Source organism: Metabacillus litoralis (genome assembly GCF_020524045.1).
Lineage (GTDB): Bacteria > Bacillota > Bacilli > Bacillales > Bacillaceae > Metabacillus > Metabacillus litoralis_C.
Genome location: NZ_JAIVKL010000001.1, coordinates 1 through 711,528 on the forward strand (window position 1 = coordinate 1; position 711,528 = coordinate 711,528).

The 711,528-nt window shown below is 33.0% G+C and carries 670 protein-coding genes, 5 pseudogenes, 4 riboswitches and 2 other annotated features; of the genes and pseudogenes, 207 read left to right on the forward strand and 468 right to left on the reverse strand.

The genetic code is table 11. From position 1 onward, the window contains the following. Positions 1–149: 149 nt before the first annotated feature. The 6 genes from LC076_RS00005 to LC076_RS00030 all read left to right on the forward strand — a co-directional run bounded on the left by LC076_RS00005 (position 150) and on the right by LC076_RS00030 (position 4,410). Entirely contained in the window at positions 150–590 is a 441-nt protein-coding gene (locus LC076_RS00005; protein WP_226666132.1) for a DUF6376 family protein, read from the forward strand. Between the two features lie 175 nt (positions 591–765). Continuing rightward, the gene (locus LC076_RS00010; RefSeq protein WP_226665183.1) at positions 766–1,299 is read left to right on the forward strand and encodes a small multi-drug export protein; all 534 of its coding nucleotides are present in this window, start codon (positions 766–768) and stop codon (positions 1,297–1,299) included. A 534-nt stretch (positions 1,300–1,833) separates the two neighbouring features. Next, a complete protein-coding gene (locus LC076_RS00015) occupies positions 1,834–2,187 on the forward strand; it encodes a DUF6054 family protein (RefSeq protein WP_226665184.1) in 354 nt (117 codons plus the stop codon). Positions 2,188–2,396: 209 nt separating this feature from the next. Next, entirely contained in the window at positions 2,397–2,879 is a 483-nt protein-coding gene (locus LC076_RS00020) for a GNAT family N-acetyltransferase (protein ID WP_226665186.1), read from the forward strand. Between the two features lie 393 nt (positions 2,880–3,272). Further along, on the forward strand, positions 3,273–3,827 hold the full coding sequence (locus LC076_RS00025; RefSeq protein WP_226665188.1) for a hypothetical protein: 555 nt from the start codon (positions 3,273–3,275) through the stop codon (positions 3,825–3,827). 184 nt (positions 3,828–4,011) lie between these two features. Continuing rightward, positions 4,012–4,410 carry a hypothetical protein gene (locus tag LC076_RS00030; protein ID WP_226665190.1) on the forward strand — a complete coding sequence of 133 codons (399 nt, stop codon included), beginning with the start codon at positions 4,012–4,014 and terminating at the stop codon, positions 4,408–4,410. 306 nt (positions 4,411–4,716) lie between these two features. Here the strand turns inward: LC076_RS00030 and LC076_RS00035 are convergent, their stop codons facing one another. Then, the gene (locus tag LC076_RS00035) at positions 4,717–5,994 is read right to left on the reverse strand and encodes an aminotransferase class I/II-fold pyridoxal phosphate-dependent enzyme (RefSeq protein WP_226665191.1); all 1,278 of its coding nucleotides are present in this window, start codon (positions 5,992–5,994) and stop codon (positions 4,717–4,719) included. Between the two features lie 455 nt (positions 5,995–6,449). Between LC076_RS00035 and LC076_RS00040 the strand changes: the two genes are divergently transcribed. From LC076_RS00040 to LC076_RS00080, 9 genes are all read left to right on the forward strand, one after another. Further along, positions 6,450–7,370: a WD40/YVTN/BNR-like repeat-containing protein gene (locus LC076_RS00040; RefSeq protein WP_226665193.1), complete on the forward strand. Its 921-nt coding sequence runs from the start codon at positions 6,450–6,452 to the stop codon at positions 7,368–7,370. Continuing rightward, complete coding sequence (locus LC076_RS00045) at positions 7,348–8,208, forward strand: hypothetical protein (RefSeq protein ID WP_226665195.1); 861 nt, start codon at positions 7,348–7,350, stop codon at positions 8,206–8,208. The genes LC076_RS00040 and LC076_RS00045 overlap by 23 nt, the downstream gene beginning before the upstream one ends. Positions 8,209–8,242: 34 nt before the next feature. Beyond that, positions 8,243–8,686 (forward strand): hypothetical protein, encoded by a 444-nt coding sequence (locus tag LC076_RS00050; protein ID WP_226665196.1) that lies wholly within the window; start codon positions 8,243–8,245, stop codon positions 8,684–8,686. Positions 8,687–8,957: 271 nt separating this feature from the next. Continuing rightward, positions 8,958–9,917: a ribose-phosphate diphosphokinase gene (locus LC076_RS00055; RefSeq protein ID WP_226665199.1), complete on the forward strand. Its 960-nt coding sequence runs from the start codon at positions 8,958–8,960 to the stop codon at positions 9,915–9,917. Positions 9,918–10,102: 185 nt separating this feature from the next. After that, positions 10,103–10,456 carry a n-acetylglutamate synthase gene (locus LC076_RS00060; RefSeq protein WP_226665201.1) on the forward strand — a complete coding sequence of 118 codons (354 nt, stop codon included), beginning with the start codon at positions 10,103–10,105 and terminating at the stop codon, positions 10,454–10,456. 213 nt (positions 10,457–10,669) lie between these two features. Next, positions 10,670–10,843, forward strand: a complete 174-nt coding sequence (locus tag LC076_RS00065; protein ID WP_226665203.1) for a DUF3934 family protein — start codon at positions 10,670–10,672, stop codon at positions 10,841–10,843. Positions 10,844–11,494: 651 nt separating this feature from the next. After that, positions 11,495–12,424 carry a cupin domain-containing protein gene (locus LC076_RS00070; RefSeq protein ID WP_226665205.1) on the forward strand — a complete coding sequence of 310 codons (930 nt, stop codon included), beginning with the start codon at positions 11,495–11,497 and terminating at the stop codon, positions 12,422–12,424. A gap of 945 nt (positions 12,425–13,369) precedes the next feature. Next, on the forward strand, positions 13,370–13,681 hold the full coding sequence (locus LC076_RS00075; protein WP_226665206.1) for a hypothetical protein: 312 nt from the start codon (positions 13,370–13,372) through the stop codon (positions 13,679–13,681). A gap of 139 nt (positions 13,682–13,820) precedes the next feature. Continuing rightward, positions 13,821–14,405 (forward strand): GNAT family N-acetyltransferase, encoded by a 585-nt coding sequence (locus LC076_RS00080; RefSeq protein ID WP_226665209.1) that lies wholly within the window; start codon positions 13,821–13,823, stop codon positions 14,403–14,405. A gap of 73 nt (positions 14,406–14,478) precedes the next feature. Here LC076_RS00080 and LC076_RS00085 read toward each other — a convergent pair whose 3' ends face one another. Next, positions 14,479–14,961 carry a DUF2798 domain-containing protein gene (locus tag LC076_RS00085; protein WP_226665211.1) on the reverse strand — a complete coding sequence of 161 codons (483 nt, stop codon included), beginning with the start codon at positions 14,959–14,961 and terminating at the stop codon, positions 14,479–14,481. A gap of 414 nt (positions 14,962–15,375) precedes the next feature. On the opposite strand from LC076_RS00085, the gene LC076_RS00090 reads away from it, so the two are divergent. Beyond that, positions 15,376–16,413, forward strand: coding sequence for a serine hydrolase domain-containing protein (locus tag LC076_RS00090; RefSeq protein WP_226665212.1), 1,038 nt, complete (start codon positions 15,376–15,378; stop codon positions 16,411–16,413). 76 nt (positions 16,414–16,489) lie between these two features. Here LC076_RS00090 and LC076_RS00095 read toward each other — a convergent pair whose 3' ends face one another. Continuing rightward, positions 16,490–16,654 carry a hypothetical protein gene (locus LC076_RS00095; RefSeq protein WP_226665213.1) on the reverse strand — a complete coding sequence of 55 codons (165 nt, stop codon included), beginning with the start codon at positions 16,652–16,654 and terminating at the stop codon, positions 16,490–16,492. 211 nt (positions 16,655–16,865) lie between these two features. Between LC076_RS00095 and LC076_RS00100 the strand changes: the two genes are divergently transcribed. Then, positions 16,866–17,021 carry a hypothetical protein gene (locus LC076_RS00100; protein ID WP_226665214.1) on the forward strand — a complete coding sequence of 52 codons (156 nt, stop codon included), beginning with the start codon at positions 16,866–16,868 and terminating at the stop codon, positions 17,019–17,021. Positions 17,022–17,373: 352 nt separating this feature from the next. On the opposite strand, the gene LC076_RS00105 is transcribed toward LC076_RS00100, so the two are convergent. Beyond that, positions 17,374–17,790, reverse strand: a complete 417-nt coding sequence (locus tag LC076_RS00105; protein ID WP_226665217.1) for a DUF1284 domain-containing protein — start codon at positions 17,788–17,790, stop codon at positions 17,374–17,376. A 271-nt stretch (positions 17,791–18,061) separates the two neighbouring features. Here LC076_RS00105 and LC076_RS00110 point away from each other — a divergent pair, with 271 nt between their 5' ends. From LC076_RS00110 to LC076_RS00120, 3 genes are all read left to right on the forward strand, one after another. Further along, complete coding sequence (locus tag LC076_RS00110; RefSeq protein WP_226665218.1) at positions 18,062–18,250, forward strand: DUF4177 domain-containing protein; 189 nt, start codon at positions 18,062–18,064, stop codon at positions 18,248–18,250. Positions 18,251–18,527: 277 nt separating this feature from the next. Further along, entirely contained in the window at positions 18,528–18,989 is a 462-nt protein-coding gene (locus LC076_RS00115; protein WP_226665219.1) for an NUDIX hydrolase, read from the forward strand. A 244-nt stretch (positions 18,990–19,233) separates the two neighbouring features. Next, positions 19,234–19,710, forward strand: a complete 477-nt coding sequence (locus tag LC076_RS00120) for a DUF2975 domain-containing protein (protein WP_226665220.1) — start codon at positions 19,234–19,236, stop codon at positions 19,708–19,710. A 147-nt stretch (positions 19,711–19,857) separates the two neighbouring features. On the opposite strand, the pseudogene LC076_RS24445 reads toward LC076_RS00120, so the two are convergent. Beyond that, positions 19,858–20,010 (reverse strand): annotated as a pseudogene (locus tag LC076_RS24445) (YqcI/YcgG family protein); the annotation flags it as partial. Positions 20,011–20,512: 502 nt separating this feature from the next. After that, on the reverse strand, positions 20,513–21,139 hold the full coding sequence (locus tag LC076_RS00130; RefSeq protein WP_226665221.1) for a LysE family transporter: 627 nt from the start codon (positions 21,137–21,139) through the stop codon (positions 20,513–20,515). A gap of 308 nt (positions 21,140–21,447) precedes the next feature. Here LC076_RS00130 and LC076_RS00135 point away from each other — a divergent pair, with 308 nt between their 5' ends. Further along, the gene (locus LC076_RS00135) at positions 21,448–23,049 is read left to right on the forward strand and encodes a ribonuclease J (RefSeq protein WP_413465929.1); all 1,602 of its coding nucleotides are present in this window, start codon (positions 21,448–21,450) and stop codon (positions 23,047–23,049) included. A 563-nt stretch (positions 23,050–23,612) separates the two neighbouring features. Then, a complete protein-coding gene (locus LC076_RS00140; RefSeq protein ID WP_226665226.1) occupies positions 23,613–24,149 on the forward strand; it encodes a hypothetical protein in 537 nt (178 codons plus the stop codon). Positions 24,150–24,231: 82 nt separating this feature from the next. Here the strand turns inward: LC076_RS00140 and LC076_RS24290 are convergent, their stop codons facing one another. After that, on the reverse strand, positions 24,232–24,495 hold the full coding sequence (locus LC076_RS24290) for a CBO0543 family protein (protein ID WP_319005473.1): 264 nt from the start codon (positions 24,493–24,495) through the stop codon (positions 24,232–24,234). Further along, positions 24,456–24,734 carry a hypothetical protein gene (locus tag LC076_RS00145; protein WP_226665228.1) on the reverse strand — a complete coding sequence of 93 codons (279 nt, stop codon included), beginning with the start codon at positions 24,732–24,734 and terminating at the stop codon, positions 24,456–24,458. The genes LC076_RS24290 and LC076_RS00145 overlap by 40 nt, the downstream gene beginning before the upstream one ends. A 303-nt stretch (positions 24,735–25,037) precedes the next feature. On the opposite strand from LC076_RS00145, the gene LC076_RS00150 reads away from it, so the two are divergent. After that, positions 25,038–25,697, forward strand: a complete 660-nt coding sequence (locus tag LC076_RS00150; RefSeq protein WP_226665229.1) for an urease accessory protein UreH — start codon at positions 25,038–25,040, stop codon at positions 25,695–25,697. 104 nt (positions 25,698–25,801) lie between these two features. Here the strand turns inward: LC076_RS00150 and LC076_RS00155 are convergent, their stop codons facing one another. After that, positions 25,802–26,809 (reverse strand): DUF3231 family protein, encoded by a 1,008-nt coding sequence (locus tag LC076_RS00155; RefSeq protein WP_226665230.1) that lies wholly within the window; start codon positions 26,807–26,809, stop codon positions 25,802–25,804. A gap of 300 nt (positions 26,810–27,109) precedes the next feature. On the opposite strand from LC076_RS00155, the gene LC076_RS00160 reads away from it, so the two are divergent. From LC076_RS00160 to LC076_RS00180, 5 genes are all read left to right on the forward strand, one after another. After that, complete coding sequence (locus LC076_RS00160; protein ID WP_226665233.1) at positions 27,110–27,313, forward strand: helix-turn-helix transcriptional regulator; 204 nt, start codon at positions 27,110–27,112, stop codon at positions 27,311–27,313. A gap of 3 nt (positions 27,314–27,316) precedes the next feature. Then, positions 27,317–27,742 (forward strand): hypothetical protein, encoded by a 426-nt coding sequence (locus LC076_RS00165; RefSeq protein WP_226665234.1) that lies wholly within the window; start codon positions 27,317–27,319, stop codon positions 27,740–27,742. A 10-nt stretch (positions 27,743–27,752) separates the two neighbouring features. Further along, positions 27,753–28,508, forward strand: coding sequence for a hypothetical protein (locus LC076_RS00170; protein ID WP_226665236.1), 756 nt, complete (start codon positions 27,753–27,755; stop codon positions 28,506–28,508). Positions 28,509–28,590: 82 nt separating this feature from the next. Beyond that, complete coding sequence (locus tag LC076_RS00175) at positions 28,591–29,211, forward strand: NUDIX hydrolase (RefSeq protein ID WP_226665237.1); 621 nt, start codon at positions 28,591–28,593, stop codon at positions 29,209–29,211. A gap of 165 nt (positions 29,212–29,376) precedes the next feature. Further along, the gene (locus LC076_RS00180) at positions 29,377–31,869 is read left to right on the forward strand and encodes a helicase-related protein (protein WP_226665239.1); all 2,493 of its coding nucleotides are present in this window, start codon (positions 29,377–29,379) and stop codon (positions 31,867–31,869) included. A 17-nt stretch (positions 31,870–31,886) separates the two neighbouring features. Here the strand turns inward: LC076_RS00180 and LC076_RS00185 are convergent, their stop codons facing one another. Beyond that, positions 31,887–32,732 carry a hypothetical protein gene (locus LC076_RS00185; RefSeq protein WP_226665240.1) on the reverse strand — a complete coding sequence of 282 codons (846 nt, stop codon included), beginning with the start codon at positions 32,730–32,732 and terminating at the stop codon, positions 31,887–31,889. A 217-nt stretch (positions 32,733–32,949) separates the two neighbouring features. Here LC076_RS00185 and LC076_RS00190 point away from each other — a divergent pair, with 217 nt between their 5' ends. After that, a complete protein-coding gene (locus LC076_RS00190) occupies positions 32,950–33,348 on the forward strand; it encodes a hypothetical protein (protein ID WP_226665243.1) in 399 nt (132 codons plus the stop codon). A gap of 251 nt (positions 33,349–33,599) precedes the next feature. On the opposite strand, the gene LC076_RS00195 is transcribed toward LC076_RS00190, so the two are convergent. Then, complete coding sequence (locus LC076_RS00195; protein ID WP_226665245.1) at positions 33,600–34,550, reverse strand: C40 family peptidase; 951 nt, start codon at positions 34,548–34,550, stop codon at positions 33,600–33,602. Between the two features lie 275 nt (positions 34,551–34,825). Here LC076_RS00195 and LC076_RS00200 point away from each other — a divergent pair, with 275 nt between their 5' ends. The 3 genes from LC076_RS00200 to hpf all read left to right on the forward strand — a co-directional run bounded on the left by LC076_RS00200 (position 34,826) and on the right by hpf (position 37,632). Beyond that, the gene (locus LC076_RS00200; RefSeq protein ID WP_226665246.1) at positions 34,826–36,013 is read left to right on the forward strand and encodes a DUF5667 domain-containing protein; all 1,188 of its coding nucleotides are present in this window, start codon (positions 34,826–34,828) and stop codon (positions 36,011–36,013) included. 235 nt (positions 36,014–36,248) lie between these two features. Then, positions 36,249–36,710, forward strand: a complete 462-nt coding sequence (locus LC076_RS00205; RefSeq protein WP_226665247.1) for a universal stress protein — start codon at positions 36,249–36,251, stop codon at positions 36,708–36,710. A 352-nt stretch (positions 36,711–37,062) separates the two neighbouring features. Further along, the gene (gene hpf, locus LC076_RS00210; protein ID WP_226665249.1) at positions 37,063–37,632 is read left to right on the forward strand and encodes a ribosome hibernation-promoting factor, HPF/YfiA family; all 570 of its coding nucleotides are present in this window, start codon (positions 37,063–37,065) and stop codon (positions 37,630–37,632) included. A gap of 256 nt (positions 37,633–37,888) precedes the next feature. Here hpf and LC076_RS00215 read toward each other — a convergent pair whose 3' ends face one another. Beyond that, the gene (locus tag LC076_RS00215) at positions 37,889–38,401 is read right to left on the reverse strand and encodes a DUF3231 family protein (protein WP_226666134.1); all 513 of its coding nucleotides are present in this window, start codon (positions 38,399–38,401) and stop codon (positions 37,889–37,891) included. 282 nt (positions 38,402–38,683) lie between these two features. On the opposite strand from LC076_RS00215, the gene LC076_RS00220 reads away from it, so the two are divergent. The 3 genes from LC076_RS00220 to LC076_RS00230 all read left to right on the forward strand — a co-directional run bounded on the left by LC076_RS00220 (position 38,684) and on the right by LC076_RS00230 (position 42,448). Then, entirely contained in the window at positions 38,684–40,969 is a 2,286-nt protein-coding gene (locus tag LC076_RS00220) for a molybdopterin-dependent oxidoreductase (protein WP_226665250.1), read from the forward strand. After that, complete coding sequence (locus tag LC076_RS00225; protein ID WP_226665251.1) at positions 40,951–41,268, forward strand: DUF1330 domain-containing protein; 318 nt, start codon at positions 40,951–40,953, stop codon at positions 41,266–41,268. Before LC076_RS00220 ends, LC076_RS00225 begins: the two co-directional genes overlap by 19 nt. A 262-nt stretch (positions 41,269–41,530) precedes the next feature. Next, complete coding sequence (locus tag LC076_RS00230; RefSeq protein ID WP_226665252.1) at positions 41,531–42,448, forward strand: class I SAM-dependent methyltransferase; 918 nt, start codon at positions 41,531–41,533, stop codon at positions 42,446–42,448. Between the two features lie 50 nt (positions 42,449–42,498). Here LC076_RS00230 and LC076_RS00235 read toward each other — a convergent pair whose 3' ends face one another. Beyond that, positions 42,499–42,771, reverse strand: a complete 273-nt coding sequence (locus tag LC076_RS00235; protein ID WP_226665253.1) for a DUF3986 family protein — start codon at positions 42,769–42,771, stop codon at positions 42,499–42,501. A gap of 437 nt (positions 42,772–43,208) precedes the next feature. Here LC076_RS00235 and LC076_RS00240 point away from each other — a divergent pair, with 437 nt between their 5' ends. The 11 genes from LC076_RS00240 to LC076_RS00285 all read left to right on the forward strand — a co-directional run bounded on the left by LC076_RS00240 (position 43,209) and on the right by LC076_RS00285 (position 53,481). Beyond that, on the forward strand, positions 43,209–43,841 hold the full coding sequence (locus tag LC076_RS00240; protein WP_226665255.1) for a pyridoxamine 5'-phosphate oxidase family protein: 633 nt from the start codon (positions 43,209–43,211) through the stop codon (positions 43,839–43,841). Between the two features lie 55 nt (positions 43,842–43,896). Beyond that, positions 43,897–44,670: a GNAT family N-acetyltransferase gene (locus LC076_RS00245; RefSeq protein ID WP_226665256.1), complete on the forward strand. Its 774-nt coding sequence runs from the start codon at positions 43,897–43,899 to the stop codon at positions 44,668–44,670. Between the two features lie 79 nt (positions 44,671–44,749). Continuing rightward, positions 44,750–44,899: a hypothetical protein gene (locus tag LC076_RS00250; RefSeq protein ID WP_226665257.1), complete on the forward strand. Its 150-nt coding sequence runs from the start codon at positions 44,750–44,752 to the stop codon at positions 44,897–44,899. A 77-nt stretch (positions 44,900–44,976) separates the two neighbouring features. Further along, positions 44,977–45,534, forward strand: coding sequence for a hypothetical protein (locus LC076_RS00255; RefSeq protein WP_226665258.1), 558 nt, complete (start codon positions 44,977–44,979; stop codon positions 45,532–45,534). A 507-nt stretch (positions 45,535–46,041) separates the two neighbouring features. Beyond that, positions 46,042–46,542: a CBO0543 family protein gene (locus LC076_RS00260; RefSeq protein WP_226665261.1), complete on the forward strand. Its 501-nt coding sequence runs from the start codon at positions 46,042–46,044 to the stop codon at positions 46,540–46,542. Continuing rightward, the gene (locus LC076_RS24450) at positions 46,526–46,999 is read left to right on the forward strand and encodes a CBO0543 family protein (RefSeq protein ID WP_413465921.1); all 474 of its coding nucleotides are present in this window, start codon (positions 46,526–46,528) and stop codon (positions 46,997–46,999) included. The genes LC076_RS00260 and LC076_RS24450 overlap by 17 nt, the downstream gene beginning before the upstream one ends. Positions 47,000–47,600: 601 nt before the next feature. Then, positions 47,601–47,826 (forward strand) — a binding site (T-box leader). A gap of 60 nt (positions 47,827–47,886) precedes the next feature. Continuing rightward, positions 47,887–49,587 carry a 2-isopropylmalate synthase gene (locus tag LC076_RS00265; RefSeq protein ID WP_226665262.1) on the forward strand — a complete coding sequence of 567 codons (1,701 nt, stop codon included), beginning with the start codon at positions 47,887–47,889 and terminating at the stop codon, positions 49,585–49,587. 268 nt (positions 49,588–49,855) lie between these two features. Next, the gene (locus LC076_RS00270; protein WP_226665263.1) at positions 49,856–50,392 is read left to right on the forward strand and encodes a GNAT family N-acetyltransferase; all 537 of its coding nucleotides are present in this window, start codon (positions 49,856–49,858) and stop codon (positions 50,390–50,392) included. Between the two features lie 158 nt (positions 50,393–50,550). Next, on the forward strand, positions 50,551–50,634 hold the full coding sequence (locus LC076_RS24455; RefSeq protein ID WP_226666135.1) for a putative holin-like toxin: 84 nt from the start codon (positions 50,551–50,553) through the stop codon (positions 50,632–50,634). A gap of 585 nt (positions 50,635–51,219) precedes the next feature. Continuing rightward, a complete protein-coding gene (locus LC076_RS00280) occupies positions 51,220–51,921 on the forward strand; it encodes a class I SAM-dependent methyltransferase (RefSeq protein ID WP_226665264.1) in 702 nt (233 codons plus the stop codon). 402 nt (positions 51,922–52,323) lie between these two features. Beyond that, positions 52,324–53,481, forward strand: a complete 1,158-nt coding sequence (locus LC076_RS00285) for an endo-1,4-beta-xylanase (protein ID WP_226665266.1) — start codon at positions 52,324–52,326, stop codon at positions 53,479–53,481. A 502-nt stretch (positions 53,482–53,983) separates the two neighbouring features. On the opposite strand, the gene LC076_RS00290 is transcribed toward LC076_RS00285, so the two are convergent. Continuing rightward, positions 53,984–54,586, reverse strand: coding sequence for a TetR/AcrR family transcriptional regulator (locus LC076_RS00290; protein WP_226665267.1), 603 nt, complete (start codon positions 54,584–54,586; stop codon positions 53,984–53,986). 196 nt (positions 54,587–54,782) lie between these two features. Here LC076_RS00290 and LC076_RS00295 point away from each other — a divergent pair, with 196 nt between their 5' ends. The 4 genes from LC076_RS00295 to LC076_RS00310 all read left to right on the forward strand — a co-directional run bounded on the left by LC076_RS00295 (position 54,783) and on the right by LC076_RS00310 (position 56,950). Beyond that, on the forward strand, positions 54,783–55,541 hold the full coding sequence (locus tag LC076_RS00295; RefSeq protein ID WP_226665268.1) for an SDR family oxidoreductase: 759 nt from the start codon (positions 54,783–54,785) through the stop codon (positions 55,539–55,541). 358 nt (positions 55,542–55,899) lie between these two features. Continuing rightward, positions 55,900–56,076, forward strand: coding sequence for a hypothetical protein (locus LC076_RS00300; RefSeq protein ID WP_226665269.1), 177 nt, complete (start codon positions 55,900–55,902; stop codon positions 56,074–56,076). 84 nt (positions 56,077–56,160) lie between these two features. Beyond that, positions 56,161–56,460: a DUF4306 domain-containing protein gene (locus LC076_RS00305; RefSeq protein ID WP_226665270.1), complete on the forward strand. Its 300-nt coding sequence runs from the start codon at positions 56,161–56,163 to the stop codon at positions 56,458–56,460. 142 nt (positions 56,461–56,602) lie between these two features. Then, entirely contained in the window at positions 56,603–56,950 is a 348-nt protein-coding gene (locus tag LC076_RS00310) for a hypothetical protein (RefSeq protein WP_226665271.1), read from the forward strand. A 235-nt stretch (positions 56,951–57,185) separates the two neighbouring features. Here LC076_RS00310 and LC076_RS00315 read toward each other — a convergent pair whose 3' ends face one another. Further along, complete coding sequence (locus LC076_RS00315; RefSeq protein ID WP_226665274.1) at positions 57,186–58,226, reverse strand: GGDEF domain-containing protein; 1,041 nt, start codon at positions 58,224–58,226, stop codon at positions 57,186–57,188. Positions 58,227–58,562: 336 nt separating this feature from the next. On the opposite strand from LC076_RS00315, the gene LC076_RS00320 reads away from it, so the two are divergent. The 38 genes from LC076_RS00320 to LC076_RS00505 all read left to right on the forward strand — a co-directional run bounded on the left by LC076_RS00320 (position 58,563) and on the right by LC076_RS00505 (position 95,586). Next, positions 58,563–59,537 carry an aldo/keto reductase family protein gene (locus LC076_RS00320; protein ID WP_226665275.1) on the forward strand — a complete coding sequence of 325 codons (975 nt, stop codon included), beginning with the start codon at positions 58,563–58,565 and terminating at the stop codon, positions 59,535–59,537. 366 nt (positions 59,538–59,903) lie between these two features. Continuing rightward, positions 59,904–60,596, forward strand: a complete 693-nt coding sequence (locus LC076_RS00325) for a hypothetical protein (RefSeq protein ID WP_226665277.1) — start codon at positions 59,904–59,906, stop codon at positions 60,594–60,596. Positions 60,597–60,894: 298 nt separating this feature from the next. Then, positions 60,895–61,389, forward strand: coding sequence for a M50 family metallopeptidase (locus LC076_RS00330; protein WP_226665279.1), 495 nt, complete (start codon positions 60,895–60,897; stop codon positions 61,387–61,389). 181 nt (positions 61,390–61,570) lie between these two features. After that, a riboswitch (cobalamin riboswitch) is annotated at positions 61,571–61,757 on the forward strand. Positions 61,758–62,207: 450 nt separating this feature from the next. Next, positions 62,208–62,750: a cob(I)yrinic acid a,c-diamide adenosyltransferase gene (locus tag LC076_RS00335; RefSeq protein ID WP_226665281.1), complete on the forward strand. Its 543-nt coding sequence runs from the start codon at positions 62,208–62,210 to the stop codon at positions 62,748–62,750. Between the two features lie 20 nt (positions 62,751–62,770). Further along, complete coding sequence (gene cobT, locus LC076_RS00340; protein ID WP_226665282.1) at positions 62,771–63,832, forward strand: nicotinate-nucleotide--dimethylbenzimidazole phosphoribosyltransferase; 1,062 nt, start codon at positions 62,771–62,773, stop codon at positions 63,830–63,832. A gap of 69 nt (positions 63,833–63,901) precedes the next feature. Continuing rightward, positions 63,902–64,101: riboswitch (cobalamin riboswitch) on the forward strand. Positions 64,102–64,333: 232 nt separating this feature from the next. After that, positions 64,334–65,320, forward strand: a complete 987-nt coding sequence (locus tag LC076_RS00345; protein WP_226666137.1) for an ABC transporter substrate-binding protein — start codon at positions 64,334–64,336, stop codon at positions 65,318–65,320. Next, the gene (locus LC076_RS00350; RefSeq protein WP_226665283.1) at positions 65,283–66,347 is read left to right on the forward strand and encodes a FecCD family ABC transporter permease; all 1,065 of its coding nucleotides are present in this window, start codon (positions 65,283–65,285) and stop codon (positions 66,345–66,347) included. The genes LC076_RS00345 and LC076_RS00350 overlap by 38 nt, the downstream gene beginning before the upstream one ends. Before the next feature lie 3 nt (positions 66,348–66,350). Beyond that, positions 66,351–67,811 (forward strand): adenosylcobinamide amidohydrolase, encoded by a 1,461-nt coding sequence (locus tag LC076_RS00355; protein WP_226665285.1) that lies wholly within the window; start codon positions 66,351–66,353, stop codon positions 67,809–67,811. Continuing rightward, on the forward strand, positions 67,808–68,758 hold the full coding sequence (gene cbiB, locus LC076_RS00360; protein ID WP_226665286.1) for an adenosylcobinamide-phosphate synthase CbiB: 951 nt from the start codon (positions 67,808–67,810) through the stop codon (positions 68,756–68,758). Before LC076_RS00355 ends, cbiB begins: the two co-directional genes overlap by 4 nt. 72 nt (positions 68,759–68,830) lie before the next feature. Next, positions 68,831–69,910: a threonine-phosphate decarboxylase CobD gene (gene cobD / locus LC076_RS00365; protein ID WP_226665287.1), complete on the forward strand. Its 1,080-nt coding sequence runs from the start codon at positions 68,831–68,833 to the stop codon at positions 69,908–69,910. Then, positions 69,907–70,452, forward strand: coding sequence for a bifunctional adenosylcobinamide kinase/adenosylcobinamide-phosphate guanylyltransferase (locus LC076_RS00370; RefSeq protein WP_226665289.1), 546 nt, complete (start codon positions 69,907–69,909; stop codon positions 70,450–70,452). The genes cobD and LC076_RS00370 overlap by 4 nt, the downstream gene beginning before the upstream one ends. A gap of 5 nt (positions 70,453–70,457) precedes the next feature. After that, positions 70,458–71,231 carry an adenosylcobinamide-GDP ribazoletransferase gene (gene cobS / locus LC076_RS00375; RefSeq protein ID WP_226665290.1) on the forward strand — a complete coding sequence of 258 codons (774 nt, stop codon included), beginning with the start codon at positions 70,458–70,460 and terminating at the stop codon, positions 71,229–71,231. Continuing rightward, complete coding sequence (locus tag LC076_RS00380; protein WP_226665291.1) at positions 71,183–71,830, forward strand: histidine phosphatase family protein; 648 nt, start codon at positions 71,183–71,185, stop codon at positions 71,828–71,830. The genes cobS and LC076_RS00380 overlap by 49 nt, the downstream gene beginning before the upstream one ends. Next, positions 71,761–72,189 carry a bifunctional adenosylcobinamide kinase/adenosylcobinamide-phosphate guanylyltransferase gene (locus tag LC076_RS00385; protein WP_226665292.1) on the forward strand — a complete coding sequence of 143 codons (429 nt, stop codon included), beginning with the start codon at positions 71,761–71,763 and terminating at the stop codon, positions 72,187–72,189. The genes LC076_RS00380 and LC076_RS00385 overlap by 70 nt, the downstream gene beginning before the upstream one ends. 182 nt (positions 72,190–72,371) lie before the next feature. Further along, a riboswitch (cobalamin riboswitch) is annotated at positions 72,372–72,572 on the forward strand. 286 nt (positions 72,573–72,858) lie between these two features. Further along, positions 72,859–73,052: riboswitch (cobalamin riboswitch) on the forward strand. 209 nt (positions 73,053–73,261) lie between these two features. Further along, positions 73,262–73,645, forward strand: coding sequence for a (2Fe-2S) ferredoxin domain-containing protein (locus tag LC076_RS00390; RefSeq protein ID WP_226665293.1), 384 nt, complete (start codon positions 73,262–73,264; stop codon positions 73,643–73,645). A 58-nt stretch (positions 73,646–73,703) separates the two neighbouring features. Then, positions 73,704–75,344 (forward strand): precorrin-3B C(17)-methyltransferase, encoded by a 1,641-nt coding sequence (cobJ, locus tag LC076_RS00395; RefSeq protein ID WP_226665295.1) that lies wholly within the window; start codon positions 73,704–73,706, stop codon positions 75,342–75,344. Positions 75,345–75,389: 45 nt separating this feature from the next. Beyond that, complete coding sequence (locus LC076_RS00400) at positions 75,390–76,298, forward strand: sirohydrochlorin chelatase (protein WP_226665296.1); 909 nt, start codon at positions 75,390–75,392, stop codon at positions 76,296–76,298. Further along, on the forward strand, positions 76,295–77,074 hold the full coding sequence (gene cobK / locus LC076_RS00405) for a precorrin-6A reductase (protein WP_226665297.1): 780 nt from the start codon (positions 76,295–76,297) through the stop codon (positions 77,072–77,074). Before LC076_RS00400 ends, cobK begins: the two co-directional genes overlap by 4 nt. Positions 77,075–77,086: 12 nt before the next feature. Beyond that, positions 77,087–77,734: a precorrin-8X methylmutase gene (locus LC076_RS00410; protein WP_204952916.1), complete on the forward strand. Its 648-nt coding sequence runs from the start codon at positions 77,087–77,089 to the stop codon at positions 77,732–77,734. 3 nt (positions 77,735–77,737) lie between these two features. After that, a complete protein-coding gene (locus LC076_RS00415; RefSeq protein WP_226665298.1) occupies positions 77,738–78,850 on the forward strand; it encodes a cobalt-precorrin-5B (C(1))-methyltransferase in 1,113 nt (370 codons plus the stop codon). Beyond that, positions 78,840–80,063, forward strand: coding sequence for a precorrin-6y C5,15-methyltransferase (decarboxylating) subunit CbiE (gene cbiE / locus LC076_RS00420; RefSeq protein ID WP_226665299.1), 1,224 nt, complete (start codon positions 78,840–78,842; stop codon positions 80,061–80,063). The genes LC076_RS00415 and cbiE overlap by 11 nt, the downstream gene beginning before the upstream one ends. Continuing rightward, entirely contained in the window at positions 80,060–80,761 is a 702-nt protein-coding gene (cobI, locus tag LC076_RS00425) for a precorrin-2 C(20)-methyltransferase (protein ID WP_226665301.1), read from the forward strand. The genes cbiE and cobI overlap by 4 nt, the downstream gene beginning before the upstream one ends. Next, positions 80,761–81,534, forward strand: a complete 774-nt coding sequence (gene cobM / locus LC076_RS00430; protein ID WP_226665302.1) for a precorrin-4 C(11)-methyltransferase — start codon at positions 80,761–80,763, stop codon at positions 81,532–81,534. Before cobI ends, cobM begins: the two co-directional genes overlap by 1 nt. Next, entirely contained in the window at positions 81,531–82,655 is a 1,125-nt protein-coding gene (locus LC076_RS00435; RefSeq protein ID WP_226665303.1) for a cobalt-precorrin 5A hydrolase, read from the forward strand. Before cobM ends, LC076_RS00435 begins: the two co-directional genes overlap by 4 nt. Positions 82,656–82,670: 15 nt before the next feature. After that, the gene (locus LC076_RS00440) at positions 82,671–84,047 is read left to right on the forward strand and encodes a cobyrinate a,c-diamide synthase (RefSeq protein WP_226665305.1); all 1,377 of its coding nucleotides are present in this window, start codon (positions 82,671–82,673) and stop codon (positions 84,045–84,047) included. Further along, entirely contained in the window at positions 84,040–85,557 is a 1,518-nt protein-coding gene (locus LC076_RS00445) for a cobyric acid synthase (protein WP_226665306.1), read from the forward strand. The genes LC076_RS00440 and LC076_RS00445 overlap by 8 nt, the downstream gene beginning before the upstream one ends. A gap of 278 nt (positions 85,558–85,835) precedes the next feature. Then, positions 85,836–86,615, forward strand: coding sequence for a uroporphyrinogen-III C-methyltransferase (gene cobA, locus LC076_RS00450; RefSeq protein ID WP_226665307.1), 780 nt, complete (start codon positions 85,836–85,838; stop codon positions 86,613–86,615). Between the two features lie 50 nt (positions 86,616–86,665). Beyond that, on the forward strand, positions 86,666–87,235 hold the full coding sequence (locus LC076_RS00455; protein WP_226665308.1) for a nitroreductase: 570 nt from the start codon (positions 86,666–86,668) through the stop codon (positions 87,233–87,235). A gap of 30 nt (positions 87,236–87,265) precedes the next feature. Further along, on the forward strand, positions 87,266–88,153 hold the full coding sequence (locus LC076_RS00460; RefSeq protein ID WP_226665310.1) for a kinase: 888 nt from the start codon (positions 87,266–87,268) through the stop codon (positions 88,151–88,153). 14 nt (positions 88,154–88,167) lie between these two features. Continuing rightward, entirely contained in the window at positions 88,168–88,830 is a 663-nt protein-coding gene (gene bluB / locus LC076_RS00465) for a 5,6-dimethylbenzimidazole synthase (RefSeq protein ID WP_226665311.1), read from the forward strand. Between the two features lie 2 nt (positions 88,831–88,832). Then, positions 88,833–89,600: an energy-coupling factor ABC transporter permease gene (locus tag LC076_RS00470; protein WP_226665312.1), complete on the forward strand. Its 768-nt coding sequence runs from the start codon at positions 88,833–88,835 to the stop codon at positions 89,598–89,600. Beyond that, positions 89,597–89,875 (forward strand): energy-coupling factor ABC transporter substrate-binding protein, encoded by a 279-nt coding sequence (locus LC076_RS00475; protein WP_226665313.1) that lies wholly within the window; start codon positions 89,597–89,599, stop codon positions 89,873–89,875. The genes LC076_RS00470 and LC076_RS00475 overlap by 4 nt, the downstream gene beginning before the upstream one ends. Beyond that, positions 89,872–90,660, forward strand: a complete 789-nt coding sequence (gene cbiQ / locus LC076_RS00480) for a cobalt ECF transporter T component CbiQ (RefSeq protein ID WP_226665315.1) — start codon at positions 89,872–89,874, stop codon at positions 90,658–90,660. The genes LC076_RS00475 and cbiQ overlap by 4 nt, the downstream gene beginning before the upstream one ends. A 37-nt stretch (positions 90,661–90,697) precedes the next feature. Next, positions 90,698–91,543 carry an energy-coupling factor ABC transporter ATP-binding protein gene (locus tag LC076_RS00485; protein WP_226665316.1) on the forward strand — a complete coding sequence of 282 codons (846 nt, stop codon included), beginning with the start codon at positions 90,698–90,700 and terminating at the stop codon, positions 91,541–91,543. 115 nt (positions 91,544–91,658) lie between these two features. Continuing rightward, on the forward strand, positions 91,659–92,558 hold the full coding sequence (locus LC076_RS00490; RefSeq protein ID WP_226665317.1) for a cytochrome c oxidase assembly protein: 900 nt from the start codon (positions 91,659–91,661) through the stop codon (positions 92,556–92,558). 279 nt (positions 92,559–92,837) lie between these two features. Next, positions 92,838–93,212: a nucleotide excision repair endonuclease gene (locus LC076_RS00495; protein ID WP_226665318.1), complete on the forward strand. Its 375-nt coding sequence runs from the start codon at positions 92,838–92,840 to the stop codon at positions 93,210–93,212. A gap of 309 nt (positions 93,213–93,521) precedes the next feature. After that, positions 93,522–93,800, forward strand: a complete 279-nt coding sequence (locus LC076_RS00500; protein ID WP_226665319.1) for a hypothetical protein — start codon at positions 93,522–93,524, stop codon at positions 93,798–93,800. A gap of 460 nt (positions 93,801–94,260) precedes the next feature. Continuing rightward, positions 94,261–95,586, forward strand: coding sequence for an MFS transporter (locus LC076_RS00505; RefSeq protein WP_226665320.1), 1,326 nt, complete (start codon positions 94,261–94,263; stop codon positions 95,584–95,586). A gap of 54 nt (positions 95,587–95,640) precedes the next feature. On the opposite strand, the gene LC076_RS00510 is transcribed toward LC076_RS00505, so the two are convergent. After that, a complete protein-coding gene (locus LC076_RS00510) occupies positions 95,641–96,165 on the reverse strand; it encodes a CBO0543 family protein (protein ID WP_226665321.1) in 525 nt (174 codons plus the stop codon). 480 nt (positions 96,166–96,645) lie between these two features. Between LC076_RS00510 and LC076_RS00515 the strand changes: the two genes are divergently transcribed. The 14 genes from LC076_RS00515 to xerS all read left to right on the forward strand — a co-directional run bounded on the left by LC076_RS00515 (position 96,646) and on the right by xerS (position 113,874). Continuing rightward, entirely contained in the window at positions 96,646–96,939 is a 294-nt protein-coding gene (locus LC076_RS00515) for a DUF3219 family protein (RefSeq protein WP_226665322.1), read from the forward strand. Positions 96,940–96,946: 7 nt separating this feature from the next. Further along, entirely contained in the window at positions 96,947–97,945 is a 999-nt protein-coding gene (locus tag LC076_RS00520; RefSeq protein WP_226665323.1) for an LLM class flavin-dependent oxidoreductase, read from the forward strand. A 69-nt stretch (positions 97,946–98,014) separates the two neighbouring features. Continuing rightward, positions 98,015–99,034: a DUF3231 family protein gene (locus LC076_RS00525; RefSeq protein WP_226665324.1), complete on the forward strand. Its 1,020-nt coding sequence runs from the start codon at positions 98,015–98,017 to the stop codon at positions 99,032–99,034. Between the two features lie 393 nt (positions 99,035–99,427). Beyond that, the gene (locus LC076_RS00530) at positions 99,428–102,616 is read left to right on the forward strand and encodes a DEAD/DEAH box helicase (RefSeq protein WP_226665325.1); all 3,189 of its coding nucleotides are present in this window, start codon (positions 99,428–99,430) and stop codon (positions 102,614–102,616) included. 215 nt (positions 102,617–102,831) lie between these two features. Beyond that, the gene (locus tag LC076_RS00535; RefSeq protein WP_319005464.1) at positions 102,832–104,391 is read left to right on the forward strand and encodes a spore germination protein; all 1,560 of its coding nucleotides are present in this window, start codon (positions 102,832–102,834) and stop codon (positions 104,389–104,391) included. Between the two features lie 4 nt (positions 104,392–104,395). Continuing rightward, a complete protein-coding gene (locus tag LC076_RS00540; RefSeq protein ID WP_226665326.1) occupies positions 104,396–105,508 on the forward strand; it encodes a GerAB/ArcD/ProY family transporter in 1,113 nt (370 codons plus the stop codon). Further along, positions 105,501–106,670, forward strand: coding sequence for a Ger(x)C family spore germination protein (locus tag LC076_RS00545; protein WP_226665328.1), 1,170 nt, complete (start codon positions 105,501–105,503; stop codon positions 106,668–106,670). The genes LC076_RS00540 and LC076_RS00545 overlap by 8 nt, the downstream gene beginning before the upstream one ends. A 65-nt stretch (positions 106,671–106,735) precedes the next feature. After that, a complete protein-coding gene (locus tag LC076_RS00550) occupies positions 106,736–106,897 on the forward strand; it encodes a hypothetical protein (protein ID WP_226665330.1) in 162 nt (53 codons plus the stop codon). A 141-nt stretch (positions 106,898–107,038) separates the two neighbouring features. Then, entirely contained in the window at positions 107,039–108,484 is a 1,446-nt protein-coding gene (locus LC076_RS00555; RefSeq protein WP_226665332.1) for a DEAD/DEAH box helicase, read from the forward strand. A 670-nt stretch (positions 108,485–109,154) separates the two neighbouring features. Next, positions 109,155–110,561 carry a DHA2 family efflux MFS transporter permease subunit gene (locus LC076_RS00560; RefSeq protein ID WP_226665335.1) on the forward strand — a complete coding sequence of 469 codons (1,407 nt, stop codon included), beginning with the start codon at positions 109,155–109,157 and terminating at the stop codon, positions 110,559–110,561. A gap of 106 nt (positions 110,562–110,667) precedes the next feature. Then, the gene (locus tag LC076_RS00565; RefSeq protein ID WP_226665336.1) at positions 110,668–110,895 is read left to right on the forward strand and encodes a hypothetical protein; all 228 of its coding nucleotides are present in this window, start codon (positions 110,668–110,670) and stop codon (positions 110,893–110,895) included. 19 nt (positions 110,896–110,914) lie between these two features. Next, positions 110,915–111,124, forward strand: a complete 210-nt coding sequence (gene copZ / locus LC076_RS00570; RefSeq protein WP_226665338.1) for a copper chaperone CopZ — start codon at positions 110,915–110,917, stop codon at positions 111,122–111,124. A gap of 222 nt (positions 111,125–111,346) precedes the next feature. After that, complete coding sequence (locus LC076_RS00575) at positions 111,347–112,564, forward strand: hypothetical protein (RefSeq protein WP_226665340.1); 1,218 nt, start codon at positions 111,347–111,349, stop codon at positions 112,562–112,564. Positions 112,565–112,794: 230 nt separating this feature from the next. Then, complete coding sequence (xerS, locus tag LC076_RS00580; protein WP_226665341.1) at positions 112,795–113,874, forward strand: tyrosine recombinase XerS; 1,080 nt, start codon at positions 112,795–112,797, stop codon at positions 113,872–113,874. Between the two features lie 14 nt (positions 113,875–113,888). On the opposite strand, the gene LC076_RS00585 is transcribed toward xerS, so the two are convergent. Beyond that, the gene (locus LC076_RS00585; RefSeq protein ID WP_226665343.1) at positions 113,889–114,107 is read right to left on the reverse strand and encodes a hypothetical protein; all 219 of its coding nucleotides are present in this window, start codon (positions 114,105–114,107) and stop codon (positions 113,889–113,891) included. A 125-nt stretch (positions 114,108–114,232) separates the two neighbouring features. Here LC076_RS00585 and LC076_RS00590 point away from each other — a divergent pair, with 125 nt between their 5' ends. Beyond that, entirely contained in the window at positions 114,233–114,604 is a 372-nt protein-coding gene (locus LC076_RS00590; RefSeq protein ID WP_226665345.1) for an rRNA methyltransferase, read from the forward strand. Positions 114,605–114,904: 300 nt separating this feature from the next. Beyond that, positions 114,905–115,150, forward strand: coding sequence for a site-specific integrase (locus LC076_RS00595; protein ID WP_226665347.1), 246 nt, complete (start codon positions 114,905–114,907; stop codon positions 115,148–115,150). Between the two features lie 1,387 nt (positions 115,151–116,537). On the opposite strand, the gene LC076_RS00600 is transcribed toward LC076_RS00595, so the two are convergent. Next, positions 116,538–116,864, reverse strand: a complete 327-nt coding sequence (locus tag LC076_RS00600; RefSeq protein ID WP_264191362.1) for an ABC transporter permease — start codon at positions 116,862–116,864, stop codon at positions 116,538–116,540. A gap of 659 nt (positions 116,865–117,523) precedes the next feature. On the opposite strand from LC076_RS00600, the gene LC076_RS24295 reads away from it, so the two are divergent. Then, entirely contained in the window at positions 117,524–117,982 is a 459-nt protein-coding gene (locus LC076_RS24295) for a CBO0543 family protein (RefSeq protein ID WP_319005465.1), read from the forward strand. A gap of 460 nt (positions 117,983–118,442) precedes the next feature. On the opposite strand, the gene LC076_RS00605 is transcribed toward LC076_RS24295, so the two are convergent. From LC076_RS00605 to LC076_RS00620, 4 genes and pseudogenes are all read right to left on the reverse strand, one after another. Further along, a complete protein-coding gene (locus LC076_RS00605) occupies positions 118,443–119,402 on the reverse strand; it encodes a glycoside hydrolase family 43 protein (protein WP_226665349.1) in 960 nt (319 codons plus the stop codon). 581 nt (positions 119,403–119,983) lie between these two features. Further along, positions 119,984–120,189 (reverse strand): annotated as a pseudogene (locus LC076_RS00610) (rhamnogalacturonan lyase); the annotation flags it as partial. Positions 120,190–120,531: 342 nt separating this feature from the next. Then, positions 120,532–120,747, reverse strand: a complete 216-nt coding sequence (locus tag LC076_RS00615; protein ID WP_226665350.1) for a hypothetical protein — start codon at positions 120,745–120,747, stop codon at positions 120,532–120,534. 273 nt (positions 120,748–121,020) lie between these two features. Continuing rightward, positions 121,021–121,296: a hypothetical protein gene (locus tag LC076_RS00620; protein WP_226665353.1), complete on the reverse strand. Its 276-nt coding sequence runs from the start codon at positions 121,294–121,296 to the stop codon at positions 121,021–121,023. Between the two features lie 296 nt (positions 121,297–121,592). Here LC076_RS00620 and LC076_RS00625 point away from each other — a divergent pair, with 296 nt between their 5' ends. After that, positions 121,593–122,081, forward strand: coding sequence for a pyridoxamine 5'-phosphate oxidase family protein (locus LC076_RS00625; protein WP_226665354.1), 489 nt, complete (start codon positions 121,593–121,595; stop codon positions 122,079–122,081). A gap of 140 nt (positions 122,082–122,221) precedes the next feature. On the opposite strand, the gene LC076_RS00630 is transcribed toward LC076_RS00625, so the two are convergent. Beyond that, positions 122,222–123,004 (reverse strand): ABC transporter permease, encoded by a 783-nt coding sequence (locus tag LC076_RS00630; RefSeq protein ID WP_226665356.1) that lies wholly within the window; start codon positions 123,002–123,004, stop codon positions 122,222–122,224. Next, positions 123,001–123,660: an ATP-binding cassette domain-containing protein gene (locus tag LC076_RS00635; protein WP_226666142.1), complete on the reverse strand. Its 660-nt coding sequence runs from the start codon at positions 123,658–123,660 to the stop codon at positions 123,001–123,003. Before LC076_RS00635 ends, LC076_RS00630 begins: the two co-directional genes overlap by 4 nt. Before the next feature lie 507 nt (positions 123,661–124,167). Here LC076_RS00635 and LC076_RS00640 point away from each other — a divergent pair. After that, positions 124,168–124,290: a biofilm-forming protein gene (locus tag LC076_RS00640; RefSeq protein WP_226665358.1), complete on the forward strand. Its 123-nt coding sequence runs from the start codon at positions 124,168–124,170 to the stop codon at positions 124,288–124,290. 108 nt (positions 124,291–124,398) lie between these two features. On the opposite strand, the gene LC076_RS00645 is transcribed toward LC076_RS00640, so the two are convergent. After that, positions 124,399–125,826, reverse strand: coding sequence for an aldehyde dehydrogenase family protein (locus LC076_RS00645; protein ID WP_226665360.1), 1,428 nt, complete (start codon positions 125,824–125,826; stop codon positions 124,399–124,401). A 244-nt stretch (positions 125,827–126,070) separates the two neighbouring features. On the opposite strand from LC076_RS00645, the gene LC076_RS00650 reads away from it, so the two are divergent. Then, positions 126,071–126,421: a hypothetical protein gene (locus tag LC076_RS00650; RefSeq protein ID WP_226665362.1), complete on the forward strand. Its 351-nt coding sequence runs from the start codon at positions 126,071–126,073 to the stop codon at positions 126,419–126,421. A gap of 26 nt (positions 126,422–126,447) precedes the next feature. Then, positions 126,448–126,570 carry a hypothetical protein gene (locus tag LC076_RS24050; RefSeq protein WP_264191364.1) on the forward strand — a complete coding sequence of 41 codons (123 nt, stop codon included), beginning with the start codon at positions 126,448–126,450 and terminating at the stop codon, positions 126,568–126,570. A gap of 139 nt (positions 126,571–126,709) precedes the next feature. Here the strand turns inward: LC076_RS24050 and parC are convergent, their stop codons facing one another. The 3 genes from parC to LC076_RS00665 all read right to left on the reverse strand — a co-directional run bounded on the left by parC (position 126,710) and on the right by LC076_RS00665 (position 131,808). After that, positions 126,710–129,148 (reverse strand): DNA topoisomerase IV subunit A, encoded by a 2,439-nt coding sequence (gene parC, locus LC076_RS00655; RefSeq protein WP_226665365.1) that lies wholly within the window; start codon positions 129,146–129,148, stop codon positions 126,710–126,712. Between the two features lie 3 nt (positions 129,149–129,151). Next, positions 129,152–131,119 (reverse strand): DNA topoisomerase IV subunit B, encoded by a 1,968-nt coding sequence (parE, locus tag LC076_RS00660; RefSeq protein WP_226665367.1) that lies wholly within the window; start codon positions 131,117–131,119, stop codon positions 129,152–129,154. A 275-nt stretch (positions 131,120–131,394) separates the two neighbouring features. Continuing rightward, positions 131,395–131,808 (reverse strand): CoA-binding protein, encoded by a 414-nt coding sequence (locus LC076_RS00665; protein ID WP_226665368.1) that lies wholly within the window; start codon positions 131,806–131,808, stop codon positions 131,395–131,397. Positions 131,809–132,038: 230 nt separating this feature from the next. On the opposite strand from LC076_RS00665, the gene plsY reads away from it, so the two are divergent. Next, positions 132,039–132,620 (forward strand): glycerol-3-phosphate 1-O-acyltransferase PlsY, encoded by a 582-nt coding sequence (gene plsY, locus LC076_RS00670; protein ID WP_226665371.1) that lies wholly within the window; start codon positions 132,039–132,041, stop codon positions 132,618–132,620. 201 nt (positions 132,621–132,821) lie between these two features. Beyond that, on the forward strand, positions 132,822–133,112 hold the full coding sequence (locus tag LC076_RS00675; protein WP_226665372.1) for a HesB/YadR/YfhF family protein: 291 nt from the start codon (positions 132,822–132,824) through the stop codon (positions 133,110–133,112). Between the two features lie 46 nt (positions 133,113–133,158). Here the strand turns inward: LC076_RS00675 and LC076_RS00680 are convergent, their stop codons facing one another. The 8 genes from LC076_RS00680 to acnA form a co-directional block, all read right to left on the reverse strand. Continuing rightward, positions 133,159–133,470, reverse strand: coding sequence for a hypothetical protein (locus LC076_RS00680; protein WP_226665374.1), 312 nt, complete (start codon positions 133,468–133,470; stop codon positions 133,159–133,161). A gap of 2 nt (positions 133,471–133,472) precedes the next feature. Continuing rightward, positions 133,473–133,889, reverse strand: a complete 417-nt coding sequence (locus LC076_RS00685; protein WP_226665375.1) for an acyl-CoA thioesterase — start codon at positions 133,887–133,889, stop codon at positions 133,473–133,475. A gap of 272 nt (positions 133,890–134,161) precedes the next feature. Next, positions 134,162–134,404, reverse strand: a complete 243-nt coding sequence (gene tlp / locus LC076_RS00690) for a small acid-soluble spore protein Tlp (protein ID WP_226665377.1) — start codon at positions 134,402–134,404, stop codon at positions 134,162–134,164. Between the two features lie 120 nt (positions 134,405–134,524). Further along, on the reverse strand, positions 134,525–134,668 hold the full coding sequence (locus tag LC076_RS00695; RefSeq protein WP_226665380.1) for an acid-soluble spore protein N: 144 nt from the start codon (positions 134,666–134,668) through the stop codon (positions 134,525–134,527). A gap of 62 nt (positions 134,669–134,730) precedes the next feature. Beyond that, positions 134,731–134,862: an FbpB family small basic protein gene (locus LC076_RS00700; RefSeq protein ID WP_226666144.1), complete on the reverse strand. Its 132-nt coding sequence runs from the start codon at positions 134,860–134,862 to the stop codon at positions 134,731–134,733. Positions 134,863–135,072: 210 nt separating this feature from the next. Next, positions 135,073–135,582 carry a redoxin domain-containing protein gene (locus LC076_RS00705; protein ID WP_226665383.1) on the reverse strand — a complete coding sequence of 170 codons (510 nt, stop codon included), beginning with the start codon at positions 135,580–135,582 and terminating at the stop codon, positions 135,073–135,075. 17 nt (positions 135,583–135,599) lie between these two features. After that, positions 135,600–136,010, reverse strand: a complete 411-nt coding sequence (locus LC076_RS00710; protein WP_226665385.1) for a hypothetical protein — start codon at positions 136,008–136,010, stop codon at positions 135,600–135,602. 501 nt (positions 136,011–136,511) lie between these two features. Next, complete coding sequence (acnA, locus tag LC076_RS00715; RefSeq protein WP_226665387.1) at positions 136,512–139,238, reverse strand: aconitate hydratase AcnA; 2,727 nt, start codon at positions 139,236–139,238, stop codon at positions 136,512–136,514. Positions 139,239–139,665: 427 nt separating this feature from the next. Between acnA and sspO the strand changes: the two genes are divergently transcribed. Then, positions 139,666–139,815, forward strand: coding sequence for a small acid-soluble spore protein O (gene sspO / locus LC076_RS00720; protein WP_226665389.1), 150 nt, complete (start codon positions 139,666–139,668; stop codon positions 139,813–139,815). Positions 139,816–139,862: 47 nt separating this feature from the next. Here the strand turns inward: sspO and LC076_RS00725 are convergent, their stop codons facing one another. Beyond that, positions 139,863–140,126, reverse strand: a complete 264-nt coding sequence (locus LC076_RS00725) for a hypothetical protein (protein ID WP_226665391.1) — start codon at positions 140,124–140,126, stop codon at positions 139,863–139,865. A gap of 136 nt (positions 140,127–140,262) precedes the next feature. Between LC076_RS00725 and LC076_RS00730 the strand changes: the two genes are divergently transcribed. Both LC076_RS00730 and LC076_RS00735 read left to right on the forward strand, forming a co-directional pair. After that, complete coding sequence (locus LC076_RS00730) at positions 140,263–140,409, forward strand: small acid-soluble spore protein P (protein WP_226665393.1); 147 nt, start codon at positions 140,263–140,265, stop codon at positions 140,407–140,409. An 837-nt stretch (positions 140,410–141,246) separates the two neighbouring features. Beyond that, positions 141,247–141,639 (forward strand): Hsp20/alpha crystallin family protein, encoded by a 393-nt coding sequence (locus LC076_RS00735; RefSeq protein ID WP_226665394.1) that lies wholly within the window; start codon positions 141,247–141,249, stop codon positions 141,637–141,639. 100 nt (positions 141,640–141,739) lie between these two features. On the opposite strand, the gene LC076_RS00740 is transcribed toward LC076_RS00735, so the two are convergent. From LC076_RS00740 to glnA (LC076_RS00755), 4 genes are all read right to left on the reverse strand, one after another. Then, positions 141,740–141,877: a hypothetical protein gene (locus tag LC076_RS00740; protein ID WP_226665396.1), complete on the reverse strand. Its 138-nt coding sequence runs from the start codon at positions 141,875–141,877 to the stop codon at positions 141,740–141,742. Between the two features lie 48 nt (positions 141,878–141,925). Beyond that, complete coding sequence (locus LC076_RS00745) at positions 141,926–142,144, reverse strand: hypothetical protein (protein WP_226665398.1); 219 nt, start codon at positions 142,142–142,144, stop codon at positions 141,926–141,928. Between the two features lie 100 nt (positions 142,145–142,244). Further along, positions 142,245–143,663 carry a PAS domain S-box protein gene (locus LC076_RS00750; RefSeq protein WP_226665400.1) on the reverse strand — a complete coding sequence of 473 codons (1,419 nt, stop codon included), beginning with the start codon at positions 143,661–143,663 and terminating at the stop codon, positions 142,245–142,247. A gap of 637 nt (positions 143,664–144,300) precedes the next feature. Beyond that, complete coding sequence (gene glnA / locus LC076_RS00755; protein WP_226665402.1) at positions 144,301–145,665, reverse strand: type I glutamate--ammonia ligase; 1,365 nt, start codon at positions 145,663–145,665, stop codon at positions 144,301–144,303. A 314-nt stretch (positions 145,666–145,979) separates the two neighbouring features. On the opposite strand from glnA (LC076_RS00755), the gene LC076_RS00760 reads away from it, so the two are divergent. From LC076_RS00760 to nadE, 7 genes are all read left to right on the forward strand, one after another. Continuing rightward, positions 145,980–146,828 carry a VOC family protein gene (locus LC076_RS00760; protein ID WP_226665404.1) on the forward strand — a complete coding sequence of 283 codons (849 nt, stop codon included), beginning with the start codon at positions 145,980–145,982 and terminating at the stop codon, positions 146,826–146,828. A gap of 74 nt (positions 146,829–146,902) precedes the next feature. Further along, positions 146,903–147,622: a 3-ketoacyl-ACP reductase gene (locus tag LC076_RS00765; protein ID WP_226665406.1), complete on the forward strand. Its 720-nt coding sequence runs from the start codon at positions 146,903–146,905 to the stop codon at positions 147,620–147,622. 611 nt (positions 147,623–148,233) lie between these two features. Continuing rightward, positions 148,234–149,013 carry an NUDIX hydrolase gene (locus LC076_RS00770; protein WP_226665408.1) on the forward strand — a complete coding sequence of 260 codons (780 nt, stop codon included), beginning with the start codon at positions 148,234–148,236 and terminating at the stop codon, positions 149,011–149,013. A gap of 65 nt (positions 149,014–149,078) precedes the next feature. Then, the gene (locus LC076_RS00775; RefSeq protein ID WP_226665411.1) at positions 149,079–149,627 is read left to right on the forward strand and encodes a cysteine hydrolase family protein; all 549 of its coding nucleotides are present in this window, start codon (positions 149,079–149,081) and stop codon (positions 149,625–149,627) included. Between the two features lie 181 nt (positions 149,628–149,808). Next, positions 149,809–151,290: a nicotinate phosphoribosyltransferase gene (locus LC076_RS00780; RefSeq protein WP_226665412.1), complete on the forward strand. Its 1,482-nt coding sequence runs from the start codon at positions 149,809–149,811 to the stop codon at positions 151,288–151,290. A 26-nt stretch (positions 151,291–151,316) separates the two neighbouring features. Then, complete coding sequence (nadD, locus tag LC076_RS00785; RefSeq protein ID WP_226665414.1) at positions 151,317–151,931, forward strand: nicotinate (nicotinamide) nucleotide adenylyltransferase; 615 nt, start codon at positions 151,317–151,319, stop codon at positions 151,929–151,931. Between the two features lie 12 nt (positions 151,932–151,943). Further along, positions 151,944–152,762, forward strand: coding sequence for an ammonia-dependent NAD(+) synthetase (nadE, locus tag LC076_RS00790; RefSeq protein WP_226665416.1), 819 nt, complete (start codon positions 151,944–151,946; stop codon positions 152,760–152,762). A gap of 274 nt (positions 152,763–153,036) precedes the next feature. Here the strand turns inward: nadE and LC076_RS00795 are convergent, their stop codons facing one another. From LC076_RS00795 to LC076_RS00870, 16 genes are all read right to left on the reverse strand, one after another. Beyond that, complete coding sequence (locus LC076_RS00795) at positions 153,037–154,899, reverse strand: ABC transporter permease (RefSeq protein WP_226665418.1); 1,863 nt, start codon at positions 154,897–154,899, stop codon at positions 153,037–153,039. Further along, positions 154,874–155,638: an ABC transporter ATP-binding protein gene (locus LC076_RS00800; RefSeq protein WP_226665420.1), complete on the reverse strand. Its 765-nt coding sequence runs from the start codon at positions 155,636–155,638 to the stop codon at positions 154,874–154,876. The genes LC076_RS00795 and LC076_RS00800 overlap by 26 nt, the downstream gene beginning before the upstream one ends. A gap of 94 nt (positions 155,639–155,732) precedes the next feature. After that, positions 155,733–156,734, reverse strand: a complete 1,002-nt coding sequence (locus tag LC076_RS00805; protein WP_226665421.1) for a sensor histidine kinase — start codon at positions 156,732–156,734, stop codon at positions 155,733–155,735. Beyond that, positions 156,731–157,438, reverse strand: a complete 708-nt coding sequence (locus LC076_RS00810; protein WP_226665423.1) for a response regulator transcription factor — start codon at positions 157,436–157,438, stop codon at positions 156,731–156,733. Before LC076_RS00810 ends, LC076_RS00805 begins: the two co-directional genes overlap by 4 nt. 571 nt (positions 157,439–158,009) lie before the next feature. After that, on the reverse strand, positions 158,010–159,500 hold the full coding sequence (locus LC076_RS00815) for a UxaA family hydrolase (RefSeq protein ID WP_226665425.1): 1,491 nt from the start codon (positions 159,498–159,500) through the stop codon (positions 158,010–158,012). Beyond that, the gene (locus LC076_RS00820) at positions 159,484–160,968 is read right to left on the reverse strand and encodes a tagaturonate reductase (protein WP_226665426.1); all 1,485 of its coding nucleotides are present in this window, start codon (positions 160,966–160,968) and stop codon (positions 159,484–159,486) included. Before LC076_RS00820 ends, LC076_RS00815 begins: the two co-directional genes overlap by 17 nt. Before the next feature lie 52 nt (positions 160,969–161,020). Continuing rightward, a complete protein-coding gene (locus tag LC076_RS00825) occupies positions 161,021–162,031 on the reverse strand; it encodes a LacI family DNA-binding transcriptional regulator (protein WP_226665427.1) in 1,011 nt (336 codons plus the stop codon). A 38-nt stretch (positions 162,032–162,069) separates the two neighbouring features. Further along, a complete protein-coding gene (gene uxaC / locus LC076_RS00830) occupies positions 162,070–163,500 on the reverse strand; it encodes a glucuronate isomerase (protein ID WP_226665428.1) in 1,431 nt (476 codons plus the stop codon). Positions 163,501–163,747: 247 nt separating this feature from the next. Next, complete coding sequence (locus LC076_RS00835) at positions 163,748–164,194, reverse strand: pentapeptide repeat-containing protein (RefSeq protein WP_226665429.1); 447 nt, start codon at positions 164,192–164,194, stop codon at positions 163,748–163,750. A gap of 129 nt (positions 164,195–164,323) precedes the next feature. Beyond that, positions 164,324–164,467: a hypothetical protein gene (locus LC076_RS00840; protein ID WP_226665431.1), complete on the reverse strand. Its 144-nt coding sequence runs from the start codon at positions 164,465–164,467 to the stop codon at positions 164,324–164,326. Positions 164,468–164,619: 152 nt separating this feature from the next. Further along, positions 164,620–165,255 carry a 2OG-Fe(II) oxygenase gene (locus LC076_RS00845; protein WP_226666145.1) on the reverse strand — a complete coding sequence of 212 codons (636 nt, stop codon included), beginning with the start codon at positions 165,253–165,255 and terminating at the stop codon, positions 164,620–164,622. Positions 165,256–165,619: 364 nt separating this feature from the next. Then, on the reverse strand, positions 165,620–166,558 hold the full coding sequence (locus tag LC076_RS00850) for a magnesium transporter CorA family protein (protein ID WP_226665432.1): 939 nt from the start codon (positions 166,556–166,558) through the stop codon (positions 165,620–165,622). Positions 166,559–167,320: 762 nt separating this feature from the next. Then, positions 167,321–168,217 (reverse strand): GNAT family N-acetyltransferase, encoded by an 897-nt coding sequence (locus tag LC076_RS00855; protein WP_226665434.1) that lies wholly within the window; start codon positions 168,215–168,217, stop codon positions 167,321–167,323. Between the two features lie 216 nt (positions 168,218–168,433). After that, positions 168,434–169,756: a TrkH family potassium uptake protein gene (locus LC076_RS00860; protein WP_226665437.1), complete on the reverse strand. Its 1,323-nt coding sequence runs from the start codon at positions 169,754–169,756 to the stop codon at positions 168,434–168,436. Positions 169,757–170,131: 375 nt separating this feature from the next. Continuing rightward, a complete protein-coding gene (locus tag LC076_RS00865; protein WP_226665439.1) occupies positions 170,132–171,112 on the reverse strand; it encodes an NAD(P)H-quinone oxidoreductase in 981 nt (326 codons plus the stop codon). 576 nt (positions 171,113–171,688) lie between these two features. Further along, entirely contained in the window at positions 171,689–172,465 is a 777-nt protein-coding gene (locus LC076_RS00870; protein ID WP_226665441.1) for an SDR family NAD(P)-dependent oxidoreductase, read from the reverse strand. A gap of 315 nt (positions 172,466–172,780) precedes the next feature. Here LC076_RS00870 and LC076_RS00875 point away from each other — a divergent pair, with 315 nt between their 5' ends. The 3 genes from LC076_RS00875 (at position 172,781) to LC076_RS00885 (ending at position 175,948) form a co-directional block, all read left to right on the forward strand. Next, positions 172,781–173,197 carry an SET domain-containing protein gene (locus tag LC076_RS00875; protein WP_226665443.1) on the forward strand — a complete coding sequence of 139 codons (417 nt, stop codon included), beginning with the start codon at positions 172,781–172,783 and terminating at the stop codon, positions 173,195–173,197. Positions 173,198–173,586: 389 nt separating this feature from the next. After that, a complete protein-coding gene (locus LC076_RS00880) occupies positions 173,587–174,549 on the forward strand; it encodes a phosphatidylglycerol lysyltransferase domain-containing protein (RefSeq protein WP_226665445.1) in 963 nt (320 codons plus the stop codon). A gap of 52 nt (positions 174,550–174,601) precedes the next feature. Beyond that, positions 174,602–175,948 (forward strand): YheC/YheD family protein, encoded by a 1,347-nt coding sequence (locus tag LC076_RS00885; RefSeq protein ID WP_226665447.1) that lies wholly within the window; start codon positions 174,602–174,604, stop codon positions 175,946–175,948. A gap of 27 nt (positions 175,949–175,975) precedes the next feature. Here the strand turns inward: LC076_RS00885 and LC076_RS00890 are convergent, their stop codons facing one another. The 6 genes from LC076_RS00890 to LC076_RS00915 form a co-directional block, all read right to left on the reverse strand. Next, positions 175,976–177,355, reverse strand: a complete 1,380-nt coding sequence (locus LC076_RS00890; RefSeq protein WP_226665449.1) for a Mur ligase family protein — start codon at positions 177,353–177,355, stop codon at positions 175,976–175,978. Positions 177,356–177,425: 70 nt separating this feature from the next. Next, positions 177,426–178,730, reverse strand: coding sequence for a YheC/YheD family protein (locus LC076_RS24300; protein WP_226665450.1), 1,305 nt, complete (start codon positions 178,728–178,730; stop codon positions 177,426–177,428). Positions 178,731–178,805: 75 nt separating this feature from the next. Continuing rightward, positions 178,806–180,194, reverse strand: a complete 1,389-nt coding sequence (locus LC076_RS00900; RefSeq protein ID WP_226665451.1) for a Mur ligase family protein — start codon at positions 180,192–180,194, stop codon at positions 178,806–178,808. Then, complete coding sequence (locus tag LC076_RS00905) at positions 180,194–181,291, reverse strand: YheC/YheD family protein (protein WP_226665452.1); 1,098 nt, start codon at positions 181,289–181,291, stop codon at positions 180,194–180,196. The genes LC076_RS00900 and LC076_RS00905 overlap by 1 nt, the downstream gene beginning before the upstream one ends. Before the next feature lie 20 nt (positions 181,292–181,311). Further along, the gene (locus LC076_RS00910; RefSeq protein WP_226665453.1) at positions 181,312–182,625 is read right to left on the reverse strand and encodes a YheC/YheD family protein; all 1,314 of its coding nucleotides are present in this window, start codon (positions 182,623–182,625) and stop codon (positions 181,312–181,314) included. A 323-nt stretch (positions 182,626–182,948) separates the two neighbouring features. Then, entirely contained in the window at positions 182,949–184,010 is a 1,062-nt protein-coding gene (locus LC076_RS00915) for a YheC/YheD family protein (protein ID WP_226665454.1), read from the reverse strand. A gap of 144 nt (positions 184,011–184,154) precedes the next feature. Between LC076_RS00915 and LC076_RS00920 the strand changes: the two genes are divergently transcribed. Then, positions 184,155–184,667, forward strand: coding sequence for a hypothetical protein (locus tag LC076_RS00920; RefSeq protein WP_226665456.1), 513 nt, complete (start codon positions 184,155–184,157; stop codon positions 184,665–184,667). Positions 184,668–184,724: 57 nt separating this feature from the next. On the opposite strand, the gene LC076_RS00925 is transcribed toward LC076_RS00920, so the two are convergent. The 4 genes from LC076_RS00925 to rfbA are packed head-to-tail and all read right to left on the reverse strand — an operon-like array spanning position 184,725 to position 188,717. Further along, positions 184,725–185,720 (reverse strand): hypothetical protein, encoded by a 996-nt coding sequence (locus LC076_RS00925; RefSeq protein WP_226665458.1) that lies wholly within the window; start codon positions 185,718–185,720, stop codon positions 184,725–184,727. A gap of 53 nt (positions 185,721–185,773) precedes the next feature. Then, positions 185,774–187,090 (reverse strand): UDP-glucose dehydrogenase family protein, encoded by a 1,317-nt coding sequence (locus LC076_RS00930; RefSeq protein WP_226665459.1) that lies wholly within the window; start codon positions 187,088–187,090, stop codon positions 185,774–185,776. A gap of 31 nt (positions 187,091–187,121) precedes the next feature. Further along, positions 187,122–187,820: a putative nucleotide-diphospho-sugar transferase gene (locus LC076_RS00935; RefSeq protein WP_226665460.1), complete on the reverse strand. Its 699-nt coding sequence runs from the start codon at positions 187,818–187,820 to the stop codon at positions 187,122–187,124. 36 nt (positions 187,821–187,856) lie between these two features. Further along, positions 187,857–188,717 (reverse strand): glucose-1-phosphate thymidylyltransferase RfbA, encoded by an 861-nt coding sequence (gene rfbA, locus LC076_RS00940; protein WP_226665461.1) that lies wholly within the window; start codon positions 188,715–188,717, stop codon positions 187,857–187,859. A gap of 301 nt (positions 188,718–189,018) precedes the next feature. Here rfbA and LC076_RS00945 point away from each other — a divergent pair, with 301 nt between their 5' ends. Beyond that, the gene (locus tag LC076_RS00945; protein ID WP_226665462.1) at positions 189,019–189,738 is read left to right on the forward strand and encodes a glycosyltransferase; all 720 of its coding nucleotides are present in this window, start codon (positions 189,019–189,021) and stop codon (positions 189,736–189,738) included. A 78-nt stretch (positions 189,739–189,816) separates the two neighbouring features. Here LC076_RS00945 and LC076_RS00950 read toward each other — a convergent pair whose 3' ends face one another. Next, positions 189,817–190,590, reverse strand: a complete 774-nt coding sequence (locus LC076_RS00950) for a glycosyltransferase family 8 protein (RefSeq protein ID WP_146945661.1) — start codon at positions 190,588–190,590, stop codon at positions 189,817–189,819. A gap of 186 nt (positions 190,591–190,776) precedes the next feature. On the opposite strand from LC076_RS00950, the gene LC076_RS00955 reads away from it, so the two are divergent. Together LC076_RS00955 and LC076_RS00960 are read left to right on the forward strand one after the other, a co-directional pair. After that, complete coding sequence (locus tag LC076_RS00955; protein WP_226665463.1) at positions 190,777–191,472, forward strand: glycosyltransferase family 2 protein; 696 nt, start codon at positions 190,777–190,779, stop codon at positions 191,470–191,472. An 18-nt stretch (positions 191,473–191,490) separates the two neighbouring features. Then, complete coding sequence (locus LC076_RS00960; protein WP_226665464.1) at positions 191,491–192,576, forward strand: polysaccharide pyruvyl transferase family protein; 1,086 nt, start codon at positions 191,491–191,493, stop codon at positions 192,574–192,576. A 71-nt stretch (positions 192,577–192,647) separates the two neighbouring features. On the opposite strand, the gene LC076_RS00965 is transcribed toward LC076_RS00960, so the two are convergent. The 6 genes from LC076_RS00965 to LC076_RS00990 all read right to left on the reverse strand — a co-directional run bounded on the left by LC076_RS00965 (position 192,648) and on the right by LC076_RS00990 (position 200,752). Further along, positions 192,648–193,979: a YheC/YheD family protein gene (locus LC076_RS00965; RefSeq protein WP_226665466.1), complete on the reverse strand. Its 1,332-nt coding sequence runs from the start codon at positions 193,977–193,979 to the stop codon at positions 192,648–192,650. Next, positions 193,980–195,311: a YheC/YheD family protein gene (locus LC076_RS00970; RefSeq protein WP_226665468.1), complete on the reverse strand. Its 1,332-nt coding sequence runs from the start codon at positions 195,309–195,311 to the stop codon at positions 193,980–193,982. After that, complete coding sequence (locus tag LC076_RS00975) at positions 195,277–197,568, reverse strand: YheC/YheD family protein (RefSeq protein ID WP_226665470.1); 2,292 nt, start codon at positions 197,566–197,568, stop codon at positions 195,277–195,279. The genes LC076_RS00970 and LC076_RS00975 overlap by 35 nt, the downstream gene beginning before the upstream one ends. A 394-nt stretch (positions 197,569–197,962) precedes the next feature. Then, positions 197,963–198,418: a CotY/CotZ family spore coat protein gene (locus tag LC076_RS00980; protein WP_226665472.1), complete on the reverse strand. Its 456-nt coding sequence runs from the start codon at positions 198,416–198,418 to the stop codon at positions 197,963–197,965. Between the two features lie 80 nt (positions 198,419–198,498). After that, on the reverse strand, positions 198,499–199,515 hold the full coding sequence (locus tag LC076_RS00985) for a YheC/YheD family protein (protein ID WP_226665474.1): 1,017 nt from the start codon (positions 199,513–199,515) through the stop codon (positions 198,499–198,501). Between the two features lie 13 nt (positions 199,516–199,528). Beyond that, positions 199,529–200,752, reverse strand: a complete 1,224-nt coding sequence (locus tag LC076_RS00990) for an ATP-grasp domain-containing protein (protein ID WP_226665476.1) — start codon at positions 200,750–200,752, stop codon at positions 199,529–199,531. 191 nt (positions 200,753–200,943) lie between these two features. Here LC076_RS00990 and LC076_RS00995 point away from each other — a divergent pair, with 191 nt between their 5' ends. Then, the gene (locus LC076_RS00995; protein ID WP_226665477.1) at positions 200,944–201,507 is read left to right on the forward strand and encodes a DUF2179 domain-containing protein; all 564 of its coding nucleotides are present in this window, start codon (positions 200,944–200,946) and stop codon (positions 201,505–201,507) included. Positions 201,508–201,553: 46 nt separating this feature from the next. On the opposite strand, the gene LC076_RS01000 is transcribed toward LC076_RS00995, so the two are convergent. After that, on the reverse strand, positions 201,554–202,051 hold the full coding sequence (locus tag LC076_RS01000) for a phosphatase PAP2 family protein (protein WP_226665479.1): 498 nt from the start codon (positions 202,049–202,051) through the stop codon (positions 201,554–201,556). Positions 202,052–202,447: 396 nt separating this feature from the next. On the opposite strand from LC076_RS01000, the gene LC076_RS24060 reads away from it, so the two are divergent. Next, positions 202,448–202,573 (forward strand): hypothetical protein, encoded by a 126-nt coding sequence (locus LC076_RS24060; protein ID WP_264191368.1) that lies wholly within the window; start codon positions 202,448–202,450, stop codon positions 202,571–202,573. 59 nt (positions 202,574–202,632) lie between these two features. Here LC076_RS24060 and LC076_RS01005 read toward each other — a convergent pair whose 3' ends face one another. Beyond that, positions 202,633–203,928: a DEAD/DEAH box helicase gene (locus LC076_RS01005; protein WP_226665480.1), complete on the reverse strand. Its 1,296-nt coding sequence runs from the start codon at positions 203,926–203,928 to the stop codon at positions 202,633–202,635. Positions 203,929–204,165: 237 nt separating this feature from the next. On the opposite strand from LC076_RS01005, the gene LC076_RS01010 reads away from it, so the two are divergent. Continuing rightward, entirely contained in the window at positions 204,166–204,435 is a 270-nt protein-coding gene (locus LC076_RS01010) for a hypothetical protein (RefSeq protein WP_226665482.1), read from the forward strand. A 118-nt stretch (positions 204,436–204,553) separates the two neighbouring features. Here the strand turns inward: LC076_RS01010 and LC076_RS01015 are convergent, their stop codons facing one another. After that, entirely contained in the window at positions 204,554–206,113 is a 1,560-nt protein-coding gene (locus tag LC076_RS01015; protein ID WP_226665485.1) for a fatty acid--CoA ligase, read from the reverse strand. A 213-nt stretch (positions 206,114–206,326) separates the two neighbouring features. Then, positions 206,327–206,521 carry a hypothetical protein gene (locus tag LC076_RS01020; RefSeq protein ID WP_226665487.1) on the reverse strand — a complete coding sequence of 65 codons (195 nt, stop codon included), beginning with the start codon at positions 206,519–206,521 and terminating at the stop codon, positions 206,327–206,329. Between the two features lie 529 nt (positions 206,522–207,050). On the opposite strand from LC076_RS01020, the gene LC076_RS01025 reads away from it, so the two are divergent. The 3 genes from LC076_RS01025 to LC076_RS01035 all read left to right on the forward strand — a co-directional run bounded on the left by LC076_RS01025 (position 207,051) and on the right by LC076_RS01035 (position 208,852). Beyond that, positions 207,051–207,821, forward strand: a complete 771-nt coding sequence (locus tag LC076_RS01025; RefSeq protein WP_226665488.1) for a YhfC family intramembrane metalloprotease — start codon at positions 207,051–207,053, stop codon at positions 207,819–207,821. A gap of 386 nt (positions 207,822–208,207) precedes the next feature. Then, positions 208,208–208,366, forward strand: coding sequence for a Fur-regulated basic protein FbpA (gene fbpA, locus LC076_RS01030; RefSeq protein ID WP_226665491.1), 159 nt, complete (start codon positions 208,208–208,210; stop codon positions 208,364–208,366). Positions 208,367–208,711: 345 nt separating this feature from the next. Then, the gene (locus tag LC076_RS01035) at positions 208,712–208,852 is read left to right on the forward strand and encodes a hypothetical protein (RefSeq protein WP_226665493.1); all 141 of its coding nucleotides are present in this window, start codon (positions 208,712–208,714) and stop codon (positions 208,850–208,852) included. Positions 208,853–209,283: 431 nt separating this feature from the next. On the opposite strand, the gene LC076_RS01040 is transcribed toward LC076_RS01035, so the two are convergent. The 10 genes from LC076_RS01040 to LC076_RS01085 all read right to left on the reverse strand — a co-directional run bounded on the left by LC076_RS01040 (position 209,284) and on the right by LC076_RS01085 (position 220,803). Beyond that, on the reverse strand, positions 209,284–210,264 hold the full coding sequence (locus LC076_RS01040; protein WP_226665495.1) for an aldo/keto reductase: 981 nt from the start codon (positions 210,262–210,264) through the stop codon (positions 209,284–209,286). Positions 210,265–210,378: 114 nt separating this feature from the next. Further along, positions 210,379–211,497: a glycoside hydrolase family 18 protein gene (locus LC076_RS01045; protein WP_226665497.1), complete on the reverse strand. Its 1,119-nt coding sequence runs from the start codon at positions 211,495–211,497 to the stop codon at positions 210,379–210,381. Between the two features lie 40 nt (positions 211,498–211,537). Beyond that, complete coding sequence (locus LC076_RS01050) at positions 211,538–212,671, reverse strand: hypothetical protein (protein ID WP_226665499.1); 1,134 nt, start codon at positions 212,669–212,671, stop codon at positions 211,538–211,540. Further along, on the reverse strand, positions 212,655–213,995 hold the full coding sequence (locus LC076_RS01055; protein WP_226665502.1) for a F390 synthetase-related protein: 1,341 nt from the start codon (positions 213,993–213,995) through the stop codon (positions 212,655–212,657). The genes LC076_RS01050 and LC076_RS01055 overlap by 17 nt, the downstream gene beginning before the upstream one ends. After that, positions 213,988–214,839, reverse strand: a complete 852-nt coding sequence (locus LC076_RS01060) for an MBL fold metallo-hydrolase (RefSeq protein WP_226665503.1) — start codon at positions 214,837–214,839, stop codon at positions 213,988–213,990. Before LC076_RS01060 ends, LC076_RS01055 begins: the two co-directional genes overlap by 8 nt. Next, positions 214,829–215,821, reverse strand: a complete 993-nt coding sequence (locus LC076_RS01065) for an NAD-dependent epimerase/dehydratase family protein (RefSeq protein ID WP_226665506.1) — start codon at positions 215,819–215,821, stop codon at positions 214,829–214,831. The genes LC076_RS01060 and LC076_RS01065 overlap by 11 nt, the downstream gene beginning before the upstream one ends. Continuing rightward, on the reverse strand, positions 215,818–216,981 hold the full coding sequence (locus LC076_RS01070; RefSeq protein WP_226665508.1) for an ATP-grasp domain-containing protein: 1,164 nt from the start codon (positions 216,979–216,981) through the stop codon (positions 215,818–215,820). The genes LC076_RS01065 and LC076_RS01070 overlap by 4 nt, the downstream gene beginning before the upstream one ends. Continuing rightward, positions 216,971–217,960, reverse strand: coding sequence for a beta-ketoacyl-ACP synthase III (locus tag LC076_RS01075; protein ID WP_226665510.1), 990 nt, complete (start codon positions 217,958–217,960; stop codon positions 216,971–216,973). The genes LC076_RS01070 and LC076_RS01075 overlap by 11 nt, the downstream gene beginning before the upstream one ends. 322 nt (positions 217,961–218,282) lie before the next feature. Continuing rightward, a complete protein-coding gene (locus tag LC076_RS01080; RefSeq protein ID WP_226665513.1) occupies positions 218,283–219,473 on the reverse strand; it encodes an EAL domain-containing protein in 1,191 nt (396 codons plus the stop codon). An 85-nt stretch (positions 219,474–219,558) separates the two neighbouring features. Then, complete coding sequence (locus LC076_RS01085) at positions 219,559–220,803, reverse strand: MFS transporter (RefSeq protein WP_226665515.1); 1,245 nt, start codon at positions 220,801–220,803, stop codon at positions 219,559–219,561. 204 nt (positions 220,804–221,007) lie between these two features. Here LC076_RS01085 and LC076_RS01090 point away from each other — a divergent pair, with 204 nt between their 5' ends. Beyond that, complete coding sequence (locus LC076_RS01090) at positions 221,008–222,786, forward strand: ABC transporter substrate-binding protein (protein ID WP_226665516.1); 1,779 nt, start codon at positions 221,008–221,010, stop codon at positions 222,784–222,786. 330 nt (positions 222,787–223,116) lie between these two features. On the opposite strand, the gene LC076_RS01095 is transcribed toward LC076_RS01090, so the two are convergent. Together LC076_RS01095 and LC076_RS01100 are read right to left on the reverse strand one after the other, a co-directional pair. Next, entirely contained in the window at positions 223,117–223,287 is a 171-nt protein-coding gene (locus tag LC076_RS01095; RefSeq protein WP_226665518.1) for a hypothetical protein, read from the reverse strand. Positions 223,288–223,300: 13 nt separating this feature from the next. Continuing rightward, positions 223,301–224,482: a DUF418 domain-containing protein gene (locus LC076_RS01100; protein ID WP_226665520.1), complete on the reverse strand. Its 1,182-nt coding sequence runs from the start codon at positions 224,480–224,482 to the stop codon at positions 223,301–223,303. Between the two features lie 147 nt (positions 224,483–224,629). On the opposite strand from LC076_RS01100, the pseudogene LC076_RS01105 reads away from it, so the two are divergent. Next, a pseudogene (locus LC076_RS01105) lies at positions 224,630–225,340 on the forward strand (response regulator transcription factor). After that, the gene (locus LC076_RS01110; protein ID WP_226665522.1) at positions 225,337–227,085 is read left to right on the forward strand and encodes a sensor histidine kinase; all 1,749 of its coding nucleotides are present in this window, start codon (positions 225,337–225,339) and stop codon (positions 227,083–227,085) included. The pseudogene LC076_RS01105 and the gene LC076_RS01110 overlap by 4 nt, the downstream one beginning before the upstream one ends. Positions 227,086–227,303: 218 nt before the next feature. Here the strand turns inward: LC076_RS01110 and LC076_RS01115 are convergent, their stop codons facing one another. Then, complete coding sequence (locus tag LC076_RS01115) at positions 227,304–228,068, reverse strand: DUF3891 family protein (protein ID WP_226665524.1); 765 nt, start codon at positions 228,066–228,068, stop codon at positions 227,304–227,306. A gap of 1,094 nt (positions 228,069–229,162) precedes the next feature. Here LC076_RS01115 and LC076_RS01120 point away from each other — a divergent pair. Then, positions 229,163–229,369 carry a hypothetical protein gene (locus LC076_RS01120; protein ID WP_226665526.1) on the forward strand — a complete coding sequence of 69 codons (207 nt, stop codon included), beginning with the start codon at positions 229,163–229,165 and terminating at the stop codon, positions 229,367–229,369. A 111-nt stretch (positions 229,370–229,480) separates the two neighbouring features. Then, positions 229,481–229,906 (forward strand): DUF2621 domain-containing protein, encoded by a 426-nt coding sequence (locus LC076_RS01125; protein WP_226665528.1) that lies wholly within the window; start codon positions 229,481–229,483, stop codon positions 229,904–229,906. Positions 229,907–230,073: 167 nt separating this feature from the next. On the opposite strand, the gene LC076_RS01130 is transcribed toward LC076_RS01125, so the two are convergent. The 3 genes from LC076_RS01130 to LC076_RS01140 all read right to left on the reverse strand — a co-directional run bounded on the left by LC076_RS01130 (position 230,074) and on the right by LC076_RS01140 (position 232,300). Continuing rightward, a complete protein-coding gene (locus LC076_RS01130) occupies positions 230,074–230,556 on the reverse strand; it encodes a CcdC family protein (RefSeq protein ID WP_226665530.1) in 483 nt (160 codons plus the stop codon). Between the two features lie 473 nt (positions 230,557–231,029). Next, on the reverse strand, positions 231,030–231,389 hold the full coding sequence (locus LC076_RS01135; protein WP_226665531.1) for a response regulator: 360 nt from the start codon (positions 231,387–231,389) through the stop codon (positions 231,030–231,032). Positions 231,390–231,592: 203 nt separating this feature from the next. Further along, a complete protein-coding gene (locus LC076_RS01140) occupies positions 231,593–232,300 on the reverse strand; it encodes a cytochrome c biogenesis CcdA family protein (RefSeq protein WP_226665533.1) in 708 nt (235 codons plus the stop codon). Positions 232,301–232,539: 239 nt separating this feature from the next. Here LC076_RS01140 and LC076_RS01145 point away from each other — a divergent pair, with 239 nt between their 5' ends. Next, a complete protein-coding gene (locus LC076_RS01145) occupies positions 232,540–232,722 on the forward strand; it encodes a Spo0E family sporulation regulatory protein-aspartic acid phosphatase (protein WP_226665535.1) in 183 nt (60 codons plus the stop codon). 111 nt (positions 232,723–232,833) lie between these two features. Here the strand turns inward: LC076_RS01145 and LC076_RS01150 are convergent, their stop codons facing one another. From LC076_RS01150 to LC076_RS01170, 5 genes are all read right to left on the reverse strand, one after another. Continuing rightward, positions 232,834–233,052 (reverse strand): YneF family protein, encoded by a 219-nt coding sequence (locus LC076_RS01150; RefSeq protein WP_146946596.1) that lies wholly within the window; start codon positions 233,050–233,052, stop codon positions 232,834–232,836. 85 nt (positions 233,053–233,137) lie between these two features. Then, positions 233,138–233,587 (reverse strand): sporulation inhibitor of replication protein SirA, encoded by a 450-nt coding sequence (sirA, locus tag LC076_RS01155; protein ID WP_226665537.1) that lies wholly within the window; start codon positions 233,585–233,587, stop codon positions 233,138–233,140. A gap of 597 nt (positions 233,588–234,184) precedes the next feature. Further along, positions 234,185–234,415 carry a DUF896 domain-containing protein gene (locus tag LC076_RS01160; protein WP_226665538.1) on the reverse strand — a complete coding sequence of 77 codons (231 nt, stop codon included), beginning with the start codon at positions 234,413–234,415 and terminating at the stop codon, positions 234,185–234,187. A gap of 172 nt (positions 234,416–234,587) precedes the next feature. Further along, complete coding sequence (locus tag LC076_RS01165) at positions 234,588–235,247, reverse strand: recombinase family protein (RefSeq protein WP_226665540.1); 660 nt, start codon at positions 235,245–235,247, stop codon at positions 234,588–234,590. A 46-nt stretch (positions 235,248–235,293) separates the two neighbouring features. Beyond that, a complete protein-coding gene (locus LC076_RS01170; RefSeq protein ID WP_226665542.1) occupies positions 235,294–235,605 on the reverse strand; it encodes a LysM peptidoglycan-binding domain-containing protein in 312 nt (103 codons plus the stop codon). 156 nt (positions 235,606–235,761) lie between these two features. Here LC076_RS01170 and lexA point away from each other — a divergent pair, with 156 nt between their 5' ends. Beyond that, a complete protein-coding gene (gene lexA / locus LC076_RS01175) occupies positions 235,762–236,382 on the forward strand; it encodes a transcriptional repressor LexA (RefSeq protein ID WP_226665544.1) in 621 nt (206 codons plus the stop codon). A 142-nt stretch (positions 236,383–236,524) separates the two neighbouring features. Here the strand turns inward: lexA and glnA (LC076_RS01180) are convergent, their stop codons facing one another. The 4 genes from glnA (LC076_RS01180) to hflX all read right to left on the reverse strand — a co-directional run bounded on the left by glnA (LC076_RS01180) (position 236,525) and on the right by hflX (position 240,976). Then, a complete protein-coding gene (gene glnA / locus LC076_RS01180) occupies positions 236,525–237,859 on the reverse strand; it encodes a type I glutamate--ammonia ligase (RefSeq protein WP_226665546.1) in 1,335 nt (444 codons plus the stop codon). A gap of 58 nt (positions 237,860–237,917) precedes the next feature. After that, positions 237,918–238,322, reverse strand: a complete 405-nt coding sequence (locus LC076_RS01185) for a MerR family transcriptional regulator (RefSeq protein WP_226665547.1) — start codon at positions 238,320–238,322, stop codon at positions 237,918–237,920. A gap of 103 nt (positions 238,323–238,425) precedes the next feature. Next, entirely contained in the window at positions 238,426–239,700 is a 1,275-nt protein-coding gene (locus LC076_RS01190) for an aminotransferase class I/II-fold pyridoxal phosphate-dependent enzyme (protein ID WP_226665549.1), read from the reverse strand. After that, the gene (gene hflX / locus LC076_RS01195; protein WP_226665550.1) at positions 239,693–240,976 is read right to left on the reverse strand and encodes a GTPase HflX; all 1,284 of its coding nucleotides are present in this window, start codon (positions 240,974–240,976) and stop codon (positions 239,693–239,695) included. The genes LC076_RS01190 and hflX overlap by 8 nt, the downstream gene beginning before the upstream one ends. 289 nt (positions 240,977–241,265) lie before the next feature. Between hflX and LC076_RS01200 the strand changes: the two genes are divergently transcribed. Next, positions 241,266–241,904, forward strand: a complete 639-nt coding sequence (locus LC076_RS01200; protein WP_226665552.1) for a trimeric intracellular cation channel family protein — start codon at positions 241,266–241,268, stop codon at positions 241,902–241,904. Positions 241,905–242,020: 116 nt separating this feature from the next. Here LC076_RS01200 and LC076_RS01205 read toward each other — a convergent pair whose 3' ends face one another. Next, entirely contained in the window at positions 242,021–242,359 is a 339-nt protein-coding gene (locus LC076_RS01205) for a hypothetical protein (protein ID WP_226665553.1), read from the reverse strand. A gap of 401 nt (positions 242,360–242,760) precedes the next feature. Between LC076_RS01205 and LC076_RS01210 the strand changes: the two genes are divergently transcribed. Beyond that, entirely contained in the window at positions 242,761–243,150 is a 390-nt protein-coding gene (locus LC076_RS01210; RefSeq protein ID WP_226665554.1) for a hypothetical protein, read from the forward strand. A gap of 153 nt (positions 243,151–243,303) precedes the next feature. Here the strand turns inward: LC076_RS01210 and LC076_RS01215 are convergent, their stop codons facing one another. The 7 genes from LC076_RS01215 to LC076_RS01245 form a co-directional block, all read right to left on the reverse strand. Continuing rightward, positions 243,304–243,639, reverse strand: a complete 336-nt coding sequence (locus tag LC076_RS01215; protein ID WP_226665555.1) for a hypothetical protein — start codon at positions 243,637–243,639, stop codon at positions 243,304–243,306. A 359-nt stretch (positions 243,640–243,998) separates the two neighbouring features. Next, positions 243,999–244,961, reverse strand: a complete 963-nt coding sequence (spoVK, locus tag LC076_RS01220) for a stage V sporulation protein K (protein ID WP_226665556.1) — start codon at positions 244,959–244,961, stop codon at positions 243,999–244,001. A gap of 635 nt (positions 244,962–245,596) precedes the next feature. Then, on the reverse strand, positions 245,597–245,821 hold the full coding sequence (hfq, locus tag LC076_RS01225; protein ID WP_226665557.1) for an RNA chaperone Hfq: 225 nt from the start codon (positions 245,819–245,821) through the stop codon (positions 245,597–245,599). Positions 245,822–245,859: 38 nt separating this feature from the next. Then, on the reverse strand, positions 245,860–246,798 hold the full coding sequence (gene miaA / locus LC076_RS01230) for a tRNA (adenosine(37)-N6)-dimethylallyltransferase MiaA (RefSeq protein ID WP_226665558.1): 939 nt from the start codon (positions 246,796–246,798) through the stop codon (positions 245,860–245,862). 203 nt (positions 246,799–247,001) lie between these two features. Further along, positions 247,002–247,370, reverse strand: coding sequence for a DUF2294 domain-containing protein (locus tag LC076_RS01235; protein ID WP_226665559.1), 369 nt, complete (start codon positions 247,368–247,370; stop codon positions 247,002–247,004). A 1,322-nt stretch (positions 247,371–248,692) separates the two neighbouring features. Then, positions 248,693–249,286, reverse strand: a complete 594-nt coding sequence (locus tag LC076_RS01240; protein ID WP_226665560.1) for an SMI1/KNR4 family protein — start codon at positions 249,284–249,286, stop codon at positions 248,693–248,695. Position 249,287: 1 nt separating this feature from the next. After that, on the reverse strand, positions 249,288–250,799 hold the full coding sequence (locus LC076_RS01245; RefSeq protein WP_226665561.1) for a peptidoglycan-binding protein: 1,512 nt from the start codon (positions 250,797–250,799) through the stop codon (positions 249,288–249,290). A gap of 570 nt (positions 250,800–251,369) precedes the next feature. Between LC076_RS01245 and LC076_RS01250 the strand changes: the two genes are divergently transcribed. Continuing rightward, positions 251,370–251,963, forward strand: a complete 594-nt coding sequence (locus LC076_RS01250; RefSeq protein ID WP_226665562.1) for a site-specific integrase — start codon at positions 251,370–251,372, stop codon at positions 251,961–251,963. Between the two features lie 78 nt (positions 251,964–252,041). On the opposite strand, the gene mutL is transcribed toward LC076_RS01250, so the two are convergent. Further along, positions 252,042–253,979, reverse strand: coding sequence for a DNA mismatch repair endonuclease MutL (gene mutL / locus LC076_RS01255; RefSeq protein ID WP_226665564.1), 1,938 nt, complete (start codon positions 253,977–253,979; stop codon positions 252,042–252,044). Between the two features lie 39 nt (positions 253,980–254,018). Next, a complete protein-coding gene (mutS, locus tag LC076_RS01260; RefSeq protein WP_226665565.1) occupies positions 254,019–256,613 on the reverse strand; it encodes a DNA mismatch repair protein MutS in 2,595 nt (864 codons plus the stop codon). Between the two features lie 195 nt (positions 256,614–256,808). Here mutS and LC076_RS01265 point away from each other — a divergent pair, with 195 nt between their 5' ends. Beyond that, complete coding sequence (locus tag LC076_RS01265) at positions 256,809–257,567, forward strand: MerR family transcriptional regulator (RefSeq protein WP_226665566.1); 759 nt, start codon at positions 256,809–256,811, stop codon at positions 257,565–257,567. Next, positions 257,557–259,296, forward strand: coding sequence for an ABC transporter ATP-binding protein (locus LC076_RS01270; protein WP_226665568.1), 1,740 nt, complete (start codon positions 257,557–257,559; stop codon positions 259,294–259,296). Before LC076_RS01265 ends, LC076_RS01270 begins: the two co-directional genes overlap by 11 nt. A 378-nt stretch (positions 259,297–259,674) precedes the next feature. Here the strand turns inward: LC076_RS01270 and cotE are convergent, their stop codons facing one another. The 5 genes from cotE to LC076_RS01295 all read right to left on the reverse strand — a co-directional run bounded on the left by cotE (position 259,675) and on the right by LC076_RS01295 (position 266,650). After that, entirely contained in the window at positions 259,675–260,217 is a 543-nt protein-coding gene (gene cotE / locus LC076_RS01275) for an outer spore coat protein CotE (RefSeq protein WP_204953116.1), read from the reverse strand. 603 nt (positions 260,218–260,820) lie between these two features. Continuing rightward, positions 260,821–261,255: a RicAFT regulatory complex protein RicA family protein gene (locus tag LC076_RS01280; RefSeq protein ID WP_226665570.1), complete on the reverse strand. Its 435-nt coding sequence runs from the start codon at positions 261,253–261,255 to the stop codon at positions 260,821–260,823. A gap of 1 nt (position 261,256) precedes the next feature. Then, complete coding sequence (gene miaB / locus LC076_RS01285; protein ID WP_226665571.1) at positions 261,257–262,783, reverse strand: tRNA (N6-isopentenyl adenosine(37)-C2)-methylthiotransferase MiaB; 1,527 nt, start codon at positions 262,781–262,783, stop codon at positions 261,257–261,259. A gap of 212 nt (positions 262,784–262,995) precedes the next feature. Then, on the reverse strand, positions 262,996–265,155 hold the full coding sequence (locus LC076_RS01290; RefSeq protein ID WP_226665573.1) for a DNA topoisomerase III: 2,160 nt from the start codon (positions 265,153–265,155) through the stop codon (positions 262,996–262,998). 361 nt (positions 265,156–265,516) lie between these two features. Further along, positions 265,517–266,650: a zinc-dependent alcohol dehydrogenase gene (locus LC076_RS01295; RefSeq protein ID WP_226665575.1), complete on the reverse strand. Its 1,134-nt coding sequence runs from the start codon at positions 266,648–266,650 to the stop codon at positions 265,517–265,519. 293 nt (positions 266,651–266,943) lie between these two features. Here LC076_RS01295 and LC076_RS01300 point away from each other — a divergent pair, with 293 nt between their 5' ends. Then, entirely contained in the window at positions 266,944–268,302 is a 1,359-nt protein-coding gene (locus tag LC076_RS01300) for an SMI1/KNR4 family protein (protein ID WP_226665576.1), read from the forward strand. A 301-nt stretch (positions 268,303–268,603) separates the two neighbouring features. Here the strand turns inward: LC076_RS01300 and LC076_RS01305 are convergent, their stop codons facing one another. The 125 genes from LC076_RS01305 to LC076_RS01925 form a co-directional block, all read right to left on the reverse strand. After that, positions 268,604–269,782, reverse strand: coding sequence for a glycine C-acetyltransferase (locus LC076_RS01305; RefSeq protein ID WP_226666147.1), 1,179 nt, complete (start codon positions 269,780–269,782; stop codon positions 268,604–268,606). Between the two features lie 23 nt (positions 269,783–269,805). Then, positions 269,806–270,846, reverse strand: coding sequence for an L-threonine 3-dehydrogenase (tdh, locus tag LC076_RS01310; protein ID WP_226665577.1), 1,041 nt, complete (start codon positions 270,844–270,846; stop codon positions 269,806–269,808). Between the two features lie 411 nt (positions 270,847–271,257). Further along, positions 271,258–272,127, reverse strand: a complete 870-nt coding sequence (locus tag LC076_RS01315; RefSeq protein ID WP_226665578.1) for a 2-oxoacid:ferredoxin oxidoreductase subunit beta — start codon at positions 272,125–272,127, stop codon at positions 271,258–271,260. 1 nt (position 272,128) lies between these two features. Then, positions 272,129–273,865 carry a 2-oxoacid:acceptor oxidoreductase subunit alpha gene (locus LC076_RS01320; RefSeq protein ID WP_226665579.1) on the reverse strand — a complete coding sequence of 579 codons (1,737 nt, stop codon included), beginning with the start codon at positions 273,863–273,865 and terminating at the stop codon, positions 272,129–272,131. Between the two features lie 193 nt (positions 273,866–274,058). Continuing rightward, a complete protein-coding gene (locus tag LC076_RS01325) occupies positions 274,059–274,982 on the reverse strand; it encodes a dipeptidase (RefSeq protein ID WP_226665580.1) in 924 nt (307 codons plus the stop codon). A 329-nt stretch (positions 274,983–275,311) separates the two neighbouring features. Further along, entirely contained in the window at positions 275,312–275,572 is a 261-nt protein-coding gene (gene spoVS, locus LC076_RS01330; protein ID WP_010193268.1) for a stage V sporulation protein SpoVS, read from the reverse strand. Positions 275,573–275,840: 268 nt separating this feature from the next. Continuing rightward, a complete protein-coding gene (locus tag LC076_RS01335) occupies positions 275,841–276,635 on the reverse strand; it encodes a TIGR00282 family metallophosphoesterase (protein WP_226665581.1) in 795 nt (264 codons plus the stop codon). Between the two features lie 197 nt (positions 276,636–276,832). Then, positions 276,833–278,395 carry a ribonuclease Y gene (gene rny, locus LC076_RS01340; protein WP_413465922.1) on the reverse strand — a complete coding sequence of 521 codons (1,563 nt, stop codon included), beginning with the start codon at positions 278,393–278,395 and terminating at the stop codon, positions 276,833–276,835. An 858-nt stretch (positions 278,396–279,253) separates the two neighbouring features. Then, positions 279,254–280,288, reverse strand: coding sequence for a recombinase RecA (recA, locus tag LC076_RS01345; protein WP_226665583.1), 1,035 nt, complete (start codon positions 280,286–280,288; stop codon positions 279,254–279,256). Between the two features lie 248 nt (positions 280,289–280,536). After that, positions 280,537–281,787, reverse strand: a complete 1,251-nt coding sequence (locus LC076_RS01350; RefSeq protein ID WP_264191373.1) for a competence/damage-inducible protein A — start codon at positions 281,785–281,787, stop codon at positions 280,537–280,539. Positions 281,788–281,810: 23 nt separating this feature from the next. After that, entirely contained in the window at positions 281,811–282,389 is a 579-nt protein-coding gene (gene pgsA / locus LC076_RS01355; RefSeq protein ID WP_226665585.1) for a CDP-diacylglycerol--glycerol-3-phosphate 3-phosphatidyltransferase, read from the reverse strand. A 394-nt stretch (positions 282,390–282,783) separates the two neighbouring features. Next, positions 282,784–283,668, reverse strand: coding sequence for a helix-turn-helix domain-containing protein (locus LC076_RS01360; RefSeq protein WP_226665587.1), 885 nt, complete (start codon positions 283,666–283,668; stop codon positions 282,784–282,786). Positions 283,669–283,684: 16 nt separating this feature from the next. After that, a complete protein-coding gene (locus tag LC076_RS01365) occupies positions 283,685–284,476 on the reverse strand; it encodes a DUF3388 domain-containing protein (RefSeq protein ID WP_413465923.1) in 792 nt (263 codons plus the stop codon). Between the two features lie 391 nt (positions 284,477–284,867). Then, positions 284,868–285,125, reverse strand: a complete 258-nt coding sequence (locus LC076_RS01370; RefSeq protein WP_226665590.1) for a DUF3243 domain-containing protein — start codon at positions 285,123–285,125, stop codon at positions 284,868–284,870. 78 nt (positions 285,126–285,203) lie between these two features. Next, the gene (gene ymfI / locus LC076_RS01375) at positions 285,204–285,926 is read right to left on the reverse strand and encodes an elongation factor P 5-aminopentanone reductase (protein ID WP_226665591.1); all 723 of its coding nucleotides are present in this window, start codon (positions 285,924–285,926) and stop codon (positions 285,204–285,206) included. 166 nt (positions 285,927–286,092) lie between these two features. After that, positions 286,093–287,379: an EF-P 5-aminopentanol modification-associated protein YfmH gene (gene yfmH, locus LC076_RS01380; RefSeq protein WP_226665593.1), complete on the reverse strand. Its 1,287-nt coding sequence runs from the start codon at positions 287,377–287,379 to the stop codon at positions 286,093–286,095. Beyond that, positions 287,376–288,653: an EF-P 5-aminopentanol modification-associated protein YfmF gene (gene yfmF / locus LC076_RS01385; RefSeq protein WP_226665594.1), complete on the reverse strand. Its 1,278-nt coding sequence runs from the start codon at positions 288,651–288,653 to the stop codon at positions 287,376–287,378. The genes yfmH and yfmF overlap by 4 nt, the downstream gene beginning before the upstream one ends. Before the next feature lie 704 nt (positions 288,654–289,357). Further along, complete coding sequence (locus LC076_RS01390) at positions 289,358–290,587, reverse strand: MFS transporter (RefSeq protein WP_226665596.1); 1,230 nt, start codon at positions 290,585–290,587, stop codon at positions 289,358–289,360. A 192-nt stretch (positions 290,588–290,779) separates the two neighbouring features. Then, positions 290,780–291,733, reverse strand: a complete 954-nt coding sequence (locus LC076_RS01395; protein WP_413465930.1) for an ABC transporter permease — start codon at positions 291,731–291,733, stop codon at positions 290,780–290,782. Between the two features lie 6 nt (positions 291,734–291,739). Continuing rightward, entirely contained in the window at positions 291,740–292,786 is a 1,047-nt protein-coding gene (locus LC076_RS01400) for an ABC transporter permease (RefSeq protein WP_226665599.1), read from the reverse strand. Further along, positions 292,783–294,312, reverse strand: a complete 1,530-nt coding sequence (locus LC076_RS01405; protein ID WP_226665601.1) for an ABC transporter ATP-binding protein — start codon at positions 294,310–294,312, stop codon at positions 292,783–292,785. The genes LC076_RS01400 and LC076_RS01405 overlap by 4 nt, the downstream gene beginning before the upstream one ends. Positions 294,313–294,566: 254 nt before the next feature. Continuing rightward, positions 294,567–295,643 (reverse strand): BMP family lipoprotein, encoded by a 1,077-nt coding sequence (locus LC076_RS01410; RefSeq protein WP_226665603.1) that lies wholly within the window; start codon positions 295,641–295,643, stop codon positions 294,567–294,569. Between the two features lie 227 nt (positions 295,644–295,870). After that, positions 295,871–296,596 carry a GntR family transcriptional regulator gene (locus tag LC076_RS01415; RefSeq protein WP_226665604.1) on the reverse strand — a complete coding sequence of 242 codons (726 nt, stop codon included), beginning with the start codon at positions 296,594–296,596 and terminating at the stop codon, positions 295,871–295,873. Between the two features lie 586 nt (positions 296,597–297,182). Beyond that, on the reverse strand, positions 297,183–299,549 hold the full coding sequence (locus LC076_RS01420) for a DNA translocase FtsK (RefSeq protein WP_226665605.1): 2,367 nt from the start codon (positions 299,547–299,549) through the stop codon (positions 297,183–297,185). 88 nt (positions 299,550–299,637) lie between these two features. Further along, entirely contained in the window at positions 299,638–299,886 is a 249-nt protein-coding gene (locus LC076_RS01425) for a YlzJ-like family protein (RefSeq protein WP_226665607.1), read from the reverse strand. Beyond that, positions 299,883–300,620 carry a ClpP family protease gene (locus LC076_RS01430; protein ID WP_226665609.1) on the reverse strand — a complete coding sequence of 246 codons (738 nt, stop codon included), beginning with the start codon at positions 300,618–300,620 and terminating at the stop codon, positions 299,883–299,885. Before LC076_RS01430 ends, LC076_RS01425 begins: the two co-directional genes overlap by 4 nt. Before the next feature lie 491 nt (positions 300,621–301,111). Further along, positions 301,112–302,773 (reverse strand): ribonuclease J, encoded by a 1,662-nt coding sequence (locus tag LC076_RS01435; RefSeq protein ID WP_226665610.1) that lies wholly within the window; start codon positions 302,771–302,773, stop codon positions 301,112–301,114. Between the two features lie 232 nt (positions 302,774–303,005). Beyond that, positions 303,006–303,884, reverse strand: a complete 879-nt coding sequence (gene dapA, locus LC076_RS01440; protein WP_226665612.1) for a 4-hydroxy-tetrahydrodipicolinate synthase — start codon at positions 303,882–303,884, stop codon at positions 303,006–303,008. Positions 303,885–304,166: 282 nt separating this feature from the next. Next, complete coding sequence (gene dapG / locus LC076_RS01445; RefSeq protein WP_226665614.1) at positions 304,167–305,384, reverse strand: aspartate kinase; 1,218 nt, start codon at positions 305,382–305,384, stop codon at positions 304,167–304,169. A 71-nt stretch (positions 305,385–305,455) separates the two neighbouring features. Beyond that, positions 305,456–306,499 (reverse strand): aspartate-semialdehyde dehydrogenase, encoded by a 1,044-nt coding sequence (gene asd / locus LC076_RS01450; protein WP_226665616.1) that lies wholly within the window; start codon positions 306,497–306,499, stop codon positions 305,456–305,458. Positions 306,500–306,626: 127 nt separating this feature from the next. Beyond that, positions 306,627–307,229, reverse strand: a complete 603-nt coding sequence (locus LC076_RS01455; protein ID WP_226665618.1) for a dipicolinate synthase subunit B — start codon at positions 307,227–307,229, stop codon at positions 306,627–306,629. Further along, positions 307,226–308,128, reverse strand: coding sequence for a dipicolinic acid synthetase subunit A (dpaA, locus tag LC076_RS01460; protein ID WP_226665619.1), 903 nt, complete (start codon positions 308,126–308,128; stop codon positions 307,226–307,228). The genes LC076_RS01455 and dpaA overlap by 4 nt, the downstream gene beginning before the upstream one ends. Positions 308,129–308,716: 588 nt before the next feature. After that, a complete protein-coding gene (locus tag LC076_RS01465) occupies positions 308,717–308,977 on the reverse strand; it encodes a YlmC/YmxH family sporulation protein (protein ID WP_226665621.1) in 261 nt (86 codons plus the stop codon). A gap of 234 nt (positions 308,978–309,211) precedes the next feature. Then, complete coding sequence (locus LC076_RS01470; RefSeq protein ID WP_226665623.1) at positions 309,212–310,450, reverse strand: M16 family metallopeptidase; 1,239 nt, start codon at positions 310,448–310,450, stop codon at positions 309,212–309,214. A 29-nt stretch (positions 310,451–310,479) separates the two neighbouring features. Then, on the reverse strand, positions 310,480–311,460 hold the full coding sequence (locus LC076_RS01475) for a polysaccharide deacetylase family protein (RefSeq protein ID WP_413465924.1): 981 nt from the start codon (positions 311,458–311,460) through the stop codon (positions 310,480–310,482). 670 nt (positions 311,461–312,130) lie between these two features. Next, positions 312,131–314,257 carry a polyribonucleotide nucleotidyltransferase gene (gene pnp, locus LC076_RS01480; RefSeq protein ID WP_226665625.1) on the reverse strand — a complete coding sequence of 709 codons (2,127 nt, stop codon included), beginning with the start codon at positions 314,255–314,257 and terminating at the stop codon, positions 312,131–312,133. Between the two features lie 156 nt (positions 314,258–314,413). After that, complete coding sequence (gene rpsO, locus LC076_RS01485) at positions 314,414–314,683, reverse strand: 30S ribosomal protein S15 (RefSeq protein ID WP_146946658.1); 270 nt, start codon at positions 314,681–314,683, stop codon at positions 314,414–314,416. Between the two features lie 124 nt (positions 314,684–314,807). Then, positions 314,808–315,761 (reverse strand): bifunctional riboflavin kinase/FAD synthetase, encoded by a 954-nt coding sequence (gene ribF / locus LC076_RS01490; protein WP_226665627.1) that lies wholly within the window; start codon positions 315,759–315,761, stop codon positions 314,808–314,810. A gap of 33 nt (positions 315,762–315,794) precedes the next feature. Continuing rightward, on the reverse strand, positions 315,795–316,709 hold the full coding sequence (gene truB, locus LC076_RS01495; protein WP_226665629.1) for a tRNA pseudouridine(55) synthase TruB: 915 nt from the start codon (positions 316,707–316,709) through the stop codon (positions 315,795–315,797). A 254-nt stretch (positions 316,710–316,963) separates the two neighbouring features. Beyond that, the gene (gene rbfA, locus LC076_RS01500; protein WP_226665631.1) at positions 316,964–317,320 is read right to left on the reverse strand and encodes a 30S ribosome-binding factor RbfA; all 357 of its coding nucleotides are present in this window, start codon (positions 317,318–317,320) and stop codon (positions 316,964–316,966) included. Between the two features lie 18 nt (positions 317,321–317,338). Continuing rightward, positions 317,339–317,617, reverse strand: a complete 279-nt coding sequence (locus tag LC076_RS01505; RefSeq protein WP_226665633.1) for a DUF503 domain-containing protein — start codon at positions 317,615–317,617, stop codon at positions 317,339–317,341. Continuing rightward, the gene (gene infB, locus LC076_RS01510) at positions 317,614–319,812 is read right to left on the reverse strand and encodes a translation initiation factor IF-2 (RefSeq protein WP_226665634.1); all 2,199 of its coding nucleotides are present in this window, start codon (positions 319,810–319,812) and stop codon (positions 317,614–317,616) included. The genes LC076_RS01505 and infB overlap by 4 nt, the downstream gene beginning before the upstream one ends. Positions 319,813–319,831: 19 nt before the next feature. Continuing rightward, the gene (locus LC076_RS01515; protein ID WP_226665636.1) at positions 319,832–320,140 is read right to left on the reverse strand and encodes a YlxQ family RNA-binding protein; all 309 of its coding nucleotides are present in this window, start codon (positions 320,138–320,140) and stop codon (positions 319,832–319,834) included. An 8-nt stretch (positions 320,141–320,148) separates the two neighbouring features. Beyond that, positions 320,149–320,418: an RNase P modulator RnpM gene (gene rnpM / locus LC076_RS01520; protein ID WP_226665638.1), complete on the reverse strand. Its 270-nt coding sequence runs from the start codon at positions 320,416–320,418 to the stop codon at positions 320,149–320,151. Between the two features lie 13 nt (positions 320,419–320,431). Next, a complete protein-coding gene (gene nusA / locus LC076_RS01525; protein ID WP_226665640.1) occupies positions 320,432–321,562 on the reverse strand; it encodes a transcription termination factor NusA in 1,131 nt (376 codons plus the stop codon). A gap of 128 nt (positions 321,563–321,690) precedes the next feature. Then, the gene (gene rimP / locus LC076_RS01530) at positions 321,691–322,161 is read right to left on the reverse strand and encodes a ribosome maturation factor RimP (RefSeq protein ID WP_226665641.1); all 471 of its coding nucleotides are present in this window, start codon (positions 322,159–322,161) and stop codon (positions 321,691–321,693) included. A 674-nt stretch (positions 322,162–322,835) separates the two neighbouring features. Next, a complete protein-coding gene (locus tag LC076_RS01535) occupies positions 322,836–327,149 on the reverse strand; it encodes a PolC-type DNA polymerase III (protein ID WP_226665643.1) in 4,314 nt (1,437 codons plus the stop codon). A gap of 243 nt (positions 327,150–327,392) precedes the next feature. Continuing rightward, entirely contained in the window at positions 327,393–329,096 is a 1,704-nt protein-coding gene (locus LC076_RS01540; protein WP_226665645.1) for a proline--tRNA ligase, read from the reverse strand. A gap of 84 nt (positions 329,097–329,180) precedes the next feature. Then, the gene (gene rseP, locus LC076_RS01545; protein ID WP_226665647.1) at positions 329,181–330,440 is read right to left on the reverse strand and encodes an RIP metalloprotease RseP; all 1,260 of its coding nucleotides are present in this window, start codon (positions 330,438–330,440) and stop codon (positions 329,181–329,183) included. Between the two features lie 15 nt (positions 330,441–330,455). Then, complete coding sequence (locus tag LC076_RS01550; protein ID WP_226665648.1) at positions 330,456–331,604, reverse strand: 1-deoxy-D-xylulose-5-phosphate reductoisomerase; 1,149 nt, start codon at positions 331,602–331,604, stop codon at positions 330,456–330,458. A 233-nt stretch (positions 331,605–331,837) separates the two neighbouring features. Continuing rightward, positions 331,838–332,641 (reverse strand): phosphatidate cytidylyltransferase, encoded by an 804-nt coding sequence (locus tag LC076_RS01555; protein WP_226665650.1) that lies wholly within the window; start codon positions 332,639–332,641, stop codon positions 331,838–331,840. 17 nt (positions 332,642–332,658) lie between these two features. After that, complete coding sequence (locus LC076_RS01560) at positions 332,659–333,438, reverse strand: isoprenyl transferase (RefSeq protein WP_226665651.1); 780 nt, start codon at positions 333,436–333,438, stop codon at positions 332,659–332,661. A 124-nt stretch (positions 333,439–333,562) separates the two neighbouring features. Then, positions 333,563–334,120: a ribosome recycling factor gene (gene frr / locus LC076_RS01565; RefSeq protein WP_226665652.1), complete on the reverse strand. Its 558-nt coding sequence runs from the start codon at positions 334,118–334,120 to the stop codon at positions 333,563–333,565. A gap of 2 nt (positions 334,121–334,122) precedes the next feature. After that, on the reverse strand, positions 334,123–334,845 hold the full coding sequence (pyrH, locus tag LC076_RS01570) for a UMP kinase (RefSeq protein ID WP_226665654.1): 723 nt from the start codon (positions 334,843–334,845) through the stop codon (positions 334,123–334,125). A 327-nt stretch (positions 334,846–335,172) separates the two neighbouring features. Continuing rightward, complete coding sequence (gene tsf / locus LC076_RS01575) at positions 335,173–336,054, reverse strand: translation elongation factor Ts (RefSeq protein WP_226665656.1); 882 nt, start codon at positions 336,052–336,054, stop codon at positions 335,173–335,175. 231 nt (positions 336,055–336,285) lie between these two features. After that, positions 336,286–336,987 carry a 30S ribosomal protein S2 gene (gene rpsB, locus LC076_RS01580; RefSeq protein WP_146946677.1) on the reverse strand — a complete coding sequence of 234 codons (702 nt, stop codon included), beginning with the start codon at positions 336,985–336,987 and terminating at the stop codon, positions 336,286–336,288. A gap of 216 nt (positions 336,988–337,203) precedes the next feature. Further along, entirely contained in the window at positions 337,204–337,737 is a 534-nt protein-coding gene (locus LC076_RS01585) for a hypothetical protein (RefSeq protein ID WP_226665658.1), read from the reverse strand. A gap of 6 nt (positions 337,738–337,743) precedes the next feature. Further along, the gene (locus LC076_RS01590; RefSeq protein WP_226665659.1) at positions 337,744–338,025 is read right to left on the reverse strand and encodes a hypothetical protein; all 282 of its coding nucleotides are present in this window, start codon (positions 338,023–338,025) and stop codon (positions 337,744–337,746) included. A 185-nt stretch (positions 338,026–338,210) separates the two neighbouring features. Beyond that, the gene (locus LC076_RS01595; RefSeq protein WP_226665661.1) at positions 338,211–338,978 is read right to left on the reverse strand and encodes a FliA/WhiG family RNA polymerase sigma factor; all 768 of its coding nucleotides are present in this window, start codon (positions 338,976–338,978) and stop codon (positions 338,211–338,213) included. Positions 338,979–339,000: 22 nt separating this feature from the next. Continuing rightward, positions 339,001–339,501, reverse strand: coding sequence for a chemotaxis protein CheD (locus tag LC076_RS01600; RefSeq protein ID WP_226665663.1), 501 nt, complete (start codon positions 339,499–339,501; stop codon positions 339,001–339,003). Further along, the gene (locus LC076_RS01605) at positions 339,491–340,135 is read right to left on the reverse strand and encodes a chemotaxis protein CheC (RefSeq protein ID WP_226665665.1); all 645 of its coding nucleotides are present in this window, start codon (positions 340,133–340,135) and stop codon (positions 339,491–339,493) included. The genes LC076_RS01600 and LC076_RS01605 overlap by 11 nt, the downstream gene beginning before the upstream one ends. Positions 340,136–340,145: 10 nt before the next feature. Next, positions 340,146–340,610 (reverse strand): chemotaxis protein CheW, encoded by a 465-nt coding sequence (locus LC076_RS01610; RefSeq protein WP_226665666.1) that lies wholly within the window; start codon positions 340,608–340,610, stop codon positions 340,146–340,148. 172 nt (positions 340,611–340,782) lie between these two features. Beyond that, positions 340,783–342,846 (reverse strand): chemotaxis protein CheA, encoded by a 2,064-nt coding sequence (locus tag LC076_RS01615; protein WP_226665668.1) that lies wholly within the window; start codon positions 342,844–342,846, stop codon positions 340,783–340,785. A gap of 97 nt (positions 342,847–342,943) precedes the next feature. Further along, complete coding sequence (locus LC076_RS01620; RefSeq protein ID WP_226665669.1) at positions 342,944–344,038, reverse strand: protein-glutamate methylesterase/protein-glutamine glutaminase; 1,095 nt, start codon at positions 344,036–344,038, stop codon at positions 342,944–342,946. Positions 344,039–344,042: 4 nt separating this feature from the next. After that, positions 344,043–344,909, reverse strand: a complete 867-nt coding sequence (locus LC076_RS01625) for a MinD/ParA family protein (protein ID WP_226665671.1) — start codon at positions 344,907–344,909, stop codon at positions 344,043–344,045. Positions 344,910–344,913: 4 nt separating this feature from the next. Next, a complete protein-coding gene (flhF, locus tag LC076_RS01630) occupies positions 344,914–346,068 on the reverse strand; it encodes a flagellar biosynthesis protein FlhF (RefSeq protein ID WP_226665673.1) in 1,155 nt (384 codons plus the stop codon). After that, complete coding sequence (gene flhA / locus LC076_RS01635; protein WP_226665674.1) at positions 346,065–348,101, reverse strand: flagellar biosynthesis protein FlhA; 2,037 nt, start codon at positions 348,099–348,101, stop codon at positions 346,065–346,067. Before flhA ends, flhF begins: the two co-directional genes overlap by 4 nt. Before the next feature lie 126 nt (positions 348,102–348,227). Next, complete coding sequence (gene flhB, locus LC076_RS01640) at positions 348,228–349,307, reverse strand: flagellar biosynthesis protein FlhB (RefSeq protein ID WP_226665676.1); 1,080 nt, start codon at positions 349,305–349,307, stop codon at positions 348,228–348,230. A gap of 12 nt (positions 349,308–349,319) precedes the next feature. Next, the gene (fliR, locus tag LC076_RS01645) at positions 349,320–350,087 is read right to left on the reverse strand and encodes a flagellar biosynthetic protein FliR (protein ID WP_226665677.1); all 768 of its coding nucleotides are present in this window, start codon (positions 350,085–350,087) and stop codon (positions 349,320–349,322) included. Between the two features lie 2 nt (positions 350,088–350,089). Then, on the reverse strand, positions 350,090–350,359 hold the full coding sequence (fliQ, locus tag LC076_RS01650; RefSeq protein ID WP_226665678.1) for a flagellar biosynthesis protein FliQ: 270 nt from the start codon (positions 350,357–350,359) through the stop codon (positions 350,090–350,092). 15 nt (positions 350,360–350,374) lie between these two features. Further along, positions 350,375–351,040, reverse strand: a complete 666-nt coding sequence (fliP, locus tag LC076_RS01655; RefSeq protein WP_226665679.1) for a flagellar type III secretion system pore protein FliP — start codon at positions 351,038–351,040, stop codon at positions 350,375–350,377. Next, positions 351,033–351,716, reverse strand: coding sequence for a flagellar biosynthetic protein FliO (locus LC076_RS01660; RefSeq protein WP_226665680.1), 684 nt, complete (start codon positions 351,714–351,716; stop codon positions 351,033–351,035). The genes fliP and LC076_RS01660 overlap by 8 nt, the downstream gene beginning before the upstream one ends. Positions 351,717–351,729: 13 nt before the next feature. Further along, a complete protein-coding gene (locus LC076_RS01665; RefSeq protein ID WP_146946694.1) occupies positions 351,730–352,092 on the reverse strand; it encodes a response regulator in 363 nt (120 codons plus the stop codon). 27 nt (positions 352,093–352,119) lie between these two features. Next, positions 352,120–353,349 (reverse strand): flagellar motor switch phosphatase FliY, encoded by a 1,230-nt coding sequence (fliY, locus tag LC076_RS01670; RefSeq protein WP_226665681.1) that lies wholly within the window; start codon positions 353,347–353,349, stop codon positions 352,120–352,122. Beyond that, positions 353,339–354,337 carry a flagellar motor switch protein FliM gene (gene fliM, locus LC076_RS01675; RefSeq protein WP_226665683.1) on the reverse strand — a complete coding sequence of 333 codons (999 nt, stop codon included), beginning with the start codon at positions 354,335–354,337 and terminating at the stop codon, positions 353,339–353,341. Before fliM ends, fliY begins: the two co-directional genes overlap by 11 nt. A 34-nt stretch (positions 354,338–354,371) precedes the next feature. Next, the gene (fliL, locus tag LC076_RS01680) at positions 354,372–354,800 is read right to left on the reverse strand and encodes a flagellar basal body-associated protein FliL (RefSeq protein ID WP_226665684.1); all 429 of its coding nucleotides are present in this window, start codon (positions 354,798–354,800) and stop codon (positions 354,372–354,374) included. Further along, positions 354,793–355,014: a flagellar FlbD family protein gene (locus LC076_RS01685; RefSeq protein WP_226665686.1), complete on the reverse strand. Its 222-nt coding sequence runs from the start codon at positions 355,012–355,014 to the stop codon at positions 354,793–354,795. The genes fliL and LC076_RS01685 overlap by 8 nt, the downstream gene beginning before the upstream one ends. Before the next feature lie 55 nt (positions 355,015–355,069). Next, on the reverse strand, positions 355,070–356,584 hold the full coding sequence (locus tag LC076_RS01690) for a flagellar hook-basal body complex protein (RefSeq protein ID WP_226665688.1): 1,515 nt from the start codon (positions 356,582–356,584) through the stop codon (positions 355,070–355,072). 80 nt (positions 356,585–356,664) lie between these two features. After that, complete coding sequence (locus LC076_RS01695) at positions 356,665–357,030, reverse strand: TIGR02530 family flagellar biosynthesis protein (protein ID WP_226665689.1); 366 nt, start codon at positions 357,028–357,030, stop codon at positions 356,665–356,667. A 9-nt stretch (positions 357,031–357,039) separates the two neighbouring features. Next, positions 357,040–357,465: a flagellar hook assembly protein FlgD gene (gene flgD / locus LC076_RS01700; RefSeq protein ID WP_226665691.1), complete on the reverse strand. Its 426-nt coding sequence runs from the start codon at positions 357,463–357,465 to the stop codon at positions 357,040–357,042. 12 nt (positions 357,466–357,477) lie between these two features. Continuing rightward, the gene (locus LC076_RS24305) at positions 357,478–359,994 is read right to left on the reverse strand and encodes a flagellar hook-length control protein FliK (RefSeq protein ID WP_226665692.1); all 2,517 of its coding nucleotides are present in this window, start codon (positions 359,992–359,994) and stop codon (positions 357,478–357,480) included. Between the two features lie 15 nt (positions 359,995–360,009). Then, positions 360,010–360,603 (reverse strand): MotE family protein, encoded by a 594-nt coding sequence (locus LC076_RS01710; RefSeq protein ID WP_226665694.1) that lies wholly within the window; start codon positions 360,601–360,603, stop codon positions 360,010–360,012. A gap of 11 nt (positions 360,604–360,614) precedes the next feature. Continuing rightward, positions 360,615–361,058 carry a flagellar export protein FliJ gene (gene fliJ, locus LC076_RS01715; protein ID WP_226665695.1) on the reverse strand — a complete coding sequence of 148 codons (444 nt, stop codon included), beginning with the start codon at positions 361,056–361,058 and terminating at the stop codon, positions 360,615–360,617. Beyond that, on the reverse strand, positions 361,058–362,377 hold the full coding sequence (fliI, locus tag LC076_RS01720) for a flagellar protein export ATPase FliI (RefSeq protein WP_226665697.1): 1,320 nt from the start codon (positions 362,375–362,377) through the stop codon (positions 361,058–361,060). The genes fliJ and fliI overlap by 1 nt, the downstream gene beginning before the upstream one ends. Further along, positions 362,378–363,145, reverse strand: coding sequence for a flagellar assembly protein FliH (gene fliH, locus LC076_RS01725; RefSeq protein ID WP_264191374.1), 768 nt, complete (start codon positions 363,143–363,145; stop codon positions 362,378–362,380). It lies immediately after the preceding gene. Continuing rightward, complete coding sequence (fliG, locus tag LC076_RS01730; RefSeq protein ID WP_226665701.1) at positions 363,138–364,154, reverse strand: flagellar motor switch protein FliG; 1,017 nt, start codon at positions 364,152–364,154, stop codon at positions 363,138–363,140. The genes fliH and fliG overlap by 8 nt, the downstream gene beginning before the upstream one ends. 12 nt (positions 364,155–364,166) lie before the next feature. Further along, positions 364,167–365,765 (reverse strand): flagellar basal-body MS-ring/collar protein FliF, encoded by a 1,599-nt coding sequence (gene fliF, locus LC076_RS01735; RefSeq protein ID WP_226665703.1) that lies wholly within the window; start codon positions 365,763–365,765, stop codon positions 364,167–364,169. Between the two features lie 65 nt (positions 365,766–365,830). Continuing rightward, positions 365,831–366,145 carry a flagellar hook-basal body complex protein FliE gene (fliE, locus tag LC076_RS01740; RefSeq protein ID WP_226665704.1) on the reverse strand — a complete coding sequence of 105 codons (315 nt, stop codon included), beginning with the start codon at positions 366,143–366,145 and terminating at the stop codon, positions 365,831–365,833. 9 nt (positions 366,146–366,154) lie between these two features. After that, entirely contained in the window at positions 366,155–366,604 is a 450-nt protein-coding gene (gene flgC / locus LC076_RS01745) for a flagellar basal body rod protein FlgC (RefSeq protein ID WP_226665706.1), read from the reverse strand. Between the two features lie 2 nt (positions 366,605–366,606). Beyond that, complete coding sequence (gene flgB, locus LC076_RS01750) at positions 366,607–366,996, reverse strand: flagellar basal body rod protein FlgB (RefSeq protein ID WP_226665708.1); 390 nt, start codon at positions 366,994–366,996, stop codon at positions 366,607–366,609. Positions 366,997–367,334: 338 nt separating this feature from the next. After that, positions 367,335–368,114, reverse strand: coding sequence for a GTP-sensing pleiotropic transcriptional regulator CodY (codY, locus tag LC076_RS01755; RefSeq protein WP_226665710.1), 780 nt, complete (start codon positions 368,112–368,114; stop codon positions 367,335–367,337). A 30-nt stretch (positions 368,115–368,144) separates the two neighbouring features. Beyond that, a complete protein-coding gene (gene hslU, locus LC076_RS01760) occupies positions 368,145–369,548 on the reverse strand; it encodes an HslU--HslV peptidase ATPase subunit (protein WP_226665712.1) in 1,404 nt (467 codons plus the stop codon). Between the two features lie 17 nt (positions 369,549–369,565). After that, a complete protein-coding gene (hslV, locus tag LC076_RS01765) occupies positions 369,566–370,108 on the reverse strand; it encodes an ATP-dependent protease subunit HslV (protein WP_226665714.1) in 543 nt (180 codons plus the stop codon). A 30-nt stretch (positions 370,109–370,138) separates the two neighbouring features. Further along, positions 370,139–371,047, reverse strand: a complete 909-nt coding sequence (gene xerC, locus LC076_RS01770) for a tyrosine recombinase XerC (protein ID WP_226665715.1) — start codon at positions 371,045–371,047, stop codon at positions 370,139–370,141. Between the two features lie 62 nt (positions 371,048–371,109). After that, entirely contained in the window at positions 371,110–372,423 is a 1,314-nt protein-coding gene (trmFO, locus tag LC076_RS01775) for an FADH(2)-oxidizing methylenetetrahydrofolate--tRNA-(uracil(54)-C(5))-methyltransferase TrmFO (RefSeq protein WP_226665717.1), read from the reverse strand. A 102-nt stretch (positions 372,424–372,525) separates the two neighbouring features. Next, positions 372,526–374,601 carry a type I DNA topoisomerase gene (gene topA, locus LC076_RS01780; protein WP_226665718.1) on the reverse strand — a complete coding sequence of 692 codons (2,076 nt, stop codon included), beginning with the start codon at positions 374,599–374,601 and terminating at the stop codon, positions 372,526–372,528. Positions 374,602–375,440: 839 nt separating this feature from the next. Further along, complete coding sequence (dprA, locus tag LC076_RS01785) at positions 375,441–376,316, reverse strand: DNA-processing protein DprA (RefSeq protein WP_226665720.1); 876 nt, start codon at positions 376,314–376,316, stop codon at positions 375,441–375,443. Between the two features lie 63 nt (positions 376,317–376,379). Beyond that, positions 376,380–377,282 carry a succinate--CoA ligase subunit alpha gene (gene sucD / locus LC076_RS01790; RefSeq protein ID WP_226665721.1) on the reverse strand — a complete coding sequence of 301 codons (903 nt, stop codon included), beginning with the start codon at positions 377,280–377,282 and terminating at the stop codon, positions 376,380–376,382. Between the two features lie 18 nt (positions 377,283–377,300). Continuing rightward, positions 377,301–378,461 (reverse strand): ADP-forming succinate--CoA ligase subunit beta, encoded by a 1,161-nt coding sequence (sucC, locus tag LC076_RS01795; protein WP_226665722.1) that lies wholly within the window; start codon positions 378,459–378,461, stop codon positions 377,301–377,303. 533 nt (positions 378,462–378,994) lie between these two features. Beyond that, complete coding sequence (locus LC076_RS01800; protein ID WP_226665723.1) at positions 378,995–379,276, reverse strand: EscU/YscU/HrcU family type III secretion system export apparatus switch protein; 282 nt, start codon at positions 379,274–379,276, stop codon at positions 378,995–378,997. Then, positions 379,273–380,844: a hypothetical protein gene (locus LC076_RS01805; protein ID WP_226665724.1), complete on the reverse strand. Its 1,572-nt coding sequence runs from the start codon at positions 380,842–380,844 to the stop codon at positions 379,273–379,275. Before LC076_RS01805 ends, LC076_RS01800 begins: the two co-directional genes overlap by 4 nt. A gap of 11 nt (positions 380,845–380,855) precedes the next feature. Then, positions 380,856–381,626 carry a ribonuclease HII gene (locus LC076_RS01810; protein WP_226665725.1) on the reverse strand — a complete coding sequence of 257 codons (771 nt, stop codon included), beginning with the start codon at positions 381,624–381,626 and terminating at the stop codon, positions 380,856–380,858. A 306-nt stretch (positions 381,627–381,932) separates the two neighbouring features. Beyond that, entirely contained in the window at positions 381,933–382,805 is an 873-nt protein-coding gene (gene ylqF, locus LC076_RS01815) for a ribosome biogenesis GTPase YlqF (protein WP_226665726.1), read from the reverse strand. Positions 382,806–382,823: 18 nt separating this feature from the next. Further along, entirely contained in the window at positions 382,824–383,375 is a 552-nt protein-coding gene (lepB, locus tag LC076_RS01820; RefSeq protein ID WP_226665727.1) for a signal peptidase I, read from the reverse strand. Positions 383,376–383,633: 258 nt separating this feature from the next. Then, entirely contained in the window at positions 383,634–383,978 is a 345-nt protein-coding gene (rplS, locus tag LC076_RS01825; RefSeq protein WP_146946725.1) for a 50S ribosomal protein L19, read from the reverse strand. Positions 383,979–384,131: 153 nt separating this feature from the next. After that, entirely contained in the window at positions 384,132–384,866 is a 735-nt protein-coding gene (gene trmD, locus LC076_RS01830) for a tRNA (guanosine(37)-N1)-methyltransferase TrmD (protein WP_226665728.1), read from the reverse strand. Next, complete coding sequence (gene rimM / locus LC076_RS01835) at positions 384,866–385,387, reverse strand: ribosome maturation factor RimM (RefSeq protein ID WP_226665729.1); 522 nt, start codon at positions 385,385–385,387, stop codon at positions 384,866–384,868. The genes trmD and rimM overlap by 1 nt, the downstream gene beginning before the upstream one ends. Positions 385,388–385,392: 5 nt before the next feature. Then, positions 385,393–385,773, reverse strand: a complete 381-nt coding sequence (locus LC076_RS01840; protein ID WP_226665731.1) for a YlqD family protein — start codon at positions 385,771–385,773, stop codon at positions 385,393–385,395. A gap of 113 nt (positions 385,774–385,886) precedes the next feature. Continuing rightward, a complete protein-coding gene (locus LC076_RS01845) occupies positions 385,887–386,117 on the reverse strand; it encodes a KH domain-containing protein (protein WP_226665732.1) in 231 nt (76 codons plus the stop codon). 14 nt (positions 386,118–386,131) lie between these two features. Then, complete coding sequence (gene rpsP, locus LC076_RS01850; protein ID WP_204953201.1) at positions 386,132–386,404, reverse strand: 30S ribosomal protein S16; 273 nt, start codon at positions 386,402–386,404, stop codon at positions 386,132–386,134. Between the two features lie 162 nt (positions 386,405–386,566). Further along, entirely contained in the window at positions 386,567–387,907 is a 1,341-nt protein-coding gene (gene ffh, locus LC076_RS01855) for a signal recognition particle protein (RefSeq protein WP_226665733.1), read from the reverse strand. Between the two features lie 12 nt (positions 387,908–387,919). Then, positions 387,920–388,252, reverse strand: a complete 333-nt coding sequence (locus LC076_RS01860; protein WP_226665734.1) for a putative DNA-binding protein — start codon at positions 388,250–388,252, stop codon at positions 387,920–387,922. Positions 388,253–388,480: 228 nt separating this feature from the next. After that, positions 388,481–389,479 (reverse strand): signal recognition particle-docking protein FtsY, encoded by a 999-nt coding sequence (ftsY, locus tag LC076_RS01865; RefSeq protein WP_226665735.1) that lies wholly within the window; start codon positions 389,477–389,479, stop codon positions 388,481–388,483. A 14-nt stretch (positions 389,480–389,493) separates the two neighbouring features. Then, positions 389,494–393,060 (reverse strand): chromosome segregation protein SMC, encoded by a 3,567-nt coding sequence (gene smc / locus LC076_RS01870; RefSeq protein WP_226665736.1) that lies wholly within the window; start codon positions 393,058–393,060, stop codon positions 389,494–389,496. A gap of 523 nt (positions 393,061–393,583) precedes the next feature. Then, positions 393,584–394,327, reverse strand: a complete 744-nt coding sequence (rnc, locus tag LC076_RS01875) for a ribonuclease III (RefSeq protein WP_226665737.1) — start codon at positions 394,325–394,327, stop codon at positions 393,584–393,586. A gap of 238 nt (positions 394,328–394,565) precedes the next feature. Next, a complete protein-coding gene (gene acpP / locus LC076_RS01880) occupies positions 394,566–394,799 on the reverse strand; it encodes an acyl carrier protein (RefSeq protein ID WP_146946735.1) in 234 nt (77 codons plus the stop codon). Positions 394,800–394,913: 114 nt separating this feature from the next. Beyond that, the gene (gene fabG / locus LC076_RS01885; protein WP_226665739.1) at positions 394,914–395,654 is read right to left on the reverse strand and encodes a 3-oxoacyl-[acyl-carrier-protein] reductase; all 741 of its coding nucleotides are present in this window, start codon (positions 395,652–395,654) and stop codon (positions 394,914–394,916) included. 2 nt (positions 395,655–395,656) lie between these two features. Next, the gene (gene fabD / locus LC076_RS01890; RefSeq protein WP_226665740.1) at positions 395,657–396,598 is read right to left on the reverse strand and encodes an ACP S-malonyltransferase; all 942 of its coding nucleotides are present in this window, start codon (positions 396,596–396,598) and stop codon (positions 395,657–395,659) included. A 20-nt stretch (positions 396,599–396,618) separates the two neighbouring features. Next, positions 396,619–397,617: a phosphate acyltransferase PlsX gene (gene plsX, locus LC076_RS01895; protein WP_226665746.1), complete on the reverse strand. Its 999-nt coding sequence runs from the start codon at positions 397,615–397,617 to the stop codon at positions 396,619–396,621. An 8-nt stretch (positions 397,618–397,625) separates the two neighbouring features. Continuing rightward, positions 397,626–398,198, reverse strand: coding sequence for a transcription factor FapR (fapR, locus tag LC076_RS01900; RefSeq protein ID WP_226665747.1), 573 nt, complete (start codon positions 398,196–398,198; stop codon positions 397,626–397,628). 238 nt (positions 398,199–398,436) lie between these two features. After that, complete coding sequence (gene recG / locus LC076_RS01905) at positions 398,437–400,485, reverse strand: ATP-dependent DNA helicase RecG (protein ID WP_226665749.1); 2,049 nt, start codon at positions 400,483–400,485, stop codon at positions 398,437–398,439. A gap of 1 nt (position 400,486) precedes the next feature. Beyond that, positions 400,487–401,365 (reverse strand): L-serine ammonia-lyase, iron-sulfur-dependent, subunit alpha, encoded by an 879-nt coding sequence (gene sdaAA / locus LC076_RS01910; RefSeq protein ID WP_226665751.1) that lies wholly within the window; start codon positions 401,363–401,365, stop codon positions 400,487–400,489. 40 nt (positions 401,366–401,405) lie between these two features. Then, the gene (sdaAB, locus tag LC076_RS01915; RefSeq protein ID WP_226665753.1) at positions 401,406–402,068 is read right to left on the reverse strand and encodes an L-serine ammonia-lyase, iron-sulfur-dependent subunit beta; all 663 of its coding nucleotides are present in this window, start codon (positions 402,066–402,068) and stop codon (positions 401,406–401,408) included. Positions 402,069–402,317: 249 nt separating this feature from the next. Then, positions 402,318–403,988, reverse strand: a complete 1,671-nt coding sequence (locus LC076_RS01920; RefSeq protein ID WP_226665754.1) for a DAK2 domain-containing protein — start codon at positions 403,986–403,988, stop codon at positions 402,318–402,320. A gap of 17 nt (positions 403,989–404,005) precedes the next feature. Beyond that, entirely contained in the window at positions 404,006–404,368 is a 363-nt protein-coding gene (locus tag LC076_RS01925; protein WP_226665756.1) for an Asp23/Gls24 family envelope stress response protein, read from the reverse strand. Positions 404,369–404,646: 278 nt separating this feature from the next. Here LC076_RS01925 and rpmB point away from each other — a divergent pair, with 278 nt between their 5' ends. Further along, on the forward strand, positions 404,647–404,835 hold the full coding sequence (rpmB, locus tag LC076_RS01930; protein ID WP_046514638.1) for a 50S ribosomal protein L28: 189 nt from the start codon (positions 404,647–404,649) through the stop codon (positions 404,833–404,835). 229 nt (positions 404,836–405,064) lie between these two features. On the opposite strand, the gene spoVM is transcribed toward rpmB, so the two are convergent. The 18 genes from spoVM to LC076_RS02020 form a co-directional block, all read right to left on the reverse strand. Then, positions 405,065–405,145, reverse strand: coding sequence for a stage V sporulation protein SpoVM (gene spoVM / locus LC076_RS01935; protein ID WP_003328987.1), 81 nt, complete (start codon positions 405,143–405,145; stop codon positions 405,065–405,067). 157 nt (positions 405,146–405,302) lie between these two features. After that, positions 405,303–405,947 carry a thiamine diphosphokinase gene (locus LC076_RS01940; protein ID WP_226665758.1) on the reverse strand — a complete coding sequence of 215 codons (645 nt, stop codon included), beginning with the start codon at positions 405,945–405,947 and terminating at the stop codon, positions 405,303–405,305. 174 nt (positions 405,948–406,121) lie between these two features. Further along, on the reverse strand, positions 406,122–406,298 hold the full coding sequence (locus tag LC076_RS01945; RefSeq protein WP_226665760.1) for a hypothetical protein: 177 nt from the start codon (positions 406,296–406,298) through the stop codon (positions 406,122–406,124). An 83-nt stretch (positions 406,299–406,381) separates the two neighbouring features. Next, the gene (gene rpe / locus LC076_RS01950) at positions 406,382–407,035 is read right to left on the reverse strand and encodes a ribulose-phosphate 3-epimerase (protein ID WP_226665761.1); all 654 of its coding nucleotides are present in this window, start codon (positions 407,033–407,035) and stop codon (positions 406,382–406,384) included. 2 nt (positions 407,036–407,037) lie between these two features. Continuing rightward, positions 407,038–407,922 carry a ribosome small subunit-dependent GTPase A gene (rsgA, locus tag LC076_RS01955; RefSeq protein ID WP_226665763.1) on the reverse strand — a complete coding sequence of 295 codons (885 nt, stop codon included), beginning with the start codon at positions 407,920–407,922 and terminating at the stop codon, positions 407,038–407,040. 193 nt (positions 407,923–408,115) lie between these two features. Continuing rightward, a complete protein-coding gene (gene pknB / locus LC076_RS01960; protein WP_226665765.1) occupies positions 408,116–410,098 on the reverse strand; it encodes a Stk1 family PASTA domain-containing Ser/Thr kinase in 1,983 nt (660 codons plus the stop codon). Beyond that, the gene (locus LC076_RS01965; protein ID WP_226666151.1) at positions 410,092–410,850 is read right to left on the reverse strand and encodes a Stp1/IreP family PP2C-type Ser/Thr phosphatase; all 759 of its coding nucleotides are present in this window, start codon (positions 410,848–410,850) and stop codon (positions 410,092–410,094) included. The genes pknB and LC076_RS01965 overlap by 7 nt, the downstream gene beginning before the upstream one ends. 5 nt (positions 410,851–410,855) lie before the next feature. Continuing rightward, the gene (rlmN, locus tag LC076_RS01970) at positions 410,856–411,953 is read right to left on the reverse strand and encodes a 23S rRNA (adenine(2503)-C(2))-methyltransferase RlmN (protein WP_413465925.1); all 1,098 of its coding nucleotides are present in this window, start codon (positions 411,951–411,953) and stop codon (positions 410,856–410,858) included. 2 nt (positions 411,954–411,955) lie between these two features. Next, positions 411,956–413,308 carry a 16S rRNA (cytosine(967)-C(5))-methyltransferase RsmB gene (rsmB, locus tag LC076_RS01975; protein WP_226665768.1) on the reverse strand — a complete coding sequence of 451 codons (1,353 nt, stop codon included), beginning with the start codon at positions 413,306–413,308 and terminating at the stop codon, positions 411,956–411,958. Further along, a complete protein-coding gene (fmt, locus tag LC076_RS01980) occupies positions 413,298–414,236 on the reverse strand; it encodes a methionyl-tRNA formyltransferase (protein ID WP_226665770.1) in 939 nt (312 codons plus the stop codon). The genes rsmB and fmt overlap by 11 nt, the downstream gene beginning before the upstream one ends. Positions 414,237–414,241: 5 nt before the next feature. Further along, positions 414,242–414,724 carry a peptide deformylase gene (def, locus tag LC076_RS01985; RefSeq protein ID WP_226665771.1) on the reverse strand — a complete coding sequence of 161 codons (483 nt, stop codon included), beginning with the start codon at positions 414,722–414,724 and terminating at the stop codon, positions 414,242–414,244. A 135-nt stretch (positions 414,725–414,859) separates the two neighbouring features. Then, positions 414,860–417,277 (reverse strand): primosomal protein N', encoded by a 2,418-nt coding sequence (gene priA / locus LC076_RS01990; protein ID WP_226665773.1) that lies wholly within the window; start codon positions 417,275–417,277, stop codon positions 414,860–414,862. Continuing rightward, a complete protein-coding gene (gene coaBC, locus LC076_RS01995; protein ID WP_226665775.1) occupies positions 417,274–418,488 on the reverse strand; it encodes a bifunctional phosphopantothenoylcysteine decarboxylase/phosphopantothenate--cysteine ligase CoaBC in 1,215 nt (404 codons plus the stop codon). The genes priA and coaBC overlap by 4 nt, the downstream gene beginning before the upstream one ends. 172 nt (positions 418,489–418,660) lie before the next feature. Further along, entirely contained in the window at positions 418,661–418,861 is a 201-nt protein-coding gene (rpoZ, locus tag LC076_RS02000) for a DNA-directed RNA polymerase subunit omega (protein WP_146946755.1), read from the reverse strand. A 2-nt stretch (positions 418,862–418,863) separates the two neighbouring features. Beyond that, positions 418,864–419,478 (reverse strand): guanylate kinase, encoded by a 615-nt coding sequence (gene gmk, locus LC076_RS02005; RefSeq protein WP_226666152.1) that lies wholly within the window; start codon positions 419,476–419,478, stop codon positions 418,864–418,866. A 15-nt stretch (positions 419,479–419,493) separates the two neighbouring features. Beyond that, a complete protein-coding gene (gene remA, locus LC076_RS02010; protein WP_146946756.1) occupies positions 419,494–419,757 on the reverse strand; it encodes an extracellular matrix/biofilm regulator RemA in 264 nt (87 codons plus the stop codon). Between the two features lie 73 nt (positions 419,758–419,830). Then, the gene (locus LC076_RS02015; protein WP_226665776.1) at positions 419,831–420,706 is read right to left on the reverse strand and encodes a YicC/YloC family endoribonuclease; all 876 of its coding nucleotides are present in this window, start codon (positions 420,704–420,706) and stop codon (positions 419,831–419,833) included. Positions 420,707–420,994: 288 nt separating this feature from the next. Next, on the reverse strand, positions 420,995–423,673 hold the full coding sequence (locus LC076_RS02020; protein WP_226665778.1) for a calcium-translocating P-type ATPase, SERCA-type: 2,679 nt from the start codon (positions 423,671–423,673) through the stop codon (positions 420,995–420,997). A 246-nt stretch (positions 423,674–423,919) separates the two neighbouring features. Between LC076_RS02020 and LC076_RS02025 the strand changes: the two genes are divergently transcribed. Further along, a complete protein-coding gene (locus LC076_RS02025; protein ID WP_226665780.1) occupies positions 423,920–425,635 on the forward strand; it encodes an NFACT family protein in 1,716 nt (571 codons plus the stop codon). Between the two features lie 93 nt (positions 425,636–425,728). Here the strand turns inward: LC076_RS02025 and LC076_RS02030 are convergent, their stop codons facing one another. Next, positions 425,729–426,253 (reverse strand): GNAT family N-acetyltransferase, encoded by a 525-nt coding sequence (locus LC076_RS02030; protein WP_226665782.1) that lies wholly within the window; start codon positions 426,251–426,253, stop codon positions 425,729–425,731. A gap of 176 nt (positions 426,254–426,429) precedes the next feature. Between LC076_RS02030 and LC076_RS02035 the strand changes: the two genes are divergently transcribed. Further along, positions 426,430–427,344, forward strand: a complete 915-nt coding sequence (locus LC076_RS02035; protein ID WP_226665783.1) for a DMT family transporter — start codon at positions 426,430–426,432, stop codon at positions 427,342–427,344. 227 nt (positions 427,345–427,571) lie between these two features. Here the strand turns inward: LC076_RS02035 and LC076_RS02040 are convergent, their stop codons facing one another. The 7 genes from LC076_RS02040 to LC076_RS02070 all read right to left on the reverse strand — a co-directional run bounded on the left by LC076_RS02040 (position 427,572) and on the right by LC076_RS02070 (position 433,589). Then, complete coding sequence (locus tag LC076_RS02040) at positions 427,572–428,096, reverse strand: NAD(P)-dependent oxidoreductase (protein ID WP_226665785.1); 525 nt, start codon at positions 428,094–428,096, stop codon at positions 427,572–427,574. After that, positions 428,059–428,847, reverse strand: a complete 789-nt coding sequence (locus LC076_RS02045; protein ID WP_226665786.1) for a sirohydrochlorin chelatase — start codon at positions 428,845–428,847, stop codon at positions 428,059–428,061. Before LC076_RS02045 ends, LC076_RS02040 begins: the two co-directional genes overlap by 38 nt. Next, complete coding sequence (gene cobA, locus LC076_RS02050) at positions 428,844–429,623, reverse strand: uroporphyrinogen-III C-methyltransferase (protein WP_226665788.1); 780 nt, start codon at positions 429,621–429,623, stop codon at positions 428,844–428,846. The genes LC076_RS02045 and cobA (LC076_RS02050) overlap by 4 nt, the downstream gene beginning before the upstream one ends. A gap of 317 nt (positions 429,624–429,940) precedes the next feature. After that, positions 429,941–430,543, reverse strand: a complete 603-nt coding sequence (gene cysC, locus LC076_RS02055) for an adenylyl-sulfate kinase (RefSeq protein WP_226665790.1) — start codon at positions 430,541–430,543, stop codon at positions 429,941–429,943. An 18-nt stretch (positions 430,544–430,561) separates the two neighbouring features. Continuing rightward, positions 430,562–431,701: a sulfate adenylyltransferase gene (gene sat / locus LC076_RS02060; RefSeq protein ID WP_226665792.1), complete on the reverse strand. Its 1,140-nt coding sequence runs from the start codon at positions 431,699–431,701 to the stop codon at positions 430,562–430,564. A gap of 104 nt (positions 431,702–431,805) precedes the next feature. Then, the gene (locus tag LC076_RS02065) at positions 431,806–432,873 is read right to left on the reverse strand and encodes an inorganic phosphate transporter (protein WP_226665794.1); all 1,068 of its coding nucleotides are present in this window, start codon (positions 432,871–432,873) and stop codon (positions 431,806–431,808) included. Positions 432,874–432,887: 14 nt separating this feature from the next. Continuing rightward, complete coding sequence (locus tag LC076_RS02070; RefSeq protein WP_226665795.1) at positions 432,888–433,589, reverse strand: phosphoadenylyl-sulfate reductase; 702 nt, start codon at positions 433,587–433,589, stop codon at positions 432,888–432,890. Positions 433,590–434,273: 684 nt separating this feature from the next. On the opposite strand from LC076_RS02070, the gene LC076_RS02075 reads away from it, so the two are divergent. Then, a complete protein-coding gene (locus LC076_RS02075) occupies positions 434,274–434,549 on the forward strand; it encodes a hypothetical protein (RefSeq protein ID WP_226665797.1) in 276 nt (91 codons plus the stop codon). 334 nt (positions 434,550–434,883) lie between these two features. On the opposite strand, the gene pyrE is transcribed toward LC076_RS02075, so the two are convergent. From pyrE to LC076_RS02295, 44 genes are all read right to left on the reverse strand, one after another. Next, on the reverse strand, positions 434,884–435,516 hold the full coding sequence (gene pyrE, locus LC076_RS02080; protein WP_226665799.1) for an orotate phosphoribosyltransferase: 633 nt from the start codon (positions 435,514–435,516) through the stop codon (positions 434,884–434,886). Further along, the gene (gene pyrF / locus LC076_RS02085; RefSeq protein WP_226665800.1) at positions 435,513–436,229 is read right to left on the reverse strand and encodes an orotidine-5'-phosphate decarboxylase; all 717 of its coding nucleotides are present in this window, start codon (positions 436,227–436,229) and stop codon (positions 435,513–435,515) included. The genes pyrE and pyrF overlap by 4 nt, the downstream gene beginning before the upstream one ends. Next, a complete protein-coding gene (locus LC076_RS02090) occupies positions 436,201–437,136 on the reverse strand; it encodes a dihydroorotate dehydrogenase (RefSeq protein ID WP_226665802.1) in 936 nt (311 codons plus the stop codon). Before LC076_RS02090 ends, pyrF begins: the two co-directional genes overlap by 29 nt. A 1-nt stretch (position 437,137) precedes the next feature. After that, a complete protein-coding gene (locus LC076_RS02095) occupies positions 437,138–437,914 on the reverse strand; it encodes a dihydroorotate dehydrogenase electron transfer subunit (RefSeq protein WP_226666153.1) in 777 nt (258 codons plus the stop codon). Then, positions 437,914–441,126 carry a carbamoyl-phosphate synthase large subunit gene (gene carB, locus LC076_RS02100; protein ID WP_226665804.1) on the reverse strand — a complete coding sequence of 1,071 codons (3,213 nt, stop codon included), beginning with the start codon at positions 441,124–441,126 and terminating at the stop codon, positions 437,914–437,916. The genes LC076_RS02095 and carB overlap by 1 nt, the downstream gene beginning before the upstream one ends. Continuing rightward, entirely contained in the window at positions 441,126–442,211 is a 1,086-nt protein-coding gene (locus LC076_RS02105; protein ID WP_226665806.1) for a carbamoyl phosphate synthase small subunit, read from the reverse strand. The genes carB and LC076_RS02105 overlap by 1 nt, the downstream gene beginning before the upstream one ends. Continuing rightward, positions 442,208–443,494, reverse strand: a complete 1,287-nt coding sequence (locus tag LC076_RS02110; protein ID WP_226665807.1) for a dihydroorotase — start codon at positions 443,492–443,494, stop codon at positions 442,208–442,210. Before LC076_RS02110 ends, LC076_RS02105 begins: the two co-directional genes overlap by 4 nt. Further along, entirely contained in the window at positions 443,478–444,395 is a 918-nt protein-coding gene (locus LC076_RS02115) for an aspartate carbamoyltransferase catalytic subunit (RefSeq protein ID WP_226665809.1), read from the reverse strand. The genes LC076_RS02110 and LC076_RS02115 overlap by 17 nt, the downstream gene beginning before the upstream one ends. Positions 444,396–444,543: 148 nt before the next feature. Then, a complete protein-coding gene (locus LC076_RS02120) occupies positions 444,544–445,830 on the reverse strand; it encodes a solute carrier family 23 protein (RefSeq protein ID WP_226665810.1) in 1,287 nt (428 codons plus the stop codon). Between the two features lie 180 nt (positions 445,831–446,010). Continuing rightward, on the reverse strand, positions 446,011–446,556 hold the full coding sequence (gene pyrR, locus LC076_RS02125) for a bifunctional pyr operon transcriptional regulator/uracil phosphoribosyltransferase PyrR (RefSeq protein ID WP_226665812.1): 546 nt from the start codon (positions 446,554–446,556) through the stop codon (positions 446,011–446,013). Between the two features lie 205 nt (positions 446,557–446,761). Beyond that, complete coding sequence (locus tag LC076_RS02130) at positions 446,762–447,676, reverse strand: RluA family pseudouridine synthase (RefSeq protein WP_226665813.1); 915 nt, start codon at positions 447,674–447,676, stop codon at positions 446,762–446,764. After that, positions 447,676–448,143, reverse strand: coding sequence for a signal peptidase II (gene lspA / locus LC076_RS02135; RefSeq protein WP_226665815.1), 468 nt, complete (start codon positions 448,141–448,143; stop codon positions 447,676–447,678). Before lspA ends, LC076_RS02130 begins: the two co-directional genes overlap by 1 nt. Before the next feature lie 176 nt (positions 448,144–448,319). After that, a complete protein-coding gene (locus LC076_RS02140; protein WP_264191403.1) occupies positions 448,320–448,643 on the reverse strand; it encodes a TraR/DksA family transcriptional regulator in 324 nt (107 codons plus the stop codon). 386 nt (positions 448,644–449,029) lie between these two features. Then, positions 449,030–451,792: an isoleucine--tRNA ligase gene (gene ileS / locus LC076_RS02145; protein ID WP_226665816.1), complete on the reverse strand. Its 2,763-nt coding sequence runs from the start codon at positions 451,790–451,792 to the stop codon at positions 449,030–449,032. Positions 451,793–451,991: 199 nt separating this feature from the next. Then, positions 451,992–452,219 (reverse strand) — a binding site (T-box leader). A gap of 78 nt (positions 452,220–452,297) precedes the next feature. Next, a complete protein-coding gene (locus LC076_RS02150; RefSeq protein WP_226665818.1) occupies positions 452,298–452,804 on the reverse strand; it encodes a DivIVA domain-containing protein in 507 nt (168 codons plus the stop codon). A 431-nt stretch (positions 452,805–453,235) separates the two neighbouring features. After that, the gene (locus LC076_RS02155; RefSeq protein WP_226665819.1) at positions 453,236–454,012 is read right to left on the reverse strand and encodes an RNA-binding protein; all 777 of its coding nucleotides are present in this window, start codon (positions 454,010–454,012) and stop codon (positions 453,236–453,238) included. Positions 454,013–454,086: 74 nt separating this feature from the next. Next, complete coding sequence (locus tag LC076_RS02160; RefSeq protein WP_226665821.1) at positions 454,087–454,350, reverse strand: YggT family protein; 264 nt, start codon at positions 454,348–454,350, stop codon at positions 454,087–454,089. 6 nt (positions 454,351–454,356) lie between these two features. Further along, the gene (locus LC076_RS02165; RefSeq protein WP_226665822.1) at positions 454,357–454,809 is read right to left on the reverse strand and encodes a cell division protein SepF; all 453 of its coding nucleotides are present in this window, start codon (positions 454,807–454,809) and stop codon (positions 454,357–454,359) included. Positions 454,810–454,812: 3 nt separating this feature from the next. After that, positions 454,813–455,499: a YggS family pyridoxal phosphate-dependent enzyme gene (locus LC076_RS02170; RefSeq protein WP_226666155.1), complete on the reverse strand. Its 687-nt coding sequence runs from the start codon at positions 455,497–455,499 to the stop codon at positions 454,813–454,815. Positions 455,500–455,508: 9 nt separating this feature from the next. After that, positions 455,509–456,339 (reverse strand): peptidoglycan editing factor PgeF, encoded by an 831-nt coding sequence (pgeF, locus tag LC076_RS02175; protein WP_226665824.1) that lies wholly within the window; start codon positions 456,337–456,339, stop codon positions 455,509–455,511. Positions 456,340–456,430: 91 nt separating this feature from the next. Continuing rightward, positions 456,431–456,685 (reverse strand): YlmC/YmxH family sporulation protein, encoded by a 255-nt coding sequence (locus LC076_RS02180; RefSeq protein WP_226665826.1) that lies wholly within the window; start codon positions 456,683–456,685, stop codon positions 456,431–456,433. A gap of 773 nt (positions 456,686–457,458) precedes the next feature. Next, a complete protein-coding gene (gene sigG / locus LC076_RS02185) occupies positions 457,459–458,280 on the reverse strand; it encodes an RNA polymerase sporulation sigma factor SigG (RefSeq protein ID WP_413465931.1) in 822 nt (273 codons plus the stop codon). 101 nt (positions 458,281–458,381) lie between these two features. Next, positions 458,382–459,101, reverse strand: a complete 720-nt coding sequence (sigE, locus tag LC076_RS02190; protein ID WP_146946787.1) for an RNA polymerase sporulation sigma factor SigE — start codon at positions 459,099–459,101, stop codon at positions 458,382–458,384. 54 nt (positions 459,102–459,155) lie between these two features. Further along, positions 459,156–460,085 (reverse strand): sigma-E processing peptidase SpoIIGA, encoded by a 930-nt coding sequence (spoIIGA, locus tag LC076_RS02195; RefSeq protein ID WP_226665828.1) that lies wholly within the window; start codon positions 460,083–460,085, stop codon positions 459,156–459,158. 1,221 nt (positions 460,086–461,306) lie between these two features. Next, positions 461,307–462,452 (reverse strand): cell division protein FtsZ, encoded by a 1,146-nt coding sequence (gene ftsZ / locus LC076_RS02200; protein WP_226665830.1) that lies wholly within the window; start codon positions 462,450–462,452, stop codon positions 461,307–461,309. 44 nt (positions 462,453–462,496) lie between these two features. Continuing rightward, complete coding sequence (gene ftsA, locus LC076_RS02205) at positions 462,497–463,780, reverse strand: cell division protein FtsA (protein ID WP_226665831.1); 1,284 nt, start codon at positions 463,778–463,780, stop codon at positions 462,497–462,499. 169 nt (positions 463,781–463,949) lie between these two features. After that, entirely contained in the window at positions 463,950–464,312 is a 363-nt protein-coding gene (locus LC076_RS02210; RefSeq protein WP_226665832.1) for a small basic family protein, read from the reverse strand. Position 464,313: 1 nt separating this feature from the next. Next, positions 464,314–465,036: a DUF881 domain-containing protein gene (locus LC076_RS02215; protein ID WP_226665833.1), complete on the reverse strand. Its 723-nt coding sequence runs from the start codon at positions 465,034–465,036 to the stop codon at positions 464,314–464,316. Positions 465,037–465,254: 218 nt separating this feature from the next. Further along, positions 465,255–465,959, reverse strand: coding sequence for a DUF881 domain-containing protein (locus tag LC076_RS02220; protein WP_226666158.1), 705 nt, complete (start codon positions 465,957–465,959; stop codon positions 465,255–465,257). Further along, on the reverse strand, positions 465,949–466,746 hold the full coding sequence (locus LC076_RS02225; protein WP_319005467.1) for a cell division protein FtsQ/DivIB: 798 nt from the start codon (positions 466,744–466,746) through the stop codon (positions 465,949–465,951). Before LC076_RS02225 ends, LC076_RS02220 begins: the two co-directional genes overlap by 11 nt. Positions 466,747–467,270: 524 nt before the next feature. Then, the gene (murB, locus tag LC076_RS02230; RefSeq protein WP_226665835.1) at positions 467,271–468,179 is read right to left on the reverse strand and encodes a UDP-N-acetylmuramate dehydrogenase; all 909 of its coding nucleotides are present in this window, start codon (positions 468,177–468,179) and stop codon (positions 467,271–467,273) included. A gap of 38 nt (positions 468,180–468,217) precedes the next feature. Further along, positions 468,218–469,312 carry an undecaprenyldiphospho-muramoylpentapeptide beta-N-acetylglucosaminyltransferase gene (murG, locus tag LC076_RS02235; protein WP_226665836.1) on the reverse strand — a complete coding sequence of 365 codons (1,095 nt, stop codon included), beginning with the start codon at positions 469,310–469,312 and terminating at the stop codon, positions 468,218–468,220. Between the two features lie 478 nt (positions 469,313–469,790). Beyond that, positions 469,791–470,891 carry a stage V sporulation protein E gene (gene spoVE, locus LC076_RS02240; RefSeq protein ID WP_226665838.1) on the reverse strand — a complete coding sequence of 367 codons (1,101 nt, stop codon included), beginning with the start codon at positions 470,889–470,891 and terminating at the stop codon, positions 469,791–469,793. A 94-nt stretch (positions 470,892–470,985) separates the two neighbouring features. Then, positions 470,986–472,338, reverse strand: coding sequence for a UDP-N-acetylmuramoyl-L-alanine--D-glutamate ligase (gene murD, locus LC076_RS02245; RefSeq protein ID WP_226665840.1), 1,353 nt, complete (start codon positions 472,336–472,338; stop codon positions 470,986–470,988). Further along, complete coding sequence (gene mraY, locus LC076_RS02250) at positions 472,339–473,313, reverse strand: phospho-N-acetylmuramoyl-pentapeptide-transferase (RefSeq protein WP_226665841.1); 975 nt, start codon at positions 473,311–473,313, stop codon at positions 472,339–472,341. Between the two features lie 407 nt (positions 473,314–473,720). Next, on the reverse strand, positions 473,721–475,187 hold the full coding sequence (locus LC076_RS02255) for a UDP-N-acetylmuramoyl-L-alanyl-D-glutamate--2,6-diaminopimelate ligase (protein WP_226665843.1): 1,467 nt from the start codon (positions 475,185–475,187) through the stop codon (positions 473,721–473,723). 352 nt (positions 475,188–475,539) lie between these two features. After that, on the reverse strand, positions 475,540–477,486 hold the full coding sequence (locus LC076_RS02260) for a stage V sporulation protein D (protein WP_226665844.1): 1,947 nt from the start codon (positions 477,484–477,486) through the stop codon (positions 475,540–475,542). 391 nt (positions 477,487–477,877) lie between these two features. Beyond that, a complete protein-coding gene (locus LC076_RS02265; RefSeq protein ID WP_319005468.1) occupies positions 477,878–480,070 on the reverse strand; it encodes a penicillin-binding transpeptidase domain-containing protein in 2,193 nt (730 codons plus the stop codon). A 110-nt stretch (positions 480,071–480,180) separates the two neighbouring features. Next, the gene (gene ftsL, locus LC076_RS02270; RefSeq protein ID WP_226665846.1) at positions 480,181–480,543 is read right to left on the reverse strand and encodes a cell division protein FtsL; all 363 of its coding nucleotides are present in this window, start codon (positions 480,541–480,543) and stop codon (positions 480,181–480,183) included. A gap of 53 nt (positions 480,544–480,596) precedes the next feature. Beyond that, positions 480,597–481,529 carry a 16S rRNA (cytosine(1402)-N(4))-methyltransferase RsmH gene (rsmH, locus tag LC076_RS02275; RefSeq protein WP_226665848.1) on the reverse strand — a complete coding sequence of 311 codons (933 nt, stop codon included), beginning with the start codon at positions 481,527–481,529 and terminating at the stop codon, positions 480,597–480,599. Positions 481,530–481,600: 71 nt separating this feature from the next. Further along, positions 481,601–482,032 (reverse strand): division/cell wall cluster transcriptional repressor MraZ, encoded by a 432-nt coding sequence (gene mraZ / locus LC076_RS02280; RefSeq protein WP_226665850.1) that lies wholly within the window; start codon positions 482,030–482,032, stop codon positions 481,601–481,603. 124 nt (positions 482,033–482,156) lie between these two features. Beyond that, on the reverse strand, positions 482,157–483,785 hold the full coding sequence (gene bshC, locus LC076_RS02285; protein WP_226665851.1) for a bacillithiol biosynthesis cysteine-adding enzyme BshC: 1,629 nt from the start codon (positions 483,783–483,785) through the stop codon (positions 482,157–482,159). A 429-nt stretch (positions 483,786–484,214) separates the two neighbouring features. After that, positions 484,215–484,607, reverse strand: a complete 393-nt coding sequence (locus tag LC076_RS02290; protein WP_226665852.1) for a DUF3397 domain-containing protein — start codon at positions 484,605–484,607, stop codon at positions 484,215–484,217. Positions 484,608–484,622: 15 nt separating this feature from the next. Next, positions 484,623–485,495 carry a 2-dehydropantoate 2-reductase gene (locus LC076_RS02295; protein WP_264191377.1) on the reverse strand — a complete coding sequence of 291 codons (873 nt, stop codon included), beginning with the start codon at positions 485,493–485,495 and terminating at the stop codon, positions 484,623–484,625. 289 nt (positions 485,496–485,784) lie between these two features. Between LC076_RS02295 and LC076_RS02300 the strand changes: the two genes are divergently transcribed. Beyond that, a complete protein-coding gene (locus LC076_RS02300; protein ID WP_226666161.1) occupies positions 485,785–486,249 on the forward strand; it encodes an N-acetyltransferase in 465 nt (154 codons plus the stop codon). Positions 486,250–486,371: 122 nt separating this feature from the next. Here the strand turns inward: LC076_RS02300 and LC076_RS02305 are convergent, their stop codons facing one another. From LC076_RS02305 to LC076_RS02320, 4 genes are all read right to left on the reverse strand, one after another. After that, on the reverse strand, positions 486,372–487,016 hold the full coding sequence (locus tag LC076_RS02305; protein ID WP_226665854.1) for an RsfA family transcriptional regulator: 645 nt from the start codon (positions 487,014–487,016) through the stop codon (positions 486,372–486,374). A gap of 172 nt (positions 487,017–487,188) precedes the next feature. Then, positions 487,189–487,962, reverse strand: coding sequence for an enoyl-CoA hydratase/isomerase family protein (locus tag LC076_RS02310; RefSeq protein WP_226665855.1), 774 nt, complete (start codon positions 487,960–487,962; stop codon positions 487,189–487,191). Positions 487,963–488,619: 657 nt separating this feature from the next. After that, on the reverse strand, positions 488,620–488,793 hold the full coding sequence (gene rpmF, locus LC076_RS02315; RefSeq protein WP_102229597.1) for a 50S ribosomal protein L32: 174 nt from the start codon (positions 488,791–488,793) through the stop codon (positions 488,620–488,622). Positions 488,794–488,872: 79 nt separating this feature from the next. Further along, entirely contained in the window at positions 488,873–489,388 is a 516-nt protein-coding gene (locus LC076_RS02320; RefSeq protein WP_226665856.1) for a YceD family protein, read from the reverse strand. A 347-nt stretch (positions 489,389–489,735) separates the two neighbouring features. On the opposite strand from LC076_RS02320, the gene LC076_RS02325 reads away from it, so the two are divergent. Continuing rightward, positions 489,736–490,959: a nucleotidyltransferase gene (locus LC076_RS02325; RefSeq protein ID WP_226665857.1), complete on the forward strand. Its 1,224-nt coding sequence runs from the start codon at positions 489,736–489,738 to the stop codon at positions 490,957–490,959. Between the two features lie 112 nt (positions 490,960–491,071). Here LC076_RS02325 and LC076_RS02330 read toward each other — a convergent pair whose 3' ends face one another. Together LC076_RS02330 and LC076_RS02335 are read right to left on the reverse strand one after the other, a co-directional pair. Continuing rightward, complete coding sequence (locus LC076_RS02330) at positions 491,072–492,097, reverse strand: SepM family pheromone-processing serine protease (RefSeq protein ID WP_226665858.1); 1,026 nt, start codon at positions 492,095–492,097, stop codon at positions 491,072–491,074. Next, on the reverse strand, positions 492,087–492,887 hold the full coding sequence (locus tag LC076_RS02335; RefSeq protein ID WP_226665859.1) for a patatin-like phospholipase family protein: 801 nt from the start codon (positions 492,885–492,887) through the stop codon (positions 492,087–492,089). Before LC076_RS02335 ends, LC076_RS02330 begins: the two co-directional genes overlap by 11 nt. A 452-nt stretch (positions 492,888–493,339) precedes the next feature. Between LC076_RS02335 and ylbJ the strand changes: the two genes are divergently transcribed. Beyond that, a complete protein-coding gene (gene ylbJ, locus LC076_RS02340; protein WP_226665861.1) occupies positions 493,340–494,563 on the forward strand; it encodes a sporulation integral membrane protein YlbJ in 1,224 nt (407 codons plus the stop codon). A 477-nt stretch (positions 494,564–495,040) separates the two neighbouring features. Here the strand turns inward: ylbJ and coaD are convergent, their stop codons facing one another. Together coaD and rsmD are read right to left on the reverse strand one after the other, a co-directional pair. Then, positions 495,041–495,526: a pantetheine-phosphate adenylyltransferase gene (gene coaD / locus LC076_RS02345; RefSeq protein ID WP_226665863.1), complete on the reverse strand. Its 486-nt coding sequence runs from the start codon at positions 495,524–495,526 to the stop codon at positions 495,041–495,043. 2 nt (positions 495,527–495,528) lie between these two features. Then, positions 495,529–496,098, reverse strand: coding sequence for a 16S rRNA (guanine(966)-N(2))-methyltransferase RsmD (gene rsmD, locus LC076_RS02350; RefSeq protein WP_226665865.1), 570 nt, complete (start codon positions 496,096–496,098; stop codon positions 495,529–495,531). Positions 496,099–496,800: 702 nt separating this feature from the next. On the opposite strand from rsmD, the gene LC076_RS02355 reads away from it, so the two are divergent. Continuing rightward, the gene (locus LC076_RS02355; RefSeq protein WP_226665866.1) at positions 496,801–497,190 is read left to right on the forward strand and encodes a methylthioribose kinase; all 390 of its coding nucleotides are present in this window, start codon (positions 496,801–496,803) and stop codon (positions 497,188–497,190) included. Positions 497,191–497,433: 243 nt separating this feature from the next. Here LC076_RS02355 and LC076_RS02360 read toward each other — a convergent pair whose 3' ends face one another. The 5 genes from LC076_RS02360 to LC076_RS02380 form a co-directional block, all read right to left on the reverse strand. Next, the gene (locus tag LC076_RS02360) at positions 497,434–497,706 is read right to left on the reverse strand and encodes a YlbG family protein (RefSeq protein ID WP_226665869.1); all 273 of its coding nucleotides are present in this window, start codon (positions 497,704–497,706) and stop codon (positions 497,434–497,436) included. A 222-nt stretch (positions 497,707–497,928) separates the two neighbouring features. Continuing rightward, positions 497,929–498,372 (reverse strand): YlbF family regulator, encoded by a 444-nt coding sequence (locus LC076_RS02365; RefSeq protein ID WP_226665870.1) that lies wholly within the window; start codon positions 498,370–498,372, stop codon positions 497,929–497,931. Between the two features lie 266 nt (positions 498,373–498,638). Next, positions 498,639–499,073, reverse strand: coding sequence for a hypothetical protein (locus LC076_RS02370; RefSeq protein ID WP_226665872.1), 435 nt, complete (start codon positions 499,071–499,073; stop codon positions 498,639–498,641). 316 nt (positions 499,074–499,389) lie between these two features. Beyond that, the gene (locus tag LC076_RS02375; protein ID WP_226665874.1) at positions 499,390–499,629 is read right to left on the reverse strand and encodes a YlbE-like family protein; all 240 of its coding nucleotides are present in this window, start codon (positions 499,627–499,629) and stop codon (positions 499,390–499,392) included. Positions 499,630–500,259: 630 nt separating this feature from the next. Continuing rightward, positions 500,260–500,652, reverse strand: coding sequence for a YlbD family protein (locus LC076_RS02380; protein WP_226665876.1), 393 nt, complete (start codon positions 500,650–500,652; stop codon positions 500,260–500,262). Positions 500,653–500,844: 192 nt separating this feature from the next. On the opposite strand from LC076_RS02380, the gene LC076_RS02385 reads away from it, so the two are divergent. Further along, positions 500,845–501,333, forward strand: a complete 489-nt coding sequence (locus tag LC076_RS02385; protein WP_226665877.1) for a PaaI family thioesterase — start codon at positions 500,845–500,847, stop codon at positions 501,331–501,333. A 341-nt stretch (positions 501,334–501,674) separates the two neighbouring features. On the opposite strand, the gene LC076_RS02390 is transcribed toward LC076_RS02385, so the two are convergent. Next, complete coding sequence (locus LC076_RS02390) at positions 501,675–502,739, reverse strand: CAP domain-containing protein (RefSeq protein ID WP_226665879.1); 1,065 nt, start codon at positions 502,737–502,739, stop codon at positions 501,675–501,677. A 414-nt stretch (positions 502,740–503,153) separates the two neighbouring features. Between LC076_RS02390 and LC076_RS02395 the strand changes: the two genes are divergently transcribed. Both LC076_RS02395 and ytvI read left to right on the forward strand, forming a co-directional pair. After that, positions 503,154–503,510, forward strand: a complete 357-nt coding sequence (locus LC076_RS02395) for a YugN family protein (RefSeq protein WP_226665880.1) — start codon at positions 503,154–503,156, stop codon at positions 503,508–503,510. A gap of 148 nt (positions 503,511–503,658) precedes the next feature. Beyond that, positions 503,659–504,717, forward strand: a complete 1,059-nt coding sequence (gene ytvI, locus LC076_RS02400; protein WP_226665885.1) for a sporulation integral membrane protein YtvI — start codon at positions 503,659–503,661, stop codon at positions 504,715–504,717. A gap of 134 nt (positions 504,718–504,851) precedes the next feature. Here the strand turns inward: ytvI and LC076_RS02405 are convergent, their stop codons facing one another. The 8 genes from LC076_RS02405 to cyoE all read right to left on the reverse strand — a co-directional run bounded on the left by LC076_RS02405 (position 504,852) and on the right by cyoE (position 513,084). After that, a complete protein-coding gene (locus LC076_RS02405) occupies positions 504,852–505,373 on the reverse strand; it encodes a GNAT family N-acetyltransferase (RefSeq protein ID WP_226665887.1) in 522 nt (173 codons plus the stop codon). Positions 505,374–506,039: 666 nt separating this feature from the next. After that, positions 506,040–506,507 (reverse strand): DUF420 domain-containing protein, encoded by a 468-nt coding sequence (locus LC076_RS02410; RefSeq protein ID WP_226665889.1) that lies wholly within the window; start codon positions 506,505–506,507, stop codon positions 506,040–506,042. A gap of 94 nt (positions 506,508–506,601) precedes the next feature. Further along, positions 506,602–507,501, reverse strand: coding sequence for a cytochrome c oxidase assembly factor CtaG (gene ctaG / locus LC076_RS02415; RefSeq protein ID WP_226665890.1), 900 nt, complete (start codon positions 507,499–507,501; stop codon positions 506,602–506,604). A gap of 669 nt (positions 507,502–508,170) precedes the next feature. After that, entirely contained in the window at positions 508,171–508,503 is a 333-nt protein-coding gene (gene ctaF, locus LC076_RS02420) for a cytochrome c oxidase subunit IVB (protein ID WP_226665891.1), read from the reverse strand. Between the two features lie 4 nt (positions 508,504–508,507). Further along, the gene (gene ctaE, locus LC076_RS02425) at positions 508,508–509,134 is read right to left on the reverse strand and encodes a cytochrome c oxidase subunit III (RefSeq protein ID WP_226665892.1); all 627 of its coding nucleotides are present in this window, start codon (positions 509,132–509,134) and stop codon (positions 508,508–508,510) included. After that, on the reverse strand, positions 509,134–510,999 hold the full coding sequence (gene ctaD, locus LC076_RS02430; protein WP_226665893.1) for a cytochrome c oxidase subunit I: 1,866 nt from the start codon (positions 510,997–510,999) through the stop codon (positions 509,134–509,136). Before ctaD ends, ctaE begins: the two co-directional genes overlap by 1 nt. A 31-nt stretch (positions 511,000–511,030) precedes the next feature. After that, on the reverse strand, positions 511,031–512,110 hold the full coding sequence (coxB, locus tag LC076_RS02435; protein ID WP_226665896.1) for a cytochrome c oxidase subunit II: 1,080 nt from the start codon (positions 512,108–512,110) through the stop codon (positions 511,031–511,033). 98 nt (positions 512,111–512,208) lie between these two features. Then, a complete protein-coding gene (gene cyoE / locus LC076_RS02440) occupies positions 512,209–513,084 on the reverse strand; it encodes a heme o synthase (RefSeq protein WP_226666163.1) in 876 nt (291 codons plus the stop codon). Positions 513,085–513,884: 800 nt separating this feature from the next. Between cyoE and LC076_RS02445 the strand changes: the two genes are divergently transcribed. Further along, positions 513,885–514,826: a COX15/CtaA family protein gene (locus tag LC076_RS02445; RefSeq protein WP_226665898.1), complete on the forward strand. Its 942-nt coding sequence runs from the start codon at positions 513,885–513,887 to the stop codon at positions 514,824–514,826. A 75-nt stretch (positions 514,827–514,901) separates the two neighbouring features. On the opposite strand, the gene ltrA is transcribed toward LC076_RS02445, so the two are convergent. From ltrA to LC076_RS02460, 3 genes are all read right to left on the reverse strand, one after another. Then, positions 514,902–516,161: a group II intron reverse transcriptase/maturase gene (ltrA, locus tag LC076_RS02450; protein ID WP_226665899.1), complete on the reverse strand. Its 1,260-nt coding sequence runs from the start codon at positions 516,159–516,161 to the stop codon at positions 514,902–514,904. A gap of 824 nt (positions 516,162–516,985) precedes the next feature. After that, positions 516,986–518,203 carry a putative lipid II flippase FtsW gene (ftsW, locus tag LC076_RS02455; RefSeq protein ID WP_226665901.1) on the reverse strand — a complete coding sequence of 406 codons (1,218 nt, stop codon included), beginning with the start codon at positions 518,201–518,203 and terminating at the stop codon, positions 516,986–516,988. Between the two features lie 503 nt (positions 518,204–518,706). After that, positions 518,707–518,988, reverse strand: a complete 282-nt coding sequence (locus LC076_RS02460; protein WP_146946853.1) for a YlaN family protein — start codon at positions 518,986–518,988, stop codon at positions 518,707–518,709. 219 nt (positions 518,989–519,207) lie between these two features. On the opposite strand from LC076_RS02460, the gene LC076_RS02465 reads away from it, so the two are divergent. Next, the gene (locus LC076_RS02465; protein ID WP_226666165.1) at positions 519,208–519,708 is read left to right on the forward strand and encodes a peptidyl-prolyl cis-trans isomerase; all 501 of its coding nucleotides are present in this window, start codon (positions 519,208–519,210) and stop codon (positions 519,706–519,708) included. Between the two features lie 429 nt (positions 519,709–520,137). Here the strand turns inward: LC076_RS02465 and LC076_RS02470 are convergent, their stop codons facing one another. Beyond that, positions 520,138–521,466: a PhoH family protein gene (locus LC076_RS02470; RefSeq protein ID WP_226665903.1), complete on the reverse strand. Its 1,329-nt coding sequence runs from the start codon at positions 521,464–521,466 to the stop codon at positions 520,138–520,140. 278 nt (positions 521,467–521,744) lie between these two features. Between LC076_RS02470 and LC076_RS02475 the strand changes: the two genes are divergently transcribed. Beyond that, entirely contained in the window at positions 521,745–522,350 is a 606-nt protein-coding gene (locus tag LC076_RS02475) for a YhcN/YlaJ family sporulation lipoprotein (RefSeq protein WP_226665905.1), read from the forward strand. 117 nt (positions 522,351–522,467) lie between these two features. Here LC076_RS02475 and LC076_RS02480 read toward each other — a convergent pair whose 3' ends face one another. Then, positions 522,468–522,926, reverse strand: a complete 459-nt coding sequence (locus LC076_RS02480) for a pyridoxamine 5'-phosphate oxidase family protein (RefSeq protein ID WP_226665907.1) — start codon at positions 522,924–522,926, stop codon at positions 522,468–522,470. A 167-nt stretch (positions 522,927–523,093) separates the two neighbouring features. On the opposite strand from LC076_RS02480, the gene LC076_RS02485 reads away from it, so the two are divergent. Beyond that, a complete protein-coding gene (locus tag LC076_RS02485) occupies positions 523,094–523,294 on the forward strand; it encodes a YlaI family protein (protein WP_226665909.1) in 201 nt (66 codons plus the stop codon). After that, the gene (locus LC076_RS02490) at positions 523,288–523,725 is read left to right on the forward strand and encodes a hypothetical protein (protein WP_226665910.1); all 438 of its coding nucleotides are present in this window, start codon (positions 523,288–523,290) and stop codon (positions 523,723–523,725) included. The genes LC076_RS02485 and LC076_RS02490 overlap by 7 nt, the downstream gene beginning before the upstream one ends. 211 nt (positions 523,726–523,936) lie before the next feature. On the opposite strand, the gene LC076_RS02495 is transcribed toward LC076_RS02490, so the two are convergent. After that, complete coding sequence (locus LC076_RS02495; RefSeq protein WP_226665912.1) at positions 523,937–524,254, reverse strand: YlaH-like family protein; 318 nt, start codon at positions 524,252–524,254, stop codon at positions 523,937–523,939. 132 nt (positions 524,255–524,386) lie between these two features. Then, positions 524,387–526,228 (reverse strand): translational GTPase TypA, encoded by a 1,842-nt coding sequence (gene typA, locus LC076_RS02500; RefSeq protein ID WP_226665913.1) that lies wholly within the window; start codon positions 526,226–526,228, stop codon positions 524,387–524,389. A 358-nt stretch (positions 526,229–526,586) separates the two neighbouring features. Here typA and LC076_RS02505 point away from each other — a divergent pair, with 358 nt between their 5' ends. After that, positions 526,587–526,772, forward strand: coding sequence for a DUF5325 family protein (locus LC076_RS02505; RefSeq protein WP_226665915.1), 186 nt, complete (start codon positions 526,587–526,589; stop codon positions 526,770–526,772). 135 nt (positions 526,773–526,907) lie between these two features. On the opposite strand, the gene LC076_RS02510 is transcribed toward LC076_RS02505, so the two are convergent. The 3 genes from LC076_RS02510 to LC076_RS02520 all read right to left on the reverse strand — a co-directional run bounded on the left by LC076_RS02510 (position 526,908) and on the right by LC076_RS02520 (position 528,497). Then, positions 526,908–527,372: a GNAT family N-acetyltransferase gene (locus LC076_RS02510; RefSeq protein ID WP_226665917.1), complete on the reverse strand. Its 465-nt coding sequence runs from the start codon at positions 527,370–527,372 to the stop codon at positions 526,908–526,910. After that, positions 527,369–528,163, reverse strand: a complete 795-nt coding sequence (locus tag LC076_RS02515) for an inositol monophosphatase family protein (RefSeq protein ID WP_226665918.1) — start codon at positions 528,161–528,163, stop codon at positions 527,369–527,371. Before LC076_RS02515 ends, LC076_RS02510 begins: the two co-directional genes overlap by 4 nt. 145 nt (positions 528,164–528,308) lie before the next feature. Then, positions 528,309–528,497, reverse strand: a complete 189-nt coding sequence (locus tag LC076_RS02520; RefSeq protein ID WP_226665920.1) for a hypothetical protein — start codon at positions 528,495–528,497, stop codon at positions 528,309–528,311. A gap of 309 nt (positions 528,498–528,806) precedes the next feature. On the opposite strand from LC076_RS02520, the gene LC076_RS02525 reads away from it, so the two are divergent. Then, entirely contained in the window at positions 528,807–529,424 is a 618-nt protein-coding gene (locus tag LC076_RS02525) for a YktB family protein (RefSeq protein ID WP_226665921.1), read from the forward strand. Positions 529,425–529,801: 377 nt separating this feature from the next. Here the strand turns inward: LC076_RS02525 and LC076_RS02530 are convergent, their stop codons facing one another. Together LC076_RS02530 and LC076_RS02535 are read right to left on the reverse strand one after the other, a co-directional pair. Continuing rightward, on the reverse strand, positions 529,802–530,077 hold the full coding sequence (locus LC076_RS02530; protein ID WP_226665923.1) for a UPF0223 family protein: 276 nt from the start codon (positions 530,075–530,077) through the stop codon (positions 529,802–529,804). 49 nt (positions 530,078–530,126) lie between these two features. Continuing rightward, positions 530,127–531,083, reverse strand: a complete 957-nt coding sequence (locus tag LC076_RS02535) for an NAD(P)H-dependent flavin oxidoreductase (protein ID WP_226665925.1) — start codon at positions 531,081–531,083, stop codon at positions 530,127–530,129. A gap of 922 nt (positions 531,084–532,005) precedes the next feature. On the opposite strand from LC076_RS02535, the gene LC076_RS02540 reads away from it, so the two are divergent. Beyond that, entirely contained in the window at positions 532,006–533,487 is a 1,482-nt protein-coding gene (locus tag LC076_RS02540; protein ID WP_226665926.1) for an aminotransferase class I/II-fold pyridoxal phosphate-dependent enzyme, read from the forward strand. Between the two features lie 475 nt (positions 533,488–533,962). Here the strand turns inward: LC076_RS02540 and LC076_RS02545 are convergent, their stop codons facing one another. The 4 genes from LC076_RS02545 to LC076_RS02560 all read right to left on the reverse strand — a co-directional run bounded on the left by LC076_RS02545 (position 533,963) and on the right by LC076_RS02560 (position 537,897). Beyond that, complete coding sequence (locus LC076_RS02545; protein ID WP_413465926.1) at positions 533,963–534,106, reverse strand: GapA-binding peptide SR1P; 144 nt, start codon at positions 534,104–534,106, stop codon at positions 533,963–533,965. Positions 534,107–534,447: 341 nt separating this feature from the next. Next, complete coding sequence (locus LC076_RS02550; protein WP_226665929.1) at positions 534,448–534,906, reverse strand: hypothetical protein; 459 nt, start codon at positions 534,904–534,906, stop codon at positions 534,448–534,450. A 134-nt stretch (positions 534,907–535,040) separates the two neighbouring features. After that, a complete protein-coding gene (locus LC076_RS02555; protein WP_226665930.1) occupies positions 535,041–536,801 on the reverse strand; it encodes a hypothetical protein in 1,761 nt (586 codons plus the stop codon). 235 nt (positions 536,802–537,036) lie between these two features. After that, a complete protein-coding gene (locus LC076_RS02560; RefSeq protein ID WP_226665931.1) occupies positions 537,037–537,897 on the reverse strand; it encodes a polysaccharide deacetylase family protein in 861 nt (286 codons plus the stop codon). A gap of 133 nt (positions 537,898–538,030) precedes the next feature. Here LC076_RS02560 and LC076_RS02565 point away from each other — a divergent pair, with 133 nt between their 5' ends. Further along, a complete protein-coding gene (locus LC076_RS02565; RefSeq protein ID WP_226665932.1) occupies positions 538,031–539,542 on the forward strand; it encodes a glycine betaine uptake BCCT transporter in 1,512 nt (503 codons plus the stop codon). Positions 539,543–539,624: 82 nt separating this feature from the next. On the opposite strand, the gene LC076_RS02570 is transcribed toward LC076_RS02565, so the two are convergent. Further along, positions 539,625–539,891 carry a hypothetical protein gene (locus LC076_RS02570; protein ID WP_226665933.1) on the reverse strand — a complete coding sequence of 89 codons (267 nt, stop codon included), beginning with the start codon at positions 539,889–539,891 and terminating at the stop codon, positions 539,625–539,627. 249 nt (positions 539,892–540,140) lie between these two features. Here LC076_RS02570 and LC076_RS02575 point away from each other — a divergent pair, with 249 nt between their 5' ends. Next, positions 540,141–540,518 carry a hypothetical protein gene (locus LC076_RS02575; protein ID WP_226665934.1) on the forward strand — a complete coding sequence of 126 codons (378 nt, stop codon included), beginning with the start codon at positions 540,141–540,143 and terminating at the stop codon, positions 540,516–540,518. A gap of 57 nt (positions 540,519–540,575) precedes the next feature. Here the strand turns inward: LC076_RS02575 and lpdA are convergent, their stop codons facing one another. From lpdA to LC076_RS02600, 5 genes are all read right to left on the reverse strand, one after another. Further along, complete coding sequence (lpdA, locus tag LC076_RS02580) at positions 540,576–541,988, reverse strand: dihydrolipoyl dehydrogenase (protein WP_226665935.1); 1,413 nt, start codon at positions 541,986–541,988, stop codon at positions 540,576–540,578. Positions 541,989–541,991: 3 nt separating this feature from the next. Continuing rightward, entirely contained in the window at positions 541,992–543,314 is a 1,323-nt protein-coding gene (locus LC076_RS02585; RefSeq protein ID WP_226665936.1) for a dihydrolipoamide acetyltransferase family protein, read from the reverse strand. 335 nt (positions 543,315–543,649) lie between these two features. Further along, the gene (locus tag LC076_RS02590) at positions 543,650–544,627 is read right to left on the reverse strand and encodes an alpha-ketoacid dehydrogenase subunit beta (RefSeq protein ID WP_226665937.1); all 978 of its coding nucleotides are present in this window, start codon (positions 544,625–544,627) and stop codon (positions 543,650–543,652) included. A gap of 3 nt (positions 544,628–544,630) precedes the next feature. Continuing rightward, positions 544,631–545,746, reverse strand: coding sequence for a pyruvate dehydrogenase (acetyl-transferring) E1 component subunit alpha (pdhA, locus tag LC076_RS02595; RefSeq protein ID WP_226665939.1), 1,116 nt, complete (start codon positions 545,744–545,746; stop codon positions 544,631–544,633). 887 nt (positions 545,747–546,633) lie between these two features. Beyond that, positions 546,634–547,299: a YkyA family protein gene (locus tag LC076_RS02600; protein ID WP_226665941.1), complete on the reverse strand. Its 666-nt coding sequence runs from the start codon at positions 547,297–547,299 to the stop codon at positions 546,634–546,636. Positions 547,300–547,681: 382 nt separating this feature from the next. On the opposite strand from LC076_RS02600, the pseudogene LC076_RS24460 reads away from it, so the two are divergent. Further along, positions 547,682–547,762, forward strand: a pseudogene (locus tag LC076_RS24460) (YjcZ family sporulation protein); the annotation flags it as partial. A gap of 378 nt (positions 547,763–548,140) precedes the next feature. Continuing rightward, the gene (gene def / locus LC076_RS02610) at positions 548,141–548,695 is read left to right on the forward strand and encodes a peptide deformylase (protein WP_226665944.1); all 555 of its coding nucleotides are present in this window, start codon (positions 548,141–548,143) and stop codon (positions 548,693–548,695) included. A 125-nt stretch (positions 548,696–548,820) separates the two neighbouring features. On the opposite strand, the gene LC076_RS02615 is transcribed toward def (LC076_RS02610), so the two are convergent. Next, entirely contained in the window at positions 548,821–549,594 is a 774-nt protein-coding gene (locus LC076_RS02615; RefSeq protein ID WP_226665945.1) for a Cof-type HAD-IIB family hydrolase, read from the reverse strand. 22 nt (positions 549,595–549,616) lie between these two features. Next, on the reverse strand, positions 549,617–550,522 hold the full coding sequence (locus LC076_RS02620) for a DMT family transporter (RefSeq protein WP_226665946.1): 906 nt from the start codon (positions 550,520–550,522) through the stop codon (positions 549,617–549,619). Positions 550,523–551,265: 743 nt separating this feature from the next. Here LC076_RS02620 and LC076_RS02625 point away from each other — a divergent pair. Both LC076_RS02625 and rnjA read left to right on the forward strand, forming a co-directional pair. Next, positions 551,266–551,475, forward strand: a complete 210-nt coding sequence (locus LC076_RS02625) for a DNA-dependent RNA polymerase subunit epsilon (RefSeq protein WP_226665947.1) — start codon at positions 551,266–551,268, stop codon at positions 551,473–551,475. 5 nt (positions 551,476–551,480) lie between these two features. Then, on the forward strand, positions 551,481–553,148 hold the full coding sequence (gene rnjA / locus LC076_RS02630) for a ribonuclease J1 (RefSeq protein WP_226665948.1): 1,668 nt from the start codon (positions 551,481–551,483) through the stop codon (positions 553,146–553,148). A gap of 208 nt (positions 553,149–553,356) precedes the next feature. Here rnjA and LC076_RS02635 read toward each other — a convergent pair whose 3' ends face one another. Next, positions 553,357–554,019: a potassium channel family protein gene (locus LC076_RS02635; protein ID WP_226665949.1), complete on the reverse strand. Its 663-nt coding sequence runs from the start codon at positions 554,017–554,019 to the stop codon at positions 553,357–553,359. 644 nt (positions 554,020–554,663) lie between these two features. On the opposite strand from LC076_RS02635, the gene LC076_RS02640 reads away from it, so the two are divergent. Further along, entirely contained in the window at positions 554,664–555,710 is a 1,047-nt protein-coding gene (locus tag LC076_RS02640) for an AbrB family transcriptional regulator (protein WP_226665950.1), read from the forward strand. Positions 555,711–556,082: 372 nt separating this feature from the next. On the opposite strand, the gene recQ is transcribed toward LC076_RS02640, so the two are convergent. Together recQ and LC076_RS02650 are read right to left on the reverse strand one after the other, a co-directional pair. Next, complete coding sequence (recQ, locus tag LC076_RS02645) at positions 556,083–558,230, reverse strand: DNA helicase RecQ (protein WP_226665951.1); 2,148 nt, start codon at positions 558,228–558,230, stop codon at positions 556,083–556,085. Positions 558,231–558,561: 331 nt separating this feature from the next. Continuing rightward, a complete protein-coding gene (locus LC076_RS02650; RefSeq protein ID WP_264191381.1) occupies positions 558,562–560,985 on the reverse strand; it encodes an immune inhibitor A in 2,424 nt (807 codons plus the stop codon). A gap of 481 nt (positions 560,986–561,466) precedes the next feature. On the opposite strand from LC076_RS02650, the gene mreBH reads away from it, so the two are divergent. The 3 genes from mreBH to LC076_RS02665 all read left to right on the forward strand — a co-directional run bounded on the left by mreBH (position 561,467) and on the right by LC076_RS02665 (position 563,538). Continuing rightward, positions 561,467–562,474 (forward strand): rod-share determining protein MreBH, encoded by a 1,008-nt coding sequence (mreBH, locus tag LC076_RS02655; RefSeq protein ID WP_226665952.1) that lies wholly within the window; start codon positions 561,467–561,469, stop codon positions 562,472–562,474. Between the two features lie 606 nt (positions 562,475–563,080). Beyond that, positions 563,081–563,242, forward strand: coding sequence for a protein YkpC (locus tag LC076_RS02660; protein WP_413465927.1), 162 nt, complete (start codon positions 563,081–563,083; stop codon positions 563,240–563,242). Positions 563,243–563,271: 29 nt separating this feature from the next. Continuing rightward, positions 563,272–563,538, forward strand: coding sequence for a hypothetical protein (locus LC076_RS02665; protein WP_226665955.1), 267 nt, complete (start codon positions 563,272–563,274; stop codon positions 563,536–563,538). Between the two features lie 149 nt (positions 563,539–563,687). Here LC076_RS02665 and LC076_RS02670 read toward each other — a convergent pair whose 3' ends face one another. Next, on the reverse strand, positions 563,688–564,851 hold the full coding sequence (locus LC076_RS02670; RefSeq protein WP_226665956.1) for an acyl-CoA dehydrogenase family protein: 1,164 nt from the start codon (positions 564,849–564,851) through the stop codon (positions 563,688–563,690). Between the two features lie 165 nt (positions 564,852–565,016). On the opposite strand from LC076_RS02670, the gene LC076_RS02675 reads away from it, so the two are divergent. Both LC076_RS02675 and LC076_RS02680 read left to right on the forward strand, forming a co-directional pair. Next, entirely contained in the window at positions 565,017–566,249 is a 1,233-nt protein-coding gene (locus tag LC076_RS02675; RefSeq protein ID WP_226665957.1) for an aminopeptidase, read from the forward strand. A gap of 78 nt (positions 566,250–566,327) precedes the next feature. Then, positions 566,328–567,245 carry a CobW family GTP-binding protein gene (locus LC076_RS02680; protein WP_226665958.1) on the forward strand — a complete coding sequence of 306 codons (918 nt, stop codon included), beginning with the start codon at positions 566,328–566,330 and terminating at the stop codon, positions 567,243–567,245. Between the two features lie 150 nt (positions 567,246–567,395). Here LC076_RS02680 and LC076_RS02685 read toward each other — a convergent pair whose 3' ends face one another. Together LC076_RS02685 and LC076_RS02690 are read right to left on the reverse strand one after the other, a co-directional pair. Next, a complete protein-coding gene (locus LC076_RS02685; protein WP_226665959.1) occupies positions 567,396–568,307 on the reverse strand; it encodes a ketopantoate reductase family protein in 912 nt (303 codons plus the stop codon). Between the two features lie 246 nt (positions 568,308–568,553). Beyond that, positions 568,554–570,173 (reverse strand): ABC-F family ATP-binding cassette domain-containing protein, encoded by a 1,620-nt coding sequence (locus tag LC076_RS02690; RefSeq protein WP_226665960.1) that lies wholly within the window; start codon positions 570,171–570,173, stop codon positions 568,554–568,556. Positions 570,174–570,436: 263 nt separating this feature from the next. On the opposite strand from LC076_RS02690, the gene LC076_RS02695 reads away from it, so the two are divergent. Beyond that, positions 570,437–570,865 carry a hypothetical protein gene (locus LC076_RS02695; RefSeq protein ID WP_226665961.1) on the forward strand — a complete coding sequence of 143 codons (429 nt, stop codon included), beginning with the start codon at positions 570,437–570,439 and terminating at the stop codon, positions 570,863–570,865. Between the two features lie 105 nt (positions 570,866–570,970). Here the strand turns inward: LC076_RS02695 and LC076_RS02700 are convergent, their stop codons facing one another. After that, positions 570,971–571,864 (reverse strand): CPBP family intramembrane glutamic endopeptidase, encoded by an 894-nt coding sequence (locus tag LC076_RS02700; protein WP_226665962.1) that lies wholly within the window; start codon positions 571,862–571,864, stop codon positions 570,971–570,973. 576 nt (positions 571,865–572,440) lie between these two features. On the opposite strand from LC076_RS02700, the gene LC076_RS02705 reads away from it, so the two are divergent. Then, positions 572,441–572,701: a hypothetical protein gene (locus LC076_RS02705; protein WP_226665963.1), complete on the forward strand. Its 261-nt coding sequence runs from the start codon at positions 572,441–572,443 to the stop codon at positions 572,699–572,701. A gap of 3 nt (positions 572,702–572,704) precedes the next feature. On the opposite strand, the gene LC076_RS02710 is transcribed toward LC076_RS02705, so the two are convergent. Both LC076_RS02710 and lepB (LC076_RS02715) read right to left on the reverse strand, forming a co-directional pair. Beyond that, positions 572,705–573,655, reverse strand: coding sequence for a DUF4349 domain-containing protein (locus LC076_RS02710; protein WP_226665965.1), 951 nt, complete (start codon positions 573,653–573,655; stop codon positions 572,705–572,707). A 387-nt stretch (positions 573,656–574,042) separates the two neighbouring features. After that, positions 574,043–574,603, reverse strand: coding sequence for a signal peptidase I (gene lepB, locus LC076_RS02715; protein WP_226665966.1), 561 nt, complete (start codon positions 574,601–574,603; stop codon positions 574,043–574,045). A 141-nt stretch (positions 574,604–574,744) separates the two neighbouring features. Between lepB (LC076_RS02715) and LC076_RS24310 the strand changes: the two genes are divergently transcribed. Further along, a complete protein-coding gene (locus LC076_RS24310; protein ID WP_319005470.1) occupies positions 574,745–574,945 on the forward strand; it encodes a DUF2306 domain-containing protein in 201 nt (66 codons plus the stop codon). A 795-nt stretch (positions 574,946–575,740) separates the two neighbouring features. On the opposite strand, the gene LC076_RS02725 is transcribed toward LC076_RS24310, so the two are convergent. From LC076_RS02725 to LC076_RS02770, 10 genes are all read right to left on the reverse strand, one after another. Further along, a complete protein-coding gene (locus tag LC076_RS02725) occupies positions 575,741–576,166 on the reverse strand; it encodes an organic hydroperoxide resistance protein (protein WP_226665968.1) in 426 nt (141 codons plus the stop codon). 132 nt (positions 576,167–576,298) lie between these two features. Further along, complete coding sequence (locus LC076_RS02730) at positions 576,299–578,161, reverse strand: PTS fructose transporter subunit IIABC (RefSeq protein WP_226665970.1); 1,863 nt, start codon at positions 578,159–578,161, stop codon at positions 576,299–576,301. Next, entirely contained in the window at positions 578,158–579,087 is a 930-nt protein-coding gene (gene pfkB / locus LC076_RS02735) for a 1-phosphofructokinase (protein ID WP_226665973.1), read from the reverse strand. The genes LC076_RS02730 and pfkB overlap by 4 nt, the downstream gene beginning before the upstream one ends. A gap of 587 nt (positions 579,088–579,674) precedes the next feature. Further along, positions 579,675–580,868: an ABC transporter permease gene (locus LC076_RS02740; protein ID WP_226665975.1), complete on the reverse strand. Its 1,194-nt coding sequence runs from the start codon at positions 580,866–580,868 to the stop codon at positions 579,675–579,677. Beyond that, positions 580,865–581,551: an ABC transporter ATP-binding protein gene (locus LC076_RS02745; RefSeq protein ID WP_226665977.1), complete on the reverse strand. Its 687-nt coding sequence runs from the start codon at positions 581,549–581,551 to the stop codon at positions 580,865–580,867. Before LC076_RS02745 ends, LC076_RS02740 begins: the two co-directional genes overlap by 4 nt. Continuing rightward, the gene (locus LC076_RS02750) at positions 581,548–582,666 is read right to left on the reverse strand and encodes an efflux RND transporter periplasmic adaptor subunit (RefSeq protein ID WP_226665978.1); all 1,119 of its coding nucleotides are present in this window, start codon (positions 582,664–582,666) and stop codon (positions 581,548–581,550) included. The genes LC076_RS02745 and LC076_RS02750 overlap by 4 nt, the downstream gene beginning before the upstream one ends. Next, complete coding sequence (locus tag LC076_RS02755; RefSeq protein ID WP_226665980.1) at positions 582,666–583,358, reverse strand: Yip1 family protein; 693 nt, start codon at positions 583,356–583,358, stop codon at positions 582,666–582,668. Before LC076_RS02755 ends, LC076_RS02750 begins: the two co-directional genes overlap by 1 nt. Before the next feature lie 369 nt (positions 583,359–583,727). Next, positions 583,728–585,548, reverse strand: coding sequence for an ABC transporter ATP-binding protein (locus tag LC076_RS02760; RefSeq protein WP_226665981.1), 1,821 nt, complete (start codon positions 585,546–585,548; stop codon positions 583,728–583,730). Between the two features lie 8 nt (positions 585,549–585,556). Beyond that, complete coding sequence (locus LC076_RS02765; RefSeq protein WP_226665984.1) at positions 585,557–587,311, reverse strand: ABC transporter ATP-binding protein; 1,755 nt, start codon at positions 587,309–587,311, stop codon at positions 585,557–585,559. Positions 587,312–587,587: 276 nt separating this feature from the next. Beyond that, positions 587,588–588,160: a GrpB family protein gene (locus LC076_RS02770; RefSeq protein WP_226665985.1), complete on the reverse strand. Its 573-nt coding sequence runs from the start codon at positions 588,158–588,160 to the stop codon at positions 587,588–587,590. Between the two features lie 380 nt (positions 588,161–588,540). Here LC076_RS02770 and mscL point away from each other — a divergent pair, with 380 nt between their 5' ends. After that, positions 588,541–588,918 carry a large-conductance mechanosensitive channel protein MscL gene (gene mscL / locus LC076_RS02775; protein WP_226665986.1) on the forward strand — a complete coding sequence of 126 codons (378 nt, stop codon included), beginning with the start codon at positions 588,541–588,543 and terminating at the stop codon, positions 588,916–588,918. 115 nt (positions 588,919–589,033) lie between these two features. Here the strand turns inward: mscL and LC076_RS02780 are convergent, their stop codons facing one another. From LC076_RS02780 to LC076_RS02790, 3 genes are all read right to left on the reverse strand, one after another. Continuing rightward, positions 589,034–589,561 carry a hypothetical protein gene (locus LC076_RS02780; protein WP_226665987.1) on the reverse strand — a complete coding sequence of 176 codons (528 nt, stop codon included), beginning with the start codon at positions 589,559–589,561 and terminating at the stop codon, positions 589,034–589,036. Between the two features lie 141 nt (positions 589,562–589,702). Beyond that, positions 589,703–590,218: a hypothetical protein gene (locus LC076_RS02785; protein WP_226665988.1), complete on the reverse strand. Its 516-nt coding sequence runs from the start codon at positions 590,216–590,218 to the stop codon at positions 589,703–589,705. A gap of 15 nt (positions 590,219–590,233) precedes the next feature. Beyond that, the gene (locus LC076_RS02790) at positions 590,234–591,991 is read right to left on the reverse strand and encodes an ABC transporter ATP-binding protein (protein ID WP_319005475.1); all 1,758 of its coding nucleotides are present in this window, start codon (positions 591,989–591,991) and stop codon (positions 590,234–590,236) included. A gap of 280 nt (positions 591,992–592,271) precedes the next feature. Between LC076_RS02790 and LC076_RS02795 the strand changes: the two genes are divergently transcribed. Continuing rightward, positions 592,272–593,276, forward strand: coding sequence for an NADP-dependent oxidoreductase (locus tag LC076_RS02795; RefSeq protein WP_226665989.1), 1,005 nt, complete (start codon positions 592,272–592,274; stop codon positions 593,274–593,276). 182 nt (positions 593,277–593,458) lie between these two features. Here LC076_RS02795 and LC076_RS02800 read toward each other — a convergent pair whose 3' ends face one another. The 6 genes from LC076_RS02800 to LC076_RS02825 form a co-directional block, all read right to left on the reverse strand. Continuing rightward, positions 593,459–595,465, reverse strand: a complete 2,007-nt coding sequence (locus LC076_RS02800) for a methyl-accepting chemotaxis protein (RefSeq protein WP_226665990.1) — start codon at positions 595,463–595,465, stop codon at positions 593,459–593,461. Between the two features lie 469 nt (positions 595,466–595,934). Next, complete coding sequence (locus LC076_RS02805) at positions 595,935–596,639, reverse strand: exonuclease domain-containing protein (RefSeq protein WP_226665991.1); 705 nt, start codon at positions 596,637–596,639, stop codon at positions 595,935–595,937. Beyond that, entirely contained in the window at positions 596,636–597,625 is a 990-nt protein-coding gene (locus LC076_RS02810) for a DUF294 nucleotidyltransferase-like domain-containing protein (protein WP_226665992.1), read from the reverse strand. Before LC076_RS02810 ends, LC076_RS02805 begins: the two co-directional genes overlap by 4 nt. 55 nt (positions 597,626–597,680) lie before the next feature. Continuing rightward, positions 597,681–598,949, reverse strand: a complete 1,269-nt coding sequence (locus tag LC076_RS02815; protein WP_226665994.1) for an ammonium transporter — start codon at positions 598,947–598,949, stop codon at positions 597,681–597,683. A gap of 331 nt (positions 598,950–599,280) precedes the next feature. Next, positions 599,281–600,783, reverse strand: coding sequence for a glycine betaine uptake BCCT transporter (locus tag LC076_RS02820; protein WP_226665997.1), 1,503 nt, complete (start codon positions 600,781–600,783; stop codon positions 599,281–599,283). 132 nt (positions 600,784–600,915) lie between these two features. Continuing rightward, on the reverse strand, positions 600,916–601,404 hold the full coding sequence (locus LC076_RS02825; RefSeq protein ID WP_226665999.1) for a metallophosphoesterase family protein: 489 nt from the start codon (positions 601,402–601,404) through the stop codon (positions 600,916–600,918). 258 nt (positions 601,405–601,662) lie between these two features. Here LC076_RS02825 and LC076_RS02830 point away from each other — a divergent pair, with 258 nt between their 5' ends. After that, a complete protein-coding gene (locus tag LC076_RS02830) occupies positions 601,663–601,950 on the forward strand; it encodes a DUF6509 family protein (RefSeq protein WP_226666000.1) in 288 nt (95 codons plus the stop codon). Positions 601,951–602,555: 605 nt separating this feature from the next. On the opposite strand, the gene LC076_RS02835 is transcribed toward LC076_RS02830, so the two are convergent. Next, the gene (locus LC076_RS02835) at positions 602,556–603,665 is read right to left on the reverse strand and encodes a phosphatidylglycerol lysyltransferase domain-containing protein (protein ID WP_226666002.1); all 1,110 of its coding nucleotides are present in this window, start codon (positions 603,663–603,665) and stop codon (positions 602,556–602,558) included. Between the two features lie 318 nt (positions 603,666–603,983). Between LC076_RS02835 and LC076_RS02840 the strand changes: the two genes are divergently transcribed. Further along, a complete protein-coding gene (locus LC076_RS02840; RefSeq protein WP_413465928.1) occupies positions 603,984–604,166 on the forward strand; it encodes an H-type small acid-soluble spore protein in 183 nt (60 codons plus the stop codon). 228 nt (positions 604,167–604,394) lie between these two features. Here LC076_RS02840 and LC076_RS02845 read toward each other — a convergent pair whose 3' ends face one another. From LC076_RS02845 to LC076_RS02890, 10 genes are all read right to left on the reverse strand, one after another. Further along, positions 604,395–604,598 (reverse strand): cold-shock protein, encoded by a 204-nt coding sequence (locus LC076_RS02845; RefSeq protein ID WP_204953361.1) that lies wholly within the window; start codon positions 604,596–604,598, stop codon positions 604,395–604,397. Positions 604,599–605,039: 441 nt separating this feature from the next. Next, entirely contained in the window at positions 605,040–605,708 is a 669-nt protein-coding gene (gene modB, locus LC076_RS02850) for a molybdate ABC transporter permease subunit (protein WP_226666170.1), read from the reverse strand. After that, complete coding sequence (gene modA, locus LC076_RS02855) at positions 605,708–606,469, reverse strand: molybdate ABC transporter substrate-binding protein (protein WP_226666004.1); 762 nt, start codon at positions 606,467–606,469, stop codon at positions 605,708–605,710. The genes modB and modA overlap by 1 nt, the downstream gene beginning before the upstream one ends. A gap of 1 nt (position 606,470) precedes the next feature. Beyond that, complete coding sequence (gene moaD / locus LC076_RS02860) at positions 606,471–606,704, reverse strand: molybdopterin converting factor subunit 1 (protein WP_226666006.1); 234 nt, start codon at positions 606,702–606,704, stop codon at positions 606,471–606,473. After that, positions 606,701–607,156 carry a molybdenum cofactor biosynthesis protein MoaE gene (locus tag LC076_RS02865; RefSeq protein ID WP_413465932.1) on the reverse strand — a complete coding sequence of 152 codons (456 nt, stop codon included), beginning with the start codon at positions 607,154–607,156 and terminating at the stop codon, positions 606,701–606,703. The genes moaD and LC076_RS02865 overlap by 4 nt, the downstream gene beginning before the upstream one ends. 4 nt (positions 607,157–607,160) lie before the next feature. Beyond that, positions 607,161–607,673 (reverse strand): molybdopterin-guanine dinucleotide biosynthesis protein B, encoded by a 513-nt coding sequence (gene mobB / locus LC076_RS02870; protein WP_226666010.1) that lies wholly within the window; start codon positions 607,671–607,673, stop codon positions 607,161–607,163. Then, the gene (gene glp / locus LC076_RS02875; RefSeq protein ID WP_226666171.1) at positions 607,652–608,932 is read right to left on the reverse strand and encodes a gephyrin-like molybdotransferase Glp; all 1,281 of its coding nucleotides are present in this window, start codon (positions 608,930–608,932) and stop codon (positions 607,652–607,654) included. The genes mobB and glp overlap by 22 nt, the downstream gene beginning before the upstream one ends. 40 nt (positions 608,933–608,972) lie before the next feature. Next, entirely contained in the window at positions 608,973–609,572 is a 600-nt protein-coding gene (locus tag LC076_RS02880; RefSeq protein ID WP_226666012.1) for a molybdenum cofactor guanylyltransferase, read from the reverse strand. 151 nt (positions 609,573–609,723) lie between these two features. Continuing rightward, positions 609,724–610,179, reverse strand: coding sequence for a TlpA family protein disulfide reductase (locus LC076_RS02885; protein WP_226666014.1), 456 nt, complete (start codon positions 610,177–610,179; stop codon positions 609,724–609,726). An 84-nt stretch (positions 610,180–610,263) separates the two neighbouring features. Beyond that, positions 610,264–610,806: a peroxiredoxin gene (locus LC076_RS02890; protein WP_226666015.1), complete on the reverse strand. Its 543-nt coding sequence runs from the start codon at positions 610,804–610,806 to the stop codon at positions 610,264–610,266. Between the two features lie 427 nt (positions 610,807–611,233). On the opposite strand from LC076_RS02890, the gene LC076_RS02895 reads away from it, so the two are divergent. Next, complete coding sequence (locus tag LC076_RS02895) at positions 611,234–612,073, forward strand: mechanosensitive ion channel family protein (protein ID WP_226666017.1); 840 nt, start codon at positions 611,234–611,236, stop codon at positions 612,071–612,073. 206 nt (positions 612,074–612,279) lie between these two features. On the opposite strand, the gene LC076_RS02900 is transcribed toward LC076_RS02895, so the two are convergent. From LC076_RS02900 to LC076_RS02915, 4 genes are all read right to left on the reverse strand, one after another. Continuing rightward, positions 612,280–612,528, reverse strand: a complete 249-nt coding sequence (locus tag LC076_RS02900) for a YkuS family protein (RefSeq protein ID WP_226666172.1) — start codon at positions 612,526–612,528, stop codon at positions 612,280–612,282. A 211-nt stretch (positions 612,529–612,739) separates the two neighbouring features. Further along, complete coding sequence (locus tag LC076_RS02905) at positions 612,740–613,867, reverse strand: N-acetyldiaminopimelate deacetylase (RefSeq protein ID WP_226666019.1); 1,128 nt, start codon at positions 613,865–613,867, stop codon at positions 612,740–612,742. A 229-nt stretch (positions 613,868–614,096) separates the two neighbouring features. After that, positions 614,097–614,807, reverse strand: coding sequence for a 2,3,4,5-tetrahydropyridine-2,6-dicarboxylate N-acetyltransferase (dapD, locus tag LC076_RS02910; RefSeq protein WP_226666021.1), 711 nt, complete (start codon positions 614,805–614,807; stop codon positions 614,097–614,099). A 202-nt stretch (positions 614,808–615,009) separates the two neighbouring features. Then, positions 615,010–615,879 (reverse strand): LysR family transcriptional regulator, encoded by an 870-nt coding sequence (locus tag LC076_RS02915; protein WP_226666023.1) that lies wholly within the window; start codon positions 615,877–615,879, stop codon positions 615,010–615,012. Between the two features lie 150 nt (positions 615,880–616,029). Here LC076_RS02915 and LC076_RS02920 point away from each other — a divergent pair, with 150 nt between their 5' ends. Beyond that, positions 616,030–616,398, forward strand: a complete 369-nt coding sequence (locus LC076_RS02920) for a VOC family protein (protein ID WP_226666025.1) — start codon at positions 616,030–616,032, stop codon at positions 616,396–616,398. 319 nt (positions 616,399–616,717) lie between these two features. Here the strand turns inward: LC076_RS02920 and LC076_RS02925 are convergent, their stop codons facing one another. The 5 genes from LC076_RS02925 to LC076_RS02945 form a co-directional block, all read right to left on the reverse strand. Continuing rightward, on the reverse strand, positions 616,718–618,199 hold the full coding sequence (locus LC076_RS02925; protein WP_226666173.1) for an MDR family MFS transporter: 1,482 nt from the start codon (positions 618,197–618,199) through the stop codon (positions 616,718–616,720). Positions 618,200–618,668: 469 nt separating this feature from the next. Further along, positions 618,669–619,115 carry a cyclic-di-AMP-binding protein CbpB gene (gene cbpB / locus LC076_RS02930; RefSeq protein WP_226666026.1) on the reverse strand — a complete coding sequence of 149 codons (447 nt, stop codon included), beginning with the start codon at positions 619,113–619,115 and terminating at the stop codon, positions 618,669–618,671. Between the two features lie 278 nt (positions 619,116–619,393). Further along, on the reverse strand, positions 619,394–619,912 hold the full coding sequence (locus LC076_RS02935) for a ribonuclease H-like YkuK family protein (protein ID WP_226666028.1): 519 nt from the start codon (positions 619,910–619,912) through the stop codon (positions 619,394–619,396). Between the two features lie 355 nt (positions 619,913–620,267). After that, positions 620,268–620,420 carry a hypothetical protein gene (locus LC076_RS02940; RefSeq protein WP_226666029.1) on the reverse strand — a complete coding sequence of 51 codons (153 nt, stop codon included), beginning with the start codon at positions 620,418–620,420 and terminating at the stop codon, positions 620,268–620,270. A gap of 22 nt (positions 620,421–620,442) precedes the next feature. Beyond that, positions 620,443–620,679 (reverse strand): YkuJ family protein, encoded by a 237-nt coding sequence (locus LC076_RS02945; protein WP_226666031.1) that lies wholly within the window; start codon positions 620,677–620,679, stop codon positions 620,443–620,445. A 673-nt stretch (positions 620,680–621,352) separates the two neighbouring features. Here LC076_RS02945 and LC076_RS02950 point away from each other — a divergent pair. Next, positions 621,353–621,592 carry a glutaredoxin family protein gene (locus tag LC076_RS02950; protein ID WP_226666033.1) on the forward strand — a complete coding sequence of 80 codons (240 nt, stop codon included), beginning with the start codon at positions 621,353–621,355 and terminating at the stop codon, positions 621,590–621,592. Between the two features lie 453 nt (positions 621,593–622,045). On the opposite strand, the gene LC076_RS02955 is transcribed toward LC076_RS02950, so the two are convergent. The 4 genes from LC076_RS02955 to fadH all read right to left on the reverse strand — a co-directional run bounded on the left by LC076_RS02955 (position 622,046) and on the right by fadH (position 625,397). Beyond that, entirely contained in the window at positions 622,046–622,723 is a 678-nt protein-coding gene (locus LC076_RS02955) for a DUF3993 domain-containing protein (RefSeq protein ID WP_226666035.1), read from the reverse strand. 233 nt (positions 622,724–622,956) lie between these two features. Next, complete coding sequence (locus tag LC076_RS02960) at positions 622,957–623,196, reverse strand: hypothetical protein (RefSeq protein WP_226666036.1); 240 nt, start codon at positions 623,194–623,196, stop codon at positions 622,957–622,959. Positions 623,197–623,259: 63 nt separating this feature from the next. Beyond that, positions 623,260–624,477, reverse strand: coding sequence for an EAL-associated domain-containing protein (locus LC076_RS02965; protein WP_226666038.1), 1,218 nt, complete (start codon positions 624,475–624,477; stop codon positions 623,260–623,262). A gap of 155 nt (positions 624,478–624,632) precedes the next feature. Beyond that, complete coding sequence (gene fadH / locus LC076_RS02970) at positions 624,633–625,397, reverse strand: 2,4-dienoyl-CoA reductase (protein WP_226666040.1); 765 nt, start codon at positions 625,395–625,397, stop codon at positions 624,633–624,635. Between the two features lie 770 nt (positions 625,398–626,167). Here fadH and LC076_RS02975 point away from each other — a divergent pair. Then, positions 626,168–627,022: a metallophosphoesterase gene (locus tag LC076_RS02975; protein WP_226666174.1), complete on the forward strand. Its 855-nt coding sequence runs from the start codon at positions 626,168–626,170 to the stop codon at positions 627,020–627,022. A 479-nt stretch (positions 627,023–627,501) separates the two neighbouring features. On the opposite strand, the gene LC076_RS02980 is transcribed toward LC076_RS02975, so the two are convergent. The 3 genes from LC076_RS02980 to LC076_RS02990 form a co-directional block, all read right to left on the reverse strand. Further along, positions 627,502–629,595, reverse strand: a complete 2,094-nt coding sequence (locus LC076_RS02980; protein ID WP_226666041.1) for an EAL domain-containing protein — start codon at positions 629,593–629,595, stop codon at positions 627,502–627,504. Positions 629,596–630,108: 513 nt separating this feature from the next. Further along, positions 630,109–632,220 carry an RNA degradosome polyphosphate kinase gene (locus LC076_RS02985; protein ID WP_226666043.1) on the reverse strand — a complete coding sequence of 704 codons (2,112 nt, stop codon included), beginning with the start codon at positions 632,218–632,220 and terminating at the stop codon, positions 630,109–630,111. 416 nt (positions 632,221–632,636) lie between these two features. Then, the gene (locus LC076_RS02990) at positions 632,637–634,166 is read right to left on the reverse strand and encodes a Ppx/GppA family phosphatase (RefSeq protein ID WP_226666044.1); all 1,530 of its coding nucleotides are present in this window, start codon (positions 634,164–634,166) and stop codon (positions 632,637–632,639) included. 364 nt (positions 634,167–634,530) lie between these two features. Between LC076_RS02990 and LC076_RS02995 the strand changes: the two genes are divergently transcribed. The 4 genes from LC076_RS02995 (at position 634,531) to LC076_RS03010 (ending at position 638,990) form a co-directional block, all read left to right on the forward strand. Next, positions 634,531–635,025 carry a L,D-transpeptidase family protein gene (locus tag LC076_RS02995; RefSeq protein ID WP_226666046.1) on the forward strand — a complete coding sequence of 165 codons (495 nt, stop codon included), beginning with the start codon at positions 634,531–634,533 and terminating at the stop codon, positions 635,023–635,025. 98 nt (positions 635,026–635,123) lie between these two features. Then, positions 635,124–636,425: an MFS transporter gene (locus LC076_RS03000; protein ID WP_226666049.1), complete on the forward strand. Its 1,302-nt coding sequence runs from the start codon at positions 635,124–635,126 to the stop codon at positions 636,423–636,425. Between the two features lie 203 nt (positions 636,426–636,628). Beyond that, positions 636,629–638,161, forward strand: a complete 1,533-nt coding sequence (locus LC076_RS03005; RefSeq protein WP_226666050.1) for an HD-GYP domain-containing protein — start codon at positions 636,629–636,631, stop codon at positions 638,159–638,161. A gap of 349 nt (positions 638,162–638,510) precedes the next feature. Further along, positions 638,511–638,990 (forward strand): YkyB family protein, encoded by a 480-nt coding sequence (locus tag LC076_RS03010; protein WP_226666051.1) that lies wholly within the window; start codon positions 638,511–638,513, stop codon positions 638,988–638,990. A 67-nt stretch (positions 638,991–639,057) separates the two neighbouring features. Here the strand turns inward: LC076_RS03010 and LC076_RS03015 are convergent, their stop codons facing one another. The 3 genes from LC076_RS03015 to LC076_RS03025 form a co-directional block, all read right to left on the reverse strand. Then, positions 639,058–639,609, reverse strand: coding sequence for an HD domain-containing protein (locus LC076_RS03015; protein WP_226666053.1), 552 nt, complete (start codon positions 639,607–639,609; stop codon positions 639,058–639,060). A 111-nt stretch (positions 639,610–639,720) separates the two neighbouring features. After that, positions 639,721–640,626, reverse strand: a complete 906-nt coding sequence (locus tag LC076_RS03020) for a chemotaxis protein (RefSeq protein WP_226666055.1) — start codon at positions 640,624–640,626, stop codon at positions 639,721–639,723. A gap of 884 nt (positions 640,627–641,510) precedes the next feature. Further along, positions 641,511–642,161: a glycoside hydrolase domain-containing protein gene (locus LC076_RS03025; protein ID WP_226666056.1), complete on the reverse strand. Its 651-nt coding sequence runs from the start codon at positions 642,159–642,161 to the stop codon at positions 641,511–641,513. Positions 642,162–642,768: 607 nt separating this feature from the next. Between LC076_RS03025 and LC076_RS03030 the strand changes: the two genes are divergently transcribed. Both LC076_RS03030 and LC076_RS03035 read left to right on the forward strand, forming a co-directional pair. Then, entirely contained in the window at positions 642,769–644,064 is a 1,296-nt protein-coding gene (locus tag LC076_RS03030) for an NCS2 family permease (protein WP_226666175.1), read from the forward strand. Positions 644,065–644,300: 236 nt separating this feature from the next. After that, on the forward strand, positions 644,301–644,684 hold the full coding sequence (locus LC076_RS03035; protein WP_226666058.1) for a hypothetical protein: 384 nt from the start codon (positions 644,301–644,303) through the stop codon (positions 644,682–644,684). A 112-nt stretch (positions 644,685–644,796) separates the two neighbouring features. Here LC076_RS03035 and LC076_RS03040 read toward each other — a convergent pair whose 3' ends face one another. Continuing rightward, positions 644,797–646,041 (reverse strand): ATP-binding protein, encoded by a 1,245-nt coding sequence (locus LC076_RS03040; protein ID WP_264191385.1) that lies wholly within the window; start codon positions 646,039–646,041, stop codon positions 644,797–644,799. Between the two features lie 456 nt (positions 646,042–646,497). Between LC076_RS03040 and LC076_RS03045 the strand changes: the two genes are divergently transcribed. From LC076_RS03045 to LC076_RS24075, 3 genes are all read left to right on the forward strand, one after another. After that, positions 646,498–647,475 (forward strand): GGDEF domain-containing protein, encoded by a 978-nt coding sequence (locus tag LC076_RS03045; RefSeq protein ID WP_226666060.1) that lies wholly within the window; start codon positions 646,498–646,500, stop codon positions 647,473–647,475. Positions 647,476–647,824: 349 nt separating this feature from the next. Next, positions 647,825–648,301, forward strand: coding sequence for a hypothetical protein (locus tag LC076_RS03050; protein WP_226666061.1), 477 nt, complete (start codon positions 647,825–647,827; stop codon positions 648,299–648,301). Positions 648,302–648,732: 431 nt separating this feature from the next. Beyond that, a complete protein-coding gene (locus LC076_RS24075) occupies positions 648,733–648,861 on the forward strand; it encodes a hypothetical protein (RefSeq protein WP_264191386.1) in 129 nt (42 codons plus the stop codon). Positions 648,862–649,170: 309 nt separating this feature from the next. Here LC076_RS24075 and LC076_RS03055 read toward each other — a convergent pair whose 3' ends face one another. Both LC076_RS03055 and corA read right to left on the reverse strand, forming a co-directional pair. Then, complete coding sequence (locus LC076_RS03055) at positions 649,171–649,347, reverse strand: hypothetical protein (protein WP_226666063.1); 177 nt, start codon at positions 649,345–649,347, stop codon at positions 649,171–649,173. Between the two features lie 78 nt (positions 649,348–649,425). After that, entirely contained in the window at positions 649,426–650,421 is a 996-nt protein-coding gene (corA, locus tag LC076_RS03060; protein ID WP_226666177.1) for a magnesium/cobalt transporter CorA, read from the reverse strand. A gap of 239 nt (positions 650,422–650,660) precedes the next feature. On the opposite strand from corA, the gene LC076_RS03065 reads away from it, so the two are divergent. Next, positions 650,661–651,809, forward strand: a complete 1,149-nt coding sequence (locus tag LC076_RS03065; RefSeq protein WP_226666066.1) for an aminotransferase A — start codon at positions 650,661–650,663, stop codon at positions 651,807–651,809. Positions 651,810–651,946: 137 nt separating this feature from the next. Here LC076_RS03065 and LC076_RS03070 read toward each other — a convergent pair whose 3' ends face one another. From LC076_RS03070 to LC076_RS03200, 27 genes and pseudogenes are all read right to left on the reverse strand, one after another. Next, on the reverse strand, positions 651,947–653,752 hold the full coding sequence (locus tag LC076_RS03070) for a PAS domain S-box protein (protein WP_226666067.1): 1,806 nt from the start codon (positions 653,750–653,752) through the stop codon (positions 651,947–651,949). Positions 653,753–654,231: 479 nt separating this feature from the next. Continuing rightward, positions 654,232–655,215: a quinone oxidoreductase family protein gene (locus LC076_RS03075; protein WP_226666068.1), complete on the reverse strand. Its 984-nt coding sequence runs from the start codon at positions 655,213–655,215 to the stop codon at positions 654,232–654,234. 21 nt (positions 655,216–655,236) lie between these two features. Beyond that, complete coding sequence (locus LC076_RS03080; protein WP_226666069.1) at positions 655,237–656,004, reverse strand: enoyl-CoA hydratase/isomerase family protein; 768 nt, start codon at positions 656,002–656,004, stop codon at positions 655,237–655,239. Positions 656,005–656,037: 33 nt separating this feature from the next. Beyond that, positions 656,038–656,247 (reverse strand): annotated as a pseudogene (locus LC076_RS03085) (SDR family NAD(P)-dependent oxidoreductase); the annotation flags it as partial. 144 nt (positions 656,248–656,391) lie between these two features. After that, positions 656,392–658,146 (reverse strand): acyl-CoA dehydrogenase family protein, encoded by a 1,755-nt coding sequence (locus tag LC076_RS03090; protein WP_319005471.1) that lies wholly within the window; start codon positions 658,144–658,146, stop codon positions 656,392–656,394. Positions 658,147–658,148: 2 nt separating this feature from the next. Then, on the reverse strand, positions 658,149–658,874 hold the full coding sequence (locus LC076_RS03095; RefSeq protein ID WP_226666071.1) for a 2-phosphosulfolactate phosphatase: 726 nt from the start codon (positions 658,872–658,874) through the stop codon (positions 658,149–658,151). A 24-nt stretch (positions 658,875–658,898) separates the two neighbouring features. After that, a complete protein-coding gene (locus tag LC076_RS03100; RefSeq protein ID WP_226666072.1) occupies positions 658,899–659,969 on the reverse strand; it encodes a phosphotransferase family protein in 1,071 nt (356 codons plus the stop codon). Between the two features lie 19 nt (positions 659,970–659,988). Beyond that, a complete protein-coding gene (locus LC076_RS03105; protein ID WP_226666073.1) occupies positions 659,989–660,393 on the reverse strand; it encodes an acyl-CoA thioesterase in 405 nt (134 codons plus the stop codon). Positions 660,394–660,407: 14 nt separating this feature from the next. After that, positions 660,408–661,187: an enoyl-CoA hydratase gene (locus LC076_RS03110; RefSeq protein WP_226666074.1), complete on the reverse strand. Its 780-nt coding sequence runs from the start codon at positions 661,185–661,187 to the stop codon at positions 660,408–660,410. Next, positions 661,187–662,062: a 3-hydroxyacyl-CoA dehydrogenase family protein gene (locus LC076_RS03115; RefSeq protein WP_226666075.1), complete on the reverse strand. Its 876-nt coding sequence runs from the start codon at positions 662,060–662,062 to the stop codon at positions 661,187–661,189. The genes LC076_RS03110 and LC076_RS03115 overlap by 1 nt, the downstream gene beginning before the upstream one ends. A 214-nt stretch (positions 662,063–662,276) precedes the next feature. Further along, positions 662,277–662,840 (reverse strand): TetR/AcrR family transcriptional regulator, encoded by a 564-nt coding sequence (locus LC076_RS03120; RefSeq protein ID WP_226666076.1) that lies wholly within the window; start codon positions 662,838–662,840, stop codon positions 662,277–662,279. Between the two features lie 135 nt (positions 662,841–662,975). Further along, a complete protein-coding gene (locus LC076_RS03125; RefSeq protein WP_226666077.1) occupies positions 662,976–664,592 on the reverse strand; it encodes a long-chain-fatty-acid--CoA ligase in 1,617 nt (538 codons plus the stop codon). Between the two features lie 51 nt (positions 664,593–664,643). After that, the gene (locus tag LC076_RS03130; RefSeq protein WP_226666078.1) at positions 664,644–665,417 is read right to left on the reverse strand and encodes an SDR family oxidoreductase; all 774 of its coding nucleotides are present in this window, start codon (positions 665,415–665,417) and stop codon (positions 664,644–664,646) included. Then, the gene (locus tag LC076_RS03135; protein ID WP_226666080.1) at positions 665,417–666,649 is read right to left on the reverse strand and encodes an acyl-CoA dehydrogenase; all 1,233 of its coding nucleotides are present in this window, start codon (positions 666,647–666,649) and stop codon (positions 665,417–665,419) included. Before LC076_RS03135 ends, LC076_RS03130 begins: the two co-directional genes overlap by 1 nt. A gap of 449 nt (positions 666,650–667,098) precedes the next feature. Then, positions 667,099–667,275 (reverse strand): hypothetical protein, encoded by a 177-nt coding sequence (locus LC076_RS03140; RefSeq protein ID WP_162987278.1) that lies wholly within the window; start codon positions 667,273–667,275, stop codon positions 667,099–667,101. A gap of 179 nt (positions 667,276–667,454) precedes the next feature. Beyond that, positions 667,455–669,557 (reverse strand): peptidoglycan D,D-transpeptidase FtsI family protein, encoded by a 2,103-nt coding sequence (locus LC076_RS03145; protein WP_226666081.1) that lies wholly within the window; start codon positions 669,555–669,557, stop codon positions 667,455–667,457. A 409-nt stretch (positions 669,558–669,966) separates the two neighbouring features. Next, entirely contained in the window at positions 669,967–670,419 is a 453-nt protein-coding gene (locus LC076_RS03150; RefSeq protein ID WP_226666082.1) for a GNAT family N-acetyltransferase, read from the reverse strand. Positions 670,420–670,430: 11 nt separating this feature from the next. Further along, the gene (locus LC076_RS03155; protein ID WP_226666083.1) at positions 670,431–671,297 is read right to left on the reverse strand and encodes an NAD(P)-dependent oxidoreductase; all 867 of its coding nucleotides are present in this window, start codon (positions 671,295–671,297) and stop codon (positions 670,431–670,433) included. Between the two features lie 70 nt (positions 671,298–671,367). Beyond that, positions 671,368–672,381: a S66 peptidase family protein gene (locus tag LC076_RS03160; protein WP_226666084.1), complete on the reverse strand. Its 1,014-nt coding sequence runs from the start codon at positions 672,379–672,381 to the stop codon at positions 671,368–671,370. 46 nt (positions 672,382–672,427) lie between these two features. Continuing rightward, a complete protein-coding gene (locus LC076_RS03165) occupies positions 672,428–673,216 on the reverse strand; it encodes an SDR family oxidoreductase (protein ID WP_226666085.1) in 789 nt (262 codons plus the stop codon). Positions 673,217–673,570: 354 nt separating this feature from the next. After that, positions 673,571–674,599: a spore photoproduct lyase gene (splB, locus tag LC076_RS03170; protein ID WP_226666086.1), complete on the reverse strand. Its 1,029-nt coding sequence runs from the start codon at positions 674,597–674,599 to the stop codon at positions 673,571–673,573. A 205-nt stretch (positions 674,600–674,804) separates the two neighbouring features. After that, positions 674,805–675,041, reverse strand: coding sequence for a transcriptional regulator SplA domain-containing protein (locus tag LC076_RS03175; protein ID WP_226666087.1), 237 nt, complete (start codon positions 675,039–675,041; stop codon positions 674,805–674,807). A 191-nt stretch (positions 675,042–675,232) separates the two neighbouring features. Continuing rightward, complete coding sequence (ptsP, locus tag LC076_RS03180) at positions 675,233–676,954, reverse strand: phosphoenolpyruvate--protein phosphotransferase (RefSeq protein WP_226666088.1); 1,722 nt, start codon at positions 676,952–676,954, stop codon at positions 675,233–675,235. 1 nt (position 676,955) lies between these two features. Continuing rightward, on the reverse strand, positions 676,956–677,222 hold the full coding sequence (locus LC076_RS03185; RefSeq protein ID WP_226666089.1) for a phosphocarrier protein HPr: 267 nt from the start codon (positions 677,220–677,222) through the stop codon (positions 676,956–676,958). A gap of 91 nt (positions 677,223–677,313) precedes the next feature. Continuing rightward, positions 677,314–679,419: a glucose-specific PTS transporter subunit IIBC gene (gene ptsG / locus LC076_RS03190; protein ID WP_226666091.1), complete on the reverse strand. Its 2,106-nt coding sequence runs from the start codon at positions 679,417–679,419 to the stop codon at positions 677,314–677,316. A 275-nt stretch (positions 679,420–679,694) separates the two neighbouring features. After that, entirely contained in the window at positions 679,695–680,534 is an 840-nt protein-coding gene (gene glcT / locus LC076_RS03195) for a glucose PTS transporter transcription antiterminator GlcT (protein WP_226666092.1), read from the reverse strand. Positions 680,535–680,657: 123 nt separating this feature from the next. Continuing rightward, positions 680,658–681,083 (reverse strand): DUF6843 domain-containing protein, encoded by a 426-nt coding sequence (locus LC076_RS03200; protein ID WP_226666094.1) that lies wholly within the window; start codon positions 681,081–681,083, stop codon positions 680,658–680,660. 109 nt (positions 681,084–681,192) lie between these two features. Here LC076_RS03200 and LC076_RS03205 point away from each other — a divergent pair, with 109 nt between their 5' ends. Then, positions 681,193–681,621, forward strand: coding sequence for a hypothetical protein (locus tag LC076_RS03205; RefSeq protein WP_226666095.1), 429 nt, complete (start codon positions 681,193–681,195; stop codon positions 681,619–681,621). 126 nt (positions 681,622–681,747) lie between these two features. On the opposite strand, the gene LC076_RS24465 is transcribed toward LC076_RS03205, so the two are convergent. Beyond that, positions 681,748–681,834, reverse strand: coding sequence for a putative holin-like toxin (locus LC076_RS24465; protein ID WP_413465933.1), 87 nt, complete (start codon positions 681,832–681,834; stop codon positions 681,748–681,750). 599 nt (positions 681,835–682,433) lie between these two features. Beyond that, positions 682,434–682,703: a hypothetical protein gene (locus tag LC076_RS03215; protein WP_226666097.1), complete on the reverse strand. Its 270-nt coding sequence runs from the start codon at positions 682,701–682,703 to the stop codon at positions 682,434–682,436. Between the two features lie 352 nt (positions 682,704–683,055). Between LC076_RS03215 and LC076_RS03220 the strand changes: the two genes are divergently transcribed. Next, positions 683,056–683,274: a hypothetical protein gene (locus LC076_RS03220; protein WP_226666099.1), complete on the forward strand. Its 219-nt coding sequence runs from the start codon at positions 683,056–683,058 to the stop codon at positions 683,272–683,274. Positions 683,275–683,838: 564 nt separating this feature from the next. On the opposite strand, the gene pfkA is transcribed toward LC076_RS03220, so the two are convergent. Further along, entirely contained in the window at positions 683,839–684,798 is a 960-nt protein-coding gene (pfkA, locus tag LC076_RS03225; RefSeq protein WP_226666101.1) for a 6-phosphofructokinase, read from the reverse strand. 99 nt (positions 684,799–684,897) lie between these two features. Next, positions 684,898–685,584 carry a haloacid dehalogenase type II gene (locus LC076_RS03230; RefSeq protein WP_319005472.1) on the reverse strand — a complete coding sequence of 229 codons (687 nt, stop codon included), beginning with the start codon at positions 685,582–685,584 and terminating at the stop codon, positions 684,898–684,900. 683 nt (positions 685,585–686,267) lie between these two features. On the opposite strand from LC076_RS03230, the gene LC076_RS03235 reads away from it, so the two are divergent. After that, positions 686,268–687,314 (forward strand): EAL domain-containing protein, encoded by a 1,047-nt coding sequence (locus tag LC076_RS03235; RefSeq protein WP_226666102.1) that lies wholly within the window; start codon positions 686,268–686,270, stop codon positions 687,312–687,314. A 290-nt stretch (positions 687,315–687,604) separates the two neighbouring features. Here the strand turns inward: LC076_RS03235 and LC076_RS03240 are convergent, their stop codons facing one another. Both LC076_RS03240 and LC076_RS03245 read right to left on the reverse strand, forming a co-directional pair. Then, positions 687,605–688,333, reverse strand: coding sequence for a thermonuclease family protein (locus tag LC076_RS03240; protein WP_226666104.1), 729 nt, complete (start codon positions 688,331–688,333; stop codon positions 687,605–687,607). Continuing rightward, the gene (locus tag LC076_RS03245; protein ID WP_226666106.1) at positions 688,333–689,433 is read right to left on the reverse strand and encodes a M24 family metallopeptidase; all 1,101 of its coding nucleotides are present in this window, start codon (positions 689,431–689,433) and stop codon (positions 688,333–688,335) included. The genes LC076_RS03240 and LC076_RS03245 overlap by 1 nt, the downstream gene beginning before the upstream one ends. 283 nt (positions 689,434–689,716) lie before the next feature. Here LC076_RS03245 and LC076_RS03250 point away from each other — a divergent pair, with 283 nt between their 5' ends. From LC076_RS03250 to LC076_RS03260, 3 genes are all read left to right on the forward strand, one after another. Continuing rightward, positions 689,717–691,222 carry a phytoene desaturase family protein gene (locus LC076_RS03250; RefSeq protein WP_226666107.1) on the forward strand — a complete coding sequence of 502 codons (1,506 nt, stop codon included), beginning with the start codon at positions 689,717–689,719 and terminating at the stop codon, positions 691,220–691,222. Between the two features lie 382 nt (positions 691,223–691,604). Then, positions 691,605–692,723, forward strand: coding sequence for a glycosyltransferase (locus tag LC076_RS03255; RefSeq protein ID WP_226666108.1), 1,119 nt, complete (start codon positions 691,605–691,607; stop codon positions 692,721–692,723). Between the two features lie 119 nt (positions 692,724–692,842). Then, complete coding sequence (locus LC076_RS03260) at positions 692,843–693,061, forward strand: hypothetical protein (protein WP_226666109.1); 219 nt, start codon at positions 692,843–692,845, stop codon at positions 693,059–693,061. Between the two features lie 153 nt (positions 693,062–693,214). Here the strand turns inward: LC076_RS03260 and LC076_RS03265 are convergent, their stop codons facing one another. The 10 genes from LC076_RS03265 to LC076_RS03310 all read right to left on the reverse strand — a co-directional run bounded on the left by LC076_RS03265 (position 693,215) and on the right by LC076_RS03310 (position 705,127). Further along, on the reverse strand, positions 693,215–695,092 hold the full coding sequence (locus LC076_RS03265; protein WP_226666184.1) for a heavy metal translocating P-type ATPase: 1,878 nt from the start codon (positions 695,090–695,092) through the stop codon (positions 693,215–693,217). Between the two features lie 709 nt (positions 695,093–695,801). Beyond that, positions 695,802–696,311 (reverse strand): TlpA family protein disulfide reductase, encoded by a 510-nt coding sequence (locus tag LC076_RS03270; protein ID WP_226666110.1) that lies wholly within the window; start codon positions 696,309–696,311, stop codon positions 695,802–695,804. A 242-nt stretch (positions 696,312–696,553) separates the two neighbouring features. Further along, entirely contained in the window at positions 696,554–697,879 is a 1,326-nt protein-coding gene (locus LC076_RS03275; protein ID WP_226666111.1) for a polysaccharide biosynthesis protein, read from the reverse strand. 114 nt (positions 697,880–697,993) lie between these two features. Further along, positions 697,994–699,064, reverse strand: coding sequence for a Ger(x)C family spore germination protein (locus tag LC076_RS03280; RefSeq protein WP_226666112.1), 1,071 nt, complete (start codon positions 699,062–699,064; stop codon positions 697,994–697,996). Further along, positions 699,061–700,152, reverse strand: a complete 1,092-nt coding sequence (locus tag LC076_RS03285) for a GerAB/ArcD/ProY family transporter (RefSeq protein ID WP_226666114.1) — start codon at positions 700,150–700,152, stop codon at positions 699,061–699,063. The genes LC076_RS03280 and LC076_RS03285 overlap by 4 nt, the downstream gene beginning before the upstream one ends. Positions 700,153–700,168: 16 nt before the next feature. Continuing rightward, positions 700,169–701,644 (reverse strand): spore germination protein, encoded by a 1,476-nt coding sequence (locus LC076_RS03290; RefSeq protein ID WP_226666185.1) that lies wholly within the window; start codon positions 701,642–701,644, stop codon positions 700,169–700,171. A 270-nt stretch (positions 701,645–701,914) separates the two neighbouring features. Then, positions 701,915–702,517, reverse strand: a complete 603-nt coding sequence (locus tag LC076_RS03295) for a cell wall hydrolase (RefSeq protein ID WP_226666116.1) — start codon at positions 702,515–702,517, stop codon at positions 701,915–701,917. Positions 702,518–702,990: 473 nt separating this feature from the next. Then, entirely contained in the window at positions 702,991–703,185 is a 195-nt protein-coding gene (locus tag LC076_RS03300; protein WP_226666117.1) for a hypothetical protein, read from the reverse strand. 341 nt (positions 703,186–703,526) lie between these two features. Next, a complete protein-coding gene (locus LC076_RS03305) occupies positions 703,527–704,174 on the reverse strand; it encodes an SDR family oxidoreductase (RefSeq protein ID WP_226666119.1) in 648 nt (215 codons plus the stop codon). An 89-nt stretch (positions 704,175–704,263) separates the two neighbouring features. Next, positions 704,264–705,127 (reverse strand): patatin family protein, encoded by an 864-nt coding sequence (locus LC076_RS03310; RefSeq protein ID WP_226666187.1) that lies wholly within the window; start codon positions 705,125–705,127, stop codon positions 704,264–704,266. 367 nt (positions 705,128–705,494) lie between these two features. Between LC076_RS03310 and LC076_RS03315 the strand changes: the two genes are divergently transcribed. After that, the gene (locus LC076_RS03315) at positions 705,495–705,683 is read left to right on the forward strand and encodes a YkvS family protein (RefSeq protein WP_226666120.1); all 189 of its coding nucleotides are present in this window, start codon (positions 705,495–705,497) and stop codon (positions 705,681–705,683) included. A gap of 269 nt (positions 705,684–705,952) precedes the next feature. Here LC076_RS03315 and LC076_RS03320 read toward each other — a convergent pair whose 3' ends face one another. From LC076_RS03320 to queC, 5 genes are all read right to left on the reverse strand, one after another. Further along, on the reverse strand, positions 705,953–706,222 hold the full coding sequence (locus LC076_RS03320) for a hypothetical protein (RefSeq protein WP_226666121.1): 270 nt from the start codon (positions 706,220–706,222) through the stop codon (positions 705,953–705,955). A 432-nt stretch (positions 706,223–706,654) separates the two neighbouring features. Beyond that, positions 706,655–707,152: a preQ(1) synthase gene (gene queF / locus LC076_RS03325; protein WP_226666123.1), complete on the reverse strand. Its 498-nt coding sequence runs from the start codon at positions 707,150–707,152 to the stop codon at positions 706,655–706,657. 403 nt (positions 707,153–707,555) lie between these two features. Further along, positions 707,556–708,281, reverse strand: a complete 726-nt coding sequence (gene queE, locus LC076_RS03330; protein WP_226666124.1) for a 7-carboxy-7-deazaguanine synthase QueE — start codon at positions 708,279–708,281, stop codon at positions 707,556–707,558. Beyond that, a complete protein-coding gene (gene queD, locus LC076_RS03335; RefSeq protein ID WP_226666127.1) occupies positions 708,278–708,721 on the reverse strand; it encodes a 6-carboxytetrahydropterin synthase QueD in 444 nt (147 codons plus the stop codon). Before queD ends, queE begins: the two co-directional genes overlap by 4 nt. After that, positions 708,718–709,380 (reverse strand): 7-cyano-7-deazaguanine synthase QueC, encoded by a 663-nt coding sequence (queC, locus tag LC076_RS03340; RefSeq protein WP_226666129.1) that lies wholly within the window; start codon positions 709,378–709,380, stop codon positions 708,718–708,720. The genes queD and queC overlap by 4 nt, the downstream gene beginning before the upstream one ends. A gap of 418 nt (positions 709,381–709,798) precedes the next feature. On the opposite strand from queC, the gene LC076_RS03345 reads away from it, so the two are divergent. After that, positions 709,799–711,133: a DUF2254 domain-containing protein gene (locus tag LC076_RS03345; protein ID WP_226666131.1), complete on the forward strand. Its 1,335-nt coding sequence runs from the start codon at positions 709,799–709,801 to the stop codon at positions 711,131–711,133. Positions 711,134–711,528: the final 395 nt, after the last annotated feature.

The window sequence follows — 711,528 nt, forward strand, 5'->3', positions numbered from 1 at the left end:
GTGTGTGTGTGGTAACCTCACTTTTAACCTAAAATTCAGGGGGTGGCAAGTTTTTTGCATTTAAAGCCCTATAAATCAAGGAATTATTAACTTTTTAATATAAAAGTTTTGACAATACGGATAAATATACGGAGGTTATTTAATTGAAAATGAAGCTAATGGTTTTTTCAATTACGACAATGTTGTTTCTTGGAGGATGTTCATTGCTCGAGGATGTAAATAATTCAGTTACTTATGTGAATGAAGCAACAGAGTATGTGGGTGAAGTGAATACGTTTGTTTCAGAAGTACCCACACTCGCTGAACAAGCAGTAAGTGATGAACTGGCACGACTAGATTTAGAGTCAAAACTAACTGACATGAAAGAAGATATTGAAGCATTTAATGAGCTTCAAGCACCTGAACTTGCGAATGATCTTCATCAACAAATTATCGAACATAATAATACAGCCCTTGAAGGAATTGATTTGTATTTACACAATATTAAAGACGGAAAATTTGATACTGCTTTACTTGAGAATAGTGAGTTTTTCACATCTCTTCAAGAGATAACAGATACAGTTGATCAAATTAAAGAATTAGGATTATAAAAGCATCTTGGACTAAGGTAATATCTGTTAGCTTGTGACTTACGTAGTAAAGCTATTGATAATTAAATTTTCAACTTGCTTACCTTAGGAGGATCACCCCCATTGATTTAGGGAATTTCACCAAATATTCAATGTAATTATAATTTCATTGAATTGAGATGGAAGGGAGAATGAAATGTTTATATCATATTTATTAGTTTTTATTTTGGCAGCTGTACCATTGTTTGAACTTATTGCTGTTATTCCATTAGCAGTTATTGGAGGCTTATCCCCGATACCTGTTGCAATACTAGCTTTTCTTGGGAATTCTCTAACAATACTTTTATTGATTTTGTTTGTTGATAAAGTCAAAACATGGATAAGAAAGAGAAAACAAAAAAGAATGATTGGTAGTGGGCAACAAGCAGCTACTCTCGAGGATGAAGCTGAAGTAGAAGCAGACTCAAAGAAGGCAAAACGTGCTAGGGTGTTATTTGACAGATATGGATTGCCAGGTCTAGCGATTATCGGCCCATTCTTTGTTGGTTCACATATTTCTGCTTTTATGGGAATGAGCTTTGGCTCTAAAAGGTCGTTAGTAACAACTTGGATGCTTGTTAGTTTAGGTTTATGGACAATTGTAACAGCTGTTGCCTCAAGCTATGGTGTTTCTTATTTTATTCCGAACGTAGGAGAAGATGGATTTATCACTAAGATTTTTCAGCAATAAGTAAATTAAGAACAGACCATCAAGGAATCTTTTAAAGTTAAAAGTACAATTGATAAATATAAACCTTATTTAGAAAGTAGTTTAGTTCCCGTTCAAATACATTATTTGATAGATCTTCTAAATAAGAAATAGTTTTAAAATGAGTAACGACATAATATCATTTTAAAAAAATAAATGACATTTAACAGACCAATCATACTATGGTTCGGTCTGTTATTTCTGCACTTATATATTCTAAAGCTATATAATTAAATATTCTTATAAATGAAAATAAAGTCGAAACTCATAGTGTTTTGTTACGTATATACAATTGTAGCAATATATCACTAATTTAAGTTTTATATTAAGGCTGTTTTCACAAACTTTGTTACTTTTAAATACCTTAAGCAATCAACACTGTTGTATAAAGTCTAGAGGCATCTTTTCTTCATAAAAAATAATACCCTTTTAGTTGGAAGACACTGTTTCTACTCCAATTTGTGGTTACATAGCAACAATTGTTCAGAAAAGAGCCTATATTAAAGGAGAGCTACAATGAAGAAATATTCCGAATTTAAACTAAATATAGAACCCTTTGAAGCCTCAATGAAAATAACAGAAAATAGTGAAGTTAAGGAACTAATCGTGTTCTATGATTATAAGGTAGCTGGTGATGGTAATAAACGAATTAGTATACTTGTGTTAGAGAAGTTTTTTCTGCGTAATAATAGTACAGCATCTTTAACAGTAACGATCGACAATTTTGAAGGAGAGACCGTAATGAAATGTGTTTCGACAGGGAACGGAGAAGGATTCTTTGATATAGGATGGGGAGCTGGTAAGAGCTTTATTAATTCGGTTCGTCACCCTTTGGAACAACATATAGTTGAAGTAGTTCACGAAGATTAATTTTTTTCCTTAGGTTATCTATATACAAAGATTATAGGTATCAAACAACATGCGGCTCCATTTGTTTTAGCAGATTTTCATTTTGAAAAATTCAAGATGAAATCAATATTTTAACAAGACTAGTAAAATGAGGAAGAGTAGTAGAAAATGTATTCATCTGACTTTAAAACTTAGTTAAATTGAGGAAAAAATCCAGGAGGAAACACTTAATGGAGCATAACACAATAGTCACATTGAAACACTTTTCACTCGAACATTTGGAGCATTTAAACTCTTTTCAACTTCCAAAAGATCAAGAAAAATTCACAGCATTACCTAACGAGGTTATGAATGTAAAAGAGGGACAATTTCGAATTGTTATAACAAGCAATGACATTCCAGTTGGATTTTTCCTTTTACATTCTACGAAAAGAGTAATGCAGTATACAGATAATTCAAAAGCAATGCTACTAACAGCATTTTCTATTAATTATTCAACTCAAGGTCAAGGGTTTGCTAAAAGAGGAATGCTGTTATTGAAAGCTTTTATTAAGAAGGAATTCCCTACTTGTAATGAAATTGTTTTAGCTGTAAACCATAAAAACATTCCCGCACAAAATCTTTATAATAAAGTTGGGTTTCATGATACAGGCAGAAGAAAAGTAGGCGTTATTGGAGAACAATTTATTATGAGCTTACTTGTTACTCCCTAGAAAAAAATTTTTTCATTATAGTAACTCTTCATTGCTTCAAAAATACAAAAGCTTAACTCTTGAAAATCAAAGTGTTTTCAAATCTTACTGCATGTATTAAATAAAGTTACATAAGAAGACAAATTAATTTTTAAAAAATATTCTGATATAACTTAAATTATCAATAAATATCTATGTAAATATTGTAAAATGAAAAATACACTGTTTGTTCATAGTGTTTTATTGATGTATTTAGCTTAATTGTTTTTGTTACTGCTTCTGAAAACACCTTCATTTTTTTTATTGAGATAAGGTAAGGATGTAAGGAATCACAGAACTTAGAGAATAGTTGCTCTACACCAAGGAACAAAGCAAGGATGTGATCATATTTTTCACGATGGATTTCCAAAAAATTTGAAAGATGACGTTAATAAAATAAATAAACTCATTTCGCAAAAAGCCTATAATAATATCACTATTGGAGAGTCAGAGGAAATTGTTGAGTATTTTCAAGATAATAACGTCATTAAATTTCCTTATCGAATTTATTACATCGATAATTCAGATGAATTTATAGATAGTTTAAATGATCAAGAGAAAATGATTGTGCATTGTATTTATTCAAGAAGTTGTGACGGTTTTGTACGACAAAAACATATGAATTCATTGCTTTTAATGGATTATGAAGATTGGGTTATAGCCTACATCGTAAAAATATGTGATGAATATGTCCTAGAAATAGTAGAAATGACTTATGAAATCTTAAAAGAGCAGAACACAGAACGAATCAAGAAATTTTGTCATCAAAATCATCTTTCATTTTGCAAAAGTTATAACAGAATGATTAGCTATTGGAATGAATATTACCGTTATAAAAACAATAATTTTCAACAATATATCGGTAGGAAACTATTTAAAGATTGTTTTGGATACTCTAAATCAATGGAATTTATAAAAATGAGTATGTGAAACATTATACATCTAGCTAAATGCATTCCTGTAAAAAAACAGGGATGCATTTTCTTTTAAAATGAATAATAGGAAAACAAGGTAAAATATAAAATAATTATTAGGATAGTAAAACGAATGATTTGATTTTATTTAGTAACCAATAATGAAAATGGTCGTCTAATGAAATACGGGGGTGTTCAGTGTGAAGAAAATTATTCTAACTAATTTTTCTGCATTGCTTTTTTTAGGACTACTTGTTTGTTCTAATCAAAATGAACAAGAAAGTATTATTGACCAAAATTATGTTAAAAGCAATGAGCTAGAAAGAAAGGTTTTCAAAAAAGATGATGTCAGAGAAATAGTATGGAGGCAACTGTCTTCAAATCAAAAAGAATGGATTGATGATAGTTGGAGAGATGGAAAGGTATCTAAAATATTACTGAATGAAAATATGACCACTGAACTTAATGATATATCATATGAAGGAAAAGAAGTCTACATGATTGATTTTCCTACAAAAACCAAATCTATTCCAGACAATATAATTGTTTATGCAGACGTAATTACTTTTGCTTACATTGGTAACGGTCTAGTAGATTAAAATACAAAAAACAGACCCATTTTTACTTCCTATTTACAATGAATTAATGTTTCTTCTCTGTTAACGGGCACTTTAGTTTAACTTGCAAAAGATTTAAAAGAAAAAAAGCCTGAAGGTTGTCGGAATTTCCATCAAGCTTTTTGTATTTTTTTGTCGAATATGTTTTAAAATCGCATGTTATTTTTGTTATGATATTAGATTTTCTCCACGATATCGTAAGTAATGATTTGAATGTCGTATCCTAAATTTAATTTGATGGTTCCACTGTTAGAAAAGAAATCAGACAAAACTACCAGCAGGATCCACTCAATTATTTAACAGTTTTTTAATACTTGTCATTTTAATACATACACACAGTACTTCAATAGCTGTTTTTAATTCAGTTAATGATGGAAAAGTTGGAGCAATTCGAATATTTCGATTCCTAGGATCTTTACCATAAGGAAATGTTGCTCCAGCAGACGTTAATGTTACTCCAGCTTCAGAAGCAAGTTTAACCGTTTCCGTTGCACAACCATCAAGTGTATTTAAACTGATAAAATATCCTCCTTTTGGATTACTCCACGAAGCAATATTTAGTTCACCTAACTGTGATTGTAAAATGCTTGTTACCATATCAAATTTTGGTTTAATGATTTCAGCTTGTTTTTTCATATGGTGATTAATATTTTCAAGATTCTTAAGAAAACGAACATGTCGAACTTGATTGATTTTATCAGGACCAATTGTTTGAATGGCAAGTTGCTTCTTAATAAAAGCAATATTATCTTCACTTGCTGCCATTGCTGAAACTCCTGATCCAGGGAAAGTTATTTTTGATGTGGAAGCAAATATAAATACTCTATTAGGATTATCAGCTTCTTTACAGGCTTTTAACATATTTTTTAATTGAGAAGGTTCATTTGTTAAATGGTGAACTGTATACGCATCATCCCAAAAGATTTTAAAATCTGTTGCTTTTGTTTTCATATTTGCAAGACGTGTTACTACTTCATCACCATATGTAGTTCCATCTGGATTACTATACTTTGGAATGCACCAGATCCCTTTTATCGATTCGTCTTTTTCAACAAGTTCTTCAATTTTATCCATATCAGGACCATCATCTAACATGTCAATTGTGATCATTTCAATGTTTAATAATTCACATATAGCAAAATGTCTATCATATCCAGGACTAGGACACAAAAATTTGATTTTCGGTTCTTTTCCCCATGGTATGCTACTGTCAATCACACCGTGAAGTAAAGCTCTTGATACCGTGTCATACATCATATTTAGACTAGAGTTTCCGCCAATAATTACTTCTTTTGGATTAACTTGAAGCATTTCAGCAAAGAGTTTCTTAGCTTCATCTAGACCATCTAAAGAACCATAGTTACGAATATCTATTCCTTCTGAGACATGCAGTGATTCATCTGAAATACTCAGTAAATCTAATGAAAGATCAAGCTGTTCAGGACTAGGCTTTCCTCTGGACATATCTAAAGAAAGATTACTTTCTTTGATTTCTTGATATTCATCTTCTAATTTAGTATAAAGCTCAATTAATTGTTCTTTGTTCAAGTTTGTTAAATCAGTCAACAGTAATACCCCCTAAATAGTTACCACAATAAATAACTATTCGCTTAGTTTATAGATAATCCTTTAATTATTTTACTTCCATGTTTCATTGAAAAATCTGATTTATCGTGAAAAATATATTGGGCAATTTACTCATTAATAAATGAATTTTCTATTAAAACGTCACAAATCCAATGGGTATTTATGGTAATATACTAATAAGGTATAAAAAGGTAAATTTAAACTACAATGATTACATTCATAGAAATTATATTACTCATTTTATTTATTCAATTTTTCGAGACTCAAAATGCAAAACGTACAAAGATAGAACAAAATGAAAAGGTAATTCTATAGTAGTAGAAATCAAGAATAAGAGAGAAAGAGCATTGTACTATTTTTCTTTCTTAGAATATATAAAGATAAGCCATATTTTTGTTTCTTTAAGGGGAATATTTACATAAGGAGTTCTTTAAGTGAAAAAATTGATACTTGGAGTATCTTTTATTATGATCATTAGCTTAGTACTTGTGATGATTAGGTATCAAAATGCTCCTCAAACATCACTTCCTAATTTTAATCAAGAATCTAAAAATGATCTCAAAAAACCTCAGGTAGAAGAGTTACAGCCAATTGACCCAATTAAATTGATCAGTTATTCATTACAAAATGAAAAGCTACACATCACATTTGATAAAGGAAAGAACTGGATTAAAGTTCCAGTTGATCACAACCAATTATTTTATGGTGATTATCATGGCAACAAGAAACAACTGATTGAAAATAGTTATATTATAACGAACAATCGAATTGCTTTCATTTATAGTGATCATCACAAGGTTTTATTATCTTATTCTACTAATCAAGGAAAAACATGGGATCAACATGTTATTACGGAACAGTTTACGGCTATAAGATTTAGAAAAGTAGAATTTCTTAATGATACATTCGGATATATCATTATTTCGGGCAATCGAACGATGTCTCAGGAATCATCACATGTTTTTTTAACAACTGATGCAGGGGAAAATTGGAATGAAACAACAAATTCAGGGATAACGAGATTAATTTCAGATGGAGGTTTTATTGATGTATCTACTGGATTTCTTTCTTTTGGCACGATAAACCCTCAGGAACCAGATCTTTATTTTACACATGATTCAGGAAACTCCTGGAAGAAAGCCACTTTTCTTATTCCTGAAAAATACAAACAAATCTTTGTATCAGCAGAAATACCCGTAAAGGAAAATGACGGGCTGGCTGTACTGGTTAATCAAGGTCCTAATGGTGACTATAAGGGTGGGAATGTAAAAGGAAAATTCATTTCAAAAGATAGCGGGAAAACATGGGAGTTTTCAATGGAGGTTTCACCAAATGAAACAGAAAACATGGAATAAAATAATTGGTTTCATTTTATTTCTTTTTGCAATTGGATTGTTCTGTTTGCAAATTGGACTCTTATTATTTTCTAAAAAATATCAAGTAGAGTATATTGACAACCGATTATTTTACATTTTCAATATTTTCTGTGTTACTTTTTTAACGCTAGCAATCTTACTTTTAATAAAGCTCACAAGAAAAAACAAATTTTATGGTGCTTTTATTGTGGTGAGTTTCATCATTCTACATAGTATTCTCATTTTTGATAGTGAACAGAGAATAAACAATGTAACAAGTATATCACCTAATTTCAAGCATGTTTTATCTGTGAAAGAAAATGTAGAAAGTGGCGACACCTTTTATTTTAGATCTTATTACGGTATTTTAGCTCGACCTAAAGAAAGATTACCTCAGTCTATTGATGGAAATTTCAAAGTAAAATGGTTAGCAAATGATGTTGTAGCGGTGACATATAAAGCAGCAGATCAAACACTTCAGCAATTCATTGGAACTTATGGTGATCGGGGGAGTGGTCATTCTTATTATTATGTTGGGGCAGAAATTCACGGTAGGTGGGAAAGTCAAAATATCACTGTTATCAGTAATCAAGAAGGGATATCTGTTTCTGAAAATGGTAAAACTCAATTGTTCCTTTGGGATAACATTGTTCAGTTTGGCACAATTGCTATTGTTTTAAAGAATCATAATGAAGCAGCTTGGACCATCTCACTAGATGAGAGCTTTAAAGTTGATTCTGATTCTACTAAACCAAAGGTTGGGACGATCACATTGTATAAAGCAACTATGAAAAAAAACCATCCAATTACACTGAACTATAAATCTTTAGAAAAATAAAAATATCATGAATAGAAGGGTATGTTATGTAGGTATGAAAAAAATAAGTATAATTGTATTATTGTCTTTTGTTACCTTCACTTCATCAGCCCAAGGTTTAAGTTGGGCTTTCCCCTTTGTCGTATGGGAAGGTCATGTCTATGAAGTGACGAATGAAAAAGTCTCGGAAAGTGATATTGGTCAAATCATTGGAGAAGTCAAAACAATCCCTGATGATATGACAGGAGAATATTATGGAAATGCCTCAAATGCTTATCCAAAGGGAACAAAGTATTATAAAATAAACAATCTAAAAACAGATACAAACATTGCGGTCGAAGTGGAAGAAAACCAATGGAAAAAAGCTTCATATACACATGATGCGCCTTTTCATTGGATGAATTTACTTTCAAAGATCCTTCCTTTTATTATCACAATTTTAATCATCTTCATTCTATTTGTTGGTTTTAGAAAATTGAAAGCAAATTTCACTTCCTAGTACAAACAAATAATGTATATAATTTTAACTACTTAATCCTGTTCAGTTCATAGTTAAATAATGTAGCTAATAAGATTTATCATTCAATTAATTTCAAAATATTTCAAAAAGCTCAGTGTTAACCTTAAAAATACATAAAAAAAAGAACACATGATACAAAAAAAATTTAATTTTATCAAAATTGTCGCTATTGAACGTTTTAAGAATAGTGTAGAATAGAATTATGTCGAATGATAAAATATAAAAATTCCTTGGAGGTTTTCGCTTTATTATGTCTAATCAACACGAACATGAAGATTCTAATATGAAAGTATTTTCGTTAAACTCAGATCCTGTTTTGTCACAGAAAATTTGTGATATTCTAGGAATCGAGTTAGGAAAGAATTCTGTTACTCGTTTTAGTGATGGAGAAATCCAAATAAATATAGAAGAAAGTATCCGTGGTTGTGATGTCTATATTATTCAATCAATTAGCAGCCCAGTAAACGAGCATTTAATGGAACTTTTAATAATGGTTGATGCATTAAAGCGTGCTTCAGCAAATACAATCAACTTAGTTATTCCTTACTATGGATATGCGAGACAAGATCGTAAAGCAAGAGCTAGGGAGCCAATTACGGCTAAACTCATTGCAAATCTTCTTCAAACGGCAGGATCAACCCGTATTATTGCCCTTGATCTTCACGCACCACAAATTCAAGGATTCTTTGACATTCCGATTGACCATTTATTAGGGGTACCAATCTTGGCCGATTATTTCGAAAGTAAAAATTTAGAGGATATTGTTATTGTCTCACCTGATCATGGAGGCGTAACACGTACTCGTAAATTAGCAGATAGATTAAAAGCCCCTATAGCAATTATTGATAAAAGACGTCCAAAACCAAATGTTGTTGAAGTAATGAATATTGTTGGTAATATTGAAGGCAAAACAGCGATCTTAATCGATGATATTATTGACACAGCAGGAACAATTACTTTAGCAGCAAACGCTCTAATTGAAAATGGAGCAAAAGAGGTTTACGCTTGTTGCACACATCCTGTTTTATCTGGACCAGCAATCGAGCGAATTCAAAATTCAAAAATTAAAGAACTAATCATTACAGATTCAGTTACTCTTCCAGACGAAAAGCGAATTGATAAAATCGTTGAGCTTTCAGTTGCTCCTTTAATTAGTGAAGCAATTAAACGTGTACATAGAAAAGAATCGGTGGATGAACTAGTTCAGTAATAGGTGCCTGTCACGCCCCGGTTTTTCTTGTTTCACAATTGTTCCACATGTTTTAAAAATTCAATTACATTTAGCAGTTAAATCAGAGCTACTAGTATTTGGCTCTGATTTTTCATTTCATTTAATTTTTTCATAGCTTTATAATCGGGTTGTTCTATTCCGAATTGAAGGGAGACGTACAAATAATGATTAATTATCATAATCGAACATTTGTAGCCGTTGTTAACACAGAGAATGGTGAAGTTTCTTCTAAAACTGTTTTTCACTACAAACAAGAAGGTGATATACTTTCTGCAACATATAGCGGTGGAGACATTATTAAAGGTTTTCTAATTGGACTTGTTGATGAAAATGGGCATTTACAATTCAACTATAATCATGTGAACATAAAGCAGGAACTAAGAGGTGGTCAGTGTCAGTCTGTTCCAGAAATACTTTCAGATGGAAGATTAAGGCTAGTTGAAAGCTGGAAATGGAATGACAAAGAACAAAGTGAAGGAACTTCTATAGTTGAAGAAGTGAAAGTGGAATGCCTCTAATATTTTAATAGGTTTCACGCTAAAATACATGTCACTTTTTCAAGCTTTTCTAGTAAGAATGAAGCTAATTCGACATTAAAAATGAATACCTATTTAATTCATTCTTTAAATGTTATATGATTAAACTTCATTCTTTTGTTTTTATCCAAATAATATGGTTGAAACTAACTAATGATATAGATAACTTGGGCAAAGAGTATTGGAGTTGATTTGATGAGTAAAGCAAAAGGTAAGGGCGGAACAGGTCGAGGCACAGGTAAAAAGGGTTGGACTCGTTGGCAAAAAGGGGCAAACAAAACGAAAAGTGCAAAACCCTATGTAAGCAAAGGTGTAAAACATGCTGAAGCAAATAAAGCAAATGATAATAATGAAAGTTTGGGAAAATAAGTAACTGAATAATAAAGCTTATGAATGCGATTATCTATAATAGGTAATTGCATTTTTATTTACTTAAAACCTATAAAACAAAAACGAAGCTAGACTCCCTATCAATCTTCAGTTTTAAATAATTATTCATTGATAAAGGTAAAAAAAGGAATTATGATAGAAATACGATGTTTTTTGAAATGAACTTAAATACGGATTGATGCAAAACACTTATTATTAATATAATTCAATAGAATGTACATGTAGGAGGTTTCGATGATAGAGAAAACTACTATAAAAGAGAATATCTTCAACCCCAAACAATACACAAACACTAAAAAAGGATTAACCATATTATATACAATTTTCATTTGTTATTTACAATTAACAAATCATCATCAAATTCTGGTTACAATCCTCATATTGACCACAATTGCTGGGATTATTTATTTTATTTTAAAACTAAATTTTTATAATACAAAGAAAAATACGAAAGATATTATATTTTTGATTCTTTTTGTATTCTTGCTATTATGTGTAATCTATGTTTAATAGTTCATGATTGTTATATTAACATTAACTTCAAACTTTAAAATGAACAGTAATATTAATTATTTAACGTACATTTTCTAAAATTAGGCATATGATACGATGAAAAAACCTTAGAAGGGAATGAGTAAATTGTATTATGTGCCCAATTCGTATCAAACTCTATATTACGGAATTGATAACAGACAAAATTTTAACTCTAATTTAGATCCAAGAGTTCCTCAAACAGACGAAAATCAATCAGAGAATGTACTATTGTCTGTGATGAAACGAGAAGCGACAGCAATCGAGTTTTATAGAAAATTAGCTAATGACACACCAAATGAAACACATAAAAATGAGATTCTACAAGCAATAGAAAGAAAAAAGGCTACTCTTACACAATTCACTAATTTATATTTCAACATTACTGGAAAACAGCCGTTGTACAATACTGATGAAATAACATATCACAGTTATCAAGAAGGTTTACAAAGAGCTTTTAATTTGGAAATCGAAGGATATGAAAATGACCGGAGAAATTATTTTCACGTGCACCAACCACAAATTCATCATATGCTTATGTGGGCTTTAGCAGGTGAACAAGAAAATGCAGCACGTTTTGGTCTATTAAATGAAGATGTAAGAAATCATTTAACAGATTATGGTGCAAAACCATTTGTTATTGACATTGAAAAAGCGACCAAACAAAACAATACATTTCGAACGGCTTTATGGACCGGAAAACATTTGCAACTCACGTTAATGGATATAAAAGCTGGAGAAGAAATAGGCTTAGAAATCCATCCAAACCTAGACCAATTTCTACGAATTGAACAAGGTCAAGGAATTGTAAAAATGGGAGATAGCAAAAATCGTTTAGATTTTCAGAAGAAAGTTTTTGAGGATTATGCTATTATCATTCCTGCTGGAAAATGGCATAATTTAATCAATACAGGTAAGCAATCTCTTAAACTTTACTCGATCTATGCACCTCCACAACATCCATTTGGGACAGTTCATGAAACAAAGGAAATAGCGATGGCTGCTGAAGAAGAACACAATAATAATTGAGGAAATGTTTTTGTACTAAAACAGAGGGTGGGACATGACATAGTAATTAACAAAAATTCCGAACAAAGTAATAGCTAAGTAGATGAAATATACGTAGACTCCTGTGGGATGCAAAGCAACAACCAGACCCAAAAGTGTGTAGCACGGGCTTGCTAGCTTCTTATGGAAAGCGAAGTATATCACAGGAGAGGCGTCACTTCACCTACTATCATTGTTTGGGTTTCAAGTTTGTTAAAATACTTATGTCTCAACCTCTTTCAACAACGGAGGATGATTGTTCCGTTATGAATAGAAAAGCTACTTTAGATGATCTTAGCGGTATTGCCAAAGTTCATATAAATATCTGGAGTTCAACGTATAAAGAAGAGGCTATGGTTGGAGAAAACTATCAGCTTTATTAGATAAAATTATTTATAAAACGGAGGAGATCATGTTGATGAGACTTATATTAAGTTTGTTTCTGCTAGCGAACTTTATATATTTCATAAACTTTCTGTTTTTATCTGGATCTCTTTTAATAAACAAGATATGGCTAGCTACGTTCATTCTTAGTATCTTCCTATCTATCTTTTATTTCTTAACGAGAAATAACCAAAAAAGATACAATCCTTATTTGTTCATTGCACTACTAACTTCTAGTATGAGTTCACTTGGAGTTTATCTATTTTTTTATTTTCTTTTTCACATTCAGGGGTAATTCATTTTTACTTTCATACTTCAAAAAGAAGTAAGTTTATTATGCAAAAAATTAACATTTAAAATATAAATGTTACAATTATTTACAGGAGGTTATTTTGAATTTATTAAATTATTTTTTTATTCATACTCTTTATAGCAATAGATTACATAGCTAGAAATAAAGGTAGTGGATCATTCTCGGAAGTATAGGACCACTCTGGAGGTCTGTATTTTTTTTAAAAAAGTAATTATGAAATGGAGGTGTTTGTGATTAAACAACACAAAAATAAATGGCATTTTTTAATAAGTTTATTTTTTAGGGATCGGGAAAATCAAAAAAAGATTATCCCTAATTATATTGATACCATTTTACTCGTCTTTGCAATTATTCTATTTATTTTGTCAGTATTCAAAGGGTTTACTAGTGTTTACTTTGGTCTTCTTGTTTTAGTATTAGGTGTGATCAATTTGTTGGGTATGATAGAGAATGTTCTTTTAAAAGAAAAGATAAAAAGTATTGTATCCTATTTAGGTATAACGATCGTATGTTTTATTTTTGCCTATTATAAACTTCATTAAATAGATAAGGCTATCCAGGAATCTTGACTAATTCAACAAAGGTTATTCCTATCCTTAAAGAGAATAGTAATCTGCTTTCAAACAATAATTACCAGAAAATTTCCAGATAGCTAAATTTCATGAAAAATGGAGGATAAAAATGAGCATTGAATTTGAAGAATTAACAGGAATCTTCGTGAAAATAGTCCCTATGGAAACGTCACATTTAAAGACATTATTTGAAATAAGCAGAGACAAGTCCATTTGGTCTCATTTACCAAAATCTATTGATACATATCAGGATATGGAAGATTTTGTAGAAGAAGCATTACATAGAAAAGAAGACGGATCGCAATTACCTTTAGTAGTGATAAACAGAGAGACAAGTAAAGTGATTGGAAGTACAAGGTTTCTAGATATCTCACATAGCAATAAAAACTTAGAAATTGGTTGGACTTGGTTAACTCCGTCTGTATGGGGAACAGAAGTTAACTTAGAGTGTAAATATCTATTATTAACGCACTGTTTTGAGACGTTAAAATTTATTAGAGTTCAATTTAAAACAGATGAACATAATATCAGATCACAGAAAGCAATAGAACGAATAGGTGGCGTGAAAGAAGGAGTACTAAGAAATCATATGCTTCGGAAAAACGGAACTTATCGAAATTCAGTTTATTACAGCATAATCGATACTGAATGGAAACAGAGAAAAAGAAACTTAGAGTATCTTCTTTATCACTGAATGCGTTATTTGTTCCAAGGCAAGGTATATTCTTTAAAATAAGCAAGCTACATTTTGTAGCTCGCTATTATTTTCACACGTTTAATTCTGCCTTCTGAGTTTTTGGTTTAACAAACTTAGTTAAAAGTCCTCTTGAAATAGGACCAACAATTAGTAATTGTGCTGGAAGAGCTACAATTATATTTAGACCAACGATTTTTAGGTAAGTAGTAAAAATAGATCCTTCAATTCCACTAAACATCCAAGTTAAGATTAGTCCATATACTGACATAATAAGAACCATAGTTGGAACCATAAACAAAGAAATGGCCAAAATTACATTTCTTTGTTTTGATTTATCATAATTAAATGATAATGCATATTTTCGTGCTATTGGTTCAACTAATGACTCGGCGACAAATGCAACGAAAAATGTTATGACAAATTGAATCACCACACTCCAAACTGTTAATGATGAAAATCCTTGTAAAGCGATGTTGTAAGTAGACATAATAAAAACCATTCCAAAACACATGAAAACTGCAAAAATAATTCCTTCTTTTTTATTACTCGGCAAGTAAAACATCCTTTCTTTTTAGAGAATACCTGTAATTATATATGTAAAGATTTTTTCTCATAAGTGAACTTTTTATGAACTTTCCATTAAGCAATTTCAATAATACAAATAAAGATCTTAGAATAAAGGTTACTAAACAAATTTTGAAAAGGTTAAAACGATAAGCTATTTGTCTATTAAAACTTTTATAAAAAACAGCTGAAGAAAAATAGAAGAATGAGGGGTGAGTTAACATTTTTTTCACTAGTGATTATTGATCAATAAAAGTCATAAAAGCTGGAAGGAATAAATGTAGGCATAGAATATCCTATAAAGAAAATTCAACTGGAATTATACTTATATTTTACCAAATATACACAAACGAACAAACATTCGTGTTATAATTTTTCTATCAAATGAATTTGAGGTAGACAAATGAAATTAAAAAAAATCAACATTGAAGAACGAATGAAACATTATAATGTTAATGGTTTAAGTGTGACATTGATTGAAAACTGTAAAATTTTAACAACTAATCACTACGGTTTACTAGAAACAAAAAGTGACCGAAAAGTAAATGAACAATCTATTTTTAATGCATGTTCTATTAGCAAACTTTTAACAGGAATGATCGTTTTAAAACTAATTGAAGATGGACTTTTAATTTTAGATAAAAATGTAACTGACAGTCTAATATCATGGAAAATACCTGAAAATGGGTTTACCGAAAATAAGAAAGTTACGTTAAGAAACTTACTTAGTCACCAATCTGGAATCAAAGATCCTAAAGGTAGTTTTTCTGAACTAAAATCAGCTCAAGATATTCCTTCAATGGTTGAATTGTTAGAGGGAAAAACACCTTATTGTAAGGTTCCGATTACTTTAGAGTACGAGCCAGAGAGTGAATTCCAATACTCAGATGCTGGCTTTTGTATTGTTCAGCAAATAATTGAAGATGTAACAGGAAAACCATTTTATCTAGTGGCGAATGAGTTAATATTTAAACCATTAAGAATGAAGAATAGCTATTTAAATACAAACATGTTGAAAGTAAATAAAAAGAACGTTTCTTGTGGCCATAATAAAAACGGAGAATTGGTAGAAGCAAAATATCCTATATACCCTTATCCATCAGCTTCAGGATTATGGACTAATTCTAGAGATTTAGCTAAATTAGTTATTGAACTAATGAATGCTTTAAAAGGAGAAAGTAAACTTGGGATTTCAAAAAATTTAGCAAAAGAAATGATTTCATCACAAAAAGATAAAAATTGGGTCGGATTAGGTGTATTTCTAGAAGCTTCTAATAAAGAATTAGAAATTTTATCTATGGGTTGGGGAGTAGGCTTCCAATCTATGATGTTTGCATTTCCTCATTTAGAAAAAGGTGCGGTTATTATGACAAATGCAGACTTAGGTGTTCATCAATTGAATGGGATGATAGGCGAGATATATAGGTCTCTTATTTCTTAAAATTCTGTTTATTAGATGAATTATTAATCTTGCTAACATAAACAATTCACAACACAAGGATTAGGTTAATAGTTTTTTATTTTTTGATCTTTAATGCATGATAAACAATGGATATAAATGCAATTAATAGTATTGGGGTCAAAATAAAGTGATAAATGTTTGCCTCAGAATTAATAATTTGCAAAGAATAATCAACAGTGATTATTAAAATAATAGTTGCCAGTAAAAGTTTTACACCCACTCTTCGTACCTCCTAAATAATAACAATGACTTAATATTAACATATGAGCTGCTATTTTTCATAAATATAAAATATTTTTGCTTATTAAATAAAAGACTTAAACTCTTACTATATCTTTAACGTATAAAGTCGTCACTTTGTGAGAATGACATAGCTAGCTAAGTGAAAAAATGGTAAAATAAGGGGGGATAGCTTTTTAGGGGGGATATTTATGAGAAAAATAATAGATATTTTTAAAAATATATTCTTAGACTTATTTTCTATGGGTAAAGGATTTGTTTACGGATTTTTAATGGTTGGGTTATTTATTATAACTTGTGCTGCTCTAATATACGGTGGATTATTTCTTAAAAATCTTTTTTTTTAGTACATTTACTAGAGGAAAGGCTAAGACCTAAGCAGGGTAGGAGGAGGACCAGCTTCCTCTTCAGCAAAAGAAAATGCAATTTTATCTTTTGAAACGTCTAAACCTACATGTTTTATGGTATTCTTCATAATAACTAGCTCCTCCCGTAATGTATTTCTAATTTGTTTTTGTTTATTGTTCATAAACATTATGACCAAAGTAACCTACGAATTTACGAGTAAGGGCTAGTTTCGTTCATGATAATTGAGCGAATTTTATGTCTGCAGAGCAATGGAAGTTTCTTGTTTTTTCAGCTTAACTGATTAATAGAAAACAGAGTTTCGTTAAATGATTAATTTATTAAGGAAACAACCTACCTAATTTCTCTCAAACCTTTTCCTTCATGTATCTCCTGAATTCCTTCTTCACAAACACCATAAGAACGCCAGGAACAAGTTTCGCAAACAGTTTGAATATCAGAAGGAACGACATACTTTTTAACATGTAACTCGATATCCTTCCAGTATAGAATTTGTCCGATATTAAGACCTAATTTCTCTAAAATCACAGCATCTCGTTCATAGATTGAATCGTTCTGACAATGATATTCACCTGAATTTGGATATTTTTCACATAACTGATCAGGGCCATTAACAAGTTTAATTTTTGTCATTGGATCTCTTCTTAATTTTTGATGAAGTTGTGTCATATTTTTCACATATTCTTGTGAATAGCCCATTCCCCGATATCCCAAAAGGCAAAATAGTTGATGCCCTCGAAGTTTATACATATTTCTCCCTCAGTTCAAAAAGATTTTATTGTTAACCATGAACTATACTTAGTTAATATATTTATAATAATATCATATTAGTTCGTTGAATTGATTAGTATAAATGGAACTTTCCACCAAATAATTCGTATACAATATTAGATGATCGTATATTTTTCAAAAGGTTTTTACTTTCTAATGTTATATATTATCGATGATTTGACGTTACATTAACTGTATCTAAATTAGTATTAAGGATGAAATTACATACTAAATAATAGGAGTGAACGCGATGTACGAATATGAGTTTGTCAATATAAAAGTAGGAGCTTTAAATGGCAAGCCTAAAGAAGATTATAAAAAAATTATCAGTGATTATGCGGAAAAGGGATGGAGACTACATACATTTTCACCTCTACCTTTCGCAGCATATGGTCAAGCAATATCTATACAATTAATATTTGAAAAACAAAAAAATTAGTTTTCGAAAAATATGCATCATAACATCTCAATTAGAAAAAGTGATTTTTAAATAGGCTATGTTAAAGCTTAAGGTTGATTTTTAACTTTGTTGATTGGAGTGAAAGGCATGAGACTCCTGCTTAGAGAAGCGTGTCGAAGGAAGACCCCACAGGCGCTTGCGCCGAGGAGGCTTCCGGACCGCCCGCGGAAAGCGAATGCCTGTAACGGAAATCAACCACAAAGTTTAACAGAGCCTTTAAATACAAGATAAGATAATCAGAAAATGGAGAAATCAAATGAATCATAAGAATATTATTTTGGTTGTTAGCACTACTATATTCAAAGAAGGAAAAATATTGATGATTCAAGAATCAAAGCCTGAAGCTTTTAATAAGTGGAATTTCCCCAGTGGACGAATCGAATACGGAGAAGATATACAAAAGGCAGCCCTTAGAGAAGTAAAAGAAGAAACTGGTTATGATGTAAAGTTAATCAACACAACTGGTGTTTATAACTTTAAAAGTCATACAAATAACCAAATTATTCTTTTTCATTACTCAGCAGAATTGAGTGGTGGTTCTTTATCTCTTGAGAGAAACGAAATAAAAGATTACAAATGGCTTAAACTAGAAGAATTGTTGGAGTTAGAAGAAAACGATTTACGAGAAAAAGATGTTGTTTTGCAAATTATAAAGAATTTACAAGATGGTAACGTATATCCTATCCGTTTATTTAATGAGCAAATACTTGGAAATTAAATAACCGTGGTTGCTTCAACGAGATATTTATTTTCATTGATAATACTTACTTAATATAGTTACAAACTAATTTCTTTAATTAGTAAATTTAGATAAACAACAGCTTAAGGAAAATAGCTAAAAGAACATATCATTTTTTAGAAAAAACAGGAAGACCACACTATATTTTAATAAATATTTATTGATAAACAATAAATATTAAGATAAACTGAACTTATTAATAAATAAGTGAGGTGCATTTTTTATGAAATATAAAACAACCATTTTTTTGAAAATAGCTGTTTTTCTTATTGGGATGACAATCCTTTGTTTATGTGTGTTTTGGTTACCATGGCAATCACGTGTTTTGGCAGAAATGTATCCAGAGTTTATTCATTTGCAATATCCACTGCTTTTCGGAATTTATATGACAGCCATCCCATTTTTCTTTGCTTTATATCAAGCTTTAAACTTGTTAACAAATATAGATCTTAACAAAGCGTTCTCAGATTTATCTGTAAGAGCTTTAAAGTACATAAAATACAGTGCATTCTCTATAAGTTTTTTGTATATTGTTGGTTTTTTCCTTCTCATTTCACAAAATGCGGGTAATCCTGGAATATTACTTTTAGGTTTGATTATCACGTTTATATCAATCGTTATTGCTATTTTTGCTGCTTTATTACAAAAATTATTAAAGCATGCAATAAATATAAAATTAGAAAATGATTTACTCGTTTAAGTAGAATATCATGATCATTATCAGCTTTTTTTAATTTGATGTTTGCAAATAATTATTGCAACAAAATTTTCAGATAGAGCTAGAATAACAGGAAGACAAGATAATAAAGAAGACGCTATATATTTTTTTACGTCTTATCCTCATTTTTTAAGTTTTAAGAAATGGACAATTAGAGAGCGATGTTTCATCATCTCTTATATAGTATTGCCGCCATTCATCATTATCTTTGTCTCCACTTCTCTTTAAATCAGTGTGAAAGTCAACTTTATCATATGCAGACAGTCGGTTTCGAATGACTTCCTTTGTTTTTTCAGCTTATATTGTCTTTTCGTTAATTTTTTATAAAACCCACCTAGGTGTGATTACAAACATTAGATTTGGAAAGCTTCGACATTGTCTGTTTTTATGCTTAGGTGATAATATATCCATGGCATATTCCTCCTTCCATTATTAAAGTATTATTAGAAGAAGGAATAGGTAATTGTACATAACAAAAAATTAACTATACACAAAAATGTTTCGCAAATTAAATATTTTCTCATTAGTACTTAGCTCATTAAAATAGTATCTGTAGAATTCATATAAAAGCACTCTTCTCAGCTGGTGAAAATCAAACTTTTTTTAGCTTATTCTGAGTCTCTTCGTAACTTTTAACTTCGGATTTTCCTTTTCTCGAAACAGAGTTGCCATTTTCACAAGAAATAGGAATAAACATTCATAAAAAATATCCTATATATAAATACTGACGTCAATCCTCACTGTGAATATATCTAATACCACATTATATATTTCTATCTCTTCCTTAATTAAATAGCACTTCATATGCTTGCAAGCCAAAGTAAATACCAAAACCTATTAATGTAAGACCAGAAATCATTGAAATTGTTGTTATTAAGGCTGGTGTGAGAATTTTTCTAAACGTACTAGAGACGATGGCCATTATAAAATCCCATAAAAGCAACCCTAATAAAATTGCTCCACTATAAATGAAAAGTTGTAAATTTTCATATGTAGCAGCTGTTTTTGCTAAAACAGATCCATATATACCTAACCAAAATAAAATTGTTAGAGGATTAGATATTGACATAAAAAATCCTGTCACAAATGTTTTAACATATGATTCATAATCACTTCGCTTATGTTTGACTTCTTTTTTCGCTGTTAACATCGTTTCGATTCCAGTATAAATGAGCACAAAGAAACCAAACAGCCAAAGAAACGTCTGCATAAAAGGACTGTCTAGAAAATGAACAACGCCCATATAAACCATAATCATATAAACAATATCTGCTGTCACTGATCCTAAACCAATCACCCATGAGTGATAAAATCCATAGCGAAAGCCTCGATCAATTTGCGCCGCATTAACTGGTCCTATTGGGGCTGCAAGCGATAATCCTAATAATACATAGCTAAAAAGAATACTCAAAAATGTCACGCCCTTTTTTAAATAGTACTTTTACAATCTATTCAGAGCTTGAAGCTTGTACGACATTTTTTCGAAAATACTCTCAAGATTTAGGATTTTTTATATAGAAAATATTTTCTAACAATCAATAGATAAATAAACACACATCTCCTTTAAACAATGGTATTTACTCTCAAGATATACATATTTGTGTAGAGAAAAACACATATTAAAACTACAAATTAGAGTGGGAGGATATCAATGTGACCTCAAATAACAATTTACTATCAATTTTTGCTTTAGGTGGGTTAAATGAAGTAGGAAAAAACATGTATGCTATTCAATATAACGAAGACATTATTGTCATTGATTGTGGAAATAAGTTTCCAGATGAAAGCTTATTAGGTATAGATCTTATTATTCCAGATGTTTCTTTTTTAGAGGACAATAGTGAAAAGGTAAAGGCGTTAATCGTCACTCATGGACATGAAGATCATATTGGTGGTATACCGTATTTTTTAAAAAAATTAAATGTTCCAGTTTATGCAACTAGGTTTACATTAGGATTAATCGAACTCAAATTAAATGAAAATAAGATTCTTCGTGAAACTGAATTGCATGAGATTACATCAGATTCTGAGATTAAATTAGGTGAGATGACTGCTAAATTCTTTAAAGTAAATCATAGTATTCCAGATTGCCTCGGAATAGCTTTTGACACACCACAAGGAACAATTGTACATAGCGGTGACTTTAAGTTCGATTTAACTCCTGTTAACAATCAGCATTCAGATATCCATAAGATGGCTGAAATTGGAAAAAAAGGTGTGCTACTTCTTTTATCTGAAAGCACGAATGCAGAACGATCTGGTTCAACACCATCAGAATTAATTGTTGGTCAGCATATAGAGGAAGCATTTCGAAAAGCAAAACGAAAGATTTTCTTATCAACCTTTGCGTCAAATATTAATCGAGTACAACAGGTTGTTGATGCAGCGATGAAAACAAATCGTAAAATCGCTTTACTAGGAAGAAGTATGATCAATGTTGTCGATATAGCAATAGAGCGTGGTTATCTTGATGTGCCTGATGGTATGATTATTGAACAAGACCAAATAGAAGAACTTTCACCAGAGAATGTATGTATTTTATGTACCGGTAGCCAAGGAGAACCGATGGCTGCACTTGCCAGGTTATCAACAGGAAACTTCCGCGGCACTGAGGTTTTGAAGGAAGATACAGTTATCCTAGCTGCTGGCCCTATACCTGGAAACGAAAAAAATGTCTCTCAAATTGTTGACAATTTATATGCTCTTGGTGCGACTGTCATTTACGGATCAGGTAAAGGCATGCATGTTTCTGGTCATGGATATCAAGAAGACTTGAAGCTTATGTTAACATTAATGAAACCGAAATACTTTATACCAATACATGGAGAATATAGAATGCTTCATCATCATCGTTTGCTAGCTGAAACAGTTGGTGTTGAACAAGAAAATACATTTATTTTAAAAAATGGTGAAGTAGTTGATCTTGAAAATTCGATAGCTCGACAAACACGCACAATTCCAGCTGGTAATACGTATGTGGATGGAATCGGATTAGATTACGTTGGAGATATTGTGTTACGAGATCGCAAACAACTTTCTGAAGATGGAATGCTTGTTATCGTGTTAACAATGAGTAAAACAGAAAGAAAGCTTATTTCAAGACCAGATACAATATCTCGTGGATTCGTAGACAATAGAGATTCAAGCGACTTATTAAACGACATAACTGGACTTATCAAAAAGACAGTAAATGACCTAAAAGAAACAGACAAAGCCCAATGGAACGTCCTAAAACAAAAAATCAGAAAATCCGTCGGCCAATACGTCTTTTCACATACAAAGAAAAGACCGATGATAATGCCAATTATCATTGAGGTGTAGTTCCTAGGGGCGGTGCCTGTCACGCCCCGACTTTTGTAGATACACGTCGAATAATTAAGATAGGCAATTATAAATTCTCCAACTTTTCCATTCTTTACTTTCCTTTCAAGCCAAATACCTATCACATTGCACAAATTCACTTACCGGTTATTATACCTCCTAAAAAATAATAAAAAGATCTTTTTTGAACGATTTATAGTAGAATAACTAACAACCAAACTTTTTGTAATAAACTGTTTTAAAATAGACTTCAAATAGACTTCAATCAAACGCTCAATTATAAAATTTAAAAATAGAGAAATGAAAAAAATGTTGTTAAATTATCAATTTTTTCTCGTTTTTAAATAATTCAATTCTACAAAAATAATATTTAGGTTGATTAGAAGAAACCATTAGTAAAGACAAATGGTAGCCGATGAAAATTTAGTAGCTTTAAATTTTCAAGAATAAAATCCAATTAAAAGTAGGTGGAGGATATAGTTAAAGAAAAGAAGTATGTTTGGTATGCAAGTTATGGTTCGAACATTAATAATGATCGTTTTTTATGTTACATAAAAGGTGGAATGCCCAAGGGATCAAGTAAGATAGAAACGGGTTGTCGTGATCAATCACTGCCTCTAAAAGAATCAATTCACGTGATGAAACATCAACTTTATTTTGCAAAAAGTTCAGAAAAATGGAATTCGCAAGGTGTTGCTTTTATCGGTTTAAAGAAAGAAAATTCTTTTATGACATATAGTAAGAAGTATTTAATAACAACAGATCAGTTTATGGATATTGTGGTGCAGGAAAATAATGGAATAGAATTTGAATTAAATCTTAATGTTATTAAAGATAGTAAATCTTGTGTTTTTAATTCACAATCTTGGTATGGTAACATTCTTTATCTTGGAGAAGATAGTGGTCATCCGATTTTTACGTTTACTGCACCTTGGGATATTTCCGAAGTAGAATGGAAAAAACCTTCTCATTCGTATTTATCAACGATTATAAATGGTTTAAAGAAAGATTATTCAGCAAAAGAAATTTATAATTATTTAATAATAAAGCCTGGTATTAAGGATAACTTTCGCGAAGAGGAATTAACAGATTTATTGTAATTTCCAATAAGATACAGGTGGATTCTCATAACTTAAAAGGAAGAGAGCATGAAAAAAAATTTGATGCTCGATTTTTCTCTAATTACGTTATAGAAATTCTTCCACTATTGATTTTTCTCACTGCAGAAATGATTGATCTACATAACAAAAGTTTAATAATTAAACTTATAGCCGAGTGATACCATGACCAGCCTTTTTTCCAAGTAATTAAATCAGTATTTTTTGCTGCAAACGTTTCTAAAAGCACCTGTGGAATAACAAATGGGAAAAGTTTTAACAAGATGCCAGATGGTTTACTATTTAATGTCAATTGATTGTAATAAAGTAAAAATAAGGGATAATGCACAAAATCGAATGGCAAATGAATGGCAAATGAATGGCAAAATTCTGAGGGAACGGCCTGATTTTATATTTTAGATAACCTCTTGAAACAAGATAACGATCAGCAAAAGAATTACCTATAAAACTGACGAGATATACAATAACCCAATCTTTAAATGATCGTTTACCTATAGCAAATGGTAATAAAAACAATCCAATCAAAGTGATGATTTTCAAAAAAACTACTGAAGATTTTTTACTCACAATAAACACCTCATGATAGGGTTTGTTATAATAGTGGATTATATGTACTTTGACTACTTTTTTGACTTGAGATATATGGCTCTTTGTTATCTGGGCCTTATAAAGGTAACTCCTATAAGAAAAGCTTGAGGGAGTTCAGAAGGAGATGCTCGCGTCCAGGAGGCTGCTTGGGCCTCTGAAGAATTCCTTTAGAAACATTAGCCTTTTTCATTAATCTTCATCAAGATAGCAAATTTATTGTAACGGAAATTAACAAAATGTTAACCAGAACCAAAAATAAAAAGCAGTTGGGAGAATGTAAATATGGTTGTTAGCTTTATATCTGTCCTTTTTTTAGGATTCATTTTAGGAATTAAACATTCCATCGAACCAGATCATATCATTGCTGTTGCTACTATTGCAGGTAAAACGAAAAAATTATCGAGATCTTCTTTAGCAGGAGTGTTCTGGGGGATTGGCCATACTTTTACTCTATTTATTGTTGGGATGTTCTTCATTATAATGAAAGGACAACTTCCAGAGGTTTGGACATTATCACTTGAAATGTTTGTGGGATTTATGCTTATTTATCTCGGGATTACTAGTATGGTAGGTACGAAAAAGAATAGTAGAAATCCAGAACACACTCACCAAGTTAAAGAAAAGACTCCATATTTGAAGTCGATGATTATTGGATCTATTCATGGTATTGCAGGAAGTGCAGCATTAGTTTTATTGACAATGTCGACTGTAAAAACAATTTGGGAAGGCGCGTTGTATATTCTCATTTTTGGATGCGGAACAATTATTGGCATGTTATGTTTTACCACTTTAATAGGTATTCCATTTACTATAAGCAAACAAAAAAACTTAACCCTAAATACTCTATTAATTAGAACAGCTGGCGTAATAAGCTTTTTCTTTGGACTATACTACATCTACAACTTGGGTTTTAAAGAAGGATTGTTTCAGATGTTATTTTAAGGGTGCTTGTCACGCCCCGGTTTTTCTTGTTTCACAGAAAGTTGTTCCACAAATTCAAAACAGTTTCATCATATCACGGAACTGTTTTGATATTTAAATATATTTTATTTTTCTCCTTTTATTAACTCTTCTCTATCTAATGATTGAGGAGGTTGTTCAAACCAACTTCTTTCAATTAATAAGTTGACCCCTTTTTCAGCGTATGATAATAGGTCTGGTAATAGCCGTATATACTTTGACCCTAAATCTTTTCTTAAAGCAGTGGAAAGAGCATGACCCAAATAATTAACTCCAACCGAATTTAAACTACTTATAAGATATAACATTAACTTATCAGAAAAAGGTGCAGAAGTGGAGTCAGTCACTTCCATGCTAACTGGTATATTACCTTGCATCCCATTTTGTTGAAGAATTTCATTACACATAATAATTTGTTTTTCACATAGTTTTTTACCACTAACAAAATAACTTTTTATTTCTTCATCTTTGACAGTTTGTAAAAAAGCAGTTAATAACATACTACCGAAATAATTGGTTTCTACTTGAAAAAATAGTTCTGTTAATTCCATTACATTAAGTGGTCTTTTACTTCCAATAAAAGAACCTAAGTAAGAATTGTCTGAAACAAAAGATACCTCTTTTGGATAATCAATCTTTGGTGGTCGATCGTAAATTCCTTTAGCCTTCATTAGGGTTAAAGCCTTTATATATAATTCCTTTGAAGAATTCAAACATTCACTGAAAAACTCAACAATATCTTCACGGGCGATTGTTGATATTATATTACTATAAGTAGGCATACCAATTCGACTCATACCGTAGACAAAGGAAAGAGAGAATAATTCATAAAATAAGGGAGGTGCGGATAAGTTACAATCTTTCTCTGTAAAAGCTTTTGGGATTGGGAAATTTTCTTCAGTAAAGATCTTTTCAATTTGTTTAATATGTTGCTGAGATATATGTAATGAAGTTGTTATCAAAGGTGAAATTTCCTCATCCTTTGTATATGTTTGAAAATAAGATAAAAAGCACACTGCCATTTTGTCTTGTATATATGTAGTCCATAATCCACCAATTTCCGTTGAAGTAAGTCGAATGTTATCGTGCTCCACAAAATAACCTCCTAAAAAAGAACCTATTATTATTTTTTATAATTTGTAAAAAAAACGATAATATACTCGAAAATAGAAATTAGTCTTAAAGAAACCCTCAAAAAATGACTCTTAGATCTTACTCCGCTATAAAAGATCATTATATGCAAAAAATCATATTAGAAATGCAAACCTATGAACATGCCCTTTGAGATAATCCAGTGAAAAATGTTACAAAAATATGGCATAATGACAATAATCGTTGTCATTATGTATATAATCATTTACACTGTAAGTAATCTAAGAATAGGAGAAAATGGAATGCTAAAAAATTCCGTACGAGAATTACGAGCAAGATTTCGTTTAACTCAGCAAGATCTGGCAGATAAGATTGGAGTTTCTAGACAGACGATTGGATTAATTGAAAAAGGAGATTATGCACCATCGATTACACTCGCTTTAAAAATTTCACATACCTTTCAAGTTCCAGTTGAACAAATATTTCATTTAGAGGGAGAAGATTGAGCAATGTTAAATAGGATCTTTCAGTCACCATTATTTAATTCCATTCTTATACTATGCTTTGGCGTTGTTATGTTAGGAAACCATTATACAAATGAAGTTCCCAATTGGATGAACTTAGATCCTTTAGTTTTAGGAATTCCAATATTACTATTGATCGCATTCATACCAATTTATAATATGAGAAACCCCAAAAATAAAGTGAAGGCTAGCTTGATTCCTATGGAATTTAAAGAAGAAGACGAAGGACTTCAATGGATCACCTACAAAGCGACAAGGAAGGTGTACATCTTTTTTGCCTCGTTTATACCAATTGCCATTGCACTTACTGCTTATTTAAAGGATTTTCCATACTTTCCTATTATTCTTTTAGTAGCTATGGGGATTGTGCAATATCTAATCTTCTGGCTTGAATTAATAAAGCATAAATAGGAGGAATTCTATGGATAAACAGATGATCGTCACTATGATTATTTTGATCGTTTTAATTGAATCTTTCATTGTATTTCTTTTTATTAAATATAAACAAGGGAAGATAGATCATAATCCACTTATAACAATACTTATCAAAGAGTCAAAAATTTTATATTACGCCTTTTTTCAGTGGAGGACAAAAAAGAAAGTAGATTCTGATAGCACTATATTTTCTTTACACAAAAACTCAGGATATTTTTGGTTATTCATTGCTTTACTTCATGAACAAGTGATTGAAATGATTGTGTTACATATTTTCTTAAAAAAAGAAGATCCTACATTTGCCTATATTATTTTAGGACTTCATGTTTATAGTATTTTTTATATGATGGGGGATTATAACTGGGTTCGAAATACACCAATTAGAATCAAAAACAATATAGTCGAGATGAAAATAGGAGCAAGAAAAGAGTTAACCTTTCACGTTAATCAAATAAAAAACATCCAAAAAGCTGAACTTACATATAATAAAAGTGGAGGTATAGTACATCCAAAAGATGTTTTTCATGTAACCGCTTTACCAAGAGTATTGACTAGAATATTTGGTATAAGTGATGATTTAAGATACGAAATTGTTTTTAAGACACCTGTTGTTTCAAAAGGATATTTTGGCCTAAAGAAAGATATCACAAAAGCATTTCTTTACATTGATCAATCTGATGAACTTGTAACATTACTTAAGGGTGACTGTCACGCCCCGGTTTTTCTTGTTTCACAGAATTAGTTCCACGCGATTGTAAATTCGATTTGAGACAAACACCTACTTTATTTGCTATGATAAAGGAAAGTAAGAATGAGGTGATGTTATGGAGTTAAATGATATCTTCAACAAGGTTCAATTACATACACCTTCTTTTCTTGGAAATGCAAGGTTTTCAAAATATGCAGTTCTTTTGCCTTTAATTAAAGTTGATCAAGATATTCATATCCTTTTTGAAGTCCGTTCTCAACAATTAAGAAGGCAGCCTGGAGAGATTTGTTTTCCTGGTGGAAGAATGGATGAAGAAGATGAATCAGCTTTAGCAACGGCTATAAGAGAAACATCCGAAGAGCTTGGGTTAACTTATCAACATATTTCAGATGTTTACCCAATTGATTTCCTTGTTTCCCCTTATGGGATGATTGTTTATCCTTATGTCGGTTACATTAATGATCTAGGCGCGATAAATCCAAATTCTTCTGAGGTCGGAGAAATCTTTACAGTTCCACTTTCATTTTTTCTAGAGACAAATCCACAAATTTATCATGTGCATACAAAGCTAGAACCAAAAGATGATTTTCCATATGATCTTATTCCAGGTGGAAGAAACTATAATTGGCAGCCGAGAAAAATCGATGAATATTTCTATCAATATGAAAATAAAGTGATTTGGGGATTAACTGCTGTGATACTCTCACATTTTGTTGAACTTTTAAAGGTTAAATAATATGGTTAAACCATTAAAGTAAGGCCTCATGTCTTATATATAAATAAGATATTGAGGTTTTTTATATTTTCCTTAGATAAAAATGACATACATGAATCATAGCAAGTAATAGAAACTATATATTAACAAATAAATTCGATAGTATTTATCATGAGGAGTTATAACATGAATAAAATTTTACAAAATCATCATGCTAAGGCGGTTGAGCGGACAAAGTCTTTGGTTTTAGATGATATATATAAATATTTAGAATCGAAAGAGGATCCTGTTTCTTATGAGCAATATTTAAGAGAACGATCACAATATATTGAACAGCTTTGGCTAAATTCATGGCTAAATACAGCTGCAAGTCATGCTTCAAACTCAGAAAAAAAAGAATATCTAATTGAAGAAGGCTTTGAGATTGAAGGTATTAGTAAAAAGCTGATCAATCAAATGTTTCGTAATCACATACGAGACCTAGAACAATTTAATGCTTTAAGCTGGCTTAACTCCATTTATGCAAATAAACCAAGTGATTGGGAACAAAAACAGACAGAAGCTAAAAATGCTTTTGAAGAAAGGATGGAGCTTCAAGGTCAACGAGAACTTAGAAGAAAGTTCATTTCTAAGCTTGAGTATTATATTGATCAGTTACTAGGCGAGCACTATGAGGAGTTATATTTATATGTTCGCTATTTAGTTGGTTCACAACTTGCGATAGAGGTTGAGAAGAAGGGAATAATCTTATCACCTGACAATGACGTTTTTTCCCATTACTTATCTGATGAAATGGATTCCGGCTTTAATCGTTATCAATATGAAGAACATCTAGCTGAAAAATATGAAGGAGTCATTTCTAGTTATTTATTCGATTTTGGACCTAATTGGCTTATGGAACATTTATCTCCACATGTATTTGATGATTATTATCAAACATATCAAGAAACATTACCAATATCGTTGATTAAAGAAGTCGCTTTCCCTCCTTTTGATGATCTAAGTGGAGAATTTTTTGCAGATTTAATGGAAGAACATGTATCAGACTTAATTAAATTAATTGATATTCCCTTTGATTTAGCTGTACACCAAGAAATTTTTGATAAAGATCTTTCAGAAAGAGAGAAACGAGTTATTGAAGAGTTAGAGTCAATTAAACGTCGAAAAGAAGAAGAAGCTCGAATGATCGAAGATATATTTGGCAGAGAGTACAACCCACCAGCTGGCCGAAATATACAGTATATCCTCCATGTTGGAGAAACAAATACAGGTAAAACATTTCAAGCGATTCAAAAAATGCAAGAAGCAGCTAGTGGCATTTATCTAGCACCACTGCGCCTATTAGCATTTGAAATATATGAACGGTTAAATGAACAAGGAATCGCATGCTCACTAAAAACAGGGGAAGAAGAAAAGATTGTTACTGGTGCTAAGCATATTGCTTGTACAGTCGAAATGTTTCATGAAAAGGATGATTATGACGTTATTGTGATAGATGAATCTCAAATGATTGAAGATAAAGATCGTGGTTTTTCGTGGTATAAGGCGATAACAAAAGCAAATGCGAAGGAAGTTCACATTATCTGCAGTTTTAACGCTAGACCAATGATACTAGAAGTTCTTGGTGATTCACACATCGAAATACATGAATATTATCGAGATGTACCATTAGAGGTTGAACCAAATTTGTTTAGATTAAATCAAACACGCAAGGGAGATGCACTTGTTTGCTTTTCCAGAAAAAGAGTTCTTGAAACAGCATCTGAGCTACAACGTTCAGGTCGTCAAGTCAGTATGATCTATGGAAGCATGCCTCCTGAAACAAGAAAAAAACAAATGCAAAGATTTATTAATGGAGAAACTACGGTCATTGTAGCAACTGATGCAATTGGAATGGGCTTGAACCTGCCGATTAGACGAATTGTTTTTTTAGAAAATGATAAGTTTGATGGAACAAGAAGACGCTATTTAACTTCACAAGAAACAAAACAAATAGCAGGTCGTGCAGGTCGCAAAGGAATTTATAACATTGGGAAAGTAGCGTTTACTCATAATGTAAAAACAATGACTCGCCTACTTGAACAAGAAGATGATCCATTAAAAGGCTTTGCTATTGCTCCAACTACTTCTGTTTTAGAACGATTTCAAAAATATTCACGTAAACTCGGGTTGTTTTTTTATCTTTGGGATCAGTTTAAAAGCCCAATGGGTACAAAGAAAGCTACATTAACAGAAGAAAAATTATTATATGACATGGTCGAAGATACCATAATTGAAGCTAAACTCTCTGTGGCGGATTTGTATGGATTTCTACATCTTCCTTTTTCATCAAATGAACCAAGCTTGCGACTTCAATGGAAACAAAAGCTTGAAGCAATAATAAATGGACAAGATTTACCTGATCCACAAATAAAAGAGTCAAGTCTTGAAGAACTAGAATTATCTTATAAATCAGTAGGACTTCATTTATTATTTTTGTATAAACTTGGACGAAGCACAGAAGCCCATTATTGGGAACGAATTCGTGAAGAAATTAGTGACAACATTCATGAAAACTTGAAATCAGGAGTTCAAATAGCAAGAAGAGGATGTAAAGTTTGTGGAAAAAGCCTTCATCCACGTTTTAAGTTTGCCGTATGTAACGAATGTCATTTTGAAAGAAACGACCGAAAAAAATAGCTTGTAAAAAGACAGCCTTAAGAGTTTTGGGGCTGTCTTCTTATTATATAATATAAGAAATTTGACAAATAGATCATAAAAATATGAAAAAATAATCTTGTTAATGAAGATTGAAAACTAGTTTTAAGAATATTTAAGCGACACAGTAAGCAATCTGAAAAGAACATCATCAGAAGTGCGGTCATTTTTTTAATAGGCTTGAAATCAGTAGAGGTCATAAAAACAATAAATGAAAGATAAAAACTATAAAGTGGAGCTATAATAAAATGCTTCTTCCATGAACGATAAAACCCAAATCCAAATCTGATTTGTTTACTAGAAGCAGGAATAAACAAGAGGGTTATACTAATGACAACAAGAGAGAGGTAATGAACCAACCTTTGTGCCCATTTTTCATTTTGTTCTAGAGCATGTTGCATCCCATCACTAATAGAAAAAGCAATTGGCAATAAAATCAACGTATAGTGGGATTTCCACCAAATCAATTGATAAACTCTTAATTTAATAAACAGTTTTTCAATGATAAAGAAGTATATACTAAACCCAAATTTCCATAACCAATTGGCTTTTGTTACCGTTAGAAATGTCGCAGTAATTGGTATAAAAAAAGCTTGAGACAAAATGGCTCCTAAAATATTATCAAGAGCAGGATTTTTTAGGATCGACGGCTTATATTTATATGCATTAAATAGGTTTAAAATGAAATATTCAAACACATATGAAAAACCTATATTCGCTAAGAGAACAAACCATTTTAATTTTCCTTGCTTACGATAAACTAGATACAAAATCATTCCTATATGAATGATCGCTAAAATGAAAAACGGTGTAGAATTTCGGTTGATTACTCCCTTTCTGTTCATAAAATCCTCCGACAATATCAAATATAGAAGACAAATAAAGATACTTCTAGTTAAATATTTTTCTCCAAATGCTTTTACTTTATTCTCTCATTCAGTTGTAAAATCAAACTTCGTTTAATAAAAAACATATAAAAATAAATTGCATTTGTAACCATCCCCCCCATATCTTCGACTTATTATATGAAACATTATATATGTTTAATAAAGGAGAATTTTTATGATATTCAAAAGGAGAAGTGCTATTATAAGTTTCGTTTTTGTAAGTACTCTTTTAACTGGTTGTGGAACAAGTGAGCAGACCGGAATTGATGATGTAAATAAGAAAGAAACGACTAGTGGAATTTCAGAAACGAGTAGGAAAGAAGAGGCTATTGTAGAAATAAATGAGAAAAATTCAGAAGCTGAAACACTAGTAGAAATTGCAGGATCTGGTGAATTAGTTGGACAAATCGATCCGCATACAGTCGAGCTAATCATGGATAACCAAACAAGTGCATTTCAATTATCAGAAAAAGCACAAGAACAATTTAAAATATATAAAGAAGATGATCAACTTTCATTCTTTTACACAGAAGATAGGAAAAACGGGCAAAAAATAATCACTGTATTTAAATAAGGCTGTTTTCGTGAAGGATATTGTTTTCAGAATCCTGCAGGAAACAACTCTGTACAAAGTCTAGTGACATTTCCCCCTATGAAAATAGCACCTTTAATGCGATAAAACACTGATTACAACAGATTAGACGTCACTTAGCAATCATCATCTAGACTAGAGCCTTTATAAAATTTTTAAAGGTCTAGTGGAAATAATACAAAAGGGACAGAATAGCTAGTCATAGAAAACTAGCTATTCTGTCCCTTTTAAATTTATTGAATTGTTTTCACTCCTAAATAACGTGGCTTCCAATATGAGTTTGTCATATCAGAAATAGTTACTCCTGTAGATGAACCTGCATGAATAAATTTATTATCACCAAGATAAATTCCAGCATGTGTTGGTCCTGGTGCTGTAGTTGAAAAGAACACAAGATCACCTTTTTGAGGAATAGATACTGTTTTACCTGTTTCCCAAATTGTTGCAACTGTACGAGGGATTGAGATCCCTTGTTTTTGATAAACATAATTTAAAAATCCAGAGCAATCAAATCCTGATGGTGTATTGCCTCCCCAAACATATGGAACACCTACATATTTTTTTGCTTCAAGAACTAAAGCATCAGCATTAAACGTTTGTAATGGAGGCTTTGTAACTGTAGAATTTCCTGTTAATTTTAATACTTGTCCAACATATATATTATCAGTTGTTAAATTGTTATAAGTCTTTAGGTCGCTGACAGTAACACCAGTTAGCTGTGATATTCTCCATAATGAATCACCTGATTTAACAGTGTATGTTGTTGAAGAGGTTGTCGTTTTTGTAGTCGACAAGTTAGTTGAAGGAATCGTCAAAACTTGTCCAACAAATATTACATCCGATGTTAAAGAATTGATTGTTTTTAAATCTGTCACAGTTGTGAGATGATTTTTTGCTATTAAAGAAAGTGAATCTCCAGATTTAACTGTATAAGATCCTTGTATTGTTGTTTCATGATTATGTGGTTCTACTAGTGTTAATTCTTGTCCTACATAAATAGTTGATGATGATAAATTATTATATTGAAGTAATTGTTGAACAGTAAGATTTTGTTGTGACGAAATTTTCCAAAGCGAATCTCCAGATTGTACTTTATATGTTAACTCATGCGCAGATGTTTGTGTTGTAAATCCCGTAGTGATCAAACCCATTGATGCAATTGCTACAATAATTGTCTTTTTCATAAACAACAACTCCTCAATGTTTGATTTTGTCTATCAACATCATAACTTGTTCTAGTAAACTTCTATACACTTAAAAAATGGGTGAACTGGAATAAATATCTATGAACAAATTTCCTAAAAAGTTTTCAAAGTACAGACATAAAAAGCTTATCGTTCATCGAAATTGTATAAAGATCATTTAAGTTAGTAGTTTTCATGGTAAATATTGTGCAAGCAAGGGTTACATGCAATCTAGCATCATGATCTTATACTTACATTCATAGGAGGATTGACAAATGATGAACAAAAATGTTCGCAACGTTTTATCAACAGCAGTAATTACTTCGGTTTTAGCTTTTTCTATAGGAAATGGTCAAGCATTTGCTGAAGAATCAACGAACGTACAATTTGAAGAACAAGTAAAAACTGACCAATCTATTGAAGAGACAAATGTGACTGAACTAGAGCAAGTTACAGAAGTGGAAGGAACTGAAACAGAAATAAACAGTAATGATAATTCAGTTGTTGAAATTGACGAAGAAGTTGAAGATGAAGAAGTGTCTCTAATACCAAGTGATTTTTTTTACTTTGCTAAAAAATTAATGGAAAATGTAAAACTTGCTTTAACGTTTAGTGATGATAAAGAAGCTTCACTACTTGCTGAATTTGCCGAAGAGCGTATAAAAGAAGCGGAACAGTTACTCATTCAAGGTGAGTATGAATTAGCGGAAGAAGTTCTTGAAAAAGCAATAGAACATCAAGAAGATGCACTTGAAAAATTAGAAGAAGATCTAGAAGAAAACCAATTAGAAGAAGATGCAGAAACTACAGATGAAATAGAAGATACAACTGAAAAAGAAGAAGAAACAAATAATCAAGACAAAGAAGAAAACATAAACGATGACTCTGTGGACTCAGTTCGTGCTGAACTAGAAGCGAAATTTTCTGCTAACATCGTGGCACTAACTGCAGTTCTTGAAAAAGTGGAAAATCCTAAAGCAAAAGAAGCTATCCAGAAAAATATTACTAAGGCTCAAGTAAAGCTTGAAAAGAAAATAAACAAAAAGTTAGCAAAACTTGCAAAGGAAAATAAAGAAAAAGAAGAAAGTGAAACAGAAACTGAAGAAGCTCAAACGACAGAATCAAATCAAACAAATGAAGTTGTTAGTGAAGTAACAACAGATGTTGACCAAGAAAATCTAGAGAATGATCAAGAAGATGTAACAAAAGAACAAAATGCAAATGTATCTAAAACAGTAAAAACAACTGAAGTAAAAACTGATTATAAAGCAGCAGAAAAAGCACAGAAAATAATCAAGAAACAAGAGGAAAAAAAGGCGAAAATCGAGCAACCTAAACGTGAGAAATTAACGAAAACAGAAGAAAATAAACAAAAAGAAAATAAAGTTAAAGGTAAATCTATACAAAAGCAACAAGAAGCAAAAGAGAAAAAAGATAATAAAGGGAACGGTAAAAAAGAATAAGAGGGATTACCCATTTAAAAGACCAGATTAAATTGATTTGGTCTCTTTTTTATACATATTTATCTAAAAATCATAAACAATTAATTTCAAGAACTCCATCAATAATATTATTATGTAATCTTAGAAAAATACACGAATGTTTGTGATATTTATCACATTAAACTGATCTACGACAAGATAAGATATAGACATAGGAAGAACTTTCCTATACTTAGATCTTAAGGGAGAGATGATCATGAATATGGTCTATGAGAAAATCCTTGTGGCAATAGATGGTTCCGATGAGGCGGAATGGGCATTTAAAAAGGCAGTCACTATTGCAAAAAGAAACTCAGCAAAGCTTACTCTTTGTAACATCATTGATTCTCGTGAATTAACGGTTTCCACTTATGGATTGTATGCAGATACTACAATGGTGGAAAATGCAGAAAAATTTGCGCGCGAACTGTTAGAAAGATATCAGGAAACAGCTAGAGAAATGGGTTTGAATCAGGTCGATGCGATCATAAAATATGGCTCACCTAAAACAAAGATCTCTAAAGAAATAGCGCCAGAATATCAAGTAGATCTTATTGTATGTGGAGCAACTGGAATGAATGCAGTTGAACGAATTTTAGTTGGAAGCGTATCTGAAAACATCTTGCGTTACGCTAAATGTGATGTGTTAGTTGTTAGAACTCCTAAGGATGAAGAGTAACTTCATATTATAAATGCTCTTTTTCTGAACGATTGTTGCTATGTAACCAAAATTCATAGTGGAAACAGTGTTTTTTCACTATAAGGGTATCATTATATGAAGAAAAGAAGCCACTAGACTTAATACAATGCTGATTGCTTCTGGTATTTAAAAGCAACAAAGTTTGCGAAAACAGCCTTTCTGAAAGATTGTTACTAATAAACCTAATTATGCACTGGAAATATTGTGATTATAGCAAAATAGGAACGATCCTATTAAGAAAAGATGCAACTATGCTTTTGTACAGTGCTGTTTCCTTGGAGTTGTAAAACAACAAAGTTCAAATATATCATCAGTATTGGAGGAACATAAAATGAATCTGATTATTCACAGCAAAAATTTACAAATCACTGATGCGATAAAAAATTATGTTAATCAAAAAATCGGTAGTGCAGTAGAACATTATTTTCCTGAAAAAGCCACTTTTCATGTTTATATAAACTTATCAATTTTTAAAAACAACCAATGTATAGAAGTAACTGTACCAATAGGGGATCTGACGATAAGAGCTGAAGAACAAACAACCGATATGTACAAATCTATTGATCTTGTTGAAGAAAAATTGAAACGACAATTTCGTAAATACAAAACCAGATTAAATCGTAAATCTCGAAAAGAAAAAATGATCTTACCACAACATCAACCGCTCGAAAATAACACGGAACAAGTTGATGAAGAAGAAGAAATTGTACGAATGAAACAATTTCAACTAAAGCCAATGAGTGAAGAAGAAGCCATTCTTCAAATGAATTTACTTGATCATCAATTCTTTGTTTTCCAAAATTCCGAAAATGATTTAATGAGTGTCGTATATAAACGGAAAAACGGACAATATGGATTGATTACATCTGATGTAGTTGAACAAGCCAATAGGGCAATGTAGTTTTAATGTTTGATGGATTTCATAACTGATAAAAATTAGTTAAAAAAGAATCATCATTCTTTGAAAGAGAATGATGATTCTTTTTTTACTTTGGCTATTTTCGCAAACTTTGTTGCTTATAATTACCTGAGGAAATCAGCATTGTATTAAGTCTAGTGGCATCTTTTCTTCATAAAATAGTGGCCTTATATGCCAGAATACACTGTTTATACTGCATATTTTGATTGCATAGCAACAATCTTTCAGAAAAGAGCCTTTACTTTTCTTCTGTTTTGCTATGGTGTAATGGAGGTACGATGAGCCAACCTTTTTCTTTATTTAGTCTTAAAACTTTTCCACCTATCGTAGCTTTTTCCATATGAAATTGACCGAACATCATTGCTACATCTTCTCTAATCGATTGACCTATGATCGAACTACATGCAACTAAGCCTGCTGCGATATCCATTGATAAACCAGCAGCAATTTCTTGATCAGTCATACGTGCACCAACAGGAATGTCTTCAAGATTTGCTTTTGGTTTCTCTGGAGGAGTTGGTGGTAAAGCTACACCATTATCTTTTAGAAGAGCATCAACTTGTTTTAGTTCTTGTTGACATTGATTGATTATTTCTTCTAAAAGCTTATGTAAATCTTTGTCACCTAAATGATTTAAAAATGCTTGACCACCAGCAATCATACCTTTCGATGATTGAGAAAAGGACCATAGTGAAAATACTTCTCCATAATGTAAAGGTTCATTTTGTGGATTTCCGCTTAAAATTCCCATAAAAGCACTCCTTATTGTTGTTGTTATATCCATTAAACCTCTCCTTACACATCGAAGTAGAGGTAGGAGAAAACCTCCTTGAAAAGTATTCGCAAAAAAAAGATAAATATTCAACAACCTGTAATAATCGATATGAAAATTTCAGAATAAAGTATTCCTCAAAATGAAAAAGAAAATCAACCAATTTAGAGCAATTTAAAATAAAAATCTAAAATCATTGTAAAATATATCAAATAATTATAAAATTATACTAACCGTTTGGTATCTTAAAGGAGGTATACAATGAACACGAATTCTGAAGTAGAAATACATTACAGAACATGCCCCTTATGTGAAGCAACTTGTGGTCTTGAGATACATACAAAGCAAAAGAAAGTTGTTTCCATACGTGGAGATAAGCTTGATCCTTTTAGCGAAGGATATTTGTGTCCTAAAGGATTTAGTTTAAAAGAATTGCATGAAGATCCTGACAGAATTCGAAAACCGATCATACGCAAAGGAACAGAGTGGAAAGAAGTGTCTTGGAATGAGGCTTTTTTAGAAGTAAGAAAAGGTCTTCAAAACGTAATTAAGCAATATGGTCAAGATGGGATTGGTGTTTATCTTGGGAATCCTAATGTTCATAATTTAGCAGGATTACTTTATGCGCCAATTTTCTTAAAAACTTTACGCACTCGTTATAAATTTTCCGCAAGTACAATGGATCAAATTCCAAAACAGTTAACAGCAGAGATGATGTATGGAAATGATTTTAGTATTCCAATTCCTGATATTGATCGTACAGACTATTTTTTAATACTTGGTGCTAATCCACTTGTTTCAAATGGAAGCTTAATGACCGCCCCCAATATGAAGAAGCGATTATCTTTGTTGCAGGATAGAGGTGGTAAAGTTGTAGTTATTGATCCTGTTAAAACACTAACGGCCAAAGCGGCTAACGAACATTACCCTATTACTCCAGGAACTGATGCTTACTTATTATTGGGAATGATTCATACTCTTTTTGATGAAAACCTTATTAAATTAAGAAAATTAAGTGAGTATGTGAATGGTTTAGATAAAATAGAAAAAATCTCAAAGGATTTTTCACCTGAATTAGTTGAAGATAAATGCAGTATATCTGCAGAAACGATCCGGAAGCTTGCACGAGAGCTTTCTCATGCTGATTCGGCAGCTGTATATGGACGAATGGGAACAAGCACACAGGAATTCGGAACAATCACTAGTTGGTTAATTGAATTACTGAATATCTTAACAGGAAATTTAGATCATGAGGGTGGAGTTTTATTCACTACGCCTGCTGCAGGTGGAAGAAATATTCGAAAAACACCAAGAAAACAAGAAACTTACAGATATGAGCGTTTCCATAGCCCAATTACTGGATTAGCAGAAGTATTAGGAGAATTACCTGTATCCTCAATGTGTGATGAAATTGAACAGTCTAATGAATTAAAAGCCTTTATTACGATCGCAGGAAATCCATGTTTATCAGCCCCTAATAGTAAACGCTTACAGAAATCGTTTGAAAAACTAGAATTCATCGTAAGTATTGATTGCTACTTAAATGAAACAACAAAACATGCAAATGTTATTCTACCTATCCCATCACCTCTTGAAAGGTCTCATTATGATCTATCTTTTTATCATCTTTCAGTAAGAAACATTGCGCATTATTCAAAACCAATTTTTGATCTTCCTATGGAGCAGCTTGATGAATGGGAAATACTCCTTCATTTAACCGAAATCGTTAGTGCCAAAAATTTTGGAGAAGATTCTATAAAAAGATTAGATGATTTATCGATAAGGAGTATGGTGAAAGCCGAAGTTGCAAATATTTCTTCACCAATTTATCAAGAGAAAATGGATAGAATACTAGAAGATTTAAATCGTTATCAAGGACCAGAGAGAATGCTAGACTTTTTAATCAGAGTTGGGCCATATGGAGATCATTTTGGAAAAGAGGCTGATGGATTAACATTGGCTAAGCTAAAAACAAATGAACATGGATTAGATCTTGGACCATTAAAGCCAAGAATTCCAGAGGTGTTACTCACTTCTACTGCAAAAATTGAACTAGCACCAAGACCATTAATTAAAGACATTGAACGTTTAACATCAAAACTTAGTGAAAATCAACAGGAACTCGTTTTAATCGGAAGACGTGATCTTCGGTCAAATAATTCATGGATGCATAATCTACCTGTTCTTGTTAAAGGAAAAAACCGCTGTACTCTTTTTATTCACCCTAATAATGCTATAAAGCAACAGGTGAATAAAGGGGATTTTGTTAAAATCAGTTCGCGAGTTGGCAGTATTGTCGTTTCAATTGAAATTACAGATGAAATAAAAGAAGGTGTTGTGAGTTTACCACATGGGTGGGGACATCTTGAAAATGAGACACAGCTACAAATAGCAAAAAAACATGCAGGTGTAAGTTCAAATATTTTAACAGATGAACTTGTTGTCGACCAAGTTTCAGGAAATGCGGTTTTAAATGGAATTCCAGTAACGATAGAAAAAATAAACATAGAAGAAGGAGAGGAAAACAAATGGCAATATATGCATTAAACTTATTTGATTTAAAAGACAAACAAAGCTATGCTACTTATTCAAAAGAAGCAGACAAAGCATTAGCAAGACATGGAGCAAAAGTAGTGGCGATAGGGAATCTTGAATCCGCACCAGTTGGGGAAATTCGACCAAGACAAGTTTTATTATTAGTAGAATGGAAATCAAAAAAAGCCAATTCTGCGTTTTTAAATGATCCGGAAATGGCTGAATTTCATCCATATCGGGACAAAGGACTAGATCAATTTGTGTGGCATTTGTTTGAGAAATTAGATGATTTACGCCCCGTTTTAAAATAGTTTACTTTTAGCAAAGGATTTTTTCAACGAAGCTTTGTTTTTATACTTGGATCAACCTAATTTTAGATTAATACTTCTAATTGAATAATAAATATTTTTTTTTTCGACCAAAACACTTGGAAAAAATTAAGTTTTCCATGTTGTGATAAAGTGATAAATTGACAAAAAAAGTTATTTGTGCTATAATTTACAATTATTTAATTCCTGTATATAATAAGATTCTCCTGGCCAGGGGAATCTTATTTTTTTGGAGGATTTTTGTATGAAACAAAATGAATACAGCCTAACTTCCTTAGTAGCAGCATTTAGTCGATCGTATCATAGTAGAAATGATACACCGAAAATTTTTGATGATATTCTTGCTAAAGACCTTATTTCTGAAGAAGAATATAAAAATATCAGTGAAAATATGATTAAGGGTATACAGTTTTTCAACAAAGAAATGGGAGAAAAATTGTATGAAAAACCAAAAGAGATATTAAAATGGGTTACACAAATCCAACTTTCTCCAACACCATTATCTCGTTCTGCTTTTTGCGAAAATGTTTTACTTCATGAAATGAACTTAGGAGTAAAACAGTACGTAATCCTCGGAGCCGGATTAGATACCTTTTGCTTCAGACATCCTGAATTGGAAAACGTTTTAGAAATATTTGAAATCGATCACCCAGCTACACAAGAATTTAAAAAGAAAAGATTAGAAATTGCTCAATTTAACATTCTTAGTAATCTTCATTTTGTTCCAATGGACTTCACACATACATTTTCTCATCAATTTTTAGTAAATGAAGGGTTTAATAATAAAGCAAAAACGTTCTTTAGCCTCTTGGGTGTTTCATATTATTTAACTAAAGAGGAGATTGAGCGTTTAATAAATAATTTGTTTGCCCATTTACCAGAAGGCAGTTCTATTGTTATTGATTATGCGGATGAGAATCTCTTCAAAGAAAAAGGAATGTTTAACAGAGTTGAAAATATGTTGTACATGGCTTCAGTAAGTGGAGAACCAATGAAATCGTGTTTTTCTTTTCGAGAAATTGAGAGTATGCTAGAAAAATCAGGATTACTCATTTATGAACATTTAACACCAACTGCAATCAATGAATCTTACTTTAGTAACCGAACAGATTATTTGTCAGCTTTTGAAACGATTCATTATATCCATGCTGTAAAAAAATAAAGTGACTCTTTTACCACTCAATGTAATTATTTATTGAGCGGTATATCACATCAAATAAAACCTTGCTCTATTAACCATTCTTTAAACATTTTTACGCCATCATCATATGAAAGGTCATGACAATCTATAGATAAAATTTTAGTTCCAAAATCCTCATGTTCTACTTGGTTTTGTTTTTGATTCACTAAGTTATAAAATTTGAAATCAAAAAATATATCCCAAACATCTTGAGACTGAATTTTAAATGCAATTGATTCTAAATCATAAGAATCTTCATAGTAACCTAAATGTAAATGGTATCTCGGATCGTATTTTTCACTCATGTTATCACTCTTTCAGTTGATTTTTATCAGAGGGTTTTTAAAAACGATTGTTGCTATGTAACCAAAATTCGTTTTAAAAACACTGTTTTTTCACTATAAGGGTACTATTTTATGAAGAAAAGATTCCACTAGCCTTAATAAAGTGCCGATTGTTTCGGTTATTGAAAAGTAACAAAGTTTGCGAAAACAGCTTTATCAACAATTTAATTTTACTCATTATTTTATACTACCTGTTATGTTTTTTGAAAGAGTGTACCATTTCAATCAAGAGACAATCGAGATATAGGATGGGGTATGGTACGCTAATTAGAAATAATTCTGAGCTCATTTTAATATACTATGAGATTAGACGATAATACCTTTGCAATTTTTTTATAGTTATGTACGTAAAAATGTAGTACCATTGTATATATATTCCATTTAAAAAGGATGATTCTATGTTTAAAGATATGATCATAACTCAAAAAGAGTTTGAAGATTTTCGGGCTGAAGTGGGTACACCAAGTGAAAGAGCAACGAACAAAGTTATTTCACATATTGATGATCATTGTCGAGAATTCATTTCAAAGTCTCCATTTTTAACAATATCCACATCAAATTCTAAAGGACAATGTGATGTTTCACCACGTGGAGATGCACCTGGATTTGTGACTGTTCTTGATGATCACCATTTATTTATTCCAGAACGACCTGGAAATAAGCGGATGGATTCTATTCATAATATCATCTCTAATCCACATATTGGACTTTTGTTTTTCATTCCAACATTAGGAGAAACATTAAGAGTTAATGGGAAGGCATATCTTACTCGAGATCCAGATTTACTTGAAAAAAGTAAAGTTAATGGAAAAATCCCCTTGTTCGGTATTGGTGTTATAGTAGAAGAATGCTATGCTCATTGTGCAAAAGCCTTTATTCGTTCTGGACTATGGAATCCAGAAACATGGAATGGTAAAGATTCATTGCCTTCTATGCCAAAAATGCTTGTTGCTCATGCAAAAATACCTAATTCTACAGCCGAAGAGGTAGAAAAAGATTTACAGGTAAGCTATACAGAGCGACTTTATTAACAATAAACAAGTCAATTCGCATCTATATCTTCAATTAAAAGAAAGGTCTATCATTATGAATCTACTACATAAAACAGACTATCATCTTGTAACCAAAATACTAAAAAAGAATAATATACATATTCCAACTTTTTCACATTCTATTTTAGATGAATACATTAGTGGAAGCGTCTATGTTGACTCAAAAGATCCAAAAACATTCTTAATAGCTACTAATTCTGGTATTTATGTTATTGCTGGAAAAGAAGATAATCAGAATTTTAATCATGATCTAGTTAATTTATATAAAGCAAGAAAAAAAGATCACCTACGATTTAGTTTATTTTCTTCAACACCTACCTGGGATTTAGTCATCCAAGAACAGCTTAAAAATGAGATACAACAATTCAGACGGTACTCTTTTAACTTTGATGGTAAAGATGAATATGTTAGTAGGCGTCTTTCTCCTTCTTATTCTATTAAAAAAATAAAAGAAAAGATGATTTCTAGTAGCTTAGAATTTAACGAAGCTTACTATAAAGAATATTGGGGATCTGTTTCAAATTTCATAAAAAAGAGTTTTGGTTTTTATATACTTCATCAAGGAAAAATAGTAAGTGAATGTACCTCAATTTTTTCTTCTAATCAATTTGTCGAAATTGATATTGCTACACATAAGGAATATAGAGGACTTGGATTAGGATCAACAATTGGAAAAGCCTACATAGATTACAGTCTTGAAAGACAATTGATTCCTCGTTGGGATTGTGATGTATCTAATATGTCTTCTATAAAACTGGCAGAAAAATTGGGTTTCACTAATCCTAAACCTTATTCTGTATTTGTTTAAATTTTTTCACAAGGGACCTTGTCATTTTCATTATGCTATTTCTCAATTATTATAAACAGTCAAAGGAAGTGAAGAAACTGTGACTAATCGAAATGATAACCGTTATAAAAGTAAGATTGAAACAGACGATACTTGGAATCGTGCATTTTACGGAAGTCCAACAAAAGGTGGATGTTTTGTTATCATTTTAGTTATTATCTTTCTACTTTGGCTTGTAAATAACACCTAGGGTAACATTCTACCTCTGGATAACAATTCTGAAGTGCTTTTAATAGCTACCTATTAATAATATGGGGATGGGATAGGGTGTTTAATAAAGAAAATAAAATAGCAGTATTACTAACTATCATTGGATGGATTGAAATAGTGGGTGGATTAGTTTGTGGAATTAACTTTTCAAGTATAGATAATGGTTTTGGAGAAGAATTTATTCTATCGATATTTCTCATGTGGACTAGTGCAGGTATAATATCTGGTGTCCTTTTCCTAGCATTAGCAGAGATTGTTGAGTTTTTAAATAACATTAGAGACAGCCTGAGGGACAAAAAACCAATCACAGAACATGAGTTCAGAGATCAAAACAAAGATCAAGCAAGCAACAATTTAAAAGAGTACCCAACAAAAACAGGTGAATGGTCAATCACAGAAAAACAACAGCAGGCAATTTATAAATTATATAGTGGGAAGCATAATATAAAAGTGATATCTACTCCATATAGAAACTTTTGTATAGTAGAAATTGAAAGAGATAAAATTGACATTATAGAATTTAATCAAAACGGTTTTCCATATATTTTAGCAGATTTTCACTGGAAAGAAATTCAGAAAGAAATAAAACAATGGTATAAGGAACATAAGTGTTGAGTGGGGATTAATCGTTAAATATTATATTCATTTTTATGTATTTGATTACTATTTTAGGTGGCAAATCGGCTACTAGAATATCAATTAGTCACGAGGATTTTTGCGTATATTACTTATCTCCATTAGTGAAAATTTCAATCCATGAAAAAAAGCTAAAAAAAGATAGGTTAGAATGATTTTTTATTTCCTTATAGAGGAACAAAAAAAAATATCAACACAAATGTGGTCCACTTCATGTAGAAGTGGATATTTTTATTATAAGCTCTTTATTAAAGTTGCTAGTCAAAAATCACAGATATAAAAAGTACCTATTTGTGGAAGGAAACAAGTATTGCAAAAACTATTATTTGTTTTAAGTATATTGAAGCTCAAACGAGAGAAAATTAAAGGGTAATGGAAGTTCCTTAGAATAGATACAAAACAAAATCGAGAACGAAATACATGTATGAATATAAAAGAGGAACTGAGAAAATCATTAATATACATACATGGAGGATGTGAGCGTTTTTGACAATAGAGCAGTTTATCATCTTGTTTTTATTCATTATTCCTTTAGTATCAACCTTATATATCCCTAAAAAAAAGATCCGGCTAGCTATGATTAGTTTTTTAGTATTTCATGCTTTTACGTGGGCAGGTTGTATCATCTTAGTACAAACTGGCTCAATCGAATATCCTGTCAGAATTTTTAATCACGCGACGAAAGTTGGTTTTACACAAAATTTCTTGTTTATCCCCTCAATTTTCATGTGGTTTATTCTCACTTTTCCTTCTAGCGAGCCAATGTTAAAGAAAATAATTCACTATGTTCTTTTTATATCAATGATTGTTTGGTTCGTCTATTTTATTTCAGTATATACAGATTTACAAGAATTTTTAAAAGGCACAAATAAATCACAACCTGTCCGTTTGTATATAAATTTTGCTAGTTATTTTGTCGTGTGTCATCTTTATATTAAATGGTTTTCAAATACATCAATTGAAGGTCGTGGTGAAGTCTTTGATTGAAAAACTAGTTCTCTTTTGTACGTTAGTTTTTAGTTTGACTGCCTTATGTTTTATACCAATCAAAAAAGCAAATAAAGCATCTTTTATTTTTTTCCTATCACAGTTTTTCACATGGGCGTTGGGATTGATTGTTGTGGAATTAAAATGGTTAGAATATCCTGTCCGAGAATTTTCAAAAACTAATGAAACAAGTCTATTATTTGAGTATGCAGTTTTGCCAATAACGACCATTTTCTTCATCCTCTGTTATCCAAGAAAAAAGCCCCTAAAAATCAGAGTATTATATTATATTACAATCATTTCATTTTTTACTTTTATTGAGTATTTATTAGAAAAATATACAATGGTCATTGAATATCATGGATGGCAATGGTATTGGACATGGATTAGCTTGTGTTGTTTACTTTATTTGCTTATGTTGATTTATAATTGGTTCTTTAAAATAAAGCTTAGTTAAGATAAATAAATGTTGATATTCACCACCCTTGTTGCTTGGTGGTGGATATGTAGAGTCTCCTGCGGAATAGCTGTGTTAAAAGGAAATATCACAAAAGGGTCATGAATCATGAACTAGAAATCAAAATAAAATAAAAAACTGTCGGTTTTAACCATCTTCAAAGGAAATATGATCGTTAACATGTAATTAAACTTTTAGTAACATAGTAAAATAAGCTAATAAATAAGCTAATTATTAAGGAGAATATAGTATGTCGGTTAAAGAAAGAAAGTTTCAAATAAAATTATGGTTAGGTGCCGTTTTAATTTCACTAGTTACTTATTTAGTGATTAGTCTTATATTTGAAAATGTGAATTTAATAATACTACTTATATTATTGATTTTCTGTTTTTTCATTAATTTCTTAATCTCTAAAACATTTTCTAACAAAAGATAAAGTTACTATGCATTTACCAAAAGTGAATAGTATTATTAGAATTTAACTAAATTATAAGCAAGCGAATTTTTTAACATTTTTAAATTATAAACAATTTTTTCAATTACCGCTTGATAATTATTTGAATTCATTATAAAATTAGAAAAATCAGATGAATCAAATATTTCAAACACAAAGATTGGGAGTATTAAGGAAGAATTATTGTTTAGAGAGCTGTCGGGTGGTGAAAGACAGTCAATAAATTCCCCAACTCACCCAGGAGTGGTAAGACCGATATGTAGGTTTTAACGGATGACTACCGTCATAAAGTCTTTAAGTGGGTTCGTTTTGTTATTTAAAAAAATGAATCAATTAGAGTGGTACCACGTAGGCACAGCCTGTCGTCTCTTTGTGAGATGATAGGCTTTTTTATTTTATTCATTTAACAGCAATAGAAAAGGTGGGATTCAAAATGAAAAATATTGAAAAGTATTCAAGAGGCTACTTTATGCCTCCGGTGAAAAGCCTAAAATGGACAGAGAAGGAATATATTACAGAAGCTCCTACATGGTGTAGTGTAGATCTTCGCGATGGAAATCAGGCTTTGGTCGTCCCTATGAGTCTGGAAGAAAAGTTGAATTATTTTCAGTTACTTTTACAAGTGGGTTTTAAGGAGATAGAAGTTGGATTTCCAGCAGCATCAGAAACAGAATACGCGTTTGTTCGTACATTAATTGAACAAGATTTGATCCCAGAAGATGTAACCATTCAAGTGTTAACACAGTCAAGAGAACATATTATAAGCAAGACTTTTGAAGCATTGGAAGGTGTGAATAAAGCAGTTGTGCATCTGTATAATTCCACTTCTGTAGCACAGCGTGAGCAAGTATTCAAAAAATCTGAAAATCAAATAATTGATATTGCCATAACTGGAGCAAAACTTCTTAAGAAATATGCTTCCGAAACAGAGGGGAACTTTCAATTTCAATATTCTCCTGAAAGCTTCACAGGTACTGAAGTAGAGTTTGCTCTTAACATTTGTAATCAGGTACTTGATATATGGCAGCCGACAACAGATAACAAAGTGATTATCAACTTACCTGCAACAGTTTCAATGTCAATGCCTCATGTTTACGCAAGTCAAATTGAGTATATGAGTGATCATCTTCTATATCGAGACAATGTGATTCTTTCACTTCATCCACACAATGACAGAGGAACTGGAGTGGCAGATGCTGAGCTAGGGATGCTAGCCGGAGCGCAGAGAGTTGAAGGAACATTGTTTGGGAATGGTGAAAGAACAGGAAACGTAGACATTGTAACTTTAGCTTTAAATATGTATTCACACGGAGTAGACCCCAAATTAAATTTTGATAATATTCCAAAAATCATTACCACTTATGAAGTATTAACAAATATGAAAGTTCACGAAAGACATCCATACGGAGGTGAACTCGTCTTTACTGCATTTTCTGGCTCTCATCAAGATGCTATTGCCAAAGGAATGAAATGGCGCGAGGAAAAGGATCCAGAGCATTGGACTGTTCCTTATTTATTGATTGATCCGTTAGATATTGGTAGAGAATATGAGGGTGACATTATCCGAATTAATAGCCAGTCCGGTAAGGGAGGTATTGGTTATGTGCTTCAACAAAAGTACGGATTAGATCTGCCTGCTAATATGCGTGAAAGCTTTGGATATAGTGTTAAAAATGTTTCAGATCGCCAACACAAGGAGCTTATGGCAAATGAAATTTATGATATTTTCATAGAAAAATTTGTGAACATTAATACACCTGTTGAGTTTGTTAATTACAGATTTACTCAAAATGATCATTATGAAACGATTGTATCAATCATTATGAATAATGAGGAACATGAATTTATTGGGGTTGGAAATGGTAGACTTGATGCGATAAGCAATGTACTTCAAAAAGAATTAAATATACATTACAAAGATTTAATTTATAAAGAACATGCCCTTGAAATAGGATCAGGTTCAAAAGCTGTATCATATGTAGGTATAACAACTTTGGATGGTGTCATTCAATGGGGCTGTGGAATTGACGCTGATATTATGACTTCTTCTGTAAAAGCACTGTTTAGTGCTGTTAATAACATGATATCCAACTTACAAATTCCTGTGGAAAAAGAGTTTTCAAAAAATAAATAACAACAAACACTTTGAAAATAATAGTGTTCTTAGAATGAAACTTTTAAAAATTTCTTACGAGGCTGTGACATAAGTATTTAAACTTATCTCACAGTCTCATTTTTTTCGATAATTACTAACAAAAAACAATTAAGTTAAACTGTAAATGTCAATAAAGTGGGTTATATGATACTTATATATTGATCAAACTCAATTTCAAGATAGAAAATTAAATTGTAAGTAAAAAGATGTTTTAAAATAAGCTGTTTTAATAATATTGAGGGGAGGAATGATATTGTTGTTTCAGAATGGAAAATTAAAAGTTCGAAAATTAGAAGAAAAAGATAAATCCTTGTTAACTAAGTGGCTTTCTGACCCTTTAGTTCTTGAGTACTATGAAGGAAGAGATAACCCATTTGATTTAGATAAAGTGATGGAAGTATTCTTTCATTCTAAGAATGAAGAGATAAAATGTATTGTAGAGTTTGATTGTAAAGAAATTGGCTATATTCAATTTTATCAACTAGAAGATGAGATGATAAAAGAATTGGGATATATAAATGAGAACGTTTATGGCACAGATCAATTTATTGGAGAAGTAGGGTATTGGAACAAGGGAATTGGCACTTTACTTGTAAAAACAACTGTAAATTATTTAATCGAACATAAAAAAGCAGATCGCGTAGTTATGGACCCACAAATTAGAAATACAAGAGCAATCAAATGCTATGTGAATTGTGGTTTTAAAACAGTCAAAGTACTTACAAATCATGAACTTCATGAAGGAGAGTATCAAGATTGTTTGTTATTAGAATATCAAAATTGAACTTATTCCCCAATTACGAGTGTTCTTTTTGATTTTTTTGAAATATATCCCATTCTCTGCCATTATTTGATGATATAATTATTGAAGGCACAACATCAATCGGAGTTAAGGGTGGAAGTATTTCAACCTCCTAGAAGATAGAAGGGAGGTGAATGCTAATGACGACATTTGAAGCGATTAGTCTTATGATTGCATTTGCAATGTTGATTATCACAATTTTGTCATTCGACAAGAAACAGTGAAAACCACCCTTTAGCTCCCACAGCTTAGATAGGGTGGTTTTTACGATCATATCAAGTTTTGCTTCTCTCTTAATGAAGAGGATTGTGTTGTGCTGACGGTAGGGTGTTCGTGCACCTTACCGTTCTTTTTATTTATACACGTTATTTAATTAAAATATAACATATTTTGCAAGTTTCTGCATATTAATATTTTTTCAATTTTCTTAAAAACGATTTTTGTTATTAAAATAATATAAGAGTCATGAACTACGAATTACTTACTTTTCCTCTTCTTAAAACCTTTTTCAAATAAAACCATTATTACTATATAGATCATCACATAAATTTAAGTCTGAATAAAGTTTTCTGTCCAATTAAATGTATGTTCTCTAAAATAATCAAAACCAACAAATGCAAAAAATACAGCCACAAACAATATGGTATTCCAATAAATTGGTTTCATCAATTTCACAACCTTCTTACTCTTACACTCACGTAAGTAAAATAACAAATAATACTGTATATTTATGGAATTCTACAATATAATGAAATTGAGTGTTTTTAGCAGAGTTGAGTTTAGTATACCAGAGAAGAGGAGAGCTGAGCATGAATAAAACGATATATTATGAACAAAAAGGTGTAGCTATGACATGCCGATCATTCAAGGAATATCAGGATATGTTTATGCTAGATGAACACTTATTAAAAACTGGCAAAGTTCTTGATGTTGCATCGGGAGCATCTTCATTTATATCTGAATTGAATAAAAATGGATATAAGGGAATAGCAGTTGATCCTCTATATCATTTATCAGTGGATGAAATGGTTCAGTTTGGTGAGAAGGAAATGCTTATTGCAAATGAGAAGCTAGAGACTATTAAAGATTCCTTAGCATGGGACTATTACAGAAACCTCACTCAACATAAAGAGATAAGAAATCAATCATTTCAGCAATTTATTGAAAGTTATACATTAGAAAGAGGTAAGACTTATATTTCAGCTGCGTTACCAAATCTTCCTTTTGCTGATGATAGCTTTTCGTTAATCCTTTGCAATCACTTTCTATTTTTATATCAAAATCAGTTTGATCTGGAATTTCACAAGCAAGCTTTGAAAGAAATGATAAGAGTGCTAAAAAAGGGTGGAACAATGCGAATTTATCCTTTAGTTGGATTTAAGAATGAACTATACCCTCATTTAGACACATTATTAAAAGAAATAAAAACAAATAATATTCATTTTGAGTTGCACAATACCAATTTTCGTTTTCTACCAAATGCAACTCATTTTTTACAAATTAATAAGTAAAAAACAAAATCAGGTCTTTTTAACAGACCTGATTTTATCTTCTGTCATAATTTTATAACTTTTAATCAATTTATAAGGTTTAATTAAACTAGCACTTAGAAACCACATTTCATTCTATTATTAGCTAAAATTCTCGCCATAGTAGTCTTTTAACACTATATAACTCTATTACTATATAACTGTTTTTATCTTTTCACTGAAAAACTTAGTTTGTTGGGTATCTAAACTAAGTGAGCGCTGTTATAATAAATCTCAGTTAGGATATCTATTACATATAGAAGATTTTGAAAGCCCTTACTTAATATCTTAACTAGATTCTCACAAAGAGGAGGAATGGTGTTTTTTCAGATATTAACTAATGAAAACCTTTTCAAAAAAATATATTTAAAAAGGAGATTAAACATGTTAAATGTATTACGAAAACCGATTATTTCTGGATTAGCTTTAGCCTTAATATTACCAGTAGGGATGAGTACTGCTTCTGCTGCTAATACAAATAAACCTAGCATTAGTGCATTAACAGCTCCACAACTTGATCAAAGATATAAAAAGTCTTTCACAATCGGTGCAGCAGTAGAGCCTTATCAATTAGAAGGAAAAGACGCACAAATGTTAAAACGTCATTATAATAGCATTGTTGCTGAAAATGTTATGAAACCAGTAAATATTCAACCAGAAGAGGGAAAATTCAACTTTGAAAAGGCAGATAAAATCGTTCAATTTGCTAAAGAAAATAATATGGAAATTCGCTTTCACGCACTTATCTGGCATAGTCAAATACCTGGATGGTTCTTCGAAGATAAAGAGGGCAATGCCATGGTAGATGAAACAGATCCATTGAAACGGAAAGCAAATAAAGAACTTTTATTAAAACGTATTGAAACTCATGTGCAAACAATTGTTGAACGTTATAAGAATGATGTGAAATCTTGGGATGTTGTCAATGAAGTAATTGATGATGGTGGGGGATTACGAAATTCAGAATGGTATCAACTTACAGGAACTGACTTTATAAAGGTAGCTTTTGAAACAGCGGAAAAATATGGTGGCGAAGATATAAACCTTTATATCAATGATTATAATACAGAAGTACCTTCAAAAAGAGATGATTTGTATAACTTAGTAAAAAATCTTTTAGATCAAGGTGTTCCAATTGATGGAGTAGGACACCAATCTCATATACAAATTGGATGGCCAACATTGCAACAAACCGAAGATTCTATTAATCTATTTGCTAGCCTTGGATTAGATAATCAAATCACAGAGCTTGATGTTAGCCTTTATGGATGGCCACCGAGACCTGCATATAAAACATACGACGAAATTCCAGCTGAAGTGTTTATAAATCAAGCTGATCGCTATGATGCATTATTCAAATTGTATGAAAAATTAGATGACAAAATTAGTAATGTGACACTCTGGGGAATTACAGATAACCATACATGGTTGGATGACCGTGCAGAAGAATATAACGATGGTGTTGGAAAAGATGCCCCATTTGTATTTGACCCTGAATATAAAGTTAAGCCAGCATTTTGGTCCATTATTGATCATAAATAAGGAATTAGAGTAGAAAAGAGGGTGTTCTAAAAAGGGGAGCTTTTTAGAGACATCCTCTTTGTTCAGCTTGGCTATGTTAAAAGTGATTTTATGAAACTCTTACTTAGTACTTCTTAAAGAAATACGTCGAAGTAACTTATCCAGGTACTGTGCTCAGAGGAGGCTCACAGTACATTCCTAGGAAGAATACTTTTTTAAATACTCTTTTCAGCAAGATTGTTACTTATTGACATTTTTATCTGTTAGAACCAATGTTTTATCGTATAAAAGGTACAATCTGTAGAAGAAAAGATTTCACTAGACTTTATACAGAGTTGTTTCAATAGAATACTAAAAACCATAAACTTTACGAAAACAGCAAAAAAAGTTGTATGGCTTTAGAAATATTATTATCGCGCAAAGTGAATATCACTTCGAAAGTATAGCATAAGGATACTATAACGATATCAATAAGGAAGATGAAAAGGTAAACATAGTAGAATAGCTGTGTATTATTACTCTTTTAATTCTTAGTGTTGATAAATGTAGCAGATTTATTATGTTTTAGAATTTCTAGTAATTGTTCAGCCATATAACTTGAACTATATTTAAAATTCCCCTGAATCCATTCGATGATTAACCCTAAAATAGCATAAGCCTGATAACTTGCGTGCAATTCTCTGTTTACTTTTGAGTTAGGGATTGATTCATTTAAATCATTCAAAGTTAGTTCTTTTAAAACCTCGCAAAATTTTTGCTGAAATCCGGCTAAAACACTTGTAGAGACAATTAAAGAATAAAAAGTTGAATATTTTTGAACATGATCAAACACTTTGACAGCAGACGTTGTAAGATTTTTCACATCAAGTATTTCAATGTCTTTATATGGTTCTCGAAAAGAAGCAACCAAATCTGCAATCACTTCATCTATTAGTTCATTTAAAAGATCCTCTTTGTATTGATAGTGTTTATAAAAAGTTCCTCTATTTAGATCAGCCGCTCTCACGATATCCGATATCGAAATCTCTTTAAAGTCTTTATCTTGCATTAATGATAAAATCGCATCTTTCATCGCTTTCTTCGATTTAACAATCCTTCTATCTATGTATTCATTTTTATTAGACATAGATACCCTCCGATGTTCATTAAAATAATTTATCTATTATTAAAATCTAGAAGTGTACAATAACAAACATTTCAGTAGCTTTTTGCTGATTGAATAGTAAATACATTAATTATTATACTATAGATAGTTGATAGATAATCAACAACTGTTTGTTAAAATCAATAGTTTAAATTTAATCATACTCGGAGGAATTGAAATGAGACTTGAAAATAAAGTATCCATTATAACAGGTGCAGCTTCAGGAATGGGAAAAGCAATTGCGATTCTTTATGCAAAAGAAGGAGCAAAAGTAGTGGTTTCTGATATAAATCTAGAAGCGGCAAATAATACGGTGGAAGAAATAAAATCTAATGGTGGAGAAGCAATTGCAGTCATGGCAAATGTTGCGAAAGAAGAAGACATCCAAAATCTTGTTGATACCGCTGTTGAAACTTATGGAACATTAGATATCTTAGTAAATAATGCAGGGATTATGGATAACTTTGAACCTGCCGGTGATATTGAAGATGATAAATGGGAAAGAGTATTTGCCATTAATACAACTAGTGTAATGCGTGCAACACGAAAAGCACTTCCAATTTTCATAGAAAAGAAAAATGGAGTAATTATTAACATTGCTTCTGCCGGTGGGCTTCAAGGAGCAAGAGCTGGTGCAGCATATACAGCTTCAAAGCATGCAGTTGTTGGATTCACAAAGAATACTGGATTTATGTATGCTAAGAAAGGAATTCGTTGTAATGCCATTGCACCAGGTGCAGTTGAAACAAATATCAGTTCTTCTATGACAGGTGTAAACTCATTTGGAATGGAACGAATTCAACCAGGACTTGCTATTAATCCTCGTCTAGGAAAACCAGAAGATATTGCTACCATTGCATTATTTCTTGCCACTGATGAATCAAGTTTCGTAAATGGAACAGTTATCACTGGTGATGCAGGATGGACAGCATATTAATTCGTTTTATTTTATTCTAACCAACAAGAATTTCTTGTTGGTTTTTTGATGCATATATATAGAGAGAACCTGTATAAAATTTTTAAATATCTATTAACTTAGCATTGTTATTGAGCCACAACCTCAATAACAAAATAAAATGGTAAATACATGTAAAAGAAATAAGAGAATGTGGTAAAATAATACAAAATAGAAACAAAAGAAATCAGTTATGTTCAAAGAATTGAACTTTCATTCGATAAAGATCAATAGTAAGTAAATTAGTTATTTGTATATTATTAGAATAAAAATATATTGCTCAAGATACTGTAAATCATTTTCATGATAAATATTATAAGAGATATGGAGAATAAGAATGATGAATAGAATGATATTTGGTTGTATTTTTGTAGTAATAGGTGCAATTGCTATGAGTGTGAATGTTTTATTTTTCAAATTTGATGAGTACTACGATTTAATTAGAAGACTTTCTTTTGCAAGTTTTATCATTGGATCACTTTTAATCCCTACATATAGAAAGAAACATAAAGAATAAATAAGTATCATCAATGATTATTTTGATAAATGTCAAATCTTCAAGAAGTAGGTTGAACTAATATTTTTATGTGGAGTGATACATTTGAAAAAGTTATTGCTGTTTATTATTTTATTGCCAGTTTTTTTATATTGTTTCTATGCAACTTCGTGGTCGGCTTCATATTTAATGGTAGAAGAAGATTGGAAAAATCAGATTGTTTTTACTCCTAATACAAACTCTGATCCACAACAAATTTATGAAGTTGATAAATTTATTTATGCTTTCAAAATCCAGCCAATGATTAGTGTAATATGTGTTTTATCATTTGTTGGTCTTATTAGTATCATTACATTATGGATAATTAATAACTTAAAAAGTAAAACAAACAAAATAGCAAATTAAAAAGAATCCTTCATTGAATGCCAATAACTTTTTTAGTGTTTTCCTATTATAGAAGCAAACAATAAATTGTCTGGCTTTATATGGAACTTTTAAGGAAATAAATGGTAATATTAGATAAAAAGAATGAGCAAGGGGTGTAAAATTGAATGTAAATCCACAATCAACACGTAATATTGAAATTGTTTCAAGGAAAAAGATTAGCGTAAAAACAGTATTAACGATTTATGGAATCTTTACTTTTCTTGGACTATTACTATCCATCTATACTGTTCCATTATCAATAAATGGAGACATGGTATTTTTCCGTTCTGAAATGGAAAAAGAAAAACAACAGGAATTCCTACTATTCATTTTTTTAAGTGGCTTCTTGTATTTCATTTTGATCAACATATACCCAAGGAGAAAAGTATTTTTTTCAACAATAGCTATAGTATTTAGTTTTAGTATATTTATGGTTTTTTACCTTCTAGCCAACCCAATGGCACACTAGAAATTTATATTACTCATTTTCACTATGTTAATGCTAAATGGTGATTTTAGCACTTTTTAGGATTGATAAGATTTACTATGTAAATCATTTTAGATGAGCGTTTCGATAGGAGACCCTATAGGCGCTCATCTAATTTGTAGGGTCATAAACGATCCTGCAAAAATCAGGCAGTTAGTTTTCTTTATGTTTGAATAACTTCACTAATTATATCCCAGTCCCTATGAACGTTAAATTTTTATGACTTGAGTTCATTTTTCACTACACGATTTCTCCCCAATTTTTTTGCTTCATATAAAGCTAAATCGGCACGTTTTAATAGTGAATCAACTGTATCTCCTTTTGAAAAACTTGCTACACCTATACTAGAGGTAACGCTATTCACTGTAGTAAATATCTCGTTTTCAATCATCCTACGTAAGCGTTCAGCTTCGATAAAAGCATCCTGTAATGAAGTTTTAGAAAAAATAATAAACTCTTCTCCACCCCACCTACCTACAAACTCATTTTTTGAGGGGTGTTTTGTGATCAATGATGCGAATTCTTTTAAAACAATATCTCCTGTATCATGTCCATATTTGTCATTGATTCTTTTAAAATGGTCAATATCTAAAAATATCACAGCAAATGAACTGCTGTCATTTTGCGTATCATAAATCAATTTTTCAAATACCATGGTACATTTTCTCCTATTTGGAATTTCTGTTAAAGCATCGTAATAGGCATTCTTTTTAAGTGCATGAAATTCTGCATGGGTCGATACAATATATTGAAATGAATAGATCACTAAAATATAGATTAAGTTAGCTATATAATATTGAATAATTGAATCCATCTGTTGTCCTGTTACATCATTAAAATAGGGGAAACCTATGATTAAATTAAAAGATAAAACAAAAAGAGATACTATTAACCCATACTTTTTACCTAGTACAAGAAACAAATAAATAATATAAATAGGCATCCAGATGATAAAGTCTCCAAGTGACTGAATATCCAATTGTAAAAATTCCTCGTTAATACTTTTGTAAAAACTACCAATTAAATAAGTACTAATAAGAACAATATTAATTTTTTCATGGTATCGCATAAAAACAATATTCTTTAGTAAAAATAAGCTAACTAAGAAATAAATAATTAGTGAAATTGATAGAATATTTGTTGTTTGAGGATTATCTGATAAAAAAAAGTTACCAATTAAATACACTGAAATAAAGATGCTACCAAAGAAGTAAATCGTTCTTTTTATATTGTCTAATGTTTCTACCTTATCTTTCATATGTGTTTTCCTTCCACTCAAGCTGAGATCTATTTACACCTAATTCCGTGAACTTCATCCGACATTTTTCTACATTTTCCCCTTTTTTATAAAGAAATAGTCCTAGACTAAATTTTAAATCACTTAAGCCATTGCTACAAGGATTCATTTTTCAATTTGTGTTATGCTTTATTTGTTATATTTCCCCTCAAAACAGTATCTATGTTTCGTGGAATTTTTTTCATTGAATTAAACGAAACAATGGCATATGATTTTCTTAATTAACTAGAAATTTCGCAAAGAGGCTTCTTTGTGAAATGAGACTTTTAAATAAATTGGTAAAGGAGAATAGTTTATATGAAATATAGAAAATTAGGCAATAGTGGATTAAAAATTAGTGAAATTGGTTTAGGAAGCTGGTTAACTTATGGAAAATCAGTGGAAAATCAAACTGCACATGATTGTATACATAAAGCATATAATTTAGGTATTAACTTTTTTGATACAGCAAATGCTTATGAAGAAGGAAATGCAGAGATCGTATTAGGTGAGGCTTTAAAAAAATATGAAAGAAGTAGTTATGTTGTTGCAACAAAGCTTTTTTTTCCTATGGGTAAAGGTCCAAATGATCGCGGCTTATCAAGAAAACATATCTTCGAACAATGTGATGCTAGCTTAAAACGACTAGGATTAGATTATATTGATTTATATCAATGTCATCGTTTTGATCCCGACGTTCCAATGGAAGAAACACTTTACGCTCTAAATGACTTGGTCAAACAAGGGAAGATATTATATGCTGGTGTAAGTGAATGGAGCGCAGCTCAAATTGAAAAGGCAGTTGGAATACGCAAAGATCTACATCTAAGACCTATCATTTCTAATCAACCGATTTATAATATGCTAGAAAGATATATTGAGAATGATGTATTACCAGTTTCTAACCAGAATGGAATAGGACAAGTTGTGTTTTCTCCACTAGCTCAAGGTGTGTTAACAGGTAAATATAAACCTAATAATGAAAAACCTAGTGATAGTCGTGCAGCAAATGATTCTACTAATTTTGTCATTAATAGTTATCTTCGAAACGATGTATTAGAGTGTGTTCAAAAATTAAACAATTTAGCCCAAGATTTAAACTTAACACTAAGTCAATTATCACTAGCTTGGATTCTTAGTCATGAAGGAATCAGTTCAGCGATTATCGGAGCAAGCAGACCATCTCAAATTGAAGAAAATGTAAAAGCAATTGATGTTGAACTTAGCAACGACATTTTAGGTGAAATCGATCGTGTGCTTGAAGAAATAAAAGACTTTGCACCATTAAGATAATTATTGGATAAGCTAAATCATCTTACTAAGCCTCGAGTTAGTCACAATACTAGTACAAATTTTTATACTTTCTTATTTCTATAATCAAAATCTTTAATCAATCTAGGAAAGATACAAGTATATATTGAAGCGTTAATCCAAAAAGGATTAACGCTTTTTTGTGATGCATTTTATATTTAATGAGTATTTGAATTAAAAAATGAAACCTTTTCCTATAACTAACGTCATAATATACAACTTTAAGCTTTCCTCAAACATAAGAAAAGATATGTTAAGTTGGATTAAATTTTAACTCACTTTGGGAAAAAGTGATTATTGTACTTTAGTAGTATAAAAGAAAATACTAGAAAAGTGGAGATTATGAATATGAAAAAGAAATTAAATCTCATGTTTTATGTCTTAGCAATAAGTGTGATACTCTTTTTAGTAGGTTTTCATTATATTGATCATATCATAAACGGTAATCATAAAAGAATAAATGAAACAGAAGAAATACTAAAAGAAAAAATGGAAGCAAAGTACGATATTGTCATTAAAGATAGCAAAGGTTTTTATACAAGTACTATTGGTTATGGCGCAACATTCACTACTGTTAGTGGGATAACATTTGAAGCCTGGAATCGTCCACAATCAATCATTGATTTTTACAGAGAGGAATTGTGGAAAACAAAAGCTCTACAAAAATGGGGATATGCAGATGAATTTATTACTGGTGTGAAAGAGTTTAATGTTAATATTGGTTATCGTTTAGAAGAAAGAAAAGATAATGAAAATCTTTCTAAAACAATCGTTGAAGCAAAAAGTGATTTATGGATAAGCATTTATGTTGATTTAGAAGAATCATATAATAAAAAGAAAGCGTTGGAAATAGAGACGGGAATATTTAACTATTATCAACAATTACTAAAAGATGACGGTAAAGATATCGAATTAATTGTTAGATACGATGAAAATTCTCACAATCAAGATACAGGTTCTTATATGAATTCTCGGGACTTAAGCGGCAAATTTCCCATAATCAAAAATGTAAGAAATGTTTCAAAAACACTTCATAAATGATTTTGAAACAAAGGGCAATAATGGAAAATTATGATATATAGTTTATTATTTATGTTAAAATGAAGATAATAAAAAACATGGATATCTGGGGGAATTTGTATTCAAAGTATACTTCCAAACCCTTCAGAATGATCGAAAACGCTTTACTTTCAAGGCATGAATCCAAGTAGGGAGCTGATTTACCTTGTTGTAAATGTGACCATAGAAGAAAACGAGCTTTTGTCAACAGTCTAATTAAGAGATATTTTTGATAAATTAACAGTTCCAGGGATAGATAATTATAAAGGATGTTAAAATAATGATCAGTTTCTTATTAACTTTTTTATTGTTTATCGCGTTTATTCTTCCGCTTACAACTTTTGTTCATGAACTAGGTCATGCAATCACAGCTTCTACTTTGTTAAAAGCCCCTGTCAAGATTAGACTAGGAACCCAATATAAAGGTAACGGATTTACTTTAGGTAAAATAAATATTAAGATACAACCCTTAAGTGGTTGGGTTGGATTTTTCAAACACGACGTACCATCAGATAAAGTGAGCAAAAATAGCAATCTCTTGATCTATCTTGCAGGTCCAATTTTTTCACTTTTATTATTTAGTATTTGTTTAATTACGACATCCACATTAAATTTCCCAACTATTCTAGATCATTTGATAAAGCATATAAGTAATGCATCACTCTTACAATTTTTCATAACTATCGTTCCCCTGAAATATCCGGCTTTTTTGGGTTCTTATAGTGGAACATACAGTGATGGATATAGAATATTAAAATTACTTCAACCAAGATAACGATTCCATCTTCCCAAAGAATTTTAAAAGATATATCAAACTTTCATTATTTAAATAATTCTTTATCCTCACAACAGTTTTAATAGAAAAACACTTAAATATAAAAATAAGTTTCTTTGTAAATCGATGAAATTCATTTACAACAATTTTTATCTTTCATATAATGGCAATATTGAAATAAAAAGAATATTCACAAATAGGTTCTTAATTTAGGTTAAGAATAATAGGGAAGTTGGTTAAATTCCAACGCGGTCCCGCCACTGTAAACACTGAGCATATAGATAATATCCACTGTAATTTTTTATGGGAAGGATCTGTATTGCATTGAAGTGTAAGCCAGGAGACCTGCCTATTTGGTTGATCAAAAATCCTTCGAGGAAAGGAGATTTGAAAGAATAAGAGTGTATACTTTATTTTCATCTTCAACTCTTATCCTTTTAAATTTCAGCCTTTCCAATTAGAAAGGCGTTTTTTTATGAGCAATGTGAGAGCTCCATATGGACATTTGCATATTGTTCAATGCCCTTGACCATATAAGACTCGTACTTAAAAGAGAGACTCCAAACTGTCTATGACACCGCTTTTACTGGTGAAATAGGAAAAAAATCAAAAAATACATACAAAACAAATTCCTATTTACCTAGCAAAGATTGTTGCTAATTGAATGAATTATCTGTTTGATAACATTCTTTTTATCTCATAAAAGCTACTATTCTAGTAGAAAAGTTGCTACTAGACTTTATATAGTGCTGTTACCTTCGAGCATGTCAAAGCATCAAAGTTTACGAAAATAATCTTAAAAAAAGGATGAATGATCTATGACCGAAAAACAGAAAGGTTTAACACTTGTTTATACAGGAGACGGAAAAGGTAAAACAACAGCATCAATCGGTTTAAGCGTTCGAGCTATTGGACAAGGACTTTCAGTAAAGGTTTTACAGTTTATTAAATCAAATAAACGTACATATGGTGAAAAAATATCTCTAGAAAAATTAGGTGTTGAGATGATTCAGCTTGGTGAAGGCTTTACATGGACAAAAACACCTGATGTTCATCGAAACGCCCTAAAATCAGCATGGAAAATTGCAAAAGAAACAGTGATGTCAGGAAAATATGATGTTGTTGTTTTAGATGAATTAAATAATGCTCTTGCCATTGATTCATTTCCAATTGATGATGTTTTACCGCTTGAAGAAGTTAAGAAACTGATTGCTTCAAAACCAAGTCACGTTCATTTAGTTTTTACAGGTAGAAATGCGAAAGACGAAATCAAAGAGCTAGCAGATCTTGTATCAGTTGTTAATGTTGAAAAGCATTATTATGATGAAGGTATCCCTGCAGTTAAAGGAATTGAATATTAATAGAAAGTGAGATGTTATAAATGACCGTTTCAACTGAAGTATTGCAAACGATAGAGGGTATTAAAAAAATAAGTGAAAAGTCAATGAAACAGGCAAAAACTCATATTGATTCCTTAACAAAACCAATTGGAAGTCTAGGGAAAATTGAAGCACTTGCCACTCAGCTTGCAGGAATAACAAACAACCCTTTTCCTCATGTATCACCGCCTGGAATAGCTGTGTTTGCCGCAGATCATGGTGTGTCTGAAATGGGTGTTTCTGCTTATCCAAAGGATGTAACAGCACAGATGGTATACAATTTTCTAAATGGTGGTGCAGCAATTAATGCATTTGCTAAGCAAATAAATGCTGTGCTAAAAATTGTTGATGTTGGAGTTGCCCAAGAACTGGAGCATGATCAGTTAGAACAAAAGAAAGTAAAAAATGGAACAAATAATTTTGCTTATGAACAGGCAATGAGTAACGATGAAGTGAATCAAGCAATACAAGTTGGAATAGATACAACGGTTAAGCTATTGGATGAAGGAGCAAAAACAATTATTGTTGGTGAAATGGGTATTGGAAATACAACATCAGCAAGTGCAATTATCTCCTTAATTACTGGATGCTCTCTTGAAGATGCTGTTGGGTATGGAACTGGTATAACAGATACGATTAGAGAGAATAAGATAACAATTATTTCAAAAGCACTTCAAGATAGACAACCGAATAGAAACGACCCATTTGATATTTTAACGAAGATAGGTGGACTTGAAATTGCTAGCATGACGGGAGCTATTCTTAAAGCAGCTGAACAAAAGGTACCAGTGATTGTTGATGGATTTATTTGTACCGCTGCTGCCGTATTAGCCGTATTAATGGAGGAAAATGTACGTGACTATCTAATTGCTGGTCATCAGTCACAGGAAAAAGGTCATATTCATGGCTTATCTTATTTACAAAAAAAACCATTATTACAACTCGATTTAAGATTAGGTGAAGGAACTGGAGCAGCTCTAGCATTTCCATTACTACAAGCAGCAACAAATATGTTGAATGATATGGCAACTTTTGAATCAGCAGGAGTTTCTGAACATAATTAATTGGAAAATTATAAGAATTCTTTATTTACACACAATATAACTTCATTTATAATGATGCATGTCACAAAAAACAAATATTCGACAATAGGTCCTAGTGAAAGATAAAATTTCTAGGATAATAGGGAAGTTTGGTTGAAATCCAACGCGGTCCCGCCACTGTACTTGCTGAATGACCTTCTTTAGAACCACTGTACTTTTATCGTATGGGAAGGGGAAGAAATCATAATGATGCATGAGCCAGGAGACCTGCCTATTGTGTTTTTTAAGTATTCTTCGAGGAAAAGAATGGCTTTATAATGCGGTGTTTTATCTATGTGCTCTGTTAACAGCCAATATTGAAAATGGTAGGTTAGGTTTTACATACTTATATTTATCAATATTAGATTTAACAGAAACCTATTTAAAAGAATCACAATCTTTATGCATTTATCGCCTTTTCCTTTGGAATGGGCGTTTTTTGTTGGCAAAAAAAGATAAGGAGTGTTTGCATTGACAACAAGTATAAAAAAGTGGACATTATTTAGTTTCATTCTTGTTCTAATCATGATGTTCACCATTGGATGTGGATCAGATTCTGTCAAACCAGAAGAAGATTCACCAACAACAGCAGAAAAAACAGAGGAAGCAACTTCATCAGAAGCTGATGCTCCATTTCCTGTAACAGTAGTGGATGGAACTGGTGAGGAAGTAACGATCGATACAGAGCCAGAAACAATCATATCAGTTATCCCTAGTAATACAGAAATCACCTATGCAATTGGACAAGGTGACAAACTAATTGCTGTTGATAATTACAGTAATTATCCTGAAGAAACCGCGAATCTTGAAAAAATTGGAGATCAACAGTTAAATGTTGAAAAAATATTAGCTTTACAACCAGATTTAGCATTAGTAACAGAATATCAACATGAAAATAATCAAGATGTATTAAAACAATTCAAAGAAGCTGGTATAGATGTAGTTGTTATTAATAGTGCTGAATCATTTGATCAAGTGTATAAATCAATTGCCTTAGTCGGAGAAGTAACCGGTGCTTCAGAGGAAGCAGAAAAAGTTGTAAGTGAAATGAAAGAAAGTCTTGAAGAAATAAAAGAAAAAGCAAAAGCAGTAAAAGAAAAGAAAAAAGTATGGGTAGAAGTTTCTCCTGCTCCAGATATTTTCACAACTGGACAAAACACTTTTTTACATGAAATGTTAGAATCAATTAACGCAATCAACACAGCAGGCGATCAAACCGGCTGGGTGAAAATGACTGAGGAAGAAATCGTCTCTTTAAATCCTGATGTCATTATAACAACATATGGTTACTATGTTGACAATCCAAAAGAAGCTGTATTAAGTCGTGATGGTTGGGATGAAGTTCCTGCAATTAAACAAGAACAGGTATTTGATGTTGATAATGATACAGTGACAAGACCTGGTCCAAGATTAATTGACGGAGTTGAGACTCTTGCAAAACTTATTTATCCAGAAGTTTTTGAAAAATAAATTTATTTGGATGTACCTATTAACGGGAGTGTTTGTCATTTTGGCAGCACTTCTAGGTTTGTTTATAAGTAGTGTCCATTATCCAATAACTGTGATCATAGACATTTTATCTAGTAAAATACTAGGTACAAAAGTATTTGATGAACCCGTTCCACAAATGGCTGAACGAATTATTTGGGAAATTCGCTTTCCACGTGTGTTATTAGCTTTTTTTGTTGGTGCCGCGTTGGCATTAGCTGGTTCATCATTTCAAGGACTTTTAAGAAATCCACTTGCCGATCCATTTACAATAGGAGTTTCATCAGGTGCTTCTCTTGGTGCGGTCATTGTTTTATACTTCCAGATTACTATTTCTTTTTTAGGTGTATATACATTACCGATTGTTTCGATTATTTCTGGGTTTATCGCCATGTTTATTGTGTTTAGCGTGACCGCTTTAGCTAAAAAAACCTTATCCATTGAAACGATTATTTTAGCAGGTATTATTGTGAGTTCATTCATTAGTGCCGTTGTTTCACTGATTATTGCTTTAAGCCCTCAGGAAGATGCGCGCGCAATTTTGTATTGGTTAATGGGAAATATAGGCATGAGAGGGTGGAGTCATGTAAAATTACTTGTGCCGTTTTTTTTAATTGGTACTTTTTTATTGCTTTTCAGATCGCGTGAATTAAATGCCTTTGCATTAGGCGAAGAAGCTGCAGAACATTTAGGTGTAGACGTTCAGAAAGGAAAAATCTTCATCATTGTTGGAGCATCTTTATTAACAGGCTCTGCCGTCTCTGTTTCTGGATCTATCGGCTTTGTTGGATTAGTCATTCCTCATTTCACCCGTTTATTAATCGGACCTAACCACAAACATGTTCTTCCATTATCATTGTTTATCGGAGGAGGATATTTAATTCTTGCTGATTTATTTGCACGAACAATCATTGCACCTAGTGAATTGCCAATAGGTGTTATCACAGCATTAATTGGTGCACCAGTTTTTGCTTTATTGCTTATAAGAGAACGAGTAGGAAGGGGGTAAAAAATGATTACACTTCAAGATGTTGCTGGAGGTTATACGAAAAAAAACATTGTCCAAAACATCAGTTTCACGATCGAACAAGGACATTTCTTTGCGTTAATAGGTCCTAATGGAAGTGGAAAAACAACTTTAAGCAAAATAATCACAGGTGTATTGCCTCTTCACTCTGGTACAATCACAATTATGAATAAGCCACTACATGACTATTCTTCTATCGAAAGAGCGGAAATAATGGCTGTTTTATCTCAAGAAGCATCTGTAGAATTTGATTTTCTTGTTGAAGAAATTGTCATGCTAGGTCGCTATCCACATCAAAAAGGTTTTTTTAAGCATATTTCTAAGCACGATAAAGACATTGTTGAAGACGTTATGAAAAAAACATATGTATATGAGTATCGTAAAAAGCTATTTAAAGAGCTAAGTGGGGGAGAAAAACAACGTGTTTTACTTGCTAAAGCTCTTGCACAAGAACCGAAGATATTAATTTTAGATGAGCCGACAAATCATCTAGATATGAGACATACGATTGAAATGCTTCAACATTTACAGGAATATCAAAAGAATCACCAATTAACAATCATAGCCATTTTACATGATTTAAATATCGCAGCTCTTTTTGCAGATAAAATCGGATTATTACATCACGGTCACTTAGTGGAAACTGGTAATTTATCATTGTTACAGAAAGAGGAAAAACTGAATCTAGTTTATGAAGTAGGAATAAAAACGAATGACCATCCAGTTGTAGCAAAGCCCCAGATTTCATTAATTCCAAAGGAACAGAAACAAATACATAATGAATTTGAATTTACTATACATGAAACAAAAGACTACATCCATCTTTTATTTTCTCAGCCTTTACGAACTATTTCTAACGCTGTTTTAGGAGAAGGATTATCATGGAGTAGAAATTTCTGCAATTTTCACGTTCGATATGATTATCATTGTTCAGATCCAATACGTGATATTCAGGATTGGTTAGCGAAAGAAGCTATTTCTTCGTATAATACTGTTGGAATGATGACAGCTGTTATCTTAGAGGATAAAAGTATCATCAGAGAGAATATAAATGGAATAGAGATTCTTGCTGTTATTACAGCCGGAGTCGGCAATGCCGTAGATATAACACATGCTCATAATCAACCTAGGAATAAATGGGGAACAGTCAACATCATGATCTTTCTTGATGCTCATTTAACAGATGGCGCATTAGTGAATAGCATCCAATCTGCAACAGAAGCAAAAACAAAGGCATTTGCTGACCTTCACATTAAAGATATTAATACACAAACCATTGCAACAGGTACGTCAACAGATTGTACATTAATTGCTGCCACACAAAACGGTCAAGCTACACCATATGCTGGTTCAGGAACTACTCTTGGTAAAGCAATAGGAAAAGTTGTGTACAATGGACTAATAGAAGCAATATCTAACTATGAAAATCGGAAAAAAATATTATGATGAATATCTTAGAAAATCATTTTTCCCTTATTTTATTTGCTATATTGTTAGATGTGATAATAGGGGATCCTCGATGGTTTCCTCACCCTGTTATCATCATGGGCAAAGCTATTAGTAAACTAGAAAAAGCATGGAATAAAGCTAATCATCGCAAAATTAAAGGTTTATGTTTACTTTTATCTATTGTTGGTGGATCATATTTTGTCGTTTTTCTAATTTTAGAGGTACTGTCACTTTTTCATCCAATATTATCGCTCATTTTTGAAATTTATTTTATTTCATCAACAGTTGCGATAAAAGGTTTACAACAAGCAGCAAGAGACGTGTTAAAACCATTAAAAAACCACAATATATCTGAGGCTAGGAAAAAACTCAGCTATATTGTTGGACGAGATACAAACCATTTACCAGAATCAGAAATTGTACGGGGGACTGTTGAAACTGTTGCTGAAAACACAGTTGACGGTGTAATTTCTCCTTTATTTTGGGCATTAATTGGTGGAGCACCTTTAGCTATGGCTTATCGTGCCATTAATACTTTAGATTCTATGGTAGGGTATAAAAATGAAAAATTCATAGATTTTGGTTGGGCATCAGCGAAAACTGATGATCTAGCAAACTATTTACCTGCTCGCTTTACTGCTTTATTTATGTGGATTTTTTCTTTTTTTGTCCCAAAATCAAAGCGTTTGAATGCATTAAAGGTCACATTTCGTGATGCAAAAAAACACCCCAGTCCTAATGGCGGTTGGCCTGAAGCAATGACAGCAGGCTTATTAGGTGTCGTATTAGGTGGTGAAAATTCGTATGAGGGAATCGTTTCATACCGAGCTGAAATGGGGCAGTTTTATCGTAATCTACAGATAGGCGATATCAAAAGTTCTGTTCTATATATGCATGGTGCCTGGATTGTATTTGTTATCATCCTTTTTTGCTTTATCATATAAACAAACTCTTAAAATTATAAGTAAAAAACTTTTCAGAACCAGCCGCAAACAAACACGAAAGGCTTGATATACATGAAATGGCCAGCACATGGAGGTCAACCAGCAAAAATTTATCATTTAACAAATTTAACAAAAAGTGAAAAAGTCTACGACTTCAGCGCAAATCTTAATCCTTTAGGACCACCAGAGCAAGTAAAACAGCAATTACCTCAATCCTTTGATTTCATTCAGAGCTATCCTGATCCTGAATATGTAGAGGCAACAAGAATTGTAAGCAAACACGAGAATTTACAAGAAAAAAACGTTCTCCTCACCAATGGTGGAGCAGAAGCGATTTTTCTTATAGCTCAGTTATTTTCAAGTAAAAAAGCATTGATCATTGAACCAACTTTTTCGGAATATAGACGAGCTTGTGATGTATATAACATAGAAGTTATCTCATTATCCCTCTCTATTGATGATGATTTTAGCCTTCCACTAAATAATTTATTAACAAAGTTAGCTGAAGTTGATGTTGTTTTTTTATGTCGACCAAACAACCCAACTGGTACAATGGTAAGTTTTGATGAAATGAAGTTAATCATCCAAAAAGCGAATCAACATGAAACAATGGTGATTGTTGATGAAGCATTTATTCATTTTGCTCCATCTGAATTTGAAGATTTATCATCATTATTAGCTAACTATCCAAACTTGATTTTGCTTAGATCTTTAACAAAAATCTATGCCATACCTGGTTTAAGGCTGGGGTATATCGTTGCTGATGAGCAAAAAATTCACGTGTTACGAATGAAGCAAATTCCATGGAGTATAAACAGTGTTGTATTAGCTTTATTGCCAGCACTATTTTCTGATGAAAACTTTATTCCAAAAACGAAGCACTGGCTTCAAGAACAGATGTGTCAATTGAAAACTGAACTAAAAAAACTAGATTTCTATATTTCACCTACGGTAGTGAATTTCTATTTACTTAAAGATACAGTTAAAAATAATAAAGAGTTATTTCACTTTTTACTTCAACACCAGATAATTCCTCGTCATACACAAACCTTTAAAGGACTAGATGGTGATTATTTACGTCTTGCTGTTCGTAGTGAAGAGGAAAACAACTCTTTACTTCATGTGTTACGTTTGTGGAGGGAACAGCAATGATTACATTTATATCAGGTGGTGCGAGATCTGGTAAAAGCTCTTTTGCAGAAGATTTGTCTATAAAATCATACAAACGACATAATCAAAAAACAGACACTGAGATTAAACTCTATTATTTTGCTACAGCAGAGCGATCTGATGGGGAAATGAACGCTAGAATTGAGAGACATATTAATGAGCGGGATAAAAAGTGGAAAACGATTGAAGTACCAACTGACATAGCAGCTCGTCTCGAACAACTGAATACGTTTGATGTGATATTAATTGATTGCCTTACCGTTTGGTTAAATAATATGATGTACAAAAAACAAGCAGATTTATTTCAAATAAAAGCAGAAGTCTCTAATTGGATTGATATTTGTATTCGTAAACAATTGGTTCTATATATTGTTTCAAACGATTTAAATGAAGGAATGCTTGTAAAGGATTATTTTACCCATCAATATATGTATGCTCTTGAAGATGTCCACCAATTTATTATCAGTGAAAGTGATGCTGCTTATCAAGTGATAGCAGGTATACCGGTTCAGTGGAAGGGTTGAAATCCATGACAACTATTATCCAAGGCTTTTTATTAGCTCTTCAATTTTTAACAAGAATTCCCATTCCAATATCACTTCCTTGGAAAAAGGAGACAATTAAAGTTGCACTTATTTCTTTTGGACTTGTTGGATTTGTTATCGGAGGAATTTTAACTGGATTTCTTTATTTCGCTTATCCTTTGTTGCCATATTGGATGTCAGCTTTTGCCATTATCTCATTTTGGGTGTTCTTAACAGGTGGTTTACATCTTGATGGATTAATGGATGTAGCAGATGCATTAGGATCAAATGCTTCATTGGAAAAGCAACGTGAAATTATGAAAGATCCTCATGTGGGGAGTTTTTCTGTGCTTACTGTTGTTTTTCATTTAGGGTGGAAAACAGCATTTGTTTATGGATTGTTTACAATTGATACCATAGAGTTTTATCAATTATCTCTCATTTTTTTATTTGTACCAGCATGTAGTCGTTTACTAGCTCTTTATCTTTTATATTTTGTTCCCGTTATGAAACAGGAAGGACTTGCTTATGAATGGAAAAAACACCTTTCATACAAAGACGCCATTATAGCAGTCTTACCAATTGCTTTCATCGTTTTTTTTGCTCCGATCATGGCGTATCTTTTCGTAGCTTATTGTTTTATTTTTTTCATTTTACAACTTCTTATAAAGAAAACCTTTCATGGAATAAATGGAGACGTAGTAGGTGCTTCAATAGAAGGAGGAGAACTATGGGGGCTAGCACTAGCTTGGATGTATATCTCATTCGTCATGGTTTAACAAGATATAATCTTGAAAAGCGTTATCTAGGTTATACAAATGAACCTTTACTAAATGATCATGAAGAACAATTTTCCAGAGTAAAAAAAGCATTAGAAAATGTGACATTTCATTATAGGTACTCAAGTGATCTTATGCGTTGTATTCAGACGATAAACCATCTTATACAAAATCAACCCGTTTGTTTAGACGAAAGGTTAAGAGAGTTGAATTTTGGAAACTGGGAAGGGCATACATATGAGATGTTAAAAAAAGAGAAAACCTACCAAGCATGGTTAGAAGATATGGATAATCTTTCTCCACCAAATGGAGAGTCTTTCTCAAAGCTTCAGAAAAGAGTTGATCTTTTCTTTGAAGATCTATATAACCTATCTATGGGAGAAAATCAGAATATTTTGATTAGTACTCACGGAGGGGTTATTATGACATGTTTGCTGAAATTCAACATTACAAAGAAGCTATGGGATTTTCCAGTGAATTATGGTAGTGGGTATAAGCTATCATTACAAAATAGAGAGGGGGAATGGGTATGCAACTCGTGGTCGGTGGTGCCTATTCAGGAAAACGAAACATCGTCAAACAAAGTTGTGACAAGTTAGTATGGCATAGTGCCTATAATGGCGATGACTTTGTGGCATATAAAAAGTCTCTTCAACCAAATTCGACCATCATTCTTGAAGGGTGGGAAAAATGGGTTGAAGAGCAATTAACTAATGGAAAAACAATTGATGAAGTAAGATCTTACTTTATTGAAGAAATAGATCAACTATGCGAAATTGAAAACACATCCCCATTTCACTTTTATTTTATTATGTTAGAAATGGGTAGAGGAATTGTTCCAATGTTAGAAAAAAATCGAAATATTCGTGATGTCTGTGGATGGCTCTTACAGTATGCGTCAAGCAAGGCTGAAGAAGTTTATTATTGTTGGCATGGTTTAGCTAAAAGAATCAAGTAATAGCTATTTCAATATAATTTAATAATCGTAGATTCGTCGCGAAAAACAACATACTTTATAATCAACTAAAAAACATCATACCTAGTTAAATTTGGGTTATTTTACCGATATTAGTAAAATGTTATTGAAAAATATCGAATATTCATATATTATAGCAAATAGACAATATTATATTAATTACATAGAATGCAATAAATTAAGATGCCTAGCGGCTTAAAAGGGAATCTGGTGAAAATCCAGAGCTGTTCCCGCAACTGTAAGTGTGGACGAAATAAGATAACCACTGTGTAAAATCTTTTTCTAGTATAAAGGTTTTACATGGGAAGGTCTTAAAGTAGATTGAAGCACAAGTCAGGAGACCTGTCTTAATTTATCAAGTTTCAGTTTCTTCGGGAGGTGAGAAGGTGAGACGATCGCAATACATTTAACTAGTATTTCCTTGTTGTTAAATGCTGCTTGCTGTCGTTTTCATCCGCTCATAATCTTGAGCGGATTTTTTATTGTTTAGTAAATGAGAATGAGAAAATTCATGAATTGTGGATAAAAGTTTTTACGTGTTTGTTCCAGTACATAGCTTCGAGGAGCTGTTCAAGGAGTAGCACTATTTGTTTTTTGTCATTTCTATTTTTTATTACTCTAATTAATGGTCATTACCATTATACTTGTAAAACGTTATAGCCAAAGTTAGGTGCCACAGCAATGTTTTGCTTGGTTAAAAGGGAAGAACGGTGAAAAGCCGTCACGGTACCCGCCACTGTTATGGGGAGTTTGCATGTTAATTGTCACTGATTTAATAAAATCGGGAAGGCACATGTAAGCTATAATCCTAAGTCAGGAAACCTGCCTACTTTATTCTATACACATACCTACGGGAAAATAGGTAGATGTGTTATAAATATTGCATTTTGTATTTTTATGCGTATTTGTACACCTCTACCTAAGTAGAGGTTTTTTTATATTAAGAATAGCTTTAGCTATAAGATGTTACAAAATCTATACGAAAATCAAATACCTATAAACGCGATGAATTATTTAAACTATTAATCAAATTAAGAAAAGGACGTGTTTAAACATGGCAACTTGGAATTTATCTGAAACAAAGCATCATGTACTAATTTGTAATGGTAGCAGCTGTATGAGAAAAGAGGGAGAAGAAGTAACACAAGCTATTCGTGATGAAATCACAAAATTAGATTTAGATGCGAAAATTCATACAACACGTACGCGATGTAATGGAAGATGTAAAGATGCATGTGTTGCCATTGTTTACCCAGAAGGCACTTGGTACAAGGCTTTATCTCCTGATTTAGGTAGAAAGATCGTTCAGACTCATTTAGCGGGTGGAGAAGTTTTAGAAGAAGCAGTGATTTATCATTATGAAGATGAATCATTTGTTGCTCCTGAAAAGAGTAAATCTATTAAGGGAATCACAAAACCGATTAAAGAAAGTGTCTAATTCACACTTGGTGAACTAGGTTTGTAGAACTAGTAACCTATGAAAGGATGATCATATTTTGCGAGGAAAGTTACTTGTCATTGGCTTTGGTCCAGGAAGCTTTGAACATATGACAAATCGAGCAATGGAAGCAATAAAAGAAAGTGACTATATTATTGGTTATAAAACATATGTTGATTTAATTAAAGATCTCCTCACAAATCAAGAAATCATTAGTACAGGAATGTCTGAGGAAGTCAGTCGTGCCCAGGCAGCTGTTCGTTACGCAGAAGAAGGGAAAACCGTAGCAGTGATTTCTAGTGGAGATGCTGGAGTTTATGGGATGGCAGGTCTTGTTTATGAGGTACTCATTGAAAAGGGTTGGAAAGAAGCAACTGGTGTGTCAGTAGAGGTGATTCCTGGTATATCTGCGATCAATTCTTGCGCATCTTTACTTGGTGCACCAGTTATGCATGATGCCTGCACAATTAGTTTAAGTGATCATTTAACACCATGGGACTTAATTGAAAAACGACTAGAAGCTGCAGCACTAGCCGATTTTGTTGTCACTTTATATAATCCGAAAAGTGGTCGTCGTACAAGACAAATTCAAGAGGCACAAAGAATTTTACTGAAATATCGATCACCACGTACACCTGTAGGACTTGTCAAAAGCGCTTACCGTGATCGACAGCATATTGAAATTACTGATCTTGAGCATATGCTAGATTTTGATATTGGCATGTTAACAACCGTTGTCATTGGAAATTCCTCAACCTTTTTATATGACAATAAAATTATCACACCAAGAGGATATCAACGAAAATATACGTTAAACACAACAGAGCAGCGATTAAGACCACATGAACGTTTACGCCATGAAAATGAGCCCTGGGCCCTTCATCAAGGGAAAAATGACTCTGTAACAAATGTTGCTGTAAAGGAAAAAAAGGGACTAGCTTCAGAATCAACAATTTCTTCCTTAGAATTAGCCGTTGAAGCGCTTAGAAAGGTAGAAAAAAATCAGACTTTTGAGAACACTCCTCGTGCAGCTGTTCATCATCCTGTAGAGTCTATCTTCGAATTTGCTGTTAGCCCTGGTATTGCCAACAAAAAATTCACACCATCACAGCTCATTACATTAGCAGAAGTTGTTGGTGAAGAAGGATCAATGGAGTATACTCCACATCATCAAATTTATGTAAAAGTTCCTACAGCAGAGCCAGAAAGGGTAACGCAAAAATTAGAGGATGTTGGGTTTATTTTAGAGCCAATCGGAGATGTTTTTCAAATAAAAGCATGTGACTTTTGTGAGGGTGAGAAAAAAAATTCCATACCTCATGCAGAAGAAATTCATCAAAAGCTAAGTGGTCTTGATTTACCAAAAGAATTAAAGCTAGGTTTTAATGGTTGTGGAATGGCTTGCTTTGGTGCTGTTAACGAAGATATTGGTATTGTGTTTAGAAAAGGGAAATTTGATTTATTTTTAGGAGCCAAAACTGTTGGTAGAACCGCACATGCAGGACAGCCTGTTGCAGAGGGAATTGAGCCTGATGAAATTGTCGAATTAATTGAAAAAATCGTTTTAGAGTACAAAGAAAAAGGACATCCAAATGAGCGTTTTTTCAAATATTTCAAACGTGTGGGTAAAATTCAACACTATCAATATAAAGACATGACACCAAAGATTGAAATAGAACCAGCTCCTTGTGGAGATTAAGAAAGTTTCACGAAAACATCCTAAAAAAAGATCGGAGAGATGAATATGAAAGCAGTATTATTAGTTGGCCATGGTAGTCGTGATCCTCAGGGAAATGAACAAGTTCGACAAACGATTGAGGAGTTAATGCCATCTCTTGATAGTGAATTACTAATTGAAACATGCTTTTTAGAATTTGAAAGACCAACAATTAACCAAGGAATTCAAACGTGTGTTGAAAAGGGAGCAACAAGTATTTTCGTGATTCCTCTTATGCTTTTAGCAGCAGGACATTCGAAGATTCATATTCCAGCAGCGATTGATGAAGCAAAGGAAAAGTATCCTCATGTTAGCTTTACATATGGTAGACCATTCGGTATTCATGAAGAAACATTAGAAATTTGCAAAAGTCGATTAGAAGAAGTTGGCGAAGAAATTAATGAACATGATCCAGATACAGCGGTGATTTTATTAGGCCGTGGTGGTAGTGATCACGATGCAAATAGTGATTTATATAAGATTACTAGATTATTATGGGAAAAGCTTTCTTATAAATTTGTAGAGCCAGCTTTTATGGGTGTAACTGATCCCCTTATAAAAGAGGGTGTTGATCGCTGTATAAAACTAGGTGCAAAGAAAATCGTCATACTACCTTATTTCTTGTTTACAGGTGTATTAATTAAACGACTAGAACTTTTAATCGAAGAATTTCAGCAAAGCTATCCAGAAGTTGAATTTAAGCTAGCAGGTTATTTCGGGTTTCATGAACGTCTAAAGAAGATTATTTCTGATCGAATTCAAGAAGCAATACAAGGCGAAGTGAAAATGAATTGTGATACATGTGTATACCGAATTGATGCCATGCAGCATATTGATCACCATCACCACCATGATCATGACCATCATCACGAACACGATCACCATCATAACCATGATCACAAACATGAACATCATCATGAGGTTCAAAAAATATGATTTTGTTTTTGGCCGGAACTAGTGATGCAAGAGAGCTAGCACTTCAAATACAAAGCGTAGGATACAGCATTGTCACAACAGTTGTGACTGAAAACGCAGGAAGTGAAATGGAAAAAGTAGGACTGAAAGTGATCGTTGGAAGACTTACAAGTGAAGATTTTACTAGAATTATTACACAACAAAAATTCACATTAGTTGTTGATGCATCCCATCCGTTTGCAGAGGAAGCAAGTATTCAAGCAAGAAAGGGTGCACAAGATGCGAATGTCCCGTACATTCGCTATGAAAGAGAATCACAGGATTTTCTTCATCCTCTAATTACACTTGTTGATAGCTATGCGGATGCAGCTGAAAAAGCAGCCGAAAAACAAGGTGTCATTATGTTAACAACTGGAAGTAAAACATTACAGGTTTTCACAGAAAAGCTACTTCCACTTGACAACACACGTGTGATTGCAAGAATGCTACCACGAAAAGATAATATGGAAAAATGCGCGGAATTAGGTTTTCCCCAAAAAGATATTGTAGCGATTCAAGGGCCTTTTACTAAGGATTTTAACACCGCTCTTTATAAACAATATGGGGTAACAACAATGATTACAAAAGAAAGCGGAAAAGCAGGCTCTGTTGATGAGAAGCTTGATGCAGCAATTGAGCTAGGAATTGAAGTCATTATGATTAAACGACCGAAGATAGATTATGGACAATCTTTTTCAACGTTTTCAGATGTTTTACATAAAATTGATGAACTATTACCAAAACCAATATCTATTTAGGAGGAAAATAAAATGGATTTTTTAACAGATTTTAAACCTTTAACAGTCCAACCACAAGAAATTGAAGGAATTAGCTTTGAGATGATTGATTCTGAATTTGGAGAGCACTCCTTTACAGAGGAACAATATAAAGTTGTTCAACGTGTTGTTCACGCATCAGCTGATTTTGAATTAGGTCATAGTATGATTATCCATGAAAAAGCCATTCAAGCTGGAATTGATGCGATACGTAACGGAGAACAAGTTTATGCTGATGTACAAATGATTTTAGCTGGAGTAAGCAAAGCACGTATTGAAAAGCATGGCGGTAGTGTAAATGTGTATATTTCTGATCCTGATGTGATGAAGGAAGCTAAAAGCTTAAACACCACTCGAGCAATTATTTCGGTTAGAAAAGCCATTCAACAGTTTGATGGAGGAATTTTCGCGATTGGTAATGCTCCTACAGCTTTATTAGAGCTTATACGCCTTGTTAAAGCCGGAATAGCTAAACCTAGTCTTGTTATTGGACTTCCGGTGGGCTTTGTTTCAGCACCAGAATCTAAAGAGGAATTAGCAAAATTAGATATTCCTTTTATTACAAATGTAGGTAGAAAAGGTGGTAGTACCGTTACGGTTGCAGCGTTAAATGCAATCTCTCTTTTAGCTGAAAAGGAATAAAAAATGGAAGAAAAAACGAAAAAAAAAGATAAAAAAGAAATGCGTTCAGGCTATACCACAGGAGCCTGTGCGACAGCGACGACAAAAGCCGCTCTAATTGCCTTAATTACAGGTGAACCTCAATTTGAAGCAACAATTTATTTGCCTGTTGGAAAATTTGTCACCTTTGAAATGGAAAGCTGTGTGGTTGAGCATACAGTTGCTGAAGCTGGCACAATAAAAGATGCGGGAGATGATCCTGATGCTACACACGGTGCCCTTATTAAGGCAGCTGTTTCTTGGCATAATGAATCTGGTATCTCACTTGATGGTGGAATTGGTGTTGGTCGTGTCACAAAAGAGGGTTTACCAGTTCCTGTTGGTGAAGCGGCAATTAACCCAGTTCCACGAAAAATGATCCTTGAAACGGCTGAAAATGTTCTTGCTGAGTATGGTATTACAAAAGGAATTTCGATCGTTATTTCAGTACCAGACGGAGAAAAAATGGCTGAAAAGACGCTTAATAAACGACTTGGTATAATTGGTGGGATATCGATCTTAGGAACACGAGGTACTGTTATTCCTTTTTCTAGCTCTGCTTATATGGCAAGTATTGTACAAGCAATAAGTGTAGCAAGAGCTAGTCATTGTGAGCATGTGGTGATTACTACTGGTGGACGAAGTGAAAAATACGCCATGCTGCAATACCCTGAGCTCCCAGAGGAAGCATTTATTGAAATGGGAGATTTTGTAGGTTTTACATTAAAGCAATGTAAACGTCAAGGAATCAAAAAAGTTTCATTAGTCGGAATGATGGGGAAATTTTCAAAGGTTGCTCAAGGAGTTATGATGGTTCATTCAAAAAGTGCACCTGTTGATTTTGGCTTTTTAGCTGAAGTTGCCAATGAAATTGGTGTGACTGATGAGCAGCTCATTGAACAGATAAAACAAGCCAATACAGCCTCTCAAGTTGGTGACATCCTTTATGAACATGGCTATCACTCTTTTTTCACACAATTATGTACATATTGCTGTGAATCAGGCTTAAAGGAAATAAAAGGTGGACTATCAATAGAAACAAGTCTGTATACAATGAAAGGCTTGTTGCTTGGAAAGGCAGGAAAAGATGACAACTAACATTAAAGTAATTGGCATTGGTGATGATGGAAAACACAGTCTTCTACCAATCTATGAATCATGGATTTCTAATAGTGAAATCTTAGTTGGTGGAGAAAGGCAATTAGCATTTTTCCCGGACTATGATGGAGATAAAATTGTGATCAAAGGTGCTCTATCTACACTTGTCACATCACTTCAACACCATCAAGAAAGTAACAAAGTAATTGTCGTTTTAGCTTCTGGTGATCCATTATTTTATGGCATTGGACAATATTTAGCCACAAAGCTCAATGTTGAAATATATCCTTACATAAGCTCCATTCAGCAGGCCTTTGCAAAAATAAATGAAAGCTGGCAAGACGCATATGTTGTTAGTGTTCATGGTCGCAGCATGAAGGGTCTTGCGCAAAAAATAAATGGCAAAAAAAAGATTGCAATTTTGACAGATGTAGAAAACACACCAGCTAAGATTGCTCGTTATTTACGCTCATTTCAGATAAATGAATACAGAGCATTTGTAGCAGAAAATCTCGGTGGGGAAAACGAAAGATGTCAATATTTTGAGTTAGAAGAATTGGAGAACGCTGAGTTTTCTCCGCTTAATGTTTTGATTTTAAAGCAAACTTCACAGCCAATCACCTACTCATTTGGAATAGATGATGAAGAATTTCATCAAAGAAAGCCTGAAAAAGGTTTATTAACAAAAAAAGAAATTCGTACCCTTAGTCTTAGTGAATTAAAGCTAAAAGAAAATAGCATTGTGTGGGATATTGGCACATGTACGGGCTCTGTAGCGATTGAAGCTTGCTTAATTGCAAAGGAAGGTCAAGTATTTGCGATTGAAAAAAATGATCATGATCTTGAAAATTGTCGCGCAAATATGGTGAAATTCAGAACCGATTTTACAGTTGTTCAAGGAAAAGCACCTGAACGATTAGATGAATTTCCAAATCCAGATGCAATATTTATCGGTGGGACAGCAGGTAGTATGGCAGATATCTTATCTGTTTGTTGTCATCGGTTAAATGAAACCGGACGAATCGTACTAAACGCTGTGACAATTGAAAATCTTGCACAAGCTGTTGAACTATTTAAAGAGAATGGTCTTGAAACGACTATTACGCTAGCTCAAGTTTCTAGAAGTAAGCCAATATTAAACTTAACAAGATTTGACGCATTAAATCCGATTTATATCATTACAGCAAAGCATCCGAAAGGAGAAAGAACATGATTGGAACTTTATACGGATTAGGGGTTGGACCAGGAGATCCTGAACTTCTTACGGTGAAGGCTTTTCGTAAACTAAAGGAATCACCTGTTATTGCCTACCCAAAGAAAAGGAAAGGTAGTAAAAGCTATGCCCATCGAATTATTGATGTGTACATCCCACCAGGTGAAAAAGAAATGCTTGGACTAGTTTTTCCAATGACAAAAGATCCTGATATTTTGGAACGAGAATGGTCGCAAACGGTTGAGCTTGTGTGGGATAAATTAAAGCTTGGGAAAGATGTTGCGTTTGTAACAGAGGGAGATCCTCTTTTATATAGCACATTTATTCATATGATGAACTTAATGAAGGAACGTTATCCTGAAGTGACGATCCAAACTGTACCTGGGATTTCTTCAATAAATGGAGCTGCATCAAGACTAGGGATTGCTCTAGCTGAAGGTGATGATCATGTGGCGATTATCCCTGCACAAGATGATTATGAAGCTATGAAAAAAGCATTAGTAGATCATGATTGTGTTATTTTTATCAAAGTCGCAAAGGTGATTGATTTAATGCTTCATGTTCTAAGAGATTTAGATTTACTTGATAAAGCGTCGGTAGTAACAAAAGTGACTTCAGATGAAGAAATCATCTGGGATATTCATGAGCTAGATCGCGTGGAATTAGAATATTTAACATTAATGGTGGTGAGAAAATAATGAAAATCACAATTATAGGTGCTGGTCCTGGAGATCCAGATTTAATCACAGTAAAAGGCTTAACTCTGTTAGAGCAAGCCGATGTTGTATTATATGCAGATTCATTAGTAAGTGCTGAATTAATAGCTAAAGCAAAGCCAGAAGCTGAAATCATTAAAACTGCTGGAATGCATTTAGAAGAAATGGTCGAGCTTATGGTTGATCGAGTTTCATTTGGTAAAAAGGTTGTTCGTGTTCATACTGGAGATCCAGCTGTTTACGGAGCGATTATGGAGCAAATCGCGATTTTGAATAAACAAGATGTAACAGTAGAGATTATTCCAGGTGTTAGCTCTGTTTTTGCTTCGGCTGCTGCTTTAGGTGCTGAACTTACGATTCCAGATTTAACACAAACCGTCATTCTAACTCGTGCTGAAGGTCGTACACCTGTGCCTGATAAAGAAAAGCTAAGAGATCTTGCAAAGCATCATTGTACTGTTGCCCTATTTTTAAGTGCAACACTTACAAAAAAAATAGTAAAAGAATTTCTTGATGCAGGCTGGAGCAAGGATACTCCTGTAGGTGTTGTCTATAAAGCGACATGGCCTGATCAAAAAATTGTTCGTTCAACATTAGAAAATCTTGATGAAGATATGCGAGTAAACGGCATTCGTAAACAAGCAATGATCTTAGCTGGTTGGGCATTGGACAAGGATATTCACGAAAAAGATTTTCGCTCTAAGCTTTATGATAAAGAATTTACTCATGGATTTCGTAAGGGAGTGAAATCATGACACTTCTTTTAGCTGAAGGGAAACAGCTCACTTTACAACCAACTGGAAGCTACGCAGTTGTCGCGATTACAAAGCATGGAGTTGAGCTAGCTCGCGAATTGCATTCAACATTCCCTCAAACCGATTTATTTTATATGAGCAAATTTGAACGTGGCGATGAAACTGAACGCAATATCACTCTTTTTGACGGTAATGTAAGGATGCTATTACCTTCATTATTTAAGTCTTATAAAGGTATCGTGATGATTATCTCACTTGGAGCTGTTGTTCGGATGATTGCCCCTTTGCTAAAAGATAAAAAAACAGATCCAGCCGTTGTGGTGATTGATGATAAAGGCAACCATGTGATTAGTGTTTTATCAGGACATCTTGGTGGTGCAAATGAATTAACAAAGCAGCTTGCTGACCATCTTAATGCAACACCTGTGATCACAACAGCTTCAGATGTTCAAAAAACGATACCTGTTGATTTATTTGGTCGTAAATTTGGATGGGTCTGGGATAGTGCTGAAAAGTTGACACCTGTTAGCGCGTCAGTAGTTAACGAGGAACCTGTAGCGATTGTCCAAGAATCCGGCGAAAGAAACTGGTGGAATTATGACAAACCACTTCCTTCTCATATCACAGTTTATGAAACGATGGAAGAAGCGATACGTGCAAAACCTAAAGCGGCTCTCCTTGTAACACATCGTCTTTTATCAAATGAAGAACAACAGCTTCTACATAACGGTGTTCTGTATCGTCCTAAGGTTATCACTCTAGGAATCGGCTGTAATCGCGGAACTTCTTTAGATGAGATTGAACAAGTGATACAGGAAACCTTAAAGGAACTTAAATTCTCAATCAAAAGCGTTAAAGCCATTTGTTCTATTGATCTTAAAAAAGATGAGGAAGGCTTAATAGCTGTTGCAAAAAAATATCAATGGGACTTTACCTATTACACACCCGAACAATTAAATTCAGTTAAAATCGATACCCCTTCAGACACCGTTTTCAAATTCACTGGTGCTTATGCAGTAAGTGAACCTGCAGCACGCCTTTATAGTGGTGCTGATTACTTAGTTATCACGAAGAAAAAATCAGGTAATGTGACATTGTCAGTCGCACTTATTTCTCATTAGAAAGAAGGAATTCATTTGTCTCAAAAACGACTCGTTATTGCTGGTACAGGAAGTGGTGTTGGTAAAACAACACTAACAATCGGTTTAATGTCCGCTTTTATGAAAAAAGGCTTAACAGTTCAAGGCTTTAAATGTGGACCTGACTATATTGACCCTTCCTATCACACTGCTGTAACAAAGAGACCATCACGTAATTTAGATAGCTGGATGCTTCCTAAAGAAACGGTACTTGATATTTTTTCTCACGGAAGTAAAGAAGCAGATCTTTCAATTATCGAGGGTGTCATGGGCTTTTTTGATGGAAAAAACCCAAAAAATAATGAAGGTAGTACAGCAGATATTAGTATGATCACACAAAGCCCTGTATTACTTGTTGTCAACTGCGCAAGTATGGCGCGCAGTGCTGCAGCCATTGTCAAAGGATTTCAGCTTTTAGCAGAAGGTCCTAATATTGTTGGTGTGATTGCTAATCGAGTAGGAAGTGAAGGTCATTATAAAATTGTCAAAACCGCAATTGAACAAGAATGTGGTATTCCGGTTGTAGGCTATATGAAACGAGAGCTAGATATCGAAATCCCTGAGCGTCATCTTGGACTTATCCCTTCTATTGAAAAAGGAGAGCTTGATCACTTTTTTGATAGATTAGGAGAATTAGTACTAGACACCATTGATCTTGATAAGTTGTTAGCCTTAGCAGTTGCCCCTGAACTTCGGGAAGAAAGCAGCGATTCTATCTTCCGTAAGAAAAAGGACTCTTCAGTAAAAATCGCCGTTGCTAAGGATGCCGCATTCAACTTTTATTATCCAGAAAATCTCGAAATCTTAGAAACTTATGGTGCTGAGCTTGTCTATTTTTCACCATTAACAGATAAGCATCTACCTGAAGATATTGATGGACTTTATCTTGGTGGAGGATTTCCAGAGGAGTATGCGAAGGATCTTTCAGAAAATACAATAATGCTTTCTTCTATTAAGCAAAAAATCAATGAAAACATACCAACACTTGCCGAATGTGGCGGATTTATGTATTTAACAGATTCCATCTCCACAACAGAAAATCAACTTTATAAAATGGTTGGAATCATTCCTGGAAATGTGAAAATGCAAACAAATCTTGCAGCATTAGGTTATCGGGAAATAACAGGAAATAAAGGAAATTTTCTACTTAGCGATCAACAGCAAGCAAGAGGTCATGAATTTCACTATAGTACGTTTCACTCTGAAAATAACTTTGATTATGCATATGAAACAAAGGGAATGCGCGGTAATAAACAAGAGGGATATCTAAAGGATAACCTTGTAGCTGGTTATACTCACTTTCATTTTGCATCATGTGTCGATATGGTTAAAAAGTGGATCAGCACATGTCAGGAACGAAAAGCTCATGTCTAAATCACTTCCAATTATGTTTCAAGGAACACACTCAGATGCTGGTAAAAGTGTGATTGTTACAGCTTTTTGCCGTATTTTTGTTCAAGATGGCTATAAAACAGCTCCATTTAAATCGCAAAACATGGCGCTGAATTCTTATATTACATTTGATGGAAAAGAAATTGGCAGGGCGCAAGGTGTTCAAGCAGAGGCTGCGAATATACAAGCCACAACAAATATGAATCCGATTTTAATCAAACCAAATCGCTTGAATGAGTCCCAAATTGTTGTTCATGGTAGGCCTTTTAAAAACATGGAAGCTGGTGCTTATAGAAGAGAATTCTTTGATACAGGAGTAAAGTTAATTCAGAATTCACTTGGCGTTCTAAAGCAATCTTATGATCGAATTGTTATCGAGGGTGCTGGTAGTCCAGCAGAAGTGAACTTAAATGATCGTGAGTTAGTTAATATGCGTGTCGCCAAAATGGCAAATGCACCAGTAGTGTTAATAGGAGATATTGAAAAAGGCGGCGTATTTGCTAGTTTGGTAGGTACTCTGCAATTACTAGAAAAAGAAGATCGTGATCGCGTTGTTGGTGTGATCATCAATAAATTCAGGGGAGACATTCGTCTTTTGCAGTCTGGACTGGACTGGTTTGAGAACTATACAGGGAAAAAAGTGTTAGGAGTGATTCCATATCTTCCTCATCTGAATATCGATGCAGAGGATTCAGTTATTTTAAATTCATACACAGCAATTGCTGATGAAGAAAAAGAAATTGATATTGCTGTTATTCAATATCCGAAAATCTCTAATTTTACTGATGTTGATCCATTTACCATTGAACCTGACTGTCATGTTCGCTTTATAACAAAACCAGATCAACTAAAAAATCCAGATATCGTGATTTTACCTGGAAGTAAAAATACGATTGAAGATCTACAGTTTTTAAGAGAAAGTGGATTAGCTCATAAACTATTACAGCTACAAAAAAAAGGCAAAACCACTTTCTTTGGAATTTGTGGTGGATATCAAATGCTTGGCTTGCAGGTATTTGATCCTCTAGCTATTGAATCACCACACTATTCAACAGAAGGATTAGGTTTTTTACCTTTACATACAACAATTACTCAAGAAAAAACAACTATTTTATCTGAAGGTGTATTATCTTATCAACAGCAAAGCATTCCCGTAAAAGGCTATGAAATTCATATGGGTAAAACAAAGCGAGAAGATAAGAATGCTCCGCTTATTAAGCTAGCTAACAGCTTAGATGGATGTAAAACATCTGATGAAAAGGTGATTGGCACCTATTTTCATGGTATATTTCATAACGATACTTTTAGGGAAGTTTTGTTAAACTCTATCCGCAAAGAAAAAGAGTTAGCTCCAATTAGTAATAGACGTTCTTTTAATATGATTCGTGAAGAAGCTTATGATCGTTTAGCAGATCATGTACGCAATCATGTTGATGTACAGTACATTGAAACAAAAATGCTAGAGTTTCAGCAAAATGCAAGAACAATATAAATTAGTTTGATCACAAAATAGAAGACTATGTTAAAGCTTGATATTGGGTATTAAACGTTGTTGATTTAAAGTGTCAGCACAAGACTTCTGCTAAAAGTAGAGTGTAAAGAGACCTCACAGACGTTCAAGTAACAAAGATGCTCAAGGATCTTAGAAGAATAGTCCATTGAAAGTTTGGAAGTTGAGCTTTAAAGAGGGAGCTACCTCTAGGAAAGGTAATACGTGTAAAAAATCAATAGTAAGGTTTAACAGCCCCAATTAGAAAGAGAGGGATGAACATGACAAAAGGACAGGTTTATTTAGTTGGTGCAGGTCCAGGAGATCCTAAGTTAATCACTGTTTATGGCTTAGAATGCATTCAAAAAGCAGATGTTATTTTATATGATCGTTTAGTAAATGAGCAGCTATTAACAAATGCAAAACAGGATGCAGAGCTGATTTTTTGCGGAAAGCTCCCAGGTAAGCATGAATTAATTCAAGAACAAATTAATGAACTATTAATCTCCGAAGCTATGAAAGGGAAAACAGTGACACGATTAAAGGGTGGAGATCCTTGTGTATTTGGTCGAGTCGGTGAAGAAGCTGAAGTGCTTGCAGAAAGTAACATTCCTTTTGAAATTGTACCAGGAATTACTTCAGGAATTGCCGCTCCCGCTTATGCAGGTATTACAGTCACACATCGAGATCATGCATCTTCTTTTGCTATTGTTACCGGCCATGGCCGTGAAGATAAAAAGCAAGATACATTAAATTGGTCAGCACTTGCTCTAGGAATTGATACACTTGCCTTTTACATGGGTGTTGGAAATATTAGCTACATCTGTCATAAATTAATTGAAAATGGTCGAAAATCACAAACTCCTGTTGCAGTAATTCAGTGGGGAACAACACATAAGCAAAAAACAGTAACCGGCACATTAGAGACAATTGAGCAAATCGTTATTGATGCGAACATTAAACATCCGGCAATTATAATAGTGGGAGAAGTTGTTCAATTACGAGAAAAAATAAAATGGTTTCAGGAAGAAGAAGATAAGATTCGTGAACAGACCCGTTAAGCATCACCGATTTAGATCTGTAACAATATGAATGCGAGGTGGAAAAAAAAGTGTCAATTATACATGAACTAAAAAACCGAAGAGCGATTCGTGATTATCGAAAACAAGATGTAGAAGAAGAAAAAATCAACTTCCTACTTGATGCTGCCACATGGGCACCAAATGATAAAATGAGAGAGCCTTGGAGCTTTTATGTATTAAAAGGGGAAGCGAAACAGCGTTATGAACAACTTGCAAAAGAATATTTACAAGAAAGATTTCCAACAAAGCCACATCTAATAGAAAGTTCACTAAATGTTTTAACTACTACACCAGTACATATTATCGTCACTTCTGATATCGTACCAAATGACCCGGAGGCAACAAAAGACAATGAGTATGCCGTATGTTGTGCAATTCATTCTATGTGGCTTGCCGCTAAAGAACTTGGTCTTGGATTTGTTTGGAGAACAAGAGGAGTAGGTCTCGTTCATGATGAAAGACTTTATCAATTCATCGGTTCCCCAGAAAACAAACGAGTGATTGGCAATGTGTTTATTGGGTATCCAAATGTTGAAAAAATCACTAAAATGAAACAACCTAAACGAACTTCTTATAAAGAAAAAACAACTTGGTTATAATTCTTATTTAATAGAAATTGAGGGAATATCATGAAAACAGGATACGGAGAATGTCATGGAACATTTGGTGAATTAGTACAGGGAGTTCTTGACGATCAATCTTTTTTACTTACATTTCCATTACCAGAACTAAAAACAAAAGCTGTTTTTACCCCTCAATTTCACACTAAAAAAGTAAATGGACATAAACACTTTTCTAAAGCAATTCTCGCTTGTGAGAAATTAATAAAATCATTGAATTTACCTACTGGTGGAATTTTAAAGCTTTATTCCACTATCCCAAGAGGTAAGGGTATGGCCAGTAGTACTGCCGATATTGTTGCAGCAATGAGAGCTGTAGCTGACAGCTATTCTATCAATATCTTGGGAGAATTGATTTCAAAGATTGCTAGTGAAATTGAACCTACAGATGGTGTGATGTACGAACATATTGTTGCGTATGATTATCTTAATGGAACATTAATTGAACCTCTTGGAGAACTACCACCTTATCAGTTGATTGGCTTTGATATAGGAGGTACTGTTGATACGATTTTATTTAATCAACAACAAAAAAACTATTCATTTCAGCAGCTCCAAGATTTAAAAAGTGCCTATGACCTTGTCAAAGTTGGTATAAAACATCAATATTTACCTTCTATTTTGAATGCAACAACAATGAGCGCAAAAATCAATCAAAATTGGCTTCCAAAACCGTTTTTTAACGAAATTGATTATTTATCATCACTTTGTCAAGGTGGCATCGTTATTGCTCATAGTGGCACAATGATGGGTATCTTATACGATCCAATGAAAGTTTCCAATCAAGATTATCAAAAATTTAATAATGAAGTAAAAGAGTTTGCTGCAAAAAACAAATTAACTCCTAGTTTACACTCAAATGTACCTAAAAATAGTCATCTATCAAAATATTTTTGATGAGGAGAAAAGGGATGTTTACTCAAGAAGAGATAAATGCGATTCATCGAGTCATTAAAACGAGAAGAGATATTAGAAGCTTTCTTCCAACATCTATTCCTAAAGAGCTTCTTTTTCAAATAATAGAAGCCGCTCATCATGCGCCATCAGTTGGGTTTATGCAGCCATGGAATTTTATCGTCATTTCTTCAAACGAAATAAAGAAGAAAATAGCATGGGCTGCTGAAAAGGAGCGAAGAGCACTAAGTATCCATTATGAAGAAGATGATCGAGCGGATAAATTTTTATCATTAAAGATCGAAGGAATACAAGAAGCCCCTTATACCATTTGTGTCACATGTGATCCAACAAGAGGTGGTTCACATGTTCTTGGGCGAAATTCGATACCAGAAACAGATATCATGTCAACCTCATGTGCTATACAAAATATGATGCTAGCTGCATGTGCTGAAGGTGTTGCTATGGGTTGGGTGAGTTTTTATAAAAAAGCAGATATCCGAGCTATTTTAGACATTCCACCACATATTGATCCTATTGCTATACTTTCTGTTGGCTATACAAATCATTATCCTAAAGCTCCTATTTTAGAAACAGCAAAATGGGAGAGAAGACGAAATCTATCACAATTAATTTCTTATGAAAAATGGGGTAGAACAACCCCAACATCGGAGGAGTAAAAATGCATAAAATATTATTACGAACTTCGTCACTTCTTATACTATTTGCCTTTACAACTTATTTCTGGCTCAATTCGTACAAAGAAGCTGCTGCGATGCATATTATGGAAGGCTTTTTACCAATAGGATGGGCAATTTTTTGGTGGTTGTTAACAATTCCATTTATTCTATATGGTTTAAGAAATATACAAAAGAAGCTGAAGGAAAACCCAGAATTAAAAATGATGCTTGGCTTATCTGCAGCGTTTGCATTTGTTTTATCTGCATTAAAAATCCCTTCAGTTACAGGTAGCTCATCACATCCTACAGGAGTCGGACTAGGCACCATTTTATTCGGTCCAACAGTTATGACCGTTTTAGGTACGATTGTGCTTTTATTTCAATCATTATTATTAGCACATGGTGGAATTACAACACTAGGTGCCAACGCTTTTTCAATGGCTGTTATTGGACCGTTTATTGTATTTGCTATTTTTAAATTGACGCGAAAGCTTGGTGTTTCTTTCTCTATAGCTGTGTTTTTTGCTGCCATGTTAGGTGATTTAGGAACATATCTTGTCACTTCTATTCAATTGGCTCTTGCTTTTCCGGCTGAAGTAAGTGGATTTCTTGGATCATTTACAAAATTCGCAAGTATTTTTGCATTAACTCAAATCCCAATTGCCATTAGTGAAGGACTATTAACCGTGATCGTGATGAATTTATTAACAAAGTACAATTTATCAGAATTACAACAGCTAAAGATTTTAAAAGGAGCTAGTAGATCATGAAAAATTTCATTCTATTTTTATTTGTTATCATCTTAGCTACATTTCCGTTTTTCATTCAAAGAGATACAGACTTTGGTGGAGCTGATGGACAAGCAGAAGAGGCCATTACCGAACTTGCTCCTAGCTATGAGCCTTGGTTTAAACCATTTTGGTCGCCTCCTGGTGGAGAAACTGAAAGTCTATTATTTTCATTACAAGCAGCTGTTGGAGCAATTATTATTGGCTATGTTATCGGTTTTGGTCGAGCGAGAAGGAAATACTCTGCTAAACAATGAACAACTCGTTGTTAAGAATTGATCAGTATGCTTATACAAATTCTCTAAAATATGTTCACCCTGCCGAGAAAAGTATCATAGCATTTAGTTTTTTATTTTTTTCAATTTTAACTAAGAGCTTATACATAAGTGGATTTGTTTTTATGACAATGACGGTTTTGATCATTTTTGCTGCTAAAATTCAATTTTGGCAGTATATAAAATTTTTGCTTATTCCGACGATCTTCTTACTTACGAGTATGATAACGATTATTCTTTCATTTGCTTCAGCTTCTGAAATACCAAATAACACAATATGGAGTACAGATTTCTTCTCTTGGGTTGTTTATATTAGTCCTTCTAGTTTTAATCAAGCTTATCATCTTGCAGCAACGGTATTAGCTAGTGTTAGCTGTTTGTATTTTCTTATTGTCACAACGCCTTTACAACAACTTCTATGGGTATTACGAAAAATAAAATTACCTGTCCTTTTTATTGAGTTAATCGGACTTACGTATCAATTTATTTTTGTGCTATTAGCTAGTGTTCAAGAAATATATTTAGCACAGTCCAGTCGATTAGGATATCAAAACTATCGATTATCGTTGTCTTCGATCAGTATGCTTGTTGCAAATATATTTATAAAATCACTTCAAACTGCAAAGGAAACACAAATGGCTATTGATAGTCGGGGTGGAGATGAACACTTATACGATATTGAAATCAATTTAACTTATCGAAAATCACATATAACTGTGATTTTGTGTAGCATTACATTACTTTTAATTCTATCTATTCTTACATGATCGAGACAGTCTTGAGCCATTTTATAAAGGAGATTATATGACAACACCTTTAATATCTTTTGAAAACATAAGCTATCAATATCCTGATAAAACGCTTGCATTAAAGAGTCTTTCACTCCATATTGATAAAGGAAAGAAAATCGCGTTAATCGGTAATAATGGAGCAGGGAAATCCACATTATTTTTATTATTAAATGGACTTTTAATACCCTCAGGAGGAAAGATATATTTTAATGGAAAGGTGTTAACCTATAAGCGAGTTGAATTAAAAAAATTACGTCAAAAAGTAGGAATTGTTTTCCAAAACCCAGATTCCCAATTATTTTCATCCAGTGTTTATGAAGATATTAAATTTGGACCAAAAAATCTAGGTTTATCAAAAGAAGAAATTCAAAAAGCTGCGGATCAGGCAATACACTTAACAGAAACAGAAACGCTAAAAGAAAAACCACCCCATTTTCTTAGCTTAGGGCAAAAGAAGCGAGTGGCGATTGCTGGAATCATTGCGATGAATCCAGAGCTAATGGTTTTAGATGAACCAACAGCAGGACTAGATCCTTATTATGCTAAAAAAATCATGCAGATATTGAATGATATCCATCATGAAAACCGTACCATTTTGTTATCCACTCACAATGTTGATTTAGCCTACGAATGGGCAGATGAAATTATTGTCTTACATAATGGATCGCTATTAGCTCAAGGACAGCCTGCTAAGGTATTTCAAAACAGAGAACTATTAAAGCAAAGTCATATAAATCAACCGATGATTCTTGAGATATATCAGCAATTACTAAACACAATGAACATTCCACTACCAAGAGAATATCCGATAACTCAAAAAGATTTCGTTGAAAAGCTATCCTCACTTTTACATACTTGACCAACATTCCTCATAAACAGAGGAATGTTTTTTTCATGCCAGTGATTTTTCTCACAGTCAGTTTTACTGATTTTGATTTATCCTTCTTATTAAGTAATTGTTAGTGTGCTATATCGTGAAACAACGTGTGAAACAAGAAAAACCGGGGCGTGACAGTCACCTGGAAAGGTTGAGAGTGATGATTGGAGATCTTTTAAGTAATTTTAGCTTTTCTGCTCAGTGGAACGGAGGGGTTTTTTATTTTGTTTTGTTAGCAATTGTTTGTTATTTATTTATCCTTCCCACTCCTGAAGGTCATACAAAAGGGAAGTCTATCTTGTTTGTCTTTGGTATGCTTTTATTGGCTTTCATATTAGGCGGTCCGTTAAATATCCTTGCTAGAATGATCTTCCGTGCACATATTATTCAAATGATAATTTTATTTTTCATTGTAGCACCTTTGCTTGTTTATGGGGCGAAAAGGGGGATGATTTTCAAGAAAATATCCACACCTTTTGTTGAAAATACGACAGAAATAATGAAACATCCTTTCATCAGAATTCTAATGTTTTATGGACTATTTATCATTTACCATTTTCCATCTGTGTTTGACTATATTCGAATGAGTAACACGTTGAATTACTTGTATTTACTCGGATTATTTATTGCTTCTACACTTTTATGGAGCACTATTTTCACATTTAAAATGGAGCTTCCCAATTCCTGTCAACTCAACAAGCTGGTACTTTCAGTAAATGCAATAATTTTTCTAGGTTTTTCTAGTTTTCTTGTTATAACAACTAATCAATTATATGGCATTTATAATGACTTAGAGCTATTGCAGTTATCTTTAGCCGTTTGTCTTCCTGCAGGAGAAACAATTGCAGATATCCCGGAGAAATTTTACACAGTTCTTCATCCCTTTCCACCTTTAAAAGAACAGAAAATCGCAGGTGGAATTTTAGCTGTTAGCCAAATGATGTGGTTGTTTTTGCCTGTGTCTTTTAAGGTAATTAAAGAGATGGGTAAAAATTAAGATCGGTATTAATTATTGATTATATTAAAGATTAGAATCCATGTTCATTTTCCATCCTTTCAAAAAAACATATTACACTAGCCTATTCAAGGTTGTGCCTAATTGTTCGGCCATGAATGTTTTTACTTGAATTTATTTAACAAAGTTATTGAATAGCAAGAAATATGAATGGAAAAATTATAAATGACATTAAGATCTAGTGTTAGAAACATGATAACCATTGACTATTGTTTTTATCATTGATACATTTATTTGATAGAAAGAAGGATGTGAAATTATATGATAAAAATTGAGTTACCAAAAGTAGAGGTTTCAATTAGAGAACGAAAACAACCTCAAGATGATAATGCTCCAGAAATAAAATCCATAGAAGGATTTATTGATCTCCATGAAATTCCTAGAGATAAAGGTGGCATCATTTTGTTTTACAACAAAAATGACGAGCTTCTTTTAGTAGGTAAAGCGAGAAAGCTTAGACAAAGAGTTAAGAAACATCTTGAAGATACAGTTTCTCCTTTAAAGGATCATCGTAAAGAAGTACACAGAATTGATGTTTGCTTTATTGAAGATCCAATGGAAAGAGAAATTTATGAAACATACCTTATCAATAAGCTAGAAGCAAAATACAATGTAGATAAAGTGTTTTATAAATAATAAAGACTACAAAAAAAGTGCTAAGGTTGGATTAACCACCTTAGCACTTTTTTGTAGTCTTTTTCGCAAATCATGTTGCTTTTGGAAAAGAGATTTTGTATTCATAAAAATGTTCCCTCAGTAATTATTTTAATTAACTTAGCAAAAATTCTTTAACACGGAAGCTTTATATAGCAAGTGGGAGGTACTTCATACTTAGTATATTTTGTGACAATTGCTTTCTAAGAAAAAGTTCTTTGGTAAATATAATCAAAAAGCTCTACTACGGAACCTCCTTAGGTATCTCCCTAAGTCCAGGAGACTTCAAGTATGATTGGTGATCTAAGGTATCCTTTAACATTGATCAAGTCAAGAGTCTCATTTTCCCACTACAATCAACAAAATAATAACATTCTTCAAAATCAACTAATGCTCATGAAAGGTCAAATCAGTATTCACAAACAAAAAAACATTTGCAGAGTTTATTTAGGAGTAGAAAATGGTGAATTTGTTCCACAATCTCTATTACCTTTTGTAATTAATCTTATCATTTCATTGTTAGAAGGCTTAAGAATTAATGGTTTTCTGTCTTCAATTAGATTTTTTTGATTTTGCATACTATTAGAACTAGTGGAATGGAGCAGAAGACACTAGGGCATCTGCGTGTGTAGAGGCAAGGCTTAGACCCCACAGGCCCGCGAAACGACGAGAAGACTCAGCTTCCTCCCCGGCGAATGGAGTGTCTGCAGCGTAATGGAACGAACTTAATTCTTTCAGCTTAACTGAATGTAGATTTATTCGTCTTTTTGTATGAAATCTTTAATTAAGTCCCAGCCTCTTTTTTTTTCTTTAAGTAAAAGTATAAATATCGTTATTCTACTTTCATGTTCATGTATACAAAAAACTGACAAGATCCATCTGTTGCATGGACAAGACATTCAGTAAAAACTTAATAGATGAATATCGTTATTACTATAGGAGACGTTAACAATATAAAGTGAAAGGTTTATTTACATGTTAAAACTTTGTCGTTTGGAATTTAGCTTAATAAAATGAGCAGGTGATAACTTTGGGAGTAAAAGAAATATTAAAACTTGATCGTCCACTGCAAATACTTTTGTTTGGAGTGTTACTATCTCATTTGGGTACTTACATCGTCACACCAATGTTGCCTATTATTTTAAAAACAGAGGCAGGATTAACCATTGGACAAATCGGAATCATTTTAGCAAGCATTGCGATAGCGTTTCAGATTGGAAGTATATTCGGTGGAATATTAGCAGATCGAATGGGAAGAGGATTTATTATTGGGTTAGGAGCCATCATTACAGCTTTTGGAATTGTCGGGTTTAGTTTTTTCACTCAATTTGTTTTTCTTTGTTTAACTGCCATTATCATGGGCTTAGGAACAGGCTTAAACGCTCCTTCCACTAAAGCAGCAATTGCAGCTTTAGCATCTAGTGAGAATCAAACAACCGCTTTTTCTATAAGAGGCATAGCTGCTAACATAGGGATAGGTTCAGCAGGGCTAATTGTTTTTTTTCTTTTAACAGATACATCTAAGTTAATCTTTTGGATCGCGGGAGCAATATATGTCGTTTTAGCTGTACAAAGCTGGATTTTCCTTCCTAAGGGTTGTGGAAATGCTCCCTGTTCGGGACTATCAGTCGGAGCTTATCGTGAAGCGTTTAAAAATAAACCTTTTATTGTTTTCAGCGGGCTCAGTATTTTTATTTGGGCTTTATATGCTCAATTATCAATCGCTTTGCCACTGCGTGCAACAGAAATTCTACCAGAGCCTAAAAACATTGCGTTAATCTGGACTATTAACAGTTTAATTGTAGTCAGTACTCAGAGCTTTATCACTAGGAAAATCATTCGTAAGATTGAACCACTTTCTGCACTTAGTATCGGAATTATCTTTATTACCATCGGGATTGTTTCCATATTTTTTACTCATTCTTTTATTCACTTGATTTTTAGTGGTGCTGTGTTTGTTATCGGAGAAATGATGATTCTTCCAACAATTGATAGCACAATTTCACAGTTATCTAAAGCAGAATTTATTGGCCTATTTTTTGCTTTATCTAATGTTGTTTATGGATTAGGAGAGGCTGGTGGAAAATCAGCAGGAGGAAGAGTACTTGGTTTAGCACAGAATACGAAATTCCTCCCAGTGATCATGTATGGCTCTTTAGGCGCAATTCTTTTTGCTGTAGTTTTGCTTTTAAAACAATGGAAACCATTAAGGAATTCTTTGCTAAAAGCAGCAAGTAAAGAAAACAAACCTAAGAATTCTCCTAGATTAACAAGTGAACCATCAGAACACAGAACACATCCAATAAATAGTTGGGAAGCCGAGATCTTTTTTCGAAAGAAATCAAGAACAGAATAAAGAATGCACGAAAGGGTCAGCTTTTTCAAATAAATGAAAATCTGACCCTTTCTTTTAATGCCTTTGATTGATTGGAGTAGTGACTGGAATATCAAAAATCCACAATAAAAGTAGAACAACAATCACGGAAAGAAAATATGTAAGTAGAGGTTTTTTATAATGTAATCGAACAAATGTGTACATTAAAATATAGAAGAAAGGCTCCATCCAAAACTTATATCCATGGTGGAAGGTTATTTTCCCAAAATAAACATATACAGACTCAATGACAAGCGACCATACAATCCATTTAAGATAATACTTCAGTATCTTCCTCATTCCTTGGTTTTCCGGATAGTAGGTTAAAAAAATATATGCGATGGCTGGTAGCAAAATGATACTATTTCCCACTTCTGTTAATGAATGATTTGAATAAAAGTCAGGCTGATATTTCCATAGGTCATAATTTGCTAACAAAAAGTTATACAAAAGATTGATTACACAAATGTACAAAAGAGTTGGATGATAATTTTTCCATTCCCTAAGATTAGCGAATTTATAAACAAAAAATATACAAGCTAAGTGGGTTAAAGTATGCATTCTTAACTGCCTCATTGTGTAGTAAGATTGATAATCCTTTTTATTATGTACGAAAGATTGATAATCATTACAAAATATTCACTATTGTTTTAGTTCTTTTACAGCTATCCTAGGAACAAAGCTCCTTTTTTCCTAGCGAAGAATAAGTACTAGGTATCCTCCTTAGTGAACTATGCGTTTTTTTGGTTTCACCAGAACGCGCTCCTCCCACAAAGTCTCACTTATTCATCTAACTTATTCATCTACAATCAACAAAGTAGTAAAATTCAATATTAAGCTTTAACATAGCCTTTGGTATAAAAAAGTCTACTTATTTCAACATTTCACATAGTTGTTTTATCATTAAGCGTACGAAAATCTAATGGAAAAGGCTTGCTTTAAAATGATTAGCTGAAACCATAATTGGAAGGAAATTAGTTAATATCACCTAAGATGATATCTTTAAAACAGAGCTTAACTCAATTTAAAGGAGGAAACATCTTGATTAACGAAATAATTATCGACGGTAAAAATCTAGCAATAACCAATTATAAAGAAAAAACAATAAACGGTTTGGTTGAAATTTCAATTCAATTTAATGTTTTAAGCGAGGATTATCATAATATAACAACATTGCTTTACAAAGATACTTTTCACATTACCGTGCCTGAAAAAAACACCTATATCACAGCGAAAATTACGCAATATTCTACGTCTATAACCAATTTATATAATAAAGAGCAAACTGGCATATTTAAAGTGAGATTTTCTGAATTGATGAAGGAAGGAAGGTAAAAACAATATGATTCTTAGTATTCTAGATCAATCACCTATAGCAAGTAATCAATCAGCTAAAGATGCGTTAAACGAATCGGTAAAATTGGCTCAAATAGGAGAAAAATTAGGTTATAAACGTTATTGGATAGCTGAACATCATGATTTACCGGGGCTCGCGTGTTCAGCTCCAGAAGTTATGATTCCATATATATGTGCAAATACCAATACTATTCGTGTTGGCTCAGGAGCTGTTTTATTGCCTTATTATAGACCGTATAAAGTTGCAGAAACATATAATATGTTGGCAACATTGTTTCTGAATCGAATTGATATTGGAATAGGACGAGCTCCAGGTGGTTCCGCAGAAGCAACAAATGCCTTAACAGATAATTTTCTCGAACAGGTATGGAAAATGCCAGATCATGTGAAAGAACTACTTCATTTTCTATATCATGACTTTCCCGTTGACCATGACTATAGAAAGATTGCAGCATCTCCACTTCCAGAAACTCCACCTGTTCCATGGCTTTTAGGAACAAGTAAAAAAAGTGCAAAACTTGCAGCTGAAAATGGACTTCCTTACACATATGGGCTTTTTATGAGTGATAATGATGGAGAAGAAATCATCCAAACTTATTTGAACTCTTTTACTCCAAGATTTCCAGGTCAACAAGCGCAAGTAATGATAACAGTATCTGCTGTGTGTGCTGAAACAACAGAAAAAGCGGAAGAAATTGCAACTAGCTCACTCTTATGGTCGCTACAAAGAGTAAAGGGGGAAGGTGAAAATGGAATCCCATCTATTAAAGAGGCAAAGAAATATCCTTTAAATAAAGAAGAAGAAATAAATCTTCAGAAAATAAAACAAAAAATGCTGATTGGTCATCCAGAAGAGGTACATCAAAATTTATTAAGAATTCAACAAAAATATCAAGCAAATGAAATCATGATTAACACCATTACTTACTTACCAGAAGATCGAATCACATCTTATTCTTTATTAGCGGAACAAATCAATCATTAGCTTTCTATGTATATTCTATTGATCATTTGAAAAACTAACATTTAGTTAAGCTTCTAGAGGAGGTGTCTTATGGAGAATATAAAGCACAATGTTCGTCTAACAGGTCCAGAAATTTCTGCTCTATGGACACAGTACTTGAATGACAGTATGGCCATATGTGTTTTAACATATGCTTTAGAATCTTGTAAAGATAAAGACATTTACGCTGTCATCGAATTTGCTTTATCATTATCCAAAACACATATAAATAAAATCACAGAAGCGTTAAAAGGAGAAAATTATCCATCCCCAAAAGGATTCACAATGGAGGATGTCAATCTGAATGCACCCCCTTTATTCTCAGAAACGTTTTGGATGCAATATCTTTATGTGATGACACTTCATGGGATGAACGGTTATTCTTTGTCTGTTGGAACCTCTGTTAGAGGTGATCAACGAGAGTACTTTATGAAATGTAATAAAGAAGCGATGGAACTATATGATAAATTAGTAGAAGTTATGCTAGATAAAGGCATTTTTAGCCGCTCTCCGTTTATCAATGCACCACATGAACAGGATGTTATTGATAAACAAAGTTATTTAACAGGATGGTTTGGAAAAAGAAGACCCTTAAATGGCATTGAAATGGGACATCTTTATTACAATATGCAAAAAACAATCGTAAAAATTGACCTAGAGATAGCATTTGCTCAAGTCACTACTTCAAAGGAGCTCCGTGAATATTTTCAAAAAGGGGCTAAAATATGTAAAAAGCATATCAGTACCTTCAACTCAATTTTAACTGAGAACGACCTACCATCACCACGTAATTGGACATCAGAAATATCTAATACGACCATTGCACCTTTTTCAAATAAACTTATGTTATTTCATGTTGCCTCATTAATAGCTGTCAGTGTTGGATATTACGGTACTGCTTTATCTGTTTCACAACGTAGAGACATAATCGCACAATACTTACGCTTAATGGGTGAAATCGGCATATACGCAGAAGACGGTATTAATCTTATGATAAAAAATAGTTGGCTAGAGCAACCACCAAGTTCAGATAATCGTGATACTTTAGCAAAGAAAAATCATCGTTTGTAGGCAAAAAAGGTAAGCAGAAACTGCTCACCTTTTTTTGTGTCAATGCGAATAATTAAGATAGTGAATATTCTAAAGGCTTATGTTAAAGAAGGAACTTTAAGCAATACGCTTAAACGATAGATCACTCTATTTATTAAACGTATCATTTTGTAACTCATTAACATATATGTTGGAAATAAGCTGAAAAGAATATTCAAAGTTATCCCTCCACATTGAATTTTTTTTTTGTGTTAATTGTTTAACACTAGTACTATTCTTCTTCATATTAAATTTTCTATTCATAATACTATTTAAAGACAACGCAAAAGAGGGAGCATTTCGCTTACATATGGTACAATATATAAATTGTTAAAATTAATTTCTACTCTAACATGAGAAGGAGCGAAACGCATTTTGGCTATAACAATAACAAATAAAATGATTAAAGAAATGTGTGGAGAAATCTCCTTCAAAAGAGGAGATTCTTTTTATCGAGCGAATAAAGTACAAATTGAGCTTTCAAATACTAATGAATATCAAGCTATTGTGAAAGGAGCAGAGGATTTTCATGTTGCAATTAAGAAAGGAATGAAGGGAGAAATTCATGCAAATTGCAGTTGTCCTAAATTAGCTTCCTTTACAAAAGATTGTCAACATATTGCTGCTACTTTACTAGCTATCATGAATCATCATATATCCATTCCACTTGATTCAAATAAGTCTGAATCACATAACTTAGCATTAAATGATGACTTACTTACTTTATTTCAACAAAAATCTGATCGCTCTAGCGGTCACCAGAGTCACTTTGAAACTAGAAAAATACTTGATGTAGAATTTACATGTAAGCCTGTACAAAAAGACGATACCGAAATCTTACTTGCAATTGAACTAGTCGTAGCAGGAATAAAAGTAAAAAACATTAGAGAGTTTCTTGATAATGTTAATAATGGAAAAAAACACGTTATTTCAGAAGCATTCACATATGACAAAAGAATTCATTGCTTTTCAAAGGAAACAAACGATATTATTCTAAAGCTAATTGAAGTTTTTCAAAATGAAAGGGTTTATTCTAAAACAATAAACACGGAAGAGAAGGCATCAATACAAATTCCACCTTCTTCCTGGCAAGCTTTTGTTCCTTTATTGTTGAAAGCACCTTTAGTTAAGCAAGAATATCATAATACCACCTATCAGGGTCTCCAAATTTCAAACGGAAAACTACCACTAAAAATTGACTTTCATCCATCATTGGATAAACATTTTCAACTTGAGGTTAAAGGTTTTCAAGGAATGATATTATTAAATTCCTATCACTCCGTTTTATCTCATGGAATTCTGTACCAGCTTGAAGTGAGAGATAGTAAACGCCTGAATGAATTAATTGGAATGATCAATCGATCTACTACTAATAGCATACCAATTCTCCAAGAACAGATTGGTTTTTTTCTTGAGAAAGTAATTCCAGGATTAAAGAAATTAGGAGATGTCACAATAGCTGATGAAATTTCTCAACAGCTCGTTATAACACCACTAAAAGCAAAACTTTATTTAGATCGTCTGAAAAATCGTCTTCTTGCTGGACTTGAATTTCACTATGAAGAGATAGTTATATCTCCACTGGAAAACAAAGAAAATCAATCCAATATGTTTTTAGTAAGAGATGTTAATCAAGAAACAAAAATTTTAGAATTAATGGATGAAATCCCTTTTACAAAAACAGATGGTGGATATTTTTTACAAAATGAAGAATTGGAATATAGGTTTTTAACACATGTTTTACCAAAATTACAAAAACACATGCAGATCTATGCAACAACTGCTATCCGAAACCGAATATTTAGAGGGAACGTTCGACCTCAAATACGTGTGAAAGTCAAAAAAGAACGAACCAATTGGCTTGAATTTAAATTTGATATAGATGGCATACCAAATGATGAAATTAAGGACATTCTAGCTGCATTAGAGGAAAAAAGAAAGTACTACCGATTACGTAATGGTTCATTGCTTTCTTTAGAAACCAGTGAAATCGAAGAAATACAACGCTTTTTACAATCACCACAAGTTGAAAATAAAGATATCTTAAATGGACTGGATTTACCTATTGAACAAAGTCTCCAGCTTCTAGATACTGTTGAAGGTAGTTCAGCATTTATGCTCGAACCTTCTTTTCAACAGTTTCTAGATACGATCCGAAATCCTGGACATCTTCAATTTGAGGTACCAAAAAGCATGGCTCCCATACTAAAAGATTATCAAAAACTTGGATTTCAGTGGATGAAAACTCTTGCGTATTATGGGTTTGGTGGCATTTTAGCTGATGATATGGGACTTGGAAAAACGATTCAAAGTATCAGCTTTATAAGATCTGAGCTTTCAAATATAAGGAAGCAGAAGCAACCAGTCCTGATTGTTTGTCCATCATCACTAACTTATAATTGGTTAAGTGAATGTATGAAGTTTGCTCCAGAAATCGAAGCTCTTGTTATCGATGGCACTAAGGCTGAGCGAGAGAATCTTCAGCGTGAATTACATGGTATTGATGTTGTCATTTCTTCTTATCCGCTTGTCAGAAGAGATATTAAATGGTTTGAGCAGCAACAGTTTCACACGATATTTTTTGATGAAGCTCAAGCTTTTAAAAATCCAGTCACTCAAACTGCACGTGCGGTAAAGAAGTTAAAAGCTGATTACCGATTTGCGTTAACAGGTACACCTGTTGAAAACTCGAGTGAAGAAATATGGTCGATTTTTCACGTTGTGTTTCCAACTCTCTTTCTTGGTCTTAAGGATTTTAGTAAACTATCAAGAAAAACAATCTCTAAGCGAATTCAACCCTTTTTACTTAGAAGAATGAAGGAAGATGTTTTAAAAGAGTTTCCCGAAAAAAGAGAACTACTTGAAATCTCCGAATTACATCCTGAACAAAAAAAGCTATATGCTGCTTATTTGGCTAAACTAAGACACGACACATTAAAGCATTTAGATAAAGAGACCATTTACAAAAATCGTATCAAAATTTTAGCAGGCTTAACTCGCCTACGACAAATCTGTTGTCATCCGCAATTATTTATCGATGGATATAGTGGTTCATCAGGAAAATTTGAGCAGCTCATGACTATTATTCATGAAGCGAAACATTCGGGTAGAAGAGTCTTACTCTTTTCGCAATTTACAAAAATGCTTTCTCTTATAGGAAAAGAGCTAACTTCAGAAGGATTGAGCTTTTTTTACCTTGATGGACAAACACCATCAGATGAACGAGTGGAATTATGCAATCGCTACAATTCCGGGGAGCGAGACTTTTTCCTTATTTCTTTAAAAGCGGGAGGTACAGGTCTTAACTTGATGAGTGCAGATACAGTCATTTTATATGATACTTGGTGGAACCCTGCAGTTGAAGAACAAGCAGCAGACCGTGCCCACAGGATAGGTCAAAAAAATGACGTTCAAGTAATTAAGCTCATAACCAGAGGAACAATAGAAGAAAAAATAAATGCTCTACAAGATAAAAAGAAAATGCTTGTTGATGAAATTATTAATCCAGATGACGGAATAAAGAGTACACTAACTGAAGATGACCTTAAAGAATTATTTATGTAAAAAAACCCGCCAATTAATTTATGTTGGTGGGTTTTTCTTTGTGGTTATCGGAAAAGAGAATGTAGCCTACACTGCTATTTGATATATTTCGACATAGATAATCATCTATAACAAGTTTAGCTTCTCCTTAAGCCAAAACGTATATTCCTTATTCACTTGGTAAAAAATGAATAACAGAAGTACGGATTTTCATTCTTGGTTAAGAGGTGTTTAGTTTGTTTGGTTTTCTACGAAGAAATGCTCATTTTCAACATCACGAACAGAAAAAACGACCAGAGCTGGACGAAACAAAAGAAGATTTTTCACCTCAATTGTTTTTAAATATAGAAAAGAATATTGAAAACATCGCAAAGATGCTTAATTCGCCTAATGATTTAGTTGTTCGAAGATTAATGATCGGTCATACAAAAATGGCACTTTTTTATTTTGATGGCTTAATTGATAAGAAAAGTGTAAATGAATTTGTCATAAAAAACATTCAATCTGAAATGACTCAATTAGAAGTTATTGCTACAAATACGGAGGAACTACTAAAACATCTTCAGAATGAAATTTTATCTATTTCTGAAGTAGCTACAATCCATACTCTAGATGATATGAGTTTAGCCATTCTTTCAGGTGATACCGCTCTTATGATAGACGGTGAACAAGATGTATTAATTATCGGAACTAAAGGATGGGAAAGCCGCAGTATCGAAGAACCGACTACTGAAGCTTTAGTAAGAGGACCGAGAGATGGATTTACTGAAAATATTGGAACAAACCTTGTCCATTTAAGAAGAAGAATACGAGATCCCAATTTACGTTTTGAACAATTTAAAGTGGGAAGAAGATCCAAAAAAAGTTTGGTTTTATCCTATATTGATGGGATTGTTCATCCTCAAATTGTGAAAGAAGTAAGAAGAAGAGTGAACTCTATTGATTTAGATGATGTTCCTGAATCGGGATATGTTGAACAATGGATAGAAGATGATTTTTTATCTCCTTTTCCTCAACTTCAAAACACAGAAAGACCTGATAAAGTTTCTGCTGGATTAATGCAAGGAAAGGTAGCTATTTTTTTAGATGGAACACCATTTGTTTTGTTAGCACCTTTAACATTTGCTGAAACATTACAATCACCCGAAGATTATTACGAACGCTGGTATATAGGTTCTTTAATAAGAGCCTTAAGGTACTTTTGCGCATTTATTGCCTTATTTTTACCAAGTTTATATGTTGCATTGGTTTCCTTTCATCCAGGAATGATTCCATCAAATCTTGCATTTTCGATTTCTTCCACTAGGGAGGGTGTACCATTTCCATCATTTATAGAAGCGGTATTTATGGAGATCACGATGGAAATCTTGAGAGAAGCCGGAATTCGATTACCTAAGCCGATTGGGCAAACAGTAGGAATTGTTGGTGGATTAGTTATCGGAGAAGCTGCTGTTAGTGCAGGAATTGTAAGTCCAATTATGGTTATTGTTGTAGCTGTTACAGCGATTTCTACATTTGCTATTCCGTTTTATTCATTTGCGATCTCCATTAGAATGTTACGGTTCTTTTTTTTAATTGTTGCAAGCATTTTTGGATTTTATGGAATCATTCTTGCTTACATTATAATCAATATTCATTTGGCAAATTTAAAATCTATGGGTGTCCCTTATACAACACCATTTGCCCCTTCGATATATAGTGATTGGAAAGATCTTGTGATTCGAGCTCCCTTAACTTTTTTCACAAAGAGACCACAGTACATGCAAACTGAAGATGATAAACGTATGGGGGAATAAGCTTATGAAAACACTCGATTATGCGGATCAGCAAATAGGGGGAAAGGAATTAGCTTATATTGTTTCCTCTATGATGATCGGTGTAGGTGTACTAACACTTCCACGACTTGTTGCAACACATACTAACGTATTTGATGGGTGGATATCAATTGTTTCTAGTGGAATGTTCTTTCTGTTTTTTGGATGGTTATTAGCCAAAATAGTTTCTGCACATCCCCAAAAAACGTTCCTAGAATATACAACAACTACGTTCACCAAACCAGTTGCCTATATTTTAGCGTTTATATTAGCTATGACTTTTATGTTAACTTGTTCTTTAGAAACAAGAGTGATAACAAATGTTTCAAAGCTTTATATGTTTGATCAAACACCCATTGAGGCGATATCACTTGTCTTTTTATTAGTTGTTATTTACGGTGTTTCAGGGTCAAGGATTGCGTTACTAAGACTAAATTTAATGTTTTTACCTATTGTTATAAGTATTGCATTACTTGTTCAAGCATTCAACATTCCGTTATTTGAAATGGAAAATCTTCGCCCTTCTTTTACCACTTCTCTAACCGGATATTGGCAGTCTGCACAAGAAACTGTTTTTTCTTTTATTGGATATGTTGTCATTCTTGTATATATATCATTAATGAAATATCCAAAGCTTGCACCAAAGATGACGGTTATTGGAATTGGAATACCAATGATTCTTTATATCATCATTTATACAGTAACAATTGGTGTATTTGGTCAACTAGCTACAGCTGAAATAATTTATCCAACAATTGAAGTTGCCAAAGAAATTGAAGCACCTGGTGGGTTTGTCGAACGATTTGAATCAATTTTTTTCACGGTATGGATTATGACCGTTTTTAATACAGCTTCAATGTCACTTGATATTACCCTTCATTTATTGCAATCTATGATCAAATTAAAAAGAAACACATGGATCCTTATATTATCACCAATCATTTATTTAGTTGCTATGTCACCAGATACAGCGTTTCAAATACAATTAGTTGGAAAAACAATCGCTATAATAGGATTCTTTTATGGAGTGATATTCCCGCTTTTTTTTCTTTTAATCACGAAAATTAAAAGAATTAAAGGAGCTAAACAGCATGCGTAAATGGAGATTACTCATCATCATTTTTTGTTTATTGATTACTTCAGGTTGTTGGGATTCTATCGAGCTTGAAGAACGTGGTTTTGTGATTGGTGTAGGGATTGATTTAAGTGAAGATGACGTTGAAGATCAAGGGAAAATAAAATTATCCCAGCAATTTGTTATCCCCTCTGGTTCAAGTCAAGGAGAAAGTGGTCAAGGTGGTTCAGCCGATGCCTTTCAAAATATAACTTCAACTGGGAATACAATTTTTGAAACAGTAAGAAGAGTCGCTGCAAGAACAAATCGCTCTCCCTTTTATGAGCATATTAAACTCATCGTTGTTTCTGAAGCCATTGCAGAATCCGATGTTTTTCCTGATATACTTGATTACTTTCTTAGGTACCCAGAAATGCGTAGAGGAACTCAAATTATGATTACCCCTGAAAAAGCTGGAGACATCTTAGAGATTACACCGAAAAATGAAAAGCTTCCAGCAATTTATATTAAATCTATATCAAGAAATAATTATAAAAATGCTAGAATGGTACCACCTACAAGAATTGGGAAGATACATGAAAACTTACTTGGAAATGAAAGCTATATGATTCAAATGATTGAAAAACTAAATTCAGAAGAAGTGAAAATTTCTGGTCAAGCTGTTTTTAACGGGTATACAGATAAACTTGTAGGCTTTATAGAAGAGGACGCCACAGAAGGAATTAACTTCATAACTGGAGAATTAAAAGGTGGTTTACTTGAAGCAAAGGTTAAAGACGAAATTGTTGTGTATGAAATGGATAAAGTGAAAACAACGGTCGAACCTATTTATGAAAAAGGTAAGATAAAATTTAAAGTTGATATTAAAACAACCGGGACAATTCCTGAATCATATAAATCATTTGATCTTCTGAATAAAAAAGAAATTGAACAAACAGAACAAGCTGTCAAAAAGGAAATATACCGTTTTACCGATCTTGCTATAAAAAGAGTGAGAGATGAACTCAAAACAGATATTTTTGACTTTGGGAAAAAATTCAAAATAAAATACCCGAAAGAATGGGAGAATTTCATAAATGATTGGGACATTGATGAAAACTACTTCTCACAAAGCGAGATTGAAGTAAATGTGAACACTGTCATAGACAGAAGCGGAACGATTATTCGTTCTTCGTTAAAGGATTAATAAGTTGGTTTGAAAAATTCTGTCTTCTTTGTTCTTTTAAAGACTATAAAAAGGAGAGTCAACATATGAAAGAAACCTTAGAAGTATTTATCCCTTCCTGGATTCAAATATTCTATAGCATGTTAGCATTTTTCATCCCTTTTTCTTTATACAGAGTTAGTAATTTATTTTACAAAAAAGGAAATCCAAGCTGGAAAAAGGAAGAAATGAGGAACCAAGAAGAGTAAGAAACAAAGCAAGATTCGAGATAAACCTTTTTTCCTGTAAAATTTAACGTATAATAAACATATTCAGATTTTGCATATGATACTTTTTTGAAGAGAATCCTATTTATAAAGTTGAATAATCCAATTAAATGAGGTTTATATATGACTAAAGGTAATTTTGAAGAGTTTAAATTAAGTGATGAAATAAAGAGATCTTTACAAGTATTAAAATATGATACACCTACTGAGGTTCAACGTGAAGTCTTGCCAAAAGCATTTAATAAACAAGATCTTGTTGTCAAATCTCAAACAGGTAGTGGAAAAACAGCATCATTTGGTATTCCGCTTTGTGAAATGATCAATTGGGAAGAAAGAAAACCTCAAGCTTTGATATTAACACCAACACGTGAGCTTGCTGTTCAAGTTCGAGAAGATATCACAAATATCGGTCGTTTTAAACGAATTAAAGCAATGGCGGTCTACGGAAAAGAACCTTTTGCAAAACAAAAGGAAGAATTAAAGCAAAAAACTCATGTTGTAGTAGGAACTCCTGGTCGTGTAATGGATCATATTGAAAGAGGAACTTTATCTTTAGAAAAAATTGAATACCTTGTGATTGATGAAGCAGATGAAATGCTTAATATGGGATTCATTGATGAAGTTGAAGGAATAATTAAAGAGTTACCTAATGACCGGGTAACAATGGTCTTTTCAGCAACTTTACCAAAAGATGTTGAAAATCTCTGTCATCAATACATGAAGAACCCTACACAGATTGAAATTGCGGCTAAAGAGATAACAACAAATACAATTGAGCACAAGCTCATAACCGTGAAGGAACAAGAAAAAATATCACTTCTAAAAGATTTAATAGTTGTAGAAAATCCTGATAGCTGCATCATTTTTTGTCGTACAAAGGATAACGTTGATACTGTTTTCTCACAACTGGATCATGCTAATTATTCTGTTGAAAAACTTCATGGCGGTTTAGAGCAAGAAGATCGTTTTGCTGTGATGGATGGTTTCAAAATCGGGAATTTTCGATATTTAGTGGCCACAGATGTAGCGGCAAGAGGAATTGATATTGATAATGTCACACTTGTGATAAATTATGATGTACCAATGGAAAAAGAAAGCTATGTTCACAGAACTGGTCGAACAGGCCGCGCAGGCAATAAAGGGAAAGCAATCACCTTTGCAACACCATTTGAAGATAAATTTGTTCGTGCAATTGAAAGATACATCGGCTTTGATATACCTGCAATTGATGCTCCGACTAAAGAGGATGTAAGCAAAAATAAAGAAGCCTTTGAAGAAAAAATAAGTGGACGACGAGTGGTGAAAAATAACAAAACAGCAAGAATTAATAAAGATATTACAAAACTTCATTTTAACGGTGGCAAAAAGAAAAAACTTAGAGCAGTTGACTTTGTTGGGACAATTTCCAACATCTCTGGTGTAACTGCAGAAGACATCGGAATAATTACCATTCAAGATCAATTATCTTATGTTGATATCCTTAATGGAAAAGGTTCGTTGGTTTTACAAGCCATGGAGCACACTACTATTAAAGGTAAAAAATTAAAGGTAAGTATCGCGATCAAGTAGTTTTATTTTTTATAAAAAGTTTGAAGGCTTCATAGATATAAAATAAATGTTAAGTTCAAATCATTTAAGATTTGAACTTTTTTCGATGAATAAATATAATGGCCATTAATAAAAAAATTAAAAAAACTCCACACAATTATACTCAAATATTTGTGATATGATATTTCAAAATAACTATAATCGAAGTAAATGAAAAAAAAAACCGATGTTTGACTGAATTATAATTATATTAAAATAACATAACAGAGTATGTTCAGATATTTACTTTGAGTTAGCTGGAAAAAGAAGACTTGTAGAGATTTATTCTATGGAACAAGTAGGGTCAAAGCCATCTATAACATTAACCAAAAGGTGAATATGAAATTACTAAAATTAAGAGCATCTCTTGCTAGTTCTCCCGTTAATTTATCGAGTAAAACAACATGTACCCTTTGATGAAATTATGCTAACTTTTGATATCATATATAAACAGCATGAACAATCGAAATAATTATTTGTAGACAGTATTCTACAATGATTTAGTTTGTTTGTGTTACATTCACATCCAAGACTAGTGTAATCACAAGCTAATCACTTTTAAATTCTTAATTAATTGTTTATAATAATTTGTCTGTATAACTACAGTATAAATTTATGATTGATTCAATGTAGAAATGGGGAAGGAATTAGGATGAATTCATCAAGTTATAATAAAACGACAATTGTTACCCTGTTGCTTGCTGGCTCATTTATTGCCATACTAAATCAAACATTAATGATTACGGCAATACCACCAATTATGAAAGAAATGGGTGTGACTGCAAATAGTGCACAATGGCTGACAACTGTATTTATGTGTGTGAATGGAATTATGATTCCGATAAGCGCATTTTTATTAGAGAAATTTACAACTAGACAGCTATTTATTACAGCTATGAGTGTTTTTGCATTTGGAACATTAGTTGCTGCGATCGCTCCTAATTTCGAGGTTTTACTATTAGGGCGAGTGATTCAATCTAGCGGAGCTGGTGTTATGCTACCACTTATGACCACTGTATTCTTAATGATTTTCCCTATAAACAAGCGTGGTGCTGCAATGGGACTTATAGGTCTTGTTATATCCTTTGCTCCAGCAATCGGCCCAGCTTTATCAGGTTGGATCACCTCACATTATTCATGGAGAGTCTTATTTTTTATTATTTTACCAATTGCACTTATAGATATAGTTGTTGCCATATTCGCTCTAAAAAACGTAACTGAAATCACAAAGCCAAAGCTAGATATCGTATCAATTATGTTTTCCACCTTAGGTTTTGGAGGCCTTCTATACGGATTTACTTCTGCAGGAAACAACGGTTGGTTAGATCCAATTACGCTGACTACTGTAAGTGTTGGTGTGTTATCACTGATTTTATTTATAACAAGACAGCTGCGTTTAGAGCATCCAATGCTTGAATTTAGAGTGTTTAAATTTTCAATTTTTCCTTTTGCTGTTATCATCGGGATGATTACGTTTATGGGCTTGATCGGTGTTGAAACGATTATTCCATTATTTATGCAAGATATGCGGAATTTCACAGCATTTGAAGCAGGTTTAGCTTTGTTGCCAGGTGCTCTTATCACTGGAATTTTATCACCGATTATTGGTCGTGTATTTGATAAAATTGGTGCTCGTTGGTTAGTTATTACTGGTTTATCAATCTTAACAATATCCACATTTGCTTTCTCGAGTCTAGATACAGAAACAAGTTTCACATACATTACTGTGATGTATGGAGTAAGAATGTTTGGTTTAGCTATGGTCTTAATGCCTGTACAAACTGCTGCATTAAATCAGCTGCCAAAACGACTTATCCCACACGGAGCCGCGATGGATAACACGATGAGAATGATCGCAGCATCAGTTGGTACAGCAATACTCGTAACAGTTATGACAACAACAGAAACACTTGCTGAACAAAAATCTGAGGTGCTTCGTCCTGACATATTTGGAGCTAATATTGCCTTTATAGTTGTTGCCGTTCTTTCATTAATCGGACTGTTTTTTGCGTTTTTTATAACAAGTTCACAAAAATCATCACAAGTAAATAATGAATAGAGGGAGGACTTTGCTGAAGTAATCAGCAAAGTCTTTTTTTTATTTATGCATAAAGATTCTCCAATCGATCATTCTAAATAGAAGATAAAAAAAGGAGATTAAAAAAATGGATACATTTGAAATAACACACATGATTATTGATGAACATTTTAATGGTGAAGAATCAGTTACAACAGATTTTACTCACAACAATAAAGATTACAGCATTACTTTTAAAAAATCAGATCTCGAAGTAGTAAACACCTGGATTTTTGAAGAAGAAACATCACTTCCGGCTAATTTATCAGAAAATATGATTGAATTACTTAGAGAAGAGGTAAAGAAAAACATATAAATTAAAGGGAGATGATGGTATGGAAAAGGTTTCGTTAAAAGTAAAAGGAATGTCATGTGATCATTGTGTAAAGAGCATGGAAGAAAACGTTGGAACATTAAACGGAGTTGATAGATTATTGGTTGATTTAGAGAAAGAAAATGTCTTTATTGAATATAATAATGACATTGTTTCACTAGATAAACTGAAAGAGACAATTGAAGAGCAAGGATATGAAGTTAAAAGTTAATGTATATTCAAACCATTAAAAAGCCGAGAATTCAACAAGTGATATGTTGAATTCTCGGCTTTTTGTATCGGAAGTTTGTTAGCAAATGTATGATAACTACTCAACTTTTTTCCACGATTAATAAATCAAATCTAAACAAACCTTGAGGAATGTTTTGAATAGTATTGTTATATTTCATAGAATTTGAAATAATTAGAAAAAAAGAATAAAAGGGAGGGCATGATGAACAACACAGTACAATTAACTATCTTCATTTCCACTATCGTCCTTATACTGGTATTTTATCGAAAATCAAAAGAGGAGGAACCATTTTTACTTCTAAAGTTATTTGGATTTACTTTTCTTGGAGCCTTTATGCTGGATTTAAATGGACTAAAGCTACCATTAGGTTTTGCTGTATTTCTATTGTTTTTCCGTCAACCTAAAGTTAATGCTAAGACAAAAAATTTTGCAGCCTATATTGGATTAGTCATTTTTGTGCTCGGTATATTGATTCCGCAAATTGAAAATATGATCTATGAAAGGACACTTCATGTTGATATATTAGATACAAATTTTTATAGTGGAAGCTTATTAGAGGAAATAGAAAATCTAAGGAATCAGTTGGATATGGATGATAATAGCATTGAATTAAGTGAGCTTGAGTTAACCATTGATGAAGATGGAACGTATGAAGGGTTTAAGCTAGAGCTTGTAGAGCAAAATTATGAAGGTACGGTAAACTACTATAACATTGATCTTTCTAATGACAAAAGACGTCTTGAAATAAAAAGGCAAAAGGTTAAAGAGTATGAATACCAGAATAATTATATGTATACTGACGCAAAGCTCGTGCTTGGTAATCTTGACCTCGTTACAGATTCAATGCTTGACTTTGAAGGGTACAAGTATATTCAGCTTATAACAGACGGTCGGCGTGTTAACTATGCTGATAAAGGAAAAGAAAATTTCCAAATAAACACGGCAGGCAAAAATAAGATTGATAACAACCAACTTCCAGTACAAGCAATTGTGGTAAGTTTATGCAAAGGTAATAAAATAGACGAATACCAAAATCTATATGATTGCAAACATGATGATGAACGGTTCTTGCTAGACATGCTAAAACATGAGATAGATCTAACTGAATCCTCAGTTATAGATGCAGTTAGACAGAAATCAGCTGAGATTGATGAGTGGCTCATGAAGCATGTTGGTGATTTTATTGGGTTCGAAAAAAATGGGGAATTTATTCTTATTAAAGACGGTGTTGAAGAGAAGGTGCCGGAGTCAGAATATATGATGACTTTGAAAGAAACACCTTTAACTACCATTACTCAAAACGAACATAATAATTTATGGGAGGTAACAGTCGAAAATCCCTATGGTGATGCTCCTCACATAATGGAGTTTACATTTGATGGAGAAAGACGGGAAATTCTTGAATTGAAATTTCGTTAAATACATTAACAGACGATTTATAATTATAAAGAAGATCGATATGACACAAAGTATTTATTAATTTAAATGTTTGTGTCATGAGATCAAATATTTAAACTAGAATAGATGTTTGTGTAACAAAAGGTGTGTACAATAAAACAAATACATTATTACGTAAAATATAAATTTGACGTAATAAACTACACAATTATGTATTTATAAGGTACAATATGATTATCGAGGTGAAAATTATGGCAAATGAATCACAACAGCAACATTATAAAAAACTTCAAGTTTTACTTAAAGAATTACCATGGTATGTTGAAGAATACATCGATCATAAACGACGTAAGCTTTCTGCTGCATCTTTACTCAACTATTGCCATGATTATAAAATCTTTTTCAACTGGATCATTGCTGAGCAACTTTATGAAGGTAATTTAACAGAAATTCCATTAGAGCTATTAGAAAAACTAACGGTCCAGCAAGTTGAAGGTTTTTTACATGCCCTACAATATCAATTACATAACAAAGAAATCACTGTTAATCGTAAATTATCTGCATTAAAATCATTATTTAATTACCTACAGAATATTGCCGAAACCCGTGATCTAAAGCCCTATCTCAACCGAAATGTAATGGCAAAAATTGAATTTAATGAACTTAAGGACAGTATGGAAACAATCGCAAATAAAATGGAAGGCAAAATTTTGCTTGGTGATGAATATGAGAATTTCAGAAGATTTATAGCTAGTGACTATGGTGAAAGCATAAAAGAAAATAAAAAACTAGTAAACTTTTATTCATTAAATAAAGAGCGAGATACGGCGATCGTTTCATTAATTTTAGGCTCTGGATTACGTCTCTCTGAAGTTGTAAATCTAGATTTAGATGATATTGATTTCAAAAAATTCACTGCAAGAGTCATTCGTAAAGGAAACAAAGAACAATACGTCTATTTCAGTAAAATTGCGATGGATGATTTACTGGAGTATTTAAAAATTCGTGAAAAACGCTATGATGTAGAGAAAAATAACAAAGCCTTATTTGTTGCTGCAGCTATGGGCCCAAAAGGTAAATCTAGAAGGTTAACCGGTAGATCTATTGAGAAATTAATTGAAAAATATGCTACGGCATTCGGTAAACCTTCCCTTTCCGTACATAAGTTACGACATTCTTTTGCAACAAGATATCACGCTGAAATAAACGATGTTCCCAAATTAAGAAGGCAGTTAGGTCATTCATCGATTCAAACGACAATGATTTATACTCATATTAGAAATGATGATTTAAGAAGCGCTGTTGATAAAATGGATATGCCAAAAGAGTAAATCAGAAATTCATTTTATCTCTTTTTCTTTTTAGAATCTTTTTCGAGTATTTGATTTTTAAGATGTTTATCTAGAGATACAAGAACATGGAAATGATTTTCTTCAACTTCCTTAATACTTAATACCTTACCTTTACGACCTTTAATTTTAATCGTCTCATCTATATTAGGTATATTTGTTAAGAATTGAGTCAACACGATCGATCCTTCGTCTATAAAATGTACAACAGACATATTTTGTATCTCCTTTATTATAAAAGTGAGCCATTTCTAAGAGTACACGGCCCTATTTATACACTATTGGAGAAAGATCAAATATAGACCAATAGAATTTTTTGAATGAAGATGGTGGTAATATAATGTGGAAGTTAACAAATGGTAAATTAGTCCAAACAACAGATCAAAGCAGAGTCAAATTTAGAACAAATATTAGTAAATCACTAATCGTTCATTTAAGTAAATTAGCTGATGAATATGATAGCCATCCGAATTATTTACTTGAAAATGGCTTACAAAACTTGCTATCACATGGCACAATTACGTTTAATAAGGCTTTACGACCTAAAGATCGAGTCCAATACAAAACAACGTATGATAAGGAGCTATTGGCTGCTGTTAAAGAGTTTGCAAGCGAGAATACCCTTTATACTAATGATGTTTTGGAATACAGTGTAAGCTTTATTGACTTTAAAACAATTAAAAACAGTAGTTATAAACATCGGGTTGAATAGACCCTTTTTCATGATTTTCTATAACGCCCCTAACATAATATATATTATAGGAAGTTAGAAAGAAAAACTCACATTATGTCTCAATATCCTAGATTACTTAAGGTATTGAGACGAAAAATTAAAAATTACCGAATATGACTTATTTCCTATAATAAACATTATTGTTAAGTTCCAGTCCTCTACTTAACGATAATGTTCTGGACCGTCAGGATAACTCACAAGCTCAGTCCAATAATTTTTGTATGGGATCATAATGGATTGGTACGTCCAAATAACCAACTTATTTGGAGGTCATGACTCATGGAATTTCAACAAGCATTAGATGATTTTTTACTGTATCTTGAAGTTGAACGAAATTATTCCTCCAATACCTTAGGTAGCTATGAAAGTGATTTAAACAATTTTCTTACTTTCTTGCTGAATCATAAGCATAGATGGTTAACAGATTTGGATGATCTCTCCCCCTCCCTTGTTCGCCGCTTTATTCAAAAATCCTACGCGGCTTTGTCAGCCCTCGTACCATTCAACGCCGTATTTCCAGTTTAAAGTCTCTATGTCATTTTTGTCTAAAAGCAAAAATGACATAGAGACTTTACAGTAGGAATCATTGCCCCAAAAACGTACAAACAATTACCTATTTACTTGAATATGAAGGGAATCAAACAAATATTCGCATCTCTAGCAGAAATAAGAGTCCCCTCTCTCTTCGAAATGAATCCATGTTTAAATTCTTAACATCGACTGGTATGCGATAGCAAGAGTAAGTTAACTTAACAAGGGAGCAGATTAAAACCCAAGTTCTCTAATTTAAAGGTTGGTATAATATGCAAAGTAATACAAATAAAACTTTAACAAATATAAGGAATTGTATTACCTCCTAGATGGTTAAAAACCCTTTGGAATTACAAATCATACAAGTGAAAAACTCTATTTTCAATATAGTTATATAAAATAAAATTTCATTTTACGGATTCTCTTTTCCACAATTTATCATAGCCATAAACACCTTCCCCTGATATATGTTTTAATTTTCTATAAGAGATACTCGATGACAATGATTTGATTAATCCTAAAAAGAGCGACTGTATGTATATAGTCGCTCTCTAAATTTAAAAGTACACTTCTCTTAAATACTACTACTTCTAAATCTGTATTTTTCTAATCTTTATATTTAGAACTGTTAAGTTTCTTACATTTTAACTAGGATATATCTTTGAAAATGTTTGTTATAAAACAATAATATGCTAATTTTTACTTCATTACAAAATGTTCATGATAGGTTTTATACTAACCATCAGAATTTGAAGTTGGTTGTGATTGCATTATTTTTCACTAAATATACCAAAATAACCACTCAGTTTATTCTAAAATTTTCGGACTTTACCTTTTAAAATTTTTGGTTTTTTTAATCTTATTTAGTTCAATATGACTTTACTGTTTATCTCGAGAATTTCTGCTATCAAATAAATCAATTTGAATACTATAAGAAAAAATGTATAAGACATTCGTGTTTCATTCCTTAAAATTTTGTGCTTTCAATCTTCGAGAGTAGTCAATCGCATCGTCAAGACGTGTTAATAACACTTATCTTTTGTTCCAGATCTAAAAGAAAAACGCCTCATCTCCAGTATTTATCAAGGGTTTAAGACGTTTTTAATTTTCAAATTTAGTTGTGTTAATAGATTTTTTATACGAAGTTAGTATTTAAAGAATAAGAGGCAGTTTCCTCCCCTCACTTTAAACCTGTTCACTGTTATATCCAATTGAAAATACATTTTTAATTAATTTACCTTATAATTTGAAATTCCTTCTTTCTTCAACATTCACAATTTACTTGCTGAAGATCTTTTCTGGTGTGTAGTATTTTTGTACTGCGCATTAATGAATTTGTTATGAATGAACAATACTTTATCTTTTGCAAAATTTATCAAGACTAGAGCTTCCTAAACTTTCTCAATGCTTGGGTGTTTAAAACGTATAATAGAAATGCATATACGATTAAACCAAGAAGATAACCCCAGATTTCCAAGAAACCATCACCATAAACCATAACACCTTTAATTGCTGCTCCATAATAAATGGGCATAATATAAGACAGATTTCCAAGGTGATAAGGAATCAAGTCTAAGGGAATCAACCCTGAAAAAAACACTTGTGGTATGATGGTAAAAGGGATCATTTGGACCTCTTGTAGTTCCGCACTAGCAAAAGTTGAAATCATTGCTCCAAATGAAACGGCTGACACAGATAATAAAACCATAGCGAAAACCCAACCAATGTTCCAACGGAACTTAATTGCAGGACATAAATAGAATAAAGAACAATGAGAACAGCTTGAATGACAGCGAAAACACCATATCCTACCGTATATTCCCCCTACTTATAGTTTGTCCTGATAAATTTAGTTACATTTAGTAGTTTGAAGATAAGATCTGCGACACTCGCATTTCTATAGTTGCAGATAATAAATTATAAATGTTCATTGTTATTGACAGCTCTTGTTGTCAAAAAATTGTTACAACTTTAAAAAAAGGTAAGTAAATTCTGGATGAATTAAGTCCTATTACAACCATTATTACAACACAACCTTATTTGACTTTATACCAAGTCTATAGCGTTGCACTAAGCAAAGGAATTTCTAAAGATTTTGTTTAATTCCTACGTCAAGGTCAAGAGATAGATATAAGAAAAGCTAATAATCCCAAAAATTCACCCACTCTTTCTTGTGAATATCTTTTTTCTAAATGAATCAATCTAATCTTGTGTGATATAAATTAGATAAACCGCTATTTATCCTTTGTAACTTCAGGGCTTCACTTTATTTATTTTCGGTCATTTGGTGTAATTTTACACTCAACTCTAGGGCAGTTAAAGACCAGTAAGCATATGAACAACTACTTAAAACGAGAGAAGTTTAGTATGGACTTTAACTATTCAATATTGATTAATATATGTATTTGGAAAATTATAATTCTTGTTTGGATTCTTACTATTGCTTTGCTATTCATCATACCAAAAGATAAAAAAAGACTAGCCTCTCTAGCCTTTTTATTCAAGCAAGTAATTACTTTGCTCATAGGTTTAGTTGTAGTTGATTTCAATTTAATTTCATACCCTGTTCGTTTATTCTCAAAAGTTAACCGAGCAAGTTTTACTTATGAATTATTCGTGTACCCAGTTATTTGCAGTGTTTTTAATGTATTTTATCCTCACTACCGATGTTCCTTATATAAATTAGGATACTATTTAGCTATCAGTACATTGCTTACAGTGTCAGAAATATTTTTGGAAAAATACACAGATTTGATAAATTATTTACATTGGTCTTGGTACTGGACATTGAATACATTGTTTATCACGTTCATGTTATCAAGGTAGTTTTGTGTATGTTCTTTAGAGGTTTATCAAAAGATATCGAATAAGATAGCTTAATTAAGTTTCTCGTTAGTTTTAAATACGTTATTTCCCAATGTTACATAAGAAACTCATTTATTGGACAGTATACGTCTACTATGCAATAAAATAACATGAGTATCAGTTTCTCTTCGTGTTAATAACACTTTTCTTTCGTCTCGAATAAAAAAACGCCTAAACCTTTAATTTTCCAAGGATTTTAGACGTTTTTAACACTAGTTTAGTTTAATGTTAATCGATATTTTATACAGCTAAGATTTCGAGTGTTAGAGGGAATATCCATTCTATTTTAAACACTTTCACTATTATATTCAAATGTTAAAGCACTAGATAGATATAAGCTGTAATTAGAACCTTCAACCCTAGTGTTCAAATGTTTAATGAAAATTTATTTTCATTCTCTGTAACTTTTCCCCAATCTGTATTAATAGGATGGCCATCCTTGAGAATCCCAGTTTAAATCATTGATTAATAAAGTAGGCATCCCATTGTTTTCAGCATCATACGCATGTCGGACGATAACATTATTGTTATATACATCTTGGTGACCAGGTCCTTTCCAACGATTATTACCAGCATCTAAAATCGTTCCGCCACCGTTCATCATACTTACTCCATTTTTATCCAGATATGGTCCCGTTATATTCTTTGACCTTCCATAAGCGATCTTATACGTACTATTCACACCTTGGCAACAGCTATCAAATGATACAAATAAATAATAGTAACCATCTTTATAGGTAATACTAGGAGCCTCTATGGCATTGTTTGGTGAGTTGGGTCTTGTTGCAATAGAATAGACACTTCCAGTTGGCTTCATTGTGTTTTTATCTAATCTAGTTAGTTTAATTCCACTCCAAAATGAACCATATGACAACCACGGATTACCATCCTTATCAATAACCAGGTCACCATCAATTGCATTAAAATTACTTGAGCTTGTTGAACGTACAACTAAACCATCATCTCTCCACTGACCAGAAGTTATACTAGGTGTAGATAAAAGTCCGATAAGTGAATTATTTGAACCAAAACTAGAAACTGAATAGTAAAGCCAATATCTTCCATTGTAATATTGGATATCCGGAGCCCACTGATTTGTTTCATGGTTCGGTACATATGTTTTCCACCAAGATGGAGCAGTAGGAAAAATGACAGGTGTTGTGTACCAGTTTGTTCCATTATCAGATCTTAAAACTCTAATTCCATTTTTCCCAGCTTCACCAGTCCCAAACACATACCAAGAGTTTCCTTCTTTAATAATTGAAGGATCATGTATCATTTTTTCACCTGTTACATTCCAGAATGCGGCACTTGCAGTTACTTGAATGTTTAATAGACACACGATAACAAACAAAATAAAAATCTTTTTTAATTTCCTCATTAAAATTTCCTCCTAACTCAATATGTTTTATAAATCAGATTTTACAAATCTATCAAACCACCTCCTTACCTTATTAAATGAGCAATTTTTCATAAAAAAAGATATACGATTTTAGAACTTGTCAATTTTGTTCTCTAATAACGTATACCTTTTGTATGAACTATGATGATGTACTGCATAATAAAAACCTGAATTAGACAATTTTGTGATGTGATTCTGCCTCCAACCATTTTGGAAGCGCTTTATTTATAGTTATTTTATAATTTACGTTCGTACATGTCAATAATATTTTTATAAATGTACTTACAAGTATATTCTACTCTCTTTGCATTAATTTTAGAAAGATAGACGTTAACATCAGGAACTTTATTCATTCTATTTATGTTATTAAATATAAATATTATATATTGTCTTTCTCTCATAATATAATAATGATATAAGTTAAGAGTATGAAAAAAACGTCTAAAGCCAAATGAATAGCTTTTAGACGCATGCAAAATCTATGGATTATTTGATTCTATAAATTTTTTACTCTACCTTTATATATGATAAAAGCTACAAAAGTATTATTCATTTACAAACTATGGTGTATAAATACTTGGCATGAGGGTGTTTTCATTCCATTTCCTAAATAGAAGCTTGTATGAGGTGGTTGATTATACCCAGTATTTTGTGAAGTAACACTTGTACGGTACAGTGCATCATGCATAAGTGTAAAAATTCTCTGATTAGTAACATGAGTAGTGGTATAACGTAAAGCACTGCTATCTTCTACGGACCAAAGTAGATGATTCACCAACTGACACTTCACGCAACTGCGGTTTGAACACAGAATTAATCACTAAGTTTGAGGTGAACAAAACTAAAAAATATAGCAGGAATTTGAATATAAGGCTTTCCAAATGCTTCCCCCTTTTCAACATGGTCCGATTCCGCATTATCTGGCACAGGCCCTTGTTCCAGAATTGCGCCAGATTGTGAAATAATGAAAATGCAATAAATATAGAAAATGCCCCTAAATCTTAGGTATAAGATCTCTTTGTTAATGTAAAAGAATAAATTTTAGCTAATACTAAAAAAATAAGATGTATTTATTATAGATCTGCCGAAATCAAATACTTATAGGTATCTATAAGTTTTCTTCCCAATGTAATCGTTTTACTTTATCTTTATGATTTGTCAATCGAATAGTTGGCAAAATAACATCATAAATTAGTTTCCCTAGTACTTCTGTGGATAATGTTTCTTTATTAGTTATGAATGTATCTACTAAATCTGACATATTACTCTCTGATAAAATAACAGCAAATTGATGAACTAGTGACTGTATATATATTTCGTTCATTTTATGACTTTGCTCTATTTTCCGATTCACATAATACCGGAATTGATTGTAAACTTCTTCTAATTGAAATAATGCAACATTACTTAATACCTTACGCTGATCTTCTTTTTTATCTGAGGTAGGGATTTTCTATATAATAATTAGTATTTCTACCCAAAGTAATATCTACAAAATCCATTTCCTTATATGTTTTTTCTTCTTCTTCCAATAAATAAATAAATTGAATTTTTTTTATTTTCTCAGTAATAAGCGTAAATTCTTTTTTAACTTTATTTAATAAGTTTCTAATTTTCGCATGGTTTTTTTAGGATCAAAGACAATAAAATCTCTATGATGCTTATTAAAAACATTCATTCTGTCTTTAACTCGCAAATAAACTTCTTGTGAAATAAGTATTTCCCCGTTTTCCATCAATTTATGATAATCTTTCATTTCTTTAATCCGATTTTCAGTAACTCTCTTAACTTGTTCTAATATTTTATTTAGTTCCTTTATTTTCCTTGATTCTATTTTTAAATTATCTATTGTATTATAAAGTTCATTAAACAACTTATCTAGATCCTTATTAATTTTAGGTATCTTTGATATAAATATATTCCATTCACTGTATTTATCTATTTTAACTAATAAATCTTACAACACCTTCCTTTACTTCCATAAGAATCTGAGTATATGAATGGCATTGAACACTCGCAGCTGTTAGCGTAATACGTCTATACACAAAGTCTTTTATATCTTCACATTATTTTTATTGTAGCGAGTTAAATAAACCACCATCCCTGATTAAAATTTATTTTAAAGGGTAGTATACCTCTATAACTATAAATTTTAATGAGGTGATAGAAATGTCTAACATGACAAGACAAGAAGAAATAGAAAGTTTAAGAGAGTTAATCAAAGATATTGACACGGCCATGTTAACTACGGTAACTGAAGAAGGACTTATTTCTCGTCCAATGAAAACACAAGAGGTAGAGTTTGATGGTGATCTATGGTTTTTCACTAAAAAAGAGACTAATAAGTATGAAGAAATTTTACATGATCAAGATGTTAATGTGGCTTATGCAGGTAAGTCATATGTCTCCGTTCGTGGAAGAGCGGAAATTGTTGAAGATTTAGAAAAGAAAAAGGAATTGTGGAGCAAAGCTTATGAGAAAATTATGAACACTTCTTATGATGATCCTCACGTTGTCTTGATAAAGGTTAAAGCGGAAGCAGCTGAATATTGGGAAACAGGTAATATTACAAAGAAAGTTGCCTTTTTCTATAAACGCATCACAGGGCAAAATTCTAAATCGAGTGATATAAATGAAACGATTGAATTGAATAAATAATCACACAAATGGGTTGTCTGGATTTAGGACAACCCATTTATTTGCGTTGGTAGTTCATTCATACTGATTTCTAAAGTAAAACAGTGTTAGTAGTCCAACTATTTCAAATCTCAGAAGCGTTATCTTGCTTTTTTTAGACTTTACATCTCAAACTGATCTCTTTCATTAAAAAAAGTTTTATATCCAAAATGAGTAAAGATCATGATCGTTAGTGCTACACTTCCTGTTATTCCTAATAAAATGGCAATTTGGTATTCTATAGCAATTAAAGGGCTTATTCCTGCTAGAATTTGACCTGTCATCATTCCTGGTAAAAAGACAATCCCCATCCCAACCATATTATTAATGGTTGGTAAGATCGCTGAATCGAACGCAGAATTTACAACCGATTTTGTAGCAACCTCTGGAGTTGCTCCTAGCATTAGTGCTCCTTCTATTAAATGTCTTTCTCTCTGAATACCGTCAAGTAGGTTTTTCACCCCAAGCGTAATGCCTGTCATTGAATTTCCAATAATCATCCCTGATATTGGTATTAAATAGTGTGGTTCGTACCATGGCTGAAAATGAATCACGATTAAATTGAAATAAACCAATGTAATGAGTGACCCAGCAATCATTGATATGGCGATAATTTGTTTCAGTTTCTTTGTCAATGGCTTTGCAACTTGTTTGCAAGTATTGAAAATCGCAAAAGTTAGCATAAATAGTACAATTAAAGTAATAAGAAATGGATTTGGTTCCTCAAAAATATATGTAAGAATATACCCGACTAATACTAATTGGATGGTCATTCGAGCGGTGGAAATAATAATCCGCTTTTCTCTCTTTAAACCTCTCCACTTTACAAAACCAATTAATAGTAAGATAAAAAGATAACCTGCACAAAGTCTCCAAAACTCAATATCCCTAACGATATTTGTCACTTACTCTCCCCTCCTCTTTTATTAAGAGTAATCATGTTTTCACCATATTTTTCTGCAAGCTTTGGGGAATGAGTAATAAAAACAGCAGCTTGATTATTTTCTTTTATTTTATTGATAAAGCTATTCATTACCTTCTCTTCTGTATCTTCATCAAGTGCAGCTGTCGGCTCATCAAGTAAAAAAACTTCCGGATTCATTAGGTATGCCCTTGCAAGTGCTAGACGTTGCTTTTCCCCACCAGAAAGTGTTGCTGCATCTCCATCTAGATTTTTATCTAAAGAAACAAGTGATAAGGCATTCAGTAGCTTAGAATCATCTTGTGAATCTCTTTCAGAAAATTTGAGACCAATATTTATATTTTCGCGAATTGTCCCGTCAAATATTGTAGGTTGCTGTGGTAACATAACGACTAATCTTCGATGCTTAATTGGATCTTCTTTAAGAAGATTTTTTCCTTTGTATTCGATTTCCCCTTTATCAGGTGAAAGCATAATATTTAACATTTTCAATAACGTTGACTTGCCTGCACCGCTTTCACCAACAATACAAGTAATTGTGTGATCAGGTATATGCATTGATTCAATTTTTAGGATATCTTTAAATAGTAGATTTTTAATAGTAAACATTGCAAGTCTCCTTATATTTTCTAAAACAATCTTCTAAATAGAAATACCCACCTACTAGAGGGAACAACCGTACTTTCGTCTGTAACAGCTTGCGTTTTACTTTAGAACAATAATTCATCACATCTTTGCAAGATGAACAAAACTCAATGTTGATTGATAAATATCAATGATTTCAGAGCCAACATATTCCTTAAAATCAGGAAATTCACAGTGATAGTAACATTTCCAATAACTCACAATTCGACTATTTATTATATTATGAAACTTTGATTTTTCTATTGCTTTGATGTTAACTATCTAGGAGAGAAGTTTGCATCATCTTCAACAACTCTTGGACTTGGAAAGGAATTTATAGATTGATATTTTTCAGCTCTCAATATAGCACTAACTTTTAAAATCTCATATTTATTTACATAGAAACTATACTGCTTTTTATATATAACTTTGTTCATTTAAATTTTAGCATAAATGGCAATTCATAAATTCAATAAATAATTCAATTGCTACTTCATGAGGCTATAAGGAAGGTGTTGCAAAGTGATGAAAAAAGATATTCAAAATTCAAGCATTGAACAAATTCGTAATGATCATGAAACCGAAACAGCTTTTCAAGTAGATAATCAGAATGAGAAAAACAAAAGTAAGACAAACAATAAATAATGTTAATGAAGCTTATTTTTTCTCTAGCTAACAAAAATTCACTAAAAGCGTTCATAAGTGAAAAGGGAGTTTTTGTAACAACTCCCTTTTCACTTATTTGTATTTAATTTAGAATTCTGTTTTAATTGTCACGAACTTTAATTCTGTCATTTCTTCTACTGCATATTTAATTCCTTCACGGCCATAACCACTTTCTTTTACACCACCATAAGGCATATGATCTAACCTGAAAGTAGGAATATCATTAATAATAACTCCACCAGATTCAAGCTTTTTAGAAGCATTTAGGGCATTGTTAATGTTTTGGGTATATAAAGCAACATTTAACCCGTAAACAGAATCATTGACCATATCTATAGCTTCATCTAGATGTTTATAAGGAACAATAGAAACAACTGGTGCAAACGTCTCTTCACAAGAGACAGCCATATCTTGTTTCACATTCAATAAAACAGTGGGTTCAAAAATCGAGCCTTCTCTGTTACCACCTAATCCAATTTTTGCACCTTGATCAACTGCTTCTCTTACCCATGAGTCAATCCGCTTCGCCTCTTCTTCATCAATCATCACACTAACATCTGTTTTGTCATCTAAAGGATCACCGATTTTTAATTTTTTTGTTTGTTCAATAAATTTCTCGGTAAATTCTTGATAAATTGATTCATGAACGTAAATTCTTTGTAAGGAGATACAAACTTGACCCGCAAAGGCATATGCACCCTCAACACATCTAGGAATAATTTTGTCCAAAGGAACATCTGGTTCTACGATTAATCCCGAGTTAGAACCGAGCTCTAATGTTACTTTACGTAACCCAACTTTTTGCTTAATTATTTTCCCTACAGAAGCACTACCTGTAAATGTAACTTTTTTAACTCGATCATCTGTGATTAACGCATCACTTAGTTCTTTTCCGCTTCCTGTAATTACTTGTAATGCACCATCTGGTAGACCTGCCTGTTTAAAAATATCACCAATTAAAAACGAACTCAGAGGCGTTTTTTCAGCAGGCTTTAGCACAACTGTATTTCCTGCTGCAAACGCAGGTCCTAACTTATGTGCCACAAGATTGAAGGGGAAATTAAAAGGACTTATCGCAGTTACAACGCCAAGTGGCTCTCTCCAGGTCATCCCGAAACGATTTTCGCCACCAGGTGCAGCATCCATAGGAATGGTCTCTCCATAGATTCGTTTTGCTTCCTCTGCTGCAAATTCATAAGTAACGATTGTTCTACTTATTTCCCCTTTTGCTGCTTTGATAGGCTTTCCTGCCTCATTAGCAATTAACTTTGCTAATTCTTCCCTTCGTTCACGAATAATATTAGCTACATTAAATAAAATCTCTGCTCGCTTATAGGCAGGCATTTCCTTCATTGATTTATATGCTTCATGAGCACCCTTGATTGCTTCTTTGACATCATCTTCATCAGCCATGCTTATCTTAGCAAGTAACCTTCCGTCATATGGGGCATACAAAGAATACGTCCTTTGTTTCATAACAGATTTTCCATTAATCATTAATCCTTGAGTATTCATATACTATCTCCTCTCTAATAAAAGAAGTAAAACTCCTTATTGAACAAACTGTTCGATTATTTTGTCACTAAAAATATAAATTTTTGATTTCCCTCATAACTTATTAGTTTCCCTATATAAGTAGAATGAAAACACTTACTAAACAAAACAAAAAAATAAATAACCTTTTACGACAAAAAAACTCTTTTCAATTAGCTCAAAAAGGAATATGATATGTCTATTATATGGCAAAGGGGTGATATCATTGAAACAACTTTTGCTGATCAAATCAATCATTATGTTTTTGTTTGTTCTTTCCGGCTCTCACATTGTTTCAATGTCATATGGCCATCATCCTACTTCCGATCATAACCATATGATAGCTGTTGAAGCTGAAGCATCCTTTGTATTTATGCAAACAGATGAGGACAAAAAGAAGCATATTGATTTATTTAATAGCTTCAAAGGTATGAGCTCTCTAGTTTTATTAGTAGCCATGATTTTATGTCTATTTTGTGTGCTTACAACACGCACCAAAGATGTGAGACACTTCCTTTGTTCTGTTCAGTATCAATCTTCTTATCTCTCAAAAAACCGTTTATTAAACACTCTATAAATAATAATAAATTGGAGGTTTTATAAATGATGTTTTTTATTCGGTTAGTTCCGGTTGTATTGTTTTCACTAACAGCTTTAAGCTTATTAACATACCAAGGAATTGAATTATCGCACGCAATTACTGAATTGTTTAAAAATAAATCATAAAATATATTAACGTAAGCAACTTGAATAGTCTTCAAGAAGCATAGCGCTTGAGCAAGACAAAGAACTAAGTCTTCCTCCCATCTTACCTTTTTTAAAAAGGGCTGATCTGCAAATGAACATGCAAATCAGCCCTTTTTGTCTATTTATTTTGATCTTCTTGTGATGAAATCCATACTTCAGTAACGACTCCTGCTTCTTGTTCATCAATAACAAATGATCCATTGCTATATCGATCAACCGGACGTAATGATGAAGCATTTATACATTCAACAGTTCCACCTGATGTTTCAATATAGAAATCTTCTTTTTCTTGAACGATAGCTCCTCCAACAATTCGGTGAGGATTGCTTTTAAGCTCTCTTAGCATCACTAATCCACGCTTAGCACGAGATGATTTTTCAAAATCGTTTAATGACATTTTCTTAACTGCACCTCTTTGGGTCGCAATAAGTAAATAAGCCTTCTTACTTGGGTTAACAATATTACCACTTACAACATAATCATCTGGCTTTAGATTAATTCCTTTTACACCAGCTGCTCTTGGTCCAACAATATTTACTTCTTCTTCTGCAAACCATAGTCCATATCCTGAGCTTGTGACTAAGAATAAGTCACTTGTACCTGAAGTCACATGAACATCCACAACTTTATCATCACCTTTTAAATTAACAGCAACTAAAGGCTTAGAATATCGTTGTGCTTTATATTGACTTAACTCTGATTTTTTCACCATACCAGACTTTGTAATAAATGTTAGGAATAGATTTTCATCAAAACTTTTTACCGGAATGGCTTTCAATATTTCCTCATCACGTTCGATTGGAATAATATTGGCAATATGCTGACCTAGATCCTTCCAACGAATATCCGGTAATTCATGAACAGGACAGTATAAATAATTTCCTTTATTCGTGAACAACAGAACAACTTCTGTTGTATTAATTTCAAATTGATTGAGTAGCCTGTCGGTTTCCTTCATACCGAAATCTTGACCATTCGATGCTGCAAATGATCGTTGACTTGTTCTTTTAACATAGCCATCTTTTGTCACAGTTACGATAACATCCTCGGAAGCAATCATAACCTCAAGATTAATTTTAATTTCTTCAATTTCAGCTTGTATGATTGAACGTCTTTCATCGGCATACGTTTTTTTAACCTTTTTAAGATCCGTTTTAATCACCTTAATTAAAACTTTTTCATCATTTAAGATACTTGTAAGCTCTTCAACCTTTTTAGCAAGCTCATCAGCTTCATTTGTTAAAGCGGTAATATCTGTGTTTGTTAAACGATAAAGCTGTAAAGAAACAATTGCTTCAGCTTGCGCTTCAGTAAATTGATATTTTTGAATTAAATTATCCTTTGCATCACGCTTATCTTTAGAAGCTCTAATTGTTGCGATCACTTCATCTAAAATTGATAAAGCCTTAATAAGACCTTCTACAATATGCTGACGCTCACGAGCTTTACGTAATTCAAATTTCGAACGGTTTGTAACAACTTCCTTTTGATGATTTATGTAAGCATCTAAAATCGACGGTAAACTCATGAGCATTGGTCTACGATTATGAATGGCGACCATATTGAAATTATACGTTATTTGTAGATCACTATTTTTATACAGATAATGCAGTACTCCTTCAGCATTTGCATCTTTTTTCAATTCGATAACAATTCTTAGGCCTGTACGATCTGTTTCATCACGAACCTCAGCAATTCCTTCTACCTTACGTTCAATTCTGAATTCATCAATTCGTTTCACAAGATTTGCTTTGTTGATTTCAAATGGGATTTCTGTAATAACAATTTGTTGCTTGCTACCTCGGATATCCTCAATGCTTGCTTTACCACGAAGGATAATTTTCCCTTTGCCAGTTTCGTAAGCTTTTTTAATTCCTTCAACACCTTGAATAATTCCACCTGTTGGAAAATCTGGACCCTTGATCACAGTCATTAATTCATCAACAGTAGAAAATGGGTTGTCCATTCGCTTGATGACAGCGTCAATGACCTCTCCTAAATGATGTGGAGGAATATCTGTTGCATATCCTGCAGAAATTCCTGTTGAACCATTAACTAATAAATTTGGAAACATTGCAGGTAATACAAGTGGTTCTTTACTTGTGTCATCGAAATTAGGAACAAATTCAACTGTTTCTTTATCAATGTCTCGAAGTAATTCAGAAGCAATAGCCGACAGCCTTGCTTCTGTATAACGCATAGCAGCTGGTGGATCTCCATCAATACTACCATTGTTACCATGCATTTGAATCAGGAGGTTTCGAACTTTCCAATCCTGACTCATACGCACCATTGCATCATAAACAGAGGTATCCCCATGAGGATGGTAATTACCAATAACATTACCAACTGTTTTTGCTGATTTTCGGTAGTGCTTATCATTTGTATTTCCTTCTACATGCATTGCATATAAAATTCTTCGTTGTACAGGCTTTAAGCCATCACGTGCATCTGGAAGTGCACGATCTTGAATGATGTACTTACTATAACGTCCAAAACGATCACCTAGCACATCCTCAAGAGGTAAATCACGAAATATTTCAACTGAATCTGCCAAACCCTATACCTCCTCTGTAACCGATAAGTGTTCGTTTTCTAATATATTTGTCTCTTCATCAAGTCCAAATGCGACATTATTTTCTATCCACTTACGACGTGGCTCAACTTTATCTCCCATAAGAGTTGTCACACGGCGCTCAGCTCGTGCAGCATCGTCAATTTTCACTCGAATAAGTGTTCTTGATTCTGGATTCATTGTTGTTTCCCATAACTGATCGGCGTTCATCTCACCTAATCCTTTATAACGTTGAATCATATAGCCTTTACCAACTTTAGAAATGGCCCCACTTAACTCATCATCAGACCATGCATACTCAACAATCTCTTTTTTACCAGTTCCTTTACTTACTTTGTATAAAGGTGGTAAGGCAATGAAGACCTTGCCACTTTCAATAAGTGGTTTCATATAACGATAGAAAAATGTTAAAAGAAGAACCTGTATATGTGCACCATCTGTATCAGCATCAGTCATGATGATTACCTTATCATAATTTACATCTTCTACTAAAAACTCTGCGCCAACACCAGCACCAATTGCGTGAATAATCGTGTTAATTTCTTCGTTTTTAAAGATATCTACTAACTTTGCTTTTTCGGTATTTATTACTTTACCTCTTAAAGGAAGCACAGCTTGGAAGCGACGATCACGACCTTGCTTTGCTGATCCTCCTGCTGAATCACCCTCAACAAGATAAATTTCATTTTTTAACGGATTACGTGATTGAGCAGGTGTCAGCTTTCCACTTAGAGTTGTCTCAGAGCGTTTGCGTTTTTTTCCACTTCTAGCTTCTTCACGAGCTTTACGTGCCGCTTCTCTCGCTTGAAAGGCTTTAATAGCTTTCTTAACTAGTAATGTCCCTTCATCAGGGTTTTCTTCAAGAAAGTAAGATAAATTCTCAGAGACAATCGCATCCACAGCAGACCTAGCTTCACTTGTTCCTAGTTTGCCTTTTGTTTGCCCTTCAAATTGCAGAAGCTCTTCAGGTATACGAACAGAGATAATTGCCGCTAGACCTTCTCGAATATCTGATCCCTCTAGGTTCTTATCCTTTTCCTTTAACACACCTGTCTTACGAGCATATTCATTAAATGCTCTTGTCATAGCTGTCTTTGAACCAGCTTCATGTGTTCCGCCGTCTTTTGTACGAACATTGTTTACGAAAGACAAAATATTTTCTGAGTAACCATCATTAAATTGAAAAGCAAAGTCCACTTCAATCCCGTTTTGAACACCTTCAAATGCGACAACAGGATGAAGTGCATCTTTTTCTTCGTTTAAGTATGTTACAAACGCTTCAATACCTGTTTCATAAAAATACACTTCACTTTGATTATGACGTTCATCAATTAACTCTATTTTAAAGCCTTTTAGTAAAAAAGCCGACTCTCTTAAGCGTTCACTTAACGTTTCAAAGTTATATGTTGTAGTACTAAAAATCGTTGGATCTGGTTTAAAGTGAATTCTCGTACCAGATCTATTTGTTTTACCTTTTTTTTCTAAGGTTGTGGCTGGTTTACCACCATTCTCGAATCTTTGTTCATACACAAAGCCGTCTCGTTGGATTGTTACAACAAGCCATTCAGACAAAGCGTTTACAACAGATGCCCCTACTCCGTGAAGACCACCACTTGTTTTATAACCACCTTGACCAAATTTACCTCCTGCATGAAGGATGGTTAAAATAACCTCAGGTGTTGGTTTACCAAGCTTATGCATTCCTGTTGGCATACCTCGTCCTTTATCTTGAACAGAAATACTATTATCTTTATGTACTTTTACGATTATATGATCTCCATGACCGGCTAAAGCCTCATCAACAGAGTTATCGACAATCTCGTATACGAGATGATGCAAGCCACGACTATCTGTACTTCCAATATACATACCAGGACGTTTCCTTACGGCTTCTAGTCCTTCTAAGACCTGTATGGCATCATCATTATAATCAAATTGTTGCTTATTACTCAAACGACTAAACCCCTTTCAGTAGACACACAATCAAAAATGAATATTTGAATTAGAACGCATGTTTTAGTATTTTATACAATAATTTGCGTATCGACAACCCGCTCCTGTTAAGAAAGGCGAAATAATCTTATATTATTTGTACGTCATAATCATGCAAATTAAACATTATCCATGCTTTATTGTATATGGTAATTCGCGTTTAGCAAACAATATTCGTGTAATAAAATAAAAAATCCTTGTTTTTTACAAGGATTTTTCGAAAAATACGCAGTATTTCACTTTGTCATAGCATGCTCAACCTTAATACATCGATTCATAATCACTGTTTTGTTTGCATTTTTTAATAAATTATACGCTTCTTCATTTTCTAAACCTAACTGTGCCCAATAAATATCTGCATCAATTTCTAAAAATTCTTCTGCCACAGAAAGTAAATGCTCTGAACGTCTAAATACATTAACAATATCAACATGTTTTTTAATATCTTTTAAAGAAGAAACCGCCTTTTGACCAAGTACTTCATCAACTGTTGGATTAACAGGAATAATCTCATATCCAGCATCAAGCATCGCTTTACTAACCATATAAGAAGTGCGCTCAGGATTATCTGATAAACCAACAACTGCAATTGTTTTACTTTGTTTTAAAATTTCTCCAATTTCCTGTCTTGTTGGATTTTCAATCGCCATGTTTATCCTGCTCCTTTTTCTTCATCATAGCAACTACAGCTGCTACATACAATAATTTTGATTTAACGTATTTTTCTATTGTTCACCTTGAATGAGAACAAAGTAGAGCACTCATACTAGAAATTGAATTTGTTATTAACTTGTATTTTTTTATGTTTTTTTATTCTCTAATAGAGTTTTTCTATTTTCTCATGATAGAATAAAAGAAGAATACGTAAAGGAGCACTAATATGATTGAAGCGATTATTTTTATTTTAGCGTATCTCTTAGGATCAATTCCATTTGGACTTATTGTTGGTAAAATTGGTTATGGAGTGGATATTCGAGAACATGGGAGTGGAAACTTAGGGGGAACGAATACATTTCGAACTCTTGGAGTAAAAGCTGGATTAATTGTCACTATTTCAGATATTTTAAAAGGAACACTAGCTGCATCTTTACCCTTTTTATTTGGAAGTGAATCAAACGCACTTTTAGTTGGTATTTTTGCCGTTATAGGTCATACATACCCAATTTTCGCAAAATTCAAAGGTGGTAAAGCAGTAGCAACTTCTGCAGGACTTCTGTTATTTGTTCAACCGCTTATGGTTATTACAATGATAGCTTTCTTTTTTATCGTCCTCTATCTTTCAAAATATGTTTCATTATCTTCAATGTTAGCTGGTGTTTATGGTATTATTTATAGTATTTTTATTGGAGATATTGGTCTAATTATTGTTATTACTTTATTAACTGTATTTGTGATCTATCGCCACAGAGCAAATATTAAACGGATTATCGATAAAACAGAACCTAAGGTAAAATGGCTATAGGCTCTTAATAGGGTTTAACTTGTAAAAACCACTATCATCAGTGGTTTTTTTACATAGTTTTAACAGTAATTGTAAGTCTAATTTGTAGTGAAACGGTTTGATCTGTACTATAATTAAAATTAATAAGGTTTTTTCTTGTCCATTTAGGGAAAAAGTTTAATGCAAGAATATAAACATTTGACTTTAAGGAGAGTGTGATATATGGAAATGATGGTAGACGACAAAGCAGCATCTTGGTACATAAATGAACTTCAACTAAAGACTGGTGATATGGTTCAATTTTTCGTAAGATATGGTGGCTGCAGTAATGTACAAAAAGGATTTTCATTAGGAGTTGTAAAACAAATTCCTGAAGACATCGGAGCGAGTTTTGATAGTAATGGCATTACCTTTTTTGTTGAAAAACGTGATATATGGTATTTTGATAATCACAATTTACATGTAGAGCTAGATGAAAATGAAGAAGAACCAATCTTTCAATATGTAAATTAATTGAATGAAAATGGGGTCATAAGCTTAACGCATTTGACCCCATTTTCTATTTAAATTGATGTATGTTAAATTTATCAATATGGTCTTCTAAATCATAATGTTTTAAGATCTCAAACTGTTTTTCACCTAATAAATCAAAATGTGGAAATTGATCATAATGATGTATCCACTCCTTTTTCAATCCAAACTGCTTACCCCAATTCACTAACTTTTCAATATCATGACAACCGACCTTTGTCACACAATGAGAATTCGGAAAGCGATCATCCACCCAAAAATGTGTTAAAAAAGCAATTTCCCCTCGCAAAACATCTTTCTTCCATTTTGTTAATTCATTTCGAGATATACCAAAAGCCATCGTTACTTCTTTGCCTTTTCATAAGCTTCATGCCAATCAGGAAAAAGCTTACGGAACTTTACTGGTCTAAAGCTGTCTTTTTGAACGCAAACATGACTAGAACTAGCTGTAACTGCTATTTCTCCTGATGGAGTATAGATTTCATATCCATATATACTTTTCAATCCATTATAGGCTTCAATCCATGTATGTATCGTCGCTATTTCTCCGTATCGAAGCGGTTTTTTATAAGAAATATCTAAATCAATAACAGGAGAAATGATCCCTTGATCTTCCATGCTAGCATATGAGAAACCTAAATCTTGGATCAACTTTGTTCTGCCGAGCTCCATCCATATTAGATAATTGGCGTGATAAACAACACCCATTTGGTCTGTTTCTGCGTATCTTACTTCTATTTCTTTTGTTGAAACATGCATCTCTTTCTCTCCTTGTTGCACAATAATCATGGCTTTTTAGTAAATTCTTCAAATAAGCATACCATATTTAGATATGATATAAAAAGAATTTGAATAAAGCCCATAGACTTATAAAAATATTTTAACAATGAAGACTTAAAAAAGACTAATAATTCTCTAATGATCTTTCACTTTATATAAGCGTCTGGGGTCTGATTTATAAAAATGTCAGCTAAGAGAGCTAGTTTTCCACAAAAATAAACCAGGCTTTATGCCTGGTTTATGAGCATTTATTAATCATTACGAAAGCCGTTTTCACGAGCTTGTGCTTCGTCTTTAATTTCGTTTCTCATCGCATTGATGCTTTCCTCACGACGATGATTTTTTGCTTCAATTCTTTCACGTTCCTCAGGATTAGCGAACTGAAGAGAATCTTGAGCTTCTTCAATGTTTTCAATTGTATTTTGCACCATACTTTGTAACTTTTCTACATTATCTGAACGATCATCTGGATTTGGTTTTGTATGTTTTGGCATAATAGTCTTCCTTCCATTTTAAAATAAAGTAAGTCAAAGATGCATAAGCACTTTTCAACAACATTAGTCTGCTTAAACTCGCTAATTTTTACTCAACATTTTTCAAAATTGAAAGAAAGATTATTCACCTTTTGTTTGGATAACTTGTGCGTGTTTCCCTGATGTATCTTGCATTTTCTTTCCTTTGTTGTTACCAAAGCCTCTTGGTTTCATTCCAACATGTGATGGATTAAAATGAGATTGTTTGTCAGTTTGATTCGTCAATATAATCGCCTCCTCACAGTTAGAATGCCCATAAGAAGCAAATCAATGATTAGCAATCACTGTTAATCTAATTTCTTAAGCATTCTTTGTTCCCATCTTACCTCTATCCTCTCTAATGCTTCTTGATCTTTTAACAGTTGCTGTTTATTCTCAAGTACTAATTCTTCAAATGTTTTTTTCTTATTTTTTCTCATCACTACAGATGACACCTCCAATTAGTTATTAAAAGGATACCCAATTTTCAGAAATCTTAAAACATTTTTATTAAATAATTTATTTTCTTGAAATGTAGATGATTTTAGATATTTAAATTCAGTACCTTATTGTTGAACAGGTTTTTAATTGTATCTTGTAGCAAGACTAATAAGCCAATTAGCTTTTAACTAATTGGCTTAACAGTGTTATCATAAATCACTTATGAACTTTTTCATTTGGTCGTAAGATAATGCACCAACAAATTTTGTTTTGATGATTCCATCTTCATCAATAAAATAAGAAGTCGGATATGATAATACTTCATATTCATTATTCACTTTCCCCTTCTCATCTAAAAAAATTGGAAAAGTTAAATTTAGGTCATTTACGAAGTTTTCTACAGTATCTACACTACTTTCAGAGCTTGTGAGGTTAACTGCAGCAATGATTACCTCTCCGTTATATTCATCATAAATCTTTTGCATATCAGGCATTTCTGAGCGGCATGGAGGACACCATGTAGCCCAAAAATTAACTAAAACCTTTTTCCCCTTTAAATCAGTAAGATTCATTTTATCCCCCGCGAGTGTGGTTAATTCAAAATTGGGTGCAGCATTGCCTTCTATGACCCCAACTTTTGCATTAGTTGGTATCACAGTATTATAAATCGCATACCCGATTAAAAAAACAAGTATTGAAATAGCTAATATTTTTTTCATAACAAAACAGAAACCTCCTAGAAAATCGAGAGAACAAGAATTTTTATTAATTGATATAAGATGGAAAAACAAATGACAGTTTGTCCAAACACAATGAAAACTGTTTTGAAAGTAACTTGACTTCGTTTACCTCGCCAAATTATGTAAATAATAGAAAATAAAAACCCTAAAAAAATGCCTTTTTCCCCACCTGAAAGAAAGAGCCAACTATTCGTTAACAATAACTTAGGTCTAAAAAGAACTATACTAAATTTATAAGTGATAAACAAAATGAACACAATTGTCCAATAATGTTGTTGGAAAAACTGTTTTACTTGTGAATCTTTTAAAAAAGCTTCAAGGATGAAATATGTGAGTAAGAATGACAAAACAGCAATAATTAAAAAATATTGGATTGTGAGAGGTCCTAATTGTATTGCATCATACATGAGGTTATCTCCTTAATACTATCTTAACTATTAAATCATGGAATAAATAAACTAACAATGACAATTATATGACAAACAGTGGTTTGAGTATAGAATAAAGATCTTATTTATTGGTTCTGTTAAACTTTGTTGTTGATTTCCGTTACAGGCATTCGCTTTCCGCGGGCGGTCCGGGAGCCTCCTCGGCGCAAACGCCTGTGGGGTCTCCCTTTGACACGCTTCTCCCGCAGGAGTCTCATGCCTTTCACTCCAATCAACAAAGTGTTAAAAATCAAATTAAGCTTTAACATAGTCTATTTATTAATAAAGAGGGGAATCAAAAGAAGCTCATAAACAACCCTGCTAAGACCTCTCTTCAATGCACTGGAATTTTTTAGAGGGGAACATATTAAAGCTTACATACAAAACAAACAAAGAAATTAACTCAAACATTCGCGTGTAGCTTAAACCCTATGCAAAAAAGGAACGGCATGATCGCCGTTCCCTTTTAAGATTATATAATTAAGCTTTTAATTTATCACGTAATACCATTTGAAGAATTCCACCATGACGGTAGTAATCAATTTCAACTTCACTGTCGAAACGAACTAGAACTTCAAATTCTTTTTTGTTTCCAGCTTCATCAGTTGCTGTCACTTTAACAAAATCACGTGGTTTTACTGATTCATCAATTTCAACTTCAATTGTTTCTTTACCAGTTAGACCTAATACTTCAGCGTTTTCTCCATCTTTAAATTGAAGTGGAAGAACACCCATTAACACTAGGTTACTACGGTGAATACGCTCAAAGCTTTCAGCAATGACAGTTTTAATTCCTAAAAGATTCGTTCCTTTAGCTGCCCAGTCACGAGAACTTCCCATACCGTAATCTTTACCAGCTAAAACAACAAGTCCTGTACCATCTTGTTTATAATCCATACATGCATCATAAATAGATTTTACTTCACCAGTTGGCCAGTAAGTTGTGTATCCACCTTCTGTACCTGGTGCAATTTGGTTTTTGATACGGATATTTGCAAATGTACCTCTCATCATTACTTCATGGTTACCACGACGAGAACCGTAAGAGTTAAATTCTCTAGGTGTAACACCATTTTCTTGTAAGTAACGACCAGCAGGAGTATCCTTACCAATTGAACCTGCAGGAGAAATATGGTCAGTTGTAACAGAATCTCCAAACTTAGCAACGATACGAAGTTCTTTAAGTGTTTCAACAGTGCCTGCTTCAGCCTCTAATCCCTCAAAGAATGGAGGATTTTGAATATATGTTGAAGAATCGTCCCAAACATATAATGCTTCATCAGTTGTTTCAATTGCGTTCCAACGTTCGTTGTCATCAAATACTTGCTCATATTCTTTTCTGAATAGCTCTGGTGTAACTGTTTTGTTAACAACTTCATTAATTTCATCAGTTCCAGGCCAGATATCTTTGAAGAATACGTCATTGCCATCTTTATCTTTACCTAAAGAATCTTTTTGTAAATCAACATCAACAGTACCAGCAAGTGCATATGCCACAACAAGTGGTGGTGAAGCTAAGTAGTTACCTTTTACTAGTGGGTGAATACGACCTTCAAAGTTACGGTTACCTGATAACACAGATGTTACTAATAAATCGTTAGCTGCCACAGCTTCTTCGATTTCATCTAAAAGTGGGCCAGAGTTACCAATACAAGTCGTACAACCATAACCAACTAGATTAAATCCAAGCTTCTCTAAATGTGGAAGAAGTCCAGAATTTTCTAAATAACCTGTTACAACTTTAGATCCAGGAGCTAAAGAAGTTTTTACGTATTTAGGAACTTCAAGTCCTAGCTCAGTAGCTTTTTTCGCAACAAGTCCAGCAGCTACTAGAACATATGGATTTGATGTATTCGTACAACTAGTGATCGCTGCAATCGCAATCGCACCAGTTTTCATATTTGTTTCATCACCATTTTTAAACTTAACAGTAATTTCTTTGTTGATCTCAGTTGGCTCTAAACCGAAACCTTGGTTTCCAGCAGGCGCAACTAAATGATCATGGAATGTATCCTTCATCATTGAAAGAGGAATTAAATCTTGTGGACGTTTAGGACCAGAAAGATTTGCTTCAATTTCAGAAAGGTCAATTTCAACAACCTTTGTGAAAATTGGGTCTTCATTTTCAGGAGTGAAGAATAAACCATTTGCTTTACAATAGTCACCAACAATTTGAATCTGCTCTTCTTCACGACCAGTTAAGCGCATATAATTTAATGCTTCTTCATCAACTGGGAAGAAACCACATGTAGCACCATATTCAGGAGCCATGTTTGCAATTGTTGCACGATCTGCAAGTGGAAGTTGTGCTACTCCAGGCCCAAAGAACTCAACGAATTTACCTACAACACCTTGTTGACGTAAAACTTGAGTTACTTTTAATGCTAAATCAGTAGCAGTTGTTCCATTTGGAAGTTCTCCTGTTAATTTAACTCCAATTACTTCAGGAACTGGGAAATAAGATGGTTGTCCTAACATTCCAGCTTCTGCTTCGATACCACCAACACCCCATCCAAGAACACCAATACCATTGATCATCGTTGTATGAGAATCAGTACCAACTAGAGAATCAGGGAATGCTTCAAATTCACCATTCTCATTTTCAACAGCGTGAACAACATTTGCTAAATACTCTAAGTTAACTTGGTGAACGATACCAGTTGCAGGTGGCACTGCACGATAGTTATCAAGAGATTTTCTAGCCCAGCTTAGGAATTTATAACGTTCTGCATTACGTTCAAATTCAAGGTCCATATTAAATTGAAGTGAATCAGCAGTTCCAGCTTTGTCAACCTGTACAGAGTGGTCAATTACTAGGTCAACTGGAATTTCTGGATTGATTTTATCAGGATCTCCACCCATGTCAGCCATAGCTTTTCTTAATGATGCTAAGTCAACAACAGCTGGAACTCCTGTGAAATCTTGTAGGATAACACGTGATGGTTTGAAAGGAACATCAATTTCCTTTTGCTCACTTGTACCCCATTTTGCTAAATTTTCTACATGTTCTTTTGTAATAACTCTTCCGTCTACTTGACGAAGAACAGATTCTAAAAGAACCTTAACTGAATATGGTAAACGAGAAACATTACCAATTCCAGCATCTTCTAACGCTTGTAAAGAGTAGTAATTGTACGTCTTTCCATTAATCGTAAAGCTTTTACGTGCTTGGAAAGCATCTTTGTTCGTAGTCACTTGATTAGTCATTAAATTTTCCCCCTTAATAAGATCAAGAAATCGACTCTTGTCGAAGGGTGGTACCCCATTTTTGATAGTTCTCTCAAGTTCAATAGTAATACAACTAGTAACATAAGTAAATAACAATGATGTTATTGATATGTATAAGTTATTCTTATGAAAGCGTACTAGTTTTACTTTTTTACTATACCAAATTTTGAACTATTTAGCATTTATTTTTTTGTTTTGTTAGACTTTTTAATTTTAGCTTCCAGCCATCTATTTCTGAGTATACTTTCAAGGGGCTTTTTGTGAACTTAGGTTATCCTTCGCAACAGATCTTAAGTAAGCCACTACTGTTTTGCTTCAATCTTTTAGATGGATCATTCTTTATCGATTGTTTTGCATTCAATCTTAAATTTGAGACAAACTATATTCATGGGGGTGAGTTGTAATTATGGCGAAACGTAAAGCTAACCACGTAAGAATGGGTATGAATGACGCTGGTGCTCAAGGTGTAGGTGCTGGTTATAATGAAGAATTACAAAATGAACCTTTAAGTGCTGCTCAAAAACAAAATAATAAAAAACGTAAGAAAAATCAATAATGATTTCTTTCGAACAACAAAAAACGACGGATTTCCCGTCGTTTTTCTTATTCGCCAGAACCGTTTACATCTTGAACAATTTGTTGAAGATCTCGTTGATATTGTTCAAGTCTTTCCCTTTGGGTTTCAGTAGCTGTTTCAAGAGCATTATTTATTTGCTGATATGCTTCATTTACTTCACTTGTTAAATGTTTTAACTGATGACCATAGTCAGCACTGTCCTTTACAATTGCCTCATATAAATCAAATGCTTCAGTTGCTCCTTGTTGCGCAGCTTGAAATGCTTGTTGTTTATTTTTATTGTACGGCATAAGTGCTTCACATTCCTCTCAAGAAAAAGTATCAAACCATATGATAGGATGTGTAAAATCCACAAAAATATTCTATTTTTTTAAGCATGTTTTTAGAAATTTAACTCATGATATACATATAGAGGAGGGATAGATGATGACAGAAAAAAACACAGGAAAAGATATTCGAAAAAATGCACCTAAAGGGAACAATCCTGGTCAACCAGAACCACTAAGTGGTTCGAAAAAAGTTAAAAATGCAAACCACACTCGCCAAAAAAATAATCAAGGTCATGATATGTAAAGGTTACCCAAGATCACTGAAAACTTTAATTTTATTAAAATTTAAGAACAACTCATGAATTAAGGCGACAGGCATTCAGTTTTTAGAATGTAATGTCGTCTTTTTTAGATATAACGGCGTATGATCTCCTTATAATTTCTACTAGCTTCTCTTTCCTTTTTATAATGGCTGGTTTCGTAAACTCTGTTGCTTTAACAACTCCAAGTAAACAGCACTATATAAAGCATAGTGGCATCTTTTCTTCATAGGATAGTACCTATTATGCCATATCAACGATGTTTCCACGGCATAATTAGGTCAATTAGCAACAAGCTTTCAGAAAAGAGCCTTTATAATCAAGGAGAAGATTTCCTTCGTGCATAGTAACTTCAAGACATTTACTCCGAGAAATTGATACACCCTTTCTTAAGTTCAACAACGACTATTTTAATGAAAAAATATTTTCCTATGATCGATCAATTTTATCTCTTTCAAAGAATTTTTCATTGCTTCTCTAAAAAGTTCTTTTTTTTACAATAGGGTGTTTTCGCAATCTTTGTTGCTTATAAATACCCGAAGAAATCATCAATGCATTAAGCGTAGTTGCATCTTCTTTTCATTAAATAGTAGCCTTTATGCGAAAATACACTGTTTCTCCTACATATTTTGGTTACATATCAACAAGCTTTCAGAAAAGATCCTTATATTAAGACCCTCACATTCTAAATTTAGATCCACTCAAACACCAATTTGCTCTTTTAGGGACAACACCCTTTCACAATTATCAATCAATTGAATATTTTAACAGATAAGGGAGTGCGTATAACTTTTTGAAATTTTTAGATGGAGGTCATCATAATGAATATAAGAAAATGTTCGAATCCGATGAATATTAATGGAATCGAAGAATGGATGACTCAATTTTTCATCGACCCATTTACAAATTTACTGGATGAACATACATTTAGAATCGATTTGTTTGAGACAAGTGAGGATTTTATTATAGAGGCGGAGCTTGGAGTTGAAATAAAAAAAGATACCATTGCTGTAACCGTTAACAAAGAAGAAATCACAATTAGCATCCCAGCTCCGCAACAAGAGGATGACAAAGTAACAAGAAAAATCATTCTACCTATTACAATAGAAGATAAAAAAATCGTTGCGACATTTATAAATGGTATTTTGGAAATAAACATCTCAAAAAGTCTTTTTTCTGAGCAGCAAAATAAAATCGTAACCATACAAAATTAATAATCAGTTTTTCTTTTTTTCTACAAATTACTACATGTACTTTCCTTCAAACTCACCAAACTCTTAAGAAAACAAAATGACAGCAATTTTCGCTGTCATTTCAATCTTCCACAAAATATTTTGTTTTTTGATCTTGAACAGTAATCCATATATGCTTTAGCTCCAAATGACCACATTGTTTACAAGGTACATTTTCATTTGAAATTAACATACATTTAGAGCAGTAATATTTATCCATGTTATTACCCCTTTTCTAAACAGTCTATGCTAAGAAAAGGGGATTGTTTCATGAATCAATAAGATGGTCATAGCTATTATGATAAATTTTATCTAAAGTATCAATTTGATAAATGAAAAATTCATGATCTGAATATTCATCTAACCGGTTCTTTAGCTTATATTCATCACGAGCATTTTTAGCTAATTCGATTGAGGTGAAGATCCCTAACACATTTGAACTTTCTCCACAATCTGAACAACCAAGATCTAATACAACATAATACATTTATAAACACCCTCTAACTAAAAACATTATTGAAGCAACTATACCATTACTAAATAATGACTTTCTACTTAGATGCTCGTGATAATGAATAAGAAATTGATCAATGTGGTAGTAAAATGGTTACAGTTGTCCCTATGCCAACAGTTGAATCAATTTCGATCCTTCCTTTATGATTCTCAACAATTTTATAACTAGTCATTAAACCAAAGCCAGTTCCTTTTTCTGTTGTAGAATAAAAAGGTTCAGCGATTCTTAATAAACGATCTTTCGGAATTCCTCGACCATTGTCAATAAAATCAATTCTTAACGAATGACTTGAAGATGTTATTTTAATGATCACAAAGCCCTTCTCTTCAATTGCATCTAGCCCATTTTGAATAATATTAAAAAACACTTGTTTTAATGCATTTGGATCACCATATATATCTGGGATATCCTCATTGATCACACATTTAATTTCCTTATTGATTAATATCGCTTGTGTTTGTAGCAATTGAACAACTTGCTTCATTAGTTCATTAATCATTATTGGTTCTCGCTTCTCTTCATGAGGTCGAGATAAAGTTAAAAATTCAGAAATGATTTCTTCGACTCGATCAATTTCTGATAAAGCAATCTCCATAAAATCTTCGTTACATTCTTTTGTTGAATAAAAAAGCTGCATAAATCCTTTGACTGATGTTAGAGGATTTCGTATTTCATGTGCTACTGCAGCAGCTAATTGACCGACTACAGCAAGTTTCTCTGATTTTCTTAATAAAATATCTTGTTCCACTCGTCCACGAATATCTCTTGTAATTGATATAAATCCAGTAACCATACCAGTTTGCTCGTCAATAACTGATTTGACATTGGTTTCTAATGGTATGTACGTGCCATCCTTTTTTCTACCGCGATAAGTAATCAACAAAGGATCTCGTTGATCCAATAACAGCACATGCTTGTCTTTTACTAATTGGAGATCATCTGGGTGAATATAATCACTAGGTTTGTCTCCTAATAATTCAGATGCCTCATATCCTAAAATTTGCTTAACCGACGGCGAGTTATAAATAAACCGCCCATCCTTAAAATGTAGATTAATAATGTCCGAGGAATTTTCAGCTAATAAACGATATTTCTGTTCATTTTTAGTAAGAACCCGTTCAAGATTTTTCTCCTCTGTTATATCTAAAACTTGTGCTAAGAAGTACTTTTTATCAGAATAAGGATCATCAATTAAAGTCACATTTAACGATCCCCATATAATATCTCCATTTTTATGAAAATAACGTTTTTCAAGTTGGTAAGAAACTCGAAATCCTAAAAGAATATCCCTGAATAATTGTAAATCTAATTCATAATCTTCTGGATGAGAAATTTCTTGTACAGATAAATTCTGCCACTCTTCTTTCGTATATCCAATAAATTGATAAAATGCATCATTGACAATATTATCACTGAAATCATGCTGAAATATCATTTGCGGTATTCGTGATTGTAAAAAGACTTTTTCTAATATAGACGATTCTAATATCATATTGCATCCGACCTTCACTTGCTAATAATGTAATAAACTACCACTACCACTACTATAGCAAGTTTTTATTGTAATAACCATGAATTTTCTAGTTGAAATGAGATGTATAATTCATATCCTATACAAGCAGATGTAATAAATAACTGGTTTACACGTTTGGAACACAATAAAATAAAAAAGTCGATGTCTCTAAATGCATTGAGAGAAAATCGACTTTCCATTATTTTTTTTATAATAAAATTTCTATAGATACTTGGAGCGAAAACTATTTAAAAATGTATGGAGCTTAATATATAAGTTGACTACTATATCCCCCCACTTCGTTATTAAAACGTGTGAATCGTGATTTTATCATTGTGTATTCTACCAAATTTCGAAAGTTTTTGTTGCACCTTCACTTGTAAAATCCATATTTCATAGTTTAACGAAACATTAGTTCCTATTCTTAGGTATCTCCATAAATATGATCACATGTATCAACTTTTTCTACAAAACTACTTTTCTATTAGTTAACATAATATTATTATTGTTAAAACTATCTAACTTTTTCAGTTTTAGAATCACTTTCTAAGCATTTGAAATTCTGCAAACAAAAAAACAGGTGATATTTCCACCTGTTTTTTGTAAATATATTTTATTAGAATTTAGATTGGTAGTTATCTAGTTCCCAAGAATGTACAGCTGTACGATAGCTATCCCACTCAGCTTTTTTAGCTAATACATATTCATTGAATACGTGGTCACCTAGAGTTTTACGACCAATTTCTCCATTTTGCAGCTCAGCAACTGCAGCTTCAAGGCTTCCTGGAAGATTTTCAATACCTAGTTCTTCACGACGCTCTTGTGTCATGTGGAAAATGTCTTCGTTAATAGAAGCTGATACTGATAATTCTTTTTCAATACCATCAAGACCAGCTGATGCAATAACTGCAAATGTTAAGTATGGGTTTGCAGATGGATCTGGACAACGAAGTTCAACACGAGTCGCCATTCCTTTTTTAGCTGGAATACGAATTAATGCAGAACGGTTTGATGCAGACCATGCAATATAGCAAGGTGCTTCATATCCAGGAACTAAACGTTTATAAGAATTTACTAGTGGATTTGTAATCGCAGCAAAACTTTTAACGTTTTCTACTAATCCAGCAATAAATTGATATGCTTCTGTTGATAATTGCAGTTCATCAGATTCATCATAAAATGCATTTTCGCCATCTTTGAAGAATGACATGTTTACGTGCATTCCAGAACCATTAATACCGAAAACAGGTTTTGGCATGAAAGTTGCGTTTAAACCGAATTTTTGTGCTATCGTTTTAACAACCCATTTGTAAGTTGTGGACATATCTGCAGCACCTAGTGCGTCAGCATATTTAAAATTAATTTCATGTTGTCCTTCAGCAACTTCATGGTGAGATGCTTCAATTGTAAAGCCCATTGCTTTTAAAGCTCTATAAATTTCTAGACGCACACGCTCTCCAAGGTCTTTTGGTGATGGTTCGAAGTATCCACCAAAATCGCCTAGTTCAGAGGTTGGATTTCCATTTTCATCTGCTTTAAACAAGAAGAATTCTAGTTCTGGTCCTACAGAGATCGAATATCCTTTATCTGCAGCACGCTTAACTGTCTTTTTTAACACATTACGTGTATCACCTTCAAAAAGTGTTCCATCAGGATTAGCTGCTGAACATAAGAAACGCGCTTCTGAATATCCTTCTTCAACTGTCCAAGGTAATACTGCAAATGTTGTATAATCAGGGATTAAGTATAAATCTGATTTGTTAATTGGTGAGAAACCTTTTACAGAAGAACCGTCAAACATTTGTTTTCCTGCTACTACATCATCAAATTGATCTACAGTTACAGTAACACTTTTTAAAATGCCTTCTATGTCTACGAATTGTAGATGAATAAGCTCAACATTTTTCGAGCTAATGATTTCTTTAATTTGTGCAAGAGTTTCTGTATCATTTTTTCCTTTTGAAATAACCGCTTCAGCCATGTTAGATAACCTCTCATTTCAATGTCGTTTTTTATAACATGAGTTTATTATATTTAAAGATTGTAAATTTGACAAGTCTTTTTCTATTAAATTTTCTGTATTTTTATAATATTTAACTAGAAAGCGTTTTCATGCAATCTTTAGCATTTATAAGGGAATAAATGGATTTGATTTTAAAAAGAATAACATATTAATTAATAAATGTGTATTTTTATACATTTTTTTATTTCTAAGTACTTTACCTTGGCCATTATAACCACTATTGGATATACTAACTTACAAAAAGTAAGTAGAGATTTTAAGGAGTGATTACTATGCTATTCCACGGTTCGAACACGACAAATATAAACCATATCCATCTTAAAGTTAGTCAGTTATCAAGATCTATTAGATTTTATACTGAAAAACTCGGGTTTAATGTTCTCCACCAAACTGAACAAATAGCTCACCTTTCAACTAATGGTAAAGACATATTAATTACACTTGAAGAAATTAAAAACACTAGCCCTCTTTCACAACAAAAAACAGGGTTGTATCATATCGCTCTATTATTTCCAACTCGATCAGAACTTGCAAATTGCTTATACTACCTCCTTAAAACAAAATACCCACTTCAAGGTGCTTCAAACCATCTTGTAAGTGAAGCGATTTACTTAGCAGATCCTGATGGCCACGGAATCGAACTTTATGTTGATCGACCAGTGGACACTTGGACAAAGAAAAACAACTCAATTGAAATGGCAACTTACCCACTGGATGTCCAGGATTTACTAGCTCAAAAAAATGATGATCCCTTTATTAAGTTATCACCAGGAACAATTATTGGACATATTCATCTCCAAGTAGCAAATATTGCTGATTCAGAAAGATTTTATCAACTTCTTGGTTTTCAGGTTGTCAATCGATATGGTCAACAAGCTATATTTATGTCTACAGGAGGTTACCATCATCATATAGGCTTAAATACTTGGCACTCAGAAGGCGCTTCAACATCAAAACACGATGAAATTGGTTTAAAGTCTTTTACAATAAAATATCCTAATGAAGAAACAAGAAAAGCTATAGTTGATCATCTTAAGAAACAACAAATTAAAATACAATATCAAGATGATGTTTTTACTGTCAAAGATCCCTCTGATAATTTAATTCTTTTATCGCTCTAAGCAGAATTTTTGACTATCATTTCAACCATAGTAAGATAGTAATCAGATCTTACATATTGAAAGGAGCCAAAATTATGGCACAATCATTAGAAGGCAAAGTCGCTCTTGTTACTGGGGCTGGAAAAGGCATAGGACGTGCTATTGCAATTGCACTAGCAAAAGAAGGTGTTTCTGTTGGCATGTTAGCTCGTACTGAAAGGGATTTAATTGAAGTTACAAAAGAAATTGAAGCGTTCGGTGCAACATCAGCTTATGCCACTGCAGATGTATCATCCATTGATGAAGTAAATGCTGCTGTTGAAAAAATAACAAACTCAATTGGAAAAACTGACATTTTAATTAATAATGCTGGTATTGGAAAATTCGGAAAATTTCTTGATCTTGATCCAAAAGAATGGAAAGAGATTATCGATGTTAATTTAATGGGTGTTTATTATGTAACACGTGCTGTTTTACCTCAATTGATTGAAAAAAATGGCGGAGACATCATAAATGTTTCCTCTACTGCTGGTCAAAAAGGCGCACCAGTTACAAGTGCTTATAGCGCTTCAAAGTTTGGTGTTCTCGGATTAACAGAATCATTAGCACTTGAAGTTCGCAAACATAATATTCGTGTAACTGCACTTACACCAAGTACTGTAGCAACTGAATTAGCATATAAAGAAAACTTAACAGACGGAAACCCAGAAAAAGTAATGCAACCAGAAGATTTAGCTGAAATTATGATTTCACAATTAAAACTGCATCCTCGTATCTTTATTAAATCAGCAGGAATGTGGTCAACAAATCCTTAAAAGAAATTTGAGGTTGGGACATAAGTATTTAAGCTAATGATAAACCCGAAGTATTAGGAGATATGTCAATCAAACATTCGCCTAATACTTCGGGTTTTTATTTGCCGTCTTCAATATTTTTTTGATTTTGCATACTATTTTTAAGAACAAGTGGAATGGAGCGGAAGACAATCGACTCCTACGGGAATTGAGGAAAGGCTGAGACTCCACAGGCGCTTGCGTCGAGGAGGCTCTGCTTCCTCCCCGCGGAACGCGAGTGTCTGCAGCGCAATGGAACGAACTTGTTTCTTTCAGCTTAACTGAATTTAGATTTATTCGTCTTTTTCTATGACTTCTCTACTTATGTTAGTATGTTTTTCATTTTGTTAAAATGGACATATACATAAAAGCCACTACTCAGAAATAAGCACAAGTTTTAAAACGTGTTTTTAATAAATCTTATAATAATCCATTATTAATCTTTCATCTTCAACCCCATTTCTAAAAATAACTTCTCCAACTTTTTGCCTATTTTAACTAAACAATGTAGACATTGTAAGAAATTTACCATATAATACAATTAACAATTAACAACTTGTTAATTAAAAGACATATTGTAGGAGCATAAACTGATGTCAAATATAGAAGCATTGAACCAATACGAAAAAAATAAGTTTCGTACACCAGATGGATATACCTCTGACATTGCCGTTTTTACGATTCTTTCTTCAAGGGTTGGTGAATTCAAGCCCCCTCTTATGAAGTTGATGGTTATGTTAATTAAAAGATCACAGGTAAATGCTGAGGGCCAACTAAATATTGAAGCTGGCAAATGGGCATTACCAGGTGGTTTTGTTCAACCAGATGAAACAGCACTAGAAGCAGCTAAACGAGAGTTAGAAGAAGAAACTGGTGTAGCAAGCATTCACATTAAACATTATGGCATGTACGACAAACCAGGAAGAGACCCACGAGGATGGATCCTATCGAACGCTCACTACGCGATTGTACCTGAGCATATGCTTTCACAACGCAAAGCAAATGATGATGCAGTTGATGTAAGATTATTTTCTGTTGATGAAGTATTACAGCTTAACTTAGCATTTGATCATGAAGAAATTATTAAAGATGCAATTTCCATCATTAAACATGATCTTCTGCAAACACCGATTGCAAAAAACTTTTTACAAGCCCATTTTACGTACTCTGAGCTTCAAGCGGTTTTGAAGACTGTTACAAATGATTCAGCAATCACGAGTGATCAAGCTTTTTCAAGGAAAATTAAAAGTCTACCTTTTATAGAAGAAGTATCTGGACAAAAAACTCAAAGAACGTCCAAAACACCAACACAGCTTTATCGTTTTGTTGAAGAAATAAATGTAGCAAGACCCATCTATACAGCTAGATATTAAACTAAAAATAAGCATACTTGTTTACAAATTGAGACTTTTATTTTTATTATTAGGAGGTATAAACAATGAAAAAAGCCTTAATTAATATTGATTATACGAATGATTTTGTTGCAGACAATGGTGCACTAACTTGCGGTGAGCCAGGTCAAAAGATTGAATTAGAAATTGTGAATGTAACAAAACAATTTATTGAAAACAATGATTTTGTTGTTTTTGCCATTGATATTCACAACTTGAATGATGAATTCCATCCTGAAACAGCACTCTACCCTCCACATAATCTAAGTGGAACGGCCGGAAGAAATCTATATGGTCTGCTACAAGCTACTTATAATAAGCATAAAGATCAAAAGAATGTTTATTGGTTGGATAAAACACGATATAGTGCTTTTGCTGGCACTGATTTAGACATAAAACTAAAAGAACGTGAAATAACTGAGCTTCATCTAGTTGGGGTTTGTACAGATATTTGTATTTTACACACAGCTGTTGATGCATATAACAAAGGCTATAAAATTGTCATCCACGAAAAAGCTGTTGCTAGTTTTAATCAACAAGGACATCAATGGGCATTACAGCATTTTACAGGCTCTTTAAATGCTAAAGTCCTTTAAGAAAGACGTTTTCGTAAATTTTATAACAACATAAACTTGTTACTTGTTACTTGTTGGCACGATATGTAGTTTATGATAAAGATATAATAAATATCTTTTAGGAAAAATTAAATCATTGCCCCTCTCTTTCACAATTATCATTTATGTGAAAAATTGAACTTACTGTGGAGGAAATATAAACATGAAAACACATAATACAGATGACAGTTTAGCATTACACACTGATCTTTATCAAATAAATATGGCAGAATCTTATTGGGAAGACGGAATTCATAATCGAAAAGCAGTTTTCGAAGTGTATTTCCGAAAGCTTCCATTTGGTAATGGTTATGGCATATTTGCAGGACTTGAAAGAATTATTGAATATCTTGAGAATTTCACATTTACTGATTCAGATATAAATTATTTACGAGAGAATTTAGGTTATCAAGATGATTTTCTAAGTTATTTACAACAAATCCGCTTTACTGGTCATGTTTTCTCTGTGCAAGAAGGCGAAATGGTCTTTGGTAATGAACCTATTATTCGGGTAGAGGCACCATTAGTCGAAGCGCAGCTCATAGAAACAGCTCTTTTAAATATTGTGAATTATCAAACCCTAATTGCCACTAAAGCTGCTCGAATTAAACAAGTAGTTGGCGAAGATGTTGTAATGGAATTTGGAACAAGACGTGCACATGAACTTGATGCTGCTATTTGGGGTACAAGAGCTGCATTTATTGGTGGATTTAATGCAACATCAAATGTTAGAGCCGGAAAAATATTTGGTATTCCGGTATCAGGTACACATGCTCACTCATTTGTTCAGGCATACAAAGATGAATACATCGCCTTTCATAAATATGCACGTCGACATAAAGACTGTGTTTTCCTAGTAGACACCTATAATACATTAAAATCAGGTGTACCTAATGCAATTAAAGTAGCAAAAGAACTTGGTGATCAAATTAACTTCAAAGGTATTCGTCTTGATAGTGGTGATTTAGCTTACCTCTCTAAGGAAGCAAGAAAAATGCTCGATCAAGCAGGGTTTCATCATACAAAAATTATTGCATCTAATGATCTTGATGAAGCAACAATTATTAACTTAAAATCACAAGGCGCTAAAATTGATATATGGGGAATAGGCACAAAGCTTATCACTGCTTTTGATCAACCTGCTTTAGGTGCTGTTTATAAACTTGCTTCTATTGAAGATGAAAATGGTGAAATGATCGATACAATTAAAATTAGTGGTAATCCAGAAAAAGTTTCAACACCAGGATTAAAAAAGGTTTATCGCATAATCAATAAATTAAATGGAAAGTCAGAAGGTGATTATATCACTCTTCATAATGAACAACCAGAGCATGAGGAAAAACTAAAAATGTTCCACCCTATTCACACATTTGTGAGTAAATTTGTTACAAATTTTGAGGCAAAAAATCTCCACCATCAAATTTTTGATGAAGGAAAGCTTGTCTACGACATGCCTACATTAGAGAGTATGCAAAAGTACACAGCAGAAAATCTTGATCTACTTTGGGATGAGTATAAACGTGCTCTTCATCCTGAAGAATATCCTGTAGATTTAAGTCAAGCATGTTGGGAAAACAAGATGAACAATATTAGTGAAGTAAACGCTAAAGTTTCTGAAATGGTTAGTAACAGAACTGAACAATAAAGACTAGATGTTTCTGGAGGGTATATATGGGTAAAATTGGTATTTATGGTTCTTCCTTTGATCCTGTTACAAATGTTCATCTTTGGACAGCAAATACAATCTTACACCGCTGCAATCTAGACAAAATTATCTTTCTCCCCTGCTCAAGTAAACGAAGAGACAAGGAGATGCAAACAGATGATCAACATCGATGGAATATGCTTCAATTAGCGATCGATAGCAATGAACATTTTGAAGCTAATGCATATGAAATGAATCAAAATGCATGGAAGATAACAACCTATGAAACATTAAAGCATTTTAAAAATAAGTATAAAGATGATAGTATTTATTTCATAATGGGTGCTGATCTATTAATTGATATTGGTAAAGGAAAATGGGGAAATGGTGACCTATTAGTAAAGGAAAACCAATTTATTGTGATGGCTAGAAATGATATTAATATGCTTAGAGCAATTAGTAGTTCACCTATTTTAAGAAATAACGATGACGGAGAAACCTTTCATTTACTAGATAAAGGCTTAGCCATGGAAATTAGTTCTTCTTATATAAGAGATGAATTTTCACTAGGTGGAGATCCGCGGTACCTATTACCAGAAACGTGTTACCAATATATTAAAAAGAACTCACTATATCAGTAGGAGGAACTTAAGATGAATTTACAAAATCAAATCATGTCTGACTTACATGTGAAAGATACAATTAATCCTAAAGAAGAAGTTCGAGCACGTATTACATTTTTAAAAGATTATGTTAAAAAGACGAATGCAAAAGGATTGGTTTTGGGTATAAGTGGTGGTCAAGACTCTTCTCTAGCAGGACGTCTTGCTCAATTAGCTGTCGAGGAATTACGAACTGAAGGGTATACTGCAACATTTACTGCAGTTAGACTACCATATGGTATACAAAAAGATGAAGATGACGCTCAGTTAGCCCTGTCTTTTATCCAACCAGATGAAAGCATTGCTTTTGATATTTCTAATACAGTTGACACTTTTGCTAGTAGCTATAATGATACAACAAATGAAGCACTTACAGATTTTAATAAAGGAAATGTAAAAGCTCGAGTACGAATGATTACTCAATATGCAATTGGAGGTCAAAATGGGTTATTAGTGATTGGCACAGATCATGCAGCAGAAGCTGTAACAGGATTTTTCACGAAATACGGAGATGGCGGAGCAGATCTTCTTCCACTAACAGGCTTAACAAAGCGTCAAGGAAAAAGTTTACTTCAAGAACTTCAAGCACCTGAACGTTTATACTTAAAAATACCAACAGCTGATTTGCTTGACAACACACCACTTCAAGCAGACGAAACTGAGCTTGGTATTACTTATGATGAATTAGATGATTATTTAGAGGGTAAAGATGTAACAAAAGACATTGCTGAAAAAATTGAAAAACGCTATATTATGAGCCAACACAAACGAGAAATTCCAGCTTCTATGTATGATAACTGGTGGAAATAAGATAAATCATATGATCAGTAGATAAAGCTTTAGCTATATCAGACAAGGCATCATGCTAATAGTAATTGAAGTTGCTCTTTACTTTCATATAAAACTATACACAATAAAATACAAATTATTATTTTTCATATCCCATAACAAAGCAAAGAGGCTGAGTAAATATACCGCCTCTTTGCTTTGTTAAACTGCCTACAATGATTTAAATGTTGAAACAAAATTTCACTCCAAATGTGTCCAAGCATTAGCATCAAGAAGGATATACTTGTAAATCATTCTATTGAACAGCAGCTATGATTTGTTTTGAATAGAAAAAACGTACGATAAAATAATAGACAATTTGTATCATGCAGAAAACACCAAGTACAAAAACTGATTCTCTAAACAAATTAAAGGAGAAAAAGTGTGATAATGCCGTTAAAGCAACAGCACCATGAATAAGTGCTACAATAATTGGTGCAAAAAATAGAATGGCTGTTTGCTTTGTTAGCACTTTTTTTAGTTCTTTTTCGCTTAATCCCATTTTTGCAATAGATTTAAATTTTTGTTTATCCTCATCTAAATCCATGTATAAACGGAAATATAGAAAACTTCCAGCTGAGATAAAAAACACAATTCCAATAAATAACCCCACAAACAAAATAGGTGCATATGACTTATTTAATTGATAAACATCATATTCAACAGAAGTGAATTCATAAGGTTCTAACTCCTGTTGTAATTTTTCAGAAGCTTTGATCACATTTTCCTTTCCTGATGTCACTTGCCACGCTTGATAATATACTTCATCAGCAGGCTGTGTTGTAATCTGTTTGAAATCTTCATCTGAAACAACATAATAAGGATCTGTTGAAGGTAGTGCTCTAGAATAAATAACTTCATTTGATTTTAAAATATCTCCTGAATTCAACTTTACTGACTCATTTCTTTTTATGTTCATTTGCCCAAAAGAAAACCCTTCAAATTCAACAGTAACCATTTGTCCCCTATGAAGATTAATGACTTCTTCGTCAATTAATTTTGCAAAATCGTTATAATCCGATTGCTTTGCAATGAAGATTTTTTCTCCTTCTACTTCAAAATAACTTAACATCATTTGTGCTTCTGTAGCCTGAATATTTTCCTCTTGTAAAGTTTTGTTAATCATCGCTACTTCTTGTTCGGCATTTTGACCTCGATAAGTAATCGAATTAGGATTTGTTATCTTTGTTCCTGAGGTAGACCATGTTTGAAACCCGAATAAAGTTCCAATCGCACAAAATGCAATCGTTGAAACGATTGAGACCATAAAGAACGTTCGTGCATTATCTTTCATTCGAAAAGAAAGATCTGAAAACAAAAGCATATTTGTTTTATACCAGAAAAAAGATTCTTTCTTTTTTAACCTTCCAATGATAAAAACACTTAATTGAGTAAACATAAGATACGTTCCGGCAATGACTAACAAGATAACCGGGACCATTACCGTAATTACTGCAATCCCTTTTGCCATCAATGCAACCGTATAACCTACACTTAGTAAAACAACAGCACTCATTGTTAAAAAGAGATTTGCTTTTGGTTCACCTTTGGATTTCTTGTTACCTTTAATTAGATCAATTAGTTTTTTACTTCTTAAAACATAAGAAACAAAAAGAGAGATAAAGAAAAATAGCACAATAAAAGAAACAAATGACAGTACTATGGCCTGAATCGGAAGATAAAAATGGAGTTGATCATCAATAATTAGTACATTTTCTGCTAATAGCAAAATTCCTTTTGCAAAAACTAAGCCAAGCAATATCCCACCAAACGTAGAGAAAAATCCAATTAACATATTTTCCAAAAATACCATCAAACGAATTTGTTTCGATGTCATTCCTTGTATCATCAATAAGCCAAACTCTTTTTTCCGAGACTGTAAAAAAGAGCTCATCGAATATAAAATAAAGAAGAAAGAAAAAACATAGATAATCCATGCTGAAATATACATGCCACTTGTGACATTACCATTCATTTCATCTCCGCTTAATACTGGATGAAAGGCAAAAATAGCAAATGTGAAAAATACCATAACTGTAAACATGCTACTAAGGAAATAAGCTGCATAAAGTCTTTTATTACGAGTGACATTATTAAACGCGAATTGACGAAAGGTCATGTGCGTCCCCTCCCAATAAAGAAAGTGTATCAATTATTTTTTGGAAAAAGGCTTGACGATTGTTCCCACGATGAATTTCCGAATAAAACTTCCCATCACGAATAAAAACAACACGATTACAAAAGCTCGCTGCTTGTGGATCATGAGTAACTAGCATCATTGTTGTTCGTTCTTTTTGATTTAGATATTCCAGCATTTCCATAACATCCTTAGAAGATTTCGAATCAAGATTACCTGTTGGTTCATCGGCTAATAACAGCTTAGGATGATGAATCATTGCTCTAGCAACTGCTGCTCTTTGCGCTTGCCCACCGGATATTTCATATGTGCGCTTATTCATAATTTCTGAAATGCCAAGCATCATAGAAATTTCACGTGCTTTTTCTTTCATTTCTCCTACTTTTTTTCCTTCTAGTGTTAAAGGAAGGACAATGTTTTCTTCAACAGTTAGTGTATGAAGTAGATTGAAATCTTGAAAAACAAACCCCAATTCTCTACGACGAAATTTAGCCAATTCATCCTTTTTTAACTGATGGGGATTTTTTTCATTAATAAGAATTTTACCTGTTGTAGGTTCATCAATCGTTGCAATCAAATTCAGAAGGGTAGTTTTTCCACTTCCAGAAGGCCCCATTATCCCAACAAATTCACCAGTCTCAATGGTTAAGTCAATATCTGTTAATGCACGGTATGTGACTTTACCTTCATAAATTTTACTAACTTGGTTTACATATAACATCACAAGATCTCCTCGATTCCTCAATTTCGTTTAATCTGTGATTAGTATATCTCTTCTTTTGATCCGTAAACTATCGATTCATCTTTCACTATTCTTACAACGATGTAAGGTTTTGAGTTTGTGAGAAAATTAATCTAAAAGTTGTACCTTCTCCAACTTCAGAATCAAATTCAATGGTATGTCCCAGATGATCTACAGCTTCCTTTACTAAATAAAGTCCGACCCCTGTAGATTCTCTAAATTCACGACCATTCTCTCCTGTAAAAAATGGTGAAAAAACACGTTTTTTATCTGTATCAGGAATACCTACACCAAAGTCAGTGACTTCTAGTACTGCTTCACCTGCTTGTTCAAAAATACAAATCACGATACTACTGTTTTGACCAGACGAATACTTAACAGCATTATTTATCAATTGAGAAAGGATAAAAAACAACCACTTTTCATCAGTTTCAACGGTAATTCCAACTTTTTCTACTTCTAGCTTAGGATATACTTGATTTCTAATAAAAAATCGTTTATTTTCACCATTCACTTCATGAACAACTTTAGACAACTCAACAGGCTTAATCGAAAAATCCTGTTCTATTGATCTAAGACGCGCCATATACAGTACTGTATTTAACCCATTTTTCATTTTTTCCGTTTCTTCACGAATATTGGATGAATCTGGTTCATCTAGCATTTGTGCAGTAAGCTCAATAACTGAAAGTGGGGTCTTCATTTGATGAACCCATTGATTCATAAACGTATTGTGCTGCAATTGCTGATTCTCTAAGGTTTTGATTTGATGTTGGTACAACTTGTATTGATCTTTTAGCAACGAATCAAGTGCCTCAGATATAGGAGTTTGCTCTGTTTTTTGGAAGGAATCATCAAGTGTTTCTAATGGCTTACTTAATCGTTTATAGAACTTACGGCGACTATTAAAAAAATAACAAAGATAACATGCAAGGAAGAAAATTCCGAGAAAAACCGAGTAAAGACCTGGTCGAATCGAACGATACCCATCAAGCCAATAGATCGAGAACATAACAGAAAATTGGATGAATTGAACAATAATTAATAATAAGTGCTCTTTCAAAAATAATTTCATGATCTCTTCACCCTTGACCAAGAAAGGTTAAGTCTGTATCCTACACCTCTAACTGTTTCAACAGCATCTTTAATACCCAGTTCAAGAAACTTTTTTCTTACTCTTGTAATATTTACATTAAGTGTATTTTCATCTACATATGTTTGTTCATCCCATAACTTAACAAGTAAATCTTCTCGTCCAGCAACACGAGGATAGCGCTCCATCAAACTTTCAATTATATCTGCCTCTTTTTTTGAAAGTGTAACAATTTGATTGTTCATCAGTAGTTCTAATCTTTCAATAAATAGCTTTAGTCCTTCTTTTTCTAAAATCCTCTCTTCTACTACTACAGCATATTCTCCATAAGCTCTTCGAAGCTGACTTCGTATTTTTGCCATAACAACTTCAATATAAAAAGGCTTTGTTATAAAATCATCAGCTCCGTTTTCCAAAGCCATCACTTGATCCATTTCTCCAACTCTTGCTGAAAGAAAGATTACAGGACAGATCGACTCTTTGCGGATTTGTCTACACCAATAGTAGCCATCAAAACTTGGAAGATTAATATCTAATAAAACTAGGTCGGGTGAATGTTTGTGAAAATCATCCATAACAGCATTAAAATCCTTAACTAGTGTCACATTATATCCGTATTTATGTATATAAGATTGTAAATGCTCAGCAATTTTTGGATCATCTTCAACAATCATAATGTTTTGCATGTTCTCACTCCTTTTTCCAAGAACATTATGTCACAAAAACTAGGGAATTTACATAGAAATTGTAACGAACACATTTTTTCTATCTTTATATAACCTTCGAGTAGTTTTATTCGATGTAACTAAAAAATGGGAATAACGATAAATTAATCCATATTTATCACCTCCCTTGCTTCAAGAAATAATTGTATATGAAAACAATAACATTAAAATTAAGGATTTTATCGTAAACTATATTGTTTTTAGACGCCTATTTGAAACCTCTCTGTATAAAGTTTAGTGGCATTTTTTCTTTTAAATAAGTACCGATTATACGATAAAAAGCTCTTTATAGCAGATAATTAAGGAAATTAGCAACAACTTTTTAGAAAAGAGTCCTAATTAATAATCTTTTGATGTTTATTTGATATTTTTAGAAATTCATTAGTTTACATAATATAATTATCACTTTCTTTGTAATAAACCTTATTTAACTACCCTTTATTTCGCACTACTGGCGTTCTAACATACACAATCAAATAAACAGTTCACATATTATGTAATCAAAAAAAGACAGAAAAATCTGCCTTTATTCTCATAGCGTAACACCCGTTTTAAAAATTGCAATTTCACGGAAATTATTTTTCTCATGATTCACTAACTCTCCACTTGCAACCTGTATAATGTAACTGAGGAAATTCTCCAATAACGCCTCTGGTTCTTGATCTTCGATAATCGTTCCTGCGTTAAAATCAATCCAGTGTGGCTTTGTTTCATAAATCTCTGTATTTGTTGATATTTTCATCGTTGGAACAAATGTACCTAAAGGTGTACCACGTCCTGTTGTAAACAAGACAAGCTGACAACCTGAAGCAGCTAAAGCAGTTGATGCGACTAAATCATTTCCAGGTGCACTTAAAAGATTCAACCCCTTTTTTTGTAGAACTTCACCATATTTCAGCACATCTATCACTGAAGCTACTCCAGCTTTTTGGGTACAACCTAGAGATTTATCCTCAAGCGTTGTAATACCACCAGCTTTATTACCAGGTGAAGGATTTTCATAAACAGGTTGATTATGATTTTGAAAATATTGTTTAAATTCATTAATCATAACTACAATTTTTTTAAACACCTCTTCATTTTCAGCACGTTCCATTAATATTTTCTCAGCACCAAACATTTCCGGAACCTCAGTTAAAACAGTAGTTGCATTTTGAGCAATTAAATAGTCTGATAGTTTTCCCAATAATGGATTAGCTGTAATCCCAGAAAAACCGTCAGATCCTCCACATTTTAATCCGATTTTCAACTCAGATAATGAAACATCCTCTCGTTTATCATCCTTAGATGTTTCATAAATCGAACGCAAAAGTTTTACACCTTCATCAATTTCATTTGAAACCTCTTGTGATCGTAAAAACTTGATTCTTTTCTCATTAATAAATCCTAGTGATTCTTTAAATTCATCAATATCATTATTTTCACAACCTAAACCTAACACCAATACTCCACCAGCATTAGGATGCTTTACTACATTCCCTAAAATTGTTCGTGTGTTCAAATGATCATCGCCAAGCTGTGAGCAACCATAATTATGTTTTAACACTTGAATAGAATCAAAAGGTAAAGACTCTCCTACTTGATTTTTAAATTCTTGAATAATTTGATCAGCTATGCCATTTACACAGCCAACCGTTGGTACAATCCAAAGCTCATTACGTATACCTACCTGACCATTTTCTCTTCGATACCCCTTAAAAGTTAAACTTTCTTTTCCGTAAATCGATCCTAGCTTATTTGGAATATATTCATATGTTTCGACACCTGATAGATTTGTTTTCATATTATGAGAATGAACCCAAGAACCGCTCTTAATCTCTTCTATAGCATGACCAATAGGAAAACCATATTTTATTATATTTTCTTCCATATTAATATTAGTTAATGAAAACTTATGCCCCTTAGGAATGTCTTGTATTAAATCAACTGTTTGATCACCAACTTTGATAGTAGACCCTTCATCAAGCTTACGAATAGCAATGGCAACATTATCATGATCATTAATTTTAATAAATGTTATCATTAACTTCACCCTTTACAATAGAAAGTTGTTGTAAAGCTTCGACAATCCCTAATTGATTGATGTTTATTACATGCTTTGTAACAGTGTTGGTCATGTTTTGTATTTTAGTTAAATCTATGCCCCAGAGAGATTTCTTTGATAATATGCAATTAACCAACTTTCGAATTTCCTCTTCACTGCCATCACAGGTAGCCCACAGCTTGTGAAATAAGGATAAAATTTCCTGATTTTCTACAAGCTTTATCTTTTCTCCCCCACGTTGACCACGGTAAAAATAAATCAAAGAACTTAGTGAGAAGACAATACCATCAGGAAGTTTCTCATATTTCTTTTCATAATCGAGAAGAGTTGGTAATAATCTTGTTTTAAATTTCGATACGGAATTTAACGATATACTTGATAAGTAATGATGAATAAATGGATTTTTAAAACGATCCATCACATCATTTGCATACTGAGTCAGCTCTTCTTTTGGTAAATTCATACTTGGTATCATTTCATGATCAATTACTGCCTGTATATAATCTTTTACGATATCCGCTGTCACTGCTTCACTTACAGTATTTAAGTTTGCTAAATAAGCTACAGGTGTCATTAATGTATGTGCACCATTTAATATTCTTACTTTCCTTAAGCGGTAAGTTCGTAAATCTTTCACGACAAGAACATTTAACCCTATCTTATGAGCTGGAAATTCTTCCTTCAAAAATTCAGGTCCTTCGATAACAAACAAATGGTATTGTTCACCTACAACAATTAGCTGATCAATATAGCCTAATTCCGCAGTTTTTTCTTCTATACTATCTTTTGGAAAACCAGGTACAATTCTGTCAACTAATGTATTGCAAAAAGTATTTGCCTCGGTAATCCACTCAATAAATCCTTCACCTAACCTCCAATTTTTAGCATACTTTTCAATAATAGATTTTAATTTTATCCCGTTATCTTCAATTAATTCACATGGAAGAATAATAAATCCCTTTGAGATATCACCTTTAAAGTGTTTATATCTTTCATATAAAAAAGCTGTTAGTTTTCCTGGAAAACTTTTTTGTGGTCGATCTTCAAGCTGATCATCCTCGGAATATGTGATTCCAGCTTCTGTTGTATTTGAAATAATAAAACGCAAATCAGGGTTTCTTGCAGCGTTTATATATTCTTCATATTTATCTATAATGTTAATACCACGACTTATTGATTGGATAACCTCTCGTTCATTAACTGGTTGATTGTTTCTCATTCCTTGTAAATATAATGTGTACAAACCTTCTTGGTCATTGATTAAATTCACAGCACCATTTTCAGTAGACTGAACAACAACAACACGACCGTTAAACAAACCTTTCTTATTCATTTCATGTATCTGCCAATCACAAAATGCACGCAAAAAGTTTCCAGTACCAAATTGAAGAACTCTTTCCGGGAACTCCTGATCAACACCTAACAACGACTTCGACAATTTCTCCACGATATCCCTCCATTTGCACACGTTAACATTTCGTTTAGGGGTCAGACCCCTATCAATACTTTTTCACTTTACCAACCGTTTGACGATTCATTAATTCTGTTGGCAAGGATAGTAATTCTGATGTTTTCACTTTGTCATCCTCTAATAATTTTAAAAGTCGTTTTGCACCCACTTGGCTTATTTGTTCAATTGGCCTTTTAACTGTGGTGAGTGCTGGAGTTGTATATTTTGAAAATCCAATATCATCAAAACCAATAATTGAAAAGTCTTCCGGTACAGATAATCCAGCTTCAGTAATTGCCTTCATCGCACCAATAGCCATTTCATCATTTGAACAAAAGACTGCAGTTGGTCGAGTAGGTAATGACAATAAATCAACCATAGCTTCGTATCCACTTTCTATATCATAATTTCCCTTTACAATGTATCCCTGTGAAATCGTTAATTTATTGTCTATCAACGCATTTAAATAGCCATCTTTACGTTCTAAAGTCGATCGAAAATGTGAAGTCCCTTCAATAATTGCAATCCTTTGATGTCCATATTGAATAAGTAAATTGACTGCCTCATACGAACCTTCTCGATCATTCGATAAAATATTTATAATCGATTGATCTTCAACATGTCTATTTAATATAACCAGTGGAATTTCTTGCTTTATTACATGATAAATAAAAGTATTATCCACATCACTTTGACTCATGACGATCATTCCATCAAATCTTTTACGTGTAATAAAACTGTAGTCGTTTAAATCTTCAATTCCTTTTATAATTAAACTATATTTTTCATCAATCACCTTGTTAACACCTTTTATTGTTTCAGCAAGAAAACTAGAAGACGTTCCTTCTGTTAAACTAGTTAAAAACAAACCGATTGTATATGATTTTTTCAGAACTAAACTTCTTGCATTTACATCAGGAGTGTAGTTTAACTGCTCGGCAATTTCTTTTATTCTTCGTTTTGTGTTTTCTTTAATTAACGGACTATTGTTTAAAGCCCTTGAAACAGTTGTATGTGAAACATTTGCTATTTTTGCAATATCCTTAATTGTCACTACCACCGATAAAACCTACCTTTAACACTATTTAAGCTGAAATATCATATCTTGTTATCCAGCTTCAAGACTGAATTAAATTGAAAATATTCTCTGGCGTTGCCATAAGATATTCTCTGGACAATCTCTCCTAATGTATCCAAATCATTAGGTACCTCCCCGTTTTCTACCCATTCACTAATGAGCTGACATACTAGTCTTCTAAAATATTCATGTCTTGTAAAAGAAAGAAAACTTCTCGAGTCAGTTAACATCCCAATAAATTGACTAAATAAACCAATACTTGCAAGTGTTTTCATTTGATCTAGCATACCTTTTTTTTGATCATTAAACCACCATGCTGTTCCAAATTGCATTTTGCCGCGAACTCCTCCACCTTGGAAACTTCCTATCATGCTTGCTAGTATCGAATGATCTCTAGGATTTAAAGAATATAAAATCGTCTTTGGTAACTTATCTTCCTTTTCTAATGCATCAAGAAATTTGCATAAAGGTTTTGCAATTAGATCATCATTCATACAATCGTACCCAGTGTCAGGCCCAAGTTCTGCTAGCATTCTCGTATTATTATTTCTCAGTGCGTTAATATGTAGCTGCATAGCCCAGCCTAACTCAGCATATTTCTCACCTAGAAAAACGAGTGTGAAAGATTTATATTTAGCTTCATCCTCTTGACATATTCTTTCACCTTTTAACGCTCTTTTAAAGATATCATCAACTTCATTAAGGGTAGCTTCAGAAAACATCATCGTATCTATCGCATGATCTGAAACCCTTCCACCTAATTCATGAAAAAACTCGATTCTAGATTCAAGAGCTTCAAGCAACTCTTGATAATTCTCTATCTTAATATTCGTTATTGAAGAAAGCTTTTCTATCCAAAAACCAAATGTTTCCTTATTTAATTCTAGGGCTTTATCAGGACGAAAACTAGGCAATACACTTACATTAAAAGTAGTATCTTCTGATAATTTTTGATGATATTCCAATGAATCTATAGGATCATCTGTTGTACAAATAACTTCAACTTTTGATTTTTTTATTAGTTCTCTAACCGTAAAATCCGAATTAGCTAATTTTTCATTTACTTTTTCCCATATCATTGGTGCAGTTTTTTCATTTAAAATGTCATAAATACCAAAATACCGTTGAAGTTCTAAATGTGTCCAATTATACAGTGGGTTTCCAATAGTCATAGGTACAGTTTTTGCCCATGAAATGAATTTTTCATAATCACTTGCATTTCCGGTAATGTACTTCTCTTCGATACCGTTTGCTCTCATAGCTCTCCATTTATAATGATCACCATATAACCATGCTTCTGTTATGTTTTTAAACTGTTTATTTTCATAGATCTCCTTAGGACTAAGGTGACAGTGATAATCAATAATCGGCATGTTTTTAGCATATTGGTGATAAAGTGTTTCAGCTACCCCATTTGTTAAAAGAAAATTTTCTCCCATAAAAGAACTCATTATTGTTCCTCCCTTTGTAATACCTTTTGATTAATGCACACGTTAACATTTCATCTTAATCATAAAATAACAATTCTGAATAATCAATGCATTTTGTTAAATTTGACTAACATTAATTATAGTCGTCGTTTTATACCTTATAAACCAATTTTCAAAGAAAATAACATTTGAATATGATTCCTATTAAAATCCAAACGTTACTTTTGATTTATTTCGTTTGTTATAATTCTTAAATAGCTTCACTTATTTACGAGTTAACTCTTTTCAATAATTCTTCAATTAAAACACCATTAATTTTCAAACCACTGATATCACAATCTTCAATTTCTAAATTCGACAAATTACAATTTTTGATTTGCCCTTTTGTCAAATCACAATTTTCAAAACGAATAGATTTATATTGACCCTCTGGATGATAATTCGCTTCTCCCTCTTCAGGAAAAACTACATGGTGAAATTCTGTGCCATACATATAAACATGATCAATTAAAGCATGTGTTAAGTTTGCATGTTGAATTTTAGCTCCTGATAAATTAACATCGTTGAAGACGATATCTCTCATATTAACATTATTAATTTTCGTATTTGCTAAACTAACATTGTCTATCGATAGACCTTCAGCATTTACTTCTTTCCATGTAGAACCTGAAATATCCGCCATCTGTAAGTTATGCTTTTGAACTTTTAATCCCATACAGAATCCCCCCTTTAATTTTCCATTAATCTCAAACACATAAAGGTATTCTACAGAAATTTTAAAAACCCTTCTTATTATATGTAAATTTTTGTTAATTTTTATTATAATCTTTTTTAGGGATATACCTTAATGTGAATCAATATTACCTTCAAACAATCTAGGCTCATTTTTAACATCATTTGGTTTTTCCCAATTTGTTATTAAGATGTTCATAATAACAAATAGAACAACAATTACCCATACCCACCATTTAGACATAATTTTCTTCATTTTAATTTTCACCCTAACTTAATAAAGATAATGTAATTAATACTATCAATTAAAATCTTTTTCTTATCTTATGTAATTCCCCTAGTGGAAATTAAAAAATGAGAAACATTGTTGATGTTTCTCATTCAAACATAGTTAATTAAACTACCATTTTATTTTACAACTTTTCTCCGCATCCACTGTGTTGCAGCCCACTTATCTCCAAGTAATACAGGTGCCCCACCATGTAAGGTTAGCTCATTTAAGGTTTGGTCATTATAGAAATACTCAAAATATACAGCCATACCTTTTTTGGCAGATACTGAAAAATTAAGTTTAGGAAAAAATGTTTCTCCGCCTGACTCTACATCATTTAAATACATGACAAGTGTACTTATTCTAGGATTTTTCACTATATTGTTGGAAGAATTAAAAAAGTCAAAATGTGCTTTATACTCCTGACCAATTTTATAATTTAAAATTTGTAGACCTTCACCATGTTCATATGGCAAACACATAATTTGGGATAATCTTTTTTCAATCCGTGTTACAGTGTCACTTTCACCTTCTTGAAAAAACATACTGCTACTTGTTCGGAGTTCTTCCTCGTTACGCGAATGTCCAATTTTGGATCGTTGTATTCTATCTTTTGACAAATTAATTAGCTCATCACACTCTTGATCGCTTAATACATTCCCTAAAACAACAATTAATGGCTCTTCTATTTTAGCAATAATCAAAACTTCTCTATCTTCTGTTATTATTTTATTACCTCGATGATTAAATATAGTTTGTTCTTTATCAAACATTGTCAACTTTCATCAACCTCTTCAAATGATATTATTTAGATTTCAGAATAGCTTAATACTTTTAAAAAAAGTTAATATACTTAGGTTGATTGGTTCCAATATAAAGAATCATGTAACATTTCTTTATTGGTTTGAGTTCCTCCTTTATTTCAATAAAAATGTTGTACTACTGATTTTTTTAATTTTACACCTACCATTGAAAGATGACTACTATTTTTAGAAGTATAGGCTCTGTTAAACTTTGTTGTTGATTTCAGTAAGGGACTGCAGAGCAAAGGAACGAACTAGTTTTCCAAACATAATTTATTAATAGAAACATTAATATTTTGAATATTTAGGTGTATTCGTCTTTATGACTTCTGAATTAAAAAAATCTTTTTCTCCAAAAAACAATGGCAGTAATGCTCGACAGTAGGAAAGAAATTGAAATTGCTACAAGAAATGAATGACTATATTCTTGATATGGAATAGATACGTTCATACCATAAAAACTTGCAACCATTGTTGGTAAAGAAAGAATAATAGTAAATGAAGTTAAAAATTTCATCACAATATTCACGTTATTTGAGATGATCGAAGCAAATGCATCCATCATTCCACTTAAAATCGAAGTATGTGTTTCTGCCATTTCAATGGCCTGCTGGTTCTCGATAATTACATCTTCTAACAATTCTTGATCATCTTCATACATTTTAAGGTAGTTACTTTTTAACATTTTTTGCATAACAATATTATTAGATTTTAAAGAAGTGGTAAAATAAACGAGACTTTTTTGTAAATTCAATAGAGAAAAGAGTTCTTTGTTTCTCATTGATTGATGAAGCTCTTTTTCAATTTTATCTATTTTTTTACTAATTTGTTTTAAATATTTTAGATATGATGTAGACATTAAATAAAGAATTTGAAAGGCGAATCTTGTCCGTTTATATGTGTGGAAATTCTTTATTTTACCTTCTGAAAAAGAATGAAAAATAGGATTATCTTTTAAACATACCGTAACAAAACAGTTTTTAGCTATTATTATTCCAAGTGGAATTGTGTCATACATTGCATGATCATTTTCATCAACAGATAATAAAGGTATATTTACAATGATTAAAATATGTTCCCCATCTTTTTCAATTCTTGAACGTTCTTCTTCATCTAGTGGATCTTTTAAAAACTCTATAGGAATATCTAATTCTCTCGATATTTTTTGAATTTCTTGCTCATTTGGTGAAATTAAATTGATCCAGCAACCATTTGAAATTTGATTTGTTTCTTTTAGCTTTCCTTCTTCGTTTGAGACTAAAATATTTAACATACTATACCTCCTCTATTTGGAGGAAGTCAAAAAAAACGCCATAAAAAAAGTGAACTTTCACTTGCATTCATACTCTTGAAAAATGACTCCTCATTGACTCCCCTATTTGCCGAATCGGGTTCTGGTTCATTACTGTAATAACTACTCATGAAAATTCAACTCCTTTTTATTAAATCTTTCTAAGTCTTTTTTATTGTACTTTAGTTTTTACATTTTGTAACTGATAGAAAGAAAATTGTTCTACTTACATATAAAAAATCTATTTTATTTTCATCGTACTTCTATCTTTTTTTTCTAATTTGTCTACTTGGGAGATAAGGAATCCGTTGTCGGACTAATTTGCATATTCATTTCTAATCCCACATCACGAAATAAAATAAATTCTCAGTTCTTTAAAATTTTCTTAGCCTTTTTAGTCACCTCATCGAAACGGTACAACTATTCATAAAGATATTTTAGTAATTTATTATGCAAATTCGACAAAATATCCATTTCTAAGCAATCAGTAAAATGTTTAAACTAATTGATATGGCAAAGATTACTTTTTTTCTTACTCATTTTTTTCTCCTGATATAAAAGGGATAAAGTAAAGCTCAAGGCGTTTGTTCATCTTTTGGCTAGGACGATGAGCAAGACTCTAGAAATATGTAAAGATCCTTAATCAATTAAAATACTTAATATCTAAAAAAAAACGATACGCAAAAAAGGACCATCAATGATAAAATGCTCCTTTTCAGAATAACATTTTCAGTTGTAGATAATTTACTTTTTACTCATTTTATAATAATCCATCGTAGATGTTACAACAAATCCACAAGATTTGTAGAGATCTAATGCATGTTCATTTTCCACAGCAACTTGTAGCATAATTTCATTTACTTGCTTTTCTTTTAATAGATCAATAGCTTTTAGTAAGATTTCTTTACCAAAACCTCTTCTTCGGAAATTCGGAAGAACTCCTAGCCCGAAGATCCCGCCGATACCATCACTAACACCCACTTGCACTTTGCCAACAACAGTCTGTTCCACTTCTGCTAAATAAATATCTACACCTCTCTTTGCTTCATCTTCCGGAAGAACCAAATCCAAACTCTCTATGCTTTGATTAAAATAAATTGAGTTTTGTTCTGCGATATCTTTTGCATCTTTATTTGTTGCTTTCCTAAATGTTATTTCAGCTATTCTATCTAAATTAAACTTTGGTTCACCTCTCAAAAACATTTCATACTCAGAATTATCATATTGAGCACTTGTTTGTTTAATAAATTCATATCCTGAGCGCGAGGTGTGATCGTTCAATAAAAGCATATCCTTTGTTTTTCTTTTGTTCCATTCATCTTCAACTAAAGAGAATAAACTTTTGAAAACACCTTTCCTCCGATATTCTGGATGAACCATTCCATTCACTTCCAACGCTTCTCCACTAAATTGACATATACCAAGATATCCGATAAGTAATTCTTCATTATAATACATAAATTCATTGATCTTGAAGTCTTCGCTTTCATTCTCTCTTCCTAATTTATAATCAAGTTCTAACTTTAATGTAACATTCTCTTTCTCTATACAAGACTTCATTAGCTTTTTAATCTCTAAATAATCTTGTTTATTTAAATACCCTTTTAATTTAATACTTGGATTTTGAATTTCTACCATCATTTTGTTATTCCCCTTTTTAATTTGTTCCTTTTACAATCGAAAAAGGCGTAGTATATTCTATACCAAAAAAAGAACAAATAGAAGTTAATTCTGATAAATAGAGCTTTTGAAGGATTTCTTCCAATCTACTAATTGTAGATTATTTTCACAATTCTTTTATAAGGTAAAATATGATTAGTATGTGATATAGTATGACTTAATATATTTAACTCATTATCAACCTGTAAGTATGTCTTCAGATGGATACTTAACTTTAGATTTTTTAGGTTGTGTTAAAGAGAAAGCCAATGTGAGTGGCCCTAACTTTCCTATAAACATCATGAAGATGATAACAAATTTCCCAATCATTGATAAAGATTCAGTCAGACCAATAGATAAACCGACTGTACCAAATGCAGAGACAACTTCAAATAATACACTTAAAAAAGAGCTGTTTTCTGTTATATTTAAAATAAACACAGCTAATATAATGACAATAAAGCCAATTGTCGATATCGCAAGTGATCGAAGAACAAACTCAAGCTTTATGGATCTATTTCTAACCACGATGTCTTCTTTTCCCTTTAAAAAAGCTAGAACAGAGAAAACAATAACCATAAACGTAGTTAACTTGATTCCCCCTCCAGTAGACGCACTACCAGCACCGATAAACATCATTAATAAAAATAAAAATATCGTAGATTCATTGAAACTTGCAATATCTAACGTATTAAAACCAGCAGTTCTAGGAGTTACAGCCTGAAAATAGGCCCCCCATAGTTTATCTCCTAATGAAGTTAATCCACCTAATGTTTTAGGATTTCCATATTCCAAAACAAAAATGAGAAACATTGCAAAGATATTAAACGCTATTGTTCCTATTATCATCATTTTCGAATGTAGACTAAGCTTCTTAAATTTTTTCTTTTCCCACAAATCTGCTAAAACTGTAAAACCTATTCCTCCAATAATAAAAAGGAATGTGATAACAATATTGATAATTGGATCTCCTTTAAACTTCATCAAACTATCAGACCAAAGTGAAAATCCTGCGTTATTAAAAGCTGATACAGAATGAAAAAAACTTACATACATTCCTTTTCCTAATCCATATTCTGGTACCCAAGTTATTGCTAAAAAAAACGTCGCAATCAATTCAATCGTTATCGAAAAAATAAAAATTTTTTTAATTAATTTTATTACCCCACCAAAAGAAGTTTGATTTAAAGCATGTTGGACTACTATACGTTCTTTTAATCCTATCTTCTTTCCTATTATCTTGTAAATCATAACCGCAAAAGACATGATTCCTAATCCACCGAACTGAATTAAGGTGATAATAATGATTTCACCGAACAATGTGTATGCTTTTGCTGTATCAACGACAACAAGTCCTGTTACAGTCATTGCTGATGTAGCTGTAAACATTGCATCAAGCCAACTGACAGGTGTTGTTGTTGCAAAAGGTAACTTAAGTGCAATTGTGCCGAGAGAGATAAACACAACGAACACCCAAACAAGTAATTGAGACGGATTAAGCTTTGGATCTTTATACTTCAACTTAAACACCTTCTCTTTCAACTCTTTTTATCTATCAATCATCTTAAAGTAATTCCTTTCAAATTATTAAACTATAAAAAGCCCTGTTAAACTTTGTTATTGATTTACGTTACAGGCATTCGCTTTCCCGAGAAAAAAGTATCTTTTTTCCTAGGGAAGAATAATGAAAAAGCCTTACTCCCGGCTTTTTCAAAGGGCAATTCTTCCTAGGTCGGGAGCCTCCTCGGAGCAAGCGTCTGTGGGGTCTCCTTTTGACACGCTTCTCCTTCAGGAATCTCATGTCTTCCACTCCAATCAATAAAGTGATAATAATCAACATTAAGCTCTAACATAGCCAACTAAATAATAAACAAATGCCAGAGGATTTAATACTTCTTATTCATTAATACTCAAGACTATTTTTCCTATATTTTTATTTGCTTCCATATGTTCGTGTGCTTCTTTAATTTTTTCTAATGGAAATACATGATCAATGATAGGTTTTATTTCTTCACTCTTAAATAATGGAATAACTTTTTGTTCAAATTCTTTTGTTAGTTGTCTTTTATACTCATCGCTTCTTGGAGTTAATAATGTTCCTTTCAAAGAAATTCTTTTCATTAATAAATGCATTAGATTTACTTTATCTATCTCAGCACCACCTAAAATACCAATTAACACCCAACGACCATCTGTGTTAATACTTCTTAAGTTTTTCTCCCAAAACGAAGCGCCAATAAAATCTAAGATCAAGTCAACACCTTTCCCATCAGTAACCTTTAATACCTCCTCATCAAATAATTGTTCTTTATAATTAATACATACATCTGCTCCTATTGATTGACAAAATATTAATTTATCAGTTGACCCTGCCGTTGCTAGTACCTTAGCATTCGTCATCTTTTTTACTAATTGAATAGCTGCCGTTCCTACACCACTTCCACCAGCATGTATAAGAACAGTATCAGTATCTGTTAGTTCTCCTAACCAAAATAAAGTTTGGTAAGCTGTTAAAAAAACTTCAGGAACTGCTGCAGCTTCGTTAAAAGATAGATTATCGGGTATAACTATCGCTCGATCAGCAGGAATTGTGACATACTCTGCATATCCACCTCCATTTACAAGCCCCATTACACGAGTTCCAACTTCTATTTTTGTTTCATTTGTCGTTTCTACCACTTCCCCAGATACTTCTATTCCTAAAATCGGACTTGATAAGTAACCAGATTTCCCTTCACGTGCTATAATATCTGATCGATTTACCGCAGCTGATTTTACTTTTACTAATAATTCACCCTTTTGTAAAATAGGTTTAGGATAATTACCTATTTTCAATTGATCAACTCCACCGGGGCGTTCTACTAAAATGGCTTTCATATTAAAACTCCTTTTCCTATTTAAAAAAATCTACTTTTTACGTTTAATTCATTTTTCACAACAACCACTCGTCATGATTAGCGACTAACTCTGTATTTTTATCTTAAACTTATCTGCATTTCTTAATGGTAAAGCTATTTATTTGCAAACTTTGTTGTTTTTAAAATTCTATAGGGAAACATCTCTATATAAATTCTAGTGACATCATCTTTTCTTCTACAGATTGTCCCTTTTATTGATAAAACACTTGTTCTAACAAATAAAGAAGTCAATTAGCAACAATCTTTTAGAAAAGAGCCAATTAAAAAGCAACGATCTTCTTCCCCATAATGTAATGTATACCCATTGCAAAATAAAATCCAACATATTTGATACAGACTAATATTCACAAAAATAAATAAATTAGTTATTCAATATCATCTTCATTTCGTATGAAGGTAGCCGATACGACGTTTACAATAGAACTGATTGTTTATTTAAGGTTGTTTTAGAAAGCTTTGTTGTTTATAACAAAGCTTTCTATTGGCAACATATAATTTGGTTAATTAGCAATACTCTTTCAAACAAGAGCCTTAATTAAAACCCATTAATCGTCATCCCACCATCAACAAACAATGTTTGGCCACTTATGTAACTTGAAGCTTCAGAGGCTAAAAATACAGCTGGTCCAACTAGCTCAGGAAGCTGACCAATTCTATTTAGTGGTGTGACAGCTAATATATCATGAACATATTTTTCATTTTCTAATAAATCCTTTGTTAATGGAGTTTCAAAATACCATGGACCAATTGAATTAACATTTATATTGTATTTTCCCCATTCAAATGCGAGTATTTTTGTCATTTGAATCATCGCTGCTTTTGTTGCCCCATATGCTACTCCCGTTCGGAGAGCCACTTTTCCTGCAACTGAGGAGATGTTAATTATTCTTCCCCCATCACCTTGCTTTTTCATAAGTGCCCCAACTTCCCGTGACATAAAAAAGGCTGATTTTAAGTTTGTATTCATAATGCTATCCCATTCATCTTCTGTCACATCTAATGCTTGTGAACGAATATTCATTCCTGCATTATTAACCAAAATATCTACTTTTATTTTTTGATGTTCGATTTTTTCAATTGCATGATGAATATGAGAAGGCTTTGTGACATCTGTCACAATTGGTAAAGCACTTCTTCCCATATCATTTATTATATTGGCTACTTCTATAAGCTCTTTTTCTGTACGAGATAACAAAACTACATTTGCTCCAGCTTCAGCAAATCCAATGGCAAGTGCTCTCCCTATTCCTCTACCAGCACCTGTTATAATAGCTGTTTGATTCGTTAAATTAAATGACGGTAAGTAGTTCATCTTAATCTCTCCTTTAGTAAACTAAGTTCAATTGTACCTATAACAATGTAGGTATATCAAATCTTGAGTTTTATGACAATAAAGGCTCTTCTCTAAAAAGATTGCTAATTGACGTCTTTATCTGTTAGAACCAGTGTATTATCGGATAAAATGGTTAAATCTGTAGAGAAATAGACGCCGCAAGACTTTATATAGAGTTATATTTATCAGGATTAACAAGTTTAAGAAACAGCTTTAATAAAAGGTTGCATTCCTTGCTATGAACTGACAGAATTAAGAAGATCTAGTTTTTTATGAAAGGTAAATGGTGACAATATGATTGAAGTGAAAAATTCTACTCTTAGTACAGGTGAATTTACGCGAGGAGTATTTGCAACAAGAGATATTGCAAAAGGTGAGCTTTTACATGAAGCACCAGTTATTGCATATCCGAACGAGCAGCATGAATTGATTGAACAAACCTTGCTAGCTGATTATGCATTTGAGTATGGTATAAACCACACATGTATATTGCTAGGGTATGGTATGATGTTTAACCATTCCTATGAACCTAATGCTACATATGATATTAATTTTCCGAATCACACGTTTGATTTTTTCGCTTATAAAGATATTAAAGCCGGAGAAGAAATCCTAATTAACTATAATGGTGAAGTTGACAACGATGATCCACTATGGTTTAACGAGGACTATGAAGAAGCTGTAGCTAAATTAGAAGCAGAAGAAAAATAAGAAAAGTGAAAAGTATTTAATATTGGGTAACAAGCATATGACGATCTGGAATAGAAGGGTCTTCTTATCGTTAATTTCTATTCGTCTGGAGCTAGACATAAAAAATCTATGTGCAGAATTTAATACTTTTTGTAAGTTAAACCGAGCCAAAATTGCTCGGTTCTTTTTTGTTTAGAGGATATCGAAAGTTGAATTAATACCATATCTCCTTAATATATACTTATGAAATATTATTCTCCAACATTTTTCACACACTAACCAATCAAACGCTTTGTTTTAATTAAGTTTTGCTTTTCTTTTTTCTTCTAGTCAAAAACATACTCATTTTCTCATTCCTTTACATACCTATAATAATAAGAAATAAACCCCTGATAATGGAGGGACAATTTTTGGATACTAATTGGTTAAAGGAACATTCTTTTAAGGAAATAAAGATTGAGGATTATGATTTGTTTAGTAAATTCATTCAACAATCTAGTTACTTTACAGGATTATGGGCATCTAATTTCACCTATATTTGGAGTTTATCTCAGCTAAAAAACATAAAGGTCTTTTGGAAAATTATTGACCATATGTTAGTCCCCTTCATCATGACAAAAAAATTATATATGTATGTTTGGTGCTTACCTTTTGGTAAAGGAAATGAAAATCATGTTATAAAGGTAACAAAAAAAAGCTTACTTCTTTGCAAACAATGGAATACCATTCATCAACAAAAAAAGAGTGCTACCGTTAACTTAGTAAATGAACTTCAATTTCAATTCTTAGCATCGTCCCCTTTATTTAAAGAAAACTTCTTTTACAAAAAATACGACAGTAAGGAGATAATTTGGAGTGTTCCTAAGTTGGTTCATTTAAAAGGCAAAGAATTCAGTGAAATTAGAAGCTTAAGAAATAAATTAAAACGTGAACATCCGACAATTTTATTTCGTGAATATCAACCAACTGATTATAAAAGTGTCAAAAAATTAAAGCAAATATGGAATAAAACTTCTGGACAAAAATACAAAGTCATAACAGATCATAATCTCTTTCATCAAGTTATTCACTATTACCAAGCTCTTCAAGAAAAGATTTATGTTGCAACAGTTGAAGGGAAAATTGTTGGAATTGTCACAGGTGCTATTTTACCAAATGGGATTTCGTGGGGGTGTATCGCAAAAACACTTCCTGGTTATAAAGGCCTTTCTGAATATTTATATACCGAATTTGCAAAATCAATGTATTCTATTAATCCCAGGTTAACCATGCTACATGTTGGTAGTGACAATAATCAAGAAGGTTTACGCCGTTTTAAAGAAAAGTTTCGTCCTATTGAACATTTAGAACTTTATGCTCTGAAATTAAGGTAATAGTGAGAGCTATGGATAAAATCCCTCTCTATTTCCAACAAAGGTGATGATAATGAAACGATACAAAATAATCCCTTATTTAGGAAAATCAACTATACTAAAAATACACAATGATCTAATGACAGATCTAATGTGTATAGAACCTTCTTTATCGTTCGGAGAGACAACTGTAACAATTCAGATTCAACGTACACCTGGGGTAAAAAATAATGAGATCCATTTGTCAGAAGAGTTGATCAACCACTTTCGTATTCCACTATATTGTGATTACGAAATATCCTTTTATCAAAATACGATGGTATTAGGACCATATATTGGGATAATAGCTGACTTAACTAAAAAGGGGTTAATTCGTAGATTAAGTGACCTAGATAGCTATGTTAAATATTATGAAAAAATAGGTGGTAGCATCGCTGCCTTTTCTTTAGATTCAGTAAATGTTGAAAATGAAAGAATTTCTGAAGGATTTATTTATAATCCTCAAATACAAGAATGGATATGTACAAAAGATATTCCTCTGCCATCTTCTTTGTTTAATAAATGTAAAGTAGAAAGAAATAAACAATGGGAGTTTTTATCTTCCTATTATAAAGCGAACATTTGTAATTTTCCTACGTTTGATAAATGGGAAATGTACAAATGGTTTTCCACCGATCCTACTTTAAAGGAATTTCTACCTAAAACTCTTCTATGTAAAACTCCGAAGGATATTTTACAATTTTTAAGAAGATATAAAAATGCGTATTTAAAACCTATAGGTGGTACATTTGCTAAGGGAATCGTAGGGTTATCATATAGTAACCAGGGAGTAAAGATAAAATATGAAGTTAAAAGAAAAACAATTACACAAACTTATTATCAAAAAAGAGAATTTATCTCTTTCTTAAAACGACTTTTAAGAAAAAACGAATACCTTATTCAAGAATCGCTAAATCTTATAAGTGCAAATCAAAGAGTCGTAGATTTTAGATTCATTTATTTTAAGAATCAAGAAAGAGAATGGGAAAATGGCGGCCTATTTGCAAGATTTGGAAAACAAGGGAGTTCCGTTAGTAACCTTACTAGTGGAGGCAAACCTCAATTAGGAGAGAAAGCTCTTATAGAACTATTACAAAGTGAAGAGCTGGCTGATCATTTATACGAAAAAATGCTTCTTATCTCTGAAAAAGCAGCAAATAAACTAGAACAACATCTTATTACATGTGGAAATCTTGGTTTTGATTTTGGTATTGATGAAAACCATAAGTTATGGATTATTGAAATTAATAATGAAGATCCTGACCATCGAATCGCTACAGTATGCAAACGAAAAGATCTTATGTATTATGCTCGATTACAAAATATGCTTTATACGAAAGCATTAGCTAATTTTCATGAAAAAACACCGCCTAATTTGTAAACTCATTACTAATGTAGGCGGTATTTTTTAATTGACTCTAAGTGAATTTACAAACTTCTTATAAGATTGATACATCGATGTTTTAATTAAAATAATTGAATCTTCATCAGCTGTATCTGATAGAAACTCAAATGCTTTTTTAGGATCTTGACAATGTAAGATTTTCTTGCTATCCATACCATTTTTTATTGCTTGTAAACCGATCAACTCAGCTTCATTTCCTATCGTGAGCAGATAATCGATCTCTTCTTTTGCGACAATATCACCTACTAGTTTATGAATTTCACTCGTTTTGTCTCCTAAATATTTAATGTCCCCAAACACAGCAATCTTCTTGTTACCTTTAGCAACATTTGTTAATACATCTAAAGAAGATTCTATTGATGTTGGATTCGAACTCCACGTATCGTCTATTAATGTAGATCCGTTTATTCCTCTTACTATTTCCACATGCCTTGGTAATAAAGGAAAACTTGCTAAACGCTTACCAGCACTTTCTATACTCATTCCAAGCTGATATGCTGCCGCTATGGCTGCTGTTGCGTTATATACATTATGTTTTCCTAGACCTGGAACTTCAAAAATATAAGAATTTTGAGAATGAATTAAATGAAATTTCATTTTATTTTCTCCGTACATTATTTTCCCAATTTTAAAATCTGCTATGTTATTCATTCCAAAGGTTACAATCTTCTTATTCATTTTCTTTAAATCTATCTTTCTTACATGATCATCATCACCATTTACAACAATTGTTCCTTTGGAGTCTATTAGAGAGAAGATTGACAGCTTTTCATTTATATAAGAATCTAAATCTGGAAAACCATTCAAATGATCAATACCAATAGATGTCAAAATTCCAACATGTGGCTTAAAGTATTGATACGCTCGTTTTAAATGTCCTGGAACTGCTACAGCTGTCTCCATTACCGCAAGATCATCTGATTGTTTAATTCCTAACAAATAATCTAAATGCCGAGAAGGATCGTTTTCATTTCGTATGGTTTTATATACATTGAATTTATGAGAGAAAATCCAACTAATCATTTCCTTTGTCGTTGTTTTTCCACAAGTACCGGTGATGGCCACAAAAGGTATTTTAAGAGTATTTCGATAAAAATCAACAAATCTCCAGTATGCCATTCTTACATTTTTCACTAAAACTATCGTTACGTTTCTCCCTGCATTTCGTAATAAATCGGGCTTTGATGTAATAATTGTAAGCTGCTTAAAATGATTAGATGTTTTTAGAGATAAAATTCCTTTCGTATGAAAGTACAATGTATGGTCTTTGAGTAAAGAATATTTTGGGATTTTTATTACATGGCGAATAAGGGGATTTGTTTCGCCAACTATCACTTTTCCTTTCATGAAGGGCAATAGATCTTGTAAATAGATTGGTTTCATTTCTACTCTCCTTTTTAAATTGGCTCTGATAAACTTTTTGCTTTTAGTAATACGAAGAAAAGATCCTTACTTAAAAATCAGTTAGTGCTTTTGCATAGTGAAGTGGAGTTTGCCAAACCTTTTTATAAATTGACTCTGGTAAATGATACAAACGTTCATCATCTGCGTAATTCACTTGAACTTCGAGAACCCAAACCTTTAGATGCTCATCTAGAACAATATCAATCGCTACATCTGCAAGTGATTGCCTTCTTTTTTCAAGTGAAACACAAACATTTTCGCAAACTTGAATCATTTGAGTTTGAACGTTATTACACTTATCTTGGTCAAGAGTAAAATATTTTCTTAGTGTATCTTCAACTGGGACAATCTTCTGGCTATGTCTTAAATTAGTAATTACTTCGTTTGGTTTCGAAACTCGCCCATAAATACCAGAGCAATTCCATTCTTTCGCTTCATCCTTTTGCATATACACTCGAAAATCTACTAAGCTGTTTTCATAAGTAAACGGAACACCTTGTTGGATAATATAAGGATGCTTATTTGTTAAATTTTCTAAAAAATGACTTAATTCACTTTCTGTAAATAAAATTTGTTCACGATTGTTTGTGTCTTTTATGAGAAATCCTATTTTCATTTTCTTTGCTTGAATGATACCCCTACCTCTTGAAAGATTTGTCGGCTTTAAATAGACGGTTTGATAATGGTTAATCATAACTAAAAAGCTATTTACATCTCTCAATTTTTGTGTGAAAGGTAGATGTTGATTTATAGAAGAATCTTTACAAAGTAATCTCCACAGCTTTGATTTTGACATTAAGCAATTATTAATCACTTGCATTTTTACACCTTTTTTTAATAACTTCAGTTGACTTTTTTTTATATAAACTCGATTATATAAAACAGTTGGAAACGGAAATATTCCTTCTTTCCACTCATGATCTTTCGTATAATAATATGCTTTTATTAATTTATTCTCTTCATTGATTGAGTCAAGAGCCCCAACAAAAACAACTCCATGATCAAAATCAGATTTAGGAATTCGCTCTTTTAAAAGTTCTAATTTTCTTTGTGATAACCTTTCAAACTTCTTTTTTAATAACATGCCAATTAAAGGTCCAAATTGCACTCCACCATTTTTTATTTGAACATGAAGGTCAACATCTTCTGGTAATTTTATTGATTGCGAGAATTGTGGTGATACTCCAACTTCATTATATTGTAATGTATTATTTCCTTTTAGTTCCTTGATTACTTTCAACGTACCATAAGTGATGGGAATCTGTTGTTTTTCTACAAAATTATACTTACTTATTGTTTTTGGATTCATCCAAATTTCATTTATATTGCTGTCTTTCATCCACTTTATTTTCACTGATTACACAACCTCTCTTTGGATGTCATTTCTCTTGGTGTAAATGCCTGGTATCACGTTCCATAATTATCCATTTTATGCTTGGCGATATTTTACGACAACTTGGCGATATTCGCTTTTCATTTTTCCAAGAGACATCTTAAAAAGAATACAAGAGTTTTCACCACTAATTTCTTCTAATACAGAATCTAATTCACTAGCATCATCAACCATTATTACTTTTGAAGCATCCATCCCATTTTCTATAGCACTCATCCCAGTTAATTTCGCATGACTTCCAACAGTAATTAAATAGTCTAGCCCTCCCATTTCCATAAGTGTTTTACCTATTTTAATATGCTGCTCTTGCAAATGTTTACCAAGTCTCTGCATCTTACCTAAAACAAATATTTCCTTACTATCTTTAGAAATATTCTTTAATACTTGCATAGCAGCTTTAACTGAGCTTGGATTACAGCTCCACGTATCATCAATGACCATACTTTGGTTATAACCTTCATATATTTTCACATGACGAGACATTGTGCGAAAAGTTTGAAGTCGATTTATACAAGTTTCTATTGAAATCCCTATAGAATGACAAGCTGCAATGGCTGCTAAACTATTAAAAATATTATGTTCGCCGTATCCAGGTACAAAAACTGTATATTGTTTACCAGAGTTCAGAAGTGTATAGTTCATCCCCTCATTTACATAGGAAATTTTATCTGCTCGATAATTTGCTTCTTCGTTCACTCCGAATGAGATGATTTTCCCTTGATAATTCGACATATCTATTTTCTTTATGTTTTCATCGTCAGCATTTATGATAAGAATTCCTTTGTAAGATAACGCCTCTAGCATTTCTGCTTTAGCTTTAATATAATTTTCAAGTGTTCTACATCCTTCTAGATGTGCTTCACCAATATTTGTGATCACACCTACTGTTGGTCGAAAATATCTCCCGCTACTACGAACGTTTCCTCTGTAGGCGACACCCATTTCAAACACTGCTAATTGTGTGGAGTCATCTAATCCAAACAAATACCCATGATTCAAGTGCAATCCGTTTTGACTTTGAAAGGTTTTATGAACCATTAGATCTTCTTTTGCAATATGGTTAACCATATCCTTTGTCGTCGTTTTACCACACGTCCCCGTTACCCCGATAACAGGAATATCAAATAAACTTCGATAATAACAAATAAATTTCCAATAAGCTTCTTTACAATCATTCACTAAGATAATATTTACATCTTTGTGAATAGGTTCTTCCCCAGTTAAGTGGTCAACAACGATGCTATAGCCTTGTTTTGTTTTTAACAAATCCCAATTACATGCATTTGGAACATGGCAAAAATATAAAACATGTTGATCAATATTACTTTGTCTTTTCACCACTTTTTGTATGGTACTTTCTTCATTTCCTTTAACTAGCGAGCCATCAATTTCTCTCACAATATCTTTTAATAAAAGGGGTTTCATTAGTCATACTCCTTTATTTCATGCTCATAAAGGTATTTAGCATATCCAATGGGTGTGAAATAAGTCGATTTCCAAACATCATTCATTCCAGCATTTTTAAATGTGATTCTGAGATCCCGACAATTCGCTTCAATAAACATTGGAAATCCTTCATTTGTCATCCCTATATCTAAGCCTAAATCAGCAAGCTTTGGTAATTTAGCTGTAAGGTTTGAGGCAACTTTTTCCGAGAAAAACTCGATATTTTTATATACCGTTTTATAGTCAAGAGATAACTCATTTACCAATTCCTCTAGCGTTTTACATGTTCCTCCTTTTGCAACATTTGTTACATGTCCGCCAAGTTGAGCTACTTTTCCAACAATTCCTGTTACTTGCCATTTACCTTTCTCGTTTTTTTGAACAGATACGCGCAAATCAAAAGGACTTCCTTTAAATGTCGCTAATGGAATTCGTTCTTGAATTAGGTTGTTTTTAGAATTGATTTTTCTCTTTAAGATTACGGGGAAGTTTTTTGTTGTAAAAACTTCTTTGTGTAGTGTATTTCCTTTCTTTTTGTAAAAAAACATTTCCCAATTTTCCACATCAACTTTAGCTAACTTGATTACACCGCTACCAAGACTATTGTTGTTTGGCTTTATAATTAAATCTTTATATTTTTTTAACATCGCGTGAAGATTCACTTCGCTGGCTCTAACTGTTTCTGGTAAGTGCGGTTGTATATCTTCATGAACTTGGAGAATTTGATGAATCTTTAATTTTCCAAATCGATTCCATTTATTAAAAATAATGATTCCTTTTTCATTTAAGAGATGTATTTTCTCTTCAGCAGTTTGTTTAAAATGTAAGGCACGATTATGAATAACTGTAGGAACAGGTAGTTTTCGTTGTTCATATTTACCGCCGGTTTCCATCACATAAGCATGAACATAATCACAATTTCCACTAATATCTTTCAGCCTAAAAAAACAAGGAATTAAACCATAATGTTTTGCAGCTTCTTCATATAAAGATAATTGCTCGTATGTTGATTTTTGGTTTTTAATTCCTCCAAAATTAATTCCATCCAGTAAGATTCCAACAAAAGGTTTGGTCATGTCATTATCCCTCCTTTACCTTAAAATTCTGCTAATGATTTTGCATAATGAAACGGAGTTGTACGCAAAATCTTAACTAATTGGCGATTCTTCATTTTTATTAAGCTATCATATCCATAGAGCTTATTAACCTCTAAAACCCAAATATTGTCTTGATCATCAATAATACAGTCTATTGCAACATCACCATAATTGCCGATTGTCTTATCTAATGTTTTACACAAATTGATGCAAGTGATATAAATTTTTTGTTTCATACCATTTACTTCATCAGCGGTTCCTTCAAATAAAAATTTTATTGCATCTTCTCCAGATAATAATTTTTCTACATATTTCAAGTTTGTAATGATTGTATTTTTTATAGACACTCTTCCGATCATTCCTTGACAAACCCATTCTTTAAGGTGATTTTTTTGAGCATAAATGCGAAAATCAACATTTTGATCATTTCGGGAAATGGAAACACTTTGTTGAATGATATATTTTTTATTAATTAAATTTTTTAGAAACAATTGTAGATCGTCTTCGTTATTTATTATGGTTTTCTCTCTATTACGATTCGTTATAATAAGTAATTCTTGTTCATCTTTAGAAACATGAAAAATCCCTTTTCCTCCTGCACCATCGCGTGGCTTTAAATAAATAGATCGGTACTTATCTAAAAATCGTATTACTTGTTCACCATCACTTAAGGTTTCAGTATAAGGAAAATACTTTGCTAGCTCATTGTCTACTAAGCTGTATTCATTTATTTCACCTTTACAAAAATAATATGAATTAATAACTTTATCGCCAATTTGTGATAGTAAATCGTTGTACTTCTCGGTATCAATGGGGTGTCTTTTGTATACAACATCAGGATAAGGAAATGTACCAGCTAGCCATCTAGTATTTGCATCCTCACCTTTTGAATTGTAGTAATATCCATGAATTATTTTTTTCTCCGTATCAATTTCTTTTGCAGCAAAGATAAAAATGAGACCACCTATTTCTGAATAGGTGGAAAAGCGACCTTTCATACGTTCTAATCTTTTTGGTGATAGATGTTTTTTATTAGAATAAGCGACAAAGCCAATAACTGGACCAATTCGGAGCGTTCGACCAGTTAAAACCAATTCAAATGGAACTTCATTGGGGATCGTAAAGGTTTTCGTTATGTCAACTGGAATTCCTATTTTATTCTCAGCTAACTCATCATCCATTTTTACCAAATATTCTTTTGACCAGTTTCCGATTTTAAGAATAATTCGATGTTGCGTGATACCGTATTCATTCTTCAACTTTTTAGAAATATGAATTTCTTCTAGAATATTATGATATTCAATCGTTACCATACCCATTTCCCCCCTCTGATACAAAGCTTGAGACACTATAATTCATTACATGCACAAATGTACAGTTGGGTACGGCTTTTTACCTATAATTTGGCAAAAATATTGATTGTGGGTGTTATTATTTTAAGCTATGTTAAAGCTTAAGATTGATTTTTAGCACTTGGTTGATTGGAGTGAAAGGCATGAGACTCCTGCGGGAGAAGCGTGTCAAAGGGAGACCCCACAGGCGCTTGCGCCGAGGAGGCTTCCGGACCGCCCGCGGAAAGCGAATGCCTGTAACGGAAATCAACCACAAAGTTTAACAGAGCCTTATTTTATAATGGTTATCTTTGTGACAAATAATAGGCATATTCAAAAGGTCGAGTGAATGAGAGATCTTGATCCTTTAAACTACGAATAGGATATGGTAAATGATTCACTTCAAAAACCCATAAAGCCCCTTGTTGATCTAAACCGAGGTCAATTCCTATGTCACCCATATGATAGCTTGAATCATCAAACGTTTTTCCTATCTCATGTCCTAATTGAATAATAGATTCCTTTATATTGATGATTTTTTCAGAAGAGAACATCTCTTTTAAAAATGGTTCAATATACATAAGCATGTTTTTATCTGCTCCTCTTGAAACAAACGGTTTTTTCAGAGCAATTCTGCCTACCAATAGACTTACATCCCATTCACCAGTACCATTTTTATTCATGTTTAAGCGAATATCCGTTGATTTTCCTTTCCATTTTGATGTTTGGACACCTTGTTGAATCATATACTTACCAGTTGAAAACCCCTTAGGATATAAGTTCCATATGTCTTTACTATTCTTAACAATGCTATTTTTTTTAGCCGTTTCTATTTTCATATGATCTTCATCTCTTTTTACCCATATGATTCCTTTTCCACTATGTCCTCTAATTGGTTTTAAATAAAATTCATGAAAATCTTTTAAAGCCTCATCAAGATCATTTACTTCTCTTAACATCCTTGAAAGAGGTAAATGGATTCTAAGTGATTTATTTTCTGATAAAATCTGACTTCCTTCATACTTGTTATAAAAATGATTATTAAAGATTCTACCAGGCATTAGCTTTTCTATTGCTTGTAATTCATGATGATCCACTTCACTTTGCATATAAATGACATCAGGTAATGAAAAAGTTCCATTCTCTATTACAATTTTATTGTCTTTTTTTCTATAAATCTGTCCTTTTAAAGTGGAGGTTTCAATATTTAGATTTTCTAATGTAAAAACAATGATTTCATCAAATAAATCTTTTTCTAGCATAGAGATTCTTCTTTGAGTTAACCGTTTAAACGTTCTTCTAGTTGTTTTACTACTTCTACCAACACATATTCCTAACTTTGGCTTCATATTAGATTGTTCATTCATATAAAACACTCTCCTTTCTACAAATTATGTTGTTAAACAATATTTGGATTATACTTTTTTCTATTTCCTAGACGAGCGTATATACATTCTTTTTAGAGATGAATACAATATAATGAATAAAATAGTTAAAGGAGATTGATAAATATGCCATGTACTTCAACAGTTTCACTAGATTATTATGATTTCGAATGGTTGGGTGATGCTTCCGCTGGAGTAATTAGTTATCGCGTAACTGGGATTTTAGAGGATTGTTCTGGTGGAATGGATTTCCCTGATTTAAGTCACTTTACAGTTGGCTTCGGATGTCCTTTAGAATTTTTTCCGGACGAACCAGTTGTAGGGTCAGTTCAGTATTATCTAGATGGAGAATTAATTAGTACTCAAGCTGTGAGTGTTGATTTTGTTTCAAGCGGAGAATTTCCATTTGACGGAATTAAATTCGAACAATTAGATGGTGACACAGTTCTAAAATCAGCTGCTTGTGGTGTAGATGGAGATAATCGTACACATGATGCGATTTTCACTTTTCTATTACCAGAAGATGTAGGATTCATCTATCAAGAATGCTGTGTAGGAATTGGTTGGAAGGGTGGTACTACTAGATTGCCTTTCTGTCAGGAATGTATTACTGGACTTTGTTGTTCGACCAAAGGGTAATCTAATCTATTATCAAACACGAAACATAAAAATAGCCTTCAACAGAAGGCTATTTTTTCATGTTATTTTAAAATGTTTATAAAAATTAGAATCTAAATCTTCTCCTTGAGAATTATAATCCTTTGCTGAAACAGTATTATCCTTCTTCTTCTTAATCATCGTATTATTATCTCCATGAGCAAGTACCCAAGTTAATAGCGGGGTATTGACCATTATATACTTTTTATTAATCTTACTAAGATGCGTTTTCACTGAGCCGTGTCGTCTTCCAACAATTTTAAAGTTTGTTTTTAGAACATCCTTCCGTTTTGAAGAGATAGGAAATTCTCTATTTGTAAAGTAGAATAATTGACTTGTGCCACATCCTATATAAAATCGATTTCTTTGCCATACTTCTTGGTTGGATACATTCACCATAAATCCACTATTAAAAACAAAGGCATCTTTTTTAGGACATTTTCGAATATATTCAACAAATCGGTGATGAATCCAATCATCGGCATCAACAGGCATAAAATATCCTGTATACCCAATTCTTCTTAAATGCGATCCAATCACATTGCGTTTCAATATCTTATCCCTACTATATCCTTTTAAATGAAGTGGTGGTGGAAATTTAACCTTCAGCCATGTTACTTTACTATGTTTTAACTCAGGTATGGTTGGTTTTTTATGTCCTGCAATAATAATTCGATAATGTTGATCTGTATTGTTAAAGATTGTTCTTAATGTTTTTGCCAGATTATTTTGTACTCTTTGCCAATTTCGTGAAGCTCTTTTACTTTTTAGAGAAATGGCAAAGACAATCTCCATATTGCTTTCATTACTACTAGGCTTTAACTGCGATATATTTTTTTCTATATCTTTAAGGCTCTCCATAACTGGTTTTTGGATGGGGAATTGAGTAGCTTGTTGGTTTTTGATTTTGTCTTGTACGGGAGATAAAGTGAGGGTTTTATTGTGTGATTTCGTAGTAGAAAATGTGTTGTGTTTTTTGCGAGCGCTTTTCAACCTTTTTATTTTCTTGTATTTAACTTGTTTCTTATTTTTCACTAACATCATTCACCTTTCTAAGGTTTTTAAAATGATTACCAATTGAATATAGGTTATCTATCTATAGCTTTACTTGTTGGCCTTCCAATAGAGTAGTAGTCTAAAGAATGCTGACTTATCTCCTCTAAATGATAACAATTTCGACCATCAAAAATAATCGGATGTTTCATGAATTTTACATAGTTAGTAATAGGAAAGTGTACGATTTCTTTCCATTCGGTTAAAATAAACACAGCATCTGCATCTTGAATGGCCTCATTTATAGAACCTACATATTGAATAGTAGGATGTAGTAAATTTTTCGCAGCATTCGTTGCAACTGGGTCAAACGCTTTAACGTTTGCACCTTCTTCTATTAATTGGTTTGAAATATCAATAGAAGCTGCTTCTCTCATGTCATCTGTATTCGGTTTAAACGATAAACCGAGAAGAGCAATCCTTTTTCCGTGAAAAGTTCCAAGTCTTTCTTTCGCTTTTTTAATAAGAACTGACTTTTGATTTTCATTAATCTTTATGACAGATGATAAAATTTCAAATTGATATCCTGCTTCTTTTGCTATATGAAGAAGCGCACTCGTATCTTTAGGAAAGCAAGAACCTCCATAACCAATTCCTGCATTTAAAAATTGAGAACCAATTCTATGATCCTTGCCCATTCCCATAGAAACATCTTCAACATTCGCTCCAACTTTTTCACATATAGAAGCAATTTCATTGATAAAGCTAATTTTAGTAGCAAGAAAAGCATTTGCAGCGTACTTAATCAGCTCTGCACTACGAATATCAGTTTTAAATATCGGAATATTGAAAGGTTTATTGATTTCTTCGAGTATTAAAGCTGTACGATCATTTTCAACTCCAATGACAATACGATCACCATTAAAGGAATCATAAATTGCCGATCCTTCTCTTAAAAATTCGGGATTAGAAGCAATATCAACACTGACTTCTACTTGTAAATGCTCTTTAATAATTTTTAAAATAGAATGATTTGTTCCTAGTGGGACAGTACTTTTCGTTACAACAACCACATCGTTTTTTATGTTGTGAGCAATTCTCTTCGCCACTTCTTCAACAAACTGTAGATCTGCTGATCCGTCCTTCTTCTGGGGTGTCCCAACAGCAATATAAATAACACCCACTTCATAAGCATCTTGAGTTTCTAAGCTAAAACGTAAATTTCCACTGGCTACATTTTTCGAAATCAACTCTTCTATGCCAGGTTCATATATCGGTGATTTTCCACTTTTTAATAGATCTATCTTTTCTTGATCAACATCAATACAAGTGACATCATGACCGATTTCAGCCAAACATACACCTGTGACAAGACCCACATACCCTGTTCCAACTACCGCTATCTTTTTCATGCATCAGAGCCTCCTTGCAAACAATTTTCACCTAATTATCTTTGCTATTTTTCAAAAACAATTGATAGCTTTTTTCCATCCTTTCTATCCTTTTCCAAAACTTTATTCCACAATGATGCATGATAACAGGATTTTCTGAAACATCCTTTCGATTAGGCCGACTATTCCATTTCACATCTAAAGATCCAATATAGGGGGTATACTTTGTAGGGCCATTGTATGTTAGAATTTTTACTAATCTATTTTTAAAGCCTAATAATTTTAAAAACGCTTGCTGATCCCACCAACCACGTTTATTTTTTCGCTTGAAATTCCAAACTTTTTCTAGTATTTCAAATGTCATTGGATCTCGCTTTGCTACAATAACACCAGAGTTTGGAAATAAAGGCTTTCTTCCAAAATAACTTGTCATATACACAACATGATCTGATTGTAATTCTTTACGAATATCTTCTTTAGGATTCACAATGATCGTATCTGAATCCATCCACATCACTGTTTTATAGTATTTTAAGAGATTTGCAAGTAAGAAAATTTTATTCTTTTTTGCTAATTTTGTTGTTAAAAAACTTTCAGTAAAAAAAAGCGTATCAATATTATGAAGCTTCCCATAATACTCTACTGTTGGCTTCATAATTTGTAATGCTTTTTCGTGATTCTCTCCAACTCCTAAACAACAAATGACCATATCACTTTTAGGCTCTAATAAAAAATCATGAGAAGGGATCACAGTTATCCTCCTAACATTATTTAACTATTTTATCTTTTACGATAAGTTCTTCAAGTACTGTCCGTATTCACTTTTCTCTAAACTTTTTGCTAGTTTCATTAATTGAGATTTCGTAATGAACTTTTCTCTGAAAGCTATTTCTTCAATACAACCTATTTTAACCTTATCATGCTTCTCGGTTTCTTCGATAAATTGGCCAGCTTTGTATAAGGATGTATGAGTTCCTGTATCAAACCATGAATATCCGTTACCTAACAACTCAACATGTAAATCACCTAATTCTAAATATGCTTTGTTAACATCAGTAATTTCTAATTCTCCCTTTTCTGAAGGCTTTACTTTTTTAGCAATATTTACAACTCGATGATCATAAACATACAAGCCTGTAACAGCATAATGTGATTTAGGCTGTGCTGGCTTTTCCTCTAAATTAATAACTTCTTTCCTGTCATTGAATTCTACGACTCCAAAACGATATGGATCTTTTACATAATAACCGAAAATTGTTGCACCTTTTTTTAAACTAATCGCCTTTCTTAAACGTGAGGTTAAACCATGACCAAAAAAAATATTGTCACCTAAAATTAACGTAACAGGTTCATTACCAATGAATTCTTCTCCAATAATAAATGCTTGAGCAATGCCCTTTGGAGAAGGTTCAACTTTAAATTTGATTGATATTCCTAATTGGGAACCATCGCTTAATAAATTCATAAATCTATTCTTATCCTCTGCTGTTGTGATAATGAGGATTTCCTTTATTCCTGCTTCCATTAATATAGCGAGAGGATAGTAAATCATCGGTTTATCGTATACAGGAAGCAATGGCTTTGAAATCACATTCGTTAAAGGACATAATCTCGTTCCTTTTCCTCCTGCAATGATTATTCCTTTCAAATTCCCTCCCCCTTTCTTTTTAAATTGCGTAAGCTCTTTTCGAATAATAATATATTAAATTATTTAGATATAGATATATGAAAGAGCCCAAATATAAGACATTATATCCAATTCATATAACCTATAATTGTATATACTATTCCCTTATTATCTATATTGATTAGGTGTTCATCGCTATAAAAGATAGATTATTAACCATTTATAGTACTCTAACTTAGTGAAAAACACATATTTCTCACCATTTATCACTAACTCATCGTTAATTCATATATGTATAAAAAAGAATGTTGGAGGAATCTAAATGGTGTCAGTTGTTGCTTGTACAATTCGTGATTCAATGATGGACAATATATTTTCTAATTTTAATAGACAATTGTGGCAAAAAAAGGAGTTAATTATTATTTTAAATAAAGATAAAATGAATAAGCAAAAATGGGAGGAAAAAGCAAGCACCTTTGACAATGTTTCAATTTATCAGCTTCCTGAAGAAAAGACGTTAGGAGATTGCTTAAATTTCGGTACCGAAAAAGCAAAGTATGAAATTGTCGCCAAACTCGATGATGATGATTATTACTCAGAATATTACTTAACTGAAGCGATGATGGCATTCGCATCAACAAATGCACAGCTAATTGGCAAAGGAAAATCATTTATGTATTTTGAAAAACAAAAGCTCCTTACAATAAGAAGACTAGGAAATGAAAACCAGCGTGTAAAAACGAATGTAAAAGGTGGGCTTAAAGGAGGAACCTTGATGTTTAAAAAAGAAATCTACCCTGAAATTAAGTTTCCTTCTAAAGTAGGCTCTGGAACAGACAGTTCATTTGTTGGACTTTGTAAAAGGAAAAAGCTAAGAATTTATTCAACTAGTCGGTACAATTATGTATATATTAGAAAATCAAATAGTGATAGCCATACGTATAAAAGGTCAAATAAAGTATTGTTGCAAAAAAGTAGAAGGGTTGGGAAGATTTCGAACTTTGTCCCTAAAGTGACAAAAGCGTTTGGATCTAATCAATAGAATAAGAATTTTAAAAAAGATAAAGGACTAGCCACTATCTAATAAATTCGGTTAGTCCACAATTTATGTTCTTTTCATTCATTCATTTATTAATAAAGAAGATCTGAGATATTTATAATATTCATTTTTAAATGGATGTTCTGAATTCCATGGTTTTTTTCGTGTAGTAAAGTGTATTATAACTGCATCTTTTTGTGGATAAATCTTTCTCCTATTCCAATGTCCAGTTGTATAATTCCACTTATAATGTAACTTAAGCCACTTGTCATATAAAACAGCGTTTAGTGCGTCTTGATCCATAAACCTCTTTTGATCAGGATGTTTCTCTTTATAACGAATGATTTTCTCAGACGTATTATCCTCTCTCCACTTTTCTAAATTTAATAATAATACACCCGAATTGAAGTAACCAGAACCTGTTGGTAATGAAATATACTTAATTAGCTTCTTAGAAATGGTACTTTCGACAGCAGCTAAATGATAGTCTTCAATATTAGTTTCCCATAAAGCAGTAAGATCCTTAGTTACTATTAAATCACAATCAAGATATAATGCCTTATTAATATCAGTACTTAAGAGATTAGGTATTAATATACGATAATATGCTTGCTTACTTATCCGTTTACGTTCATTAAATGAATGAAAAACTTCGTCGTCAATCTCTAGGAAATGAATGCTTGAATTAAATCTCTCAACGATGAGTTGTAGTTTGAGTTTGTTACTTTCTGATAGATTTCCATCAATAATATAGATGTTGATATGTTCCGTTTGATCTTGATTCATAAATAAGGATGTTAACATGACACCTAAATGTATGGCATATTTATCATCTGATGCTGATACGATATGCATGAATAATCCTCCTTTTTTACATTTGTTATACCAAAATATGAATTCTTAAGAAATTTGATTGTACTCCCCTACTAGATAATGAGAATAAAGGTACTTATCTATTATTTTAGGTATCGCAAGTCATAGAAATAGGTGAACCTAAAACTATGATTTTGCATAAAATTATAATAAGTGGGGTGATCATCAATGATTTCAGTCATTACTATCACAAATCGACCTGAATTCATAGATAATGTATTTCAAAATTACGAATCACAAGTTTGGAAAAAGAAAGAGTTAATTATTGTATTAAATAGCGACGATATGGATGTAGATAGTTGGAATGATCGAGCACGACAATATTCAAGGGTTTTTGTGTTTCAACAACCAGAGAAAGTATCTTTAGGTGAGTGCACAAACTTTGCAGTAAAACAAACCAGCCATAACTATATAGCAAAATTTGATGATGACGACTATTATGCACCTTATTATCTTAGCGACACGATGAATGCCTTTCAAAATACTGGTGCTGATATTGTTGGGAAAGCTACAACTTTTTGTTATTTTGAAAGTAAAAAGGCTTTAGTTATTCGAGACCCAGGTAAAGAAAATCAGTTTGTTAATGGAATTGTAAAGGGTGCCACCTTAGCATTTAAGAAGAAGGTTTTTAACAATATTAAATTCCCTGATCTTCCTACCAGAGAAGACACAGTGTTTATGAGGAAAGCAAAAAAGAAAGGTTACAAGATTTACTCTAATCATAAATATAACCACGTATATTGTAGAAGAAACTTCCATGATCATGCATCCATTGTTTCTGATGAAGATATTTTGAAGAAGAGTAAACTTGTATCATATACAGATGACTATAAAACCCTTGTTCAGAAAATCCCGAAGAATTAACTGTAAGGAGGAATAAACTTGAAAAAAATACTTTATGTAGGTTTTATTGGCAAGGGAAATTTAGGTGATGATATGATGTGGGATGTTTTTCATGATATGTGTCATTCACTTTTCCCAAATCATTTCCTTATTCACACATATACTCCAGGACAAAAAGTATTGGTAAATGATTATGATGCTATAGTGTTAGGTGGAGGCTCAATCATTGGAGGTAAATACCTTGATATTTTAACTAAAGCGATGAATCTTGAAATACCTATTTTTGTTTGGGGTAGTGGTGTTGATAAATTAAGCAAAAAGAAAATGAATACATTTTTATATAACAAAGAAACAAAATTCAATAATATTTTACCAAAAGAGACAGAAGAAAAATTAAAAAAGATTATTCCGTATGCAAAAAAATTCGGTGTTCGAGGTCCCCTTACTCAAGCTTCTTTAGAACACTTACAAAAAGACAGTGAAAAGTATACTTTTATATCAGGAGACCCAGGATTATTACTTCCCACAAAAGAACAGTCCGCTACCATTAACAGAGTGGAGGAAAATACAATCCAGTCCCCAACAATTGCCGTTAATTGGGGTACAGATTTTAATAGAATTTATGGTAAAGATGAAAAAGGATTAAAAAAACAATTAGTAAAGGCACTAAAAGACATTCATTTACAAGGTTATGAAATATTATTATATAGTGTATGGAAAAGAGATCACTCGATTTTACAAGAAATAAAAGATGAGTTAGAACCAGATGTAAAAGTAAATGTTATTTGGGAAGCAGATCAAAACGAAATGATGGATATACTTAGTAAATGTGTGTATTCAATCAATTTCAAGCTACATGCAAACTTATTATCACTAGCGGCTGGAACTCCATGTGTAGCGTTAGGATATCGATTTAAAGTATATGATTTCTTTCATTCTATTGACTTACCTTCATGGGTGTTATCCGCAAATACCAAGACCTTATATCAAGATATTCTAACACATCATGAAATGCAAAAAAAATATGGTTCACATATGTTGGCTATATATCAACAACATCGCGAATCATATAAAAAACAACTACTATCCATTTTATATGATCTCAAAGATTCTCTATATAACTAAACCGTTTTGATATAGTGTCTTAAAACATAAATAAAAAAAGCTCTAGTATGAATGGAACTAGAGCTATCACTTCAACATTCATCATTGAAACCGTTCATCGCCAAATACTTCGCAAACAAAACAGGATTGGATTTCACTAAATAATACATTTTCCGATCCTTAATCATAAGTGGAAAATCGTGATCATGTCTTTTGTTCATTTCAATCACCCAAATTTTTTCGTCTTCATCAATTCCAACATCGATACCTAAATCTGCATAACCTCCACCTACTTGATCAACTCTTTGCGCCATTTTTGTGCATATTTGAACAATTTCTTGATACTTATTAAATGAGGTTAACTCACCATAACCAAATTGTAGCTTCAAAGCTGAGATACCATCTCTTGCAAATCCATTTGCTTTAAAATTTGATGAAATTGCGTTTGTTTGCCCAAACCTTGCAATCATTCCTGTGCACTGCCAAAACCCTGTATGGTTTTTTTGAAGTATCACACGATAATCAACTTTTCGGTTTTCATAGGTGTGTAGACGGATCGGTTCTTGCAATAAATAGTAATAATGCTTTCTTAAAAAGCTACGCATTTCTTCTGTTGTTACTTTTTTACTTTCATCTTCATAATTTTTCGAAATGATATAATGTTCATCTTGTTTTTCGATATAATGAATTCCCTTACCTCTTGAACCACTTTTTGGTTTTAAGTAAGCCCCTTTATAACGATCGATAAACTCATCTACTGCATGTAAATTGATTTTTTTTGTTGTTTTCGGTAAATTTTCTACTAATTCATGACAAGGCTCTAACCACTTCCAGAATTGCCATTTATCAAAGTAATTGGAGTTAAAAAAACTCTTACCCATGCAGTTATTTAGTTTTTTCAACGTAGGACTTGCGAGTTCAACCCTTCGATAAATCGCGCCAGGAAAAGGTAAATCAGCTTTTCTCCAGTTATTTTCTTTACTTGGATCATAAATATATCCTGAAATCTTTTCTTCATCAAAATCAATTTGATCTTCACTAAACACAAAAAGCACACCATTAATTTGCTCATATAACATTGTATAAATTACATAATGATGCAAATTTTTTTCTAATCTTGTTTCTGTTTTACCTAATAATAATCCGATAACAGGTCCTATTATTAACTCATTATTTTTAAGCGAGAACTCGTATTTTACATCCAAATCAATTAATAAAGAGGTTTTGATATTACTAGAAATGAACACCTGTTCCTCATCTAGAAGTGAATGAACTTTCACAACTACTTGTTGCTTCCGCTTTCCATAAGTTAAAGTTAATTCTTGATGTTTCTCTAAACCTAACTCATTTAGTATTTTTTCATTAAACGTAATCACAAAATCCTTTGTTTCACATTCACCTTGATATAAAAGGAAACGTTTCATTTATACAACACTCCTAAATCCACTTAACCATTTCGCATATTTTAAGGGTGCTGTTTTTATCTTATAATAAAGCTGTTCATCTTTAGCATCCAAAGCGATTGTCATGTCAGGGCTGCGATTATTAATTTCAATAACCCATAAATTTTTATGTTCATCCATACCTATATCAATCCCAATATAAGCAAGATGAAGACCTTTATTTTCTAAATACTTGCAACATTGTATGGCTAAATTCTCTAATTCTATATATTTCCTAAAAGCATCTTTTGGGGAGTCTTGATAAATTCTTTGTAATGTTTCCCATACTTGTTCAGCAGATCCTCCACTTGAAATATTACTTACGATACTATTTTCTTCCCCTAATTTAGTGACAATCCCTGGAACTGACCACTTTCCATTATGATCTTTTGTTACAATCACTCTTAAATCCATTAATCTCCCATTTTCTTTTATTAGTGATATTCCTTGCTGAGCAATATATCGTTCTATCTTTAACTCAGTTTGTAAATACTCTTGAATAGAATACCAATCATCAAATAACGTTGAAATATTTTCATTCTTAAACCGATATTTTAACGTGTACCCCTCTTCTGTTTTACTAAGGAGGTAAATGCCTGAGCCCTGCATGCCAGATGCTGGTTTAATATATATAGAAGAATGGTTGTTTACTAATTTCTCTAATGCAGGAAAATCGTTAGCTAAAACTGTTTCTGCAAAAAAGCCCTTTAAAGAATCATTGCTTGAAAACCATTCCCACATTTCCCACTTATTAAAAACATGTGAATTAAAATAATTTGAACCTATAAGTCGTTCTAATTGGTTTCTCATTGATGTTTTCAGTGTCTTTCTAATAAATACTGCAGCTGGAAAAGGGAAAGTCCCCTTTTCCCACACATTTTGAATTGGATCATAAGCGAAACCTGTAATGATTCGCTTTTCCTCATCGATACCATCTGATGTAAACAAAAGAATTAGGCCGTTTATTTGTTTGTAGCCATACATATAATTTTTATAAATTCTAATTCTTTCCATTGTCATCTCACTTGTTTTTCCACGAACAAGTAAACCGATCACAGGACCAATAATCAATTCATTTTGATTGACAGTAAGTTCATAGTCGAGGTTAGTAGGTATTGAAAAATGATTAAACACATCTTCTGATAAAATAATGACTGATTCTTCGTCATCATGAACATCGACTTTAACTATTTGTTTATTAGCACCAATCGTTAAATTCATATTGCATTCGTTAATAGCAAGGTTTGATAGAGTATTAGCATGAAGAAAGATCGCTTTATTAGAGGAAGGACTTATTTTGAGTGTATACTTCATTTACTAAATCCTCCTTTACAATATCGAAACCTTGAAGATTCACAGCGTAAAAAAGTGGTTGATACCTTATTTTTAAGTACGTATCATAATCCATCTTTTTAAACCCTTTGAAACTCGGGAAAATATTTGCTTCTAATATCCATGGATATCCTTCTTCATCTAATGCTATATCTATCCCAAATTCTGCATAATGTTGTGCATGTTTAGTCATAACAAGACAAAAGTTGTGACAAACTTCTATAACCTTCTGATGGATAGATGCATATGAAAGAGGTTTATTTGATTTCCTAATCACCTCTTCTAACGTCATAGCAAAGCCACCTCTAGCTATATTGGTAAGCTCCTCATTTTCACCGGCGACCCTACACTCAATCCCGGTGCAATCCCATTCCAATCTTTTATTTTTTTGCATAACTACTCTCACATCAAATGGTCTCTCATTTACCTTTAAAAGTGAGATATAGGTTTGGTATAAATATTGTTGCTTGGAAATTTCCAAGTTATCTAACATTTCCATGAGAATTTTTTCATCCTGAATAAGATGTCGAATACGATATTTTTTTCGATAATCATACAACATATAGCCTTTATGGTTCTCATTTTCTTCAAGAATAAAGATTCCTCGGCCTCTAGACAGGTCAACAGGTTTTAAAATAATCTTTTTTTCCTCATGCAAAAAACGAATGAAATCTTGGTTATTACTAAAAATATGAGTAGAAGGTAAATGTTTACTAATAGCGCGTTCATCCCGTAATAAATGCAAATCTGATTTCTTAAAATGATGAGAATTAAACAAATTATTATTCGTCAATTGAATAAGTTGATTTATACGATCTTCGTTTTGATGGAAATTCCTTCTATAAATCGCAGATGGAATGGGAGCACTCCCATATTCCCAGATTTGAAGTTTAGGATTATAAATTTGTCCATAAACAATCTTATTTTCCCAATCAATTGAACGAGTTGAAAAAGCAATGACTAGCCCGCCAAATCGTTCATACTGCCCAAATCTGTCACTATATTTCTCCATATATCGTGTTGTGTAAAGTTGATTCTTTTCACCTAATAAAAAACCTATTGTTGGTCCTATAATTAATTTAGTTTCTAGAAGTTTGATCTGATAATGTAGCCCCATCTTTACATGTGTTTTTTTCGCTAATCCTGATGAAATAAAAACTTCTACAGGGCTAAAGTAAGAATTATCTTTTACAAACGTTGGTGTTTTCTCCGCTGGCTCAACAATACACATGGTTTCTACTATTCCAAATTCAAATGAGAGGTGTGATTTTAACTTATTCCCTAATAACTCCTGAGGAAGTTTTATGACCAAATCATCTGAATTAAATTCAGTAAATTTAATCCAATAAGAACGTTCTACATCAGTTAGATAATCTTTTTCTTCTCTAATCGTTGGTGTTATTGTTGTTTCGTCTGAATTAGAACTTATAAAACTTTTTGAGGTGTTTTTTTTCAAATGAGCAGCAACTTCAATCGGCCTCATGGCTACTGTTTTCCATAAGTTTTTTTTCCATTTTAAAAGATCATCAAGACCAGTGTTTATTGAACGAACTGATTGTAACTTCATATTCTCATCATCATATATTGAAAATTGAAGACTAGTCTCATGAATTCCTGGATAATAAAAATGAATCACTTCTAAAATCTTTTCCGAAACGGAGACTATTTTTTTCTCTATTTCCTCTATATCTTCTAGGTGAAATAAAAAACCGCACTCATTTAGACTATAAATAACTTCATCTAGATCTTTTATATAAATAGTAGAAATGTTCCATTTTAAAAACTCATTTTTTTGGGCTAACACATGTAATGTAAAAGGAGTTCCAAAATATTTTTTTTCTTTAGGAAGGTAATCACTTAGTTCAGGCTTAGATTTTATTAATTCAAACAAATGATTCATTTTTATCACATGATGCTCATTAATGACAGTAACAGTTGACATTTGAGAAATCTGACGTAATTTTTTTATATTTCTTTTTAGGTTTATTTTTGTGGAATTATAAATAACAGATGGTATTTTAATGGTTTCTTTTTTCATTCGTTCATTTTGGAGCATATGTGCCTCGACTGTATGCTCATTAATGGAAACATCTTTTATTGAAAAGAAGGCGATTTGACTTCCTAATTCTTTCCCCTTCTCTAAATATTCGTAAGGCATACCATCAACTTTATTAACTTGTTTTTTTAACTTTTTTAATTCTTGTGTTGAAAGTAATACCCCAATAAGATGATCATGCATATCTCACCCTCCTCACAAACTATAAGTTAACCTCTTTAGGTGGTTGAATTCCGTTGCAGGCATTCGCTTTTTCGTGGGCGTCCCTTAGCTTAGCCTTCGCAGCACCTGCACTTACAGGTTCTTTATTAAAACTCTTTTCCAAAACTCTTCTGTCATCCGCATAAAAATAGAAAACACAAAAAAAGTTTTAACCTCTCTAATTAAAGCTCAATAATAAAACCACGAACGATATACAGGACCTATATAATATATTCATCAGTAGGTAAATGGTTATAGGCAGTCAAATGCCGAATTGGTAATTTTGGTTGATAAACATATAAAAAAACGTGTATCACGAGCTAATGATTCACGTTTTTTTATATGTTCACTTTTGCAAGTGTATAATCATCCATGATTACCACTTCGGCTCGATTACGATCTTTTTTAACAAATCAACATCTAAACATTGAATTGCACAGAAGCAGGTCAAATCAACTGTTACACAAATATTCGTTCGTTCTAATCGATCGACAGCACAAATGTCATCTACATAAGAACTATAGATAGATATAGGACGTAAAAGTGATAGAGAAGCACAATTCTTCTCTTCGTCAAGATGTTCTATTCTAAAAAATTTGGTATGGAAATGTTGATGATCGTGATCCTTTTTTCCATACTGTAATCCTGCTAATTCAAATAATCCATCTTCATTGAACAATAAAAAAGGAATTGTATCGACCTTAAACAACTTTTTAAATAAACTGCTATAACAGCTTGTTGGACTTCCCTCTAATTGATCTTGCTGCTCTTTTAACTCTTGGAGTGCTTTATAAACACAGTTTGGGTTAGAATCATTGTATTCATGGATCATCTTCCCCTCCCTCCAATACATTCATTTACTATATGATATTTAACTAGTTAAATTATGTGCAAATGTGGATATAATTGGGTTTAACTATTATTTTCTTTTAAAAATAAACAATAAGGAATCATTCTTTTCGCTACTTCAAATTCACGGTTCTTTGCTCCAGGCCTCCAATTCACTTCAAAAATCCATAGCTTTCCATTAGAATCTAGACCAACATCAATTCCAAGTTCATCAAATGTCTTAGAATAGAGACTTTCAAAATGTTTTGTAAATGAAAGGGCAAATTGTTCAAGTAACCTCTTCATATTAAAATATTCTTCATTAAATTCCTCTTTTAAAAATGAATCTAGCTCTCCTCTATACCCACCGCTACTCACATTGCTTACTAACCTACTGCTTCCACTAATACGAGGGTATATAAGGTTTATCTCCCAGGTACCTTTACCATTCTTTTGAACATGTAACCGAAAGTCATACGTTAAACCAGCTTTTGTTTTACACTCGATAAATGGCTGGAGCAAGTATTCTTTTTCTTTAATTAAATCATCTATGAATAAAAAAAGATCATCTTTTGAATAAAATTTCACTACTGATCCAACCACTACTTTAAATCGTTGTGTCTCTATACATTCAATAAACAAAACATCTTTACCATGCTTACCAGATAATGATTTGAGAACAAGTTTTTCATTCGTAGAAAAATGAGACAGAGCTTCTTTACCACTTTTTATATAGTAAGATGGGATGACAAAATCTGAAAACTGTTTTCCTTTCACAATTTTCTTGTAAACGCTCATTTTATTTCCAACTGAGTAACTTGTATATAAGCACTTCTTTTTTAATTCCCTAGTAATTTGATATTCTCTCTTATTTCTTGGTGAACAACTATTGATCACAACATCTGGGAAGATCATATACTTCCTTTTCCATTTGCGATCATCAAAAACCCATCCATTGATTTTCCCCTCTTGAAAATTAACTGATTCAAATGAAAAATAAAAAAAATCGACATTTTCCATTTTGGATACAGCTGCGTAGGCATAGGCTCTTTTCAAGAACGAAGGGTTCTTCCGACGATGAAGCATTCCAATTAATGTCATAACATCAGCTTCCTTAAAAAGGTTCTAAAAAAAATTGAATTTCCTTTGAAGCTCGCAATGCATTCTCCTTTGCTTCTTGGGGTGAATCTCCCGTAGCAATTACATAGGCATATCGATCACCCATAGACATTGGTGGTGTCAATATGCTCCCTTTTCTTGGTTTTACATATACTTCTTTTACACCTTTAAATTGTTTCGCTCTATTTTTTCCTGTTACCTTTATTAATTTCCCTTTTCTCTCTACGATTAAATAATTTGTAAACACAAATTGATTCTTTTTCTTTTCTACTAAAGGCTTTTCACCTAAATATAATCTTAATGTTTCCTTAACGAGGTCTATACCTGTTGCATACTGAATGATTCGGTTCATTGCCCCCCCTGAGATTCTAGGATTAATTTCAATTAACTTCCACTCCCCACGTACTAATCTCATTTCTAAGTGACATGAACCATTGATCAGGCCTAACTTGTGGATAATTTCTGAAATGGTTTTTTCTAATTCCTCCATTAAAGAACTAGATAGCTGTGCAGGCATATGATAGCCTGTTATAATAAATCTTTTTTTGCTCGTTATTTCTTGTTCAATAACAGCAACAATAAAGGTCGTTTGGTTATAAACGATAACCTCAATAAGGAATTGTCTCCCTTGAAGATATTCTTCTATTAATATTTGTAAGGGCTTTTCTTTACTTTGTATGTTCTTCATTCCTACTTTTAATTCATCGATCGTTTTTACTAATAAAACATCTTTAGAGCCATTAGATTCAGGGGATTTAATTACAAGAGGTAAGTATTCTTTGGCTCTATTTAGGGAATCATTCATTAATTCATCGCTTTTAAAAATTGTATAATAAGGTGAACAAGATAAGTCTTTTAGCAATGAACGAAACCTAGTCTTATTTTCCATAATGTATAAAGCATTCGTTGACATTTGAGTCAATCCTAATTCTTTTGACAAATTTGCTGAATATGAAACAAATGGATCGATTAAGCTAACAATTGCCCGAATATCTTTTCCTTTATCTCTTAGCTCATTTATTTCGTTTAAAACATCTTCTTTATTTAACAAGTCTTTTTTATAGATCATAAGATGAGCTTCAGTGAACTCTTCTCTCTGTTGTATGAATTTTTTTCTGTCTGTAAATAATACTGTAAAATAACCCATCTTTTCGGCAATGGTTAATGCCTCTCTACTAGTACCAGACTTATTACATCCAATAAATACGATAGTTTTCATGAGATCACTTCTCCTAACCCGGAGTTTCTAGGCACTTTATAATATTAATATGTGTAAAGAGAAATTAAGTTCCTTACTCTCTTTTGTACAATTACATAAATTACAAAGAAAAATATTAAAAATCTACCCTTTAAAAGATAAAAAATGTGTTATGCTTTCGTTATTAATGATATAGAAGGGAACTATTTAACATGTTTTTACAAGCTTTATTGATTTTTGTACTACAACTTATTTATGTACCTGTCCTTACAATGAGAACGATTTTACTCGTTAAAAACCAAACAAAATCAGCAGCTGGTGTTGGTTTATTAGAAGGAATTATTTATATTGTAAGTTTGATTTTTGTTTTTCAAGATCTTTCAAACATGTATAATATCGTTGCTTATATTGTTGGATTTAGCGTTGGTTTACTTCTAGGGGGTTCACTGGAGCGCAAATTAGCAATTGGTTATATTACTTATCAAGCGAATATCCTTGATAAAAATATGGAGCTTGTTAATGCTTTACGATCAGCTGGATTTGGAGTAACTGTTTATACTGGGGAAGGAATTAGTACCGCACGATATCGTTTAGATATCGTCGCTAAACGATCTAGAGAAAATGAATTACTCGAAATCATTGATAAATTTGAGCCTAAAGCTTTCTTAATGTCTTATGAAATTCGTTCGTTTAAAGGTGGATACTTAACTAAATCGATGAAAAAACGAGCTGTTACTTTTTTTAAGAAAAAACAAAATAGTGAAGAAAATTCGTGAAATAGAAAAAGTGATACTAAAGGGGATGAATCCTTAGTATCACTTTTTATTTGCTTTTCAATAATCGATTTACTATCACACTTACTAAGCTTCCAATACAAGCACTCCGAAGAATATCATAAGGATAATGTACTCCAGTCCAAACACGTGAAAAACCTACTAGTGCAGATAATCGATACATAAATATACCCAAAACTTTATTATATAAATAAATAGAAGTTGAAACTGAATATGCTAAAATCGTGTGTTTACTTATAAAGGAAGAATCGTTTTTAGATGTAAGCAACACATTTGCTTTTCGTGAGATAAATGGTCGTGGAACATATTTAACTTTTTTAAATAATAAAGATAGCCCAACATTAATAAGAACGGAAAAAAATGATTCAAACACAGCTTTTGTCTTTTTGGGATTTTGAATCCACAAAATAATCATTGCAAATGGGTAGACATAACGTAAATCATTTGATGCATAGACCATCATTCGATCAATCAACATATTCTTACCTGCCAATCGATTGATAAAAGAAAATATTTTTTTATCCATATGTGATTCTCCTTAGATATTGTCAAAAATAGTATAATCAAATGAACAATAAGTATGTAATAAATTTGATAAAAAGCAAGCTTAAAAGTCATCCCAAATGATCTTGAACCTAAATTTAAAAATCCATACAATTTTAAATATTTTCTTTAGAATTACACTAAATTACAGTTAGTTGCTTGTTGAAATCGTCGTAATCACTCAAAAAAATAACCCAAATCTAACAATTTTCTTTAAATCCATTTTTTTCCCTTTGAGATCTTTCCTCTATAACACTTTTATTCAAGAGCACATATTCAATTTAATCAACAACATGCTTCATAATCAAAATAAAAATAAAATAATTAAGATGAGTTTGCACACAATAAAAGTGAGATAGATCGGAAGGAGGTACATAAGATGACAAACAAAAATGATAATCGCGAGCGCAAAAATAAATACCCAAATAACAAACAAAAAGATACTGAATTCTCAAAAGATCTTTCAATTCGAAGTGAAATTACAAAAAAAGATTTACAAAAATAAGAAAAAAAGGTTGACTCAAAAAGTATCTCATACTTAAGAGTCAACCTCTTCTGTTTTAATTAACGTGTTCGCTTGTTAGAGAAGTTCGTTTTTTTTCTACCATTATCACTATTATTTCTTCTATTCAAACCCTCAAAATCTTTGTTCCTTTTATTATTTTGACTTGATGTAGACAAGCGTCTAGACTTTCTTATTTCATCTTTCCGCTCTTTCTCATACCCTTCTTTATCTGGAACGCTTATGCCCTTAATAACCTGTTTTTCAATTGTAAGATTAACACCTTTTTCAATCATTCTTAAAAAGTCCATATCCTTTGGTGCAACTAAAGTATAGGCAATTCCTTTACCACCCGCACGACCCGTACGTCCTATTCGATGAACATAGCTTTCAACATCCTGTGGAATATCGTAGTTAAATACATGTGTAACACCTTCTACATCAAGTCCTCTAGCTGCAACATCTGTTGCAACTAAGAATTGAATTTTCGCTTCTCGAAACCGCTTCATAGCCTTTTCACGTTTAGATTGTGTTAAATCTCCATGCAGTTCATCTGAATCATAACCATTTGCTATTAGAGCTTCCTGTAGTTTTTTTGCTCTAATTTTTGTTCGGCAAAAAATAATAGCTAAAAATGGTCGTTGCTCTTGAAGTAAATGCATTAAAGTTGCTTGTTTCCTTCGATCTGTTGTCTCAATCACAATTTGCTTAATTTCATCCACAGTAACTGTTTTTGCTTTAATTTGTATCGTTTCTGGATTTTGCATATATTTTTTTGCCAATGTTTTAATTTCGTTTGGCATCGTGGCAGAGAATAGCATCGTTTGTCTAGTTGAAAGTGTTTCATACAAGATATTCTCTACTTCTGGAAGAAAACCCATATGTAACATCTGATCAGCCTCATCTAAGACCAACATCTGTACGGTAGAAAGATCAATCGTTCCTCTTCGAATATGATCTAGTAATCGACCTGGTGTTGCTACGACTATATGCTGAGCTCCTTTTAACTTTTTAAGCTGATGCTCAACATCTTGTCCACCATATACCGCTAATACATTTACACCCTCTATATTTTCAATCATCTTTTTGACTTCTTTTGAAATTTGCTGAGCTAATTCTCTCGTTGGAGTTAAAATCAACGCCTGAACTTCTGAACTATTACCATCAATTCTTTCGAGGATTGGAAGAACAAATGCAAGAGTTTTTCCTGTTCCTGTTTGCGCCTGTGCGATAATATCCTTCCCTTCAAGAACAAAAGGAATCGTTTTTTCTTGAATTGGTGTTGGTTTAATAAGTCCTAACGACTTCAATGTATAATTAATTTCTTTTCGAATGCCTAATTGTGAAAAATCTGTCAAAGGTAATCACGTCTCTTTTCATAAATTTAATACTATAAATCCGACAAATGCTTTTTAACTATAGCACATTGAATAGTATTTTACAGTTTGAATTTATTTATTATCCTATTATCCCAACTTCATATAGTCAAAAACAAATGATAACAACATGAAAAATACCGAATTTAAATTTGACTCATAATACTATTGTTGTCCTACATAGGTATTAAAGTGGTTGACTTTAAAGGAGGTAATCTTTTGACAAACAGTAAAAATGAACAAAATGAGGGCTTAATTAAAGGTGTAGCTAAAGAGGCAAATGATTTTGTTCATAACACCGTAGATACGTCAGGTAAAATTGTAAAATCAATATCGGGAGAAGGCGGGCTTGTTGGGAAAACTGTAGACTCTTCTGGCAGAATCGTTAAAAAGCTTTCTGACACGGGTAATAACGCTATTGATCAAACAGTCGAAACATCTTCAAAGGTATTCAAAAGTGTAACAGGTAAAGCGTTTAAGAAGAAATAAGTTTCTTTTTGAACATACTACTTACATTCACCATAAGAATTCATAATCATAATGGCTCAAAACTCTATTTAAATAGAGGTTTGAGCCATTGTATTATTAAAGTTTCTTTTCATTGATTTTATTTTGCTTCCTCTTGCTGCAAACTTTCTCTCAATAGAAACTTTTGAATTTTCCCACTCGCGTTTCTAGGAAGTTGATCAACAAAAACATATCGTCTTGGACGCTTAAAAGGTGAGATTTTCTCAGAATTTTTGCAGAAATTTTCAAGATCGTCAGCTGTGAGGTTTTTATCTTTTTTAACAATCACCGCAAGTACTCTTTCGCCCCATAGTTCATCAGGCTCCCCTAAAACAGCTACATCTAAAACACCTTCGTGTTCATAAAGAACATCTTCTACCTCACGAGGATAAACATTTTCTCCACCACTTATCACCATATCATCCACGCGATCTGCTACAAATAGATAACCTTCTTCATCTAAAAAGCCTAAATCACCAGAATGATACCAGCCTTTATATAATGCTTTTTCTGTTGCTTCATCTTTATTAAAATACCCAATCATCATGCAAGGACCTTTTACTATAATTTCTCCAACCTGACCTGCTGGTAGTATATCCTCTGGCTCTGAAGGTCCGTTTTCATTCGGTTTGACGATACGTATTTCATGATTAAAACAAGCTCTACCTGCTGAACCTGCTTTAGAAATTTGTTCGTGTTTTCCTAAAAATGTAATAGCAGGCCCCATTTCAGTCATTCCATATGCTTGGACTAAATCTATCCCTAAACGTTCCTTACAAGCATTCACTAAAACGGGTGCCATAGGAGCAGCGCCATATAACCCAACTTTCAACGAAGATAGATCATATTCTTCAAGGTTTTCTTGAAGCATCATATTCCACATCGTGGGTGCAGCAAAAAGCATTGAGATTTCCTCTTGCTTTACAGCTTGTAAAACTTCTTTTGAATCAAAATGATGGATAATAACATTTGTTGCACCTGCATGGACACGCGGAAGAAAGCTGCAATGCAACTCAGCACAATGAAACATTGGAGCCGTAACTAAACCGATATCTTCTGGTGTAATACCAATGGAAGATATACAAATGAGACTTTGTTCAATCATATCTCGGTGACGATGCATAACTCCTTTAGGTCGACCAGTCGTTCCACTGGTATACATAATTGCGTATGTATCATTTTCTGAAACATCTATTGTTGGATTTTTTATAGAAGCTGATTTAATTTGTTCATGATAGGAAGTTGCATATCTAGGAGCTGATTCGTCAATAAACCAAAAAGAAATGGAAGGAAATTGCTCATGAATTTTTGTTATTTCACTTTCTAAAGCTGCCTCAAATAAAACAATCTTTGGTGAAGCATCTTTCAAAATATAAGCTACTTCTTCAGCTTTTAAGCGAAAGTTAATAGGATTAATTATTGCCCCAATTTTAGCTGCTGCAAAATAAACTGTAGCTAACTCAGATGAATTAAATAAAAAAGTTGAAACTCGATCCCCTTTTCTAATTCCTGAAGAAATTAATACATTTGCAAGACGATTTACCTCCTCGTTCCATTCATGATAGGTCCATCTGATTTTCCTCGAGAGATCAATAAGCGCTTCTTTTTTAGCGAACTTTAACACAGTTTGTTCAAATAATTCCCCGATTGTTAAGTACATGTACATTCCTCCTCACAATTAAGAAAACGGTTACATTTTGACTATTCCTAAGAAGAAAACTTACTGTATATGATATTCGCTAACAATGGGGAAATTCCTTGTATTATTAAGAAAGAATCAAAGACACCTGGAGCCAGACATTAAAACAAAATAAAAATGATTACGTGTATAAAAAAACTGAGCAAAATCATAGATGATTTGCTCAGACAGTTATTAACTACCCATTTTTCGACGAGTATTACTAGGTTTCTTAGTTTGTTGACTCGTCATTTTATGATTTCCACCCAACCCTTTATTTTTCGACTGATTTCCATCTTGTTGAGCCTGTTTTTTATTTGCTAGCTGTTGCTTCATTAATTCTTGTAAACTTACCTTCTTCTTTTCAACGCCTTGTTCATTTTTTTCCATCGTATTCTCCTTCAAAAAACAATTAATATTACCTTATTATAATATAAGAACTAAATTAAACACCAGCGAAACCTCAAAAAATGTCTCTTACAAAGTTTTTTTTATTTATATTTTTACAAAAAGTAATAATTTTACGTTTAACTTTTAAGTTAAATTGTTAGATATTAGCATGAATCAAAGCGAAACATCCCCTGAACCCTTAGAGATCTTAGAGCATGTGGTTCTATTTAGTCTAAAGTCTCCAACCCATAGTAGTCTGAAGCACTCATAATATACTTAAAACTACTTCGTTATAAAATTTCTCAATTTAAAACCTTGAAAAACAATACCTTTTAACAATGTAGCCAAAAAACACCTCTTTTACTCCATAAAATATCAATAATAACATGTTTCTACAGAAGTAAATGATCTCCGCTAACTTTAAGTTAAAGTTAAATATAAAATTTATAATTTTTCATTGACATTTCCAATAATAGTATTATTATTATAATTGATAATGATAATATAAATAAAAAGGGTGTGTTTTTCAATGATTAGCAATGTTACGATTGCATCAATGTTTATTCCAGTAATCTTTTCCTTCCTACTATTTTTTGGACTAATTATGTATTATAAGAAAAAAGTCGGTATATCAATTAAACCAATTATTATTGGAGCTGTTGGATTCATTGTTATTACTCAAGTTTTAGAAAAAATATTACACGTAGTGGTTATTTCCGCTTTTCCAAACTACGCTGAACATCCCTGGGCTTTTGGACTTTACGGTGCATCAGCAGCAGGAATTTTTGAAGAGATTGGACGTTTTATCTTATTTACTTGGTTATTAAAGAAATATCATACTTACAAAGATGGAGTGTCTTTTGGAATTGGCTGGGGTGGAATTGAAGCAATTGTATTAATGTTGCTTATCAATGTACCGAATATCATTTTTTCATTTATGATAAACTCAGGTATATTCGAATCAAGTATGTTAGGTCAACTCACTTCAGAACAACTTACGATATTAAAAGAAACTGTCTTAAATCAAAGTGTATCAAATTCATTATTTATGACAATGGAAAGATTCTTCGCCGTATTTCTACAAATTGCTTTATCACTTCTAGTGCTATATGCTGTTGTTGAGAAAAAGTTTTCTTATGTTATTTTGGCAATCATCGTTCATGGGGTCATTGACTTCCCACTTGTATTTTTCCAAACTGGTTATTTAGAACAAATCTGGATAATTGAATTGTATATCGCAATTTTAGGGTTTGGTTCAATGGTATTTATTAAACGATCAAAATCATGGTTTGTAAAATAAATAGATAAAGATTTATCTAAGAAAATGATCTTAGTGGCTTAAAATTACATTTATATTTTTGAACTAATTATGTACTATATGCACAAGTAACGATTCAATAAATATTTCAGGAGTTGTTACTTGTGATTATCCTATTTAGTGGCATGGAAGAAAAGGCATTTGACTATTGTGATTTTAGTTAACCTTACGAGTTTTTGGTTTCCTTAACTGGTAATTTGTTAATGAGAGTTGGACGATTTCGTTACCACCTAGGTTAAGAATTAATAAAGTTTGAGAAAGATTTATTTTTTATCACTTAACTTTCATTTTCAAGCTCCTTTTATTGACATTTTACAGGTAATTCTTTATTATTATATTGTAAACGCTTACAAATTAGAGGTGATAGCATGTCTTATGTTACTAACTTAATCAATACTTCAAAAGTAAAGATCATTGATGCTCTCTTACTTAACAATATATATAAAATGCCTGATGGAAGACAATTTTATGAAGCTACAGAGCAAGAACTCGAAAGTGTCCTTAACACACACAATCAAGATCATTAATACGATGTGACCACAGGTTAGACGCTCCAGTTCTATGCTGGGTAGCTTCTGACTTTTTTTATTCCGTCTCTACAAAGCATTGTTTTTGAAACACAAAAATCACTAATAATTCCTTGTTTAAAAAGCATACTTTCTTAATAATAGGCTATCTTAAAAATAACTTTTAATTAATAGAAATTTTGTGTGCAACGTCTTATGAAAAACCCGAAAGTTTGCCTTCTTCACTTTTTGCACATAAGAAAAAAATACTTTTTCCCTAGAATGTGAATGTTTGTACCTGTATCACCTTTAAACAGAGCTAATAATAAAAACGAACAATAATAATTTAGAAAGTGGGTAAATGATGTGAAAAAGGACGATAACTGCATTGAAGAAGAAGATTACATAAGTCATATGTTAACTGAACAAATAACAAGAATATGTGTAACAGAAGAAGTTGAAGCTATACGCGAAGAAAATGGACAGAATTCTAAAAAGAAACCATAATCACTTACTTTTCCAAGAAGATTTGAAAAACACATACAATATAATAAAAATGAGGCTGGGAAATAAGTATTAAAGCTAATGAAAAACCCGAATTATTAGGTGATATATCAATTAATCATTCGCCTAATAGTTCGGGTTTTTATTTTTTGTCTACAATAGATTTTTTGATTTTAGAAACCACTTTTAAGAACTAGTGGAATGTAGCGGAAGACATTTGACTCCTGCGGGTTCAGAGGAAAGGCTGAGACCCCACAGGCGCTTGCGCCGAGGAGGCTTAGCTTCCTCCCCGAGGAAAGCAAATGTCTGCAGCGCAATGGAACGAACTTGTTTCTTTCAGCTTAACTGAATTTAGATTTATTTGTCTTTTTGTAAGACTTCTTTAATTATGTCCCAATCTCTTTAGTACATCAAATCGACTGGTGATTACTCATCTATGGCATTTTATGACCACGAGCAGTTGTAAATAATGAATACCACTCTTCACGAGTCATTTCCTTTGATATCTGAACTGCTTCACCACAATTATTAATACGCTCTGGATTTGTCGTACCGATGACAGGCTGAATGATTGCTGGATGGCGCATTAACCATCCAAGAACAATTGCTTCTTTCGTTGTGTTCTTTTCATCGGCCATTTGTTTAACCAATTCAATCGTTTTGATATCTGCTTCTGATAAGTTTTCTACCTTTCTTCCTGTGTACATTCCGTTTGCTAATGGTGACCATGCTTGTATTTGCACATTTTCTAAGCGACAGTGTTCCAAAATTCCATCTGCAAAATTCATTTCATTTCCTGCTTTTTGATTAACTAAAATCCCTTGTTCAACAAAATCATTTCTTTTCAAACTCATTTCTAATTGGTTTACAATCATTTGCTCTGGACTGTAAACATCTAAAAATTTCATTTGTGCAGCTGTCATATTAGAGACTCCGAAATGACGCACTTTTCCAGAAGCTTTTAATTCTTCAAATGCTTCTGCAACCACCTCTGGTTCTATCAGTGGATCTGGACGATGCAATAATAAAATATCGATGTAGTCAGTATGTAGTCGATCTAAAATTCCATCAACAGATGTTAGAATATGTTTTTTTGAAAAATCATAACGCTGTGGACCTAATTCATCCTGAAAGCGGATACCACATTTTGATTGAATAACAACATTTTCACGTAATGATGGTCTGGTCTTTACTATTTCTCCAAAGACCTTTTCAGCTTTACCCATAGTATAAATATCTGCATGATCAAACATTGTAATTCCCGCAGATTGAGCAGCATCAATCGCTTTTTCCGCCTGAATTATATGTTCATTTGTAATTGGATCTGCATTCCATCCACCACCAAAGCCCATACATCCTAAAATAATTCGGCTATCTGTTATTTCTCTTTTTTTCAAAGGCATAATTGATTTCATGACAATTCTCATCCTTTTTAAAATTATTTTTCTAATAATACATTGTATAGACTATACTAATTAGTCAGCAAAGAAAAGCCATTATGTTTAATTGAATTTCCCTTATTATTCAAACTACTGATCCACAATATCCTTATATTCACTATCATAAATCTCAGCTATTACGTTCATTAAGCTTTGGTCACCTGGTGCATCATGACCAATTTCCCATATCATCATACCACCCAAACCGTTTACAATTGCTAGTTTTGTTTTCCTTTTAATTGTTTTTGTACCATTATAATGGTAGATCATTTCGTTAATAATTGCTCGATCTTGATCTGAATTAGTGACATCATGTGCGATGATTTCATTATAAGCTAATTGAGTCTCTGTCTCTTCTTCTGGTTGAGCATAAAAAGGAACACCTAATACAAGTTTATTTCTAGAAATCCCTAGTTCATCAAACATATTTGTCCAGTAACTAACAATATCATGTGTAAAAGAAAAAGGTGACAAAAAAGCTGCATCATATTCATCATCCCAGTGTCCATCATAAGCCATAATGTTTACATGATCGACAAACTTGAACATCTCTGAATCATATACAATACTTTTAACTTCCTCACCTGTCACACTGTTCACTTTTGAATAAACAGCGATGGAAAGTTCTTTGTCTTCACCGTGAAGTTGATTACTTAAATCTTTGATAAACGAAAGTAAATGAGCTGCATCTTCTGATGAGCGAGGATGTTCAAAATCAATATCAATTCCATCAAGATTATGTTTTTGTGTTATTTTCATTAATTCGTTGATAAGCTTTGATTTTGAATGATCTTTTGAAATGGCTTCTTTAAAATAATCATACGAAGTTCCTCCTTCAATATGATACCAACCACCAACTGCAAGGAAGACTTTTGTGTTTTGTTTGTGTGCTTTTTTTGTTATTGTTTGTAAATTTGTATATGCAGCTTCTCCATTCATAAGAAGCTCACCATTACTTGTTGGATGTGCAAAGGAGAAAATAATATGAGTGAGTTCTTTAATATTAAGTCCAGTTGGATCACGAAAGTCTTGCACATATCCTATTAACTTTGTTCCACCTTTAACTGGTTCCTCTTTTGTCATGATACGATTAGAAGGATTCGACTCAATTTCTGATTCATTTGTAAAACTTGAATAAAATATACCTGAGAATACACCTACAACAAAGATCAGAATACTAATGGAAAAAGTTAAATGTTTATTCTTCAATAACTTTCCCTCCTGTTATTCATGATGATATTTCTTTCACTCAAAATTCTTTTTTCTTTGCAAGTGGCTCAACTATTTTATCCATAATAAGCTTTACCATTCCCCAAGACCATTTATGATAAAATGTTAAATGATTTTGATAAAAATAGGTATATTCAATTTCTTGAATTGAGCCACGATTTCTTTTAAATTCACCTGCACCAGCACTACGATTCCCTATATATTTATTTTCAATAATTTGCTTCGTAATAATAAAGGACAATACTCGATATAATCCTTCGCTTTTTTTTCTAGTTGTTTCATATCCTAATATAGGTGTTGTTAACACATTGTTTCTTATTAACATTCCTACTACTCCTAGTAATTTCTCATTGTTATATAGTAGCTTAAAGGTCAATAATTGTTTTCGCAAGGCATTTCGATAATATTCCATTGTAAACTTGGGATTATTAGCTGAATATTTTTTAATATATAATAAAGTGTATAAATGTTGAATTGTCTCAATATCTTCTTCTTTTGCATCTTTCACTTCATACCCTTTATTTAGAATTAGTTTTTCATCTTGCGCAAGTATTTTTCGCTGTTTGACAGATAAAAGCTTATTTTGCTCAAATAGGTAGATCGAACGTGACATCACCTTTTTATAGCCTATATGATTTAAGTTCTCAATTAATTGCTTATGTAAACTCATGTTGATCGAACGAAATAAAATTGTGTGCTGCTCGAATCGTTTAACTAAAAAATCCGTTATTTTCTTTAATTGATCATAAGAAAGTGTTGTCTCTAATAAGTTTGTTGATAAAAACCAATTGTTAACTACAACAACTTTATTAATATTACTTCTCTTCAAAAGCCAGCCTAAACCATCAATTGCAATCGATAAACACGCCTCAAGCTGCTTATTCTTAAGGTCCCAAAGCTCTTCCTTTGCATAGCTGATATAATGAGTATAAGGTGATGCAACATATGAATTCTGAAACTGAGTTTCATTCACAGATAGAGGAAGAATAAGATCATCAACTTCAATTAGGAAAAGATCTGCTTCGACATTTTCGATAAAGTTTTGTATTCCTTGCTTCATTAATGGCTCAAAATAATTTTTGATTAACTGGCCATCCTTTTTTCCTACCCAATTAATCTCATTCAGTGAGTTTTTATCATAAATTTTTATCATGAGATACTTCCTTTATGACATTTTCAATTCGTTTCCGCTTTTGATCTGAGGGTATAAGATTATATGGAAGAAAGGTAAATGAAGGAATGGTTAAATCATATGATTTCCACAGCTTTTCCATTTCAGAGTTAACATCTTTCTTCACAAAGTCTATTTCTCCCTTTACCTTTAATTGAATAGTAATTTCAAGCATATCAACTTGTGTAACCTTATATTCATCAATTTGTTCTGAAGAAAACATAATAGCTCTTCTAATATAATCTGGAAATATAATACTTCTATCATTAGAATTATTTTTATATCCATAAAATAAATCATCACATCGCCCATCAATCCGGTCTAAAGCAAGAAATGGAGAGCCACATGGACATGGTGTTCTACTTTCTATTAAAAGATCATTTAATCGATACCTAATGATCGGTTGTGTTGTTCTAGTAAAATCTGAAATAATTGGAACAAAAATCCCTTTTTCCTCATTTATATATTCTTTTTGGATCGCAACAATATCTTCGTTTATATGAAGAGTCCCATGTTTACAAGTCGCTGCTAAAAATCCTTCTGTGCATTGATAAACTTGATGAAGTTTTTGATCAAATACCTTTTCAATAAAAAGTTGATCAATATCTTCTAACACTTCAGCGACTGATACTATTTTTAGAGGATGAATTTTAATAACCTGTTGTTCTTGCCATTCAGCAAGTAATCGTAAAAATGAAGGTGGTGCAATAATAATAGTTGGCTGAATTTCATTTAATTTTTCTTGATGTGTTGAAAATTCAGCTAATAAATCAAAATAATGAAATGAAATTCTTCCATTCTCTGTTGAATTATATAAATTATTATTTGCTCTTAAAAAGAAAGCTATTTTATGACGATCGAACAAACTTCCAGGTAATAATTTTGCTAAAACTGTTCCAACCCACTTTGCTGTTTCATCATCACTTATTAAAAATAACCCTCTGTTGCCACTAGTACCTGAGGAAAGCCCAATTGAAATATCCTTTATTTTTGGAGAGAAATCTCTTGTTCTTTCTGCTTCAAACGCTAATGTAAAAGCTTGCTGCTTATTAATATTAGTAGTGACTAATTCATCAAAATTGTCCATCATATCCTCTTTTGAGATAGTCGGGAGGCTTTTCCAGGTCATATCAAGAGGTTTCATTTCGTCTTTATATAACCTTCTATAAAAAGAGGAATGCTTTATGACAAATGATAGATGTTTTTTCATTTGTTTTTGTTGATATGCTTCTACCTGTTTACGAGATTTAAATCTTCTTGCATACTTTGTTAATACATATTGTTTAAGAACCTTCAGTTTATTCATATACATATCCTCTTCTTGCAAGATCTGCTGATTTTTCACAATGTGTAGGCAAGATATCAATTTCTGGAGCTTGCTTAGATAATTCATGAAGATTCTTCACATTTTCCTTGTATGAATTCACATCTTCGATTAATAAATGAGCTATTTTATGTGGTAAAATCATTTTTTCATACGCTTCACTTACCCAAACTGCATCAGCACAAAGTAAAACTCTTTTACCGCTTGGAAGCTGAACAAAAAGTCCAGTTTGACCAATCGCATGACCTGTTAAATCGATTGCTATAACGGAACTGTCACCAAAAAGATCTATTCCTTTATTGAAAGGTCCATAACGATTATCTAATTGAAGGAATGTAGATTCATCAAAAAAACTCATTCTTTTTTCAATATCTTCAGGTAATAACTCGAGTAAACATCCCTTCGTTAAAGCTTTTACTTTTGTTAATCCACTTATATTGGTATAAGCCTTCTTAGAAGTTAAGATATTAGCTTTGGGGAAATCCTTCAATCCCCCAACATGATCACCATGAAAATGGGACAATATAATTGTTGAAATCTCATTTGCATTGATCCCATCTTTTTCAAGTTGATTTTTTATTGATTGATTTTCCAAAAAATAAACAGGAGTCAATTTCGAATAAATGGAGTATGGAAAATATTTTGTTTCTTGTAAAAAATGTGAAGCATAACCTGTATCAAACAACATATATCCTTGTTGAGAATGTTTCAGTAAAGCAACTGTAGCTGGAAATTTGATTGACTTTAAGTTTTTCTTTGGGTTCACGATTTTTTCTGGATGTGTACAATATCCACATTCATATAGTTTCAATAAATTAATTGGCATTTTGTTTCCACCATTCTATAAAATCTTTAGTTCCTTCTTTTATGGAAACAGCTGGTTTATAACTCAATTCCTCTTCTGCCTTTTTAATTTGAAGTGTTTGAGATTGTGATAAAACACTTACTGTATATCTTGTGAGGATTGGCTCTTTTCCACCTAAAAATACCTTTGAACTATATTCTAGAAATTGTGCAATAATCATGGCTTTTTTATAAGATATTTCTTTATAAGTGAAATTTTTTCCTAATTGATTCATAACCTCTTCAATGATCGAATATAAATTTACACGTTCACCATTTGTTATATTGTATTTTTGACCCAATGTTTCTTTAGTAGACGTCATGCATAAAAGCATAGCATCGACCACATTTTCGACATAAGTTAAATCAATCTCGACATCTCCACTACCTATTTTAGGGAACATCCCTTTTTCACATACTTTAATTAATCTAGGTAGAATTGCGTTATCACCAGGACCAAAAATTGCTCGCGGTCGTATTGTAATTGCAGCAAGTCCATCTTTAAATGCTTTATCCACTTCAAGTTCAGCTAAATACTTCGTTTTCGCATAATGATTAACAAACCTTTTAGGTAACAAATCAGTTTCAGTAACATTTCTTCTTTCATCAAAGTAAAAAGATATACTTGGTGTAGATACATGAATAAGTCTTTCTACCCTAGCCTTTCTACAGCCCTCTATTACATTTTTAGTCCCCTCAACATTAGCTAAATAAAATTCTTTGTATTTTCCCCATGGTGATGACAATGCTCCACAATGGAAAACAAACTGTTGATTTTGACATAATGAAATGATTTTATTACGATCTTCTAATGCAGCCATTTTATATTGAACTCCATTACTTTGTAGAAATTCTCCAATTTTAGAATTACGACCAATTCCAGTTACATTATAGCCTAATGATACAAGACGGATCGCTAATTTTTGACCAAGAAAACCAGTTGCTCCTGTAACTAATACGTTCAAGTGATTTCACCATCCCAGCTTATGTCAGTTGTTGATTGTGTAAGCATTGTTTGTTTATTTCTTTTACTTTCTGTCCATAAATGAAAAATGCTAATGAATTGATAAAAATAAGGAATTATATCACTTTTTCGATAAGTGATATCTTTATATGTAATAAAAATGTGAAGCCATCGTTTAAACGTTTTCATTGAATGAATTTGCTTTACTCCATATATTAGCAAGCCAACTTTAATTGCTTCCTTTGTCTCACATTTCGGATATAACATTTCTTTATCATGCTCTACCATCACATCAACTAACTCAAAATCAAATAAATGTATCCCACTAGTTGCTCTAGGATTACATTCAATTGGAATCGCTAGATTATGTTCATTCACAATATAGTCAAAAGAAATTTGCCCAGTAAAATGCAGCTTTTCTACAATTAATTTAACAAATTGTTCAATATCAGGCCTCTTATGATGTTTAAATGAAAGTGTTGCACCTATCCCTGCAGAAAATTCAGTTTTATAAACGGTATGAGCAATTACATTCCCTTCTTTTGCTATTGAATAAGAGCAATATTGCTCGCCTTTTATTCGTTCTTGTACAAGCCAATTTGAATGTAAAGAAACATCACTTGGCAATTCACTTATAGAATTTATAAATACAACAGAATCTCCAAACCTTGAAAAAACTCTTTTTACAACTAATTCACCTTTTGCCTCTTTTTCTAAAGCTCTTTGAGTTTCTTCCGTGATCAGCCAAGTTTTTGGAACCTTGAATCCCATTTCCCTTATAAAATTCATACATTTATATTTATCATGTAACAGAATCAGTTTTTGAATGTCATCAATAAATACATCACAATACTTACTTAGCTCCTCACGATATTGTGAAAGATAAAAGATTTCCTCACAAGTTGGAACCAAAAAACTTATTTTTTTCTGTTTAATTATACTCTTTAGTTCCTTGATAAAATGTCCTGTCTGATATTTAGGCGATGGTAACAAAAAGAATTCACATATGCTTTTAGATGTCTTTGTTAAAGCATAAGAAACACTATCAGCTGCATATACTTCATAACCTGCTTTATGGAATAACCGACATAAATGAAGACTTACTGGAGCTCTAGCACCTGTAATTAGCACTGTTTTCTTTTTCGAAAAATCAGTATTCAAGGATCATTCCTCCAATAGATAAACCGGCTGAAGTCCCTAGTAATAAAACATAATCCCCTGTTTGTATTCTTTTTTGCTCAACAGCTTCATACAACGCCATAGGAATGGATGCTGCAATCATGTTTCCGTAGTTTTCAATAATACTCATAAAACGATCTTCTGGCACACCAAGTTTCTTTCTAATGATTTTCATTGCAGATGCACTAGCTTGATGAGGAATGACAAGGTTCATTTCAGATATGGATAAATTCGTATTCTCAAATAAGCGATCTAGAAATGATGGTAAATATTTATAAGATAATTTAAAAATCGCCCTTCCATTCATATTAAATAAGAAATCACCAGCAGTATTTTCGTTATAATTTCTAGGATGAATTTTAGTACCTCCACCTCTTATTTCTGAAAGATGGGCACCTTCACTATACGTTTCCATATGTGATGCAATAATTCCAGCTTTATTAGTAGATTTTGTTAAGACAACTGCCACTGCTCCATCACCAAACAAAATACTACTTTCCTTTTGCTTCCAATCCAAACCAACAGAAGATATTTCTGCAGAGATGATTAACACATTTCTATATTTTCCTGCATCAATTAAAAATGAGACCATATCTAAAGCAGTCACAAAGCTTAAACATGTAGAATTGACATCAAAACATGGAATACCTGAATTCTCAAGACCGAGTTGCTTTTGAATTAATGAAGCATTACACGGAATGGCTTGCTCTAAGGTCCCACTTGCGCTAATAATACAGTCTAATTCAGAAAGTGTAAGACCTGCTTGATCAATAGCCTGTTTCGCTGCATTAGCCCCCATAAATGAAGCTGTTTCACCATCTACAAAATAACGTTTCTTTACACCAGATTTCTGTTCGGACCACCCTTTATGTACAGAAAGCCACTGATCAATCTCATCGGACTTTACAATCTTTTTTGGTAAATAAGCACCTATCCCAATTATCTTTATATGTCTTTTCATGACAGTGCACCTCAAAATATAATGATATGTTTATTTAGGACTCTATTCTATTACTACAATACACGTAAAATCAGCTTTATGTAGTAGCAAAAATAGGAGGAAGTTCTTATGTCATTTTACCTCTTATTTCTAATTTGGAAAATAAGATCTTTAATAGGTTAAAAAAGTTTAAGGAAAAGACCAGAAACGTGTAGAAAGAGAGCCCCAGTTGTTTTCGTAACAAGAAAGAAAAAAAGTTAAATATAGCCAAAATAAAAAATCCCAGAGGTTAATAAATAACGATCCCAGGGATTTTCACGATTAGTATTTCTTTCATTACATATTATTGATTTACACGAATGTCGATAAAAAGATATGAAGAATCAGCCACACGATAAGAAAAGGTTTGAACAGCTTCACCTGTTTCTATATCACTATAAATGTCTGATAATATCCCTCGAGATTCTTCATCCATCCTAACTAAATTTTCAATAAAAAAAGGTCTCCAACTCCAATTTCTTCCTTTATAATCAGAGTTTAACATCCAACTATCATTATTTTTTATAGCATTTGAAGAAATTTGATATCCATGGTCATCAGTCACATATACTCTCATACAATAAGAAGCAAGATGTTCCGCAATCTTTATCATCCATCTATCTGAATCCTGATCAAATGATATTCCTTTAATAAGGGTTTCCAATTGGTTATTTAATTGAGAGGAAAGACCATATTCTGATTGGTACTTTTTACGTTCTAATAGAATAAATTCATAAATATCTTTTTTAAATCGATCTTTAAACATATTTTTTTCCAAAAATGAATGATGTGGCTTAGCTAAGAAGTAACCCTGATAATATCTTCCATTATTATTCCACGAATAATGAAACTGATCACTATCTTCTATTGCTTCAAAAAGCAATTCTGCACCGATTTTTCGGGATAACAATGCTAGAGAATACAAAACGCCATCATATGACGTAGAATGTTCTTGATTCTTTAATGCATGAATATCAACTTTTAGAATATCTGGTTCAAGCATAGCTATTCGATCAAGATTGCTAGCTCCTATCCCAACATCATCAATGGCAATTTTCACACCCATTGATTTTAAATTTTTACAAAGAGTAGCAACTTTTATCATGTCACCCATAACATTATGCTCAGTAACTTCAATAACAATTTGCGAAAGATCTAATCCTTTTTGACGAAAGGTAATTAATCTTGACATTAAATCGTCATCTTGATCTATCAGAATATGATTTACATTTACATTAATAAATAAAAGCGTCTTTTCACCATTCTGTAAAAGATATTCCAATGCCGTTGTTTGAACATAATCATCTACTTTTAAACTAAATTCAATTGGTACTGTTGGATCATGAAAAAAAGGACCTAGACTCTTTACTCCATCTTCTGTTTCTATTCTTGCTAAAACCTCATAGCCGATTATCATATGACTATCAGCACTAAAAATTGCCTGATAATAAGGCTTTACTCTACTCATATCTGTTAAAATCTCTAATGCATTCACCTAATCATCTCCGACAAAGTAGTAAAATCACATGTGAATAATTATAACATACAATGTTATCTAAGATGAATAAGCCTGACTATTTTTATAGCATTACAGACTTTTCTGCGATGATTTTTTTTAGTAAAGAAGTTTGTGTAAAAATCGGATAAGTTAAAGCAGTTAAAATTAACATAGCACCTGATAATTGCAGGGAGAATATAATAGAAAATGCCGAACCTATTACACCTCCTATAATTGTTCCCGTAAGAAGAAATAAGTTAAAGAAAGAATAAAAAATCGCTGTTCCTCTGCCTCGAATGATCTCAGGGATATGTTGAAGAAAAAGAGTGCTTGTTGGAACCATCAATACAGCATTTGTCAGTCCCAAGGTAAAACTCCACACAATTAAAAGGACAAGACTCATTTGTGAGTCCAATGTGTATAATTTATCAACGATAAAAACAAATATAATACATAAACCAAGTGTACCAATTGAGCTATATAATAATTTATAGTGAATAATTTTTTTTATTAAATAAGAACCTATAATTGCTCCACATACTGTTCCAAACGCAAAGAACCCTTCTACTAAACCAAACTCTACATTCGTTAGATGAAATACTTGCAGCAACACTGCTTTATAGTTCGTAAAAAAAACTCCTGATGAAATCATCACTGGCACTAACAAAATTATTAAAAAAAGTAAAATCGGTATTCTAAACATTTCAACTATACCTAACAATAATTGTTGTCTATAGGTATGTTTTGTGTCAGCTGCTTCTTGCCTGGTTAACACTGTCAAGGAGATAATAAATATAGAGGACAGCATATAAGAAATAGCGTCGAGAAAAAGAACAATCGTAATCGACTGAAAAGCTAGTAAAACCCCAGCAAAAATAGGTCCAGTAAACTTTATAACTGCAAGAGTTGTTTGAAACAATGCAATTCCTTCTGGTATGCGATGAATTCCTACGATCGTTGGAATGGATGCCATCCGCGCAGGTTCAAAGAATGCTGTGCCCAATCCCAGAAGACAAACAAGAAAAATTAATAGATATGGACTATCATGTGAAATCATCATACATAATAAAATAAAAAACCTGAAAATATCTGACCAAAACATAACCCACCTACTTGAATATTTTTCAATAAGCGGTCCGATCAGCGGTCCCAAAATAACTCCAGGTAACAATTGAGCAACAAACACTAAACTAATTAAAATAGGATTTGAGGTTGATGATCCTATTACAAATAATACTGCTGTTATAGTCATTGCATCTCCTAAAAAAGAAACAACTACAGCTAACCAATATCGTATATAAACTTTATCTTTTAAGAGCGCTAACATGAATTCCCCTCCTCAGGTAGCTAAATTTGAAAGTTTGCTGTGATAAGCTCATTCTAGATTCGTTCAAAGTAACTCAGATGGACGAACAGACCTCACCTTCAAGTGTCACTAATAATTCTCTTGTGTTAAAGATAAACCTGAAATAAAATGTAAAAAAGTGAAAATATCAAACTAACTTTGCACCTTTTTTTGATGGAGGACGCTATGAGACAAATTGAATATATATTGTTATTAAGAAATGCATTCATTACACAGGGAAATCATGAGGAAATTAAGATAACATCAACAGAATTATCAAAGATTTTATCTACCTCTGGAAGAAATACAAATTATTTAATTAAAAAGCTGAAAACACAGAATTATCTTAATTGGATTCCTGGCAAAGGAAGAGGAAATCAATCAACTCTTATCTTTTATCTGTCTTTTTCAGAAATCGCTAATTTATATGTAAAAGCAATGATAAAGGAAAATCGAGTAATCGATATTATTGATTTTGCACATTCATTTCTTTCAGATTTTGGCTTGCATGAGATATATACTCTTTTACATCAATCATTAGGAGCTCATATCGAGAAAATAGATTCAGAATACATTAGTACTATTAAGCTATTGATTCCACAAGAAATAAAAACATTAGATCCAAAGAATGTTACATTGTATTTTGAGGCACATCTAATTAGTCAGATTTATAACACACTTGTCCTTTTCGATGAAATGGAAAATAAACTGACACCTTCACTGGCTTATGATTGGAAAGAACAAGAAAAAGGCAAAAAGTGGACTTTCTTATTAAGAAAATCAGTACAATTTCATAATGGTGATCTTTTCACTTCAAAAGATGTTGTTTTTACATTTAATAGATTACTCAATTCACCCCATTCATCTATTTTTTCATTGCTGAAAGATATTAGAGAAATAGAAATGGTTGGTGATCATATTATTATCTTTCATCTAAAAAAAGCCAATTATTTTTTTCCTAGAATTCTTTCTTCTTTTCAATGTTCCATCCTTCACCACAATTTCCCTAATAAGGAAGATATAAATGGAACAGGCTCTTTCTTCATAAAAGAGCACTCAGAACAATTTATTCGTTTAACAGCTTTTCAAGCATACTTTCAAGAAAGAGCTTTAATTGATCAATTAGACATTTGGATGGATTCATTCTCACAACAAATACCTAATAAAATGACCGAATTACTAACACCTTCCATTCATTCACAGAAAGCTTCTATCACACATCATCAACAATTATTGGGAAGTAGATTTTTGATCTTTAATTCAATGAAGCATGGTCCATCTTCTGATCCAAATCTTCGTATGGCTATTACCCAGATGGTCAATACAACAAAAATGATTGAGGAATTAGGTGGAAATCGAATCTCAGTAGCTAAAAGCTTTCTACCAGAAATCAGCAAGACATCTAGTATTATAATACCGTCGATAGAAAGTGCAAAGAATTACCTTAAAAAAAGTCATTATCAAGGAGAAGTAATTAACCTATATTACTTTCATTTAAACGAGGGATTTGAAACCGCTACGTGGATAAAAAAGCAGGCAATGAAAATAGGTTTATCTATATCTCTTAAACCTATTTCATCTGAAGTCATCGCGAACCAACATTTACAACTTGATGCTGATATCCTTCTTTATTCATCAATCTTAAGTAAAGACATAGAATTAAGTTTATACACTCTATTCAAAAGTGAAAATTCCTTTATTAGACCATATTTAACGAAAGAAAGCTGTCAATCAATTGATGACAAACTCGAAAAATTTTCACAAAGTGAAGATTCAGCCGAAAGGAATCAAACGTTATTGCAAATTGAAAAATTCTTAAAAGATCAGTTTTCTATACTTTTTCTATACCATTCTACTAACACACTAAATTATAAATCACATGTAAGAGGAATGCAGGTTAACTCATTTGGTTTAATTGATTTCAGAAAGATTTGGATCGAACCAGATTCATTAATTGTCAAATAAGAAGTAATCAAAATACGTCATCAGTAAAACAGTACAAAAAGAAGCAGCAGATGAACAAACAAGTGTATCAGCTTTCGTTTTAACAAGGAGATTTGGGTATAATGGAAAACACTAATAATTAGGGTCTTTAGTTGCAGTTTCCCATAAATTTTATGATTATGCATACTTGATTGATTTCTATAATTTCTTTCATTATCCCCAGCTTTTTTCCATCAATAATTTATTTTTTCTATAAAAGATGAATTAATGTAAAACTATTTCCTTTCTCACCCTAAACAACAATATCTTTAACAAACAAAATAAATAGTCTAAACCTTATTTACTATACGATTATTTATCTTTTCGATAATCTGGTGCAATTATCATTCCTAATAAAACAAGTGCATAACCGCTCATGCGAAACACTCTATTATCCTCTAAATTCGTTGTTACATATAAACCGTAAATTGTTATACTAATCCCTATTAATGCGATAATAATACCAGCTGTTATTCTTTTCACTGTATTCATTCCTTTATAATTGTATAGAGTTCTCATGTTTGCCTAGTCTTTTTCTTCTAAATGTAAAATAAGTACAAATCCTTAGTAATTTTTCCAATGGTCCCACTCTAAAATGTTTTAGATACCAAGAGCTCGAAATTATTTGCAAAAGAAATATGCCTAAAGCAACAAAAATACCATTTAAAATTCCTAACTCTCCAAATTTTCCTAACCCATAGCCATAGAAAATGAAGGTACAAATAATGGTTTGTAAAAGATAATTACTTAATGAGAGAACACCAACATGTTCAAACATTCTTACAAACTTGTATTTTTTAGTTATTGTATATAAGGTAGCAAATAAGCTGATATAACCTAAGGCTAGCAGATTTCCACCAAGCATGCCTAGTACTCCACTCCACTGCCAACTAGGAATTAGAAGATTAAAGGTTTTAAAGATTAGTCCTATTGGTAAAAGTATAGAGGTTCCAATAACATAACAGACTTTTTCCTCTTCTACATTCATAAACCAGTTCTTTTTCGCTGCATACATCCCGAATAAAAACAGTGAAGCTGTTAAAAAAGGCATAAATATTATGATGAAAATATATAATTCAACTGGTATTTCAAGTGGCATTTCGTTCAAACGGTGAAATTTGATTTCTGAATAGCTTCCATTACCATATACATCTATTGTTTGAAGTACATATTCTTTCATTTGCTTTTTTTCTGCTGGTGTTTCTTCAAGCAAACCGACAAAACCAATTAACGCAGTGATACATAGGAAAATTAAACCCCAAATCATTATTGTTTTCTTTTTTCTATTTAAAAACATTAGTAGAAAGATTCCCATAAAACCATAAAACAGTAATATATCTCCTTCCCATAAAAACTCAGAATGAATATATCCTATTATCATTAAAACAAATGATCTCTTTATGAATGTTCGTTTTATTTTGATTCCTCTATACTGTAAACTTTCCTTCATTTTCACCATGGAATATCCAAATAGAAATGTAAAAATCGGCATAAAACTTCCTTCAATAAAGATTTTTACAATATAATAAAAAATCTGATCGTTTGAAGATATAGAAAAATAGTGAAGCTCATCTTTCCCCCATAGTCCGTATTGAAAAATCAGCATATTAGCCAATAAAATTCCTAATAAACTAAAACCTCTCATCGCATCTATAGCCCTAACTCTTGAATTTCTCATTTCACAAGCCCCCTTCCTCTTATACATCCACTTTACAATTTCAAGCTTTCTATAATGAAAACAGAAATTTACGATTGGATAAATTTTTACAAATTTGTTCAACTTCTGGTAAGGTTCGTGTGCTAGGATGATTGTGAGGTGACAATTATGAAGGAAATACGAATATTAATTGTGGATGATGAAAAATCAATTGTAAAAATGTTGGAAACTGTATTACGGAAAGAAGGTTTCCAATTAATAGATAAAGCTTATAACACAAAAGAAGCGTTAACTATATTAAATAAGCATAAAGTGGACATGATCATCTTAGATGTTATGTTACCAGATCAAAGTGGATTTGATGTTTTACCAAATATTCGTGAGCTCTCTGAAGCATATGTTTTATTTTTAACAGCAAGAGTATCTGATTTGGATGTACTCACTGGATTTGCCATTGGTGGTGATGATTATGTAACAAAGCCCTTTAACCCTCTAGAGGTTGTAGCTAGATTAAAGGCGTATATAAGAAGATCAACAAAATTGACTAACTTACAAGTAAAACAATCAACAAACAAATATGATTATGGACGTTTTACTTTGTTTTCTGAATCAGGAGAATTATTTGTTTAAAATGCACTTGTGCCTTGTCCTGCCCAAGTGTATATGTTGCTATTATATTTTTGTAAGCATCCAAATAAGATCTTATCAAAAACAGAATTGCTGGAAGCTGTATGGGGATTCGACCATTATGTTGATGATAATACAGTAGCAGTTCATATTCGTCGTATAAGAGAAAGAATTGAAGAAGATCCTAGTCAACCTAAGCTCCTCTTGACAGTACGTGGTCTAGGTTACAAATTGGTGAGGAACTCTTCATGAGAGCCCTAAGAAATAGACTTATATTTCATTTTTCTTTACAATTTATATGTATATCAATCGCGATTGCTTTAATTGTCGTTATTTTATTTATGATGCTTTTAACACATATTGTGAAAGAAGAGCTAAAAATGAACTTAACAACAGGTTCTCTTGAAGGAATCATCACAGAAACAGAAATTACAGATGATCGAGCTGATATTCCTGAAAATTGGTTAGCACTACTTAAAAAGAAAAATATGTGGATCCAAATCATTAATAAAAATGGCCATGTCATTGAAGGTTATAATACACCCCCTGATCTTCCTATTAATTATTCAATAAATGATATACATTTAATCGATCAAAATCAAAAGATAAAAGAGTATACCACGATTACTGAACTTGATACGACCTATGAAGATCCTTATTATTACATACTAGGGTTTGAGGATTTGCAAACAAAAAAATTACAAAGACTTTTTTCTACCTATAATGAAAATGGCACAATCCCCCAAAAGTATTTATACAAAATTGAAAAAGAATTACTAAAAAAAGAAGAAACAATTCATGTGATTGATGCTAGTGGTGATGTTATCCAATCAGTTGGAAAAAACATCTTACAATCAGAGAAATACCTACCATTAGATCTACTCACTCGAAAAAAAGCTCCTGGATTTTATTTAACTGGAACGTCATTTTATCATGATCCCAATTCTGACTTAATATGGTTACACATAAGTCCTAAAGAAAAAGAAGAAACATCCAGGTTAACAACTTTAGAACAATTTGTACTTGCAACAGTTATTGTTGGAGCAACTGTATTTATTCTAACGATATCATTATCTATATGGAATGGGTTCCGCTATGGTCAACCTTTATTAATTTTCACGAGTTGGTTAGAGCGAATGGGTAATAGACAATATGAAGAAGTGTTAACGGAAAAAGAACGAAGAAAAATATTCCGAAAAAATGGAAAAGTTCGTGTAAGATATCGATTATATCGAGAAGTTATTAATGCATTTTATGAGATGACTGAGAGGTTATCAGCTTCTGAAAAAGAAAAACAACAATTAGAAAAAACGAGAGAAGAATGGATGACTGGTATTTCACATGATCTAAGAACACCCCTTTCTTCCATGAAAGGCTATGGACATATTCTTGAAAGTGGAAATTATGAATGGTCCAAAGAGGAATTAATTGAGATCGGACATACGATTGTCGTAAAAAGTGATTATATGCAAACTCTATTAGAAGACTTCATCCTAACTTTTCAAATCAAAAACAAAGCATTGCCACTGACAAAGAAGGTAATTGATTTAAATAGTGTAACAAATCAAATGATAACAAAATTCCAAAAAGATCGTACGTTGAGAAATACTTCAATACTCTTTCATTATAGTCAAGAAACAGCTTATGTTACACTTGATAGTAAATGGTTCGAAAGAATGATAGATAATTTGATCCTCAATAGCATAAAGCACAACCCTCCAGGTGTTACGATTATAATAAAGATCACAGTAGATTTTTCTACTAATCATGTCATTTTATCTGTAATTGATAACGGAACTGGAATGGATAAAGAAACACGTGAGCAATTATTTAATCGCTATTATAGAGGAACTAGTACAGAAGAAAATAATGATGGAACTGGTTTGGGCATGAATATTGCAAAAGGAATAGCAGAATTACATCATGCAACAATAGAAGTTGATTCAGAAGTAAATATAGGTACAACTGTAAAAATCATCTTTCCATTATCTCAATGAATGATTTAGAGTATGCGTGTTGAACGTTTTTAATCAAGGCTGTTTTGTAAACTTTGTTGCTTTAACAACTCCAAGTAAACAGCACTATATAAATCATAGTGTCATCTTTTCTTCATAAGATAGTACCTATTTAGCTATAATGACAGTGTTTTCACTGCATAATTAGGTCAATTAGCAACAATCTTTCAGAAAAGAGCCTTAATCAACACGCATTTTTTTCAATAACCACTACAAATTTGTACTTGTCGAATGTTCATCTTTGTCATCTTATAAGCCTCCAATATCCCATAATCAGCTATATCTTTTTTAAGAATTTTTTTCATAGGGATTTCTACTGTAAAATCACTCTTAAATGGAAACGGATCTATTCTTATTTCTTTCTTACTATTCCACTCAACCAGAAACCTATCACGTTCAAAAAATGAGAAAGGTTGCTTAATTCCTTGTTGAAACCACTCATGAACTTGATTACCAGTAACCCCATTCTCTTGCATACAAACAAACAATGAAAAAGAATCGCAAAATTTCAACAGATTATAATGAAACAAAATTTCATCATCATGACATATTATCTTTTTTCTTAATTCCTTCTGTCTGTTTTTTTCATCTTTCACGAAACAGCTTATTTGATAATCTTCATTTATATTATTGAAAAAATTCGTATAATGAATACTACAAATTAAACCGGCATATAAACTATATTTTTGAACTTCATTTATACCTTTCGTGTAACATGTTAATTTTAGTGACTCAGGAAAATCAATAAATGAATACGGTCGAGAATAACGTTCATTCCATATTGGTGATGCATCCATTTCAATCCATGCCCGATCATGTTGTGCTATAGCTAGATATACATCTTCTTTTTTCTCAGAAAAAAGAAAAAATTCTTCTTTCCAGTTTTTTGCAAAAGAATTAGATAAAAGTGCATGTTCATGTTGTTCAGTCATCACAAAAGAAGATGGCGTTTCATAAACAATCATTTTTCTTTACCTCCTAATCTTTACTTTTCTTTGTAACAGATCTTTTAAGATAAATTTATTTTAGATAAATAACTATTTAAACAAAGGTGCTTTTAAATCTTGTTATAGATTTCCGTTACAGTCATTCACTTTCTGCTAGAAAAAACATTCACCTTAGACTAGAGGAAAACTCCTTGTGTAAACTGCGCGACAATGAAATCTCCGATGTAGCACTTCTCAATGCAGGAGTCTCATATTTTCTCCTCCAATCAACAAAGTAGTCAAAATCAATAATAAACTTTACAGGGTCTAAACAAAAAAACTTAACAAACAATTCAATTTATTAATGCTTTTCCTTTTTAGTTAAGGCTCTTGTCCGAAGGATTGTTATTATTCAACCTAATTACCCTTTTAGTAACAATGTTTTTATCATATATAAGTACTATTCTAAGAAGAAAAGATACCACTAGACTTTATACAGTGCAATTTTCTTCATAGGACTAAAGGCGACAAAGTTTACTAAAACAAACATAATTATAATTAAAAGTGTACATGTTTTTATTATATATAGAAAACTTGATTTATGTACCAACCTTGATCGATAGTTTTATGGGCATAAAGTATTGAAATTATGTGATTTATGAAGGATAAGAATATCTAAGCAGCACATACTTATGGGCAAATATGAATTCCATAATCACTTGTGTAAAACTCGATTAAAGCGTACTAAAATTAACTGGAAACAATTTATAAAAAAACTGAGCTTAAATGAAAACATATTCTAACAGTAATTGGTATACCACCATTTCTTTACAAATAATATGACACATGTTAAAATTTTATCTATTGTCCCCTTCGAAACATTCGCTTGTTGCGGGACACTTAACCATGTACGGATCGAAGGGGACAATAGGTGACTACACGTAAAGTGTAGTCACTTTTTTAATTGAGCAAAATCAAGTTAACAATATATCATTTTCAAAGATATCCTTAAGAATTTCATTAAAAATAATAGTGATAATACAATTTATCTGCTATTATTAAAAGTAAGTGTATCAAGTTAAAAATGGCTATAAAATGACGACGATTATGGTGTTATTCTAGGAGGAGCTACTATGTTACGTACATATGAATTTTTATATTTACCAACAGACGTCGGTACCATTCGAGTAGATATTTTTTATAAGCACGCTATTTTCCATGTTCAAGCTGAGTTGAATGGTTTAATGTCATCTTCTTATGACCGAAAAAAAGTTGACGCTGTAAAAAAATCCTTACTCCTGTTAGCAAAAGAACATCATGCTTTTGGGCATCATGAATAGCCATAAAATATTTATATTGAAGGATTGTTCAACTTACTTAAGTAGAATAGCCCAAGCATAGTTTTGATATCAAATTAATTTATAAGACTGTTTTGTTAGAGGTGATATAAAATGTTAGATGGATGGTTTTTATGGTTTATATTGTTTTGGGTTGTATTCCTAATATCAATGTTCGCCATTGGTGGATTTTTTATGTTTCGAAAGTTCTTACAAAGACTTCCTAAAGAAGATGGTAAATCAGATCTTGATTGGCAAGATTATTACTTAGAAAAAACTAGGCATTTATGGAAACAAAAAGAAAAAGATTTATTAGAAGACTTAGTAGAGCCTGTACCAGAGTTATTTCGTGATGTGGCCCGTGCAAAGATAGCTGGAAGAATTGGTCAGCTTGCAATAAAAGAAAACTCATCAACGATTACGTTAGACTTAATTATTCGAGGGTATATAATGGCTACACCTAAAAGAGATCATAAATTCCTTATGAAACGATTAAAAGAAAAACAAATAGATTACTCTCCATATAAAGCATTATTTTAAGGGATAAATAAATAAGATAGCATTAAGACTCGTTTAGGAGAAGCATGTTCATGTACGAAGCCCCTACAGGTGTGTTTACATCGAAGATTTCTTTTACCGCTAGCGAAGTCTAATAAGAAAAATCCGAAACAACATAGGTTTCGGATTTTTCTTATTTATGTTCTTATTTATGTATGAACATTGTTTGATGTATTAAGTTCATTTTGCACTTTTTGAAACGAACGAAACATAGCTATTCGCCAAGGGACAATCATTCCAAATGCAAGAATCCAAAACATTCCGCTTAACTCCCCGAAATCAATATGACTACTCAGAAATGATTTCATCACAATACGAATAATCAATAACCCTATTAATATAAAAGCAAATGCTTTAGATCGCTTTAAATAAATCTTATCCTCCCTAATTTCGAAAGAAGATGTTTTAATTAGAAAAATAGAGAAAAACATTCCAACTAACAAAGCTTCAATAAGTTGATATCCTGTAACTCTAAAAAATGGATGAATAAACATTAGTGCACCAGTACTCATAAAGATAGGTGGTAGAATTATTTTTTTTGCAGTAGCAGGCTTTTTGGCTGACTTCATCCTAATAAATAAAACAAACAAAGCCATAAACACCGCAACAATAGATGAAATAACAGTTAGCAAATATATCAATCCTTTACTATAGACAGCTAATAGTCTTAGTATAAACGAATTTCGTTTAATTACCTATAATATTTTTAGCCTCTGTTAAACTTTGTTGTTGTTTTCCGTTACAGGTATTCGTTTTTCCGGAATAAATGCAATTTAATTATAGGAATAATAATGAAAAAGACCACCTACCGCCTTACCTTGTAAGCTACTCACTTGCAGGTTCTCTCTCTAGACACGCTTCTCTAAGCAGTAGTCACATGCCTTTCACTCCAATCAACAAAGTGCTAAGAATTAACCTTAAGCTAGAACATAGCCTATTTTATAAAACAAGTATATGTTATAGCTCAATATAGATTTTAGTATTTTGTTTGTTAATTAGAATTGAAAATTTGAGCCTGTCTCGGAAATCAACAAAGTATTTAACATTTCTTAATACAAATATAAAAAACCATTTAAGAAAATTACTTAAATGGTTTGCTCTATTATTAACCTAGAACACGAGAAATAGCTTCTATAACACGATTTTCATCAAAAGGTTTTACAATAAAATCTTTCGCACCTGACTCAATCGCTTCCACAACCATTTTTTGTTGGCCCATCGCAGAACACATAATAATTTTCGCATCAGGGTATTGTTTTTTTATTTCTTTTAAAGCTTCAATACCATTTTGTTCAGGCATCGTGATGTCCATGGTAACTAAATCAGGTTTTTCTTTTACAAATAACTCTATAGCTTGCAAGCCATTTTCTGCCTCTCCGACGACCTCATGATTCGCCTTTATTAATATATTTGATAAAGTCATTCTCATAAACTTGGCATCATCAACAATTAATATTCTAGCCACGCCTAGTTCCTCCTCAAACATGATAAAGGAAGCCTGATGATATTCAAACTTCTTCTGTGAAGGCGATTGAAATTTGCATATTAAGCATTTTACCTAGCTTAACTAAGCAATAACTATCACGCATACTTATATTATAACAAATATATTCACCCGGTATAGTAAATATGGCACAAAATGTTATGACTAATTTTTATATATCAGGACTAAAAACCTGTAAAACCACCAAATAAACGGGTTAAGAATATGATAATCGAAGTCATTATATCAAAAAAAAGTAGAATTCCCATTACGATCATAATGTATCCTCCAACTTTCATGATTTTCTGATTATGCTTCTTAATCCATCCAAGTTTACCAATAAAGAAAGAAAGTACTAGAAAGGGAACGGCAAATCCTAGAATATATGCAATCATATATATCATTGCAGAATTAGGATTTGTAGCAGCCATCCAAATAACGGCTGATAATATGGGGCCTGTACAAGGTGTCCACCCTGCAGAAAAAGCCATTCCTATTAATAATGATCCCAGATATCCTGCCGGACGATTTTTAAATTCAAATCGGCGTTCCTTCATTAAAAAACTTGGTGTAAAAACCCCAACTATCATTAAACCAAAAACAACAATTAAAATAGCACCTATTTGTCTTATGAGGTCTTGATAATTTTGAAAAACCTCACCAACGATAGATGTTCCAAAACCTAGTGCAATAAAAATCATAGAAAAACCTAATAAGAAAAAGATCGTATGAAGTAAGCTTCTTCTTTGTAACAAAGCATTTTCTGATTTTAATTCAGTTACAGAAACTCCCGTAATATATGATAAAAAAGCAGGATAGAGTGGTAAGCAACACGGAGAAATAAAAGATAAAAATCCTGCTCCGAAAGCTAAAAATATATTCACATCAGACATAGTACTCCTCCTATAGAGAATGTCTTCTCTATTCTAGCAAATTTATTAATTGTTGAATAAGTATCAAGTTATGACATTTTTATGTCATTTCCATAACATCTTATAAATATTCCTTTTCATTCCCACTTATATGGCATTATAATAGATTCATTGCTGTTACATTATCTTCCTTTGTATTTATTCCAAATAAAGGGTATAATTAGTATGTAACAAATTATTAATAGAAAGGACAAGTTCTCGTGTCTAAACAAGAATTACTCCAAATAATTGAAAAGAAACGAGCAGAGCTAATTGACATTGTCCTAAAAAATGGGCTAAATTCAACTGTATCTTTAAAATATAGCCAAGAACTCGATAAACTATTAACACAATATATTAAAGACGATCATAATTTGACAAAGAACAAACGGGTTTGTTCCTAAAAAGTAAAAGCACGCCACTTATCGCGTGCTTTTATTACATTTATTTTTCATATTGATATAGTGTATAAACACTTAAGTATATCAAAAAATAAAAGCCCGAAAACCGGGACTTTATTTCATTTGACCATTCATAGATTTCAACATTTGATTGATCTTCTTTTGAGATGGCTTCATACCCATTTGCATCATCATCATTTTTAACATTTGTTCATTAATTGGTGGATTTTTCTTTAGATAAGTCATCATATATTTACGCGCGATGAAAAATCCTAGTGCAACTCCAGCAAGTAATGCTAGGATGCCTACTAGAATAACAACCCATAATTCCATTATATTTCCTCCTTCGTGTTGTCTATATTACAGTGTACTAAACCCTATGACATTATACAACATTTGCATGATAATTTCCTCATTTTTATACAAAATTTCTTTCTTTAATAGGATTTAACCACCCATATCTTTCTCCTTGTAAATCCATTGCTAAAAAACAAGGGTCAAACTTTCTTAATACTTCAAAGAAAATAGTTTCAGCCTCATAACTTCCATCAGAAGAAAGCTCCAAGTGTGTATCCTTAACAATTAATGTCGCATTACCTCTATTTCCTTTAATATCTATTTTATGTATATGGTGCAACTTCTGATAGTCTTGCTTATGTGATAAATGTGTACTAAGTAATTGATGAATAAATAATGTTGGTATTGGTTTAGTAATATAATTCACTTGTTTCTCAAGTGTGTCTATATGATGGGATCGAACTGTTGCCCAGTGAAAGTCCTGAAACAGATGATAGATCTTTGATTCACGACCAAAGTAGTGACTTGCAAACTCTTCTTCTATTAAATAAATATAATAGTGCCTCACCATTTCACTCACCTCATCCATTCTATTTATTTCATTATAAAAGATAGACAAAGAAATAATTGTCTTAAGGCGGAGAAAGAAGCCACTAGTTTTGTCGAAATAATAAGATATCAAATGAATATAAAAAACCGTAAAATATATAATTAAAGATCATAAGAAAACTATTCCAATATTAGATATTCAACAGCATTTAATAAATGTAATTGAAGAGGCTGGGACATAATTAAAGAAGTCTTACAAAAATAAGAATAAATTTAAATTCAGTTAAGCTGAAAGAAACAAGTTCGTTCCATTGCGCTGCAGACACTCCATTCGCCGGGGAGGAAGCTGAGCCTCCTCGGCATGCCTGCGGCGTCTCAGCCTTTCCTCAATTCCCGTAGGAGTCGAGTGTCTTCCGCTCTATTCCACTAGTTCTTATAATTAGTATGCAAAATCAAAATCAAAAAATATCTATTGAAGACAGCAAATAAAAACCCGAACTATTAGGTGAATGATTAATTGATTCATCACCTAATAATTCGGGTTTATCACTAGCTTTAATACTTTTGTTCCAGCTTCTTCACTATTAATAGAATTTTCAAGGAAAAGTATATCCCCTTTTTAATGTAAATTTTGATTCCTCTCGTTCTTTAATTTCTGAGGAGTCACATCATTTCCATTTGGATCAACAACTGTTACACCCTTTAAGGTATTTTTCATAGAAGAACGGAATACTTGTAAATATTCTTCTCGAAGTGATTGTTGTTCTAGTTTCTCTTCAGTCGAAAGACCACTTGCTTTCGCCTTTTTTGACAACTGATTTATACGATCAATTTTAGTTTTAGGTAACATCATTATTTTCTCCCTTCTTTAAGTGCACAAAGAGTTAAATTGAATCATACACCTCTTGAGCTTATTAAAGTAGCTTATAACAGTAATATACAAGTCATAATACTAAATGAAGAAAAAAAAAACAACTATAATTGATTTTTATAGCACAGCCTAGCACTTGTAATTAACTATATTAATCTTCAATCTTTGTCTCTTTACTAGTAACATACTCCTTATACCTTCTATGAACAGTTGCTTTACTAACATCATAACCTAGACCTCTTAAAGTTGCAGCAATCTCATGAAATGTTAGCTTTTTATGTCGTAGGTTAATAATTTCTTCAATTGGGACCTGTATCTTTTCTTTTCCACCACCGTGGCCTATATTACTTAAATTTTTATGTGGATTATAGCCATTCTCAATTGCACGATTCATTCCACGACTAATTTTATAGTTAACTAATTTTCGTTGAAATTCTTCTACAGTAGAAAGAATACTCAAAATCATAACATCAGTTTCTGAGAGCTCTGGTTCACCTTTTTCGTTTAGAGTTAATACTTTAGCATCAAGCTTTCTTATCTCATGTAATAAGGCAATCTTAGCATGACCACGCCCTAACCTTGTATCATCTTGTACAAGGAGAATATTAGCATTCTTGTCCTTAAGAATTGAAAGAGCTTCTATAATTCCATCCCTATCAACATCATAACCACTATGACGTTCTTCTATTACTTTTGTAACCTCAATATTATGTAATGACGCCAGGTTCAGTAATTCTTCTTTTTGCCTATCTAATGAGGATTCCTGTGCATCTTTGTTAGTACTTACTCTGCAGTAAATAACGGCTTTCAAAGTATATCACCTCTTCAGTTTAACCTATCCAATTATCTAATTATTCTTATTCACTCGCAATTTGTTCTATTTGATAAATATCATTTTTTTCAATTGGTACAACTACTAAGTCTCCTGGCTTAATGAGTGATGAGTGAATATTATTCTTTTCTTGAACCCATTTCACAAAATCTTGTTGAGAAATCTCTGTTTTCCTCTGAAATTGGTCTGCGATACTCCATAAACTATCTCCTTCTTTAATTTTTACTTGGTGATAGTTATCTAGATTATTTGAATTTCCATTGTATGAAATAATAATTGTAATTGCTAATATTGATAAAATAAAAGTAATGATGTAAGAAATCGATAATTTATTCATTATAATCACCTCATAGAATATTTGTTCGTATTTGATATTTTTAGTATAATAGGAACAAATGTTCCAGTCAAGTATTTTCTCGAACTTATGTTTGTATTAAAAGGTAAATGATGCTATAATACACATATATTACATGAATCCGAGGTGTCACAAAGGATGACGAAACTATCAAAAAGACAACAAGATATATTAAGTTTTATTAAAGATGAAGTACAAAAGAAAGGTTATCCACCTTCCGTTCGTGAGATTGGTGAAGCAGTTGGACTAGCATCTAGTTCTACAGTTCATGGCCATTTAGCTAGATTAGAATCAAAAGGGCTAATTAGAAGAGACCCAACAAAACCTCGTGCAATAGAAATACTAGAAGAAGAGAAACATCATATTCCTAAAAGCAATGTCATTAATGTACCTGTAATCGGAAAAGTAACTGCAGGATTACCAATTACTGCAATTGAAAATGTTGAAGAATATTTTCCTCTTCCAGACAGATATGTAACAGAAGAAGAACATATTTTTATGCTTGAAATTATGGGTGAAAGTATGATTGAGGCTGGAATTTTAGATGGAGACTTAGTTATTGTTAAACAACAACAAACAGCAAACAATGGAGATATTGTTGTTGCGATGACAGAAGATGACGAAGCAACCTGTAAAAGATTCTTCAAAGAAAAAGATTTTATTCGTCTTCAACCCGAGAATTCCACGATGGAACCTATTATTCTACGTAATGTGAGTATACTAGGAAAAGTTATTGGGGTTTATCGTTCAATCCACTAAAAGTCTACTATTATTGTAGGCTTTTTTTGAACAATTTCTTTCTCATGGGATATATTGATTGACCACTCAAATAAAAAAAACGCTAAGACTTTACATAACCTAATAAAAAAACCTCTCAAAAATGAGAGGTTTTTTAATTGAATTAATACATTGACAAGTATTGTTCTCTTTCCCATGGGTGAACTTGAGTACGGAACATATCCCACTCGATCTCTTTAGCTTCAATGAAATGTTCAAATAAATGTTCGCCTAAAGCGTTTTTCATTGTGCTATCACCTTTTAATAAATCTAACGCCTGAGCAAGTGTTGCTGGTAGATCAACAATTCCATTCTCAACACGTTCTTCTTTAGACATTACATAAATGTTACGATCTATTGGTTTTGGTGCTTCTAAGTTATTTTTAATTCCATCAAGACCAGCTGCTAAAAGAACACTCATTGCTAAGTACGGGTTTGCTGCAGGATCAACACTACGTACTTCAACACGAGTACTTAAACCACGAGATGCCGGAATACGAATAAGTGGACTTCTGTTTTGTGCAGACCAAGCAACATAACATGGTGCTTCATAGCCTGGTACTAAACGTTTGTATGAGTTTACTGTTGGGTTTGTAACTGCTGTAAATGCTGGTGCATGCTTAATAATACCTGCAATAAATTGTCTAGCCGTATCACTTAATTGAAGATCAGCATTTGTATCTAAGAATGCATTTTCACCTTTACGGAATAAAGATAAGTTCATATGCATACCTGATCCATTAACACCAAATAATGGTTTTGGCATGAATGTCGCATGTAAACCATGTTTACGAGCAATTGTTTTAACAACTAGTTTGAATGTTTGGATATCATCACAAGCTCTAATCGCTCCAGCATATTTAAAATCAATTTCATGCTGACCTGGTGCAACTTCGTGATGAGATGCTTCAATTTCAAAGCCCATTTCTTCTAGTTCTAAAACGATATCACGACGACAGTTTTCTCCTAAATCAGTAGGTGCTAAATCGAAATAACCACCATTATCGTTTAGTTCTAATGTAGGTTCGCCTTTTTCATCTAATTTGAATAAGAAGAATTCTGGCTCAGGTCCTAAGTTGAAATCAGTGAATCCTAATTCTTCCATTTCAGCTAAAAGACGACGTAAATTATTACGTGGATCTCCAGCAAAAGGAGTACCATCTGGGTTATAGATATCACAAATGAAACGTGCTACTTTACCTTTCTCAGCAGTCCAAGGGAAAATAACAAATGTGTTTATGTCTGGATATAAGTACATATCCGATTCTTCGATACGTACAAAACCTTCGATTGAAGACCCATCAAACATCATTTTGTTGTCTAACGCTTTATCTAGCTGACTAACTGGGATTTCAACGTTTTTTATTGTACCAAGAATATCTGTGAATTGTAGTCGAATGTATTTTACGTTGTTTTCTTTTACTAAGCTTACAATATCTTCTCTTGAATATTTAGCCATTGTAAATCTCCTCTCCTAATCAGGTGAAAATTTTTATTTTAATTTAAATTACTCAAAATTAATGGAAAAACCTTGACATATCACCTTGTCTTAATGTCGGACGATTGAAGCGTCCGGCCTGCATGAGTTCAGACTTTAATAGTTTACGCAATTCAGCGTCACTTAAGTCAGGCTTTTCAACAGTTTTAGGTTCTTCATGTTTTCCTTCTGCATTTGTGTGTTCTGCACGTGAAAAAATTTGTTTAATACCTGCTAGATTCACACCTTGTTCAATTAGAGATCTAATCTCTAGTAACTTATCAACATCGTTAAAGGAGAAAAGTCTTCTATTACTTTCTGTTCTTGCTGGAAAAATCAATTCATTTTCTTCATAGTATCGAATTTGTCTAGCAGATAAATCTGTGAGCTGCATAACAATTCCAATTGGGAATAAATGCATTGAGCGGCGAATATTATCACTCATTTTATTTGCTCCTTTTGTTTAACTAATTTCATTATATATAATGTCACATTATATGTCAACAACATGTTAGGAATAATAACATTAAAAGGACAAGTATTTATTCCTAGTGTTCTAGTGAAACGAATCCTTTTTTAATCAATGAATCTATTGCAAGACATACCGCAATTTTCACATGTGCATAGGTGAGCCCACCTTGTACATATGCGATATAAGGTGACCTTAGTGGCCCATCAGCAGAAAGCTCAATACTTGCTCCCTGAATGAATGTACCCGCAGCCATAATCACATCATCTTCATAACCAGGCATATAGTTAGGATATGGTGTTACATGTGAATTGATTGGTGAAGCATATTGGATTGCTTGACAAAAAGCTATCATTGTTTTTGGTTCATTAAACTGAACAGATTGAATAAGATCTGTTCTCACACTATCCCATTTAGGTGAAGTTTGCATTCCTAGTTCTTCAAGAAATGCTGAAGTAAATACTGCTCCTTTTAATGCTTCACCTACTACGTGTGGTGCTAAGAAGAATCCCTGGTACATTTCTTGCAAACTATATAAAGAAGCTCCTGCCTCTGATCCAATACCTGGTGATGTCATTCGATAAGAGCATGCTTCAACTAATTTCTTTTTACCTACTATGTAACCACCAGTCTTGGCAAGGCCACCACCTGGATTCTTAATTAAAGAACCAGCTATTAAATCAGCACCAATATGACAAGGCTCTTGATCCTCAACAAATTCACCATAACAATTATCTACAAAAACAACAACGTCCTTTTTTAATGATCTTACATAATTAATCATTTCATGAATTTCTTCTATTGTAAAGGAAGGTCTATTTGCATAGCCCTTGGAACGCTGAATTCCAATCATTTTTGTTTTTGAACTTATCGCCTTTTTAACTGCATCAAAATCTACGGAACCTTTTTCAGTTAACTCCACTGTCTTATAATCGATATTAAATTCTTTTAATGATCCTATTCCATTTCCTCTTATCCCTACAATTTCTTCAAGAGTGTCATATGGTTTTCCAGTTATATAAAGAAGCTCATCTCCTGGTCTTAAAACACCAAACAAAGCTATTGAAATAGCATGTGTACCAGATATAATTTGCGGGCGAACTAATCCTGACTCGCCTCCAAAAACATCTGCATATAGTTCCTCCAATGTGTCTCTACCAATATCGTCATAACCATAACCTGTTGTAGGAATAAAATGAGAGTCACTCACACGATGCTTTTGAAAGCTTTGTAATACTCTAAATTGGTTAAATTCACTTCGTTTATTGATTTCATCATGAATTCCACTTATTCTTTTTTCAATCTTTGTAACAAGAGGTGCAAGCTGAGCACCATATTTTAAGTAATTAAACATGTTCTTTTCCCTCTCCATAAAACATCTCTAGCTGACCATTTATCGAATGTGATGGTAGAACGTACCCTTCAATCTTATACATTTCTTCATCTTCAGAAAATTCAAATGAAGTAATTAATGTTTCAGATTTTAATTGAGAAAGTATTCTTCCTTCATTTGCAGGTATTTCAACAACATATTGCTTCATACCTGTCTTTGCAAGATCTTCAACCTTTTCAAGTAATTTTTGCAAATCTCCTTCAGAAAAAGCAGAGATTGTTACATAATCTTCCGTTGGTGATGGAACAAATGACTCTGGTGTTTGATCTTTTTTATTATAAACAGTTATTATCGGTATATCTGAAACCTCTAGTTGATCAAGCAACTTAAAAACTGTTTGTTCATGATTAGCATAGTCTTCGTTTGAACTATCTACAATATGTAAAATTAAATTTGCTTCTTTTACTTCTTCTAGTGTTGAACGAAAAGCAGCAACAAGGGTTGTTGGTAAATCCTGAATAAATCCAACAGTATCAGTTATTAACGCCTGATAAGAAGAAGGAAGTAGGACTTTACGAGTCATAGGATCTAATGTAGCGAATAACAAATCTTCTTCAAAGCTGCCTGCAGTTGTTAAACGATTAAATATCGTTGATTTTCCTGCATTCGTATATCCAACAAGTGCTAGTTGAAAAGCTTGATTTTTTTTACGACGCTCTCTATATCTATGTCTATGTCGAACAACTGAGGAAAGTTGCTGCTTAATTTCATTGATTCTATTTCTTATATGTCTTCTGTCTGTCTCAAGCTGAGTTTCCCCTGGGCCCCTTGTCCCAATTCCTCCACCTTGACGTGATAAGGATATACCTTGTCCAACTAGCCTAGGCAATAAATATTGAAGTTGAGCTAATTCAACCTGAAGCTTTCCTTCCTTTGACTTAGCACGCTGAGCAAATATATCTAATATTAATTGCGTACGATCGATAATTCGAACATTCAACAAGATAGATAAATTTCTCAACTGACTCGGTGAAAGTTCATCATTAAAAATGACAATGTCAGGTTCGATCTCTTCAACCAAATTTAATACTTCTTCTACTTTACCCTTACCGATATATGTAGCAGGATGTGGTCGTTCTCTTTTTTGCGTTATTACATGAAGTACCTCTCCATTTGCAGTCTTTGTTAAAGATCTTAACTCTTCTAAAGAATATTCAAAATGATCATCATGCATTGTTTGAAGTTGACAACCAACTAAAATAACTTTCTCTTTTAAAACATCAAGTGTGTTATTCAATGAACAAACCCTTTCTTCTCGCCATTTTTAGCACTTTAATCATATCAAACATTGTGCTAATTCTCTAATTATTTCTATATTATAGTCTAAATTAATAAACTTCATTTACGATCTTCAATTATTTTAAGAAATCGAATTGGATTTTACTTCATTAACTAAAAAGAGGAAATTAATTAATCTTATTATAATTCACTTAACCAACTTATAAAAAATCATTTGACCTTTAGTTTACCACACTATACAATCAATCTCGGGTTACACCTTATTAGATAACATGGGGGATTTTAAAATGACTTGGGAAGTTTTAAGTATTATAGGTACGATCGCTTTTGCGATAAGCGGAGCAATTGTCGCAATGGAAGAAGAATATGATATTTTAGGTATCTATATATTAGGTATTGTAACAGCCTTCGGTGGAGGAGCTATTCGAAATTTATTAATAGGAGTCCCTGTTTCAGCACTATGGGAACAAGGTCATCTTTTTCAAGTTGCATTGTTTGCAATGACAGTTGTCTTTTTATTTCCTAATAAATTATTGAAGCACTGGCATAAATGGGGAAACTTTACAGACGCTATTGGCCTTTCTGCATTTGCCATACAAGGAGCACTTTATGCTGTAGATATGGAACATCCAATAAGTGCTGTTGTAGTGGCTGCTGTTTTAACTGGAAGTGGCGGTGGTATGGTGCGTGATCTCTTAGCTGGTCGTAAACCACTAGTTCTTCGAGCTGAAATTTATGCGTTTTGGGCTATAATGGCAGGATTATTAATTGGATTTAATATCGTCTCTAACCCTTTTGGGTTGTACACTTTATTCATTTCCATTGTTCTACTTAGAGTTTGTTCATATACTTTTAAATGGAGACTTCCTAACCGTAGTTTATATAAAAAATCATCTACCTCTAATATGAATAATTTGGCAAATTAAAAAGACTTGGACTGTACCAAGTCTTAAACAGTCTAGCAGTGCTGACTTTATTTCGATATTCTCTAAAAGAAAATATTAATGTAAACATAAATACTCGATCATCCACATGCACTTTTTTAACTTATTTTTTTTATCATTTTACTTGTTTGACTAACTTTACATTTTATATACGTTTGTGTTGTATCAAACAATTCGGCTACAAATAGTGTTGCACCATAGTATGTTTTATCATTAAACATTTCTTCATTAACTATATAATCATATACCACTGATTCTACATCATTTAAGAAAGGTAACAAAGGTTTATTTTTCACTAATATTTGATATATTTGAGTTATTAAAAATGGATTTTTATTAAATCTTTCTTCTAATTGATCAATTAAATATTCATTAAGTGACAATTCATTTTCAACAAGATATTTCAATTCTTCTAAAAATAATTTGTTATCACTCATCCTGATCACTCCCTCTAATAATTCATATCTTAACATGGAATGACCTCAACTGAAAGCGTTTCCATTATTAATTTCTATAGCTTTTTTCGATTGAATCGTCAGTTTTCTATAACAATCAAGCATAAGTCACATATTTATACAATTTATTAGAATATTAATATGTTCAAAAGGTTTTTTATAGATAGATATAAAGCCTATATAGTTAACATACGTATTTTTTATTGTTGATTTCATGAAACTCAAATATAAACAGAAGTTGTTTTTTATTCATTTCTTAAGTGAGTATGCTTCTTAATTTATTGATGTTTGCAAATCATTGCCTATCATTCTTTTATACTCACCGAATGTAATCATCTGAATAAATTATATTATCTTAACTTTGAAAGGTGTGTTTATGTACCTTGAAATGGAAAAATTACGGATTATGGGTGTCTATTGCATCTGTTTTGTATATGATATTGAAAGATCTTGGATTACAAATTGACTTAACTAATTGGGAAACATATGTCACTTCAATACTTGGAATTCTCGTTACATTGGGAATTATTTCAAATCCAGAAAGTGGAAGAGGTTTCTTTAATGCAAGAACTAGCTCTAAAGGAAATAATATTCCATCTCCTACAACCACTGCCCAAGTAAGCGGATCAGTTAGCGATGTTTATCCTAATACAGCTTCAGGTAAAAGTAATTCGAAAGATCAATTAAAACAAATTCAATCATTGAATAATCAAGAAGCTTCTCGTTCTGAAGAACTTATGCCAGATAGAAAGTATGCACCTTACGAAAAATAATACAAACTGGGAATTTAAATCGAAATTTTGTACTGTTGCTAATAAATTGCCAAATGCTATGTTTTTGTTTGCGTAATAGGTACTTTTTTTCCCATGGAAAAAAAGTACCTTTCCATGGGAAAGAATAATCCTGAGATTATTAGTCAAGATCAATTAATCTTTTTTTATTATTTTCTCTACCTTAACAAGTCCACCTACATGATTTTCTGGTTCAACAAATGCAATAATTTTATCGTTTATTTCCAAACGATCTTTCATGGGGTATTTCATCTTTTCACTATTAAAATAGATTTTTGTTTTACCATCAATAGATTGTCCGTAATACTCACTACCGTTAACCTCTGTTATTAAATATGTGAGTGTTTTATATTCTTCAGTTTTTATTTGCTCTTTTACTTGTTTTCCTTCATCTAATGGCTTGATAAAAAATATTGCTAAAGTTATTAAAATACTAGATAACACGCCCAGAATTATTAGTTTTATTTTCATCATTTCCTCCAAAAATTAAAATCTGATATATGATGTATGACAAAATTGAGAAAAAAAGAACGGCTTTCGGAGATTTTTTTTAATAAGATGTATTCTTGAGGGTTGTGAATTCATTATATTTGGGATAGAAGAGACACTTCAAGTATTTTGGGGAGTTTAAGTTGCTGTTAATAATCGGAGATGTATTTGTACCAACAAGGTTAAAAAGCAAGGATCTGGAACATTGAAGCAAATTCGTTACCTTCTAACATTTCATAAAGAAATATCGTTGAAGCCAAAACATTTTCCAACAATCAATCTTAACTTTAAAAGGCTGACTAAACACGTCAGCCTGCCTAAAATCATCTATAATAAAGATATTAATTTGGTTTTTCATTTGATAATACTAAATCCTGACTTTTAATCGTTAAAAGATCATCTCGATGATAAGAATCTGTTAATAGTAATCTCATTGCCTGTGCTCTTATTGATTTTTCTATAATATTTCTTACATAACGCCCATTACTAAACTTTGCTGGATGTGTTATGGTTTTAACTTCCATAAGGTGTTCCTTAAATTTAATCATTGCGTCTTGATTAAAGCGATATTCTCGCTCAGCAATCATTCTGTTTGAAATCTCCATTAAATCCTCTACAGAATAATCTGGAAAATCAACAACGAGAGGAAATCTAGAAAGTAAGCCTGGATTTAATGATAAGAAATTATCCATTTCTTTAGGATACCCAGCCAAAATGAGCACAAAATCATGTTGTTTATCTTCCATATGTTTTACTAATGTATCAATGGCTTCCTTACCGAAATCCTTTTCTCCACCTCTTGCCAGTGAATATGCTTCATCAATAAACAATATTCCACCAAGAGCTTTCTTTATTAAATCACGTGTTTTTTGTGCTGTATGACCTATATATTCGCCTACTAAATCTGCCCGTTCAGCCTCAATAAGGTGACCTTTAGATAATACATTCATCTGAAAAAACAATTTACCTACTAATCTAGCAACAGTTGTTTTTCCAGTCCCAGGATTTCCTTTATACATCATATGCAGAGCTTGCTTACCTGCTTTTAAACCTTGTTCCTCACGCTTTTTATTAATAAAAATCCATGCATATATTTCTTTAATCATTTTCTTCATTTCATTCATACCTACTAGAGAGCTCATCTCTTCCTCAATCTCCCTTAGGATCGCATGTTTCACTTCAGCTTTAGGAATTTTAAGATCATAAGAAGATGAACTGGTCTCAGTATTTTCCTTTGATTGGTTATTTAATATAATATTAATCTGTCCATTTGTCTTATATGTGACTGCTCGATCATATTCCATGTAAGTCCACCTCACAATCTTGTTACTTATTATACATAGGCTTTAATAATTTTTTAAAATCACAGCAGCCTAAAATGAATAGGAATATCTATTGTTTCAAAGGTAGCGAAATCAGAAGAAATCTGTTGGTTTTTGCGGTTTCCCAAGAAATATTCATTCCTTTATTTATATTCATATAAATAGCTTTTACAACCTATACCATGTTTTTTTTAACAAATACTCATTTTGTAAAATTTAATGTCCTTTAAAAAGAAAACTGCAAAAAGACTTTTATAAACTTAAAAAACCCAGCGATTGAGTAAAATATTAAATCTAAGTAAAAATTCTATTACTTCCCAAAAGGATATTTTCTTGGACTTATTGTTTTTTAGGAATTAAAGGAAATATCACTATATAAAGTCAAGTGTTTTCTTTTCTTCTAGAAATTGTACCTTTTATAAGATAAAACACTGTTTTCAACAGATAATGAAATCATTAAGCAACAATCTTTATGAAAAGAGCCTTAAATAACAAATCTAATGATGTGGTTTTTAAGTCCATTTTTTTATGTAATAACTATTAAGCTCTATAATCATTGAGGACAAAAAAAGAACTGATAAGATCTTTCTTATCAGTTCTTTTTTTATGTATATATTCTATTCAAGTTCTAGTTGAATATTTTTTTGTGGTGAAAAAGTTGAAATAGCATGTTTATATATAAGCTGTTGTTTTCCTTCAGACTCTAATAATACAGTAAAGTTATCAAAGCCTTTTATTAATCCTCTTAATTGAAAACCATTTAATAAAAACACTGTTACAAATGTACCGTCCTTACGAAGTTGATTAAGAAATTGATCTTGAATATTAATTGATTGTTTCATGTTTCGTCCTCCTCTTTTCTCTATACCATTTAATTCGATTAAAGTTCCAACTTTCCTGCTATGTAAGAAAAAATTTCATCTACCTTTTGTTCGTGATCTATAGGTGCTGTCATATCAAACCATTCTACATCCATTTTATTTCTGAACCACGTCAGCTGTCGTTTTGCATACCTTCTTGAATTTTGTTTTAATTGAAAAATTGCCTCTTCAATTGTACATTTTCCATCGAAGTAATCGAACAACTCTTTATAGCCTATTGCTTTGGCAGCCTGACTATCTCGAAGACCATTGTCTATCAGGTACTTTACTTCTTTTAGTAAGCCATGTTCAATCATGATGTCAACTCGATGATTTATTCGTTCATATAAAACATCTCGATCCATCGTTAAACCAATAAGAGCAACATCATATAAAAGATGTTTTTCTTGATTTAGTATGTATTCAGACATTGGTATTTTTGTGCATTCGTATACTTCTAGGGCACGAATTACTCTTCTTGAATTATTAGGATGAATGTTTTTTGCCGATGCAGAATCAACCTTTTCAAGCTGTTCATGCAACACTTTTGTGCCTTTTTCTTGGAGCACTTTTGTCAGTTTCTCTCTAAAAACAGGATCTGATGGTGATTCTGTAAATTGATAATCATATAAAACGGATTGAATGTATAAGCCTGTCCCACCAACAATCATTGGCATCTTATTTAGTGAAGCAATGTTATTGATCAAAGGTCTTACAGTTTCTTGAAATTCAGCAACTGAATAATCTTCATCAGGGTTTTTTATATCAATAAGATGATGACGAATATTTTCCATTTCCTCTTGTCTTATTTTAGCTGTACCTACATCCATTCCCCTATAAATTTGCATTGAATCACCACTAATAATTTCACCATTTAAACGATGTGCTAGATCAATGCTTAGTTTTGTTTTACCTACTGCTGTTGGTCCAATGATGACGACGAGCTTCTTTCTATCCAATAATAACCACTCTTTCACATAGAATAGATTCTACGTTCATCATCTTATCATGTGAATGACGTGAACACCAGTTTATTGTAACCTTTTTAATATAATTGTAAACATTTTACTTTATTAAAAATGATTATCTAAAAGAAAATAATAAATGGTGAAAATTAAGTTTACATAATAATGTTACCATCAATTAAGTTTTTAATTTTTTTTTAAGAATTAAAACTATTTTCATAATCATTTATCAATTTAAACACCATGATTCTCTCACCCGTATTTGTGCTTATATCTGTATGAAAGCTTTTCACTTTTTCACCAGTTATACTTTGAATGACCTTTTTTAAGTCTTCAACACCTGATTCAACACATTCTGTTCGAGTTCTCTTAATCAATAACATGCCGTCTTTTGTTTCTGCAACAACATATTCAGCTGGTGTTAGTATTCCTCTTAGATTCACGATGATCATATCACGTAGAATATCTGATTTAACAGATATCGATCCTCTTCCAAGGAAATCCTTTTCCCATTGCGTAATTGCCTTACTAATCTCAGCTTCAATTGTTCCTTTGGATTTAGACATTCTTTTCTCCTTTTAATAAATAATCAATCTATTGTATTAACTTAAAATGACTCAAACTTAGAGTAAAAACCAATATAGAGCTTAACATATGCTAAAGAAATGATCTACTTTATATAATGTTTCACGTTATCAAATTTTATGAATTTACTATAATTTCATTTAAGTATTAGTTTTGATTCAATTCATTATTACTTCTCACTTAATGAAACAAATTAAAAAGAGAAAAGTATGCTTACCATTAATTATCTCTCATACAGAGTGTAAGCCTCGCTTAAAACAGCCGCACTCTTATTTGTTGGCTGAGTTAGAATAAAACTAGTTATATAAAGCCTATCACCCCTGATCTAGGTATCATCCAAAAAAACACCGCGATCATTAACTTGGAAAATTACGTTTTGGACAGTACTATTTCTTAGAGGAATTTGCGGATGGTTCCTTTTTAATGATAATTGTAAAGAAGAAGGGATTGAGTAGTAAAGTTTCATTATCGAAGATTACTACGGATAGAACATAATAAATTGTTTTTAAAGCAAACGAATAGCCAGTGTAAATTAACCAAGCTTAATGTATATAGAAAACTAAATGTTTTATATACCTAAAGGTTTAGTTGTCATATATTTCTTATATGATATTTAGAACCTGTTTTTGTTTGAGTTTTCAATCCCTACTGTTCTTTAAAAACTTGATAAAATAAACAAGAAAGGTAAGACTGTGATCAAATGACCAGTCTTACCTCTCTTCATTATATAATACAAATATTACATTACTCGTTTAATTACAGACTTTCACGAACGTTCGTTCTATTTATTTATTGAATTTTTTTTTCTATATAAATGTAATTTCAAATAACTTTTTCATATACTTTTGTTAAACATTGGACAAACTGTGGTCATTTTGGTGGTCACTTATTATAATGTGGTCATTTTAAAAAGGTCCAAAAAATCAGCTTCAACTTGTAACCTAGAAATAATACCCTTTTTCTTATCCTATTATCTATACAAGATGTCTTGTCTGGATAATAGGACTATAAATAGGGTTATTTTTATTTTCCCTCTATTATATTTACTCTTTTTTAAATAAAAAAATACCCTTACTTAATCAATTGTAAGAGTATTTCTTAAACTTATTATTTAATATTACTTAATTCTACTGTTATTTCTCCCTTCTGATAAAAATCTATTACATAACTTTAATAATAATTTACATATAAGTTTCTGATCCAACCTACTGAATATCATCTAATACTTGAAGTGGATTTTTAAGTTAGTTTCTATTTCAAAACTATCTGTATAATTCCAAAGATTTAATAGATGAAATGCGGATTAATCATTAAGTAAATCATCATCTAACCAAATTTCCACATCATCAAGGTCTACTTCTTCTGCAATTTTATCATTTAGTTTTAATGAGTTTAAGAAGTTTAAAAAACTATTACTAATAATTTCTATGTTTTCGTAATAAGAATTTGTATCAGTATCAGAATTTATTTCACCTATCATTTTCCTAGCTTCTAATTCATTTTCATGATACCAAAGGAAAACACTTTCATTGGTTTCTTCTTTCACACCTATACATACTTGATCACCATTAGGACGCTCTCCAATCGGTATAAGATTCTGTGGCATTCTAAATAAAAATGTTTCGATTTGTGCAGTAAGGTTATCATTACCAGTTAAGCAATAGAGCTCGTTTAATAAAAATTCTGAATCTTCAATATTAAATGAAACTGTATCAGAAAAAAAGCCATTATTACATAATAATAGGAAACACTTATAACTTTCAGGTAAAAATAAATTGTATTTTTCTTCTATTCCCTGAATTAGATTTAATTTTTCTTTAAATGTATCATTATCTGATATTTCAAGTTTAAATTTAGATAATATAGATATTATATCTTTTTCATACTCTGTATACATTTTAATATCCTCCTCTTAAATCTGATGCAGAACCAATATGTGGTATGTTTTTATGTAACTTTGTTGGAACTAATTGAATTGAATCATTACTTGCATGATGTGGTGTTAACCCTTGATTTTTCAACCATTTCTTCGCTTGATTCTCAGACTCAAATCCTTTTGCCTTCATTAGCTTTTGATATACTAATTTAAAATCATTATCTGTACCTGTTAATTGACCAGGCTTAAATGTTAGATTACCTTTTGCATATGGTGAAAAATCTGGTCGCCCATTCTTAAATTCAATTGGTTTTCCACCAGTTACAGAGTTTACATCTGAATTATTTGAATACCATTTACCATTTCCAGGGGATCCATCCCATTTCCCATTAGTCTTAGGTAGTCTAGTTTTAGGATTTAAACTATTAACTACCTCTGCAAACTTTGGATCCAACTTCATTGTTAATTTGGTTCCAGCTTTTATAAGCTTTATTCCCCCGTTAACAAGCTTACCACCTGGAATAAAGCTTAACCCAGCAATTACTTTATCTAAAGTATTAGCATTAGAATCGAGCAACGTTTTAATATCATCACCAATTATAAAGTCAAATCCTAATTTTGCAATATCCTTTAATGATTTACTTACTTCCCCCCATGTAGAATTTTTATTATTAATAACCTTCTCGTGAGAATTATATAATACTAGAGTATTACCAATTTGAGGTTTTGGTGGTGTATAAGTCTTAGGTTTATTTATGTAGTCTTTCAAATAAGCATAGGTTTGATTCCCCGCAATCCCATCTTGACTAATACCTACTTTCTTTTGAAATGCTTTAACAGCAGACTCAGTCTTATTACCAAATTTACCATCAATAGTACCTAATTCAAATCCTGCTTTTTCAAGCATAGTCTGTAAACTCTTAACTGCATCACCACTATTTCCTTCTCGTAATGTTTGACCAGTCCATCCAGAAGATGTTTTTTTTGTGGTCGTAGAAGGTTTGTAACTTTTCAATTTGCTATATGTAGTTGATCCAGCAATCCCATCCTGGCTGATTCCAACTTTTTTCTGGAATGATTTTAGTGCGCCAGCTGTCTTATCTCCATATACTCCGTCTACTTTTCCTACATCAAACCCTGCTTTTTCTAACATGTTTTGCAGATCTTTAACAGCCTCTCCTTTACTCCCTTTCCTTAAAGTCTGACCTGTCCAATCTGCAGTATTATTTTTTGTTGTTTGATTATTAACTATCGTTGTTTTTGTATAAGTAGACTTTAATTTGGAATAAGTATTTTTTCCTGCAATGCCATCTTGGCTTAACCCCATTTTTTTCTGGTAAGACTTAACTGCAGCTTCTGTTTGATTACCAAATTTTCCATCAGCACTTAATTTATATCCTACTTTATTTAACATGTTTTGTAGGTCTTTTACGTGCTGACCGGATGAACCTTTCTTTAAAGAATTTCCTTGCCAACTAGTAGATATGGGCATTCGAATAGCTCTTTGGTTAGAGCCAACTGCTACATTTACCATAAAAACACTCCTTTAGAATTATTTACACAAGGAGTATATCGACCTATTCATTTGTAATTTTTACATTTTTATACAATAGTAATTTCTTCTTTTTACGACATTTTTCTACAAGTTTCACACCTAATCTATATTATATCTGCATTTATGAGATATTGGGGGCCAGCTATAAACATGCATGCTACGAAGTTATTAGAAAAGTATTTTAGAGGAATTTAAAAGGAGCGATAAATATGTTTAGACCAGGTACGTGTGGTAGATAGATAATTAATTTAAAATATGATTAAGCCCCTCCATTAGGAAGGGCATATTTATACTTAACTCTTATTTTCTGTCCTGCATAGATGATATTTGCATCCGGAATATCATTCCAAGCCTGCAGGAATTACTTGATGAAGGGCTAACTGAAGAATACGTCCAGTATATACATTCAATTCTTAAATCTGCAGCTCGACAGCTGTCGATTGGAAGTACCTCAAAAATAACCATATGAACAATGTGAAGGCTCCTAAGAGAGTTAAGAAAAAAGTTGAAACCTGGTCAATTGATGAATGTAATATATTTCTTAATAGAATGAGACAACAGAAAGACCATATATTCATTTTATACTTTCTTGCTATCTATACCGGTATGAGACGAGTAGAAGTACTTGGACTAAGATGGAAAGATATTGATTTTGATAGAAAGAGAATTTATGTAGAACATTCTCTTTATTACATATCTGGTGAAGGATTAATATTGCAACAACCAAAAACGACGAGTGGTAATAGAAATAGCTCCATCATAGATGAGGGTATTGAAGAATTGAAGTCTTATAGAGTTAAAAAACAAGAACAACTTTTGAAAGTTGGGATGAAATTAACTGACGAGCATTTTGTTGTTTCATCATATGGTGGGGAACCAGTAAATCCAAATACAATACATAAGCAGTTTTTATATGATACTAAATTAGCTGGTCTCAAAAGGATTAGGTTCCACGATCTGAGACATACACATGCAACTATCATGTTAGAGATAGGTGAAAGCCCAAAAGTTGTATCTGAACGATTAGGTCATGCAATTGTTTCTATCACATTTGATAAATATAGTCATGTCACTCCCAATTTACAAACTGAATCAGCCGAAAATTTTGCAAAAGCATTAAGAAAAACTAGCTCTGAGCAATGAATGTGGTCATTTTGTGGTCATTACATCAAAAAAGAAAGGTAAAACCCATATTTATCATCGGTTTTACCTTTTAATAAATCACATCACTCGTTTAAACATCTTCTCCATCTCATAAGTCGAATAATGAACAATGATAGGTCGACCATGTGGACATGTAAATGGGTCAGAGCTTTGTCTCAATGCTTCTAACAAAGCAAAAATTTCATCGCTTCGCAAATGGTGGTTTGCTTTTATTGAAGCTTTGCAGCTCATCATGATTGCCGCTTCTTCTCTTAATTTTTTTAAATTGATTTTTTTATCATCTAAAACCTGCTGTATGATTTCTTCAATAGTTGTTACTTCGTTTCCCTTTGGAAACCATTGTGGATGTGATCTCACAATATAACTATTACGACCAAATGACTCAAGAAATATCCCTACCTGTGAAAGAGTTTCTAGATGCTCTTCAATGATCATCACTTCATCATTAGAGTATTCAAAAGTAAGAGGAACTAATAGCTCTTGAACCTCAGATTGGATGTCTCCCACCTTCTCACGATAAAACTCATACTTGATTCTCTCTTGTGCTGCATGTTGATCTATTATAAAAAGACCTTGATCATTTTGCGCTAGTATATATGTCCCATGCATTTGACCAATTGGATACAAAGGTGGAATACGTTTTGTTTCTTCATAAGAAACATCATCATCATCTATATGATCTGAGTACTCATTTTGAGGAATGATCTCTTCGGTATGATTAATTTCATCTAGAATTCGTTCCTCATAATCTTTCTCTGGTATAGTATTTTGTTCTTTGAGTAAATAATTTTCTAATTTCTGTTCATTTCTTCCATTTTCTAAAGGATTCGTTAAAGTCGGACGTTCCTTAAATAATGGACTTTCTTTTACAACTGGTGAGTCGTTAAAATGGGTAGGCTTTTGACTAGTATGACGGTCCGCTTCAGTACCATGATTAAATGTAAATTGTTGTTGTTCGTCAAAGGACTTTACTTTTTGGATTTTCGGTGTTTCAACAGATGGAATAAGTTGTTGCTTTTTAAAAACATCTCTTATTCCATTTGTTATTAACTCATTTAATTCAGCCTCTTTGCTTAGTCTTACTTCGAGCTTTGAAGGATGTACATTCACATCAACAAGCAAAGGGTCCATTTTTATTTCTAAAAAGACAATTGGAAATCGACCAATTGGAAGTAAAGTGTGATATCCCTGTTGAATCGCTTTGACAAGAGAATAATTTTTAATAAAACGACCATTAATAATTGTTGAAATATAGTTTCTAGAAGCTCTTGTGATTTCAGGTAATGCAATATAACCAGTAACCTGAAAGTCTAAAGATTCTAAGGAGAGCTTTTTCATTTTCTTCGCAATTGAGAGACCATAGATTGCAGCTAGAACTTGGCGAACGTCTCCACTACCATTTGTGTGTAGAAGCTTTTTGCCGTTATGAACTAGACGAATGGATACCTCTGGATGCGCTAAAGCAATTCGATTGACAATATCGGTTATATTTCCTAATTCAGTATGAATAGTTTTCATATATTTTAAACGGGCAGGTGTATTGAAAAATAGGTTTCTTACTGTAATATCAGTACCTTTTCGACTTGCTGTTGATTCGTGCTTTTCTATCTTTCCACCCGATAAGATTAAGTTCGTTCCTGCACCTTCACCAGTACTCGTTTTCATATCAAGAAGTGAAACAGAAGCAATACTTGGTAAAGCTTCACCTCGAAATCCTAAAGTACGAATTCGGAATAAATCATTTTCATCTTTAATTTTACTTGTGGCATGGCGATGAAAAGCATTTAAACAATCATCTTGTTCAATTCCGTCACCATTATCTACAATTCGAATTTTACTTAAGCCAGCTTCTTCTATGTCAATTTCAACTACTGTACTATTGGCATCAATTGCGTTCTCGAGTATTTCTTTTACAACAGATGCCGGTCGTTCTACAACTTCACCTGCTGCAATTTTATTTGATAGTGAATCATCGAGGCGTATGATCTTTCCCATAAATATCACCACCCTTTCTAAAGTAAAGGAAAACAGAGCTTAAGATTTAATCTTTTTTTGTAACTGATAAAGTTGATTCATAGCATCTAATGGTGTCATTTCTAGTAGATTTAATGATTTTAAAAGGTCTATTGCTGCTTGTTCTTTTTTAGGAATCTGCTGAATTTTATTTGATGTTTGTTTTTCAGTCGGAAATAACGATAGTTGCGAATCTGAAAAGATCTCTTCCTTCACAATATCTTTTTTTACTAAAGGTATTGCTTCTGTTTTTTCTTTTTCTAACTCAACTAAAATTTCTTTTGCTCTTTTTATTAGTGAGCTTGGAAGATCTGCAAGTTCTGCAACATGTATGCCATAACTCTTATCTGCTGCACCTTCCTCTATTTTGTGTAAAAAAACAACTCGTCCGTTTTCTTCAATTGCTTTAACATGTATATTTTTTAAAGAATGTAATTGTTCTTCAAGAACAGTTAATTCATGATAGTGTGTTGAGAATAGAGTTTTTGCCCCAATTTGTTCATGGATATGCTCTATAATCGCCTGTGCTAATGCCATACCATCATAAGTAGAAGTACCTCGTCCAATTTCATCAAACAATATTAAACTTTGTGAAGTTGCATTTGCGATCGCATTTCTTGCTTCTAGCATTTCTACCATAAATGTACTTTGTCCTGATATTAAATCATCTGCCGCACCTATTCTAGTGAAAATTTGATCAAAAATAGGTAAAACAGCAGTTGAAGCAGGTACATAACAACCAATTTGTGCAAGAATTGATGTTAAAGCGACTTGTCTCATATAAGTGCTTTTACCGGACATGTTAGGACCAGTAATAAGTAACATTGCTCTTTTTTCACTAAACGAGCAATCATTTGCTACGTATTCTTGTGAATCCATCACTTTTTCAACAACAGGATGACGTCCATCTTTAATCGATAGCTCACCTTTTCTTGAAAATTCAGGTTTACAATAATGACGATTTTCACTAACAGTTGCAAAACATTGTAAAACATCTAATTGACTTAAGTGTTTTGCTAAACCTTGTAACCTTGGAATATAGTTTTTTATTTTATCACGAATTTCTACAAATAGCTGATATTCTAATTCTACGATTTTTTCTTCAGCTTCTAAAATTAATGACTCTTTTTCTTTTAGGTCTGGAGTAATAAAACGTTCAGCATTTGATAAAGTTTGCTTCCGCTCATATAAACCTTCTTCTAATAAGTGAAGATTTGCTCTTGTAACCTCAATAAAATAACCAAAAACTTTGTTATAACCTATCTTTAATGATTTAATACCCGTTTTCTGACGCTCTTGCTGCTCAAGCTGCGCTATCCACGTTTTCCCATTTCGACTTGCATCGCGATATTGGTCTAATTGACCATGATAACCATCCTTAATAATGCTTCCTTCTTTTATAGATAAAGGAGGGTTTTCAATAATAGCTTCTTCTAATAGCATGGTTAAATCAGCACATGGATCTAGTTGCTGTGAAAAATATCCTTCTTTTAGCAATGATTGACAGAGCTTTTCAATCTCTGGAACTTGCTGTAATGACTTTTTCAATTGTATTAAGTCTCTTGCATTTACGTTACCGAAAGCGACTCGACCAGCTAGTCGTTCTAAGTCATAAACTTCCTTTAAAAGCTGTCGTAGATCTTCTCTTTCAAAATAATTCTCTATTAATGTTTCCACCATTAATAAGCGTTCTTCAATCAACGAACGATCTACAAGAGGTTTATCTACCCACTGCTTTAATAAGCGTCCACCCATAGCTGTTTTAGTTTCATCTAACAGCCAGAGAAGTGACCCCTTTTTTCCTTTTGAACGAATCGTCTCTGTTAATTCTAAATTGCGTTTTGAATATAAATCTATTTTCATTGCATCTTGTAAATAATAGACTTTTACTTGCTGAAGATGATCTAGACTTCTTTTTTGTGTACGTTGTAGATATGTGATTAACCTACCAAAAGTTATCACAAGACGCTCATCATCAACTTGATTCATTAGAACTTCAAGATTTGAAGAAACATCTGTGTCTAATTGATAAGACAAAGTTGCTTCACAGCGGTCAACCAACTGTTTTTTTAAGTGATCAGGAAATTCACTTGAAATGACAACTTCCTTGGCTCCAACAGAATAAACTTCATTTAAAAGCTCATCAAAGCTGGCACAGAGAGCTACAAGGTTTTCGCCTGTAGTTAAATCACTCAACGCAAGACCAAACTGTGAGTCAAAAGCTGTAAGAGAAGCAATGTAATTATTCTCTTTATCTTGTATCGCTTTTCCATCCATAACAGTACCAGGTGTAATTAGCTGTACTACTTCCCTTCTAACAACACCTTTTGCTTGCTTTGGATCTTCTGTTTGTTCACAGATCGCTACTTTATAACCTTTTGTAATAAGCTGTTCAATATAGTTAGGTGCAGAATGATATGGAACTCCACACATTGGAATTCGGTCTTCTCCGCCACCATCACGACTTGTTAATGTAATTTCGAGTTCCTGTGATGCATGAACGGCATCATCAAAAAACATTTCATAAAAATCACCTAAACGAAAAAATAAAAAGGCATCTTGATAATTTGCCTTAATCTTCAAATATTGCTGTATCATCGGCGTATATGTTGCCATTTTTATCCCCCAATATCACCTAAACGTTCTATAAAAATACATTTTATTATACCATAGATCGACAAATTCTTGGTGTAATTGCATAAGGGAAACAGAGGAATCTAAAATAAATCAAAAAAAACATTGCATCTAACGTTACGTTAGATTCTAAAATAAGGTTATAGAATAAAAGAATTAGTGAAAAGGAGAAAAAACATGTCAAAAACTTATTCAATTGGAGAATTCGCAAAAAAGACGATGACAACAATACGCACTCTTCATTATTATGATGAAATTGGAATTTTACATCCCTCTTTTGTATCAGATAAAGGTAGAAGATATTACAACGATACAGATATCATTACCTTACAAAAAATAATATCTTTAAAATTTTTAGGCTATTCACTAGAGGAAATAAGCGAACTGATGATATCAAGTAACTGGGATCTAAAAGAGTCTTTACAGTACCAAAAACAAAAAATGCTTGAGAAGAAAGCACAAATTGAACAAATGATTAACACACTTGATCATGCTTTACATCTTGTTGATGATAACAAAAAAATTGATCCATCAATTTTTATTTTTTTAATCCATATGATTCAAAATGAAGATGCACAAAAAGAGTGGCTAAAAACAATCTTTGAAGAAGATAAAGTACAACAAATGTATCTTCATAGTGATGAGAAGCAAAAACAAATTGAAAAATCTTTTTTTGAGTTATCTTCTAAACTAAAAGATTTATTTGGTAAAGATCCTGGATGTACTGAAATACAGCAAATAATCTATGAATATATACAGCTTACAGAAGAGGTTTCTGGTATGAATTTCACTACATTATTAGAAGATATCCCAGAAAATGTAGATGATGATCCTTGGTTATTTCCTTCACCATTTACAAAGGAAGAAGAAGAATGGTTAGCAAAAGCCTTTGAAATTTATTTAACAAAAATAGGAGTGAACCTATATGGAAAATAAACAAATCAAAGGAGAAACAGTAAAAGCCTTTTGGAATATGTTAAGAAAATCAAATCCACCAAAAGGTATCTTAATCGTGGCCATTTTATTAAGCATCATTGAAACAGGTTCAGGTCTAATTGTACCGCTTCTCACTAAAGATTTAGTTGATCAATTAGCTTCATCTTCATTGGAGTTATCTATCATTCTATTACTGACTTTAGCATTTGTACTCCAAACTGTTACGTCTGGGTTTGCTTATTATTTAATGACATATATAGGTGAAAAAGTGGTCTCATCCATTCGTGAAAGATTATGGGCCCATATCCTCAAACTTCCAATTTCTTTTTTTGATAAACATGAATCTGGTGAAACAATGAGCAGAGTCACACAAGATACAAATACAGTAAAAACATTGATTACCCAACATTTGATTACTTTTGTAACAGGTTTTATATCAATTGTCGCCACAATTATTATTCTTTGTATTATTGATTGGAAAATGACTGCGATCATGTTAATAGCAATTCCTACTTCTTTACTTGTTTTCATACCACTTGGTAGAAAAATGTTTACGATATCAAAATTAATGCAAGATGAAATGGCTAGTTTCTCAGGAAACTTAGGAAGAGTACTTTCTGAAATCCGATTGGTTAAAGCTTATCATGCAGAAAATATAGAGATGGAGAAAGGAAAAGAAGGCATCACACATTTGTTTCAATTCGGCCTAAAAGAAGCACGTATTCAAGCAATTATATCACCGTTTATGACGTTTATCATGATGCTTATTTTGATTTTATTAATTGGTTATGGAGGAGTTCGGGTTGCATCTGGAGAGCTTTCTGCTGGTTCTTTAGTGGCCATAATTATTTACATGTTTCAAATTATTATCCCTTTTAGCTCAATGGCAACTGCTTTTACAGCTTTTCAAAAAGCAATGGGTGCAACGGAAAGAATGAAAGAAATTCTTTCAATAGAAGTTGAAAATCCTGCAATTAAACCCGCTGTAGAAAATCCTTCACAGCCAATAAAATTTGAAAATGTTTCTTTTTCTTATAGTAAGGATCTCATTTTGAAGAACATTTCTCTTTTCATTCCTAATGGTAAAACAACGGCCTTTGTTGGACCAAGTGGCAGTGGAAAAACAACATTATTTTCATTATTAGAACGATTTTATTTAACTGATATGGGAAAAATTTTATTAGGTGATAAAAATATTGATACCTTCGATTTACAATCTTGGCGAAGTGAAATTGGTTATGTATCACAAGAAAGTCCAATCATGTCAGGTAGCATAATGGAAAATATCACATATGGAATACAGCGAACGGTTTCAATCAATGAAGTGGAACAAGCGGCACAACAAGCAAATGCGATGGAATTTATTGCACGTCTACCAGATGGCTTAAAAACTGAGGTAGGAGAAAGAGGGATGAAACTATCTGGAGGACAGCGGCAGCGCATTGCTATTGCAAGAGCATTAATCAGAAATCCAAAAATACTTTTACTTGATGAAGCAACTTCTAACCTCGATAGTTCATCAGAAAAACTCGTGCAAGAAGCATTAGAACATTTAATGATTGGAAGAACAACATTAGTCATTGCTCATCGCCTTTCAACTGTTATTGAAGCCGATCAAATTGTTGTCCTTGAACAAGGGGAAATCACAGGTTGTGGCACACATCAGCAATTATTGCAGAAACATACATTATATAAAGAATTAGCTCAACAGCAACTACAAACAACATGACAAAACACATAAATTAGAAAATGATAAATTCTGTTACTAGTATTCTACTCTTATCTTATCTTTTCGATAAGAATGATATTCCCACTTTTAAAATGGTGGGGTTTCTTGTTGCATGGACAAGTTTATAATTAGTAAGTTACTCTTCCTTAGTGCAACATTCAAACAAATCCGCATGCTATTAAGTTACGGGGAATCACGGACCTAGGAAGATTTTTCTCTTAGAAAAAGTCAGTAGTTAGGCTTTTAAGTATTCTTCTCCTAAACAAGAAGGTACTTATTTTTTCCCTGAGGAAAGCAACTATCTTTAACGGAAATCAATGTCCAAGACATTTTTCAAAGCCAAAACACAAGAAAAACTAGGAGGCATTATCCTCCTAGTTACTCTTCCACATCGCCTACTAAAAATTCAGGATTTAAATCTTCAAATTCGTCATCTAATTCTTCTTCCCAATCTTCATCATCATCACAGCCTTCTGGATTAACATGAACACATACTTTTGTTTCTCCAATCACTTCAGCAAGATGTTCTCTTTCAGCTTGAACGATGATTTTATTGCCATTTGGTGAAATCGTTACCTCTAAGCAATTAGGTTGTTGAAGAGCTTTACAAATCACTTCATGTTCATCATCAATAAAATTGTCATCTTTGTATCGAAGCTTAATCACATCGACATATGTTACCCGTTCAGTTACAACTTCTGTTTTTGTGTTTTCGTTGTAAGAATACCAAACGTTAATGTCATAAGTACCTTCTACTTCAACTGTTTTCCCATTTTTATGAGCATCATAATTATGGTTAATAATCCAGCCACCTAAAATGCTCGCAGGTTTTTGCGATGGTGAAATCGTATGTGTACATTGTGTAAATTTGCGACCTTTCGCAACAACTGCTTTTGTAATAATCTCTCTGTATTCAGACATTCGAGCATACCCTCCTCAATAAATCTTCATTAAATCCTATGCTAGGCTAGTAACATATGTGCTAAATAATAAAATGAATTGATGACATGATTATCCAATTCATGAACCTTTATAGTTCATTGTATGCTGCATGAATGAAATATGTGCCTAAAAAACAAAAAAGGTGCATGTTCTTAGATAAAAAAACAAAGGACTTTCTTATTCTTAAAAATAACAACCAGCTGTTTGACACTTGTCGTTTCTACCGCAATAAGACAATGATTGCTTTTTAGAATGTATTTCTTCTAGTGTTCAAAGAAATTTATGTCCATTTCAGATAATATATGCTTAATTAATGATAATTTTTATTATGTCTTCTTTGTTCAACGAGTTTCTCTCGTGATCTTAGCTCGTAAAAGAAATTATTGTAGCTTTATGTAATTCCAAAAATAAAATGAGGGTGTGGGATCATCAAAAAAATCATCCATTAAGAAGAATAAAACGAAATGCTTCTAAAATCAGAAAAGACCAAACCACTTTTGTGATTTGGTCTTTTCAATGTTAAATTATTTGCTTATCCTACAGAAGTGCCTACTTCGTTAATCGCAAGCCCTTTATAATTATTTAAGAACAGCTTCCACCTGTTGAGCTACGGACTTTAGATCCTGTTTCTCCTGCTAAGAGATCTCCCCCAGTAGATGAGATGACTTCATTTGTTACTTTGTTAGAGATTGTGTGTGATACAAGTTGAAGTAACTCATTCACCTCAACTTGAGAGTCTTGGAATTCTTGAATAATAGGAATTTCATCTAATTGACTCTGAATTTTTTCGATTTTTTCTTCCACTTGTTTTAACGCTTCATGTTTTCCATAATGTTGGAAGTTAACAGCTTGTTTTTGTAGGCTCTTAATACTTGAGATCATTTCACGAACCTTTTGATTTTCATTAATTTGTGCTTCTGCACGTTTAAAGAAATCAACTTCGTTTGACTCTGAAATCATTTGTGCTAATTCTCGTGCTTTTGCTACGATATCTTCTTTTGAATATAATGTTGTCATTTTAATTCACCTCAACCGCTTCTTCTACCATTTCTCCATTAAGCGTCCATGTTTTAGCTTTTGTAATTTTCACTTTAACAATTTGCCCAATGGCAGACTTTGGTGCTTTAAAGTTTACTAGCTTACTTTTTTCAGTATAACCAGCTAAAACTTCAGGATTATTTTTACTTTCACCTTCTACAAGAACATTAACAACTTTACCTTCATATTCTTTTAGTTTCTTAGCTGATGTTTCATTCACAAGAGCATTTAAACGTTGTAGACGTTCTTTTTTCACTTCCATTGGTACATTATCTTCCATTTTTGCAGCAGGCGTACCTTCACGAGGCGAATAAATAAACGTATAAGCACTATCAAATTCTACTTCCCGATATAATGAAAGTGTTTCTTCGAATTGCTCTTCAGTTTCGTTAGGGAAGCCAACAATAATGTCAGTTGTTAAAGAAGCATTTGGCATTGCTTGTTTAATTTTACGAACAAGTTCTAAATAATGTTCACGACTATATTTGCGAGCCATAATCTTTAGAATGTCCGAGCTACCTGATTGAACTGGTAAATGAATATGATCTAAAAGATTTCCACCTTTTGCTAAGACTTCAATAAGGTGATCATCAAAATCTCTTGGATGACTTGTTGTAAAACGTAGTCTTGAAATATCAATTTTTGATATCTCATCCATTAAGTTTGCTAAACCATACTCAATGTCTTCAAAATCCTTACCATATGCATTAACATTTTGCCCTAGAAGTGTTATCTCTTTATAGCCCTGTGCAGCTAAATGACGAACTTCTTGAATAATTTCTTCTGGACGTCTGCTACGTTCTTTTCCACGAGTGTAAGGAACAATGCAGTAAGTACAGAACTTATCACATCCATACATAATGTTTACCCATGCCTTAATATTACCTTTACGGACTTTTGGAAGGTTCTCAATAACATCTCCTTCTTTAGACCATACTTCTACAACCATTTCTTTAGACATATATGCTTCATGAAGAATGCTAGGTAACCTGTGGATATTATGTGTACCAAAGATCATATCAACAAATGGATGAACTTTTAGTATACGGTTAACGACAGATTCTTCCTGTGACATACAACCACACACACCTAATAATAAATCAGGTCTTCTTTTCTTTAAAGTCTTTAAATGCCCAAGTTCCCCAAACACTTTGTTTTCCGCATTTTCGCGGATTGCACAAGTATTTAATAAAATAACATTGGCATCTTCAACACCATCAGTAGGTTCATAGCCTAACGCCATAAATATACCCGCCATAACCTCTGTATCATGTTCATTCATTTGGCACCCATATGTGCGAATGTAGAATTTCTTACCTTGTCCCATTCCTCTATATTCTTCAGGAATAGAAAAACCATCATATTTTACTTCTTCTTTACCACGTTTTTTTGCATCCTTTAACGAAGGAGGCATGTACACGGCTTGGAAATACTGGCTGTAGTCCTTATCGGATTTTTTGTCCGAAGGGTTTACTTGAGTATTTTCCTTACGCTGTTGTTCATTCATTCTGTCATTCTCCTTTCTAACTACCCGTTTACCTTTTGTTCAACATTTATATCGTTTTAGTAACCTAAAACTTTTATTGGTCAGTTCTGTAAAATTCCATTAAATAAAATAGAGAAACATACAACTTAATAGTATATCGTTTATAAACGCAGAAAACAATCTTAAAGAAATCTGTAAGGAAATTGTACACGTTTTTCAATTAAAATGCGAATCTAGTTTTTGGAATGTGCAGCTTCAAAAATGAATTGTATTTTTCCTTCTTTCCATTCTAATTTTGCATCAAATGTTTTATCTCCTTTTTTAAATCCTTTAATTAAATTGGATTTCTCTCCCTTTAATAGTTTCTGAATATTTGTTTGGGAAATTTTCTTACTTAGAATTTTTTTTGATATTGTAAAGTTACAACTGTTTTGCTTGTAGTTTGTGCAACCATAAAACTCACCTTTATCAACAATATCTCCTTCACATAATTTACATTTCCCTACATTTTTCCCTAGTGTAAAACGTGAAGATGTTCTTTGAATTGATTCAACATTTAACCCTTCAAAATTCCATGTTGTTGCAACAGAAATAGCATCTGAAACAATTTTAGTTGATAGTTTTTTCGTTTGTTCCATAAATATAGCAGGAGATGCTAAACCCTCACCTATTTCTGATAAACGTTGCTCCCATTTAGCTGTCATTTCCGGGGAGGCTAAAACATGATCTCCTACTGCTTCAATCAGAACCTTCCCTTTATCTGTCGCATACACTTGATTGCGTTTTACTTCAATGTATTTACGGTCTTGAAGCATCGTAATAATGCCTGCTCTTGTCGCTTCTGTACCTAAACCTTCTACTTTGCTTAAGATTTTTTCTAATTCATCATTATCTAGATATTTTCCTGCTGTCTTCATTAAAGTGATGAGCTGTCCTTCTGTATACCGTTTAGGAGGTTGTGTTTTCCCCTCCTTTGTTTCGATTTTTTCTACATGTCCACTATCACCTTTTTGGACATTTGGTAGTAATTCATCTTTATCTTTATCATCTTGATAAATAACCTTGCGCCAACCCTCTTGAATCTGTTGTTTACCTTTAGTGATAAATTCTGCACGGCCATCAACTAGAGTTATTAATGTTGAGTAATCAAAAATTGCTTTGTCATAATGAGCTGAAATTAATCTGCGCACGATCATATCATACATTTTTTGTTCATCCCCAGACATTCGCTTAGGGTCTCGTACTTGTTCCGTTGGAATAATCGCATAGTGATCTGTTACCTTTTTTTCATTAACATACCTTGTGTTGTTTAAAATTGATTGTTTTGGTAAAGGAAAAAGATCTTTATATTCTTCAAACTTACTAAGTTTTGATAATATATCAGGAAATTGTTCAGCTTCTCCTTTTGTTACATATGTTGAATCACTACGAGGATAAGAAACAATACCTTTTTGATAAAGAGATTGTACAATATCTAATGTTTTCTTCGGCGAAAACTTAAATGCTTTATTCGCTGTTGCTTGTAAAGATGATAAATTAAAAAGTAGCGGTGGTTGATATTCCTTCCGCTCAGTTATTAGTTCTTTTATTTCTGCTGTCTTGTCTTGACAAAAGGTAGCTATTTTCTGAGCAAGTGCTTCTTCCATCACACGTGTTTGGTTGTCTTTTTGCCATTTCCCTTTATATTTCTTTCCATTTACTTTAAACGTCGCAATAATTTCCCAAAAAGGCTCAGGTTTAAATTCATCAATTTCTTTTTCTCGTTTTACGATTAATGCCAACGTTGGTGTTTGCACACGCCCTGCCGAGAAAACATCATTCATTCCTTTTTGCTTTAATAAAAGTGAATATACTCTAGAAGCATTCATACCAACTAACCAATCTGCACAAGCACGTGAATAAGCTTCATAATAAAGATTTTTTGTTTTTTCATCATCCAGCAATTGGCGAAAGCCTTCAAGAATCGCGGCAGAAGTTAAAGAGGAAATCCACAATCTTTTTAACGGCTTTTTCACACCTGATAAACTAATAATATTACGGACGATCAACTCACCTTCGCGTCCAGCATCTCCCGCATGTATAATTTCCTTAACAGCTGGATTTTTTATTAGCTGTTTAACAACCTGAAATTGTTTTGCTTTTGATTTTGTTACTTCATATTGAAACTTATCTGGAATAATTGGTAACATTGAGAGTGACCACTTTTTCCATTCAGCTTTATAGTTTTCAGGTGCACTTAATTGAGTTAAATGTCCGATAGCCCAAGTGCAATATGCTCCATTTGGAAATAGGTCATTTGGTTTTATTTCAAAATAGCCATCTCTTTTCACCCTTTGAAATTGGGCGCACAATGTAGAAGCTTGATCTGGTTTTTCTGCTATGATTACTTTCATTAATTATCACCTTACATTATTAATCTATTAATCGTACTATATACTTTTACTAGTTTACTTTATTTTTAACAAGATGAAAAATGGTTGAAAATTCTTTTTATCAGGCTTTTTGTAAGAATTTGTTAAGAAAAACTCATTTTAGAAGAAATTATTATGTTTAAACATAAGCGGCAAGATTATGTCAATTAACAACAATCTTTCAGACAAGAGCTTATATTAAAACGTAAAGAAATCAATTCCATTGTCGTTGAGCATTAAAACATTAACGTCTTGGGGTCTCGATGCTAAAGTTATACCGACGTATTCAACTTTGAGAAGAATTAACTCAGAAGAATTTAATTCTTCTGAGTTAACGAAATGATTATGGTTTTAATACAACCTTGATGCATTGGTCTTCATGTCCATTAAAAATTTTATATGCATGTTCAGCATCATTTAACGAAGTTTTATGTGTAATAATTTCTTGTGGATCAAGTTCTTTGTTCGAGATCATGTCGTATATCTTTGGCATGATTGGGATAACGGGAGCTTGCCCCATCTTAAGAGATATATTTCTTGCAAAAAAGGCGCCTAAGGGAAAGGCATTATAGTTTGCTCCATAAACACCTGTAAGTTGGACTGTTCCACATTTTCTCACTGCTTTTGTGGCAATTTGAATCGCGCCTAAAGTGCCACCTTGTAATTTAAGCTTTTGTTCAATATATTCTAGTGGAGATTTTTTACCATCCATACCAACACAATCAATAACAACATCTGCTCCACCTTGTGTAATTTCTTTTAAATGTTCTCCCATGTCTGGATATTCTGTAAAGTCAAAAACTTCAACTTTATTCTTTTCTTTTGCATGGTTAAGACGATATGTTTCATAATCAACAGCAATAACTCGCTTTGCTCCTTTCATCCATGCAAACTTTTGAGCCATTAAACCTACTGGGCCACTTCCAAGAACGATTACCGTATCATCTTTTTTAACACCTGCATGTTCTACACTCCAATAAGCAGTTGGCAAAACGTCTGATAAAAATAGTAGTGAGTCGTCTTCTAATTCACAAGACTCTGGAATTAAAAATGGTGTGTAATTACCAAATGGGACCTTTAAATATTCAGCCTGTCCACCCGGATGATCACCGAATTTTTCAGTATACCCAAATAAACCACCTGAATCATAATGAGGATTAGAGTTATCACATTGACTTGTTAAATCACTTTGACAATAAACGCATTCCCCACAAGAAACATTAAATGGGATAACAACTCTGTCACCTTTTTTCACCTTTGTTACTTCTGGTCCAACTTCCTCAACGATCCCCATTGGTTCATGGCCAATAATATATCCATCTGGTAATGGCATATTTCCTTGATACAAATGCAAATCAGAACCACAAATAGCGGTTGAAGTTATTTTTACAATAATATCATCATTTTTTTCAAGTTTTGCATCTGGCACTTCTTTGACAACTACATTATTAGGACCTTGATATGTTACTGCTTTCATCAAAACACCCCTATCTATATCAATTCATCTTCTTAAGTATGCCCAGTATATGTTTATAGATTTATTAAATATTAACTTGGTTAAACTTTGTTAGTTCAGTTCTCATAAAAATTACAGTGAAAAGTTTCTTGATGACTAAAGGTAAAATTTAATAAGAAAAGATGCCACAATGATTTATACTGAGTGTTATTCTTAAAGTTATAAAAGCAACAAAGTTTACACAAAAAGCCTTTTCAATACAGCATTGTTAAAACTATAATTTAAAATAAGTTACTGATGCGGGAGTGAAAATAATGAATGATATTACATACCTTTTATTAAAATGGGATCAAATATTACAAAGATTAAAGAACAATAACGGCGTAGTTCATCACATTGAAATTGGAAAAAAAGCATCGATACAGGAGATAGAAGCTAAAGAAAAAGAGTTAGGATATCAATTACCAGAATCATTTAAATACATTTTAAAAAACTTAGGAACATCTCTCTCTTTTTATTACTCATTTTCTGAAGATACAATTATTCCAAGTGAATTTAACCAAATATCCTCTGGAGAAATAAATTGGAACATAGATTTCCTTCAAAATTTAGATTTATTAGCTGACGAACTTATGGAAGACGGAGAAGATTATGCTGTAACACTTAGAGGAAAACTAGAGTTTTCTCATACTGGAAACGGAGATATTTATGCGTTCGATATGTCTGTTGAAAGTGATGAGAAACCAGTAATTTATTGGGATCATGAAGAAGACACAGTTACTTATATTGCAGAATCATTTATCGATTATTTATTTAAAATAACTGAACTAGGATGTATTGGTAGTGAAAAATGGCAACTTGAATATTTTCTTATTGAATCAGGGTTGGATACGACAAGTCCTGTTGCTGCAAAATGGAAGGATTGGTTTGAGTCATTTTCAGAGACAACTCTAAATGATGTGAGAAATAGCATGAAACAGTTAATAGATTTTACTGTTTATCGAGAAAGGTTAGATGAAAAATCAATCGAATTCCTCGGAAAATTCAACAGAAAAAACATATTTGATTACCTCTTAGTAGAATTAGATAAAAAAGAGGGATATATAAAGCAGAAGATCATATGTGAGGTGATCGGAAGAGTTTTGGGAAATGATGCAGAGTCATGGGTTAGAAGTTTGTGGGAAGCAAACCAAGATATTCTGGATCCAAGATTGCGATCATTTCTAACTTCAATGTGTATTAATAGGGCTACAGGATTATCTTTAGTATTTAATTTTCTTGAACAACAATCTAATAAAAAGATAACTGGATATGAAGCACTTTCTCATCTAGGTGATTTCCATTCAAGTGATGTTATTTTGTGGATGGAGGAGCATATTCAATTTCCTGTAACAGAAGGTTGGGACGAACTTTTCATTAGTTCAAATTTTTCGTGGAAAGAAATTGAAAGATGGACCTCTTTAGAAGAGAAGCATGAAGTAACTGTGATTCACGCATTAGAAAATTATGTACAAGAGAAGGTCGCAACTAATAATTTCCAGCCTGTTATCTCAGATCTTCCAACAAAATCGAATTTTCTTGATTTTCTTGTTAAATTACGTTCGAAACAAGTGTTAAAAAGGCGGATCCTTCCCTTAGATAATGTTATCCAAAACATAAATATATTTTATTAGTTTGTGAAAAATTCATTTAAACCACACCTCTTTTTTGCATTAAAAAACAGCGGTATTAGATACCACTGTCTTTAGACTGTTGACAAACGCTCGCTTTTTTCTACTCAACATGCTGAGGTGCCCATTACCATACAGAGTAACTCCGCTCCTATCAAGGCTTTGCGCCTCGAAAGTCAATCGTTTTCAATCAGTCTGAAGGGTTTGAAAGCATACTTTGTCTACAAACTGAGACATCCGTATAATATACCACTGTCTTTTTTTGCATGAATATAATATCTTCACTTCAAATATTTTATTGCTATTAAATAATGTTAAGCTCTTTACCAGCTTTCTCAAATATATTAAGAGCTTCTTGCAGCTCCTCTTTAGAGTGCTCAGCCGTAACAATCGTTCTAACCCTTGCTAAACCTTTTGCAACTGTAGGAAATGCAATTCCTTGTGCGAAAACTCCATATTCCAATAGTTTATCAGAGAATCTATGAGATAAAGCCTCATCACCAACGATTACAGGGGTAATTGGGGTACCACTTTTTCCAGTATTGAAGCCTAAATTTTGAAGTCCTTCTTTGAAGAATTTTGTATTTTCCCAAAGCTTTGCAATCAATTCAGGTTCATCTAATAACACGTCAATTGCCTCCATACAAGCTGCAGTAACTGCTGGTGGATGTGATGTACTAAATAAAAATGGTCTTCCTTTATGAATTAAGTAATCAATAAGAGTCTTAGAGCTTGCAACATAGCCACCTAATACACCAACAGCTTTACTTAACGTTCCGACTTGAATATGAACACGTCCGTCTAATCCGAAATGATTAACTGTACCACGTCCATTTTCACCTAAAACACCTGAAGCATGTGCATCATCTACCATTATTAGTGCATCATATTTTTCAGCTAAATCAACAATTTCTGGTAGCGGTGCAATATTACCATCCATTGAGAAAACACCGTCAGTTACAATAATCCTTACTCTAAAATCCTCTGACTCTTTTAATGCCCTCTCTAGGTCAGCCATATCTATATGTTGATATACTTTTCTTGCTGCTTTAGTTAAACGGATACCATCAATAATAGATGCGTGATTTAATGAATCAGAAATCACGACATCATCCTTAGTTAAAATGGATGAAAGAACACCTTGATTGGTTGTGAATCCAGATTGAAATACCAATGCTGCTTCTGTGTGTTTAAACTTAGCAAGTTTTTCTTCAAGTTCTTGATGCATATTGAATGTCCCAGCAATTGTTCGTACAGAACCAGTTCCAGCCCCATAAGTTTCCACAGCTGCTTTTGCTGCATGAGTTAAACGGGGATGACTTGTTAAACCTAAATAATTATTTGAAGAAAGCTGTATCACTTCTCTTCCATTAATAACTACCTTTGCACCCTGATCACTTTCTAAAGGAATTAATTTTCTGAAAGTTCCTTGTCTTTTCATCTCATCTAGTTCATTTTGCAAATATTCGAAGCCTCTCATTATCATTTCCTCCTATTAATTTCTATTTAAGGATGTAATACAACTTTTCCACAATTACCGTCCATCATAAGATCAAAGCCTTTTTCATATTCTTCTAATGAAAAATGGTGAGTGATTATTGGTTTCACATCTACTTGACCCGAATGAATTAAACCTGAAACCTGCTGCCATGTTTCAAACATCTTTCTACCTGTTATACCTTGAACAGTAATCCCCTTGAAAACGATATCATTTGTAACATCGAATTCAACTGGTCTAACCGGCAAGCTTAGAATAGATACTCTCCCACCATTTGTGACCATTTTGAAACCTTGATTCATTGCAATTGGGTGACCTGACATTTCACAAACTACGTCAACACCATTTCCCTCTGTTAGTTGCTGAACAATTTGAAGTGGATCGACAGTTTTCGAATCTACAATAGAAGTTGCACCCATTTGTTTCGCTAAATCTAGTCGATATTCATTGACATCAAAAGCTATTACCTGTGCTGCACCAGCTGCCTTAGCAACACCTACTGCCATTATACCTATTGGACCACAACCAATAATTGCAACTGTTTTTCCTACAACATCTCCTGCTAAAACTGTGTGAACAGCATTTCCCATTGGTTCTTGAATAGAAGCAACATCATAAGGCATTTCCTTAGGATTTTTCCATAGATTTGCTGAAGGAATAGCAACATACTCCGCAAAACAACCTTGTGTGTCTACACCAATAATTTTAGTGTTTTTACATATATGGGCCTTACCAGTTAAACACTGTGAACATTTGCCACATACCAAATGTGTTTCAGCTGAAACGGAATCACCAATATTCACATTTGTTACATTCGCACCTATCTCTACTACTTCACCTGAAAATTCATGACCAAAAACATACGGTGGATTTACTCGACTTGCAGACCATTCATCCCATTTATATATATGAACATCAGTGCCACAAATAGATGTAGCTTTTACCTTAATTAATACTTCATGATCATTTATACTTGGAATATCAACCAATTGCAGTTTTGCCCCATAACCGCGGTGATGCTTCACTATCGCTTTCATCTTTCCACTCATAAAATACACCCCTTAAAATTGAAACCCTTTTATATCTATATTTTATCATCGTGATTTCTTTTGTAAATAACAGTGTATTTTTACAGTAGACAAATGATCCTGTGTAAAATAAAATTTTTATTTTTACATATGTCCATTTTAAACTTTGTTGTTTATTTGCATTTCAGTCAATCTTTTTAAGGGAAAATTGTATTTTTATCCAAGCATCTCCCGAAATAATTTCATATAATTCACTCCAATCAACATTAAGCATCAACATAGCTCTTCCTAAAAAAGCATCTAATTTCTAACATTAGTTTACATAATATTATTATGTTTTGGAATAGATGAACAAAAAAAGATTGATGAATGTTCATCAATCTTTTTCAAGGCTTATTGGCCCGAGACAAGCATGGTGATTTTGATTTTTAATTACATAAATTCTGCAACTAATTTATTGAATACTTCTTCATCAATTTCTAAATCAGCTTGTGATAATGGCTTATCACTGTAACCAGTTAAAAGTTCTTGATAAGATTTTTGCTCAGTGTTTTGATAGATAAGGCCTGTTACTAACCCTTTATGCTTCATAAGTGTTTGCATTGCAGTTTCTTTACTATGCGGATCATATCCTTCCACATCAGCAAGCTTGGTTAGATTTTCTTTAAACCAATCATATGTGTTTACCTTATTATACGTAACACAAGGACTAAATACATTTATAAGTGAGAATCCTTTATGATTGATACCAGCTTCTATTAGGGCTGTTAAATCCTTTAAATCGGTTGAAAAACTTTGCGCTACAAAAGTAGCACCAGCTGTTAGTGCCATTTCCATAACTGATAAAGCAGATTCTATTGAACCTTGTGGCGTACTTTTTGTTACAAATCCAGCATCACTTCGTGGAGATGTTTGTCCTTTTGTTAACCCATAGATTTGGTTATCCATGACTATATACGTAATATCAATGTTACGACGAATGGCGTGAATCGTGTGACCCATACCGATCGCAAAGCCATCTCCATCTCCGCCTGATGCAATGACAGTCAAATCTTTATTAGCCATCTTCACACCTTGAGCAATTGGTAATGAACGACCATGAATCCCATGGAAGCCATAAGAGTTAATATAACCTGAAATACGCCCAGAACAACCAATTCCTGATACAACTGCTAACTCTTCTGGAGTTAATCCTACATTTGCAGCAGCACGCTGTATTGCAGCTTGTACTGAGAAATCCCCACATCCAGGACACCAGTTAGGTTTTACATTATTACGAAAATCTTTAAATGTTGTCGCCATACTAAATCAACTCCTTACTTCTCGTATGAATTTCATGAGGAAGGAATGGATTACCATCATATTTTAATAATGAAGAAATTTTATTTGCATTCCCTACATTCATTTTTATTAAACTTGCTAACTGTCCTGTTGCATTATTTTCTACAACAATAACCTTTTTAGCTGCTTCCACCAATGGCTGCATTTCCTCTGATGGGAAAGGGTGGATTAGACGAATTTGTGCATGGTTAACTTTAATACCATCAGCTTCTAATCGAGTGATTGCTTCCTCTATTGTTCCTCTTGTAGAAATATATCCAACGAGTAACACATCTGGATTTTCATGTTGAAGATTCTTATAAACTGGATTTTTAAAATTAAGGCCCTCTAACTTTCTAAGACGCTTATCCATCTGTGCTACACGATTGCTTGCAGATTCTGAAGGTTTACCAGTTTCTTCATGTTCTACACCTGTAACATGATGAATACCATTTTTCATTCCTGGTATAACACGTGGTGAAACGCCATCTTCTGTTACTTCAAAACGCTTGAAGTATGCTTTATTCTCTGATTCAGGTAAATTTTCAGTTAATAGCTTACCGCGACGAATATTTATTTCACTATAATCTAATGGCTCCACAGTTTGCTTTCCTAAAGATAATTGAAGATCTGTTAAAAGAATAACAGGTACTTGATATTCATCAGCTATATTAAATGCTTCTATTGTGTCATAAAATGCCTCTTGAACTGTGCTTGGAGCCATTACAACTTTAGGAATTTCACCATGTGTGCCATATATCATGGCCATTAAATCTGATTGCTCCTGCTTTGTTGGTAATCCTGTACTTGGACCACCTCGTTGAGTATCAATAATAACAAGCGGTTGTTCTGTCATTCCAGAAAGTCCAATAGCTTCCATCATTAATGATAATCCAGGACCCGCAGATGCTGTAAATGTGCGTGCACCAGCATAATTAGCACCGATTGACATTGTACATGCGGCAATTTCATCCTCAGTTTGGATAACAACTCCACCAAATTTAGGTAATTTTTCTATTAAGTATTCCATAATTTCAGAAGCAGGTGTAATCGGATATGCTGCCATAAAGCGTGATCCACCAGCAATTGCACCTAAAGCAATTGCATCATTTCCTATCATAAACATTCGCTTACTACCGTCAGCTTTTTCAAGGAACATATCTTGTCGTTCAAAGCCAAGATCATTCTTCAAATATTGAGCTCCTTTAGCAATCGCGTCCATGTTCTTTTCTACGATTTTTTCACCTTTACGACCATATGTATCATTGACAACATCATGATACTGACTAGGGTCTATATCAAGTATTGCACTTGTTGCACCTATCGCTACCATGTTTTTCATTAAAGAAGTCCCTAATTCAGTTGCAATTTCAGTGAATGGTACTGAGTATAGTGTTACATTTTCACTTTCAGGAATGCTTGGCTTAAACTTAGCATCTGCTAAGACAATTCCACCTTCTCTTAACTCATGAAAATTCACATCAATTGTTTCTTGATCAAAAGCTACTAATATATCAAGATCATCAGAAATAGCTCGCACTTGTTTTGTACTTACACGAATTTTATTATTTGTATGTCCACCCTTAATACGAGAAGAAAAGTGGCGATATCCGTATAAAAAATAACCTAGTCGGTTTAATGCAATAGAGAAAACTTCACCAGTACTTTCAATACCTTCTCCTTGCTGTCCTCCAACTTTCCAAGAAAGTTGACTTATCATGTATTTACACCCCTCTAAAAAGCAATGTTCAATTTATTTTTAAATATATAACTATCAGTGTATCAATAATCTTATCCAATTTCATTATTATTTCTCAAAAATCACATAGACTACACTAAACGTATCAATTGTAGACCTTACGACAAAAAAATACAAGAGTTTCACTTTAATAGAATAAAAGTATTTATTGTAATCAGTAACTCATATGTTCAAAGAAATTTCTATACATAAATTTATGTACAAGCTCTTCAGAATATAATTTTTGAAGTTCATTAATTAATGTTTCATAGCCAGAATAATTTTCTAAACCTGTTATTGTCACTTCTATCCCATCAAAATCTGATCCAAATCCAAGCTGAGTTTCTCCACCTAATGAACAGATATATTCAACTTGTTTTAACACGTCAGAAATAGTAGGGTTACTTCTATTCGAAGTGAAATAGGGAACAAATGTAACACCTATCATTCCGTTATTTTTCAAAAGAGCAACAATCTGCTCATCCTTTAAGTTTCTCACATGTTTGCAAATCGAATAAGCATTTGAATGAGATGCAATTGGATACTCCGCTATATCAAGCGCTTCCCAAAAGCTTCTTTCACATGCATGTGAAAGATCTGTCCATAAACGCTGTTCATTTAAATAACGAATAACCATTCTACCGAAATTGGTTAATCCACCATTTCTTTTTTCATGAGCTCCATCTGCTACAAGATTTGCAAAATTCCACGTTAACCCTACTGATCTCACTCCTAAATGATATAATATTTGTAAATTATTCAACTGATCTCCAATAGCATCACAACCTTCTAAAGTTAAAATTGCTCCCATTTCATGATTACTTAGTAGATTAATATCTGATTTTGTTTTTATTAGTTTTATTTCTGGAAATTTCTTTAAAATTCTTTGATAAAATAGATTTATTTGTTGAAGAGCAACTTCCATTCTGTTTATAAATGGGATATCTTCAGGAATGAAAACAGCAAAACATTGAATATTATTGTTGCGTTCTTGTAATTTAGAGATCGAAACTTGTAATCTTTCATCAGAAAAAACATCTATATCTGGTTCCCTCCAAAGCTTATATAACAAATCACAATGAGCATCAAATATTTTCATCTTCCATGTCTCCTCCTTTTCAATGATATACACACTCTCAGGGTACATCTCCACGATACACTTTTAACATATAAACTAAACGCAAAACGGTTGATCTTGCCTCTCGCATTAAGTAAGCGCTCATTTCACATGGATTTTACAGCACTATTGTAAAATAAGTTGCTTTACTCTCACTTGAAGTCTAAGCATCTGACATCCCCTAAAAAACCAGATTCCTGCAGCTAGACAAAGAAACGAACTCATTTATGTTTAGGACAAGCAAAAGGTTTGACTCTATAGAGTCAAACCTTTTGCTTGTCAAATTGACATATATAAATAATCTAACGCTTTCAACGAGGCTCTACAATGAGCTTAATAGCTGTTCTTTCTTCACCATCTATTAAAATATCTGTAAAAGCAGGTATACAAATTAAATCTACTCCACTTGGTGCGACAAAACCTCTAGCAATAGCTACAGCTTTTACTGCTTGATTTAATGCACCAGCACCAATAGCTTGTATTTCTGCTCCACCACGTTCTCGTAATACCCCAGCCAATGCACCAGCGACAGAATTAGGATTTGATTTTGCTGAAACCTTTAATATTTCCATTTCTAGTTCCCCCTTAGTTTTCAATGAATCCTTGAGTGTTCATTAGAACAATCATTGGCATATCTTGTTCAAAGGCTCCCCTTACAAGCCTTTAAACAGTGTTAGTTAATCATCCAATGATACTATATTCACTAGAGTTGGAAAATATTCCTGCTTGTTCGCACATTATTTCATATTCTTCGAATAGTAGTAAGTAATACTCTTTAAAAAATGAGTGAAGATAGTTATGGTAATACATGGAGGTTTTATATCATTTTAACTTGCAGATTTACTCAAAAAACATATGATCATCATTAATAAGAATACGTTCAATCTTACTTGATTTTCCAGTTTTATCATCGATGTCTATAATAACACCACTTAATTGTTTTCGACCTTCTGCAACATCGTGACGAACTGGTAGACTTGTTAAAAATCGTTTTAAAATCATTTCCTTATCTACACCTAAAATCCCATCGTATGGACCTGTCATACCTACATCGGTAATATAAGCTGTACCTTCATCTAATATCCTGTTGTCTGCAGTCTGTACATGTGTATGTGTTCCAACTACTGCTGATACTCGACCATTTAAATACCATCCCATCGCTTGTTTTTCACTTGTTGCTTCAGCATGAAAATCAACAAAAATAATGGGTGTTCGCTTTTGTGCTTCTTCGATTAGTTCATCAGCTTTTTTAAAAGGACAATCTGATGGTGGTAAGAAAGCACGACCTTGAAGATTTATAACTGCAATTTCCTTTCCCGCAACTGTAACAAACACCATACCCTTACCTGGATTATCTACTGGAAAATTTGCAGGTCTTATCAGTTTGTGTGCTTTATCAATAAACTCAAAAATTTCACGATTATCCCACGTATGATTTCCCATGGTTACTACATGTGCACCACTTTCAATAAATTGCTGATACATTTTCTCAGTAATACCTCGACCATGTGCAGCATTTTCACCATTAATAATAACAGCCTGTGGTCGATATTTTGTTTTTAATTTAGGTAAATATTCTTTAATCATCTCTCGCCCCGGTGATCCAAATACATCACCTATAAATAATAACTTCATGATAAAATGCCCTCTCTGTCTTTAGTCTAAATAAATGCAAAATTTCATACTGCTTATGCTAGAATTTATTGTTCACCTAGAAAACATATACAATAAAAATTAAATATTACTTATTTATTTAATATAAACCGCTTTATGTACATCCCTAGTTTTACATAAATAACGCAAAAAATAAAGTGGCGCATTTCTGCACCACTTTATTTTGCGTATTCAACTGCTCTTGTTTCACGAATTACGGTCACTTTAATATGACCAGGGTAGTCTAATTCTTCTTCAATTCTTTTACGTATATCTCTTGCTAAGCGATGTGCTTGTAAATCATCTATACTATCAGGCTTAACCATGATTCGAACTTCACGACCAGCCTGAATGGCGAATGATTTTTCAACACCTTCATAAGATTCAGAGATTTCTTCAAGCTTTTCTAAACGACGAATGTAATTTTCAAGTGTTTCACTACGTGCTCCAGGTCTAGCTGCTGATAATGCATCTGCTGCAGCCACGATAACAGCAATAATTGACGTAGGTTCTGTGTCACCATGATGTGATGCAATACTGTTAATAACAACAGGATGCTCTTTATACTTTGTCCCAAGCTCCACACCAATTTCAACATGACTACCTTCAACTTCATGATCAATTGCCTTACCAATATCATGTAATAGCCCAGCTCGTTTAGCTAACAATACATCCTCACCAAGTTCAGCAGCCATTAATCCAGCTAAATATGCAACCTCTGTTGAGTGTTTCAAGACATTTTGACCATAACTAGTTCGGAATTTTAAACGACCGAGAATTTTAATTAGGTCTGGATGTAAACCATGTACTCCGACTTCAAAAGTCGTTTGCTCACCAATTTCTCGAATGTATTCATCAACTTCACGACGAGATTTCTCAACCATCTCTTCAATTCGTGCAGGATGAATTCGTCCATCTTGAACTAGCTTGTCAAGTGCAATTCTTGCTGTTTCGCGTCGAATTGGATCAAAGCCTGATAAAATAACTGCTTCCGGTGTATCATCAATGATAAGATCTATACCCGTTAATGTTTCTAACGTTCGTATATTACGTCCTTCACGACCAATAATACGACCCTTCATTTCATCATTTGGAAGATTTACAACAGAAACCGTTGTCTCAGCTACATGATCTGCTGCACAACGTTGAATAGCAAGTGACAGGATTTCTTTCGCCTTTTTATCAGCTTCTTCTTTTGCACGATTTTCGCTATCTTTAATCATTATAGCGATATCATGTGTGAGTTCATTTTCTACCTTTTCAAGAATGATTGACTTAGCTTCATCTCGAGTAAGGCTAGATACGCGTTCAAGCTCTGTTTGCTGTCTACGCACAATCTCGTCCACTTTGCTTTCCATATCTTCAATATGCTGTTGTCTGTCATTAAGAGAATCCTCTTTTTTCTCTAGCATAACTTCACGTTTATCTAAAGACTCATTTTTACGGTCGAGATTCTCTTCTTTTTGTAATAAGCGATTTTCTTGTTTTTGAAGTTCATTCCTTCTTTCACGAACTTCTTGTTCTGCTTCTGTTCGCAACTTATGAATTTCATCTTTAGCTTCAAGAAGCGCTTCCTTTTTCGTTGCCTCTGCATCACGCTTTGCTTCTTCTATAATCTGCTCAGCAGCAGAATTAGCTCCAGCAATTTTCGCTTCTGCAATAGATTTACGAACAAAATAGCCAACAACTGCACCGACGATTAGGCCAAGCAAAATGGAGATGATTATTGATACTATGTCCATCATTACACCTCCTCTTGCTATGAACTTGTTTTTCTAGATTAAAGTGTCGGCATGTACATTGTTCAATTTAAGTTGTCAACATACAGCACAAAGCTTTCTGATCATGTTGAACTTTGTGTCTTTATAAGTTTTTAGGAAGACATTTTCAAGTACCAACATTTTTGTTTGCTTTTTAAAATTCTTCAATCATCATTCTACAAAATTGTAAAATATACATCCTAATTGTAAATCTGTGAATTTTTATTGTCAAGCCTATGACCATAGTGATTTCAGGCTTTCTAGCAATTTTGCTGAATAAATCTACAAATGTGTTACAAGAAATGATGATTTTTGTAGAATTATGTCGCATAAAACCATGTTTTTTTCATATAGGATCGATTGATGAATAAGCACTCTCTAATATTAGCATGGAGTTTTTTATTCATAATATATTATTTTTAGCAAATAATTTATTTGTATACAAAAATAATTCGTTTATCTTAAAAATATGTAAGAAAAGCATAAGGGTTTGTAATTTATTACAAAGAGTTTACTGTAGGGAAAAACTAGAATAAATTATTTTACACTCTCATTCAAAAAGACGAATAATTCTAAATTCAGTAGGTTAAAAAACAAGTTCATTCCATTACACTGCAGAAACTTGCTTTCGCGGGGTCTCAGCCTTTTCTCTATTACTAAGTAGGTGCCCGATTGTCTTCCCCTCCATTCCACTAATTCTCAAACATTGTATACAAAATCAAAAATCTATTGAAGACAGCAAATAAAAACCCGAATAATTAGGCGAATGATTAATTGAAATAATCACCTAATAATCCGGGTTTAGCATTAGCTTAACTACTTATGTTCAAGCCTCTTTTTTTATTCACCTAATAAATCTAGCTCTTCATTCTCAGGTGCAATCACTTCTTCATCTAGTCCATAATGTTTACGGATTTTCTCTTGAATCTCCAGTCTAATTGCTGGATTTTCTTTAAGGAATTGCTTTGCATTTTCACGGCCTTGACCTAAGCGCTCTTCATTATATGAATACCAAGAACCACTTTTTTGGACAATATCAAGATCCGTACCTAAATCGACAATTTCCCCCTCTTTAGAGATTCCCTCACCATACATAATATCTACTTCAGCAACTTTAAATGGAGGAGCAACTTTATTTTTCACAACTTTAATTTTCGTTTTGTTACCAACCATATCATTACCTTGCTTAAGTGTTTCAGCTCTACGAACCTCTAAACGCACTGATGAATAGAATTTAAGCGCACGACCTCCAGGTGTTGTTTCTGGATTTCCAAACATAACACCAATTTTTTCACGAATTTGGTTAATGAATATAGCAATTGTTTTTGATTTATTAATAGAACCTGATAATTTACGTAATGCTTGTGACATTAAACGCGCTTGAAGACCAACATGGGAATCACCCATCTCACCTTCAATTTCAGCTTTTGGAACCAGAGCTGCAACTGAGTCTATGACAAGAATATCCACTGCACCACTTCTTACAAGAGCTTCAGCTATTTCAAGTGCTTGTTCACCAGTATCAGGTTGTGATAATAATAGTTCATCAATATTAACACCTAGTTTTTGTGCATATACTGGATCTAGTGCATGCTCAGCATCAATAAATGCCGCTTGACCACCCTGTTGTTGTACTTCTGCAATTGCATGAAGAGCAACTGTTGTTTTACCAGAACTCTCAGGACCATATATTTCTATAATTCTACCACGTGGATACCCACCTACTCCTAATGCAGCATCAAGAGCAAGTGAACCACTTGGTGATGTTAGTACCTTCCTATCTGTTTGTTCACCTAACTTCATAATTGAACCTTTACCGAATTGTTTCTCTATTTGTTTTAACGCCATATCTAAGGCAGCTTGACGATCGCTCACAAAATTTCCTCCTCTAAATAAATCTATTATAAATATAACTCATTTTGTATCATTTGCCAAGTGAAAAGCGAACATTTATTCGATTGTTTTCGCTATGAAAATTTCTTCATAATTATATTATTTACTTAGCGTAAAATTCAATATTACTAACTAAAAATACAGTGAAAAAACAATTTTATATTTGAAGAAAAAAAGATCTGAATCACAAATCAGATCTCCAAATGTCATATTTAGCTTCAATTATTATATCATTCTATTTCTTTTAATAGTTTAACCAAATAGTGACAACCATACTTTACCGCTTTAACCCGTATTCCATTTCTAGAACCCGCTAAATTCAAATGAAATACCTTTACATTATCTTCACTCATAGCTATAGCTATAAAGACCATACCAATTGGTTTATCTTCTTGTTTAGAAGGGCCAGCAACACCCGTAAAGCTAATTCCTATATCACTAGCAGTTAGCTTACGAATTTGTGTTGCCATTTCTTTAGCACATTGCTCACTAACAGCTCCATAGGTGTCTAGGATGTGTTTATCGATCTGTAAAACACTTTGCTTTACATCATTCGTGTATGCAACAATACTACCGTTAAATACAAGTCCAGCACCTTCAAGTGCTGTAACCTTCTCAGAAAACATCCCGCCCGTTAAACTCTCTGCAGCTGCTATTGTTTTTCCTTTCTCCATAAGAAGATTATTAAGCTCATTAAAAAGTGTTGTCTGTTCGTAGCCATAGAAAAATTCTCCAACACGTTCGTTTATCTTTTTCTCTATTTCGTCTAAAAGCATATTAGCTTCTTTTTCTTCTTTATGTTTTGCTGTTAATCTTAAAGTAACTTCACCTTCTGCAGCTAAAGGAGCAATTGTTGGATTTGTTTGATAATCAATTAAATCTTGTATATCCGTCTCAAGCTGTGATTCACCAATACCAAAGTACCTTAGTACTCTTGAGGTGATTCGATCTTGGAGACCTAATATATTATGAAAGTATTCCTTTCCATAACGCTGAAACATCGGTCTCATTTCACTAGGAGGGCCAGGTAGAAGCATATAGATAGTTTCATCCACCTGTAAAGCCATTCCAGGAGCCATTCCATAATCATTTTTTAATATGTAGGATCCATCAATAACAAGTGCTTGTTTTTTGTTATTTTCCGACATCACACGCTTGGTTTTAGAAAAGTATTGTTCAATACTATGTAGTGCAGATTGATCAAAAACAAGTTGCTTACCAAGTTTCTTTGAAATTGTTTCCTTTGTTAAATCATCTTTTGTTGGACCAAGCCCACCAGTGAATATAATTACATTTGACCTTTTTTTTGCTATCTCAATAGCTTGGTCAAGTCTTGCTGGATTATCACCAACTACAGTATGATAAAACACATTTAACCCAAGTTCAGCTAACTGCTGTGATAAAAATTGTGCATTACTATTTACAATTTGACCCAGTAGAAGCTCAGAACCAACTGCAATTATTTCAGTACGAATATTCATTTTTAATTCCTCCAGAATAAACGTTATTTAGAATTGATAAACGCTTGTTTATTTTTATTAAAATAATCCCAGCCAGAATACACTGTGAAAAAAGTTGCAACCCATAAAGAAATTGTTGCAAAAGGTAAATTAATAAATTCGAAAGGAATATTATGAAGTAAAAGAGCTGAAATCGCAATAATTTGTGCCCATGTTTTGATTTTCCCTAACATATTAGCTGCAACTACTTCACCTTCACCTGCTAATACAAGGCGTAAACCAGTTACAGCGAACTCGCGACTAATAATAAGGATAACCATCCATGAAGGGGCAAGTTCAAGGTCGACTAAGATAATAAGAGCAGCTGAAACGAGTAATTTATCAGCTAAAGGATCTAGGAATTTACCTAAATTTGTCACCATGTTTAGTTTTCTGGCATAATAACCATCGATCCAATCTGTTGTTGATGCAATAATGAAAATTAAGGCTCCTACAAAATGGGTTACTAAAATTGTTTCTGATCCTAGTGCCAGTGTTCCCCACTCAAAAGGGGCTAGCATGACTAACATAAATACTGGTATTAAGAAAATTCGTGAAATGGTTATTTTATTCGGTAAATTCATATGACATGTCCTCCGTTTTTGTATGTTGATAACCATACCCTTGTTTTAAAAATTTTAAGCTCTGTGAGACTTTGTTGGTGATTTCACTTACATCATTTCTATCACAAAATTCAAAAACAGGCTTCCTACTTCTTTCAAAAGTAATTCTTACTAGGTCGACGCTTTGATCCTTATTGTGAGATGTGAATGATCCTGTGGGGTCTCCCCTATCTTTATCTAAGTAAGGAGTTTCAAATATACTCCAAACAAATGAGCTTGATAGAAAGACTGAGGTTTAATCTATCCAACAATTAAAACGGGACGACACTAAAAAACGTCATAACTCTACCTAAGATACACAGTGAAACAAACTACATACCTTAGGAGAGGTATTAGACATTCTTTGAGTCAGTCCCTATTCTTTCGTATAAATAATAGTAATGTTTTGAGGAGTTGTTTTATTATCCTCATATTGTAAGAGTTCACCATTAATTTTCAAATCAGTTCCTGGGACATTTCCTACCCTTACTATAATTTCTGATTCTGCTGTAAAATCATTAGTCGTTGTTTCTCCTTTTGGAATTTCTTCTCCAAAAAATGTTTTTCCCTTACCGTTTTTAATTCCAACCCATGTTCTATCTTTTGCTATAACTTCTAGCTCAAATTTATCTGATCCAGATAACTCATAAACTGAATTAGAGCCGCTTTCTTTAACAGTTAATGATTGAACAGGTTCTTCTGGCTCTGGGGGAGATGCTTCTTCTTCTTCACTAGTATCCTCTTCAGCTGTTGTTTCATCTTCACTATTAACTTCAGTATCAGATGTAACATTTTCAATTTTTTCAAATTCAGTATCACTTTCTTCAGTTATGTTTGTATTATTCTCATCAACCTGATCATTTCCAGAAGCGTTTTGCCTCCAAATCCAAAATCCGATTGCGATGATCAGAATAAGTACAAGAATAGCTACCTTGGGAAGAAACTCAATAAATTTAGATGCAGTTTTCGGGAGTTCCCTTTGTGTCTTTACTCTTGATAATTGTTCAGGAACATCTTCTTTGTATGTAGTTGGTACCTCACTCTTATATTCTTCAAAGAGATCTTCTGCATTTAAATTAACCGCTTCAGCATATTGTTTAATAAACGCTCGAGCGTAAAATTTTCCAGGCATCATTGAATAGTTGCCTTCTTCAATACCTAATAAATATCTTTTTTGGATTTTTGTTATAGCTTGAAGATCATCCAAACTAATATTTTTTTCCTCTCTTGCTTGTTTCAGTCGATTTCCTAATTCACTCAACCGTAACACCCCATAATTAAAAGTCAAAGCCTGAAAGACTTGGAGAATCAAACCTCATTTGTGGTTCTTCAACATCTTTATATGTTATTTCCTCGTCAGGATCATTGCGAATTTCTATTATATAATCGAAATCATCAATTGTATATTCCGTATTTTGCACAAAAATATCTGGATGCTCTACAACCTTTGTCGCGGAGAGACGCATTATCTCTCGAACTAACTGTAAGTGCTTTTCAGAGCCTCGTCTAGTAGAAACTATACCATCTATTATAAATACATTATCCTCACTATATTCATCTGCAATTAGTTGACTTCTAATCGTTTGCTTTAATAATGTTGATGAAACAAACAACCATTTTTTATTTGCATTAACACTTGCAGCAACAATTGATTCAGTTTTCCCCACTCTAGGCATACCTCGAATACCAACTAGCTTATGTCCTTCTTGTTTATATAATTCTGCCATAAAATCGACTAAGAGTCCAAGTTCATCTCGAACAAATCGAAAGGTTTTTTTATCATCGGCATCTCTTTGTATATACCTTCCATGTCGAACGGCTAAACGATCTCGTAGTTTTGGTACGCGGAGTTTTGTAACAGTTATATTATCCATCGTACTCAAAATTGATTCAAGTCTTCTTACTTGATTATTACTTTCGCATTTTAACAATAATCCACGTCTTGAGTCATCTACACCATTAATTGTCACAATATTAATGGACAACATACCCAATAAAGACGCAACATCACCTAAAAGACCAGGTCGATTTTTCTGTATTTCATATTCTAAATACCATTCGTATGGCAAAACAAATCCTCCTTCCAAGAACAAAGAACTTTAAAAAAGGGATAGAAACCTTTTCATTCTATCATATATGATTTTTCCAAAAGAAGAAAGATTTAGAACAATAAAGTGTAATAAAGAAAAAAAATTTAAGGCATGTTATTATATGGGCCAAAAAAAGCTTTTTTGTTAAAAAATTTCACTGTACATTGAAACTAATTTCTTGTGAGTGACCATTGGAATTACTACCAAGAGGCGTAGCTTATTAGAAGGCTGTTTTCACAAACTTTGTTGCTTTAAAAGCAATAAGTACTTTATTAAGTTTATGGCAGCTTTTCTTCATAAAATAGTACCCTTATAGTTAAAAAGTGATAAGTTATTATCATAACAAGAAAAAGAGAGGATATCTCCTCTCTTAATGTGAACCATTATTTTGAACAAGTTTAACCATCATGTTAGCAATAGCGTGCTGTTCTTGCTCAGACGCTACACTCCATAAATCTGCTAGTACTTTTTCTTGAGGATTTTTAGCTTCTACTTGTTTCGCTAAATAATCTCCAATTTCAAAAGCTAAGTTAGAAATTACTTGATCATTCATTCCTTCAGTTTGAGCATGATCTAATCGATCACCAAGAAAACCTTTCCACTCATTCCAATTATCTAAAACAGACATAGGAGTACCTCCTTTTTTATTGTTACAATTGTATTATTCCTGAAGAAGGTAAGTTTTATTCAAACAAAAAAGAATCATTTATATCCATCCTCCATCAACAGTTAATACTTGTCCTGTTATATACGAGGATTTTTTTGATGATAGAAATAAAACAGCTTCAGCGATTTCCTGAGGTTTACCTAATCGACCTAGAGGAATTTCCTCTTCTAACCCTGATAACTCATCTTCATTAAATTGTGAAAGCATGTTGGTTAAAATGGCACCAGGTGCTATCGCGTTCACTCTAATATTACTTGGTGCTACTTCTTTAGCTAAAGCCTTTACAAAAGAATTTTGTCCACCTTTGACCATAGAATATAGTACTTCACATGAAGCGCCAGTAATCCCCCAAACAGAAGAAATAACAATGATATTTCCAGTTTTCTTTTTGATCATTGAAGGAATTAATTTTTGTGCTAGTAGAAAAGGACTTGTTATATGTAATTGAACCATTTGATCAATTTTTTCAACTTCCATGTCTGTTATTAATCCAAAAAAGCTATTTCCACTATTTAATACAAGTAAATCGATTGGTATAGAAATATGATTAATTAATTTTTCTACTCCATCACGTTCAGATAAGTCAGCTTGAATAGGTATGATTGTTTTTCCTTTTGACTTGGATGAACTAATGAAATTTGTAATAGAAGTCTCATTTTGATTAAAATGAACATATAAAGAATAACCTTCTTCCAAAAGTTTTTCTGCAATTGCTGTCCCTATTCCTCCACTAGCTCCAGTTATTAATGCAAATTTCCCCATTTATATGAACTCCTTAATGCATTCTGTTTTATTTTTTCACAATTTTGATGTTGTTGATTTCTGTTCTGTTAAAGGCAATCAACAATAAACTTTAACATAACCATTTTTAAAGAGGCCTGACTATTGTCAGGCCTCTTTAGTATAGCATTTTCACATTGAAACTTACTTATTTAGGAACAACTTGACAAACTGAAAATAATTTTTCATCAACTGCTTCGTCAAGAACTTGAATAATGTCTTCATTTGATAGCGATTCCAATGTTGGAACAACATCAAAAAGGTTCATATCATTAAACGCATATCTAGTAAATTGATTAGCAATATATTCTGGGGAGTTTATCGCTCTTAAGAATGCTCCTATTTTTTTCTTTTTAGTAGCTTCAAACTGACTGAAATCTCCACCATCATTTTTAGCTGAGGTTAATATACCTTTAATTTTGTCAGCTAGTAGATCTGGATTACTTGTATCCCCACCAATCATTGCAAAACCAAATCCATTTTCTTCTGTATAATCATAGCTAAATGTATCATCAATTAGCCCTTCACGATATAATTCATCATAATGTGTTGAGCTTTTACTAAAGAGCATATCTAAAATAATATTCATAGATAACTCATATTTTAATAATTCTTTCCCCATTCTGTTTGGATTCTTCGCTTTTAAACCCACTAAACATTTTGAACTTTGTACATTCATTTTTAATTTTTCAATTTTTTTATATACTTCAACTTGTTCTAGAGGAAATTCTCTCTTAATTTCTTCTTGAGCTATAAAATCCTTGTTCAGTTGATTTGTTCTAACCTGATTTAAAATTTCTTCTGGTTCAACTGCCCCGACAACAAATAAAAGCATATTACTAGGATGATAAAAAGTATTATAACACTCATATAGGGAATCCTTTGTGATTTTGGCTATGGAATCAATAGTTCCGGCTATATCAATTCTAACCGGGTGATTTTGATATAAGTTTTGGATTAATCCAAAATACAATCTCCAATCGGGATTATCATCATACATATTAATTTCTTGGCCGATTATCCCTTTTTCCTTCTCTACGGTTTTTTCTGAAAAATATGGTGTTTGGACAAAGTCAATTAGTGTTTCAAGGTTTTTATCAACATTACTAGTACTTGAAAATAAATATGCTGTTCTCGTAAAAGATGTGAAAGCATTTGCTGATGCACCTTGTTTACTAAATTGTTGAAAAACATCTCCATCTTCTTTTTCGAACAGTTTATGTTCAAGAAAATGTGCGATACCATCAGGAACTGTTAGTGATTCACTTTGATTTAAAGGAACAAATCTGTTATCAATGGATCCATATTTTGTTGTAAAGGTTGCATATGTTTTGTTAAAGCCTTTTTTAGGTAAAACATAGACATCAAGTCCATTATCCATTTTTTCATGATAAAGTGTTTCTTGTAATTGATCAAAACGAATAGGATTTGTCATGAGTTTCCCCCCATTCCTTTTAGAAAATAAATTGTATCAAGCTCAATCTTTTTAGCTACTTGATCAACTTCTTCCTTCGTTACCGACTCAATTCCATTTAAATAGTCATCAAAAGATCGAGTTATATTTGCAATTACATTATGATAGACAATTTCAACTAAACCATATGGTGTATCCACTGTTTCTAATAATTGATTACGAATAACGGCTTTTGTTTGTTCAAATTCTTCAATTGAAAACTCACCGTTTTTCATCGCATTCATTTGTTCTTTAATAATTGTAACTGCCTGTTTATAGTTCTGTTCCTCTATCCCAGACATAACCATTAATAAACCTTTATGACTCTCAACTCTAGAAGCAGCATAATAAGCTAAACTTGCTTTTTCGCGAACATTAATGAACAATTTCGAGTGTGAAAATCCTCCAAATATACCATTAAATACTTGAAGTGCAAAATAATCATCGTCTTTATACGTACTATTTGTTCGGTAACCAATATTTAATTTTCCTTGCTTAACATCTTGTTCTTCAATAACTTCTTTTTCTTCAACTGACTTTCCTACACCAGGTTCTGTTATGTTTGCATGGTTATTACTGAGAGTAAAATATTGCTTTACATAACCTTCGACTTCTTTCTGACTTGTATCTCCCACAACATACATATCAATTTTATTTGTTGCAATTGATTTTTGATAATAATCATAAAGAGACTGCCCAGTTATTTCATCAATTTGATCGATTTCGCCATTTACGTGTAAGGAATAAGGTTCATCTTTGCACATTTCTTGAACTAACCTTAAATTTGAGTACCTCATTTTATCATCATAAACAGCTTGAATTCGTTGTTTTAATGTTCTTTTTTCTTGTGTTACAATATCGTCTTTGAACACACCATTTTCCGTAATAGGGTCAAGAACAATTTCAGATAAGAGTTTTACTGCTTTTTCTATTAAAGGTGTTGAGTCTTTTAAAAATTTCTCATTAGCAATTTCCATACGAAATGAAATAATATGGTTTTCACCTTTTTTGGCAAGATCAACATGAAGAGTAGCCCCATACAATTCATCTAAATGCTGTCTTAAACTCGTGCTCGTAGGATAACTTTTCGTGCCTCTTTGAAGAACATATGGTAATAATGCTCTTTTTGTAACATCCGATTCATTCAAAGGAGCTAAAAGCTTTAGAACGATCGTATTTGTTTTAAACTTTGTAGTAGAAATAGTATGTAAAGACATTCCGTTTACTTCTACTAATTGCTCGTTTATGTAAGACATAGTAAACCTCCTTCTATTGGCAGTTTTGCTTGTAATTATAACAATACGAGGATAATAAAGGAAATAATACACATTTTTTCTCTTCAATTATTCTTTCTTTGCTATATATTATTTATACATAAGCTATGTTATTCTCGATGTGAAATCTGTTAAATTCTGAAGCGATTAAACATAGATCTAATTTCTACACAAAAAATCTGTAGACCTTATAATAACTAAATCCCGTACATACTTTGATGGTAATTTTTGCTCTGGCATTCACTTTTCTGGTATAAAATTTTTTATTGTATCTGATGTAAATAAAGTCTTCTTATAAGTTGTCAGTTGTAGGATCTCCTTTAATAGCATTGGCATAATTAATAAGAGGCTTGGACATAAGTATTAATGCTAATGAAAAACCCGAATTATTATGTGATATATCAATTAATTATTCACCTAATAGTTCGGGTTTTTATTTGCTGTCATCATTTTTTAAATTGCAAACTAATTTTAAGAACTAGTGGAATGGAGCGGAAGACACTCGGGCACCTACTTAGAATTGAGGAAAGGCTGAGACCCCACAGGCATGCCGAGGAGGCTCAGCTTCCTCCCCGGAGAACGCGAGTGTCTGCAGCGCAATGGAACGAACTTATTTCTTTCAATTTAACTAAAATTATACTTATTTTTCTTTTTGTATGACTTATTTAATTATGTTCCAGCCTTTTTTATGCAAGCTTCGGCATGTGTGGGTCTTTTTCTGTACCTTTATCTGGTTTAATAAAAAGCAGAACTACCATTACAGCAATAAAGCTACTACCGGCGGAAATATAATAGATAAGATGATCTGATGCCGACATAAAATACGAGTATGCAGGTGGTCCTGCAGCAACACCAATAAATCTCATAGAACTGTATATAGACGTTATAGTACCTCTTTCTTCCTTTTGAATCCCTTCTGTTATCATTGCATCTAAACTAGGCAAGGTTATTCCAATTCCTATCCCAGTAAAGACTAAGAATGATATGAGAAACACTAATGAATGCTGAATCCTAAGAGCAATAAAGGAAACTCCTACAAGGCCCATCCCAACGATCATGACTGTTTTCATTAACTGCTGATTTTGTCCTATCTTTTTACCTGAAACAAAGGAACTAATCGATAAAGCTAAGAGCGGAATAGCAAGTACTAAACCTTTCTGAACTCCATCAATTTTATACTGTTTTTCTAAAATATCTGATAGGTAAAACAAAATACCAAATAAAACAAACATAATAATACAACCCACTGCAAAAATAGAGTAAAGCCATTTACCATTTTTCTTAAAAATATCCTTTACACAATGAGTAAATTCTTTAAACGATTGTTTTTTTTGACTTTTTTTCTTAGGAATTTTGACTAAAAAAAATACAAGAAGTACGCTTATTCCACTAAAAAAAGGAATAAACCAGAAAGGTAAATACCATAAAAAAGCTGCTAAAGTTGCACCAATTATTGGGCTTAAAACCTTCCCAGCTGTATTTGCAGTTTCAGTTAAACCTAGACCTGCACTTATTTCTTCATCACTTTTGAACATATCACCGATTAATGGCATAACAACAGGTGCAGCACCTGCAGATCCTATTCCTTGTAAAATCCGTCCTAATAGGATTGTAATAAAGGGGTCATCCATTTTCCAAGAAGCCCAACCTGAGACCGCCCCTCCAATACCGGCAATAATCAAACAAGGAACCATTACAACCTTCCTTCCAAAACGGTCTGATAAATAACCTGCTATTGGAATTAAAATGATTGCAACAATTGAGTAGACCGTAATTATGAGGGAAACTTGAAAAGAGCTAATGTCCAATTTTTTTGCTATGAGGGGTAACACAGGAATTAACATTGAATTCCCAAGAGTCATAACAAGTGGAACAGATGATAAGGCAAGTAAGTCAAGCTTCTTTCCTGATTCCATAATGTCTTCACCTTGTCTTTCAAATAAATTTGTTACCATGTTCATTTTGTGTAATTAGCTTCTAACATATACTGGGATTAAGTAGCAAATTAAGAGGATCGTAAAAACAAGATATATTATAAATTTCAAAACAAGCACAAAAAAGCTCCCACAACAATGATGTTGAAGAAGCTTTGTTTGTTATCATGTTATTTATCGTTTGCCTTTCTCATAAGGTGTACCTAAAGCTTTTGGTGAGTCAGCACGTCCTATAAATCCAGTTAAAGCTAAAATAGTTAACACATACGGCAGGATTAATAAATATACTGTTGGAATATCTTTTAGCAATGGGATTGTCCCACCAATAATACTTAAGCCCTGTGCAAGACCAAAAAATAAAGCTGCTCCCATAGCCCCTAGTGGATGCCATTTCCCAAAAATAACAGCAGCAAGAGCCATAAATCCTTGACCACTTATTGTAGCATGACTAAAATCCCTAGCGATGATGGTAGCATATACTCCTCCACCAATACCAGCAAATGCTCCACTTAATACAACACCAATATATCTCATTTTCGTAACATTGATTCCCATCGTATCAGCTGCCATTGGGTGCTCCCCAACAGAACGAAGACGAAGACCAAACGGGGTCTTGAATATTACATACCAAACAATAAAAGCAGAAAATATGGCTATATATGAAGTAATATAACCCCCAGAAAAGAAGATATCACCAATGATCGGAATATCACTTAAAAAAGGCACATCCATTTTATTAAAACTAATTGTAATACGATCTGTTTGTCCTTTTTCATAAATATTCTTCACTAAGAACAATGATAAACCAAGTGCTAAGAAGTTAATAGCAACACCACTAACAACTTGATCGGCTTTAAATGTTATCGAAGCCACAGCATGAAGCAAAGAGAAAATAGCTGCTGCAATCATTGCTGCTAATATCGAAAACCAAGGAGTCGCATTTCCTAAAACTTCAGCAAATTGCAAGTTAAAAACGATACCTACAAAGGCCCCAATAATCATTAAGCCTTCAAGTCCAATATTTACAACACCAGATCTTTCACTAAAAACTCCACCTAGTGCAGTGAAAATAAGTGGTGCTGCAACGAATAATGCAGTGGGAATGATGATCTCTAGAGCTTGTAATATACTCACTTATTTCCCCTCCTTTTTAAAACGAAGTAAAATCCAGCGGATAAAATAGCTAGAAGCTACAAAGAAGATAATAAGCGCAATAATAATCTCAACAAGCTCATTTGGAACACCAGCCTCAGAAGGCATATTTAATGCTCCTACCTTTAAGCCTCCAAATAAAGCTGCTGCTAAAATAATTCCAATAGCTGCATTTCCTCCAATTAAAGCTACTGCTATACCATCAAATCCGATACCAGTAAACCCGCCTTTTACTGAAACATATTCAAAAGTACCTAAACCTTCCATGGCACCTGCTACACCAGCAAAGGCTCCAGAAATAACCATAGATAGAATAATATTACGATTCACGTTCATACCTGAGTAATGAGCTGCATCGTGATTAAATCCTACTGCTCGAAGTTCATACCCTTTTGTTGTTCTTTCGAGTAAAAACCACATAATAAACGCAGCAATTAGTGCAATAAATATACCATAATGCATACGAGAATAATCAGTAATATTTTCGAAGAATTCTGATCGTAATGATGCAGTTGGGAAAATTTTATCTGACTTATCAGCGTTATCCGTCATAACATTCCTTATTAATGCATTTGTTACATGTAATGCAATATAGTTCATCATAATTGTAACGATAACTTCATGAACCTTAAACCTTGCTTTTAAAAACCCAGGGATAAAGCCCCAGAATGCTCCAGCTAGAGCAGCAGCAATAATAGCTAATGGAATATGGATAATTGCAGGCAGTTCGAATGCAACCCCAACCCATACAGCTGCTAACCAACCAACAATTACTTGTCCCTCTACACCAATATTAAAAAGACCTGTACGAAATGCAAATGCAACAGCTAAACCTGTTAAAATATAGGGTGTTAATTGTCTAATTGTTTCACCAATATAATATGATTCCCCAAAAATCCCATACCATAAAGCGCTATATCCTGCTATAGGGTCATATCCACTAACTAGCATGATAATTGCACCAAATATTAATCCTAGAATAACAGCTATAATCGGAATTAATAAGTTCATATAACGATTTAAATTCATGATAGCTTACCTTCTTTCTGACGCTTACTACCAGCCATTAAAAGGCCTAGCTCTTGCTCAGATGTTTCTTTAGGGTCTACAATATCTATTATTTCTCCTTCATAAATAACAGCAACACGATCACTAACATTCAAAATCTCATCAAGTTCAAAGGAGATAAGAAGAACTGCTTTTCCATTATCACGTTGTTCAATAAGTCGACTATGAATAAACTCAATTGCACCAACATCTAATCCTCGAGTAGGTTGAGCTGCGATTAATAGATCTGGATTTCGATCTACTTCACGTCCAATAATTGCTTTTTGCTGATTACCTCCAGACAAGGCTCTGGCTAAAGTAGATGTACTTGGTGTTCTTACATCAAACTCTTTTATTAGTTGTTTTGCCTTTTCATAAATGTTTTTATAATTTAAAACACTATTCTTTGAAAACGGCTGTTGATAGTAAGTCTGTAGAACCATATTTTCACCTATTGGAAAATCAAGAACAAGTCCGTGTTTATGACGATCTTGTGGAATATGTCCAACACCCTTTTCTGTTATTTTCCGAGGATGCATATTTTCGATATTTTTGTCATTCAATTTGATTAATCCCGAATCGATTTTTCTTAATCCTGTAATCGCTTCAATTAATTCCGTTTGTCCATTTCCATCAACACCAGCAATCCCTACAATTTCACCTGCTCGTACTGATAAATTCAATGACTTCACTTTGAATACTTGACGATTATCCTTTACATTAAGATTTTCAATTGTAAGAACATCTTGTTTTGGTTTAGCTAATGTTTTCTCTGTTGTGAAAGAAACTTCTCTACCTACCATTAACGATGCAAGTTCATTTGGATTTGTATCTGCAACATTTACTGTTCCAATTCCTTCTCCCTTTCGTATAACAGTAACACGATCACAAACTTCCATAATTTCTTTTAACTTATGTGTAATGAGTATAATTGATTTACCCTCATTTATAAGTGTCTTAAAGATTTGGATTAATTCCTTTATTTCTTGTGGAGTTAACACTGCAGTAGGTTCATCAAAAATTAGAATTTCGGCACCACGGTATAGTGTTTTTAAAATTTCCACACGTTGCTGCATTCCAACAGAAATATCAGCTATTTTAGCTGTAGGGTCTACGGAAAGACCATAGCGCTCTGATATCTCTTTTACTTGCTTTTCAGCATCCTTCAGATTAATTGAACTTCCTTTTTTGGGTTCGTTACCTAAAATAATATTTTCTGTTACTGTGAATGTGTTAACAAGCATAAAATGCTGATGAACCATTCCAATACCAAGATCATTAGCAATATTAGGGTTGGTAATATCAACTTTTTTACCTTTTACTTTTATTTCACCTTTTTCAGGTTGGTAAAGTCCAAAAAGCACGTTCATTAATGTTGATTTCCCTGCTCCATTTTCTCCTAATAGAGCATGAATTTCGCCTTTTTTTACCTGTAAAGTTATATTATCGTTTGCTACTATCCCAGGAAATTCTTTACGAATATTTAGCATTTCAATTACATATTCCAAACATGCTCACTCCTTTTATCCTAAAACAACATAAAATATTATTAAATTAATAGCTGGTATAAAAATCAGCAAATTCAAATCTTTCATCAATTCCTATGTATATTGGTTAAAAAACACTAAGTTAGGTAAAAGATTTGAATTTAACGATTTGTAGTTAATAAAGGCTGACATAATCAATCTCATTCTCTCTAACACCTATTTACATCATTTTGTTAGAGAGATCTGAGAATAGATAGTCAGCCCTAGTAAAGTTCTTATTTTGTAGGTACTTCTATTTCCCCGCTAAGAATCTTTTCTTCATATTCTTTCACTTTTGCTTTGATTTCATCACTTAAATGTTGGTCATTTGGAGCAATACCAATTGCACCCTCTTCAATACCATACTCAATAACTTCTCCACCTGGGAATTCGTCTGCTGCTGCTTTTTCAGCTAAATCTTGTACAGCAACGTCAACGCGTTTTACCATAGATGTTAATGTAATGTTAAAATCTTCTCCGTCTTTTGTTTTACCATTACCTTCTTCATGCTGGTCTTTATCAACACCAATTACCCAAAGCTCACGAGTTGGATCTTCGACTTTAAGGTCAATTGCTTCAGAAAATACTCCATTACCTGTTCCACCAGCTGCATGATAAATAATATCTGCGCCTAAGCCGTACATACTTGAAGCAATTTGTTTACCTTTTGCAGCATCACCAAATGAACCTGCATATTGAATTTCTACTTTTGCATCAGGATTCACTGCTTTAACACCTTCAACAAAACCAACTTCAAATTTCTTAATTAAGTCTCCTTCAACTCCACCAACAAAACCAATTTTATCAGTTTTAGTTGTTAAACCAGCAACTACTCCTACTAAGAATGAACCTTGGTGTTCTTTAAAAGTAATACTTGCTACATTTGGTTGTTCTACAACACTGTCAACAATCGCAAATTTTGTATCTGCTTGTTGTTGTGCAATTTCATCTACAGCTGGTTGTAATAAATAACCAATACCATAGATAAGATCAAATTTCTTACGAGCTAGAGTGTTTAAGTTAGTTGCATAATCTGCATCACTTTGAGATTGAAGGTAATCAAAACCGTCGTTCCCTTTTTCCAACCCATTAGCTTCACCATAAGCCTTTAAGCCTTCCCATGCAGATTGGTTGAATGATTTATCATCAACTCCACCAATATCAGTTACCATCGCAACTGTAAAGTTTTCTTTTGCATCGCCAGCACCTTCTCCGCCGCCTGCTTCTTCTTTTTTATCTGCTCCGCCACATCCTGCTAAAAGAGTCCCAGCAGCCAGTAGTAATGATAATGCTAAACCATGTTTTTTCTTCATGTTTTAATGCCCCCTCAATTAATTAAGTATAAGTATTACAATTCACAAAAAAATACCTTATTTTCGCGCAGAACCACCTCCTCGAAGTTATGTAATACCTAATAATATTAAATAACTTTAGATAAAAAAGCAGAAAAATTGGAGATAACCTCACAATGTTTTGTCTTTTCCTACGCAAAATGTGTATGTTGCATAACAAAATGCGACAACCTTTTTTTATTTTTAACCTATATTCTTTTTCTTACTACATGAAAACTAAAGTTATCTGCTCTGAAGTAATTTAAAGAATATAGTATAGGCCTATCTTGGTCATCAAAATGCATTTGCTTCAATAGTAATAAAGATGTTTCAGGGTCACATTCTAAAATAGGAGAAATTTTGTCATGATATCCTAAAGGTTCAATATGCGTTACTGCATAGCTTATGTAAATATCAGCTTTTTCTTCTAACATTTTTAATAAGGATTCCTGTTCATGTTCAAAGGTATCTGGGAGTAGCTCTGTAGGAATTTTATCTAGACAATAAACAACTGGCTCACCGTTTGCAGTTCTTACTCTTTCTAACAAAAATATTTCTTCTTCCTTCTCACATTTAAATCGTTTAACATCATCATCAGTTGCTCCGATAGTAGATGAAGAAAGGAAGATCGTCCCAGGAACTGAATTTGCTTGCTCGATCATTCCTGTTACACTATTTAATTGTTCAATTCCAGAAGTAAATCGAGGCTTTGCATTAACGAATGTGCCCACTCCATGTCTCCTGATGATAACGTTTTCTTCTTCTAAAGTACGTAAAGCTTCTCGTAGTGTTGCTCTACTTACTCCTAAGCTTTTCGAGAGCTCAAATTCAGAGGGTAATTTCTCTTTTTCTTTATATATACTATTTTCAATATCCTCTTTTATCTTATCAATCACTTGTAAATACAAGTGCCGACTATCAGACTTTATGGTCATCCCTTCACCCCCCACGATATCCGCTATGTATAAGAGATCAGACATCTGATGTTATACACCTATCTCTAATCGAAATTACTATAACATGTTTTATGGTAGAAATAAATAGAAACTAGTTAAATTTGTCGAAAGTTAAAAAGAAAATATTATTTAGAAAAAATACTTTAGTGAAAAGTGACAATACATTCATACCATATCCTATATTTCCCACATCATTCATATAATATTTTACTCCTGATGTCGTAATTTGTCGATTTTAAAATAAATTTAAAATCTTTAAATAATTCAGTATTTCATTAAAATTATATGCTCTCCATAAAAAAAGTGATGGAAACATAGTTAACCATCACACTTTTTCATTACAATTATTAAATTATTGATATGCTCTTTTTTAATTAGCTGTTTTCATAAACTTTGTTGCTTTTTAATACTTGATGGAAACAGCACTATATAAAGTCTAGTGGCATCTTTTCTTCATAAAATAGGAGCCTTTATTGCGAAAATACACTGTTTCTCATGCATATTTTGGTTCCACAGCAACATTCTTTCAGAAAAGAGCCTTCAGATGTCAGATAAGAGTCTTTCATTATGAAGTAAGTTCTTCATGCTTTTCTTTTGTTAAAAGAACATCACGTGGTTTACTTCCCTCATAGGGTCCAACTACACCTCTATCTTCCATTGCATCTATTAATCTAGCAGCTCTTGTATAACCAACTCTAAAACGTCGCTGAAGCATTGAGACAGATGCCGTTTGCATATCTACAACTAATTGTACTGCTTCTTCATATAGATCATCTTGTACTTCTGTTTTTGTTTCTTCCACTACCTCAGTTGGTATCATTTCTTCTTGATATTGAGCTTTTTGTTGGGCAATGACAAAGTCTACTGCTTGTTCTACTTCATCATCTGACAAAAATGCCCCTTGAACACGAACAGGTTTTGAGGCTCCCACAGGTAAAAATAGCATATCTCCTCTTCCTAGTAGCTTCTCAGCTCCCCCCATATCTAAAATTGTTCTAGAATCAGTTTGTGAAGAAACACTAAAAGCAATACGAGATGGGATATTTGCTTTAATTACTCCTGTAATGACATCTACTGATGGACGCTGTGTTGCTATAATTAAATGAATACCAGCAGCACGTGCCATTTGAGATAGTCTTGTTATCGAATCTTCCACATCAGATGAAGCAACCATCATTAAATCTGCAAGTTCATCAACGATTACGACAATATAAGGGAGTTCAGGTTGTTTCGCTTCCTCTTCCTGATTATTTCTCCTAATTATTTCGTTATAACCCTCTATATTTCTTGTTCCTGTATGTGAAAATAATTCATATCTTCTTTCCATTTCATTTATTACTTTTTTAAGTGCCTGAGAAGCTTTTTTAGGGTCAGTAACGACAGGCGCAAGTAAATGCGGTATTCCATTATATACATTCAGTTCAACCATTTTCGGATCAATCATCATTAATTTCACTTCATGTGGCTTAGCTCTCATTAAAATACTTGTAATAATTCCATTAATACATACACTTTTACCGCTGCCAGTTGCTCCGGCAACAAGTAAATGAGGCATTTTATTTAACTCAGCTAAAACAGCTTCTCCTGATATATCTCTTCCCAATCCTATTAATAGTTTTGCATCTGGTCGATCATTTGCTTTTGATTCTAAGACTTCTCTTAAAGAAACCATAGCAACTTCAGAATTAGGTACTTCAATACCAATTGCTGATTTACCAGGAATTGGTGCTTCAATTCGGATATCCTTTGCAGCCAATGCTAAAGCTAAATCATCACTTAAATTAACAATTTTACTAACCTTTACACCAACATCCGGATATACCTCATATTTAGTTACAGCAGGTCCTAAATGTACTTGAGTAACTTTTGCTTTAACACCAAAACTTTGAAATGTTTTTTCTAATTTTCTTGCATTTTCATAGATGTTCTTTTTATCCGCAGCTTGTGAATTAGGTTTTGGTGCTTTTAATATCTCAATTGATGGTAGCTCATAGTCTTTATTCTCAACTTCAACAAATGCCATAGGTTGAAGGACATCTTGTTCTTGAATTTTTTCCGAAGGCACATCAGGCAGCTTTTCTTGTGATTCAGAAAGATGATCTTGGACTTTATATTCATTTTGGTTCGAATCCATTGTATGAATAATCATTTCCTGATTTTCTAATTCAACTTCTGCACTATCAGAGAAACTAGATATAATTGGTTGCTGATCATCTTGTTTAATGTCATTTTCTTGTTGTTCTTTTTGTTCAGCCTTTTTCTGTTTTTGTTCTATTCGTTTTTTCTTCCAGGCCTCAGGGAGATTTTTCAAATCTTCAATGAAAGCAACAGTTTGGCCTTTGATAAATCTTCCTATAGGTTGTAGAATTTTTGCCAGTGTTACTTGTAATGAGCGACCTGTAATTAAAATGACTCCTATTACAATTAATACAACAGCAATAATTCTTGATCCAGCTTCTGCAAATAGATAGTATGAAGCTGCAAATAGAATGGCACCAAGCATTCCCCCACCGAGATCAACTGAGCTTGCATCACCTCTAACGTCCATCCAAAATAATTCAAAAGTATTTGAGAGAACACTTGGAGAAACAAAGGTACCATTGTGAGAAAGCATCTTAAAAAGGGTCACATGGCTTAAGAGTAGTAGAGATGCTGTTATGCAATAAATTCCTACCATTTGTCTGGCTAATAATGATGGAATTTGCCGCTTCCATATTAGATATAAGGAAAATATCACGATTCCAACAAGAAAGAGCATGTACCATTCGCCACTAAAAAAGCGAAATAAATGGACAAACGACATACCGACTAAACCTAGTTTAGATATTGCTATAAGTGCAACTGCCAATATAATTAAACCTGAAAGCTCAAACTTTAGAGTTCTTTTCCAATCATCTTTAGATTTACGTTGTTTTCTTTTTCGTTTTGCCATTCTTATCACCTATGTATAGTAATCTACTTACTAATTTAATTTTTTTCTGATCATGAAAGAAAGCAGCCGATTTGGCTGCCTATCTTTTCTAATTCATTATACCATAATTACCTTGATTGGTAGAAATGGACATTGTAACTTTTTGTCCGGGACATATTTGAGAATCCAAAAAGTGATTAGGGTCACTGCTTAATATTCGGACAATCTCAAATTGAGAATTCGTTGTCTCTTGAACAAGAAGTTGTACACCGTTTACTTCCACAACTGATTGTTTTTTATATTCTTCATCAAGTGTTGGGAAAATTAATTCGTTGGGGACCATTGTATAAAATATCATTGTAGCATCGTGTCCTCATCATTAGATTTTTCTAACAAGCTATTTAGTTTTTTTATAGCTTGACCTACACCACCAACTTCGTCAATTAAACCATATTCAACAGCATCCTTACCAACTACATTTGTTCCTATATCCCGTGTAAGGTTACCTTTTGATAACATAAGTTCTTTAAATTTCTCTTCAGTGATGTGTGAGTGCTTTGTCACAAAATTAATAACTCTCTCTTGCATTTTATCAAGATATTCAAATGTCTGTGGAACACCTATAACTAAACCAGTTAATCTAACCGGATGAATCGTCATTGTTGCTGTTTCTGCAATAAAAGAATGATCACATGAAACTGCGATTGGTACACCAATTGAGTGACCTCCTCCTAAAACAATTGAGACTGTAGGTTTTGATAAAGACGAGAGCATTTCTGCAATTGCTAAGCCAGCCTCTACATCTCCTCCAACAGTATTTAAAATAACTAATAAACCCTCAATATTAGGATTTTGTTCAATCGCAACAATTTGAGGAATCACATGTTCATATTTAGTTGTTTTATTTTGAGGTGGTAACTGAATATGTCCTTCAATTTGACCAACAATTGTTAAACAATGAATTTTTGAATCATTACCCATTTGCGGTACATTTGTTTGACCTAACTGTTGAATTTTCTCAACAATAGAACTTTCTTTACTTTCTTGTTTATCAGTGCCTTCACCTTGTATGTATCGTTCATTTTCACCCATGTAAGCCACCCTTTCATAATCATTCTGTTTCTTAGTATTAACAAGGGTTGCTTTTTCATGCAAGTGAAAAACTTGAATAATATATCTAACTTATAGTTACTCTCAAATAAAATGTCATTGCTGTTTTCAATCATAATTATTTTTTTCAATGGTGGACCGGACGCCTCCGCAAACTAAACACCTATAGAGCCTCACCTTAAAAACGTTCTTTAAACATGGTGTCTCATCTACTTAACACTTCAACTATCAAGGGCGAAACAATAACTTGTGGCAAATAATCTATAAAGCAAAAGAAAAAAGGCCACTCAAGCTTATAACCTTGAGTGGCCTTTTAGAATTTTCCATATTTATCAAGAAGACTAGTAATACTAGCCCTTTTTTATCCATTTTGTCACTATAGGTATCGAACGAACTAAAAGTCTAATATCATTTCAGTATTAGTATCACTATATAAATCCAAAAATGAAATTTAAGCAGAATTAAAAATAAACTTAAACTTCCATAATGATTGGTAGAATCATCGGTCTTCTTTTCGTTTTCTCATAAAGGAACTGATTTAACGATTCTCTTATATTTAACTTTATCTGTGACCATTCAATTGCTTGTTCACGCATACTTTTCTCTACAACATCTGATACAACCTTTGTTGCATTTGCAATCAGCTCTTCAGATTCGCGAACATAAACAAAACCTCTTGTGATAATTTCTGGACCAGAGTTTATTTTCTTACGCTGTTTGTCAAGAGTGACAACAACAATTAAAATACCATCTTGTGATAATAAGCGTCGATCACGTAACACAATGTTTCCTATATCTCCTACTCCAAGACCATCTATTAAAACATTGCCAGATGGGATTTTTCCGCCTGTATAAACTTGATTACCTTTAAACTCTATAACTTCACCTTTATCAACCAAGAAGATATTTTTGTCTTCCAGACCAATTTGCTTTGCAAGTTTTGCATGTGCATTTTGCATCTTATATTCCCCATGTATCGGAATAAAATATTTTGGTTTTGTTAAGTTAAGCATAATTTTTAATTCTTCTTGATGACCGTGACCAGACACATGAACCTGCTTTTCTCCAAATACAACATTAGCTCCTGCTCTAAATAATATATCAATTGTTCTTGAGAAAATTAACTCATGACCAGGAGTAGGAGTTGCAGCAATTAATACTGTGTCACCACTTTTAACATTGACTTGTTTATGTGTTTGCTTCGCCATTCTTGATATAACGGCAAGTGGCTCACCTTTACTACTTGTTGTTAAGATGGCCACATTATTTTGAGGGTGCTTGTCTATTTCATTCACAGAGATAAATAATTCATCTTCAACATCAATATATCCTAAGTTTATAGCTAAGTTTAGAATATTTCTCATGTTTTTTCCAACTACTGCTAATTTTCGGTTATTCTTAACAGCTGCATTGATCACTTGTTGAATTCTATATAAATTTGAACCAAAGACTGCAACAATTACTCTACCATTAGCATTGTACATAACATCAGAAATCTCTTCACCAACTATTGCTTCTGAACCAGAATAGCCTGGTTTTTCTGCATTAATACTATCTGATAGTAGACACAGTACACCTTCTTCGCCAATTCTAGCAATCTTGCCTATATCCATATAGTTATCACCAACTGGAGTTTGATCAAATTTGAAATCACCTGTATGAACAATCGCCCCCATTGTTGTTGAAAAACTAATACCAACTGAATCAGGTATACTGTGGTTTGTTTTGAAAAAAGTTACCTTCGTACTTGAAAATGCTAAAACAGTTTCATTGTTAACTTCCTTAACTAAAACAGATTGACTCATTCGATTTTCTTTTAACTTTTCTCCGACTAATGCTAATGTTAGCTTAGTACCGTAAATAGGAACATGGATATGATGGAGTAAATTAAATATTCCACCTATACTCTCATCATGACCGTGTGTAAGGAAAATACCTTTCACTCGTTCTTTATTTTCTTTTAAATATGTTATATCTGGGATTACCATATCAATACCAAGCATCTCATCCCCTGGATACATTAACCCTGAATCTACTACAAAGATATCAGAATTAATTTCTACAACAAACATATTTTTACCGACTTCACCAACACCGCCTAAAGCGATTAATTTAATTTTTTCTGTCTTTTCCATGATTTAATAAATCCTCCCCGCTGAAGTACCCGTTCACCGTCACTTAGAAATATTATAACTGATGAAAGAATTGGAATACAAGGAAATTTTCACCGTATAATATTTTTGTGAATCGTCGTTAGCAAATAGAGAAGATTTGCGACAACAAAAGAGCAACACTTATCAACTAATCACTCGTTAAAAAAGTTTAACGATGACAATTTTTAAGTGTTGCTCATATTTGTTAATAATTTCATCTTAAATTATGATTAATCACTTCCATTAAATCTTTACGTTCCTCACTTGTTAAAGGTAATAATGGTAAGCGAACAGAGCCAACATCAAATCCTCTAACTTGTAAGGCTGTTTTGACAGGACCTGGATTAGGTACTGCAAACAATTGTTTCATAATTGGTAGAAGTGTACGGTGTTGTTCAGAAGCTGATGCATGCTCTCCCTCAATAAAAGATGTAATCATTGCTTGCATCTCTTTACCAATAATATGGGATGCCACAGAAACGACACCTACACCACCTATTGATAGAACTGGTATTGTTAAGCCATCATCACCAGAATATAGCTCAAAACCATCACTAGTTTTCGCAATAATTTCTGCCATGGCATCTAGATTGCCACTTGCTTCCTTTATTGCAACGATATTTGAAATTGCTGAAAGACGAACAATCGTATCTACTGACATATTAACAACACTTCGTCCTGGGATATTATATAACATGATTGGTAACTTTGTTGATTCTGCTATCACTTTAAAATGTTGATACATACCTTCTTGACTAGGTTTATTATAATAAGGTGTGACAAGCATAATCGCATCAACACCCGCTTCTTCTGCTTGCTTAGTCAATTTAATAGAAGCAGCGGTATTATTACTCCCTGTTCCAGCAATAACCGGAATTCTGCCATTCACTTCTTTAACTGTATGCTTAATTAATGCTAATTTCTCTTCTGTGCTTAATGTAGGCGATTCACCTGTTGTTCCTGCTACTACTAATGATTCGGTACCATGATTAATTAAATAATCAATTAATGTAGATGTTTTTTGAAAGTCAATATTTCCGTTTTTATCAAACGGAGTTACCATAGCTGTCGAAAGTTTACCAAAATGACTCATTACCTTCACTCCTTTTGTTGCAATCTAACTATATCATGCTAAAACATAAGTAATTTACTTTATTTTAGGGCTATATTGTTTTGGTGTAATTGATTATTATACCATGCACATGCTACCGCTATAAGCAGTGCTCAGAAATTACTTTAGTTATTTATGAGAAATGGCCAGTCTTTTTGAATTAATTCCTAGCCTAGTATAGCTATAGCAATCACCTTAACAAAAATTTATAAACAATAACATAGTCCTACGAACAAAATGAAACATAAAAATGCAAGTTTATATCTATTTTGATAGATTAAACGCCTCATGTAAAGCATTAACTGATTTTATCATATCTTCTTCTTTAACAAGAACCCAAATTGTTGTATGGCTATCGGCTGATTGAAGAATTTGTATTCCCTGTTCAGATAATGCAGTAACTATTTTTGCTGTAACACCAGGTACACCCATAATCCCTGCTCCAACTGTAGATACTTTTGCACAATGTCTATTTACTGTTGGATTATATCCAAGACCCTTTAGAATGTTGACAGCACGTTCTGTCTCTTTATCCATCACAGTATAGATTACTGCTTTAGGAGTGATATTAAAGAAATCCACACTAATGCCTTCTTTAGCCATTGCCTTAAAAACTTCAGTCTGCACATCATAGTGTCCTTCTTTTGCAACTACTTTTATTTGCGTTACATTAGACACATGGGCAATACCAGTAATAAGCCTCTCAAATACATCACTACCTCTTTTAGTTGATGAATTAGAAGTGACAAGAGTACCTTGTGACTTTGAATAAGTGGATCGAACACGAATTGGCACTTCTGCTTGCATAGCAATTTCGACTGCTCTTGGATGAATTACCTTTGCTCCCTGGTACGCAAGATTAACAATTTCAGTATATGTTACTTTTGAGAGAGGCTTTGCATTTTCCACAATACGGGGATCTGCTGTCATGACACCTTCAACATCTGTAAAAATATCAACATACTCGGCACCTAATGCTGCACCTAAAGCAGCAGCAGAAGTATCACTGCCACCTCTTCCAATCGTTGTTGTATCTTGGTTGCTCTCGGAAGCTCCTTGGAATCCTGCTACTACGACAACATCATGTGATGCAAGCGTTTCAACTAAGCGCTCACAGCTCATCTCCAAAATTTTAGCATTTGTATGCTCTTCATTCGTTACAAATCCAGCTTGTGATCCTGTTAAAGAAGTAGCTTTTATGCTGTGTTGATTTAACATGCTTGAAAAAACAATCGAAGAGATTACCTCTCCACATGATAGAAGCATATCTTGTTCGCGATTAGATATATTTTCGACTCCATCATAAAGAAGATCAATCAATGTATCTGTTGCATATGGATCACCTTTACGTCCCATTGCTGAAACAACAACAACAACCTTGTAGCCATCGCTAAGCGCTTCTTGGATATGATCTAATGCCATCTTGCGTCCACGATCATCTCTTACAGAAGTTCCACCAAATTTTTGAATAATAATTTTCAAATTGAAACACCTCTACTATAGACGTGAGAGAAGAGAGCAGGAATGACCCGATGCTCTCTTCCGGATAAGGATTAAACTAATTGTAACTTCACTAAGCTTTCTGCAATTTGTACTGAATTCCATGCTGCACCTTTTAAAAGGTTATCAGAAACAATCCACATGTGGAAGCCATTATCACGATCAAGATCTTTACGAATTCTACCTACAAATACATCATTCTTTCCAACACAGTCTGCTGGCATTGGATATATTTGTTGAGATGGATCATCTTGTAATGTAATTCCGTCAGATTCTTTTAACAGTTCTTTCACTTGATCAGCAGAAACATTTAATTCATCAACTTCTACATATACAGATTCTGAATGTCCTGTTTCTACTGGTAAACGAACACATGTAGCTGCCACATGTAAATCAGACATATTCATGATTTTCTTTGTTTCGTTGATCATTTTCATTTCTTCAAATGTAAATCCATTATCCTGGAATTTATCAATTTGCGGAATAGCATTAAATGCAATTTGATAGTGTTTTTCATCACCTTTTACAGGCAAAATTTCGGGTGAGAAAGATTCCCCATTTAAAATAGATTGAGATTGTTCTTTTAATTCGTTAATCGCTGCTGCGCCAGCTCCAGATACAGCTTGATAAGTTGAAACAATGACTTTATTTAGACCGAACTGTTTACGGAGTGGTTCAAGCGCCACAACCATTTGAATCGTTGAACAGTTAGGGTTCGCAATAATACCTTTATGATCCTTTAACGCATCTTCGTTTACTTCAGGAACAACTAATGGAACATTCTCATCCATACGGTATGCACTAGTATTGTCAACAACAATAGCCCCACGTTTTACAGCTTCTGGTGCCAGTTCTTTTGAAACACTTCCACCCGCACTAAATAATGCAATTTGAACACCTTCAAAGCTATCAGGAGTTGCTGTCTGAACTGTATATTCTACATCTCTAAACGTCACTTTCTTACCAGCTGAACGTTCAGAAGAAAGCAATGTTAATTTTGAAATAGGAAAATTACGTTTTTCTAAAGTATTGAGCATTTGTTGCCCTACTGCTCCTGTTGCTCCGACTACTGCTACATGATAACCTCTTGCTTCCATTAAACTCTATCTCCTTCCAGCTATATTTAACAAGCAAAATATAGCTTCAAATCTTTTACGTATTATTCTAACACATTAATTGTCGTATTGATTGAAAAATTTATTATAATTTGTTTGAATTGTTACTTTATTTCTCTAAATCTTTATATTTCTCAACAACTACTGGTTGAAATTGTTTACCTGCCAATGCTGCTAAAACTGTATCAAGCAACGATTCCATTCTAGCAACCATCGAATTAGGTTTCTTTTCAGGTGCATCTTGACCAAAAGGAATGAAATAAATATCTTTCGTTGCCATTAATCTCATTAAATTCACGCCATTTAAGCCTAACGCATCATTTGTTGAAATTCCTAATACAACCGGACGATGAGTTCTTAAAGTAGCTTTTGCAGCCATTAATACTGGAGAATCTGTTAGGGCATTAGCAAATTTACTCATTGAATTCCCAGTTAATGGAGCAATAACCATACAGTCAAGGGGACGTTTCGGACCAAGAGGTTCTGCTGCAACTATTGAATCTACAACTTTGTTACCAGTTAGCTCTTCAATTTTTTCAACCCACTCCCCAGCTTTCCCAAAACGTGTTGTTGTATTTTTCATTGTATGTGAAACGACTGGTACGACCTCTGCGCCTTCATCTAGTAAAGATTTAATTTGCGGATATACTTCTTCATACGTACAATGAGAGCCTGTGATTCCAAACCCTATTCTTTTACCTGTAAGTTTCATGAAGATAACCCCTTTCTATTCTTTTGAACCTCTTCAAGAAGCTGAGTTAATACGTTGGCAACGATTTGACCAGCTGATTTTGGTGCTACTATACCAGGTAAGCCTGGAGCCAATAATGCCTTAATACCTCTTTTTTCAGCATAACGAAAATCAGTTCCACCTGGCTTAGATGCTAAATCTACTATTAATGTGTGTGCAGGCATATTGGAAATGACACTTGATGTAACAACCATATGTGGAATGGTATTTATGCAAACATCAATTTCTGAAACATTATCTTCAATCTGATCTAGATGGAAAGGAGTAAGATTCATTTCAGTAATTCTAGCTAAGTGTGATGTATCTCTTGCACCAACCAATACATTAGCTCCTAATGCAGCAAAAGTTCTAGCAACGCTCATGCCAACTCTTCCAAGGCCTAAAACCGCAATTTTTGAACCATGTATCGTAATGTCAGTGTGCTGAATCACCATCATAATTGTTCCTTCAACAGTAGGAATTGAATTGTAAATTGCTACATCATCTCGTTCGAATAATTGAATTAGTTTTCTACTGGTATTTTTAACAAGATCATTTAAGTAATCATTTGAAATACCAGAGTAGATCACACAATGTTCAGGTGTTTTTTTAAGTAATTCTTCTGTTAATTTAATTTCAACATTGGAAAACACAGTATCTACTACCCCTTCTTTATCCGTTCCAGGGATTGGTAGAATAATTGAATCTATTTTTTCAAATTGAACATCTTCAATTTTGACTTTTGTTGCACCTGTGAACCCATGGTCTAATTGATCAAAACCTATAAGAAAAAGTTTTGCCTCTAATTCTGTTAATTTCCGGATAACTTCTAGCTGACGTGCATCACCACCAATTACAGCTATTTTCAATCCTGTTAACATAATAAAAATTCACCTTCTTTTTTGGCAATGGTATCTATTTAGATTTTTTAAGCTATCAGGATAACTTACTTCAACATTCTATGTAAATAAACTGTTATGGGTGAATAAACTGAGTGAATTTCAAGATTAGTTATTTTTCTGGGGTAATTTTAGATAGAGGAATTTTAAAAGTGTCAAATTTAAATGGATTTTATTTATAACTGTTTTATTTTTTCACTTTTAAAAAAGAGGCTTGGACATAATTAAAGAAGACATACAAAAAGACGAATAAATTTAAATTAGTTAAGCTGAAAGAAACATGTTCGTTCCATTGCACTGCAGACACTCGCGTTCACCCGGGAGGAAGCTGAGCCTCCTCAGCATGCCTGCGGGGTCTCAGCCTTTCCTCAATTCTAAGTAGGTGCCCGAGTGTCTTCCGCTCCATTCCACTAAGTTCTTAAAAAATAGTATTTAAACCTAAAAAACTATTGAAGACGGCAAATAAAAACCCGAACTATTAGGCGAATGATTAATTGAAGTATCACCTTATAATTCGGGTTTATCATTAGTTTAAATACTTATGTCCCAGCCTCTTTCTATACATAATAATTATGAATCAAGTTTTTCAATTTGTTCATCTGGAATATCTAGAATAATCATATCTGTTCCGATTTTTTTTATATGTTGCCAAGGAACGTTAATTTCATCTCCTTGCTTTCTCAAGCCAAACCATTTTAATGAAGGAATAATAAGGGTTGTTATTTGACCAGTTTGTTCATTGATTTCAAGATCAGTTTGACCTAAAACACCTAAACGTTCAGCTCGCTTTACATCGACGATTTCCTTCCCACTTAATTCGCTTAATCTCATGTCCATTCCCCCTTTCTACTATCATATAATCACAAGACATAAAAAAATACCTACATTTTTAAGTTGTAGGTATTTTTAAAAATTAGGTAACTTTTTTGAAAAAAGTGGGAATATCAAATTAAGTCGCGGATGTAAGCTACAAGCTCTTCAAAATATATATTTTAACCGAAGAACAAAGAAGCTAGTTGTAAACAACCTTAAGACTAGAGCACACCCTAAATTTCAAAACTACTTTTATTGAAGTTTTCCTGGCAGCTTACCATCTGGACTAATCAACGAAACAGAATATGTATCAGTAAATAACTGATTAGCTAATGTATTTACACTTTCTTCACTTACTTCATTTACTTTTTCAATAATTGAGTCTAATGAACGATGACGTCCTAGCACAAGTTCATTTTTACCATTTCGACTCATACGACTGTTTGTGCTTTCAAGACTAAGCATCAAGCTACCTTTCATCTGCTCTTTACTATTAGCCAATTCTTTCGATGTAATACCTTCACCCTTTAAGGTAGCTAAAGTTTCTTCAATTGTTTCAAACAATTGATTTAGTTGATTGCTTCCTGTGCCACCGTATATGGTAAGTAATCCGTTGTCTGCATAGGAAGAATGATAGGAAAACACAGAATAAGCAAGTCCTTTTTGCTCACGGACATCTTGGAATAAGCGACTACTCATACTACCACCCAAAATATTATTAAGTACAATTAAGCTATAAATATTTTTATGACCTACCTCTAAGCCATTAAATCCTAAACAAAGATGAGCTTGCTCTGTATCTTTTTGTCTAGAAATTTTTTGATCCATAAAACCAGGCTTTTCAAAAGATCGTTTCGTAAATCCAGTCTCATAAGAACCAAATAGCTTTTCAACATTTTTAATAAAATCTTCTGATACATTACCTGCAACAGAAATGACGACATTATCAGGTGTATAATGAGAATTCATATACTCTCTTAATGTATCGCCATTAAAAGACTGTAATATCTCTTCCGTACCTAATATTGGATATCCCAGAGGGTGATTCCCATAAGTAGCACGACTCAAAATATCATGAACAATATCATCTGGTGTGTCTTCATACATCTTGATTTCCTCATAAACAACATTTTTTTCCTTTTTCAACTCTTCTTCATCAAATGTAGAATTAAAAAACATGTCAGAAAGTACATCCAGGGCATATTGCGCATGGTCATCTAACACTTTTGCATAATAACATGTGTATTCTTTAGATGTAAATGCATTCACTTGACCACCGATACTATCAAATGACTCAGCAATTTCACGAGCTGTTCTTGTTTTTGTACCTTTAAAGAACATATGCTCTAAGAAGTGTGAAATCCCATTGTTTTCTTCATTTTCGTTTCTTGATCCTGTACCAATCCACACTCCAATAGCAACTGAGCGAACAGTAGGTATGTTTTCTAATACAATTCTTACTCCATTTTGGCAAGTATATTTCTTGATCAAATTAGCTCCTCCTTCATAGATGCTTTGTCTTATTCATCGCTCTTTACCTCATTAGTTGCTAATCTTTCCTCATCTACCATCATTGAAATAGATCCAAAAGAATACCCCTTTTTTCTTATTGATAATATGAGTGTTTCAAGGCTTTCTGATGTAGGTGATGTCGGATGCATTAAGATTAACGCTCCATTATGAACTTTAGTTGTTACTCTTTCTACTAGAACATGAGGCTCTGGGCGCTGCCAATCAATTGTGTCAACAGTCCACATGACAGTATTCATATCCATCTCTTTCGCAATCTTTACAACTTCGTCTCTATGGCTTCCACTTGGTGGAGCAAACCATGTTGGTGTCACATCTGTAACCGATTTAATCACATCCGTTGTTTTTGAAAGTTGTTCCTTGATGTTTACAGTAGAAAGCTTACTCATATCTGGATGTGAATATGAATGATTTCCAACTTCATGACCTGCATCAACAATCATTCTTGCCATTTCAGGATTTTCTTTCGTCCATCTACCTTCTAAAAAGAAAGTTGCTTTCACATGATATTTATTCAATGTTTCAAGCATATCAGGAATATATTCATTTCCCCAGGCAACATTGATCAAAAAAGAAACCATTGGTTTATCTGGATGCCCTCGATACATAGGTTGTGCTGGCAAATCTTCTAAATGAATTGATGGCGATATTTGACGAAAAACAAGTAGATTTTCATTAAATTCTCCCTTATCCTTCATCTTCTTATAAGACTCTTCAACATCTACCTCTAGTCCATTGTAGCCTGGTGTCGCCTTCCAAACTTTATGTATTTCCGCATTTTGAGCAGGGATATGATAGTCTTTTGCTTTTTCAACAATCTCTTTATGTAAAGTGTCCTGATGCTTTAATACAGTAAGATCAGCATGTTTCATCTGATCCACATAAGAAGATGTAAATGGATTTTCAAAAAATCCAATGCTAACGATTAAGATTAAAATAAACCCAACGAGATGAATGATTTTCCTTTGCATTAAATATCCCCCTTTTTACTAAAAAATATGTAAAAAGAGGACAAGGTAGAACAAGAAAAGAATTGATAAGCTTAAATAGGTCAAAGGTTTTCAGGTATAAAACAATGTGGATACCCCTGAAATTTGATTGTGATAAATTATATTAACAGGGAAATAATTGAAAACCGTCATTTCTCAAAACTCAGAGAATGCTTGACTGTTGTTTCCTGGAAAGGCATTGGCTTTGCTGTCCTTTTGTCATAATATCAAGATGATCTAAAGAGTCTGGAATAAAAAGCAACAACATATCTCTTTTGTACCATATCATACGAGACTGATACTTTAAAGTAAATCTGCTTTTGCAATAATTATGATACTCATATTTTTATAAAACACTTTCAACTTTATTCAAGATTTTTATTTAAAAGGCTCTGTTATACTTTTTTGTTTATTTCCGTTCCAGCCACGCTTTCCCAGGAAAATACCTTTTTTTCCTAGGGAAGAATAAGAACAATTCTTCATAGGTCCGGAAGCTTTCAAGGCGAGCGCCTGTGGGTATCTCTTGACACGCTTCTCTAGCAGGATTCTCATATATTCATTTCTAAGCAACGAAGTCTAAAAATCATCATTAAGGTAACCTAACCATTTAAAATAATTGAAAAAGAAGCCCGGTACAAGCCGGACTTCTTTTTTAGCCTTTTTGTTCTGTTTTTTCTTGTTGTTCTTTTTGCTCTTTAATTACGGCTTTTCTAGATAAGTTAACTCTTCCTTGTTTATCTATTTCAGTTACTTTAACAAGAAGTTCATCACCAATAGACACAACATCTTCTACTTTCCCTACTCGCTCTTCAGCTAACTCAGAAATATGAACTAAGCCATCTTTTCCATTAAAGATTTCAACAAAAGCTCCAAATTTCTCTACACGTTTAACTTTACCTAAGTACATTTGTCCAACAACAACTTCACGAATAATGTCTTCAATAATTTTCTTCGCTTTTTGATTCATTTCTTCGTTAACTGATGAGATAAAGACAGTACCATCTTGCTCAATGTCAATTTTCACACCAGTTTCTTCGATAATTTTATTAATCTGTTTTCCGCTCGGTCCAATAACATCCCTAATCTTATCAGGATTTATTGCCATAGTTAAAATCTTCGGAGCATAAGCAGAAAGCTCACCTTTAGGCATTGGAATTGTATCAAGCATTGATTTTAGAATTTCCATTCTACCCTTTTTAGCTTGTTGTAGCGCTTCTTCAAGGATTTCGCGTGAAAGTCCCTCGATCTTAATATCCATTTGTAAAGCTGTAACACCTTTTTCAGTACCTGCAACTTTGAAATCCATGTCTCCTAAAGCATCTTCCATACCTTGAATATCAGTTAAAACTGAATAATGCTCTCCTGATTTAACAAGTCCCATCGCTATACCAGCGACCGGTGCTTTAATTGGTACACCTGCATCCATCATAGCTAGTGTACTAGCACATATACTTGCTTGTGATGTAGATCCATTTGATTCAAGCACCTCTGATACGAGACGAATTGTATACGGGAAGTCCTTTTCAGATGGAATAATAGGTTCTAGAGCTCTTTCTCCTAAAGCACCATGTCCGATCTCTCGACGACCTGGTCCTCTCATTGGACCTGTTTCTCCTACACTAAATTGAGGGAAATTATAGTGATGCATGAAACGCTTCGATTCCTCGATCCCTAGACCATCTAAAATCTGAACATCGCCTAAAGCACCTAATGTACAGATACTTAAAGCTTGTGTTTGTCCACGTGTGAACAATCCTGATCCATGTGTTCTAGATAATAAACCAATTTCAGAATATAGTGGACGAATTTCATCTACTCCACGGCCATCAGGTCTTACTTTCTCTTCTGTAATTAAACGGCGAACCTCACCTTTTACAATTTTAGAAAGAATTTGTTTTACTTGTTTTAATGTACTATCATCTACTTCTTTATTTTCATACTCTGCAACTACAGCATTTCTTACATCTTTAATGGCAGCTTCTCTCGCATGCTTTTCTTGAACTTGAATGGCATTTAGTAAATCTTTTTCTGCCATTTCACGAATTTCTTTTTCTAAGTCTGCATTTAACTCAAATAGCTCAATTTGTGTTTTTTCTTTTCCAACTGCAGCTACGATTTCTTCTTGAAATTCAATTAATCGCTTAATTTCATTGTGACCAAACATAATTGCTTCTAACATTGTTTCTTCTGGTACTTCTTCAGCTCCAGCTTCAACCATGTTTATCGCATCTTTAGTACCGGCAACAACTAAGTGAATGTCACTTTGTTCAGCTTGTTCAACAGTTGGATTGATAACAAATTCATTATTAATCCTACCAACAGTTACTCCAGCAATTGGACCTTCGAAAGGAATGTCGGATACACATAATGATAACGATGATCCAAACATTGCGGCCATTTCTGAAGAACAGTTTTGATCAACACTCATAACAATGCTTATAACTTGAACTTCATTTCGGAAACCATCTGCAAATAGTGGACGGATTGGACGATCTATTAATCGACTTGCCAATATTGCTTTTTCACTTGGTCGACCTTCCCTCTTAATAAACCCACCTGGGATTTTTCCAACTGCGTATAAACGCTCTTCATAATTAACTGTTAGTGGAAAGAAATCTAGAGGCTTTGGTTCCTTTGAAGCAGTAGCGGTACTTAAAACGGCTGTATCACCATAACGTATTAAAACAGCTCCGTTGGCTTGCTTAGCTAGTTGACCGATTTCTACCGTAAGATTGCGGCCAGCCCAGTCTATGGAAAACTTTTGCTTTTCTTGTGCCATATATGTAAAACTCCTTCGCTAATTTGATTGCTTTATGTACTAGTATTGACCATTTAAATTGAACATATCAATTTCATTTTTATATGTAAATAGATTTTTAAAATATTCAAATTTAAATACACTAAAAAAGCGGGAAAGATCCCGCTTCTAAAGTAATTAACGACGTAAACCAAGCTTGTTGATTAACTCACGATAGCGAGTTACGTCTTTATTACGTAGGTACGTTAATAAGTTACGACGTTTACCTACCATTTTTAAAAGACCGCGACGTGAATGGTGGTCCTTTTTGTGAACACGTAAATGATCATTTAAGCTATTGATGTCCTCTGTAAGGATAGCAATTTGAACTTCTGGTGATCCAGTATCTGACTCATGTGTTTTATACTGAGCGATTAGTTCATTTTTACGTTCTTGAGTGATAGCCATCCTTTTCACCTCCTTAATTTTACAAAACCCCAGTTACCGAGCAAACGTTGGTGAATCGATTTGCCAAGCAATGGTTTTAAGTTACATTTATTAGAATACTATTTTTCATGATATAATGCAAGAACTAAACAAGTTTTTTTTCGAAGAATTGTATTGTTGCTTCTTTATCTAAACTTATTTGCTGTATTAGTTCATCTACATTATTGAACTTTTGTTCACTTCTTATACGTTTAAACCAAAAAACAGTCACTTTTTCTCCGTATATTTCATCACTAAAATCAAAAATATGAACTTCAACACTTGGTTTTACAGACTTTTCGTCATGAAAAGTAGGTTTATAACCTATATTACACACACCTTCATATACTTGATTTTTCACTTTCAACGTTACAGCGTATACCCCAGTAGGAGGAATGATATAGTCATTAATCACTTCAACATTCGCTGTTGGAAAACCGATTGTTCTGCCACGTTTATCTCCATGAATAACTGTACCAATTGTAGAGTGTGGTCTTCCTAGCAGTGTTTGCGCATAAGAAACATCACCACTTCTAATGACTTCACGAATTAGAGTAGAACTAATCTTTCGGTCATGATCGGTTTGCTTTTCAACAGTTGTATAAGAAAATTGTTCTCTTGAATGAAATGGGATGGTTTCCATTGTACCTTTTCCTAAATGTCCATATGTAAAATCAAAACCAGCAACAACATGCTTAACATTTAAGTTAATAATAAAATCATCTACAAATTGTTGAGGTAATAAAGCAGCAAATTCCTTTGTGAATTCCACAACGAATAATATGTCTACATTTAAATCTTCTATAATTTGGATTTTATCTTCTAGCGGTGTGATATAGTCTATAGCCTTTTGTTTACGAAGAACAACTAGAGGGTGTGGATTAAATGTCATAACTGCACTTTTCACACCGAGTTCATCAGCTATTTCTTTTGCTTTTAAGATAACTTTTTGATGACCTTTATGAACACCATCAAAATATCCAAGTGCAAGCACCATTTTTTCAAAATCAACTTTATTAAAGCTATGTGGATAAGACAGTTTAATTAGTTTCACAGTCATTTCACCTTTTTCTCACTTATAACACCATACTTTTTATATGATTAATACTTTTGTTGGTTTCATTAAATGTTGTTTAGTAGGATGTTTAGCATAGATCGCAATACAGTGGCTATTTTCATTGAAAATAGCTATTGGAGCTCCAACTTCAAGCTTTGCTAACTCAGGTGGTAACTCAAGTACTGCACCATTTTTTACTTTCTCTGCTAGGTTATCATGGATTATTAGATTCGGCAAACCTTTTAATGCCTCTCCAATTGATATTAAAGTATCCTGAAATGTATTTTGTTCAATGGCAGCCTCAACTTCCTCAAACGTCATACAATCTTTCAGATCAAAATCACCTGATTTAGTTCGAATAAGATGTGACATATGGGCTGGGTAACCTAATTTTTCTCCGATCATAACAGCTAATGTTCTCACATACGTTCCCTTTGAACAGGTTACACGAAAACGAAATGAAGCTTTATTGTTTTCATTTTTGATATCTCCTAATAGAAGGAATTCATCAATAGTAATTGTTCGTGAAGGCCTGTCAATTTCTATGCCTGCTCTTGCGTACTCATAAAGTTTTTTTCCATTAATTTTAACTGCTGAGTACATAGGAGGTGTCTGTTCTAAAGATCCAACCATTGAAAAAAGCACATTCTCTACATCAGTACTTGTTATTGGATTGATGACAGATTTACTTTCAACAACATCTCCTGATGCATCTTCAGTAGTTGTTGAAAAGCCAATTGTTACTTCAGCTTCATAAGTCTTTGAAGTTGCTGTTAAATATTCTACTATTTTTGTTGCTCTACCTAGGCAGATTGGTAATACTCCTGTAACATCAGGATCAAGCGTACCTGTATGACCTACTTTTTTCGTTTTGGCTAACCTTCTCATTTTAGCTACACAATCATGTGACGTCATTCCAGCTGGTTTATTTAATAATAAGACCCCTTCCATAAATGAGCCTCCTTAAGTATTAAATTTTAGTTTCTGATAACAAAATTGATCATTTCTTTTACATCTAAATCGTTATTTGATATCCGCCGATCTTCTACTCTCCTGATTTCTAAAAAACAAATCAAAAAAGACCATTACTTTCTCATATATACGAAAGTTGAATAAGCTGTAACTATACACCAAACGACAGTTTGGTGTGTATAGTTTCTAACAAGAAAAAAGGATAGACGAAGGTGTCTATCCCTTTAAAGGAGTTATTCCTCCTGTTTATTTTGAGCATTTAACTCATGAATAAGAGTTTCAATTCGGTTTCCATAATCAACAGATTCATCAAATTCAAAATGGATTTCTGGTGTTTTTCTTAAACGAATTCTTTGGCCTATCTCAGAACGGATGAAACCTTTTGCTTTCGCTAAGCCTTTTAACGTGTTTTCCCTTTGTTCTTCGTCTCCTAAAACAGAAATAAACACTTTTGCTATTTGTAAATCACCAGAAACACTAACATCTGTTACCGTTACAAAACCAATACGTGGGTCTTTGATTTTACGACTGATTATATCGCCTAACTCTTTTTTCATTTGTTCACCGACACGGTTTGCTCTTAAGCTCATGCCAATCACCTCTTCAATTTAAAACCATTCAAATGATGTAATGGTTCTCTCAATTTCAGGAAAGGAATCAAGAAATCTCAATACCTGATTTAATTCTCTTTCTGTTTGCACTTTCGCCGAACTAATAGCAACTATTCCAAACTTTGTTCGTTGCCAAGAATCTTGAAAGTCTATTTCTGAAATAGAAACATTAAACTTTTGCTTGGTTCGTGTCAGAACACGTTGTAAAACGGCTCTTTTTTCTTTTAATGACTGTGAGTCGTATATTATGCATTCACAATCAATATATCCGATCATTTACGTTCGATTTCTTCCATCACATATGCTTCAATAATGTCGCCTTCTTTAACATCATTGTAATTTTTAATTGTGATTCCACATTCGTAATTTCGTGCCACTTCTTTTACATCATCTTTGAAACGTTTTAATGTATCAATTTCACCTTCGAATATTACGATTCCATCACGAATAAGTCTAATTCCACTATCTCGTGTAATCTTTCCTTCTGTAACATAAGAACCTGCAATTGTACCAATTTTAGATACCTTGAATGTTGTACGTACTTCCACCTGTCCAATAATTTTTTCTTGGAATTCAGGATCGAGCATACCTTTCATTGCTGATTCAATTTCCTCAATTACTTTATAGATGATACGATGTAAGCGAATATCAACTTCTTCAACATCAGCAGTTTTCTTAGCACCTGCATCAGGACGAACGTTAAATCCAATTACAATTGCATTTGAAGCTGAAGCTAATATAATATCAGATTCCGTTATTGCACCTACACCTGTATGAATTATTTTAACACGAACACCTTCAACATCAATTTTTTGTAAAGCTGCTGCTAATGCTTCAACAGAACCTTGAACATCTGCTTTTACAATTAAATTGATATCTTTAATGTCCCCTTGTTTAATTTGTTCAAACAAGTCATCTAGACTAAGTTTAGATCCCTCACTACGTTGAGCATCAATTTGTTTTTGTGCTCTTGCTTCCCCTACTTGACGAGCTGATTTTTCATCTTCAAATACCATAAACTGATCTCCAGCTTGCGGTACATCACTTAAACCAGTAACCTCAACTGGTGTAGATGGTGCTGCTTCTTTCACACGGCGTCCAAGATCATTGACCATTGCACGTACACGTCCGAATGTGTTACCAACAACAATTGGATCACCTACGCGTAACGTACCGTTTTGAACAAGCAATGTTGCAACAGATCCACGGCCTTTATCTAATTGAGCCTCTATTACTGTTCCTGTAGCACGACGGTTTGGATTAGCTTTAAGCTCTTCTACTTCAGTTACTAACAAGATCATCTCAAGAATATCTTCTATACCTTCTCCAGTTAATGCAGAGACAGGTACAAAAATAGTATCCCCACCCCAAGCTTCAGGAACTAAACCATGTTCTGTCAATTCTTGCATAACACGGTCTGGGTTTGCAGCCGGTTTATCTACCTTATTAACAGCAACGATAATTGGTACTTCGGCAGCCTTTGCATGATTAATTGCTTCTATTGTTTGAGGCATTACACCATCATCAGCAGCAACAACTAAGATTGTTATATCAGTTACTTTTGCTCCACGTGCACGCATTGTTGTGAAGGCAGCATGTCCTGGTGTATCAAGGAATGTGATTTTTTGATCATTTGCAACAATTTGGTAAGCACCAATATGCTGTGTAATCCCTCCTGCTTCTCCAGCAGTAACTTTTGTATTACGAATTGAATCAAGAAGTGTTGTTTTACCATGGTCAACGTGACCCATAATTGTAACTATAGCAGGACGTATTTCTAAGTCCGCTTCTTGATCTTCTTCTTCATATTTTTCAAATTCAGTTTTTTCGAAAATAATTTCTTCTTCAACTTCAACACCATATTCACCAGCAATTAACTCAATAGAATCTTTATCAAGTTCTTGGTTAATAGTGGCCATCGTGCCTAAAAGAAGTAGCTTTTTGATAATTTCTGATGGCTCTTTTCCTAGCTCTGATGCCAATTCTCCAACAGTTAAGCTGCCTGAGAACGTAATTTTGCTTGGTAGTTCTTTTTTAGGTTTAGGTGGTGCAGGTTGTTGAAAGTTGTTTTTACTTTTTTTGTTATTGTTATTTTTTTTGCCTTTGTTTTGGTTGAAAGGCTTATTGTTATTTTGATTTTTATTATTGTTGGAGTTAGTAGAACCTGGCTTTTTGTTGTTAACAGTATTCTCTCCATTTTTTGGCTTTGTATTTACTGAGTTATTATTGTTTTGATTAGAATTATTAGTCACTAGTTTCCCCGGTTTCTTTGTTGATTCATTATTTGTTTTTGCATTTTTTTCATTATTTGAAGATTTTTTGAATTTCTGATCTAATTTTATAATGATATTATCTTCTATCGTTGACATATGATTACTGACTTCAACATTCATCTCTTGTAACGTAGTGATAATATCTTTGCTTGATACATTTGTTTGTTTTGCATATTCATATACGCGCATTTTTGTCATACGTTCACCCCCAAGAATATTAATCGAGCAAGGTTTTTAACTTTGCAGCAAAGCCTGCATCACTGATCGCTACGACAACTCTTGCTTCTTTACCAATTGCCTTACCTAATATGTAGCGATCCTCCACTAAAATAAAAGGGATTTCATAGTACTTACATTTATCTGAAACCTTCTTCATTGTATTAGCCGATGCATCTTGGGAAAGAAGAACTAGCTTAGCTTTTTGCTGTCTTATATCTTTAACAACAAGTTCCTCTCCCGAAATAACTTTTCGTGCTCGATTTGCTAAGCCCAATAAGGACATCCATTGTTGTTGCTGCTGTTTCATGTTAATTGTTAGTTCTCCTTCTCAGCCAATTGAAGTAACTCATCATATAAAGATTCTTCAATTTTAGCTTTTAAATGATTGGCAAGAATATCTTTCTTTTTCGCTTGTAAAATACACTCTTTCTCAAGAGTAATATAAGCACCACGCCCATTTTTTTTGCCAGTTAGGTCTACAGAAACATCGCCTTCCTTTGATCTAACAACTCGGACAAGTTCTTTTTTTGTTTTCATCTCTCCTGTTGCAACACATTTACGTAAAGGAATTTTGCGATTGCTCATGAGATCTCACCTCTTATTCACTTAACTCAGGTTCATGTATACTCGTTAAAAGTGGTTCATCGTCATCTTCATAATCAGATTCATTTTTCTCAAGTGGATAAATTCCAGCTTTTTCAGCATCTGATTCACTTTTAATATCTATCTTCCATCCAGTAAGTTTTGCAGCCAAACGTGCGTTTTGACCACGTTTACCAATCGCTAATGATAATTGATAATCTGGTACGATGACAGTCGTTGCTTTTTCTTCTTCATTCACAAGCACTTCAGCCACTTTTGATGGGCTTAAAGCATTTGCCACAAATTCAACTGGATCTTGAGACCATTTCACGATATCTATTTTTTCACCTTTTAATTCATTAACAATTGCCTGTACTCTTTGTCCTTTTGGTCCAACGCAAGAACCTACAGGATCAACTTCAGGGTTATCTGAATGAACAGAGATTTTCGAACGGTCTCCAGCTTCACGAGACACTGATTTTATTTCAACTGTTCCATCATAAATTTCGGGTACTTCAATTTCAAATAGTCTTTTTAAAAGACCAGGATGTGTTCTCGAAACGAAAATTTGTGGACCTTTTGTTGTTTTTTCTACTTTAGTTAAAAAAACCTTTATACGATCGTGTGGTCTATATGTTTCATTTGGCATTTGTTCACTTACAGGTAATAGTGCTTCAATCTTACCTAAACTAACATAGATAAATTTTGAATCAATTCTCTGAACAATACCTGTCATTATATCTTCTTCACGGTCAATAAATTCACTATAAATAACACCTCGTTCAGCTTCACGAACACGTTGTGTAACAACTTGTTTTGCTGTTTGAGCAGCTATACGTCCGAAATCTTTAGGTGTTACTTCCATCTCGATTACGTCATTTACGACATAATTAGGATTGATACCGCGTGCTTCTCCAACTGAGATTTCTAAACGAGGGTCATAAACCTCATCAACAACATCTTTACGAGCATATACCTTCATTGTTCCGGTATCACGATTTAAATCAACACGAACATTTTGTGCTTGATTAAAGTTTCTTTTGTATGCAGAAATTAATGCAGCTTCTATAGCTTCTATAATTATCTCTTTGCTAATGCCTTTTTCCTTTTCTAAAATAGTCAAGGCATCTAATAATTCACTACTCATTTTAACGGCTTCCCCCTTAAAAAATAAGCTCAATACATCTTTCTTCTGTAACCTTTTTAATGAATGAACATAACGAAGAAAAACCTATTTTGCTTACAAATTGTCTTCAAACGACTATTTTATTTTTATTAGAATGTAACCGCTAATCTCGCTTTTGCTACTTTCTCATATGGAATTTCAACCTGTTTTTTTCTAGTTTTAATTGTTACGGTTATTGTAAGTGTTTGACCGTTAAAATCAGTTAAGACACCTTCAAATGTTTTTTCTCCATTAATTGGTTCATATGTCTTTATATGAACTTGCTTTCCAATTGCTTTCTTTACATCTGACTCTTTCTTAAGTGGTCTTTCAGCTCCAGGTGATGAAACCTCTAAAAAATAATTGTGTTGAATCGGATCTAACTCGTCCAATTTCTCACTTAATCTCTCGCTTACTACGCCACATTCTTCAATATCAATACCTTTTTCAGAATCAATAAATAATCGCAAGAACCAGTTAGTACCTTCTTTAACATATTCGATATCTACTAATTCAAGCTTCATATCATCTAAAATAGGCGTGACTAATTCTTCTACTGTTTCTGTAACTTTTTTGCTCATTCTCTTCCTCCTTGCTAAGAAAAGCGCAAGTGCTGTTGTTCGTTTATTTATTTAAAAGTTTTGTCTCTGTTAAAACATTGTTGTTGATTTTCCTTAACTCATTCACCAGGATGTAAACAACACATTAAGCTTTAACACAGCAAAAGTTTAATAAAAAATAAGGCAAAGCACTAGAGCTAGACAATTCTAACAGAAGTAATATGATACTACCTTTATTAGTTGCTGAAAAACCCTGCCTTTTGAGCAGGGAATGAGTATGTACAACACTATCCGAAATGAGGCAATACAATACGAAAGAGTGGGTTTCCCCACTCTCTTTCCTCTGCTTATCGTTAGCATTTCCATTAAAAGCATAACATAACCATGATTTTTATGCAAATTTATCCTGACTATAAAGCAAAGGATCATTTTATTAATTAAGACTGTATTCTCATTCTGCATTACTTTTTAAGAAATACTAGATCGTATCCTTTTCCCTCTCGTTATATGGGATCACTGATGTGAAAATCGACCTTTGCTTAATAACAATAGCAATCAAGTGTCTCAAACTGCCATTCCCGGATAGATGTCATTTTCATTATTCTTTCTTAGGATTAAGCGAACTGTATTTCACTCGGGAATTGAATACCTGTATCTACATTAATACGAGTTTCACACAGTCTTAGAGATAGAAACTAGAATAATGATAACTGATTTTGATCAGGTAATTCATTTAAACACCCGTGAGTTGTTAAATATTCGATAATTGTTTTAGAGACTCTTCCACGCTGTTGAAGATCTTCTTTAGAAAGAAACTCTCCATCTTTTCTTGCATTAACTATATTGATGGCTGCATTTGTTCCTAAGCCAGGAATAGAGTTAAATGGTGGAATCAATGTATTACCATCAATTAGAAACTCTGTTGCACTAGAACGGTAAAGATCAACCTTTTTAAATGAATAACCTCTCTCACACATTTCTAGTGCTAATTCAAGAACAGTTAATAAATTTTTCTCTTTTGGAGAAGCATCTAGGCCTTTTATATTGATTTCTTCAATTTTAGCTTTAATTGGTGTTGATCCTTTAACCATTGTGTCGATATCAAAATCATCTGCTCGGACAGTAAAGTATGCTGAATAATATAAAAGTGCATGATGTACCTTGAAATATGCAATTCTAACTGCCATTAATACATAAGCAGCAGCATGGGCTTTAGGGAACATATATTTAATTTTTAAGCAAGAATCAATATACCAATCTGGCACCTCTTGCTTTTTCATTTCCTCTTCCATTTCATCTGTTAATCCTTTTCCTTTACGAACTGACTCCATAATTTTAAAGGCAAATGAAGGATCTAACCCTTGATAGATAAGGTAAACCATAATATCATCACGGCAACCAATAACTTCACTTAACGTACATGTTTTATTATGAATCAATTCCTGAGCATTTCCCAACCAAACATCCGTTCCGTGTGAAAGGCCAGATATTTGTACAAGCTCTGAAAAGGTAGTTGGTTTTGTATCTTCAAGCATTTGTCGAACAAATCTCGTACCAAACTCCGGGATTCCCAGAGTTCCGGTTTTACACATTATTTGTTCTGATGTAACACCTAACGATTCAGTCCCACTAAAAATTTTCATAACCTCTGGATCATCAGTTGGAATTGTTTTCGGATCAATTCCACTTAAATCCTGAAGCATTCGGATAACAGTAGGGTCATCGTGGCCAAGTATATCAAGTTTCAGTAAATTATCATGAATCGAATGGAAATCAAAATGTGTTGTTTTCCATTCTGAACCTGTTGCATCAGCAGGAAATTGAATTGGCGAGAAGTCATAAATGTCCATATAATCAGGAACAACGATGATACCACCAGGATGTTGACCTGTTGTTCTTTTTACTCCTGTACATCCTTGAACAAGGCGGTCGACTTCTGCACCTCTATGCACAATATTACGATCATTTGCGTAACCTTTTACGTAACCGTAGGCAGTTTTTTCTGCAACAGTACCAATTGTTCCAGCACGATACACATTCTCTTCACCAAAAAGAACTTTTGTATAATTATGTGCTGTTGGTTGATATTCTCCTGAGAAGTTCAAGTCTATATCGGGAACTTTATCCCCTTTAAAGCCTAGAAAGGTTTCGAAAGGAATATCATGGCCATCTTTTTTATATTGTCCCCCACAATGAGGACATTCTTTATTCGGTAAATCAAAACCAGAACCAACAGATCCATCATTAAAAAACTCAGAGTGTTGACAATCAGGACACACATAATGTGGTGGTAATGGATTCACTTCAGTAATTTCCGTCATAGTCGCAACAAATGAAGAACCAACAGATCCACGGGAACCAACTAAATATCCATCATCTAACGACTTCTTCACTAGCTTATGTGAAATTAGATAAATTACTGCAAAACCATGCCCGATAATACTTTTTAATTCTTTTTCTAATCTAGCTTCAACTAACTCAGGTAAGTTTTCTCCGTAAATACTTCTTGCTCTAGAGTAACTCATTTCTCGAACTTCTTCATCAGCACCTTCAATTTTAGGTGTGTAAAGATCGTCTTTAATAGGCTTAATTTCATCAATTAAATCAGCTATTTTATTTGTATTGTCAACGACAATTTCTTTCGCCTTTTCCTTACCTAGAAACGAAAAGCTGTTTAGCATTTCATCTGTCGTTCGAAAATGAACATTTGGGAGTTCATGGCGATTTAAAGGATTCGCTCCACCTTGTGAGCTAACTAGGATTTTACGATAAATTTTATCAACAGGATTTAAATAATGCGCATTACCCGTTGCTACTACTGGCTTTTCTAATTTTTCACCTAGTTTTACAATATTTGTTACGATTTCCTGAAGAGCTACCTCATCTCTAATATAATCTAAATCTATTAAGTGATGATAAACTTCAAGCGGATGAACTTCTAAATAATCATAATATGAAGCAATTTCTTCAACCTCCTCTGGAGACTTTTGCATCATACCTTCAAATACTTCACCTTTGTCACATGCAGAGCCTACTAGAAGACCCTCTCTGTATTTATTTAACTGAGACCTAGGAATACGCGGTACTCGATAAAAATAATTAATATGAGAAATGGATACGAGTTTAAATAAGTTTTTCAAACCTGTCTCATTTTTAGCAAGAATGATTGCATGGTATGGTCGAGAGCGCTGATAAGAGTTACCTTTTCCCATATTGTCATTAAACTGATCGTGGTATTCTATTTCCTTTTCAGCAGAATCCTTTAACATCTTTATTAAAAGATAACCTGTTGCTTCTGCATCATATATTGCCCTGTGATGCTGTGTTAGTTCAATATCAAATTTCTTACACAATGTGTTTAATCGATGGTTTTTCATTTCTGGATAAAGAAAACGACCTAATTCTAGGGTATCAATTACAGGATTCTTAGCTTTTCCTACACCAAGAAGCTTTTTATACCCTACATTTAAAAAGCCCATGTCAAAACTAGCATTGTGTGCAACTAAAATATCATGTCCTATCCATTCTTTGAATTTTTGTAGGACCTCATCAACATTCGGTGCTGTTACTACCATATCATCGGTAATACCAGTCAGCTCAATTGTCGTTGCAGATAATGGATGATGAGGATTAGCGAAGGATTCAAATCGATCAATGATTTCCCCACCACGAATTTTAACCGCTGCTAACTCGATAATGGTATCATAAACAGCCGAAAGTCCGGTTGTCTCAACATCAAACACAACATATGTTTCATCAGGTAAAAATCGATGCTCATCATTATAAGCTATTGGAACACCATCGTTTACAAGATTAATTTCTACTCCATATAATACTTTAACCCCATTTTTTTTACCCGCTGAATAAGCTTCAGGAAAAGATTGGGCAACTGCATGATCTGTTAAAGCTATCGCTTTATGGCCCCATTTTTTTGCTTGTTCTATATACTTACTAACAGAAGTTACAGCATCCATTTGACTCATCGGAGAGTGAAGATGAAGTTCTACTCTTTTTTCATCTTCTGGTGCTTGATCTTGTCTTTCTCTAGGAGAAATTTCATTAATATCATTTGCAATCATAACTAGATCTCGAACAAATGTATCATTTTGAATACTTCCTCTAACCTTAAGCCACATCCCTTTTTTAACAGCTTGGACTAATGCAGCATCTTCTTTATCTCTAGCAAACATTTTCACAAGTATAGAGCTTGTATAATCGGTAATTTTAAAAGTTAGTAATGTTCTACCACTACGTAGCTCTCTTGTTTCAGCATCAAATACATAACCTTGAATGGCAATTCTTCTTTCTTCATCTTCAATGGAAACAAGAGTGCGAAGATCTTCATCATCTTTAATTGTATACCCAATCGTTAAAGGTCCAGTGATTTGAGGTATTGCAGACTCTTCACGTTCTGCATTTTCCATCTCTGTTAATGCTTGAAAACCTCTTTCCTTGTCTTCTTGTAGCTTTTGTGCTTGGAACTGTTTAACTTCCTCTTCACTTACAGCAATCGTTGTATCCAATTGGAATATTGGAAAACCAAACTGTTGAAAGCTCTCTTGAATTAATGAAGCATATTTACGTTTAATTGTCATTGCTTCTGTATCGTTTCTCGTTTTAATCAATACCTTAACGCCTTGAACAGTTGGTTTTTGTTCGTTTAATAAGGAAAGCATCGGTGGAGATATTCCATCCATTTGCTGAATACAGATTGACCAATAATCTTGTACTAACTTTTCATCAAAAGCTTGATCAACTGTTTCAAAAGAAAAAGTTACATCTGCTATATGAGAAAATGCTTTTGTTATTTTCGAATAAAATAATTGATATATATTAAACGGGAGGATCTTTTCGAATCGAAAATGAAAATGCCATTTCTTTATTTGTTTGTGCACAGTTAATTTTGCAATAGAGCCATTTTTAAAATGAACTACAGATGCATCTTCAGTTAAATTTATTTGTTGTAGCAGAAGTTGAAACCGCTCAATTTGATTTGTTTGTATTTCCATGTCTTATCCCCTCTCCATGAAGGTACTTTCTACGATAAATATATACTAGCAATCACAACTGAAGAGGCTGCCTCATTTTTATAGACATCATATGTCCATTCACTCGAGTCAGCCTCTTCTCGTCTTATCATTTATCTATTTTAACATGCTTTTTCACTTGCTGTAAGCTTTTTATAATATCTGAATTTAGTAGTCATTTAATTAATGTACTTCCAAAAACTTAGGAAGTCATTATCTTCATCATTACTTACTTAAAATTTGCACCAATTTTTCCGCAAGCTCGTCTGTTCTTACTTCAAATGATTCGCCAGATTTTCGTAATTTCACCTCTACAATACCTTCATCAGCTTTTTTACCAACTGTAATTCGAACAGGTAATCCAATAAGATCTGAGTCAGCAAATTTTACACCTACGCGTTCTTGACGATCGTCTAGAAGTACTTCATAACCATTCTCACTAAAATCTTGATATAATTTATCTGCAAGTTCTCTTTGAGAATCATTTTTTACATTAACTGGTATAATATGAATACTAAATGGAGCAATATCATCTGGCCATACAATTCCATTCTCATCATTATGTTGTTCAATAATCGCTGCTAACGTTCTAGAAACACCAATCCCATAACATCCCATAATCATAGGTTGAGCACGACCGTTTTCATCTAAGAATGTTGCGTTCATAGCTTCACTATATCTAGTACCTAGTTTAAACACATGACCAACTTCAATCCCCTTAGCAAACTGAATAATTCCTTCACCATCTGGTGATAGATCTCCCTCTTGAATAAAGCGTAAATCTTCAAATTTAGAGACTTCTGTATCACGTTCAATGTTGACCCCTTTATAATGGAAGTTCTCCTCATTTGAACCACATACACCGTTCATTACCGCTGCTACAGCATGGTCTGCGACAACTTCTACATCATCTGAAACATTTATAGGACCTACAAAACCAGGTACACAATTTAATAATGTCTTTGTTTCATCCGCTGTTGCTAACTCTATAACAGAAGCATTATAAAGATTTTTAACCTTTATATCGTTTATTTCATGATCACCACGAACAAGAACTAATACAAATTTGTCATCAACTTTAAATAAGATTGATTTAATACATTGATCTTTTGGAATATCAAGGAAAGATGAAATTTCTTCAATCGTTCTTTGATTAGGTGTTTCAATTTTTTCTAGTTCATTCTCAGATTCACTGGATTTTTCATATTTTGCAATGACAGGAGCCATCTCTACATTTGCAGCATATTGAGATGTGTCAGAGTAGGCAATTGTATCTTCACCAATATCTGATAACACCATAAATTCATGCGTATCAGTACCACCCATCGCACCTGAATCAGCGATAACAGCCCTAAAATTCAAGCCACAACGAGTAAAAACATTTTGATAGGCGTTGAACATCTTTTCATAGCCCTCATCTAAGCTATCATTTGTAGCATGGAATGAGTAGGCATCTTTCATAATAAATTCACGTCCTCGTAATACTCCAAAGCGAGGACGCTTCTCATCTCGAAACTTTGTCTGAATTTGGTATAAAGCTAGCGGTAATCTCTTATATGATTTTATTTCATCACGAACTAAGCTTGTAATCATTTCCTCATGAGTAGCCCCTAGAGCAAAATCTCGATTATGGCGATCTTTTAATCTCATTAATTCTGGACCATAAGAATACCAACGTCCAGATTCTTGCCAAAGCTCAGCTTGTTGTAATGCAGGCATTAATAATTCTGACGCACCTGCAGAATTCATTTCTTCCCTAACAATTTGCTCAATCTTTTTAAGGACCTTATGAGCTAATGGTAAATAACTATACACACCACTTGTGTTTTGTCTAATAAATCCTGCTCGTAGCATTAGCTGGTGACTTTTCACTTCAGCATCAGCTGGAATTTCTCTAAGAGTAGGGATAAACATCATACTTTGTTTCATAACGAGCACCTCTATTTATTATTAAACTTTTGATATTTTTATTATGAGCAGTATTATCCAATACGAATCTGCCCCTAATTTATTTTATAGGAATAATCGTTGAATATCATTCCAAGTAACAACTAGCATTAATAGCATAAGTAAGGAAAATCCAATAAAATGAACGATTCCTTCCTTTTGTCGATCAATAGGCTTACCTCTCAACGCTTCTACAAATAAGAACAAGAGACGTCCACCATCTAAGGCAGGAATTGGTAGTAAATTTACAATCCCTAAATTAATACTTAAAAGAGCAGCCCATCTAAGTAAATTACTTGTACCTGATTCAGCAACTTGATCTGTCATATCATATATACCAACAGGACCAGATAGCATATCAATTGAAAACTGTCCTGTAATCAATTTTCCAAAACCAATTAGTATTTCTTTTGTCCATGAATATGTTTCAACAAATCCATATTTTAAAGAACTTATAAATGATTTATCAACAGGATTATAAGCACCAATTCTACCTATTGTTTCTTCCCCAACCTTAGCTGCATCAGGTACAACTTCAAAGCTTAAAATCTCTCCTCCACGCTCAACTTCAAATGATAATTCTGTTTCTGGATTTTCTTGAATGATTTTAACTACTTCCCCCCAAGAAGAAGTTGAATCACCTTCTATTGAATAGATAATATCTCCTTCTTGTAAACCTGATTCTTTCGCAGACCCATCCTCAGTTAATTGCCCTAATTTCGGATCATCTACAGGTGCACCTTGAAGAAGACCCAGAGAAAATAATATGACAAATGCTAACAAGAAATTCATTGCAGGTCCAGCAAATATTGCGGTAATTCTTTGACCTACAGTTTTTGATTGAAATTGACGATTGTATGGAGCGATTTGTATTTCTTGACCATCAACTATAAAATATGAAGTTTCGCTAACATCAAATCTCTTAATAAACTCTTCTTCGCCATGCTCGTAACCTGAAATAAACATATTATGCTCTAAATCAACATTCTCTACTTCAATTACTCTTGCATTTGGATACTTTTCCTTATTATTCAAAATAATTTTTTCTACTTGATCATCTTTATTAAAAAGTAGTCCTACATTATGACCAGGCTTTACTTCAATAACCTCAGGATCTTCTCCCGCCATTCGAACAAAGCCACCAATTGGTAACAAGCGAATTGTATAGATTGTTTCATTCTTTTTAAAAGATAAAATTTTCGGTCCAAAACCAATGGCAAATTCTCGACAAAGAATTCCTGCTTTATTCGCAAAAATTAGATGTCCTAGCTCATGAAAAAAAACAAGAGCACCGAAAATAAGAACAAAAGCTATCACTGTATTCATACTGTATGACCACCCTTATGAGATTAATGTTTGTACAAAATTTCGTGTTAGTTGATCAACTTCTTGAATCTGTTCTAAACCTGGATGTGCGATGCTTTCATGCTTATCCAAAGCCCTCTCAATGCAATCCTCTATTTGAAGAAATTTAATTTCCCCCTTTAAGAAAGCCGCGACAGCTTCTTCGTTAGCTGCATTTAAAACAGTTGGCATTGTTCCACCTATTTTACCTGATTCATAGGCATATTGTAAGCATTTATACCTCTTAAAATCAGCTTTTTCAAAATGAAGCTTTCCTATTTCCCATAATTCAAGTCTTTTCGATTTTTCTAATGGCAATCTATCTGGATATGTTAAAGCATATTGAATAGGCCCTCTCATATCCGGTGTACCTAGTTGTGCCTTTATACTACGATCTTGAAACTCTACCAAAGAATGAATGATACTCTCTTTATGTAATAATACATCTATTTTATGATAAGGCATATTGAATAACCAATGTGCCTCAATAACTTCCAAGCCTTTATTCATCATTGTTGCAGAATCAATGGTAATTTTAGCACCCATAGACCAATTCGGATGATTAAGTGCCTCTTTAACTGTTACATCTTGGAGTTCTTCTCTACTTTTATCGCGAAAGCTCCCCCCGGAAGCTGTAACAATTAAGCGATCAATGGTTTTATCAGTTTCCCCTTGAAGACATTGAAATATAGCAGAATGTTCACTATCAACCGGTAACAACTTTACATTATGCTTTGCTGCATACTCAGTTACTAAATGACCTGCTGTCACAAGAGTTTCTTTGTTCGCTATTGCAATTGTGATATTATTTTCAATCGCCTTCAATGTAGGAACTAAACCTACACTACCTACAACAGCATTGACTAGACAATCAACTCCATCATAAATCGCTGCTTCAATAAGAGCATTATCTCCATAACCGAATTTCACGTTACTAGAAAAATGCAATTTTAGTGTCTCGTATGTTTCTTTGTCTTTAACAGCTACAAAGGAAGGCTGAAATTTAGAAATGATCTCAATTCCTAGCTTAATATTACTTCCAAATGACATTGCAACAAGGGTAAATTGTTCTGGATGTGATTGTATAACATCTAAAGTTTGAGTTCCGATTGAACCTGTAGCACCTAATAAACTAATCTTCTTCACAAATTCACTTCCAATCAAATAAGAATGCACAATGATGCGGGTCCATTTTTCCCATTAAAAATAAGAGGGAATTTTCATTTAAGTATTGATACAATTTTAAAACGATTATTCTTGTTTAAAAACACGTTCCATTGAAGCGAAAGATGCCTTCTTACCAAGGCAGCTAGGCTTTATAACTTGTGAAGGGTAACCAAAATCCCTTTAGTTTGACAGGAAAATATAACAAAAACTTTCTACTTAAAAAGAATCAGCATAAAATGTAATAGTGGTAAAACGAATAGTAAACTATCAAAGCGATCTAAAATACCACCATGTCCTGGTAAAATTGTACCAGAATCTTTTACTTGATAATGCCTTTTTAAAGCAGATTCAACAAGATCACCAATTTGACCAAAAACCGAAAGAAATGCTGTCATGATAATAACGATAAAAATATTATCTAAAATCCCAGTAAAATAATGATAAATACAAGCAAAAATCACGGCAAATAAGACTCCACCAACTGCACCTTCAATTGTTTTATTAGGGCTAATCTCAGGCCAAAGTTTATTTTTCCCCATCGCACGTCCTACAAAATATGCACCAGAATCTGTTACCCATATCAATAATAATGCATAAAATATAAGTTCTAGACCACCTTGCAAATCAGAATTTCTAGTTTCAATAAGAAAATAAAATCCTATTCCTAAATAGAAAATAGCAATAACAACAAATCCCACATCATCAAACGTGAATTTATTTTTTGTAACAACTGTATAGGTTAACAGTAAAAGTAAAGCTAATAATGCAAATTCAGCTTTTGAAAATTGATCGTTTAATACTGTTATATAAGTATTCGGTAATAATAGAACCCATAATATTAATAAACTGACTAGCCCTGGAAAACTAACTAGTGATATTTTTTTCATTTTTAATAATTCATATAATGCAATTGATGCTAGCAAGTATACAAATATGGTAAATGGCAGCTTTCCATAAATAACAAACGGAAGGAATAAAGCTGCAGCTAAGATTGCTGTTAAAATTCGTTGTTTCATTTTTTAGTTCATCACCTTTAAATACCACCAAATCTTCTTCCTCGTTGTTGGTATGTGTAAATTGCCTGTAAAAGGCATTGTTCATTAAAGTCAGGCCAAAGTACTTCAGTAAACCAAAATTCCGTATAAGCAAGCTGCCAAAGCATGAAATTACTCAATCTAATTTCACCACTTGTGCGAATCAATAAATCAGGATCCCTTAATGACTGTGTCATCAAATATGATGAAAATAAAGTTTCATCAATAGAGTTACTTTCTAAAGAGCCATTTTCTACATTCTTTGCTATTTCTTGCACAGCTGTAATGATTTCTGTTCGACTACCATAATTTAAGGCAAAATTCAAAACAAGTCCTTTATTATTTTTTGTCTCTTTTATCGCCTTTTCTATCGCGTTAAATGTATGCTTAGGTAGTTTACTTTTATCTCCCATAATTCTCACCTGGACATTTTCTTTAACTAATTCAGGTAAGTAAGTATTTAAAAATTCTTCAGGGAGCTTCATAAGATAATCGACTTCGGTTTTAGGCCTTTTCCAATTTTCTGTAGAAAACGCATATAATGTTAATGCTTTAACGCCAAGTTCATTTGCTTGCTTTGTAATTTTGCGGACAACCTTCATTCCTTCATGATGACCTGCAATTCTTGGAAGTGCACGTTTCTTTGCCCATCGGCCATTACCATCCATAATAATTGCAATATGATTTGGTATTTCTCCCTTTAAAATATCCTCTTTGCTGATTTCTTTTTCGTTAAAAGGTTGAGGACTTCCTTTTAACTTTCTAAATAATTTGAGCATGTGATTCCTCCATCACCCAATAATTCATGATCTCTTTATACCATGATTATGTTAACAGTATTAACAAAAAAACCCCCTGTAAACGTTAGAGGGTCTTTCATTACTTATTGTACATATATTCTTCTTAAACTTCCATGATTTCTTTTTCTTTATCTTTTGCAACATTGTCTACTTTAACAATAAATTCATCTGTTAACTTTTGGATGTTTTCTGTGTTACCTCTTAGTTCATCCTCAGTAATTTCACCATTTTTTTCAAGTTTTTTCAAATCATCATTTCCATCACGTCTAACATTTCGAACCGCAACTTTAGCTTCTTCAGCGTATTTCTTCACTAATTTTACTAGCTCTTTACGTCTTTCTTCTGTAAGGGCAGGAATCGATAAACGAATAATAGAACCGTCATTAGAAGGTGTTATACCTAAGTCTGATTTTTGAATAGCTTTTTCAATGTCGCCTAAAACCGTCTTATCATAAGGCTGAATGACTAATAGGCGAGCTTCTGGAACACTTATTGAAGCGAGTTGATTAACAGGGGTAGGAGCACCATAATAATCAACAGATAATTTATCTAATAAATTTGCACTAGCGCGCCCAGCTCTAATTGATGCTAATTCACGACTAAGAGAACCAACTGCTTTTTCCATTTTTTCTTTTGTACTTGCTAATACTTGTTTAGCCAAAGTTATTTCCCCCTTACAATTGTTCCGATATTTTCACCAACAACTACACGTTTGATGTTTCCTTCTTCCATTATCGAAAATACGATTAAAGGAATATCGTTATCCATACATAAAGATGACGCAGTAGAATCCATCACAGCTAATCCTTCTTTTAATACATCTAAGTAAGATAATGTTTCATACTTTACTGCATCTTTATTTAATCTAGGATCAGCGTTATAAACACCATCTACGTTGTTTTTAGCCATTAAAATAACATCTGCTTCAATTTCTGCTGCACGTAAAGCAGCAGTCGTATCTGTTGAGAAATATGGATTTCCAGTTCCAGCTGCAAAAATAACAACTCGTTTTTTCTCTAAATGACGAATAGCTTTTCTTCTTATGTAAGGCTCAGCAACTTGTCTCATCTCAATTGAAGTTTGAACTCGAGTTTGAATTCCAAGTGTTTCAAGACTATCTTGTAAAGCCAGAGAATTCATCACTGTAGCAAGCATTCCCATATAATCAGCAGTAGCACGATCCATGCCCATTTCACTACCAATTTTACCACGCCAAATATTTCCACCGCCTACTACTACAGCAACCTCAACATCTAACTCAGCTATTTCTTTTACTTGTTTTGCAATTGATTGGATGACAGATGGATTGATACCAAAACCATTATCACCAGCTAGTGCTTCACCACTTAATTTAAGTACAATTCGTTGATATTTTGGTTTACTCATGATTACCTCCAACTCTAGTTCCGCTTATAATTAAGCGTTAACGGCTCGCTATAGCCACAGATGGGATAAGCGGTTCATTAATAGAAGGTACTTTATCCTTCTATTAATGGGCAGCTTATATTTTTATTAGTTACCTTTAGTATCTATTTAAATTTCAAAAGCCTATTCTAAAGAATATTGCTCATTATGCTTATAATAGAGTCCTTAAAACACCAATCTTTATGAAATAGCTTTTTTCAAAAGAAGGGAACACACAACTGTGTTCCCTTTTTCATTTTCAAACATCATAATCTAACCAATCAACTATGATTAGATTAAACATGAAGATTATTTTTTAACTTGGCTCATTACTTCTTCAGCAAAGTTGTCTTGACGTTTTTCAATACCTTCTCCAACTTCATAACGAATAAATGTATTTACTGTTCCACCTTTTGATTCAACAAATTGTTTTACTTTTTGATCTGGATTTTTAACAAAGCTTTGATCTAGTAAACAAATATCTTCAAAGTATTTTCCTAGACGACCTTCAACCATTTTAGCTACGATGTTTTCAGGTTTACCTTCGTTAAGAGCTTGTTCAGTTAAAATTTTACGCTCATGCTCTGCTTCTTCTGCAGATACTTGATCACGTGAAACATATTTAGGGTTAACAGCAGCAATGTGCATTGCAACATCTTTAGCAGCACTTTCATCGGTAGTACCCTCTAATAAAGTTAAAACACCAATACGTCCGCCCATATGTAAGTAGGCACCGAAAGAATCGTTATCAGTTTTCGATACAATTGTAAAACGACGAAGAGTGATTTTTTCACCAATTTTTGCAATTGCAGAATTGATGTAATCAGCTATTGTTGTTCCATTATCCATTGTTTCTGTTAATGCTGCTTCTGCATTTGCAGGCTTTTTCGCTAATAAGAAATCAGCTAATCCATTGATTAATTCTTTGAAGCCATCATTTTTCGCAACGAAATCTGTTTCTGAGTTAACTTCTAAAATGACTGCCTCATTACCACTTACTTTTACTAAAGTAGAACCTTCTGCAGCAATACGGTCAGCTTTTTTAGCTGCTTTAGCAATTCCTTTTTCACGTAGATAATCAATTGCTTGTTCTAAATCTCCATTTGTTTCTGTTAGTGCTTTTTTACAATCCATCATTCCTGCGCCTGTTTTTTCTCGTAATTCTTTTACCATTTGTGCAGTTACTGCCATAACGGTATTCCTCCTTAAGGTTAATTAAATTTATTTTATTGTACATTAGCAAGGGTTACTGATCAGAACTTAATCAAACGAAATCTCTATGTCGGGTGATTCACTATTGATATTGGTTTTATTATATCCAAAACAATAGGCTCTGAATAATGAAACTCCCATAAAGTTATATGTAGCTTACTTCAAAAAAAGGTGATAAAAGGCTAATTCCCCCTTATCACCTTTTGCACATTAAGCAGGTGTAGTTTCTTCACCTTGTTTAGATTCTAAAATTGCATCTGCAATTTTTGCAGTTAGAAGCTTAACAGCACGGATTGCATCATCATTTGCAGGGATAACGTAATCAATTTCATCTGGATCACAGTTTGTATCAACGATACCAACGATCGGAATGTTTAATTTACGAGCTTCTGCTACTGCGATACGCTCTTTACGAGGATCGATAATAAATAATGCATCTGGTAATTGCTTCATGTCTTTAATTCCGCCTAGGAATTTTTCAAGACGCTCAAGCTCTTTTTTAAGTTGTACAACTTCTTTTTTAGGAAGTACTTCAAATGTACCATCTTCCTGCATTCTTTGAATATCTTTAAGACGTTTAATACGTTTTTGGATTGTTTCAAAGTTAGTTAAAGTACCACCTAACCAACGTTGGTTAACAAAGTACATTCCAGAACGTTCTGCTTCTTCTTTAACAGAATCCTGTGCTTGTTTTTTTGTACCTACGAATAGGATTGTACCGCCTTCTGCTCCAAGTTCTTTAACGAATTTGTAAGCTTCTTCAACCTTTTTAACAGTTTTTTGAAGGTCGATGATATAAATTCCGTTACGCTCTGTGAAGATGTAACGTTTCATTTTTGGGTTCCAACGGCGAGTTTGATGACCGAAGTGAACACCAGCTTCAAGCAATTGCTTCATAGATATTACTGACATGTGTTTGTTCCTCCTAATGGTTTTGATCTCCTCCGCTTACATCATCTTTAAACAAAACTGTTATTTTAACTATTTGTTAAAAACAGCACCAATGCTTAAATCTATAAGCGTGTGTATTAACACCAAAAATTAATATACCATATCGAAATATGACAATCAAGGTTTAAGTGAAACTTCTTTTGTAATTAATTGTCGATATAGTATTGTGATCTTCAGTTATTGACGAAATTTCAGAATAAGCTCAATCTCTGTTTTTCCTTTATTAAACTTTTTAGCAATTTGTTCTATACTAAGACCATTTTCAAATAGATTTAAAACTTCAATTTCAAAGGGTATTTTTTCACTTTTAGGAGTTTTGCTGATTTCAAGTGTATCTTTAACGTCTTCTATTTTACTTAAATGCTTAGGTAACATCTCTTCAGAATCATTTGCTAAATTATCTAGCTTAGTGTCAAAATTTTTTGGTTTAATAACTTCCTTATTATTTTGGCTATTTTGATTTCCATTGAGATTTACATTTGGAGTCGATATTGGAGATTTGTTAGTTAATTGCTGTATAAGTCGGTCATTTTCATCTTTCATCTCGATTAAGAAACTTGTCATCGAGTTTTCTGTTTCTTCTAGAATCTTTCTTTGATTGTCAGACAAATTTTTCATTGTAGAGTATTTCATATATAAAACCACGATAAAATAAAAAGCTACTACATGAAGTAGTAAACTTATCAAAATTAATATAGTCGTAATAAACATCCTCTCTTAACCAAAAAAATCAATGTTTTTTCCTTTATAAGGATGATCAAGATTGTCTTCTTCTATTTGCTCTTCTTTCTGCTTTTTCTCTTCTTTATGTTGTTGGTTTGATTGTTCCTTCTTTAAATGAAGCTTTTCACTTTCAGTATTTTCTTGGACTTGTGTCCTTTTTAAGTCTACTTGTTTTTGTAGAGAATTTGCAAGTTGATCTTGGCTAAGTTGACTTCTTTGATTTAATTGTTCCTGTACCTTTGCTGCATCATGTGTACGTGGAAGAGCAATTTGCATCTCAATACTTTTGAAACTCAGAATGAATCACACCTTTTTATCTCTGTAAGCTACTATTCATTCGTCGATCTCATGGTGTTAAATCCTGAAGAAAGAAATAAATAACAATCACTTACAATAAGATCGAAGTATTCCCACAAATTTATTACAAAGTTACCAAATTACTTCATTTTAACAAAAAAATTCTAATGAACAACATTTTCAAGTATCTTTCTTAACTTAAACAATGCTTTTGAATGTATTTGTGAAATTCTAGAAGTTGATAAATTCATAACTTGACCAATTTCAGTTAATGTTAATTCTTCTTTGTAGAAAAAACTAATAACTAATTGTTCTTTTTCACTTAACTGAGTAATAACTTCAGACAATTTGTCAATTAACTCCTCTTTTATTAATTTCTCATCAGGAGTTTCCTGGTTATCATCCTTAATTGTAAAACCTAATGTTTCTCCATCATCCTGGTCAAACATTTGATCATCTATTGACAACACATTGGCAAAAAAACCTTCATTTATAACTGTTACAACTTCGCCTTCAGTTAACCCTAATTCCGCAGCAATTTCTTGTGGTGTGACATTTCTCAAATGCTTTTGTTCTAGCTTTACGATTGTTGCCTCAACCTTTTTGGCCTTATCGCGAGAACTTCTTGGTAACCAATCTTCTCTACGAAGGCCATCAATAATCGCACCTCTTACTCGAAATGAAGCATAAGTATCAAATTTCAAATCACGATTTGGATCAAACTTTTCTAATGCATCATATAATCCAAATAAGCCTAAGCTCATTAAATCATCTTTATTAACACTTTTGGGAAGTCCTACTGAAATTCGTTGAACATGATAAGAAACAAGGGGCATGTACTTTTTTATGAGAACATCACCTGCATAAGAATCACGAACATCTATCCATTTTTGCCATATCATTTGCTCATCAGTTAAAATTGTTTGTGACATTTCAATCCCCCTCATCATGATATTAAATAACTTTTGTACCTTGATTGACTGTTCGAATCATTAATTCACATGTTTCAGGATTAAACTCGATTGTGCGTCCACTATTCCCACCTACATCTTCACTTAATAGGTTAATATGATTAGCTTGCAGAATTTGTTTAATAGCTTCCACATTTCTTGGACCTATTCTCATCATATCGCTAGCAGATTGGAATTGAAACATCTGTGCTCCACCAGCCATTTTTGCCTGAAGCGACCTTATTTTTGCACCTGCGTCGGTTAAATGACTAATTAACATCGGAATAGCAGTATCAGCATACTTTGCATGATTAAAAGAGTCCTTATTGGCAAGTGAAGAATCAGGAAGCATAATATGAGCTAAACCAGCAATTTTATTAATCTTGTCAAATAAAATAAGACCGACACAAGAACCCAATCCCGATGTTCGAATATGATTTGGCATTTTCACTATATTTAAATCCGCAATACCAACTTTAATAATCTCTGGTGATTCAAGTTTCATTTGAAACACCTAATGCATCAAATAATTTATTAAAGGAGTCAGGATCAGGTAAAAGGAAAAAGTGCCCTTTTACCTGATCGCTTTCAAGTTGATCTTCTTCTTTAATCACTGTATCAATCATTATTGCATAATCACTTACATGAGATAGCTCTATTAGACCATGACTAATAACTGCTCCAAACATATCAACGGTAAACGCAGGTACAGACGGATAGATTGTGAGATTCGTAAGATCAGATAATGATGAAAGATAAGATCCTGTTAAGATATTTCCGAGTTCTTGAAATGCTGATAAACCTAATTCATTATCAACTGATTTTGTTGAAAATGAAAAGCTTGGATCATTGATTAATTGTTGAATAAATCTTTCAGCCTGTTCGATACTTAGTACAAAAAAGAGAGAACCCGGAATGTCACCTTCCATTCTTAAAAAAACACTTGCAATCACAACATCAGGTCCACCTAAACGTTCCATTAACTCGTTAAAGGAAACTACTTTTACATCTGGCACATTCATATCTATTTTCTTGTTTAAAAGTTTTGATAGTGATGTTGCCGAATGACCCGCTCCAATGTTACCGATTTCTTTTAACACATCTAAATGATCTGCTGATATTTCCCCAATAATATCCATAGGTAAACTCCTATACACTTAACTTAGAAGGTTCGTTTTCTGCCTTTAAAACCTGTGCTAAGTCAATCATTACAATTAATCGTTTTTCTAATTTTGCAACACCTTGGATATACTCTGCTTGAACAGATCCAACTACTTCTGGTGCTGGTTCTATTGATTCTTGGTTTATATCAATGACATCATTTGCAGCATCAACGATAAAACCAACCTCTATATCTTCTCTTGATACAATAATCATTCTTGTACTATCAGAGTTTTCTACCTCTTCTAGATCAAATCTTCTTCGTAAGTCAATTATTGGTGTAACAACACCTCGTAAATTAATAACCCCTTTAATGTATGAAGATGTTTTTGGAACTCTTGTTATGTGTTGAACTTTTTCAATTGAACGCACTTGTTCAACAGGAATACCATATTCCTCATCCTTCAACTGAAAAACAATAACCTTAACATCGTTTGATTGAAATTCACTCATTGTATAACCCCTCTCAAATAAGAACCTCTAAGTGTCGACCTAATGTTCACCATTTTGTTTATTAAGATTAAAGATAATGTTCAAATTAATCTATTTATCTATTGCCGAAATTTTATTTTGAAGTCTACTTATAAGACCCTATTAAAGATTTTATTTTTTTTTAGAAAGTAGTTTATTTAATTAAAGAATTACAATCTACAATTAAAGCTACTTGTCCATCACCAAGGATCGTTGCTCCCGAGATAGCAAACACTGCGTTTAAGTAATTGCCTAGTGATTTTAATACAATTTCCTGTTGACCAATGAAAGAATCGACAACTAAAGCAGCCATTTTCTCTCCTTTACGAACAATTATCAATGAAACAAAATCATCATTCTTCAATTGATCTTCCATTTCAAATACCTCAGATAAAAAGACTAATGGTACTATTTTCCCTCTAAAATCAATAACCTTTTGATTATGCGCATGAAGAATTTCTTCTTTTTTTATCACTGCTGTTTCTATAATAGACGATAAAGGAATTGCATATTTTTCATTTTGTAGTTCAACCAACATAACAGAAATAATAGATAAAGTTAATGGTAGTTGAATTGAAAATAATGAACCTTTTCCTTCTTGAGCATCAATATCCACTGTTCCACCAAGTGATTCTATTGTACTCTTAACAACATCTAATCCTACACCTCGTCCAGATATATCTGAAATTTTATCAGCTGTAGAGAAGCCTGAGGCTAATATAAGCTCATAAACCTGTTTATCAGTCAATGTAGAAGCAACCTGTGGTGTAACAATTCCTCGATCGATTGCTTTATTTAACACTCGTTCTCTGCTTATACCTGCACCATCATCTTCAATTTCAATAAAGACATGGTTTCCGCTATGATATGCTCTTAAAACAACATTTCCTTCTTCAGGCTTACCATTTTTCATTCGAACATCTGGCATCTCTACGCCATGATCTATTGCATTTCTTAAAAGATGAACAAGTGGATCTCCGATTTCATCTATTACTGTTCGATCTAATTCTGTTTCAGCACCAATAATTTCAAGATTGATTTTTTTATTTAAATCTTTAGCTAATTGTCTAATCATTCTTGGGAAGCGGTTAAATACTGTTTCAACAGGTACCATTCTCATATTTAAGATGATATTTTGAAGATCTCCTGAAATTCGAGACATTCTTTCAACAGTTTCATCTAATTCATTGTTATTTAATTCTTTTGAAATCGACTCTAATCTTCCACGATCAATAACTAATTCTTCAAATAAATTCATTAAAATATCCAAACGTTCAATGTTAACTCGAATCGTTTTAGAACTAGTAGAAGCAGCAGCTACTTGTTTTGAAGCTGTTTTTATCTCTTGTTCTTGAACTTTTTGTATATTACTTGAAGGAACGTTAGCTGATTCATCATTTTTCTGTGATGAAGATTCAGACTGATTTTGAGTTTGATTAGATATTGAAGAGTCAATAATATGTACCTGGACATCTTCAATTTCTGATACTTTCATTACTTTATTTTTAATATCTTCAGCAGCTTCTTTCGTTACAAATGCTACAGTAAATTGAGAGTCAAACTTCTCTTCTTCTAAAAGATCAACTGAAGGAATTGATTTAATTACTTCTCCAGATTGCTCAAGAATTTCAAATACCATGAATACTCTAGCAGCTTTTAACAAACAATCTTGTCTAAGTGTTATCGTTAATTCATAAGCAGAAAAACCTTGTTCTTTAGATTGATGAATAACTGTATATTCAAAATCATCATAGTCTTTAATCATTTGAGTTGATTCATTAACTTGATTAGTTTTTTCAACCGCTTCTGACGCAGTTTCTGTCTGAGAAGATAAATCTTCACCTTTTTCTATTTTTTTGAGCAATTCAACAACTTTTGAGACATCCTTCTTACCATCTCCACCTTCAGCAATTGAGAATACCATTTCTTCGAGATCGTCTACTGAAGCAAAAACAACATCTAAAATATCAGCGTTTACTGAAAGTTTTTCGTTTCTTATTAAATCTAAAACATTTTCCATTTGGTGAGTAAGGCTTGCTAAATCTTCGTATCCCATTGTTGCACTCATTCCTTTTAGGGTATGAGCAGAACGAAATATATCATTAACAATCGAAATATCACTAGGGTTCTTCTCTAATTCTAGTAATTTTTCATTACATGCTTGTAAGTGCTCTTTACTTTCTTCGATAAATACTTCTAGGTATTGGTTCATTTCCATTAAGGTACACCCCTTAGTTTCGTCTGTTCTTAGTTATGAAAAAAATGTAAAACGAAGATTAAAATAGAATATTAATAAAAATACAGAGTAAACTATGTTAATTTTTAAGAAAATCCAATATTGATGCTGCGATATCTTCTACATCTTCTACTTTGTCAACAAAGTTTGTTCCAACAGCAGCTTTTGGCATTCCATACACAATAGATGTGTTTTCAGATTCTGCAATTGCTTTCACGATTCCTGTGCTTTTAAGCTTTTTCAATCCAGCTGAACCGTCTGCTCCCATACCTGTCATAATAACAGCAATCTTTTTGTAATCAGGTATTTCACAAATTGATTCGAACATAACATCTACCGATGGACGATGACCATTTCTAATTTCAGACTGATCAATCTTAATCGTTAAAGAAGTGCCTGACTTTACAATTTTCAAGTGAAATCCACCTGGTGCAATATAAGCTGTACCGTTTCTAACTAATTCACCATTTTCTGCTTCCTTCACATTAATCTTAGAAACAGCATTTAGTCGATTTGCTAGTGATTGTGTAAAACCAGGCGGCATATGTTGTACGATAAATATCGGTGCTTTAATATCTCCAGGTATCTTAGGTAACACTTGTTGTAGTGCTCTTGGACCACCTGTTGATGTACCAATACATACTAATGTTTTAAAATCAGTTATTTTGTCGATTAATTTAGGTCTTTTTATCACGTTTGAGTCTATTTTACTATATTCTTGTTGGATTTTGGGATTATTTTTTTTAATAGGTCGCTGTAATGTGTTATTTATATTTGCTTTTTTTGCTAATCTAACCTTTTCGACAAGATCTTCCTTCACTTTATAAAGATCTAATGAAATAGCACCAGAAGGTTTTGCAATAAAATCAAAAGCTCCATACTGTAAAGAGAGTATCGTATTTTCTGCTCCTTCTTTCGTCGTACTAGATAGCATAATAACCGGTCTTGGAAATTTCTCCATAATTTCCTTGAGAGCCTCAAGTCCATTTTTTACAGGCATTTCTACATCTAAAGTTACTACGTCCGGGTTTAATGTCTCTATTTTTAATAACGCATCTTCCCCATTCCTAGCTACTCCAATAACATCAATATTTTCATCTTCATTAAGAAAATCAGTAATTAGTTTTCTCATGAAAGCTGAGTCATCTACTACTAGAACGCGTATTTTCCCCATATTATTACCTACCTTTCATGAAGAAACTCTTTAATTTCGATATAAAAGGTGTTGATTCCTGATTTTCTAGATCCACGTGCATTCTAGTTAAATAGTCCTTAGAAATTGCAGAAAATGCTTTACTTGCTTTACAGTTAGGCTGATATAATATGACCGGCTGTTGTTCAATAACAGCCTTCATTATAGATGTATCGTCAGGTATAACACCTAGTAGTGTGACTTCGCGATTTAAAAATTGTTTCATTGTTTGAAATAACCTATTAAAAGTTTGATCTCCAACTTTATTATTAAAAGCTCGGTTCACAACAATTGAAAAGGGCATTGTTTGATGATTTACACAAATATTTTTTATTGCTGAATAAGCATCTGTCATAGATGTTGGTTCAGGTGTTGTGATAACAATGATTTCATCAACAGATAAGATAAATCTTATGCTATCTTCAGAAATTCCTGCCCCCATATCAAAGATAATAAAGTCGTATGCTTTAAATAAATAATCTAACTCGTTTATAAAAGTTTGGAATCTATCTTCATTTAGTTTAAATATCGTTCCTAGTCCTGTACCACCTGATATATAATCTAGACCATTCGGGCCATTTGAGATAATGTCAACTAGTGAAAGATTTTTATGGAAAAAGTCAACAATTGAGTATTTAGAGCTCTCACCAATAAGAATATCAATGTTACCCATCCCAATATCTAGATCAAATAGTAAAACTCGTTTATTTTCTTTCTGTAAAGCTAAGGAGAAATTAAGAGAAAAATTGGACTTCCCAACTCCTCCTTTTCCGCTCATAACAGCAATGGATTTGGCTCGAATTTTCAGACTTTTTAATCGTTCCCTTAAGCGTTCTGCTTGATCATTCACCATATAATTACCTCAATATTTGATTAACTATTTTTTCTCTCGTTGCCATTTCAATATCGTCTGGGACATTTTGACCGTGTGTTGTATAAGCTATTCCTTTTTTTGTTTTCAATATCACATCAAATAAAGTTCCTCTTGTGGATGTTTCATCCATTTTAGTGAAAATAAGTTTATTAATCGGAATAACTGAAAATTGTTCGTAAACGGCAAGCATATCAACTGATTTTGCAGTCGCAGCTAAAACAAGAAAGGTTTCCATTTCATCATTAAAGTCGATTATCTTTTTTAAATCATTTACATACTGTGAATCTAAAAAATTTCTACCCGCAGTATCAATAAAAATATAATCGTACATAGCAAATTTATCTTGAGCCTCTTTAAAGTCTTCAATGCTGTAGCATACTTCTAATGGTACATTTAGAATTTTCGCATACGTCTTTAATTGATCGATAGCTGCAATTCTATACGTGTCAGTTGTAATAAATGCAACCTTCTTCTGTTTCTGTATCACACATTCAGCAGCTAACTTAGCCAAAGTAGTTGTTTTTCCTACTCCAGTTGGACCAATTACATTTATATATTTTTTCTTGTAAGAAATACCGCTAAAATCAATATCCTTTAATAATTGAATAAATAATTCATTTTCTTTTGCTTTTAGTTGCTCTTTAGTTGCTTGTCCATTTACTTTATACCAGTACTCCAAAAGCTCAGACATTATCTGACCACGAACATCTGGGTTAACTTCCCGTTTTGTCATTTTACTTGAAATTTCTTGAAGTGGTTCTGGATAAAACTCGGTCTTCTCATTAGCAGAAATTGACTTAATCATCTTTTTCATTTCAATGATCTCATCTAACAACGGTTTATTATCACTTGATGTTATCTGCTTTGATGTTGCATTTAGAGTATCTTGTTTCGGTCTAATTGGATCTTCTGATTTCACTTTCACTTGTTGAGTTATTATCGAGTGTTCTTGCTTTACTTTTGGAACATCAGGATCCATAGCAGCAATTACTTCGATTTTCTTCTTAGAAAAAAGTCCTAAAAAGCCACCTGTATATATCATTTTTGAATTTAAAATAACGGCGTCATTACCCATCTCAGAACGAATTTTTTTCATTGCCTCTTGCATAGATGGAGCAATATATTTTTTTACTTTCATTCGACATTTACCACCCCAATGCTCTGTACTTCAACATTTGCTTCTAGTTCATTATAAGATAAAACCGGAACTTGCGGAAAATAACGATCTGTTAATTGTCTTACATACATTCTTACAGCAGGAGAACATAAGAGAATTGGTGTTTGCTGCTGTAATGCTAGTGTTTCAACCTCTCTAGCAACAGATTCAATAATTTGCTGAGATACATCAGGACTTAATGATAAATAATTACCATGTTCAGTTTGCTGTACACCTTCTGCAACTAGTTTTTCCACTTTTCCTGATAAAGTTACGACCTTCAACATTTGATCTTGATCAGCATATTGAGTTGTTATTTGTTTTGCTAATGCTTGTCTTACATATTCAGCTAATAACTCTGTATCAGATGACATTTTCCCGTAATCAGCTAAGGTTTCAAAAATTATTGGTAAATTTCTAATAGAAACCTTCTCCCTAAGAAGTTTAGCAAGTACTTTTTGAATATCCCCAATATTAAGGGGTGAAGGAGTGACTTCTTCTACTAGTATTGGGTATGATTCTTTCAAATGATCGATTAATTGCTTTGTTTCCTGTCTTCCAAGCAGTTCATGTGCATGCTGTTTAATGACTTCAGTAATGTGAGTAGAAACAACTGAAGGTGGATCAACAACAGTATAACCAAACATTTCAGCAGTGTCCTTCATATCTTCGGTAATCCACTTAGCTGGTAATCCAAATGATGGCTCAATTGTATCGATTCCTTCGATTGAGTCCTCCTCAATCCCTGGAGCCATAGCTAAATAATGATCAAGTAATATCTCACCTTTAGCTAATTCATTACCTTTTATTTTCAAACGGTATTCATTAGGTTGGAGCTGTATATTATCCCTAATTCTTACAACAGGTATGACAATACCGAATTCAATAGCTAACTGTCTTCTAATCATGACAACACGATCTAATAAATCTCCTCCTTGATTTGTATCAGCAAGTGGGATTAAACCATAACCAAATTCAAATTCAATAGGATCTATATTTAACAGATTAACAACACTTTCAGGACTCTTCATTTCATCCATCTCAGTTTCTTGCTCTAATATTTCTTCATCAGGGACTTGTTGCTCCTTTGATCTTGAAATCATATAACCACCAATACCTAATAAAGCAGCTATAGGGAGTGTTAAAAGAACACCGATTGGAGTAAATATACCTAATAAGAAGATGGTCCCAGAAGCAACATATAACATTTTAGGGTAAGCAAATAATTGTGATGTTATATCTGAACCTAAGTTCCCTTCTGAAGCAGCTCTTGTTACCACAATACCAGTAGCTGTAGAAATTAATAATGCTGGTATTTGACTAACAATCCCGTCACCAACAGTAAGCATTGTAAAATGAGCAGCTGCTTCTCCGATTGGCATCCCTAGTTGCATCATTCCGATCACAACACCAAATAGCATGTTTATCAATACAATGATAATTCCTGCTATTGCATCACCTTTAACAAACTTACTAGCACCATCCATTGCACCATAGAAATCAGCTTCATTTGAAATTTTATCTCTGCGTTCTCGAGCTTGTTGTTCAGAAATCATTCCTGCATTTAAGTCAGCATCAATACTCATCTGTTTACCTGGCATTGCATCCAAGGTAAATCGTGCAGCAACTTCTGATACACGTTCAGATCCTTTTGTTATAACAACAAATTGAATAACGATTAAAATCACAAATACTACAAATCCTACTAAAACATTTCCACCAGTTACAAAGGTTCCAAAAGTTTCAATAACCTTTCCCGCATCTCCTTCAGCTAAAATAGCACGAGTAGTTGAAACGTTTAATCCCAAACGGAATAATGTTAGCAATAAGATTAACGAAGGAAAGATCGAAAACTGTAAAGGCTCATTCATATTCATTGACGTAAGAATAACTAATAATGCAAGAGAAATATTAATTATTATTAAGAAGCTTAACAACCATCCTGGAAATGGGATAATAAGCATCGCTACGATTAAGATAACACTTAGTAGTACTGATAAATCTCTTGCAGACATGTTTATTCTCTCCTTAAAACCAATCATTCTTTCTTTATTAACTTATCTATTTTAAAATATCATGAATTTTTTTGTTAGATTTCTACTTTTTATAGTCAGAATAATTAAATTTTTATATAACCTAGCTTATACAGATTTTGCTTGATAAACATAAGCAATAATTTCTGCAACTGCCTGAAAAAATTCTTCAGGTACAGCTTGTCCAATCTCGACTTGATCATAAAGTGCTCTCGCAAGTGGTCTATTCTCTACCATCATAACGTCATTTGACTTTGCAATTTCTTTGATCTTTTGAGCTACTAAATCTACACCCATTGCAACAACAAATGGTGCATCCATTTTTGAATCATCATATTTTAAAGCAATTGCATAGTGAGTAGGATTTGTAATAACAACATCTGCAGTTGGTACATCCTGCATCATTCTTCTCATGGCCATCTCACGTTGTCTTTGCTTAATTTTCGATTTAATTAGTGGGTCACCTTCAGATTTTTTATATTCATCTTTAATATCCTGTTTCGACATTTTTAAGTTTTTTTCATAATCATACCGCTGATATAAATAATCCAATAATGATAAAAGTAATAATGCACCTGAGGCAAATAACCCCATTTTCACTGTGAGTTGGGCAATAAAAACAAAAGATTGCTCAACTGTCATTTGAGATAATCTTAAGATCTTATCAAGATCTAGCCATAATACTGCAAAAGTAACAAACCCAACGAATGAAATTTTCAGTAAAGATTTCAATAGTTCAACAATTGCCCTAACTGAATAGATTCTTTTAAAGCCCTGAATAGGATCTAGTTTATTTAATTTCATATGAATAGCTTCAGATGAAAAAAGGAAACCGATTTGCAAATAGTTACTCAAAACACCAGCAACAAGGGCAACACACATCACAGGAGCTAGTATAATTGCAGCTTGATAAGCCATTGTTAAAAAAAAATCATGAACGTTTTGATCTGACAAATTTAAAAGTAAATAATCTTGAAACGTACCTCTCATCATATTTAAAATACGATCTCTCATAAAAGCGCCAATGAATAAAAACGATAGAAAAATAGTTAGTAGTGAGATGGCTGTATTAACATCAGCACTTTTTGCAACTTGTCCTTTTTTCCTTGCATCTTGCTTTTTTCGAGGAGTAGCTTTCTCTGTTTTCTCACCAGCAAAAAACTGCAAATCTAATGATAGTAACTTCATTCACTAACCCCCTCAGAGCAATTGCATTAATCCACGCATTGTATATGTCATCGTCTCAAACAACTTTCCCATCAATAAAAATAATGCTCCCATAACTAAAATTAATATAATAAAGCTTACCCCTATTTTTAATGGCAATCCGACAACAAAAATATTTAATTGTGGAACAGTTCTTGCAACAATACCTAAAGCAATATCAACTAAAAATAGTGATCCAACTACAGGAATTGACATTTGAAATGCTATGATAAACATTGAGTTAAATGATTTGACAATGAATTCAACAACATTTTCTTCACCTAATGGGAGTGCTAGCTGATCAATTGGAACAAATTGATAGCTGTAAAAGACTCCATCTAAGAGAAGATAGTGTGCATTTGTACTTAACATAAATAAAAATGCAAACGTATAAAGAAATTGACCAATAAGTGGACTTTGTGCTCCAGTTTGAGGGTCAATAACATTTGCAATCGCAAACCCCATTTGAAAATCAATGAAACTACCAGCTATTTGGATGGCTGCTAAAATAAAATACGCAGAAAAACCAATCAATAACCCAAACATTGCTTCCTTAATTAGTAACATAAAATATTGACTGTCAATTTCAATAAGCGGAGGTTCAAGAGAAAAAAACATGATCCACGCCAACATAAATGAAAAGCCTATCTTATGAATATTTGGTATATTTCGATAAGAAAACAAAGGTAATGTTACAAAAAAAGCTGACACCCTCATAAATACTAACAAAAATGCTGGATAATTATCTAATACAGTAATCATCTTTATCCTATAAACCTATTTAGGTTTCCAAAGATATCTTGCGCATAAGATACAAGTGTTGTAAGCATCCAAGGACCAAAGAAGATTAAGCCTAGTAAAACAGCTACTATTTTTGGAATAAATGCAAGGGTTTGTTCTTGTATTTGAGTAGTTGCTTGAAAAATACTTACAACAAGTCCGATAACTAAGGCTAACAATAATAGTGGTCCACAAATAATTAATGTCGTATATACAGCTTTTTCTGCTAGAGAAATGACAAACTCTGAACTCATTTATTCTCACCCGTTCTAAAAACTTTGTAACAACGATTTAATAATTAAATACCATCCATCAACTAAAACAAATAACAGTATTTTAAAAGGTAATGAAATCATGACTGGAGGAAGCATCATCATACCCATAGACATTAAAACACTGGCAACAACCATATCGATAACCAAAAAAGGGATAAAAATCATAAATCCAATTTGAAAGGCTGTTTTGATTTCACTAATTGCAAATGCAGGTACAAGTGCAGTTAGCGGAATATCTTCTACTGATTGTGGCTTTTCAATACCAGCATAATTTAGAAATAATGATAAATCCTTTTGTCTAGTATGCTTACTCATAAATTCCTTAAAAGGAATTGCTGCACGCTCATACGCCTCTTCTAATTGTATTTCCTCATTAAAAAGAGGTGTTAAGGCTTGTTCGTTTACTTCTGAGAATGTTGGTGCCATAATGAAAAAGGTTAAAAATAAGGCAATACCAATTAATATTTGATTTGGTGGCATTTGTTGTGTAGCTAATGATGTACGAACAAACGAAAGGACAATAATAATTCTTGTGAAACACGTCATTAGTATTAAAATACTTGGGGCAATTGATAATACTGTTAATAACAATAGTAATTTTACAGAAGTGCTTACGCTCTCTGCATCACTATTATTAAAAAACTCCATAAACTCATTCATGCTTGCTTAAACCCTTTCTTTTAACATCCTCAAGCTGTTTTGCACGTTCATCCTTTAACTTTTTTAACTGTTCATTAAATTGTAATGAAAATGTTTGACTAGATTTTGGTTCAAGTTTTTTTTGATTTTTAGTGAAAGTCGTCATAACTTTATTCACTAAATCTTTTGGTTCGACTATTTGATCTTGTTTACGTTCAAACTCTTCAATCAAATTCTGACTTTCTTCTTCATCATCTATTTCTTTTAATAAGGTAATAGATTCTCCCACACCTACCACTAAAACTCGATTTCCAACTTTAATCATTTGAATTGACTTGCTTTGACCAATGCTTGTACCACCTAAATTGACAATGCCTTGACCTTGATGAAAAAGTCTATTTCTTTTTGTGATAAATTTCAACAAAAAATAAATTAAAGCAAGCACAAAAGCTAAAGCGCCAAACATTTTAATGAAATCAAATGCTGAAACTGATACATCTGGTGTTTCAGCTTCAGATTCAGTTATTTGTTCTTCATTATTTACAGCTGGATTATCATTTTCATCTTCAATTTGATCTTGTTTCTTTATATTTTCAAATACGCTTTCATCTACTGATTCCTCCGCAAATACTACTGCTGTAGTTTGCGGAAAAATCATAAATAATAAAAACAATATGAGGTAAGTTCTATGAAGCAATTTCACTCCACCTTTAGCTTAATGTTTTTCCGATAGCCTCTAAAACACGATCTGCTTGGAATGGTTTTACAATGAAATCTTTAGCTCCAGCTTGAATTGCATCAATGACCATTGCTTGTTGTCCCATTGCTGAACACATTATAACTTTTGCACTACCATTAATTTGTTTAATTTCCTTCAATGCTTGAATTCCATCCATCTCAGGCATAGTAATATCCATTGTTACTAAATCAGGCTGATGTTCTTTATATTTTTCAACAGCTTGAGCACCATCTGCTGCCTCAGCAACTACTTCATAACCATTTTTTGTTAAAATATCCTTAATCATCATTCTCATAAATGCTGCATCGTCAACGATCATAATTCTGTGTGCCATAATATCCCCACTCCTAGTTATAATTATTTATTTAATTTTATTTAAACGCTCTGATTGACTAGCTATATCTGTCACACGAACCCCAAAGTTTTCATCGATAACAACAACTTCACCTTTTGCAACAATTTTGTTGTTTACTAATATATCCACGGGTTCACCAGCTAGTTTATCTAGTTCTATGATAGAGCCGGATGATAATTCTAATATTTCTTTTACAGACCTTTTCGTTCTTCCTAATTCAACTGTTACCTTCAAAGGTATGTCTAATAACATATCAAGGTTTTGTATTTCCTGTTGTTGATATTGCATAGGTTCAAATGATGCAAATTCAGCTGGCTTTACATTTACAGTAGGTTGCTCTCTCTGCTGTGTATATTGAGGAGGAGCTGAATACATAGGTTGATTAGGTTGCACCATTTGCTGTGATTGGTGCATATTGTGCTGTTGTTCATTAGTTTGTTGATGTTGTGGAGCTTGTTGATGTTGCTGATTGTGCTCTGATTGAGTATTTACTACTGATTCCTCTTTAACCGCTTCTAACGTAGCTGCCTCTTGTTTAGGGTTAATTAGTTGATCAATTAAATCTTTAGCAAAATATAAAGGCAATAATTGCATAATATTTGAATCAATTAATGTACCAATTTTAAGTCTAAAAGAAACTTGAATCATCAAATCTGAATCAGGAATATCCGCATTATCAGTTTCATTTGCATCAAGTAATTCAACTCTTGGTGGTGAAATATCTACTTTTTTATTGAAAATTGTAGACATTGATGTTGCAGCAGAACCCATCATTTGATTCATTGCTTCTTGAACGGCACTAACTTGAATTTCCCCTAACATCTCATCAGGGTTTGTTCCATCCCCACCAATCATTAGATCTGCAATGATCGCAGCATCACTTTGCTTTATAACTAGTAAGTTACTCCCAGAAAATCCCTCAGTATAATTTACTTCAATTGCAACATATGGATGTTGAAATTGATTTCCTAGTTTGCTTTTTCGAACAACTGACACACTAGGAGTGGTAATTTCAACTTTTTGCTGCAATAGAGTTGAAAGTGCTGTTGCGGAACTACCAAAAGAGATATTCCCTATTTCTCCAATAGCATCCTCTTCCATTGCGTCAAAATAATCTTCAGTTTTAAGTTGATCATTTTCACTTTCATTTGTCTCATCAGAGTTATTATTATCATCACTCGAACCTTTTAAAAGAGCATCAATTTCATCCTGTGATAACATTCCATCACTCACCATCTTCGTCACCTCTCGATAAGTGGTCAATAATTTGAACCGCTATTTTTTTGTTTAATTTCCCTGGTTGTCCAGTAAACTTTGGCTTATCACCAATTTTAACTACCAATGGTTGGTCGATGGAGCTATCTAATTGAATCACATCTCCAATTTGCAGTTGAAGAAAATCCTGAATTGATAAATCGGAAGACCCTAATTGAGCAGATACCGTAAGATCGGCCAAATGTATTTGCTTTTTTAGTGCTTCAATTTCAACTGGTTTTGGTTCTTTTCTATCTGACTGCATCCAGTAATGTCCTGATAGCTTAGGTATGATTGGTTCAAGTACAACATGTGGTATACATAAGTTAATCATACCACTCGTGTCTCCTACTTGAATGTTTAGTGATATAACAACGACCGTTTCGTTTGGAGAAACCATTTGTAGAAACTGTGGATTAACTTCAAATTCCGACATCATCGGCTCAATTTCAATTAAAGAATCCCATGCTTCTGTATAATTTTCTAGGGCTTTATCAAAAATATTCGAGATAATTTTTGTCTCAATTTCTGTTAAATTCTCAATTTTATTCACACTAGAACCTAATCCCCCCATAACCCGATCCATCATCGCGTAAGCTATATTAGGATTAACTTCCATTAGAACTCTTCCTTCTAAAGGTTGAACCTCAAATACATTTAGAAATGTCACCTTAGGAATTGAACGTATAAACTCTTCATATGGCAACTGATCTACAGATCCAACGGCTATTTGGATATATGTTCTTAATTGTGCTGAAAAATGTGTTGTTAATAATCTTGCAAAGTTATCATGAATTCTTGTTAAGCTTCTAATTTGATCTTTCGAGAACCTCAAAGCTCTTTTAAAATCATAAACCTTTACTTTCTTACTTGTTTCTTCTTTTTTCAGTTCATCTGCATCCATCTCACCAGTGGAAATAGCAGATAGCAAGGCATCAATTTCACTTTGTGATAAGATATCACCCGCCAAAGTTTTCACCTCCTATTTTAATGATTCATAAACTCTATTGAAGGATATAGGAAGTGGTATAAACCTTATTGACCTTGCCTTCTTGCATTAATTCATTTATTTTTTGTTTCAATATATTTTTAAAATTGTCCATGCCTTCTTTGCCTTCCATTTGTTCAGTGGTCATATTACCTAACTCTGAAATAATAATATCTCGAACCTGGAACTCACGTTGTGTTAATTCTTCTTTTGCCTTTTTTGAATCTGTTTCAATTTTAAATGACAAACGTACTATATTACCACTGGATAAATTTGTAGTGATCTCTGGAATATCAACAGATGCTTCAACAACTTCCTTTGCTGACGGTTGTTTATGCTCATCTTCATCTCCTAAAAATTTCATAACTACAACTAGTGCTGTAACTCCAATTAGTGTAATAGATACGATAATGACAAGCATAATACTTAATAGCTTTTTATTCATCGTCCAATACCTCCGAGCCCTTCCTTAGCGACAAAACATTAATCTTATGATAAAATAATTCGATTTTCTTACAAACCTCTTGTTCAGATTCCTTAACAACATACTTATGACTGTTAGTTAAAGTAATCGTAGTATCAGGAAATGATTCAACAACTTCTATAAATAATGCATTTAAAGAAAAAGACTTTCCGTTCAATCTAGTTAATTGGATCATAGATTTATAAGGGCTGATTATATCATAAGTAGATAGTCAGCCCTATCCCCCTTTATTAACGTTTTAAGCCCATTAGCTCTTGTAGGATCTCGTCTGAGGTTGTAATTATTTTCGTATTTGATTGGAATCCACGTTGAGCGACAATCATTTCTGTAAATTCTTCAGATAAATCCACGTTTGACATCTCTAATGCACCAGCAATTATAGAAGCTGCTCCATCTTGTCCAGCTATATTTAATTCGTTAAGCTGAATTCCATTATTATTTTTATCTATAGAACCTGAATTTGCTGTTTGTTTAAATAAGTTTCCACCTAATTTTTCAAGACCACCTGGATTTGCAAACATTGCCACTCTAATTTGTCCTGCTAGGTTTAACTCACCCTTCTTGTTAACAAATGTAACAGTACCATCTGGTCCAATACTAAAGCTTTGAGCATCTAATGGTATTTGAATTAATCCTGCATCACCACTAAGTTTGTTTGAAAATTTTGGATCTTGTAAGTCTGAAGCAAGTGATTCAAAGTTCACAACACCTTGACCGATTTTCTCTAAGTCAACCATGTAATTGTTTAATGTTGAAATTAAGTCGTTCATTTGTGTTAATGTATTATTCGGCACTACATTACCTTGACCTGGTCCAGCAGTTGGATAAGTCCCAGCAATTGAATTTACAATTGTTGTGAATTCTTTAACGATCGCTCCTGTTGGCTGGGCATTATTAAATGCAGTTACTGCACCATTTAGATTAGGAGCATTTACACTAGTACGAAATCCTGTTGCAACTGTATTAAATCCAGTGGCTGCTGTGTTAAACTGTCCTAATACTGAAGTTAAAGCATTATATGAGCTAACCATTACGTTATATAAAGGACCATTTGTTGCAGGTGCTTCATTTTTATTGTAATTAGATTGTGCATCGCTGTATTCCTGATAAACATTCATTAAATCATTGGCTTGCTTTGATATATCTTCTAAACTTGTTGTCATATTACCAAATGGTGTTGTGAAATTACCTATTCCATTCAATGCATTTTGAGATTTCGTGATCGCTTGGGCAGTTGGAACAGTCTTTTGACCTGCTTCACCAACAACTAACATCCCTTCAGCTGTTACTAGATAGCCTCGATCATCTAAATATAAATTGCCTGATCTAGTATAATTCATATCTACTGCACCATCAATGGCACCGATGATTAAGTTATTTCCAACTTGATTTCCTTGGTCAATATTGATTTTACTAATGTCATTTATTGTAGCAACTGGTATAAATCCATCTCCCGCTAACGCAACATCCAATGTTCTTGAAGTTGTCTGTGTTGAACCTGATGTATGAATAGTATCAATTGAATTAATTTTCGAACCAAGACCAATTTGCTGTGGATTTGTACCTGCTTGAGTTTGTGTCGCTGCTGAAGCACCAGAGATTTGTTGGTTAACAAGGTCAGCAAAAGTTGTACGTGATTTTTTAAATCCATAAGTATTAACGTTTGCAATATTATTTCCAATGACATCTAGCTTTGTTTGAAAGTTTTTCATCCCACTTATTCCAGAATATAATGAACGTAACATTTATTTTCTCTCCCTTTTTTTCATATAATAAGCTGCTTCTATCATTCCACAGCTATTGGCCTCCGATATCGGTCCAGCCATTAATCCATAATAATTGCCCCATTGATGTTCGTGAACATTTGGGCTTTTGCTTCTTCACGATCCATTGCTGTAATAACTGTGTTACTTTTAGCATTAATAATTAAGGCTGCTTCACTGACAAGTACAAGTGAATCTTGAACACCTTTTTTTCTAGCCTCTGTCATTTTTTCCCCTATAGATGACCATTCATCATCTGTAAGAGTAATATGTCTTTCTACTAGTCTTTCTTGTGCGTGTTTGCTTATTTTTAACTCTGAATTCACAAGTTCATTGTTTAATAACTGTTTAAAATCTTCGTTGTGTGTCCTTGACAGGTTTCGAGATTTGATTGGATGATAATGTAAATTGTCAATTTTTATTGACATAAAATTTATTTACTCTGGCTTTGATACTTTCATTACATGATCGCTTGAAATTTCTTTATCATTATCAAGCACCAACATAATGCCAGCTTCTGTTTTCTTAATAGAAGTTACTACACCAATCCCTGTCTCTGCTTCGCTGTTTTTCCAATCAACTTTTTTACCAATCATTTCTGAATATTTAAGAATTGAATCACTTTGATTTTGTACCTTAATAAACTTTTCCATCATACTTGCCATATTTGTTGTTTGTTCCAGTGTGGAAAATTGCGCCATTTGTGCGATGAATTCTTTATCTTCCATTGGATTTAAAGGATCTTGATTTTGAAGTTGTGTCATCAAGATTTTCAAAAATTCATCTTTGCCTAAATTTGAACTTCCTGTCCTTGTAGCAGATGGTTTATTAGCTATAAGTAAACTAGGATCAATTGATGTCATTTTTAACCCTCCTTATACCGTTTTGTTCAATAATTCTTTCAAATTATCAATAAAACTTTTTTCGCTCTCCTGCTGTTCTTCTAGCTCCGGTTTTTGTTGTTCTTTTTCATTTTTCTGATTTTGTTCAGAATGATCTTTTAATGGTTTTGCTTGTTCCCCAGTAGTTAGTTCAAAACGTTCAATTTCAATCTGTAATGACGGTAAAGCTTGTTTCAGTTGATGCACACTATGATCTAGCAATTCTTTTGCTGATTTAGTGGAGGTTAAAATCCGTGCAATCATCTCTCCATTTTTCTGTACCAATTTAACAGTTAATGAACCAAGATGTTCTGGATTTAGTTTAAGCACTAATCGATTAGCACCATTAGGCGTTTGTCCAAATCTACTGTTTTTAAATGCATTTATTAATTGATTTGTAAATTCTTGACGTAGATTTGCCTCTGTTTTTTGATGATCATTAGAAGTTGTTTGTTGGTTCGAAACAAACCTATCTAACTGCATGGTGAATTTCTCTTCCACAAAATTAGATTGTTTTCTATCTTCTGAAAGTCTGTTTAGTTTCACTAGTTCCTCTTCTAATGGTCTTGGCGATGTAAGTGAATTTAATGAAGCCCATTTATTATCTTTTTGATCATTGTGATTTATAAATAAAGTCTCTTCACTCAGCTTTGTATTTTTTTCTGAAGGTAACTTAAGAGAATTATCTTTTGAAAATATATTTACTAGTTTTTCATATAAAACTGGAAGATTCTCAATAAGCGTAGATTTATTTCCAACGCTATAACTGTTGTCAATAAGTTGATTTTTTATCAAACCTTCTATTTTTGATTTTTCAATTAAGAGGGTCTTTGGTTCCTCTATACGAACTTCAAGTAATTGATTTTTTATCATATCCTCCATCTTCACAAATAAATCTACCTTATTACTATGACCATTAGAAGCTGCTAAGTAAATTCCTTTAGCTAAAGCTTGCACTCCATTTATTATTTCTATAGGAGAAGTGGTACTATTTGATTTTAAGTTAATTTGATTTTCTAACGAATCTTGATGATTGCCCACCGTTAAATTGTTATTTGAAAAAATCATTTTTTCTAATTTATCTAAGACTTCTTTAACGTCTCCTGACTGTTCCTCTGCAACTTGTCCAACCAATTTGGCAAAGTTAAGTATACTTCTGACTAAAGTAGTTTTTTCTTTAGGTAATTCATCAATAATTATTGTTAAGAGATTTATATCTTTCATAATATTGATATTGTCTATTTTAGGATCTTTTTCATTAATCATTGAGAGAGAATTGTCAGGTAAACTAACAAGTTCAGTATTTTTACCTACTTGCTCCTTATTTAATATGATAATTTCAGTCAAAAATTGTTCGTAAAAGTCATAATTACCAACATCAGTTTCTGTGGTGGTTTTTTGTAATTCTTTAGAATTTTTTACATTTTCAAGAGATGGGAGCTTTATTTCGGCATCTTTCATTAATTCATTGAGAGCTGACTTCTGAAAGATTCCTTGTAAAACATCACTTTGAAACGGTTTTTCATGATCTGAGCTATTGATAGATATTAAATTTTCATTAGAAAATAATTTTGTTTCCATTTCCCCTTCAGTTGACAGTTCATTTATTAATGAAGAAACAGTTAAACCTACGGACATACTCTGTTGTTGTGAATCGAATTCTATCAAAGATTCATCCTTCATTTCTTCATCATATAAACTTTGAACAGTTTGTTGAAAAATAGACTGAACTTTCGTTATATCCATCTCAGTAAAAATTGACTTCATCTTATTATCCAATTGATTTTGAGAAGAATCATTAAAAAGCTTTTTTACAATGTTGTCTTTTACATGATTTTTTGTTAATAAACCTGCTTTTACTTCTTGCAGATTATTATTTGCAGTTATTAATTTATCTGCATTTATAATAGTGGAAGATTTATCAGCTAAAGCCCATTTAGTCAGCAATATTTGACCTTCCACTAACTGACTTTCATCAGTACTTAATTTTCCAAGAGCATCTATCATGTTTGAAAGTTTATTATCTTGAGAAGAATAGCTCATATATTCATTTTCTAGTAAACTATTAATCTTAGATAAAAAAGGTGTTAAATTAATAGTTTCATCTGTCGATAGACGTTCAATCGCTGTAACAATTGTAAGTACTCCAACTAGTGTATTGGATTGTTCATTATTTTCTATTACTTCATTAATTGTAGTAGACGCTGCTAACTTGCTGTTAATCACATCACTAATTGAGAAAGAAGCATCAGTATTATGAACTTCCAACATGTTAATCTGAGTTATTTCTTCTTGACCAAGTGAATGTTCTTCAATAAACGCTGATAATTCAGTAAACAGGTTTTCATATGGATTTAAATTTTCTTCTGAAATATTGTTCTTTTCAATAGTAGCTTGAGGCATTATATGACTCTGCTCAAGAAAGCGACTAAAATTTAAGCTATTAGGCTTTGGTGAGTTAACTTGGCCACTATTTTGATGAAGTATCTGTAACAACGGAACAACTTTCACATGTTCACCTCCTTTCTACTGACCATTAGTTGCTAAAAGATTTGTGAATTTAACAGCGTCTTCCACAGGCATTTTTGCTAGAATATCTGCAACTTGTTTATCATCTAAAGAAGTTAGAATTAACATAGCATCTTCTTGTGATAAATTAGGAATGATCTCTGCCGCTTTCTTACTGGTCATATTATCGTATAACTTGCCAATATCTTTTGTTTTATTTTCAGATTGAGATGTTGTGATATCTTCTAATTGTTTTTCTAAAGAATTAATATCCTGATTCAGTTTCTGTATCTCTTTTTCTTTGATCGTCACATCTTTCTCTAAAGCACTAATCATAGTTGTTTGTTCTTCTATTGTTTTTTCTAATTCTTTATTTTCTTCTTCTTTCAAAGCTGATTGTTTATCTGTGTCTGAGGGTTCAACCTGTTTTTCTTCTTTGAATAAGTTTTCAACAACAGGAACTTTTTGTAACGCAGTCTTGGTTTTACCTAAAACATCAAATCCTGCAACAGATAAAATAACAACTACTAGTGTAATCGTGAAGACAATAGGAATAAAAACAACAAAGAAAAACCACTGAAATTTCCCATAATCCTGTTTTTCATTTTCCATCTTTTTTTCACCTAATTTCCACGATACATATATGTTTGAATTGAGAGATCATCCATATGTTTGTTCTCAATGTACTTTAGTTCAACTAAATAATCTTCTTGTTGTTTTTGCTTTAGCTTTTCATACTTCTTCACTTCAATATTTTTTTGCATTAATTTAACTTGTTGTTCATTCATTCTATTTCTGGTTAAAGAAACAAGCTTTTGGTAATGAGTAATTGTCTTTTCAATGTTGCTAACAAATTGCTGGTAATGACGAATTTCTTGAACAGAGACTCCTTTATTAAGCTTTGATAAAGTACTTTCTTCGAGAACCTCTTTCTGCTTTAAAGAGTCATATAACTTATTCGCCATATTTTCAAAATCGTTAACAGATTGATTATATTCCGCTAATGATTTTTCTTTTTCATTTTCTTTAATATCCATCACTTTTTGAAATCGAAATTGAAAAGTCATTAAAACTCACCTTTTTCCATAAATTGAATGAGAGTATAGATGCTTTGATCAATGGTTACCTTATCTTCAACATTTTGTTTCAAATATGAGATAATTTTAGGGTAGAATCTAATAGCCTCATCAATTTCTTTAGATGACCCTCGTTTGTAAGCACCTATATTAATTAAATCCTCTGAGTTTAAATATGTGGATAAAAGATCTCGAAGCTTAGTTGCAGATGCTTTATGATCATCATCAACAATTTGGTTCATCACTCGGCTAATACTTTTTAATACATTAATTGCAGGAAATTGTCCTTTATTAGCTAATTGCCTATCTAATACGATATGGCCATCTAATATACCACGAACTGTATCTGATATTGGTTCATTTAAATCATCTCCATCAACCAATACTGTATAAAACGCCGTAATTGTTCCAGTTTCATTCGTACCTGTTCGCTCTAATAATTTAGGCAAGATGGCAAAAACGGAAGGAGTATATCCCTTTGTTGTTGGTGGTTCTCCTACAGCTAAACCTATTTCTCGTTGAGCCATAGCAACACGGGTAACAGAATCCATCATAAACATGACATTTAATCCTTTATCCCTAAAATATTCAGCGATAGCAGTTGCTGTATATGCAGCTTTTAACCTCATTAGAGCAGGTTGATCTGATGTAGCTACAATCACAATCGACCGTTTCAGGCCCTCAGGTCCCAAATCACGTTCTATAAACTCTCGAACCTCACGACCACGTTCACCCACTAATGCGATAACATTTAAATCCGCATTTGTGTTTCGAGCAATCATACCCATCAGAGTACTTTTCCCAACACCGCTACCTGCAAAAATGCCAACGCGCTGACCTTTTCCTACAGTTAACAAGCTGTCAATGACTCTTACTCCAACTTCAATTTTTTCATCAATTGGTGGTCGTTTCATTGGGTTTGGTGGATTTTGATCTGTAGGTACATGTGTTAATCCTTTAGGTAACAAAGTTTCATTAAGAGGTTGACCAAAAGCATCAATAACATTTCCTACCAAACTTGACCCTACTTTAATCTTTAGTGGTTCATTAGTAGCTTCAACAATACTACCTGGAGAAATATTTGTTACTTGTAAGTATGGCATAAGCAGAATATTTTCGTCTTTGAAGCCTACAACTTCTGCAGGAATTTTTGTTTTTTGATTAGAACCAGTGTAGATATAGCACAAATCTCCAATTGAGCTTTCGGGTCCCCTTGATTCAATCATTAACCCAACAACTTTCTTAACTTTTCCGTATCGTTTATAGGAATCTATTGTGTTAATTTCATGAATCAAATCGATTGCTCTCAATTAGTGATCACCTCTATCTAGTAATTCAATTAACTGTTTTTTCAATTGTTCTAATTGAGTGTCAATGCTTAGGTCAATTCGACCATATGCTGATTCAATAAAACAATCATATTCTTTTAACTCTGCATCAGCATAAACGTTTATGTCTGTGTCATTTGTCACAATTGCTTGTAATTCATTTTTTTGATTAATTAACAGCTCATAAAATGCTGGATGAACATGGATTTTGATATGATCATATTCTTTGACTTCAAGTAGTCCCTTTTTAACGATAGGTAAGAAACTTTCGGGTGAGCTTTCTATGATCGTATTCAAAACTTTTTCTGCTACTTTAATGGCTAAAAACACGATCTCATTTTCTGCTGACTGAATTTTTTCATCATAATCATTTCTGGCAATATCGACGATTCTTTGAGATTCAATGATGAGCGATTCGTATTGTCTTAAAGATTCTTGTCTGCCCAGTTCTAAGCCTTCTGCATATCCTTCTTGTCTAGCTACTTCATAAATTCGTTCACGTTCTTGTTCCCATGAAGACTTCTCAAGATGAATTTCATCAAGAATCCTTGTTTTTTCATCAACAGCTTCTTGAACTAGTCGTTTTGCTTCTTCATTTGCAGATTGTATAATCAATGATGATTGAAGAGATAACTCTGGGTCATTTACTTCCTTAAATTTATCATTCAATATATCTTGTAATGTTTGAACAGATATTTGTCGGCCGTCTTGATTATTGTTTGTAAAGTGAGACTTTATAAGCCTAGACAATAATATCATCTCCTCCACCACGGGCAATGACTATTTCTCCTGCTTCTTCAAGTCGTCTAATCACTCCAACGATTCTTGATTGAGCCTCTTCAACGTCGCGCAGTCTAACAGGCCCCATAAACTCCATCTCTTCTTTAAATGTGTCTACCATACGTTTAGACATATTCTTAAAGACAACATCACGTACTTCTTCACTTGCAACTTTAAGTGAAAGCATTAAGTCATCATTTTCTACATCTCTAATGACACGCTGTATTGCACGGTTATCGAGAGTAACAATATCTTCAAACACAAACATTCTCTTTTTAATTTCTTCTGCTAACATTGGATCTTGTATTTCTAGTGAATCAAGTATCGTTCTTTCAGTTGTTCTATCTACACCGTTTAGCACTTCAACTACCGCTTCAATACCACCAGTTTGAGTATAGTCTTGAGTAACTGTTGATGACAATTTCCGTTCTAAAATTTGCTCAACTTCATTAATGATTTCTGGTGCTGTTCGATCCATTACAGCGATTCTTCTCGCTACATCAGCTTGAAGTTCTTGTGGAAGTTCCGATAAGATCTGTCCAGATTGGGCTGGTTCTAAATAAGACAAAATGAGAGAAATTGTTTGTGGATGCTCATTTTGAATAAAATTTAGTATTTGAGATGGGTCGGCTTTTCTAGCGAAATCAAAAGGTCTCACTTGTAATGAAGAGGTTAAGCGATGAATAATACTAGTTGCCTTTTCTTCACCTAGTGCCTTCTCCAATACTTGCTTTGCATAAGATATACCACCTTGTGAGATAAAATCCTGTGCCATTGCAATATCATGAAACTCTTCAATTATTTCTTCTTTTTTCTCTGCCTCAACTTTTCGAACACCTGATATTTCTAAAGTTAGTTTTTCAATTTCTTCTTCAGATAAATGTTTATACACTGACGCTGACACTTCTGGACCTAGAGAGATTAAGAGAATGGCAGCTTTTTGTTTTCCATTTAATATGTTGTTTTCTTTTCTAGCCAAAATCCAACCCCCCTAATCCTCTGAAATCCATGTACGTAAAAGCTTGGCAAAGTCCTCTGGTTTTTCTTTCGCCATTTTTTCTAGCTGTTTTTTACGAACAGTTCCTTCTGTTTCAACTTCATTATTAATATCTTGAACTCTAATAGGATCTTGAATATCTATATCTTCATCTTCAAACTCATCATTTTCTTGTTTTTTCTTTCTAATTAATAAGAATACCAGCACAATAATTGCTAAAAGTAGAACACCTGCTATAATCCAAACCCAAATTGGGATTGCTTGTGTGGGCACATCTTCAACAAATTGTTGTTTACCATCGAAAGCTTGAACAGATACAACAACCTTATTTGCAAGTTCTTCATCTGTTAATGGTTCTTCATTTGCGTCCTTGTTAATAGATGTTCGAATGACAGTTGCAAGGATTTGTTGAATATCTTCCTCTCTTTCAGGAGTAAAAGATAATGGATCTTCCGGATCTGGAGGCTCAACCATCACTTGTATTCCTAAATCACGAACTTTATAAGGACTTTCAACAATCTGTTTATTAATTCGATTTACCTCATTATTAATTCTTTCTTCGATACGTTCATAGTCGCCATCTTCAGAACCTGTTGCTGCTCCTTCATACCCAGGAATATCCTCTTCTCCTGCACCATTAACACCACCAGCAGCTGCAGCTCCAGAACCGGTATATGCTTCGGTAATTCTTTCAACACTAACAGCAATTCCTTCATCATTACCCTCAACAACTGGAGAAACAAGGTTTTCTTCTCTCGTTTCTTGGGTAAAGTCTATATCAGTAGTTACAGCTACTACAACTTTATCTTGTCCCATCATTGTTCCTAAGAGCTTTTGAACATTACGTTGAATATCTTGTTCTATTTGTGATTTAATCTCTTGTTGTGATGCATAATTAGCACCTTGAGAATTATTTCCATTATTTAAGTCATAATAATTAAAGTTTTGATCCATTATGACGATATTATCAGTAGTTAGGTTTGGAACACTTTTAGAAACTAAATGAAATAATGCATTTACTTTTTCTTGATCTAATTGTGCACCAGGTTTCAAATTAAGTACAACTGATGCAGATGACCCATCAACTTGTTCTCCTACAAATACAGATTCAACAGGCATGTTAATCATCACATTTGCATCATTAACACCCTCGATGCCTTTCATTAAGTTTGCTAACTCTGTTTGTGTCGCTTTTAACTTAATTACGTCAAACTCTTTATCTGTCATTCCAAAACCTGTATCTTGTCCAAAAAACGAATAATCAATCACTCCTGAATCAGGAATTCCCTCCGCAGCAAGTTCAACCATTAAAGAATCAACTTGTTCTTTAGGAACCAATATGGCTGAACCATTATTGGTTATTTCAGATTTAACACCCTTCGCATCTAAGGTTTCTTTTATCTGTCCTGTCTCTGCAGCTGAAAGATTTGAATAAAGAGGGACTAGATTAGGCTTTGAGACAAAATAAGTTAGTAAACCAGCTATGACAAAAAATAAAATTGTACTAGCTATTACTAGAGTTTTTTGCCCTTTGGTTCTACCTTGCCAAATAGCTAATAGTTTATTTTTAGAACTTGTTAATTTATCGTTCATTCCATAAAATCCCCCGGTTACGATGACATGCTTTTTCTAACTAAAAACCATCTTTCATTTAAATATTAAACTTGCATTCTCATCATTTCTTGATAGGCTTCAATTACTTTATTTCTTACTTCAACAGCAGTAAGTAATGTAACACTCGATTTTTGAGCAGATATCATTACATCATGTAATTCAACATTTTTCCCACTTGCAAGTGCATTCGTCTTTTTATCAGAGTCTGCTTGTGCTTGATTAACTTGATTTATTGATTCTTTTAAAAAGTCACCGAAACTTACTTTACTTGTAGCATTCTGATCTAAACCAATTGCTGGTTTCTGTTGTAGTTGAGTTGGTTGTGTTGATATTTGAAAAGGACTAACACGATTTATCATTTATATCACCTATTTCCCAATTTCTAGAGCTTTCAATAACATACCTTTAGTTGCGTTCATTGTAGTCACATTCGCTTCGTAAGAACGTGTACTACTGATTAAATCCACCATTTCTTTTAAAGGATCTACATTTGGCATTGCAACATAACCTTCATCATTTGCATCTGGATGCTCCGGATCATAAATAAGTTCAAATGGTGTTTCATCTTCTTTTATCTCAGTGACTTTTACACCATCACTTTTAGTTGAAGAGCCCATTGCCTTATTCAAAAAAGAAGAAAAATGATTTCCTTGTGGCTGAGTTACAACCATTTTCCTGCGATAGGGTTGCCATTCACCGTCAATAAATTCTCCTCTAGTCGTATCCATATTTGCCATATTAGAAGAAATTACGTCCATTCTAACTCTCTGAGCAGTTAATGCAGATCCTGAAGTATTAATTGAATGAAATATCGACATAATTAATTCCCACCTTTAATGACTGTTTTTAAAGAATTATATTTACTGCTTAAACGATCGATCAGTGCATTATATTGAATTTGATTTTTCGCCATTTCAGTCATTTCTTGATCAATATCTACATTATTTCCATTGTGTTGATAATTTGTGTTATTTCTAGTTACAATTTGGTAACCTTTTGAACTAGATCCAAAGTCTATGTGCTTAGCATTTGTTTTAAAAGCATCGAATTTACTTAGTTCATTTGTTAATACCTTATTAAAACGGACTTCTTGGGCTTTATAATTTGGTGTATCTATATTAGCAATATTATTTGATATCACTTTTTGCTTTGCAGTTGAATAAGATATGGCATTTTCTAAATTTGTTATTGTATTTGAAAAAAGTTTCATAGTATCCCCTCACAAAAAAATAAATACGATCGTATCGTATACTGTCGAAATCTGTTATTTGATATTTCAATTGTATGAAATAATAGTCTTAAAGTCTATCAAGACTTTGTAAAAAAAAGTCGGATTTTCTATCTATTTTAAATAAAGGACTATTGAACTATATGAATTACATCTTATTTTATCCATTTAAATAGCTAATCGAGCGAGGTTTACCTAAAAAAGAGGTGTGTTTTTCTTCTTATACAAACGTAACACAAATTTCGACAAATCCATACCTATAATTATTTTCCAATTTCCATAAAAAAAGCACTTCTAGGACACTAGAAGTGCTTTTTTTATTAATTTGTTTTCATTTTTTCTAGCTCAAGAAGAAATTTATCATTTAGTACTTTAATGTATGTTCCTTTCATTCCTAAAGAACGGGATTCAATGACACCTGCACTTTCAAGTTTACGAAGTGCATTAACAATAACTGACCGAGTAATCCCCACTCTATCTGCAATCTTACTTGCTACTAATAATCCTTCATTACCATTTAACTCTTCAAATATATGCTCAATCGCCTCTAATTCACTGTAAGATAGAGAGCTTATCGCCATTTGGACAACAGCTTTACTACGAGCTTCTTCTTCAATTTCTTCTGCTTTTTCACGAAGTATTTCCATTCCAACAACTGTTGCACCGTACTCAGCTAAAATTAAGTCTTCATCCTCAAATTGTTCCTGTACTCTCGCTAGAATTAATGTACCTAGACGTTCTCCTCCACCAATAATAGGAACAATAGTTGTTAAGCCATTTTTGAACAATTCACGGTTTTCAATCGGGAAAGCTGTATATTCACTGTATACATCTATATTTGATGACGTTTCAGTTACATTAAATAAGTTATTCGTGTACTCTTCCGGAAATTGACGATCCTCAAGCATTTTTTTCATTCTTTCATTTTCGATCAACTGATTAACAGCAAAACCTAAGAGCTTTCCTCTACGACTAACAACAAATATATTAGCCATAATCACTTCACTCAAAGTTTCTGCCATTTCTTTAAAGTTTACTGGTTTTCCTGCTGCTTTTTGAAGCATAGCGTTAATTTTACGTGTTTTCTGTAATAGAGCCATAATTGGTTCCTCCTGTGACATATTAAATTGTTATAATATGAATTGACTTAAGTCTTTATTTTTAGATATTTTACCTAACTTCTCTTCTACATATTGTGGTGTAATAACGACTTTTTCTAAATTAATATCTGGAGCCTCAAAAGATAGATCTTCTAATAAGCGTTCAAGTATTGTATGTAACCTTCTTGCTCCAATGTTATCAGTATCTTGATTTACTTCAAACGCTACTTCTGCTAATCTACGTATAGCATCGTCAGAAAATTCTAATTGTATACCTTCTGTTTCAATCAATGCCTGATATTGCTTTAATAATGCATTATCAGGTTCAACCAATATTTTCACAAAATCTTCAATACTTAATTTAGTCAGCTCCACACGAATTGGAAATCTTCCTTGTAGTTCAGGAATTAAATCTGACGGCTTAGCAATATGGAAAGCACCCGCAGCAATAAATAATACATGATCTGTTTTAACTGAACCATATTTAGTTACAATCGTTGATCCTTCAACAATTGGAAGGATATCTCTTTGAACTCCCTCTCGAGAAACATCTGCAGAAGAGCCACCTTTTGACTTTCCAGCGATTTTATCAATTTCGTCAATGAAAATAATTCCCGATTGTTCAGCTCTAATAATCGCATCCTGAGTAACTTCATCCATATCGATAAGCTTGCTTGCTTCTTCATTTATTAAAGCTTTTCTAGCTTCTCTAACGATTAGTTTACGCTTCTTTCTTTTCTTAGGCATAAGACTTCCCAATGCATCTTGCATATTCATTCCCATCTGCTCCATACCTGAACCTTGAAGCATATCGAACATAGATGCTTGTTGTTCATCTACCTCTATTGTTACATAATGGTCTTCTAGCTCACCTAATGCTAATTGATGTGCAATACGACGGCGTTTTTCTTGTATATTAGTTTCTTCGGTCGTTGTTTCTTCTTGGTCCTGATTTTGATTTGCACCTGCACCAAACAACATTTCTAATGGATTTTTAGCAGCACTCTGCTTTTTCTTGCTAGGTACAAGAATATCCACTAACCGTTTGTTTGCGTTTTCTTCTGCAAGGTCTTTTACATCAGCAATTTTTTCTTCTTTCACAAGACGAACAGACGTTTCGACTAAATCTCTAACCATAGACTCAACATCTCTTCCTACGTAACCAACCTCAGTGAATTTTGTCGCTTCTACTTTAATAAAAGGTGCCCCAGCAAGTTTAGCGATCCTTCTAGCAATTTCAGTTTTTCCAACACCTGTAGGTCCGATCATGAGAATATTTTTAGGTACAACTTCATCTCGAAGCTTATCACTTAGCAAGCTTCTTCTATAACGGTTTCTTAGTGCAACAGCAACAGCTTTTTTAGCATCTTTTTGTCCCACAATATATTGATCTAGTTTTTCAACAATTTGTTTTGGTGTTAGCTCTTTTTTCAACCTATTTGCCTCCCTTATTAAAGCTCTTCGACAATAATATTAAGATTGGTGTACACACAAATTTCACCGGCTATAGTTAATGCACTTTTTGCAATATCTTTGGCGGATAAACTTTCACCAGAAAAGCGCTTTAATGCACGGCCAGCCGACAAAGCATAGTTTCCACCAGATCCAATAGCTAAAATTCCGTCATCAGGTTCAATGACCTCACCAGTTCCAGAAACTAGTAATAAATGTTCTTCATTCATAACAATCAGCATTGCCTCTAATCTTCTTAAAACCTTATCACTTCGCCACTCTTTCGCTAGTTCAACAGCAGCTCTTTGTAAATTCCCATTGTATTCTTCAAGCCTATTTTCAAAAAGTTCAAATAAAGTAAATGCATCTGCAACAGAACCCGCAAACCCTGCAATAACTTTTCCATTAAAAATCTTTCTCACTTTTTTGGCAGTATGTTTCATAACTACAGCATTTCCAAAAGTTACTTGACCATCTCCTGCCATAGCTGCTTTGCCATTATGTTGAATCGCAAATATGGTTGTTGCATGAAATTGAGACATGTTTTTTACCTCCTGGTAATCTCTATTAAGTTAAGCTCTTGGATGGTGTGTCATATAGATTTTCTTCAGATGATCTTTCGTCACATGAGTATATACTTGTGTTGAAGATAAATGAGCATGACCTAATAATTCCTGAACACTTCTCATGTCTGCACCTTCGTTTAATAAATGTGTTGCAAAAGTATGACGAAACATATGAGGATGAACATGAAGTGTTGAGGATGCTTTTTTAATCATTTCATTTAGAATATATCTTACTCCACGTTCAGTTATTTGAGCTCCACGATGGTTAACAAATAAATAAGAGTGTTGATCTGAAGCACTCAAATGACTAGTAATGCTAATTCTTCCCCTATTAATAAATTGTTCAAGAGCATCTTGTGCATAGCTTCCAAAAGGAATATATCTTTGTTTACCACCTTTTCCGTTAACAAGAACTGTACCAATGAAAAAATCAAGATCTGTGAGTTTTATATTACAACATTCACTTACTCGAATTCCAGTACCATATAAGACTTCAATTAATGCTTGATTTCTTTGCCCTAACGGGGTATTACAATCTGAGATTGAGAATATTTTTTCGATTTCTTCTGTATATAGAAATTTAGGTATATTTTGTTCCTTTTTAGGTAAAGAAACCAGTGAAAATGGATTTTCACTGAGCATTTCTTCTCTAACTAGAAACCTAAAAAAACTCCTTAATGAAGATACTTTTCTAGATATTGTTTTCCTAGAATAATTTCTTTTATGTAACTGCGTTAAATATAAACGTGTATCTTGATATGTAATTTCTTCTAGGTGTTCGAGTGCCTGTTCCTTCATAAAGGAAGCAAAATTTTCTATTTCATTAACGTAATTCACAACTGTATATTGTGAATAACTTTTCTCGATTTGTAAATATTCAACGAACAAATTTAATAAAACCTTAACATTATTCATTTAAACACCTCACAAGGGCTACTAAATGTTATCACAACCTTAGTAGCCCTTGCAAATAGTTTCTATAAATTTTTCGAAATGTTTTGAATTGTTTCTATCGCACGATTTGCATGCATTTCATTTCGTTCTTTTTTACTTTTAATTCTAACTGGCAATTCAGCAAAAATACCAAAATTAGCATTCATAGGCTGGAAATTATCAGGATTTGTTGTTGTAATGTATTTTGCCATACTACCAATTGCCGTTTCATGTGGAAATTCAACCATTTCTCTCCCTAAAACATAATGAGCAGCGTTTATTCCAGCAACTAAACCTGACGCGGCAGATTCTACATAGCCTTCAACACCCGTCATCTGTCCAGCAAAAAATAGATCTTCACGATCTTTATATTGATATGTTGACTTTAAAAGCCTAGGTGAATTAATAAATGTATTGCGGTGCATAACACCATATCGTACTACCTCTGCATTTTCTAAACCAGGAATAAGTGACAATACTTCTTTTTGTGGTCCCCATTTTAAATGAGTTTGGAAACCGACGATATTATATAAGGTACCTGCTGCATCATCTTGTCGAAGTTGAACAACTGCATAAGGTCTTTTCCCTGTTTTCGGATCTTCTAAACCTACTGGTTTTAAAGGTCCAAACAACATTGTTTTTCTTCCTCTTTTCGCCATTACTTCTAGAGGCATACAACCTTCAAAAAATATCTCTTTTTCAAACTCTTTTAATGGGACTGTTTCAGCAGCTATTAAAGCTTCATAAAAACGATCAAACTCCTCTTCTGTCATCGGACAGTTTAAGTATGCTGCTTCTCCCTTGTCATATCGAGATTTTAGATATACTTTATCCATATCGATACTATCTTTTTCAATGATTGGTGCTGCTGCATCATAGAAATATAGATACTCTTCACCAGTCAGTGATTTAAGTTGTTCAGAAAGGTTTTTCGAAGTAAGAGGACCTGTCGCAATGATCGTTGGTCCGTTAGGGATTTGTCCCATTTCTTCATTATATACTGTAACATTTGGATGTTCTTTTACAAGTTGAGTAACTCTTCCAGCAAATTCATGCCGATCAACTGCTAACGCCCCACCAGCAGGAACTGCACATTCATCGGCCGCTTTAATAATAACAGAGTCAAGAACTCTCATTTCTTCTTTTAAAACACCAACTGCATTTGTTAAAGTATTTGCTCGTAAAGAATTACTACATACTAATTCAGCAAACTTATCCGTATGATGTGCTGGTGTTTTTACAACAGGTCTCATTTCATACAAATTAACCTTTATACCTCTTTTAGCCAATTGCCAAGCAGCCTCACTGCCTGCTAAACCTGCACCAATTACATTAACTGTAGTACCACTTTGATTCATGTTGTTAATTCCTCCACATTTTAAAAAATCTATGTATGAAAGATTATATCAGTAAGTTAAACAGTATATACAAAGATAAAGAGGTGAGCTAAAGAGGCTCACCTACTTTTGTTGTTCTTCTTTATAATCACATTCCATACATTGAACTTGAACACCTTTTTTAAGCTTTTTCTCAACTAACATATTATCACACTTTGGACAGTTTCTTGCTATTGGTTTATCCCATGATAGAAATTCACATTCTGGATATTGGTTACACCCGTAAAAAATTCGACGTTTTTTAGATTTTCTTTCTACAATCATACCTTCTTCACAGCTAGGACATTTTACACCAATTTCTTTTACAATTGGTTTTGTATTTCGACAGTCAGGGAAATTAGAACAAGCCATGAACTTTCCGTATCTTCCCATCTTATATACCATATGATGACCACATTCTTCACAATCTACACCAGCAGGCTCATCTTTTATTTCAATTTTTTCCATTTCATTTTCTGCTTTAATGAGTCTTGGAGAAAAATCTTTATAAAAATCATCTAGAATTTTTATCCATTCTATTTGGCCATCTTCAACCTCATCTAAACTGTGCTCCATATTTGCAGTGAACTCTACATTGATAATTTCCGGGAAAAACTCCATGATGAGTTCTAGTACAATTTCGCCAAGTTCTGTAGGAATAAATCTCTTGTTATCAAGAGAAACATACCCTCTCTTTTGAACTGTATCAAGTGTTGGAGCATATGTCGAAGGACGTCCAATACCCAGCTCTTCTAATGTCTTAACCAACCTTGCCTCTGTATATCTTGGAGGTGGCTGTGTGAAATGTTGTGCCGGTTCAATATCCTTTGAGAAGACTTCGTCACCTTCTTTTAAATCTGGTAGTAGGCGATCTTTTTCCTCAATTTGATCATCATTTCCCTCTACATACACTTTCATGAACCCAGGAAATTTAATCTTCGAACCTGTTGCTCTAAACATCACACCATTATTCATTAAATCTACACTCATGGTATCTAAAATACCTGGTGCCATTTGACTTGAAACAAAGCGCTCCCAAATTAATTTATATAATCTCAATTGATCCCTGCTTAAAAATTCTTTCATTGAAGCAGGATCACGAAGAGTTGAAGTTGGACGAATCGCTTCATGTGCATCTTGTGTATTAGAATTCTTCTTAGTTGATTTTGCTTTAATACCAAGATACTCGTTTCCATATTTCTCTTCAATATAATGAGCAGCCTCAGTTTGAGCTGTTTCTGATATTCTTGTAGAATCTGTTCTCATATATGTGATTAAGCCAACAGTACCCTCTTTACCTAGTTCAATTCCTTCGTAAAGCTGCTGAGCAATCATCATTGTTTTCTTAGCTCTAAAATTTAACTTACGTGCAGCTTCTTGTTGTAAAGTAGATGTAGTAAAAGGAACAGCAGGGTTTCTTTTGCGTTCTTTTTTAGTAACCTTTTCAACATTAAAGCTGTTACCTTGAATATCTTTTAAGATATCTTTCACATCATCTTCTGAGTTTAATTCTCTTTTCTTACCATTTATTCCATAAAACGAAGCATCAAAAGCTTTTTGCCCTTTTAGGAATTGACCATCTATTGACCAATATTCTTCTGGAACAAATTTTTTAATTTCCTTTTCACGATCAATAATTAGTCTTACAGCAACAGATTGAACTCTCCCGGCACTTAAACCTTTTTTAACTTTTTTCCATAAAATAGGACTAATCTTATATCCAACAAGTCGATCAAGTACTCTTCTAGCTTGTTGTGCATCTACAAGGTCCATATTTATAGATCTTGGATGCTTAAAAGACTCTTTGATTGCATCCTTTGTAATCTCATTAAAGACAACTCGACAGTCAGAATGTATATCAACATCAAGGCTATGAGCTAAATGCCATGCAATTGCTTCCCCTTCACGATCCGGGTCAGCTGCGAGAAATACTTTTTTCGCTTTTTTTGCGGCAGTTCTCAATTCTTTAAGAACAGATCCTTTACCACGAATTGTAATGTATTTAGGCTCAAAATTATGTTCAACATCTACTCCTATTTGACTTTTAGGTAGATCACGTACATGTCCCATTGAAGCCTTTACCTTATATTTTTTTCCTAAGTATCTTTCAATCGTTTTTGCTTTAGCAGGTGATTCAACAATGACTAAATAGTCCGACATAACTTTGTCCTCCTTAAGAGGTGTTCTCTTTTTATATTTCTTTTTATAAGTTTCTGCTCATTTATTTTTTTGGCTTTGCTACATTTGGTTGTTCATTTCATTTATAGGTATTCGATTTCAGGGATGCTCCTCGTAAGTGACCTTTGGTGTCCCTCTCTTACGTAAGTCAAGCAGTAGTCTCAGTCTCAAATATTAAGAACTAATTAATAAAGTGATAATAATCAACATTTGGCTTAACCTTAACAAGTGCTAATATTTAGAAAGTACCTGAAATGATATCATCTAATTAACTTTCGAATATACTTACTCGTTATAAAAAAATGTTTTTGTAAATTTTTAATTAGTTAAAATTTTGGCTCTGTTAAACTTTGTGGTTGATTTCCGTTACAGGCATCGCTTTCCGCGGGCGGTCAGGAAGCCTCCTCGGCGCAAGCGCCTGTGGGGTCTCCCTTCGACACGCTTCTCTAAGCAGGAGTCTCATGCCTTTCACTCCAATCAACCAAGTGCTAAAAAACAACCTTAAGCTTTAACATAGCCTAAATTTATTAGTGAACAAAAATCATAGAGGTTACAAAACAGATTTTTTATTATAGGTTAATATCTAGATTTTAACTATTTATAGAAATGCTCAATTTTTATAAGTCTTTAATAGAAAGTATATTTTTTTGATTCGATTATTGATTGAATGACTTTCTAAATCTCCACTATTATTAAATATTATTTTATGTTTTGTCAAACACTATTAAAGAAATTATACCTATCATATACTATTTCCACACGAAATAACATGAATATTTTAACTAAAATTACAGATTTTTCTATAGATTTTCAAGAATTCACTATATACATATTAATTCCACCTTTATATCTTCTGCCTCTCGTACAAGCTTAGCACCACTTAAAATTAGTTCATTCGTACCCGAACTACATTCATCAAAAATGGAACCTGGAACAGCAAAAACCTCCCTATTTTGGTCTAATGCTTGGTGTGCAGTGATAAGCGATCCACTTCTTTTTTTTGCTTGTACAACAATCGTACCTGCTGATAGCCCACTGATTATCCTATTTCTCATGGGAAAATGCCATTTCTGAGGTTTAGTATCTGGAGGGTGTTCTGAAAGGATTAAATGTGAAGAAATCGTTTTTGCAAGAGGAATATTTTCTTTTGGATACACATGATATAAACCACCAGCAATAACGGCTATTGTTTTGCCGCTATTATTTATAGCCGTTTCATGAGCAATTGTATCGATACCTTTAGCCATACCGCTAACAATCACCCATTTGTCTTTTATTAATGGTTTTAAGATATGCTCGACAGCCATTTTTCCATAATCAGAAGGATATCTAGTTCCAACGACACTTAATAAATTTGAGTTGCTAGCTAAGCGAATATCTCCTTTATAGAAAAGTATTGGTGGAGGATCCGAGATTTGTTTTAACATCTCAGGATAATTTTTATGAAAAATAGTTATATAGGAGATATTTTCACGATAATATTGCTCATGTAATTTCTCAAAACTCTGGTTCATATATTCTTGTGTAATTGTATTAACTTGTTTTTCCTTAACATTCAAGAAATGAATCCATTCTGTGTATTTAAAATTGTGAAAGTTAGCTAAAGACGGATCAATCTTGAGTAATTTATTAAGAAGATTGCTACTTACACTTTTACAATGTGATAAAATAAAAATTTTTTTTGTTAATACATCCATTTCTGTCCTCCTCATTTTTAAACATGCTTAAAAGGAACAGGTTAAAAACCTGTTCCTTCAAAATTAATGTGTTTTACATTTTTCCAATAATCCTTGTTCTTCAAGAACAGAGATTAGTGTTTCACCCATAACTGAAGGTGTGTCAGCTACTTTAATTCCACACTCATTCATTGTTTTAATTTTTTCTTCTGCAGTCCCTTTACCACCTGAAATAATAGCTCCAGCATGGCCCATACGCTTTCCTGGAGGTGCAGTTTGTCCGCCAATGAAGCCTACAACAGGTTTAGTCATATTTGCTTTAACCCACTCTGCTGCTTCTTCTTCAGCAGTACCACCAATTTCTCCGATCATGATGACAGCATAAGTATCTTCATCTTCGTTGAAAGCTTTAAGTACATCGATAAAGTTCGTCCCATTAACAGGATCTCCACCGATACCTACAGCTGTAGATTGACCAATTCCAGCTTGTGATAATTGATGTACTGCTTCATAAGTAAGGGTTCCAGAACGAGATACAACACCTACATGACCTTTTTTATGAATATATCCAGGCATAATACCTATTTTACATTCGTCAGGTGTGATAACTCCAGGGCAGTTAGGTCCTACAAGTCGAGTTTTCTTACCTTCCATATATCTTTTTACGTTTACCATATCCAATACTGGAATATGCTCTGTTATACAAATCACAAGATCTAGCTCTGCATCTACGCCTTCCATGATTGCATCAGCAGCGAAAGCAGCAGGTACATAAATAACAGATGCATTTGCACCAGTTTTTTGAACAGCTTCTTGTACTGTATTGAACACAGGTACTCCTTCAACTTCAGTTCCACCTTTACCAGGTGTTACACCACCAACAATATTTGTACCATACTCTAGCATTTGCTTTGTATGAAATAGAGCAGTTGATCCAGTAATACCTTGTACGATAACTTTTGTATCTTTATTAATAAATACACTCATGTTTGTCCCCTGCCTTTCTTACTCTACTAATGAAACGATTTTTTGTGCGCCGTCAGCCATAGACTCTGCAGAAGTAATATTTAGACCTGATTCATTTAAAATTTTCTTACCTAAGTCTACATTTGTTCCTTCAAGACGAACGACAAGCGGTATTTCTAAACCTACTTGTTTCGTAGCTTCTACTACACCTTCTGCAATAACATCACATTTCATGATTCCACCAAAAATATTCACAAAAATACCTTTAACATTTTCGTCAGAAAGGATGATTTTAAATGCTTCTGTTACTTTTTCTGCAGTCGCGCCGCCCCCAACATCCAGGAAGTTTGCGGGATCTCCACCATAGTACTTAATAATGTCCATTGTAGACATCGCAAGACCAGCACCATTTACCATACATCCAATGTTTCCATCTAAAGATATATAGCTTAAATCATATTTAGATGCTTCAATTTCTTTCGCATCTTCTTCCTCAAGATCTCTGTACTCTACAATATCTTTATGACGATACAGTGCATTTGAATCAAAATTAAGTTTTGCATCAAGCGCCATTACTTTTCCATCACCAGTAACGACTAATGGATTTATTTCAGCAATAGAACAATCCTTTTCAACAAATACTTTGTATAAGCCCATCATGAATTTAACAGCTTGCCCCACTAATTCTTTTGGAATATTGATGTTAAATGCAATTCTTCTTGCTTGATATCCTTGTAATCCTACAGCAGGATCAATAACTTCTTTAAAGATTTTTTCAGGATTTTGCTCTGCTACCTCTTCAATTTCTGTTCCGCCTTCCTCAGAAGCCATAAGAACAACTCGAGATGTAGCACGATCTAATACAAGACCCACGTAATATTCTTTCTTAATATCACAGCCTTCTTCGACAAGAAGTCTTTTCACTTCTTTTCCTTCAGGACCTGTTTGGTGTGTTACAAGGGTTTTCCCTAAAATTTCTTCAGCATATGTACGTGCTTCTTCAAGGTTTTTAGCAACTTTTACCCCACCAGCTTTTCCACGTCCACCTGCATGGATTTGAGCTTTAACGACCACTACTTCTGTTCCAAGTTCTTTTGCAGCTTCTACCGCTTCATCTACTGAAAAAGCCACTTGTCCATTTGGTACAGACACTCCGTATTTACGAAGGAGTTCTTTTCCTTGGTACTCATGGATATTCATTTGCCATCCTCCTAACCTATTTGCAAAAATAAAAATTATACTGCGCTTTCATTTTATATAATAGTTCGAACATTGTCTATAATTCCATACAAAATAGTGAGATCCTTTTTAAAAATTTAATTTTTATTTTTTTAATATAAAGCTATTTTAAGTAGTTTATCATTAAAAGTAGTTTTATTTTTAGCTACTTGTTTTAGAAATTTCACGCTTTTTTACTGTATTTTTTCTAATAAACTTCTACACCCTTTTGATATTTATAAAAGAAGTCTATATGAGCTGATGACGCAATCATTGTTGCTACTATAGTAATAATACTTAAATACATTTGAAAATACTGGTAGGGATTTAGTTTAAATAAGAAATTTCTTCTTTCAGAAAGTGAATAATAGATCATCCAAAAGCTTGTACTCTTCATTCTGATTGTTATAAAGATAGACTCTGTTAAATACCTTCATTATACTACGTCTTCTGCTAATGAATAGTAAACCTTCTCTTAAGACAACTTTGAATATGGTTCAATAACAAAAACTTCATTATTTGTCTTCTTGCAACTCACTCTCCATTTTATATACAAATGCGAAGATTTCTGCAACTGCTTCATATAACTCTTCAGGTATTTGTTGATGAATCTCTAATTTAGACAATAACTCAAGTAATGCAGGGTCTTCTTGGATATGAACTTGATTTTTTTTAGCCGTCTCTAGGATCTCATCAGCTACAAGTCCTTGCCCTTTTGCAATGACAAGGGGTGCTTCTTCTTTATCAACATTATATTTTAGTGCTATCGCTTGTTTTATCTTATTTTCTTTTGTCATATTTTAAAATCAACTCCAGTATAAGAAAAATTACCCTGAGAGTTAGTTAAAAGGTCCAATGGTTTATCTCTATACTTGTTTATCTCAAAGGGCTTAACACTAACAGAGGTTAATTGATAATTCATCTCTGTTAAGGACTGCTTTATGAGATCAAAATTACTTGAAACGAACTTTTTTAATTCTGCGTTATCATTTGTAATTGTGATTGTCATGACACGATTTTGAATTTGTACATCAACCATTGTTTCTGCTAATTTAGGTAGTTGCAAATAAAATAATATCCGACAAAAAGCTGGGTCAATTGTCCCGTCTTGATGTTTTTTCCCTTGCCATTGTATTGTTAAATCAGATTGGTGATTAATGGCATATAGTGGTATTTGGGTAATAATTTGCTGTGTTGGCCCATGGTCCTGAGTAAGTAAAGCATGTCCATTTAAACGTTGAACTAAATGCTCTATTTGATCCCTCAAAACTGGTATATCTACCTCCTTACTAGCAATAACTAATAGTTCTTTTAGTGTTTTCATACTGTTTTGATCATCATTATCACGCAAAACTTGAGTTTGTAATTTAATATGGCCTAGTTGTTTCTCTAAATCTAGTAATGTATGAAGTACATGGTCTTTTGTTAGAAAGCTCATCATATCAGACGAAATTTTTTTTATTAAACTTAACTCAGAGTCACTTATGAACTTTGGTCCGATAATAGGTTCTTCAATATTTATTAAAGTTTGCTTTTTCACTTGTTCGTTTGAGAGCAGCATATTTCTAATCTCATTTTTAACTGTGTTCAGCACTTGTTCATTTTGAAATTTCACAGTAAGTTTCTGGAGCGTTTGTTGTTCACTTTTAGTTAAATTCATAGCTTCTTCAGGATTTGCAATATAATTAATGACCTTTTCAATAACCGTGTTTACCGGATTTTGTTTTAATTTAATTATTGCTTGAGTTAATTGATTCAAGCTAGGAACTTCACTTTTTACTTTTTGTATGTTATCGATAATACTTTCAATTTGACTTGTTAGTGGTTGCTCAGTTTGAGTTTGAACAAGTGAACTTATAATAGAATGTGTTAATGGAAAATTTTGCTTTATAGCATATTGAATGGCCTGTATTGTTTGAGGTATAGCTTTTTTATCAGTGTTTTTAATGATTTCTGTAGCCGCACCAAACTGTTCACTTGTCATCGGTATATTTTCTTTCATTAACTCTTTTGCTAGTAATACATTATTTCTTGTAGGCTTTTGTTGAAATAAGTGTACTAGGTCTTTAGCAATAGCTTGCTTTGAATTCTTATCATATTCAACTTGCTTGACCATCTTCAAGTTAATTCCTTGTTTCAATGACCCACCAACCTTAAACCAGTAGTTCTCTTTTGTTGACATTGATGTTTCAAGCTGTGCTACGAGCTTTGATTGCCCTATTTGAATTAAAGCCTTTTGATCAGGAAATAATTTTAGGACTTTTCCATGAACAATCTGATTTTCTTTTAGCGACAGCTGATTTTCTGATTGTGATAGTGAGATACTTTTATGAAGGAGATTTGTAAATGTATGGATTGGATTCATAAATGATTCTCCTATTCTTTTAACAACTCTTTTACGGGAGCAAAGCTTTTTCTATGATGCTCTGTAACACCATGTTTCGCTAATGCCTCTAAATGCAGCTTTGTGCCATATCCCATATGCTTTTCATATCCATATTCAGGGTAGTCCTTAGCTAGATTTATCATCATACGGTCTCTAGTAACTTTTGCAATAACAGAGCTCGCTGCAATAGATACACTTTTAGAATCACCTTTAATGATGGATTGTTGGTTAATATTAATATTTAAATTCATTGCATCAAGTAACAAATAATCTGGTTGTACGTTTAATTCGTCAATTGCCTTTAACATGGCTAGCTTCGTTGCTTCATAGATATTTACTTCATCAATTACTTTTGGTGAAATTATTCCGATACCTATTGCAACAGCATTTTCTTTTACTAGCTCAAAAAAGTGCTCTCTTAAACTAGCTGTTAGCTTCTTAGAGTCTGTTAAACCTGGTATATAGCATTCTTCCTTCAATATGACTGCTGCAGCCACTACAGGGCCTGCTAAAGGACCTCGGCCCACTTCATCAATACCTGCAATTAGTTGGTATCCTTTAGCTCTAACATCATTTTCATAACGTAACATATGATAAAATTGTTGTTGTTTCAGTTTTTCAACTTCATAATTTTTGAACCACTTCTCAACAAGCTGTTGAACACCCTTCCTACTATCTTCTTTACATTCTTGTAAAAATGGATCCTTTTCGCTTGTTATATTTGTTAATTTTAGTTGAATTTCTTTCGTTGTTAATGTCATTAGTTTTACCCCTACACTTTTTTACTTTTAGGCTGTATTATAGCTCAATGTTGATTTTATATTTGATCTGAATATAGGAGACAAACTTGGAGAAGAGTGTCTCCTATAGACACCACAGGCGCGAAGTTCACGAGAAGACTTCAAAAAAAAGAATGCCTGTTAAGAGGAAATCAACAACTAAGGTTAACAGCGCCTAGCCTACTGTTATGATAATCTTACTTTATATATCGGATAAGGTATAAAAAAATAAAGAGGCTGACTCTAGCGTAATTGGAGTCAACCATCTTTGTAATTAAAAATATAAATTTAAGTCATAACCTCATTCGATTGAAATTGAGACGGTGTTTCAAATGATAATCTACCTAATTTATCTCCTCTAATTTCTCTTAGTATCAGCTCTGATGTTTTATCATAATCAATAATGCCACCTTGCATCATACATCCACGTCTTTTACCTATTTCATCAAATAAAGGAACAATCTCTTCAGGTAGTTCTTCTAAATTAAAACGTTCTTTCAATTGCTCTGGATAAAATTCTTTTAAAAACTTTAAAGCAAATACAGTAATATCTTGAAGGTTTAGTATAGCGTCCTTAATAGCACCTGTTGTAGCTAATTTGTACCCTACTAACTCATCTTCAAACTTCGGCCATAAAATTCCTGGTGTATCTAACAATTCTAATTCAGTTCCTACCTTCACCCATTGTTGAGCAGTTGTTACGCCAGGCCTATCTCCGGTTTTTGTAATATTTCTTTTAGCTAAACGATTGATTAAAGTTGATTTTCCTACATTAGGTATTCCAATGATTAACGCACGTATAGCACGGGGCTTTATACCCTTTGCTGCCATTTTATCGAACTTTTCTTTCAATAATACTTTTGAAAGAGCTGTAATTTGCTTTAAGCCTGTTCCCGTTTGAGCATCTATTGCGATTGCAGGGATGTTTTGTTCTTTAAAATATGAGATCCATTGATTTGTAACGAAATTATCTGCTTTATCAGCTTTGTTTAATAAAACGATTCTTGGCTTTGTTGAAATAATTTCATCAATCATCGGATTTCGTGATGACATCGGAATTCTGGCATCAACAAGCTCAAACACGATATCAATTAATTTTATCTTCTCTGTTACTTGTCTTCTTGCCTTTGCCATATGTCCTGGAAACCATTGTATTGTCATAAAAACACCTTCTTTACATTACTCAGCAAATCTTATATCTGATATCGGCCAATAAACTAAGCTTGTTTTACCCATAACCTCTTCTATTGGGACAGTACCGATATGTCTACTGTCCTTACTTTGCCGCCTATTGTCTCCCATAACAAATATATGACCTTCTGGTACTGTGGTTTGACCAATAATGCTTTCTAAATTAAAGGGTTCAGTTAATGGTCCATCGATTAGCTGATTTTTGTACTCTTCAAGATATGGTTCAGGATATTCTTTACCATTAATAATAAGAGTATCGTTTTCATACTCAACAGTATCACCAGGTAAACCAATGACTCTTTTAATATAATCTCTATCTGATGTAGCATGAAATACTACGATATCAAAACGTTTTGGTTCACCAATTTTATAGGAGAATTTATTTACGATCATTCGATCTTGCGTATGTAAAGTCGGCATCATGGAGAATCCATCAACTACGATTGGAGCAAAAAAGAAATACCTTATAATAGCAGCCAGTAATACAGCTATCGTAAGTGCCTTAATCCATTCGAATAGCTCATTTTTCTTTTTTGTCATTTTTTCACCTACTCTAGCAATCATTATGTCCACAGTCTATATAATACTATACCCATTACAAATTGTAGTAATGAGAAGATTTTTGATTCTTTAATTAAGAAGATTGTAGAAGCTTGGTTATGCTTCTGTATTATGGTTGCTATTTACCCCCATCAATAACCTATTGAAAAAGGAGCTTGTTAAATAACAAGCTCCTTATCAACTATACGGACAGTTAGCTGACCCATATATTTGAGACTTAGCATAAGCTAAGCTATCTTATCGAATTTCTTTGATACGCGCTTTTTTACCACGTAATTGACGTAGGTAATAAAGTTTAGCACGGCGAACTTTACCGCGGCGAATAACTTCTAATAACGCGATCTTTGGTGTGTGTACAGGGAAAGTACGCTCAACACCTACACCGTAAGAAATCTTACGTACTGTAAATGTTTCACTAATTCCACCACCACGACGCTTAATCACAACACCTTCAAACACCTGAATACGCTCACGAGTACCCTCTACAACTTTAACGTGTACACGTACTGTATCACCAGGACGGAATGCAGGAAGATCTGATTTCAATTGTTCTTTTGTGATTTCTTCAATTAGTTTTTGCATCGTTTTCAACTCCTTCCAACAGACGCTCATTCCAATATATTCATTGCAGCGGAACATCGTTTTAAAGCCTGCCCTCTAGAAAGCACCCATAAGGAGTATTCTTGAGCAAGTCACGAGATTCATCATACCATAAAGACTATTGACCTGCAATAGCTAGTTCTTATTTTTTAAGGTTTTTAAGAATGATTGTTGCTTTTCAGTTAATGGGTAAGATTCTAATAAATCTGGTCTTCTATTAAAGGTCCTTCTAAGAGATTCTTCCTCACGCCATTCTGCTATTTTTTTATGATTTCCTGAAAGAAGAACATCAGGAACCTTTAACCCTCTAAAATCTGCTGGTCTAGTATAATGAGGGTGTTCTAACAACCCAGAACTATAGGAATCAAGTACAGGAGAATCTTCATTTCCTAGAACGCCAGGTAGCAAACGAACCACACTATCTGCTATAACCATAGAAGCTAGCTCACCGCCTGTTAAGACAAAATCTCCAATAGATATCTCATCAGTAACAAGATTCTCTCTTATGCGCTCGTCATAGCCTTCATAATGACCACAAATAAACAATAAGTGATCTTCTTTAGACAGCTGTTCTGCTTTTTCTTGTGTATAACGCTCACCTTGTGGACACACAAGAATAACTTTTGGTGCTGAATCTGTTTCCTTTTGGATATCTTCTACTGCATCAAAAATAGGTTGTGGCGTCAACACCATTCCAGCTCCGCCACCATATGGATAATCATCAACATTATGATGTTTGTTTGTAGAATAATCCCTAAAATTCATTACTCGAAATTTTACTGCTTGTTTTTCTTGGGCCTTTTTTAATATTGACTCATTTAAAACACCTTGAAACATATCAGGAAAAAGGGTCAAAAAGTCAATCTTCATTAGTCTAATAACCCTTCCATAGGAGTGATGACAATTTTCTTCTCTTCGATATTAATTTCTGTAACAATATCATCAATATAAGGAACAAGTAGATCTTTACCGATTTTTCTTTTCACAACCCACACATCATTTGCACCTGTTGATAGGATCTCATGAATCACTCCGATTTCAGATCCTTCATCAGTAAACATTGTACACCCTATAATTTCGTGAAAGTAATACTCCCCATCTTCCAGTTCAGTTAATTGATCTTCCGTTACTTTTAATAAGGAGCCTTTGAATGGCTCAACATCTTGTATGGAATTCATTCCTTTAAATGTTAATAAATCAAAATTTTTATGAACACGATGGTTTTCTACAACTACTTCTAGTTGTTCATTTGAATTTTCTTTAAATATGTATAATTTATTACCACGCTGATATCTTTCATCTGCGAAATCCGTTTTAGAAATAACACGAACTTCACCTCTAACTCCATGTGTATTGACTATTTTACCAACATTAAACCATTTTTCTGCCATAATTATCACCTCAGGCGTATTTGATCAACGATTCCATCTTTAATAACAATTGTTTTTTCTTGCATAATGTCTGACCAATTGTCACCAACATTCACTTCTATTATTGCTTCTACTTCTTTTTCTTTTAACTCACTACCTAGTGGCAAAATATTGACTTGCTCTAACTGAAAATCAACGAGCTTAATTTTTTCGCGCCTTTTATCTATCTCTTTAAGATATTGACTAGCTAATGGTTTACTCGTTTTTTCAATTTTTTTATATTCAAAGTATAATTGGTCACATTCTTGTTCTAGACGCTTTTTCTTTTCTGTAAACTGTTCAATTAATTCATGCTTACTTGTCTCAGTTATAGTCTGTTTGACCGTTACGTGGTGGAGTATATTCATTATTGTTCCTCCCCTACTAAGCTTCATACAACAATAAACCTTCAAGTAACTTATTTTGTCTTATTTTTGATCTCTATAGTACAAAAAAAGGTGAGGAATCTTCCTCACCTTTTTCAGTCGTTAATTTCAAGTTGAATTCTTTTAGATGAATTAGATCCTGCTGCATATACAACAGATCGAATCGCTTTTGCTATTCGTCCTTGTTTACCAATCACCTTGCCAACGTCTTCTTTATGAACAGATAGACGAAATGTAATTTGATCTTCCTGAACAATTTCAGTTATTTCAATATTCTCTGGTGAGTCAACAAGAGGTTTAACAATAACTGCGATCAACTCTTTCATCTCATGAACATTCATTACTTGCTATTTTTTGCGTTATGAAATTTTTCCATAATGCCTTGTTTTGAGAACAAGTTACGAACTGTATCAGAAGGTTTAGCACCATCCTGCATCCATTTTAATGCTAACTCTTCATTGATTTTAACTTCTGCTGGTTGAGTAACTGGGTTATATGTTCCAACTACTTCGATGTCACGTCCATCACGTGGTGAACGAGAATCTGCTACTACAATACGATAAAAAGGAGATTTTTTTGCTCCCATACGTTTCAAACGAATTTTAACTGCCATTTTATAAAGCACCTCCGAAAATGTTTCAACAAGATAGTATATTATCAAATAAATTATATGATGTAAAGGTTTTTTTCTTGTCAGAAGAAAATTCCTTAGTAAAAAATATTTTATACTTAGTTATAAGGTCAGTTTTAGGTAACTAAAAAAGACTTTTTCCTGTTACATAAAAGGAAATTTCATCCCTTTTTTCTTGCCTTTTGACATGGTTGTCATTTGTTTCATCATTTTTTTCATGTCTTCAAATTGCTTCAGCAGACGGTTTACTTCCTGAACAGAAGTTCCACTTCCTTTTGCAATTCTTTTTTTCCGTGAAGCATTCATCATCTCAGGATTAATTTTTTCAGCAGCGGTCATAGACTTAATTATTGCCTCAACATGACTTATCTGCTTTTCATCAACCTGAAGATTTTTCAGACCCTTCATCTTGTTAGCACCAGGTAACATTCCAATCAAATCCTCTAAAGGACCCATGTTACGTACCTGACCTAACTGTTCAAGGAAATCATCAAAAGTAAAGGATGCTGTACGCATTTTTTGTTCTAACTCTTTTGCTTTTTCAGCATCAACATTTGTTTGAGCTTTTTCAATGAGTGTTAAAACATCACCCATTCCTAAAATACGTGAAGCCATTCGCTCAGGGTGAAAAGCTTCAATTGCATCTAGTTTTTCACCAAGACCTACAAACTTAATAGGCATTTCTGTAACAGAACGAATAGATAATGCCGCTCCACCACGTGTGTCACCATCAAGCTTTGTAAGAACCACCCCAGTTAAGCCAAGCAATTCATTAAAGCTTTTTGCCACATTTACAGCATCTTGACCTGTCATTGCATCAACAACTAAGAAGATTTCGTCTGGCTTTGCAATAGCTTTCACCTGTTCAAGTTCTTCCATAAGATGATCATCGATATGAAGACGTCCAGCTGTGTCAATTAATACATAATCATGATGTTCTGCTTTGGCATGTTCAAGAGCCTTTGTCGCAATTTCAACTGGACTTACTTGATCACCTAAAGAAAATACAGGCATGTCTAATTGCTTTCCTAATGTCTCCAATTGTTTAATTGCCGCAGGACGATATATATCTGCTGCAACTAACAGTGGTTTACGATTATGTTTTTTACGCAATAGATTTGCAAGCTTACCAGTTGTCGTTGTTTTACCAGCACCTTGTAAACCAACCATCATAATAACTGTTGGTGGACGGTTAGAAACTGCAATTTTACTTTGCTCTCCACCCATTAGTTCAGTTAGTTCTTCTTTAACAACTTTAATAACCTGTTGGCCTGGAGTTAAGCTCTTCATTACCTCTTGACCAACAGCACGTTCACTTACGCGCTTAATAAAGTCTTTCACGACTTTAAAGTTTACATCTGCTTCTAATAGAGCAAGGCGAACTTCTCGCATCATCTCTTTTACATCTGCTTCAGAAACTTTTCCTTTGCCGCGTATTTTCGCCATCGTATTTTGCAGTCGGTCGGCTAATCCTTCAAATGCCATAAATGCCGCCTCCTAATCTAATTTCTCAAGATCATTTAGTAATGTATCAAACTCTTGTTGATTTTCCATATTAGAAGAAAATTCACGAAGTTTTTTCATTAATGATTGACGCTCTTGAAATTTTTGAAATAATAATAGCTTTTCTTCATATTGCTCTAACATTGCATCAGTACGCTTAATGTTATCGTAAACAGCTTGTCTACTAACATCATACTCTTCTGCAATTTCACCAAGGGAGAAATCATCTAAATAGTATAACGACATATAGCTTTTTTGTTTAGGCGTTAGCAACGATTGATAAAAATCAAAGAGATAAGTAAGCCTCGTCGTTTTTTCAAGCGTCATGTCGTTCACCCCTTTGTTAAGTGAATTACCTTTACATCTTAATAGTCTACATATGTAGCTTTTTCTTGTCAAGTACTATCTAGATGAAAGATATTGCTCAGTAATAAATTTATCTATTTCAATTGTTTAGCAAAAGCAAAAGACATGTAATTATTCACCATAAAAAATAAAATAGCGAGCCTTCACAATGTGGTTAATCATTGCAAAAACTCGCTTATCATGTATAGTTTATGCCTCTTCTTGCTCTTCAATAATTTCTGAGAATAGACCATAAACATACTGATTTGTATTAAATTCCTGGAGATCATCCATTTTTTCGCCTAAACCAACAAATTTAACTGGAATATCTAACTCTCCTTTAATAGCTAAAACAATTCCACCTTTTGCTGTTCCATCAAGTTTTGTTAATACAATACCAGATACATTGGTGGCTTGTGAAAATTGTTTAGCTTGCGTCATAGCATTCTGCCCAGTTGTCGCATCTAAAACAAGTAATACTTCGTGCGGAGCACCTGGAATTTCCTTTTCAATGACACGTTTTACCTTTTCAAGCTCTTTCATTAAGTTAACTTTATTTTGCAGTCTTCCTGCTGTATCACACAATAACACATCTACTTTGCGTGCCTTAGCAGCTTGAACAGCATCATACATTACAGCAGCTGGGTCAGATCCCTCGGATTGCTTAATAACGTCTACTCCGACACGTTGTCCCCAAACTTCAAGCTGTTCAATCGCTCCTGCTCTAAAAGTATCACCAGCTGCTAAAAGAACAGAATTCCCTTCACTCTTAAGCTTGTGTGCTAACTTACCTATAGTTGTTGTTTTCCCTACACCATTAACTCCTACAAATAAAACAACATTTAAACGACCATGTTCAAGGTTCAGTTTATTACTTTTTTCTTCGTCTTCATCACCTTCATAAATCTCGACAAGTTTTTCAGAAATAACAGCTTGAACCTCTCTTGTATCTTGGATATTTCGACGTTTCACTTCCATTTTCAACTCATCAATTAAATCCATTACTGTCGAAACACCAACATCTGCACTGATTAAAAGTTCTTCAAGTTCTTCAAAGAAATCTTCATCCACTTTTCGATATTTTGCTACAAGATCATTCATTTTTCCGGCGAAAGAGTCTCTCGTTTTTGTTAAACCGTCTTTAAATTTTTCAGTGACAGAATCTGTTTGTTGTGTTATTTTTTCTTTTAATTTTTTAAAAAAACTCATACATGCTCGTCCCTTCAGCTAGATTGTACTAATTCTTTTGTTTCTTCAAGTCTAACAGATACAAGCTTTGATACTCCTGATTCCTGCATTGTCACACCATATAAAACATCAGCCTCTTCCATTGTTCCTTTGCGGTGAGTAATGACAATAAACTGTGTTTCGTGACTAAATTTCTTCAAGTATTGAGCAAAACGATGAACATTTGCTTCATCCAAAGCTGCCTCTACTTCATCAAGAACACAAAATGGAACAGGACGTACCTTTAATATTGAAAATAATAAAGCAATGGCAGTTAAAGCTCGTTCTCCTCCTGAAAGCAAACCTAAATTTTGCAATTTTTTACCTGGTGGCTGTGCAACTATATCAACACCTGTATTAAGAATATCTTCAGGATTCGTTAATTTCAACTCAGCTCGTCCACCGCCAAATAACGCTTGAAAAACAGATTCAAAATGCGAACGAATAGCATTAAAGGTTTCTTCAAATCGCTTCTTCATTTCTTCATCCATCTCATCAATAACTTGATAAAGAGTATCTTTTGCCTCTAATAGATCATCTCTTTGTTCAGTTAAGAAATTGAAACGCTCTGATACACGTTCATATTCATCAATCGCACCTAAGTTTACCGTTCCTAATTCCTCAATTGCAAGCTTAATTAGTTTCACTCGTTTTCTGGCATCATTTATTTCCAACTCTAAAACATACTGTTCTTTTGCACCTTCAAACGTTAATAAATATTCTTCACGAAGATGATCTAATCGATTATCAAGCTCAACATCTAAACGATTTAATTTAACTTCTTCATCTTTTAAGATATCTCTAAGCTGTTTATCTTGTCGCTTAAGTTCTTTCAACTCTCGCTCTTCATATTCGAGCTTTTCATGAAGTTGTAGACGTTCTTCTCGCCTACTTGCAATTAACTCAATTGTTTTATTTTTATCTTGAAGCTTTTTATTCGCTGCTTCTTCTAGTTTTTCTTCTCCAGAAGAACTAGAAGTCATTTCATTTGAAAGCAACGAATAATCATCTTTCGTTTCTTCATATTTTTGAATTGATTGTGAAAGTTCATCTTGTATTCTTTCAACCTTTTCCTTATGGTTTTCGAATACTTGCTGATTACTAGCTAGTACAACTTTTAATTCTGTTAGTTCATTTTGCAGTTCTTCTTTAGATGTTTGTTGTGATGTTTTCTTTTTAGATAGTTGATCAATTTCTTGATCTAGTTTTTCTAATTTTATTGCAATTTCTTTTAGATTATGTTTGAGTTCTTCTTTTCGATTAGCATTTTTCTCTTTATCCGATTCAAACGAATCTAATTCAGCATCATATAACTTTAAGTGATCGTTGATATTCTTTTCATTTAGCTCAATCTCTCTTATCTCACTTCTAATTCTCTGTTCTTCTAAACGCAACTTTTCACCAGTTGCACGTAATTGCTCAAGTGTCTTCTCTTTATCTTGGATAGCCTCTTTAGTAGACTTTACATCTTGTTCAAGGCCAGCTGTTTTATCTTCCATCACAACCAATTTTTCAATAAGTGTTTCTAGTTCACGTTGTCGGCTTAATAAAGAATTGTTCTTTTGTTTAACCGCTCCACCTGTCATAGATCCACCAGGGTTAACAACATCACCCTGTAGTGTAACAAGTCGATAACGATAATTCATAAGTTTAGCAATCTCATTAGCACCTTTTAAATCTGATGTAACGATAACTGTACCTAAAAGATTCCCTACAATCAATTTAAAGTTTTGGTGATATTTTACCAAATCTGTTGCTACACCTACAAACGCTGGATGTTTTTTGATTGTCGTTAAATCATGTGAATTTATCGATCTTTCCTTTATAACTGATAAGGGTAAAAATGTAGCTCTACCATATGAATTACTTTTTAAAAATTGTATTGCTTTTCGTGCAGATGCTTCATCTTCCACAACTACATGCTGCATGGAACTACTTAAAGCAATTTCAATTGCTGTTTCATATTCTTTATTTGTAGATACTAATTCTGCGACTGCTCCATGAATGCCAGGAAGCTGATCTTTAGCTTTTAATACTTCTTTTACACCTTGAAAGAATCCTGCATAGTCCTCTTGCATAGACTCTAGCACTTCTTTACGTGATCGAGATTGTTGTAATAGTTGATAAGCTTGATACAACGCTGATTCTTTCTTTTGATATGAATTTTTTAAGTTTTCCAACTTTGTTGATAAATCCCGAAATTCTTTAATTTGATCTGACAGTTTCTTCTCTATAGAGGTATAATTAGCCTCGATTATTGATTTCTTCTTAGTTATTTCTTCACGTTCTGTCACATATCGTTTATTTGAATCTAAGAGTCTATCGTTCTTTCGTTCTTGTTGACTAACTTGTTCATCAATATAGCTAATTTCATTCCGAGCTGATGCTTGTTCATTAAGTAATTCAAAGTACTCACTTTTCAAAGCCTCAATCATTTCTTCCATATTCTGATCATATGTTGAAAAAAGCTTCTGTTTTTCTGCTAATTGAAGCTTGATACTTTGTAATTCAGTTTCACTATTACTTAAAAAAGCTTCCTGCTTTTGTTTGTCTTCCTTTAATTGTGAAATTCGACAGTCAAGCTCTTCAATTGTCTTTTCTAACTGTGCCTTATTTTGATGGGCATTTTTCTTTCTTTCTTTAAGTACTTCTTTGCGACCTTCTAATTTCTCAAGTTCTTCACTTGCAAGCAATAAAATCTGCTGAAGGTCATCGATTGAATCATCTAACGCATTTAAGTGGTCTTTCATTTTTTCAACATCTGCTTCACGTTTTTGCATCATCGTTATAAGATTCAGCTCTTTATCTTTTCCTTCTTCAACAGACTTTGAAAGAGTTGCATACTTTTCATGAAGTTCTTCAATTTCATATACTGTCAAAGCAACCTCAATTTGCTCAAGCTCTTTCTTTTGTTCTAGGTAATCCTTTGCAATCGAGGCTTGTATTTTCAAAGGTTCTACTTGTACTTCTAGTTCATGAAGTATATCTTGGACACGATTTAAATTTTCTTGTGTTTCTGCTAACTTATATTCAGCTTTCTTTTTACGAGATTTGTATTTTAAAACACCAGCAGCTTCTTCAAAGATACTTCTGCGTTCCTCTGATTTACTACTTAAAATCTCTTCTACTTTACCTTGGCTAATAATTGAAAAAGCTTCTTTGCCAAGTCCTGAATCCATAAATAAGTCAACGATATCCTTTAAGCGACATCCTTGCTTATTAATAAAAAATTCACTATCACCTGAGCGATACACACGACGAGTTACACTTACTTCGTGGTAGTCAATCGGCAGGAAATGATCTGTGTTATCTAAAGTGAGTGTCACTTCTGCTAAATTAAGACCTTTTCTTGAGTCACTTCCAGCAAAAATAATATCTTCCATTTTTGCACCTCGAAGAGATTTGGCAGATTGTTCACCTAACACCCATCTTATACCATCTGTAATATTACTTTTTCCACTTCCATTAGGTCCAACTACTGCTGTAACTCCGTTGACAAAATCTACTGTTACCCTTTCAGCAAAGGACTTGAATCCTACAATATCCAATCGTTTGAGGAACATTGTGATCCTCCTTACTATTCAATTTATATTTTCGGCTCTGTTAAACTTTGTTGTTGACTTCCGTTACAGGCATTCACTTTCGCGGAAAAAAAGTGCCTTTTTTCCTAGGGGGAGAATAATGAAAAAGCCCAACTACTGGCTTTTTCAAACAACAATTCTTCCTAGGACCGGGAGCCTCCTCGTCAGCTGCGCGCCTGTAGGGTCTCCTTATGACACGCTTCTCCAGCAGGAGTCTCATGCCTTTCATCAATCACCAAAGTGCTAAAAATCAACATTAAGCTTTAACATAGCCATATTTTCAAAAGAAGCGTGCTTGAACAAATTCTAAGAAAACAAGGTTTAATATTCTATTATTATTGAGTAATAACAATTCTTAAGTATTTTATCATAATATATCGAACCTAGGGTGATAACTTTAATGAATTTATTCGAAGAAAAAAAGGACAACTCATTATCTGCATATTCTCAAAACCGAAAAAAACGATCAAGAGTTACACGTAAGAACGAGCTTGTCCTTGTAGGGTTATTTATTAATCTGTTGCAGCTTTGATAACGCTTCTTGAGCCGCATGTTGCTCTGCTTCTTTTTTAGATTTTCCGCTTCCTGTGCCAAAAACTTCACTATTTAACGAAACAGTTGAAACAAATTCCCGATTATGAGCAGGTCCTTTTTCTTGCAATATTTTATATTCTAACGTTCCTTTTGTGTCCCGTTGTACCAGCTCTTGCAATTGACTTTTAAAATCCATCACATGGGAAAAGGCTCCTTCATCAACTTTTGGGATCACAAACTGATCTAAGAATCGAACAACTGCTTCTAAACCTTGATCTAAATATAATGCACCAATAAAAGCCTCAAATACATCCGCAAGGAGTGCAGGTCGAGCTCGCCCCCCTGTCATTTCCTCGCCTTTGCCAAGCAAAACTAAGCTTCCAAAAGAAAGGTTGTTTGCAAATGCAACTAACGAAGGTTCACAGACAATTGCCGCACGTAACTTTGTTAACTCACCTTCACTCATCATTGGATATTTCTTATAAAGATACTGAGAAATGGTTAATTCTAATACAGCATCTCCTAAAAACTCTAACCTTTCATTATCCTCATATGGTTTTTTGCGGTGTTCATTTACATATGAAGAATGTGTAAATGCTTGATATAGAAGTTTTTCATTCTTGAATGAATGACCTATACGCTCTTGAAACTTTTTGAATTCCTCTGCCTTTTTTGCAAAGGTTCTTCTCTCTTTGTAATTAATATGTCTTGCCATAACATAGGTACCTCCAATTTAAAAGCGAAAGCTACGCCTTAGATAAGTCACTTCATAATTGAAGGGAATTTCCTTGAATTATGGAGTGGCTTATGTCAAGTAAACTTTATCATTTAAATAATAGTATAAACAACTTTATCTGGCGTTAAAGCATTCGAAAAGAAGTCTAAGAAAATTTCATAAAAAAAAGGGTGAAAAGGGTTAAAGTCCCGTAAACCTACGGGACTTTAAAGCAACATTATTGTGTGCTATTTATGTAGTTAACAGCGTCACCCACTGTACCGATTTTTTCTGCATCTTCGTCAGAAATTTCCATATCGAACTCATCTTCAAGTTCCATAACAAGCTCAACTACATCAAGGGAATCTGCACCAAGATCATCTTTGAATGAAGACTCAAGCTTTACTTCAGCCTCATCAACACCTAAACGGTCAACGATAATCTTTGTTACACGTTCTAATACATCTGCCATTTTACTTCACCTCCCCTCAAGTATTATAGTGTATTTCAATTTAAAAAACTAGGTTTCATTCCGTATTTTTTAAAGAGAGTTCATTTACTACTATAAAATAACAGCAGCAAAGAATTACATATACATGCCACCATTCACATGCAATGTTTGACCGGTAATATATTTACTCTTTTCAGAAGCTAGGAAAGTAACAAGATTTGAAATATCACTCGGTTCACCTAATTTCGCTAAAGGAATTTGTTTAAGCATTTCTGATTTAACATCCTCAGAAAGTTCATCTGTCATATCTGTTGTGATAAAACCAGGTGCAACAGCGTTCACCGTAATATTTCGAGATGCTAATTCTTTAGCTGTCGTTTTTGTTAGACCAATAACACCAGCTTTGGCTGCAACATAATTTGCTTGCCCAGGATTTCCACTAACACCTACAATCGAAGTGATATTAATGATCCTCCCATGTCGTTGCTTCATCATTTGTCTAGTTACACCTTTTGTACATAGGAAGACACCTTTTAGGTTTGTGTTAATCACATCATCCCATTCATCATCTTTCATTCTCATTAAAAGATTATCACGTGTGATCCCAGCATTATTAACAAGAATATCTAATTGACCAAATTCCCCTATTACAGATTTAATCATTTGCTGAACATCATCTTGATTTGAAACATCAGCTTTAATAGAGATTGCGTGACCACCGTTTGCTTTTATTTCATCAACAACTTCATTTGCTTTAGCTTCGTTTCCAGCATAGTTTACAGCAATACTCGCTCCATGTTTAGCCAAATCTAAGGCAATGGCTCTTCCAATTCCTCTAGAAGCCCCTGTCACGAGTGCAACCTTTTTACTTAACATGACTATTCCCCCTTAAGCTTCTCTACAACTGTTTTCATTGTTTCAAGATCGTAGATATTATGAACAGTTGCTGAACGATCTATTTTCTTTACTAATCCAGTCAATACTTTTCCTGGCCCGATTTCAACAAAAGTTGTCACACCTTGATCAAGCATAGCTCTTACTGATTCTTCCCATCTAACAGGAGAGTATAACTGTTCTACTAGTAGTTCTTTTATTTCCTCCTGATTAATAACAGGTTTTGCAGTGACATTTGCAATTACAGGTATTAACCCAGGTTGAAAGTTTACTTCTGTAAGAACAGCATTTAACTGAGCAGCTGCAGGCTTCATTAACTCTGAATGAAAAGGACCACTAACAACTAGAGGTATCGCTCTTTTTGCTCCCCTTTCCTTCGCAAATGCTGAAGCCTTTTCAACCCCCTCAGTGGTACCTGATATAACAATTTGTCCTGGGCAGTTTAAGTTTGCTAGTTGTACAGAATGTCCGTCTTTAGTAACTTCTTCTGTAATAGCTTTTAATTCTTCTGGATCCATACCTAAAATGGCAGCCATAGCACCTTTACCAGAGGGAACTGCTTCTTCCATAAATTCTCCACGCTTCTTCACTGCATAGACTGCATCTTCAAAGTTCATCACACCAGCTGCTACAAGTGCTGTATATTCACCTAAGCTATGCCCTGCTAAAAAATCAGGGTAGATCTCATACTTTTTAAAATTTTCCAAGATCGCAATACTTGTTGTAAGTAATGCTGGCTGAGCATTATATGTTTCTGTTAATGTTTCTTGCGGACCATGAAAAATTAGTTCTGAAAGATTTTGGCCTAGTTTCTTGTCAGCTTTTTCAAATATATTTTTAGATTCCGGAACTTGATCAAACATTTCTTTACCCATTCCAACTGTTTGAGATCCTTGTCCAGGAAACAAGAATGCAATTTTCGTCACACAAAAACCCCCTTATTTTTTTATGCTTGTGATATTGAATTTACTTCAAGTGAAGCATAAATTGTTTCTGCAACATCATTCGATACCATCTCTCGAGTTTGCCGAATAGCATTATAGATCGCATTTGCGTCTGAAGAGCCATGAGCTTTCACAACTGGTGCTTGTAAGCCAAATAAAGCTGCACCACCATATTCTGAATAATCCATTTGCTGCTTAATTCCTTTTAGTTGTGGCTTTAATACACCAGCTGCTACCTTTGACTTCAAGTTACTCGTGAGGGCAGATTTTAGCATTGAAAAAACCGATAAAGCTGTTCCCTCAATCGTTTTTAACGCAATATTACCTGTAAAGCCATCTGTCACAATAACATCTGCAACACCATTCATTAAATCACGTGATTCAACATTACCGACAAAGTTTAAGTTTGTCTGCTTTAATAACTCAAACGCTTGTCTAGTTAATTCATTTCCTTTTTTATCTTCTGTTCCAATATTTAATAAACCAACACGTGGGTTCTTAATTCCACGTACTTTTTCTACATAAATTGAACCCATTATTGCATATTGTTGAAGATGATCTGGTTTTGCATCAACATTTGCCCCAACATCTAGAAAAAGAAAACCATCTCCATTTAAAGTTGGTAATGTAGGTGATAATGCTGGTCTTTCTATCCCTTTAATCCGTCCAACAATAAATAAACCGGCTGTCATGAGTGCACCGGTGTTTCCTGCTGATATACAACCATCTGCACGTTTTTCTTTTACTTCATTCGCCATTAAAACCATTGAAGAATTTTTCTTTCTTTTTACTGCTCGAACTGGTTCATCAGTACCTTCAATAACCTCATCCGTATGTATAATTGTAATTCTAGTAGAATCTGTTAAAAATTGCTTTATTTTCTCTTCTTGTCCAATAAGAGTCACTTCAAGATCTGGAAAAGCATGAATCGCTTTTATTACTCCTTCAACAACTGCTTGAGGAGCATTGTCGCCACCCATGGCGTCAATTGCTAGTTTCATTTTGTTACCTACCTTTGTGTTGGATTTGAACGAAACATCTCGAATTCTCCTGAAAAGACCAATTCATTTCCTACATAACTATTCACTTTTATGGTCGTTCGTCTATTTTCCAAATCATTTTTTTCAATTTTCGCCTTTGCGATCACACGTTCATTTTCTTTTACTTGTCTTGTAAAATGAATATTTGCTTTCGCTGTAAGTGCTAATTCATCATTAATCATTGCAACAGCCAATGAATTTGCTTGTGCAAATAGATGGTGACCACGTGCAATTTGGTTACGACTGAAAACATGTTCCTTTTTTATTTCAAGTATCGAAATGGCAGATTCATCAAGTTGAAGGTCAATGATATCACCAATTACTTCTTCTATTGGTAGTGCCTTTACTTCATCATCTAATTTTTTCTCTGCGACATTTTTTATCCGCTCTCTTAATTCTGGAATGGATAATTCTAGACGATCTAAACGAATCGTCTGAATACTAACATGAAACTTTTCAGCCAACTCTTCATCTGTAATAAATGGAGTATTCACTATTGTTTCCTGTAGTAATAGTTGTCTTTCTTTTTTATTTTTTTTCATGATATTTATGACACCGTCCGAACTATTAAGACTAGGTACTAATAGTAGTATATAGATAAAGAAAACAGATTGCAAGACAATTGCAATCTGTTTTTCATAGATTATTATTAAGTAGAAATGAATCGCTTTTTCAATATTCATAATGAATAAAGTGAGTGTCAATAACCGAAATTAATAACAATGTTAAACTGAGCCAATTGGTAAAGAAAAATAATGACCTTTTTTCAGTTGTACGATGTTAATCTAATTTCTCTCCATTAAGGATACCTGAATTCGTTAATTGTTTTCTTAAACCATTGTATTTCTCTTCTTGCCAAAAAGCATCTGAACGTACTAACTCTACTGCATCTTGTCTTGCTACTTCTAATGCGCGATAATCATGTACCATATCTGCCACTTTAAAAATTGGCATTCCACTTTGTTTTTTACCAAAGAAATCTCCAGGCCCTCTTAGCTCAAGATCTCTTTCAGATAACACAAAACCATCATTAGTTTCTGTCATAATCTTCATTCGTTCTTTTCCCGTTTCAGATTTAGGATCAGCTAATAATATACAATAGGATTGTTCACTACCTCTTCCAACACGACCACGAAGTTGGTGAAGTTGTGATAACCCAAAACGTTCAGCATCATATATAACCATTGTTGTAGCATTTGGTACATTTACCCCTACCTCAACAACCGTTGTTGATACTAATACATGAACTTCATTATCACTAAAGCTTCTCATGACAGCATCTTTTTCATCAGAACTTAGTCGACCATGCATGAGGCCAACCTTATATCGACCTTGATAATAGTCTGTAAGCATACTGTGAACATCCAAAGCATTTTGCACATCAAGCTTTTCTGACTCTTCTATCAAAGGACATATTACATATGCTTGACGCCCTTTTGCTATTTCTTTTTCGATAAATGCTATGATTCTCTCTAACATATCTGGCTTCACCCAATATGTTTCAATCGTCTTTCTACCAGCAGGCAATTCATCAATGACAGACACATCCATTTCACCAAATGCGGTAATAGCAAGTGTTCGTGGAATGGGAGTTGCTGTCATAAATAACACATCTGTATTTTTTCCCTTTTCACGAAGCATCCGTCTTTGTTCAACTCCAAAACGATGTTGCTCATCTGTTATGACTAAGCCTAATGTATGAAAATTAATTTCATCCTGTATTAGAGCGTGAGTACCAATCAGTAAATGAATTTCGTTATTCTTGAGTTTTTCTAATAATTCTCTTCGTTTCTTCCCTTTAACCGAACTAGTTAAAAGAGCAACATTTATATCAAAGGGTTCGAACAATTTTATGAGTGATTCGGCATGTTGTTCAGCTAGAATCTCAGTTGGAACCATTAATGCTCCCTGATATCCTGATAATATAGTTGCATAGATCGAAATCGCAGCAACAACTGTTTTCCCTGATCCAACATCTCCCTGAAGCAATCGATTCATTCGATATGGTGATTTCATATCACTCAATATTTCATCGATTACTCGCGATTGAGCAATTGTTAAGGGAAAAGGCAATGCTTTGATAAAGTGATCAAGAGTTTCCTTTGGGTATTGTTGATTAAGACCTTTAGACTGTTCTCTTTGCACTTTACGTAACGCTTGCATTTTCAATTGAAATAACAAAAACTCTTCATAGACAAACCTTCTTCTTGCTTGTTTTAAACTGGCTTGTTCGATAGGAGCATGAATGGTTTGAATCGCTTGCTTTCTTGTGATAAGCTTGTATTTTTCTAAAAGCTCTATCGGAAGAATTTCCTCTATCTCATCTATATATTCTTTCATTGCGACAGAGATAAACTTCCTCATCCCTTTAACAGTAAGCTTTCCTTTTACAGAATAAACAGGTTCAATACCAGATATTTCTTGTTTAGGGCCAAATACTAATTCTTGCGCAGTAATCGTTTGTCTATTCTTATCCCACTTACCAGTGACAGTAACTATTGAATTCAGAGAAAGCTTGTTTTTAAAATAAGGTCTGTTAAAACAAACGACTGAAAGTAAATAGCGACCAACTAGTAATCTAAACGTTAATCTAGAACGTTTTTTTCCAAAGTAAGTAAGAACAGCTTCACTATGAACTTTACCTTCAACTGTAACACGTTCATCATGTTTAACTTCCTCTAGATCTCGTAAACTATTATCATCATAACGATAAGGAAAATACTCTATTAAGTCATTAATAGAATAAATCCCTATATCATGTAATAGTTCTGCCGTTTCTTCTCCGACTCCCTTTAAATGATCAATTGGTTCTAATAATCTATTTTCCACATTATTTTTGCGAATCTCCGAAAATCTTGGCCTTCAGTTGTTGACCTGTTGGAGTCGCTGCTAACCCCCCTTGCGCTGTTTCTTTTAAGGCATTTGGCATTGTTTGACCTATTTTAAACATGGCATCAATGACTTCATCACATGGAATTCTACTAGTTATTCCCGCAAGTGCCATATCTGCTGCAACCATAGCATTAGCTGCTCCCATTGCGTTTCTTTTTACACAAGGTACCTCAACTAGACCTGCTACAGGATCACATACAAGGCCTAGCATGTTTTTCAATGTAATTGCCATTGCTGTGGCTGCTTGTTGTGGTGTTCCTCCAGCTAGTTCAACAATTGCTGCTGCAGCCATACCTGAAGCAGATCCCACTTCAGCCTGACAGCCACCTGCAGCACCTGAGATCGAGGCATTATTGGCAATAACAAAACCAAAAGCACCTGAAGTAAATAAAAACTCAACCATTTCTTCCCGACTTGGTTGTAATTTATTTTTCACAGCGAAAAGTGTACCAGGTACTACACCAGCTGAACCAGCGGTAGGTGTTGCACAAATGGTTCCCATGGCTGCATTCACTTCATTTGTTGCAACTGCTTTACTTACAGCATCGAGAATTGTACTTCCTGACAGGAAATTCCCTTCATCAATATACTTTTGTAAAAGAACAGCATCTCCGCCAGTTAAACCAGAATGTGATTTTACTCCTGCTAACCCCTTCTCAACAGCTTGTTCCATGACTTCTAGGTTACGTTCCATTTGTGCCATTACATCTTCTCTTGATCTATTTGTTACATCACACTCTTGCTGAATCATTATTTCCGCTATTTTTACACCTTTATCTTCAGCTAAAGAAACAAGTTCTTTTACATTTCGAAACATAATGATTTTTCCCCCTCATTAACAGATTTAACAATGTCAATTAATCGTCTATTTTAGTCACTTGTAATATATTTGGTAAGGTTTTTAGTTCCTCTATCACTTCTTTACTTAAATTCTGATCTGTTTCAATTGTCATTAATGCAACTTGACCAACTTCTTTTCTTGAAACATCCATATGACCAATATTTATTGCATGTTTTGCCAATACATTAGCTACCGCAGCGATTGCACCATAACGATCATTATGAACAACTAAAATAGCTGGATGGTTTCCAGATAGCTTTAATTCAAAACCATTAAGTTCTGTAATTTCAATTTTCCCTCCACCAATTGAAACACCAACTAATTCTAACTGCCCATAATCATCCCCGATAATAAGTCTAGCTGTATTGGGATGATCAGTAACAGCATCTTCTTCAATAAATGAAATTTTCATCCCTTTATCTTTTGCTATTTCCATTGCTGATTTAATTCTTTCATCAAATGTGTCAAAATCAAGTAAACCACCAATTAAAGCAACATCTGTTCCATGTCCAAGATATGTTTGTGCAAATGACCCATAAAGAGAAATAGTTGCCCATTTAGGTTCTCTATCAAATAACGTTCGTGCCACACGACCAATTCTAGCTGCTCCTGCTGTATGTGAACTAGAAGGACCAATCATAATTGGTCCAATAATATCAAAAACACTTCGGTATTTCATCGCTTATCCTCTCCTCATTTCATTTCATTATAGGTAACAGAGTAAAAGATACGTAATAAATTTGATTTATAAATATAAGTTGAATTTAATGTAATTAAAATACTTTCTAACTCTTAGTTTAACAGATTTTATTCCTTACAGTACGTAGACAAAAACAACTGAGAAATATTTATTTATTCAAAAATTTCTATGAATTCATTAAACAAAAGAAAACCCGGCCAAGGGCCGAGTTTTCTTTTGTTTAATAGCTTATTCTACTGAGAATATATATGAGTAAAGAGGTTGTTCTCCTTTATGAACCTCAACCTCAACATGATCAAATTGTTCCTCAGCAAATGTAACAAGTTCGCTTACTTCATCATCATTTGCATCTTCACCTTGAATAATGGTTAATATCTCATCATCCTCAGTAATCATTTCAGATAATAACTTTTTAGAAGCTAACAATTGATCGCGTTCAGTTAAAATTATTTTACCATTTGAGATTCCCATAAAGTCACCTTTTGCAATATCAAGGCCATCAATATTTGTATCTCTTACAGCAAAAGTTATTTGACCACTCTTTACACTACTTAAAGCTTCTACCATAATCTTTTCAACATCACTAGGCTCTGCAGTAGGATTAAAAGATAGTAACGCTGCCATTCCTTGTGGAACAGTTTTAGAAGGAATCACAATAACATGTTCATCTACTACAGAGGCAGCTTGCTGTGCCGCCATAACGATATTTGAATTATTAGGTAGTATAATTATATTATCTGCATTTACTTCACGAATGGCTTTCACAATATCCTCCGTGCTCGGATTCATCGTCTGTCCGCCCTCAATTACTATATTTGCACCAATACTTTTAAATAATTCTGCTATTCCTTTGCCCATTGAAACTGTGACAATGCCAAACTTACTTCTTTCTTTTTTTGTTTCATTTGTTAAAGGAGTTTCCTTGTCTACTTTCTCACCAACAATATCTGTATGCTGTTGACGCATATTTTCAATTTTCATGTTAATGAGATTACCATACTTTTGACCATATGATAAAACATCACCAGGATGTTCAGCATGAATATGTACTTTAGCCAGATCTTCATCGGCAATAACTAGCAATGAGTCTCCAAATTGACTTAAATCATTACGAAAATCTTCTTCATTAAATTTCTTCTTGCCATCTTCAAAACGAACCATAAATTCAGTACAATAACCAAATTCAATGTCTTCTGTGTTCATATGACCTTGAACATTTTTATGATGCTCAGCATTCACAAGATCGTTCATTGAAAGCCTATTAGCATTTATTTCTAATTTTTCGCCTTTTAATATAGCTAAAAACCCTTCATAAACAAATACTAATCCTTGTCCACCACTATCTACTACTCCAACTTCTTTTAGAACGGGAAGGAGATCGGGTGTTCGCTTTAAGGAAGCTTCAGCCTCTTTTAATGTTATTTCCATTAATATATCAATTGATGTTTCAGTTTCTGAAGCAATAACTGCTGCTCTTGCTGCATCCTTTGCTACAGTTAATATTGTACCCTCAACAGGCTTCATAACTGCTTTGTAAGCTGTATCTACACCTGCCTGAAGTGCATCAGCAAATTCAATAGCTGTAATTTGAGCCTTTGATTCAATTGATTTTGAAAACCCTCTAAATAATTGAGATAAAATAACACCTGAATTACCTCTAGCACCCATAAGTAAACCCTTTGATAGCGCCTGACCAACTTTACCAATATGCTCTGATTGATGGTTTCGTACTTCTTTAGCTCCTGATGTAATCGATAAATTCATATTTGTTCCAGTGTCTCCATCAGGAACTGGAAAAACGTTAAGGGCATCGACTAATTTTGCATTATTCGATAGGTGGTCTGCACCTTGCAAGATCATCTCTGCAAAACGCTTACCATCTAAAGTTGTAATTGACACAGGTAGTTTCCTCCTTACTATGGGTTCGATACACGAACTCCTTGTACAAAAATGTTAACGGAATCAACAGAAAGCCCAACCGTTTGATCTAACGTATATCTTACTTTCGTTTGAACGTTATGTGCGACTTCAGAAATTTTTGTACCATAGCTGACGATAATGTACATATCAATATTTATTGATTCATCATCTTGGCGAACTATAACACCTCTGCTAAAGTTTTCTTTCCTTAGAATCTCTGTAAAGCCGTCTTTTATTTGATTCTTTGATGCCATTCCAACAATACCGTAGCAGTCAATTGCGGCACCGCCCGCAACAGTTGCAATGACCTCATTGGATATATCAATTTGTCCGTACTTAGTTTTTAATTCAATGGACATGATGGTTCCCCCTTTGGAATTGTTCGCACTGGCTATAGTTATTTTACTATAAGCAACTTCATTTTAAAAGCGATTATAAGTCCGAAGTGAAAAAAGCATACATCCTTATTATTATACAACAACATAAAAAAACTATGTCAAGGAAAAATTCTTGAAAGGACTACATCAGAAGTATTGCAATCTAATGGTAGTTATGATAAATTATTAAAGTATCTCATGGCTATGTACATGACTATCGTAAAATATGTAAGGTTTTTTTGTAGTAAGGAGGGAATAACATGGCACGTAAATGCGTTGTTACTGGTAGAAAGACACGCTCAGGTAATTCACGTTCTCACGCGATGAACGCTAACAAACGTACTTGGGGCGCAAACCTTCAAAAAGTTCGCATCTTAGTTAACGGTAAACCTAAAAAAGTATATGTATCTGCTCGCGCTTTAAGATCTGGTAAAGTTGAGCGAGTTTAATTTTATTAAGCTCACTTAATGAACATTCAAAAAGAAGGTAGCGAAGCTATAAAACTTTTAATCAAATAAAGATTTAAATGCTTAACGAACACCTTTTTGAAAGAACCTATAAAGCAGAAAACATGAATGATAGCTTATCCTAGTAGCTTATTGCTGCTTTGTTTCATATTTATACGATATTAAACGAATAAGCTAAGAAAAAAGCACCGAACATAACGGTGCTTTTTTCTTAGTCTTTTTTAAATGAACCGAGCATCGCTCGAACAATTCCTCCTAAAAACTTTGGTAATTTGATCGTATAGAATTTCATTGTTTCCCTCCTCAACCAAATCAATTAAACAAGTTTTTGTTAGCTTGTTCAAAGGTGTAAATAATTCGTCAATTTCAAAAATATAAATCAGTTCTCTAGCATTATATTCAAGTTTCTTAAAAAAATGACGCCTATAACCATTTTGGACAAACAGTGCTCAATCACGGCTTCTTATTAGTAATAATATGCCGTCTTCAAAAGAAAAAGTACCTACTTCATGAATGAGTTCATTACTTATACATAATGTTGATCCCAGTTTAATATGACAATTATTTAATGGATACTTAAACCCTTTTAAGGTTATTCCCCTCACCTCTAAGCTTATAGGTATAAGTGATGTATATTTTTTTTCATCGTCTTTCCTTATTGTATATGTACCCGGTGTATAAAGCGTGATATGATTTTGTTTATCTATAATTTCGATCATGCTATCAAATTCAATTGATTGCATAAGCAGGTAGATATTTGCTAGTAAATGATCAATTCTTCCTCCTGTTGCACCAAAGATATGAACTTTAGTAGGCCTTTGTTTTATCGCCCATTCTAACGCAATTTCAGTATCTGTTTTATCTTTTTCAGGTGAGAATGACAACACTTCTTTTCCAATATCAATTAACTGTTTTTTTTCACTTGAAGAAATAGAATCAAAATCTCCAAAAGCAAACTGATATGGTAATCCAAATTCCTTGATGTATTTAACACCACCATCAACACCAATCCATATAACATCATCATTGTGATATTTTACTAAATTCGCTAAGTTCTCTCTTGGGCCACCTGCAACTATTGCAATTGTTTTCATGGTTTCTCCTTTACTACTTACCTTCATTCTTAAAATGATTAAAAAGATTAAGGTACCATTTATTGGCGACAAGCATAGATGTTAAAGTCTAGAGCTTACCCCAAAACTAAAGTAACTTATTACATTTTTGCTCAATAAGAAAAAGCCTGACATATAATGTCAGAGCTTTTCAATTTAACTTGAGCTATCATCATAGTCATATCTAAATCCATCATTCTGAGCAGAAGAAGTAATGTCTATTTTTTTTAAAACTGTTTCAAACTGTTCAATTTCTTCATAATCAGTACTGTTAATAGATGCAGCCTTTAACGCTTGTTCAATAATAGCTATATCATTTTTTGAAATCTCCATAAAATCCCTCCTTTATTTATTTCGACAGTAGTCTACTCTTTACTAGGATGGGACTTTTCTGGATTATTTATGAACCTATTTTTTTATTTAGTTGCTTGCTTCAACTCTTTAATTGCTTTACTTCTATCTTCTTTATTAAAAATTGCTGAACCTGCTACCAGCACTGATGCTCCAGCTTCAACCACTTGCTTAGCAGTTACATCATTAATCCCACCATCTACTTCAATTTCGATAGACAAATTTTTTGTTTTAATTAAGTCAGATAATTGTTTAATCTTTGGTAACACTTGTGGAATAAATGCTTGCCCCCCAAAACCAGGATTAACAGTCATTAACAATACCATATCGATATCTTCTAAAACGTGGATAATCGACTCAATAGGTGTATGTGGATTAAGTACTACACCTGCTTTAATTCCTTGAGACTTAATTAATTGGATTGTTCGATGCAAATGTTTACAAGCTTCCACATGAACAGTTATGATATCTGCACCAGCTTCCACAAATTGAGGAATATATTGATCAGGCTGTTCAATCATTAAATGCACATCTAGTGGTAATTTAGTAATTGGACGTATAGCTTGAACAATCAATGGACCAATTGTAATATTTGGCACAAAATGTCCATCCATCACATCTACGTGAATATATTCAGCACCAGCATTTTCTACATCTTTTATCTCTTCTCCCAATTTTGCAAAGTCTGCCGATAAGATTGAAGGAGCGATCTTAATCATAATTAGTACCTCGGCTTTCTATCTTTTATTTCTTCTACAAATGTTACATAATGATCATATCTATATTGTGGTATTTCACCATTTTCTAATGCTTGTTTAACCGCACATTTTGGTTCTTTTAGATGTGTACAACCTCTAAATTTACAGTCGCCACTTCTTTCCCTCATTTCAGGAAAGCAATATGAAAGACCTTCTACTTCTATTCCCGTAAAGTCTAGGGAACTAAATCCAGGCGTATCTGCAACAAAACCCTTACCAACTGATATTAATTCCACATGTCTAGTTGTGTGCTTTCCCCGTCCTAAATGTGAAGAAATATCATCAGTTTTCAAGTCAAGGTCCGGTCTTAAAACATTTAATAAAGAGGATTTTCCCACACCAGATTGCCCAGCAAAAACAGAAATATTGTTTTGTAAAAGCGGAAATAAATCTGTATCAACAGTAGATTCAACAGTTGATGTTAGCAGAACTTTATATCCTATATCTTCATAATCCTTTGCATATCCATGAACCTTATTTTTCACTTTCTCTGAATCAATAAGATCAGCTTTACTAATTACAATAAGCGGCTCAATGTCGTTAGCTTCAATAAGAACAAGAAAACGATCTAGTAGAGTAGGACTAAAATCAGGCTCAACTGCTGAAAATACAAGAATTGCTTGATCCACATTACTTATAGGCGGTCTTACTAATTCATTTTTCCGCTCAAACACCTCAAGAATATATCCTTCTTGATCGTTCTCAGCCTGATATTTAACTTCATCTCCTACTAACGGGGAAATTTTATTTTTTCGAAAAATACCTCTGCCTCTACACTGAATCAATCTTTCCTGATCTTGTACATAGTAAAAACCACTAAGAGCTTTCACAATTTTCCCTTGTGGCATGGATAACCTCCTTGATGGTATTCACCATTGATATTCTAAATAAAGGCTTTTTTTACTTTTTTACTTTTTCATTCAAATTAAAAGGATCGTTAAGTAGGAGCGTCCCTCGGACATGCTCCAACGTAATTTCGTCCATTTAAGGATAAAATGTATAAAATAAGCTTAATTCCAAGATAACTAAGAAAACTAGCTTCTATTCATCTGGATAAGGTATTGTTTCAGTTGTAACAACCTTACCATCAATATGAATTTGATAAAAAGCATTTTCCCCTGGATTAATTGTAAATTTCAATGTTCTTACTTCTGCACTAGTAATTTTAAATGTCTCATATGTTTCAGAAATAGATTGCTCAGCATCATCAATTAATATTAATACTTCTAATTCTTCACCTTCTTCTGAAGGCTCATAAGGAATTTCAACTGTCTTAGATACTGTTTTTGGAGGCTTTGCTTTTGGACCTAGGGAATAAACCAATTGTAATGTTGTATCTTTTGGTACTACTTCTTCACCAGGGCCTGGTGATTGCGAGATTAACTGACCTTCAGGAATTTCCTCTGAATGAACTTCTGACACATTTGAATTAAATCCTTTTGAGCTTATATATTCATCAATTTGAGGTTTAGTTTTACCCTTTAAATCTTCAATTTTGATTAGTTTTGGACCAGAGCTCACTGTGAATTCGATTGTATCTTCAGAAGGTATCACATATTCGCCTACCTCCGGCGTTTGAAATAAGATTGTCCCAGCATCTTTTGATTCATGTGATTCTTCTTTTACTTGAATATCTGTGAAACCATTCATCTCAAGGATTGATTTTACTCGATCAATATTTCGATCTACATAATCATCAAATAACACTTTTTCTTTACCGGTGCTTTCATAAATAATAACGGTCGCACCTTCTTTTGTTACTGTGTTTGCTTCAGGATCTGTTTTTATAACATAACCTTCTTCTATTTCTTCATGGGAAACAAGCTCTGGTTCACCAACTTCAAATCCAGCATCATATAAGAGACTTAAAGCTTCTTCATATGACTTATCAGTAACGTCTGGAACTTCTACATCCTTTGGTAAGAACATTGACGGAATGATTGTAACTGCTGCAATAGCAGCAAGAACTAAAATAACAAATAAAGTAATGATAAACATAGCAAGTTTACTTTTTTTCTTTTTAGGTTTCTTACCTTTTTTGCTCTTCTTATTGTCTTCACTACCATTTGTTTGATGTTTTATAGCAGGACGTACTAATGTATCTTCCAATTTATTTTTTTCAATGGTTTCATTTGTAATAATTGGTATCGCCTTAGTTGCTTCATCATCGTCAGGAATAGTAAAACGTGGTTCTGATATTCTACTTACCTCAAATACGGTTTCAAGGTCTCTTTCCATTTCCTCTGTAGCCTCATAACGGTGAAAAGGGTCTTTAGCTGTTGATTTTAAGATAATATTTTCTAGGCTTTGTGGAATGTCAGGATTCCATCTTTTCGCTGAAGGTGTTTCTGATTGTAAATGTTTCAATGCAATTGATATAGCTGATTCTCCATCAAATGGAAGTCGACCTGTTAAAAGTTCAAACAAAACTATACCAATAGAATAGATATCTGACTTTTTATTAGCTAGACCACCTCTTGCTTGTTCTGGTGACAAATAATGGACAGATCCTAAAACAGAATTAGTTTGTGTAATTGTTGTTGAGCTTAAAGCCATGGCAATTCCAAAATCAGTTACTTTTACATTTCCATGATGATCTATTAAGATATTATGTGGTTTTATATCTCGATGGATAATTTGATTGTCATGTGCATGTTGAATAGCAGATACAATTTGGAGCATAATATTTACTGCTTTTCTAGGATGTATTGGTGCAAACTGTTGTATGTATTGTTTTAATGTTTGCCCCTCTACGTATTCCATCACTATGTAGTAAACTCCATCTTCCTCACCAACATCGTATATACTAACAACGTTTGGATGAGCTAGGCTTGTAGCAGATTGAGCTTCTCTTCTAAAACGTTTAATGAATTCATCATCATTAGAAAAATCAAAACGCAATACCTTCATTGCTACTTCTCTTTCTAGAATCATGTCTTTGGCTAAATAGACATTCGCCATTCCGCCTCCGCCAATAACTTCTAGAATTTTATAACGACCACTGATTCTTTTGCCAATTAACACGGCTTTTCACCTAATTCATCATTTGCCGTCTTTTTAATAACAACTAAGGTAATATTATCCTCTCCACCATGATCATTTGCCATTTGCACTAATGTAGATGCTGTGTTTGAAAGATTATTATTATTCAATAGTTCTTTTTCCATTAATTCATCTGCTACTTTATTAGAAAGCCCATCTGAGCAAAGTAAAAGAACATCATTTTCTTCAAACTCAATCGTAGTAACATCAATCTCTACAGTTTGTTCTGTTCCAAGCGCTCGTAATAATACATTTTTGCGTGGGTGATGTTCTGCGTCTTCTCTAGAAATTTGACCTGATTTTACCAATTCATTTACTAACGAGTGGTCCTGTGTTACTTGTTTATAACCGCTATTATTTAATAAATAACAACGACTATCACCAATATGACCAATGGTTGCAAAACTTGATGTTACTATTGCGCCAACTACTGTCGTTCCCATACCTTGACATTCAGGATTTTCTAAAGAGTGTTCGTAAACAACTTTATTTACCTCTGCTACTTTGTCTCTAAACCATATTTCAGCATCCTTTGGACCTTTAATACTTTCTACTTCATTCCATAAAGACTCAAATGTAGAAATCGTCATTTGACTTGCAACATCGCCAGCCAAATGACCCCCCATACCATCAGCAACAATAGCTAAAATACCTATATTATTTTCAAAAACCCCTACACTATCTTCATTATGCTGTCTTACTTTTCCCCGATCAGATAAATAAGCTCTTTCCAAAGCGGTCACCTCGTCTCCTCTTTACGCTCCTTAGCTCGCAGCTGTCCACAAGCTGCATCTATATCATGCCCTTGCTCTCTTCTTGTTGTTACATTTAAGCCATGCTTTTTAAGCGTATCTTCGAATAAAGTAATTTGTTCTTTCGGCGTACGTACATAATTTCTTTCAGGTACATAATTTACAGGTATTAAATTAATGTGACATTTAAGACCTTTTACAAGTCTAGCCAATTCTTCAGCGTGCTCAACTTGGTCGTTTTCTCCACCAAATAAGCCATACTCAAAACTAACACGCCTACCTGTTTTATCAACATAATATTTAACAGCTTCCATTAAATCTGGTAGTTTATACGCACGATTGATTGGCATTAGTTTAGATCGCAATTCTGAATTAGGTGCATGCAATGAAATCGCGAAATTGATTTGCAATTTCTCATCCGCGAATTTGTAAATTTTTGGTATGATTCCACTTGTTGATACTGTAATATGACGTGCACCAATGTTCAAGCCGTTATCATGATTAATAATTTTAAGGAATGACATCATTTCATCATAGTTATCAAACGGTTCACCTATCCCCATAATAACTACATGACTTACACGTTCTTCAAATTCATCAAGAGCTTGTTGTACTTTTACTACTTGAGCAACAATTTCTCCTGCTTCTAAATTCCTTTTTAATCCACCTAGTGTTGAAGCACAAAACGTACAACCAATTCTACAACCCACTTGCGTTGTTACACATACAGAATTACCATATTCGTGTCTCATTAAAACTGTTTCAATTGAATAACCATCATGTAATTCGAAAAGAAATTTAATTGTGCCATCTTTTGATGTTTGTTGAATTAGCGTTTTAAGTGTTGTTAATGTGAAATTTTCATTTAAAAGTGTTCTTAAGCTTTTTGATAAGTTAGACATATCATCAAAGCTTGTAGCACGTTTTGAATATAACCATTCAAATACTTGATTTGCTCTAAATGCTTTTTCTCCATTATTTTTGAGCCATTCTTCTAATTCATGTAACTCTAAAGAATAAATGGAGGGGTTTGCTTTTATATCTTCGCTGTCTTTTTTCGTTCTGGTTGTTTTTGCTTGTTCCAATTTTAACCCTTCTTTCGTAAACATGCTATATAAAATCCATCTGAACCAAAGTAATGAGGCAATAGCTGGATTTCACCGTTTTGAATATATTGTTGAACCTTTTCAGGAAGCACTAATTCTATTGAACTGTCTCGTTCAAATTCTGAATGTGCTTCTAAAAATGCTTGTACGACATCTTGATTTTCTTCATGATCAATTGTACATGTACTATAAACTAACACACCATTTCTTTTTAATAAAGGGGCAACAGCATGTAAAATATTTTTTTGAAGCTCAGCTAGCTTTTTTACATCTTCTTCTTTTTTTGTATATTTTATATCAGGCTTTCTTTTAATCACACCAAAACCAGAACATGGTGCATCGACTAAAATTCGATCAAAACTTTCTTTTTCAAACTTTTCACTAGCTAGTCTACTGTCTAATGCTTCAGCAAAAATATTCTGAAGTTGTAAACGATCTGCCTGCTGTTTTATTAGTTTTACTTTATGTTCGTGTAAGTCCAATGAATGTACTGTTCCTGTTCCATTCATGCGCTCTGCTATATGTGTAGATTTACCACCTGGTGCTGCACAGGCATCTAATATATTTTCATTTTCTTGAGGATTTAAAACACGTGCAACCAACATAGAGCTTTCGTCTTGAATGGTTAGTAAACCTTCTGAAAAGGCCTTTGTTAGTGCAAGATTCCCTTTTAACCCTTTAATCGCATCCGCTGATAATTCTCCCTTATCAACCTCGATTCCGCTATCTGAAAGGCTCTCGATAAGCTCTTCTACAGACATTCTTGCTTGATTAACACGAGCTGTTTGGGAAGGAGCTTTTAAATTGGCCTCACAAATTTGTTCTGTTTCAGCATAGCCATATTGTTTTATCCATTTTTCTACTAGCCATTTTGGATGACTCGTTTTAATAGATAACCTATCAATAGGATCTTCAATTTTAGTAAGATCTGGAATACCTTCTCGTTGAATTGATCTTAACACACCATTAACGAAAGAGGAAATTCCTTTATGACCGCGTTTTTTTGCTATTTCTACAGCTTCAAAAAAAATCGCTCGCTCAGGAACTCGATCAAGATAAACCATTTGATAAACAGAGATCCGAAGTAAAATTTTAACCCATACTTCAATTTTCTTCGCTTTTCTAAGAAATCCTGCTAAGAAATAATCAAGTGTTTCCTGTCTTTGTAAAGTTCCGTATACTATTTCTGTTAAAAGTGCAATATCTTTATCTTTTACTTGATGCTTTTTTATCATCGTGTTTAAGAGTAGATTACTATATGCTTGATTTTTCTCAATTTGTAATAATGTTTCTACTGCTACATCACGGACATTCATTTGTTTTTTATTCGCCATCTTGTAGTATATCTCCAACTTTAATAGTAGTACCTCTTAAAAAGTCTTCTCCACTCATTTTCTTTTTCCCTGAGGGCTGAAGCTCTGTAATTTTAATGGCTGTTTTATTACCTGTTGCGACAACAAAACCATCTTGATCAATACCAATGACAGTACCTGGTTCTGAATTATTTTCACTTGGCATTTTTTCACTCCACCATAGCTTTAGCAACTGTTTATTGTAAGTTGTAAATGCGACTGGCCAAGGATTTAAACCTCTTATTTGATTGTAGATTTCTTCACCTGTTTTCGACCAATCAACCTTCTCTTGTTCTCTTTTTATATTAGAAGCAAAAGTTGCTTGAGCATCATCTTGCTTTTTTGGAGTAATTTTCCCATCTAATAAGTTAGGGATTGTTTCTAGTAATAATGTAACACCAGCTTCACTAAGTTTATCATGTAGAGATCCTACTGTGTCTCGTTCTTCAATCCCAACCTCTACTTGTGTAAGAATATCTCCAGCATCTAGTTTTTCTGCCATATACATAATCGTTATACCTGTTTTTTTCTTTCCTTGAATTATCGAATAGTGAATCGGAGCTCCACCTCTTAATTCTGGTAAAAGAGAGGCATGAACATTAATACACCCGAACTTAGGAGCCTCTAAAAGTTCTTTAGGCAATAGCTGTCCAAATGCAGCTGTAATAATTAAATCTGGCTCTAATGAAAGAACACTCTCTAGTTCATTTTTAATTTTTTCTGGTTGTAATACAGGTATTCGGTGTTTCTCTGCTTCCACTTTTACAGGTGGTGGTGTTAATGTTTTTTTACGACCTTTTGGGCGATCAGGCTGTGTAACTACACCTACTATATTATATCCTTCTTTTACAAGACTTCTCAAAACTGGTACTGAAAAGTCCGGTGTCCCCATAAAAACAATCTTTGTCATTCTTGTCATCCTTCCGTACTCTCTAAATCTTCTTCATCTAAATATTTTATTACTTTTGATGTAAATAATACACCTTCTAGGTGATCAATTTCATGTTGAATAGCTCTTGCAAGAAAGCCTTCTGCTTCAATAATTCTTGCCTTTCCTTTTCTATTAAAGGTTCTAACTTTAACATAATCCGCACGGCTCACTTCACCATACAAACCAGGAAAGCTTAAACAACCTTCAGGACCAGTTTGTACACCTCGTTCCTCAATAATAACCGGATTAATCAACTCTATTGTACCGTTTTGATCATCTATATCGACAATAGCTATTTTTTCTGAAATACCGATTTGCGGTGCAGCTAAGCCTACACCATCATTTTCTATCATTGTATCGTACATATCTGCTAATAATTTTGTGAGCTTCCGATCAAAAACTGTGACTTCATCACAAGTTTTTTCTAATACGTCCGCCGGAAACATCACAATTTGTCTAACTGGCAAATGAACTCCTCCAAACTATCTCTACATTTAAATGTCAAGCTACCCTCTATTTCACAGATCCCCAGCACATCATCAACGATCATCTTTATATATAAATAATAGTAATAATATAATTGAGGACAATATGACTGATCATTACATCATTGTACTAGGATTCAAATCAATCGTAATCATTAAATCATTCGAAGTTATTTCTTGCTGAAAGTGTTCAATGATTTTTCTTAATGTTTCATTCAAGTTATTTTCCCGTTTGTATTTTACCATGCATTGATAACGATATCTATCTTTGATCCTTGGGATAGGAGATGCAACAGGGCCTAGTATTCTAGTTTCATTAGAAACATTTCTTCTTAAAAACTGTGCTACTTTTTCAGCAACTGACACAACCTTCGTTATTTCCGGATGTGAAATGGTTACAAGAGCAATATAATAATAAGGTGGATAAGCATGATTTTTTCTTAGTTGCATTTCTTGTTCGTAAAACAAATCATATTCATACTGACTTGCTAATTGAATACTATAATGTTCTGGTGCATATGTTTGAATAATCACCTCACCAGGTAATTCATGTCTTCCTGCTCTTCCACTAACTTGTGTTAATAGTTGAAATGTTTTTTCTGAAGCACGAAAATCTGGTAGATTCAACATAGTATCTGCTGCTAAAACACCTACTAAAGTGACATCTGGAAAGTCTAAGCCTTTTGCAATCATTTGGGTACCTAATAAAATATCAGCTTCTTTATTTCCAAACTTTGTTAATAGTTTTTCATGAGCACCTTTTCGCCCTGTTGTATCAACGTCCATTCGAATAATTCTAGATTCTGGAAGTACCTTTACTAGCTCTTCCTCTACTCTTTGAGTTCCTGTTCCAAAAAAACGGATATGTTCGCTTTCACATTCAGGACAAACTTTAGGCATATGCTCTTCATGACCACAATAATGACATTTAAGCTTTTGACCATGTCTATGATAAGTTAATGATATGTCACAATGTTGACATTGTATAACAAAGCCACAATCTCTACACATAACAAAGGATGAATAACCTCTTTTATTAAGGAATAATACCGATTGTTCTCCTTTTTCTATTCGATCTTGTAGCTTCTCAATTAATAAGGTTGAAAACATTGTACGATTTCCACTTCTTAGTTCTTCTCTCATATCAATAATATCGACACTAGGCATAGACCTCTTATTTACACGTTCTTTTAAGGTTAATAAATGGTAAACACCTTTTCTTGATCGGGCAAACGTTTCTAAGGTTGGAGTTGCACTTCCTAAAACAACTGGACATTTATGAAGTTTAGCACGATAAATGGCAACATCTCGCGCATGATAGCGAGGGTTTTCTTCTTGTTTATAACTTGATTCGTGTTCTTCATCAATAATGATCATCCCAAGATTTTCAAAAGGAGCAAATATAGCTGACCTAGCACCAACAACAAGCTTAACCTCTTTGCGTTGAATCTTTCGCCATTCATCATATTTTTCACCAGTTGAAAGGCCACTATGTAACACTGCCACTTGTGAGCCAAAACGTCCTTTAAAACGATTAACCATTTGTGGAGTTAGAGATATTTCCGGAACAAGCACAATCGCTTCTTTTCCATTCTTTAATACTTCCTCAATTGATTGAAGATATACCTCTGTCTTACCACTACCTGTTACACCATACATAAGGAAAACATCGTGATTTGCATTATTAACAGAAGATAAGATCGGAGTAATCGCATTTTGTTGTTCTTCATTTAATTGAAGAGAAGTTGTTTTTTTAAAGTCTCTATCTTGAAATGGATCTCTATAGATCTCTTTAGTTTCTTCGATTAATACACCTTTGGAAATGAGAGATTTAACCGAAGTATCAGAAGTTTTTGCTTCTACCAATAGCTCTTGTAATGGGATTTTATTTAGCGAATTAAATTTAAAGTATTGAAGAATATCCAACTGTTTTCTTGCATTTGCAGGTAGTTCTTCAATTAATTGCTCTAGATCAGTAAATGACACATTGAGTTTAATCAGTTTTACAACTTTTTTGTTCGTCTTTTGTTTAACTTTGTAAATAAGTTCTAGATGACCATGTTTAATTTCTTTTTGGATGATAGATAATGAAACGTTTTTTTCTAGTTCTTTTAAGTTTACTTGATTTATTTTACGAAAAAATGGTTGCAATGGTTCTGGTAAAGATAAATACTGATAATCAGAACTTAAACTGATTACTTTTTCATACTTAGCCTTCATCGCGGCAGGTAGCATCACTTGAAAGGCAGAGATTTTGAAACATAGAGTTTTCTCTGTTAACCAATGACCTACTTGTAAAAGTTCTGGAGTTAAACATGGAGTTAAATCTAACATTTCAGAAATAGACTTTAAGCGACTAAAATCAGAATGGTTCTTTGTTTCAATAACAAATCCTTGTACTTTTCGAGGACCAAAAGGAACGATTACTCTCATGCCCGGTGCTATAAATTCTTGCCATTCTTCTGGTATTTTATAATCAAATGCACGATCTGTTTGCATCGCTGGTACATCTACAATTACACTCGCAAACTTCATTTACGATCTTCCTTTAACATTGCTTCTATTTTTTCAAGTAGTTTTATTGCTACGTCACTTTTTGACATAAGCGGGAGATCAAGCTTATTAAGATGACGATCAATAATCGTGACTATGTTTGTATCTGTTCCAAAACCAGCACCTTCAGTTGTCACATTATTTGCAACAATCAAGTCTAAGTTCTTTTTCACTAGTTTTTTCTTTGCATATTCTTCTAAAGAATTTGTTTCAGCAGCAAAACCTACTAATAATTGATGCTTTTTTCGTTCACCCAATTCTTTTAAAATATCTGTTGTTTTTTCCATCTCAATTGTTAAATGATCTTTTTGTTTCTTCAGTTTCTCATTATATGTTATGACAGGACGATAATCAGCAACAGCTGCTGATTTTATAACTACATCTGATTGATCATAATGCTCTAGTACTTTATCTAGCATTTCTTCAGCAGATTCAATCATAATTGTCTTAACAAGCTTTGGTGGTTTTATACAGGTTTGTCCTGAAATCAATGTCACATTGGCACCTAATTTTGCTGCTTGTTCGGCTATTGCATATCCCATTTTCCCAGATGAGTGATTTGTAAAATAGCGGACAGGATCAATTTTTTCTCTAGTAGCGCCCGCTGTTATTAACATATTTACTCCTTCAAAATTATGAAGTTGTTTATGTTGTTTAAAATAGCTTATTAAAAGCTCTACTATTTTTTCTGGCTCTTCAAGTCTACCCTTCCCAACATATCCACAAGCTAAGAAGCCTTCACTTGGTTCAATAAACTTGTAGCCATAGTCATCAAGAGTTTGAATATTCTTTTTAACAGCTGGATGGTCATACATATGTACATTCATAGCTGGCGCGATCCATACTTGAGCAGTTGTTGCTAATAAAGTTGTTGTCAGCATACTATCAGCAATACCATTTGCTAGCTTGCCTATTATATTTGCAGTAGCAGGTGCTAGTAGAACAAGATCTGCCCAATCTGCCAAATCTATGTGGGCAATAACTTTTGAATTCTTCTCATCGAAGGTATCATAGAAAACATCATTACGAGACAATGCCTGGAAGGTTAGCGGTGAAACAAATTCCATTGCTGACTGACTCATAATGACTTTTACTTCAGCGCCTGCTTGGATTAACTTACTTGTTAAAGCGGCCGCTTTATATACAGCAATACCACCACTTACACATAATAAAATTTTCTTACCATCTACCATGACTCCCCACCTACCTTTTTCATTCTTTAAGGCTGTTATTGTATGCTTTGTTTACTTGAACTAAAGTAAAAGGCCAGACCTCTCAATCAATAGATAGTGTTCAACGTTACAAGGACACTATTTATCAGATTTGTTAGAGGGGTCGGGCCCTTTTAACTTTTAAAATTTATTTTTATTTTTCCACTCGTTTATAATTAAGAAGTCCTTCATTAATTTCTTCAAGTGCTTTACCCACATATTTAAATGAAACTGGTTTTGCAATTTGTTGATCACTTTCTTCCTGCATTTCACGAGCTCGTTTAGCTGCAACAGTAACAAGCGTATATTTTGAATCTAATTTATTCATCAATACATCAATAGAAGGATATAACATGTTTATTCAACCTCCAGAATTTTTTTATAACGAGGTGCTACTCTTTCACGTCGACAGTGCTCCGCCGTGACAATTGCTTTAATTCGATCACAAGCTAACTCAACATTATCATTTTCAACAACATAATCATAGGCATCCATCATGATAATTTCTTCTTTTGCTACTTTCATGCGATTGTTGATAAGTTCTTCAGACTCAGTTCCTCTTGTTACAATTCGGTTCTTAAGTTCATTTAAGCTCGGTGGACTCAAGAAAATAAATAAGCCTTCAGGGAATGCATTACGAACTTGAAGTGCACCTTGCACTTCGATCTCTAAAAATACATCTTTTCCTTCGCTTAATGTTTTCTCTACATAATCTACTGGTGTACCGTAATAATTCCCAACATATTCAGCCCATTCAAGAAGTTTGTTTTGAGAAATTAACTCTTCAAAATTTTCTCTTGACTTAAAGAAATAATCAACACCATCAACTTCACCTTCACGTGGCTTTCTTGTTGTCATAGAAATTGAATATTCAAATGCTGTATCTTCCTGTGAAAACAACTCTTTTCTAACAGTCCCTTTTCCTACACCAGAAGGTCCTGATAAGACAATTAACAATCCTCTTTCTTTTATCAAAATTTTCATTCCCTACCCTTCATCTGACAAATCTTCTTTATTTGACAGTCTTTGAGCAACCGTTTCAGGTTGTACAGCAGAGAGAATAATATGATCACTATCCATGATGACAACTGCTCTCGTTCGACGGCCATATGTAGCATCTATTAACATTCCTCGATCTCTTGCGTCTTGAATAATTCTCTTAATTGGAGCTGATTCAGGACTAACAATTGAAATGATTCGGTTTGCAGATACGATATTCCCAAAACCAATATTGATTAGTTTAATGCTCATACATGTGCTCCCCCTAGTTAAGGACAAAACTATTTTTGCCTTATAAGCCCTTTTATAATCAATGAAACGTTTTCTATTCAATATTTTGAACTTGTTCCTTCAATTTTTCAATAATACTTTTTAATTCAACAACATTTTTTGCAATAAGTCCATCATTTGCTTTAGAACCAATCGTATTTGCTTCCCTATTCAATTCTTGTACAAGAAAATCAAGTTTACGTCCAATTGGCTCATGTTCCTTAAGAGTTTCGATAAATTGATGGATATGACTATGTATTCTCGTTAATTCTTCGTTGATATCTGCTTTATCAGCAAAAAGTGCTACTTCTGTTAATATGCGATTTTCGTCTAATTTACCTAATACAAACTCTTCAACTCTTTTTCGGATGCGTTCACGATAGTTCTCAACAACAGTTGGTGCAATTTTCTCCAGTTCAAAAGTAATTTCTTGAAGTTTCTTTAGTCGAGTTGTTAAATCATTTTTAAGTTGTTCACCTTCTACAACTCTCATATCAACTAATTGCTTAACCGCAGCCTCAACAAGTTGAATAAGCTCATCCTCAAATTCATCACTTGAAATCGATTCCTCGACCACTTCAATACCTTCACGAAATGATAGTATATGATCTAATGAAATTTGATCATATATAGAATGATTTTCTTTTATCTTTTTGAGTGAAGCAACAAATTGATCAATAATCTGCCAATCAACCTTTAGGGTTTTGTTTGAAATAAGCTCTCCTTCAAAATTAATGTACACTTCAAGTCTCCCACGACTAATTGAGTGAGATATGATTTTTCTTATTTTATCTTCAATACCTAAAAACTGTTTAGGCATTTTAAGATTAACATCTAAAAATCGATGATTTACAGACTTCATTTCTACTGTAAAGAAACATGAGTTTATTTGCTTACTTGCGCGTCCAAACCCTGTCATACTTACTACCACTATGTATCCCACCACTTTCTTTTTAGCTCATTAGATTTTTACGAGCAAAGCGATAAAAGAGGCTTTACTGATTTGTAAGCAACTTATCTAATCTTTACTAACAGTTATCCCCATTTTATATTGTTGCATTACGAGTATATGAAAGGAGTGCCTACTTGTAAAGAATCGGTAAAAAGATTTTCTATCAGGAGAAATGAAAGAATATTATGTAGAAATAGGACTGTGCTCTACTCAAACAAGTAAAGGGGATGACTTTTTGGGTCATCCCCTTATGGATTATATCATATACTAGGAGGATTTTCTTGTTAAAAGTGATCCAGCTAGTAAAAAAGTTGGAATTGCAGACATACCTAGTATTAACAACCAATCTCGAAGTAAGATAGGAACTGTATGGAAAATCGGTTGTAATGGTGGATAATATATAACAATCAACATCAATAGTATAGAAGAAATTACAGCGCCAATCAAATACATATTTTCAAAAGGATTTCTTTCAAAAATCGATTTTTCACTTCGACAATCAAATACATGAATAAGCTGAGCCATAACAAGTGTTGCAAAAGCTATTGTTTGTGCATAAGCTAAATCATCAGTATTGCGATAATAAACAATCATAAAAGCTGCTAAAGTTGCTATACCTATTAAAAAGCCACGTGATATGACTTTCCAACCTAACCCTCTTGCAAAAACACCTTCTTTAGGATGTCTTGGTTTACGTTTCATCAAGTCACCTTCTGGCTGATCTAAACCAAGAGCCATAGCAGGCAAGCCATCTGTTACAAGATTCACCCAAAGTATTTGGATTGGCACTAATGGTAAGGGAAGTGCTAACAGCATGGCGAACAACATAACTAAGATCTCTCCAACATTTGAAGCGAGTAAATATCGGATAAATTTTCGGATGTTTTCGTATATGTTTCTTCCTTCTTTTATAGCTGATTTAATTGAGGCAAAATTATCATCAACTAACACAAGGGAAGATGCTTCTTTAGCAACATCTGTACCGGTAATCCCCATTGAAATTCCAATATCTGCTGCTTTGATTGCAGGGGCATCGTTAACACCATCTCCAGTCATCGCAACAATATGACCTCGATTTTGCAACGCTTTTACAATTTTAAGCTTATGCTCTGGTGAAACTCTAGCAAAAACATACACATCATCAACAACTTCTTCTAACTCCTCAACTGAGAGCAATGATAATTCTTTCCCTTCCATCACTCTTCCGTTTTTGGGTAAAAGATTCAATTGAGTGGCAATTGCTTTTGCAGTGATCACATGGTCTCCTGTAATCATAACCGTCTTAATCCCTGCATCACGACATTCTTTAACAGCTTGTTTAACCTCAGGTCTTGGTGGATCAATCATTCCTTGTAAGCCAATGAAGACTAGATCCTTCTCTGCTTCAAAGCTCGAGTTGATTTTATCCGTAGACTTTAAGGGCTTAAATGCAATAGCTATCGTTCGTAATGCTTGAGATGCTAGTGATTCGATTGCTTCTTTAACATTATGACTATGTTCGCTAGTTAATCCTTCTTGTCTTTCTTTCCATAAAATATTAGTTGAAACTCCTAAAAGGACATCCGGAGCACCTTTTGTCACGACAAAACGATTTCCACTTTTATCTTTAACAATAACACTCATCATTTTTCGTGCTGAATCAAAAGGAAATTCCTCAATCACTTCAAACCCTTTTAACAATTTCTCTTTCTTAAGACCTGCTTTCATTGCAGAAACTAACAAAGCTCCCTCAGTTGGGTCTCCATCTAAATGAAATTGCCCTTCTTTCTCAACAATTGCAGCACTATTACACAAAGAACCAAAAGTTAAAATTTGTTGAAGTGTTTTCGTTTTTGATACATCAACTGACTGATCATTTAATAAAAACTCACCATGTGGATGATACCCTGTTCCAGTGACATTCCATAATTTATCTCCAGACCATACATGTGTAACAGTCATCTTATTTTGTGTCATTGTACCTGTTTTGTCTGAACAAATAACTGATGCACATCCCAATGTCTCAACAGCAGGTAACTTACGTACAATTGATTTTTGTTTAATCATTCGTTGTACACCTAGAGATAAAGCAACTGTCACTATTGCAGGCAGGCCTTCAGGTATTGCAGCAACCGCTAAGGAAACACCAGCTAAAAACATATTATACAGATCATGACCTTGGAGCACACCAATCCCAACAACCAACACTGTTAATAACAATGCGACAACTATTAATATTTTCCCTAGTTGCTCTAAACGTCGTTGTAATGGCGTTTCCATTGTTTCCGCATTCTGAAGTAGATCAGCTATTTGTCCCATCGCAGTATTCATTCCAGTGCCAATAACAACACCAACACCAGATCCTCTAGTAACCAATGTACCCATAAAAACCATATTCGTTAAATCACCCAAACCGACCTCTTCACCTGCTATTGGTTGGATTGATTTCTGAACTGGAAGAGATTCTCCAGTCAGCGCTGATTCTTCTACTTCTAAGCTTTTGTTTTCTATTAATCTCATATCAGCGCCTATTCGATCTCCACTTGTAAATTTCACAATATCTCCTGGCACTAATTCTTTTGATAAGATCTTAACCCATTCCCCTTCTCTTAATGCCATTACTTGAGGGGCAGACAATTCTTTTAATGCTTCTAGAGATCTTTCAGCACGTCTTTCCTGAAAAAATCCTAATACACCATTAACAATCACTATAGCTATTATCGCAATTGCATCGATATACTCACCCAAAAGACCAGAAATAAGTGTTGCAGCTAACAACACAAGTACCATGAAATCTTTAAATTGACTTAAAAATATAATAATAGCTGAAGGACGATCAGCTTCTTTAAGTTCATTTAAACCAAATTTCTGTTCTCTTTTTTTAACCTCCTTATCCGATAAACCTGAATTAGAATCTGTATTAATTGAATTCATCACATCTTCTGATCTCATCTCATGCCACTTCATGGATCACCTACACACCCCTTAAACACAAATAATTTTTAAACACATCTATTTCTACTACATGGGACTACCCTATCCTATAAGACAACTTATTCAGCCTCGTCCAAAAACATGCTATAATCAGGTAGAAAACTTGTTTAAGTTTTATGTTAGGTGTATATCTAAACAAAATTAACTTTTTCACAATAAAACATCTATATTACCTAAAACAACCATAATTTGTGATCATTTTAAAAAGGAGTTTGTCCCATGTCATTTGACGGTTTATTTACATACACAATTACACATGAACTAAAAGAAACTTTACATAACGGAAAAATCACTAAAATTCATCAGCCATATAAATATGATCTTATCTTTCAAATAAGATCTGGTGGAAAAAATCACAAACTATTTCTTTCTGCACACCCAAGCTATGCTCGAATGCATATAACAAATGAAAACTATGAAAACCCGAGTGAACCTCCTATGTTTTGTATGCTTTTAAGAAAACATCTAGAGGGTGGAGTTATCGAAAATATTCAACAATTAGAAGTAGAGAGAATCTTTATTATTGATATAAAAAGTAGAAATGAAATAGGAGATTTAACAACCAAAAGATTAATGGTTGAAATAATGGGTAGACATAGCAATATTATTTTGCTGGATAAAGAGAAAAATATGATTTTAGATAGTGTAAAACATCTATCCCCATCAGTAAATCGTCATCGAACGGTTTTACCTGGTCAGCCATATGTACTTCCGCCAAGCCAAGGAAAAACAAATCCTTTGGAAGCAACTGAAGAAATGATTCTAAAAAAATTGGACTTTAATTCAGGCCGAATTGACCAACAACTTGTAGAACAATTTGCTGGAATTTCACCCTTATTTGCTAAGGAAGTAACTTACAGAGCGGGTCTTATAAATCGCTCAACAATTCCAAAAACATTTTTAGCTATGATGAAAGAAATTAAAGAGTATCAAGTTAATCCACAAATTTATTACCGTCAAAACAAAGAAATTTTTTATATGCTCAATCTCACACATCTAAATGAATATGAACAAAAAAATTTCACCTCAAACTCTGAGCTATTAGATCGCTATTATTATGGCAAATCTGAGAGAGATCGCGTGAAACAGCAAGGTAATGACTTAGAGCGTTTTATCGTTAATGAAAAGAAAAAAAATGAAAAGAAAGTGAAGAAATTAGTAGCAACTTTAGATCAAGCTGAAAAAGCTACTGAATATCAGTTATATGGTGAATTATTAACAGCCAATTTATATGCGATTAAAAAAGGTGATAAAACGGCCGAAGTAATAAATTATTATGATGAAAATAATGAGACAATTAGCATACCTTTAGATATTCAAAAATCACCTTCGGATAATGCTCAAAAATACTTTTCAAAATATCAAAAAGCGAAAAATTCCGTTGAAGTTGTTCAGCAACAGATCGAACTTGCTCAACATGAAATCGATTATTTTGAAGGACTAACCCAACAGATCGGGTCTGCTTCACCAAGAGATATAGAAGAAATTCGCGAGGAATTAATGGAAGGAGGTTATTTAAAACAAAGAAAATCACGAACAACCAAAAAGAAAAAACTTCAAAAACCAAGTTTAGAGTACTACATAGCAAGTGATGGTACTGAAATCATAGTTGGCAAAAACAATAAACAAAATGAATTTTTAACAAATAAATTAGCTGCACGTGATGATGTTTGGTTTCACACAAAAGATATTCCAGGATCACATGTTGTTATTCGAAGTAAAAATCCATCAGAAGAAACCATATTAGAAGCAGCAAATATAGCTTCCTATTTTAGTAAAGCAAAAAACTCAAGTTCTGTTCCTGTTGACTATACAGCAATTAGACATGTTAAAAAACCTAGTGGCTCAAAACCAGGGTTTGTCATTTATGACAATCAACAGACAGTTTATGTCACACCAGATGAAGATTTAGTGTTTCGTTTACGTAAGAGTTAGGCGGTTAAAAAAAGATATGCTTTGAGTAACAAATCTTGTATAGGGTAGAATTTAGGAGAGAATAATACATCTCGTGTTATCCTCTCTTTTTTTCTAAACTTCAATCCAAAATCTTTTGATTATATTTCCGTTTTCTTCAATAAAATCAGAATCTTCTATACCACGGTTATTTATAATTGTTTTATATGATCCTATATTCGATTTATCACAAACTACTAAAACCTTTTTAATTCCTAGTTTCTTTGAGTTTTCTAAAGCTAAACTTAAGAGTTTAGTAGCGTACCCCTTTTTTCTTTCTGATGGACGAATACCATATCCTATATGACCTCCTCTGGTTAAAAGGAAGTCTGTTAACTCATGTCGTATATTTACTACACCCAAAATACGGTTTTCTTCGTTTATAAGCCAATAAGTTGAGTCAGGAACCCACCCCTTTGGAAGATTAATTCCTTTTTCATTATTAGCTAAAAACTGAACCATATTTTCAAAATTTGTTGGATCTTTTTCAATAACCCACGGAATCATTTCTTCCTTACTCTGAACCCATTCATGATAAAAAGAAAGATACTCTTCCTTTAATTCAGTTGTTGGTTTTATCAGTATTAATTGACTATTCATACTCACCAATCTCCCTTAAAAAAATTTAAATTTCTCCTATTTTATCATGTTTTCCTTTCGTTTAAAGAAATAATTTATCTTCTAAAAAATCATTAAAATTACCTCTGTTCCCATTTCTAAATTCTACCTTTTTTGTTATGATGAATTCTACATGCTTGTGAATGGAAGTGATTATTATGCAGAAAAACATAGCATATTTGTACATTTTGTTTGGAGCAGCTTTATGGGGCATGATTGGTATCTTTGTAACTTTTTTATACAAAGCAGGATTTACTCCTACCCAAGTTGTTGCTATAAGAGCCTTATCTGCATGTTTTTTTCTATTAATTTATGTATTAATAAAGAATAGGAATATGTTAAAAATCAAGGTAGCTGATAGTAAATATTTTATTGGAACTGGAATTGTTAGTATTGTTTTCTTTAATTGGTGTTTATTTAACAGTATAGAGGAAACATCCATTTCGATAGCAAGTATATTGTTATACACAGCTCCTGCATTTGTAACCATTCTTTCTAGAATTGTATTTAAAGAGTTTTTTACATTTCGTAAAGTCTTAGCATTACTATTAACCTTTTTAGGATGTATGCTCGTCATTGGTCTTTACCCTACTTCAAGTCAAGCTATTTCCGTCTATGGACTAATTATAGGAATTGGATCAGGATTTTTTTATGCTATGTATAGTATTTTTGGCAAACTTGCTCTTAAAAAGTATAAATCTTTAACTGTAACTGTTTATACATTTATTTTTGCCTCTGTTGGAATTCTACCATTTAGTCAGTTATGGAATGTGTTGGATTTGTTTCAACATGCAAGTGTGTGGATATATATAATAGGATTAGGGTTTCTATCTACTGTCCTAGCATATACCTTTTACACAAAAGGTCTTGAAACAGTTGAATCAAGTCGCGCATCTATACTTGCAACAGTTGAACCAGTTGTTGCTTCATTAATGGGGTTTATAATTTTTCAGGAAAAGTTAAGTGGATGGCAGTACATAGGAATAATATTAGTGATTGTTGCGGTTATTGTTGTACAGGAAAAACGTAGTGGAGAACATATAAAGCCCTCCCTACCGAAGCAAGCTTTTTAGAAACTAATAATACTCCAAAACATCAATAATAAAGGCTCTTTTCTGAAAGATTGTTGCTATGTAACCAAAATATGCAATATAAACAGTGTATTCTCTCATAAGGCCACTATTTTATGAAGAAAAGATGCCACTATACTTAATACAATGCTGATTTCCTCAGGTAATTATAAGCAACAAAGTTTGCGAAAATAGCCATAATGAAATAAGGGAAAATGATTATTATACATTCATTTTCCCTTATTTTTTTTATTTTCTTGTCTTTTTTCATACATAATATCTAACTCTTTTATAAAAGATTCATCAAATTGATGTGAAATCTGCTCACAAATTTGTTTAGCTAACTTCGGACTAGCTCCATTTGTTGAAACAGATAGAGTTAATCTGCCTTTTTGAATTGATTTAGGGACAATAACATTTCCCTGCTCTGCATTACTTGCCACATTAATAAGTTGAGTTGGTGCTACTTGTTTAGCAACCCATTCGTTTATTTGATGATCATTTGTTGCTGCAATAATTATAAAAGCCTGGCTAAGATCTGACACTTCTATTTTCTTTTTCTTCCAAATAAGTTGATTGCTTCGTGCAAGGTTTTCAATTTCCTCTACAACTTCAGGACTAACAACTGTAACATGTGCATCTTCCTCTAAGAAAAGCTGAAGGCGACGAAGTGCAATACTTCCTCCTCCTACAATGAGAACATTTTGATTTTGTACATTAATGTGAAGAGGCAGCATAGTTAATTCCTTTATCAAAAGTATAAGACCCATCCTCATTAAGTATCGCTTCATTCACTCTTTCAACAAAGATATCTAACAAAATTGGATGTGGCCCAAGATAAGAACATACTTCAACTCTTCGGCTACCCCAATCATATTTCGCAATCGTTTCATCTACTTCTTTCTTAAGTAAGCCAGTAAAAATTAAGTATGGAATGACAAAAATCGATGTTTCACTAGACTGAAAATATTCTTCAATACTTTGCGAAAATTTTGGTTCCGCTGCTGTTAAAAAGCATGTGTGAACTTTTTTAAGATTTGATTTAGATTGTAATCTATAAGAAATTTCATTTAAATCATTCACTACATCCATATCACTGCTACCTCTTCCAACTAAAACAGCGACTGATTCATCACTGATAGGTGATTTTTCATTCATTTTCTCAACAAGCATTTTAGTTAATCGATCATCAACACCAATTGGTTTACCATACGTAACCTCAACGTTTGGAAAATGAGCTGCAGCATGAACAACTTCTTCTGGTATATCACTTTTCGCATGTGCTGCCGTTAGAAGTAATAACGGAATAACTGCAATATGTGTTGCACCTTGCTCTACACAAGATCTGAACCCTTCATCAATAGAAGGCTCTGCTAATTCCAAAAAACACACCTCTTGTATAGGAGCATTAACTTTAGGTTTAACTAATTGAATAAATTCAACTGCTTCATCACGCGCCTTCGGAACACGACTTCCGTGGCATACATATAAAACGGCTTGTTTCATAATACTAGAGCCTCACTTTGAGAATTATTTGAGATCATTTCTTCAAACCAACTCAGCTTTTCTCTTAAAGATACAACTTCACCAACAATGATCATACTTGGATTTGAAATTCCCTCTTGTTTTACACGGTCATTTATGTTTTCGAGTGTACCAATAACTGTTTTTTGCTCATGAGTTGTTCCCCATTTGATAACAGCAACTGGTGTTTGTAGGTGTTTACCATGTTTAATTAGCTGAGTCTGAATATATGGTAAATTACTTATTCCCATGTAAATGGCTAAAGTATCTATTCCTTTTGCAAGTGATTCCCACTTAGTATGTTCGTCAATTCCTTCTCTGCGATGTCCTGTAACAAAAGCAACACTACCACTTAAATCTCTATGCGTAACAGGAATACCTGCATATGCTGCTGCTGCAACTCCTGATGAAATACCTGGAACAATTTCATAGGGGATGCTATTCAAGCTTAAGGCTTCAGCTTCTTCTCCCCCCCGTCCAAAAATAAACGGATCTCCACCTTTAAGCCTAGTAACAACTTTACCACTTTTAGCGTACTTTACTAAAAAATGATTAATTGTTTCTTGCTTCATCGTATGATAGTTCGGTAGCTTTCCACAATAAACAAGTTCACACTCTTTCTTCGCATGCTTTAAAATCTCTTTATTTACTAAACGATCATATAAAATAACATCCGCTTTTTGTATGCATTTGAGTGCTTTTATCGTTAATAATTCCGGATCACCAGGGCCTGCTCCTACTAAATATACCTTTGCCATCATTACTCCCCCTTTCTTTTTACATAAGGCTGTTTTCGCAAACTTTGATGCTTTTAATTACTCCAAGCAAACAGCACTTTATCAAGCATGGTGGCATCTTTTCTTAATGTAATAGTACTTATTATGCAATAAGAACAATGGTTAAACTGCAATATTAGGGCAATTAGCAACAATCTTTCAGAAAAGAGCCTTACATAATCACTTTCCTTATCTTACATAATAACTCAATTAATTAGAAAAGTAGCAACCGGCTTTCATCACCGATTGCTTATTTTTTCAAAATCTATTTAGCTTTTCTAGGAATTTTCATTCCTAGATCATTTATTAATTAACCCTTTATTGACAAGAAAATCTACGATAGATTTAACTGAATCCTCAACACTTTGACTTTCAGTATCTACTATTATAGTAGGATTTTCAGGTTCTTCATATGGAGAATCAATTCCTGTAAAATGTTTGATTTCATTGTTTCGTGCTTTTTTATATAATCCTTTAGGATCTCGGACTTCACATTCATCTAATGAACATTTAACATATACTTCAAAAAATTCATTTTCAGAAAGGATATCTTTCACTTGTTGTCGATCTTCACGGAATGGTGAGATAAATGCAGTTAAAACAATTTGACCGCTGTCAACAAATAATTTAGACACTTCTCCAATTCGACGGATATTTTCTTTACGGTCTTCATCAGTAAATCCTAAGTCATTGTTTAAGCCATGTCTAATATTATCTCCATCTAGTACATACGTTCCAATATTTTCTTCAAAAAGATATCTGGCAAGTGCATTGGCTAATGTCGATTTACCTGAACCTGATAAACCAGTAAACCATAAAACATAGCTTTGATAATTGTTTTTCTTTCTTCTTTCTTCTTTTGTTACAGACGTATTATGCCATACAATATTATTAGTAGCCATGAAATTTTTCCGACCTCCTTATGAATTTACTGTTTGTTTCATTCCTTTTATTAACACTTCTACAACTTCTTTACGACTGAATGTACTCGGCGGTAACTCACCATTACGAAGCATTGCACGAACCTTTGTACCTGATAAAATAACTCTGTCTTCTTTACCATGTGGACATGTTTTAGAAGATGCCATTGCCTCACATTTTGTGCAATAAAAACTATGTTCAAAGAATAAAGGAGAAATCCCTAATTCATCTGCAGTGAAGTTTGTGAATATTTTTTGTGCATCATATGTTCCATAGTAATCACCAACACCAGCATGATCTCTACCAACAATAAAATGGGTACAACCGTAATTTTTACGCACAAGTGCATGGAAGATAGCTTCTCTTGGACCAGCGTATCGCATAGCTGCCGGGAATACTGCAAGGTGAACTCGATCTTCAGGATAATAATTCTTTAGAAGTACTTCATAGCTTTCCATACGAATATCTGCCGGAATATCATCAGACTTCGTTTCTCCAACTAAAGGATTTAAGAACAAACCATCAACAGTTTCTAAAGCTGTTTTTTGAATATATTCATGTGCACGGTGAACAGGATTACGTGTTTGGAATCCAACAATTGTTTTCCAGTTAAGCTCCGCAAATTTTGCTCTTGATTCCTTTGGATCTAGATAATAATCTGCAAATTTCTTTTCAGGACGAGAGACAAGTTTTATTTCTCCACCTACGTAAACATCGCCACGTTCAAACATTTTTTTAACTCCAGGATGTTCTAAGTCTTCTGTACGATAGACATTCAATGCTTCTTTTTTCTTATCTGGTGTAAAAATGTCAGATACTTTAACCGTACCATATGTAACTCCTTTTGCTACAAGACGGACTTCATCACCAACAGTTAAACTTGAAGCCTTGTCTTCAGAAATAGGTAATGTAATTGGGATACTCCAAACTGCTCCATTTGATAACTTCATATTTTCAACAACAGACTCATAATCTTCTTTAGTTAAAAAGCCTTCTATAGGACTGTAAGCACCAATTGCAATTAATTCTAGATCACTTAAAGCAATTGCATCAAGTTCAATTTCTTTACTAATGTTAGAAACATCTTCACCTAAAGATAATTTTTGAATTAATGTTCCTCCGTGTGGCTGTAAGCTCATTTTTAAAATCCTCCAATTTATATAATAGTGAAAATCTAAGCTTTTGGGCTTTTCACTTTACCCAGTAAGTTCTAAATCATCCATTTCTTTCGAAAACAATGACTTTAAATTCCTCCACCCTCTTCATGCACTGTTCGTCTTTCCAGTTTACTTGCTTTCATTAAGCTAAGAGCTCCAATTGTAGCTAGTAGCAAACTTATTAAGACGAAAATTGTATAAAAATCACTTTCAATAAATAGCTTCACTAAGAAATATGACATCGAAAGCGATACAAGTGGTGAGATTAACCATACCATTAACATCTTTTTAACAATCTTTTGTTGCAAAACAGTTTTACCTGACTTTGCTATTCCAATTCCAAGAATTGAGGATGTTGTAATCTGAGTTAAAGGAACTGGAATACCAAACACGGATGCAATAATAACAAGTGTAGCACCAGTACTAGAAATAAGTATTCCTTCAATTTTGGAGAAACTAGTAATTTTCTTACCATTAGTCTCAAGAACTCTTCTTCCTAGAAATAATGCTCCCAATGCGACAAAAGCCCCTCCGATAAAGGTACCTTTTGATACAGTGATAATTCCAGCACTTACTAATGGTCCAACAGCATTGGCAACATTATTCATACCAGCTGAAAATGCTTCAAAGAATCCAGCAAAAATTAACAACCAAGTAATGATTTTACCTTCAAAAGCATACTTTTCGGATAATTTAAAATAATGAAATATCTTTATAAAAAGAAATGCAATAGCAAAAGCTACGATTGGTACAATTACCCAAAACATGACAATCCATAGAAGACTGTTAACATATAGAGCTTGAAAAGCGATTCCAACCCCAACAACTGAACCCACTGTAACCTCACTTGTTGAAAGAGGTATACCTAATAAATTTGATAAGAAAAGAGAAAAGGTTGCTGAGAATAAGATAATCACAACAATTTTTATTGAGATAAATGAAGAAGGAATAATCCCACCACTGATCGTTTTGACAACCTCTCCTCCACCAATTGCTGCACCAAGTATAACCCCTATTCCACATAAAATTAATGCATTTCTGGGTTGTTTAATTGCCCCAGCTCCATAGGCAACACCCATAGAAGCAGCTGCGCCACTAGCTCCAATATTCATAGCAAAGAAGAAGCTAATGACAATCGCGATAATTTCTAACATCTTTTAGTTTCCTCCTATTGATGGAGGCCGCATTCTGTTTTCATTTGCCCTGACCATCTACCAGATCTTAAATCATCTTCATTAAATGCAGGTTTTGTGCAATGAAAACAACCGATACTTGGATATCCTCTGTCATGAAGTGGATTATAGATTAAGTCATTTTTATGAACATATCTCCATACATCCTTCCATGTCCAATGAATAAGTGGGCAAATCTTTACCGAATGAAAGCGTTCATCCTTGTTAATAAAATTAACGTTTTTTCTAGTTTCAGATTGTTCACGTCTAAGACCTGAAATCCATGCAGTAGCTCCATTTAATGTTTCTTCTAATGGAATAATTTTTCGGATGTTACAGCATTTGTTCGGCTCTCTTTCCCAGAGCTTATCACCATGTTGAGCAGCCTGCTCTTCTAATGTAAGCTTTGGCTTTTTCAACTCAATATTTAAAGACGGATATTTTTCTTTTACTTTGTCAATTAGCTCATATGTTTCCTTAAAGTGAACATCAGTATCTAAGAAAACAATTTTTGCATCTGACTTTATTTTTGAAATTAGATCAATAAGGACAATCCCCTCAATACCAAAGCTACATGCATAAACAACATCATCACCATAATGGTCATATGCCCATTTTATTACATTTAAAGCACCACGATAGGTTTCATCAGTTTCAAAATCATCTTTAGGTTCAACCCAATTTTGATAAGTAAGCATTCTGCTACACCTCTTTCAATCTATTGTACAAAATAAAAACCCTTTATTCTTACATAAATAGTCGGGATTATAATCAAAACCAAGTATTATAATATGATTTATTTTATGAACGAAACTTAGATTTTGTTCATTTCTTCCTATATTTCTTATAATCAAGCCTATTATCCATTTCCAATCCATGAAAATATTATACTATTGACAAAATTTTAACACATATACCCTAAAAGTCAACCCGAGTTTACTGATAGGATTAATATTTTTTTAATCTAATTTAACTTTATCATAGAATTTTTCATCAAAAAAATAACAAGACAACTTTTTGAAAGGACATTGAGATTAAATTAAACAGAAGATTAGCTACATTTCGTTTTATTAAAAGGCTCTTTTCTGAATGATTGTTGCTATGTAACCAAAATTTAAAGTGAAAACAGTGTTTTTTCACTCTAAGGGTACTATTTTATGAAGAAAAGATGCCGCTAAACTTAATACAAAGTTCATTGCTTCGGGAATTTAAAAGCAACAAAGTTTGCGAAAACAACCTCTTAAAAATATTATTTAAATCACTAGTTACATTTGATCATTTAAAACCAACAAAATCACATTGATTTTAAGTTCTTCGTATAAAACATATTTTAAACAGAGAAACATATATTAATAGTATGTATTATTTGGAGGAGATCTATAATGTTATCCATTCTAGTTAATATAATCATTATCTTTTTAAGCTTTTACTTTTTTTGCTTATGTAGTGCTCATGTTTTTATGTACAAGCCAGATCTTCAGTACTTAGAACATATGAAGAAACACCCTGTTACATTTCTTTTTTCTATTTTAGGCATCTTTGCTTTTTATTTATTAAAGAAACTAAAGCTTTCAGATCAATGGATATACCCTGCTTATGTTGGGTTATTTTTAATCCTATCAACTACCTCATTTATTGTGATGGTTTCTTCTATATAAGATATTTGTTTTATAAAATTAGCTTATATCAGGATTCACAGCTCCAGTTAATCAAAACCCTTTTGTTCCTATTCCTCAATGATTTAGCCGTTGAATCTATAAAGCAACGAAAAAATAGCAAAAAGCAACTGATACCTTTACAGTTTGCTTTTTGCTATTTATTGCTTTAATTATGGCTGTTTTCGTAAATTGTTGATTTTAGGAAATTGGAGGAAACAGCACTGTAAATAGTATAGTGGCATCTTTTCTTCTTAGAAATCGTATTTTTTTGCATTAAAACATTGTTTCTAACAGATAATAAGATCATTTAGCAACAATCTTTCAGAAAAGAGCCTTAATTATTTAACCAATCTTCGTTAGATGGATTTTGCCTCCACATTTTTAACTTCTTTATATCATCGTCACTAACATATCCTTCTTTTGCAGCTACTTCTATTAACGTATCATAATCACATAATGATTTTGATTCTACATTTGCCTCAGTTAGCTTTTCTTCACCAACTGATAAACCATAAGTAAAGATTGACACGATGCCAAGAACTTCACATCCAGAAGCTCTAAGTGCCTCAACAGCTGTAATTGCACTTCCTCCTGTTGAAATTAAATCTTCGACAACAACAACCTTATGATTCTCAAGAACTTGTCCTTCAATTTGATTTCCTTTACCATGTCCCTTTGCTTTGCTACGAACATAGCACATAGGTAAGTTCAATTTATCACTTACCCATGCTGCATGTGGTATACCAGCAGTAGCAGTACCTGCAATCACGTCTACTTCTGGGTAGTGTTCTTTAATCAAATTTGATAGACCTTCTGCAATTTTTGTTCTTATTTCAGGAAAGGATAATGTTAAGCGATTATCACAATAAATTGGAGATTTCATTCCACTAGACCATGTAAATGGTTCATTTGGTTGGAGATAGACAGCCTTAATTTCTAGTAAATGTTTTGCTATTGTTGCTTTCATACTTCTATACCCTCCCAAGATTTCTTTACAAGTAAGTATGCTTCATATGGATTTTGTTGTTTAGTAATGCTTCTACCAACTACAATCATCGTAGATCCGAGCTCACGTGCTTGCTCTGGAGTTGCGATCCTTGTTTGATCGTCTGCGGAATCCTCAATCATTCTAATACCAGGCGTAACAGTAATGAATGAATTTCCAAGCGCTTCATTTAACTCCACAACCTCATGTGTTGAACATACAACACCATCTAAGCCGCTTTCTTTAGCCATTGTTGCATAATGAAGAACCGTCTCTTTAAGATTTTTCTTTATTAAAAGTTCGTCTTGAACCATGTCTTCTGAAGTACTTGTCAGCTGAGTAACTGCGATACAAGTAGGACGTTTCTTACCAGCCGGTGTACCTTCTATTAAGCCCTCTATTGCTGCTGTCATCATCTTTTTCCCACCTGCAGCATGAACATTCACTAGATCTACATCAAGCTTTGCTAAGCCTCGCATTGCTTGTTTAACAGTGTTAGGAATATCATGTAACTTTAAATCTAGAAATATATCATGTCCTAACTGTTTGATATGAGAAATAATTGAAGGTCCTTCTTGATAGAAAAGTTCCATTCCAACTTTCACAAAAAGCTTTTCTTCTTGAAAGTGACTTAAAAATTCGTCTACTTCATTTCGATCTTTAAAATCAAGAGCTATAATTAGTGGTCTTTGCATCAGTTTTCCAGCTCCTTCCGATACACTCTTCAACAGAATTAAAGCCTAACTCATTTAATTTTCCCGGTAACTGCTGGATGATTTCCTGACAAACAAACGGATTCACAAAATTTGCCGTGCCTACTGCAACAGCACTTGCCCCTGCATACAAGAATTCAATAACATCGTCTACATTTTGTACGCCACCCATTCCAATAATCGGAATGTTTACAGCTTGACTAACTTCATACACCATACGAATAGCCACTGGTTTAATAGCAGGACCGGATAATCCACCAGTTTTGTTCGCTATTACCGGTTTTGCAGTTTTTAAATCAAGTCTCATACCAATTAATGTGTTGATCATCGTTAACCCATCAGCACCAGCTTGTTCGATAGCTTTAGCCATTTCAACAATATTTGCAACGTTTGGAGAAAGCTTTACATAAACAGGTACTGCTGAAACCTCTTTGACTGCTTTCGTTAACTGTGCTGCAACTTCTGGTATTGTTCCAAAAGCAATTCCCCCAGTTTTTACATTAGGACATGAAATATTTAATTCTAATGCATGCACATTATTCGCTTGACTAATTTTTTCAGCCACATACACATAATCGTCAATTTGAGAACCAGCGACATTCGCAATGATAGGAACATCATATTGCTCAAGCCAAGCCAGTTCTTCTGATATGATTTTTTCAACTCCTGGATTTTGTAGTCCAATCGCGTTTAACATACCTGCTTCTGTTTCAGCTACACGTGGTGTAGGATTACCAAAACGGGGTTCTTGTGTGCTTGCTTTAATCATAATTGAACCAAGCTCACTTAAATCATAAAATTGACTATACTCTCTCCCAAAACCAAAACATCCAGAAGCAGGCATGATAGGGTTTTTTAATGACAAACCTGGTAAATTCATTTGTAGCATATTATAAAACCACCTCTCCAGCCTTAAACACAGGACCATCACTACATACTTTTTTATAACTTGTTCCAGTTGGATCATCACCAGTATGACATACACATGCAAAGCAAGCCCCAATTCCACAGCCCATTCTTTCTTCAAGAGATAAAAACAGTGGTTTATGACCATGTAGCTTTTCTAGCGCTCTTAACATTGGGGTTGGTCCACAAGTATACATTGCCTCAAATTTTATTTCATGATCTGTTATTGCGTTTGTAACAAATCCTTTGTATCCATATGAACCATCATCAGTTGTAATAATGGTTTTTCCTAATTTTTGAAATTCCTCTTCTAAGAAAACAGCGTTCTTTGATTGAAATCCTAGTACATGTTGTACTGTGACACCTTTTTCAACTAACTGTGTTGATAACTCTAATAATGGCGGGACACCAATTCCTCCCCCTACCAAAAGCACAGTTTGACCACTTTTAACCTCATCAACCGGAAATCCGTTTCCTAAAGGACCAAGTACATCCACCACATCTTCAGTTTTCTTAAGAGAAAGGAGCTGTGTCCCAGCTCCTTCAGCACGATAAATCATAGTAAATTGCTTTTTATCTTTGTCGATTTTAGAGATACTGATTGGTCTTCTTAATAAAGGTGTTGTCCCTTCAGATGCTTTTAAATGTACAAATTGACCAGGACTACCCATTTCAGATACTAGCTCTCCTTGAAGTGTTAATTGGAATATTTTCTCTGCAATGTTTTCATGTTTCGTTACGACCATCAGCTCTTTTTTAATCACGTTAAGCTCACCTCTAGCTGTTTATTAATTTTAGGCATTGTATCTGTTGAAAATGTCATAGACTCAAGTACACGTAAAATTGCTACAGCTGTATCTAATGAAGTTAAACATGGAATACCATTTTCAACTGATTCTCGGCGAATTTTAAAGCCATCTCTTGCAGGTTGCTTTCCTTTTGTTAATGTATTGATAATAAATTGTGCTTCACCTTTACGAATAACATCTAGTAAGTTATGCTCTTTTGCACCAATTTTGTTTACAACTTTAACTGGAATATTATTGTTTTTAAGATAATCTGCTGTACCACTTGTTGCAAGAATTTGATAACCTATTTGATGGAATCTACGAGCTATTTCTAACCCTTCTTCTTTATCTTTATCAGCAATTGTTAATAAAACTGATCCATGATTTTTAATTTGAATACCTGATGCTACTAAAGCTTTGTAAAGTGCTTTTTCTAACGTAATATCTTTCCCCATAACTTCACCTGTTGATTTCATTTCAGGTCCAAGCGTAATATCTACATTACGAAGTTTAGCAAATGAGAATACAGGAGCTTTTACGTATACCCCTTCACTTTCAGGATAAAGACCAGTTTCATAGCCTAAATCTGCAAGTTCAGCACCTAAAATCACCTTTGTTGCTAAGTTTGCCATCGGCACACCAGTTATTTTACTTAAAAATGGAACTGTACGACTTGATCTTGGATTTACTTCAAGTACATAAACCTCACCCTTAGATAAAACAAACTGGATGTTAAGAAGTCCTACTATGTTTAACCCTTTTGCAAGCTTAATTGTGTAATCAATAATATTATTCTTAATTTCTTCAGATAAAGATTGAGGTGGATATACTGCAATTGAGTCACCAGAGTGAACACCGGCTCTTTCAATATGTTCCATAATTCCTGGAATTAACACAGTCTTACCATCAGAAATGGCATCTACTTCAATTTCTTTACCTGTTAAATATTTATCGATTAATACTGGGTGCTGCGGATTAATTTTTACAGCGTTATTCATGTAATGTAATAGCTCAGCTTCTTGATAGACGATTTCCATTGCACGTCCACCTAGTACATATGAAGGACGTACTAATACTGGGTAGCCGATGTTTGTTGCAATTTTAACTGCTTGCTCTACAGATGTTGCCGTTTTACCAAGTGGCTGAGGAACACCTAATGAAACTAGTGTTTGTTCAAACTTATCGCGATCTTCTGCTCGATCAATATCTTCTAATGTTGTTCCAAGGATCTTAACTCCTCTAGCTTGTAATTCACTAGCTAAGTTAATGGCTGTTTGTCCACCGAATTGAACAACAACACCTTTTGGTTTTTCTAAATCAATGATGTGCATAACATCTTCAATTGTTAATGGTTCAAAATAAAGCTTATCTGAAATACTGAAATCAGTTGATACTGTTTCAGGGTTATTGTTAACAATGATCGCTTCATAACCTGCTTCTTTAATAGCCCATACCGAATGAACTGTTGCATAATCAAATTCAACACCTTGACCGATTCGAATCGGACCTGATCCTAGGACAACAACACTTTCTCTTTCTGTAACTATAGATTCGTTTTCATCTTCATACGAGCCATAGAAATACGGTGTTGTTGATTCAAATTCTGCTGCACACGTATCAACCATCTTATAAACTGGAATGATATCTGCTTGTTTACGAAGCTCATAGATTTCACGTTCATTTGTGTTCCATAGCTTAGCAATTTCAGAATCTGCGAATCCCATTTCCTTTGCCTTTTGCAGAATAGTTAGATCATATTGATTTTCTTGCAGTTTTGTTTCAAACTTAATTATTTTTTCAATTTTCATCAAGTAAAATAAATCAATTTGACTCCACTCATGAATTGTTTCTTTTGTCACACCTCTTCTTAATGCTTCAGCAATATAGAATAGACGTTCATCACCAGCTCGGCGAATACGTTTTTCTATTAAATCATCCTGGAATCCTTCAGCATTTTTCAAGCGTAAGTAATCAACATCAGATTCTAAAGAACGAACTGCTTTTAATAATGATTCTTCTAAGGTTCTTCCAATCGCCATTACTTCACCAGTGGCTTTCATCTGTGTTCCTAATCGACGGTTTGCTGATTCAAATTTATCAAAAGGCCAACGTGGTATTTTAGAGACAATATAATCAAGAGCAGGCTCAAAGCAAGCATACGTTCTTCCAGTTACTGGATTTTTCATTTCATCAAGAGTTAACCCTACTGCAATTTTTGCCGCCAGTTTTGCAATTGGATAACCAGTTGCTTTTGAAGCTAATGCTGATGAGCGACTTACACGTGGATTCACTTCAATAATGTAATACTTAAAGCTATTTGGATCAAGGGCAAGCTGAACATTACAGCCACCTTCTATTTTTAATGCTCTAATAATCTTCAAAGATACATTACGAAGCATTTGATATTCTCGATCACTTAATGTTTGACTTGGTGCAAATACGATTGAGTCGCCTGTATGAACACCAACAGGATCAAAGTTTTCCATATTACACACAACGATCGCATGATCATTTGAATCACGCATAACCTCATATTCAATTTCTTTAAAGCCAGCAATGCTTTTTTCAAGAAGACATTGTGTAACCGGACTATGTTTTAATCCACTTGAAACGATCTCGATTAACTCTTCCTCGTTTTCACAAATTCCTCCACCTGTTCCACCTAAAGTATAAGCAGGTCTTACAATAACCGGATAGCCAATACGTTCAACAAAAGCGTAGGCCTCTTCTAAGTTGTGGATGATATCACTTTCTGGTACTGGTTCATTTAACTCATTCATTAATGATCTAAAAAGATCTCTGTCTTCAGCTTGTTTAATTGCTGATAATTTTGTACCAAGAATTTCTACATTACATTCATCTAATACACCTGATTCTGCAAGTTCAACAGCCATGTTTAATCCCGTTTGTCCCCCTAGTGTTGGTACTAAAGCGTCTGGGCGTTCTTTTCTAATAATATTGCTTAAAAACTCTAATGTAAGGGGCTCAATATAAACTTTATCTGCTATTTCTGTATCTGTCATAATCGTCGCAGGGTTAGAGTTAACAAGAACAACCTCATATCCTTCTTCTTTAAGTGCAATACAAGCTTGTGTTCCTGCATAATCAAATTCTGCTGCTTGACCGATTACAATTGGACCTGATCCGATAACAAGAATTTTATTAATATCTGTACGTTTTGGCATTATAGAACCCCTTCTTTCTTATTAAGTTCAATCATATTTAAAAATTGATCAAATAATCCGTTCGAATCCTCAGGACCTGGAGACGCTTCTGGATGGTATTGTACTGTAAATGCTGGAACATGTTTATGCTTGAGCCCTTCAACCGACCCATCATTTAATGCAATATGTGTTATTTCTAATTCAGTATGACTAATTGAATCTTCTCTTACTGTATACCCGTGATTTTGTGATGTAATATCAACTTTACCTGTGCTTAATTCCTTTACAGGATGATTTGATCCACGATGACCAAATTTCATTTTTTCTGTATCAGCACCACTTGCTAAGGCAAACAACTGATGTCCTAAACAAATCCCAAACAAAGGAACCTTGCCTAATATTCCATTAATCATTTCAATCGCCTGTGGAACTTGTTTTGGATCCCCAGGACCATTTGAAAGCATAATTCCATCAGGTTTTAGCTGTAACACTTCTTCTGCAGTGACTGTATGAGGTACAACAACGATATCACAATTACGCTTATTTAATTCTCTTAAAATACCATGCTTCATTCCATAGTCTACTAGTACGACACGATGACCTCTACCAGGACTTGGATAAGCTGTTTTCGTTGATACAACTTCTACTTGATTTGTTGGTAAATCAGTCTCTTTAAGTTTATTAATTACATCCTCAACACTCGCATCTCCTGAGCATATAGCGCCTTTTAATGTACCGTGCATTCTAATAATTCTAGTAAGTTTTCGTGTATCTATCCCTGAGATTCCAGGTATATTTTTGATTTTAAAATACTCATCAATTGAATACTCACTTCTCCAGTTAGAAGGGTAGTCACAATACTCTTTTACAACAAAGCCATTGATAAAAGGTGTAATTGTTTCAAAATCATCACGATTGATACCATAGTTTCCTATCAAAGGATACGTTAGGGTAACAATCTGACCGCAGTATGATGGATCTGATAAAATTTCTTGATAGCCTGTCATTCCTGTATTGAAAACGACTTCACCATAATTTTCTTTATCACTTCCAAATGCTTCACCTAGAAAAATTGTGCCATCTTCTAAAATTAATTGTCTTTTCATACTGTAACTCCTCCCTTTTTCCATGCAATATTTCCATCAACGATTGTTAATGTTGGCCAACCCTTACAAGACCATCCAGTAAATGGTGTATTCTTCCCTTTTGAAAGGAAATTCTCCGGATCAATAACAGCTTCTAAGTCTAAATCAACTACTGTTATATCAGCTACTTCTCCAACTTTTAACGCACCACTTCGTAATCCAAATGCTTCTGCTGGTTTAACAGTTAAATAATCGATTATTTGCTTAAGTGTGAATTTTTTTGTTAATACAAGATTTGTATACAATAATGGAAATGCTGTTTCTAATCCAACAATACCGAATGGTGCTAACTGCATCCCTTCTGCCTTTTCACTTGCAGCATGTGGTGCATGATCTGTTGCGATAAAATCAATTGTTCCATCTAATAAACCCTCTAATAGTGCTTCTTGATCAGCTTTTCCTCTTAAAGGAGGATTCATTTTAAAGTTAGGATCTAATCCTGGAATATCATCTTCACAAAGAAGCAAATGATGTGGTGTAACTTCTGCTGTTACGTTAATTCCAGCTCGTTTTGCATCTCTTACTACTCTAACCGATTCCTTAGTACTAATATGGCATACATGATAGTGACATCCTGCAGCTTCAGCAAGAAGGATATCTCTTGCAATATGTACAGATTCACATACTGAAGGAATTCCATTAATACCATGCTGTTTCGAAAACTCACCTTCATGAACTGAACCTTTATTAATTAATGTATTTTCTTCACAATGTGCAACAATCGCGGCTCCAATCGATGCAGCTTCCTTCATTGCCTCTAGCATTTTTCCTGCTGATTGAACACCAACACCATCATCTGTAAAAGCAAAAGCGCCAGCATCTTTTAAATCTTGGAAGTTTGTTAATTCCTCACCAAGCTGTCTTGTTGTAATAGAAGCATATGGTAATACCTTCACAACAGCTGTTTCTTTAATTCGGTTTTGTAACCACTCCATTTGTTCTTTTGTATCTGGCACTGGACGAGTATTTGGCATTGGAGCAATTGTTGTAAATCCGCCTCTTGCTGCACTTTGTGTTCCCGTTTTTATTGTTTCCTTGTGCTCACCACCTGGCTCTCGTAAGTGAACATGAAGGTCGATAAAACCAGCTGATACAAGCTGTCCATCTACTAAAATCTCTTCGTATCCATTAGTCGATAAATCTTCTCCAATTTCTATAATTTTATTGTTTTCTACCTTAACATCTGCTTTTTTTAACTCACCAAGTTCATCTATGATAAATCCATTTTTAAGAACATATAACATGTTTATTGACCTCCTGTATGTGGTTAATTTGTTGTAAAGCTCTCTTTAAAACTGCCATTCTAGCAAAAACGCCATTTTCCATTTGTTTAAAGATACGAGATCGCTCACATTCAATTAAATCTCCATCAATTTCTACGTCTCGATTTACTGGAGCAGGATGCATGATGATCGCTTGGTTATTCATTTGTTTTGCTCTTTCTTTTGTTAAACCATATTGAGACAGATAATTTTGTGCATTTGCCTTTTGTTCATGTCTTTCATGCTGAATGCGAAGCAGCATAACTACGTCTGATTGAGAAATTGCTTCATCAACTTCGACATATGTTCCATTATTATTTAATGGATCTTGCCATTCTTTTGGTCCCGAGAATAAAACTTTTGCACCAAGTCTAGTTAAAACCTCAGCATTTGAACGAGCTACACGACTATGCTTAATATCACCATGGATAGAAACAGTCAAATCTTTAAAGCTACCAAACTCTTGTTGAATCGTTAACAAATCTAGAAGCGACTGAGTTGGGTGATGACCACAACCATCTCCAGCATTTATGATAGGAATTGAAACCTTTCCAATCAAATCCTCAAAAAAATGATCTTCCTGATGCCGTATCACTACTGCATTTGCACCGATTGATTCTAACGTTTTCACTGTGTCATATAACGTTTCACCTTTTTGAACACTTGAATGCTCAGCACTGAAATTTAATACTTCAAGTCCTAATTTTTTTTCAGCTACTTCAAAACTAAATCTTGTTCTTGTGCTAGGCTCAAAGAATAAATTTGAGACAAACATCATTTCAGATGGCTTCCATCCATTTCCTAGCTTATATTGCTGGGCATCATAGAGAATCTCAATAATTTCTTCGTTTGTCAGTTCGTTCATCATTAGTAAATTTGACATTAATATCCTCTCCTTAGTAAAAAAACACCCTGAATCAGATGATCAGGGTGTTTTAAAGTAGAGCAAACTTAGGTATATTGATATACCTTCATATTGCCTTACACCCTTTCAAGCCTCTCTGGACTTCCTTTAAAAGATCTAAGCAAATTTATACAGTTTGATTATCATTAATTGTAGCTTCTTTATCTTGTGGTAAAACCAAGTTTAAGATAATACCGATAATAGCTGCTAAAGCCATTCCATGTAAATCAAAGTTTTCAATTTTAAGTGTTGCTTCACCAATTCCGATTACTAAGATAACCGAAGTGATGATTAGATTTCTTTTGTTCCCTAAATCAAGTTTGCTATCAATCATCATTCTTAATCCTGATGATGCGATAATTCCGAATAGTAGAATTGATACCCCACCCATTACAGGTGTTGGAATCGTACTTATGAATGCTGAAATTTTGCCAATGAATCCGAACACAACCGCTAACACGGCAGCACCTAAAATAACTAACACACTGTATACTCTTGTAATTGCAAGTACTCCAATATTCTCACCATATGTTGTGTTTGGTGGGCCACCAAGAGCAGCGGCAATCATTGTTGCTACACCATCACCTAATATTGAACGATGTAAGCCTGGCTTTTCAATATAATCTCTTCCAACTACTTTGCCTAAAACTAATTGATGACCGATATGCTCTGAAATTGTTACAACAACAACTGGTACCATTAGAAGGATAATGTCCAGTGAAATTCCCGGTGTATAATTAACAAAGGGGATAACGAAATTTGGTACTTGAAACCAGCTTGCTTCGATTACTTTTGAAAAATCTATGATACCAATTGCTAATGAATATAAGTAACCTCCTGCAATCCCAAGTAGTACAGGTATTAGATTAAAAAAGCCTTTTAAAAAGATTGAACTTAAGATTGTAATTAATAATGTTATGAGAGCTACTGAAAAGTACTGTAAGCTATATTCATTTGCATTTAATGTTGCCATATCAACCGCTGTACCCGCTAAGCCTAATCCAATTACGATAATAACAGGACCAACAACTACTGGTGGTAGAACCTTCATTACCCAATTATGACCAGTTGCTTTTATAAGTAGAGCAATAAGTCCATAAACCAAACCAGCTAAAAAGCTCCCTACCATTGCTGCACCAACACCAGCTTCTGCCTTAGCAACAATGATTGGTGTTATGAAAGCGAAAGATGAACCTAGATAAGCAGGTACTTGCCATTTTGTAATAAGTAGAAATGCAATCGTTCCTAAACCACTTGAAATTAAAGCAACTGCAGGATCTAATTCGACAAGGAAGGGTACTAATATTGTTGCACCAAACATGGCAAACAAGTGTTGAAAGCTTAACGCTATCCATGTTAAAGGTTTTGGAGTATCTTTTACATCTAGTACGATTTGTTTTTCATTTTCATTCACTGTGGTAACCTCCGATATGTTTTTCTTCTTGTTAGTTATATTGTGTGAAGTAATCACTGTTTAAACAAAAAACCTCTTCGCTATAGGTGCAAAGAGGTACAAGAAGGTTACAAGCACTATTATGCTTGATTCCTAATGTGCCCCTTTGTAGCCTCTCTGGACCAATCTTAAAAGGGTTTATTATTCATTTTCATGTATTGTTACTTGGTCATTTTGATCAGCTTCATGAAGTTCGACAACAATTTTTTCTGACCCTGACGTAGGAATGTTTTTCCCTACATAATCAGCACGTATTGGCAACTCACGATGACCACGATCAACTAAAACAGCTAATTGAATATTTGCGGGCCTTCCGATATCAACAAGAGCATCCATCGCTGCTCTGACAGTTCTTCCTGTGTATAATACATCATCTACTAAGATGACTTTTTGATTTGTCACATCAACTGGTATATCTGAACCTTTTACAAGTGGTTCTTGATCACTTGTTTTTGTAGACAAATCATCTCGATAAAGAGTGATATCTAATTCACCAATTGAGATTTTTTTCCCCTCAATTTGTTCAATACGTTCAGCCAGTCTGTTAGCCAAATATATACCACGGGTTTTAATTCCTACAAGCACACTATCTTCAATGCCTTTATTTCTTTCAATGATTTCATGAGCAATTCTCGTTAATGCTCGATTTATTGCTTGTTCATCTAATACAACTGCTTTTTGAGACATTCTTTAATCTCCTTCCCTTTCGTTACTAAAAAGTAACCTTGAAAACGAAAATACCCTCTCACCGTAGTGTGAGAGGGTACACGAAGATATAGTTAGACTAAGCCTTATAGCTATGGTCCTATTCCGTTTTCCTTCTCAGCCTCACGGGACTGTGTTAAAGGTTCTTATTAAGTTACATTTATTATGACAAACATGTAGAAATGTGTCAACGATTATTTTTTATGTCTTGTAACACTTGTTCAAATTCTTCTGGAAGTGGTGCTTCAAATTCCATGTACTTCTTTGTTCGAGGATGTTCAAAACCTAAAACTCCTGCATGTAATGCTTGTCCATTGATAGGCAACGTTTTTTTCGGCCCATATTTAGGATCACCAACTAGTGGATAACCAATATATTTCATATGAACACGTATTTGGTGTGTTCTACCTGTTTCAAGTTGACATTCGACAAATGTAAAATTCTCAAAGCGTTCTAATACATGAAAATGCGTAACAGCTACCTTGCTACTTACATTGGTTACAGTCATGCTTTGACGATCAACTTTATCTCGACCAATTGGTGCATTAATTGTTCCATGGTCATGTTGTATTGTTCCATGCACAATCGCTTTATAACGTCTAGTAACCGTTTTATCAACAAGCTGCTGAACTAATGATTCATGTGCCATGTCATTTTTGGCTACCATTAATAAGCCTGACGTATCCTTATCAATACGATGAACGATTCCTGGTCTTAACACACCATTAATACCTGAAAGATCTTTACAATGAGCCATTAAACCATTTACAAGTGTTCCATTCAAATGACCTGGAGCAGGATGTACTACCATGCCTTTAGGTTTATTAACAACAAGAACATCTTGATCTTCATAATAAATATCAAGATCCATCTGTTCTGGTACCACATCTAGTGGTTCCGGATCAGGAATTGTGACAACAATGTTATCGTTTACTTGACATTTATAATTTGTTTTAATGATTTTATCATTAACTTTAACCAGTCCATCTTTAATCCATATCTGAACTTGTGATCTTGACCATTCATCATTTGATGTTGAAAGAACTTTATCAATTCTCTCACTTTTTAATTCTTCATTTACTTGTATTTCAACGATGTTCATTATGCTTGCTCCTTCTCTTGTTTCCCTTCAAAAAACAACATATGAATAAATAATAATATAACACCCACACAAAGTGCAGAATCTGCTACATTAAAGATTGGGAAGTCGTAAGAAAAAATGTATGTATTAATAAAATCAACAACTTCTTTACGAAATAAACGGTCAATGAAATTACCAATTGCTCCACCTAGCATTAACCCTAGAGCAACACCCATTACCTTATTTTCCTTTGTATATTTCTGAATATAGTAAATCATTCCAACGATCACAATAGCTGTTACTATATAGAAAAACCACATTTGACCTTGTAAAATCCCCCATGCAGCACCCTTATTTCGATGGGATGTAATATATAAGAAATTTTCTATTATTGTTTTATTTTCTCCAAGCTCCAAATTTTTAACGATATACCACTTCGTCACTTGATCTATGGCAATAATAATTGCTGCAATTAAGTAATAATACACTCTCGTCCCCAACTTTCCTTTATTCTCTTTTCACATTTGTCCTTTTGAATTGTACCATATAAAAAAACAAAGCGTAAAGAAATTCAAGACTTAGAAATGATTATATTAAAATGAAGATGACTCAAATATCCCTCTACATTCTTTTGAGAAATATTTGAGTCAAAATATAAAAGCAGTTAAAAGTCACTGCCTGTAATATACGTTTCTTCATGATGATAATCATACTGTGGGAGAGTTTTTCTTTCGAAAAGTTCTTGGAAAAAGAAATCATATTTTGTTCTAGCTGTTGGGAGTATCCTTAATTTCTCAAAAGCTATTTCTTCACCTGTTTCTTCACAATAGCCAAATAATCCTTTGTCGATCTTCATTAAGGCACGCTCTACATCTTGAAGTTCCTCTTTAATATGATGCATCAAGGTATGACTTTTCCCTTGATAATCACCACAAGTCATTTCAAACAAACTGTGATCAAATAACCTAGCTCGCAGTTCTTCTTTCATCACTTGTAATTCATACTGAATACCAGAAAATTTATTCAAGATGGACAACTCCTTATCCTTCTCATGGTGTAAAATTAGTTTTTCCTGAAAAATCTATACTCACCCTAATAAGAATTTTCCTGTGATTGAAATGGTTGTTAAAGTACATGATAATTAGTGAATGGATATTTTTTACCCAACTCTTGATCCATTCAAACATTATTTATGTAAAATAGGCGGTTATCCCATGTAATTATTTTTTTATAAGTGAAGTGAAAAAAAATCCCTTTAGATCCAATTTAAAAAAGATCTGAACAAAATTAGCTGTTTCCTTTTTCTGCGCCTTTATGCAAACAACAAACTCATAAAAACAACCACTCTAAGTCATAGAGTGGTTGTTTTTGCTATTAATAATGTTCATTAACAATTGAGGCACAACGTTTACAAAGTTTTGGATGATTTTCAATTTTACCTACTTCAGGTGTTACGATCCAACAGCGATCACACGTTTCACCTTCAGCTTGTGTTATCGTAATTTTAACTGCATCAAAAGCTTGAGCATTATCAGGGGCTGCATCATAATCTCCTGCTAGATTAAAGCCTGATACGATAAATAATTGTTTTAAATCTTCATCAACTGATTCAAGAAGTGATCTTGCTTCTTTATTCGGATAAAGGGCAATACTTGCAGTAAGAGATTTCCCAATTATTTTTTCATTACGTGCAACTTCTAATGCTTTTAACACATCATCACGTAATAACATGAAAGCATCCCATTTTTTCTCTAACTCAGCCGCTTTTGGATATTCCTTTACTTCAGGCATATCAACTAATTGAACACTAGCTTCTGTCACTGAATCAATTTGTTCCCATACTTCATCAGCAGTATGAGGAAGAATTGGTGTGACAAGTTTCACTAATGACATAAGAGTTTCATGAAGAACAGTCTGAATTGCTCGGCGTTCTTGATTTTCTTTAGATTCAATATATAATACATCTTTTGCAAAATCTAAATAGAATGAGCTTAATTCAATTGTACAGAAATTGTGTACTGCATGATAAATTGCTGCAAATTCATAGTTTTCATAAGAATCTTTCACGCGTTTTGTTAGATTATTAAGCTTTACAAGCATATAACGATCAACATCGCGAAGGTTTTCAAGACTAACTGAATCTGTAGCAGGATTAAAATCTGCTAGGTTACCTAACAAGAAACGGAATGTATTACGAATTTTACGATACACTTCTGCAACTTGTTTTAATATCGCATCGGAAACTCTTACATCCGCTTGATAATCAACAGATGCTACCCATAAACGAAGGATATCTCCACCTAATTGTTTCATTACCTTAGCAGGTATAACAGTATTACCGATTGATTTACTCATTTTACGTCCTTCTCCATCAAGAGCAAAACCGTGGCTTAAAACACCTTTATATGGAGCTTTTCCTGTGACAGCAACAGCTGTTGATAAAGAAGAGTTAAACCATCCTCTGTATTGATCTGAACCCTCTAAATATAAATCTGCAGGTCTTTGAAGATCATCTCTTTCTAAAAGAACTGCTTGATGTGAAGAACCTGAGTCAAACCAAACATCCATGATATCTTGTTCTTTTGTAAATTTACCATTAGGACTTCCTTCGTGTGTAAACCCTTCTGGTAAAAGATCAACTGCTTCACGTTCAAACCAAATGTTAGAACCATGATCACGGAATAGATTTGATACATGTTCAATTGTTTCATCTGTGATAATAGGCTCGTTATTTTCTGTATAAAATACTGGAATAGGAACCCCCCATGCACGTTGACGAGAAATACACCAATCTCCACGATCACGAACCATATTATATAACCTTGTTTCCCCCCAAGCAGGAACCCATTTTGTCTCATTAACAGCTTTTAATAGATCTTCTCTGAAATCTTTAATAGATGCAAACCATTGAGCAGTAGCACGGAATATAGTCGGCTTCTTCGTTCTCCAATCATGTGGATATGAATGAGTAATAAATTGAAGTTTTAATAATGCCCCTGCTTCTTGAAGCTTTTCTGTAATTGGCTTATTAGCCTCATCATAGAATAGACCTTCAAAGCCAACCGCTTCCTTCGTCATATATCCTTTAGCATCAACAGGACACAAAACATCTAATCCATATTGTTGACCAACAATAAAGTCATCTTCTCCGTGTCCAGGAGCTGTATGAACACATCCAGTTCCACCATCACTTGTTACATGCTCTCCAAGCATAATAAGTGATTCACGGTCATATATTGGATGTTTTGCAACAATATTTTCAAGCTCGGCACCTTTAAGAGTTCGATCAACTTCATAAGACTCCCATCCAATTGTCTCAGCAACTGTCTTCACGAGATCTGAAGCTACTACGAATTTTTCATTTTCCACAGCAACAACACTATACTCGAGCTCAGGGTGTACACAAATCCCTAAGTTTGCAGGTATTGTCCAAGGAGTTGTTGTCCAAATAATAATTTTTTCATCATTAGTTAGTACACCTTTTCCATCTTGAATTGGAAAAGCAACATAAATAGATGGTGATCGTTTGTCAGCATATTCAATTTCAGCTTCAGCTAAAGCAGATTCACTAGATGGAGACCAATATACTGGTTTAAGACCTTTATAAATATAGCCCTTTTTCGCCATTTCACCGAATACTTTAATTTGCTGTGCTTCATATGAAGGATTTAGTGTGACATATGGGTTATCCCAATCACCACGAACTCCAAGACGTTTGAATTGCTCGCGTTGTCCATTAATTTGCTCCCAAGCATATTCTTCACAAAGTTTACGAAATTCCGCAACAGACATTTCTTTTCTTTTCACTTTTTTATTTTTTGTTAATGCAGTTTCAATTGGTAAACCATGTGTATCCCAACCAGGAACATATGGAGCACAAAAACCACTCATAGATTTATATCGAACAATAAAATCTTTTAAAATTTTATTTAAAGCATGACCCATATGAATATCACCATTTGCATAAGGTGGTCCATCATGTAATACAAATAGTGGTCTTTCTTTTGTACGTTCCTGTACTTGTTTATAAATATTCATTTCTTCCCATTTTTCTTGCATTATTGGTTCTCTGTTAGGCAAATTTCCTCGCATCGGAAATTCTGTTTTTGGCATTAAAAGAGTATCTTTATAATCCATGCTCAATCCTCCAATTTAATCTTGTAAAATGTTTTAATTGATCTTGATGTTTTAATAAAAATGTTTCTTATTTTTTACCTTTGGTGTTTAACGCGCTTTTCCCTCAGGAGTTACAAGCTAATCACCTCAAGAAAGAGCTAAAATTAACATTAAACTTTCACTTAGCTAAAAATAAAAACACAAAAAACCTTCTCATCCCACAAGGGACGAGAAGGTTTTCTCGCGGTACCACCCTATTAGATTAACTACAAAAATTAATCCACTCAAGCATTCTTAACGTGAATGATTCGCCATATCCTACTAACTTATGTGTTCAGTATGGAACTCGAGGGTGATCTTCCTCCTATAATCTTATCTCGAGCTCACACCACCCTCGATTCGCTTTATAAGTGATTTATAGGAATACTATCCCTTTCAACATTTTTATATAATGTTAGTTAAACTAGATTTGTAAAAAACCTCTATGTTTTCGTATTATATGCGATAAAAAAACAAAAAGTCAAGTTTAGCTTTTAGATTCTTCTGCTTCTCCAAATATTGGCTCAACTTCATATTCCAATAAATGATCCCAATCATCATTTTTAAGTAAATCTAATTGAGCTTCAATTAACATTTGAAAACGAGTTCTAAAAACTTTTGATTGTTTTTTAAGCTCTTCAATTTCTATAGCAATTTTACGTGATTTAGATAAAGACTCATTAATAATGCGGTCAGCATTTTTCTCTGCTTCTTTAATAATAAGCTTTGATTCTTTTTGAGCATTGCGCTTGACATCTTCTCCAGCTTCCTGCGCAATAATAATGGATTTATTCAGAGTCTCTTCAATATTAGTGAAGTGGTTTAACTTTTCAGTTAATTCTGAGACACGAGCTTCCAATTCTTTCTTATCACGAATGACCATTTCATAGTCTTTAATAACCTGATCTAAAAATTCGTTTACTTCATCTTCATCGTATCCACGGAAACCTTTGTTGAATTCCTTATTATGGATATCTAACGGTGTTAAAGGCATGGATGCCACCTCCAATATGTAGTTAAATAGTTAATCCTTGACAACATTATAAATCATATTTCGACAGGTTTGTTGAAATATCCTGCATTTTCTTAATTTTATTTTAAACTGAATGAAATGAATCGGGTACGTAAGACCGTTTATCATTGCAATAAAGGGTGAATTTTCCAACCCAACAATACTGAAATGATAAGGCTCTCTTCTGAAAATTAGTTGCTAAATAACACATGTATTCACTAAAACATTGTTTTGATAACAAAAAATATACAAATCTAAGAAGAAAAGATGCCACCAGACTAAATACTGTGCTGATTTCTTCGGATATGTAAAAGCAACTAAGTTTTCGAAAACAGCCTTACGAAAAAAGACAATGATAATTAATATGTACAAATTCCCCTCACCTAAATGGTTACTTTTTATATATAATTATTTTACTTTTGCTTTTCTACAATAATTCGGATACGATCTTTCTTTGTTTTGCCTTCTATTGCTGTTAATTTACTTCTTCCGTATCCTCTTATCGAAATAGTATCTCCTTGTTGACATTCAAATGATGTAGAATCAACGACTCTCCAATTCACTTTAACTAACTCATTAGTAATAAGAGGCTGTATTTTCTGCCGTGATATATTGTAAATCGCAGCACCAACAACATCTAGTCTTAATGATGATACTGTTGTAACTAGCTCCTGCACTTCATCTTCATGTGGAATAAGCTCATTTAACGGTCTTTCTTTAATGTTGATTTTTGAGCGCCCTACTTCATTAAAGTTCATGTTTAAAAAGTCTGCTATTTCATTAGCACAGATGATTTGAACAATATCTTGATAAAACCGTATATCACCAAATTTAGATCGTTTAATACCCAAACTCATGAGAGAGCCTAATACATTTCTATGAGTTAATGTAACAAACTTACTAGCATACTGTATTTCAAAAAGAGATAGCTGAAAATCTTCTTCACTCGGCTCGTAATATTCAGGAAAAATAAAAGCTCTTTTCCTTTCTGTTTCATGAATACCACCTAAAAACAAGACTTTCACTTCTGAATTGTCTCCAATAACTGATGAAACAATTTCTTGTTCACGAGGATCTAAGAAATCTATTAGCTTTGGACTATATTGATTGAGTACGTTGTCCTTCCACTCGGTCACTTGATCAATAAAATGACGTTCTTCACTACGAAAATGTTGATATATATGATTCATAAATACACTCCACTAATTCTAATGACCTTCACTAAGTCGTTTTTCTAGAAAAAAAAGAGGGACCGAATAGTCCCTTAACCTATCATATTAAAGATAGAAGTTAATCCAGATTGTGCAAGTCTTAACGCTAAAATCGCTACAATCGGTGAAATATCAATCATTCCTAGAGGTGGAATAATTTTACGGAAAGGCTCTAAATAGGGCTCAACTATTTTTGCTAATAATCCACCAAAGCTAGATTCTCTTGCACCTGGAAACCACGATAATAAAATGTATACAATTATCGCATACGAATAAATTGATATCAAAGTACTAATTATGTTGTGTAATAAAACCATGTTTGCCTACCACCTTTGATGTTCTTCTTCTGATACTAATTCTGAAATTGATCCTGACACATCAACATTATCGGGAGTACACAGAAAAATATTCATTCCAACTCGTTGAATGTCGCCTCCAATAGCATAAACTGTTCCACTAAGGAAATCGACAATTCGCTTTGCTTGATCTCTTTGTATACTTTGAAGATTGACGACGACAGCTTTACGGTTTTTAAGTTGATCTGCTATCTCTTGGGCTTCTGCATAAACTCTTGGTTCACTTAAAACAACTTTAGAGGATTTCTGCACACTTTGCAAACTAACTACATTTTGCTTATGTCCTTGTGACTGTTGTTTTTGTGGTAATGTTTGTTGTTGTGGCTGACTTTCATATTCATTCTCATGGTCATCTTCAATATATTCATATTCTTCATCTTCTAATGCAAAAAAACTTTTAAATCTGTTTTTAATTGACATTCGTTATCCACCTCCGTTTTCATTTCCTACAAGTGAAGTACCAATTCTAATAATAGTTGCGCCTTCTTCAATTGCGATTTCATAGTCATTAGACATTCCCATCGACAATTCATTACATGGTGCAGTAGAGAGTTCTAAAGCTTGTACCTTCTTTTGGCACCTTTTTAATAATTGAAAGCATTGACGAATATGATCTTTGTTATCAGTATATGGAGCCATCGTCATTAACCCTATTACTTTGATATTTGTAAATAGTGATAGTTCTTTAATAAAGGTTTCTAATTCCTCTGGTTTGCAGCCATGCTTTGATTCTTCTCCCGAAACATTAACCTGCACAAAACATTTTACGGGGTTTTCTGCTCGTTTGTTAATTTCTTTTGCAAGTGAAAGACGATCTAAGGAATGTATGTATTCCACTTTATCAATAATATTTTTCACTTTTCTTGTTTGAAGTGAACCAATAAAATGCCATGTTGCAGCATCTCCAAGCTCTTGAAATTTCTCACTTAATCCTTCATCACGATTTTCTCCTAAATGAATCACTCCAGCCTCAATCGCTTCCTTGGCCCGTTGTATACTAACATATTTAGTGACAGCAACCACTCGAATTTCCTCTGGATTACGTCCTATGCGGTCGCATATTTGTTTGATATCTTGTCTAATTTTATTAAAATTCGCTTGCACATCCAACAATTTTAGTTAAGCCTCCTCATCAATACCAATAAAGCTTAACATTCTTCCTGTTTTTCCGTCATCTCTTCGATGAGAAAAATACAGATCAGTTTCACAACTTGTACATTGCTGTGAAACTAATATATTTTCTACTTTTATACCTGCTTGCATAAGCAGGTTTTTGTTAAGCTGTTTTAGGTCTAAATTATATTGTCCACTTGTTATATTTTCATATGGTAAAGGATACTTTTCAAGAAGTACTTTATTAACCGATGTGATGACTCTATCATCAACCTTATAACAACATGCACCAATAGAAGGCCCAATTGCTACTAAGATTTCACTATAAGGAAGACCTTCATCAATTGTCCACTTCCTTACCATTTCACCGGCTATATCTTGAACAGAGCCCTTCCAGCCTGCATGGGCTAAACCAATGAAATTCGATTTTGGATGAAAAAAGTATAAAGGCACACAATCCGCAAAACAAAGCGAAAGCATAATCCCTTTGTCATTCGTATAAAGACCATCACAATCCATTATTCCATCTTTATAGCTCCCTATCCCTTTACCACTATGTGGTTTTGATACTTTTTTAATGTTATTTGAATGTGTTTGCTCAGCAAAGATCCATTTTTCTAAAGGAAAAGAGATGTTTCTCGAGAGAAAATTTCTATTCTTCATAACACTTTCATGTTGATCTTGAACATGAAGTCCTAAATTTAAAGAAGAAAATTCTTCTATGCTTTGGCCTCCATGCTTTGTTGTAAATCCAACTTTCAATTTACTATCTTTTTCATTCCACAGGTATATTGACAAGTATGATTCTTCTCTTAGTTGAAAAGGTTCTGCTGTCATTCTAAACAACCCTCTAGTTTCGACATTTATTACATAACTATCGACTTTATTTTACCACAACTTGTTGTTAAGGTTTAGCATGAAAGTTAAATTATTCATCTTGAATTTCATTTTGACGATTCATTCTTACTAAAATCACATCTTCACCGATTTTCACAATATTCCGCCAAGGAATAATAAACTCCTCATCTTTTCCAAAAAAACCAAGCATTCTTCCTTGACCATTAATTATAATGGCTTGAATTTTACCTGTTGTAACATTTATATCAAAGTCACCAATATTCCCCATTTTCTTCCCATCTGAAACGTTAACAACGTCTTTTGTTTGAAAATCCGAAATGTACATAAAAGATAGTCCCCCTTATTGTTTATTGAATATAGATTATTTTTTTTGGCTCTGTTAAACTTTGTGATTGATTTCCGTTACACGCATTCGCTTTCCCGGGAAAAAATGCACTTCGTTTTTTCCTAGGTCAGGAAGCCTCCCTCGTAAGCTGCACGCCTGTGGGGTCTCCCTTTGACACGCTTCTCTAAGCAGGAGTCTCCTACCTTTCACTCCAATCAACCAAGTGCTAAAAATCAACCTTAAACCTTAACATAGCCTTTTTTTAAATACTATTTATGTTTTCAATAAATATGGAAAAGCATTTTATATAATTTCCAATCAGGTTTTTTCAACAAGTCCAAACCTTCCTTTTTTATATGTATGTTAAAGACTGGTTAAAAATTTCAAAAGGTTTTATATTTTTCTGAAAAGGGATCGTAAATTTTACTTAAATACGGGTAGGATATGATATTGAAAATATTGAAACTTCATCCTTCTTTTTCAAAAAGGGCTGTTTTTGCAAACTTTGTTGCATTTAAATATCCAAAACAATCTGCACTGTTTTATGTCTAGTGACATCTTTTCTTCATAAATGAGTAACCTTAAGTGAAAAACACTGTTTTCACTCCAAATTTGGTTACATAGCAACAATCGTTCAGAAAAGAGTCTTTTAAAAAAGAACCGCACTGCTTATTTCTAAAATTAAGTCTATATATTCGGATTGCGGAGAGACAAACAAATAAATTACCTATTTTTTTGCTTTTCAAAAAAAAGACTACTTTTAAAAAGTAGTCTCAATTCTGGATATTTTTATTCATTTGTTTAATTGCAGCTTTTTCTAAACGCGAGACTTGTGCTTGTGATATGCCAATCTCCTCTGCCACTTCCATTTGAGTTTTTCCTTGGAAAAATCGTTTTCTTAAAATTAACTTTTCACGGCTGTTCAGTCGTCTCATACCTTCTTTTAATGCTAATTCTTCGACCCACTGAATATCACGATTTTTCTCATCACTAAGCTGGTCCATAACAAAGATTGGATCTCCCCCGTCATTGTAGATTGGCTCAAACAATGATACTGGATCTTGAATGGCGTCTAACGCGAAAACAATTTCTTCATGCGGAACATCCAATACCTTCGAAATTTCTTCTGCAGTGGGCTCTCTTGATGTTTCACTCATAAGCCGTTCTCTAACTTGAAGCGCCTTATACGCGATATCTCTTAGTGAACGAGAAACGCGGATCGGATTGTTATCTCTTAAGTATCTTCTAATTTCTCCGATAATCATCGGTACAGCATATGTTGAAAATTTGACATTCTGGCCTAAGTCAAAATTATCGATTGATTTCATTAATCCTATACAGCCAACTTGAAACAAATCGTCAACAAATTCTCCTCTGTTGTTAAAACGCTGGATAACGCTAAGTACCAATCTTAAGTTGCCATTCACCAGCTCTTCTCTTGCTGATATGTCTCCGCTTTGCATCTGCTTAAATAGTTCTCTCATTTTCTCATTCTTAAGAACTGGAAGTTTTGAGGTATCGACCCCACAGATTTCAACTTTATTTCTTGTCACCTTTTTCCCTCCTAACAGGAGTTGCTGTACAGTGTTAAGTATCTCCTCGAGTGGAAAAAATATGCACAAGCTATTCAAGTTAGGAAGGATTAATAACCTCTTATTAATTGATACGAAAGGAATTCTTAACGTAAAAAAAATTTTTAAACCATTTTGTTGAATTCTTTTTGTAATCTTTTGATAATTCTCTTCTCTAGTCTAGAAATATAGGATTGTGAGATACCAAGCATATCTGCAACATCCTTTTGCGTCTTCTCTTCTCCACCAAGTAAGCCGAAGCGAAGCTCCATGATTTGTTTCTCCCGATCATTAAGCTGATGAAGTGCTTTCATTAATAATTTCCTATCAACATTTGCTTCGAGATCTTTTGTTATAATATCATCTTCTGTTCCCATTACATCTGATAAAAGCAGTTCATTACCGTCCCAATCAATATTTAAAGGTTCATCAAAGGAAACCTCAGATCGCAGTTTATTATTTCTTCTTAAATACATAAGAATTTCATTTTCAATACATCTAGAAGCATATGTAGCTAGTTTTATTTTTTTCTCGGGATTAAATGTGTTAACAGCCTTTATCAATCCGATCGTTCCAATGCTTATTAAATCCTCAATGTTAATACCGGTATTCTCAAACTTCCTTGCTATATAAACAACTAATCTGAGGTTGCGTTCAATTAATATTGATCTTGCTGCTTGATCACCACTAGGTAGCTTTTGCAATAAGACTTCTTCTTCATCTTTTGAGAGAGGTGGTGGTAGTGCTTCACTTCCACCGATGTAATAAACCTCATCAGTTTTAATTCCTAGTTTGATTAAGAGCTTATACCATAAATAAGTGAGATGTAATTTTAATTTTTTCATTTTCCTCCCCCTTCTAAAATAAAAGAATTAGAGTAAGATAGAAGTATATGAAAGTTAAGATACAGATTGGATTGATTGGCCTTGAAGCATTTTCGGATGAACAATACATGTATATTCATCCACTGAAGACAGCTTTGTTCTATTTAGGCCAACGATTGTTTTTTGCACCTTAATTTTCTCATCATTTGTTTCTATCCACACTTCATCAGGTTTAAAACCAAGTAAAAATTGATTATCTCTTCCTACAACACGATAAGGAATAATGCGAACTCGATGTTCCCATGGGTGACTTTCATTACTTTCACTAATCGATTTCATCACATCATCCTGCAATGCTAGTTCCACTAATTGCTTTGGTATGTAATCCTGAACCGTCAATGTGTCAATAATCATCACTGGACTTCTTGTAATTGGATCAACAAGCTGGTTTCCACTGTCGATTAGCCCCTTTAAAGTGAACTGAGTTGCATCTACTTTAATCGTAACAGTCACTAGTTGTTCAAAATGAATTTTCTTTGTCTCTATGCCTTCAATCCTTTTTCTTGAAAAAAACCAAGTAACAGGAAACCCTATTAAAACAAATATCCAGCTAATTGGGTGGCCAAAACCAGTAGAATTTGTCATCAAGATTCCATCGACATAATTAACTTCTGACTGAATGAAGTAATGAGCTCCAATCATTCCACCACCTACCACAAAAGTGACAAAATAAAATGTGAGCAAACCTTGAAAAAGATAGCTGAATCGCTTAAAACCAAATGCTACCCATACCATAATAAGTGAGATCGCCAATTTCCCAAATGGGTGTACTGCTATAAATGCAAATGGTGAAAACATCATTAAAACAATACTTGATCCTAATAGAGAAGCAAAGAAAATTCTTAATTTGAACACTTTTCTTTTTAATGTAATGGCTGTTAAAAGAAGTAACAGCAAATCAAAGGAAAAGTTCAAGAGCCAAATAACGTCTAAATAAATAGACATTTGTTACTCCTTTCCCCTATGTAGAATAATAGGTCCTACTTTTTTCCCCCACTCTGTTGTAAAGTTGATTTTGACGAAAAGAATATACTCCATTTCTGCAGAATAACCGATTATTTCTCCACTCTTATCATTTTTGAAGTTTGATCCAGTTATCGCTAAGAAAAATCCTTTTTATTTCTTAATCAACAGTGTATATAAACAGAGGCTTTATCTTGTAGATTAGTTCCTATAAGGACCTGTTAGCAATTAGTATAAATCTTCACAGACAGGAAGTCTGTCAATTACTGCCGATAAAGTGTAAGTATTTTTGCAAGATTATTAGAATTTTTGTCGAGTTATCATGAGAGGGAGTCATCTTCTACTAAAAATCAGATTTAGACTCTATGAAGAATAATTTTTAATTAAATCACATTTAACAAATATTGATAGTATATAGAAACAAATTAATAAGGTTGGATAAATTTCACCATTAGGTTTACTAGGTTTTCAAGGCTCATATATACGTACCTTTTGATTTCTAAATAATATTATTTCAACTCTCGAAACTGATTAAATTTAGCGTTGTAATGAGTAACGCAATTTGTTAGAACTGTTACACTAACAATATTGCAACGATTTACTTCTTAGTTGCTAGGTTTTATGAAGTGATTCCATTTAGTGACTTAAGCGAAAGATATACTTCAAAAAAGTATGTTTTCCTATAATGAAGGTAGAGTGGAGAAAGAGGCTATTTACTCAGTTTTTATTTTGTTACAGAACTTGGCCTTACTACAAATATTAATGTATTGTGGAAATAATCGTATATAAGAGTAGATTTCAACCGCAGAGATTGAAAAAGCATGACTAGCGGCTTTTTCAAGGCTCTTTTCTGAAAAATTGTTGCTAATTGAACTAATTATGCAGTGGAAAAATTGTTGTTATAGCAAAATAGGTACTATCCTATGAAGAAAAGATGCTACTATGCTTTATATAGGGCTGTAAACTTGGAGTTGTTAAAGCAACAATGTTTAGGAAAGCAGCTTTTTCAAAATACGATTTACCAAGTGTTGTTCAGGAGCTTCCTCGTATAGAGAGCGCATATGGTGTCTCTCTTTGGTACACTTCTCTAAGTAAAAATCTTATAGATTCAGGTTCAATCAACATAATCTTTAATAAAGCCTAAAATTAAGCAATTCAAAAAGGTGCTGACTCTAAGATCAGCACCTTTTTTATTATCTTTAATTAACGGCGTTTGTTACGATTTCGTAAAAACGTTGGAATATCCAATGTGTCATCAGATTGCTGTTGAACGTTATTACGTGGAGTTTCTTGTGGCATTTCCTCACGTTTATTTTCACGCTTTGGAGCCGTTTTGGTCACAGTATTAGCTGTACCACTAAATTGACGTGGCTGCTGTTTTAAAGGATTTGTATCTTGCTCAGCAAAACCAGTTGCAATAACTGTAACAATAATTTCATCTTTAAGATTTTCGTTAATGACAGATCCGAAAATCATATTCACTTCTTGATCAGAAGCTGTTGCAACAATATCTGCAGCTTCTTGAACTTCATAAAGACTTAAATTCATTCCACCTGTGATGTTCATTAATACACCCTGTGCTCCATCAATTGATTTCTCTAATAATGGACTTGATATAGCCTTCTTCGCAGCTTCTGAAGCTCGATTCTCACCTGTAGCAACACCGATACCCATTAGAGCTGAACCTTTGTTAGACATGATCGTTTTTACATCAGCAAAGTCTAAGTTAATTAATCCTGGCGTTGCGATCAAATCTGAAATACCTTGTACACCTTGTCGCAAAACATTATCTGCTTCTCTAAATGCTTCTAACATCGGTGTATTTTTATCAACGATCTCAAGTAAGCGATCATTTGGAATAACAATAAGAGTATCAACAGATTCCTTCATTGCTGATATCCCACCAGCAGCCTGCATTTGTCGTTTACGACCTTCAAATGTAAATGGTCTTGTAACAACACCAACAGTTAAAGCTCCTAAATCCTTAGCAATTTGAGCAATAACAGGTGCTGCACCTGTTCCAGTTCCGCCGCCCATTCCTGCAGTGACGAACACCATATCAGCGCCTCTTAATGCTTCCTCAAGCTGCTCTCTACTTTCTTCTGCAGCTTTCTTTCCAACCTCTGGATTTGCACCTGCTCCTAAACCTCTAGTAAGTTTTGAGCCAATTTGCATCTTAACTTCTGCTTTAGATAAGTTTAAAGCTTGTGCATCAGTGTTAACTGCGATAAATTCAACACCTTGTACTCCATGCTCTATCATTCGATTAACAGCGTTATTACCACCGCCACCTACACCGATAACTTTGATGGTAGCTAAGCCGTCAATATTTGTATCAAACTCCAACATGCGAAATCCTCCTAATCCATCAAATGACTTCTAATTGATGTAAACTATTCAAAGAAGTAGCCAAAAAATTTCTTCACTTTATTTGATTTTTTATCTTCTTGCTGTTTTTGTGGTCTTGTACGATGTTGCTGAGGTTCTTGCGTTGCTGCAACTTCAACAGCATTTACAGTTACATTAGATCCAATTTTTCTACCTTGTATTTTTGCATTCTTGTGCGCGAATTGAATTAATCCTACACCTGTCATATATTGTGGTTCTCTAACACCAATATAATCAGGACTGGCAATTCTTACACTATTTTGAAGGATTACTTGTCCTAATTCAAGTACTCCTGGCATTCTAACTGTACCACCAGTAAGAACAAATCCACCAGGAAGATCTTGTATTCCAATTCTCCTTAGTTCATGTACTAAGAGCTCGTAAATTTCTTCCATTCTAGCTTCAATAATATCAGCAATTTCTAATTGATTAAAGGTTCTTTTTTGATCTGAGCCAATGACAGACGCTTCAAAAATTTCATCTTCTGATGCATGATCATAATAAGCATGTCCATACTTAAGCTTAATACGTTCCGCTTCATCAGTTGTCGTGCGAAGACCAATTGATAAATCTTTTGTTATATGCTCTCCACCAATTGGAAGAACACTAGTTGCAATAAGATGGTTTTGTTCGAAAACGGCAATGGTTGTTGAACCACCACCTATTTCAACGAGAGCTACACCAAGGTTTTTCTCATCCTTTGATAAAGCGACAGAACCTGCTGCTAATGGTTGTAAACATATATCTGTGATTTCTAATCCTGCGCGCTCTACACAACGTAATAAATTATGTAAAATCGTCTTAGAACCCGTAATAATAGTTCCTTCCATTTCTAGACGAACACCTAGCATCCCTCTAGGATCATTAATTTCATCTAATCCATCTACAATGAATTGACGGGGAATAACATCAATTATTTCTCTTTCAGGTGGAACAGATATAACTTGTGCTGCATCCAACACTCTTCTTACATCTTCATTAGATATTTCTCTGTTTTCACTAGAAACAGCTACAACTCCATGGCAATTCTGAAGGTGCACGTGGTTTCCAGTAACACCAACTACAACTCTTTTCAATGAGATTCCAACCATTCGTTCCGCTTGCTCAACCGCTTTTTTTATAGAATGAACGGTTTCATCTATATCTACTATAGATCCTTTTCTTAAACCTTCTGATTTTACATTACCAACACCAATTATGTTTAAAGCATCATTTGTCATTTCACCAATAATTACTTTAACACTGGATGTACCGATGTCAAGACTTACAAATAGTTCATTGCTGTTCATTCTAAGGCACCTCCTCATCTATTACTACTCTTCTTATTTTAGTCTTTGAAGAACAACATAACAATGAATCTAGTTTTACATATTTGTAACAAAATATTTTTTTAATATTTCTTGATTTTTGCTTCACTAGTGTTTATTCGTCAAATAATTCGAATTCCCTTTAAAATAATCAACTTTTTTTCGGTTTTTCTCTTGAAATTGACCATTTTGAAATTAAAATTCTTCTGATTACAGCGATATTTTGAAACAATCTTACACCAAAAGCAAAAACTGCTACTAGATACAAGTCTACACCAAGATGCACACCGAGAAAAGCTAAACTTGCAGCAAGAATAATGTTAAAGAAAAAACCAGATACAAACACCATTTCATCATAGATATCTTGCAAATGTGCTCTTATCCCACCTAACAACGTATCTAGTGCTGCTAGAATGGCGATTGATAAATAGTTAGAATACTCTGGGGGAATTCGCAGCTCTGAAACTAGTCCTAAAAATATACCTAAAATCAAACCAAGTATTGGCAGCCACATATTATCCCCCCTTCTCTTCTATAGGTTTCATATTCTTTACACGAATTGTGTCTTCATATGCTGGTACAGTTAAGTCTTCAACTGGGTTTGATATGGATAGACTTAGATTATCGATTGCAAAATCCTCTTCTGTTGCTGAAGCATTCATTCTATTATAGAGCTTTTCAACATTGTCAGAAATAACATTTATTTTAATTGGATATGTATGCAAGCTAAAATTATCGATTTTTGTTTGTCCATTAATATCACGTATAACAGTAGAGTTGATCACACGTCTTCCTTGGATGGAAATATTGCTAGCACCGTATGAATTTAACTCGTTAATTAATCGCTTCAGTAATTCTGGTGAAATATTTTGAATAGGGGTACCTAATAACTCTTCTGAAAACAATCTGTCAATCGTTATCGTTATACCATTACCTGTAACTTCTGTTAAACCTGCTTCTTCTTTTAATATGTTTAGAGTCTCTTTTAAAGCAGTTTCTGGATTTTGGTCAGCTTCATTTTCGTAAGTTTTGATCATTTCATTGTATTTTCTAATTTCACTCGAAAGCTCTACCTGTAACTCCTGTTGTTTTTTTAAGTCTTCTCTTAATTGCCACATATCACGAGTATCTCTAACAATAGGTTCTTGAATGGTGTGAAATTGAACTGCAAGCATCATTCCAAATATCATCAGAAGGAAAGTAAAACTAATTCCTTTTTTCCAATCCTTACTTTTCATACAAATCACCTAGCTATTCTTTTACTAAAGCTCTTTTCTGAAAGATTGTTGCTAATGGACCTAATTATGCAGTGGAAACATTGTCGTTATAGCAAAATAGGTACTATCCTATGAAGAAAAGATGCTAATATGCTTTATATAGTGCTGTAAACTTAGAGTTGTTAAAGCAACAAAGTTTACGAAAACAGCCTTTACTAAAAATTATCCTATTCCTTTAATTAAGATGATGCTTTTTGTTCTTGCAACAATGGTTCCATTTTTATTTTTTCCATTTTTTCTATAGAAACAACAATATTATCATAAGCAAGCTGATCTATAATTCCCCCAGTAATATTCAAAGAAGCAACTAAAACATTAGGATCACCAATAGCCGTTATAACAAATGGAGCAGGAAATTGATTACCATCAACTGTTACTACAGGTCCATTACAATAAATATAGGAATGACGTGATAACCTCTGTCCATTTACAGACACAGAGTCAGCACCTGAAATATATAATTCATTTATCACATCAAAAATATGACTTTCATGAACAATATAATTGTTAACATTCTCTCCTTCCGGAACATATGAAGCATCTTCTAAGACAACCTCTACACCTTTTCCCTCTACAGCCACATCTCCAACATACATACGGTATTTCTCTACGTCTTCTACAAGATTAAAATAAACCTGCTTCTGATCCTTTAGAGATTCCTCAATTTTTTTTACTTCTTCCTGTTTTGCAAATAGTTCCTTTTGAAGCTCTCTATTCATTTCCTCATTCATAATGAGTTGAGATCTTATTGAGTACTCTTTATCCCATTGCTCTGTAGTAATTGTGTGATTTTTATTCTTTTCTTTAGTTAATTGAAAGGAGTAGGATATTAAGAAACCTAATACTAAGAGAACAAGGGATAAAATAACATAACTACCCCTCAATTTCACTTTCATTTTCTACTTCCTCCTCTTTCTTTAATTGATCGTAAGATTTGAAATAAGAACCCACTTCTAAGTGAATGACACCTTTACTATTCTCGTCAAGGGTATTAACGATATTTGGGTATTTTTCCATCTTCTTTGAAAATGTTCGAACGGTAGCTATTACTTCGAAGCCATCATTCATGTATAGTTTAACGAGCCATGGATCTGTCTTACCTGGAGTATGATGTATCTCTGAAATTGAGTTTACAATAGTTGGTGATAACTTTTTTAATTCACTAATCATTTCTGAGATTTCTTCATCACTTTTCCAATTAATCAAAATTGGAGCATCTGCCGGTATTGTAACAATTCGTTCCTGAAGAGCTTGTCCATTTTCTAATATTGGAAGATATTCACCAGCTTTTTCGAGATAAGCAATACTCTCGAATTCTTTGACATTTAAAACAATGTAATTTGGCAATTTTTTTTCAACTTTCACATTTTTTATTTGCAGATGTTTTTCAACCTTTTTCTTTACATGATCTGAATTAATATTCCAAAAACCTGTTGAAGTTGAAATACCACTCATTTCAATGATTTCATTTGATTCAACGTGTTTATTACCATTCACTGTTATTGTTGAAACTTTACTTAGTGGAGATTGAAAATAAATAACAAGTAATATTAATAGGAAAAATATTGATAAAAAAGAAATAAGTCTGCGATTTGTTTTATGTTTTCGCTGCTGTTGTAATTTTGGTATGCGATCTTCTAACGAAACAACTTTTTTCTCCAAACAATTCACCCCAACCTAGCATCATGTACTAGGAACTTTTTTATTTACGTTTTACTATATAAAATACATAAAGATTATATTAAGTGTCTTTTGTTTTTTTATGTCTATTTTATGAAAGCTGTTTTTCGTAAACGTTGTTGCTTTTTAATACTTTATGGAAACAGCACTATATAAAGTCTAGTGGCATCTTTTCTTCTAGAATAGTCCCTCTTTTATGAGATTAAACACTGTTTTTCACGGAGAATTAGGTCAAGTAGCAACAATCTTTCAGCAAAGAGCCTTTATGAAGTATATTGCTAATTTTCTATAAACAGTATTTCAGTAAAGGATCTTGATACAAAGAATGATTTACTAACAATATGCAACGCTGTTTGCTGAAAAAGGACTTAATAAGTAGTGCTAATAAACAAATATCTTGAATGATAAAACAAACGGCATATATCATGCCGTTTATTTTTTCATTACTTTTTTAATTCGTTTATTGTCCGTTGTTATTATAACACAATAAAAGGAAATAATGGTGTTGAATATGATTATTTACTACCAATAATTTCAACTTCTGTTTCCATTGTAATTCCATACTTTTCAAAAACCTTTGTTTTCACAAATTCGATTAAATCAAATACATCTTGAGCAGATGCCCCACCAGCATTCACAATAAAATTGCCATGCATATCAGATACTTGTGCTCCACCTATTCGATGCCCTTTTAAACCTGCATCTTCAACAAGCTGGCCAGCATAATTTGGTAGTGGATTACGGAAAATGCTTCCAGCGCACGGGAAATTCCATGGTTGTGTATCTCTTCTATAATCTTTGTTTTTTTGCATAACCGCTACAATATCTTCTTTCTCACCTTCTTGAAGTTGTAAAACAACCTGTATACATATGCCAGGTCTTTTTTCTTGAAGAACTGAGGTCCGATAAGAAAATTCTAATTCTTCGTTTGTTAACCACTCCAATGTACCATCTTCAAACAACACGAGTGCTTTTTTCACAATTTTAGACATATCAGAGCCATGAGCACCAGCATTCATATATACTGCTCCACCAACTGATCCTGGTATACCACTAGAAAACTCTAAACCGGATAAACCTCTCTTACTAATCAAAGTTGCCAGCTTTATAATTGAGTATCCTCCACCAACAGTTATAACATCACCATCAATTTCCATTTCATCCATACCAGAACCTAATTTAATCACAACACCTTCAATACCTTTATCAGCAACTAGAAGATTTGATCCTCTTCCAATTGCTCTCCATTTAGTTCCGTATGTTTTAATAATTTCTAGAGCCTTGGTCAACATCTCACTATTAGAAGGTTCAATCAAGATCTCTGCAGGTCCACCAATTCTTATTGTTGTATGTTTTGACAATGGTTCATTTTCAAGAACCTTTCCAATATCTGCATTTTTTAAATCATTTAGTAAGTTACTCATATAATACCTCCTCATTCTTTATACATGAACGAATTTTTCTATTTTACACTTATATTTTGCATGACTTTATATAATCTTTTAGCGGCATCTGGTATACCTAATTCTCTGGACGCTTTTCTCATTTCATCTAGTTTCATTTGATTTAATAAAATATAATCAATCTTAGAAAGCAAGGTTTCACCAGTTAATTCTGACTCCTTTAGCAATATCGCTGCATGATAATCACTTAATGATTTAGCATTTACCTCTTGGTGATTTGCTGTTACATAAGGGCTAGGAATTAATATACTTGGTAAGCCAAGTGCTGTAATTTCTGCCAAAGAGGTTGCACCTGCTCTAGAAACAATCAAGTCAACACCTGCTAACACTTCAGGCATGTTATGAATAAATGGTTTAACAATTACCTCTGAAGAATCACTCAATTTATTAATCTCAGCCATTACCTTTTCATAGTGCACTTCTCCTGTAACATAAACAACTTGATAAGGTTTTCCTGCTAGAGAAGGTATCATTTTCAACACTGCGTCATTAATGGCTCTTGCTCCTCTGCTACCACCAAAAATTAAAACTGTTTTCTGATGATTCTTTAATCCTAAAGTCATTCTTCCTTTTTCTGCATCTTGACCAAGTACTTCTGATGCACGTGGATTACCTGTTAACACCACTTTATGCTCAGGGAAGTATTTTTTTGCATCTTCAAAACAAATAGCAACTTTATCTACATACCTTGAAAGGAATTTATTTGTAACCCCTGGTAAACTGTTTTGCTCATGAATAACAGTTGGTATTTTTAATTTTGAGGCAGCATAAACAACAGGTCCACAAACATATCCACCAGTTCCAATTACAACATCCGGCTTAAATTCCTTCAAATATTTCTTACTTATAGATACACCTTTTAAAAATCTAGAAATAGTTTTCACGTTTTCAAATGATATTTTCCTCTTAAAACCTGTTATCTCAATGGATTTAAAAGGAATTCCTGCTCTTTGAACAATATCATTCTCTAATCCTTTTTCTGTTCCAATATATAAAAATTCAACGTTAGGATCATGTTTTTTTATTTCGTTAATTAATGCTAATGCAGGATATATGTGTCCCCCAGTTCCTCCACCACTTACTACAACCTTCATAGTTGTCTCCACCCCTTCTGATAATAAATTGTTTTTATTTACATAACTTAATTAAACTCTTTTTAATTTTCTCTGTTTATTTTTTGATCATGATCTTACTACTATGAATGAATAAACCTTCTTGATCTCGATATATTTTCGACCTCTATTTATATCATCTTTACATTTATTCGACGAATTTACTTGAAAATACTATGGAAAGCGAATACCTAAAAAGGAAATCAACACTAATTTTAACAAAGCTTTATATAATATGTTCTTATAACCGTTGCAAACAATCTCGTTCCAAAACCTATAAAACATGAAACAATAGTTATCTTATAAACATATGCAATCTATGTAAAACGTATTAAAGGCTGACTATTAAGGACTGCTTAGAGGATCTTCCTCTTAAGTTTGTCACTTACCTTGTCAGCCTTAATTTAACTTCTTATATTGTAAATGATAAACAACCATTATTAAAACTTCTTTTCTTATCTTAGTATTTAGAATATCTACTCACGTTTAACAAAACGCCTATAGCCATGAGCATGAGAGTTAAAGAAGATCCTCCATAGCTTAAAAACGGAAGAGTAATCCCAGTAACAGGCATGAGTCCAGTGACTACACCTATATTGATCATTACTTGAATAGCAACCATTGTAATGATACCAATAGCTAAAAAGCTACCATATAGATCTGGTGCTCCTAAAGCAATTCTAATTCCTCTCCAAAGTAGTAATCCAAATAATAGAATAACAAAAGATCCACCAATAAACCCTAACTCCTCAGCTAATATTGCAAAAATAAAATCTGTTTGAGGTTCAGGCAAATAAAAGAACTTTTGTCTACTTTGCCCTATTCCTAAACCAAACAAACCACCAGGCCCAATAGCATATAATGATTGGATTATTTGGAATCCACTACCAAGGGGATCTTCCCAAGGATCTAAAAAAGAAGTGATTCGTTTTATTCTATATGGTGCTGATAAAACGAGTGCTACAAACCCTGCAACACCAATTAGTCCTAACCACACAAAATGAATAACTCTTGCACCTGATACAAATATCATAACAATACATGTTCCGACCATCACTGTCCCAGTTCCTAAATCAGGTTGTAGCATAATAATTCCAAAAGCAGTAAAAACAAGACCAAGTGAAGGGACTAGACCCTTTTTAAAGGAAGTAATTTTTTTCTGATTTTCTGATAAAAACTTTGCTAAAAAAGCAATCATCGCTAATTTCATGAACTCAGAAGGTTGAATTGAAAATGCACCAACACCAATCCAACTTCGCGAGCCATTACGCTCCATTCCTATTCCAGGAATTAAAACTGCTACTAAGAGAAAAAAACAAATAATAATAATCATTTTGGACCAAGTTCTCCATGTCCAATAGTCAACATTCATGATAAAAAACATCGCGATAACTCCAACACCTGCAAATAACAGCTGACGTTTCGCAAAAAAGAACGAATCGTCGAATTTATATGTTGCCCAAACTGCACTTGCACTGTATACCATGACAAGACCTATTGTTAAGAGAAGTAATGTTAGTATAACTAATATAAAATCTGGTGTAGACCTTTTTGCTGTCAACGCCGAACACCCCTGTACCAAGTTTATTAAGGGCTGTTACGATCATAGGTAAGCGCTAAAGCGCACTGACTACAAATAAACATTGTACAAGCCCTTAGTTAAGCTTATGCACGGCCCCAATAAAAATGTCTCCTCTTTCTTCAAAAGTTTTATACTGATCCCAACTTGCACATGCTGGAGATAATAATATAACATCTTTTGATGTGGAAACTTCAAACGCCGAATATACTGCTTGTTCCACATTATCGACACGTTTGATTACTTCTATTCCAGATTCTTTTGCTATACGTTCTAATTTTGGTGCTGTTTCCCCAAATAAAACCATTGCCTTTACATTTGTTAAATACGGTTTCAAATCATCAAACTCATTGCCTCTATCAAGACCACCTGCCAACAATATTGTTGGTGTAGTGAAGGCTTGCAGTGCTTTACTTGTAGCCAATATATTAGTTGCTTTAGAATCATTATAAAATCGTCTTTGTGATACATCTCCAACAAATTGAAGCCTATGTTTTACACCATTAAAAGAAGTTAATACTTTTCTTATGGAGTGGTTAGATACGCCTCTAAGCTTTACTGCAGATATTGCTGCTAGGACATTTTCAATATTATGCTCACCTGGAAGTACGATATCTTTGATTTCGATAATATGTTCACCTTTAAACCAAATACTATCATCCTTTAGATATGTACCATCCATACATTCTTTTGTTGATGAAAAGAAGAGTTTCTCCGCTTGAGAAGTTCCAGCATTACGCATAACATCCTCATCATCAAAATTAATTATCGATATATCATCAGCACTTTGATTTTCATAAATTTTACTTTTTGCATAAATGTATTCATCTTTTGTACCATGATAGTCTAAATGCGCATCAAAGATATTCAATATCATTGCAATTTTAGGTTTAAATTCCCTTGTTCCTAACAGTTGAAAAGAAGATAATTCCATAACAATAACATTTTCTTTTGTAGCATTCTGTGCGACTTCACAAGCTACAGTTCCAATATTACCTGCAATTAGAGGCTGTTTTTTATCTTCTAAAAGAATTTCATAGATAAGGGTCGTTGTCGTTGTTTTTCCATTTGACCCTGTAATAGCAATAATATCTGCTTCAGATATTTTATAAGCTAACTCTACTTCTGTTAATATAGGAATTCTTTTTTCTTCTGCTAATACAATAAGCGGATTCGAATAAGGGATGCCAGGATTTTTCACTACCACATCAAGTAGATCAGAAATCAATGATGGTGGGTGTTCACCAGTAACCACGTTTATTCCTAATTCTAATAATTCTTGAACTGCAACATCTTCTTCTTTAGCTTTCAAATCATTAACTGTTACATTTGCACCTAGCTTATGTAATAATTTAGCGGCTGCTAAGCCGCTTTTTGCCAAACCTATAACTAAAACATTTTTATGTACATACTCATTAATATTTTTCAATTACAACCACACCTCAATATAAATTCCGAGTACTGCAAATATCAATCCTATCGACCAAAACGTAACAACAACTCTCCACTCAGACCATCCCACTAGTTCATAATGATGATGAAGGGGGCTCATTTTAAATATTCGTTTTCCTGTAGTTTTAAAAGAGATTACCTGAATAATAACTGATAAAGTTTCGATAACAAAAACTCCACCAATAAGAACAAGTAATATTTCTAGCTTAGTTAAGATGGCTATCGCAACAATTGCACCACCTAAAGCAAGTGACCCGGTATCACCCATAAATACCTTTGCAGGATGTGCATTAAAAACTAGAAATCCTAGTACAGCACCTACTACTGCAACAGAAAAAATTGCAACATCTAATTGAGACTGATTCCAAGCGAGCACTGCAAATGCTCCAAACGCTATTGCAGCTGTTCCTGATAATAATCCATCTAAACCGTCAGTTAAATTAACTGCATTTGATCCACCAACAAGCATAAAGATCACAAGTACTACATATCCCCAACCTAAATCGAGTGAGAAACTTGTTCCAGGTATGCTAATTTCTGTTGAGAAATCATATTGCGTATAGACAATATAAAAAATAATTGCGATGATTACTTGCCCTAACAACTTTTGTCTAGAAGTTAATCCTAGGTTTCTTTTCATAACAACTTTTATAAAATCATCTAAAAACCCTAACAATCCATAACCTAGAGTTACAAATAATAATAAATACATCTCAACACTCAATTGAGAGTATTTCCCTGTCATCACAATTGTAGTAATAAGAATAGCAAAAATAATCATGACTCCGCCCATGGTAGGGGTTCCTGATTTTTTTTGATGTGATTTTGGACCTTCCTCTCTAATACTTTGACCAAATTTCAATCTTCTTAAGAAAGGAATAATAAGTGGGGATAATAATACACTTATTAAGAATCCCATGGCTATTGTAATTAATATAGCTTGCTCTAACATGTATATTTCCCCCTTTCTATCAATGTTTTATTGCTATATACGAGCATGTTATATATGCAAATATCATATGTCTCATTTTCAAAAATATGTTTTACTATCGTATTTTCAATCATCTTATCAACTTCTCTTTCTATCTTTGTTACCTATTCTATGATTTAAAAAGTTCTCTAACTACATCATTTTTGTTTATAAACACATATACATTAGAATAGATTTTTTATTTTGACACTTTTTATACTTCATTTTTAATTTCCTTTAAGGTCATTCACTCCGTTAGCAGTCAGGGAGCTTCTTACTAAGATCGATCTATAGGCTTTCTCTTCAGACGCTTATTCTTAGAAAAAGACTCGTTATTATTAACGACAATATCATTAGTGTTTTATATCATCATTAAGCATTAAAAAAGATTATTTTAAGAATGATCTGATCGCTTTTATTGCAATTTCTCTATCATCAAAGTCAAAAGTCTTATCACCAATTTGCTGATATGTTTCATGTCCTTTACCAGCAATTAATATGACATCACCTTTTTTTGCATGTTTAACAGCATATTGTATCGCTTCTTCTCTGTTAGGATTTACGTGATAGTGTAAACCTGTAACACCCTTTTCCATATCCTTTAATATCATTAGAGGATCTTCACTTCTTGGATTATCAGATGTAAAGATTGGTTCATCACTATACTGTGAAGCGATTTTAGCCATTAATGGACGTTTTGTCTTATCTCGATCTCCACCACAACCTACTATACAAAAAATATGTCCTTCTGCAAATTGTTTAATTGTTTGAAGTACATTTTCTAAGCTATCTGGTGTGTGTGCATAATCAACAATCACTGTATATTCCTGATTAACATCTACAAGCTCAAAACGTCCTCTTACACCTTTTACCGACTCTATAGCTTTAATTATCGTCTCTAAATCAATAGATGAAGCAAGACACGCTGCTACTGCAGCTAAAACGTTATAAACACTAAATTTCCCAACCATATTAATTGTTACTGTTCTCTTTCCCATTGGCGTAGTAAGAGTGAATTGAGTACCTTTTGATGTCATTTTAATATCTTTAGCCATAATATCTGCTTGTTGATCAATTCCGTACGTTAAAATATTAGCAGCTGTCATTTTTTTGTATTCTTTTGAAGCTTCTTCGTCTTCATTCAATACAGCAATTTTTATTTTATCATGTTCGAATCGATTTCCTAGCTGAGCAAACAAAAGTCCTTTAGCAAATTGATAGTCCTTCATGGTTTCATGATAATCCAAATGATCTTGTGATAAATTTGTAAATACAGCTACATTGAAATCACAACCATGAATTCTACCTAAATGAAGGGCATGTGAAGAAACCTCCATAATCGCATGAGAAACATCTTTTTGCATCATTTCATAAAATGTCTTTTGCAATGTTAAGCTTTCAGGTGTTGTGTTTTTAGCTGTTTTAAGTTCATCGGCGATCTTTATGTACATTGTCCCAATTAGACCGGTCTTCTTTTTCGCTTCATTTAATACTTCTTCGATAATATGTGTTGTAGTTGTTTTACCATTTGTTCCAGTTACACCAATAAGATGCATATGATGAGTAGGTTGCCCGTAGAAAATGTCAGCAAGCCTAGCCATTGCTCTTTTTGTATCTTTCACAATAACAACAGGTACGTTTACATCTAATTCTTTTTCTGCCAGAATGGCAACAGCACCATTTTTAACAGCTGTTTCTGCGTAATCGTGTCCATCAACAGTATATCCTTCAATACAAATAAACAGGCTTCCTTTACCAACATCCCTGGAATCCATTTCAATTGAATGAATAAAAGGATTTTCGTCAAGATCATTTTTTTGGTTTTGTAAATATGTAAGCATTTCATTTAGTTTCATTATTAATTCCTACTTTCATCACAAAGCTTTACGTCTACTCTCTCTGTTGTTCAAACAATTCTTTTTTAGTTTTTGTTCTCCGTCCTTATTTTATCTTACTTATAAAAAAAGAGCCATCCTTCGTTTCATTTTCTTAATAAAATAAAACATTTCTTCTGAAAAATTTTGTCTATTAACTAGCACAAACCTTATAAATGATATTAAAGTTCTGTAATATGAACATCTTATCTATTACCACATCCATATCATAATGGTAAGGAATAGATATATAGCAAAATCAGATGAACTTTTGCGAATATAACAGAAAGAAAGCGTGCCATTTTATTATTTAAAAAGGCATGCTTTCTTTCATCTAATCCTTATCAGATTTATCTTTATTATTATCTTCACCTAAAAACACACGTACTTTAGAACCTTCTTTCACCTTCACACCAACGCTTGGGGATTGCTGCACAACAACATCTCCTTCACCAGAAACATCAAGTTTCAAATTAACCATTTGCTCTGCAAGTTCTTGTTTTGTTAATCCTATAATATTCGGAACTTCTACTAATTTTGTGTCTAGCCAATTGTATTCTTTTTCTATTTGATCCTTTCTTGGTTTCACACCAATTTCCGGGAGAACATCTCTCATAATGTTTCCCACGATAGGAGCTGCTACAGTTCCTCCAAATTGTACAGTTCCTTTTGGATTATCTACAGCAACATATATCACAACTTGCGGATCATCTGCAGGTGCAAATCCAATAAATGAAACTATATGATTATTCTCCATATATCTTCCATCTTTAACCTTCTGTGCTGTACCTGTTTTTCCACCAACACGATATCCATCAACATATGCATTACGCCCCGTCCCTAGTGCCACAACACTTTCAAGTGCATAACGGATTTCTTTTGATGTTTCTTCTGAAATCACTCTTCGTTTTGCCTCTGGTGTTTGCCTACTTATTACCTCATTTGTAATAGGGTCAACCCATTCTTTCGCAATATAAGGTGTATATAAAATCCCACCATTAACAGCTGCTGAAACAGCAGTTACTTGTTGAATTGGTGTCACGGAAACCCCTTGACCAAATGCTGTAGTTGCAAGCTCAACAGGCCCTACACGTTCAGGCTTAAACATAATACCTGTTCCTTCACCCTGTAAATCAATTCCTGTTTTTTGGCCAAATCCAAAATCTTTAATGTACTTAAATAAAGTTTCTTCACCTAGCCTTTGTCCTAGCTCTACAAACCCTGGATTACAGGAATTTTGAACAACTTCTAAAAACGTTTGATGTCCATGCCCTCCTCTTTTCCAGCATCTCAACCTAGCTCCATCTACCTCAACTGAACCACTATCATTAAAATCATCTTTCTCAAGATCAACTTTCTTTTCTTCAAGTGCTGCTGCTAATGTAATAATTTTAAATGTAGAACCTGGCTCATAGGTACTCCATACAGGTAAATTACGATTATACACCATTGGATCAACATTCCTAAAGTTAGCAGGATCAAAATCAGGTCGACTTGACATTCCTAAGATTTCTCCATTATTCGGGTTCATTGCAATTGCAATAATACCATCAGGATTATATGTAGCCTGTACATTATCTAATTCTCTTTCAATAATCGTTTGCACTCTTGAATCAATCGTTAATTTTAAATTATTACCGTCAACAGGGGCTGTGTAATCATCTGCTTCATCTGGCATCCTTTGGCCTTTAGCATCCGAAAAAAACTTCACATATCCTTTTTCACCTTTTAACTGCTCATCATAAAAAGATTCTAATCCTAATAACCCTTGGTTATCAATTCCCGCAAAACCAAGAACATGTGACAAATAACTCCCATAAGGATAGTATCTAATAGAATCTTCAGCTATATATACCCCTTTAATATTCAAATCTCTCACTTCATTTGCCTTTTCATGAGAAATTTTTCTACCTTCAGGATTTATCCGTTCAATGGATACCTTATTTGTAAGATGCCCATAAGCTTTTTCCTCTGACATATTTAATGTTGCTGCTAACTCTTTAGCAGCTTCAGCAGGATTTTCAATTTGTCTTGGAACAACATAAATTGAAGGTGCACTCATATTCGTTGCAAGCTTAACACCATTTCGATCTAAGATTTCTCCACGTTCAGGTTCAAAGGGTATATTTCTACTCCATAAATCTTTAGCACCTGATGTTAATGTATTACCAAGAAAAAACTGAACATATCCTAGACGTATATCAATTACTAAAAAAACTAACAAACCAAAAAGCAATGTTAAAGCAAGTCGCTTCCTTACTGTCACATTTGAAACCCGCATATCCTATCCCCCCTTGTCTAGGCTCGTTCAAAATATATGCTTGTACGAAAGAGAATAGAACTCAAACAACTGATGATTATCATTGAATATAATCTTTCTGAATCATTAAGATTGCAAGCGCCCAGTTCAGGTTCAAGTTATAAAACAATACGCAATGGAAGATGATATATTACTTTACATCCATTTTTAGTAGACTTATGACTGAAGAAAAAATGACAGCTAGGGAATAGTTAAATTTTCATTAAATAAGAAAGATTTTTTTCGAAAAAGGTAACCACTGATGCAAGGTGCCAAAAAGAGCTGCTCAATTTTGAGCAGCTCTAGACTCTACACTTTAAGAACCCTCATCGATTGCAATTAAAGGGATAGATCCGTATATCTAAAAATTAAACTATTGATCTTTATCTTCAGCCTTTTTCGATTTCTCAACTGTAGGCTTTTGAGAATCTAACGAAATAGTTAGTAAATCACCTTGTTTTACTATACTTCCTTTTTTAATACTTTGTTTTACGACAAAACCTGAACCTTCCGTTTTTATTGTTAAATTTAAAAGATAACCTAGCTTCATAACATCTCTTCTAGACCAACCTTTCATATCAGGCATTTTAACAGAATCAGAAGTTTTCAGCATCACTTTTTCATCTATAATCATTGATGTATTTGCGTCAGGGTATTGTGAGTTAATACTTGGACCCTCTCCAAGAATGACTGGTTTCAAACCTAACTTCTCAATATTAGCCGTAACCTCTTTTATGTTCTGATCTTTAAATGAAGGAAGCTTAATTCCTTGATTTAGTTCATTTGAATCATTTCCAGTTACGGTATCTGTAGGATCAATTTGCAAATATTGCAAACTATTTTTCATAACAGTATTAAAAATCTTAGATACAGGCATTGCTCCAGCCTGTCCTTCTAATTTTGGTCTTTGTACTGCAACATAAACGATTAATTCAGGATCTTCCTTTGGCGCCATTCCAAGGAATGAAAAAATATAGTTATCATGTCCTCTAAGCACTTCACCAGAATCAGAATACATTTGTGCTGTTCCTGTTTTACCAGCTACTTGATAACCATCAATTTTAAAAAGTTTACCCGTACCCTTTTCTCCAGTTACAACAGTTTCTAAGAGATCTAATACTTCTTTAGATGTTTTATCAGAAATCGGTTCTCCTACAATTGTTGGTTTGGTTTCCTTAACGGTTTCATTTGTATCAGTATTAACTATTTTTTCTATGACAAACGGTTTCATCATTTTCCCACCATTTGCTATTGCTGTTGCCGCTTGAATTTGTTGAATTGGCGTTACAGCTGATGCTTGTCCAAATGATGTAGAAACTTTATCACGATGAAAGGTAAAATTAAACTTACTATTAACCTCATCTGGAAGGTCAATTCCAGTCGGTTTTAAAAATCCAAAAGAATTGAGATATTGATAAAAACGATCTGTTCCTAGAAGTTTATCAGCGATAATAGAAAAGCCAACATTGGAAGAACGCTGGACTCCCTCGTTAAACGTGATTGGTCCCCAACCGACTTTATTATGATCGTAAATATCTGGACCATCAACGGAATATGAGCCAGATTGAAAGGTTGCATTACCATTATAAACACCTTCTTCAATAGCTGATGCAAGCGTAAATATCTTCATTGTAGAACCAGGTTCATAACGAGAAGAAACAACATCATTATAATAAGAATTTATATCTCTTACATTTGGATCAAAACTTGGACGCTGACTCATCGCTAATATTTTTCCCGTTTTTGGATCTGCAACAACTCCAATAATCTTCTCAGGAGTATATTCATCTACAACCTGATTCATCGCATCTTCTAAAAAGGTTTGTATTTTTTGATCAATTGTTAAATAAACATCGTTTCCATTTTCTGGTGCAGTTATTTCATCTTTACTATTTGGTAATTTCCAGTTATATCCATCTTTTTGGTATTTCACAAATCCATCTTCTTCATGCAAATATTTATCTAATGTTTTTTCAAGGCCCATCATACCTACAGCTTCTCCATCATTCTCTTGCTTTTGAGCATACCCTATTAGATGTGATGCAAAAATACCATTTGGATAAAAGCGTTGTGTATCACGACTAAAAATAATCCCAGGAAGATCAAGCTTAGTAATCTCTTCTTTTAAACTATGGCTAATATCTCTACCTGCTACACCGAATTCTACTTGATACAAGTCTTTAGAAAGAAGCTTCTCTACTTCACTTATTTCCATATTTATTAATGGTGCTAGTTTTTGTGTTGTATCCGAGACATCCACAACATGTTGAGGTTTATCAGGGTCTGTTGTTATTTTATCATCAAGAATGGCTACTAGCTTATATGAAGATTTATCTTCAGCAATAACATTACCTTTACGATCTAAAATCGATCCTCTTTCTGCCTCAATTGTTCTCTGGCTTTTATAAAGTTCTTCAACTTTTGCCACTAAAGCCTCTCCATGAACTGTTCCTGTTGATTGAATATAAAAGAAACGAATAAATATAATTAAGAAAAGCAACGCAAAAAAAACAGATAAAACTGCTGCTCCTCTATTCATGTTTTTATTTTTCTGAGTCAATTTCATAAAAAACCTCCTCGTTAATCATACCACCCTCGTCACAATAATCCTATAATACTTTTAAGGGACTAAACCACTTTTTTATATAGTAGTCTAGCCCCTTAAAATATGCACTATTAGTTTTGTACTGTTTTAACACTATTTTGATCTAAAGTTAAACCTAAACTTTTTGCTTTTTCCCAAATACGTTCATATGTACTTAACTCTTCAACCTGAACATGAAGGTCACTATTAAGCTTTGACTGTTCATCAATCTTAGATTCCATTTTTTGGATATCGATATTTGCTTGGTAAAGAGTATAGCTACTTGAAACAATTTTAACTGCTCCTATAACAAAAAGGCCAATGAGTAAAATAACGAGAAACTTCTCACCTAATGTTATTGTGGCTCTTCTTTTAATAATAATTGGTTCATGTTTAGGCATTTGTTGATGTTGCTCTTGTTTTTGTTGTTCTAATTTTCTTGCTAAATTACTCATACGTGGAACCTCCTTAGTCAAATTTTCACATTGTGCCTTAAAATGTTAAAACTTTATATTTTTTCTATAATTCTTAATTTAGCAGAGCGCGCACGATTATTTTCCTGAAGTTCTTCTTCAGAAGGTAAAATAGGCTTTCTCGTAATTAGTTTAGCTTTCGGCTCATACCCTTTTGGAATAATGGGCATATTACGAGGTAACTCAGGTGGTGTTGCTGCTTCCTTAAATGCTGATTTACAAATTCGATCTTCAAGAGAATGAAAGGTAATCACACTAACTCTTCCAGTAGGCTTTAACAAATCAATGGATTGTTCAATAGCTTCTTCAAATACTTTCAATTCATCATTAACAGCAATTCGTATAGCTTGGAATATCCTTTTAGCAGGATGACCACCTTTTCTTCTAGCTGGAGCTGGTATCGCATCCTTAATGATTTCAACTAATTCTCCGGTTGTTTTTATTGGATGAGCTTCACGTTGTGCCTCAATTTTTCTCGCAATTTGCTTAGAAAATTTTTCCTCGCCATATCTAAAGAAAATTTTTACTAAAGCTTCATATGACCAGTTATTGACAACTTCAAAAGCAGATACTTCCGAGTCCTGATCCATTCTCATATCTAGTGGTGCATCATGGTGATAACTAAATCCTCGCTCAGGTGTATCAAGCTGTGGTGAAGAAACTCCTAAATCAAAAATAATTCCATCCACCTTATCTACACCTAAATTTTGTAACTCCTCAGCTAAATAGCGGAAATTACTTTTAACAAATGTAACTTTTCCATCATAATTAGATAATCTCTCTTTTGCATTAGCTAATGCAACATCATCTTGATCAAATGCATATAAATGACCCTTTTCAGATAACTTTGATAGCAGATAGCTGCTATGGCCCGCTCCACCTAATGTACAGTCGACGTATGTACCATCTTCTTTCACATTTAAGCCGTCAACAGTTTCCTTTAGTAAAACAGTTGTATGTTTAAACATAAGTTGTACCACCTTTTCAAATCATTTCTATTAGCTTGTCCACTTTAGTTTATATTTTGCTTAAGTGAAGATTATATATCAAAATCAATCATATTTTCCGCAATCTCTTCAAAAGAATCTTCTTGTTCAGCAACATACTTTTCCCAAATAGACTTACTCCATAGTTCTATCCGATTTGAAACGCCGATTACAACACATTCTTTTTCTAGTTTTGCATACTGCAAAAGTGGTGTAGCAATATTAACACGACCTTGTTTATCTAATTCACATTCAGTCGCGCCAGAAAAGAAGAAACGAGTAAATGCACGTGCATCCTTCTTTGTTAATGGGAGAGCTTTCAGTTTATCTTCGATTGTTTTCCACTCACTCATCGGGTAACCAAATAAGCATTGATCCAATCCTCTAGTCAATACGAAGGCTTCACCTAATCCTTCTCGAAATTTAGATGGGACAATCATTCTGCCTTTTAAATCGATGGTGTGTTGGTATTCTCCCATAAACATGCTCATTGCCCCCACTTTCTCTCCTTAACTCACCACTTCCCCCCACTTATCTCCACTTCCTATTTTACATTTGTTTTCACAAAAAAAAAACCCTGTAATAACAGGATTTTTAAAATAATTTCATTTATAATTTGACAATTTTATGCTTTTCATTAAAAGAATATGACAAGTTCAGCAAATCTCTTACAAAATTTGGACCAAATCTGTTTAAATAGTAATAAATATTCCACACTCTTTCTTGTGGTTGTTGATTTGGCGCAAGTGAGATTTCAATTGATTTATATTTCTTTAATTGAACATAATGTTGTTGTTTTTTACGTTTTTCTACACTTTTCAGTAGGAAATCAAGATGATCTTGGATAAAAGCTCCATTTTTCTGCAGCATTGGATCTAAGCTTGGATCCACTTTTACAGCTGCTTTCACAAGCCTCGAATGGATTTCAGATATTTCTTCCTTTGCTTGATTAACAATTTTTTCTATATCGATAGGTGTAACTGCATCTAAATAAGTTTTCATCGCATCTTCGATACCACTAAGAAGAAGATTTTCAAGTGATACCCCAGTTTCCCCCATATTTCTGTCAATGGATCTCTCAAGTAAAGTTATTTGTAATCTCGGCATAACTGGTGGCATTTCCATATCCATCAACGAGAATGTTTTTCTTAACTCAGCCCAATATGTTACCTCTCCTGGACCTGCAATAAAAGCAAGTGTTGGAAATAAGAATTCTTGCATTAACGGCCTTGTCACAACATTATTACTTAATTTTTCTGGGTTAGTTTCAATGATGTCAATTAATTTAGCATAAGATAAACTCAGATTTAAATCTGGTACGAAAAACTCTCCATTCTTATCACGTTCTATTAGAAAGCGCTCTCCTTGATGATGATAAAATAAATTTGCACTGTTTTTAGCCATCTCTATAATTGGAGAATAATCTCGATTACGCATTTCTTTCTGTTGTTCAACGACAGCATTATAAATAGATTGATTTTTTTCTAAGATTAAGCGAAAACATTTTTTTTCTAACTTTCTTAGTTCTGGATCTCCTGAGTTAATCAAAACCAACCCTTCATCATGAAACAAATTCATGATCACCTTTTCAAAAAATTGAACATAAGTTTCAGATTCTTTAACGTTAGATACTAACTGTTGAATTAATTGATTAGAGAAGTCTGTTTCACCATAAACTTCAAAAATTTGTTCAATCCATTCAATTGCTTTTTTATGATTAAGTGGCAATTCTGATACAGATTGTTTTTTAAATGAAGAATCCTTTATCACATGTTTTTTAGGCATGCTATTTTTATTGATAAAGATATGATTGATTTCAGCAAAATCATGATCCTCACCCGCTATCCAAAACACTGGAATAACTGGCACTCCAAGTTTTTCTTCTTGTTCTCTAGCTAGGACAATGATTGATATTATTTTATGTATTGTGTATAACGGACCTGTTAAAAGACCTGCTTGTTGACCACCTATGACAACAACACTATCAGGATTCTTCAATTTTTCAATATTCTCCAAAGTTCTATGATGACCAGATAAATATTGATTAGTGTATTTTTTTAAATATGAGGATAGTTCATTACGCTGAAAGGAGCGATTTTTTATATCCACAGCTCTTCTTTGAACGTAATCTTCAGAATGAATATCATAATCAAAATAAGTTTCATCCTTCATTTTATATTCCATTAAGTCATTTACAAATGAATTCGAAGAGCGCAGGGAGAGTTCAACAATCTCCATATAGTAACTTCCTTTCTAGATTCAAATCTAATAATTGAGCAGCAAAATGTAACAAACACTATTTCCTTTTCTTGCTATTATTGAGCTTTTAATAAATTTGCTGTATTTGTAAACTTTATTTCTATAATCAACACTATGTACTTAAGATATCTTTATTGAGTGATTATTCCTTATGAAATGAAAACAAGTTTCCAATGCATAATTAAGGTAATTAGCAATATTTTTTAGAAAACAGCGATTATTACTCAATTCATAAGAGGTAGTTTTCCTTCAAAAAGGTATGTAGCACTTGCTAAGCATTCCATTCTGTTAGAGAGAGAATAAGTGCAAATTTATGAATTCTTCATTCAATCAGATATATTTTTTATATCAAATTAGAGTATAGCATTAATACGTAAGAAACAAAAAAACTTTGCTTAACCTTCCTTTTTATATAGTTAATGTGTTCTTAATAATTCCTTCTGCTATCCCATAAAGTGTTAAAACAAGGTAACTTATAAAAAAAACGAAAAACGACACTCTCCAGACCTTTTTCGATGCTGATGCTATAGAAGGCACCTTTTTCTTTTTATAATCAAGATAATAAAAAAGAACCATAAGTCCTATTAATGCTAATATAATATATAAAAGAAACGACTTCTCAAAAATAACTACAAGATGGAAATGAACAGATGCAATAAAAATAATAGTTGTTAAGTCTGCTGTCCATAGAATTGTTTTTCTATTATTTCTTACTATATAACGTATGATAAAATACATAATAATCATACTTACTAAAGGTAGGGTAATAGCTATTGATAAAACCCATCTAAAAACGTCCATATAACCCCCCCTTAATTATTCTTCTATTCCTTTTATTGCTTGATACAAAAATCTAATATATGGAATATCTTTATTCTGTGCATTGTCAATTAAATAACCTAATATTGAGTCAATTTCTGTTTGATTCCCTTGTTGTAGATCTTTATACATTGACGATATATTTTCTGCCGTATTTTCACATATTTTTTGTACATGTAACCAAAGTTCATCTACATCTGATTCACCTAAAACATGAACAACCTCAAGAAACAGTTCATGAAATAACTTATTGAAATAGGGTTCATTAATTAGCGCACCATTTTTCACTCTTAATAAGGAAGTTAATGGATTAATTGTCGCATTAACAATTAATTTTTCTTTCAGCATTTTCTCCCATTCGGGATATAATTTAATTGAGAACAGCGGGTGTTGATGCTCAATAATTTGTTGGATCGATTTTATATCTGTTTGATTATTAAATAAAGCGAGTTTAGTTAAACCAATACCTGTATGTTGGACAGTTGTTTCATTCATTTTTAATGCCCCATGCTCAGATATACCTAATATAATTTGATGATGAGATATTTCAGATAGTAGCTCTAAATGACCCATTCCATTTTGTAAAAAAAGAATGATTTTAGCTGGTGTCGATTTTAATATTTCGATAATATCTTTTAATTGGTATTGTTTAACAGTTACAATTAAGAATTGTTCATTATATTTCCTAGCAGCACTAGCATGGATGTTTCTATGATATTGGTTATTATCTCGATGTATAGTCAGTCCATTATTATTTAATGAGTCAGCTTGAGCTACTTTGTTTGTATAAAGAGTGATAGAATAATTTTTCGAGAGGTAATAACTATATAATAAACCTAACGAACCAGCTCCGATTACTCCAATATCCATATTCATTCCACCTACTAGTAAATTTTACCTACAATCTTTCCGCACTTCTTATAAAATAATTCATCTCACATTATCATATCAAAATGAGACCAATATCACTATAATTTTGCCTATATTTTCTAATTGCTTGCTAGAATTATTTAATTATTATGATGAATGAAAACGGTAACTAAATGATACCACTCCACTCTTTCTACATGCTATAATAATTGTAAAGTAATCAAGATGATAACAACCAAAATTTACTACACAATAAATATTAATTAGATGCAACAAGGGGGAATTGACCATTTTAAAAGTTCAAAGGTTATTAGTAAATTATAAAACATTAGAGGAATTTAAGAAATTTAGAGAATATGGAATTCAAGAGCTTTCAATGCTTGAAGATCTCCAGTCTAATATCATTGAAAACGACAGTGATTCACCATTCTATGGAGTTTACTATGGTGACAAACTGGTAGCGAGGATGAGTCTTTATCGAGTTGATAAAAACTTTGATCAATACTTTAATCCTAAACAAGATTTTTTAGAACTTTGGAAGCTTGAGGTTTTACCGAATTACCAAGGAAAAGGTTATGGTAAAGCACTTGTTGATTATGCCAAAGCTTTCAACCTCCCCATTAAAACGAATCCACGTGTAAAGTCAGGAGATTTTTGGTCAAAAATGCAATTTGAGCCCGTTAAATACGATATGGATCGTGATAAAGGTGAAAATCCATTAGTTTGGTATCCAACTGGAGTAACTGAACAATAAATAAAAGTATGGAAAAAGCGACATATAAGTAGTTGATAAACATTCAACTATTTATGTGTCGCTTTAACAAGTTTTAAATTCCTTCATTTTACAAGTTAATATATTAGATTATTTATTACTCTTTATTTTTCCACTCTAGCTAAATTACCGTTTTTATCCATTTGGAAATTCACTTTTCTATTTCTTTCATCTTCTTGTAGAATAACCATCTTTCTAACTCGATCCATAATTTCAATTAGTGCATGGTAATCAGCTTCAATTACTTGCAAATTCTGTGTTAACGCAGTTTTTTCTTGCTTAAGTTTTTGAATAGTCTCCTTTAAATCAATAATTTCAGTTGATAAACGTTTATTTTCTTCTTGAATTTCATTTATTGCAGGTGCCTCTTCATATTGTTTAAGAAATGTAATTAATTCCTTAATTGTGTTTGTATTTTGATTTTGATTGCCATTTTTTTCGTTAGAAGTTTCTGTTACTTGTTGCACTTTTTTAGCAAAGTCTTGTTGTTCTGTTTGTTGTTCTTGTTCTGAAGTGAAAGATCTTAATTCTTTTCGTTGTTTTTTTGCAACCTCAATGCCAGTTTTATATTGTTTACGAACATGTGAGTTCCATCTAAATCCACACGCTGCCGCAGTTCTTGATAAGTTTCTGCCAACTTCTTCAAATGCTGCAAGTTGTGTTGCGCCTTCTCTAATATGCCTCAACACCACCTCAGCTAATAATAAATCCTCATCATGAGTCCAAGCATCTTGTCGTGTAGTAGTCATCTTTCATACCTCCAATAGTCACTTTTTATCTATACATATGCAGCTACTAGAATAGATAGACTAATTACACTCTATTACTTTTATAAAAGTATTTTCTATTTGTACAAAAACATGATTATCCACAAGATACCTTTTACAAGAAGGAGACTAACATTATTATTAACTCTGTCATTTAATTACCTTTTCTATTTATGAAATTTTCAACCGCTTGATGGTGCTCATCTAAACCCCATAAAACTGAGCAGTTATGGATTTCATTTACCATTCGTTTATGTAATTCTGCTTGCTTCCACTGATTTACTTTTATTGCTTTATAAGATCTTAATACATTTGGGTGGTCAATTAATGAAGCTTGTATATGTTTGTAAGCAGCTGTATAAAAGTCATTTTCATTATTGATTATTTTATGAATGAATCCTAGTGATTCTGCTTCTTCAACTAACATCTTATTTCCAGAACACAAAAGAGACATCGCTTGGTCATATCTTAATTTTTCTAGAAGCATTGTTGCTCCACCCCAACCAGTTGTAATAGCTAATTTACCTTGTATGAAGCCAACAGACACCCCTTGTTTCGCTACTCTAAAGTCACAAGCCGTTGCTATTTCACAACCCCCACCTAGGGCAAGTCCATTAATTAAAGCAAAAGTGGGTATCGGGAAAACCATTAATTCGTACAATATATCTCCCATCTTAGAAAGCATTTGATAGGATTCTTCTTGTGTTTTTAACTGATGGAAAATCTCTATATCTCCTCCAGAACAAAATGCTTTCTCGCCTTCACCTGTAATGACAAGTCCTTTTAAATCAGATCTAACCTTAAGCTCTTCAAGACTTTTTTTAAGTTCATCCATCATTTCAAATTCAATAGCATTATATTTATTTGAACGATTTAATTTTAATTCCACTATTCCATCAATCGGTTCTGTTACCACTATTTTCTCCAATGCTTTTCTACCTCTCTTTCAAATAGAAAATTTGTTACCTAAAATTAATACAATGAATCGTACAAAACAAAAACATAATATGAAGTTTTTTATGTATTCCCATAGAATTATATACTTCTTTTCCTCTTAATGTTACAAGAACTACTAAGGCTATATCTTTTATTAAAGGAGTTATAACTGTTCGTATGTAGTTTAATAATAGGCTCTGTTAAACTTTGTTGTTGATTTCCGTTACAGGCATTCGCTTTCCGCGGGCGGTCCGGGAGCCTCCTCGGCGCAAGCGCCTGTGGGGTCTCCCTTTGACACGCTCCTCCCGCAGGGGTCTCATGCCTTTCACTCCAATCAACAAAGTGCTGAAAATCAACATGAAGCTTTAACATAGCCTAATAATATTTGTAATCTAATCATGTATAAATTTACATAATTACAGAGATTTGATCTTAAATAATGCTGTTTTCTTACACATGTTACATTGAGAATCTTGAAGGAAACAGCACTTTAAAGTCTAATCGCATCTTTTTTGCTATAAAAGTACCATTTAAGCGATAAAAAGGCTGTTTTCAACAGATAATTAGTCAATTAGCAACAATCTTTTAGAAAAGATGCTAAATAAAAACGTGAGAATCAATAGATTCTCACGTTTTTATTTGCAAAATATTATTTGCTTACAACGTCTTTTCCTTTGTATGTTCCACATGCTTTACATACACGGTGTGCAAGTTTGCTTTCACCGCAGCTTGGGCATTCTACCATACCAGGTACTTGTAATTTAAAATGAGTACGACGTAGTCTTTTTCTTGTTTTAGAAGTTCTTCTAAAAGGTACAGCCATTATTCCCACCTCCTTAAAGAGCATTACATAGATGAATCCGAAATAATCGGTTCATTGTAAGATATTAGCTAAAATATCATTAGCTTTCGTCATTTTCGAAGAATTTTGCTAATCCAGCTAATCGAGGATCAACTTTGTTATTCTGAGCTTCCTCAGAAATCACTTCCCAGTCTTTACCTGATTGTGGAGCAGCTCCTTCTACTTTGTCATCATCACAGAAAACTTGTATCGGAATTTCTAATATAATGATTTCTTTTATTATTGGGGTTAAATCCAAAACATCACCATCAACTAGATGAAAATCCTCTTCCGTATCATAATCTGCTGGTTTTAATAAAAATGTTTCTGTTGTATCAATTGAAAATGGATATTGAACATCCACTAACGTTCGAGAACAAGGAAGAACCATTGAACCAGTTATTGTTAAGTGAAATGTTGCTTTAGTTGAGCTTAGATCCGCTCTACCAATAACATTTACTGGACTTATATCACGTATGTCTTTATGACTTGTGACAAGGTCACTTACATTAACTTCTTCATCAATCTTCAATCCCTTGCTTTGCAATTGATGTAGTTGACTAATTGTCCATTTCAACGTGTATCACCTCAAGGCAACAAAGGTAATTATAGCCTTCGCAAAATAATTTGTCAATATTTTTTCTTTACAGTGTTAGTATACATGATAATTCTTATATTGCAAAATGAACACCTATAATTTTTTTGTTATGAATTTATTTATTGTTACGTTAAACCACTATACAGAAAACAAATAAATAAGTAAATAGAGAGGTTTAACGTTTAGGATCTATAACCTATAATAAAAAGATAGGTTTTTAAAAAAGAATCAGTTACACACGACTGTAAATTATAAGATCTCACTCATCATAGAGTATCTAAAACCAAGAAGAGCTTTAACATAGTATAAGGAATTGTGGTGATAACATGAATGTTCTAGGTCTTATCGTTGAATATAACCCCTTTCATAATGGGCACTTATATCACTTAAAAGAATCGATAAAGAAAACAAATGCAGATGTTGTAGTGGCTGTTATGAGTGGGAATTTTCTCCAAAGAGGTGAACCCGCAATTGTCTCTAAGTGGAAACGTACGGAAATGGCTTTATTAAATGGTGTTGATTTAGTCATTGAACTGCCTTATGTCTTTGCCACACAGAAAGCCGAAACTTTCGCAAATGGCGCTGTTTCCATTTTAGATGCATTACGCTGTAATAGCCTTTGCTTTGGTAGTGAGTCAGGTGATATAAACCCATTTCTTCATACGAACGAATTTTTGACGGAGAATCAATTAGAATACGATGAACTTATTAAAAAGCATGTAAAAACAGGAGTAAGCTATCCTAAAGCTTTAACACTTGCATTTAAGGAGTTAGCAAAAGATAAAGAAGTGTTAGATCTTTCATTACCTAATAATATTTTAGGATTTCATTATGTTCATGCAATTTATAAACAAAAATCAAATATCAAGCCTTATACAATTAAGCGGACATCAGCTGATTATCATGATCAGACTTTTTCAAGTCCTACAATTGCTAGTGCTACTAGTATACGAAAAGCAATATTCTCTGTTGAAAATGAATATTCAACGATTAGCCACTATGTACCTTCAGAAACATTGAATATTTTAACCAAATACAAATTTGATAACAAGTTTCTTCACAATTGGGAGAGCTATTATCATTTTTTAAAATATTCCATTTTAACAATGAGTAGTAAAGACCTTGAAGCAATTTATGAGGTAGAAGAAGGTTTAGAAAATCGAATACTAAAAATAATTATTAAATCAACTAGCTTTCAGGACCTTATGGAAAAATTAAAATCAAAAAGATACACCTGGACAAGACTTCAAAGAGTCTGTACACACATACTGACAAAAACAACAAAGCAACAAATGCAGATGATAAATACAACTGAAACATCTCCATACATAAGGTTATTAGGAATGAATCAGAAAGGTCAAAAATATTTAAATTCAACTAAGAAAGAAATCTCATTACCAATTATCTCAAAAGTATCGTCGTTTCAACACCCAATCTTATCTATTGACATTCAAGCTGCTTATACATACAACATGGTGTTTAGTGAACCACAACGTTCTTTACGACTAAACGATGAGTTTACTCATCCTCCAATTCGAATTGATAGGTAATGTGACAAAAAGGCAACATTCTTTTTTAGTCAATAAAGCCACTCATAAAATAAGTAAATTAATAATTTTTTCATTTTATGAGTGGCTATGTAATTTTGGATAGAAATATATTTTAGCTTTTATGTTTTATTTTCATTAAGTAGTTTATCGCTTCATCAAAGGTATCTATAGGGACAATTTTCATTTTTGTTTTAATGTCTTCACCTGTGTTAACTGCTTCATTATAATCTGATGTAGCACTATTCTTTTCATTAGGAGCGAAAAATATATCAACACCTTCATGATCAGCTGCAACAATTTTTTGTGAAATTCCACCGATTGGTCCTACTTCACCTTCAGCATTAATTGTTCCTGTACCAGCAATTTTATAGCCTTTTGTAATATCTTCTTTAACTAGTTGATTATATATTTCCAGTGACATCATTAAACCTGCAGAAGGACCTCCAATTTCTTCAGTCTTTAAAGTAATATTAGGTTCAACATCAATTTCACGATCTGTTACTAATGAAATACCAATACCAACTTTACTTGGCTGATCTTTAAATGGAGCTAGCTTAATTTTAGCTTCTCTTTGTTCTCCTTCTCTTTCGTAGCCAATAATAACCTGATCACCTTCTTTTTTACTACTAACATATTCAATAAATTCTTCTGCTGTTTTAAATTCATTTTGATCCACTCGATGAATCCGATCCCCTACATTCAAAATACTTGAAGCAGGCATATCATCTACAACACCATCAACATAAATTCCATGAAACGTAAAATCAACTATCTTATTTGCTTTTTTATAAGCTACTGCGATTGCGGATTCCTGAGAAACCTCCATCATATGTAATTGACGATTAAAATACTCTTTATCTGTCTCATCTTCACGTCTAATTTCTCTTAGAGGATGTAAATAATGATAATCATTAAATTTTGCCCATAGATAAGTTAAAGGATTTGCTCTACCAAATCGAACTGTTGTTAAAGAGAAACTCCCTTCTTCCTTATTAAACCCATTCTCCACTTCTACGATGGGCTGCAATTCAGACGCCATTCCTGGCTGGGTGACATAATAAGGAAGTTTAATAAAGGTTGTAATGAGAACAATAATTGCTAAAAATAGACTCGTTCTAAAAATGGTTTTACTCTTCATCAGAGTTGGTCTCCTTCCACTTCTCAATAAGCTTATGTATTTTTTCAACTTGCAACCTAGCTTCTTTTTCACCAATTTCGATGATTTCTTTCGTATTTTTAAATGCTCTTGAACTATATTGCTCTACATGTGGACGAATCATTACATCTGATGCAATTTCTCGATGGTGAACAAGTTCATCTTGCATGATATCTAGACTCTGTAAAATAACATCAAAAATCGATGTAATATCTTCATTTTTCTTAACATGTGATACATCTACTGCTATCACGATATCAGCACCCATTTCTTTAACCACTGAAACAGGAACTCTGTCAACTACTCCACCGTCTACCAATAGTCTACCATTAATCTTTTCAGGAACAAAGATTCCAGGAATCGCAATGCTTGCTCTAACAGCATCAGCAACAGATCCTTCTTTAAAAACCACTTTTTTACCATCATATAAATCAGTTGCAATAACTGCAACAGGAATATCAAGTTGTTCAAACGTTTTTTGATGTGTAAATATACGTATAAGTTCTTTCACACGATTTCCAGATATAAAGCCCATCTTAGGAATTGTATAATCTAGGTAGTATTTTCTTTTAAAAGCTAACGCAAATTGATTCATTTTCTCAATGCTTAAACCAGAAGCATAAAAACTCCCTACAAGAGCACCCATACTGCTTCCTGCAATTAAATCTATTGAAATACCTTCATCTTGTAAAACCTTTAATACTCCTAAATGAGCAAATCCTCTTGCACCACCAGAACCAAGTGCTAAACCAATTTTAGGTTTCTTACCCAAAGAGAATCCCTCCCTATACAAAATGATCCTTCGAAAAGGTTACTATTTCTTAGAATTCTGATAAATAGTTGTTTGGATTCCCATTACAGATATCTTCTTTCAAAGCAGTTCTTGTAGTCTTACTTGTCATGCTTTGAAAAATAGGAGTCTCATTCATTCCATTCAACTAATTCAGTGTAAAAAGCAACAGTGAGCTATTAATAATTTATAAAAATAGATAATTTTCCTATACGTCATTCTTATGGTCTAAAATGTGTACCTATTCACGTATATTGAATTAATGAGGATTGTACATATTTCTTGTATTGATGTATTCAGAACCCACTACTAAGCCCTTTGTTTTTAATCAATAGAACATGCTTATATACGTTTTGTTTATATTATTTTCACAAGATCGGACACTACTACAATACTGTACCTCAATTATGATTGTGATTTAGGAGGCGTCACATTTGAGTCTTTCAAAACTAAAAACAATAGTCCTAGCTATTTTTATTAGTGGACTTACCATTTCCATTATATTAAATCCTAAAGAATCACTTGATGCCTCAACAAGAGGATTAGAAATTTGGTGGGAAGTTGTTTTCCCATCACTTCTACCATTTTTTATTGTTTCAGAATTACTTATAGGCTTTGGTGTTGTAAAATTTATAGGTGTTTTGTTAGAGCCACTGATGCGACCGATTTTTCGAGTCCCAGGGGTTGGTGGGTTTGTTTGGGCAATGGGAATGGCATCAGGCAATCCTGCAGGTGCTAAGCTTACAGCAAGATTAAGACAAGAAAAACAACTTACATCTGTACAAGCAGAAAGACTTGTTTCATTTACAAGTTCTTCTAATCCATTATTTATATTTGGTGCAGTTGCCGTTGGTTTTTTTAATAATCCAGCATTAGGGATTCTCCTTGCATCTGCTCATTATTTAGGAAATTTTTGTGTGGGATTAACGATGAGGTTTTATGGTGGAACAACCGAAACAATATCTAATAATCATAAAGTAACCTTTTTCTCCTCGATAACAATGGCATTTAAAGAGCTCCATACGACAAGAGTAAAAGAGGGACGTCCGCTTGGAAAAATGCTTGGAGACGCTGTTATTTCTTCTATTCAGACTCTTTTAATGATTGGTGGATTTATCATATTGTTCTCAGTTTTCAATAAAATCCTTTCTATTATTCATGTTACAGAGCTATTTGCCATTATTATTTCAGGAATTTTAGCATTTTTTCATGTAGCATCCGAACTAAGTGTTCCTCTTATAACAGGGATATTTGAAATAACCCTAGGAAATCAGTTAGTCAGTGAAACAAATGTAAAATTAGTGGAAAAAGTCATGATTGCTAGCTTTATATTAGCATTTGGTGGACTATCAATTCAGGCTCAGGTTGCCAGTATTCTTGCAGATACAGACATTCGCTTTAAACCATTCTTTATGGCAAGAATCCTTCAAGGGATCTATTCAGCTTGTATTGCTTATTTGCTCTTTAATCCTTTGTATGTCAACATACAAACTTTCTCCACGAATGATCTTCCAGTTGTAATAATGTTAAATAGTCCTGAATGGGCACGAGAGTATTGGGAAGCTGTGGTTAAAATTGGACCTTTAATTACAATAGCATCATTGTTTATCTATATATACTTGTATGGTAAACGCAATATCTTTTCTAAATCTTTATAATAGGCTCTTTTCTGAACGATTGTTGCTATGTAACCAAAATTCGGATTGAAAACAGTGTTTTTTCACTATAACGGTACTATTTTAGGAAGGAAAGGGGCAACTAGACTTAAATACAGTGCTGAATGTTTCAGGTATTTAATAGCAACAAAGTTTGCGAAAACAGCCTTATAATAGGATCATGTTATTTTAGATTTTTTTGGTTTGTGTATTATTAAACTAATTGTCTCTGTTTAACTTTGTTGTTGATTTTGTTACAGGCATTCGCTTTCCCTAGAAAAAAAGCACCTTTTTTCTAGGGAATAATAATGCCCTACTACCGGCTTTTTCAAAGGGCAATTCTTCTTAGAGAAGATTAAAGAAAAATCCCTACTACCGGCTTTTTCAAAGGGCAATTCTTCTTAGAGGAGATTAAAGAAAAAAATCCAATTAATTAAAAACAAAAAAAGCCTGATCATCAAAATCAAGGCTTTTTTGTATTTATTCATTTGTAAATTTACTTTTTAATGCTTTTTCAACGACTGATGGTACCAGATCAGAAATATCACCTTTATATTTAGCTACCTCTTTTACAATACTTGAACTTAAGAAAGAATATTGATTATTTGTCATCATGAAAAGAGTTTCAATATTATCATCTAAGACACGGTTCATTGATGTTATTTGCATTTCATATTCAAAATCTGAAACCGCTCTTAATCCTCTTAAAATTGCTTGAGCTTTTTTGTCACGCGCATAATCAATTAATAGCCCTTGATATGATTCAACGATTACGTTTGGTATACCCTTTGTCACTTCACTAATTAGTTCACAACGTTCTTCAACAGTAAATAAAGGCTTTTTTGATGAGTTGTTTAATACACAAATATACACTTGATCAAAAACCTTTGCACCTCTTTTAATAATATCTAAATGTCCAAAAGTGATTGGATCAAAGCTTCCAGGACAAACTGATATGCTTCCCATGATTACTCCTCCTCTTGACCACTGTTAATTCTATATATCGTAATAGAACTCATTCCATAGGTTTCATGCTTCAATTGAATGAATCTACCAATTTCTATGTCCAATTCCACATCTGATCCATGCTCTGTAATAATATACCCATTTTTTTTTAACAAATTATTTTCATCAATCATATTTATAAGCGCTTTCAATTTTTGTTGCTTGTATGGTGGGTCTAAAAAAATCAAAGAAAATTGAACCCCTCTTTTAACAATTGGCTTTATAGCTCGTTCTGCATCATTCCGATAAACTTCTGACGAACCAGTTGCACGACAAAGTTCTAAATTTTTATGTATTGTTTGAATGGCCTTTGCTTCCCGGTCCACAAATATACAATGATCAATTCCTCGACTTAACGCTTCTATTCCAAGACCACCACTACCAGCAAATAAATCTAATGCTGTCCCACCTTCAAAATATGGGCCCACCATATTAAAAATGGCTTCTTTAACTTTATCTGTTGTTGGTCTTGTTGTTACTCCTGGTACAGCTTTTAGTTGTCTACCTTTAAAATCACCTGAAACTACTCTCAATTCTTTCACCACTATTTCTAATTATAAATTTACATTTCATATTACATGTACAACAATCATCTTACCCGAATGAAAAGTTCAATTTTATCCTACCATAGCTATTCAAGTTGTTACAATATATTACCTTACAAAGATCTTTTAGAAAAATTTCCATTTATTATGTATACAGAAAATCCATTTGGTGATAATGAGAGTAACAACATCGATTCGTTGATGTTGTTGCCAACCGCGGAGAAGACTTACGTTTCCCCATAAGTTCTTCCTCCGGTTTCTCCTCTCCCTTTGCCTTCAGCCTTTTAGTTGATAAAAGGTTTTGAAGGACCCTACAGGTTTTACTGTAGGGTTTTTTTTATTAGTTTTATTTATCTTTTCTTTTGTTATTTGCTGAAAGATGTATATTCTACAAGTAATATGCTTGGAATTAATTCCGGTAAAACTACCTAATCTTCAATCGTATACTTTAATTTTATTATACGGTTACAATCGATCAAACAAACTTTGTAATAACATTTTTCGTAAACATTGTTGCTTGAACAACAATGTTTACAATGAATAATTAGGTCAATTAGCAACAATCTTTCAGAAAAGAGCCTTAGATAAAGACGATAAAAATTCTATTTTCTAAGATAAAACAACATGATATATTAAAATTTGATTTAATTACTAACATTTTATTATTTTATGAACTCAGGGGGATACACGATGATCCAAAGATTTATTGAATTAGGCGAGGGTTACTCAGATATTTATGAATTACTTGAAACAGCAAAAGCAAATAAACATAGAATATCAAAGTTAATTGCATTACATACAAAAATAAATAACAATGATATCACATCAATTGTTGTTGTGATGCAACCAACGACGATAGGGGATTTCCAAGCTCTTTATATGTGTAGAGAAGGCTTACCAAACCCAACCCAAAAAGCAAATAAACGATATGATTTATTCGAAGAATTAGCTACTTACTTACAGATGAATATCATTTCGCTTGATGTAAAACCATCAACCATATTTAATGAAAAGGAATTATATCATCAATATTTAATTGGGATATTAAGGCTAAATCATATCATTCCACCTATGAGGTAAGGGATTACTAAAGGCTCTTTTCTGAACGATTTTTTCTATGTAACCAAGATTTGGAGTGAAAACAGTGTTTTTTTACTATAGGAATACTATTTATGAAGAAAAGATGCCACTAGATTTAATACAGTGCTGATTGCTTCGGGTATTTAAGAGCAACAAAGTATGCGAAAACAGCCCTACTAAAAAAAGGCAAATCATTAGCAAACAAACAGTAAATGTTAGTAGCTAATGATCTGCCTTTTTTCTTTATAACCCTAGTTTATAATCGTACTCTTTCGCCTTGTCTATTTTTGATTCATATTCCAATTTTAAATAAGGCTTATATGATGGTTCAGCATGTTTAACAAATGAATATGTACAAAGCTTCTGTACGGTTTGATCAACAGCGTCCATATCACAATAAAGAACAACATATTTTAAACGCTTCGAAACATAATGAACATTCCCAAATTTTCTAAGCATTTTTAACTGTTTTAATGAATGTACCCAAACAACAATTCCCTGCCGTTTTTCAAACATAATAATTCTCCTTATATAGGGTGAAGATTTTCCTCACCATAATATCCTATTCAATCCATTATCTATAATAGCATCATGAATCAATATTTAACAAAAGTCTATAGTAATTTTCTTATTTCTCTCTTAAATATTAACAAAACCACAAATGAAGGAAGAAATTCCCCCTACATTTGTGGTTTTGTTTGTTAAACTCTAGAATGAATCATAAGAGATATATAGACTTTATGATACCTTACAGCCACAACCTCCACCAGTACCACAGCCTCCACCACAGCTTGATTCAAAGAAAGGGTTACCTGTTGGGACTTTGATATGAACTGAAACAGCTTGACCAATCTCAACGCTTATTTCATCTAATAATAATTGAAGTTCATTTTCGGTTTTTTTGAAATTTGAGACTGTCTCATTTAAATCAAGCTCTCTTTTAGTATCTCTTAAATCCTTAGTGATTTTTCGATAGTCAGGATGATATTTTCCAAATCGTTGAACATCTTCAAAAAGATCTTTTACCTTTGTAAATCTATAAATTAATTCTTGAGCTTCTTTATCATTTTTCAATATATTATAACTACGACGATACTGTTCTGCAATCTCCGACTGAAGGACTAAATCCGCAAGTTGTTCAGCTTCATCTAATAGTTGAATACTTTCAATAGTTGCAAACATAGGGTGTATGCACCTCCAGTAATTATTTTAACATGAATAGCTAGAAATGAAAAATCCAATCATTAGATAAAATTAATTCCTAGATTTATAACTAAATGATGACATTTGGGATTTAGTTATGAAAAGAGGTAGACGTTAAACTCCAAGGTGATTTGTATGCCAAAAGGAAAAACCTCCAGGCACTAAACCCAGAGGAGATTCCCTAAACACGAAATCAGCGAATGTCTATATCAAAAATCAACCGCACTAATTTACGACAAATTCATTTACCTGATTTTAATCTGAAAAGTTTTTTTCATAAGATTAGATGATGAATCACTTTGCATAACCTCAACTGCTATATCGTGTACTCCTTTATCTAATCCTTTTAATATAAAGGCTGCTGTATAAATTTCCAATGTTTTTTGACCATCTACTGTCACATTTAAATGAACTTTATCTTTTCTATTTTTACTATTCATATCTTCAAATATAAACCCTGGTATAAAACATTCTACATATACGTTTTGTTCTCTTATATGGTAATTTAAATCAAATGTATTTTTATTTGTTTGATTAACAACTGCTACCACATCTTCAGAAAGATTATTAACCTGAACAGGGATAACATCACTTACAACTCCCTTTGGTCTAGGCTTGTCCTCTGTACAACCTACTAATATGATCATTAACAAAGCTAACATAATCGGTAACTTTTTCATCTAATCCGCCTCCTTTTTTTTATTGTTTACTAAGAAGAACGAAATCATGAATCGTCGTTTTTTACCATAGTAAAAATTTTTATTGGTAAGCCGAAGACTCTAATCTTTAAGAAGCCATAACTAAGAAACTTGACACTATGACGGATGGTGGTTGCTGTCTGCTACTGGCACAAGATTCTCTGGGGGGCAGAAGTCGAAATCTCCTTGGTACGGCTGTGGAGTCTCGACCTTTCCTATTGAGCCCTTAAGAGTCAAGTGTGTTCCACTCCATTCCATAATATAAAAACAACAATTTTTGAGAGAATATCCTACCTTTTTAATCTTGTTGTCTCATTGACTGAAACATTGCCACCATCATAGAAGCCATTTGAACAGAATTTGTAAATTGTTGAACTTTATGTGGAATTGTTCTTTGGTAATAGTTCATCATCTCAATCTCCATTGATTCAAAATCATTTGGATTTCTTGACAGCTTTCGATACCAATGTGGCTGCTCTCTTAAAAATTTTTTTCTATCATTTTGGTCGTTTATAAATTTTTGAACTTCTTTTCTCATTAAAATCCTCCCCTATTGCAAATCTCTTTATTAGATGTTATAGCTGAGTGTCGATTATTAGCACTGCTTAATGTAGAAGAAAAATTGAACCCTGTTTAAAAAGGCGCATCAAAGAGAGAACACACAGGAGCAGAGCATACGAAAATCCTTACCGATAGTACAGATTTTTCATTATTCTTTTCTAAACAAGAGGCTGTTTTCGTAAATTTTGTTGCATTTAATACTTTGGAAAAAAAGCGCTGTATAATGACTATTAGCATCTTTTCTTCATTCAATAGTACCTTTTTGGTAATAAGACCACTGTTTCTACAGGATATTTAGGTTACTTAGCAACAATCTTTCAGAAAAGAGCCTAATAAAATGAAACTTCATTTTTAAAAAAAGTGAATAACTGTAATGGAAGTTAACAACAAAGTTTAACATTACCTAATATATAAACGCAGGAATCCTGGTCAACCACTAGCACGAATAAAATTCTCAATAAAAGGTGATTCCGACCTTCAATCCTAAATTAGCCTTGAGTATATCTGCCCAGCTAAAAATGACTGTAGAAAGTCAACCTATTGTAGCTAGATATTAAAAACCTTTCCTACAATAGGCACATTAAATCTTTAAAAACGATAAATCAGGTTAATCCTTCCTAAATGAGAAGGGATTTTGGCTATTGCTTGTAGATTGCTGGCTAGAACCTTTCGATCCACCAAATTGGTCAAATAAGCCCTGAATAGTTGATATCGTACTGCTCATATTTGTAATATGGTCATTTACTGTATTCATATCCATTTTTTTTACGACTGATAGCATTTGTGACATAAAATCAACTTTACTTTCCTTTGTATCAGATTCACGTTCGCCATCTTTAAATTGCTTCCAAACAACATCATTTTCACCAAGTAAGTACCAATCCTCAAACACTTCCTGCCAATCTTTATTCCCTTTACGAACTTCCTGTACAAGCTTAGGATGTTTTTTTACAAATTCTTTAAACTGTTGAACAGATGGATGTGTTTTTTTTGATGTCATCTAATATCACCTCGTCAATACATTTGCCTATGATATCTTATTGAAAAACATCTAATTTGTTCGCCCATTTTTAAGGAAACAATCTTTGTTTTGTTGTTGAGTTATGTGAAAGATATTGACCCTATAAGAAAAATTGATTCTCCCAAGAAAATTCTGGTAAAATATCATTAAATAAAGGAGTTGGATAAACCGATGAATAAGGAAGAGTTAGTTAATACCCTTAATGAAATCACGCAAAATGCGAATCAAGAAGAACTAGATGTTCTAACACTACTACTAAGCGGTTTAAAGAAAAAGCAACATAATGAGAAGAAATCATATATTGGCTCTCTTCTTCATGCAGAAGGTGAATATAAAGATGATCTCTTTTCTATAACAATTCCCAATACACCAATCATTCAAAATGCACTTAATATTGTTCATGGTGGAATAACTGCTACTTTACTAGATTCCGCAATGGGAGGATTAGTTCATCATATTTTGCCACCTGATAAAGCTGCAGTAACTACAGAGATTAAAATAAACTATGTGGCACCAGGTGTTGGAAAGGAATTAACTTGTAAAGCAAACCTCATACATAAGGGAAATAAAACAATTGTGACAGAAGGAAAAGTATATAGAGATGATGGGACATTAATCGCCCATAGCACCGCTAGCTTTTTTATCATAAATAGAGGATAGGAAGTCTGATATGAAAAATTATTTCTTTAAAAAACAATGTGAATTATGTAAGAAAAAAAGCAAGGTGGGACGTTATTATTTTAATCAATACAACAAAAAAATTTTCATCTGTTCTCTATGTGTTGAATATGCTGAAAGACGTGCATATAGAAAAGCAAATTAAAAGCCAAATTAAAACCTTCTAATAAAAATGACAGTACTTATAATAGCTAAAATTCATATTTAGGAAAGGATTTATTACATACAAGAACAAAATCAATTAAATAATATCCACAGCAACAAACAAAATCAAAAAAAGATGAAGGTCGCTTTTACTTGACTCTTCATCTTTTTTCTTTAATTTAGCGGTTCCATGTTTTTATAAAATTCTGTGTGTAATATAATTCATCAACACCAATCCCTAAATGAGTAAATTCTTCGTTCAGCATTGTCTCTCGGTGTCCTTTTGAATTTAACCATCCCTCTGAAGCTGCTATCCCATCCACATATTGTGCAGCAATATTTTCTCCTGCCATTTCATATTTAATATCTGATTGAGCAAGTCGATCAACTAAAGTTCCTTCAGTAGGAGATTCATGTGAAAAGTAATTGTTTTTATTCATATCCTGACTATGCAAAAATGCAACACCTGATGTGGCTTCATGCCACTTTACTGCTGGAGCATTATGTCTTGAGCGTAACATATTTGTAATAGCTAAAATTTGTTTCTCAGATCCCTCTTCAATTTTCTCCCACTTATCTTCAGAAATTTCATCAGGTTCAATTAGATTCCCTCTATAAGTCACTTCGTAAGATCTTTGTTTAACAAAAGTTTCTGCATCCATTATACGAACACTAGATAATATCCCATCAAATTTATCAATATACAACTGTACATAAACATTTCCAAGCTCGACAGTAGGTCTTGTGTTCATGTCCTCCTCTGAAAATTCAAAACGATATGAATTTCCTTCATAATCAAGTTTTAAGCTCGAGGTAATCTGTTGAATATTAAAAATATCCTGAAGAGTCTGTCCGATAGTAAACGGTTTTACATTTAATTCACTTCCGATTCCATAAACAGAAACAACTTTTTGATTAAGGATACCCACTTGGACGTATTGTTGCTTGTCTGATTCATAAATCCACCAATCATAATCATATGCTGAAGGATCAATACGATCTGGTTCACCCATCAATGCTGTAATTTCCTCTGAAGATTTATTCATAAGAGAAATGATACCTTCCTCTGGTAAAGTAACTTTCTCTTCCACCTTATCTTCTTTTACTGACAACTCTTCATTTGATATCTGCACATTTTCTTCTTGATGTTGTTCATTAGGAGTATATTGTCCAAAATACATAAATAATGTATAACTTAGAAAAATAATAATAAAAATAACGAGTGCTCTTGATAAAATCCGCAAATTCTTCGCCTCCTTACAATTTGCTACTATCATTATATGAAAAATCGGTTTATATATTCTAGTTAATTATGACATTTGACCGTTTAAACTTTTATTTACTAGAATCACGAATAACTACTATCTATTCTATCATTTCATTCTATATTATTATTTTAGCATTATTACCCTTTATTGCTATCCTAAAACATTAAAAGTATAAATTTTGGCCTTTTTTTAGGTTAAATAGAGCTACTTTTGTTATCTTAACAGACAATATTATGTTAGGCATTGATGTAAATTGTTTTTCATACTATTATTATACAGTAGGCTTATATAATTTATTGTAAGCAACAGAATGAAAGTTTTACTTTATCTTTTAAAGAGATTTAAGCTATAATAAAATTCGTGAAAAGGCTTTTAGGAGGGACATTACATATGAAAATGGAAGGTACGGGTTTAGAAGGGCTTACGGTTGACCTTACTCGCTTAGACGAAATAATGGAAGATGCAGGACTAGTAAGAGCTGGTCAATGGGATTATGAGCGCGTTACTTATGATCGTAAAATTGAAGCAAAAGGGGATACATTCTACTTACGTGTACAGGCATATGGCGTAGAAGGCGATATTGGTGGTCGTCATGCATTAATTAAGCTTTTAACTCCTCTATTAGGAAAACATTATTACCCACATGGTGTTGAATATGGTGAAGGTGAATACTTTCCCACTACTGTAGTAAACACTAGCAAAGCACTTCTTAAACAAGTAGCTGACGAAATACAAAAAATACAATAAGCTTTATTTTCTACAATTAAAACAAAGGAGAAAATCCTTTGTTTTTTTTTACATAAATATTAAATTCATTCGAAGAATTTTCTTTGTTTTCTAACGAATTAAGTACTATAATATATATTGTAAAGTTTAGTTAGAAAGGGGCACCATATTGACCACATTGTTAAACAGACGGACTCTTTTAATCATTTTCACCATTGTGATTATAGGAGCTATTGCATTTTTTATTCTACCTATTTCAGTACCACTTATTGTTGCATTTATTACTGCCCTCTTTCTTGAACCAGTTATAAGATTGCTTAAGCATAGAACAAAAATAAAAAGGCAATTGGCAGTACTAATTGTTTTTATATTATTTGTTATTTTAATAAGTGTTAGCGGCTATATCTTGTCAACAAAGGTGATTGGTGAGGTTGTCCAAATTGTAGATAACGCTCCTTCTTATATAAATGAAATAACAAAGGTTTGGGAAAACTTTCAAGACGATATTACACTAACCACCCAAGATCTTCCACCTATTGTTGTTGATGAAGTAAGTAAACAAGTTACTAATTTTTTACAAAAAACACGAACTGAACTAACAAGCTATGTAAATATAGAAAATGTGAAAACCATATTTACCAATATTCCAAATTACCTTGTAAACTTAATTGTATATTTAATTGCTTTGTTTTTATTTATGCTAGAGCTTCCTCGATTAAAAAAGAAATCCTATTCGTATTTAACCGATAAAACAGCTGAAAAAGTATCCTTTATGACTTCTAGGATGACTTATGTTGTTATGGGATTTATTAAAGCTCAATTTCTAGTCAGTATTATTATTTTTATAGTCTCATTAATTGGCTTATTGTTTATTGCACCTGAAATAGCATTAATAATGTCACTGATAATTTGGATTATCGATGTGATTCCTTTGATTGGTTCTATAATTATCATGGGACCATGGACGTTATATCATGTGATCACAGGAGATGCTGCACTAGCTGCACAGTTAGGAATCCTAACTGTCACACTTTTAGTCATTAGAAGAACAATTGAACCAAAAGTAATGGGAACACATATTGGACTCTCCCCTCTAGCTACTCTGATTTCAATGTACTTAGGTTTAAAGCTTTTTGGGGTACTAGGTTTCTTTATAGGGCCAATGATACTAATAGTATACAATTCAGCACGTGAGGCAGGACTCATTAAAATTAAGTTTAAAATATAATAAAGAATTCGTGAAAATTTATTGCTTGATAATTAACAACATCCAAAAAAAAAAGAACAAAATATAAAGGCAGAAGGAATGTTCTTCTGCCTTTATATTTTCCCCTAATAAGAAAACCTCAGAATACTGATGATTTATTCACCTTTTTTTTGCATCTCCCATGTTAAAAAATCTCCATCTTTCTTTACACAGATAAACCCAAGCTTATTATAGAGCTTTATTTTTTTTTGTTGTAGAACCTCACATTCTATTATAATTTTTTTTACTGCCTGTTGATATGTTAACCAATCAATAAATGCATCAATAGCTTCATAGGCAATAGTTTCATCAATATCTTCCTCATCAATATGATAACTAAGTTCCACTAACCCTTCCTTCTTAGGCTTTCCTTGCATTAATAAATCACCAATGATTTTCTTTTGTTCATACAATATAATTAACCAAAAGCCACAATCAAGATCTTTTTCATCCGCTTCTAAATTTTCAATGCTTTCAATGTAATAAGGGATAAATCCTCTTACAACTGAAGTAGGCCAATATGATGGAATTTCTATTGGAGAACGTTTTTCTAACTCTTTCCTATGAAAAATTAAAGACTTAGCAATATCAAGTGAACATGGAACAATCATTAATCGATTTGTTAATATTTCTATCAAGCCATTCGCTCCCCTCTTACTAATTTATTTTAATAAAAGAGATATGAATGATTATTAAAAAAATGCAAAAAGGTGAAAGTTTGTTCACCTAGCACCACCCATATTGTTTTCTTGAAGACATAGGATTTGTTAAACGTTTGATATTGATTTTCATAACAGCCATTCGCTTTACCAGAAAAAAAATCCTTTTTGCCAAGGAAATAGTAATAAAAATAATTACCGAATTTTCGAAAGGCTCTTCTTCCAAGACCTAAATTAATCTGTACGCCTGCGGATATTCCCTGTGATAAGGAGTTGTAGAAGATATGATATCTCATGACTTGCACTTTCACTCAAAATAAGACAAAATATCAACATTGAACTTTAACATATCTTTTAGAAATGCTGTTTTTGATAACTTTGTTGTTTTAGAATCCTGATGGATACAATTCTGTTAAAGTCTTGAGGCATCTTTTCTTCTACAAATTGCACCTATTATGAGAATGTTTAAAATGATTACAACAAACAAATGCGTCAGATAGTAACAATTTTTCAGAAAAGAGCACTTAGAAAAATCCTTAAAATAAAACGTAGGACAAACATCTAGAGTTTTAAAAACTAAATGGGCTACAAAGATAGAAAAAAGTGGTTTAGAATATATTATTCTAAACCACCCTCAAAATATGTTTAAAAACCTAAGATTGCTTTTATTACAGATGTTGTTTCTCCACCACTGTAGAATACGTAAAGTAATAAATATACCGCAACACCTGTAATTCCAGTGAAAAACCAGATTATACTTGTAATCGGTCCTAATTTACGATGCTTTTCATAATTCTTTTTGTAACCAGTTATTAAAGAGATTATTCCAAACACAGCTCCTACTGTAGCTAAAGTAATATGGAACACAAGAAAAACAGTGTAATAAATTTTAATATCATCAGGACCACCAAAGGCAGTGTTACCAATAAATATTGTCCTAGAAGCATAAATAATAAAGAAAATAACAGCAAAAATAGCAGCTAGTGTCATCACTTTAATATGTGCATTTATGTTACGTTTTCTAATAAGATACCAGCCAATCGCTACTGAAATAGCACTTAACACAATAAATGTCGTACTAATAGTAGGTAAAATAGGAATTGATGAACTCATAATATTTCCTTTCCTTATCATAAGATAAACGATTTCTACATTGCAGATAAAAAAAATGTTAAATAACGACTAAAGTGCATTCACCCTTTACTCATTATTTTATAGGGTCTAAAGAATAATCTTTATATTCTTGTTGATCTTTTTCACGCTCTTTACGAGCCCATTGGAAGAAAATATAAGCAAGTATTGTACCATATACAATTTCTTGAATAATCTTCATTAACACGCCACCTAATTGCTGATCTTCTACTGTTGGCAATGTATTAAACATATCAGGTCCTGTTAAATTTAAACCTGCAAGCATATCAGAAGGAACACATAGCTGTAAAGCGTTTATCCATGCTTGTGGTTCTGAATATGTTAAATATAGGGGATCTGTAGCAAATATAATTAATGCGCATGCTGGAGTTAACAAAACACCATCTGCAAAGATATAACCTACCTTTTTAATACCTGTAATTGATTTCCAACCTGGCAAGGTATTTAATAATGGCCACCACATTGACATTGCACCAATAAAGATAATAGTAGTCATTATTGAATGATAAAGAGGATCTGTTTTCACAAAATCAAAAACTAATGGGACATGATAAAGTGAAAAAACTCCATTAAAGAAAATAAGAGCAATAATAGGCTTGGAAAGTAGCGTAAATACAGGCTTAATAACAGGGCGATATAAGATAAATTCCCATAACCAATTAGGTATACCCAAGATTAATAAAGGTGGTACAACTAAATATAAGATTGCCATTTGAGTCATATGTGCACTAAACATAATATGACCTAATAAATCAACAGGGCTCCCTTTACTTATATAAAGTGATAAAATTGCTGATACGAATATTACTTTCTGCTTTGTAGTTACTGGTGTACTATTCTTAAACTTTGTACGCCATGGTCCGATCACCATAAAAAATAATGTTGTTATGATTAATAAAATAATTAAGAAATAAGGACTCCATAATGCTCGAAATCCAAATATATCAAAGCTCATCTATAAATCAGCTCCTTAAACTAGTCCTTCCCGACTATTATACACTTCACAATTTAGTCTATCAATGAACGTTCTATGACAAATCAGAAATAAAGCTGAGGAACTATATTATATAAGAAAAACGCGATGTGACAATCACTATGAGAATATAAAAATAGAGGGTGAATGATTCATCATTTTTCTCTTAAATTAAAATCCGATAAATGAGATATTTCCTTTCTAGCTAATGACACCTTTAACTAGTCATATATAGGTATAGATTTTCACTTTCTTGATCATACAGGTCTACTTTCGTAAACTTTACTGCTATATAGTTTAGTTTACCAAAAGTAGATTTACGCTACAGCTCTTTGCGCCTGCTGTGTCCCAAAGCTCCCACTACTCTCGCAGGTATCTGATACCTTTCACTTTAATAAACCCTAATCCGTTTGTACGTAAGAGCTATAAAAACAACATTCTTTGAGAAAGGCTCTTTTCTGAACAATTGTTGCTATGCAACCAAAATTTATAGTGAAAACAGTGTTTTTTCACCGATAAGGGTACTATTTTATGAAGGAAAGATGCCACTATTAAAAGCAACAAAGTTTGCGAAAACAGCCTTGAGAAAAGAGCCTGAAGCAAAAAGGACAATCAGCTAAAGCTAATTGTCCTTTTCTATCATTTTAAAGATTACCACCAAATGATTGTTACGAATGTTAATACAGTTAATGCTGCAACCCCTACACCAGAGTATAAGAATAATGCTGGTGTTTCGTGTCCTTTATGGCTCATGTGCATGAAATAATAAAGCTGAAAAATAACTTGAATTACTGCTAATGTAATAATGAATGGAATTTTAAATGATTCACCAATTCCATCGTATCCTACAGCAATAAAAGCAACGATTGTTAAGAAGATCATCATTGCAAATGTCACAATTTGATGTTTCATATCTTCTGCATTTTTCTTACGACGATATTTTAAATCTACTTTAGGGTTTGCTGAATTATGATTATTTGCCATCAGTTTATCCCACCATTCCCATTAAGTATACAACTGTAAAGATAAACACCCATACAACGTCAATGAAATGCCAGTAAAGACTAGCTACATAATATTTAGGTGCATTGTATAAGCTTAATCCACGTTTTGCATTGCGAACGATTAAAGTTGTAATCCACAACAAACCGAAAGCCACGTGAAGTCCATGTGTTCCTACTAGTGTATAAAAAGCTGATCCTAGAGCACTACTTGTGATCGTAAATTCAAATTCATGTATATAATGATTGAACTCATATATTTCAAGCAATAGAAACGCTAAGCCTAACAAAACTGTAATAATTAACCACAATTGCATTTTAGCAAAATTGAAGTTCTTCATATGATACATTGCGTATACACTTGTTAAACTTGAAGTTAAGAGTAACATTGTCGCTACGAATACAAGTGGAAGCTCAAATAGTTCTTGAGTCGATGCACCGCCTGCAGTTGATTCTCTTAATGCAAGAAATGTTGCAAAGAGACTTGCAAAGAGCACAGTCTCTCCACCAAGAAATAACCAAAAGCCTATAAATTTATTTTTACCTTCGAGGGTAGCTTTTTCAGGCGCTGCAGGAAAAGTCTCTGCTGTTAATTTTTCTTCAACATTTGCCATTATGCTTTCCCTCCTTTATCTTCATTCATTAAATCTTCTTTATGGATGTGATATCCATGGTCATCAATAATTGAACGTAAGAACATTGAAATAAGTGTAATGCTAAAGCCTACAAATATTGCTACAATACCCCAACCATGTTCTTCACGATACATCAATCCAAATGAAACGATGAATAATCCAAATGACATAATTAACGGTAGGATTGATCCATTAGGCATATGAATGTCACCTAGAGGTTCAGCAGGTGTCATTTCTTTTTTACCTTCCATTTTTTCAATCCAAAGTGCATCTAAACCACGAACAAGTGGAGTTTGTTTAAAGTTATATTCAGGTGGTGGTGACGGGATTGCCCACTCAAGTGTACGCCCATCTTCCCAAGGATCGATTCCAACCTTTTTACCTTTAACAGATGTAATGACGATGTTAACAAGTAATAAGATTGTTGCAGCCGCCATTAGGAATGCACCAATTGTACTCACAAAGTTCGCTATATCTAATCCTTGTCCAGGTAGGAATGTGAATACACGTCGTGGCATACCCCATAATCCTAAAAAATGCTGGATAAAGAAAGTTAGATGAAAACCTGTAAAGAATAAAGCAAAAATAATGTAGTTTAATTTTTCATTAAGCATTTTCCCAAACATCGTTGGCCACCAGTATATAGCACCCGCGAATAAAGAAAATACTACTCCACCAACGATTACATAATGGAAGTGAGCTACTACGAAATACGTATCATGATATTGATAATCTGCCGCTGCTGCTGCTAACATAACACCAGTTACTCCACCCATTACAAATGTAGGAATAAATGCAACAGACCATACCATTGGAGATGTAAATCTAATTGATCCACCCCATATCGTAAATAGCCAGTTAAATATTTTAATACCAGTTGGCACGGCAATTGCCATTGTTGCAACCGCAAAGATTGCATTTGCAATTGGACCTAGACCAGTTGTGAACATATGATGTGCCCAAACCATGAAGCCTAAGAAACCAATTAACACTGTTGCAAATACCATTGAAGAGTAACCAAATAAACGTTTTCTTGCAAATACAGGAAGAATATCAGAGAAAATACCGAATGCAGGTAAAATCAAGATATAAACTTCAGGGTGTCCAAAAATCCAGAATAAATGCTCCCAGATTACTGTATTACCACCCAGTGCAGGGTCAAAGAATGCTGTACCGAATAAACGATCAAACATAAGTAAAGCTAAACCTACTGTTAAAGCTGGGAAAGCAAATAAGATAAGTGCAGATGCTACAAATGTAGTCCAAGTAAATAATGGCATACGCATGTAAGTCATACCAGGTGCACGCATATTAATGATCGTTACAAGAAAGTTAATTCCCGCTATCAGCGTACCTAAACCCGATACCTGTAATCCTAGTAAGTAAAAATCGACTCCATGACCAGGTGAATGTAACGCTAATGAAGCATAAGATGTCCAACCAGCGTCAGGTGCTCCACCTAAAAACCAACTTAAGTTTAAAAATACCCCACCGAAGAAGAATAACCAAAAACCTAATGAGTTTAAAAATGGAAACGCAACATCACGAGCTCCTATTTGTAATGGCACAACTGCATTCATTAATGCAAATAATAATGGCATAGCAGCTAGGAAAATCATTGTCGTTCCGTGCATGGTTAAAATTTCATTATAAAGACCAGCACTAACAAAGTCATTGTTTGGAACTGCTAGCTGAATACGGATCAGCATTGCTTCTAATCCACCAACAAGGAAGAAGAAGCCACCGGATATCAGGTAAAGGATAGCGATTTTTTTATGGTCAACTGTAGTTAAGTAATCCCATAAAGTTGCACCAATCCCCTTTTTCTGAGTTAACGTGCTCACAGTGTTACCTCCTTTTCATTTCACTAAAAAATTAATTACTTGAGACCTTAAGCCCCATTAAATATTCAGTAAGAGCGTCAAGCTCTTGATCAGACAATTTTGGATAAGTGTTTGTCATCTTATTGCCTGGTTTGTATGTTTCTGGATCTTTCAACCAATTACGGATGTTTTGCGCATCATGTGGAAGAATACCAGCTACACGTGCACGTTCACCAAATGTCGCTAAGTTAGGTGCTGTTCTTGCTGCTGCAGGACGTTCGTCAGTTGGAGAAACTGCGTGACAAGCAATACATCCTTTTTCTTCAAATAATTGTTCTCCTTGTACAGCTAAATCAGTAGAAGCTACTGCTTGAGCACCTTCCATATCAGAGATCCATTGGTCAAATTCATCTCTAGATATTGCTTTAACTTTAAAGTCCATTAAACCATGTGAAGGGCCACATAGCTCAGCACATTTACCGTAGAAATATTCTCCGGCTTGGTCTGCTCTTTCAGAATCAAATGATAACCACATTTGATTTACATTTTCTGTATTAGTATCCATCTTACCACCGGCAGAAGGAATCCAGAAAGAATGCTTAACATCAGAAGCAATTAAGTTAAAATAAACTTTTTCATCTGTTGGAACAATTAAATCTTGACTAGTCACTACTCCATAGTCAGGATACTCAAATTCCCACCAGTAAAGATTCGCTCTTACATTGACAACTATTGCATCTTCAGCTTTTCGACTTTCATCCTCAATAGCATCCACTTCTGCAAGTTTAAACGTTGCAGAAACAACTGGAACTGTTAAGACAAGTAGTAAAAGAATCGGTATAACTGTCCAAATAATTTCGAGCTTATGATTCCCTTCCACTTGAACAGGAATGTTGTTTTCTTCCCCTTTACGTCTACGGAATTTAATGACAACGTAAATGAAGATTACTGTTACGACTGCAATGACTACAACCATAATTAGTGTACTAAGCACCATTAAGTCATATTGCATATCCGCTACTTCTCCAGCAGGTTTAAGTGTGGAAAGAAACGGTTCACCACAGCCGGCTAAGAAAAGCGTCAACATTGCAAATAATGGAAGCAGACGCCATTTTGTCAGCCATTTTCTCATAGCTTAATCAAACCCCTCTTTCAGTAATTTGAAATTCCTATCATTTTTAATAAGGAACTCTTTTTATAAATAAATTCTTTTAAGAAAGAATTTCAACATTAAACAATGGTAAAAAGCACCATTGAGACGAACAAGATTGTTAAATAATTTATGGAGTAAACAAACATTTTTGTTGCCCATTTCATCTCTTGTTCTTTGTTTTTGAAATTTTTAATTCCCATGACAATCCAGCCAATATTAAGCAAAGTTGCTAAAATGACAAAACCAATACCTAATTCATATAAATAAAACGGTAAAGGTAATAGACAAACAATCCATACCATAATCTGACGTTTTGTAATATCAAATCCATGTACGACAGGTAGCATAGGAATATTTGCAGCGCGATACTCTTCTGTTCTTCTCATTGCTAATGCTAAGAAGTGTGGTGGCTGCCAAATAAACATAATTAAAAATAGTACCCAAGCGATAACACTTAAATTTGCATCAATAGCAGCCCAACCGATTAATGGAGGAACAGCACCAGACACACTGCCAATCACAGTATTAATAGTATATAGTCGTTTAGACCACATTGTATAAAGAAAGACATATGTTACAACACCAACTAAAGAGATAAGTGTTGCAGTTAATGTCGTCATTAACATAAACGTAATTCCTATTGTTAACAAAAAGATTCCGATCCATAATGCATGTATTGGATTCATCTTACCTGTTACAGTAGGTCGATCTTTTGTTCTTTCCATAAGATGATCTATATCACGATCATAATAGTTATTAATAGCACAAGATCCAGCAATGACTAAAGAAGAACCAATCATTGTGAATAATACTATATCTATATTTGTTAAAAACCCTTTACCACTAAAGTAAAGCGCTAGCCAAATACCTGTAAATGTTGTGATGGCGTTTGAATTAACAATTCCCACTTTTATTAGTGCTAAGAACTCTTTCCAAACGGTTGTTTCACGCATATCACTAGAATGCTGCTTAAGCGTAGCATCATCCAAAACTTTCGTGTTAGCCAATTCTTTACCTCCTTACTTCCTAGTTATTCTTTGATGTTCATACCTCTATTATCTATGAAAAGAGAATTTCTAGAAACATTATTATTCTAATACAAGAAAAGTTTATTGTGCTGAACACCTCTAAAAAAACAAAAAGTTATTATGAAGGCGGTTGCAACATGTGAATTTTCTATATCCTATGATACTAAAAAATGAGTAATTTAAAAATGGTCTACTTGAAATTAAAACATAATTACCAACATATTTGTGAACAATTCATGAAGTATATTTGTCGAAATTGTGAAAGTGTATTTCAAGCTACTCAAACATAAAACATATTTAGACATGAAGCCAAGTCTATTTTAACATAAAAGATAGATCAAATCTTAGGAAAAAAAAGTTATTTGCTAAAATCGTTTTATTATTTGCTAATCACTATAACATTACCTATCTATTTCTAGCAAAACCGGAGGAAATATTCAAGACTTTTTCTTTAAATCTTCATATTTTTCATATATGAATTGGAGAGAATAACACAAATTAAAATATCGAGTAAAATTAAATGATAATCAAATGTTTAACTAAAAAAATATCTACTATGTCTAGATATTTATATTTTTTCACTAGTTTTCTACAAGTTCAGACAATATCTAATAACTTTGTGAACATTTCTGTAAATTCATTGTCTTTTTACTCAACATTGTGTACTATCGATAAGTATTTACTAATTTAACGTTACCATTTTACTATATAAGTAGGTGAACATTTTGCAACAAGCTCTAAAATGGTTTGCCGTATTTACAACAATCGTGATGATCGTTGTCTTAATAGGTGGAGCCTTAGTAACAAAAACTGAGTCAGGTGCAGGGTGTGGAGATTCTTGGCCATTATGTCATGGTGAACTTATTCCTAGCAATATAACCTTTGAGCTTATAGTTGAATTAAGTCACAGATTAGTTAGTGGACTTGCTGGTTTTACAGTCCTAATCCTATCTATATGGTCGTGGAGAAAGATTGGTCATATCAGAGAAACTAAATTCCTTGCAATACTGTCTATATTTTTCTTAGTTTTACAAGCCCTCATTGGAGCTGCTGCTGTAATGTGGGGACAATCTGATGCAATTCTCGCTCTGCATTTCGGTATTTCACTCATTTCTTTTTCATCAGTATTATTATTAACTTTATTAATCTTTGAAATTGATAAGAAATTCGACGCAAAATCACTTGTTATTAACAAGGAAATGAAATTCCATATGATTGGAATCATTGTTTATTCTTATTTTGTTGTATACACTGGTGCTTATGTTAGACATAAAGGTGCTAGCCTCGCTTGTCCTGAATGGCCTCTTTGTAGTAACAGAGCCGGAGGTTTACCAACAACATTACATGAATGGATACAGATGGGTCACCGACTTGCTGCAGGATTAATTTTTATATGGATTGCTTATGCAACGTGGCGAGCAATTAGGTATTACAAACATGAAAAGGTCATATATTGGGGTTGGATTATTGCCTTTATCCTAGTATCTATGCAAGTAACTTCAGGTGCTTTTGTCGTTATTTCTGGTTTGAATCTTTATGTTGCACTTGCACATGCTTTAATCATTTCCTGTCTTTTCGGATTACTAAGTTATTTCTTACTATTAGTCAGCCGAAACAACATAAATATTGAAGCTAATACTTCCTCAGATCGATCAATAACTAAGTAAATCGAGTAGGAGGGGGTGATTAACCCCCGACCTCTCACACCACCGTACGTACCGTTCGGTATACGGCGGTTCCATTTATGTCTGACGCAGTTGTGAATATCTTGAATATAGACTTTTCAACCCTTTCAAACTCCAATAAGAGTTCGAAAGGGTTCTTTGTAGTATTGGACTTTTGGCTACTCTCCAATATTTCTTCCTGGAGTTTCCCCATTCGTATGCCTTTTCTTTAGGTATACCGAGCCCCATAAGTTTTCTCACTTTAGTTTTCGGTTTCTTCCATTCTTTCCACTGGCACATTCGGAGTCTTCTTCTAATCCATTGATCTAACTCTTTGAATATTGTTGGTGTGTCTGCTAAAGCGAAATATCCACACCATCCAGTCAGATATTGATTCAATCGTTCAATTCTAGTCTTCATCGGGATAGGTTTTGACCTTGATGTTAACTCACGTATCCTTTTCTTGATACGTTGAATACTCTCTTTCGCCACTCGTACCTTCGGTTTCTTGTGAAAGGTAAAACTAAAACCAAGGAACTTCCTTTTCCATGGTCTATCTACATCTGATTTTTCTCTATTTACTTTGAGTTTTAGAGTTGATTCAATGAATGAAGTAATTGACTCCATGACACGTTGTCCAGCTCTCCTAGTCTTTACGTAGATATTACAGTCATCTGCATATCTAACAAACTTGTGTCCCCTCTTTTCCAGTTCCTTATCTAGTTCATCCAGAACTATGTTTGATAAAAGTGGGCTTAACGGTCCACCTTGTGGTGTTCCTTCTTCAGATTGTGTCACAACGCCTTGAATCATAATGCCAGATTGTAGGTATTTACGGATTAACGATAGAAGAGTTCGATCTTGAATCCTTTTTGACAGAATACGCATTAAACGATCATGATTGACTTTATCAAAGAATTTCTCTAAGTCTATATCGACTACCCAACGATAACCATCTTCGATATATCTTTTCGCTTGTTTCACTGCATCGTGACCTCGTTTATTTGGACGAAAGCCATAACTCTGTGTTGAAAAGGCCGGATCAAAGATTGGGGTTAATATTTGAGTAATCGCCTGTTGAATGAAACGATCTGTCACGGTTGGTATACCTAGTAATCTTACTCCACCGTTCGGTTTTGGGATTTCAACCCGACGGACAGGAGAAGGTTGATATGTACCCTTTGTTAAGGAAGCTCTCAAACTTTCCCATGTTTCGAGGATATGTTTTCGTAGGTCTTTTACGGACATATAATCTACTCCATGACTTCCTTTGTTTCTTTCAACACGCTTTAGCGCGTTCAAAAGATTCCCTCGTGACAACACTTGTTCCATTAACATGAAGATCTTCCTTCCTACGTGAACAATACGTTCTTTTTAAGTAAGTTCTTTACTAAGCCCTCCTGAAGTCCCCCATGGATTCACCATATCTTCCATTCAGGTAGGTTCTCTTAATGAATTTTCTGCTTTCGACATAAAGAACTGTTTATCAAGTGTTTGTTCTCCTAAAATGGTTCAGTCCTTCCTTGATTCTCTCGAGTAAATCAAGTACTATGACCTCGGCTGACTTCTGATTATTCAGCTATCTATCACCAGATAGGTTACCAAGTGTACTTGGCGTGTTAATCAGACCTCCCCGGGTAAGAGTGTAGTCTTTCCTTCCACCTATCTGCTTCATTTACTCTGTATCACCTTCGGCAGAAGGGACTTTGTTTTGCTGTGCAAACTCATCCAATGATACCTAGCCTTATATGAAGTTCGTGTTCCTCAGACCGGAAGTTTGCCGCTCGCTTCCTTCTTATTCCATGTCACCATGGACACCCTTGCGTTAAGCTAACTGTTACTTCTGCCTTCACAGTTCGGGACTTTCACCCTAGAGACTACACCCATGCCGGGCGCACACAAGCAAAGAGAGAAACCATCGGTTTCTCTCTTTGCTTATTTTGCTTATATAGTAATCACTACATCCTTACAGAGCTTCTTAAAAAAATTTCACTCCCTAACACTTTAAGAGTTCTACAATCATCATTGAGCTAGTGTCCTCTTCTGACATATACCATTTCTCTCTTTACCTAGTAGTTTGAGTGGATTAACGTACTATATCCTTGTTTCTTTATATTAAAAAAACCTTCCTTATTAACGAAAAATCGAGGAAGGTATCAAATTTATCTAATAGATGTGCTTTTATGTTGTTTAAATTGTTTCACATTCTTAGAAGGTATAGCTTCTTGACTAAGTGGCTTTTTATATACTTCACGATATGATGTAAACATTGAAACATTTACTAATAACCCCATTGAAATCAGCAGTAATAACATCGAAGATCCACCATAACTTATAAATGGAAGTGGGACACCTGTAATAGGTATTAGTCCTGTTAAACCACCTAAATTTATCATGGATTGAATAGCAATCATACTTGATATTCCAACAGCTAGTAAAGATCCAAAAGGATCTTGACATCTCCTGGCAATGGAAAAACCTTTTAAAACAACAAAAGTTAATAACATCAATACAAAAAGGACACCGAATATCCCAAGTTCCTCAGCAATAACAGCCATAATAAAATCAGTATGTGATTCTGGCAAATAACCATACTTTTGAACACCTTGTCCTAAACCCAGTCCTTTCAAGCCTCCTGAACCTATTGCGTAAAACGAATTAACTAACTGATATCCTTCTCCTTCAATTGTGCCAAAAGGGTCTGTGACTCCTACCAAACGACTTAACTGTTCTTCACTAAAAAGACCTTTCATTATTACAATCGGCGTCATCAAGACTCCAGCTAATATTAATAGAGCTATAAGCTTTACGATACTTTTTCCAGCCATGCCAGAGCATAAAATCATACATATGGCAATTAATGCAATAATAAAAGCTGTACCAAAATCTGGTTGTATCACAACAAAAAAACAAATGATTACTGTAAAGATTAATGGTGGTAAGACTCCTCGACCAAACTCATCAATATAGGATTGTTTTTTATCATACACTGCTGCCAAATAAATAATCACACTTAATTTGACAAATTCACCTGGTTGTATGCTAAATCCACCAATAGAAATCCAACTTTGAGCACCACCAGCAGCATGTCCAATAAAAAACAATGAAAATAACATGAGTATGGATCCAATAGCTATTAATTTTAGAAATTTACTATACAAAAAAGCTCTATAAGGAAATATCATCATGGTAAGAAATGCAAGTCCGCCAGCAATTAATGCGAGCTTTTGTCTTTGAAAGAAATGATCTGGCTCATAGCCAAATCTTGCCACAGCAGTTATCATGCTTGAGCTGTAAACCATCACTAAACCAAAACAGCAAAGTAAGACAATAGCTATTATTAATGAATAATCATATGATTTTATTATTTTTTTTACCATATCTATCTCTTCCCTTATCAAATACATGTTGAAAAACTAGTTGTGTCCTTTATTTTACTACAACTTCGACTTCAAAAGAGAAAAATCCTTTAAAAATATCTAATTTATAAACTAAAAACGACTTTCTAAGATCAAATAGCATTAACTATAAAAAAAGCCCTTTATATTTTTTCGCTTTTTGTTTAATTATTAACTTTGTTAAACTTTATTGTTGATTTCCGTTATAGGCATTCGCTTTCACTTCGAGTGTATTGAAAATCGAACCTGTTCGCTTTTTCAAGAATCTATTTTTCTAATTTAATCCGGGAGCCTCATCAGCGTGCCGCCTGGTTAATCTTCCTTTTGACACGCTTTCTAAGAATAATCTCAATATAAGTCCTTAAAGTGCTAAAGCCTTATTATAGATTATTTGTTAAGCTTTTACCTAAATAAAAAACCAAGAAGATTTTAAAAAAAAATGCAAAAAAAAAAAACCCAAACCTATTTAGTTTGAGTTTTTAAAATCATTTAGTTGTAAAAGCATCATGTAATGCAGACAACTCTCTTTCAAGTGAAACTAACAGTGCTTTTCCTTCACGTTCCTCAACCAAGCCAAGCCTTACAGCAAAGTCTATTTCTCTAGATAGACCAAACATTTGTGTATCTAAAACCTCTTCATAAAGAGGACATTGAGGCATCGTTAAATTATCCATTTGGACTTTAATCAGTTTCATAATCTTATTAGCATCTGCCTTAAGTAATGCAAGTGCTTTTTCTTGGTGATTAACAGCAATCTCAGACGCCAATTTAATCCCTCCGTTTCCGAGCGATTACCCTATTCTATGTATTAATATTAAATCCAATGAGCTAAAAAAGCAAGGACAAACAGACCAAAGTAGAACATTTAAATGAATTTATTCAACATTTATATAGTTCCACTTAATTATACTTAATAAGAGTTATCATGAAATGTGACAAATGATCTCTAAACACTTATACTAGCGTTGTAAGGGGTGTGAAATATGATGGAATCTATTATTATGATAACAGGTAAAGTGAATTACCAAATCACCTTAGATCCTGGTGTGTGGATCTTTGATGATAGAAAAGTTGATTTAACAAGTTATTTCCAAGAAGAAAGAGAAACAAAAGATGAATTAGAAGAATACACGAAAGCTGTTTCTAAACATTGGGAGCGTGAAATAAGAGAAGGTGCCATTCATCCTCCAACTTTAAAAACTGAACGTACATACGAAAAACAGAGGATCTTAAACGGAACATTTGGGATTCCGTTACAACCATTTTTAGAAAATGCAGGCCTTAAAAATGATGCAAAAGAGGTACAATTTATTACAAATGATAATAAGACTTATACTCTCTCCATTAAAGAGGCTCTTGAAGTTATTGTTGGATTTAGCTATAAAGGCAAACCTTTAACAACTGATGGTCCAATACATGTATACTTTGGTGATGGCTCCAATGTGAAAAATCCAATAAAAAACATTAAAAAAATATTCATTGCTTAAGGCTCTTTTCCTAAAATGTTAGTTAATTTATGACTTAGTTAATTCCAAAAAATATTGCTAAATATAAATAGGACATTTTACAAAAAAAAGATGCAACTTGACATACCACTGACTGTCTCTTTTAAAAAGGCCCTGTTAAACTTTGTGGTTGATTTCCGTTACAGGCATTCGCTTTCCGCGGGCGGTCAGGAAGCCTCCTCGGCGCAAGCGCCTGTGGGGTCTCCCTTCGACACGCTTCTCCCGCAGGAGTCTCATGCCTTTCACTCCAATCAACCAAGTGCTAAAAAACAACCTTAAGCTTTAACATAGCGTTTTAAAAAACATCGTGAGTGTTCTGAAAATGAGGATGGCTTAAAGAAGATATGTTGTAACCAACTTCTTTAAGTCATCCTTTTCTTACATCATTTTCACTTCATAACTTGACTTTAGTTATAACAAATCTGCTGCAAGCTGCGCTAAACCAGATCGCTCACCTTTTACAAGTCTAACATGGCCAGCTATTGGCTGATCCTTAAATTTTTCAACTACATAAGTAAGACCATTATTATACTCATCTAAATAAGGATGATCAATTTGTTCAGGGTCACCCATTAATACAATTTTACTACGTTCACCTACACGCGTTAAAATTGTTTTAACTTCGTGTTTTGTTAAATTTTGCGCCTCATCAATGATAATAATTTGTTCAGGGATACTTCTTCCTCTTATATATGTTAAGGCCTCTACTTCTATTGAACCCATACCAGCTAATATCGCATCAAGTTCACCAGGTTTTTTAGTATTAAAAAGATATTCTAGATTATCATAAATCGGCTGCATCCATGGTCTCAACTTTTCTTCCTTTTCTCCAGGTAAAAATCCTAAATCTTTTCCGACAGGGACAATCGGTCTTGCTACAAGTAGCTTTTTATATGAACCTAGATCCTCAGTTTGCATTAGCCCTGCTGCAAGAGCAAGTAATGTTTTACCTGTTCCAGCCTTCCCTATAAGGGTAACTAAAGGCAAGTCCGTTCTAAGAAGAAGCTCGAGCGCCATTGTTTGTTGAACATTTCTGGGTTTTATTCCCCATATGTGATCATGATCAAATACAAGGCGTTGTATTTTCTTCCCAGTCTGATCTACTTTACCAATTGCAGAAGAAGATCCACCTAAAGCATCTTTCATAATGACAAATTGATTAGGGTAAAATGGATGATTTGTAATCTCCGATAAAATCAATTCGCTTTTTTCATAAAATCGATTTAGATTATCACTACTGATGTACAAATCAAGAAAACCAGAGTATATATGATCAATCTCTACCACTCGATCACTTAAAAAATCCTCTGCAATTAAACCAATAGCATCTGCTTTTACACGAACGAGCGTATCTTTACTCACTAGTATGACAGAACAACCATTTTCTTTTGTTTGCTCCTCTAATGATAAGTTTTTTGCTACTGCTAAAATACGATTGTCATTTGTTTTTTCAACAAATATCTCTTGAAGCTGATGAAATGATCTGTGATTTAATTCAATCCTCAGTGAACCACCATTCGGCAAAGGAATTTTTTCGTGGAGCCTCCCTGTTTCTCTTAGTTGATCAATGAGTTTAGAAACTTGTCTTGCATTACGCCCTATTTCATCCATATACCTCTTTTTTGAATCTACCTCTTCTAGAACGACTGCTGGGATGACTACTTCATTTTCTTCGAATGAAAAAATTGAATTCGGATCTTGCAACAATACATTTGTGTCTAAAACATAAATCTTCCTCAAACCTCCGCCTCCTACTCCGTTGCTATTTTTTTATGGAGTGTAACATTTAAGTAATGAAAAAAAGTCAAGCTGTGAATGAAGCGTTGCTAAAATATATGAAAGAATGAATAAAGATAGAAGGTTTATTAGACAATAAAATTAAAAAGCACCAAAAAAACTTGTCTTCACTATTTTACAAAGTGAACATACTAACAAAAAAAGTACGATTTAACACTTAATGAAGTAATATCTCCAAGACAAGCCTTTAAGTTAATGAAAATTAGTTAAGGAGTGATATGATGCAATTTTTTATCAAGGTATTATTGTTAACAGTTCTTGTCTTAACAGGTTGTTCAGCAAATCAAGGTGCCAATCAAACAGATCATTCAAATGATAGCGGCACACCGATAAATGTTAAAAACAGTGTGGAAAAAAATGTAGATCGTAAAACCGGTCAAGAAATATCGAAACATCTCGTTGAATTAGCAAATGATATCCCAGATGTAAACGACGCTACCGCCGTTGTTTTAGGACAATATGCTGTCGTAGGTATTGATGTAAACGCAAAATTAGATCGAAATAAAGTAGAATCCATCAAATACACAGTTGCAGAAAGTCTTATGCATGATCCTTATGGCGCTCGTGCAATTATTATTGCAGATGCTGATACGAATGTAAGACTACGTGAGATGGGAGAAGAAATTCAGAATGGACGCCCAGTTATAGGGATACTTGATGAACTTGCTGCAATAGTTGGTCGATTAGTACCTGAATTGCCAAATGAAATACTTGATAATCAACAAAAGCAACCAACTGAACAAGCTGACGATCAATTAAACAAGAAAGAAGAAAAGTCTCTTGAAAAAGAACAACAAGATCAATCGAATAACCATATGAAGAAATAATAAAGCATTTGAAACCTTAGAATTTGTCTAAGAGCTTTTAATATAAAAGAATGACTGTCCCTTCACTTAAGAATAAGAAACATTTTATGTTCTTAAGATAGGATGGACAGTCATATTCTAACCTTTATTCTTCATTGCTTGTAATACCTGTTTATCTAATTTTTCTGCAGCATTTTCATCATAGGTTTTATCATAATGAGGTTCAACAGATATTCTTGAACCATAAAACATAACATCTCTAACCTCTGAAATCCTCAATTCAATTAATGAAAGCTTTAATGGTATTTCTTCAAGTTTCTCTTCTTTTATATGAGCATTTCCATTTATGGAGTATGTAGATTCATTAGCAATCAGACTTAGCACAATTGCAGGATGTTTTTTTATATTGTCAACAATTCTTGAACGTTGATCTATCGCAAAGAATATACGATGATGATCAGGAGCATAGACCCAAGAAATTGCACTTACATTTGGGGATCCTGTTTCGTAATCAATTGAAGCAATTGTAACAAATCTCTCTTTTTGCAAAGTATTAAATAAAGGATCAATTAAAGATGTCTCAACCTTATTGGCCATTTGAATCCTCCCTTTCCAATTTATACAACTATCATACCCTTTTTTGATATGTGATCCAACCATAAACATTCATTCATTTTTTAAAAAGTCGTGATATACTGATAAGAAAGAAACCTTCCTTGTCCTTAAATGGGTAGGAAGACAAATTATTTCTATGAGGTGTACTTATGAGAGTAAAATGTGTAATATGTGATACTGTTGAAACGATCAACGATGAAACTTTAATAGCTAAACGATTAAGAAATCGTCCAATACATACATATATGTGTAAAACTTGCCACGAACGAATTGAAGAACGAACGAACGATCGTATAGCTACAGGCAATTTCAAACTTTACCGTGATAAAAAGACAGATGATTCATGGTAATATTAAGAAATGGCATATTTATAGGTCTAATTAGTGGTGTTATTCTAGGGTTATTCTTAAAATTTGCTCAAATGATCACAGGAAAAAAAGTTTATACATTATTATTAAACATTGATTTTTTGTACAATAAACCACTTTCTGAAATGATTGAATTTATTTTGCATCTCTTGATCTCATTCATTATTGGGATCATCTTTGTAGCTATATGTGAAATCAAAAAAATCACAAATTTAAAAGCCAGATTTATTTTATCTTTACTACTTACGTTTCCAACTTTCTTTCTATATTTTCCTTTAACCATTCTAGCGATAAAAGAAACACCGAATATAAATGATATTTATGCGATCTTTTTATGGATATTTGCTCATCTAATTTATGCAATAATATTACCTTTAAACTTGAATTTATGGCCTTTTAGAAAAGCAAGTTAATTTAGCTTGTAAAGCTATATTAGAAAGGCTCTTTTCTAAAAGAGTGTATTAAATAGACCTAATTATTAAGTCGAAACATTCGAAATCACCTTAAGCATAAAAAAGGATGAAGATTAAATGAAATCTGTAAATTAGATTATTAAGGTTAATTTCCATTGTTTAAATTTCTTCTCATTAAAAAAGGTTCTGACTAATTTGTCAGAACCTTTTTTTAATTAATTTCATTAGCTTCTTGTTTTTTTGACTGGTGAAGTCTTATTTTGTAAATAATTAAAATAAGGGATGCTACAACAAGTCCTTCTGCAACAGGTAAAAAGATCCCTAAAAATGTTAAAATAGTACAACCAAAAGCTAAAAAAGTATAAATAACAACAGATTTTAAGATAGGAAGTTTTTTAGCGAAACCTAGCTTATATACGAGAACAGAAAGAAAGAAGATCGTTAAATATAACAACCACATTCCTACCTTTGGATGTTCGATTACTTGATATAAACTAGGAAAAAATGAGAGCCTTTCAGATACATCCATTAAAAATCCCTCCTCACACCAGTTTGTAGTAGGAATCTAAGAAGAAGACTGATTCGGTTGTTGTGTTCTCCCCTCTATATTAAACTAGAAAAGAAACAAAACAAGAATCAGTCTACATTTATTTATTTAAACTTAGTTTCCTGCTAATTTTTTCTTTTTGGCAGATTTTTCACGTTCGTTCTTATCAAGAATTTTCTTTCTTAATCTGATCGATTCTGGAGTTAATTCACAATATTCATCATCATTCAAATATTCAAGTGCTTCTTCTAATGACATGATTCTAGGTTTTTTCATGCTATTTGTTTGATCTTTATTAGCAGAACGGATATTTGTTTGTTGTTTCATTTTACAAATATTTACCACTAAATCATTTTCACGAGTATGTTCTCCTACAATCATTCCTTCATAAACATCTACACCAGCGTCAAGGAAGATGATACCACGATCTTCAATACCTTGGATACCATATGTTGTTGATTTACCATTCTCCATTGAAACAAGAACCCCTTGACGACGTCCTCCAACTTGACCCTTTTGCATTGGTTGGTAGCTATCAAACGTATGGTTGATAATTCCAAATCCACGTGTTAGTGACATAAATTCAGTAGAGTATCCAATTAAGCCACGTGCTGGTACATTGAAAATAAGACGAACTTGACCATTTCCATTGTTAATCATATCAATCATTTCACCTTTACGAGCACCGATTGATTCCATTACACCACCAGTATTTTCTTCTGGAACATCTATTTGAACACGTTCAATTGGTTCACATTTTACACCATCAATTTCTTTTACAATAACTTCAGGTTTCGAAACTTGTAGCTCGAATCCTTCACGGCGCATGTTTTCAATTAAAATTGACAAATGAAGTTCTCCACGTCCAGAAACAATCCATGCATCTGGTGAAGCTGTAGGATCAACACGTAAACTTACATCTGTTTGCAATTGAGCCATCAATCTCTCCTCAATTTTACGAGAAGTAACATATTTACCTTCACGACCAGCAAATGGACTATTGTTTACTGCAAATGTCATTTGTAATGTAGGCTCATCAATGCGCAGAATTGGTAGCGCTTCTTGATGTTCTACTGGACATACAGTTTCACCAACATTAATGTCTTCCATTCCTGAAACAGCTACAAGATCTCCGGCAACTGCTTGCTCAATTTCAACACGTCTTAAGCCTTGGAAACCAAATAACTTAGTTACACGGAAATTTTTGATTGTGCCATCAACTTTCATTAATGAAACTTGTTGACCTACTTGCATCGTTCCACGGAATACACGTCCAATTCCAATACGACCAACATAGTCGTTATAGTCAAGTAATGCAACTTGGAACTGAAGCGGCTCGTCTCTATTATCCACAGGTGCTGGGATATGATCCACAACTGCCTCGAATAGTGACTCCATTGTTTCTTCTTGATCGGCTGGATCTGGGCTTGTGCTAGCTGTTCCATTCATTGCTGAAGCAAAAATGACTGGGAATTCTAACTGTTCTTCATTTGCACCAAGCTCAATAAATAAATCTAAAACTTCATCAACAACTTCTGATGGACGTGCAAAATCACGGTCAATTTTATTTACAACGACGATTGGTGTTAAATTCTGTTCTAATGCTTTTTTTAATACAAAACGAGTTTGTGGCATACAACCTTCATATGCATCAACAACCAGTAATACTCCATCTACCATTTTCATGATACGCTCTACTTCTCCACCGAAATCAGCGTGTCCTGGCGTATCCATGATGTTAATACGAGTATCTTTGTAATTAATTGCTGTGTTTTTTGCTAAGATTGTAATTCCACGCTCACGCTCAAGATCATTTGAATCCATTGCACGTTCTGCAACCTGTTCATTAGAACGGAATGTTCCAGATTGATGTAAAAGTTTGTCAACCAGAGTTGTTTTACCATGGTCAACGTGGGCAATAATAGCTATGTTGCGAATATCGTTACGAAGTTTCACAATTTCATCTCCTAAAATATATATATTATAAACATAAGCGTAAACGCCATGGTTAGGCTTTAAAAATAATAATCATAAGTTGAAGGTGCTTATTATCAATCAACCTATGAGTGATTTTTTATTTAACGTAAAAGTGAAAATAATATCCCTAAAGCTCTAGTGTATAGATTACTCTAGGTTACCCTTCAAACACCTACACCTAAAAAATATCGATTTTTCACTTAAAAAAATCAACATCTTCATTATTTCAAAATCACCTTGGATATTATACCATAAACAATGTAGAAAAGCGGAATGTTTTTCTGTAAACTAGAATAAGATACAAAAATTGTCGCAATAGTTGGGAGTTGTCGGATGAATGAAACTAGGAAAGTGGATTTTTCTTGTATTATCCATGTTAGCAGCATTGAGTATGATAGGAATAGGGATTGCTGTAAGTGAACGTAGTATACTTGGCATTATCTTAGCTATAATCGCATTAACTGTAATAATGGGTTCAGGGTTTGTTCTCAAAAAAAGAATGAGAGAAAAGGGCTTAATTTAATCTTTTTCAAATCTTAATTAATTTTTACAATAAAGATATTCCGATCACAAGTGATGAATCCTCCCTGAGTTATTGGAAACTCACTAAATGTTTATATTGAAAGAAGGAGTCATTTTGACCCCTTCTTTTCATTAATTATAGAGGCATAACTGAAATCATATATTTCTTTGAATTCATCTCATCTTTCTCCATTTTAAATTGTTCAAACCCACATTTTGCAAGGAATTGCAACCATCCATCCTGGTGAATTGAACAACCCACATAACAAGCTTTATGACCTTTAGACTTTAGATCATGTCCAATTTCTATAATAATCTCCTTACCCAACCCTTTTAAACGATGACTTGGATGAACGAGTATTGTACCTATCCAAGGTCTTTCATTAGAGGGTGACCATTCCAAATGAAAGCTAATGCCAATAGGTTCATTATTAATTGACCATAGTCTCCATTGACCATTATACATTTGATAGGACAGTAAGTAACGTTCAAGATCATTCTCGTATTCTTCTTCTATTTTCCATATATGACTATCTTCTATCACATACTTAAAAAACTCATGATCAAGCTCATTTAATCCACGAAAAGTTAACTTCTTCACTTGTTAAGATAATCACTTAATATATGATGATGCAAACTACTTTCGCCGACAAAAAATGAGTTTTTAGACACTAAATCAAGATCATTACCATTTAATGTTGATGCAGCGCCGCCTACTTCATTTATTAGAACAAGCCCAGCAGCAAAATCCCAAGGAGCTAATCTCATTGTTAAGTATGCATCTAAACGTCCTGATGCAACATATGCGCACTCTAGAGCAGCAGATCCATATGAGCGAGTTCCGCGTACTTTTTTTACAATTGGTACAATTAAATTATGATCAATTCGTTTATTTTCGGTTACCCAAACAGGATTAATTCCAATAACAGCTTCTTCAATTTTCACTTTTTCAAGCTTTGGAAGAGGTATATCATTCATATAGGCCCCTTCTCCCTTGAACGCATGATAAAGTTCATTATGTACAACATCAAAAATTAACCCTACATAACCAATACCTTCACCATATATACCAACAGATATCGCAAAATTACGTTGTTGATGAACAAAATTCATCGTCCCATCAATAGGGTCAATAATCCAAACCACACCTTCAAGACTCGTTACTTCATCCCCATATCCCTCTTCACCTAAAATACGATGATCTGGATATGTTTGTTGTATTTTCCCAATTAAGTATTGCTCAATTTCTTTATCCATATTTGTGACTAAATCATTTGGATTCGATTTGTATTGAATAGAGAGTGCGGAATCAAAGGATTTTCTAATTATATCTCCTGCTTCCAATACCCATTTTTTTGCCTTTTGATCTATGTCCTTCCAATTCGTTGTCATACATTACCCTCGTTTCTATGTATAAATAGCCCATTCTTCTTTAAGGATACTGTATAGAATTAACGGAAATCAAGTAACAGCCTCTTAGTTGCGCAGATAAAAACGAACCTAAAAGAGGTTCGTTTGTAGATTTAGTTATCTCCTATTATGCCTGGAGCTTCATCCACTCTTTTCGTAATTTTTCTAATTTTTGTTTACATTCTATTTTTTTCTTGTGATCTTTACTTTGCATTGCTTCGTAAAGGGTGGCTAATTCGTAATCAAGTTCAAGTTTCAGCACCCCGATACGTTTGTTATTCATTTTTTGACCACTCGCTTTAACAATTTGTTTCACTTTTTACCGCCCCTTTCACACATTTTTCTTTTGTCTTTTATCTTGTTTGTAGCGATTTCAAGTTGCTTTTTTAATTGTTATATAGCTTTTTTATATCTTATGTTGGTTTAAAAAAAGTTGGAACTAAACCTATGAAATTGTGTATATACCTAATTTATACCACCAGTATTTTAAAACAAAACGTTCTAATATTCTTCCTTATTTCTTATTATCATACCTAAAAAGTTAGGCAGATCATTGTGAATATAAATTTGTTACGTTTATAATAAATAGGTAAAATGATTATTTACAGCTAGGAGGAAAAATCCAATGAACTTTAAAGGGTTTTCAAAAGAAGATTTTGACACATTTACTATAGATGGCCTTGATGAAAGAATGGAGGCAATACGTGATCGAATTCAACCAAAATTCAAAGAAATAGGACAAGCATTAACTGATGATTTATCTGTTACATTACAAAGCGAAATGTTTCTTCATATCGCTAAACACGCAAGAAGAACAGTAAACCCACCTAAAGATACATGGCTAGCTATTGCAGCTAATAAGAGAGGCTACAAACAACACCCTCATTTCCAAGTAGGACTTTTCGATGATCATTTGTTCATTTGGTTAGCATTCATTTACGAATTACCGAATAAAGAAAATATAGCTCAAAATTTCCTTTCAAATATGAAGGAAATAACATCTGTTACAGATGAACATTACTGTATATCTTTAGATCATACAAAGAAAGATGCAAAACCTATTCAAGAAATAAATTTAGAATCATCATTAATAAGATTTAGAGATGTTAAGAAAGCTGAATTCTTAATTGGACGACATTTTAGTATAAATGATCCAATCGTAAAGGATGGAGACAAGCTATATCAAGTTATTCGTGAAACCTTTGAAAACTTGATTCCATTATATAAACTCTCTTTTGAGTAAAAAACAAAGGCTGTTATCATAAACTTTGTTGCTTCAACAACTCCAAGTAAACAGCACTATATAAAGCATAGTGGCATCTTTTCTTCATAGGAAAGTACCTATTTTGCAATAACAACAATGTTTCCACTGTATAATTAGGTCAATTAGCAACAATCTTTCAGAAAAGAGCCATAACAAAAGAGGTTGGGACATATGTATTTTAACAAAATAGAAACCGAACAATGGTTGTAGGTGTAGTTACGCGCTTTAGAAATATACACCGCTAAGCTAATACTTTGTTCGGAATGTTTGTTAATTACTACGTTATGCCCCAGCCTCTTTAAGCTTTATAAAATTTCCAATTACTTTAGATATTCTTTTTCAGCCACGGTAATATGTTATAATTTCATTCTTATTAAACTGGCTTCTTCTTCTTGTTTTGCTTTTTGCATTGCTTTATAGGAAGAATATCCACTTACATCTTCAAATTCGTTACAAATTGTCTTTTCTTCTGCTTTACTTGGGACAATTTCTTTAAACCTACGATAACTACTCATTAATAGATCTCGATCTATTCCTTTTTCATATGCTTTCTCAATACACTCAAAAAACTTTATAACATCAACTGTTTCGTCTGTACTCCAGTCTAAGGAGATAGGGTATTGATAATCCAAGATACTTCCCCCTTTTCATTTCTTATTTCTCATGTAAGCTTAGGTCTTATTATAACCATTTATTGCGGATTTCTTCTGCTTCTAAAATTGTTCTGGTTATAAACTCATTAACAGAAGGGATATCTGAGATCAGACCTACCACTTGACCCGCCCAAGCAAACCCTTCATTAATATTACCATCATAAATATATCTTTTGTTAGCAACTCCACTTATGTAATCTTTGAGTTCTTCATAACCTCCATGATTTCTCTCAATATCAATAATTTTTTCTGTCCATTTATTAGCAAGTGCTCTTGCAGGTGCACCGAGAGACTTCTTAATAACAATTGTACTGTTCTCATCTCCATTTATTAAAGTATCTTTGTAAATATCATGGGCATGAACGCACTCCTTTGTTGCAATAAACCTTGTGCCCATTTCTATTCCTTCAGCACCTAAACTTAACGCAGCCATCAACCCTCTACCATCACCGATTCCTCCTGAAGCAATAACAGGAATGGATACAGCATCAACAACTTGAGGTACTAATACCATTGTACCTGTATCATTTCTTCCTAAATGTCCTCCTCCTTCTTGACCTACAACCATCACTGCATCTGCTCCGAGTTCCTCCGCTTTAATTGCTTGTCGCTTAGCTGCAACTAACACAAGCTTCTTTACATCTGCCCCTTTAAGTATATTAAAAACAGGGGCTGGATTTCCACCAGTCATAGAAATAACTGGTACCTTTTCCTCCAGAGCCACTTCAATTAGCTTTTCATATCCTTGGCCATATTGACCAATAGCAAAATTCACTCCGAAAGGTTTTGTTGTCTTTGTTCTAACCAATTTAATCTCTCTTCTTAAAGCCTCTTCTGTACCTAATGACATTGCAGTAATTTGACCTAATCCACCTGCATTTGAAACTGCAGCAGCTAACTCTGAATAAGCTAAATAAGCTAATCCACCTTGTATAATTGGATATTTCACATCAAGAAGTTCAGTTATTTTTGTATTCCAGTTCATTTTCATACCCCCTATACAAAATGTAATTCGTTTTCTCTATCGAATATCCTCTTTCAATTTTGGAAAGGCTTAAAACAAAATAAGGCTAAAACCTTTTAAGAAAGTGTTTATTTATTTTAATCCGCTTTGGAGCTTTTTTGTTCATCTAGTAGAGGATACAGTAATCAACTGAATCTTGAATAAAGGCTGTTTTCGCAAACTTTGTTGCTTATAGAACACGAAGAAATCAGCACTTTATAAAATAGTAGCCTTTATGCGAAAATACACTGTTTCTCCTACATATCTTGGTTACATTGCAACATCCTTTCAGAAAAGAGCCTAAATAAATAATCTTTGTTTTTTAGGAAAAGGCTAGGACATAACTTAAGTGATTAACAAAAATTCCGAATATGTAATTGTTTAGCGGAGTTTATTTCAAGACCGACGTGAACTACTCCTTCAACCATTGTTTGGTTTCTGTTTTCGTTAGGCTGTTTTCGTAAACTTTGTTGCTTTAACAACTCCAAGTAAACAGCACTATATAAAGCATAGTAGCATCTTTTTTTCATAGAATAGTACCTATTTTGCTATAACACAATGTTTCCACTGCATAATAATTAGGTCAATTAGCAACTATCTTTCAGAAAAGAGCCTTTTGTTAAAATACTTTTGTCCCAACCTTGTTTCATATAATCGTTTAAGAAAAGTAACATTTTCTAACAAAAGAACTTTTTTTATTGACTGTCATTATTGATAACGGTATAATTCATTTGTTTTAATAAATATACAGAATTCGACACTACAAGATAAAAAAGTTTTTTCATATGACAAAAGATCACAATTTACATATAAAGCCAATCGTTTCTCAAAAGAAACATTTTAACATTTGAAAACAACCGTCATAAGTAAGAAACTATTACTGAAAAAGAAGGTGGGAACAACATTGTCACAAAATGATACACCATTATTCACTGGACTAGTCCAGCATGCTAAAAAAAATCCAATTCAGTTTCATATTCCTGGTCATAAAAAAGGTGCAGGCATTGATCCTGAATTCAGAAAATTCATTGGAGAAAATGCGTTATCAATTGATTTAATAAACATTGGTCCTTTAGATGACTTACATGCACCTAAAGGAATGATTAAAGAAGCACAAGAACTTGCTGCAGAAGCCTTTGGTGCTGATCATACATTTTTCTCTGTTCAAGGAACAAGTGGTGCTATTATGACAATGGTCATGGCGGTTTGTGGACCTGGTGACAAAATTATCGTACCAAGAAATGTTCATAAATCAGTAATGTCAGCAATTGTCTTTTCAGGTGCCACACCAATATTTATTCATCCTGAAATTGATAAAAATTTAGGAATTTCTCATGGAATTACAACAGATTCTGTTGAAAGAGCACTTGAACAACATCCTGATGCTAAAGGTGTACTTGTTATAAACCCAACATATTTTGGCATATCTGCTGACTTGAAACGCATTGTTGAAATTGCCCATTCATACTCTGTACCTGTTCTAGTTGATGAAGCACATGGAGTTCATATTCACTTTCACGAAGACTTGCCTTTAAGCGCGATGCAAGCTGGTGCAGACATGGCAGCAACAAGTGTTCATAAACTAGGTGGCTCTATGACACAAAGTTCTGTATTAAATGTGAGAGAAGGACTAGTCTCACCCCAGCGTGTACAATCGATCTTGAGCATGATGACAACAACTTCTACATCATACTTGCTATTAGCTTCACTTGATGTCGCAAGAAAGCGATTAGCAACAGAAGGTAAAGAACTAATTGAAAAAACCATTCAATTAGCAAACTACACTAGAGATAAAATTAATGAAATTCCGAACATATACTGTATAGGTAAAGAAATTCTTGGAACAAAAGCAACTATTGACTATGATCCAACAAAGTTAATCATACCTGTTTATGGGCTAGGAATAACTGGTTACGATGTTGAAAACTGGCTTCGCGAAAACTATCAAATAGAAGTCGAATTATCAGACATATATAACGTTTTATGTATTATTACACCAGGAGATACAAAAAATGAAGTAGATACTCTAATAAAGGCATTACAAGAGCTATCAGCTGAATTTGGTTCAAATGATTATAGTAACAAAAATGACAATAAAGAAAGAATCTTTTTACCTGATATACCTGTTTTGGCACTAACACCACGAGATGCTTTTTATTCTGAAACTGAAACTGTTTCTATAGAAGAATCTGCCGGTAGAATCATTGCAGAGTTTATCATGGTTTACCCACCAGGGATACCGATTTTTATACCAGGAGAAATTATTACGGAAGAAAATTTAGCATATATAAAGAAAAATTTAGAGGTTGGATTACCTGTTCAAGGACCTGAAGATCCTACACTGAATAAAATAAGAGTGATAAAAGAACACCGAGCAATTAGATAATCAAGGATTCTTTTCTTACCCCTTATGTATGCCTAAATTAAATGTGAGATACTTTAGGTTTGTACTAGGACCTAAACACATTAATTGTTATTTTGCAGACCAAATGAATTGATTTGGTCTCTTTTTTATTAGGCTCTGTTAAACTTTGTGGTTGATTTCCGTTACAGGCATTCGCTTTCCGCGTGCGGTCCGGAAGCCTCCTCGGCGCAAGCGCCTGTGGGGTCTCCCTTCGACACGCTTCTCCCGCAGGAGTCTCATACCTTTCACTCCAATCAACAAAGTTAAAAATCAACCTTAAGCTTTAACATAGCCTTTTATTATGTGCTTTTTGGTTAATTATTCTTTTCTAAAGGACAAGACTGAGCCGTCTTGGGATCTAAACTCACCCGAGCTTTAAAACATAGCTATTACATAAACAAAGCACTCAACAATTAATTTGAGTGCTTTGTTACCCCTTTAATTCTATATTAACCCCTTATTTGACCTTGACTACATTCTTTTCCTGTTGATTTATGCAATCAATGTGATTGCATTTACCATACAATGTTGTCACCTTTTCAACTTCAATTTGACCGATAGTAGAGCTGCAGTGTTGACAAACGATTGTTCCCATCTCCATACCCCTTTTCAATCATAATTTTCAAACACTTTCTAAATCTTTCACGCTTTGAAAGCGTTTTATATCTGATAATTATATATTAATATGTCATACTAATTAAGTCAATAATTAATTTGTATAACACATTCATTATTTTTGTTCTCTTTTTAGTGTTTAATATTCTTGATATAAGATAATCCTCATTTTTAAAATTGTTAGAAAAAAGAAACTACTTTTTTCATTTATAAAAAGGCTCTGTCAAAGCATCTGTAACAGTACCTATAGAAAAAAGCCATTTATTTTTCAAATTGAACATAAAGTTCAACTTTTTAAATAAATGGCGTTTATCACTTTTTAAATAGTTACTTGAATTTTTTCTTTGCTGCCGCTAAATCTTTCACAATTGTTTCAAACGCATTTTGTGACAATATCGAGGAATCCTTCTCATAACTTTGAACAATATATTCAAAATCCTCTATTGCCGTTTGAGTTCGATGAAACACAGATTCAGGCATACGCAAGCTTACATTTCCACGTAAAATACGAACTGTAATATTCGAGGGAGCTTTCGATACCGCTTTATCAAGGATCTCTAATCCAGCTAAAGCAAATTTTTTCTTATCTTTTGGCATTGGTGTATCTCTTGCCAATAAAGCTGATGCACTTCCGTAGTAAGCCAATGCTTCAACATGAGATGGATTTTCTTGATTTAATTCTTTTAGTAAGTCATAAGCTTGACTAGTTGATTTTCGATTTCCCTTTACTGCTTTATGATATGTTTCTATAGCTTCAGCTAAACGTTTTTGCCATTCTTGATTCAATAAAATCACTCCTAGTTTCTTGTATTCCGTTTATATTTATTTCTGTTAAACTTTATTGTTAATTTCCGTTATAGTTATATACTTTCTGCGGAATATATTCAATTCGATTAACAGACTGAAATCAAGATTGAGCATTAAGATAGCTTTATATTTAGAAACTCCTTAAATGCTAAATTCTGATCTTCTTTCGCAAGCTTATCCCACACTTCTTTTGCTTTATGTGAATAATATTTACGCTCATAAATAGTACCGAGGTCTGCTAACACCTGTAAATATTGATCTCTAGTTATATTAATTTGTTCTTCACTATTTTCAAAGATTTTAATAACTGTTTCAAAATCTTTAATAATTTTATCATTACAATGAAAAAAACTATCAGGAAGAGGTAAAAGAATGTTCGCTCTTTTTAAATATAAATCAATGTGTTCCACACTATAATTTGGTAAAGCCTGATCAAGTTTTTTTAAGCCTTTCATCGTAACACGAAACAATTCATAAGAATCATGACAATACTTTCCGAGTAAAGTTAATGATGCAGCATAATAAAATTTTGCAATTGAACAATCAGAATTTTGTTTACTCGCTAAATCCCAAACCTCAACAGCTTGATTTGCTGCTTTTTCACTCCCACTAACGCCTAATTCATGCAAAGTATGACCTATAGAGTATAGTTCTTTAATTGAATCGATTGAAAGATTATTAATATCTACTTCCTCAAATGAAAAAACCTCAATACATTTATTTGCTTCTTTTGCCAATTTTGAGTGTGGCGAGAATTTAACAAGCTTATTCCAAGTTTGAATAGCCTCCTCCACCATTCCCAATTTAGTAAAGCATTGACCTAGTACTAATAAAATTTCTTGATATTGTTGCATACTAAAAATACTAGAATCCTTTTCAAATTCAGATGCTAAATAATGAAAATCTCTTGCAGCAGTAGACGTACGATAAAAGAAAAATTCAGGTAACCTATAGCTTTGGAACGCACGAACTAAACGAATATTATAAAAATTAGGGTAATCACTTACTAACTTATCTAGACTTTGGGATGTTTTAATAGCAGTTGTAAACAATTCTACATACCCTGCTGATTGGAGCGTAGACTTCATCGATCTACAATGTGTAATAAAAGCTTCAATCGTTGGATCTGCTGGAATCTGTTTTTCTAGTTCAAGAAATTGCTCGGTCACCTTATGCAGTGATGTTTCATTACCATCAATTGCAGATTTATAAAGAGAGATCAGCTCTTCTTTAATAAATATAGGCTTTATGTCTTCGATGTTTGTTTCATTGTTATTACTATCTCTCAGTCTAGGAAGTTGGTAAGATGGTTCTAATTCTTTTACTTTATTTGCATACTTCTTGGCAAAGTAATTTTTACCTAACCTCTCATTTGCGGTTACTAAGCTTTTCATCACATCAACATAAAGAGATTCAGGTATTGCATGTGGATTTTTTTCATACAACTCAACAATATGTTCAAAATCCTCAATAGCTGTTTGCGTTCTTCTAAAACGATTCTCAGGCAGGTTATTTGCAACATTCCCACGCAACATTCTTATTAATGGATTAGACGCGTCCTTCAATACAGCAATATCAAGAAGTTTTAATCCCTCATTTGCATATTTACCTTTTTCTCTTAAATTTATCTCATCTCTAGCAAGTAATGCTTTTACTGCCCCTAAATAAGCCATCAATTCGGTATCTTGGGGTTGATCGTGTAATAGACTATTAAATAGAGAGTGTGCTTCTTTCCCAGCATCTTTTTTTCCACTAATTGCATGATAGTATAATTCAATTGCTCTATCGAAAAATTCCTCACGTTGATCGTCATCCACTATTGTTATTTCAGTATTGTTATTCTCATCTGATGAATCACCTTTTCTTTTCATCATATAGTTATCAAACCTCCTTATATAAAATATATTGGCGTGATCAAAAATACATTGTTAATCTATGTGAATGAGTTTAAAGAAGTGCTAGACAATACAAAATACTATGAATTAGTCTACATACAAAAGTAGTATGTTTTTATACATTCAACTCTTCAACTAGTTATAACCAACACAATGCAAAAAACCTTTACTTTCTTACAAAAAAAAACCACCTAATCGGCGGCTTGATAATCTGTTAAGAAATTTTAATTTTAGTTGGATCTATAATTGTATAACCCTTACTTTTTAGTCCTTCAATTATTTTGGGTAATGCCTTATTTGTCCATTCTCTATCATGCATTAAAAGGTTACTTCCATTTGTTAAAAGTGGGGTATTCACCATAATATCAGCTAATGCATCTTTGTTCATATAATCTTCTTCCCAATCATACCCATAGGACCAATTCATTAATAACATTCCTTGCTCAGCAACAAGTTTCTTACTATAATCTGTGTTACTTCCAAAAGGTGCACGGAAGAATTTTGGTTTTTCACCAGTTATTGCTTCAATCTGATGATTTAACTCGATAATTTCTTTGTATTGATCTTTTTCTGATAAGTTCTTTAAATTACTATGTGACATCGTATGATTACCTATTGGAAAACCAAGATCATATATTTCTTTGAGCAACTTTTTTTTCTCTTCAGACTGTATAAAATGCCCATTCACAAAAAAGATAGCTTTTACCTTGTTATCTTTTAAAGTTTTGGCCATTTCTAAAGAAAACTTATCTGGTGCATCATCAATTGTAAGAAGAACCAATTTCCCTTCAGCTTCCTTATCAATAGGTTCAACTGTCCAATTCGTATTATTCAAAGTATAGAGAGGTATTTCCTCACTCTCTTCCTCAATAGTTATTTCTTCAACTTGTTCTTCACCATCTTCAGTAGAATCTTCTACTAATTTTTCATCACTTTTGTTTTCCTTCTCCGTTATCTCTGACACATCCGAAGTTTCTTTTACATCAGAAGTTTCAGAATCCATGGTAGAGCAACTTGCTAAAAAAAATAGTAAAATGACACTTTGTCCAATCATTAAAAATAAAGTTTTCTTCATCATTAACATCTCCTAGGAAAGTTTTCTTTGTTTAGTATATATTCTCTTACCTTGTCTCACTATAAGGAATGTGAATAGCCAAAATTTCTATCTTGTTTACATATGTATCAATCAAAGGAGTGTAATTAATCAAATGAAAATGAAGTTTACCCCCGTTTTTATTATATCTGTTATTGTAACATCTCTGTTTATTCTCTGGGGACTAATTCCCGAAAGTGTTTTACCTAATGGAAATATCTCTAATGTTACTTCAATAATCCAAACATTTATTATTGAAAAATTTGGCTGGTTTTACTTATTATCAGCAACATTTTTTCTCATTTTTGCAATCAGCTTAATTTTCTCGAAATATGGCAACATAAAATTAGGAAAAGATACAGATGTTCCAGAATACTCTTATTTAACTTGGTTTGCGATGCTGTTTAGTGCAGGCATGGGAATTGGTTTAGTGTTTTGGGGTGTATCAGAGCCTATCTTTCATTATAGTGGTCCTCCAACTGGTGAAGGTTTCACAGATCAATCTGCACGAGATTCTCTTCGCTATTCCTTTTTCCATTGGGGGTTTCATCCCTGGGCAATTTATTCTACTATTGCATTAGCTTTAGCATATTTCACATTTCGAAAAGAACAAAATGGAGTTATGAGCAATATCTTACGACCTTTACTCGGTGATAAGGTTGATGGTAAAACAGGAATATTAATTAACTTTATAGCTGTTTTTGCTACTGTCTTTGGTGTTGCTACTTCGTTAGGGTTTGGTGCTGCACAAATTAGTGGGGGTATTTCTTATTTAGTAGATGGTATAGAAAACAATTTCACTACACAACTAATCATTATTCTTATAGTGACCGTTTTATTTATGCTTTCAGCTCAAACTGGTTTAAATAAAGGAATTAAATATTTAAGTAATCTTAATGTCATTTTAGCCATTTCACTCATGTTATTTTTACTCTTTGCAGGTCCTACAAATTTTATAATGGACCTTTTTACAACTACTTTAGGAAGCTACCTTCAGAACCTCCCATCCATGAGTTTTAGAATGACACCTTTTCAAATTGATAACACCTGGGTTCAAGATTGGACAATCTTTTATTGGGCATGGTGGATTTCATGGGCTCCTTTTGTAGGAACATTTATTGCGAGAATCTCTAGAGGAAGAACAATTCGAGAGTTTATTATTGGAGTTCTTGCCGTTCCAACTGTTTTTGGAGCATTATGGTTTTCAGTATTTGGAGGATCTGCCATCTTTTTAGATTATTTTCAAAATGCACCTATTGTTGATATAGTCAATGAACAAGGAAAAGAAGTTGCCTTGTTTGCCGTTTTAGATTATTTCCCGCTCGGTACATTTATGTCAATAATCGCTATATTCTTAATAAGCACATTTTTTATTACATCTGCTGACTCAGCTACATTTGTTCTAGGAATGCAGACAACCAATGGCCAGTTGAATCCTCCTAACCGAATTAAATTCATTTGGGGTATTATCCAATCTGCTTCAGCAGCTATACTTCTGTGGTCGGGTGGATTAAATGCATTACAAACTTCGGCCATTATTGCTGCTCTTCCATTTGCAGTTATCATGATTTTAATGGTATTTTCACTGTTAAAATCATTGAAAGAAGAAAAAATTATACGGAAATAAACTGAGAGATAAAAGATGGTAATAAAGGGTACCAATATTGGTACTCTTTTTTGAGATTTAATTTTAGTAGCAACTGGATTATTCAGTAAGATATTATAGAATATAAAACGAGAAATTCGAATAGTTGATTTCCTAAGAAATATAAAATAAAAGATAAACCAGATAATAAAAGTGCTTTCTTTTTAAACCCTATAATATGTAAAGCGAATAAATAGGATAAATAAAAAAATAGGACAAACAAAATTCCCTTTGCAATATATCCGTCTTTTTTTGACAACCACTCAATTATGTTATAACCAGCCCATAAGAGAACCTGAACACAGGTTATGACTGGCCAACTATATTTCATACCCTTCGCCTCCTTCTTACTCCTTTAAATTAGTCTATGCATGAATATTTCTATTCATATCAATTGTTTATTTAAATACTAGTAATATAATAAAAACAGTATTTTTCATTTATGTAACAAATAGATGACAAGAGCAAGATTATTCAATTTTTATGTTAAAATAGGATTAATTTAACAATTATATCTTTCATTTTAACTATCTGAATATACATATTTGTAATCAATATAATCCAAAAGAGGTGGGTAAGGATGAAGAGACTACTACTCATTACCTTCATCATACCAGTAATTGTTCTTTCTTCATGTGATAACGTTTTATTTTTAAACGGGGCACCAAAAGAAAATATCGCACAAGATAAACAATTGTTATTTTTTTCTGATGATGACAACATTGATCGTGAAGCAATATACTACGAGGCATTGCTAGATATTAAAAAGGATTTTCCTAAAGAGTTTGAAGATATGCAAATTTACTCTGAAAAAAATAATAACAAGACCTATGAAGTTGATACCTACCCTTCACTTCTTGTTGTTGATAAAGAAGAAATCGTTGTTCATATTGAAGGATCCGTTTTATCAAAAGAAGAGATTCTAGAACCCATCTCAAATGCCCTCTCTACTGAATAATTATTTTTATATAATGTAAAAAAGAGATTGACATAAAGTCAATCTCTTTTTGTATGTTTATTTTACAATATGAATTGGGCTACCAATTGCTACTTCAGCAGCTTCCATTGTAATCTCTCCTAAAGTAGGATGAGCATGAATTGTCATTGCAATATCTTCTGCTGTCATACCAGCTTCAATTGCTAATCCAAGTTCAGAGATCATATCAGAAGCGCTAGGTCCAGCAATTTGTGCACCAATTACTAATCCATCTTCTTTACGTGTAATAAGCTTTAAGAAACCATCTGAATTGTTAAGAGATAGTGCACGACCATTAGCTCCAAATGGGAACTTAGATGCCAACACTTCAATTCCGTCTTCTTTTGCTTGAGTTTCTGTATAGCCAACTGTTGCAAGTTCAGGTTCAGAGAAAACTACTGCAGGAATTGCCAAGTAATCGATTTCTGCTTTTTCTCCTGCAATTGCTTCAGCAGCAATTTTACCCTCGTAAGAAGCTTTATGAGCAAGAGGTGGTCCCTCGACAATATCGCCAATTGCATAGATGTTAGAAATGTTTGTTCGGCATTGTTTATCAATTTTGATAACGCCTCTATCACTCATTTCAACGCCAACTTGTTCTAAACCAAGTTCATCAGTGTTTGGACGACGTCCAACAGTTACTAATAAGTAATCAGCTTCAACTGTTTTTTCTTCACCTTTTACTTCAAAAGTAACTTTTACACCATTCTCAGTTTCTTCAACACCTTTAGCCATAGCTTTTGTGTGAATTTCTACGTTTCCTTTTTTCTTAAGGTTACGTTTAACTAAAGAACTCATTTGTTTTTCAAAGCCAGCTAAAATTTCATCTGCAGCTTCAATAAATGTAACTTCTGTTCCAAAGTTTGCATAAGCAGTTCCAAGCTCAGTACCAATATAGCCTCCACCAATGACAACGAGTTTATTTGGAATTTCTTCAAGGTTTAGAGCACCTGTTGAGTCTAAAACACGTTTTGAATATTTGAAAGCAGGAATTTCAATTGGACGTGAGCCAGTTGCGATAATAGCATTTTTAAATTTGTATGTTTGTGACGATGTTTCGTCCATCACTTTTACTGTCTCATTATCTACAAAATATGCTTCACCACTAATGACGTCAACTTTATTACCTTTAAGTAATCCAGCTACACCACCAGTTAACTTTTTAACAACACCTTGCTTGAATTCTTGAACTTTTGAGAAATCAACTGTAACGTTCTCAGCTTTAATTCCCATGTCTTCAGAGTGTTTAGCATTTTCGTAGCGATGTCCTGCTGCAATTAATGCTTTTGAAGGAATACAACCAACATTTAAACAAACTCCTCCAAGAACGCTTTTTTCAACAACTGTTACCTTTTGTCCTAATTGAGCAGCGCGGATTGCCGCAACATATCCGCCTGGTCCTGCTCCGATGACAAGAGTATCTGTTTCAATCGGGAAATCTCCAACTACCATCGATTACGCCTCCATTAAAATTAATTGTGGATCATTCAGTAAACGCTTGATGTGGTTAAGAGCATTTTGAGCAGTAGCACCATCAATCATTCTGTGGTCAAAGCTTAGTGATAAAGCAAGAACCGGAGCTACTACAATCTCTCCATCACGTACTACTGGTTTTTCTGCAATACGTCCAATACCTAAAATTGCAACTTCTGGGTGATTAATTACTGGTGTAAACCATTGTCCGCCCGCAGATCCAATGTTTGTGATTGTGCATGAAGCACCTTTCATTTCATTTGGAGCTAACTTACCATCACGAGCTTTTGTTGCAAGTTCATTAATTTCATTTGAGATCTCAAATACAGATTTACGTTCTGCATTTTTTACAACTGGTACAAGAAGACCTTTTTCAGTGTCAGCAGCAATACCAATATTATAATAATGCTTTTGAACAACTTCATCTGTCTTATCATCAAGAGATGTATTAAGAACTGGGTACTTCTTAAGAGCAGAAGTAAGAGCTTTCACTACGTACGGTAAATATGTTAACTTAATACCTTGCTCTGCTGCAACATTTTTGAATTGCTTTCTGTGAGAAACTAAGTTTGTCACATCAATTTCATCCATTAATGTTACGTGTGGAGCTGTATGTTTAGAGTTAACCATGGCTTTTGCAATTGCCTTACGAATTCCGCTAATTTTCTCACGAGTTTCAGGAAATTCTCCTTCAGGAATAGCTTGTGCTGCAGCTGGTTTAGCTTGTTTTTCTTCTTTAGCTGCTGGAGCTTCTTCCGTAGTTTCCTCAACTTTCGAAGTTCCACCTTGTAGGAATGAGTCAACATCCTCTTTAAGAACTCGGCTATTCTTCCCGCTACCAGATACTTGACGAATATCAACATCTTTTTCACGAGCGTATTTACGAACGGATGGCATCGCAATTACACGCTTAGAAGGATCTACTTCTACTTCTGTTGGAGCATCCTGTTTAGAATCCTCGCTCTTTTCTTCAGAAGCAGGTGCTGGTGCAGCCTTCTCTTCTGCTTTTTCTTCTTTCTTAGGCTCATCATCACTATGATCACCTTTAAATTTCAAGTCTTCATAGCCTGGAGCATCAAAAGTAATAATTGTTTGTCCTACTGTTGCTACTGTTCCTTCGTCAACGTTTAACTCAGTAACAGTACCTTTTACAGGTGATGGAATTTCTACAACAGCTTTATCATTTTGTACTTCAGCTAAAACGTCATCTTCTTCAACTTTATCGCCCGCTTTAACGAACCACTTTACGATTTCACCTTCGTGGATACCTTCACCGATATCAGGCAATTTAAATTCGAATGCCAAATCATTCAACCTCCTTAAGAATGTAAGAAATAATGAGAAAAACATAGTATTCCTTAGTGTAAACACAAAACTTGTTTTTCACCTATGATGTAGTTTTTTAGGCTGGTTTCGAAATACTTTGTTGCTTTTACAATGTTGGTTGATATATGTTCCAAGATTTTAAAAGAAAGTAATGATACTTACTTTAATTCTTGAAAGAGGGTCTGCGAGCCTAGAGTTTCTTACTCTTGTCCCGCAGCACCTTTTAGTTATAGAATGTCCCTTTAAATCAACCAAAACAGTTTTTAAAAACAACATTTCTATAGAAAAGAACCTTTTTAAAATTATGAAATGTCTTAGAAATTAACTACTTTTTTAGCTGTAGCAAGAATATCCTTGTATATTGGTAGCCAAATATTTTCTGCTTCTGTGAATGCATACACTGTATCAGGTGCTGTAACACGTAATACTGGTGCTTCTAAGTTCAAAATTGCTCTTTCAGTTATTTCAGCTACAACATTTGCTGCAATACCAGCTTGTTTTTGTGCTTCTTGAACAACAATTGCTCGACCTGTCTTTTCAACAGAAGCAATGATCGTATCAATATCAAGAGGGCTGATTGTACGTAAGTCAACTACCTCAACAGACACACCATCTTTTTCTAACTCATCGGCTGCTTTTAAAGATTCATGTACCATTGCACCATAAGTGATGATTGAAAGATCAGTACCTTCACGCTTAACATCTGCTTTACCAATTTCAATAGTATACTCTTCTTCAGGAACTTCCTGACGGAATGAACGGTATAACTTCATATGCTCTAAAAATACAACTGGATCATTATCACGGATCGCTGCTATTAATAGACCTTTTGCATCATAAGGTGTTGATGGAATAACCACTTTTAATCCAGGTTGTTGTGCGACAAGGCCTTCTAAGCTGTCTGCATGCAACTCTGGTGTATGTACAAATCCACCAAATGGAGAGCGAATTGTTACAGGTGCTGTCCAACGACCTCCAGAACGATAACGCATACGAGCTAATTGACCGTTTAATGAGTCCATAACCTCATATACGAAACCGAAAAATTGAATTTCCATTACTGGACGGAATCCTGTTAAACTAAAACCTACTGTAAGTCCACCAATACCAGACTCTGCAAGGGGAGTATCAAATACACGATCTTCACCAAACTCTTTTTGAAGTCCTTCCGTCGCACGGAATACGCCACCATTTACGCCAACATCTTCTCCATATAAGAGGACGTTTTCATCGTTTTTTAACTCTGTGCGTAAAGCATCAGTGATGGCTTGAATCATTGTCATTTGTGCCATGGCTTATTTCGACTCCTTTGCTTTATAAATTTCATATTGCTCTTTTAAGTTATAAGGCATTTCTTCGTACATGATTTCCATCAAGTCCGTTACCTTTTGTTTAGGATATTTGTCAGCTTTTTGAATTGCTTCTTTAATATCTTCTTTTGCTTGTTCGATTACTTTATTTTCTTCTTCTTCATTCCAAATTCCCTTTCCTTCAAGGAACTTACGGAATCGAACTAATGGATCTTTAGCTTCCCATTCGTTTTCTGTTTCTTTTGTACGGTAACGTGTTGGGTCATCTCCAGCCATTGTGTGAGGACCGTAACGGAATGTTAATGTTTCAATTAAAGTTGGACCATCACCATTCACTGCACGATCACGAGCATCACGAACCGCTGCATATACAGCTAATGGATCCATACCATCTACTTGGATACCAACAATACCTGCTGCAACTGCTTTTTGTGCAATTGTTTGAGCAGCCGATTGCTTTTCAACTGGAGTTGAAATGGCATATCGATTATTTTGAACAACAAAGATCGCAGGTGCTTTGTAAGCACCTGCAAAGTTGATTCCTTCATAGAAATCCCCTTGTGAAGCTCCTCCATCACCTGTATATGTGATTGCAACTGCTTGTTTCCCCTTCTTCTTAAGACCAAGAGCTACACCAGCAGTTTGAATGTATTGTGCACCGATAATAATTTGGGGTGACAAACAGTTTACTCCTTCAGGCATTTGGTTTCCGTGGAAATGTCCACGAGAAAATAAAAATGCTTGATATAGTGGTAGACCATGCCAAATAATTTGAGGTACATCACGATAACCAGGTAAAACCCAGTCTTCTTTTTCTAAAGCATATTGAGAAGCAATTTGTGAAGCCTCTTGTCCAGCTGTTGGAGCATAGAAACCTAAGCGACCTTGACGATTTAATGAGATAGAACGTTGGTCCAGAATACGAGTATAAACCATACGACGCATTAGTTCCTTTAATTGATCGTCAGAAAGATCAGGCATTGCCGCTTCATTAACGACCTTACCTTCTTCATTTAAAATCTGGAATGTTTCGAACTGCTTAGATATAGCTTCAAACTGTTTCTTACTGTCTACAACAGCGTTTTTTGTTTTTGCAGCCATCTTATAACCTCTTCCTTTCCTTTTTAAGAGTGTGTTCAACAAATTTCGCAAAAAAAACCTACTTAAACTCACATTTTAGCTTGGTCGTTCTTGACAAGGTTCTTGTTTACATCCATTTATTGAACTTTTTTAGTATTTAGTAAGAGAATTCCAATATTCACAGCTTTAGGTTACCCTAAAACATAAAGGATGACACAATTTTTTCGAATTCGTACCTACTTACTTTTATACCACTCACGAGAGTAGTAAAAACTCCCTCTATGTATGGTTTCTAAGAACTACACCACTTCAATCTGTACTAGTTGTGTTTAATAATAAACTAATACAACTTTCTTAAGTTCATTACTAAGTTTACACTACTATTTTTGAATTCGTCAATCAGTTTGTATAACGTTTTTTTAAATAAACACTAATATTCTGCGATATGAATATTCACCTATTTTATCTTCTGTGTTATTACAAAGAAACAAACTGTTGTAGTGTTTATAGTACAGTTCATTAAAATTTGAAAGAATATTTTTTTGAAGAACTTTATTATCTTCAACTACATTCTCATCTTTATTTAACGAGAGCATCTATAGTTTTGACCTTGACAACGTATTAAATTCAGGTGACAAGTAAAACTCGAGTAATCACAAAATCACCTATCTAACATTTTTCCCTACATTGATTGAATAATAGAAAGTCAGTGGGGACCCGTAGCTAGACATAAAAACTAATGACATCTTTAAGTAGACCTATATTAAAGCTTAATGTTGATTTTTAGTACTTTGCTGATTGGATTCACCCGTCACTATGAAGAATTGGACTTTCCTGTAACAGAAATCAACAATCTTTATCGCACACAAAAACAGACTTAGAATTACCCTAAGTCCGTTCGTTACGTGCTATTCACTTTTATCAATATTTAGTTCTGCTTGCTCGTAAAATTCTAGCTTTAGATTATTATATTCTTCTGTTAATGTATTAAACTTTTCATTTTGTTCAATTACTTTTTTATAAGAATCATTAATATCATTGATTTGCGATTCCAATTCTTCCATTGTTAAATCTTCATTCTGAAGCATCGAATATAATTCTTTATCTAAAGAAATAGAGCTTTCATAGTTTTTATATAGACTTTCATAAGATTTGTATCGTTCAATCATTGTCTCCTTAAGCTCTTTTGCCTTTTTTTCAAGATCTACATCTTCAATCTTTTCGATTTCTTCGCCCACACTTTCGAATTCTTCTTTTGAAGACATGATACTATCATATTCTGCTTTCAGCTTAGACTCACGTTCCTCAACGAGACTTAAAGCTTCTTTAGATAAAGCAACTATCTTATCAAATTCTTTCATGCCCAAACTCATGATTTCATTATAAAGTTTTGATTCTTTTTGTTCTATTTCTACTAGTGGCTGCTGTTGATCTTTAAATTTGTCCTCTAACTCTACAACTTTTTCTAGTTTGTTATACATATTTTCTTCTGCTGAAGGACCTACACAGGCCGAAAGAAGTAGTAATACAGTGATAGATAATAATACACTCATTCTGGTAGAAATTTTCCTCATCATTGTTCCCCCTATATTTAAACACATTTTCTACTATAATCTGTTCATTTTATTTTTACAATCATACATGATCATTTCTACATAATAATGGGATTTTTAAATAATATGACAAAAACAAGTTTATTTTCATTCACTAAGACATTTTCTTCAAAAAACTTTCACTTATAATAATCATATGAGCTTGTCTTATATATATTCCAATCATAAACAAAACAAATTTTACGTTCATAGGCGGATGTCTATACACATTTTAACTACATTCATATTGTGTATTATACGTCAAGACAAAGGCGTAATGAACATTAGGAGGTTGTTAACTATGCATAACTATTGTGGATGCGGATATGAAAACTACGGGTACGGATATGTAGCTCCAACATCAGGATATGGTAATAGCTTTGCGTTGATTGTTGTTTTATTTATCCTTCTTATTATCGTTGGTGCAGCTTATTTAGGTTGCTAATTACACAGACAACAAATGGTATATGACTCCCCATAACTATTCCCTTGACAATAGAAAGGGAAACATAGTTTTTGGGAGTCATTCTTAATTTGAGATTAACTCCATTAAATAGATAAAAGATTCTATAGCTCCTCCTTAATAAAGGTAATATAAATACCTCTATGTGGTACTTCCCCCTCAGTTCTTTATTTCCATACTTTTTGTTAGAAAAATAACAAAAATTTAATTTTTACACTTAGTATGCAACACTTTACTTTTCGTTTATGATTTCTTCATTTATAATTTTAATATTAATATAAATATAATTAACCATAAAAAACTACTTAATTTTTTTATAATTTTATTTTAAGTTAATGTTTATTGAAGGAGTGTTACATCATGATTACTATGGAAGATATTATTAGAGAAGGTCACCCAACTTTGAGGAAGGTCGCTGAGGAAGTCACGTTACCGGCTTCAAAAGAAGATAAAGAAACGTTAGGAAATATGCTCGCATATGTCAAAAACAGTCAAGACCCTGAAATAGCAGAAAAATATGAATTACGACCAGGCATAGGTCTAGCTGCTCCTCAAATTAATGTGGCAAAACGTATGCTTGCCATTCATCTTCTCGATGATAAGGGGATTTTGCATAGTTACGCTCTTTTCAATCCTAAAATAATCAGTCATTCAGTTGAAAAAAGCTTTCTAACTTCTGGTGAGGGATGTTTATCGGTTGATCGGGCTGTTCCAGGAATTGTTCCACGTTATGCTCGTATCCGAGTTAGAGCAACTAATTTAGAAGGGGAACAATTAGACATCCGTTTAAAAGGTCTATTATCAATTGTTTTTCAACATGAAATTGATCATTTGAATGGAATAATGTTTTATGATCACATTGATGAAGCAAATCCTTTTCAAGAACCTGAAAACGCAATAGCAATTGATCGTTAAATGATTAAACAAGCCGCCTTTACCGCTAACGCTTAATAGCATATTACTTATCGAAATCAAGCTTGAATTTCACTATCTAATACTAATATCCTAGGAAATAAACTAAAATAAGAAGGTGACCCTTCTTATTTTAGTAACCCTAGTTTCTCAACAGCATATTGAATTCCATCTTGATCCACCGGCTTTGTAATAAAGTCAGCTATTTCTTTTAAAGACTCAACTGCATTCCCCATTGCGACACCCGTACCGACAAATTCAATCATTTCAAGATCATTAAGTCCATCACCAAAAGCATAAATATTTTCCTTCTCAATATTTAAACGTTTTACTAATTGTTTAATTCCTTCTGCTTTAGAACCATTTACAGGTAAAATATCGGTTGAAACGTCATGCCATCGTATAAGTTTTAAATCCTCATATTTCTTATAACGTTCCTCTTGTCCGCTTACGCAAAACAATAAAGTTTGATAGATATTTTTTTCAAGATAATAATCTCGATTTTGATCAGGGTGAGTAAATTTCAAACTCCCCATACTTTCCTCAATTAAAGGATGTATGCCTGTTGTTGACCTCATGTTTTCTTCACTCATAAAGACAAGAGGGTGATTTTCTTGATCTGCGAACTGCAATAAATTGGCTAATGTTTCTTTATTAAGTGGGTTTTGATAAATTACTTCATTCTCGAATATCACATATTGTCCATTGAAGCTCACAAAAGATCGAATATCTAATTCCCTTCGTAAATCCTCAAACATAAAAGGAGCCCGGCCTGTTGCGATAGCAACATGATGCCCTTGCTCTTTCAAGCTTTGAATCGTTAATTTTGTCGACAACGGTATTTCTTTATTATGATCTAATATTGTTCCATCAATATCAAAAAAAATCACTTTATCACTCATTGTACAGCTCCTTCTTTTTAACCTACTTTAGAATAAACAGCCTTCTTTTTTTAGTTCTGGACGTACTTAAATAAACACCTAAAAACACGACAAATAAACCAATTATCATATTAGCCGAGATTTTCTCACTAAGCAATAAATATCCCCAAAACATAGCTGTAATTGGAACAATATATGTAACAAGTGAAGCAAACTCTGCACTACCCTCTTTCACCATATAATAATAAAATAAGTAAGCAATACCAGAACCGAATACACCAAGACCAATAAGTGACATTAATAGTTCAGGTGTAAATGCAGGCATTATTACGCCTGACTCGCTAAACAACATGAATAAAAAACTAATAGCTGAAGAAAAGAAAAGTGTTATTAATGAAACTATAATGATTGGAACATCAGCCAAATATCTTCTAGCCATTTGAGCCCCTAATCCATAACAAAAAGTTGCTAATACCATTGTACCAGCACCAACAAAATTTTCTTTTAACACCTTATTTAACTCAAGATCCAATAATAACAAAATCCCAATAAACCCCGTTATTACACCAACTAACTGTTTGAAACTCAGGTGAACTCTAAAAAAAGTTGCACCAATCACGATTGTCCAAATTGGTGTTGTGGCATTGATTACTGATGCAAAACTACTTGATATCTTCAACTCACTTATGGCGATTAAACCAAATGGAAGAGTATTATTGAAAACTGCTACTAAAAATAAAAAAATCCAAGGCAATCTCTTCTTTCGTACTGTTTTCAGATCTTCTCTTTTAAAGAGAAACAAAACTAAACACAAGGTAATGGTTCCAAAAAAGCATCTCCAAAAAACCACACCCCATGGCCCTAAGTCTCCTACTAATAATTTTATAAATAAAAATGAAGCTCCCCAAATAATACTAAGGATCATTAACGAACTATATAACTTTTTCAACCCTATGTTCCTCCTGATGATATAAAATGCTTTGGTTTATATTTCCGGACGTTTCTCCTCATTCTCTATGTTCAACATAAAACATTTCCTATTTAATAAATAATGGCTCTGTTAAACTTTGTGGTTGATTTCCGTTACAGGCATTCGCTTTCCGCGGGCGGTCCGGAAGCCTCCTCGGCGCAAGCGCCTGTGGGGTCTCCCTTCGACACGCTTCTCCCGCAGGAGTCTCATGCCTTTCACTTCAATCAACCAAGTGCTAAAAATCAACCATAAGCTTTAACATAGCCTAAATAATAAATCATTAGAAAATCTCTTAAATAAAAAGAACATACTTACGCTAAGTTAAAAAGGTTAAATTGTCAATAATTAACCAATAATTCCCTTCGCTCGTTATGTAAAACTTTTAAGTAAATAACATATACTAGAATTGAAAGTAATTAAAAATGGACGGCTTCTATAAAGTTTACTAAAAAATAAAGGGGTATAGAGTATGTTAAAAAGAATAAGAAGATCACTTGAAAAACAATGGAAACATCTGTTAAAAAAGAAGACTATCGCTTAATATAAGAATAACAAAAAATTTATTGCTAATTTATTTTCATATACCTTCAAACTAGGCTAAGTAAGTTGTTTTCTTTATGAAGAATTGTCTCTTTTCCGCTAGAGACTTGGCTTGTTTGTAAATATCGAATATAATAGAAAAAGTTAGTACAACATACGGAAGTTAAGGAGAGATTTGGTAAATGATTTTCAAGGTTTATTTTCAAGAGAAAAAAACAGAGGTACCTGTTCGCGAAAGAACAAACACTCTTTATATTGAAGCATCAACTGAAAGTGAAGTTCGGATTAAATTAAAAGACCGTCCTTATAATATTGAATTTGTTACACCAGTAGATGGAGCATACTTAGATTATGAAAAGCAAAGTGAAAATTACAAAGTATTGGAGATTTGATGGGTATGAAATTTGTTAAAAATGACCAAGTTGCTGTCTTCGCCTTAGGTGGACTCGGTGAAATTGGTAAAAACACGTACGGAGTACAATTTCAGGATGAAATCATCCTAATTGATGCTGGAATTAAATTTCCAGAAGATGAGTTACTCGGAATTGATTATGTTATTCCTGACTACTCTTATTTAGTAAAAAATGAAGATAAAATTAAAGGTTTATTTATTACGCACGGACATGAAGATCACATCGGTGGTATTCCATATTTACTTCGACAAATAAACATACCTGTATATGGTGGTAAACTTGCGCTTGGTTTATTAAGAAACAAACTTGAAGAGCACGGACTTTTACGACAAACAAAATTAATTGAAATCCAAGAAGATGACATTATCAAATTTAGAAAAACATCTGTTACATTCTTTAGAACAACACATAGTATTCCTGATTCATATGGAATTGTTGTGAAAACACCTCCAGGCAATATCGTACATACTGGAGATTTTAAATTTGATTTTACTCCAGTTGGTGAACCTGCTAACTTAACAAAAATGGCTGAAATTGGTCGTGATGGTGTACTTTGCTTGTTATCTGATAGTACTAATAGTGAAATTCCAAATTTTACTATGTCCGAAAGACGTGTGGGTGATACTATTCACGAAATCTTCCGTAAAGTTGATGGCCGAATTATATTTGCTACTTTCGCATCAAATATACACCGCTTGCAACAAGTTGTTGAAGCAGCTGTCACACACGGGCGTAAAGTTGCAGTATTCGGCAGAAGTATGGAAGCTGCAATTAATATTGGACAAGAACTAGGATATATAAATTGCCCTAAAGATACATTTGTAGATGCTCATGAAATTAATCGTATGCCAGCACATAAAGTAACAATCTTATGTACTGGAAGCCAAGGTGAACCAATGGCTGCATTATCTCGAATTGCAAACGGCACTCATAGACAAATTCAAATTATTCCTGGTGACAATGTTGTATTCTCTTCTTCACCAATTCCTGGCAACACATTAAGTGTTAGCAAAACAATCAATCAGCTTTTCAGAGCAGGTGCAGAGGTTATTCATGGCTCATTAAGCGATATCCATACTTCTGGTCATGGTGGACAAGAAGAACAAAAACTGATGCTTCGCTTAATGAAGCCAAAATACTTCATGCCAATTCATGGTGAATATCGCATGCAAAAAATGCATGCAAGACATGCAGTTGACTGTGGTGTTGAGGAAGAGAATTGCTTTATCATGGACAATGGAGAAGTCTTAGCAATTGGTGATAAAGAAGTAGGTGTAGCAGGAAAAATCCCTTCAGGTTCCGTATACATTGACGGAAGTGGCATTGGTGATATCGGTAATATTGTATTACGTGATCGTCGTATTCTTTCTGAAGAAGGATTAGTCATTGTTGTAGTAAGTATTAATATGAAGGACTTTAAAATATCAGCAGGCCCTGATATTATCTCCAGAGGATTTGTTTATATGAGAGAATCTGGCGATTTAATAAATGATGCTCAATCACTTATTTCAAAACATCTAAATAAGATTATGGAGCGTCGTACAAGTCAATGGTCTGAAATTAAAAATGAGATCACTGATACTCTTGCACCATTCTTATATGAAAAAACAAAACGTCGTCCTATGATTTTACCGATCATAATGGAAGTATAATAAAGCAATGACTGTCGACATAAGGATCGCTAGACTTTTATCGGAAAACTAGCAATTTAAATAAAGATAGATGTGCTTTAAGAAAAACTTGAGTAAACCTTATTGTTCTTCTTTCTACTTAGGGGCTAGCCCGCTGGAGTAAGTCTAAAACACTAAGAAATAATGAAAAGAGGCTAACCGAATACAATCGGTTAGCCTCTTTTCTTACTTAATCACCTAATAATCTTTTCTCGAAACGATTGATATCGGTATCAGCTCCAATGACAATTAAGATATCATTTTTTTTAATAATCTCATTCGCTTGTGGAGATACGATAATATCTTTATCTCGTTTCATAGCTACAATATTTATTCCATATTGAGCCCTAATGTCTAGATCAATTATTGAATTGCCATTAAGACGCTCGTTAGCGACAATTTCAACAATACTATGCTCATCAGATAGTTCTAAATAATCAAGAACATTATTTGAGATAATATTATGAGCAATTCTTCTACCCATATCCCGTTCAGGATGAACAATTCGATCTGCCCCTATTTTCGAAAGTACTTTTTCATGATAATCATTTTGCGCTTTAACTGTAATATGTTTAACGCCTAATTCTTTAAGCATTAATGTAGTTAGAATACTCGCTTGAATATTATCACCAATTGCAACGATCACATGATCAAAATTTCGAATACCTAAGCTTTTTAACACTGTTTCATCTGTTGTGTCACCTACAACAGCATGTGAAGCTACATTGGCAAACTCATTGACTTTGTCTTCATCTGTATCAATAGCCATTACTTCCATTCCCTCTTCACTAAGAGCTCTACAAATACTCCCACCAAAGCGTCCAAGTCCAATTACAGCATATTCTTTTTTCATATCTATTCCTCCACTTACTAGCATACATGTATCAATAAAAAAATTGACCTTTTCAAGTCCACTAGTGACCTTCTTTATAACTTATTGTTTTGCCTGAATTGATGGAAATTTGTGAATACCACTTTATATAAAAATTATTCGATATAAAAATCCTACCATATCCTTTGGTTTTTTTACAGCATTACAATAAATAAGCTATTTATTTCATTTGACATAATCTGCATCAAAAAAATAAACACTTTATTAAAAATAGAGAAAGTGTTAAAAGCAGTAGTCTTGCAATGAAAATAGTAGCTAGATAAAGATCTAGAATGGACGGAAAATGAGATACACAATAAAGCCATAATGTTTATTCAAATGGATATAACTCTTTATACAGACACATTCCTGAAGAATTGTTGCTAACTAACCTAATTTCATGTTAGTAACAATGTTTTTATCATATATAAAGACTATTCTAAGAAGAAAAGATGCAACTTGAAGACTTAATAAAGTGCTGTATTTCTTCATATGACTAAAAGCAACAAAGTTAACGAAAACGGCCTTATACAAAAATAACAAATGCTGTATTACACACAAAGGATTAAAATTATCTTAAAAGTTTATGTTAAAATATCAGAATAGATTCATTGGAGGACTTATTTATGAAAAATAATACTTTTAATATAGTAACCCCATACTTCATTGGTATAGTAGGTGGCTTATTTTTTCACTTATGTCAGGCACCACTCGCCTGGATACTCGGCCCAATGTGCTTTCTAATTGTTTTTAAATCTTTTTCTTCAAACAAAAAGCATAGGCATTATTACCAACCAAGCTATTTAAAAAATGGTTCATTCATTATTTTAGGTATTTCTTTCGGTCTTTCATTTACTAAAGAAACTTTTTTAACTGTCGGTCCTTATGCCATTCCATTTTTATTTACAACCATCTTGTTAATTACAATTAGTATTATTAATGGAATCTTCATTAGCAAGCTTGTAAACATCGATAGGAATACGAGTATTTTTGCATCAGTTCCTGGAGGATTAACAGAAATGGTTGCTGCAAGTGAATCACTTAACGCAAATGCTTCTCTCGTCACAATCTTTCAAACAGTTAGGCTTTTAGCTGTGGTTTTTATCGTACCGTTCACAATAATTCAATTATTTGAACCTAGTCACTTTTCAGAAATGATTAAAACAAGTAATCATTCTTCTAATCTTTTTTCATTTACTTGGTTCATTTTAGCAGGATTTGTTGGATGGCTATTAAAATCTAAATTGCCTGCTTCATATGTTATTGGCCCACTATTATCAATTGCATTGTTAAATATTATTGGAATTTCTCTACCTGAATTTCACGAATTTTTTTTCATATTTGCACAGCTTTCTATAGGAGTAAGTTTTGGTTTAATGATCTCATTTGCTGATTTAAAAAAGGGAGGAATTTACTGCGGACTTTATTTAGTCACAACAATAATTTTAATAGTAGCTAGTTTAGGAGGAGGTTACCTTTTTGCTTTGTTTACTAAGCTAGACTTAGCAACTGCTATGTTGTCTTTCGCACCAGGCGGACTAGTAGAAATGGTCTTAACCGCCTCAACAATTGGTGCTAATCCTGCAGTCGTAAGTTCATTACAGTTCATACGTTTATTATTTATAATAGGAATTGTTCCATCAGTATTAAAGCATGTTTTACGTACCTCATGATAAACTGATAAATTGGAACCCACGTAAGTAAATCTACAAACCATTTAGACTCCTTCTAAAAGGTTAATGTTGATTTTTAACAGTTTGTTGATTGGAGATGAATATATGAGACTCCTGCTTAGAGAAGAAAGAAAGCCTGTACGGCAACCAACAACAAAGTTTAACAACGCTAATAATTAAAATGGAAGGTCTGAGACTCCTGACGTGTCAATGAGAGACCAATGAACTCAGTAGTTCAAACCTTCCTAAAATAAAAACTTTTTATCGAAAATCTTGTTGGGATATATCGATATTCTTACCCTCTAAAAACAAAATGAATGAAACCAAACGAAAATCACAAATTTAACAGCTTCTTATAGAAATATTCAAGAACTAATTCTCTACCAATTGTTCCTGTTTCAGTTTACAAATCACTGCTTTTATTTGAAAATAATTGATCTCTTTAGGTAAAGCCTCTTTCAAAGGTTTTAAAAGCTCTGTATCTAATTCCTCTATTTTTTCCTTAATCAAAATTTCTTGCTTTTCTGTGAAAATTTTACTCCAATCGATCGAATGTCCTTCTTCAACAGATCGAATAATATGATTTTGAACAGTTATTTCCGATAATCCTCTTTTGTTACTGATATCTTCAATTTCCTGTCCTTTATTATATAATTCAAATGTAATTACATGACTTGGCGTTTTATCATTATTAACAGATGATACGGTTTTGATATCACTCATTGGAATTTCTTTTGAATAATCTCTTTCTATATTTAAGTACTCGCATATAGCACCAATAAAGTGATCTCCGTATCTCTCTAGCTTTGTCTGAGCAACACCTTTAACCGTTAAAAACTCTTGATCATTGGTAGGACATTTACTACTCATATCTTTTAAACTACTATCTGAGAAAATAATATATGGTGGAATCTTTAGCTCTCCTGCTAATTCTCTACGAATAAGCTTGAGTTTTTCTAGTAATTCATTATTCTCTTCAATAGCCTCAATAACAATTTGTTGCTTTTTAAATACTTGCTGTTTCTCAATTAAAACTTGTACTGCTTTTTGAGTAAGCTCTAAAACAGGATATTGAGAATTTGTTAAAGAAAGGTAACCTTCTGCAACAAGAAAATCTATAAATTCAATAATCTGCTTTTCAGTTTTATTTTTCATTAACCCATAGGTTGAAAGGTTTTTAAAGTTAAATTGAGAGATTCTCTTATTATTAGATCCTTTTAACACTTGAGCAACAAGAGTTTTTCCGAATTTTTCATTCATCCTCTTTACACAAGATAACACCATTAGCGCTTCATTTGTTACATCTATTTTCGATCTTGTATCACGACAATTTATACATTTACCACATACTGGAACAGAGCCTTCTTCTCCAAAATATTCAACAATGTACGTTTGGATGCATTTCTCAGTGTGGCATAAATCTACCATTTGCTGAAGTTTTTGATATTCATGGATCTTTTTATCTTCATTTAATGTTGATTGCTCTATAAGAAATTTTTGTAGTTGAATATCCTGTCCTGCAAATAAAATTGTACAATCACTTGCTTCTCCATCTCTCCCTGCTCTTCCAGCTTCTTGATAAAATGCTTCAATATTTTTCGGTAAGTTATGATGAATAACAAATCTAATGTTCGATTTATTAATGCCCATACCAAAAGCATTTGTGGCAACCATTATATCTAATTCATCAAATAAAAACTTTTCCTGTTGATTTGCCCTTTCTTCTTCATTTAATCCTGCATGGTACTTACCTGTTTTAAATCCACTTTTGTTTAAAAACTGGTAAAGTTCATCCACTTCTTTTCTTGTCGCTGCATAGATAATTCCAGCTTGATCTTTATTCGTTTTTATATACCTTTTTATAAAATCACGTTTATTTTCACCTTTAACCACATTAAAAGTTAAATTATTCCGTGCGAAACCAGTCACAAACGTATGATCATCAGTTATGCCTAAAAGCATACAAATATCACTTGTCACTTCTTTTGTAGCGGTTGCTGTAAGTGCAATAACTCTTGGTTTAACCGGTAAATCATCGATCATCATTTTAATTGACCGATAACTTGGTCGAAAATCATGTCCCCACTGAGAAATACAATGAGCTTCATCTATCGCAATCATTGATATCGGTAAAGAGAATAGTAGGGACCGAAAAGTGGGCGTTTCTAATCGCTCAGGTGCTATATAAATAATTTTATACAGACCTTCTTCCACATTAGCCATTCGTTCTCTTACTTCTTTATTTGTTAAACTACTATTAATATATGTGGATGAAATACCTACACTAGCTAATGCATCAACCTGATCTTTCATTAGAGAGATCAATGGTGAAATAACAACTGTAACTCCCTCTAATAATAATGCTGGGATTTGATAACATATCGATTTCCCTCCACCTGTTGGCATGATTGCTAACGTATCAGTTCCATTTAAAATACTATTAATTATTTCTTCTTGTCCTCTTCGAAATGAGGTATAGCCGAAATATTCTTGAAGCTTTTTTTCTGCTTGCTTTAACATGATTATCACCTAAATTCCTTCAATAATATCTAAATAGTAGTATAACATGTATGACAGTATTGAATATTTATAGAAATTAGATTTTATCAGGAGATTTTTCCATAATGAGGGATAACACATTAATAGAAAATAGGAAGGTAGGGAGAATTACGCTTAAAAAAACATACGGGGCTGCTCTTTTCATTATTCTTTCCTATGAAAAATACACTTATATTTTCATAGGAAGAGAATGACTGCAACTGAAATCAACAATAAAATTTAAAAAGCAAACAACAATAAAAAAACGAACACAGGTTAGGTTTAACCTTACCTTGTGTCCGCTTCATTGAAATTACTTATGAATCCACACTGCACCTGCAGAATTGTCTTTTGCTTCACCGATTACTTCAAATTTCAGACCATGTGTTGGAACGTTTCGTCCAGCATCTGGAATCGAACTATTAATATATGTTTTAGAATCATCAAATTTCGTTGACCCTTTGTAGCTTAAGAAATCATACGCCCCACGAGCTGGAGAGTCAACATAGAATCCTGGTGTTTTATCTAATGAAAAAGCTGCATCAGCAATTTGATAACGAGTGCTTTGGTTCACAGTTTTTTGACCATTCAATGTCCCAAAGACTGCCTCAGGATGCGAATCTACAACACCTAAGAAACCTTCTCCTGGATGAACACCAACCCAGTTATCTGTATAGCTATTGTCCGCATACCATACAACTAATCCTGTGTTATAAACTGCTCCACGTGAAAAAGCAAGTGCTTTATCTGAACCAGCATAGTTTCTCCACTCCAAGTAATAGTGGTTGTCCGCTTTTGAATAGCCATTTGATACGATAAAACCATCAAGTGTTACACTTGCATTACCTTCAGCATCATCAGAGAAAATGACTTCATTATCAGCTGTTACACTTAAATTATCAATAGCAAATCCTTCTGGTGCTAGTCCACCATCTGTTACATATTCAAACATTAGTTTAACTTTCTTACCTGCAAACTGAGTTAAATCATATGATAAATCATTCCATTTTCCTAATGTAGATTCATAGCCACCTTGTGTATTCTCATCACCAATTACATCTAATTCAACTGGCTCTTCCCCATCAACAACTGCATTTACGTATACATAATCATAATCAAATTCAACTTCATAATATGCCTTTGCGTTAAATGTAGCATTTGATACACCTGTTAAATCAAATTCTGGTGTTTCTAATGTTGTATGAAGATCATCACCTTTTGTACTGTAATAATATTTTTCGCCAAAAGCTGGTAAAATTCCTTCAACATTCTTTTGCGGTAAGTTAACTTTTATAATCCCTGGGTTTTTGGATTTTGTAACACTTTGATCAATCACTGAAGCCATCCCTTTTTTATCGATATCTTCGTAGTTAACTTCAAGAATGTTTGCCCAATTTCCACCCATCATTTTTTGGAAAAACTCTTTATTTTGTGGTGAAAAGCTTGTCGGTGCTGTTCCAGCGATATTTCCGTTCCAGCTTCCTCCACTCATAATTGACCATGATGCAACAGGCTCACCTTGTCCTGTATACTGAGTATCATATTCGTCAGGTAAACCTAAATCATGTCCAAATTCATGGGCAAATACTCCAACAGCTCCATCTTCAGGCTGAATTGTGTAATCAAAAGCAGCAACACTTCCACCCCAATAATCAACAGCAGCATGAGTACCTGCAACAGGATACACTCCATCTAAAGTCCAACGGTGTGACCAAACAGCATCATTACCTAATGCGCCACCACCAGCTTCCTGCCCTGTACCAGCATGAATGATCATTAAATGATCAACTAAACCATCTGGCTCGTTTTGGTTACCATCACCATCTATATCGTACAAATCAAATTGATCATACTCCGCTAAATCCATTCCTGATGCAGCAGCAGCGTCTAGCGCATCTTTTACAAGATCACGAGGTCCTTGTGGATCCAAGTTATCATGACCACCTCTTGGATCGTCATCACCATAGTCTCTAGCATTACCTGGCACTGTTAACCACTCTGAAACCGTTCCATCTACAGTGTAACTTCCACCAGATTGCTCCTCATAAAATTGCTTAAAGGTTTTTACTTCTTCACCATTAAATAATGTAAACTCTTCATCACCAAACATTAATTTTTCATAATGCTCTTTATTAAAGTCCTCTGAGTACATATAACCTGCTTCTTGTTCAACATTATTGTGTTTAAAATCAGCAAATTCTGTTAGAAGTACAAGAACTTTATCTGTACGAATATCACCATTGTATGGAGCTTGTTTTGCAGAATTTACCTTTACTGCTCCGTTTGGTTTGCCCTTTTTAAAGTTTTTGTGTCCTTTATTTAATTGCTTAGCTAGCTTGTCCTTTTGTTTTGTTAAAAAGTCTTTTGCCTTTTTATCAAGTTTTTCTTCATGCTCATCTGAGTGCTTATGATCTGAAGCTTCCTCACTATCACCGACAGGCTTGGTTCCTTGTTTTTTATCAATATACTCTTTCACTGCTTTTTTCACTTGTGAAGCAGAAGCATTTTTTGAGATAATACCTTGTTCTTTTAATGCATCTGCAAGGCGATCTTCTGGGATGATGTTGAAATCAATAGGTGCAGACTCTGATACAACTGAAGCTGCCTGTGCTGACTGAGTAAAAGGTAAATATGTACTTAAAAGTAGTCCACCCACTAAAATAGATGTTGTTGATAGTTTGGTGAATTTCTTTACGTTTTTATTTCTTCTTTCTCTTGCCCTTTTTAATTTTCTCAAAACTTTTCCCCCTTTTGATTTTTATATAGTAGATTGTTAACTTTTAAAATATTATTTAAAAGAAACTATTTACTCTATGAAACTATTATAGAATCTTATTTAAATATAATAAATAGTCCGAAAATTCTATTTTCTGATTATTTTAACAAGTCTTTTTACCTATGCTATTCTTTTAACATAGGTCTTTATGCGGGTTATCTCTTTTTTCACAAAACCTTGATAAATCAATGTTTTTGTCACTATTTCTAACATATTTTCTAAAATCCACATTTCAAACAGGATAAATCTAACTTTATAACTATCTTCTATCCCTTTTTAAATCACTTTCGCTTTAAAGCTTTTATTCAGTAAAGAAAGTTATTTTAGTAAAATCTTAAAACGTTAAATTGATGACAGTTTGATTACAATAAGATGTCAACCTACACAAACCAACAGCATTCTCCAAATTATTTAAGAAAGAGTTAAGAAATGAGGTATTGTCATGTTAAACAATAATGAAATTGGAATTGATTTAGGAACCGCTAATATACTTGTTTATACAAAAAATAAAGGAATAATTCTTAATGAACCTTCTGTTGTTGCCATTGACACAACAACAAAAAAAGTTCTAGCAGTAGGATCTGAAGCAAAAGAAATGATTGGGAAAACACCCGGAAAGATTATCGCGATTAGACCCTTAAAAGATGGTGTTATTGCAGATTATGATGTTACAACAGAGATGCTAAAACATATAATGAAAATTGTTTCTCGAAAGCTTGGCATGTCTATTAGAAAACCTACAGTTGTGGTATGTACCCCTTCCGGTGCCACTTCAGTGGAGAGAAGAGCCATACAAGATGCAATAAGAAGTTCAGGTGCAAAACATGTCCATCTAATTGAAGAACCTGTAGCAGCCGCAATAGGTTCTGATTTACCAGTTGAAGAACCAATCGCTAATGTCATAGTGGATATTGGAGGAGGTACAACAGAAGTCGCTATCATTTCTTTTGGTGGTGTTGTCACATGTCACTCCATTCGAATAGCAGGAGATCAGATGGACGAAGACATTGTTCAATATGTTAGAAAAAATTACAATCTTCTTATAGGTGAACGAACAGCTGAACAAATGAAAACAGAAATTGGTCATGCTCTTGTCTCTCACGAAAAGGCAGAAATGGAGATACGTGGCAGAGATTTAGTAACAGGACTACCTAAAACAATTTTTGTATCTTCTGTTGAGATGCAAGATGCTATGAGAGAGTCTCTATTACATATATTAGAGGCTATAAGAGCAACATTAGAAGATTGTCCTCCTGAGCTCAGCGGAGACATTGTCGATCGTGGTGTTATTCTTACTGGTGGTGGTGCATTGTTGAAAGGACTTCAAGAATGGGTTAGTGAAGAGATGGATGTACCTGTTCATATAGCACCCAACCCGTTAGAATCTGTGGCCATTGGTACTGGTAGATCATTATCTGTAATTAACAAATTACTTAAAGCTGCAAAATAATAATTAAATAATATATACCACAGTTCAACTTAAAGTTCTCCTTCGAGAGCTTTAAGTTTTTTTAAAAGGCTGTTTTCGTATACTTTGTTGCTTTAACAACTCCAAGTAAAAAGCACTATATAAAGCACAGTGGCATCTTTTCTTTATAAGATAGTACCTATTTTGCTATAACAACAATGTTTCCACTGCATAATAAGGTCAATTAGCAACAATCTTTAAGAAAAGAGCCTTTTAAAAAGAAGTTGCTTATAAGATAACTTAAAGTTCGATGAAAAAGTGAAAATTAGGTTGATTGTAGCCAGGTACTTATTACCGATACGTGTTAAAATATAAAACTTCATAATATTTACATAAACTTTACAACTTTTTTAGCATCATTTCTTATATTTTCGAATAAGTTATATCTGGCTTAATAGTAATGAGTAAAGGTGTTTTTAGTGAAAAGCCGACTTTCTGAACGATTGTTGCTATATAACCAAATTTGGAGTGAAAACGAATAATTACTTTTAATTCTACTTAGGTTATTTAAAAGAATTTTATAGTAAAAGAAATATGTGGTGTATGTTAAAATCTTGAAACTTTCTGTCATATTACCACGTCTAATAAATGAGTATAATAGGAGGTTCATTTGTGAGAGATCTTAGTAGACGATTTATCATTAGTTTAACTTTAGCAGTCATTATTATGGGAGGAATGAGTGTTTCGTTAGCAAATATGCCAACAAATCCGACTTCTAATAATGAAATTGTTCAAGTTCAAGGAGAGTAAGAAACTTTTAAAAAGGAGGTTCATTTTCAGTGAACAGGGGTAACAATTCGATACTTTATCAGTTCATACCGTTTAGTTTTCCAATTTTAGCAATAGTATTACTTATAACTGACTTGATAGGTACATATACACTTTCCGTTTTTGTCGTCTTATTATTGTTGGGTTTTACCTATTCGTTTTGTTCAATGATATCTAAAAAAGGATTAATTGGTGCGATAATCAATATGTATATTATAGGCATCTTAATATTCGGCAGTGGGGTTATGTACATTATGACTATTGCAAGTGAAGTTTAAAAGGAAATATGGCAAATTCAAAAGCATTCAAGAGTGATTATACACGCTAGAATGCTTTTTAATCGTCGCTTTCATCTATTTTGCACATTGTTATCTTTTAGGTAGATGTTTAACCATTTTAGATTATACTATTTATCAGAGTTTACTACTTACTCTCTAAAAGCTCGATCACCTAAAATCTTTAAAGTAATATCATCTGAAGGAGGATTGTGCAACCCTGCTCTAACATCACGATAATATCTTTGAAGTGGATTCGAATTAAATAAACTCTGTCCTCCTACTATTCTCATTGCTAAATCAACTACTTCAACTGCTGCATTTGTGACAATTGTTTTTGTAGCAGCTAAATCATAAGCCATATTAGATCGATCTTCTGGTAATGCATCCCATTTTTCAGCAGTCGAGTACATAAAAGTTCTTGCCATCGTTAACTTTAAGTCCATCTCTGCTACTTTTCTTCTTACCTCTGGGACCTCTTTAATTGGATGTGTAAGACTAGTTGGCTGATAAGTTTTCGCGAATTTCACAGCCTCATTTCTCGCAGCAATCGCAATCCCTATATAACATGCTGGAATATGGAGTAACCAACCTTGTGCAGAAGGTTTCTCCTTTTTTTGTTTTCTTTCAACTAATGCCTCTTCAGGTAGATCAACTTCTTGTAACAGAAGATCATCACTTCTTGTTCCACGCATACCAAGTGTATTCCAAGTTTCTTCGATGGATAGGCCTTTTGCTGATCTTGGAATAAGAAAGTCCCCTATTTCACCTGTTTCTTCAATGGTTGCTGGTACGATAAAATAATCCAATGCTGGTGCTAATGATGTAAAAATCTTTTTCCCATTTATAATCCATCTTCCATCTCTTTTTGAGGCAAGGGTTTCAGGCTTTCCACCTCTTGCTGGACTTCCAGAGTTCGGCTCAGTAGCTGCACTATTTATTAATTTATTTTCATTAATAATTTCTTTACATACATTCTTAAAAGTCTCAATATCCCACTTTTGTGTTTCTCTTAAGTGCATAATTAACCCTAAATGCCATCCCAATGATAAAGAAGTAGGTGCATCACCTTGTGCAATTTTCTCTTGTACTAATAAAAATTCATAAAGTGATGCACCATACCCACCAAACTCACCTGGTATTGTCAGCCTTAAATAGCCTTCTTCCTTTAAACGTTTAAAATTATCAAAAGGAAAACTACCTTCTTGATCATGTTTATCAGCTAATAATGAAAATTCTTTACACAATCCATCTGTTTTTGTAAGCAATTTCTTTTGGTTATCACTTTTAATAAATTGTTCATCTAGATAATTCACTTAATCACCTCATTATCTATTATTTTATATACTTTCTCTTTTAACTCAAAGTATTTTGACTTACTAATAAGCTAACTCTTTTCATTCTTATCATTATTTTGATAAAATGAGTTGAAAGCCCAAAAATACATAGTACATAATCTACACAAAATAGGAGGGTTATTATTGTCTAATTTTCAAATGAATTTAGAAAAATATGCTGAATTAGCAGTACGTGTTGGTGTAAATATCCAACAAAATCAAAACTTAACCATAAATGCATCAACAGAAACAGCAGAGTTTGTTCGTCTTGTTGTCAAAAAAGCTTATGAAGCAGGAGCAAGAAACGTTTATGTGGAATGGCATGATGATATGATTACAAGAACTCGATTTGAGCTAGCATCTGAAGACGCATTAAATGACTATCCAGAATGGAAAGCAAGAGGATTAGAAACACTTGCTGAAAATGATGGCGCATTCATGTCAATCATTTCATCTGATCCTGATCTATTAAGTGGAATAGATCCTAAAAGAATTGCTCTTTCAACTAAAGCTGCTGGTATGGCATTAACGAAATATCGTAATTATTTACAAGCTGATAAAGCAAGTTGGACAGTGATTGCAGCTGCTTCTAAAGAATGGGCAGCTAAGGTTTTTCCAGAAGAAGCAGAAGACAAACAAATTGAAAAACTATGGGAAGCTATTTTCAAAACAACCCGTATTGATCAAGAAAATCCTGTTGAAGCATGGCAAAACCACAATGATAACTTACATAAAAAGGTTGATTATTTAAATAACAAAAGATATAAAAAACTACACTATAAATCTAATGGAACAGATTTAACGATTGAACTACATGACACACATACATGGGTGGGTGCAGGTAGTGAAAATGAAAAAGGAAATTTCTTCATGGCGAATATGCCTACTGAAGAAGTATTCACCGTTCCCCTTCGAAATGGTGTAAACGGAGTCGTTCAAAGCACAAAACCACTTAGCTATAGTGGAAATCTAATTGACAATTTTAAATTAACGTTTGAAAACGGTCGTATCATTTCTGTATCAGCTGAAAAAGGTGAAGCAGTGTTAAAACAACTAGTTGAAACTGACGAAGGTTCACACTACTTAGGAGAAATTGCCTTGGTGGCTCATGATTCACCTATTTCTCAATCAGGTATTTTATTCTACAACACCCTATTTGATGAAAATGCATCAAACCATTTAGCAATTGGAAATGGCTATGCATTTTGTGTTGAAGGTGGGAAGAAAATGTCTCGAGAAGAACTCGAAAAAGTTGGTGTTAACTCAAGTATTACACATGTAGACTTTATGATAGGATCTGCTGATATGGATATCGACGGAATTTCAGAAGATGGTTCATCAGAAGCTATATTCCGTAAAGGAACGTGGGCATTTTAAGTTATTAAAGAATTAGGGGTCAGGCTTTTTAGTCAGGCCCTTTTTGTTTCTTAAACATACGAATGAAGGGAATTAAATATGAAAACAGTTGAAGTGTATATCTTATCAGGTTTTTTAGGCGCAGGAAAAACTTCCTTACTACAAAATATATTATTGCAAGAACAGCAACAACAAAGGAAAATCGCCGTTATTATGAATGAACTTGGTGAAGTTTCGATTGACTCTGATGCAGTATCAAAAGAAACACCCTTAAAAGAACTATTAAACGGCTGTGTTTGTTGTACAATTCAAGGTCAACTTGAAGTACAACTTGAAAACATGTTACGAGAATATGAACTTGATGCAATATATATCGAAACAACTGGTGTTGCACATCCGATAGAGGTTTTAGATGCCTGTCTTTCACCTCTTTTTGCAGAAAAACTAAATGTTAAAGCGATCATTTCAATTGTAGATGCGAAAAGATGGAAAGATCGCTCTAAATTAAATATTCAGTTACGGAAGCTACTAGTTGAACAAGTACAACATGCTGATGTTATTTTATTAAATAAAATTGATTCGATTTCTGAGGATGAAAAGGCTGCCATTGTATCTGAAATCCAAGCTTTGAACACTAATGGGAAACTTTTAATGACTAACTTTGCAAAAGTACCCCTAGCAATGATACAACCTAAACAAATGAATGATAAAAAACAGCATGAAACAGCACATGTACATGAAAAACTTCATTTACGAACTTATGTGTATACATTTACAAACTCAATTGACTTGAGTGATTTTGAACAATTTTTAAGGAACATGCCAGAAACTATTTATAGAATTAAAGGTTATATTGGCTTCACTCACTCTAAAGAAAGCTACCTTTTCCAATATTCCTATGGAATGCCACTATATATGAAAGAACCTATAAAAAGGAAACAAACACTTGTATTTATCGGTCAAGATTTAGATCATAAAATGTTAAAAGAAAAACTGACACTTTTGGAAAACTCATAAAATTAGACTTTTAGCTTATTCATACATTGTTGTTCACTGCCTAAATGTCAAAAGACGCTCAGGCTAAACAACAACACAAGTTAAAATTTTCATCAAAATTAGGAGACAACCATAACTACCCTGGATGTCTCCTCTTATTTATTTGAAATCCTATAAATTATATGTAGATAGATTAGAATAAACCATTTTCAAATAAGGTGTATGAATATTATTATCTTCAGCTAAAGTTAATAGATAGCCTTGCAAATGATCTCCTTCAATATAATCATTCTTTTCCATATCTCTTTGCATAGAGGTTTTCATTTCATAAGACATTTCATTAATTTTTTGTAATTGTATCTTCTCAATATTATCATCGATCGGTGCACCAACTGCTCGCATAACTGATCCAATTTCAATAAAAAGATTTTCTATCATCTCTAAACCATATTTAGCTTCTCTTATAGGACCAATACTCGAACGAAACAATGTTGTGATGCCTGAAAGTCCACTAATAAACATATATTTATGCCACATATCCTTTAGAATTGTATCACTTTTTCTTATTGAAGCTTTTGTTTTCGAAAGTAAATTATTAATCTTTGTCATTCTATCTGTTTCTTTTCCGGTAAGCTCTCCATAGACAAAATCATGAGTTGCACTTGTCTGCACAATTACACCATGTTGATCAACAGTAGATTCTATAAAACATAAACCACCTATTATTTGATTTTCTGAAAATGTTGTCATAAGAACATCTAAGTGCTTTATTCCATTTAACATTGGAATAATAACTGTCTTACTCCCTACAAATGGTTTTATATCTTCAACAGCTTGTTGAAAATGATAGGATTTTGTTCCAATAAGTACAATATCATAATGCTCTTCGTTTTGATTGGTATTTAACAATGTTTTCGGTGCAAATGTATAATCACCATGAACACTCTTAATCGTAAGTCCATTTTCTTTTAATTGTTGTTGACGTCTTTCCCTTACTAAGAAAGTAACATCTACCCCTGATTCTACTAATCTGGCACCAAAATAACCTCCAACTGCACCAGCACCAACAACTAAAACTTTCATAGAGCTCATCTCCCCTTTTTTTTGCTATGTGTTTATCTTACTATTTAAGCAATCAAAATTAAAAGGAATTCAAACAATATTCTTATCTGCAAAATACTTTGTTATCAATATTTTTGTAACACTTTAAACTTTAGGCAGACTATTTTCAGGAAAAAGCATAGCAAAAGAGATAGAATTTAACAAAAGTTATCTTCTATCTCTTTACTTTGCTTTTATTAAGTATAATCTTACATTTAATAATTCTAATTAAGCGTATAGTTCTTTCACTTGTTTTTGAACAGTACTATCTGCTAAAAACTCATCATATGTCATTTGCTTATCAACCAAACCATTAGAAGTTACTTCAATAATACGATTAGCAATTGTTTCGACAAATTGATGGTCATGAGAAGTAAAGATCATCGCACCTTTGTAAACAGTCAAACCATTATTCAGTGCTGTTATAGACTCTAAATCTAAATGGTTTGTTGGTTCATCTAATAGTAAAACATTTGAACCACTAAGCATCATTTTAGAAAGCATACAGCGTACTTTCTCTCCTCCTGATAAAACACTTGGTTTCTTAAGAACTTCTTCTCCTGAGAAGAGCATACGTCCTAAAAATCCACGTAGGAAGCTTTCACTTTGATCATTTGGAGAATACTGACGTAACCAATCAACAAGGTTTGGTTCATCTCCAGTAAAATATTCACTATTATCTTTTGGGAAATAAGCTTGTGATGTTGTAACACCCCATTTATATGTTCCACTATCAGGTTCCATTTCACCAGATAAAATTTTAAATAATGTTGTAATAGCTATCTCATCACGACCTACTAAGGCAATCTTATCTTCCTTATTCATCATGAAACTAATGTTATCTAATACCTTCACACCATCGATTGTTTTAGATATACCATCTACACGTAAAACGTCATTTCCAATTTCTCGCTCTGGAGTGAAGTTAACGTAAGGATAGCGTCTAGAAGATGGTTGAATATCATCTAAAGAGATTTTATCGAGTAACTTTTTACGAGATGTTGCTTGTTTTGACTTAGATGCATTTGCACTAAATCGGGCAATGAAATTCTGTAGTTCTTTAATTTTTTCTTCTTTTTTCTTATTGGCTTCTTGACCTAATTTTGCAACTAATTGACTTGATTCGTACCAGAAATCATAGTTTCCAACATAAACTTTGATTTTAGAAAAATCCAAGTCAGCAATATGAGTACATACCTTGTTTAAGAAATGACGGTCATGGGAAACAACAATAACGGTATTTTCAAAGTTAATTAAAAATTCCTCTAACCATTGAATAGCTTGAATATCAAGATGGTTTGTAGGCTCATCAAGAAGTAATACATCAGGTTTACCGAAAAGAGCTTGCGCTAACAAAATCTTGACTTTATCTCCACCTGATAAATCAGCCATTTTTTTCGTATGAAGATCTTCCCCTATGCCTAGACCCTTTAACAGAATAGCTGCTTCACTTTCAGCTTCCCAACCATTCAATTCAGCAAATTCGCCTTCTAATTCAGCTGCTTTCATTCCATCTTCATCCGTAAAATCTGCTTTCATATAGATAGCATCTTTTTCTTGCATAACTTCATAAAGACGTTTATGTCCCATGATCACTGTTTTTAGAACTTCAAACTCTTCATATTCAAAGTGATTTTGTTTCAATACAGCTAATCGCTCACCAGGTGCCATACTCACATCACCTGTTTGTGCTTCAATCTCACCTGATAATATTTTTAAAAACGTAGATTTACCCGCTCCATTTGCTCCAATTAATCCGTAGCAGTTGCCCGGAGTAAATTTAATATTAACATCTTCAAAAAGCTTGCGATCACCGAATCGTAAGCTAACATTTGTAACTTGAATCATGAAATATCCTCCAATACTTTAACATCTAAATAATTATAACACTTAAAGACTAATTTTTATACGTATAAAGGAGCGAACTTTACATACACTTAAAGTTTATCCTACCTTATCTACTAATTATAAAAGTGCTACCTTAGCATTTATTTTCAGAACCAAACCATTATTAGCTAAAACACTAACAAGTTTAACCATAACACAAAAAAAACACGAATAATTTCTTCTAAATTTGTTAAGGATTTATCTTAGGGAATGGAGGTTGCAACATGTTTTCATCACGTGGTGATGCTCATAAATTATATATAAAGTTCAAAGAAGCCCAAAATCAAAATCAATCATTAGATGAGTTAGAGGAATTAATTGAAATCGAGGAAATAAAAGCATTTTATCTTAACCAGAAGAGCTCAACCCTTGAAAAAATTTACTATCGTATTTTAAAAGAGAAAAACGGCATGGGGATGATACCAGTTTTTGTTTCATCAGGTCCCTGGCTATTATTTCTATTTTCAAAGAAACTACAGGAAGTATTATTTCAAAATGGAAGTATGCCGTTCATCATTTTTATTACAGTATATTTACTCATTTTAACTTCTAGCGTGATACTCCATTTTCGCGAGAAGGCTTGGGCAGCAATTCATTCGACTATTATTAAAGATATATTGAATGAACGAAAAATCCAGAGCAACCCAACTTAAATGAAGGGTTGCTTTTCGTCTCTAATATGGTAATTAATGAAAATTATTCAACTTTTTAACGAAGTCTTATGCTATAAATTCACAATATGATGATTAACTCATTCGTTAAGATATTTTATTTTCTCTATTATTTTTCCTAAGTACAATAAATGAAAAGACTAAACCTATTATGACTGTTGTTATCGCCGAAGACATAGCATTCACATTAGTCAAAACAAATAATGACGGAATATCACCTACAACTGTATCTTCCATTGTTAAAAAGATACATAAAAACATATTATTAGCTGCATGAGCACCTATTGAGTATTCTGAACTATTTGTTTTAATTGTTATATAAGTCCATATAAACCCCATCGCTAAATAATCGATAGCGATCCAAATAGCTCCATGCTCCATCTCAGGATTCCAAAAATGTAAGCTACCAAAAATTCCACCAACAACGATCGTTAAAAGTATTGGATTTTTTGTAAACTTACCGATCCATTGCAATAAAAACCCTCTAAAAATAAGTTCTTCAGATGTTGTTTGAATGGGTACCAGTAAAATTGCAGCAATCAATAACCATGCAAAACGAGATCCATCAAAATTATTCAACATATAATCATCTGGAAAAAGTGCATAGTCTACCAATGAAAAGATAGCAAATAATATAAAAGCTACTAAAAATCCATATGTAATCTTTGACCAATTAATCTTATCATAAGGTGTTATAAATGAAATTAATTTCCTTTTTAGAATTGCTCTAGCTGCAATCCAGATACCAATAACAGTTATGATGTTTATAATATGAGTTAGATAAAAATCAACTAAAGGATCGGTTATAACCATATCATTTACATTAATAAGTTCAGGGTTAATTGCTCCAGCTATAAATAAACTAATAACATAACCGATTAAACCAACAATAAACATAAAAGCTAGAATTACTAGTAAAGAACTGATATACCTCCAATGTGTATTTTTCCCATTTGTAATCTTAATAAAATTTGGTTCCATTTAAATTCTCCTCTTTATAAGATTGACAGAATAATAGGATGGTAAAATTATCCTCCTAATTTTCCATGTTTAATTAATATAGTACCAATTGGATTCTGTTTGTTAATTATAAGAAATTAACAGATATTAACATCATATATGATACTTGTTACTTTTAAAATATGTAAATACATTTTATTTAACTCAGTTATATAGGCGAAAATTTTTGATTTAGAATCTCATTATCAATTGAACTTGGATTGATATTTAAATAACCCTGATCTATATGGTCTTTTGAATTAGAAAATAATGACTATAAAATTATTTTTCACAGCAAAACGCTCGATTGATAAATACTTCGAGCGTTTTGCTTTAACTATTTGATTTATTAAACGTTGCTGTTAATTTCCGTTACAGACATTCACTTTCTCTAGGAAGAATTTGCACTTTGAAAAAGCCGGTAGTTGGGCTTTTTCATTATTCTCCTTAAGAAGAATCGTACTTTTTAAAAAACCATAATGGCATTTAGTTAGTTTGCTTGCTACGACTAAGAGAATATATGTTAAAATGAGCTATCTACATGTAAAGGAGTACAGCATGAAAATACAAACATTAATCGAATATTGTTTATTAATTTTCTTCTCTGGAATTTATTTTGCATTCCTTGGATTTCACTCAAACGGGATTACATTTGTCGTTGGTGTTATCTTTATTTATATCGTGATTAATATATCAACTAAAAAAATTCTTCCCCGATATGGAATAATAGATAAAAAACCGTCACTTTTGTTTAGTGTAGCCTCTATTCTAGGAACGATATTTATTACTATGCTACTTTTAACAATACTCGCTATTTAGTACTTATTCATCGTTTGGTTTAGGTGGTTTTAATTCCTTAGCTTTTCTGCGCTTTTTCATCGTAATTAGTGTCACGATTACAAAACCACCTAAAACAAGTAATACAGGTAAACTACCAATAATGAAAATAATTAGTGCAGATACAAAGTTCAAGAGAAAATTCACACTTTCCATAAATTGTTTCCCAGTTTTCTCCCATGTATTTAAGTCTTTATTATCTAATGCTGGTATGTTTACTTTATTTTCAGACACATGAATAGACACAGTTGCTAAATTCACTTTATTAGTTAAATAATTCATCCTTCCTTTTATTTGCTCAATCTCTTCTTGAACAGTAGCCAAATCAGTCGAAATTTTTAAAAGGTCCTCCGTTTTCTCAGCCTTTTCCATAAAATCTACTAGACGTTTTTCAACAACTTGTTTTGATTTCAACCTTGATTCAAGATCAACAAACTCCTCTGTCACATCTTGACCTACAATTGATTTGTTTATAATTTTGGTACTACCTTTCTCAACTGATTGAAGAAATTCATGGAATTTTTCTTGTGGGATCCGAACTGTAATCGTTCCTTCTACTGATTCACCTTCATCTATCGAATATGAATTTGATTCAACGATATATCCGCTATGAGAAATGACTTCATTTTCTATAAAAGTAAGTGTATGATCATAGCTTGATACAAGAATAGATAGATCGGCTGTATAGATAACCATTCTCTCATTTTTGATGTCATCTAGCTCAGAAGAAGTTGGGGTTTCTTTTTCAATATTTTCTTCTTCCTTTGAAGAGTTATCAATTGTAGCCATTTCCTTATCTTCAGCGTGCTCTGGAGCAGTACTTTCAATACTTCCGCTATCTAATTTGTCTTTACTTTCCTCAGTGCTACTACTACTACAACCTGTGAAAATCGTAAAAATTAAAAATAGAGAACTTACGAACAGGAATTTCTTCATTTCATCACATCCTTTTAAAAGTTACTTTGTAACCTAAGCAGTCAATATCAGCTTTTTTTAATAAATGGATTACAGATGACAAAAAATCCAACTTTTCAATATAAACGATTCTAAGAATTTTCACCAAATAAAAGTAGATAATATAGATCCTTGAATTATCTACTATGAAAACTTAGAAGTAACAAAATAATCCATCTTTATTTATTAGTCGCAACCGGTAAAGAAATGTTACAAAATTATTACATATTATTATGTAATAATAGAGCTAGGCACTTAAGACAGATGTCACAAAGCTTATCCAAAGTACTTGAATTAAATTTTCATTTCCAAAAAAACCACAAAAAAACCGAATGAACATGATATATGTCCATTCGGCTTAAATTTATTTTATTCTGTTTTACTTAAATGATCAAAAGGAAAAAAGATAAACTCTGATTTTCCAAGGATACGTTCTTTTTCAATCAACCCTAATCCATTTCTACTATCCATACTATTCAATCGATTATCTCCCATAACAAAATAGCTTCCTTGTGGAACCTCAATCTCGTCAAAATCGCTAGTTAACAACATACCCATTTGTTCTGCATGGGTTTCATTTCCTTCTAAGTACGGCTCTGTGATTTCTTGATCATTAACATATACTTTACCTTGTTCTGCTGTTATTTTATCACCAGGTAAGCCAATAATTCTTTTTACATAACGTATTTTTTCTTCTTTGCCATCAATAATGACAATATCACCTTTTTCAATATCTCCTATGAATTGCAATGTTTTATTGACAAATAGACGATCTCCGTCCTTTAACGTAGGGTCCATTGAAGATCCTTCTACTAAATACGGTTCAAATAAAAAGAATCTGATAATCATCGCCAACCCTACTGCTAAAACAATTGCTTTCGTCCATTCCCAAATCTTTGCTTTTGATGATTCTGTTTCGGTTTGCGACATAATGAATCCTCCTATATAAGCTCTTTTATCATTATACCTTTATTATATTTTATTTGCTAAAAAAATAAAAAACCCTTTATTTTTTTGACAAATCTCTTACAATTAGATTGTATAGGGATGTTAATTAGTGGGGGTTTGTATGTGATGGAATTTATCTTTAACTCTTTAAGAGTTTTACACATAATTGGAGGATTTGTTGCTCTATTTGTATTCTGGGTTCCAATCATCACAAAAAAAGGTGGGAAACTTCATACTCGTTTTGGCTGGCTTTATATTTATGGAATGATTGTTGTTGCCATTAGTGCATTTTACATGGGCTTTATCGAATATTTATTGATATAAAATCCTCTCCAGAGCAAATATCCTTTTCCTGGTTTCTTATTTTTATAAGCATTTTAAGTTCTGCATCTGCTTATTATGGAATGAGAGTTTTACGCTTTAAGACCCGAACACATACTCATACTAATCTACTTGATTTAGCTTACCCAGTTTTATTGTTCACCTCAGGTATAGCTATTAGTATTTACGGGTTTATAATTAACTCTTCATTACTTTCCTGGTTTCCTCTTGTAGGGATTTTTCTAGGTGCAACTCAATTATTATATTGGTTAAGAAAACCACATAAAAAGATGCACTGGTGGTTCGAACATTTTTCAGGTATGCTCGCCTGCTGTATATCAACAATTACAGCTTTTACTGTTTTTGGCGCACCTCGTTTACTAAATATAAATTCTGTTAATATGGTATTATGGTTTTTGCCTACAATTTTTATCACACCCATTATCATAGGATTGGGAATTTATTACACAAAAAAATTTAATAAACACTAAATGAATATATAACTAAAAATAAGGCACTGTTTACCATTGTTGTTCCGTTACAGGCATTCACTTCTCTAGGAAAAAATGTAGTTTGTTTTTTCTCTAGGAAAAAATGTTAATCTTTAGGAACGCGCTCGTCTCGCAGGAGTCTCATGTATTAACCCCCAATCAACAAAGATTTAAAATTCACCGCTTAATATAATCAAAATAAAAAGCGATCAGAAACGAAGGTTTAATTTCCCCTAAATTTCTGATCACTCTAAAGCATTAGCAATAAAAAGATTGTATGTAAAATTCATTCAAACAAATGAAGTTTTTATGATACAACATTTAGTGTCACATCAATATTACCTTTTGTTGCTTTAGAATATGGACAAAATTCGTGTGCTTTTTCTACAAGCTCTTCTAATTTTGATTTTTCAATTCCTGTTCCTTTTACTTCTAATGTTACTCCAAGTTTGAATCCATTGTCTGTTTCGTCTTTTAAAAGACTTACATTCGCAGTTACTTCAGATTCAAAATTCTCTTTTTCTTTCTTAGCGATTAATTGTAACGCTCCATCAAAACATGCTGCATATCCTGATGCAAAAAGTTGTTCCGGATTTGTTGCCTCTGGTATCTCCTTTGCTCTAGGTGAACCTGGCATTGCAAGTTTTACATTAATATTACCGTCAGAAGATTCTACTCTTCCTTCTCTTCCACCTACAGCTGTGGCAGTAGAAGTAAATAAAACGTTTGACATGAACGATCATTCCTTTCTTTCAAATATTTATTACTATTAAACTTTACCCTTTTCGTAAAGTTTTAATCCTTAAATACCAAAAAGCTGACAAGATCCAAAGTAAATTCGTCTCTTGTCAGCTTTTTATATCATTTATTCAATTACTGGCTTTTTTAACAAACCAAGCATGATTGCTGTAATAATTGATCCAATTAAAATAGCTACTAAATACAACAATGGGTTACCTTCAACAAGCGGGATAACAAATGCACCACCATGAGGAGCACGTAATCCATTACCAAAGAACATTGCTAATGCACCTGCTACAGCAGAGCCAGTAATCACAGAAGGAATAACACGAGCTGGATCAGCTGCAGCAAAAGGTATCGCACCCTCTGTAATAAAAGATGCCCCCATCACATAACAAGTAATACCTGCTTCACGTTCACGTTTCGTGAATTTGTTACGAAAAATTGTTGTTGCAATAGCAATTCCGAGTGGCGGTACCATCCCACCTGCCATAACAGCAGCATGTGGTGCAAAGTTACCCGCATCAATCATTGCTATACCAAATGTAAATGCTGCCTTATTGATTGGACCACCCATATCAATTGCCATCATTCCGCCTAGTATAAGACCTAAAAGAACTAGATTACCTGTTCCTAAATCACCTAAGAAATTACTAATACCAACATTTAATGCACTTACTGGTTGATTAACAACAAAAAACATAACCATACCTACAGCGAAAATACTTAATACAGGATATAGTAACACCGGCTTAATTCCTTCTAAAGACGCAGGCATTCCAGCTAATAGTTTTTTCAATAATACTACGATATAACCTGCTAAGAATCCTGCAATTAAACCACCTAAGAAACCTGCTCCACCTTGAGCTGCCATAAATCCACCGACCATACCTGGTGCTAATCCTGGTCGATCTGCAATACTTAAAGCAATGAATCCGGCTAATACTGGTATCATTAATCCAAATGCATTACCACCACCAATAGTACTTAATGCTTCAGCAAATCTGTTATATGTTTCATGATCTGGATTAGCTGCTTGTATACCAAACATGAATGATAATGCAATTAAAATCCCTCCACCTACAACAAATGGAAGCATATTTGAAACACCATTCATTAAATGCTTGTAAAAGCCTGTTCGTTGATTACCACTTTCTTCTTTCTTACTATCTCCGCCACTACCTTGGTAAATAGGTGCATCTTGTTTTACTGCACGTTCTAATAATTCTTTTGGCTTTCTAATCCCGTCTGCAACAGGAACAATAACAACATGCTTACCCTTAAAACGTTCCATTTCTACTTGTTTATCAGCTGCAATAATAATGGCTGTTGCTTCTTCAATATCAGCAGCAGTTAATACATTTTTCGCACCACCAGAACCATTTGTTTCAACCTTAATTGATAAGTTCATATTTTTAGCATGCTCTTTTAACGAATCTGCTGCCATATACGTATGTGCAATACCTGTTGGACAGGCTGTTACTGCTAATATTTTACCCTTCCGAGATTCTAAAACTTCTTCCGTTTTTTCTTCAACGTCATATTTATCTATAATTGCTAAAATATCATTTTCTGATTTTGCTGCTAATAGTTTTTCTCTTACTTCTTGTTTCATTAAAATAGTTGAGAGCTTTGATAACGCTTCTAAATGTGTATTATTTGCACCTTCTGTTGCTGCTATCATAAAGAATAAAGTACTAGGCTGACCGTCAAACGCGTCGTAATCAACTCCTTTTAAAGAGCGACCAAATGCGATTGCTGGTGACTTGACAGCATTTGTTTTAGCATGAGGAATAGCAATACCATCACCAATCCCAGTTGTACTTTGTTTTTCACGGTCTAGTACGGCACGCTCATAAGCTGCTTTATTTGACAACTTTCCAGCTTTATCTAATACCTCAACTAACTCTTTAACAACATCCCCCTTCGTTGTTGATTGAATAGTAAGATGTATTGTATCTTTAGTTAATAATTCTGTTATTCTCATCTTATTTCCCCCTCTATCTTTTTCTTTATATTGACTTGAGGTAATAACTCCTCTACTTTTTCTTTTGTACACAACTCTAAAGAAAAAGCTGTTGCACTTCCTGAAGCTACACCAATCCTAAAAGCTTCCTCTGTTAAGTGATTTTTAGAAATTGCACTCATAAATCCACCAACAACTGAATCACCAGCTCCTACAGAATTTAAGACTTTGCCTTTTGGAACATTCGCAATATAATGATTGTTTTTAGTAACTAGAATTGCACCTTTTTCAGCTAGTGAAACAATGACATGTTCTACGCCTTGATCAACTAGTTTTTCACCATAATAAAGTGCTTCTTTCATAGAAGTAATCTGTGTTTCAAACAATTCACCTAGCTCATGATGATTTGGTTTAATTAGAAATGGCTTTTCAGTAATAATTTCTCGTAAAGCCTCACCAGAAACATCTGCAACTACTTTTATGTCTTTTTCTCTACAAATTGAGATTATTTCATTGTATATAGTTGTAGGTAATGTCCCGGGAATGCTTCCAGCTAAAACGACAATATCTTCTTTCTCCATTTTCTGAAAGATCTCTAGAAATTTAGCTAACTCAGTATCAGAAATAGATGGCCCTAACCCATTGATTTCTGTTTCAATTCCGGTTTTTAACTTAATATTGATTCTTGTATCACCCTTAACACGTATAAAACTTGTTTGAATGTTTTCTTTTGTTAGAAATTCTTTTACATACTCGCCAGTAAACCCTCCGACAAACCCTAATGCATTTGATTCAACACCTAATCGTTTCATTACACGTGATACATTAATTCCTTTTCCACCTGGAAATTTCGTATCTGAAGCAGTACGGTTTAATGCTCCTAATTCGAACTGTGTAACTTCTGTAATATAATCAACTGATGGATTTAAAGTCACGGTATAAATCATGTCTTCACGACCTTTATTGCTTTATTTTTTTAAAATCTGCTTATCATTCATATTTACTCTTAATTAGCTTTTAATGAATAGCTTATTAGAATATAGAAACTAACCAATGGCAATTAAGTATCAACATTAATTGAAGATTACCAACTATTTGTAAGCGAATTCATTTATTTATATTGTTATTATACAATCACAAACAATCAAAATCAATTATTTTTTATCATAAACAATCATATTTTATTATAATAATTCTTTCATTCTACCAAAAGACGTCATATTTTAATATGTAGTCAAGACATTTGTCTGCACGTCCTTCCTCTATAAATGAATTCATAAGCATCGGCTTTTAAGATATCAACTTCAGAATGAACAAAAAACCACTAAGGGGGAACTACTGATTAGTCAATCAAACAGGAGTTTAAAAATAGGTAATATACTTACATATTAATCCATTAGCAGTATGCAAACCTCCTAAATAAAAATCGATCACATTCATTCAATTTCTATCACGATGAGTATGTATTGTATAAAAAAAATCCTCGTTATAGATCACTACTTTAATAAGTAGTATTCCACAACGAGGATTATAATCATTCATATCGCAGTGATTCAATTGGACTAAGTCGTGCAGCCTTGTTTGCTGGTAGCAAGCCAAAGACAATTCCTATGAGCATTGAAAAAAGCAAACCACCTAAAACAACCTGCCAAGAAATAAGCGGTGGCCATTTTGCAAAAATAGAAACAACATTTGCTGCAATAGCACCAAGTAAAATCCCTATCATTCCACCAATTAAAGTTAATGTGACAGATTCAATAAGAAACTGTATTAAAATCTGACGCTTTGTTGCACCCAATGCTTTTCTAATACCAATTTCTCTCGTACGTTCAGTTACTGAAACGAGCATAATATTCATCACACCAATACCACCAACTAAAAGGGAAATACCAGCTATAGATCCAATAATAAGAGTCATTATTCTCGTGATTTGGCCAATTCCTTCTGCCATTTCTTCCATATTAAATACTTTGTATGATTCTTCTGTATTATGTGACGTATTTAACAGTGATGTAGCTTTATCCCCAATTTCTTGCATGGAATCAGGATCTTTAGCTTGTAATGTAATTTGGTTATAATCATTTTTACCAAAAGATGTACGATACGTATTCCATGGAATATAAACTTCCATTGCACCAAAAGAAAATAATCCTGTTGTTTTTTCTAACACGCCTACAATTTCAATTGGTTGACCATTAACCCAAATAACCTCACCAATGGGGTTTACATCAATAAACACCTCTGATTTTAAACTTTCGCTAATCACACCAACTCGGGTACCTCCGATGAAATCTGATTCAAATAGATTTCGACCTGATTGGATATTTAATTCATTGACTTCTATATAATCCTGATTAACACCTAACACACTTGTATCTACTGATTCTTCACGATAGCGAGATTTATAGAATTCAGAAGATGAGGCAACAACTTTTCCAACTTCAGGAATACTTCTTAAGGAAGTCACGTCTTCCTGTGTAAATGCTGCATTCATGTATGCATTCGGATTTGACAATAATTCCTCTTCACTTGGCTCATAATAAACTTCGATCGTGTTACTTGGACCAGTTATTGACGTTTTTAATAACTGCTCTCCACCTTGACCAATGGCAACAACTAAAATAACTGACGCCACACCGATTATAATACCAAGCATTGTTAAGATTGAGCGCAATTTATGAGCAAGCACAGAGGTTAATGCCATTTTAATATTTTCTAGTAAACTCATAATGCTTCCCCCCGCTTTTCATCGGAGAGAATGATTCCATCTCTTACTGTAATGATACGTTTTGCATATTCAGCAACTTCTTTTTCATGAGTAACAAGGATAACTGTTGTTCCCTCTTTATTAAGTTGAGTAAAATGCTCCATAATTGAAACACTTGTTTTACTGTCTAGTGCACCTGTTGGTTCATCAGCTAAAATAATTTTCGGATCGTTTACAATGGAACGGGCTATAGCGACACGCTGTTTCTGCCCACCTGACAATTCATTTGGTAAGTGATTTATGCGATCTGCTAATCCTACCTTATTAAGTGCGTGTCTCGCACGTGCTTCTCGGTCCTTCTTCTTTAAGCCTGCATAAACCATCGGTAACTCGACATTTTTCAGTGCTGTTAATCTCGGCAATAATTGAAATTGTTGGAAAACAAAGCCAATCGATAAATTTCTTACCTTAGCAAGTTTTTCATCTTCATATATTGAAATATCTTCATTATCAAGAAAGTAGTTACCCGATGTTGGATTATCTAAACAGCCAATCACATTCATTAATGTAGACTTACCTGAACCTGAGGGACCCATAATTGCTACAAATTCTCCAGTCAATATCGTTAGATCAATTCCTCTTAACACATCTAAAGTATCATTACCTACTTTATAGCTTTTTGTAATAGAAGTAAGTTCTATCATTCAACTGTCACTTCCATATTATTTACCAAGTTTTTCGAAGGATTAACAATAACGCTATCACCCTTATTAAGTCCCTTTTTAACTTCGATAAAATCACCACTAGCTGTACCCATCTCTACTTCTTTGTGAATCGCTTTACCATCTTCAACAATATATACAAATTGAATCTCACCATCTTGTTTAACAGCTTCTAACGGAATCGTCAGAGCTTTTCTTTTTTCTGTTTCAATTTCCATAATAAGCTTAAATCCCGGTTTTGCTTCTATTTTTTTATCTTGTAAGTTAACTTCTATCGGATATTGAACAGCTTGATCTTCATTTCCCATAACAGAATTCGATTGCTCTGGTAAAAGGCTTACAGATTCCACAGCACCCTTCCATGTTTTATCAGGTATCACATCTGATTTAAGAGTGACAGATTGCTTTTCTTTAATTTTCAAAGAATCGTATTCTGAAATCGTACCTTTTACAACAAACTCATTTATTTTACCAACATGGATGATAGGATTTTGCGATTGTGTTGTTAGCGCATCTGAATTAATTGTTATAACCGATCCAGAAGATTCACTTTTCACTTCTAACTCTCCAAGTTTCTTCTCAATTGTTTCTTTTTGAAGAAGTATTTGTCTTGCTTCAATGTCTGCCATTTTTAAATCAATATTTAATTGATTTCGTTCACTTTCTATCTGTTTTTCAGCTTCTTTTTCACCAATTTGTTTTTCCAAGTCTTCTTCTTTTTCTTCAAGATCATTTAGTTGATTTTTAATTTGATTAATTCGTAAATAAGAAGATTCGAGTGACAATGCATTCTGTTTCTTTTCTAATTGCAATTGTTCATTATCATAGCGTAATAATGCTGAGCCTTTTTCAACCTTGTCTCCTTCTTTCACAAGAATCTCAGCTATTTTTCCTTTTTCAGGATCTAAGTAAATAAATTTCTCTTCTTTTAATGATAGTGTACCTGGTATCATAATGCTTCCCGTTATTTCACGTTCACCCGCAGTAGCTGTTTTAACCTCAGGGGTTTCCTTTGATAACGTTCTAATAACGTTCGTCCCTACTAATATGATAATTAATGTAATAACACTTATAATAATCCAATTTTTTCTCTTCATTAGAATGGTGACATCCCTTGAAATACACCACTCATTGCAGCAATAATTAGCATAATTAAATAGAAAATAATGGTGATTGTATATGATGCTGCCTTTGATAAATTAGCAACCTTGACTAAACCTATTCCTAATAAGATATAATACCAAATACTAAACACTTCAATCCCACTCAATATTCCACCTAGAGCGCCTTTAGCTTCAATAAAGCTATTTAAACTCGTCAAGTAAACGACAGGATCCCCACCAATAGCTATGATAATTGACTGATTAATTACTTGACCTATTACACTTATAAAGCTTACAAAAATAACAAGTGAGAACATTTGCTTAAAACCAACTTTAGATTTTGCTATTCTTGATATACCGTATAAAATTAAAGCAAAAATCACATAGCTAAAAGGAGTTCCCAATAATCCACCTAAAATGGCTATTACTAAGTTAATAGTTTCCATCACAGCTATTTCATCAGGCGTCATTTCAATACCTGTCATAGATCCATAATCAACCTCAAGATTTAGCGTAACCAATATTGTTACGATCATTGAAATAATTGATAAAGCAATTAAAGGTAGCCAAATGACAGGTTTTTCTTTCATTCTTTCAAACTGTTCCACTGGACTAAAAACCATACCAAATACTGATGGTTTTTTAGTTTGAATCTCTTCTTGCTGCATATTTGTTTCACTTTGCATAATAAAAATCCCTCCGAAAATTGTAATCAATTACTAATACGGAAAATGCTATAAATGGTTTCAAATATTAGGAAGATAATTTCTTTAAATTTTTTCCCATATTAGTAATTCAAAATTATTTTGCTCTAATACAAAGCTACAAAGACCTCTAAACATAGAAAAAGAAGAACTAAAAAGCTGCAGTCCTTCTTTTCTATAACTAATAGTTTTGTTTTATTATCTGTTTATAATTGATATGACTAGAGTAAGTAAGCAACACTCCATGAAGGTAGTGAATTAAGATATTAGCTAACGTCTTCTTTAAATAGATCTTTTCAAGTTATATTAAATTCATATAGAGTTTTTATTACTACCTTCCTTACAATTTCTTCAACCTACTTCTAACATATTAAACTGAGCCTTAACCAACCCATAATAAATTCCTTTTCTCTCCATCAACATGTCATGATTTCCTTGCTCCATAATAGACCCATGATCTAAGACAAAAATATTATCTGCTTCACGTATAGTTGAAAGTCTATGAGCGATCATAATCGCTGTTCTTCCGTTTAAAAGTGTTTTTAACGCATGCTGAATTTTCACTTCTGTTTCAGTATCAATACTTGCAGTTGCTTCATCTAGAATAATAATTGTTGGATCTGCAAGCAATGCTCTTGCGAAAGATATTAGTTGGCGTTCCCCAACAGATAAGACATTTCCTCTTTCTTCTACTTCTGTAAAGTAACCATTAGATAAGTTTTGAATGAAATCATCGGCTCCGACTGCTTTTGCCGCTTCGATCACTTCTTCGTCAGTTGCTGTCGGACGACCAAATCTTATATTATCAATAATAGTTCCAGAGAAAATAAATGTGTCTTGTAAAACGACACTAATTTTTGATCGCAATTCTTCGAGTGAAAGATCTTTAATGTTAACAGAATCAATTTTCACGTTTCCACCAGTTGCATCATAAAAACGACTGATAAGGTTGGCAATCGTTGTTTTACCTGATCCAGTATGACCAACTAAAGCAACAGTTTGCCCAGCTTCAATTGTTAATGAAATATCATTAAGTGCTTTCCTAGAAGAGTCATAAGCAAATTCAACATGTTCAAACTCTATTTTCCCCTTCATATTAGAGAGTCGTGTAGGGTTTTGTAATTCAGCTACGAGCGGTTTTTCATCAATAAATTCAAAAATCCGTTCTGAAGATGCCATCCCCATTAATAGCTGATTATACACCTGACCCAAACGAGAAATTGGCTCCCAAAACATTCCTAAATAAAAAGCAAAAGAAACAAAAGTTCCAATCGATATCGAACCATTAGCTATTAATGTTGCACCATAGGCAATTAAGATTGCTGTTCCAATGGCATTTGTCAATTCCACCATAGGAGTAAACATTGCATTGCGTTTTGTCGCATTTTGCCACGATTGAAAGTTTTCAGAATTAACTCCATCAAAAAACTCTATATTTTCCTTTTCTTGTGTAAAAGATTGAGTAACCCTAATTCCTTGAATCGATTCATTTAAATGTGAATTTAGCTTTGATTGCTTAAGTCTAACAGTTTGCCAAGAACGACGGATTTTTTTTCTTAAACTAGTTGATATAAAAAACATGATTGGAACAATAACCATAATGGCTAATGTTAGTTCAGGACTTAATGTAAACAATAAAGCAACGACACCAATTAACAAAATAAAATCCATTAAGAGATTAATAACACCACTTGTAAAAAGCTCTTGAAGTGAATTAATATCATTCATGATTCTTACTAAAATTGAACCTGCTGAACGTTGATCAAAAAAACGATGTGATAATGATTGAACATGTGTAAACAAATGTCTTCGAATATCATAAATGACATTTTGACCAAGCATATTCATCCATTTAATACGAAAGGTGTTTGCAATGTAGGATATTATGTATAAACCAGCTATTGTAACGACTAATATTGTTAATAGATTCATATCTTTATTGGCAATTGCATAGTCAAGCGTGTATTTCCCAATCAATATCGGAGCAACTAATCTAACTAATGCTGAGATCAATACAGCAATAAACGCTGAAGGAAGTAATGTTTTTGAATAGGGCTTTAAATAACTAAAAAGTCTCCACATTTGCTTCCAGTTAAACGGCTTATCAATAACTGTTTCGGTTGAATAATGAAATCGTTCCATAATTCTCGTTTTCTTTTCTTTAAATTCCATGCTTCCACCTACCCTACTGTTGACTGTAAAACAGCCTTTTGATCTTTATATTGAATATCAAATATTCGTTTGTAATATCCTTCTCTCATAACTAATTCATCATGTGTTCCTCTTTCAGCAATTGAACCGTTTTCAAGAACTAATATTTCATCTGCATGCTTTAAAGAAGAAATACGATGAGCAATAATAAACGTTGTTCTTCCTCTCATAACTTCCTTCAACGCTTTTTGAATATTAAATTCTGTTGTCATATCTACAGCACTTGTAGAGTCGTCTAGGATAAGAATACTAGGATCCATACAAATGGCTCTTGCAATTGCAATCCTTTGTTTTTGACCTCCCGATAACCCAAGGCCACGTTCACCTAGCATAGTGTTATAGCCATTTGGTAGCTCCATAATAAACTCATGTGCTTGTGCTCTTTTTGCTGCATCAATGATTGTTTCCATTGAAGATTCAGGACGTCCATAGGATATATTATCTTTAATTGTTGAAGAAAATAAAAAAGACTCTTGTAAAACAACACCAACATTTGATCGAAGGGTTTTTAATGGATAATCCTTAATATCTCTTCCATCAATAAATATTTGACCGCTTGAAGGTTTATAAAATCGAGTCATCAATTGAGTTAAGCTTGTTTTGCCAGAACCTGTAGCTCCAATTAAACCAATTGTTTTTCCAGCACCCACTTGAAACGAAATATCATTAAGCGCCAATGCATCTTCCTCTTGATAACGTAAGCTAACCTTATCAAACGCTACATGTCCTTCTATGTTTTTAATCTCAACTGTATTTTCTTGATCACGAATGCTCTCATCTGCTTCAAGGATCTCAAGTAATCTTTCACCAGATGCCTTTGATTGTGAAAATAAATTAATAACAAAACCTAAATGCATGATAGGCATCATTAAATACCAAACTAAACTAAAGAAAGCAACAAGTTCTCCAGGTTGCAAGCTACCTCTGATTACAAGGACACTTCCATATGCAAGTAAAGCAACAACACAAATATTACCAATCAACTCCATAAGTGGGAAGAATTTCGCCCATATTCCTGAAGTGATTAGTGACTTCTCTTTATAACTGCCATTCGCTTGATTGAACTTAGAAATCTCAAAGTCTTCTCTCGAAAGAGCCTTTACTGTCTGAATTCCACTTATATTTTCTTGTACATTTGTATTTAGTTTTCCAAATGACTCACGAATATTACGAAATGCAGGATGTACTCTTTTGTCAAAGTGATATACTGCTACAGCTAGAAATGGTAATGCTGCAATAGTAACCAATGTAAGTGGCACGGAGTAGATAAACATAACTGTGAGTGTTCCACATACTAATAGTAGAAAGCGAACAAGCTCAGAAAAGCCAAAGGATAAAAAGAAGCGAAACCCTTCAACATCAGCTGTTAATCTAGACATTAAATCTCCAGTTTTCGCATTATCATAATACATAAATGGTAATCGTTGTAACTTTTCATACAAAGCATTTCGAAGTTTGTATACTGACTGAATTCCGAACATATCTCCTAAATATTGATGAAAAAATGCGGATATCGCTTTGATTCCCATTAAGGTTAGAAAACCAAAAACAATCCAAGGAATATATTCATATTGTTTCTTCAAGACAATTTCATCAATCGTAAGTTGCAAGACGATTGGATAAATTACTGTAATAGCCGTGATAAATAATACGAAAAACAATGACCATAAAAAATATTTTTTATATGGCCAGTAAAAGCTTTTTAACTTCTTAAAAGTATCCATATCTTCTCCTCCAAGGTTATTAACCAATTATTCTAAGAATCATATTATCTATAAATATAACAGTACCTATATAAATATATCGGTATTCGAAATAATTTTCCATAAATGTGATAAGATTTACAAAATTCACAACTTTAGAAGTATATTACTCCTCTTATTAATGAATTATTAACGAAGTAACTAAGACCAATGAATGAATAAATTTTATGATCATTTAACTTAGTATTTTTCCAAAGTAAAATCAAGTTATAAAAACACAACGTTGCAAAAATAGGATTATTCAACACTACGAGCCCTTTCTAAGATCTCCATTATACAATCTGATTTTGCACTGGCATATTCGTTACCATTGTTCCAAGTTCTAACTGAAAGTTCTTTTTTGAGCTGTTCGTATTGTAACCGCTCCGTACGAGACACTCTCAAATAATCTCTAAATAGGATATGATCATTCCACCAATTACTATGCAATGGGACAACATGTATATGTGATTTTCTATCTTCATGTTGAATTTCAACAATATTATCTTCTGTCATAATAGTAGGATAATTTTTTATGCTAGTATCTTTTACACCAATAAAAAAACGTCGAAATGGTATTTCTTTATTATAAGTTGAAACATATTTATATGGCTTAACAGCTAATTTTTCTGCTGCAATATCTAATAATGTTTCATCCTTCAATCCGATCATGATATCAATAATCGGCTTTGCTGATAGACCTTCTATAGACGTGCTTCCTATATGTTCAATAACATGATCTAAATCATTTAGGATACTATGTAATTTTTTTTCTTCCAGTTGAAAAGTAAGTGCCCAGTTTGGATCATATTCAGACAAATTAACCTTCATTTTAATCTTCTCCTTCTAAACTTGTCCCTATTGAATACAACTAAATTAAAGAACCTTTCAAATGACAAATTTAATTCAGTGGATTTTTATATCTTTTGGTAAAACTGAATCATTCATGTTTGTATATTATACACTCTAAACTTTGCTGGTACTCAGTCTCACCATTAAGTATCACTTTTAACCAGTAAAGAGAATGCTTGAAACAAAATCCAGTACAAGTTGAGTTTAAGAATAAAAGGTACCATTAGACTTTATACATTAATAATTTATTCAGTTTATTGAACAGAAACAGAGTTTACTAGGAATAGCATGGAGAAATGTTTTACTTAGTAGGAAAATAAGTAGAAGACTAAATCATAGATAAGATTGGAGAGGTAACAATGTTTAAACAATTTCTTCGTTTTGCAGTAAGAGGGAATGTAGTTGATTTAGCAGTTGGTGTCATCATCGGGACAGCATTCGGTAAAATTGTTACCTCATTAGTCGATGACTTAGTTATGCCAATCATAGGCATTCTTCTTGGGGGTATTAATTTAAAAGAATTTTCATTTACTTTTAAGGACTCATCCATACAATACGGATCATTTTTGCAAACTGTTTTAGACTTTATCATCATCACGTATAGCATCTTTTTCTTTGTTCAACTTTTTTATAAATTACGGAAAATCGATCATGATAAACCTATAGGCCAAACCAAAACAAATAGTGAACTATTATTAGAAGAGATACGCGATTTATTGAAAGAAAAGCGAGAATGATATTATTTTCCATATTCATAAAATAAATGAGGGGAAAAATAAATTTTTGAAGAAGTAAAGACATAATAAAAAGACTGTCTATTCAAACAGTCTTTTTCTCGCTTAATGTAAGGATTTAAATTCTTGAGACAAATTTAAATCGATTACAGAAAAACTCTAATTCTTTAAACAATACCGTATATAAAGCCATGTTATTCACTAATGTTTTTGTTGAATCAGGTAACTCACTAAATTTTGAAAATAAACTCTCAAGTTCTCCATTGTTTACCGATGACCAAAATTGAATTTGTTCGACATCAGGATTACTATGCTTAACTTCCTTGATTAGTGCTTGTAACACTTTTAAAAACAATGAAGTACAGCGATATTCCTTTTTAAGAAAGACAATCTCTACTTGACAAATATGCTTATCCTCATAATCATTAGCACTTGTTCCATAAACAAACCCAGTTACACCGATAATTTGATAAGGGTCATCACTTATGATTAAAAGTCCCTTACCTAAAATTAATGGACTGCTAATGAAACTTAGACTCATAGCAAACGGGTATGTTAAATTCAACTCATTATGGTTTTCCAACAAAAACTTTAAATATGATTTATTGTCCATTTCAAACTTACAAGTACGGAATTCTAGTTCCATTACTTAGCTGTTGCTCTTAAAGAATCATTGATCTTTACGATTTTTCCAAATCCGCTTCCTTTTATTTCTTTAATGCTTGGTTTTGGTGGTATCATTTTTCATTCCTCCTTTACAATTTTTAGTGTAAATCTTACTAGTTCATTATACCTTACTCAACTTGTTTAGAATAGTTGAAATTTTGTTTATTTTACCACAAAAGACAATTTCTTCCCCTAAAGTAGTTTCCCGGGAATAAGTGAAAGTTGTGAATTTAGAATACAACCTGCAAAGGTATGAATTTTCAGATAATGCTGCTAATCTTAATTCTTCAACATCAGGATGCTCATTCATGATGTGGTCAACCATAAAACGTAACCCATTTAAAAAAAGTCTTGTTCCTCGATGTTCACGATCAAAAATTGCAATGTCTACAAATGCGACTTCTTTATCTGTAAATTGTTTTTCGTTTGTTCCATGATAATAAGCGGCTGCACCCATTATTTGATCCCTTTCATCTATTGCCTGTAGTATGTGACCTTCAGTCACATAAGAGTATACTAGTTCAACAATATCCATCGTTGTATAAGCTTGATGAATATCATGTTTTCTTTCCAATATGAATAAACTCACTTTAGCAAAATCATCGTCTGTGGAACATCGTTTAAAAAAAGTAGACATAATGTACTCCCCTCTTCAATTCATAAATAAGTTTAAATCTTCTTCATCGGTAACAATTCCATTCTGCTTTTCCCACATGTAATGATAATAACCATTTATCTTTAAGAGTTCTTGATGGGATCCAAACTCAACAATTTTCCCTTCTTTAAAAACATAAATGAGATCAGCGTTTATGACTGATTTTAATCGATGAGATACAGAAATAATTGTTTTATACTTACGTATCTGTTCTATCAATGTAATAATGTCGGCCTCTGTCGGAGGATCTAAAGCAGCTGTTACCTCATCAAGTAATAACACCTTAGACTTTCTAAGTAATGCTCTAGCAATTGCTAACCTTTGACGCTCTCCACCTGATAAAGAGCCTCCTTCATGATGAACTACAGTGTTATATCCATCTGGCCAGCTCATGATATCATCGTGAATATTTACTAATTTTGCAATTTCAATCATCTCAGACTCAGTTGCGTCTAAGTTGTCTAACAACAGATTATCTTTTATTGATGTATTAAATAAAAAGGTATCTTGTGTTACTAATGTTGTTAGCTTTCTTAAAGAACCTTCATTAATGTCTCGTATATCATTATCATCAAAAAAAACCGAACCCTCCTTTGGATCGTAAAATCGGGCTAATAATTGCAAGGCAGTGCTTTTACCAGATCCACTTGGTCCTACAAAGGCAATATAGCTACCTAATGGTATATTTAAACTAACTTCATGCAATTGATCAGATTTATTTGTATATCCAAAACTTACCTTATTCATCCGAATTGATGACAAAATAGAAGGAATATCTACTCCCTTAACAGGGTTATATAAACTGTTTTTATAATCAAATATCTCCTGTACCCTTTTAAAACTAACAGATGAATCGATTAAATTAGGAACTAGAACAGATAAATTCAATACTGACTGACCCACAATCATAAACAAAGTAAAGAAGGACACAAATTCTCCAATTGTTATAGAACTATTAAAGATGAGATAACCACCAAAACCTAGCATAATTCCATTTAAAAGCATTAATGCAGTAAGCGGTAATCTTTCCATTAAAGAGTTAATCATATGTAAATTAAAACCTGTAGAATATAGATCATGAATTTGTTTACTTCCTCTTTCAGAAAACCGATTCTGTAAATGAAAGCTTTTAATTGTTTTGTAACCTTTAATCATTTCATCTATCGTATTAGAGAATCTTTCTTGTGATTCTTTAAAGCTTTTGTTGCTATCCGTTGCTTTCTTTTGCAACATTTTAGGTCCGATAAATAAAAGTGTTGATCCGACAAGCATTGCAACGGTTAGTTTCCACTCAATAGAAAATAAGATTATCAATCCAATTGGGATACTTACTATTTCCTTTAAAAAATAAGGGAATATTGTACGTATAACCCTTTCCATTGATCCCAAATCAGTATGAAAACGCGTGACAATATCACCAATTTTATACCGCTGATAAAAAGGTAATGATTGCTTTTGAATATGAAGAAACAATTCAGTTCTAATCATACGGATGACAACTCCACTTAGTTTCCCAAGCGAATAATCTCCAAATGTAATGGCAAGAAAATTTACTAATCCCCCTACAATTAATACACATAATATGATTGTGAATATTCGATAATCCCTCGGAATGAATGCTTCATCTATTAAATATTGTAAGCTCAAAGGTGCTATCATCAAATAAGCAACCTCAATGAAAATACTTATTAAAAAAGTAAAGAACAGTAATTTATATTCCATAAAATATAAAAGAATGGTTCTTATGAAGGTCATTTTCAAACACCAACTTCCTATATTAGTAGATTACTTCAGATATTTCATACTGTAAACAACTTCCTTCTTAACTTTAGGTACTTTTTAACTAGTAGATTAATTGGACTTTTTCATGCTTAGTCCCTAGAACAATTCCCTCACAAAAATAGATTCATGTTATATACTCTGTATCATATTAGTTACTATCACGAACACTAAAGCACAAAGTCTTATCATTTTATTTATTTTCATCCATTCGTTATATTAGAACTGAACGATCTTAATTTGAAAGGTGAGAACTATGCAAAAACAAATACTTCTTAAAAAAAGGCCTAAAGAAACTCCTACACACAATGACTTTGAAGTTGTTGAAACAAGCATTGGAACACCGTCTGATGGAGAGATCCTTGTAAAAACGATTTATATCTCTGTTGATCCATATTTACGTGGGAGAATGAATGATACAAAATCATATATCCCTCCTTTTAAACTAAATGAAGTTATTTCTAGTGGTGTTATTGGACAAGTAATCGAATCAAAATCAAATCGATTTGATAAAAACGATATCGTCCTTGGATCACTAGGATGGCAGGAATATAACATAATAAAAGAAGACTCAGTTCGCAAAATAAACCCAAACATAGCACCAGAATCAACTTACCTAAGCGTATTAGGCATGACTGGTTTAACTGCTTATTTTGGTTTATTGGATATCGGTAAACCTAATGAAGGTGAAACAGTAGTCGTTTCAGGTGCAGCTGGTGCAGTTGGATCCATCGTTGGTCAAATCGCGAAAATTAAGGGATGTCGAGTTGTTGGAATTGCTGGATCTGAAGATAAAGTAAATTTACTTTTAAATGATTTTGGATTTGATGCAGCTATTAATTACAATACGCAGGATGTTGGAGTTGCACTTGAAGAAGCATGCCCAGATGGTATTGACGTCTACTTTGAAAATGTTGGAGGAACAATATCTGATGCAATATTTCCTCTTTTAAATAATTTTGCTAGAATTCCGGTATGTGGTGCTATTTCCGCTTACAATACAGCTGAAGATATAGGTCCCAGGGTTCAAACACACTTAATAAAGACTAGTTCTTTAATGCAGGGATTTACTGTTGGAAACTATTCTTCTCGATTTGAAGAAGGCATTCAAGAATTAGCTACATGGTTAAAAGATGGAAAGTTGAAGTATGAAGAAACAATTACAGTTGGGTTTGACAAGACAATTGATGCTTTCCTAGACCTTTTCAAAGGAGCTAATATTGGCAAATCACTAGTAAAAGTAGCTGAGATAGAAAAATAAAAAACAGTTATAAAACTAGAATATTTTTGGTTCGCCCTTTTTATATAGGAGATCTTATCTCTACTATAAGTTAGCTGCTAAGAGTACACATGAATAAGTAGTTCAGACTTCGTAAAATGAAAAAGCTAACAAAGTTAAATATATATTTTAACTTTGTTAGCTTTTCACATCATTCGCTAAGATTACACTTTAAATTGATCAATCAATGATTGTAGCTCTTCTGCCATTTCTGTAAGAGCTCTTGTAGCAGAATTAATCTCTTCCATTGAAGCTAATTGCTCTTCAGTAGTTGCTGCTACTTCTTCTGATGTTGTTAAACTATCTTTCGCAATAACTGTTAACTCATTTGCGGATGCACTAACTTCTTGCACAGCAGCAGACATTTGTTGAACAGTTGCTGTCACCTCTTCAATTTGTGGTGTCATTTGATTCATACTATTCATGATGAAACCAAATTTCTCAGAAGTTTCAGTAGAAATAGTTAAACCTTCTTCAGCATTTTTAGAAACCTTACTCATAATCTCAACTGATTTATTCGTATCTTCTTGAACGCTTGAGATCAATAAAGCAATTTGCCCAGCAGATTTTTGGGATTGTTCAGCTAATTTTCTAACTTCATCTGCAACAACAGCAAAACCTTTCCCATGCTCTCCAGCCCTTGCAGCTTCAATTGCTGCATTAAGTGCTAATAAATTTGTTTGATCAGCAATCTGTGAGATAGCGTCGAGAATTTTCCCAATTTCATTAGAGCGCTGGTAGAGAGATTGAATAACCTTATTAGATTCTAATACAGATGAATGGATAAACTTCATTTGTTCTAGGTTATTTTTTACATATTTCTCTCCTTCAGTTGCTTCTAACGCAGTTTCTTGTGCCAAATCTGATACTTGAGTTGAACTAGTAGAAATATTTAAGATTCCCTGCAATACTTCTTCTAACGCAGCAGTATTTGCTTCAATCTTAGTTGTTTGATTTTCTGCACCACTTGCCACTTGTTGAACAGCTTCGGCCACTTGTTTTGTTCCAACTGTTGTTTGATTAGCACTTGCAATAAGCTCTTCTGAAGAAGCACTTACACGTTCTGATGAACTCTGTAAACTAATAACAACAGAACGTAAATTAGTAACCATCTTTTTAAAACTTTTTGATAATTGTCCAATTTCATCCTCTGAAGTAACAACAATTTCTTCTGTTAAATCTCCATTACTAATTCGTTCTGCAGATGTAACAAGTGATTGAATTGGTCGAATAATCGTTCGTATGATAATAAAGACAATAAGAGCACCTATAAGAAGAAAAGAAATAATAACTGTTAATGTCTTTATAAAGATTCCTTGAGCGGCATTCGATATTTCAGCAGAAAACATAGTTCCTGCTATTTTCCATCCCGTTAATTCATTTGTTGTGAATTCCATCTCTTTTTTGGCACCCTCAAATGTATAAGAAATAGATCCATTCTTGCTTTCGAAGAGTTTCTTTAACCAATCACCAGATGCTTTTTCTCCTTGGTTGCTTGGATGAATAAGATACGTTTCTGTTTTATCTATAATTGTTACATAACCTTCTTTACCTACTTTTACTTGATCTGTTAATTGACTCAAAGCTTCAATGTTTATGTCGACTGCAATAACACCAGATCGATCATCTAACGTTTTAGCAATTGTTACAGATGTTTCTTTTGTGCTAGCATCTGTATATGGATCTGTTATGATCACCTTACCCTTATTATCCATTGCTAATTCATACCAAGGACGTGTTTTCGGATCATAGTCATCAGGTAATTGAGTATAAGGTGCAATAATCATCTCACCTTCCTCTGTACCAATGTAGATCGTTTGTGCTTCGGGCTTGGTTTGAATATATTGATTGAATTTTGCTACAATATTCTTCTTATCTTCTTCCGTAATTGTCGTATTAGCTGTTTTAGCTGATTGTGCAAAGTAGTTGATATCTTCTTGTATTGGCTCTAATTGAGAATTTAATGAAGTGTTTATTAACTGAACACTTTCCCTAGCCGTTTGAAGCATGCTCTTTTCGATCTCTGATTTTGCAGAGTGATATGAAATAAGACCTATCGATATACTCGGAATCAATAAAACGATCGAAAATGCAATAATCAGCTTCATTCTAACAGTTAGTCTTTTGTTCAAATCTAGCAAGCTTCTATAATACTTCTTAATCATTTTCATGATCTTCTTCCTCTTTTCTGTTCCTTTAGTTTTCCTTTAAGTTGCTTTTCTTTCCACTTCTGCGCAGATCAACACCAGGAATTGTAGATATTCGTAAAATACATAAACAACTGTTTTTTTAAGTCTTTTTTGTAAAATGGTTGTTTTTGTTTTAGTAACACATGAAAGGAAAAAAATGATGTTGAAGGAAAATTTGTGAGTTTCCTGCGAGAAAGGTGTAGTGAAAACTGCTTTTAGAAAAGAGCTTAGGAAAAATATACCTATCCATTAGATATGTGTTTATTTAGTCATATTTTACTACTTATTCAACTAAATGAAAATAACTTATTTTATATTCGTAATTTTCAGAACCCAATTAAATTAAGAGTAAATTCAATTAAAGTCTTTAATTTTACTTTTTTAATGTAATTTATAGATGAAAAAAACACATCTCTCATGACGAGGAATGTGCATAAAACATGATATCCTTTCAACCTTTAGCGATTTCTTCATAAAGATCTTTTAAAGATTCACAACCGAGTTTTTTTAATTTCTTTACATATACTCTCCATAATTCTGCAGTTAACTTAGCGTCATACAACGCATGATGTCTTCCGAATATTGGAATATTATTATGTTCACAGCACTCATCAAGAGTAACAAGCTTACCGTTAGGTTCTGCCATACGATATAAAAAAGACATATCTACAAGTCTATGTTTAAAAGGTGCACGATAAAGTTTCCATGAAGCGTGTTGAAGAAAATTCTTTTCATGGTTAGCATGATGTGCAACAAGAGTAAAATCTTCAACAAACCGAAAAAATTGAAATAAGACTTCTGATAGAGGTGGAGCATCCTTTAAGTCCTCATTTGTCAAACCTGTCAACGTTGTTATTTCATCTTTTAGTGGTTTGTCATATTTAACTAACGAATAGAAACTTTCTTGTTCTTTAATCACTTCACCTTTTACTTTAATTGCACCAATAGATATGATTTGATCACCTTGGTCTGGATAAAAGCCCGTTGTCTCAATATCAAAAACAATGACATTCAACTCCGAAAGTGGGATATTTAATGTTTCTTCAACACGCATCTCTCTTTGTAATTGCCTTAAATAGGCCACTTGTTGCTGACTTTGTCCACCCTGTGAAGCACCTAATTTACCTCTCATAAAGAAAAATGGATCTAACGTCATTGAAAACACCCTTTATCGATTATCCGTTGAACGAATTGATGTAATTTTTTCCCATCTTTTAAAATATCTTTTACTTCACGTTTTTCTTGTTTTGTTAATTGTTTCACATTCAGATAATGTACATCATCATATGCTTGTGCATTTGAATATAATAATGTTCTATATTTAAGTAGCTTTTCAAAGTTATGTTTATAATGTATAAGTTCGCGATAACAAGTGTTCATGGTAGAAAGACAATCTATTCGTTCCAACGAAGAAGTTTCTACTACACCTTCTTTAATCGCTAAAAGTCGAATTGCATTAACATATGGTAAAAATGCTGTCTTTTTTAGATCGATACATCCCTCATATTGTCCGAAAGGCTCTACATAGATTTGTCCAAGTGGACCTACAGAATTTTTTATATGTTGAATATTATCCATAAAACGCTGAATTAATTTTTTATGTTCATTTAAATAATTCAAAATGACATTTTTTAACTTTATGATTAAATCGCTTGCTCCAACTAGACTTCTTGAATCATAAAATATTTGCAAATACCGGATTGATTCCCAACTTTTATTATCCATCCAGTTTATCAACTGTTTTTTCCAATCAGTTAATGATTTGCACCACAATGGATTGGAGCTCATGACCTTTCCTTCACAATAAGGATAACCAATTTCATGAAGCCCTTTTGAAAGCTCTTTTCCAAGTTTTTCGAAATAATTGTGTGCAATCTCAGAATGCTCCTCATATACAAGTCCATGATCTTGATCACTTATTAATCCTTGTTCATTTCGACCTCCACTTCCCGTTACGAACCATGTATAGTTACAGGGAGGGTTACCAACCTCTTTTTCAAGGTGAAAGAGTGCTAGCTTGCTAGCACTCCTCATCATTTGATCATGAAATTCATTTAATTTCTCGGGATCTAATTCATATTGATGGATATGGTTATCTTTGTATATTTTTATAGATTCATAAGAATTAAATTCACTCTGCATGAAAGCCACTTCCTCACATTTTGTCAGAATGAGTTTACTAGACCATGCATTTTGATTATGAGCTAACATTCTGGTTCTTAGCTTCAAATACTTCTGGATAGCCATAGCTACCATGTTCACTCATATCTAAGCCCATTACTTCCTCTTCTTCTGTTACACGAAGTCCATTCATTACCTTTTTCGCAACAGCAAGGATAACAAATGATACAACAAATGCGTAAAGTCCTGATACTGCTACTCCCATAAATTGTACTCCTAATTGGTCAAATCCACCACCATAAAATAGTCCAGGTTTACCAACTGTTGCAAGTTCTGGTGTTGCAAAGAAGCCTGTAGATAAAGTTCCCCATATACCCGCTACACCATGTACAGATAAAGCAAAGATTGGATCGTCAATTTTACGTTTTTCGAAGAATCTTGCACTATAGAATACAAGAATCCCTGCGATAAAGCCAATAACAACGGCTGCCCATGTATCAACAAATGCACAAGATGCCGTAATTGCTACAAGTCCTGCTAAAGCACCGTTTAACATTGTTGGAATATCAGACTTACCGAGTACCATCCAAGAAATAATAAGTGCGGCTACTGCTCCTGCTCCTGCTGCTAAGTTTGTGTTTAAAGCAACAAATCCGAAGAAACCATCATCAACTGCTACCGTACTACCAGCATTAAATCCAAACCAACCAACCCATAAAATTAAAACACCTAAAGCTGTAAACACTTGGTTATGACCTTGAATACTGTTAGCTGAGCCATCTTTATTATATTTTCCAATACGTGGTTTTAGAAGAATCGTTGCAGCAAATGCCGCCATTGCTCCTGTTAAATGAACGACCGTTGAGCCAGCGAAATCTTGCTTACCATGTTCCGCTAACCATCCACCACCCCAAATCCAATGAGCGATTACTGGATAAATAAGAGCTGAGAATAATACCGTAAAGACTAGATACACCGAAAGTTTAGCACGTTCTGCAAATCCACCTAAAGCGATTGTGATAGCAATTCCTGCAAATGCACATTGGAACACGAAGAATACTGCTGTTGAAAAACTAGCTCCTTCTGCTTGTGCTCCTGAGTAAAAGAAATCTGTTAACCCAACGAAAAAGTTACCATTTCCTCCAAAAGTAAAGGCATATCCTACTGCCCAATAAACTAACGACGCAAGACCAACTGTGAAAATCGTTTTACCAGCAATATGACCAGCATTTTTCATTCTAGTTGAACCAGCTTCAAGTAAAATAAATCCACCTAACATAAAAATAACTAAGATTGCACTTAACATGATCCAGACACTGTTCATTAAAAATAAAGTATCTTCCATTATATTTCCCCCTTGTAAGTTATATGACTTTAGATGTCAGAAAACATAACATCTTGTTCTTAAGTACTATTCTATACGAATTTTCAAAAGTGTCAACCCGTTTTTGTAAGTTTCTGATAATTCTATGTTAGATTTTCTTACATGCCGTTCAAAAACAAAGGGTTAAAGCTAACTTTATCTTTCGAATTAACAAAGAAATCGTTGTTTCTCTTATAAATTTCATTTAAAATGCAAATAAAAAAGCCGACTTAATCAATTAAAGCAGATAAAGTCGACTTCTTTGACACCATTGTTAATTCCTCTAAACTAATATATCTGAGGCTTTTGTGAACTAATTAGAAGTTTTCATTTTGAGCTTTTTATGTTTTACTTCTTCATTGAAGTCTTTTAAAATCGAAAAAGACATAGCTATTAAAACAAAGGTTAATGGAAAAGCACTAACAATAATCGCTGTTTGCATAGCATTAAGCCCACCTGAGAGCATTAACACTACCGCTGAGGCACTTAAAAAGAAGCCCCATATAACCTTAACGATTTGTGGAGGATTTAAACTCCCGCGAGCAGTTTGCATACCTAAAACAAATGTAGCAGAATCAGCAGAAGTCACAAAGAATGTTGTAATTAACATTAGTGTAACGATAATCAATAAGCCTGTTAGAGGCAATTGTTGATATACAAAGAAAAGAACCGTTTCTAAGCTTTGTTCACTTACATTTAATCCTTCAAAATATTCAAAGTAAATACCCGTCCCGCCAAATACCGCAAACCAAAACGCACATACGAGTGTTGGAATTACTAATACAGCTACCATAAATTCCCTGACAGTTCTTCCTTTTGAGACACGAGCAATAAAGGTTCCAACAAAAGGAGCCCACGCTATCCACCAAGCCCAATAAAAAATCGTCCAGCCTTGAATCCACGATGCATTCGTTTCATCAAAAGGAGCAAGTCTTAATCCCATACTAGGTAAATTTTGAACATAGCTACCAAGTGTTGTTGTAAATAAATCTAAAAGAAAACCAGTTGGTCCGATGAATAAAAATACAATTAACAACACAACTGCTAAAACCATATTTGCATTACTTAAATACTTAATACCTTTTTGAATACCCGTACTTGCTGAAATAATAAATAAAACTGTGACAACAGAAATAATTATAAGCTGAACACTAAAATTATTTGGGATGTTAGAAATATAGCTAAGACCACTATTGATTTGGGCTGCACCTAAACCTAATGAAGCTGCAACACCAAAAATCGTTGCAAAAACAGCAACAACGTCTACTACAGTTCCAATCGCTCCAGTTGATCTCGCTCCTAATAAAGGCGTTAAGGTAATACTCATTAACCCAGGTTGCTTTTTTCTAAACTTATAATACGCTAAAACAAGAGCTATTACTGCATAGATCGCCCAAGCATGAAACCCCCAATGTAAATATGTATATCTCAAGGCAACTTTTGCAGCTTCTCCAGTTCCACCTTCTCCTATAGGTGGATTCGCGAAATGCGAAACAGGCTCTGAAACTCCAAAAAATAATAAACCAATTCCCATTCCAGCACTAAAAAGCATCGCAAACCATGTTGACCTTTTAAACTCCGGTTCATCATCATCTGCTCCTAACTTTATCTTTCCGTATTTACTAAAGATAAGAAAAATAGCAAAAAGTAAAAAAAACGTAGCTGCTAATTGATAAAACCATCCAAAATTACTTAAAAAGAATATTTTTGTTGTATCCATAATTGTTCCTAAACGATCAGGTGCAATGACACCCCATGCAACAAATAGAGTTGCAATGACAATAGAAATCCAGAAAACCTTTGAAACTTTATTCATAAACCTTTCTCCTTCAATCATATTCACGGTTTTGAAACCATTTACGCCTTTAATCACACTTGAAATTAGTGTGCCGAAGGATGGTTAAATTTATGCAATATACAGACTTAACTTCAATTTGTATTAACGAAACTATTTGAAGTAAACCACCTTTGCATTTATTTCATTATCTATCGTAAGAATTCCAAATGAGAAGTATTGTTGTTTTCTTTTATCAGTTGCGGAACCAGGATTAAATAAGAGTACATCATTTATGTATTTAATACTCGGAATATGCGAATGACCAAAAAGAATACAATTTACAGAATCCTCCTTAAAGGCAAAAATCTCTCTCTTTTCAGTTGTTTGTGACTTACCGTGACCATGAACAACCCCAATTCTCTTGTTTTTTATTGTTAGAATCTTTTTAAATGGTAGTACTTCTAACAAATCTGAACTGTCTACATTACCATATACTCCTTCAACTTGACCGAGATTCTTTAACTCATTATAAACATCAATCGTTTGCCAATCTCCTACATGAATTATTAAATCAGAGTTTTTGCATTCTTCTCTAACAATAGTCGGTATTTCTTTTCCTCTTTTAGGAATATGTGTATCACCAATTACAATTATTTTCATAAAAACCTTCCTTATATTTGGTTTATAGTCCATAACAAGATATAATATGTATGCTCGACAAATACATATCCATATAATCAACTTATGTATGTTAATTTCCTAAACATTGGGGTTTTTCACAATGGAGTGGATGATCACACTCTAGGTTTCCCGAGCATTAAGACTGGTAACCTAACTAAAGATAAACAATATCTTTTATACTCCTAATATTAAAAAGAAAGTCATGAAAAAAAGCATGAAAGAAAAGAGGAATGTATCATGAATGTTATTGAATCCAAAATTGAGAAATTACAAGATCCATTCGGTATTTTAACTGGTGACCGATACGAAATCTTCTTAACTCTAGATTTAGATGAAGATGATGAATTATTTAGCGAGAACGGAGTTGTACTAAAACTAATATATGTTATTGACGAGAACCAATCAAAAATAGTTCAATATGACTTTACTGAAAAAATCACTGATCAATATTTAGATTTCGCTCTTGAAGAAGATGAAGAAATTGAAATTAAACAATTCTGTCAGCAACTAGTTGACAGGTATTAAGAACATCATTCATTTCCATCAATACCAAGCAATTACCCATTACAACAGCAGTTATAAATAAAATAATTCTTGTTCATTACATCATATCCCAAGAATAACAACTACGAAGATACAGTAATTCTGCCTGTAATGTAGACTAACTTAATGTTGATTTTTAGCACTTTGTTGATTGGAAGTGAATATATAAGACTCCCGCTTAGAGAAGTGTGTCAAAGAGAGATCCCACAGTCGCAAAGCTTACGAGGAGGGGATAAAGGTACTTCCCCCCCCCCGTGAAAACGAGTGTCTGTAACGGAAATCAACACCTAAGTTTAACAGAGCTATAATATAATAAAAACCAGAAGCTAATAAAATCAGCTTCTGGTTTTTTCATAGTAGGTGGTTATCTAAGCGTCGGCTCTTATTATTGTGCTGCTTTTCGTAATCTTTGTTGTTTTTAGAATCCCATTGAAAAAAAACTCTGCATAAGTCTAGTGGCATCTATTCATCTACTGATTGTACCTTGTATACAATAAAACTTGGGTTACAACAGATAAAAGTGTCAATAAGCAACAATCTTTCAAAAAAGAGCCGATTATAAAGATCAAATAAATGAACTCTCATTTTTAAACAGCTTTTTTATGATTAAATAACTTCCTTACAAAAAACAACTTTCTTGCATTAGGTTCCCGTTTTACAATAGTAACTATTTGGAGAATTGAGTATAAAAAAGACACTCTTTTACACGCAAGATATCGAGGACTCCATTCTGTTGCAAATTTTGCTTTATAATTTCTTAAACCTTTGAAATTATAAAATCTACATCCATTAAGATAAGCATAGCGCGCTACCTTTTCCATTATAGGAGCATTTTTCTCTACTCCTACATTTGATAAAGGTGATAAACCAAGACTACATGATGAAAACCCTGCTTGTTTCGCCCAAATAAAAGTAGAAATAAAAACCATATCCATTGCACCTGCAGGGCTATCTTTTGTATACCTCATAAGATCAATACTAATCGTAGCTTGTTCTTGATAGTCAGAAGGCAGACTCGCAAAAGCAATGAGACGTTTATTTGAGTCTCGTAATAAAGATACCGAAAAAAGTGAGATATAGTCCTCTGAAAAAGAACTAACAGAAAAACTTTTTTCCTTTCTTCCATTTAGCCATTCATCAGATACTAATCTCAATTCTTTAATTAATTCTGGACTGAATGGTGGTGAAACCACTTCAAAATGATATCCTTCACGATTAAATTTGTTTAGTGTTGTCCGAAACTTGCCTGATTTTTTACCTTCTATTGTAAATTGATTTAAACACACTTTTGCTTCTTCACCTATTTTGAAAAGCTTATAGCCTTTCTCTTTAAATGTAGTTAAGAAGCTCTCAGTTATTTGATAAAAAGCTGGAGTTTTCCCTTCATTTCTCGCATAAGCTAAAAATTCATCTAATCCATCTTTTAGTTTTTCCTCTGAACCAATTGGATCTCCTAATACGAAGAGATTTGTTCCTTTTTGTCTATATGAAAGAAGCACCGATTTATTTTTAGAGACAAATAAATGTTTATCTTGAAGAAACGTAAGATGTGATAATGTATTACCACCATATCTTTTTAACATCCATAATACAATAGATCCATTAAACGTGTTTTCATTTTCTTGTTTAAAGAAAAAAGTGATTAAGGCGACTAAAATTAAAATAAATAAAAATAAGAAAATAATTGCTTTCAACAATAATCTAATTCCCTCCTTATTTTCTCTCTATAAAAGATACCATAATATGCGGATTCAGAGAATAGTTTTTAATTAGTAGATTCAACTAATCAAACCTTTTATATCAATAATTTGAACAAAACAACATCATTTATTCCTTTCTTAAACTTTTAATCATTGACAAGTTTTAAGAATACTATGGATATTTTTATTTTGCTTGGACATCTTATAAATAGCGTCGTTAAAGCTTATTTGATTTTTAGTCATTTAAAATCGCAAGATAATTCCACTTAAAAACGAGCAATTTACAGAGACAAAAAAAAGTAAAGGAGACAAATAATGATGAATGTAAATAGAGCAAAAGAAATTTCTAGAATGGGAGAAATGGTAAATGTTCAATATGGAGGAGAAGCAATTTACATACAGTCAGTAAACGAGGATCAAGAAACAGCAAGAATATTCCCATTAAATAATCCTCAAGCAGAACAAAATGTTTCAGTAGATAGTTTAATGGAAGAATAGAAAACATTACCTAATAATTAAAGGCTTTTTTTCTGAACGATTGTTACTATGTAATCAAGATTTGGAGTGAAAACAGTGTTTGTTCACTATAAGGATACCGTTTTATGAAGAAAAAATGCCACTAGACTTGAGACAGTGCTGATTGCTTCGGGTATTTAAAAGAAACAAAGTTTGCGAAAACAGCCTAATTAAAAAAGGCTGACATGTTGTCAGCCTTTTGTATGCTTATTATAATTTCACAACGTCTTCAGCTTGAGGGCCACGGTTTCCTTCAACAATGTTGAATTCAACTTTTTGACCTTCTTCTAACGTTTTAAATCCGTCACCTGAAATAGCGCTGAAATGAACAAATACATCGTTTCCTTCTGCAACTTCGATAAATCCGAAACCTTTTTCTGAGTTAAACCATTTTACAGTACCTGTCGTTTTCATAAATGAAACCTCCAAAGATTTTTTAATATGTTACTCTATTTTAAAAAATTCACATATTATAGAGAATATCAAGATACGGAGTAGATACTCTTTATAATATGTGAATTATATAGCTCCATATTTGTTAATAGAAAATAAAAATATTAGTTAACCATTTATTTATATTCTACTTCATTTATAATTATAATATTGAAATTGCAAAGCCTCAATACAACGAAAGCCCTACCTCTCTTTCGTCCTTACGGCTCCAAGACCGCGCCAGTGTGAATTGATTTAACGAATTTGTTTATTATCATAAAAAATTATGCTAAAAACCCCATTACTATCATCCACAAAGCACTATTAAAAGTGATATTAAATAAGCACTATTTATAAGTATATAGAAATAGTTTACTATTGTCAATAGATCATCCTTTTTCTGTAAATGAAATGCACTTACAATTAATATTTTTCTTTTCTATTAATTAGTTGAACAAAGAATAGTAAACTAAATGAAACACAGATAATTGACAAAACCCATAGCCAAGCAAGCCCTAAATTACCGCTATCAATTGCAACATATATAGCAGTTGATACCGTCTGAGTTTTACCAGGTATATTTCCTGCAAACATTAACGTTGCTCCAAATTCTCCTAGGGCTCTTGTAAAGCTTAAAACAAAACCGGTAATTATATAGTTCATTGTCAAAGGTAACGTAATTCTCAAGAAAACAGCCATTTCATTAGCTCCATCAACTCTAGCAGCTTCTTGTATATTGCTGTCTACATGCTCAAATCCAGCTTTTGTCACTTGATACATAAGTGGAAATGAAACAACAATCGCCGCAATCACTCCGGCCCACCAAGTAAAAATGATTGTGCTATTAAAGATGGACTCTATAGCTTGACCAATCGGACTGTTTATTCCAAATATAATAATTAAAATAAATCCTATAACAGATGGAGGCAAAACTAAAGGCAAAATAAGAATTGTTTCGATCAACATTTTCCCCTTAAACACTCTTTTTGCCATATAGTTACCTACAAGTGTACCTATAACCATCACAAGGATACTTGCTAAACTAGCTATTTTAATTGACAGAAGAATAGGATCCCAAAAATCGTTCATAATTACTCCTCATTCATCGTTTCGAATCCATATTTTTTAAAAATCAACAACACCTCTTCAGTTTGTAAAAAATCACAAAAGTTAGAAGCAGCATCTAATTCCTTAGTTGAATTTGAAATTCCTATAGGATAGATGATTGAAGAATGTAAGGAATCATCAATTGTAGAGATTTGATTAACTTTATCTGTTATTAATGCATCTGTTTGATAAACAATCCCTACTTGGACATTTCCTGTCTCAACATAAGATAATACTTGACGTACATCTTTTGCAAGGATTAGTTTATCTTCAATCGAGGCCCATTTCCCCATATTTATAAGAGCTTCTTTTGCATATAAGCCCGCTGGAACTGTCTCGGGTATACCTATCGCCAAGCTTTCCGACTCCATAGCTGCTTCAAATGTAGCAATATCTGACTTTTTTGAAGAAATAATAACAAGACTATTTTTCAGTAATGAAACTACTGAATCTTTTCTAATTTTATTGGCATTAACCAATTTCTCAAACATTTCATTATTAGCAGATAAAAACACATCAGCTGGTGCGCCTTGTTCAATTTGTTTGCTTAATGTACCTGATGAAGCTAGGTTCAATTGGATATCAATATGATTATTTTCTTCATAAAGTAGTTCAACTTCCTCCATCGCTTCCTTTAAACTAGCGGCAGCTGAAATGATTAATTCTGTCTTTTCATCTTGTCCCGTTGATGACGTACAACCAGTTAATATGAAAGATAGTAAAAATAAGCAGACGATGTTTCTCAATTCATCCACCACTTACAGGTGGGATAAACGCAACAACATCACCCGATTTCACTTGATCCTCATCAAGTGCATAATCCTCATTTACAGCTACCATAACATGTTCTAAAGAACCTAAATTGTATTTGTCGATAACAAACTTCTTTAAATCTATTACTGAAAGTGAATCCTGATCAATATTTATACTCTCGCTTCCAACCTTTTCTTGCAAATGAGCAAACAACAATACTTTTATCATTTTTCCACCTCCAATGGAGATCCACTTGGATAATGTGTTTTTTCTAGCTGATCCCCAATCCATTCTTCTCCGTCTTCCCAAATTTCTTTCTTCCAAATCGGAACAATTTGTTTAATTCTTTCAATTGCATATTCATTTGCTTCATATGCATCTTTTCGATGTGGTGTTGATACTGCAATTACAACTGCAATCTCACTTATTTCTAACTTCCCTATTCTGTGGGTTATTGCGACTTTTGAATGATCCCATTTCTGATTAATCTCACGACCAATTTGTTCAAGCATTTTCACAGCCATTTTGGTGTATGCTTGATATTCTAATGACAAAGTACGTTTACCATGAGTAAATTCTCGAACAGTACCTATAAATGTCGTAATTGCTCCTGCTTCGTTTCTTATTACTTTATTTGCAATTTCTTCAACTGATATTGGATCTTCAACAATCTCAAACATTTGGTTAGTCAATTATTTCACCTACTTTATTAATTTGTAGCCATTCAATACAATCTTTTTGATTAGTAAATACTTTGTTATGAATAATCAATGAATTAGGCAGAGGAAAACTTGCTATTAAACAGGATACATTCTCAAGCTTTTCTAACATCATTAAATCCTCACTTGAACGTAATAATACGACCTTTGGATATGATTCAAATTTAAATCCTTCGATCAAAATAATATCAAGCTTTAATGACTTGTAAATAGTTATTAATTGAGACAATTTAAGATTTAAGTTATCTGAGGTTAACATAAATGTACCATTACCTTCAACTAATGAAACACTTGCCCCTGCTTCTCTATGTTTTCCTGTATCCTTTTGTTTATCATAGTTCATGAGTGGTTCTGAATGTCCATGATGTTTAATTGTGCCCACCTTTAGATTTCTTTTAACAGCTGCTTTTATGTATTCAACGACAAATGATGTTTTCCCACTATTTTGATAGCCTACTACTTGAATGACTCTGCCCAAGGTGTATCACTTCCTGTTTGATCTTCAATAAGCAACACATCAACGATATCACCCAATTGATATCCTCTTGATCCACCAGGTAAGGTAATAAGACAGTCCGCTTCTGCTAAAGAAGTCACTACATTTGATTTATCAAGTCCAACGGGCGATGCTTTTATTTTCCCATTGCCTAAATTTAGTTTACCTCTAACAAATCTCGTAAATGGATTCGGCTTTAAAAAGTCCTTACCTAATTCAGCTTTTATCATTTGAAGATGTGGTCGTTTTGATCGTAAAAACTGTCTGACGATCGGACGAACTAAGAGTTCAAAACCAACATAACAGGCAGATGGATTTCCAGAAAGTCCAAATAAAAGCTTACCATCTACTTCTGCAACAGTTGTCACACTGCCAGGCCTCATCGCTATTTTATTAAATAAAACATTCGCTCCCAATTTTTTGTAGATTTCAGGTAAATGATCATAATCGCCAACAGAAACTCCTCCTGTAGTGATGAGATAATCCACTTTATTTAATGATTGTTTTACAGCTTTAAAGCACGATTCTAGATCATCAGGTAACTTCCCTAAATAAATTGGTTCTGCCCCACTTCTTTTTGCTTGAGCTTCGATCATATATGAATTACTGTTTCTAATTTTTCCCGGGACTAATTCCTCCCCAACCTCTAACAACTCACTACCTGTCGCTATGATACCGATTTTCGGTTTTTTGGAAACATGAACTTTTTCATAACCAAAGGTTGCTAAAAGAGCGATGACTCCCGCTGTTATTTTTGTTCCTTTTGTAACTAATACACTACCTTCTTGAGTGTCTTCACCTTTATACGAAACATTATCACCTTTTTTGAATGCCCTTTTTAAAGTCATATATGTTTTCTCGTCTTTACGGATAACTTTCGTTAACTCAAGCATCACAACAGCATCACATCCACTAGGCATTTGAGCCCCAGTCATTATTCTAACTGCTTGATTTTCACCTACAGTATAAACACTTACACTACCTGCTCCTATTTCATCAATAACCTCAAATTCCACTGGAGAATTTGCACTTGCAAGTTTCGTGTCAACCGAACGTATAGCAAAACCATCATATGGTGACCGATCAAAGGGTGGTACTGGATGCTTAGCAATTAAATCTTCCGCTAAAAACCTTTCAAAACTATCATGGATGGAGACTAGCTCTTGTTCACATATTCTTGAATATTTCATAACTTCCTCAATGGCTAATTTTACTGCTAAAGGCTTTCTCTTTTCTAACATATAATCACTCCGATTCGGCATAATTTGCACCCTATTCAGATTATTTATAATCCCTTTTCAACAGCTTATTGTAATCCATTTGTGAATTAATGTTACTAAAAATTTCTTGATCACTCATTAAATCTTCCTCTGTTACATAACAAACATTAATTAAATTTAATAGATTCGTTATTTTCAATTGATTCATAGTAAGTTGATTTTCAATAATTGGAAAAATTGAATGATGATATACACCAATCAAAGGTTGAATTTTACCAGAAACCTTCGGGATAACTGCTTGTATATGACTATCTCTAAACTTCAGCAGATTTTCCAAGGTTCTTGAGGTAATTCGTGGTATATCACAAGATAATACAACATACCACTCTGCACGTTCTTTTTTCATTGCTGTATAAATTCCTGCTAGTGGTCCATTTCCTTTAAAAAGTGGGTCGTCTTCATACATTTTCACAAATTCCTCTTGGGAAAAACGGTCAAAATACTTTGACTGAGTTATAATTACACTAGTCTCTGCTACTTTTTCTAATGCTTGAAAAGAAATTTTCCAAAAGAATTGATTTTTATATGATGCAAAAGCTTTTGGAACTCCAAACCTTCTCGATTCACCACCAGATAATAGGACTCCTAATGTATTATACATTTTTGTCTCTCCCATCTCTATTTATTATCCCTAATTTATAATAAGCTCTGTTCATGATTTGTTGTTAATTTCCGTTACAATCATTCACTTTGTATTAGAAAATAGTAAAAAAGCCAGTTACCTTATTACGTAACCGACTTTCACTAAAGGCTTATTCAGCATTTTCAAACTCTGCTAAAACACGATTCACACGTTTCTCAAGCATTTTCATTCCACTTCCACCAGCTTGAAAATGACGTAATTTACCTTCTTTATCAAAAACATAATAAGCTGGTACATATTGATTTTCAAATGCATCTGTTAACTTATGCTCACTGTCAACAAAAATAGATTGGCTAATATCATGCTCTGCAGCAACTTTTTTGATTTCCTCAAGATTTAAATCATCTTCTGAACGAGGCATATGAACAGCAATGACATTTAATTTATCATGATATTGATCGCGAAATTCATTTACTTGAGGCATAGCTTCCTTGCATAAATGACAGCTTACCGACCAAAAGTGGATAAGAGTTGGTTTTCCTCCTATTAACTGTTCTTTCGTAACTTCCCCATTTAACCATTCAGTAGCTCCAGATAGCTCTGGCATTTGTTCACGCAGTTTCATTTAATCATCCTCCATAGCATTAAAGAGTAAAAGGGGCTGACAATATGCTGTCAGCCACTCTTTTTAATTAATAATCTTTAAAGATTAAAGTGTCGTTTGTCCTGGTTTCCAGTTTGCTGGGCAAAGTCCACCAGTTTGAAGTGCTTGTAATACACGTAATGTTTCTTCAACATCACGACCAATATTATTGTGGTTCACAACAGAATATTGTAATTCTCCTTCTGGATTGATAATAAACAACCCACGAAGCGCAATACCTTCTTCTTCAATTAACACGCCATACTCACGTGAAACAGCGTGATTAGTATCAGCAGCTAGTGGATATTTTAAATCTCCAAGACCATTATCTTTTCGATCTGTTTTAATCCAAGCTAAATGAGTATGAATAGTATCAGTTGATACACCAATTACCTCTGCATCTAAATCTTCAAACTCATCATATCGATCTGATAGTGCAGTGATTTCAGTAGGACATACAAATGTAAAGTCCATTGGGTAGAAGAAAAGAACCGTCCATTTGTCATTCTTCATATTCTCTTCTAAACTTACTTTACCAAATTCTTTGTTTGCTAATACTGCTTCCATTTCAAATCTAGGTGCTTGTTTACCAACCATACGTTCTGCCATTTTTAAAACCTCCAACAATTTTTTAACATGCTTAGCCTCAATTAATTGAGAATGTTATTACACATTTTCTTCTTATGTACTCGTTTAATACAGTGACCATTATAGGACAAGCATCCTTTTTAGTCAATGTTAGATAATAATCATTTTAAAATCTTAACATAATTTTCACACAACAAATATATTATTACCTAATAGCTAAAGTTAATTCAAAGGATATGCTTTGGATTATGAAATTTATTTATTGTATCAACGTTTTTTGACAAATTGAGCTAAAATCCTTCATTTTTGCACAAAATATGTTTAACATAGTTGAAGAAGGGTATTAAAATTTTGTTCTTTTCTTTCAAAATCTAGGGCGTGATGACTTTATAAGCATTATTACGTACTTAAGGAAAAGACTCTCTATGTCTAGAAAGGATGTTATTGAATGTACGATTTAATCGAGAAGATTAATTGGTCAGAACTTATGACCGACGCAGGAATCATTATTTTGAAATTAATAGGAATCTCCATCGCCTTCTTAATTGTGAAGGGAATTGGTAGTAAAGTAATTAAGAAAATGTTCGATCGCATTCAGCAGCGTGACAATGTTTCTGCTGGAAGAGCTTTAACTTTACAAAGTCTCTCTTTAAATGTATTTTCTTATATTTTAATTTTTATTTTTGTTGTGATGGTATTTCAAGTATTTGAATATGATGCCACGGCATTATTAGCTGGTGCTGGTGTGATTGGTCTAGCTATAGGATTTGGTGCACAGGGACTTGTGAGTGATGTTGTAACTGGTTTTTTTCTCTTATTAGAAAAACAAATCGATGTTGGAGATTATGTAACAGTTGCAGGATTTGATGGAATTGTCGAACAAGTAGGACTACGCACAACTCAAATACGCGGATTTGATGGAACACTTCATTATGTCCCTAATAGAGAAATTACAAATGTTAGCAATCACTCGCGTGGAAACATGAGAGCTTTAGTTGACATTGGTATCTCATATGATGACAATATCGATAAAGCAATTGCTGTTTTACAAAATGTTTGTGATCAAATTGCGGCTGAAGATTCAGATATTGTAGATGGCCCAAATGTTTTAGGTGTTCAAGCTTTAGGTTCTTCAGATGTTGTAATTAGAGTTCTTGCTAAAACAGAAAATATGCAACAGTGGGCAGTTGAACGTAAGCTTCGTAAAGCAATGAAAGAAGCATTTGACGCAAATGGAATTGAAATTCCTTTCCCACACCAAGTATATGTAGAAAAGAAATCTGAGTAGAAAGCAAAGCGCAAGGTCCTTTGCTTAGTATAATTTAAGCGTGATACGATAAGGACTAGTAATTAACCTTCGATTTTTACAATTAGTGGCCTAGGAGTAAAAAGTCTTAATACACTCCCTAGGCACTAAATCTAAATATCTAAGTAATAAACAAAAAAGAGGCTGTCCCTTAAATCTTTGGACGCCTCTTTTTTAATTTAATTTTATTATCGATTGATTTTGCTTTCCACTTGTTCACATACTTCGTTAGCTGATAAACCAGTTGCTTGAATAACAGATCCTGCTGTAACAGCATTACTAATACCCATTACATTTTGATCTTGTCCAGTTATAACACAGCAATCACAACCTTTTGCATCACTTTCGTTATTTAATTGGACAACTTCATAGCCTTTTTCTTGTAAAGCTGCAGTTACATCTGATAATGATTGTTCTACACCGATTTTTGGCATTATTTATCCACCTCCTATAAGTATTGTGTACAGGGATTGATAAAATATACTTTAAATAATTATGGCTCTTTTCTGAACGTTTGTTGCTGTCTAACCCAAATTTGGAGTGAAAACAGTGTTTTTTAACAATAAGGATACTATTTTATGAAGAAAAGATGCCACTAGACTTGCTTCGGGTATGTAAAAGCAACAAAGTTTGCGAAAACAGCCATGATTATTGATTTGCTTTAAACGCAATGTACTTACTCATTGCTTCTATAGCAACCTCAATTGCCGTTTCATCGGGTTGTAATTTTGCATGATGAAGACCATATGATGATTGAACCCCTAACCAGAACATAAACCCTGGTATCTGATCGACCATATATCCAAAATCTTCGCCTGTCATCGCTTCCTTGCATTCATTAACATCATAATCAGTTTTAGTGTTAATAAAATCCATAAATTCTACTGTTAACTCTTCATGGTTATGTACTTGGTGATACATTGAGCCATAATCAATGCTCGCTTTACATGAATAACCAATTTCTATTCCTTTTACAATTGCCTCAATTCTTTGCTTCACCTTATTCATAGATTCCACAGATAACGTACGAATTGTGCCTTCTAATCTTGCATTTTCTGCAATAATATTTTGAACTGTTCCACCCGTAATTTTACCTATAGTAATGACTGCACTATCTAAAGGATCAACATTTCTCGATACAATTGATTGAAATTGAGTTACTAGCGAACAAGAAGCAACAACCATATCATTTGTTGTATGAGGATATGCTGCATGCCCTCCTTTTCCTTTTAAATCGATAAATAACTCTGAAGTATTTGCAAACAATAGTCCAGGCTTAGTAGCTATCGTACCTACTGGTAGTTCTGGAGAAATATGAAGGGCTGTAATAAGATCAGGTTTCCATTGTTTAGCTACCTCACTGTTTAACATCGGTTCAGCTCCACCCGGACCTTCTTCAGCAGGCTGAAACAAAAATACAATATGGTCTGAAACTGGATTCTCAATAAAATTCACGAGAATTCCTAGTGCAATTGTCATATGAAAATCATGTCCACATGCATGCATAAATCCAGGATGTTCAGACTGGAAAGGATAATCAGTTTCCTCTATTATCGGCAATCCATCCATATCTGCTCGATAACCTATTGTTTTCGAAGGGTTTGTCCCTTTTACTCTTGCAAAAACTCCTGTTTTCCAAGTTTGAACTTCTAAACGATCTTCTGGAAATTGTTCTAGAAAATCCAAAAGATATTGTTGTGTCTTAAATTCTTGAAATCCTATTTCTGGAATTCGGTGAAGATCTCTTCGTATTTGTATCAATTGATCTCTATCCATAACCCACTCTCCTCTATATACAAGGCTCTTTTCTGAAAGATTGTTGCTATGTAATCAAAATTTATAGTGAAAACAGTGTTTTTTCAATGAAAGGGTACTATTTTATGAAGAAAAGATGCCACTAGACTTAATACAGTGCTGATTCCTTCAGGTATTTAAAAGCAACAACGTTTGCGAAAACAGCCATATACAAAGACGTGGATTCTCATCCACGTCTACTTTTAGGAAATTATAATTGTCTTAACTCTTGCATAATTTCTGTTTTAGATTTTGTTTTAGCGTCTATGTCTTTAATTTTACGGGCTGGAGCGCCTGTTACAACTGTATAAGGTTCTACATCCTTCGTTACAATTGCGCCAGCTCCTACAACTGCACCTTTTCCTACTGTAACACCTTCTAAGACAACAACATTCGCGCCAATAACTACATCATCTTCAATTACTACTGGCTTAGCAGAAGGTGGCTCAATCACACCTGCTAGAACTGACCCTGCTCCTATATGACAATTTTTCCCTACTGTTGCACGGCCACCAAGAACAACATTCATATCAATCATTGTTCCTTCACCTATAACACTACCGATATTAATAGAAGCTCCCATCATAATAACTGCGTTGTCTCCTATTTCTACTTGATCACGAATAATTGCACCTGGCTCAATACGAGCTTTGATTCCTTTAAGATCTAGTAGCGGAATAGCAGAATTACGTCGATCATTTTCCACAACGTAATCTTCAATATTTCCTTTGTTTGTTTCTAAAGCTTCCGAAATCTCAGCCCACTCACCGAACACAACACCCGTATTTCCTGTTATAAAGGTTTGCGTTGATTCACCAAAATTTACACCCTCAAGGTTTCCTTTTACGTATACTTTTACAGGTGTAGATTTTTTACTGTTTTGTATAAATGAGATAATCTCATTTGCATCCATCATTTTCATATGTATTTTCCTCCCTAAACTAGAATTATTATAATTAGTCATTCTTTACTCTATCAAAGGATGATAGTGTTGACAAGCTATGTTGAGCATTTTTTTATTACTTATTTTCTGTAATAGCTCAATTAACATATTTTTTGGCTCTTTTAAACTTGGCTGTTGTTTTCCGAAACAGGTTTTCGCGTTCCCGGGAAAAATAAAATGATCATTGATTATATTCCTTTACTATTTCTAAGAATGCTTTTACCTGTTTTAATTGAAAAGAAGATTCAAAGCCTAATAACCATGTATCTCGTTCAATTTGCTTTCCTTCATCATCAAGCAATGGAATTTTATAAACACCCTTTTCTTCTTTTTTCAAAGTGACTGATGGCAATATTGCATATCCAATCCCATTAAGAGCCATTTGTTTACACGTTTCAATTTGATCGACTACAATCGTTCTTTTTGGAGACGTTTGGAATTGACGGTGCCACCAATCCTGAATTTCTTGATAATATGATGAATCACTCTTGAACTGAATAAAAGGCCTCTCCGTTTGAAGCACATCTTCAATGTGTTGAATTTCTGTATCAACTAAGTAAAGTGTATCTGTTAATAAATGCTGTTTCATCCCCTTCCATTCAGGGTTACCTCTTATAATACCGATATGAACATGATCTTCATACATACTTTTTAGTATCTCACTACTCCAACCAGTTATAAGTGATATTTTTGCATGTGGATATTTTCTCACATATTTTTTCAGCACTTCTGGCAACCAGTGTTGACCAATAATTGAAGCAACAGAAAGCTTTAATGTTCCATGAACCTCACCTTCTAGCTCTAGAATCTCCTCCTTCACTTTCTCTTCTTTTAAGACAACTTCTTTAGCATACTTAATCACCTTTTCACCAGCTGGAGTCAAAGTCAGTCCTTTTTGAGATCGAATAAAGAGTGAGTATCCCCATGCTTTTTCAATCGATTGAAGTCGTTGGGATAGTGCTGGCTGAGAAACAAAAAGTCGTTCTGCTGCTTTTCTCATATTCATTTCCTCTGATAAAACAACTAGAATACGTAGTTCTGAAGTTTGCATATTTCCCCACCTTATATGTATTAAGTATTTCTTATGATAAGTTCTTAAAAATCACTAATTTAATTATGACTGTTTCAATTGTATGATAAAGATGCATATGTCATTTGTAAAGAGTTGAAAAATCATATTAATTTGTGAGGAGAGGATTTTATGAGTATAAAGATCTTAGGTCTAGATCACATACAAATTTGTGTTCCTATCGGAAAAGAAACGTTAGCTCGTCAATTCTATCTTGATGTTTTAAATTTCATTGAAATAGAGAAACCAGACGTTTTAAAGAAAAATGGTGGTTTTTGGTGTACATCAGGCGAAATTACTTTACATATCGGTGTAGAAGAAATGAGAGAAACAATAAGCAAGCGTCATCCAGCATTTATTATCTCCAATCTTGAGGAGGTAAGAGGGATATTAAAGAGCAAAGGAGTATTGATTCAAGAAGAAACATCAATCCCTGGAATTGAACGGTTTTCTTGCTTTGATCCTTTTCACAACAGAATAGAATTTTTAGAAAAAATTTAAATCGTCACAAAAACAAGATACTTAGAAAATCTCAGTCACCTAGAGCAAGCAACTAAAGACTTAGTACAATTTTTCATTTCTTGTTTCCTAAAAAATATAGGCTGTTTTCGAAAACTTTGTTGTTTTTAAATACCTGAACAATCAGCGCTTAAATAAGTTTAGTGGCATCTTTTCTTCAAATAAATAGATAGTACCCTTATAGTAGAGAAATACTATTTTCACTTCAAATTTTATTTACATAGCAACAATCGTTCAGAAAAAAGAGCCTTTAGAAAAGACCCAAAATAAAAAAGGCTGACGGAATTATTAACACACACAGTCAGCCTTTATCTTTTTTAGGCAATAAAAAGATTAATATGAAACTTAGTACGGCAAATAAAAATACAACCCAATACACACTATTTAAGGCATAACTTAACCCCTCTTGTAGGAGGTTTCGTTTTTCTTCAGATAATTGTTGTTGTTGATTTGGATCTAATAAAATGGTAGTTGAATCTAAATTCAATTCATCCTCTATACCGCGTCGTGATAAAAAGGAAATAAGTTGGCTATTTAAAACCCCACCCAATAAAGCTGCTCCAATTGTACTTCCAACATTTCTCATAAACATATTTGTTGCTGTTGCAACACCACGTTTATTCCATTCTACATTACTCTGAATAGACACAATAAATGCTGTTGTTGTTAACCCCATACCAACACCTATTAAAAATGAACCAGAAGCAGCAAAAATAGGACTGTCACTACTATTTAGCATAGTGAAAATGACGCTTCCTAAGATAAGAGAAATCCCACCTAGAATCGAAGTTGTACGAAATCCAATCTTTAAAATCGCTCTTCCAGCAATCGTTGCAGCAATTGGCCAACCTATTGACATAGTTGTTAATGTTAAACCAGCTACAATTGGTTTCTCTTCCATCACTCCTTGTACAAATGTTGGCAAAAAGGAAGATAATCCAATTAATATCACTCCCGTAGTTAAAGATGTAACATTGGCTATCAAGATTGAACGTTGTTTCCAAAGTTCAAATGGCATCATCGGGTCTTCTACTTTACGTTCAAATAGAATAAATACAATCAAAGATAATATAGATAAACTAACTAATGATACTATAGGAAGTGAGATCCATTCCCACCTTACACCTCCTTCAACAAGGACAAACATGAAGGAAGTGACCGAAAGCGTGAGTAATACAGCTCCTCCATAATCAATTGAAGGTTTCTTTTTTGCAATTTTTTCATGAAGAAATAAATATAGTCCTATAATAGCTAAAATTCCAAGTGGAACGTTTAACCAAAATACAAACCTCCAACTTACAAACTCTACAAGAAGTCCACCAATAGCTGGTCCCATTATCGCAGAAATTCCCCAAACACTTGATAAGTAACCTTGTATTTTTGCACGTTCTTCTTTTGTATATATATCTCCAACGATTGTTGAAGCAATAGGCATGACCGCACCAGCACCAAAGCCTTGTATAAAACGAAAGAAAATAAGCCACCCCATTGTCGTTGCAAGTCCACATAAAATGGAGCCTATCAGAAAAATGATAATCCCAAAAGTTAGCACAGGTTTTCTGCCATATAAATCAGAAAGTTTCCCATAAATTAAAACAGTCACTGCATTCATTAATAAATATGATGAAAATACCCAACTATATAATGAAAAATCCCCTAACTCTGCAACGATTGCTGGCATTGCAGTTGCAACAATTGTTGCCTCAATTGCTGCCATAAACATGGCAAGCATTACAGTTGCTAACACATATGGTCTGTGTGTTTTGGTAGATTTTTTTAACATTAAATTTATTTTCTCCACAAAAAGTACCGCCTTTAACAAAAAAATTATGTAGAAATGTAAAAACATTTTTGAATTTACCTCTTTGTTGTTACCTTGATACATGAAAATGAATAAGCAAGGGGTTTTAAGAACATCTGTTTTTAAAATGCAGCTAAAAAATAAATTTTAAAAAACCCAAGCATCTATGTAAAGAAGATCATAAAGATAAAAAAGCTTTCCTTATAAAGCTCTTAAAAAGGACTAAATTAATTACTTTGTTAATTGAAGCGACGTCATGACTCTCCTGATTAGAGAAGATATCTGAGAAAGCCCACACAGAAGCTTACCTTCTGATAAGCACTCTGCTTCTCACTTGAAAAAGGGTACCCTGTCGTGAAGTTAACAACAAATTTAAAATACCCTAAAAATCTCCCTAAATAAATGAAAACGATGTAATGAAAAATCATTTACATCGTTTTCGTTTAACAACCTATTTTTGATTTAACAAATCTAGTTGTTTCTTTAACTGCTTCAGAATTGCCCTTCTAGTGAATATTCCCTCAAATACAAAATCATTGTTTTGCACGCAAATAAATGGATGATTGACAACAAGATCTAATCCTTTATCAAGTGTATCATTCAAGAATAATCTTGGAATAGATGTGTTCATCACTTCTTCAACTTTCATCTCTTCTAATTTTTCAAACTCAATACGTTCTAGGCCGAATATATTATCCATAATCAGATTCATTCCTATTAATCCATGTAACTTAAAAGTTGGATCTAAGACAGGTAGTGCTGTATATCCAGTTTTAGTTAACACTAATAAGGCATGCTCTAAATTATTTCCTATCTGCACATGTGCCACTTTGTCAGCCGGTATCATAAGGTCTTTTATCGTAATATTAATTAACGTATCTGCATCATTACTAAACATTGTTGTGTTCTTCCTCTCTAGATAACTTTGTCCAGTTCAATTAAGATTATATAGAGGTCTTTCATTCCCTTTTCTATCATATCATAAATAATTTAAATGGAGTAATGGCAAGGTCACTAAAAAACTGATCTATTTTAAATGGGATTTTAAAAAGCGAAGATAATGAATAAACTTACATCTTGAGGGTGATAGGATGTGTAGTTAAATGTATTATTAAACAAACTATCCATCTATTATATAACGTGTAGTTTGTCTATTACAGTTTTAATGGTAGACTATTATTTTGTATATCTATTAGCATAACTAAAAGCTGCGTATGAATATGGCTTAATTTTCGCCTCTATTCCCATCGATTCAATTCTACCAGTCATTTCTTGTATCAATTCTTTTGTCATACCCTTTCCGCCTATATCTAAATGAATTTCAAATAGTAAATCTCCCCCATCATCTGCAAATGGAATGAGTATATCTGAAAGTTCATTTAAATACCGAGATGTAAAGTAAGAAGCTATTTCTATACTAAGTGCAGTTTCCAACGATATTTTTTCACGAACACTTTTTATAGGTCTTAAAACATGAACGTTTTTCAAACATCCCCAAGCCCCTTTACCAACACGGTGGATATGAATAGCCGTTATGAATTTAGTTTCATTTTGGTGTACTTGTGAATCAGATCCTATTGATAACACATAACATGATCTTGGGTCTTTCAATATAAAACTCTTTAAGCGATCAATAACAGCTTGAAATGTCATTGATTTTTCGGAAACATTATAAAAGGTAAAAGTTTCGCTCATATCACAACTCCTTTTAAATCTAGTCTCACTATATAAAAAGTGTCATTCCCCTAATCATATATATGTATGAAACAAACTGGTTTATGTATACGAATTTGTTTTTAAAATAATCAGATTCCCTAATTCTTTCAGGATTTTCCTTATTTCCTAGTGAACCTCTAGAGGTGAGTACAGTTTGATCTACTCTAGACACGTTTCTATAAGCAGAAAGCTCAATTATTTACCTCCAATTAAAAAAGGTGCTAAAATTTAGCCTTCCCCTTTAACATTGCATTACATTAAAAGAACGCTAAAATAAATTTTGAAAAGCTTTTCTTAGCGTACATAAAAAATAGTCAGACCCAATTGGGTCTGACTATTTTCCCTTACTTGTCTCGATATTTTTTATTGATTCTTGGCAATGAGTACAAGTGAAAATGACATTTTGATTCGACTGAGCAGTTAATGAGTTTGAAAGCATGTCTTGTTCACGACAAAACGGACAAATAACAATAGGTTCTTTTCTCATTTTAACTCCTTCACTTCCATTTTTACTGGAGGAGATCAAAAATTTCCATGGCAATCATATCAATATTATCAAACTGATAAGATTGAGGTTTGTCACTTTTTTGGTAAACCTCTAATTCAAATGTACTGTTCTTATCAAAATACTTTACACTACAACGTTTCTCACCTTCAACTTCAAAATAACGTTGTAGAGGTTCTCCTGAACCTGAATTCTCTTGTAAGTTTTGCAGTCTTGTAATAATGCCTAATAATTGTGACATTTCTTATCCCCCTTCCGGAAGAGTTAACGTATAACTAATTCCTCATTTTATTGTTTTACTCTACCATACATTATATCCACAAAACAACGATTCGATAAACAGCATCTTTACTTTGTGCCAAATCAATTTTACACTATGTATGAAAGGATTACCAAAGAAATCATTTTTCATTCTTTTCATTATAAAGGCTGCTCTCGTAAACTTTGTTGTTTTTAAATCCTCATGGAAAAGGCCCTGTATAAATTCCAGTGGCATCTTTTTCTATAGCCGCCTTTTATTATGTTGGTAGGACAATGTATGGCTTGTAATAAGACTATTTCAAAAATTATAACAGAAAAACATTTGAAACAGCCTTAATCAAATAGCCTTTGTTATTGTAACACATTTTTTCTTCATTCATTCTAGTTTTAAAAAATTGTATTGTGAAGATTTATAATAAGCTTATACATATTAATTTTTTTAAAAATGTGCTAAATTTTTAAGGAACTAATTTCTCTTTTATGATAAGAGATTGAAGTTAAGTAGAACTTTAATCTTTGTTAAAAAATTAAAGATTATTTCAGAAGGAAGCGTGGAAATTAATATCAATATTATACCTATCCCTTCTGGAGGTTGGTTTTGACTTGAAGATTCATTTTGAAATGTAAACAAAATAAGATTGGAGAATAGATATATGAAAAATGTCGTCATCTACACACAGCCCAATTGTCCCCCTTGTCAAATTGTAAAGCAATTTTTAAATCATCATAACGTAGACTTCGATGAAAAGGATGTAAGCGAAGATTTTGATGCAAGAGAAACACTAGTAAATAAACTTCACTCAACTTCAACTCCTACAGTTACTATTGATAATGAAGTTGTTACTGGGTTTAATTTAAAAAGATTAGAGGAGCTTTTAGGAATAGAAAGCTAAATAGGGCCTATGTCTGGACTAGCCTTTAATTTTTTTGTAAGGTTTTCTGATTCAACACACAACTATTGGATTTGCTCATTAAAACAAATAAAAAAGCTTGGTGACCAGCCAAGCTTTTATCCGTTCTATTTATTAAAAGGGGTTTGGGGAAAATCGAGAGTTTAATGACTAATCAAATAACTACTTAGATGAATGACCAGTTCATCTTCGTTAATTATTGCGAAGTCCACCTCCTTAGATTGATAAGCTTATGTAAATCATAGTTGAATATCTTTCTTAGTTACAATGATAATGATTATCATTGTCGTTGTCAACATATTTTTTGAAAATGTCTTAGTTATAGCTCAATATTGTTTTATCACACTTATGGGTTGAAGTGAATTTAACTTTATTATTTGCTTAAATAGTCAATAATCAAGCTCAACCTCACAGAATGGTTAAATTAGCATAATATTAAAATTCATTTAAAATACTCTTAGTAACCGTATAGATTGACAGTAGAAACCCATGTTCAATAACATTAACTGACTGATTTTGGTTAAATAAAATGGGTTCACTGGTCGAGAAAATATTTACTTTGTTATGGTCAGTACCATCTAGCTTTTCTTTAACCTGGTCAAATTCTGTTGATTTTGTTTTTATGACAGGTTTCCTTTTCTCACTTACAATTTCATTTATCTTCCATCCTTTATCATTACTCTGTAAATAAACCACACCGTAATATGCATCAAAACTAACAGGGCCTTCATTATTTGCTTCAAAATATTCATACACAACCGCTTTGTTAGCTTCCTGTTTTACAATTGTATCTTGATTATATTGAAAAAAAGGAATTGTATTTATAGGGAAGTCTGTACCGTATACGATATATTGGGTATCATCTAAGCGTTGAACATTCTCATTAAAATATTTGCTTATAAAGGGTTCCTCAAAGGATTGTTCTAAGATTTTTTTTATATTTTCTTTCGTTCTAGGTTCTTCTGTTAGGGAAATTTGAGATTGAAATGCTTCTTGAACTAGTGTTAATATTTCTTCTCTGAAACCTTTATCTACTTCTTTTGCATGTACTTGTTGAGAAAGTGAAAAAAACAAAATAAAAAACAGTAATAATCCTACTCGAACTTGTCCCAAGCTTTTCATCCCTTTCCAGATATTCTCAGAAAAAATAAGAGTTCTTATTATATTCTACCAACTTTTATAGCTTGTTTGCTTATCAACCATTCGTAAAATAAATGTAAAAAACGACAATATTTCTTATTATTTACCCATATACAATGGAAACTAACCTAATTTTCTTCTCGCTAGAAAAACCTGTTATGAATTTTAAACATAAAAAAAAAAATGGACAATTAATGTCCACTTTTTTACCCAGATATTGTAAAAGCCAAATAAAAAATATACGCCAATGCAAGTACTCCTGCAATAATATAGGTTAAAAATATCGGGTTTCTCATATAAGGATGATCTTGAACTTTTTCATTTATTTGAGTGTCATATGTTGATTTTCTCTCACTTACTAGCTTTCCAACTTTAAATGTATAAATTAAGCTAGCAGCTAAGATAATTAACGCTAAAACACCGAGTACCATCGTCAAATAAGTCATCTTTTGAGTCACTCCTTTTAAAAATAGGATAACTCAAAAGATAAGGAAATATGCTCTTTTCCTCTATAACAGTCCTTCTTCTTCAAATAAATATTCGTATGATAAATCTACAAATAAATAGTGGATGTTATTTAAAGGATATGAGAAGGTTCGTATAAGTTCTCCTGTTTCGATATCGCTATAAACATCACTTAAAAAACCTTTTTTTTCAAATCTCATTTTTATTATATTTGCTAAGAAATATGGACGCCAACTCCAATTTTTCATATAATATTGGGGTTGAACAATCCATGTATCTTTTTTGAAAATATTAACTGATTGTTGAAATCCATCTTCATCACAAATGTAAATTCGGAAGCAGCAATCATCTAATTCATTTGATAATTGGTTGAGCAATAATTCATACTGTTCATCTTGTTTATCATATTTCATAAGAAATTGTTGAATTCTCTTATGAAATTGTTCTGTAAATTTATATATTGTTTCAAGCTTTTTCTTCTCAGTAGAAATAAACGTCTGGAACTCACGCTTTAATCTTTCTTTTGAGTCGTCTCTTTGTAAAAATTCTCTTTTAGGTTTATCAAGAAAATATCCTTGATAATAACGACCTCCATTTTTCCATGCATATTGAAGTTGGAAATTCACTTCTACATCTTCATATAACAGAGTCGCTCCAATCTTCCTTGCAAGAAGTGAAATTGAATACAAAACATCATAATAAGATTGTAGTGGAGATGTTAATCTTAGAGGTTGTAAATCAATTTTAAGTATATCAGGGGATAACAAACCTATCCTATCCAAATTACTGCTTGCTTTCCCAATATTGTCTATAGCAATTTTTATACCGTAAGTTCTGTAATAAGTTAAAAGATGGTAAAGTTGTTCAGTATCACCTTGAAAATTATGTTCTGTAATTTCTAGAACTATTTGAGTTAGTTTTAAACCGTTAATTTGCTGATCTAATAAAGCTTGCAAAAAACTTTCACCATGATCTAGCATAAGTAGATTAGCATCCCTGTTAATAAATAGAAGGATTTCAGAATCCATAAGAGATAAAAACTCTTTTAAGGCATTATGTAAAATATAATCATCGACTTCTATTCGGTATTCATCAGGAATATTTTCATCATGAAAAAAAGATCCTAAACTTTCAACATCATTTTCAATCTGAATTCTCCCCAAAACTTCATAGCCTATTACTCGTTGTTCATCAGCGCTAAAAATTGCTTGATAGTATGGAATAACCTTTTCCAGATTTGTTAACACATCTAACGGATCCAATTCAATCCCCTCACCTATATCTATCTAAAGTAATCAAATTATACCATAAAGCAAGATTTCCTTCATTATTAGCTTTATATGATGAAACAGCACCTTAAGATTTTTAAGGGATTATTTAGACCATTATGATAAATGAAATGAAAGCTTAGTAAAATTTAAAATGGATATTGGTTTAACCATTGACCACCATCTAATGTTATACATTCACCATTCATATATGTTGCATCATCAGATAATATGAAAGCTGCTAAAGCGGCTATTTCTTCAGGTGTTCCTAATCTATTTAATGGAACACTTGATAACGTTCTTTTTGCTGCTTTTTCTGATTCCCATAACTTATCTGCTCCACCTGTTCTTTCTATTGGACCTGGCGCAATTGCATTTACCCTTATTCCATACTTTCTACCCCATTCAACTGCTAACGTTCTTGTCATTGATAGGACACCTGACTTTGCTGCAGCAGAGTGAATTACTCCCGGACCAGCATTCCATGCATAAGTAGCTACCATATTTAAAATAACACCATTTGATTGTTTTTCTATCCAATATTTTCCGACTGCAGAACTGCAATAAAATGTTCCATTTAACACGATATCAATCACCGATTTCCACCCATTAATCGATAGATTTTCCGCAGGACACAGGAAATTACCTGCCGCATTATTGACAAAAGCATCAATACGCCCATATTTTTCATCTACCTGTTTAATCATCTCGAAAACTTTTTCAGAATCTCTTACATCTAACTGGATTGGATAAACCTGATTTTCAAATGTTTCGATTTCCTTCTTAGTTTCCTCAAGTTTTTCTAGAGTTCTTCCAATAATCACTACATTAGCACCATCATTTGCAAATCGTTGTGCCATTGCTTTACCCATCCCATTCGAGCCACCAGTGACAATAACTACTTTATCCTTCATATTTTTCAATCCCCTCTTCAAAAAATGAATGACCATTCATTTATTATTTTACCATATTGCCATGTTAGAGCTCAATGTTGATTTTTTAGGACTTTATTAATTGAATTGATGAATTTAGTGAAAACCCTACTGGTAAAGGATACCTTGAGGTTCCACATACAATATAATAAACCTGTTTTCAAAAGGCTGTTTTTGCAAAACCTTTTACCTTTTAATTATCCGAAGCATTCAGCACTTTATTAAGTCTAGTGACATCTTTGCTTCATAAAATAGTACCGTAAAAAGCACTGTTTTCATCCAAATTTGCTTATCTAGCAACAAACAATCGTTCAGAATAGAGCCTTTCCAAAAATGTTCTTACGTATTTTCAAAGTTCTTTTCTATGAAAAAGGTTCTCTTTTTTAAGGTAAAGCGAATACCTGTCAAGGAAATCTATAAATAAAAATAAAATGAAATAAAACCTTATTCTTTAAGACTCATAAATGAAATAGAACTTCTAATTTAAACCATGATATACTTAATCTAAACAAATATTATAAAAAGAGCATAAAGCTATTAGGAATAAATGTGTTCTTTACTTTTCACTGTTTTAGATTTATATGAATGTAAGAGCTAGACATTTACATAATACATAAGAAATTACACTTTTTTATCTTGTATGACTTGGAAACTTAAATCTAAGAATGGTTTAAAGAGGAAGAGACATATTTATAAACATTTCCGTTCAATTAAAAAAATATAAAATTAATAAATTAGGGATTGGTAGAATGATGAAAAATAAATATTCAAGAAGATCTTTTATTAAAGGTCTTCTTTCCTTTTCATTTGGGAGCTTATTGTTAGCTGCTAGTGGTTATACATATGCAAGATATTTTGAGCCTACTATGCTAGATGTTAAAAAAATCGAATTAATTCACCCTAAAATTCCCAAAGCCTTCAAAGGGTTTAAAATTGTTCAATTCAGTGATACTCATTTAAGTAAGTTTTTCACTCTAAAACAGTTAGAGACGATTGTAAATAAAATAAATAACCTTAAGCCAGATCTTATTTTATTCACAGGTGATTTAATGGATGAACCTAATAACTACACACAAATTAATAAAATTGTTCCTGTACTTACTAACCTTAAAGCACCCTTTGGTAAATATGCTGTTTACGGAAATCATGATCATGGAGGGTATGGAACAGATATCTATAAAAATGTCATTGAAATGTCAGGTTTTACTCTTTTAGTTAATGAAGTAACAAATATAACAATGAACGATGGAAGTAAAATAGCAATTTCTGGAATAGATGATTTAATGCTTGGAAAACCGAGCTATGAAGGAACTTTAGGTGCATTGAATGCAGATATGTTCAATATATTATTAGCACATGAACCAGATGCAGCACTTGAAACAAAGAAATATAATGTTGATTTGCAATTATCTGGTCATAGTCATGGTGGACAAATTCAGTTACCTTTTTATGGTCCTGTTATTACACCTCCTTATGCAACACATTACTTTGAAGGTATGTATGAAGTGGATTCTATGAAATTGTACGTTAATCGTGGATTAGGTACTACAAGACTTCCTTTTAGATTTTTATCTACTCCTGAATTAACTCTTTTTACCTTAAGTTAACTTTAAAAAAGATAGTTACTTCAGCTCTATTCGCCTACTTTCTTGCAAGACGATAATTTATAAGTAGAATTATATTTCATTCCAGACGAAGGTTTTCAAGCTTTGAAGTCGAGCCTTATGAGATCTATACCTTTCACCGACAAAAGTGAAAGGTATACCGCACCATTATTTTAAAAAAATAGGCTATGTTAAAGCTTAAGGTTGATTTTTAGTACTTGGTTGATTGGAGTGAAAGGCATGAGACTCCTGCGGGAGAAGCGTGTCGAAGGGAGACCCCACAGGCGCTTGCGCCGAGGAGGCTTCCGGACCGCCCGCGGAAAGCGAATGCCTGTAACGGAAATCAACCACAAAGTTTAACAGAGCCAAAAAATAAAACAAAAATGTTTAACAGAACCAAATAATTTAATACCAACCACATAACAAATAGAAGCAACCTGCTAATTGCAGAATGCTTCTATTTGTTATATCATTCATTTCCTTTATAGTAAAAATTTCGTTATTTGTTCTGCTGGTATTGGCCTACTAATTAAATATCCTTGTCCTTTATGGCATTTTAGTTTCTTCAAAAAAGCTAGCTGTTCCTCTGTTTCAATTCCTTCTGCTACAACCGTGAGCTTTAGATGTTCAGCAAGGTGTAAAATGGTCGTAACAATCGCTTCATCTTTCTCATCACATAACACGTCTTTAATAAAAGATTGATCAATTTTCAGTGTATCAATAGGGAATTTTTTCAAGTACTTCAACGATGAAAATCCCGTACCAAAATCATCTACTGAGATTGTTACACCTAAACTTTTTAGCCTTTTTATCATACGAAGAGCTTCTTCAGCATTTTGAAGGGAACCTTCAGTAATCTCAAACTCTATTTGCTTTGGGCTAATTTTATATGTATTAAATAAAGATTCAATCATATCAATAAGGTGTGGTTGTTGAAATTGTTTCGCTGATAGATTTATAGCAATTACTGTTTCAGGATATCCTTTTTCTATCCAATAAACGATTTGCTTGCATACTTCCTCTATCACCCATTCTCCAATAGGTATAATTAAACCAGATTCCTCTGCAATTGGGATAAACGTTGCTGGAGAAATACTACCGAGTTTATAATGATTCCACCTTAATAATGCTTCAAAGCTAACAACTTTTTCAGATGTTAAATCAATTTGAGGTTGATAAAATAATGTTAGCTCTCCATTCTCAATTGCTCTTCTTAGTGCCGTTTCGATCGCAAGTAATTCATTCTTATTTTTATCCATTTCTTTTTCATAGAAAAGGTATTGAGCACGATTTCTCTGTTTAACAACATATAATGCCTTATCAGCATTTGTAATAAGTGAGTCATCATCCTCACAATCTTCTGGAAACATACTTATTCCAATACTTAAGGAGATAAAATATAGGATTTCTTTTAAATAAAAAGGTTCTTTAAATTTTTGAATAAGTTTCTCTGCTACAACCTCAGCTTCTTTACGTTCTGTACAAGGTAGAACGATAATAAATTCATCCCCACCATGGCGATATGTGGAATACTGTGGCTCAACAATTTGAGATAATCTTTTGCTTACTTCTATTAACAGTAAATCACCACTATTATGACCTAAAATATCATTTAACATCTTAAATCGATCTAAATCAATATACATAACTGCTACTGAACTACATTGTTTTTTAGAATGGTCTAAAATAGCATTCAAATCTTTCTTTAAAGCACTTCTATTCAAAAGACCTGTTAAAGGATCATGATACGCCATATGCTCAATTATTTCCGATTGCTTTGTTTTTTCTGTAATATCACGAAGAATAATAAAAATTCCATGTACTTTCCCATTAATAAAAATAGGAATTGTTTTATAATGCACATTTAATTCCTTACTCTTATACAAAAGTAAGGCTTCACCTTCCACAGCATTTCCACCGATAGTTTGACTATACGCTTCTTTTAATAAATCAATGTAGTTTGTTTCAAAAAGATCAAAGATGCTTAACCCTTCTAAATCACCTTGCTCTTCATTTAATAATCTTAGTACAGATGGATTTACAGTTAAAATATTACTATCCAAATTAACAGAAAAAACAGCATCCATATTATGATCTACTAGAGATTTATACATTTCCTGACTTTCAACCAACAATCTTTGTTCAATAACTTTTTCAGTTATATCCCTTGTTACAGCAATTATGTAAATGACATTATCTTTTTCATTCTTTATAGGTGTTAAAATCGTTTCCCCGTATGAAAATATATTCTCATCGATTTGCACTTTATCTTGATAAGAAAATGTTTTTTTAGTTTCAACCACCTTTATATACTTTTCATGTAAATGATCTGCTATTTCGCTACGCGTAAAATCATAAAAGGTTTTTCCCACATAATTATTCCCTAGTTTAGCGTGAGACTTCCCAATCTCATTAGCAAACAAATATGTAAATTTCTCATCATTTTCAACTTTCATAATAAATATTAAATCTTGAACATGCTTTAATATGACATCAAAAATAAATGACTCAACTTCAGAAATAATTTTATCATTATCTAAATCTTTTTTAATTGAATTTAAAAAGTAGTTGTCCACTCATCATCATCCTGTACATTTCTATTCTAATGCTTTAAAAATAGTTAAAATTCAAGGTATATTTTAATAGTACCACAATGACTTCCTCTAAGATATATCATGTGTATGACAACACTTAAAAATCCATTTACTAACGCCTTTGTGGTCCTATTACTTTATGTAACTCCAACAACAGCATCAAAAATATGCCTCCAATGAATTCAACAAAACTGTTGGAAGAGATGTTAAAAAACACGTTTTAGAGATCACAATTAGAAGGAAAAATAGCTATAAAAAACAAAGGCTCTTTTCTGAATGATTTTTGCTTTGTATAACTAAAAAATTGGAGTGGAAACAGTGTTTTTTCACTATAAGGGTACTATTTTATGAAGAAAAGATGCCACTAGACTTAATACAGTGCTGATTGCTATGGGTATTTAAATGAGACAATGTTTACGAAACAGCCTAAACAAAAAAGGAGTAGAAGCGTATTCGTTCAATAGCTCTACTCTTTTCATGAATTTTTTTATGAATTTATTCTTCATCTTCCATTACTTGGTAAGCTTTACTAAACAATAATAGTTGGCTATCAACAACTGGTTCATCTTGTTTTCTTTCGACATAATGATAAATTCCAAACTCATCCTGTTCTCTTGCCTTAACATTATCAGATAAAGCACTTTCTAAAATGGTGTTAATACGCATTTTGATTTTCCCATCATAAATTGGAAACAAAATTTCTACTCGTTTTTCCATATTTCTTGTCATCAAATCAGCTGAAGATAAGAATGTTTTTCCTTCACCATTATGATGAAAAAAATATATTCTACTATGTTCTAGAAATCTACCCACAATGCTTCGAACCCTAATATTTTCGCTAACCCCTTTTATACCAGGTCGTAAACAGCAAGTACCTCTAACTATTAAATCGATTTTAACACCAGCATTGGAAGCCTCATATAATTTTGTAATGACTACTTTATCTGTTAAAGAATTCATTTTTGAAATTATTCTACCGTTTCCAAATCTTTTGTGGAAATTTATCTCTTCTTCTATTAATTTAATAAAGTCTTTTCGTATATCAAATGGTGCAACAGATAAATGATGAAAATCAGGTTTTTCAGTATATCCACTTAGGTAATTAAAGAAGTTTGTAGCATCGATACCAAACTTCCTTTTGGATGTTATAAGACCCATATCTGTATATATTTTTGCTGTTTGGTCGTTATAATTACCAGTACCTAAGTGTACAAATCTCTCTATCTTATTATTTTTTCTTCTAACAACAAGAGTAATTTTACTGTGGGTTTTTAAATAAGTCATACCATAAATAACATGACAACCTGATTTTTCTAATTCTTTTGCCCATTGCACATTGTTTTCTTCATCGAATCTTGCTTTCAATTCAACTAAAACCGTCACTTGCTTTCCTTTTTCCGCTGCCCTTTTTAACGCTTCAATAACAGGAGAATCACCACTAACTCGATATAAAGTCTGCTTAATCGCTAAAACATCCGGATCTTCTGCAGCCTCTGTAACAAATTCAATTACAGGTTCGAAGGATTCATAAGGATGATGGAGAAATATGTCTTGCTCTGAAATTTTCTCGAAAATATCTTCATCTGACGCAATATCACGTGGTGGCTGAGGAATTAACGTTTGGAAGATTAAATCTTCCCGTGTTTTTGCCATATCTTTATAAAAACCAAATAAAATCGTCAGATCAATTGGTCCGTCTATTTCATAAACATCTTTTTCATGAACTTCCAATTCTTCGGTTAAGTATCGAAGAATATTTTCATCAAAATAATCTTTCTGAATCTCAAGCCGAACAGCAGCTCCCCACTTACGTTTTTTTAATTCCTTTTCTATTTCCTTTAATAAATCTCTTGCACCTTCTTCGTGAATCGTCATATCTGCATTTCTAGTAATTCTGAATATGGATACAGATACAATTTTATATCCTTTGAATAATTTATATATGAAATGACTAATAATTTCTTCTAATAAAACGAATTGCATTTTTCCATTCGATGTATGTAGTGAGACGTAACGATCTAATACAGCTGGCACTTGAACGATTGCTGTTTTAAATCGATTTTCTAGGAATTCATCATTATCCTCGATGACAATAGCTAGATTTAAGCTTTTATTGAGAAGCATTGGAAATGGACGATATGCATCAACTGCCATTGGAGTAAGGACTGGAAAAATTTGCTCATCAAAATACTCCTCTAGTTGGTTTAATTGATCAGAAGGAATATCCTCCATCTTAATCATTTCGATATTTTCTTCTTTTAACTTCTCTAAGAGAACCTTGTTATAAGCTTCATACTGCAATTGAACAAGATTATGTGTTTTTTTAGCAATTTGATTTAGCTGCTGCTTTGGAGTCATTCCGGCTTTGTTTTCAGGCTTATTAAATCCTGCTTTCACTTGATCTTTTAATCCTGCTACTCGAACCATAAAAAATTCATCTAAGTTAGAACTGAATATTGCTAAAAATTTCAATCGTTCTAATAAGGGATTCCTCTCATCAAGTGACTCTTCTAATACTCTTTCATTAAAAGCAAGCCAGCTAAGTTCTCTATTATTATAATAAAGTGGACTTTGAAGTTTAATCGCGCTTTTATCTATTGTTTTCATTTCTACGCCACCCCTTTTCGACATTTATATACAAGTCCATGATAGCATTAACATTACAATACAATTGTAAATTATATGTAAAATTTATATGTTTTTTTCGTAAATAGTGAATTTTTTTATTATTCTATTGCTACATTTTTTCAATCATGTGATCTTAGAGAGATTACTCGAATTTACAGTATCCTCAGGAGACTCATATATCTCTTCAATCAACAAAGGGTAGAACCTATAAATCCCTCTCAACATAGTCCTTTAGTTAAATCACTATGTAAGAGTTTATCAAATCTGCTAGTTTGACTGAGCTGTCAAAACTATTCAGTTTGATATTCTAAAAATTCATATGAATGACTGTATAGAAAAGGTGACGATACTTTTTGTTTAAACAAACACAAGTTTCGTCACCAGCTCGAAAATTCTTATTCATCCTTAAAATGTATAAGAATTGATTTTTTTAGTAATTTTTCTAGATGTTTTTTCTGCTTTTCAACTTGATATTGTTCTGGTTTCCAATCTTTATAGCATGTTACAACAAATTCAAGTTCGTTTTTGTCACTTACTATTTCAATATTTTTAATAATATTTCTCCTTGTTGCATTTAAACTATAGGCTAATTTAATAATTGCTCCTAATAGTCTAATTTTCGTTAACTCATCTTTAGAAAACCAATGCATATATGGTGTTACATACCTTTTAAAGCTTGCTTTACTAGTATATGATGCAATGAGAGCGATGATTATGCGATCTCTATGTAATAAACCATCAATTGTACGGTTTGCTAATAAATAGAATGTATGTTGGCTGCTTGATTCAGTATCAATATAAGCACCAACATTATAAACAAAGGCAGCTCGTTTAAGTAATAACGAATCTTCTCTGTTTATTGAAGTAAGTCCTGTGACATTTAATAGTTGTGATATATTCATTGCACAATTTGTCACATAAAAAACGTGATTCAAATCGATTGAATAATCTGTTGCTAATTCATAAAAGCTTTCTTCTAATACATTTGGAAAGACTGAAATTCCAATATCCTTTGTTAACTCTTCAAAGAATACACCATCTCTTAATCCCTTCCTACTTAATGCAAATAACTCCGTACTTACAATTTCCATAACTATCTTAAATACCTCAATAGCAGGTATAATGATATCTGCTCTGTCTTTGGACAGTCCTTCTACACGTTGTAACTCAGAAAATGATAAAGAATGTAAATATTCATCAACACTAAATATATCTCGATCACTCATCACATATTGATGAGCACCTGCAATCGGATAACCTACATATTCTTGATGAATTTGAACAAGATTACGTGCACTTCCTCCAATAGCAATGATAGGTAACTTTTTATTTTGTAACCAATCTAGTGCTTGAAACTGTTCCAATAGAAAGGTTTTTAAAGCAACTAATTCTTCTTGGTTAGGTATATCACCATTGATAAACTGTTTTTTCAAAGATAGTGCACCAAAAGGGAAACTATGGAAATTAACTAATTCACGATTAGAGAAATAGGTGAATTCTGTACTACCCCCACCTATATCAATGGTAATACCACTATCAAATGGAGTCGTATTAACAACTGCTAGATACCCATAATAGGCCTCCTCGTACTCTGTTAAAATTCTTATAGTTAGTCCTGATTCTTTCCTAACCTTTTTAACGATCTCCTCATTATTTTTAGCTTGCCGGACTGTTGCAGTTGCTACACATTTTACATCTTCTAATTGATGATGCTTTGTTACTTCACTAAAGCTTTGGAGTGTATCAATTAATATATCTATTCCTTTATCTGAAAGTATTTCATCATCTGATAGGTAATTACGAAGTCGCGCAACCACTTTTACATTTTCTATTTCTTTTAATCTTCCACTATTTTCACGTAAATAAATGACTAATCTCATCGTATTTGAGCCAATATCAATGATTGCATACTTTTCTTGATCCACATCCAACACCCTTACCTGTTTAATGTAATAACTATATTTTATTAAGGCTGTTATTTCAAAATATGTATAACTAAACCAATTAACTTCATTCGTTTAGTTTAAGTAAAGGCTCTTTTCTGATCGATTGTTGCTAAATAACCTATATATCCATAAAAACATCGTTTTGATAACAAAAAAATGTACAAATCTATGAAGAAAAGATGCCACTATACTTTATACAGTGCCGAACTTTTCAAATGACCAAAAGCAACAGAGTTTACGAAAAAAGCCTAAGTAAATTATAACATATTAAAACATTAGGTATATTCGGTATTTATTGAAATATTTTTATACATATGTATGACCTAATATTAGGAGGGTAACAATGATTCATATTGTCAAATCTAATGAGACGTTAACATCTATTAGCATGGACTACAGAATTACGATAAGTAAACTTATCTCGGTTAACAATATCAGCAATCCAAACCTTATTTATGTAGGGCAAGAAATTATTATTCCTAACATTCCTGATCCTAACTCAATCCCTTATTCTATTTCTATTTCAATTTTGAGTAGACGCTTAACTCTATTGGAGAACGGAAAAATTAGAAAGGTGTTTCCGATTGCAGTTGGTAAGATGGTTTCTTCTACACCAATTGGCGAATTCGTCATTGTAAATCGTCAACCTAATCCAGGAGGAGTTTTTGGAGCAATGTGGCTAAGTTTATCTAAAATTCATTATGGAATACATGGTACAAACAACCCATCTTCTATAGGAAAGGCTGTATCCTTAGGGTGTATCCGTATGTATAATATAGATGTTTTAGAGCTTGCTTCCATTGTGCCAAACGGAACAAAAGTAAGGATTTCACCTTAAGATTTTATTAAGTTTTCATTAATATCATATTCAAATAGTACATATTCCCTTATAATGACAATTGAAGCATTGGACAAAGTAATTTAAGGAGCGTAATTATGAAAATTTTCCATAATCCGAACTTTGTAAAGCTATTTTATGCCGCACTTTTTTCCCAAATGGGAACAACTATAGGGAATATGGCGTTTGCTTTTTATTTATTAGATCACTTTAGTCATCAACCTTCTTATGCTACGATAGCCGAATTAATGTATTCTTTACCCACTATTCTTGTGTTTTTTATAGTAGGTGTTGTAGCAGACCGTTTCGATCGGAAAAAAGTTGCAGAGAACTGTGATTGGATACGTGCTATTTTAACAGTTTTATTATTCGTCACATTATTTACTGGCTCTATCCCTTTGATATTTTTAGTTTTATTTTTACGTAGTGCAGTAACTAAATTCTTTTTCCCAGCTGAAAACAGCCTTGTGCAAGGAATTTTAAACAAAGAACAATATGCCAAAGCTGCAGGACTTAATCAAATGCTCTTTAGTATTTTTATGGTTTTTGGCGTTGGTTTAGGAGCAGCTATATACAAAACAGTAGGAATACATGGTGCTGTCATTGTTGATTTTATTAGCTTCGTTATTTCTGCTTTATTAATTAGAGCTTGTCAAATTCCTCTTTCTGCAAGACTTCCAAATGGCAAAGTGGAATGGAAGGATATAAGCATTAAGTCTTCTGCAAAAGATTTTAAAGAAGGAATTACTTATATTATTAAAAACCGATTATTGGCTTCTTTAATCTTTGGCTTTTTTATATTTGGATTATTCAACGGTGCCTTTGCAATTTTGCCTATGTTTACCATGAAGTATGAAATGTCACCTGATAACTATGAGTGGTATGCATCTTTGTTTGCTATATCTCTTGGGCTTGGCCTCTTAACAGGAAGTGGAGTCGGTACTCTAATTTCTTCAAGATTTAAACCACATCAGCTAATGATATTCCCAATATTTGTAACGAGTTTACTGATATTTTTTCTTGGTTTTACTGATAAGGTATCAATATTCCTCGGTATTGTTTTTATTATTGGTGCATGTTTAGGTCCTATAAATATAGCAATAGGTGGCTGGATGCCAAAAATTGTACATCCAAAATTAATGGGAAGAGTCAGCGGATGGATCGATCCACTTATGATGCTAGCACAGTCGTTAACTTTAGGAATTATTGCTATGATTTTTCCAAAAGTGATTGTGACTATCGACTATTTGTATTACGGAATGGCAATTATTATCCTTTTCGTTTCACTTTTTTACGCTTTTACATTACCCAAACTTAGTCGGGATCTTGAAGAAAAAGAAAGAAAACTGACAAGAACACATAAAAATTCAAATACAAAGCCAACTATCCATTCTGTATAAACTTATGAACTCTTTACAAAGCGACGTATAATTGGTATGTCATCAAATTTTAAATAAGTTAAGTGAAAAAAAGTGTTAGTTGCTTCCTTATTTATTTGGTAGCCTAACACTTTTTCATTAGAATTTTTATTAAGATAATTTTTTAAAAGCCGATATATACATAGAGTTACGTTTTTTATATCCTTTATTAAGGTTGTGAATAAATGGACAAACATATATTTAAACAATTTATTATCGTCCTCCTAAGAAATTATATATTCGGTTCCTTAATAGCAGTGTTTGGAATTGGTGCTTTGTTTATGTTTACAACGCTAAACATTAATTTTAAAGAATCTATTATCCTTTTTATCATTCTAATGATCTCTCTCGTTATGATGTTAACAGTAGAAAGTATTGTATTCTCAAAACATATTAAACCAATTAAAAATGTTTTTTTCGATCCAAATCCTTCACTAGCTGATTTAAAGTATGCTTATCGTCAAACACACAAACTACCAATACTTACAGTTTATCGGATTTTTGGTCCTCATTTATTTGGTCTTGCCATACCAGCCATGATTATTAGTTATATATGTATAAAAATGGAGTTTATTCATTTACCTCTTTATTATATAGGTATCGCTTTTGGTGCCTCTGTACTAGTTGCTGGTATGCATAGTATTATCGAGTTTTACTTGGCAACTAAAGCATTAAAGCCGATATTAATTACAATTCGAGAAAAAACATTAGCAAATTATCATTTTGATTTTTCACATCAGTCCCATTTATATATTTCTATTCAAAGCAAAGTATTATATAGTGCTATTTTCATCGGTGTTTTTCCGATATTACTGTTTAGTTTAGCCACTCATGCAAGATTAGCAGAAGTTGCCGTCCCTCTTTTAACAGAATATTGGAGTTGGGCAATCATTGTTATCATTGTTTCAATTTGTTTTGCTTTTTACGCAGCTTATTTGTTATTCAATAATATCTCTGAACCTATTCAAATTCTTGAAGATGGAATGCGACAAATTCAATTAGGAAAGCTTGTTTTTCAGAATGATATTTATTCTGATGAATTTTCAAAACTTATTTCTGGGTATAACCAAATGGTAAGTGGACTTCAAAGAAGAGATTCAGTTAATAAACAACTGTTAGATAGCCTTTTCACTACTTTAGCATTAGCCCTAGATGCTCGAGATGCATATACAGCCGGTCACTCAGTAAGAGTTGCTAAATACTCCGTAATGATAGGTAAACAAGCTAAGTTAGATGCCGAAACTCTTGATTTGTTGAGAAAATCCGCACTATTACATGATATCGGAAAAATAGGAATAAAAGATAGTATCCTACTGAAAGATGGAAGGTTAACAGAAGAGGAATTTAATGAAATCAAAGCTCATCCAGTGATTGGAGCAAATATTCTTTCACAAGTTCAACCGAAAGAAGAAATGGAATCATTAATTCCTGGCGTAAAGTATCATCACGAAAGAGTTGACGGGCTAGGTTATCCAGAGGGATTAAAAGGAGAGAGCATACCGTTATTCGGAAGAATTATGGCTGTAGCAGATGCATTTGATGCTATGACATCTGATCGTCCCTATCGTAAAGGAATGCCCACCCAAAAAGCACTTTCTATCATTGAAGATGGAAAAGGAACACAATGGGATCCATATTTCGCTCAGCTCTTTATTGATCTTATGAACAAGCAAAATGATATAAACACAGATATTGATCAATACAAGAAAAGTATATAGGTAAAGAAGAATACTACAAATTTAAACTTTAGCAGTAGGGCTTTATCAATATTCTTCCCTAGGAAAAAACTTGGTTTTCCCTAGGGAAACAATTTCTTGTAACGGAACTCAACAACAAAGCACTACTATAGCTAATTAAATAGAAATAAGATTTTAGTTACAACAACTAAAAAGTGGATGTGCCCGTCGTTATATAACCTCCTATTTCAGATTGTAATTGCTAATTCACTTTTCCTTTAAAAGAATTTTCGAAATAAAAAAACATTTAAAGCTTGCATTTTATTATTGACAAAGTATAATTTAATTAAGAATGACTTAAACTTAAAGTGTATAATAAAGGAGAGAAACGATGGACGACCATAAGCGACTCGATCCTACCAAACAATTAACAACAGAAAACCTCGCTCGTGCTATTTATGTAGTTAACCGTCATGCAAAAACTGCACCTAACCCTAAATACCTATATTTACTTAAAAAGAATGCGTTAATTAAACTTCTAAAAGAAGGTAAGGCGCAAAAAGAGGGTCTACATTTTTCTAACAATCCAAAATTTAGCCAACAGCAATCTGATGTGCTAGTGTCTGCTGGAGAGTATTACTTTCATATGCCTCCTACAAAAGATGACTTCGATAAACTTCCACATTTAGGAACATTAAACCAAACATACCGTAACCCAAAAGCAAATATGTCTTTAACAAAAGCAAAAAATCTATTGCAAAACTATGTGGGTCTAAATGAAGATAAAAAATCTCCTCAATCTATTCATTCAACTCAAACCCGTACATATGAAAAACCGGTATTTAAAAGGTTAGGTGAAAGCTATAGATAACAAAGGCTAGACTACCATAAGATAAATCACAAAAAAGGCAATGAATATCATTGTCCTTTTTTTATTTCTAGTATGGTCCAAATAATTCATCAACGTTTTGTTTAAGAGTATAAAAATATGCTGGAACTTGATGCTTAGGAACACCATAGAAAATCGAATGAACTAATTCTTTATAATACCATAATTGCTTTTCATAACCTCTATTAAAATATGTCCAAAGCTTACCACCATATGCTTGAGAATATAGCAGTAAATCTTTACTATTATCGAGTTTATCAGCAGCAATTAGAGCTTTTGATTCTATACTTAACATTCTAGTTTTATCTATTGTTTCTTGTTTTCTCTTTTCCCAAATTAAATCCTTATCCTCTGTGTTGTCTAAAACAAATTGGAGAACTTCTTTACCAAATAATCTTTTCAGTTCATCTACTGTGACTTCTGTGTCCTCAATAACATCATGTAGATAGCCTGCTGCTACAACAATATTTGAAAAACCAGCATCTTCAAGAGTTTTTGCTACGTATTCAACATGTGAAAAATATGGCTCAGAGCTTATTTTACGAACTTGTCCATTATGTGCTTTTCTTGCAAAATTTCTTGCATTTACGATAAGATCCATCTTACCCTCCTAGAAATTCTATGCATAAAATTATTTCAATATGGTTGTTTTCTTTAAGAAACCCAAAAAAGGTTGCCAGTCCAATTATGTCCAAGCAACCATCGTAATATATTATAAAATAAATTCATCAACCTTTTGAACTAATTCACTTATTTCAGGTTTACTGATCTGCGCACTAGCACCTACCATTTGACCTTTATGACGTAAATCATTTGTTATAAGTGATGAGAAAATGACAACAGGAAGTATACCTAATGATTGATCTTCTTTGATCCTCTTTGTTAAATGATGTCCATCCATCTGAGGCATTTCAACGTCAGTAATGACTAGTTGCACCACATCTTCAATGGCTTTACCTGATTCAGTAATTGATTGTAAATATGATAATGCATCCTTACCATTTTCAAAGAAATCAACATCTTCAAAACCAGCTTCAGATAAAGTCTCTTGTAATAGTTTTCTCAACAAAGGTGAATCCTCTGCAACCACTAGTTTTTTTCTAGAACGCTCTCTTTTACCTAGTTTCTTAACTTGCTCCACATTTATTCCTGAATCTGGATTTATATCTAAAACAATTTTCTCAAAATCAAGCATTAAAACCATTTCGTCTTGAATTTTAACAACACCAGTAATCTGACTCTCAAAACCTTGATACATACCAGAAGGTTTTTCTATTTTCTCCCAAGATATACGGTGAATTTGAGATACTGAATGAACATGAAAAACAACCTTCGTCTTATTAAATTCAGTTACAATATATTTTTCATCTCGTGGATTTTCACTAGGTCCAAATCCTAAAACTTTAGCAACATCAACTACAGGTAAAATTTCTCCTCTAATATCAATAATACCTTTTATATTAGGATGAGAATGTGGAATCTTTGTAACTTGTAAAGGTTGTATAATCTCCTTCACCTTAATAACATTAATTCCAAATTTATTATTTCCAACACAAAATTCCACAATTTCAAGCTCATTTGTTCCACTTTCTAGCAAAATACCCTTTTGTTGATCCATAATATTCATCCTTCCATTTGTACATCACTGTACACATTATATCGGCTATTGTTAGAGTAATGTAAAGTAAATATTTTATATTGATAAATTTATTAGTAAAGCAAGCTCCTTGGGGATTATTAGATGATAAGACGATTAGAAATTGCATTTGATTATTTACCTTCTTAAATAGGCTATGTTAAAGCTTAATGTTGATTTTTAGCACTTTGTTGATTGGAGGTGAATATATGAGACTCCTGCTCAGAGAAGCGTGTTAAAGGGAGACCCCACAGGCGCTTGACGCCGAGGAGGGGCTCCCGGACCTAGGAAGAATTGATCTTTAAAGGAGCCGATAATTGAGATTTTTCATTATTCTTCCCTAGAAAAAAACGAACTGCATTTTTTCCCGCGGAAAGCGAAAGCCTGTAACGAAATTCAACAACAAAGTTTAACAGAGCCTTTAAATAACAAGGCTCTTTTCTGAAAGATTGTTGTTAATTGACCTAATTCTTTGTTAGAAACAGTGTTTTCATCGCATAAAAGATACAATTCTAAAAGAAAAGGTGTCACTAGATTTTATATAGTGCTGTTTCCATCAAGTATTAAAATGCAACAACGTTTACGAATACAGCAAATAACAAAGAACTTGTCCTAAATTAATTTAAGGCAATGTTAAGCGTTTTTGTTAATTTCCGTTACTGGTATTCACTTTCGCGAGAAAAAATGCAGTTCGTTTTTCCTACTAGGTCGTGAAGAATTCTCGTAAGCTGAACGCCTTTGGGGTCAACATTAGACACGTTTATCCCATAAGAGTTTCATGTCTCTTATCCAATCAACAAATTGATAAATATCAACACTAAGCTTTAATATAGCTTAATTTAAAAAGCTTGGAGTTTATACCAAGCTTAATATAAATAATTTAGAACTCTTTCATCAGCTAAGTTTGTGTCAATAGGACAATGTTTTGCATCACGTCCGTATTGCCATAACCAGACATTTGCTTTACAATCTGGTGATGCTGGTTTAAATTTTGGTGCTTTTCTTTCAGAAGTTGCTCCTAACTCTGGGGCAGCACTCCACAGTATAGTCTGAACAGCTACTTCACTATTTTCTTTTACTGCTTCACAATAGGCTTCAGCAAAATCTCCTTCTACAGAATCATTATAAAAACCCGCTTTATATCCTGATGGTATAAATGTCTCAACCCACCCTCTAATCCACGAAGAATCTACATTAAAAAATTTCTCTACATTTGCAAAAATAATAGTATTTGTCGGTATTCCAAGTCTTCTCGCATGGAACACTGCATTTCTTGCAGCTAATTGTGCTTCCTCATATCCTATTGCTTCCCTAATAACATTATAAATTGGCAATATCTTTATATCCTTGCTTCTCAAAAATCCAATTTCAGATTTTGTTAGTCCTCTTGATACATTTGGTATTTCAGTCAGGTATCTGCCCCAATATTTAGGCACACCATATTTTTTTTTTACACACTCAAAAAATTCTTTATCAACGGGATTTGCTGAATCGACGCCCCATATTTTACGTGCCATAAAAATTCACAACCTTTCTGTAAAAGCTCTTCACATATATATGTAAAGTAATGGTTGTCTAATCATAAAACTTTTGGCAAAGTCTACTTTCATTCGAAGAGTAATACATGATTCACTATAAAAAAGACTTATGATTGTTCTACTTGACTGTCACAATTTGCTGTATTTTAAAACTCTTTTCAAAAGACTTCTCTGAAAAACTGTGCTAATTTATTTCATTATCTGATTAGAATTTTTTTCTCGAATAAAAGATAACAATTTCTATAAGAAAAAATGTCATTAGCTTTTATATACAGTACAGTACTGTTTTTTTTATACAACAAAGCTTTTGGGGAGGTTCATTTGCACATTATCCTTGGATTCCAAAGAGTGAATGGTGTAGCCTACTTGGCTTCGAGTATGGGAGTTTTCCCTTCTACTTTAAACTTACTTGAACTAAAAAAATATTTTTGAGAAAACAGGCATCTTTTTTAATTCAACTCAATTGTTATTTGCTGTGAATGAAATAAATGTAATGCATTATTGTTACTCTCTTGTTATAATCCTTTTGTAAATCGTTTATTGTGATTATACGGGACGGGTTGAGGGTTATACTTGAGGAAGGTTTATTTTGGATAAAATTTTTCAATTAAAAAATAATAATACAACGTTTAAAAAGGAAGTTCTTGCAGGAATCGTTTCATTTTTCACCATTGTGTATATTGTTGTTGTAAACGCATCAATATTATCAGATGCTGGAATCCCATTAGAAGCTGGAATTATTGCTACGGTTTTAACATCAATAGCAGGTTGCTTTATTATGGGTATTTGGGGTAATACACCCATCATTCTTGTTCCAGGGATGGGTGTAAATGCCTTGTTTACTTACACGATTGTCCTTGGAATGGGATTATCATGGCAAGAAGGCTTAGCAGTTGTCTTTGTTTCAGGAATATTATTTACAATAATTGCATTCACAAAGCTCGCAACAATTATTTCAGAGTCAATTCCACATTCGTTAAAGGAAGCAATAACAGTTGGTATTGGTTTTTTCCTTACCTTTATTGGTCTACAAAAAGGTGGAATCGTCGTATTAAGTGAGGAAACATATGTATCTTTAGGTGACTTTAGTGATTCAAGTGTTCTATTAACAGTAGTCACATTACTTATTACAGTTTCTTTATTTGCAAAAAAAATTCCAGGAAACTTTTTAATAAGCATTATTATAGGGACTTTCCTAGCCGCGATATTTGATGATCTTTCGTTTGAAAAAACAACAAATACAACTGAAGCTTTTCGTTCTTACTTTGATGTAATAGGAGCAATGTCTTTTGATCGTTTCATAGATTTAACATTTTGGACAGCTACCTTTTCATTAACAATGGTAATTGTTTTTGAAAACATAGGCTTAGTGTTTGGTCAAGTTCATATGATAAATCGACCTACGACATACAAACGATCATTGCAAGCAAATGCAATGTCTACCATTACATCTGGTATTTTAGGGTCCAGTCCTACTGTAAGTACTGTTGAATCTGCTGCAGGTATGACAGCAGGAGGTCGAACTGGTTTAACATCTATAACAACTGGCACACTTTTTTTAACTTCATTATTATTTTTACCATTTATTAAAGTGATACCAGATAGTGCAATTGCTCCAATACTTATACTAATAGGTAGTTTAATGATCCAGAACATACAGCATATAGATCTAGAAGATTTTAGTGAAAGCTTTCCAGCGTTCTTAATTATTGCATTAATTCCACTAACTTATAGTATTGTTGATGGGATGGCTTTTGGTTTTATCATGTATCCTGTACTAAAAATCATTTTAAATAGGAAGCAAGATGTCAAAATGCCACTTTATTTTATAGCATTCTTATTTTTGATGAATTTCTTTTTCCATACGCTACACTACAAATAGTATAAATCAGAAAGCGTCTGCCACTTCAATCACTGTCTTAAGTAATCTAAATAAATTATGATTACTTATAAGCAAATGTTGTTGGCACGCTTTTTTTCTATCTCTATCTTCATCACCTAACTTCTATAACAATTGTTGCACTAGCTACTTCTGTATAAAAAATCCTTATCATCACACAATATTCCTAGATATAATTATCTAAACTGTCCATTAATTCATAACTAGTGAGGTGGAAAATGAAATATTTATTAATCATTGTGCTTTTTTTTAGCTTAACAGCATGTAATAATGTTGATCAAGGAGAAGGTGGAAATACATCTGGAGAAGGATTACTTCAAACAGGTAATGATCATGCTAATAGCAATGATGAAATGTTAGTTGAAGCAAGAGAAGAAGGTAATTTAAATAACAATGACCCCTTACATCCAACAGAAGCAGAAAAACTCGTAAAAGAGAAACTAGGTATTAAAAATAATAATGATCTAATTGTTCAATACGACCATCTAGAAAATGGCAAATACATTATCCATGTGTATTCAATTAACAATTCAAAAGAAAACAGTGAACAATGGTATATGGTTGATCTAGATACAAATAATGTAGAACAACTAAAACAATAACGTGCCAGACTATAATCAACATGATGATTTAACTTAGCCTAAGCATTAAAAAGGCTGATAGCGAAAGTAGTTCAGAAAAAAATTTCTGAACTGTACTCGCTTTCAGCCACTCTCATTCTATTTGTAGTGTAACAGTTACTGTCGTACCTTTTCCTAATTCACTTTCATATTCAATCGTACCGCCTATTTCCCTAATTAATCGATTAGTTATCATACTTCCCAGTCCCGTACCTTTTGTTTTTGTTGTATAAAAAGGCAACCCTATCTGTTTTAACTCCTCTTGAGTCATTCCTTTACCAGTGTCCTTAATAATGATTTTGGCAATTTTCCTTTGTTTATCAACATAAAGATTTGCTTTGACAATTCCATTTCCATGAATTGATTCAATTGCATTTTTTATTATATTAATCAATGATTGCTTAATATGCTGAGCATCGCCTTTCACATAACAATTCTCTCTACCTTCATAATTAAGTGTTACATTCGAAAAAGTACCAAGTGGTCTTAACAAATCAATTGAATCCGATAAGAGTTTATCTATATCTACAGAAGTTAGTTCAAATTTTTCTGGCTTAGCTAATTTTAGATAATTTGTAATAATCATATTTGTTCGGTCAAGTTCATCTAAAATGAGAGGTGAAAACTCCTTCAACTTTTCATCTGTAGTATCTTGTTGAATAAATTGAATAAATCCCCTAACCGTTGTAATTGGATTACGAATTTCATGTGCAATGGAAGCAGCCATTTGACCTGTGGTTGTTAGTTTATCCATATAAACCATTTCATCAAATTGTTTATTGAATTTTGTTAGTGCTTCTATTATATATATTGTTGCAATATACGTAATATAAAAAGCGATAAAATAGACAATATAAAATGTTAGTTCAAGAAAAGTCACACTAAAATAAATGATCGAAAAGTAAATGATAAAATAGGTAAAAGAGATAAAAGAAGCAATTAGAATTTTGTCATTTGATAATTGAAACCTTTTCCTAAAAAGGAGAGCAATAGCAAAGGCAATAATAGAAACAATTACCCCGATATGCAAAAATGCCCCACCTATTATTATCCTAATTGCTGAGACGACAATTACTGTGAATAAACCAGGCAACCACCCTGCATACAGTGTTACAACTATTATCGCAACCATTCTTAAATCAAAGTTTGTTTCCCCTAAAGTTTCAATCGGATATGCCATGCAAAGTGTTGCTCCAAATGCACTAATAAGACCGTAAATGGCCTTCTGTTTTATGGATAAGTGAACATTTCTTTGAAAAGGTAAAAATAAATTTGCATTAAAAGTAAAAGAAAATAATATTGTGATATTTACAATGAGTGGTTTAATAATGGATAACAAGATTACCTCCACATATTCTTCATTTTTAAAATAGCTCTGATAAACTTTATCGTAAAATTTGTTAGAGGCATTATATACTGCAGAATAAGCCTACCTTCTAATATTTTTATTTTGATTAAATAAACAATGTGAAGATACATTGAGCTTTTACATATTTCTTAATGATAAATATAGAATACCAATTCTTTATTGATTGGTGCAAACCAATAAATTGTAAAAACTCAATGGAATATTCATTCTATTATAAAAAATAGGAGCGAAAATTATTATAAGGAAATCAACTAGTGATCTTTATAAAAGAGCTGGGTGTTAAGACGCTCTTGCACTATGTATTTCCTATACCAAAAAACCTTGATTTTAACGTATTTCTTCAAATTTACAGTTTCTTAACAAAATAACAGAAAACTATATAGTAAAATAGGAGTAAATCTAAAGCCTCTGTAGGAGTCGTGAATGATGTTGAGCATAGGTAATATATCAGAAAAGGTTCCAGTTGTCTCCTTGAACACTAAAAGTTCTGAAGTAGACTTAATTTTTGAAGAGCAACCTAGTCTTGAAGGTATTGTTGTAGCTTGTGATAACAAGCCTCTAGGTTTAGTCATGAAAGCTCAATTTTACAAAAAAATATCTGGTAAGTATGGCTTCGATTTATTTATGGGTAGGCCCATAGAACTAGTGATGGACTCACACCCTTTATTAGTTGATCATTTTGAGCCAATTACAAAAGTAAGTTCTAAAGCAATGAATAGAAATCAAAAAAACCTTTATGATTATGTAGTTGTAACAAAAGAAAGTAAATTACAAGGAATTGTTAGCATTAAAAACCTTCTCATCAAACTTGCCGAAGAACAGGTGAATCAAGCGATGTATACAAATCCTTTATCAGGATTACCTGGCAATGTTCTAATTGAGGAAAAAATTGCAGAATATCTCACAAATGATGAAAAACCTTTTTCCGTGCTATATATCGATTTAGATCACTTCAAAGAATACAATGATACATATGGTTTTAAAAAGGGAGACTTTCTGTTAAAAGAAGTTTCTAACTTGTTAAGTAAGAACATTCTACTTAACGACTATGACAACTCTTTTGTAGGTCATATAGGAGGGGATGATTTTGTTGCCATTTTACCCCATTATCATTACCAACAAACTTGTCAATTAATCATAACAGAATTTGAAATACGCTTAAAACAATACTATAATGAGAGCGATTGGATCAATAAATATGTCTACACTAAGTCTAGAAATGGTATATATAGTAATGTTCCCCTTGTCTCACTCTCAATTGCTGTTGTAACAAATCAGTTGAATAAGTTTCATTCAATTGAAGAGATAAGTAAAATAACTGCAGATGTCAAAGCACAATGCAAAGAAATAAATGGAAGTTGCTATATAAGCTATAAAACTACTCTTAATAATGAGTGCCGTTAATTGTTATGAAACCGGTATAAATTTAGATTAAAACACTTAAGAGAACAATTTAAAACATATATTCAAAAAACACAAAACAACTAAAAAACCACATATTCTTTATTCGCACTAACACATCTTCTCCTGTGTAGCTTATAAATAAGAATAAAAAATTAATTGTTCCCTGAGCGCTGACGTGCGAGATAGACATTAAATAAATTTAGAATAAATTCTATAGTTTCTTACATACGGAGCCAAAGGGCTCTTTTTTTGCGCTCATTTTAACATCAACAAAACTTTGAGGACATTCACCTATACATTAGATTTGCATATTGTATACATGAAAGTTAATGAGGGGAGAGAAATAAACATGTATCCATATGATCGTCAGTTCTCAGTTCAATTTCCCGGTTCCCAACCATTTAGCACACAAGGTAGCACAAGTTTTCCACAACAACCTTTTGGACCTTTAGAATACGGTACTGGTTTCAATGGATTTCCAGGTCAAGGATTTAATCCAGGCGGTTTTAACCCTGGAGTAGGTCAATTTCCTGGGCAAGGTGGCTTTAATCAAGGTGTTGGTCAAGGTCCTCCACAAGGACCTCCACCAAGTGAAATTCCACCTGCTCAAAGTCAGTTTGAAACTTTTGCCGTTGATCCTGGTGGAATTCGTGGTTGTCTTTATAGTTTCACTTACATTCGTTTAAACAATGGACGTAGTTTTTGGTTTTATCCAACGTTTGTAGGAAGAAACTCAGTTGCTGGATACCGCTGGCGCCGTCGTCAGTATCGTTGGGAATACTTTGGAATTGATTTAGAACAAATTCGTTCATTTCGTTGTAGATAACCTAAAAAACAACAAGAACCTAGAGAAATCTCAGGTTTTTGTTGTTTTTAATATAGTGTCTTTTCTGAAAAATTAGATTATTGCTAATTGAAATATTTATTAAGTGTTTTATCACATACAAGGATAATTATAAAGATTTGTTTTCATCAGGATTAGTAAAACAAAAAAGTTTACGAAAACATCGTTATTATTTGTTCATTTTGGTAGTATATTTCGTTCATCAATAAGCAATCTTCTTTGTTAACAAAAATCAGAAGTAGTTAGGTATAAAACGAGATAAAAACCTTTAACAATTCTATCCTGTTTAAAAATTACATATTAACTAATTACAATTTCATCAGACATTTTTGGTAACATTTTCAGATATAAAAGCATTTATAAAGGTCAATAATATGATTGCATAAAAAACTCTTACATGGAGGTTTTATCGTATGACTAAACGCAATCGAAAAACAAAATCTGGTTTACAATCAGCTAAGTCTATAACAGATCCTGAAATTGCTAAAGAACTTTCACCTACTAACAAAGCAGCAGAAAAAACTCATCCAAGAACTAAATAATCATTTAAAAATAATTAAGACTTATCAAGGTAATTCAAAGCTTAAAATGAAAAACAAGCTTTACCATGATTGTGATAAAAGAACACTTTAGTGTCCTTTTATTACTTCCTTGGTAAAGCATTAATATGGATTATATATATTTTTAATTAGGCTGTTTCGTAAACATTGTTGCTTTTCAATACCCGAAGCAATCTGCACTGTATTAAGTCTAGTGGCATCTTTTCTCCATAAAATAGTACCTTTATAGTGAAAAAACACTGTTTTCACTACAAATTTTGGTTACATAAAACAATCTTTCAGAAAAGATCCTTAAGTAAATATTGGTTCTTCAGAAATAAGATTTCTTCGCTTAGCATGTTTTATAATTGTTTGAATTTCATTTTTGTAAAAATGAATTTGAGCAATTGTCAATGCAAATAACATTTCTGTTTCAAGTTTTATAATTATTTCACGTTCTCTATCTGTTAAAAATGTATGATCTGACATTTTTATTCACCTCAAAATGTAAGGATGATGGAATACTGATTATAAAATACGTTAGGTCTATTGTATTTAAGTCGGTACTCATAACTTTGTTCCTTTGTGAAAACGAAACCATCCCATTTTAAAGAAGAAATATATCATTCCAAGGCTTATTAGTCCCATTAAACCAAGGACAATAAAATAGCTATATTCCCCGGCTAATTCAGGCATATATTGAAAATTCATTCCATATACACCAGCAATAAAGGTTAAAGGGAGAAAGATTGAAGACATGACGGTTAATGTCATCATTACCCGATTCATTCGATCAGAGCTAATTGACAGATAACTATCTCTAATATCTGAAGATAATTCTCGATTTGCATCAATCATTTCAACCAACTTAAGTAAATGATCATATATATCTTGAAAATAAATATGTTTCTCTTTTATCGAGTTGAGTCTAGAAGATGAGATGATTCTGTATAATAAGTCTCGCATTGGTACAATCGTTCTTCTTAATTTGTTTAATTCTGAACGTATATCAAAGACTTGTTCCATTAGTTCACTAATCGTCTGGTCACTCGTATTGTCTTCAACCTGATTAACGAGATCTTCTAATTTATAAACTGGTGGAAAATACTCATCTACTATTTTATCCATAACCTGATACATAATTTGTAATGGGTTATCTTGAAGTAAGGACTCTTTTCCCACTCGCTGTAATATATTTTTAAGGTCTCTAACAGGTTTTTTATGAAAAGTGACAATAAATCGATCTGAAACAAATATATCAACTTCGTCAGCTTCAAGAGTGTCTTGATTTATGGAGTGGATAACAACAAAAAAGTATTTGTCATAAAAATCCAGCTTCGGTCGTTGAACAAATTCAAGACAATCCTCAATGGCTAAAGGGTGAAAATGAAAAAAACTTGACAATAGCATTACTTCATTTTCTGTTGGTTCTTGGAAATCAACCCAATACCATTTAATATCTTCCTCTTTTAATTTTTCCATAGATAAATCATAAATTATATCCCCATTATTTTTAATGGCCACTGTTTGAATCAATTGTTTCACTACTCTCTTTACAAACATTTCTACTAACAATACTATACCCTTACTATTTTTCAAATAAACTCTTTTTAGTATCCATTATTCGATTTGTTTTTGTTACATTATGAAACTTGTCTTTCAACTCTTTTAAAAGAAAAAGTGATGACATGTTAAGGAAAAATGGTAAAATAACACCTATACATTCGTTCACTTTTAAAACTATTTTTGAAACGTCTCAAAGGTCAAGAACTCTAAGCTAAAATAGGAGGTTACTTATAGAAATGGAACACTTAGTAAATTCTAAAGTAAAAAACATAGAATTATCTGGAATTAGAAAATTCTTTAATTTGGTTGCAGATTATGATGATGTCATTTCTTTAACGATTGGACAGCCAGATTTTGCAACACCAGAGCATGTGAAAGAAGCAGGCACACAATCAATCAAGAATGACTTCACTACATATACTCATAATGCTGGGTTTATTGAACTTAGGAAGGCAGCGAGCCAATATGTAGAGAAAAAATATAATCTTACATACTCACCTGAAGATGAAGTAATCGTAACCGTCGGTGCAAGCCAAGCAATCGACTGCACATTTAGAACTCTACTAGAAGAAGGTAGCGAAGTCATACTTCCTAGCCCCGTTTATCCAGGGTATGAACCTTTAATTAAACTAGCTGGTGGGATCCCAATCTATGTCGATACAACAAAAAATGATTTTAAATTAACAGCCGAGTTAATTGAACCACATCTTAACGAAAACACTAGATGTATAGTACTTCCCTACCCTTCTAATCCTACGGGTGTAACATTAGACGTAGCCGAACTAGAAGACATTGCAGAACTTGTTAGAGATAAAAATTTATTTATTTTATCAGATGAAATATATAGTGAGCTAGTTTATACTAAAACACATCACTCAATTGCAAGCTTCCTTCGTAATCAAACAGTAGTAATAAATGGACTTTCTAAATCTCATAGTATGACTGGATGGAGAATCGGTCTTTTATTCGCTCCTAAAACAGTGGCTAAGCATATCTTAAAGGTTCACCAATATAACGTTTCTTGTGCTACCTCAATTTCACAAAAAGCTGCACTTGAAGCACTTACTGTAGGAATAGATGATGCTTTAGAAATGAAGGATGCTTATAAAGAAAGATTAGATTATGTTTATAAAAGGTTAATTGATATGGGCTTTGAAGTTGTAAAGCCTGATGGAGCATTTTATTTATTTCCTAGTATTAGTAAATTTAATAAATCATCATTCGATTTTGCTCTTTCACTTGTACAAGAAGCTGGAGTAGCATTAGTACCTGGTAGTGCTTTCTCCACCTATGGAGAAGGATATGTACGTTTATCATATGCTTATTCAATGGAAAAACTAGTAACAGCAATGGACCGTATTGAACAGTATCTAAAGTCAATGTAATGATATCTCTTCTTGCAACTGAAACTACTATTTTCACGTTTTTAAATAAAAATGTATTTTATAAAAACGCCATAAACAAAAAACAACGACTCTACCTCTTAGATCCGTTGTTTTTTGTTTAGATTAATTTTTTCACTTTATTCACATGGTAATTCAACAATGAACGTTGTACCTTTTCCAAGTTCACTATCAACCAAAATATTACCTTTATGATCTTCAATTATCTTATAGGTGATCATTAAACCTAATCCATTTCCTTTTTCCTTTGTTGTTAAAAATGGCTCCCCAATACGATTGATTAGATCTGATGGGATTCCCTCACCTTCATCTGTCACTGCTATGATTGCTTTATTTCTTTCCTTTTTTGTATGTACAGATAATTTACCACCATTGCTCATAGCATCAATGGCATTTTTAAACAAATTGATAAAAACCTGTTTTAATTGATTTTCATCACTGTGTACTGATAATAAAAGCTCGGTATGTTGTTGATCTATAAATACACTATTCATATTTGCCTGTGTTTCTAAAAGCATTGCTACCTCTTGAAGAAGAGTGACAATGTTTGTTCTTTTAAAATATGTTTCTTGTGGTTTGGCAAGCATTAACAACTCACTCAAAATTAACTCAATTCGATTTAATTCTGAAAAAATGATTTGATAATATTGGTTATGATGGTCCATATCAGGCTTCATTATTTGTAAAAATCCTTTTATAGCTGTAAGTGGGTTTCGTATTTCATGGGCAATACCTGCAGCAAGTTGACCAGCTATTGAAAGTTTTTCTGAACGCAACATTAACTCTTCTGTTTTTTTTCTATCAGAAATATCTCTTAAAATGACTTGAACAGCTTGCTCACCAAAATATGTTGTAGGTATACAAACCATTTCGGTAAAAATGGTTTTTTGGCTCCCTACCAACCAAGATTGATTAGAAATATGCACCTCAGATTTACGTTCAAGTATACATGAAAGGGCTACTTCCATTGTTTGATGGTCATTTGGATGTAAATCTCTATAAATATTTCTTCCCAACATTTCCTGATAGTCTGCTGCCTCGAATAACTTAATTCCCGCTTCATTTACAAATACCCAGCTATCTTTATGGATAACAGCAATCATATCAATCGAATTATCAATCAAACGTTGGTATCTCTCTCTACTTTTTTGTAGGATTTTTTGGAAGTTTCGTTTAGATGAGATATCTGTTAAAACAATTAATTCTGCATCTTTCCCATCATGTTTTGTTAAACAAGCAATCACTTCGACGTTAACGGTTGAACCATCAAGTCTGTTCCATAATTGCTCGATAATTCCTACTTGCTCACCATTATGCAATCGCTCGATCCGATTTTTTACAATATCATGAAAGCTGCTTTCAATAAAATCAAAAATGTAGTTTCCTATGAATTGTTTCTTAGAGGTTGCTCCTAGTAATTCTTGAAAAGCTTTATTTACATAACAAACTTTGCCATGTCGAGACAAAATTAATGGACTTGGTAAATCCTCAATTAATGTATTGCCGTCAATATCATTTGTACCAAATATTACATCCTGTTCCTTAGTTGCTATACTATTATGATTTGAGGCAACATGAGTATTTATTGCCTTCATTTTAAGAATAACTTCTTTTCCTTGCTTTTTTAAGGTACTTCTAATAAAATCAACACTCGCTTCAAACCAAATATACTTTCCATTATTACAAAGAAAGCGAAATGAACAAGGATAAAGATGATGCTCGTTATGAAAGTAACTTTCAATTAAAAACAAATCTTCAATATGGATAAACTCTTTCATATACTTTCCAATTATTTCGTCATTGTTATATCCTATTAATTCAATTGAATTTGAAGATATGTACTGGAAGCGCCCACTTGAAGAGACAATAGCGTATATTTCAACTTTTTGTAAGGAAGATTCTCTTTGTGCTGATTGTTGATCCATGGCTTCCCCCCCTTTTACCAAGAAACATTAACGTAAAAAACGTTAAAGTAATATATAACGAACAAATAATCATATTATATGTATTAAAATATTTCATCTATAGTTATATAATTCTATCATTTTTATAAAAATCCTTTTTTTATCTAAACTTTCACTACTTTTAGTGTACGAAGTTATCTTAATTTGTCAATATATATTCAAACGATTTCATCGAATGATTAATTGAACTTTTGTTATTGTAAAGGCATATTTGATAGATTGGGGGATGAATATAAGATACCCTTACATATAAAATCCTGTCTAGAAGAGACCACACACACCCACAGCTTTTATGAGGAAGCTCACGGAACTAGTAAAAAAGGGGTTTATTTTTTCTCTAGGAAGAATGCCTTTAGAACAAGAAGATATTTATCTTTCAATTAGTATTTTTAAAGGGAGAATAATAGTTATAAAGTCGGAATCTACCGACTTTATAGCTATTATGGTACTAGAATTAACTTCCCTTTTGTTTTCCGATCTTGTAATAAACGATGTACTTCAGCTGCATTTTTCAGTGGAAATACCCCTCCGATCGTTAATTGCAATTTACCTTCATCTACAAATGATAGTAATTTTCTTAAGCTATTACGATATAACTCTTGTTTTTTCATTATTCCTGGTAAGAAAAATCCGATAACAGACTTATTTTCTGCCATTAATCCAGATGGATATAAGCGTGCTTGTTCCCCGCTTGCTACACCATAAATGACCAAACGACCAAAAGGAGCTAAGCAGTCTAATGTTTTTCGGAAAATATCTCCTCCTGCCATTTCTAGTGCAACATCTACACCTAACCCTTTTGTTGCCTCAAATACTGACTTTTCCCATCCTTCTTCTGTATAATTAATACAAACATCAGCCCCCATTTCTTTTGCTAATGTTAATTTTTCTTCTGTACTTGCTGTAGCAATCACTTTTCCAGCTCCAAAAAGCTTTGCAAGCTGAACAGCTATTGTACCTACTCCACCTGCTGCTGCATGAACTAGGACTGTTTCACCTTTTTCCAATCTGCCCATTGTTTTTATAATATGATAAGCGCTTAGACCTTGTAAAGGAAGGGCAACAGCAGCATTCATATCCACACTTTCAGGAATGGGGATAAGTGCTCTCGAGTCGGCTACTGTATATTCAGCATATCCTGATGCTCTCTTTGAGCCTAACAATGTAACAACTCGATCTCCTACATGTACACCTTTCACTTCACTACCCACCTTTGTGATGGTTCCGGCTACTTCTGAACCTGGTACATAAGGTAACGGTGTATCAACAACATACTGTCCCTCCCGTCTAGCTGTATCAGCATAGTTAACACCTATTGCTTCAATTTTAAGGAGTACCTCAAAATTTCTTGGTTCTGGCATCTCTAGATCAATATATTGTAAAACTTCTGGTCCACCGTATTTAGTAAATTGTATCGCCTTCATCTTATTTCCACTCCTTATCAATTAGTTTCCTTTAAAATTAGGTTTACGTTTTTCTTTAAACGCTTTTACTCCTTCTTGATAATCTTCTGTATTAACCATAAAAGTTTGGGTCATTCTTTCTGCTTCGAGTATCTCCTCAAGTGAGCCCTGTGAATTGATTATTTTCTTCATCATACCTAACGCTTTTACTGGTTCTTGTGCAAGCTGACTTGCATAATCTTTCACTTTATTGTCAAATATATCAGGCGAAATTACTTCATTTACAATGCCATATTCTTTCGCTTCAGTAGCAGTTATTGGTTTTGCTGTAAAAAAAAGTTCCTTAGCTCTATAAGGACCGATGATATTAGAAAGGAAGTATAAGCCTCCTCCATCTGAAATAAGGCCAACCTGTGCAAAGCTCATCACAAATTTGCTTTCATCTGTCGCAAGGATAAGGTCACATGCTAGTGCTAAATTGAATGCAGCACCAGCGGCAAAACCATGAACTGCAGCGACAACTGGTTTCTCTAATTCTTTTATTGCTTTAATACATTCATTTAAATACCCTATATGTTCATAAACAGCTGCTGATGATACATCTCCCATTGTTTTTACATCACCACCAGCTGAAAATGATCGACCAGCCCCTTTCAACACAACGACACGTGTATTCACATCATGCTGAGCTTCTTTAAAAGCTTTTGTTAAACCCATGATCATCTCAGCACTAAAAGCGTTCAAACTTTCTGGTCGATTTAGACATAATGTCAAAACAGACCCTTCCTTTTCTATTAGTAGATCATTCATTATCATTTCTCCTTTAAATTTTTCATATCTCTATCACTTTATTAACCAACCTCCATCAACTAATATATCTGTACCAGTCATATATGAGGCTTCATCTGATGCCACAAAAGTAATTACATTAGCAATTTCCTCTGGGTGTCCTACTCGTTTTAGTGCAGTATTTCGCTCGATTGCTTTAACAAATTGATCATTTTCCAACCCTTTTTCTGTTAAAGGAGTTTCAACAAAACCAGGTGATATTGAGCATTCTCTTCATTAATCGAACATGCTACTTTTTACAGCTTTTCTTTTGTTCGTCCAACTAAAATAGCAGTTGCTTCCCCAATTCCGCTTCCAGCTCCAGTTATAACTGCCAGTTTATTGTTGAATCTCATACTAGAAATCACCTCAAGAAGAAATATATTGTTCAGCTTCTATCTGAGCATCTGCTATTTCACGTTTTTCTTTGCTAGTTATTACTAAATCAAGTGTTTGGAGATGATTAGAAATCAGCTTAACTAGTGGTAATCTTGCTTCTGTTGTAATCGCTTCATTAATAAGTTGTCTTGCTAGAAATTCTGTTTGAAGTACAGCTTTTTCTACATTTATTTTTGCTAATAAATTTGTTAGAGGATGATCATTCTTTAATGCTCTTGCTAGTGAAGATTCAGCTGCAAATAACTCAATTGCAATATTAGATAATTTCATTAATGTTTCCTGCTGTTCAAATAGCTGTTTGTTGTACTCTTTATAAACAGTTCCTATGCATACTAGAAATACATTACGTATCGCAGCTATTGCTTCTTTTTCAATTGAAAATTCACCTTCATAGGTAGGATGACATTTAGAAAGGTTTTTCAGAGATGTATCAACAATGCTTTCAAGAGCTATTTCACCTTTTACTACTTTTTTAAATAAATGGGTTGGCAATAATAAACGGTTAATTTCATTTGTTCCTTCAAAAATCCGATTAATTCTTGAATCACGGTAAACTTGTTCAATTTTGTAATCTTTAATAAAGCCTGCTCCCCCATGAAGCTGAAGAGACTCATCACTAACTTGATCTAAAGTCTCAGATCCATAAACTTTACAGATTGCACATTCTGTTGCATATTCCATCAGCTTTTCAGCAATATCTGTAAAGTCCTCTGAATGATTGAGATTACCTAATTCATACTCTAACAAGCCAGCTGTTCGGTATTGTATCGACTCAGAAGCGAAAATTCTCGCAGCCATTAAAGCAATCTTTTCCTTTGTTGCATTAAATTCTGAAATAGGTTTTCCAAATTGATAGCGTTGTTTTGTATAACCTATTGCAAGCTCTAATGCATATTTAGCTCCTCCAACACATGCTGATCCTAAGTTAAATCTTCCTAAATTCAGTACATTTAAAGCAATAACATGTCCCTTACCAACCTCACCTAATAGATTTTCCTTAGGGACTAGACAATCATCTAAAATAACAGATCTTGTTGAAGAACCTTTTATACCCATCTTTTTCTCTTCTGGACCTAATGAAAACCCTGGAAAGTGCTTCTCAACAATAAAAGCTGTGAACTTAACACCATTTATTTTTGCATAAACAATGAATGTATCTGAAAAAGCAGCATTTGTAATATAGATTTTTGTGCCATTTAATACATAATGAGTACCTTCAACGTTTAATTTTGCAGTTGTTTGTGCGGCTAAAGCATCTGAACCTGCATTTGGCTCTGTTAAGCAATAAGCACCAATAAACTCACCATTAGCTAATTTAGGTAAATACTTTTTCTTTTGCTGTAGTGTTCCGAAATATGTGATTGGTAATGTAGCTATACAGGTATGATTAGAATGTGCTACACCATAGCTCCCTGCTCGACCGACCATTTCACCAACAAGACCTTTGCTAATTTTATCAAGACCAAGACCACCATATTGCTCTGGCACACTATGTGCTAAAAGTCCAAGATCTCCAGCTTTTTGTAATAATTCTACAACTTTAGTAAACTCTTGGTTTTCAATTTCTTCTCTATACGGTTCTACTTCTTTTTTAATAAATTGAGCTGCTGTCTTTTGAATCATTTTATGCTCATCAGTTAAATCCTCGGGAGTAAAGAAATGTTGTGATGTGTTTTCCTCATATAAAAAACTACCACCTCTTACACGAAACGTACTTCCTTTCATAATCATCCCTCCATAGCGATTATTTTTTCTCCATCAAAATAAGGAGTAATATCGTAGCAATCCCTTTTGCTTACATATCGTACTTCCTCACTAAATCCAAATTCCTTAAGCATTTCTCCTACTTTTGAAGATAAGAGAATTTCTTCTGCATCTTCTTTCCTACTGTGATATAAAGCCTGAGCAGCTTTTGCAGAGTCAGTGAGATCGAGCACTATGCTTTTTTCTAAATGATGAATAAGGTGTCCCGCACCATAAAAGTCTTCCAAAGCAAATTGGTTTGACGAACCTGAACAAATCATTAAAATCGTAGCGTCTTTATGCCATTTAACCAAAGCATTTGCTATCGCTTTTCCATTTAATAAAGAACAAATATATATTTTATGTGCAGCTAAACATTTATTAATTGCCACTGTCCCGTTTGTACTAGATAAAATTAATTGCTTTCCTTTTACCTTTTTTATAAGTGAAGTTGGCACTGGATCACAGAAGCCATCTATTGTTCTACCCTCATACTCTCCAGCAATAATATATTTTTCCAACCCATTAACATCTATAAATTCCCTCGCTTCTTTTTCACCAAGAACTGGGATAACAGCTTCCGCACCTTCAACTAATGCGCAAGTGATAGTTGATGATGCAAGCAATACATCAAACACAACTGCTATGCATCCATTCATCTTATCCAAATCGATGTCTTCTTTTTTCATAATCACATGAAATTTTGTCATATAACACCTCTTTAAGGTAGTAAATTATCTCAATTGATTTGGTTGTTGACTAATAGATAAAGCATGCTGAATAAGTGCTTTCACATACAAATTAAAATATTTAAAACGGGCGTCTGAAGTTTGACCGTTATGATAACGATAATAAATTTGTTGGCAAATAACGGCTAATTTAAAATAAGCAAATGTTAAATAGTAATGAATTTGATCAACATTACGCCCACTTTTCTTTGCATAGCTTTCAATAAATTGTTTTCTTGTATAAAAGCCTTCTTTAACTGTAATCGGTGGTTTACCTAATCCTTTTTTTAATAAATCTGGATCATCATCTTGACACCAATAACTTAAAGCAGCTCCTACATCAGCCAACGGATCACCAATTGTTGTCATTTCCCAATCAAAAAGTCCTGTTAATTCTTTCAAATCGTCTCTAAATAAAGCATTATTAAATTTAAAGTCATAATGAATAACTGTTGAATATTCGGTTGTAGGTATTTTATCTACTAACCATTTAGTGAGTTCATTAATTCCTGTCACTTCTTCTGTTTTTGATCGTTGATAACGCTTTATCCATCCGTAAACCTGTCGTTCCATGAACCCATCTGGATTACTTAACTCTTCAAGAACCGTTCCTTTAAAGTTAACTTCATGAAGTTTCACAAGAGTATCAACCATTTGTTCACTTAATTGTTTGCCGAGCTCCTTCGACTCTTTCACATGATTAGGAAACTCTGTATCTATTAATAATCCATGTTTTCTTTCCATGATAAAAAACGGGCTACCTACGACAGTATTATCTTCACTATATAAATAAGGCTTAGGGGCAATTGGAAACATTGGATGCAAAGCTTTTAAAATCATGTATTCACGTTTCATATCATGCGCTTTTGGTGCTAGAGGACCTAGAGGTGGTTTTCTTAATACAGCCTCCCATTCTCCAATTTTCAATTCATACGTTAAGTTGGAAGCACCAGTAGCAAACTGACTAATTGTTAAAGGTTGACTCAAAGGAATAGTAGGTAAGTTTTTTAATAGAAATGCATGAACTAACTCTATATTGAGTTCTTCACCAGAACGAACGGTAATGATATCACTCATTGTTGTTATCGCTCCTTTTTTATATAAAAGTATCTTGTTTTTCTAAAACTTCTCTTAATTCAAAAGGTAATGCTATACTTTTTTGAAGATCAAAATTGTAATACACAATAATTGCTTCACCTCTTGCAACAAGGTTACCTGTCTCTTTATCTACAATTGAGTGTGAAAGATGAAAGCTTTTAGTTCCAATTTTACTTACTTCAGTAGTAATCGATAATTTTTGATTAAAATAGGCCTGACCTATGAAATCACATTTGGTAGATGCTAATATAAACCGCCAATCATCTGTATTCATTGAATAACCAATTTCTTCAAAGAAATTTACCCTTGCTTCTTCGAGATAAATAAAATAACTTGTATTGTTTACATGTCCAAGTCCATCTGTTTCACAAAATCGAACCTTTACAGTCGTTTCATGTTTCATGATTAACTCGCTCCTTATTTGTGAGTAAAAACAGGTTTGCGCTTCTCTATAAAAGCACCTACTCCTTCTTTAATGTCATCTGTTTGAAACACTTCTTCAAAAAGTTCTGCCTCTCTTTCTATCCCTTCACATAAACTTGTGTCTAGTCCATTATCTACAGCTTTCTTTATCTTTGATAACACCGGGATAGAGAATTGACTTAACTTAGTAGCTAATTCAATTGCTTTTTTAAGTCCTTCACCTTTTGTTACTACCTCATTCACTAGACCTATTTTCTCTGCTTTTATCGCATCAATAGGTTCGCCAGTATACATCATTTCTTTAGCTCTAGCTTCACCTATTGCTCTTGGTAATCTTTGTGTTCCACCACCACCTGGAAAAAGACCAAGTTTTATTTCGGGTAATCCAATAAAGACATGCTCCTCAGCAATTCGAAGATCACATGTTAAGGCAAGTTCACACCCACCTCCTAAAGTAAGACCATTTAAAACAGCAATTGTTGGTTTTTCACAAAAATCAATTTTATTGAAGATTCGATGATTTTCCATGAAATTTTCTCTAATTCCCTTTTTACCAATTAGTAGAGGGAATTCCTTTATATCAGCTCCAGCCATAAAGGCTTTGTCTCCTGCTCCAGTTAAGATAATCGATACAACTGATTGATCTGCTTCTAGCTCAGTAAAAACAGCATCTAGTTTTTGCACAACTTTATGGTTCATTACATTTAATGGAGGATTTTCAATCGTGATGATAGCGATCGCATTTTTTCTTTCAACCTTTACAATTTCACTCATTAGTTCTTCACCTCATATTTCTTATATTCATACCAACCCTTACCTGTTTTTCGACCTAAATGTCCCTGCTCTACCTTTTCTTCAATACATCTGAAAGGTTTATCCGCTATATCTCCTGTTTCTGCATAGCGCTGTTGCATCACAAAATACCCCACATCAATTCCTGATAAATCCATTAATTCAAAAGGTCCAATCGGATGATGAAGAGCCTTTTTACAGATAAGATCAATATCCTTAAAATCAGCATATCCATTTTCATAAAGATAAACAGCTTCACGTTGTAGAGCACCAAGAATACGGTTTGCAATAAATCCTGATATTTCCTTATGAAGCAAAACTGCTGTACGATTCAATTTCTTACTTATATCCATTGTAATTTGAGCAGTGTGTTCTGATGTTTGCTCACTTTTTACTACCTCTACACAATCCATAACTAGTGGAGGAAAGAAAAAATGCATATTTATAACTTTTTCAGGGCGATTCGTCACTTTTGCAAGTAGTGAATTTACAATTGTTGAACTATTAGAAGCAAAAATTGTATCAGGCTTTGCGTATTCTTCAAGTAATTTAAAAAGCTCTTGCTTAGCCTCTACCTTCTCAACAATCGCTTCAATTATAAAATCAGCATCATTTGCAGCTCTTTTTATGTCTGTTGAAAAAGTTAGAAGTGCAAAGGACGACTCTTTAAACTCTTCAGTTATTTTCCCTTTAGTCACCCATTTGTCCATGATTTCTTGCAGATTACATTTTGCTTTTTCTAGGGCCGATTCATTCACATCTTGTAGAATTGTATTAAAACCTGCTAATGCGGATAACATTGCAATTTGATGACCCATTTGTCCAGCACCAACAACACAAATTTTAGTAATTTCCATTTAAATCCCTCCATTTTTTAACTAACCAGTCAGTATGTTTACCGTAAATTTTTTTCTTTTTTGCTCAAACATCAAACGTTAAATGAAATTATCGAATTTGTCATATTCCTAAGATAAGGTTATAGCAAGAAATGATTTTACTTCTATTTTAATTAGCCTATTAAGTTACTAAGAGTCGAATTTTCATTCTTTAAAAATTTGACTCTTAGTCGTATTATTTTGCTAAACCCTCTAATAAAACTTTTATAAAAACATCTGAAACTTCCCGATCTGTCACGCGCCCATTCGGATCAAACCAAAAGTAACTCCAATTTGTCATTCCAAGAATACTAAATGTCACAATATCTGTTGGTAAATCTTCTCTAACTTCTTGCTTAGTGATTCCTTCATCAAGAACAGCCTGTATATTTAAACGAAACTGATCACGTTTTGGCACAATTTGAGCCAAATGCTGTTCATTCAGATTTCTCATTTCTCTAAAAAATACTTTTGCACTTAAGCCTTCTTTTTCGATATCATGCAGAAGCAGATAAACGATTTTATACAGTTTTTCCTTACTACTAAGTTCATTATCTTTAATAATTTCTTCCTGCTTTGTTAATAACTCATCAATATACTTTAGATGAATTTCCATCAACAATTGTTCCTTAGATGTAAAATAATAATAAAATGTCCCTTTTGTTACATTGAGAGCATCCACAATGTCTTGGATAGATGTTTCCTTAAAGCCTCTCGTTGCAAACAATTGTATGCTAAGCTCTCTAATCTTCTCTTTCATTTTCTTTTTCCTCTCAATCTATTCTGCTTTTATCAGATTATACCATAGTGATAAAAGGAAATAGCTTTGAAAATGTATTCCACCCTCTGTCTTCTTACCCTAATTCTAGTAGGTGAATATTTAGTGTTACAAAGTTTAGCTACCTTTTAATGTTTCTTCTCTTAAAGCTCGTCGTAATATTTTCCCTACATTTGTTTTAGGTAATTCGTTTCTAAATTCAACTACTGTCGGCACTTTATAAGACGCTAGATTTGTACGGCAATAGGCAATCATTTCTTCTGCTGTGATTGTTTTTCCTGATTTTATGACAATAAATGCCTTAACTGTTTCACCTCTATATTGATCAGGAACACCGATAACCACAGCTTCTTGAACATATGGGTGTTCATATAAAACCTCTTCAATGTCACGAGGATAGATATTGTAACCGCTTGCAATAATCAAATCTTTTTTCCTATCTACAATGGATACATAGCCTTCTTCATCCATTCGAGCAATATCTCCTGTAAACAACCAACCATCTCGTAATGTAACTGCCGTTTCCTCTGGCATATTCCAATAGCCCTTCATAACCTGTGGTCCATTTACTATGATTTCTCCAAGTTCCCCCACTGGTACCTCCATCGTACCTGTAGCAATATCGACAATTTTATAAGCTGTGGAAGGAAGTCCTAAGCCAACAGTTCCTGGTTTTCTATTAGCAAATACTGGATTACAATGTGTGACTGGAGATGCTTCTGATAGTCCATAACCCTCTAGAATTTTCGCTCCTGTTTTACGTTCAAACTCGTTTAGAAGCTCTACAGGCATAGGTGCACTTCCACTATTACAGATACGAATTGAATTAATATTATAAGCTTCTGCATTTGGATGGTTTGTTATCGCTACATACATGGTTGGAACACCAGGAAAAATTGAAGGTTGTTCACGTTTAATCGTCTGTAAAACTTCTTCAAGATCAAATCTTGGTAGCATAATCATTGAATTTCCACAAAGAATAGTTAAATTCATACAGCTCGACATGCCAAAAACATGAAAAAGCGGAATGACAGTTAAACATTTTTCTTTTCCTAATTGTATTTCATCTTTAAAGAATTCACCTGATTGAATGGCATTAGCAACAATATTACGATGTGTAAGCATGGCTCCCTTTGAGCGTCCTGTTGTTCCACCTGTGTACTGAAGAACAGCTACATCATGTTCTGGATCAATATCAATAGGTAAAACTTGACCATTTTGTTTTGCAAGGAAATTCTCAAATGTATAATCTTCCGCTTGAGTTGTTTCAGTTGGTTGAAGACTTACTGTGATGATATTTTTTAAATTTGTTTTAAGTTGAACTGACTTAACCTTAGGATAAAGAGCATCCAAAACAATAATTGTTTCTGTACCAGAATCGTTAAGGATATATTCTAACTCTCTTTCAACTAACATTGGATTGATTTGTGTCACAATTGCTCCAGCTGATAAAGCACCATAATAAGACACAACATATTGAGGACAGTTCGGCAGCATAATTGCCACTCTATCACCTTTTTGAACATTTGACTGTTGTAAGGAGGATGTAAAAGCAAAAACCATTTTCGCTAGTTCATTATAAGTAAAGGTTTTACCATAAAAGGAGATTGCTTCATGATTACCATAAGATTTAACCGTTTTCTGAAGCATTTCAGGGACAGACATAAGAGGTAAATCCACTTCATTTGGTACTGAATCAGGATATTTTGAAAACCACTTTTTCACATTTTCCATCTTATTTTTCCTCCTAATTAATACAAATTGTTAAGCTATTATTCTATTTGTTTACATAATGTCCATACCACCATCTACAACTAATACATCACCTGTCACATAGTCAGATGCTTTTGTTGCTAGAAAAACGGCTGCACCTTTTAAATCTTGATTTGATCCATACCGTTTGAGTGGTGTTCTATTTATAAAATATTCATTGCCATTTTCGATAATTGCCGTTGACATTTTAGTTGGAAAAAATCCAGGTGCAATTGAATTAACATTAATGTTATATTGTCCCCACTTTGCTGCTAGGTCTTTTGTAAAGGTGATAACCGCTCCTTTACTAGTATTATATGCAATAGTATCCATAAACTCCGGATCTGTTCCACCAAGACCAGCTATAGAAGAAATGTTAATAATTTTACCACTTCTTTGTTTAATCATATGCTTACCAACTTCTTGACTCATTAAAAAAGTACCTGTTACATTAACATCTATCACTTTTTCCCATGCTTGAATTGGCATATCTACAGCAGGTGCACCCCATGTTGCACCACTATTATTAACTAATATATCGATTTGACCAAACTCATTTATCGTTTCTTTTACTACTTTTTGAACATCTTCTTGGTTCGTCACATCGCATTTTAAACCTATTGCTTTTACCCCATTTGTTGCTAATCGGTTTGCTACTTCTATACATGCTTCTTGCTTACGTGAACATAACACAATATTAGCTCCTGCTTCTGCTAGGCCTTCCGCTATTTGTTCACCTAGTCCTCTACCACCTCCCGTAATGATTGCTGTTTTCCCAGTCAAATCAAATAAATCTCTAATATGCATTATTTTCCCTCCTGTGCAAATGTGTTTTTATGTCTTTTCAACTCTAATTTTGCAATCTGTGCACGATGAACTTCATCAGGACCATCTGCAATTCTTAAAGTTCTAGCATTTGCCCATTGTGCAGCAAGAGGAAAATCATCACTCACACCAGCACCACCAAAAGCTTGTATTGCGCGATCGAGTACCTGCAATGCCATTTTTGGAGCGACTACCTTAATTATTGCAATTTCAGATTTTGCTTCCTTATTTCCAACAGTATCCATCATGTATGCTGCTTTTAAGGTTAGTAGTCTAGCCTGTTCAATTTCTATCCTAGAATCTGCAATCCACTCTTTAATCACTCCCTGCTGTGAAAGTGTTTTGCCAAAAGCTTCGCGATCTTGTACGCGCTTACATAATAATTCAAGAGCACGTTCAGCAGCTCCTATTAACCGCATACAATGATGAATTCTTCCGGGACCTAATCTACCTTGAGCAATCGCAAAACCTTTTCCTTCTCCTAAAATCATATTTGATGCTGGCACACGAACCGAGTCAAATGTGATTTCAGCATGACCATGTGGTGCATGATCATACCCAAAAACAGGTAGCATTCTTTCAATTTTTACACCTGGAGTACCAAGCGGAACAATAATCATCGATTGCTGTTCATGCTTTGGTGAATCTGGGTTTGATTTTCCCATTACGATAGCCATTTTACAACGAGGATCACCCGCACCAGAAGACCACCATTTTCGTCCGTTAATAATGTAGTCATTTCCATCTTTTTCAATTGTTGAACAAATATTTGTTGCATCAGCGGAGGCTACTTCAGGCTCTGTCATAGAAAAGCACGAGCGAATTTCACCTGCTAATAAAGGCTTTAGCCATTGCTGTTTTTGCTCCTCTGTACCATACCTTTCTAATACCTCCATATTGCCCGTATCAGGTGCATTACAGTTAAACACTTCTGGAGCAATGAGTGAACGACCCATAATTTCACATAAAGGGGCATATTCAACATTTGTTAAACCTGCTCCATACTCACTGTTTGGCAAAAACAAATTCCAAAGTCCTGTTGATCTTGCTTTTTCCTTTAATTCTTCAATAATAGGTGGAACATGACTCCATCTTGTTTCTTGTTCATTTAGTTGCTGCTCAAACAAATGTTCATTCGGATAAATATATTCCTCCATAAATGATTGTATTCTCTCTTGAAGATCAATTACCTTCTTTGAATATGAAAAATTCATAAATTCTCTCCTTTCACACTTACTAACCGGTTGGTATGTATTTATCATAGTATGAAACAATGTAACTATTCAACTATTATTTTCAAAAAGTCTCTTTATTTCAATTAGAGAGAAAGAAAACTTCCAAAAAGACAGATAAACCTTTCTTTTTCTAAAATATTCAATAAATCACACTGTTTCTACTGATCAATGAAGCTGAAAAAACATTTCTTTTCTTTGCGCTCCAAACACTCGCTTTAAACAGGGCAGAAAACTGATCCTTCTCGGTAGTTTTTCTTCTACTTACCGAAGCATTTCTATTCCACTAGTTCTTAAAAAGTGTATACAAAATCAAAAAATTAATTGCAATCAGCAAAAAAGACCCGAACGATTAGACAAAAATCAATTAAAATTTTTTCTAATCATTCGGGGATATCATTAGTATAAATACTTATGATCCATTCTTTTTATTATCCTTTATATTCACCATTGTTTTTTGATGCCTTTTCTTTTTTTGCTTTATCTTTATGAATTTTGTTCGTATCCGTACTTCCTACTTCATGACTAAATTCTGAATCAATCACACTTGAATCAAAGCCTTTTTTATTTTTTTGCTGTGGATCATTTTTCTTTGTACGCTTTGCCATTTTACAACACTCCTTTAGTTATAAGCCCATTTATATTTGTTTGTAGATGAACTGATCTATGAGCTTTAATAATAGGTATCACTTGTTTATTGTTTCAAATGTGTGTGATTTTTATGTGATTAGAAAATAAAAGCAAAGCCCAAATTCTTTCTCAACAACGTAAAAAAAGAAGAAGAGAATTACTCCTCTTCTTCTTTCTTTGCTGTGTCTTGTTTTGTAGATTCGATATCTGTTGTTGTTAAATATTTCTTTTGAAGGTTAATGTATGCTTCAATGATACGATTCGTAATAGTTTTATTTACAGGGTCTTCGTCATTACTTGCCCATGGCACTACAACACTGAAAGCTACCTCTGGTTTGTCTGAGGGATAATAACCAACAAAATTCAGATTATTAGTTTCTCTACCCCAATACTCTCTTTTTGGACCATAATACAATGTTTGAGATGTCCCTGTTTTACCAGCTACATCGTATTTTATACTTTTTCCAGTACCAGAAGTAACAACAAGTCTAAATCCTTTTTGGACTTGTGCAATTTGTTCTGGGGTATTATTAACCCTATTCAAAACATTTGGTGCTTTATCAACCACGATTGGCCCTAACTCAGATTCTTCAACAGGAGCATGAATGCTAGTAACAATTCTTGGTTGAACACGAGATCCACCATTTGCAATAACTGATACATATTGTGCTAATTGTAACGGTGTGTACGTATCAAACTGCCCTATTGAGATATCTAATAACTTACCTGGGTTATCTGGGGTGCTCATTAACCCTGACGATTCTTGTGGTAAATCTACACCCGTAGGTACCCCTAAACCAAATTGTGCAAAATAATTACGCAATGTTTGAAAATCCTCTAATGATGCATTTAACGGTCCATTTGGCACATAATCTACATCAGCAATTCTCATAGCAACAAAAAACATATAAACGTTTGATGAAAGTTTTAAGGCGCTTAAGTCAGTCATGCCGCCTAAAGTTCTGTAGGAACTTTTTGGTGGTGTTCCTTTGAAGTTCAATGTACGATCAATATAATATTGATTAAGTGGCATTCCATCTTGATACCCTGAAAGAACTGTTGCACCTTTTACAGTTGATCCTGCTTCATACTGAGTGGCAAATGTACCATAAGCGAAATCTAGCATATCTCCACTTCTGTCATCTGGATTCAATTGCTTACCTACCATTGCTAGCACATCACCTTGATGTGGATCCATCATTACAACAAATGCACGATCCATTAAATGGTGACCAGCACTTGCTTTTCGTAATTCTTCTTCTACAATCTTTTCCACTTCCATCTGTAATTCCATATCAAATGAAAGCTTTAGATCATACCCTCGCTGTCCTTCATCGACTACTTTTTGAGTAACAATATTTCCACTTTTATCAGAAACATACTCTACCTTTGCTTTACGTGGATTTAAATAATCTTCATATTGATATTCAAGATAACTTTTTCCTACTCGCTCATTTCGTGCATATCCTCTAGCTGTATAATAATCAGCACGAGATTCCAATATTCCTTGTTCTGGTGATGTTACACCACCAAAGATTGTTTGAAGATATTCACCGTATGGATTTTCACGATCCCAATCTGTGATTACATCAATACCTGGCAATTGTTCAAGGTTTTCCGCTACGCTAGAGACTTCTTTATCTGTTAAGTTTAATGATTTTACTACCTGTGGTTCATATTGATAACCAGAAGAAAAACGAGTGTACATATAAGCAAGTTCTTTTTCCTCTTGATTTGCTTTAATTGCCTCAATATCTTTTTCTTTTACACGTTCGACTTGTAATTTATACGTCTCAGACGGTTTTAGTTTTAATTCCTTTTCTGAAAGTAGATCTTTTGCTTCTTCAGGATTTGATGCTAACCAATAATCACGTATATCTCGGTCTTTTAGTTCTTCAGTTAGGAATTCTGGGTCATAGCTAATAAACTGTGAAAGCTTTTTTGCTGTATCAATTTTATCTTGTGTTTTCGTTGTTTTGTCTACAGTATAAGTGATTGCCGGTACACTTTTATTATCGACAACAACTCGATTATAGCGATCATACATTTTTCCTCTTGGAGCTGGTAAACGAGCATAATCTGATTCTGTTCTAGATACTTCTTTGGAGAATTCTTCTCCTTGTACAATTTGTACTACACCTAAACGGACAACAAGGGCAACAAATAAGATAAACACTAGAAAAAAGAAAACATTAATTCGTACATAACGTGATTTTCTTAATTTACGTTGCTCTGATGCATTTGTATTTTGTTCTGTCAAAGCTTTATCCTCCTCATTTTACTATTTATACTAATAGAATTTAGTTTATTATTTAGTTTGGCAGTTTTCTAAAAATCGTTAATAAACGAAACATATGATCATACGTATTCTTGAATACTTGAGTAGTTTTCGTTTACTCTTTATTTTAACATATCCTAGTCGGAAGTTATCGTACACAATTTGAAATAAATGTGAAACAGATCTTTTTATAGCTATGTTAAATTTCATTCCAATGATGATATTTGAGAATTATTTGTTTGTAGTTTAGAGGGTATGAGTGCTCCAGCTGAGAAAGAACGTTTCAAACGGAGGCCTAGTTAATGGAAGAACCTATAACGTACATAAACAAAAGACAATGTAAACAAATCACATTGTCTTTTATATTAGACGTTTTTCTCAACAAAAAGTTTCAAATTCCCTTTATGTTTATTATTGATTTTTTTAGCATGACCAAATCAACACATGTGATACCATTTTCAATAATGTCATGATCGTAATTCTCAATAAAATAATTTATTATTATATGGTCCAATCGAAATCCACATTTTTGATAAAGAGCTAGTTGGTTAAGACTGGAATTTCCTGTTCCTACAAAAATTGATTTTTTACCTTTGTTTCTTGAGTAATCAACTGCATATTTAATCAGTTTTTTTGCTATACCTTTGCCTCTAAACTTTTCAAGTACAGCAAGATTAACAATTTCATTTTCATGTGTATTTTTTTCATTTATGATGATGATACCAACAATCTCAGAGCTATATATTGAGACAAAACACTTCCCCTTTGAAAGATGACGATTTACTTTATTTATAGAAGGATCTGCTTCAAGCAATAAATTATATGGAGTTGAATCACTACTCAATAGATCTCTTATTAAGATTTCCATAACTTAATTAAAGCTTGTGTTCCTTTATTTTCATCACCTGATTCTGCTAATTCATTATATAACTTGTGAGCAAGCTCTAAGCCTGGTGCATCCATTTTAAAATTATTTGTTTCCTCTAATGCAATTCCCATATCCTTAATAAAATGTTTTACAAAAAAGCCTGGTTCGTAATCATCCTTAAGCATCCTTGGAGCTAAGTTACTCAAAGACCAACTTCCTGCAGCTCCTGTTGAAATACTTTTTAAAACAGATTCTGGATTTAATCCAGATTTCTCTGCATATGTGATCGCTTCACAAACACCAATCATTCCAGATGCAATCGCAATTTGATTACACATTTTCGTATGCTGTCCAGAACCTGCTTCTCCTTGATACACAATGTTTTGTCCCATTAGTTCAAATAATGGCAAGCAATAATCATACGCTTTTTGATCTCCACCGACCATAATAGCCAAACGAGCCTCTTTTGCCCCAATATCTCCACCTGAAACTGGAGCATCTAACACATGAATATTTTTCTTTTTTGCTTCTTCATATATCTTTTTTGCTAATGATGGTTGAGACGTTGTCATATCAATAAGATAAGTCCCGGGATTTGCTGATTGAACAAGTCCATTTTCGCCCAAATACATTTGTTCAACATCTTGTGGATAACCAATAATCGTTATAATAACATTACTTTCTTCTGCAAGCTCTTTAACTGTATTCTTCCAAATAGCCCCTGCCTCTAATAAATCTGTAGCTTTTTCTTTCGTTCTCGTATAGACATTTAATTTATGGCCTGCTTGTAATATATGGCTTGCCATACTTTTTCCCATAACACCTAAACCAATAAATCCAATTGTTTGTTTCATTTTACATCTTTCTCCTTTATTTCAAATTTCACCTACAATACTTTTGCTCTTTTCTGAAAACAACAAATATCTATATAAAATACTGTGTAATTGTACCTTTTCCATTTTCAACTTCTACCTTAGCAAAGCAACCATTAATCAACGTCATTTGTGGGGGAACATGACCACAATCTATATCATAAATAATTGGTACGTTCAGCTCAGAAGCAAGATCTATATAAACATCTTGTTCTTCATAAAAATTTACTGGCTGGTTAGCCGCACTTCTACCAAACATGATGCCAGAACATCTTTCAAACCAACCAGCAAGTCTTAATTGAACGAGTGATCTACGTAAATCTGTACTAGATAAATCACAGTTTTCGAAATACCAGATTATTGTTTCATTTGGTTTCATATATTCGTAAAATCTATCAACTTCACCATAAGGTGTACCAACAAGATGACGAATAATATCAATACACCCACCAAGTAAACGACCATTTATTATTGTATTTTGGTTATCAATGGTTTTCCATTTAGTTGGTTCTGTTAAATGAAAAACATGTGAAGTGGGGTTATCATGCTGCCAGTGTTTTTGATAATGCATTGAAGAACTTTGGATGACAGATTCACCAGCGTTTGTTTTCAAAACACTTTCCCACATTGCTGTAGTTGAATCAGAAGTTACTCCTCTAATATCAACCAAATTTGTTCCATGTGCAGTTGCAATTCCTGTCTTTAAAGTTATTGCCAATAAAAGAGCACTAGTATCTGAATAGCCTAAAATCCACTTAGGTTTCATTTTCTCAAATTCTATGTATTCAAGGATCTCTATAAGTAATTCTCCACCCCATGGAGGGAAGATTATGCTGATTTTTTCATCCTGTAGTAAATCGTTTAATTCGTCAGCACGTACCTGTGCTGGAGCAGATTTCGCTTTATACTGAGCCCAAACTGTATTCTTACAAACAACTGAATAATTTCTTTCTTCCATTCTTGCTACAGCTTGATTAAACATTTGATGTAATTCTGATGGCACTCCTGAAGAAGGAGCTGTAACTCCAATAATAGCTTTTGTATTAAGTGTTGGATAAATAATCATTGTATCCCCTTCTTAAAAATACGAATTTATCTTTCAATATCAGCCGTTATATAGACTTCACCATTCCACCGTCGATCAAAAATGTTTGTCCAGTCATATAAGTATTTAGATCTGATAACAGAAAGCTCACATAATTTGCAAACTCTTCTGGTTCACCATATCTACCTAAAGGAATTGTACTTTTTACTTTCCTTTGCATTTCTTCAATTGTTAGGCCATGTTTTTTTGCAGCAGTTTCATCTAAGAATGCCACTCTATCAGTAGAAATTCTACCAGGTGCTACCGTATTTATTAATATTTGATAACTAGCAAGTTCTGTTGCTAGGGTTTTTGTTAAACCGACAATACCAGTTCTAAATGTATTTGATAAAATTAAACCTGGGATCGGTTCTTTTACAGATGAAGATGCAATATTCACTATTTTACCAGATCCATTATTTTTCATGTGAGGTAATACTTCTCTTATCATACGAATATAGCTTAATAGATTTAATTCAAACGAATGTTGCCAATCTTCATCTGTCATATCTTCGAAGGTTCCAGCTGGTGGTCCTCCTGCATTATTTACTAATAAATCGATCGAACCAAACTCATGAATAGTGGTAGCTACAAGTTCTTGAATGTCCTTATTGTTTTTTATATCACATGCTTTATATTTTATTTTCCCTTTGCTTTGCTCCAGAATTTCATTTTTTACAACCTCTAATTTATTTTCTTCTCTGCTAGAGATCATGACATTTACACCTTGTTCAGCTAATTTTTTAGCAATTGCTTTGCCTAGTCCTTGACTTGAAGCAATAATTAAAGCATTTTTCCCACTTAATCCTAATTCCATTTCTTTTACACCCCTTTAAGATTATATACATATTTTAACATGTTATATTCAAAAAAAGCTCTATTAACCATTGTTGTTGATCCTAAACAACTATTTATAGCTTTTAAAACAAAAACCCTCATTAAACTATATGAGGGCTTCGTTATATTTAGTAAGTAACTTCTTTTTATAAAGCTGTTTTCGCAAACTTTGTTGCTTTTAAATACCCGAAGCAATCAGCACTGTATTAAGTCTAGTGGCATCTTTTCATCATAAATTAGTATCCATATAGTGGAAAAAACTGTTTTCACTCCGAATTTTGGTTTCATAGCAACAATCGTTCAGAAAAGAGCCTTTTTTATTGTCTTAAAATTTTTAAGTGAAATATTCAACTTTAGCACTAGGAAAATAATGATCAACATAATCTTCTAGAGTTTCTCTAAGTTCCTGCTCTTGGTCTTTTTGATAAATATATTTACCGATACCATATCTTCCCCATTTATATCTTCTTTCTTCTTCATTTAATTCAAGCTTTGTTTTAGGATAGTTCTTCTGGATAACCCTTTTTGCTGGCTTTGTAAATCTGTGCTGAATCATCTCAAATGTAATATCATTACGAACATCAGATGGAAGTGATGCATCAAGTTTTTCAAAAAGATTTTTGTATCCTTCCTGCCAATTTTCATGAATGTAAATTGGTGCAACGATAAAACCTAATGGATATCCTGCTTTTGCTACCTTAACTGCAGCTTCTATTCGTTGATCAAGTGGAGATGTTCCAGGTTCAAAGTTTTTAATAACAAAATCAGCATTTATGCTAAAACGAAAACGAGTTTTCCCATTATGCTTTGCGTCTAATAAATGGTCAACATGATGAAACTTTGTGACAAAGCGTAATCTTCCCATATCAGTTTGCCCAAAAAATTCTATGGCTGATTTTAGAGAATGTGTTAAATGATCAATTCCTACAATATCTGATGTACAAGAAGCCTCAAACCTTGTTACTTGAGGTGCACGTTCCTCCATGTAGGTTTTTGCTTGATCTAAAATTTCGTCAACATTCACATAAGTACGTATATATGGTTTACTTCCCATAGTTGTTTGTAAATAGCAATAATGACAATGCCCCATACATCCAGTGGCTAATGGAATTGCATACTCAGCAGATGGTTTAGATGTATCAAAATCTAGTGTTTTTCTAACACCAACTACTAAAGTGGATTTTGCTGTTCGATATTGTTGAAGATGATTTTTACCTGGGATATTACGAACTTGATTATGTGATGTTGTCTCTCTTATTTCCAATCCCATGTTTTCAAATTTCTCTTTCAATTCAACACCACGAGGATATTCTAAAGCTCTTGGCTCTATATAAACTAATTGAGGAACAAAAGGCTTAATCATTTTTTACCTTCTTTCTACTTATATAGTTAGTGTCTATACGTATTAACCTTTGTCAAAAACATTAGTGATAACCGGTAAAAATATTTCCTTTTATCTCACTGTACAATTTCAGATCGTTTATATTGAAAAAAGACCGCTGTCTTCGTAAAAGAATATTTCTTATCCTCTTTTCCCATAAAAAAAAGAAGCAAGATATCGCTTCTTTTCAATCATACTGTTGATAATCAAATATTTCGTTATACAAATCCTCTGCTTCCTCAAAACTAGAAAATATAGCATCATCTTCAGCAAGTGGATGATAAGCATCATGAAGAAATAGCGCCAATTCACGGGGATTTTTCGGATGTTCGACAACTTCCGCCTTTTCGATATTTGCTACAACAGCAGCATGTGGATTTCGATAAATCACATACACTTGATCACCTACGTGAAAATCTCCCATAAAAAATCATCTCCTCTTACGTGCTTGAATCTTCTTTATAGGTTCATTCTAATAGGACAGAAATATGTATGTAATTCTTAATTAATTTTATCTTTTCTTCTGTATTACTCCTTAAATAGTAAGAATATATCTAAATTTAATGCAGAAAGAAAAGCAAAAGAGACAGGCATTTTACCTGTCTCCTTAATTAATTATTCAACATTAAACGTCTCTTTTACAAAAGCGACAACTTCTTCAGTTGTAGTCATTGATAAAACAGTTTCTTTCATGCTTTGTGCTTGTTCTTTAGAAAGACCTTTGATTTGAGTTCTAGCTGGCAGGATAGATGTTGCACTCATTGAGAACTCATCTAAACCTAATCCAAGTAACAATGGAATAGCAATCGGATCTCCTGCCATTTCTCCACACATACCTGCCCATTTTCCTTCTTTATGCGCTGCATCAATAACCATAGAGATTAAGCGTAAAATAGCCGGATTATAAGGCTGATATAAATATGAAACACGTTCGTTCATACGATCTGCTGCCATTGTATATTGAATTAAATCATTAGTACCTATGCTAAAGAAATCTACTTCTTTTGCAAATGTATCAGCCATAACAGCTGTTGAAGGAATTTCTACCATGATTCCGATTTCAATAGAATCTGAAACGTTTGTACCATTTGCAACAAGCTTTTCTTTTTCTTCTAAAAGAATTGCCTTTGCTTCTCTGAATTCAGTCAGTGTTGCAATCATAGGAAACATTATTTTCAAATTACCAAAGCTACTAGCACGTAATAGAGCGCGAAGCTGTGTACGGAAAATATCTTGTTCTTCTAGACATAAACGAATGGCTCTAAATCCTAGGAAAGGATTCATTTCTTTCGGAAGATTTAAATATGGTAATTCTTTATCTCCACCTATATCTAAAGTTCGAACAACTACTGGCTTTCCTTCCATTCTTTCAAGAACAGTTTTGTAAGCATCAAATTGCTCGTCTTCAGTTGGTAGTTGATCTCTTCCCATATATAAGAACTCTGTACGATATAATCCAACAGCTTCTCCGCCATTTTCAAGCACACCTTTTACATCATTAGGCGTTCCGATATTAGCTGCAAGCTCAACATGGTGTCCATCTTTAGAAACAGTTGGTTCATTTACTAATTTTGCCCACTCTGCTTTTTGTGATTCATATTTAGCTTTCTTATCTTCGTAATGAGCAATTTCTTCTGAAGTTGGGTTGATAATCACATCACCATCAAGTCCATCAACAATGACCATTACATCATTTTCAATTTTTTCTGTAGCATGCTTTGTACCAACTACAGCAGGAATCTCCATTGAACGTGCCATAATAGCTGAATGAGAAGTACGTCCACCAATATCTGTAGTAAATCCCAAAACAAATTGTCGATTTAATTGCGCTGTATCAGATGGTGTTAAATCTTCAGCAATGATCACTACTTCTTCAGAAATTAAGCTTGGATTTGGAATTTGCACACCAAGTAAATGTGCAATAACACGCTTTGTTACATCACGAATATCTGCTGCACGTTCTTTCATATATTCATTGTCCATAGATTCAAACATCGTTACAAACATATCAGCAGTTTCTTTCATTGCAAATTCAGCATTAACAGCTTCTGTGTTAATCCGATCTAGGACAGGATTAAGCAATTCAGGATCACTTAATACAAGTAAGTGTGCAGCAAAAATTTCAGCCTTATCCTTACCTAATTCACGATTCGCATGGTCTTTAATTTTCTCTAATTCTGCTTTTGATTTATCAATTGCTTGTTCAAAACGATTTTTTTCTAAGTCTTTATCTGCAATTTCTCTTTTTTCAATCGTAAGTTCAGGCTCTTCTAGACGGTACGCTTTTGCAATTGCAATTCCTGCAGAAGCACCTATTCCTTTTAGAAGGTTACTCATATTATTCGCCAAGCCCCTCATTTTTCAACGTTTGACCAATACCTTCGATCGCTTCATCAGCATCTGTTCCAGCAGCTATAATTTTAATTTGAGATCCTTGTGGAATTCCTAAGCTCATAACACCCATAATTGATTTAAGGTTAACTGTTTTACCGTTGTATTCTAAGTTAACATCAGCATCATATTTACTTGCTGTTTGAACTAAAACTGTTGCTGGACGTGCATGAATTCCTGTTTCTGCTGTTACTGTAAAAGTTTTTTCTGCCATTTTTAATCAATCTCCTTTAAATTCATTCATTTATCTTCAAGATATTATTTTATCAGCCACACTTTAAAAAACAAGTGTGGCGATTTTTTTATTAACCTTCAATGGATATAATATCTGAATCTTTAGCCGTAATTTTCCCTTTAGCTTGTATACTAATTGTTTGGTTCTCTTTTAGATTCGTAAATACAATTGGTGTTATCACAGAAGGAGCATGTTGTTTTACATAATCAAGGTTAACTTCAAGTAGTTTTTGTCCTTGTTCAACAACATCACCTTCTTGAACAAATGCTTCAAACCCTTCACCTTTAAGGTTAACTGTATCAATTCCAAAATGGATTAAGATTTCTTTCCCACCTTCAGATTGTAATCCAATCGCATGCTTAGTAGGAAAAACATTTAAAATCTTACCGTTTACTGGTGACACAACTGTTCCATTTGAAGGTAAAATTGCAAAACCATCACCCATCATTTTCCCTGAGAAAACTTGATCTGGAACCTCAGTAATTGACTTTATTTCACCTGTAATTGGTGCAATAAATGTCTCATCTTTCACTTCGTTTTTCAAACCATCTGCCACAACATCCTCAACTTGCTCTTGTACTTCTTTTTCTTGAGAGTGTGTTTTCGATGCTTTAGGACGCTTACCAGACATAACATCTTGGATTTGTGTTTTTAAGTTATCTGATTTTGGTCCAAAGATTGCTTGAATATTATTTCCAACTTCTAAAACGCCAGAAGCACCGAGTTTTTTCAAACGATTTTTATCTACGCCTTTACTATCATTAACAGTAACACGTAAACGTGTAATACAAGCATCTAGATGTTTAATATTCTCAGCACCACCGAATGACTCTAACACTTGATATGGTAGATCTCCAGCAGTAGTTTTTGTTTCATTTTCATCTGCTGTCTCTACATCAGCTTCTTCACGTCCTGGTGTAGCAAGGTTCCATTTACGAATGGCAAAACGGAAACCGAAGTAATAAATAACCGCAAACACTAAACCTACAGGAATGACTAACCACCAGTTAGTTTGTGAGTTTAATACCCCAAACAATAAGAAATCAATTAGTCCACCAGAGAATGTCATACCAATTTTAACATCAAGCATGTGCATAACCATAAAAGATAGTCCTGCAAAAATGGCATGAATACCAAATAACACTGGAGCAACGAATAAGAATGAGAATTCAAGTGGCTCGGTAATACCTGTTAAAAATGAAGTTAAAGCTGCTGATCCCATTAATCCAGCAACAACCTTTTTATGTTCAGGTCTTGCTTCATGATAAATCGCTAATGCTGCAGCTGGTAAACCGAACATCATGAATGGGAATTTACCTGTCATAAACGTACCAGCCGTTAAATCTTGTACATTATCTTTTATTTGATTAAAGAATATGGTTTGATCACCACGAACTGTATCTCCTGCTGCATTTACATAACTTCCAAATTCGAACCAGAAAGGTGAATAGAAAATATGATGCAACCCAAATGGAATTAATGAACGCTCAATAACACCAAATATAAATGCAGCCAATGTTCTGTTTGCATCTAATAAATTTGTAGAGAATGAATTTAAACCAGTTTGGATCGGAGGCCAAACAAAGTACATGACAATCCCAAGTAACACTGCAGCAGCAGCAGTTACAATTGGTACAAATCGTTTACCTGCAAAAAATCCTAAGTATTGGGGTAATTCAATTGTAAAGAATCGATTGTACATTGCAGCAGCAATAATACCGACGATAATACCGCCAAATACACCGGTTTGTAATGTTGGAATACCTAGTACATTACCATATGCTGCACTATTATTTGCTAAGAACTCTGTTAATTCCACACCACCACCAGGTAATGTTCCAACCCCTTTTAAAATACTGCTCATTGTTACATTCATGATTAAGTATCCAATTAAAGCAGCTATCCCTGCAACACCATCACCATTTGCCAAGCCTATTGCAACACCTACAGCAAAGAGCACTGGTAAATTAGAAAAAACAATATTCCCTGCATTTTCCATAACGCTAGCAATTAAAATAACCCAATCGCTTGTTAGGAATGGTGCTAAATCTGTAAGTGTTTCATTTTGTAGTGCATTACCTAATGCAAGTAATAAACCTGCAGCAGGTAACAATGCTACTGGTAACATTAATGCACGTCCAACTTTCTGTAAGACGCCAAACGCATTTTTAAACATACTTGTACCTCCTATTTTCAATATTAATTTTAATAATAAAAGTCATGTGTGAAGCGTATACAGTTTAAGACTTAAAAACCGGAAAAGATCACTTTTTGTTACGTAAACGACTTGCCTAATTTAGCAATAATTAGTTTTAGATGCACAAAAAAGGCATGAGTGAACACGTTTTTAAACTGTCATTAGGTATACTTCCCCAAAACAGCAAATAAAAACATTTTGTTCACTCATGCCTGATCGAATCAGTAACACGTGAAAAAAAATATCGGTTACATTTATTTATTTGTTAATCGATATAAGTGCATTGTTAAGAAAACTGCTTCTGCTTCATAAACAGGTTTTCTTAAAACCTGTTGCATTACTTTTATCATTTTCCATGAAGTATTGTAGCATAATGGATATTCGCTTTTCAAGAGTAATGATAATTTTTCTGGTTCAGCCACAGATTCCCCAGTATTAATTCTTTCAATTGTATGACGGATATGGCGAATTAATCTTAAATAATTAACACTTTCACGATCCACTTTAATTTTTAATGATTCCTCAATAACTTCAGTTAGATTACTAATCAACTGAGAGTATTGATTCACTTCTGAAAGAGGTTTATCTGAAATAGAACTGTGAATATGTAAAGCGATAAATCCAATCTCACCTTCTGGCAATATAACATTTAATTTATGATTTAAAAGCTCTACTACATTTTTAGCAAGATTGTATTCAAAAGGATAAAGTGATTTCGTTTCTAATAAAAAGGGGTTTTTTATATCCATCCCTTGTTGTAAACGCTTTAAAGCAAAAGTGATATGATCTGTTAAAGCAATATGGATATGTTCATTAATTGGTTGGTCAACCATCTCTGATATATACTGAATGGCATCTTGGACGGCTTCTAACATTTCATCATCAATATCTGTTAAAAGCATTTTGTATTGTTCTTGTTCTTTTTTGTTTTTCAACACGAACATTTTGTCATAGCCGTCTTCATCAATGACATCGCCTATTTTCTTCCCAAATCCGATTCCTTTACCAATCAACACAACTTCTCCAAATAGGTTATGTTCGACAATTAGCACATTGTTATTTAATGTTTTCTTTATTTCAAAGGACTCCTTCACGAAATCCACAGCTCCTTTGTTATTGAATCCTACATATCGTACAGGAGTTATGTGCGAACGTCAATGCATTTGTCGATTTCTGCTTAGAAATCGAGATATTTACTTGAAATCTCTACTGCATATTCACCTTGTGTCAAATTCATTTGGAAGATAATGATCTTTGTGAAACTGCTTTGATGTTCCTACAAAAAAATATTCAGTTGTTCCTCCACTTAACTCTCTGCCACTAGAAGATCCATGAACCATCTTTCCAGGAATTAATTTTTTTCGCTGACCATCTTTATTAATATAAAAATATTTGTTTGTTGCCCAGCCTTCATGAATATGCTGTTCTGGTGTTTTAACAACTCCAGTTGAACTGACACGATATTCTTGTAGCTTTGATGAAGTTGATGTTTTAAGAGTTTGTCCAACTTCCGCATTATATTTAACTTTTACCCAACCTGTATATCCATCTGGTATAAGAAAGGTCCTTGGAGAAACTTGATCATCTTGCTTACATCCAAAAAGGAAAAACAAACTTAAAAAAACCACAAGTAACTTTTTCATTTATCTTATCACCTCTTAATATATAGAATGGCAATTTTCATTCATAATATTAAACGAAATTTTAATTTGAATTATATTGAATGGATATACTTAGGAAGAGGTGAATAACTTGAGGAAAAAAGCATTTTTTATTACACTATTACTCATTTCACTAACCTTTCTGGTTAATCACATAGTTAAAGCTGAAGAATTAAACATTAAGGTTATGGAATTAAAAACAAATAAAGTGATTTCAGAATCTCAATCTTCTTTAGAACTTGATAAAGAAGGGAAAAAAGCAATAAAATCTATAAAAAAAATAACCGTTGAAGCTAATCCATTGCCAAATGAAGGATATCTTTTCAAATTAACTTTCACTAAACCAGTAAAGGTTAAAAATAAATGGTTCAATGATATTATTAGTGAGGTTATTCTCATTTGTGATTCGACACATGCAAAAGAAGGGAAAATTGTTTTATACACAGATGAAAATACTCCGATGTTTTTTGATATAGAGTATGAATTTACAATCCTTTCAGAAAAATTAAATATAAAATGATCATTAATAAATTCTACTCATATTTCCTTTTATGATATAATAATTATTAATGACCGTGGATGTTACCGCATCCACAGTCTGCAGTCTTTACTGAAAAAAGAAAACTTTTTAGACCTACTAGTAGGTCTATTTTTTTTGCGTAAAAGCTAGAATCGCAACAATTAATGAGGCAAACGTGAACATAACAATTAAACTTTCAAAAATCGTCAACAAGTATCACCCCCTTTCACAAGGGGCTTGTTAGCCCAATGACTGCTAACTAATTGTATCATAAAAATAACGCTTTTTGGAACATACGTTCTATTTTAGTTATTTCCTCCTAAATTAATGTCTTTAGTATTTATGAGTTAAGTATATCTAGAGAACATCAAGGCAAACCTCATATCTAGTAAATGATTGATTTTTAAGACCTCATTATCATTCCCTCTTAAGAAAATTAAGAGGCTTAATAACGTGGCTGGGACATAAGTATGAAAGACATTAATAAACCCGAATTATTAGGTGATATGGAAAAGAAACATTCTCCTGTTAGTTCGGGTTTTTATCTGCTGTCTTCAATTAGATTTTTTGATTTTGCATACCATTTTTAAAAACTAGTGGAATATAGCGGACGACATTTGACTCCTGCGTGTGCAGAGGAAAGGCTGAGACCCAACAGGCGAGGCTTAGCTTCCTCCCCGGCGAATCTTATGTCTGCAGCGTAATGAAACGAACTTGCTTCGTTCAACTTAACTGAATTTAGGTTTATACGTCTTTTTGTATGACATCTTTCATTATGTCCCAGCCTCTTACTAACACCTCTTAACACATCTTCAAATTCTTTTGATAATGACTGAAGGTTTTTTTGACTCTTCAATCGTATTATAAGCAATTTTCACTTTAGCAAGTGTTCCTTTAAGAATTTCTTCATGATTTGATTCTGGAGATAAGTACATAACCGAAAAGTCGCACATAGCTCTAGCAAGTAACTCAATTGTCTTTTCATGTTCACTCATACTCTTACCTTGCCTATCTTTTACAGACATCCTTATAATATCATTTGAAATTTTTTGAATTAATTCTACTTTCTTATTATCGTTCACACCATTCTCCCCTTTCTCTAGGTACAAAATGATCGCTCTTATCATCATACGTATGGAGAAAAGAAATATGGCAAATTCTTTTATAAAAGCTTTATGCGATGTAGTAATACAACAACTTAATCGCAAAAAACGATCTTACCTTTCTTAAGTCTCTGTTAATCCTTTATTGTTGATTTCCTTTACACTATTATTTTCAGTGGAAAAATATATAATCCAATCGACAAATTTCTAAAAATCTTTAATAAAGCTCTTAAAAAAAGGCGAAAATTTGTTCGTTTTTACTGGATAAAAGAATGTATGTTCGCATATAATGATTATATACAAACAAACAAAATGAAAGGTGTAGAATGTTATGATTAATTATTTTTTAACATTTAGTTTACAAAAAAACAAACCAATTACCATCATTTATCTATCAAATGATGGTAAAGTTTCACAAAGAAAGGTCTTGGTAAAAAAGATCGGCCATGACAAAATGATTGCCTATTGTTTTCTTCGTCATCATATCCGAACTTTTACATTAAATAACGTTTTATCAGCTGATCATACTGCAAAATCCACTGCAGTATAAAGCTATAAAGCTCACCTTCATTTTGCTTTCACATTTAGTTATTTGCTCACTTAAAAAAGTTTCAAATACAAATAAAAGGATTTCAAAATTCTAGTTAATAAAACTGGCTCACAACATTCTAACTAGAACTATAGGGAGGAGCTTTTTCCTTTCAATTGTCAATACGACTTTAAAAATCTCTCACTATTTAAACAAATCCTGCACTAAAAAACCCTCAACTACATATACATACTTAGCTCTAAAAAAATCATTATTAAATAGTTTATACACAGGTTTTTACAAATAACGATATGGGTATTACATAAGTAGCGCGCTACTACTTTGACACCTAAGAAATCCATAATGACGCTTTATAAAAGTGGCGCGGCCTAGGAGCCGCAACGATATAAGAGAGGTAGGGCTTATATCTGCGTCAAGTAAAAAGGATTTAAAAGTTGATAATATGAAACCTTCTATAAACAATACATACTTAGGTTAAGGAACTGATCAAATGCTGTTTCTTGACTTAGCGATGAGTAAAAGAGGCTGACTTCATATGAAGTCAGCCTCTATCTATTTATTGAATTAAATGGATAATTCCTGAGATAACTTATAAACCCCTTCTGGTAAAGGATCTTTTTGCTTTAAAACTTCAATTATATCATGATCAACAATTTGTTGTTTTTGCATACCAATTGCTCTACCTGATTTCCCCTCTTGAAGAAGTTCAACAGCTCTTGCACCAAGACGTGATGCTAAAACACGATCAAAACCTGTTGGTGAACCACCACGTTGAATATGACCTAAAACTGAAATACGGGTTTCAAGTGAATATTTCTCTTTCATATTATGAGCTAATTCATTTGCTGAGCAAACTCCTTCTGCTAATACAATAATTGAATGCTTTTTGCCACGTTGAATTCCTTGATTTAGTTTTTGTACCACTTGATCAAGTTCATATTCTCTTTCAGGGATCAGGATTGTTTCAGCTCCTACAGATAACCCAGCAAATAGAGCAATATCTCCTGCATGACGACCCATAACTTCAATTATAAATGTTCGATCATGTGAAGTTGCTGTATCACGGATTTTATCAATACTATCAACAACTGTATTTAAAGCCGTGTCAAATCCAATTGTATAGTCTGTTCCTGGAATATCATTATCTATTGTTCCAGGTAATCCAACACATGGAAAGCCCTTCTCTGTAAGCTTAGCAGCTCCTCGATAGGATCCATCTCCACCAATTACTACAAGACCTTCAATTCCCAAATCTCTTAATATTTTTATTGCGTTATGCTGTGATTCGTCTTTTTTGAATTCCTCAGATCTTGCAGTATATAAAATTGTCCCACCACGGTGAATAATATCACCTACAGAACCCAATTCAAGTTTTTTGATGTTGCCTTCCATTAAACCAGCATAGCCTTGATAAACACCATAAACTTCCATTCCCTCATGAATTCCTTTTCGAACAACAGCTCGAACTGCTGCATTCATTCCTGGTGAATCTCCTCCACTTGTTAACACGGCGATTTTTCTCATTAAATTTATTCTCCTTTTTTATAATATTAAAATAGTAATAATCAATAATGACAACATGGCTTTATATGAGTATCTTTTCTGTATTCCTAATATAAGCCTTTAGAAAGGGTCACTTATTTCATCAAGTAAACACAATAAATTACTATACTCATCATCTGGTGACACATCTAAATGGTCAAAAACTTTTTCCTCGCGGTTGATCCATGCTGTATTAAAACCAAAATTTTTCGCTCCTGCAATATCCCATGTATTTGATGATACAAAGAGAACCTCTTCTCGACTTACATGTAACTTCTTTAGTACGAGCTGATAAGCCATAGATGTTGGTTTAAAAACCTTACCTTCATCCACAGATATCATAGTGATATCCATCCTTTTTAATGGAGATTCCTTAATCAATGGCTCTAACATATCTAATGACCCATTGGAAAAAACAGCTAATTGTTTATCTTTTAATACACTTAACACCTGTTCAGCTTCCTCAAATAATGTCAAATGTAAATAAGCATCAAGTAGCAAATGAGTTTTTTCTTCATTGAAAGGCAAATCTAGTGCTTTACATGAAAACATTAAAGCGTCTTTTGTAATTTTATGAAATGGTTCATATGTACCCATAAGCTGTCTCAAAAAAGAATACTCAAGTTGTTTTCTTCTCCATAGTTCACTAAGTTCTTTTCCCTTACCAGGATATAACTCATCACATTTCTTAACAACAGAATGCACGTTATAAAGTGTGCCATAGACATCAAAAACAATAACCTTTATATGGCTTTTAATCCTGATCACTCTCCTTTTTATCCTTACCTATACATTCTTTTCTAAACTGTTCATTCCTTTTTTACCCTCTTAAAAAGGATAAAAACTTTTTGAAAAAGAAATGACGATGTGAAAATTTGTTGTTGATTTGGGTTATAGATATTATTTTTCCAGAGTTATAATTTAGCTTATTTTTTCCTAGTCGAAGAATAATGAAAAAATCCCAACTACCGGCTTTTTCAAAGGACAATTCTTCCTAGGGAAAAATAAGACCCTTTTTCCTAAAGAAGAATAATGAAAAATCCTAACTACCTGCTTTTTCAAAGGTCAATTCTTCCTAGGGAAAAATAAGACCCTTTTTCCTAAAGAAGAATAATGAAAAATCCTAACTACCTGCTTTTTCAAAGGTCAATTCTTCCTAGGTCCGGGTGTCATTTCGTATGTTGCAAACCTGTGGGGCTTCCCTTTGACACGCTTCTCTAAACACGATTTTCATGCCTTTTACTACAATCGATAAAGTGCTAAAAATTAATCTTGAGCTATAATATAACCTAGATAATGTACAACCAATCACTTGTTATTTCATTTGTACTAACATACAAAAAGCTACACTGATATAACAATCTCACGTAAAAAAAGTCATTTTTGTTTAACTTTTGTATAATCTCTGATAAAATAAATTTTATACAAATATTAAGGAATGAGGGATAAGATTGGACGAATTATGTAGATCTTGTTTTCAACCTCTTACTATACATAAACAAGGGTACTTTTCAATATACCATCATGGTGATGAGAAGCTAAAAGAGGTTTTACTAAAATTATATTTTCAAGAAATAAGCTCTTCCCACTTCCGTATATCCTACGAAACAAAAGCTGAATTAAGAGAATATCTTTCATTTATTAATACAGAACTCGGGGATATTAATGGAATAAAAGGAGCAATTCATCTTACCCTACAACCAAGCCCATTTGAAACATATTCATTTAAGACATTATATGAACATACCATTCACGAAAATTATGTGAATCTTATCAAAGATGGGGACTTTATTAGCTTCATTCAACCCATCGTTTCAATGCAAAATGGAGAGCTATTTGGTTATGAATCCTTATTAAGATCCAAAGACCAATCATTTTATCCTAGTCAACTTTTCGAAGTAGCTAGAAAAACAGAAATGCACTCTATATTAGATAAAAAAGCGCGTGAGGTTGCAATAAAAGCAAGATATAACAAAATTCCATCTGGTGTTAAAAGTTTTATAAATTTTTTACCATCAACAATTTATAATCCACAGCACTGTTTAAAACACACCTTTGAAATAGTAGAAAAGTATAATGTCGATCCAAGTGATCTTGTTTTCGAAGTAGTAGAAACAGAAAAAATTCATAATATTGAACATTTAAAATCTATATTAGAAACCTATCGAAATCACGGCATGAAGGTAGCTCTAGATGATGTTGGAGCAGGATATTCTACTTTAGATATGCTATCAAAATTGAGACCAGATTATATTAAGATTGATAGACAGTATATTCAAGAGTGTCACATTAATAAAGAAAACCAAGTATTTTTACAAAATGTTATTCACCTTTCTAAAGAATTAAATATTACTGTTTTAGCTGAAGGAATTGAACAAAAAGAAGAATATGAATTTTTAAAAAGCATCAATGTTTCTTTAGCTCAAGGCTATTATATTGGTAAACCTAGTCCTGAGCCGGTCCTTCTTCCTACTGATACAAGAGCAATTTCTCTTTAAAAATGGCTCTTTTCTGAACAATTTTTGCTGTTTAACCTAATATCCTGTTAGTAACAATGTAAGTACTATTTTAAGAAGAAAAGATGCCACTAGACTTTATATAGTGCTGTTCTCTTCATAACACTAAAAGCAACAAAGTTTACGAAAATAGCCTTAAAAATATGTTTATTATATATTAAAGTGACTTATGAGTACTCTAAACACCTCTATAACAATCCAGACATCCTTTGTTATTCTTGGGATTTATTGCCACAGAGTGTATAGAAACGTGTACCCATGAGTCACTTTTTCTATTTTTTTACCGCCCTGAAACCAGCAGTTTCTGCTTCCTCTTTTGTACAAAATATTTTTTCAGGTTTAGTCACTTTATATGAAGGAGATGATTCAGTATGATAAATTTTTTCTCCTTTTGAGTTAATATTTCCTTTTATCGTACAACCTTCAGAATTAGCCAAATCTTCTTTCTCTTTTGTATTCTCTTCATTATAAAAACTGTTATCTGTAGCATAGTTCTCAATACTCCAAATTCCTAATTCTTGTTTTTGTGCCTTTTTTTGTATTTCGTAGAATTCATCCACATATTTTGTATTCGGTTCATAAACATATGCTACTCTTGCCAGACCTTTTTCTAATAGCATTTTGTTGACCATTTTTTCATTAATATAAAGATATGCAAGTAATCTTCCATACTTATCTCTTTCGCCAACATCAAGCTCCAGATTAATTTCTTTTTCAGTTAACAGTTCTTTCATAAAATGACTTGCTTCTGGACCAAATGGTTCAATTGGTTTAGAGGGGTGCACAGTCTCAGGAGTGTCAATAAGTAATAGACGAACAGTTTCCTCTCTTCCATCTATACTCACATTTACTGTATCTCCATCAACAACTCTATTCACATTTGCTACTATAAAATTACCATGATTATTTTCTTGTGAACAACTAGTAAGCAAAGATAGTAAAACAGTTAAATTTAAAAGTATGTACCACGTTCTCTTGTAGTAAACCTTAGTTCCCTTCATTATGAAACAACAGTGAATTCCTTTGAAGTTTTTGTTAGAATTTCATGACCATCTTTCGTTATTAAAACATCATCTTCTATTCTAACTCCACCTATTGACGGCATATAGATCCCTGGTTCAATTGTATAGACCATACCTTCTCTTAAGATATCATCATTAATGTGACTCATTGAAGGGAATTCATGTACGTTTATTCCTAATCCATGCCCAAGACGATGGGGAAAATACTCACCGAATCCTCCATCTGTTATAACCTGTCTAGCAATTCTATCTAAGTCACCAATCCTTACACCTGGCTTACTTGCCTCTAATGCAGCTAATTGAGCTTTTAAAACCGTTTCATATATGTCTTTTTGCTTATTATTAAATGATTTATAAACAAGGGTTCGAGTAATATCTGAGCAATACCCTTCTAAAACAACACCCAAATCAAAAAGGACAAAATCACCTTCAGCTAATTTTCTTAACCCTGGATTTCCATGGGGATCTCCAGATTTTTCACCAAATAAAACCATCGTAGAAAACGACATTTCTCTAATTCCCTTTTTCTTTAGTTCATATTCTATTGTTGCTAAAACTTCCATCTCTGTTATTCCATCTATTAAAGCATCAATTCCTACTTTTACTCCATAATCTGCAAGTTTAGCTGCTTCACGTAAAATCTTAATTTCTTCGTTATCTTTAAGGACTCGTAAATTATTTAATGCTTCTTCTGCAGATACAATAATAGCACCTGGTACTACTTGTTGAAGGGATTCTACTCGACCATAAGAGATTTCTTCTTTTTCAATTGCTATTTTTTTTATCGATTTTACATTTAATTCATGTAATGTTTCATTTATTAAATTCCATGGATTTTCATGATCACTATATGAAATTATGTCATGTGTCCACCCCGCAGACCTTGCTTGATTTACCTCCATTTTAGGACAAACAAATATCGGATTAGTGTTTTTAAAAAGAAAAAGTCCCATTAATCTTTCATGGGGATCTGTGTAAAAGTTTGTTAAATAAAATACATTCTCTTTCGTTTGGATAAAACACATATCTATTTCTTGTTTTTGCATCCAGTTTTTCATTTTTGTTAATCGATGATTCATCTTTTCACTACCTTTCTATATTCCTTCTATTATCATAGCAATCGTCTCAAAAAAGTACAATTCAGACTGTAATCATCATGTAATTGTACCGTTTAAATGAGTTTTTAATAAGCGGGATTCTAACATTTCACTAAAACTAATCGTACAAAAATAAATTTCAACATTTCACAACCGTTGTAGAAAAAACTAGAAGAAATTCCTACTTTGTTTGAATTCAACAAGAATGGGCAAAATAAAAAGTTGATAAGGTGTTCGTAAATTACTTTGGTAGGAGGTTAATGGTATGAAAAAGAAAGTGGTCATAATTGGTGGTGGATTAGGAGGTATGTCAGCTGCAATTAGACTTACAACAGACAATTATGATGTGACCATTTTAGAAAAAGGTGAGCGTCTCGGTGGCAAATTAAACAAATGCGGGGGTAAGGGGTATAGTTTTGACACAGGTCCTTCCATTTTAACGATGCCTTGGGTATTAGAACAATTATTCCAAAATGCTAATAGAAAAACATCAGATTATTTCACGATTAAACGAATTGAACCGCAATGGAAAACGTTTTTTGAAGATGGATCAACCATTGAATTAACTAGTGATTTAGCTGAATTACTAAGACAGTTAGAAGCTGTTTCAAAAGAAGATGCTAGTGAATTATTTAATTACTTAAGCTACTGTAGCAAAATGTATGAAAATAGCCTAAAAAGCGTTTATAAAAAAAGCCTTTCAGGAATACAGGATTTACGATCAATGCATAGTGTGAAAGAGCTTTTATCGTTGGATCTGTTGAAAACAATGAATCAAGGAACAAAAAAATTCTTTAAGGATAAAAAAATTCAGCAATTATTTAACTTTTTATCAATGAATGTTGGTTCTTCCCCATATGCTGCACCTGCTGTTTTATCACAGCTAGTACATGTACAACTGGGCCTAGGCATTTATTACGTAGAAGGTGGAATGTATAAAATTGCGGACTCCATGTCTAGATTACTTCATGAATTGCAAGTAAATGTTCATCTTAATACAAATGTAAAGAAAATCATTACAAATGGCTCGAAAGCGACAGGAGTAGAAATAGAAAACGGTAGAATGATTGATGCAGATATCGTCATTTCAAATTTAGAAGCAATTCCTACATACAACACATTACTTAAAGATCATTCTTTGCCCCCTTATGCAAAACAAGAATTAGAAAAGTTTCCACCAACTACATCAGGACTTATATTATTACTAGGTGTGAAAAAAACATACGAAAATCTAGCACATCATAACTTTTTCTTTTCTTCTTCACCTGAAAAGGAATTTGATCAAATTTTTAATAAAGGTAAAATCTCTGAAGATCCGACGATATATGTTGGAATATCTTCAAAATCTGATTCCACACAAGCACCAAAAGGAAAAGAAAACCTATTTGTTTTAACACATGTCCCTGCTTTAAAAAAAGGTGAAACTTGGGTTAATAAAAAACATGCATACACTGAAGTTATTTTAGATAAACTTGAAAGAATGGGTATGGATCATTTAAAAGATAATATTGAATTTACATATACAATTACTCCTAATAACCTCGAGGAGTTATATGGTGCAAACGGTGGATCAATCTACGGTGTGACAACAGATCGAAAAAAGAATGGCGGTTTTAAAATCCCGAGCAAAAGTACAGTTTTACAAAATTTATTCTTTGTAGGAGGATCTACACATCCTGGTGGTGGAGTTCCGATGGTAATACTTTCCGGACAATTAACTGCCGATTTAATATTGAAACAAGATTTTAAATTCAAAAGAGAAATCGGGTAACATCGTTACTTTACTCGTTCTCTTTCTTTGATATGACTTTTTCTGTTTTTCCATTTCTTTTTAATCAACTTTATTGAAAGATTGTCACTATTAGCTTATATAACTGCTGAAAAAAAGAAAGAACCTAGTTTTGCAAAATACTATGTTTACAAAAGGGCTTTGTCTCACATCTTTTTATGTTGATTTTAAGTATTACTAAACAGCTATGGGAATATCACAATATGAGTTCCCACAGAACTTTCACAGATAAAGCGGGTTCCCTAATGAAAGCTTACACACCATTGATCTATAGTTTCACAAAGGAAAGAGTCTTTTTCATGTGAATTTACCGGGAAAAGATGTAAAATGAGTGGAGATCAAGATTTTTCCGGGGGCTCTTACTATGCTAATTTACAATTTGACATTGTTGATTTTTTTCATCTGGACCATTATTAACTCTCTTTTTATGCCAAAGCTAAAAGACGGTATTTCATCAAATTCTAGTAGACTTGTGTCAATACTAATACCTGTAAGAAATGAAGAAAGAAACATAAAACCTTTAATCGACTCTTTAAGTAAATTAAACTATAAAAACTTTGAAGTCTTACTACTGAATGATCAATCAACAGATTTAACTAAAACATATATTTTATCATCTATCGAAAACGATCCTCGCTTTAAACTAATAGAAGGAAAAGTTTTACCAGAAGGATGGGCCGGTAAAGTTCATGCATGTCATCAACTAAGTAAACAAGCCAAAGGTGAGCTTCTACTATTTTTAGACGCTGATATTCGGTTGCATAAAAATACCCTCCAAACAGCTGTACATTTTCTTGAAAGCAAGTCTGGAAAACTCCTAACAGGATTTCCAAGATTTCCAGTAACACACTTATTAGAAAAATGGCTTGTTCCCATGCAACATTTTTTGATCTACTTTCACTTACCATTATTTTTTGCTAATTACACGAAATTAACCTCAGCTTCAGCAGCTCATGGATCATTTATGTTATTTGAAAAGGATTCCTATTTGAAAATAGGTGGACATGAGAAGATTAAAAAATCACTACTTGATGATGTACATCTTACTAGATTAATGAAACAACATGACCAAAAAGTTTTATTAAGTAACATTACATCATTTGTAACATGCTATATGTACACGAGCAATAAAGAGGTTTGGGATGGATTTAAGAAGAACATTTTTGTAGGAATTGGACGATCAGTATTTTTAGCTATACTACTTACTTTGTTTTATTTATTGTTTTATATCCTACCCGGGATTATATTATTATTCGGATTAACACGACTCTTTTTATTACAAAATATTAATTTGCTCTTATTTTGTCCTTACTTTATAATCGTGTTACAAAAATGCTTTATTGATTGGCAAACAAAACAAAAACTTACTCTTGGCTTATCAATGCCACTCATCTCTTGTACATTCATCTCACTATTAGTTACCTCGATGATCACATCGTTAACAAAGAAAGGATATAGCTGGAAAGGTAGGACTTACCATTAAGACCACTTTCGTCATTTGTAATATTTATTTAATATTTTTTATGATACTTTTCAATATTTTTTCTTGTATACTGTTTACTATGTATATATATCTTTCTTCCTACTAAGGAGTTGGTCATTTTGCTTCAATTGGTAAGACGTCATCTAGTTGCCATTCTTTGTTTAATAGGAGCATTAGCACCATTTATTGGTATGCTATTCATTGATTTATTTTATTATAGTACAATTTGTGGATGGATTTTAGGATTTTGTTGTTTTGTCGTTTCCTATATTATTGTGAGCAAACGGCCTGATGAAGAAGATGTAACAAATCCTCCTACAAATAACCCTATATTATAAGACTATCAAATAATGTTAATAATGGAATATCATTCTCAACAAAACATCCATTTTAACATGGTTTTTTAATGGAGGCATAAGATAATGGTAAATTTAAAAAAGGAAAACTCGTTTGTTATAAATTCGATTTTTCCTTTTTTTGTCTTTCTAAAGTTAAATTTCTTCATTTCCTTTTAATAAGCGTAAGCCATTTAATATAACTAATATCGTACTTCCTTCATGACCTATTACACCTAACGGAAGATCGAGCACTTGAAAAAAGTTGGAACAGATTAAAAGTGCAATCACTGACAAAGAAAAAACAATATTTTGTTTAATAATTCGATTCATTTTATTTGAAAGCGCAACAGCATTAGTTAACTTCAGTAATTCATTTTTCATTAATATAATATCTGCCGTTTCTAATGCAACATCCGTTCCTTCACCCATTGCAATTCCAACATCAGATGTAGCAAGAGCTGGAGCATCATTAATTCCATCACCAATCATTGTAACTGTGCCAAATTTCTTTTTCAATTTTTTTATCTCATTTACTTTTTCCTCTGGTAAACATTCACCTTTAAATTGATCTATATTTAATTCTTTAGCAATTACTTCCGCTGTCGAATTGCTATCTCCAGTAAGCATTACTGTTTTTATCCCTTGTTCTCTTAATTTTCCGATGACTTCTTTTGCTTCTTGTCTCACAACATCCTTTAAAGCTATTAATCCTACAATCTCTTTTTCTCTAATGACATATACAATTGTTTTTCCTTCTAATGCAAGCTTCTCACTTACTCCATCATGAAAATCCTTAGCAATTACACTTCCTACAAAATCTGCTTTCCCAATCTTCCAAGAAATATTTTCAATTACTGCACTAACACCAAAGCCTGATTTTTCCTCAACCGAGGTCATTTCTGCAGTACGTGCAGGAAAATCTTCGTATATTTTAGCTACAATTGCTTTGGCTAATGGATGTGTTGATTGATTCTCGATTGATAAAACTGATTTATAAAATTCATCTTGATCAATTGTTTCTAACGTTATAATATCTGTTACAGTTGGTTCACCTTTTGTAAGTGTTCCAGTTTTATCGAATACTACGACATCAGTCTTATTTAGTTTTTCTAGATGAATACCACCTTTGAATAATAATCCACTTTTTGCTCCATTCGAAATTGCAGATAATGTTGCAGGCATGATTGAAGCAACTAATGCACAAGGAGATGCCACAACCATTAATACTAGTGCTCGATAAATCGACTCATTCCAATTCCAACCTAACGCAAAATGAGGAACAATCATCATTAATCCCACTAGTGCTAATACACCTTTTACATAAGTACCTTCAAATTTTTCAATAAATTGCTGTGATGGGGATTTTTCAGATTGAGCTGTTTGAACCAACTCCAATATTTTATGAAACATTGTTTCAGTACTCTTTTTCATTACTGAGATGGTAATTGAACCATTTCCATTTACAGTACCAGCAAAAACCTCATCACTTGTATTTTTTTCTACAGGCATTGATTCACCGGTAATAGCTGATTGATCAATATTTGTTTTTCCCGATAATACAACACCATCAGTCGGAATTCTTTCACCAGGCTTCACTAAAATCGTATCACCTATATTCAAAGCTGAGACGTGAACTTTACTTTCTTTTCCATTCACAAGGATCATTGCTTCTTCAGGTTGTAAACTCATTAACGCTAAAATCTCACGTTGACTTTTGTTCATCGTATAAGTTTCTAGTGCCCCACTTAATGCAAAAATAAAAATAAGTATAGCTCCCTCTTCCCAGTAGCCGATGATTGCAGAACCGACAGCAGCAAAAACCATTAATAATTCTACATTTAATTTTTTTTCAGCAATTGTTTCCTGAATTCCTTCCTTTGCCTTTGCATAGCCACCAATAACAAAAGCTAAAATGAATAAAGGAATAGCAACTGTCTCATTTCCATGAAAATTATAAAACCAACCAAATCCAATAAGTATTCCAGCTATAGTTGCATTTATTAATTCAATTTGCTCCAAACATTTTATCATGAAAGGATTTTGCTGAGATATATTCACATCAGTAATTTTCTCTACACTATTAACTTCCAAGTTATCCACTCCTCTAATTGAGAATAAAATTCATACTCATTTGTTTTTTTATCGCTAAAATGTTGAAATATCAATATATCGTATATATACCCTTAATAATAATTATTATAAACAAATACCAATACTATAGCAAGATTAAATTAATATAATTACTATTTAATAATTATTATTGATAACGATAAGCGTTCTCAACAACAATATTTAGACTTTAATATTATTTTTTTCACGTCGTTTACTCCAAATAAAAGAAGAGGCTGGCACATAATTAAAGAGGTTATACAAAAAGACGAATAAATCTAAATTCAGTTAAGCTGAAAGAAACAAGTTCGTTCCATTGCGCTGCAGACACTCGCTTTCCACGGGGAGGAAGCTGAGCCTCCTCGGCATACCTGCGGGGTCTCAGCCTTTCCTCAATTCTAAGTAGGTGGCCGAGTGTCTTCCGCTACATTCCACTAGTTTAGAAATAGTATGCAAAATCAAAAATCTATTGATCACAGCAAATAAAAACCCGAACTATTAGGCGAATGATTAATTGATATCTCACCTAAAAATTCGGGTTTATCATTAGCTTTAATACTTATGTCTCAGCCTAACTATTTTCCCTTCGAAAATATTACAAATAAATAGAAGTTAACTTTTTCTTCCAGATTTAATTAGATGCTATGATTTCATTTAACATCTCTGATGTAACTGGTCCCATTATTTTATTTTGAATCATTCCGTTTTCATCAATAATTAGTGTTGTTGGTATCCCTATTAATTTATATTTCTTGGCTATTTTACCTGACTCATCAAGACCAATTGGAAATGGAACGTCAAAGTGTTTGATAAATTGTTCTACTGATTTTTCACTTTGCTCTGAGGATGTGACATTAATACCTATAAGATGTACATTACTTGAGTTATTTTCTTTTGAGAATTTATTTAATTCGGCCATCTCTTCTTGGCAATATGTACACCAGGTTGTCCAAAAGTTTAGTATGATTAAATCTCCTTTAAAATCAGATAAACTTATCGTTTCACCTGATAATGTAGATATTGAAAATTCGGGTGCTTTTTCCTTCTCTATATTTTCATTGTTTTCAATTGCCATAAGCTCACTATGGTAAGCTGTGCTTATAAGAATGATAAGTACTATAAAAAAAGTTTTTCTTTTCATTAATATATTCACCCTCTATATTATTCGATAATTTACTATTCCCACCTAAAATTATAATTATTCAATTAAAAAAATATTGAGATAAAAATTAAGGTATATCCAAAATTTCTAGCAAGAGTAGCAACATTAAAAGAAGAGAGCAAAAAAAACAATCAAGTTTTCCCTGATTGTCTAGAAATTAGTGATATTAAACTAGGGATTGTCTGATCCTTTTTTAGATTACAAACTCACTTATAGCTGTTTTAATATGTAATTCTCCTTTTCATAAAATACACACTAACATCTAATTTCTTACATATCGTTACATAATGCATCATCATAAGAAGGACAGCCCCCATATTCATTCCTAGAATAATACCCTTCATATTTAGCATTTCCATTGATCCGAGAACATACATCATTCCAAATGAAATAGCATGTGACCAAATCGTATGAAACAGTGCGTCTTTTACTAGTCCTAGTCCGATTAGGTAAGCTTGCATTGGAATAATAAAAAAATGGAAAAGAAAATATGGCCATAACAATTTTAAATAAAAAGATGCTGATGAAGAATGGAAAAATAAATGAGTTAATGGATCTGCGTAAATATACATAATAAAAACTGAAATCGTTCCATAAAAAAATGTAATAACCATCGCTTGTTTTAGTAAACGAACTAGCTTTTTATTATCATGATTGGCATAGGCCTCTGAAACATTCGGGATTAACATAATCATTAAGGCGTGACCAATAAATGCAGGAAAAAAACCGATCGACATAGCAACACCAGCTAACATTCCATAGTGCTCTGTAGCCATGACACTTGAAAAACCTGCAGCTATTAATGCCCATTTCACTAAAAAAGGTTGAATAGCATGTGTAAGCGAATGAAATAACCTTAGCCCAGTCGTTGGAAAGGAAACAGAAAAAAGAGCTTTTCGTACTCTTCTTCCTTTAATAGGTTGGTTTTTTTCCTTGCTTAAAACCTGGTATTCGATCATATATACAGTGATTAAATAAGCACTAACAATTAACTCACTACCAATTAAAGTAGCTAATGATATCATTAAAGCTTTTTCTAAATCGAATTGAAATGTTTGAAATACCCAAAATAAAATGATAAGTTGAACGACTTTTTTCAGGAAATTAGAAATAGCGATTTTCCCCATATGTTGAACACCCATAAAATATCCTCTCGCTATCGATGAGAAGGAAACAATAGGAATTAAGAGCACAACAAGCCACTTAACATATGGATGATAACCATGAAAAACAGGAAGATTTGGTAACACAAGAACCGCTGCTATGATAAAACCAATGGTAAAAAGTAGTGTAAGTAAGATCGTATGTTTTAGCATATGGTAGTGTGTTTCTCGCTGCTTTTCCGCAATAAATTTAGAGATTGATATGGGTAATTCTAAGCTGGCAATGATTACAATAAAAAACACAATCGGAAGAATGGACATATACAAGCCCATGCCTTCCTCACCTAGCTCTCTTGCTAAAATAATATTAATAAAAAACTCGAGACATTCTCCGAAAAAAGCTGCCACAACAAGTATTAATGTTCCTTTAACAAATGTATTCATGATGTCGTCCCCTCATATTAAACTAGTCCATAATTAAACAATATGAGATCAAACACAAGAATAAAACAAGCTAAAGGAAATTCCTTTAAAAATTTAAGAATTAGTTTCATTTTATTATTCTATAACACCTGATTCTGATATAATAACCTCTGGTTTCACTTCAACAAGTAACTCTGGAATTTTGTCACGCCATTCATTAATTTTAAATTCTCTAGACTGAGATCTAATTTGATCGCCAATTCCAATGGGATCAATTCTCAACTCCTTAAAATAAGCAAAAAGAGAATTTATTTCGGTTTTCAATTTCTCCTCAAACACCTTTTCAACTTCTTTTGTCACTTCTGGTGTAATCCTCTTACCTGTATATTCATGAATATACCCTTCTAATTTCACTTTTACTTCTACTTTAAGAGGTTCCAAGGACAAAAGTTTCACTTTTCTCGATGAAGCAATACTTTTAATACCTGCTGACTCATCAGATTCTGGTAGATCTAGAGTGTATACCCCTTTTGTATATTGATCAGCTAAAGCCTTAAAAAATAATAACTTCTCATTTGAAATGGTACCTACAACCTTTTTTTCATCAAAAAGCGCCAAACCATCGATTTCTACTCCACCTGTTTGTTCATTTTTCTTTATAATAGGAAGAAAAGGATCATGACCTTTAGAATAAAATTGATACAAAAAAAGATGTAAGTTTGTTCTAGGTAAATCACGATTTAACTTATTATGCAGAATCAAATTTGACATAAAACTTGAAGCACCTTGATTAGCAAAGTCTGATTCTAAAACCGATTTTGCATCACCTTTTGAAACAGCTAGCAGTAACCTCTCACCAATAGAAGCATCACGCTGTAAAGTATCGACTAAGTCACTAATACCTTTTTTAGCCATATCTTCTCCAAATAATACTATTTCAATTTTTCCCAAAACTAATGGATCTGGAGATTGTTTTTGTAATTTATCTAGAATATCTCTACTAAGAGTAGAATCATCAGTAATAACATAATCATTGACAGGTTGATCTTTAATATATGTATTGATTACTGCTGATCCTCTAATCATTTCTTTTTCTGTTAAATCAAAACCGATGCTTGTGACAAGGTTTACATCATCTAATATTTCCTTCTCAACACACCCTGTCAAAAACAATAATATCATTGTAATTGAAATATACCTTTTCATGCTTTGTTCTCCTTTACTTTACGATTAATGATCGTAATCAAGAATAGCATTGGTATGTAGGCAATCAGTATGTAAAACCCTAACTGTCCGATAATATCGTTCATTAAACTAATTTCGTCTCTTGTTCTTGAAAGGGAATTTGCAAAGTAAGTAATAAGTAAAATAACTATCAATGTATATTTTTGCTTGAATTTAAATGAATCCTTTAAACATCGACTAGCACACCAGATGGTTAAGCATACATTCGGAAGGATAATTAAACACCAATTTGCTATTCCTACATATTCAAATCGTTCGACAAATGGCATCTCAACAATTTTCCACATCGTTAATGTAGCCCATACATTTTTCTGTAATTGTTCCTCACTGAAATAAACAAGTGTGATAATCATAATAAAAGTATAAACAACTGTACTAGTTGCTACTGCTAAATGTGCCCATTTCTTTGATTTATCAGCATTTTTTATAAATGGATAAAAAACTAATAATGCTTCGAAACCAATAACCGTTAACGACATACTTTTTGTTGAAACGAGTAAGTCCTTTACAGAATGATTAAACACTGGTAAAAGATTACGTAGATCAGAAAACTGTAATGGAAATAAAAAAGTAAGGAATAAATAAATAGGTAGTATGATACCAAAGAAACTAATTCCAGTAACAACTCTAAAGCCACCTCTTATGATATAGTAAACTAATAAAAGAAACACAAATGTAAAAAGCCACACATTTAAATCAGGAAACATCCATACCTCGATGATTTCAATGTACGTTCTTAAAACTGTAATTGCTACCAATAAAAAATAACAAGCAAGCAATGCACTTAATGTGTTCCCTATCCATTTTCCAAATACTGCTTTATGAACAGTCATTATGTTTCCATTAGAATCCTTCAAAATTTTATAAATCATCCATAATGAGATATGAACGACGATTCCTGATAAAATAACAGCAATCCAAGCGTCTCTTCCTGATTTATCAGCAATAATTCTTTGAAATCCTAATACACCTACTCCATATTGAAGTGAATGAATTAAGTAAAAAACTAAGAAATGAGACACTTTGAATCTTTCTGCGATCTTAATCATCGTTACATCACCTCAATCATTCATCTATATCTTTATTCTTTTTTGCATTAGCTAAAGAAAATCGCTTTGGCTTATTTGTGCGTAATTGCTTTGGTCTATTTGACAAAACTGAAAATGGTAATCTTATTATTGCATCTTTCATATCAACAGTCCTTGGAGGGTAAATCGGTTCTAAAAAAGGTCTTCCAAGTGAAGTTAACCTTAGTAAATGTGTGATTAAAAAACAAAAGCATAATACAATCCCTAATAATCCCAGCCACTCTGCAAAAAGTAAAAACGGAAATCTTAACATTCGAATCGTATTACCCATTGCATAAATTGGAGTTGTAAATGATGCTAGAGCTGATAGTGCGACAATAATTAGCAAAATATTACTGGTTAACCCGGCCTCAACTGAAGCTGTTCCGATAACAATACCTCCAACGATACCAATTGTTTGACCAACCTTTGTAGGTAATCTAGCTCCAGCTTCTCGTAATAATTCAATTGTCAGTTCTAAAAACAAAGCCTCTAATATGGGAGGTAACGGAACTTCTCTTCTTGATGAAATAAGAGTATTTAGCAAATCGTTTGGAATTAATTCATAATGATAAGTTAATGTCGCAACATAGATTGGTGTAACTAATATAGAAAAAGAAACGGCAAATAAACGAACTAACCGAAAAAAAGATGCATTTATCCAGTTATAAAAGTAATCATCAAAAGCAGAGAAGAATTCGATTAACGTTGTAGGACCAACTAAAACATGTGGAGATCCATCAACTATTATGCTAACTTTTCCTTCAGCTAATATTGAAGATACTCGATCTGGTCTTTCAGTATCTAATAATTGTGGAAACGGTGAGTTATGATTGTCAGAAATCATCTGTGATATAAATGAGCTATCACTTATTTGATCAAATTGAATATCTTTAATTCTTTGAATAACTGTATGGACATTTTCTTCATCACATATCCCCTCAACATACAACACGGCAACCTTAGTTTTAGAAAGGTCACCAACATTCATCTCAAAAATCCTCAAGTTCTCATTATTAATTCTTTTTCTTATTAAATTAATATTCGATTCTATTGATTCTACAAAAGCCTCCTTAGGTCCCACTACACTAAATTCTACTTCTGGTAGTGAAACATCACGTGCCTTGTTTAAAGTTGCCTTGATCAAAGCACTAGGAAGTCCATATTCAGTTAAACTGACAAGAACATATCCTTCAAGAAGTTTTTCTTTAATCACATCGGTATCTATTGTTACAATAATATTTTCAATTGGTATTAACTTTTTAAGCTCTTCTAGTGTTTTCCATGTATCACTTTTTACAATCGGCATTATGCTTTGTTGCAATGTTTGCATATCAACTAGAGTTCTAATATAAGAAATCCAATATTTCACTTCATTTGTTTCTGCTTCGTATTGTAAAAAATCTGATGAAGTTCTGAATCGGGCAATAAGCTGGACTAACGAAGGCTTTTCTTTTCCACTTTCATATCTCATTTTATCCATTAGGCACACCTCAGCTTCAAAAAAAAGTCTTTTTTATAGAGTGCCATCAATGTATGGAATTATGCACCAATTTTTATAATAGAATTAGCTTTATATTGTGAAAATCATTTTCTTTTTCCCTGTAAAATATGTACTTCATTCTGTTTGCTAATGTTAGTGATAACAATATGAATAAATAGGATTCCGCGTTACTAGATTGATAGACGTAACAAAAAAAAGCGTAAAACTGAATTTATTATTCAGCCTACGCTTTCTTAACATTTATTTAGCAAAACGGTGATTTCCTATAACTGTTGTTACTTCACGAGATGTAATCCAAGTACTTTTTGCTGTTTGAGGGTTATAGAAGTAAAGCGAACCTTTACCCATGCCACGAAATGCTAAAGCTTCCTTTACTGCCGATTTAGCCATTTGATCCGCTGACTGATTAATTGTACCGTTTTTCACTGGTGAAAATGCAAAATAGCCTTGATCCTTTTGATAGATCACTTCTTTAACACTATTAGGGAATAATGAACTATCCACACGATTCAATACAACGGTTGCTACAGCCACTTTACCTGCATACGGTTCACCTTTAGCTTCAGCATGAACAAGTCTTGCTAATAAATCCATTTCTGCTGTCGAAATAGTTTGGGGAATAACAAGTTTTTCACCAACGAATAAAACAGTTGAAGACTTTTTATTAGCTGACATTAAGCTATTTACTGAAACACCATGTTTTTTACCAATTAACCAAAATGTATCACCTGATTGTACTTGATGTGTTGTTGCAGCATTAGCTTTCGTTTGAGGTGTAGAAATCGCAACGAGCGATAAAGCTAATGTTGAAACAGCAACAAGTTTCACAATAAATGTTTTCATAAATGCGTAACCTCCCATAATTTCTTAATAGTTTTAATCTTGCTTCTTGCTACAAAAACAAGATTAACAGGTTTATAACTCTAATACAGCCCTCAATATATGGTAGATAAACCAATAGATTTAATTAAATTGACGGACAAAAAAGAGAAACTAAGTACTTTATAAGGAAATTTCATACTGATAGAATGATTGTTATACTGAAGATATCGCCGATTCATTCGAATGAAAACTAAGAGGATTATATATTTACATGATTGTCCTTTTAGAGAGTTTGATTAAATATAAAGGCTTTTTCTATACCTTTGTTGTTTTTAGAATCCTGATGAAAACAACTCTTTATAAAGTCTAGTGACATCTTTTCTTTTAGTGATCACACCTTTTAAGCAACAAACACTGATTTTAAAAGATAATGACGTCAATTATTAACAAATTTTTAGAAAAAATCCAACATAAAAAAGCCAAGAAGTCTTATATTAGCTTCTTGGCTCTTGCAAATAACGATAAATAATACTTCCACCTTGTTGTGCGATTCCACGAAAATGCTTAAAATCATCTCGATTAACAATCACTGTACGAAAAGAAAGAAATTGTTCTTTTGCTACATGATATTCGTTCAACTCGCCACTTTTCAATTGATCTAATCGTTCATTTATCGTTTGTTCATCCATTTCCTTTTCCTCACTTTTCAAAAATACACATGTATATACAAATTGTACTTATACCTATTTGATATGTCTATTATTTTTTATATGTTAAATCTCTAAGTGAAAACAGTACCTATTCTTTAATTAAGACTGATTTCATAAACTTTGTTGGTTTAACAACTCCAAGAAAACAGCACTATAGCAAGCATAGTGGCATCTTTTCTTCATAAGATAGTACCTATTTTGCTGTAACAACAATGTTTCCACTCTAAAATTAGGTCAAATTACACAACAATCTTTCAGAAAAGAGCCTTAATTAGAAATCGCTATTATAATTAGTTACTGATTAATATTACAGGCTCCGATTAATGAATATATTTCAGTGCTTCAACGGTTTCTTTTTCACCTTCTGTAATTTCAAAAGTCTCATTTTTTGTTTCCATCAATGTCAAACTTTTTATAAGAACACTAGCTACAGCTTTACGCGGAATTGTTTTGCTTTTATCATCTAAAGAGGCGTTAGCTTTAATTTTTAAATTACTATCATCATCTGATAAACTAGTTGGTCTGACAATTGTATAAGTAAGACCTGATCTTCTTAAATGTTCATCTGCATTGGCTTTTGCAGTAAGATAGTGCTTCATATTATCAGGTGCCATTTCTGGTACATCCGCTCCTACAGAACTTAACATAACGAAATGTTTAATTGAATGTTTTTTTGCTTCATCAATAATCCTTTTAGCACCTTCTTGATCGATTGCTGTTGTTTTGTCCGGTCCTGTACTTGATCCAGAACCAGCTGCAAAAATAACTGCTTCTACATCTTCTAAAACGTGTTCAATATTCCCCTCTAAATCACCAATCACGTAGTCATTAGCACCCAGCTCCATCAAGCGTTTAGCTTGATTTTCATCTCTAATCATTGCAATTGATTTATGTTCTTCTTCTTGATTTATTTGATGAATAATATGTCTACCAGTATGTCCATTTGCTCCAATAATTAATACGTTCATTTATATCACGCTCCTGAATTTAGTCTACTATTATAGTGTTTCCCTAAATTCATATCTATTAAACAAACCATTATTATCTTAATATATTGCTAGTTATGACATTCTTTTAACCACATTTCTAACTTGTTGAATTCTCTTCTTGCATCATTCATCCCTAACGCATATAATTGCTCAAGTTTTTTCGGATTTCTTTCAATTCTACCTACCTTAAGCTTTTCACTAGGACGAAGCACAAAAACATTTCCCCTTTGTTCTTGTTCCTTAATATACTGTATGGTTTCGTTATACCTTTCATATCTTGATAAAACTGCTTCAACTAGCTTTGGATACTTGCTGTATGATCTATTTAAAAGCCATTTAATATTTGATTTTTTCTTTGAATATGAATCATCTTTTGTCAAAATCACAACATTAGTCTTAAAACCATCTTGCTCTGCTTTTTTGATTGGTATAGAATCTGCAATACCACCATCTAATAGAAGCTTACCTCCAAAATCAACCATTGGTGAAATAAATGGCAATGAACTTGAGGCTCTAATGACCGTCAATATATCATCCACATAATCTGCTTTCTTATAATAAACTGGTAAACCAGTCTGACAATCTGTAGTCGTTATAACAAACTCTTCAGTACAAGCATAAAATGTTTGAAAATCATATGGAACAAGTTGATTAGGTATTTCATCGAAAAGAAAATCCATTCCAAATAATTCTCTTCTCTTTACAAAGTTTCTATAGGATAAATATTCTGGATGTGTTACATAACCAATATTCACGGTTTTATTTCTTCCTTTTTGTCGTGAAAGATATGACGCCCCAAAACATGCTCCAGCTGACACACCTATTACGTAAGGGAAATACAAATTCTTTTTCATAAAATATTCTAATACGCCAGCCGTATAAATACCTCTCATACCGCCGCCTTCTAATACTAAACCTGTTTTAACCATTATTACCGCTCCCCAATACGAAAGTGTTTTTTAAATATACCACAAACACCTTGTATTTTTCAGCCTGGGGCCATACAATGATAACGTATTCATTAATAATTATACATATCTTTTTTAAGAGAAAATCATCCAGAATAAGCGGACCATATCCTGAAGATATAATGCTAAATCCCATGATCTGTAATTTTTTCCTCAAATTTAAATGAAAGGCTTTACTTACATACAGAAATAGTGTTAAATAATGCTAATAGAGTTTTTAAGACAACAAAATTAGTAGTGAAACAGGGCTCAAAAGCCAATAAACACTTAGTATGATTTCTATAAAACGAAAGAATTTTATCGTAGAATGAATATGTAAAGGAGCGAGGCAATGAAGATCGCTAAAGTTGGAAGTATCATTGAATTTAGAGACGGTTTATCAGGTGTTGTTGAAAAAGTAAATGAAAATTCTGTTATTGTTGATTTAACATACATGGAAAACTTCAGAGACTTAGATCTTGATAGACGCACAGTTGTTAATCACAAAAACTATAAAATTGTTAAAGAAGCTTTCTCTTAATATAACAAATAAAACACGAAGAAAAATATCTTCGTGTTTTTATATTGTCTGATCTATTACTTTTTTCTCTATTTGAAAAATTAACAAAACAGGTTATCTAAGCGCGACAAGGTTTTAATGAATTTCTTGCTAGTATGTTTATATTTACACATAATCATACTAGCATCTTGCTTAGCTTTGACAAACATCTCTTCTATAACCTACGAGTGAGGAATGTATATGCTTTTAGATTACTGGGAAGAAAAGCTTACAGCACTTTATAAGAAGTGTTAATTCATTAATCCTTCATCTATGTAAACTTCCATGCCAGCTTCTTCAAGGCACTCACCAAAGTATTTAACTTCTTTCTTATAGTCATAGTTGATTATATTTAAATCTTGATCATCAGCATCGTAAACGGCAACTACAGCATCATTTGCATAAAGGTTTATATAATCATCTGTGCCTTTTAAGTGTGCTTTAACACTGAAAACTTTGCCCTTTTTTAGTTGTTTAACGTCTTTTAATGCTTTTGTTAGTAACTCTTTAATTTCATCCATTACCATAGCCTCCTATAATTAGCTCTTTATTGGTTGTATCATATTAAGTTGGATATGTACAAATTTCTATTGAAGCTAAAATCATTACTGAAATTAATTTTTATCTTAATTCGATAATTAATTGTCTCAAACAGATCATAAATGGCTTTTCATCAATTTGAGGACCACTAATGATTTTTCACTCTATTAACACAGTCAATCATATAATCTACTAATCATTTTATAGAGCAAACTAACATACATAAATAGGTGCCCTAGTGTCTCCGCTCCATTCTACTAGTTCCTAAAAATAGTATGCAAAAACACCAAAACTATTGAAGACGGCAAATAAAAACCCGAACGATTAGGCGAATGTTTATTTGAAATATCACCTAATAATTCGAGTTTATCATTAACTTAAATACTTATGTTCTAGCCTCATTCTTTTTTATCTTAGCGATTATCAATCGTCTCGGGATATAAATCATGATTCATTAAACGATAATTCGCCATTTCCTCATATTTAGTTCCCGGTTTTCCATAATTAGTGTAAGGATCAATAGAAATTCCTCCACGTGGAGTAAATTTACCCCATACTTCAATATAACGAGGATCCATTAATTCAATTAAATCGTTCATAATGATATTCATACAGTCTTCGTGAAAATCTCCATGATTTCTAAAACTGAACAAGTATAATTTTAACGACTTACTTTCAACCATTTTAACATCTGGTATATAGCTAATATATATTGTCGCAAAATCTGGTTGACCTGTTTTTGGGCATAGGCTAGTAAATTCTGGGCAATTAAATTTTACAAAATAATCGCGATTAGGATGTTTATTATCAAATGATTCTAATATTTGTGGTGAATATTCAAATAAGTAGTTTGTTCCTTGATTTCCTAGAAGTGTTACGTCTTTTAGTTCTTCATCTTTTCTTCCTGACATGTTCTTTCCTCTTTTCTTATATCGTTTACATAAGCTGATAGTTTATAAAAGTTGTAGCTTTCTACTTTACATAAAACTCTACTAAAACATAAGGCTCTGTTAAACTTTGTGGTTGATTTCCGTTACAGGCATTCGCTTTCCGCGGGAAAAAATGCAGTTCGTTTTTTCCTAGGTCCGGAAGCCTCCTCGGCGCAAGCGCCTGTGGGGTCTCCCTTCGACACGCTTCTCTAAGCAGGAGTCTCATGCCTTTCACTCCAATCAACCAAGTGCTAAAAATCAATCATAAACTTTAACATAGCCAAATATAAATGTGTTTAGATTGCTCCTGAAAATCAATATCTTGTTGCAAGTCAACATTTTGCTTAACAGTAATTTAAAATGTCAATGAAAATCAGCTTCTGTTTTATACGCCTCGTTTATTACCCCAAACCAAAGTATGAAGCTGTGGTAATACTCGTACATCGTTCAAATCTTTATCATCAATTACTTGATCAATAAGCCATTCATATTTCTCAAGCAATGTTGTAACAAGCTGATTTGTATCAAGCTCATACACATCTTCATTTCCTACTTGTAAATAAAATGGTATGGATGGATAACGGAGGTGAACTTTTTTTGCGTAAGAAAGGTCTGTTAAATCAAAAACCACAACTTTTAAACTAATTGAATTCTGACTGTCCACTACCACTTTCTCAATGATTTCATCTAATTTTTCAAAATTTGTGATCATTCCTGAGCTTGGTGGTTTAGGAGAGATCGTTAAATCATCTATATCTTTTAACCAATCTTGGTATTTACTTCCTTGTGTTTCTATCGCTATTTTTTTACCATTTTGCTTTAATAGTGAAACAAACTCGTGAAGGTTTGTTAAAAGCGCAGGATTTCCTCCAGAAATTGTTACATGTGAAAAGCGATCTTCACCAAGTTCAAAAAGCTCTGACCATATCTCCTCAGCTGTTAGTTGTCTAATATCTTCTTTTGCCGAGCCATCCCAAGTGAATGCGGAGTCACACCAACTGCATGAATAATCACAGCCGGCTGTTCGAACAAACATTGTTTTTTGACCTATGACCATTCCCTCTCCTTGAATTGTCGGTCCAAATATTTCTAACACAGGAATTCTTTTCACTCCTGTCCCTCCTTTTTCTTAGGACGGAACACAACATAGCTAGTTGGTGTCTCTCTTACAAAAACTTGAACACATGTTGGCTTGTTCTCTTTTGTATCAAGATCTCTTTGGACCAATTCCCATATTGCACGTGCTATTCCTTCAGTTGTAGGAAAGTAATTTGGGTCATTTTCTGAAAAAAGATCTTTATGATCATTAAGAATTGAATGATCAAAAAGATGATGAATCAGTTTCTTTAAAGAAGCAAAATTCACTAAGAAGCCTGAATCGTCTAATTCATCACCTGCAATTGTGACATTGACAAAATACGTATGGCCATGAACTTTCTGACATTTCCCTGCATCTTCATGTGGGATATAGTGAGCTGCAGAAATGTGCATATCCTTATTTAATTCAAATTGATAATCATGTTGAACTTGTGGATAGATTTGTTGAATCATTTTGCGTCAACACCTTTTTCTCGAAGATAGTCATTAAGACCTTTTTTTCTTAAATCACATGCAGGACATTCCCCACAACCTTCTGCTATGATACCGTTGTAGCATGTTAATGTTTTTTCTTGAACAAATTCAAGAACGCCAAGATCATCAGCAAGCTTCCATGTTTCTGCTTTATTTATCCACATTAATGGAGTATGAATAACAAATGGTTTATCTAAAGCAAGATTTAACGTAACATTACATGATTTGACAAACGCATCTCGACAATCTGGATACCCACTAAAATCTGTTTCACAAACTCCTGTTACTATATGTTTGGCACCAATTTGATTCGCTAAAATTGTTGCAAATGACAAAAACAACAAGTTCCGACCAGGAACAAAAGTAGAAGGAAGTTCTCCATCTTTTTGTTCAATTTTAATATCCGCTCTTGTTAAAGCATTAGGAGCTAGTTGATTTAAAAGTGACATATCTAACACATGATGCTGAATATTTAATTCATTTGTAATCGATTCAGCTACTTCAATTTCTAAACTGTGACGCTGATTATAATTAAATGTCACAGCTACAACTTCTTTAAACTGCTTTAGTGCCCAAAATAAACAAGTTGTACTATCTTGACCTCCACTAAAAACAACAACTGCTTTTTCATTTTTCATTAACAAACGTCCCCTTTTCACCTATATATGCATAACAGAAAGGCTATTACGCAACCTATTAAATATAATTTTATGGTAATAAAAATTCTTTTTCTGTTTTGTTAGATCTTGTTACTAGCGAATTCCTATTTAGAATAGAGCCTTGCACTCAGCTTTTGAGGCCACAAAGCAGTTTAAAAAATAGTAAAAACAATAAAAAAACACCTTCGAAAATCATCCGAGGTGTCCAGCATTTATCATAAAAAAAATCATATCAAAGATAAGATCATAGTTTTTTATAGAGGGTTGTGCTAGAACCTCTCCCGTTTCACTCATAAAAAATATTATGAGTACGGAATACCTATTAAATTTTCAACTTAAAAAATATATCACGAAACATACTGATTTGCAATGGAATTGTCATTAGGAGTGTTTGTTTATGTCAATACAGCAATTAATTATTCGTATACGAACTAGTTTCTGGTATTTACCGACTGTTTACGGTGTAGTTGCGTTTATTTTAGCCATTTTCAGCATGTTTCTGGACCGTTATTTAGCTAGACATTCCTATTACGCTTTCATTCCAGAAGTTTTTTTGTCAGATATGGATCTTGCTCAAACCATATTAAGTTCTTTATCTACATCATTGTTAACGATGACAACCATAACTTTTTCTTCGATTCTTGTTGTTTTAACAACATATCTATCGCAATTTTCACCTAGAACACTTCAGAATTTCATTACAGATCACCACACACAAAGAGTTTTAGGTATATTTATTGGAGGATTTATTTATACAGTTATTTTATTACTCTTACTTCGTAAAAATGATATAAGTACACTATTTATTGTACCTACTCTTGCGATCATTGTATCAATTATTTGCTTAGGGATGTTTGTTTTTTTCATTCATCATGTAACAACATGGATTAAAGTTAGTAATTTAATCTTTAATATTACTTCAAAAACAATTTCCTCCATTCATAAGCATTTTATTGATGAACAGGATTTTGTAGCTGATTCTCCTTGGGAAGATTGGGAATTTGAAGAGATCAAAACGATCCAACCTTTTGAATTAAAAAGTAAACGCTCAGGTTATATAGAATTTATCGAATTAGAAAAAATAATCATTCAAGCGACAAGAGATAATTCAATCGTAAGAATTGAACAAAGCTTAGGGAAGTATGTTGATGAAGATACAACGATTTTTTCGATATGGAATCTTCAAGATTTTAAAAAAATAAATAAATATTTATCGTTTATGACCATTTCTTCTGACCAGGAACCCGTTCAAGACGTTAACTTTGGGTTACAAAAATTAGTTGAAATTGCATTAAGAGCAGTTTCTCCAGGTATAAATGATCCTTATACAGCAATAAATAGTATAAATCATTTAGCAAAAATCCTATCTCTTCTTGGTAAAAAACATTTAGCAACACCTTTCCACTTTGACAAACATCATCAACTTAGGGTGATTTTTGAAAAGCCTTCCTTTAATGATTATTTATATGAATGCTTTTACCAAATTCGATATTATGCTAAAGAAGATGTATCTGTGATGGCTGCTGTTTTAAAAGCATTGGCGTTTATTTGCCAAGGTAATTCGAAATATATTAAAGAAAGTGTCTGGGAGTTTTCATTCTATATTTCTGAAGGATTAAATGAAGAGAAATGGTTATCTAAAGATCGTGAGTTCTTAAATAAAATGATACGAAGCATTGCAAGAAATTGTGATAAACAAAAAAAGGAAAATGAAATATTAATTAAGAATTAACCAATATATAAAATAAAGAGGCTGGGACATAATTAAAGAAATCATCCAAAAAGACGAATATATCTAAATTCAGTTAGGCTAAAAAACAAGTTCGTTCCATTGCGCTGCAGACACAAGATTCGCCGGGGAGGAAGCTGAGCCCAATGTCATCAAGCTAACCTTACAAATTATGTAAGGTTTTTTTGGACGATTTTCTGTTTGAATCAAGCTAAGTTTAATTGAAATGCAAATGTCATAAAAGATTAGATTATTCATCATAAAACCTCTTGACTTTTTAAAATCACCACAATAATCGTTTTGAATACCAGTTTTTTGGTATACCAAAACAGAGTTGGTGGTTTAGATGGGGATGAAAAAGACTTTTTTAGGGGCAGTAGAGGTTACAGGGCGACTGC

Bases quoted from the DNA above. Each gene is read 5' to 3' on its own strand.
- LC076_RS00005 (WP_226666132.1), top strand. From the start codon at position 150: ATGAAGCTAATGGTTTTTTCAATTACGACAATGTTGTTTCTTGGAGGA.
- LC076_RS00010 (WP_226665183.1), top strand. From the start codon at position 766: ATGTTTATATCATATTTATTAGTTTTTATTTTGGCAGCTGTACCATTG.
- LC076_RS00015 (WP_226665184.1), top strand. From the start codon at position 1,834: ATGAAGAAATATTCCGAATTTAAACTAAATATAGAACCCTTTGAAGCC.
- LC076_RS00020 (WP_226665186.1), top strand. From the start codon at position 2,397: ATGGAGCATAACACAATAGTCACATTGAAACACTTTTCACTCGAACAT.
- LC076_RS00045 (WP_226665195.1), top strand. From the start codon at position 7,348: ATGAAACAGAAAACATGGAATAAAATAATTGGTTTCATTTTATTTCTT.
- LC076_RS00050 (WP_226665196.1), top strand. From the start codon at position 8,243: ATGAAAAAAATAAGTATAATTGTATTATTGTCTTTTGTTACCTTCACT.
- LC076_RS00055 (WP_226665199.1), top strand. From the start codon at position 8,958: ATGTCTAATCAACACGAACATGAAGATTCTAATATGAAAGTATTTTCG.
- LC076_RS00060 (WP_226665201.1), top strand. From the start codon at position 10,103: ATGATTAATTATCATAATCGAACATTTGTAGCCGTTGTTAACACAGAG.
- LC076_RS00065 (WP_226665203.1), top strand. From the start codon at position 10,670: ATGAGTAAAGCAAAAGGTAAGGGCGGAACAGGTCGAGGCACAGGTAAA.
- LC076_RS00070 (WP_226665205.1), top strand. From the start codon at position 11,495: ATGAGTAAATTGTATTATGTGCCCAATTCGTATCAAACTCTATATTAC.
- LC076_RS00080 (WP_226665209.1), top strand. From the start codon at position 13,821: ATGAGCATTGAATTTGAAGAATTAACAGGAATCTTCGTGAAAATAGTC.
- LC076_RS00090 (WP_226665212.1), top strand. From the start codon at position 15,376: ATGAAATTAAAAAAAATCAACATTGAAGAACGAATGAAACATTATAAT.
- LC076_RS00100 (WP_226665214.1), top strand. From the start codon at position 16,866: ATGAGAAAAATAATAGATATTTTTAAAAATATATTCTTAGACTTATTT.
- LC076_RS00105 (WP_226665217.1), bottom strand. From the start codon at position 17,790: ATGTATAAACTTCGAGGGCATCAACTATTTTGCCTTTTGGGATATCGG.
- LC076_RS00110 (WP_226665218.1), top strand. From the start codon at position 18,062: ATGTACGAATATGAGTTTGTCAATATAAAAGTAGGAGCTTTAAATGGC.
- LC076_RS00115 (WP_226665219.1), top strand. From the start codon at position 18,528: ATGAATCATAAGAATATTATTTTGGTTGTTAGCACTACTATATTCAAA.
- LC076_RS00120 (WP_226665220.1), top strand. From the start codon at position 19,234: ATGAAATATAAAACAACCATTTTTTTGAAAATAGCTGTTTTTCTTATT.
- LC076_RS00135 (WP_413465929.1), top strand. From the start codon at position 21,448: ATGTATGCTATTCAATATAACGAAGACATTATTGTCATTGATTGTGGA.
- LC076_RS00140 (WP_226665226.1), top strand. From the start codon at position 23,613: ATGCCCAAGGGATCAAGTAAGATAGAAACGGGTTGTCGTGATCAATCA.
- LC076_RS00150 (WP_226665229.1), top strand. From the start codon at position 25,038: ATGGTTGTTAGCTTTATATCTGTCCTTTTTTTAGGATTCATTTTAGGA.
- LC076_RS00160 (WP_226665233.1), top strand. From the start codon at position 27,110: ATGCTAAAAAATTCCGTACGAGAATTACGAGCAAGATTTCGTTTAACT.
- LC076_RS00165 (WP_226665234.1), top strand. From the start codon at position 27,317: ATGTTAAATAGGATCTTTCAGTCACCATTATTTAATTCCATTCTTATA.
- LC076_RS00170 (WP_226665236.1), top strand. From the start codon at position 27,753: ATGGATAAACAGATGATCGTCACTATGATTATTTTGATCGTTTTAATT.
- LC076_RS00175 (WP_226665237.1), top strand. From the start codon at position 28,591: ATGGAGTTAAATGATATCTTCAACAAGGTTCAATTACATACACCTTCT.
- LC076_RS00180 (WP_226665239.1), top strand. From the start codon at position 29,377: ATGAATAAAATTTTACAAAATCATCATGCTAAGGCGGTTGAGCGGACA.
- LC076_RS00185 (WP_226665240.1), bottom strand. From the start codon at position 32,732: ATGAACAGAAAGGGAGTAATCAACCGAAATTCTACACCGTTTTTCATT.
- LC076_RS00190 (WP_226665243.1), top strand. From the start codon at position 32,950: ATGATATTCAAAAGGAGAAGTGCTATTATAAGTTTCGTTTTTGTAAGT.
- LC076_RS00195 (WP_226665245.1), bottom strand. From the start codon at position 34,550: ATGAAAAAGACAATTATTGTAGCAATTGCATCAATGGGTTTGATCACT.
- LC076_RS00200 (WP_226665246.1), top strand. From the start codon at position 34,826: ATGATGAACAAAAATGTTCGCAACGTTTTATCAACAGCAGTAATTACT.
- LC076_RS00205 (WP_226665247.1), top strand. From the start codon at position 36,249: ATGAATATGGTCTATGAGAAAATCCTTGTGGCAATAGATGGTTCCGAT.
- hpf (WP_226665249.1), top strand. From the start codon at position 37,063: ATGAATCTGATTATTCACAGCAAAAATTTACAAATCACTGATGCGATA.
- LC076_RS00215 (WP_226666134.1), bottom strand. From the start codon at position 38,401: ATGGGAATTTTAAGCGGAAATCCACAAAATGAACCTTTACATTATGGA.
- LC076_RS00220 (WP_226665250.1), top strand. From the start codon at position 38,684: ATGAACACGAATTCTGAAGTAGAAATACATTACAGAACATGCCCCTTA.
- LC076_RS00225 (WP_226665251.1), top strand. From the start codon at position 40,951: ATGGCAATATATGCATTAAACTTATTTGATTTAAAAGACAAACAAAGC.
- LC076_RS00230 (WP_226665252.1), top strand. From the start codon at position 41,531: ATGAAACAAAATGAATACAGCCTAACTTCCTTAGTAGCAGCATTTAGT.
- LC076_RS00235 (WP_226665253.1), bottom strand. From the start codon at position 42,771: ATGAGTGAAAAATACGATCCGAGATACCATTTACATTTAGGTTACTAT.
- LC076_RS00240 (WP_226665255.1), top strand. From the start codon at position 43,209: ATGTTTAAAGATATGATCATAACTCAAAAAGAGTTTGAAGATTTTCGG.
- LC076_RS00245 (WP_226665256.1), top strand. From the start codon at position 43,897: ATGAATCTACTACATAAAACAGACTATCATCTTGTAACCAAAATACTA.
- LC076_RS00265 (WP_226665262.1), top strand. From the start codon at position 47,887: ATGAAAAATATTGAAAAGTATTCAAGAGGCTACTTTATGCCTCCGGTG.
- LC076_RS00270 (WP_226665263.1), top strand. From the start codon at position 49,856: ATGATATTGTTGTTTCAGAATGGAAAATTAAAAGTTCGAAAATTAGAA.
- LC076_RS24455 (WP_226666135.1), top strand. From the start codon at position 50,551: ATGACGACATTTGAAGCGATTAGTCTTATGATTGCATTTGCAATGTTG.
- LC076_RS00280 (WP_226665264.1), top strand. From the start codon at position 51,220: ATGAATAAAACGATATATTATGAACAAAAAGGTGTAGCTATGACATGC.
- LC076_RS00285 (WP_226665266.1), top strand. From the start codon at position 52,324: ATGTTAAATGTATTACGAAAACCGATTATTTCTGGATTAGCTTTAGCC.
- LC076_RS00290 (WP_226665267.1), bottom strand. From the start codon at position 54,586: ATGTCTAATAAAAATGAATACATAGATAGAAGGATTGTTAAATCGAAG.
- LC076_RS00295 (WP_226665268.1), top strand. From the start codon at position 54,783: ATGAGACTTGAAAATAAAGTATCCATTATAACAGGTGCAGCTTCAGGA.
- LC076_RS00300 (WP_226665269.1), top strand. From the start codon at position 55,900: ATGAATAGAATGATATTTGGTTGTATTTTTGTAGTAATAGGTGCAATT.
- LC076_RS00315 (WP_226665274.1), bottom strand. From the start codon at position 58,226: ATGAAAGATAAGGTAGAAACATTAGACAATATAAAAAGAACGATTTAC.
- LC076_RS00320 (WP_226665275.1), top strand. From the start codon at position 58,563: ATGAAATATAGAAAATTAGGCAATAGTGGATTAAAAATTAGTGAAATT.
- LC076_RS00325 (WP_226665277.1), top strand. From the start codon at position 59,904: ATGAAAAAGAAATTAAATCTCATGTTTTATGTCTTAGCAATAAGTGTG.
- LC076_RS00330 (WP_226665279.1), top strand. From the start codon at position 60,895: ATGATCAGTTTCTTATTAACTTTTTTATTGTTTATCGCGTTTATTCTT.
- LC076_RS00335 (WP_226665281.1), top strand. From the start codon at position 62,208: ATGACCGAAAAACAGAAAGGTTTAACACTTGTTTATACAGGAGACGGA.
- cobT (WP_226665282.1), top strand. From the start codon at position 62,771: ATGACCGTTTCAACTGAAGTATTGCAAACGATAGAGGGTATTAAAAAA.
- LC076_RS00355 (WP_226665285.1), top strand. From the start codon at position 66,351: ATGATTACACTTCAAGATGTTGCTGGAGGTTATACGAAAAAAAACATT.
- cbiB (WP_226665286.1), top strand. From the start codon at position 67,808: ATGATGAATATCTTAGAAAATCATTTTTCCCTTATTTTATTTGCTATA.
- cobD (WP_226665287.1), top strand. From the start codon at position 68,831: ATGAAATGGCCAGCACATGGAGGTCAACCAGCAAAAATTTATCATTTA.
- LC076_RS00370 (WP_226665289.1), top strand. From the start codon at position 69,907: ATGATTACATTTATATCAGGTGGTGCGAGATCTGGTAAAAGCTCTTTT.
- cobS (WP_226665290.1), top strand. From the start codon at position 70,458: ATGACAACTATTATCCAAGGCTTTTTATTAGCTCTTCAATTTTTAACA.
- LC076_RS00380 (WP_226665291.1), top strand. From the start codon at position 71,183: ATGGGGGCTAGCACTAGCTTGGATGTATATCTCATTCGTCATGGTTTA.
- LC076_RS00385 (WP_226665292.1), top strand. From the start codon at position 71,761: ATGCAACTCGTGGTCGGTGGTGCCTATTCAGGAAAACGAAACATCGTC.
- LC076_RS00390 (WP_226665293.1), top strand. From the start codon at position 73,262: ATGGCAACTTGGAATTTATCTGAAACAAAGCATCATGTACTAATTTGT.
- LC076_RS00400 (WP_226665296.1), top strand. From the start codon at position 75,390: ATGAAAGCAGTATTATTAGTTGGCCATGGTAGTCGTGATCCTCAGGGA.
- cobK (WP_226665297.1), top strand. From the start codon at position 76,295: ATGATTTTGTTTTTGGCCGGAACTAGTGATGCAAGAGAGCTAGCACTT.
- LC076_RS00410 (WP_204952916.1), top strand. From the start codon at position 77,087: ATGGATTTTTTAACAGATTTTAAACCTTTAACAGTCCAACCACAAGAA.
- LC076_RS00415 (WP_226665298.1), top strand. From the start codon at position 77,738: ATGGAAGAAAAAACGAAAAAAAAAGATAAAAAAGAAATGCGTTCAGGC.
- cbiE (WP_226665299.1), top strand. From the start codon at position 78,840: ATGACAACTAACATTAAAGTAATTGGCATTGGTGATGATGGAAAACAC.
- cobI (WP_226665301.1), top strand. From the start codon at position 80,060: ATGATTGGAACTTTATACGGATTAGGGGTTGGACCAGGAGATCCTGAA.
- cobM (WP_226665302.1), top strand. From the start codon at position 80,761: ATGAAAATCACAATTATAGGTGCTGGTCCTGGAGATCCAGATTTAATC.
- LC076_RS00435 (WP_226665303.1), top strand. From the start codon at position 81,531: ATGACACTTCTTTTAGCTGAAGGGAAACAGCTCACTTTACAACCAACT.
- LC076_RS00445 (WP_226665306.1), top strand. From the start codon at position 84,040: ATGTCTAAATCACTTCCAATTATGTTTCAAGGAACACACTCAGATGCT.
- cobA (WP_226665307.1), top strand. From the start codon at position 85,836: ATGACAAAAGGACAGGTTTATTTAGTTGGTGCAGGTCCAGGAGATCCT.
- LC076_RS00460 (WP_226665310.1), top strand. From the start codon at position 87,266: ATGAAAACAGGATACGGAGAATGTCATGGAACATTTGGTGAATTAGTA.
- bluB (WP_226665311.1), top strand. From the start codon at position 88,168: ATGTTTACTCAAGAAGAGATAAATGCGATTCATCGAGTCATTAAAACG.
- LC076_RS00470 (WP_226665312.1), top strand. From the start codon at position 88,833: ATGCATAAAATATTATTACGAACTTCGTCACTTCTTATACTATTTGCC.
- LC076_RS00475 (WP_226665313.1), top strand. From the start codon at position 89,597: ATGAAAAATTTCATTCTATTTTTATTTGTTATCATCTTAGCTACATTT.
- cbiQ (WP_226665315.1), top strand. From the start codon at position 89,872: ATGAACAACTCGTTGTTAAGAATTGATCAGTATGCTTATACAAATTCT.
- LC076_RS00485 (WP_226665316.1), top strand. From the start codon at position 90,698: ATGACAACACCTTTAATATCTTTTGAAAACATAAGCTATCAATATCCT.
- LC076_RS00495 (WP_226665318.1), top strand. From the start codon at position 92,838: ATGATAAAAATTGAGTTACCAAAAGTAGAGGTTTCAATTAGAGAACGA.
- LC076_RS00500 (WP_226665319.1), top strand. From the start codon at position 93,522: ATGATTGGTGATCTAAGGTATCCTTTAACATTGATCAAGTCAAGAGTC.
- LC076_RS00510 (WP_226665321.1), bottom strand. From the start codon at position 96,165: ATGCATACTTTAACCCACTTAGCTTGTATATTTTTTGTTTATAAATTC.
- LC076_RS00520 (WP_226665323.1), top strand. From the start codon at position 96,947: ATGATTCTTAGTATTCTAGATCAATCACCTATAGCAAGTAATCAATCA.
- LC076_RS00525 (WP_226665324.1), top strand. From the start codon at position 98,015: ATGGAGAATATAAAGCACAATGTTCGTCTAACAGGTCCAGAAATTTCT.
- LC076_RS00540 (WP_226665326.1), top strand. From the start codon at position 104,396: ATGAAAACACTCGATTATGCGGATCAGCAAATAGGGGGAAAGGAATTA.
- LC076_RS00545 (WP_226665328.1), top strand. From the start codon at position 105,501: ATGCGTAAATGGAGATTACTCATCATCATTTTTTGTTTATTGATTACT.
- LC076_RS00550 (WP_226665330.1), top strand. From the start codon at position 106,736: ATGAAAGAAACCTTAGAAGTATTTATCCCTTCCTGGATTCAAATATTC.
- LC076_RS00555 (WP_226665332.1), top strand. From the start codon at position 107,039: ATGACTAAAGGTAATTTTGAAGAGTTTAAATTAAGTGATGAAATAAAG.
- LC076_RS00560 (WP_226665335.1), top strand. From the start codon at position 109,155: ATGAATTCATCAAGTTATAATAAAACGACAATTGTTACCCTGTTGCTT.
- LC076_RS00565 (WP_226665336.1), top strand. From the start codon at position 110,668: ATGGATACATTTGAAATAACACACATGATTATTGATGAACATTTTAAT.
- copZ (WP_226665338.1), top strand. From the start codon at position 110,915: ATGGAAAAGGTTTCGTTAAAAGTAAAAGGAATGTCATGTGATCATTGT.
- LC076_RS00575 (WP_226665340.1), top strand. From the start codon at position 111,347: ATGAACAACACAGTACAATTAACTATCTTCATTTCCACTATCGTCCTT.
- xerS (WP_226665341.1), top strand. From the start codon at position 112,795: ATGGCAAATGAATCACAACAGCAACATTATAAAAAACTTCAAGTTTTA.
- LC076_RS00585 (WP_226665343.1), bottom strand. From the start codon at position 114,107: ATGTCTGTTGTACATTTTATAGACGAAGGATCGATCGTGTTGACTCAA.
- LC076_RS00590 (WP_226665345.1), top strand. From the start codon at position 114,233: ATGTGGAAGTTAACAAATGGTAAATTAGTCCAAACAACAGATCAAAGC.
- LC076_RS00595 (WP_226665347.1), top strand. From the start codon at position 114,905: ATGGAATTTCAACAAGCATTAGATGATTTTTTACTGTATCTTGAAGTT.
- LC076_RS00600 (WP_264191362.1), bottom strand. From the start codon at position 116,864: ATGGTTTTATTATCTGTGTCAGCCGTTTCATTTGGAGCAATGATTTCA.
- LC076_RS24295 (WP_319005465.1), top strand. From the start codon at position 117,524: ATGGACTTTAACTATTCAATATTGATTAATATATGTATTTGGAAAATT.
- LC076_RS00605 (WP_226665349.1), bottom strand. From the start codon at position 119,402: ATGAGGAAATTAAAAAAGATTTTTATTTTGTTTGTTATCGTGTGTCTA.
- LC076_RS00615 (WP_226665350.1), bottom strand. From the start codon at position 120,747: ATGAACGAAATATATATACAGTCACTAGTTCATCAATTTGCTGTTATT.
- LC076_RS00625 (WP_226665354.1), top strand. From the start codon at position 121,593: ATGTCTAACATGACAAGACAAGAAGAAATAGAAAGTTTAAGAGAGTTA.
- LC076_RS00645 (WP_226665360.1), bottom strand. From the start codon at position 125,826: ATGAATACTCAAGGATTAATGATTAATGGAAAATCTGTTATGAAACAA.
- LC076_RS24050 (WP_264191364.1), top strand. From the start codon at position 126,448: ATGATGTTTTTTATTCGGTTAGTTCCGGTTGTATTGTTTTCACTAACA.
- LC076_RS00665 (WP_226665368.1), bottom strand. From the start codon at position 131,808: ATGGCGATTGAAAATCCAACAAGACAGGAAATTGGAGAAATTTTAAAA.
- plsY (WP_226665371.1), top strand. From the start codon at position 132,039: ATGATTGAAGCGATTATTTTTATTTTAGCGTATCTCTTAGGATCAATT.
- LC076_RS00675 (WP_226665372.1), top strand. From the start codon at position 132,822: ATGGAAATGATGGTAGACGACAAAGCAGCATCTTGGTACATAAATGAA.
- LC076_RS00680 (WP_226665374.1), bottom strand. From the start codon at position 133,470: ATGGCTTTTGGTATATCTCGAAATGAATTAACAAAATGGAAGAAAGAT.
- LC076_RS00685 (WP_226665375.1), bottom strand. From the start codon at position 133,889: ATGCATGTTTCAACAAAAGAAATAGAAGTAAGATACGCAGAAACAGAC.
- tlp (WP_226665377.1), bottom strand. From the start codon at position 134,404: ATGCCAAAACATACAAAACCAAATCCAGATGATCGTTCAGATAATGTA.
- LC076_RS00700 (WP_226666144.1), bottom strand. From the start codon at position 134,862: ATGAGAAAAAATAAGAAAAAAACATTTGAAGAATTAGTACTTGAGAAT.
- LC076_RS00705 (WP_226665383.1), bottom strand. From the start codon at position 135,582: ATGAAAAAAATATTAGCTATTTCAATACTTGTTTTTTTAATCGGGTAT.
- LC076_RS00710 (WP_226665385.1), bottom strand. From the start codon at position 136,010: ATGTATGATGCAATACAATTAGGACCTCTCACAATCCAATATTTTTTA.
- acnA (WP_226665387.1), bottom strand. From the start codon at position 139,238: ATGACTAATCAAGTGACTACGAACAAAGATGCTTTCCAAGCACGTAAA.
- sspO (WP_226665389.1), top strand. From the start codon at position 139,666: ATGGCGAAACGTAAAGCTAACCACGTAAGAATGGGTATGAATGACGCT.
- LC076_RS00725 (WP_226665391.1), bottom strand. From the start codon at position 140,126: ATGCCGTACAATAAAAATAAACAACAAGCATTTCAAGCTGCGCAACAA.
- LC076_RS00730 (WP_226665393.1), top strand. From the start codon at position 140,263: ATGACAGAAAAAAACACAGGAAAAGATATTCGAAAAAATGCACCTAAA.
- LC076_RS00735 (WP_226665394.1), top strand. From the start codon at position 141,247: ATGAATATAAGAAAATGTTCGAATCCGATGAATATTAATGGAATCGAA.
- LC076_RS00740 (WP_226665396.1), bottom strand. From the start codon at position 141,877: ATGGATAAATATTACTGCTCTAAATGTATGTTAATTTCAAATGAAAAT.
- LC076_RS00745 (WP_226665398.1), bottom strand. From the start codon at position 142,144: ATGTATTATGTTGTATTAGATCTTGGTTGTTCAGATTGTGGAGAAAGT.
- LC076_RS00750 (WP_226665400.1), bottom strand. From the start codon at position 143,663: ATGATATTAGAATCGTCTATATTAGAAAAAGTCTTTTTACAATCACGA.
- glnA (WP_226665402.1), bottom strand. From the start codon at position 145,665: ATGGCTGAAGCGGTTATTTCAAAAGGAAAAAATGATACAGAAACTCTT.
- LC076_RS00760 (WP_226665404.1), top strand. From the start codon at position 145,980: ATGCTATTCCACGGTTCGAACACGACAAATATAAACCATATCCATCTT.
- LC076_RS00765 (WP_226665406.1), top strand. From the start codon at position 146,903: ATGGCACAATCATTAGAAGGCAAAGTCGCTCTTGTTACTGGGGCTGGA.
- LC076_RS00770 (WP_226665408.1), top strand. From the start codon at position 148,234: ATGTCAAATATAGAAGCATTGAACCAATACGAAAAAAATAAGTTTCGT.
- LC076_RS00775 (WP_226665411.1), top strand. From the start codon at position 149,079: ATGAAAAAAGCCTTAATTAATATTGATTATACGAATGATTTTGTTGCA.
- LC076_RS00780 (WP_226665412.1), top strand. From the start codon at position 149,809: ATGAAAACACATAATACAGATGACAGTTTAGCATTACACACTGATCTT.
- nadD (WP_226665414.1), top strand. From the start codon at position 151,317: ATGGGTAAAATTGGTATTTATGGTTCTTCCTTTGATCCTGTTACAAAT.
- nadE (WP_226665416.1), top strand. From the start codon at position 151,944: ATGAATTTACAAAATCAAATCATGTCTGACTTACATGTGAAAGATACA.
- LC076_RS00795 (WP_226665418.1), bottom strand. From the start codon at position 154,899: ATGACCTTTCGTCAATTCGCGTTTAATAATGTCACTCGTAATAAAAGA.
- LC076_RS00800 (WP_226665420.1), bottom strand. From the start codon at position 155,638: ATGTTATATGTAAACCAAGTTAGTAAAATTTATGAAGGTAAAGTCACA.
- LC076_RS00805 (WP_226665421.1), bottom strand. From the start codon at position 156,734: ATGAAATTATTTTTGAAAGAGCACTTATTATTAATTATTGTTCAATTC.
- LC076_RS00810 (WP_226665423.1), bottom strand. From the start codon at position 157,438: ATGCAAAACATTATGATTGTTGAAGATGATCCAAAAATTGCTGAGCAT.
- LC076_RS00815 (WP_226665425.1), bottom strand. From the start codon at position 159,500: ATGATAACATTTATTAAAATTAATGATCATGATAATGTTGCCATTGCT.
- uxaC (WP_226665428.1), bottom strand. From the start codon at position 163,500: ATGAGTTCTTTTATGGGAGAAAATTTTCTTTTAACAAATGGGGTAGCT.
- LC076_RS00835 (WP_226665429.1), bottom strand. From the start codon at position 164,194: ATGGGATTAAAAGTTCAAAAGCATAACTTACAGATGGCGGATATTTCA.
- LC076_RS00840 (WP_226665431.1), bottom strand. From the start codon at position 164,467: ATGAAGAAAATTATGTCTAAATGGTGGGTATGGGTAATTGTTGTTCTA.
- LC076_RS00845 (WP_226666145.1), bottom strand. From the start codon at position 165,255: ATGTTTGATAAAGAACAAACTATATTTAATCATCGAGGTAATAAAATA.
- LC076_RS00850 (WP_226665432.1), bottom strand. From the start codon at position 166,558: ATGTTAAATATTTTAGTCTCAAACGAAGAAGGAAAGCTAAAAGAAACA.
- LC076_RS00855 (WP_226665434.1), bottom strand. From the start codon at position 168,217: ATGATGGTAGAAATTCAAAATCCAAGTATTAAATTAAAAGGGTATTTA.
- LC076_RS00865 (WP_226665439.1), bottom strand. From the start codon at position 171,112: ATGAAAGCCATTTTAGTAGAACGCCCCGGTGGAGTTGATCAATTGAAA.
- LC076_RS00870 (WP_226665441.1), bottom strand. From the start codon at position 172,465: ATGAACTACTTACCGTCATTTAATTTAACGAATCAAACAGCTATTATA.
- LC076_RS00875 (WP_226665443.1), top strand. From the start codon at position 172,781: ATGATTGAAGTGAAAAATTCTACTCTTAGTACAGGTGAATTTACGCGA.
- LC076_RS00885 (WP_226665447.1), top strand. From the start codon at position 174,602: ATGAAACGATACAAAATAATCCCTTATTTAGGAAAATCAACTATACTA.
- LC076_RS00890 (WP_226665449.1), bottom strand. From the start codon at position 177,355: ATGAAACCAATCTATTTACAAGATCTATTGCCCTTCATGAAAGGAAAA.
- LC076_RS00900 (WP_226665451.1), bottom strand. From the start codon at position 180,194: ATGAAACCCCTTTTATTAAAAGATATTGTGAGAGAAATTGATGGCTCG.
- LC076_RS00905 (WP_226665452.1), bottom strand. From the start codon at position 181,291: ATGACCAAACCTTTTGTTGGAATCTTACTGGATGGAATTAATTTTGGA.
- LC076_RS00910 (WP_226665453.1), bottom strand. From the start codon at position 182,625: ATGGTAACGATTGAATATCATAATATTCTAGAAGAAATTCATATTTCT.
- LC076_RS00915 (WP_226665454.1), bottom strand. From the start codon at position 184,010: ATGAATGAACAATCTAATATGAAGCCAAAGTTAGGAATATGTGTTGGT.
- LC076_RS00920 (WP_226665456.1), top strand. From the start codon at position 184,155: ATGCCATGTACTTCAACAGTTTCACTAGATTATTATGATTTCGAATGG.
- LC076_RS00930 (WP_226665459.1), bottom strand. From the start codon at position 187,090: ATGAAAAAGATAGCGGTAGTTGGAACAGGGTATGTGGGTCTTGTCACA.
- LC076_RS00945 (WP_226665462.1), top strand. From the start codon at position 189,019: ATGGTGTCAGTTGTTGCTTGTACAATTCGTGATTCAATGATGGACAAT.
- LC076_RS00950 (WP_146945661.1), bottom strand. From the start codon at position 190,590: ATGCATATCGTATCAGCATCAGATGATAAATATGCCATACATTTAGGT.
- LC076_RS00955 (WP_226665463.1), top strand. From the start codon at position 190,777: ATGATTTCAGTCATTACTATCACAAATCGACCTGAATTCATAGATAAT.
- LC076_RS00965 (WP_226665466.1), bottom strand. From the start codon at position 193,979: ATGAAACGTTTCCTTTTATATCAAGGTGAATGTGAAACAAAGGATTTT.
- LC076_RS00970 (WP_226665468.1), bottom strand. From the start codon at position 195,311: ATGAAGTATACACTCAAAATAAGTCCTTCCTCTAATAAAGCGATCTTT.
- LC076_RS00975 (WP_226665470.1), bottom strand. From the start codon at position 197,568: ATGCATGATCATCTTATTGGGGTATTACTTTCAACACAAGAATTAAAA.
- LC076_RS00980 (WP_226665472.1), bottom strand. From the start codon at position 198,418: ATGATCCATGAATACAATGATTCTAACCCAAACTGTGTTTATAAAGCA.
- LC076_RS00985 (WP_226665474.1), bottom strand. From the start codon at position 199,515: ATGACATTAATTGGAATGCTTCATCGTCGGAAGAACCCTTCGTTCTTG.
- LC076_RS00990 (WP_226665476.1), bottom strand. From the start codon at position 200,752: ATGAAAACTATCGTATTTATTGGATGTAATAAGTCTGGTACTAGTAGA.
- LC076_RS00995 (WP_226665477.1), top strand. From the start codon at position 200,944: ATGTTTTTACAAGCTTTATTGATTTTTGTACTACAACTTATTTATGTA.
- LC076_RS01000 (WP_226665479.1), bottom strand. From the start codon at position 202,051: ATGGATAAAAAAATATTTTCTTTTATCAATCGATTGGCAGGTAAGAAT.
- LC076_RS24060 (WP_264191368.1), top strand. From the start codon at position 202,448: ATGACAAACAAAAATGATAATCGCGAGCGCAAAAATAAATACCCAAAT.
- LC076_RS01015 (WP_226665485.1), bottom strand. From the start codon at position 206,113: ATGTACTTAACAATCGGGGAATTATTTGAACAAACTGTGTTAAAGTTC.
- LC076_RS01020 (WP_226665487.1), bottom strand. From the start codon at position 206,521: ATGGAAAAAAATGAACAAGGCGTTGAAAAGAAGAAGGTAAGTTTACAA.
- LC076_RS01025 (WP_226665488.1), top strand. From the start codon at position 207,051: ATGATTAGCAATGTTACGATTGCATCAATGTTTATTCCAGTAATCTTT.
- fbpA (WP_226665491.1), top strand. From the start codon at position 208,208: ATGTCTTATGTTACTAACTTAATCAATACTTCAAAAGTAAAGATCATT.
- LC076_RS01040 (WP_226665495.1), bottom strand. From the start codon at position 210,264: ATGAAATCAATTATGCCTTTGAAAAAAAGAGAAATAACAGATAGCCGA.
- LC076_RS01050 (WP_226665499.1), bottom strand. From the start codon at position 212,671: ATGATAAAAATTTATGATAAAAACTCACTGAATGAGATTAATTGGGTA.
- LC076_RS01055 (WP_226665502.1), bottom strand. From the start codon at position 213,995: ATGAATAAACTGAAGGTTCTTAAACAATATGTATTAACAAAGTATGCA.
- LC076_RS01060 (WP_226665503.1), bottom strand. From the start codon at position 214,839: ATGCCAATTAATTTATTGAAACTATATGAATGTGGATATTGTACACAT.
- LC076_RS01075 (WP_226665510.1), bottom strand. From the start codon at position 217,960: ATGAAAAGACATATAAAGATAATTGGGATAGGTGCTTATTTACCAAAA.
- LC076_RS01085 (WP_226665515.1), bottom strand. From the start codon at position 220,803: ATGTTAGCGCTCTTAAAAGATAAAGTTTATATACGATATTGGTTAGCT.
- LC076_RS01090 (WP_226665516.1), top strand. From the start codon at position 221,008: ATGAGACAAATTGAATATATATTGTTATTAAGAAATGCATTCATTACA.
- LC076_RS01100 (WP_226665520.1), bottom strand. From the start codon at position 224,482: ATGAGAAATTCAAGAGTTAGGGCTATAGATGCGATGAGAGGTTTTAGT.
- LC076_RS01110 (WP_226665522.1), top strand. From the start codon at position 225,337: ATGAGAGCCCTAAGAAATAGACTTATATTTCATTTTTCTTTACAATTT.
- LC076_RS01115 (WP_226665524.1), bottom strand. From the start codon at position 228,068: ATGATTGTTTATGAAACGCCATCTTCTTTTGTGATGACTGAACAACAT.
- LC076_RS01120 (WP_226665526.1), top strand. From the start codon at position 229,163: ATGTTACGTACATATGAATTTTTATATTTACCAACAGACGTCGGTACC.
- LC076_RS01125 (WP_226665528.1), top strand. From the start codon at position 229,481: ATGTTAGATGGATGGTTTTTATGGTTTATATTGTTTTGGGTTGTATTC.
- LC076_RS01140 (WP_226665533.1), bottom strand. From the start codon at position 232,300: ATGTCTGATGTGAATATATTTTTAGCTTTCGGAGCAGGATTTTTATCT.
- LC076_RS01150 (WP_146946596.1), bottom strand. From the start codon at position 233,052: ATGGAATTATGGGTTGTTATTCTAGTAGGCATCCTAGCATTACTTGCT.
- sirA (WP_226665537.1), bottom strand. From the start codon at position 233,587: ATGGTGAGGCACTATTATATTTATTTAATAGAAGAAGAGTTTGCAAGT.
- LC076_RS01160 (WP_226665538.1), bottom strand. From the start codon at position 234,415: ATGTTACCTAAAACTAAAATTGATCGTATAAATCAGTTGTCAAAAAAG.
- LC076_RS01170 (WP_226665542.1), bottom strand. From the start codon at position 235,605: ATGAATAAATTATCGATTTCTTACATCATTACTTTTATTTTATCAATA.
- lexA (WP_226665544.1), top strand. From the start codon at position 235,762: ATGACGAAACTATCAAAAAGACAACAAGATATATTAAGTTTTATTAAA.
- glnA (WP_226665546.1), bottom strand. From the start codon at position 237,859: ATGGCTAAATATTCAAGAGAAGATATTGTAAGCTTAGTAAAAGAAAAC.
- LC076_RS01185 (WP_226665547.1), bottom strand. From the start codon at position 238,322: ATGAGTGATAATATTCGCCGCTCAATGCATTTATTCCCAATTGGAATT.
- LC076_RS01190 (WP_226665549.1), bottom strand. From the start codon at position 239,700: ATGTTTAATTACTTAAAATATGGTGCTCAGCTTGCACCTCTTGTTACA.
- LC076_RS01200 (WP_226665552.1), top strand. From the start codon at position 241,266: ATGACTTGGGAAGTTTTAAGTATTATAGGTACGATCGCTTTTGCGATA.
- LC076_RS01205 (WP_226665553.1), bottom strand. From the start codon at position 242,359: ATGAGTGATAACAAATTATTTTTAGAAGAATTGAAATATCTTGTTGAA.
- LC076_RS01215 (WP_226665555.1), bottom strand. From the start codon at position 243,639: ATGAAAATAAAACTAATAATTCTGGGCGTGTTATCTAGTATTTTAATA.
- spoVK (WP_226665556.1), bottom strand. From the start codon at position 244,961: ATGGAATATGATCGAGCAGTCACATATAAGACAAATGGACAGATTAAT.
- hfq (WP_226665557.1), bottom strand. From the start codon at position 245,821: ATGAAACAATCAATTAATATTCAAGATCAATTTCTTAATCAACTTCGT.
- LC076_RS01235 (WP_226665559.1), bottom strand. From the start codon at position 247,370: ATGTCTAAATCCAAAGGAACAATTGAAGCTGAGATTAGTAAGGCAATT.
- LC076_RS01240 (WP_226665560.1), bottom strand. From the start codon at position 249,286: ATGTATACAGAGTATGAAAAAGATATAATATCTATATTATCTAAATTT.
- LC076_RS01245 (WP_226665561.1), bottom strand. From the start codon at position 250,799: ATGGTAAATGTAGCAGTTGGCTCTAACCAAAGAGCTATTCGAATGCCC.
- LC076_RS01250 (WP_226665562.1), top strand. From the start codon at position 251,370: ATGAGACAACAGAAAGACCATATATTCATTTTATACTTTCTTGCTATC.
- mutL (WP_226665564.1), bottom strand. From the start codon at position 253,979: ATGGGAAAGATCATACGCCTCGATGATTCACTATCAAATAAAATTGCA.
- mutS (WP_226665565.1), bottom strand. From the start codon at position 256,613: ATGGCAACATATACGCCGATGATACAGCAATATTTGAAGATTAAGGCA.
- LC076_RS01265 (WP_226665566.1), top strand. From the start codon at position 256,809: ATGTCAAAAACTTATTCAATTGGAGAATTCGCAAAAAAGACGATGACA.
- LC076_RS01270 (WP_226665568.1), top strand. From the start codon at position 257,557: ATGGAAAATAAACAAATCAAAGGAGAAACAGTAAAAGCCTTTTGGAAT.
- cotE (WP_204953116.1), bottom strand. From the start codon at position 260,217: ATGTCTGAATACAGAGAGATTATTACAAAAGCAGTTGTTGCGAAAGGT.
- LC076_RS01280 (WP_226665570.1), bottom strand. From the start codon at position 261,255: ATGACAACATTATATTCAAAAGAAGATATCGTAGCAAAAGCACGAGAA.
- miaB (WP_226665571.1), bottom strand. From the start codon at position 262,783: ATGAATGAACAACAGCGTAAGGAAAATACTCAAGTAAACCCTTCGGAC.
- LC076_RS01290 (WP_226665573.1), bottom strand. From the start codon at position 265,155: ATGAAAGTAATCATAGCAGAAAAACCAGATCAAGCTTCTACATTGTGC.
- LC076_RS01295 (WP_226665575.1), bottom strand. From the start codon at position 266,650: ATGAAAGCAGTAACATATCAAGGTCCTAATAATGTAGTTGTCAAAGAA.
- LC076_RS01300 (WP_226665576.1), top strand. From the start codon at position 266,944: ATGAATGATATTACATACCTTTTATTAAAATGGGATCAAATATTACAA.
- tdh (WP_226665577.1), bottom strand. From the start codon at position 270,846: ATGAGTGGAAAGATGAAAGCGATAGTGAAGCATCACCGCGGTTATGGG.
- LC076_RS01315 (WP_226665578.1), bottom strand. From the start codon at position 272,127: ATGGCGACAACATTTAAAGATTTTCGTAATAATGTAAAACCTAACTGG.
- LC076_RS01320 (WP_226665579.1), bottom strand. From the start codon at position 273,865: ATGATAAGTCAACTTTCTTGGAAAGTTGGAGGACAGCAAGGAGAAGGT.
- LC076_RS01325 (WP_226665580.1), bottom strand. From the start codon at position 274,982: ATGAAAATATTTGATGCTCATTGTGATTTGTTATATAAGCTTTGGAGG.
- spoVS (WP_010193268.1), bottom strand. From the start codon at position 275,572: ATGGAAATATTAAAGGTTTCAGCAAAATCAAATCCTAATTCTGTCGCT.
- LC076_RS01335 (WP_226665581.1), bottom strand. From the start codon at position 276,635: ATGAAGTTATTATTTATAGGTGATGTATTTGGATCACCGGGGCGAGAG.
- rny (WP_413465922.1), bottom strand. From the start codon at position 278,395: ATGGACATAGTATCAATAATCATCTCCATTTTGCTTGGCCTAATCGTC.
- LC076_RS01350 (WP_264191373.1), bottom strand. From the start codon at position 281,787: ATGAATATTCGTACTGAAATAATTGCAGTTGGTTCTGAGCTTCTACTG.
- pgsA (WP_226665585.1), bottom strand. From the start codon at position 282,389: ATGAATTTACCGAATAAAATAACCATTTCACGAATTTTCTTAATACCA.
- LC076_RS01370 (WP_226665590.1), bottom strand. From the start codon at position 285,125: ATGTCTGTTTTAGATAATTGGAATGAGTGGAAAGGTTTTCTTGGTGAT.
- ymfI (WP_226665591.1), bottom strand. From the start codon at position 285,926: ATGGGGAAATTTGCATTAATAACTGGAGCTAGTGGAGGAATAGGGACA.
- yfmH (WP_226665593.1), bottom strand. From the start codon at position 287,379: ATGACAAATCCTATTCGTTTTGATCAATTACAAGAAACACTTTATCAT.
- yfmF (WP_226665594.1), bottom strand. From the start codon at position 288,653: ATGTCTTACATAAACGAGCAATTAGTAGAAGTAAACGGAATGTCTTTA.
- LC076_RS01390 (WP_226665596.1), bottom strand. From the start codon at position 290,587: ATGGAATCAGGAAAGAAGCTTGACTTACTTGCCTTATCATCTGTTCCA.
- LC076_RS01400 (WP_226665599.1), bottom strand. From the start codon at position 292,786: ATGAATTTAAATCGTTATATGAACTTATTAATTCCGATTATAGCTGTT.
- LC076_RS01410 (WP_226665603.1), bottom strand. From the start codon at position 295,643: ATGAAGAAAAAACATGGTTTAGCATTATCATTACTACTGGCTGCTGGG.
- LC076_RS01415 (WP_226665604.1), bottom strand. From the start codon at position 296,596: ATGACCATAAAGTCTGATAGTCGGCACTTGTATTTACAAGTGATTGAT.
- LC076_RS01420 (WP_226665605.1), bottom strand. From the start codon at position 299,549: ATGGCAAAACGAAAAAGAAAACAACGTAAATCTAAAGATGATTGGAAA.
- LC076_RS01425 (WP_226665607.1), bottom strand. From the start codon at position 299,886: ATGATATTTTATACAATGGTCCCCAACGAATTAATTTTCCCAACACTT.
- LC076_RS01430 (WP_226665609.1), bottom strand. From the start codon at position 300,620: ATGGGTGAAAATGAACGATACATACAAGGTGAAGGCACTGATAAACAA.
- LC076_RS01435 (WP_226665610.1), bottom strand. From the start codon at position 302,773: ATGGAAAAGACAGAAAAAATTAAATTAATCGCTTTAGGCGGTGTTGGT.
- dapA (WP_226665612.1), bottom strand. From the start codon at position 303,884: ATGAGTCATTTTGGTAAACTTTCGACAGCTATGGTAACTCCGTTTGAT.
- asd (WP_226665616.1), bottom strand. From the start codon at position 306,499: ATGGAAGCAAGAGGTTATCATGTAGCAGTAGTCGGAGCAACAGGAGCA.
- LC076_RS01455 (WP_226665618.1), bottom strand. From the start codon at position 307,229: ATGAAACTTACAGGTAAAAGAATAGGGTTTGGAATCACAGGCTCTCAT.
- dpaA (WP_226665619.1), bottom strand. From the start codon at position 308,128: ATGTTAACAGGATTGAAAATAGCTGTAATTGGTGGTGATGCACGTCAG.
- LC076_RS01465 (WP_226665621.1), bottom strand. From the start codon at position 308,977: ATGAGATTAAGCGAATTAAGTGGGAAGGAAATCGTCGATGTAAAGCGA.
- LC076_RS01475 (WP_413465924.1), bottom strand. From the start codon at position 311,460: ATGCAAAGGAAAATCATTCATCTCGTTGGGTTTATTTTAATCTTAATC.
- pnp (WP_226665625.1), bottom strand. From the start codon at position 314,257: ATGGCACAAGAAAAGCAAAAGTTTTCCATAGACTGGGCTGGCCGCAAT.
- rpsO (WP_146946658.1), bottom strand. From the start codon at position 314,683: ATGGCTATCACTCAAGAACGTAAAAATGAACTAATCGCTCAGTATAAA.
- ribF (WP_226665627.1), bottom strand. From the start codon at position 315,761: ATGACTGTGAAACTAATTAAACTGTCTTATCCACATAGCTTTAATAAA.
- truB (WP_226665629.1), bottom strand. From the start codon at position 316,709: ATGGAAGGGGTCTTATTATTAAATAAACCAGCTGGAATGACGTCACAT.
- rbfA (WP_226665631.1), bottom strand. From the start codon at position 317,320: ATGAGCTTAAGAGCAAACCGTGTCGGTGAACAAATGAAAAAAGAGTTA.
- LC076_RS01505 (WP_226665633.1), bottom strand. From the start codon at position 317,617: ATGATCGGATATATTGATTGTGAATGCATAATATACGACTCACAGTCA.
- infB (WP_226665634.1), bottom strand. From the start codon at position 319,812: ATGACAAAAATGCGCGTATATGAATATGCAAAACAAACAAATGTATCA.
- LC076_RS01515 (WP_226665636.1), bottom strand. From the start codon at position 320,140: ATGAAACAGCAGCAACAACAATGGATGTCCTTATTGGGCTTAGCAAAT.
- rnpM (WP_226665638.1), bottom strand. From the start codon at position 320,418: ATGAGCAATCGCAAAATTCCTTTACGTAAATGTGTTGCAACAGGAGAG.
- nusA (WP_226665640.1), bottom strand. From the start codon at position 321,562: ATGAGTAGTGAATTATTAGATGCCTTGACTATTTTAGAAAAGGAAAAA.
- rimP (WP_226665641.1), bottom strand. From the start codon at position 322,161: ATGAGCAAAAAAGTTACAGAAACAGTAGAAGAATTAGTCACGCCTATT.
- LC076_RS01535 (WP_226665643.1), bottom strand. From the start codon at position 327,149: ATGGAAATACAAACAAATCAAATTGAGCGGTTTCAACTTCTGCTACAA.
- LC076_RS01540 (WP_226665645.1), bottom strand. From the start codon at position 329,096: ATGAAACAAAGTATGATGTTTATCCCTACTCTTAGAGAAATTCCAGCT.
- rseP (WP_226665647.1), bottom strand. From the start codon at position 330,440: ATGAATACAGTGATAGCTTTTGTTCTTATTTTCGGTGCTCTTGTTTTT.
- LC076_RS01555 (WP_226665650.1), bottom strand. From the start codon at position 332,641: ATGAAACAACGAATTTTAACAGCAATCTTAGCTGCAGCTTTATTCCTT.
- LC076_RS01560 (WP_226665651.1), bottom strand. From the start codon at position 333,438: ATGCTCAAATTATTTAGAAAGTTAAAAGGAAGTCCTCAACCTTTTAAC.
- pyrH (WP_226665654.1), bottom strand. From the start codon at position 334,845: ATGAGTAAACCAAAATATCAACGAATTGTACTTAAATTAAGTGGTGAA.
- tsf (WP_226665656.1), bottom strand. From the start codon at position 336,054: ATGGCAGTAACTGCACAAATGGTAAAAGAATTACGAGAAAAAACAGGC.
- rpsB (WP_146946677.1), bottom strand. From the start codon at position 336,987: ATGTCAGTAATATCTATGAAGCAATTGCTTGAAGCTGGTGTTCACTTC.
- LC076_RS01585 (WP_226665658.1), bottom strand. From the start codon at position 337,737: ATGTTTATTACGACTATATTAATTTTGATAAGTTTACTACTTCATGTA.
- LC076_RS01590 (WP_226665659.1), bottom strand. From the start codon at position 338,025: ATGCAAATTGCTCTTCCACGTACACATGATGCAGCAAAGGTACAGGAA.
- LC076_RS01595 (WP_226665661.1), bottom strand. From the start codon at position 338,978: ATGTCACAAACAATTTTAACTGATGAGCAAATGATATGGCAAAAATGG.
- LC076_RS01600 (WP_226665663.1), bottom strand. From the start codon at position 339,501: ATGAAACTTGAATCACCAGAGATTATTAAAGTTGGTATTGCGGATTTA.
- LC076_RS01605 (WP_226665665.1), bottom strand. From the start codon at position 340,135: ATGGATATTATTGGGGAAATATCAGCAGATCATTTAGATGTGTTAAAA.
- LC076_RS01610 (WP_226665666.1), bottom strand. From the start codon at position 340,610: ATGAGTGAATTTCAATCAAACGATGTTAAGGTTATTGTTTTTCAGTTG.
- LC076_RS01615 (WP_226665668.1), bottom strand. From the start codon at position 342,846: ATGGAAATGAACCAATACCTAGAAGTATTTATCGAAGAAAGTAAAGAG.
- LC076_RS01620 (WP_226665669.1), bottom strand. From the start codon at position 344,038: ATGGGGAAAATACGCGTTCTAGTAGTAGATGACTCAGCTTTCATGAGA.
- LC076_RS01625 (WP_226665671.1), bottom strand. From the start codon at position 344,909: ATGGTGAATGATCAAGCAGAACGCTTAAGGGAACGATTAAAAAGTCTG.
- flhF (WP_226665673.1), bottom strand. From the start codon at position 346,068: ATGAAAGTAAAAAAATATATTGCTCCATCTATGCAAGAGGCAATGAAA.
- flhA (WP_226665674.1), bottom strand. From the start codon at position 348,101: ATGTCTGCAAGAGATTTATCAGTACTACTAAGTGTTATCTTAATCGTA.
- flhB (WP_226665676.1), bottom strand. From the start codon at position 349,307: ATGAAGTTACTATCATTAGATTTGCAGTTTTTTGCTGGTGAGAAAACA.
- fliR (WP_226665677.1), bottom strand. From the start codon at position 350,087: ATGATTACTGTATTAGATAATTATCCAGCATTTTTGTTAGTATTTATG.
- fliQ (WP_226665678.1), bottom strand. From the start codon at position 350,359: ATGAGTTCAGAGTTTGTCATTTCTCTAGCAGAAAAAGCTGTATATACG.
- fliP (WP_226665679.1), bottom strand. From the start codon at position 351,040: ATGAATGAGTTTATGGAGTTTTTTAATAATAGTGATGCAGAGAGCGTA.
- LC076_RS01665 (WP_146946694.1), bottom strand. From the start codon at position 352,092: ATGGCACACAGAATTATGATCGTTGACGATGCAGCATTTATGAGAATG.
- fliY (WP_226665681.1), bottom strand. From the start codon at position 353,349: ATGGTGAGTGATGGAATGTTATCACAGGATGAAATTGATGCTCTTTTA.
- fliL (WP_226665684.1), bottom strand. From the start codon at position 354,800: ATGAATAAAAAGCTATTAAGTATTATGCTTGTCATTATCGTATCTATT.
- LC076_RS01685 (WP_226665686.1), bottom strand. From the start codon at position 355,014: ATGATCCAATTAACTAGATTGAACGGAAAGTCTTTTTCTTTAAATGCA.
- LC076_RS01690 (WP_226665688.1), bottom strand. From the start codon at position 356,584: ATGTTACGTTCATTATATTCTGGAATAAGTGGGATGAAAAACTTTCAA.
- LC076_RS01695 (WP_226665689.1), bottom strand. From the start codon at position 357,030: ATGTCAATAAAAATTGACAATTTACATTATCATCCAATCAAATCTCGA.
- flgD (WP_226665691.1), bottom strand. From the start codon at position 357,465: ATGACATCAATTGATCCTAGTTTACTTATAGCTAATAAACCATCTGCT.
- LC076_RS01710 (WP_226665694.1), bottom strand. From the start codon at position 360,603: ATGGAAAATGAAAAACAGGATTATGGGAAATTTCAGTGGTTTTTCTTT.
- fliJ (WP_226665695.1), bottom strand. From the start codon at position 361,058: ATGACTTTTCAATTTCGATTTCAAAAAGTGATGGATATTAAAGAAAAT.
- fliF (WP_226665703.1), bottom strand. From the start codon at position 365,765: ATGAACGATAAATTAACAAGTTCTAAAAATAAACTATTAGCTATTTGG.
- fliE (WP_226665704.1), bottom strand. From the start codon at position 366,145: ATGATAAATCGTGTTAGTCCTTTTCAAATATCAACACAACCAACTCAA.
- flgC (WP_226665706.1), bottom strand. From the start codon at position 366,604: ATGTCGATATTTCATTCAATTAATACTTCAGGATCTGCATTAACTGCT.
- flgB (WP_226665708.1), bottom strand. From the start codon at position 366,996: ATGAAACTTTTTTCAAATACAATAACAAATTTAGAAAATGCCATATCT.
- codY (WP_226665710.1), bottom strand. From the start codon at position 368,114: ATGGCTCTATTACAGAAAACACGTAAAATTAACGCTATGCTTCAAAAA.
- hslV (WP_226665714.1), bottom strand. From the start codon at position 370,108: ATGTCTCAATTTCATGCAACAACCATATTTGCGATTCAACATAATGGC.
- xerC (WP_226665715.1), bottom strand. From the start codon at position 371,047: ATGAATAATGTTAAGGTTTTATTAAATTTGTTCGTTGAATATTTACAA.
- trmFO (WP_226665717.1), bottom strand. From the start codon at position 372,423: ATGAATCAAAGTGGTACTACAGTTAATGTAATTGGTGCAGGTTTAGCA.
- topA (WP_226665718.1), bottom strand. From the start codon at position 374,601: ATGTCGGACTATTTAGTCATTGTTGAATCACCTGCTAAAGCAAAAACG.
- dprA (WP_226665720.1), bottom strand. From the start codon at position 376,316: ATGGATGTATTAACAAAAAAAATTTTTATTTTATCACATTGTAAAAGT.
- sucD (WP_226665721.1), bottom strand. From the start codon at position 377,282: ATGAGTGTATTTATTAATAAAGATACAAAAGTTATCGTACAAGGTATT.
- sucC (WP_226665722.1), bottom strand. From the start codon at position 378,461: ATGAATATCCATGAGTACCAAGGAAAAGAACTCCTTCGTAAATACGGA.
- LC076_RS01800 (WP_226665723.1), bottom strand. From the start codon at position 379,276: ATGACAAAAGAAAATAAGATAAAACAAGCGATAGCACTAAAATATAAT.
- LC076_RS01805 (WP_226665724.1), bottom strand. From the start codon at position 380,844: ATGAATCCAATCCATACATTTACAAATCTCCTTCATAAAAGTATCTCA.
- LC076_RS01810 (WP_226665725.1), bottom strand. From the start codon at position 381,626: ATGACATTAACAACGAAAGAAATTCAACTAAAATTAACAAATATAACA.
- ylqF (WP_226665726.1), bottom strand. From the start codon at position 382,805: ATGACAATACAATGGTTTCCAGGACATATGGCAAAGGCAAGAAGACAA.
- lepB (WP_226665727.1), bottom strand. From the start codon at position 383,375: ATGACAAAAAAGAAAAATGAGCTATTCGAATGGATTAAGGCACTTACG.
- rplS (WP_146946725.1), bottom strand. From the start codon at position 383,978: ATGCAAAAACTAATTGAAGAAATCACAAAAGAACAATTGAAATCAGAT.
- trmD (WP_226665728.1), bottom strand. From the start codon at position 384,866: ATGAAGATTGACTTTTTGACCCTTTTTCCTGATATGTTTCAAGGTGTT.
- rimM (WP_226665729.1), bottom strand. From the start codon at position 385,387: ATGGCAGAAAAATGGTTTAATGTTGGTAAAATAGTCAATACACATGGA.
- LC076_RS01840 (WP_226665731.1), bottom strand. From the start codon at position 385,773: ATGAATATACTCCACCACGTAACGGTCAAACAGACTATAACTGAGACA.
- LC076_RS01845 (WP_226665732.1), bottom strand. From the start codon at position 386,117: ATGAAAGAGTTGATCGCAGTTATTGTTAAACCTCTTGTTGACTCACCA.
- rpsP (WP_204953201.1), bottom strand. From the start codon at position 386,404: ATGGCAGTTAAAATTCGTTTGAAACGTATGGGAGCAAAAAAATCTCCT.
- ffh (WP_226665733.1), bottom strand. From the start codon at position 387,907: ATGGCATTTGAAGGATTAGCCGACCGACTGCAAAATACGATGGCGAAA.
- LC076_RS01860 (WP_226665734.1), bottom strand. From the start codon at position 388,252: ATGACGCTTGAAAAAACGACGAGGCTTACTTATCTCTTTGATTTTTAT.
- ftsY (WP_226665735.1), bottom strand. From the start codon at position 389,479: ATGAGTTTTTTTAAAAAATTAAAAGAAAAAATAACACAACAAACAGAT.
- smc (WP_226665736.1), bottom strand. From the start codon at position 393,060: ATGTTCCTCAAACGATTGGATATTGTAGGATTCAAGTCCTTTGCTGAA.
- rnc (WP_226665737.1), bottom strand. From the start codon at position 394,327: ATGGCAAGACATATTAATTACAAAGAGAGAAGAACCTTTGCAAAAAAG.
- acpP (WP_146946735.1), bottom strand. From the start codon at position 394,799: ATGGCAGATGTATTAGAACGTGTAACAAAGATTATCGTTGACCGTTTA.
- fabG (WP_226665739.1), bottom strand. From the start codon at position 395,654: ATGTTAAGTAAAAAGGTTGCACTCGTGACAGGGGCTTCTAGAGGAATT.
- plsX (WP_226665746.1), bottom strand. From the start codon at position 397,617: ATGAAACTAGCAATTGACGCCATGGGTGGCGACAATGCTCCTCAAGCA.
- fapR (WP_226665747.1), bottom strand. From the start codon at position 398,198: ATGAAAAAAAATAAAAAAGAAAGACAACTATTACTACAGGAAACAATA.
- sdaAA (WP_226665751.1), bottom strand. From the start codon at position 401,365: ATGTTTCGAAATGTAAAAGAACTTGTTTCTTTAGCTGAAGATAAAGGT.
- sdaAB (WP_226665753.1), bottom strand. From the start codon at position 402,068: ATGAAATACCGAAGTGTTTTTGATATTATTGGACCAATTATGATTGGT.
- LC076_RS01925 (WP_226665756.1), bottom strand. From the start codon at position 404,368: ATGTCCATTGAATTAAAAACTAAGTACGGACAAATTGATATATCCAAT.
- rpmB (WP_046514638.1), top strand. From the start codon at position 404,647: ATGGCACGTAAATGCGTTGTTACTGGTAGAAAGACACGCTCAGGTAAT.
- spoVM (WP_003328987.1), bottom strand. From the start codon at position 405,145: ATGAAATTCTATACGATCAAATTACCAAAGTTTTTAGGAGGAATTGTT.
- LC076_RS01940 (WP_226665758.1), bottom strand. From the start codon at position 405,947: ATGAAAACAATTGCAATAGTTGCAGGTGGCCCAAGAGAGAACTTAGCG.
- LC076_RS01945 (WP_226665760.1), bottom strand. From the start codon at position 406,298: ATGGAGATTTCAAAAAATGATATAGCTATTATTGAACAAGCGTTAAAG.
- rpe (WP_226665761.1), bottom strand. From the start codon at position 407,035: ATGATTAAGATCGCTCCTTCAATCTTATCGGCAGACTTTGCAAAATTG.
- rsgA (WP_226665763.1), bottom strand. From the start codon at position 407,922: ATGCCACAAGGGAAAATTGTGAAAGCTCTTAGTGGTTTTTACTATGTA.
- rsmB (WP_226665768.1), bottom strand. From the start codon at position 413,308: ATGGCGAATAAAAAACAAATGAATGTCCGTGATGTAGCAGTAGAAACA.
- fmt (WP_226665770.1), bottom strand. From the start codon at position 414,236: ATGACAAAGATTGTTTTTATGGGGACACCGGACTTTTCAGTACCAGTT.
- priA (WP_226665773.1), bottom strand. From the start codon at position 417,277: ATGAAGTTTGCGAGTGTAATTGTAGATGTACCAGCGATGCAAACAGAT.
- coaBC (WP_226665775.1), bottom strand. From the start codon at position 418,488: ATGGTAGATGGTAAGAAAATTTTATTATGTGTAAGTGGTGGTATTGCT.
- rpoZ (WP_146946755.1), bottom strand. From the start codon at position 418,861: ATGTTATATCCTTCTATTGATGTATTGATGAATAAATTAGATTCAAAA.
- remA (WP_146946756.1), bottom strand. From the start codon at position 419,757: ATGAGCATTAAACTAATCAATATTGGTTTTGGGAATATCGTATCTGCA.
- LC076_RS02020 (WP_226665778.1), bottom strand. From the start codon at position 423,673: ATGAAGTGGCATGAGATGAGATCAGAAGATGTGATGAATTCAATTAAT.
- LC076_RS02025 (WP_226665780.1), top strand. From the start codon at position 423,920: ATGTCATTTGACGGTTTATTTACATACACAATTACACATGAACTAAAA.
- LC076_RS02030 (WP_226665782.1), bottom strand. From the start codon at position 426,253: ATGAATAGTCAATTAATACTGATAAAACCAACAACTGAATTAAAGGAA.
- LC076_RS02035 (WP_226665783.1), top strand. From the start codon at position 426,430: ATGCAGAAAAACATAGCATATTTGTACATTTTGTTTGGAGCAGCTTTA.
- LC076_RS02045 (WP_226665786.1), bottom strand. From the start codon at position 428,847: ATGAAACAAGCCGTTTTATATGTATGCCACGGAAGTCGTGTTCCGAAG.
- cobA (WP_226665788.1), bottom strand. From the start codon at position 429,623: ATGGCAAAGGTATATTTAGTAGGAGCAGGCCCTGGTGATCCGGAATTA.
- cysC (WP_226665790.1), bottom strand. From the start codon at position 430,543: ATGGCTACTAATAATATTGTATGGCATAATACGTCTGTAACAAAAGAA.
- sat (WP_226665792.1), bottom strand. From the start codon at position 431,701: ATGAGCTTACAGCCACACGGAGGAACATTAATTCAAAAATTATCTTTA.
- LC076_RS02065 (WP_226665794.1), bottom strand. From the start codon at position 432,873: ATGTTAGAAATTATCGCGATTGTCATTAGCTTCTTCTTTGCTATGAAT.
- LC076_RS02070 (WP_226665795.1), bottom strand. From the start codon at position 433,589: ATGCTTACTTATCAAAATTGGGTTGAACCTAAAGATGATTTTGAAACT.
- LC076_RS02075 (WP_226665797.1), top strand. From the start codon at position 434,274: ATGTTATCCATTCTAGTTAATATAATCATTATCTTTTTAAGCTTTTAC.
- pyrE (WP_226665799.1), bottom strand. From the start codon at position 435,516: ATGAAAGCAACAATAGCAAAACATTTACTAGAAATTAAGGCTGTCTAT.
- pyrF (WP_226665800.1), bottom strand. From the start codon at position 436,229: ATGCAAAGACCACTAATTATAGCTCTTGATTTTAAAGATCGAAATGAA.
- LC076_RS02090 (WP_226665802.1), bottom strand. From the start codon at position 437,136: ATGCTACAAATGAATTTACCAGGTTTGTCATTAAAAAACCCTATCATG.
- carB (WP_226665804.1), bottom strand. From the start codon at position 441,126: ATGCCAAAACGTACAGATATTAATAAAATTCTTGTTATCGGATCAGGT.
- LC076_RS02105 (WP_226665806.1), bottom strand. From the start codon at position 442,211: ATGAAAAGACAATTAATTTTAGAAGATGGCACAATTTTTCTAGGTGAA.
- LC076_RS02110 (WP_226665807.1), bottom strand. From the start codon at position 443,494: ATGTTATATGTTCTTAAAAATGGATTTATCATAGATGAACTTGGTGAG.
- LC076_RS02115 (WP_226665809.1), bottom strand. From the start codon at position 444,395: ATGTCAAATTTACTAATGATGAACGAACTGACAAACGAAGAAATTATT.
- pyrR (WP_226665812.1), bottom strand. From the start codon at position 446,556: ATGTCTCAAAAAGCAGTTGTATTAGATGAACAAGCAATAAATCGAGCA.
- LC076_RS02130 (WP_226665813.1), bottom strand. From the start codon at position 447,676: ATGAACATCGTTGAAATACAAGTAAATGAAGAATTAAAAAGTGAGAGA.
- LC076_RS02140 (WP_264191403.1), bottom strand. From the start codon at position 448,643: ATGAAAGAAGAACTGCGAGCTAGGTTATTTGATCACAGTTTGTTTGAA.
- ileS (WP_226665816.1), bottom strand. From the start codon at position 451,792: ATGGATTATAAAGATACTCTTTTAATGCCAAAAACAGAATTTCCGATG.
- LC076_RS02150 (WP_226665818.1), bottom strand. From the start codon at position 452,804: ATGCCTTTAACACCGTTAGATATCCATAATAAGGAATTCAACAAAGGT.
- LC076_RS02155 (WP_226665819.1), bottom strand. From the start codon at position 454,012: ATGAATCATATATATCAACATTTTCGTAGTGAAGAACGTCATTTTATT.
- LC076_RS02160 (WP_226665821.1), bottom strand. From the start codon at position 454,350: ATGGTTTTATTACACAACATAATTAGTACTTTGATATCAATTTATTCG.
- LC076_RS02165 (WP_226665822.1), bottom strand. From the start codon at position 454,809: ATGTCAATTAAAAACAGATTTAAAAGTTTTTTTGCATTAGAAGATGAA.
- pgeF (WP_226665824.1), bottom strand. From the start codon at position 456,339: ATGACAGCAGAACCTTTTCAACTAAGAGAAGAATCATACTTGTCAATA.
- LC076_RS02180 (WP_226665826.1), bottom strand. From the start codon at position 456,685: ATGTACATTTCGGATTTTCAAACAAAAGACGTTGTTAACGTTTCAGAT.
- sigE (WP_146946787.1), bottom strand. From the start codon at position 459,101: ATGAAAAAATTAAAATTACATCTCACTTATTTATGGTATAAGCTCTTA.
- spoIIGA (WP_226665828.1), bottom strand. From the start codon at position 460,085: ATGTCTATTTATTTAGACGTTATTTGGCTCTTGAACTTTTCCTTTGAT.
- ftsZ (WP_226665830.1), bottom strand. From the start codon at position 462,452: ATGTTGGAGTTTGATACAAATATTGACGGCTTAGCTACCATCAAAGTT.
- ftsA (WP_226665831.1), bottom strand. From the start codon at position 463,780: ATGAACAGCAATGAACTATTTGTAAGTCTTGACATCGGTACATCCAGT.
- LC076_RS02210 (WP_226665832.1), bottom strand. From the start codon at position 464,312: ATGTGGCTGCCAATACTTGGTTTGATTTTAGGTATATTTTTAGGACTA.
- LC076_RS02215 (WP_226665833.1), bottom strand. From the start codon at position 465,036: ATGAAAAGTAAGGATTGGAAAAAAGGAATTAGTTTTACTTTCCTTCTG.
- murB (WP_226665835.1), bottom strand. From the start codon at position 468,179: ATGAGTAACTTACTAAATGATTTAAAAAATGCAGATATTGGAAAGGTT.
- murG (WP_226665836.1), bottom strand. From the start codon at position 469,312: ATGAAGGTTGTAGTAAGTGGTGGAGGAACTGGGGGACACATATATCCT.
- mraY (WP_226665841.1), bottom strand. From the start codon at position 473,313: ATGTTAGAGCAAGCTATATTAATTACAATAGCCATGGGATTCTTAATA.
- LC076_RS02255 (WP_226665843.1), bottom strand. From the start codon at position 475,187: ATGAAACTAAATGAAATGCTTACATATTTACAAAACCAAAAAAATGAT.
- LC076_RS02260 (WP_226665844.1), bottom strand. From the start codon at position 477,486: ATGCGGGTTTCAAATGTGACAGTAAGGAAGCGACTTGCTTTAACATTG.
- LC076_RS02265 (WP_319005468.1), bottom strand. From the start codon at position 480,070: ATGAAATTGACTCAGAAAAATAAAAACATGAATAGAGGAGCAGCAGTT.
- ftsL (WP_226665846.1), bottom strand. From the start codon at position 480,543: ATGAGTAATTTAGCAAGAAAATTAGAACAACAAAAACAAGAGCAACAT.
- rsmH (WP_226665848.1), bottom strand. From the start codon at position 481,529: ATGTTTAAACATACAACTGTTTTACTAAAGGAAACTGTTGACGGCTTA.
- mraZ (WP_226665850.1), bottom strand. From the start codon at position 482,032: ATGTTTATGGGAGAATACCAACACACCATCGATTTAAAAGGCAGAATG.
- bshC (WP_226665851.1), bottom strand. From the start codon at position 483,785: ATGGAGATTGTTGAACTCTCCCTGCGCTCTTCGAATTCATTTGTAAAT.
- LC076_RS02290 (WP_226665852.1), bottom strand. From the start codon at position 484,607: ATGGACGTTTTTAGATGGGTTTTATCAATAGCTATTACCCTACCTTTA.
- LC076_RS02295 (WP_264191377.1), bottom strand. From the start codon at position 485,495: ATGGATATTGGAGTAATCGGAGCTGGTTCGTTAGGTTTATTATATAGT.
- LC076_RS02305 (WP_226665854.1), bottom strand. From the start codon at position 487,016: ATGACTACTACACGACAAGATGCTTGGACTCATGATGAGGATTTATTA.
- rpmF (WP_102229597.1), bottom strand. From the start codon at position 488,793: ATGGCTGTACCTTTTAGAAGAACTTCTAAAACAAGAAAAAGACTACGT.
- LC076_RS02325 (WP_226665857.1), top strand. From the start codon at position 489,736: ATGAATGTTCTAGGTCTTATCGTTGAATATAACCCCTTTCATAATGGG.
- LC076_RS02330 (WP_226665858.1), bottom strand. From the start codon at position 492,097: ATGAAGAGTAAAACCATTTTTAGAACGAGTCTATTTTTAGCAATTATT.
- coaD (WP_226665863.1), bottom strand. From the start codon at position 495,526: ATGGGAAGCATATCAGTTTGTCCTGGAAGCTTTGATCCAATCACTTTT.
- LC076_RS02355 (WP_226665866.1), top strand. From the start codon at position 496,801: ATGATCCAAAGATTTATTGAATTAGGCGAGGGTTACTCAGATATTTAT.
- LC076_RS02360 (WP_226665869.1), bottom strand. From the start codon at position 497,706: ATGTTTGAAAAACGGCAGGGAATTGTTGTTTGGGTACATTCATTAAAA.
- LC076_RS02365 (WP_226665870.1), bottom strand. From the start codon at position 498,372: ATGTTTGCAACTATTGAAAGTATTCAACTATTAGATGAAGCTGAACAA.
- LC076_RS02370 (WP_226665872.1), bottom strand. From the start codon at position 499,073: ATGAAAAAGTTACCGATTATGTTAGCTTTGTTAATGATCATATTAGTA.
- LC076_RS02375 (WP_226665874.1), bottom strand. From the start codon at position 499,629: ATGAGAAAAGAAGTTCAAAAATTTATAAACGACCAAAATGATAGAAAA.
- LC076_RS02380 (WP_226665876.1), bottom strand. From the start codon at position 500,652: ATGACATCAAAAAAAACACATCCATCTGTTCAACAGTTTAAAGAATTT.
- LC076_RS02385 (WP_226665877.1), top strand. From the start codon at position 500,845: ATGAATAAGGAAGAGTTAGTTAATACCCTTAATGAAATCACGCAAAAT.
- LC076_RS02395 (WP_226665880.1), top strand. From the start codon at position 503,154: ATGAAAATGGAAGGTACGGGTTTAGAAGGGCTTACGGTTGACCTTACT.
- LC076_RS02410 (WP_226665889.1), bottom strand. From the start codon at position 506,507: ATGAGTTCATCAATTCCTATTTTACCTACTATTAGTACGACATTTATT.
- ctaG (WP_226665890.1), bottom strand. From the start codon at position 507,501: ATGAGCTTTGATATATTTGGATTTCGAGCATTATGGAGTCCTTATTTC.
- ctaF (WP_226665891.1), bottom strand. From the start codon at position 508,503: ATGGCAAATAATCATAATTCAGCAAACCCTAAAGTAGATTTAAAATAT.
- ctaE (WP_226665892.1), bottom strand. From the start codon at position 509,134: ATGGCAAATGTTGAAGAAAAATTAACAGCAGAGACTTTTCCTGCAGCG.
- coxB (WP_226665896.1), bottom strand. From the start codon at position 512,110: ATGAGAAAATGGCTGACAAAATGGCGTCTGCTTCCATTATTTGCAATG.
- cyoE (WP_226666163.1), bottom strand. From the start codon at position 513,084: ATGCGTGAAACAACCGTTTGGAAAGAGTTCTTAGCACTAATAAAAGTG.
- ltrA (WP_226665899.1), bottom strand. From the start codon at position 516,161: ATGTTAATGGAACAAGTGTTGTCACGAGGGAATCTTTTGAACGCGCTA.
- ftsW (WP_226665901.1), bottom strand. From the start codon at position 518,203: ATGGTAAAAAAAATAATAAAATCATATGATTATTCATTAATAATAGCT.
- LC076_RS02465 (WP_226666165.1), top strand. From the start codon at position 519,208: ATGGAATCTATTATTATGATAACAGGTAAAGTGAATTACCAAATCACC.
- LC076_RS02475 (WP_226665905.1), top strand. From the start codon at position 521,745: ATGCAATTTTTTATCAAGGTATTATTGTTAACAGTTCTTGTCTTAACA.
- LC076_RS02480 (WP_226665907.1), bottom strand. From the start codon at position 522,926: ATGGCCAATAAGGTTGAGACATCTTTAATTGATCCTTTATTTAATACT.
- LC076_RS02485 (WP_226665909.1), top strand. From the start codon at position 523,094: ATGAGAGTAAAATGTGTAATATGTGATACTGTTGAAACGATCAACGAT.
- LC076_RS02490 (WP_226665910.1), top strand. From the start codon at position 523,288: ATGGTAATATTAAGAAATGGCATATTTATAGGTCTAATTAGTGGTGTT.
- LC076_RS02495 (WP_226665912.1), bottom strand. From the start codon at position 524,254: ATGGATGTATCTGAAAGGCTCTCATTTTTTCCTAGTTTATATCAAGTA.
- LC076_RS02505 (WP_226665915.1), top strand. From the start codon at position 526,587: ATGAAACTAGGAAAGTGGATTTTTCTTGTATTATCCATGTTAGCAGCA.
- LC076_RS02515 (WP_226665918.1), bottom strand. From the start codon at position 528,163: ATGACAACGAATTGGAAGGACATAGATCAAAAGGCAAAAAAATGGGTA.
- LC076_RS02525 (WP_226665921.1), top strand. From the start codon at position 528,807: ATGAACTTTAAAGGGTTTTCAAAAGAAGATTTTGACACATTTACTATA.
- LC076_RS02535 (WP_226665925.1), bottom strand. From the start codon at position 531,083: ATGAACTGGAATACAAAAATAACTGAACTTCTTGATGTGAAATATCCA.
- LC076_RS02545 (WP_413465926.1), bottom strand. From the start codon at position 534,106: ATGGAGATGGGAACAATCGTTTGTCAACACTGCAGCTCTACTATCGGT.
- LC076_RS02555 (WP_226665930.1), bottom strand. From the start codon at position 536,801: ATGATGAAAAGAAAAGGTGATTCATCAGATGAGAATAACAATACTGAA.
- LC076_RS02560 (WP_226665931.1), bottom strand. From the start codon at position 537,897: ATGAAGAAAACTTTATTTTTAATGATTGGACAAAGTGTCATTTTACTA.
- LC076_RS02565 (WP_226665932.1), top strand. From the start codon at position 538,031: ATGAAAATGAAGTTTACCCCCGTTTTTATTATATCTGTTATTGTAACA.
- LC076_RS02570 (WP_226665933.1), bottom strand. From the start codon at position 539,891: ATGAAATATAGTTGGCCAGTCATAACCTGTGTTCAGGTTCTCTTATGG.
- LC076_RS02575 (WP_226665934.1), top strand. From the start codon at position 540,141: ATGAAGAGACTACTACTCATTACCTTCATCATACCAGTAATTGTTCTT.
- lpdA (WP_226665935.1), bottom strand. From the start codon at position 541,988: ATGGTAGTTGGAGATTTCCCGATTGAAACAGATACTCTTGTCATCGGA.
- LC076_RS02590 (WP_226665937.1), bottom strand. From the start codon at position 544,627: ATGGCACAAATGACAATGATTCAAGCCATCACTGATGCTTTACGCACA.
- pdhA (WP_226665939.1), bottom strand. From the start codon at position 545,746: ATGGCTGCAAAAACAAAAAACGCTGTTGTAGACAGTAAGAAACAGTTT.
- LC076_RS02600 (WP_226665941.1), bottom strand. From the start codon at position 547,299: ATGAGGAAAATTTCTACCAGAATGAGTGTATTATTATCTATCACTGTA.
- def (WP_226665944.1), top strand. From the start codon at position 548,141: ATGATTACTATGGAAGATATTATTAGAGAAGGTCACCCAACTTTGAGG.
- LC076_RS02615 (WP_226665945.1), bottom strand. From the start codon at position 549,594: ATGAGTGATAAAGTGATTTTTTTTGATATTGATGGAACAATATTAGAT.
- LC076_RS02625 (WP_226665947.1), top strand. From the start codon at position 551,266: ATGATTTTCAAGGTTTATTTTCAAGAGAAAAAAACAGAGGTACCTGTT.
- rnjA (WP_226665948.1), top strand. From the start codon at position 551,481: ATGAAATTTGTTAAAAATGACCAAGTTGCTGTCTTCGCCTTAGGTGGA.
- LC076_RS02635 (WP_226665949.1), bottom strand. From the start codon at position 554,019: ATGAAAAAAGAATATGCTGTAATTGGACTTGGACGCTTTGGTGGGAGT.
- LC076_RS02640 (WP_226665950.1), top strand. From the start codon at position 554,664: ATGAAAAATAATACTTTTAATATAGTAACCCCATACTTCATTGGTATA.
- recQ (WP_226665951.1), bottom strand. From the start codon at position 558,230: ATGTTAAAGCAAGCAGAAAAAAAGCTTCAAGAATATTTCGGCTATACC.
- mreBH (WP_226665952.1), top strand. From the start codon at position 561,467: ATGTTAAACAATAATGAAATTGGAATTGATTTAGGAACCGCTAATATA.
- LC076_RS02660 (WP_413465927.1), top strand. From the start codon at position 563,081: ATGAGTATAATAGGAGGTTCATTTGTGAGAGATCTTAGTAGACGATTT.
- LC076_RS02680 (WP_226665958.1), top strand. From the start codon at position 566,328: ATGAAAACAGTTGAAGTGTATATCTTATCAGGTTTTTTAGGCGCAGGA.
- LC076_RS02685 (WP_226665959.1), bottom strand. From the start codon at position 568,307: ATGAAAGTTTTAGTTGTTGGTGCTGGTGCAGTTGGAGGTTATTTTGGT.
- LC076_RS02690 (WP_226665960.1), bottom strand. From the start codon at position 570,173: ATGATTCAAGTTACAAATGTTAGCTTACGATTCGGTGATCGCAAGCTT.
- LC076_RS02695 (WP_226665961.1), top strand. From the start codon at position 570,437: ATGTTTTCATCACGTGGTGATGCTCATAAATTATATATAAAGTTCAAA.
- LC076_RS02700 (WP_226665962.1), bottom strand. From the start codon at position 571,864: ATGGAACCAAATTTTATTAAGATTACAAATGGGAAAAATACACATTGG.
- LC076_RS02705 (WP_226665963.1), top strand. From the start codon at position 572,441: ATGAAAATACAAACATTAATCGAATATTGTTTATTAATTTTCTTCTCT.
- LC076_RS02710 (WP_226665965.1), bottom strand. From the start codon at position 573,655: ATGAAGAAATTCCTGTTCGTAAGTTCTCTATTTTTAATTTTTACGATT.
- lepB (WP_226665966.1), bottom strand. From the start codon at position 574,603: ATGTCGCAAACCGAAACAGAATCATCAAAAGCAAAGATTTGGGAATGG.
- LC076_RS02725 (WP_226665968.1), bottom strand. From the start codon at position 576,166: ATGTCAAACGTTTTATTTACTTCTACTGCCACAGCTGTAGGTGGAAGA.
- LC076_RS02730 (WP_226665970.1), bottom strand. From the start codon at position 578,161: ATGAGAATAACAGAATTATTAACTAAAGATACAATACATCTTACTATT.
- pfkB (WP_226665973.1), bottom strand. From the start codon at position 579,087: ATGATTTATACCGTGACTTTAAATCCATCAGTTGATTATATTACAGAA.
- LC076_RS02740 (WP_226665975.1), bottom strand. From the start codon at position 580,868: ATGAGTTTACTAGAAAATATTAAAATGGCATTAACCTCTGTGCTTGCT.
- LC076_RS02745 (WP_226665977.1), bottom strand. From the start codon at position 581,551: ATGATAGAACTTACTTCTATTACAAAAAGCTATAAAGTAGGTAATGAT.
- LC076_RS02750 (WP_226665978.1), bottom strand. From the start codon at position 582,666: ATGAAGAGAAAAAATTGGATTATTATAAGTGTTATTACATTAATTATC.
- LC076_RS02755 (WP_226665980.1), bottom strand. From the start codon at position 583,358: ATGCAAAGTGAAACAAATATGCAGCAAGAAGAGATTCAAACTAAAAAA.
- LC076_RS02760 (WP_226665981.1), bottom strand. From the start codon at position 585,548: ATGGAATTTAAAGAAAAGAAAACGAGAATTATGGAACGATTTCATTAT.
- LC076_RS02765 (WP_226665984.1), bottom strand. From the start codon at position 587,311: ATGGATACTTTTAAGAAGTTAAAAAGCTTTTACTGGCCATATAAAAAA.
- LC076_RS02770 (WP_226665985.1), bottom strand. From the start codon at position 588,160: ATGAAGGTTAATTTGTCTGAATATGATCCAAACTGGGCACTTACTTTT.
- mscL (WP_226665986.1), top strand. From the start codon at position 588,541: ATGTTTAAACAATTTCTTCGTTTTGCAGTAAGAGGGAATGTAGTTGAT.
- LC076_RS02780 (WP_226665987.1), bottom strand. From the start codon at position 589,561: ATGGAACTAGAATTCCGTACTTGTAAGTTTGAAATGGACAATAAATCA.
- LC076_RS02785 (WP_226665988.1), bottom strand. From the start codon at position 590,218: ATGTCTACTTTTTTTAAACGATGTTCCACAGACGATGATTTTGCTAAA.
- LC076_RS02790 (WP_319005475.1), bottom strand. From the start codon at position 591,991: ATGACCTTCATAAGAACCATTCTTTTATATTTTATGGAATATAAATTA.
- LC076_RS02795 (WP_226665989.1), top strand. From the start codon at position 592,272: ATGCAAAAACAAATACTTCTTAAAAAAAGGCCTAAAGAAACTCCTACA.
- LC076_RS02800 (WP_226665990.1), bottom strand. From the start codon at position 595,465: ATGAAAATGATTAAGAAGTATTATAGAAGCTTGCTAGATTTGAACAAA.
- LC076_RS02805 (WP_226665991.1), bottom strand. From the start codon at position 596,639: ATGACGTTAGATCCATTTTTCTTTATGAGAGGTAAATTAGGTGCTTCA.
- LC076_RS02810 (WP_226665992.1), bottom strand. From the start codon at position 597,625: ATGCAGAGTGAATTTAATTCTTATGAATCTATAAAAATATACAAAGAT.
- LC076_RS02815 (WP_226665994.1), bottom strand. From the start codon at position 598,949: ATGGAAGATACTTTATTTTTAATGAACAGTGTCTGGATCATGTTAAGT.
- LC076_RS02820 (WP_226665997.1), bottom strand. From the start codon at position 600,783: ATGAATAAAGTTTCAAAGGTTTTCTGGATTTCTATTGTCATTGCAACT.
- LC076_RS02825 (WP_226665999.1), bottom strand. From the start codon at position 601,404: ATGAAAATAATTGTAATTGGTGATACACATATTCCTAAAAGAGGAAAA.
- LC076_RS02830 (WP_226666000.1), top strand. From the start codon at position 601,663: ATGAATGTTATTGAATCCAAAATTGAGAAATTACAAGATCCATTCGGT.
- LC076_RS02840 (WP_413465928.1), top strand. From the start codon at position 603,984: ATGATGAATGTAAATAGAGCAAAAGAAATTTCTAGAATGGGAGAAATG.
- LC076_RS02845 (WP_204953361.1), bottom strand. From the start codon at position 604,598: ATGAAAACGACAGGTACTGTAAAATGGTTTAACTCAGAAAAAGGTTTC.
- moaD (WP_226666006.1), bottom strand. From the start codon at position 606,704: ATGATAAAAGTATTGTTGTTTGCTCATTTGCAAGAAAAGGTTGGAAGC.
- LC076_RS02865 (WP_413465932.1), bottom strand. From the start codon at position 607,156: ATGTTTGAGATTGTTGAAGATCCAATATCAGTTGAAGAAATTGCAAAT.
- glp (WP_226666171.1), bottom strand. From the start codon at position 608,932: ATGTTAGAAAAGAGAAAGCCTTTAGCAGTAAAATTAGCCATTGAGGAA.
- LC076_RS02880 (WP_226666012.1), bottom strand. From the start codon at position 609,572: ATGTATAATACATTAGGAGTCCTATTATCTGGTGGTGAATCGAGAAGG.
- LC076_RS02885 (WP_226666014.1), bottom strand. From the start codon at position 610,179: ATGAAACTGCGTGAACAAATGCCAGAGCTATCTGGAGCTACTGAATGG.
- LC076_RS02890 (WP_226666015.1), bottom strand. From the start codon at position 610,806: ATGGCAGAACGTATGGTTGGTAAACAAGCACCTAGATTTGAAATGGAA.
- LC076_RS02895 (WP_226666017.1), top strand. From the start codon at position 611,234: ATGTACGATTTAATCGAGAAGATTAATTGGTCAGAACTTATGACCGAC.
- LC076_RS02905 (WP_226666019.1), bottom strand. From the start codon at position 613,867: ATGGATAGAGATCAATTGATACAAATACGAAGAGATCTTCACCGAATT.
- dapD (WP_226666021.1), bottom strand. From the start codon at position 614,807: ATGAAAATGATGGATGCAAATGAGATTATCTCATTTATACAAAACAGT.
- LC076_RS02915 (WP_226666023.1), bottom strand. From the start codon at position 615,879: ATGCAAACTTCAGAACTACGTATTCTAGTTGTTTTATCAGAGGAAATG.
- LC076_RS02920 (WP_226666025.1), top strand. From the start codon at position 616,030: ATGAGTATAAAGATCTTAGGTCTAGATCACATACAAATTTGTGTTCCT.
- LC076_RS02925 (WP_226666173.1), bottom strand. From the start codon at position 618,199: ATGTTAAAAAAATCTACCAAAACACACAGACCATATGTGTTAGCAACT.
- cbpB (WP_226666026.1), bottom strand. From the start codon at position 619,115: ATGTTTAGTAATGATGCAGATACGTTAATTAATATTACGATAAAAGAC.
- LC076_RS02935 (WP_226666028.1), bottom strand. From the start codon at position 619,912: ATGAGCGAAACTTTTACCTTTTATAATGTTTCCGAAAAATCAATGACA.
- LC076_RS02940 (WP_226666029.1), bottom strand. From the start codon at position 620,420: ATGAGAAAAGAACCTATTGTTATTTGTCCGTTTTGTCGTGAACAAGAC.
- LC076_RS02945 (WP_226666031.1), bottom strand. From the start codon at position 620,679: ATGTCACAATTATTAGGCATTATTACAAGACTGCAAAACTTACAAGAG.
- LC076_RS02950 (WP_226666033.1), top strand. From the start codon at position 621,353: ATGAAAAATGTCGTCATCTACACACAGCCCAATTGTCCCCCTTGTCAA.
- LC076_RS02960 (WP_226666036.1), bottom strand. From the start codon at position 623,196: ATGACTTATTTGACGATGGTACTCGGTGTTTTAGCGTTAATTATCTTA.
- fadH (WP_226666040.1), bottom strand. From the start codon at position 625,397: ATGAAGGATAAAGTAGTTATTGTCACTGGTGGCTCGAATGGGATGGGT.
- LC076_RS02975 (WP_226666174.1), top strand. From the start codon at position 626,168: ATGAAAAATAAATATTCAAGAAGATCTTTTATTAAAGGTCTTCTTTCC.
- LC076_RS02985 (WP_226666043.1), bottom strand. From the start codon at position 632,220: ATGAAAACAATAGATAAAAGCGCGATTAAACTTCAAAGTCCACTTTAT.
- LC076_RS02995 (WP_226666046.1), top strand. From the start codon at position 634,531: ATGATTCATATTGTCAAATCTAATGAGACGTTAACATCTATTAGCATG.
- LC076_RS03000 (WP_226666049.1), top strand. From the start codon at position 635,124: ATGAAAATTTTCCATAATCCGAACTTTGTAAAGCTATTTTATGCCGCA.
- LC076_RS03005 (WP_226666050.1), top strand. From the start codon at position 636,629: ATGGACAAACATATATTTAAACAATTTATTATCGTCCTCCTAAGAAAT.
- LC076_RS03010 (WP_226666051.1), top strand. From the start codon at position 638,511: ATGGACGACCATAAGCGACTCGATCCTACCAAACAATTAACAACAGAA.
- LC076_RS03015 (WP_226666053.1), bottom strand. From the start codon at position 639,609: ATGGATCTTATCGTAAATGCAAGAAATTTTGCAAGAAAAGCACATAAT.
- LC076_RS03020 (WP_226666055.1), bottom strand. From the start codon at position 640,626: ATGGATCAACAAAAGGGTATTTTGCTAGAAAGTGGAACAAATGAGCTT.
- LC076_RS03025 (WP_226666056.1), bottom strand. From the start codon at position 642,161: ATGGCACGTAAAATATGGGGCGTCGATTCAGCAAATCCCGTTGATAAA.
- LC076_RS03035 (WP_226666058.1), top strand. From the start codon at position 644,301: ATGAAATATTTATTAATCATTGTGCTTTTTTTTAGCTTAACAGCATGT.
- LC076_RS03045 (WP_226666060.1), top strand. From the start codon at position 646,498: ATGTTGAGCATAGGTAATATATCAGAAAAGGTTCCAGTTGTCTCCTTG.
- LC076_RS03050 (WP_226666061.1), top strand. From the start codon at position 647,825: ATGTATCCATATGATCGTCAGTTCTCAGTTCAATTTCCCGGTTCCCAA.
- LC076_RS24075 (WP_264191386.1), top strand. From the start codon at position 648,733: ATGACTAAACGCAATCGAAAAACAAAATCTGGTTTACAATCAGCTAAG.
- LC076_RS03055 (WP_226666063.1), bottom strand. From the start codon at position 649,347: ATGTCAGATCATACATTTTTAACAGATAGAGAACGTGAAATAATTATA.
- corA (WP_226666177.1), bottom strand. From the start codon at position 650,421: ATGTTTGTAAAGAGAGTAGTGAAACAATTGATTCAAACAGTGGCCATT.
- LC076_RS03065 (WP_226666066.1), top strand. From the start codon at position 650,661: ATGGAACACTTAGTAAATTCTAAAGTAAAAAACATAGAATTATCTGGA.
- LC076_RS03070 (WP_226666067.1), bottom strand. From the start codon at position 653,752: ATGGATCAACAATCAGCACAAAGAGAATCTTCCTTACAAAAAGTTGAA.
- LC076_RS03075 (WP_226666068.1), bottom strand. From the start codon at position 655,215: ATGAAGGCGATACAATTTACTAAATACGGTGGACCAGAAGTTTTACAA.
- LC076_RS03080 (WP_226666069.1), bottom strand. From the start codon at position 656,004: ATGAATGATCTACTAATAGAAAAGGAAGGGTCTGTTTTGACATTATGT.
- LC076_RS03090 (WP_319005471.1), bottom strand. From the start codon at position 658,146: ATGAAAGGAAGTACGTTTCGTGTAAGAGGTGGTAGTTTTTTATATGAG.
- LC076_RS03095 (WP_226666071.1), bottom strand. From the start codon at position 658,874: ATGACAAAATTTCATGTGATTATGAAAAAAGAAGACATCGATTTGGAT.
- LC076_RS03100 (WP_226666072.1), bottom strand. From the start codon at position 659,969: ATGAGTGATATCATTACCGTTCGTTCTGGTGAAGAACTCAATATAGAG.
- LC076_RS03105 (WP_226666073.1), bottom strand. From the start codon at position 660,393: ATGAAACATGAAACGACTGTAAAGGTTCGATTTTGTGAAACAGATGGA.
- LC076_RS03110 (WP_226666074.1), bottom strand. From the start codon at position 661,187: ATGAGTGAAATTGTAAAGGTTGAAAGAAAAAATGCGATCGCTATCATC.
- LC076_RS03115 (WP_226666075.1), bottom strand. From the start codon at position 662,062: ATGGAAATTACTAAAATTTGTGTTGTTGGTGCTGGACAAATGGGTCAT.
- LC076_RS03120 (WP_226666076.1), bottom strand. From the start codon at position 662,840: ATGAAAGAGAAGATTAGAGAGCTTAGCATACAATTGTTTGCAACGAGA.
- LC076_RS03125 (WP_226666077.1), bottom strand. From the start codon at position 664,592: ATGGAAAATGTGAAAAAGTGGTTTTCAAAATATCCTGATTCAGTACCA.
- LC076_RS03130 (WP_226666078.1), bottom strand. From the start codon at position 665,417: ATGCATATTAGAGATTTATTTGATTTGACTGGGAAAACAGCAATCATT.
- LC076_RS03135 (WP_226666080.1), bottom strand. From the start codon at position 666,649: ATGAATTTTTCATATTCAAAGAAGGTAATTGATCTTCAAGAGAGAATA.
- LC076_RS03140 (WP_162987278.1), bottom strand. From the start codon at position 667,275: ATGGCAAAGCGTACAAAGAAAAATGATCCACAGCAAAAAAATAAAAAA.
- LC076_RS03155 (WP_226666083.1), bottom strand. From the start codon at position 671,297: ATGAAACAAACAATTGGATTTATTGGTTTAGGTGTTATGGGAAAAAGT.
- LC076_RS03160 (WP_226666084.1), bottom strand. From the start codon at position 672,381: ATGATTATTTATCCAACACTTAATACAAAAGCTATTATTGGAGTTACA.
- LC076_RS03165 (WP_226666085.1), bottom strand. From the start codon at position 673,216: ATGGAATTAGGATTAAGTGGGAAAAATGCTTTAATTATTGCTTCAAGT.
- splB (WP_226666086.1), bottom strand. From the start codon at position 674,599: ATGATTAAGCCTTTTGTTCCTCAATTAGTTTATATAGAGCCAAGAGCT.
- LC076_RS03175 (WP_226666087.1), bottom strand. From the start codon at position 675,041: ATGGGAGATTTTCACGTAGGTGATCAAGTGTATGTGATTTATCGAAAT.
- ptsP (WP_226666088.1), bottom strand. From the start codon at position 676,954: ATGAGTAACCTTCTAAAAGGAATAGGTGCTTCTGCAGGAATTGCAATT.
- LC076_RS03185 (WP_226666089.1), bottom strand. From the start codon at position 677,222: ATGGCAGAAAAAACTTTTACAGTAACAGCAGAAACAGGAATTCATGCA.
- ptsG (WP_226666091.1), bottom strand. From the start codon at position 679,419: ATGTTTAAAAATGCGTTTGGCGTCTTACAGAAAGTTGGACGTGCATTA.
- LC076_RS03200 (WP_226666094.1), bottom strand. From the start codon at position 681,083: ATGAAAAAGTTACTTGTGGTTTTTTTAAGTTTGTTTTTCCTTTTTGGA.
- LC076_RS03220 (WP_226666099.1), top strand. From the start codon at position 683,056: ATGATTAATTATTTTTTAACATTTAGTTTACAAAAAAACAAACCAATT.
- pfkA (WP_226666101.1), bottom strand. From the start codon at position 684,798: ATGAGAAAAATCGCCGTGTTAACAAGTGGAGGAGATTCACCAGGAATG.
- LC076_RS03240 (WP_226666104.1), bottom strand. From the start codon at position 688,333: ATGAAGGGAACTAAGGTTTACTACAAGAGAACGTGGTACATACTTTTA.
- LC076_RS03245 (WP_226666106.1), bottom strand. From the start codon at position 689,433: ATGAATCATCGATTAACAAAAATGAAAAACTGGATGCAAAAACAAGAA.
- LC076_RS03250 (WP_226666107.1), top strand. From the start codon at position 689,717: ATGAAAAAGAAAGTGGTCATAATTGGTGGTGGATTAGGAGGTATGTCA.
- LC076_RS03255 (WP_226666108.1), top strand. From the start codon at position 691,605: ATGCTAATTTACAATTTGACATTGTTGATTTTTTTCATCTGGACCATT.
- LC076_RS03265 (WP_226666184.1), bottom strand. From the start codon at position 695,092: ATGATAAAATGTTTGGAGCAAATTGAATTAATAAATGCAACTATAGCT.
- LC076_RS03270 (WP_226666110.1), bottom strand. From the start codon at position 696,311: ATGAAAAGAAAAACTTTTTTTATAGTACTTATCATTCTTATAAGCACA.
- LC076_RS03275 (WP_226666111.1), bottom strand. From the start codon at position 697,879: ATGAATACATTTGTTAAAGGAACATTAATACTTGTTGTGGCAGCTTTT.
- LC076_RS03280 (WP_226666112.1), bottom strand. From the start codon at position 699,064: ATGAAAAGGTATATTTCAATTACAATGATATTATTGTTTTTGACAGGG.
- LC076_RS03285 (WP_226666114.1), bottom strand. From the start codon at position 700,152: ATGATTAAGATCGCAGAAAGATTCAAAGTGTCTCATTTCTTAGTTTTT.
- LC076_RS03290 (WP_226666185.1), bottom strand. From the start codon at position 701,644: ATGAGATATGAAAGTGGAAAAGAAAAGCCTTCGTTAGTCCAGCTTATT.
- LC076_RS03295 (WP_226666116.1), bottom strand. From the start codon at position 702,517: ATGAAAACATTTATTGTGAAACTTGTTGCTGTTTCAACATTAGCTTTA.
- LC076_RS03300 (WP_226666117.1), bottom strand. From the start codon at position 703,185: ATGGATGAACAAACGATAAATGAACGATTAGATCAATTGAAAAGTGGC.
- LC076_RS03305 (WP_226666119.1), bottom strand. From the start codon at position 704,174: ATGAACGTATTAATTATTGGAGCAAATGGACATACTGGTAGACATATT.
- LC076_RS03315 (WP_226666120.1), top strand. From the start codon at position 705,495: ATGAAGATCGCTAAAGTTGGAAGTATCATTGAATTTAGAGACGGTTTA.
- LC076_RS03320 (WP_226666121.1), bottom strand. From the start codon at position 706,222: ATGGATGAAATTAAAGAGTTACTAACAAAAGCATTAAAAGACGTTAAA.
- queF (WP_226666123.1), bottom strand. From the start codon at position 707,152: ATGTCAGGAAGAAAAGATGAAGAACTAAAAGACGTAACACTTCTAGGA.
- queD (WP_226666127.1), bottom strand. From the start codon at position 708,721: ATGATTCAACAAATCTATCCACAAGTTCAACATGATTATCAATTTGAA.
- queC (WP_226666129.1), bottom strand. From the start codon at position 709,380: ATGAAAAATGAAAAAGCAGTTGTTGTTTTTAGTGGAGGTCAAGATAGT.
- LC076_RS03345 (WP_226666131.1), top strand. From the start codon at position 709,799: ATGTCAATACAGCAATTAATTATTCGTATACGAACTAGTTTCTGGTAT.